This is a genomic window from Streptomyces sp. FXJ1.172, assembly GCF_001636945.3.
Taxonomy (GTDB): domain Bacteria; phylum Actinomycetota; class Actinomycetes; order Streptomycetales; family Streptomycetaceae; genus Streptomyces.
Window position 1 is genome coordinate 2,862,169 of record NZ_CP119133.2, and the last position, 922,746, is coordinate 3,784,914.

General features: G+C 70.9%; 786 protein-coding genes, 9 tRNA genes, 3 rRNA genes, 21 pseudogenes and 4 riboswitches (2 of these 823 cut by a window edge). Of the genes and pseudogenes, 275 read left to right on the top strand and 544 right to left on the bottom strand.

Features of this window, described 5'->3' with window-relative positions:
• Nucleotides 1-302: the 3' portion of an ROK family protein gene (locus A6P39_RS12610; RefSeq protein WP_199841010.1), read on the top strand. It extends 64 nt beyond the left edge of the window; only the last 302 of its 366 coding nucleotides appear in the window; its start codon lies beyond the left edge, outside the window; the stop codon is at nt 300-302.
• A 210-nt stretch (nt 303-512) separates the two neighbouring features.
• Here A6P39_RS12610 and A6P39_RS12615 read toward each other — a convergent pair whose 3' ends face one another.
• Both A6P39_RS12615 and A6P39_RS12620 read right to left on the bottom strand, forming a co-directional pair.
• Entirely contained in the window at nt 513-1,844 is a 1,332-nt protein-coding gene (locus tag A6P39_RS12615) for a class I SAM-dependent RNA methyltransferase (protein ID WP_067054645.1), read from the bottom strand.
• A gap of 177 nt (nt 1,845-2,021) precedes the next feature.
• Nucleotides 2,022-4,076 (bottom strand): APC family permease, encoded by a 2,055-nt coding sequence (locus tag A6P39_RS12620; RefSeq protein WP_067054648.1) that lies wholly within the window; start codon nt 4,074-4,076, stop codon nt 2,022-2,024.
• A gap of 474 nt (nt 4,077-4,550) precedes the next feature.
• Between A6P39_RS12620 and A6P39_RS12625 the strand changes: the two genes are divergently transcribed.
• Complete coding sequence (locus A6P39_RS12625) at nt 4,551-5,222, top strand: potassium channel family protein (protein WP_067054650.1); 672 nt, start codon at nt 4,551-4,553, stop codon at nt 5,220-5,222.
• On the top strand, nt 5,222-5,893 hold the full coding sequence (locus A6P39_RS12630; RefSeq protein ID WP_067054654.1) for a potassium channel family protein: 672 nt from the start codon (nt 5,222-5,224) through the stop codon (nt 5,891-5,893). Before A6P39_RS12625 ends, A6P39_RS12630 begins: the two co-directional genes overlap by 1 nt.
• 72 nt (nt 5,894-5,965) lie before the next feature.
• On the opposite strand, the gene A6P39_RS12635 is transcribed toward A6P39_RS12630, so the two are convergent.
• The 7 genes from A6P39_RS12635 to A6P39_RS12665 form a co-directional block, all read right to left on the bottom strand.
• The gene (locus tag A6P39_RS12635) at nt 5,966-6,733 is read right to left on the bottom strand and encodes a DUF3159 domain-containing protein (RefSeq protein ID WP_067054657.1); all 768 of its coding nucleotides are present in this window, start codon (nt 6,731-6,733) and stop codon (nt 5,966-5,968) included.
• A gap of 3 nt (nt 6,734-6,736) precedes the next feature.
• Nucleotides 6,737-7,135 (bottom strand): OB-fold nucleic acid binding domain-containing protein, encoded by a 399-nt coding sequence (locus A6P39_RS12640; RefSeq protein ID WP_067054660.1) that lies wholly within the window; start codon nt 7,133-7,135, stop codon nt 6,737-6,739.
• Nucleotides 7,136-7,178: 43 nt separating this feature from the next.
• Complete coding sequence (locus tag A6P39_RS12645) at nt 7,179-7,865, bottom strand: response regulator (RefSeq protein ID WP_067054663.1); 687 nt, start codon at nt 7,863-7,865, stop codon at nt 7,179-7,181.
• Nucleotides 7,862-10,441 (bottom strand): sensor histidine kinase, encoded by a 2,580-nt coding sequence (locus tag A6P39_RS12650; protein ID WP_067054666.1) that lies wholly within the window; start codon nt 10,439-10,441, stop codon nt 7,862-7,864. Before A6P39_RS12650 ends, A6P39_RS12645 begins: the two co-directional genes overlap by 4 nt.
• 193 nt (nt 10,442-10,634) lie before the next feature.
• Entirely contained in the window at nt 10,635-11,399 is a 765-nt protein-coding gene (locus A6P39_RS12655) for a DUF3710 domain-containing protein (RefSeq protein ID WP_067054669.1), read from the bottom strand.
• A gap of 1 nt (nt 11,400) precedes the next feature.
• On the bottom strand, nt 11,401-11,952 hold the full coding sequence (gene dut / locus A6P39_RS12660) for a dUTP diphosphatase (protein ID WP_067054672.1): 552 nt from the start codon (nt 11,950-11,952) through the stop codon (nt 11,401-11,403).
• Nucleotides 11,949-12,533 carry a PaaI family thioesterase gene (locus A6P39_RS12665; protein WP_067054677.1) on the bottom strand — a complete coding sequence of 195 codons (585 nt, stop codon included), beginning with the start codon at nt 12,531-12,533 and terminating at the stop codon, nt 11,949-11,951. Before A6P39_RS12665 ends, dut begins: the two co-directional genes overlap by 4 nt.
• Before the next feature lie 113 nt (nt 12,534-12,646).
• Between A6P39_RS12665 and A6P39_RS12670 the strand changes: the two genes are divergently transcribed.
• A complete protein-coding gene (locus A6P39_RS12670) occupies nt 12,647-13,111 on the top strand; it encodes a DUF3093 domain-containing protein (protein WP_067054680.1) in 465 nt (154 codons plus the stop codon).
• Here the strand turns inward: A6P39_RS12670 and A6P39_RS12675 are convergent.
• From A6P39_RS12675 to A6P39_RS12690, 4 genes are all read right to left on the bottom strand, one after another.
• Nucleotides 13,108-14,022: a hypothetical protein gene (locus A6P39_RS12675; RefSeq protein ID WP_199841011.1), complete on the bottom strand. Its 915-nt coding sequence runs from the start codon at nt 14,020-14,022 to the stop codon at nt 13,108-13,110. The two genes, A6P39_RS12670 and A6P39_RS12675, sit on opposite strands and share 4 nt — an antisense overlap.
• A 13-nt stretch (nt 14,023-14,035) precedes the next feature.
• Nucleotides 14,036-14,332 (bottom strand): DUF4193 domain-containing protein, encoded by a 297-nt coding sequence (locus A6P39_RS12680; protein WP_003997302.1) that lies wholly within the window; start codon nt 14,330-14,332, stop codon nt 14,036-14,038.
• A gap of 390 nt (nt 14,333-14,722) precedes the next feature.
• The gene (locus tag A6P39_RS12685) at nt 14,723-15,970 is read right to left on the bottom strand and encodes a sensor histidine kinase (RefSeq protein WP_067054686.1); all 1,248 of its coding nucleotides are present in this window, start codon (nt 15,968-15,970) and stop codon (nt 14,723-14,725) included.
• Between the two features lie 4 nt (nt 15,971-15,974).
• Nucleotides 15,975-16,628, bottom strand: a complete 654-nt coding sequence (locus A6P39_RS12690) for a response regulator transcription factor (RefSeq protein WP_003993508.1) — start codon at nt 16,626-16,628, stop codon at nt 15,975-15,977.
• A gap of 435 nt (nt 16,629-17,063) precedes the next feature.
• Between A6P39_RS12690 and A6P39_RS12695 the strand changes: the two genes are divergently transcribed.
• Nucleotides 17,064-17,237, top strand: coding sequence for a hypothetical protein (locus A6P39_RS12695; RefSeq protein WP_023546087.1), 174 nt, complete (start codon nt 17,064-17,066; stop codon nt 17,235-17,237).
• Nucleotides 17,238-17,329: 92 nt separating this feature from the next.
• On the opposite strand, the gene A6P39_RS12700 is transcribed toward A6P39_RS12695, so the two are convergent.
• Nucleotides 17,330-18,145, bottom strand: coding sequence for an inositol monophosphatase family protein (locus A6P39_RS12700; RefSeq protein WP_067054690.1), 816 nt, complete (start codon nt 18,143-18,145; stop codon nt 17,330-17,332).
• Between the two features lie 8 nt (nt 18,146-18,153).
• On the bottom strand, nt 18,154-19,281 hold the full coding sequence (locus tag A6P39_RS12705) for a ferrochelatase (protein ID WP_067054692.1): 1,128 nt from the start codon (nt 19,279-19,281) through the stop codon (nt 18,154-18,156).
• Between the two features lie 172 nt (nt 19,282-19,453).
• On the opposite strand from A6P39_RS12705, the gene A6P39_RS12710 reads away from it, so the two are divergent.
• From A6P39_RS12710 to sepH, 5 genes are all read left to right on the top strand, one after another.
• Nucleotides 19,454-20,692, top strand: a complete 1,239-nt coding sequence (locus tag A6P39_RS12710) for an MFS transporter (RefSeq protein ID WP_067054695.1) — start codon at nt 19,454-19,456, stop codon at nt 20,690-20,692.
• Complete coding sequence (locus A6P39_RS12715; RefSeq protein ID WP_067054698.1) at nt 20,652-21,971, top strand: D-arabinono-1,4-lactone oxidase; 1,320 nt, start codon at nt 20,652-20,654, stop codon at nt 21,969-21,971. The genes A6P39_RS12710 and A6P39_RS12715 overlap by 41 nt, the downstream gene beginning before the upstream one ends.
• Before the next feature lie 35 nt (nt 21,972-22,006).
• Nucleotides 22,007-22,342, top strand: coding sequence for a hypothetical protein (locus tag A6P39_RS12720; RefSeq protein WP_159396192.1), 336 nt, complete (start codon nt 22,007-22,009; stop codon nt 22,340-22,342).
• Nucleotides 22,343-22,443: 101 nt separating this feature from the next.
• Nucleotides 22,444-22,749 carry a hypothetical protein gene (locus tag A6P39_RS12725; RefSeq protein ID WP_067054703.1) on the top strand — a complete coding sequence of 102 codons (306 nt, stop codon included), beginning with the start codon at nt 22,444-22,446 and terminating at the stop codon, nt 22,747-22,749.
• Nucleotides 22,750-23,180: 431 nt separating this feature from the next.
• Nucleotides 23,181-24,221, top strand: coding sequence for a septation protein SepH (gene sepH, locus A6P39_RS12730; protein ID WP_067054704.1), 1,041 nt, complete (start codon nt 23,181-23,183; stop codon nt 24,219-24,221).
• Between the two features lie 81 nt (nt 24,222-24,302).
• Here sepH and A6P39_RS12735 read toward each other — a convergent pair whose 3' ends face one another.
• The gene (locus tag A6P39_RS12735; protein ID WP_067054932.1) at nt 24,303-25,154 is read right to left on the bottom strand and encodes a sulfurtransferase; all 852 of its coding nucleotides are present in this window, start codon (nt 25,152-25,154) and stop codon (nt 24,303-24,305) included.
• A 321-nt stretch (nt 25,155-25,475) separates the two neighbouring features.
• Between A6P39_RS12735 and A6P39_RS12740 the strand changes: the two genes are divergently transcribed.
• On the top strand, nt 25,476-26,276 hold the full coding sequence (locus A6P39_RS12740; protein WP_067054706.1) for a VOC family protein: 801 nt from the start codon (nt 25,476-25,478) through the stop codon (nt 26,274-26,276).
• Nucleotides 26,277-26,322: 46 nt separating this feature from the next.
• On the opposite strand, the gene A6P39_RS12745 is transcribed toward A6P39_RS12740, so the two are convergent.
• The 5 genes from A6P39_RS12745 to A6P39_RS12765 are packed head-to-tail and all read right to left on the bottom strand — an operon-like array spanning nt 26,323 to nt 31,914.
• Nucleotides 26,323-26,967 (bottom strand): thymidine kinase, encoded by a 645-nt coding sequence (locus A6P39_RS12745; protein WP_067054709.1) that lies wholly within the window; start codon nt 26,965-26,967, stop codon nt 26,323-26,325.
• Nucleotides 26,968-27,012: 45 nt separating this feature from the next.
• Nucleotides 27,013-28,203: an alkaline phosphatase family protein gene (locus A6P39_RS12750; RefSeq protein WP_067054712.1), complete on the bottom strand. Its 1,191-nt coding sequence runs from the start codon at nt 28,201-28,203 to the stop codon at nt 27,013-27,015.
• On the bottom strand, nt 28,203-28,799 hold the full coding sequence (locus tag A6P39_RS12755) for a DUF5998 family protein (RefSeq protein WP_067054716.1): 597 nt from the start codon (nt 28,797-28,799) through the stop codon (nt 28,203-28,205). Before A6P39_RS12755 ends, A6P39_RS12750 begins: the two co-directional genes overlap by 1 nt.
• 1 nt (nt 28,800) lies before the next feature.
• Complete coding sequence (locus tag A6P39_RS12760) at nt 28,801-29,076, bottom strand: hypothetical protein (protein ID WP_067054719.1); 276 nt, start codon at nt 29,074-29,076, stop codon at nt 28,801-28,803.
• An 18-nt stretch (nt 29,077-29,094) separates the two neighbouring features.
• The gene (locus tag A6P39_RS12765) at nt 29,095-31,914 is read right to left on the bottom strand and encodes a bifunctional acetate--CoA ligase family protein/GNAT family N-acetyltransferase (RefSeq protein ID WP_199841012.1); all 2,820 of its coding nucleotides are present in this window, start codon (nt 31,912-31,914) and stop codon (nt 29,095-29,097) included.
• 176 nt (nt 31,915-32,090) lie between these two features.
• Here A6P39_RS12765 and A6P39_RS12770 point away from each other — a divergent pair, with 176 nt between their 5' ends.
• Complete coding sequence (locus A6P39_RS12770) at nt 32,091-32,372, top strand: HPr family phosphocarrier protein (protein ID WP_067054722.1); 282 nt, start codon at nt 32,091-32,093, stop codon at nt 32,370-32,372.
• Between the two features lie 154 nt (nt 32,373-32,526).
• On the opposite strand, the gene A6P39_RS12775 is transcribed toward A6P39_RS12770, so the two are convergent.
• The 4 genes from A6P39_RS12775 to A6P39_RS12790 form a co-directional block, all read right to left on the bottom strand.
• A complete protein-coding gene (locus tag A6P39_RS12775; RefSeq protein ID WP_067054724.1) occupies nt 32,527-33,213 on the bottom strand; it encodes a GntR family transcriptional regulator in 687 nt (228 codons plus the stop codon).
• Between the two features lie 295 nt (nt 33,214-33,508).
• Nucleotides 33,509-34,252 (bottom strand): M23 family metallopeptidase, encoded by a 744-nt coding sequence (locus A6P39_RS12780; RefSeq protein ID WP_067054727.1) that lies wholly within the window; start codon nt 34,250-34,252, stop codon nt 33,509-33,511.
• A 12-nt stretch (nt 34,253-34,264) separates the two neighbouring features.
• Nucleotides 34,265-34,426: riboswitch (cyclic di-AMP (ydaO/yuaA leader) on the bottom strand.
• Between the two features lie 211 nt (nt 34,427-34,637).
• Nucleotides 34,638-36,008, bottom strand: a complete 1,371-nt coding sequence (locus A6P39_RS12785; RefSeq protein WP_067054937.1) for a M16 family metallopeptidase — start codon at nt 36,006-36,008, stop codon at nt 34,638-34,640.
• A gap of 17 nt (nt 36,009-36,025) precedes the next feature.
• Nucleotides 36,026-37,429, bottom strand: a complete 1,404-nt coding sequence (locus A6P39_RS12790; RefSeq protein ID WP_067054730.1) for a M16 family metallopeptidase — start codon at nt 37,427-37,429, stop codon at nt 36,026-36,028.
• 290 nt (nt 37,430-37,719) lie between these two features.
• On the opposite strand from A6P39_RS12790, the gene A6P39_RS12795 reads away from it, so the two are divergent.
• Entirely contained in the window at nt 37,720-40,179 is a 2,460-nt protein-coding gene (locus A6P39_RS12795) for a DNA gyrase/topoisomerase IV subunit A (protein ID WP_067054733.1), read from the top strand.
• Here the strand turns inward: A6P39_RS12795 and A6P39_RS12800 are convergent.
• Both A6P39_RS12800 and A6P39_RS12805 read right to left on the bottom strand, forming a co-directional pair.
• Complete coding sequence (locus A6P39_RS12800; protein ID WP_079133784.1) at nt 40,176-41,315, bottom strand: CobW family GTP-binding protein; 1,140 nt, start codon at nt 41,313-41,315, stop codon at nt 40,176-40,178. The genes A6P39_RS12795 and A6P39_RS12800 overlap by 4 nt on opposite strands.
• Nucleotides 41,316-41,381: 66 nt before the next feature.
• Entirely contained in the window at nt 41,382-42,548 is a 1,167-nt protein-coding gene (locus A6P39_RS12805; RefSeq protein ID WP_067054736.1) for a citrate synthase/methylcitrate synthase, read from the bottom strand.
• Nucleotides 42,549-42,661: 113 nt separating this feature from the next.
• Here A6P39_RS12805 and A6P39_RS12810 point away from each other — a divergent pair, with 113 nt between their 5' ends.
• The 4 genes from A6P39_RS12810 (at nt 42,662) to A6P39_RS12825 (ending at nt 47,355) form a co-directional block, all read left to right on the top strand.
• Nucleotides 42,662-43,918, top strand: coding sequence for a citrate synthase (locus tag A6P39_RS12810; protein WP_067054739.1), 1,257 nt, complete (start codon nt 42,662-42,664; stop codon nt 43,916-43,918).
• A 54-nt stretch (nt 43,919-43,972) separates the two neighbouring features.
• Nucleotides 43,973-44,914 carry a sucrase ferredoxin gene (locus A6P39_RS12815; protein WP_067054743.1) on the top strand — a complete coding sequence of 314 codons (942 nt, stop codon included), beginning with the start codon at nt 43,973-43,975 and terminating at the stop codon, nt 44,912-44,914.
• 84 nt (nt 44,915-44,998) lie between these two features.
• Nucleotides 44,999-46,678: an ATP-binding protein gene (locus A6P39_RS12820; protein WP_199841013.1), complete on the top strand. Its 1,680-nt coding sequence runs from the start codon at nt 44,999-45,001 to the stop codon at nt 46,676-46,678.
• Nucleotides 46,675-47,355 (top strand): DUF7342 family protein, encoded by a 681-nt coding sequence (locus A6P39_RS12825; protein ID WP_067054746.1) that lies wholly within the window; start codon nt 46,675-46,677, stop codon nt 47,353-47,355. Before A6P39_RS12820 ends, A6P39_RS12825 begins: the two co-directional genes overlap by 4 nt.
• 18 nt (nt 47,356-47,373) lie before the next feature.
• Here A6P39_RS12825 and A6P39_RS12830 read toward each other — a convergent pair whose 3' ends face one another.
• The 3 genes from A6P39_RS12830 to A6P39_RS12840 all read right to left on the bottom strand — a co-directional run bounded on the left by A6P39_RS12830 (nt 47,374) and on the right by A6P39_RS12840 (nt 50,167).
• Nucleotides 47,374-48,429, bottom strand: coding sequence for an ABC transporter substrate-binding protein (locus A6P39_RS12830; RefSeq protein ID WP_067054748.1), 1,056 nt, complete (start codon nt 48,427-48,429; stop codon nt 47,374-47,376).
• Between the two features lie 69 nt (nt 48,430-48,498).
• Complete coding sequence (locus tag A6P39_RS12835) at nt 48,499-49,362, bottom strand: ABC transporter permease (RefSeq protein WP_067054751.1); 864 nt, start codon at nt 49,360-49,362, stop codon at nt 48,499-48,501.
• Nucleotides 49,352-50,167 (bottom strand): ABC transporter ATP-binding protein, encoded by an 816-nt coding sequence (locus A6P39_RS12840; RefSeq protein WP_067054754.1) that lies wholly within the window; start codon nt 50,165-50,167, stop codon nt 49,352-49,354. Before A6P39_RS12840 ends, A6P39_RS12835 begins: the two co-directional genes overlap by 11 nt.
• 157 nt (nt 50,168-50,324) lie before the next feature.
• Between A6P39_RS12840 and A6P39_RS12845 the strand changes: the two genes are divergently transcribed.
• Nucleotides 50,325-51,017 (top strand): response regulator, encoded by a 693-nt coding sequence (locus tag A6P39_RS12845; protein ID WP_067054757.1) that lies wholly within the window; start codon nt 50,325-50,327, stop codon nt 51,015-51,017.
• 43 nt (nt 51,018-51,060) lie between these two features.
• On the opposite strand, the gene A6P39_RS12850 is transcribed toward A6P39_RS12845, so the two are convergent.
• From A6P39_RS12850 to A6P39_RS12875, 6 genes are all read right to left on the bottom strand, one after another.
• A complete protein-coding gene (locus A6P39_RS12850; RefSeq protein ID WP_067054759.1) occupies nt 51,061-52,653 on the bottom strand; it encodes a solute symporter family protein in 1,593 nt (530 codons plus the stop codon).
• Nucleotides 52,643-53,197, bottom strand: coding sequence for a DUF485 domain-containing protein (locus A6P39_RS12855; RefSeq protein WP_079133786.1), 555 nt, complete (start codon nt 53,195-53,197; stop codon nt 52,643-52,645). Before A6P39_RS12855 ends, A6P39_RS12850 begins: the two co-directional genes overlap by 11 nt.
• 69 nt (nt 53,198-53,266) lie before the next feature.
• Nucleotides 53,267-53,956, bottom strand: a complete 690-nt coding sequence (locus tag A6P39_RS12860) for a response regulator transcription factor (RefSeq protein ID WP_067054764.1) — start codon at nt 53,954-53,956, stop codon at nt 53,267-53,269.
• Nucleotides 53,953-55,104, bottom strand: a complete 1,152-nt coding sequence (locus A6P39_RS12865) for a sensor histidine kinase (RefSeq protein WP_067054767.1) — start codon at nt 55,102-55,104, stop codon at nt 53,953-53,955. The genes A6P39_RS12860 and A6P39_RS12865 overlap by 4 nt, the downstream gene beginning before the upstream one ends.
• Nucleotides 55,101-55,622, bottom strand: coding sequence for a CcdC protein domain-containing protein (locus A6P39_RS12870; RefSeq protein ID WP_067054769.1), 522 nt, complete (start codon nt 55,620-55,622; stop codon nt 55,101-55,103). Before A6P39_RS12870 ends, A6P39_RS12865 begins: the two co-directional genes overlap by 4 nt.
• An 855-nt stretch (nt 55,623-56,477) precedes the next feature.
• Nucleotides 56,478-58,601 (bottom strand): DNA gyrase/topoisomerase IV subunit B, encoded by a 2,124-nt coding sequence (locus A6P39_RS12875; protein ID WP_067054771.1) that lies wholly within the window; start codon nt 58,599-58,601, stop codon nt 56,478-56,480.
• 438 nt (nt 58,602-59,039) lie between these two features.
• Here A6P39_RS12875 and A6P39_RS12880 point away from each other — a divergent pair, with 438 nt between their 5' ends.
• The gene (locus A6P39_RS12880) at nt 59,040-59,270 is read left to right on the top strand and encodes a DUF7455 domain-containing protein (protein WP_067054774.1); all 231 of its coding nucleotides are present in this window, start codon (nt 59,040-59,042) and stop codon (nt 59,268-59,270) included.
• A 101-nt stretch (nt 59,271-59,371) separates the two neighbouring features.
• Here A6P39_RS12880 and A6P39_RS12885 read toward each other — a convergent pair whose 3' ends face one another.
• From A6P39_RS12885 to A6P39_RS12915, 7 genes are all read right to left on the bottom strand, one after another.
• Complete coding sequence (locus tag A6P39_RS12885) at nt 59,372-60,229, bottom strand: serine protease (protein WP_067054777.1); 858 nt, start codon at nt 60,227-60,229, stop codon at nt 59,372-59,374.
• A gap of 123 nt (nt 60,230-60,352) precedes the next feature.
• Nucleotides 60,353-61,894, bottom strand: coding sequence for an RNA polymerase sigma factor (locus A6P39_RS12890; protein WP_067054943.1), 1,542 nt, complete (start codon nt 61,892-61,894; stop codon nt 60,353-60,355).
• 446 nt (nt 61,895-62,340) lie between these two features.
• Nucleotides 62,341-63,228, bottom strand: coding sequence for a FadR/GntR family transcriptional regulator (locus A6P39_RS12895; protein WP_067054780.1), 888 nt, complete (start codon nt 63,226-63,228; stop codon nt 62,341-62,343).
• Nucleotides 63,229-63,390: 162 nt separating this feature from the next.
• A complete protein-coding gene (locus A6P39_RS12900) occupies nt 63,391-65,904 on the bottom strand; it encodes an ABC transporter ATP-binding protein (protein ID WP_067054783.1) in 2,514 nt (837 codons plus the stop codon).
• Nucleotides 65,905-66,067: 163 nt separating this feature from the next.
• Nucleotides 66,068-66,826, bottom strand: a complete 759-nt coding sequence (locus A6P39_RS12905) for an NUDIX hydrolase (RefSeq protein ID WP_067054786.1) — start codon at nt 66,824-66,826, stop codon at nt 66,068-66,070.
• A gap of 127 nt (nt 66,827-66,953) precedes the next feature.
• Entirely contained in the window at nt 66,954-69,128 is a 2,175-nt protein-coding gene (locus A6P39_RS12910) for an amylo-alpha-1,6-glucosidase (RefSeq protein ID WP_234379226.1), read from the bottom strand.
• A gap of 463 nt (nt 69,129-69,591) precedes the next feature.
• On the bottom strand, nt 69,592-71,118 hold the full coding sequence (locus tag A6P39_RS12915) for a DUF4192 domain-containing protein (protein ID WP_067054789.1): 1,527 nt from the start codon (nt 71,116-71,118) through the stop codon (nt 69,592-69,594).
• A 142-nt stretch (nt 71,119-71,260) separates the two neighbouring features.
• On the opposite strand from A6P39_RS12915, the gene A6P39_RS12920 reads away from it, so the two are divergent.
• Nucleotides 71,261-73,426, top strand: a complete 2,166-nt coding sequence (locus A6P39_RS12920; RefSeq protein WP_067054793.1) for a RecQ family ATP-dependent DNA helicase — start codon at nt 71,261-71,263, stop codon at nt 73,424-73,426.
• Between the two features lie 264 nt (nt 73,427-73,690).
• Complete coding sequence (locus A6P39_RS12925) at nt 73,691-74,311, top strand: hypothetical protein (protein ID WP_067054796.1); 621 nt, start codon at nt 73,691-73,693, stop codon at nt 74,309-74,311.
• Nucleotides 74,312-74,727: 416 nt separating this feature from the next.
• Here A6P39_RS12925 and A6P39_RS12930 read toward each other — a convergent pair whose 3' ends face one another.
• The 3 genes from A6P39_RS12930 to A6P39_RS12940 form a co-directional block, all read right to left on the bottom strand.
• Nucleotides 74,728-75,360 carry a hypothetical protein gene (locus A6P39_RS12930; RefSeq protein ID WP_079133787.1) on the bottom strand — a complete coding sequence of 211 codons (633 nt, stop codon included), beginning with the start codon at nt 75,358-75,360 and terminating at the stop codon, nt 74,728-74,730.
• Nucleotides 75,361-75,428: 68 nt separating this feature from the next.
• Nucleotides 75,429-76,130 (bottom strand): ribonuclease HII, encoded by a 702-nt coding sequence (locus tag A6P39_RS12935; protein WP_067054802.1) that lies wholly within the window; start codon nt 76,128-76,130, stop codon nt 75,429-75,431.
• Between the two features lie 81 nt (nt 76,131-76,211).
• Nucleotides 76,212-76,835 carry a TetR/AcrR family transcriptional regulator gene (locus tag A6P39_RS12940; protein WP_079133788.1) on the bottom strand — a complete coding sequence of 208 codons (624 nt, stop codon included), beginning with the start codon at nt 76,833-76,835 and terminating at the stop codon, nt 76,212-76,214.
• A 183-nt stretch (nt 76,836-77,018) separates the two neighbouring features.
• Between A6P39_RS12940 and A6P39_RS12945 the strand changes: the two genes are divergently transcribed.
• Nucleotides 77,019-78,566: an MFS transporter gene (locus A6P39_RS12945; RefSeq protein ID WP_107304522.1), complete on the top strand. Its 1,548-nt coding sequence runs from the start codon at nt 77,019-77,021 to the stop codon at nt 78,564-78,566.
• Nucleotides 78,567-78,917: 351 nt separating this feature from the next.
• Here the strand turns inward: A6P39_RS12945 and A6P39_RS12950 are convergent, their stop codons facing one another.
• The 3 genes from A6P39_RS12950 to A6P39_RS12960 all read right to left on the bottom strand — a co-directional run bounded on the left by A6P39_RS12950 (nt 78,918) and on the right by A6P39_RS12960 (nt 81,254).
• On the bottom strand, nt 78,918-79,823 hold the full coding sequence (locus tag A6P39_RS12950) for an ADP-ribosylglycohydrolase family protein (RefSeq protein WP_067054810.1): 906 nt from the start codon (nt 79,821-79,823) through the stop codon (nt 78,918-78,920).
• Between the two features lie 12 nt (nt 79,824-79,835).
• The gene (locus A6P39_RS12955) at nt 79,836-80,495 is read right to left on the bottom strand and encodes a histidine phosphatase family protein (protein WP_067054813.1); all 660 of its coding nucleotides are present in this window, start codon (nt 80,493-80,495) and stop codon (nt 79,836-79,838) included.
• A gap of 153 nt (nt 80,496-80,648) precedes the next feature.
• Nucleotides 80,649-81,254, bottom strand: coding sequence for a YdbC family protein (locus A6P39_RS12960; protein WP_067054816.1), 606 nt, complete (start codon nt 81,252-81,254; stop codon nt 80,649-80,651).
• A gap of 151 nt (nt 81,255-81,405) precedes the next feature.
• Between A6P39_RS12960 and A6P39_RS12965 the strand changes: the two genes are divergently transcribed.
• Nucleotides 81,406-81,942: a TerD family protein gene (locus A6P39_RS12965; protein ID WP_067054817.1), complete on the top strand. Its 537-nt coding sequence runs from the start codon at nt 81,406-81,408 to the stop codon at nt 81,940-81,942.
• A gap of 81 nt (nt 81,943-82,023) precedes the next feature.
• Here A6P39_RS12965 and A6P39_RS12970 read toward each other — a convergent pair whose 3' ends face one another.
• Nucleotides 82,024-84,921 carry a vitamin B12-dependent ribonucleotide reductase gene (locus A6P39_RS12970; protein WP_067054820.1) on the bottom strand — a complete coding sequence of 966 codons (2,898 nt, stop codon included), beginning with the start codon at nt 84,919-84,921 and terminating at the stop codon, nt 82,024-82,026.
• 165 nt (nt 84,922-85,086) lie between these two features.
• Entirely contained in the window at nt 85,087-85,638 is a 552-nt protein-coding gene (nrdR, locus tag A6P39_RS12975; RefSeq protein ID WP_067054949.1) for a transcriptional regulator NrdR, read from the bottom strand.
• A 566-nt stretch (nt 85,639-86,204) separates the two neighbouring features.
• Here nrdR and lexA point away from each other — a divergent pair.
• On the top strand, nt 86,205-86,984 hold the full coding sequence (gene lexA / locus A6P39_RS12980; RefSeq protein WP_067054824.1) for a transcriptional repressor LexA: 780 nt from the start codon (nt 86,205-86,207) through the stop codon (nt 86,982-86,984).
• Nucleotides 86,985-87,135: 151 nt separating this feature from the next.
• Here the strand turns inward: lexA and A6P39_RS12985 are convergent, their stop codons facing one another.
• The 4 genes from A6P39_RS12985 to A6P39_RS13000 form a co-directional block, all read right to left on the bottom strand.
• Entirely contained in the window at nt 87,136-89,157 is a 2,022-nt protein-coding gene (locus A6P39_RS12985) for an ATP-dependent DNA helicase (protein ID WP_067054827.1), read from the bottom strand.
• Between the two features lie 255 nt (nt 89,158-89,412).
• Complete coding sequence (locus A6P39_RS12990) at nt 89,413-90,201, bottom strand: GNAT family N-acetyltransferase (RefSeq protein WP_067054830.1); 789 nt, start codon at nt 90,199-90,201, stop codon at nt 89,413-89,415.
• Between the two features lie 68 nt (nt 90,202-90,269).
• Nucleotides 90,270-92,222: an IucA/IucC family protein gene (locus tag A6P39_RS12995; RefSeq protein ID WP_067054833.1), complete on the bottom strand. Its 1,953-nt coding sequence runs from the start codon at nt 92,220-92,222 to the stop codon at nt 90,270-90,272.
• 158 nt (nt 92,223-92,380) lie between these two features.
• Nucleotides 92,381-93,820, bottom strand: a complete 1,440-nt coding sequence (locus A6P39_RS13000; RefSeq protein ID WP_079133789.1) for a diaminobutyrate--2-oxoglutarate transaminase family protein — start codon at nt 93,818-93,820, stop codon at nt 92,381-92,383.
• A 383-nt stretch (nt 93,821-94,203) separates the two neighbouring features.
• Here A6P39_RS13000 and A6P39_RS13005 point away from each other — a divergent pair, with 383 nt between their 5' ends.
• Nucleotides 94,204-95,421, top strand: coding sequence for a trypsin-like serine peptidase (locus A6P39_RS13005; RefSeq protein ID WP_199841014.1), 1,218 nt, complete (start codon nt 94,204-94,206; stop codon nt 95,419-95,421).
• A gap of 176 nt (nt 95,422-95,597) precedes the next feature.
• Here A6P39_RS13005 and hflX read toward each other — a convergent pair whose 3' ends face one another.
• The 6 genes from hflX to miaA all read right to left on the bottom strand — a co-directional run bounded on the left by hflX (nt 95,598) and on the right by miaA (nt 104,001).
• Nucleotides 95,598-97,091: a GTPase HflX gene (gene hflX, locus A6P39_RS13010; protein WP_067054839.1), complete on the bottom strand. Its 1,494-nt coding sequence runs from the start codon at nt 97,089-97,091 to the stop codon at nt 95,598-95,600.
• A 161-nt stretch (nt 97,092-97,252) separates the two neighbouring features.
• Nucleotides 97,253-98,827, bottom strand: a complete 1,575-nt coding sequence (locus tag A6P39_RS13015; protein ID WP_067054842.1) for a M1 family metallopeptidase — start codon at nt 98,825-98,827, stop codon at nt 97,253-97,255.
• Nucleotides 98,828-98,977: 150 nt separating this feature from the next.
• Nucleotides 98,978-101,191 carry a RelA/SpoT family protein gene (locus tag A6P39_RS13020; protein ID WP_079133790.1) on the bottom strand — a complete coding sequence of 738 codons (2,214 nt, stop codon included), beginning with the start codon at nt 101,189-101,191 and terminating at the stop codon, nt 98,978-98,980.
• 282 nt (nt 101,192-101,473) lie between these two features.
• A complete protein-coding gene (gene dapF / locus A6P39_RS13025; protein WP_067054845.1) occupies nt 101,474-102,349 on the bottom strand; it encodes a diaminopimelate epimerase in 876 nt (291 codons plus the stop codon).
• A 48-nt stretch (nt 102,350-102,397) separates the two neighbouring features.
• Nucleotides 102,398-102,955 (bottom strand): hypothetical protein, encoded by a 558-nt coding sequence (locus A6P39_RS13030; protein WP_067054847.1) that lies wholly within the window; start codon nt 102,953-102,955, stop codon nt 102,398-102,400.
• A 107-nt stretch (nt 102,956-103,062) separates the two neighbouring features.
• Nucleotides 103,063-104,001 carry a tRNA (adenosine(37)-N6)-dimethylallyltransferase MiaA gene (gene miaA / locus A6P39_RS13035; RefSeq protein ID WP_067054850.1) on the bottom strand — a complete coding sequence of 313 codons (939 nt, stop codon included), beginning with the start codon at nt 103,999-104,001 and terminating at the stop codon, nt 103,063-103,065.
• Between the two features lie 181 nt (nt 104,002-104,182).
• Between miaA and A6P39_RS13040 the strand changes: the two genes are divergently transcribed.
• Nucleotides 104,183-104,473 carry a hypothetical protein gene (locus A6P39_RS13040; RefSeq protein WP_067054853.1) on the top strand — a complete coding sequence of 97 codons (291 nt, stop codon included), beginning with the start codon at nt 104,183-104,185 and terminating at the stop codon, nt 104,471-104,473.
• A gap of 24 nt (nt 104,474-104,497) precedes the next feature.
• On the top strand, nt 104,498-104,755 hold the full coding sequence (locus A6P39_RS13045) for an antitoxin (RefSeq protein WP_067054855.1): 258 nt from the start codon (nt 104,498-104,500) through the stop codon (nt 104,753-104,755).
• Nucleotides 104,756-104,892: 137 nt separating this feature from the next.
• Here A6P39_RS13045 and A6P39_RS13050 read toward each other — a convergent pair whose 3' ends face one another.
• The 17 genes from A6P39_RS13050 to A6P39_RS13130 all read right to left on the bottom strand — a co-directional run bounded on the left by A6P39_RS13050 (nt 104,893) and on the right by A6P39_RS13130 (nt 125,191).
• Nucleotides 104,893-105,606 (bottom strand): class III extradiol dioxygenase subunit B-like domain-containing protein, encoded by a 714-nt coding sequence (locus tag A6P39_RS13050; RefSeq protein WP_067054858.1) that lies wholly within the window; start codon nt 105,604-105,606, stop codon nt 104,893-104,895.
• A 190-nt stretch (nt 105,607-105,796) separates the two neighbouring features.
• Nucleotides 105,797-107,326: a tRNA (N6-isopentenyl adenosine(37)-C2)-methylthiotransferase MiaB gene (miaB, locus tag A6P39_RS13055; RefSeq protein WP_107304523.1), complete on the bottom strand. Its 1,530-nt coding sequence runs from the start codon at nt 107,324-107,326 to the stop codon at nt 105,797-105,799.
• 418 nt (nt 107,327-107,744) lie between these two features.
• On the bottom strand, nt 107,745-109,403 hold the full coding sequence (locus tag A6P39_RS13060; RefSeq protein ID WP_067054864.1) for an FAD-binding oxidoreductase: 1,659 nt from the start codon (nt 109,401-109,403) through the stop codon (nt 107,745-107,747).
• A 120-nt stretch (nt 109,404-109,523) separates the two neighbouring features.
• Nucleotides 109,524-111,059: an FAD-dependent monooxygenase gene (locus A6P39_RS13065; protein ID WP_067054867.1), complete on the bottom strand. Its 1,536-nt coding sequence runs from the start codon at nt 111,057-111,059 to the stop codon at nt 109,524-109,526.
• 129 nt (nt 111,060-111,188) lie between these two features.
• The gene (locus A6P39_RS13070; RefSeq protein ID WP_067054870.1) at nt 111,189-112,073 is read right to left on the bottom strand and encodes an NAD(P)-dependent oxidoreductase; all 885 of its coding nucleotides are present in this window, start codon (nt 112,071-112,073) and stop codon (nt 111,189-111,191) included.
• A 124-nt stretch (nt 112,074-112,197) separates the two neighbouring features.
• Complete coding sequence (locus A6P39_RS13075) at nt 112,198-113,403, bottom strand: Cmx/CmrA family chloramphenicol efflux MFS transporter (RefSeq protein ID WP_067054875.1); 1,206 nt, start codon at nt 113,401-113,403, stop codon at nt 112,198-112,200.
• A 94-nt stretch (nt 113,404-113,497) separates the two neighbouring features.
• On the bottom strand, nt 113,498-114,076 hold the full coding sequence (locus A6P39_RS13080) for a TetR/AcrR family transcriptional regulator (RefSeq protein ID WP_067054878.1): 579 nt from the start codon (nt 114,074-114,076) through the stop codon (nt 113,498-113,500).
• A gap of 51 nt (nt 114,077-114,127) precedes the next feature.
• Nucleotides 114,128-115,351: an MFS transporter gene (locus tag A6P39_RS13085; protein ID WP_079133791.1), complete on the bottom strand. Its 1,224-nt coding sequence runs from the start codon at nt 115,349-115,351 to the stop codon at nt 114,128-114,130.
• Nucleotides 115,352-115,396: 45 nt separating this feature from the next.
• Nucleotides 115,397-116,143: a maleate cis-trans isomerase family protein gene (locus tag A6P39_RS13090; protein ID WP_067054882.1), complete on the bottom strand. Its 747-nt coding sequence runs from the start codon at nt 116,141-116,143 to the stop codon at nt 115,397-115,399.
• 78 nt (nt 116,144-116,221) lie between these two features.
• Complete coding sequence (gene pptA, locus A6P39_RS13095; RefSeq protein ID WP_067054886.1) at nt 116,222-116,455, bottom strand: tautomerase PptA; 234 nt, start codon at nt 116,453-116,455, stop codon at nt 116,222-116,224.
• A 36-nt stretch (nt 116,456-116,491) separates the two neighbouring features.
• Nucleotides 116,492-120,325 (bottom strand): non-ribosomal peptide synthetase family protein, encoded by a 3,834-nt coding sequence (locus A6P39_RS13100; protein WP_067054965.1) that lies wholly within the window; start codon nt 120,323-120,325, stop codon nt 116,492-116,494.
• 387 nt (nt 120,326-120,712) lie between these two features.
• On the bottom strand, nt 120,713-121,573 hold the full coding sequence (locus A6P39_RS13105) for an IclR family transcriptional regulator domain-containing protein (RefSeq protein ID WP_079133792.1): 861 nt from the start codon (nt 121,571-121,573) through the stop codon (nt 120,713-120,715).
• A 280-nt stretch (nt 121,574-121,853) separates the two neighbouring features.
• On the bottom strand, nt 121,854-122,603 hold the full coding sequence (locus A6P39_RS13110; RefSeq protein ID WP_067054889.1) for a PP2C family protein-serine/threonine phosphatase: 750 nt from the start codon (nt 122,601-122,603) through the stop codon (nt 121,854-121,856).
• Between the two features lie 95 nt (nt 122,604-122,698).
• Nucleotides 122,699-122,968 (bottom strand): hypothetical protein, encoded by a 270-nt coding sequence (locus A6P39_RS13115; protein ID WP_067054892.1) that lies wholly within the window; start codon nt 122,966-122,968, stop codon nt 122,699-122,701.
• 216 nt (nt 122,969-123,184) lie between these two features.
• Nucleotides 123,185-123,856, bottom strand: coding sequence for an RES family NAD+ phosphorylase (locus tag A6P39_RS13120; RefSeq protein WP_067054895.1), 672 nt, complete (start codon nt 123,854-123,856; stop codon nt 123,185-123,187).
• On the bottom strand, nt 123,856-124,539 hold the full coding sequence (locus tag A6P39_RS13125) for a hypothetical protein (protein WP_067054898.1): 684 nt from the start codon (nt 124,537-124,539) through the stop codon (nt 123,856-123,858). The genes A6P39_RS13120 and A6P39_RS13125 overlap by 1 nt, the downstream gene beginning before the upstream one ends.
• An 85-nt stretch (nt 124,540-124,624) precedes the next feature.
• Entirely contained in the window at nt 124,625-125,191 is a 567-nt protein-coding gene (locus A6P39_RS13130; RefSeq protein ID WP_234379227.1) for a hypothetical protein, read from the bottom strand.
• 325 nt (nt 125,192-125,516) lie between these two features.
• Here A6P39_RS13130 and A6P39_RS13135 point away from each other — a divergent pair, with 325 nt between their 5' ends.
• The 3 genes from A6P39_RS13135 to A6P39_RS13145 all read left to right on the top strand — a co-directional run bounded on the left by A6P39_RS13135 (nt 125,517) and on the right by A6P39_RS13145 (nt 128,075).
• The gene (locus A6P39_RS13135; RefSeq protein ID WP_067054901.1) at nt 125,517-125,876 is read left to right on the top strand and encodes a DUF6204 family protein; all 360 of its coding nucleotides are present in this window, start codon (nt 125,517-125,519) and stop codon (nt 125,874-125,876) included.
• A 24-nt stretch (nt 125,877-125,900) separates the two neighbouring features.
• Nucleotides 125,901-126,344, top strand: coding sequence for a MarR family winged helix-turn-helix transcriptional regulator (locus tag A6P39_RS13140; RefSeq protein WP_067054904.1), 444 nt, complete (start codon nt 125,901-125,903; stop codon nt 126,342-126,344).
• A gap of 294 nt (nt 126,345-126,638) precedes the next feature.
• Nucleotides 126,639-128,075, top strand: a complete 1,437-nt coding sequence (locus A6P39_RS13145) for a hypothetical protein (protein ID WP_067054907.1) — start codon at nt 126,639-126,641, stop codon at nt 128,073-128,075.
• Here the strand turns inward: A6P39_RS13145 and A6P39_RS13150 are convergent.
• The gene (locus A6P39_RS13150) at nt 128,072-128,500 is read right to left on the bottom strand and encodes a MazG nucleotide pyrophosphohydrolase domain-containing protein (protein ID WP_067054910.1); all 429 of its coding nucleotides are present in this window, start codon (nt 128,498-128,500) and stop codon (nt 128,072-128,074) included. The genes A6P39_RS13145 and A6P39_RS13150 overlap by 4 nt on opposite strands.
• A 107-nt stretch (nt 128,501-128,607) precedes the next feature.
• Between A6P39_RS13150 and A6P39_RS13155 the strand changes: the two genes are divergently transcribed.
• Nucleotides 128,608-129,606 carry a TAXI family TRAP transporter solute-binding subunit gene (locus tag A6P39_RS13155; RefSeq protein WP_067054913.1) on the top strand — a complete coding sequence of 333 codons (999 nt, stop codon included), beginning with the start codon at nt 128,608-128,610 and terminating at the stop codon, nt 129,604-129,606.
• Nucleotides 129,607-129,665: 59 nt separating this feature from the next.
• On the opposite strand, the gene A6P39_RS13160 is transcribed toward A6P39_RS13155, so the two are convergent.
• On the bottom strand, nt 129,666-131,069 hold the full coding sequence (locus A6P39_RS13160; RefSeq protein ID WP_275883853.1) for a HAMP domain-containing sensor histidine kinase: 1,404 nt from the start codon (nt 131,067-131,069) through the stop codon (nt 129,666-129,668).
• A gap of 9 nt (nt 131,070-131,078) precedes the next feature.
• Nucleotides 131,079-131,765 (bottom strand): response regulator transcription factor, encoded by a 687-nt coding sequence (locus A6P39_RS13165; protein ID WP_067053286.1) that lies wholly within the window; start codon nt 131,763-131,765, stop codon nt 131,079-131,081.
• Nucleotides 131,766-132,055: 290 nt separating this feature from the next.
• Here A6P39_RS13165 and A6P39_RS13170 point away from each other — a divergent pair, with 290 nt between their 5' ends.
• From A6P39_RS13170 to A6P39_RS13205, 8 genes are all read left to right on the top strand, one after another.
• Entirely contained in the window at nt 132,056-132,832 is a 777-nt protein-coding gene (locus A6P39_RS13170; RefSeq protein ID WP_067053283.1) for an amino acid ABC transporter ATP-binding protein, read from the top strand.
• 77 nt (nt 132,833-132,909) lie between these two features.
• Entirely contained in the window at nt 132,910-133,743 is an 834-nt protein-coding gene (locus A6P39_RS13175; RefSeq protein ID WP_067053279.1) for a glutamate ABC transporter substrate-binding protein, read from the top strand.
• Nucleotides 133,744-133,822: 79 nt separating this feature from the next.
• Complete coding sequence (locus A6P39_RS13180; RefSeq protein WP_067053276.1) at nt 133,823-134,488, top strand: amino acid ABC transporter permease; 666 nt, start codon at nt 133,823-133,825, stop codon at nt 134,486-134,488.
• Entirely contained in the window at nt 134,485-135,378 is an 894-nt protein-coding gene (locus A6P39_RS13185) for an amino acid ABC transporter permease (protein ID WP_067053273.1), read from the top strand. The genes A6P39_RS13180 and A6P39_RS13185 overlap by 4 nt, the downstream gene beginning before the upstream one ends.
• A gap of 177 nt (nt 135,379-135,555) precedes the next feature.
• Nucleotides 135,556-137,160: an FAD-dependent monooxygenase gene (locus A6P39_RS13190; protein ID WP_067053270.1), complete on the top strand. Its 1,605-nt coding sequence runs from the start codon at nt 135,556-135,558 to the stop codon at nt 137,158-137,160.
• A gap of 116 nt (nt 137,161-137,276) precedes the next feature.
• Nucleotides 137,277-137,324, top strand: coding sequence for a hypothetical protein (locus tag A6P39_RS13195; protein ID WP_331454204.1), 48 nt, complete (start codon nt 137,277-137,279; stop codon nt 137,322-137,324).
• A gap of 71 nt (nt 137,325-137,395) precedes the next feature.
• Nucleotides 137,396-137,929, top strand: coding sequence for a cysteine dioxygenase (locus tag A6P39_RS13200; RefSeq protein WP_067053267.1), 534 nt, complete (start codon nt 137,396-137,398; stop codon nt 137,927-137,929).
• Nucleotides 137,926-138,360 carry a rhodanese-like domain-containing protein gene (locus A6P39_RS13205; protein ID WP_079133708.1) on the top strand — a complete coding sequence of 145 codons (435 nt, stop codon included), beginning with the start codon at nt 137,926-137,928 and terminating at the stop codon, nt 138,358-138,360. Before A6P39_RS13200 ends, A6P39_RS13205 begins: the two co-directional genes overlap by 4 nt.
• 106 nt (nt 138,361-138,466) lie before the next feature.
• Here A6P39_RS13205 and recX read toward each other — a convergent pair whose 3' ends face one another.
• Together recX and recA are read right to left on the bottom strand one after the other, a co-directional pair.
• Nucleotides 138,467-139,327, bottom strand: a complete 861-nt coding sequence (gene recX / locus A6P39_RS13210; RefSeq protein WP_067053262.1) for a recombination regulator RecX — start codon at nt 139,325-139,327, stop codon at nt 138,467-138,469.
• Nucleotides 139,328-139,330: 3 nt separating this feature from the next.
• Nucleotides 139,331-140,458: a recombinase RecA gene (gene recA, locus A6P39_RS13215; protein ID WP_067053259.1), complete on the bottom strand. Its 1,128-nt coding sequence runs from the start codon at nt 140,456-140,458 to the stop codon at nt 139,331-139,333.
• 397 nt (nt 140,459-140,855) lie between these two features.
• Here recA and A6P39_RS13220 point away from each other — a divergent pair, with 397 nt between their 5' ends.
• Complete coding sequence (locus tag A6P39_RS13220; protein ID WP_067053256.1) at nt 140,856-141,599, top strand: hypothetical protein; 744 nt, start codon at nt 140,856-140,858, stop codon at nt 141,597-141,599.
• Here A6P39_RS13220 and A6P39_RS13225 read toward each other — a convergent pair.
• Nucleotides 141,548-141,916: pseudogene (locus tag A6P39_RS13225) on the bottom strand (hypothetical protein); the annotation flags it as partial. The gene A6P39_RS13220 and the pseudogene A6P39_RS13225 sit on opposite strands and share 52 nt — an antisense overlap.
• Before the next feature lie 74 nt (nt 141,917-141,990).
• Nucleotides 141,991-142,185 carry a DUF3046 domain-containing protein gene (locus A6P39_RS13230; protein ID WP_067053249.1) on the bottom strand — a complete coding sequence of 65 codons (195 nt, stop codon included), beginning with the start codon at nt 142,183-142,185 and terminating at the stop codon, nt 141,991-141,993.
• An 80-nt stretch (nt 142,186-142,265) separates the two neighbouring features.
• On the opposite strand from A6P39_RS13230, the gene A6P39_RS13235 reads away from it, so the two are divergent.
• From A6P39_RS13235 to A6P39_RS13250, 4 genes are all read left to right on the top strand, one after another.
• Nucleotides 142,266-143,210: a hypothetical protein gene (locus tag A6P39_RS13235; protein ID WP_199840967.1), complete on the top strand. Its 945-nt coding sequence runs from the start codon at nt 142,266-142,268 to the stop codon at nt 143,208-143,210.
• Between the two features lie 330 nt (nt 143,211-143,540).
• Entirely contained in the window at nt 143,541-148,520 is a 4,980-nt protein-coding gene (locus A6P39_RS13240) for an ATP-dependent helicase (RefSeq protein ID WP_067053246.1), read from the top strand.
• Nucleotides 148,521-148,565: 45 nt separating this feature from the next.
• On the top strand, nt 148,566-149,411 hold the full coding sequence (locus tag A6P39_RS13245) for an Fpg/Nei family DNA glycosylase (protein ID WP_067053243.1): 846 nt from the start codon (nt 148,566-148,568) through the stop codon (nt 149,409-149,411).
• Nucleotides 149,412-149,584: 173 nt separating this feature from the next.
• Nucleotides 149,585-150,349 carry an SDR family NAD(P)-dependent oxidoreductase gene (locus A6P39_RS13250; RefSeq protein WP_067053240.1) on the top strand — a complete coding sequence of 255 codons (765 nt, stop codon included), beginning with the start codon at nt 149,585-149,587 and terminating at the stop codon, nt 150,347-150,349.
• On the opposite strand, the gene A6P39_RS13255 is transcribed toward A6P39_RS13250, so the two are convergent.
• The 10 genes from A6P39_RS13255 to A6P39_RS13300 form a co-directional block, all read right to left on the bottom strand.
• Complete coding sequence (locus tag A6P39_RS13255; RefSeq protein WP_443053064.1) at nt 150,297-150,575, bottom strand: hypothetical protein; 279 nt, start codon at nt 150,573-150,575, stop codon at nt 150,297-150,299. The genes A6P39_RS13250 and A6P39_RS13255 overlap by 53 nt on opposite strands.
• Before the next feature lie 146 nt (nt 150,576-150,721).
• Nucleotides 150,722-151,192 (bottom strand): Dps family protein, encoded by a 471-nt coding sequence (locus A6P39_RS13260; protein WP_067053237.1) that lies wholly within the window; start codon nt 151,190-151,192, stop codon nt 150,722-150,724.
• A gap of 219 nt (nt 151,193-151,411) precedes the next feature.
• Nucleotides 151,412-151,786 carry a helix-turn-helix domain-containing protein gene (locus A6P39_RS13265; RefSeq protein WP_067053233.1) on the bottom strand — a complete coding sequence of 125 codons (375 nt, stop codon included), beginning with the start codon at nt 151,784-151,786 and terminating at the stop codon, nt 151,412-151,414.
• Nucleotides 151,787-151,895: 109 nt separating this feature from the next.
• Complete coding sequence (locus A6P39_RS13270) at nt 151,896-152,441, bottom strand: CinA family protein (protein ID WP_067053230.1); 546 nt, start codon at nt 152,439-152,441, stop codon at nt 151,896-151,898.
• Nucleotides 152,438-153,202, bottom strand: coding sequence for a CDP-diacylglycerol--glycerol-3-phosphate 3-phosphatidyltransferase (gene pgsA, locus A6P39_RS13275; RefSeq protein ID WP_067053227.1), 765 nt, complete (start codon nt 153,200-153,202; stop codon nt 152,438-152,440). Before pgsA ends, A6P39_RS13270 begins: the two co-directional genes overlap by 4 nt.
• Nucleotides 153,199-154,671, bottom strand: coding sequence for a 30S ribosomal protein S12 methylthiotransferase RimO (rimO, locus tag A6P39_RS13280; protein ID WP_067053224.1), 1,473 nt, complete (start codon nt 154,669-154,671; stop codon nt 153,199-153,201). The genes pgsA and rimO overlap by 4 nt, the downstream gene beginning before the upstream one ends.
• Before the next feature lie 97 nt (nt 154,672-154,768).
• Nucleotides 154,769-155,608 (bottom strand): helix-turn-helix domain-containing protein, encoded by an 840-nt coding sequence (locus A6P39_RS13285; protein ID WP_067053221.1) that lies wholly within the window; start codon nt 155,606-155,608, stop codon nt 154,769-154,771.
• Nucleotides 155,609-155,888: 280 nt separating this feature from the next.
• Nucleotides 155,889-158,651 (bottom strand): DNA translocase FtsK, encoded by a 2,763-nt coding sequence (locus A6P39_RS13290; RefSeq protein WP_199840966.1) that lies wholly within the window; start codon nt 158,649-158,651, stop codon nt 155,889-155,891.
• A 124-nt stretch (nt 158,652-158,775) separates the two neighbouring features.
• Nucleotides 158,776-159,456, bottom strand: a complete 681-nt coding sequence (locus A6P39_RS13295; RefSeq protein ID WP_067053218.1) for a response regulator — start codon at nt 159,454-159,456, stop codon at nt 158,776-158,778.
• Nucleotides 159,457-159,754: 298 nt separating this feature from the next.
• On the bottom strand, nt 159,755-165,160 hold the full coding sequence (locus A6P39_RS13300; RefSeq protein WP_275883854.1) for a HAMP domain-containing protein: 5,406 nt from the start codon (nt 165,158-165,160) through the stop codon (nt 159,755-159,757).
• Nucleotides 165,161-165,571: 411 nt separating this feature from the next.
• Between A6P39_RS13300 and A6P39_RS13305 the strand changes: the two genes are divergently transcribed.
• Nucleotides 165,572-168,331 carry a SpoIIE family protein phosphatase gene (locus tag A6P39_RS13305; RefSeq protein ID WP_079133707.1) on the top strand — a complete coding sequence of 920 codons (2,760 nt, stop codon included), beginning with the start codon at nt 165,572-165,574 and terminating at the stop codon, nt 168,329-168,331.
• Between the two features lie 65 nt (nt 168,332-168,396).
• Here A6P39_RS13305 and A6P39_RS13310 read toward each other — a convergent pair.
• The 8 genes from A6P39_RS13310 to thyX all read right to left on the bottom strand — a co-directional run bounded on the left by A6P39_RS13310 (nt 168,397) and on the right by thyX (nt 178,707).
• Nucleotides 168,397-168,469: transfer RNA gene (locus A6P39_RS13310), tRNA-Thr, on the bottom strand.
• 85 nt (nt 168,470-168,554) lie between these two features.
• The gene (locus A6P39_RS13315; protein WP_067053208.1) at nt 168,555-169,217 is read right to left on the bottom strand and encodes a DegT/DnrJ/EryC1/StrS family aminotransferase; all 663 of its coding nucleotides are present in this window, start codon (nt 169,215-169,217) and stop codon (nt 168,555-168,557) included.
• A 116-nt stretch (nt 169,218-169,333) separates the two neighbouring features.
• Nucleotides 169,334-169,450 (bottom strand): 5S ribosomal RNA (rrf, locus tag A6P39_RS13320).
• Nucleotides 169,451-169,535: 85 nt separating this feature from the next.
• Nucleotides 169,536-172,654, bottom strand: a 23S ribosomal RNA gene (locus tag A6P39_RS13325).
• A gap of 306 nt (nt 172,655-172,960) precedes the next feature.
• A 16S ribosomal RNA gene (locus tag A6P39_RS13330) occupies nt 172,961-174,484 on the bottom strand.
• The 16S, 23S and 5S rRNA genes sit together here, the layout of an rRNA operon.
• A gap of 490 nt (nt 174,485-174,974) precedes the next feature.
• Nucleotides 174,975-176,660 (bottom strand): ribonuclease J, encoded by a 1,686-nt coding sequence (locus A6P39_RS13335; RefSeq protein WP_067041596.1) that lies wholly within the window; start codon nt 176,658-176,660, stop codon nt 174,975-174,977.
• 183 nt (nt 176,661-176,843) lie between these two features.
• The gene (gene dapA / locus A6P39_RS13340) at nt 176,844-177,743 is read right to left on the bottom strand and encodes a 4-hydroxy-tetrahydrodipicolinate synthase (protein ID WP_067041593.1); all 900 of its coding nucleotides are present in this window, start codon (nt 177,741-177,743) and stop codon (nt 176,844-176,846) included.
• A 220-nt stretch (nt 177,744-177,963) separates the two neighbouring features.
• A complete protein-coding gene (thyX, locus tag A6P39_RS13345; protein WP_067041590.1) occupies nt 177,964-178,707 on the bottom strand; it encodes an FAD-dependent thymidylate synthase in 744 nt (247 codons plus the stop codon).
• Between the two features lie 158 nt (nt 178,708-178,865).
• Here thyX and A6P39_RS13350 point away from each other — a divergent pair, with 158 nt between their 5' ends.
• Nucleotides 178,866-179,102, top strand: a complete 237-nt coding sequence (locus A6P39_RS13350) for a hypothetical protein (protein WP_067041586.1) — start codon at nt 178,866-178,868, stop codon at nt 179,100-179,102.
• 90 nt (nt 179,103-179,192) lie between these two features.
• Nucleotides 179,193-179,753, top strand: coding sequence for a phage holin family protein (locus A6P39_RS13355; RefSeq protein WP_067041583.1), 561 nt, complete (start codon nt 179,193-179,195; stop codon nt 179,751-179,753).
• A gap of 126 nt (nt 179,754-179,879) precedes the next feature.
• On the opposite strand, the gene A6P39_RS13360 is transcribed toward A6P39_RS13355, so the two are convergent.
• From A6P39_RS13360 to rpsO, 5 genes are all read right to left on the bottom strand, one after another.
• Nucleotides 179,880-180,332, bottom strand: coding sequence for a tetratricopeptide repeat protein (locus A6P39_RS13360; RefSeq protein ID WP_067041581.1), 453 nt, complete (start codon nt 180,330-180,332; stop codon nt 179,880-179,882).
• Between the two features lie 13 nt (nt 180,333-180,345).
• Nucleotides 180,346-181,098, bottom strand: a complete 753-nt coding sequence (gene dapB / locus A6P39_RS13365) for a 4-hydroxy-tetrahydrodipicolinate reductase (RefSeq protein WP_067041578.1) — start codon at nt 181,096-181,098, stop codon at nt 180,346-180,348.
• Nucleotides 181,099-181,124: 26 nt separating this feature from the next.
• Nucleotides 181,125-182,504 (bottom strand): M16 family metallopeptidase, encoded by a 1,380-nt coding sequence (locus tag A6P39_RS13370; protein WP_067041575.1) that lies wholly within the window; start codon nt 182,502-182,504, stop codon nt 181,125-181,127.
• On the bottom strand, nt 182,501-184,723 hold the full coding sequence (locus A6P39_RS13375) for a polyribonucleotide nucleotidyltransferase (RefSeq protein ID WP_067041573.1): 2,223 nt from the start codon (nt 184,721-184,723) through the stop codon (nt 182,501-182,503). The genes A6P39_RS13370 and A6P39_RS13375 overlap by 4 nt, the downstream gene beginning before the upstream one ends.
• A 321-nt stretch (nt 184,724-185,044) precedes the next feature.
• Nucleotides 185,045-185,332, bottom strand: a complete 288-nt coding sequence (gene rpsO, locus A6P39_RS13380; RefSeq protein WP_053664877.1) for a 30S ribosomal protein S15 — start codon at nt 185,330-185,332, stop codon at nt 185,045-185,047.
• Nucleotides 185,333-185,623: 291 nt separating this feature from the next.
• On the opposite strand from rpsO, the gene A6P39_RS13385 reads away from it, so the two are divergent.
• Complete coding sequence (locus A6P39_RS13385; protein WP_067041570.1) at nt 185,624-185,917, top strand: DUF397 domain-containing protein; 294 nt, start codon at nt 185,624-185,626, stop codon at nt 185,915-185,917.
• Nucleotides 185,918-186,032: 115 nt separating this feature from the next.
• Here A6P39_RS13385 and eccD read toward each other — a convergent pair whose 3' ends face one another.
• The gene (eccD, locus tag A6P39_RS13390) at nt 186,033-187,535 is read right to left on the bottom strand and encodes a type VII secretion integral membrane protein EccD (RefSeq protein ID WP_067041638.1); all 1,503 of its coding nucleotides are present in this window, start codon (nt 187,533-187,535) and stop codon (nt 186,033-186,035) included.
• Between the two features lie 300 nt (nt 187,536-187,835).
• Here eccD and eccCa point away from each other — a divergent pair, with 300 nt between their 5' ends.
• Entirely contained in the window at nt 187,836-191,801 is a 3,966-nt protein-coding gene (eccCa, locus tag A6P39_RS13395) for a type VII secretion protein EccCa (protein ID WP_079133205.1), read from the top strand.
• Nucleotides 191,802-191,867: 66 nt separating this feature from the next.
• Here the strand turns inward: eccCa and A6P39_RS13400 are convergent, their stop codons facing one another.
• The 8 genes from A6P39_RS13400 to A6P39_RS13435 all read right to left on the bottom strand — a co-directional run bounded on the left by A6P39_RS13400 (nt 191,868) and on the right by A6P39_RS13435 (nt 201,658).
• The gene (locus A6P39_RS13400) at nt 191,868-193,949 is read right to left on the bottom strand and encodes a protein kinase domain-containing protein (protein ID WP_067041564.1); all 2,082 of its coding nucleotides are present in this window, start codon (nt 193,947-193,949) and stop codon (nt 191,868-191,870) included.
• 52 nt (nt 193,950-194,001) lie between these two features.
• Nucleotides 194,002-196,242 (bottom strand): protein kinase domain-containing protein, encoded by a 2,241-nt coding sequence (locus A6P39_RS13405; RefSeq protein ID WP_079133204.1) that lies wholly within the window; start codon nt 196,240-196,242, stop codon nt 194,002-194,004.
• A gap of 8 nt (nt 196,243-196,250) precedes the next feature.
• Nucleotides 196,251-197,219: a serine/threonine protein kinase gene (locus A6P39_RS13410; RefSeq protein WP_067041561.1), complete on the bottom strand. Its 969-nt coding sequence runs from the start codon at nt 197,217-197,219 to the stop codon at nt 196,251-196,253.
• A gap of 111 nt (nt 197,220-197,330) precedes the next feature.
• Complete coding sequence (locus A6P39_RS13415; RefSeq protein ID WP_067041558.1) at nt 197,331-197,633, bottom strand: WXG100 family type VII secretion target; 303 nt, start codon at nt 197,631-197,633, stop codon at nt 197,331-197,333.
• 38 nt (nt 197,634-197,671) lie between these two features.
• Nucleotides 197,672-198,013, bottom strand: coding sequence for a WXG100 family type VII secretion target (locus tag A6P39_RS13420; protein ID WP_067041632.1), 342 nt, complete (start codon nt 198,011-198,013; stop codon nt 197,672-197,674).
• A gap of 114 nt (nt 198,014-198,127) precedes the next feature.
• Entirely contained in the window at nt 198,128-199,306 is a 1,179-nt protein-coding gene (locus tag A6P39_RS13425; protein ID WP_234378778.1) for a S8 family serine peptidase, read from the bottom strand.
• A 118-nt stretch (nt 199,307-199,424) separates the two neighbouring features.
• Nucleotides 199,425-201,215 carry a hypothetical protein gene (locus A6P39_RS13430; protein WP_067041554.1) on the bottom strand — a complete coding sequence of 597 codons (1,791 nt, stop codon included), beginning with the start codon at nt 201,213-201,215 and terminating at the stop codon, nt 199,425-199,427.
• Nucleotides 201,215-201,658 carry a hypothetical protein gene (locus A6P39_RS13435; RefSeq protein ID WP_067041551.1) on the bottom strand — a complete coding sequence of 148 codons (444 nt, stop codon included), beginning with the start codon at nt 201,656-201,658 and terminating at the stop codon, nt 201,215-201,217. Before A6P39_RS13435 ends, A6P39_RS13430 begins: the two co-directional genes overlap by 1 nt.
• A 555-nt stretch (nt 201,659-202,213) precedes the next feature.
• Between A6P39_RS13435 and A6P39_RS13440 the strand changes: the two genes are divergently transcribed.
• Genes A6P39_RS13440 through A6P39_RS13450 form a run of 3 tightly spaced genes read left to right on the top strand, consistent with a single transcriptional unit; the run spans nt 202,214 to nt 205,596 of the window.
• Nucleotides 202,214-202,687, top strand: coding sequence for a hypothetical protein (locus A6P39_RS13440; protein WP_067041548.1), 474 nt, complete (start codon nt 202,214-202,216; stop codon nt 202,685-202,687).
• Nucleotides 202,688-202,698: 11 nt separating this feature from the next.
• Nucleotides 202,699-204,960, top strand: a complete 2,262-nt coding sequence (locus tag A6P39_RS13445; protein WP_067041545.1) for a DUF6571 family protein — start codon at nt 202,699-202,701, stop codon at nt 204,958-204,960.
• A gap of 42 nt (nt 204,961-205,002) precedes the next feature.
• Nucleotides 205,003-205,596, top strand: coding sequence for a hypothetical protein (locus A6P39_RS13450; RefSeq protein ID WP_159395979.1), 594 nt, complete (start codon nt 205,003-205,005; stop codon nt 205,594-205,596).
• A 277-nt stretch (nt 205,597-205,873) separates the two neighbouring features.
• Here A6P39_RS13450 and mycP read toward each other — a convergent pair whose 3' ends face one another.
• On the bottom strand, nt 205,874-207,133 hold the full coding sequence (gene mycP, locus A6P39_RS13455; protein ID WP_067041538.1) for a type VII secretion-associated serine protease mycosin: 1,260 nt from the start codon (nt 207,131-207,133) through the stop codon (nt 205,874-205,876).
• An 11-nt stretch (nt 207,134-207,144) separates the two neighbouring features.
• Entirely contained in the window at nt 207,145-208,671 is a 1,527-nt protein-coding gene (eccB, locus tag A6P39_RS13460) for a type VII secretion protein EccB (RefSeq protein WP_067041535.1), read from the bottom strand.
• Nucleotides 208,672-208,868: 197 nt separating this feature from the next.
• Between eccB and eccE the strand changes: the two genes are divergently transcribed.
• From eccE to A6P39_RS13475, 3 genes are all read left to right on the top strand, one after another.
• Complete coding sequence (gene eccE / locus A6P39_RS13465) at nt 208,869-210,206, top strand: type VII secretion protein EccE (protein WP_199840715.1); 1,338 nt, start codon at nt 208,869-208,871, stop codon at nt 210,204-210,206.
• Nucleotides 210,203-211,006, top strand: a complete 804-nt coding sequence (locus A6P39_RS13470) for a hypothetical protein (RefSeq protein ID WP_067041532.1) — start codon at nt 210,203-210,205, stop codon at nt 211,004-211,006. Before eccE ends, A6P39_RS13470 begins: the two co-directional genes overlap by 4 nt.
• Before the next feature lie 348 nt (nt 211,007-211,354).
• Nucleotides 211,355-214,582: an SCO5717 family growth-regulating ATPase gene (locus A6P39_RS13475; RefSeq protein WP_067041530.1), complete on the top strand. Its 3,228-nt coding sequence runs from the start codon at nt 211,355-211,357 to the stop codon at nt 214,580-214,582.
• A gap of 76 nt (nt 214,583-214,658) precedes the next feature.
• Here the strand turns inward: A6P39_RS13475 and A6P39_RS13480 are convergent, their stop codons facing one another.
• The 9 genes and pseudogenes from A6P39_RS13480 to rimP form a co-directional block, all read right to left on the bottom strand.
• Nucleotides 214,659-215,606 carry a bifunctional riboflavin kinase/FAD synthetase gene (locus tag A6P39_RS13480; RefSeq protein ID WP_067041527.1) on the bottom strand — a complete coding sequence of 316 codons (948 nt, stop codon included), beginning with the start codon at nt 215,604-215,606 and terminating at the stop codon, nt 214,659-214,661.
• 141 nt (nt 215,607-215,747) lie between these two features.
• A complete protein-coding gene (locus tag A6P39_RS13485; protein ID WP_079133202.1) occupies nt 215,748-219,584 on the bottom strand; it encodes a trypsin-like peptidase domain-containing protein in 3,837 nt (1,278 codons plus the stop codon).
• A 270-nt stretch (nt 219,585-219,854) separates the two neighbouring features.
• Nucleotides 219,855-220,760 carry a tRNA pseudouridine(55) synthase TruB gene (truB, locus tag A6P39_RS13490; RefSeq protein WP_067041524.1) on the bottom strand — a complete coding sequence of 302 codons (906 nt, stop codon included), beginning with the start codon at nt 220,758-220,760 and terminating at the stop codon, nt 219,855-219,857.
• Nucleotides 220,757-221,209, bottom strand: coding sequence for a 30S ribosome-binding factor RbfA (gene rbfA / locus A6P39_RS13495; RefSeq protein ID WP_067041522.1), 453 nt, complete (start codon nt 221,207-221,209; stop codon nt 220,757-220,759). Before rbfA ends, truB begins: the two co-directional genes overlap by 4 nt.
• Before the next feature lie 53 nt (nt 221,210-221,262).
• Nucleotides 221,263-221,556, bottom strand: coding sequence for a DUF503 domain-containing protein (locus A6P39_RS13500; RefSeq protein ID WP_067041519.1), 294 nt, complete (start codon nt 221,554-221,556; stop codon nt 221,263-221,265).
• Between the two features lie 190 nt (nt 221,557-221,746).
• Nucleotides 221,747-224,803: pseudogene (gene infB / locus A6P39_RS13505) on the bottom strand (translation initiation factor IF-2).
• Nucleotides 224,804-224,950: 147 nt separating this feature from the next.
• Nucleotides 224,951-225,247 (bottom strand): YlxR family protein, encoded by a 297-nt coding sequence (locus A6P39_RS13510; protein WP_079133201.1) that lies wholly within the window; start codon nt 225,245-225,247, stop codon nt 224,951-224,953.
• Nucleotides 225,248-225,428: 181 nt separating this feature from the next.
• Nucleotides 225,429-226,415, bottom strand: a complete 987-nt coding sequence (nusA, locus tag A6P39_RS13515; protein ID WP_067041513.1) for a transcription termination factor NusA — start codon at nt 226,413-226,415, stop codon at nt 225,429-225,431.
• A 2-nt stretch (nt 226,416-226,417) separates the two neighbouring features.
• The gene (rimP, locus tag A6P39_RS13520) at nt 226,418-226,927 is read right to left on the bottom strand and encodes a ribosome maturation factor RimP (RefSeq protein WP_067041510.1); all 510 of its coding nucleotides are present in this window, start codon (nt 226,925-226,927) and stop codon (nt 226,418-226,420) included.
• Nucleotides 226,928-227,163: 236 nt separating this feature from the next.
• Between rimP and A6P39_RS13525 the strand changes: the two genes are divergently transcribed.
• The 3 genes from A6P39_RS13525 to A6P39_RS13535 are packed head-to-tail and all read left to right on the top strand — an operon-like array spanning nt 227,164 to nt 229,224.
• The gene (locus A6P39_RS13525) at nt 227,164-227,763 is read left to right on the top strand and encodes a hypothetical protein (protein ID WP_067041507.1); all 600 of its coding nucleotides are present in this window, start codon (nt 227,164-227,166) and stop codon (nt 227,761-227,763) included.
• Nucleotides 227,760-228,266 carry a ferritin-like domain-containing protein gene (locus tag A6P39_RS13530; protein ID WP_067041504.1) on the top strand — a complete coding sequence of 169 codons (507 nt, stop codon included), beginning with the start codon at nt 227,760-227,762 and terminating at the stop codon, nt 228,264-228,266. Before A6P39_RS13525 ends, A6P39_RS13530 begins: the two co-directional genes overlap by 4 nt.
• A gap of 58 nt (nt 228,267-228,324) precedes the next feature.
• Entirely contained in the window at nt 228,325-229,224 is a 900-nt protein-coding gene (locus A6P39_RS13535; RefSeq protein WP_067041501.1) for an aminoglycoside phosphotransferase family protein, read from the top strand.
• 63 nt (nt 229,225-229,287) lie between these two features.
• Here A6P39_RS13535 and A6P39_RS13540 read toward each other — a convergent pair whose 3' ends face one another.
• The 9 genes from A6P39_RS13540 to A6P39_RS13580 all read right to left on the bottom strand — a co-directional run bounded on the left by A6P39_RS13540 (nt 229,288) and on the right by A6P39_RS13580 (nt 239,400).
• On the bottom strand, nt 229,288-230,994 hold the full coding sequence (locus tag A6P39_RS13540) for a proline--tRNA ligase (RefSeq protein ID WP_067041498.1): 1,707 nt from the start codon (nt 230,992-230,994) through the stop codon (nt 229,288-229,290).
• A gap of 100 nt (nt 230,995-231,094) precedes the next feature.
• Nucleotides 231,095-231,625: a GNAT family N-acetyltransferase gene (locus tag A6P39_RS13545; protein WP_067041495.1), complete on the bottom strand. Its 531-nt coding sequence runs from the start codon at nt 231,623-231,625 to the stop codon at nt 231,095-231,097.
• Between the two features lie 20 nt (nt 231,626-231,645).
• Nucleotides 231,646-232,494, bottom strand: coding sequence for a GNAT family N-acetyltransferase (locus A6P39_RS13550; protein WP_067041492.1), 849 nt, complete (start codon nt 232,492-232,494; stop codon nt 231,646-231,648).
• Nucleotides 232,495-232,560: 66 nt separating this feature from the next.
• The gene (locus A6P39_RS13555; RefSeq protein ID WP_234378777.1) at nt 232,561-232,932 is read right to left on the bottom strand and encodes a barstar family protein; all 372 of its coding nucleotides are present in this window, start codon (nt 232,930-232,932) and stop codon (nt 232,561-232,563) included.
• A 180-nt stretch (nt 232,933-233,112) separates the two neighbouring features.
• The gene (locus tag A6P39_RS13560; protein WP_067041487.1) at nt 233,113-233,475 is read right to left on the bottom strand and encodes a hypothetical protein; all 363 of its coding nucleotides are present in this window, start codon (nt 233,473-233,475) and stop codon (nt 233,113-233,115) included.
• A gap of 106 nt (nt 233,476-233,581) precedes the next feature.
• A complete protein-coding gene (locus A6P39_RS13565) occupies nt 233,582-237,892 on the bottom strand; it encodes an RHS repeat-associated core domain-containing protein (RefSeq protein ID WP_234378776.1) in 4,311 nt (1,436 codons plus the stop codon).
• Nucleotides 237,889-238,266 carry a WXG100 family type VII secretion target gene (locus A6P39_RS13570; protein WP_067041484.1) on the bottom strand — a complete coding sequence of 126 codons (378 nt, stop codon included), beginning with the start codon at nt 238,264-238,266 and terminating at the stop codon, nt 237,889-237,891. The genes A6P39_RS13565 and A6P39_RS13570 overlap by 4 nt, the downstream gene beginning before the upstream one ends.
• 103 nt (nt 238,267-238,369) lie before the next feature.
• On the bottom strand, nt 238,370-238,567 hold the full coding sequence (locus A6P39_RS13575; RefSeq protein WP_067041481.1) for a DUF397 domain-containing protein: 198 nt from the start codon (nt 238,565-238,567) through the stop codon (nt 238,370-238,372).
• Complete coding sequence (locus tag A6P39_RS13580; protein ID WP_067041478.1) at nt 238,564-239,400, bottom strand: helix-turn-helix domain-containing protein; 837 nt, start codon at nt 239,398-239,400, stop codon at nt 238,564-238,566. Before A6P39_RS13580 ends, A6P39_RS13575 begins: the two co-directional genes overlap by 4 nt.
• A 135-nt stretch (nt 239,401-239,535) precedes the next feature.
• Here A6P39_RS13580 and A6P39_RS13585 point away from each other — a divergent pair, with 135 nt between their 5' ends.
• Complete coding sequence (locus A6P39_RS13585; RefSeq protein WP_234378775.1) at nt 239,536-239,967, top strand: ATP-binding protein; 432 nt, start codon at nt 239,536-239,538, stop codon at nt 239,965-239,967.
• A 23-nt stretch (nt 239,968-239,990) separates the two neighbouring features.
• Here the strand turns inward: A6P39_RS13585 and ispG are convergent, their stop codons facing one another.
• The 3 genes from ispG to dxr all read right to left on the bottom strand — a co-directional run bounded on the left by ispG (nt 239,991) and on the right by dxr (nt 243,890).
• Nucleotides 239,991-241,148, bottom strand: coding sequence for a flavodoxin-dependent (E)-4-hydroxy-3-methylbut-2-enyl-diphosphate synthase (ispG, locus tag A6P39_RS13590; RefSeq protein ID WP_067041472.1), 1,158 nt, complete (start codon nt 241,146-241,148; stop codon nt 239,991-239,993).
• A gap of 169 nt (nt 241,149-241,317) precedes the next feature.
• A complete protein-coding gene (locus A6P39_RS13595; protein ID WP_067041469.1) occupies nt 241,318-242,622 on the bottom strand; it encodes a M50 family metallopeptidase in 1,305 nt (434 codons plus the stop codon).
• Nucleotides 242,619-243,890 carry a 1-deoxy-D-xylulose-5-phosphate reductoisomerase gene (dxr, locus tag A6P39_RS13600; protein ID WP_067041466.1) on the bottom strand — a complete coding sequence of 424 codons (1,272 nt, stop codon included), beginning with the start codon at nt 243,888-243,890 and terminating at the stop codon, nt 242,619-242,621. Before dxr ends, A6P39_RS13595 begins: the two co-directional genes overlap by 4 nt.
• A gap of 264 nt (nt 243,891-244,154) precedes the next feature.
• On the opposite strand from dxr, the gene A6P39_RS13605 reads away from it, so the two are divergent.
• A complete protein-coding gene (locus A6P39_RS13605) occupies nt 244,155-244,628 on the top strand; it encodes a hypothetical protein (RefSeq protein ID WP_067041463.1) in 474 nt (157 codons plus the stop codon).
• A gap of 30 nt (nt 244,629-244,658) precedes the next feature.
• On the opposite strand, the gene A6P39_RS13610 is transcribed toward A6P39_RS13605, so the two are convergent.
• Entirely contained in the window at nt 244,659-246,596 is a 1,938-nt protein-coding gene (locus tag A6P39_RS13610) for an acyl-CoA dehydrogenase family protein (RefSeq protein WP_067041460.1), read from the bottom strand.
• 123 nt (nt 246,597-246,719) lie between these two features.
• Nucleotides 246,720-247,253 carry a GH12 family glycosyl hydrolase domain-containing protein gene (locus tag A6P39_RS13615; protein WP_331454124.1) on the bottom strand — a complete coding sequence of 178 codons (534 nt, stop codon included), beginning with the start codon at nt 247,251-247,253 and terminating at the stop codon, nt 246,720-246,722.
• Nucleotides 247,254-247,307: 54 nt separating this feature from the next.
• Here A6P39_RS13615 and A6P39_RS13620 point away from each other — a divergent pair, with 54 nt between their 5' ends.
• Together A6P39_RS13620 and A6P39_RS13625 are read left to right on the top strand one after the other, a co-directional pair.
• On the top strand, nt 247,308-248,321 hold the full coding sequence (locus tag A6P39_RS13620; protein ID WP_067041454.1) for a LacI family DNA-binding transcriptional regulator: 1,014 nt from the start codon (nt 247,308-247,310) through the stop codon (nt 248,319-248,321).
• Between the two features lie 77 nt (nt 248,322-248,398).
• Entirely contained in the window at nt 248,399-250,456 is a 2,058-nt protein-coding gene (locus tag A6P39_RS13625; protein WP_067041451.1) for a glycoside hydrolase family 31 protein, read from the top strand.
• Nucleotides 250,457-250,522: 66 nt separating this feature from the next.
• Here the strand turns inward: A6P39_RS13625 and A6P39_RS13630 are convergent, their stop codons facing one another.
• The 7 genes from A6P39_RS13630 to A6P39_RS13660 all read right to left on the bottom strand — a co-directional run bounded on the left by A6P39_RS13630 (nt 250,523) and on the right by A6P39_RS13660 (nt 261,628).
• The gene (locus tag A6P39_RS13630; protein WP_067041448.1) at nt 250,523-251,236 is read right to left on the bottom strand and encodes a glycoside hydrolase family 12 protein; all 714 of its coding nucleotides are present in this window, start codon (nt 251,234-251,236) and stop codon (nt 250,523-250,525) included.
• Nucleotides 251,237-251,272: 36 nt separating this feature from the next.
• Nucleotides 251,273-253,465, bottom strand: coding sequence for a glycosyl hydrolase family 95 catalytic domain-containing protein (locus A6P39_RS13635; RefSeq protein ID WP_067041445.1), 2,193 nt, complete (start codon nt 253,463-253,465; stop codon nt 251,273-251,275).
• Entirely contained in the window at nt 253,462-255,432 is a 1,971-nt protein-coding gene (locus tag A6P39_RS13640; protein WP_067041442.1) for a beta-galactosidase, read from the bottom strand. Before A6P39_RS13640 ends, A6P39_RS13635 begins: the two co-directional genes overlap by 4 nt.
• Entirely contained in the window at nt 255,429-257,606 is a 2,178-nt protein-coding gene (locus tag A6P39_RS13645) for a WD40/YVTN/BNR-like repeat-containing protein (RefSeq protein ID WP_067041439.1), read from the bottom strand. The genes A6P39_RS13640 and A6P39_RS13645 overlap by 4 nt, the downstream gene beginning before the upstream one ends.
• Nucleotides 257,607-257,921: 315 nt before the next feature.
• A complete protein-coding gene (locus tag A6P39_RS13650) occupies nt 257,922-258,866 on the bottom strand; it encodes a carbohydrate ABC transporter permease (protein ID WP_067041437.1) in 945 nt (314 codons plus the stop codon).
• Entirely contained in the window at nt 258,863-259,909 is a 1,047-nt protein-coding gene (locus A6P39_RS13655) for an ABC transporter permease (RefSeq protein ID WP_067041435.1), read from the bottom strand. The genes A6P39_RS13650 and A6P39_RS13655 overlap by 4 nt, the downstream gene beginning before the upstream one ends.
• A gap of 27 nt (nt 259,910-259,936) precedes the next feature.
• Complete coding sequence (locus A6P39_RS13660; RefSeq protein ID WP_067041433.1) at nt 259,937-261,628, bottom strand: extracellular solute-binding protein; 1,692 nt, start codon at nt 261,626-261,628, stop codon at nt 259,937-259,939.
• A gap of 342 nt (nt 261,629-261,970) precedes the next feature.
• Between A6P39_RS13660 and A6P39_RS13665 the strand changes: the two genes are divergently transcribed.
• A complete protein-coding gene (locus A6P39_RS13665) occupies nt 261,971-264,805 on the top strand; it encodes a glycoside hydrolase family 3 C-terminal domain-containing protein (RefSeq protein WP_067041429.1) in 2,835 nt (944 codons plus the stop codon).
• A gap of 151 nt (nt 264,806-264,956) precedes the next feature.
• Here the strand turns inward: A6P39_RS13665 and A6P39_RS13670 are convergent, their stop codons facing one another.
• From A6P39_RS13670 to A6P39_RS13685, 4 genes are all read right to left on the bottom strand, one after another.
• A complete protein-coding gene (locus A6P39_RS13670; protein WP_067041426.1) occupies nt 264,957-266,327 on the bottom strand; it encodes a S53 family peptidase in 1,371 nt (456 codons plus the stop codon).
• A gap of 219 nt (nt 266,328-266,546) precedes the next feature.
• Nucleotides 266,547-267,995, bottom strand: coding sequence for an aldehyde dehydrogenase family protein (locus A6P39_RS13675; protein ID WP_067041423.1), 1,449 nt, complete (start codon nt 267,993-267,995; stop codon nt 266,547-266,549).
• A gap of 123 nt (nt 267,996-268,118) precedes the next feature.
• The gene (locus A6P39_RS13680) at nt 268,119-269,777 is read right to left on the bottom strand and encodes a PucR family transcriptional regulator (protein WP_067041420.1); all 1,659 of its coding nucleotides are present in this window, start codon (nt 269,775-269,777) and stop codon (nt 268,119-268,121) included.
• A 122-nt stretch (nt 269,778-269,899) separates the two neighbouring features.
• Nucleotides 269,900-272,167, bottom strand: coding sequence for an ATP/GTP-binding protein (locus A6P39_RS13685; protein ID WP_234378774.1), 2,268 nt, complete (start codon nt 272,165-272,167; stop codon nt 269,900-269,902).
• A gap of 406 nt (nt 272,168-272,573) precedes the next feature.
• Between A6P39_RS13685 and gabT the strand changes: the two genes are divergently transcribed.
• Nucleotides 272,574-273,908, top strand: coding sequence for a 4-aminobutyrate--2-oxoglutarate transaminase (gene gabT / locus A6P39_RS13690; RefSeq protein WP_067041414.1), 1,335 nt, complete (start codon nt 272,574-272,576; stop codon nt 273,906-273,908).
• 688 nt (nt 273,909-274,596) lie between these two features.
• A pseudogene (locus A6P39_RS13695) lies at nt 274,597-274,851 on the top strand (phosphatase PAP2 family protein); the annotation flags it as partial.
• An 85-nt stretch (nt 274,852-274,936) separates the two neighbouring features.
• On the opposite strand, the gene A6P39_RS13700 reads toward A6P39_RS13695, so the two are convergent.
• From A6P39_RS13700 to A6P39_RS13735, 8 genes are all read right to left on the bottom strand, one after another.
• On the bottom strand, nt 274,937-276,751 hold the full coding sequence (locus A6P39_RS13700; protein ID WP_067041408.1) for a chitinase: 1,815 nt from the start codon (nt 276,749-276,751) through the stop codon (nt 274,937-274,939).
• A gap of 105 nt (nt 276,752-276,856) precedes the next feature.
• Complete coding sequence (locus A6P39_RS13705; RefSeq protein WP_067041405.1) at nt 276,857-277,333, bottom strand: hypothetical protein; 477 nt, start codon at nt 277,331-277,333, stop codon at nt 276,857-276,859.
• Between the two features lie 169 nt (nt 277,334-277,502).
• Nucleotides 277,503-278,933 (bottom strand): NAD(P)/FAD-dependent oxidoreductase, encoded by a 1,431-nt coding sequence (locus tag A6P39_RS13710; RefSeq protein ID WP_067041402.1) that lies wholly within the window; start codon nt 278,931-278,933, stop codon nt 277,503-277,505.
• A 36-nt stretch (nt 278,934-278,969) separates the two neighbouring features.
• Nucleotides 278,970-279,773 carry an ABC transporter permease gene (locus A6P39_RS13715; protein ID WP_067041399.1) on the bottom strand — a complete coding sequence of 268 codons (804 nt, stop codon included), beginning with the start codon at nt 279,771-279,773 and terminating at the stop codon, nt 278,970-278,972.
• Nucleotides 279,774-280,703, bottom strand: coding sequence for an ABC transporter permease (locus A6P39_RS13720; protein ID WP_067041396.1), 930 nt, complete (start codon nt 280,701-280,703; stop codon nt 279,774-279,776).
• Nucleotides 280,703-281,854, bottom strand: coding sequence for an ABC transporter ATP-binding protein (locus A6P39_RS13725; protein ID WP_067041393.1), 1,152 nt, complete (start codon nt 281,852-281,854; stop codon nt 280,703-280,705). Before A6P39_RS13725 ends, A6P39_RS13720 begins: the two co-directional genes overlap by 1 nt.
• 8 nt (nt 281,855-281,862) lie before the next feature.
• A complete protein-coding gene (locus A6P39_RS13730) occupies nt 281,863-283,110 on the bottom strand; it encodes an ABC transporter substrate-binding protein (protein WP_067041390.1) in 1,248 nt (415 codons plus the stop codon).
• 49 nt (nt 283,111-283,159) lie between these two features.
• Nucleotides 283,160-284,695 carry a gamma-aminobutyraldehyde dehydrogenase gene (locus A6P39_RS13735; protein ID WP_067041387.1) on the bottom strand — a complete coding sequence of 512 codons (1,536 nt, stop codon included), beginning with the start codon at nt 284,693-284,695 and terminating at the stop codon, nt 283,160-283,162.
• Nucleotides 284,696-284,904: 209 nt separating this feature from the next.
• Here A6P39_RS13735 and A6P39_RS13740 point away from each other — a divergent pair, with 209 nt between their 5' ends.
• Nucleotides 284,905-285,456, top strand: coding sequence for an NADAR family protein (locus A6P39_RS13740; RefSeq protein WP_067041384.1), 552 nt, complete (start codon nt 284,905-284,907; stop codon nt 285,454-285,456).
• A 188-nt stretch (nt 285,457-285,644) separates the two neighbouring features.
• Here the strand turns inward: A6P39_RS13740 and A6P39_RS13745 are convergent, their stop codons facing one another.
• Nucleotides 285,645-286,427 (bottom strand): DUF4190 domain-containing protein, encoded by a 783-nt coding sequence (locus A6P39_RS13745; RefSeq protein WP_107304268.1) that lies wholly within the window; start codon nt 286,425-286,427, stop codon nt 285,645-285,647.
• Nucleotides 286,428-286,453: 26 nt separating this feature from the next.
• Between A6P39_RS13745 and A6P39_RS13750 the strand changes: the two are divergent.
• Both A6P39_RS13750 and A6P39_RS13755 read left to right on the top strand, forming a co-directional pair.
• A pseudogene (locus A6P39_RS13750) lies at nt 286,454-287,652 on the top strand (adenosine deaminase).
• A gap of 27 nt (nt 287,653-287,679) precedes the next feature.
• Nucleotides 287,680-288,384 carry a glycerophosphodiester phosphodiesterase gene (locus tag A6P39_RS13755; RefSeq protein WP_067041617.1) on the top strand — a complete coding sequence of 235 codons (705 nt, stop codon included), beginning with the start codon at nt 287,680-287,682 and terminating at the stop codon, nt 288,382-288,384.
• Here the strand turns inward: A6P39_RS13755 and A6P39_RS13760 are convergent.
• The 3 genes and pseudogenes from A6P39_RS13760 to A6P39_RS13770 all read right to left on the bottom strand — a co-directional run.
• A pseudogene (locus A6P39_RS13760) lies at nt 288,373-288,747 on the bottom strand (sigma-70 family RNA polymerase sigma factor); the annotation flags it as partial. The gene A6P39_RS13755 and the pseudogene A6P39_RS13760 overlap by 12 nt on opposite strands.
• Nucleotides 288,748-288,764: 17 nt before the next feature.
• Nucleotides 288,765-289,928 (bottom strand): ABC transporter substrate-binding protein, encoded by a 1,164-nt coding sequence (locus A6P39_RS13765; RefSeq protein WP_199840716.1) that lies wholly within the window; start codon nt 289,926-289,928, stop codon nt 288,765-288,767.
• A 294-nt stretch (nt 289,929-290,222) separates the two neighbouring features.
• Nucleotides 290,223-291,662 (bottom strand): gamma-aminobutyraldehyde dehydrogenase, encoded by a 1,440-nt coding sequence (locus A6P39_RS13770; protein ID WP_067041372.1) that lies wholly within the window; start codon nt 291,660-291,662, stop codon nt 290,223-290,225.
• A 207-nt stretch (nt 291,663-291,869) separates the two neighbouring features.
• Here A6P39_RS13770 and A6P39_RS13775 point away from each other — a divergent pair, with 207 nt between their 5' ends.
• The 6 genes from A6P39_RS13775 (at nt 291,870) to A6P39_RS13800 (ending at nt 297,551) form a co-directional block, all read left to right on the top strand.
• The gene (locus A6P39_RS13775; RefSeq protein WP_067041370.1) at nt 291,870-292,391 is read left to right on the top strand and encodes an Lrp/AsnC family transcriptional regulator; all 522 of its coding nucleotides are present in this window, start codon (nt 291,870-291,872) and stop codon (nt 292,389-292,391) included.
• Entirely contained in the window at nt 292,376-293,758 is a 1,383-nt protein-coding gene (locus A6P39_RS13780) for an aspartate aminotransferase family protein (RefSeq protein WP_079133199.1), read from the top strand. The genes A6P39_RS13775 and A6P39_RS13780 overlap by 16 nt, the downstream gene beginning before the upstream one ends.
• A 210-nt stretch (nt 293,759-293,968) precedes the next feature.
• Nucleotides 293,969-294,709, top strand: coding sequence for an ABC transporter ATP-binding protein (locus A6P39_RS13785; protein ID WP_067041364.1), 741 nt, complete (start codon nt 293,969-293,971; stop codon nt 294,707-294,709).
• Complete coding sequence (locus A6P39_RS13790) at nt 294,691-296,103, top strand: hypothetical protein (protein WP_067041361.1); 1,413 nt, start codon at nt 294,691-294,693, stop codon at nt 296,101-296,103. Before A6P39_RS13785 ends, A6P39_RS13790 begins: the two co-directional genes overlap by 19 nt.
• A gap of 149 nt (nt 296,104-296,252) precedes the next feature.
• Nucleotides 296,253-296,660 (top strand): VOC family protein, encoded by a 408-nt coding sequence (locus tag A6P39_RS13795; RefSeq protein ID WP_067041359.1) that lies wholly within the window; start codon nt 296,253-296,255, stop codon nt 296,658-296,660.
• Between the two features lie 195 nt (nt 296,661-296,855).
• Nucleotides 296,856-297,551 carry an LAETG motif-containing sortase-dependent surface protein gene (locus tag A6P39_RS13800; protein WP_067041356.1) on the top strand — a complete coding sequence of 232 codons (696 nt, stop codon included), beginning with the start codon at nt 296,856-296,858 and terminating at the stop codon, nt 297,549-297,551.
• A gap of 76 nt (nt 297,552-297,627) precedes the next feature.
• Here A6P39_RS13800 and A6P39_RS13805 read toward each other — a convergent pair whose 3' ends face one another.
• From A6P39_RS13805 to rlmN, 5 genes are all read right to left on the bottom strand, one after another.
• The gene (locus A6P39_RS13805) at nt 297,628-298,425 is read right to left on the bottom strand and encodes a maleylpyruvate isomerase family mycothiol-dependent enzyme (RefSeq protein WP_067041353.1); all 798 of its coding nucleotides are present in this window, start codon (nt 298,423-298,425) and stop codon (nt 297,628-297,630) included.
• Nucleotides 298,426-298,448: 23 nt separating this feature from the next.
• Complete coding sequence (locus tag A6P39_RS13810; protein ID WP_067041350.1) at nt 298,449-299,468, bottom strand: ABC transporter ATP-binding protein; 1,020 nt, start codon at nt 299,466-299,468, stop codon at nt 298,449-298,451.
• Entirely contained in the window at nt 299,469-301,070 is a 1,602-nt protein-coding gene (locus tag A6P39_RS13815) for an ABC transporter permease (RefSeq protein ID WP_067041347.1), read from the bottom strand. It lies immediately after the preceding gene.
• 38 nt (nt 301,071-301,108) lie between these two features.
• On the bottom strand, nt 301,109-302,182 hold the full coding sequence (locus A6P39_RS13820) for a thiamine ABC transporter substrate-binding protein (protein WP_067041344.1): 1,074 nt from the start codon (nt 302,180-302,182) through the stop codon (nt 301,109-301,111).
• A gap of 243 nt (nt 302,183-302,425) precedes the next feature.
• On the bottom strand, nt 302,426-303,532 hold the full coding sequence (gene rlmN / locus A6P39_RS13825) for a 23S rRNA (adenine(2503)-C(2))-methyltransferase RlmN (RefSeq protein ID WP_067041342.1): 1,107 nt from the start codon (nt 303,530-303,532) through the stop codon (nt 302,426-302,428).
• A gap of 283 nt (nt 303,533-303,815) precedes the next feature.
• Between rlmN and A6P39_RS13830 the strand changes: the two genes are divergently transcribed.
• From A6P39_RS13830 to A6P39_RS13855, 6 genes and pseudogenes are all read left to right on the top strand, one after another.
• Complete coding sequence (locus tag A6P39_RS13830; RefSeq protein ID WP_199840714.1) at nt 303,816-303,989, top strand: hypothetical protein; 174 nt, start codon at nt 303,816-303,818, stop codon at nt 303,987-303,989.
• Nucleotides 303,990-304,227: 238 nt separating this feature from the next.
• Entirely contained in the window at nt 304,228-304,584 is a 357-nt protein-coding gene (locus A6P39_RS13835; protein ID WP_067041339.1) for a PRC-barrel domain-containing protein, read from the top strand.
• Between the two features lie 27 nt (nt 304,585-304,611).
• Entirely contained in the window at nt 304,612-304,785 is a 174-nt protein-coding gene (locus tag A6P39_RS13840) for a hypothetical protein (RefSeq protein ID WP_199840713.1), read from the top strand.
• A gap of 518 nt (nt 304,786-305,303) precedes the next feature.
• Nucleotides 305,304-305,468 (top strand): annotated as a pseudogene (locus A6P39_RS13845) (helix-turn-helix domain-containing protein); the annotation flags it as partial.
• A gap of 715 nt (nt 305,469-306,183) precedes the next feature.
• Nucleotides 306,184-306,375, top strand: coding sequence for a hypothetical protein (locus A6P39_RS13850; RefSeq protein WP_331454125.1), 192 nt, complete (start codon nt 306,184-306,186; stop codon nt 306,373-306,375).
• A gap of 360 nt (nt 306,376-306,735) precedes the next feature.
• Nucleotides 306,736-307,401, top strand: a complete 666-nt coding sequence (locus A6P39_RS13855) for a YceI family protein (RefSeq protein WP_067041333.1) — start codon at nt 306,736-306,738, stop codon at nt 307,399-307,401.
• A gap of 98 nt (nt 307,402-307,499) precedes the next feature.
• On the opposite strand, the gene A6P39_RS13860 is transcribed toward A6P39_RS13855, so the two are convergent.
• The 5 genes from A6P39_RS13860 to rpsB form a co-directional block, all read right to left on the bottom strand.
• Nucleotides 307,500-308,645: a phosphatidate cytidylyltransferase gene (locus tag A6P39_RS13860; protein WP_067041330.1), complete on the bottom strand. Its 1,146-nt coding sequence runs from the start codon at nt 308,643-308,645 to the stop codon at nt 307,500-307,502.
• Nucleotides 308,645-309,202 (bottom strand): ribosome recycling factor, encoded by a 558-nt coding sequence (frr, locus tag A6P39_RS13865; protein ID WP_067041614.1) that lies wholly within the window; start codon nt 309,200-309,202, stop codon nt 308,645-308,647. Before frr ends, A6P39_RS13860 begins: the two co-directional genes overlap by 1 nt.
• A gap of 175 nt (nt 309,203-309,377) precedes the next feature.
• Nucleotides 309,378-310,136 (bottom strand): UMP kinase, encoded by a 759-nt coding sequence (gene pyrH, locus A6P39_RS13870; protein ID WP_067041327.1) that lies wholly within the window; start codon nt 310,134-310,136, stop codon nt 309,378-309,380.
• A 228-nt stretch (nt 310,137-310,364) separates the two neighbouring features.
• Nucleotides 310,365-311,201 carry a translation elongation factor Ts gene (tsf, locus tag A6P39_RS13875; RefSeq protein ID WP_067041323.1) on the bottom strand — a complete coding sequence of 279 codons (837 nt, stop codon included), beginning with the start codon at nt 311,199-311,201 and terminating at the stop codon, nt 310,365-310,367.
• Between the two features lie 176 nt (nt 311,202-311,377).
• Nucleotides 311,378-312,277 (bottom strand): 30S ribosomal protein S2, encoded by a 900-nt coding sequence (gene rpsB, locus A6P39_RS13880; protein ID WP_067041321.1) that lies wholly within the window; start codon nt 312,275-312,277, stop codon nt 311,378-311,380.
• Nucleotides 312,278-312,549: 272 nt separating this feature from the next.
• Between rpsB and A6P39_RS13885 the strand changes: the two genes are divergently transcribed.
• The gene (locus A6P39_RS13885; RefSeq protein ID WP_079133198.1) at nt 312,550-313,152 is read left to right on the top strand and encodes a murein hydrolase activator EnvC family protein; all 603 of its coding nucleotides are present in this window, start codon (nt 312,550-312,552) and stop codon (nt 313,150-313,152) included.
• Nucleotides 313,153-313,327: 175 nt separating this feature from the next.
• Here A6P39_RS13885 and A6P39_RS13890 read toward each other — a convergent pair whose 3' ends face one another.
• The 17 genes from A6P39_RS13890 to A6P39_RS13970 all read right to left on the bottom strand — a co-directional run bounded on the left by A6P39_RS13890 (nt 313,328) and on the right by A6P39_RS13970 (nt 326,649).
• A complete protein-coding gene (locus tag A6P39_RS13890) occupies nt 313,328-313,885 on the bottom strand; it encodes a TetR/AcrR family transcriptional regulator (protein WP_067041315.1) in 558 nt (185 codons plus the stop codon).
• A gap of 112 nt (nt 313,886-313,997) precedes the next feature.
• Nucleotides 313,998-314,840, bottom strand: coding sequence for an RNA polymerase sigma factor WhiG (gene whiG, locus A6P39_RS13895; protein ID WP_067041312.1), 843 nt, complete (start codon nt 314,838-314,840; stop codon nt 313,998-314,000).
• 377 nt (nt 314,841-315,217) lie between these two features.
• The gene (dprA, locus tag A6P39_RS13900; RefSeq protein ID WP_067041309.1) at nt 315,218-316,378 is read right to left on the bottom strand and encodes a DNA-processing protein DprA; all 1,161 of its coding nucleotides are present in this window, start codon (nt 316,376-316,378) and stop codon (nt 315,218-315,220) included.
• Entirely contained in the window at nt 316,375-318,000 is a 1,626-nt protein-coding gene (locus tag A6P39_RS13905; RefSeq protein WP_067041306.1) for a YifB family Mg chelatase-like AAA ATPase, read from the bottom strand. Before A6P39_RS13905 ends, dprA begins: the two co-directional genes overlap by 4 nt.
• Nucleotides 318,001-318,363, bottom strand: coding sequence for a YraN family protein (locus A6P39_RS13910; RefSeq protein ID WP_067041303.1), 363 nt, complete (start codon nt 318,361-318,363; stop codon nt 318,001-318,003).
• Nucleotides 318,364-318,478: 115 nt separating this feature from the next.
• A complete protein-coding gene (locus A6P39_RS13915; protein ID WP_003965949.1) occupies nt 318,479-318,787 on the bottom strand; it encodes a DUF2469 domain-containing protein in 309 nt (102 codons plus the stop codon).
• A gap of 56 nt (nt 318,788-318,843) precedes the next feature.
• Nucleotides 318,844-319,368 (bottom strand): NUDIX hydrolase, encoded by a 525-nt coding sequence (locus A6P39_RS13920; RefSeq protein ID WP_067041301.1) that lies wholly within the window; start codon nt 319,366-319,368, stop codon nt 318,844-318,846.
• Nucleotides 319,358-320,143 carry a signal peptidase I gene (gene lepB / locus A6P39_RS13925; RefSeq protein WP_067041298.1) on the bottom strand — a complete coding sequence of 262 codons (786 nt, stop codon included), beginning with the start codon at nt 320,141-320,143 and terminating at the stop codon, nt 319,358-319,360. The genes A6P39_RS13920 and lepB (A6P39_RS13925) overlap by 11 nt, the downstream gene beginning before the upstream one ends.
• Nucleotides 320,144-320,403: 260 nt before the next feature.
• Nucleotides 320,404-321,417 (bottom strand): signal peptidase I, encoded by a 1,014-nt coding sequence (gene lepB, locus A6P39_RS13930; protein ID WP_199840712.1) that lies wholly within the window; start codon nt 321,415-321,417, stop codon nt 320,404-320,406.
• The gene (gene lepB / locus A6P39_RS13935; RefSeq protein WP_067041295.1) at nt 321,305-322,396 is read right to left on the bottom strand and encodes a signal peptidase I; all 1,092 of its coding nucleotides are present in this window, start codon (nt 322,394-322,396) and stop codon (nt 321,305-321,307) included. Before lepB (A6P39_RS13935) ends, lepB (A6P39_RS13930) begins: the two co-directional genes overlap by 113 nt.
• The gene (gene lepB / locus A6P39_RS13940) at nt 322,389-323,084 is read right to left on the bottom strand and encodes a signal peptidase I (protein WP_067041292.1); all 696 of its coding nucleotides are present in this window, start codon (nt 323,082-323,084) and stop codon (nt 322,389-322,391) included. The genes lepB (A6P39_RS13935) and lepB (A6P39_RS13940) overlap by 8 nt, the downstream gene beginning before the upstream one ends.
• Before the next feature lie 46 nt (nt 323,085-323,130).
• On the bottom strand, nt 323,131-323,481 hold the full coding sequence (gene rplS / locus A6P39_RS13945) for a 50S ribosomal protein L19 (protein WP_030168262.1): 351 nt from the start codon (nt 323,479-323,481) through the stop codon (nt 323,131-323,133).
• A gap of 135 nt (nt 323,482-323,616) precedes the next feature.
• Entirely contained in the window at nt 323,617-324,450 is an 834-nt protein-coding gene (trmD, locus tag A6P39_RS13950; protein ID WP_067041289.1) for a tRNA (guanosine(37)-N1)-methyltransferase TrmD, read from the bottom strand.
• Nucleotides 324,450-324,992 (bottom strand): ribosome maturation factor RimM, encoded by a 543-nt coding sequence (gene rimM / locus A6P39_RS13955; protein WP_067041286.1) that lies wholly within the window; start codon nt 324,990-324,992, stop codon nt 324,450-324,452. The genes trmD and rimM overlap by 1 nt, the downstream gene beginning before the upstream one ends.
• A gap of 81 nt (nt 324,993-325,073) precedes the next feature.
• Entirely contained in the window at nt 325,074-325,313 is a 240-nt protein-coding gene (locus A6P39_RS13960; protein WP_003973401.1) for an RNA-binding protein, read from the bottom strand.
• A gap of 5 nt (nt 325,314-325,318) precedes the next feature.
• A complete protein-coding gene (gene rpsP / locus A6P39_RS13965; RefSeq protein WP_061925778.1) occupies nt 325,319-325,738 on the bottom strand; it encodes a 30S ribosomal protein S16 in 420 nt (139 codons plus the stop codon).
• Nucleotides 325,739-326,052: 314 nt separating this feature from the next.
• Nucleotides 326,053-326,649, bottom strand: coding sequence for a hypothetical protein (locus A6P39_RS13970; protein ID WP_067041283.1), 597 nt, complete (start codon nt 326,647-326,649; stop codon nt 326,053-326,055).
• A 521-nt stretch (nt 326,650-327,170) separates the two neighbouring features.
• On the opposite strand from A6P39_RS13970, the gene A6P39_RS13975 reads away from it, so the two are divergent.
• Nucleotides 327,171-328,100 carry an SAM-dependent methyltransferase gene (locus tag A6P39_RS13975; RefSeq protein ID WP_199840711.1) on the top strand — a complete coding sequence of 310 codons (930 nt, stop codon included), beginning with the start codon at nt 327,171-327,173 and terminating at the stop codon, nt 328,098-328,100.
• A gap of 34 nt (nt 328,101-328,134) precedes the next feature.
• On the opposite strand, the gene ftsH is transcribed toward A6P39_RS13975, so the two are convergent.
• The 6 genes from ftsH to nsdA form a co-directional block, all read right to left on the bottom strand.
• On the bottom strand, nt 328,135-330,078 hold the full coding sequence (gene ftsH, locus A6P39_RS13980; RefSeq protein WP_067041277.1) for an ATP-dependent zinc metalloprotease FtsH: 1,944 nt from the start codon (nt 330,076-330,078) through the stop codon (nt 328,135-328,137).
• 105 nt (nt 330,079-330,183) lie between these two features.
• Nucleotides 330,184-331,734: a signal recognition particle protein gene (gene ffh / locus A6P39_RS13985; protein WP_067041608.1), complete on the bottom strand. Its 1,551-nt coding sequence runs from the start codon at nt 331,732-331,734 to the stop codon at nt 330,184-330,186.
• A 211-nt stretch (nt 331,735-331,945) separates the two neighbouring features.
• Nucleotides 331,946-334,396 carry a [protein-PII] uridylyltransferase gene (locus A6P39_RS13990; protein WP_067041274.1) on the bottom strand — a complete coding sequence of 817 codons (2,451 nt, stop codon included), beginning with the start codon at nt 334,394-334,396 and terminating at the stop codon, nt 331,946-331,948.
• Between the two features lie 31 nt (nt 334,397-334,427).
• A complete protein-coding gene (locus A6P39_RS13995; RefSeq protein WP_067041271.1) occupies nt 334,428-334,766 on the bottom strand; it encodes a P-II family nitrogen regulator in 339 nt (112 codons plus the stop codon).
• Nucleotides 334,763-336,106, bottom strand: coding sequence for an ammonium transporter (locus tag A6P39_RS14000; protein ID WP_067041268.1), 1,344 nt, complete (start codon nt 336,104-336,106; stop codon nt 334,763-334,765). Before A6P39_RS14000 ends, A6P39_RS13995 begins: the two co-directional genes overlap by 4 nt.
• A 299-nt stretch (nt 336,107-336,405) precedes the next feature.
• Nucleotides 336,406-337,884, bottom strand: coding sequence for a transcriptional repressor NsdA (gene nsdA / locus A6P39_RS14005; RefSeq protein WP_067041265.1), 1,479 nt, complete (start codon nt 337,882-337,884; stop codon nt 336,406-336,408).
• 501 nt (nt 337,885-338,385) lie between these two features.
• Here nsdA and A6P39_RS14010 point away from each other — a divergent pair.
• Nucleotides 338,386-339,042, top strand: coding sequence for a bifunctional DNA primase/polymerase (locus A6P39_RS14010; RefSeq protein ID WP_067041261.1), 657 nt, complete (start codon nt 338,386-338,388; stop codon nt 339,040-339,042).
• Nucleotides 339,043-339,211: 169 nt separating this feature from the next.
• Here the strand turns inward: A6P39_RS14010 and ftsY are convergent, their stop codons facing one another.
• Nucleotides 339,212-340,417, bottom strand: a complete 1,206-nt coding sequence (gene ftsY / locus A6P39_RS14015) for a signal recognition particle-docking protein FtsY (RefSeq protein ID WP_067041258.1) — start codon at nt 340,415-340,417, stop codon at nt 339,212-339,214.
• 169 nt (nt 340,418-340,586) lie between these two features.
• Between ftsY and A6P39_RS14020 the strand changes: the two genes are divergently transcribed.
• Together A6P39_RS14020 and A6P39_RS14025 are read left to right on the top strand one after the other, a co-directional pair.
• Nucleotides 340,587-342,038, top strand: a complete 1,452-nt coding sequence (locus tag A6P39_RS14020; protein ID WP_067041255.1) for a cytosine permease — start codon at nt 340,587-340,589, stop codon at nt 342,036-342,038.
• Between the two features lie 187 nt (nt 342,039-342,225).
• Nucleotides 342,226-343,197, top strand: coding sequence for an LLM class flavin-dependent oxidoreductase (locus A6P39_RS14025; RefSeq protein ID WP_067041252.1), 972 nt, complete (start codon nt 342,226-342,228; stop codon nt 343,195-343,197).
• A gap of 379 nt (nt 343,198-343,576) precedes the next feature.
• Here A6P39_RS14025 and A6P39_RS14030 read toward each other — a convergent pair whose 3' ends face one another.
• The 4 genes from A6P39_RS14030 to A6P39_RS14045 all read right to left on the bottom strand — a co-directional run bounded on the left by A6P39_RS14030 (nt 343,577) and on the right by A6P39_RS14045 (nt 349,915).
• A complete protein-coding gene (locus A6P39_RS14030) occupies nt 343,577-344,995 on the bottom strand; it encodes a sugar porter family MFS transporter (protein WP_067041249.1) in 1,419 nt (472 codons plus the stop codon).
• Between the two features lie 202 nt (nt 344,996-345,197).
• Nucleotides 345,198-348,803, bottom strand: a complete 3,606-nt coding sequence (gene smc, locus A6P39_RS14035) for a chromosome segregation protein SMC (protein WP_067041246.1) — start codon at nt 348,801-348,803, stop codon at nt 345,198-345,200.
• A gap of 244 nt (nt 348,804-349,047) precedes the next feature.
• Nucleotides 349,048-349,251 carry a hypothetical protein gene (locus A6P39_RS14040; protein WP_023546484.1) on the bottom strand — a complete coding sequence of 68 codons (204 nt, stop codon included), beginning with the start codon at nt 349,249-349,251 and terminating at the stop codon, nt 349,048-349,050.
• Between the two features lie 382 nt (nt 349,252-349,633).
• A complete protein-coding gene (locus tag A6P39_RS14045) occupies nt 349,634-349,915 on the bottom strand; it encodes an acylphosphatase (protein ID WP_067041243.1) in 282 nt (93 codons plus the stop codon).
• A 183-nt stretch (nt 349,916-350,098) separates the two neighbouring features.
• On the opposite strand from A6P39_RS14045, the gene A6P39_RS14050 reads away from it, so the two are divergent.
• On the top strand, nt 350,099-351,421 hold the full coding sequence (locus A6P39_RS14050; protein ID WP_079133197.1) for a CAP domain-containing protein: 1,323 nt from the start codon (nt 350,099-350,101) through the stop codon (nt 351,419-351,421).
• A gap of 3 nt (nt 351,422-351,424) precedes the next feature.
• Here A6P39_RS14050 and A6P39_RS14055 read toward each other — a convergent pair whose 3' ends face one another.
• Both A6P39_RS14055 and A6P39_RS14060 read right to left on the bottom strand, forming a co-directional pair.
• A complete protein-coding gene (locus A6P39_RS14055; RefSeq protein ID WP_067041240.1) occupies nt 351,425-351,904 on the bottom strand; it encodes a GNAT family N-acetyltransferase in 480 nt (159 codons plus the stop codon).
• A gap of 52 nt (nt 351,905-351,956) precedes the next feature.
• The gene (locus A6P39_RS14060; RefSeq protein ID WP_067041237.1) at nt 351,957-352,541 is read right to left on the bottom strand and encodes a flavodoxin family protein; all 585 of its coding nucleotides are present in this window, start codon (nt 352,539-352,541) and stop codon (nt 351,957-351,959) included.
• A gap of 127 nt (nt 352,542-352,668) precedes the next feature.
• On the opposite strand from A6P39_RS14060, the gene A6P39_RS14065 reads away from it, so the two are divergent.
• On the top strand, nt 352,669-353,064 hold the full coding sequence (locus A6P39_RS14065; protein ID WP_067041234.1) for a winged helix-turn-helix transcriptional regulator: 396 nt from the start codon (nt 352,669-352,671) through the stop codon (nt 353,062-353,064).
• On the opposite strand, the gene mutM is transcribed toward A6P39_RS14065, so the two are convergent.
• From mutM to A6P39_RS14105, 8 genes are all read right to left on the bottom strand, one after another.
• Nucleotides 353,037-353,897, bottom strand: coding sequence for a bifunctional DNA-formamidopyrimidine glycosylase/DNA-(apurinic or apyrimidinic site) lyase (gene mutM, locus A6P39_RS14070; protein WP_067041602.1), 861 nt, complete (start codon nt 353,895-353,897; stop codon nt 353,037-353,039). The genes A6P39_RS14065 and mutM overlap by 28 nt on opposite strands.
• Before the next feature lie 97 nt (nt 353,898-353,994).
• A complete protein-coding gene (rnc, locus tag A6P39_RS14075) occupies nt 353,995-354,786 on the bottom strand; it encodes a ribonuclease III (protein WP_067041231.1) in 792 nt (263 codons plus the stop codon).
• A 19-nt stretch (nt 354,787-354,805) separates the two neighbouring features.
• Nucleotides 354,806-354,979, bottom strand: a complete 174-nt coding sequence (rpmF, locus tag A6P39_RS14080; RefSeq protein WP_003951102.1) for a 50S ribosomal protein L32 — start codon at nt 354,977-354,979, stop codon at nt 354,806-354,808.
• Between the two features lie 2 nt (nt 354,980-354,981).
• A complete protein-coding gene (locus A6P39_RS14085; RefSeq protein WP_067041228.1) occupies nt 354,982-355,632 on the bottom strand; it encodes a YceD family protein in 651 nt (216 codons plus the stop codon).
• Between the two features lie 171 nt (nt 355,633-355,803).
• Entirely contained in the window at nt 355,804-356,874 is a 1,071-nt protein-coding gene (locus A6P39_RS14090; protein ID WP_067041225.1) for an ATP synthase F0 subunit B, read from the bottom strand.
• A gap of 57 nt (nt 356,875-356,931) precedes the next feature.
• Complete coding sequence (gene coaD, locus A6P39_RS14095; protein WP_067041222.1) at nt 356,932-357,411, bottom strand: pantetheine-phosphate adenylyltransferase; 480 nt, start codon at nt 357,409-357,411, stop codon at nt 356,932-356,934.
• Nucleotides 357,412-357,437: 26 nt separating this feature from the next.
• Nucleotides 357,438-358,025 carry a 16S rRNA (guanine(966)-N(2))-methyltransferase RsmD gene (gene rsmD / locus A6P39_RS14100; RefSeq protein ID WP_067041219.1) on the bottom strand — a complete coding sequence of 196 codons (588 nt, stop codon included), beginning with the start codon at nt 358,023-358,025 and terminating at the stop codon, nt 357,438-357,440.
• A 97-nt stretch (nt 358,026-358,122) separates the two neighbouring features.
• On the bottom strand, nt 358,123-361,221 hold the full coding sequence (locus tag A6P39_RS14105; protein ID WP_067041206.1) for a helicase-related protein: 3,099 nt from the start codon (nt 361,219-361,221) through the stop codon (nt 358,123-358,125).
• A 226-nt stretch (nt 361,222-361,447) separates the two neighbouring features.
• On the opposite strand from A6P39_RS14105, the gene A6P39_RS14110 reads away from it, so the two are divergent.
• Nucleotides 361,448-363,298: an HSP90 family protein gene (locus A6P39_RS14110; RefSeq protein WP_079133195.1), complete on the top strand. Its 1,851-nt coding sequence runs from the start codon at nt 361,448-361,450 to the stop codon at nt 363,296-363,298.
• Entirely contained in the window at nt 363,298-366,282 is a 2,985-nt protein-coding gene (locus A6P39_RS14115; protein WP_067041203.1) for a hypothetical protein, read from the top strand. Before A6P39_RS14110 ends, A6P39_RS14115 begins: the two co-directional genes overlap by 1 nt.
• Before the next feature lie 51 nt (nt 366,283-366,333).
• On the opposite strand, the gene A6P39_RS14120 is transcribed toward A6P39_RS14115, so the two are convergent.
• Nucleotides 366,334-368,058, bottom strand: a complete 1,725-nt coding sequence (locus A6P39_RS14120) for a DAK2 domain-containing protein (RefSeq protein WP_067041200.1) — start codon at nt 368,056-368,058, stop codon at nt 366,334-366,336.
• A 258-nt stretch (nt 368,059-368,316) separates the two neighbouring features.
• Between A6P39_RS14120 and rpmB the strand changes: the two genes are divergently transcribed.
• Nucleotides 368,317-368,502 carry a 50S ribosomal protein L28 gene (rpmB, locus tag A6P39_RS14125; protein ID WP_003993230.1) on the top strand — a complete coding sequence of 62 codons (186 nt, stop codon included), beginning with the start codon at nt 368,317-368,319 and terminating at the stop codon, nt 368,500-368,502.
• Between the two features lie 89 nt (nt 368,503-368,591).
• Here the strand turns inward: rpmB and thiD are convergent, their stop codons facing one another.
• Nucleotides 368,592-369,404 carry a bifunctional hydroxymethylpyrimidine kinase/phosphomethylpyrimidine kinase gene (gene thiD / locus A6P39_RS14130; RefSeq protein WP_067041198.1) on the bottom strand — a complete coding sequence of 271 codons (813 nt, stop codon included), beginning with the start codon at nt 369,402-369,404 and terminating at the stop codon, nt 368,592-368,594.
• Nucleotides 369,401-370,366 carry a thiamine-phosphate kinase gene (locus A6P39_RS14135; protein WP_067041195.1) on the bottom strand — a complete coding sequence of 322 codons (966 nt, stop codon included), beginning with the start codon at nt 370,364-370,366 and terminating at the stop codon, nt 369,401-369,403. The genes thiD and A6P39_RS14135 overlap by 4 nt, the downstream gene beginning before the upstream one ends.
• A 249-nt stretch (nt 370,367-370,615) precedes the next feature.
• On the opposite strand from A6P39_RS14135, the gene A6P39_RS14140 reads away from it, so the two are divergent.
• A complete protein-coding gene (locus A6P39_RS14140; protein WP_003997603.1) occupies nt 370,616-370,849 on the top strand; it encodes an Lrp/AsnC family transcriptional regulator in 234 nt (77 codons plus the stop codon).
• 20 nt (nt 370,850-370,869) lie between these two features.
• Nucleotides 370,870-371,391 carry a DUF3515 domain-containing protein gene (locus A6P39_RS14145; protein ID WP_067041192.1) on the top strand — a complete coding sequence of 174 codons (522 nt, stop codon included), beginning with the start codon at nt 370,870-370,872 and terminating at the stop codon, nt 371,389-371,391.
• Between the two features lie 12 nt (nt 371,392-371,403).
• Here A6P39_RS14145 and A6P39_RS14150 read toward each other — a convergent pair whose 3' ends face one another.
• The 3 genes from A6P39_RS14150 to A6P39_RS14160 all read right to left on the bottom strand — a co-directional run bounded on the left by A6P39_RS14150 (nt 371,404) and on the right by A6P39_RS14160 (nt 374,450).
• Nucleotides 371,404-372,561 (bottom strand): D-alanine--D-alanine ligase family protein, encoded by a 1,158-nt coding sequence (locus A6P39_RS14150; RefSeq protein WP_067041189.1) that lies wholly within the window; start codon nt 372,559-372,561, stop codon nt 371,404-371,406.
• Nucleotides 372,562-372,642: 81 nt separating this feature from the next.
• Entirely contained in the window at nt 372,643-373,653 is a 1,011-nt protein-coding gene (locus tag A6P39_RS14155) for an NAD(P)H-dependent glycerol-3-phosphate dehydrogenase (RefSeq protein WP_067041186.1), read from the bottom strand.
• Nucleotides 373,650-374,450 (bottom strand): lysophospholipid acyltransferase family protein, encoded by an 801-nt coding sequence (locus tag A6P39_RS14160; protein ID WP_067041183.1) that lies wholly within the window; start codon nt 374,448-374,450, stop codon nt 373,650-373,652. Before A6P39_RS14160 ends, A6P39_RS14155 begins: the two co-directional genes overlap by 4 nt.
• A gap of 198 nt (nt 374,451-374,648) precedes the next feature.
• Here A6P39_RS14160 and cofC point away from each other — a divergent pair, with 198 nt between their 5' ends.
• The gene (cofC, locus tag A6P39_RS14165; protein ID WP_067041180.1) at nt 374,649-375,287 is read left to right on the top strand and encodes a 2-phospho-L-lactate guanylyltransferase; all 639 of its coding nucleotides are present in this window, start codon (nt 374,649-374,651) and stop codon (nt 375,285-375,287) included.
• Nucleotides 375,288-375,318: 31 nt separating this feature from the next.
• Nucleotides 375,319-375,522: a hypothetical protein gene (locus A6P39_RS14170; protein ID WP_067041178.1), complete on the top strand. Its 204-nt coding sequence runs from the start codon at nt 375,319-375,321 to the stop codon at nt 375,520-375,522.
• An 80-nt stretch (nt 375,523-375,602) separates the two neighbouring features.
• On the opposite strand, the gene A6P39_RS14175 is transcribed toward A6P39_RS14170, so the two are convergent.
• The 4 genes from A6P39_RS14175 to leuC all read right to left on the bottom strand — a co-directional run bounded on the left by A6P39_RS14175 (nt 375,603) and on the right by leuC (nt 378,889).
• Nucleotides 375,603-376,250: an HU family DNA-binding protein gene (locus A6P39_RS14175; protein ID WP_067041175.1), complete on the bottom strand. Its 648-nt coding sequence runs from the start codon at nt 376,248-376,250 to the stop codon at nt 375,603-375,605.
• 136 nt (nt 376,251-376,386) lie between these two features.
• The gene (locus A6P39_RS14180) at nt 376,387-376,617 is read right to left on the bottom strand and encodes a hypothetical protein (protein ID WP_067041172.1); all 231 of its coding nucleotides are present in this window, start codon (nt 376,615-376,617) and stop codon (nt 376,387-376,389) included.
• 241 nt (nt 376,618-376,858) lie between these two features.
• Entirely contained in the window at nt 376,859-377,452 is a 594-nt protein-coding gene (leuD, locus tag A6P39_RS14185) for a 3-isopropylmalate dehydratase small subunit (protein WP_067041169.1), read from the bottom strand.
• A 6-nt stretch (nt 377,453-377,458) separates the two neighbouring features.
• Nucleotides 377,459-378,889, bottom strand: coding sequence for a 3-isopropylmalate dehydratase large subunit (gene leuC / locus A6P39_RS14190; protein WP_067041166.1), 1,431 nt, complete (start codon nt 378,887-378,889; stop codon nt 377,459-377,461).
• A gap of 195 nt (nt 378,890-379,084) precedes the next feature.
• On the opposite strand from leuC, the gene ndgR reads away from it, so the two are divergent.
• A complete protein-coding gene (gene ndgR / locus A6P39_RS14195; RefSeq protein WP_030649197.1) occupies nt 379,085-379,801 on the top strand; it encodes an IclR family transcriptional regulator NdgR in 717 nt (238 codons plus the stop codon).
• Between the two features lie 77 nt (nt 379,802-379,878).
• Here ndgR and A6P39_RS14200 read toward each other — a convergent pair whose 3' ends face one another.
• A complete protein-coding gene (locus tag A6P39_RS14200; RefSeq protein ID WP_067041163.1) occupies nt 379,879-380,388 on the bottom strand; it encodes a DUF4188 domain-containing protein in 510 nt (169 codons plus the stop codon).
• Nucleotides 380,389-380,470: 82 nt separating this feature from the next.
• On the opposite strand from A6P39_RS14200, the gene A6P39_RS14205 reads away from it, so the two are divergent.
• Nucleotides 380,471-381,115: a MerR family transcriptional regulator gene (locus A6P39_RS14205; RefSeq protein WP_067041160.1), complete on the top strand. Its 645-nt coding sequence runs from the start codon at nt 380,471-380,473 to the stop codon at nt 381,113-381,115.
• 53 nt (nt 381,116-381,168) lie between these two features.
• On the opposite strand, the gene A6P39_RS14210 is transcribed toward A6P39_RS14205, so the two are convergent.
• The 9 genes from A6P39_RS14210 to A6P39_RS14250 form a co-directional block, all read right to left on the bottom strand.
• Nucleotides 381,169-381,241 (bottom strand) — tRNA-Glu (locus A6P39_RS14210).
• 28 nt (nt 381,242-381,269) lie between these two features.
• Nucleotides 381,270-381,341 (bottom strand) — tRNA-Gln (locus tag A6P39_RS14215).
• A 21-nt stretch (nt 381,342-381,362) separates the two neighbouring features.
• Nucleotides 381,363-381,435 (bottom strand) — tRNA-Glu (locus A6P39_RS14220).
• Nucleotides 381,436-381,464: 29 nt separating this feature from the next.
• Nucleotides 381,465-381,537: transfer RNA gene (locus A6P39_RS14225), tRNA-Glu, on the bottom strand.
• A 21-nt stretch (nt 381,538-381,558) separates the two neighbouring features.
• A tRNA-Gln gene (locus A6P39_RS14230) sits at nt 381,559-381,630 on the bottom strand.
• A gap of 90 nt (nt 381,631-381,720) precedes the next feature.
• Nucleotides 381,721-382,452: an HAD family hydrolase gene (locus tag A6P39_RS14235; protein WP_199840803.1), complete on the bottom strand. Its 732-nt coding sequence runs from the start codon at nt 382,450-382,452 to the stop codon at nt 381,721-381,723.
• A gap of 81 nt (nt 382,453-382,533) precedes the next feature.
• Nucleotides 382,534-384,018: a glutamate--tRNA ligase gene (gene gltX / locus A6P39_RS14240; protein ID WP_079133405.1), complete on the bottom strand. Its 1,485-nt coding sequence runs from the start codon at nt 384,016-384,018 to the stop codon at nt 382,534-382,536.
• Entirely contained in the window at nt 384,011-384,796 is a 786-nt protein-coding gene (locus A6P39_RS14245) for a fumarylacetoacetate hydrolase family protein (protein ID WP_067046113.1), read from the bottom strand. The genes gltX and A6P39_RS14245 overlap by 8 nt, the downstream gene beginning before the upstream one ends.
• Nucleotides 384,797-385,095: 299 nt before the next feature.
• Nucleotides 385,096-385,284 (bottom strand): hypothetical protein, encoded by a 189-nt coding sequence (locus A6P39_RS14250; RefSeq protein ID WP_067046111.1) that lies wholly within the window; start codon nt 385,282-385,284, stop codon nt 385,096-385,098.
• 570 nt (nt 385,285-385,854) lie between these two features.
• Here A6P39_RS14250 and A6P39_RS14255 point away from each other — a divergent pair.
• The 8 genes from A6P39_RS14255 to A6P39_RS14290 all read left to right on the top strand — a co-directional run bounded on the left by A6P39_RS14255 (nt 385,855) and on the right by A6P39_RS14290 (nt 396,508).
• Complete coding sequence (locus tag A6P39_RS14255; protein ID WP_107304356.1) at nt 385,855-389,757, top strand: sensor histidine kinase; 3,903 nt, start codon at nt 385,855-385,857, stop codon at nt 389,755-389,757.
• Between the two features lie 9 nt (nt 389,758-389,766).
• Nucleotides 389,767-390,180, top strand: coding sequence for a roadblock/LC7 domain-containing protein (locus A6P39_RS14260; protein WP_037654657.1), 414 nt, complete (start codon nt 389,767-389,769; stop codon nt 390,178-390,180).
• Nucleotides 390,181-390,292: 112 nt separating this feature from the next.
• Entirely contained in the window at nt 390,293-390,691 is a 399-nt protein-coding gene (locus A6P39_RS14265) for a DUF742 domain-containing protein (RefSeq protein WP_009190816.1), read from the top strand.
• The gene (locus A6P39_RS14270) at nt 390,672-391,247 is read left to right on the top strand and encodes a GTP-binding protein (RefSeq protein WP_067046109.1); all 576 of its coding nucleotides are present in this window, start codon (nt 390,672-390,674) and stop codon (nt 391,245-391,247) included. The genes A6P39_RS14265 and A6P39_RS14270 overlap by 20 nt, the downstream gene beginning before the upstream one ends.
• A gap of 389 nt (nt 391,248-391,636) precedes the next feature.
• Nucleotides 391,637-394,858: a nitrate- and nitrite sensing domain-containing protein gene (locus A6P39_RS14275; protein WP_199840802.1), complete on the top strand. Its 3,222-nt coding sequence runs from the start codon at nt 391,637-391,639 to the stop codon at nt 394,856-394,858.
• 10 nt (nt 394,859-394,868) lie between these two features.
• On the top strand, nt 394,869-395,282 hold the full coding sequence (locus A6P39_RS14280; RefSeq protein ID WP_004983065.1) for a roadblock/LC7 domain-containing protein: 414 nt from the start codon (nt 394,869-394,871) through the stop codon (nt 395,280-395,282).
• Nucleotides 395,283-395,376: 94 nt separating this feature from the next.
• Entirely contained in the window at nt 395,377-395,946 is a 570-nt protein-coding gene (locus A6P39_RS14285; RefSeq protein WP_067046106.1) for a DUF742 domain-containing protein, read from the top strand.
• Nucleotides 395,927-396,508, top strand: coding sequence for a GTP-binding protein (locus tag A6P39_RS14290; protein ID WP_026248371.1), 582 nt, complete (start codon nt 395,927-395,929; stop codon nt 396,506-396,508). Before A6P39_RS14285 ends, A6P39_RS14290 begins: the two co-directional genes overlap by 20 nt.
• Before the next feature lie 102 nt (nt 396,509-396,610).
• On the opposite strand, the gene A6P39_RS14295 is transcribed toward A6P39_RS14290, so the two are convergent.
• From A6P39_RS14295 to A6P39_RS14305, 3 genes and pseudogenes are all read right to left on the bottom strand, one after another.
• Complete coding sequence (locus tag A6P39_RS14295; RefSeq protein ID WP_067046104.1) at nt 396,611-396,805, bottom strand: acyl-CoA carboxylase subunit epsilon; 195 nt, start codon at nt 396,803-396,805, stop codon at nt 396,611-396,613.
• A gap of 57 nt (nt 396,806-396,862) precedes the next feature.
• Nucleotides 396,863-398,458, bottom strand: a complete 1,596-nt coding sequence (locus A6P39_RS14300) for an acyl-CoA carboxylase subunit beta (RefSeq protein WP_067046102.1) — start codon at nt 398,456-398,458, stop codon at nt 396,863-396,865.
• Nucleotides 398,459-398,612: 154 nt separating this feature from the next.
• Nucleotides 398,613-400,908: pseudogene (locus A6P39_RS14305) on the bottom strand (polysaccharide lyase 8 family protein).
• A 277-nt stretch (nt 400,909-401,185) separates the two neighbouring features.
• On the opposite strand from A6P39_RS14305, the gene A6P39_RS14310 reads away from it, so the two are divergent.
• Nucleotides 401,186-401,782 (top strand): YceI family protein, encoded by a 597-nt coding sequence (locus A6P39_RS14310; RefSeq protein WP_067046100.1) that lies wholly within the window; start codon nt 401,186-401,188, stop codon nt 401,780-401,782.
• Nucleotides 401,783-401,800: 18 nt separating this feature from the next.
• On the opposite strand, the gene A6P39_RS14315 is transcribed toward A6P39_RS14310, so the two are convergent.
• Both A6P39_RS14315 and A6P39_RS14320 read right to left on the bottom strand, forming a co-directional pair.
• Nucleotides 401,801-403,183, bottom strand: coding sequence for a hypothetical protein (locus tag A6P39_RS14315; protein ID WP_275883855.1), 1,383 nt, complete (start codon nt 403,181-403,183; stop codon nt 401,801-401,803).
• A 48-nt stretch (nt 403,184-403,231) separates the two neighbouring features.
• A complete protein-coding gene (locus tag A6P39_RS14320; RefSeq protein WP_067040521.1) occupies nt 403,232-406,243 on the bottom strand; it encodes a glycoside hydrolase family 3 protein in 3,012 nt (1,003 codons plus the stop codon).
• 239 nt (nt 406,244-406,482) lie between these two features.
• On the opposite strand from A6P39_RS14320, the gene A6P39_RS14325 reads away from it, so the two are divergent.
• Entirely contained in the window at nt 406,483-408,351 is a 1,869-nt protein-coding gene (locus A6P39_RS14325) for a ricin-type beta-trefoil lectin domain protein (RefSeq protein ID WP_067040522.1), read from the top strand.
• Nucleotides 408,352-408,371: 20 nt separating this feature from the next.
• A complete protein-coding gene (locus tag A6P39_RS14330) occupies nt 408,372-408,968 on the top strand; it encodes a GOLPH3/VPS74 family protein (RefSeq protein ID WP_067040523.1) in 597 nt (198 codons plus the stop codon).
• A gap of 63 nt (nt 408,969-409,031) precedes the next feature.
• On the opposite strand, the gene cimA is transcribed toward A6P39_RS14330, so the two are convergent.
• From cimA to ureA, 8 genes are all read right to left on the bottom strand, one after another.
• A complete protein-coding gene (gene cimA, locus A6P39_RS14335; protein WP_067040525.1) occupies nt 409,032-410,642 on the bottom strand; it encodes a citramalate synthase in 1,611 nt (536 codons plus the stop codon).
• A 286-nt stretch (nt 410,643-410,928) separates the two neighbouring features.
• Nucleotides 410,929-412,239 (bottom strand): MFS transporter, encoded by a 1,311-nt coding sequence (locus A6P39_RS14340; protein ID WP_067040527.1) that lies wholly within the window; start codon nt 412,237-412,239, stop codon nt 410,929-410,931.
• A gap of 51 nt (nt 412,240-412,290) precedes the next feature.
• Nucleotides 412,291-413,400: a hypothetical protein gene (locus A6P39_RS14345; protein WP_067040531.1), complete on the bottom strand. Its 1,110-nt coding sequence runs from the start codon at nt 413,398-413,400 to the stop codon at nt 412,291-412,293.
• Between the two features lie 101 nt (nt 413,401-413,501).
• Nucleotides 413,502-414,119, bottom strand: coding sequence for a TetR/AcrR family transcriptional regulator (locus A6P39_RS14350; protein WP_067040534.1), 618 nt, complete (start codon nt 414,117-414,119; stop codon nt 413,502-413,504).
• On the bottom strand, nt 414,116-414,277 hold the full coding sequence (locus A6P39_RS14355) for a hypothetical protein (protein ID WP_159395963.1): 162 nt from the start codon (nt 414,275-414,277) through the stop codon (nt 414,116-414,118). Before A6P39_RS14355 ends, A6P39_RS14350 begins: the two co-directional genes overlap by 4 nt.
• A gap of 26 nt (nt 414,278-414,303) precedes the next feature.
• Entirely contained in the window at nt 414,304-415,347 is a 1,044-nt protein-coding gene (locus tag A6P39_RS14360) for an agmatine deiminase family protein (protein WP_067040540.1), read from the bottom strand.
• Between the two features lie 16 nt (nt 415,348-415,363).
• Nucleotides 415,364-417,106, bottom strand: coding sequence for an urease subunit alpha (locus A6P39_RS14365; RefSeq protein WP_067040553.1), 1,743 nt, complete (start codon nt 417,104-417,106; stop codon nt 415,364-415,366).
• Nucleotides 417,103-417,816 (bottom strand): urease subunit gamma, encoded by a 714-nt coding sequence (gene ureA / locus A6P39_RS14370; RefSeq protein ID WP_067040555.1) that lies wholly within the window; start codon nt 417,814-417,816, stop codon nt 417,103-417,105. The genes A6P39_RS14365 and ureA overlap by 4 nt, the downstream gene beginning before the upstream one ends.
• 145 nt (nt 417,817-417,961) lie before the next feature.
• Here ureA and A6P39_RS14375 point away from each other — a divergent pair, with 145 nt between their 5' ends.
• Nucleotides 417,962-419,407 (top strand): cytosine permease, encoded by a 1,446-nt coding sequence (locus A6P39_RS14375; RefSeq protein WP_067040556.1) that lies wholly within the window; start codon nt 417,962-417,964, stop codon nt 419,405-419,407.
• Here the strand turns inward: A6P39_RS14375 and A6P39_RS14380 are convergent.
• The 4 genes from A6P39_RS14380 to A6P39_RS14395 form a co-directional block, all read right to left on the bottom strand.
• Nucleotides 419,404-420,492, bottom strand: coding sequence for a branched-chain amino acid aminotransferase (locus A6P39_RS14380; RefSeq protein ID WP_067040560.1), 1,089 nt, complete (start codon nt 420,490-420,492; stop codon nt 419,404-419,406). The genes A6P39_RS14375 and A6P39_RS14380 overlap by 4 nt on opposite strands.
• 247 nt (nt 420,493-420,739) lie before the next feature.
• Nucleotides 420,740-421,783, bottom strand: coding sequence for a 3-isopropylmalate dehydrogenase (locus A6P39_RS14385; protein WP_067040561.1), 1,044 nt, complete (start codon nt 421,781-421,783; stop codon nt 420,740-420,742).
• A gap of 70 nt (nt 421,784-421,853) precedes the next feature.
• Nucleotides 421,854-421,985, bottom strand: a complete 132-nt coding sequence (locus tag A6P39_RS14390) for a hypothetical protein (RefSeq protein ID WP_107304243.1) — start codon at nt 421,983-421,985, stop codon at nt 421,854-421,856.
• A 220-nt stretch (nt 421,986-422,205) separates the two neighbouring features.
• Complete coding sequence (locus tag A6P39_RS14395) at nt 422,206-423,114, bottom strand: LysR family transcriptional regulator (protein ID WP_067040566.1); 909 nt, start codon at nt 423,112-423,114, stop codon at nt 422,206-422,208.
• A gap of 103 nt (nt 423,115-423,217) precedes the next feature.
• Between A6P39_RS14395 and A6P39_RS14400 the strand changes: the two genes are divergently transcribed.
• Nucleotides 423,218-424,210, top strand: coding sequence for an MDR family NADP-dependent oxidoreductase (locus A6P39_RS14400; protein ID WP_067040568.1), 993 nt, complete (start codon nt 423,218-423,220; stop codon nt 424,208-424,210).
• Between the two features lie 12 nt (nt 424,211-424,222).
• Here the strand turns inward: A6P39_RS14400 and A6P39_RS14405 are convergent, their stop codons facing one another.
• The 3 genes from A6P39_RS14405 to A6P39_RS14415 form a co-directional block, all read right to left on the bottom strand.
• Nucleotides 424,223-425,080, bottom strand: coding sequence for an alpha/beta fold hydrolase (locus A6P39_RS14405; protein ID WP_067040569.1), 858 nt, complete (start codon nt 425,078-425,080; stop codon nt 424,223-424,225).
• Between the two features lie 116 nt (nt 425,081-425,196).
• A complete protein-coding gene (pruA, locus tag A6P39_RS14410) occupies nt 425,197-426,828 on the bottom strand; it encodes an L-glutamate gamma-semialdehyde dehydrogenase (RefSeq protein WP_067040572.1) in 1,632 nt (543 codons plus the stop codon).
• Nucleotides 426,829-426,867: 39 nt separating this feature from the next.
• Complete coding sequence (locus tag A6P39_RS14415; RefSeq protein ID WP_067040574.1) at nt 426,868-427,794, bottom strand: proline dehydrogenase family protein; 927 nt, start codon at nt 427,792-427,794, stop codon at nt 426,868-426,870.
• Between the two features lie 164 nt (nt 427,795-427,958).
• Here A6P39_RS14415 and A6P39_RS14420 point away from each other — a divergent pair, with 164 nt between their 5' ends.
• The gene (locus A6P39_RS14420) at nt 427,959-429,173 is read left to right on the top strand and encodes a PucR family transcriptional regulator (protein WP_107304244.1); all 1,215 of its coding nucleotides are present in this window, start codon (nt 427,959-427,961) and stop codon (nt 429,171-429,173) included.
• A 51-nt stretch (nt 429,174-429,224) separates the two neighbouring features.
• Here the strand turns inward: A6P39_RS14420 and A6P39_RS14425 are convergent, their stop codons facing one another.
• Complete coding sequence (locus A6P39_RS14425) at nt 429,225-429,809, bottom strand: TetR/AcrR family transcriptional regulator (RefSeq protein WP_067040578.1); 585 nt, start codon at nt 429,807-429,809, stop codon at nt 429,225-429,227.
• Between the two features lie 98 nt (nt 429,810-429,907).
• Between A6P39_RS14425 and A6P39_RS14430 the strand changes: the two genes are divergently transcribed.
• Nucleotides 429,908-431,446: an MFS transporter gene (locus A6P39_RS14430; RefSeq protein WP_067040585.1), complete on the top strand. Its 1,539-nt coding sequence runs from the start codon at nt 429,908-429,910 to the stop codon at nt 431,444-431,446.
• A 65-nt stretch (nt 431,447-431,511) separates the two neighbouring features.
• On the opposite strand, the gene serA is transcribed toward A6P39_RS14430, so the two are convergent.
• From serA to A6P39_RS14460, 6 genes are all read right to left on the bottom strand, one after another.
• Nucleotides 431,512-433,101, bottom strand: coding sequence for a phosphoglycerate dehydrogenase (gene serA / locus A6P39_RS14435; protein ID WP_067040587.1), 1,590 nt, complete (start codon nt 433,099-433,101; stop codon nt 431,512-431,514).
• Between the two features lie 244 nt (nt 433,102-433,345).
• On the bottom strand, nt 433,346-434,344 hold the full coding sequence (gene ilvC, locus A6P39_RS14440; RefSeq protein WP_067040589.1) for a ketol-acid reductoisomerase: 999 nt from the start codon (nt 434,342-434,344) through the stop codon (nt 433,346-433,348).
• A 120-nt stretch (nt 434,345-434,464) separates the two neighbouring features.
• On the bottom strand, nt 434,465-434,989 hold the full coding sequence (ilvN, locus tag A6P39_RS14445; RefSeq protein ID WP_055708145.1) for an acetolactate synthase small subunit: 525 nt from the start codon (nt 434,987-434,989) through the stop codon (nt 434,465-434,467).
• 22 nt (nt 434,990-435,011) lie between these two features.
• A complete protein-coding gene (locus A6P39_RS14450; protein ID WP_199840699.1) occupies nt 435,012-436,859 on the bottom strand; it encodes an acetolactate synthase large subunit in 1,848 nt (615 codons plus the stop codon).
• A gap of 358 nt (nt 436,860-437,217) precedes the next feature.
• On the bottom strand, nt 437,218-440,277 hold the full coding sequence (locus A6P39_RS14455; RefSeq protein ID WP_067040593.1) for a putative bifunctional diguanylate cyclase/phosphodiesterase: 3,060 nt from the start codon (nt 440,275-440,277) through the stop codon (nt 437,218-437,220).
• A gap of 420 nt (nt 440,278-440,697) precedes the next feature.
• Nucleotides 440,698-441,675, bottom strand: a complete 978-nt coding sequence (locus tag A6P39_RS14460; RefSeq protein WP_199840700.1) for a 2-hydroxyacid dehydrogenase — start codon at nt 441,673-441,675, stop codon at nt 440,698-440,700.
• A 75-nt stretch (nt 441,676-441,750) separates the two neighbouring features.
• On the opposite strand from A6P39_RS14460, the gene A6P39_RS14465 reads away from it, so the two are divergent.
• Both A6P39_RS14465 and A6P39_RS14470 read left to right on the top strand, forming a co-directional pair.
• Complete coding sequence (locus A6P39_RS14465) at nt 441,751-442,749, top strand: aldo/keto reductase (protein WP_067040597.1); 999 nt, start codon at nt 441,751-441,753, stop codon at nt 442,747-442,749.
• 143 nt (nt 442,750-442,892) lie between these two features.
• Entirely contained in the window at nt 442,893-444,041 is a 1,149-nt protein-coding gene (locus tag A6P39_RS14470; RefSeq protein ID WP_067040599.1) for a PQQ-dependent sugar dehydrogenase, read from the top strand.
• Between the two features lie 9 nt (nt 444,042-444,050).
• Here the strand turns inward: A6P39_RS14470 and A6P39_RS14475 are convergent, their stop codons facing one another.
• From A6P39_RS14475 to A6P39_RS14555, 18 genes and pseudogenes are all read right to left on the bottom strand, one after another.
• Nucleotides 444,051-444,278, bottom strand: coding sequence for a DUF6191 domain-containing protein (locus tag A6P39_RS14475; RefSeq protein WP_067040601.1), 228 nt, complete (start codon nt 444,276-444,278; stop codon nt 444,051-444,053).
• Nucleotides 444,279-444,330: 52 nt separating this feature from the next.
• The gene (locus A6P39_RS14480) at nt 444,331-447,408 is read right to left on the bottom strand and encodes a helix-turn-helix transcriptional regulator (RefSeq protein ID WP_107304246.1); all 3,078 of its coding nucleotides are present in this window, start codon (nt 447,406-447,408) and stop codon (nt 444,331-444,333) included.
• Nucleotides 447,409-447,557: 149 nt separating this feature from the next.
• Complete coding sequence (locus tag A6P39_RS14485; protein WP_067040603.1) at nt 447,558-447,746, bottom strand: hypothetical protein; 189 nt, start codon at nt 447,744-447,746, stop codon at nt 447,558-447,560.
• A 195-nt stretch (nt 447,747-447,941) separates the two neighbouring features.
• Nucleotides 447,942-448,568, bottom strand: coding sequence for a hypothetical protein (locus tag A6P39_RS14490; RefSeq protein WP_067040605.1), 627 nt, complete (start codon nt 448,566-448,568; stop codon nt 447,942-447,944).
• 49 nt (nt 448,569-448,617) lie between these two features.
• Nucleotides 448,618-449,193: a GNAT family N-acetyltransferase gene (locus A6P39_RS14495; protein WP_067040608.1), complete on the bottom strand. Its 576-nt coding sequence runs from the start codon at nt 449,191-449,193 to the stop codon at nt 448,618-448,620.
• Nucleotides 449,171-451,402, bottom strand: a complete 2,232-nt coding sequence (locus A6P39_RS14500; protein WP_067040610.1) for an MMPL family transporter — start codon at nt 451,400-451,402, stop codon at nt 449,171-449,173. Before A6P39_RS14500 ends, A6P39_RS14495 begins: the two co-directional genes overlap by 23 nt.
• Before the next feature lie 204 nt (nt 451,403-451,606).
• Nucleotides 451,607-451,921 (bottom strand): hypothetical protein, encoded by a 315-nt coding sequence (locus A6P39_RS14505; RefSeq protein ID WP_067040612.1) that lies wholly within the window; start codon nt 451,919-451,921, stop codon nt 451,607-451,609.
• A gap of 83 nt (nt 451,922-452,004) precedes the next feature.
• Nucleotides 452,005-453,519, bottom strand: coding sequence for an Asp-tRNA(Asn)/Glu-tRNA(Gln) amidotransferase subunit GatB (gene gatB, locus A6P39_RS14510; protein WP_067040614.1), 1,515 nt, complete (start codon nt 453,517-453,519; stop codon nt 452,005-452,007).
• Nucleotides 453,520-453,535: 16 nt separating this feature from the next.
• Nucleotides 453,536-453,775: a hypothetical protein gene (locus tag A6P39_RS14515; RefSeq protein ID WP_067040616.1), complete on the bottom strand. Its 240-nt coding sequence runs from the start codon at nt 453,773-453,775 to the stop codon at nt 453,536-453,538.
• On the bottom strand, nt 453,772-455,271 hold the full coding sequence (gene gatA, locus A6P39_RS14520; RefSeq protein WP_067040618.1) for an Asp-tRNA(Asn)/Glu-tRNA(Gln) amidotransferase subunit GatA: 1,500 nt from the start codon (nt 455,269-455,271) through the stop codon (nt 453,772-453,774). Before gatA ends, A6P39_RS14515 begins: the two co-directional genes overlap by 4 nt.
• Before the next feature lie 5 nt (nt 455,272-455,276).
• Complete coding sequence (gene gatC, locus A6P39_RS14525; protein WP_006130840.1) at nt 455,277-455,573, bottom strand: Asp-tRNA(Asn)/Glu-tRNA(Gln) amidotransferase subunit GatC; 297 nt, start codon at nt 455,571-455,573, stop codon at nt 455,277-455,279.
• A gap of 95 nt (nt 455,574-455,668) precedes the next feature.
• Nucleotides 455,669-456,163, bottom strand: a complete 495-nt coding sequence (locus A6P39_RS14530) for a cupin domain-containing protein (RefSeq protein ID WP_067040621.1) — start codon at nt 456,161-456,163, stop codon at nt 455,669-455,671.
• 26 nt (nt 456,164-456,189) lie between these two features.
• Nucleotides 456,190-456,357: pseudogene (locus A6P39_RS45500) on the bottom strand (DUF4267 domain-containing protein); the annotation flags it as partial.
• Between the two features lie 108 nt (nt 456,358-456,465).
• Nucleotides 456,466-458,721, bottom strand: a complete 2,256-nt coding sequence (locus tag A6P39_RS14535; protein ID WP_067040624.1) for a putative bifunctional diguanylate cyclase/phosphodiesterase — start codon at nt 458,719-458,721, stop codon at nt 456,466-456,468.
• A gap of 259 nt (nt 458,722-458,980) precedes the next feature.
• Entirely contained in the window at nt 458,981-461,179 is a 2,199-nt protein-coding gene (gene ligA, locus A6P39_RS14540; protein ID WP_067040627.1) for an NAD-dependent DNA ligase LigA, read from the bottom strand.
• Nucleotides 461,180-461,194: 15 nt separating this feature from the next.
• Nucleotides 461,195-462,202: a methionine synthase gene (locus tag A6P39_RS14545; protein WP_067040630.1), complete on the bottom strand. Its 1,008-nt coding sequence runs from the start codon at nt 462,200-462,202 to the stop codon at nt 461,195-461,197.
• Between the two features lie 51 nt (nt 462,203-462,253).
• Nucleotides 462,254-462,952, bottom strand: a complete 699-nt coding sequence (locus tag A6P39_RS14550; protein ID WP_067040632.1) for an SDR family oxidoreductase — start codon at nt 462,950-462,952, stop codon at nt 462,254-462,256.
• A gap of 40 nt (nt 462,953-462,992) precedes the next feature.
• Nucleotides 462,993-463,523 (bottom strand): TIGR00730 family Rossman fold protein, encoded by a 531-nt coding sequence (locus tag A6P39_RS14555; RefSeq protein WP_067040634.1) that lies wholly within the window; start codon nt 463,521-463,523, stop codon nt 462,993-462,995.
• Between the two features lie 51 nt (nt 463,524-463,574).
• Here A6P39_RS14555 and A6P39_RS14560 point away from each other — a divergent pair, with 51 nt between their 5' ends.
• Both A6P39_RS14560 and A6P39_RS14565 read left to right on the top strand, forming a co-directional pair.
• A complete protein-coding gene (locus A6P39_RS14560) occupies nt 463,575-463,898 on the top strand; it encodes a DUF427 domain-containing protein (RefSeq protein WP_067046219.1) in 324 nt (107 codons plus the stop codon).
• Nucleotides 463,899-463,961: 63 nt separating this feature from the next.
• Complete coding sequence (locus A6P39_RS14565; RefSeq protein WP_275883856.1) at nt 463,962-464,750, top strand: alpha/beta fold hydrolase; 789 nt, start codon at nt 463,962-463,964, stop codon at nt 464,748-464,750.
• Nucleotides 464,751-464,760: 10 nt separating this feature from the next.
• Here A6P39_RS14565 and mnmA read toward each other — a convergent pair whose 3' ends face one another.
• From mnmA to A6P39_RS14585, 4 genes are all read right to left on the bottom strand, one after another.
• Nucleotides 464,761-465,885 carry a tRNA 2-thiouridine(34) synthase MnmA gene (mnmA, locus tag A6P39_RS14570; RefSeq protein ID WP_067055872.1) on the bottom strand — a complete coding sequence of 375 codons (1,125 nt, stop codon included), beginning with the start codon at nt 465,883-465,885 and terminating at the stop codon, nt 464,761-464,763.
• A gap of 372 nt (nt 465,886-466,257) precedes the next feature.
• Nucleotides 466,258-467,427 (bottom strand): cysteine desulfurase family protein, encoded by a 1,170-nt coding sequence (locus A6P39_RS14575; protein WP_067055875.1) that lies wholly within the window; start codon nt 467,425-467,427, stop codon nt 466,258-466,260.
• 76 nt (nt 467,428-467,503) lie between these two features.
• Nucleotides 467,504-467,782 (bottom strand): DUF4190 domain-containing protein, encoded by a 279-nt coding sequence (locus tag A6P39_RS14580; RefSeq protein ID WP_067055878.1) that lies wholly within the window; start codon nt 467,780-467,782, stop codon nt 467,504-467,506.
• A gap of 33 nt (nt 467,783-467,815) precedes the next feature.
• Nucleotides 467,816-467,983, bottom strand: a complete 168-nt coding sequence (locus A6P39_RS14585) for a hypothetical protein (RefSeq protein WP_199841035.1) — start codon at nt 467,981-467,983, stop codon at nt 467,816-467,818.
• A gap of 145 nt (nt 467,984-468,128) precedes the next feature.
• Here A6P39_RS14585 and A6P39_RS14590 point away from each other — a divergent pair, with 145 nt between their 5' ends.
• A complete protein-coding gene (locus tag A6P39_RS14590) occupies nt 468,129-468,755 on the top strand; it encodes a TetR family transcriptional regulator (protein WP_067055881.1) in 627 nt (208 codons plus the stop codon).
• Nucleotides 468,756-468,827: 72 nt separating this feature from the next.
• Here the strand turns inward: A6P39_RS14590 and A6P39_RS14595 are convergent, their stop codons facing one another.
• A complete protein-coding gene (locus A6P39_RS14595) occupies nt 468,828-469,190 on the bottom strand; it encodes a hypothetical protein (protein WP_067055884.1) in 363 nt (120 codons plus the stop codon).
• A 44-nt stretch (nt 469,191-469,234) separates the two neighbouring features.
• Nucleotides 469,235-470,260: a helix-turn-helix transcriptional regulator gene (locus A6P39_RS14600; RefSeq protein ID WP_067055887.1), complete on the bottom strand. Its 1,026-nt coding sequence runs from the start codon at nt 470,258-470,260 to the stop codon at nt 469,235-469,237.
• A 137-nt stretch (nt 470,261-470,397) separates the two neighbouring features.
• Between A6P39_RS14600 and A6P39_RS14605 the strand changes: the two genes are divergently transcribed.
• Entirely contained in the window at nt 470,398-470,997 is a 600-nt protein-coding gene (locus A6P39_RS14605; RefSeq protein WP_067055889.1) for a TIGR03086 family metal-binding protein, read from the top strand.
• A gap of 52 nt (nt 470,998-471,049) precedes the next feature.
• Here A6P39_RS14605 and A6P39_RS14610 read toward each other — a convergent pair whose 3' ends face one another.
• Nucleotides 471,050-471,937: a thioesterase family protein gene (locus A6P39_RS14610; RefSeq protein ID WP_067055892.1), complete on the bottom strand. Its 888-nt coding sequence runs from the start codon at nt 471,935-471,937 to the stop codon at nt 471,050-471,052.
• Nucleotides 471,938-472,132: 195 nt separating this feature from the next.
• Here A6P39_RS14610 and A6P39_RS14615 point away from each other — a divergent pair, with 195 nt between their 5' ends.
• Nucleotides 472,133-473,383, top strand: a complete 1,251-nt coding sequence (locus tag A6P39_RS14615; RefSeq protein WP_067055895.1) for an alpha/beta hydrolase — start codon at nt 472,133-472,135, stop codon at nt 473,381-473,383.
• Here the strand turns inward: A6P39_RS14615 and A6P39_RS14620 are convergent.
• Nucleotides 473,292-473,948, bottom strand: a complete 657-nt coding sequence (locus tag A6P39_RS14620) for a trimeric intracellular cation channel family protein (RefSeq protein ID WP_079133818.1) — start codon at nt 473,946-473,948, stop codon at nt 473,292-473,294. The genes A6P39_RS14615 and A6P39_RS14620 overlap by 92 nt on opposite strands.
• 463 nt (nt 473,949-474,411) lie before the next feature.
• On the opposite strand from A6P39_RS14620, the gene A6P39_RS14625 reads away from it, so the two are divergent.
• Nucleotides 474,412-475,083, top strand: a complete 672-nt coding sequence (locus A6P39_RS14625) for a helix-turn-helix transcriptional regulator (RefSeq protein WP_159396207.1) — start codon at nt 474,412-474,414, stop codon at nt 475,081-475,083.
• 14 nt (nt 475,084-475,097) lie between these two features.
• Nucleotides 475,098-475,895, top strand: coding sequence for a hypothetical protein (locus A6P39_RS14630; protein ID WP_067055906.1), 798 nt, complete (start codon nt 475,098-475,100; stop codon nt 475,893-475,895).
• Here A6P39_RS14630 and ddaH read toward each other — a convergent pair.
• From ddaH to A6P39_RS14700, 14 genes are all read right to left on the bottom strand, one after another.
• Nucleotides 475,864-476,700 carry a dimethylargininase gene (ddaH, locus tag A6P39_RS14635; RefSeq protein ID WP_067055909.1) on the bottom strand — a complete coding sequence of 279 codons (837 nt, stop codon included), beginning with the start codon at nt 476,698-476,700 and terminating at the stop codon, nt 475,864-475,866. The genes A6P39_RS14630 and ddaH overlap by 32 nt on opposite strands.
• 94 nt (nt 476,701-476,794) lie before the next feature.
• Entirely contained in the window at nt 476,795-477,379 is a 585-nt protein-coding gene (locus tag A6P39_RS14640) for a hypothetical protein (RefSeq protein WP_067055912.1), read from the bottom strand.
• 44 nt (nt 477,380-477,423) lie between these two features.
• Complete coding sequence (locus A6P39_RS14645) at nt 477,424-478,146, bottom strand: SDR family oxidoreductase (protein WP_067055915.1); 723 nt, start codon at nt 478,144-478,146, stop codon at nt 477,424-477,426.
• An 80-nt stretch (nt 478,147-478,226) separates the two neighbouring features.
• Nucleotides 478,227-479,228 carry a hypothetical protein gene (locus A6P39_RS14650; RefSeq protein ID WP_067055916.1) on the bottom strand — a complete coding sequence of 334 codons (1,002 nt, stop codon included), beginning with the start codon at nt 479,226-479,228 and terminating at the stop codon, nt 478,227-478,229.
• Nucleotides 479,215-480,489 (bottom strand): ATP-grasp domain-containing protein, encoded by a 1,275-nt coding sequence (locus A6P39_RS14655; RefSeq protein ID WP_067055918.1) that lies wholly within the window; start codon nt 480,487-480,489, stop codon nt 479,215-479,217. The genes A6P39_RS14650 and A6P39_RS14655 overlap by 14 nt, the downstream gene beginning before the upstream one ends.
• Before the next feature lie 48 nt (nt 480,490-480,537).
• On the bottom strand, nt 480,538-481,461 hold the full coding sequence (locus A6P39_RS14660; RefSeq protein WP_067055923.1) for a hypothetical protein: 924 nt from the start codon (nt 481,459-481,461) through the stop codon (nt 480,538-480,540).
• A 58-nt stretch (nt 481,462-481,519) separates the two neighbouring features.
• On the bottom strand, nt 481,520-482,230 hold the full coding sequence (locus tag A6P39_RS14665; protein ID WP_067055925.1) for an SDR family oxidoreductase: 711 nt from the start codon (nt 482,228-482,230) through the stop codon (nt 481,520-481,522).
• A gap of 9 nt (nt 482,231-482,239) precedes the next feature.
• A complete protein-coding gene (locus tag A6P39_RS14670; protein ID WP_067055927.1) occupies nt 482,240-483,001 on the bottom strand; it encodes an SDR family oxidoreductase in 762 nt (253 codons plus the stop codon).
• Between the two features lie 72 nt (nt 483,002-483,073).
• Nucleotides 483,074-483,826, bottom strand: coding sequence for an HAD family hydrolase (locus A6P39_RS14675; RefSeq protein ID WP_067055930.1), 753 nt, complete (start codon nt 483,824-483,826; stop codon nt 483,074-483,076).
• On the bottom strand, nt 483,813-484,847 hold the full coding sequence (locus tag A6P39_RS14680; protein ID WP_067055932.1) for a hypothetical protein: 1,035 nt from the start codon (nt 484,845-484,847) through the stop codon (nt 483,813-483,815). The genes A6P39_RS14675 and A6P39_RS14680 overlap by 14 nt, the downstream gene beginning before the upstream one ends.
• Complete coding sequence (locus tag A6P39_RS14685; protein WP_067055934.1) at nt 484,844-485,233, bottom strand: L-rhamnose mutarotase; 390 nt, start codon at nt 485,231-485,233, stop codon at nt 484,844-484,846. The genes A6P39_RS14680 and A6P39_RS14685 overlap by 4 nt, the downstream gene beginning before the upstream one ends.
• The gene (locus A6P39_RS14690; RefSeq protein WP_067055937.1) at nt 485,230-486,168 is read right to left on the bottom strand and encodes a dihydrodipicolinate synthase family protein; all 939 of its coding nucleotides are present in this window, start codon (nt 486,166-486,168) and stop codon (nt 485,230-485,232) included. The genes A6P39_RS14685 and A6P39_RS14690 overlap by 4 nt, the downstream gene beginning before the upstream one ends.
• 49 nt (nt 486,169-486,217) lie before the next feature.
• Nucleotides 486,218-487,300 (bottom strand): NAD(P)/FAD-dependent oxidoreductase, encoded by a 1,083-nt coding sequence (locus tag A6P39_RS14695; RefSeq protein WP_067055942.1) that lies wholly within the window; start codon nt 487,298-487,300, stop codon nt 486,218-486,220.
• Nucleotides 487,293-488,624 carry a lysine N(6)-hydroxylase/L-ornithine N(5)-oxygenase family protein gene (locus A6P39_RS14700; RefSeq protein WP_067055944.1) on the bottom strand — a complete coding sequence of 444 codons (1,332 nt, stop codon included), beginning with the start codon at nt 488,622-488,624 and terminating at the stop codon, nt 487,293-487,295. The genes A6P39_RS14695 and A6P39_RS14700 overlap by 8 nt, the downstream gene beginning before the upstream one ends.
• A 323-nt stretch (nt 488,625-488,947) precedes the next feature.
• Between A6P39_RS14700 and A6P39_RS14705 the strand changes: the two genes are divergently transcribed.
• The 5 genes from A6P39_RS14705 to asnB all read left to right on the top strand — a co-directional run bounded on the left by A6P39_RS14705 (nt 488,948) and on the right by asnB (nt 495,598).
• Nucleotides 488,948-489,361 carry a cupin domain-containing protein gene (locus A6P39_RS14705; RefSeq protein ID WP_067055946.1) on the top strand — a complete coding sequence of 138 codons (414 nt, stop codon included), beginning with the start codon at nt 488,948-488,950 and terminating at the stop codon, nt 489,359-489,361.
• Complete coding sequence (locus A6P39_RS14710; protein WP_067055948.1) at nt 489,358-490,947, top strand: class I tRNA ligase family protein; 1,590 nt, start codon at nt 489,358-489,360, stop codon at nt 490,945-490,947. Before A6P39_RS14705 ends, A6P39_RS14710 begins: the two co-directional genes overlap by 4 nt.
• A 1-nt stretch (nt 490,948) precedes the next feature.
• A complete protein-coding gene (locus tag A6P39_RS14715) occupies nt 490,949-492,991 on the top strand; it encodes an FAD-dependent oxidoreductase (protein WP_067055950.1) in 2,043 nt (680 codons plus the stop codon).
• Nucleotides 492,992-493,095: 104 nt separating this feature from the next.
• Nucleotides 493,096-493,692, top strand: coding sequence for a pyridoxamine 5'-phosphate oxidase family protein (locus A6P39_RS14720; protein WP_079133828.1), 597 nt, complete (start codon nt 493,096-493,098; stop codon nt 493,690-493,692).
• Nucleotides 493,693-493,747: 55 nt separating this feature from the next.
• Nucleotides 493,748-495,598 carry an asparagine synthase (glutamine-hydrolyzing) gene (gene asnB, locus A6P39_RS14725; RefSeq protein ID WP_067055952.1) on the top strand — a complete coding sequence of 617 codons (1,851 nt, stop codon included), beginning with the start codon at nt 493,748-493,750 and terminating at the stop codon, nt 495,596-495,598.
• Between the two features lie 79 nt (nt 495,599-495,677).
• Here the strand turns inward: asnB and A6P39_RS14730 are convergent, their stop codons facing one another.
• From A6P39_RS14730 to A6P39_RS14765, 8 genes are all read right to left on the bottom strand, one after another.
• On the bottom strand, nt 495,678-497,024 hold the full coding sequence (locus tag A6P39_RS14730) for an ABC transporter ATP-binding protein (RefSeq protein ID WP_067056042.1): 1,347 nt from the start codon (nt 497,022-497,024) through the stop codon (nt 495,678-495,680).
• Between the two features lie 29 nt (nt 497,025-497,053).
• Complete coding sequence (locus A6P39_RS14735; protein ID WP_067055953.1) at nt 497,054-498,151, bottom strand: ABC transporter ATP-binding protein; 1,098 nt, start codon at nt 498,149-498,151, stop codon at nt 497,054-497,056.
• Nucleotides 498,148-499,146, bottom strand: coding sequence for an ABC transporter permease (locus tag A6P39_RS14740; RefSeq protein ID WP_067055957.1), 999 nt, complete (start codon nt 499,144-499,146; stop codon nt 498,148-498,150). Before A6P39_RS14740 ends, A6P39_RS14735 begins: the two co-directional genes overlap by 4 nt.
• 109 nt (nt 499,147-499,255) lie before the next feature.
• Nucleotides 499,256-501,043, bottom strand: a complete 1,788-nt coding sequence (locus tag A6P39_RS14745) for an ABC transporter substrate-binding protein (RefSeq protein ID WP_067055959.1) — start codon at nt 501,041-501,043, stop codon at nt 499,256-499,258.
• 70 nt (nt 501,044-501,113) lie between these two features.
• Nucleotides 501,114-502,121 (bottom strand): ABC transporter permease, encoded by a 1,008-nt coding sequence (locus A6P39_RS14750; protein ID WP_067055961.1) that lies wholly within the window; start codon nt 502,119-502,121, stop codon nt 501,114-501,116.
• Nucleotides 502,122-502,394: 273 nt separating this feature from the next.
• Nucleotides 502,395-503,225, bottom strand: a complete 831-nt coding sequence (locus tag A6P39_RS14755) for an enhanced serine sensitivity protein SseB C-terminal domain-containing protein (RefSeq protein ID WP_067055963.1) — start codon at nt 503,223-503,225, stop codon at nt 502,395-502,397.
• Nucleotides 503,226-503,404: 179 nt separating this feature from the next.
• Entirely contained in the window at nt 503,405-504,196 is a 792-nt protein-coding gene (locus A6P39_RS14760; protein ID WP_067055965.1) for an enhanced serine sensitivity protein SseB, read from the bottom strand.
• Between the two features lie 66 nt (nt 504,197-504,262).
• Nucleotides 504,263-504,931 (bottom strand): AAA family ATPase, encoded by a 669-nt coding sequence (locus tag A6P39_RS14765; protein WP_067055967.1) that lies wholly within the window; start codon nt 504,929-504,931, stop codon nt 504,263-504,265.
• 189 nt (nt 504,932-505,120) lie between these two features.
• Nucleotides 505,121-505,218, top strand: a riboswitch (glycine riboswitch).
• Nucleotides 505,219-505,331, top strand: a riboswitch (glycine riboswitch).
• Between the two features lie 43 nt (nt 505,332-505,374).
• Between A6P39_RS14765 and gcvT the strand changes: the two genes are divergently transcribed.
• From gcvT to A6P39_RS14785, 4 genes are all read left to right on the top strand, one after another.
• Nucleotides 505,375-506,493: a glycine cleavage system aminomethyltransferase GcvT gene (gcvT, locus tag A6P39_RS14770; RefSeq protein ID WP_067055969.1), complete on the top strand. Its 1,119-nt coding sequence runs from the start codon at nt 505,375-505,377 to the stop codon at nt 506,491-506,493.
• A gap of 137 nt (nt 506,494-506,630) precedes the next feature.
• Nucleotides 506,631-507,017, top strand: coding sequence for a glycine cleavage system protein GcvH (gene gcvH, locus A6P39_RS14775; protein ID WP_067055972.1), 387 nt, complete (start codon nt 506,631-506,633; stop codon nt 507,015-507,017).
• Between the two features lie 4 nt (nt 507,018-507,021).
• Nucleotides 507,022-508,287, top strand: coding sequence for a serine hydroxymethyltransferase (gene glyA, locus A6P39_RS14780; RefSeq protein ID WP_067055975.1), 1,266 nt, complete (start codon nt 507,022-507,024; stop codon nt 508,285-508,287).
• A gap of 121 nt (nt 508,288-508,408) precedes the next feature.
• Nucleotides 508,409-509,776, top strand: a complete 1,368-nt coding sequence (locus tag A6P39_RS14785; protein WP_067055978.1) for an L-serine ammonia-lyase — start codon at nt 508,409-508,411, stop codon at nt 509,774-509,776.
• A gap of 29 nt (nt 509,777-509,805) precedes the next feature.
• Here A6P39_RS14785 and A6P39_RS14790 read toward each other — a convergent pair whose 3' ends face one another.
• Together A6P39_RS14790 and A6P39_RS14795 are read right to left on the bottom strand one after the other, a co-directional pair.
• Nucleotides 509,806-511,371, bottom strand: a complete 1,566-nt coding sequence (locus A6P39_RS14790) for an MFS transporter (protein ID WP_159396208.1) — start codon at nt 511,369-511,371, stop codon at nt 509,806-509,808.
• A gap of 175 nt (nt 511,372-511,546) precedes the next feature.
• Nucleotides 511,547-511,960, bottom strand: a complete 414-nt coding sequence (locus A6P39_RS14795) for a MerR family transcriptional regulator (protein ID WP_067056047.1) — start codon at nt 511,958-511,960, stop codon at nt 511,547-511,549.
• A 111-nt stretch (nt 511,961-512,071) separates the two neighbouring features.
• Here A6P39_RS14795 and A6P39_RS14800 point away from each other — a divergent pair, with 111 nt between their 5' ends.
• On the top strand, nt 512,072-513,865 hold the full coding sequence (locus A6P39_RS14800; protein WP_107304541.1) for a hypothetical protein: 1,794 nt from the start codon (nt 512,072-512,074) through the stop codon (nt 513,863-513,865).
• A 9-nt stretch (nt 513,866-513,874) separates the two neighbouring features.
• On the opposite strand, the gene A6P39_RS14805 is transcribed toward A6P39_RS14800, so the two are convergent.
• Nucleotides 513,875-516,292 carry an NB-ARC domain-containing protein gene (locus A6P39_RS14805; protein ID WP_234379277.1) on the bottom strand — a complete coding sequence of 806 codons (2,418 nt, stop codon included), beginning with the start codon at nt 516,290-516,292 and terminating at the stop codon, nt 513,875-513,877.
• A 215-nt stretch (nt 516,293-516,507) separates the two neighbouring features.
• On the opposite strand from A6P39_RS14805, the gene A6P39_RS14810 reads away from it, so the two are divergent.
• The 4 genes from A6P39_RS14810 to A6P39_RS14825 all read left to right on the top strand — a co-directional run bounded on the left by A6P39_RS14810 (nt 516,508) and on the right by A6P39_RS14825 (nt 519,914).
• On the top strand, nt 516,508-516,912 hold the full coding sequence (locus A6P39_RS14810) for a hypothetical protein (RefSeq protein WP_159396209.1): 405 nt from the start codon (nt 516,508-516,510) through the stop codon (nt 516,910-516,912).
• On the top strand, nt 516,899-518,020 hold the full coding sequence (locus A6P39_RS14815) for a WD40 repeat domain-containing protein (RefSeq protein WP_067055987.1): 1,122 nt from the start codon (nt 516,899-516,901) through the stop codon (nt 518,018-518,020). The genes A6P39_RS14810 and A6P39_RS14815 overlap by 14 nt, the downstream gene beginning before the upstream one ends.
• A gap of 201 nt (nt 518,021-518,221) precedes the next feature.
• The gene (locus A6P39_RS14820; RefSeq protein ID WP_067055990.1) at nt 518,222-519,259 is read left to right on the top strand and encodes a phosphatidylinositol-specific phospholipase C domain-containing protein; all 1,038 of its coding nucleotides are present in this window, start codon (nt 518,222-518,224) and stop codon (nt 519,257-519,259) included.
• Between the two features lie 100 nt (nt 519,260-519,359).
• The gene (locus tag A6P39_RS14825) at nt 519,360-519,914 is read left to right on the top strand and encodes a glycoside hydrolase family 25 protein (protein ID WP_067055993.1); all 555 of its coding nucleotides are present in this window, start codon (nt 519,360-519,362) and stop codon (nt 519,912-519,914) included.
• Between the two features lie 34 nt (nt 519,915-519,948).
• On the opposite strand, the gene A6P39_RS14830 is transcribed toward A6P39_RS14825, so the two are convergent.
• The 3 genes from A6P39_RS14830 to A6P39_RS14840 all read right to left on the bottom strand — a co-directional run bounded on the left by A6P39_RS14830 (nt 519,949) and on the right by A6P39_RS14840 (nt 521,976).
• Complete coding sequence (locus A6P39_RS14830) at nt 519,949-520,611, bottom strand: NADPH-dependent F420 reductase (RefSeq protein WP_067055996.1); 663 nt, start codon at nt 520,609-520,611, stop codon at nt 519,949-519,951.
• Nucleotides 520,612-520,792: 181 nt separating this feature from the next.
• Nucleotides 520,793-521,005, bottom strand: a complete 213-nt coding sequence (locus A6P39_RS14835; protein WP_067055999.1) for an EF-hand domain-containing protein — start codon at nt 521,003-521,005, stop codon at nt 520,793-520,795.
• 59 nt (nt 521,006-521,064) lie between these two features.
• On the bottom strand, nt 521,065-521,976 hold the full coding sequence (locus tag A6P39_RS14840; protein WP_067056002.1) for a helix-turn-helix domain-containing protein: 912 nt from the start codon (nt 521,974-521,976) through the stop codon (nt 521,065-521,067).
• A 35-nt stretch (nt 521,977-522,011) separates the two neighbouring features.
• Here A6P39_RS14840 and A6P39_RS45505 point away from each other — a divergent pair.
• Nucleotides 522,012-522,086: pseudogene (locus tag A6P39_RS45505) on the top strand (GNAT family N-acetyltransferase); the annotation flags it as partial.
• Nucleotides 522,087-522,111: 25 nt separating this feature from the next.
• Here the strand turns inward: A6P39_RS45505 and A6P39_RS14845 are convergent.
• The 6 genes from A6P39_RS14845 to A6P39_RS14870 all read right to left on the bottom strand — a co-directional run bounded on the left by A6P39_RS14845 (nt 522,112) and on the right by A6P39_RS14870 (nt 528,483).
• Nucleotides 522,112-523,299 (bottom strand): YncE family protein, encoded by a 1,188-nt coding sequence (locus tag A6P39_RS14845; RefSeq protein WP_067056005.1) that lies wholly within the window; start codon nt 523,297-523,299, stop codon nt 522,112-522,114.
• On the bottom strand, nt 523,299-524,105 hold the full coding sequence (locus A6P39_RS14850; protein ID WP_067056008.1) for a polysaccharide deacetylase family protein: 807 nt from the start codon (nt 524,103-524,105) through the stop codon (nt 523,299-523,301). The genes A6P39_RS14845 and A6P39_RS14850 overlap by 1 nt, the downstream gene beginning before the upstream one ends.
• Before the next feature lie 96 nt (nt 524,106-524,201).
• Nucleotides 524,202-524,810, bottom strand: coding sequence for an ATP-binding protein (locus A6P39_RS14855; protein WP_079133830.1), 609 nt, complete (start codon nt 524,808-524,810; stop codon nt 524,202-524,204).
• Nucleotides 524,811-525,004: 194 nt separating this feature from the next.
• A complete protein-coding gene (locus A6P39_RS14860) occupies nt 525,005-525,772 on the bottom strand; it encodes an enoyl-CoA hydratase/isomerase family protein (protein WP_067056014.1) in 768 nt (255 codons plus the stop codon).
• Between the two features lie 79 nt (nt 525,773-525,851).
• Nucleotides 525,852-527,096 (bottom strand): L,D-transpeptidase, encoded by a 1,245-nt coding sequence (locus A6P39_RS14865; RefSeq protein ID WP_079133825.1) that lies wholly within the window; start codon nt 527,094-527,096, stop codon nt 525,852-525,854.
• 157 nt (nt 527,097-527,253) lie between these two features.
• Nucleotides 527,254-528,483 carry a L,D-transpeptidase gene (locus A6P39_RS14870; RefSeq protein ID WP_199841036.1) on the bottom strand — a complete coding sequence of 410 codons (1,230 nt, stop codon included), beginning with the start codon at nt 528,481-528,483 and terminating at the stop codon, nt 527,254-527,256.
• 204 nt (nt 528,484-528,687) lie between these two features.
• Between A6P39_RS14870 and glgX the strand changes: the two genes are divergently transcribed.
• Together glgX and A6P39_RS14880 are read left to right on the top strand one after the other, a co-directional pair.
• Nucleotides 528,688-530,949 carry a glycogen debranching protein GlgX gene (gene glgX / locus A6P39_RS14875; RefSeq protein WP_199841037.1) on the top strand — a complete coding sequence of 754 codons (2,262 nt, stop codon included), beginning with the start codon at nt 528,688-528,690 and terminating at the stop codon, nt 530,947-530,949.
• 208 nt (nt 530,950-531,157) lie between these two features.
• On the top strand, nt 531,158-531,718 hold the full coding sequence (locus tag A6P39_RS14880) for a GNAT family N-acetyltransferase (protein WP_443052869.1): 561 nt from the start codon (nt 531,158-531,160) through the stop codon (nt 531,716-531,718).
• A 19-nt stretch (nt 531,719-531,737) separates the two neighbouring features.
• Here the strand turns inward: A6P39_RS14880 and A6P39_RS14885 are convergent.
• Nucleotides 531,738-533,594 (bottom strand): annotated as a pseudogene (locus tag A6P39_RS14885) (ABC transporter ATP-binding protein); the annotation flags it as partial.
• Nucleotides 533,591-535,435, bottom strand: coding sequence for an ABC transporter ATP-binding protein (locus A6P39_RS14890; RefSeq protein WP_067056059.1), 1,845 nt, complete (start codon nt 535,433-535,435; stop codon nt 533,591-533,593). The gene A6P39_RS14890 and the pseudogene A6P39_RS14885, both read right to left, overlap by 4 nt.
• A 205-nt stretch (nt 535,436-535,640) precedes the next feature.
• Here A6P39_RS14890 and A6P39_RS14895 point away from each other — a divergent pair, with 205 nt between their 5' ends.
• The 5 genes from A6P39_RS14895 (at nt 535,641) to A6P39_RS14915 (ending at nt 544,016) form a co-directional block, all read left to right on the top strand.
• Entirely contained in the window at nt 535,641-537,389 is a 1,749-nt protein-coding gene (locus A6P39_RS14895; protein ID WP_067056021.1) for an ABC transporter transmembrane domain-containing protein, read from the top strand.
• Entirely contained in the window at nt 537,386-539,167 is a 1,782-nt protein-coding gene (locus A6P39_RS14900; protein ID WP_067056024.1) for an ABC transporter ATP-binding protein, read from the top strand. The genes A6P39_RS14895 and A6P39_RS14900 overlap by 4 nt, the downstream gene beginning before the upstream one ends.
• A 279-nt stretch (nt 539,168-539,446) precedes the next feature.
• Nucleotides 539,447-541,522 (top strand): M4 family metallopeptidase, encoded by a 2,076-nt coding sequence (locus A6P39_RS14905; RefSeq protein WP_067056029.1) that lies wholly within the window; start codon nt 539,447-539,449, stop codon nt 541,520-541,522.
• Nucleotides 541,523-541,773: 251 nt separating this feature from the next.
• Nucleotides 541,774-543,423: a M4 family metallopeptidase gene (locus A6P39_RS14910; RefSeq protein WP_067056061.1), complete on the top strand. Its 1,650-nt coding sequence runs from the start codon at nt 541,774-541,776 to the stop codon at nt 543,421-543,423.
• A gap of 71 nt (nt 543,424-543,494) precedes the next feature.
• Nucleotides 543,495-544,016, top strand: a complete 522-nt coding sequence (locus A6P39_RS14915) for a DUF1990 domain-containing protein (RefSeq protein ID WP_067056032.1) — start codon at nt 543,495-543,497, stop codon at nt 544,014-544,016.
• 51 nt (nt 544,017-544,067) lie between these two features.
• Here the strand turns inward: A6P39_RS14915 and A6P39_RS14920 are convergent, their stop codons facing one another.
• The gene (locus tag A6P39_RS14920; RefSeq protein WP_067056037.1) at nt 544,068-546,686 is read right to left on the bottom strand and encodes a glycosyltransferase family 1 protein; all 2,619 of its coding nucleotides are present in this window, start codon (nt 546,684-546,686) and stop codon (nt 544,068-544,070) included.
• A gap of 332 nt (nt 546,687-547,018) precedes the next feature.
• Between A6P39_RS14920 and A6P39_RS14925 the strand changes: the two genes are divergently transcribed.
• The 4 genes from A6P39_RS14925 (at nt 547,019) to glgB (ending at nt 554,528) form a co-directional block, all read left to right on the top strand.
• Nucleotides 547,019-549,124 carry an alpha-1,4-glucan--maltose-1-phosphate maltosyltransferase gene (locus A6P39_RS14925; RefSeq protein WP_275883857.1) on the top strand — a complete coding sequence of 702 codons (2,106 nt, stop codon included), beginning with the start codon at nt 547,019-547,021 and terminating at the stop codon, nt 549,122-549,124.
• Nucleotides 549,121-550,839 (top strand): maltose alpha-D-glucosyltransferase, encoded by a 1,719-nt coding sequence (treS, locus tag A6P39_RS14930; protein WP_067054086.1) that lies wholly within the window; start codon nt 549,121-549,123, stop codon nt 550,837-550,839. Before A6P39_RS14925 ends, treS begins: the two co-directional genes overlap by 4 nt.
• A 103-nt stretch (nt 550,840-550,942) precedes the next feature.
• Nucleotides 550,943-552,304, top strand: coding sequence for a maltokinase N-terminal cap-like domain-containing protein (locus A6P39_RS14935; protein ID WP_067054089.1), 1,362 nt, complete (start codon nt 550,943-550,945; stop codon nt 552,302-552,304).
• Nucleotides 552,305-552,323: 19 nt separating this feature from the next.
• Nucleotides 552,324-554,528, top strand: coding sequence for a 1,4-alpha-glucan branching enzyme (gene glgB, locus A6P39_RS14940; protein ID WP_067054091.1), 2,205 nt, complete (start codon nt 552,324-552,326; stop codon nt 554,526-554,528).
• On the opposite strand, the gene A6P39_RS14945 is transcribed toward glgB, so the two are convergent.
• The 5 genes from A6P39_RS14945 to A6P39_RS14965 form a co-directional block, all read right to left on the bottom strand.
• Nucleotides 554,503-556,740 (bottom strand): HelD family protein, encoded by a 2,238-nt coding sequence (locus A6P39_RS14945; RefSeq protein ID WP_199840991.1) that lies wholly within the window; start codon nt 556,738-556,740, stop codon nt 554,503-554,505. The genes glgB and A6P39_RS14945 overlap by 26 nt on opposite strands.
• 181 nt (nt 556,741-556,921) lie before the next feature.
• A complete protein-coding gene (gene trxA, locus A6P39_RS14950; RefSeq protein WP_275883858.1) occupies nt 556,922-557,254 on the bottom strand; it encodes a thioredoxin in 333 nt (110 codons plus the stop codon).
• The gene (locus A6P39_RS14955; RefSeq protein ID WP_067054093.1) at nt 557,251-557,679 is read right to left on the bottom strand and encodes a MerR family transcriptional regulator; all 429 of its coding nucleotides are present in this window, start codon (nt 557,677-557,679) and stop codon (nt 557,251-557,253) included. The genes trxA and A6P39_RS14955 overlap by 4 nt, the downstream gene beginning before the upstream one ends.
• A 134-nt stretch (nt 557,680-557,813) precedes the next feature.
• Nucleotides 557,814-558,605: a DUF2127 domain-containing protein gene (locus A6P39_RS14960; protein WP_067054095.1), complete on the bottom strand. Its 792-nt coding sequence runs from the start codon at nt 558,603-558,605 to the stop codon at nt 557,814-557,816.
• A gap of 114 nt (nt 558,606-558,719) precedes the next feature.
• Entirely contained in the window at nt 558,720-560,393 is a 1,674-nt protein-coding gene (locus tag A6P39_RS14965) for an MFS transporter (RefSeq protein ID WP_067054097.1), read from the bottom strand.
• Between the two features lie 134 nt (nt 560,394-560,527).
• Here A6P39_RS14965 and A6P39_RS14970 point away from each other — a divergent pair, with 134 nt between their 5' ends.
• On the top strand, nt 560,528-561,160 hold the full coding sequence (locus A6P39_RS14970) for a TetR/AcrR family transcriptional regulator (protein ID WP_067054099.1): 633 nt from the start codon (nt 560,528-560,530) through the stop codon (nt 561,158-561,160).
• An 85-nt stretch (nt 561,161-561,245) separates the two neighbouring features.
• Here A6P39_RS14970 and A6P39_RS14975 read toward each other — a convergent pair whose 3' ends face one another.
• Entirely contained in the window at nt 561,246-562,655 is a 1,410-nt protein-coding gene (locus tag A6P39_RS14975) for a cation:dicarboxylate symporter family transporter (RefSeq protein ID WP_067054363.1), read from the bottom strand.
• A 121-nt stretch (nt 562,656-562,776) separates the two neighbouring features.
• Between A6P39_RS14975 and A6P39_RS14980 the strand changes: the two genes are divergently transcribed.
• The 7 genes from A6P39_RS14980 (at nt 562,777) to A6P39_RS15010 (ending at nt 570,106) form a co-directional block, all read left to right on the top strand.
• Nucleotides 562,777-564,405, top strand: a complete 1,629-nt coding sequence (locus tag A6P39_RS14980) for a sensor histidine kinase (protein WP_067054101.1) — start codon at nt 562,777-562,779, stop codon at nt 564,403-564,405.
• Nucleotides 564,402-565,091, top strand: coding sequence for a response regulator (locus A6P39_RS14985; RefSeq protein ID WP_067054103.1), 690 nt, complete (start codon nt 564,402-564,404; stop codon nt 565,089-565,091). Before A6P39_RS14980 ends, A6P39_RS14985 begins: the two co-directional genes overlap by 4 nt.
• A gap of 45 nt (nt 565,092-565,136) precedes the next feature.
• On the top strand, nt 565,137-565,967 hold the full coding sequence (locus A6P39_RS14990; RefSeq protein WP_234379191.1) for a tetratricopeptide repeat protein: 831 nt from the start codon (nt 565,137-565,139) through the stop codon (nt 565,965-565,967).
• A gap of 169 nt (nt 565,968-566,136) precedes the next feature.
• Nucleotides 566,137-567,510 (top strand): extracellular solute-binding protein, encoded by a 1,374-nt coding sequence (locus A6P39_RS14995; RefSeq protein WP_107304504.1) that lies wholly within the window; start codon nt 566,137-566,139, stop codon nt 567,508-567,510.
• Nucleotides 567,507-568,382 carry a carbohydrate ABC transporter permease gene (locus tag A6P39_RS15000; protein WP_067054107.1) on the top strand — a complete coding sequence of 292 codons (876 nt, stop codon included), beginning with the start codon at nt 567,507-567,509 and terminating at the stop codon, nt 568,380-568,382. Before A6P39_RS14995 ends, A6P39_RS15000 begins: the two co-directional genes overlap by 4 nt.
• Nucleotides 568,383-568,389: 7 nt before the next feature.
• On the top strand, nt 568,390-569,217 hold the full coding sequence (locus tag A6P39_RS15005) for a carbohydrate ABC transporter permease (protein WP_067054109.1): 828 nt from the start codon (nt 568,390-568,392) through the stop codon (nt 569,215-569,217).
• A gap of 190 nt (nt 569,218-569,407) precedes the next feature.
• Complete coding sequence (locus A6P39_RS15010) at nt 569,408-570,106, top strand: helix-turn-helix domain-containing protein (RefSeq protein WP_107304505.1); 699 nt, start codon at nt 569,408-569,410, stop codon at nt 570,104-570,106.
• 191 nt (nt 570,107-570,297) lie between these two features.
• On the opposite strand, the gene A6P39_RS15015 is transcribed toward A6P39_RS15010, so the two are convergent.
• On the bottom strand, nt 570,298-571,323 hold the full coding sequence (locus A6P39_RS15015) for an ATP-dependent 6-phosphofructokinase (RefSeq protein WP_067054113.1): 1,026 nt from the start codon (nt 571,321-571,323) through the stop codon (nt 570,298-570,300).
• A 221-nt stretch (nt 571,324-571,544) separates the two neighbouring features.
• Here A6P39_RS15015 and pta point away from each other — a divergent pair, with 221 nt between their 5' ends.
• The 3 genes from pta (at nt 571,545) to pyk (ending at nt 576,379) form a co-directional block, all read left to right on the top strand.
• Nucleotides 571,545-573,620, top strand: a complete 2,076-nt coding sequence (gene pta, locus A6P39_RS15020; protein WP_067054115.1) for a phosphate acetyltransferase — start codon at nt 571,545-571,547, stop codon at nt 573,618-573,620.
• A 26-nt stretch (nt 573,621-573,646) separates the two neighbouring features.
• Nucleotides 573,647-574,867 (top strand): acetate kinase, encoded by a 1,221-nt coding sequence (locus tag A6P39_RS15025; protein ID WP_067054365.1) that lies wholly within the window; start codon nt 573,647-573,649, stop codon nt 574,865-574,867.
• Nucleotides 574,868-574,951: 84 nt separating this feature from the next.
• Nucleotides 574,952-576,379: a pyruvate kinase gene (gene pyk, locus A6P39_RS15030; protein ID WP_067054117.1), complete on the top strand. Its 1,428-nt coding sequence runs from the start codon at nt 574,952-574,954 to the stop codon at nt 576,377-576,379.
• Nucleotides 576,380-576,490: 111 nt separating this feature from the next.
• Here the strand turns inward: pyk and A6P39_RS15035 are convergent, their stop codons facing one another.
• The 4 genes from A6P39_RS15035 to A6P39_RS15050 all read right to left on the bottom strand — a co-directional run bounded on the left by A6P39_RS15035 (nt 576,491) and on the right by A6P39_RS15050 (nt 580,758).
• A complete protein-coding gene (locus A6P39_RS15035) occupies nt 576,491-577,846 on the bottom strand; it encodes a hypothetical protein (protein WP_199840987.1) in 1,356 nt (451 codons plus the stop codon).
• Nucleotides 577,836-578,414 carry a DUF6114 domain-containing protein gene (locus A6P39_RS15040; RefSeq protein ID WP_067054119.1) on the bottom strand — a complete coding sequence of 193 codons (579 nt, stop codon included), beginning with the start codon at nt 578,412-578,414 and terminating at the stop codon, nt 577,836-577,838. The genes A6P39_RS15035 and A6P39_RS15040 overlap by 11 nt, the downstream gene beginning before the upstream one ends.
• A gap of 116 nt (nt 578,415-578,530) precedes the next feature.
• A complete protein-coding gene (locus tag A6P39_RS15045) occupies nt 578,531-579,166 on the bottom strand; it encodes a DUF6230 family protein (protein ID WP_067054121.1) in 636 nt (211 codons plus the stop codon).
• A gap of 620 nt (nt 579,167-579,786) precedes the next feature.
• Nucleotides 579,787-580,758, bottom strand: coding sequence for a tetratricopeptide repeat protein (locus tag A6P39_RS15050; protein WP_067054123.1), 972 nt, complete (start codon nt 580,756-580,758; stop codon nt 579,787-579,789).
• Nucleotides 580,759-580,969: 211 nt separating this feature from the next.
• Here A6P39_RS15050 and A6P39_RS15055 point away from each other — a divergent pair, with 211 nt between their 5' ends.
• Nucleotides 580,970-581,587 (top strand): TetR/AcrR family transcriptional regulator, encoded by a 618-nt coding sequence (locus A6P39_RS15055; RefSeq protein ID WP_067054125.1) that lies wholly within the window; start codon nt 580,970-580,972, stop codon nt 581,585-581,587.
• 6 nt (nt 581,588-581,593) lie between these two features.
• On the opposite strand, the gene A6P39_RS15060 is transcribed toward A6P39_RS15055, so the two are convergent.
• From A6P39_RS15060 to A6P39_RS15075, 4 genes are all read right to left on the bottom strand, one after another.
• The gene (locus A6P39_RS15060) at nt 581,594-583,294 is read right to left on the bottom strand and encodes an acyl-CoA mutase large subunit family protein (protein ID WP_067054127.1); all 1,701 of its coding nucleotides are present in this window, start codon (nt 583,292-583,294) and stop codon (nt 581,594-581,596) included.
• A gap of 95 nt (nt 583,295-583,389) precedes the next feature.
• On the bottom strand, nt 583,390-583,728 hold the full coding sequence (locus tag A6P39_RS15065; protein WP_067054130.1) for a DUF3817 domain-containing protein: 339 nt from the start codon (nt 583,726-583,728) through the stop codon (nt 583,390-583,392).
• A gap of 55 nt (nt 583,729-583,783) precedes the next feature.
• Nucleotides 583,784-584,293 (bottom strand): MarR family winged helix-turn-helix transcriptional regulator, encoded by a 510-nt coding sequence (locus tag A6P39_RS15070; protein ID WP_067054132.1) that lies wholly within the window; start codon nt 584,291-584,293, stop codon nt 583,784-583,786.
• Nucleotides 584,294-584,304: 11 nt separating this feature from the next.
• The gene (locus tag A6P39_RS15075; RefSeq protein WP_067054138.1) at nt 584,305-585,543 is read right to left on the bottom strand and encodes an MFS transporter; all 1,239 of its coding nucleotides are present in this window, start codon (nt 585,541-585,543) and stop codon (nt 584,305-584,307) included.
• An 85-nt stretch (nt 585,544-585,628) separates the two neighbouring features.
• On the opposite strand from A6P39_RS15075, the gene A6P39_RS15080 reads away from it, so the two are divergent.
• Nucleotides 585,629-586,609 carry an ArsR/SmtB family transcription factor gene (locus A6P39_RS15080; RefSeq protein ID WP_067054142.1) on the top strand — a complete coding sequence of 327 codons (981 nt, stop codon included), beginning with the start codon at nt 585,629-585,631 and terminating at the stop codon, nt 586,607-586,609.
• A gap of 10 nt (nt 586,610-586,619) precedes the next feature.
• On the opposite strand, the gene A6P39_RS15085 is transcribed toward A6P39_RS15080, so the two are convergent.
• From A6P39_RS15085 to A6P39_RS15095, 3 genes are all read right to left on the bottom strand, one after another.
• Nucleotides 586,620-587,372 carry an SRPBCC family protein gene (locus tag A6P39_RS15085; protein WP_067054144.1) on the bottom strand — a complete coding sequence of 251 codons (753 nt, stop codon included), beginning with the start codon at nt 587,370-587,372 and terminating at the stop codon, nt 586,620-586,622.
• A gap of 99 nt (nt 587,373-587,471) precedes the next feature.
• A complete protein-coding gene (locus tag A6P39_RS15090) occupies nt 587,472-587,765 on the bottom strand; it encodes an MTH1187 family thiamine-binding protein (protein WP_067054146.1) in 294 nt (97 codons plus the stop codon).
• Entirely contained in the window at nt 587,762-588,106 is a 345-nt protein-coding gene (locus A6P39_RS15095) for a DUF3817 domain-containing protein (protein WP_067054148.1), read from the bottom strand. The genes A6P39_RS15090 and A6P39_RS15095 overlap by 4 nt, the downstream gene beginning before the upstream one ends.
• Nucleotides 588,107-588,266: 160 nt before the next feature.
• On the opposite strand from A6P39_RS15095, the gene A6P39_RS15100 reads away from it, so the two are divergent.
• The 4 genes from A6P39_RS15100 to A6P39_RS15115 all read left to right on the top strand — a co-directional run bounded on the left by A6P39_RS15100 (nt 588,267) and on the right by A6P39_RS15115 (nt 590,945).
• Complete coding sequence (locus tag A6P39_RS15100; RefSeq protein WP_067054150.1) at nt 588,267-588,899, top strand: AIM24 family protein; 633 nt, start codon at nt 588,267-588,269, stop codon at nt 588,897-588,899.
• A 2-nt stretch (nt 588,900-588,901) separates the two neighbouring features.
• On the top strand, nt 588,902-589,552 hold the full coding sequence (locus tag A6P39_RS15105; RefSeq protein ID WP_067054152.1) for an AIM24 family protein: 651 nt from the start codon (nt 588,902-588,904) through the stop codon (nt 589,550-589,552).
• On the top strand, nt 589,549-590,376 hold the full coding sequence (locus A6P39_RS15110; protein WP_067054154.1) for an AIM24 family protein: 828 nt from the start codon (nt 589,549-589,551) through the stop codon (nt 590,374-590,376). Before A6P39_RS15105 ends, A6P39_RS15110 begins: the two co-directional genes overlap by 4 nt.
• 92 nt (nt 590,377-590,468) lie before the next feature.
• Nucleotides 590,469-590,945, top strand: coding sequence for a MarR family winged helix-turn-helix transcriptional regulator (locus A6P39_RS15115; protein ID WP_067054156.1), 477 nt, complete (start codon nt 590,469-590,471; stop codon nt 590,943-590,945).
• 290 nt (nt 590,946-591,235) lie between these two features.
• Here the strand turns inward: A6P39_RS15115 and meaB are convergent, their stop codons facing one another.
• Together meaB and A6P39_RS15125 are read right to left on the bottom strand one after the other, a co-directional pair.
• Nucleotides 591,236-592,192, bottom strand: a complete 957-nt coding sequence (meaB, locus tag A6P39_RS15120) for a methylmalonyl Co-A mutase-associated GTPase MeaB (RefSeq protein WP_067054157.1) — start codon at nt 592,190-592,192, stop codon at nt 591,236-591,238.
• A gap of 34 nt (nt 592,193-592,226) precedes the next feature.
• Nucleotides 592,227-593,426, bottom strand: a complete 1,200-nt coding sequence (locus A6P39_RS15125) for an acetyl-CoA C-acetyltransferase (RefSeq protein ID WP_067054159.1) — start codon at nt 593,424-593,426, stop codon at nt 592,227-592,229.
• 148 nt (nt 593,427-593,574) lie between these two features.
• Between A6P39_RS15125 and mce the strand changes: the two genes are divergently transcribed.
• The 7 genes from mce (at nt 593,575) to A6P39_RS15160 (ending at nt 603,551) form a co-directional block, all read left to right on the top strand.
• Nucleotides 593,575-594,015, top strand: coding sequence for a methylmalonyl-CoA epimerase (mce, locus tag A6P39_RS15130; protein WP_067054161.1), 441 nt, complete (start codon nt 593,575-593,577; stop codon nt 594,013-594,015).
• 209 nt (nt 594,016-594,224) lie between these two features.
• On the top strand, nt 594,225-598,139 hold the full coding sequence (gene scy, locus A6P39_RS15135) for a polarized growth protein Scy (protein ID WP_067054163.1): 3,915 nt from the start codon (nt 594,225-594,227) through the stop codon (nt 598,137-598,139).
• Nucleotides 598,140-598,321: 182 nt separating this feature from the next.
• Entirely contained in the window at nt 598,322-599,257 is a 936-nt protein-coding gene (locus A6P39_RS15140; RefSeq protein WP_067054165.1) for a cellulose-binding protein, read from the top strand.
• A 130-nt stretch (nt 599,258-599,387) separates the two neighbouring features.
• Nucleotides 599,388-600,341 carry an ATP-binding cassette domain-containing protein gene (locus A6P39_RS15145; RefSeq protein WP_067054167.1) on the top strand — a complete coding sequence of 318 codons (954 nt, stop codon included), beginning with the start codon at nt 599,388-599,390 and terminating at the stop codon, nt 600,339-600,341.
• 5 nt (nt 600,342-600,346) lie between these two features.
• Nucleotides 600,347-601,120 carry an ABC transporter permease gene (locus A6P39_RS15150; RefSeq protein WP_067054369.1) on the top strand — a complete coding sequence of 258 codons (774 nt, stop codon included), beginning with the start codon at nt 600,347-600,349 and terminating at the stop codon, nt 601,118-601,120.
• Between the two features lie 131 nt (nt 601,121-601,251).
• Nucleotides 601,252-602,676 (top strand): ABC transporter ATP-binding protein, encoded by a 1,425-nt coding sequence (locus A6P39_RS15155; RefSeq protein ID WP_067054169.1) that lies wholly within the window; start codon nt 601,252-601,254, stop codon nt 602,674-602,676.
• On the top strand, nt 602,673-603,551 hold the full coding sequence (locus A6P39_RS15160; RefSeq protein ID WP_067054171.1) for an ABC transporter permease: 879 nt from the start codon (nt 602,673-602,675) through the stop codon (nt 603,549-603,551). The genes A6P39_RS15155 and A6P39_RS15160 overlap by 4 nt, the downstream gene beginning before the upstream one ends.
• Before the next feature lie 12 nt (nt 603,552-603,563).
• On the opposite strand, the gene A6P39_RS15165 is transcribed toward A6P39_RS15160, so the two are convergent.
• Nucleotides 603,564-603,896: an ATP/GTP-binding protein gene (locus A6P39_RS15165; RefSeq protein WP_067054173.1), complete on the bottom strand. Its 333-nt coding sequence runs from the start codon at nt 603,894-603,896 to the stop codon at nt 603,564-603,566.
• 223 nt (nt 603,897-604,119) lie between these two features.
• Between A6P39_RS15165 and A6P39_RS15170 the strand changes: the two genes are divergently transcribed.
• Nucleotides 604,120-605,148, top strand: a complete 1,029-nt coding sequence (locus A6P39_RS15170) for an LLM class flavin-dependent oxidoreductase (protein ID WP_067054175.1) — start codon at nt 604,120-604,122, stop codon at nt 605,146-605,148.
• Between the two features lie 111 nt (nt 605,149-605,259).
• Here the strand turns inward: A6P39_RS15170 and A6P39_RS15175 are convergent, their stop codons facing one another.
• Nucleotides 605,260-605,652, bottom strand: a complete 393-nt coding sequence (locus A6P39_RS15175) for an SCO5389 family protein (RefSeq protein WP_067054177.1) — start codon at nt 605,650-605,652, stop codon at nt 605,260-605,262.
• Between the two features lie 276 nt (nt 605,653-605,928).
• Between A6P39_RS15175 and nucS the strand changes: the two genes are divergently transcribed.
• Entirely contained in the window at nt 605,929-606,600 is a 672-nt protein-coding gene (gene nucS / locus A6P39_RS15180; protein ID WP_067054179.1) for an endonuclease NucS, read from the top strand.
• A 57-nt stretch (nt 606,601-606,657) separates the two neighbouring features.
• Here the strand turns inward: nucS and A6P39_RS15185 are convergent, their stop codons facing one another.
• From A6P39_RS15185 to A6P39_RS15200, 4 genes are all read right to left on the bottom strand, one after another.
• Entirely contained in the window at nt 606,658-609,270 is a 2,613-nt protein-coding gene (locus A6P39_RS15185) for an AAA family ATPase (protein ID WP_067054181.1), read from the bottom strand.
• Between the two features lie 240 nt (nt 609,271-609,510).
• A complete protein-coding gene (locus A6P39_RS15190; RefSeq protein ID WP_067054182.1) occupies nt 609,511-609,834 on the bottom strand; it encodes an STAS domain-containing protein in 324 nt (107 codons plus the stop codon).
• 213 nt (nt 609,835-610,047) lie between these two features.
• Nucleotides 610,048-610,896, bottom strand: a complete 849-nt coding sequence (locus tag A6P39_RS15195; RefSeq protein WP_067054189.1) for a 3-hydroxyacyl-CoA dehydrogenase family protein — start codon at nt 610,894-610,896, stop codon at nt 610,048-610,050.
• A gap of 295 nt (nt 610,897-611,191) precedes the next feature.
• Nucleotides 611,192-611,830 carry a TetR/AcrR family transcriptional regulator gene (locus A6P39_RS15200; protein ID WP_067054371.1) on the bottom strand — a complete coding sequence of 213 codons (639 nt, stop codon included), beginning with the start codon at nt 611,828-611,830 and terminating at the stop codon, nt 611,192-611,194.
• A 98-nt stretch (nt 611,831-611,928) separates the two neighbouring features.
• Here A6P39_RS15200 and A6P39_RS15205 point away from each other — a divergent pair, with 98 nt between their 5' ends.
• Genes A6P39_RS15205 through A6P39_RS15215 form a run of 3 tightly spaced genes read left to right on the top strand, consistent with a single transcriptional unit; the run spans nt 611,929 to nt 614,063 of the window.
• Complete coding sequence (locus tag A6P39_RS15205) at nt 611,929-612,714, top strand: ABC transporter ATP-binding protein (protein ID WP_067054191.1); 786 nt, start codon at nt 611,929-611,931, stop codon at nt 612,712-612,714.
• A 13-nt stretch (nt 612,715-612,727) separates the two neighbouring features.
• Nucleotides 612,728-613,477 carry an ABC transporter permease gene (locus A6P39_RS15210; protein WP_067054193.1) on the top strand — a complete coding sequence of 250 codons (750 nt, stop codon included), beginning with the start codon at nt 612,728-612,730 and terminating at the stop codon, nt 613,475-613,477.
• A gap of 13 nt (nt 613,478-613,490) precedes the next feature.
• Nucleotides 613,491-614,063 (top strand): cob(I)yrinic acid a,c-diamide adenosyltransferase, encoded by a 573-nt coding sequence (locus A6P39_RS15215; RefSeq protein WP_067054195.1) that lies wholly within the window; start codon nt 613,491-613,493, stop codon nt 614,061-614,063.
• A gap of 56 nt (nt 614,064-614,119) precedes the next feature.
• Here the strand turns inward: A6P39_RS15215 and A6P39_RS15220 are convergent, their stop codons facing one another.
• The 5 genes from A6P39_RS15220 to A6P39_RS15240 are packed head-to-tail and all read right to left on the bottom strand — an operon-like array spanning nt 614,120 to nt 617,616.
• Nucleotides 614,120-614,329: a hypothetical protein gene (locus A6P39_RS15220; protein ID WP_067054197.1), complete on the bottom strand. Its 210-nt coding sequence runs from the start codon at nt 614,327-614,329 to the stop codon at nt 614,120-614,122.
• Complete coding sequence (locus A6P39_RS15225) at nt 614,329-614,754, bottom strand: hypothetical protein (protein ID WP_067054199.1); 426 nt, start codon at nt 614,752-614,754, stop codon at nt 614,329-614,331. Before A6P39_RS15225 ends, A6P39_RS15220 begins: the two co-directional genes overlap by 1 nt.
• Before the next feature lie 55 nt (nt 614,755-614,809).
• The gene (locus tag A6P39_RS15230; protein WP_067054201.1) at nt 614,810-616,279 is read right to left on the bottom strand and encodes a sensor histidine kinase; all 1,470 of its coding nucleotides are present in this window, start codon (nt 616,277-616,279) and stop codon (nt 614,810-614,812) included.
• Nucleotides 616,276-617,025: a response regulator transcription factor gene (locus A6P39_RS15235; RefSeq protein WP_067054203.1), complete on the bottom strand. Its 750-nt coding sequence runs from the start codon at nt 617,023-617,025 to the stop codon at nt 616,276-616,278. The genes A6P39_RS15230 and A6P39_RS15235 overlap by 4 nt, the downstream gene beginning before the upstream one ends.
• A 9-nt stretch (nt 617,026-617,034) precedes the next feature.
• The gene (locus A6P39_RS15240) at nt 617,035-617,616 is read right to left on the bottom strand and encodes a hypothetical protein (RefSeq protein ID WP_067054205.1); all 582 of its coding nucleotides are present in this window, start codon (nt 617,614-617,616) and stop codon (nt 617,035-617,037) included.
• A 152-nt stretch (nt 617,617-617,768) separates the two neighbouring features.
• On the opposite strand from A6P39_RS15240, the gene A6P39_RS15245 reads away from it, so the two are divergent.
• The 3 genes from A6P39_RS15245 to A6P39_RS15255 all read left to right on the top strand — a co-directional run bounded on the left by A6P39_RS15245 (nt 617,769) and on the right by A6P39_RS15255 (nt 621,549).
• Nucleotides 617,769-618,953, top strand: coding sequence for a sensor histidine kinase (locus tag A6P39_RS15245; RefSeq protein ID WP_067054207.1), 1,185 nt, complete (start codon nt 617,769-617,771; stop codon nt 618,951-618,953).
• A complete protein-coding gene (locus tag A6P39_RS15250) occupies nt 618,950-619,600 on the top strand; it encodes a response regulator (protein WP_067054209.1) in 651 nt (216 codons plus the stop codon). Before A6P39_RS15245 ends, A6P39_RS15250 begins: the two co-directional genes overlap by 4 nt.
• A 128-nt stretch (nt 619,601-619,728) precedes the next feature.
• A complete protein-coding gene (locus tag A6P39_RS15255) occupies nt 619,729-621,549 on the top strand; it encodes a glycoside hydrolase family 18 chitinase (protein ID WP_067054211.1) in 1,821 nt (606 codons plus the stop codon).
• Between the two features lie 78 nt (nt 621,550-621,627).
• On the opposite strand, the gene A6P39_RS15260 is transcribed toward A6P39_RS15255, so the two are convergent.
• From A6P39_RS15260 to A6P39_RS15380, 25 genes are all read right to left on the bottom strand, one after another.
• Nucleotides 621,628-622,074 carry a DUF2550 domain-containing protein gene (locus tag A6P39_RS15260; RefSeq protein WP_067054213.1) on the bottom strand — a complete coding sequence of 149 codons (447 nt, stop codon included), beginning with the start codon at nt 622,072-622,074 and terminating at the stop codon, nt 621,628-621,630.
• A gap of 159 nt (nt 622,075-622,233) precedes the next feature.
• Nucleotides 622,234-622,608, bottom strand: coding sequence for a F0F1 ATP synthase subunit epsilon (locus A6P39_RS15265; protein ID WP_067054215.1), 375 nt, complete (start codon nt 622,606-622,608; stop codon nt 622,234-622,236).
• A gap of 110 nt (nt 622,609-622,718) precedes the next feature.
• Entirely contained in the window at nt 622,719-624,155 is a 1,437-nt protein-coding gene (gene atpD / locus A6P39_RS15270) for a F0F1 ATP synthase subunit beta (protein WP_067054216.1), read from the bottom strand.
• Nucleotides 624,156-625,073, bottom strand: a complete 918-nt coding sequence (locus A6P39_RS15275) for a F0F1 ATP synthase subunit gamma (protein WP_067054218.1) — start codon at nt 625,071-625,073, stop codon at nt 624,156-624,158.
• 21 nt (nt 625,074-625,094) lie between these two features.
• Nucleotides 625,095-626,687: a F0F1 ATP synthase subunit alpha gene (gene atpA, locus A6P39_RS15280; protein WP_067054219.1), complete on the bottom strand. Its 1,593-nt coding sequence runs from the start codon at nt 626,685-626,687 to the stop codon at nt 625,095-625,097.
• A 133-nt stretch (nt 626,688-626,820) separates the two neighbouring features.
• Entirely contained in the window at nt 626,821-627,636 is an 816-nt protein-coding gene (locus A6P39_RS15285) for a F0F1 ATP synthase subunit delta (protein WP_067054221.1), read from the bottom strand.
• A 5-nt stretch (nt 627,637-627,641) separates the two neighbouring features.
• Entirely contained in the window at nt 627,642-628,193 is a 552-nt protein-coding gene (locus A6P39_RS15290; RefSeq protein ID WP_067054224.1) for a F0F1 ATP synthase subunit B, read from the bottom strand.
• 39 nt (nt 628,194-628,232) lie between these two features.
• Nucleotides 628,233-628,478, bottom strand: coding sequence for an ATP synthase F0 subunit C (gene atpE, locus A6P39_RS15295; RefSeq protein WP_067054230.1), 246 nt, complete (start codon nt 628,476-628,478; stop codon nt 628,233-628,235).
• Nucleotides 628,479-628,554: 76 nt separating this feature from the next.
• Nucleotides 628,555-629,325 (bottom strand): F0F1 ATP synthase subunit A, encoded by a 771-nt coding sequence (gene atpB, locus A6P39_RS15300; RefSeq protein WP_067054374.1) that lies wholly within the window; start codon nt 629,323-629,325, stop codon nt 628,555-628,557.
• Between the two features lie 273 nt (nt 629,326-629,598).
• A complete protein-coding gene (locus A6P39_RS15305) occupies nt 629,599-630,036 on the bottom strand; it encodes a hypothetical protein (RefSeq protein WP_067054232.1) in 438 nt (145 codons plus the stop codon).
• A gap of 304 nt (nt 630,037-630,340) precedes the next feature.
• Nucleotides 630,341-631,660 (bottom strand): MraY family glycosyltransferase, encoded by a 1,320-nt coding sequence (locus A6P39_RS15310; RefSeq protein ID WP_067054234.1) that lies wholly within the window; start codon nt 631,658-631,660, stop codon nt 630,341-630,343.
• 151 nt (nt 631,661-631,811) lie between these two features.
• Nucleotides 631,812-633,053, bottom strand: coding sequence for a serine hydroxymethyltransferase (gene glyA, locus A6P39_RS15315; protein WP_067054236.1), 1,242 nt, complete (start codon nt 633,051-633,053; stop codon nt 631,812-631,814).
• Nucleotides 633,054-633,120: 67 nt separating this feature from the next.
• Nucleotides 633,121-633,816, bottom strand: coding sequence for an arsenate reductase/protein-tyrosine-phosphatase family protein (locus tag A6P39_RS15320; protein WP_067054237.1), 696 nt, complete (start codon nt 633,814-633,816; stop codon nt 633,121-633,123).
• Complete coding sequence (locus tag A6P39_RS15325) at nt 633,813-634,460, bottom strand: L-threonylcarbamoyladenylate synthase (RefSeq protein ID WP_067054240.1); 648 nt, start codon at nt 634,458-634,460, stop codon at nt 633,813-633,815. The genes A6P39_RS15320 and A6P39_RS15325 overlap by 4 nt, the downstream gene beginning before the upstream one ends.
• Before the next feature lie 52 nt (nt 634,461-634,512).
• The gene (gene prmC, locus A6P39_RS15330) at nt 634,513-635,358 is read right to left on the bottom strand and encodes a peptide chain release factor N(5)-glutamine methyltransferase (RefSeq protein ID WP_067054244.1); all 846 of its coding nucleotides are present in this window, start codon (nt 635,356-635,358) and stop codon (nt 634,513-634,515) included.
• Between the two features lie 51 nt (nt 635,359-635,409).
• Complete coding sequence (gene prfA, locus A6P39_RS15335) at nt 635,410-636,477, bottom strand: peptide chain release factor 1 (RefSeq protein WP_067054245.1); 1,068 nt, start codon at nt 636,475-636,477, stop codon at nt 635,410-635,412.
• A 106-nt stretch (nt 636,478-636,583) separates the two neighbouring features.
• Nucleotides 636,584-636,808 carry a 50S ribosomal protein L31 gene (rpmE, locus tag A6P39_RS15340; RefSeq protein WP_019326867.1) on the bottom strand — a complete coding sequence of 75 codons (225 nt, stop codon included), beginning with the start codon at nt 636,806-636,808 and terminating at the stop codon, nt 636,584-636,586.
• A 160-nt stretch (nt 636,809-636,968) separates the two neighbouring features.
• A complete protein-coding gene (locus tag A6P39_RS15345; protein WP_067054246.1) occupies nt 636,969-638,099 on the bottom strand; it encodes an LCP family protein in 1,131 nt (376 codons plus the stop codon).
• A gap of 231 nt (nt 638,100-638,330) precedes the next feature.
• A complete protein-coding gene (rho, locus tag A6P39_RS15350) occupies nt 638,331-640,334 on the bottom strand; it encodes a transcription termination factor Rho (protein WP_067054247.1) in 2,004 nt (667 codons plus the stop codon).
• 403 nt (nt 640,335-640,737) lie between these two features.
• Nucleotides 640,738-641,655 (bottom strand): homoserine kinase, encoded by a 918-nt coding sequence (gene thrB, locus A6P39_RS15355; protein ID WP_067054249.1) that lies wholly within the window; start codon nt 641,653-641,655, stop codon nt 640,738-640,740.
• A gap of 287 nt (nt 641,656-641,942) precedes the next feature.
• Complete coding sequence (thrC, locus tag A6P39_RS15360; RefSeq protein WP_067054251.1) at nt 641,943-643,001, bottom strand: threonine synthase; 1,059 nt, start codon at nt 642,999-643,001, stop codon at nt 641,943-641,945.
• A 6-nt stretch (nt 643,002-643,007) separates the two neighbouring features.
• Entirely contained in the window at nt 643,008-644,306 is a 1,299-nt protein-coding gene (locus A6P39_RS15365) for a homoserine dehydrogenase (protein WP_067054376.1), read from the bottom strand.
• 160 nt (nt 644,307-644,466) lie between these two features.
• Nucleotides 644,467-645,858: a diaminopimelate decarboxylase gene (gene lysA / locus A6P39_RS15370; protein WP_067054253.1), complete on the bottom strand. Its 1,392-nt coding sequence runs from the start codon at nt 645,856-645,858 to the stop codon at nt 644,467-644,469.
• Nucleotides 645,859-645,912: 54 nt separating this feature from the next.
• Nucleotides 645,913-646,956, bottom strand: coding sequence for an ArgS-related anticodon-binding protein NrtL (nrtL, locus tag A6P39_RS15375; RefSeq protein ID WP_067054260.1), 1,044 nt, complete (start codon nt 646,954-646,956; stop codon nt 645,913-645,915).
• A 264-nt stretch (nt 646,957-647,220) separates the two neighbouring features.
• Nucleotides 647,221-647,823, bottom strand: coding sequence for a response regulator (locus A6P39_RS15380; RefSeq protein WP_067054263.1), 603 nt, complete (start codon nt 647,821-647,823; stop codon nt 647,221-647,223).
• 151 nt (nt 647,824-647,974) lie between these two features.
• Between A6P39_RS15380 and A6P39_RS15385 the strand changes: the two genes are divergently transcribed.
• A tRNA-Arg gene (locus tag A6P39_RS15385) sits at nt 647,975-648,046 on the top strand.
• A 130-nt stretch (nt 648,047-648,176) separates the two neighbouring features.
• Here the strand turns inward: A6P39_RS15385 and A6P39_RS15390 are convergent.
• From A6P39_RS15390 to A6P39_RS15480, 19 genes are all read right to left on the bottom strand, one after another.
• Complete coding sequence (locus A6P39_RS15390; RefSeq protein ID WP_159396179.1) at nt 648,177-648,824, bottom strand: hypothetical protein; 648 nt, start codon at nt 648,822-648,824, stop codon at nt 648,177-648,179.
• Nucleotides 648,825-648,859: 35 nt separating this feature from the next.
• Nucleotides 648,860-650,329 (bottom strand): tyrosine-type recombinase/integrase, encoded by a 1,470-nt coding sequence (locus A6P39_RS15395; RefSeq protein ID WP_067054267.1) that lies wholly within the window; start codon nt 650,327-650,329, stop codon nt 648,860-648,862.
• Complete coding sequence (locus A6P39_RS15400) at nt 650,326-650,517, bottom strand: helix-turn-helix transcriptional regulator (protein ID WP_100109146.1); 192 nt, start codon at nt 650,515-650,517, stop codon at nt 650,326-650,328. Before A6P39_RS15400 ends, A6P39_RS15395 begins: the two co-directional genes overlap by 4 nt.
• On the bottom strand, nt 650,501-651,676 hold the full coding sequence (locus tag A6P39_RS15405) for an AAA family ATPase (RefSeq protein WP_079133737.1): 1,176 nt from the start codon (nt 651,674-651,676) through the stop codon (nt 650,501-650,503). The genes A6P39_RS15400 and A6P39_RS15405 overlap by 17 nt, the downstream gene beginning before the upstream one ends.
• Nucleotides 651,673-652,575: a bifunctional DNA primase/polymerase gene (locus tag A6P39_RS15410; RefSeq protein WP_067054271.1), complete on the bottom strand. Its 903-nt coding sequence runs from the start codon at nt 652,573-652,575 to the stop codon at nt 651,673-651,675. The genes A6P39_RS15405 and A6P39_RS15410 overlap by 4 nt, the downstream gene beginning before the upstream one ends.
• Before the next feature lie 87 nt (nt 652,576-652,662).
• Nucleotides 652,663-653,142 (bottom strand): single-stranded DNA-binding protein, encoded by a 480-nt coding sequence (gene ssb, locus A6P39_RS15415; RefSeq protein WP_067054379.1) that lies wholly within the window; start codon nt 653,140-653,142, stop codon nt 652,663-652,665.
• 5 nt (nt 653,143-653,147) lie between these two features.
• The gene (locus A6P39_RS15420; RefSeq protein ID WP_067054272.1) at nt 653,148-653,336 is read right to left on the bottom strand and encodes a hypothetical protein; all 189 of its coding nucleotides are present in this window, start codon (nt 653,334-653,336) and stop codon (nt 653,148-653,150) included.
• Nucleotides 653,333-653,929 carry a hypothetical protein gene (locus A6P39_RS15425; RefSeq protein ID WP_067054274.1) on the bottom strand — a complete coding sequence of 199 codons (597 nt, stop codon included), beginning with the start codon at nt 653,927-653,929 and terminating at the stop codon, nt 653,333-653,335. Before A6P39_RS15425 ends, A6P39_RS15420 begins: the two co-directional genes overlap by 4 nt.
• 13 nt (nt 653,930-653,942) lie before the next feature.
• Nucleotides 653,943-654,137, bottom strand: a complete 195-nt coding sequence (locus tag A6P39_RS15430) for a hypothetical protein (RefSeq protein WP_067054276.1) — start codon at nt 654,135-654,137, stop codon at nt 653,943-653,945.
• Complete coding sequence (locus A6P39_RS15435) at nt 654,134-654,331, bottom strand: hypothetical protein (RefSeq protein ID WP_067054277.1); 198 nt, start codon at nt 654,329-654,331, stop codon at nt 654,134-654,136. Before A6P39_RS15435 ends, A6P39_RS15430 begins: the two co-directional genes overlap by 4 nt.
• Nucleotides 654,332-654,348: 17 nt before the next feature.
• A complete protein-coding gene (locus tag A6P39_RS15440; protein WP_067054279.1) occupies nt 654,349-654,603 on the bottom strand; it encodes a hypothetical protein in 255 nt (84 codons plus the stop codon).
• 140 nt (nt 654,604-654,743) lie between these two features.
• Complete coding sequence (locus A6P39_RS15445; RefSeq protein ID WP_199840988.1) at nt 654,744-656,975, bottom strand: cell division protein FtsK; 2,232 nt, start codon at nt 656,973-656,975, stop codon at nt 654,744-654,746.
• 140 nt (nt 656,976-657,115) lie between these two features.
• Nucleotides 657,116-658,603, bottom strand: coding sequence for a DNA cytosine methyltransferase (locus A6P39_RS15450; protein ID WP_067054280.1), 1,488 nt, complete (start codon nt 658,601-658,603; stop codon nt 657,116-657,118).
• Between the two features lie 18 nt (nt 658,604-658,621).
• Complete coding sequence (locus A6P39_RS15455; RefSeq protein ID WP_067054282.1) at nt 658,622-658,948, bottom strand: hypothetical protein; 327 nt, start codon at nt 658,946-658,948, stop codon at nt 658,622-658,624.
• Nucleotides 658,945-659,595, bottom strand: coding sequence for a GGDEF domain-containing protein (locus tag A6P39_RS15460; RefSeq protein ID WP_067054284.1), 651 nt, complete (start codon nt 659,593-659,595; stop codon nt 658,945-658,947). Before A6P39_RS15460 ends, A6P39_RS15455 begins: the two co-directional genes overlap by 4 nt.
• Nucleotides 659,592-660,539, bottom strand: a complete 948-nt coding sequence (locus A6P39_RS15465) for a DUF2637 domain-containing protein (protein WP_067054383.1) — start codon at nt 660,537-660,539, stop codon at nt 659,592-659,594. Before A6P39_RS15465 ends, A6P39_RS15460 begins: the two co-directional genes overlap by 4 nt.
• A gap of 89 nt (nt 660,540-660,628) precedes the next feature.
• The gene (locus tag A6P39_RS15470) at nt 660,629-660,946 is read right to left on the bottom strand and encodes a hypothetical protein (protein ID WP_067054286.1); all 318 of its coding nucleotides are present in this window, start codon (nt 660,944-660,946) and stop codon (nt 660,629-660,631) included.
• 94 nt (nt 660,947-661,040) lie between these two features.
• Nucleotides 661,041-661,331 carry a hypothetical protein gene (locus tag A6P39_RS15475; RefSeq protein WP_067054289.1) on the bottom strand — a complete coding sequence of 97 codons (291 nt, stop codon included), beginning with the start codon at nt 661,329-661,331 and terminating at the stop codon, nt 661,041-661,043.
• 193 nt (nt 661,332-661,524) lie between these two features.
• Nucleotides 661,525-661,707 (bottom strand): hypothetical protein, encoded by a 183-nt coding sequence (locus tag A6P39_RS15480; RefSeq protein WP_067054291.1) that lies wholly within the window; start codon nt 661,705-661,707, stop codon nt 661,525-661,527.
• A gap of 456 nt (nt 661,708-662,163) precedes the next feature.
• Between A6P39_RS15480 and A6P39_RS15485 the strand changes: the two genes are divergently transcribed.
• Complete coding sequence (locus A6P39_RS15485) at nt 662,164-662,559, top strand: GntR family transcriptional regulator (protein WP_079133738.1); 396 nt, start codon at nt 662,164-662,166, stop codon at nt 662,557-662,559.
• 216 nt (nt 662,560-662,775) lie between these two features.
• Here A6P39_RS15485 and A6P39_RS15490 read toward each other — a convergent pair whose 3' ends face one another.
• Nucleotides 662,776-663,354, bottom strand: coding sequence for a flavoprotein (locus A6P39_RS15490; RefSeq protein ID WP_107304506.1), 579 nt, complete (start codon nt 663,352-663,354; stop codon nt 662,776-662,778).
• Nucleotides 663,336-664,571 carry a helix-turn-helix domain-containing protein gene (locus A6P39_RS15495; protein WP_067054298.1) on the bottom strand — a complete coding sequence of 412 codons (1,236 nt, stop codon included), beginning with the start codon at nt 664,569-664,571 and terminating at the stop codon, nt 663,336-663,338. The genes A6P39_RS15490 and A6P39_RS15495 overlap by 19 nt, the downstream gene beginning before the upstream one ends.
• Nucleotides 664,572-664,959: 388 nt before the next feature.
• Between A6P39_RS15495 and A6P39_RS15500 the strand changes: the two genes are divergently transcribed.
• Together A6P39_RS15500 and A6P39_RS15505 are read left to right on the top strand one after the other, a co-directional pair.
• Entirely contained in the window at nt 664,960-665,751 is a 792-nt protein-coding gene (locus A6P39_RS15500; protein WP_159396180.1) for a TRADD-N-associated membrane domain-containing protein, read from the top strand.
• A gap of 238 nt (nt 665,752-665,989) precedes the next feature.
• On the top strand, nt 665,990-666,304 hold the full coding sequence (locus tag A6P39_RS15505) for a hypothetical protein (protein ID WP_067054306.1): 315 nt from the start codon (nt 665,990-665,992) through the stop codon (nt 666,302-666,304).
• A gap of 112 nt (nt 666,305-666,416) precedes the next feature.
• On the opposite strand, the gene A6P39_RS15510 is transcribed toward A6P39_RS15505, so the two are convergent.
• Nucleotides 666,417-667,061: a hypothetical protein gene (locus A6P39_RS15510; RefSeq protein ID WP_159396181.1), complete on the bottom strand. Its 645-nt coding sequence runs from the start codon at nt 667,059-667,061 to the stop codon at nt 666,417-666,419.
• A 308-nt stretch (nt 667,062-667,369) separates the two neighbouring features.
• Between A6P39_RS15510 and A6P39_RS15515 the strand changes: the two genes are divergently transcribed.
• Nucleotides 667,370-667,834 carry a hypothetical protein gene (locus A6P39_RS15515; RefSeq protein WP_079133740.1) on the top strand — a complete coding sequence of 155 codons (465 nt, stop codon included), beginning with the start codon at nt 667,370-667,372 and terminating at the stop codon, nt 667,832-667,834.
• A gap of 235 nt (nt 667,835-668,069) precedes the next feature.
• On the opposite strand, the gene A6P39_RS15520 is transcribed toward A6P39_RS15515, so the two are convergent.
• Nucleotides 668,070-668,741 (bottom strand): hypothetical protein, encoded by a 672-nt coding sequence (locus tag A6P39_RS15520; RefSeq protein WP_067054310.1) that lies wholly within the window; start codon nt 668,739-668,741, stop codon nt 668,070-668,072.
• Between the two features lie 914 nt (nt 668,742-669,655).
• Between A6P39_RS15520 and A6P39_RS15525 the strand changes: the two genes are divergently transcribed.
• Nucleotides 669,656-670,102, top strand: a complete 447-nt coding sequence (locus A6P39_RS15525; protein ID WP_234379195.1) for a hypothetical protein — start codon at nt 669,656-669,658, stop codon at nt 670,100-670,102.
• Between the two features lie 77 nt (nt 670,103-670,179).
• Here A6P39_RS15525 and A6P39_RS15530 read toward each other — a convergent pair whose 3' ends face one another.
• From A6P39_RS15530 to A6P39_RS15565, 8 genes are all read right to left on the bottom strand, one after another.
• Nucleotides 670,180-671,559 (bottom strand): tyrosine-type recombinase/integrase, encoded by a 1,380-nt coding sequence (locus A6P39_RS15530; RefSeq protein WP_067054314.1) that lies wholly within the window; start codon nt 671,557-671,559, stop codon nt 670,180-670,182.
• Nucleotides 671,556-671,768 carry a helix-turn-helix transcriptional regulator gene (locus A6P39_RS15535; protein ID WP_067054316.1) on the bottom strand — a complete coding sequence of 71 codons (213 nt, stop codon included), beginning with the start codon at nt 671,766-671,768 and terminating at the stop codon, nt 671,556-671,558. The genes A6P39_RS15530 and A6P39_RS15535 overlap by 4 nt, the downstream gene beginning before the upstream one ends.
• Complete coding sequence (locus A6P39_RS15540) at nt 671,758-673,128, bottom strand: replication initiator (RefSeq protein ID WP_067054318.1); 1,371 nt, start codon at nt 673,126-673,128, stop codon at nt 671,758-671,760. Before A6P39_RS15540 ends, A6P39_RS15535 begins: the two co-directional genes overlap by 11 nt.
• Nucleotides 673,125-673,385, bottom strand: coding sequence for a hypothetical protein (locus A6P39_RS15545; protein WP_067054320.1), 261 nt, complete (start codon nt 673,383-673,385; stop codon nt 673,125-673,127). Before A6P39_RS15545 ends, A6P39_RS15540 begins: the two co-directional genes overlap by 4 nt.
• 104 nt (nt 673,386-673,489) lie before the next feature.
• A complete protein-coding gene (locus A6P39_RS15550) occupies nt 673,490-673,834 on the bottom strand; it encodes a hypothetical protein (RefSeq protein WP_234379197.1) in 345 nt (114 codons plus the stop codon).
• A gap of 32 nt (nt 673,835-673,866) precedes the next feature.
• Entirely contained in the window at nt 673,867-674,061 is a 195-nt protein-coding gene (locus tag A6P39_RS15555; protein WP_067054322.1) for a hypothetical protein, read from the bottom strand.
• A gap of 12 nt (nt 674,062-674,073) precedes the next feature.
• The gene (locus tag A6P39_RS15560; RefSeq protein WP_067054324.1) at nt 674,074-675,396 is read right to left on the bottom strand and encodes an FtsK/SpoIIIE domain-containing protein; all 1,323 of its coding nucleotides are present in this window, start codon (nt 675,394-675,396) and stop codon (nt 674,074-674,076) included.
• Entirely contained in the window at nt 675,396-675,743 is a 348-nt protein-coding gene (locus A6P39_RS15565; RefSeq protein WP_067054326.1) for an SCO3933 family regulatory protein, read from the bottom strand. Before A6P39_RS15565 ends, A6P39_RS15560 begins: the two co-directional genes overlap by 1 nt.
• A 201-nt stretch (nt 675,744-675,944) precedes the next feature.
• Between A6P39_RS15565 and A6P39_RS15570 the strand changes: the two genes are divergently transcribed.
• A complete protein-coding gene (locus A6P39_RS15570; RefSeq protein WP_067054328.1) occupies nt 675,945-676,685 on the top strand; it encodes a GntR family transcriptional regulator in 741 nt (246 codons plus the stop codon).
• Nucleotides 676,686-676,750: 65 nt separating this feature from the next.
• Here the strand turns inward: A6P39_RS15570 and A6P39_RS15575 are convergent, their stop codons facing one another.
• A complete protein-coding gene (locus tag A6P39_RS15575) occupies nt 676,751-678,556 on the bottom strand; it encodes an IS481 family transposase (protein WP_067054330.1) in 1,806 nt (601 codons plus the stop codon).
• A gap of 1,307 nt (nt 678,557-679,863) precedes the next feature.
• Between A6P39_RS15575 and A6P39_RS15580 the strand changes: the two genes are divergently transcribed.
• Entirely contained in the window at nt 679,864-683,340 is a 3,477-nt protein-coding gene (locus A6P39_RS15580) for a hypothetical protein (protein ID WP_159396182.1), read from the top strand.
• Between the two features lie 368 nt (nt 683,341-683,708).
• On the opposite strand, the gene A6P39_RS15585 is transcribed toward A6P39_RS15580, so the two are convergent.
• From A6P39_RS15585 to A6P39_RS15615, 7 genes are all read right to left on the bottom strand, one after another.
• Nucleotides 683,709-684,023, bottom strand: coding sequence for a hypothetical protein (locus tag A6P39_RS15585; RefSeq protein WP_067054334.1), 315 nt, complete (start codon nt 684,021-684,023; stop codon nt 683,709-683,711).
• Nucleotides 684,024-684,324: 301 nt separating this feature from the next.
• The gene (locus tag A6P39_RS15590) at nt 684,325-684,903 is read right to left on the bottom strand and encodes a hypothetical protein (RefSeq protein WP_067054336.1); all 579 of its coding nucleotides are present in this window, start codon (nt 684,901-684,903) and stop codon (nt 684,325-684,327) included.
• 198 nt (nt 684,904-685,101) lie between these two features.
• Nucleotides 685,102-685,470: a hypothetical protein gene (locus A6P39_RS15595; protein WP_067054337.1), complete on the bottom strand. Its 369-nt coding sequence runs from the start codon at nt 685,468-685,470 to the stop codon at nt 685,102-685,104.
• 473 nt (nt 685,471-685,943) lie between these two features.
• Nucleotides 685,944-686,219 carry a hypothetical protein gene (locus tag A6P39_RS15600; protein WP_159396183.1) on the bottom strand — a complete coding sequence of 92 codons (276 nt, stop codon included), beginning with the start codon at nt 686,217-686,219 and terminating at the stop codon, nt 685,944-685,946.
• 681 nt (nt 686,220-686,900) lie between these two features.
• Nucleotides 686,901-687,221 carry a hypothetical protein gene (locus A6P39_RS15605; RefSeq protein ID WP_199840989.1) on the bottom strand — a complete coding sequence of 107 codons (321 nt, stop codon included), beginning with the start codon at nt 687,219-687,221 and terminating at the stop codon, nt 686,901-686,903.
• 4 nt (nt 687,222-687,225) lie between these two features.
• Nucleotides 687,226-687,552, bottom strand: a complete 327-nt coding sequence (locus tag A6P39_RS15610) for a hypothetical protein (RefSeq protein WP_067054338.1) — start codon at nt 687,550-687,552, stop codon at nt 687,226-687,228.
• Nucleotides 687,552-688,079, bottom strand: a complete 528-nt coding sequence (locus A6P39_RS15615) for a bifunctional DNA primase/polymerase (RefSeq protein ID WP_079133744.1) — start codon at nt 688,077-688,079, stop codon at nt 687,552-687,554. Before A6P39_RS15615 ends, A6P39_RS15610 begins: the two co-directional genes overlap by 1 nt.
• Before the next feature lie 415 nt (nt 688,080-688,494).
• Here A6P39_RS15615 and A6P39_RS15620 point away from each other — a divergent pair, with 415 nt between their 5' ends.
• Nucleotides 688,495-689,742 carry a hypothetical protein gene (locus tag A6P39_RS15620; protein ID WP_199840995.1) on the top strand — a complete coding sequence of 416 codons (1,248 nt, stop codon included), beginning with the start codon at nt 688,495-688,497 and terminating at the stop codon, nt 689,740-689,742.
• 18 nt (nt 689,743-689,760) lie between these two features.
• On the opposite strand, the gene A6P39_RS15625 is transcribed toward A6P39_RS15620, so the two are convergent.
• Nucleotides 689,761-690,690 carry a phosphotransferase family protein gene (locus tag A6P39_RS15625; protein WP_067054340.1) on the bottom strand — a complete coding sequence of 310 codons (930 nt, stop codon included), beginning with the start codon at nt 690,688-690,690 and terminating at the stop codon, nt 689,761-689,763.
• An 812-nt stretch (nt 690,691-691,502) separates the two neighbouring features.
• Here A6P39_RS15625 and A6P39_RS15630 point away from each other — a divergent pair.
• Nucleotides 691,503-692,876 carry a S53 family peptidase gene (locus A6P39_RS15630; protein WP_067054342.1) on the top strand — a complete coding sequence of 458 codons (1,374 nt, stop codon included), beginning with the start codon at nt 691,503-691,505 and terminating at the stop codon, nt 692,874-692,876.
• A gap of 300 nt (nt 692,877-693,176) precedes the next feature.
• On the opposite strand, the gene A6P39_RS15635 is transcribed toward A6P39_RS15630, so the two are convergent.
• Both A6P39_RS15635 and A6P39_RS15640 read right to left on the bottom strand, forming a co-directional pair.
• Entirely contained in the window at nt 693,177-693,878 is a 702-nt protein-coding gene (locus tag A6P39_RS15635; protein WP_067054344.1) for a type 1 glutamine amidotransferase domain-containing protein, read from the bottom strand.
• A 255-nt stretch (nt 693,879-694,133) separates the two neighbouring features.
• Nucleotides 694,134-694,328 (bottom strand): annotated as a pseudogene (locus tag A6P39_RS15640) (tyrosine-type recombinase/integrase); the annotation flags it as partial.
• A 66-nt stretch (nt 694,329-694,394) separates the two neighbouring features.
• Here A6P39_RS15640 and A6P39_RS45510 point away from each other — a divergent pair.
• Nucleotides 694,395-694,673, top strand: a pseudogene (locus tag A6P39_RS45510) (helix-turn-helix domain-containing protein); the annotation flags it as partial.
• A gap of 29 nt (nt 694,674-694,702) precedes the next feature.
• Here A6P39_RS45510 and A6P39_RS15650 read toward each other — a convergent pair.
• From A6P39_RS15650 to ku, 3 genes are all read right to left on the bottom strand, one after another.
• Complete coding sequence (locus A6P39_RS15650; RefSeq protein WP_067054345.1) at nt 694,703-695,782, bottom strand: restriction endonuclease, SacI family; 1,080 nt, start codon at nt 695,780-695,782, stop codon at nt 694,703-694,705.
• Between the two features lie 17 nt (nt 695,783-695,799).
• Nucleotides 695,800-696,972, bottom strand: a complete 1,173-nt coding sequence (locus A6P39_RS15655; protein WP_067054346.1) for a DNA cytosine methyltransferase — start codon at nt 696,970-696,972, stop codon at nt 695,800-695,802.
• 146 nt (nt 696,973-697,118) lie between these two features.
• A complete protein-coding gene (gene ku / locus A6P39_RS15660; protein ID WP_067054392.1) occupies nt 697,119-698,231 on the bottom strand; it encodes a non-homologous end joining protein Ku in 1,113 nt (370 codons plus the stop codon).
• Nucleotides 698,232-698,380: 149 nt separating this feature from the next.
• Between ku and ligD the strand changes: the two genes are divergently transcribed.
• Nucleotides 698,381-699,262 (top strand): non-homologous end-joining DNA ligase, encoded by an 882-nt coding sequence (gene ligD / locus A6P39_RS15665; RefSeq protein WP_067054347.1) that lies wholly within the window; start codon nt 698,381-698,383, stop codon nt 699,260-699,262.
• 18 nt (nt 699,263-699,280) lie between these two features.
• On the opposite strand, the gene A6P39_RS15670 is transcribed toward ligD, so the two are convergent.
• Complete coding sequence (locus A6P39_RS15670; protein ID WP_067054349.1) at nt 699,281-700,084, bottom strand: nuclease-related domain-containing protein; 804 nt, start codon at nt 700,082-700,084, stop codon at nt 699,281-699,283.
• A 100-nt stretch (nt 700,085-700,184) separates the two neighbouring features.
• On the opposite strand from A6P39_RS15670, the gene A6P39_RS15675 reads away from it, so the two are divergent.
• The 5 genes from A6P39_RS15675 to A6P39_RS15695 all read left to right on the top strand — a co-directional run bounded on the left by A6P39_RS15675 (nt 700,185) and on the right by A6P39_RS15695 (nt 705,810).
• A complete protein-coding gene (locus A6P39_RS15675) occupies nt 700,185-700,691 on the top strand; it encodes a protein-tyrosine phosphatase family protein (protein WP_234379202.1) in 507 nt (168 codons plus the stop codon).
• Nucleotides 700,692-700,793: 102 nt separating this feature from the next.
• A complete protein-coding gene (locus A6P39_RS15680; protein ID WP_067054352.1) occupies nt 700,794-701,594 on the top strand; it encodes a hypothetical protein in 801 nt (266 codons plus the stop codon).
• A complete protein-coding gene (locus tag A6P39_RS15685; RefSeq protein ID WP_275883859.1) occupies nt 701,591-702,841 on the top strand; it encodes a sensor histidine kinase in 1,251 nt (416 codons plus the stop codon). Before A6P39_RS15680 ends, A6P39_RS15685 begins: the two co-directional genes overlap by 4 nt.
• Before the next feature lie 117 nt (nt 702,842-702,958).
• The gene (locus A6P39_RS15690) at nt 702,959-704,320 is read left to right on the top strand and encodes an FtsW/RodA/SpoVE family cell cycle protein (protein ID WP_067052268.1); all 1,362 of its coding nucleotides are present in this window, start codon (nt 702,959-702,961) and stop codon (nt 704,318-704,320) included.
• 32 nt (nt 704,321-704,352) lie between these two features.
• On the top strand, nt 704,353-705,810 hold the full coding sequence (locus tag A6P39_RS15695) for a penicillin-binding transpeptidase domain-containing protein (RefSeq protein WP_275883984.1): 1,458 nt from the start codon (nt 704,353-704,355) through the stop codon (nt 705,808-705,810).
• Nucleotides 705,811-705,816: 6 nt separating this feature from the next.
• Here A6P39_RS15695 and A6P39_RS15700 read toward each other — a convergent pair whose 3' ends face one another.
• Together A6P39_RS15700 and A6P39_RS15705 are read right to left on the bottom strand one after the other, a co-directional pair.
• Nucleotides 705,817-706,665: a hypothetical protein gene (locus A6P39_RS15700; RefSeq protein ID WP_331454205.1), complete on the bottom strand. Its 849-nt coding sequence runs from the start codon at nt 706,663-706,665 to the stop codon at nt 705,817-705,819.
• 109 nt (nt 706,666-706,774) lie between these two features.
• On the bottom strand, nt 706,775-707,884 hold the full coding sequence (locus tag A6P39_RS15705) for a ferritin-like domain-containing protein (protein WP_067055709.1): 1,110 nt from the start codon (nt 707,882-707,884) through the stop codon (nt 706,775-706,777).
• A gap of 124 nt (nt 707,885-708,008) precedes the next feature.
• Between A6P39_RS15705 and A6P39_RS15710 the strand changes: the two genes are divergently transcribed.
• The 4 genes from A6P39_RS15710 (at nt 708,009) to A6P39_RS15725 (ending at nt 711,186) form a co-directional block, all read left to right on the top strand.
• Nucleotides 708,009-708,947, top strand: coding sequence for an AurF N-oxygenase family protein (locus A6P39_RS15710; protein WP_067055707.1), 939 nt, complete (start codon nt 708,009-708,011; stop codon nt 708,945-708,947).
• A 104-nt stretch (nt 708,948-709,051) separates the two neighbouring features.
• The gene (locus A6P39_RS15715; RefSeq protein WP_067055705.1) at nt 709,052-709,708 is read left to right on the top strand and encodes a TetR/AcrR family transcriptional regulator; all 657 of its coding nucleotides are present in this window, start codon (nt 709,052-709,054) and stop codon (nt 709,706-709,708) included.
• Entirely contained in the window at nt 709,695-710,024 is a 330-nt protein-coding gene (locus A6P39_RS15720) for a hypothetical protein (protein ID WP_199841029.1), read from the top strand. Before A6P39_RS15715 ends, A6P39_RS15720 begins: the two co-directional genes overlap by 14 nt.
• Nucleotides 710,025-710,136: 112 nt before the next feature.
• Nucleotides 710,137-711,186: a C40 family peptidase gene (locus A6P39_RS15725; protein WP_067055701.1), complete on the top strand. Its 1,050-nt coding sequence runs from the start codon at nt 710,137-710,139 to the stop codon at nt 711,184-711,186.
• Here A6P39_RS15725 and A6P39_RS15730 read toward each other — a convergent pair.
• From A6P39_RS15730 to A6P39_RS15750, 5 genes are read right to left on the bottom strand one after another with little or no spacing between them, the layout of a single operon-like run.
• Nucleotides 711,159-712,412, bottom strand: a complete 1,254-nt coding sequence (locus A6P39_RS15730) for a styrene monooxygenase/indole monooxygenase family protein (RefSeq protein ID WP_067055698.1) — start codon at nt 712,410-712,412, stop codon at nt 711,159-711,161. The two genes, A6P39_RS15725 and A6P39_RS15730, sit on opposite strands and share 28 nt — an antisense overlap.
• Before the next feature lie 24 nt (nt 712,413-712,436).
• Complete coding sequence (locus tag A6P39_RS15735; protein WP_067055695.1) at nt 712,437-713,096, bottom strand: GTP-binding protein; 660 nt, start codon at nt 713,094-713,096, stop codon at nt 712,437-712,439.
• Nucleotides 713,077-713,496, bottom strand: coding sequence for a DUF742 domain-containing protein (locus A6P39_RS15740; RefSeq protein WP_067055692.1), 420 nt, complete (start codon nt 713,494-713,496; stop codon nt 713,077-713,079). Before A6P39_RS15740 ends, A6P39_RS15735 begins: the two co-directional genes overlap by 20 nt.
• Nucleotides 713,493-713,990 (bottom strand): roadblock/LC7 domain-containing protein, encoded by a 498-nt coding sequence (locus A6P39_RS15745; protein ID WP_067055690.1) that lies wholly within the window; start codon nt 713,988-713,990, stop codon nt 713,493-713,495. Before A6P39_RS15745 ends, A6P39_RS15740 begins: the two co-directional genes overlap by 4 nt.
• Nucleotides 713,987-716,848 (bottom strand): sensor histidine kinase, encoded by a 2,862-nt coding sequence (locus A6P39_RS15750; protein WP_331454132.1) that lies wholly within the window; start codon nt 716,846-716,848, stop codon nt 713,987-713,989. The genes A6P39_RS15745 and A6P39_RS15750 overlap by 4 nt, the downstream gene beginning before the upstream one ends.
• 385 nt (nt 716,849-717,233) lie before the next feature.
• Between A6P39_RS15750 and A6P39_RS15755 the strand changes: the two genes are divergently transcribed.
• A complete protein-coding gene (locus A6P39_RS15755; protein ID WP_067055684.1) occupies nt 717,234-718,022 on the top strand; it encodes a protein phosphatase 2C domain-containing protein in 789 nt (262 codons plus the stop codon).
• A gap of 27 nt (nt 718,023-718,049) precedes the next feature.
• Here A6P39_RS15755 and A6P39_RS15760 read toward each other — a convergent pair whose 3' ends face one another.
• Nucleotides 718,050-718,541 carry a MarR family transcriptional regulator gene (locus tag A6P39_RS15760; protein WP_067055681.1) on the bottom strand — a complete coding sequence of 164 codons (492 nt, stop codon included), beginning with the start codon at nt 718,539-718,541 and terminating at the stop codon, nt 718,050-718,052.
• 231 nt (nt 718,542-718,772) lie between these two features.
• Here A6P39_RS15760 and A6P39_RS15765 point away from each other — a divergent pair, with 231 nt between their 5' ends.
• Entirely contained in the window at nt 718,773-719,633 is an 861-nt protein-coding gene (locus tag A6P39_RS15765; protein WP_067055679.1) for a lysozyme, read from the top strand.
• A gap of 122 nt (nt 719,634-719,755) precedes the next feature.
• Complete coding sequence (locus tag A6P39_RS15770) at nt 719,756-722,179, top strand: ATP-binding SpoIIE family protein phosphatase (RefSeq protein ID WP_067055677.1); 2,424 nt, start codon at nt 719,756-719,758, stop codon at nt 722,177-722,179.
• A gap of 525 nt (nt 722,180-722,704) precedes the next feature.
• Here A6P39_RS15770 and A6P39_RS15775 read toward each other — a convergent pair.
• The 3 genes from A6P39_RS15775 to A6P39_RS15785 all read right to left on the bottom strand — a co-directional run bounded on the left by A6P39_RS15775 (nt 722,705) and on the right by A6P39_RS15785 (nt 727,114).
• The gene (locus A6P39_RS15775; RefSeq protein ID WP_067055674.1) at nt 722,705-723,655 is read right to left on the bottom strand and encodes a serine/threonine-protein kinase; all 951 of its coding nucleotides are present in this window, start codon (nt 723,653-723,655) and stop codon (nt 722,705-722,707) included.
• A 126-nt stretch (nt 723,656-723,781) separates the two neighbouring features.
• Complete coding sequence (lon, locus tag A6P39_RS15780) at nt 723,782-726,202, bottom strand: endopeptidase La (RefSeq protein WP_067055671.1); 2,421 nt, start codon at nt 726,200-726,202, stop codon at nt 723,782-723,784.
• Between the two features lie 126 nt (nt 726,203-726,328).
• A complete protein-coding gene (locus A6P39_RS15785; protein WP_067055668.1) occupies nt 726,329-727,114 on the bottom strand; it encodes a rhomboid-like protein in 786 nt (261 codons plus the stop codon).
• Between the two features lie 232 nt (nt 727,115-727,346).
• Here A6P39_RS15785 and A6P39_RS15790 point away from each other — a divergent pair, with 232 nt between their 5' ends.
• From A6P39_RS15790 to A6P39_RS15805, 4 genes and pseudogenes are all read left to right on the top strand, one after another.
• On the top strand, nt 727,347-728,024 hold the full coding sequence (locus tag A6P39_RS15790; protein WP_067055664.1) for a spermidine synthase: 678 nt from the start codon (nt 727,347-727,349) through the stop codon (nt 728,022-728,024).
• Nucleotides 728,025-728,137: 113 nt separating this feature from the next.
• Complete coding sequence (locus tag A6P39_RS15795; protein WP_067055662.1) at nt 728,138-728,875, top strand: response regulator transcription factor; 738 nt, start codon at nt 728,138-728,140, stop codon at nt 728,873-728,875.
• Entirely contained in the window at nt 728,872-729,987 is a 1,116-nt protein-coding gene (locus A6P39_RS15800) for a sensor histidine kinase (protein WP_067055659.1), read from the top strand. The genes A6P39_RS15795 and A6P39_RS15800 overlap by 4 nt, the downstream gene beginning before the upstream one ends.
• Before the next feature lie 302 nt (nt 729,988-730,289).
• Nucleotides 730,290-734,103, top strand: a pseudogene (locus A6P39_RS15805) (multifunctional oxoglutarate decarboxylase/oxoglutarate dehydrogenase thiamine pyrophosphate-binding subunit/dihydrolipoyllysine-residue succinyltransferase subunit).
• A 95-nt stretch (nt 734,104-734,198) separates the two neighbouring features.
• On the opposite strand, the gene fxsT reads toward A6P39_RS15805, so the two are convergent.
• The 8 genes from fxsT to A6P39_RS15845 all read right to left on the bottom strand — a co-directional run bounded on the left by fxsT (nt 734,199) and on the right by A6P39_RS15845 (nt 746,624).
• Nucleotides 734,199-737,192, bottom strand: coding sequence for an FxSxx-COOH system tetratricopeptide repeat protein (gene fxsT, locus A6P39_RS15810; RefSeq protein WP_067055654.1), 2,994 nt, complete (start codon nt 737,190-737,192; stop codon nt 734,199-734,201).
• Nucleotides 737,193-737,272: 80 nt separating this feature from the next.
• Nucleotides 737,273-738,547 carry an aKG-HExxH-type peptide beta-hydroxylase gene (locus A6P39_RS15815; protein WP_067055652.1) on the bottom strand — a complete coding sequence of 425 codons (1,275 nt, stop codon included), beginning with the start codon at nt 738,545-738,547 and terminating at the stop codon, nt 737,273-737,275.
• On the bottom strand, nt 738,544-738,831 hold the full coding sequence (locus tag A6P39_RS15820; protein WP_107304534.1) for a hypothetical protein: 288 nt from the start codon (nt 738,829-738,831) through the stop codon (nt 738,544-738,546). Before A6P39_RS15820 ends, A6P39_RS15815 begins: the two co-directional genes overlap by 4 nt.
• A 91-nt stretch (nt 738,832-738,922) precedes the next feature.
• A complete protein-coding gene (locus A6P39_RS15825) occupies nt 738,923-742,414 on the bottom strand; it encodes an SAV_2336 N-terminal domain-related protein (RefSeq protein WP_067055649.1) in 3,492 nt (1,163 codons plus the stop codon).
• A 7-nt stretch (nt 742,415-742,421) separates the two neighbouring features.
• Nucleotides 742,422-743,438: an AAA family ATPase gene (locus A6P39_RS15830; protein WP_067055646.1), complete on the bottom strand. Its 1,017-nt coding sequence runs from the start codon at nt 743,436-743,438 to the stop codon at nt 742,422-742,424.
• 184 nt (nt 743,439-743,622) lie between these two features.
• Nucleotides 743,623-745,956 (bottom strand): VMAP-C domain-containing protein, encoded by a 2,334-nt coding sequence (locus tag A6P39_RS15835; RefSeq protein WP_079133810.1) that lies wholly within the window; start codon nt 745,954-745,956, stop codon nt 743,623-743,625.
• The gene (locus tag A6P39_RS15840; protein ID WP_234379263.1) at nt 745,953-746,357 is read right to left on the bottom strand and encodes a CU044_2847 family protein; all 405 of its coding nucleotides are present in this window, start codon (nt 746,355-746,357) and stop codon (nt 745,953-745,955) included. The genes A6P39_RS15835 and A6P39_RS15840 overlap by 4 nt, the downstream gene beginning before the upstream one ends.
• 87 nt (nt 746,358-746,444) lie before the next feature.
• Nucleotides 746,445-746,624, bottom strand: coding sequence for a DUF6104 family protein (locus A6P39_RS15845; protein ID WP_003992906.1), 180 nt, complete (start codon nt 746,622-746,624; stop codon nt 746,445-746,447).
• A 176-nt stretch (nt 746,625-746,800) separates the two neighbouring features.
• Between A6P39_RS15845 and A6P39_RS15850 the strand changes: the two genes are divergently transcribed.
• Nucleotides 746,801-747,778, top strand: a complete 978-nt coding sequence (locus tag A6P39_RS15850) for a DUF4097 family beta strand repeat-containing protein (protein WP_067055640.1) — start codon at nt 746,801-746,803, stop codon at nt 747,776-747,778.
• A gap of 1 nt (nt 747,779) precedes the next feature.
• The gene (locus A6P39_RS15855) at nt 747,780-748,835 is read left to right on the top strand and encodes a PadR family transcriptional regulator (protein ID WP_067055637.1); all 1,056 of its coding nucleotides are present in this window, start codon (nt 747,780-747,782) and stop codon (nt 748,833-748,835) included.
• Between the two features lie 89 nt (nt 748,836-748,924).
• On the opposite strand, the gene A6P39_RS15860 is transcribed toward A6P39_RS15855, so the two are convergent.
• Together A6P39_RS15860 and A6P39_RS15865 are read right to left on the bottom strand one after the other, a co-directional pair.
• Nucleotides 748,925-749,890, bottom strand: coding sequence for a zinc-binding dehydrogenase (locus A6P39_RS15860; RefSeq protein ID WP_067055634.1), 966 nt, complete (start codon nt 749,888-749,890; stop codon nt 748,925-748,927).
• Nucleotides 749,891-750,142: 252 nt separating this feature from the next.
• The gene (locus A6P39_RS15865) at nt 750,143-751,366 is read right to left on the bottom strand and encodes an NAD(P)-dependent malic enzyme (RefSeq protein ID WP_067055631.1); all 1,224 of its coding nucleotides are present in this window, start codon (nt 751,364-751,366) and stop codon (nt 750,143-750,145) included.
• A gap of 558 nt (nt 751,367-751,924) precedes the next feature.
• On the opposite strand from A6P39_RS15865, the gene A6P39_RS15870 reads away from it, so the two are divergent.
• Genes A6P39_RS15870 through A6P39_RS15880 form a run of 3 tightly spaced genes read left to right on the top strand, consistent with a single transcriptional unit; the run spans nt 751,925 to nt 754,674 of the window.
• A complete protein-coding gene (locus A6P39_RS15870; RefSeq protein WP_067055628.1) occupies nt 751,925-752,884 on the top strand; it encodes an ABC transporter substrate-binding protein in 960 nt (319 codons plus the stop codon).
• Between the two features lie 36 nt (nt 752,885-752,920).
• Entirely contained in the window at nt 752,921-753,862 is a 942-nt protein-coding gene (locus A6P39_RS15875; protein WP_067055625.1) for an amino acid ABC transporter permease, read from the top strand.
• A 59-nt stretch (nt 753,863-753,921) separates the two neighbouring features.
• Nucleotides 753,922-754,674 (top strand): amino acid ABC transporter ATP-binding protein, encoded by a 753-nt coding sequence (locus A6P39_RS15880; protein ID WP_067055725.1) that lies wholly within the window; start codon nt 753,922-753,924, stop codon nt 754,672-754,674.
• Nucleotides 754,675-754,819: 145 nt separating this feature from the next.
• Here A6P39_RS15880 and A6P39_RS15885 read toward each other — a convergent pair whose 3' ends face one another.
• Nucleotides 754,820-755,578 carry a class I SAM-dependent methyltransferase gene (locus tag A6P39_RS15885; RefSeq protein WP_067055622.1) on the bottom strand — a complete coding sequence of 253 codons (759 nt, stop codon included), beginning with the start codon at nt 755,576-755,578 and terminating at the stop codon, nt 754,820-754,822.
• 100 nt (nt 755,579-755,678) lie between these two features.
• Between A6P39_RS15885 and A6P39_RS15890 the strand changes: the two genes are divergently transcribed.
• On the top strand, nt 755,679-756,308 hold the full coding sequence (locus A6P39_RS15890) for a CGNR zinc finger domain-containing protein (protein WP_067055619.1): 630 nt from the start codon (nt 755,679-755,681) through the stop codon (nt 756,306-756,308).
• Here A6P39_RS15890 and sodX read toward each other — a convergent pair.
• Nucleotides 756,212-756,646 carry a nickel-type superoxide dismutase maturation protease gene (sodX, locus tag A6P39_RS15895; RefSeq protein ID WP_067055722.1) on the bottom strand — a complete coding sequence of 145 codons (435 nt, stop codon included), beginning with the start codon at nt 756,644-756,646 and terminating at the stop codon, nt 756,212-756,214. The genes A6P39_RS15890 and sodX overlap by 97 nt on opposite strands.
• A gap of 145 nt (nt 756,647-756,791) precedes the next feature.
• Between sodX and sodN the strand changes: the two genes are divergently transcribed.
• Complete coding sequence (gene sodN, locus A6P39_RS15900) at nt 756,792-757,187, top strand: superoxide dismutase, Ni (protein WP_020136639.1); 396 nt, start codon at nt 756,792-756,794, stop codon at nt 757,185-757,187.
• A gap of 7 nt (nt 757,188-757,194) precedes the next feature.
• Here the strand turns inward: sodN and A6P39_RS15905 are convergent.
• Nucleotides 757,195-757,547 (bottom strand): annotated as a pseudogene (locus A6P39_RS15905) (tyrosine-type recombinase/integrase); the annotation flags it as partial.
• 49 nt (nt 757,548-757,596) lie between these two features.
• Here A6P39_RS15905 and A6P39_RS15910 point away from each other — a divergent pair.
• Both A6P39_RS15910 and A6P39_RS15915 read left to right on the top strand, forming a co-directional pair.
• Nucleotides 757,597-757,695 (top strand): annotated as a pseudogene (locus A6P39_RS15910) (tat (twin-arginine translocation) pathway signal sequence domain-containing protein); the annotation flags it as partial.
• Between the two features lie 164 nt (nt 757,696-757,859).
• On the top strand, nt 757,860-758,216 hold the full coding sequence (locus A6P39_RS15915; protein WP_067055614.1) for an ASCH domain-containing protein: 357 nt from the start codon (nt 757,860-757,862) through the stop codon (nt 758,214-758,216).
• 126 nt (nt 758,217-758,342) lie between these two features.
• On the opposite strand, the gene A6P39_RS15920 is transcribed toward A6P39_RS15915, so the two are convergent.
• On the bottom strand, nt 758,343-759,515 hold the full coding sequence (locus A6P39_RS15920; protein ID WP_067055612.1) for an epoxide hydrolase family protein: 1,173 nt from the start codon (nt 759,513-759,515) through the stop codon (nt 758,343-758,345).
• Between the two features lie 82 nt (nt 759,516-759,597).
• Here A6P39_RS15920 and A6P39_RS15925 point away from each other — a divergent pair, with 82 nt between their 5' ends.
• Nucleotides 759,598-760,173, top strand: coding sequence for a CGNR zinc finger domain-containing protein (locus A6P39_RS15925; RefSeq protein WP_067055609.1), 576 nt, complete (start codon nt 759,598-759,600; stop codon nt 760,171-760,173).
• Nucleotides 760,174-760,281: 108 nt separating this feature from the next.
• Here A6P39_RS15925 and A6P39_RS15930 read toward each other — a convergent pair whose 3' ends face one another.
• Nucleotides 760,282-760,482: a hypothetical protein gene (locus tag A6P39_RS15930; RefSeq protein ID WP_067055606.1), complete on the bottom strand. Its 201-nt coding sequence runs from the start codon at nt 760,480-760,482 to the stop codon at nt 760,282-760,284.
• A 255-nt stretch (nt 760,483-760,737) separates the two neighbouring features.
• Between A6P39_RS15930 and A6P39_RS15935 the strand changes: the two genes are divergently transcribed.
• Nucleotides 760,738-761,064 (top strand): hypothetical protein, encoded by a 327-nt coding sequence (locus A6P39_RS15935; RefSeq protein ID WP_067055603.1) that lies wholly within the window; start codon nt 760,738-760,740, stop codon nt 761,062-761,064.
• A gap of 75 nt (nt 761,065-761,139) precedes the next feature.
• Here A6P39_RS15935 and A6P39_RS15940 read toward each other — a convergent pair whose 3' ends face one another.
• From A6P39_RS15940 to A6P39_RS15955, 4 genes are all read right to left on the bottom strand, one after another.
• Complete coding sequence (locus A6P39_RS15940; RefSeq protein WP_067055600.1) at nt 761,140-762,072, bottom strand: hypothetical protein; 933 nt, start codon at nt 762,070-762,072, stop codon at nt 761,140-761,142.
• Nucleotides 762,069-762,425: a PadR family transcriptional regulator gene (locus A6P39_RS15945; protein WP_067055597.1), complete on the bottom strand. Its 357-nt coding sequence runs from the start codon at nt 762,423-762,425 to the stop codon at nt 762,069-762,071. Before A6P39_RS15945 ends, A6P39_RS15940 begins: the two co-directional genes overlap by 4 nt.
• 110 nt (nt 762,426-762,535) lie before the next feature.
• Nucleotides 762,536-762,769 (bottom strand): hypothetical protein, encoded by a 234-nt coding sequence (locus tag A6P39_RS15950; protein ID WP_067055594.1) that lies wholly within the window; start codon nt 762,767-762,769, stop codon nt 762,536-762,538.
• 17 nt (nt 762,770-762,786) lie between these two features.
• Nucleotides 762,787-763,941, bottom strand: a complete 1,155-nt coding sequence (locus tag A6P39_RS15955) for an inorganic phosphate transporter (RefSeq protein ID WP_067055591.1) — start codon at nt 763,939-763,941, stop codon at nt 762,787-762,789.
• A 139-nt stretch (nt 763,942-764,080) separates the two neighbouring features.
• On the opposite strand from A6P39_RS15955, the gene A6P39_RS15960 reads away from it, so the two are divergent.
• Genes A6P39_RS15960 through A6P39_RS15970 form a run of 3 tightly spaced genes read left to right on the top strand, consistent with a single transcriptional unit; the run spans nt 764,081 to nt 765,714 of the window.
• Nucleotides 764,081-764,473 (top strand): helix-turn-helix transcriptional regulator, encoded by a 393-nt coding sequence (locus A6P39_RS15960; RefSeq protein ID WP_199841028.1) that lies wholly within the window; start codon nt 764,081-764,083, stop codon nt 764,471-764,473.
• Between the two features lie 27 nt (nt 764,474-764,500).
• Nucleotides 764,501-764,917, top strand: coding sequence for a VOC family protein (locus tag A6P39_RS15965; RefSeq protein WP_067055588.1), 417 nt, complete (start codon nt 764,501-764,503; stop codon nt 764,915-764,917).
• 53 nt (nt 764,918-764,970) lie between these two features.
• A complete protein-coding gene (locus tag A6P39_RS15970) occupies nt 764,971-765,714 on the top strand; it encodes a VOC family protein (RefSeq protein WP_067055585.1) in 744 nt (247 codons plus the stop codon).
• Nucleotides 765,715-765,801: 87 nt separating this feature from the next.
• Here the strand turns inward: A6P39_RS15970 and A6P39_RS15975 are convergent, their stop codons facing one another.
• The 3 genes from A6P39_RS15975 to A6P39_RS15985 form a co-directional block, all read right to left on the bottom strand.
• The gene (locus tag A6P39_RS15975; RefSeq protein WP_067055582.1) at nt 765,802-766,134 is read right to left on the bottom strand and encodes a DUF952 domain-containing protein; all 333 of its coding nucleotides are present in this window, start codon (nt 766,132-766,134) and stop codon (nt 765,802-765,804) included.
• A 235-nt stretch (nt 766,135-766,369) separates the two neighbouring features.
• On the bottom strand, nt 766,370-767,539 hold the full coding sequence (locus tag A6P39_RS15980) for a family 2 encapsulin nanocompartment cargo protein polyprenyl transferase (protein WP_067055580.1): 1,170 nt from the start codon (nt 767,537-767,539) through the stop codon (nt 766,370-766,372).
• Nucleotides 767,540-767,651: 112 nt separating this feature from the next.
• Nucleotides 767,652-769,058, bottom strand: coding sequence for a family 2B encapsulin nanocompartment shell protein (locus A6P39_RS15985; protein WP_067055577.1), 1,407 nt, complete (start codon nt 769,056-769,058; stop codon nt 767,652-767,654).
• 186 nt (nt 769,059-769,244) lie between these two features.
• On the opposite strand from A6P39_RS15985, the gene A6P39_RS15990 reads away from it, so the two are divergent.
• Together A6P39_RS15990 and A6P39_RS15995 are read left to right on the top strand one after the other, a co-directional pair.
• Entirely contained in the window at nt 769,245-769,838 is a 594-nt protein-coding gene (locus A6P39_RS15990; RefSeq protein ID WP_067055574.1) for an N-acetylmuramoyl-L-alanine amidase, read from the top strand.
• A 41-nt stretch (nt 769,839-769,879) separates the two neighbouring features.
• Entirely contained in the window at nt 769,880-770,794 is a 915-nt protein-coding gene (locus A6P39_RS15995) for a 1-aminocyclopropane-1-carboxylate deaminase/D-cysteine desulfhydrase (protein WP_067055571.1), read from the top strand.
• Here A6P39_RS15995 and A6P39_RS16000 read toward each other — a convergent pair.
• Nucleotides 770,776-772,371, bottom strand: a complete 1,596-nt coding sequence (locus A6P39_RS16000) for a Na+/H+ antiporter (RefSeq protein WP_067055568.1) — start codon at nt 772,369-772,371, stop codon at nt 770,776-770,778. The genes A6P39_RS15995 and A6P39_RS16000 overlap by 19 nt on opposite strands.
• Nucleotides 772,372-772,432: 61 nt before the next feature.
• Between A6P39_RS16000 and A6P39_RS16005 the strand changes: the two genes are divergently transcribed.
• The 3 genes from A6P39_RS16005 (at nt 772,433) to A6P39_RS16015 (ending at nt 774,502) form a co-directional block, all read left to right on the top strand.
• Nucleotides 772,433-772,693 carry a UBP-type zinc finger domain-containing protein gene (locus tag A6P39_RS16005; RefSeq protein ID WP_067055566.1) on the top strand — a complete coding sequence of 87 codons (261 nt, stop codon included), beginning with the start codon at nt 772,433-772,435 and terminating at the stop codon, nt 772,691-772,693.
• Between the two features lie 262 nt (nt 772,694-772,955).
• Nucleotides 772,956-773,372: an anti-sigma regulatory factor gene (locus A6P39_RS16010; RefSeq protein WP_067055564.1), complete on the top strand. Its 417-nt coding sequence runs from the start codon at nt 772,956-772,958 to the stop codon at nt 773,370-773,372.
• Nucleotides 773,373-773,389: 17 nt separating this feature from the next.
• A complete protein-coding gene (locus A6P39_RS16015; protein WP_199841027.1) occupies nt 773,390-774,502 on the top strand; it encodes an RNA polymerase sigma factor SigF in 1,113 nt (370 codons plus the stop codon).
• A gap of 16 nt (nt 774,503-774,518) precedes the next feature.
• On the opposite strand, the gene A6P39_RS16020 is transcribed toward A6P39_RS16015, so the two are convergent.
• The gene (locus A6P39_RS16020; protein WP_067055557.1) at nt 774,519-774,977 is read right to left on the bottom strand and encodes a hypothetical protein; all 459 of its coding nucleotides are present in this window, start codon (nt 774,975-774,977) and stop codon (nt 774,519-774,521) included.
• A 139-nt stretch (nt 774,978-775,116) separates the two neighbouring features.
• On the opposite strand from A6P39_RS16020, the gene A6P39_RS16025 reads away from it, so the two are divergent.
• Nucleotides 775,117-776,085, top strand: a complete 969-nt coding sequence (locus A6P39_RS16025) for a diacylglycerol/lipid kinase family protein (RefSeq protein WP_067055554.1) — start codon at nt 775,117-775,119, stop codon at nt 776,083-776,085.
• Between the two features lie 331 nt (nt 776,086-776,416).
• Nucleotides 776,417-776,674, top strand: a complete 258-nt coding sequence (locus tag A6P39_RS16030) for a WhiB family transcriptional regulator (protein WP_003992873.1) — start codon at nt 776,417-776,419, stop codon at nt 776,672-776,674.
• A 234-nt stretch (nt 776,675-776,908) separates the two neighbouring features.
• On the opposite strand, the gene A6P39_RS16035 is transcribed toward A6P39_RS16030, so the two are convergent.
• Both A6P39_RS16035 and A6P39_RS16040 read right to left on the bottom strand, forming a co-directional pair.
• Nucleotides 776,909-778,384 (bottom strand): sensor histidine kinase, encoded by a 1,476-nt coding sequence (locus A6P39_RS16035; protein ID WP_067055717.1) that lies wholly within the window; start codon nt 778,382-778,384, stop codon nt 776,909-776,911.
• Nucleotides 778,385-778,710: 326 nt separating this feature from the next.
• The gene (locus A6P39_RS16040) at nt 778,711-779,340 is read right to left on the bottom strand and encodes a TetR/AcrR family transcriptional regulator (RefSeq protein WP_067055551.1); all 630 of its coding nucleotides are present in this window, start codon (nt 779,338-779,340) and stop codon (nt 778,711-778,713) included.
• Nucleotides 779,341-779,475: 135 nt separating this feature from the next.
• On the opposite strand from A6P39_RS16040, the gene nagB reads away from it, so the two are divergent.
• From nagB to A6P39_RS16080, 8 genes are all read left to right on the top strand, one after another.
• On the top strand, nt 779,476-780,261 hold the full coding sequence (nagB, locus tag A6P39_RS16045; protein WP_067055548.1) for a glucosamine-6-phosphate deaminase: 786 nt from the start codon (nt 779,476-779,478) through the stop codon (nt 780,259-780,261).
• A 212-nt stretch (nt 780,262-780,473) separates the two neighbouring features.
• Nucleotides 780,474-781,238 (top strand): GntR family transcriptional regulator, encoded by a 765-nt coding sequence (locus tag A6P39_RS16050; RefSeq protein ID WP_067055545.1) that lies wholly within the window; start codon nt 780,474-780,476, stop codon nt 781,236-781,238.
• Nucleotides 781,239-781,516: 278 nt separating this feature from the next.
• A complete protein-coding gene (locus tag A6P39_RS16055) occupies nt 781,517-782,521 on the top strand; it encodes a cupin-like domain-containing protein (RefSeq protein WP_234379262.1) in 1,005 nt (334 codons plus the stop codon).
• Between the two features lie 89 nt (nt 782,522-782,610).
• On the top strand, nt 782,611-784,422 hold the full coding sequence (locus A6P39_RS16060; RefSeq protein WP_067055542.1) for a non-ribosomal peptide synthetase: 1,812 nt from the start codon (nt 782,611-782,613) through the stop codon (nt 784,420-784,422).
• Nucleotides 784,423-784,425: 3 nt separating this feature from the next.
• Nucleotides 784,426-784,623 (top strand): MbtH family protein, encoded by a 198-nt coding sequence (locus tag A6P39_RS16065; RefSeq protein WP_067055539.1) that lies wholly within the window; start codon nt 784,426-784,428, stop codon nt 784,621-784,623.
• Nucleotides 784,624-784,651: 28 nt separating this feature from the next.
• Nucleotides 784,652-785,482 (top strand): DUF6071 family protein, encoded by an 831-nt coding sequence (locus A6P39_RS16070; protein WP_159396201.1) that lies wholly within the window; start codon nt 784,652-784,654, stop codon nt 785,480-785,482.
• Nucleotides 785,483-785,495: 13 nt separating this feature from the next.
• Nucleotides 785,496-786,488 carry a TauD/TfdA family dioxygenase gene (locus tag A6P39_RS16075; RefSeq protein ID WP_067055533.1) on the top strand — a complete coding sequence of 331 codons (993 nt, stop codon included), beginning with the start codon at nt 785,496-785,498 and terminating at the stop codon, nt 786,486-786,488.
• 41 nt (nt 786,489-786,529) lie between these two features.
• Nucleotides 786,530-787,552 carry an SAM-dependent methyltransferase gene (locus A6P39_RS16080; protein ID WP_067055530.1) on the top strand — a complete coding sequence of 341 codons (1,023 nt, stop codon included), beginning with the start codon at nt 786,530-786,532 and terminating at the stop codon, nt 787,550-787,552.
• Nucleotides 787,553-787,623: 71 nt separating this feature from the next.
• On the opposite strand, the gene A6P39_RS16085 is transcribed toward A6P39_RS16080, so the two are convergent.
• The 7 genes from A6P39_RS16085 to A6P39_RS16115 form a co-directional block, all read right to left on the bottom strand.
• Nucleotides 787,624-788,358 carry a hypothetical protein gene (locus A6P39_RS16085; protein WP_079133812.1) on the bottom strand — a complete coding sequence of 245 codons (735 nt, stop codon included), beginning with the start codon at nt 788,356-788,358 and terminating at the stop codon, nt 787,624-787,626.
• Nucleotides 788,359-788,413: 55 nt separating this feature from the next.
• A complete protein-coding gene (locus tag A6P39_RS16090; RefSeq protein WP_275883860.1) occupies nt 788,414-793,357 on the bottom strand; it encodes a non-ribosomal peptide synthetase in 4,944 nt (1,647 codons plus the stop codon).
• Nucleotides 793,358-793,398: 41 nt separating this feature from the next.
• Nucleotides 793,399-794,154: a thioesterase II family protein gene (locus A6P39_RS16095; RefSeq protein WP_067056171.1), complete on the bottom strand. Its 756-nt coding sequence runs from the start codon at nt 794,152-794,154 to the stop codon at nt 793,399-793,401.
• The gene (locus tag A6P39_RS16100; protein ID WP_067056169.1) at nt 794,144-795,232 is read right to left on the bottom strand and encodes an amidinotransferase; all 1,089 of its coding nucleotides are present in this window, start codon (nt 795,230-795,232) and stop codon (nt 794,144-794,146) included. Before A6P39_RS16100 ends, A6P39_RS16095 begins: the two co-directional genes overlap by 11 nt.
• A 61-nt stretch (nt 795,233-795,293) precedes the next feature.
• Nucleotides 795,294-795,416, bottom strand: a complete 123-nt coding sequence (locus tag A6P39_RS16105) for a hypothetical protein (RefSeq protein ID WP_267893397.1) — start codon at nt 795,414-795,416, stop codon at nt 795,294-795,296.
• Nucleotides 795,406-796,725 (bottom strand): carbamoyltransferase C-terminal domain-containing protein, encoded by a 1,320-nt coding sequence (locus A6P39_RS16110; protein ID WP_067056166.1) that lies wholly within the window; start codon nt 796,723-796,725, stop codon nt 795,406-795,408. The genes A6P39_RS16105 and A6P39_RS16110 overlap by 11 nt, the downstream gene beginning before the upstream one ends.
• Before the next feature lie 29 nt (nt 796,726-796,754).
• A complete protein-coding gene (locus tag A6P39_RS16115) occupies nt 796,755-801,188 on the bottom strand; it encodes an amino acid adenylation domain-containing protein (RefSeq protein WP_275883861.1) in 4,434 nt (1,477 codons plus the stop codon).
• A gap of 276 nt (nt 801,189-801,464) precedes the next feature.
• On the opposite strand from A6P39_RS16115, the gene A6P39_RS16120 reads away from it, so the two are divergent.
• The 6 genes from A6P39_RS16120 to A6P39_RS16145 all read left to right on the top strand — a co-directional run bounded on the left by A6P39_RS16120 (nt 801,465) and on the right by A6P39_RS16145 (nt 809,636).
• On the top strand, nt 801,465-802,754 hold the full coding sequence (locus tag A6P39_RS16120) for an MFS transporter (protein WP_067051685.1): 1,290 nt from the start codon (nt 801,465-801,467) through the stop codon (nt 802,752-802,754).
• A gap of 47 nt (nt 802,755-802,801) precedes the next feature.
• On the top strand, nt 802,802-803,800 hold the full coding sequence (locus A6P39_RS16125; RefSeq protein WP_199840918.1) for a polyprenyl synthetase family protein: 999 nt from the start codon (nt 802,802-802,804) through the stop codon (nt 803,798-803,800).
• Between the two features lie 142 nt (nt 803,801-803,942).
• Entirely contained in the window at nt 803,943-804,206 is a 264-nt protein-coding gene (locus tag A6P39_RS16130; protein ID WP_079133617.1) for a DUF3311 domain-containing protein, read from the top strand.
• Complete coding sequence (gene mctP, locus A6P39_RS16135; protein ID WP_067051678.1) at nt 804,203-805,819, top strand: monocarboxylate uptake permease MctP; 1,617 nt, start codon at nt 804,203-804,205, stop codon at nt 805,817-805,819. The genes A6P39_RS16130 and mctP overlap by 4 nt, the downstream gene beginning before the upstream one ends.
• Nucleotides 805,820-806,002: 183 nt before the next feature.
• A riboswitch (cobalamin riboswitch) is annotated at nt 806,003-806,127 on the top strand.
• Nucleotides 806,128-806,253: 126 nt separating this feature from the next.
• Nucleotides 806,254-808,623, top strand: coding sequence for a ribonucleoside-diphosphate reductase subunit alpha (locus A6P39_RS16140; RefSeq protein ID WP_275883862.1), 2,370 nt, complete (start codon nt 806,254-806,256; stop codon nt 808,621-808,623).
• A complete protein-coding gene (locus tag A6P39_RS16145; RefSeq protein WP_067038555.1) occupies nt 808,623-809,636 on the top strand; it encodes a ribonucleotide-diphosphate reductase subunit beta in 1,014 nt (337 codons plus the stop codon). The genes A6P39_RS16140 and A6P39_RS16145 overlap by 1 nt, the downstream gene beginning before the upstream one ends.
• Before the next feature lie 80 nt (nt 809,637-809,716).
• Here the strand turns inward: A6P39_RS16145 and A6P39_RS16150 are convergent, their stop codons facing one another.
• The 10 genes from A6P39_RS16150 to A6P39_RS16195 all read right to left on the bottom strand — a co-directional run bounded on the left by A6P39_RS16150 (nt 809,717) and on the right by A6P39_RS16195 (nt 819,726).
• Nucleotides 809,717-811,087: a bifunctional albaflavenone monooxygenase/terpene synthase gene (locus A6P39_RS16150; protein ID WP_067038558.1), complete on the bottom strand. Its 1,371-nt coding sequence runs from the start codon at nt 811,085-811,087 to the stop codon at nt 809,717-809,719.
• Entirely contained in the window at nt 811,084-812,169 is a 1,086-nt protein-coding gene (gene cyc1, locus A6P39_RS16155; protein ID WP_107304177.1) for an epi-isozizaene synthase, read from the bottom strand. Before cyc1 ends, A6P39_RS16150 begins: the two co-directional genes overlap by 4 nt.
• A gap of 291 nt (nt 812,170-812,460) precedes the next feature.
• Nucleotides 812,461-813,111, bottom strand: coding sequence for a peptide deformylase (def, locus tag A6P39_RS16160; protein WP_067038562.1), 651 nt, complete (start codon nt 813,109-813,111; stop codon nt 812,461-812,463).
• An 87-nt stretch (nt 813,112-813,198) separates the two neighbouring features.
• A complete protein-coding gene (locus tag A6P39_RS16165; protein ID WP_067038764.1) occupies nt 813,199-814,179 on the bottom strand; it encodes a hypothetical protein in 981 nt (326 codons plus the stop codon).
• Between the two features lie 100 nt (nt 814,180-814,279).
• Nucleotides 814,280-815,572 (bottom strand): HD-GYP domain-containing protein, encoded by a 1,293-nt coding sequence (locus A6P39_RS16170; RefSeq protein ID WP_067038564.1) that lies wholly within the window; start codon nt 815,570-815,572, stop codon nt 814,280-814,282.
• Nucleotides 815,569-816,906, bottom strand: coding sequence for an HD-GYP domain-containing protein (locus A6P39_RS16175; RefSeq protein WP_067038566.1), 1,338 nt, complete (start codon nt 816,904-816,906; stop codon nt 815,569-815,571). The genes A6P39_RS16170 and A6P39_RS16175 overlap by 4 nt, the downstream gene beginning before the upstream one ends.
• 124 nt (nt 816,907-817,030) lie before the next feature.
• On the bottom strand, nt 817,031-817,333 hold the full coding sequence (rsrA, locus tag A6P39_RS16180) for a mycothiol system anti-sigma-R factor (RefSeq protein ID WP_067038568.1): 303 nt from the start codon (nt 817,331-817,333) through the stop codon (nt 817,031-817,033).
• Complete coding sequence (gene sigR, locus A6P39_RS16185) at nt 817,330-818,025, bottom strand: RNA polymerase sigma factor SigR (RefSeq protein WP_067038570.1); 696 nt, start codon at nt 818,023-818,025, stop codon at nt 817,330-817,332. Before sigR ends, rsrA begins: the two co-directional genes overlap by 4 nt.
• A 257-nt stretch (nt 818,026-818,282) precedes the next feature.
• The gene (locus tag A6P39_RS16190) at nt 818,283-818,909 is read right to left on the bottom strand and encodes an alpha/beta hydrolase family protein (protein ID WP_067038571.1); all 627 of its coding nucleotides are present in this window, start codon (nt 818,907-818,909) and stop codon (nt 818,283-818,285) included.
• A 1-nt stretch (nt 818,910) separates the two neighbouring features.
• On the bottom strand, nt 818,911-819,726 hold the full coding sequence (locus tag A6P39_RS16195) for an SOS response-associated peptidase (protein WP_067038573.1): 816 nt from the start codon (nt 819,724-819,726) through the stop codon (nt 818,911-818,913).
• Nucleotides 819,727-819,829: 103 nt separating this feature from the next.
• On the opposite strand from A6P39_RS16195, the gene A6P39_RS16200 reads away from it, so the two are divergent.
• The 4 genes from A6P39_RS16200 (at nt 819,830) to A6P39_RS16215 (ending at nt 823,327) form a co-directional block, all read left to right on the top strand.
• Nucleotides 819,830-820,552 carry a M50 family metallopeptidase gene (locus A6P39_RS16200; protein WP_067038575.1) on the top strand — a complete coding sequence of 241 codons (723 nt, stop codon included), beginning with the start codon at nt 819,830-819,832 and terminating at the stop codon, nt 820,550-820,552.
• Between the two features lie 28 nt (nt 820,553-820,580).
• Entirely contained in the window at nt 820,581-821,897 is a 1,317-nt protein-coding gene (gene aroA / locus A6P39_RS16205) for a 3-phosphoshikimate 1-carboxyvinyltransferase (protein ID WP_067038577.1), read from the top strand.
• An 11-nt stretch (nt 821,898-821,908) separates the two neighbouring features.
• On the top strand, nt 821,909-822,919 hold the full coding sequence (gene rsgA / locus A6P39_RS16210; RefSeq protein WP_067038579.1) for a ribosome small subunit-dependent GTPase A: 1,011 nt from the start codon (nt 821,909-821,911) through the stop codon (nt 822,917-822,919).
• An 84-nt stretch (nt 822,920-823,003) separates the two neighbouring features.
• Nucleotides 823,004-823,327 (top strand): DMT family transporter, encoded by a 324-nt coding sequence (locus A6P39_RS16215; protein WP_067038581.1) that lies wholly within the window; start codon nt 823,004-823,006, stop codon nt 823,325-823,327.
• A gap of 245 nt (nt 823,328-823,572) precedes the next feature.
• On the opposite strand, the gene A6P39_RS16220 is transcribed toward A6P39_RS16215, so the two are convergent.
• Nucleotides 823,573-824,178 carry a TetR/AcrR family transcriptional regulator gene (locus A6P39_RS16220; RefSeq protein ID WP_067038766.1) on the bottom strand — a complete coding sequence of 202 codons (606 nt, stop codon included), beginning with the start codon at nt 824,176-824,178 and terminating at the stop codon, nt 823,573-823,575.
• A gap of 193 nt (nt 824,179-824,371) precedes the next feature.
• On the opposite strand from A6P39_RS16220, the gene hisN reads away from it, so the two are divergent.
• Together hisN and A6P39_RS16230 are read left to right on the top strand one after the other, a co-directional pair.
• Entirely contained in the window at nt 824,372-825,172 is an 801-nt protein-coding gene (hisN, locus tag A6P39_RS16225; RefSeq protein WP_067038583.1) for a histidinol-phosphatase, read from the top strand.
• 147 nt (nt 825,173-825,319) lie between these two features.
• Nucleotides 825,320-825,703: a CBS domain-containing protein gene (locus A6P39_RS16230; RefSeq protein WP_067038585.1), complete on the top strand. Its 384-nt coding sequence runs from the start codon at nt 825,320-825,322 to the stop codon at nt 825,701-825,703.
• 80 nt (nt 825,704-825,783) lie between these two features.
• On the opposite strand, the gene A6P39_RS16235 is transcribed toward A6P39_RS16230, so the two are convergent.
• Nucleotides 825,784-827,235, bottom strand: a complete 1,452-nt coding sequence (locus A6P39_RS16235; protein WP_067038587.1) for a catalase — start codon at nt 827,233-827,235, stop codon at nt 825,784-825,786.
• Nucleotides 827,236-827,391: 156 nt separating this feature from the next.
• Between A6P39_RS16235 and A6P39_RS16240 the strand changes: the two genes are divergently transcribed.
• Nucleotides 827,392-827,808: a Fur family transcriptional regulator gene (locus tag A6P39_RS16240; RefSeq protein ID WP_067038589.1), complete on the top strand. Its 417-nt coding sequence runs from the start codon at nt 827,392-827,394 to the stop codon at nt 827,806-827,808.
• A gap of 184 nt (nt 827,809-827,992) precedes the next feature.
• Here the strand turns inward: A6P39_RS16240 and A6P39_RS16245 are convergent.
• The 4 genes from A6P39_RS16245 to A6P39_RS16260 all read right to left on the bottom strand — a co-directional run bounded on the left by A6P39_RS16245 (nt 827,993) and on the right by A6P39_RS16260 (nt 833,156).
• Nucleotides 827,993-828,066, bottom strand: a tRNA-Met gene (locus A6P39_RS16245).
• 68 nt (nt 828,067-828,134) lie between these two features.
• Nucleotides 828,135-829,946 carry a tetratricopeptide repeat protein gene (locus tag A6P39_RS16250; RefSeq protein WP_275883863.1) on the bottom strand — a complete coding sequence of 604 codons (1,812 nt, stop codon included), beginning with the start codon at nt 829,944-829,946 and terminating at the stop codon, nt 828,135-828,137.
• 203 nt (nt 829,947-830,149) lie between these two features.
• Nucleotides 830,150-830,223 (bottom strand) — tRNA-Met (locus A6P39_RS16255).
• Between the two features lie 41 nt (nt 830,224-830,264).
• Complete coding sequence (locus A6P39_RS16260) at nt 830,265-833,156, bottom strand: UPF0182 family membrane protein (protein WP_107304178.1); 2,892 nt, start codon at nt 833,154-833,156, stop codon at nt 830,265-830,267.
• Between the two features lie 163 nt (nt 833,157-833,319).
• Here A6P39_RS16260 and A6P39_RS16265 point away from each other — a divergent pair, with 163 nt between their 5' ends.
• Nucleotides 833,320-833,865 carry a PPA1309 family protein gene (locus tag A6P39_RS16265; protein ID WP_067038595.1) on the top strand — a complete coding sequence of 182 codons (546 nt, stop codon included), beginning with the start codon at nt 833,320-833,322 and terminating at the stop codon, nt 833,863-833,865.
• Between the two features lie 95 nt (nt 833,866-833,960).
• On the opposite strand, the gene A6P39_RS16270 is transcribed toward A6P39_RS16265, so the two are convergent.
• The 4 genes from A6P39_RS16270 to A6P39_RS16285 all read right to left on the bottom strand — a co-directional run bounded on the left by A6P39_RS16270 (nt 833,961) and on the right by A6P39_RS16285 (nt 837,177).
• Nucleotides 833,961-835,058: a YlbL family protein gene (locus A6P39_RS16270; protein WP_067038597.1), complete on the bottom strand. Its 1,098-nt coding sequence runs from the start codon at nt 835,056-835,058 to the stop codon at nt 833,961-833,963.
• A 50-nt stretch (nt 835,059-835,108) separates the two neighbouring features.
• Nucleotides 835,109-835,282, bottom strand: coding sequence for a hypothetical protein (locus A6P39_RS16275; RefSeq protein ID WP_177235520.1), 174 nt, complete (start codon nt 835,280-835,282; stop codon nt 835,109-835,111).
• 145 nt (nt 835,283-835,427) lie between these two features.
• Nucleotides 835,428-835,886, bottom strand: a complete 459-nt coding sequence (locus A6P39_RS16280; RefSeq protein WP_067038599.1) for a molybdenum cofactor biosynthesis protein MoaE — start codon at nt 835,884-835,886, stop codon at nt 835,428-835,430.
• A gap of 169 nt (nt 835,887-836,055) precedes the next feature.
• Nucleotides 836,056-837,177, bottom strand: a complete 1,122-nt coding sequence (locus A6P39_RS16285; RefSeq protein ID WP_067038601.1) for an SDR family oxidoreductase — start codon at nt 837,175-837,177, stop codon at nt 836,056-836,058.
• Between the two features lie 193 nt (nt 837,178-837,370).
• Between A6P39_RS16285 and A6P39_RS16290 the strand changes: the two genes are divergently transcribed.
• Together A6P39_RS16290 and A6P39_RS16295 are read left to right on the top strand one after the other, a co-directional pair.
• On the top strand, nt 837,371-838,780 hold the full coding sequence (locus A6P39_RS16290) for a zinc-dependent metalloprotease (protein ID WP_067038603.1): 1,410 nt from the start codon (nt 837,371-837,373) through the stop codon (nt 838,778-838,780).
• Nucleotides 838,777-839,292 (top strand): NUDIX hydrolase, encoded by a 516-nt coding sequence (locus A6P39_RS16295; RefSeq protein ID WP_067038605.1) that lies wholly within the window; start codon nt 838,777-838,779, stop codon nt 839,290-839,292. Before A6P39_RS16290 ends, A6P39_RS16295 begins: the two co-directional genes overlap by 4 nt.
• A gap of 60 nt (nt 839,293-839,352) precedes the next feature.
• On the opposite strand, the gene A6P39_RS16300 is transcribed toward A6P39_RS16295, so the two are convergent.
• The 4 genes and pseudogenes from A6P39_RS16300 to A6P39_RS16315 all read right to left on the bottom strand — a co-directional run bounded on the left by A6P39_RS16300 (nt 839,353) and on the right by A6P39_RS16315 (nt 843,332).
• Nucleotides 839,353-840,108 (bottom strand): AIM24 family protein, encoded by a 756-nt coding sequence (locus A6P39_RS16300; protein WP_067038608.1) that lies wholly within the window; start codon nt 840,106-840,108, stop codon nt 839,353-839,355.
• 17 nt (nt 840,109-840,125) lie between these two features.
• Nucleotides 840,126-840,806 (bottom strand): AIM24 family protein, encoded by a 681-nt coding sequence (locus tag A6P39_RS16305; protein WP_067038610.1) that lies wholly within the window; start codon nt 840,804-840,806, stop codon nt 840,126-840,128.
• 11 nt (nt 840,807-840,817) lie between these two features.
• Nucleotides 840,818-842,606 (bottom strand): annotated as a pseudogene (locus tag A6P39_RS16310) (TerD family protein).
• A gap of 129 nt (nt 842,607-842,735) precedes the next feature.
• Nucleotides 842,736-843,332, bottom strand: coding sequence for a M48 metallopeptidase family protein (locus tag A6P39_RS16315; RefSeq protein ID WP_067038614.1), 597 nt, complete (start codon nt 843,330-843,332; stop codon nt 842,736-842,738).
• 365 nt (nt 843,333-843,697) lie between these two features.
• Between A6P39_RS16315 and A6P39_RS16320 the strand changes: the two genes are divergently transcribed.
• The gene (locus A6P39_RS16320) at nt 843,698-844,924 is read left to right on the top strand and encodes a TOMM precursor leader peptide-binding protein (protein WP_067038616.1); all 1,227 of its coding nucleotides are present in this window, start codon (nt 843,698-843,700) and stop codon (nt 844,922-844,924) included.
• Nucleotides 844,917-846,293 carry an ABC1 kinase family protein gene (locus A6P39_RS16325; protein WP_067038618.1) on the top strand — a complete coding sequence of 459 codons (1,377 nt, stop codon included), beginning with the start codon at nt 844,917-844,919 and terminating at the stop codon, nt 846,291-846,293. Before A6P39_RS16320 ends, A6P39_RS16325 begins: the two co-directional genes overlap by 8 nt.
• A gap of 19 nt (nt 846,294-846,312) precedes the next feature.
• Here A6P39_RS16325 and A6P39_RS16330 read toward each other — a convergent pair whose 3' ends face one another.
• The 5 genes from A6P39_RS16330 to A6P39_RS16350 all read right to left on the bottom strand — a co-directional run bounded on the left by A6P39_RS16330 (nt 846,313) and on the right by A6P39_RS16350 (nt 850,211).
• Complete coding sequence (locus A6P39_RS16330) at nt 846,313-846,528, bottom strand: hypothetical protein (RefSeq protein ID WP_159395902.1); 216 nt, start codon at nt 846,526-846,528, stop codon at nt 846,313-846,315.
• Between the two features lie 138 nt (nt 846,529-846,666).
• Entirely contained in the window at nt 846,667-846,990 is a 324-nt protein-coding gene (locus tag A6P39_RS16335) for a hypothetical protein (RefSeq protein WP_067038620.1), read from the bottom strand.
• Nucleotides 846,987-847,355, bottom strand: a complete 369-nt coding sequence (locus A6P39_RS16340; protein ID WP_067038622.1) for a WhiB family transcriptional regulator — start codon at nt 847,353-847,355, stop codon at nt 846,987-846,989. Before A6P39_RS16340 ends, A6P39_RS16335 begins: the two co-directional genes overlap by 4 nt.
• A 175-nt stretch (nt 847,356-847,530) precedes the next feature.
• Entirely contained in the window at nt 847,531-847,851 is a 321-nt protein-coding gene (locus A6P39_RS16345) for a hypothetical protein (RefSeq protein WP_067038624.1), read from the bottom strand.
• Between the two features lie 164 nt (nt 847,852-848,015).
• Nucleotides 848,016-850,211 (bottom strand): ATP-dependent DNA helicase UvrD2, encoded by a 2,196-nt coding sequence (locus A6P39_RS16350; protein WP_199840629.1) that lies wholly within the window; start codon nt 850,209-850,211, stop codon nt 848,016-848,018.
• Nucleotides 850,212-850,415: 204 nt separating this feature from the next.
• Here A6P39_RS16350 and A6P39_RS16355 point away from each other — a divergent pair, with 204 nt between their 5' ends.
• The gene (locus A6P39_RS16355; protein WP_067038628.1) at nt 850,416-850,658 is read left to right on the top strand and encodes a mycoredoxin; all 243 of its coding nucleotides are present in this window, start codon (nt 850,416-850,418) and stop codon (nt 850,656-850,658) included.
• A 97-nt stretch (nt 850,659-850,755) separates the two neighbouring features.
• Here the strand turns inward: A6P39_RS16355 and nudC are convergent, their stop codons facing one another.
• The 5 genes from nudC to A6P39_RS16380 all read right to left on the bottom strand — a co-directional run bounded on the left by nudC (nt 850,756) and on the right by A6P39_RS16380 (nt 861,120).
• Nucleotides 850,756-851,700: an NAD(+) diphosphatase gene (gene nudC / locus A6P39_RS16360; RefSeq protein ID WP_067038630.1), complete on the bottom strand. Its 945-nt coding sequence runs from the start codon at nt 851,698-851,700 to the stop codon at nt 850,756-850,758.
• Between the two features lie 154 nt (nt 851,701-851,854).
• The gene (locus A6P39_RS16365; protein ID WP_067038632.1) at nt 851,855-853,258 is read right to left on the bottom strand and encodes a dipeptidase; all 1,404 of its coding nucleotides are present in this window, start codon (nt 853,256-853,258) and stop codon (nt 851,855-851,857) included.
• 53 nt (nt 853,259-853,311) lie between these two features.
• Complete coding sequence (locus A6P39_RS16370; protein ID WP_067038634.1) at nt 853,312-856,803, bottom strand: ATP-dependent DNA helicase; 3,492 nt, start codon at nt 856,801-856,803, stop codon at nt 853,312-853,314.
• Nucleotides 856,804-856,918: 115 nt separating this feature from the next.
• Entirely contained in the window at nt 856,919-860,476 is a 3,558-nt protein-coding gene (locus tag A6P39_RS16375) for an ATP-dependent DNA helicase (RefSeq protein ID WP_107304173.1), read from the bottom strand.
• A gap of 257 nt (nt 860,477-860,733) precedes the next feature.
• Nucleotides 860,734-861,120 carry an MGMT family protein gene (locus A6P39_RS16380; protein WP_067038636.1) on the bottom strand — a complete coding sequence of 129 codons (387 nt, stop codon included), beginning with the start codon at nt 861,118-861,120 and terminating at the stop codon, nt 860,734-860,736.
• Nucleotides 861,121-861,305: 185 nt separating this feature from the next.
• On the opposite strand from A6P39_RS16380, the gene A6P39_RS16385 reads away from it, so the two are divergent.
• Both A6P39_RS16385 and A6P39_RS16390 read left to right on the top strand, forming a co-directional pair.
• Nucleotides 861,306-864,188 (top strand): lysylphosphatidylglycerol synthase domain-containing protein, encoded by a 2,883-nt coding sequence (locus A6P39_RS16385; protein WP_067038638.1) that lies wholly within the window; start codon nt 861,306-861,308, stop codon nt 864,186-864,188.
• 69 nt (nt 864,189-864,257) lie between these two features.
• Complete coding sequence (locus A6P39_RS16390) at nt 864,258-865,802, top strand: alpha/beta hydrolase (protein WP_067038639.1); 1,545 nt, start codon at nt 864,258-864,260, stop codon at nt 865,800-865,802.
• A gap of 33 nt (nt 865,803-865,835) precedes the next feature.
• Here the strand turns inward: A6P39_RS16390 and A6P39_RS16395 are convergent.
• From A6P39_RS16395 to A6P39_RS16425, 7 genes and pseudogenes are all read right to left on the bottom strand, one after another.
• Nucleotides 865,836-866,993 (bottom strand): annotated as a pseudogene (locus A6P39_RS16395) (tyrosine-type recombinase/integrase); the annotation flags it as partial.
• Nucleotides 866,993-867,232: a helix-turn-helix transcriptional regulator gene (locus tag A6P39_RS16400; protein ID WP_067038643.1), complete on the bottom strand. Its 240-nt coding sequence runs from the start codon at nt 867,230-867,232 to the stop codon at nt 866,993-866,995. The gene A6P39_RS16400 and the pseudogene A6P39_RS16395, both read right to left, overlap by 1 nt.
• A pseudogene (locus A6P39_RS16405) lies at nt 867,225-868,525 on the bottom strand (replication initiator). The gene A6P39_RS16400 and the pseudogene A6P39_RS16405 overlap by 8 nt, the downstream one beginning before the upstream one ends.
• A gap of 131 nt (nt 868,526-868,656) precedes the next feature.
• On the bottom strand, nt 868,657-868,902 hold the full coding sequence (locus A6P39_RS16410) for a SpdD protein (RefSeq protein WP_067038645.1): 246 nt from the start codon (nt 868,900-868,902) through the stop codon (nt 868,657-868,659).
• Nucleotides 868,903-868,916: 14 nt separating this feature from the next.
• A complete protein-coding gene (locus A6P39_RS16415; RefSeq protein WP_067038647.1) occupies nt 868,917-869,111 on the bottom strand; it encodes a hypothetical protein in 195 nt (64 codons plus the stop codon).
• A gap of 9 nt (nt 869,112-869,120) precedes the next feature.
• The gene (locus tag A6P39_RS16420; protein ID WP_067038649.1) at nt 869,121-869,312 is read right to left on the bottom strand and encodes a mobile element transfer protein; all 192 of its coding nucleotides are present in this window, start codon (nt 869,310-869,312) and stop codon (nt 869,121-869,123) included.
• On the bottom strand, nt 869,312-869,476 hold the full coding sequence (locus tag A6P39_RS16425) for a hypothetical protein (protein WP_159395903.1): 165 nt from the start codon (nt 869,474-869,476) through the stop codon (nt 869,312-869,314). The genes A6P39_RS16420 and A6P39_RS16425 overlap by 1 nt, the downstream gene beginning before the upstream one ends.
• Before the next feature lie 102 nt (nt 869,477-869,578).
• On the opposite strand from A6P39_RS16425, the pseudogene A6P39_RS16435 reads away from it, so the two are divergent.
• A pseudogene (locus A6P39_RS16435) lies at nt 869,579-870,785 on the top strand (IS256 family transposase).
• Between the two features lie 313 nt (nt 870,786-871,098).
• Here the strand turns inward: A6P39_RS16435 and A6P39_RS16440 are convergent.
• The 3 genes from A6P39_RS16440 to A6P39_RS16450 form a co-directional block, all read right to left on the bottom strand.
• Nucleotides 871,099-873,006: a hypothetical protein gene (locus A6P39_RS16440; RefSeq protein ID WP_067038653.1), complete on the bottom strand. Its 1,908-nt coding sequence runs from the start codon at nt 873,004-873,006 to the stop codon at nt 871,099-871,101.
• A gap of 270 nt (nt 873,007-873,276) precedes the next feature.
• On the bottom strand, nt 873,277-873,723 hold the full coding sequence (locus A6P39_RS16445) for a hypothetical protein (protein ID WP_067038655.1): 447 nt from the start codon (nt 873,721-873,723) through the stop codon (nt 873,277-873,279).
• 639 nt (nt 873,724-874,362) lie between these two features.
• Nucleotides 874,363-874,572 (bottom strand): hypothetical protein, encoded by a 210-nt coding sequence (locus tag A6P39_RS16450; RefSeq protein ID WP_159395904.1) that lies wholly within the window; start codon nt 874,570-874,572, stop codon nt 874,363-874,365.
• A gap of 348 nt (nt 874,573-874,920) precedes the next feature.
• Between A6P39_RS16450 and A6P39_RS16455 the strand changes: the two genes are divergently transcribed.
• Nucleotides 874,921-875,247, top strand: coding sequence for a hypothetical protein (locus A6P39_RS16455; RefSeq protein ID WP_234378656.1), 327 nt, complete (start codon nt 874,921-874,923; stop codon nt 875,245-875,247).
• Nucleotides 875,248-875,412: 165 nt separating this feature from the next.
• Here the strand turns inward: A6P39_RS16455 and moeZ are convergent, their stop codons facing one another.
• From moeZ to A6P39_RS16515, 12 genes and pseudogenes are all read right to left on the bottom strand, one after another.
• The gene (moeZ, locus tag A6P39_RS16460) at nt 875,413-876,591 is read right to left on the bottom strand and encodes an adenylyltransferase/sulfurtransferase MoeZ (RefSeq protein WP_067038662.1); all 1,179 of its coding nucleotides are present in this window, start codon (nt 876,589-876,591) and stop codon (nt 875,413-875,415) included.
• Between the two features lie 62 nt (nt 876,592-876,653).
• The gene (locus A6P39_RS16465) at nt 876,654-877,403 is read right to left on the bottom strand and encodes a spherulation-specific family 4 protein (RefSeq protein WP_067038664.1); all 750 of its coding nucleotides are present in this window, start codon (nt 877,401-877,403) and stop codon (nt 876,654-876,656) included.
• Nucleotides 877,391-878,350: an NAD-dependent epimerase/dehydratase family protein gene (locus tag A6P39_RS16470; RefSeq protein WP_067038666.1), complete on the bottom strand. Its 960-nt coding sequence runs from the start codon at nt 878,348-878,350 to the stop codon at nt 877,391-877,393. Before A6P39_RS16470 ends, A6P39_RS16465 begins: the two co-directional genes overlap by 13 nt.
• Before the next feature lie 247 nt (nt 878,351-878,597).
• A pseudogene (locus tag A6P39_RS16475) lies at nt 878,598-879,678 on the bottom strand (hypothetical protein).
• A gap of 194 nt (nt 879,679-879,872) precedes the next feature.
• On the bottom strand, nt 879,873-881,570 hold the full coding sequence (locus A6P39_RS16480) for a glycosyltransferase (RefSeq protein WP_067038772.1): 1,698 nt from the start codon (nt 881,568-881,570) through the stop codon (nt 879,873-879,875).
• 240 nt (nt 881,571-881,810) lie between these two features.
• Nucleotides 881,811-883,403 carry a dipeptide ABC transporter ATP-binding protein gene (locus A6P39_RS16485; RefSeq protein WP_067038668.1) on the bottom strand — a complete coding sequence of 531 codons (1,593 nt, stop codon included), beginning with the start codon at nt 883,401-883,403 and terminating at the stop codon, nt 881,811-881,813.
• On the bottom strand, nt 883,400-884,398 hold the full coding sequence (locus A6P39_RS16490; RefSeq protein ID WP_067038670.1) for an ABC transporter permease: 999 nt from the start codon (nt 884,396-884,398) through the stop codon (nt 883,400-883,402). The genes A6P39_RS16485 and A6P39_RS16490 overlap by 4 nt, the downstream gene beginning before the upstream one ends.
• On the bottom strand, nt 884,395-885,453 hold the full coding sequence (locus tag A6P39_RS16495; RefSeq protein WP_067038672.1) for an ABC transporter permease: 1,059 nt from the start codon (nt 885,451-885,453) through the stop codon (nt 884,395-884,397). The genes A6P39_RS16490 and A6P39_RS16495 overlap by 4 nt, the downstream gene beginning before the upstream one ends.
• A gap of 4 nt (nt 885,454-885,457) precedes the next feature.
• The gene (locus A6P39_RS16500) at nt 885,458-887,167 is read right to left on the bottom strand and encodes an ABC transporter substrate-binding protein (RefSeq protein WP_067038674.1); all 1,710 of its coding nucleotides are present in this window, start codon (nt 887,165-887,167) and stop codon (nt 885,458-885,460) included.
• A gap of 180 nt (nt 887,168-887,347) precedes the next feature.
• Nucleotides 887,348-887,443 (bottom strand): Ms4533A family Cys-rich leader peptide, encoded by a 96-nt coding sequence (locus tag A6P39_RS16505; protein ID WP_331454133.1) that lies wholly within the window; start codon nt 887,441-887,443, stop codon nt 887,348-887,350.
• 67 nt (nt 887,444-887,510) lie between these two features.
• Nucleotides 887,511-889,013 (bottom strand): DUF3152 domain-containing protein, encoded by a 1,503-nt coding sequence (locus A6P39_RS16510; protein ID WP_079133030.1) that lies wholly within the window; start codon nt 889,011-889,013, stop codon nt 887,511-887,513.
• Between the two features lie 7 nt (nt 889,014-889,020).
• A complete protein-coding gene (locus tag A6P39_RS16515; RefSeq protein ID WP_067038678.1) occupies nt 889,021-890,040 on the bottom strand; it encodes an alpha/beta fold hydrolase in 1,020 nt (339 codons plus the stop codon).
• 229 nt (nt 890,041-890,269) lie between these two features.
• Here A6P39_RS16515 and A6P39_RS16520 point away from each other — a divergent pair, with 229 nt between their 5' ends.
• The 4 genes from A6P39_RS16520 to A6P39_RS16535 all read left to right on the top strand — a co-directional run bounded on the left by A6P39_RS16520 (nt 890,270) and on the right by A6P39_RS16535 (nt 892,138).
• A complete protein-coding gene (locus A6P39_RS16520) occupies nt 890,270-890,509 on the top strand; it encodes a hypothetical protein (protein WP_067038680.1) in 240 nt (79 codons plus the stop codon).
• Between the two features lie 188 nt (nt 890,510-890,697).
• Complete coding sequence (locus A6P39_RS16525; RefSeq protein WP_067038682.1) at nt 890,698-891,339, top strand: TetR/AcrR family transcriptional regulator; 642 nt, start codon at nt 890,698-890,700, stop codon at nt 891,337-891,339.
• Nucleotides 891,340-891,473: 134 nt separating this feature from the next.
• Nucleotides 891,474-891,701 (top strand): DUF3107 domain-containing protein, encoded by a 228-nt coding sequence (locus A6P39_RS16530; RefSeq protein WP_067038684.1) that lies wholly within the window; start codon nt 891,474-891,476, stop codon nt 891,699-891,701.
• A 170-nt stretch (nt 891,702-891,871) separates the two neighbouring features.
• Complete coding sequence (locus A6P39_RS16535; RefSeq protein ID WP_067038686.1) at nt 891,872-892,138, top strand: hypothetical protein; 267 nt, start codon at nt 891,872-891,874, stop codon at nt 892,136-892,138.
• Between the two features lie 54 nt (nt 892,139-892,192).
• On the opposite strand, the gene A6P39_RS16540 is transcribed toward A6P39_RS16535, so the two are convergent.
• A complete protein-coding gene (locus A6P39_RS16540) occupies nt 892,193-892,930 on the bottom strand; it encodes a ferritin-like fold-containing protein (protein ID WP_199840630.1) in 738 nt (245 codons plus the stop codon).
• Nucleotides 892,931-893,435: 505 nt separating this feature from the next.
• Between A6P39_RS16540 and A6P39_RS16545 the strand changes: the two genes are divergently transcribed.
• Nucleotides 893,436-895,955 (top strand): DEAD/DEAH box helicase, encoded by a 2,520-nt coding sequence (locus A6P39_RS16545; protein ID WP_275883864.1) that lies wholly within the window; start codon nt 893,436-893,438, stop codon nt 895,953-895,955.
• A 185-nt stretch (nt 895,956-896,140) separates the two neighbouring features.
• Complete coding sequence (locus A6P39_RS16550; protein ID WP_079133031.1) at nt 896,141-897,022, top strand: alpha/beta fold hydrolase; 882 nt, start codon at nt 896,141-896,143, stop codon at nt 897,020-897,022.
• Between the two features lie 78 nt (nt 897,023-897,100).
• Here A6P39_RS16550 and A6P39_RS16555 read toward each other — a convergent pair whose 3' ends face one another.
• The 3 genes from A6P39_RS16555 to A6P39_RS16565 form a co-directional block, all read right to left on the bottom strand.
• A complete protein-coding gene (locus A6P39_RS16555; RefSeq protein ID WP_067038692.1) occupies nt 897,101-898,150 on the bottom strand; it encodes a PhlD in 1,050 nt (349 codons plus the stop codon).
• 132 nt (nt 898,151-898,282) lie between these two features.
• Entirely contained in the window at nt 898,283-899,098 is an 816-nt protein-coding gene (locus A6P39_RS16560) for an MmyB family transcriptional regulator (protein WP_067038694.1), read from the bottom strand.
• Between the two features lie 463 nt (nt 899,099-899,561).
• A complete protein-coding gene (locus A6P39_RS16565) occupies nt 899,562-900,467 on the bottom strand; it encodes an NYN domain-containing protein (RefSeq protein ID WP_107304175.1) in 906 nt (301 codons plus the stop codon).
• Between the two features lie 207 nt (nt 900,468-900,674).
• On the opposite strand from A6P39_RS16565, the gene A6P39_RS16570 reads away from it, so the two are divergent.
• Nucleotides 900,675-900,827 (top strand): hypothetical protein, encoded by a 153-nt coding sequence (locus A6P39_RS16570; RefSeq protein WP_199840631.1) that lies wholly within the window; start codon nt 900,675-900,677, stop codon nt 900,825-900,827.
• Nucleotides 900,828-900,872: 45 nt separating this feature from the next.
• Here A6P39_RS16570 and A6P39_RS16575 read toward each other — a convergent pair whose 3' ends face one another.
• From A6P39_RS16575 to A6P39_RS16585, 3 genes are all read right to left on the bottom strand, one after another.
• Nucleotides 900,873-901,478 (bottom strand): MarC family protein, encoded by a 606-nt coding sequence (locus A6P39_RS16575; RefSeq protein ID WP_067038696.1) that lies wholly within the window; start codon nt 901,476-901,478, stop codon nt 900,873-900,875.
• Nucleotides 901,479-901,542: 64 nt separating this feature from the next.
• Complete coding sequence (locus tag A6P39_RS16580) at nt 901,543-902,400, bottom strand: PHP domain-containing protein (RefSeq protein ID WP_067038698.1); 858 nt, start codon at nt 902,398-902,400, stop codon at nt 901,543-901,545.
• 153 nt (nt 902,401-902,553) lie between these two features.
• On the bottom strand, nt 902,554-903,195 hold the full coding sequence (locus A6P39_RS16585; RefSeq protein ID WP_067038700.1) for a DUF6758 family protein: 642 nt from the start codon (nt 903,193-903,195) through the stop codon (nt 902,554-902,556).
• Nucleotides 903,196-903,210: 15 nt separating this feature from the next.
• Between A6P39_RS16585 and A6P39_RS45515 the strand changes: the two are divergent.
• Nucleotides 903,211-903,457: pseudogene (locus tag A6P39_RS45515) on the top strand (hypothetical protein); the annotation flags it as partial.
• A gap of 46 nt (nt 903,458-903,503) precedes the next feature.
• On the opposite strand, the gene A6P39_RS16595 reads toward A6P39_RS45515, so the two are convergent.
• The gene (locus A6P39_RS16595; RefSeq protein WP_067038702.1) at nt 903,504-904,088 is read right to left on the bottom strand and encodes a suppressor of fused domain protein; all 585 of its coding nucleotides are present in this window, start codon (nt 904,086-904,088) and stop codon (nt 903,504-903,506) included.
• A 480-nt stretch (nt 904,089-904,568) separates the two neighbouring features.
• On the opposite strand from A6P39_RS16595, the gene A6P39_RS16600 reads away from it, so the two are divergent.
• The gene (locus tag A6P39_RS16600) at nt 904,569-905,690 is read left to right on the top strand and encodes a magnesium and cobalt transport protein CorA (RefSeq protein ID WP_067038704.1); all 1,122 of its coding nucleotides are present in this window, start codon (nt 904,569-904,571) and stop codon (nt 905,688-905,690) included.
• A 23-nt stretch (nt 905,691-905,713) separates the two neighbouring features.
• Complete coding sequence (locus A6P39_RS16605) at nt 905,714-906,241, top strand: hypothetical protein (protein WP_067038706.1); 528 nt, start codon at nt 905,714-905,716, stop codon at nt 906,239-906,241.
• A gap of 39 nt (nt 906,242-906,280) precedes the next feature.
• Here A6P39_RS16605 and A6P39_RS16610 read toward each other — a convergent pair whose 3' ends face one another.
• Nucleotides 906,281-906,988 (bottom strand): hypothetical protein, encoded by a 708-nt coding sequence (locus A6P39_RS16610; RefSeq protein WP_234378658.1) that lies wholly within the window; start codon nt 906,986-906,988, stop codon nt 906,281-906,283.
• A gap of 267 nt (nt 906,989-907,255) precedes the next feature.
• Here A6P39_RS16610 and A6P39_RS16615 point away from each other — a divergent pair, with 267 nt between their 5' ends.
• The 3 genes from A6P39_RS16615 to A6P39_RS16625 are packed head-to-tail and all read left to right on the top strand — an operon-like array spanning nt 907,256 to nt 910,326.
• Nucleotides 907,256-908,545 (top strand): magnesium transporter MgtE N-terminal domain-containing protein, encoded by a 1,290-nt coding sequence (locus A6P39_RS16615; RefSeq protein ID WP_067038708.1) that lies wholly within the window; start codon nt 907,256-907,258, stop codon nt 908,543-908,545.
• Nucleotides 908,535-909,149 (top strand): DUF1003 domain-containing protein, encoded by a 615-nt coding sequence (locus tag A6P39_RS16620; RefSeq protein WP_067038710.1) that lies wholly within the window; start codon nt 908,535-908,537, stop codon nt 909,147-909,149. The genes A6P39_RS16615 and A6P39_RS16620 overlap by 11 nt, the downstream gene beginning before the upstream one ends.
• A 43-nt stretch (nt 909,150-909,192) precedes the next feature.
• Nucleotides 909,193-910,326, top strand: a complete 1,134-nt coding sequence (locus tag A6P39_RS16625) for an Mrp/NBP35 family ATP-binding protein (RefSeq protein WP_067038712.1) — start codon at nt 909,193-909,195, stop codon at nt 910,324-910,326.
• Between the two features lie 85 nt (nt 910,327-910,411).
• Here the strand turns inward: A6P39_RS16625 and A6P39_RS16630 are convergent, their stop codons facing one another.
• On the bottom strand, nt 910,412-910,810 hold the full coding sequence (locus A6P39_RS16630; protein WP_067038714.1) for a hypothetical protein: 399 nt from the start codon (nt 910,808-910,810) through the stop codon (nt 910,412-910,414).
• A gap of 189 nt (nt 910,811-910,999) precedes the next feature.
• Between A6P39_RS16630 and A6P39_RS16635 the strand changes: the two genes are divergently transcribed.
• Complete coding sequence (locus tag A6P39_RS16635; protein ID WP_067038716.1) at nt 911,000-913,582, top strand: DUF6185 family protein; 2,583 nt, start codon at nt 911,000-911,002, stop codon at nt 913,580-913,582.
• Nucleotides 913,583-913,633: 51 nt separating this feature from the next.
• On the opposite strand, the gene A6P39_RS16640 is transcribed toward A6P39_RS16635, so the two are convergent.
• From A6P39_RS16640 to sigE, 5 genes are all read right to left on the bottom strand, one after another.
• Nucleotides 913,634-914,302, bottom strand: coding sequence for a hypothetical protein (locus tag A6P39_RS16640; protein ID WP_067038718.1), 669 nt, complete (start codon nt 914,300-914,302; stop codon nt 913,634-913,636).
• 268 nt (nt 914,303-914,570) lie between these two features.
• The gene (locus A6P39_RS16645; protein ID WP_067038720.1) at nt 914,571-915,047 is read right to left on the bottom strand and encodes a sec-independent translocase; all 477 of its coding nucleotides are present in this window, start codon (nt 915,045-915,047) and stop codon (nt 914,571-914,573) included.
• A gap of 92 nt (nt 915,048-915,139) precedes the next feature.
• The gene (locus A6P39_RS16650) at nt 915,140-916,906 is read right to left on the bottom strand and encodes a S1C family serine protease (protein WP_079133033.1); all 1,767 of its coding nucleotides are present in this window, start codon (nt 916,904-916,906) and stop codon (nt 915,140-915,142) included.
• Between the two features lie 134 nt (nt 916,907-917,040).
• Nucleotides 917,041-918,126, bottom strand: coding sequence for a zf-HC2 domain-containing protein (locus A6P39_RS16655; protein ID WP_079133034.1), 1,086 nt, complete (start codon nt 918,124-918,126; stop codon nt 917,041-917,043).
• Entirely contained in the window at nt 918,123-918,833 is a 711-nt protein-coding gene (gene sigE, locus A6P39_RS16660; protein WP_079133035.1) for an RNA polymerase sigma factor SigE, read from the bottom strand. The genes A6P39_RS16655 and sigE overlap by 4 nt, the downstream gene beginning before the upstream one ends.
• 234 nt (nt 918,834-919,067) lie before the next feature.
• Here sigE and A6P39_RS16665 point away from each other — a divergent pair, with 234 nt between their 5' ends.
• Nucleotides 919,068-919,766, top strand: a complete 699-nt coding sequence (locus tag A6P39_RS16665) for an O-methyltransferase (protein ID WP_079133036.1) — start codon at nt 919,068-919,070, stop codon at nt 919,764-919,766.
• 121 nt (nt 919,767-919,887) lie between these two features.
• Here the strand turns inward: A6P39_RS16665 and A6P39_RS16670 are convergent, their stop codons facing one another.
• Both A6P39_RS16670 and A6P39_RS16675 read right to left on the bottom strand, forming a co-directional pair.
• Entirely contained in the window at nt 919,888-920,055 is a 168-nt protein-coding gene (locus A6P39_RS16670) for a DUF3117 domain-containing protein (protein ID WP_004950282.1), read from the bottom strand.
• A 144-nt stretch (nt 920,056-920,199) separates the two neighbouring features.
• On the bottom strand, nt 920,200-920,364 hold the full coding sequence (locus tag A6P39_RS16675) for a hypothetical protein (RefSeq protein ID WP_159395905.1): 165 nt from the start codon (nt 920,362-920,364) through the stop codon (nt 920,200-920,202).
• 62 nt (nt 920,365-920,426) lie between these two features.
• Between A6P39_RS16675 and A6P39_RS16680 the strand changes: the two genes are divergently transcribed.
• The gene (locus tag A6P39_RS16680) at nt 920,427-921,230 is read left to right on the top strand and encodes an enoyl-CoA hydratase/isomerase family protein (protein WP_067038724.1); all 804 of its coding nucleotides are present in this window, start codon (nt 920,427-920,429) and stop codon (nt 921,228-921,230) included.
• A gap of 4 nt (nt 921,231-921,234) precedes the next feature.
• On the opposite strand, the gene A6P39_RS16685 is transcribed toward A6P39_RS16680, so the two are convergent.
• The gene (locus A6P39_RS16685; protein WP_067038726.1) at nt 921,235-921,831 is read right to left on the bottom strand and encodes a DNA-3-methyladenine glycosylase I; all 597 of its coding nucleotides are present in this window, start codon (nt 921,829-921,831) and stop codon (nt 921,235-921,237) included.
• Nucleotides 921,828-922,181, bottom strand: a complete 354-nt coding sequence (locus A6P39_RS16690) for a DivIVA domain-containing protein (protein WP_067038728.1) — start codon at nt 922,179-922,181, stop codon at nt 921,828-921,830. The genes A6P39_RS16685 and A6P39_RS16690 overlap by 4 nt, the downstream gene beginning before the upstream one ends.
• Nucleotides 922,182-922,319: 138 nt before the next feature.
• On the opposite strand from A6P39_RS16690, the gene folP reads away from it, so the two are divergent.
• A protein-coding gene (gene folP, locus A6P39_RS16695) for a dihydropteroate synthase (RefSeq protein WP_067038730.1) crosses the window boundary here: on the top strand, nt 922,320-922,746 show its start. It continues 434 nt past the right edge of the window; 427 of the gene's 861 nt are visible here — the first part of the coding sequence; it begins with the start codon at nt 922,320-922,322; the stop codon falls past the right edge of the window.

Below are 922,746 nucleotides of genomic sequence, written 5' to 3' on the forward strand. Positions count from 1 at the left end.
CCCTCGACGGACCCGCCTGCTGGTGCGGCGCGACCGGCTGCCTGACCACCTACACCCACGCCGTCCTGGACGCGGCCGGGCTCGGTGTTCTCGTCTCCCCGCACGACACCAGCGCCGCCCTCACCGAATCGGCCACCGCCTGCACAGCAAGGGTCCCCTCTCCCTGGCCGCCCTGGACCGCGCTGGACACGCCCTGGCGCCGCATTCCCCAACTGGCTGCCCTGGCTGAGGCCGGGCATCGACGCCCACCTCAGCCTGCGCCGAACGGCCCACCGGACCGAGCGCGGTCGACACTGCCTTGACAGACCATCAGAGCGAGCGTCATCCGAGCGTCAAGACAACCTGCCGCCGTGCTGGCCTGCACCAAACGAGGCACAGCCGCCGTCCCCGTGGTGCTCGCAAAACAGCAGGTCAGTGACGCTCAGGCGCATCGGACGTGGTTCACGTCATGCATTTCAAGAAACAGGTCGAGCACACCCGGCCGCGCCTGAACGACCCTGGAAAACCCCAGGTCAGCGACCCTTTTCCGTAGGCTCAAGGATCGCCACGCACTCCACGTGATGCGTCATCGGAAACAGATCGAACGCGCGAAGCGTCCGCGCCCGGTAGCCGCCCTCGCGGAAGTAGGCCAGGTCGCGGGCGAGCGCCGCGGGGTCGCAGGCGACGTAGGCGATGCGGCGGGCGCCGAGGGAGGAGAGGTGGGCGACCGTCCCGCGGCCCGCGCCCGCGCGGGGCGGGTCGAGGACGATGAGGTCGACCTCCGTGATACCCGTGCGCGGGAGGACCGATTCCACCTTGCCCTGTTCGATGCGGACCCGGGGGAAGTCGGCGAGGTTGTGCCGCGCGTCCTCGACCGCCCGCTTGCCGGACTCGATGCCGAGGACCGCGCCCTTCTCGCCGAGGCGGTCGGCGAGGGCGCCCGCGAAGAGGCCGACGCCGCAGTAGAGGTCCAGCGCCATCTCGCCCTTGCGGGGCAGCAGGCCCTGCATGACCGCCGTCACCAGGGTGTCGGCCGCCTTCGGGTGGACCTGCCAGAAGCCGCCGCTCCCGACGCGGTAGGTGCGGCCGTCCGCGCGTTCACGGACGAAGGGGCGGCCGTGGACGCGGTGCACGCCGCCCGACTTCTCGTCCACCCGCATCACCGACACCGGCTTGTCCAGCTCCACCAGCGGGAGACGGCCGCCCGGACGCGGGGTCAAGATCACCTGGCGGTCCTGGGACCCCGTCGCCGCGATCGCCTCCACCGACTCCATGCCGGTCCAGTCCCGCCGCTCGATGCCCAGTTCGGACACCCCGGCCGCCGCGATCATGCAGTGGTCGATGGGCTCGACCTCGTGCGAGCGGTGGCGGCGCAGGCCCGCCTTGCCCGTCGAGGCGTCCACGGCGTACTGGACCCGGGTGCGCCACTGCGGGACCTGGCCCGCGGGCAGTTTGTCGCCCTCCGCCGGCATCACCGTGCCGTCCCAGCCGGCCTCTTCGGGCGTGAGTCCCGCGAGCCGCTTGAGCTGCTCGGCGATCACCTCGCCCTTGAGCCGGCGCTGGGCGCCCGGCTTGGCGTGCTGCCAGTCGCAGCCGCCGCAGCGGCCGGGACCGGAGAAGGGGCAGGGGGCCTCGACGCGGTCCTTGGAGGGCTCCAGGATCTCGACCGCGTCGGCGCGCAGGAAGCGCGCTCCCTCCTCGCCCTCGGTCACCCGGGCCACGACCCGCTCGCCGGGCAGCGCGTGCCGGACGAACAGCACCTGGCCCTCGGCCGTACGCGCGATGCAGTGGCCGCCGTGGGCGACGGGGCCGATCTCGACCTCGTACTCCTCGCCCACCAGAGACTTCGTCGGTTCTGCCTGCATGGTGGGGTGACTCCAGATCGAGGAAGAGAGGAAAGGGAGAAAAGAGGAAAAAGAGGGAAATCGAGAAAGCGAGCGGAGAGGGAAATCGGCGGACAGTGACGAGGACGGCAGCGGTCGAGGCATGCCGGCCGGTGGGCTCGACATCAGCCCACCAGTCTACGGCCTCGCCGACCCGCCTCAGTCCTTGGGCGCCGACGGCGTCTTGGGGCGTTCCGCCGCCGGGCCGCGCCGGACCGCGCCCGGTGCGCTCCACTCCTGCCGCTTGCGGGCCCGCAGCTTGGCGGCCTCGGAGGACGCCAGCTGGTAGGGGACGGAGGTGACCATCACGCCGGGCGTGAAGAGCAGGCGGCCCTTCAGGCGCAGGGCGCTCTGGTTGTGCAGCAGGTGCTCGTACCAGTGGCCGACCACGTACTCGGGGATGATCACGGAGACCGCGTCGCGCGGGGACTCCTTGCGCAGGCTCTTGACGTACTCGATCACCGGCCGGGTGACCTCGCGGTACGGCGAGTCCAGGACCTTCAGCGGTACGTCGATGCCGCGCCGCTCCCACTCCTCGCGCAGCGCCTTGGTCTCGGCCGCGTCGACGTTGACGGTCAGCGCCTCCTGGGTGTCCGAGCGCATCAGCTTGGCGTAGGCCAGGGCACGCAGGGTGGGGCGGTGGATCTTCGAGATCAGCACCACCGAGTGCACCCGCGAGGGGCGGACCAGGTCGTCGTCGTCCGGCTCCTCGGGCGCGGCGATCTCCTCGGCGACCCGGTCGTAGTGCTTCCGGATCGCGGTCATCGTCGCGTAGAAGATGCACATGCCCAGGAGGGCCACCCAGGCGCCGTGCGTGAACTTGGTGACCAGGACGACGACGAGCACGAGGCCGGTGAAGAAGGCGCCGAACGCGTTGATCGCGCGGGAGCGCATCATGTGCCGGCGCTTGGCCTGGTCCTGCTCGGTCGCCAGGTGGCGGTTCCAGTGCCGGACCATGCCGGTCTGGCTGAGCGTGAAGGACACGAACACGCCGACGATGTACAGCTGGATCAGCCGCGTGGAGTCCGCGCCGTAGATGATCGTCAGCAGGGTCGCCGCGCCCGCGAGCAGCACGATGCCGTTGGAGAAGGCGAGACGGTCGCCGCGGGTGTGCAGCTGGCGCGGGAGGTAGCGGTCCTGGGCGAGGATCGAGCCGAGCAGCGGGAAGCCGTTGTACGCCGTGTTGGCGGCCAGGAAGAGGACGAGGGCCGTGGCCGCCGCGAGGACCACGAACAGGAAGCTGCCCTTGCCGAAGACCGCCTCGGCGACCTGGGAGATCACCGGGTTCTGGACGTATCCGGAGCCGATCGGAATGCCGTTGTGGATCAGATCGGTCGCCGGGTTCTCGGCCATGCGGACCTTGGTCGTCATGGCGAGGGCGATGATGCCGCAGAACATCGTGACGGCCAGCAGGCCCATCATGGCGAGGGTCGTCGCCGCGTTCTTCGACTTGGGCTTGCGGAAGGCCGGGACGCCGTTGGAGATGGCCTCCACACCGGTGAGCGCGGCACAGCCGGAGGAGAAGGCGCGCAGCAGCAGGAAGACGAGCGCGAAGCCCGCGAGGCCCTGGTGCTCGGCCCGGATGTGGTAGTCGGCCGTGGGGGCGCGCATCGAGTCGCCGAGGACCAGGCCGCGGAAGGCGCCCCAGGCGATCATGATGAAGACGCCGCCGACGAAGACGTACGTCGGGATCGCGAAGAGCTTGCCGGACTCCTTCACGCCGCGCAGGTTCATCAGCGTCAGCAGGACGATCACGGCGACCGCGCACAGCACCTTGTGCTGGACGACGAAGGGGACCGCGGAGCCGAGGTTCTCGATGCCGGAGGCGATGGAGACGGCGACGGTCAGGACGTAGTCCACGAGCAGGGCGCTCGCGACGGTGAGGCCGGCCCTGGAGCCGAGGTTGGTGGTGGCGACCTCGTAGTCGCCGCCGCCGCTCGGATAGGCGTGGACGTTCTGCCGGTAGGAGGCGACCACGGTGAACATCAGCACGATGACCGCGAGGGCGATCCAGGGGCTGAAGTGGTACGCCGACACGCCCGCGATGGACAGGACCAGCAGGACCTCTCCGGGCGCGTACGCGACGGAGGACAGCGGGTCGGAGGCGAAGACGGGGAGTGCGATGCGCTTCGGCAGGAGCGTTTCACCCAGCCGGTCACTGCGCAGTGCGCGCCCGATCAGGATCCGTTTGGGCACGTCGGTCAGTTTGGACACGACAGAGGATCGTAGGCCTTCGAACAGGCAACCGCCCACCCGGTGTCCATGATCTGCCTCACGAGTGAAATCACAGGCGCACCCGACTGCGGATTCCGTGGTCCGCGCGCTCCCCGTGTCTAGATGGCAGACCCCGCCTGTCATCGCACTCCGGAGGTTCCATGCCCGCGACCGCGGAGCTGATCGGGGCGACGGTCGCCCTCTTCGGCGTCGGAATCCTGACCCTGTGCAGCGTGCGCAGCATCACTCGCCGGCCCCGCCGCACAGGTGACACGTGATCACCGGCGTGTGCACGCGTCCCACCGGCCCGGCCACGCGCGGGATCGCTGACCCTGCCCACCGGCGTGATCGCGGACGGTGATCACGGCGAACCGTACACAGGGGTGCCCACCCCAGGGCGCCCCTGTGTAGCTTTGGGCGTCGGTCTGAGACCCTGATGCTGAGCAGTAACTTTTGGACACCGGAAGGACGGTCGTGCACATCGTCATCATGGGCTGCGGAAGAGTGGGTTCCGCTCTCGCCCAGACCCTGGAACAACAGGGCCACACAGTCGCCGTGATCGACCAGGATCCCACCGCCTTCCGCCGGCTCGGCCCGGGCTTCGGGGGCCGCCGGGTCACCGGTGTCGGCTTCGACCAGGACACCCTGCGCGAGGCGGGCATCGAGGAGGCCGGCGCCTTCGCCGCCGTCTCCAGCGGCGACAACTCCAACATCATCTCCGCGCGCGTGGCCCGCGAGATGTTCGGCGTGGAGAACGTGGCCGCCCGTATCTACGACCCCCGCCGCGCCGAGGTCTACCAGCGCCTGGGCATCCCCACCGTGGCCACGGTCCGCTGGACCGCCGACCAGATGCTGCGCCGTCTGCTGCCCTCCGGCGCCGAGCCACTGTGGCGCGACCCCACCGGCGGGGTGCAGCTCGCCGAGGTGCACGCCTCCGCGAAGTGGGTCGGCCACAAGATCAGCAGGCTCCAGGAGGAGACGGGCGTCCGGGTGGCGTTCCTGACCCGCCTGGGCGAGGCGATCCTGCCGACCTCGCAGACGGTGCTGCAGGAGGGCGACCTCGTGCACGTGATGATGCGGGCGGACGACGTGGACAAGGTCGAGGCGGCGTTCGCCGAGGGCCCGGAAGAGGAGAGCGGTCACTGATGAGGGTCGCCATTGCCGGAGCCGGCGCCGTCGGCCGCTCGATCGCGGGCGAGCTGCTGGAGAACGGCCACGAGGTCCTGCTCGTCGACAAGGCCCCGACCGCCATCTCGGTGGAGCGGGTGCCGCAGGCGGAGTGGCTGCTGGCCGACGCCTGTGAGATCACGTCCCTGGACGAGGCGGCGCTGCAGCGCTGCAACGTCGTCATCGCCGCGACCGGCGACGACAAGGTCAACCTGGTGGTCTCGCTGCTCGCCAAGACGGAGTACGGCGTTCCGCGGGTCGTCGCCCGCGTCAACAACCCCAAGAACGAGTGGCTGTTCAACGAGGCCTGGGGCGTGGACGTGGCCGTCTCCACCCCGCGCCTGATGTCCGCCCTCGTCGAGGAGGCGGTGAGCGTCGGCGACCTGGTCCGGCTGCTCCGCTTCAGCCACGGCGACGCCAACCTCGTCGAGCTGACCCTGCCCGAGGAGTCGGCCCTGGCCGGCACCCAGGTCGGCGATGTCCAGTGGCCGGAGGACACCTCGCTGGTCACGATCATCCGCGGCACCCGTGTGCTGACCCCGTCCAAGGAGGACTCCCTGGAGCCGGGCGACGAACTCCTCTTCGTGGCCGCCCAGGCCCGCGAGGAGCAGCTGGAGGAGCTGCTGTCGGTACGGCGGGAAGAAAACTGACGCAGACGGAACGCAGACGGAAAGGGGCGCCCCTGGCAGCAGGGGCGCCCCTTTCCGTCGTACGACCGCTGTCTACGCGTCCCTGCGGTGCCGTCCGCCGGACACGTCTCCGCCCTCGGCGGCCAGCGCGGCCTTGCGCTCCTCCTCGGCCTTCTCCTGCGCCTCCATCTCCGCGAACACGTCGATCGGCGCGGGCGCCTTCGCGAGGAAGACCCAGGTGAGCCAGACCGCCAGCAGGAACGGCGGGATCTTCAGGGCGACCAGGACCCAGCCGAGCTTGGTGGTGTCGGACCACCAGTACAGCGGGAAGAGGATCGCGCACTTGGCGAGCAGGATCAGGCCCCAGGCCCAACTGGCCTTCGCGTAGGCCGTCTTGCGGCCCGGGTTGCGGGTGCGCCAGGAGAGGTTCTCCTTGAAGACCGGGCCGAGGATGAGGCCGATCAGGGGCACGCCGGCGAGGGTGGTGATGAGGTAGGCCAGCGCCAGGCCCAGCGTGTAGAGCATGCCGGGCAGGTAGAAGTCCTTGGCGTTGCCGGTGAACATCGCGAAGACGACACCGAAGGCCACGCCGAAGACACCGCTGAAGGCGTGCTTGACGGTGTCCTTCATGGCCAGCCGGACGACGACCAGGACCAGGGAGACGATCAGCGCGGCGATCGCCGACACGTGCAGGTTCTTGTCGACCGTGAAGATCGCCACGAAGAGCAGGCCCGGCACGACCGTCTCGACCATGCCGCGGACACCGCCGAACGCCTCGAACAGCGCGGCCTCGGTCACCGCCCTCGCATCGTCGGCCTGCTGCTGACCGGCGTCTTCGGTCGGCTTGTCGAGGGACGTCACCGGCTACTCCCGTCCGAGGGGTCGCAGTTCGTATTTCGGGTTGAACAGCACGCGGCGGCCCCGGCTCAGCGAGATCCGGCCCGATGCGATCAGCCTGCGCCCAGGTTCTATGCCCACGATGGAACGCCTGCCGAGCCACACCACGTCCAGCGCCGCGGAGCCGTCGAACAGCTCGGCCTCCAGGGCAGGCACTCCGGCGCGCGGACGCAGGGTGACCGTGCGCAAGGTACCAGTTACGGTGACGATCTGCCGGTCCTGGCAGTCGCCGATCCGGATGCAGCCGGCGGTGTCGGTGTCTTCCCGCAGCTCCTCGGACTCCAAGTCCTCCTGCGACGAGGAAAGCCGGTCTAGCATGCGCCGGAACCGACCGGCCGGCTTTTCGGAACGAGGAACAGCACTCATACCTGAAGCGTACCGGGGCACACCCACAGCGCCGTAGCCCTGCTCACTTCTCGAAGCGGTATCCCATCCCCGGCTCGGTGATGAAGTGCTTCGGGTGCGAGGGGTCCGTCTCCAGCTTGCGGCGCAGCTGGGCCATGTACACACGCAGGTAGTTGGTCTCGGTGCCGTACGACGGTCCCCACACCTCCTGGAGCAGCTGCTTCTGGCTGACCAGGCGGCCGGTGTTGCGGACCAGCACCTCCAGCAGGTGCCACTCGGTCGGGGTGAGGCGGACGTCCCGGTCCGCGCGGTTGACCTTCTTGGCGGCCAGGTCGACGGTGAATCCCTCGGTCTCCACGGTCGTCAGGTCGTCCTCGCCCGGGCCGACCGGCTCGGCGCGGCGTACGGCGGCGCGCAGCCGGGCCAGCAGCTCGTCCATGCCGAAGGGCTTGGTGACGTAGTCGTCGGCGCCGGCGTCCAGTGCCTCGACCTTCTCGTCGGAGGAGTGGCGGGCGGACAGCACCAGGATGGGCACACGGGTCCAGCCGCGCAGGCCCTTGATCACCTCGACGCCGTCCATGTCGGGCAGGCCCAGGTCGAGCACCACGGCGTCGGGGTGGCGGGAGGCGGCGAGTTCGAGGGCGGTGCGTCCGTCGGAGGCCGCGTCCACCTCGTACTTCCGTGCCTTGAGGTTGATCACGAGGGCGCGCACGATCTGCGGCTCGTCGTCGACCACGAGCACCCGGGTCATAGGGTCTGCCTTTCTGGTTCTGCGATGTCCTTCCCGGTCTCCTCCGCCGTGGGAACGGACCCGGGAAGGGACTCGGGACGTGATCCTGCCGCGGGGAGGCTCAGGACCATGGTGAGTCCGCCCCCCGGCGTGTCCTCGGCGGTGAGAGTGCCGCCCATGGCCTCCGTGAACCCGCGGGCGACGGCGAGACCGAGTCCGACCCCGGCGCCGCGCGGGGCGTCACCGTACCGCTGGAAGGGTTCGAATATCCGGTCCTTCGCATCGTCCGGCACGCCCGGCCCGCGGTCCACCACGCGGACCTCGACGCGGCCGGCCATGGCACTCGCGGAGACCACCACGCGGCTGCCGCGCGGGCTGTACTTGACGGCGTTCTCCACCAGGTTGGCCACGGACCGCTCCAGGAGCCCCGGGTCGACCGCGACCATCGGCAGCGTCTCGGGGACGTCCAGCTCGACGCTGTCCTCGGGCACGCCGACCAGGGCCATCGGGACCACCTCGTCCACGTCGATCTCGCGGATGATCGGCGTGACCGTGCCGGTCTGCAGGCGGGACATGTCGAGCAGGTTGCCGACGAGGTGGTCGAGGCGGTCGGCGCCCTCCTCGATGCCCTCCAGCAGCTCCGCCTGGTCCTCCTCGGACCAGGCCACGTCGTCGGAGCGCAGCGAGGAGACGGCGGCCTTGATGCCGGCCAGCGGGGTGCGCAGGTCGTGGCTGACGGCGGCGAGCAGGGCGGTGCGGATGCGGTTTCCCTCGGCGAGCGCTCGCGCCTGGTCGGCCTCCTCCTGAAGGCGCCGGCGGTCCAGGGCGACGGCGGCCTGCGCGGCGAAGGCGGCGAGCACCCGGCGGTCCTCGGCAGGCAGCACCCGGCCGGTGAGCGCGAGCGCCATGTGGTCGCCGACGGGCATGTCGACGTCGGCGTCCTCGGGCCGCTGCAGCGGGCGCCCGAACCCGGCGCGGCCGGCGCAGGTCCACGGCTCGACGTCGCTCGCGCGTTCCAGCAGCGCGGCCGACTCCATCGCGAAGGTCTCCCGGACCCGCTCCAGCAGCTCCTCCAGGCTGGTCTCGCCGCGCAGCACGTTCCCGGCGAGGAAGGAGAGGATCTCCGACTCGGCGCGCAGCCGGGCCGCCTGGTGGGTGCGCCGGGCCGCGAGGTCCACGACCGACGCCACGGACACGGCGACGCACAGGAAGATCACTATGGCCACGATGTTCTTCGGGTCGGCGATCGTCCACTTGTGCAGCGGCGGCGTGTAGTAGTAGTTCAGCAGCAGCGAGCCGAAGGCCACCGACGCCAGCGCGGGCAGCAGGCCGCCGAGCAGGGCGGCTGCGACCGTGACGGCCAGGAACAGCAGCATGTCGTTGGCGAGGCCGACGTCGACGGTGTTCAGCAGCACCGCGAGCGCGGTCGGGCCGCCGAGTCCGACCAGCCAGCCCGAGATGATCCGGGCCCGTCCGAGCCGGGCACCCCGGGCGACGGGCAGTCCGCGGCCCTTGGCGACCTCCTCGTGGGTGACGATGTGCACGTCGAGGTCGGGACCGGACTCGCGGGCGACCGTGGCACCGACGCCGGGCCCGAAGACGTACTGCCAGGCCTTGCGGCGCGAGGAGCCGAGCACGATCTGGGTGGCGTTGACGCCGCGGGCGAAGTCCAGCAGGGCGGCCGGTATGTCGTCGCCGACCACGTGGTGGAAGGTGCCGCCCAGGTCCTCCACGAGGGTGCGCTGGACGGCGAGTTCCTTCGGCGAGGCGGCGGTCAGGCCGTCGCTGCGGGCTATGTACACGGCGAGCACCTCGCCGCCGGCGCCCTTCTCGGCGAGCCGGGCGGCACGCCGTATCAGGGTGCGTCCCTCGGGGCCGCCGGTCAGCCCGACCACGATCCGCTCGCGGGAGCCCCAGATCCTGGAGACGCGGTGTTCGCTGCGGTAGGCCGTCAGGTACTCGTCCACCCGGTCGGCCACCCACAGCAGGGCCAGCTCGCGCAGTGCGGTGAGGTTTCCGGGCCGGAAGTAGTTGGACAGGGCCGCGTCGACCTTGTCCGGCTGGTAGATGTTGCCGTGCGCCATGCGGCGCCGCAGGGCCTGCGGCGACATGTCGACCAGCTCGATCTGGTCGGCCCGCCGTACGACCTCGTCCGGGACGGTCTCGCGCTGGCGCACCCCCGTGATCGACTCCACGACGTCGCCGAGTGATTCCAGGTGCTGGATGTTGACGGTCGAGATCACGTCGATCCCGGCGGCGAGCAGTTCCTCCACGTCCTGCCAGCGCTTGGCGTTGCGCGAGCCCGGGACGTTGGTGTGGGCGAGTTCGTCCACCAGGGCGACGGCGGGCGCCCGGCGCAGCACGGCGTCGACGTCCATCTCGCCGAAGACGGTGTCCCGGTACTCCAGCTTCTTGCGCGGGATCTGCTCCAGCCCGTGCAGCATCACCTCGGTGCGCGGCCGCTCGTGGTGCTCCACGAAGGCCACGACGCAGTCGGTGCCACGCTCCACACGGCGGTGTGCCTCGGAGAGCATGGCGTAGGTCTTGCCCACACCCGGTGCCGCGCCGAGGTAGATCCGAAGCTTGCCGCGTGCCATGGCTCCATTGTCTTCCGGTGACTGCTGCCTACGCAGCGTCGACCTTACGGCCAACAATCACGACAAACAGGACAGGGGGGTGGGCAGCGGGCAACTTTGACGCAACCCTGATGAGTGGTCCCGCCTTCCGCGCAGGGGCGAGCACACGGAAAGGGCCGCACCACGGGGTACGGCCCTTCGTCTGCTACGACGGTTACCGGACCTCGGTGATCTCCGGGCCCCGCTGCAGCTGGTCCACCCCGCCGGAGAAGCGGGACTCGTCCTGCTGGATGCCCTCGGGGACCATCTGGGCGTCGTTGGGCAGCTTGAGGACGATCGGGTCGCGGGGCGCCATCGGGCCGTCGCCGCGGACCACGACCGTGTCGCGGAAGATCTGCTCCAGCAGCCCGGCGGCCTGCGGCTGCACCGCGCCCTGGCCGGAGATCACACCGCGCAGGAACCAGCGCGGGCCGTCCACGCCGACGAACCGCACGACCTGGAAGCCGCCTGTGCCGTCCGGCAGCTGCACCGGCACCTGGGCCCGCAGCTCCCAGCCGAGCGGGCCCTCGACCTCGTCGACGATGCCACCCTGCTGGGTGATGCCGGCCCCGATCTCCTCGCGGACCTCGCCCCAGATGCCCTCGCGCTTGGGCGCGGCGAAGGCCTGCAACTGGACGGCGCTGTCGCGCAGTACGACGGTCGCGGCGACGATCGCGTCACCGGCGACCTCGACCCGCAGCTCCATGCCGTCGACGCCCGGGATGAACAGGCCGCCGAGGTCCACGCGGCCCTCACCCGGGTCGCTCACCTCGGCGCTGTCCCAGGGCCCGTCGGGCCGGGGCCCGGGCTCCAGCCGGACGCGCTCGCGCCCGGTCTCTTCCTCCACCTCGTCCGCCTCGGTGTCGACGCTGTCGACGACCTGCTCGGCCTCGCCGGCCGCGTCCTCGGCGGCACCCTTCTTCTTGCGACGTCCGAACACGTCACTGTCCTTCCCGGTCGGATACGACCGAAGCGTATCGATTCCCACCCGTCGGACCGCCTGCGGCGGCCCGACCGCTTGTGCCGCTCTCGCCGCCCGCCGCGGCATGACCCCCGGTGGACCCGAAGCCCCCTTCGGCCCGCGCCGAGCCGGGAAGCTCCGCCACCTCGTGGAAGCGGACCCTCTCGACCTGCTGGACGACCAGTTGGGCAATCCGGTCGAAGCGCTCGAACCGCACGGACTCGCGCGGGTCGAGATTCACCACGATCACCTTGATCTCCCCACGGTACCCGGCATCAACCGTCCCCGGGGCATTCACGAGGGCGACACCGCAGCGGGCGGCGAGCCCGGAACGTGGGTGCACAAAGGCCGCGTACCCCTCCGGCAGGGCGATCGACACTCCGGTGGGCAGCACGGCCCGTTCGCCGGGCGCCAGTGCGCACGCCTCGGTGGTGCGCAGGTCGGCTCCCGCGTCCCCGGGGTGCTCGTACGCCGGAAGGGGTACGTCGGGGTCGACGCGGCGCAGCAGTACGTCGAGGGGGCTGGGGCTCACGGGTTCACCTCGAAGGCGCGGGTGCGCCGGATCTGGTCCGGCTCGCTCATGGCGGCCTGGATCTCCTCCTTGCGGCCGTGGTCGATGAAGTGGTCGACCTTGACCTCGATGAAGAGGGCGTCCGCGCGGACGGCGACGGGGCCGTCGAAGCCGCCGATGCGTCCCGTGGCCCGGGAGAAGATCTTCCGCCCGGCGACGGCGGTGACCTCGGCCTCCAGATACAGCGTGGCGCCCACCGGGACGGGGCGCGCGAAGTCGGTCTCCAGCCGGCCAGTGACGGCGATGGTCCGCAGCAGCCAGTTCAGCGAGCCGAGGGTCTCGTCCAGGGCCGTGGCCAGTACTCCGCCGTGCGCGAGACCGGGGGCGCCCTGGTGGGCGGGCTGGACGGTGAACTCGGCGGTCAGCGAGACACCCTCGCCGGCGCGCGCCTCCAGGTGCAGCCCGTGCGGCTGCCCGGGGCCACATCCGAAACAGTGTTCGTAGTGGGCGCCGAGGAGTTCCCCGGGCGCGGGCGCGTCGGGGTGCCGTACCGGTTTCACCGCGTCGGCGGGAGGCTGAAGGCTTGCGGAACTACCACTCACAGGCGCAGACCTTACCCGCCCGCCCGTCACCCACCACCGCCCTGCCGGACAGCGCTTCGCGCCGGCTCCCCCTGACAACGGCCGCGTACGGATCCCGTGCCAAGCTTGGCCCCATGCAGCTCTCCGCCACCCCGTACGAAGAACGCCTCACCACCCCCCGCTCGTGGTGGCTGTTCAGCTTCCTCGTGGGCGTCTCGTTCGCCCTGATCCTGCTCCCCTTCGGCACGCTGCCGCTGCTCGGCGGCCTGGTCGGCGGTACGGCCGCGGCGGCGGTGGTGGCCAGCGCGTACGGCTCGCTGCGCATCCGTGTGGTGGGTGACTCGCTGATCGCGGGCGAGGCGAAGATCCCGGTGTCGGCGCTCGGCGCATCGCAGGTGCTGGACGCCGAGGAGGCGCGCGCCTGGCGTACGTACAAGGCGGACACGCGCGCGTTCCTGCTGCTGCGCGCCTACATCCCGACGGCTCTGCGGGTGGAGGTCACCGACCCCGAGGACCCGACGCCGTACCTGTACCTGTCCACGCGGGAGCCGGAGCAGCTGGCGGCGGCGATCGAGGCGGCGCGGAAGGCGAACGCCTAGAACCCTCCGGGAAGCTCGCGGATCTCCAGCGGCTGCGCCGGCTTCTCCAGGGGCGGCAGCTCGGGCAGCTCGTCCCAGGGCACCTGGATCTTGCGCAGGTCACTGCGGATACGGGCGGCGAGCTTCCTGGTGTCCCGGCGGTTCATGACCGCGCCGACCGCCGCGCCCACCATGAACGGCATGAGGTTGGGCAGGTCGCGCACCACGCGTTTCATGATCCGCTGGCGCAGTTCGCGTTTCATGTGGCCGCCGAGGGCGGCGTCGTACGTCGACGGCTTCAGCACGTCGATCCCGCGCTCCCCCGACCAGGAGGACAGATACGCGGTGCTGCGGGTCTTCAGGCCGCCCGGTGGCCTGACGCCGTAGACCTCGTGGAGTTCGGCGACGAGTTTCAGCTCGATCGCGGCGACCCCGGTGATCTCCGCGGCGAGTTCGGTCGGCATGGCGGGCGGCACCGGCAGCATCGCCGCCGCTCCGATCCCGGCTCCGACCGTCGAGGTCGCGGCCGCCGCCCCCGCCACGAGCTTGTCGGCGAGTTCTTCGGGCCCGAGGCCCGGGAACTGCCCGCGCAGGCTCGCGAGGTCACGTACGGGGACACGAGGGGCGATCTCGATGATCCGGTCCGCGAGGTACGCCAGACCCGCGCGAGCGCGGCTGCCGCCCTTGCGGACCCCTTCCCGGGCCATGTCCCGGGCTTTGTCACGCATCACCGCGACCCGTCGCCTCGCGACGGGCGCGGGACGCCGCACCGGTGCCGGGTGGTCGGCCCGGCCGTCCACCGGTGCGAGCGAGGCTCCCCTGCCGGACGAGCCCCGCTCCTCTTCACGCGCGCCGTGCGGGCCGTCGAACGGCCCGGAGTCCGCTTGCCGTACAGGGAAGCGGTGCTTCCGGGGAGGGGTCGTGCCAGACATGGCCGACCCGTCCTCAGTCGCAGTCGCGGCAGATCGGCTGACCGTTCTTCTCCCGGGCCAGCTGGCTGCGGTGGTGCACCAGGAAGCAGCTCATGCAGGTGAACTCGTCCTGCTGCTTCGGCAGCACCCGGACGGCCAGCTCCTCGTTCGAGAGGTCGGCGCCGGGCAGCTCGAGGCCCTCGGCGGCCTCGAACTCGTCGACGTCCACCGACGAGGTGGACTTGTCGTTCCGCCGGGCCTTCAGCTCTTCAAGGCTGTCGGAGTCGACGTCATCATCAGTCTTGCGTGGAGTGTCGTAATCGGTTGCCATATCGCTCTCCCCCTCTGGGTGTCTGCGGTGTCTCCAGCGCACGTAACGCGCGAGAGGCCGGACTTGTGCCCGACCCGAAGCGGAGATTTTGCCTCACATCAAGGTCTGTTACTCAATCGACACCCAATCCGACCCCTCAAGAGTGATCGGCTTGGATGGCGGTGAGGACCGTACACGGTTCGAATGCAGCACCTCAAAGGCGCCTCACCGTGTACTTCCCGTGATCAAGACCCCCGAAAACCAGGACTTTCCCGGCTTTCCACCTTGTGTCATGATCACAGAGAGTACATGGCCGAAAATCCGCCCATGTGATTGATCACACAGCAAGAACCGCATCAGGGGTCCCAAAAATTCCGCGCAAAGCGAACATCGCCCGCGTGTGTCGGTGGATCACAGTGGCAAAGTGACACGCATCGCCAGGCCACCCCCCTCGCGGGGCCGTGCCGCGATGTGACCGCCGTGCGCGCGGGCCACGGACCGGACGATGGACAGGCCGAGGCCGACCCCCTTGTCGCTGCCCGTGCGCTCCGTGCGCAGCCGCCGGAAGGGCTCGAAGAGGTTGTCGATCTCGTACGCCGGCACCACCGGCCCGGTGTTCGAGACCGTGAGGACCGCCTGCCCGGGCTCGACCTCGGTGGTCACCTCCACCCAGCCGTCCTCGGCCACGTTGTAGCGCACCGCGTTCTGCACCAGGTTCAGCGCGATCCGTTCGAGCAGGACGCCGTTGCCCTGCACCACGGCGGGCTTGCGCTCGCCGCGGATCTTCACGCCTTTCGCCTCGGCCTCGGCGTGCACCTGGTCGATGGCCTGGGTGGCGACCTCGGCCAGGTCGACCGGCTTGCGCTCGACGATCTGATTGTCACTGCGGGCGAGCAGCAGCAGGCCCTCGACCAGCTGCTCGCTGCGTTCGTTGGTGGCCAGCAGCGTCTTGCCGAGCTGCTGCAGCTCCACCGGCGCGTTCGGGTCCGACAGGTGGACCTCGAGGAGCGTGCGGTTGATCGCGAGCGGGGTGCGCAGCTCGTGGGAGGCGTTGCCGACGAAGCGCTGCTGGGCGGTGAAGGCCCGCTGCAGCCGCTCCAGCATGTCGTCGAAGGTGTCGGCCAGTTCCTTCAGCTCGTCGTCCGGGCCGTCCAGCTCGATCCGGCGGGACAGGTCGGAACCGGCCACCTGGCGCGCGGTGCGGGTGATCCGGCCGAGCGGGGACAGCACCCGGCCGGCCATCGCGTAGCCGAACGCGAAGGCGATCACGGCGAGCCCGAGCAGGGCCAGCAGCGAGCGGCTGAGCAGGTCGTCCAGGGCCGCCTGGCGCTGGTGGTCCACGCACTGGCTGATCGCGTTGTTGAAGTCCGACAGCGACAGGCTGGCGGTGTTGATCGCCGGGCAGTTGTCGCTGGAGACCTTCAGCTCCTGGAAGCTGACGATCTTGAACAGCGGCTGGTTGCCCGTGCTGATCGCCTGCGCGGCCAGCAGGTAGATGATCGACAGCAGCAGGATGCCGGCGATCAGGAACATGCCGCCGTACAGCAGCGTGAGCCGTATGCGGATGGTGGGGCGCAGCCACGGGAAGGGGGGCTGCGGCCTTCTGGGGTCCCAGGTGGGCTTCGGCGGCGCCTGAGGGGGCGCGGGTGTCGCGGCCACGGGATCAGATCCGGTAGCCGGAGCCGGGCACGGTGACGATGACCGGCGGCTCGCCCAGCTTGCGGCGAAGCGTCATCACCGTCACGCGCACCACGTTGGTGAACGGGTCGGTGTTCTCGTCCCAGGCCTTCTCCAGCAGCTGCTCGGCCGAGACGACCGCGCCCTCGCTGCGCATCAGGACCTCGAGGACCGCGAACTCCTTGGGCGCGAGCTGGACCTCCTTGCCGTCGCGGAAGACCTCGCGGCGGTTGGGGTCGAGCTTGATGCCGGCGCGCTCCAGGACGGGCGGCAGGGGCACGCTCGTACGACGGCCGAGGGCGCGCACGCGCGCGATCAGCTCGCTGAAGGCGAAGGGCTTGGGCAGGTAGTCGTCGGCGCCGATCTCCAGGCCCTCGACACGGTCGCTGACATCGCCGGACGCGGTGAGCATGAGCACGCGCGTGGGCATGCCCAGCTCGACGATCTTGCGGCAGACGTCGTCGCCGTGCACGAGCGGGAGGTCGCGGTCGAGGACGACCACGTCGTAGTCGTTGACGCCGATGCGCTCGAGGGCGGCCGCACCGTCGTACACGACGTCGACGGCCATGGCCTCCCGGCGCAGTCCGGTGGCCACCGCATCGGCGAGCAGTTGCTCGTCCTCGACGACGAGTACGCGCACGTCGCAAGTCCTTCCTGTGTCCGCCCGACGTCGCGCACCGTGGGCGCGTGCGAGCAGGGGTGTTCGTGGGGTGTGACCTCCATCCTGCCCTTTTCGGCCGTAAGTCGGCTGTAAGGCGGGTTGCGGACCGCACGGAGCGGGGTTGCCGGCCGCAAGGACCGGGGCTTGGGGCGGGAATACGAGATTTTCTCCTCCGGTTGAGGTTTCCGGATGAGGGAGCGGGGGGAGGACGGCTTTACACCCCGCGATCACACTCTGCACGTGCCGCAGCACCATGCGGCACTGCCGCCGCTTCTGCAGAGCGGGCGTGGATGTCCGGCACCGTCGCCGCCCGGCAGGGCAGCGCTGGGCACCCGCGAGGGCCGTGATCGTCCCTTTCCCACCCGGCACACCCCCGTGCCACCGACCCACGACCCAAGGACGAGGGGGCGCAGCATGGACGCTTTCACCGCAGGACTTCTGCAGCGCATAAGGGCGACCGAGTCCGACCTGTCGCGGGCTCGTGACGAGGGCGACGACTTCCTCGTCGAGGTGGAGCAGGCAGAACTCGACGACCTGCGACGCCTCGCCGCCGAACACGGTGTGGAGGTCGGCGCGTCACGCGTCTGATCGGCCCGGCAGCACAAGAAGGGACCCCGGCGAATCCAGCGCCGGGGTCCCTTCGCGTTCTCCGGTCGGGGCCGACCGGGCGCCTGCCGTGCTCAGTCGTGCCAGGCCCCGAAGTCCTCCAGGAGGCCCTGGAGCGGCTCGAACACCCCCGGCGACCCGGCGACGGTGAGGTCCCGCGACGGCGGCTGTCCGGGCCGCCCGCCGACCAGTGCGCCGGCCTCCCGCGCGATCAGGTCACCGGCGGCGTGGTCCCATGCGTTGAGCCCGCGCTCGTAGTACCCGTCCAGCCGACCGCAGGCCACGTCGCACAGGTCGATCGCCGCCGAGCCGCCACGCCGGATGTCGCGCAGCAGCGGGATCAGCCGGGCGGCCACCTCGGCCTGGTGGACGCGGACCTCGGTGACGTAGTTGAAGCCGGTGGAGACCAGCGCCTGCTCCAGCGGGGGCGCGGGGCGGCAGGCCAGCGCCCGCTCGCCCTCCCACGCGCCGGTCGCCCACGCGCCGCCGCCGCGCACGGCGTGGTACGTCTCGCCGCGCATCGGCGCCGCGACGACCCCGGCGACGGTCTCGCCGTCCTGCTGTGCCGCGATGGACACGGACCAGGTCGGCAGGCCGTACAGGTAGTTCACGGTGCCGTCCAGGGGGTCGATGACCCAGCGGACGCCGCTCGTGCCCTCGGCCGAGGCGCCCTCCTCGCCGAGGAAGCCGTCGTCGGGCCGCCGGCCGGAGATCAGGTCGGTGATCAGCTTCTCGGCCGCGATGTCCATCTCGGTGACGACGTCGATCGGGCTGGATTTCGTCTTCGCCACGGCCAGATCCGCCGGGCGGCCGTCACGCAGCAGCTCTCCGGCGCGGCGGGCGGCCTCCTGGGCCAGTTCGAGCAGGTCCCGGTGGAGTGCGTCGGTCACGGGGCTCCTCACGCGTAGGGGCTGTCGGCGCCCGCTGCGGCCGGGCGCGGGGCGCGGGCCGGGCAGCAGCCGACGGGGCAGACGTTGTGGCTCGCACCGAGGGTGCCCAGGGCGCAGGGGGTGATCTCCCGGCCGCGCTCCGCCTCGGCGCGCTCCGTGATCAGCTCGCGGACGGCGGCGGCGAAGCGGGGGTCGGCGCCCACGGTGGCCGAGCGGCGCACCGGCAGGCCCAGTTCCCCGGCCTTGGCCGTGGCCTCGGTGTCGAGGTCGTAGAGGACCTCCATGTGGTCCGAGACGAAGCCGATGGGGGCCATGACCACGGCCGGGACGCCCGCGGCGTGCTGCTCCTCGAGGTGGTCGCAGATGTCCGGCTCGAGCCACGGGATGTGCGGGGCGCCGGAACGCGACTGGTAGACGAGCCGCCAGGGGTGGTCCACGCCGGTGCGCTCGCGGACGGCGTCGGCGATCAGCTGGGCCACGTCCAGGTGCTGCTCGACGTAGGCGCCGCCCTCGCCGTGCGCCTCGACGGGGCCGGAGGTGTCGGCGGCGGAGGTCGGGATGGAATGCGTGGTGAAGGCGATGTGGGCGCCCGCGCGGACGTCCTCGGGGAGGTCGGCGAGGGAGCGCAGCACGCCGTCGGTCATGGGCTCGACGAAGCCGGGGTGGTTGAAGTAGTGCCGCAGCTTGTCGATCTTCGGCAGTTCGAGGCCCTCGGCCTGAAGGGCGGCGAGCGCGTCGGCGAGGTTCTCGCGGTACTGGCGGCAGCCCGAGTAGGAGGCGTAGGCGCTGGTGGCGAGCACGAGGATGCGGCGGCGGCCGTCGGCGACCATCTCGCGCAGGGTGTCCGTCAGGTACGGCGCCCAGTTGCGGTTGCCCCAGTAGACCGGCAGGTCCAGGCCGTGCTCGGCGAAGTCCTTGCGCAGGGCGTCCAGCAGGGCGCGGTTCTGGTCGTTGATGGGGCTGACCCCGCCGAACAGGAAGTAGTGCTGCCCGACTTCCTTCAGGCGTTCCTTCGGGATGCCTCTCCCGCGCGTGACGTTCTCCAGGAACGGGACCACGTCGTCCGGGCCTTCGGGGCCGCCGAAGGAGAGCAGGAGCAGGGCGTCGTACGGGCTGGCATCGAGCGCGTCTGGCATGACCCGATCCTCCCACCCGGCGCTGACAGCCGGGAAACAGCAGGGTGACGAGTCGGGTTCCAGTGGGTTCAGGGCGGTTTATTCCATGGCTGATCAAGATGTTCTTAGGGTCGCCTAACTCGTAAGCTGTATCAGTCGCATTCGCGCCTTACCGAGCCGCTCCGGAGACCACGTGCCCAGCCCCTACAGAGCCCTGTTCGACGAGCCCGGCACGAAGGCGTTCTCCGCCGCGGGGCTCCTCGGCCGGATGCCGCTGTCGATGATGGGCATCGGCGTGGTCACGATGATCTCCCAGCTGACCGGGCGGTACCGCCTCGCCGGCGCGCTGTCGGCCACCATCGCGCTGTCCGCCGCGGCGATCGGGCCGCAGATATCCCGGCTGGTCGACCGGTACGGACAGCGCCGGGTGCTGCGCCCCGCGACCCTGGTGGCGCTCACGGCGGCGGCCGGGCTGCTGCTCGCGGCGCACGCCGGGTGGCCGGACTGGGTGCTGTTCGCGTGCGCCGCCGGGATCGGCTCCGTGCCGAGCCTCGGCGCGATGATCCGGGCCCGCTGGGCGGCCCTGTACCGGGGCACGCCGAAGCTGCACACCGCCTACTCGTTCGAGTCGGTCGTCGACGAGATCTGCTTCATCTTCGGCCCGATCATCTCCATCGGGCTGTCCACCGTCTGGTTCCCGGAGGCCGGGCCGCTGCTGGCCGCCTGCTTCCTGGCCGCCGGTGTCGTCTGGCTGACCGCCCAGCGGGCCACCGAGCCGCGGCCCCACCCGCGCGAGCACCACGGCGGCGGCAGCGCCCTGCGCTCGGCGGGGCTCCAGGTACTGGTGGCCACTTTCGTGGCGACCGGCGCGATCTTCGGCGCGGTGGACGTGGTGACCGTGGCGTTCGCGGACGAGCGTGGTCACAAGGGCGCCGCGAGCGTGGTGCTGGCGCTGTACGCGGCGGGTTCCTGCGCGGCCGGGGTGGTCTTCGGGCTGCTGCGGTTCGCCGGGGCGCCGGAACGTCGCTGGCTGCTGGGCGTGGCGGCGATGGCCGTGAGTATGATCCCCCTCCTACTGGTCGGAAACTTGCCGCTTCTGGCCGTGGCGCTGTTCGTTGCGGGGCTGTCCATCGCACCGACGATGATCACGACGATGTCCCTCATCGAAGAGCACGTACCTCGCGCGAAGCTCACCGAGGGCATGACCTGGGTGAGCACCGGCCTCGCGGTCGGCGTCGCGCTCGGCTCCTCCGTGGCCGGCTGGGTGATCGACGCAGCCGGGGCGCGGGCCGGGTACGGGGTTCCGGCGGTGTCCGGGGCCGTCGCGGTCGCGGTCGGTTTCCTCGGGTACCGCCGGCTGCGCAGGCCGGCCGCGGGTCGGGGAGGCACCGTTGAGCAGCACAGCGAGCGGGAAGAACGGCACCTGGCGTAACTGGGGCGGGAACGTCTCCGCCCGGCCCGCCCGGCAGGTCACACCGGCCTCGGCCGAGGAGCTGGCCGAAGCGGTGCGCCGGGCCCGGGAGGACGGCCTGAAGGTCAAGGCGGTCGGCACCGGGCACTCGTTCACGTCGATCGCGGCCACCGACGGTGTCTTGATCCGCCCTCAACTGTTGACCGGAATACGCACCATTGACCGGGAGTCCATGACGGTCACGGTGGAGGCCGGCACCCCGCTCAAGAGGCTCAATGCCGCACTCGCCCGTGAGGGCCTGTCGCTCACCAACATGGGCGACATCATGGAGCAGACCGTCTCCGGGGCCACCAGCACGGGCACGCACGGCACGGGCCGCGAGTCCGGTTCGATCGCCGCCCAGATCAAGGGGCTTGAACTCGTCACGGCCGACGGCTCGGTGCTCACCTGCTCCGAGAAGGACAATCCCGAGGTCTTCGCCGCCGCCCGGACAGGGCTGGGCGCCCTCGGCATCATCACCGCCATCACGTTCGCCGTGGAGCCCCTCTTCCTGCTCACCGCGCGCGAGGAGCCGATGCCGTTCGAGCGGGTCCTCGCCGAGTTCGATCAACTCTGGGCCGAGAACGAGCACTTCGAGTTCTACTGGTTCCCGCACACCGGCAGCACCAACACCAAGCGGAACAACCGCAGCGCGGGCCCGGAGCGGCCGGTGGGGCAGCTGGCCGGCTGGTTCGAGGACGAGTTCCTCTCCAACGGTGTCTTCCAGGTGGCCCAGTGGGTCGGCCGCGCCGTACCCGCCACCGTTCCCACCATCGCCCAGGTCTCGAGCAAGGCCCTGTCCGCACGCACGTACACCGACATTCCCTACAGGGTCTTCACCTCGCCGCGCCGGGTGCGCTTCGTGGAGATGGAGTACGCCGTGCCGCGCGCGGCCCTGGTGGAGACGCTGCGCGAGCTGAAGGCCATGGTCGACAGCTCGGGCCTGCGGATCAGCTTCCCGGTCGAGGTGCGCACGGCTCCGGCCGACGACATCGTCCTGTCCACCGCCTCCGGCCGGGACAGCGCCTACATCGCCGTCCACATGTTCCGGGGCACGCCCTACCAGGCCTACTTCACCGCCGCCGAGCGGATCTTCACGGCGCACGAGGGCCGGCCGCACTGGGGCAAGGTGCACACGCGGGACGCCGAGTACCTCGCGCGCGCGTACCCGCGGTTCGCCGAGTTCACTGCGCTGAGGGACCGCCTTGACCCGGACCGGCTGTTCCAGAACGACTACTTGCGGAGGGTTCTGGGGGCGTAGGCGCCGCGGCGGACCCGCTGGGCGTGGGGGTCCCGGTGGCCGGAGCACGGCTCGGCTCCCCGCTCGGGGAGCCGCCGGGCGCCGGGGTCGCGCTGTGCGTCGTACCGTCGCCGGTACCGGGCGCGTGCTCGCGGGACGGCACATCCGAAGCGGGCCGTGTCTCGGCGGACCCGGCGGGGGCATCGGTCTTCCCGGAGGTGGCGGGGGACGAGCCCCGGCCGACGACCGCGTCGCTCACCGTCGTACCGGTGCCGCCGCTGAAGCTGCTGCCGGAGGCCAGTTCGTACGTCGTGATCCCCGCCATGGTCACGCCGAACACAACGATCCCCGCGACGACCGGCCGCCGCCAGCTCCTCACGCGCGCGCGATAGACGGTCCCCTCGGTGAACTGCCCCGGCGCTGGTGGCACTTCCTCCCTGGGGCGGGCCGTGACCGTCGCCTCCCGCAACTGCTCCCCGGTCCGCCTGAAGAAGTGCTGGAACAGCGTGCCGCCGCAGGTGGCGAGGACGCTGACGACGCCCGCGCCGAGGATCGTGCCGTACACCCCGAAGCTGGACGCGAGTTTGGCCGCCACGACCGCCGCCAGGGCGCCGCCCGCCACCTGGGGGACGTTCAGGTCGATCCGCCTGCGACCCGCATCGGGTGTTTCGCCCATACCCGGAACTTGCCTGCCTTTCTCACGCTCGACGACACACTTGACGCCATTGAGTCATTGACGACATTGACAGCATTGATCGGATTGATCGCATTGATGGCATTGACCTCATCGACCGACTGACTGCACGAACAGGGACGCACAACAGAAACCATTAGTTCCGTTTCTGGGTATTGCGTGAAGTTCGCCACGTTCATGATCGGCAAAACCGGTTGCCGGGGGCCAAGTCGCGGCCCTTGCCAGAAGTTGGGCGGCGCGCCCATCCACGCACATGGTCCAAATGGAGTACTGTTGCGAGCCCTGGGCCCGGTCTTCCCACCAGGATGTCCGGGGCCTTGCAGGACCGCCCGGGAGGGGGCTAGTTGCACAGGGTGACAGTTTTGGTCACTTAGCGTTGCGAACAGGTCACCGTGCCATAACGGCGGCCCAGGGCCCGTGCCCGACACGCCGGGCAACTCGGCAAGGTTGTGGCAGGCTGCACCCGGGCAGGCCACACTCGACTAGCGGAAGCAGCGACGCACGTGACGTCGGCAGGCACCACCCGGGAGGTCCCCATGCCCGAACTGCGTGTCGTGGCCGTCTCGAATGACGGCACACGGCTGGTGCTGAAGGCTGCCGACGCAACGGAGTACACCCTTCCGATCGACGAACGGCTCCGCGCCGCCGTGCGCGGCGACCGGCCCCGTCTCGGCCAGATCGAGATCGAGGTCGAGAGCCATCTGAGGCCCCGTGACATCCAGGCGCGGATACGCGCGGGTGCCACCGCGGAAGAGGTCGCACAGCTCGCCGGCATCCCCGTCGACCGGGTGCGGCGTTTCGAGGGGCCCGTGCTGGCCGAGCGTGCCTTCATGGCCGAGCGCGCCCGCAAGACCCCCGTCCGCCGCCCCGGTGAGAACTCCGGTCCGCTGCTCGGCGAGGCCGTCCAGGAGCGGCTGCTGCTGCGCGGCGCCGAGAAGGACACCGTCCAGTGGGACTCCTGGCGCCGCGACGACGGCACCTGGGAGGTGCTCCTCGTCTACCGGGTCGCGGGCGAACCGCACTCGGCCAGTTGGACGTACGACCCGCCCCGGCGGCTCGTGCAGGCCGTGGACGAGGAGGCGCGCTCGCTGATCGGCGAGTCCGACGACCTCGCCGTGCCGGAGCCGAGCTTCCCGTTCGTGCCGCGCATCGCGCGCCTGCCGCGCGAGCGTTCGATGGACCGTGCCCTCGACCGCGGCGAGCGCGAGCGGCCGAGCCTGCCCGCGCAGCCGCCCGAGCCCGCCGAGGAGCCCGCGGGCGAACGCGACTCGCTGACCAGCCTCCTTGAGGCCGTACCGAGCTTCCGGGGCGACCTGGTGGTCCCGGAGCGCCGGGAGGAAGCTCCGGAAGAGCCGGTCGAAGAGCCCGCGGCGGAAGAGCCGCCGGCGCCCGCCGCCTCGGCCGGTTCGGCCTACGCGGACGTCCTCATGCCCCGCTCCGTCGGCAGCCACCGCGACCGGCTCATCGGCGCCACCGACCGTCAGGCCGAGGCCGACGGCGTCCGGCCCGGCCGCCGCGCCGCCGTACCGAGCTGGGACGAGATCGTGTTCGGAACACGCCGCAAGAAGCAGGAGTAACCGGCGTAACAGCCGTACGGAAAGTGGGGGCACGCGTGCGTGCCCCCACTTTCCGGCGTCCCACGGGACTGCCGGCGCCCGCTACTGCGGGTCCGCCCCCACGGCGACCGGGCGGGACGGGTCGCAGGACCATTCGGACCAGGAACCCACGTACAGAGCCGCCGGGATCCCGGCCACCGCCAGTGCGAGGACCTCGTGGGCGCCGGAGACGCCCGAACCGCAGTACACGCCCACCTCGGCCTTGGCCGCGACCCCCAGGGCCTTGAAACGGTCGCGCAGTTCGGCCGCGGGCAGGAAGCGGCCGTCGGGGCCCACGTTCTCCGTCGTCGGCGCCGACACCGCGCCCGGGATGTGTCCGCCCACCCGGTCGATCGGCTCCACCTCGCCGCGGTACCGCTCCCCCGCGCGCGCGTCCAGCAGCACGCCCGTACGGGCCAGGGCGGCGGCCGCATCGGCGTCCAGCCGGCCCGTGGCGGCCGGCACCGGCCAGAAGTCGCCCTCGGCCGGATCCGGTGCCTCGGTGGACAGTTCGCCCTCCCAGGACGGCAATCCGCCGTCGAGGACCCGCACGTCCGGGTGACCCGTCCAGCGCAGCATCCACCACGCGCGCGCGGCGGCCCAGCCCTGGCCGCCGTCGTACACGACGACCGGACGGCCGGCCGAGACACCCGCGCGGCGCATGGCGGCGCCGAACTCCTCGATGTCCGGCAGGGGATGCCGGCCGCCTGCCCCGGGCGGTCCGGCCAGCTCCCGGTCCAGGTCGACGAAGACCGCACCGGGGAGGTGTCCGGCCGCGTACTCGGCCCGCCCGTCGAAGGCCGGCGCGCCCGCCGCCTTCGCCACGCTCAGCTGCCAGCGCACGTCCAACAGCACCGGCGGGCGGTCGCCGGTCAGCTCGTGTGCGAGATCGGTTGCGGTGATGATGGCGTTCATGGCGTCCATGCATACGCCAGGGGTGGCCGCGGCGTCCAGGTCCGGCTACTCTGCTCGGCCGGACAGGGTCGGTCACGAGGCGTATGGGATCGAGCACGTGCTGTACAGCCGGCGGACACCCGTCGGCCATCGTCAGGAAGTGCCGAAAGACGGCAGTTCGGGCATCCTCCCGGAGGTGTCGCCGAGCGGCGGCGCGGCAGGGCCCGCTGCGGCGTGGAGGATGCGGGCACCGGCACGGGCGTACCCGCCGCCGGCGTGGACACCCCTTCCGGAGAGCGGAAGCGACACGGCCACCGCGAGGGGCCGGGGAGAGAGTGATCGATGACCGAGGCACGGGAGTCGGCCGGTCCGCACGCGCGGCGCGCGCCCGGCACGCCCTGCTGGGTGAGCCTGATGGCGCACGGGCTGGCCGCCACCGAGGAGTTCTACGGCGAGCTGTTCGGCTGGGAGTTCCGGCCGGGCCCGCAGCAGCTCGGCCCGTACGTGCGGGCGCTGCTCGACGGACACGAGGTGGCCGGCATGGGCCAGCTGCCGCCGGACCGCCGGCTGCCGATCGCCTGGACGCCGTACTTCGCCTCGGACGACGTGGACCGCACGGCCGACACCGTACGGCTGTGCGGCGGCACGGTGGCGGTCGGCCCGCTGGACGCCGCCGAGGCCGGGCGGATGGCCATCGCCGCCGACCCCTCCGGGGCGGTGTTCGGCATCTGGCAGGGTTCCGCGCACTTCGGCACGACGGTCCCCGGTGCGCCCGGGACGCCCGGGACGCCCGCCTGGAACGAACTGGTGACGTTCGAGACCGAGAGCGTCGCCAAGTTCTACACCACCGTGTTCGGTTACGAGGCGGAGCCGGTGCTGTCCGCCGGCTTCGACTACGTGACCCTGCACCTGGCCGGCCGTCCGGTCGCCGGACTGCACGGCGTGGGTCACGCCCTGCCCCGGGACCGGGGGCCGCACTGGCAGACGTACTTCGAGGTCGCCGACACCGATCTGACGCTGCGGCAGGTCACCGAGCTGGGCGGCCGGGTCGTCCGGCAGGCGCACGACAGCCCGCACGGGCGCGTGGCGACCGTGGCGGATCCGGAGGGCGCGGAGTTCTCCGTGATCCGGGAGCCGCACTGAGCCCTGGGGGCCTTGCAAGCCCCGGGAGCCCTGGGAGCCCCGGGGGTCAGTTGACCGGCAGGACGTCCGGGGACAGGGCCGCCGCGCGGGCCGACGCGGCGGTCATCCGGCGCCGGTGGTGGCGGCGGCACAGCACCTCGTAGCCGACCTCGCCCGTGGACTGGTCCACGTCGCCGACGACCACCTGGGCGCCCTCGACGACCATCTCGCCGCCTATCGTGCGGGCGTTGTGCGTGGCGCGGGCGCCGCACCAGCACAGCGCCTCCACCTGGAGCACCTCGATGCGGTCGGCCAGCTCGACCAGCCGCTGCGAGCCGGGGAAGAGCTTGGAGCGGAAGTCCGTGGTGATCCCGAAGGCGTACACCTCCAGGCCGAGATCGTCCACCACGCGCGCGAGCTGGTCGATCTGCCCGGGCGCGAGGAACTGCGCCTCGTCGGCGATCACATAATCCACCCGGCCGCCCTGGGAGAGGTGGTCGACGATGTACGCGTACAGATCCTGGTCGTACGCGACCTCCACCGCGTCGGTGACCAGGCCGAGCCGGGAGGAGAGTTTGCCCTCGCCCGCGCGGTCGTTCCGGGTGAAGATCATCCCGACCAGGCCCCGCGCCGAGCGGTTGTGCTCAATCTGCAGAGCCAGGGTCGACTTCCCGCAGTCCATCGTTCCGGAGAAGAACACCAGCTCGGGCATGAGGAGTTGAGCACCTTTCGGTGAGTGGTCACAGCGGGGCGGGCGTCAGGAGCGTACTTCGAGCAGCGGGACGAACTGCTCGGCGGGAGTCATCGAACCGTGGTTGCCGACCAAAGCCGACTCCTTGGGCTCCCGCTCGGTGGCGATGATCAGGACGTCGTCGTGCGCTGCCGCGACCACGTCCCCGAGCCGCGGGTACACCCGCTCGTCGATGTGCGGCCCGAACCAGCCCGCCGCGATCGCCTCGTCCCGCGAAGCCACCCAGAACTGCTCGCCGAGCACCTCGCGCCAGCAGGTCAGTACGTCGTTCTCTGCTCCCGGCACCGCGTACACGTGCCGTGCCCGGCCCTCGCCGCCCAGCAGGGCGACCCCGGCGCGCAGCTCCCAGTCCGTGTCGAAGTCGAAGCGGTGCTCGTCGTCGAACGGGACGTCGACCATGCCGTGGTCGGCGGTGACGTAGAGCGCGCTGCGCGGGGGCAGCTGCTCGGCGAGGCGCTGGGCGAGCCGGTCGACGTACATCAGCTGGCCGCGCCAGGTGTCGGAGGCGACGCCGTAGCGGTGCCCGGAGCCGTCCAGCTCGGAGTAGTAGGTGTAGACCAGCGAGCGGTCCCCGGCGGCCAGTTGCTCGGCCGCGAGGTCCATGCGCTCCTCGCCGGTCAGCCGGCCGTGGAAGGTGCCGCCGCTGAGCGCGATCCTGGTGAGCGGGGTGTGCTCGAAGGCGGGCGAGGACACCTGGGCCGCGTGCACCCCGGCCGCCTGGGCGAGCTGGAAGACGGTGGGGTACGGCTGCCAGGGGCGCGGGTCGGTGTACGGCTGGAAGCGGAGCTGGTTCATCAGCTCGCCGGTGGCCGGGTTGCGCACGGTGTAGCCGGGCAGGCCATGGGCGCCGGGCGGCAGGCCGGTGCCCACGGAGGCGAGGGAGGTCGCGGTGGTCGCCGGGTAGCCGGCCGTCAGCGGACGGCCAGTGCCGCCGCGCGAACTGCCGAGCAGCGAGGTCAGGAAGGGCGCCTCGTCGGGGTGGGCCTTCAGCTGCTCCCAGCCGAGCCCGTCGACCAGGAACACGCAGACCCGGTCGGCCGCGGTCAGTTCCGGGATCGTTGCGGTCAGACCGGGGACGCCCATCCCGGCGGCCAGGGTGGGCAGCAGGTCGGCGAGGGAGCCGGTGCCGTACTCGGGCAGCGGCGCGGTGTCGAGGGCGAGCGGATCCGGGTGGTCCCAGGCGGAGAGCTGGGACATCAGCGGGTGAGGTCCGCGGTCGCCTCCGAGATGGACTGCGCGAAGGCGAGCGCCTGGCGCACCGTCTCCGGGCCGTCCCCGGCCTCGCTGACGCGCAGGCTGAGGTCGTCCGCCGTGGAGTTGCCCGTGTAACCGTGATCCGCGTCGCAGTTGGGGTCGCCGCAGGCGGCGGGCTCCAGGTCGATGCGGTTCACCGCGCCCCAGCCGATGGTCAGCACGACCTCGCGGGGCAGCGTGCCCGGTGTGTACTGCTCGGGGTTCGCGACCACCCGGCTGACCACGACCGAGGAGATCCGGCCGATCTTCACGGACTCGGTGGAGGTGGTGGCGTACGGCGTCGGGGAGGTGGTGTCGGCGGCCTGCTCGTCGGTGTGGCTGACGATGAACCGGTTGCCGGTGAGGACCAGCACCGTGACGTGCCGACGCACCTCGTTCTGGTCGAAGGTGGTCTCCTGGTGGACCAGGTACGACCGGATGGGCTCGCCGCCCACAGCGGCCTCCACCGCATCGGCCACGAGGGCCGGGTAGTAGCCGCTGCGCTCGATCGCCGAGCGCAGCCCCTGGGTCGTCGTACTGGTCTTGGCCATGGCGTCCATCCTAATCCGTGGGCAGGGGCGGTCCGGGCCAGTCGGACGGACCCGGGGCGGCCTGCGCACGCGCGCGTGGGTGCCGCTGGACAAGCCCCGGCAGGATGCCCATCCCCTCCGCCGCGATCGGACAGGAGACCGGTCCGGGCCCGCCGGCGTCCGCCTCGAACGCGACCACGAGGGGAGGTGCCGCGCCGGGCGCGCGCCGCAGCCGGGCCGTCTCCCCGGTGGTGGGCTCACCAGTCCCACCAGTTGCCCCGGGCAGCGGCCGGCCGGCGATCTCCATCCGGTCCCGCCTCCCCGGTCAGTAGGCCGGCATCGTGCGCGGGCCCAGGTCGTCGCGGGCGGGCGGCGGCGCCAGCCGTACGGTGGCGCCGAGGGCGCTCACGCCGTGCGGGGCGACGACGACCGGTTCGAGGGTGACCGCGACCACCTCCGGGTGATCGTCGACCAGCCGGGACACTCGCAGCAGCAGCTCCTCCAGCGCGGGGGTGTCGACGGGCGTGGAACCGCGCCAGCCGAACAGCAGCGGGGCCGTACGGATCGACCGCACCAGGGAGGTCGCCTCGCGGTCGGTGACCGGGATCAGCCGGTGCGCCATGTCCCCGAGCAGCTGGGAGGCGGCTCCGGCGAGGCCGAAGGACAGCACGGCACCGGCGGCGGGATCGATCACCGCGCGGACGACCGTGTCGACACCCCTGGGCGCCATGCCCTGCACCACCGGCCGCAGCTCCTGCGGGATCCCGAACAGCTCGGTCAACTCGCCGTACGCGCGCCGCAGTTGCTCCTCGTCCGCGAGGTCGAGGCGTACGCCGCCAAGGTCCGCGCGGTGCCGCAGGTGCGGGGCGGTGGCCTTGAGGGCCACCGGGTAGCCGAGGGTGCGGGCCGCTTCGACGGCGGCGTCGGGGGTCGGGGCGGGCAGGGCCCGGCGGACGTGTATGCCGTACTTCCCGAGCAGTTCGCAGGTCTCGGCGGCGGAGATCGTGAGCCCCTCCCCGCGCGCGAGCAGCTCCCCGATCAGCCGTGCGGCCCCCTTCTCGTCGATGTCGTCGTACTCCGGCACCTTCCCGGGGTCGGCCGCATCCCGCTGCCACTGCCCGTACTCGACGGCTTCGGCGAGGGCCCGCACCGCGCGTTCGGCGGCGGGGTAGGCGGGGATGAGGCGGGTGCCGTCGGCAGGTGCCGCTCCCGCGGTGGGCAGTGGTGCCGCTCCGGCGGCGCCCGTCCTGGGTGACTTCTCGACGGCCTGCGGTGCCGTACTCGCCGCGGCCGACAATGCCTCGGCAAGCCCGCCCAGCTCCACATGTACGACGAGGACCGGCTTGCCCGGCACGGCCGCCGCGGCCGACCGCAACGCCTCCGCCAGCTCCGCGTCCCCGGGCGACCCCTCCCCGATGGCGGGGATCGCCGTGACGACAACGGCGTCGTTCGTGCTGTCGGCCAGCGCCGCGGCCAGTGCCCGGTGGAAGTCCTCCGCCGTCGCCCCGGTCGTCAGGTCCAGCGGAGGCGACGGCCGCAGCCCCTCGGCCACGCAGCGGTCGTACGCCAGGACGCCCAGAGACTCGGAGTTGCCGAGGATCGCCACCCGGGGGCCGCCCGGCAGCGGCTGCCGGGCGAGCAGCAGGCCCGTGTCGACCAGTTCGGTGATCGTGTCGACCCGGAGCACCCCGGCCTGCCGCAGCAGTTCGGAGACGGTGGCGTGCGGCAGGCGGGTCGCCCGTACCGCGTGCCCCTGCGGCACGGAACCCACGCCCTGCACCACGACCAGCGGCTTCGCCGCCGCCGTCCGCCGCGCGAGCCGGGTGAACTTGCGCGGGTTGCCGATGGATTCCAGATACATGAGGGCGACGTCGGTCTCGGGGTCGTCGTACCAGTACTGCAGGACGTCGTTGCCGGAGACGTCTGCCCGGTTGCCGGCGGAGACGAAGGTGGAGACACCCGTGACCCCGGTGACCCCTCCGCCGCGCCGGTGCAGCCGGGACAGCAGGGCGATGCCGATGGCTCCCGACTGGGCGAACAGGCCGATGCGGCCGGCACGGGGCATCTCGGGGGCGAGGGAGGCGTTCAGCCGGACGTCCGGCGCGGTGTTGATGAGCCCGAAGGCGTTCGGGCCGATGATCCGCATGCCGTACGCGCGCGCGTGCCGCACGAGTGCCCGCTGCCGCTCCCTGCCTTCGGGGCCGCTCTCCGCGTATCCGGCGGACAGTACGACGAGTCCCTGCACGCCGTGCTCTCCGCACTCGGCGACCACCGCGGGCACGTGATCGGCCGGCACGGCGACGACGGCGAGGTCCACGGGGCCCTCGACGTCGCGCACGGACCGGTACGCCGGCACCCCGTCGACCTCCTTGAGGTCCTCGGGGAAGGCCCGGTTCACCGCGTGCAGCCGGCCGCCGTAGCCGCCGTCCCGGATGTTGCCGAGAACGCTGCGGCCGACGCCGCCGGGGGCGCGGCCGACGCCGATGACCGCCACCGAGCCGGGCGCGAGCAGCCGCCGTACCGAGCGGGCTTCGGCGCGCTGCTCCCGCGCGCGCTGGACGGCGAGCGAGCGGTCGGTCGGCTCGAGGTCGAACTCCAGGCGGACGACGCCGTCCTCGAAGCTTCGCTTCTGGGTGTACCCGGCGTCCGTGAACACCTTGATCATTTTGGTGTTGGCGGGCAGCACCTCGGCGGCGAAGCGGCGGATGCCCCGCTCGCGCGCGACGGCCGCGATGTGCTCCATCAGGGCGGAGGCGACTCCGCGGCCCTGCTGGGCGTCCTGCACCAGAAAGGCGACCTCGGCCTCGTCGGCGGGCGCGGAGGCGGGCATGCCGTCGGTGCCGATGCGGTCATAGCGTACGGTGGCGATGAACTCGCCGCCGATGGTGGCCGCGAGTCCCACCCGGTCCACAAAGTCGTGGTGCGTGAAGCGGTGGACGTCCTTGGCGGACAGTCGTGGGTACGGCGCGAAGAAGCGGTAGTACTTCGACTCGTCCGAGACCTGCTCGTAGAAGCTGACCAGGCGGTCGGCGTCATCAATGGTGATGGGCCGGATGCGCGCGGTGCCACCGTCGCGCAGCACCACGTCCGCCTCCCAGTGGGCGGGGTACTCGTACCGGTCCTGCCGGTCCGCCGAGCTCTGCATGGGGCCCAGAGTACGGCTCGCGTCCGACAATGGCGCGAGGCAGTCTGTGGGGGACGGAAGCCGGACCGAGGCCGCGGTCCGACGTCACACCGGAGGGGACGAGGGTCCGCTCCGGGCACGCTTCGCGGTATGGGAAACTGGTCTAGACAACCCTGAACACCGAAGGGCAGCAACACATGGCTGAGCGCCGCGTCAACGTCGGCTGGGCCGAGGGCCTCCACGCCCGCCCCGCCTCCATCTTCGTCCGAGCCGCCACGGCCGCAGGCGTCCCGGTGACGATCGCCAAGGCTGACGGCACGCCCGTCAACGCGGCCTCCATGCTGGCCGTCCTGGGCCTGGGCGCCCAGGGCGGCGAGGAGATCGTCCTCGCCTCCGAAGCCGAGGGCGCGGACGTCGCCCTGGACCGTCTGGCCAAGCTGGTCTCCGAGGGTCTGGAAGAGCTGCCCGAGACGGTCTGAGCACTGCGCACGAAACAGTGAAGCCGCGTCGCCCTTTCCGGGCGGCGCGGCTTCGCCGTTTCCGCCTTCTTTTGCGGATGCGCGGGCACACCGGAATTCCGGCAGCAGAAATAAACCGCCACCGAATTACTCCTCTTTGTATACGGCGTCCGTGTTAATGCCGCAGGCCCGACATGTTTACGGCGTGTTGCGAAGTCCTCACACGCTCGCCGGCACCGGAAAAGCGAAGCCGGTGCGCGGCCGTCGCGCGCTCGCCGTGCAGTGCCGTGAGCGCCCGCGCGCGCTCGCCGTCGCCCCGCGCCACCGCGTCCACGATCGCACCGTGCTCCGCCCAGGACTCGGCCGGGCTCGACGGCGGCTCGACCGTGTACATCCAGGCGATCTTGTGGCGCACCTGGGTCAGCATCGAGGTCAGCGAGGGGCTGCCGCAGGCCTGGGCGAGCGTCTCGTGGAACCAGCCGCCCAGCGAGCGCAGATCCTCGCTGCTGCCCCGCCTGGCCCGCTCCTGACCCAGTCTGACCAGGCCGCGCAGCACCTTCAGATGCGCTTCCGTGCGCCGCTGTGCGGCCCGGGCGGCGCCGAGCGGCTCGAGCAGCATGCGCATCTCCAGCAGGTCGGCCGCCTCCTGCTCGGTCGGCTCGGCCACGCACGCGCCTGCGTGCCGGCGCGTCACCACGAAACCCTCCGCCTCCAGGGTGCGCAGGGCCTCGCGCACGGGGACGCGCGAGACGCCGTAGCGGCGGGCCAGGACTTCCTCGGTGAGGCGGCCGCCGCGCTCGTGGACACCGGCGACGATGTCGTCCCGGATCGCCGTGCATACCGAGTGCGCCGGAATACGCATGACCGACCTCCGCCTTAATCCCCGTGAAACGTCGACGATGGACGTGTGTTCCGTGACTCTATTGCAATGAGCCGGAATTTCCGACGGCGGGCCGGAATCCATGGATATTTTTTGGACAGCGACCGTTGGACAGCAGCCGTTGAACAGCGACCGGCGCGGACCTCCGGCGGACATCGTGAAAAACAGCGAAAGCCCCGGCTCGGTGAGCCGGGGCCCGGGCTGCCGTGCGCGGTGCGCCGTGCACGTTGCGCCGTGCGCCGTGCGCGTCAGACGTTCACGCCGTGCGCCGTGTGCGTCAGACGTTCACGCCGTGCTTGCGGAGATAGGCGACGGGGTCGACGTCCGAGCCGTAGTCGGGGGTCGTCCGGGCCTCGAAGTGGAGGTGCGGTCCGGTGACGTTGCCGGTCGCGCCGGACAGGGCGATCTGCTGGCCCGGGGTGACCTGCTGGCCCACCGTGACACCGATGGACGACAGATGGCCGTACTGGGTGTACATGCCGTCGGCCATCCGGATCACGATCTGGTTGCCGTAGGCGCCGCCCCAGCCGGTGGAGACGACGGTGCCGGAGCCGACCGCGTGGACGGCGGTGCCGCTGGCCGCGTGGAAGTCGATGCCGGTGTGGGAGCCGGAGGACCACAGGGAGCTGCTGGCCTTGTAGCCCGTGGAGACGTACGAGTCCGTGATCGGGGCGACGAAGCGGTTCAGGCGCTCGCGCTCGGCCTCACGGGCGGCGCGCTCCTTGGCCGCGCGGACCTCCTTGGCCCGCTCGGCCGCGGCCTGCTCGGCCGCCTTCTGCTCGGCTGCCCGCTGCTGGGCGGCGGCCTGGTCATCGATGTGCTCGGCGATGTCGTCGCCCATGGTGATCACCGGGGTGAGGCCGGTCTGCTCGGCGGAGTTCTCGGCGGCGAACGCCGGAGCGGCCGCGAGGGTGCCGATGACGCCGGTGGTGGTCAGGGCCGCGATGCCGGCCGCCTGAGCGGTGGTGCGCTTGACCCGGCCGGGCTTGCGGTGCTTCCCGGTGGCGCACATGAACGCCATGAAGTGGCTGGTCCTTTCCTTCCCTCTCGCCTACCGGGTTAGCTGACGGGTTCGGAGCAGGAAGGTCTCCTACGAGCCCCCCTCGCTGCCGCGCGGGCGCCCGATTCACCCCAGGGACGGTGGGTCCCCGGCTCCCCTGGCTCGCGCCGTACGGGGACTCGGCGATGGCTGTCCGGTGCCGCGGGTGCGGCGCACTGCCTGACGAACAGCCCGGACGACGCTAGGCGGGCCCGCCGTCAATCCCCAAACCGATCCCGGATTTTGTAGCGCATGCCACAGGGCAGACGGGCAACCTCCGCCCCAAAACGGGCATCTGGGGAAGGGAGTGGAACAGCAAGGGGCCCTGACGACCCGTAGGTCGTCAGGGCCCCTCGCACGCGTGCCGTTACTCGGCCGCCACCACGGTCACTTCGCCGATGCCCAGCGCCTCCACCGGCGCCTTGATCTGGGCGGCGTCACCGACGAGGACGGTCACCAGGCGCTCCACCGGGAAGGCGTTCACAACGGCCGCCGTGGCCTCCACCGTGCCCGTCGCGGCCAGCTGCTGGTACAGCGTCGCCTGGAAGTCGTCGGGCAGGTGCTGCTCGACCTGGTCGGCCAGCGTGCTCGCGACGGCCGCCGCCGTCTCGTACTTCAGCGGCGCCACCCCGACGAGGTTCTGCACGGCGACGTCCCGCTCGGCGTCGGTCAGGCCCTCGGCCGCGAGGGTGCGCAGCACCTTGCACAGGTCCTCCAGCGCGGGACCCGTGTTCGGCGTGTCCACCGAGCCGCTGATGGCGAGCAGCGAGGCGCCCGTGCCGTCCGGCGCGGAGCGGAGGACCTGCCCGAACGAGCGGACACCGTAGGTGTAGCCCTTCTCCTCGCGCAGGACGCGGTCCAGGCGGGAGGTGAGGGTACCGCCGAGGCAGTAGGTGCCGAGCACCTGGGCGGGCCACACGCGGTCGTGCCGGTCGGGGCCGACGCGGCCGATCAGCAGCTGCGTCTGGACGGCGCCGGGGCGGTCCACGATGACCACGCGGCCGGTGTCGTCGGCGCTCACCGGCGGCACGGGCCGGGACTCGCCCGGGGTGCCGGTCCAGGCGCCCAGGGTGTCGCCGAGCAGGGCGTCCAGGTCGATGCCCGTGAGGTCGCCGACCACGACCGCGGTGGCCGTGGCGGGGCGGACGTAGCGGTCGTAGAAGGCGCGCACGGCGATCGCGTCGATCTTCTCGACCGTCTCCTCGGTGCCCTGGCGCGGGCGCGACATGCGCGAGGCCGCCGGGAACAGCTCCTTGGACAGCTCCTTGGCGGCCCGGCGGGAGGGGTTGGCCAGCTCGTGCGGGATCTCGTCCAGACGGTTGCGGACCAGCCGCTCGACCTCGCTCTCGGCGAACGCGGGCGCGCGCAGGGCGTCGGCGAGCAGGCCGAGGCCCTTGGCCAGGCGGGAGGCGGGGACCTCCAGGCTCAGGCGGACGCCGGGGTGGTCGGCGTGCGCGTCGAGCGTGGCGCCCGCGCGCTCCAGCTCGGCGGCGAACTCCTCGGCGGAATGCTGGTCGGTGCCCTCGGAGAAGGCCCGCGCCATGATCGTGGCGACGCCGTCCAGGCCGGCCGGCTCGGCGTCCAGGGGCGCGTCCAGGAGCACCTCGACGGCGACGACCTGCTGGCCGGGGCGGTGGCAGCGCAGCACCGTCAGGCCGTTGTCGAGACTGTCGCGCTCGGGGGCCGGGAACGCCCACGGCTTGGCGTCGCCGGGCTGCGGCCGGGGGTGGAAGTCCATGGTGGCGAGCTGCTCGGTCACTTGGCCGTCTCCTCGTTCTCGTTACCGGCCTCTACGGTCGCTTCCTGCTCCGGGTCCTCGCCGCGCCCCGCTTCCTCGGTGTGCTCGGCGGAGTCGGCGGACAGCGGCTCGTAGACCAGCACCGCCCGGTTGTCGGGGCGCAGGCGCGCCTTGGCGACGTCCTGGACCTCCTTCGGGGTCACCTCCAGGACGCGCTTGACGGCGGTGAGGGCGAGCTGCGGGTCACCGAACAGGACGGCGAACCGGCACAGTTCGTCGGCGCGGCCGGCGACCGTGCCGAGCCGGTCCAGCCACTCGCGCTCCAACTGGGCCTGGGCGCGCTCCATTTCCTCCGGCGTGGGGCCCTCCTCGGCGAACCGGGCCAGCTCCTCGTCGATGGCGGCCTCGATGACCGGCACCTCGACGTCACCGGAGGTCTTCACGTCCAGCCAGCCCATCGAGGGCGCGCCGGCCAGGCGCAGCAGGCCGAAGCCGGCCGCGACGGCCGTACGGTCGCGGCGCACCAGGCGGTTGTACAGGCGGGAGGACTCGCCCCCGCCGAGGACGGTCAGGGCGAGGTCGGCCGCGTCGCACGCGCGCGTGCCGTCCTCCGGCAGCCGGTAGGCGGCCATCAGGGCGCGCGCCGGGACCTCCTCGACGACGACCTCGCGCTTCTGCTCGCCGATGACCTCCGGCAGCGAGCCGTCGCGCGGCGCGGGCTTGCCGTCGTGGGAGGCGATCGAGCCGAAGTACTTCTCGATCCAGGCGAGGGTCTGCACGGGGTCGATGTCGCCGACCACGGAGAGCACCGCGTTGTTCGGCGCGTAGTACGTGCGGAAGAACTGGCGGGCGTCCTCCAGGGTGGCCGCGTCCAGGTCCGCCATCGAGCCGATCGGCGTGTGGTGGTAGGGGTGGCCCTCCGGGTACGACAGCGCGGTCAGCTTCTCGAAGGCGGTGCCGTAGGGCACGTTGTCGTAGCGCTGGCGGCGCTCGTTCTTGACGACGTCCCGCTGGTTCTCCATGGACTCGTCGTCCAGGGCGGCCAGCAGCGAGCCCATGCGGTCGGCCTCCAGCCAGAGCGCCAGCTCCAGCTGGTGGGCGGGCATGGTCTCGAAGTAGTTGGTGCGCTCGAAGCTGGTGGTGCCGTTGAGCGAGCCGCCGGCGCCCTGCACCAGCTCGAAGTGACCGTTGCCCTTGACCTGTGCCGAGCCCTGGAACATCAAGTGCTCGAAAAGGTGAGCCAGGCCGGTACGCCCCTTGACTTCGTGGCGGGAGCCGACGTCGTACCAGAGGCAGACCGCCGCCACCGGGGTCAGGTGGTCCTCGGAGAGCACCACGCGCAGACCGTTGGCCAGCCGGTGCTCGGTCGCTGTCAGGCCCCCGGAGCCTGCCTCGGCTGTGGTCGTGTGACCCATGGGCATGTACATCCCTTCGCGAGCGGAGGCGGTTGTGCAAACCGCGGTTTTCCTGCCGTTCCTGCCACTGTATGCAAAGCGCGCGGGACCTCGGCGAAGTTCCCGCGAGGCGTACGCCGACAGCGGATCCCGCAAGCCGCGGCGGAGTGCCTCCGTAGCGGCTCCCGGGCAGGGGAAGGCCGCTTCCGGTGGCGCGGGAGGCCGTGGAATCCGGGTCGTGGCACGGGTTGTCAGTGCCTCGGTCCACAATGGTCGACGTCAGATCAGTCAATCGCTTCAGCAAGGAGCCGGCAGCGATGGCCCGCCGCAGCACGAAGACCCCGCCGCCCGACGATCCGTACGAGGAGAAGATCCTCGACATCGACGTCGTGGACGAGATGCGTGGCTCCTACCTCGAGTACGCGTACTCGGTCATCTATTCGCGCGCCCTGCCGGACGCACGTGACGGCCTCAAGCCGGTGCACCGGCGGATCGTGTACCAGATGAACGAGATGGGCCTGCGCCCCGACCGCGCCTATGTGAAGTGCGCGCGCGTCGTCGGCGAGGTCATGGGCAAGCTGCACCCGCACGGCGACGCGTCGATCTACGACGCGCTGGTGCGCATGGCCCAGCCGTTCTCGATGCGCATGCCGCTGGTCGACGGCCACGGCAACTTCGGCTCGCTGGGCAACGACGACCCGCCGGCCGCCATGCGGTACACCGAGTGCCGGCAGGCCGAGGCGACGAGCCTGATGACCGAGTCGATCGACGAGGACACGGTCGACTTCGCGCCCAACTACGACGGCCAGGAGCAGGAGCCGGTGGCCCTGCCGGCCGCTTTCCCGAACCTGCTGGTCAACGGCTCCTCGGGCATCGCGGTGGGGATGGCGACGAACATGCCGCCGCACAACCTCGGCGAGGTGATCGCGGCCGCCCGCCACCTGATCCGGCATCCGAACGCGGACCTGGACGCGCTGATGAAGCACGTCCCGGGCCCGGACCTGCCCACCGGCGGCCGGATCGTCGGCCTGGACGGCGTCCGGGACGCGTACGCGACGGGCCGCGGCACCTTCAAGATCCGTGCCACGGTGTCGGTGGAGACGGTGACGGCCCGCCGCAAGGGCCTGGTCATCACCGAACTGCCCTTCACGGTCGGCCCCGAGAAGGTCATCGCGAAGATCAAGGACCTGGTCAACGCGAAGAAGATCCAGGGCATCGCGGACGTCAAGGACCTCACCGACCGCGAGCACGGACTGCGCCTGGTGATCGAGATCAAGAACGGCTTCGTGCCGGAGGCGGTCCTGGAGCAGCTGTACAAGCTGACCCCGATGGAGGAGTCCTTCGGCATCAACAACGTGGCGCTGGTGGACGGCCAGCCGCTCACGCTGGGCCTGAAGGAGCTGCTGGAGGTCTACCTCGACCACCGCTTCGACGTCGTCCGCCGCCGCAGCGAGTTCCGCCGTACCAAGCGCCGCGACCGGCTGCACCTGGTCGAGGGCCTGCTGACCGCGCTGGTCGACATCGACGAGGTCATCCGGCTGATCCGCTCCAGCGAGAACTCCGCGCAGGCCAAGGAGCGCCTGATGGAGCGCTTCTCGCTGAGCGAGGTCCAGACGCAGTACATCCTCGACACGCCGCTGCGCCGGCTCACCAAGTACGACCGCATCGAGCTGGAGGCGGAGAAGGACAGGCTCACCGCGGAGATCGAGGAGCTGACCCGGATCCTGGAGTCCGACGCGGAGCTGCGCAAGCTGGTCTCGGCCGAACTGGCCGCCGTGGCGAAGAAGTTCGGCACCGAGCGGCGTACGGTCCTGCTGGAGTCCGCGGGCGCCTCGGTGGCCACGGTGCCGCTGCAGGTGGCCGACGACCCGTGCCGGGTGCTGATGTCCTCGACCGGCCTGCTGGCGCGTACGTCGGCCGACGAGGCGTTCCCCGAGGAGGCCGGTGCGAAGCGGGTCAAGCACGATGTGATCGTCTCGGCGGTCCAGGCGACCGCGCGCGGCGAGGTCGGCGCGGTGACCTCGGCGGGCCGGCTGCTGCGGATCAACGTGGTCGACCTGCCCCAGCTGCCGGACACGGCGAGCGCGCCGAACCTCTCCGGGGGCGCTCCGCTCGCGGAGTTCGTCTCCTTGGAGGACGACGAGACGGTGGTCTGCCTGACCACGCTGGACGAGTCGTCGCCGGGTCTGGCGCTCGGCACCGAGCAGGGTGTGGTCAAGCGTGTGGTGCCCGACTACCCCTCCAACAAGGAGGAGCTGGAGGTCATCACGCTCAAGGAGGGCGACCGGATCGTCGGCGCGGTGGAGCTGCGCACCGGCGAGGAGGACCTCGTCTTCATCACCGACGACGCGCAGCTGCTGCGCTTCCAGGCGTCCATCGTGCGCCCGCAGGGCCGCCCGGCGGGCGGCATGGCGGGCATCAAGCTCGCCGACGGCGCGAAGGTGATCTCCTTCACCGCGATCGACCCGGCTGCCGACGCGGTGGTCTTGACGGTGGCGGGCTCGCGCGGCACGCTGGACGACTCGGTGCAGACGACGGCCAAGCTGACCCCGTTCGACCAGTACCCGCGCAAGGGCCGTGCCACGGGCGGGGTGCGCTGCCAGCGGTTCCTGAAGGGCGAGGACTGCCTGTCGCTGGCCTGGGCCGGGCCCGCCCCCGCGCGTGCGGCCCAGAAGACCGGCACCCCGGCGGAGCTGCCGGAGCTGGACCCGCGCCGCGACGGCTCGGGCACGTCGCTGGCGAAGACGGTGGCGGTGGTCGCGGGGCCGGTGTTCTAGGCCTCGCAGGCCGGCTGGTACGACGCCTCGTAATCCGCCTGGGACGACGTCTCGTACGACGTCCCGTACGACGTCTCGTACGACTCCGGGCCGGGTTCCTCCTCGGAGCCCTGGACGTATCGCAGGACGCCCCACATGCCGTGCTCGTCGGCGTGTGGGGCGTTGTTCTCGCACGCCTGGAGTTCCTTGCCGAGGGCTTCGGTGTCGATACCGGAGCCGATCAGCACGAGCTGGGTGAGCCGGGCGCCGGCCGCGGCCCAGGGCTCGGGGTAGAAGCGCAGGAACCGGCCGACGGCGTGCACGGCGTACCGGTTGCGGGTGTCGTGCGGCCCGAAGTCGACGTAGCCCTTGATCCGGTACAGCCCCTCGGGCCGGCTGTCCAGGAACCGCATGAGCGCGCGGGGGTCGATGGGCACGTCGGAGCTGAAGGGCAGGCTGTCGTAGCCGGTGTGCAGATGACCGGCGTGGGCGTCGCCTTCGGTGTGCTCGTGGAGGTCGTCGAAGGACAGCTGCCCGATGCGTTCCTCACCGGGCCTGCAGTCGAAGAGGAACTCCGGGTCGATGCGTCCGTAGGTGGCGGGCACGACGGCGGCGCGGTCCGTGAGGGACCGCACGAGGCCGAGCACCCGGTCGCCGTCCTCGGTCCGGTCGAGCTTGTTGACCACCACGAGGTCGGCGAGGGCCAGGTGCCGGTCAAGCTCGGGGTGCCGGGCCCGGGTGTCGTCGAACTCGGCGGCGTCGACGACCTCGACCAGACCGCCGTAGACGACCCTCGGGTGCTCGCTGGCCAGCACCATCCGGACGAGTTCCTGCGGCTCGGCGAGCCCGCTGGCCTCGATGACGATCACGTCGATACCGGTGCCGGGGTCGGCGAGCCGGTCCAGGTAGACGTCGAGTTCGCTCGCGTCGACGGCGCAGCACAGGCAGCCGTTGCCGAGCGAGACGGTCGAGTCGCCGAGGGCGCCCGCCACGGCCATCGCGTCGATCTCGATGGCCCCGAAGTCGTTGACGATCGCCCCGATCCGGCTGCCGCCGCTGCGGTGCAGGAGGTGGTTGAGGAGCGTGGTCTTTCCGGAGCCCAGGAAACCGGCGAGCACGACGACCGGGATCTGCTGCACGGTGTTGCTGTTGCCCAACGGGCGCCCTCTCTCGCGTGGACCGACCTTCCGGACCAGGATAGGAGCGGGGCGCCCGGGGCGGGCTCAGGGCTGAGCCGGTACCGCCGCCGGCGGCTCCGGGCCGACGTACCGCGCGACCGGGCGGATGATCTTCGAATCGGCCGCCTGTTCCAGGATGTTGGCACTCCATCCCACCACCCGGGCCGCGGCGAAGGTGGGCGTGAACATCTCGCGGGGCAGACCGCACAGTTCCATGACCACACCGGCGTAGAACTCGACGTTGATGTGGAGTTCGCGGCCGGGCTTCAGCTCGGCGAGGATCGCCTCGACCCGGCGCTCGACCTGCACCGCGAAGTCGACGCGCGGACCGCCGAAGCTCTGGGCGATCTCCCGGAGCATCCGTGAACGGGGGTCCTCCGTGCGGTAGATGGCGTGCCCGAATCCCATGATCCGGTCGCCGCCGAGCACCCGCTCGCGGATCCAGGGGTCGATCCGGTCGGGGGTCCCGATGGCGTCGAGGGTGTCCAGGGCCCGGCTGGGCGCACCGCCGTGCAGCGGCCCGGACAGGGCGCCCACCGCTCCGGTCAGGCAGGCCACCACGTCGGCGCCGGTGGAGGCGATGACCCGGGCGGTGAAGGTTGACGGGTTGAATCCATGATCAATGGTTGAGATCAGGTATTGCTCGACCGCACGGGCCCGCCGTTGCTCGGGCTCCTCACCCGTGAGCATGTACAGGTAGTTGGCCGCGTACGTGAGGTCCTCGCGCGGCTCGACCGGGTCGAGGCCCTGCCCGAGCCGGTACAGCGCGGTGAGCAGCGTGGGTACGGCCGCGCAGGCGGCCAGGGTGTCGGCACGCCGCCGGTCCGCGTCGATGTCGTACACCGGCCGCATCCCCCGTGCCGCACCCAGCAGCGACAGCGCCGTACGCAGTCCGGACAGCGGCCCGGAGACGCGGCTCGCGGCGGCGATCGCGGGCAGCGCGGCGCGGACCTCCTCGGGCAGCCGGCGCAGCGCGGCGGTCTCGGCCGTGAAGGCGGCGCGGCACCGCGCGTCCGGGAGCGCGCCGTGGACCAGGAGGTGCCAGACGTCCTCGAAGCCGCGGGTCCGCGCGAGTTCGACGGCCGAGTACTGGCGGTAGTGGTAGAAGCCCTCCCGGCCCCGGACGTCACCGATCTCGGTCTCGGTGACGACGACGCCGGCGAGGCCGCGCGGTGCGTCGATGAGCGGGGTGGCGGTCCTGTTGATGGACATGGTTCTCCTCCCTGGACTTGATCCGACTGTCTATGATTGACTAATTAATTGTCAATATTGATTGAATCAACATTCAGCGATCAAGATGTGCAGAGGCGGCTACGGTGACCCCCATGCGCGATCACGAACCCGCTCCCCACCGTCCCGGGCGAAGGCTGACCACCAAGGAGACCGCCGAACTGCTCGGCGTGAAGCCCGAGACGGTCTACGCGTACGTGAGCCGCGGGCTGCTCAGCAGCAGACGCGAACCCGGCGGCCGGGCCAGCACCTTCGAGGCGAAGGAGGTCGAGGCCCTCGCCCGGCGCAACCGGCGCGAAGCCGCCGCAAGCCCCGCCTCCGGGGCAGACCTCTCGGTGCGGACCCGCATCACGCTGATCGAGCAGGACCGGTACTTCTTCCGGGGCGTGGACGCGGTCGAGCTGGCCACCCGCCACCCCTACGAGGAGGTCGCGGAGTGGCTGTGGACGGCCCGGCTGATCCCCGGGACCGCCTTCACCGCGCCCGCCCCCACCGTCGCGGTCGCCCGCCGCGCGGTGAACGCCCTGTCCGAGCACGCCTCCCCCACGGACCGGCTCCGGGTGGCGGCGATCGCCGCGGCGGCCGAGGACCCGCTGCGCTTCGACCTGTCCGAGGACGCGGTGCTGAACACCGCGCGGATCCTCATCCCCACGCTCGTCGCCGCGCTGCCGCCGGTCCGGCCCGATCACAAGGACGACGGCCCGCTGGCCCACCGCCTGTGGGGCCGGCTGACCGGCCGCCCCGCCGACGCGGCCTCGCTGCGCGTCCTGGACACCGCCCTCGGCCTGCTCGCCGACCACGACCTGGCCGCCTCCACGCTCGCCGTCCGGGTCGCCGCCTCGGCCCGGGCGCACGCCTACGCGGCCGTCTCGGCCGGGCTCGGCGTCCTGGAGGGCCCGCTGCACGGCGCGTCGAGCGGCATGGCCCACCGCATGCTGCTCGACGTCCTCGACCAGGGCACCGCGGTCCCGGTGATCGCCGACGAACTGCGCGCGGGCCGTCGTGTCCCCGGGCTCGGGCACCGGTTGTACTCCGGCGAGGATCCCCGCGCACGCGTGCTGTTCGGCCTCCTGGAGCAGATGCCCAGCGCGGAGTCCGCCCTGCTCGCGGCCCGGGACATCGTCGCCACGACCGCCCGGCACACCCCGTTGCACGCCAACGTCGACCTGGCCCTGGCGGTGTTCACGGCGTCCAGCGGCATGCCCGCCACAGCCGGAGAGACGATCTTCGCGGTCGCCCGGACGGCCGGCTGGATCGCCCACGCGCTGGAGGAGTACGGCGAGCGCCCGCTGCGCATGCGCCCCGTCGGCCACTACGTCGGACCGCGGCCGCCCCAGCCTCTGCCGGAGTAGGACACGGCCAGGGCCGGAAGTCGCTCCGCGCGGAGTCAGGTTAGGCTCACCTCTGTGAGTAGGTGCGCGACCGTCTCCCGGAGCCTCGACGAGCCCGTTTCCGGTACGGCGGCCACGGCGACGACGTGGCTGCTGCTGGAACAGCCCGGCCCGTGGGGTGCCAAGGCGCTCACCTCGAGCCATCTGGACCCCGCGCTCGGCCGGGCGCTGGAGCGGGCCGCCGAGGGAACCGGCGTCCGCGTCGCCCTCATCCGGCGCCCCGGACGCCACGCCGACCCCGGCACGCCGCCACTGCGGCATGTGTACGTGGCCCACACCGTTCCCGGAAATGTGTGGCTGCACAGCGCCACCGTCCGCGATCCGAACCGACTCCTCGACCTCGACTTCGCCGCTCTCGGCGCGGGCGACCACCGCTCCTTCGCTGCCGCGCTCGACGGCCGGCCGCACACGGGCGACCCGCTCGCGCTCGTGTGCACCAACGGCAAGCGGGACCGCTGCTGCGCCCTCCTGGGCCGTCCTCTCGCCGGCGAGCTGGCCGCCTCGGGGGTGCCCGGGGTCTGGGAGGTCACCCATCTGGGTGGACATCGCTTCTCGCCGACGGTGCTCGTCCTGCCGTACGGCTACGCCTACGGCCGCACCGAGGCGCACACCGTCAAGGAGGCCCTGCACGGCATCCAGGAGGGCCGTGTGGTGGTCGAGGGGTGCCGGGGGTGCTCCGCCTGGGAACGGCCCGGCCAGGCGGCCGAACTGGCCGTCCGGTCGGCGACGGGCGAAGTGCGGGCGGGTGTGCTGAGCGTCGTACGGACCGACGGCACGGCCCCGCGCTGGGCGATCACCGTCGCGCACGCCGACGGCCGCCTGTGGCGGGTGACCGTGGCGCAGGGCGCGGGGCTGCCGCCGCGCCCGGAGAGCTGTGGCGCGGCGGTGCTCGGCACGCCCGCGCGGATGGACGTGACGGCCGTGCGCGAGCTGCGGCCGACGGCGCTGGCGAGCTGAGCCGCCCCCTCGTTCAAGAATTGGTCAAGCGATCCCCACCACATCCCCTGGGGCGTGCCAGGATTTCCCACGTACCGTCGTGCCATGAGTCCCACTCCCCCCGCACGCCGTCTTCGCCTCGGCCTGCCCCGGCGGGTGTTCTCACAGGTGCTGCTGATGCAGGTGACGATCGCCGCGGGGGTGGCGGTGCTCGCGACGGGGCTCTTCCTGGCCCCGCTGAGCAAGCAGCTGGACCAGGAGGCGATGCGCCGCGCGCTGGCCATCGCCCAGACCACCGCGCAGGACCCGCAGATCGCCGAGGGCGTCCTGACCACCTCGCCGTCCAGCGACGGCGCGGTGCAGAAGGAGGCCGAGCGGATCCGGCGGGCCACCCACGCCGAGTACATCGTGGTGCTGGACACCCACTGGGTGCGCTGGTCGCATCCGACGGACTCCGAGATCGGCCACCGCGTCTCGACGGACCCCAGCGACGCCCTGGCCGGCAGGGAGGTCATGGAGATCGACGAGGGCACCCTGGGGCGTTCGGCCCGCGGCAAGGTGCCGCTGTACGACGCACGGCACCGCATCGTCGGGGCGGTCTCGGTCGGCATCGCCTACGACAGCGTGCGGGCACGGCTGATCAGCGCGATCCCGGGGCTGTTCGCGTACGCGGGCGGGGCTCTCGCGGTGGGTGCGCTGGCGGCCTGGCTGATCTCCCGCCGGGTCCAGCGGCAGACCCGGGACCTGGCCTTCTCCGACATCTCGGCGCTTCTCGCCGAGCGCGAGGCGATGCTGCACGGCATCCGGGAGGGCGTGGTCGCCCTCGACCGCGGCGGCCGTGTCCGGCTGCTGAACGACGAGGCGCGGCGGCTGCTGGGCGTCGGGGACGAAGCCGTCGGCCGAACCCCCGACGAGGCGCTGGGCGAGGGCCGTACGACCGACGTCCTGGCCGGCCGGGTCACCGGCACCGATCTGCTCACCGTGCGCGGCCAGCGCGTGCTGGTCGCCAACCGCATGCCCACGGGCGACGGTGGCGCCGTGGCCACCCTGCGCGACCGCACCGAACTGGAGCAGCTGGGGCGGGAACTCGACTCCACGCGCGGGCTGATCGACGCCCTGCGCGCGCAGGACCACGAGCACGCCAACCGCATGCACACGCTGCTCGGGCTGCTGGAGCTGGAGATGTACGACGACGCCGTGGAGTTCGTCGGCGAGGTGGTCGGCGACCACCGGGTCACCGCCGAGCAGATCACCGAGAAGATCCAGGACCCGTTGCTGGCCGCGCTGCTGGTCGGCAAGGCCACGGTGGCGGCCGAGCGCGGAGTCGCCCTGTGGGTGTCGGAACGCACCTGGCTGCCGGACCGGCTGATCGATCCGCGGGCTCTGGTCACGGTCGTGGGCAATCTGGTGGACAACGCCCTCGACGCGGTGGCGGGCACGCTCCACGCGCGCGTGGAGGCCGAGTTGCGCAGCGAGGGCCGCACGGTCGTCCTGAGAGTGCGCGACACCGGCCCGGGGATCCCGGCGGACCAACGGGAGCTGGTCTTCACGGAAGGCTGGTCCACCAAGGAGCCACCGGCCCACGGCAAGCGCGGCATAGGGCTCTCGCTGGTGCGCCGGCTGGCCGAACGGCAGGGCGGCAGCGCGACGGCGGGCGCCGCTGGTGGCGGTGGCGCGGAGTTCACCGTGGTGCTGCCCGAGGCACTGACCGAACCGGAGCTGGACCCCGCGGGGCGCGACGTGTCCCGCGGGCCCGCTGCCGTCGCCGAACAGGAGGCACGATGATCGAGGTCCTGGTCGTGGACGACGACACCCGCGTCGCCCGGGTCAACGCCGCCTACGTGGAGAAGGTCCCGGGGTTCCGTGTGGCCGCCGAGGCGCACAGCGCGACCGAGGCGCTGCGCCAGGTGGCGACGCTGCCACGGCTGGACCTGGTCCTCATGGACCACTATCTGCCGGACGACACCGGCCTCGCGGTCGTCCGGGAGATGCGCCGGCGCGGCCACCAGGCCGACGTGATCATGGTGACGGCGGCGCGGGACGTGTCGACCGTGCGGGCGGCGATGCGGCACGGGGCGCTGCAGTACCTGGTGAAACCGTTCGCCTTCGCCGGCCTGCGAGCCAAGCTGGAAGCGTACGCCGAGCTGCGGCGCACCCTGGACCGCGGCGGCGAGGCCGAACAGGCGGAGGTGGACCGCATCTTCGGCGCCCTGTCCGCACCGTCGGAGCCCGGCCTGCCCAAGGGGCACTCCCCCACGACGGCCGAGCTGGTGCGCCAGGCACTGATGAATGCCCAGGGACCGCTGTCCGCACAGGAGATCGCCGAGCGGACGGGGGTGAGCCGGCAGACCGCCCAGCGTTATCTGAAGCTCCTGGAGCGCACGGGACGGGCCCGGCTGACTCTCAAGTACGGCGACGCGGGCCGCCCGGAACACCGTTACGTGTGGGCGGCCCGCGTCTGAACGGGCAGGGCCTGTACGTTACTTGACGGCCTTGACGAACTCGGTCGTGTACGTCTTGCTCAGGTCGACCTTGGCGTTCTTGATGCCGGGGTTGAACGACTTGAGCACCTTCTCCACGGTCTCGGGGCCGCCTTGGGGCATCACGCCGTCGTCAGTGAACATCGGCAGGGTGCTCTTGATGGCCTGCGCGTAGAGCGCCTTGTTGCCCTGGGAGTAGTCGGCAGGCATCTTGGCGGCGATCTCGTCGGCACTGTGGGTGGACATCCACTTGAGCGTCTTGACGCATGCGTTGACCAGCTTCTGGACGGTGTCCTTGTGTCCATTCACCCAGTCCGTCGTCATGTACATACTTGACGACGGGTACGGGCCGCCCAGCGCCTCCTGTGAGCCCTGGGGGGTGCGCATGTCGAGGAGGATCTTGCCCGCCTTCTTGTCCAGGATCGTCGCGACGGTCGGGTCGGTGGTCATACCGCCGTCGATCGCGCCCTTCTGCAGGGCCGCGATGAAGGTCGGGCCGGCGCCGACGGAGACCGGCGTGAACTCGCTGACGCTGACGCCGTTCTTGACCGCCAGGTACTTGGTGAGGAAGTCGGTGGAGGAGCCGAGGCTGGTCACCCCCAGCTTGCGGCCCTTGAAGTCCTTCGGCGAGGTGAGGCTGCCCGCCGCCTTGTCCGAGACGACCTCCACCTCGCCGGGCGCGTGGGAGAACTGCACGACCGACTCCACCGACTTGCCCTTCACCTGGAGGTCGAGGGTGTGGTCGTAGAAGCCGACCGCTCCCTGCACCTGGCCCGAGACGAGCGCGGTCTCGGCCTGGACACCGGCGGGCTCACTGAGCAGCTGGACGTTCAGTCCCTCGGCCTGGAAGTAGCCGAGGCGCTGGGTGAGCATCGCGGGCAGGTAGATGACCTTGTCCAGGCCACCGACCATGATCTTGACGGACTCGCCCTTGCCGCCCCCGCCGCTGCCGGCGTCGGCGGTGGAGCCGGCCGCGTCGTTGGCGCAGGCGGTGAGCGAGGAGAGGGCAAGCAGGCCGGCAGCGGTCAGGGAGGTGTATCTGGCGGTCTTGCGCATGGCGGTTCACGTCCTTGTGAGAGGGCGGTGCGGGGAAGGGGCGCGGAGGGCTGGCCGGAGCGGGGCCGGTCAGTTGTCGGAACCGGCGGGCTTCCAGCGGAAGATGCGGCGTTCGGCGAAGGTCAGCAGTCCCTCGGCGACGAGAGCGACGACGGCGAGGATGACCATCGCGGCGTAGACACCGGCCGCGTTGAAGGTGTTCTGCGACTGCGAGACGAGCAGTCCGATGCCCTTGGTCGCGCCGATGTACTCGCCGACGATGGCACCGATGAGCGCGAAGCCGAAGCTGACGTGGAGGCTGGTGAAGATCCAGGAGGTGGCCGACGGGATGACCACCTGGAGGGTCACCCTGCGGTCGCTGGCGCCCAGGATGCGGGCGTTGGCCACCAGGTTGCGGTCCACCTCACGGGCACCCTGGAAGGCGTTGAAGAACACCGGGAAGAAGACGAGCACCACAGCGGAGGCGATCTTGGAGGAGGGCCCGAGCCCGAACCAGATCAGGAAGATGGGCGCAAGGACGATCCTGGGGATCGAGTTGAGCACCTTGATGTATGGACCAAGGACCTCGGCGAGCAATCTGATCCGCCCGAGCGCAATACCGAGCAGCACACCGGCGATCACACCGATGACCCAGCCGAGCAGTGCCTCGTAGAGCGTGTACCAGATCTGCTCGCCCAGGGAGCCGAGCGCGGTGCCGTGCGTCACCCAGGTCCAGATCTGGTCCCAGATCTTCGAGGGCATCGAGAAGTTGAACGGGTCGATGACCTCCGCCCGGGACAGCGCCTCCCACAGTCCGAGTACGGCCACCAGCAGTACCACGCGCACGGTGTTGACGAGGAGCTTGCGGCGGCGGGCGGCCTGGGCACGGCTCTGCGCGCGATCGGGGAGCTTGGCCGTCTCGACGGCCGGTGTGCTCAGAACCTCAGGCGACATGGGCGGCACCCCTCTCGCGGGTGATGCGGACCTCTTCGCCGAGCGACTCCCAGATCTCGCGGTAGATCTCGATGAACTGCGGCTCCAGGCGAACCGATTCGACCTTGCGCGGCCGCGGCAGGCCGATGTCGAAGACCTGCTTCACGGTCGCGGGACCGGCGGTCATCACGACGACCTTGTCGGCGAGCGCGATGGACTCCTCCAGGTCGTGGGTGACGAAGACGACCGAGGCGCCCGTGCCCTCCCACAGCTCCAGCAGCTCGTCGGACATCAGCGCCCTGGTCTGCACGTCGAGTGCGGAGAACGGCTCGTCCATCAGCAGGATCGCAGGGTCGTTGACGAAGGTGGCGGCGAGGGCGACGCGCTTGCGCTGTCCGCCGGAGAGCTGGTGCGGATAACGGTCCTCGAAACCGGCGAGCCCGACCCGGGACAGCCAGTCCCGTGCCTTCTCCTTGGCCTCCGCCTTCGGCACGCCCCGAAAGCGCGGGCCGGACATGACGTTGGACAGCACCGTGCGCCAGGGGAACGTGGCGTCCTGCTGGAAGACGAAGCCGACCTTGTCGCCGACGCCGTCGACCGGCTTCCCGGCCACCAGCACTTCGCCCTCGGTGGGCTCCTCCAGGCCGCTGACCAGCGTCAGCGTCGTGGACTTGCCACAGCCGGTCGGTCCGACGACGGCCACGAACTCGCCGCGCTCGACGGTGAGGTCCAGGCCGCGCACGGCCGTGTGCAGCCCCCCGGACGGGGTTCTGAAGGTCTTGCTCGCGCCCCGCAGCTCGATGGCGGGGCTGGTGTGTGCGCTCATGGCCGGGACGGTAGGTGCGGCCCCGTCCACAGCAGGAGTCTTGTGAGCGCAAGCCGATCTTTTGCTCGCAGGAGCCTGTTGTGCTCATTTTGCCCGCGCTACAACTGCGGAGCCGAAACACGGGCTTAACGCCCGTCGGCCTTGAAGGAGAGGCCTGATGATTGACGTCCTCGTGGTGGACGACGACTTCCGCGTCGCAGAGATAAACGCCAAGTACGTGGGAAAGGTTCCCGGATTCCGGGTGACCGCCCGCGCGCACAACGCCGCCCAGGCTCTGGCCACCGTCGAACGCGGCACGGTCGACCTGGTCCTGCTCGACCACTATCTGCCGGACCGGACCGGCCTCGACCTCGTCCACCGCATGCGGGAGCAGGGCCACGGCACGGACGTCATCATGATCACGGCGGCCAGTGAGGTGACGACCGTCCAGCAGGCGATGCGCCTGGGGGCCCTGCACTACCTGGTCAAACCGTTCACCTTCGCCGCCCTGCGCGCCCGCCTCGAGTCCTACGCCGCCCTGCGGCGCACGGTCGACCGCGTGGGCGGCCGGGGCCTGACGGGCCAGGAGCAGGTCGACCGTATCTTCGGGGCGCTGCGGACGGCTCCCGCACCGTCGGCGCCCGGCCTGCCCAGCGGCCACTCCGAGCCCACGACGGACCTGATCTGCGGCATCCTGCACCGCGCGGGCCAGCCGCTGTCGGCTCACGAGGTGGCCGCCAGGACTGGCCTGAGCCGCTCCACGGCCCAGCGCTACCTCCGCCATCTGGAACAGGCCGGCCGGCTGCGGCTCTCTCTGAAGTACGGCGACACCGGCCGGCCCGAGCACCGGTACGCCTGGGTCGCGCCCTAGAAGGGTCATGAGGCTTCTAGGGCAGCCCTGGGCCGGCGGCCCGCTATACGGCCCCCGCTCCGGTCAGCGACCGCACCTCGGTCTCGGCGTACTTGGCCTCGTCGGGGACCTCGTCCGAGGTCACCGTGCCCAGCCAGCCGGCCAGGAAGCCGAGCGGGATGGAGACGATGCCCGGGTTCTGCAACGGGAAGTACTGGAAGTCGGCGCCCGGGAACAGCGAGCCCGGGCTGCCGGAGACCACCGGGGACAGCACCACGAGGCCGAGCGCCGGGATCAGCCCGCCGTATACGGCCCACGCCGCGCCGCGGGTGGTGAAGCCGCGCCAGAACAGCGAGTACAGCAGCACGGGCAGGTTCGCCGACGCGGCGACCGCGAAGGCCAGGCCGACGAGGTAGGCGACGTTCAGGTCTCGGGCCACCAGGCCGATCGCGATCGCCACGACACCGATACCGAGCGCCGCGAACCGCGCCACCGTGACCTCGCTGCGTGCTTTGCCGTGCGGCCGCCGCAGCGACGCGTACAGGTCGTGCGCCACCGAGGCCGACGAGGCGAGCGTGATACCGGCGACCACGGCGAGGATCGTGGCGAAGGCGATGGCGGCGACGACCGCAAAGAGAACCGTTCCACCAGTGGAGCCCGCGCCGCCGCCCAGGTCGAGGGCGAGCAGCGGCACCGCCGTGTTCCCGGCCGCGTTCGAGGCGCGCACCGCGTCCGTCCCGACTACCGCCGCCGCCCCCAGGCCGAGGACGATCGTCATCAGGTAGAAGCCACCGATCAGCCCGATGGACCACACGGCGGAGCGGCGTGCGGCCCGCGCGGTGGGCACGGTGTAGAAGCGCGACAGGATGTGCGGCAGCCCGGCCGTACCCAGTACCAGGGCGAGGCCCAGGCTGATGAAGTCCACGCGGGCGGTCCAGTTCCCCCCGTACTTCAGACCCGGCGCCAGGAACGCCCTGCCGTGTCCACTGCGCTCCGCCGCCGTGAGCAGCAGACGGTCGAAGTCGCCGTGGAAGCGCAGCAGGACGAGCACGGTCAGCACGACCGTCCCGCTCAGCAGCAGCACCGCCTTGACGATCTGGATCCAGGTGGTGGCCCGCATCCCTCCCAACGACACATAGATCACCATGAGCGCGCCGACCCCGATGACCGTCCAGGCCTGGGCCTCGCCGCTCGTCCGCCCCAGCAGCAGCGCCACCAGACTGCCCGCGCCGACCATTTGCGCCACCAGATACAGAACGGACACCGTGACCGAGGACGTTCCCACGGCGATCCGCACCGGCCGCTCGCTCATCCGCGCGGCCACCACGTCGGCCAGGGTGAACCGCCCGCAGTTACGGACCAGTTCAGCCACCAGGAACAGCACCACCAGCCACGCCACCAGGAAGCCCACGACATACAGCAGCCCGTCGTACCCGTAGAGCGCGATGAGCCCGGTGACCCCGAGGAAGGAAGCCGCCGACATGTAGTCACCCGCGATGGCGAAACCATTTTCCATCGGGGAGAACAGCCTGCCGCCCGCGTAGAACTCCTCCGCCGAACCGTGCCGCCGCCGGCTCACCCACGTCGTGATCCCAAGAGTGACGGCCACGAAGCCGCTGAACAGCAGCAGCGCCAGCGTCTGATGCTCACCGGTCACGAGGCGCCTCCCGCATCCCGCGCGCCAGCTCCTGGGTGTCCCAGCGCAGCTCCAGCGCCGCCCGGTCCCTGCGCAGCCGCGCATGCCGGGCGTAGGCCCAGGTGAACAGGAATGTGGTGAGGAACTGACCGAGCCCGGCCAGCATGCCCACGTTCACCGCGCCCGTCACGGGCCGGGCCATGAGCCCCGGCGCCGTCGTGGCGGCGGCCACATACCCCACGTACCAGACGAGGAAGACGGCGACTGCCGGCACGACGAACCGCCGGTACCTGCTGCGCACCTCCCGGAAGGCCGCGCTGCGCTGCACCTCGACGTACACGTCACGCGCGCGAACCGGCGGTCTTCCCCGCTCTCCGCGCGAGGACGGCACCACCGGCGCCGGCATCCCGGCGCCGTCCAGCTCACCCCAGCCGGAGGCCAGCGCGTCGTACCAAGGATCCTCGTACGTCACATCGCGCGGCGGCGCACCGCGCTCTTCCTGGTTCCCGGCCGAACTCTCGGGATCGTCCCCGGCTCCACGGGCACGACCGTTGCTTGACTGCATGCCCAAGGATGGACAGATCGGGAAGATCCCTGACTCTTCTTCCCTCGGCTCTTCACCCCATCAGGTGATTCACTGCGTGGGCGGTCTCACCAGTCCCTTGCCGTAGGCATAACGCACCGCCTGTGCCCGGTCCTTGAGACCCGTCTTGGCGAAGAGATTGTTGATGTGCGTCTTCACCGTCGCGGTCGACACGTGCAGCCTGCGGGCGATCTCCTGATTGCTGAGTCCCTCGGCGATCAGCCGCAGAACCTCGGTCTCACGCGCGGTCAGCCCGTCGGGCGCCGGCTCGGCGGCTGGCACCGGGCCGGGCTCGGGCTGCGACAGCCGTTCCAGCAGCCGGCGCTGGACGCTCGGCGACAGCCCCGCGTCCCCCGACAGCACGCTCTCCACCGCACGCACGATCTCGTCACCGCCCGCGTCCTTGGTCAGATAGCCCCGGGCACCGGCCCGCAGGGCGGGGAACAGCGACTCGTCGTCCGCGTACGTGGTCAGCACCACGACCTGGGTGCCGGGATACTGCGCCCGGATCCTCCGGGTGGCCTCGACGCCGTCGCAGCGGGGCATCCTGAGATCCATCAGGACGACGTCCGGGGCCAGTTCCTCGACCAGTTGCACCGCCTCCTCGCCGTCTCCCGCCGCGCCCACGACCTCCACCCCGGGCAGCAGCCCGAGCAGCATCACGATGCCTTCCCGCACCACGGTCTGGTCGTCGGCGACCACCACCCGCGCGGGCTTCTTCTCCTCCTCCGCCTTGGTCATACCGGCACCTTCAGCGTCACCACGAACCCCTCCTCGTCCGGCCCCGCGTCCAGCGAGCCACCCAGCAACTCGGCCCGCTCGCGCATACCCAGCAGACCGTACCCGCCTCCGGATCTCGTGAGTTCGCCCGGCGGTCCGCCCGAGTCCCGTACATTCAGCGTCACTTCGTGCTCGCTGTATTCGAGCCGCAGTTGCACTTTGGCGCCCTGGGCGTGCTTGCGGACGTTGGTGAGCGCCTCCTGCGCGACCCGGCGCACGGCCTGGGAGGCCTCGGCCGACAGGGGTCTGCGCTCACCCGTGACAGTGACCTCGGCACCGTGGGCTCCGCTGACGAGTTCGCTCAGGAAATCCTCCAGCGGGGTCAGGTCCCCCCGCAGCGCGGACAGGGCCTGCCGGGTCTCCGCGAGCCCGTCACGAGCCATGCCCCGCGCGGCCACCACCCGCTCCAGGATCCGTTCGCGCTCGGCGCCGTTCTCGATCAGCAGCCGGGCCGCCTCCAGGTGCACCAGCTGCGCCGAGAGGCTGTGGGCCAGCACGTCGTGGATCTCGCGGGCGATCCGGGTTCGCTCGGCCAGCGCGGCGGACTCCGCCTCGGCCGCTCTGGCGGCGCGCTCCTGGGCGAGGAGCCGCTGCGCGTTTCCACGGGCTTCCGCGTCCAGCCGCAGGACATATCCGGCGAGGGCCATGCCCGCCACCGTGGCGGCGGTGGTCAGCCAGACGTCGTTGTTGAAGGCGGAGTACGAGGCCAGGGCCACGGAGGTCACGGGTACGGCCGCGGCGAGCGGCAGCCGCTCCAGGGCACTGATTCCGCAGCCGCACCAGAGCACCAGGGCCGGTCCTCTGAACCCTGTGGCCTCGGCGGCGACCGCGAGGGCCAGAAGCACGCTGATGAGCACGAGCGAGGACACCAGCCGGTGCTGGTAGGTGGTTCGGAAGAAGGCCCAGGAGACAACACCGGCGAGGAGCACCCCCGCTGCCGCGACAAACGCTCCTTCGATGCCCACGCGCTTCTGGTTGAACGCCCCCCACAGGAGCAGCGCGAGCACGAGCAGCCTCACGGCCCAGGCGAGCATGCGCCGGGGCCGGCTGACTCCCGCGCGGCCGAGCGCCTCTCTCGACGGCCAGTGCGTCCAGAGGTTTTCCGTCACACGCGCTCCTTCCGGGCCGACCGCATGCCGTCACCGTACGCCGGGGCAGGACGGTTCGCGGCGCCGAGAGACTGGGCCCGCCAGACCAGGATGCCGCCGCGGACCAGCAAGGTGGCGGCGAAGCCGAGCATCAGTGCGGCGCTGTCCTGGTGCAGGCCGAGCGCGCGGCCGAGAGCGAAGAGCCCGATCCGCAGGGCGATGCCCACGACCCATACGGCGCCGCTCGCCTTGGTGCTCTTGGTCCACACGACGCCGTCCTGGGCCCTCCAGACGCGGGTCGTCCAGGCCCAGCCGGCGCCCATGGCAAGACCGATGACCAGCTCCACCACGAGCAGTACGGCGGACTCGGCGCGGTGGTGGGCGTCGAGTATGCCGGGCTCGCGCACTGCGACGACGGCAAGGATCACGGGGAGCAGCCACCAACGCCGGTCTGTGTTGATCGCGCGGGCGCGGAACTGCCGCGCGATCACTATGGCGGCTACGACCACGATCACCAGCGCGTTGACGAGCCCGGACATCAGAGCCTCCGTGAGTGAGAAGGTCGAGATGGTGGTGCCGGAAGCAGGCGCTGCCGACACTTCGAAGCTACGGAAATTCGCAGGTCGGGGGATCGGAGCGGAGGTGGATCACGGGTGGAATCCTCACGCGGATCGTCTCCACCCACGGGTGTAGACCGTCGAGCGAGGGAGCGAGAGAGAGGTGTCGGGTCACGGACCGGGCGTTGGCCGAGGGGGCTGTGCGGCCGAGGAAGGGCATGCGCGGGAGCGGCGGAACACGGCGGGATGCCCGGCGGCGGTCCTGGACCTGGGGGGGTCTGGATCTGCATCTGGGTCTGGCTCTGAGTCCGAGCCCAGGACACACGGACCAACCGGAGCCGGAAGCCCGTAACCGGACGGGGCGTACGGCGCGGCAATGGCCGGCTCCGGACGCGGCCGCGCCGACAGGTGACGGGCTCGACGGCGGACGGCGGCCGCGCAGGCGTCCGCCGTCCTCGTCACGGTCGGCCCGCATGTGCGGATGTGCCGATATGGGGATATGCGGATATGCGGCATACCGACCTCGCCGGCCTGGACACGTGCCCCATGACCGCGGTCAGCCAAGATCCGCAACCGACGGACGCCAGCGGCCTGGGCCGGCACGCGATCAGCACTGCAGGTACAGGTCCGCACCGACGTCCACGGCCCGCTCGAACGCGCACCCAGCCGCCACCGCCGCTCAAACCGGCCCCGGAGCGGGCGCGGCACGCGAGGCCGATGGTCGACCCACCGGCCCAGCACGTACTCCCGGGCCAGTCTCCACGCCCTCCCCGGTCGGCCTCAGTGGCCCCAGCCGCCCGGGGCGAACCACCGGTCGGCGGAAGCCTGGCGCAGCGACTACGCGTCGATGCGCGACCGGTCGAGCGTCGCCGCCGAGCTGGAGATGAACTCCTTGCGCGGCGCCACGTCATTGCCCATCAGCAGGTCGAAGACCTGTTCCGCGGCCTCCAGGTCGGAGAGGTTGATCCGGCGCAGGGTGCGGTGGCGCGGGTCCATCGTGGTCTCGGCCAGCTGGTCGGCGTCCATCTCGCCCAGACCCTTGTAGCGCTGGATGGAGTCCTTGTACCGGATGCCCTTGCTCTGGAACTCCATGAGCTTGTCGCGCAGCTCGCGGTCGGAGTACGTGTAGACGTACTTGTCCTGGCCCTTCTTGGGCTGGACGATCTCGATCCGGTGCAGCGGCGGCACCGCGGCGAAGACCCGGCCTGCCTCGACCATGGGGCGCATGTAGCGCTGGAACAGCGTGAGCAGCAGGCAGCGGATGTGGGAGCCGTCCACATCGGCATCGGTCATCATGATGATCTTGCCGTAGCGAGCCTGGTCGATGTCGAAGGTGCGGCCCGAGCCCGCTCCTATGACCTGGATGATCGCGCCGCACTCGGCGTTCTTGAGCATGTCGGTCACCGACGACCGCTGCACGTTGAGGATCTTGCCCCGGATCGGCAGCAGGGCCTGGAACTCGGAGTTCCGCGCCAGCTTGGCCGTACCGAGTGCGGAGTCACCCTCGACGATGAACAGCTCGCTGCGGTCGACGTCGTCGCTGCGGCAGTCGGCGAGCTTCGCCGGCAGGGACGAGGACTCCAGGGCGGTCTTCCGACGCTGGGCGTCCTTGTGCTGGCGGGCCGCGACGCGCGTACGGGCGGCGGCCACGACCTTCTCCATGACGACGCGGGCCTGCGCCGCGGCGTCGCGCTTGGTGGCGGTCAGGAACGCCTTCAGTTCCTTGGTGACCACGTTGTTCACGATCCGGCGAGCCGCCGAGGTGCCGAGGACCTCCTTGGTCTGGCCCTCGAACTGCGGCTCGGCCAAACGCACGGTGACGACGGCGGTGAGGCCCTCCAGGGCGTCGTCCTTGACGATGTTGTCCTCGGCCACGCGCAGCAGCTTCTTGGCACGCAGCACATCGTTGAACACTCCCGTCACGGACTGCTCGAAGCCGGAGACGTGGGTGCCGCCCTTGGGGGTGGCGATGATGTTGACGAAGGACCGGACGGTCGTGTCGTAGCCCGTGCCCCAGCGCAGCGCGATGTCCACGCCCAGTTCACGGGTGACCTCGGTGGGGGTCATCTGACCGTGCTCGTCCAGGACCGGGACGGTCTCCTTGAAGGTGCCCTTGCCCGAGAAGCGGAGGACGTCGCAGACTGGCTTGTCGCTCGCCAGGTACTCGCAGAACTCGCTGATGCCGCCGTCGAAGCGGAAGGACTCCTCGCCCTTGCTGCCCCCCTCGCCCAGGCCGAATTCGTCACGGACGACGATCGTCAGGCCCGGCACCAGGAAGGCGGTCTGCCGGGCACGCTGGTGCAGGTTCTCGAGGGAGAGCTTGGCGTCCTTGAGGAAGATCTGCCGGTCGGCCCAGTACCGCACGCGCGTGCCGCTGCGAGTCTTGGGAACCTTCTTGGTCTTGCGCAGACCGCTCTTGGCCTCGAACTTCGCGTCGGCACCGTCGGCGGCGAAGGCGCCCGGCACGCCCCGCCGGAAGCTGATGGCGTGGGTGTGGCCGCCTCGGTCCACCTCGACGTCGAGACGGGCGGAGAGGGCGTTGACCACGGAGGCACCGACGCCGTGCAGACCGCCGGAGGCAGCGTACGAGCCACCGCCGAACTTACCGCCGGCGTGCAGCTTGGTCATGACGACCTCGACACCGGACAGGCCGGTCCTGGGCTCGACGTCCACGGGGATGCCCCGGCCGTTGTCGCGCACCTCCACGGAGCCGTCGTCGTGGAGGATCACCTCGATGTGGTCGCAGACGCCCGCGAGGGCCTCGTCCACGGAGTTGTCGATGATCTCCCACAGGCAGTGCATAAGACCGCGACTGTCGGTCGAGCCGATGTACATGCCCGGGCGCTTGCGCACGGCTTCGAGGCCCTCGAGGACGAGCAGGTGCCGCGCGGTGTAGTTGGAGCCGTCCCGGTCTGCTCCTGCCAGCAGCGCTGTGGACGGCACGGACGTATCGGCGGTCACGCGGTTCGCTCCTCGCTGAATTTCAGTTGACCCCTCTTGGGTAAGGGGGTGGCTTCAGTCGCCGCTCAGAGGGTACCGAGGCCTGGTAGAGCCGGTGTAACGCCACCCTCGTCTCAAACTCAGACTAGTCCAGGCTCGCATGCATGTTCGATCCCTCGATGGAGTGAAGCACACATCACGTTCCCTTGGAGGCATGAACCATTTAGGCTCCGGGCACGTCCTCATGAACAACCGGCAACCCGGCCGGGAGGACCTAAACACAACACCGCGCGAAACCGTAAGCACACAAGACACGCACTACGGCACATTCGCCGCCAACCGGCAGCAGACAGCCGCCCCGGAAGATTTTTTCGAGGAAAAGCCACGAGCGGGAACGTTTTCGGGCTGGTTGGATGTTGACCCTGGTACGACAGCTCGTCGAGCTAGAGAAGAGGCGACGTGACTACTGTTCTGACCCCCGCGAGCCCGCTGACGGCCGCCGATCGCTGCGACCGCTGCGGCGCCCAGGCATACCTGCGCGTCGTCCTGCTGAGCGGCGGAGAACTGCTCTTCTGCGCCCACCACGGTCGCAAGTTCGAGCCGGAACTCAAGAAGATCGCCGCTGAGATACAGGACGAGACGGAGCGGCTCACGTCCGTTCCCAGCACCGTTCCCGACGAAGAGCGCTGAATCTCGCACACACGACGAGCCAGCCCCGGCACAGGCCGGTGTACGGGCGGCCGCTCCCCGTTCGGGAGCGGCCGCCCGTACGCGTACCCACCGTCAGGCTCTCAGTGGCCCGTTGGCGCCCTGTGGCCCTCTGGGGTCGCATCCAGCTCCCGGGCGACCTCGGAGACGCGCGTATAGACCCCCGGGTTTCCGGGCCTGCCGCAGCCGCTCCCCCACGACACAAGGCCGATCAGCCGCCCCTTGGCCACCAAAGGGCCGCCGCTGTCACCCTGGCATGCGTCCGGGCCTCCGGCGGCCTCCCCGGCGCAGAGCATGCTGTCCGCCCGGTAGGTGCCCTCGGGACCGCCGGAATAGGCGCGTGCGCAGAGGTCGTCGGACAGCACGCGCACGTGTGCCGCGCGGAGCCGGTGCGTATAGGCGCCGCCGCCGGTCGTGTCACCCCAGCCTGAGATCAGGGCCCGGGTGCCCGGTGCGTAGGCCGGGTCGCCCGCGCGGGCCATGGTGACGACCGCGCTCTGCGGCAGCGGCTCAGCCAGCGTGAGAACGGCGAAGTCGCCGGCGTTGGTCGCGCTGTCGTACCCCGGATTGACCCGGGCGTCCCGTACGGCGATCTCCTCGCCCTGGTCCGCCAGGAGGTCCGTACGGCCCGCGATGACCCGGAAATCGCGCACCTGGTTGGGCGGAGATCCCAGGACGTCCTCCCCCAGGCAGTGGGCCGCGGTCAGGACGGTGGTCCGCGCGATCGCCACGCCGCCGCAGAACTGGCCCGCCCGCGTACCCCCGAATCGGTCACGGCTGGACAGCGCGACGGTCCATGGGGCTTGTGAGACGTCTATCGGAAACCCTCCGACCACCACGCTGTCGGCGGCCGCGGGAGTCGCGCTCACCAGGGGTATGACGGTCGTGGCGGCCGCCAGGACCAGCGGCCGGATCAGGGCCCGGACAACGGAACGGCGCATGGAGGATCCTCACTCTCGGGTAGTTCCGGAGAACCCAGAGTGATCCACCGCGCGGCTGCGCGCAGCACGAAGGCCCGGCTCCCACGCGGGGAACCGGGCCTTCGGTGCCGTTGAGGCCGCGGCCTAGTCGAGGTAGTCGCGCAGCACCTGCGAACGCGACGGGTGGCGCAGCTTCGACATGGTCTTCGACTCGATCTGACGGATGCGCTCACGCGTCACGCCGTACACCTTGCCGATCTCGTCGAGGGTCTTCGGCTGGCCGTCGGTGAGACCGAACCGCATGGAGACGACGCCGGCCTCACGCTCGGACAGGGTGTCCAGAACGGAGTGCAGCTGCTCCTGCAGGAGCGTGAAGCTGACGGCGTCGGCCGGGACGACGGCCTCGGAGTCCTCGATGAGGTCACCGAATTCACTGTCGCCGTCCTCACCCAGCGGGGTGTGCAGCGAGATGGGCTCGCGGCCGTACTTCTGGACCTCGATGACCTTCTCCGGGGTCATGTCGAGTTCCTTGGCCAGCTCCTCCGGAGTGGGCTCGCGGCCCAGGTCCTGGAGCATCTGGCGCTGCACGCGCGCGAGCTTGTTGATGACCTCGACCATGTGCACCGGGATACGGATGGTGCGGGCCTGGTCGGCCATGGCTCGGGTGATGGCCTGACGGATCCACCAGGTGGCGTACGTGGAGAACTTGTAGCCCTTGGTGTAGTCGAACTTCTCGACGGCGCGGATCAGACCGAGGTTGCCCTCCTGGATGAGGTCCAGGAAGAGCATGCCGCGGCCGGTGTAGCGCTTGGCCAGGGAGACCACCAGGCGGAGGTTGGCCTCCAGGAGGTGGTTCTTGGCGCGGCGGCCGTCCTCGGCGATGATCTCCAGCTCGCGCTTGAGCTTCGGCGCCAGCTTGTCGGCGTTGGCCAGCTTGTCCTCGGCGAACAGACCCGCCTCGATGCGCTTGGCCAGCTCGACCTCCTGCTCGGCGTTGAGCAGGGGGACCTTGCCGATCTGCTTCAGGTAGTCCTTGACCGGGTCGGCGGTGGCGCCAGCGGCGGCGACCTGCTGCGCGGGCGCGTCGTCCTCGTCCTCGTCGGAGAGGACGAAGCCGGCGCTCTCGGCACCCTCGGGCTCGTCGGCGACCTTGGTGTCCTCGAGAACCTCGTCCTCGAGAAGCTCGGCGTCGTCCTTCTTGGCCGTGGTCTTCTTGGCGGCCGTCTTCTTCGCGACGGTCTTCTTGGCGACCGTCTTCTTGGCGGTCGTCTTCTTGGCGGCTGCCTTCTTGGCGGGTGCGGCTTCCTCGGCGGAATCGGCTGCGACCGGTGCGGCGGGCGCCGCGGGGGCGGCCGTGGTGGCGGTGGCCTTCCTGGTCGTCACCGTCTTCGCCGCAACCGTCTTGGTGGCGGTGCGCTTGGCCGGGCTCTTCGCTGCGACGCTCTTGCGGGTGCGCTTGGGCTCTGCGGCACTGACCATCAGCGTCACACCCTCTTCCTCAAGAATCTGGTTGAGGCTGCGCAGTACGTTCTTCCACTGAGTGGCCGGAATCTGGTCAGCTTCGAAGGCCCGACGCACATCGTCGCCGGCGATCTGCCCCTCAGCCTTTCCCCGCTCAATGAGCGCCATGACAGAGACGGACTCGGCGATCTCCGGCGGGAGCGTACGGGATGTGCTGGCCGACACGAACAACCTCTCGGAACGTTGGAAAACGGCTTCCGGCACCGTCCACTGCGGACAGGAGCCGACCACCGGCCTGGGGATGGGCCGACGGCGCGGGCGGGGGCCGGGAAGATGCACAGCGCCTTTCATGGCGTCTGTATTCCCTCCGCGACTGTCACCTCTTAGGTCATCGCACTGTTCCCACGAGCGTTACGCCCAATCTGCGTGGCCCGAGTCACACCCCGTAAGCGGTCAAAAGCGGTCAGACACGGACAGAGGAGATCGCCTCCACCCTCGCTCACGGTCACACGTGGGACCAAGGCGGCCCGTCGCACCGCCGGACCCCGCCGATCCGCACAGGATCGGCGGGGTCCGGCGGCGGCCGGTACCCGAGCCCGGCGTCGACACGAGACCCACGAGAACCACGCTGTCGCCGCACACCGGCGACCGCACCGCCTTCGTCGCCGAGGTCAGTGCTCGCGCGGGGCGGGCACCACGCGTTCGACCTCGGGGTGGACGGTGAGCAGTTGACGCATGGCCGCCTCCGCGGCCGCGCCGTCGCCAGTGCCGAGGGCATCGACGATGCGCGCGTGCTGCGCGAGGGACGCCTCGTTCGGCCGATCGCATCCCGTGGCCGGGCCACCCGACACCTGGAGGGCAGCCGAGACGATCCCGGACAGGTGCTCCAGCATGCGGTTGCCGGCGATCTGGATGAGCAGTGCGTGGAACTCGTTGTCGGCGCGCGAATAGGTCAGCGCGTCACCCTGGGCCATGGCGTGGCTCATGATCTCTACCATGTCACAGAGGCGCTGCTGCACCTCCTCGCGCCCGTGCCCGGCGGCGAGACGGGCGGCGAGCGGCTCGATGGTCCAGCGCAGCTCGCTCAGCTCACGGCGCTGGTCGTCACGCTGCGGCCCGAAGGCCCGCCACTCGATGATGTCCGGGTCGAGCAGGTTCCAGTCGCTGACGGGACGCACGCGTGTGCCGACGTTCGGGCGGGCACTTACCAGGCCCTTGGCCTCCAGGACGCGGAGGGACTCACGGACGACGGTGCGGGAGACCTCGAAGCGCTGGCCGATCTCCTCGGGCACCAGCGGGCGGTCCGCGCCCAGGTCGCCCGAGACGATCATCTGCCCCAGCTGCTGGACGAGTTGGCCGTGCAGTCCGCGTCCGCGACTGCCCGCGGCACGCCTGCCGACGCGGCCCAGTTCCGGGTCCGCGCTCTCCCAGGAGGGTGTTCCTACGCGATCGGCCATGGGGGCCTCGGCGTAGGGGTAGCGGTCGAGTTCGCCCGAGCCGGCCAGACCGGAGTCGGAGGAGCGGGCGGCGGTCATCATGGTGTGCGCAAGGGTACTCACGGAACCTTTGTCGGCGCCCTCTCCAACTCCCTTGAGGTCTTTGGTGAAAAGCACACGAAAGGGTGATCGCTCACGCCGTCGCAATTGACGCCTTATCGGAAAGAAATGGCCGTTCTGCGGGGAGTTGTGCACACGGCGGGATCGGAAGCGGACGCACGCCCGTCACCGGAACCTGGTACGCAGCGTCGTGAACAGATACGCGCACAGCAGCGCCGCCAGTGACAACGCCAGTGCGCCGCCGACCGGTTGGGCGAGCACCCGCGCCAGTGCGAGCAGATAGCGGTCGCCTCCGAAGGGCCACTGCAGCAGGAACACCTCCCGCACACGCTCCGGAAGTCCGGCCGCCATGCGCTGGGCGGGCCCGTGCGTCGCCCCGTGCACGAGCGGGACCACGACAACGGGTACGGCGAGTACGGCGGCCAGGCCCCCCGTGGTGGACCGGAAGACGCCGGCCGCGAGAACACCCGCCCAGGCGCAGCCCAGGACGAGTCCGAACCAACTCGCGCCCAGCGAAAGCCAGTCCGCGGGAACTCGTGTCAGTTCCTGTCCGTAGACGATGTAGAGCGCTTCGGCGTCGCAGCCCACCGTGAGGAAGGCGAGCAGCACAGCGGCGGCCCCGGAGACGAGCAGTTTCGCGGTCAGCAGCCCCAGTCGGCGGGGCACGGTGCCGCGGTCCGCCGCGAGGGCGGGGTGGCGGAACTCGTCCCCGAAGGCCAGCGCACCGAGCAACCCCGCGGCGAGCGCAGCGGGCGGCAGCGGCAGCTCCCGCGGCCACGCGGCGAACAGCCGCGCCTGCGGGGTGTGGCCGAGCCGGGCCAGGAGTACGGCGATGAGTGCGGACACCGCAAGCACGGCACCACAGGTGACGAAGCCGACGCCGATTCCGGTGGCACGCCGGATCTCATACCGCACGGGGCGGAGGGGGCTGGGGCCGGGGCGTACGGAGATGGGAGGCGGGAGGGGGGAGAGGGCGTCGAGGGTGCCGTGGCCGGCAGGCTGGTCGGCGTGGGCGGTCCGTGGCCGGCGGATGCCGGGACTCCTGGCTCCGGGAAGGCGGGCGCGGAGCGCGGCGAAACCCGCTGCGGGAGCGCTCGTGCTGCGGGCCTGCGGTTCCACCTGAGACTCCTGGACCGCCACGACCGTGCCGTTCGATGGACTGAGGGCCGTGGCATCGGCGGTCCGCTCCGCCTCGGCTCCTGCGAGCAGCTTCACGGGGACGGCTCCCGCATTTGTCCCCTCGGCTCCAAGGAGCGCACCGCCCGGCGAACTGCCCTCGGCCGAGGTGTCCCGAGCTGTTCCGGTGTGCCGTGCCTCCGACCGGAGGCAGGGCGCCTCCCCGAGCGTTGACCGCTCGCCGCCCGTTGCCGGTGCCCGCTCCCCGGGCACGAGAGCGGCGGACACGGTCCGCACATCCTCTTGCGAGGGGCGACCGGGGATCACCGGCTCCGGCGCCGACGCATCCACTGCCGTGCTCTCCTGCCCGTCCACCGGGAAGCCCGCCGGCGTGGTGCCCCGATCACCTGCCGTGACGCCTGACGTCGTGGCCTTCGCCTCAACCGACGAGAAACCGAAGGCCACGGCGGCCTTCTTCGGCGCCGGCGGCTCGGACACCACGGTGCCCGATGCCGACGAGTCGAGCGTCGAGGTGCCCGGCTCCTGCACTTGCAGGCCGGGCGCCGCGGTCTCCGGCTCCGCCGTCGCCGACGCGGCGGCGGCATCGTGTGCGCGCCGCGCCCGGGGCTCGTCCGCCACGACGTCGTCCGCCTCCGCCGACGGGATGCCGGGCCCGATGCCGGCACCCGACCCCATTTCGCCGATTTCGTCGGCGAGTTGGTGGACGAGGATGCCGTGACGGAAGGCCGTCTCGCCGATGTCGGCGGTCGTGGAGCCGTACACCAAGAGGAGGTTGCCGTCTTCCCGCACGACCTCGACGGAGCGGCGCGCGGTACGGGCCTCCTTGGTGAGCAGGGTCGCGAGGCGCGCTGCGTGGGGGCTGCGGACGGCGACGCGCGGGCGCAGCCGGGTGCGGGCGAAATCCCGGGCGTCCTGGTCGGCCCTGAGCCGGCCGCTGTCGAGGGTGACGACACGGTCCGCCGTGCGCGCCGCCTCCTTGGGATCGGCCGTCGTGAAGACCACGGTGCCGCCCTGCTGGGCGTGGGCGCGCAGCATGTCGTGCAGCCATTGCGCCTCATGGGCGGACAGGCCGTCGGCGGGGTCGTCCAGGACGAGCGCGTGCGGGTCGGGCAGCAGGGCACAGGCCAGACCGAGCCGCCGGTCCATGCCGCGCGAGAGCGTGCCGAGTCGCTCCTCGCGCAGGCTGACGAGGCCGACCACTTCGAGCACCTCGTCGGCGCGTCGCACCGGTACGCCCGCGGCCGCGCACAGCATGCGCAGATGGCCGCGGACGGAGCGGGCCGGGTGCCCCGGTACGTCACCGAGGAGCACGCCGACTTCCCGCGACGGATGGGGGATCCGATGCAGGGGGCGCCCTCGGAAGTAGGTGATGCCGCGTCCCGGTTGGAGTTCGAGCATCAGTCTGAGCGCGGTCGTCTTGCCCGCGCCGGCGCCTCCGAGGAGCGCGGTGACATGTCCGGCACGCGCCTCGAAGGAGACGTCGTCGACGGCGGGCGGGTGCGCCTTGCGGGGTTGGCTGGTCAGTCCGAAGGCCTGGATCACTTGCAGCAAGATAGCGTGCAATGTCCGATTTTTCGTGTATTAGCGGATCTGCTCCAGCGCGTGCTGCGGCCGGACAGGATTCGGATCCGCCGTTCGACGTAGCCGGGGTCCGGCGCAGGCGGTCGGCTTGTCCGCCGCCTGCGCGGGCTGACCGCCGTACCTCTCAGATCTCGGGGCGCAGCATCGGCGGGTTGAGCAGTGTGGCACCGCCGGCCCGGAAGAGCTGTGCGGGCCGGCCCCCCTGGCGCGTGGTCGTACCTCCTGTGGGAACGAGGAATCCAGGGGTTCCGGTGACCTTGCGGTGGAAGTTGCGGGGATCAAGGGCCACGCCCCACACCGCCTCGTACACCCGCCGCAGTTCGCCGACGGTGAACTCGGGCGGGCAGAACGCGGTGGCCAGCGACGAGTACTCGATCTTGGACCGGGCGCGTTCCACCCCGTCGGCGAGGATCTGGGCGTGGTCGAAGGCGAGCGGCGCCACCGGCTCGCCGTCGCGGCCGTAACCGCCCTGCTGGAGCAGTTCCTCGACCGGCGCCCAGCGCGCGTTGCTCGCATCGCCCCCCGCGCGAGGGGCGGGCAGGTCGGGCGCGAGTGCGAGGTGCGCGACGCTGACCACCCGCATGCGCGGGTCCCGCTTGGGGTCGCCGTAAGTGGCGAGCTGCTCGAGATGGGCTCCGTTGTCCTGGACCGGGGCCGCGGGATCATGCGCCGTCAGTCCGGTCTCCTCCTCGAGTTCGCGCGCGGCCGCCTGGGAGAGGTCCTCGTCGGCCCGTACGAAGCCGCCTGGCAGCGCCCAGCGCCCCTGGAACGGAGGCTCACCCCTGCGGACCGCCAGCGCACACAGGGCATGGCGGCGCACGGTCAGCACGACCAGGTCCACGGTGACGGCGAAGGGCGGAAAGGCTGACGGGTCGTAGGGCATGCCGCGATCATAGTCGTCTGCCTGACGATAAACACTCCCTTCGTCGGTCGCATCGGTGGTGGTTACGCTTCGTTCCGGTATGGGGCGCGGGGCCGGCTCCGTCTTCGGTCGGTCACGTCGTACGAGGTCACACTCCCAGTTGCAGGCCGTCCGCCGCCTCCTCGACCATGGCGAGGCCCAGTCGGCTGATCCGTACGGCGAAGGGGGCGCCGGCGAGGCGCAGCCCGGTGAGGACGAGTTCGCCGAGCGGCGCGCTGCGCACCGGGCGCAAGGTGACCGTACGGGCGGGAGTGTCGGGGCGGATACCCGCGAGAGCCGTGAGCACCATGATCGCGGAAGCTGCGGCGGTGGCCGCCGGGCGGCAGGCCGCGGGGTGCGGGAGGGGAGCGCTCCCGGCGGAGCGCTGTTCCCCGGCGAACATCTCCGGCAGGCGGTGGCCGAAGTGTTCCGCTGCTTCTATCAGGCCTCTCAGCAGACCGCCTGCTTCCTTCTCGTATCCGGCGGCGGCCAGTCCGGTGACGGCGAGTGCGGTCTCGTGAACCCGGACGGCTCCGCTGCGGTGGCCGAACGGGTTGTGTCCGGGCTCCTTGGCGCTGAGACCGCGCAGTCCCCAGCCCGCGTCCAGGGCGGGGGTGCCGAACAACCGGGCGAGGCTTTCGGTCTGCACCCGGTCGAGGAGGCCCGGGGCGAGACGGCCGGAGCCGAGCAGGCCGGTGTCGAGCAGATGGACGGCGGCGGAGCCCAGACGGGACACGGGACGGCCGTCCGGTGTCAGGGCCGCGGCCGGGCGGCCGCCACCGTGCTCCTCGAGCCAGAAGGCCGCCCGCAGGGCCCGGGCCCACTCGCGTAACTCGTCGGCGCCGGGCCGGCCGTAGGCGTCGAGGAGATCGGCGCCGAGCAGGGCCGCCCGATGCGCATGGGCCTGCGTCTCGCAGCGGACAGGCCCTGCGGGCTGGGGATCGGGGAGGTAGGTGCCGTTCCCGACGGCGGACCGCAGCCAGGCGAGGCAGCGCTCGGCTGCGGGCAGCAGTTCCCTCGTCTCCTGCTCGGGCAGCCCCCATCGGCGGGCCTCGGCGAGCAGGACGGGGAAGAGCAGCGTGGCCTCCGTTCCCGTACAGCCCGGCGGGAGGTGCGGGCCGGCGTCGCGTCGTGGTCCGGGGATCATGCCGGTCCGTGGATCGGGGTCCCGGAGCTGAATGCGGGCCAGGGTGCGCAGTGTGCCCGTGGCGAGCCGGGTGCCGAGTGGCAGGGCCATGCGGGCTGCGGCGAGTGCCTCGGCGGGCGCCAGACCACAGCGCCAGGGCGCGCCTGCCGCGAGGTAGGTGTCGGAAGGGTGAGCGGGGTCGCGAAGGAGCAGAGCCTGGATGTCTGCAATGGCCTCGTTCAGCAGCGGGGTCACCCGGAGGTCGTCGCCCGTCGCCCGAGCGGGGGCGAGAGGGCTGGTCGTGGTCTGGCCCACGGCCCGCAGCGGGCCCGCGCGATCGAGCCGTACCCGCAGTTCCACGGTTGCCGTTCCGCCCGGCGGCAGTTCCAGTTCCCAGCGCAGCAGTCCGGCGGACGCCAGGGCGTCCGAGGGCGGCGGGTCGGCGGTGACGCAGGAGGCCACGCCGGCCTTGGCCCAGCGCAGGCCCGAGTCGTGGACCGTTGCCGGGAGTTCGGGGCCCGCTCTGCCGGAGGCAATGGTGGCGAGTTCCGCGAGATCCGTGCCGAGGGCGACCTCGACGGGCAGCCTCAGCGGTCGTGCGGCGGCGTTGCGGAGGGTGATCCGTTCGCTTCCCTCGGCGCGCCGCGTTCGCTCGACGACGACATCGGGATCGGGGCCCGCCGCCGGGGACGCCCACAGGGTGCCGACGAAGCGGGCGCTGTCGGCCCCGGTCATCCTGGCCTGCACGGCGAGCGGTTCGCGTCCCGCCACGCGGACCTGACACCGTGAGAGCAGACGCCTGCCTCCTCGGTAGAACCCGTCCAGTCCCCGGCCGGCCAGTTGTCCCAGCTCGCCGGAGATGGCGAGGCCAGGCAGGGCGACACAGATCAACGCGGCGTGGGTGGGCGGCAGTTCGGGCGCCGCTCGGCTGGCTGTCGCTGTGCGGGGCGACGGGGTCGGGGTGGGCCTGCGGGCGCGGTGGGGAGCCGGGGGCGCAGCCGCGCTGGGGCCGGCCGGGAGCGCTGACCGGCGGTCGAAGGGCAGTGGAGCGCCGATGGTCTCCTGTGCCCACGTGGCGACACCGTCGGGCGGGAAATGCTCGGGCCTGTCCCAGAGCGGCCGCTCGGCGGCGGAGGGCGCAGTCGACTGCTGGTGCATGGCGTGGCTTCTTCCGCTCTCGGTGTGCCTCGGACGTGCTGGGCGTCCGGTGGGGCGCCCCGGGAGACGACGGTCGTACGGCGGCAGGGCCTGTCCGGGCGTTCCGCCACTCAGGTGAACGGAGGGGGCCACGTCCGGGTCACGGGCCGTCTCGGGGAGTCCGGCTGAATGGTGGCGTGACGGACCGCCGAGGGCGCCGTTCAGCACGGTGGCGGCCTTGCGCCACCACCCGGTGCGCGGTGTGCCCGGGCACGCTCCGGGAGCACGCCGGCCTGTCCGGTGCACCAAGCCGGTCAGGCGGCCCAGAACCGCGCTGGCGCCACGGCGGCGGCACGCCCCGGATGCCATCGGACGGACAAGGGACGGGTTCATACGACGGCTCCGCAAGCGCCCGCCCACGCCGCTTCCGCCGGTGCGCCGCGGGTTTGCGCTGTGCGCGTCTGCTCGGCCGGGAGCCGAGTGCTCATCCGTCCCCCTCGGACTCGCGAAGGCCGTTCCCCGACGGCGCAGTACTGGTGGTGTCTCGGTCCGACGCACGCGTGCGCGTGCCGCCGGGCCGGGAGGGTTCTGCAGCCGACGGCTGGGGGCGGGCGCCGGCCGGGCGCCGTCGGCCGCCCGCCGCCCTGGCGCCTCGGCGGCCGTCGTTGCTGTCCGCTGGCCGCGTGCGGCGGCGTCGGCGCGGGCCCGTGGCCGAGCCCGGGCCGACGGCCTGGTCGTCCGCCCGCACAGCCGCTCCGGGCGCGATGCCGTCGGCAGCCGGGAGCGCGGGCTGGGCCGGATCCGGCTGCTGCCTGGTCTCCGCCCGCGCGCGGTCTGGGCGGTCCGCGCGCAGGCAGCGGCGGATCGCCTCGGGGTCGAGCCCTTCGTTGCAGGCCTGGTGCAGCAAGCGCGCGAAGAGGTAGTCGGGATCCGCTCCCAGGGCCATGGCCAGCGCCTCGCGGGCCTCCAGTTCGTCGCCTGTCGACCAGGCGACCCAGCCGACCAGGGTCAGCGGGGCCGCGGCGTGCTCACCGTACGGCCCGACGCAGCGGCGGGCGACGGCGCGCCAGAGTCGCAGGGCCGGGCCGGCCTCTTCGCCCTCCATCCACGCGGCCGCACGGTCGCGGGTCGTGCGGTCCTGAAGCCCGAGGATGAGTTTCGCCGCCTCGTCGTGTTCGAGCAGGTCGTCGTCGCGCAGATCCGCCGGGTGTGCGCCGGAGACGGGTGCCGCCGCGGCGAAGCGGTGCATGATCCGCGCGGCGAGGCCGAGGGTCTCCTCGGCCACCTCCGCACGGGACACCTCGTCGAGGATGCGGGGCACAAGAGTCATGCCCGCCGCGTCCAGCGCGACCTCCTGCTCCAGGGCCGCGGTGGTCTCCCAGGGCTGCAGCCTGGCACGCAACTCCTTGAGTGTGCCGCGCACCTGGATACCGGCGTAGGTGGCCGCGGCGGCCAGCACGGAGGTGCCGGGAAGGCCCATCGGCGAGCCGTCCTGGGGGCAGCAGCCCTCGAGCGGGCAGCAGTACGACCAGTAGCGGCCGTCCGAGATGCACAGCGCCTCGATGACCGGCACGTCGAGGTCGCCGCACTCGGTGCGCAGCAGCTGGGCCAGCCGCTCGAGCCGTCGTTTGACGTCCCGGCCGGACTCTCCAGGCGCCGGTTCCTGGCAGACGTAGGCCACCATCTGCTCCGGGCGGGAGCCCCGCCGCTCGCTGCCCTTGACCAGTCCCTGGGCCAGCTGGCGTGCGGCCGCCTCCCAGTCCTCCTCGTTCGCGGGGATGCCGAGGCGGGCCCGGCCGCCGAACCGGCCGCTGCCTTCGCGGTCGTGGAGGGCCACCAGCACCATGCTGTCCTCCGGGCGGTAGCCGAGCAGGTAGGGCAGGGCGTCGGCCAGCTCGGCCGGGGTGCGCAGAGTGACCTGCGTGTCGTGCGCGGACAGCCCGGTGAAGGGGTCCTGTCCGAAGATGTCGCCGTTTTCGAGGGGTCCGGTGGTTTCGCCGTGATTCGTCATGCGGAGACAATCTCGCGGATCTTGAGATTCCGCTTGCTCCTGTGGATAAGTCGAATCAGGGACACGACAAGGCCATCGCGGTTGTCCACAGCCCCGGCCCGGGCCGGCCCGGTTGTCGGTCCCGTCCTGTTGTATGGAACGCATGGAGCACACGAGCAACGCGGATCTCCGGGCGCAGGCGGACGCCGTCCTCGCCCGGCTCGTCTCAGATGCCACGGGCGGGGCCCGGCTGCGCGAAGACCAGTGGCGGGCGATCGAGGCACTGGTCGCCGACCGGCGCCGGGCCCTGGTCGTACAGCGCACGGGATGGGGGAAGTCCGCGGTGTATTTCGTGGCGACCTCACTGCTGCGGGCCAGAGGAAGCGGCCCCACCGTGATCGTCTCGCCGCTGCTCGCGCTCATGCGCAATCAGGTGGAGGCCGCGGCCCGGGCCGGTATCCATGCCCGGACCATCAATTCCGCGAACACCGAGGAGTGGGACGTCATCCAGGCCGAGATCGCGGCCGGTGAGGTCGATGTCCTGCTCGTCAGCCCGGAGCGGCTGAACAATCCCGACTTCCGCGACCAGGTCCTGCCCAAGCTGTCCGCGGCGACCGGCCTGCTGGTGGTGGACGAGGCCCACTGCATCTCCGACTGGGGCCACGACTTCCGCCCCGACTACCGGCGGCTGCGCACCATGCTGGGCGAGCTGCCACCCGGTGTGCCCGTGCTGGCCACCACTGCCACGGCCAACGCCCGGGTGACCGCGGATGTCGCCGATCAGCTCGGCACGGGCGGCGCGTCCGACGCCCTGGTGCTGCGCGGGCCGCTGGACCGGGAGAGCCTCAGTCTCGGGGTTCTGCCGCTGCCGGATGCCGCACACCGGATGGCCTGGCTCGCCGACCATCTCGACGATCTGCCGGGCTCCGGGATCATCTACACGCTCACCGTCGCCGCCGCGGAGGAGGTCACCGCCTTCCTGCGGCAGCGCGGGCACGCCGTGGCCTCGTACACGGGCAAGACGGAGAACGCCGAACGGCAGCAGGCCGAGGACGACCTGCTCGCCAACCGGGTCAAGGCGCTGGTCGCCACTTCGGCGCTCGGTATGGGCTTCGACAAGCCGGACCTCGGCTTCGTGGTCCACCTCGGCTCGCCCTCCTCCCCCATCGCCTACTACCAGCAGGTCGGCCGGGCCGGCCGTGGTGTCGAGCACGCCGAGGTGCTTCTCCTGCCGGGCAGGGAGGACGAGGCGATCTGGGAGTACTTCGCCTCGCTCGCCTTCCCCTCCGAGGAGTTGGTGCGGCGCACCCTGGACGTCCTCGCCCGGGCCGAGGGGCCACTGTCGCTGCCCGCCCTGGAACCCCTTGTCGAACTGCGCCGCTCCCGGCTGGAGACCATGCTGAAGGTCCTCGACGTGGACGGAGCGGTCCGCCGGGTCAAGGGCGGCTGGGTCGCGACCGGGCAGTCGTGGTCGTACGACACCGAGCGGTACGAGTGGGTGGCCCGGCAGCGCAAGGCCGAGCAGCAGGCGATGCGGGCCTACGCGTCCACCACCGAGTGCCGGATGGAGTTCCTGCAGCGTCAGTTGGACGACGAGGGCGCCAAGCCCTGCGGCCGATGCGACAACTGCGCGGGACCGCGCTTCACCGCCGACACATCGACTTCGGCGGTGGACGCCGCGCGGAGCGATCTCGACCGTGCAGGGGTCGAGGTGGAGCCCCGCCGCATGTGGCCGACCGGCCTGCCGGCCATCGGCATCGCGCTCAAGGGGCGCATTCCGGCCAGTGAACAGGCTTCGCCGGGGCGTGCGCTGGGCCGGTTGTCGGACATCGGCTGGGGCAACCGGCTGCGGCCGCTCCTCGCGGCCCAGGCGCCGGACACCACCGTGCCGGACGATGTGGCGCGGGCCGTGGTGGGCGTCCTGGCCGACTGGGCGAAGGGGCCCGGCGGTTGGGCTCCGGGTGTGTCCGACGCCCAGCCCCGGCCGGTGGGTGTCGTCACACTCCCCTCGCGGACCCGGCCCCGGCTGATCAACTCCCTGGGCGCCCGGATCGCCGAGATCGGCCGACTGCCCGTGCTCGGCTCCGTGGAATACGCCGACGATGTGCCTCGGGTGCCGCGCAGCAACAGCGCGCAGCGGCTGAAGGCCCTCGACGGCGCGCTGACGGTGCCGCCCGCCCTCGCGTCAGTTCTCGCCGAAGCCGATGGTCCGGTTCTGCTGGTCGACGACTTCACCGAGACGGGCTGGACCCTCGCGGTCGCGGCACGCCTGCTGCGAAGGTCCGGCGCGCGGGGGGTGTTGCCGCTGGTCCTGGCCGTCCAGGGCTGACCGCGGTCCGGTTGCCGCTGCCCCGCGCGCGGCGGGCGGACACCTCAGGCGTCAGCAGCCGAAGCTTTGGGTAGGGATATAAGCCACACACCTCCAGATAACAGTCGGTGGCCCCAATTGCTCGTTGCCGCATCCCAGTTCGACAGGAAGAATTGAGGTCCGCTCCCCGCACGGTTCGTCCGTGATCCGGTTGGGCTTTGCTGCGGTGCGCGCTCCCGAATCCGACCTCGCCCGCAGTATGGGCGCGTAGCCGAAGGGAGGAACGTGACCTTCGGATTCGCCTCGTCCTCGGCGGCCTCGTTGTCGACGCCCGCGTCCGCCGTTTCCGCCAGTCGCCTGCTCGAGCCGGCCGAATGGGCTTCCGCCGGAATCCCGCTGCTGCGCAACCCCCGTGAGGTCGTCAGCGGGCTGCATGCCCGCCACCGCCCGAAGCCGTCCACGGCGGTCGTGGCCGTGCTGGACCCTGACGAGCGGCTGTGCGCGAGCGCGTCGTTCACCCGCCGTCCGGCCCCGGCCGACGGGTGGATGTTCCGCAACGCACTGCTCGCCCAGCTGCGCCGGGTCATTCCGCACGACCTGAGACGCCGCACGCCGGTGCGCACGGCCGTTCTGCTCTACTGCCGCGAGGGCGATGCACGCTGGACGGAGGAGGACGGCGCCTGGATGTGGGGACTGCGCGATGCCTGCACACTGCACGGGCTGCGTTGCGGGGCATACATCACGCTGACCCACGACGGCTGGCAGGTACTCGGCGAGGGGCGTGGCGGACGCCGCCCCAACGCCGACTCCCCACCTGAGCCGTTCGCGCTGTCGGAGACCCCGACGCTCGTGCCACGCACCGGCGGGCCGGTCTCGGAGGTCCTGCGCCGCGCGGCGGCCCGCTGAAGGTCACGGCGCCGGACCGGGCCGTACGCCTCGGACGTACGCCTTCTGCCCGGTGCCGACACCGGCGCACTGATGGCGAACCGGCCACCGGCACCGTCCGCCCGTCCAGGCGGACAAGGGAGCAAAGGTGCAAGCAAGCAGCCGTCTGCGCCGTACCCGGCGGCCGTACGAGATCCGCTCCAAGAGCGCCCTCGGCAGGCTGCTCACCGCGGCTCCCGGGCCGGACCGCGTACGCATTGCGGTGACGGTCCCCGGCCGGCACGGGCCGGCGCTCGCTCTCCGCCCCGGGCACCGGCCGGGAAGCCGTCCCGAGCGGAAGGGCCACCCGTCATCCGGGCATGGCAAAAGCCACTCCGTGCGGATTCCGCCGGATCGACTCTTGTGTCACCCCGGTGCCCCGCGACGCCGGGCGCGGCTCAGACGCCGGCGCCCAGCAGCGTGTTGATCTGCTGCGGGTCGCCGCAGACGATCAGCAGGGCACCGGCCCGGGCGTGGGCCAGCGGAAGGGCAGAGGCAGCGGCGGAGTCCGATCCTCCGTTGACAGCCACGACCACCACGGGGCGGGACGCGGCACGGGAGGCGATGGCGGCGTCCGTGTAGAAGACGTCGTCACCGGCGTCGTGCTGCGCCCAGTAGGAGGCTTCACCGAAGGACAGCTCGTGCTCGGCCCACGGGTGCTGGGCACCAGTGGTGATCACGAGCACGTCGCCGGGGGCACGACCCGAGTCCAGGAGCAGGTCCACCGCCTCCTCGGCGGCGTCGAGCGCACCCTCGGGCGAAGCCGGGATCAGCTGGATCTGCGGGGTGACCACCGAAGCGGCGGGAGCGGCCGGGCCGGAGGGGCCAGGCTTGGCCGGAGCCACGTCACGCGGCGTGCGCTGCACCGGCGACGCGGGCCGCGGAGGGCCGGGACGACCGGGGCGGGACGGAGCCGCGGGGCGGGGGCCGGGTACGGGGCGAGGGGTCGGCGCGGTACGGCCGCTGGCCGGCGTAGCGCGGGGACCCTGGGCACTCTCGTGAATCTGAGGCTCCTCGGGAAGGAGAGGCATGAGCTGATATTTATCAAACATTGGTGCGGTGCGGGTGACCGGGTGGCACATCAGTGCGATCGGAACCGTCAAAAATCGAAGCCGAGCTGACCCTCGATTTCCGGAACGCCTCCGTCCGCCCAGCTGCGGACCTTCTTGAGGTGCCGCCACTGAGGCAACGCATCAAGATACGCCCACGACAAGCGGTGGTGCGGGGTGGGCCCCCGCTCCTCCAGTGCGGTCTTGTGCACGGGCGACGGATACCCGGCGTTGTCCGCAAATCCGAAGTCTGCATGGTCGATACCCAGTTCGGCCATCATTTTGTCGCGCTGAACCTTCGCGATCACCGACGCCGCGGCGACGGCCACGCACGACCGATCTCCCTTGATCACCGTGCGGACCTTCCAGGGGGCGCCGAGATAGTCGTGCTTCCCATCGAGGATGACGGCGTCGGGGCGGACCGGCAGGGCGTCCAGGGCGCGGACCGCGGCGAGCCGCAGCGCGGCCGTCATCCCCAGTTCGTCGATCTCCTCGGGGGAAGCATGCCCCAGGGCGTAGGCCGTCACCCACGCCTGGAGGACCTCGGCCAGTTCCGTACGACGTTTGACGGTCAGCAGCTTGGAGTCAGTCAGACCCTCGGGCGCGCGACGCAGTCCGGTGATCGCGGCACAGACGGTGACCGGTCCGGCCCAGGCGCCGCGCCCCACCTCGTCGACACCGGCGATGACCTTCGCTCCGGTCGTGGCGCGCAGGGAGCGCTCGACAGTGTGAGTAGGCGGTTCATACGGCATGGCGCCCTTAGCGTACGCCGCCGGGATCGTCCGGCGACACCCTGGTCGCCCGAGCGCCGCGCAGATCACCGGAGCGTGGGATCAGACCTCATGGGGCCGCAGCAGCGGGAGCATCAGCTGGTCGACCATCTCCTCGAGATCCTGGTCGCTCCATTCGCTCCCGCACATCTTCGAGCGGTACATCATCATGGCGGGGATGACGTCGAAGACATAGCCGTTGGCTGCGTCCGAGCGAACCTCTCCCCGGTCTATTCCGCGAGTGATGACCTCACGGAGCAGCATGACGGTCGGCTCGACGACGCCTCCGACGATCACTTCCTGGAAGCGCTCCGCCTGCGCTTCGTCGCACTCGTGAATCACCGCACGCAGAGCGATACCAGGAGGCGAGTACATGATCTCCCGCACCTGCCGGCACAGGGTGAGAAGGTCCTCGCGCACACTTCCGAGGTCCGGGGCCGTCTCGACGCGGGGCATTCCCGCCACCAGTGCGTCCGCGACGAGGTCCTCCTTGCAGGGCCAGCGGCGGTACACCGCGGCCTTGCCGGTCTGGGCTCCGGCCGCGACACCTTCCATGGTCAGGCCTTTCCAGCCGACCGCGCCGAGCTGCTCCAGAGCGGCGTCCAGGATCGCGCGCTCCAGCACCACTCCGCGCCGACGAGGAGGAGCCGCCTGGGGAGGACCGGCCGTCCAGCGCGAGGTAACCATCTGTGTTCTCCAACGTGCAAGGAAAGCGGGGGATTCCGGGGCGGGGGCGCCACGCCGCAGCTTCGGGGGACACGAGGCGGCGCACCCGATTAAGTGAACGCTTGCGTTCACTCTTGGGGACTCACTACCGTGGGGGCGAAAGTGAACGCGAGCGTTCACTAACGCCTTTATGGGGGACCCATAGTGACGACCTCTCAGCTGCTCCAGGATCCAAAACCGGGCGTGGCCCGCCGGGCGGGGCATCCCGGCATCGCACTCACCGTCATCGCGGCGTGCCAACTCATGGTGGTACTCGACGCGACGATTGTGAACATCGCGCTCCCGCACATTCAAGATGCGCTCAAATTCAGCACGACCGACCTGACTTGGGTGGTGAGCGCCTACACGCTCACGTTCGGCGGCCTGCTGCTGCTCGGTGCGCGGGCCGGCGACATCCTCGGCCGTCGCCGGGTGTTCATCACGGGCATCCTGCTGTTCACCTTCGCCTCGCTGCTTGGCGGCCTTGCCCAGGAACCCTGGCAGCTGCTGGCCGCACGGGCCCTGCAGGGTGTGGGCGGCGCAATAGCCTCGCCCACATCGCTGGCGCTGATCACCACGACCTTCCCCGAAGGCCCGGAACGCAACCGGGCCTTCGGTGTGTTCGCCGCCGTCTCGGCAGGCGGCGGTGCGATCGGTCTGCTCGCGGGCGGCATGCTCACCGACTGGCTGGACTGGCGGTGGGTGCTCTTCGTCAACGTGCCCATCGGTGTGCTGATCGCCACGCTCGCGCCGCTGTACATCAGTGAGTCCGAGCGGCATCCGGGGCGCTTCGACATCACGGGCGCGCTGACGTCGACAGTGGGCATGGCCGCGCTGGTGTACGGATTCATCCGCGCCGCGGAGGACGGCTGGCGCGACAAGCTCACGCTCGGCTCGTTCGGCGTGGCCGTGGTACTGCTGCTCGCCTTCGTCCTCACCGAGACACGGGCGAAGGAACCGATCACCCCGCTCAAGATGTTCGCGGACCGCAACCGCTGGGGCACATACGTGATCATGCTGAGCCTGTCCGCGGCCATGTTCGGCATGTTCTTCTACATCGTGCTGTTCGTGCAGGACGTGCTGGGCTACAGCGCCATCAAGGCCGGTGTGGCCTTCCTCCCGGTGACGGTCGCGATCGCGGTCGGTGCGGGCCTGTCGCAGGCCTTGCTCCCGAAGCTCGGCCCCAAGCCGTTCATGGCGGTCGGCACGGCGCTCGTGGTGGTCGGGCTGGCCTGGCAGGCGTTCATCCGGCCGGACAGCTCCTATCTCGGCGGGGTGCTCGGGCCGATGCTGGTGTTCGGATTCGGCATGGGATTGAACTTCGTGACGGCCACAGTGACGGCGGTGTCGGGCGTCGCCCAGCACGAGGCCGGTGCGGCGTCCGGTCTGCTGAACGCCATGCAGCAGGTGGGCGGTTCGCTGGGGCTGTCCATCCTGACGACCGTTTTCGGCTCGGCCAGCAAGGACGAGGCGAAGAAGCAGCTGCCCAAGTTCCTCGCCAACGGCTCGCCGGAGCAGAAGGCGCAGTTCGCCAAGACGCACCAGCTGCCCGCGCCCTGGGGACACGACGTGCTCGCCCACGGCATCTCCACCGCCTTCGTGCCGGCCGCCGCGATGGCCGCGCTGGCGTTCGTCACCGCCTGGCTGGTGCTCAGGGTCCGCAAGAGCGATCTCGAATCCCTCTCCGGCATGGCGGGCCCGGGCGTGGGCTGACCGCCACCGGGCCCTGCGAAGCCGCGGCCGGCCGGACCGCCGCCTGGGGACGGACAGCGCACGCGTCGGTCCGGCCGGCCGCACCACAGCCACGAGCGCCCGCACGAGACCCAGGAGGCACACCACCACGAGAAGCGGCTCCCGCGACACCGACGCCATCACGCACCCCCTCCGAACCGCACTCCGGTCCGCGTCCTCCGGTACACCGCCGGACACCGAACGGCGCGGCGGACACGGATACAGGAAGAACGGCCGACCATCACAGAGGGTTCCCGGCGAACACGGAGAGTTTCCACAATCGTCCGTACCGCGAGCAAGCCTTCACCGTCGGCCAGGCACTTCTCGCACCCGTCAGGGCCCGGTCGGCACCCAGTCCGGCAGCGCCTCGACCCGTTCCACCCACCGGGCCGGCGGTGTCCCCGCCTTGCCTGAAGCGAGGACGCCGCCCACGATCGCGCAGGTCGTGTCCACATCGCCGCCCACCTGGGCGGTCGTCCAGAAGGCCGCGTCGTAGTCCCCGAGGCTGCGCGCGGCGGACCAGAGGGCGAAGGGGACCGTGTCATGGGCGGTCGTACGGCGACCGCATCCCAGGACGGCCGCGACGGTGCCCGCGTCGCCGTAGTCGAGCATGTCCCGGGCGCGCCTCAGCCCCTGACCGACCGCGCTCTTCGGCACCAGGGCGATGACGCCCTCGAGGAGCGCCTCGGGGCTCGGCGGCCCGTCGGGAGAGCCGGCCAGTGCCGCCGCGGCGGCCACGGCCATGGCACCGACCACGGCCTCACGGTGCTGGTGGGTGGGATAGGCGGAGATCTCCGCCTGGTGGGTCGCCTGCTCCGGATCATCCGCGTACCAGGCACCCAGAGGGGCGATCCGCATCGCCGCGCCGTTGCCCCAGGACCCCTGTCCGTTGAAGAGGGCGGCGGCCAGCTCGCGCCAGTCCCCGCCCTCCCGAACGAGTCGCAGCAGCCGGTTGACCGCGGGTCCGTACCCCCGGTCGAAGTCGTGGCGCTCGGCGAAGGAGCGGGCCAGCGCATCCTGGTCGATGCGCCCGTGGGCGGCGAGGACAGCGACCACGGAGCAGGCCATCTCGGTGTCGTCCGTCCACTGCCAGGGGCCTTCGGGCAGCTCGCGCCGCTGCAGCAGGGGGTAGTGCGCCGGAACGAAGAACTGGGAGCCCAGGGCGTCTCCCACGGCCAGTCCACGCAGGCTCGCCAGGGCGCGCTCCAGGCGCCCGGAGGAAGAGGAGTCAGCGGTCATCGCTCTGCCACTCTATCCGTTCACCCAGTACGGCATCGGCTTGCGCCAGCGCTCGAAAGGCCGGTCGAGGGTGTACTTGCCGTCGTCTCCGAGAACGAGCATCCGCTTCTCCGCGTTCCCCGGGTTCGACAGCGACTCGAATTCCGCGACGGTCCAGTGGAACCAGCGCATGCAGAACAGCCGCATCGCGAGCCCGTGCGTCACCAGGAGCACGTTCGGCGGGTGATCGGGGTCCTCGAAGCTGCGGAACAGGCTCTCCAGGAAGCCGCCGACCCGGTCGTACACGTCGGCGCCGGACTCCCCCTGCGGGAACCGGAAGAAGAAGTGGCCGTACGCGTCCCGGTAGGTCTTCTGCAAACGTACGTCGTCGCAGTCCTGCCAGTTGCCCCAGTCCTGTTCGCGCAGCCTCGGCTCCTCCCGGATGCGTATCAGGTCAGGGTCGAGGTGGAAGGCGCGGAGCGTCTCGTGCGTACGGCGATACGGGGAGACGTACACGCTCACGCGTTCCCGGCCGAAGAGTTCCCGTAGCTCCTTGCCGGTCTCCTCGGCCTGTCTCCAGCCGCGCTCGGTCAGCGCGAGCGCGTGGTCGGGTTCGCGCTCGTACACGGAGTCGTCGACGTTGCCCGTGGACTCGCCGTGCCGGACAAGGACGATGCGCCGTGGTCGTGCCATGCCCAAACCCTAGATCGAGTGAGGGGGAGTCGAGCACTCGTACGGGCTCCATACGGCGTAGGTCACACGAATTCGGTGTGCCGGGCCGTTCCCGGACTCGTTTCGCAGCCTCTTCAGGATGTGAGTCTGCCTTTCAAACCGACGGTCCGGGTCTCAGACCGTCCAGGACGGTTCCATGTCCACGATGTCACCGGAGAGCGACGCGACGTCGGCCTCGGTCTGCGCCCGCAGGGCGAGGCGTTCCACGCGCTCGGTACGGTACTTGCCGTGCTCGGCCGCCGACCGCCACATCGACAGGACCAGGAACTCCTGCGGGGGCGCCTCGGCGAACATGCCACGGATCATGCCGGGCGAACCGGCCATCGCGGGGTTCCAGACCTTCTCCTGCATGAGGGTGAAGTGGTCGACACGCTCCTCGTGGACCCGGCACAGGGCGACCCGGATCAGATCGGCGTCGGTGAACCGCGGCTCGAAGCCCGTCTTCACGTCGAAGCGGTACTCGAAGAGCTTGGCCTGGGCGTCCTTGAACGTGCCGGACTGGGCGGACGCCAGGCGGTCGTGCGAGCGGGCCATGAAGGAGTCGTAGAAGGCGCGGCTCTCCCAGAACGCGAAGGTGTGCGCCACCCCCGGTCGCTGCCGGCTCCAGCCTCCGCCCTGTCCCCGAAATCCCGGCTCCCCCAGAAGCCCCGCCCATTTCCGCTGCCCCCGCTCGAAGCCGCGGCGGTCCACCACGGTGCAGCGAATCCACTTGACCAGCACCGCGCCATGGTAAGGCCACCGGACGTGGCGCCGGTCACGCTCCGGCGCAGATCACCCGCGCAAGCGCTCCGCGCGCGTGGCACGATGGGCAAAGAGCCCTGGCTCCGGGGGAGTTGGGGACGAGGCAGTCACAGGGGGAAGGGGACGCCCGTTGTCCGGCTTCAGCAAAGGAATCAGCAAGGTCGAGGTCGCGCTCAAGTGGGACCCGAGTCCGGCGGGTCAGCCGCCGACCGACCTCGACATCATTGCGGCGACGTTCACCTCGGAGGACGCATACGGGACTCCGGCCTATCTGGTGCACTTCGACAGCCGCTCACCGGACGGCACGATCTTCCTCAACCGGGACAGCACCGACGGCAGGGGCTTCGGCTGGGACGAGGTCATGACGCTCGAACTGGACCGGCTCGCCGAGCGGTACGCGCGCGTGGTGGTCGGCGTGGTCATCCAGCAGCGGACCGGGCACAAGACCTTCGCCACGGTGCTGAATCCGGCCATGCGGGTCCGGGAGGAGCGCTACACCGTGCTCGCCGAGGACGACTTCGGCGCCGTCCTCGGGGCGACGGCGGCCACGATCGCCGAGTTCGCGCGGGACGACTCCGGGGAGTGGACCTTCCGTCCTGGCGTGCACGGATTCGAGGAGGATCCGGCGGCCTTCACCCGGGTCATGGGCAGGGCGCACCGGCTCTGAGGGCATCAATGGGTAAAGGGCACACACGGGTAAGGGGCGTCGGCCGTGGCCGACGCCCCTTACTTCAGAAGCCGCGTGTCATCAGCTGCAGCCGCTGGTCGAACCGCAGCCCTCGCAGATGTAGCAGGAACCGGCGCGCTGCATCTTCGTACCGCAGGAGAAGCACAGCGGGGCGTCGGCCTGGATGCCCAGCTGCATCTCCACCAGTTCGGCGCTGGTGTGCGCCTGCTTCGGAGCGGGCTTGGCCGCCTCGGACTCGGCCTTCGGCGCGGCAACCGCCTTCAGCTCCTGGGCGCGCGGCGCCGACTGGGCCAGGCCCTCGACGTCGACCTCGTCGTCGGCCGGCTCGTAGGAACCGGTCTCCAGGTGCCGCTGGCGCTCCTCGGCGGAGTGGATGCCGAGCGCCGAGCGGGTCTCGAAGGGCAGGAAGTCCAGCGCCAGGCGGCGGAAGATGTAGTCGACGATCGACTGCGCCATCCGCACGTCCGGGTCGTCCGTCATGCCGGCCGGCTCGAAGCGCATGTTGGTGAACTTGGAGACGTACGTCTCCAGCGGCACGCCGTACTGCAGACCGACGGAGACCGCGATGGAGAAGGCGTCCATCATGCCCGCGAGCGTGGAGCCCTGCTTGGACATCTTCAGGAAGACCTCGCCGAGACCGTCGTCCGGGTAGGAGTTGGCGGTCATGTAGCCCTCGGCGCCGCCGACCGTGAAGGACGTGGTGATGCCGGGACGGCCCTTGGGGAGGCGCTTGCGGACCGGGCGGTACTCGACCACCTTCTCGACCGCGGTACGGATCGTCTCCTCGGCCTTCTCGGCGATCTCGGCCTTCTCGTCCTCCTTCTTCTTGGCGGAGAGCGGCTGGCCGACCTTGCAGTTGTCGCGGTAGATCGCGAGCGCCTTGACGCCCAGCTTCCAGGCCTCGAAGTAGATCTCCTCGACCTCCTCGACGGTCGCCGTCTCCGGCATGTTGACCGTCTTGGAGATGGCGCCGGAGATCCACGGCTGGATCGCGGCCATCATGCGGACGTGGCCCATCGGGGAGATGGCGCGCTCGCCCATGGCGCAGTCGAACACCTCGTAGTGCTCCTGCTTCAGGCCGGGGGCGTCGATCACATTGCCGTGCTCGGCGATGTGGGCGACGATCGCCTCGATCTGCTCCTCCTGGTAGCCCAGGCGGCGCAGGGCCTGCGGGACGGTGCCGTTGACGATCTGCATCGAGCCGCCGCCGACCAGCTTCTTGAACTTCACAAGAGCCAGGTCGGGCTCGACACCGGTGGTGTCGCAGGACATAGCGAGACCGATGGTGCCGGTCGGGGCGAGGACGGACGCCTGGGAGTTACGGAAACCGTTCTTCTCACCAAGACGCACCACGTCCTGCCAGGCCTCCGTGGCGGCGGCCCACACCGGGGTGTCCAGGTCGTCCATGCGCACGGCCGTGCCGTTGGCGTCCGCGTGCTGCTGCATGACGCGCTTGTGGGCGTCGGCGTTGCGGGCGTAGCCGTCGTACGGACCGACGACCGCGGCCAGTTCGGCGGAGCGGCGGTAGGCCGTACCCGTCATCAGGGAGGTGATCGCGCCGGCCAGGGCACGGCCGCCGTCGGAGTCGTAGGCGTGGCCGGTGGCCATCAGCAGGGCGCCGAGGTTGGCGTAGCCGATGCCGAGCTGGCGGAACGCGCGCGTGTTCTCGCCGATCTTCTGGGTCGGGAAGTCCGCGAAGCAGATCGAGATGTCCATCGCGGTGATGACCAGCTCGACGACCTTCTGGAAACGCTCGGTCTCGAAGGACTGGCTGCCCTTGCCGTCGTCCTTCAGGAACTTCATCAGGTTCAGCGAGGCGAGGTTGCAGGACGTGTTGTCCAGGTGCATGTACTCGCTGCACGGGTTCGACGCGGTGATCCGGCCGGACTCGGGGCAGGTGTGCCAGGTGTTGATGGTGTCGTCGTACTGGATGCCGGGGTCGGCACAGGCCCAGGCGGCCTCGGCGATCTTGCGGAAGAGCGCCTTGGCGTCGACCTCCTCGATGACCTCGCCGGTCATCCGCGCGCGCAGGCCGAAGTTTCCGCCGTCCTCGACCGCCTTCATGAACTCGTCGTTCACACGGACCGAGTTGTTGGCGTTCTGGTACTGGACGGAGGTGATGTCGTCACCGCCCAGGTCCATGTCGAAGCCCGCGTCGCGCAGGACGCGGATCTTCTCCTCTTCCTTGACCTTGGTCTCGATGAAGTCCTCGATGTCGGGGTGGTCGACGTCGAGCACGACCATCTTGGCGGCGCGGCGGGTGGCACCACCGGACTTGATGGTGCCGGCGGAGGCGTCGGCGCCGCGCATGAAGGAGACCGGGCCGGAGGCGTTGCCGCCGGAGGAGAGCAGCTCCTTGGAGGAGCGGATGCGGGAGAGGTTCAGGCCGGCACCGGAGCCGCCCTTGAAGATCATGCCCTCTTCCTTGTACCAGTCGAGGATCGACTCCATGGAGTCGTCGACGGACAGGATGAAGCAGGCGGAGACCTGCTGGGGCTGCGGGGTGCCCACGTTGAACCAGACGGGGCTGTTGAAGCTGAAGATCTGGTGCAGGAGGGCGTACGCCAGCTCGTGCTCGAAGATCTCGGCGTCGGCGGGCGAGGCGAAGTACTTGTAGTCCTCACCGGCCTTCCGGTACGTCTTCACGATGCGGTCGATCAGCTGCTTGAGGCTGGTCTCGCGCTGCGGGGTGCCGACGGCACCGCGGAAGTACTTGCTGGTGACGATGTTGACCGCGTTCACCGACCAGAAGTCGGGGAACTCGACGCCGCGCTGCTCGAAGTTGACCGAGCCGTCGCGCCAGTTGGTCATGACGACGTCACGGCTCACCCATTCGACCTCGTCGTACGGGTGTACGCCAGGGGTGGTGTGGATGCGCTCGATGTGCAGTCCCTTGTTTCCCGCCTTGCCAGCCTTGGCTCGGGAACCTCGTGCCGGACCGCTCGCCGTCTCTGTCATGCCGCCTCCCTCTACGGGCAAAAACGCCCTGAAGTGCCCCGTTTGTTCCCGTGGCACGGTGTTCTGTCTTGTGTTGCGGGCACCATCAGCTGCCGCCCGCAACAGGTCTTGGTTCGCCGCCTCCGGCCGGCATCCGGGTCTCCCCCCGGTCTCCGGCCCGCCCGGTCAGTCGGCGGCGCGGGCGGGCTCGGGGACCCGAGTGGTCCCGCCGGGCCCGCGATCGTCTTCCTGGCTCCCCGCTCCCGCGTCGTCGTCGCCCGCGACGGGGCCTCGCGTCGCCTCCCTCAGCTCCGCGATGGCGGCCTCGAAGTCCTCGAGCGAGTCGAACGCCCGGTAGACGGAGGCGAATCGCAGATAGGCGACGAGGTCGAGTTCCTGCAACGGGCCGAGTATGGCCAGGCCCACGTCGTGGGTGGTCAGCTCGGCGCTTCCGGTGGCCCGCACCGCCTCCTCGACCCGTTGGCCGAGCTGTGCGAGTGCGTCCTCGGTGACAGGTCGCCCCTGGCATGCCTTGCGCACGCCGTTGATGACCTTGGTACGGCTGAAAGGCTCGGTGACTCCGGACCGCTTGACCACCATGAGCGAGCACGTCTCCACGGTCGTGAAACGACGGGAGCAGTCGGGGCACTGGCGGCGCCTGCGGATCGACGTGCCGTCATCGGTCGTACGACTGTCGACCACACGGCTGTCGGGGTGCCTGCAGAAGGGGCAGTGCATGATCTCCAACCCTCCTCACAGCAGACTCAACAACCTCGCCGAGCCCCAAGAGCCCCGCGAAGCAGCCCTAAGCATAGGCGATCGCGGAGCCGTCTCAGACCCGGGGGACCACAACTTGTGGGCTGCTGTAGCCATCCAACCACTACATGTGGGGATCGACTCATTCACCGAGGCAGACACGCGTGTCGCGGTGGAAAGGCACGCGACACCGCCACCAGGGGTGACCATCCGGGGACACGCGGTCAGAGAGCGACGCCGTCGTGGCACTTACGGAGATACCGTGGGCGCCACACGGAGGACACGTGGGACTCCGGCACAGAAGGGGCCCGAGTCCCGGCCGTCCGGGTTCCGGATGGCAGACTGGGGACACGACCCACGAGGTCCACGTCCCGGCGGCGAAGGGTACAACAATGGACGCTTTTGTCCGCCAGGTGGCGCGTTAGCTATACACCCACACACATGATCACGGCAGGCGAACCACACTTTTTCACTCGAACGTGTGTTTGGCGCAACCTTTCGAAAGCAACTACCGTTGTCCAGCAGGGAGACCATCGAGAGGGGCCGACGTGACCACCACCGCAGACAGTGCCACCATCACCGCCCAGGACCGCTCCCAGGGCCGAGTCGAGCCGGTACACGCGATGAACGAAGCCACGAATCCCGAGGCGCACAAGCGCTCCTTGCCGGGCCGACCTCCAGGAATCAGGGCGGACAGCTCCGGACTCACCGACCGGCAGCGCCGCGTGATCGAAGTCATCCGGGATTCCGTGCAGCGCCGCGGCTACCCGCCGTCCATGCGGGAGATCGGCCAGGCCGTCGGCCTCTCCAGCACCTCCTCCGTCGCCCATCAGCTGATGGCGCTGGAGCGCAAGGGTTTCCTGCGCCGCGACCCGCACCGCCCGCGCGCGTACGAGGTCCGCGGCTCCGACCAGTCCGTGACCGTGCAGCCCACGGACACCGCCGGCAAGCCCGCCGCGTCCTACGTCCCCCTGGTCGGCCGAATCGCTGCCGGTGGGCCCATTCTCGCGGAGGAGTCCGTCGAGGACGTCTTCCCGCTGCCCCGGCAGCTCGTCGGTGACGGTGAGCTGTTCGTCCTCAAGGTCGTCGGCGACTCCATGATCGAGGCCGCGATCTGCGACGGCGACTGGGTCACCGTGCGCCGTCAGCCGGTCGCCGAGAACGGCGACATCGTGGCGGCCATGCTCGACGGCGAGGCCACCGTCAAGCGTTTCAAGCGCGAGGACGGCCACGTCTGGCTGCTCCCGCACAACGCGGCCTACGAGCCCATCCCCGGTGACGACGCGACCATTCTGGGCAAGGTCGTCGCGGTCCTGCGGCGCGTGTGACGCCTGTGGCGGGCAGGCCGCTCGGCCGGTTCGCTCCCTGACCGGGCCCCGGAACCCCTGCGCCGGTTCCGGGGCCCTGCTGTGTCCGGGTCGGCCTGTGCTTTCGCATCGCGGGGTAGCCCGGCCGATGGCCGGTCGGGCTACCCCGCGATCACACCGCCTCCGCCTGCGCCGCCCCTGCCTGCGCCGCCCCTGCCTGCGCGGTCTCCGCCTGCCGTGCCGCCGCGTCGATCGCCGCGAGCGACTTGCGCACCTGGTTACGGTCCGTGGTGTACCAGAAGTCCGGCAGTGACGCCTTGAGATAGCCGCCGTAGCGCGCGGTGGCCAGTCGCTGATCCAGTATGGCGACCACGCCCCGGTCGCCCGACGCGCGGACGAGCCGGCCGGCGCCCTGCGCCATGAGCAGGGCCGCATGGGTGGCGGCCACCGCCATGAAACCGTTGCCGCCCGCGTCCTCGACCGCCTTCTGCCGGGCGCTCATCAGCGGGTCGTCCGGGCGCGGGAACGGGATCTTGTCCATGACGACCAACTGGCAGCTGGGGCCCGGGACGTCGACGCCCTGCCACAGGGACAGCGTGCCGAAGAGACACGTCTTCGGATCGGCCGCGAAGTTCTTGATCAGTTCGCCGAGGGTCTCCTCGCCCTGGAGCAGGATCGGGAACTCGGGGATCCGGGAGCGCAGCTCCTCGGCGGCGAGCTGGGCGGCCCGCATGGACGAGAACAGCCCGAGGGTGCGGCCGCCGGCCGCCTGGATGAGTTCGGTCAGCTCGTCGAGCATGTCGGAGCGCTCGCCGTCACGTGCCGGGCGGGACAGGTGCTTGGCGACATAGAGGATGCCCTGCTTGCGGTAGTCGAAGGGGGAACCGACGTCCACGCCCTTCCACTTCGGCAGATCCTCGCCCTCGGCGCCCTCGGGGCCGAGTCCCAGGGAGGCGCCGACACCGTTGAAGTCCCCGCCCAGCTTGAGGGTCGCGGACGTGAGGACGACGGCGCGGTCCGCGAAGAGCTTCTCCCTGAGCAGGCCCGAGACCGACATGGGGGCGATCCGCAGGGACGCGCCGAAACGGTCGTGCCGTTCGTACCAGACGACGTCCCACTCCGAGCCGTTCAGGACGCGCTCCGCCACGTCGTGCACCGTCTCCACCGAGGCCAGTGCCTGTTTGCGGACCGCGTCCTCGTCCTGCACCGACTTGTCGCGCGTCGCGCCGATCGCGGAGATGACCGTGCGGGCGGCGTCCCGCAGTGCCATGAGGGCGTAGCCGAGATCCTCCGGGATCTCCTCCAGCCGGCCGGGCAGGGCCAGCTCCATCAGCCGCTCGAAGCCCTCGGCGGCGGTCTGGAGCTGGTCGGCGGCCTTCTCGTTGACGAGCTTGGCGGCGCGGCGCACGGCGCGGTTCACCTGGCCCGAGGTGAGTTCGCCGGTGGCGACGCCGGTGACCCGTGAGACGAGTTCATGGGCCTCGTCCACGATCAGCACCTCGTGCTGAGGCAGCACCGGAGCACCCTCGATGGCGTCGATGGCGAGCAGGGCGTGGTTCGTGACCACGACCTCGGCGAGCTTGGCGCGCTCACGGGCCATCTCCGCGAAGCACTCGGCTCCGTAGGCACACTTCGTCGCGCCCAGGCATTCCCGCGACGAGACCGACACCTGCGCCCAGGCGCGGTCCGAGACACCCGGTGTGAGATCGTCCCGGTCGCCGGTCTCGGTCTCGTCCGCCCAGTCGCGCAGCCGGAGCAGGTCCTGGCCCAGCTTGCTGGTGGGCGCGGCCGCCTCGAACTGGTCGAAGAGGCCGTCCTCCTCGTCCTGCGGCATGCCCTCGTGCAGACGGTGCAGGCACAGATAGTTCGACCGGCCCTTCAGCATCGCGAACTCCGGGCGGCGACGCAGCAGCGGATGCAGGGCGTCGACCGTACGCGGCAGATCGCGTTCGACGAGCTGGCGCTGCAGCGCCAGCGTGGCCGTCGCGACGACCACTCTCTCCCCATGTGCGAGCGCGGGCACGAGATAGCCGAGCGACTTTCCGGTGCCGGTGCCGGCCTGGACCAGCAGGTGGGATTCGTCGTCGATCGCCCCGGCGACCGCTTCGGCCATGGTCACCTGGCCGGGGCGCTCCGTGCCGCCGACGGCGGCGACAGCGGCATGCAGGAGTTCGGGGAGTGAGGGCTTCGTCATAGCCCGACCACCCTACGGCCCGGCACTGACAAACGGGCGGTCAAGGCAGGACTGCGGGGCGGGGTCACGCGGGCTCCTCCTGTTTCTCGGCCTTCTCGGATGTCTTCTCCACCTTCCCTGACTTCCCGGACTTCTCGGGCCTCTCGGGCTTCTCGGGCTTCTCGGGCTTCTCAGGTTTTCCGGGTTTCTTTGATCGAGCGGGAACCCTGCCGGCCCGGGCCACGTTCAAATCTGTGAGCGCTTCGTCACCCAGCGCTACAACACATCACGCAGGACTCGGTTCCGGATCATGAGGGCGGCCCGCTTGCCGGGCAGGTCGACCTCGGCCGCGAACCGGAAGCCTGCACTCAGGAACGCTGCGACGGAGGGGGTGTTGTGAAGATCGGGTTCCGCTACGACACGTGCGCACGCCGGGCGCCGGTCGAGGACGAGGTCGGCCACGGCTCGGAGCAGGGCGGAGCCGATCCCCCGCCCCCGATCCGCGGCCCCACCGACGAGGAGGTGGATCCCGGTGTCGTGCGGGCGGGCCGGATAGTGGCGGGCCAGCGGGTCCAGATCTGCCCGGTAGATCTCCCAGTAGCTCATCGGCGCGCCGTCCAGCACGCCGAGACACGGCACGCTCCGCCCGTCGCCGTCGAGCTGAGCCCGCAGATGGTCCTCCGTCCGGCTCCGGGGCCCGGCCAGCTCCCAGAACCGGGCGACGGCGGGGTCGTTCATCCAGCGATGGACGAGGGTGAGGTCATGCTCGGCGTGTACGGGCACGAGGTGGAAGGAGCCGACGGGAGTGGCGACCGGCCCCCATGTGGGGAGTCGGTCCAGGAGACAGCCCGGCCCTGCGACGAAGCGGGCGAGGAAGTCTGCGGGCAGGTGCAGGTCGAGTGTGTCCTCGCCGTCCTCGCCGTCGTCCTCGACGGTGAAGCCGGTGAACGGCGCGTCCCGGCTGCCCGTGCCATCCGCTCGGCGGCCGGTCGGGCCCGGGTGGACGGGGGTGCCCGCGTGAGCCGGGACAGGGTTGCTGCCGGCGTTCGCGTCGGTGGGAGGCACGGTGCGCTCCTCTCAGGAGACGAGGTGGGTTATGGTCCTCGGATGTTCGGTCGGGTGGTGCGGTGTGCTCAGGAATGAAGGGGGTTGGTGATGGTGACGTAGACGGACTGGGTGTCGACCGGGCCGACGAGTTCGTCGAGGCCGCGCAGCCGGGTCAGCAGGTTGGCCTTGCAGCGCAGGACGGGTGAGTCGAGCAGGCGGCGGGGCAGGGAGGTGCGTGGTGCGGCGGGGCCCGAGGCGAGGTCCGCGAGGAAGCGTCGGAAGGCGGCGAGGAGCAGGCGCTCGTCGGCGAGTCGCTGGGCGCCGAACGCGCCGACCAGTCCGAGCACATTGTTGATGGCGAGGTAGTAGGCGAAGCGTTCGTCGGCGACCTCGTCGGAGACGAACGTGTCGCTGCGCTCCCCGATGCCGGGCAGCCGGGCGTCCAGTTCGGCCCGCCGGGACTCGCGGAAGTAGTACCCCTGGTTGTCGCGGTAGCGGCCGCCGACCGGCCAGCCGTCGCGGTCCAGCAGGAGCAGGGTGTTCTGCTGGTGGGCTTCGAGGGCGATGCCTGCCTTGCCGTCCAGCCAGAGCACGGGCCGGACGACCTGCTCCAGGTACCGGAGGAACCACTCCGTGGCGACGGCTCCGGCGGGGCGGCCGGTGCGTGCGGCGAGTCGCGCCACCAGCTGGGCGAGCCGGGACCGCATGGGCCGTGCGGTGTCCGGCGTCGAGGGGGCACCGCCGGGCTCGGCGACGGGCCGGGGCGAGACGAGTCCGGCGACACAGCCGACGTCGTCGGACGGGGCGAACGGGTTGTGCCGGATCATCACGTCGAGTCCGGGCACGGGTCGTCCGCCCGGGTCGTCGACGGCCAGCCAGGCCGGGTCGCGGACGACGTCGAAGCCGGGGTGGACCGCCTGCCACCGCTGGGACAGGCCGGTGCGCAGCAGCCGGTGCACCTCGACTCCACGGTGCAGTTCCTTGCGCAGGTTCTCGCGGCGGGAGTTGGTGATGCGCAGGCCCAGCGACAGCTTGAGCATCGCGGGGGCGCCGGATCGGTGGACCGTTCGTACGGAGGAGGTGGGATGCCAGACGGAGCCGAAGGGGCCGAGGTCGCGCAGGAGCCCGGAGTCGAGCAGGGCGGCGACGGGCGCGCGAAGGCGCAGCTCGCGGGCCTGCCACGGGTGCAACGGCAGCGCGGCGTACCCGTCGGGCAGATCGAGCGCGCCGTCGGCAAGGCGTCGGGTGAGGTGGTCGGCGGGGACGGGACGGCCGCGCTCGGTCCACGCCGAGTCGGTCGTGAGGAGAGAGGGGGAGACGGCCATCCAGTGCAGCGGGAAGGAGCCGTGCAGCTCAGGTGAGTACAGACGGGTTTCCGCCTCCGTCAGGCCCTCCCGGCTCTTGGGGGTCGGGTGCAGGGGATGGCCGAGGAGGAGTGCCTGTTCGGCGCCGAGGAAGAGGTCGGCGGCCTCCGCGGGGTGCTCGCGGCGGTCACGGATGAAGGTCGCGGTGCGGCGCAGCGAGTCGGCCACCCTGGCCACCAGGTCGCCGTCGTCGCCCCGGCCGGCGGTGGGGGCCGGGGCGCCGGCCGTGGCGGCGGGGGCGCGGTCCGTCTCGCGGGCGAGCAGCGCTGCCAGGGTGACGGCGTCGACGGGCGGGGCGGTCTCGGGTGCGCCGGTGAAGCGGGGCGGACCGAAGCGGTGCCAGCCCGTCGGGGACCAGTAGCGGACCGGTACGAGGAGGGAGGTGCCGCTGGCGGGCAACGGGAGGCGAAGGGTGCCGCACGTGGGGGCAATGAGGTCGGTCTCGCGCACCCAGCAGCGCAGCAGGTTCTCCGTGGCGGCGGACTGGGCCGCGGTGCACGGGTCGGGGTCCTCGAGCAGGTCGGCACCGGGCTCCGTGACTCGGGTGAGATCCGCGGTGCGCCTCTTCTGCTGGGGGACCGACTCGACGAGCGGGACGGGCGAGGGCGGGGTGCCGGGGTCTCCCTGTTCGTCGGGGGATCCGGAGCTGCCGTCGGGGCTGGGGGTGGCGTTCATGACGGCTCCTCGGGACTGGCTGGGGGTGTGCGGGGCTGCTTCGGGCGCTCGGCCGCCGTTCCCCGGTGGCCGGTGGTCACCTCGGCGGCGCGGGGGCTCACGCCGGCGAAGGCGCGACTCTGCGGGGTCAGGAGAGGCCGGGCGGGCGGGTGCGGTGCTCAGCCGGCGCGCTGGGCAGGGCCTTTGGGCCGGGCGCGCTGTGGGCCGTGCTCCTCGGGGTGACGGGCCACCGCGGCGACCGCGTCCGCCAGGCGGTCCAGCACGGCCGCCGCCTGCTCGTCGCTGATCGTCAGCGGAGGCAGCAGCCGGACCACGGCAGCGTGCCGGCCGCCGAGTTCGACGATCAACCCGCGCTCCAGGCACTCGCGCTGGACGGCCGCGGCGAGTTCGGGTGCCGCCGGACACGGAGGGCGGGCGGGATCCTGACCGGGAGCGGGAGCGGGCGGCCCGCCGTCGGACGCGGTGCCGTCGCCGTCCGGGTGCACCAGCTCGACCCCGATCATCAGGCCGCGCCCCCGGACCTCCCCGACGCAGGCGAACTGACGTGAGAGTTCGGCGAGTTGGGTCAGCATGCGGGAGCCGAGGCCGGCGGCTCGTTCGGCGAGGCCGTTCTCGCGGACGTGGGCGAGGGTGGCGGCGCCCGCGGCCATGGCGAGCTGGTTGCCGCGGAATGTGCCCGCATGGGCCCCGGGCTGCCAGACGTCGAGGTCGTCGCGGTAGACGATGACGGCCAGCGGGAGGCTGCCGCCGATCGCCTTGGACAGGACCATCACATCGGGGGTGATGCCACTGTGACCGACGGCCCAGAAGGCGCCCGTCCGGCCGACTCCGGTCTGGATCTCGTCGGCGATCAGCGGGATGGCGCGGTCCGCCGTCAGCTGCCGCATGCGGCGCAGCCACTCGTCCGGCCCGGGGATCACCCCGCCCTCGCCCTGGACGGGTTCGAGGATCATGCCGGCGGGCAGCGGTACGCCGGACTTGGGGTCGTCGAGGAGGGACTCGGTCCAGCGGGCGGCGAGTTCGGCGCCGCGTGGGCCGCCGGTGCCGAAGGGGCAGCGGTAGTCCTGCGGATAGGGCAGACGGGCGACCTGGATGTCGCGGGCGCCGCCGGAGGCGGCCAGGGCGCCGGCGGTCATGCCGTGGTAGGCGCCGGTGAAGGCGAGGATGCCGGTGCGGCCCGTCGCGGCCCGGACGAGTTTGAGGGCGGCCTCGACCGCGTCGGTGCCGGCCGGTCCGCAGAACTGGACGCGGGCCCGGCCGGCGAGCCCGGGCGGAAGGGTGCGGAACAGTTCGGTGATGAAGGCGTCCTTGACGGGGGTCGCCAGGTCGAGGACGGAGAGGGGGGCGCCGGAGTCGAGGACCTTACGGATGGCCTCCAGTACCACCGGGTGGTTGTGGCCGAGGGCGAGGGTGCCCGCGCCGGAGAGGCAGTCCAGGTAGCGGCGGCCGTCGGCGCCCTCGATGGTGAGGCCGCGCGCCCGGACGGGCACGATGGGCAGGGCCCGGGCGTAGGTGCGTGCCGAGGACTCCCGCGCCGACTGGCGTCTCAGGATTCCCTCGTGCACACCGCGCGCGTCCCCGTGCGCACCTGAAGCCATCGTCTCCGTAACGGCCACGGCTCGCTGTCCTCCCGCTGTTCAGAGGCGAGTTGATCCGCGGGGACCGGAAGACAGGCAGCCGACCCCCCACCGCTACAACCTCGGACCGCCCGGTGGGTTACGGGTTCCGCGAAGATCATTGCCCCCTCCTGGTGCGCAGGCGGGGTGAAGGAACGTCAAACCGGCACATCCACGGATGATTGACCAGGTCAGACGGCTTGTAGCCGAACCGTTGCCGTTCCGTCGGAAGTCCCCCACGGCGACCGCATAGTGTGGGACGCCGTTCCAAGAACGCCGTGAGACCGGCATGAACTCCTCATGAGTTCGCCGCCGGTGGCGCGGCACAAGCGCCGAGTTCCTTCACCACAGGGGGAGTCAAGAGCATGCGATCCATACGGCCGTCGTTCACCGTTCGGCGAGGGAGGGGCACCCGTCGTACGTCCACCTCGCTCGCGGCGGTCGCCCTCGTCTCGGCGCTGGCGATGACCGCCACTGCCTGCAACGGCGACGACAGCGCCGACAGCAAGCCCACCGCCTCCGCGGCCGCGGCCGGCGACGGAAAGATCAAGATCCCGGACGACCTCAAGCAGAGGCTCAAGGAGCACGGGATCGACCTCGACAAGTGGAAGAACGGCGCCTGGAAGAACTGGGACAGGAAGGACTGGCTGCGCGAGGCCGACGACTTCATCAACCCGATCATCAAGGGTCTGTGGGACCCGAACCGGATGCGTCATGCCAATGACCCGGGCAAGGGCGTCAACGACAACGACATCTCCGGTGACCAGGGCGTGACCGACCCGACCCCGCAGCCGGTGAAGGCGCAGGCCGTGGCGGCGCCGTACCACGTCAATGCGGCCGCTTCGGGCAAGGTGTTCTTCGACTCCCCCGAGGGCCACATGGTGTGCTCGGGCACGGTCGTGGAGGACCCCGCGCACCCGGGCAAGTCCAACCTGGTCTGGACGGCGGGTCACTGTGTGCACGCCGGCAAGAGCGGCGGCTGGTACCGCAACATGGCCTTCGTGCCGTCGTACAACAACTCCGCCAAGTCGCTCGGCCAGCTGCAGAACGCCGGCAAGTCCGAGATCGCGCCGTACGGCGTCTGGTGGGCCGACGGGGCGCAGACCTCGCAGCAGTGGATCGACCAGGGTGGTGAGACCGGCGGCAAGGGTGCCTCGTACGACTACGCGGTGATCCATGTGACGCCGGAGCAGGGCAACGGCGGCAAGTCGCTGGAGGAGACGGTCGGCGGGGCGCTGCCGGTGAACTTCGACGCCCCGGCGGTGCCGAAGGTCAGCAGCATCACCGCGTCCGGTTACCCGGAGGCGGCGCCGTTCGACGGGCAGCTGCTGTACCAGTGCAAGGACAAGCCGGGCCGGCTGTCCGTCAGCCAGTCGGACCCGACGATGTACCGGATCGGCTGCACGATGACCGCGGGTTCCTCCGGGGGCGGCTGGGTGGAGGCCGGTTCCGACGGCAAGCCGGCGCTGGTGTCCAACACGTCGATCGGCCCGGTGAGTTCGGGATGGCTGGCCGGTCCGCGGTTCGGTGACGTGGCCAAGGGTGTGTACCAGTCGGTGAGCAAGAAGTTCGCCGGGCAGTGAGGGCGGTTGAACTCGCCCCTTCGTCACAGCGGTCGGCTGTGCGTCGGCGGCTGAGGGTCGTCTCCGGCTGATCGCGCCCACGCGGCGCAGCCGCGTGTCGACCGAGCCCCGTGCCTCTTACGGGCGCACGAAGGCCCGCTCCCTGAAAAGGGGGCGGGCCTTCGTCATGCCGTCGGTCAGGCGGCCGGCGCCGGCACGTACGGTGCCAGGTCCGCTGCCAGTTCCTCGTGCACCCGGACCTTGAGCAGGGTGCCCTCCGCGGTGTGCTCCTCGGAGATCACCTCGCCCTCGGAGTGGGCGCGGGCGACCAGCTTGCCGTGGGTGTACGGCACGAGCGCCTCGATCTCGACCGAGGGGCGGGGCAGGTCGTTGTCGATCAGGGCGAGCAGTTCCTGCATGCCCTGGCCGGTGCGGGCCGAGACCGCGAGCGAGCGCTTCTCGGTGCGCAGCAGCCGCTGGAGGACCAGCGGGTCGGCCGCGTCCGCCTTGTTGATCACGACGATCTCCGGTACGTCGGTGGCGCCGACGTCACGGATCACCTCGCGCACGGCGGCCAGCTGCTCCTCCGGCACCGGGTGCGAGCCGTCCACCACGTGCAGGATCAGGTCGGCGTCGCCGACCTCCTCCATGGTGGAGCGGAACGCCTCGACGAGGTGGTGCGGCAGATGGCGGACGAAGCCGACGGTGTCCGCCAGCGTGTACAGCCGGCCGCTCGGGGTCTCCGCGCGGCGGACGGTCGGGTCCAGGGTCGCGAACAGGGCGTTCTCGACCAGGACGCCGGCGCCCGTGAGCCGGTTGAGCAGGGAGGACTTGCCGGCGTTGGTGTAGCCCGCGATGGCGACGGACGGCACCTTGTTTCGCCGGCGCTCCTGGCGCTTGATCTCGCGGCCGGTCTTCATGTCCGCGATCTCCCGGCGCATCTTCGCCATCTTCTCGCGGATCCGGCGCCGGTCCGTCTCGATCTTGGTCTCACCGGGACCACGGGTGGCGAGACCGCCGCCCTTGCCGCCGCCCATCTGCCGGGACAGCGACTGACCCCAGCCGCGCAGCCGCGGCAGCATGTACTGCATCTGCGCGAGCGCGACCTGCGCCTTGCCCTCTCGGGACTTTGCGTGCTGGGCGAAGATGTCCAGGATCAGGGCCGTACGGTCGATGACCTTGACCTTGACGACGTCCTCCAGCTGGATCAGCTGGCCGGGGCTCAGCTCACCGTCGCAGATGACGGTGTCCGCGCCCGTTTCGATGACGATGTCGCGCAGTTCCTGGGCCTTGCCGGAGCCGATGTAGGTGGCCGCGTCCGGCTTGTCACGGCGCTGGATGACGCCGTCGAGCACCAGCGCGCCCGCGGTCTCGGCGAGGGCGGCCAGCTCCGCGAGGGAGTTGTCGGCGTCCTGTGCGGTGCCGGTGGTCCACACGCCGACGAGCACGACCCGCTCCAGGCGGAGCTGGCGGTACTCGACCTCGGTGACGTCCTCCAGCTCGGTGGACAGGCCCGCCACACGGCGCAGGGCCGCGCGCTCGGAGCGGTCGAACTGGTCGCCGTCCCGCTCGCCGTCGATCTCGTGGCTCCAGGCGACGTCCTCTTCCATCAGGGCATCGGCCCGAAGACCCTCGGGATAGTCGTGCGCGAGGCGCTTGGTGTCCTGGGAAGGGGAAGAAGAGGAGGTCATTGGATCCTTACGTCGATGGGATCGCCGTTACGGCGTCGGTGGGGCGGCCTGGCGAGACCGCTCATCTCGTCAACGCGCGAGTACCCCGGGAGATTCCCGTGTCCCGTCCCGCGCCGACCTGAAGATGGTCGCACGAGGCGGCCCGTCTCGTCACCGTGTTATCACGCGCTGCGTGGCCCCGCGGACCGGGCGTTCCCGTGTGCTCGGCGGCCTGCGGGTCCGGCCTTGTCATGCGCTCCGCGGCTCTTGGGCCCGGTCGCCTCGGCCGTGGCCAGGGGCTTCCAGTCCGGGTGGCCGGGCATCGGCGGGGTCTTCGCGCCGTACAGCCAGGCCTTGAGGAAGCCGCTGAGGTCGCGGCCGGAGATCGTGGAGGCCAGCTGGACGAAGTCGGCGGTGGTGGCGGTGGAGTCCTGGTGGGCTCGGACCCAGACCCGCTCCAGGCGTTCGAAGGCCGGACGGCCGATCTCCTGGCGCAGGGCGTAGAGCGCGAGGGCGGCGCCGTCGTAGATGTTCGGGCGGAAGATGCCGATCTTCTGGCCGGGCGAGGGCGGCTTGGGCAGCGCGGGCGGGCCGCCGGCCGCGCGCCAGCGGTCGGAGGCGCCGTAGGCGGCCTTCATCCGGTCCTCCATCGGCCGGTGCCCCTTCTCCTCGGCGTACAGCTCCTCGTACCAGGTGGCGTGGCCCTCGTTCAGCCAGACGTCGGACCAGGTGCGCGGGCTCACGCTGTCGCCGAACCACTGGTGGGACAGCTCGTGCACCATGACCGACTCGACGTACCACTTGGGGTAGGCGGGCTCGGTGAACAGGTTCCTCTCGAAGAGCGAGAGGGTCTGTGTCTCCAGTTCGAACCCGGTGGAAGCCCGTGCCATGAGCACGCCGTAGGTCTCGAACGGGAACTTCCCGACCTTGCTCTCCATCCAGGCGATCTGGCCGGGCGTCTTGGCCAGCCACGGTTCGAGGGCCTTGCGGTCGGCGGCGGGCACGACGTCGCGCACCGGCAGCCCGTCCGGCCCCTCGTCGTGGACGACGGCCGAGCGGCCGATGGACACCTGGGCCAGCTCGGTCGCCATGGGGTGCTGGGTGCGGTAGGTCCAGGTGGTCGTCCGGCCGGCCCGGTCCGCTCCGGCGGGCAGGCCGTTGGCGACGACCGTGTAGCCGTTCGGGGCGGTGATGTGGAAGGTGAACATCGCCTTGTCGGACGGGTGGTCGTTGCACGGGAAGACCAGGTGGGCGGCGTCGGCCTGGTTGGCCATGGCGAGTCCGTCGGAGGTGCGCACCCAGCCGCCGTCCTGGTCCTTGGCGGGCACGGGGTCACTGGTGTGCCGCACGGTGATCCGGGTCCGGCTGCCCTCGGAGAGGGGGTGGTCCGGGGTGACGACCAGATCCTCGCCGGCCGTGGTGAAGTCCGCGGGGTGCCCGTCGACCTCGACGGAGCGGACGGTGCCGTGCGCGAAGTCGAGGTTGATGCGCTCCAGGTCGGCCGTGGTCCAGGCGTCGATGGTGGTGACGGCCTCGAGCGGCTTGTCGTTTCTGCCGGGGTAGGTGAAGTCGAGGTCGTACGACGCCACGTCGTAGCCGGGGTTGCCCAGGTACGGGTAGAGGCGGTCGCCGATGCCCAGGGGCTTGGCCGGGGCCGCGGCAGCGAGGAGGCAGACGGAGACGGCGGAGGCGAGCAGGGCCGCCTTGCGGTGCCGGGAGATCCGGGGCGTGCGCCGGGAGCGGGGGGTGAGCAGCATGCACCACCGCTACCAGTGCCCCGCCGTGCTGCGGCGGCGACGCGCGCCCCGCCCACCCGAACGGGTTCGGTCCGGTCGCCCTTCTGATCACCGTCTGGTAATCACGTGATCACGTTTGGCAACCCCCTGATCACGTACGTCCGGTGTCGCTCAGGAACCCGGCGCCTGGTGCTGGGCGCGGGCCACGTCGTACACGCCCGGCACGTCCCGCATGGCGCGCATCAGGGTCGGGAGGCGGGCGGCGTCGGGGAGCTGGAGCGTGTACGTGTGCCGTACGCGCTGCTGGCTGGGCGGTTCCACGGTCGCCGAGACGATGTCGACGCCGGTCGAGGAGATCGCCTCGGTGAGGTCGGCGAGCAGATGGGGGCGACCGAACGATTCAGCGACCAGCGTGACCCGGATCTCGGTGGTGTCCCCCCAGCGCACGCCGACCTCCGCGCGCCCTCTGCTCTTCATGTGCGCCACCGTGGCGCACTCGACGCGGTGCACGGTCACCACTCCCCCGCGCACGGCGAAGCCGGTGATCTCGTCCGGCGGTACGGGCGTGCAGCAGCCGGCGAGCCGGACGGCGGCCCCGGGCCGGTCCGCGAGGACGTCCGCGCTCCGGGGGCGGGCCGTGCTCTCCCGGGCCGGACTCTCCGCGGGGGCGCTGTCCGCGGGGCGGGCGGGGGCGGTGCCGTCGGCCGGTGCCGGGCGGGAGGCGGTCCCCTCCTCGGTCCCGGTGCCGCCGCCGGGATGGGTGGCCAGCCAGCGCTGGATGGCGATGCGGGCGGCCGGGGTGTGGGCGTGCTCCAGCCATTCCCGGGAGGGCTCGGAGGCCGGGTCCTGGCCCATGAGGAGCTGGACGGTGTCGCCGTCCTTCAGGACGGTGCTGAGGGTGGCCAGGCGGCCGTTGACCCGGGCGCCGATGCAGGCGTGGGCGTCCTCGCCGTACTGGGCGTAGGCGGCGTCCACGCAGGTGGCGCCCTCGGGCAGGCCGAGGGTGCCGCCGTCGGGACGGAAGACGGTGATCTCCCGGTCCTGGGCGAGGTCTTCGCGCAGGGTGGACCAGAAGGTGTCGGGGTCGGGTGCGGCCTGCTGCCAGTCCAGCAGGCGGGAGAGCCAGCCGGGCCGGGTGGGATCGGCGCGCTCGCCGTCGGCGGGGGCGTCGGGGACCGCGGCGTCGGAGGCGGGGGCGTACGGGTTGCCCAGCGCGACGACGCCGGCCTCGGCGACCTTGTGCATCTGGTGGGTGCGGATGAGGACTTCGACGACCTGGCCGTCCGGCCGGGCGACGGCGGTGTGCAGCGACTGGTACAGGTTGAACTTCGGTACGGCGATGAAGTCCTTGAACTCCGAGACCACCGGCGTCATACAGGTGTGCAGTTCACCGAGGACGCCGTAACAGTCGGCGTCCTCGTGCACGAGCACGAGCAGCCGGCCGAAGTCGCTGCCGCGCAGCTGTCCGCGTTTGCGGGCCACGCGGTGGACGGAGACGAAGTGCCGGGGACGGATGAGGACTTCGGCCTGGATGCCGGCCTCGCGCAGCACCCCGCGCATCTCGTCGGCGACCTCGGCGAGCGGGTCGCCCTGCCGGGCGGCGTTCTCGGCGATGAGTTCGCGGGTGTGCTCGTACTCCTCGGGGTGGAGGATGGCGAAGACCAGGTCCTCCAGCTCGGTCTTCAGGGCCTGGACGCCGAGCCGCTCGGCGAGCGGGATGAGGACGTCGCGGGTGACCTTGGCGATCCGCGCCTGCTTCTCCGGGCGCATCACGCCGAGCGTGCGCATGTTGTGCAGCCGGTCGGCGAGTTTGATCGACATCACGCGGACGTCGCTGCCGGTGGCGACGAGCATCTTGCGGAAGGTCTCGGGTTCGGCGGCGGCCCCGTAGTCGACCTTCTCGAGTTTTGTCACCCCGTCGACCAGGTAGCGCACCTCCTCGCCGAACTGCTCACGCACCTGATCCAGCGTCACATCGGTGTCCTCGACGGTGTCGTGGAGAAGGGAGGCGGTCAACGTCGTGGTCTCCGCGCCGAGTTCGGCGAGGATGAGGGTCACGGCGAGCGGGTGGGTGATGTACGGCTCGCCGCTCTTGCGCATCTGGCCGCGGTGCGAGGACTCCGCGAGGACGTAGGCGCGGCGCAGCGGGTCGAGGTCCGCGTCGGGGTGGTGGGCGCGGTGTGCCTCCACGACATGGCCGATGGCGTCGGGCAGTTTGCCGCGGACGGCCGGGCCGAGCAGCGCGGCCCGGCCGAGCCTGCGCAGGTCGATCCGGGGCCGGGACTTCCTGCGGTCCGCCCGGGGCACCGCGGGGGCGGTGACCGCCGCGGCCGCTGTGGGCGCCACCGGGCCAGGGGTCGCAGGGTTCGTGGCCTCCGCACTCATGGGCACCTCCGGCTCGTGGACCGGCGGACGGGGCTCCAGGGCACACGCGGCTCAGGGATGGCGACGTTCCCCCGTCCGTGCCGGTGCTTGATGCTACCGAGCCCACCACGTGCGACCGACCGCCTCTCGCCGAGCGTGAAACGGATCACCCATTCGAGCGACCGGCACAAGGTTTAGGTTTGCGCCACGTGGCCGGGGCTCGCCCGCCGCGCCGAACACCCCGGGCCGACGGAAATACCTGATCCCGAGGCCGCGGAGCATCCACCGCCTGGTTACATCATGTCAGCGGACGGCGTTTTCCAGCCATTCACCGTCGAACTCGCCCTCGGCGACGATCACGGCGGGTCCGGTCATCTCGATCTCGCCGTCGGGCCGTTCGGTGATGACGAGACGTCCGCCGGGCACGTCCACGGTGTACGTGGCCGGGGTGCCGGTGACGGCGGGGTCGACGCCGTCGCGCCGGGCGGCGGCCACGGCGACGGCACACGTGCCCGTGCCGCACGAGCGGGTCTCGCCGGAGCCGCGCTCGTGCACGCGCATGGCGACGTGGCGGGGGCCGCGGTCGACGACGAACTCGACGTTCACCCCGTCCGGGTAGGCCGCCGCCGGGCTGACCGGGGGCGGGTCGAACAGCCGGCCCGCGTGCCCGAGGTCCTCGACGAAGGCGACCGCGTGCGGATTGCCCATGTTCACGTTGCGCGCGGGCCAGCTGCGCTCGCCGACGGTCACCGTGACCTCCCCCTCGGGCAGGCGGGCCCGGCCCATGCCGACGGTGACGTCGCCGTCCTTCGCGAGGTGGACCTGCCGCACGCCCGCGCGCGTGGCGATCGCGAAGTCACCTTCGGCCACATGTCCGGCGTGCTGGAGATAGCGCGCGAACACACGGACGCCGTTGCCGCACATCTCGGCCACCGAGCCGTCGGCGTTGCGGTAGTCCATGAACCACTCGGCCTCGGCGGCCATCGCCTTCGCCTCCGGGTGCGCGGCGGAGCGCACCACGTGCAGCACCCCGTCCCCGCCGAGGCCGGCCCGGCGGTCGCACATGGCGGTGACGGCGGCCGGGGTCAGGTCGAGGGCGTTTCCGGGGTCCGGGAGGATCACGAAGTCGTTCTCGGTGCCGTGACCCTTGAGGAAGGCGATGCGCGTGCGCGTGCTCATTCCTCGATCGTAAAGGACGGCGGTGCTCACACCGCGGGCCGGAGCGCTTCAGCGCAGCCTTGCCACCCGCCACACCGCGAGGATCACCACCAGGGCCACCAGCACGACATAGCCGATCACCACCCGCCAGTCCGGCCGCCGGCCCGAACCGCGGGCCGGCAGGCCCGGCCAGGTGTAGCCCACACGGCGGGCGGCCATCATGCCCCAGCCCGCGGCGCAGGAGCAGATCAGCAGGCCGAGCATGGCGATGACGGCACCGCTGTCGCCGAAGTCGAAGGCGAGCGGGAAGGCGAACATCAGGGAGCCGACCGCGGACAGTGCCACGATGGGCGCGAGCTGCCAGATGCGCAGCCGGCGCTGCGGGCGCAGCTCGACCTCGACCTCCGGGCCGCCCCCGTACATCTCCTCGGGCGACGGTCCGTCGGCGGTCACACCGTCCGGCGACTCGTCGGGGCCGTCCTCGGCCAGCCGGTCCTCGGCCAGACCGGTCAGCCCGTCGTCGGCCGGCCCGCCCTCGGCCGGACGGTGCCCGGCCGGGTCCCGGTCGTCGCCGTGGGTGGTGACGTGCTCAGCACCTTGTGCGGTGTCGCGAGGGCCGGCCTCCATCGCCACGCGCCCTCCCAACTAGGCTCCACTTGGTCGATCGAAGCTCGATGATGGCACGGCGCCGAAGGCCTCGATGACCGGCGGCGCATCCCGATGCCATCACGTGATCAGGCTGTGACCGGTCGTTCGACCAACGCCAGGGCCTGGTGCGGAAGTTCCCCGCGGTCCGCCGCGGCCCCACTCAACCAGTGCACCCGGGGATCGCGCCTGAACCACGAATCCTGACGGCGCGCGAAGCGCTTGGTCGCGCGTACGGTCTCGGCCCTGGCCTCCGCATCGGTGCACTCCCCGGCGAGCGCCGCGAGCACCTGCTGGTAGCCCAGCGCGCGCGACGCCGTGCGCCCCTCGCGCAGGCCCTGCGCCTCCAGTGCGCGCACCTCGTCCACGAGACCGGTCTCCCACATCCGGTCGACGCGCCGCGCGATGCGCTCGTCCAGCTCCGGACGGGCCACGTCGACGCCGATCTGGACGGTGTCGTAGACCGAGTCGTGACCGGGCAGGTTGGCGGTGAAGGGCCGGCCGGTGATCTCGATCACCTCCAGCGCCCGGACGATACGGCGGCCGTTGCTGGGCAGGATCGCGCGGGCGGCCTCGGGGTCGGCGGCGGCCAGCCTGGCGTGCAGGGCGCCCGAGCCGCGCAGGGTCAGCTCCTCCTCGAGGCGGGCGCGGACCTCCGGGTCGGTGCCGGGGAACTCCAGGTTGTCGACGGCCCCGCGGACGTAGAGACCGGAGCCGCCGACCAGGATCGGCCAGCGGCCCTCGGCAAGCAGGGCGTCGATGCGGGCGCGGGCGAGCCGCTGGTACTCGGCGACGGAGGCGGTGACCCGCACGTCCCAGATGTCCAGCAGGTGGTGCGGGATACCGCCGCGCTCCTCGGGCGTCAGCTTGGCGGTGCCTATGTCCATCCCCCGGTACAGCTGCATGGAGTCGGCGTTGACGACCTCGCCGCCGAGTTGCTGGGCCAGGAAGACGCCGAGATCGGACTTTCCGGCCGCGGTGGGGCCGACGACGGCGATGACGCGGGGGGCGGGGGGTGCACTGCTCACCGCACCAGTTTCGCAAACCTCCCGGTGGGCTCTCGAACGAGTTACGTGACGGGCGGGATCCCACGTCGTTGCCCGTGGCGAGGTGCGCCGTCCGGCCGCCGGAGGCGGTGACCCGGGCGGCGCAACCGTACGCACCGGGTGACGCGGGAATTCGCCCGCACGAGTACCGTATGGAGTGGATATGGGCGTGTTTGCTCGAATCTTCGGCAGGTCGAAGGCGACTGCCGAGGCGTCGGCCGCCGAGACGCACGATGGCGTGGAGCCGGAGGGCGCCGAGGCGGAGGGAACGGAGCCGGCGGCGCAGGAGGCCGCTTCGGCGGAGGCGAAGGGTACGGCCGGGGACGGGCCCGAGGAGGTGGCGGCCCGGTCGGACGCCGGTACGGACGAGACGTCCGAGGGTTCCGGCATCCCCAAGCAGCAGTCCGCCGAGGAGGCCGCCGACAGCGCGGCCGGCGAGGGCGCACGCAGGTAACTGTCCCGCGAGGGAAGGTGGACCATGGGTCTGTTGGACAACATGAAGGACAAGGTGTCGGACCTCGCGCGGCAGCACGGGGAAAAGGTCCAGCACGGCATCGACAAGGCCGCGAAGGCCGTCGACGAGCGGACCAAGGGCAAGTACAGCGAGAAGATCCACGCCGGTACGGGCAAGGCCAAGGAGGCGATGGACCGCCTCGCGCACAAGGAGGGAACCGGCCCCGAGACGGCTGCCACCGACCAGGCGCCCCGCCCGAAGGAGCCGCCCTCGGCTTCCTGAGCGGCCCAGGGTCCGCTTCCTGAGCGGTTCAGGGCGCGTCTCCTGAGCCGTTGCGGGTTCTCCGCACGGCCATGGTGGTCGTCGGACGGCCGTGCAGCGCGCCGGCGCCACGGCCGTCCGCCGTCTGCGTGCCTAGGCTAGGACCAGGTGGCGACCACGTATCCGACGCCGTAGGGCGCGTCCTCGTACAACAGCGTGCCGCTGAGGTCCGCGCCCTCGGCGGCGCCGGCCAGGACCTGCCAGGGGGCGCGGCCGGAGGCCTTCAGTTCGTACGCCGGCTCGGGGTCCAGTGCCTTGACGGCCGCCACGTCCGCCGTGCCGAGTGCCCGCGCGACCTGTGTGTCGAAGGGTGCCGCGCGCTCGTCCAGATAGCCCGGTGCCTTGAGCGTGCGGCAGGCGCTGGCGTCCCCCATCACGAGCAGCGCGACCCGTCCGGCCCGGGCGCCGAGCTGCCGGCCGGTGTCGATGCACCGCGCGGGCTCGAGCCGTTCCCCGACGCCGAGCCCCTCGATCGGGGCGTCCGCCCACCCGGTCCGCTCCAGCAACCAGGCGCCGACGGCCAGCGACGACGGCAGCTCGCGCTCGGGGACGGTGTCCCCGGCGGGGCCGAGGCGTACGTCGACGTCGACCCCGAACCCGCGGAAGGACCCCCGGGCGCCCTCGGGAAACGGTCCGCGCCCGCTCCGCTCGGCGGGCCCGACGACCACCAGGAGGTCCGGGCGGGCGGCGGCGAGCACGCCGAGCGCGTCGGTGCAGGCCGAGCGCGCGGCGTCCATCTCAGGCGCGGCACCCGCGGCCACCTCGGGGACGAGCAGCGGAGGACAGGGACAGACTGCGGCGGCGACAAGCATGACCGGCAGGGTAACGCCGTACCGCCGTGAACCGGCAGACCAGGGCGGAGGGCGGGAAAACTGCGCCGGAGGTCGGGAAGCCAGCGCCGGAGGGCGGGACACCGGCGCCGGAGGGCGGGACACCGGCGCCGGCGGGAGGGAGGCCGGCGTCCCGCGCGGTCAGGGGGTAGGCGGTCCCTGCCGTGGCGGTTCAGTCGCAGCCGCACCCGCTGCCCGTGGCGACCGGCAGCGGCTCCGGTACGCCGATCTTCGGCAGGCCCAGCATCACGCCCGCCGGCTTGGCGGTCTCGGCGGCGTTGCGCTTCTCCCAGGCGTCGCCCGCGCGGGTGCGGCGCACGTCGAGGACGGCGCCCTCGGCGAGCAGGTGGTGCGGGGCGGCGTAGGTGATCTCGACGGTGACGACGTCGCCGGGGCGCACGTCCTGGTCCGGCTTGGTGAAGTGGACCAGGCGGTTGTCGGGGGCGCGGCCGGACAGGCGGTGGGTGGCGCCGTCCTTGCGGCCCTCGCCCTCGGCGACCATCAGCTCCAGGGTGCGGCCGACCTGCCTCTTGTTCTCCTCCCAGGAGATCTCCTCCTGAAGGGCGACGAGACGCTCGTAGCGCGCCTGGACGACCTCCTTGGGGATCTGGTGCTCCATGGTCGCGGCCGGGGTGCCCGGACGCTTGGAGTACTGGAAGGTGAAGGCCTGCGCGAACCGGGCCTCACGGACGACGTGCAGCGTCTGCTCGAAGTCGTCCTCGGTCTCGCCGGGGAAGCCCACGATGATGTCGGTCGTGATCGCCGCGTGCGGGATCGCGGCCCGTACCTTCTCGATGATCCCGAGGTAGCGCTCCTGCCGGTAGGAGCGGCGCATCGCCTTCAGGACGGTGTCCGAGCCGGACTGCAGCGGCATGTGCAGCTGCGGCATCACGTTCGGGGTCTCGGCCATCGCCGCGATCACGTCGTCGGTGAAGTCGCGGGGGTGGGGGGAGGTGAAGCGGACGCGCTCCAGGCCCTCGATCGTCCCGCAGGCACGCAGCAGCTTGCTGAAGGCCTCCCGGTCGCCGATGTCGGAGCCGTAGGCGTTGACGTTCTGGCCGAGCAGCGTGATCTCGGAAACGCCCTCGGCGACCAGCGCCTCGATCTCGGCGAGGATGTCGCCGGTGCGGCGGTCCTTCTCCTTGCCGCGCAGGGCCGGGACGATGCAGAACGTACAGGTGTTGTTGCAGCCGACGGAGATCGACACCCAGGCCGCGTACGCGCTCTCGCGCCGGGTCGGCAGCGTGGAGGGGAAGGCCTCGAGGGACTCGGCGATCTCGACCTGCGCCTCCTCCTGCACCCGCGCCCGCTCCAGCAGGACCGGCAGCTTGCCGATGTTGTGCGTGCCGAAGACGACGTCCACCCAGGGCGCCTTCTTCACGATGGTGTCCTGGTCCTTCTGCGCGAGGCAGCCGCCGACCGCGATCTGCATGCCCGGCCGCGAGGCCTTCTTCGGCGCGAGGCGGCCGAGGTTGCCGTACAGGCGGTTGTCGGCGTTCTCCCGCACGGCACAGGTGTTGAAGACCACGACGTCGGCGTCGCCGTCGGAGCCCTCGGGGGCGCGCACGTAGCCGGCCTCCTCGAGCAGCCCGGACAACCGCTCGGAATCGTGGACGTTCATCTGGCACCCGTAAGTGCGTACTTCGTAGGTCTTGGGTCCCTGAACGTCCACTTCGAGGCTCCGGTCGCTGCTGCTGGTCATGGGTCAAGGGTAGGCGGTCCCCGAGGGTCCCCATTCCGTGATCCGGCCAGGCCCTGGACGGCGGCCGGAGTGGCGGGGTGAGGATCTCCGCGGTCGCGGTGAGGACACGGCCGCAGGGGAGCGGCACGGCCCGGTGGTGTGCCCGTCCGGCAGGCATGGCGGTGTCCGGCGTGCGTCCCGCGGAGCCGGACATCAGGCAGGCCCCGGCCCGGGGCTCCGCCGGCGGGCGCCCGGCACACCGGTGCGGCTCAGTACCCCTTGCGCAGGATGTGTTCGTCGACGGCGGCGACCGGGAGGCGGGCGAGTTTGCCTGGCCCTCCACCGCATCGGTCTCCTTCTGGTGGACGAGCCCGCGCCGGCTCCTGGTTCTCCGGCCGGAGCGGCGCGCGCTCGGTCCGATGACCGGCCGGTGGGGGCGTCAGCCCGCCGGGGTGACCGACAGGGAGTGGTGGAAGCAGCCGGTCGGGTCGTAGGCGTGCTTGACGCGGCGCAGGCGGGCCAGGTTGTCCTGGTAGTACAGGGTCTGCCAGGGGACGCCGGAGCGGTTGCGGGCGGGGTCCTTCAGGTCGGTGTCCGGGTAGTTGATGTAGCAGCCCTCGTACTGGTCGCCCGGTACCGGGACGCCCCCGGTGTCGTGCAGGAACTCCTCGTAGACACCGCGCGCCCAGCCGAGGCCGGCCGCGTCGCCGGAGGCGTCGGGCCAGAACGTCTGGAAGAGCATCTTGAACACCGAGCGGCGCTGGGAGTTCGCGGTGGCGTCCTGGGCGACGGCGTTCACGCGGCCGCCGAAGGAGAAGAGGACGACCATCGTGTCCGGGTTGGCGTACTGCGGCGAGGTCAGGTGGCGGTAGAGGACGTCCGTGTGGTGGTCGGTGAAGTTGCGGCGCAGGTAGGCGGACTTGTGCGCGCCGCGCAGGCCCGGGTGGGTGATCGTCGGGTTGTTGGTGCCGACGAGCTTGGTGGCGTTGAGCCAGGGCATACGGCGCGGGGCGGCCAGGTGGGGCATCGCGGCCAGGTCGCCGGAGCCCTTCGTCAGCGCCGTGGCCGTCAGGCCGGTGCCCGCGGTGAGTGCCGCGAGGTAGTCGCCGAGCAGCCGCTCGGCGTTCGGTGCGCCCGCGTCGACCTGCGTGAACATGTCCAGCGTGCCGTGCGCCTGGTGACAGATGTTGAAGACGGTGCTGATCGCCGTCCCCGGCGAGTCCGGCGCGCTGTTGTGCTCGTGCCATGCGCCGAAGTTCTTCAGCAGCCGTGCGAAGCGGCGCTCGTCGAGGTCCTGCCACGGGAAGGACAGCGCGCTGACCAGGACGGTGGACGGCGGCCGCACCAGCTGGCGGGAGGGTTCGGTGCCGGTGGCGTCCGGGGAGCGGAACCAGTAGCGGGTCACCAGCCCGAACGTGCCGCCGCCACCGCCGGTGTGCGCCCACCACAGGTCGCGGTTCGGGTCGTCGTCCTCGCGGGTCGCGACGACGGCGCGCACCGTGCGGTCCGCGTCCACCACGACGGCCTCGACGGCGTACAGGTGGTCGACGACCAGGCCGTGGGCCCGGGACAGCAGACCGTATCCGCCGCCGGCGACATGGCCGCCCGCGCCGACGCTGTAGCACATGCCGCCGGGGATGGTGACGCCCCAGCCCTTGTACAGGGCCTCGTACAGGTTCAGCAGCCGGATGCCCGGCTGCACGGCGAAGGCCCGGAACTTCTCGTCGTAGCCGACCTCGGTCATCTCGGACAGGTCGAGGACGACCTCGACCTCCGGGTTGCAGACCAGGTCCGCGAAGCAGTGGCCGCCGGAGCGGACCGAGACGCGTTTGCCGGCGGTCACGGCCTCACGCACCGCACGCTCCGCGTCCGCGGTCGAGCGGATCATGCGCACGTACTCGGGAGAGGCCACGAACCGCTGGTTGTTGCCCGTGGTCAGGAGCGGGAAGCGGGGGTCGTCGGGACGTATCGTGTCGCCGGCCGGGTGGCCGGTCGGGGCAGCGGCGGCGGTGCTCCGCGTGAGCGCCGTGGTGGCCAGGGCGCCCCCGGCGACGGCGCCGGTACGGGCGAGCAGGGACCGGCGGTCGATCTCGCTCATGGGTCGGACTTCCCCCTTCGTGGACGTGCTGCGGTTGCGGTGATGTGCGGTGGGCTGCGGTGCGTGAGCGGTGATGTGCGGTGGGTTGCGGTGCGCGAGGCGGGGGTTTGACGACAGGGTCTACGGCGCGGCCCGTACGCTCAGGGGCGCGAAGGCGGGCGTGGCCGCCCGGGCCGGGCCGAACCACCGGGTCAGTGCGGTGGTGAGGGCCTGCGGTGCGGCGTCGGACGCGGACGCGGCCCAGGCGGTGTAGCCGTCCGGCCGGCAGACCAGCGCGTCCCAGCCGAGCGGTTCCTCGCCGTCGGCCCGCACCACCAGCAGGCGGTCGGACCAGCCCGCGGCGGCCTCGGCCAGGGCCGCGTCGGCGCGCGGGGTGAGCAGCAGGAGCGGGAGGCCGTCGGTGAGGAGTTCGGCGGTGGTGCGCGGCCCCGCGTCGGTGCGGAAGCGGTGGTTGGGCAGGAAGCGGCCCTCGAGCGCCGACTGGGCGTCCCGGGTGTACGCGACGGACTGGCCGCTGATCTCGTCGGCGACCTCGCGGCCCGCGTCCGGCTGCCGCAGCAGTTCGCGGGCGCGGGAGCGCAGCGGGTCGTACTCCGGTCCGGGCCGCATCAGCGAGGCCTGGGTACGGGTGTTGGCGATGACCTTGGCGGCGACGGGCCGTCGCTCGCGGGTGTAGGTGTCCAGCAGCGCGGGCGGGGCATCTCCCCTGGCCACCAGGGCGAGCTTCCAGCCGAGGTTGAAGGCGTCCTGGAGGCCGGTGTTGAGGCCCTGACCGCCGAGCGGGGCGTGGACGTGCGCCGCGTCGCCGGCGAGCAGGATCCGGCCGCAGCGGTAGGTGTCGGCGAGCCGGGTGAAGTCGCTGAACCGGGACAGATACGTGGGCCGGTCCATCGGGACGGGCCGGCCGAGGATGTGCTCCGTGGTGCGGCGCAGTTCGTCCAGGTGCGCGGGGGCGCGCCGGGACGGCAGCGGCCGGCGGAAGTCGTGGGTGATCACGCGGCTGTGGCCGTGCGGGTTGACGTTGAGGAGCGTCCAGCCGTCGCGGCCGTGGGTCCAGCCGGGCGGGACGCCGTGCGGCTCGAGCAGCCGTACCCGGCCGATCAGGGCGCCGAACGTCGGGGGCGTCGTGGTGCTCCCGATGCCCGCCTCCGCACGGACGGTGCTGCGCGCGCCGTCGCATCCGACGACGTACGCGGCCTCGACCACGCACCGCCCGTCCGCGCCCGAGACCTCAACGTGCACCGCGTCGCCCCGCGGCCGCAGCCGCTCGACGCGCCGGCCGCGCCGGACGTCCGCGCCGAGGGCGCGGGCGCGGGTCTCGAAGGTCCGCTCCAGTTCCTGCTGGGGGCGGTTGAGGACCGGGACGCCCTCGGCGGTCGGCGCGGAGATCTCCAGGACCGGCTGGCCGCCGAAGTGGAATCCGGTGGTGTGGTGGGTCGTCAGGCTGCCCGGGGACGCGGTGCGCAGGTAGCCGCGGCGCAGCAGGGACTGCACGCTGCGGGCGTGCAGGGTGCCGGCGCGCGGCACGTCGGGCGGCTCGGGGTGCTGCTCGATCACGATCGTGTCGATGCGCTGATGGGCGAGTTCGGCGGCGAGCAGCATGCCGACGGGGCCGCCGCCGGCTATGAGGACGGTGGTCCGCTCGTGGGGACTCATGGACTCGGCTCCTGGGCACAGGCCTGGCACGGCTCCTGACGGCAGAGCGGTGCACGGCACGGGAGAGCGGTACGGCGGTCTGCGGCGCGGCCGGGCCGGGCGCGGCATGTACGCCCGGCCCGTGGACCGCTACTTGTCGAAGCTCGCGAAGTAGCCGGCCGCCATGTCCTTGTCGCCGTGGCCGAGTTCGGAGGCGCGCGCGAAGCGGGCCCGGCCCGCTTCCACGGTGTCCATGCGGACGCCGGCGCGCCGGGCGGCCTCGAGCACCAGGCGGGCGTCCTTCTCGGCGTTGTCGACCGAGAAGGCGGTGGTGTAGTCGCCGCTCAGCACGGCGGCGGACTTCCCCTGGAAGTAGCCGTTGTCCATCGGGCCGCCGGTGACCACGTCGACGAAGTGCCGGGGGTCCACGCCGAGTCCCTCGGCGAGCGCGAGGGCCTCGCCCACGCCGTGGGTGAGCGCGACCACCCAGGTGTTGAGGACCAGCTTGAGCCGGCTGGCTGCGCCGGCTCCGCCCTCGTCGGCCACCCACAGCGTGCGCTTGCCGATGGTGTCGAAGACCGGCTGGACGGTGTCCCGCACCGCCGGGACGCCGGCCGCCATGACGATCAACTGGCCCTGTTCGGCGGGCTGTCGGGTGCCCTGGACCGGGGCGTCCACGAAGACGAGGCCGTGACCGGCGGCGAAGGCGGCCAGTTCGTCGACGGCGTCGCCCACGGTGCTCAGCTGCGCCCAGACGGTCCCCTCGGCGAGGGCGGGGGCCGCCGCCTTGACGGCGTCGAGGACGGCGGGGCCGTCCTTGAGGACCGTCAGCACGATCGTGGCACCGGCCACCGCTTCCGCGGGCGTGCCGGCGACCTGGACGCCGTCGGCGGCCAGCGCCTCGGCCTTGGCGCGAGTGCGGTTCCAGGCGCGTACCGGGAAGCCTGCGCGGGCCAGGTTGCGGGCGACGGGGGCGCCGATGATGCCGGTACCGAGGACGGCGACGGTCGGCTGCGGCGCTGCGGATTCCACCATGACGGGTTCTCTCCTCGTTGAACGAAGCGGATGAAATGAATGAGAGGGGATTAGAGGGGATTAGAGGGGTTGAGAGGGGTTGAGAGGGGATAGGCGGGATGAAAGGCGACTGGATGACCGGGAACTAGGGGAACGACGGCTCGGCTGCGCTCTCCTGCCGCTGCCGTGCGGCGCCCTCGGCGGTGTCCGCCCGGCGGCGCAGCAGACCGGAGGCCAGGGCCGTGACCAGTCCGGCCGCCGCGAGCAGGGCGGCGGCGCGGGAGGGCGCGGTGAAGCCGAAGCCGGCGCCGATGACGTTGCCGCCGACCCAGGGGCCGATCGTGTTGCCGAGGTTGAACGCCGAGGTGTTGGTCGTGGTGGCCAGCGTCGGCGCGTCCCCGGCCTCGCGCATCACCTGGGCCTGGAGGGCCGGGTTGATGGAGAAGGCGGCCACGCCGAAGGCCGCGATCGCGGCCACCGTGGCTGCCTTGTGGTGGGCGGCGAGCGGAATCAGTACGAGTACGACGCCCATGGCGGTGATGCCCGTGCAGAGGTTGGGCAGCAGGTGCCGGTCGGCGAAGCGGCCGCCGATGACGCTGCCCAGGAAGCAGCCGGCGCCGAACAGCGCCAGCAGCAGCGGCACCGCGTCCTCGGAGAAGCCGGTGACGTCGGTGAACAGCGGCGACAGATAGCTGAAGCAGCAGAAGACGGCGGCCTGGGTGAGCATGGAGGTGCTCAGGGCCACCCAGACACGGGGGTTGCGGAACGCGCGGAACTCGGCGCCGATGCCGGCGTACGGCGCGGTGGGGCGGCGCGGGACGAGCGCCGCCACGCCGAGCAGGCCCACCGCGGCGAGCGCGTCGACGGCCCAGAAGCTGACGCGCCAGCCGGCGTGCTGGCTGAGGAAGGTGCCCGCCGGCACACCGACCACGTTGGCCACGGTCAGCCCGGCGAACATGATGGCCAGGGCCCTGCCCCGGCGTTCGGGACCGGCGAGGTCCACGGCCACCACGGATCCGATGCCGAAGAAGGCCCCCTGGGCGAGGGCGGCGACGACCCGTCCGGCCATGAGGACGCCATAGCCGGGGGCCAGGGCGCAGACCGTCTGGCCGGCGACGAACAGGGCGAGCAGGCCGAGCAGCGAGGTCTTGCGGTTGACCCGGAGGGTGGCCAGCGTCACGGCGGGTCCGCCGACGACCACACCGAGCGCGTAGCCGGAGATCAGCCAGCCCACGGCGGGGATCGACACCGACAGGTCGCCCGCCAGGTCCGGCAGCAGTCCGGAAATCATGAACTCGGTCGTCCCGATGCAGAACACGGTCAGACCGAGGACATAGACCGCGATGGGCATCGCGACTCCTCGATCGCTTGAACGGAAACGCTTGAATTGGAACGTTCGTTAAAAAATCAGGGCGTGCGAAGGCATGTACCGCGGGCGGCCGGACTCACAGCACCGACAGCGTGGTCTCGACGATGCCGGTGAGCGCGGTCCGGTCGGCCGTCTTGCCCAGCACCCGCAGGCCGTACAGGGCGTTGAGGACGAACAGGGCCAGGGCCCTCGGATCCTTGTCGGGGCCGATCTCGCCGTCCCGCCGCGCCCGGGCCAGGGCGGTGTGCAGCGCCTGCTCCACCCGCTCGAAGATGTGGCGGACCTGGGCGGTGACCTCGGGGTCGAGGCCGGCGAGTTCGACGGCGGCATTGACCGCCAGGCAGCCGCGGGGACCCGGAGCCCGCAGGGACTCCTCCTCGACCACCGTCATCAGCACCTGGCGGATCCGCTCCCGGATGTCGCCCGGCCCGTCCAGCACCGCCTCCTGGCGGGTCGTCCACTTGTCCTCGTACCGCCTGAGCGCCTCCTGGAACAGGCGGTGCTTGCTGGAGAAGGCGTTGTACAGGCTCCCCCGGCCCAGCCCCGTGGTGTCCACGAGGTCCTGGGCCGAGGTCGCCGCGTAGCCCTTGCTCCAGAAGGCGTCCATCGCGGCGTCGAGGACGCGATCGGGATCGAATTCCTTCGGCCGTGCCATGGGATGAGCATGGCAGTTCATGGAACGATCAGTCAAATACTCGGCGGGAGGCTACGAGGTCACACGGCCGCCCGGCGTGAAGCCGTGCCGGCGGGCCGTCTGGACCACCGCCAGGGCGATCAGCGCCAGGGCCAGCAGGACCCACGGGAACGAGGTCGCCCCGGCCGCGCCCAGCAGCACACCGCCGACCAGACCGCCGCCCGCGACCGCCAGGTTGAAGATGGTGACCAGCATCGACTGGGCCACGTCCGCCCCCTCGCCGGCGGCGTCGGCGATCGCCGTCTGCAGGAGCGTGGGCGCGCCGCCGAAGGTCAGGCCCCACGCGACGATCCCCAGGAAGACGGCGACCGGTGAGGAGTGCCCGATGCCGAGCACCAGGGCCGCCGCCGCGAAGACCGCGAGGCTCACCAGCGTCACCGCGCGCAGCCGCCGGTCGACCAGCAGTCCGGTGGCCCAGATGCCCACGATCGCCGACGCGCCGAAGACGAGCAGCGCCAGGTCCACCCGGTCCTTGAGCCCCGCCTTGTCGAGGAACGGCGCGATGTAGGTGTAGAGGATGTTGTGCGCCAGGATCCAGAAGAAGACCACGGCCAACACCGGCCGCACGCCCGGCGTGGTGAAGATCGCCCGGATCGGCAGCCGCTGCTCCGCCTGCTGGCCGGGCTGGTCGGGGACCAGCGCGCGTACCCAGACCATCAGGGCGAGCGCCACCGCCGACATGATCCAGAAGACCCCGCGCCAGTCGAACAGCGAGCCCAGCCAGGTGCCGAGCGGCACGCCGAAGGTCAGGGCGATCGGCTGTCCCACACCGACCACGGCGAGCGCCCGCCCCTGGAGCGCGGCCGGGACCAGGCGCCGGGCGTATCCCGCGAGCAGGCCCCAGATCACACCGGACGCCATGCCGGCGACGAACCGGGCGACCAGCGTCAGCGGATAGCTGGCCGACAGCGCCGTCACGGTGTTGAAGACGAACAGGCCGCCCACGGCGTACAGCAGCAGCGGCCTCCTGCGCATGCTGCGCGTCGCGGCGATCACCGGGATCGCGGCCACGGTCGAGCCGATGGCGTAGAGCGTGACGAGCTGGCCCGCGAGGGCCTCCGACACGTTCAGGCCGTCACCGATCTGCGGCAGCAGACCCGCGGGCATCGTCTCGGTCATGATGGCGAGGAAACCGGCCGTGGTGAAGGCCAGCAGGCGCCACACGGGCAGCCGTTCCTCGGCCCGAACCCGCTCCGGGTTCAGGACAGTTGTCTCAGTGCTGCCAGCACTGCTCACGGAGAATCTCCCCCTCGGTCGTCGCGTGCGGTTGCTAGTGGGGCACTAGTGCCGGGCCAGCAGGGAGCCGAAGCCGTGCACCCGGTCCTCGATGCCGTTGCTGCGCAGGGCGTGCCAGTAGAGGACCGCGTTGTTGGAGATGACCGGCTTTCCGGTCCAGGCCTCGGCGGCGGTCGCGAAGCGCACCATGGGCACGTTGGTGCCGACCTGGACGATCGCCTCCACGTCCGGACCGTCCACCTCCCGTACGGCGTCGCGCAGTTGCTCCTCGGTGACGTGGGAGATCTGCGCGGGGCTCGGCATGCCGAGGCCCTGGATGCGGACGACGTCGTATCCGCTGTCCTTGAAGAAGCGGCTCACGGAGTCGTCGCCGAGGGGCAGGTACGGGGTGATGACGCCGATCCGGCGGGCCCCGTAGGCGGTCAGCGCGGCCTTGATGGCGTCCGGGCTCATGGTGACCGGCCGGCCGCCGGCCGCCGAGCGCATCGACTCCAGCACCCGGGCGTGGGAGTCCGGGCCGTCCCAGTAGCTCTCCGGCGAGACGCCGACGATCACGACGCCGGGGTCACAGCTGACGACGCTCTCGATGGCGGGGTGGGTGGAGTTCCTGATGCTGTGCATCACGTGGTCGAAGCCGGGCTCGTCGGTCATCGAGTCGTCGTTGATCACCATCCGGCCGGTGTGGTTGGTCACGCCCACGGGCCTGAGCGCGTCCATCTCGGGCTGGGCGGAGGTGTTGGTCGACGGGACGACGACGCCGACTTTGAGGCGCGGGCCGAGCAGATCGGTCATCTGGTGCTCCTTGTGAGGGTGGTGGGACCCCCGCCCGCGGTGCGCGGGCGGGGTGCGAGGCGAGGTTCGGGTCGGCGGTCACGCCGTCCGGTAGTGCGGTTCCTTGATCAGCAGGTCCGCCCGGCCCTGGACGTCCGGGACGGTCACGCGGGTCTCCCAGGTCTCGGGGGCGACCGGCTCCAGGGCGATCGAGACGGCGCCCTCGTAGGTGCCGAAGTGCTCCACGACGACGGCGGTGACGGCCTCGGCCAGGCGCTGCCTCTGCTCGTCGGTGAGGTCCTTGGGGAAGTGCTTGATGTGGACGTGCGGCACGGGTGCTCCTCGAAGTGGTGGGATGCGCGGGGGTGTTCAGCGGCCGAGGCGGGCCCGGATGGCCGAGACCAGTTCGGCCACGCCGTGTTCCTTCAGCACCCCGTAGTGGTCGCCGTCGAGGCCGACCACGGTCGCGGGGGCGGCGGACCAACCGGAGCTGCCCTCGATGAACGAGTAGTCGTCACCGGTGGCCTTGAAGATCGTCACCGGCGTGTCCAGCCGGCGCTCGGCCAGCTCGCGGAAGCTGTACTCGAACTCGTAGGTCTCCGCCACGATGCGGGTGATCCGCCGGACCAGCTCCTCGTCCAGGGCCGGCAGCAGCCGGCACACGAAGGACACGAAGGCGGACTCGTCGCGCACCGTCGCCAGGCACTCGTCCAGCTCGGGACCGCTGATGGAGCCGGTGAACACCGAGAAGAGGATGGTCACATAGGCCGGGTTGGCGTAGCCGGCCTCGCGGCCGAAGCGGTCGGCTTCGGCGGAGCGCACCTCGGGGTTGCCGGGGCAGATCAGCAGCAGGTTCTCCACCCGCTCGCCGAGCTGCTCCAGCTGCCAGGCCGTCTCGAAGGCCACGCGTGCGCCGAAGGAGTAGCCCCACAGGGTGTACGGGCCCTCCGGCTGGCGGCGCCGGATCTCGGCCACGTCGGCGGCGGCCATCTCCCGGACGGTGGGGTAGGGCACCTCGCCGGGGTTGATGCCGTGGGCCTGCACTCCGTAGAACGGCCGCCCGAGGCCCGTCTCGTGCGCCAGCAGGCGCAGGTTCATCGGATAGCCGCCGAGGCCGGGCCAGCAGAACACGGGGCGGCCCTCGCCCCCCTCGACCAGCGGCACCAGCCGGGACGCGGGCTCGTCGGAATCCTTCGCGATCCGCGCCGCCAGGTCGGCCAGCCTCGGCGTCTCGAAGAGCACCTGGAGCGGCAGGCTGGTGCCGAACTCGCGGTTGATGCGGTTGACCAGGGCCACCGCGGTCAGCGAGTTGCCGCCGACGGCGAAGAAGCTGTCCTGCACCGACACGTTCTCGTACTTCAGCGCCTTGCCCCAGGCCTCGGCGAGCCAGCGTTCGTGCCGGGTCGCGGGGGCGACGTACGGGGTGTCGCTCTCGGCGGACAGCACGGCCTCGGAGGTCGCCAGGGTCTTGACGTCGACCTTGCCGTTCGCGGTCAGCGGCAGTTCGTTCAGCACCAGCACCCGGCCCGGGATCATGTAGTCGGGCAGGATCTGGGCCAGCTCGTCCTTGATGATCTCGGCCGGGCCCTTCATGTGCACGCTGTCCTCGTACATGCCCTCGCTGCGTATCTGGTCGTCGCCGACCTTGCCGCCGAGGAAGAAGTACGAGGCGGACGTGGCGATCCCGCGGGAGGCGAGGATGTCGTCCACACGCCGTGCGGCCGGCAGCGGATGGCCGGTCCTGGAGCTGTAGCCGGAGGACATGAAGCCCAGCGAGAGACCGTTGCGCTGCAGGTGGTGCAGCTTGGCGCCGAGGCTGATGTACTCCAGCCACTCCTCGCCGGCGCGGCTGACCGCGGTGATGCCGAAGGAGGCCCGCTCGTAGACCTGCTGGTTGATGGCGATCACGTGCTTGGCCAGGACCAGTTCGCCGGAGATCCGCTCGAAGTCGCCGTCCCGCCAGCGGTACTGGCCCTCCGGCAGGCCCTCGACCCGGTCGGCGTGGGCCTGGACGAAGATCTCGGTGGGGTCCGGGTCGGGGGTGCCGTCGTGGCCGCGGATCTCGAACGTGCCCAGGTAGTAGTCCTCGTCGGCGACGGCCAGCCGGTCCCGGACGGCCGGGGTGTGGGCCAGCGGGCGGATCGCGAGGCCGTACTCGGGCAGCATCTCCTCGAAGACGCCCAGCATGTGGCCGGTCTCGAACTCCAGCACTTCCTGGATGTTGTTCTTGTAGACGGGCTCGATGGCCCGCTTGTGGCCGGTGAAGTGCACCAGCAGCGCACCGGCGGCGGCGTCCACGGCATCCGTGATCCGCACCAGGGTGTGGTCGACCGGGTGGTAGTAGTACACGCCGGCGCCCAGGCCCTCCAGGCCGCCGGTCTCCAGGTACAGCTGTGTCGCGTAGAGCGCGCCCGGCGAGGCGTAGGCGTACTTCGGCAGCAGCCGTTCCTCGCTGTGGTACTGGCCGAACCAGCGCAGCAGGACGCCGAGTTCGCCGGAGGTCAGCTCGGACGGCCGGCGGGACAGGGTGCCGGCCGGACGCGGCGCGAGCAGCGCGCGCAGGTCGTCGCGGGTGACCGGGCCGCCCTCGTAGAAGCGGTAGGTCTTGCGGGCGAAGACCTCCCGGCGCTGCCGCTCGGACTCCTGCCGGCCCGGCAGGTCCAGCACCGGCAGGCCGCGCAGCTCGTCGGCGGGCCGGACGCCGGGGTTGGACAGCTGCGCGCGCACCTGGAGCCGGCTGGCCTTGGACTGGTGGTGGGCGCCGTGGTTGCCCTGGTCCATCAGGGCCGCTTCCTTCGGGTTCAGCTCGACGCAGGCGACCAGGTTCTGGAAGCCGGTGCGCGCGTCGTCGGTGACGACCGCGGCGGCCCGCCGCACCCAGGTGTGCTCCTCGATGGCCAGGGCGATCTCGTCCAGCTCGACCCGGTAGCCGCGCAGCTTGACCTGGTTGTCGGCGCGGCCGGTGAACTGGATGGTGCCGTCGGGGTTCCAGTACGCCAGGTCGCCGGTCCGGTACAGCCGCTCGGTCGGCACGAACGGCGAGGGCACGAAACGCTCGCGGGTCTGCTCCGGCCGGTGCAGATAGCCGCGCGCGAGCTGGACGCCGCCGATGTACAGCTCGCCGGGCTCGCCGATGTCCACCGGGGCGAGCTGCTCGTCGAGGATGTAGCACTGCGTGTTGTCGACGGGCACGCCGATCGGTACGGCGCCCGAGCCCTCCTCGAGGGCGTCCGGGTCGACCAGGTACGCGGTGGCGTTGATGGTGCACTCGGTGGGGCCGTAGAGGTTGACCAGGCCGGCCCACGGCAGGGCCGCGCCGAGGGCACGGGCGAGCGGCCGGGAGAGCGCCTCGCCGCCCGAGAAGACCTTCCTGAGCGAGGTGCAGGCGCTCAGCCGTTCGGTGTCCAGCAGCGCCTGGAGCAGGGTGGGCACGCACTGGAGCGTGGTCACCTCGTGGGCGATGACGGTCTCGATCAGGGCCTCGGGATCGCGGTAGACACCGGGCGCGCCCACCACGACCCGGGCGCCCGCGGCCGGGGCCAGGATCTCCCACTGGGCGGCGTCGAAGCTCATCGGCGTCTTCTGCAGCACCGTGACACCGGCGTCCAGGTGCCCGCACAGCTGCATCCAGCGCATCTGGGACATGACGCTGCGGTGCTCGATCATCACGCCCTTGGGCCGGCCCGTGCTGCCGGAGGTGTAGATGACGTAGGCGAGGGAGTCGGGGCGGGGACCCGGCGGGACGGCGCCGGTGTGGCCCCGGGCGTCGTCCAGGGTGACGACGCGGACGTCCCGCGGCGCGAGATCGGTCAGCCGGGCCTTCAGATGGGGCTGGGTCAGGATGATCCGGGTGCGGCTGTCCTCGATCATGTACCGCAGCCGGTCCTCGGGGTACTCCGGGGACAGCGGCAGATAGCCGGCCCCGGCCGCGAGGACGCCCCAGACGCCCGTCATCAGGTCCAGGGACGGTTCGACGTACAGGCCGACGCAGTCGTCGGTGGCGACGCCCAGCTCGTGGAGGAAGGCCGCCAGTTCGCGGGAGGTCTGCCGCAGCTCCCGGTAGGTGAGCCGCTCCTCGTCGTGGACGACCGCGATGGCGTCGGGGCGGGCGTCCGCCTGCTGGTCCAGCAGGCCCGGAAGGCAGGCGATCGGACGGGAGTCGTGTATGTGCGGGACGGACGGTGCGATCGGTGCGGTGGTCATGTCATCCCCCATGAACATGCGTGTGCGCTCCCGGGTCTCGGGCGCACGAAGGCCACTCGGCGAATCGGAATCAGGTGGGCAGCGGTTGGAATCTGGAATGAGAAGAGAGATGTACGGGCGGCTGGACTTTCGGTGCGCCAGCCGGTCCGAGTCGATCTAACAATTTGGCAAGCACGTCTGTCAAACACTCAAATAACATGCTTGACCTGCAGTTTCTCGCCCAGCGGGAAAACTCGTGACCATTCGGCATGTGACAAAGGCCTCCTTTCTCTTCAGCTGAGAAAGGAGGCCTTCGGGCGGTGCGGAAATAGAGATGACAGGGAGTGCTCAATTAGCGTAGGGCAAACGAACCGGAGTCAGCGGGAAAACATGAAGAGAAGGCTGCCGTCACGCGCTCTTCGCCGTGACACCCTCCGGTTCGGGCGCGAGGACGAGCCGCTGCACCTCGGCCGCCGCCGTGCACACCGCGGTGATGTACGGCCGGCACTGCTCGAGCTTCAGCGTCCCCGGGGTCAGGAGGGTGACCGCGCCCACGACGAGGTCGCCCCAGAAGACCGGCGCGGCGAAGGAGTCCCAGCCCGCCGCGCACTCCTGGAGTCCGACGGCGTAGCCCCGCGCCCGGATGCCCGGCAGCGAGGCGAGCATCCGGGCACCGTCGCGGTAGGCGCCCGGGCCCATCCCGTCCGGGATCCGCTCGGCGGCCACCTTGCGCTGGACAGCCTCGGTCTGGTGCGCGAGGATCGTCCGCCCCGACGCGCCGATCCGCAGCGAGCGGTGGGAGAACATCAGCTCACGTGGCGTCAGCCCGATCTCCGAGAGGTCGGAGCAGCCCACGGCCATCTCGACGGCCTGGCGCTGTACGCCGCCGAAGTAGCTCAGTCCGTACAGGAACACGAGGGCGCCGTCCGCGACCCCGCGCAGCCGGTCCAGGCAGGCGCGCAACGCCTCGTCGTCCAGGGCGTGTTCGAGGGCCTCGATGCCGAGCTGAGCCGCCTGCGGGCCCAGCCGGTAGCGCCCCCTGCCCACTTGGAGGAAGGTGCCGTGGACGACACCCGAGCGCAGTATTCGGTGCACGGCGGAGTCGTCGATCCCCGAAGCACGCGCCAGCTCCGCCAGTCCTTGCGCACCGCCGCCGAGTTGCGCGAAGGCCTGTTGCACCCGGAACACGCGCTCCGCGTGGCTGGTTCCGCCCGTGCGCCCCGTCATGCCGATCCGTCGCGTCGTGGTGTGCTGTGCAGTGATGGCCATGCGATGAACTCTTCCCCCGTCCTACGGCCGAACCGGCCGCGGTCCCGGTCGAGTTAACGGACACTTAACAATGGAAGCGCTCTCCATGTGTGTCCGCGAAACTAACCGTGTGTAAGCGAGCCGGTACTGCCTTCCTACCTGAGAAACGCTCGAACCGCCGTGAGTGACATCACAGTTCGCCCTGTCGATCAGGAAGTTTCCGCAGGTAGCAGGGTTCTTGGCGGGCGCTCACCGCCTCCGGGGGGCAGGAGGGACGGCTGTTTCTCGCGGTGCCGGGGGCCTAGGTGTCGGCGACGCGTACGACCGCCAGCGTGATGTTGTCGGGGCCGCCCGCCGCGATGGCGGCCTTCCACAACTCGAAGGCGGCCCGGCCGTCGTCGTACTCCCGCAGCACGTCCTCGAGCACCTCCGGTGGCACCGGATCGGTCAGACCGTCGGTGCAGACGAGGTACCGGTCGCCGTCGGACAGGGACTCGGCCGTCACATGGGGGTGGACGGAGCGGTACGCGCGGCTGCCGCCCAGGCACTGGGTGACGATGGAGGTGGTGCGCTGCCCGGGTTCGAGCGGGGGGCTGTCGTCGACGCTCACCTGGCGCAGCCCGTCGCGGGAGGCCGCGAAGACCCGGCTGTCGCCCACGTTGAACGCCAGCAGCGAGCCAGGCCGTACGACGGTGCCGGCGATCGTCGTACCCATGGTGGCCAGCTCGTCGCCCGCGTCGCCGGCGACGGCGTCGTACACGGCGCGATTGCAGGCGTGCACGGCGTCGCGGATGGCGTTCTCGCTGCTCAGGACGGGGCCGACGGACGCGATCCGGCGCACCACGAGGGCGCTGGCCACGTCGCCGCCGGGATGCCCGCCGAGCCCGTCGGCGACCGCGACGACCAGAGGTGTGCCGAGCGGGAAGACCAGGGTCTGCGGACTCTCCGTCACCGTGGCGCACAGGGTCCACGGCCCGGCCACCAGGCTGTCCTCGTTCCGTTCGCGGAGCAGCCCGGGATGGCTCAGCGCACTCACAGTCGCGTACCGCATGGAACGCCACCGCCTTCCCGCACGGGCCGCAGCGGTCGGCCGGCTCCTGCCTCAAGGGTAGGCGAGCCGACCTGCGCCCGGGGCGTCCGCCCAGGTCAGACCGCCATGACGGCGTCGCAGTCGGAGCAGACCACGGACGCGTGTTCCGTGGGGTACCACGACTCTTGGGGATGCTCCGACGGCTTCCAGCGCGCCCTTTCCATGGCGAAGGTGTCCTTGCCGCACAGGGTCCGCGGTCCGGTGTCGGCAGGCCTGCCGGGAGCGGTGGACGCCGCGTGCACCGCGCGGACGGCCCGCTGCGCACCGCCCGTGGCGCCCGTGGCCCCGGGCCTGTCGAGTTCGTACACGACGACGATCTCGGTCATGTCCCTACCGTAGGGGATCACGTGGCGGCGGTGCCAAGGACGCGGGGGCGGGGCCGTCGGGGCGGACGGTGATGGCGTACTCCGCCCCGGCTGGTCAACCGTCGTACTCGGCCGTGCCGACGCCCTGGCGGCACGGACTGTACGGGAGTGGGCACATCGGGTGACAGCCCGCCTCCGCGCGAGGGCCGGCCGGTGAGCGGCGTCCGGGAACCCGCCTCACGGCCACACCGGCTCCGAGATCTCCGCACGCAGCGGCTCGAGGATCTCGTTGGCCCGCTTGCGGCCCTCCTGTGAGCCGAGGTCCGCGATGCCCCGGTCCCCGAGCACCTCCAGCGGCGGGCCGTCGCCGTGCCCGAAGCGGTCGTGGAAGAGCACCATCGCGAGCTGGGACCGGTTGCGCCGGGACTCCCAGACCAGCCCCATGGCGTCCGGCGCCTGCGCCCGGATCTCGCTCGACCAGCGCCGCGCCTTCGCGTAGTTGCTCTCGTCCTCCAGCAGCGTGGAGTCCTGGCAGACGGCGGCCAGGTCCTTGCCGTCGACCAGGGAGACCAGGTTCAGCTCGTACCGGGTGCGCAGCGCGCTCAGCGACCGCCGCCAGATCGTGCGGAACGGGATCGTCCGCCTGCCGCGCGGCAGTTCGAAGGGCCGGGAGCGCAGCACGCTCTCCGCGAGGGCGGTGAGCGCGCTGTCCGCCAGATACAGGCTGTGGTAGGGATCCAGCACGGTGCCCTCGAAACGGCCCCCGTCGAAGTGGATGTCCGCGAGTTTCGGGTTGAACTGGTCCGGGGCGTACGTGGACTGGTGCACGCGCCACAGCTCCGTGCCGGCCGGGATCACTTGGCGGTTGGGGCGCAGTTCCAGGTCGATCATGGGGAAGAAGCCGCTCATCACTCTCCCTCCGCCAGTGCGCCGGCCGCGCCGACCAGCCGGTGGTCGGGCAGCCTGCCGAGCAGCGACGCCGGGGTACCGCCCAGCCAGGTGTTGACGCCGAGCCACCAGGCCGCGGCGCCCCAGGGGTCGATCTCGGCGAGCAGCAGCCGGTTGACCTCCAGTACGACCTCGTACGGGCTCCCGCCGCCCTCGGTGAACTGGAACTCCGGGTAGCGCTCACCCGCGTCGGGATCCCGGAGCCTGATCAGCTCGGGCGGCGGCGGACCGCCGCAGCGGGCCCGCGCCTCGTCCGCCGAGAGACCTGACGCCTGCCGCAGCTGCTCCAACTCCTCGTCCACGTACGCCGTTTCGTGTGCCGGCGGACCGATCCGGAGCCGCCGCAGCAGTTCCTGGGCCACAGGCACGGTCCCCGGTCCGGGTGGCGTCGCCGCGACCAGCCGAGGGGAGTCCAGCGCCGCGTACACCGGATGGTCGCGCGGCAGCGCCAGCAGCGCCAGGCGGACGCCCTGAAGGGCCCGGCGCACCGCCCGCTCCTCGTCCGGCGCCGTCCCGGCGAGCGCCTCGAGGCGGGTGAGCAGCAGCGCGTACTGCCCCTCGTCCAGGGCCTCGCGGATACCGTCCCCGTGTGCGCCGATCAGAGCGAGCAGCCACTCCGCCGCTCCCGCGCCGTCGCCGTTCACGCCGTGCTCCCTTCTGCCCTGACCTTTCCCTTCCTGGGATCATCGTCACTATGCCCGGACGCGTGGCCGAGGGCGCCACGATTGCTCAACTGCCCTGTTCGCGCCCGGAATCCACCCCGGACGCGCCCAGGTCGGCCCGCATCTCGCGCCGCATCCGCCGCAGCCGGTTCCACTGCGCGTCAATGCCCGCCCGTACGGCGTCCGGTGCGTCCCCCGTGCGCGCAGCGCCCTCGTCCAGCCGGCGAACCATGCCGTACACCACGCCCAGTTCACGGCTGAGGTCGCCCGCGAGCGCGAGCACCCGGTCCGGTACCCGCATCTGCGCCTCCGCGTACACGTCCCGGTACTGGTCGCGCGCCTCGGCCAGCCGCTGGCGCACCACCAGCGCCTCCGCGTCGCGGCCCAGGGCGTGCAACTGGTCGGTGAGCGCGGCCAGATACTGCCGGGCGGCGGTGTTGAGCGCGACGTAGCACGAGCGCAGCTCCTGGGTGTGCCTGCGCCGCTCCTTCGCCCGCCCGGCATGCTCCAGCTCACGCCGACGGCTGCGGTCGGCCGCACGCTGGGTCAGCAGCGCGGACAGCAACGTCCCTACGACCCCGACGACCGCGACCAGCACCGACCCGGTCGCACCCGCGATGTCCCCACCGTCCATGCCCCGCCCCTCCACCGCCTTGTCGCCCACCGTCCGGCCTGCCGCCACCCGGCTGCCGCCACCCGAACTACCGGCACCCGGCACCCGGCACCCGGCACCCGGCACCCGGCACCCGGCACCCGGCACCAAGCACCAAGCACCAAGCACCAAGCACCAAGCACCAAGCACCAAGCACCAGCGAAGCAGCGGTCGACGGGCCAGGGGAACACGGGCCCGGGCGACGCCCTGTCTTCGCCCGGGCGACGCCCAAGGGCGCGGGACGGCGGGCGTGTGGGCTCCGGAAACCCGGTGGAGTCCACGCACCCCCTGCGCCTATGGTCGCGGAATGAGTACCCGTACCTTCCGGATCACCGTCCGCGGCGTCTTCGACGGCCTCACCGGCACCCAGCGGGCCGCGCTGCTGGCCGACGCCGCCGAACACGACGTGCTGCTGGCCGCGTTCACCCCCGAGGGCACCCTCACCTACGACATCGCCGCCCGCCCCGCCTTCGTCTTCCGTTTCTCCGACACCGGCGAGGAAGAGGAGGACATCCTGGAGGCGACCGAGCGGGCCGAGGAGGCGGCGAAGGCCTGGCTGGCCGAGCGCGGCTACGGCTTCAAGAACCTCCGTTCCAGCGCCGAGGACCTCTCCCAGGCGCCGCTGGGCAAGCGCCAGCGACGCGCCGCCCGCTCCCACGGCGCATAAACTTGAGTACTCAAGGATGTGGCAATGAGTGACGCTCTCGACGCGGCCCTGCGGCTGGTGCGGGCGCAGACCGCGCTCGTACGGCGCTTCGACTCCCGGCTGAGCGGACTGCACGGGGTCAGCCTCGCCGACTTCACCCTGCTGCTGCGGCTGGGGCAGGCACCCGGCGGACGCATGCGCCGGGTCGACCTGGCCGAGACGCTGGGACTGACCGCCTCCGGAGTCACACGCGGGCTGGCTCCCCTGGAGCGGATCGGACTGGTGACCCGCGAGACCGACGCCAGGGACGCGCGCGTGGCGTATGCGTCGCTGACCGCGACCGGCCGGCGACGCCTGGCGGAGATGCTCGGCACGGCCGAGGAGACCGCCGCCGAGGTCTTCGCCTCCCCGGCGTGGAACGCCGGGGACATCGCCCTGCTGTCGGCCCTGCTGACCCGGCTCGGCGGCACCGGCCTCAACAGGCACTGATTCGCGCCGACCTGACGGATCATCCGGGCAGGATCCGGGCCGCCGTCCGCGTCCGGGCGGCGGCCGGCCCGCACGACGCCCCCACAGTGGCCCACTTCAGCCGGCCCTGGCCCGAACTCGCCGTGTCACACCTCACGTTCGCTTGTGGCCGGATGGTGAGGGAACGATGAGTGCGGCGTGACATGCTCGGTGCTCGTCACCGAGTTACCGGCCGGTTCTACCTATGAGTAGATAACTCGCCGGCACCTCTCTGCCACCCCCCACTCCACACAGGACCCGACCTTGCGCAGACGCATGAGGCACAGGCGTGCCCTGCTGCCCGCCTTCGCCGTGACCACCCTCTTCCTGGCCGCGGCCTGCTCCTCGCCCGCCCCGCACGCCGAGCCACCGGCGAGCGCCGGGCAGGAACAGCGGTTCACGGCCACCGAGTCACCCGCCGACGCCGCGGACCATTCACTCACCGTGGCCGCCGCTCCCGCCGCCGCCACGACCGCCGCGGCAGGCCCGCCCGGTTCCGGACAGCGGGCGCACCGCACCACGCTCGCCGTCCACTCCTACGACGGCCGCACCCGGCGTGCCGTCCTCACCGACCAGCCCACGCACCAGGGAAGTTCGCCCGCGTCCCCTTCTGTATCCCCACCTGTATCCCCTTCCGTATCCCCCGCCGCGCACCGGGCCGCCCCCGGCGAGGTGATCGCCAGCGCGCCCGCGCCGGGAGCGCCGCACGGGCTGCTCGCCAAGGTCACCAAGGTGCTCGGCGAGACGGACCGCGGCACGGAGGTCCAGACCGAACCGGCCACGCTCAACGCGCTGCTCGGCGCCGACACGGCGAAGGGTGCCGTGCCGGTCGACCCCTCCTCCTTCACCGTCGACAAACTGCTGCCCGATGTGAAGGTGTCCTGGTCGAAGGCCGGTGACGTGCACGCCGGCCCCAAGGGTGCGACCGTGCCGCTCGGCAGCCTCCGGCTCGACGTGGGCGCCGAGGTGCCGACGGCCAAGGGCGCCCCGGCCTCCGCCACGGCCTCGGTGCGCGGCTTCGTCCAGGTCGCCCCGCAGGTCGACTTCGCCTACGGCGGCAGCGGCCCCGACGCGCCACCCGGCTCGGCGTACCTCGGTGTGTCCGGCACCTGGACCTCGGGCTGGGCGGTCCGGGGCCGGGCCGCCCAGGCGACGGGCGCCCCGCTGCGCATCCCGTTCGCCAGACTGCACGCGGACCCCGTGCTCCAGGTCGGCCCCGTCCCCGTCGTCGTCAACCTCGATCTGACCGCCTACGTCCAGGTCAGCGGCGACGGTCACGTCTCCGTCGACGTGGAGCAGAACCTCAAGGGCGCCTTCAAGGCGGGCGGCGCCTTCGGCCCGGGCCGCAGCTGGACGCCGGTCAGCTCCTCGGACATGCACAGCACCCCCGTACACGCCTCCGTCACCGCCGACGGCAGCCTGCGCACGGCGCTGGGCGCCGAGGCCTCGGTCGGGCTGTACGGCACCGTCGGTGTCACCGCCGACCTGGCCCCGTACCTGCGCGGCGAGGCCTCCGGCACGCTCACCGGTTCCTTGGGCCGGGGCGGGACGAGGACCGGGGGCACCTGGGGCGTGTACGGCGGGGTCGACCTGTCCGGGACCCTGCGGCTCCAGCTGTCCGTCTTCGGCACACCGGTCGTGCAGCGGGACATCCCGCTGGGCGCGCTGCACCGCGAGTGGCGGCTGGCCGGCGGCCGGATCCCGTCGCTCTAGTCGCGCGGGCCCGAGGCACCCTCCTGCGCCGCCGGTATCCAGCCCTGGCGGCGCAGGACCGCCGAGACGTCCGGGGCCCGGTAGTACTCCCCCTTGAGGACCTTGCCGTCGGCGCGGCGGGCGACCTGGCCGTCCGGGCCCAGCTTGCTCATGTTGGCGCGGTGGATCTCGGCGATCACCTGATCGAGGTCGACGCCGTGCACCAGAGCCGTGCCGTACGCGACGTACACCACGTCCGCCAGTTCGTGCGCGAGCTTGTCCAGCGGGCCGTGGACCGCGACCTCGGCGACCTCCGCGGCCTCCTCGGCGAGCAGTTGCCCGCGGTGCTCGGCCAGTTCGGGGTCCACCTCCGTCGGCGTACTGCGGGCGTCCAGGCCGAAGGCACGGTGGAACTCTCGGACGAGGTCTGCGGGCGAAGTGCTCATGCGACGACTCTAACGACCACCACTGACAGTGCCCGTGGTCCGCGTCGTGCCGCCCCGAGTGACCCCGGCCCTGGTCAGCGCCGTGCCCGGGCTGGCAGGATCGCCGCATGTCGAAGGTGTTCCCCCGGATCAGCGGGCGCCGCGCGCTGCCTGCCGCGGCCGCCGCAGCAGTGACGCTCGGACTGCTGCTGTGGTGGCTGCTGCCGCTCGGCGAGAAGCCGCCGAGCGGGACGATCGTCTTCAGCACGGGCACGTCCTCGGGGGTCTACCAGGAGTACGGCGAGCGGCTGCGCACCGAGCTGCGCAAGGACATGCCCGGGCTGAAGGTGCAACTGCTGGGCAGCGCCGGTTCGCAGGAGAACGTCCAGCGGGTGGCGACCGGCAAGGCCGACTTCACCATCGCGGCGGCCGACGCGGTGGAGACGTACGAGCTGGGCCACGGCAGCGGTGCCGGGCGGCTGCGCGGGGTGGCCCGGCTCTACGACGACTACGTGCATCTCATCGTGCGCAGCGGCTCGGACATCCGGAGCCTCGCGGACCTGCGGCACAAGCGGGTGGCGACCGGTCTGCCCGACTCCGGGGTGCGGCTGATCGCCGACCGGGTGCTCAAGGCCGCCGGCATCGACCCGCGCAAGGACATCACCCCCGTCGGCGACGGCATCGACACCGGGCCCGAGCGGCTGCAACAGAACAAGATCGACGCCTTCTTCTGGTCGGGCGGGCTGCCCACCAAGGGGCTGCTCCCGCTGGCGAGGAAGTCCGCCTTCAAGTTCGTGCCGATCGACGGCGACCTCGTCACCAAGCTGCACGACCAGGGCCAGCAGGCCCGTTATTACCGGGCCACGAACATCCCCGAATCGGCGTACCCGGCCGTGCAGCAGGGCAACGAGGTCCCCACCATCGCCGTCTCCAACATCCTGGTGACCCGCACGGACGTGGACCCGCGCCTGACCGAGTGGGTGACCCGCACCGTCATCAAGAGCCGCGACGGCATCGGTGCCCATGTCCACTCCGCCCAGCTGGTGGACCTGCGCACCGCGATCTACACCGACCCCCTGCCGCTGCAGGAGGGCGCGCGCCGCTACTACCGCTCGATGAAGCCCTGAAGGGGCGGGCGGGAGTCCCGTACGCGGTGCCGTACGGGACTCCCCCCTCCCCGGCTCCTTCAGCGGTCGCCGTGCCGTGGCACCGTCACCGTCACCCGCAGTCCGCCCGGCTCGTGGTGGCCGTAGGCGATCGAGCCGCCGCCCGCCGCGAGCAGCACGCGCGTGATGGACAGGCCGAGGCCCGAGCCCTTGATGTTCTGGTGGCGGCCGCTGCGCCAGAAACGGTCGCCCACGCGCGCGAGTTCCTCGTCGGTGAGGCCGGGCCCGGTGTCGGTGACGACTACCGTGGAGGTGTCACCGTCGGCGGTGACGGTGACCTCCACCGTGCCGCCCTCGGGGGTGAACTTCACGGCGTTGTCGATCACCGCGTCCAGGGCGCTGGACAGGGTGATCGGGTCCGCCCAGCCGGTCGTGGGCGGGCAGTCACCGGTCAGCCGGACGCCCTTGGCGTCGGCCGCCGGTGACCAGGCGGCCAGCCGCTCCCCGGCCAGCGCGCCGATGTCGGTCAGGCACAGGTCCGCCTCGGCGTGCTCGGCCAGCGCCAGGTCGAGCAGGTCGTCCAGGACCTGCGCGAGGCGCTTGCCCTCGGTGCGGACCGAGGCGATCTCCTCATTGCCCTCCGGCAGTTCGAGGGCGAGCAGTTCGATGCGCAGCAGCAGCGCCGAGAGCGGGTTGCGCAACTGGTGCGAGGCGTCGGCGACGAAGGCACGCTGCTGCTCCAGCACGTCCTCGACGTTGTCCGCCATCTCGTTGAACGAGCGGGCCAGCCGTCTGAGTTCCGGCGGCCCGCCGGCCGCCGCGACCCGGGACTTCAGCCGTCCGGTGGCGATGTCGTGGGTGGTGGCGTCCAGCACGCGCACCGGCTTGAGGACCCAGCCGGTCAGCCGCAGCGCCGCGCCGACGGCCAGCAGCATCGCCGCGCTCTCGCCGGCCCCGATGAGCAGCCAGCCGCGCAGGGTGCGTGAGCGCATCTGCCCGGTGGGCGAGACGGTGACCACGACCGCCACGACGTCCCCGTCCCGGATCACCGGCGAGGCGACGACCAGTCGGCTGTGCTGCCAGGGCCACACCTGCCGGGGGTCGTGGCTGCGCCGGCTGAGCAGCGCCTCCTCGAAGGCGTCCCGGACTTCCCCCTTCGGCGGTACGAACCAGTCGCCGGGCGCGTTGGCCATCGCCGAGCCGTTGCGGTAGAAGACGCCGGCGCTGATGCCGTAGACGCCGTAGTAGCTGTCGAGTTCGCTGCGCAGGGCTTCCAGGCGCTCGTCCGTGCTGGTGCGGCGGGAGCCGCTGGGGCCGTCGGTGACGAACTGGGCGAGCGCGGCGAAGCGTGCCGTGTCGTCGATCCGGTCGACGACGACCTTCTGCTGCTGGGCGGCGGCCACGCTGATCGCGAGCGGCAGGCCGAGCGCAAGGAGGACGGCCGCCATCAGGACGATGAGCAGCGGCAGCAGGCGTGCGCGCACCCGGCCCCGCTAGGCGGCCGGGGCGACGAGCCGGTAGCCGACGCCGCGTACGGTCTCGATCAGCGCGGGCATGCGCAGCTTGGCCCGCAGGGAGGCGACGTGCACCTCCAGGGTGCGGCCGGTGCCCTCCCAACTGGTGCGCCAGACCTCGCTGATGATCTGCTCCCGGCGGAAGACGACACCGGGGCGCTGTGCGAGCAGGGCGAGCAGGTCGAACTCCTTGCGGGTCAGTTGGATGACCGAACCCTGCACCGTGACCTGCCGGGTGGGCAGTTCGATGCGGACCGGGCCGAGCAGCAGGGAGTCGTCGCCGCCGGGCCCCACGTCCTCGTGCGCGGTGCGCCGGCTGACGGCGTGGATACGGGCGAGGAGTTCCCCGGTGTCGTAGGGCTTCACCACGTAGTCGTCGGCGCCCAGGTTGAGCCCGTGGATGCGGGAGCGGACGTCGGAGCGCGCGGTGACCATGATCACCGGGGTGCTGGTGCGTTTGCGGATCTTGCCGCAGACCTCGTAGCCGTCCTGGTCGGGCAGGCCCAGGTCGAGCAGGACGACACCGAAACCGTCGCTCTCGGGGACGAGCGCCTGCAGGGCCTCCTCGCCGCTGCGCGCGTGCGTGACCTCGAAGCCGTGCCGGGCGAGGACGGCGGACAGGGCCGCGGCGACGTGGTTGTCGTCCTCGACGAGCAGCAGTCTCATCCCGGCCCCCTCCGGTTCAGCGGTCGTACGGTGTCAGTTCTCATGCGTCTTGTAGCTGCACGCGCGCGTGCACCATGGAAGTGACGCCGATGGACAAGGACGGCGTCAAGAGGGTTCTGGTTGCCCGCCGCTTCCGTTATCCGGCCGATACGCGCGCGGGCGCGAAGTGCTACGACACGTGTCCGATTGCTATCGGATCGTGATGCTCAGATCTCCCTCAGATGTGATGACGCAGGTCACAGCCGCTCATTACTGTCCTCCGAAACCGAGGAGGACGGAGCCCGAGAGCGATGACCAATGTATCGGTGACCAAGGAAGACGCGGTCACGTCCGACGAACTGGTCGTCCTGAAGAGCGTCAACAAGCACTTCGGCGCGTTGCACGTGCTCCAGGACATCGACCTGACGATCGCCCGCGGCGAGGTCGTCGTGGTCATCGGGCCCTCCGGGTCCGGAAAGTCGACCCTGTGCCGCACCATCAACCGTCTCGAGACGATCGACGCGGGCGACATCACGATCGACGGCAGGCCCCTGCCCCACGAGGGCAAGGAGCTGGCCCGGCTGCGGGCCGACGTCGGAATGGTCTTCCAGTCCTTCAACCTCTTCGCGCACAAGACCGTGCTCGAGAACGTGATGCTGGGCCAGCTCAAGGTCCGCAAGGCGGAGAAGAAGCAGGCCGAGGAGAAGGCCCGGGCCCTGCTCGACCGGGTCGGGGTGGGCACCCAGGCCGACAAGTACCCCGCCCAGTTGTCCGGCGGCCAGCAGCAGCGCGTCGCGATCGCGCGGGCGCTGGCGATGGACCCGAAGGTCATGCTCTTCGACGAGCCGACCTCCGCCCTCGACCCCGAGATGATCAACGAGGTCCTCGAGGTCATGCAGCAGCTCGCCCGTGAGGGCATGACGATGATCGTCGTCACGCACGAGATGGGGTTCGCACGTTCGGCGGCGAACCGGGTGGTCTTCATGGCCGACGGCCGGATCGTCGAAGAGGCCGCGCCCGAGCAGTTCTTCAGCAACCCGCGCAGCGACCGGGCCAAGGACTTCCTGTCCAAGATCCTGCACCACTGACGGCAGCGCCCCCACCGCACCACGGGTCGCCTTTTCCAACGGACCTCGTTCCGCACCATTTCCGAAGGATGTTCAGCATGAAGCTCCGCAAGGTCACCGCCGTCTCGGCCGTCGTCCTGGCCCTCACCGTGTCCGCCACCGCGTGCAGCAGCAAGAAGAACGACAGCGGTTCCTCCGGCGGTGGCAAGACGATCGCCATCGGCATCAAGTACGACCAGCCGGGCCTCGGCCAGAAGACCCCGCAGGGCTACGCGGGCTTCGACGTGGACGTCGCCACCTATGTCGCCAAGAAGCTCGGTTACAGCTCCGACCAGATCGAGTGGAAGGAGTCGAAGAGCGCCGACCGCGAGACCATGCTGCAGCGCGGTGACGTCGACTTCATCGCCGCCACCTACTCGATCACCCCGAAGCGTCAGGCGAAGGTCGACTTCGCCGGCCCGTACCTGCTGGCCCACCAGGACGTGCTGGTGCGCGCGGACGACAGCTCCATCAAGTCGCCCGCCGACCTCAACAACAAGAAGCTGTGTTCGGTGACCGGCTCGACGTCGGCGCAGAACGTGCACGACAAGCTGGCCCCCAAGGCGCAGCTCCAGCAGTACCCGACCTACTCCGCGTGCCTGACCGGTCTGCAGAGCAAGGCGATCGACGCTCTGACCACGGACGACTCGATCCTCGCCGGTTACGCCGCCCAGGCCCAGTTCAAGGGCAAGTTCAAGCTCGGCGGCTTCAAGATGACGAACGAGAACTACGGCATCGGCGTCAAGAAGGGCAGCCCCCTCAAGGACAAGATCAACAAGGCTCTCGAGGAGATGGTCGCCGACGGTTCCTGGGAGGCGGCCGTGAAGAAGAACTTCGGCCCGGCCGACTACAAGAACGAGCCCGCCCCGAAGATCGGCGACATCAAGAGCTGAGGCAGGGCCCGGCCGGTGCGCCGCCCGCGACGGCGGCGGCGCACCGGGGGCATCCCTACACGCGGAAGCGCGGGAGATCGTGTTCGACTTTCTTGACAAGTACGACGTGCTGGGCGCCTTCTGGACGACAGTGCAGCTCACGCTGCTGTCGGCCGTGGGCTCCCTGGTCTGGGGCACTCTGCTGGCCGCCATGCGGGTGGGCCCGGTGCCGCTGATGCGCGGCTTCGGCACCGCCTACGTGAACATCGTGCGGAACATCCCGCTCACGGTGATCATCCTCTTCGCCTCGCTCGGCCTGAGCAACACGCTGGGCGTCACCCTGGGCTCGGACAAGGTCGACACGACCAACTTCCGGCTGGCCGTGCTGGGTCTGATCGTCTACACGTCGGCCTTCGTGTGCGAGGCGATCCGCGCCGGCATCAACACGGTGCCGGTCGGCCAGGCGGAGGCGGCCCGGGCCATCGGCCTGAGCTTCACCCAGGTGCTGGGTCTGGTCGTCCTTCCGCAGGCCTTCCGCGCGGCCGTCGGCCCGCTGGCCAACGTGCTGATCGCGTTGACGAAGAACACGACGGTGGCGGCCGCGATCGGCGTGGCGGAAGCGGCTCTCCTGATGAAGCAGATGGTGGAGAACGAGGCACAGCTGCTGGCGATCTCCGCGGTCATCGCCTTCGGGTTCTGCTGCCTGACGCTGCCGACCGGTCTGATCCTCGGCTGGGTGGGCAAGAAGGTGGCGGTGAAGCGATGAGTTCGGTCCTGTACGACGCCCAGGGGCCGCGCGCCAAGCGGCGCAACATCCTCTACACGGCGGTCTTCCTGGTCGCCCTCGCGGCCCTCGCATGGTGGGTGTACACCTCCCTCGACGACAAGGGCCAGCTGCAGTGGGCGCTGTGGAAGCCGTTCTTCAGCGGCACCGAGGCCTACTCCACGTACATCTGGCCCGGTCTGCAGAACACGTTGAAGGCCGCCGCGCTGGCCATGGTCATCGCGCTGCCGCTGGGCGCCTTCTTCGGCATCGCCAGGCTCTCGGACCATGCATGGGTGCGGATACCCGCGGCCGTCGTGGTCGAGTTCTTCCGCGCGATCCCGGTGCTGGTCCTGATGATCTTCGGAATGGCGCTGTACAGCCAGTACACCAACGTGAGTTCCGATGACCGTCCGCTGTACGCGGTCGTCACCGGTCTGGTGCTGTACAACGCGTCGGTGCTCGCGGAGATCGTCCGCGCGGGCATCCTGGCCCTGCCGAAGGGGCAGTCCGAGGCGGCCATGGCGATCGGCCTGCGCAAGGGGCAGCTGATGCGGCTCATCCTGCTGCCGCAGGCGGTCACCACGATGCTCCCCGCGATCGTCAGCCAGCTCGTCGTGATCGTGAAGGACACCGCGCTCGGCGGCGCGGTCCTCACCTTCCCCGAACTCCTGTCGTCGGCCAACACGATGAGCGGCTACTACGGCGCCAACGTCATCGCGTCCTTCACGGTGGTGGCCGTGATCTTCGTGGTCATCAACTTCTCGCTGACCTCGTTCGCGAGCTGGCTGGAGCGACGGCTGCGGCGCGGCAAGAAGTCGACCGGCGCGGTGCTCGGGGCGCAGGACGTGGCGGACGTCGCGGGAACGGCGGCGACCGGCGCCGAGCGCTGACACTCGCTCAAACCCGAATGCATCACCCGGAGGCAGTGGCGTGATCGCCACTGCCTCCGGTCGCTTGACGCAAACACTGCCAATGGGTTGCATACGTTCTGTGATCGTGCACCCGGCTCCACCTTCTTGTTCACCGTCGTCCGCCGAGGCACCGCTGCGGACAGGGGGCGGCACGCCGTGGACCCGGTGATCGTCGTCGGCGCGGGGCCCGTCGGACTCACGCTCGCCCTGGCCCTGGCCCGCCAGGAGGTGCCGTCCGTCGTCCTGGACGAGGGCCCCGGCAAGGACGAACCCCGCCCGGCGCGCACCGTCGTGCTGCGCGAGGACACGGCCGCCCTGCTGGAGCGGCTGACCGGGATGGCACTCGGTGAGCACGGGGTGCGCTGGGCCGGATGGCGGTCCCTGCGGCGCAAGCAGGTGATGAACGAGATCACCTTCGACGAGGCCGACCCCGCCGCCCCGCTGCACATCGCCCAGCACGTCCTCACCGCCGCCCTGCGCGCGGCCGTCGCCGGCGAGCCACTGGTGCGACTGGCCGCGGACAGCCGCCTGGACGCGCTCGAGCAGGAGCGTTCCGGCATCACCGCGCACACCCGAGGCCCCAAGGGCACCTGGTGGCGCGGCAGCTACCTGGTCGGCTGCGACGGCCCCCGCTCGACCGTGCGCAAACTCCAGGACATCCGCTTCCCGGGGCGTACGGCCGTGGAGCGGCACGCGGTCGCCGCACTGCGGGCGGAACTTCCGTGGGAGGGCCGGGCGTTGCTCCATCGGATGCCGCCGTGGCGGCAGTCCGGGCCCTCGGCCGGGGAGGTGACCGCCCGCCCCCTCCCGGACGGCGCGTGGCGCCTGGACTGGCTGCTGCCCCCGGGCAAGGACCTGGTCACGCCCGAGATCCTGGTGGCCCGGATCCGAGAGACCCTCGCGGGCTGGACGGACGGCTCCACACCGGCGTACGACCTGCTCGACACCGGTGTCCACACGGTGCACCACCGGCTCGCCCGCCGCTGGCGCGCCGGCCGGGTCTTCCTCGCCGGGGACGCGGCCCATCTGCTCGGCGCGCTCGGCACCCAGGGGCTCGACGAGGGCCTGCGGGACGCCGACAACCTGGCCTGGAAGCTGGCCCCGGCCTGGCACCACGGTCACCACGAGGCACTGCTGGACAGCTACCAGACCGAGCGCCGGGCGGTGCTCGCCGCCCGGCTGCGCGCCGCCGACCAGTTGCTGCCGGTGCTGCGCGGCGCCGGCGGGCTGCGCCAGATGCTGCCGGGCACGGCGCGCGGCCACGACGCGCTGCTCACGGACGGTCATCTGGGGCGCGGCCCGCTCGGCGCGCCGGGAGCGTACGCCGACTCGCCGCTCGCGCCCCGGCAGCTCGAGGGCGAGATCCCGGTCGGCACCGCGCCGGGTTCACCGGTCACCGACGTGCGGGTCACCGCGGAGGACGGCTCCTTCGTCCGGCTGCGCGACCGGTTCGGCCGCGGTGCCCTGCTGGTCGTCCTGATCGCGCCGGGCACGGGCGTGTGGGACCGCAAGCACTGGATGTCCGCCGGGGTGATGCCCCGGCTCGCGGCGGCCGTGACCGCGCTGCCGCACCCCGCCGAGCTGCTGGTCGCGGAGGACTACCCGGGTGCGCCGGCGCACAGCGTGCTGCTCGTGCGCCCCGATGGCCACCTGGTCACGGCGTTGAGCGGGGTCCGCCCGGCCGACCTGTACACGGCGGCGGAAGCGGCGGTGGGGGGCGCGGCGAAGGAGGAGGCCGAGGCCGCCTCCAGCGCGCGCTGACCCGCGCTCCGATCACCCTCTGTCCACATGGTGACGGTGAGTTGACCGCAGTGCACGCACATGCTGTACTCCCGACCATGACCGACACCTGCGTCCGCTTGTGGCGGAGGGTCCACATGGACCTCGTCCGCTACGCGGGCTGCGTGTGTCGCTCGTCCTGCTGAATTCGCCATCTCCTTGCCTTTTCCGGGCGCCGTCGCGCGCCCGTTTCCGCGAACTTCCCAGGACGGTGCACGTGTCTGTCTCCCCTGCTTCCGTGTCCCCTGCCATCGGCTCGGCGCCCACCGAGGCGGATCTTCTCGGCTTCGCCCGGCGTACGGCCGCCGACGCCGAGCTGATCGCCTCCCTTCCGCTCGACCCGGAGGGCCGCACCTGGGTGCGGCTGGACGGCCCGGGCGGCAGTGAGGCCTGGCTCATCGGCTGGCCGCCCGGCTCCGGCACCGGCTGGCACGACCACGCCGAGTCGGTCGGCGCCTTCGTCGCAGCCGCGGGCGTACTCAAGGAGAAGTCGCTCGCCGCCCGGCTCCCGACCGACGGCTGGCAGACCCTGGAACTCACCGAGGGTGTCGACCGTGAACGCCGCCTCGCGGCCGGCGAGGGCCGGGCCTTCGGCCGCCACCACGTCCACGAGGTCCTCAACGAGTCCCGCACCGAGCACGCGATCTCCGTGCACGCCTACTACCCTCCGCTGCCGCGCATCCGGCGCTACAGCCGCACGGGTCAGGTGCTCCGCCTCGAGCAGGTCGAGCGCCCGGAGGACTGGCAGTGAGCGCCGGCCCGAAGGACGGGCCCGCGCAGGTCTCGACGGAGGCGATCGGCATCGACGCGTTGCTGGAGCGGGTGCGCGCGGGCTACCGGCGCATCGAGGCACAGGAGGCGCACGATGCGGCGCAGTCGGGCGAGGCGCTGCTGGTCGACATCCGGTACGCGGCACTGCGCGAGCGGGACGGAGTGATCCCGGGCGCCCTCGTCATCGAGCGCAACGAACTGGAATGGCGCCTCGATCCCCAGGGCAGCCACCGCGTCCCCGAAGCCACCGGCCATGACCTGCGCGTCGTGGTGCTCTGTAACGAGGGCTACGCCTCCAGCCTCGCCGCCGCCTCCCTCCACCAACTGGGCCTGCACCGGGCGACGGACCTGGTGGGCGGCTTCCAGGCATGGCGAGCGGCGGGCCTACCGGTGGAGCCGGCGGGGTCCTGAGCGGGACGGGGCGTGTGGCCCGGCGTCTTCAGCGGCGGCTGACCTCCCTACAGGCTCGGCGAGTTGAGAGAGATCCGGCGCCCGCCCCGACTCCGGGACCGAAGACTCAGAAGTCCCCTTCCGCGAGGAACTCCGTGTCCTCGCCCTCGTCCTCCAGCGCCTGACGCACCACGCGGAGGGCCAGGCCCTCGGGGTAGCCCTTACGGGCGAGCATGCCGGCGAGGCGGCGCAGCCGCTTGTCGCGGTCGAGGCCGCGGGTGGCGCGCAGTTTTCGGGCGACCAGCTCGCGGGCCGTGGCCTCCTCCTGCTCGGAGTCGAGCTGGGAGACCGCCTCGTCGATCAGCCTCGAGTCGACCCCCTTGGTGCGCAGCTCCTGGGCGAGGGCCCGGCGGGCGAGTCCCCGGCCATGGTGCCGGGACTCCACCCAGGCGTCCGCGAACGCGCCGTCGTCGATCAGCCCGACCTCCTCGAATCGCGACAGCACCTCCTCGGTCACGTCCTCGGGAATCTCGCGCTTGCGCAGGGCGTCGGCGAGCTGCTTGCGGGTGCGCGGGGTCCCGGTGATCAGGCGCAGGCAGATCGCCCGTGCCCGCTCAGCCGGGTCCCCTGAAGACTCCCCCCGCTCGGCCCTCGACGAGGAAGGGGTGCCTTCGTCCTGCCCGGGCGCGTCTCCGAAGCCGCGCCGCCGCCGGCCCCGGCCCCGGCCGCCCCGCGGGTCGCCGCCGCTGCCGGAACCACGGCGCGGTGAGCCGCCCCCGTACGGCTCGTCGCCCGGGCCGCCCGGGTGGGCGCCGCCCTCGTACGCGGTTCCGCGGTGGTCGTCGCGCCCGTCGTGACCCTCGTAACCGTCGGCCGTGAATCCGTCGTCACCGTCCGGGGCGGAGTGCGGGTGGGCCCCGGCGCCCCTCCCCCGTGGGGCGCCGGGGGTGGCGTGCTCGTACTCGGCCCAGTCGGTTCGTCGCGTCACGGGTCAGCTCTTGGCTGCGGCGGCCTTGGGCTTGGCGGCCTTGGCGGCTGCCGGGGCGGGCGCCGTCTTGGCGTCGTCGCCGGCCGCGGTGGTGACCGCCGCGTCCGCGCCGGGCTCGGCGGCGGGCTCCTCCGGCCGGACACCCACGCCCAGCTTCTCCTTGATCTTCTTCTCGATCTCGTTGGCCAGGTCGGGGTTGTCCTTGAGGAAGTTGCGCGCGTTCTCCTTGCCCTGGCCGAGCTGGTCGCCCTCGTACGTGTACCAGGCGCCGGCCTTGCGGACGAAGCCGTGCTCCACGCCCATGTCGATCAGACCGCCCTCGCGGCTGATGCCCTGGCCGTAGAGGATGTCGAACTCGGCCTGCTTGAAGGGCGGCGCGACCTTGTTCTTGACGACCTTGCAGCGGGTGCGGTTGCCGACCGCCTCGGTGCCGTCCTTCAGGGTCTCGATGCGGCGGATGTCGATACGCACCGAGGCGTAGAACTTCAGCGCCCGGCCACCGGTCGTGGTCTCCGGGGAGCCGAACATCACGCCGATCTTCTCGCGGAGCTGGTTGATGAAGATCGCGGTGGTCTTGGACTGGTTGAGCGCGCTGGTGATCTTCCGCAGCGCCTGGCTCATCAGCCGGGCCTGGAGACCCACGTGGCTGTCGCCCATCTCGCCCTCGATCTCCGCGCGCGGGACGAGCGCGGCGACGGAGTCGATGACGATGAGGTCGAGGGCGCCGGAGCGGACCAGCATGTCCACGATCTCCAGGGCCTGCTCGCCGTTGTCGGGCTGGGAGAGGATCAGGTTGTCGATGTCGACGCCGAGCTTCTTCGCGTACTCGGGGTCGAGGGCGTGCTCCGCGTCCACGAACGCGACCTGGCCGCCGGCCTTCTGGGCGTTGGCCACGGCGTGCAGGGTCAGGGTCGTCTTACCGGAGGACTCCGGTCCGTAGATCTCCACGACACGGCCGCGCGGCAGGCCACCGACGCCGAGGGCGACGTCGAGCGCGGTCGAGCCGGTCGAGATGACCTCGATGGGCTCCTTCGACCGCTCGCCCATGCGCATGACCGCGCCCTTGCCGAATTGCCGTTCAATCTGTGCGAGCGCGGCGTCGAGCGCCTTCTCGCGGTCGGTTCCTGCCATGGGTTCCACCCGGTTTGCTTGAGTCGATCGCTTCACGTCAAAGACGCTAACGCCTGCCACTGACAATGCGCCCCGACGCAGGCCTGGCCTGTGGATAACTCGGGGACATCTTCCAGCAAAACGGGACGAAATCCACCACCTGAGCCTCGCCTGAGCTTCCATAAGAATGGATGTTCGATTTTCGTGTCAAGCGCCACCCGTGGTGCCACCCGGACCGCACCACGGCGCCCGGCCGGCCGGGAGGTGCGGCACCGGACAGGCCCCTCCCGGGAGGGCGCGGAGCTGACCCGGCTGACCTCTGCCGCCCGGCCGCCGGACGCGGCTACTCCCGGTGGCGTACGACGGGTGCCTTCGGCCGGACGACGACCGTGCGGGCCGCTCCCGCGAGCCTTGGCCCATGAACACTGCGCGCCCCGTCGAACGCCTCTGTCATGCGACGGGGCTGCTTCTCGTCCTGTCCGGTCTCGTGCATCTCGGGGTGTTCGCGGTGGACGGCGGCCCCTGGTACGGCCCGGTCTCCTGGCGCAAGCCGTTCACGTTCGGGCTCTCCTTCGGGCTGACGCTGATCGCGATCACCTGGGTCACGTCGTACGTGCGCGTCGGGGACCGGCTGCGTTCGGTCCTGCTGCTCGTCTTCGCCGCCGACTGCGTGGTGGAGGTCGGCGGGATCACTCTCCAGGCCTGGCGCCGGGTGCCCTCGCACCTGAACATGGAGACGCCCTTCGACACGGCGGTGTCCATGACGCTGGCGGTGGGCGGCGGTGTCCTGGTGGTCGTGCTCACGGTCTTCGCCGTCGCGTCCTTCCGGCACCGGCCGACGGGCCCGGCCGGCATGCCGCTCGCGGTCCGCTCCGGGTTCGCCGTCCTGCTGGTGGGACTGGCCTCGGGCGCGGCGATGATCGCGCGCGGGGTCGTGCTGACCCGGACCGGCCACCAGGAGGCCGCCTACCACTCGACGGCGCCGCTCAAGCCCCTGCACGGCGTGAGCCTGCACGCCGTGCTCGTCCTGCCGCTGCTGGCCCGGCTGCTGTCCCGCTCGCCCTGGAGCGACCGGACGCGCCGGCGGATCGTGGCCACTGCGGTCGGCTGCTACGCGGCGGCCGTCGCCGGGGCGGGCGTGTGGGCGGTGCTGGCGTACTGACAGGGCCCTGAGGCGCCCGGTACGGACAAGGCCCTGAGGCGCCGGGCCCGCAGGGGACCGACGTACCGGGACGCCCGTAACGACGCCTCCTCGGCCTCGGGCTCGCCGACCCGCGGCCGGCGTATGCGCGCGAGCACCCCGGGGCCGCCCTGACCCCGTTCGCGGTGCCCGTGCACCCGGGGATCGTCTGTGACGGCGCACCGCTTCACGTACGCACCCAGGAAGGCCTGGAGGGTGGCCACCGCCGGGATGGCGATCAGCGCGCCTACGGCACCGAGCAGCGCGGTGCCCGCGATCACCGAGCCGAAGATCAGTGCCGTACCGCAGCCACCTTCACGGACAATTGGCGCATATCGGACAACAAGCCGCGGAGTATTCGGCGGCCCACGCGTCAGCGGCGCTCACCCGGCACGTCCATGACCGTGCAGACCACGCGCCACACGTCCTTCGCCGCCCAGCCGGCGTCCAACGCCTCGTTCACCGTGCGTCCGCCCAGCTCCGCCATGACGTGATCGCGCGCGAAGGTGTCGGCGTACCCCGGACCGAAGTGTTCCGCCATCCGCTGCCAGAAGACCGTCAACCGCATGACTCCAGTATCCCGCCCCTGGGGGTGGGCCCCGGCCGGGACGGCTTGCCGAGACCGCTTTCCGTCCTACGGTCTGACGCATGGCCGACACCGGAGCTTCCCCGCTCCCCTCCACGTCCCAGGCGCGCTCCCCGCTCTTCCGCGCCGAACAGTTCGTGTGGCTCACCGCGCGCGTACTGGAGCAGCGCCTGTTCGCCTACCACTTCCTGCACGGCACTCCGGACGCGGTGGAAGCGGCGCTGGACGCCTACCGCAACGAGGACGGCGGGTACGGGCACGCCCTGGAGCCCGATCTGCGCGGACCCGTGAGCCAGCCCCTGCACACCGCGCACGCGCTGCGGGTCCTCGACGCCATCGGGCGCTGCGGCGGACAGCGGGTGGAGCGCGTGTGCCGCTACCTCACCTCGGTCTCCACGGCCGACGGCGCCCTGCCGGCGGTCCATCCCGGCCAGCGCGGCTATCCGGTGGCCCCGTTCGTGCCGGTGCTCGACGATCCGCCCAGCGAACTGCTCGCCACCGGACCGGTGGTCGGGCTGCTGCACCGCAATGAGGTGTGGCACGCCTGGCTGTTCCGGGCCACGGACTTCTGCTGGCAGGCCGTGGAGTCCCTGGACAAGTCCCACCCCTACGAGGTGGAGGCCGCCGTGGCCTTCCTGGACTCCGTTCCCGACCGCCCCCGCGCGCAGGCCGCCGCCGACCGGCTGGGCCGCATGGTGCGCGAGCAGCGGCTCGCGGCGCTGGACCCGGACCGGCTCGCCGCCTACCCGGTCACGCCCGGCTACGGCCCGGCCGAACACCACTTCCCGCACGACTTCGCCAAACACCCGGATTCGCTCGCGCGCGCGTGGTTCACGGACGACGAGATGGCCCGCTCCCTGGACCACCTGGCGGCCGGGCAACAGGACGACGGCGGCTGGCCGATCCGCTGGCGCCCATGGTCCCCCGCCCCCGCCCTGGAAGCCCGCGCCATGGTGACGATCGCGGCCCTGCGCACCCTGAGATCGTACGGCCGCTTCGTGGGCTGAGCCGAGGACGCAGAGCGAGCCGGGGCCGCGGGCTGAACCGGGGGCCGCGGCCCGAGCCCCTGGCGCGGTGAGGCGCTGGGTGCCGGACCGCGGGGAGATACCGGCTGATCGTCCCGCTGCACGACCCGGGCAGGCCGCGTCCGTCGGCAACTCCGGCGACTGCTCTGCTGAGCCCACCGCGTCCGCCGGCCGCACCGGCCGCCCGCTTCCCACCGCTCGCACCCGATCGCGGGCCCGCGGCCCCGGCCCCAGCCCCAGCCCCAGCCAGTCCAGCACACGGCGTTTGCGCAGCTCAGCGCGATTGTCAGTGGTCGGGTGCAGGATGGACGCATGGTCAGCTCCGCACACCGAGCCCTCGACGGCTTCTCGCCCGCGACCCGCGGCTGGTTCACGGGGGCGTTCTCCTCGCCCACCGCGGCCCAGGCGGGCGCCTGGCAGGCCATCGGGGCGGGCTCGGACGTGCTGGTGGTGGCGCCGACCGGATCGGGCAAGACACTGGCCGCGTTCCTCGCCGCCCTGGACCAGCTGGCCTCGACCCCGCACCCGGCCGATCCGAAGAAACGCTGCCGGGTGCTGTACGTGTCACCGCTGAAGGCCCTCGCGGTCGACGTCGAGCGCAATCTGCGCAGCCCGCTGACCGGCATCCGCCAGGAGTCCGTGCGCCTGGGCCTGCCCGAGCCCGAGGTCAGGGTGGGCATCCGCTCCGGCGACACCCCGGCCGCCGAGCGCCGAGCGCTGTCCACGCGCCCGCCGGACATTCTCATCACCACCCCCGAGTCGCTGTTCCTGATGCTGACCTCGGCCACGCGCGACGCGCTGACGGGCGTGGAGACGGTGATCCTGGACGAGGTGCACGCGGTCGCGGGCACCAAGCGCGGCGCTCACCTCGCACTCTCCCTCGAGCGTCTGGACGAGCTGCTGCCGCGGCCGGCCCGCCGGATCGGCCTGTCGGCGACCGTGCGCCCGGTGGACGAGGTCGCCCGGTACCTGTCACCGCGCCGCAAAGTGGAGATCGTCCAGCCCGAGTCCGGCAAGGAGTTCGACCTGTCCGTGGTCGTCCCGGTCCAGGACATGGGCGAGCTGGGCGGCTCCCCGGCGGCCGACGCAGCCGACGGCGGGGAGCGGCCGTCGATCTGGCCGCATGTGGAGGAGCGGATCGCCGATCTGGTCCAGGCCCACCGGTCGACGATCGTGTTCGCCAACTCCCGGCGCCTGGCCGAGCGCCTGTGCAACCGGCTCAACGAGATCGCGTACGAGCGCGCGACCGGCGAGACCCTGGCGGAGCACCACGCCCCCGCCCAGCTGATGGGCGGCTCGGGCGCGGCCCAGGGCGCGCCCCCGGTGATCGCCCGCGCGCATCACGGCTCGGTCTCCAAGGAGCAGCGGGCCCTGGTAGAGGAGGACCTGAAGGCCGGCCGGCTGCCCGCGGTGGTCGCCACCTCCAGCCTCGAACTCGGCATCGACATGGGCGCCGTGGATCTCGTCGTCCAGGTCGAGTCCCCGCCCTCGGTCGCCTCCGGCCTCCAGCGTGTCGGCCGCGCGGGCCACCAGGTGGGCGCCGTGTCCACCGGCGTCGTCTTCCCCAAGTACCGCGGCGACCTCGTCCAGGCGGCCGTGGTCACCGAGCGGATGCGTTCGGGGTCGATCGAGTCCCTGAAGGTGCCGGCGAACCCGCTGGACGTGCTCGCCCAGCAGCTGGTCGCGATGACGGCGCTGGACACCTGGCAGTTCGACGACCTGCTCGCCATGGTCCGCCGCGCCGCCCCCTTCGCGTCGCTGCCCGAGTCGGCGTTCACGGCGGTCCTCGACATGCTCGCGGGCCGCTATCCGTCGGACGCGTTCGCGGAGCTGCGCCCGCGCGTGGTGTGGGACCGCGTGACCGGCGAGATCACCGGCCGCCCGGGCGCCCAGCGCCTCGCCGTCACCTCCGGCGGCACGATCCCCGACCGGGGCCTGTTCGGGGTCTTCCTCGCCGGTTCCGACCCCAAGAAGGGCGGCGGCCGGGTCGGCGAACTGGACGAGGAGATGGTGTACGAGTCCCGGGTGGGCGACGTCTTCACCCTGGGCACCAGTTCCTGGCGCATCGAGGACATCACGCGCGACCGCGTCCTGGTCTCCCCCGCGCCCGGCGTGCCCGGCCGCCTCCCCTTCTGGAAGGGCGACCAGCTGGGCCGCCCGCTCGAACTGGGCCGCGCGGTGGGTGCGTTCCTGCGCGAGGTCGGCTCGCTGCCCAAGGAGGACGTCCGGCCCCGCCTGCTGGCGGCGGGCCTGGACACATGGGCGGCGGACAACGTGCTGTCGTACCTGGACGAGCAGCGCGAGGCCTGCGGCCATGTCCCGGACGACCGCACGATCGTCGTGGAGCGCTTCCGCGACGAGCTGGGCGACTGGCGGGTAGTCGTCCACTCCCCCTTCGGCGCCCAGGTCCACGCCCCCTGGGCCCTGGCGCTCGGCGCCCGGCTGTCCGAGCGGTACGGCATGGACGCGCAGGTCATGCACGCCGACGACGGCATCGTGCTGCGCCTGCCCGACGCCGACCTGATGGGCCTGGACCTGCTCGACCAGGCACCGGTGAAGGCCGGCACGGAGTACGACAGCGAACAGGCTCCCGTGGGCGCGGCGGACGTCGCCTTCGACAAGGGCGAGGTCGACCAGATCGTCACCGACCAGGTGGGCGGCTCGGCACTGTTCGCCTCCCGGTTCCGCGAGTGTGCCGCCCGCGCGCTGCTGCTGCCGCGCCGCAATCCCGGAAAGCGCACCCCTTTGTGGCAGCAGCGCCAGCGTGCGGCCCAACTGCTCCAGGTGGCCAGCGAGTTCGGCTCGTTCCCGATCGTCCTGGAGGCGGTCCGCGAGTGCCTCCAGGACGTCTTCGACGTCCCTGGGCTCGTCGAGCTGATGGGCGACATCGAGTCCCGCAAGGTACGCCTGGTCGAGGTCACCACGACCGAGCCGTCCCCCTTCGCCCGCTCCCTCCTCTTCGGGTACGTCGCCCAGTTCCTGTACGAGGGCGACTCCCCGCTCGCCGAGCGCCGTGCCGCCGCACTGTCCCTGGACTCCCGGCTGCTGGCCGAGTTGCTGGGCCAGGCGGAACTGCGCGAACTGCTCGACGCCGAGGTGCTGACCGAGCTGGAGCGCGAGCTGCAGTGGCTCGCCGAGGACCGCCGGGTCAAGGACGTGGAGGGGGTGGCCGACGTGCTGCGGCTGCTCGGCCCGCTGACCGACGCCGAGCTGGTCGCACGCGGTGCGGATCCGCACTGGGTGCGGGAGCTGGCCGGGGCGCGCCGGGCCATCAGGGTCCGCGTCGCCGGCGCCGATCACTGGGCGGCCGTCGAGGACGCGGGGCGGCTGCGCGACGCGCTCGGCACGGCGCTGCCGGTCGGGGTGCCCGAGGCCTTCACCGAGCCGGTCAAGGACCCGCTCGGCGACCTCCTCGCCCGCTACGCCCGTACCCACGGCCCGTTCACGTCGGCCACGGCGGCGGCACGCTTCGGCCTGGGCGTGGCGGTCACCGAGGGCGCCCTGCACCGGCTCGCGGCGGGCGGCCGGGTCGTCCAGGGCGAGTTCCACCCGGCGGGCATCGGCCAGGAGTGGTGCGACGCGGCCGTACTGCGCCGCCTGCGCCGCCGCTCGCTGGCCGCGCTGCGGCACGAGCTGGAGCCCGTCCCACCCGCCGCGCTCGCCCAGTTCCTGCCGCAGTGGCAGCACATCGGCAAGGGCCACGGGCTGCGCGGCATCGACGGACTGGTGCGCGCCGTCGAGCAGTTGCAGGGCGCATCCGTGCCCGCCTCCGCGCTGGAGAAGCTGGTCCTGCCCTCCCGCGTGGCGAACTACACGCCCGCGATGCTCGACGAACTGACCGCCGCCGGTGAGGTGGTGTGGGCCGGAGCAGGCGCCCTGCCCGGCAAGGACGGCTGGGTCTCCCTCTATCTGGCGGACGCGGCCCCGCTGCTCCTCCCGCCGCCGCACCCCCTGGAGCTGACCGCGCTCCACCAGTGCGTCCTGGACGCGCTCTGTGGCGGCTACGGCCTGTTCTTCCGCCAGATCGCCGACCAGGTGCGGGCCACCACCCATCCCGACGTCACCGATCCTCAACTGGCCGACGCGCTCTGGGACCTGGCCTGGTCGGGGCGGCTCACCAACGACACCCTCGCCCCGATGCGCTCGCTCCTCGGGTCCGGCCGCACAGCCGGATCCACGGCCCACCGCGCCAAGCGGGCCGTCCCGCGCGGGCGTTACGGCTCCCTGACGGCCGCCGCCCGCCCCGCCTCCCGCTCGGGCCCGCCGACCGTCGCCGGCCGCTGGTCGCTGCTGCCCGTGGCCGAGCCGGACGCCACCGTGCGGGCCCACGCGCGGGCCCGAACCCTCCTGGACCGGCACGGCGTGGTCACGCGCGGGGCGGTCGCGGCGGAGGGCGTCGAGGGCGGATTCTCCGCCGTGTACCGCGTGTTGTCCGCCTTCGAGGAGAGCGGCCAGGCCCGGCGCGGATACGTGGTCGAGGGCCTGGGCGCGGCCCAGTTCGCCATGGACGGCGCGGTGGACCGCCTCCGCGCGGTGTCCAACGCACGCGACCGGAGCGAGGGCCTGCCCCCCTCCCCCGCCCACCGGAACGGCTCCCTCCAGAACGGCTTCCCCGGGTTCCCGAACGGCTTCGGCGGCGACAGCGGGCCGCACGGTCACACCCTTTCCGGCTCCTTCGACGGCTCGGACGGCGGATTCGCCCACCCCGGCCTCGACGGCGACTTCACCTGGCCCCCGGCGGACCTGCCGCCCGCCCCCGGTGACTACGTCTCCCCGCGCGACCTCGCCGACCCCTTCGCCTCCGCCGGCTACGGCGGCCCCCGAGGAGCAGGCGGCCCGGCGTACGGCTCCCAGGCGAACCGGCGCCACGGCAGCGGTCGTACCGGCGCACCGGACCCCGACCCGCGTGCCGTCGTCCTCGCCGCGGCCGACCCCGCCAACGCCTACGGCGCGGCCCTCTCCTGGCCGGAGTCACCCACCGGAGCCGGACACAAACCGGGCCGCAAGGCGGGCTCGCTGGTCGTCCTCGTGGAGGGCGAGCTGACGCTGTACATGGAACGCGGCGGCAAGACGCTGCTGGGCTGGCCCGCCACGCCGGACACCCCCGCGCCGGAGGACCCCCGCCTCCGGACGGCCGCCGAGGCCCTGGCCGCGGCGGCCCGCGCGGGCTCGCTCGGCACGGTCACGGTCGAGCGGATCAACGGCGCCCAGGCGCTGACCTCCCCGATGGGCGCCGTGCTGGAAGGAGCGGGCTTCGTGGCGACACCGCGCGGCCTGCGCCTGAGACCCTGACGGCGGCCGCGCTCCCGCCCCGCCCTGCCGTGGCACCCTGGACGCATGCCCGAAGGTGACACGGTCTGGCAGGCCGCGCGGCGGCTGCACGAGGCCCTCGCGGGCAAGGCGCTGACCGTCAGCGACTTCCGGGTGCCGAAGTACGCGACGGTCGACCTCACCGGTCGTACGGTGCTCGGCACGATCCCGCGCGGCAAGCATCTGCTCACCCGGTTCGAGGGCGGCCTGACCCTCCACACCCATCTGCGGATGGAGGGGGCGTGGAAGGTGTACGGCACGGGTGAGCGCTGGCGGGGCGGGCCGGCGCACCAGATCCGGGCGGTCCTGGGCACCGCCGACCGCACGGCCGTGGGCTACCGCCTTCAGGTCCTGGAGCTGCTGCGCACGATCGAGGAGGAACGGGCGGTCGGCCACCTCGGCCCCGATCTGCTCGGCCCGGACTGGGACGCCGAGCGCGCTCTGGCCAACCTCCTCGCCGACCCCGCACGCCCACTCGGCGAGGCCCTGCTCGACCAGCGCAATCTGGCCGGTATCGGCAACATCTACAAGAGCGAGCTGTGCTTCCTGCTCGGTGCGACTCCCTGGCTGCCCGTCGGCGCCCTGCCCGCCGACCGCGCCGAGAAGCTGCCGCCGCTCGCCCAGAAGCTGCTGGAGGCGAACCGCGACCGCCCGGTCCGCCAGACCACGGGCCTGCACCGGCACGACCTGTTCGTCTACGGCCGCGCATCCCGCCCCTGCCTGCGCTGTCACACCCCGGTCCGCATGGCCGACCAGGGCGACGGCTCCCGGGACCGCCCCACCTACTGGTGCCCCGCCTGCCAGACGGGCCCCGCGCCGGCCCCCGGCACAGCTCAACGCCGGCGTGAGCCCCGTCCCCGCCGCCCCGGCTGACGCCACACCCGCACCCCGCCCCCACCCAGCCGAGCGACCGGGCCGCCCCATGCCGGAGCCCGGGCCGGCCGCCACCGCGGCCGACCGGGTCCCGTCCCGCCCCGGTACCCCGCCCAAGTCCGATCCCCACGACCTGATTGACGATCCGTCAGATACGCTCGTACGGTCGTTTCATGCCCCTCACGGCGTACGACCTCACCGGACGCACCGCGTTCGTCACCGGAGCCGCCGGCGGTATCGGCCGGGCCTGCGCCGTCCTGCTCGCGGAGGCGGGCGCGACGGTGCACTGTGCCGACCGGGACGCTGACGGCCTGCACGGCACGGCCGCGTTGGCAAAGGACCGCGGCGGTACGGTCCTTGTGCACGTCCTGGACGTCACGGACCGGGCCCGGCTCGCCGAGGCCGTCCGCTCCTGCGAGCGCCTGGACGTGATGGCGGCGATCGCCGGGATCATGCACAGCAGCCCCGTTCTGGAGACCCGCGACGAGGATCTCGACCGGGTGCTGAACGTGAACTTCAAGGGCGTGCTGTACGCCTGTCAGGAGGCGGCGCGCCTGATGCTCGCCCGGGACACCCGGGGCAGCATCGTGACGATGGCGTCCGGCGCGGTCGACACGGGCGGGCCGGGGCTGCTCTGCTACGGCGCGGCGAAGGCGGCCGTGGTCCAGCTGACCAGGACCCTGGCCACGGAGGTCGGCCGGCACGGCATCCGGGTCAACGCGGTCGCACCGGGCTGGATCCGCACCCCCATGACCGAGCGCCACGACCGCGAGGCGCAGGCGCACACCGAGGGCATGATGGCCCGGATGGCGCCCCTCGGCCGGGTCGGCGAGCCGGACGATGTCGCCCACGCGGTGCTGTATCTGGCGTCGGACGCCTCGGCGTTCACGACGGGTCAGATACTTCGCCCGAACGGGGGTGTCGCGATGCCCTGGTGACGCCCCCGGTCCGCCAGGCGGCCGCCCAGCGTCCCGTCGGCAGCGCCCCGGTCGCCCGCCGCTCGGGCACACAGTGCACCGGCAGCACGCTCAGCCCCCACCCACCGGCCGCGACGGCCCCTTCCAGCACACCCGAGCCCTGCCCCAGGGCGAGTCGCAGCACGGCCCACCACCACACGGCTGTGAGCCCCAGCCCGAGCGTCCAGCGCACCATCCGCGCCACCATGGCCGCCACCACCTCCTGCGGGACGCTAGACCGCCGCCCGCCCGGCGCGGGAGGCGCACTGAGGGCTCACCGATGCAGCGTCCCGGACGGCACGCTCAGCGCCGGGCGACCACCCAGCGCAGGGCGACCAGCCCCGGCCGGTTGGTTTACGCGTTCTCCGCCTGGAACATCCAGTGGTGCTTCTCCAGATCCGCGGTGATCCCGATGAAGATGTCCTGGGAGACCGGATCCGGCTTCCCGGTCGCGTCCACCCGCTCCCTCATCCGGGTGATCACCGCGCCGAGCGCGTCCACCATGGTCCCGACCGCGTCCCCGTCCTTGATCCAGCCCGCGGGAGTGGTACCGATACCGCTGCCGGAGGCCACCGTGGCGGCGCGCCCGTCGGGCGGGACCCCCAGCGCGGAAGCCCGCTCGGCCACCGTGTCGGAATGGGCGCGCGCGGAGGCGACGACCTCGTCGAGCTGGAGGTGGATGGACCGGAAACGGGGCCCGACGACGTTCCAGTGGATCTGCTTGGCGACCAGCGACAGGTCCACCAGGTCCAGGAGGGCGCCCTGCAGCGCCTCGGACACGGTCTTCAGATCCGCGTCGGCCAACGGGCTCTTCACGACGTACATCCGTTTTCCTCCGGTGTTTCGGCGCCGTCACGTCCCTCCACCATGACCGCAGCGCACAGACCCGGCAAACGGACGCATAACCGGACGGACACCCGGGTGCAGACCCGGCAGGGCCTCGCGCCGGGAACGGAAAAGCCCCGGCAGGCTCCCCCAGGGTTTCCCTGGAGCAGCCGGCCGGGGCTTCACTCGTACCGGATCGTCAGGCCGCGCGCGTGAACCTCACGCGGCGACCACGTCCACAGCCTCCGCGGGCGCCTTGATGGTCACCCGTTCCGGTGGCACACCGGTCACCGAAACCGAACCCAGCATCGGCCGGACCGGCGTGGGGACAGGCTCGGAGGCCGCGGCGGACTGGGCCAGCTCGGCGAGCGCCAGCTCGTCGCTCACTTCTCGCATGAGTTCCGACATCCGTACGTCCAGCGCGACGCAGATGGCGGCGAGCAGTTCGGAGGAAGCCTCCTTCTGCCCCCGCTCCACCTCGGAGAGATAGCCGAGTGAGACTCGGGCGGACGAGGAGACTTCGCGCAGAGTACGGCCCTGGCGTTGGCGCTGCCGACGCAGCACGTCACCCAGCAGGCGACGGAGCAGAATCATCGGTGGCTCCCTCCTCGGACCGCGTAGCCGCATCCTTCTCGCCCCACCGTACCGCCTCGCGCCGCGGCCGTGCGGGGAGCGATGTCGTGTTCACTCAGGGCTGCAAACATCAAAACCCCCCGTTCCGTTCCGTATCCTGTGCCCGCTCATTCCCAGTCTGTTCGCCCGCAAGCTGCTCCAGGAGACTTGCGAGTACGCTCCGTACACTCTCCATACGGATTTCCGCACGGCTGCCGTTCAACCGCAGAGCCTCCACTTTTCCGCCACCGGCAGAACCAGAGCCGTCGGTGAAGGGCCCGTCGACGGCCACGAAAACCGTCCCGACGGGCCGGCCGTCCTGTGGGTCGGGGCCGGCGACTCCGGTGGTCGCAATGCCCCAGTCGGCACCCAGAGCCTTCCGTACTCCGACCGCCATCTGAGCCGCGACCTGCGGATCCACCGCTCCCTGCCGCGCCAGCAGCGCGGCGTCGACGCCCAGCAGCTCGTGCTTCAGTTCCGTGGCGTAGGCGGTCACCGAGCCCCGGAACACCTTGGACGCTCCGGGCACTGCCGTGATCTCCGCCGCCACCAGGCCACCGGTGAGCGACTCGGCGACGGCGAGGGTCTCGCCCCTCACAGTCAGTAGTCGCACCAGTTCGGTGGCCGTGGAACTCACGCTTCCTCATCCTCCAACGCCGCCGCGCGCTCGGCGATTCCCCGGCGGCGCAGCACAATGGCTTGTCTTACGTAGTCGAGGCCGGTGACGACGGTGAGGACGACCGCCACAGCCATCACCCAGAACCTCAAAGTGGCCAGCCACCCCGTCAGTGCCAGGACATACATCCCGACGGCGACGCCCTGAGTGAGCGTCTTGAGCTTGCCGCCCCGGCTCGCGGGGATCACGCCGTAGCGAATGACCAGAAAACGCAGCAGCGTGATGCCGAGTTCCCGGCCGAGGATCACCGCCGTCACCCACCACGGCAGATCACCCAGGGCCGACAGACAGATGAGCGCCGCCCCCATGATCGCCTTGTCGGCGATGGGGTCGGCGATCTTCCCGAAGTCGGTGACCAGGTTGTAGGTGCGCGCCAGGTGTCCGTCGAACAGGTCGGTGATCATGGCGACGGCGAAGGCCGCCCAGGCCAGCGAGCGCCAGGCCGGGTCGTAGCCGCCGTTCGCCAGCATCAGCGCCACGAAGCCGGGCACCAGGACCAGCCGGAGCATGGTCAGCAGATTGGCGACGTTCCAGACGCTGGCCTGGTTGACGGCCGCGGCCGTGATCTTCCCGCCGCGCGGGGGCTTGCCCCCGCTGCCGTTGTCGGGACCTGGAGCAGAACCGGAGACCTCGGACCGGGCGCCGTCGGCAGCGGCGGCGGAACCCCGTGCGCCGTGCGCGCCGGAGGAGCCGCCCGCGGCGGATGCCGGGACTCCGGTCATCTGTCCGCCTCCTCACTACACGCGAGCGAGCCGGTCAGCGGCTCGGCCACCAGGTCGACACCTTCCGTACCGACCACCTTCGCCTCGACCATACGTCCGACGCTCAGGCCTTCGCCGCTCGTGAGCAGCACCTGGCCGTCGGTCTCGGGCGCCTGGTGCGCGGCACGGCCGTACACGCCCTCTTCCTCGTCGACGGACTCGACCAGGACACGCACGGTCTGGCCGACACGCTCCTCGGCGCGCTGCGAGACGAGTTCCTCGGCCAGCCGGGACACCCGGGCCAGCCGCGCGGCCACGACGTCCTCGTCCAGCTTGTTCCCGTACGTCGCCGCCTCCGTGCCCTCCTCGTCGGAGTAGCCGAAGACACCGATGGCGTCCAGGCGGGCGCCGGTCAGGAAGCGCTCCAGCTCGGCCAGATCGGCCTCGCTCTCGCCGGGGAAGCCCACGATGAAGTTGGAGCGCACGCCGGCTTCGGGGGCCTTGGAGCGGATCGTGTCGAGCAGCTCCAGGAAGCGGTCGGTGTCGCCGAAGCGGCGCATGGCACGCAGCACGTCGGGCGCGGAGTGCTGGAAGGACAGGTCGAAGTACGGCACGACCTTGGGCGTCGAGGTCAGGACGTCGATGAGTCCCGGGCGCATCTCGGCCGGCTGCAGATAGCTCACCCGCACCCGCTCGATGCCGTCGACCTCGGCCAGCTCCGGCAGCAGGGACTCCAGCAGACGGATGTCGCCCAGGTCCTTGCCGTAGGAGGTGTTGTTCTCGGAGACCAGCATGATCTCCTTCACGCCCTGTTCGGCCAGCCAGCGCGTCTCGTTCAGCACGTCGCTCGGGCGGCGTGAGATGAAGGAGCCGCGGAAGGAGGGGATGGCGCAGAAGGAGCAGCGCCGGTCGCAGCCGGAGGCGAGCTTGACCGAGGCGACCGGGGAGCCGTCCAGCCGGCGGCGCAGCGGCGCACGGGGGCCGGAGGAGGGCGCAACGCCCTCGGGGAGGTCGGCGGGGCCGTGGCCGGGCAGCGCGACGGCGGAGGCCGATTCCTGTCGCTCGGCCGGGCTGATCGGCAGCAGCTTGCGGCGGTCGCGCGGGGTGTGGGCGGCGTGGATGCCGCCGGACAGGATGGTCTGCAGGCGGTCGGAGATGTCCGCGTAGTCGTCGAAGCCGAGCACGCCGTCGGCCTCGGGCAGCGCCTCGGCCAGCTCCTTGCCGTACCGCTCGGCCATGCAGCCCACCGCCACCACGGCCTGGGTTCTTCCGTGGTCCTTGAGATCGTTGGCCTCGAGGAGGGCGTCGACGGAGTCCTTCTTCGCGGCCTCGACGAAGCCACAGGTGTTGACCACGGCGACGTCGGCGTCCGCGGCGTCCTCGACGAGCTGCCAGCCGTCCGCCTCCAAACGGCCTGCGAGCTCCTCGGAGTCCACCTCGTTACGGGCACAGCCGAGAGTGACGAGTGCGACGGTACGGCGTTCAGGCATGGGCTCAAGACTACTTTGTCTCACTGACAGCCCACGTCGACGGGGTTGGCCGATCTTGGCCGACCCCGTCACACACGCGGTCTTCCCGAAGGGCTCCTCAGCCCGCGACCGGGTCGCCCTTCGTGTAGGTGAGGCGCTCCACCTGGCCCGGCTGGAAGTTGTCGTCGATCTTCTTGCCGTTGACGTACAGCTCGATCGCGCCGGCGTCGCCGAGGATCAGGTTGATCTTGGAGCTGTCCTGGAAGGTCTTGGAGTCGCCCTTCTTCAGCAGCCCGTCGAAGAGCATCCGGCCGTTGTGGTCCTTGGCCGAGATCCAGCTGCGTCCGTTCGGCGCGCTGATCTGCACGGTCACCTTGTCCTGGGGCGCCGCGGCGATGGCGCTGTCGGAGGGCGCGGTGCTGGGCGCGGCGGGCTTGCCCTTGGTCGGCGTGGGCGAGGCGGACTTGGTGGTGGCCGTCGCGCCCTCGGCGACCTGTGCCTTGGAGTCGTTTCCGCCGCTGCCGCCCTTGATCGCGGTGAAGCCGACGAAACCGATCACGACGACGATCGCGGCGACCATGGCCGCGGTCCAGTTCGGCCCGCGCCGCTCGGGGCGGATCCGCTCCGCCTCGAAGAGCGGCGCCGCCGGGGTGGGCGCGGGACGGCCGCCGTGCTCGGCGTCGTACTGGGCGATCAGGGGCGCGGGATCGAGCCGGACGGCCTTGGCCAGCGTGCGGATGTGCCCGCGCGCGTACACGTCACCGCCGCAGGGACCGAAATCGTCCGCCTCGATGGCGTGCACGATGGCGATACGGACACGAGTGGCACTGCTGACATCGTCCACGGTGAGCCCGGCCGCGATCCGCGCCTGCTGGAGCGCGCGGCCCACGGGGACACGGGCTTCCTGGGACTCGTCTGAGAACGGACGCTCGTCTTCAGGGGAGTTGCCGATGGACACGGGGGCGCCTTTCGAGCGTGTAGCCACCTGTGCTGGAAGCTCAGTCTAGGGGGGGTACGAAAGGGTGGGGCAACCGGGCGGTGGGACTTTGTACATCATAGGAATGGCCGGACATTCTTATGGTTCGACAGGCAGGTACCCCATGGTGGGACGCCTATCTGTCCTTTCGCTCAACTGGACGTACGACAGAGGGAAACGGTTGCTCCCCGATCTCTAACGGGTGGATCACGGACGATGACGCCACCCGGCTTAACCGGCGTCCGCCGGACGGCCCTTCGCCCTACCCGTCAGACTCCCCGCGGATCAGCGCGAGCACGCCGTCCAGCTCATCAGGCTTCACAAGAACGTCACGTGCCTTGGAGCCCTCGCTCGGCCCCACGATGTTGCGGGACTCCATGAGGTCCATGAGCCGCCCGGCCTTGGCGAAACCGACACGCAGCTTGCGCTGGAGCATGGACGTCGACCCGAACTGCGTGGAGACGACCAGTTCGGCCGCCTGGCACAACAGGTCGAGATCGTCGCCGATGTCCTCGTCGATCTCCTTCTTCTGCTTGGTGCCCACCGTGACGTCGTCCCGGAAGACCGGCGCCATCTGGTCCTTGCAGTGCTGTACGACGACCGCGACCTCGGCCTCGGTGACGAACGCGCCCTGCATACGGGTCGGCTTGTTGGCACCCATGGGCAGGAACAGCCCGTCGCCCTTGCCGATCAGCTTCTCGGCGCCCGGCTGGTCGAGGATGACCCGGGAGTCGGCGAGCGAGGAGGTGGCGAAGGCCAGCCGGGAGGGCACATTGGCCTTGATCAGACCGGTGACCACGTCGACCGAGGGACGCTGGGTGGCGAGCACCAGATGGATGCCGGCCGCGCGCGCGAGCTGCGTGATGCGCACGATCGCGTCCTCGACGTCGCGCGGCGCGACCATCATCAGGTCAGCCAGCTCGTCCACGATCACCAGCAGGTACGGATACGGCTGCAGCTCGCGTTCGCTGCCCTCGGGCGGCTTGACCTTGCCCTCGCGGATGGCCTGGTTGAAGTCGTCGATGTGCCGGTAGCCGTAGGCCGCGAGGTCGTCGTAGCGCAGGTCCATCTCGCGCACGACCCACTGCAGCGCCTCGGCGGCCCGTTTGGGGTTGGTGATGATCGGCGTGATCAGGTGCGGGATGCCCTCGTACGCGGTCAGCTCGACGCGCTTGGGGTCGACCAGGATCATCCGGACGTCCTCGGGGGTCGCCCGCATCATGACCGAGGTGATCAGGCAGTTGATGCAGGACGACTTGCCGGAGCCGGTCGCGCCGGCGACCAGCATGTGCGGCATCTTCGCCAGCGAGTGCATGACGTACCCGCCCTCGACGTCCTTGCCGAAGGCGACCAGCATCGGGTCGTCGTCCTCGGCGGACTCCGCGAGCCGCAGCACGTCGCCGAGGTTGACCATCTCCCGGTCGGTGTTCGGGATCTCGATGCCCACCGCGGACTTGCCGGGGATGGGGCTGATGATCCGCACGTCCGGGCTGGCGACCGCGTACGCGATGTTCTTGGTCAGGGCGGTGATGCGCTCGACCTTCACGGCGGGGCCCAGCTCCACCTCGTAGCGGGTGACCGTGGGGCCGCGGGTGAAGCCGGTGACGGCCGCGTCGACCTTGAACTCGGTGAAGACCTGGGTGAGCGAGGCGACGACCGCGTCGTTGGCCTCGCTGCGCGCCTTGCCGGGGCCGCCGCGCGTGAGGAGGTCCAGGGACGGCAGTGCGTAGGTGATGTCCCCGGAGAGCTGGAGCTGCTCCGCGCGCGGGGGCAGGTCGCGTGCCTCCTCGGGGGCCTTTTTGGTCAGGTCGGGGACCATCCCGGCCTGGAGCTTCTCCTGCTTGGGGCGCGCGGCCGGCACGGCCGAGGGCGCGGGAGCCGGCGCGGGCTCGGGCTCGGGCGTGGGGGTGGGCACCGGAGTGGTCTCTTCGCGCCCCCCGATGCCGACTCCCTGGGTGAGGTCGGCGACCAGGGGGGACGGCGGCATGCCGTGCAGCACCGCGCCGTCCAGTGCCGCGGCTGCGGCCGCGGCGACGTCCACGGCGTCCATCTGGCGCTGCGGATCCGGCTGGGGCACCGCGGAGCGCCTGGGGCGGCCGCGGCGCTGCGAGAGGGCCTCCTGCTCGGCGCTGTCGGGGTCGTACGCCTTGGAGGCGCTCGAGCGCCTGCGGGGGCGCGCGGGCAGCGCCTCACGCCACTGCTCGTCGTAGCGCTCGTCGTCGTCGGTGTACTCCCCGTACTCCTCGCCCTCGTGGTCGTGGAGTACGCCCAGGCGCACGCCGAGCGCCCGCAGCCGCTGCGGAATGGCGTTGACCGGGGTCGCGGTCACCACGAGCAGTCCGAAGATCGTCAGCAGCACCAGCAGGGGCACGGCGAGCACGTCGGTCATGGTGTACGTCAGCGGGGTCGCCGCCGCCCAGCCGATGAGGCCGCCGGCGTCCCTTATCGCCTGCATGCCGTCGCTGCGCGCGGGCGAGCCGCAGGCGATGTGAACCTGCCCGAGCACGCCGATGACGAGCGCGGACAGACCGATCACGATCCGACCGTTGGCCTCCGGCTGCTCCGGGTGCCGGATGAACCGTACGGCGATCACCGCGAGCAGTATCGGCACGAGCAGGTCGAGCCGGCCGAAGGCGCCGGTGACGAGGATCGCCACGAGGTCGCCGACCGGGCCCTTGAGGTCGGCCCAGGTGCCGGCGGCGACGATCAGCGCGATGCCGAACAGCAGCAGCGCGACGCCGTCCTTGCGGTGGGCCGGGTCGAGGTTCTTCGCACCCTGCCCTATGCCTCGGAAGACGGCACCGATCGCGTGCGCGAGACCGAGCCAGAGGGCGCGCACCAGTCGGTACACACCGCCGGTCGGGCTGGGTGCCGGCTTCGGCGCGGCCTTCTTGGCCGGGGCCTTCCTGGCGGGCGCCTTCTTGGCCGCCGCCTTCTTTGCTGCGGCCTTCTTCGCCGGAGCCTTCGCGGGAGCGGCCGCCTTCTTCGCGGGCTGCTTCTTGGCTGCGGAGGGACGTGAGGCCATGGGTGTGAGGTTACCGGGGGAGACGACAGCGGACACGTGTGCCCACAGCTTCACCCGATCGTGTCGCCCTTGCGGTGGCCCGGAACTGACGCACGCTCATGGGCAACCGCCGCACGGGCCTACGTCAGTTCTGCGCCGGCACCGATGAACCACCGGCTCCGGCACCCGGTTCCAGGGCGTCCAGCGCGCGGCGCAACCCGGTGAGTTTGCGCTCCAGATGGGCCGCCGTGGCCACCGCGGCCGCATCCGCCGAATCGTCGTCCAGCTGCTTGGACAGCGCCTCGGCCTGCTCCTCGACGGCCGCGAGCCGCGCGGACAGCTCGGCGAGCAGCCCGGCCGGCTCCTTGCCGCCGACCGCTCCCTTGCCGCCGCCCTCCAACTGCAGCCGCAGCAGCGCCGCCTGCTCGCGCAGCTGGCAGTTCTTCATGTACAGCTCGACGAAGACCGAGACCTTCGCACGCAGCACCCACGGGTCGAACGGCTTGGAGATGTAGTCCACAGCGCCTGCCGCGTAGCCCCGGAAGGTGTGGTGGGGGCCGTGGTTGATCGCCGTGAGGAAGATGATCGGGATGTCCCGGGTCCGCTCGCGCCGCTTGATGTGCGCGGCGGTCTCGAATCCGTCCATGCCCGGCATCTGGACATCCAGCAGAATGACCGCGAAATCGTCCGTGAGCAGTGCCTTGAGCGCTTCCTCCCCGGACGATGCCCGCACCAGCGTCTGATCGAGCGCCGAGAGGATCGCCTCCAGCGCCAGCAGATTCTCCGGCCGGTCATCGACCAGGAGGATCTTGGCCTTCTGCACCATGGCCCGCCCTCCTCGCCCCGGCGGTACACCGGGCGCCGCCCCAGGGGACGACTCCCTTTCGCCGCCCGTCCTTGTGCCGGTCATCGTAGCCGCACCCCGCCCGTCGCCACACCCTGTCACCGCGATGTCACTGTGCACGTAACAGAAACGCGGCGGGAGACCGGATGGTTCCCGGAATCCCACATTCCCATACGTGCGCGGCGCCCCTTGATCCGTACGTTCGCAGCCGTCTCACATGGGCAACTCCCGAGGCCCGCCGGAGGTTCCCGGGTGTTCACGTCCCGGCTCGCCGTGGCCGTCACCGGCCGGCCATCCACTGCTGCATCACGGCCAGCAGGTGATCCGGGTCGACCGGCTTGGTCACATAGTCCGAGGCGCCCGACTCGATCGCCTTCTCCCGGTCGCCCTTCATCGCCTTCGCCGTCAGCGCGATGATCGGCAGCCCGGCGAACTGCGGCATCCTGCGGATCGCCGTGGTCGTCGCGTAGCCGTCCATCTCCGGCATCATGATGTCCATCAGCACGACCGCCACGTCGTCGTGCTGCTCGAGCACCTCGATGCCCTCGCGGCCGTTCTCGGCGTACAGCACCGACAGCCCGTGCTGCTCCAGCACGCTGGTCAGTGCGAAGACGTTGCGGATGTCGTCGTCGACGATCAGCACCTTCTCCCCGCCGAACCGCACTCCGCGCGCGAAGTGCGGTTCGCCCTCCTGCTCGGGGGCCGCCGTCCACTGCTCGGGCCGCGGCTCGCCCTGCGGCAGGCTCCGGCGCCGGCGCCGGAAGAGCGCCGCGGGCCCGTTCTGCGTCTCCCGGTACGACTTCACCTCGGCCGGGGTCTCGATCTCCACGGCGGACAGCTCGGAGGACGTCCCGGCCTCGGAGGCGAGCAGCTCACCGGCCTCCAGCGGGGGCACGGACTGCTGGTAGCCCTGCGGCGGCAGTTCGCTCGGGTGCAGCGGCAGGTAGAGCGTGAATGTCGAGCCCCGGCCCGGCTCGCTCTGCGCGTGGATCTCACCGCCGAGCAGCTGCGCGATCTCCCGGGAGATCGACAGGCCGAGGCCGGTGCCGCCGTACTTGCGGCTGGTCGTGCCGTCCGCCTGCTTGAACGCCTCGAAGATCACCCGCATCTTGCTGGCCGCGATGCCGATGCCCGTGTCGGTCACCGAGAAGGCGATCAGCGGGCCGTCCGGGTCGGTCAGCGAACCGGCCTCCAGCAACTGCTCCCGGACGCCCACCGGTACGTCCGCGCCGGCCGGCCGGATCACCAGCTCCACCGAGCCGGAGTCGGTGAACTTCACCGCGTTCGACAGCAGGTTACGCAGCACCTGCAGCAGCCGCTGCTCGTCGGTGTGCAGGGTCGCGGGCAGCTCCGGGGAGACCCGCACGGACAGGTCCAGGCCCTTCTCCGCGGTCAGCGGCCGGAAGGTGGCCTCCACGTAGTCCACGAGCTGGACGAGCGCGATACGCGTCGGGGAGACGTCCATCTTGCCCGCCTCGACCTTCGACAGGTCGAGGATGTCGTTGATCAGCTGCAGCAGGTCGGAGCCGGCACCGTGGATGGTCTCGGCGAACTCGACCTGCTTCGGCGACAGGTTGCCCTCGGCGTTGTCGGCGAGCAGCTTGGCCAGGATCAGCAGCGAGTTGAGCGGGGTGCGCAGCTCGTGCGACATGTTGGCGAGGAACTCGCTCTTGTAGCGCATCGACACCGCGAGCTGCTCGGCGCGCTCCTCCAGGACCTGCCGGGCCTCCTCGATCTCGGTGTTCTTCACCTCGATGTCTCGGTTCTGCCGGGCCAGCAGCTCGGCCTTCTCCTCCAGTTCGGCGTTGGAGGCCTGCAGCGCCTTCTGGCGGTTCTCCAACTCGGCCGACCGCTCGCGCAGTTGCTCGGTCAGCTCCTGCGACTGCTTCAGCAGCTTCTCGGTCTTGGTGTTGACCGAGATCGTGTTGACGCTGGTCGCGATCATCTCGGCGATCTGGTTGAGGAAGTCCTTCTGGATCTGGGTGAACGGCGTGAAGGAGGCCAGCTCGATCACGCCGAGCACCTTGCCCTCGAACAGCACCGGGAGCACGATCACCTGGGCGGGCGGGGCCTCGCCGAGCCCGGAGGAGATCTTCAGATAGCCGCTGGGCGCGTTCTCCACCAGGATCGTGCGCTTCTCCTGGGCGGCCGTGCCGACCAGCGCCTCTCCGGGCCTGAACGACGTCGGCATGGAGCCCATCGAGTAGCCGTACGAACCCAGCATCCGCAGCTCGTAGTTGTCCTCGCCGTTGCCCACGCCCTTGCCCTCGACCATCGGCAGCGCCAGGAAGAACGCACCGTGCTGCGCGGACACCACCGGAGTCAGCTCGCTCATGATCAGCGAGGCGACGTCCTCCAGGTCGCGGCGGCCCTGCATCAGGGCGGAGATCCGGGCCAGGTTGCCCTTGAGCCAGTCCTGCTCCTTGTTGGCGATCGTGGTGTCGCGCAGGTTGGCGATCATCTTGTTGATGTAGTCCTGCAGTTCCTGGATCTCGCCGGACGCGTCCACATCGATCTTCAGGTTCAGGTCGCCCCGGGTCACCGCGGTCGCCACGCGCGCGATGGCACGCACCTGCCGGGTCAGGTTCCCGGCCATCTCGTTCACGGATTCCGTCAGGTCCCGCCAGGTGCCGTCGACGTCACGCACGCGTGCCTGGCCGCCGAGCTGTCCCTCGGTGCCCACCTCACGGGCCACCCGGGTGACCTCCTCGGCGAAGCTCGAGAGCTGATCAACCATGGTGTTGATCGTCGTCTTCAGCTCAAGGATCTCACCGCGGGCGTCAATGTCGATCTTCTTCGTCAGGTCGCCCTTGGCGATGGCCGTGGTGACCATGGCGATGTTGCGCACCTGGCCGGTCAGGTTGGACGCCATCTGGTTCACGGACTCGGTGAGGTCCTTCCAGGTACCGGCCACACCGGGGACGTGCGCCTGGCCGCCCAGGATGCCGTCCGTGCCCACCTCGCGGGCGACCTTGGTGACCTGGTCGGCGAACGAACTCAGCGTCTTCACCATCGTGTTGATGGTGTCGGCGAGCTGCGCGACCTCACCACGCGCCTCGATGGTCACCTGCCGCGTCAGGTCACCGTTGGCGACGGCCGCGGACACCTGGGAGATGTTGCGCACCTGCATGGTCAGGTTGTTGGCCATCAGGTTGACGTTGTTGCTCAGGTCCTTCCAGATGCCGGTGACGCCCGGCACGTGGGCCTGGCCGCCCAGGATGCCCTCGGTGCCCACCTCACGGGCCACCCGGGTCACCTGCTCGGCGAAGCTGGACAGTTGATCAACCATGGTGTTGACCGTCGTGACCAGCTCAAGGATCTCGCCCTTGGCGTCAACAGTGATCTTCTTCGACAGGTCGCCCTTGGCCACCCCTGTCGTGACCTCCGCGATGTTGCGCACCTGGATGGTCAGGTTGTTCGCCATGAAGTTCACGGACTGCGTGAGGTCCTTCCAGGTGCCGGAGACACCCTGCACCTCGGCCTGACCGCCGAGGATGCCCTCCGTGCCCACCTCACGGGCCACCCGGGTGACCTCCTCCGCGAACGACGACAGCTGGTCCACCATCGTGTTCAGGGTGTTCTTCAGCTCCAGGATCTCCCCGCGCGCGTCCACGGTGATCTTCTGGGAGAGGTCACCACGGGCCACGGCGGTGGCCACCTGGGCGATGTTGCGCACCTGGGCGGTGAGGTTGCCGGCCATGCCGTTCACGGAGTCGGTCAGGTCCCGCCACACACCCGCGACACCCGGCACCTGCGCCTGACCGCCGAGGCGGCCCTCGGTACCCACGTCCCGGGCCACCCGGGTCACCTGGTCGGCGAAGGCGGACAGCTGATCAACCATCGTGTTGATCGTGTTCTTCAGCTCAAGAATCTCGCCGCGCGCGTCAACGTCGATCTTCTGGGACAGGTCACCGCGCGCCACCGCAGTCGTCACCTGGGCGATCTGCCGTACCTGGGAGGTCAGGTTGCCGGCCATGAAGTTGACGGAGTCCGTCAGCTCCTTCCACGTGCCCGACACGCCGTCCACCCGGGCCTGACCGCCGAGGCGGCCCTCCGTGCCCACGTCCCGGGCCATCCGCGTGACCTGGTCGGCGAAGCTCGACAGCTGGTCCACCATCGTGTTCACGGTGTTCTTCAGCTGGAGCATCTCGCCGGAGACGTCCACGGTGACCTTCTGCGAGAGGTCGCCGTTGGCCACCGCCGTGGTCACCTGGGCGATGTTGCGCACCTGGCCGGTGAGGTTGCGGAATGCAGTGTTGACGGAGTCGGTCAAGTCCTTCCAGGCACCGGCCGCGCCCGGCACCTGGGCGACAGCTGGTCCACCATCGTGGTCCACCATCCCGTTGACGGTGTTCTTCAGCTCCAGCATCTCGCCCGCCACGTCGACCGTGACCTTCTGCGACAGATCACCGCTGGCCACGGCGGTCGTCACGGTGGCGATGTCACGCACCTGCGTGGTCAGGTTCCGGAACACCGTGTTGACGGAGTCCGTCAGGTCCTTCCACGTACCGGCCGCGCCCGGCACGTTCGCCTGCCCGCCGAGCCGTCCCTCCCCGCCGACCTCGTTCGCCACGCGCGTGACCTCGTCCGCGAAGATCCGCAGCGTCTCGGTCATCTGGTTGATCGTCTCGGCCAGCTGCGCGACCTCGCCGCGCGCCGGAACCGTCACCTTCTGGGACAGGTCACCGTTGGCGACAGCGGTCGTGACCTGCGAGATCCCCCGCACCTGCGCGGTCAGGTTGCCCGCCATCGTGTTGACGGAGTCGGTCAGCTCCTTCCACACGCCGGCCACCCCGGGCACCTGCGCCTGACCGCCCAGGATGCCCTCGGTGCCCACCTCACGGGCGACCCGGGTCACCTCCACGGAGAAGGACGACAGCTGCTCCACCATCGTGTTGACGGTGTTCTTCAGCTCCAGCATCTCGCCGGCCACATGCACGGTGACCTTGCGTGACAGGTCACCGCGCGCGACCGCCGTCGTGACCAGCGCGATGTCGCGCACCTGCGCGGTCAGCCGGTTCGCCATGGTGTTGACGGACTCGGTCAGGTCCTTCCACGAACCCGACATACCGCGCACCCGGGCCTGTCCGCCGAGCTTGCCCTCGGTGCCGACCTCGCTGGCCACGCGCGTGACCTCGTCCGTGAACGTCGACAGCTGGTCCACTAGATTGTTGACGGTACGGCCGACCTTCAGGAACTCGCCCCGCAGCGGGTGCCCGGTGCCGTCGTCCGGCGCCTGCGTGCGCAGCTCCATCCGGGGCGACAGATCACCCTCGGCCACCGCCGTCAGCACCCGGCTGACCTCCGACACCGGCCAGACGAGATCGTCGACCAGCGCGTTGGAGGCGTCGATGGCGGTCGCCCAGGAGCCCTCGCAGGCCCCCGTCTCCAGCCGCTCCGTGAGTTTTCCCTCACGCCCCACCATGCGCCGGACACGGGACAGCTCACCGGTCAGATGCATGTTCCGGTCGGCGACCTCGTTGAAAACGGCCGCGATCTCGGACATCACGCCGTCCCCCGACACGGTGAGCCGCTTACGGAAGTTCCCGTCGCGCATCGAGACGAGAGCCGCCAGCAGCCGGTTCAGGGCAGCCGTGTCCACGGCGGTGGTGCCGCCGTTCCTGCCCAGGGACGGTCCGCCTTTCGCGCGCGTCTTCGTGCCACGCGTCGCCGCGCCAGACTCCACTGTGTCCCTCCCGGAGGGGTAGACCGCTACTGTCGTGCTCTGCCGCTTCCGCCCGGTGTGCCGGTGCCCGGCATACCTGATGCTTCCGCGTACCCGTTACTGCTGCGTATTTCTGCCAGACGAGATCCGGCCACACCAGAGGCTGCTGCCCGCCGTACACGGAACACACGCAGCCTGACCCGACCTTCATCAGAAGCTTGCCCAGTGTTTCACCCAGGCCGAACCAGGCCATAACAGTTCGGCAGCTTCGCACATCGCCCGCACACCGTGGGGGGTAAACACCGGCGACCGGCATCCGCTCGGACGGCGAAGGTAAGTAACCTTGCATGCGGCTGTCCAGCCGCACCGGTCCGACCGGCCTGGGCGGTGGCACGAGAACGAGCGGGCATCGGAGGGGCGGCCGCAGAGACCATGACCACCGGAGTCATCCCCGGGGGACAGCCCCCGGAGCCACAGCCGACCGGCAAGCTCATGCCGCAACAGCGCGGCGAGCCGGTCGGCCACGCAGCCCTGCACGTAGACAACCGGCCGAGGAGTTCTGTGATCACCGCGCGCGCGGCCGCCACCTTCGAGCCCGTCGGGCGATCGGTCGCGACCGCCCGGTCCTTCGTCCGCGACACCCTCCAGGGCTGGGGCTTCGCCGACATCGTCGACGACGCCGTCGTCCTCACGAGCGAACTGGTGACCAACGCGGTCGTACACGCGGGCACGCATGCGGACGTGCTGTGCCTGCGCACCGAGGACGGCGTGCGCATCGAGGTCTCCGACCGCTACCCCGAGCGCGAGGTGCCCCTCCAGAGCGCCGCCGCCACGATGGGCAGCCCCGACCGCGAGGGCGGCCGCGGCCTCCAGCTGTGCGCGGCCCTCGCCGCCCGCTGGGGCGTGGACTACACCCCCACCCACAAGAACGTCTGGTTCCAGCTCAACCTCCCCCAGCGCCCGGTCGGCACCCGCGCGGCCGGCCCGTCCCTGCCCGCCGAGCTGCTCCCGCTGGCCGACGGCCGGGTCCGGGTCGCCGTCCTCCAGGTCGACCGCAAGGGCGCCATCAGCGCCTGGAACGAGGACGCCGAGGAGCTGTTCGGCCACTCGGCGGCGGAGGTCATCGGCAGGCCCCTCACCGAGCTGGCAGCCTGGCCGCACACCCCCGGCACCAGCACCGGTGTCGCCGAGGCCCTCCAGCTCTCCCGCTGGGAGGGCAGCTACGGCATCCGCGGCGCCGACGGCCGGGTGGCCCCGGTCTACGCCTCCCACCTCAGGGTCCGCGACACCGGTGGCGAACCGTCCACGGTCTGCCTCCTGGTACGGGACCACGAGCGGGCCGTGCTCCAGACGCCGCCGCGCGTCCCGGCCGGCGACCAGGGACAGTCCTCCGACGGCCAGAGTGCCGACCCCTTCGAGGTGTTCATCGGCTCCCCCGCCCCGGACGACCTCGACGGCCTGCTGCAGCGCACGGTGGAACGCGCCCGCGACATGCTCGACGGCGACTCCGCCTTCCTGCTGCTCGCCACGGACGACGAGACCGAACTGGAGGTCCGCGCCTCCACCGGCCTGCCCTCCGCCCGCCAGCGCTTCGCGCGCGTGCCCGTCGAAGCGGGCCCGGGCCGTTACGGCTCCGCGCGCATGCCCGCCGTCCACGACGACCTGACGGCCGTGCCCGGCGCCGTGCCCCTCCTGGCCGGCACGGGCATGCGCTCGGTCGTCACGGTCCCGCTGAAGGTCGAGGGCCGCCTCACCGGCTCCCTCGGCGTCGCGGCCGAGGCATCCGGCAGATACTCCAACGAGGAGGCGCTGCGCCTGCAGTTCGCCGCCGACCGCATCGCCCTCGCCGTGGAGTCGGCCCGCCTCGGCGAACTGGAACGCCTGCGCCGCGGCTCCCTCAGCTTCCTGGTGGAGGCCTCCGACCTGCTGGCCGGCACGCTGGACCGCGACCAGACCCTGGCCCTGATGGCCCAGATGACGGTCCCGACCCTGGCCACCTGGTGCGCGGTCTACACGATCGCCGACCAGGCCTCGGACCCCTATCTGTCGTACGTCCTGCACGAGGACGAGGAACTCATCGACGGCATCAAGTCCCTGCTGTCGAAGATCTCACCGCCCGACCCGGTGCCGACCCCCGGCGCGCGCGTGTGGTCCGTCCCCGCCGAGGTGGCGCACCAGGCGGCGCTGCGCACCTCCATGCGCACCCTCGGCCTGTCCGGCGGCCCCACGCACCGGGTCACCCAGGTCATCGGCCCGACCCTCGCCACGGCCTCCGCGGTCGGCGGCGAGACCGTCGTCCTGCCGCTCGTCGCCCGCAACCGCGTCATCGGCATGCTCGTCCTCGGCAAGCCCACCGACGAGCACTTCCGCCAGGAAATCCTGGAACTGGCCGAGGACCTGTCCCGCCGGGCCGCGCTCGCCCTGGACAACGCCCGCCTGTACTCCGAGCGCACGGCGATCAGCCAGGCCCTCCAGCGCAGCCTCCTGCCGCCCGGCACCCCGCACATCGACGGCGTCGAGGTGGAGGTCATCTACCGTGCGGCCGGCGAGGGCAACGAGGTCGGCGGTGACTTCTACGACCTCTTCCCCATCGGCAACGGCGCCTACGGCTTCGCCATCGGCGACGTGTGCGGTACGGGCCCCAACGCGGCGGCCGTCACCGGCCTCGCCCGGCACGCCCTGCGCCTGCTGGCCCGCGAGGGCCTCTCCGGCCCCGCGGTCCTGGAGCGTCTCAACTCGGCCATCCTGGACGAGGGCGACCGCAGCCGCTTCCTGACCCTGCTCTACGGCGAGATGCGCCCCCAGGACGACGGCAGCGCCGAACTGAAGGTGGTCTGCGCCGGACACCCGCTGCCGCTGCGCCTGCGCCAGGACGGCACGGTGGTCGCGGCGGCCGAGCCCCAGCCGCTGCTGGGCGTCATCGAGGATCTGGAGCTGTACGAGGAGACGGTCACCCTCGATCCGGGTGATGTGCTGCTCTGCGTCACGGACGGCGTCACCGAACGCCGTGAAGGCACGCGCATGCTGGGCGACGACGGCCTCGCCGACGTCCTCACGACCTGCACGGGCCTGACGGCGGGCGCGGTCGCGGCGCGCATCATGCGCGCGGTGGAACGCTTCGCGTCCGACGCGCCTTCGGACGACATGGCGATTCTGGCGATGCGGGTCCCGGGAATCCAGCAGGAGGCCTGAAGCAGAGGGTGAAAACGTGGACATCAGAAAGGCCCCACCCAAAAGGGTGAGGCCTTATCTGTCGGAGCCCCCAAACGGAATCGAACCGTTGACCTTCTCCTTACCATGGAGACGCTCTGCCGACTGAGCTATAGGGGCCTGTCGTTTTTTGAGGTTTCCCTCGCGGCGACGAAGAAACTGTACCCCGAACTGGCCTGAGTTCCCAAACTCGTTCGGGTGCCGGTCAGAAAGCGGGCTGGAGCAGTCCCCCGAGCGCGTTGCACGCGGAGACGATGCGTTGCATCTCCCGCTTGGTCAGCGCGGCGTCCACGGGCAGGGCCAGCGTCTCGTCGGAGGCCAGCTCCGTCTCGGGCAGCGACACGCACCGACGGAATTCCGGCAGCCGGTGCACCGGTGTCTTCACCGGCACGCGGCAGTCAACTCCCCTGGCTCTCAGGGCCCGGGCGAAGGCGTCCCGGTCGGGCCGGCCGTTCCCCGGCACCCGCACGACGTACTGCTGATACGTGTGCCCGTCCCCGCCGTCCGGCGTGCGTACGCCCTTGAGCTTGGCGTCGAGGTACGCGGCCCGCTCCCTGCGCTGCGCTATCTCGTCGTGCGGCGCCTCGGACTCGCCCTGCTCCAGCACGAGCAGTCCCTGCCGCTGGCCCAGCGCGTGCAACCGCCCGATGTCCGCGCGCCGTCCGAAGCGGTGCACGGCAACGACCGCGGCCGTGCGGGGAGTTACGGCTGCCTCGACAGCGCCGGCGTCGAGGCAGTAGGTCACCGGGTCTATGTCGGCGAACACCGGGAGCGCACCGGCCAGGGTCACAGCCTCGGCGACTTCCACGTTCCCGAAGGCCGGTACGACGACCTCGTCACCCGCTCCGACGCCGGCGGCCCTGAGCATTGCAGCAGTTCCCATGTGCTGGATGCTGAGCGCGCTACATGAACGACACGTTAAGGAAAAAGCAAAAAGGCCGGGCCCCGAACCGAAGTTCAGGATCCGACCTTTTTGGAAAATTTGTTCGGCGGCGTCCTACTCTCCCACAGGGTCCCCCCTGCAGTACCATCGGCGCTGTGAGGCTTAGCTTCCGGGTTCGGAATGTAACCGGGCGTTTCCCTCACGCTATGACCACCGAAACACTATGAAACTGTCCAGCCGCACCATGTGTGGCACATGGGGCCGTTCGTGGTTTCAGAACCAACACAGTGGACGCGAGCAACTGAGGACAAGCCCTCGGCCTATTAGTACCGGTCACCTCCACCAGTTACCTGGCTTCCAGATCCGGCCTATCAACCCAGTCGTCTACTGGGAGCCTTACCCCATCAAGTGGGTGGGAGTCCTCATCTCGAAGCAGGCTTCCCGCTTAGATGCTTTCAGCGGTTATCCCTCCCGAACGTAGCCAACCAGCCATGCCCTTGGCAGAACAACTGGCACACCAGAGGTTCGTCCGTCCCGGTCCTCTCGTACTAGGGACAGCCCTTCTCAAGACTCCTACGCGCACAGCGGATAGGGACCGAACTGTCTCACGACGTTCTAAACCCAGCTCGCGTACCGCTTTAATGGGCGAACAGCCCAACCCTTGGGACCGACTCCAGCCCCAGGATGCGACGAGCCGACATCGAGGTGCCAAACCATCCCGTCGATATGGACTCTTGGGGAAGATCAGCCTGTTATCCCCGGGGTACCTTTTATCCGTTGAGCGACGGCGCTTCCACAAGCCACCGCCGGATCACTAGTCCCGACTTTCGTCCCTGCTCGACCCGTCGGTCTCACAGTCAAGCTCCCTTGTGCACTTACACTCAACACCTGATTGCCAACCAGGCTGAGGGAACCTTTGGGCGCCTCCGTTACCCTTTAGGAGGCAACCGCCCCAGTTAAACTACCCATCAGACACTGTCCCTGATCCGGATCACGGACCCAGGTTAGACATCCAGCACGACCAGACTGGTATTTCAACGACGACTCCACAAACACTGGCGTGCCTGCTTCAAAGTCTCCCAGCTATCCTACACAAGCCGAACCGAACACCAATATCAAACTGTAGTAAAGGTCCCGGGGTCTTTCCGTCCTGCTGCGCGAAACGAGCATCTTTACTCGTAGTGCAATTTCACCGGGCCTATGGTTGAGACAGTCGAGAAGTCGTTACGCCATTCGTGCAGGTCGGAACTTACCCGACAAGGAATTTCGCTACCTTAGGATGGTTATAGTTACCACCGCCGTTTACTGGCGCTTAAGTTCTCAGCTTCGCCCCACCGAAATGGAGCTAACCGGTCCCCTTAACGTTCCAGCACCGGGCAGGCGTCAGTCCGTATACATCGCCTTACGGCTTCGCACGGACCTGTGTTTTTAGTAAACAGTCGCTTCTCGCTGGTCTCTGCGGCCACCCCCAGCTCGAGGAGCAAGTCCCCTCACCAGGAATGGCCCCCCTTCTCCCGAAGTTACGGGGGCATTTTGCCGAGTTCCTTAACCATAGTTCACCCGAACGCCTCGGTATTCTCTACCTGACCACCTGAGTCGGTTTAGGGTACGGGCCGCCATGAAACTCGCTAGAGGCTTTTCTCGACAGCATAGGATCATCCACTTCACCACAATCGGCTCGGCATCAGGTCTCACCCTGCATGAGTGGCGGATTTGCCTACCACTCGGGCTACACCCTTACCCCGGGACAACCACCGCCCGGGATGGACTACCTTCCTGCGTCACCCCATCACTCACCTACTAACCGCTTGGTCCGGCGGCTCCACCACTTTCCTTTCCCCGAAGGGTCCGGAACGGCTTCACGGCCTTAGCATCACGATGCTCGATGTTTGACGCTTCACAGCGGGTACCGGAATATCAACCGGTTATCCATCGACTACGCCTGTCGGCCTCGCCTTAGGTCCCGACTTACCCTGGGCAGATCAGCTTGACCCAGGAACCCTTAGTCAATCGGCGCACACGTTTCTCACGTGTGAATCGCTACTCATGCCTGCATTCTCACTCGTCAACCGTCCACGACTACCTTCCAGTGCCGCTTCACCCGGCAGACGACGCTCCCCTACCCATCCATACACCCGTTGGGGCTATATATATGAATGACACGACTTCGGCGGTACGCTTGAGCCCCGCTACATTGTCGGCGCGGAATCACTAGACCAGTGAGCTATTACGCACTCTTTCAAGGGTGGCTGCTTCTAAGCCAACCTCCTGGTTGTCTGTGCGACTCCACATCCTTTCCCACTTAGCGTACGCTTAGGGGCCTTAGTCGATGCTCTGGGCTGTTTCCCTCTCGACCATGGAGCTTATCCCCCACAGTCTCACTGCCGCGCTCTCACTTACCGGCATTCGGAGTTTGGCTAAGGTCAGTAACCCGGTAGGGCCCATCGCCTATCCAGTGCTCTACCTCCGGCAAGAAACACACGACGCTGCACCTAAATGCATTTCGGGGAGAACCAGCTATCACGGAGTTTGATTGGCCTTTCACCCCTAACCACAGGTCATCCCCCAGGTTTTCAACCCTGGTGGGTTCGGTCCTCCACGAAGTCTTACCTCCGCTTCAACCTGCCCATGGCTAGATCACTCCGCTTCGGGTCTTGAGCGTGCTACTAAAACGCCCTGTTCGGACTCGCTTTCGCTACGGCTTCCCCACCCGGGTTAACCTCGCAACACACCGCAAACTCGCAGGCTCATTCTTCAAAAGGCACGCAGTCACGAGATACAGCAAGCTGCATCCGACGCTCCCACGGCTTGTAGGCACACGGTTTCAGGTACTATTTCACTCCCCTCCCGGGGTACTTTTCACCATTCCCTCACGGTACTATCCGCTATCGGTCACCAGGGAATATTTAGGCTTAGCGGGTGGTCCCGCCAGATTCACACGGGATTTCTCGGGCCCCGTGCTACTTGGGTATCTCTCAAACGAGCCGCTGACGTTTCGACTACGGGGGTCTTACCCTCTACGCCGGACCTTTCGCATGTCCTTCGCCTACATCAACGGTTTCTGACTCGTCCTGCCGTAAACGACGACAGAAGAAAGAACCCACAACCCCGCATGCGCAACCCCTGCCGGGTCTCACACGCATACGGTTTGGCCTCATCCAGTTTCGCTCGCCACTACTCCCGGAATCACGGTTGTTTTCTCTTCCTGAGGGTACTGAGATGTTTCACTTCCCCTCGTTCCCTCCACACTGCCTATGTGTTCAGCAGCGGGTGACAGCCCATGACGACTGCCGGGTTTCCCCATTCGGAAACCCCCGGATCAAAGCCTGGTTGACGACTCCCCGGGGACTATCGCGGCCTCCCACGTCCTTCATCGGTTCCTGGTGCCAAGGCATCCACCGTGCGCCCTTAAAAACTTGGCCACAGATGCTCGCGTCCACTGTGCAGTTCTCAAACAACGACCAGCCACCCATCACCCCGAGCCAACAGACTCGAGTGCACTGGGGCCGGCAACTGAAGGAAGATCATTCCCTCAGACACCCAACAGCGTGCCCGACACGATCAGCCGACCAGATCAGCGTTCCACGCCCCAAGGGGCAGTACTAGCGCCTGATCCATCCTGAACCATGCCGAGTAGTCAACGTTCCACCCATGAGCAACCAGCATCAGACGTTCGCTGATGTACTGGCCTCTGAACCAGCCGAAGCCGGTTGAGAAGTGCTCCTTAGAAAGGAGGTGATCCAGCCGCACCTTCCGGTACGGCTACCTTGTTACGACTTCGTCCCAATCGCCAGTCCCACCTTCGACAGCTCCCTCCCACAAGGGGTTGGGCCACCGGCTTCGGGTGTTACCGACTTTCGTGACGTGACGGGCGGTGTGTACAAGGCCCGGGAACGTATTCACCGCAGCAATGCTGATCTGCGATTACTAGCGACTCCGACTTCATGGGGTCGAGTTGCAGACCCCAATCCGAACTGAGACCGGCTTTTTGAGATTCGCTCCACCTCACGGTATCGCAGCTCTTTGTACCGGCCATTGTAGCACGTGTGCAGCCCAAGACATAAGGGGCATGATGACTTGACGTCGTCCCCACCTTCCTCCGAGTTGACCCCGGCGGTCTCCCGTGAGTCCCCAGCACCACAAGGGCCTGCTGGCAACACGGGACAAGGGTTGCGCTCGTTGCGGGACTTAACCCAACATCTCACGACACGAGCTGACGACAGCCATGCACCACCTGTACACCGACCACAAGGGGGACCCTGTCTCCAGGGTTTTCCGGTGTATGTCAAGCCTTGGTAAGGTTCTTCGCGTTGCGTCGAATTAAGCCACATGCTCCGCCGCTTGTGCGGGCCCCCGTCAATTCCTTTGAGTTTTAGCCTTGCGGCCGTACTCCCCAGGCGGGGCACTTAATGCGTTAGCTGCGGCACGGACAACGTGGAATGTTGCCCACACCTAGTGCCCACCGTTTACGGCGTGGACTACCAGGGTATCTAATCCTGTTCGCTCCCCACGCTTTCGCTCCTCAGCGTCAGTATCGGCCCAGAGATCCGCCTTCGCCACCGGTGTTCCTCCTGATATCTGCGCATTTCACCGCTACACCAGGAATTCCGATCTCCCCTACCGAACTCTAGCCTGCCCGTATCGACTGCAGACCCGGGTTAAGCCCCGGGCTTTCTACAACCGACGCGACAAGCCGCCTACGAGCTCTTTACGCCCAATAATTCCGGACAACGCTTGCGCCCTACGTATTACCGCGGCTGCTGGCACGTAGTTAGCCGGCGCTTCTTCTGCAGGTACCGTCACTCTCGCTTCTTCCCTGCTGAAAGAGGTTTACAACCCGAAGGCCGTCATCCCTCACGCGGCGTCGCTGCATCAGGCTTTCGCCCATTGTGCAATATTCCCCACTGCTGCCTCCCGTAGGAGTCTGGGCCGTGTCTCAGTCCCAGTGTGGCCGGTCGCCCTCTCAGGTAGCTACCCGTCGTCGCCTTGGTGAGCCGTTACCTCACCAACAAGCTGATAGGCCGCGGGCTCATCCTGCACCGCCGGAGCTTTACAACCAGAACCATGCGGTCCCGGCTCATATCCGGTATTAGACCCCGTTTCCAGGGCTTGTCCCAGAGTGCAGGGCAGATTGCCCACGTGTTACTCACCCGTTCGCCACTAATCCACCCCGAAGGGCTTCATCGTTCGACTTGCATGTGTTAAGCACGCCGCCAGCGTTCGTCCTGAGCCAGGATCAAACTCTCCGTGAATGTTTTCCCGTGATCGGGATGAACACCACGAGAGCGGAACCAAGAGGAGGAATAGTCCCCTCGGTTCACAGCGTCCTCGCTGTGTTTTTTCAAAGGAACCTCGACCATCGGACAGTGTCCGACGGACGGGGTATCAACATATCTGGCGTTGACTTTTGGCACGCTGTTGAGTTCTCAAGGAACGGTCGCTTCCTTTGTACTCACCCTCTCGGGCTTTCCTCCGGGCTTCCCTTCGGTGTTTCCGACTCTATCAGATCTTTTCTCGATCCGATTTCCTCGGGGCTTTCCAGGTTCCCGCTCTCGCGTTTCCCTTTCCGGCGGTTCCGACTTTATCAGAAGTTCTGAGTCGGTTTTCCCACCCGCTTCGGGGCACCTGTGTCCAGCGCATGAAGTGCTGGGGTTCCCGGTTGGGCGGAGCCGTAAACGTACTGGAGCGGGGCGCCTCGATGCAAATCGAGGCGCCCCGCCCGGGTGATGCTCCGACGAACCGTCAGACCTCCACGACCACAGGGAGGATCATCGGCCTGCGACGATACGTGTCCGAGACCCACTTGCCGAGCGTGCGCCGGATGAGTTGCTGCAGCTGGTGCGGCTCCACGACGCCGTCCTGGGCGGACCGCTCCAGCGCTTCCGTGATCTTCGGGATGACGCCGGTGAACGCCGAGTCCTCGATGCCGGAGCCGCGCGCCTGGACGTGCGGGCCGCCGGTGATCTTGCCGGTGGACGAGTCCACGACCACGAAGACCGAGATGATGCCCTCGTCACCGAGGATCTTGCGGTCCTTGAGCGCCGGCTCGCCGACATCGCCGACGGAGAGGCCGTCGACGTAGACGTAACCCGCCTGGACCTTGCCGGAGATCTTGGCCTTGCCCTCGATCAGGTCGACCACCACGCCGTCCTCGGCGATGACGATGCGGTCGTGCGGGACGCCCGTCAATGCGCCCAGCTCCGCGTTCGCCCGCAGGTGGCGCCACTCCCCGTGCACCGGCATCAGGTTCTTCGGGCGGCAGATGTTGTAGAAGTACAGCAGCTCGCCCGCCGAGGCGTGGCCGGAGACGTGCACCTTGGCGTTGCCCTTGTGGACGACGTTGGCGCCCCAGCGGGTCAAGCCGTTGATCACCCGGTAGACCGCGTTCTCGTTGCCGGGGATGAGGGAGGACGCGAGGATCACCGTGTCGCCGTCGACGATCCGGATCTGGTGGTCCCGGTTGGCCATCCTCGACAGGGCCGCCATCGGCTCGCCCTGGGAGCCCGTGCAGACCAGGACCACCTCGTCGTCGGGCAGGTCGTCCAGCGTCTTGACGTCGACGACCAGGCCCGGCGGGACCTTCAGGTAGCCGAGGTCGCGGGCGATGCCCATGTTGCGGACCATCGAGCGGCCGACGAAGGCGACCCGCCGGCCGTACTCGTGGGCCGCGTCCAGGATCTGCTGGATGCGGTGGACGTGGCTGGCGAAGCTCGCCACGATGATCCGCTTTCGGGCGCTCGCGAAGACCTGGCGCAGGACGTTGGAGATGTCGCGCTCGTGCGGGGTGAAGCCCGGGACCTCGGCGTTCGTGGAGTCGGTGAGCAGGAGGTCGATGCCCTCCTCGCTCAGTCGCGCGAAGGCGTGCAGGTCGGTGAGGCGGTTGTCCAGCGGGAGCTGGTCCATCTTGAAGTCGCCGGTGTGCACCACCATGCCGGCCGGGGTGCGGATGGCGACCGCCAGGGCGTCCGGGATGGAGTGGTTGACGGCGATGAACTCGCAGTCGAAGGGACCGACGCGCTCGCGGTTGCCCTCCGCCACCTCGAGGGTGTACGGGCGGATCCGGTGCTCCTGGAGCTTGGCCTCGATCAGGGCGAGGGTCAGCTTGGAGCCGATCAGCGGGATGTCCGGCTTCTCGCGGAGCAGGAACGGGACAGCGCCGATGTGGTCCTCGTGCCCGTGGGTGAGGACGATGCCCTCGATGTCGTCGAGGCGGTCCCTGATGGACGAGAAGTCCGGCAGGATCAGGTCGATTCCGGGCTGCTCCTCCTCGGGGAAGAGCACTCCGCAGTCGACGATCAGCAGGCGGCCGCCGTACTCGAAGACCGTCATGTTCCGGCCGATCTCGCCGAGACCGCCGAGCGGGGTGACCCGCAGGCCGCCCTCGGTGAGCGGCGGGGGCGGGCCGAGTTCAGGATGCGGATGACTCAAAAGACTCTCCTCACCACACGCGCCACGTACCCGGTGAGGCACGTGGCGCGCATGACGTTCGTGCATAAGCAGTTGTCGTTGTGGGGTGCGGGCACCGGTGGCCCGCTATGCGGTTGTCTCTTCAGTTGTGAAGCCTGTGGAGCCCCTGGAGCCCGTGGAACTGGGTGGTGCCAAGTCTTGTTGTCAGAGCTGTACCCCGCCGGCAGCAAGATCGATCTTGAGCTGGGCGATCTCCTCGGGCGAGCACTCGACCATGGGCGAGCGCAGGGGTCCTGCGGGCAGGCCCTGGAGGGCGAGCGCGGCCTTGGTGGTCATGACGCCCTGGGTGCGGAACATGCCCGTGTAGACGGGGAGCAGCTTCTGGTGGATCTCGGTGGCCTTGACGACGTCGCCGGAGACGTAGGCGTCGACCAGGGCGCGCAGGTCGGGGGTGACGAGGTGGCCGACGACCGAGACGAAGCCGACCGCGCCCACGGAGAGGAGCGGGAGGTTCAGCATGTCGTCGCCGGAGTACCAGGCGAGGCCGGACTGGGCGATGGCCCAGCTGGCGCGGCCGAGGTCGCCCTTGGCGTCCTTGTTGGCGACGATCCGGGGGTGCTCGGCGAGCCGGACGAGCGTCTCGGTGTTGATCGGGACGCCGCTGCGGCCGGGGATGTCGTAGAGCATGACCGGCAGGCCGGTGGCGTCCGCGACGGCCGTGAAGTGGCGGTACAGGCCCTCCTGCGGGGGCTTGTTGTAGTACGGCGTGACGACCAGGAGGCCGTGGGCGCCGACTCGCTCGGCCTCGCGGGCCAGCTCGAGGCTGTGGTGGGTGTCGTTGGTTCCGACGCCGGCGACGACGTGGGCACGGTCGCCCACCGCCTCCAGTACGGCTCGAACCAGGTCCGCTTTCTCCGCGTCGGTGGTGGTGGGGGACTCGCCGGTGGTGCCGTTGATGATCAGGCCGTCGTTGCCTGCGTCCACCAGGTGGGCGGCGAGCCGCTGCGCGCCGTCGAGGTCGAGTGCGCCGTCCGCCGTGAAGGGCGTGACCATGGCGGTGAGGACCCGCCCGAAGGGGGTCTGCGGAGTCGAGGTCGGAGCCATGGGTAACACGCTACTCGGTGCTCCACGCGTGGTCTGCCCTCGGGGGGGCCGGGAAAGTCAGGACAAATAAGGAGCCCGGCACTGCCTGCTCGGGGGTTCAGGCAGTGCCGGGTCCGTTTGATCAGGCTAGATGAACTTCTCTAAATGCCGCAATACGGACACTTCGCCAGGCTGATCCGTACATCCGTTCCGAGCCGGGGACCAGGGCTTCGCAGCCTTGCTACGGAGCCACCCGTCCGTTGGCGTTGAAGGCGGCGTAGGTCAGCGGCATGAGCCTCGCCCACTCCGCCTCCATCTTCTCGCCGACCATCTCGATCTCCCGCTGCGGGAAGGACGGCACCTTGGCCAGCTCGTGCTGGGTGCGCAGGCCGAGGAAGTGCATCAGGGAGCGGGCGTTGCAGGTGGCGTACATCGAGGAGAAGAGGCCGACCGGGAGGACCGAGCGGGCGACCTCGCGGGCGACGCCCTCGGCGAGGAGCTTCTGGTACGCCCCGTACGCCTGCTCGTAGGACTCGGCGAGGGTGCTGCTCACCGTCTCGTACTGGGCCGGGGTGCCCTCGACGAAGACGTACTTGCCGGGGCGGCCCTCCTGCACGAGCTTGCGGGAGGTGCCGGGGACGTAGAAGACGGGCTCCAGCTCCCGGTAGCGGCCGGACTCCTCGTTGTACGACCAGCCGACACGGTGCCGCATGAACTCGCGGAACACGAAGATCGGGGCGCTGATGAAGAAGGTCATCGAGTTGTGCTCGAACGGGCTGCCGTGCCGGTCGCGCATCAGGTAGTTGATCAGGCCCTTGGAGCGCTCGGGGTCCTTCTTCAGCTCGTCCAGGGACTGCTCGCCGAGCGTGGAGACGCGGGCGGCGAAGAGGACGTCGGCATCCGACGCGCTGGACTTCACCAGCTCGACGGTGACGTCACTGCGCAGGGTGAGCGACTCGGGGGTGGTCACGGGGGTCCTTCCCATCACTTCTTCAGGGTCGCGCCCACTGTACGGGGCGCCTGTGACAGTCGCGCACAGTGACCTTGCCAGGGATTTTTTCGGACATGGGCACCTTTTGTGTTACTCAAGCGTCTGTATCGGTGAGACCCGAAAATTCGTTCTCGTGAGGAGAGGTACCTGCCATGTCCCGTCGGCGCGACCCCGTGCCCTTCGCCTTCCTGGCCGAAGCGGACAGGTTCCGCAGCAACGTCGCGCCCCCGCCGCGCCAGCGGTCGTCGGTGGGGCAGATAGCCGGGCGCTGGCTGCTGGGGCTCACGATCGTCGCCGGGCTGGCGGGCTCGCTGATCCTCGGCATGCCGGCGCTGTCCACTCCGCCCAGTACGCCGGTGCAGCAGTCGCAGGCCTCCCAGGGGCGCTGACCCTTCCGGGCCTCCCAGGGTGGTGAGCGCGGACACAGGCGGATAGCCTCACCGGGCACAGCCCGCGCAAGGTTTGAGTGAGGACCAGCCGTGCCCCTGCCCTTCCTGACGGCCGACCGCACCTTCGAGGCAGCCTCCGAGAGTGCGCTGCCGTACGACGACCGGGAGCGCTGGCGGCGGCCCTACCGTCCCGGGCCCTGGCGGGTGGGCGTGGCCGCCATGGTGCTGCTGCTCGCCTCCTTCGTGCTGTTCGCCGCGGTCGCGACAGCTCTGACCGGCTCGGCGTCCTCCGCCGTGGCCGTGCTCGTCACGGCGCTCGTGCTCATCGCGGGCGCGCTGCGGCTGCTGCGCATGGGCGTGTGGGTGAGCGGGCGCGGGCTGCGTCACGCCGGCTTCTTCCTGACGCGTACGACGCCCTGGGCGCGGGTGGTCTCGGTGCGGACGGTGCAGCAGCCGGTGCGCTGGCTGGGCTTTCCCCGGACGGTGCAGGGGCAGGCGCTGGTCCTCGTACGCGAGGACCGGTCGGCCGAGGACACGCCGCCGCTGCTGACCACGCACACGCTGGACTTCCTGCACCGCCCGGTGGCCTTCGACCGGGCCGCGGACATGCTGGAGGCGTGGGCCGCGGAGTGCGGGCGCGAACGCGGCTGACGGCCACGGGCGCGGTGCCCTGTGCGGGGGCCGGCCGGGGCGGGTCGCCCACCGGCGCCGGCGGGGTGCCGCACTCGGCGCGGGCAGGCGGACGGGCCCCGCCGGGTTTCAGGCCTCCGCCCGGTTTCAGGCCTGGACGGGGCGGCCCTCGTGCAGGGCGATGGCCCGTTGCATCGCCTTGCGGGCGCGTGGGGTGTCGCGGGCGTCGTGGTAGGCGACGGCGAGGCGGAACCAGCAGCGCCAGTCGTCGGGGGACGCCTCGGTCTCGGCCTTGCGCTTCGCGAAGACCTCATCGGCCGAGTCGCGGTCGATCCGGCCGCTCGGGGTGCGCCGCAGCTCGTCCACGGGCAGGCCGCCCTCGGCGTCGAGTTGGGCGGCGAGGGCGTTGGCCCTGCGGACGAACTGGGTGTTCTTCCACAGGAACCACAGGCCGATGACCGGCAGGATCAGCACCGCCACCCCGAAGGTGACGGTGAGGACCGTGCCGGACTGGATGAGCATGACGCCGCGGCTGCCGACCAGGACGAAGTAGAAGACCAGGACGGCGGCCGTGACGAGGTAGGTGATCTTCGCGCGCATCGCAGGACCGGTCTCAGCTCAGGTCGAGGAAGTGTTCCAGGCCGAAGGTCAGGCCCGGAGTGGTCACCACGCGGCGGGCGCCGAGCAGGATGCCCGGCATGAAGCTGCTGTGGTGCAGGGAGTCGTGGCGGATGGTGAGGGTCTCGCCCTCGCCGCCGAGCAGCACCTCCTGGTGGGCCAGCAGGCCGCGCAGGCGTACGGCGTGGACCGGGATCCCGTCGACACTCGCGCCCCGCGCGCCGTCCAGGGCCGTCTGCGTGGCGTCCGGCGCCGGGGCCGTACCGGCGGCCCTGCGGGCCTCGGCGATGAGCTGGGCGGTCCGGGTGGCCGTACCGCTCGGGGCGTCCACCTTCTTCGGGTGGTGCAGTTCGACCACCTCGACCGACTCGAAGTACGGCGCGGCGATCTGGGCGAACTTCATGGTGAGCACGGCGCCGATGGAGAAGTTCGGCGCGATGAGCACACCGGTCTGCGGGGACTGCTCCAGCCAGCCCGTCAGCTGCGCGAGGCGCTCCTCGGTCCAGCCCGTCGTACCGACGACCGCGTGGATGCCGTGGCGCACGCAGAAGTCGAGGTTCTCCATGACGGAGTCCGGGGTGGTCAGCTCCACGGCGACCTGGGCACCGGTCTCCGCCAGGGCCTCGAGCTTGTCGCCCCGGCCGAGGGCGGCGACCAGCTCCATGTCCTCGGCGGCCTCGACCGCCCTGGCCGCCTCGGACCCGATCCGGCCCTTGGCACCGAGGACCGCCACGCGCAGCTTGCTCATCTCTTGTGCTTCCTTGTCAGGAGTGGTTAGGCGACGGCGTCGTGCAGCCGCGCGGCCTGCTTGTCCTTGAGCGGGCCGATGACCGACAGCGACGGGCGCTGTCCCAGGATGTCGCGGGCGACCGAGCGGACCTCGTCCGGGGTGACCGCCGCTATCCGGTCCAGCATGTCGTCGACGGACATCTGCTCGCCCCAGCACAGCTCGCTCTTGCCGATACGGTTCATCAGCGCGCCGGTGTCCTCGAGGCCGAGGACGGTGGAGCCGCGGAGCTGGCCGACGGCGCGGGCGATCTCGTCGTCGGTGAGGCCGTTGGCGGCGACGTGGTCGAGTTCGTCGCGGCAGATCTTCAGCACGTCGTGCACCTGGCTCGGCCTGCAGCCGGCGTACACACCGAACAGGCCGCAGTCGGCGAAGCCCGAGGTGTACGAGTACACGCTGTAGGCGAGGCCGCGCTTCTCCCGGACCTCCTGGAAGAGGCGGGAGGACATGCCGCCGCCGAGGGCGGTGTTGAGCACGCCCATGGCCCAGCGGCGGTCGTCGGTGCGGGCGAGGCCCGGCATGCCGAGGACGACATGTGCCTGCTCGGTCTTGCGGCCGAGCAGTTCGACCTTGCCCGAGGTGCGGATCGTACGGCGGCCGTCGCGCGGGGAGACGGGCTGCGCGTCGGGGTTCTTGAAGGCGCCCGCCTTCTCGAAGGCGGCACGGACCTGGCGGACGACCTTGTTGTGGTCGATGTTGCCCGCGCAGGCGACCACGAGGTGGGTCGGGTCGTAGTGCTTCTTGTAGAAGCGGCGGATGCGGTCGGTGGTGAGGGCGTTGACCGTGTCGACCGTGCCGAGGACCGGGCGGCCGAGGGCGTTGTCGCCGAACATGGTGTGCGCGAACAGGTCGTGCACACAGTCGCCCGGGTCGTCCTCGGTCATGGCGATCTCCTCGAGGATCGCGCCGCGCTCGACGTCGACATCCTCCTCCAGGATCAGCGAGCCGGTCAGCATGTCGCAGACGACGTCGATGGCGAGCGGCAGGTCGGTGTCGAGCACGCGCGCGTAGTAGCACGTGTACTCCTTGGCCGTGAACGCGTTCATCTCGCCGCCGACGGCGTCGAGGGCCGCGGAGATGTCCAGCGCGCTGCGCGTCTGCGTGCCCTTGAAGAGCAGGTGCTCCAGGTAGTGCGTGGCGCCGTTCAGGGCCGGGGTCTCGTCGCGGGAGCCGACGTGCGCCCAGATGCCGAAGGTCGCGGAGCGGACCGAGGGCAGGGTCTCGGTGACGATGCGCAGGCCGCCCGGGAGGGTGGTCTTGCGGACCGTGCCGATGCCGTTCTGGCCCTTGATGAGGGTTTGGGTACGGGCGACGGCCCGCGCCTCCGAAGAGGGGCGGGCCGTCACCTTGGAGCTACGGGACGTCACTGCTCGGCGTCGTCCTTGTTCTCGTCGGAGGAACCTTCCTCGCCCTCGATCACGGGGACGAGGGAGAGCTTGCCGCGGGAGTCGATCTCGGCGATCTCGACCTGGACCTTCTGGCCCACACCGAGGACGTCCTCGACGTTCTCCACGCGCTTGCCGCCGGCCAGCTTGCGGATCTGCGAGATGTGCAGCAGACCGTCCTTGCCGGGCAGCAGGGAGACGAACGCACCGAAGGTGGTCGTCTTGACGACCGTACCCAGGTAGCGCTCGCCGACCTCGGGCATCGTCGGGTTGGCGATGCCGTTGATCGTGGCGCGGGCGGCCTCCGCCGAGGGACCGTCGGCGGCACCGATGTAGATCGTGCCGTCGTCCTCGATGGTGATCTCGGCGCCCGTGTCCTCCTGGATCTGGTTGATCATCTTGCCCTTGGGGCCGATGACCTCACCGATCTTGTCGACCGGGATCTTGACGGTGATGATCCGCGGGGCGTGCGGGCTCATCTCGTCGGGCCGGTCGATGGCCTCCATCATCACGTCGAGGATGTGCAGGCGGGCGTCGCGGGCCTGCTTGAGGGCCGCGGCCAGGACGGAGGCCGGGATGCCGTCCAGCTTGGTGTCGAGCTGGAGGGCGGTCACGAACTCCTTGGTGCCGGCGACCTTGAAGTCCATGTCGCCGAAGGCGTCCTCCGCACCGAGGATGTCGGTGAGGGTGACGTAGTGCGTCTCGCCGTCGATCTCCTGGGAGATCAGACCCATGGCGATACCGGCGACCGGGGCCTTCAGCGGCACACCGGCGTTCAGCAGCGACATGGTGGAGGCGCAGACCGAGCCCATGGACGTCGAGCCGTTGGAGCCGAGGGCCTCGGACACCTGGCGGATCGCGTACGGGAACTCCTCGCGCGTCGGCAGCACCGGCACGAGCGCGCGCTCGGCGAGGGCGCCGTGGCCGATCTCGCGGCGCTTCGGGGAGCCGACGCGGCCGGTCTCACCGGTGGAGTACGGCGGGAAGTTGTAGTTGTGCATGTAGCGCTTGCGGGTCACCGGGGAGAGGGTGTCCAGCTGCTGCTCCATGCGGAGCATGTTGAGGGTGGTGACGCCCAGGATCTGGGTCTCGCCACGCTCGAACAGCGCGGAGCCGTGCACCCGCGGGATGGCCTCGACCTCGGCGGCCAGCGTGCGGATGTCGGTGACACCGCGGCCGTCGATGCGCTTCTTCTCCTTGATCACGCGCTCGCGGACCAGGGCCTTGGTCAGCGAGCGGTACGCGGCGGAGATCTCCTTCTCGCGGCCCTCGAACTCCGGCAGGAGCTTCTCGGCGGCGAGCCCCTTGACGCGGTCCAGCTCGGCCTCGCGCTCCTGCTTGCCGGCGATGGTGAGCGCCTGGGCCAGCTCGGGGCGGACGGCGGCCGTCAGGGCCTCGAAGACGTCGTCCTGGTAGTCCAGGAAGATCGGGAACTCGGCGGTCGGCTTCGCGGCCTTGGCGGCGAGGTCGGCCTGAGCGCGGCAGAGCACCTTGATGAAGGGCTTCGCGGCCTCCAGACCGGCGGCGACGACCTCCTCGGTCGGCGCCTCGGCGCCGCCCTCGACGAGCTTGATGGTGCCGTCGGTGGCCTCGGCCTCGACCATCATGATCGCGACGTCGCCGTCCTCCAGGACGCGACCGGCGACGACCATGTCGAAGACGGCGTCCTCGAGTTCGGTGTGCGTCGGGAAGGCGACCCACTGACCGCGGATCAGCGCGACGCGGACGCCGCCGATCGGGCCGGAGAAGGGCAGACCGGCCAGCTGCGTGGACGCGGACGCGGCGTTGATCGCCACGACGTCGTACAGGTGGTCGGGGTTGAGCGCCATGATCGTGGCGACGACCTGGATCTCGTTGCGCAGGCCCTTCTTGAAGGACGGGCGCAGCGGGCGGTCGATGAGGCGGCAGGTGAGGATGGCGTCCTCGGAGGGACGGCCCTCACGGCGGAAGAAGCTGCCGGGGATCTTGCCGGCGGCGTACATCCGCTCCTCGACGTCCACCGTCAGGGGGAAGAAGTCGAGCTGGTCCTTGGGGTTCTTGGAGGCGGTGGTGGCCGACAGCACCATGGTGTCGTCGTCCAGGTACGCCACGGCGGAGCCGGCGGCCTGCTTGGCCAGGCGGCCCGTCTCGAAGCGGATGGTGCGGGTGCCGAAGGCGCCGTTGTCGATGACGGCCTCGGCGTAGTGGGTCTCGTTCTCCACTAGCGTTTTCTCCGTTACGTATCGTCTTTCGTCCCTTGGCTGCCCGTGTGGCAGGGGGACGGTGGCGGAGAAGCGCGCCGTCTGGTGCGGGCCGGTCTTCGATCGAAGCACCCGGGGCTCACTTCCCCCCGGGGGCCACTACCGAGGACCGGCGGCGGCGAGGTGCGCTTCTCCTCGTTCTTTTCGTCGTGCGTTTTCGTGTCTTGCGTAGTGCGTTGTGCTACCACACTACAAAGCGTGTGTGACACTCCGCACGTTTCCCCGCGTACGGCAAAGGGAGCGGTCCCCGAGTCCTCCGGGAACCGCTCCCTTCACGGCGTCTTACTTGGCGCCCGCCGCACCACGGCGGATGCCGAGGCGGTCGACCAGCGTACGGAAGCGCTGGATGTCCTTCTTCGCCAGGTACTGGAGAAGGCGGCGGCGCTGACCGACGAGGATCAGCAGGCCACGACGGGAGTGGTGGTCGTGCTTGTGGGTCTTGAGGTGCTCCGTCAGGTCGGAGATCCGACGGGAGAGCAGAGCGACCTGGACCTCGGGGGAGCCGGTGTCACCCTCCTTGGTACCGAACTCGCCGATGATCTGCTTCTTCGTAGCGGCGTCGAGCGACACGCGTACTCCTCATAGTCTGTTGAATGCCACCGAGTGCCCCCGGTCTACGTCTCGGGGAAGCTTCCGTTACTCGGGAGGCGGGGATCCGCTGGGCGCGGCCACCAGAATCCGCAGGGTCACCTGCGAAGGTCCGGGGGTGCGTACACAAACGGCCGTCAGCCAGGGTACCAGGAGGTGGCGGGCATCCTTCCCCCGGTTTTCCCCGGTCGGCAAACCGCCCAGGCGGGACGCCGGGGGCCACTAGGGTGAGCGCCGGGAGACGAACGTACGCCGGGAAGGGGTCGCTGCACGATGGCGGAGACGGAAGCGGAGATCAAGGCGCGCAAGGAGCGGGAGCGGGACGAGCTGTACGCGCTCGACATCTCGGGCGTCGAGTGGCACTGCGCTCCGGGCACCGAGGAGCACGAGGAGCGGGTCGAGATCGCGTACCTGCCCGAGGGGGCGGTGGCGATGCGTTCCTCGCTCGATCCCGGCACCGTGCTGCGCTACACCGAGGCCGAGTGGCGGGCGTTCGTGCTGGGGGCCCGGGACGGGGAGTTCGATCTGGAGCCCACGGAGCGCAACGGGGGACTCGGGGCGCAGTGAGCGCCTGACACGGTGGAGGGGCGGCACGTGCGTGCCGCCCCTCCACCGTGTCAGTGCTCCAGCCCCGCGCTGCCCACGGGTCGCGCAGGGCCGCGTGGGCGGCGACCCGGGCCGCTCACTTGCTGGTCATCGACCGCGCGGTCGCGTACACGTTGAAGACCGCGAGGGTCAGCGGGATCAGCGTCAGCAGGACGAAGCCCTCGCAGATCTCCAGGAAGCGGCCCCAGAACGGGGTCAGCCCGCCACGCGGCAGGATCAGGCCGAGCGCCGTCACCAAGGCCGTGGCCAGGCCGATGACCGCGATCAGCCAGATGGTGCGGATGTCCAGGTCGGTGCGGTTCCCGGTGAGCGCCTCGATCATGATGTGCCGCGGCGGGTTCAGGGCGAGGCCGAGGCCGAGCAGGACCAGGCAGGCGAGGCCGGCGGCGAGCACGGGGGCGACCTGGGCGGTGTACCGGAAGAGGCCGGCGCGCATCAGCATCGCGACGCCGGTGGCGAGCGCGAGCAGCTGGGCCCAGATGCCGTCGGAGAAGCCGAGCACCGAGGCTGCGCCGACGGCGAGGAGGGCGCAGCCGCCGACCAGGCCGACGAGCAGCTCGTGGCCGCGCCGGGCCTGGGCCTCGACGCGTTCGGTGTCGACGGGCTCCGGACCGGCCGACTCGGTGCCGTAGGCGGAGCGGGCGGGGCCGCTGCTGGGGTTCTCGAAGCCGATCGGCAGCCGCGCGAAGCGCATGGACATGCCGGGCAGGAAGGCGAGGCCGCCGACGGCGACGGGTGCGCACAGGGCGGCCATCTCGGTGGCGGACCAGTGGGTGAGGGTCGCGACGAAGACGACGACCAGGGCGACCGCCGAGGCGAGGACGAAGGCCACGAACGGGGCGTCGCCGTGCGGGGAGCACAGGGCGAGGATCAGGGCCGCGACGAGGACGGCCGCGCACGCCAGCAGGAACTGGAGTCTGCCGATGCCCTCGCCGCCGGTGAGGGGCAGCAGTCCGCTGCCCGCGACGCCGATGTTGGGCAGCGCGCCGAGGCCGAGGGCCACGGCCGAGCCGCGGTCGTCGTAGACGCGGGCGCGGATCGCGGCAAGGACGACCAGGAGGATGCCGGCGACGGCGGCGAGGATGCCGGCGAGGCCGTGCATGTCGTGGCGCGGGTCGGCGGTCCAGGCGACGAACGCGAGCAGGGCCGGCAGCACTGCGCCGCCGACGATGCCCGCGGCCCGGGTGAGGTCACCGCTCCACAGCTTGTGCTGTTTGGTGACGGCGGAGGCGACGGCCTCGGCGACGTCGTCGAAGACGGCCGGCGGCAGCGACTCGGCGAACGGGCGCAGGGTGAGCAGTTCGCCGTCGAGGATGCGCTGGGCGGCGAAGGAGCGGGCGCTGTCCAGCACGGTGCCGTCGGTGCGGACCAGGTGGTAGCCGACCGGGGCGCCCGCCTCGGGGCTCTGCTGGGACAGCCGGAGGATCTCCGGATAGAGGTCGGCGACCGGGACGTCGTCGGGCAGTGCCACGTCGATACGGCTGTCCGGCGCGACGATGGTGACCCGGCAGAAGCCGAGTCCGGTGCCGGACCCGGCGGGGGCTCCCGTCCCGGTTCCGCCGGTGGCGGCGGCCGTCATGCTCACCTGCTGCTCCCCCTCAGTGGTGGTGGTGCGTCTGCTTCGTGAAGGTCTCGTGCCGGTACGCTCCGAGGGCGGCGGCACGGATGCCCTACGGCAGGACCACGGGGCCGTCCCGCCTCGACATCGAGGGGGTTGTCCCGGTATATCCAGCCCGTTCGGCGTGTGCGCACGCGAACATCCGGCACCCTACCGCCCACCCGGCCACCGTGAACTCAGTAGGATCACGCGGCGGCCTGCGCCCGCCGGACACGGGGCGGCGGGCGGAAAGCCTGGGTCGGGCAAGGGAATTGGTGAGCAGTGAGCCAGATTGTCGTCAAGCGCCCCACTAGGGCGCTGCCGTCCGAAGTGCCCACGGAAGAGGTCGTTGTCCAGCCACCGCCCGAATTGCCGCGGGGGCATCAGGAAAGCGTACTGATGCAGCTGCTGCCCACGCTGGGCATGGGTGGCTCGGTGGTGTTCTTCTTCACGAACGGCCAGCCGTTCATGAAGATCATGGGCGTGGTCATGATCGCCTCGACGGTGGCCATGTCCATCGCCATGGTGGTCCGCTTCCGCCGCGGCTCCCAGGGCCAGCTGGCCGACATGCGCCGGGACTACCTCAGTTACCTGTCGCAGACGCGCAAGTCCGCCGTCGACACGGCGAGGACGCAGCGCGACGCGCAGTACTACCTGCATCCCTCCCCCGAACAACTGTGGGCGCTCGTCGCCGAGGGCAGCCGGGTGTGGGAACGGCGGTCCGGCGACGAGGACTTCGCGCACGTCCGCGTCGGCCTCGGCCCGCAGCCGCTGGCGACGCCGCTCGTCGCCCCCGAGACGGGTCCGGTCGAGCAGTTGGAGCCGCTGACCGCGGGCGCCATGCAGCGCTTCCTCGCCAGCCACGGCACCGTCGGCGACCTGCCGATGGCGGTGTCGCTGCGCGCCTTCTACCACGTCACGCTCAGCGGCGAGCCGCAGTCCGTACGCTCCTGCGCCCGCGCGCTGGTCGGCTCGCTGGCCTCGCTGCACTCCCCCGAGGACCTGGTCATCGCGGTGGCCGCGGGACGTGAGGCGCTGCCGCACTGGGACTGGGCGAAGTGGCTGCCGCACGTGCAGGCATCCGGTGCCGTGGACGGCGCGGGCAGCCGCCGGCTGATCGGCGCCGACCCGCGCGAGCTGGAGGACCTGCTGTCCGTCCGGCTGACCGGCCGCCCCCGCTTCCACCCGGCCGCCGCACCGCTGCTGGACGAGCCGCACATCGTGCTCGTCCTCGACGACATCTCCCTGCTGCCGGACTCGGTGCTCGCCAACCCCGAGGGTCTGCAGGGCGTCACGATCGTCGAGGTCGTGGCCGGCGAACTCACCACGGCGGGCGGCGAGCTGTCCATCGTGGTCCAGCCGGGCGTGCTGCGCCTGGAGTCCGGGCACGGCGAGGTCTACGACGGCACCCCGGACGCGCTGTCCTACGAGTCCGCCGAGGCGCTGGCCCGGCAGCTGGCGCCGCTGCGCATGGGAACGGGCGGTGACGACGACGAACCGCTGCTCGCCAACCTGGAGTTCACCGACCTCCTCGGCCTCGGCGACGCGGCCTCCGTCGACACCAAGCGGACCTGGCGCCCGCGCGCCCTGGCGGAGCGGCTGCGCGTGCCGATCGGCCTCGGCGAGGACGGCCGCCCGGTCATGCTGGACCTCAAGGAGGCCGCCCAGGAGGGCATGGGCCCGCACGGCCTGTGCGTCGGCGCCACCGGTTCCGGCAAGTCGGAGCTGCTGCGCACCCTGGTGCTGGGCCTCGCGGTCACGCACTCCTCCGAGACCCTGAACTTCGTCCTCGCGGACTTCAAGGGCGGTGCGACCTTCGCCGGCATGGCCCAGATGCCGCACGTGGCGGCGGTCATCACCAACCTGGCCGACGACCTGACCCTGGTCGACCGCATGGGCGACTCGATCCGCGGTGAACTCAACCGCCGCCAGGAGCTGCTGCGCGACGCCGGCAACTACGCCAACATCCACGACTACGAGAAGGCCCGCGCGGCCGGCGCCCCGCTCCAGCCGATCCCCTCCCTCGTCCTGGTGATCGACGAGTTCAGCGAACTGCTGACCGCCAAACCGGACTTCATCGAGATGTTCGTGCAGATCGGCCGCATCGGCCGTTCGCTGGGCGTGCACCTGCTGCTGGCCTCGCAGCGCCTGGAGGAGGGCCGCCTGCGCGGCTTGGAGACGTACCTGTCGTACCGCATCGGCCTGCGCACCTTCTCCGCGGCCGAGTCCCGCGCCGCCCTCGGCGTCCCCGACGCCTACGAACTGCCCAACGTCCCCGGCTCCGGCTTCCTGAAGTACGGCACGGACGAGATGGTCCGCTTCAAGGCGGCGTACGTCTCGGGCGTGTACCGCTCGGGCCCGCAGCGCGCGGCGCTCGGCGGCGGACCGCTGCCGGTGGACCGGCGCCCGGTGCTGTTCACGGCCACCGAGGTCCCGGTGCAGTTCCGGGCGGTCCCCCAGCAGCGCGTGGAGGCGGCTGTCGAGGTGGACGAAGCGCTGGCCGACACCGTCCTCGACGTGATCGTGCGCCGGCTGGAGGCCCAGGGTCCGGCGGCGCACCAGGTGTGGCTGCCGCCGCTGGAGAGCCCGCCGGCGCTGGACTCGCTGCTGCCCGGCCTCGCGGCGGTACAGGGCCGCGGCCTGACCCAGCCGAACTACGAGGGCGCCGGCCGCCTGGTCGTCCCGGTCGGCCTCGTCGACAAGCCGTACGAGCAGCGCCGCGACCGGCTGATGCTCGACTTCTCGGGCGCCGCGGGCCACATGCAGATCATCGGCGGCCCGCAGTCCGGCAAGTCGACGCTGCTGCGCTCCATGATCTGCTCCTTCGCGCTCACGCACACGCCCTACGAGGTGCAGTTCTACGGGCTGGACTTCGGTGGCGGCGGTATGGTCTCGGTGGCCGGCCTGCCGCACGTGGGTGGCATCGCCTCCCGCCTCGACCCCGAGCGCGTCCGCCGTACGGTCTCCGAGGTGTACGGCGTCCTCACCCAGCGCGAGGAGTACTTCCGCTCCGCGGGCATCGCCTCGATCGCCGACTACCGCACCCGCCGGGCCCGTGGCGAGATCTCGGTGACGGACCAGCCCTTCGGTGACGTGTTCCTGGTCATCGACGGCTGGGGCAACTTCCGTACCGACTACGAAGTCCTGGAGTCGGTGGTCCTGGACATCGCGGCCCGCGGCCTCGGCTACGGCATCCACGTGATCATCACGGCGTCGCGTTCGATGGAGGTCCGGGCGAACCTCAAGGACCACCTGATGAACCGCCTGGAGCTGCGCCTGGGCGACGTCATGGACTCCGAGATCGACCGCAAGGTGGCGGTGAACGTCCCCGCGGGCGTGCCCGGCCGTGGCCTGTCCCCCCAGAAGCTGCACTTCATGGCGGCCGTGCCGCGCATCGACGGCCTGACCTCCGACACCGACCTGGCCGAGGCCACGGCGGCGCTGACGACCGAGGTCGGCCGCCACTGGCAGGCGCCGGGCGCACCGCAGGTACGGCTGCTGCCGCGCCAGCTGGAGGCGGTGGAACTGCCTCCGGGCGACCGCTTCCCCCAGCGGGGCGTCTCCTTCGCGCTGGACGAGGAGAACCTGGAGCCGGTGTTCCTGGACTTCGAACAGGACCCGTTCTTCCTCGTCTTCGGCGAGAGCGAGTCCGGCAAGTCCAACCTGCTGCGGCTGCTGATCCGGCAGCTGTGCCTGCGGTACAGCGGCGACGAGGCGAAGTTCTTCGTGGTGGACAACCGCCGCTCGCTGCTGGACATCACGCCCGCCTCGCACCTGGCGGAGTACATCCCGATGTCCAGCCAGATGGACCACCACATGGTGGCCCTGGCCGACCTCATGCAGCGCCGCACGCCGACGGCCGACGTCACACCGCAGCAGCTGCGGGACCGCAGCTGGTGGCGGGGCCCGCAGGTCTTCGTCGTCATCGACGACTACGACCTCGTCTCCACCTCCACCGGCAACCCGCTCAGCGGCCTGACGGAGATGCTGCCCTTCGCCCGCGACGTCGGCGTCCGCTTCGTCATCGCCCGCTCCAGCGCGGGCGCGGGCCGCGCCGCCTACGAGCCGTTCATGCAGCGTATGAAGGAACTCGGCGCCCAGGGCATCGTCCTGGCCGGCGACCCGGCGGAGGGCGACATCCTCAACGGGGTCCGGCCGCGGCCGATGCCGGCGGGACGGGGTGTGTTCGTGTCCCGGAAGCGGGGGCGGCCGTTGGTGCAGACGGGCCTGGTGGACGTGGAGTACTGACGTACGGGTGTTGCCGGGTCCGGCGGTCGCAGTGGCCGCCGGACCCGGTGTGTACGCCGGGAGCGGTCAGAAGACCGGCAACGCGATCAGGGCGTCGCCGGCCGTGACGAAGACCCGGTTGCCGTCGGCCGCGAACTTGATGTCGTCGATCCAGCGAGGGTCGTAGTACCAGGTCTCCGTGCCGTCCTTGAGGCTCAGGGTGTGCACCGACAGACCGTCGTTCAGGTCTTCGAGCAGCCATATGCCGTTGCCCTGGAACAGGACCGGACTCCCCTCGGTACCGCCCGGGCCGAACCAGTCCTTGCCGCCCTTGCGAAGGCTGAACCGCTCGTTGGAACCGCCGACGTTCGCGTACACGCAGTCGTCGTGGACGCCGGCGGGACCCCACTCCGACGAGGTCCCGGATTCATTGGTCCCCCGCCAGACCTCCTTGCCGTCCGAGGCCCTCCGGCCGGTCAGCGTCTTGCCGTTGAGATAGAACACGCCATTCGCGGCCACCGGAACGAGCTGTGTCTTCTTCGCCTGGTCGTACACCGTCCACAGGGTGCGGCCGGTCTGCGTACTGACCGCCAGCGCATCTCCGCCGGTGGTCGCGACGACCAGTGTTCCGCTGTCGACCGCGCCCTGGAGGCAGAGGCGGGTCCGGAACCGCTCCGGCACCGGCACGGTCCAGCGGAACCCCGCATCGGAGCGGCCCACCGCACGCAGCCGGTGGTCCTTCGTCACGACGTACACCGCGTCCTGGTCGACGGCCAGGAGCGCCTCGGCGTCGGCCTGTGCCGTCCACTTGGGCTCGCCCGTGGACGGGACGAAGGTGTGCAGCGTGCCGTGGCTGTCGGCGGTCACGAGCAGCCGGTCGGAGAGCGACAGATAGCCACTTGCCATCTCCATGCCGGGGGCCCGCCAGCGCTGTTTGCCGTCGACGACGTTGAACGCCGCTATGCCGCCCGACTTGGCACCGGCGATCACCACGTCGCGGACCGGCAGCGGCGCCGGTGAATGCGATCCCACCGCCCCACCGTGGTTCCAGAGCGGCTTGACGGCGTCACCGACGATGAAGTCACCGTCGTCGGCGGACAGGACGCGCGCCGTCGGTGTCTTCACCGCGGGCGGCAGCGTGAACAGGTCCTTGTCGCGCGAGCCACCGTCGCGCAGCAGCCACCAGCCGGTGCCGCCACTCGCCGCGAGCAGCGCACCGCCGGCCGCGACCCCGGTGAGCAGTCGTCGCCGGCTCGGTCCCACCCCGGTCCGGGTCGTCAGCAGCGGTGCGGTCAGTTCCCGCACCGCACGCTCCCGCTCCCTGATCGCATCGGCCACGGGTCCGCGCTTCCACACGGTGCCGGACTTCCCGGGCGCGGCGAAGGCCCCGGCGATCTGCTCGGGGGTGGGCCGCCCCGCCGCCTCCTTCGCCAGGCACGGGGCGATCAGGGCGTGCTGCTCGGGCGGGAGGCCGTGCCAGCGCGGTTCGCCGTGGACGACCTCGTACTGGACGGCGGCGACGTGCGTACCGTCGAACGCCCGGTGCCCGGTGGCCGCGTACACGAGGACGGCGCCGAGGGAGAAGACGTCGGCCGCCGCGGTGACTCGATGGCCGAGCACCTGCTCGGGGGCGCCGTACCCCGGGGTGACCGGGATCTGCCCGGTGGTGGTGAGCGTCAGTCCGTGCTCCGGACGTGCGATGCCGAAGTCGATGACCCGCGGGCCGTTCGCGGTGAGCACGATGTTGGGCGGCTTGAGGTCGCGATGGACGAAGCCGGCCGCGTGGATGTCGCGCAGGGTACGGGCCACGGAGACGGCCAGGGCGCGCAGGCCCGCGTCGTCCAGCGGCCCGAGCCGGTCCACGATCTGGTCCAGCGTCGGCCCGGCCAGGAACTCCGTGGCGATCCACGGCCGTCCGCCCTCGGTCTGCGCCCCCAGCACCGCCGCCACGCCCGGACTCCGCACGGCCGCGGCCGCCAGCGCCTCACGCACGAACCGCTGGGCGAGGCCCGCGTCGTGGGCGAGTTCGGGCCGCAGCACCTTCACGGCGGCGACCGTGCCCGCGTGGTCCTGGCCGACGTACACCTTGCCCATGCCGCCCTCGCCCAGCACACCGAGCAGACGGTACGGGCCGAGCCGGATCGGGTCTCCGGTCCCCAGGGGTCTCATCGCTTGTCGCTTTCTGTTCTGTGCACCCGTTCCGCTCTTCGCACCGGGCGGTTCACCGCAAGGGGAAGGCCGCGAGGAAGTGGCCGCCCAGCGCGATGACCTCGCCCGCCGTCTCATGGACCATGAATCGGTCACCGGTGGTCCGGTAGGAGTGGGCCGGCCGGTGGGAGGACAGGTCGATCGCCCACAACCGCGAACCCCGCTTGGTGTACGCGTAGTCGGAGCCGACCACGGGCGCGGCACTCAGGTCCGCATCGCTCCCCTGCGCGCCCTTGTCCTGGATTTCCTGCCACTTGACGCGCCCGCTCGCCGGGTCGAAGGCGACGAGCCCGAGCCCCTTCTCGACGGCGTACAGGGTGCCGTCCTTGATCACCGGACGGCCATAGGTGCGCCCCGGCCGTACGGACGCCGAGTCCCAGGCCACGCTCCCGTCGCCGAGCCGCAGCGCCCTCAGCCGGCCCGCGCCCACGTACAGGTGCTGCGCGTCGGCGACCAGCGACTCGCGCACCCCGTCCGGGACGACGCCGTCCAGCTTGCGGTCCCACTGGATGGTTCCGGTGTGCGTGTCGCGTACGACGGCGTGCACGCTGCCGTCGTCCGGCTCCTGAAGCGCCACGAGACGGTTCCCCACGACCGAGGCTGCCAGGAAGTACAGGTGCGGGACGTCCTGGTGCCGACGGGGCAGCGGTGCCGTCCACAGCCGCTTGCCGCTGCTGATGTCGACCGCGATCACGTACCAGGACTGGGAGGCGAGGAAGCTGAAGGAGAACTTGCCGCGCCCGGCCACCGCGTAGGCCACCCCGTCCGCGGTGCACAGCGCCTGGGACAGTCCGATCTCCTTGAGGTCGGTGAACTGCGCGAAGGGCTTGGCGAGCGTGCCGGTGCGGACGTCGACCGAGGCCAGGGCCAGCGGGCGGGCATGGGTGGAATCGGGTCCGTCGTAGTGGTCGTTCACGTCCGTCACCATGATCATGCGATCGGCGTCGGAGGCGATCTGCCACGGCACGGGTGAGTTGATCGTCTTCCAGACGACCTTCCCGGTCTGAGCGGCGACACCTTCCAGGTAGTTTCCGGCCATCACCACCACCATGTCGCCCACGGCCTGCAACGGCACAGGGAAGGAGGTCAGCGGTCCCTCGGCGAAGCCCCCGTTGTACGTGTCCTCGACCTGGACCTGCCAGCGGGAGTCCAGCTGCTTCTTCGGCAGCTGGCTGTTGCTGGGCCCGGGCGCGGGCTGTGGCGTCGGGCCACCGGACCGCCCGCTCCAGGCCCACGCCCCCGCGGCCCCGGCGGCCGCGACGCCCAGCGCCGTGCCGCCGCCGGTGAGAAGCAGACGCCGGCGCGACCACCGTACGGGAGCGGCCGTCGCCGCCGTGGCCGGCTCGTCGGCCGGGGCCGGCAGGCGCCGCGGCGTGACCTGCCAGACCTCCGTGGCCCGCCGCCCGATGTCGGCCAGGAGTACGTCCGGCAGGTGGTCGGCGAACTCGCCGTCCCCGTCGTGCAGTCGGGAGGCCAGCTCGCCGGTCGTCGGACGCCGGAACGGATTCTTGTCCAGGCACTGCGTGAGCACCGGCACCAGGCTTTCGGGTACGCCGCTCAGGTCGGGCTCGGCGTACTGCACCCGGTAGAGCAGATCCGCCGCCTGGCCGTGCCCGAAGGGCGGATGCCCGGTGGCGGCGAAGACGAGCAGCCCGGCGAGCGCGAAGACATCGCCCGCGGCCGTGTGTTCCTGCCCTCCCGCCTGCTCCGGTGACATGAAGGCGGGGGTGCCGACCGCGACTCCGACACGGGTGAGGTGATCATCGCCGGCCGCGCGGGCGATACCGAAGTCGATGACCTTGGGGCCGTAGGCGGTGATGAGGATGTTGGACGGCTTGAGGTCGCGATGGACGACATCGGACGCGTGCAACTGCCCGAGCGCCCCGCACAGCGCCGCCCCCAGCGCCCGTACGGACGCCTCGGGCAGCGGACCGCACAGCCCGACGGCCTCGTCGAGGGGCGGCCCGAGCACGTACTCGGTGGCCAGCCAGGGCGTCTCGGCCCGCGGATCCGCGTCCACCACCCCGGCCCCGAACCGCTCCCCCACGACCCGCGCCGCGTCGGTCTCCAGCCGGAACCGGGTGCGGAAGTCCGGGTCGGAGGCGATACGGGCGTGCATCGTCTTCAGCGCGACGGTACGACCGCCCGCCGTGCGGGCGAGATAGACGGTGCCCATGCCTCCGCTGCCGAGGCGGGCGATCGGACGGTACGGCCCGAACGCCTGGGGGTCGTCGTGGGTGAGGGGGGAAGGCATGGCCGTCGTCAGCTCGAGTGAGGGTGAGGTTGCGGGTGGGGAAGGGGGCCGGTGGGTGGCGCGGGCGGTGCCTCGACGGGGATGTCGGCGGTGAGGACCGCGGCCGACTGATGGGCGAGGGCGGCGATCACCCGCCCCGGAAGCCGGCCGGGCGCCCCGGCCGGGACTGTGCCCTCACCCAACTCGGCGATGATCTCGGCGAGTTGAGGGCGGACACCGGGATCGCGCGACAGACACCGGCCGACGACCGCACGCAGCGCAGCCGGGATCTCCTCCCTCTCCGGTGTCGTGTGGCCGGTGGCGGCGTAGGCGAGCGTCGCCCCGAGGGCGTACACGTCCCCGAGGGGCCGCGGGCGCCCGCCGGACGCCTGTTCCGGCGGCAGACTCCCCGCTTCCAGCCCCGGCACACCGGAACGCTCCGTACCGTCCGGCGCGGCCGCGCGCACGGCGCCGAAGCAGGAGAGCCGGGGCCCGTCGGCGGCGAGGAGAACGGCCGCGGGTGACACACCGGCGAAGGTCAGGCCCTGCCCGTGGAGGACGGCCAGCGTCTCGGCGAGTGCTGCGCCGAGCGCGCGTACGGTCCGCTCGGGCAGGGGGCCACCGTGTACGGCGAGGGCGGTGGGCAGGGGCAGGACGGGCAGGTACGGCCGGGAGTACCAGGCTGGCTCGCCGGGACCGGCGAGAGCGGTGGCCGGGGCGGCGCACGGGCCGAGGAGATAGCGGGACCCGTCCGCTTCGGCCAGGAAGCGCTGACGGTCGGCACCGGGCAGGGGGAGCGAGAGCAGGACGGTGTGCTGCCCGTCGGTGCTGCGGGCGATGTAGCGCCGCTCGGGGACCGGCACCCTGGTGTGGGGATCGTCCAGCGCGGTGATGAGCGTGTACGGTCCCACGCGCCGCCGCGCCTTCGCGATCCTGCCCGGCTCTTCCCCGGCGGCCACACCAGTGGCATCGCTGGTGGCATCACTGGTGGCGTGCATTTGCTGTCCTGGTTCTTCCGCTCTGCCGGGCCGGTCCCGGACACGACTGGGGGTGGGCACCCTCCGTGCGCGCCCACCCCGCTGTCGCGGCATGCCGATGGTTCCGGCCACTTACAGGAAGTAGCTGGCTGCCTTCTTGTCGCCGCCCATGTAGTCGCCGCCGGCGGCGTGAATGGCGTGGCCGATGGCCCGGAGGGCCTGGTGGATGCCCTGGGCCTCTCGGTCCCAGTCGGCCTGCTGCTGGGTGTACGTGTGGTGGGCCTCGCCCTCCCACATGCTGGAGACCTGCGCGACCTTGCTCTTGATGGCCTCGAGGCCGGCCTCGAGCTGTTCGGCCGTCTTGCCGATCTGCGTCGCCATCTCGTCGAGACGGCCGTAATGAACTTCTGTCACGCCGTCGTGGTGGACGCCCATGATTCCTCCGTTGCTGAGAAGTGGTGGTGTGGCCTGGATCAGAGGCTCGAGAGCGCCGAGTGCGAGCCGCCGTAGTCCACGTCGATCTTCTGGACGCTGGCGCGGACCTGGTCCTCGGTGCTGTTGTTGATCTTCATGGTGGTGTTCATGGCATCGATGAACTTCACCAGGATGTTGCCCATCCGCACCATGCGCTCATTGATCTCGGTCTGCTTGGCGTTGAACGCGCCGGCGCCGATGCCCTTCCAGTGGCCCTCGAGCGTGTCGAGCATGTGCTGGAGCATCTTGAGCTGGTCCTGGATGTGGTTGAAGCGCTCGAGCAGCTCTCCCTCGAGTCCAGCAACGCTCTCTTTGGTGATCTTCTGGGTGCCTGCGGCCATTTCGATGCCCTTCTGTGTGAACTGGCCTTGCCGGGTGCCGGTTTCTGTCACCGGCTCGGCCGACAAGCTGACCTCTGCCCGTTCGGGCGAACGAGCAGCTTTGCGGGTGATCTCTCAGGTGTTGCGACGTGCCCGCAGCACACCGAAACCAGCGCCTCCGATGACGAGTACGGCGGCGACGGCGCCGATGATCACCCAAGTGGTCGAATCGTTGCCGGAGTTGGAGTCCTTCGCGGCGGCGGAGGTGGAGCCGCTGGTGGAACCGCCGCCCTTCGAGGGCTGCCCGGTAGAAGCCGAAGGAGCCGGGCCGGCCGAGGCGCCGTCGTCGCCTGTGGAGTTCTCGGCGGCGAGGGGATCCACGTTGGCCGGGCCGGGGTTGATGTTCGGGTCGTCGAGGACCATGCGGGGACGCATGACGCCGAAGCCGAGATAGAGGCTCCGTTCGCCCTTCGGCCACGTGCGCCCAGCCGTGTCGATCAGGGCCCTGATCACCTGGTTGGAGGTCCAGCTGGGGTGTGCGGACCAGACGAGGGCGGCGGAGGCGGAGGCTATGGCGGAGGCGGCGCTGGTGCCCCTGGCGTTGCAGTACTCGGTGAACTTGTTGTCGCACCAGCTGGGTACGTCCACCCCAGGTGCCGAAAAGTCGACGTACTCGCCATGTTCCGAGAACTTGGCAACGGTGCCGGACTGATCCGTCGCAGAGACTCCGTTGACGTACGGATAGAAGGCAGGATAGTCGACCTGGTTGTTCTTCAGTCCCGCGTTACCGACGGCGGCGAACAGGAGCTTGCCTTTGGATGCGGCGTATTTGACGGCCGATTCCTCGTCCGGATCATCATACGGACTACCGTAGGACATATTGATGATCTTGGCGTCGCTGTCCGCGGCAGCCCTGATCGCTTCGGCCGACGTAGCGGTCTTTTCTTTCTCCTGCTTGTCCTTCAGTTCGTCGAGCCCAACGCGATAGGGAATGATCTTAGCCCCGTAGGCCAGGCCTTTTATGCCGTTACCCGCACCGGTGCCAGCGATCAATTCAGCCATGGATGTGCCATGGCCGTCGTAGTCCTGTGTGACGTGATACGAGACGGACTTCTGCACCTCGTTGACGAGTACCTGCCCCTTCAACGCGGGGGTGTTCGGATTGACTCCGGAATCGATGACGGCGACCTTCACCCCCTTACCAGTGCTCGTCTTCCACATCTGGTCGGCCTGCATCGCGTTCAGATACCACTGCTTCGACCGAACGTCCACGGCCGCGGCACCAGGAGCCAGGGACGTGGACACGATGGTCAACGCGCCCAGAGCGGAGCACACGACGGACAGGCGTGTTCCGCCACGCCCTATCAGGCGCAATGCTTTTGTGCCACGTCGGCTAGTCCCTGGCTTCATGCCCGCGTACGTCCTCGCTTGTTCAGTCGCTCTTCTGGGGCACGTCACGCCGCTTCTTCTGCGACGAGCGGTGCTGTTCCTTCTCGGCCGGCTTTCCAGTGCGTCCCGTGCCACCGCCCGGGCCCTGTCGATCGCCCACCGCACCCCGGCCGAGACCCGTCCTGCCGACGCCGCCCTCGGATTCCTTGAGTGCTGAGCCGCCGTTGTTCCGGGGTGCGCCGATGACACCCTCGGGGTTGCTTGCCGAACGCAGCACCGACTGGCCCGTGGCCGGATCCGCCTTCGCCGTAGGCGCGCCGACAACTCCTCGCTGCCCGAGAGCGCCCTTCGGCTGCGTCGAGGCGACCGGCTCCTCGGCGCCGACGACCATACCGCGAGGGACACGGGAATTAGACCCCGCTCCCGACGGACGGCCCGCGACAGGCTTGCCACCCACGACACCGTTGCGTGCCGCACTGGTGGGACCAGTCGCTCCGGCACGCTCACCAGGCACATTGGTCATCCTCGGCGTTCCACCGGTGATGCCACGCCCCAGAGCAGAGCGTCCGGTCTGCTGAGCGGACCCGCGCACAGCTGACTCGCCGGCCGGGGTCGTCGTACGTCCCATGGCGCGAGCAGCCTGCCCCATCGGCCCCTGCGACACACGGCCGCCGGTAGCGGTACGCCCCGTCTGCTCCTCGGCCTCCTGCGGCACTCGCCCACTGGCGGTGCCCGAAGGCCCCGTGCGCCCCCGCGCCGAGACCGGGAGCCGGCTGGTCGGGCCGTATCCGGTGGTACGCCCGACGGTCGGCGCGAGCGGAGGCGTCATCGGTCCGGTGGTCAGCGGAGGCGTGTGGCCTCCACCGCCAGTGGTCGGAAGAGTGGGCGCGGAAGGTCCAGGCTGTGCGGTGTGGGCCGGGGGAGGCAGTGTGCCCACGGTGTTGATTTCCGTACCGACCTGATGGTTCGGATCGGTGACCGGCTGGTGCACCTCTTTCACAGGTGCGGCATGGCTCGGGGTGTGCGGGTCAGTCGACACGGCCACCTGATGATGTGCGGACACTGTGGGCTGACCGGTTGCCGGTTGAGTCGAACCGTCGTGGCTCTTTCCGGCGTTGTACAGGAGCCCCCCACTGGTGGGCCTCGGCACCCCCACAGCCGGCATCGCCTTGTACGGCTGCGGTCCGTCCTCCTTCTGCAGGTAGTCGGACGACACCGCATAGTAAGAGGCCAGCCTGTTCATCTGGTTGATCGCCTCTTGCCGGTTCGCCTCGGCCTTCTTGGCGACCACGTAGTCCGGGTTGTTGTCGTGCTGGTCCGCCTTCGGCAACTCGGTGGGCAGCTTCCGATCGACCCTGGGCCGGGGGTCACGCTCCCGCGGCATCGACTTGCTCACCGAGGCCAGGCCTGTGCCCGCTGCGGATACCTGCTTGGCCGCCTTGTTGGCGAAGTCCGCGAGGTCATCGCTCCAGTCGGCCAGACCCGTGCCCCAGACATGGAAGTTGGTGGCGGCCTCTCCCTTCCAGTCGACCGCTTTGAGGTGAGCCCTCAGCTCTGTCGCCGCGTCGGAAATGGAGTGGTGGGCGTCCCACAACGCCTTACTGGCCAGCTCCAGGTGCGCGGGCTGAGCCTGCTCGACGAGGTCGATCATGTCGTTGAGATCGTGGTGCTCGAAGTTGGTCGAACCGAAGGCGTTGACGCGCACATCGAGACCGAACGGGAAGCCGAAGCCGCCCAGCAGGTCCTCCACGGCGTCGACTTGGCCGACCTGCTGGTCCGCCTGATCCACGTCGGGCTTGTACTGAGGATCTTGCTGCCAGTTGTCGTCGCTCATCAGAACCTCCCCTTGGTCGACTGGTTGGTCTTCGGCGCCGGATGCGACTGGTGAGTCTTCTCCTGCGCCACAGCCTTCTGGTGGTCCTGGTCGAGTTGCGCGTGAATCGCCCAGAAGCGCTGACGCACCTCTTCCTCGACGTTGTCGAAGCCGACATCGGCCGCTTGTACCGCAAGTCCCAGTGCCTCGATGTGCAGGCCCAGCGACCTCGACAGGGCCTGCAGGCGATCGTGCACGCGCTTGTACTGCCCATGCAGTTGGTCCGCCTCAGCGAACTTGATCGCCCCACCACTGAACGACGCCCGGTCAATGGCGTGCTGAGCAATTCTGGACGAGGCACCCGGCGACTCATCGAATTTCCTCAACGCGTCGTTCACGCGCTTCTGGAAGATCTTCAGAGCCTCAAGTCCGCGTCTCAGATCCGAGCCGCCACTGTCACTCACTGCGACCCCTTCCCCGTTTCCCCGTTGGTACAGCTGCCGACGACCTGGGCAGCACACCGCACCCCCGATCCATCGCTGACCACTGTAGTCACTGTGCAAATCGCGGCCAACTGAACTCTGCGACGGTTCAGTTGCAATGGTGTCCCGAAGTGACCGAGTCCGGACCCACCCAAGAGCGACAAGGCGACCAATCGCGACAGAAGCGCTCAGGCATCCATACAGAAGCTTCACATCCAGCCAGCGACCCGACCTTCACGCGTCACCGATAGGTGACCTTTGCGATCACTAGGGCAACCCATGGGGTGAGTGACCGTCAGATTGCCGAACAGTTCGACCTGCGACAGGCGGCTGCGACAGGGGGCGGCGGGAGAGCTGGCACGTATACGCAGGTCAGGAAGGTACGGGGGACGCTGCGCCCGCAGCAGCACCCGCACTTGGCGCGAATCTTCACACCCCGCCATCGAGGGATTGATGAGATGGGCGAGTTTTTTCCTTGTCCAGGTTGCTAGTTTGACTCAGCACCGGAATGTCTGCGCAGGGAGAAGGGGCCCTTCCATGGCCTGGGACGAGTGGGAGCAGCTCAAGGCTCGGGCGGCCGAGGGTGAATCACCGCATATGCGCCTCGATCAACTGGCGGCGGCCGGTGGTGGCGGAGGGACGGGTGACCTGGTGGTGCACCAGGACGACCTGGGTGCTGTCGGTCACGAGGCCAACCTCCTTTACGACGACGTGAAGAGTCAGGCGGACATCGCCGCCCCCGGATCAGGCAAGGGATCGACCGGCTCGACCATGCAGGCCGCGGCCGCTCTGAAGTCGCACGGGTTCCAGACGGGCGGCGCCCTGGAGACCACCGTCGAGATGTGGACCTCGCAGGTGAAGTCCGTGCTGCAGGCCTGTGCGCACATCTCCGACCATCTGGACTACACCCGGAAACGGCACTCCGAGGACGACGCCGAGATCGGTGCCGTGCTCCGCGGTCGTGACGGCTCAGCCGTGTCGGTGTCGCAGCTCAATGAGTACTTCAAGTAGGAGCGTCACCGATGACTCTCAGCTTCAACGACCTCGTCGAGGTCGACCTCGGCAAGTTCGCCACTGCCGTGTCGGACTGGAAGAAGGCTGTCGACGGTCTGAAGAAGTCGGCGCACAGCGCCCTTACGGGGATGCAGGCGAAGTCGGACTCGGCGAAGTGGGCCGGCGTGAACGCGGCGGTCACGCGTGAGTTCATCGCCAAGACCGCCAAGGAGATCTCGGATCTCCACACCGAGGCCAACAGCATCTATCAGGTCCTCGAGGACGGGCACACCGAACTCGAGGCATTGCAGAGGCAGATCAGGACCACCGTCCAGGTGGACGCGCCGAATCTCGGCGTCCGGGTGGAGGACATCGGCGACGGAAAGGTCCGCTGCTTCTTCCCTCACGTCCGTGGTGACAGTGACGAGCGCACCCAGGAGCAGCTCGACCAGAGGCAGGCCCTGGAAAGCAGGATCAACGGGATCCTCGCCCACGCGGCCGAGATCGACGGCTCGGTAGCCCGGGCGCTGACGAAGAGCCACGGCAACGACCCGTACAACGCGGGCCACAGCACGTACGAGTCGCTGAACGACGCCGAGGTCGAGCGCGCCCTGGAGCTGGCACGCAAGGGCGACAAGATGTCCGACGCGGAACTGCGCGAACTGAACCAACTCCTGCGCTTCAACTCTCGTGAGAGGGATGGTGAGTTCGCCACCGAGTTCTACGAGGGCCTTGGCGGGCCGGACAAAGCGCTGCAGTTCTACGCCAAGATGTCGATCGACGGCACCGACGCGGACGCGACCAAGACACGGCTCGACGAGGTACGGGACCTGCAGAAGGTCATGGGGTACACCCTCGCCGATGCGACGGACCCGGACCACAAGCACCATCTGTCCGACAACTGGGGCACAGAGTTCCGACGCCTCGGCACCCAGCAGATCGGTTGGGAGAAGGGACAGTGGAACAAACCGTACGGCTACCAGGTGCTGGGCGGTCTGCTGCGTTACGGCGACTACGACTCACGGTTCCTCAACCCCATCGCGGAGCACATCACGCAGCTCCACAAGAAGGACCCGTACTTCTTCCTGTCGAACAAGCCGGCCGGAAGCCCGGACACCTACGGCTTCAACCCCTCGGGAAAGCTCGGCACCGGGAACGAGCCGTTGAACAGCGTCCTTGAGGCGCTGGGACACAGCCCCGAGGCCGCGGAGAAGTTCTTCACCGATGCGCCGACGGCGTACAACGAGGACGGCACAGTCCAGAAGGATGGCAAACCGGGCTTCGACTCGTACGTCGACCTTCTCACCGACAAGGACTTCGAGTGGACGATGGATACGAACAGCGCGAATGTCCTCGCTGACGAGGACAAAGCCAAGGCAGTCATGGGCTACGGTCCTGATGCTCTCGGCCACGCCCTGGAGGCAGCGACAACCGGTCTGCCCTATGGGAGCGATGCCGTGTCGCCACCTCATTCCCAGGATGCGGCCAACATTTTCCATAAACTCGTCGGGCGCTACGGCGCCAGCCCGGAGGACCTGGACGATTCACCCCTGCGTGACAGTCTTGGAAGCATCACCGCCGACTACATGCGGGATGTACAGGGGGCGTTCATGGGGGGCGGGGATGCACTGGTGGGAACCCATGGGGCCAGTGCCCATCTCGGAAACTTCAACGTGACTACAAACCCCGAAGGCCTTTCCCCTGGGATGCTAAAGAACTTCCTAGGAGCGGTCGGCAAGGACCCCGATGCCTATGGGGCCATCATCACTTCTCAAGAATCGGTGACCACCGATCTCGTCAACGACGCGTTCCACAATCCTGATAAATATAAGGAGCTGGCTCCGGAGATTGCCAACCGGGTCCACCCCGGAGGCGAGATCGCCGGCATCATGGCGGAGTCCCGCACCCAAGCAGTGGTTGACGAGAAAATCGCCGAGGATGCGGCGTTCAACCAAGGGGTCGCTACCGCCGACAAATGGGCTGGACGCATCATCGGAATGGGCATCGGAAAGATTCCAGTGGGCGGTGAGGTGGCCGGCTGGGTGGTGGAGGACATCCAGGAGTCGGTCGTAGAAAACTTCACCAGGGATTCCACTCCCGAAGCTTTGAAAGATCGGGACGCGTTCCTGGAGCAGCAGCAGGCCAGCTCGGCGCAAGCAATCTACGATTCCACGTACACAGCCGCCAAGGAAGCCGGGTACGACGACGCGAATGCACAGAGTCAGGCCACAGCCGCCAAGCGAGAGATCGAGGATTCCTACGGTCTGGGCCGCCAGCGAGCAGGAAAGTAGCCACTCGTGAATGGAACTGAAGAAGGGCGCAGGCGATTCACGATGTGGATCACTCTGGCCGTTGTGGGCGTTCTGGCCATGGCCGGAGGGGTCGCCTGGCAGATGTGGCCACCCAAAGAGACCACTGTCGCGGTACCGGCACGTGTGTGCGACGACGCTCTTCCGGGAACGGATGTGAAATCCCTGCTGCCAGAGAAGGGCGAGCCGTTCTCGCAGTGGCACACTGGCGTCTTCAACCCAGAGCAGCCGTACACCAAAAAGGAACCAGGAACGTGCAAGGTGTACGGCGGAGGTAAATCGGTGACGATCAAGCACAGCCTCTACGCCGGTTCGGACTATACGATGAAGAACGTGGCTCGCGACGCGATTTCCACCGGTGCCATTCGGATCGTTCTCGGCGAAGCGCAGGGATTCCACAAGGGAGACACCGTTTACCTCTTCACAGCCTGCTCATCGAAGCATGCCGAAACGAAGTCGCTTGTGGAAGTCGACGTCACTTACCGAAAGACGTCGGACCGGACAGTGATCCAGAAGATGGCTCTGCTCGCCGCCGACACGCTTCGGCTCGAATCTCGCAATCTGTGGACTTGCGAAGGTGCGGATGATCTACCGAACAGCCCTCCCCGAATCGGCTGAACCAGCCGAGAACGGGAAGGATCAATAGGGGCACACCGCCCCTGGGATCTACACAGACAAAAACGTCGGTGGGCTGCCGAACCATCAGCCCACCGACGGACGTACTCGACGTCGCTCAGAACACGGCCGCCGCCCCTCGTGCAGCGGCCAGAAGGGCCAGTCCTGGGCAAGAGCCCGAAACAGGAGGGGACAGCATCTCCGCCTTGTTCGCACATGAGAAGGCGCGTTCCGACGCTCCGACCAAAGAGGCCTCCCCTGAGCAGGAACTCCGTCGGGCTCAGGCCCCGCCCTCCAGTGCTCGTCGTCTCCGTCGGGCGTCGCGCAGGGCTACCGCTCCTCCGCCCAGGCCCGCCACGAGGACGGCCGCGCCGACGGACACGTAGGTGGCGTAACGGGCGGTGCGTTCCTGGGGGGTTTCGCCGAGGGTGAGTTTGGCGGGGGTCGGGGCCTGTACGTGGGCGAGGCCGGCGTCGGGGGCGGGGGACTCGATCGGGTGGTCGTCCTCCGTGAGTGCGCGGACCGGGTCCACCACGCCCCAGCCGACCAGGCGGTCGTGGCCGGCGATGGAGCGTTCCGCCGTCTGTTCGATCTGGGCCACGATCTGGTTGGGCTTCCAGTCCCAGTGCTTGGCCTTGATCAGGGCGGCCACACCGGCCACGTACGGCGCGGAGAAGCTCGTGCCGTTGTCGGAGCAGTGGCCGCCCTTGGGGACGGTCGAGATCATGTCGACGCCGGGAGCGGCGACCCCGACGAAGTCTCCGGACTGGGAGAAGGCCGCGCGCTCGTTGTTGCGGTCGGAGGCGGCGACGGCGAGGACTCCGTCGTAGGAGGCGGGGTAGGTGAGTTTGACGTTGCCGCCCAGACCGTCGTTGCCCGCCGAGGCGACGACGACGATCCCGGCGTTCAGGGCCTCGTCGACGGCTCTGTGCAGGTCGTTGTCCTGCGAGATGGCCTTCGTCGTGTCCTGGGAGATGTTGATGACGTTGGCCTTGGCCTGGATCGCGTGCCGGATGGCCTCGGCGAGGGTGGCGGCCGTGCCGTGGCCCTCGGCGTCGTTCTGCTTGATGGGAATGATGGTGGCCTCGGGGGCGAGGCCCACGAAGCCCGTGCCCTTCATCGGGCGGGCGGCGATGATGCCGGCCACGCGGGTGCCGTGGCCGACCGTGTCGGTGGTGCCGTCGGGCTTGCCGACGTCGAGCTTCTGGCCCTTGCCGTCCGTCTTGGGCAGGTAGTTCGCGCCCAGGGACGCGTTCACCGCGTCGGTCAGCTGCGGGTTGCTCGTGTCGACGCCCGTGTCGATCACGGCCACCTTCACGTTCTTGCCCTTCGACTGGCTCCACAGCTCGTCGAGGTTGACACGCTGCAGGGCCCAGGGCGTGCCGGCGTACTTGTGGTTGTTCTTGGAGAAGGTGCACTGGTCCGAGGCGTCGTCCGCGGCGGCGACCGGGGCCGCCAGCAGGGTGGCCGTGAGGGTCAGGGTCGCCGTCAGGGCCGTGCGCGTGCGCAGTGCCGTCAGCGGGGTGAGGGGGGAGCGCATCGTCGGTCCCCTCACGAGCCCTGCGGCTGGCGGGCCGCCGCCGTCGACAGGCGCGGGCCCGTCGGCAGGAACTCCGACCAGGCCGCGGGGATGGGGGCCGGGTTCACATCGGCGTAGCCGAGGCGGGTCTGCGCCAGCTTGGCCTCCTGCTGGAGCTCCTGGCGCTGCTTGTCCGTGAGGCCGACGCCCTTGTCGTCGGTGGCGCTGTCGTCGTTGGACTGCAGGGCGTAGCGCAGGCCCGTGTCGGTGACCAGGAAGACCGAGCCCACCTTGGTCGCGGTGCCCTGGAACTGGCGGTAGAGCTGCCCGGAGCCGGCGGTGACGTACGCGCTGGAGGAGCCGGTGGCCAGGGTCGCCGGGAAGTCGGTGCCGGCCCAGGTGCTCAGGGTGGTCTTCCCGTTGTCGGGGTCGACGTGGTTCAGGACGTTGCAGACCGTGTTGCGGCTGCCGTCGGCGGTGGAGGCGTCGTTGACCGCGGAGGGCTTCTCGGTCGGCCACGTGAAATTGGCCGCGAACGGCTTGTCCCGGGTGATGGCGCCCGCGCTGACCTCCTGGGCGTGCCCGGCCTGGCCGAGCTTGACGAGGTCCTTGTCGACCAGCAGGAGTTGGGCGACGAAGTCGGAGACGGGCGCGACCCGGCCGGGCAGCACCACGAAGTACTGCTCCTGCCCGTTGACCGGCGCCCTGAGGATCATGCCGACCTTGTCGGCGGCCCCCAGCTGGCCGGGGGCACCCGCCGGGGCACCGGCGACACCGGGGATCGTCGGGAAGTCGATCGCGTCGCCCTGGTGCAGGGTCGCGATCCACTCCTTGGTCACCTCCTGCGGCTGGCGGTCCGCGCCCACGAGGGTCTGCAGCAGGAGGGGGTCGGAGGCCGGGACCTCGTAGGCCGTGCCGGTCGCGTCGACCACGTACTGCTTCTTGTCCGTCGGGGTGGTGACGTAGAGCAGTTCGCCGTCGTGCAGCTTCTGCGGGCCCGCGGTCTTCTTCAGGTCCCGCTCGGCCAGGACGAACGCGGCCTTCTGGATCGAGTTGCCGCTGCCGCTGGGGCGTTCGCAGACGGCCCACTGCTTGGTGGCGCCGGCCTCCTGGCCGGAGGGCAGCCGGTCGGGGGCGTAGGGGATGCCGATGGTGACGCCGTGCGGGATCTTGCCGCTGTCGAGGATCGACTCGTCGACGGTGACGACGTCTACGCCGTCCTGGGTGTCGAGGACGAGTTTGGCGGACGCCATGTTGAGGACGGGGTGCAGCTGCGGCTTGTTGTCCGTGTCCAGCACCACGTAACGGGTGGTGGACTTGCTGGCGATGATCACCTTCTGCCCCGGTGCGTCCCAGCCCTGGGGAGCCGTCGGCTTGAACATGCCCCAGGCCCCGAAGGCCGCCAGGACGACCACGCCCGCGATGGCGCCCGGCAGGATCGCGCGCAGCGGCCGCGGCGCCCCCTCGTCGGAGGCATCCGGTGACGACTGCACGAACGACGCGAGCATACGGCGCTTCGCGAAGGTGTAGGCGTTGAGTTGGTCCCGCCGAGATGCCATCTGTGCCTGTTTCTCCCCGTGTCTCACGCGGAGCGCGCCCGGGTACCACGCTCCCCCGCCCTCCGTTGTCGGACCCGGCCCCTACTATGCCTGGTACGGAGCGAGTCTGGTGGAGCGGGTAGGGTACCTGGGCCCTCAAGGCCCTTGTTGAGCGGCCTGGTTCCAGTGAGTTGTGAGCAAATCGGGGGGATGGAGTGATGGCTTCCGGAACGCGGTCGCGAGCGCGCGGCCGGTCGGCGGCACGAGGTCGCGCGGCCGGGTCCGCCGCGCCCGCGCGCGGAGCGTCCACGCAGCGCGGAGCGGTGCAGCAGGCGGTCACGCTCAGCCTCAGGCCCCGGCCGGGCCAGGCCGGTTCGTTCCGTCTGCAACGGCTCGTGCTGGTGGAGTTGGCGGCCGCCGCCCTCGTGGTCGGCCTGGCCGTCGGCATGGTGGCGCTGGTGCCGGCCGCGGTCGTTGCCCTGGTGCTGCTCCTGCTGGCCTTCGTACGGCGGCGGGGCCGCTCCCTGCCCGAGTGGCTGGCCACCGCGCGGGAGCTGCGCGCGCGCCAGAAGCGGGCGGCGAGCATGCCGATACCGCCGGGCACGGAGCCCGGTCTGGTGCCCGCCGTGGAGTGCGAGCCGGCCCTGCGCACGTACTCCTACGGCGCGCGTGACCGGCGTCCGGTCGGCATCGTCGGGGACGGGACGTTCGTCACGGCGGTGCTCCAGGTGGAGGCGGACGCCACCGCGCTGCGGGCCGAGCGCAGCCGCCAGCCGCTGCCGGTCGCGCTGGTGCGGGACGCCCTGGAGGTGGACGGGATCCGGCTGGAGTCGGCCCAGATCGTGCTGCACACCCAGCCGGCGCCCGCGCTGCATCTGCCCCAGCAGTCCGTCGCCGTCGCCAACTACCTTCCGCTGCAGGAGCAGACGGGCGCGCCGGCCGTGCGCATCACCTGGATCGCGCTGAAGCTCGATCCGGAGAGCTGCGCGGAGGCCGTGGCCGCGCGCGGTGGCGGGCTGCTCGGGGCGCAGAAGTGCGTCGTGCGGACCGCGGACCACCTGGCGAGCCGGCTGACCGGCGGGGGCTTTCGCGCGCGGGTGCTCGACGAGGAGGAGCTGGTCGCCGCCCTCGCCACGTCGGCCTGCGCCAACCCGCTGGTCACCGCCGAGGCGGGGCGCAGCGAGACCCGGGAGCGGCGCACGGAGGAGTCCGGGCGCAGCTGGCGCTGTGACAACCGCCGGCACACGACGTACTGGGTCAGGCGCTGGCCCCAACTGGGCGGCAGCCGCGGCGAGTCGCTGCCGCACTTCCTCGCCCGGGTCACGGCGGTCCCGGCCCTGGCGACCACCTTCAGCCTCACTCTCACGCGCGGGGAGCAGCAGGAGGTGTCCCTCTCCGGCCATCTGCGGGTGACCGGACGCAGCGACGACGAACTCGTGGCGGCGCGGCGCGCGCTGGAGGCCGCGGCCCGGCAGGGCGGCGCCGGACTGGCCCGCCTCGACCGCGAGCAACTGCCCGGCATGCTGGCCACGCTGCCCCTCGGAGGTGCGCGGTGACGACGATTCCGACGACTTCCGTGCGGCCGGGCACGGGTGCGAGCGCGGGTGCGCCCGCGCCGACGCCGGCGCCTTCCGGACCGCGCCGCGCGGGCGATCTGCTGCGGCACGGGCTGGGCCTGATCGGCCCCCGGCACGGGCGGCACGGGGTGTCCGTGCCGCAGCTGGACGCGCTCGCCCTGCCCATCGGGGACGACGGCGTGGTGGCCGGTGTGGACGCCGAGGGCCAGCCGGCCGTACTGGGCATCAACCGGCCCACGCCGTACGACGTGGTGCTCATCGGCGGCCTGTGGACGGCGCAGGTGCTGGCGCTGCGCTCGGCGGCCACCGGCGCCCGGGTGGCGGTGGAGACCGGCCGCCCGCAGGCCTGGATGCAGATGGTGCACGCCATGGGCGGCGGGCAGAACGGCCTGTCCGTGTACGACGTGGGGCGGGTGCCCCCGCAGGGCGCCTCCGCGGGCACGCCTGTCCTGGTGGTGCGCGACTGCGGTATGCGGCCGCCGCGCGGACGAGTGGTGTCCGGGCCCTGGCAGTCGGTGCTGACCCTGCTGCCGTATCTCAGCCCGGTCGCGCCCCGGCTGCTGCGCCAGGCACGGCTCGCCGGCATCCAGCGGGTCTCGCCGGACGAGGCCGCCGAACTGGGCCGCACCATGGGTCTGTCGCGGACCGAGGTCGAGTCGCTGCCGGCGTTGCCCGACGGCGTCACCCTGTGGTGTAGCGACCGTGACCGGCAGTACGTCCTGACGCAACCCACCGATGCCGAGACCGGATTGTTGGGCACACCACGCCGCATGGACTGAACTGCCCCTTCCTGTCCTTTTTGTTCGCGGCACTCATGTTTCCTGTTCGTCGCATGTCTGCCGTTTGCTCCCTGTTTCCCTTGGCAAGACGCAAGGCCGCAGGGGCACTTCGAGGCGGGCTGTGACGTGCTGCGCGCATGCCGAGAGGCGGGCGGGCCTGCCGAGGTACGGCTCGTGGTGATTAGGCTGGGAGCGGGCGCGATGACAGGACCCGTGCGCCGGGCGTCGGTGTCCAGGGGGAAGACCGGCGGATCGGACTGCCCCGAAAACGACTACCGACGACTCGGAACGACACGACATGGTCGCCCCGGCACGGCACGAGGGTGTTCGACCACACCAGGAGGAACTGTGAACAGCGATCGGGACGGGATCCGCGGGGGCTGGGACACACCCGACGACGACCAGACCGACGCGGAGTCCGCCATCGAGATGACGGGCGAGTTCACCATCGACTACGCACCGCCCGCCTGGTACACGCAGAACGCGTCCGGCGCCACCGGTGCGGCAGGCGGTCCGGGCGGCGCGAGCGGATTCGGCGGGCCGGCCGGCCCCGGCGACGCGGGTGCTCCGGTCCCTCCCGGGGTCCCCCCGTTCCCGCCGAACGCACCGGCTCCCGGGCCGACTCCGCCGCCGCCCACCGCCCAGCCCGCCGGCACCCCGCCGCAGGGCACGCCGTACGCACCGCCGCAGGGCACGCCGCCCCAGGGCACCCCGTACGCGCCGCCCCAGGGGACCCCGTACGCAGCGCCGCAAGGCGCTCCCTACGCTCCGCCGCCGCCTCCGCCCGGGCCGGTGCAGAGCGCCCCCTTCCCGCCGCCCGTGCAGCCCGCGCAGCCGGTCGGTCACCCCGCGCCGATGCCGCAGTTGCCGCATGGCTTCGAGCCGCAGCAGCAGCCGGCCGCCCCGCAGCCGCAGCCCGGGGCGACCCCCGCCCAGCCCGGGGCACCGGCACCGGCCGTCGTGCCCGAGCCGGAGACGAGCAACGGGGACCTGGAGAGCGGGGCCACCATGCGGTTCTCCGCAGTGGCCCTGAAGCGTGAGATGGCCGAGATCGCCGAGGCCGCGGCGGCTGTCAGGAAGGAAGCCGATTCCGTCGGCTCGGGCTCCGCACAGGACGCGGGCACCGGCGATGGCGAGGGCGCGCCGGAGGCCGTGGCCGGGTCGGAGGAGCCCGCCGAGGGCGCCGAAGGCAAGGCCGCCGCCGAGGAAGACGCCGCGGCCGCGAGCACCGCCTCCGATGCCCCCGACGCCGATGCCCCTGACGCCGATGCCTCCGCCGCCGCTGATGACGCGGACGAGAGCGAGAGCGAGGACCCGTACGACGAGGACGGCAGCACGGCCCACGCCGAGGGCGACGCGGCCGGCAAGGCCGACGTCACGACGGGGACGGGGACGGAGGCAAAGACCGAGGCCGGGACGAAGACCGAGGCCGGGGAACCGGCCGACGCGGAGCAGGCCGCAGCCGAGGTCCCGGACTCCGCCGGCCCGGACTCCGCCTCCCCGCAGCCCACGGACGCCCCGGTGGCTGAGGCTGCCGCACAGGAGGGCACGGTCCCGCAGGACAGCGCAGTCCCGCAGGACGGCGCGCCTCAGCCGGGCACGCCGGACAACGGCACCCAGCCGAACGCGGCCGCAGCACAGGCAGGCGCCCCCCAGGACGCCGTACCCCCCGCTCCCCCGGCCCCCCAGGACGCCGTACCGCCCGCTCCCCCGGCCCCGCAGGACGCCCAGCCCGGCTGGACGCCTGCGCCCGCGCCGCAGAGCGGAGTGCCGCCGCTGCCGCCCTCCTACCAGCCCGCTGCCCCCGCGCCGGCCGCCCAGTGGCCTGTGCAGCCCGGTCAGCCCGGTCAGCCGCAGCCCGGCCCCCTGCCCGGTCAGCAGCCGCCGTTCCAGCCGCAGGCCCCGCAGCCCGCGCCCGCCGCCTGGAACCAGCCGGCCCAGCCCGGCGCGCCCGCCATGCCACAGCCCGGTCAGCCGTACCCGGCCGCACCACCGGCCGCACAGCCGTCGGCGGGACCGGGACCCCAGCCGCAGCCGCAGCCGCAGCCCCAGCCGACGGGTCCCGCCACGTCCGGCGGTTACGGATTCCCGCCGCCCGGGCCGCAGCCGGGCACCAACCCCCAGGCGCAGCCCGGCGGTTACGGCTTCCCGCCGCCGAACCCCAACGGCCCGACCCCGCCCGGTGGTTACGGCTTCCCGCCGCCGGCGCAGGCAGCTCAGGCTCCGCAGGCGCCGGTCGATCCGCGTACCGGTGCGGCCTGGCCGCAGCCCATCCAGCACGACCAGCGGCAGCCCACCAACCCCGGTGCGGCGCCGCTCGGTTACACCGCCGCCGTGGAGCTTTCCGCCGACCGGCTGCTCAACAACAAGAAGCAGAAGGCGAAGAGCGGGCGGCCCACCGCGGCGTCGAGTCGCTTCAAGCTCGGCGGCAAGAAGGAAGAAGCCGAGCGGCTGCGCAAGCTGGAGCTGATCCGCACGCCGGTGCTGTCCTGCTACCGGATCGCGGTCATCAGCCTCAAGGGCGGCGTGGGCAAGACGACCACGACCACCGCGCTCGGCTCCACCCTGGCCACCGAGCGGCAGGACAAGATCCTCGCCATCGACGCCAACCCGGACGCCGGTACGCTCGGCCGCAGGGTCCGACGCGAGACGGGGGCCACTATTCGTGACCTCGTCCAGGCGATCCCGTACCTGAACTCGTACATGGACATCCGCCGGTTCACGTCCCAGGCGCCCTCCGGCCTGGAGATCATCGCCAACGACGTCGACCCGGCCGTGTCGACCACGTTCAACGACGAGGACTACCGCCGCGCGATAGACGTGCTCGGCCGGCAGTACCCGGTGATCCTCACCGACTCCGGCACCGGCCTGCTCTACAGCGCCATGCGCGGTGTGCTCGACCTCGCCGACCAGCTGATCATCATCTCGACTCCGTCCGTGGACGGTGCGAGCAGCGCCAGTACGACGCTGGACTGGCTGTCCGCGCACGGGTACGCCGACCTGGTCTCCCGGTCGCTCACGGTGATCTCCGGAGTCCGCGAGACCGGCAAGATGATCAAGGTCGAGGACATCGTGTCGCACTTCGAGACCCGCACCCGCGGGGTCGTGGTCGTGCCGTTCGACGAGCATCTGGCCGCCGGCGCCGAGGTCGACCTCGACATGATGCGGCCGCGGACGCGGGAGGCGTACTTCAACCTCGCCGCGCTGGTCGCCGAGGACTTCGTACGCCACCAGCAGTCGCACGGGCTGTGGACCAGCGACGGCAATCCGCCGCCGGTGGCCGCCCCGCCGATGCCGGGCCAGCCGACGCCGGGTCAGCCCATGCCGGGCCAGCCCTATCCGCAGGCCCCCGGCCAGGAGCTGTACACCGGGCCGCCGCAGCCCTATCCGCCCCAGCAGGGACAGCCGCCGTATCCGCAGGCACCGGGCCAGCAGCCCTACCCGCAGGCGGCGCCCGGCCAGCAGCCGTACCCGCCGCAGCAGGGCCAGCCGCCGCAGCAGCCTGGTCAGCCGTACGGCTACCCCCAGCCGCCGCAGGGGCAGCAGCAGCCGCAGCCCGGCCATCCGCAGCAGTAGGCAGGCGAAGGGCGGCCGGTGCGCAGCGCACCGGCCGCCCTGTCAATTCGTGCAATTCGTGGCACCGCCGAAAGGCCTACCCCTGCGCCGCCACGATCTCCCGGCACCGCTTCACATCCGCGGCCATCTGCTCCAGCAGGGCGTCCAGGGTGTCGAACTTCGCCTGGCCGCGCACGTACGCGAGGAAGTCGACGGCGACGTGCAGGCCGTACAGGTCGAGGCCGACGCGGTCGATCGCGTACGCCTCCACCGTGCGCTCGGTGCCGTCGAACTGCGGGTTCGTGCCGACCGAGATCGCGGCCGGCATGGCCTCGCCCTGGACGTGCAGATAGCCGGCGTACACGCCGTCGGCGGGGATGGCGGTGTGCGGGAGCGTCTCGACGTTGGCCGTCGGGAAGCCCAGGTCACGGCCGCGCTGGGCGCCGCGCACGACCACGCCCTCCACGCGGTGCGGACGGCCCAGGATCTCGCGGGCACCCTCGACGTCACCCTCGGCGACCAGGCACCGGGTCAGCGTCGAGGAGAACGGCTTGCCGCCGCCCGCCTCACCGGTGACGTACAGGTCGACGACCTCGACCTCGAAGTCGTAGGTCTTGCCCTGCTCGGCGAGGAACTCGACGTTGCCGGCCGCCTTGTGGCCGAAGCGGAAGTTCGGGCCCTCGACGACCGCCTTGGCGTGCAGCTTGTCCACCAGGACCTTCACCACGAAGTCGGCGGGCGAGAGCTTCGAGAACTCGGTGGTGAAGGGGAGGATGAGCAGCGCGTCCACGCCCAGTTGCGCCATCAGCTCGGCACGGCGGTGGTGCGGGGCGAGCAGCGGCGGGTGACTGCCGGGGCGGACGACCTCGCTCGGGTGCGGGTCGAAGGTCACCACGACGGCCGGGACGCCCAGTTCGTGGGCGCGGTCCACGGCATGCTTGATGATCAGCTGGTGGCCGCGGTGGACGCCGTCGTAGGAACCGATGGTGACGACGCTGCGCCCCCAGTCCTGGGGGATGTCCTCCAAGCCACGCCAGCGCTGCACTGTGACCGCTCCTCGAACCCGTGTCCGTGTCTACCTTGACCTCTTGTGCAGGTCTAAGGGTGCCATGCCGGGTGCCCCTCGCCCGCATCGGTATCGGGGCTGTGATCGGGCGCACGTTCACGGTCACGCCTTCGGTGGCGCTCAGGCGGGTACGCGGACGCCCGCCAGGTTCTCCAGCGTGCGGCGGGTGCTGGGGCCCACCACCGCGGCCCAGTCGTCCGGGGTGTCGGCCAGCCAGCGGGCCATCAGCACGGCGAAGCCGGGTACGTGCCGGCCCAGGTCGACCAGGCCGCGGTCGAAGCGGGTGGCGCCCTCGGGCGTGCGGACCAGGAGCAGGCCGGTGCGGTGCACGAGCCCGCGGACCTCCTCCGGCCCGCGGTCGCCGTGCTCGGCCGCCGCGTGCAGGACGGCGTCCAGGACGGAGGGGTCCTGTTCGCCGGTGAGCAGGATCTCGAGCAGTTCGCGGCGCAACGGGCGGGAGACGGCGCTGCCCTCGGCGGCGAGGACGGTGGCGAGGGCAGCGCGGAGCGGTTCGGGGCCGTCGTGGAGCAGGCCGGTGACGAGGGGCAGCAGGACGGGGCGGGCGGTCGGCCCCTGCTCGAGCCGTCGGTCGAGGTGGGCGGCGAGCTGTCCGGCGAGGTGTGCCGCGCTCTCCGGGCGCAGTCGTACGGCTTCCCCGGCCAGGGCGGCGACGCGGCGGGCGAGGGACGGGGTGGTGACGTCGGTGAGGGCGCTCAGGGTCTGCGCCGCGTCGGGGCCGTGCAGCCGGGTGCGGAAGGCCGCCAGGACCGGTTCGGGGTGGGTGACGAGGGCGGGGGCCAGGGCACCGGGCGGAAGGTGCGGGTCGCCGTCGGCGAAGGCCCGCAGGGCCGCGGTCAGGTGCCGGTCCCGGGTGAGCGGGTCGTGGACCAGCAGGGCGAGGGCACCGCCGTGCAGGGTGTGGTCGGCGGGGCGGGCGAGCAGGGTGAGGGCGGCCCGGCGCAGCAGCTCACGGTCGGCCTGCGCGCACACGTGCGGGGCCGCGCGCAGCCCGAACGTCATGGCGGCCGCCCGGCGGGCGGGGCGTTCGTCGTGCGCCCAGCGCTCGACGGCGCGGCACAGGGCCGACGGCTCGTCCTCGGCGAGCGTGGCGAGCAGTTCGTCGGCGCGCCGGTGGGCGCTCGCCACCAGGAGGTCGGCGAGGCCGTCCAGTGCGCCGTGCCGGTGGGTGTGCAGCAGGGCCTGTGCGGCGGTCGCGACGGTGGCGTGCGGGGTCGCGGGCAGCGGCCGTTCGTCGTCGAACCAGCGGATCAGCTGCGGCTGTACGGCGGCGGGCGCGGCGGCGAGCAGCCGGGCGACGGCGTCGAGGTAACGCTCGCCGGGCGCCGGGGGCGCCTGGTCTGCCAGCACGAGCCCGCGCAGCAGGGCGAGCCGCTCGGCGTCGGGGAGGGGCAGCTCGGTCCAGAAGGCGGGCCCGAACTCGGCCGGGCCGGTCCGCCGCGCCCGGCGCCAGGCCACGATCCGGTCGGCGAGCAGCCGCAGCACCTCGGCGTACGGCGTCGCGTCCGGGACCTGGAGCAGGGTCCGGGCGAGCAGCCGGGCGGCCCACCAGGAGCCGGGGTCCTGGTCCAGGGCGTTGGTCAAGTCCCTGAGCCTGGTGGCGAGTTGGCGGTGCCCGTGCTGCCGGGCGAGGACCAGCAAGGCCTGTACGACGGGGCCGATGCGGTGGTGCGGCACCGGCGCGGGCGCGGACTCCCGCGCGGCACGGGGGCGGTGGACGAGGGCGTGCAGGGCCTCGTCCAGGTCGAGGTGCATGCCCTGGATCCAGTCGGCCAACTCCTCGTGCGCGAAGCGGTAGCCGTCGCCGGCCGGGACGAGGAGGCCCTCGGCGAGCACGGCGGACGCCCAGCCGGTGCCGCCGCCGAGCCGGGCCGGGGCGGGGCCCCAGGGGAACACCGTCTCGAAGGACTCCCGGTCCAGCTCGCCCTGTCCGGGCCCGAGGCTGCGCCGGGCGGCTTCGTGCACCTGCCCGGCCACCCGCGCGGCGAGCCGGCGTACGGCCGTCCCGCGCAGGCCGTTCTGGGCGGCGAGGCGGACCGCGATGCGCAGACACATCAGGTCGAGGTGCGCGGCGAACACCTCGTGCCGGTCGACGGGCCCCTGCACCGGGGCGTCCGGCGCGGCGGCCAGGACCTCGGACAGCAGTCGGAGGGTGAGCGGATGCCGGGCGTCACGCTCGGCGAGGGCACCGTCCGGGACGCCGAACCGGGCCCTGGCCAGCCGCGCCTCGTCCGGGGTCAGCGCGGCCAGCCGGACACAGGGCGCGAGGGGAGGTGCGAGGGTACCGGGGGCGACGGGGACGGCGCGCGTGGCGAGGGCGGCAGGAGCAGGCGGGGCGGCAGGGGCAGGCGGGACGGCCGGAGCCGCCTGTGCGGCCGAACCGACCGAACCAGCCGTACCAGCCGAACCAGCAGAACCAGCTGAGCCGGCCGAACCGACCGAACCAGCCGTACCAGCCGAACCGACCGAGCCAGCCGAGGTCGCGTACAGCAGGTCCGCGGGGAACTCCGCCCCCGCACGCTCCCAGTACTCCTCCCGGCAGGCCACCACCAGCCGTGCGCCGGTCTCGCGCAGCCAGTCGGCCGTGCCGCGGGTCCACTCGGGCAGCCGGTGGGCGAGCAGGGGCGGCATCTCCTCGGGGCCGTCGAGGAGCAGCAGCAGCGGGCGGCCGGCCCGGGCGGCGACGCGGGCCAGCCGCTCAGGGGTGAGATCGCCCAGGTCGCCGGGGTGGGCGCAGCGGGCGGCGGCGACGATCCGGGCGGCCCGGTCCAGGGTGCGGTGGGCGGCGTCGGCCACGGAGCCGTCGCTGTCCTGCAGGTCGGCGCCGCGCAGCCAGAGGGTGGGTCCGGGCCGCTCGGCGCGGGCCCGGCGTGCGGCGAGGGCCGCGAGTTCCGTCGTACGGCCGCTGCCCGGAGCGCCGACGAGGGCGAGCACGGTCCGGTCGCCGCTCTCGAAGGCCGTCAACTCCCGTGCGGGGAAGGCGCGTTCGACCGGTTCCGGGGCGCCGGTGTGCCTGCTGTGCGGGCCGTCCTGGCCGGCGGAGGTGCCGGTCAGCTCCAGGATGCCGGCCAGGTTGAGGTCGGCGCCGTGGGCGGGCACGGTGGCCGCGTTGCGGGCGAGCAGTTCGCCGAGGGGGCCGTCGGCGGGCCGCAGCGGGACCGCGAAGGCCGCGTCGCGCCGCGCGGAGTGCAGGGCGGTGCCGAGGACGCCGAGGACCGCGCCGGTCTCGGCGTCCCGCACCGGTCCGCCCGCCGCTCCGCCGCCGAGCCGCAGCGCGTCCCGGCCGGCGGTGCCGATGGCCAGCTCCAGCGTGTCCTCGAGGCGGTGGAAGCGGTCGGTGGCGGTGTACGTCGCCCCGGTGGCGCCCAGCACCCGCGCCTCACGCCAGCAGCCCGCGGGGACCCGTACATACGTTCCGACGTCGATCCGCTCCCGCACGGTCAGCGGCAGCGGGGCCAGGCCCAGCCCCTCGGTGCGGACCAGGGCCAGGCCGCGGGCGGGCAGCGGGACGACGGCGGTGGCGTCGACCACGCAGACGCGCTCGCCCTCGCGGTCGTCCGCCGCGTGCAGCACGAGCCGGGGCAGACCGTCGACGGTCTCGTGGCTGGTGAGCAGCGTACCGAGGTGATCGGCGAGGAATCCGATGCCGCGGGGACGGCCGGCCAGGTCACGGATCTCGACCAGGTCGGGGTCCACGGACCGGCGAGCGGCGCGGTACGGGTGGGCCGCGCCGGCTGTGCGGGAGGTGTCGCCGGCCGGGGGGACCTCATCGGTGCACCGCGGGCCTTGCCCGGGGGCGGCGCACTGCCCCGGCGCCACACCCTCCCCGTACGCTGGGCGCTGCCCGTGCGCTGCGGCCGTGTGGTCTTCCTGGCCCCGGCGGAGACCGTCCGTCGTTGCGCGGCGACCGTTTCCGGTGCGCGGGCCCCGTCCCGCCATGGCCGTACCTCCCCGCCCGTACCCCGTGTCCATACCCCCGTGCCCTGTCTTCGACGGTAGGCGCGCGATGATCGGCGGGACAGATCGCGTGGCGAACGCGCCCCCGTCCGCTCCCCCGGTTCACTCCGAGCGCCTGCCCGGACGGGTGAATAGGCGGGTGCCGCTGGATAACCCTAGGGATGGGGGAACCGAGGGGGGACCGTGGAGCGGCGGCGGGGGCTCACCCCGTGGCCGGCCGCCGCTCCACGGGCGACGTCCTTGGCGGATGTCTCAGCCGAAGACGGCCAGGCTCTTGGCCTTGCCCTTCTGTTCCTCGACGAGGGCCAGGAACCGGCCCCCGTCGTCGAACACGGCGACGGGTCCGGCGCCCGCGTAAGCGTCGGGCATCTCCAGCCGGACACCGTTGAGCAGCAGCCGGGCCCGCTTGCCGTCCACCTGCCAGCGCGGGAACGCGGCCCCGGCGGCCTCGGCGACCGGCATCACGGTCAGCTCCTGCTGCAGCTGGTCCAGCGTCTTGGCCGCGTCCAGCTTGTACGGCCCCACGCGCGTGCGGCGCAGCGCGGTGAGGTGGCCGCCGACGCCGAGGCCGGCGCCCAGGTCCCGGGCGAGGGCGCGGATGTAGGTGCCGGAGGAGCAGACGACGGAGACGACCAGGTCGAGGACCTGGGTGCCGTCCTCGGCGACCGCGTCGCGGACGTCGTACACCGTGAAGGAGGAGACCGTCACCGGGCGGGCGGGGATGTCGAAGTCCTCGCCCTCGCGGGCCCGCTTGTAGGACCGTACGCCGTCGATCTTGATGGCGCTGACCTTGGACGGCACCTGCATGATGTCGCCGGTCAGCTTGGCGATCCCGGCGTCGATGGCGTCCCGGGTCACCTTGGCGGCGTCGGCCGAGGAGGTGATCTCGCCCTCGGCGTCGTCGGTGAGCGTGTTCTGCCCCAGGCGGATGGTGCCCAGGTACTCCTTCTCGGTCAGCGCGAGGTGCCCGAGGAGCTTGGTGGCGCGCTCGACCCCGAGGACCAGGACACCGGTCGCCATCGGGTCGAGGGTGCCGGCGTGGCCGACGCGGCGGGTCCTGGCGATCCCGCGCATCTTGGCGACCACGTCGTGCGAAGTGAAGCCCGACGGCTTGTCGACGATGACGAGGCCGTCGGGCGGGGTGGGCTTGCTGGTCATTCGGCGCTGTCGTCCGTCTCCTCGTCGGAATCCGGCTTCTTGTACGGGTCCGCCTCACCGGCGTACGAGGCACCCGCGGACGCCTCGCGCACCGCGGCGTCGGACTGCCGGGCCCGGTCGAGGAGGTCCTCGATGGTCCGGGCGGTGTCCGGCAGGGCGTCCGCGACGAAGGTCAGGGTCGGCGTGAACTTCACGCCGGCCGCGCGCCCGACCTCGGAGCGCAGGATGCCCTTGGCGCTCTCCAGGCCCGCGGCAGCGGCCTGACGCTCCTCGTCGTCCCCGTAGACCGTGTAGAAGACGGTCGCCTCCCGCAGGTCACCCGTGACCCGGGTGTCCGTGATGGTGACGTGCGAGCCGAGCCGCGGGTCCTTGATCCCGCGCTGCAGCTTCTGGGCCACCACCTCTCGGATGAGGTCCGCCAGCCTTTTCGCCCGCGCGTTGTCGGCCACTGGTCCGTCTCCCGTTCTTTTTCTTCTTCTCGTGTTGCTGTGGTCTGGTCGTGTCAGTCGTCTTCGCCGTGGAACCGGCGGCGGACCGACAGCAGCTCCACCTCGGGGCGGCCGGCGACCAGCCGTTCGCACCGGTCGAGTACGTCGCTCAGGTGCCCCGCGTCCGAAGAGACCATGGCGAGGCCGACGACCGCTCGCCGGTGGAGGTTCATGTGGTCCACCTCGGCCGCGCTCACCGCGTACTTCCGCTGGAGTTCGGCGACGATCGGGCGGACGACGGAGCGCTTCTCCTTCAGCGAGTGGACGTCGCCGAGGAGGAGGTCGAAGGACAGAGTCCCCACGTACATGTGTCTGGCCGGTTCACCCGCCGGTACGGGATCGATGGCCCCTTGGCCGAGCGGCCGGGGACATCAAGAACGGTACCGCGTACCTGCCGGTGGCTCGACAGGGTTTCCCCGGCGCCCTTGAGCGCCCGGGAACGGCGAGCTGGCCGGCGGGACCGAGATCCCGCCGGCCAGCTTCGGATGCCGTGGGCCGTTACGCCCGCGGCTTCTCCCGCATCTCGTACGTCGCGATGACGTCGTCGACCTTGATGTCGTTGAAGTTGCCGAGGTTGATACCGCCCTCGAACCCTTCGCGGATCTCGGTGACGTCGTCCTTGAAGCGACGCAGGCCCTCGATGTTGAGGTTCTCCGCGACCACCTTGCCGTCGCGGATGAGGCGGGCCTTGGTGTTGCGGCGCACCTCGCCGGACCGGATGAGGACACCGGCGATGTTGCCCAGCTTGGACGACTTGAAGACCTCGCGGATCTCCGCCGTACCCAGCTCGACCTCTTCGTACTCCGGCTTGAGCATGCCCTTGAGGGCCGCCTCGATCTCCTCGATCGCCTGGTAGATGACCGAGTAGTACCGGACGTCCACACCCTCGCGCTCGGCCATCTGCGCCGCGCGGCCGGCCGCGCGGACGTTGAAGCCGATCACGATGGCGTCGGAGCCCATGGCCAGGTCGATGTCCGACTCCGTGACCGCACCGACGCCGCGGTGCAGGACGCGGATGTCGACCTCTTCGCCGACGTCCAGCTGGAGCAGGGAGGACTCGAGCGCCTCGACGGAACCAGAAGCGTCACCCTTGATGATCAGGTTCAGCTGCTGGACCTCGCCGGCCTTGAGCACCTTGTCCAGGTCCTCGAGGGAGACACGGCGCGTGCGCTTGGCGAAGGCCGCGTTCCGCTCGCGGGCGGCGCGCTTCTCGGCGATCTGACGGGCCGTACGGTCCTCGTCGACCACCAGGAAGTTGTCACCCGCACCCGGGACGTTGGTCAGGCCCAGGACCTGGACCGGCGTCGACGGGCCGGCCTCGGCGACGTTGTTGCCGTTGTCGTCGAGCATGGCGCGCACGCGGCCGTAGGCGTCGCCCACGACCATCGTGTCGCCGACCCGCAGGGTGCCTCGCTGGACGAGGACCGTCGCCACGGCACCGCGGCCGCGGTCGAGCCGGGACTCGATCGAGATGCCCTGCGCGTCCTGGGCCGGGTTGGCCCGCAGGTCGAGCGAGGCGTCGGCGGTGAGGACCACGGCCTCCAGCAGCGAGTCGATGTGCAGACCCTGCTTGGCGGAGATGTCGACGAACATGGTGTCGCCGCCGTACTCCTCGGCCACCAGGCCGTACTCGGTCAGCTGACCGCGCACCTTGGTCGGGTCGGCGCCCTCGACGTCGATCTTGTTGACCGCGACGACGATCGGGACGTCGGCCGCCTTGGCGTGGTTGAGCGCCTCGACCGTCTGCGGCATGACGCCGTCGTTGGCCGCGACGACCAGGATCGCGATGTCGGTCGACTTCGCACCACGGGCACGCATGGCGGTGAACGCCTCGTGACCCGGGGTGTCGATGAAGGTGATCCTGCGCTCTTCGTCGTTGACCTCGGTCGAGACCTGGTAGGCACCGATGTGCTGGGTGATGCCGCCGGCCTCGCCCGCGATGACGTTCGTCTTGCGGATGGCGTCGAGCAGTCGGGTCTTACCGTGGTCGACGTGGCCCATGACGGTGACGACCGGCGGGCGGACCACCAGGTCCTCCTCGTCGCCCTCGTCCTCGCCGAACTCGATGTCGAAGGACTCGAGCAGCTCGCGGTCCTCCTCCTCGGGGCTGACGATCTGAACCGCGTAGTTCATCTCGCCGGCGAGGAGCTGCAGGGTCTCGTCGGAGACGGACTGCGTGGCCGTGACCATCTCGCCGAGGTTCATCATGACCGCGACGAGCGACGCCGGGTTGGCGTTGATCTTCTCCGCGAAGTCGGTGAGCGACGCGCCGCGGGAGAGACGGATGGTCTCGCCGTTGCCGCGCGGCAGCATCACGCCGCCGACGCTCGGGGCCTGCATGGCCTCGTACTCCTGGCGCCTCTGCCGCTTCGACTTGCGGCCACGGCGCGCGGGACCACCGGGACGGCCGAAGGCGCCCTGCGTGCCACCACGGCCACCGGGACCGCCGGGACGGCCGCCGAAGCCGGGACGGCCACCGCCGCCACCGCCGAAGCCGCCACCGCCGCCGCCGGGGCCGCCGCCACCGGGACGGCGGCGAAGCCGCCGCCACCCGGACGGGCGCCGCCGCCACCACCGGGACGGTGGCGAAGCCGCCGCCACCGGGACGACCGGCGCCACCGGGCCTACCGGCACCGGCCGGGCCACGACCGCCGCCACCGGGGCCGGGACGCGGGCCGGCAGCGGGACGCTGCGGCATCATGCCGGGGTTCGGACGCGGACCGGCCGGGCCGGGACGCGGGCCGCCCTGCGGGCGGGGCATACCGGACGGAGACGGACGCGAACCGCCGGGAGCCTGGGGCGCGGGCCGCCCTGGCCGCCTACCGCCTGCGGACGGGGACCGCCGCCGGGGCACCGGGGCCGCCTGGCGCGGGCCGCCCTGCGGGCGCGGGGCCTGCGGGCGGGCCATGCCGGTGGAGCCACCGGAGGTGAAGGGGTTGTTGCCCGGACGCGGGCCGGAGGGACGGCCACCCGGACGCGGGGCCTGACCGGGGCGCGCACCGCCCTGGCCCGGACGGGGCGCCTGGCCCTGGCCGGGAGCACCCGGACGGGCGCCGCCGGGCTTCGGGCCACCGGGACGCGCGCCGGGACGCGGACCCTGCGCGGCCGGAGCCTGCGGGGCCTGCGCGGCCGGAGCGGTTACGGAGCGGTGAACTCCGGGGCGGCCGGAGCCGGACGCGGCGCGGGCTTCGGGCCCGGCACCGGACGCGGGCCGGGGGCCGACGCGGGCGCCGCGGGGGCCGACGAGGCCGCGGGCTGCGGGGCAGCGGGCGCCGTCGGAGGCTTGGGGGCCGCCGGCTTCGGGGCAGCCGGACGTGCCGCCTGCGCCGGAGAGGGCGCGGCGGGCTTGGGGGAAGCCTTGCGCGGGGCGGGCTTGCCGGCGGACTTGCCGTTGCCACCGCCCTGGAAGGCATCGGTCAGCTTGCGTACAACCGGCGCTTCGATGGTCGAAGACGCCGAACGGACGAATTCACCGAGTTCCTGGAGCTTGGCCATGACGACCTTGCTCTCCACACCGAACTCCTTGGCGAGTTCGTAGACCCGGACCTTAGCCACTTCGCTCCTTTGAGGTCCGGGTTGAAGCCGGACCGTCGCTACTTCATGGGCGTACTCATCGCGTGCTCATCGAGTGCTCATCGCAATCTCGACCTACTTCCAACTCGCGGGGTACCTGGTCACGCGGACGGTCCGCGTGCCACTTCCTTACGGTGTTGCCTGCTCGACAACTGTTGTCCGCTCGACGTACTGGCGCAACGCCTTTGTGTCGAGCGCTCCCGGGGCGCGCAGTGCCCTCGGGAACGCCCGGCGGCGTACCGCCTGGTCGAGACAGACCAGGGCGGGGTGTACGTAGGCACCCCGGCCGGGCAGCGTACCGCGAGGATCGGGGGCGCACGCGTCCTCGATCCTCACGATCCGCAGGAGATCGTTCTTGGCCGCCCGCTCCCGGCACCCCACACAGGTGCGTTCAGGGCATACTCGGGCTTGCGTCCGGCCAGACACGGTTAAGTGTACCTCCCCGTACCGACCTCACCCCTTTGGGGCAAAGATCGAACAGTTGGCGCGCAGATATCTGTCGTAAACGAAGCGACCCGCGGCTTGGATCTATTCCCGGCGTGACCCCGGTCGCCCGGTGCCACCCGGGTCGTCCGGCGTGACCCGGGTCGTCCGGCGTCACCCGGCGTTACTCGGCCTGCTGCTCCGTGTCGGGGCGGATGTCGATGCGCCAGCCGGTGAGGCGGGCGGCGAGGCGGGCGTTCTGCCCCTCCTTGCCGATCGCCAGCGACAGCTGGTAATCCGGGACGGTCACCCGGGCCGAGCGGGAGGCGAGGTCCACGACCTCCACCTTGCTCACCCGAGCGGGTGACAGCGCGTTCGCGACCATCTCCGCCGGGTCGTCCGACCAGTCGACGATGTCGATCTTCTCGCCGTTCAGCTCGCCCATCACATTGCGCACCCGGCCGCCCATCGGGCCGATGCAGGCGCCCTTGGCGTTCAGGCCCGAACGGGTGGACCGTACGGCGATCTTGGTGCGGTGGCCGGCCTCGCGGGCGATCGCGGCGATCTCCACGGAACCGTCGGCGATCTCCGGCACCTCCAGGGCGAAGAGCTTCTTCACCAGGTTGGGGTGCGTACGGGAGAGGGTGACCGACGGTCCGCGGACGCCCTTGGCCACCCGGACGACGTACGAACGCAGGCGCATGCCGTGCGGGTAGGTCTCGCCGGGCACCTGCTCCTGCACCGGCAGGATGGCCTCGAGCTTGCCGATGTCCACGAGCACGTTCTTCGGGTCGCGGCCTTGCTGGACCACGCCGGTGACGATGTCACCCTCGCGGCCCGCGTACTCACCGAGGGTCGCGTCGTCCTCGGCGTCGCGCAGCCGCTGCAGGATCACCTGCTTGGCGGTGGTGGCGGCGATGCGGCCGAAGCCGGACGGGGTGTCGTCGAACTCGCGGGCCTCCTGGCCCTCCTCGAGGTCCTCGGGGTCCTCCTTCGCCCACACGGTCACATGCCCGGTCTCCCGGTTGAGCTCCACGCGCGCGTGTCGGCGGCTTCCCTCGGTGCGGTGGTAGGCGATGAGGAGGGCCGACTCGATCGCCTCGACCAGCAGGTCGAAGGAGATCTCCTTCTCCCGAACCAAGCCCCGCAGGGCGCTCATGTCGATGTCCACGGCTACGCCTCCTCCTCTTCCTTCATGTCCTTCATGTCCTTGCGGTTGAACTCGACCTGCACGCGCGCCTTGTCGATCTGCGGGAAGGTGAGCCGACGGGTGGTCGCCTTACGTCCCTTGACGCCGGGAACCTCCACGTCCAGACCCTCGTCGTCCACGGTCAGGATCCTCGCGACCAGTTCGCCGTCCTCGGCCAGCTGGAACTTCACGAGCCGGCCGGTGGCGCGCACGAAGTGCCGGTGCTCGGTGAGGAGGCGCTCCGCCCCGGGGGTGCCGACCTCCAGGTCGTACGCCGCGTCGCCCATCGCGTTGGTCTCGTCGAGCTTCGCCGAGAGCGCACGGCTCACATCGGCGATGGCATCCAGATCCGCTCCGGTGTCGGAGTCGACGACCACGCGCAGCACCCGCTTGCGTCCGACGGAGTCCACGGCGATCTCTTCGAGATCCAGCCCATGGGAGGTGACGAGCGGTTCCAGCAGCTCTCGCAGCCTCTCGCTCTGGGTGGTGCTCATCCGGGTGACTCCTCGGCCGCGTGTGCTGTTGTGGGATGGGTCGCGTGTCTGGTCAAAGGGTATCCGGTCGCGAGGAGTGTTGCCGTCCACCTGTGGACAAGCCGGGACGAGCCCCGCGCGTGAAGGGGCTGATCGGTGCCGGTGAGTGGCGTGGGACGGGTGCGCGGGTACCGTGATCACGGGCGTGCCCCCGCCGCCGCGCTTCTTGTCGTACGAGTTCCCCGAGGACGTCTGCAGTGCCGTACCCCCCGCCGCGCACCCCCTCGGGGCCGCGCAGAAGATCCCTGCTCGCCTCGGCCGCCGGTGCCGCCCTGCTCGCGGGCTGCACGTCCGGGCCCGACTCCGCCGACGCCGGCACCTCGTCGGTGACCTCGCGGGCACGCGCGCGTGCGGCCCGGGACAGCCAGGCGCTGCTGGCGCGCTACGACGCCGTCATCGCCTCGCATCCGGGCCTCGCGGGCCGGCTGCACCCGCTGCGCGCGCAGGTGGCGGAGCACGTGAGGGCCTTCACGGACGGTACGGCGCCCACGGCCGCGCAGTCCTCGGCGTCCCCGCCGTCCCCCGCGTCCTCGACGTCCCCGACACCCCCGCCATCCTCCGCGTCCTCGGCATCCCCGGCGTCCACAACGCCCCCGGCCTCCCCGTCCGCCACTGCGAGCGCCGCGGCCACCGAGAGGGACGCCCTGGCCGCGCTGGCCGCCGCCGAGCGCGCCCTCGCCGACCGGCGCACCAGGGCCCTGCCGGCCGTACCGGGCGAACTCGCCCGCCTGCTGGCGTCGGTGGCGGCGGCCGGGGCGGCGCACGCGTACCTGCTGACGGCCAAGGGGGCCAAGTGAGCGACGACCGGTCCAAGAACGCCGAGCTGGCCGCACTGCAGGCGGCGCTGGCGGCGGAACACGCGACGGTGTACGGCTACGGCGTCGTCGGCGGCCGGATCGCCGAGGCGCGCCGTGCCGAGGCGCGGGCGGCCTGGAACGCCCATCGGGCCGGCCGGGACGCGCTCGCCCGTGAGGTGCGTGACCTGGGCGGCGAGCCGGTGGCCGCGGACGCCGCGTACGCGCTGCCGTTCCCGGTCCCGGACTCGGCGGCGGCGCTGCGCCTCGCCGCGCAGTTGGAGGAGCGTCTGGCCGGGGTGTACGCGGACCTGGTGCGCGCGGCGACGGGCGCGCGGCGCGGCACGGCCGCCGGGGCGCTCAGGGACGCCGCGGTCCGCGCGGTGCGCTGGAGCGGGCAGAGCGTAGCCTTCCCTGGGCTCGCCGAGCGGGCCGCCGAGGGGACGGGCGCGGCCGGTACGACGACGAGCACGACGCCGCCGGCCTCCGTCTCGGCGACACCGTGACCCGCTGACCTGGGCACGCGCCCTACGACACGACCCGGACTGGAAGGAACGCTCGCGCATGGCTTTCGAACCGCCGCCGCGGCTGGTACGGGCGCTCCATGAGACAGCACCGGACGGCGACGGCTGGCTGGCGGAGCTGCCCCGGACCGCCGAACGGGCCGTAGCCGAGCACGGGTTGACCGTGGAGCGGGTGCAGGTGCCGGGCGGGCGCAGCAGTCTGGTGGTGCTGGTGCGGCGGGCGGACGGCACCCCGGCCGTGCTGAAGCTGGCCCCGCCCCGGGCCCGCCCGGCCGCCGAGCGGGCGGCGCTGGCGCACTGGGGCGGACGGGGCGCCGTACAGCTGCTGGAGGCCGGCGGCGAGGAGGGGGTGCTGCTGCTGGAGCGGCTGCACCCGGATGTGTCGGTGCGGTCGCTGCCGGAGCCGAAGGCACTGCTGGAGGCGGCGGGGACGCTGCGCCGGCTGTGGGTCGAGCCGCCGGCCGGCCCCGTCTTCGAGACGGTCGCCGAGCGCACCGGGCGGCAGGCGACGGCCATGCGGGCGGGCGCGGACGCCGAACCGGAGGTGGCGCCGCTGGTCGACGCGGCGCTCGCGGCCCGCGGGGAACTGTCGGCCGCGCCGCCCGAACACCGGTTGCTGCACGGCACGTTCCGGCAGAGCAAGGTGCTGGCCGGGGAGCGGATGCCGTGGCTGGCGGTGGGACCGGACCCGGTGGTCGGCGAGTGCGCCTTCGATCTGGCGCGGCTGGTGCGGGACCGGGTGGAGGACCTGATCGCCGCACCGTCCGGCGCGGCGATCGTACGGCGGCGGATCAAGCGGCTCGCGGAGTCCCTGGAGGTGGACCAGGAACGCCTGCGCGGCTGGACGCTGTTCCGGGCGGTGGAGTCCGGAGTGCGGGCCCTGCGGGTGGGGCGGCCGAAGGACGCGGAGCTGCTGCTGGAGTTCGCCGGCTGGCTGTAGGAGGCGACGGTGAAGCCCCCTGGGACCGGCGGGTCTCAGGGGGCTTCCTGCTGCCGAGGGCTCCTACTGGGCGGTGAGGCGGGTGATCGCGTCCTCGACGGACAGCTCCTCGCGCTCGCCGGTCTTGCGGTCCTTCAGCTCCAGGACCCCCTCGCCGGAGCGGCGGCCGGCGACCAGGATCTGCGGGACGCCGATCAGTTCGGCGTCGGTGAACTTCACGCCCGGGGAGACACCGGCCCGGTCGTCCACCAGGACGCGGACACCCGCGGCGGCCAGCTTCCCGGCGACGTCGAGGGCCAGCTCGGTCTGCAGGGCCTTGCCGGCGGCGACCACGTGCACGTCGGCCGGGGCGACCTCCTTGGCCCACACCAGGCCCTTGTCGTCGGCGTTCTGCTCGGCGAGCGCGGCGACGGCGCGGGAGACGCCGATGCCGTAGGAGCCCATGGTGACGCGGACGGGCTTGCCGTTCTGGCCGAGGACGTCGAGCTTGAGGGCGTCGGCGTACTTGCGCCCCAGCTGGAAGATGTGGCCGATCTCGATGGCGCGGTCCAGCTTCAGGCCGGTGCCGCACTTCGGGCAGGGGTCGCCGTCCTGGACGACGACGACGTCCACGTACGCGTCGACCTCGAAGTCACGGCCGGCGACGACGTTCTTGGCGTGGGTGTGCTCCTTGTTGGCACCGGTGATCCACGCGGTGCCGGGGGCCACGCGCGGGTCGGCGATGTACTTGACCTTCTCGCCCAGGCCCTGCGGGCCGACGTAGCCGCGGACCAGGTCGGGGCGGCCGGCGAAGTCGGCCTCGGTGACCATCTCGACGCTCGCCGGGGCGAAGTGCGCCTCCACCTTGTCCAGGTCGACCTCGCGGTCGCCGGGCACGCCGACGGCGACGATCTCGCCGTCCACCTTGACCAGCAGGTTCTTCAGCGTGGCGGAGGCCGGGACGCCGAGGGAGGCGGCCAGGGTCTCGATGGTCGGGGTGTCCGGGGTCGGGATCTCCTCGAGCGCGGGCACGGCCGAGCCGTCGACCGGCGTGAGCGCGTAGGTGATCGCCTCGGTGTTGGCGGCGAAGTCGCAGTTCGGGCAGTCCGCGAAGGTGTCCTCGCCGGCCTCGGCCGGGGCGAGGAACTCCTCGGACTTGGAGCCGCCCATGGCGCCGGCGGTGGCGGCGCAGATGCGGTAGTCGAGGCCGAGGCGCTCGAAGACGCGCTGGTAGGCCTCGCGGTGCAGGGCGTAGGACTTCGCGAGGCCCTCGTCCTCGGTGTCGAAGGAGTACGAGTCCTTCATGAGGAACTCGCGGCCGCGCAGGATGCCGGCGCGGGGGCGGGCCTCGTCCCGGAACTTGGTCTGGATCTGGTAGAGGATCACCGGCAGGTCCTTGTAGGACGTGCACTGGTCCTTGACCAGGAGGGTGAAGATCTCCTCGTGGGTGGGGCCGAGGAGGTAGTCGCCGCCCTTGCGGTCCTTGAGCCGGAACAGCTCCTGGCCGTACTCGTCCCAGCGGCCCGTCGCCTCGTACGGCTCCCGGGGCAGCAGGGCGGGCAGGGAGACCTCCTGGGCGCCGATGGCGTCCATCTCCTCACGGACGATCCGCTCCACGTTGGCGAGGACCTTCTTGCCCAGGGGCAGCCAGCTCCAGATGCCGGCGGCGGTGCGGCGGACGTAGCCGGCGCGGACGAGGAGCTTGTGGCTGAGGACCTCGGCGTCCGCCGGGTCGTCGCGCAGCGTCTTCGCCATCAACTGGGACATGCGCTGGACCGGTGCGTTGGCCATGGTTCTCGTACTCCTGCCGGGTAAGGGTGATGGCATAGGAGGTTAGCCGGGCTGGCTGTGCACGTGGAAATCGGATATGGCGCCGTCTTTGCTCGCCGCTCTATTTGCGGCGCAGCGGCAGGGGGGCGCCCATCACGGCGTACGGCCGCGGTGCGCTCGGGAAGTGGACCTGGCGGGCGAGGTCGACGTAGCCGAGGGAGTGGTAGAGGCCGCGGGCGGGGCTGTCGGTGTCGATCGCGGAGAGGATCGAGCGGGGCTCGGCGGCACTGTCGGTGATCGTGGTGATCAGCCCTCGGCCGATCCCCCGGTTCTGGTACCCGGGGTGGACGTGCAGCTCGGTGATGACGAAGGAGTCGTCCAGCCAGAAGTCGTTGCCGTTCGCGCGGAGGTAGGGCTCGACGACCGTGGACCACCAGTGGGTGCGGGAGTTGGGCATGCCGTAGACGAACCCGGCGAGGTGTCCGCCGACGGTCGCGCCGAGGGCCCGCGCACCCTGGTACTGCATGTGGCGCTGGACGATCTGCCGGCGTACGGCGACCTCGTCCGGGCCGAGCCCGAACGCCACCGCTTGGACGGCGAGGGCCTCGTCGACGTGGGCTGCGAGGTCCAGGGGGCCAATGACGAGGTCCATGCGGGGAGGGTACAGGGGGTTCAGAACAGCACACTCATGAAGGCGCCCGTCTCCTGGAAGCCCACCCGGTGGTACGTCCGCCGCGCCGCCGTGTTGAAGTCGTTCACGTAGAGGCTGACGACCGGGGCCACGTCGGCGAGCGCATAGCGCAGAACCGCCGCCATGCCCGGTGCCGCAAGGCCTCTGCCCCGGTACTCGGGGGCCACCCAGACTCCCTGGATCTGGCAGGCCTGGTGGGTCGCGGCGCCGATCTCGGCCTTGAAGACGACCTTGCCGTGCTCGTCGACGCGAGCGAAGGAGCGGCCGGCGCCGACGAGTTCGGCCACCCGGGCCTGGTACAGCAGCCCGCCGTCCCCCGCCATCGGCGATACGCCGACCTCCTCGGTGAACATCGCCACGCACGCCGGCATGATCGTCTCCATCTCGTCCTTGCGGACGCGGCGGACGTAGGGGTCCGGGGCGATCTCGGCGGGCATCCGGTCGGTGACCATGAGCGGCTGGTGCGCACGGACCTCACGGGCGGGGCCCCAGTGCGGCTCCAGCAGCCGCCACAGCCCGGCGGTGGCCTCGGCCGGCCCGACGATGGAGGAGCAGCGGCGGCCGGCCCTGCGGGCCCGGTCGGCGAACGCGCGTACGGCCCTCGGAGTCGCACAGATGGGGACCAGGTTCGCCCCCGCGTAGCACAGGGACGTGAGCATGCCGTCCTCGTACCAGCCCCACATCTCGCCGCCCAGGCGCCACGGGTCGAGCCCGGCGACCTGGACGCGCGAGGTCACGAAGGCGTTCGTGACCGGCTCGCGGTCGAGGACGGCGAGCGCGGCGTCAAGGTCGCTCGGTTCGAGCACCCGTGAGCTGGTCTGGGTCAACACGTGCGGGGCCTCGGGGCTGGGGTTCTGCTGATCCTCCGCACTGTACCCCGAGGGCTGGTGAAGCGCTTAGTGCCGAGATCCGGCTGCGGGCGGGCACAGCAGCACGACCTCGAAGGTGATCCTCTCCTGCCCTGGCAATACGGGTTTCCCCGCCCAGAAGGTCACCGCGTCATCCAGGGCTCGCCAGAGGATCTCGCGCTCGTCAGGCGCTTCCGACAGGACCGCGACGGCGTCGTCGATGACGACGAGGAAGCGCGTGGCAGTGATCCAGTGGAGATCGCGCAGGCAGTCCCGCAGAGCGTTCCAGTTCCAGCCGAAGTAGTCGGGGAGGCGGAGCGCCTCGTAGAACTGGGTGAACACCCCGTCGGCGTCGCGCATCTCCTGCCCCCGCATCCGGGCCGAGTACAGCAGACCGGTGGGAGGAAGGGCCTCCTTCAAAGGGACCAGCAAGTCGGGTGAGGCGACACGGATTCCGCTATCCACAGCAGCTCAGCCCCCCCTGCGGCCAGGCTCGGAACGAGCGTGCTCGCTGCACCGACATGCCGACTCGTCTTCCGGTTCGGGATACTCGTGCCCCTTCCGGGTCGTAATGCCGGTCCAGGAGACGGAGAGGGGTGCTTAGTCTTGAGGATCGGTTGTGCGCGAACACACGCGAAGGAACTCCCTGATCTCATCGATGGTCGTCTGCCACTCGGAGATCTCGTGCCCGTCTTCGTCGACCGTCGATCGTGGTTCCACGAAACGCCAAGGCTCTTCCGCGGTGAATTCATTCGCGATCTCTTCGAGGAAGATAATCGAGTTCTGAACGTGGACGACGCTTCCCGACCGATACAGCGGCCAGCAGAAAATGAAGTTGCTGTTCGCCGGGTCCGTGATGGACGAAATGAGACACGATACCGCATCATCAGCGCCTTCGAGTACCTTCAGCGCCCGAACCCAGCTGGCCTGATACTGGGCTACGTCCCAGTAGCTCAGATCCATCGGAAAATTCTCTTCGAAGTCCCGCACCGTGATGCGGCCTACCGCTCCGATGCCTGCTGCGGCTTCGGCGGACGACGGGGCGGAGACAACCCGAATGGAGAAGCCGTCATTTCTTGAGGTAGTTGAGATCCGGGTCGTAGGTGCCAACCCTTTGCCCCTTCTTGTTGAACATCTTCCACCCGTCGGAGACATTGTGCCCGTCGACGTCCGGCGTGATGTAGTTCTTTCCGTTGAAGAATACGTCTTGCCCATGGGAATCAAAGGGCGCCTTCTGTGGTGAAATCCTCCTGTTGTACCCGAGTTCGGCAGCCCTGTCTGCCGGAGTCGCGGCGTAGAGTTCCTTGTTGCCCTCGCTCCGCTTCCCCACCATATCCGGATGGTATGGATCCTTCTCCAGCGCCGGCGACGGTGTATAGCCCTCGGGGAGAATCTCCTCGCAAGGCGTCAGACCGAGTGGGTCGGCCCATGTATGAGGGTTGTGTACGTACGCGACGGGGTTCGGGGCGGGAGTGAGCCCCAACGGATCGGGGGTGAGGTAACGGGCCGTTTCTGGGTCATAGGTGCGGAAGTAGTTGTAGTGGAGGCCGGTTTCCGGGTCGTAGTACTGGCCCGGGAAGCGCAGGGGTGTGTAGGCCGTGCTGTCGGCTGCCCACGCCGTTGTGCCCCACAGCGTGCTGCGGGTGCGCCAGGCGATGTCGCCCTGCTCGTCCACGAGTTCGTTCGGGGTTCCGGCCAGGTCGGTGACGATGGCGAAGAAACGAGAGTCGATTTCCTTCTGCGGGGCCTCAGCCGCTGTGATGCGTTCCGTCTGGGACAACGGGGATAGGCCCTGGTGGTCCCAGGTGAGGGTGACCAGGCCGGGCAGGTCGGGAGATGTGGTCGTCTGCTCGCAGAGAGTTGTACCGTCCCAGGTGAATTCCACCCTTTCCAGCACTGTTTCACCGTCCTCCGCGAGGCGGAGTTTTGCTGTACGGCGGCCCAGGGCGTCATAGGTGTAGCGCCAGCGGGTGCCGTCCGGAGTGATCACCGACGCCAGGCGGTCCTCACTGTCCCACGTGTAGCGCCAGGTGTCCGGCCTCCGGGACAGGCGGGTTTTCTGACGGAGGGTGGTCCGGCCCAGAGCGTCATGTTCGTAGCGCACGTTGCCGGCTCGGGTGATACGGGTGCCCGTGTAGCTTCGGGGGCCGATTGCATGCTGGCCAGGATGGTTCGTCGGCCATGTCGCATCGGTTTGGTTGCCTGCGTCGTCGTATGCGTACCGTTCCGTCCAGCCTGCCGCGTGGACCGCTGTCACCCGGCCGGTTGCGTCCAGGTCGAAGCGACGGGAGCCGGAGAGGTGGTCGTCCATTTCGGTCAGGTTGCCGTCTGCGCGGTAGGTGTACGCCCTGCTTTGCAACGCGCGGCCGTCCAGGCCTGTCACAGACTGGCTGGTCAGGCGGCCCAGCGGGTCGAAGGTGTGCTTCAGGGCGATCGTTTCGCCGATGTGGCGAGACAGTTCGCGGCCTGTTCCGTCGTAGGCGAAGTCGATCGTACGGCCGTTGGCGGTCAACTGGGTGCGGTTGCCCGCAGCGTCGTACGTCCAGGTGCTGTGGGCGCCGGTGGGAGTGGTACGGCCGGTTCGGCGCCCCAGGATGTCGTGTTCGTACGTCATCGTGCGGCCGTTCACCGTCTCCGACCTGAGGCGGCCGTAGCGGTCGCGGAGCAGTTCGAGAGTGCTGCCGTCCGGGCCGGAGGCCTGGGCGAGCTGGTCGGTGAAGTCGTAGGCGTACGTGGTGACGGCGCCGGCGGCGTTCTTGGTGATGATCCGTCCCAGCGCATCACGGTCGAAGGAGATGGCCTCATCGAGGGCGTTCCGGCGGGAGACCAGGCGGCCCGCCGCGTCGTACTCGTACGTCAACGTGCGGTCGTCGAAGTCCGTCTCCGCCACCAGGCGGCCGACCGGATCGTAGGCGTACTCCCACGTGAGGCCCTGTGGGTTCGTGACCTTCGTCAGGCGCAGTTCCGTGTCGTGGGCGAACTCGTAGCGGACGCCGTCCGGGCCCGTGCGGGCGGACAGAAGGTCGAAGTGGGTGTATTCGAAGCGGGAGATTCCGCCCAGGGGGTCCGTGTGGCTGGTGCAGTTGCCCTCGCCGTCGTACGTCCACGATTCCGTCGTCCCGTCAGGACCTGTACGACGCGCCAGTTGACCTTCCACCGTCCATTCCAGGTGAGTGGTCGACCCGATGGGATCGGTGATGGCGACCGGGCGGCCGAAGGCGTCCCTGGTGTAGCGGGTGGTCGCACCGAGTGGGTCGGTCACTTCGACGGGGAGGCCCGCGCGGTCGCAGACCACGGTCGTCGTGTGCCCCAGGGCGTCCGTCACCGACGTCAGGTGGCCGTTCTGCGTGTAGGTGAAGCGGGTCGTCCCCGTCATCGGGTCCGTCACTGATGTGCGGTTACCGTGCGCGTCGTAAGTGCGACGTCGGGTGTTGCCGTCGGTTCCGATGATCCGTGTCGGCAGGCCGTACTTGTCGTACTCGGCGCGGGTCTCGCGGCCGTCGGGCCGGGTAATGCCGGTCAGGTTGCCTTGGTCGTCGTAGCGGAACGACGTGGTGTGGCCCAGCGGGTCCGTCGTGGACAGCAGACGGTTGTAGCGGTCGCGGGTGAAGTGGGTTGCCACGCCCAACGGGTTTACTTCCGTGACCACTTGGCCGGAATCGTTGATGACGTAGCGGCGGGTGTGGCCCTCGCCCGTCACCGTGGTCGTGACGCGGTGGCCGGTCGCCGGGTCCGTGTCGTCGTACGACAGACGCAGGGCCATGTGGCCGTGTGAGCCGCTCTCGGCGATACAGCGGTCCCGGTCGTCGTACTCGTAGGTGTAGCTGCGGTTGTTCGTGTCCGTCCAGGACGTCACGCGGGCGCGGTCGTCGTAGCCGAAGCGGAGGGGGAGGCCGGAGGAGTTGATGACCTCGGTCAGGTGGCCTTCCGGGGAGTAGGCATAGCGCTTCAGTTCCGCGTCGGTGCCGTCCGGTCCCGCGCCGGCGAGGTGCAGGGCGGTGACCCGGTCACCGGACGTGGTGATCTTCAGGCGGTAGCCGGCCGACGACACGATGGCGAGTGGGGTGCCCTGCGCGTCGTACTCGAAGGTCAGCCAGTTGCCGTTGCGGTCGTCCATCTGTTCCAGGACGGCTCGGTCGGCGGACTGGTCGGCGAAGTGCCAGACCCGGCCCGAGCGCGGGTCCGTGATCGTGTAACCGCCGTCGACGCGCCGCAGGGGCCAGCGGTTGCTGCCGTGGGCGGGGAGCGTCGGGGTGTCCGAGGCCGGGTGGGGGTAGGTGAGGAGGAGGCCGTCCTCCGTCACGAAGATGACGCCTTCGGCGTCGACAGCCAGGTGCTGGTCCAGCGTGGAGGACCAGGACGGGCCGAACCAGTGACCCAGCTTGTAGCCGGACTCCACACGGCGGGTGAAGACCAGAGGCAGCGTGCCGGGTAGGACGATGTCGGTCTGCGGCAGGTACATCTTGCCGGTCACCAGGTCGACCGGGTCAGTGTTGTCGACGCAGACCTTGTTCCTCGGGTTCTCCGCCGTGCCCTGCGGGTCGTCACCGGCCGCCTGCCGGGCGTCCCCTGCCGCGGCGTTCTCCCCCGTGCGCAAGTCCGAGCCCAGGCCGTCCAGTTCGGTCGGCAGCGTGCGTATGCCGGGGATCGAGACCCCGTCGAACAGGGCGCTGAAGCCGCCCGCTTCGCCCGCCGCCCGGGCGACCGCACCGCCGCCGCCGAACATGCCGCCGAACACCATCCCGGACGTCGCCGAGTCGCTGACCTCGTCCAGGTTGAAGCCCTTGCTCTCACCGGTGGCCATCGAGACCGGCTGGGTGACCGCCAGGTCGACCGCCACCGACTCGATGCCGCCCATCGCGGCTGTGGACAGGGTCGTGCCCGCGATCGTGGCGATCTCGGTGGAGACCTCGACCCCCAGGGTCCCGGCGAGTTCCACGACGCCCGCGGTGGCCGCGGCCGCCGCGCCCTCGGAGATGCCGGCCGTGAAGATGGCCAGCGCCGTGCCCGCGATGATCGTCGCGCCGACGATCTCCAGCTCGTGCTCCAGCTTGACGACCGCGTGATGGACGGCGTCGGCGTACTTGTCCAGCGCCTTGGCCATGTCCCGGGAGCCGTCGGCCATGTCCTTCAGCCAGCCGTGGCCGTTGTTGTAGTAGCGGCGCCAGTACGGGTCGTCGAAGGCGGAGATCGCCTCGCCCTTGTTGTCCTCGATGATGCCGCGGGCCGTCCTGTTCGCCGCGGTCATGACCTTCTCGATGTCGTCGGCGAAGTCCCGCCAGGCCTTGGCCGCGTCACGCAGCCCGCCCTCGTCCGCCGCCGGCCACCACATGCCGGTCATGTCCTGGACGATCTGCTTCGCCTTGTCCGCCGCGCTCACTTCGGCTGGCCCCCGCCCTGACCGCCCGGCTTCGCGTGGATCCGGCTGAACATCGAGCGCACGAGTTGTTCGTTGTCGATGTGGCCGTCCGCCATGTCGGTCATCGCTTCTTCGATGCTGGCCAGGCCCTGGGAGAGGATCTCCGCGGCGTGCTCGATCTTCGTCACCAGCGGGCCGTACGCCTTGTGGAACTCGTTGCCCTGCTTGTCGTCACCCCACGGCGAACCGGCTGCCGCGAGCGCGGTCTTGAGCTTGGTCAGCGCCTTGGTCAGATCCTGGCTGTGCGTGTGGAAATGCGGAGCCGTCTTCTTCAGATCCTCGATCTTGATGTCGAGAATCTTACCGTCGCCGCCGCTGCCGCCCTGGTCACCCATGGTGCCGCGTCCCTCCCCGTCAGCCGACTCATCGGTCCGAAGACCCTAGTTGGCAAGACGCGTTCGCAATCGAGAGCGGCACCAAGGGGCGGTAAAGGTCAGTTCAGGATCGCGCAAGACCGAGGAACGCCTGCCAGGCGGCGGGGGGCAGGGTGAGGGTCGGGGCGGTGGTGGGGTGCTGCTTGGAGTCCCGTACGTGGATGGTGGTGGGGGTGGTGGCGATCTCGACGCATTGGCCGCCCTCACCGCTGCTGTAGCTGCTCTTGAACCACTTCAGCTCGGACGAAGCTTCGACGTTCACGACTCCCCCAGCAACTTCTCTACAAGGGCCAGCGACTCACGCGGGCTCATCGCCTGCGCGCGGAGGAGCCCGTACTGATCCTCCAGCTCCCTGACCGTCTGACGATCAGTGAAGAGGCGGCTGTACCTGTGCACCTCCGTGTAGGCGATCCTGCGCCCTTTCTCTGTCTCGATCAAGGTGAACGGACCAGACAGCGCCGCGTGTTCCTCACGGTCGTCCGGCATCACCTGGATCTCCACGTTGGGCCGCTGGCCACTCAGCAGGAGCTGCTCCAATTGGCCACGCCAGACCGCCGGTCCCCCCAGACGCTTACGCAGAACGCACTCCTCCATCACGAAGCTGATGGTAGGCATCGGCTTCCGGCCGAAGATCTCCTGCCGGGCCAGCCTCGCCGTAACGCGCTGCTCGATCGTCGTCTCGTCCAGCGGCGGACGCCGCATGGTGAACACCGCCCGTGCATAGTCTTCCGTCTGCAACAGGCCGTTGACCACGAGCGCGTCGTACACATGCCACCCGACCGCCTCCCTCTCCAGCTTCGCCGCTCCCCGGAAGAAGGCCGGATATTGCGCCTTCTCCAAGTCCTCGATGAAATCGGCCAGCGCCCCACACGCATTCAGCACCTCGTCCGCCCGCACGATGAACTTCGCGGACGGAATCCGCCTGCCCTGCTCGAACGACGCGATGGTCGCCGCCGAGTAGCCGGTGAGGGAGCCCAGTTGGGCGCGTTCCATCCCGGCCTGCGTCCTGAACCTCTTCAGCAACCGCCCGAAGGCGACCGGCATGCCCGAGCCCGGCTCGGACTCACCCTCCGATTCCTGCACTTCCTCGCTCACGTAACCCCCAATGCCCTCACGCCACCGTCCGTCACGGCGCGCACGCCGACAGCGGCACCCCGCCCTCGTACAACCCCTGTTGGTCAAGGTGCAGCCGCTGTTCAACGTTACTGAGCGTGCGGGAGCGTAAGCGGCATGAAGTCAGGAATCTCCACCCGCGAATTCGCCCGAGAATTCGCGATGCGCTTCACCTCCACTCCTCGCGGCGCGCGCCTCGCCCGGCGGCTCGTCTCGCACCGGCTGGACGAGTGGGGGCACCCTTACGCCGGGCCCGCGAACGAAACCCTCACGCTGATCGCCGCCGAACTCGCAGCGAACGCGGTCCGGCACGGGCACGTATCCGGGCGGGACTTCCATCTCCGGCTCACCGAGTCGGCCGGCACCCTGCGCCTGGAGGTTTCCGACACCCGCACCGAGCGGCTGCCCGAGTTGCACGTCCCGCAGGGCGAGTCCGGCCGTGGGCTGCTGCTGGTCGAGGCGCTCGCCGACAAGTGGGGTGTCACGCCCCGGCAGCCCGGCAAGTCCGTCTGGGCGGAGGTATGGCTGAGTCCCGCCACCGAGCGGTGACGGGACTCACGGAGATCGAAACGTCAGCCCGCGACCGACACCGACGGCTCGCCCGACTCCACGCCCTCGTCCTGCATCTGCTCGGCCAGCTTCATGGCCTCCTCGATGAGGGTCTCAACGATCTTGGACTCGGGGACCGTCTTGATGACCTCGCCCTTGACGAAGATCTGGCCCTTGCCGTTGCCGGAGGCGACGCCGAGGTCGGCCTCGCGGGCCTCGCCCGGGCCGTTCACGACGCAGCCCATGACCGCGACCCGCAGCGGCACGTCCATGCCCGTCAGGCCGGCCGTGACCTCTTCGGCCAGCTTGTAGACGTCGACCTGGGCGCGGCCGCAGGACGGGCAGGAGACGATCTCCAGGCCGCGCTGGCGCAGGCCGAGCGACTGGAGGATCTGGAGGCCGACCTTGACCTCCTCCGCCGGAGGCGCGGACAGGGAGACCCGGATCGTGTCGCCGATGCCCTGGGACAGGAGCGCGCCGAAGGCCACCGCCGACTTGATGGTGCCCTGGAAGGCCGGGCCGGCTTCGGTGACGCCGAGGTGGAGGGGGTAGTCGCACTGGGCGGCGAGCTGCCGGTACGCCTCGATCATGATGACCGGGTCGTTGTGCTTCACCGAGATCTTGATGTCCCGGAAGCCGTGCTCCTCGAAGAGGGACGCCTCCCACAGGGCCGACTCGGCCAGGGCCTCCGGGGTCGCCTTGCCGTACTTCTGGAGCAGGCGCCGGTCCAGGGAGCCGGCGTTGACGCCGATGCGGATCGGGGTGCCGTGGTCCTTGGCCGCCTGGGCGATCTCCTTGACCTTGTCGTCGAACTGCTTGATGTTGCCGGGGTTCACGCGGACTGCCGCGCAACCCGCCTCGATCGCCGCGAAGACGTACTTCGGCTGGAAGTGGATGTCCGCGATCACCGGGATCTGGGACTTCTTGGCGATCGTGGCCAGGGCGTCGGCATCGTCCTGCGTGGGGCAGGCCACACGGACGATCTGGCAGCCGGACGCCGTCAGCTCGGCGATCTGCTGGAGGGTGGCGCCGATGTCCGACGTACGGGTCGTGGTCATCGACTGGACCGAGACGGGCGCGTCTCCGCCGACGGCCACGCTTCCGACCTGGATCTGCCGGCTCTTCCGGCGCTCGGCGAGCTTGGTCGGAACGGACGGCATGCCGAGAGAAATCGCAGTCATCTGCTGTGCAACCCCAAGTCGTGGATCAAGATCCGGTCCCGTGAACGGCGGGCTCCAGGCTTCGAGATTACGCCACGGGCTACGGCCCGGACACATCCCGCCCGGCAAACCCACTCAATGGAAGGTGGCCCGGAAGGTGTCCTTCCGGGCCACCGCGAACGCCTTGTGACTAAGAGATTTTGACCGGGTTAACCACGTCCGCCACCAGGACCAAGATCGTGAAGCAGACGAAGATGCCGGCCACCACGTACGCCACCGGCATCAGCTTCGCCACGTCGAACGGGCCCGGGTCCGGGCGGCGCAGGACTCGGGCCAGGTTCCGCCGCAGCGACTCCCACATCGCGCCCGCGATGTGCCCGCCGTCGAGCGGGAGCAGCGGGAGCATGTTGAACAGGAACAGCGAGAGGTTGAAGCCGGCGAGCAGCATCACGAACATCGCCACCTGCTGGGAGGCGGGGATGTTCAGGGTGGCGATGTCGCCGGTGATGCGGGCCGCGCCGACGATGCCGACCGGGGAGTCCGGCTGGCGAGGGCCGTTGCCGAAGGCGGCGTTCCACAGTGCCGGGATCTTGCCGGGCAGCGCGGCGAGGGAGTCGACGGCGTCGCCGACCCGGTCGGTCATCCAGGTCACGGAGTCGCCGAAGCCCAGCTGCACGACCCCGGTGGCGGAGCTGAAGCCGAGGAAGCCGGCCTTGACGTACTTGCCCTGGACGTACTGGCCGCTGGAGTCCTTCTTGGCGACCAGGTTCGTCGCGATCGTGGCGTGCAGGGTGACCTGCCGGCCGTCGCGCTGGACCACGATCGGGACCGTCTTGCCCGCGCTGTCGCGGATCAGGTCCGAGAGGGTGTTCCAGTCCTTCGTCCGCTTGCCGTCGAAGGAGACGATCTTGTCGCGCTTCTGGATGCCGGCGGCCTGGGCCGGGGACGCGGGGTCGGACTTCTTACAGGTGTCGCGGTTCTCGCTCTGGGCGATGACGCAGGGCGAGACGGAGGCGACGGTGGTGGTCTGCTGCTGGATGCCGAAGCCCATGAGCACGGTGAAGAACAGGGCGACCGCCAGCACCAGGTTCATGAAGGGGCCCGCGAACATGACGATGACGCGCTTCCACGGCTTGCGTGTGTAGAACATGCGCGTCTCGTCGCCCGGCTGCAGTTCCTCGAAGGCGGCCGAGCGGGCGTCCTCGATCATGCCGCGCCAGGGCGAGGTGGAGCGGGCGGAGACCCGGCCCTCCTCGTCGGGCGGGAACATGCCGATCATGCGGATGTAGCCGCCGAGCGGGATCGCCTTGACGCCGTACTCCGTGTCGCCCTTCCTCCGCGACCAGACGGTCGGGCCGAAGCCGACCATGTACTGCGGCACACGGATGCCGAAGAGCTTGGCCGTGGACAGGTGCCCCAGCTCGTGCCACGCGATCGAGACGAGCAGGCCCACCGCGAAGACCACTATGCCGAGGATGAACATCAAGGTCGTCATGCACGCGCCTCCGCGCTCGCCGTCGTGGCTGTGAGTTCACGGGCCCGGGCGCGGGCCCAGGTCTCCGCTTCGAGGACGTCCGACACGGTGAGTGAAGTTCCCGCGGCCGGGGTGCCGTGCTCCTCGACCACCCGGGTGACGGTCTCCATGATCCCGTTGAAGGGCAGCGCGCCGTTCAGGAAGGCCTCGACGCACTCCTCGTTGGCCGCATTGAACACCGCCGGGGCCGTGCCCGCGAGCTGCCCCACATGCCGGGCGAGGTTCACCGAGGGGAAGGCCTCGTTGTCCAGCGGGAAGAACTCCCAGGTGGAGGCCTTGCTCCAGTCGAAGGCGGGCGCCGCGTCCGGGACGCGTTCGGGCCAGCCCAGACCGATGGCGATGGGCCCGCCCATGTCGGGGGGCGTCGCCTGGGCGATCGTGGATCCGTCGGTGAACTCGACCATCGAGTGGACATACGACTGGGGATGCACGACCACCTCAATCCGGTCGAAGGGAATGTCGTAGAGGAGGTGTGCCTCGATGACTTCCAGGCCCTTGTTGACGAGGGTCGCGGAGTTGATCGTGATCACCGGGCCCATCGCCCAGGTGGGGTGGGCGAGGGCGTCCTCGACGGTCACCTGGGCCAGGTCGGCCTTCGTGCGGCCCCGGAAGGGCCCCCCGGACGCCGTGACGACGAGTTTGCGGACGTCGGCCCTGGTCCCCGACGCCAGCGCCTGGAAGAGCGCCGCGTGCTCGGAGTCGACCGGGATGATCTGGCCGGGCTTGGCGAGCGCCGTGACCAGCGGGCCGCCGACGATCAGCGACTCCTTGTTGGCGAGGGCGAGGGTGCGGCCGGCCTTCAGGGCAGCGAGGGTGGGGGCGAGGCCGATGGAGCCGGTGATGCCGTTCAGCACCGTGTGGCAGTCGGAGGCGGCGACCTGGCTGGCCGCGTCCGGTCCGGCGAGGATCTCGGGCAGCGGCTCCCCGGCGCCGTACTCGGCGGCGAGCGCCTCGCGCAGGGCGGGTACGGCGTCCTCGCGGGCGACTGCCACGGTCCGTACCCGCAGCCGGTGAGCCTGCTCGGCGAGGAGGGCCACACGGCCGCCGTTCGCGGACAGCGCGGTGACCTTGAAGCGGTCGAGGTTGCGCAGCACGAGGTCGATGGCCTGGGTGCCGACGGATCCGGTGGAGCCGAGGATCACCACGTCCTTGGGGCCGTCGCCCCTGAGGGGGTCGTGGACGAGGTGCGGATCTGCCAGGGGGGCCGGCGGGGCGGGACTGTCGGTCATCCCCCCATTGTTGCCGCAACCGGTGAGCGTCAGGACAGGGCATCCCCCGGGCGGGTGTGTGAACAGGTGTCGTAGCCGGATCGAGTGATCGCCTCCTGCCCGCCGCTTGCCCGCCTTTTCCGGTGGCATGGTGAAGATCACATGACGGTGGTGTGGGGGCGGAGTGGCAGGGCGTGCGGAAATCGCGCACTTTCGGCCACCGGTGATGGCATGCTTCCCCCTGGTGCCCGTCACGAAGGGCCACACAGGGGGAGGAGAACCATCATGAATCGCATGCGCGCGACCGCGGCCGTCCTGGCCACCGCATCGGTCCTGACCGCCGCTCAGCTCGGACTCGCGGGGGCGGCGTCGGCCGCCACCCGGACCCCGGCCGGTTCCGGCTGTCCGATCGACATCGTCTACCCGAGCCGCTTCTACATCGACTCGCACGGCTGGGTCACGGGCGGCGGCCTGTACTTCGGCATCAAGAGCAAGACGGCCGCGAGCTTCAAGAAGGTCACGTTCAGCGTGAGCGACATGAAGAACATCCGCTTCGGCAAGGCCAGGCCCTCCGGCGGCCGGATCACCCACAACTCCTCGACGTCGGTGTCGGTCTCCACGGGAACGTTCAAGGGCAGGGCGAGCCTGGGCATGCGGATTCCCGCGCACCTGCTCAACACCCGCTCCTACGAGGTGAAGTTCACCCTGCACGGCTCGGGCTGGAACTGCGCCGTGAACCAGGGCGCCTGGGGCAACTGACCCCAAACGCCCGTCGGCCGGCAGGCCGGCTCAGTCGCCGAAGGGGCGGCGTGCGCTGTCCCGTGCGGACGGTCCGGGGGTCGCGTCGGCGATCCACGGGCCGTCCCCGGACGGGTCGACGACGCCTTCCTCCAGCCAGGTGTAGGACCCTGCGAGGACGGCCTTGACCACCTTGCGGTCGAGGTCGTCGGTGTTGGTCCACAGCCGGTCGAAGAGTTCCTCGACGCGGATGCGGGCCTGGCGGCAGAAGGCGTCGGCGAGCTGGTAGGCCTCGCGGCCGTGTTCGCCCCGGGCGCGCAGCAGTTCGGCCCGTACGCAGGCCGCGCTCATCGCGAACAGTTCGGCGCCGATGTCCACGATCCGCCCGAGGAAGCCCTGCTTGGTCTCCATCCGGCCCTGCCAGCGGGACATGGCGTAGAAGGTGGAGCGGGCCAGTTTGCGGGCGGTGCGTTCGACGTAGCGCAGGTGCCCGGACAGGTCGACTCCGTGTTTGAACCCGCCGTACGAGGTGGGCAGTTGGCCGGGTCCGGCGACGAGCTTGGGCAGCCACTTGGCGTAGAAGACGCCCGCGCTCGCGCCCGCCTTCGCCTTGTCGGACAGGGACTTGTCGGGGTCGATGAGGTCACCGGCGACCGAGAGGTGGGCGTCGACGGCCTCGCGGGCGATCAGCAGGTGCATGATCTCCGTCGAGCCCTCGAAGATGCGGTTGATGCGCAGGTCGCGCAGGATCTGCTCGGCCGGGACCCCGCGTTCGCCGCGCGCCTTGAGGGACTCGGCCGTCTCGTAGCCGCGGCCGCCGCGGATCTGGACGAGTTCGTCGGCCATCTTCCAGGCCATCTCGGAGCCGTAGAGCTTGGCGAGGGCGGCCTCGATGCGGATGTCGTTGCGGTCCTCGTCGGCCATCTGGGAGGAGAGGTCGAGTACGGCTTCGAGGGCGAAGGTCGTGGCCGCGATGAAGGAGATCTTCGCGCCCACCGCCTCGTGCAGCGCGACCGGCTTGCCCCACTGCTCGCGCTCCGCCGACCATTCACGGGCGATCTTCAGGCACCACTTGCCGGAGCCCGCGCACATGGCGGGCAGCGACAGCCGGCCGGTGTTGAGGGTGGTGAGCGCGATCTTGAGGCCCGCGCCCTCGGGGCCGATGCGGTTGGCGGCGGGCACCCGGACCTGGTGGAAACGGGTGACGCCGTTCTCGATGCCGCGCAGGCCCATGAAGGCGTTGCGGTTCTCGACGGTGATGCCCTCCGAGGCCGCCTCGACCACGAACGCGGTGATGCCGCCCTTGTGCCCGTCCGACTTGGGCACCCGGGCCATGACGACGAGCAGATCGGCGACCACCCCGTTGGTGGTCCACAGTTTCACCCCGTCGAGTACATAGGTGTCCCCGTCGGGTACGGCCGTGGTGGCGAGGCGGGCCGGGTCGGAGCCGACGTCCGGCTCGGTGAGCAGGAAGGCGGAGATGTCGGTGCGGGCGCAGCGGGGCAGGAAGGCGTCCTTCTGCTCCTGGGTGCCGAACATCTTCAGCGGCTGCGGTACGCCGATGGACTGGTGGGCGGAGAGCAGCGCGCCGACGGCGGGGCTCGCGGAGCCGACCAGGGCGAGGGCCTTGTTGTAGTAGAGCTGGGTGAGGCCGAGACCGCCGTACTTGGGGTCGATCTTCATGCCGAGGGCGCCGAGTTCCTTCAGGCCCGCGACGACCTCGTCGGGGATGCGGGCCTCGCGCTCGATGCGGGCGGAGTCGATCGTGGACTCGCAGAAGGCGCGCAGCTCGGCGAGGAACTCCTCGCCGCGCCGGACCGACTCGTCGTCCGGGAGCGGGTGGGGATGGATGAGGTCGAGCCGGAAGCGCCCGAGGAACAGTTCCTTGGCGAAGCTGGGCTTGCGCCAGTCCTGTTCCCGGGCGGCCTCCGCCACCTGACGCGCCTCGCGTTCGGTGACGGTGGTACGGGGGGTGGTGGGGGCGGACATGAGGCTCACCTCGCCGCGAAGAGGGATGATTGCTGACCGTTCGCTACCGACCAGTGCTACTGGATCGTTGGTACCCGAAACGGGCCGACCTCACCACCCCCCGCGCGTCCGTTCAGCGGATACTCAGCCGATGTCGACGGAGTAGGACTTGGTGCCGAGGCCGCCGGTGCCGTGGAAGACCTCGGTGCCGGACTCGATGCCGGAGACGTACTTGTCGTTGCTCAGCAGCCTGCGCCGGACGAGTGCCTGGGTGAAGTCGTCCAGGTTCCGGGTCGCACCGGTGGTGTTGGCGCGGCGGACGAAGGAGTACACCTGCCAGCCGATGTCGCCCTGGTAGACGTCCCACATGGTGCCGTCGAGGCTGACGCCGGCGATCTTGGTGCCGGGGTTCGGGCCGAGCCGGCCACCAGCGTCTTCGCCTTCTTCGGCAGGCGCGGTCTGCGGTGTTGCATCGGGGGTCCTTCCAAGGGACTGTTCGTGTACCGCACCGCAGTGGCCGCCGCCCGGTGAAAGGGTTGCCGGAGGGGTCCCGCCGGGGTCGTCCCCCGGGTCGTGCAGAACATCGCACAGGACGTCGCACAGAAAAAGGTGTCGAAGCGCTTCGACAGCCCCTGGACACCCCACCTCGGCTGAAGCTAGTGTCAATCCCACCCTCACCCCGCTAGTCAACTACGCGCTCTGTCGAAGCGCTTCACAAGCTTGGAGAGCCGGATGGTCACCCTCGCCGAGGTCGCCCAGCACGCCGGAGTGTCGGCGAGCACGGTGAGCTATGTCCTCAGCGGCAAGCGGTCCATCTCCGCGACCACCCGGCAGCGGGTCGAGCAGAGCATCCGGGAACTGGGCTACCACCCGAACGCCGGCGCCCGGGCCCTGGCGAGCAACAGGTCGAACATCATCGCGCTGATGATCCCGCTGCGCACCGACATGTACGTACCGGTGATGATGGAGATCGCCATAGCGGTGGCCACCACGGCCCGTACGCACGGCTACGACGTCCTCCTGCTCACCGGCGAGGAGGGGCCGGACGCGGTGCGCCGGGTCACCGGCAGCGGTCTGGCCGACGCGATGATCCTGATGGACGTCGAGCTGGAGGACGAGCGGCTGCCGCTGCTGCGGCACACGGACCAGCCCTCGGTCCTGATCGGGCTGCCCGCCGACACCGGCGGTCTGACCTGTGTGGACCTGGACTGGAGTGCGACCGGGGCGCTGTGCGTGGGGCATCTGGCGGACCTCGGTCACCGTGACCTCGCTGTCATCGGCGAGGCTCCGGCCGTCTACGAGCGGCACACCGGCTTCGCCGAACGCACCCTCGACGGGCTGCGCTCGCGGGCCCGCGAGCGGGGCGTACGGGTGCTGCACCGGCCGTGCGAGGGCGGGTACGACGCGATGGCGCTCACCCTGGCGCGGGTCCTCGACGAGCGCCCGGGGACCACCGGGTTCGTGGTGCAGAACGAGTCGGCGGTGGAGCCGCTGCTCGCGCTGCTGCGCCAGCAGGGCCGGGCGGTGCCCGAGGACGTGTCGGTGGTCGCGATCTGCCCGGACCAGGTCGCCGTGCAGGCCTCGGTGCGGCTGACCTCGGCCGCCATCCCGGCGCAGGAGATGGGCCGGCGCGCCGTGGAGCACCTGGTGGCCAAGCTGGACGGGCGCGGCGGCGACGAGGTCGTGCTGCTCGCGCCCGAGCTGACCGTACGGGCGAGTTCGGGACCGGCGCCGGCCGCGTCCTGACACCCGCCGCTCATGCCCTGTCCGGGGCACACCTCTGCCTGCTTCCCCCGTCTGCACTCCTTACTTCGGGAGCCGCCGTGAATCAGCCCGCCGGTATTCAGCCTGCCCTCGAGCAGCCCAAGGTCAGTCTCGCCCAGTCCTCCCCCACTGTCGGCCGGCTGCGCGAGCGGGAGGGGGCGCTGGAGTGGAGCGGCCGTCAGGAGACGGTGCGGATCGAGCCGTGGGGCGCGGACGCGGTCCGGGTGCGGGCCCGGCTCGGCGGCCCGGTGCTCGAGGGGCTGCCGGGCGCGTTGCCGGCCGAGCGGCCGGCGGCCGACGCGACGGTCACCGTCGGTGAGGGGACGGGGCGGGTGACGGTCGGCGCGCTGACCGTCGAGGTGAGCGCCGAGGGCATGCTGCGCTTCGTGCGCACCGCCGACGGTACGGAGCTGCTCGCCGAGGAGCGGGCCCACTTCTGGTGGCCGGGCCCGCGCCTGTACACGGCGGTCGGCAACGGCTCTCACCGCCTGGAGCAGCGCTTCGCCGCCTACGAGGGCGAGCGGCTGTACGGCCTCGGCCAGCACCAGCACGGGCGGCTGGACCAGAAGGGCCTGGTGCTGGACCTGGTGCAGCGCAACGCCGAGGTGAGCATTCCGGTCCTGGTGTCCAGCCGCGGCTACACCCTGCTGTGGAACAACCCGGCGATCGGCCGGGTGGAGCTGGCGGGCAACGGCACGCGCTGGGTCGCGGACTCGGCCCGGCAGATCGACTACTGGATCACGGCGGGCACCCCGACCGACGGCCAGCGCAACTACAGCGCGGTGACCGGGCGTTCGCCGATGCTCCCGCAGTGGGCGGCCGGCTTCTGGCAGTGCAAGCTGCGCTACCGCACCCAGGACGAACTCCTCGAGGTGGCCCGGGAGTACAGGCGCCGGGGTCTGCCGATCTCGGCGATCGTCTGCGACTTCTTCCACTGGACGCACCTGGGCGAGTGGAGGTTCGACCCGAAGGAGTGGCCGGACCCGGCGGCGATGGTCCGAGAGCTGGAGGAGCTGGGCATCAAACTGGTCGTCTCCGTGTGGCCGTCGGTGTCCCCGCTGTCGGAGAACCACCGGCTCATGGAGCAGCGCGGCTACTTCGTCGGCACGCAGTACGGCCCTATGGCGCACGCCGACTGGCCGGACAAGGAGGTCGCCTCCCCCGTCCAGGTGGCGTTCTACGACGCCACGAACCCCGAGGCCCGGGACTTCGTGTGGTCGAGGATCCGGGACAACTACCTCACCCCGTACGGCATCACGGCCTTCTGGCTGGACGCGTGCGAGCCCGAGCTGAAGCCCGGCTTCGCCGAGAACCTGCGCTACTGGGCGGGCCCCGGCCTGGAGGTCGGCAACCTGTATCCGCGCGAGAACGCCCGCACCTTCCACGAGGGGCTGCTGGCGGCCGGGGAGCGGGAGGTGATCTCGCTCAACCGGTCGGCGTGGGCGGGCAGTCAGCGCCACGGCGCGGCCCTGTGGTCCGGTGACATCGGCACCGATTTCGCGACCCTGCGCCGCCAGATCGCGGCCGGCCTGAACACCGCGCTGTCCGGGATCCCGTGGTGGAACACCGACATCGGCGGCTTCCACGGCGGCGACCCGGACGATCCGGCGTACCGGGAGGTGATGGTCCGCTGGTTCCAGTTCGGTGCGCTGTCCCCGCTGATGCGGCTGCACGGCTTCCGCGATCCGGGCCTGCCGCTGGGCCCGGAGATGACGGGCGGCCCGAACGAGGTGTGGTCGTACGGCGAGGAGGCCGGCGCGGTCCTGGAGCGGTATCTGCGGCTGCGCGAGCGGCTGCGGCCGTACATCCTCGAGGTGATGCGCGAGGCGCACGAGGAGGGGCTGCCGGTGATGCGCCCGCTGTTCCTGGAGTTCCCGGACGACCAGGCCGCCTGGTCGGTGGACGATGCCTATCTCTTCGGCCGGGACCTGCTGGTCGCCCCGGTGCTGACCGCGGGCGCCACGGCGCGCACCGCGTATCTGCCGGCGGGGGCGCGCTGGACGGACGCCTGGACGGGCGAGACGTACGAGGGCGGTACGGCGGTGACGGTGGACGCCCCGCTGGAGCGCATCCCGCTGTTCCTGCGGGACGGGGCGGAGCTGCCGATCGTGGAGTGAGATCGCGTCGAGGGGGCCGGTCCCGTGCGGGACCGGCCCCATTTCGCCGTTCGGTCACCGGGTCGCTCAGCCGCTGCTGACGCTCTCGCTGTTGACCGTGAAGTTCAGCCCGCCGGAGGAGGAGGTGATCTCGAAGCCGAACTGGAGGTCACCGATGGTCACATCGCCGAACCAGCCCTTGGTGTCCTTGATCCACTTCAGGATCGGCAGGATGGTCACCGTGCCGGAGCTTGAGTTGGAGCCACGGACGAAGGAGAACACGTCGTTGGAACCGTTGTTCCCCTTGTAGACGGTCCAGGTGGAGCCGCCGAGGGTGAGGCTGCCCTGCGAGGTGCCGAGCGGGCCGACGGCACCGGTCTTGTTGACCCAGAGCATGATCTCGTACTTGTGGTTGGTGTCCCAGATGTCGTACGCGGTCTCGTAGGCGCCGGACGACGGGACGGTGACGTTGTAGCTGCTGGTGAGCGAGGCCAGGGAGCTGACCGACTTGTTGATCACCTTATCGGCGTTGGGGTAGGACTTGATTCCGCCGGTGTTCGGGTGGTTCGCCCAGACACCCCAGTTGGTGCCGGAGTTGGCCCAGATGCACTGGGTGCCGGCGCCGGAGCCCCAGATGTCGTTGTAGAGGGTGTAGCCGTTCAGTGTGGTGCTGCCCCACTGGTCGCAGGAGGACCAGACGGCGGCGGAGGCGGGCGCCGAGGCCAGGGCGACGGTGGCGCCGAGAGCCAGGGCGGGGGGGATCAGGGCGGTGGCGACCCTGCTCAGCGTGCGTGTTGCCATGGTGTCCCTTCCATGGGTGGGGGGAGTTGCGTCGGGTTACCACGCCCCCAGGGTGAGGACGCGGTCTTCTCCGGCGACGAGGTCGAGCGGCGCACTGCCGGAGGAAGTCCGAAGGTCGATGCGGTGGGTACGGCTCGGTCTGAGGACGGCCCGGGCGCCGTCCGGGCGCCAGCTCAGGTCGATCTCGGCGCCGAACCGGGTCCGCACGCCGGTGAGGTGGCCGGACGGGCAGAAGCCGGGCACGGCGGGCAGCAGGACCAGGCGGTCCGGGGTCGACTGGACGAGCGTCTCGATCAGGACGCCGGGCAGGGTGTGCGCGGCGTCCGCGTTGTAGACGTCCCGGTGCGGGTAGTGGGCGCTCATCAGCGAGTCGTGGAAGAAGTCGCCGTCCAGCACCTGGCGCAGGGCGTGGGCGACCCGGTCGGGTTCCTTCAGGCGGGCCGCGATCAGGGCGTGGTGCAGATGGCCGTGGGCGGAGTGGTTCTCGGCGCCGCGCAGTTCGAGGGCGCGGCGGGCGGCGGCGGCCAGGTCCGGAGTGTCGTGGGGGTTGATCTCCTCCAGGGGCCAGACGGCGTAGAGGTGGCTGAGGTGGCGGTGGTCGTAGGTGTCCTCGAGGCCGGGCCAGGCCCATTCGGCCAGGGCCCCGTCGGCGTTGATCCGGTGCGGTGGCAGCCGGTCGGCCAACGCCCGCCACTTCTCGGCCTGTCCGGGGTGGTAGCGGGCGGCGGTGAGCAGGGCGTGCCGGGCCGCGGACAGGTCCATCGCCGCGTTGACCGCACCCCAGCTTGCGTTCGCGGGCCGGTTCTCGGGTGAGTAGGAGGGGACGACGACGAGGTGTCCCGCCGAGTCGGTGCGGGTGAGGAAGTCCTCGTAGAAGGCGGCGACCTCGGCGAGGGCGGCGGCGGTGCGCGGGTCCCGCTCGCCACGGGTCTCGTCGTGCTCGACGAGGGGGCGGAGCAGCCAGTCGGCGCCGGCCGTCCAGAGGTGCTGGGGGTACTCACGGGCGAAGTGGTAGCAGTGGCCGGACTCGCCGTCGGTGTGGGTGGGCGCGACGACGCCCCGGGCGCCGAAGATCGCACGGGCGTTCTCGCGCCAGTCGGGCAGCTGCCGCTGGACGAGCCGGGCAAGCGCCTCGGTGACCTCGGGCAGCGCGGCGGCCGGGGCGGAGGCGGTCTGGAGGTTGAGGTTGGCGTTGGTGGTGAACGCCCCGGACCAGGCGGTGTCCCAGTCGCCCGTCCACAGTCCGGTGAGCCGGGGCGGGTTGAGGCCGCTGCCGCTCAGCAGGTGGTAGCGGCCGGCGGCGAAGAGCCGTTCCAGCAGGGCCTGGCTGTGCGGACGCGCCAGCAGCCCGGAGCCGGGCAGGGCGCGTTCGGCGGGGTCGGCGCCGAGGTCGAGCGTGACCCGCCGGTAGGCGGTGGAGTGCAGGTGCAGATGGCGGGCGAGGAGGTCGTCGTACGCCTGCGTGCCGCCGTCGAGGAAGTCCTGGAGCCGGCGGGCCTCGGCGACCACGTCCGCCTCGCCGGTGTGCCGGTGGACGCGGGTGAGCAACAGGATCCGCTCGGCGCCGGTGACGCGGACGCCCGGCGCGACGAGTTCGGTGCTGCCCCCGTACGCGGCGACGAGGGTGACGCCGGTGTAGGCGCGGTCGCAGCCCGGGTAGCGGGCGCGCAGGCTGAGCAGGGCGCCCTCGGGGGTGAGCAGCGCGCCGTGGCCGACCCGCAGTGCGGCCGGTACGCCCGGCAGCCGGTGGTCCAGGCTGATGCCGAGGTCGTCGGCCGTGATCTCGTGCACGATCACGTCGTCCGCGCGGGAGACGAAGACGCGGCTGCCGAAGCCGGCGCAGCCTGCCGTGACCTCTCCGCCGGCGAAGTCGACGGCCCGGCGGTATCCGGCGCCGCCGGCGCCGGATACGCGCAGCCGTATGTGGAAGGCGGGGTGGAAGGGCTGCACCCATTGCAGCGGGCGGCCGTCGGTGAAGCCCTCGGCGGCGGTGCGGTCACCGGCGAGCAACCGGTCCTGGAGCGCGGGGAGTTCGGCGGCGAGCCGGGGCGGCCCGGCGTGTTCGCCGCCGTTGGGCCGGACCAGGGTGTGCTGTGTGACGACGACCCGTTCCTCGTTCGGATCACCGAACACAAGGGCGCCATGGTGGCCGTTCCCGGTCAGGAAGGCGTCCTCCCAGCGCGTCGCGGGGGCGGGTTCCCAGGTCCCGTGGACCGGTCCGTGGCTCATGGCCGCAGCACCGCCACGCCGTAGCGGCCGAGCGTGAGCGAGCCGGTCACCTTCTCGCCGCCGAGCAGATCGTGATGGCTGCCGGGGACCTCGACGGTGACCGGCTCCCGGCCGTGGTTCAGCAGGAACAGCAGCTCGCCCCGGCGCACCGCCTCGACACCGGCCGGCAGCCCCTCCAGCACCGGGCGCACTCCCGCCTCGGCGGCGGCGGAGGCGAGCAGGGAGCGCAGCGCGTCCGGCTCGGGCAGCGTGGAGACGTACCAGGCGCGGCCCCTGCGCAGCACGGCGGGCAGCCCGTCCAGTTCCCCGCCCCGGTACGGCACGGTCTCGGCGGCGCCGGGCTCGGGTTCGATCTCCTCCGACCACAGCGTGCCGCGAAAGCCCTCGCACTCGACGCTCTCCTCCGCCTCCAGCGGCCACCATTCGTGCAGGGTGCGGATGCCGAACAGCTCGCGCAGCCGGGCGTCCATGCCGCCGGGCCTGATCCGGTCGTCCTCGTCGGCGATGCCGGTGAAGAAGCCGCAGACCAGGGTGCCGCCGCCGTGGACGTAGCGGAGGAGGTTGTCCACGGCCGCGTCGGTGAGGAGGTAGAGCTGGGGGACGACGACGAGCCGGTAGCCGGACAGGTCGTGTTCCGGGTGGGCGAAGTCGGTGGTGAGGTGGGCCTCCCACAGGGCCCGGTGCCAGGCGGTCAGCACCTCCGGCAGCTCCACCCGGACCGACAGCCGCCCCTCGTGCGCGCCGGCCCACCAGGAGTGCCAGTCGTGCAGGATCGCGACGTGCGAGCCGACCTGATGACCAGTCACCTCATCGCCGATGGCGGCCAGTTCGGCGCCGAGCCGCCGGACCTCCTGGTACGTGCGGCCCTGCTCCCCCGCGTGCCCGACCATCCCGGAGTGGAACTTCTCGGCGCCCTGGAGGGACTGGCGCCACTGGAAGTAGCAGACGGCGTCGGCGCCCCGGGCGACGGCCTGGAGGGACCACAGCCGGCCCAGGCCGCGCGGCTTGGGGTGGTTGACCCCGCGGAAGTTGACCGGCCCGGCCGCCTGCTCCATGAGCATCCACGGCCCGCGGGCCTGCGAGCGGGTCAGGTCCTGCACGAGCGCCCCGCGCTGCCCGCCCAGCGGATCACGCGGATCGGGATAGAGGTCGACGGAGACGACATCCTCCTCCGCAGCCCAGCGCCAGGCATCCTGGCCGATCCACAGCGGCATGAAGTTGCTGGTCACGGGGATGTGCGGGGTGTACCGGCGGATGATGTCACGTTCGGCGGTGAAGCACTCCAGGAGCATGTCGGAGGTGAACCGCCTGAAGTCCAGCACCTGGGCCGGGTTCTTCAGGTAGTGGGCGCGCCGGGCCGGCAGTATGCCGTCCCAGGTGTCGTAGCGCTGGCTCCAGAAGGCCGTGCCCCAGGCCGTGTTGAGCGCGTCGAGGGTGCCGTACTTCTCCCTGAGCCAGCGGCGGAAGGCGGCGGCCGCCTCGTCGCCGTGGTCGAAGGTGCAGTACTCGTTGTTGATGTGCCACATCGTGAGGGCCGGGTGGCTGCCGTAGCGGGCGGCCAGGTCCTCGGTGATGGCGGCGGCGTAGCGCCGGTAGGTGGCGCTGGAGTGCGAGAAGTGCTGCCGGCCGCCCCACCACTCCCTGCGCCCGTCGGCGTCCCGGGGCAGCGTGTCCGGATGCAGCCGGCCCATCCAGGGCGGCGGGGCGGCGGTCGGGGTGGCGAGGACGACACCGATCCCGCCCTCGTGCAGCAGATCCATCAGCCGGTCGAGCCAGCCGAACTCCCGTGCCCCCGGCTCGGGTTCGAGCCGGGACCAGGAGAAGACGCCGAGCGTGACGGAGTTGACCCGGGCCTGCTGCATCAGCCGGACGTCCTCGGGCCAGGTCTCCTCGGGCCACTGCTCGGGGTTGTAGTCGCCGCCGAAGAGGATCCGGCCCCGGGTGGCGTCGGCGAGCGCCGGTCTCATGCGGGCTCCCCGTACTGGATGCCGCGCCCGTTGGTGGCGAGGTACACACGGCCGTGGATGCGCGGATCGCCGGTGACGGCCTGGCCGGTCCAGCCCCACTGGTGGGCGTTGTCGTTGATCCGGAGCCAGGTCGCCGCCCGGTCGTCGGAGCGGTACACGGCGGTGAGGGAGCTGTCCGTGCTGCCGACGAGGTAGACCGAGGGGTAGCCGGTGCCGGGGGCGGCCTTGCCGAAGCCGAGGGTGTACGCGGCCCGGGCACTGCCGAGCCTGGCGAAGCTCCTGCCCCCGTCGGTGGACCGGTACAGGCCGTTCCCCTTGGTGCTGAGCCACAGGTCACCGCTGCGTCCCGGCGCTGCGGCGAGCTGGAACTGGCTGTCCCCCAAGGGCAGTCCGGTGGCGCGGGCTGCGAAGGTACGGCCGCCGTCGGTGCTGGCGTACAGGGTGCCCGTGTCGGTGTCATAGGCGTAGAAGACGGCGGGGTCGGCGGGGTCGGCGAGCGGGGTGGCGCCCTTCGGGTACGTGGCCACCTCGGCCCAGGTCGCGCCCCCGTCGGCCGAACGCTGGGCGGGGTACTTGGTGCCGTCCCCGTGCACGAGGGTCCACAGCAGCACGCCGGCGTCGGCGCTGACGGCGACCGGCCCCGGGGCGTCCTTGGCGAGGGACGGCTGGCTCGGGAAGGGCGCCCAGGTCTGCCCGCCGTCGGTGGAGACGGCGCCGTTGCCGTGGTCTCCCCAGCCGGTGCGGACGACGTACGACGGTTCCGCGGCGGCCTGCGCGAGTCCGGTGGCCGTACCGAAGACGGGGTCGGTGGCCATGCCACGGGCCGGGGAGGCGGTGAGGCGCTCGTGGTAGAGGACGCCGATGTCGCCGTTGCCGCTGATCAGGTGGGCGGTGCCGGTGGGCGGCGAGATGAGCTGGCGGACCGAGGTCTCCTCCAGCCCCCGGATCCGGGGGGCGAAGCGGCGCAGGTCCCGGGTGCCGTAGATGGTGGCGCCGGTGCCGTAGAGGATGTTCCGGCAGTCGTACGGGTCGACGGCGACGGCCTGGATCCACCAGCCGAACTTGGGCCGGGCCTCGCCCCACGTCAGGTAGGGCGTCTCGGAGACGTCGAGGACGGCGGTGTCCTTCAGCGAAACCCAGGTGCGGCCGCCGTCGGTGCTGCGGTACAGGGTGTCGCCGGCGGACCAGCGGTTGTTGGTGGAGACGACGACGGTGCCGGGCCGGTGGGCGCTGACGGCGACTCCGCCGTACCCGAAGGTGTCGGCTGCGCCCGGGGCGACGGGGGTGACGTCGGTCCAGGCGCCGGCCGTGGTGTCCAGCCGGTGCACGCTGCCGTCGCTCTGGCCGTTCGGGCCGGGTGCGTCGGCGTACGTCACGTACAGCGCGCGGGTGTGCGGGTCGTGGGCGGCGCGGATCGGGACCTTGGCGGAGGTGCCGGCGGGCCGGCCGGGAACCGCTTCCCAGGTGGTGCCACCGGCGGTGGTGCGGAAGAGGTTCGGGGTGGTGCCGTCGGAGTCGCCCCAGCCTGCGTAGACGGCACGGCCGGCGGCGAGGAGGAGGGTGACGCCTTGGCCGGTGCTGGTGGGGGCGGCGGGGAAGGTGCTGTCTCTCTGCCAAGTGGCGCCTCTGTCGGTCGACTTGAGGAGTCCGTCGTGGCGGGTGCCGAGCCAGAGGGCGTCGCTGTCGCGGGGGTCGACGAGGAGGCGCTCGCCCGTGCCCCGGCCGTCCTCGTTGGCGCCGAGTTTCACGGTGAGGTCGGTGCGCTGCCAGGTCCTGCCGCGGTCCTCCGACCGCAGGACGGCTCCGTTGCCCGCCCAGGACTGGGCGTATGTGCCGAGGGCGAGGTAGAGGCGGTCCGGGTGGACGGGGTCGACGGCCAGGGCCTCCACCCCGAGGAGGTTCCAGTCGTCCCAGCCGAGCTGGTCGGTGAGGGGGGTCCAGCGGGCGGTGTCCTCGTCCCAGCGGTAGGCGCCGCCGATGTCGGTGCGGGCGTAGGCGAGGCCGGGGGTGGAGGGGTGGAAGAGGATCCCGGTGACGAAGCCGGTGCCGCCGATTGCTGCGTTGCGCCAGCGGTATTTCTGCGGGGCTTGGGCTGCGATCGCGTTGGCGGGGAGGGCGAGGAGGGCTGCGGCGGCTGCGGTGCCGGCGAGGACGGTTCTGCGGGTGGGGGTCATGGGGTACCTCGGTGAACGTGGGTGGGTTGGTGGACCGGGTGGCTGCTGGGCGGGGGTGGGGTCGCTTACCGGCGCGTGCAGGGTGCCTCCCCCACGCTCGGCTTCGCTCGCGCGGGGGACCCCCACCGCCCACCCGTGCCGCCCCAGCGGCACGACTGCCCGCAGCTACGGCGAGCTGTCGAGGTGCGGTGACTGAAACTCCCTAGGGGCGCGGGGCTGTGTCTGATATGCGGCTACCGCCGCGCGGGCGCGACAAGCCACGGCGCACCCGCAGTCGCCCACGAGACCGCACAACCCGTCCGAGTAGGTGCCCGGTCACCCCTTCACCGCCCCCGTCAGCATCCCCCTCTTGAAGTGCTTCTGGACGAACGGGGACAGGACCGCCACCGGCAGCAGGGCCATCACCATGACCGCCATCTGCACGGCCAGGCCGGACAGTTCGCCGGTCTTGATGGCCTGGCCCAGGCCCACCGGGGCCTGTTGCTTCTGGACCAGTTGGATCATGACGTTCTGGAGCGGCATCTTGTCCTGGTCGTTGAGGTACAGGGACGCGTTGAACCACGCGCTCCAGTAGCCCACCGCGTAGAACAGCGTGATGACCGCCAGCACGGCCCGTGACAGCGGCATGACGATCTGCCAGAGGATCCGGAAGTCCCCGGCACCGTCGATCCGCGCGCTGTCGATGAGTTCCTGCGAGATGCCCATGAAGAAGCCCCGCAGGACGAGGATGTTGAACACGCTCACCGCGCTCGGCAGGATCAGGGCCAGGTAGCTGTCCATCAGGCCGAGGGACTGGACCAGCAGGTACGTGGGGATCAGGCCGGCGCTGAAGAACATCGTCGCCAGCAGCAGCATCAGGAGCCAGCGGTGGCCGAGCGAGCCGATGCGCGAGAGGCCGTACGCGCACAGGACCGACACCGTCATCGAGAACAGCGTGCCGGCCAGCGTGACCAGGACGCTGATGACCGCGGCCCGGGTGACCTGGCCGCCGCTGAGCAGCTCCTTGTACGCGATGAACGTGATGCCCTTGGGGACCATCACCAGGCCGCCCGCCTGGTCGATCGTCTTGCGGGAGGACAGACTGGTGACGACCACGATCCAGAGCGGGAAGAGGATGCCGAAACAGGCCAGGGTGAGGACCAGGCCCTTGCCCGCGAGGCCCGCCCTGCTCGGCTGCTCCTCCCACACCGGGCGGGGCGGCGCGGCCCAGCGGAACGGCGGTCGCTCCTGTACCGGCGGCTTGTCGATGACGGCGGTCACTTCTTGTACACCCCCTGCTCGCCCATGAGATGGGCCACCTTGTTCGCGGCGAGGACCAGCCCGAGGCTGACCACGCCCTTGATCAGACCGGCGGCGGCCGCGTAGCCGAAGTCCTGGTTGCGCACGCCGTTCCACCAGGTGAAGGTGTCGAGGACCTCCGCCGCGCCCGGTCCGACCGCGTCACGCTGGAGCAGGATCTGCTCGAAGCCGACGGTCAGGGCGTCACCCACCCGCAGGACCAGCAACAACGCGATCACCGGGCGCAGCGCGGGCAGCGTGACGTGCCACATGCGGCGCCAGCGGCCGGCGCCGTCCATCGCGGCGGCCTCGTACAGGTCGGGACTCACCGAGGCCAGCGCGGCGAGGAAGATGATGATCCCCCAGCCGGCGTCCTTCCAGATGCCCTCCGCCGTGACGAGGAACTTGAAGGTCGACGGGTTGGTCATGATGTCCAGGCCGCTGTGACCGTGCCGGCGCAGCAGTTGGGACAAGACGCCCGCGCCGCCGAAGAGTTGCTGGAAGACGGCGATGACCAGCACCCACGAGAAGAAGTGCGGCAGATACAGGACCGCCTGCGCGACCGCACGCACCCTCGGTCTGATCACGCTGTTGATGAGCAGCGCGAGCAGGATCGGCACCGGGAAGAACAGCACGAGCTGCAGGAAGAACAGCACCAGTGTGTTCTGGACCGCGTGCCAGAAGGCCGAGTCCGCGAAGAGCTGCTGGAAGTTCGCCAGGCCGACCCAGGGGCTGTGCAGCATCGAGACGATGCCGTTGTCGCTGACGTAGGGGTCGTAGTCCTCGAAGGCGACGATGTTGCCGAGGATCGGCAGGTAGTTGAAGAGCAGGATCAGCAGGATCGCCGGGAGCGTCATCAGCAGCAGGACGCGGTCGCGTCTGAAGCGCAGGCGCAGGCTGAGCTTCCCGGTCCTCGCCTTCTTCCGGTTCCTGCGGGTCGCGGTGGTGTCGTCCGACGCCATCGCGCTCTTGCCCGCTCCGTCGTCCGCCCCGGCCCTGCTCCGCGGCACCGTGCTGTGCGACACGGCCTTCTCCTTGCCTCGTGCCCCGCCTCAGCCGGCCGCCGTGCCGTTCTCGTCGAGGAGCTTCTTGTACCAGTCGCGCAGCTTGTCGCCGCCCCTGCTCTTCCAGTCGGAGACGGCCTGCTGCATGTCGCTGATCTTCTTGCGGCCGCGGGTGATGTCGTCCTCGAGCGTTTCGAAGTTGTCGCCGAGGTTGGTGTAGCGGGACGGCTCGGTGATCATCTGGCCGTAGAAGCTGGACTTCTTGGTGAAGGCGCCCATCCGCTGCTGCCACAGGACCTGGGCCTTGGCTACCTCGGGGAAGTCGGGGTGGGCGATGGTGGCGGCGGGGCTCGCGACCATGACGTAGGCGTTGAGGACCTCGTTGTTGCCCTGGGTGGTCTTGACGGGCACGCCGTTCTTGACGGTGTAGTCCGCGCCCTGGACGCCGTAGTTGGTGGCCATGTACTCCTTGGTGCCGTACGGCGCGGCGGTGACGTTGGCGACGGCCAGCGCGTCACGGACCACGGACTGCGAGGCCTTCTTGTTGATGAAGGCGAAGATGCCGGCGGGCTGTTCTGCCCAGAGCGTCGGGTCGCCGCCGTCGTGGCCGTATACGTCCATGCCCCAGATCTTGAACGACGGGTTCTGGGTGGCCTGTTCGGCGGTGCGGCTCCACCACTGGCTGATGTTGTTGGAGTAGATCAGGAACTCGCCGGCCGCGAACTTGGGGCCCGGGTCGGGGGCGCTCTTTCCCATCATGGCGTCGGGGTGGACGTATCCGGCGGCGAAGAGCTTGCGGGTCCACTCCAGCGCTTCGAGGTACTCCTCGGTCTCGATGCGGTTGACCAGCTTGCCGTCGACGAGGTTCCAGCCGAGCGGCTTCTCGCTGCCGGAGAGCACCCCGAACATCTGCCAGGCGGTCCACTTCATGTCCAGGCAGGCCCAGCGCTTGGCCTTGGCGTTGGTGATCTCCTTGGCGAGGGCCATGAACTCGTCCGCCGAGCGCGGGACCTGGTAGCCCTCCTTGTCGAAGATGTCCTTGCGGTAGAGGGGCACGATGCCGGTGACGTACGACTGGGGCATCGGCAGGCCGCGCAGCTTGCCGCCGATGATGCAGCGCTGCCAGGCGTCGGTGGGGATGGCCGCGAGGTTCGGGTAGTCCTTGACGGCGTCGCCGGAGAGGTAGGGGCCGAGGTCGGCGAACTTGCTGATGATGGCGCTGGGTATCTTGCCGCCCATGTTCCAGCTGGGGACGACCACCACGTCCGGTACGTCGCTGGAGGCGAGGACGGCGCCGAGCTTCTGGTCGTAGGTGTTGCCGTCCTGGTTCTGCCAGACGACGTCGACGCCGATCATGTCGTTCATCGTCTTGTAGTACGCGTTGTCGCTCTTGGGCGGGGAGCCCCAGAACGGCGACATGATGGTGACCTTGCCGCCCTTGCCGAGCTTCTTGGGGACCGAGGTCTTCAGGGTCGCCAGGTCCAGCTTGCCGGTGAAGCCCATCGGCGAGCCGTTCTTGGACGGGATGTCCGGTGCCACCACATGGCTCGCCACGTAGGACGGCAGCAGCTTCTTCTCGCCCTTGCCCCCGGAGGATCCGCCGCCCGTGCCGCTGTCCGAGCTGCCGCAGGCGGTGAGCAGCGGCATGCCTCCGGCGACCGCCGCGGCGGCGACCGCGGTGGAGGCGAGGAAGCTTCTCCGGCTGGGCGCGGAGGATGCGGAGGCGGCGTTCGGCGTCATTGCGTCAACCCTTCATGGCGCACCAGGACACCCGGCGGGGGCCGTCGGCTGCGGTGTCTCGAGTGGATCTGGCTGAGCTGGAACGTACTTCGACGAGAAGCAGACTCAGTCGAAGCGCTTCGATGTTGCTGCGAGGTTAAGTGAACACCTGGGGGTGCACAAGGGTCGTTCCCAAGATTTCCGCGAGCCGCGATGCCCCCGTCCGACCGCCATGCGCCCTTGCGAAGTCGGCCAGTTGTGCGTCGTCTTCACGCACAGCACCTTGACACCCCGGCCCCGCTCGACCCAGCATCGAAGCGCTTCGAAAGCGCCTCGTCGCTCCATCCGCAAGGGGAACCGCTCGTGACCGTTGACCCGCCGTCCGCCCTGCCGTTCCGCGATCCGCACCTGCCGTTCACTAAGCGCATCGACGACCTGCTGGCGCGGCTCACCCTGGACGAGAAGATCTCCTTCCTGCACCAGTTCGCGCCGGCCGTCGAGCGCCTGGGCATCGCCGCCTTCCGCACCGGCCAGGAGGCCCTGCACGGCGTGGCCTGGATGGGCCCGGCGACGGTGTTCCCGCAGGCCGTCGGTCTCGGCGCGACCTGGAACCCGGAGCTGGTGCGGCGGGTCGGCGAGGCGGTGTCCAAGGAGGTCCGCGCGATGCGGGCCCGGGACGAGCGGGTCGGCCTCAACGTCTGGTCCCCGACGGTCAACCTGCTGCGCCACCCGCTGTGGGGCCGCAACGAGGAGGGCTACTCGGAGGACCCGAAGCTGACCTCGGCGATCGCCACGGCGTACACGCACGGCCTGCGCGGCGACCATCCGCTGTACTGGCGCACCGCACCCGTCCTGAAGCACTGGCTGGCCCACAACAACGAGACGGACCGCGCCACGTCGTCCGCCTCCGTCCGCCCGCGCGTCCTCAACGAGTACGACCTGCGCGCCTTCAGGGAGACGGTCGAGGCGGGCGCGGTGGCCGGGGTGATGCCGGCGTACAACCTGGTCAACGGCCGCCCCAACCACCTCTCCCCGTATCTGCGCGACCCGTTGCGGACCTGGACCGAGGAGGAGCTGCTGGTCTGCTCGGACGCGGGCGCGCCCTCCAACCTGGTCGACGCCGAGCACTACTTCGGCACCCACGAGGAGGCCACCGCGGCCGCCCTGCTGGCGGGCGTGGACAGCTTCACCGACCACGGCACGGACGGCTCGCAGATCGTGGAACGGGTGCGGAAGGCGTACGGGCAGGGGTTGTTGAGCGAAGCGGACATCGACACCGCCGTACGACGCCAGCTCTCCGTCCGGTTCCGGCTCGGCGAGTTCGACCCGCACTACGACCCGCACGCCGGCACCGGCGAGTTCGACACCCCGGCGCACCGGGCGCTCGCCCGGGAGGCCGCCGAGCAGGCGATCGTGCTGCTGAAGAACGACGACGACCTGCTGCCGCTCGCGCCCGACACCCGGATCGCGGTGGTCGGCCTGCTCGCCGACGAGTGCAAGCTCGACTGGTACAGCGGCAGCCTCATCCACCGCTCCACCCCCCTGGAAGGCCTGTACGAGCGGTTCGGCGCCGAGCGTGTGGAGTTCGCCGAGGGCGTGGACCGCATCCGGCTGCGCACCGCCGCAGGCGCCTTCCTGCACGTGCCGCCGGCGCAGGCCCCGCACGAGGCGCGGGGCGCCGCGGGCGCACTGGACCCGGCCCTGCTCACCGGCCGTACCGACCTGCCGCCCCTCACCACGGACACCACCGGCACCGAGTTCGCGCTGGTGGACTGGGGCGAGGGCGTGCTGACCCTGCGCGCACCGGACGGCCGGTACCTCTCGGTCGCCGACGACGGCTTCGTACGCGCCTCCGCCGACCAGCCGGGCGGCTGGGTCGTCCAGGAGACCTTCCGCCTCGAACCGCACCAAAACGGTCACCTCCTGAAGCATCTGGGCACGGGTCGCCATGTCCGTGTCGCCGCCGGGGGCGTGCAGGTTGCCGAGTCCGGGGACGTCTTCGAGGTGGTCACGGTCGAGCGGGGCGAGGAGGCCGTGGCCCGGATCGCCGAGCGGGCGGACGTCGTCGTGGTGGTCGCGGGCAACGACCCGCACATAGGCGGCCGCGAGACCGAGGACCGTACGACCCTCGAACTGCCGGAACACCAGCGGCGGCTGCTGCGCGCGGCCCGTGCCGTCAACCCGCGTACGGTGCTGGTGCTGACCTCGGCCTATCCGTACGCCGTGGACGTGACACGGCTGCCGGCGGTGCTGTGGACGGCACACGGCGGCCAGGCGGCGGGCACGGCCCTGGCCCGGACCCTCGCCGGCGACGTCTCCCCCGCGGGCCGCCTCCCGCAGACCTGGTACGCCCGCGACGCCGACCTGCCCGACCTGCTCGACTACGACGTGATCGGCAGCCGCCAGACGTACCTCTACTTCGAGGGCACCCCGCTGTTCCCGTTCGGGCACGGCCTGTCGTACGCGTCGTTCGACTACTGCGATCTCGCGGCCGGTGTCGCGGACGGCTCGCTCCGTGTCGTGTGCACGGTGACGAACACCGGGGACCGGGCGGCGGACGAGGTGGTCCAGCTCTACGCGCGGGCCGCGGACCCGTCGGTGGCCCGTCCGCGCCGTGAGCTGCTGGCGCTGCGCCGGCTCGGTCTCGCGCCCGGCGAGACGGCCGAGGTGCCCTTCGAGGTCCCCCTGTCCGCGCTGGAGTTCTGGGACGTGGCCCTGGGCGGGGCGCGGCTGGAGACGGGCCCCTACGAGCTGCTGGTCGGCGCCTCCAGCGAGGACGTCCGGCTGCGGACGACCGTCCGTCTCGACGGCACCGCGCCGGCCCCGCGCCAGGTCGTCCGGCACGGCCTGGAGGGCGCGGACTTCGACGAGCAGTCCGGCATCGCCATCGTGGACCGGACGAGGACGGCGGGCGACGCGGTGACCGCGGCGCGCGGCGGGAAGGCCGAACTGGTCTACCGCTCCTGCGACTTCGGCCCGGGCGTGACCGCGCTGACGGCGCGGGTCTCGGGCGAGGGCACGCTGGAGGTCTCGCTGGACGGCGGCCCGGTGCTCGCGACCCTGCGCCTGGAGAGCCCCACCGCCGGCCCCTACGCCTACACCGCCCTGGGCGCCGGCTTCGCCGCCGAGGGCGTGCACGACGTCCACCTCAGGCTGCGCGGCCCACTGCGGCTCGCGCACGTCGGCTTCTCCGGTTGAGGGTCCGGAGGAGACGGCGACGGGAAGGGGTCCGGCACCGGAAGGCAGCGGTGCCGGACCCCTTCACCAAAGGCGCGGGAGCGGCCGGACAGGCGAACGGCCCCGGGTCCGGGACCCGGGGCCGTCGCAGGAATTGCCCGCTGGGCAGGTGTCAGCCGTGGCTCGCCTTCGCGAGGGCCGGCACGAAGGTCAGGGCGTTCAGCGTGCCCACGCCCGTGGCCATGTCGTAGCCCTTGACGGCCTTGTAGCCCTGCACACCCTGGTAGGTGTTGTCGGTGCCGTCGTTGACGTCGACGACGCCGGAGCCCTTGCGGCCCTCGAGGGTGTAGAGCGCGTGGTTGATGTCGCCCACGCGGTGGCCGCCCGCCTGGTCGGCGAGGGCGACGATGCCCGAGAAGAGGGGGCTCGCCTCGCTGGTGCCGCCGCTGACGTCCCAGCCGGTGGCGGTCGGGTCGTAGCTGGAGTAGATCCAGGCACCGCCGTTGACCGCGGCGGCCATCGAGATGTCCGGGGTGCCGCGGCGGGTGCCGACGACGTTCTTCACCCCGTCCTGGAAGGCCGGCCGGGTGAAGACGTGGGACTGGCCGCCGCCGCCCGCGCCGTTGTCGTTGTAGACGCTGTCCGGCTTGACGCGCTCACCCTTGTCGTTCAGGTGGAGCTGGGTGCCGCCGATGGAGGTGACCAGCGGGTCCGCGGAGGGCCAGGAGTTGACGCGGTACTTGTAGTAGCTCTTGCCGTCCGCGGTCTGGTCGGTGGCGCCGCCGTCGCCGGAGGAGGCGAGGACGGTCACGTGCTTGCGGGCCGCGTCCTCGAAGGCGTACCGCAGCTTCTTGATGCTGGAGAAGTCGCCCTTGTCGAAGCCGGGGAAGGTGTTCTCCGTGGCACCGAAGCTCTGGCTGATGACGTCGCCGACACCGTGGTCGATCATGTACTTCTCGGCGTCCATCATCTCCGGCAGACCGGTGGTGCCCTCGGTCTCGGCGACGGCCGTCTCCACCAGGACGATCTTCGCGTCCGGCGCGACGGCGTGGGCCATCTCGACGTCGAGGGTGCTCTCGCCGGCCCAGCCGGTCATGTCGGAGTTCTTGGGGTCGAACGGGGGCACCTTGCCCCACTTGACGACGTCGACCTTGGTGCTCTTCAGCCCGAACTGCTTGCTGTAGACGTCGAGATCGTGCTGGATCGTCGGCGAGCCGAACGAGTCCACGATGACGATCGTGCGCCCCTTGCCCGTGATGCCCTTCTTGTACAGCGCGTTGAGGTTGTACGCGGTTCTGTACTGGAGCGGGTTGTAGCAGTTGATGTGCCACTTGGCCTGGCACTGGGCGATGGGGAGGGGGCTGGCCACGCCGTGGACGAGGCCGTGCCCCGCGACGGCCGGAGCCGCGAAGGTGTGCGGTACGGCGGCCGGCGCGGCGCTCGTGGCGCCGGCCGAGGAGGTTGTCGCCAGCGCGGCGGCGACGAGTGCGGCGGAGGCGGCGGCCGAAACCGCGACGCCGCGCCCGGTACGGGCTATGTGCATACGTTCCCCTGAGTGATCCTGACACGTCCGTTGTCGGACGAAGTGGTCAGGCGCATCCCATCGGGAGAGTCATGGACAGATCAAGACACTGCGCAGGACTCTTGAACCGCCGATGCCAAATCCTTTACTTGAGAACAGAAATGACGACCGGCACACGGAAACGGCCGCAGCCCCCGCACAGTGGGCTGCGGCCGTTCCGGCTGACCTGTCCGTGGCAGGTCAGAGCGCGAGACCGGTGAGGACCAGTACGCGCTCGTAGGTGTAGTCCTCCATCGCGAACCGCACACCCTCGCGGCCCACGCCGGACTGCTTGGCGCCGCCGTACGGCATCTGGTCGGCGCGGTAGGACGGGACGTCGCCGATCACCACGCCACCGACCTCGAGGGCCCGGTGGGCGCGGAAGGCGACCTGCAGGTCGTGCGTGAACACACCTGCCTGGAGGCCGTACTTGGAGTCGTTGACCGCGGCGAACGCCTCGGCCTCGCCGTCCACCTTCTGCACGCTGAGGACCGGTCCGAAGACCTCCTCGCAGGCGAGGGTGGTGCCGGCCGGGAGGTCGGTGAGGACGGTCGGCGCGTAGGAGGCGCCGTCGCGCTTGCCGCCGGTGACGAGGGTGGCGCCGGCCTCGACCGCCTCCGTCACCCACGACTCGACGCGCTTGGCCGCGTCCTCGCTGACCAGCGGGCCCACGTCGGTCGTGGCGTCGCTCGGGTCACCGGTGTTCTGGGCCTCGACGGCGGCGACGATGCGCGGCAGCAGCCGGTCGTACACCGACGCGTCGGCGATCACGCGCTGCACGGAGATGCAGGACTGGCCGCCCTGGTAGTTGGAGAAGGTCGCGATGCGGGTCGCGGCCCAGTCCAGGTCGGCGTCGGAGGCGTAGTCGCCGAGGACGACGGCCGCGCCGTTGCCGCCCAGCTCCAGCGTGCAGTGCTTGCGCGGCACCGAGTCCATGATCGCGTAGCCGACCTTCTCGGAACCGGTGAAGGAGATGACCGGCAGACGCTCGTCCTGGACGAGGGCGGGCATCTTGTCGTTGGCGACCGGGAGGATCGACCACGAACCGGCGGGCAGGCCCTCGGTCTCGGCGAGGAGGTCGCCGATGATCAGGCCGGAGAGCGGGGTCGCCGGGGCCGGCTTGAGGATGATCGGGGCGCCGGCCGCGATCGCCGGGGCGATCTTGTGGGCGCACAGGTTCAGCGGGAAGTTGAACGGCGCGATGCCGAGCACGACGCCCTTCGGGAAGCGGCGGGTCAGCGCGAGGCGACCCTGGCCACCGGCGTCGGTGTCGAGCCGCTGGGCCTCGCCGCCGTTGAACCGGCGGGCCTCCTCGGCGGCGAACCGGAACACGGAGACGGCACGGCCGACTTCCCCTCGGGCCCACTTGATCGGCTTGCCGTTCTCTGCCGAGATCAGCTGGGCGATCTCCTCGGTGCGCTCGGCCAGCCGCCTGCTGACGTGGTCGAGGGCGGCGGCGCGCACGTGCGCCGGGGTGGCGGCGAACTCGTCCCGCACCGCGTGGGCCGCGGCCACGGCCTCCTCGACCTGGGCGTCGGTCGGCACGCCGACCTTGCCCACGAGCCGGCCGTCCCACGGCGAGGTGACGTCGAAGGTGTCCTCGCCGGTGACCTGGCGGCCGGCGAGCCAGAAGGCGTGGGTGGAAGTCATCTGCGAGTCCCGGCCTTTCCGTGTTGGGGGTGCTTGGCTTTCGGGCTCCACGGTAGGGCGGCGACGGCCGAGGGTCGTTTGTCCGAGCCGTAGCAGTAGGCGTGGCGGACGCTACTGTTTGGACTACTCTGCGGAGGTCGCCTTCAGGGCGAGCCACAGCTCCATCCGGACGTCGGGATCGTCCAGCGACCGGCCCAGGATCTCCTCGACCCGCCGCATCCGGTACCGCAGCGTGTGCCGGTGCACCCCCAGGTCCGCGGCCGCCGCGTCCCACTGGCCGTGCCGGGACAGCCAGGCCCGCAGCGAGGCGACCAGGTCCCCCCGCCCGGTGGCGTCGTGCTCGTGCAGCGCGCGCAGCAAGCCGTCGGCGAACGCCTTCACCGCGTCGTCGGCGAGCAACGGCAGCACGGACCCCGCGGCCAGCTGCTCGTGCTCCACCAGCACCCGCCCGCGCCGCCGGGCCACGGACAGCGCCTGCTCGGCCTGCTTGTAGGCGGCCGCGGCGGCGATCGGCCCGGCGGGCGCGGACAGCCCGACGACCAGTTCCTCCTCATCCCCCCCGGCCGCCTGCTCAGGCACCGCCCGCGCCGCCTCCAGCGCCGCCGCGAACTGTGTGCAGGCCGCCACGGCCGCGCCCCCGTCGACGGCCAGCACCACCAGCCGCTCCCCCTCGGGCACGACCAGCACGGCTTCCCCGGCACGCGCGGCGGCGGCCTCCACGCTCTCCGCGAGCCCGCCCAGCGGATCACCACCGGCGCCGGCGACGAGGGCGGCGCCCTGGGTCACCGACGTGGCGACGCGGCCGTGGGTATCCGCGTGCGCCTGGGCGGCGGCTCCGGACACGGACTCGGCGACGATCATCCGGAACGGCGCGTCCAGCAGCCCGCCGTACAGGTCCCCGGCGACGGCGCGGGCGTGGTCGGGCTCACCGGCGAGCAGCATGCGCAGCACCGCCGCGCCGACGCGCTGCTCGGCGGCGTGCAGCGAGCGGGAGCGTTCGGTGGTGAGGGTGAGCAGGGCGATGGCGGAGTGCACGGCGTAGCGCTCGGCGGTGCCGAGGGCGGCGGCCGTCCCCACGGCGAGCGCGGCGCGCGGCCGCCGCCCGGTACCGAGGGAGTGCATCTCCACCCGGTCCTCGTGATCGGGCCCGCCGACGACGGCGGACGCGGGAGCGGGCCGCTCCCGCAGCCGCTCCACCTCCGCGGTGAGCCGCGCGGCCCGCCGCCCGGCCCACTCCGGCGCGGCGGCGACGACGGCACCCGAGGCGTCGTAGAGCGCGGCCCACCCGTCGACCTGCGCGGCGAGCGCGCCGAGCAGCCCCTCGGGTCCGGCGCTGAGGGCCTGCCTGGTCAGTTCGCGCTGTGCGGCGAAGCCTGCCGTGACGGCCCGGTACTGGTCGGCGGCGATGGCGGCCGAGACGGCCTTGCTGATGGCGAGGAAGGGGGTGCGGCGGGGCACCTCGAGCAGCGGCAGCCCCTCCTGCCGCGCGGCGTCGACGAGCGCCTCGGGAATCTCCTCGTAGTTGACCCCGACGGCGAACCCGAGCCCCACGACACCGGCCCCGGCCAGCCGCTTCACATACCGCCGCATGACCTGCGGATCCTCCGCGTCCAGCTTGAGCGCGGTGATCAGCAGCAGCTCGCCGCCCTCCATGTACGGCACGGGGTCGGCCAGCTCGCTGACGTGCGCCCAGCGGACGGGCACGTCGAGACGGTCCTCGCCCGCGCGCACGGTCAGCTTGAGCGCGGAGTGGTGGACGAGCGAGGCGAGGGTGGGGGGCATGGAACCTTCAGGGTGAGGGAGATCCGCAACACGCGGACCGCATGATCCCGGCGATCTCTTGGCCGCCGCGTATGAACGACCTACCCCGATTCTGCCTCACCGTACGGTCCCCCGCGGCCCCGTCACCCCCGCAGATCCACCAACAACGGCGGCGCGTGCTCCCCCCGCACACTCGTCAACGACAACACGGCATGCCCCGCCGGCACCCCATGAGCCAACTCAGAAGCAGACCAACGCTCACGCTCCACCTGGCGGACGGTGACGGCGTCCGTGGTGACCGGCTTGCCCGTCCCGAGCTTCCGCACCGCATGAATCAGACGGGTCAGTGGCTGGTTCGCGTACACCGTGTGCTTGGCGACCTCCTTCGTCTCCACCCACTCCGTGCCCCATGCCTGAGCGAACAGGGCGCCTTCCCAGGTGGTGATCCCCGGGAAGGCCGCGTGGCACCCGACGGCCGCGATCAGCGGCTGCCTCAGATGCTCCGGCACATCACCGAGGGCCCGCAGGCTCAGGACCACACCGGCGTGGCTCTCCCGCAGCCTGCGCAGGGCACGCACGGATCCGGCGGTGATCGCGTGCGTCGCGTCGTCCAGCACGAGGCAGGCGAACAGGGACCGGTCGGGGCGCGTGGCCATGCTCGCGGCGAACTGGGCGAGCAGCAGCCGGGCCAGGAGTTGAGCGGCTTCCGGATGGGCCCGTTCCGGCAGATCGATCCTGACCCTCAGCGGGTGGTCGAGGGAGCGCAGGGTGAAGGGCCGGGCGTCGGTGGAGGTGTCGAAGAAGCCGGTGAAGACCGGACGGTCCAGACAGCCGAGCCGGTCGGCGAGCATTATCCCGGGGTCTCCGGGGACGCCGGCCTGGCGTACCCGCGCGTCCAGCTCCCGGTGCAGCGGGGAGTGCGTGTGCGGGTCGAGCATGTCCTTCAGCCGGTCCAGTGCCGAAGGCTCTCCGTCCAGCAGTTCCCGCAGTTCGGGCACGGACGGGAACCGGCCGTGGGCGGCCCGGAAGGGTCCCAGCAGCTGTGCCAGCACGGTCGCCGCACGCCGCAGGTCGACCTCGGCCCAGTCCCCGGCGAGAACGTCCGCGAGAAGTGCGGCCGCTTCGTCGGGGTCGTCCGTCCCCCCATAGAGATCGAGGTCGTGCTCCGATGTCCGGTCCCCCGGCTTGATCACGATGTCGTAGGCCTGATCGGGCCCCATGGGCGTACCGGCGGCGCACACCATGACGAGCGCCGCCTGCCCGGCGAGGGCCTGGAGTGCGAGGGACTCGGCGACGGGTCGCACCAAGCGGTCGGTCTTGCCCGAGCCGGACGGGCCGACCGCCAGGAGCGACGTGCCCAGCGTGGCCGGATCGACGGCCGCGCCCGCGGCGCGGTGGGCGGGCGGTGTGCGCTCGACGTCCGCGTACCGGCCGATGCGCACCTGTGAGGTCAGCAGGTCGTGACGGGCCGTACGGACGGGCAGGTCACGCTGTCCGGAGGGGTGCAGACAGGCTCGGGCGCCCTCGCGGAGGACAGCCGAGGAGAACGCGTCCAGCCGCGCCGGGTCGGCGACCACGGACTTCCAGGCGCGACGGATCCGTGCACAGTCGACGTCGTTCATACGTCCGCTGCGCCCCTCGTCGGCCAGCCGCTCGACCAGCGCGTTCTGACCATGGGCATGGAGTTCGGGCCAGTCCGTGCCGGTGGCCGCCGCCATCGCCTCCCGGTTGCCGTCCGACGTCCGGGCACGCTGCACGCCACGCAGCAGCCCCAGCCAGTCCCCCCACATGGCGAACGGCCACAGGACCAGCAGCGTGAGCACGACCTTCAAGATCTTGAGCCGGCTGAGAGTGCCCTCGGGGTCTCCCGGCACGAAGAGCCAGTCGGCCGGTGTCACGCTGACGGCGAGCTTGTAGTACGACAGCAGTCCGTGCCAGACGACCAGCCAGGCGCTGAGCCCCCCGAGGACGGCGGCACGCAGCGCGCGGGACGGCTGAGGGCGGTCGGTCACGTACCGCTGGATCACCTCTTTCCAGTTGCCCACGCGCGCGAAGTAGTAGAGGACGAGGGTCGCGAAGAGGCTGTCGTAGACGGCGCTCGCGGTGAGCGCCGCCCGGGGCGGGTCGAGGCTGCTCCACCAGTCGGACGGCGTGACCAGCTCCAGCAGGATCCTCTTGTGGGGCACCAGGTTGTTGGTCCACAGCGACCACACGAGCAGGGCCGCGAGCAGGGCGCCCACGGCTCCTGCCAGCAGCGCCCGGTCCGAGACCCGGCCGGCGGATTCCTGCTGCCGGGGCCGGTAGCCGAAGCGCCAGACGCCGGGGGTGGCTTCCGGGCGAGGGGTGCGCAGCCAGGTCAGGAAGGCGGAGCCGTCCGGTTTCGGCGGGACACCGGGCGGCATCGCCGGCATGGGCGGCACCCCCGCCCCCTCGAGCGGCTCAGTGGGCCGGGGTACGGGATTCGTGTGCGTGACGCGTGGGTCGCGTGTGCTGTCGCTGTCCATCACCCTTGCCCCCTGACCTGCCGTTCCGTCCGCCGTCCGCGAGCCAATCTAACGCCCCGGAAAGGGGAGTTCACCGCTTACGCGGCCGAGAGCGCCCGCCGACCGGGCGTACCGCGGCCGCGCGGCTATGTCCACGGCGGACAACCGGCGTGGCCGACAACGCCCACATGGAGCATGCCCACCCCCTGTCCCCGGCCCTAGCCTGCGAAGAAAGATAGGTAAGCGGCCGAAAACGCACCGCCCGGAATCGCCCGGCACGCCAGATCAGACCGCAGATCAGACCGCCCGGTACGCAAGATCATCAGGAGCCCTCATGACCGCACTTCCGCAGGAGCGCCGCGTCGTCACCGCCATCCCCGGACCGAAGTCCCAGGAGCTGCAGGCCCGCCGTACCGCCGCGGTCGCGCAGGGCGTGGGCTCCGTGCTGCCGGTCTTCGTCACCCGCGCCGACGGCGGCGTCATCGAGGACGTCGACGGCAACAGCCTCATCGACTTCGGTTCCGGTATCGCCGTGACCAGCGTCGGCGCCTCCGCCGAGGCCGTCGTGCGGCGCGCCTCCGCCCAGCTCGCCGACTTCACCCACACCTGTTTCATGGTCACCCCGTACGAGGGGTACGTCGCCGTCGCGGAGGCGCTCGCCGAGCTGACCCCCGGTGACCACGCCAAGAAGTCCGCGCTGTTCAACTCCGGCGCCGAGGCCGTCGAGAACGCCGTCAAGATCGCGCGTGCCTACACCAAGCGGCAGGCCGTCGTCGTGTTCGACCACGGGTACCACGGGCGTACCAACCTGACGATGGCGCTCACCGCCAAGAACATGCCGTACAAGCACGGGTTCGGGCCCTTCGCGCCCGAGGTGTACCGCGTGCCGGTCGCCTACGGCTACCGCTGGCCGACCGGGGCCGAGAACGCCGGGCCCGAGGCCGCCGCGCAGGCCATCGACCAGATGTCCAAGCAGGTCGGCGCGGACAACATCGCCGCGATCATCATCGAGCCGGTGCTCGGCGAGGGCGGCTTCATCGAGCCGGCCAAGGGGTTCCTCCCGGCGATCCGGCAGTTCGCCGCCGACAACGGGATCGTCTTCGTCGCCGATGAGATCCAGTCCGGGTTCTGCCGGACGGGCCAGTGGTTCGCCTGTGAGGACGAGGGGATCGTTCCCGACCTCATCACCACCGCCAAGGGCATCGCCGGCGGCCTTCCGCTCGCCGCCGTGACCGGCCGTGCCGAGATCATGGACGCCGCGCACGCCGGTGGCCTCGGTGGTACGTACGGCGGCAACCCCGTCGCCTGCGCGGGTGCCCTCGGCTCCATCGAGACCATGAAGGAGCTGGACCTCAACGGCAAGGCCAAGCGCATCGAGGAGATCATGAAGGGTCGCCTCACCGCCATGGCCGAGAAGTTCGACGTCATCGGTGACGTCCGTGGCCGCGGGGCCATGATCGCCATCGAGCTGGTCAAGGACCGTACGACGAAGGAGCCGAACGCGGAGGCCACCGCCGCGCTCGCCAAGGCCTGCCACGCCGAGGGCCTGCTGGTCCTGACCTGTGGCACCTACGGCAACGTGCTGCGCTTCCTGCCCCCGCTGGTCATCGGCGAGGACCTGCTGAACGAGGGCCTCGACATCATCGAGCAGGCCTTCGCGCGCATCTGAGCCACCGGTGCACGCACTGCTGACGTGACGTACGACAGGCCGTGTGAAGAACGTGTGCGAGGTGGATGTCGGGTCGCCGTTCCGCCTGCCCAAGCGCGCCTGCCTGCCGTAGGTTCTACGCAGATGAGAGATACACCCCGCCCACAGGGGACTGTGGGCGATCTCAGGCCGGGGCCTCCCCAGCTTCGACCTGGTCGTGCCCTCGCGCACACAACCGGCGCCTGACGGCTCCGGGATCTCCTCACCGATCGGACGGTCGCCGCCCCAAACCCCCCGGGGCGCGCGGCGTTCCGATCCGGTCGGCCGCCTCGGAACTACCCCCCCTGTTCCGGGGCGGCCGACCTCCTCCTTCCTCGCACAACCCCGCAGGTCTGCCAAGCTGGGCACCGTGTCGACCGTCGTCCGCCGTGCCCCGCTCCCGGCCCTCGTGGCCCTTCTGGTCCTTCCGGCCGTTGTCTTCGCGCTGCTCACCTGGCAGGTCATGGCCCACGGCCCGCTGCTGCGCCTGGACGCCCGGCTCAGCCGGGCTCTCGTCCATCCGGACGGGTTCTCCCAGGTCCTGTCCGACCTGGGCGACATCCAGGTGGCCGTCCCGGTCCTGGTGCTGGTCCTCGGCCACGTCCTGTGGCGCGGCCGGGCAGCGGGCGCGCCCCGCTGGTGGCTGCCGCCCGCCGCCGCGGCCGTCCTCATGGCGCTGGTCCCGGCGGTCGTCGTCCCGCTCAAGGACTGGACGGCACGGCCGGGGACCCCCGTGGTGCCCCCGGCCGTCGGCTACTTCCCCTCCGGACACACGGCGACCGCGGCCGTCGCCTACGGCTCCGCGGCCCTGCTCCTGCTGCCCTGGCTCCGCTCGGCCGTCGCCCGCCGGAGCGTGGCGGCCGGCTTCGCGCTGCTGGTCCTCGGGGTGTCGTACGGCCTGGTCCGCCACGGCTATCACTGGCCGCTGGACGTGGTGGCCAGCTGGTGTCTGTGCACCGTGCTGCTGACCGCCCTGTCCCTCGTGCCCGGTGCCGGCCGCCGCGTCGGCCTCACCCGAAGTACGCGTCGAAGTTCTTCTCGAACTCCCAGTTCGAGTACCGGTCCCAGTTCACCGACCACGTCATCAGACCCCGCAGGTCCGGCCAGGTCCCATGGGTCTGGTACGAGCCGCAGTCCGTCTTCTTCGTCAGGCAGTCCAGGGTCTTCGTGACCTCGGACGGCGGGACATAGCCGTTGCCCGCGTTGGTCGACGCGGGCATGCCGATCGCGACCTGGTCCGGGCGCAGCGGCGGGAAGACGTTGTTCGCGTCGCCCGCGACCGGGAAGCCGGTGAGCAGCATGTCGGTCATGGCGATGTGGAAGTCGGCGCCGCCCATGGAGTGGTACTGGTTGTCCAGGCCCATGATCGGCCCGGAGTTGTAGTCCTGGACGTGCAGCAGGGTGAGGTCGTCGCGCAGGGCGTAGATGACCGGGAGGTACGCCCCGCAGCGTGGGTCCTGGCCGCCCCACTTGCCGGTGCCGTAGTACTGGTAGCCGTTCTGCACGAAGAAGGTCTCGGGCGCCATCGTCAGCACGAACCCGGGGCCGTACTTGGCCTTCAAGGTCTTCAGCGCCGAGATGAGGTTGACGATCACTGGTGTCGTCGGGTTCTTGAAGTCCGTGTCGTTCGTGTCCAGGGACAGCGAGTGGCCCTCGAAGTCGATGTCCAGGCCGTCGAGGCCCCAGGTGTCGATGATGTCCGAGACCGAGGAGACGAAGGTGTCGCGGGCCGCGGTGGTCGTCAGCTGGACCTGGCCGTTCTGCCCGCCGATCGAGATCAGCACCTTCTTGCCGGCCGCCTGCTTGGCCTTGATCGCGGCCTTGAAGTCGGCGTCGGACTCGGCGTTCGGGCAGTCGGTGACCGGGCAGCGGTTGAAGTGGATGTCCCCGGAGGTGGGCGAGGTGGGCTCGCCGAAGGCCAGGTCGATGACGTCCCAGCTGCCGGGGACGTCGGCGAGGCGGGTGTAGCCGGAGCCGTTGGCGAAGCTCGAGTGGAGATAGCCGATCAGGGCGTGGCCCGGCAGACCGGTGGGGCCCCCGCCGCTGCCCGCGCCGGTCGTCGCGGTCACCGCCGCCGACTTCGCGGACTCCCCCGCGTCATTGCTCGCGGTGACCTGGAAGCTGTACGCCGTCGAGGCAGTAAGGCCGGTGACAGTGGCCGAAGTGCCGCTCACCGTCTGGGACTTCACCCCGTCGCGATAGACCGTGTAGCTGGTGGCTCCGGTGACGGCCGACCAGGACAGGGCCACGGAGGAGGAGGTGACGGATCCGGCCGCGAGGCCCGTGGGCGCAGCGGGCGGCTGTCCGGTGCCGGTGCCCGTGCCGCCCGGGCCCACGAGGGAGAGGTCGTCGGCGTCGTAGGCGCCGGTGCCGTACCAGCCGTGGGTGTAGACGGTCACCTTCGTGGTGGTGGCGCCGGTGGTGAAGGTGGTGCTCAGCTTCTGCCAGTCGGAGGCGGACGGGGTCCAGGTGGAGACGTCGGTGGTGCCGGTGCCGCTCGCGCCGAGGTAGACGTAGGAGCCGCGGACGTATCCGGACAGCGTGTACGTCGAGCCGGGCTGGACGCCGACCGTCTGCGTGCACTGGCCGTCGTCACTGCCGGCCGGGGTCGCCTGCAGTGCCGAACTCCCGCTGTGCACGGGCGAGTTCACTGCCGTGCCGGCCGTACAGGTCCAGCCGTCGAGGCCGGACTCGAACCCGCCGTTCGTCAGGACGTCAGCGTCGGCCGCACGGGCGGCCGACGAGAGCGCGGTGACGCCGGGCACGGCCAGCAGTGCGGCCGTGAGCAGCGCGAGGAGGGATCCGGGAGGTCTGGCGCGGTCCACAAGGGCCTCCGGTGCCGGGGGAGTTGGCGGGACGGAGCGGCCGCTCCGGGGTGGCACTCAACTTGGTCCAGACCAATCCCGTTGTCAAGGTGTCCGGCCCCGGGGCTAACCGTCGCCACCCCGGCCCGGACCCCCGCTCCTGCCCCGGGCCGGCCCCGCCGCCGCCTCGTGCATCGCCAGTTCCAGCAGCGCGGCATCGGTCAGCGTGCCCGAACCGTCCGGCGGCACCAGCCAGCGCACCCCCCGGGCCGCCCGGCCCGGGTACGGCACGACGATCCAGGTACCGGTCCCGGCGGTGCGGATGCCGGTGCCGACCCAGCGGGCCGCGGTGCCCGGCGGCACGAAGAACCCGACCCGCTCGTCGCCGAAGCCGGCGAGCACCGGGCCGGGCCGGTCGAGGATGCGGAGGAGTACGTCCAGGGTCGGACAGCCGAGGTCACCGGGCAGGATCAGTACGTCCCAGGCCTTGCCGGCGGGCAGCAGCGCGACCCCGAGGGGGTTGCGCCCCCATTCCCGGCGGCAGGCCTCGGGGTCCGGTGCGACGGATGCCAGCCATTCGACGGCCGTCTTCGCCCCAGTCATCACAAGGCCTCCCTCTCTCCTGTCGACGCGGTCGCGTCAGCAGGAGAGAGGGAGGCGTTCCGGGGGCATTACGCGGGTTCCGCACACCCTTCGAAGTGAGCTGGGTCACATTTCGATGATGCTGCGGAATCTCGCGCCGCGACGCCGCCGTGAAGCGGGCGCAGCGGCCTCAGCTGTCGAAGCCCAGCCCCAGCCGGTCCATCGTGCGCAGCCACAGATTGCGGCGGCCGCCGTGCGCGTCCGCGCGGGCCAGGGACCACTTGGTGAGGGCGATTCCGGTCCAGGCGAACGGCTCCGGCGGGAACGGCAGCGGCTTCTTGCGGACCATCTCCAGCTCCGTCCGCTCGGTGCGCTCCCCGCCCAGCAGGTCCAGCATCACGTCCGCGCCGAACCGGGTCGCGCCCACGCCGAGGCCGGTGTATCCCGCCGCGTACGCCACCTTGCCCTGGTGCGCGGTGCCGAAGAACGCCGAGAAGCGCGAGCAGGTGTCGATCGCGCCGCCCCAGGCGTGCGAGAAGCGGACACCCTCCAGCTGCGGGAAGCAGGTGAAGAAGTGACCCGCGAGCTTGGCGTACGTCTCCGGGCGGTCGTCGTACTCGGCGCGCACCCGCCCGCCGTAGTGGTGGATCGCGTCGTAGCCGCCCCACAGGATGCGGTTGTCGGCGGACAGCCGAAAGTAGTGGAACTGGTTGGCGCTGTCCCCCAGTCCCTGTCTGTTCTTCCAGCCGATCGAGGCCAGTTGGCCGGCGTCGAGCGGCTCGGTCATCAGCGCGTAGTCGTAGACGGGGACGGTGTAGGAGCGCACGCGGCGCAGCAGGCTCGGGAAGATGTTCGTGGCGAGCGCGACCTGGCGGGCGCGGACCGCGCCGTACGGGGTGCGTACGGCCATCCCGGCGCCGTACTGCTTCAGGGTCAGGGCGGGCGTGTGCTCGTGGATCCGCACGCCGAGCCTGATGCAGGCCTTCTTCAGGCCCCAGGCCAGCTTCGCCGGGTGCAGCATGGCCACGCCCCGGCGGTCCCACAGGCCCGCCTCGAAGGTCGGCGAGTTCACCTGCTCGCGCACGGCGTCCGCGTCCAGGAACTCGACGCCGTCCGCGAGGCCCTTCTCCTGCAGTTCCCGGTGCCAGTCCTTCAACTCCCAGGCCTGGTAGGTCTCGGTGGCGACGTCGATCTCGCCGGTGCGCTCGAAGTCGCAGTCGATGCCGTGCCGGGCGAGCGAGGCCTCGATCTCGTCGAGGTTGCGCCGGCCCAGTTCCTCCAGTTTCCCGATCTCGCCGGGCCAGCGGGTCAGGCCGTTGGGCAGTCCGTGGGTGAGGGAGGCGGCGCAGAAGCCGCCGTTGCGGCCGGAGGCGGCCCAGCCCACCTCGCGGCCTTCCAGGAGCACCACATCGCGCTGCGGATCGCGCTCCTTGGCGTTGAGCGCGGTCCACAGCCCGCTGTAGCCACCGCCGACGACCAGCAGATCGCAGGTGTCGGTGCCGGTCAGGGCCGGCTCGGCATGCGGCTTTCCAGGGTCTTCCAGCCAGTACGGGACCGGCTGGGCTTCGGAGAGAGAGGCGATCCAGTTGTCTTTGCCACGGCTCATGGCGCTCGGGGCCATGATTTCAACTCCCTACGAGGGCATTCCCGAAAAGGCTTATGCCTTCTGCTTGTTGTTACGGCGATTGCTGATGAGCATCGAGGCCAGTGTGATGAGGACCGCGACGAGGAACATGGCCGTACCGATCACATTGATCTGGACGGGAGTTCCGCGCTGCGCCGAACCCCAGACGAACATGGGGAAGGTGACCGTCGAGCCGGCGTTGAAGTTGGTGATGATGAAATCGTCGAAGGACAGCGCGAACGACAACAGCGCGCCCGCGGCGATCCCGGGTGCCGCGATCGGCAGGGTGACCCGCGCGAAGGTCTGCACCGGGCCGGCGTACAGGTCCCGGGCGGCCTCCTCCAGACGCGGGTCCATCGACATCACACGGGCCTTGACCGCGGTGACGACGAAGCTCAGGCAGAACATGATGTGCGCGATGAGGATCGTGTAGAAGCCCAGCTGGGCGCCCATGTTGAGGAACAGGGTGAGCAGCGAGGCGGCCATGACGACCTCGGGCATCGCCATCGGCAGGAAGATCAGCGAGTTGACGGCGCCGCGGGCGCGGAAGCGGTAGCGGACCAGCGCGAAGGCGATCATCGTGCCGAGGATCGTGGCGCCGGTCGTCGCCCACACCGCGATCTGGAGGCTGATGGAGAGCGAACCGCACATGTCGGCGACACCGCACGGCTGCTTCCAGGCGTCCAGCGAGAACTGCTGCCACTCGTAGTTGAAGCGCCCCTTCGGCTTGTTGAAGGAGAACACCGTCACGATGACGTTCGGCAGCAGGAGATAGGCGAGCGTCAGGAGCCCGAAGAGAACGACGAGATGGCGCTTGAGCCAGTTGACGAGGGGCATTTAGACCAGATCCTCCGTCCCGGCCCGGCGGATGTAGATCGTGACCATGGCCAGGATGGCGGCCATGAGGATGAAGGACAGGGCCGCGGCCGTCGGATAGTCCAGAATCCGCAGGAACTGCGTCTGGATGACGTTGCCGATCATGCGGGTGTCGGTGGAACCGAGCAGTTCGGAGTTGACGTAGTCACCGGCCGCCGGGATGAAGGTCAGCAGCGTGCCGGAGACGACGCCCGGCATCGACAGCGGGAAGGTCACCTTGCGGAAGGTGGTCCACGGCTTGGCGTACAGGTCACCGGCCGCCTCGTGCAGCCGCCCGTCGATCCGCTCCAGCGAGGTGTACAGCGGCAGGATCATGAACGGCAGGAAGTTGTACGTCAGTCCGCACACCACCGCCAGTGGTGTGGCGAGGACGCGGTCGCCGGCCGTCCAGCCGAGCCAGTTGGTGAGGTCCAGGACGTGCAGCGAGTTCAGGGTGTGCACGACGGGGCCGTTGTCGGCGAGGATGGTCTTCCAGGCCAGGGTGCGGATCAGGAAGCTGGTGAAGAACGGCGCGATCACCAGGATCATGATCAGGTTCCGCCAGCGGCCCGCGCGAAAGGCGATCAGGTAGGCCAGCGGGTAGCCGAGCAGCAGGCACAGCACGGTGGCGGCGGCCGCGTAGAAGACGGAGCGCAGGAACTGGGGCCAGTACTCGCTCAGCGCGTCCCAGTAGGTCGCGAAGTGCCAGGTGACCTTGTAGCCCTCCTCCAGGGAGCCCTGCTGCACGGAGGTGGAGGCCTGGTAGATCATCGGCAGTGCGAAGAAGACGATCAGCCACAGGATGCCGGGCAGCAGCAGCGAGTACGGCGTGAACCGGCCCCGCTTGCGCGGGGGCTTCTTCTCCGGCGCGGTGGGCGCGAGGGGCGGGGGCGCCTCGGTGAGCGTCGACATCAGGCGGCCGCCTCTTCCTCGGTGCCCGCGTCGATGTCCTGGGCCGCGTCCAGGCCGAAGGTGTGGGCCGGACTCCAGTGCAGGACCACGTCGGCGCCGGGCACCAGCCGGCCGTCGCGCTCGACGTTCTGGACGTACACCGCGAGTTCGGGGCAGACCGGGCTGTCGATCACGTACTGCGTGGAGACCCCGATGAAGCTCGCGTCGGCGATCTTGCCCGTGAGGCGGTTGCGGCCCTCGGGTATCTCGCCCGCGTCGTCGGCGTGGGTGAGGGAGATCTTCTCCGGGCGGATGCCGACCAGCACCTTGCCGCCGGCGCTCGTGGGCGCCGAACATCGCGCCTTGGGCAGCACCAGCTTGCCGCCGCCGGCCTTGAGGACGATGTCGTCACCGCTGTCCGTGTCGACCTCGGCCTCGATGAGGTTGGAGGTGCCGAGGAAGTTCGCGACGAAGGTGGTGTTCGGGTTCTCGTACAGGTCGGTGGGCGAGCCGAGCTGCTCGACACGGCCCGCGTTCATCACGGCGACCGTGTCGGCCATGGTCATGGCCTCCTCCTGGTCGTGCGTGACGTGCACGAAGGTGATGCCGACCTCGGTCTGGATGCGCTTGAGCTCCAGCTGCATCTGGCGGCGCAGCTTGAGGTCGAGGGCGCCGAGCGGCTCGTCGAGGAGGAGCACCTTGGGGTGGTTGATGAGGGCGCGGGCGACGGCGACGCGCTGCTGCTGGCCGCCGGAGAGCTGGTGCGGCTTCTTGCGCGCCTGCTCGCCGAGCTGGACGAGGTCGAGCATGTCCTCGACCTGCTTCTTCACGCTCTTGATGCCGCGCCGGCGCAGGCCGAAGGCGACGTTCTCGAAGATGTCGAGGTGCGGGAAGAGGGCGTAGGACTGGAAGACCGTGTTCACCGGCCGCTTGTACGGCGGCAGGTGGGTCACCTCCTGGTCGCCGAGGTGGACCGCGCCCGTCGTGGGCTCCTCCAGGCCCGCGATCATGCGCAGGGTGGTGGTCTTGCCGCAGCCGGAGGCGCCGAGCAGGGCGAAGAAGGAGCCCTGGGGCACGGTCAGGTCCAGCGGCTGTACCGCGGTGAAGCCGTTGTCGTACGTCTTGCTGATACCGGAGAGGCGGACGTCGCCGCTGTTGTCTGGTGTCGTCATCGTCGTCGTCACGCCCCTGTGAGCTTCGAGAACTTCTGCTGGTAGGCCGTCTCTTCCTTCTGCGTCAGCGCGCGGAAGGCATGGGACTTCGCCTGCATGGCCTTGTCGGGAATGATCAGCGGATTCTTCGCCGCCGAAGCGTCGATTTTCGCAAGGTAGGGCTGCACTCCGGCGACGGGGCTCACGTAGTTGATGTAGGCGGCCAGCTCGGCGGCGGGCTCGGGCTGGTAGTAGTAGTCGATGAGCCGCTCGGCGTTCGTCTTGTGGCGCGCCCTGTTGGGGATGAGCAGGTTGTCCGTCGACGTCATGTAGCCGCTGTCGGGGATGACGTAGCCGACGTCCGGGCTGTCCGCCTGGAGCTGGACGATGTCGCCGCCCCAGGCCACACAGGCCGCGAAGTCGCCCTTGCTGAGGTCCGAGGTGTAGTCGTTGCCGGTGAAGCGGCGGATCTGGCCCTTGTCGACGGCCTTCTGGAGGCGGGCGATGACGGCGTCGAAGTCGTCGTCGGTGAACTTCGCCGGGTCCTTGCCCATGTCGAGCATGGTCATGCCGATGCTGTCGCGCATCTCGGTCAGGAAGCCGACGCGGCCCTTGAGCCTGGGGTTGTCGAGGAGGTCCGAGACCGACTTCACCTCGATGCCGTCCAGAGCCTTCTTGTTGAACGCGATGATGGTCGACACGCCCTGCCAGGGGTACGAGTACGCGCGGCCCGGGTCCCAGTCGGGGGCGCGGAACTGGTCCGAAAGGTTGGCGAAGGCGTGCGGCAGGTTGGACGGGTCCAGCTTCTGGACGTAGCCGAGCCGGATCATGCGGGCAGCCAGCCAGTCGGTGAGCACGACGAGGTCGCGGCCGGTGTCCTGGCCGGCGGCGAGCTGCGGCTGGATCTTGCCGAAGAACTCGTCGTTGTCGTTGATGTCCTCGGTGTACTTGACCTGGATGCCGGTCCGCTTGGTGAACGCGTCGAGCGTGGGGTGACTCTTGCCCTTTGCGTCCACGTCGATGTACTCGGGCCAGTTGGAGAAATTGACGATCTTCTCCGTGGCCGAGTGGTCGTCGGCGGAGACCCCGCCCTCGTTCTTGGTCGCCGCGGGGATCCCGCAGGCGCTCAGCGCCCCGAGTCCGCCGACCGCGAGCGCGCCGCCCGCCGAGGCGCGCAGCAGCGACCGGCGGGTCATCGCGGCCCGGCCGTGACGGAGACTGCGCCGTACGGCGGCGAATTCGACCGGCGTCAGACGGCCGGGCTCGTACTGCTCCATGCGCGTGGTGCCCTTTCGGGAGGGGTGGGCCTGGTCCGGGCCCGGTCGGCTAGCGGTCCCCGAAGACGGTGCGGTGCCAGTCCTTCGCGGCCACCGCGGTGTTGTCGAACATTACGTGCTTGACCTGCGTGTATTCCTCGAAGGAGTACGCCGACATGTCCTTGCCGAAGCCGGAGGCCTTGTATCCGCCGTGCGGCATCTCGCTGATGATCGGGATGTGGTCGTTGATCCACACACAGCCCGCCTTGATCTCGCGGGTGGCTCGGTTCGCGCGGTAGACATTGCCGGTCCACGCGGAGGCGGCGAGGCCGTACGGGGTGTCGTTGGCCAGCCGGATCCCCTCGTCGTCCCGGTCGAACGGCAGGACGACGAGGACCGGCCCGAAGATCTCGGACTGGACGATCTCGCTGTCCTGGGCCGCGTCGGCGATCAGCGTCGGCCGGTAGTAGGCGCCGTTCTCCAGCTCCCCCTCCGGGGCCTCGCCGCCGGTCACCACGCGCGCGTAGGCACGCGCACGGTCCACGAAGGCGGCGACCCGGTCGCGCTGGACGTGCGAGATGAGCGGCCCGAGGTCGGTGCCGGGGGCGAAGGGGTCCCCCAGCCGCACGGTCTCCATCAGGGCGGCTGTCCGCTCCACGAACGCCTCGTACAGCGGTCGCTGCACGTACGCGCGCGTGGCGGCCGTGCAGTCCTGGCCGGTGTTGATGAGCGATCCGGCGACGGCGCCGTGGACGGCGGCCTCCAGATCGGCGTCATCGAAGACGACGAAGGGGGCCTTGCCGCCCAGCTCCAGGTGCAGCCGCTTGACGGTGGCGGTGGCGATCTCGGCGACGCGCCTGCCGACGGCCGTGGACCCGGTGAACGAGGTCATGGCGACGTCGGGGTGGCCGACCAGGTGCTCGCCCGCCTCCTTCCCGGTCCCGGTGACGATGTTGATCACGCCGTCGGGGATACCGGCGTCCGTCGCCGCCTGCGCGAAGAGCAGCGAGGTCAGCGGAGTCAGCTCGGCGGGCTTCAGCACGATCGTGTTGCCCGCGGCGATCGCCGGGAGGATCTTCCACGCGGCCATCTGCAGGGGGTAGTTCCAGGGCGCGATGGACCCGACGACACCGATGGGTTCCCGGCGGACGTAGGAGGTGTGGTCGCCGGAGTACTCACCGGCGGACTGCCCCTGCAGGTGCCGGGCGGCGCCCGCGAAGAACGCGGTGTTGTCGATGGTGCCCGGCACGTCGAACTCACGGGTGAGCTTCAGCGGCTTTCCGCACTGCAGGGACTCCGCACGGGCGAACTCCTCGGCACGGTCGGCGAGTACGGCGGCGAACCGGTGCAGGGCGTCCGAGCGCTCGCCGGGGGTGGCCGAGGACCAGCCCGGGAACGCCGCGCGCGCGGCGGCCACGGCCGCGTCCACGTCGTCGGTGCCGGCCAGCTCGTAGGTGCACACCTCCTCACCGGTGGCGGGGTCGACCACGGCGTGGGTACGGCCCGAGGTGCCCTTCGCCGGCCGGCCCGCGATGAACTGCGCGCCCTCGGCGAATCGGTCCTCGGCGGGGAATCGTTCCGGGGTGGCGGTGCCCGGGTTGTGCATGTCGCTCTCCTCCGCCGTGTGCCCCGTCCCGGGGGGTGGGTGGCGTAGCTCCAGCTCGATTTGAGTGCCGATCCTGACAGAGCAAGTGGACTCCAACAAGTGATTCCGTTGTTGCCTTTTGGTTACGCGACGGAATCTGTCGACCAGGTGTCGAGTCGGGGCGGAAAAGGACGGACGGAGTGTCAGTGGTGCGTGCCAGACTCGCGTGCATGGGGAAGATCGACGGGGTGGAAGCCCTGATCAGCGAGGTCCGGGCCGGGGCGCACATCGAGTACCTCCACTTCTGGGGGCACCGCCCGAGGAAGGACGGGAGCATCGGCTCAAGCTGCCTGAGCCAGTGGTGGCCCTCGGCGTTCGTGGTCGACGGTGTCGAGTACGCGACGGCCGAGCACTGGATGATGGCGGGCAAGGCGCGGCTCTTCGAGGACGCCGAGGCCGAGCGCAGGATCCTGGCCGCCGGGCATCCCGCTCAGGCGAAGAAGGCGGGGCGGCTGGTCCGGGGCTTCGACGAGGCGATATGGGAGCGCGAGCGGTTCCGGATCGTGGTCGAGGGCAGCGTGCACAAGTTCGCGGCCGACGACGCGCTCCGCGCATTCCTGCTGGGCACCGGTGAGCGTGTGCTGGTGGAGGCGAGCCCGGTGGACCGGGTGTGGGGAATCGGGCTCGCTGCGACGGACGAGGCCGCGCTGGATCCGGAGCGGTGGAGGGGGCCGAACCTGCTGGGCTTCGCGTTCATGGAGGCGCGGGAGCAGCTGGCCTGACTAGTGCCCCGGCAGGCAACGTTTGCCCGTCAAGGAGCGGCGTCCGGTGCGTGCTCTCGGTGTGCCGGCCGGAAGCCCTCGTGCTGGACGTACTTGGGCTTCCGGGCGGTGCGGCGAGAGGGCGTGCCGGGCGTCGCGACGGGGCGAACGTTGCCTGTTGGGGCACTAGGTCCTGGCGTTCGGGACGGTCACGTGTCGGCCGCGATGAAGTAGGCGACCAGGCCCAGCGCCAGCACCACGCCCGCCGCGCCGCAGATGAGCCCCGCCAGGGCCGTCCCGGGGTTGGTCGCCTCTCCCCGCTTCGCCTTCCCCCGGCCGATCGCGCCGAAGACGATCGCGAGGATGCCCAGCACCAGGGCCACCGGCCACAGCACGAAGCCGACCGTCGCCAGGATGCCGCACACCAGGGCGGCCGTCCCCATGCCGTTGCTCGGCAGCACCTGCATGCCCGGCCAGCCGTAGCCGTCCGCGGCCGGGTAGGGAGCGGGGTACGGCTGCTGGGGCCCGCCGCCCGGCCAGCCGTAGACCGCCGTCGTGCCCGGGTAGCCGTACGGCACCTGACCGGGACCGTCGGGGGCGATCGGCGGCGGGGGGACGGGCTCCGGCCCCGGGTGCTGCCCGACGGGCGGGGCGTACGGGTGCGCGGGCGCGGCCGGCGGGGCGTACGGGTTCGGGGGCGGGGTGGGCGCCGGGGCGGCGAAGGGGGCCGCCGGGGGTGCGAACGGGGTGGCGGGAGACGGGCCGCCGGTCGTCGGCGGGGCCCAGGCCGAGGGGACGGCGCCGGCGGGCAGCGAGGCCGGCCCCTGCTGACCGTGGACGGCGCCGGGGCCGGGACCCTGCCCGGGAACCGAGTCCTGCGGGGACGCCGGCGGGACGTCCGCGGTCTTGCCGAGCGACACCCGGGGTGCGGCGGGCCGGTCACCGCCAGGGCGCTGCTCCGGTGGCGTGGACTGCGGCACCTCGTCGGACATCGTCAAGGACCCCTCTGCTGGACGTGCTGTCATGCTACGGGCAGCGCCGGAGCGGACCGGCCGGGGCCTACGATGATCCTGCGCAACCGATCAGCCGATCACCCCGCCCGCAGCACGGACCCGGTCCCGCGGGCGCCGTCCCGGGGAGGACCCCTTGACCGACCACAGCTCCGCACTCGCCTCCGCGGCGGCCGACCGCGATCTGCGGACCTTCATCGCCGGCCTCCCCAAGGCCGAACTGCACGTCCACCACGTCGGCTCGGCCTCCCCCCGCATCGTCTCCGAACTGGCCGCCCGCCACCGCGACTCCAGGGTCCCGGCCGACCCCGAGGCGCTCGCCGAGTACTTCACCTTCACCGACTTCGCGCACTTCATCGAGGTGTACCTGTCGGTGGTCGACCTGATCCGCACCCCCGAGGACGTCCGGCTGCTGACCTACGAGGTGGCACGGGACCTGGCCCGGCAGCAGGTGCGGTACGCCGAGCTGACCCTCACCCCGTTCTCCTCCACCCGGCGCGGCATCGACGCGCGGGCCTTCATGGCGGCCATCGAGGACGCCCGCAAGGCGGCCGAGGCCGAGTTCGGGACCGTGCTGCGCTGGTGCTTCGACATTCCGGGCGAGGCCGGTCTCGAGTCCGCCGAGGAGACCGCGCAGCTCGCCACCGACGACCGGTTCCGGCCGGAGGGCCTGGTGTCGTTCGGGCTCGGCGGGCCCGAGATCGGCGTGCCCCGGCCGCAGTTCAAGCCGTACTTCGACCGCGCCATCGCCGCCGGTCTGCACTCCGTGCCGCACGCCGGGGAGACCACCGGCCCCGAGACGGTGTGGGACTCGCTGGTCGAGCTGCGCGCCGAGCGGATCGGGCACGGCACCAGCTCCGCGCTCGACCCGAAGCTGCTCGCCCACCTCGCCGAGCACCGCATCCCGCTGGAGGTCTGCCCGACCTCCAACATCGCCACCCGCGCGGTGCGCTCCCTGGACGAGCACCCGGTCAGGGCGTTCGCCGAGGCCGGGGTGCTGGTCACGATCAACTCCGACGACCCGCCGATGTTCGGCACCGACCTCAACAACGAGTACGCGGTCGCGGCCCGGCTCCTGGAGCTGGACGAGCGCGGCATCGCCGACCTCGCCAAGAACGCCGTCGAGGCGTCCTTCCTGGACCCGGCGGGCAAGGCGCGGATCGCGGCGGAGATCGACACGTACACCACCACCTGGCTCGCCCGCTGACCGTGCGGCCCCGCCACAATGGGGGCCATGCAGACCGTGACCGCCGTGGCTCACCGCGGCGCCCCCTACCACGTCCGTGAGAACACCGTCGACTCACTGCGTTGCGCGCTCGACCAGGGCGCGGACGCGGTCGAGGTCGACGTACGGCTCACCCGTGACGGCGTCCCCGTGCTGTTGCACGACGAGACCCTGGAGCGGCTGTGGGACATCGACAGGCCGCTGGCCGCGCTGTCCGCCGAGGAGCTGCGCGGGCTCACGGCCGGCGCGGTGCCGACGCTCGCGGAGGCGCTGGCCGCGACCGGTGACAGCCGGGTGATGGTGGACCTGTGCGGGCGGGTCGAGCGGCGGACGGTGGACCGGGTCATGGACGTGGTCCGGTCCAGCGGGGCCGAGGACCGCGCCTACTACTGCGCGGGCGCCGAGGCCATGCTGGCCGTGCGCGCCGCCGACCCGGCCGCCGAGATCGCCCTGACCTGGACGACGCTGGCCCCGCCCCGGCCCGCGCTGCTCGAGGCGGTCCGGCCGCGCTGGCTCAACTACCGCTTCTCCCTGGTGTCCCACGACCTCGCGGCCCGCGTCCACCACGACGGGTACCTGCTGTCCGTGTGGACTCCGGACACCCGCCGCTCGATGCGCCGCCTGCTGGACCTGGGTGTCGACTCGATCACGACGAACCGGGTCGACGCCCTGCACGCCCTGCGCTCCCGGCAGGGGCCGGCGTCACACCCGTGACCGCTGGGCCACCGTCGAGGCGTCGGCAGGGATGGCGCGGGTGAGGTACTGCGGCACCGGGGTGTCGTCCTTGCCGGTGTCGCGGACCAGGCCGTAGCGCCCTGCTCCCTGGGCGGGGCCGGTCGTGATGTCCTTCTCGACGGCGTCCCAGGTGGTCGGGAAGACGCTCAGGCCGTAGTCGGCGCCGCGTTCGTTGACGGTGAGGGTGACGCCGCCGTCGAGGTAGAAGTACTCGTTCTGCCACATCTGCTGCGTCCCGGGCGGCAGGACGTCGTATCCGGTGGCCTTGCTGCCCATGCCGGTGGCGGTGGGGTCGGTGGCGCTCACGGGGTCGTCCATGCGCCGGCCCCCGCCCGAGGCCACAGCGACCGGCGCCGGGGTCACAGCCCCACGATCTTGTTCCACCGCTTCGCGAACTCCACGCGTTCCGTGGAGGTGATGTCGCGGGCGATGGCGAGGCGGCTGCGCATCGTGGTGTCCGGGAAGATCAGGGGGTTGTCGGCGAGGGCCGCGGTGTCCTTGTCCTTCGACGCTGCCAGGACCTCCTTGGCGGCCGGGACCGGGCAGACGTAGTTGACCCAGGCGGCGAGCCGCGCGGCGACCTGGGGGTCGTAGTAGTAGTCGATCAGGCGCTCGGCGTTGGCCTTGTGGCGGGCCCGGTTGGGGATCATCAGGGAGTCCGACCACAGCTCGGCGCCCTCCTCGGGGACGACGAAGCGGATGTCGGGGTTGTCCGCCTGGAGCTGGATGACGTCCCCCGAGTAGGCCTGGCAGGCGAGGACATCGCCGCTGACCAGGTCCTTGGTGTAGTCGTTGCCGGTGAAGCGGCGGATCTGGCCCCGGTGGACCTGCCGCTCCACCTCGTCGCAGACGTGGTGGAAGTCGGCGGCCGTCCACTTGGTGATGTCCACGCCGTTGCCCTGCATGAGCAGCGCGAAGGCCTCGTCCAGACCGGACAGGAGGGTCACGCGGCCCTTCAGGTCGCTCGCCCAGAGGTCCTTCACACGGCGGATCTCGCGGCCCAGCTTCTTGCGGTTGTAGGCGATGCCGGTGATGCCCGACTGCCAGGGCACGGTGTAGCGGCGGCCCTCGTCGAAGGCCGGCGAGCGGAGCAGGGGGTCCAGGTACTTCGCGATGTGCGGCTGGTGGGCGCGGTCCATCTCCTGCACCCAGCCCAGGCGCACGAACCGGGCGCACATCCAGTCGCTGATGACGATCAGGTCCCGGCCGGTGGCCTGGTGGTTCATCAGCGCGGGGCTGATCTTGCCGAAGAACTCGTCGTTGTCGTTGATCTCCTCGACGTAGTCGACGGAGATGCCGGTGCGCTTCTCGAAGGCGTCCAGTGTGGGCCGCTCGTTCGGGTTCTTGTCATCGGTGTCGATGTACAGCGGCCAGTTCGCCCAGATCAGCTTCTTGTCGGCCGCGGACTCGTCGGCGACGGCCCGGTCGCCGGGCGCGACATAGGCGGCGGGTACCCCGCAGCCGGCCAGGGCGCCGAGCGCGGCGGTGCCGCCGAGGGCGCGCAGCAGGGAGCGGCGGGACATCACGGACGTGCGGGAGGAAGTCTGGGGCACCCCGGAAGGATGCCTTCCCGCGCGCCGAACGGACAATCGACGCTGCGTCGAGCATGCCGTCGCCTGTCCGACACCTTGTCGACCGGGGCCACCGACCTCCGTGCGGTGGACCGGCTCCGTACGGTCGCTGCGGCGCACGGAGCGGGCGGCACGGCTCGAACTGGCCGAACAGGAGCTGGAGTTCGTCGCCGGGACATGAGACGGCGCGGCCCCCGGGCGGGAAGGTGAACCCGTCCGGGGGCCGCTCGCTGCCGTTCCCGGTGCTTACTCGCCGAGGGACGTCATCACGTGCTTGATCCGCGTGTAGTCCTCGAAGCCGTACGCCGACAGGTCCTTGCCGTAGCCGGACTTCTTGAAGCCGCCGTGGGGCATCTCGGCGACCAGCGGGATGTGGGTGTTGATCCACACGCAGCCGAAGTCGAGCTTCTTGGACATGCGCATCGCGCGGGCGTGGTCCTTGGTCCACACCGAGGAGGCCAGGGCGTACTCGACGCCGTTGGCGAACTCCACCGCCTGGTCCTCGTCCGTGAAGGTCTGGACGGTGATGACCGGCCCGAAGACCTCCTTCTGGATGATCTCGTCGTCCTGCTTGACGCCGGAGACCACGGTCGGCGCGAAGAAGTAGCCCTTGTCGCCGACGCGCTTGCCGCCGGCCTCCACGCGCGCGTGGGCGGGCAGCCGCTCGATGAAGCCCTCGACCTGCTTGAGCTGGTTGGGGTTGTTCAGCGGGCCGAAGAGGACGTCCTCGTCGTCGGGCTGTCCGGTCTTGGTGTCCTCGGCGGCCTTCGCCAGCGCGGCCACGAACTCGTCGTGGATCGCCTCGTGGACGAGGACGCGGCAGGCGGCCGTACAGTCCTGGCCGGCGTTGAAGAAGCCCGCCACGGAGATGTCCTCGACGGCCTTGGCGATGTCGGTGTCCTCGAAGACGACGACCGGGGCCTTGCCGCCCAGCTCCAGGTGGACCCGCTTGAGGTCCTTCGACGCCGACTCGGCGACCGACATGCCGGCGCGGACCGAGCCGGTGATGGAGGCCATCGCCGGGGTGTCGTGCTCGATCATCAGGCGGCCGGTGTCGCGGTCGCCGCAGACGACGTTGAAGACGCCCTTGGGCAGGATGGAGCCGATGATATCGGCGATCAGGACGGTGGAGGCCGGGGTGGTGTCCGACGGCTTCAGGACGACCGTGTTGCCCGCGGCGATCGCCGGGGCGAACTTCCACACGGCCATCATCATCGGGTAGTTCCAGGGGGCGACCTGGGCGCAGACGCCGACCGGCTCACGGCGGATGATCGAGGTCATCCCCTCCATGTACTCACCGGCCGAGCGGCCCTCGAGCAGCCGCGCCGCACCCGCGAAGAAGCGGATCTGGTCGACCATCGGCGGGATCTCCTCGGAGCGGGTGAGCCCGGTGGGCTTGCCCGTGTTCTCCACCTCGGCCGCGATCAGTTCCTCGGCGCGCTCCTCGAAGGCGTCCGCGATCTTGAGGAGGGCCTTCTGGCGCTCGGCCGGGGTCGTGTCGCGCCAGGCCGGGAAGGCGCGCGCGGCGGCCTCCATGGCGGCGTCCACGTCCGCCTCACCGGACAGCGGCGCGGTCGCGTACGCCTCGCCCGTCGCGGGGTTGACCACCTCGGTGGTCCGTCCGTCGGCGGCGTCCCGGAACTCACCGTCGATGTAGTTGCGCAGACGACGCAGCTCGGTGCTCACTGCCGGCCTCCTGAATCTGGTTCGAGGGTTCGAGCTGTCCAGCCTGGCCAGCCGGTCCCGGCTGTCCAATCACTGAGACACCCCACCCTAGTCGCCGGAGCCACGTTTTCAACACCCCTGCCGCCACCACTTCTGCGAAATCCGCAAGTCTCGAAGTCTCAAACAACGAATTTCATCGCTGGTGGGTTGCGAAACTGTCGAGACGTCGTGCACAGTGAGGTCGTGGCCAGTCGAAGCGCAGACCAGAGGGACTCCACCCGCGAGTCCAGGAACGGCGGCACCCCCCAGCTGGACGCCGTCTCCCTCGCCATCATTCAGCAGCTCCAGGAGGACGGCCGCCGGCCGTACGCCGCGATCGGCAAGGCCGTGGGCCTGTCCGAGGCGGCCGTGCGCCAGCGCGTCCAGAAGCTGCTGGACCAGGGCGTGATGCAGATCGTCGCCGTCACGGACCCGCTCACCGTGGGCTTCCGCCGGCAGGCGATGGTCGGGATCAACGTCGAAGGCGATGTCGAGTCGATCGCGGACGCGCTGACTGACATGTCGGAAGTCGAGTACGTGGTGATGACCGCGGGCTCGTTCGACATCCTCGCCGAGATCGTCTGCGAGGACGACGACCACCTGCTGGACGTCATCAACAAACGCATCCGGGCCCTGCCCGGGGTGCGCTCCACCGAAAGCTTCGTCTACCTGAAGCTGAAGAAGCAGACCTACATGTGGGGAACCCGATAACCGTGACCCAGAAGGACCTCAGCCGCACCGCGTACGACCACCTGTGGATGCACTTCACCCGCATGTCCTCGTACGAGAAGTCCCCCGTCCCGACCATCGTCCGGGGTGAGGGCACCTACATCTACGACGACAAGGGCAAGCGCTACCTCGACGGTCTCGCGGGCCTGTTCGTGGTCCAGGCCGGTCACGGCCGCACGGAACTCGCCGAGACCGCCTTCAAGCAGGCCCAGGAGCTGGCCTTCTTCCCGGTGTGGTCCTACGCCCACCCCAAGGCCGTGGAGCTGGCCGAGCGCCTCGCCGACTACGCGCCGGGCGACCTGAACAAGGTCTTCTTCACCACGGGCGGCGGCGAGGCCGTCGAGACCGCCTGGAAGCTCGCCAAGCAGTACTTCAAGCTCAAGGGCAAGCCGACCAAGTACAAGGTCATCTCGCGTGCGGTCGCCTACCACGGCACCCAGCAGGGCGCCCTGTCCATCACGGGTCTGCCGGGCCTGAAGGCCCCCTTCGAGCCGCTCGTCCCGGGCGCGCACAAGGTGCCGAACACCAACATCTACCGCGCCCCGATCTTCGGCGACGACCCGGAGGCCTTCGGCCGCTGGGCCGCCGACCAGATCGAGCAGCAGATCCTCTTCGAGGGCCCGGACACCGTCGCCGCGGTGTTCCTGGAGCCCGTGCAGAACGCCGGCGGCTGCTTCCCGCCCCCGCCCGGCTACTTCCAGCGGGTGCGCGAGATCTGCGACAAGTACGACGTCCTGCTGGTGTCGGACGAGGTCATCTGCGCCTTCGGCCGCCTCGGCACGATGTTCGCCTGCGACAAGTTCGGCTACGTCCCGGACATGATCACCTGCGCCAAGGGCATGACGTCGGGCTACTCCCCGATCGGCGCCTGCATCGTCTCCGACAAGCTCGCCGAGCCGTTCTACAAGGGCGACAACACCTTCCTGCACGGCTACACCTTCGGCGGCCACCCGGTCTCCGCGGCCGTGGGTCTCGCCAACCTCGACCTGTTCGAGCGCGAGAACCTCAACCAGCACGTGCTCGACAACGAATCGGCGTTCCTCCAGACGCTGCAGAAGCTGCACGACCTGCCGATCGTCGGCGACGTCCGCGGCAACGGCTTCTTCTACGGCATCGAGCTGGTGAAGGACAAGAACACCAAGGAGTCCTTCAACGAGGAGGAGACCGAGCGCGTCCTGTACGGCTTCCTCTCCAAGGCGCTGTTCGACAACGGCCTGTACTGCCGTGCCGACGACCGCGGCGACCCGGTGATCCAGCTCGCCCCGCCGCTGATCTCCAACCAGGAGACCTTCGACGAGATCGAGCAGATCCTGCGCGCGACGCTGACGGAGGCGTGGACCAAGCTCTGAGCCTCCCCACAACGGTCTGATCATCCGACTGGATGACCGATCCCGGCCCCGGCGCGGTCCGTTCGAGTGAGAACGGCGGCCCGGGGCCGTGTGCTGTCCGGCCTCCCGGTACCGGCTGCCTAGCGTTCCAGTGACCGATCGCCCCAGCTGTCGTTCGCCCGTACGAGGGAACGGTTGCGGGAAAACGGATCAGAACCGAGGTGTACGCCCATGGAGGCCCCACCGGACAACGACGTGCTCTGGGCACGCTCGCTGCACTTCATGCACCCCGACGGCTCCCCCGGGCTCGCCGGGGTCTCGCTCGAGGTACGGGAGGGCGAGATCATCGCCGTCACCGGCCCGCGCGGCAGCGGCAAGACGACCCTGCTGCGCTGCCTGTCCGCACTGGTGCCGGTGCGGGACGGCGAGGTCTGGTTCAACAGCGCACCCGTGCACACCCTGGGCCCGATGGCCCGGGAGCGGCTGCGCCGGGACCGCTTCGGCTGGATCGACCCCGCACCGGTCCTGGTCCCCGAGCTGAACGTCTGGGAAAACGCCGCGCTCCCCCTGATGCTGCGCGGCACCGGCCGCCGCCGGGCCAAGGCCGCCGCACTGGAGTGGCTGGAGCGCCTCGACGTCGGCGACAAGGCCCGGGTGCGCCCGCACCGGCTCCAGCAGGCCGAGCGCCAGCGCGTCTGCATCGCCCGGGCACTGGCCCCGGCCCCCACGGTCCTGTTCGCCGACGAGCCGACGGCCCCGCTGCACCGCGCCGACCGCACCCATGTGCTGCGCACGCTGACCTCGGCCGCCCGCTCGCACGGCATCACCGTCGTGCTCGGCACGGCCGACCCCGGCATCGCGGCCCTCGCCGACCGCACCGTGGCCCTGCTGGACGGCCGGCGCGTGCGCACCGTGCACCTGCCGGACACTCCCGACACGGAAGGCCGGGCCGCGTGGTCGCTCTCCGTCTGACCCGTGCCGCCCGGCCCGCCGTCCAGCTGCGCCGCCTGCTGGTGGCCGCGGCGGCCGGCGGCACCGGTTTCCTGCTGCTGGCCTGTGTGGGCTACGCCCTCGGTCACCCGGAACGGGCGGACGCCGCAGCGCTGCGCCTGGCCTGGTGCGCGGTGCCGCTCGCCGCGACGGTGTACCTCGCGCTCGCGGTCGCCCGCACCGACCCCGGCACCCGGCCGCGCCCCGGGCTCTGCGCGGTGGGCCTCGGCCCGGCCCGCCTCATGGCGCTGTCCGCGCTGACCACGGCCCTGTCCTGCGCCCTGGGTTCGGCCCTGGCCCTGCTGGTCTTCCTCCGGATGCGCGGCCACCCGACGGGCCTGCCCTTCAACGGCGTGGCCGCGGACTTCCTGGCGGCCGGCCGGCCCCTCCCGATCCCAGCGACCCTGACCCTGCTGTGCCTGGTCCCGGCCGTCGCCACGGCGACGGTGGCCCTGTCGCTGCGCCCGAGGGACCCGCGCCGCAGCACCCCGGGTCCCCGCGGATTCGGCCGCTTCGGGGCGTACGGCCGCTCGGCGCAGCGGGAGACGTTCGGGACGTACGGGAGGTTCGGCGCGCGCCTGGACCGCAAGCCGGCCGGCACCCGGCGGGCGGCCGACGACCGGCAGCCCGCGGGCAGTCCTGCCACCGAGGCGGCTCCCGGCCCCGAGCAGGGCGGCAGCGGCTCGACGCCGGGCACCGGGACCGGGACGGAGACCGGGACCGAGCCCCCGGCCCGGGAAGCCACGGACACCACAGAACCCACGGAAACCACGGAATCCACCTGGGCCGGTGGGGGCGTCCCCCAGCCCCCCGAGGGCGCCCCCGCCGGCCTCCCCTGGGGCATCACCCTCGTCACCGCCGGGCTGGCGGTCCACGCCTACGCCGATCGCCGGGCCGGCGCCGTCCTGCTCGGCTGGCTCCTCATCGCGACCGGTCTCGTCCTCGCCTCGCCCGGCCTCACCCACCTGTGCGGCCTCCTCCTGCAGTGCACCCGTCCCGGCGCCCTCCGCCTGCTCGCCGGCCGGGTGCTGATGGCCGAAGCCGTCCGCATCGGCCGCCCCCTGGGCGTCGTCTGCGCGGTCGCGTCCGCCGGCTACGCCATGACCACGCTGTACGCCGGTTCGGCCCCGGCGTTCGGGCCCCTGAGCACCCTCGGCGCGCTGCTCGTCACCGGCTGCACGGTCGCCACCCTGCTCACCGCGGCCGTGGAGACCCGCCAGTGCCGGGCCGGCACCACCGCCGCGCTGCTGCGGCTCGGCGCCCCGGCCGCGCTGCTGCGCGCCGCCGCGGCCCTGCGCGCGGCGGCCCTGCTGGCCCTGTTCGGGCCGCTCACCTTCGCCGTCGCGGCCCTGGCGGCGCTCCCCGTGGACCGCTGAGAAGACCTGCTGCGAAAAATCCGCTGAAAACGGTCTGCTGAAAAGGTCTCCCGAAAAAGTTCTCCGATCGCCGATGAGTTCGAGCAGGGCCCCCGGTCTACCCACCGAAGACACCGACACCGGCACGTACCCCGACGGGAGAGACCCTCATGTACCAGCAGATGATCTTCGTGAACCTGCCCGTGGACGACCTCGACGCCTCGAAGAAGTTCTTCACCGAGCTGGGCTACACGATCAACCCCCAGTTCAGCGACGAGAAGGCGGCCTCCGTGGTGATCAGCGACACCATCGTCGCGATGCTGCTGACCAAGCCGTTCTACGCGACCTTCACCAAGAAGGAGATCGCCGACGCCACGAAGACCAGCGAGGTGCTGGTCTGTCTGAGTGCGGAGAGCCGCTCGAAGGTCGACGAGCTGGTCGACAGGGCGATCGCGGCGGGCGGCACGGAGACCGGCCCGACCCAGGACCACGGCTTCATGTACGGCCGCGCCTTCGACGACCTCGACGGCCACACCTGGGAGGTCATGTGGATGGACCCGGCGGCGGTCCAGGGCTGACACCCGACACCTGGTCAAACGTCCCGGCTGTTAATAAGCGAGTAAAGCCAACTACCGCTGGCGGCATATGCATTGACACTGCTTACGGAGCGCTTATAGACCTGTGAGCCTCCTGGGGAGGCTGGGGCGACAACTCGTGGGTCGCCCCAACATTCCCCAAACCCCCCGCAGTTGTGCACTCCGTAAAGGACAAACGTGTCCATATCCCGCCGCAGCGCACGTCGTTCCGCGCGCATCCTGGGTGTTGCCTCCGCCTCTGCCGCCGTGGTGCTGGGCCTGTCCAGCACCGCGTTCGCGTGCAACATCAATGAGTTCAAGGCCGAAGCCAAGTGCAACGGCGACAAGGGTGTCATCGTCGTCACCGACACCGACGCCTCCGGCACCCCTGCCACCATCACCGTGTTCCGGACGAACAACGGTGGCGTCGAGAAGCAGGTCGCCGAGCAGGCGGTCAAGGGCTCCGCCCAGGGCACTCCGGTCACCTTCCAGGAGAACTGGAAGCCGAACGCGACGTACCGCGTCCACGTCACGGCCAGCCCCTACGTCGACCAGGACATCACGACCCCGCTGACCACCCCGTCCACCGCCTGCAAGACCGGCAGCTCCACCCCGACCCCGCCGGCCTCCTCGACGCCGAAGCCGTCGCCGTCCTCGTCCGCCCCGGCCGGGTCCCCGACCCCGGCCCCGTCGGATTCCGCCTCCAGCTCCGCCCCGGCGAGCGCCGCCCCGAGCAACGCCCCGTCCCCGGCGGCCGGCAGCTCGAACCTCGCCGAGACCGGTGCCAGCTCCAACACCCCGCTGATCGCGGGCATCGCGGGCGCGCTGGTCGTCGTCGGCGGTGGCGCCGTCTTCTTCGGCATGCGCCGTCGCGGGGCGCGCGGCGACAGCTGACGCCGCGCAGGCACCACACCCCGTACACCTCCGCGGCCCGTCCCCCTATCCCCAGGGGACGGGCCGCGGTCGTACGTCAGCCGAAGGTGGTCTGCTCCAGCCAGCGCTCCAGCAGCTCCCGCTCGCCGAGGACCTCCAGACCCGGAGCGTCCAGCGGCAGCCGGCGGTAGAACGCGAGCAGCACGGAGGTGAGGGGGCCGCGCAGGGCGACCGTGGCCTTCTCGTGCCCGCGCCGCCAGCTCGCCCCCTCAGCCCCCAGCTCGATCAGCCACTCGGCGTTCAGCGCCGGGCCGGCGTCGGTGGCGTGCAGATGGATGCTGCGGCCGGGCCGGCGCAGTTCCTCGCCCCACTCACGCACCCCGCTGCGCTGCACCCAGTCCACGAGCTGCAGCCATTCGTCCAGCGCGTCGGCGGCGACGTCGGGCGCGACCTCGTAGGGGGCCCGGGTGGTGAGCGCCGCGTCGGCCCGGTGGACGGTGATCTCGTGGGTCATCCGGCGGGCCCAGAACCCGCTCGTGGACATGCCGGTCCAGGACCAGACCTTGGCCTCCGGTCCGGCCTCGCGCAGCGCCGGGACGACCATGTCGGCCGTCTGTGCCAGCCACGCGTCCAAGGCCGCCGCGTCCCCCTCGGCCTCCGGTCCCTCGCCGAGCGGCACCTGCTCACGCGGGACGCGCTCCTGGGCCCGGGTGCGGACCGTCACGGCCACCCAGCGCAGGGCGCCGCCCACATGGCGTACCAACCGTTCCAGCGACCAGTCCGGGCAGGTCGGCACGGTGGCCGAGAGATCGGGGGCAGAGGTCACCAGCTCCCTCAACTGGCTGATCTGATGGTCGATTTCATCGCAGTAGCGGTCATGCGCAAGCACGGTCATGACCACCACCCTAGGGGCGGTGATCAGTCGAGCACGACGATTTCGGCCGCGTCGAACTCCACGCCCACCGCGTCCCCCACCTCCGGCGCGTCCCGCAGCGCACAGGCAGCCTCCAGGCGCGGCCCGTCCCCCGGCCGGAGACGGACGGCCACATGGGTGTCCTTGAAGGTACGGGCGGTCACCGTGCAGGGCAGGCCCGCGTCGGCCGCCACGAGCCGTACTCCGGCGGGCCGGACCAGCACCGTGCGCGCTCCCTGCGCGCAGCCGTCGGGCACCGGCAGTTTGCCCCAGGGGCTGTCGGCGGCCGTCCCGGCGACGGTCGCCTCGGCCACGTTGTCGAAGCCGAGGAAACGGGCCACGAAGGCGTCGGCCGGCCGCTGCCAGACCTCGAGCGGCGTGCCGGACTGGGCGATCCGCCCGTCCCGCATCACCACCACCCGGTCGGCCAGCGCGAACGCCTCGCCCTGGTCGTGGGTCACGGCGAGCACGGTGGTGCCCAACCGGCCGAAGAGTTCCCGCAGTTCGACCACCAGGCGCTCCCTGAGCGAGCGGTCGAGCTGGCCGAGCGGCTCGTCCAGCATCAGCAGCCGGGGCCTCGGCGCCAGCGCACGGGCGAGGGCCACGCGCTGCTGTTCGCCGCCGGAGAGCCCGGCCACGGCCCGTCGCGCCGCCCCGGGCAGCCCGACCAGCTCCAGCAACTGCCCGACCTCGGCGTCCCGTTCCCCCTTGCCGACGCCGTGCATGCGCAGCCCGAAGGCGACGTTCGCACCGACGTCCCGCTGCGGGAAGAGCTGGTGGTCCTGGAACATCAGGCCGACGCCCCGCTTGTGCGCGGGCACCCCCCTCTGGTCGCGGCCGTCGAGCAGGACCCGCCCGCCGGACAGGGGCTGGAGCCCGGCCACCGCCCTGAGCAGCGTCGACTTCCCGCTGCCACTGGGCCCGAGCACGCACACCACCTCGTGCTCGGCGACCTGAAGACCGACGGCGTCGAGCACGGCCCGCCCGCCGAAGCGCACGGTCGCGGCATCGAGGCTGAGCAGCATCTAGAACTCCCCCGTCCGGTCGGTGCGCAGCCGCTCCAGGATCAGCAGCGCGGCGGCGCACACCACCATCAGAATGGTCGAAAGGGCCATCGCCTGGCCGTAGTTGAGGTCACCGGGGCGGCTGAGCAGCCGCGCCACGGCGACCGGGAGGGTGGGGTTGTCGGGCCGGGCGATGAACACGGTCGCGCCGAACTCGCCGAGCGAGACGGCGAACGCGAACCCGGCGGCGACCAGCAGCGCCCGCCGCACCAGCGGCAGGTCCACCTCCCGCCACACCCGCCAGGGCGAGGCCCCGAGCACGGCGGCGGCCTCCCGCAGCCGGCCGTCCACCGCGCGCAGCACGGGCAGCATGGTCCGTACGACGAAGGGGGCGCCCACCAGCGCCTGCGCGAGCGGGACGAGGATCCAGGACTGCCTGAGGTCCAGCGGCGGCTTGTCGAGCGCGATCAGGAAGCCGAAGCCGACGGTCACGGCGGACACGCCGAGCGGCAGCATCAGCAGCGCGTCGAAGCCGCGGACCAGCCGTCCGGCGTCCCGGCGGGCGAGCGCGGCGGCGGCGAGCGCGCCGATCACGACGGCGATGGCGGTGGCGGCGACGGCGTACTGCAGCGAGGTCCATACCGCGTGCACGGGCGCCACCAGGAACGTACCGCCGTCGGCGCTCGTGAGCGCCCGGTAGTAGCCGAAGCCGGGTGCGTCCAGCGAGCGCCGGACGAGGACGGCGAGCGGCAGCACGAGGAGCAGCGCGATGGTCACGAGCACCCCGGCGAGCAGCGCCCACTGCCCGACGCCGCGCGGGCGGCGGACGGTGACCTTGGGGTCGACGAGCCGCAGGGCGCTCTCCCGGCGCCGTACGGTCCACGCGTGCACGGCCAGGATCGCGCCGACGGCGGCGAACTGCAGGAGGGTGAGGACGGCGGCCGTGGACAGGTCGAAGATCTCGGAGGTCTGCCGGTAGATCTCGACCTCGAGGGTGGAGAACGTGGGCCCGCCGAGGATCTGGACGACGCCGAAGGAGGTGAAGGTGAACAGGAAGACCATCAGCGCGGCGGCGGCCACGGCGGGGGCGAGCGCCGGCAGGGTGACCTTCCGCCAGGCGCCGAGCGGAGAGGCGCCCAGCATCCGGGCGGCCTCCTCCTGCCGGGGGTCGAGCTGCGCCCACAGTCCGCCGACGGTCCGTACGACGACCGCGTAGTTGAAGAAGACGTGCGCGAGCAGGATCGCCCACACCGTGGTGTCCAGCCGTACGCCCCACAGCTCGTCCAGCAGACCGCCCCGCCCGGCCAGGGCCAGGAAGGCGGTGCCGGCGACGACGGTCGGGAGCACGAACGGGACGGTGACGACGGCCCGCAGCAACTGCTTGCCGGGGAAGTCCAGGCGGGCGAAGACGTAGGCGGCGGGCAGCGCGAGGAGCAGGGTGAGCGCGGTGGAGGCGAGCGCCTGCCAGGTGGTGAACCACAGCACGTGCCGGATGTCCGGCTGCGTGACGACGTCCGCGATCCGCCCCAACTGCCAGGCGCCGTCCACCTTCAGCCCGCGCGCGACGATCGCGGCCACGGGCCAGGCGAAGAACAGCGCGAAGAAGGCGACGGGCAGGGCCATCAGCCCGAGCCGCGCCGCACTCCCCCGCCGGGACCTCACTACTTCAGTACGAGCGAGGTCCACGACTTGACCCACTGGTCACGGTTGGCGGCGATCTTGCCGGGGGCCATGGTCTCGGGATGCTGGGCGGCCGGGCCGTACTCGGTGAACTCGGCGGGCACCTTGGCGCCCTTCAGCACCGGGTAGACGTACATGTTCAGCGGCATGTCCTGCTGGAACTCCTTGGAGACCAGGAAGTCGATGAACGCCTTGGCGCCCTTGGGGTTCCCGGCGTTGCTCAGCAGCCCGGCGAACTCGATCTGCCGGAAGCAGGTTCCGCTCGCCACACCGGTCGGGGCGGTGCTGGGCCGCTTCTTGGCGTAGATCACCTCGGCGGGCGGCGAGGAGGCGTACGACACCACGAGCGGCCGGTCACCGCCCGCCTTCTTGCCCTCCGACGAGCCCGAGAACTCCTGGTAGTAGGCCTGCTCCCAGCCGTCGACCACCTTGACGCCGTTGGCCTTGAGCTTCTTCCAGTAGCCCTGCCAGCCCCCGTCCCCGAACTGCGCGGCACTGCCCAGCAGGAAGCCGAGGCCGGGCGAGGAGGTGGCGGCGTTCTCCGTGACCAGGAGGTTCTTGTACTCGGGCTTGGCCAGGTCGGCGAAGGACTGCGGCGGGGTCAGCTTGTGCTTGCCGAAGTACGCCTTGTCGTAGTTGACGCAGATGTCGCCGTAGTCGACCGGCGTGACCCGGTGCTTGTCCTGGTCGAGCTGGTAGGCGGCGCCGACCTGGCCGAGGCCCTGCGCCTGGTACGGCTGGAAGAGGCCGCCCGAGAGAGCGCGGGAGAGCAGGGTGTTGTCGACGCCGAAGAAGACGTCGCCCTGCGGGTTGTCCTTGGTGAGGATGGCCTTGTTGACGGCCTGCCCGGCGTCGCCGTCCTTCAGGACGCGGACCTTGTACCCGGTCTTCTTCTCGAAGTCCTGGAGCACGTTCTTGGACACGGCCCACGAGTCGTGGCTGACGAGGGTGACGGTCTTGGCGTCGGCGGCGCTCTTGGTGCCCGTCGATCCGCACGCGGACAGGGCGAAGAGGCCGAGGCCGACCGCGGCGGCCACGAGGGTCTTGTTGTGCACTGGATGTCCTCCTGGGGGTTGGCCAGAAGGAACGCGGCCCCGCCCGGCCTTGTCCGAGGACGGCCGGACGGGGCGCAACAGCTCGAGTGATGACCGAACTTCCTACCCAGAATGACCTGGGCGAGGTTCAGAGGGTCTGCGGCCCGATTGCCGCACTCTCAGCGCTGTGGCGCTCCCCTGTCGGAATATGAAGGTGTTCGTTATGAAGATGTCGATATGAAGAGGTGAGTGTCGTCGGCCAGACTACCGCTCGGTGGCCGCGAGCTGACCACAGGCTCCGTCGATCTCCTGCCCCCGGGTGTCCCGGATGGTCACCGGCACCCCATGGGCCTCAATGGCCTCCACGAACGCCTTCTCGTCCTCGGGCCGGGAAGCGGTCCACTTCGAGCCCGGCGTCGGGTTGAGCGGGATCAGGTTGACGTGCACGGGCTTGCCCTTGAGCAGCCGCCCGAGCCGGTCACCGCGCCAGGCCTGGTCGTTGATGTCGCGGATCAGCGCGTACTCGATCGACAGCCGGCGGCCGCTCTTCTCGACGTACTCGAACCCGGCGTCCAGCACCTCGCGCACCTTCCACCGCGTGTTCACGGGGACGAGGGTGTCGCGCAGCTCGTCGTCGGGGGCGTGCAGCGAGATCGCGAGCCGGCACTTGAAGCCCTCGTCGGCGAACCGGTGGATGGCCGGCACCAGTCCGACGGTGGAGACGGTGATCCCGCGCTGGGACAGCCCGAGCCCGTCCGGGGCGGGATCGGTGAGCGCCCGGATCGCACTCACGACCCGGTTGTAGTTGGCCAGCGGCTCGCCCATCCCCATGAAGACGATGTTGGACAGCCGCGCGGGCCCGCCCGGCACTTCCCCGTCGCGCAGCGCGCGCATCCCGTCGACGATCTGGTGCACGATCTCGGCCGTGGACAGGTTCCGGTCCAGGCCGGCCTGCCCGGTGGCACAGAACGGGCAGTTCATGCCGCAGCCCGCCTGCGAGCTGATGCACATGGTGACCCGGTCCGGATAGCGCATCAGCACGGACTCGACCAGGGTCCCGTCGAACAGCCGCCACAGGGTCTTGCGGGTGGTGCCCTGGTCGGTCGACAGATGCCGGACGACCGTCATCAGCTCCGGGAACAGCGCCTCTCGTAGCTTCTCGCGCGATCCGGCGGGGATGTCGGTCCACTGCTCCGGGTCGTGCGCGTACCGCGCGAAGTAGTGCTGCGAGAGCTGCTTGGCACGGAACGGCTTCTCGCCGATCCCGGCCACCGCGTCCTTGCGCTCGGCGGGCGTGAGGTCGGCGAGATGCCGCGGCGGCTTCTTGGCTCCGCGCGGCGCGACGAAAGTGAGTTCTCCGGGCTTAGGCATGGCTGTACCAGTGTCGCAGATCTAACTGGGTGACCTGCGGCTGTCGCTCCCTACGACTGTCATTAGTAGTCGCTACCAGTCATGCCTGAGCGGCTTCGGACGGCCCAGAGACGGCCCAACCGAGGCGCTGCCCACCCCGACTGAGCTGCCAGTGTCATCGACGGGCGCCCCCGTCGGGCGCGTGGGACCTCGGCCGCTCCTTACCGACACGTTCCGCAAAGGTGGCTTTTACTCCTTGTCTCAAGGGGCACACCGGTCAGTGAGACCCCACGGAGGTACCGAGATGAGCGCCGGAGAACGGGCCAAGGCAAAGGCCGAACAGATCGTAGGAAAGACCGTGCGGAAGGCGGCCCACGCTGTGCACAAGGAAACCCTTGCAGCGAAAGGCGCCGCACTCGAAGCACGGGGCAAGACGCGGGGCGCGAAGGAACACACCAAGGGCTCCTTCAAGCGCTGAGTGCGCTACCGCAGGCTTGAACCGTCCCAGGGACGGGTGAAGGGCCAGGGGGACGGAAGCAACCTCTTGCCTGGGCCTTCGGCATTCAGATTGGCGGCGGGAATCGAACCCGCGTAGCCAGCGGCTTTCCCGGTGATCGACATGGTCCGAGAAGCAACAGTCGGGAAAAGACCAGGTCAAAACCATCGGAGTTACAGTGGGACACGCGGAGTTCACCGCGGGCTGCAAGGAGCGAGGCATGATCCATTCAGCCGATATCCGCGAGTGGCGCAACCACGACGTGATCGATCCCAAGGGCCGCAAGATCGGGGCCCTGGAAGCGGTCTACGTGGACACCACCACCGACGCGCCGTCCATGGCCACCGTCCGCACGGGGCTGCCGACTCGGCACCGGCTCGTCTTCGTCCCCCTCGACGAGGCGACCCTGGGGCCCGGATACGTGCGGGTGGCGCACTCGAGAGGGATCGTGAGGAAGGCACCGGCGATCGGCACAGACGACGTCCTGCCGGTGCAAAGGGAAGAAGAGATCTTCAAACATTACGACAGGCCGTACGAACCTGGCGCCGACCGCGGACGCCGTCTCGCGCGCGGCTGACGGCCCGGCGGGAGGAAGTGGTCAGTTATGTTGGCGCTCTTTTTGTTTCTGGTCCTCGTCGCGATCGTCCTGGGACTCGTCGGCGTGGCGGTGAAGGGGTTGTTCTATCTCCTGATCATCGGCGTGGTGGTCTTCGTGGCCGACCTCGTGCTGCTGGGCGCGCGGTGGTCCCGGCGATCCCACCGGCACCTCGTCCGGTGATGAAGAGATTCCTTCGGTAGCTGGTATGAGTGTCAGCGATCACACGGTCCCGAACCCACCACTCACCCCAGCTCCCATCCCGTACGCCGTCGACCCACACACCGTGGAGCGGGCGTGGTTCATGGCGTCCAGGTGGAGCGCGCCACTGTACGAACGACCTGGACGCCAGGGGCCGCGTCTGCTCGGCTCTGACTGGGTCGACGGTGTACGGGATGGGAGCACCCCGCGCACGCCACTACGGACCCGCAGTCGGCGACGGCGCCCCCTCCACCCCCGTGCCGGCCGATCCCCCGCCGGAGGCACTGTTCTGACCGCGACCGCGATGTGCGGTGATCGACTCATGGCCACCGGCCCTGTCCACCAGTGGGCGCGTGTCGGCGCAGCGCGGGCGGAGCGGGCCGGAGGCAGGAGCCTCGCCCGCAGCGGAGCCGGGAGCGCGCCCGGCGGAGCGGAGCGCAGCCGGGGCTTGAATGAGGTAGAGAACCCTGTAACAGCTCGCGCGGGCCTACGCGTGTGCCACAGTCGCTGATCTCCTTCAGGCGGAGCCGCTCGAAGACTTGCAGGCGGCACCGGAGGCCGACCAGCGGGCGGTCGGCGCTGAGACGCAGTTGTCGTCGGGCTCGCTGCGGCCGGTGCCGCGTACTCGGCGCGGCAGCGGGCCTCGCTCGCTGCCGCCGAGCTGACAGCCGGTGGTGGCGGACCGGGGTGTGGCCCGGAGTTGTGAGTCGTGCCTGGGCTGGGTCCTGTTACACCACAGCTGGGTGTGCGCCGGGTGCAAAGGTTGGCAGCAGAAGCATCGAGAGCGAGGCACGTGCCCGCGTTGCCGCCATGACGGCTACCTGAACACCGACGGGCTGTGCCGTCCCTGCCTGCAGGCCGTCCGGGCCGAGGACGACGCAGAGTGGGCCTTGGGCACCGAAGAGGCGCGACCGCGTGCCCTTCAGCTGACGATCGGGACGCACCGGGACGGGGCGACTTCGGCACGGCCGTTACGCCGGGGACCGGGCGGTGGGCGCGATGTGATGGCGGATTGGAAGCGCAAGCTCAACCAAGCACGCGTATACCTCGACGATCCTCCTGCGCAGGTTTTGAAGCCGATGATCCGGGGGCAGATTCCGCTGTTCACGCTGTCAAGGACGCTGACTGCGATGACGGTCCGGGCGATCGCTGACCGACCGGTATCCGGCTGGGAGAGCGGCGGCTATGCGCGGAACATCTACGGCGACGTGCGGGCCGTGCTCAGTGCCGCGGTTGACGACGGGCTGTTGCCCCGAAACCCGTGCTCCGCGAAGTCCGTCCGACCGCCGACCGCCGGCCGCCGAGCAACGCCGTGTCGTGCCGTGGCTGCCTGCCCAGGTACAGGCCGTCCGTGCCGCACTCCCCCAGCGCCACCGGCCCATGGCGGACGTAGATGCCGGGTGCGGGCTCCGCCAGAGCGAGATCGTGGGACTGGCTGAGGATGCCCTCTACTTCGACGGCGGCATCATCCGGGTGGTCCGGCAGGTGAAGCTCATTCGGGGAAAGGCCGTGTTCGCTCCTCCGAAGTGCAACAAGGAGCGGGACGTACCCGTTGCCGCCGTCGGTGGCTGAGGCCCTGCGGGCCCACATGGACGCCTTCAAGCCGGTCGAGATCACGTTGCCTTGGCGAAAGCCGGACGGCCCGAAGGTGTCGGCCCGCCTCCTGTTCACGAACACCGCGAGCGGACTCGTCTGGCGCAGCAGCCCTATCCGGGCCGAACGCGCTGCTAGGGGGCTTGTTGCTGCCCGCTCACTGCCAGTTCTCCGGGCTTGGGCATGGTGCTACCAGTGTCGCAGATCCACTGGGGTGGCCCGCCGGGGCCGGGTGACGGTCCGGGTGCGGCGGGCGACGTGTGAAATTCTGCGGACGAACGGTCGGGTTTCCTGGTCGGCCCTTGTCCCGGCCTTTGCCGTGCCGTAACAAATGGCGCCATGAACCTTTTCGGCCGCAGTTCCTTTCAGCGGCGCGCGCAGCCTTCCGCCGCGCCAGTGGCGAGCGCCGCACCGGTGGCCGGTGCCACCGCCACCGCCGTACGGCCCGATCCCGCGCTGGCGGACCTCACCGGCGAGTGGCTGATCGATCCCGCGCACAGCAGGATCGGGTTCTCGGTGCGGCACGCGATGGTGACAACGGTGCGCGGTGCCTTCCCGCAGTACGAGAGCCGCCTGTACTTCGACGGCCGCGACCCGTCCCGCTCCCGGGCCGACATCGTGCTGTACACCTCCAGCATCGACACCGGTGTCGAGCAGCGTGACGCACACCTGGTCGGGCGCCAGTTCCTGGACGCCGCCGCCCACCCGCGGATGACCTTCACGAGTACCACCGTGCGGCTCCTGGACAAGGACGTCTACCGCATGACCGGCGACCTCACGATCAAGGACACCACCCGCCCGGTCGACCTGGACCTCACCTACATCGGCCATGTCACCGACGCGTTCGGTGACGAGCGGGTCGGCTTCGACGGCACGACCACGATCAACCGCTCCGACTGGGGCCTGACCTACGACGCCAAACTGGCCCAGGGCGGGGCCATGGTGAGCGAAACGGTCCGCCTCCAGTTCGACATCGCGGCGATCCGCACCACGACCGGGGCCTGAGCCGAGCCCGGCGCACCCACACGACTGTGCCCCCGCCCTGAACACAGGGCGGGGGCACGGTCGTTACGATCCTCGGCGCACGGTCGTACGGCCTCGGCTCAGCCGGAGCCGACGAAGACCACCAGGAGGAGCCAGACCACCGGCGCCGTCGGCAGCAGCGAGTCCAGGCGGTCCATGATGCCGCCGTGGCCCGGGAGCAAGGTGCCCATGTCCTTGATGCCCAGGTCGCGTTTGATCATAGACTCGCCGAGGTCGCCCAGCGTGGCGCTGGCCGCGACGGCGAGGCCGAGCAGCAGGCCCTGCCACCAGGTGCCGTCGTCGATCAGGAACTGCATGCACAGCGCGCCCGCGGCCATGGCGAACAGCACCGCGCCCAGCAGGCCCTCGCGGGTCTTGCCGGGGCTGATGCGCGGGGCCAGCTTGTGCTTGCCGAAGCGCCAGCCGACCGCGTAGGCGCCGGTGTCGCTGACGACCGTCAGGAGCAGGAAGGTCAGGACGCGCCAGGAACCGTCGTCGGCGGTGAGCATCATCGCGACGAACGTGGCGAGGAACGGCACGTAGAACGCCGCGAAGACGCCCGCGGTGACGTCCTTGAGGTAGCCCTCCGGTGGTTCCGTCATGCGCCAGACCAGGGCCGCGAGGGCCGTCAGGGCCATGGCCACCCAGGCCCCCTCCGCGCCGCGCGCGTACCCGGCGACCACCATCGCGGCGCCGCCCACGGCGAGCGGCACGAGCGGCGCCTTGATGCCCTTGCGCTCCTGCAGCCTGCTGGTCAGCTCCCACAGGCCCACGACCACGGCGACCGCGATCACGCCGACGAACACGGCCTTGCGGATGAACAGGGACGCGACGATCACCACACCGAGCCCGACACCGACCCCTATGGCCGCGCTCAGGTCACGGCCCGCGCTCTTCTTCTGCGGCGCTGGCGCCGGCTGGGGGGCGTCGGGCATGGGCTCCGGATTCTGGTTCTCGGCCGGGAAGGACCGGGCCGTCGGGGGCTCGGGGCGGACCTTGTTGTGGAACAGGGGGCCGCTCGGCGAAGCGGCCCCCTGGTCGTCGTCCTGGTGTCCGCCGTACGCGGGTTCGTCGGGCACGATGGGCATGGGGCGAGTGTGCTGCGCTTCGGGCGCATCGTACGCGGGACCCGCCGGGGCGGCTCCCTGGACAGGTCCACCCACGGTGGGCCCCCAGTAGCCGGCCTGACCCGCCGCTCGCGGCGCCCCCCAGGAAGAGTCGCTCATCAGACTTCGAGCAGCTCCGCTTCCTTGTGCTTGAGAAGCTCGTCCACCTGGGCGACGTACTTCGCCGTGGTGTCGTCCAGCTCCTTCTCCGCGCGGCGGCCCTCGTCCTCGCCGACCTCGCCGTCCTTGATCAGCTTGTCGATGGCGTCCTTGGCCTTGCGGCGCACGGAACGGATGGACACGCGCGCGTCCTCGGCCTTGCCCTTGGCGACCTTGATGTAGTCGCGGCGGCGCTCCTCGGTCAGCTCGGGGAAGACCACACGGATGATGTTGCCGTCGTTGCTGGGGTTGACGCCCAGGTCGGAGTCGCGGATCGCCTGCTCGATGTTGCGCAGCGCGCTCTTGTCGAACGGGGTCACCACCGCCATGCGCGGCTCCGGCACGGAGAACGAGGCCAGCTGGTTGATCGGCGTCGGGGCACCGTAGTAGTCGGCCACGATCTTGTTGAACATCGCCGGGTGCGCACGCCCGGTGCGGATCGCGGCGAAGTCCTCCTTGGCGACCACGACGGCCTTCTCCATCTTCTCCTCGGCCTCGAGGAGGGTCTCTTCGATCACCACTTGCTCCTGCGTGTCTTGAGTAAGGCCCGGCTGCGGTTCCTCGACGGGGCGGCGGCCGGCTGCGTCGCGTCTTCTTCCTGCACGGTTCCCGACCGGCAGGACATTGTCCATCCCCCGGCCAGGGTCCCGCCCCCTTACAGGGCCGTGCACCACCGGCCGGATCGATGCCGGGTCAGTTCCGGCTGCTCTGGTCGCCGACCAGCGTGCCGATCTTCTCACCCTTGACGGCCCGAGCGATATTGCCCTCCGCGAGCAGCTCGAACACGAGGATCGGAAGCTTGTTGTCGCGGCACAGCGTGATGGCGGTGGCGTCGGCGACCTTCAGGTCGCGGGTGATGACCTCGCCGTAGCCGAGGGCGTCGAACTTGACCGCGTCCGGGTTGGTCTTCGGGTCGGAGTCGTAGACCCCGTCCACGCCGTTCTTGCCCATGAGCAGCGCCTCGGCGTCGATCTCCAGGGCGCGCTGGGCGGCGGTGGTGTCGGTGGAGAAGTACGGCATGCCCATACCGGCGCCGAAGATGACCACGCGGCCCTTCTCCAGGTGGCGCACGGCGCGCAGCGGGATGTACGGCTCGGCGACCTGGCCCATGGTGATGGCGGTCTGCACCCGCGAGTCGATCCCCTCCTTCTCCAGGAAGTCCTGGAGGGCGAGGCAGTTCATCACGGTGCCGAGCATGCCCATGTAGTCGGAGCGGGCGCGGTCCATGCCGCGCTGCTGGAGTTCGGCGCCGCGGAAGAAGTTGCCGCCGCCGATGACGACCGCGATCTCGGCGCCGTCCCGGACGACGGCGGCGATCTCACGGGCGATCTTGTGCACCACGTCCGGGTCCACGCCCAGGCCCCCGCCGCCGGAGAACGCCTCTCCGGACAGCTTCAGCAGAAACCGGCCGCGTACTTTGCCGTCGTCGCTCTTCTGGGCCTTGGTGGTCATGGGAGATCCCGCCTCTTTCACGTGTTGCACATACGAAGAAGGCCATTGCCGGTGGGGTCGCTTTTCGCTCCCATGCGCGGCAATGGCCTCCTCGTCAGATCTGCTGCCGTCCGCCTCACGCCGGGGTGTGGCGGTGTACACGGACGACTGCTTACGACCCTATCGGGATTCCTCCCGGGATTGTTCCCGGAATCTCGCCCGGGGTCGCGCGTCGATCGCGGTCCGGACTCAGATGCCGACCTTGATGCGCGAGAAGCGCTTCAGGGTGACACCGGCCTCGTCCAGAACCTTCTGGACCGACTTCTTGTTGTCCAGCGCGTAGGGCTGGCCGAGCAGCGTGGCGTCCTTGAAGAAGCCGCCCAGGCGACCCTCGACGATCTTGGCGATCGCGGCCTCGGGCTTGCCCTCGGCGCGGGTGGTCTCCTCGGCGACGCGGCGCTCGGACTCGACGACCTCGGCCGGCACGTCCTCCTTGGCGAGGTACTTCGGCGCGAAGGCGGCGATGTGCTGGGCGATGCCCTTGGCGACCTCGGCGTTCGGCTTGTCGAACTCGACCAGGACACCGATCTGCGGGGGCAGGTCGGGCATCGTCTTGTGCATGTAGGCGGTGACGTAACCGTCGGCGAACTGCGCGAAGCGGTCCAGGACGATCTTCTCGCCGAGGTTGGCGTTGGCCTCGTCCACGAACGCCTGGACGGTCTTGCCGGCCTCGATCTCGGAGGCGAGCAGGGCCTCGAGGTCGGCCGGGCTGGTCGCCGCAACGTGCTCGGCGATCTTCTGGGCGACGGCCTGGAACTTCTCGCCCTTGGCGACGAAGTCCGTCTCGCACTTCAGCTCGACGATGACACCGGAGGAGTTGTCGCCGGCGATGACGGAGACCACGGCGCCGTTCTCGGCGGAGCGGCCCTCGCGCTTGGCGACGCCCTTCTGGCCCTTGATGCGCAGCGCCTCGACGGCCTTCTCGACGTTGCCCTCGGCCTCGTCCAGCGCCTTCTTGCAGTCCATCATGCCGGCGCCGGTCAGCTCACGGAGCTTCTTGACGTCGGCGGCGGAGTAGTTCGCCATGAGTCTGTGAGTCTTTCTCGAAGTCTGGAAGATCTTCAGGTCCGCACGGTTTTGCGTTCCACATGTAGCCGCGGAACGCATACGTCGTGACGGCCTACGGGTGAACAGCGGGGGCGGACTTCACCGCGCCGGAGGCGCTGTGAGATGCAGTACCGCCCCCGCCGTCGACGCCTGCGTCAGGCCTGCTCGCCCTCGGCGGCCTTCTCCTCGGCCGGAGCGCCCTCGGCAGCCTTCTCCTCGGCCGGAGCGGCCTCGGCGGCAGCCTCGGCCGGCTTCTCGGCAGCCTCTTCGGAGTCCGCCTTCTTCTCACCCTCGAGCAGGTCGCGCTCCCACTCGGCGAGCGGCTCGCCCGCGGCCTTCTCGCCCTTCTCACCGGCGGCCACGCCGGAACGGGCGATGAGGCCCTCGGCGACGGCGTCGGCGATCACACGGGTGAGCAGGGTGACGGAGCGGATCGCGTCGTCGTTGCCCGGGATCTTGTAGTCGACCTCGTCGGGGTCGCAGTTGGTGTCGAGGATCGCGACGACCGGGATGTTCAGCTTCCGGGCCTCACCGACCGCGATGTGCTCCTTCTTGGTGTCCACGATCCAGACGGCGCTCGGCACCTTCTGCATCTCGCGGATACCACCGAGGGTCTTCTCCAGCTTGGCCTTCTCGCGCGAGAGCACGAGAAGCTCCTTCTTGGTCAGACCGGACGCGGCGACGTCCTCGAAGTCGATCTGCTCGAGCTCCTTGAGGCGCTGCAGACGCTTGTAGACGGTCGAGAAGTTGGTGAGCATGCCGCCCAGCCAGCGCTGGTTGACGTAGGGCATGCCGACGCGGGTGGCCTGCTCGGCGATGGCCTCCTGCGCCTGCTTCTTCGTGCCGACGAACATGACCGTACCGCCGTGGGCGACGGTCTCCTTGACGAACTCGTAGGCGCGGTCGATGTACGACAGCGACTGGAGCAGGTCGATGATGTAGATGCCGTTGCGCTCGGTGAAGATGAAGCGCTTCATCTTCGGGTTCCAGCGACGGGTCTGGTGACCGAAGTGGACGCCGCTCTCCAGCAGCTCCCGCATCGTGACGACGGCCATGGCCGTATCTCCTTGAGTTTCTCGGTTGTGCCGCGGATGCCGGCCGGCTTCCGCGCCTGACGCCCGCGTGCGCCGTGCCGCAAAGGACCGAGGAGCGCTGACACCGGCCGGTGAACGGCCCGGTGTCGGGGCGTGCGAAGTCGACCCGGTGACCCGGATCGCCAGAAGAAGTGTACGGGACCGCCGAGGCACCGGGTGACGCCACTGTCCACAACCGGTGAGTTGTCCACAGGCTCCGGCCATGATCGGCGGAGGTGGGGGACGGTTGTCGCATGCGACGAGCGATGCGTTGTGCCCCGGTATGTCTGGCGACGGTGCTGCTGATCCTGACGGTGCCCCTGTTGCTCCTGTTGACCCCCTGGGCCTGGGCGGACCCGCCTCCCCCGGCCCCGCCACCACCCCCTCAGGCCCCGGTCCCGGCCCTCGCGCGCACCTGGCCCGTGGGCGTACGCCCCTTGGTGGTACGCGGCTGGGAGCCACCGGCGACGGTCTACGGCCCGGGGCACCGGGGCGTGGACCTGGCGGCACCGGCCGGCTCGCCGGTACGGGCGGTCGCCCCGGGCCGGGTGTCCTTCGCGGGGCGGGTGGCGGGGCGGGGGGTGGTGTCGGTGGAGCTGACGGGGGCGGATCTGCGGACCACCTACGAGCCGGTCACCCCGTCGGTGGAGAAGGGCGAGGAGGTGAGGGCGGGGGACGTGGTGGGCACGGTCGAGGCGACGGGCTCCCACTGCCCCACCACGTGCATCCACTGGGGCCTGCTGCGGGGCGAGACCTATCTGAACCCCTTGGCCCTGCTGCCGCCGTGGCTGCTGGCGAGGGGGCCGTCGAGACTGCTGCCGGTGCTGGGGGTGCCGCTTCCCGGACAGCCGCTGTAGCCGCTGTAGCCGCTGTAGCCGCTGTAGCCGCTGTAGCCGCTGGCAGTCGTACCTCCGGGGCGCACGGGTGGGCACGCTGACACCCTGCACGCCGGCAAGCAGGACCCGGCCCTGCCCGGCCGCAGCGCGGGGCACCCGGCGGACGCAGCGGGACGCGGCCCGCCGCGGGCGGGGCTCAGCCCTTCACACCCCGAAGCGCCATGGTCACCGCGGCGTCGGTCACCACACCGGGGTCCTCCGCCGCCCCCAGCTCGATCCTCCGCACCGCCGCGTCCACGACCCCCTGCAGCAGCATCGCCGCCAGCCGGGGCTGCTCGTGCCCCATCTCCCCGAGCGCCTCGACGATCATCGCGACCAGCCCGCCGTGCGCCGCCCGGATCTTCTCCCGCGCCCCGGCGTCCAGCTCGCTCGCGGAGATCGCGACGACCGCCCGGTGCCGCCGGTCCCCGACCAGGGCCAGCTGCCGGCGCACATACGCCTCGACCTTGCCCTCGGGCGACTCCTCCCGCTCCATCGCGGCAGCCACCTCCGCCGCCCACAGGGGAAAGTCGACCTCGCACAGCTCCTCGACCACGGCGGCCCGTGACCGGAAGTACTCGTACACGGACGACCGCGCGAGTCCCGTCCGCTCGGCGAGGGCCGGGAAGGTCAGCGCCTCCGTCCCGCCCTCGGACAGCAACGACCGGGCCGCGTCCAGCAGGGCGGCTCGCTGCATCGACCGGTGCTCGGCCACGGAGGCCGCTCGAATCCTTGGCACGCCGACCACTTTACGGACGCGCCGACGCGAACGGGAGAGCCACTCGGCCGAGCGGCGTCACCCGCACGAGACCTGCCCCGCCGTCCGGTCACCGTCCGAAGCTCGCCAGCTTGGCCCGCAGCTGGAGCACGGACTTGGTGTGGATCTGGCTGACCCGGCTCTCGGTGACCCCGAGCACATTGCCGATCTCGGCGAGGGTGAGCCCTTCGTAGTAGTACAGCGTGACCACGGTCTTCTCCCGTTCGGGCAGCGTGTTGATGGCCCGCGCGAGGAACCGTCGCAGCTCCCGGTCCTCGGCCACCTCCACCGGATTGTCGGCGGCGGTGTCCTCCAGCGTGTCCATGAGACTGAGCCGGTCCCCGCCCTCGCCGCCGACGTGCAGCAGCTCCTCCAGGGCGACGACGTTGGCCAGCGACAGCTGACTGAACACCGCGTGCAGTTCGTCGACCTCCATGCCCAGCTCGGTGGCGACCTCTGCCTCGCTGGGGGTGCGCCGCAGCCGCGCCTCCAGCGTGGCGTAGGCCCGCTCCACGTTCCGCGCCTTCTGCCGCACCGACCGCGGGATCCAGTCCAGCGCCCGCAGCTCGTCGATCATCGCGCCTCTGATCCGGGTGATCGCGTACGTCTCGAACTTGATCTCCCGGTCGATGTCGAACTTCTCGATGGCGTCGATGAGCCCGAAGACGCCCGAGGAGACGAAGTCGGCCTGCTCCACATTGGGCGGCAGCCCGACACTGACCCGGCCCGCGACGTATTTCACGAGCGGCGAGTAGTGCAGGATCAGCTGCTCCCGCAGCCGGTCGTCCCCCGTCGCCTTGTACGACCGCCACAGTTCGTCGAGCGTCGAGGGAGCGGGCGGCCGCACGCTGCCACCGTCGCGGGCGGCTGGGGGGATCGCCGCCCGGTCGGACCCGGAGGTGTGCTGGGGCATTCGTCGCCTTGTGCCGTTCTGCCGTGAAGTGCTGTGAAGTGCCGTGAAGTGAGAAGGAGCGAAGAGAGGCGGGAGGGGCGGGGAGGGCGGGGAGGGGCGGGAGACGTGGAAGGGGCGGGGGTCGGTGGGCGAATGGGCTGCCTGGGTGGGCGGTCGGTCCGATGTCGAGTCGACGCGATCCGGATCGACGTCTTCGTGAGCGTAGCGTGACTGAGGTGTCGCGGTGTGCGAACAGCGAGGCTCCACCCGTGCGCGGGGCCCTTAGGCCGGTCTCGCGAGCGGGCTGCGCGACTCACTCCGCGTGACCGGCCGGTGGCGCCAACTCCGGGAAACGTCAAGGGCGTCGGGGATTCCCCCGGACGGCCGAACACCCTGGGTCAGGAGGGGTCGCGACCGGTGCGGACCGACATCACCGCCTGGCGTGTCAACTTCCAGCCGTCGCCATGTCGTTCGACGTAACCAAGTGCTCGGAGTTCGTACAGTCTCGCGATCGCCTCGTCCCGCGTGGTCCGCGCGCCGAGTGCGATCTCGTCGGCGGGGGCCGCGCGGGCGCCGGGCAGGGCGGCGAGCACGGCCCGGACAGGCGGGTCCAGCAGATCCCGCGGGAGCACGGGTCCGCGCCGTACCGGTGCCAGCTCGCCCATGTCGCCGACGAGTTCGATCACCTCCGCGGCATCGGTGACCAAGGTGGCCTCACCACGGAGCAGCTCGTGCACGCCGGCGGAAAGAGCGCTGGTGACGGGGCCGGGCACGCCCATGGTGAACCGACCGAGGCGCTGTGCGGCCCGGGCGGTGGCCAGGGAGCCGCTGCGGCTGGCGGCCTCCACGACGACCGTGCCGCGGGTCAGCGCGGCGATGACCCGGTTGCGCAGGATGAACCGGCTGGGCGTCGGGTGGTCGCCCGGTGGCAGCTCGCCCACCACCAGTCCCTGCTCCGCGATCCTGGCGATCAGCGCGGTGTGACCGCGGGGGTAGGGCCGGTCGACACCGCAGGCCAGTACGGCGACGGTGGCTCCGCGGGCGGCCAGGGCGCCACGGTGGGCAGCTCCGTCGATGCCGTACGCCCCGCCCGACACCACCACCCAGCCCCGCTCGGCGAGCCCGCCGGCGAGGGTGGCGGCCACATGGGTCCCGTACCCGGTGCAGGCCCTCGCCCCGACGACCGCGACGGATCGCAGCGCCCACGTCCGCAGACTGGGATGCCCGCGCACCCACAGCCCGAGCGGCCGGGCGTCCCCGAGATCATCGAGCTGCCGGGGCCACTCCGCGTCATGGGGCCCCACGAACCGTGCCCCCACGCCCCGGGCCAGCTCGAGATCCCGCTCGGGCTCGGCCCGTCCGGCCCGCGCGACCAGCCCCGCCCACCGCACCGGACTCACGCCCGGCAAGGCCTCCTCACCACCGCGCAACCGCCGCACCACCTCCCCCACCCCGAACTCCCGCACCCACCGCCCGCCGACCTCGTCGCCCGGCTCGACGACCCGCGCGAGAAAGACCCGCCCGAGCAGTTCACCGCCGAGATCCCCGTCCGTGCTCATGCCCGCGCCCCGATGGCCATCGGCATCCCGCGCGGGACTCCGGTGCGCAGTTGCAGGGCCAGGGCGACGTCGGCCGCGTCCGGCCGGTCGTGCCCGACGAGGTCGGCGACCGTCCAGGCGACACGCAGGACCCGGTCGATCCCGCGGGCGGTGAGCACGCCCCGCTCGAGGTTGTGCTCGGCTTCGTCCATCGCGCCGGGCGCCGCGTGGTAGCGGCTGCGCAGCTCCCGGCCGGGCACCTCGCTGTTGGTGCGCCACGGGGTCCCGGCGAGGCGGGCCGCCGCGCGCTCCCGGGCCTGCCGTACCCGCTCGGCCACGGTCGCCGTGGACTCGCCCCGGGCGCCGGGTTCGGTGAGCTGGGCCCGGGTGACGGGATCGACTTCGACGCGCAGGTCCACCCGGTCCAGCAGCGGGCCGGAGAGCCTCGCCTGGTAGCGGCGGATCACCGACGGCGGGCACTCGCACAGGGAGTCGCGCTGGGAGAAGCGTCCGCAGGGGCAGGGGTTGGCCGCCAGCACCATCAGGAAGCGTGCCGGGAACCGGACGACGCCCGCGCTGCGTGCGATCACGACGTGTCCCGACTCCAGGGGCTGCCGCAGGGCGTCGAGGGTCTGGCTGTGGAACTCGGGCGCCTCGTCCAGGAACAGGACCCCGCGATGGGCGAGGGACACCGCTCCGGGGCGGGCCATACCGGGGCCGCCGCCGACGAGCGACTGCATCGTGGCCGAGTGGTGCGGGGCGCAGTAAGGGGCGACGTCGATGAGCGGCTTGCCGGGCGGCAGCAGCCCGGCCACCGAGTGCACCGCCGTGACCTCCAGTGACTCCTCCCGGGTGAGCCGGGGCACCACGGCGGGCAGCCGTTCGGCGAGCATGGTCTTGCCCGCGCCGGGTGGCCCTTCGAGGAACAGGTGGTGTCCGCCGGCGGCGGCCACCTCCACGGCCGTACGCGCCGAGGTCTGGCCGACGACGTCCGCCAGGTCGTGGTCATGGTCGTGCTGTGCGGCACCGACGCTGTGCATGCCGGTGGCCGCACCGGTGCCGGGCACGCGCAGCCCGGCCAGGAGCGGGTCCGGGCGGCCCTGCTCGTCCGGTTCCTCGTCGGGGACGGGCTCCTCGGTGAGGACCGCGACGAGTTGTCGCAGGCTGCGCACGCCGAGCACGGACACCCCGGGGACCAGCGAGGCCTCCGCGGCGGCGCATTCGGGAACGACCACCTGCTCGTAGCCGGCGTCGGCCGCCGCCAGCACCGCGGGCAGGATGCCCCGCACCGGCCGCACCCGGCCGTCCAGGCCCAGCTCTCCGATCATCACGATGTCGGCGAGGACGCGCGGATCGATGCGCGCGGCGGCGCCGAGCACCGCGCAGGCGACAGCCAGGTCGAAGCCGGAGCCGGCTTTGGGCACCGATGCCGGGCTGAGGCCGACGGTGAGCTTCTTCTGCGGCCACTCGCCGCCCGAGTTCACCACCGCCGCCCGGACCCGGTCCCTGCTCTCCGTCAGGCTCTTGTCCGGGAGGCCTACGAGGGTGAAGGCCGCGACGCCGGGTTCCAGGTCGGCCTGGACCTCGACGACCACTCCCTCGACGCCGACCAGAGCCACCGAGCAGGTGCGGGCGAATCCCATTCAGGCCACCCCCCGCGCGTGCTCGACGAACGGGGCGCCGCGGTGGGGCAGCAGGACGCCGATCAGGTCGATGCGGACGCCGCCCGGTGGGGCGCCTCCGTGGGCCTGGATCCAGTGCTCGGCCAGCTCGCGGAGCCTCGCCGCCTTCTCGGGGCTCACCGCGGCCATCGGGTGTTCGTAGCCGCCGCCCCTGCGCGTCTTGACCTCGCAGACGACGAGCGCCTCCCCGTCCCGCGCCACGATGTCGATCTCGCCGGACCGGCCGCAGCGCCAGTTCCGCTCCAGGATCGTCATTCCGGCCGCGGCGAGCCGCCGGGCGGCCAGGTCCTCGCCGTACTTGCCGAGTGCTTCTCGTGCGTTCATGTCGGCACCACCTCCGGCGCCAACGGTCACGCATCCGACCGCACGATGTTGATCTTGGTGAGCTACTCAGCGGTTGTGGAAAACTTCGTCACCCTTTCGGGTGAACCTGACGTCGTCAGCCGCCGGGAAGCTCCAGGTCGCTCTTGTTCAGCTCCTCGATGTTCACGTCCTTGAACGTCAGCACGCGAACCTGCTTGACGAAGCGCGCCGGCCGGTACATGTCCCAGACCCAGGCATCGGCCATGGACACTTCGAAGAACACCTCGCCCTGGACCGAGTGCACCTGCATCTCGTAGTCGTTGGTGAGGTAGAAGCGCCGCTCGGTCTCGATCACATATTTGAACAGACCGACGACATCTCGGTACTCCCGGTAGAGCTTCAGCTCCATCTCGGTCTCGTACTTCTCGAGGTCCTCGGCGCTCATGGCATGTTCCCCTTCAGCCGTGCGATCCCACCATTGTGCGCCAGTTCCGGGAGTCCTCAGACGATTTCCGTGTCGAGGGTCACGGGTCCGGCCGGGGGACCTTCGTCGAGCAGCCGCTGGAGCAGCTCGGCGAGTCTGGTCGGATACACCGTCTCATGTGCCCGGGTCAGTTCCTGACACGTCCACCAGCGTGCTCCGGCGACGCTGCGCCGCTCCAGCTCCGTCAGCGCGGCCGGCGCGGTGACCGTCTGCGCCGTACGGGCCAGGTAGTACCACTCGTCCTGGTCCCAGCGGCGGCCCGCGAAGGGGAAGGAGCACCTGCGCCGCCACAGCACCGGGCCGAGGTCGACCTCGGTGATGCCGGTCTCCTCGGCCAGCTCCCTGAGCGCGGCCTCCTCGCGCGTCTCGGCGCCCTCCAGCCCGCCGCCGGGGGTGAACCACCAGTCGTCGGACGGATCCCCCGGCTCGTGGCCGTGCAGCAGGAGGATGCGGTCGTCCGGGTCGAGGAGGACCACCCGGGCCACCTTGCGCAGCCCGCCCTCGTTCGCCTCCTCGCCGGTCCGGGTGGCCTCAGCGGGCACCGGCCGCCTCCGGAGTGACCGTACGCGCGCGGGAGCGGCCCATGCGCTTGGCGATCGGGCCGTAGGCGCCGCCGGCCAGCACCAGGACGGCACCGGCGACGATCAGCAGCTCGATGGTGCGCAGCGGGCCGGGCTGGGAGAGGGTGCCGAGGGCCTCGAAGCCGGTGGGACGCGTGAGCGCGCCCTTCCAGGGCCAGACGACGGCGTCCACGCGCGCGGAGACGGCATCGCGCGAGACCGTGCCCTTGGCCGCGTCGGTGAGGTGGGCGGTGGAGTCCAGCGAGCCCTGGCGTTCGTCGCCGAGGAGGAAGAGCCGCCCCTCGGGCACGGTGACGGTCGGGAAGTTCGTGATCTCGGCCAGGCTGCCCTTGGGCAGATACGGTTCGTCGATCTGCTTGCCGTTGACGGTCAGCTTGCCGTTCGTGCAGCAGGAGACGGTGTCACCGCCGACCGCGACGACCCGCTTGACCACCTTGGAGTTGGTGACCCACGTCTTGTCCTCGAAGACGACGACGTCACCGCGGCGTATGTCGCCGCCGTGCACGCGCTGCGCCAGCACCCGGTCGCCGGCGTCGATGGTGGGGGTCATGGAGCTGGTGGGCACGGTGTACGGCCGGTAGCTCACCGCTCCCCAGGCGAATCCGCCGAGGAACAGCACCAGACCGAGGGCGACGGCCACCCCGGACAGCCGCTGTCCGAGCCGGCTGCCGCCGGCCTGTGCCGTGCCTGTCCCGCCGCTGTGCGGGGCCGTACGCGTGGTGCTCTCGCCGCTCATGGACCCGCACCCTACCGGGCGGTACCAGGCAGGGGGAGCCCCTGTTTCACGACCGGGATCAAAGATCCGGCCGACGTCGGACTCACAGGTTCCGGATCACCTCGGCCAGGTCGGACCCGTAGCAGGCGCTCCAGGGCGCCGCCACCGACGCCCTTGAGGTACACCCGCCGGTCCGGGGAGAGCGGGACCGCGCGCGTCGCCGGAGTGAGCGCGCAGGCGGTCGGCGCTCCACCCGTCGGGGAGCGCCGGGCCCCGTCCGGTCACCGGGTGCCCGCGGGCGACTTCCGCTCGATCTTGGACTCCAGCTGGTCCGTGCGCCTGCGCCGCCACACCGCCACCGGCAGCACCGCCGCGACGGCGACGCCCTGCGGGGCCACCGTCAGGGCGGCGGACGCCGAGGACGGCTGGGAGATGCCGGGCTGGTCGAACGTGTCCGGGATCGGCAGGGTGCCCCAGCGGTTGATGGGCCAGGCCTTGACGATCGCGCGGCCCACGACGTCACCGACCGGGACCATGCCGTGGTGCTTGTCGGTCTGGTTGTAGCGCGAGTCGCGGGAGTTCTGGCGGTGGTCGCCCATGACCCAGATGTAGCCGTCGGGGACCGTCACCTTGAACTGGCCGCCCTGGTCGTCCACGCTGCACGGGGTGTTGCCGGGGTACACGTACGGCTCGTTCAGCGCGTGGCCGTTGACCAGCAGCGGGCCCGAGCCCTTGCACTGGATGGTGTCACCGCCGACCCCGATCACGCGCTTGATGAGGTCCTTCTCCTCCGCCGACGGCATCAGGCCGATCCAGCTGAGGACCTTCTGCACCGGGTTGGGCGTCGGCGTCGGCTCGCCCGCGAGCCAGTTGTCCGGGTCGTGGAAGACGACCACCTCGCCGCGCTCCGGCTCGGAGCCGAACCACGGGGTGAGCTTGTCGACCAGGACGCGGTCGCCCTGCTGGAGGGTGTTCTGCATCGAGTCCGACGGAATCGAGAACGCCTGCACCAGGAACGTCTTGATCAGCAGTGCCAGGACCAGCGCGATGCCGATGAGGATCGGCAGTTCTTTCCAGAAGGAGCGTGTCTTCCTCGGCGGGCTGGCGGACTCGCCCGCACCCGCGTCGCCGGCCGGGGGCCGCTGCTCGTCGTCCGGCGTGTCGTCGTCGCCCGCCAATGCGTCATTCCCTGAGGTCATGGCGCCGTCCGGGCCGGTGGCGTTCGCTTCCACGGGGTGCCCGCGGTGCTCTTCGCCGTCGTGTCCCGACCGTGCGCCAACCGCCACATCCCCCACGCCAACTCCTTACTCTGTGCCGCCGCCTGACCGTGATACGGCGCAGGCCCACCACTCCCATAACGAGCGGGAGTTCCGCAGGGGTCGGGAGCTGGGTGATTCCGTTCGGATTCTCGGGGGTAACCCTATGCGACAGCCGGGGAGCGGCGGTCGCACCCGACACGGAGTGGGAGACGCTTGCAAAGGTTTTAGGTTCTTGCAGGCGAGTCCAGTGGCCGATGGGCCAGCCGATCACCATGGCCCGGCCGACGACGGAATTCTCGGAGACCGTGCCGCCGTACGGGGTGTTCTGGTGGGCGCGGGAGTCAGCCGAGTTGTCCCGGTGGTCGCCCATCACCCAGAGCCGGCCCTTGGGGACGGTGATGTCGAAGGGGGTGGAGGACGGCGAGTTCCCCGGATAGAGGTAGCCGCCCTCGGTGAGCGGTACGCCGTTGACGGTGACCCGACCCTGCGCGTCGCAGCATTTGACGTGGTCGCCGCCGACTCCGATGACCCGCTTGATCAGGTCCTTCTCGTTGTCGGAGGGCAGCAGGCCGATGAAGGTGAGGCCTTCCTTGAACTGCTTGACGACGACGGGGTCGTTCTTCTTCGTGGTCTGCTCGTCCGCCAGCCAGCCGCCCGGGTCGTGGAAGACGACGACGTCTCCGCGGTGCGGCTTGGCGCCGAACCACGGGGTGAACTTGTCGACCAGGACGCGGTCGCCGATCCGGATCGTCTGCTCCATGGAGCCGGACGGGATCACGAAGGCCTGGAGGAGAAAGGTCTTCAGGACCAGGGCGATGAGGACGGCGACACCCACCAGAAGGGGGATCTCCCGAACGGCCGAACGCCTGCGCTTGCGCTTGACCTTGCGCTGGAGTTTGCGGCGCTCCGCGCGCGTGCGGCCACCGCCGGGCGCGGAGGTGCGGCGCGCCCCGGTGGGCAGCAGATTGTCGGCGGGGCCGCCGGGCACCCCGCGCGGTTTGCCTCGGTTACCCATGCGCACCGCCCGCGGCGGGCACGCGCGCGTAGGCGTCAGGACGCGTCAGGTGCGTCCAGTGGGTGTACGGCCAGATGATCCAGTCGGCCCGGCCGATCACGTCGCCGACCGGGATCATCCCGCCGCCGGGCGAGCCGAGGTGGTCGCGGGAGTCGCTGGAGTCGCTGCGGTGGTCACCGAGGACGAAGAGGGTGCCGTCGGGCACGACGACGACGAAGGGCACGCTGGAGGCGCTGTCCCCGGGATAGAGGAACGACGACTCGTCGACCGCGCGGCCGTTCACCTCGATCCTCCCCTTCTTGTCGCAGCAGACCACATGGTCGCCCCCTACCCCGACCACACGCTTGACGTAGTCGGCGTTCCCGAAGTACCCGGTGCCGTCGAACACGATCACATCGCCGCGGCGTGGCTGGGCACCGAAACGGTACGCCAACTTATTTACGAGAACGCGGTCCCCGATCCTCAAGCCCTGCTCCATGGATCCGCTCGGAATCTGGAACGGTTGCACCACGAAAGCGTTGAGGAGCAGCAAAAACGCCAGGCCGGCGAAGAGGGTGAGGGTGATCCAGCCGCCGGGCAGCCACTCGGTGATCCGCGACACCAACGCGAAACGCGACCGTCCCTCCGGCCCCGGGGATTCCGGGTGGGAGGAGCGGTCGCGTTCCGTCGGCTGTGCTTCGGTGTCCATCGGGGCGAGATGCTATCCCGCCTCGCTATGGACGCCTCGAGAGCACTCAGCTCTCGCGCTTCTCCTTGATCTTCGCGGCCTTGCCGCGCAGCTCACGGAGGTAGTACAGCTTGGCGCGGCGGACGTCACCACGGGTGACCAGCTCGATCTTCTCGACGATCGGGGTGTGCACCGGGAAGGTGCGCTCGACGCCGACGGAGAACGAGACCTTGCGGACCGTGAAGGTCTCGCGGACACCGGAGCCCTGGCGACGGATCACAACGCCCTTGAACTGCTGCACACGGGAGCGGTTGCCCTCGATGACGCGGACGTGGACGTTGACGGTGTCACCCGGGCGGAAGGCGGGGACGTCGCTGCGCAGCGACGCGGCGTCGACGGAGTCGAGCAGGTGAGACATTTCGTCTGCTTTCTTCGCTGATGCCACAGGTCATCAACGGAAACTAGGTGTACAAGAGGTCTGCCGTGCGGGTCGGGACGGGCGTCGTGTCCCCCTGTGGCAGGGGCGCACGCCGGACGGGCGCACAACAGCGGTCTATTGTTCCATGCCCCCGGCCCGCCGCCAAAATCGGCCGTACGGTTCTCCTTCGGGGTCCGGTTCCCAGCCCAGGATCGAGAGCATCTCGCGGTCCTTCTTGTCGAAGGCCTTGGGGTCGCAGCGCTCGATCAGGTCGGGCCGGTTGGCGGTCGTACGCTTCAGGGCCTCGTCGCGGCGCCAGCGGGCGATCTTGCCGTGGTGGCCGCTGAGCAGCACGTCGGGGATGTCCCGGCCGCGCCAGACGGGCGGCTTGGTGTAGACGGGGCCTTCCAGGAGGCTCGCCATGGCGCCGGGCGCGAAGGAGTCGTCGCGGTGGGACTCGGCGTTGCCGAGAACACCGGGCAGCAGCCGCGCCACGGCCTCCGTGATGACGAGTACGGCCGCCTCGCCGCCGGCCAGGACGTAGTCACCGATGGAGACCTCGTAGACGGGCACACGGGTCGCGTACTCGTCCATCACACGCCGGTCGATGCCCTCGTAGCGGGCCGGCGTGAAGATCAGCCAGGGACGCTCGGAGAGTTCGACGGCCAGCTCCTGGGTGAAGGGGCGGCCGCTGGGGGTGGGGACGATGATCGCGGGGGCCTGGGCGCCCGTCTCGTAGCCGTCGGCGAGGACCGTGTCCAGGGCGTCGCCCCAGGGGTCGGTCTTCATGACCATGCCGGGGCCACCGCCGTACGGCGTGTCGTCGACCGTGTTGTGCCGGTCGTACGTCCACGCGCGCAGGTCGTGCACGTGGACGCCGAGCTGTCCACGCGCGCGTGCCTTGCCGACGAGGGAGACGTTCAGGGGCTCCAGGTACTCGGGGAAGATCGTGACGACGTCGAGGCGCATCAGGACTCTTCCCGGGTCGAGTCGATCACCGCGCGGTCGTCGATCAGGCCCGGCGGGGGCGCGATGACGGCCTTCTGCTCCTCCAGGTCGATCTCGGTGACGATCTCCTCGACGAACGGGACCATGACTTCGGTCCCGTCCGGACGCTCCACGATGAACAGGTCCTGGGAGGGCAGGTGCGAGATCTCGGTGATCCGGCCGACCTCCACCCCGTCCTCGGTGACCACGTCGAGGTCGATCAACTGGTGGTCGTAGTACTCGTCCTCGCCCTCGGGCAGCTCGTCCGGGTCGATCTCGGCGATCAGGAGGGTGTTGCGGAGGGCCTCGGCGGCGTTGCGGTCGGTGACGCCCTCGAAGCGCAGGAGAAGGCGGCCACTGTGGACGCGCCCCGTCTCGATGGTCAGTGGTCCCGTGGAGGCGGGATCCGTGGCGAGTACGGCGCCGGGCGCGAGCCTGAGTTCCGGCTCGTCGGTACGTACCTCGACGGTGACCTCGCCCTTGATGCCATGGGCACGGCCGATCCGTGCGACTACCAGCTGCACCTGTCCAAATCTCCTGTCATACGGCTCGGGCCGGGGACGGCCCAGTGGCCCTCCCCGGCCCGAGCCGGTTGCGATGAAGCGTCAGCGGACGTGGTCCACGTCGACGAGGTCGACGCGGACACCGCGACCGCCGATGGCGCCCACGACGGTGCGCAGAGCGCGCGCGGTACGGCCGTTGCGGCCGATCACCTTGCCGAGGTCGTCGGGGTGGACCCGGACCTCCAGCACGCGCCCGCGGCGCAGGTTGCGCGAGGCGACCTGCACATCGTCAGGGTTGTCGACGATGCCCTTCACGAGGTGCTCAAGCGCCTCTTCGAGCATGCTGCTCAGGCCTCGGTCGACTCGGACTCAGCCGCAGCCTCGTCCTTCTTCTCAGCCTTCTTCTTCTGGGTGATCGCCTCACCCTTGCCCTCGTCGTCACCGCCGAGAGCCTCGAACGACGGACGCGTGGCCTTCGGCTCGGCGACGAGCAGCGGCGCGGGGGCCGGCTCGCCCTTGAACTTCTGCCAGTCGCCGGTCTTCTTCAGGATGGCGAGGACGGGCTCGGTCGGCTGCGCGCCGACACCCAGCCAGTACGCCACGCGCTCGGCGTCCACCTCGATGACCGACGGGTTGTAGGTCGGGTGGTACTTGCCGATCTCCTCGATGGCCCGGCCGTCACGGCGGGTACGGGAGTCGGCGACGACGATGCGGTAGTGAGGCGAACGGATCTTGCCCAGACGCTTCAGCTTGATCTTGACTGCCACGGGAGTGGGTTCTCCTGGATTTGACGTGGTTGGGCACGGCGAGACTGCCGCGTGGGGTTGCGGTACCCGAGTGCCCGATGGACGCGTCAGCCGGAGGAGAGAGGGGTCCTGTGCGGCTGTCGAGTACAGCTAGCCATTGTGCCATACCCCGCGGGCCGCTTCCGGCCGAGGGGTCGTGCGCCGCACCTGGGCATGACGGGGAGGCACCCGGCGTGGAGGTGAGGTCACGTCGGGTGCGCTGCCCGGTGCTGTCCGGCTTCCGAACGACGAGTCCGCTTCCGGCACCCACGAGATGCCGGCTTCTGCGGCCCGCGTCACGCCGCTCCCGCGACCTCCGGGATCCGGAACGGCTTGCCGCAGCCGCCGCAGACGATCGGGGCCTGGGCCAGGACCGAGGGGACCACCCGGACGTTGCGCCCGCAGTCGCAGACCGCCTTGACCCGGACGCCTCCGCCGGAGGAGCCGTGCCGGGCGGCCGGGCCGCGGAAGCTGCGGGTGGTGTCGGACGTCGTGGCCGCCGTGTGGGCCTTCAGCGCGCGCTGAAGCCGCTCGATGGTCGGGCGGTAACGGCGCCTCGCCTCGGGGTTGAGCGTGACCAGGGAGAAGCCGCTGCTCGGGTGCGGCTCCTCGGGGTGGTCCAGGCCCAGCTCCTCGGCGATCGCGAGGAAGCGGCGGTTGTGGTAGCGGCCGGCGCGGGAGGTGTCGCGGATCCCACGGGCGGCGGCGATGCCGTGGACTGCTTCATGGAGCAGTCGCTCGAAGGAGAGTTCGTGACCGCACGCGGACGACGACTCTCCGATCAGTGATTCTGGCGCGGCGAGGTCCGGCAGCTCGGGGTGGTACCGCTGAATGTCGGCCCACGCCTGCGCCAGCTCCGCGGCGAGAACAGGTGGTGTCTGTGTCGTGCTCACGTAATGACAACGAGCGGGGGTGCCGCTGTGTTCCTATTCCGGGGCATCCCAAATATTTTGCACGTACCCGTCAGTTGCCGCTGATGCGTCCTGACGAGGGCGGGTGCGCTGATCTGCGGAGAAGCCTCGCAGCTCGTATCAAGCCGGTGCGTAGTCCGCCGTACGCCCCCGCGCGTAGTGTCCGGCAGGACGTGGGTCCGCGAATGCGCAAGAGACGTTTCGGCCGCACTGCGCGCCGAGCCTCACTTTGCTCTGCGTCCGTGACGGCCGTGACGTTACCGCCCGCCTGCCGACCCCCCGGCACCGGCCCGTCTTCGGAAACGCACACCCTACGGACATCCAGATTGCCGGGATGTGAAATCTCGCCACAGACGCGACGGGACCTCAAGCGGGGCTCCACGACCCCTGGACGCCACCGCGAGCCGGGAGTTACCTGGCATACGTGGGAAGTGCGCGCGCACGGCACGGGGGCCGCGCTACCGGACACAGGGCGAACTGTCGGCGGATTGGGGCGCTTACCTATGACACCTACGCTCGTGCGGCAGCACGCGTCTCACGCGGATTCCGCACCCCGCGTGGACCTGTGCGCACGCGCGCGTGACTGGTCCGAGATCCAGGAGCGGATGCTGGTGCCGCTCTACGAAGCCGTCTACGAGCGCCTCGAAGTGGGCCCCGGCACCCGGCTGCTGGGCCTGCGCTGCGGCTCGGGGCTCGCCCTGCTGATGGCCGCCGCCAGAGGTGCCACGGTCACGGGCTGCGACGCCGCCTCGCCCGAACGCCTCGCCCTGGCCCGCGAACGCCTCCTCCCGCACCCTTCGCGCGGGGCCGCGGCACCTGCCAGGAGCAGCGGCGTGCCCGCGGTGCGCGACGGCGGGCGTGGCAAGAACCGCCGTACACGCGCGCGTGCCGGTGCGGAACTCGTCGGCGGGTCGCCCGCCGATGCCGTCGGCGCACCGGCGAACGGGTACGGCCTCGTGACCGTCTTCGAGCCGGTCGGGTGTCTCGCCGGTGACTCCGAGGGACTCGGGGAGTTGCTGGCCCAGGCGCTGCCGGCTGCCGGGCGGGGGGCCGCCGTGGTGCTGGCCGGATGGGGACCGCCGGAGCGCTGTGCCACCTCCTCGGTGCTGCGGGTGGCGACGAAACTGGCCGATCCGCTGCGCAGCGCGCGCAGTTGGCGGCCCGCCCGGCGGGACGACCTGGAGGAGGTCGCCCAGCGGGCCGGGCTGAAGCCGGACGGCTCGGGGCGGGTCGCCTGCCCGTTCGGGTACGCCGGCCTCGACAGCGCCGTACGCGGCCTGCTGTCGACGGGGCTGTTCGACGCGGCGGTCGCTGCGACGGACGCCAAGCAGGTCGACAAGGAGCTGGCCGAGGCCCTGCATCCGTACCGGCGCCCGGACGGGACCGTGTGGATGCCGAACGTGTTCCGGTACCTCGTCGCCCGCGTGCCCTAGGACCCGGCCGGACCGTCGGGGCCCGACAGGCCCGTCAGGGTTCCTCGATGTCCTTGGTCAGGCGGGTGATCCCGGCGATCCGGTACGCGTCCGCCTCCTCCAGCGTCTCGCTGGCCAGCAGCGCCTGGGCGAGGGCGTCCAACTGGCCGCGGTGGTCGCGGAGTTTGCGGCACGCCTCCTCGTAGCACTCGTCCACGATCCGGCGCATCTCGGCGTCGATGACGTCCAGGGTCTGCGGGGCGGCGGCGAGACCGTAGGCCTGCTGGGCGTCGCTCGGGAGCGCGGACAGACGGCCGACCTCCCGGCTCATGCCCCAGCGGGACACCATCCCGCGCGCGATGTTGGTGACCTGCTCCAGGTCGCTCTCGGAACCGGTGGTCACCACGCCGTAGACGACCTGCTCGGCCGCCATGCCGCCGAGCGCGCCGATGATCCGGCCGCGCAGGTACTCCTCGGTGTAGGCGTACTTGTCCGCGTCCGGCGTGGACAGCGTGACACCGAGCGCCCGGCCGCGCGGCACGATGGTGATCTTGCGGACCGGGTCGGCGCCCGGCTGGAGCATGCCCAGCAGGGCGTGCCCGCTCTCGTGGTAGGCGGTGCGCCGGCGCTCCTCCTCGGGCATCACCAGCGGGCGCTCCGCGCCGAGCTGGACCTTCTCCAGCGCCTCGGAGAGGTCGGACTGGGTCACCGCCCGCTGCTTGCGCTTGACCGCGAGCAGGGCGGCCTCGTTGGCGAGGTTCGCCAGCTCGGCGCCGGTCATGCCCGGGGTCGTACGGGCGACCTGGGCGAGGTCGACGCCCGCGGCGAGCGGGATGTCGCGGGTGTGGATCTCCAGGATGGCCTTGCGGCCGCCGCGGTCCGGAGGCGAGACCTGGACCACCCGGTCGAAGCGGCCGGGCCGGGTCAGGGCCGGGTCGAGGATGTCGGCGCGGTTGGTGGCCGCGATGACGATGACGCCCTCCGAACCGGAGAAGCCGTCCATCTCCGTGAGGATCTGGTTGAGGGTCTGCTCGCGCTCGTCGTGTCCGCCCACGGACGCGCCGCCGCCGCGGGCCCGCCCGATGGTGTCGATCTCGTCGATGAAGATGATCGACGGGGCGACCTTGCGGGCCTCCGCGAACAGCTCCCGCACGCGCGAGGCGCCCACGCCCACGATCATCTCGATGAACTCGGACGCGGAGGCCGAGAAGAAGGGCACACCCGCCTCGCCGGCGACCGCGCGCGCGAGCAGTGTCTTCCCGGTGCCGGGCGGTCCCGTGAGCAGCACGCCGCGGGGCATCTTGGCGCCCATGCGGCGGTAGGCGTCGGGGTTCTTCAGGAAGTCGACGACATCGTTCAGCTCGCCCTCGACCTCGTCGATACCGGCCACGTCGTCGAAGGTGGTGCGCTTCTCCCCCGGCACCAGCTCGACCGGCTTCGGCGGTGCCTTGCGGCCCAGCATGCCCCCCGCGCCGCCGAGTCCCGCCCTCATCCGCCGCGCGATGAGGACCCACACGGCGATGAGGATCAGCATGGGCGCCAGTGAGATCAGCAGGTTGGCGAGAAAGCTGCGGTGCTGGACGACGGGCGCGGCCGTGACGGTGACGTTGTGCTTGGTCAGGTTCGCCCAGAGGTCGTCGTGCGCGAAGGACGGCCGCTCGGTGTTGAACTTGGTGTACTTCGCGCCGCCCTCGGGGTTCTTCTGCTCCTTCCTGAGCTGCCCCTGGATCGAGTCGCCCTTGGCGTAGATCTTGGCGACATTGCCGTCGTTCACCTGCCTGCTGAACTCGGTGTACGCGATCGTCGGCTCGTTTTCCTGGTCGAAGTAGGACAGCACCAGGTTGGCGATCAGGTACACGACCAGCGCCGTGAGGATCAGCCGCCACCAGCCGCCGCGCATCCGGGGCCCGCCGGGCGGCGGCTTCGGCGGCTCCTCCGGAGCGCCTTCGGTGCGCCAGGGCTGGTCCGGCGACTTGCGCGGCGGCGCGGGGTTGGTCATATCCGGACCGTACGACACGGGTCGGGCACCGGCACGCGCAGAGGGGCGCCCTGGCGGAAACGGGCGCCCCTCGGTGACGTACGACAGGCCCGGCGGGCCCTGGGCTCAGCCCATGAACTTCTTGAACTCGTCCGGCAGCTCGAACTCCTGGCCGCCCTGCTGCGGCACCCCGAAGGCGCCTCCGCCCTGGGCCGCCGCCTCGCGGCGCTGGGCCTCCTCCAGCTCCTGCTGCTTGCGCTTCATCGGGTTGCCGGAGCGCTGCTTGCCCTTGGCCTTCTTCTGCTGCTTCTTCTGCCGGCCGGGACCGCCGCCCATGCCCGGGATACCCGGCATGCCCGGCATACCGCCGCCCTGGGCCATGCGGGACATCATCTTGCGGGCGTCGAAGAACCGCTCGACCAGGTTCTTCACGGCGCTGACCTCGACACCGGAGCCCTTGGCGATACGGGCGCGGCGCGAGCCGTTGATGATCGTCGGGTCCTGGCGCTCGCCCGGGGTCATCGACTTGATGATCGCGGCGGTGCGGTCGACGTCCCGCTCGTCGATGTTCTGGATCTGGTCCTTGATCTGGCCCATGCCCGGGAGCATGCCGAGCAGCTTGCTGATGCTGCCCATCTTCCTGACCTGCTCCATCTGGGCCAGGAAGTCGTCCAGGGTGAAGTCCTGGCCCTTCTTGGACGCCAGCTTCGAGGCCATCTTGGCGGCCTCTTCCTGGCTGAAGGTCTTCTCGGCCTGCTCGATCAGGGTGAGCAGGTCACCCATGTCGAGGATGCGGGAGGCCATCCGGTCCGGGTGGAACGCGTCGAAGTCGTCCAGCTTCTCGCCGTTCGACGCGAACATGATCGGCTTGCCGGTGATCTGCCGGATCGACAGGGCGGCACCACCGCGGGCGTCGCCGTCGAGCTTGGAGAGGACCACGCCGTCGAAGCCGACGCCGTCGCGGAAGGCCTCCGCGGTGTTGACCGCGTCCTGGCCGATCATCGCGTCGACGACGAACAGGATCTCGTCGGGGCTGACCGCGTCGCGGATGTCCGCGGCCTGCTGCATCATCTCCTGGTCGATGCCGAGGCGGCCGGCGGTGTCCACGATCACGATGTCGTGGACCTTGGACCGCGCGTGGTCGATGGAGTCCTTGGCGACCTGGACGGGGTCACCGACGCCGTTGCCCGGCTGCGGCGCGAAGACGGCCACGCCCGCGCGCTCGGCGACGACGCTGAGCTGGTTGACGGCGTTCGGGCGCTGGAGGTCGGCGGCGACCAGCAGCGGGGAGTGGCCCTGCTCCTTCAGCCAGCGGCCGAGCTTGCCCGCGAGCGTGGTCTTACCGGCACCCTGGAGACCGGCCAGCATGATCACGGTGGGCGGCTGCTTGGCGAAGCGCAGGCGGCGGGTCTCGCCGCCGAGGATCGTGACCAGCTCGTCGTTGACGATCTTCAGGACCTGCTGGGCGGGGTTCAGCGCCTTGGAGACCTCGGCGCCGAGGGCCCGCTCCTTGATGTTCTTGATGAACGTGCGGACGACCGGCAGGGCGACGTCGGCCTCGAGGAGCGCGATGCGGATCTCGCGCGCGGTGGCGTCGATGTCCGCCTCGCTCAAGCGCCCCTTGCCGCGCAGATTCTTGAAAGTCGCTGACAGGCGATCGGAGAGAGTGTCGAACACGGCGGCGTCGGTCCTCGGGGTCGGGGGCAGTGTCTTCCAGAGTATCTGGCCCGACAGGACAACGGTCCCCGCCCGTCGCATCCGGCGAGCGGGGCGCTCCCCCGCAGCCGCGGGGATCACATGGCGTCCGTGTCGGCCTCGGAGAGCCGTCCCGGGTCACCTCCGCGTACGCAGAGACCACGCCGTGTCAACGGCCGCGACGGCCACACGGTCACGCCCGAAGCGTCTCCTCCAGCACCCGCGCCAGCGATGCCGCGTCCTGCGCCGGGAGCTGTGCCCCCGTGCCCGTCGTGACGTAGAAGGCGTCGACGGCGTTGGAGCCCAGCGTGCTCACGTGCATGCTGCGCACCCGCACCCCCGCCTTCTCCAGGGCCATGCCGATCCGGTGCAGCAGGCCCGGGGCGTCCTCGGCACGGACCTCGATCACCGTGGCGTGGCGGGAGGCGGCCGGGGCCACCGTGACCCGGGGCGGCGGGGCGAGCCGGCCGCGGCGCCTCGGATACGCCGCGTCCCGCTCGGCGAGGCGGCCGGCGATGTCCAGGGAGCCGTCGAGGGCGCGGACGAGGTCGGCGCGCAGCCGGGCGGCCTGGGGCAGGGAGCCGTACTCGGCGGCGACCCGCCAGTCGAGCAGGAGGACCGAGCCGTTGTCGACGTCGTCCGGCAGGCGCAGGGCGCGCAGCTCGGCCGTGCGGACGGTCAGGCGGTGCACGGCGAGGACACCTGCGACCGCGGGGAGCACGGCGGGCTGGTCGGGTACGGCGATGAGCAGTTCCACGCCGAGCGGTTCCGGTCCCCCGGCGGGCTCCTCGTCCGTGACCGGTTCCGTCTGCGCGCGCAGGGCGAGGACCGGGCTGCCGGTGCGGAACGCCTCGATGGCGAGGCGCTCCTGCTCGGCCGTGGGCGCGGTCGGCTCGGGCTCGTCCGGGGCGTCCCCGGCGAGCACCGCGGACACCCGCCGGACCAGGTCGGCGACGAGGGAGCCGCGCCAGGAGGACCAGGCGGCCGGGCCGGTGGCGAGGGCGTCGGCCTCCGTCAGCGCGTGCAGCAGCTCCAGGGTGCTCTGGCTGCCGGCCGCCTCGGCGACCGAGCGGACGGTGGCCGGGTCGTCCAGGTCGCGGCGCGTGGCGGTCTCGACGAGCAGGAGATGGTGGCGGACCAGAGTCGCGAGGACGGCCACGTCCGCGCGGTCGAAGCCGATCCGCGCGGCCACGTCCTTGGCGATGATCTCGCCGGCCACCGAGTGGTCACCGGGCCAGCCCTTGCCGATGTCGTGCAGCAGGGCGGCGACCAGGAGCAGGTCGGGGCGGCCGACCCGGCGGGTCAGTTCGGAGGCGCGAACCGCCGTTTCGATCAGGTGCCGGTCGACCGTCCACACGTGGACGGCATTGCGCTGCGGGCGGCAGCGGACCCGCTCCCAGTCCGGCAGCAGGCGGCTGATCACGCCTTCGGCCTCCAGCGCCTCCCAGACCTCGACGGTCGGGCGGCCGGAGCCGAGCAGCGTGACCAGCTGTTCACGGGCCTCGGCGGGCCAGGGCGTGGGCAGGGGGCGCGTGGTGGCGGCCATGCGGCGTACGGCGTGCAGGGAGAGCGGGAGGCCGGCCTGCGCGGCGGCGGCCGCGGCGCGCAACGGGAGAACGGGGTCGCGTTCGGGGCGCGCGGCACGGGCGAGCACCACCTCGCCGTCCTGCTCCACCACTCCCTCGGCGAGCGGTGAGCGCTCGGCGACGGGTTTGCCGCCCCCCAGCATGGCGCGCAGGCGCGGCCGCACGGCGCGTGAACGCAGCACGCGCCCCACTTCACGCCAGGTGACGTCGCTGGCGTACGAGATGACGCGCGCCGCCTCGTACACCTGCCGCAGCAGCGTGTCGGCGTCCAGCAGGCCCAGCTCGGCCGCCACCTGGTCCTGTTCCTGGAGCGCGAGCCGGTCGGTGGCGCGGCCCGTCGTCAGGTGCAGGGCGTCGCGCACGTCGAGCAGGCGCCGGCGGGCGTCCGCGAGGCCCTCGCGCGGGGCGTCGGCGAGCCAGGAGGCGGCGACGGCGCGCAGGGCGGTCGCGTCTCGCAGGCCGCCGCGCGCCTCCTTCAGGTCGGGTTCCAGCAGGTACTGCAACTCGCCCTGCCGGTCGGCGCGTTCGGCGCACAGTTCCTGGAGTTCGGGGAGGCGTCTGGGGGCCTGGTTGCGCCAGTCGGCGAGGACGGCCGTGCGCAGGCCGGCGGTGAGGCCGAGGTCGCCGGCGAGATGCCGGGCGTCCAGAAGACCGAGTTGGACTTTCAAATCCTCCCCGGCGGTCTTCCTGGCCTCTCCAGGGGTGCGCACGGAGTGGTCGAGGGCGAGGCCGAGGTCCCAGACGGGGTACCAGATGCGGTCGGCGAGGGCGGCGACCGCGCCGGGGTCGGAGCCGTCGTGCAGCAGCAGGAGGTCGAGGTCGCTGCGCGGGGACAGTTCGCCGCGGCCGTAGCCGCCGACCGCGACCAGAGAGGCGCCCCTGAGGTCCCGGGCCGCCGCGGTGAACAGGCCGCCGAGCCAGTCGTCGGTCAGTTCCGCGAGGGCGGCACGGCGCGGCGGCCCGGACCGCGCCTCCTCGGTGAGGAGGCGCAGCCGGGCCGCCGCGTAGCCGCTGGGTCCCGAGTCCTCTGCTTCCGTGCGCACGTCCGTACCCGTCACCCAGTGGCTCCCGTCTTGTTCTGCTGTCGTGTCAGAGCGCGTCGGGGCCGCGCTCGCCGGTACGGACCCGTACGGCCGTGTCGACCGGCAGGGACCAGACCTTGCCGTCACCGATCTTGCCGGTGCGGGCCGCCTTCACGATGACCTCGACCAGCTGCTCGGCGTCGTCGTCCTCGGCCAGCACCTCGATACGGATCTTCGGGACCAGGTCGACGGTGTACTCGGCACCGCGGTAGACCTCGGTGTGGCCCCGCTGCCGACCGTAACCGCTGGCCTCGGTGACCGTCAGCCCGTGGACGCCGAACGCCTGAAGCGCCTCCTTGATCTCGTCCAGCCGGTGGGGCTTGACGACGGCGGTGATGAGCTTCATGCGTCCACCTTCTTGGTCTGTGCGGCGGCCAGGGCCGGGGCGTGGGCGGCGGAGCCGATGACACCGCCGCCGGTGCCGCTGAAGTCGTAGGCGCTCTCGGCGTGCTCGGCCTGGTCGATGCCGGCGATCTCCTCGTCCTCGGTGACCCGCATGCCGATCGTCTTGTCGAGCAGGAAGGCGAGGACCGCGGAGACGACCAGGGAGTAGGCGAGGACCGCGCCGACACCGGCGCACTGCTTCCACAGCTGGGTGAAGGAGTGGTCGCCGTAGAAGACACCGGTGGCGGTGGACTGGCCCTTGCCGGTGGCGAAGAAGCCGATCAGCAGGGAGCCGATGATGCCGCCGACCATGTGGACGCCGACGACGTCGAGGGAGTCGTCGTAGCCGAACTTGAACTTCAGGCCGACGGCCGCGGCGCAGGCGACACCGGCGATGGCACCGACGGCGATCGCGCCGAGCGGGGAGACCGCGCCGCCGGACGGGGTGATCGCGACCAGACCGGCGACCGCGCCGGAGGCGGCACCGAGCGTGGTGAACGCGCCGTGCCGGATCTTCTCGTAGGCGAGCCAGGCCAGCATGGCGGCACCCGTCGCGACCTGCGTGTTGACGAACATCAGCGCGCCGACGCCGTCGTCGTTGCCGAGCCAGGAGCCCGCGTTGAAGCCGAACCAGCCGAACCACAGCAGACCCGCGCCGAGCATGACCAGCGGAAGGCTGTGCGGGCGCATCGGGTCCTTCTTGAAGCCGACGCGCTTGCCGATGACGAGGATGACGCCGAGGGCCGCCGCACCGGCGTTGATGTGGACCGCCGTACCGCCCGCGAAGTCGATCACGCCGAGCTTGAACGCCCAGCCGTCGGCGCCCCAGACCCAGTGGGCGACCGGGACGTAGACGATCGTGGCCCACAGGGCGATGAACAGGCACCAGGCCGAGAACTTCACGCGGTCGGCGAGGGCGCCGCTTATCAGGGCCGGGGTGATGATGGCGAACATCATCTGGAACACCATGAAGACGAAGATCGGGATGGTGTATCCGGGCCAGAGCTCGGTCAGGCCGATGTGGCTGAGCCCGAACCAGTTCGAGTTCCAGCCGATCAGGCCGTTGTGCGTGCCGAAGGCGAGGGAGAAGCCGTAGAGCGTCCAGAGGATGGTGATGATGCCCATGGCGATGAAGCTCATCATCAGCATGTTGAGGGTGCTCTTGACCCGGACCATGCCTCCGTAGAAGAAGGCGAGGCCCGGGGTCATGATCAGCACCAGGGCGGAAGCAATGAGCATGAAGCCTGTGTTCGCGGACGACAGCTTGGGTGCCTCCGCGGCAAGCGTGATGGCTGGAGCCATCGGCGTCTCCTCGTCGGTTTCTACGGCCCCGTGCGGGCGGTGCCTGGGCGGTCCGGTGGTAGCGGGGGGTGGGCCGGTTATGCGCCAGAGACTGACGCAGCGCGGTTTCGGTGAAAGCCCCTCGTTGTTTCGCCGGGGTGACGAAGGCGCCCTGCGTGTTACGTGCCGATGAATTGCGAGATCTCGCGAAGGGGTGCAAACCGGCCGCGGCGGGCCTCTCCGATGACCTGGCATGGGGGAGCCGAGTCGGGCAGTTCGGGAGGACCGGCCGCGGCCGGGGCTCGGTGTGCCGGGGATCGTCAGACGGCCTCGGCGGTCTCCGGGAGGTCCACGGCGAGCTGGTCGGTGAGGTCGACGACGCTGGCGAGGTCGCCGTAGTCCCGTGCGGCCGTGTCGACCGTCTTTCGGATACGCGTGTTCACCCGCTCGGAGCGGACCTTCTTGGCGATCTCCATGGCCTGGGAGGCGTAGGCCGTGCCCAGCTCGGGCTCGCGCTGGAGCAGGTGCACGGTGGCCTTGCCGATCAGGTTGAGCGCATACGACCGCTGGTGCTCGGCGTCCATGGCGAACAGCTCCACGGCCCGCTGCATGAGCGGCTCGGCGAGGGAGGCGTAGGTGGGGCTGCGGCCGGCGACATAGGCGAGATCGCGGAAGGAGTGGGAGTTCTCGCCGTACAGCTCGGCCTCGGAGAAGAAGCGGATCCAGTCGGGGTCCGGCTCGTCCCACTCGTCGGCCTCGGCGAAGGCGTCCTCGGCCATGCGGACCGCGCGCTTGGTCTTGCCGGGCTGGCCCATGTTGGCGTACGCGCGGGCCTCCATCGCATACAGCATGGACTGGGTGCGCGGGCTCGCGCAGTCGCGGCTGCCGTACTGGGCGAGGTGGATCAGCTCCAGGGCGTCGTCGGGCCGGCCGAGGTGGATCATCTGGCGGCTCATGCTGGACAGGACGTAGGAGCCGAGCGGCTTGTCACCGGCCTCCTTGGCCGCGTGCAGGGCGAGGACGAAGTACTTCTGCGCGGTGGGCTGCAGGCCGACGTCGTACGACATCCAGCCCGCCAGCTCCGCCAGCTCGGCGGCGACCTTGAACAGGATGCGGGTGGTGGCCTCGGGCTGGGGTTCCTGGAGCAGGTCGGTGACCTCGTGCAGCTGGCCGACGACCGCCTTGCGGCGCAGGCCGCCGCCGCACTGGGCGTCCCACTGGCGGAACATCCGGGTGGTGGATTCCAGCAGGTCCAGCTCGGGCTTGGACAGGCGGCCGGGGCGGCGCGGGTCGAGGAAGGGCTCGGGCTCGGGCGGGACAGGGGAGGCCGGGCTCGGCACGAGCCAGCGCTGCATGGGCTCGATGAGGGACGGGCCGGCGGACAGCGCGAGGGAGGTGCCGAGGAAGCCGCGCCGGGCGAGCATCAGGTCGCTGCGCGAGAACTCGCCGAGCAGGGCGACCGTCTGCGGGCCGGTCCAGGGCAGGTCGACGCCGGTCGCGGAGGGTGACTGGCGGGCGGCGCGCAGGCCCAGGTCCTCGATGGAGACCACACAGCCGAAGCGTTCGGAGAACAGCTCCGAGAGGATGCGCGGGATCGGCTCGCGGGGATTCTCGCCGTCCAGCCAGCGCCGTACGCGCGAGGTGTCGGTGGAGATGTGGTTGGCACCCAACTGGCGTGCCCGGCGGTTCACCTGGCGGGCCAGCTCGCCCTTGGACCAGCCACTGCGCACGAACCACGAACCGAGCAGCTCGTTGGGGCGCTTGTCAGCGTTCGTCCCGCTACCGCCGTTGCCGCTCACTGGAACGCCCCCATCCCTGAGATCACTTGTCGCCATTGCGATCCTCGGCCGCCCCGGAGGGAGACCGTCACGCGCCAGCCCTATCAGAATGCCGGTAAATACAGGCTCCCGTCCGCCGGTTGCCACCCTTCGAACGGGTTGGCGACTCGCCTCCGGCATACCCATGGATGCATATGCCCCCAGGACTCGCACACTCACAGTAATCCTACGATCACCGGTCCAGCCATGGCGATCCAGGAAACGCCACCATTCGCCACCCCTTCGAATGAACTCACGGTCGCCCTTACGCGATTCACTTGACATAGGACAGCCGGAAGTGGGCGGAGTGACGCACTCGGGGGCGCGCAGGCCCCGATGCACGACCCGAAGCGCTTCATGGCGCTGCCTTGACCTCGCGCTTGATCCCGGGCCGGCGCGGGAAGGCGAAGCCATGGCACTACGGTCCGCTTTCGTCTCATTCCGTGGCGTAACCACCGGCGCGCTGGACCCGTTGGAGGGGGCATGGGCTTCACGATCGGCGGCATTCGCGAGATCCGCTCCGGCACGCGTCGGCGCGGCCGTTCCTCGGAGTGCACCGCCGTCGCCGAGTTCACCGGGCTGTGGGGCTGGGACGTGGTGCCGGGCGCGCGGGCCGCGGCGGGCGCCTGCTCGTGCGGGCGCGCCGAGTGCCCGGCGCCGGGCGCCCACCCGCTGGAGTTCGCGCCCCAGGTGCCGGCCGGGGCCACGCTGGACGAGGTGAGCAAGGCCTGGTCCGAGTTCCCGGGGGCCGCCGTGATGCTGCCGGTGGGCCGGGCGTTCGACGTCATCGACGTCTCCGAGGCGGCCGGCCGGCGCGCCCTGGCCCGCCTCGAGCGCATGGGCCTGCCCCTCGGTCCGGTCACCGCGACCCCGGAGGGCCGCGCCCACTTCTTCGTAGCGCCCGGCGCCGCGGCCGAACTGCCCCGGCTGCTCTACCGCACGGGCTGGGACGACCCCACCGCGCTGGACCTGCAGGGCCTCGGCCCCGGTACGTACATCACGGCCCCGCCCTCCGACCGGGGCGGCCTGGGCCCGGTGCGCTGGCTGCGCCCGCCGGCGCTGGACTCGGCGACGGCACCTCCGGCGGCCCGGCTGCTGCTGGGCACACTGGCGTACGTGGCCCACCGCTCGCGGGCCTAGAGAACCGTCCCGCACAAGGCGAAGCGCCCGCCCCCAACTGCACCTTGGGGCCGGGCGCTTCTCTTTCTTCGCGCCTATTCCGACGCCGCTCTCGCGGATCTGGTCGGTCGCCGTCGTGGTTCCTCACTCATCGGTCGCGGTCCGTGGGTGAAGGCTGATCCATGGGGAGTCACTCACCGATCAGCGCGTCCACGAACGCCTCCGGCTCGAACGGCGCCAGGTCGTCCGCGCCCTCGCCGAGGCCGACCAGCTTGACCGGCACGCCCAGCTCGCGCTGGACCGCGACGACGATGCCGCCCTTGGCCGTGCCGTCGAGCTTGGTCAGCACGATGCCGGTGATGTCCACGACCTCGGCGAAGACCCGAGCCTGCACCAGACCGTTCTGGCCGGTGGTGGCGTCGAGCACCAGCAGCACCTCGTCGAGCGGCGCGTGCTTCTCCACGACCCGCTTGACCTTGCCCAGCTCGTCCATCAGGCCGGTCTTGGTGTGCAGGCGGCCGGCGGTGTCGATGAGGACCACGTCGACCCCCATCTCCTTGCCCTCCTTGACCGCGTCGAAGGCCACGGAGGCCGGGTCACCGGCCTCGGGGCCGCGCACGGTGTGGGCGCCGACGCGCTCGCCCCAGGTCTGGAGCTGGTCGGCGGCGGCGGCACGGAAGGTGTCGGCGGCGCCGAGCACGACGGTGCGGCCGTCGGCGACGAGCACGCGCGCGAGCTTGCCGGTGGTGGTGGTCTTGCCGGTGCCGTTGACGCCGACGACCATCACGATGCCGGGCTTGCGGTCCTCGGGCTCGGTCCTGACCGTGCGGTCGACGTCGGTGCCGACCAGCTTGAGCAGCTCCTCGCGCAGCAGGCCGCGCAGCTCCTCGGGGGTGCGGGTGCCGAGCACCTTCACGCGCTCGCGAAGGCCCTCGACCAGTTCCTGGGTGGGCTGGACGCCGACGTCGGCGGTGAGCAGCGTGTCCTCGATCTCCTCCCAGGTCTCCTCGTCCAGGTGCTCGCGCGACAGCAGCGTGAGCAGACCCTTGCCGAGGGCGTTCTGGGAGCGGGACAGGCGGGTGCGCAGGCGGACCAGACGTCCGGCGGTGGGCTCCGGGATCTCGATCCCGGGAGCCTCTTCGACAGCAGGAGGCTCCTCTACGGCGACCGGCGCGGGGCCGCCCGGGAGATCCACCTCCTCGATCGTCCGGCGCGGTTCGTCGCGCGGCGTCTCGGCCTCGTCGCCGACGTGCGGCTCGGCCGGGGGCGCGGTGATGTCGGGCGTCTTCGGGGGCGGCGGAGGCAGCGGCTTCCGGCGCCGGCTGCCCACGATCAGCCCGCCGAGCGCGCCGAGCACGACCACGGCGATGACTACAGCAAGGATGACGGTTTCCATAACCTGTCCAGTATCAGCCATGGGTTACGACGGAACCCCGTTTGTGGCTTCCTCCGAGAGACAAACGCCACCAAAAGCAAGGAGTCGGAGCAAAGTACGATGGTGGCGACTCAGTTGACGCGCGTAGAGTCCGATCGTCCCTGTCCCCCCACGTCTGGCCCTTTTTTCCATGAGCAAAACCGTCGAGACCGAAGGCGCTCTCGAGACCCGTGGCATCGAGCAGGTCCCGGATCACGAACGCACCGCGAAGACCCGTGAGCTGTTCCCCACCTGGGTCGGCGCCAACATCAGCGTGCTGCTGCTGACGATGGGCGCGAGCCTCGTCGTGGCGTACCACCTGAACATCTGGCAGGCGCTGGTGGTCGCGGTGGCCGCGCCGGTCGTGTCGTACGGCCTGGTCGGGCTGATCGGCATCGCCGGCAAGCGGGGCGGCGCGCCCGGCATGGCGCTGTCGCGCGCGGTCTTCGGCCAGCGCGGCAACCTGCTGCCCGGCTCGCTGATCTGGGTCGCGCGCTGGGGCTGGGAGACGATCAACGCGGTCACCGGCGCCTACGCGATGCTCACCATCCTGGACATCCTGTTCGGCCTGAAGGCGAACAGCGTGCTGGACATGGTGATGCTGCTGATCTTCGTCGTCGCGACCTTCGCGATCTCGGGTCTTGGCATCAACGCCGTGCAGAAGTGCAACAAGTACGCGACGTACCTCTTCGGCGTCTTCTCCGTGCTCGTCCTGGTCTATCTGGCGGTGAACACGAACTGGTCGAAGGTGATGCACCACAGCGCGGGCTCCACGGCCGCCGTGATCACCGGCATCGGCATGATCGCGGCCGGCGGCGTCAGCTGGATCCCGACCGCGCCGGACTTCACCCGCTACCTGCCGCGCACGGCCTCGTCGAAGGCGATCGTGGGCACGGCGGTCGGCGGCGCCGGTGTCGTCGTCCTGCCCATGGTCCTGATGGGCGCGGTGATGGCGGTCTCCACGCCGGACCTGGCCTCGGCCACCGACCCGGTGTCCTTCCTCGGCGAGATCCTTCCGACGTGGATCGCGGTGCCGTACCTGTTCATCGCGCTGATCGGCATGCTGCTCATCAACTCGATGTCGATGTACTCGGCGGGCTTCACCGCGCAGACCCTCGGCATCAAGGTGCCGCGGCACTGGGCGGTCTCGGTGAACGCCGTGATCTCGCTGGTCTTCGGCGGGGTGCTGATGCTGGTGGCGACGAGCTTCATGGGCTCCTTCATCGCCTTCCTGTCGCTGCTGGCGGTCGCCTTCTCCGCCTGGGTCGGTGTCTTCGGCGCGGACATGCTGCGCCGCACCGAGTACGACGGCCGGGCCATGACCGACACCACACGCACCAGCGCCTACTGGTACAAGGGCGGCTTCTCCCCCGCGGCCGTCGCCGCCTGGGCGATCGGCCTGGTCTCGGGCCTGATGTTCACGACCTCGGACTGGTTCACCGGCCCGCTCGCGAAGAACAACGTCATCGGCGAGTACGGCCTCGGCTGGGTCGCCACGATCGTGATCTCGGGCCTGCTGTACCTGGCCCTGCCGAAGCCGGCGGTGGCAAAGCCCGCGCAGGTCACCGAGCCGGCCGAGGAGCGCGCGACCGCCTCCGTGTGACGGGCCTCAGCCGGTCGGGCCGGTGGGCGGTCCGGCTGCGGCCGGCCTCAGCCCTTGGCCCGGCGGGTACGGGTTCGGTGTACGGCTTCGGTCATCCCGCGAGCCCGCCTCCCGCCCCTCCATGGCCATCTGACGCTACGTCAGCTAACGTCCCCCTCCACCGAGTCGTACCGGAGGGGGACTTCCCATGCCCGTCACGGTCGTCCGTTTCAACCTCGTCGCTCCCGGCGCCACCCCCGCCGCCCTCTCGGCCCGCTACCGGGCCGCCCTGGAGATGGCCGCGTACGCCGACGAGCACGGGATCAGCACCGTGCAGACCGAGGAGCACCACGGCGCCGGGAACAACTGGCTGCCGTCGCCGTTCGCGTTCGCGGGCGCGGTGTTCGGGGCGACCCGCCGGATCGCGGTGACGGTGTCGGCGATGATCGGCCCGCTGCACGATCCGCTGCGGCTGGCCGAGGAGATCGCGGTGCTGGACCTGCTGAGCGGCGGGCGGCTGGTGACGGTGGCCGGGATCGGCTACCGGCCCGAGGAGTACGCCCTGTTCGGCGTGGACTTCAGGCGCCGGGGCCGGCTCCAGGACGAGCTGCTGCAGACCCTCCTGAAGGCGTGGTCCGGCGAGGAGTTCACGTACCGCGGCCGTATCGTACGGCTCACCCCGCGTCCGTTCACCGATCCGCATCCGCTGCTGCTGGTCGGCGGCTCCTCGAAGGCCGCCGCCCGCCGGGCCGCCCGGCTGGGCCTGCCGTTCTTCCCGAGCGCGCATCTGCCGGAGCTGGAGGCGTACTACAAGGAGAAGCTCACGGAGTACGGCACCGAGGGCTGGGTCATGATGCCCGCGGCCAAGACCCCGCTCCTGCACGTGGCCGAGGACCCGGACCGGGCGTGGGCACACTACGGCGAGCACCTCCTGCACGAGGCGCGGACGTACGCCTCCTGGCAGTCGGGGCAGGTCCGCTCGGCGGTGAAGTCGGCGGCCGCGACGGTTCAGGACCTGCGCGCGGAGGGGGTGTACCGGATCGTCACCCCGCAGCAGTGCGTCGACCAGGGGCTGGACAGTCTCGTCCTGCATCCGCTGGTGGGCGGGATGCCGGTCGAGGAGGGATGGCGGAGCCTGCGGCTGTTCGCGGAACGGGTCCTGCCCGAGCTGGGCGGCTGAGCCGCGGCGGTGTCCGGTCGGCCGGGGCGGAGGGCCGCCGCCGGCCCGGGTGTTCGGCGAACGGACGGCGGTGGCGGGCCGGGGAACGGCCCGAACTCCTCGAAGAGATCGCCTTGTTGCGCTCCTGCGGGACCGGGCCGCGGCCGCGGCCGGGACCGGGGCGCGCGCCACGGCACTCGTGGAGCGGCCGGCCGCCATCGGTCCGCTGCCCGTCGCGCGCGGGAGCCGGGCGCCCGGGTCGCCGTCCGGTGACCGCCGCACATGACACCACCGCCCCCGGGCCGGGCAGTGGCCGGGCCGGGGGCGGCGGATGGTGCGAGGAGAGGGGCAGCGGGGACTTGGCCCTTCTCCTCGGTCTCGGGGGCCTCCTTCGGGAGGATCAGCCCATCTCCTCCAGCGACTTGCCCTTCGTCTCCTTGACGAACTTCAGGACGAACGGGATGGAGAGCGCCGCGAAGACGGCGTAGATGACGTACGTGCCGGACAGGTTCCAGTCGGCCAGCGACGGGAAGCTCGCGGTGATGGCCCAGTTGGCGATCCACTGCGCGGCCGCGGCCACGCCCAGGGCGGCGGCGCGGATCTTGTTCGGGAACATCTCGCCGAGCATGACCCAGACGACCACACCCCAGGACAGGGCGAAGAAGAGGACGAACAGGTGGGCGGCGATCAGGGCGACCCAGCCCTGGGTGGCGGGGAGCTTGCCGTCGACCAGGTGGGAGGAGAACGCCCAGGCCTCCAGGGCGAGACCGACGGCCATGCCGACCGAGCCGATGAGCGCGAGCGGCCGGCGGCCGACGCGGTCCACGAAGATCATCGCGATCACGGTGCCGACGATGTTGATGATCGACGTCGTGAAGGAGTAGAAGAACGAGTCCGTCGGGTCGACGCCGACCGACTGCCACAGCGTCGAGGAGTAGTAGAACGCGACGTTGATGCCGACGAACTGCTGGAAGACCGACAGGCCGATGCCGATCCAGACGATCGGCTTGAAGAAGAAGCCGCCGCCGAGCAGGTCCTTGAACGTGGACTTGTGCTCGCTCTTCATCGCGTGCTCGATCTCGGCGACGCGGGCGTCCAGGTCGGCGCCCTCGCCCTCGACCTCGGCGAGGATCTCCTTGGCGCGCTCACGCCGGCCGACGGAGAGCAGGAAGCGCGGGGACTCGGGGATCGCGAAGGAGAGCAGGCCGTACAGGACGGCCGGGACGACCATGACGCCGAGCATGACCTGCCAGGCCTCCAGGCCCATCAGGTGGCCGCGCTGGTTGCCGCCGGCGGCGTTCAGCAGGCCCCAGTTGACCAGCTGCGAGATGGCGATGCCGATGACGATCGCCGCCTGCTGGAAGGAGCCGAGCCGGCCGCGGTAGGCGGGCGGGGCGACCTCGGCGATGTAGGCGGGGCCGATGACGGAGGCCATGCCGATGGCGAAGCCGCCGACGACGCGCCAGAGGGCGAAGTCCCACAGCGCGAAGGGCAGCGCCGAGCCGACGGCGCTCACCGTGAACAGCACGGCGGCGATCTGCATGACCCGGATACGGCCGATCCGGTCGGCTATGCGGCCGGCGTACGCGGCACCGATGGCACAGCCGATCAGGGCGATCGCGATGACCTGGGCGAGGGCGGCGGAGCCGATGTCGTACTTGGTGCGGATGGCCTCGACCGCGCCGTTGATCACGGAGCTGTCGTAACCGAAGAGGAAACCGCCCATGGCGGCAGCCGCCGCGATGAAGATGACGTGCCCGAGATGCTCGGGCTGAGCCGTCCTGGCTCCTGACTGAGGTGCCTGCGTTGTGCTGGTCACGGGTATCTCCTCGGGCCACGGCAACGCTGCCGCGGGTGGGGGCGAGCCCTTACAGGTGAGACCTGAAGGTAAAAGCAACGTTGCAGAGACTATGCCTTCAAGTTTCGAAGTCAATACTTCAACGTCTGTGAGTTTTTCGATATACCCAAGGGCTCCATGTTCACTTCTTGAACACAGAGTGAGTTGATCTTGATGGGATGCGCTAGCGAAGGCGCTGGGAGATGACCTTCGAGACGCCGTCGCCCTGCATCGACACGCCGTAGAGCGCGTCGGCGACCTCCATCGTGCGCTTCTGGTGCGTGATCACGATCAGCTGCGAGGCCTCCTGCAGCTCCTGCATGATCCGGATCAGCCGCTGCAGGTTGGTGTCGTCCAGAGCCGCTTCGACCTCGTCCATGACATAGAACGGGCTCGGCCGGGCCTTGAAGATCGACACCAGCAGCGCGACGGCCGTCAGCGAGCGCTCGCCGCCGGACAGCAGCGACAGCCGCTTGACCTTCTTGCCCGGCGGCCGGGCCTCGACGTCCACGCCGGTGGTGAGCATGTTGTCGGGATCGGTCAGGATCAGCCGTCCCTCGCCGCCCGGGAACAGCCTGCTGAAGACGCCCTCGAACTCGCGGGCCGTGTCCCGGTAGGCCTCGGTGAAGACCTGCTCGACGCGCTCGTCGACCTCCTTCACCACCTGGAGCAGATCGGCGCGGGTCTTCTTCAGGTCCTCCAGCTGTTCGCTGAGGAACTTGTGCCGCTCCTCCAGCGCCGCGAACTCCTCCAGCGCCAGCGGGTTGACCTTGCCCAGCTGCTGGTAGGCCCGCTCGGCTGCCTTGAGCCGCTTCTCCTGCTCGGCCCGGTGGAAGGGCCGGGGCTGGTTGCGCGGGTGCTCCGGGTCGTCCGGCAGCTGCTCGCCGTCGGCGGGGGGCGAGGGCGGCACGGGCTGGTGCGGGCCGTACTCCGCCACCAGTCCCTCCGGTTCGACACCCAGCTCCTCCAGCGCCTTGGTCTCCAGCTGCTCTATGCGCAGCCGCTTCTCGGCGCCGAGTACCTCGCCGCGGTGCACCGAATCCGTCAACTTGTCGAGTTCCGACTTCAGTTCGCGGCCGGCGGTGCGCGCGGCGGTCAGTTCCTGCTCGCGCCGTGCCTTCGCGGCCTCGGCGGCGGAGCGCTCCTGCTCGGCGCGGGCGAGGGACACCTCGATGTGGGCGAGCAGCTGCCGGGTGCCGGAGGCGACGGCCTCGGCCACGGCCGCCTCGTGCCGCAGCCGGGCACGGCGCTGCTCGGCACGCGCGCGTGCCTCGCGTTCGGCGTGGGCGGCCCGGTCGAGGGAGTCGGCGCGCCCGGCGAGCCCCTTGACCCGCTCCTCGTGGGTACGGACCTGGAGGCGGGCCTCCATCTCGGTCTGCCGGGCATTGGCGCCGTCGGCGGCGAGCCGGTCGCGCACGGAGGTGTCCGGCTCCTCCTCGACCGGCATCTCCTCGGCAACGGCCAGCCGCTCGGCCAGCTCCTCGGCCTCCTGTACGGCCTTCTCCAGTGCCTCCTCGGCCCGGGCGACGGCAGCGGCGGACCGCTCGGCCTCCCCGGCGGCACCGCGTGCCTGTCCGGCGAGCCGCCCGAGCTGCTGGGCCACGGCCGACTTCTCCCGGTCGGCGGCCCGGCGCCGCTCTGCGAGTTCTTCCACGAGGGCGGCGGCCTCCGTACGCCGCCCGGCCGCCGTGTGCTGGGCCCCGGTGAGTTCCTCGCACCGCAGCGCCAGTTCCTCCAGCTCGGCACCTGCCTCGTCCACGGAGGCCTGCACCTCCAGCAGGCTCGGCGCCCCGGCGGAGCCGCCGTGTGCGAAGTGGGCGCCCAGAAGATCGCCGTCGGAGGTGACGGCGGTGAGGTCCGGGTGCGCGTAGACCAGCTCTTCGGCGTCCTCCAGGGTGCCGACGACCACGATTCCCTGCAGGAGGCGGTGGACGGCGGGCATGAGGTCGGCGGGGCCGCGAACCAGTTCAGCGGCGGTGTGCCCACCGGGGGGTACCGTCGCGGACACTGCGGCGGCCGCGGGCACGTCGCGGCTTGTCGCGCCGTTCCCCGCGCTCCTGCGGGACGCGTCGTCGCCGGCCAGGATCAATGCCGCTCGGCCGCCGTCCTGCTTGCGGAGCAGGCGGATCGCCTCCGCCGCCGCTGCCGGCGTGGATACGGCGATCGCGTCCGCTGCCGCGCCGAAGGCGGCCGCCAAGGGGACCTCGTAGCCGGGGGTGACCGTCAGCAGCTCGGCCGCCGGGCCGAGCACGCCCGTCAGCCGGTCCCGGGCGCCCAGCAGTATTCCGGTGCCGTCCTTGCGCCGGAGGCCCAGGGCCAGGGCTTCCCGGCGGGCGTGGGTCGCGGCACGGCTGCGTTCGGCAGCGGTGAGCGCCTCGCGTGCCGTGCCCAGGGCGGATTCCGCCTCGGCGAGCCTGCGTCTGGCCGCCTCGTGCTGCTCGGCCAGATCGGCGTCGTCGGCGTCGAGGCCGTCGACCTCCGCCTTGAGGGCCTCGTACTCCTCCTGTGCCGAAACGGCCCGTTCCTGTGCCTCGTCGCGGGCCGTGGCCAGGCGGTCGATCTCGGCCTGGGCGGAGGCGGCGCGCGAGCGGGCCGCGTTGACCTGGCCGGTCAGCCGGGCCAGCCCCTCACGGCGGTCGGCGATGGCGCGGGCCACGTCCTTCAGCCGGCGTTCCTCGACGGCCAGCTCCCGCTCCAGCTCGGCCCGGTGGGCGACCGTGTCGTCCAGGGCGTGCTGGGCCGCGTCCAGGGCGGCCTCCAGCTCGGCCTCCTGCTCGCGGATGCGGGCCGCTTCACGCTCCAGGTCCTCGGGGTCGCGTCCGCGCCGCTCCTCCGGGGGCGCGGACGTCGCGCTCTTCACCCGTGCGTCGGCCAGCGAGATCGTGCCCCGGACGCGTTCGGCCAGCTGCGACAGCTCGTACCAGGTCTGCTGTGCGCGCTGGAGGCGGGGCGTGAGCTGCCGTACCTCGTCCTCCAGCAGGCCCTCGCGGAGCAGGGCCTTCTTCAGCTCCTGCTCGGCCGCTTCCTTGCGCTCCTTCAGCGCGGCTTCGTCGGCGATCTCGGTCCTGAGCGCCGCGCGCAGTCGTACGAGGTCGTCGGCGAGCAGGCGCAGCCGGGCGTCGCGGAGGTCCGCCTGGATGACGGCGGCCCTGCGTGCCACCGCCGCCTGGCGGCCGAGCGGCTTGAGCTGGCGGCGCAGTTCGTCGGTGAGGTCCTGCACGCGCGCGAGGTTGGCCTGCATCGCGTCCAGCTTGCGCAGGGCCTTTTCCTTGCGCTTGCGGTGCTTCAGCACGCCCGCGGCCTCTTCGATGAAGGCGCGGCGGCCCATGGGATCGGCGTGCAGGACGGAGTCGAGCTGGCCCTGGCCGACGATGACGTGCATCTCGCGGCCGATGCCGGAGTCGGAGAGGAGTTCCTGGATGTCGAGGAGCCGGCAGGTGTCGCCGTTGATCTGGTACTCGCTGCCGCCGTTGCGGAACATGATCCGCGTGATGGTGACCTCGGCGTACTCGATGGGCAGCGCCCCGTCGGAGTTGTCGATGGTCAGCGACACCTCGGCGCGGCCCAGCGGCGGGCGGCCGGTGGTGCCGGCGAAGATGACGTCCTCCATCTTGCCGCCGCGCAGCGACTTGGCGCCCTGCTCGCCCATGACCCAGCTGAGCGCGTCCACGACATTGGACTTGCCCGAGCCGTTCGGGCCGACGACACACGTGATGCCCGGCTCGAACCGGAGTGTGGTCGCCGAGGCGAACGACTTGAACCCGCGGAGGGTCAGGGCCTTGAGGTGCACGCCGCCGGACTCTACCGGGCGCCGCTGTCTCACTCCATGAACCCTCGCAACCGCGCGGTTTCACCGGTGAACAGGCAGGGCACACCGTACGTTAAAGAGGGTGAAAGGATGCACGGGGGAAGAACGAAGGGACGCCGAAGCGTCCCTTACCAACTCTGACGGCTGGGTTTCAGCCGCCCTATCAACTGAGCGGTTGGTTACGGCAGCCCGATCGCTGCGATGCTGTCGTGGAGCGATGCAATGATCAGGTGAGCGCAGGCTCCGCCTGGTGTGCGTCGATGCTCTCCATGATCCTGTCCTGAGAGGCGGCAGCCGTCAGCGCGTCGTTCTCCGCCTGGATCCGTACCAGCTCGGACTCCAGGTCCTGGACACGCTGCTGCAGCCGTCGCATCTCGGCGAGGAGTCGAGGGTCGGAGCCGCCGACGTAACCGAGAAGCGCCTTTGCCATGATGGATGGTCCTCCACACTGAGTGACCGACCGATGCGGTGTGGGTCGTGAGGGATTCGCACCCGCGGTGCTTGGCACATCCGGGTGTTGCTCTGCTGTTGCTTCATGCCAAACAGCTAAGGTGCGCGGGGCTTTCAGCGTCTCACCAAAAAGTTTGACGGTCAACACGATCACACCCCGTATTGGCGGGCGGACCGGGGGCGCACGGCCGGGAAATCGGCGGCGCTGCGACTCTTCCGGTGCCTCGGGGCGTGACGATCAGATGTACCAGCGGAGCCTGCCATGCCGGGCCGTTCTTGGCAACCACCAGGCCATTTCTGCTGTCCGCCCCTGCCCCGGCGGCCCGCCGCGCGCCGGTCCGTACGGCTCGGCGGGGCCCGGCTCAGCGGATGGCGAAGCCGTCGTAGCCGCCGCGGGGTGTGTCCCAGATCTCGGTGACGCCCTCCACGCGCCCGGGCGTGTCGCTGCCCTGGAGCCAGCCCAGCAGCCCTTCGCAGCCCTCGCGCGGCCCTTCCGCGACCACCTGGACGCGACCGTCGGCCAAATTGAGAGCAAAACCACTCAGGCCGCCGATCTCCAGTGCCTTGGCCCGCGTGTACCAGCGAAAGCCCACGCCTTGCACGTGTCCACGCACCCAGGCGACCAGTCGTACATCCTCGCTCATGGGTGCAACCTAGCGGCCGATGTCACTCAGGACACATCCGTCCCCCAGTGGCATGGGGTACCGTCCCGACGCAATGAATCTCATATGAAACTCACTCGATCGAGTGAGTCGGGTTGGCCGGGGGGAGTCACTCGCCGCGCAGGCTCCGGGTTCGACCGCGAGCATGAGGAAGAGGGCAAGGACATGGGACGGCACCGACGCTCCGCCGCCGGCCGCGCCGCCAAGGGCCGCGCCACCGAGGTCACGCACCCGACCGGTTCCGCCCCCGGGAGCGAGGGCCCGCAGAACCCGTACCCGCAGGACCCGTATGCGCAGCGTGCATATGCGCAGGACCAGCATGCGCAGGGCTCATATGCGCAGGACTCGTATACGCGGGGTTCATACGCACAGGTCCCGTACTCGCGGGACCCGTACGCCCAGGACTCATACGTACGGGACCCGTACGCTCTGGAGTTGTACAGAGGGGCCCCGAACGTGCCGGAGTTGTACGCGCGGGACTCGTACGCGATGGAGCCGTACAACTCGTACGCGATGGAGCCGTACAGGGGGGACCGGGCGCCCCGGGGCATCGCCCCGTATCTGAACCCGGAGGCCTACGCCGACACGAACGCCAGGGCCCACGCCTATCTGTTCGCCGCCGACGACGGCCCGGGCCCCGGTGGGGACGGGTTCGCCGCGGGCGGTGACTCGCCCAGGCGCCGGCGGCGGAAGAAGGCCGCGCGGCCGGTGCGCGCGGGCCTGCTCGGGGTGACCGCCGCGGTCGCCCTCGGCACGACCGCGGTGGCCACGGGCATGGTGCCGGGCCTGGCGCACTACCGGCTCGGCGGCAGCACGGACACCACCGGCAGCGAGCAGGTGCAGGCGGTGGACCCGCCGGGCGACACGGCGACCGAGCAGGGCGGTGCGTCGGGCAGCGCCGACAGCCCCGGCGGCATCCCCGTGGCCGGCGCCGAGTCCTCGAGCCCCTCCGCGTCCGCCTCCGCCTCGGCCTCGGCCTCTCCGACGCCCACCGCGTCGAAGACGGCGTCCCAGCAGCCGACGCCGACGGCCACCGCGTCCAAGCCGACGAGCACCCCGTCGCGTACGGCGGCCAGGAAGCCGTCCACCGCTCCGGTGGCGGTGCCGGCGCAGGCCGCGGCCGAGGCGGAGGTGCTGAAGCTCGTCAACGAGGAGCGGGCGAAGGTCGGGTGCAGCGCGCTGTCCGCGAACTCCTCGCTGACCAAGCTGGCCGAGGCCTTCAGTGCCGACATGGCCGCGCGGGGCTTCTTCGACCACACGGACCCCGACGGCAAGTCGCCGTGGGACCGGGCGGACGCGGCCGGGATCGCCGACCTCGGCGGCGAGAACATAGCCCGGGGCCAGGCGGACGCGGCGGCCGTGATGCAGGCCTGGATGAACAGCCCCGGCCACAAGGCCAACATCCTGAACTGCAACTTCAAGACCCTCGGCGTCGGCGTCCACTTCGGCTCGGGCGGCCCTTGGTGGACTCAGGACTTCGGGTACTGACACTCAGAGACTGCGGCGGTACGACAGTCCGGGGCGGCCGCTGAGCCGCGTCTCGCCGACGACGGTGAAGCCGGTGCGGGCCAGCACGGCCCGCGAGGCCGCGTTGTCGAGGGTGGTGTCAGCCGTCAGGACGGTGAGCCCGTACCGCTCGGCGGCCCGGACGCACACCTCCCGCACGGACCGCGTGGCCAGCCCCCGGCCGGCGGCGCGCTCGGCGATCCGGTAGCCGAGATAGGCACCGCCGTCCGCCACTTCGTAGAGGTTGACGCGGCCGAGCACCTCACCGTCGGTGCCGGTCACCAGATGGAAGAAGCCTTCGCCCCTGTCCTGCTCGGCGAGCAGGGCGTGCAGCAGCTCGTCGAACCGGGCGAAGTAGTCCTCGCCCCGGTCCGGGACGGTCGCGGCGAAGTACGCCCGGTTCTCCCGCTCGAAGGCGAGCAGTGCGGGGGCGTGGTCCGCACTGAGCAGATGCAGCTCCGGCATGCCGCGACGATACGGATCCCGGCCGGCCCGTGTCCCCCGCTTTTCGCCTGCCTCAGGCCGCGGCACGCCCCCGCGCGAACACCAGCGCCGCCTGCGTCACCCGGCGGCCCAGGTGCTCGGCGGTGGCCAGGTCCGCCTTGTGGACGGCGTCGGGACCCTGGTCGTTGTTGCTCTGGGCGGCGGCGCCGGAGAAGAAGCCGAGGCGGTTGAGGTCGTTCTCGGAGGCGGTGCTGCTGTTCCAGCCGGGCAGCAGGCCGAGGTTGACCCAGTGCATGCCGTGCTGGGCGGCGAGGGTCTGGAAGAACTGCAGGGTGTGCAGCTTGTCGCCGCTCTTGGAGGCCGAGTTGGTGAAGCCGGCGGCCAGCTTGTCCTGCCAGGCGCGGGTGTACCAGCGGCCCGAGGTGCCCTCGGCGAAGACGTGGAAGGCGCCGGAGGCGGTGCCCATGTAGGTGGGCGAGCCGAAGACGATCGCGTCGGAGCGGTCCAGCGTCTCCCACTGCTCGTCGGTGATCTCGTCGACCTTGATCAGGTGCACCTCGGCACCGGCGTCGGCGGCACCGGCGCGGACGGCCTCGGCGAGGACGGCGGTGTGGCCGAAGCCGGAGTGGAAGGCGATGGAAACGACAGGGGTGGTCACTACAGACTCCTCGATCGGACAGCCCGGAATGCGAGCGGGCAGCTCAAAAGCACTGACTTCAGGAAAGCACTAACTTTCAGTTAGTGCAACCTGGTGGTTAGCGCTGCCTCGGCGTACGCTTTCCGTCATGACCGCCACCACCCACGACCTCGACGACCTCGCCTACGACGTCTTCGCCAAGGCCTGCCCCTCACGCGGAACGCTGGAGCATGTCACGGGCCGCTGGGGCGGGCTGACGCTCGGCGCGCTGTACGAGGGATCGCTGCGCTTCAACGAACTGCGCCGCCGGGTCGACGGGGTGAGCGAGAAGATGCTGTCCCAGACGCTGCACGCGCTGGAGCGCGACGGCCTGGTGCACCGCGAGGCACAGCCGACGAACCCGCCGCGCGTGGACTACGAACTGACGCCCCTGGGCCGCCGGGTCGCCGAGCGCCTGCTCGCCCTCATCCACTGCGTGGAGGGCTCGATGGACGACGTGCTGGCGGCCCGTGCGCGTTACGACGAGACGCGCGGCGCCCTCTGACACTTCGGGCAGAAGTAGCTGGACCGGTTCATCCAGGGGCGGCGGCGGATCGGCGTACCGCACCGCTTGCAGGGCTCGCCCTCGCGGCCGTACGCGTCCAGGGACCGGTCGAAGTAGCCCGACTCGCCGTTGACGTTGACGTACAGGCTGTCGAAGCTGGTGCCGCCGACAGCGAGGGCCGCGTTCATCACGTCCCGGATGTGGCGAAGCAGTTCGGTGGTGGCCGGGCGGGTGAAGTTCGCGGTCGGGCGCTCGTAGTGGATGCGGGCGCGCCACAGCGCCTCGTCCGCGTAGATGTTGCCGACCCCGCTGATCAGCGACTGGTCCAGCAGGGCCCGCTTGATGGTGGTGCGCTTGCGGCGCAGCGCCTGGTGGAAGGCCTCGTCGTCGAACAGCGGATCGAGGGGGTCACGGGCGATGTGCGCGATGACGTCGGGCAGGCCGCCCGGGGTGTTGTCGTGCAACGACAGCCCGCCGAAGGTGCGTTGGTCGACGAAACGGAGTTCGGTGCCGAGGGAGTCGGCGAACCGGACGCGGATGCGCAGGTGCTTCTCGTCCGGCGCCTCGTGCGGCTGCACCAGCAGCTGGCCGCTCATGCCGAGATGGGCGAGGACGGACTGGTCGGTCTCCTCCAGCGGCAGCCACAGGTACTTGCCGCGGCGGCTGGGGGTGCCGATGTGACGGCCCTTGAGGCGGTGCGCGAAGTCGTCGGCGCCCGCGATGTGCCGGCGTACGGCGCGCGGATGCAGCACCTCGACCTCGGCGACGGTGCGATGGGCGACCCAGCGCGCAAGGCCGCGCCGGACGACCTCGACCTCGGGCAACTCGGGCATCGGGACCCCCGTACAGAACCGGTCGTACACAGCGGTGGACGAGCCGAGCGCCCGCCCCGCCGTCAGTGGCGGGGCGGGCGCTCGGTACTGCTGTGGATCAGGCGGGCGCGGACGACGCCTCGCCGTCCGCGGCGGCTTCCTCTGCGGCCTTGGCCGCCTTGGCGCGCTCGTCCGCCGCGGCCCGGATGGACCGCCAGGCGGACTCGGCGGCCTGCTGCTCCGCCTCCTTCTTGCTGCGGCCGGTGCCGGTGCCGTACGAGACGCCTCCGACGCGGGCGGCAGCAGTGAAGGTCTTCTCGTGGTCGGGGCCGGTCTCCGTGACCAGGTACTCGGGCACGCCGAGCCCCTCGATCGCGGTCAGCTCCTGGAGACTGGTCTTCCAGTCCAGGCCGGCACCGAGGTTGGAGGACTTCTCGATCAGCGGGTCGAAGAGCCGGTGCACCAGCTCGGACGCCGCGTCGAGGCCCTGGTCGAGATAGACCGCACCGATCACCGCTTCCAGGGTGTCGGCGAGAATGGACGCCTTGTCCCGGCCTCCTGTGCCCTCTTCACCACGGCCGAGCCGGATGAAGGCGCCCAGGTCAAGGCCTCGGCCGACCTCCGCCAGCGCACGCGAGTTGACCACCGCGGCCCGCAGTTTGGCCAGCTGGCCTTCGGGCAGGTCGGGGTGGGTTCGGTACAGCGTGTCCGTGACGACGAGGCCGAGCACGGAGTCCCCGAGGAACTCCAGCCGCTCGTTCGTCGGCAGACCGCCGTTCTCGTACGCGTAGGAACGGTGGGTCAGCGCGCGTACCAGAAGGGCGGACTCGACCTGGTAGCCGAGCCGCCCTTCCAGAAGCGTGTGGGACGAGGCCTGGTTGTCCGCTGAGTTCTTCTTCGGCGTGGACACAGTGCCTCTCACCAGCCGCTCAGACCTCGAGGACCTGGCGCTTGTTGTAGGTGCCGCAAGACGGGCACGCGATGTGCTGCTGCTTGGGCTCGTGGCAGCGCTCGCACGCAACCAGGGTGGGGACCGCAGCCTTCCACTGCGACCGGCGGTGGCGCGTGTTGCTGCGCGACATCTTCCGCTTCGGAACAGCCACGGCTACTTCTCCTGCTTCTCGTCGACGCCCGCTTCCGCGTCAGCGCCGCTCATCTCGTCCTTCTCGCCGTCTTCGAGTGAACCGGCGAGTCCCTGCAAAGCCGCCCAACGGATGTCGACGGCGTCGTGATGGTGGTCCGGGTCGTCCGCCAGCCGCGCTCCGCACTCGGAGCACAGGCCCGGGCAGTCTTCCTGGCACACCGGCTGCATCGGCAGTGCGAGCACCACCGCATCGCGCAGCAGAGGTTCGAGGTCGAAAAGTCCGTCCTCGAGGAAGAACCTGTCCTCGTCGTCCTCGGCGTCGTCGCCCGGTTCCGCGATCACGCGGCCCCGGTCGTCGGCGTCAGGGTACGAGAACAGTTCCTGGAAGTCCGCTTCGAGCTCCAGCCCGACCGGCTCCAGACACCTTACGCACTCCCCCTCGGCCTGTGCACGGGCGGTGCCTGTGACGAGCACCCCTTCCATGACCGACTCGAGCCGGAGTTCCAGTTCCACCGGCGCGCCTTCCGGCACTGCGATGACCCCCTGGATGCCGAGATCCGCGGGAGCGTCGATCGTGCGGGTCAGGCGCTGCAGCGCGCCAGGACGCCGCCCCAGCTCGTGTGTGTCGAACACGAGAGGGTTGCGGTGGTCGAGGCGGGCGTTGGGAGCCATTCCTGCTTTCGATCTTCGAACTCGAAGGGACGCCGCCCGTCGGTGTTCCGGGCAGCGGTGATCGCGGGCATACGCGCGACCGAAGAGCCAGGATACTGGACCTTTCGCTCTCGGCCCAATCCGGTGGTCGGGCGCGGTGTCCCCCGCCCGCCGCGGCCCCGGCCCCGCCCGCTACAGGCCCCGGCCCTGTTCGTACGCCCTCAGCTGCTCCGCGCTGATCATGCTGGTGTCGAAGAGGCTGGTCTCGTCGAGGGCGTAGCCCTGCTGCGCCGGGATCTGCGCAGACTGCTGCTGGGGGTCGTAGGCGGCCTGCTGGGCGTCGTAGGAGCCCGGGTAGGCGTAGGGGTCGGCCTGCTGGTAGCCGTAGGCGTCCTGCTGGCCGCCGTAGCCGGGCTGCTGCGGGAAGCCCGCGTACGGGTCCGGCTGCTGCTGGTAGCCGTAGGCCGGCTGCGGTTCGTACACCGGCTGCTGCGGCTGCGGCTGCTGCGCCGGCCGGTCCGGGCGCTCCGCCGGGGCGTCCTGCTCGGCGAGGGCCGCGAGGTCGGCGAGGTAGTCGGCGTCGCTGGAGTGCTGGAAGGTCGTGGTGTCGTCGGCGAGGGCGCCGAGGTCGTCCGTGGCGATCCGGCCGTGCAGCTTCTGCCGGCCGCGGCCGACGGCCTCCAGGGTCTTGGCGAGGACCGCCTCGAAGGCGCCCAGCTTGGCGTCTACGTAGGCGTCGGCGTTGTGCCGCAGGGTCTGCGGGTCCTGGCTGCGCTCGGGGGCGTCCTCGTCCTCGTAGCCGTTCTCGTCCAGGCCGGGGCCGGTGCCGAGCAGCTTCTCGCGGCCGCGGCCGACCGAGCCGAGGGTCTTGGTGAGGACGACCTCGAAGTTGGCGAGCTTGGAGTCGACGTAGTCGTCCGCCTCGGCGCGGACCTCCTCGGCCTCCTGGCGGGCCTCGGCGAGGATCCGGTCGGCCTCGTTCTGGGAGCGGCGGGCGATCTCGGTGTCGGAGATCAGCGAGCCGCGCTCGGCGTGCGCGCTCTCGATGATCCGCTCGGCCTCCTGCCGGGCCTGCTCGACCATCTGCTCACGGCCGCCGATCAGCTCCTGCGCCTGCGCGAGTGAGCCGGGCAGGGCCTGGCGCACCTCTTCCAGCATCGCGAGCAGCTCGGCGCGGTTGATCACGCACGAGGCCGACATGGGCATGGCCCGGGCGCCGGCGACCGCGGAGACGATCTCGTCGAGCTTCTTCTGCACGTCCACCTGTGCTCGCCACTCTCTACAGCCGGGTTGGAGACGGACGGGACGACTGTAGCCCCATCAGTCCTTGCGCAGGCGCTTGTTCAGGGCCTCGAGCACCGGCGCGGGCACCAGGTGGGAGACGTCGCCGCCCCAGGCCGCGACCTCCTTCACCAGCGAGGAGGAGAGGAAGCTGTAGGTGGGGTTGGTGGGCACGAAGAGCGTCTCGACGCCGGTGAGGCCGATGTTCATCTGGGCCATCTGCAGCTCGTAGTCGAAGTCGCTGACGGCCCGCAGGCCCTTGACGATGGCGGGGATGTCGCGCTGCTTGCAGAAGTCGACGAGGAGGCCGTGGAAGGCCTCGACCCGGACGTTGGCGTACTCGGCGGTGACCTCGCGGATCAGCTCGATCCGCTCCTCGATCTCGAACAGGCCCTTCTTGGACTTGTTGATCATCACCGCGACGTAGACCTCGTCGTAGAGACGGGAGGCCCGGGCGATGATGTCGAGGTGTCCGTTGGTGATGGGGTCGAACGACCCGGGACAGACGGCGCGGCGCACTTGTGATCCCTCGCTCTCCGGTCCGGTCATCGTGCGTCTTCGCACGTAGAGGCGGCGCGACCGTACCAAAACGTTCCCTCGCCGTAGCGACGGGACCTCAGTGGTGCGAAGCCGTCGGGCCAGTGGAATTCACCGCCTCTGGTGCTGCGCTCCACGGTGACGAGGGCTTCCTCGGCGAGCCAGCCTTCCGAGCGGAGTGTGAGCAGAATCTCGCGAAGATCGTCGTCCGTGACGGCGTACGGAGGGTCGAGGAAGACGAGGTCGTACGGCTCGGCGGGCGGTGCGGTTCTGATGACTTGTTCCGCTTTGCCCGCTCGCACCTCGGCGCCGGGGAGAGCGAGGTTCTTCACGTTGTCGCGGACCGTCCTCGCCGCGCGGGCGTCGGCCTCGACCAGGAGCGTGTGGCTCGCGCCCCGGGACAGGGCCTCCAGACCCACGGCGCCCGAGCCGGCGTAGAGGTCGAGGACCCGTTCGCCGTCCAGGGGGCCGCCGAGGAGTGACTGCCAGGTGGAGAAGAGGCCCTCGCGTGCGCGGTCCGATGTCGGCCGGGTTCCGGTGCCGGGAGGTACCGACAGGCGCCGTCCGCCGGCCCTGCCGGCGATCACGCGGGTCATGTGGGGTCCTTCTTCGTGGGCGGCTTTACGGTTCATTGTGGCCGGTCGCGCCCGCGCGGCGACAGCCGCATCCCCGCGCCCCCGGGTACGACACCCCCTAACCCTTTTCCAGGTACTGCTCCCGCTCCTCGTCCAGCAGGGCGTCCAGAGCCGTACGAAGGCCCGGCAGACGCTCCAGCTCCGGATCCGCCGTCACCACCGCCGTCGCCTCCTGCCTCGCCTCCGCGATGACCTCCTCGTCCTCGATGACCGCCAGGACGCGCAGGCTGGTGCGGGCGCCGGACTGGGCCTGGCCGAGGACGTCGCCCTCGCGGCGCTGTTCCAGGTCGATGCGGGAGAGTTCGAAGCCGTCCAGGGTGGAGGCGACCGCGTTCAGGCGCTGGCGGGCGGCGGCGGCCTCGGGCATCTCGGTGACCAGGAGGCACAGGCCGGGGGCCGAGCCACGGCCGACGCGGCCGCGGAGCTGGTGGAGCTGGGAGACGCCGAAGCGGTCGGCGTCCATGATCACCATGGCCGTGGCGTTGGGGACGTTCACACCGACCTCGATCACGGTCGTGGCGACCAGGACGTCCGTCTCGCCGGCCGCGAAGCGGCGCATCACCGCGTCCTTGTCGTCGGGGTGCATACGGCCGTGCAGCACCTCGACCTTCAGGCCCTGCAGGGGGCCCTTGGCCAGCTGCTCGGCCACCTCCAGGACCGCGAGCGGCGGGCGTTTCTCGGCCTCGTCCTCGGGGGACTTGCGGCCGGCCTTCTTCGCGTCGGGCGCCTCGTCGACGTCGTCCCCGATGCGGGGGCAGACGACGTACGCCTGGTGGCCGCCCGCCACCTCCTCGCGGATCCGCTCCCAGGCGCGGGCGAGGAAGTGGGGCTTGTCGGCGGCCGGGACGACGTGGCTGGCGATGGGTGAGCGGCCGGCCGGGAGCTGGTCGAGGACCGAGGTCTCCAGGTCGCCGAAGACCGTCATCGCGACCGTGCGCGGGATGGGCGTCGCGGTCATGACGAGGAGGTGGGGCGGCTGCTTTCCCTTGCCGCGCAGGGCGTCGCGCTGCTCGACGCCGAAGCGGTGCTGCTCGTCCACGACGACCAGGCCGAGGTCGTGGAACTGGACCTTGTCCTCGATGAGCGCGTGGGTGCCGATGACGATGCCGGCCTCGCCGGTGACCAGGTCCAGCAGGGCCTGGCGGCGGGTGGCGGCGCCCATGGAGCCGGTGAGCAGGACGACCTTGGTGGCCTGCTCGGCACCGCCCAGCATGCCTCCCTCGGCCAGCTCGCCCATCATCTCCGTGATCGAGCGGTGGTGCTGCTGGGCGAGGACCTCGGTGGGTGCGAGCATGGCCGCCTGGCCGCCCGCGTCGACCACGGCGAGCATGGCGCGCAGGGCCACCATCGTGTTGTGGGTGACCGTGAAGTGGTCGGTGACGTAGGCATGGCTCGGGTGAGCGACGCTGATGCACTGGACGGGCTTTCGCCCCACGTACTCCACCGCACGCACGGCTCGCCGGAAGGTGTCGCCCCCGGGGCGCGGACGCATCCGCCCGGCTTTGCGGGCGAGCCTGAACGGTGCGTATGCGTCGGGCAGGGCCAGCGCGACGTCGAACGCGCCGTGCCGCGCGAGCACGTGCGCCCGGCCGCCGAGGGAGCGGACGAGCCAGGCGACGTCGTCGGCGAGCCGGCGCGAGGCCGAGCGGAGCGAGATGTCCAGGCCGTCCTCGCCGACGGTGCCCTCGGCGTCCAGAAGGCCTTGCAGCAGCGCGAGACGGTTCTTGACCGAGGTGTTCTTGAACGCGTCGGGGACGCCTGTGCTCTGCGCCGGGATCTCGTCGCCCGCGGTCGCCGGAGGCGCGTCGTGCCGCGATGATCCGTCTTCGGCGAGGCGGCCGAGACGACGACCGAGACGATACGGGTCGGCAGGCAGCCCCGCGTCGTCTCCGAGATCGACCGGCACGGCCGCCGGGAGGTACCACTTCGGGGAACCGTCGGCTTCAAGGGTGTCCGTCCGGATGTCCCGGGTCGTCATGACCTTGGGGTCCTGGCCGCGGCGCCACCCCTCGCTCGTGGCGACGATCCAGAGATGCTCTTCGTCGGACTCGACGGCGCTTCCGTCGCACAGGACCATCCGCCAGACCTCACGCTCCCCTTGCGGGAAGACGCCGTCGATCACCGCGATCCCGCCGTCCGGCACGACCACCTCGTCCCCCACCCGCACGTCCCCCATGCGACGGAAGCCGGCCGGGGTGAGGACGAGCGAGTCGAGCGGCTGGGCCTTGCCCGAACCCACCTCTCCCTGCAGGAGCCGGTGCATCGGGTGCTCCGTGGCGAGGTCGTCGAAGATCTCCCGGGAGACCTTGCGCTGGCCCTCGGTGAGGGTGAAGGGGAGGCGGTCGTCGAAGGCCGTGAGGAGGCCGTCGGCCTTCGGCCGGCGCGCCACGGCCGGGAGCACGGCGTCCGCGTGCCGGCGGCGGGCCAGGGCCACCTGGAGGACGAAGGCCTCGTCCCACTTCAGGCGGGCGCGGGCGTCGGCGATGTCCGCCTTGGTGTGCGGGCGGTGGATCTTGAGCAGGGCCTCGGGGAGCGGGACCAGGCCGCGGCCCTCGCGCAGGGCGGGCGGCAGCGGGTCGAGGGCTTCCTGGGCGGTGGGCAGCACCGTCTGGACCGCCTTGCCGATCTTCCAGGACTCCAGCTTGGCGGTGGCCGGGTAGATGGGGATCAGCGCGCCGGCCCAGGCCTCGACGGTCTCGTCGCCGTCCCCCTTCAGCAACTCGTAGGCGGGATGGGCGAGTTGGAGGCGGCGGTTGAAGACGGAGACCTTGCCGGCGAACATCGCGCGCGTGCCCGGCAGCAGCTCCTTGTGGGGCTTGTGGACGCCGTTGCCGAAGAAGACCAGCTGGAGCCGGCCGCTGCCGTCGGTGATCGTGACCTCGAGGCGCTGGCCCTTGCCGCGCGGGGCCTTGGCGGAGGCGAAGGTGTGCAGGCGGGCGTCGGCGACCTGGGCGACCACCGTGACGTGCTCGTCCATGGGGAGGTCGGCGAGGTGGGTGAGCTGGCCGCGCTCCTCGTATCTGCGCGGGTAGTGGTGCAGGAGGTCGCCGACGGTGTGCAGGCCGAGGTGCTCGGCCATCACCTTCGCGGTGGCGGGGCCGAGCACTGACTTCAGGGGCTGCTTCAGTGGTTCTTCCAGTGCGGGCACGAGATCCATTGCACACCACGGCACTGACAATGCCGTAGCGCCGCTCTGCGGATGCGCCGCACCCGCTGCCCTGCGGATTCGTCCCGAGGTGGCGTCAAGATCCGGGAAACTCCTGGTCAGGTGGGCTGATCCGGCTCTAGGATGGCGCGCTCCAGCCATCCTTTCCGCGGTCACCGCCCCCTCCGGGACCGCCCGACCCCGCGCCGCACGCGCTCCCCCCTGCGGCGCAGTGACGATGGACTCCCAGACCTCACAGTCATCCCAGGCATCCCAGTCACCCCATCCACCACACACGTTCCAGGTGGACCTGCGTGGCCTGGTGGACCTGCTCTCCCACCACCTCTACTCCAGCCCCAGGGTGTACCTGCGCGAGCTGCTGCAGAACGCCGTCGACGCCGTCACCGCCCGGCGGGCCGAGGAGCCGGACGCCCCGGCACTGGTCCGGCTGCACACGGCGGACGGCGGGCTGCGCATCGAGGACAGCGGCATCGGGCTCACCGAGTCGGACGTGCACGAACTGCTGGCCACCATCGGGCGCAGCTCCAAGCGGGCCGAGGGTCTGCGCGAGACGCGGTCCGGCTTCCTCGGCCAGTTCGGCATCGGCCTGCTCGCCTGCTTCGTCGTGGCCGAGCGGATCCGCGTGGTCAGCCGCAGCGCCCGTACGCCCGCCGCGCCGCCGGTCGAGTGGACGGCGCGCGACGACGGGTCGTACACCGTGCGCACGCTGGACGGCCCGGCACGGCCCGAGCCGGGCACCACCGTGTACCTGACCGCGCGCGCGGGCGCCGCCGAGTGGCTCGCGCCCGGGCGGGTCCTGACCCTGGCCCGGGACTTCGGCTCGCTGCTGCCCTACGACGTCCGGGTGGACGGGGAGCCGGTCACCGATCTGCCCGCGCCGTGGGACCGGCCCCATCCGAGTCCCGCGAGCAGAAGGGTGGCGCTGGCCCGGCACTGTCAGGAGCAGTTCGGGTTCGTGCCGCTGGACTCGGTCGACCTGGACGTGCCGCTGGCCGGGATCCGCGGGGTGGCGTACGTGCTGCCCTCCGCCGTGAGCCCGGCCCAGCGGGCGGGGCACCGGGTGCACCTGAAGGGCATGCTGCTGACCGAGCGGGCCGAACAGCTGCTGCCCGACTGGGCGTTCTTCGTGCGCTGTGTGCTGGACACCGACAGTCTGCGCCCCACGGCCTCGCGCGAGTCGCTGTACGAGGACGAGACGCTGGCCGCCGTACGGGACGCGCTGGGGATGCGGATCCGGTCCTGGCTGACCGGGCTCGCCGCCGGCGATCCGGAGCGGCTGCGGGCCTTCCTCGCCGTGCACCACCTCGGTGTGAAGTCCCTCGCCCGGCACGACGGCGAGATGCTGCGCACGATGCTGCCGTGGCTGCCGTTCGAGACGACCGACGGGCAGCTGTCCCTGGAGGAGTTCGCGCAGCGCCACCCGGTGGTGCACTTCACGCGGACCGTCGAGGAGTACCGGCAGGTCGCGCCGATCGCCTCCGCGCAGGGCATCGGTGTGGTCAACGGCGGTTACACGTACGACAGCGAGCTGGTCGAGGCGCTGCCGTCGGTGCGGCCGGGGACGGCGGTCGCCGAGCTGGACGCGGACACGGTGACCGCGCACCTGGACGCGGTGGACCCGGCCGAGGAACTGGCCCTGTCGGGCTTCCTCGCGGCCGCGCGGGCGAAGCTGGACCCGCTGGGCTGTGACGTCGTCCTGCGGGCCTTCCACCCGCTGTCGGTGCCCGCGCTGCACCTGGACGACCGGGCCGCCCGGCACGAGCAGGCGCGCGCGGCGGCCGAGGAGCGGGCCGACGACCTGTGGGCGGGCATCCTGGGCTCGCTGCGCGGCAGCGCCCCGCGCGCGCGTCTGGTGCTCAACCACCTCAACCCGCTGGTGCGCAGGATCGGTTCGCTGGCGGACCCGGAGCTGATCGGCACCGCCACCGAGTCGCTGTACGGGCAGGCCCTGCTGATGGCGCAGCGCCCGCTGCGGCCGGCCGACTCGGCGCTGCTCAACCGGGCGTTCATCGGCCTGCTGGAGTGGGCCACACACGGCGGGTCCACGCAAGGGGAGAACGGTCGCTGATGGGTGACGTCACGGACTTCGACGCGCTGCGCCGGGCGATGGCGGAGAACGCCGAACAGCCGGAGGGGCCCGCCCGCAACGCGCGCGCGGAGCAACTCCTCGCCGACGCCGAGCGGCTGGACGTACCGCTCGCCGTGATCGAGGCGCTCGGGCACCAGCTGAAGGTCTACAACTACAGTTCCGAGAAGGACAAGATGTTCGTCCCGTTCGCGCGGCTGCTGCGCATGTGGGACGAACGGCCCGAGGACTTCGACGCCTACGAGACGCACTCGCTGCACTGGGTCTTCAAGTGGATGTCGGCGGGCATGCTGGACCAGCCGCACGTCCCGCTCGCCTCGATCGAGAAGTGGCTCGCCGAGATGGCGCACCGCTACCGGCTCGCCGGGCACTCGGAACGGGCCGTGCGCAGTGCCGAGTTCAGCGTGGCCGCGCACATCGGCGACCACGCGCGCGCGAAGCGGGCGTACGCCGCGTGGCTGGCCGCCGACCGGGACGAGATGGCCGACTGCCACGCGTGCGAGCTGCACGGGCAGGGCGACTGGCAGGTCACGCTCGGCCGGGACGCGGAGGCGCTCGAGCTGTGGCGGCCGGTGCTGGAGGGCGAGTTCGCCTGCGCGCACGAGCCGCACACCGTGCTGGCGTCCTCGCTGGCCCCGCTGCTGCGCCTGGGCCGGGCGGACGAGGCCCGCGCGAACCATCTGCGCGGCTTCCGGCTGGTGCGGCCGATGGAGAGCATGCGCGGCGCGTACGCCGACCATGTGGAGTTCTGCGCACTGACCGGCAACGAGGCGCGCGGCCTGGAGCTGCTCGCCGAGCGGCCGGCGTACTTCACGGACGCCGGGCATCCGCGCAGCCGGCTCGACTTCATGGCCGTGGTGACCCTGCTGATGGACCGGCTGACCGAACTGGGCCTCGGCTCCCGGCGGGTGCCGGGGCCGGCCGGGCGGACCTGGACGGCACGCGAACTCGCCGTCCACGCGCGCGCCGAGACCCTCGAACTGGCCGAGCGGTTCGACCGGCGCAACGGCACGTCGTACGCCGGCGACCGGGCACGCGCGCGTATGGACCAGCGGCCGCTTCTCGACCGCCTGCCGCTGGGCGTGCGTACGGCGCGCACCGCACCGGCGCCGGCGGCCCCGCCCCCGGCGCCCGAGATCCGCGCCGCATCCGGCCTGGCCACCCTGCTCGCCGAGGCACGGCGGCTGTCGGAGACCCTGCAGCCGCACGCGCTCCAGGCGTGGGCGGCCGTGGCACAGGCCGCGCAGGACGCGGAGCTGGAGCCGCGCGACCGCGCGGAGATCACCGACCACGAGGCCATGGCCCGCGGCCCCGAGGGCATCGAGCTGTTCGAACGGGCCGCGGCGCTGTACGCGGAGGCGGGCGACGTCGGCGAGGCGCTGGCTGCACGCGCGCGCGGGGCGTACGTCCGCGCGCTGACGGGCGAGGTGGACACGGCCCTGGCCATGGTCACGGGCCTCTACGACGAGATCCTCGCCCTGTACGCCGACGAGGGCACCGGGGTGCGGCAGACCGCCTCGGTGGTGATGAGCCGGGCCCGCATCCTGATGCGCCGGGTGCACGAGGGGGCGGTGCTCGAGGGTGCTGCGGCGGCCCAGGAGGCGAGCCCTGCGGAACCGGTGCCGGGCGGGGTGGGCCCGGGAGATCGGACGGAGGCTGCCGGGCGGGCCGAGCGCGCCGTGCGTGAGGTGCTCGCTCTCGTCGACGGCCGGTGCTCGGACGATGTGCGGCTGGCGGCCCGGGCCGCGGAGGCACGGGCGATGCTCGCCGAGCTGGCGGCGCTGCGCGGGGACGCCGGACGGGCCGCGGAGCTGTTCCGGCGGGCGGCCAGCGACTACGTCGACGCGGGGCTCGGGTGGTTCGCCGTGGAGTACGAGGTGCAGGTCGCGGCGCTGGCCCATCAGGCCGGTGACCTGGCCGGGGCCGAGCAGGCACTGCGCTGCGCCCTGGAGTACGGCGGCCCGTACGTGGAACCGGTCGGGCGGGCCCAGCTGCATCTGCAGCTCGCCGAGGTGATCGGCGGCCGGGGCGAGCCCGCCGAGGCCGCCGAGCACGCCCTGCAGGCCGCCCACTGGGCCGACGAGGCGGGTGAGAGCGGCACGCTGGGCGCCTGGGCCCGGCAGCAGCTGGGCGGCCTCCTGCTGCGCCAGGGCCGCTGCGCGGAGGCCGCGGAGGTGCTGGAGTCGGCCCTGGCCGACCTGTCCGTCCAAGCGCACGGCGACGGGGCCGTGGTCCAGGCGCTGTGGTGGCTCGGCGACTGCCTGGGCGAGCTGGACGATCACCGGGCGGCCGCGGAGCGCCGGCTGCAGGCGGCCGAGATCGCCCGGCACTGGCCCGAGCAGCAGGACCACGCCACGCTCGCCCACCTCGCCGCCGAGTCCCTGGGCCACGCCGGTATGCCGGCGGAGGCGGAGCAGGCCTACGCGCGCGCGGGCGAGCTGTGGCGGGCGCTGGGCAATCCGCACTTCCTCGTCCGCTCGCTGCGCGCCCGCGCGTGGCTGGCGCTGCGCGGCGAGGCCGGCACGGAGGGCGCCCGGGACCTGATGGCACAGGCGGTGCGCACCTGCGAGGACGCCCTGCGTGCCGCGGCGGACCCGTCGGCCCGGGAGCAGCTCACGGCCGAACTGGGCGCCACCCACCGCCAGTTCGGCGATCTGCTGGCCCGCTCGGCGACCGAGGACGCCGAGGAGGCCGAGGACGGTGTGATCCGGGCCGCGTTCGAGGCGGCGCTGGTCCAGATGGACCGGGCGGTCGCGCTGTTCGGCTCACTGGGCGCGGACGGGCTGCACGGCCGTACCGGCGCCGAACTCGCCGCGGGCTGGCTGGAGGCCGACCTCGGCCGGCCCGCCGGGGCGGCCGCACGCGCGCGTGCCGTGCTCGCGGCCTACGAGGACGCCGGCGACGAGGACGCGACCGTACGGGAGCGGCGGGCGGAGGCCGCCCAGATGCTCGAGCCGGACCAGTGAGCCCCGCCCGCGCCCCCGGCTCTCACTGTCCCGGCTCCCGCTCCCCGGCCCTCACTCGACGCCGATGAGCAGCAGCGCGCCCTGCCGGCCGCCCCGGTACACCACCGTGTCCACGGCCAGGTAGGACTCCCGGACCCGGGCCTCCAGATGCTCGGCGACGGCTCCGGGGGCCTCGTCGCCGACGACGAGGGTGACCAGTTCGCCGCCGGCCTGGAGCATGCGGTCCAGGACGGCGGTGGCGGTGACGGTGACGTCGGGGCCGATCACCGCCACGTCGCCGTCGATCAGGCCGAGGACGTCCCCGGCCTGGCAGATACCCGCCGTCGTCCAGGACTGGGCCTCGGCGACGACGACCTCGGCGTACCGGGTGGCACCCGCCGCCGAGGTCATCTGGACGACGTCCTCGTCGAACCGCCGCCCGGACTCGTGCACGGCGAGCACGGCGATGCCCTGGACCGCCGAGCGGGTCGGGATCAGGGCCACCCGGATGCCCTCGGAACGGGCCTGCTCGGCGGCCGCGGCAGCCGTGTGGCGCAGTTCGGCGTCGTTCGGCAGCAGGACGACCTCGCGCGCGTGGGCCCGTCGCAGCGCCTGCACCAGTTCCCCGCTGGCGGGCGGCTCCCCGGGGCGCGCGAGGACGGTGGTGGCGCCGGCCTCGGCGTACAGCCCGGCCAGGCCCTCGCCGGGTACGACGGCGACGACGGCCCGCTGGACGCGCTCGCGCGGCGCCCGCGCACGCCCGGCGTGCACGTCCCCGAGCCCGAAGTGCGTGATCCGGATCCGGTACGGCCGCCCGGCCTCCACGCCCGCCTCCACGGCGGCGCCCGCGTCGTCGACGTGCACATGGACGTTCCACAGCCCGTCCCCGCCGACGACGACCAGGGAGTCACCGAGGACGTCGAGCCGTTCCCGGAGCCGGTGCACGGCCGTGTCGTCGGCCTCCAGGAGATAGATCACCTCGTAGGCCGGCCCGTCGGTGCCCGCCGCGTCGGCACAGGGCCCGGCGTCGGAAACGGCTCCCACGCGCGCGTGCGCCCAGGGATCGGAGACGGCCGCTGCACGCGCGTGCCCCTCGGACACGGTGCCCGGGGCCCTCGGGTTCTCCCGCACAGCCTCCCGTACCGCCTCCCCCGTGAACGCCTCCACCAAGGCCCCCAGCACCGCCACGAGGCCGCGTCCGCCCGCGTCGACCACCCCGGCCCTGCCCAGCACCTCCAGCTGGCCCGGAGTGGCCGCCAGGGCCGCCCGCGCGCCCTCGTAGGCCGCCCGCGCCACCGCCGCGCAGTCGCCCTCGGCCCCCTCGGCGGCCTCCGCCGCGGCCGAGGCGACCGTCAGCACCGTGCCCTCGACGGGGTGGGCCACGGCCTCGCGGGCGGAGTCGGCGGCCCGGCGCAGCGCCAGCCGCAGCCCGGACCCGTCGATGTGAGACGCCCCACCGCCCTGCGAGAGCACCTGGGCCATGCCGCGCAGCAGCTGCGCGAGGATCGTCCCGGAGTTGCCCCGGGCCCCGATGAGCGCCCCGTGGGCCATCGCGTGCACGGCGTCCGCGAGGGACGGCTCGGCGGAGCCCGTCTCGTACCCGGCGAACACGGCCTCCACGGCCGTCGCCGCCGATTCCAGGGTGAGGTACAGGTTCGTGCCGGTGTCCCCGTCGGCCACCGGATAGACGTTGATCGCGTCGATCTCCTCGCGGGCGCGCCCCAGCGCGCCGAGCGCCAGACCGCACCAGGTGCGCACCGCGAGAGCATCGAAGAATGTCTGCGGCACCTGCGCCACCTGCGCCTCCCTGAGCCGGCCGTACGTGGGACGCAGCGTAGACCCCGAGCGGGTGTCCACCGGAAGAGGGCCGGGAGCGGGGCCCTGAGCTGCCATGGTAGTTTCGTTGTACGGACGCAGTCGTTGTATGCTGCTCCGGTTGCCCGATCCCGATCGGGCCGTTCCCCTGGCACCGCCACTCAGATCTCAGGTACTAAGATCTCGATCCCGGCATGCCGGGATTATCCGTAAGTGCATCTGAAGTCTTTGGAGTGACCCGTGGCTGCCAACTGCGACGTCTGCGGCAAGGGGCCGGGCTTCGGCAACAACATCTCGCACTCGCACCGCCGTACGTCCCGCCGCTGGAACCCGAACATCCAGCGTGTGCGTACCGTGGTCGGCGGGACGCCGAAGCGCGTGAACGCCTGCACCTCGTGCATCAAGGCCGGCAAGGTCTCGCGCTGACGCCAACAGCTGAGCGCGCGGCCACTGCTGGTTCGCTGCACTGAGCCGGTCCACCTCCGGGTGGGCCGGCTTTTTGCCGTACCGCAAGATCACCGAGGTGACCTGAACCGCCAGCCGTGATCCACCGGCCCGATCCCCGCCCCCAGCGCGAACCCGGCCGCGATGGCCCCTGTGACGTACTCCTTGGCCGCCGCGACGGCCTCCGGCACGCTCTGCCCCTTCGCCAGCCCCGACGCGATCGCGGAGGCCAGCGTGCAGCCCGTGCCGTGCGTGTGCCGGTTGTCGTGGCGCGGGGCCCGCAGCCAGTGCTCCGCCGAGCCGTCCGTCAGCAGGTCCACTGCCTCGTTCCCGCCCGCCAGATGCCCGCCCTTGATCAGCACCCAGCGCGGCCCGTGCTCCAGCACGGCCTCCGCGGCCCGTCGCAGATCGTCCTCCGACTCGACGTGGACCCCCGTGAGTTGGGCCACCTCGTCGAGGTTCGGGGTCGCCACGGTCGCCGCCGGCAGCAGTTTCCGCCGTACGGAATCCAGCGCGGAGGCGGCCAGCAGCGGATCGCCGTGCTTGGAGACGCCGACCGGGTCCACCACGGCCGGGGCGTCCGTGCCGGAGATCAACTCGGCGACCGCCTCGACCAGTTCCGCCGAGGCCAGCATGCCGGTCTTCACGGCCTGGACGCCGATGTCGTCCACGACGCTGCGGTACTGGGCCCGTACGGCCTCCACGGGCAGTTCCCAGGCCCCCTGGACGCCCAGGGAGTTCTGTGCGGTCACGGCCGTGATCACACTCATCCCGTGCACGCCGAGCGCCAGCATCGTCTTCAGGTCGGCCTGGATGCCCGCCCCGCCGCCGGAGTCGGAGCCGGCCACCGTCAGTACGCGCGCGGGCACACCCGGCGCACTCATGACTCGATGTCCCCGAAGTGGTCCCAGCCGCCCTTGCTGGTCCAGGGCGCCCCGTCGACGGTCACCTGGGGCAGCGCGGAGGGGTTGAGGACCTCACCGATGACCTTCCAGCGGGCCGGGAGCTTGGCGTCCGACGGGAAGGTCGCCACGATCGCGTGGTCCTCTCCCCCGGTCAGCACCCACTGCAGCGGGTCCACGCCGACGGCCTGGCCGATGTCGTTCATCTGGGTCGGGATGTCGATCGCGCCGGAACGGATGTCGATGCGGACCTTGCTGGCCTCGGCGATGTGCCCGAGGTCGGCGATCAGGCCGTCGCTCACGTCGCACATCGCGGTCGCGCCGAGCGCGGCGGCGGCCGGACCCGCGTGGTACGGCGGTTCGGGACGGCGGTGGGCCTCGACGAAGGCGCGCGGCGAGCGGAAGCCCCGGGAGAGGACCGCGTAGCCGGCCGCGGACCAGCCCAGCCAGCCCGTGACGGCGACCAGGTCGCCGGGCTGGGCACCCGCGCGCGTGACGGGTTCCTGGTTGCGCAGATCGCCGAGCGCGGTGATCGACACCATGATCGTGTCGCCGCGCACGACGTCCCCGCCGACCACGGAGGCGCCCGCCACCTGGCACTCGTCGCGCAGCCCGTCCATCATCTCGCTCGGCCAGGTGACCGGGAGTTCGGCCGGGACGACCAGGCCGAGCAGCAGCGCGGTCGGTACGGCGCCCATCGCGGCGATGTCGGCGAGGTTCTGTGCGGCGGCCTTGCGGCCGACGTCGTAGGCCGTGGACCAGTCGCGGCGGAAATGCCGGCCCTCCAGCAGGATGTCGGTGCTCGCCACCACGCGCCGGTCGGGTGCGGCGACCACCGCGGCGTCGTCGCCGGGGCCGATCCGGACCGCCGGGGTGGTGGTGAGGCGGGAGGTGAGCTCCCTGATGAGCCCGAACTCCCCCAGCTCACCAACAGTGCCCTTCATTTCCCTGGCTCCCCTTCTCTGCCGTGCCGTGCCCACTCGCGCGACATCAGTGTCCCCGATACGGTCGAGTTGACCGTCGTTGCGGTCAGGATGACCGTCCGTTGCGGTCGAGGACGACCGTCAACCTCCGTCGTGCCTGCACCCTGGCGCGCAAGCCCGGTTCCCGCAGGTCTCCCCGCGGGGAGCGGCGACGCGATACCGTGGCGTTCCTTTTCCCCACATGATCCTCGTGGCCGCCCTGGAGGTTCCGTGGTACAGGCGTACATCCTGATCCAGACGGAGGTCGGCAAGGCGTCGACCGTCGCCGAGACGATCAGCAAGATCCCTGGAGTGATCCAGGCCGAGGACGTGACGGGTCCGTACGATGTCATCGTGCGCGCCCAGGCCGACACGGTCGACGACCTCGGTCGCATGGTGGTCGCGAAAGTCCAGCAGGTGGACGGCATCACGCGCACCCTGACCTGTCCGGTCGTGCATCTGTAGCCCCCGTCTACGCTTGGCCGGTGAACATCTTCCGTCACCGGCCCTTCGCCCTGCTCGTGCCCGCGCTGCTGCTCGCGGTCGCGGGCTGTTCCTCGGCAGACGACAGTGCCGCGGTGGCGGTTCCCAGCCCCGACGCGAAGACGGCGCCGGTGTGCCGGGATCTGCACCGGGTGCTGCCGCAGAAGCTCGACGGACGGAGCCGCAACGATCCCGAACCCCGGTCCGCCTACACGGCGGGCTGGGGAAGCCCGGCGATCATACTGCGCTGCGGTGTCGCACGGCCGCCGAAGATGATCGACCCGAAGGTGGCCGAGGGCGGTGACCCCGACGCGATCGCGGGCGGGGTGAACGGCGTCGACTGGCTGATGGAGAAGCAGAGCGACGGCACCTGGCGGTTCACCACGGCGGGCCGCGTGGCCTATGTGCAGATCAGCCTGCCCAAGGGGATGTCCGCGCAGGACGAGGGCACGGGAGTCCTCACGGATCTCGCGCCCGCCGTGAAGAAGGCGATCCCCACGGGGATCGCCTCCATGCGCGGGTGACCGGCCGGCTCGTCAGCGAAGGCCGGTCGAGCGGCGCAGCGCCGCCTGCACCAGGCGGTCGATCAGCTCGGGGTAGCCGATGCCGCTGGCCTGCCACATCTGCGGGTACATCGAGATCGGCGTGAATCCCGGCAGGGTGTTGACCTCGTTGATCACGAACTCGCCGTCCTCGGTGAGGAAGAAGTCCGCGCGGACCAGGCCCTCGCAGGAGACCGCCTCGAAGGCCTGCACCGCCAGCTCCTGCACCCGCGCGGTCTCCTGCGCCGTCAGCGGCGCGGGGACGATGCCGGGAGTGGAGTCGATGTACTTGGCCTCGAAGTCGTAGTACGCGTGCGCGTCCGGCGGCGGGATCTCGGCCGGCACGGAGGCGCGCGGGCCGTCCTCGAACTCCAGGACGCCGCACTCGATCTCACGGCCCCGCACGGCGGCCTCGACCAGGATCTTCGGGTCGTGGGCCTGCGCGGTGGCGATCGCCTCGTCCAGGCCGGACAGGTCGTCGACCTTGGTGATGCCGATCGACGAACCCGCGCGCGCGGGCTTCACGAACAGCGGCCAGCCGTGCTCGCCGGCGAAGTCGACGATCTTCTTGCGGGCGGCGGACTCATCCTGCGCCCACTCGCGCGGCCGGATCACCATGTACGGGCCGACCTCGAGCCCGTAGGAGGTGAAGATCCGCTTCATGTACTCCTTGTCCTGGCCGACGGCCGAGGCGAGCACACCGGCGCCCACGTACGGCACCCCGGACAGCTCCAGCAGGCCCTGCAGGGTGCCGTCCTCGCCGTACGGGCCGTGCAGCACCGGGAAGACCACGTCGACCTCGCCGAGCGCCTTGGGCACGGAGCCGGGCTCGCTGTAGACGACCTCGCGGTTGGCGGGGTCGACGGGGAGCACCACGCCGCCCTCGGCCGACTCGGCCATGTCCTCGACGGCGGGCACGCGCCGGTCGGTGATGGCCATCCGCTCCGGTTCGTCGGCCGTCAGCACCCAACGGCCCTCCCGCGTGATGCCGATCGGCAGTACGTCGTACTTCGTCCGGTCGATGGCGCTCAGGACGGCGCCGGCGGTGACCATGGAGATCCCGTGTTCGGAGCTGCGCCCGCCGAACACGACGGCCACGCGCGGCTTCCGCGACGGCTGCTCAGGGCTCTGGGGAAGGTTCTCGGTGCTCATATCGCGTTGAGAGTACCCGTTGGTAGAGCCCGGATACAGCGTCGGCTCCGGCCCGCGGCGAACAAGGACGGGCGCGTTCGCTCAGCGTCGTTCGCGCTTCGCGCTGCGCGACATCAGCTCCTTGACGGCGGCCACGGGCGACTTGCCCTCGTGCACGATCGCGACGACCGTCTCGGTGATCGGCATGTCGACGCCGTGCCGGCGGGCCAGATCCAGCACGGATTCGCAGGACTTGACGCCTTCGGCGGTCTGCTTGGTGACCGCGATGGTCTCCTGCAGGGTCATGCCCTTGCCGAGGTTGGTGCCGAAGGTGTGGTTGCGCGACAGGGGCGAGGAGCAGGTGGCGACCAGGTCGCCGAGGCCGGCGAGTCCGGAGAAGGTCAGCGGGTCGGCGCCGAGCGCGACACCGAGCCGCGCGGTCTCGGCGAGTCCGCGGGTGATCAGCGAACCCTTGGCGTTGTCGCCGAGCCCCATGCCGTCCGCGATGCCGACGGCGAGCCCGATGACGTTCTTCACGGCACCGCCCAGCTCGCAGCCCACCACGTCGGTTTCCGTGTACGGCCGGAAGTACGGCGTGTGGCAGGCGGCCTGCAGGCGCCGGGCGACGGCCTCGTCGGTGCAGGCGACGACCGCTGCGGCGGGCATGCGGGCGGCGATCTCGCGGGCCAGGTTGGGCCCGGTGACCACGGCGATGCGATCGGCCCCGACCTTGGCGACGTCCTCGATGACCTCGCTCATCCGCATGGCGGAGCCGAGTTCGACGCCCTTCATCAGGGAGACGAGCACGGTGTCCGGGGCGAGCAGCGGGGTCCACTCGGCGAGGTTCTCGCGCAGGGTCTGGGAGGGGACCGACAGGACCGTGAAGTCGGCGCCGGCCGCGGCCTCGGCGGGGTCGGTGGTCGCCCGGACGTTCTCGGGGAGTTCGACGCCCGGCAGGTAGTCGGGGTTGGTGCGGGTGGTGTTGATCGCCTCCGCGACCTCGGCACGCCGGGCCCACAGGGTGACCTCGCACCCGGCGTCGGCGAGCACGATGGCGAAGGCCGTGCCCCACGAACCGGCGCTGAGGACCGCCGCCTTGACCGCCTTGCTCACTTGCCCTGCCCTTCCGGTGCCTTGCCCTGCGTCTGCGACTGCGCCTGGGTCTGCGGCTGCGTCTGCGCCTGGGTGCGGCGGCGCTGTTCGATCCGCTCGCGGCGTGGGTCGTAGGGCGTCTTCGGCGCCTTCTCGCCGCGGATCTCCTCGAGCCGGCTCGTGATGGCCGCCATGATGACCTCGGTGGCCTCCTTGAGCAGGTCCGGGGTCATCTCCTTGTCGTAGAAGCGCGAGAGGTCCACGGGCGGGCCCGCGAGCACGTGATGGGTCTTGCGCGGGAAGAGGTTCGGCTTCTTGGCGTACGGCGGCAGCAGTTCGTTGGCGCCCCACTGGGCGACCGGGACGACCGGGCACTTGGTCTGCAGGGCCACACGCGCGGCGCCCGTCTTGCCCGTCATGGGCCAGCCGTTCGGGTCCCGGGTGAGGGTGCCCTCGGGGTAGAAGGCCACGCACTCGCCGCGCTCGACGGCGTCGATGGCGGCCCGGAAGGCGCTGAGCGCGTCGGTGGACTCGCGGTAGACCGGGATCTGTCCGGTACCGCGCATGGCGGCGCCGACGAATCCCTTCTTGAAAAGTCCGCTCTTCGCCAGGAATCGCGGAACCCGTCCGGTGTTGTACTGATAGTGCGCGTACGCGAAGGGGTCCACGTGGGAATTGTGGTTCACCACGGTGATAAATCCGCCCTCGGCCGGAATGTTTTCCATTCCGCGCCAGTCCCGCTTGATCAGAACCACCAGCGGCGGTTTGCAGAGCACCGCGGCGAAGCGATACCAGAAGCCGATTCTGCGGCGGGGCACAAGGACACCTTCCTCTAGGGACGCCACCCCGGCGGGGGCCGCACAAGTGTCGCTCCGGGCCGCCGGTCTGTCGAGAACACCGTACGCCCGCCCGTCACCCGCCCCCACCCTTGCAAGGCGCTTCGCACGCCTCCCGATACCCGTGCCCCCGGATGTGCCGGGTGACAATGAGCGCGACAAGAGAGGGACGGTACGCCGGTGCAGTGGACCTTGGTCATCCCGCTGAAGCCGCTGAAGCGGGCCAAGAGCAGGCTGTCGGACACGGCCGCGGACGGGGTGCGCCCGGGGCTGGCCCTGGCGTTCGCGCAGGACACGGTGGCCGCGGCGCTGGCGTGCACGGCAGTGGCGGGTGTGGCAGTCGTCACGGACGACCAACTGGCCGGGCGCGAGCTGGCGGCACTCGGCGCGCGGATCGTCCCGGACACCCCCGCAGGGGGCCTGAACGCCGCTCTGGCGCATGGCGCGGCCGTCGTACGCACCATGTGCCCCGGTGCGGCCGTGGCGGCCCTGAACGCCGATCTGCCGGCGCTGCGCCCGCGGGAACTGGCGCGGGTACTGGACGCTGCCGCTGAATTCCCCCGTTCTTTCCTCCCGGACGCCGCGGCGATCGGCACGACGCTGCTGGCCGCGGGACCCGAACAGGAATTGCGCCCGGCGTTCGGCCTCGATTCCCGCAACCGCCACCGGGCCACGGGCGCGAGGGAACTCACGCCGGCCGGGGTGGATTCGGTACGACAGGACGTGGACACCGGGGACGATCTGCGCGCGGCGCTGGCCCTCGGGGTCGGACCGCATACGGCCGCGGTGTCGGCGGGATTGCTGATCCCTGGCACCTGAAGCACCCCGAAAGGACACTAGGCTGAACATCATGCAGGCCACCGCGTACACCTACGACCCGGCAACCCGCAGCGGCCAGGTGCTGCTCGACGACGGCACCCCCGTGCCGTACGACACCGCGGCGTTCGACGCCGGAGGCCTGCTGCTGTTGCGCCCGGGGCAGCGGGTGCGGATCGAGACCGAGGGCGAGGGCGACGCCCTCAGGATCACGCTCGTGACCCTTCAGACCCTGTAACCGGTCCCACCTGCCCCTGCACACGCCGCGGGCCGGGCTCCCCAGGGGAGCCCGGCCCGGCGCGTGGGTGCCCGGCGGCCTTACGACGCCTTGCGGGCAGTGGCCTTCTTCGCCGTGGTCTTGCGGGCGGTCGACTTCTTGGCCGGCGCCTTCTTCGCGGTGACCTTCTTGGCCGGGGCCTTCTTGGCCGTCGCCTTCTTGGCGGTGGCCTTCTTGGCCGCGGTGGTCTTGGCGGCGGCCGTGGTCTTCTTCGCGGTGGTCTTCTTCACCGCGGCCTTCTTCGCGGCGGCCGTCGTCTTCTTCGCCGGAGCCGCCTTCTTGGCCGTGACCTTCTTCGCGGCCGCCTTGGTGGTCTTCTTCGCCGCGGCCTTCTTGACCGTCGCGGCGGCGCCGCCGGTGAGGCTGCCCTTGGGTGCCTTCTTCACGGCTACCTCGCCGCCGCGCGGGAGCTTCTTCGAGCCGCTCACCAGGTCCTTGAAACCCTGGCCGGCGCGGAAGCGCGGCACAGAGGTCTTCTTGACCCGAACCCGCTCGCCCGTCTGGGGGTTGCGGGCGTAGCGGGCGGGGCGGTCCACCTTCTCGAAGGACCCGAAGCCGGTGACCGAGACCCGCTCGCCCGCGACGACCGCGCGGACGATGGCGTCCAGGACATGATCGACAGCATCGGCAGCCTGCTGGCGGCCACCCATCTTGTCGGCAATCGCTTCTACGAGCTGCGCCTTGTTCACGTCTTCCCCTTCGGAGACATCGCCAGAACGAAAGTGTTCAAGCTTTTTCGCACGTTAGGCAGATATATACCGCAAATCAAACACGAAACGGGCTTATCACCCTTGTGCCGCAACAGACTCGACGGTTCCGGGCTGTTCAGCGATCCTCTTCGGGCATCCGCCCCGCGTCGAGGTCCGCGTTGAACCGCTCGAGCCGCCTTGCCGCCGCGGCGAGATCGTGCTTGGCCGCGGCCGTAATGACCAGCAGCTTCCGGGTCAGCGCCATCCGTACGCCCTCCGGGACTTGCAGTGCGCGCACCCTTGCGTGCGCTTCCTTCAGCTGGTTCGCGACCGCCGTATAGAGCTGGAGTTGGCCGTCGTGTTCCATGCACAGATTGTGCCATCTGGGGCGAGTTGTCGCCTGCGCAGGGTGCAACTGCCGCCTCAAATGGCCTTCCAGGCACTTGCGGAGGTCGCGATCACTGCACTCACCTACCCCGTCAACGGCCGCCCTAACGTGGGAAGTTGAGGGCAGCGCACGAGGTGCGCAGGTCCGTACGGGTCCAGACATGGCTGTACCCCCAATCGTGGCGATCGGGGGTACAGACGGGGTGTTGCGGTGGCTGAAATCAGACCTGGAGCGTGCGCGGCTTGTAGGACGGCCGCTTGGCCTCGTAGGCGGCGATGTCGGCGTCGTTCTGGAGTGTGATGGAGATGTCGTCCAGGCCGTTCAGCAGCCGCCAGCGGGAGTTCTCGTCCAGCTCGAAGGAGGCGGTGACGCCTTCGGCGCGCACCTCGCGCTTCTCCAGGTCGACGGTGATCTCGGCCTTCGGGTCCGACTCGGTCAGCTCCCACAGCGCGTCCACGATCTTCTGCTCCAGGACCACCGTGAGCAGGCCGTTCTTCAGCGAGTTGCCCCGGAAGATGTCCGCGAAGCGGGAGGAGATCACGGCCTTGAAGCCGTAGTTCTGCAGCGCCCACACCGCGTGCTCGCGGGAGGAGCCGGTGCCGAAGTCGGGGCCGGCGACCAGGACGGTCGCGCCCTGCCGCTCGGGACGGTTGAGGACGAACTCGCCGTCCTTGCGCCAGGCCTCGAACAGCCCGTCCTCGAAACCGTCCCGGGTCACCTTCTTGAGCCAGTGAGCAGGGATGATCTGGTCGGTGTCGACGTTGCTGCGGCGCAGCGGGACGGCCCGGCCGGTGTGCGTGGTGAATGCTTCCATGGCTGATCAGACTCCAGCGGGCGCGGCGGCGGTTACGTCGGTCAGGTCGGCGGGCGAGGCCAGGTGGCCGAGGACGGCGGTGGCCGCCGCGACCTGCGGCGACACCAGGTGCGTACGACCGCCCTTGCCCTGCCGGCCCTCGAAGTTGCGGTTGGAGGTGGACGCGGAGCGCTCACCGGGGGCCAGCTGGTCGGGGTTCATGCCGAGACACATCGAGCAGCCCGCGTGCCGCCATTCGGCACCGGCCTCCTTGAAGACCACGTCCAGGCCCTCGGAGACGGCCTGCAGACCGACCCGCGCGGAGCCCGGGACGACCAGCATCCGTACGCCGTCGGCGACTTTGCGGTCCTTGAGGATGCTCGCGGCGGCGCGCAGGTCCTCGATGCGGCCGTTGGTGCAGGAGCCTACGAACACGGTGTCCACCTTGATGGAGCGCAGCGGCTGGCCGGCCTCCAACCCCATGTACTCCAGGGCCTTTTCGGCGGCGAAGCGCTCCGAAGCGTCTTCGTACGAAGCCGGGTCGGGGACGGATGCCGAAAGCGGCGCGCCCTGGCCGGGGTTGGTGCCCCAGGTGACGAACGGCGACAGCTCAGCGGCGTTGATGACGACCTCGGCGTCGAAGACGGCGTCGTCGTCGGTGCGCAGGGTCTTCCAGTACGCGACGGCCGCGTCCCAGTCGGCGCCCTCGGGGGCGTGCGGGCGGTCCTTGAGGTACGCGAAGGTCGTTTCGTCGGGGGCGATCATGCCCGCGCGGGCACCGGCCTCGATCGACATGTTGCAGATGGTCATCCGGGCCTCCATCGAGAGCTTCTCGATGGCGGGGCCGCGGTACTCCAGGACGTAGCCCTGGCCGCCGCCGGTGCCGATCTTCGCGATGATCGCCAGGATCAGGTCCTTGGCGGTGACGCCCTCGGGCAGCTCGCCCTCGACGGTGATGGCCATGGTCTTCGGGCGGGCCATGGGCAGCGTCTGGGTGGCCAGCACGTGCTCGACCTGCGAGGTGCCGATGCCGAACGCCAGCGCGCCGAAGGCACCGTGCGTGGAGGTGTGCGAGTCGCCGCAGACGACCGTGGTACCGGGCTGCGTCAGGCCCAGCTGCGGGCCGACCACGTGCACGACGCCCTGCTCGACGTCGCCCAGCGGGTGCAGCCGCACCCCGAACTCGGCGCAGTTCTTGCGCAGCGTCTCCAGCTGGGCGCGGGAGACGGGGTCCGCGATGGGCTTGTCGATGTCGAGGGTCGGGGTGTTGTGGTCCTCGGTCGCGATGGTGAGGTCGAGACGTCGCACCTGCCGGCCGCTCTTGCGCAGCCCGTCGAAGGCCTGCGGGCTGGTCACCTCGTGCAGCAGGTGCAGATCGATGTAGAGGAGGTCGGGCTCGCCCTCGGCGCGCCGGACGACATGGTCGTCCCAGACCTTCTCCGCGAGTGTCCTACCCATCGCTTTCCCTCCGGCCGGCAAAGCTGCGCCGGCACAACTAGAGATCTTGAGGAGGAGACGCCCGCGCCCCAGGTGTGTTTCCGGGCGTCCACCACCGGGCCCGTTGGTCCGCGGGCCGCCTGTGTGATTCCAGGGTGGCGCGTTCCACGGAAAATTGAACTTGCGTTTCACAGAGTGAGACGTGAGTATCGTTGCATGGACAACAGTAGCGGCGTCGGCGTTCTGGACAAGGCGGCCCTCGTCCTGAGCGCTCTGGAGTCCGGTCCGGCCACCCTCGCGGGTCTGGTCGGGGCCACCGGACTGGCTCGACCCACGGCTCACCGCCTGGCCGTGGCCTTGGAACACCACCGCATGGTGGCACGCGACATGCAGGGCCGTTTCATTCTCGGCCCGCGCCTCGCGGAGCTGGCGGCCGCGGCCGGCGAGGACCGCCTGCTCGCGACGGCCGGCCCCGTGCTCACGCACCTGCGTGACGTCACGGGCGAGAGCGCGCAGCTCTACCGGCGCCAGGGTGACATGCGCATCTGCGTGGCCGCGGCGGAGCGCCTGTCGGGCCTGCGGGACACGGTCCCGGTGGGTTCCACGCTCACCATGAAGGCCGGCTCCTCGGCGCAGATCCTGCTGGCCTGGGAGGAGCCCGAGCGCCTGCACCGCGGCCTGCAGGGCGCCCGCTTCACGGCGACGGCCCTGTCGGGCGTCCGGCGGCGCGGCTGGGCCCAGTCCATCGGTGAGCGCGAGCCGGGCGTGGCCTCCGTCTCCGCGCCCGTACGCGGCCCCTCCAACCGCGTGGTGGCCGCCGTGTCCGTCTCGGGGCCGATCGAGCGCCTGACGCGCCACCCGGGCCGCATGCACGCCCAGGCGGTCATCGACGCCGCCACCCGCCTCTCCGAGGCCCTGCGCCGCTCGGGCTGAGCGGCCCTTCGCGGGAACGCCGGGGAGGGCCTGCCTCAACGCCGCGGCAGGCCCTCCTCGCTCCCCCGTCCCCCCGGTCAGCCGGTCTTCCCGTCCACCGTCGCCCGCTGCGACCGGTGGGCGAACCGGTCCTTCGCGTACCGGCCCCGCTTCTCCAGCGGTATCTGCCCGTGCGCCGCGGCCAGCCCGAACGCGGGCATGTCGCCGTAGATCGCCTCGTACGAACCCTCGGGCACGACGTACGACTCGTGCCAGATGCCGACCTGCCCGCGCAGCTTCCCGTCCCGCTCCTTGCGGTTGAGGCGCGCCCAGGCCTTGTGGTGGAAGGCGTCCGGCGCGGTCGCGTAGGCGTACAGCTTCTCCTTGGACTCCCAGTACTGCACGACGTAGTACGTCCGCGGCGAAGCCGTCAGCAGGACGCGGCCGAGCAGACCCCGCTCGGGCTCCCCGCGCAGGTCCCTCAGCATGCGGAGCATCGCGAGCATCACCGGCGCCCACAGGTGCACCGCCCAGAAGCGGTTGATGCGCATGCCGATCAACAGGACGACGACGTCGCCCTTCGCGTCAGCAGTCGTACGGGTCACCATGACCGTTCCCCCTCGTTGGTGAGCGAAGCTATCCAAGGAGTGATGCTTGGATAGTGGCACTTCCCAAGGAGAGGCGCAAGAGATGCGGCTGGCGGAGCTGAGCGAGCGCAGCGGTGTGTCCACCGCGACGATCAAGTACTACCTGCGCGAAGGGCTGTTGCCGCCGGGCCGCCAGATCAACGCCACGACGGCCGAGTACGACGAGGAGCACCTGCGCCGGCTGCGGCTGGTGCGGGCGATGATCCAGGTGGGCCGGGTGCCGGTGGCGAAGGTGCGCGAGGTGCTCGGGCACGTGGACGACGACTCCCTGCCCCGTTCGATCCGCCTGGGCGCGGCGCTGTGGGCGCTGCCGCAGGTGCCGGAGCCGGACGCGGACGACGAGTACGTCCGGGCCGCGCACCAGGAGGTCGACGCCCTCCTGGACCGGCTCGGCTGGGAGAACGCCAAGCAGCTCACGACCATCTCCCCCGCGTACCGCTCGCTGGTGGTGGCGGTGGCCGCCTTCCGCCGGCTCGGCTACGGCTTCGGGGCCGAACTCCTCGCCCCGTACGCCGAGTTGATGCACCGGACGGCCGTCCTCGACCTGGACAACCTGGAGACGTACCGGACGGAGGCGGAACGGATCGAGTTCGCGGTCCTGGGGGCGATCCTCAACGAGCCGGTGCTGCAGGCACTGCACCGGCTGGCCCAGGAGGAGGAGACGACGCGGCGGTACGGCTTCGAGTAGCCGGTGCCGGGCACGACGAAGGCCCCCCGCCGAAGCGGAGGGCCTTCCTCTTGTACCCCCGACCGGATTCGAACCGGCGCTACCGCCTTGAGAGGGCGGCGTGCTAGGCCGCTACACAACGGGGGCATGGACACTGCGTTTCCGCAGGTCCGAGCTGGTCTACCTGGACTCGAACCAAGACTAACTGAACCAGAATCAGTCGTGCTGCCAATTACACCATAGACCAATGATGGTTTAGACCAGTCAGTACCCCCGACCGGATTCGAACCGGCGCTACCGCCTTGAGAGGGCGGCGTGCTAGGCCGCTACACAACGGGGGCCCTAGCGATCCCGACAAGATCAGGATCAGTACCCCCGACCGGATTCGAACCGGCGCTACTGCCTTGAGAGGGCAGCGTGCTAGGCCGCTACACAACGGGGGCTTTGCAGATAAGCTCTGCGAGCTGGCCTACCTGGACTCGAACCAAGACTAACTGAACCAGAATCAGTCGTGCTGCCAATTACACCATAGGCCACTGGAACTCAAGCCCCTGTGGGGTTCTCGTTCTAGCTTGCTCCTCGGGGCTCCGGCCTTTCGGCCCGCTCCCCTCGGCGCAGGAAGAACATTACCCGAAGGTGGACGGGGCTCCAAAACGGGTATCCGCGCGGACGAGCGCGGGGAGTTCGGCGAGGGTCGTGATCCGGTGCGCCACGGCCGCCCCGTCGGCGTCCGGGTGGGCCACGCGGCGGTCGATCCACACGGACAGCAGCCCGGCCTCGGCGGCGCCCCGCCCGTCGATCTCCGGGTGGTCGCCGACGTACGCCACCTCGTGCGCGGGCAGCCCGAGGGCCTCGCAGACCGCCAGGAAGGCACCGGGGTCCGGCTTGGCGACACCCAGCTCGGCGGCGCACAGGACGGCCTCGAAGCGGTCGCGGATGCCGAGCGTGCGCAGCTTGTGCTCCTGGACCACGATGCTGGAGTTGGACAGCACAGCGTGCCGGTGGCTGGCGGCGAGGGCGTCCAGGGCGGGCAGGGCGTCCGGGAACAGTCGCCAGGCTGCCTGGTAATGGTTCAGATAGCGCTCGAACCAGGCGTCCGCCTCGGCGTCGCCGAGCGGCTCGCCCAGGAAGTACCGGACGCGGTCGCGCCGCTGCCCCTCGAAGGTGCTCTCGCCCGCCGCGTACCGCGCCCACTGCCGGTCGGTGCACTCCCGCCACCACTGAAGCGCCTCGTCGGGCCCGCCGTACCAGGCGAGCAGCCCCTCGGACTCGAGATAGGCACGCATGCCCTCCCGGTCCGCTGCGGTGTAGTCGAACAGGGTGTCGTCCACGTCCCAGACCACGGCTCTGATCGTCATGGTTCGAACCTATCCCGTGACGAATACAACAGGGGCGGCATCCGGACACTTCCGGATGCCGCCCCTGGCGCTGCCCGGCGGTTACGCGGCGAGCTTGGCGAGGGCCGCGTCGATGCGGGCCAGCGTCTTCTCCTTGCCCAGGACTTCCAGGGACTCGAAGAGGGGCAGGCCGACCGTGCGGCCGGTGACGGCGACGCGGACCGGGGCCTGGGCCTTGCCGAGCTTGAGGCCGTGCGCCTCGCCGGCGGCGAGGACGGCCTCCTTCAGGGACTCGGCGGAGGTCCAGTCGGCCCGCTCCAGCTTCTCGCGGGCGGTGCGCAGCAGGGCGTCGGAGCCCTCCTTCATCGCCTTCGTCCACGAGGCCTCGTCCTCGGCCGGCTCGGCGAGGAACAGGAAGTCGACGTTGTCGGTGATCTCCGAGAGCACCTTCAGACGGGTCTGCGCGTGCGGGGCGATCGCCTCCCACTTCGCCTCGTCGAAGTCCTCCGGCGCCCAGGGCGCGAACGGGGCCTTCAGCCACGGGCGGCAGCGCTCGGTGAAGTCCTTCACGTCCAGCATGCGGATGTGGTCGCCGTTGATCGCCTCGCACTTCTTCAGGTCGAAGCGCGCCGGGTTGGGGTTCACGTCGGAGATGTCGAAGGCCGCGACCATCTCCTCGACCGAGAAGATGTCCTGGTCGGCGGAGAGCGACCAGCCCAGCAGGGAGAGGTAGTTGAGCAGGCCCTCGGGCAGGAAGCCCTGCTCGCGGTAGAGGTTCAGCGACGACTGCGGGTCGCGCTTGGAGAGCTTCTTGTTGCCCTCGCCCATCACGTACGGCAGGTGGCCGAAGGCGGGCGTCTGCTTGGCGATGCCCAGCTCGGTCAGCGCCTTGTACAGGGCGATCTGGCGCGGGGTGGAGGAGAGCAGGTCCTCGCCGCGCAGGACGTGGGTGATCTCCATCAGGGCGTCGTCGACCGGGTTGACCAGCGTGTACAGCGGGGCGCCGTTCGCGCGGACGATGCCGTAGTCCGGCACGTTCTCGGGCGTGAAGGTCAGCTCGCCGCGGACCAGGTCGGTGAAGGTGATCGTCTCGTCCGGCATCCGGAAGCGGACGATCGGCGTGCGGCCCTGGGCCCGGTACTCCTCGACCTGCTCGGCGGACAGGTCACGGCAGTGGCCGTCGTAGCCGGAGGGCTTGCCGGCGGCGCGGGCGGCCTCGCGGCGGGTGTCCAGCTCCTCCTGGGAGCAGTAGCAGTGGTAGGCGTGGCCGGCGTCCAGCAGCTTCTGCGCGACCTCCTTGTAGAGGTCCATGCGCTGCGACTGCCGGTACGGCGCGTGCGGGCCGCCGACCTCGGGGCCCTCGTCCCAGTCGAAGCCGAGCCAGCGCATCGCGTCCAGCAGCTGGTTGTACGACTCCTCCGAGTCGCGGGCCGCGTCGGTGTCCTCGATGCGGAAGACCAGCGTGCCCTGGTGGTGCCGGGCGAACGCCCAGTTGAACAGGGCGGTGCGGACCAGGCCCACATGGGGGTTACCGGTGGGCGAGGGGCAGAAACGGACGCGTACGGGGGAGCCGGGTGCGCTAGCCACGCTTGACAACCTTGTTGGTGAGAGTGCCGATGCCTTCGATGGTGACGGCGACCTCGTCGCCGACGTTCAGGGGGCCGACCCCCGCGGGGGTGCCGGTGAGGATGACGTCGCCGGGGAGCAGGGTCATGGCCTCGGAGATGTTGACGACCAGGTCCTCGATGGAGTGGATCATCTCGCTCGTGCGGCCCAGCTGACGCTGTTCGCCGTTGACGGTGAGCTGGACGGTCAGGTCGTTCGCGCGCCCGAGGTCCAGGCCGGTCTCCACCCAGGGGCCGAGCGGGCAGGAGGTGTCGAAGCCCTTGGCCCGGGCCCACTGCTTCTCGCGCTTTTGCACATCGCGGGCGGTGACGTCGTTGGCGCAGGTGTAGCCGAAGATCACGTCCTTGACGCGCTCGCGCGGGACCTCGCGGCACATGCGGCCGATGACGACGGCCAGCTCGGCCTCGTGGTGCAGTTCCTCGGAGAACGGCGGGTACTGGATGTCGTCGCCGGGCCCGATCACCGAGGTGGACGGCTTGAAGAAGGCGAACGGGGCGTCGGGCACCTCGTTGCCCAGTTCACGGGCGTGCTCGGCGTAGTTGCGGCCGAACGCGACGACCTTGTTGGGGAGGACCGGCGGGAGCAGCCTGACCTTGCTCAGCGGCACCTTCGTACCGGACAGCTCGTGGTCCGCGAACGGGATGCCCTTGATGATGTCGAGGACGAGTTCGTCCTGCTTCTCGCCCTCGACCGCGCCGAAGGCGACGTTCCCGTCGATGGAGAACCTGGCGATGCGCACGGGATCCTTGCGCCCCTCAACTAGAACCGGCGTACTGACGCCTCAGGTTAACCGTCGGACCGCTCGCGGGCCGAATAGGTATTCCCGCCGGGAGGGGTGCGTGGCCGCAGGAAAAGGGGTCCTCGAGGCGCCCGGAGGGTGCCCTCGCGGGCCGTACGACACGCGCCGGCGGCCGCGGGAGCGCGGCCGCCGGGGGTTGTTCCGGATGATCACGGGCTGCTGCGATTAAGGAGGTCCGGGGAATTACGGCCCCGGATCGTCGCACCGGAAATTCAGCGGAACAGGTGAGCCCCCGTGGGCTACTCTGCGGCCATCGCCTGAGCCGGGACGTCGACCAGGACGGTGCGCCTGGGGTTGGCCGTCTGCAGCGGGAGGTCGACGGAGTGCTCCGGCAGCTCGGGCGTCTGCAGTTCGTCGGCGTCCTTCAGGTGCGCCAGGGTCGTGCGCCGCGGGTTGGCGATCTTGTGGAACATCATCGTCGTCTTCACCGTTGTCGTCCTGTGCCCTCTGGTCGAGTGGGTTTGCAGAGTCGTCCCTGTTGTAAAGCGTCAGGCTAAACATCCGATTCCCCGCCGATGGCGCCAACTGCCCCCGCAGCGCATGTGAGTTTGCTCACGACGTCGCGGACAAACCGGTCAAATCTCGCCAGCAATGCGCCCTAACGAAACGGACATTGACGACCCGAAGCCATCATTCCGCTCCTGATCATGGCGACTGGGACACCTGGTGCCCACAGGTGAATCGCAGGGAAATGCCCGTTATGCACGGGATAAGCTTCCACGGCTGGTGACATGGCACTCACAGCCCGTCACCGAGGTCACGGCTCGGTCCCGGCCCTTGTTGGAGATCCGGCACTGTGCTGGAATTCCACGGACCGCCGCAGGATCGAGCCGGCGCACAGGGGGCGCGACGCAGCGCCGAGTGGGCGGCGAGATAGGGGGGAACCAGCGCCGGTCACTCAAGACCATCGGGGGGCGTTTTCAGGGCGCTCTCCACACGCCGACACCGTGTCCCTCCGTTCACGCGGAGGGGCGCCTGGTCCAGAGGTTGCGACGCTAGTGCAGGGACGTTTCAAGAGGGATGGCAGCGCTTCGGCGGAGCCGGAGCCGCGCGACGGGACTGGCCCCATGAAGGGCAGCTCCTCGCCCCAGCACGCCCAGAACCCGGGCCCGGCCCCGTCCGGTGACGGCGGCGGGCGCCCCGGCGCGTCGGGACCGGCGGCCTCGGCGACGGCATCGGTGTCCGGCGGGACCACGGCCGCCGCGGCCGCCACGCCCGCCGCGAAGCCCGCCAAGGGCGCCACCGGCCCGGGCTCCCGCATGGCCCTGCGCAACTGGCGCATCTCCACGCGTCTGGTCTCGCTGCTCGCCCTCCCCGTGGTCGCGGCGACCTCGCTGGGCGCGCTGCGCATCGACCAGAACATCAACGACATCCAGCAGCTCGACAACATGAAGCTGCTGACCGACATGACCAAGCAGGCCACGGAACTGGCCGCCGCGCTCCAGGAGGAGCGCGACCAGTCCGCCGGTCCGCTGGCCCACGGCCTGAAGGCGACCGACTACACGGTCAAGGGCTACCAGGAGAAGACCGACCGGGCCCGCGAGAACTTCCTCGACGCCTCCGAGCAGATCGACGCGGCGAGCAAGAGCGGCAACCTGCAGGGCGTGCGCGACGCGCTCGTCGGCCTCGCCAACCAGCTGGACGACCTGGCCAAGATCCGCCGGTCCGCCTACCAGGCGGGCGGCAACTCGACGCAGACCATCGAGTCGTACCACCGCCTGATCACCCAGCTGATCAGCCTCTCCCAGGACATGGCCGAGGCGTCCAGCAACCCGGAGATGATCTCCCGCACCCGCGCCCTGGCGGCCTTCTCCACCGCCAAGGAGTACGCCTCCGTGCAGCGCGCCACGATCGCCGCCGCGCTGCCCGCGACCACCTCCTCCAAGGGCGACCTCTCCGAGAACGACCGCCTCTACGGCGAGTCGGCGTACCAGAGCGAGAACTCCGAGCTGGCGATCTTCCGCAAGATCTACGCCAGCCAGAACGCCGAGGAACTCCTCAAGCCGATCGACGAGGGCAACCCGACGATCGAGTCGGCCGACACCTACGCCAAGCGCGCCTTCGAGTCCTCCACCGGTATGCAGCAGCTGCCGGCGCGTTCGTACCGCGACTGGGTGGACGACAGCTCGACCAAGATCGAGCAGATGAAGAAGATCGAGCACACGCTGCTCGAGGAGATGGAGCAGAAGGCCCGCGAGCTGAAGAGCGCCACCCAGCAGGACGCGATCATCTCCGGTGCGCTGATCCTGCTCGTGCTCGGTGTGTCGCTGGTCGGCGCGTTCGTCGTGGCCCGCTCCATGATCCGCTCGCTGCGCCGCCTGCAGGAGACCGCCACCAAGGTCGCCCAGGACCGCCTGCCCGAGCTGGTCAAGCAGCTGTCGGAGTCCGACCCGCAGGACGTCGACACGTCCGTGGAGTCGGTCGGTGTGCACTCCCGGGACGAGATCGGCCAGGTGGCCGCGGCCTTCGACGACGTGCACCGCGAGGCGGTCCGCCTCGCCGCCGAGCAGGCCCTGCTGCGGGGCAACGTCAACGCGATGTTCACCAACCTCTCGCGCCGTTCCCAGGGCCTCATCCAGCGCCAGCTGTCGCTCATCTCCGAACTGGAGTCCCGCGAGGCCGACCCGGACCAGCTGTCCTCGCTGTTCAAGCTGGACCACCTCGCCACGCGTATGCGTCGTAACGGTGAGAACCTCCTCGTCCTCGCCGGTGAGGAGCCCGGCCGGCGCTGGACCCGCCCGGTCCCGCTGGTCGACGTGCTCCGTGCCGCCGCGTCCGAGGTGGAGCAGTACGAGCGCATCGAGCTGGCCTCGGTGCCCACCACCGAGGTCGCCGGCCGCGTCGTCAACGACCTCGTGCACCTGCTCGCCGAGCTGCTCGAGAACGCCACCTCCTTCTCCTCGCCGCAGACCAAGGTCAAGGTCACCGGTCACGCGCTGCCCGACGGCCGCGTGCTGATCGAGATCCACGACACGGGCATCGGCCTGTCGCCCGAGGACCTCGCGGCGATCAACGAGCGGCTCGCCTCGCCGCCCACCGTGGACGTCTCCGTCTCCCGCCGCATGGGCCTGTTCGTGGTCGGCCGGCTGTCCCAGCGCCACGGCATCCGCATCCAGCTGCGCCCGTCCGACTCCGGTGGTACGACCGCGCTGGTCATGCTGCCGGTGGACGTGGCACAGGGCGGCAAGAAGCCGGCTCCCGGCAAGCCCGGCGCGCCCGGCGCGAGCGGTGGTCCCGCCGCCGCGCAGGCCGCCGCCGGTGCGGCCGCGGCCCGTCGGCAGAGCGGCAACGGCAACGGCGGTGCCCTCGGCGGCGCTCCGGCCGGCGGCGGTCTGCTCGGTGCCGGTCCCGCCCCGCGCGGTCAGGTCGGTGCCGGCCAGGGTCCCCGTGCCGCGCTGCCCGGCGCGGGCCAGGGCGGCCGTCCGGGTGCACCGGGCGGCGCGCGCGGTCCCCAGGGCGGTCCCGGTGGTCTCGGCGGTCCGCAGCAGGGCCGGCCGATGCCCGCGGGTTCCGGTGCGGGCGGCTTCGGCGGTCAGGCACCGGGCGCCCCGCAGGGCCTGCAGGCCGCGAACCCGGCCGGGCCGCAGCAGGACGCCTTCGGCGGCCGTGGCCCGCAGCGCCCCGGCGCCCCCTCCGACCAGGGCCGTCAGCCCCAGCTGCCGCCGCGTGGCGGTCCGCGGGCCGAACTGCCCGGCGGTGACCCGCAGCCGCGCACCCCGAGCTGGAGCGACTCCGGGGCCCCGCTGTCGCGTGCCTCGCTGGACGCCCCGCGCGGCCACGACGAGCAGGACCCGGCGCACACCGCGCGCATGCCGCGGATCGACGACCGGCAGGGTCCGGGCTCGACCGCGGAGATACCGGCGATCCCCGGCACCGACGGCCACGGCCCGTCCGCCACGGGCGAGTTCCCGCGCGCGGATCTGAACGGCATGGGCGGCTCCTCGAGCACGGGCCAGTTCCCCCGGCCCGACGGCCCGCAGCACACCGGCCAGTTCGCCCGCCCGGACAGCCCCCAGCAGACCGGCCAGTTCCAGCAGCCCGGCCAGTTCCAGCAGCCCGGGGGCCCGCAGCACACCGGCCAGTTCGCCCGTCCCGAGGCTCCCGACGGCCGCGGCGACCAGCAGGGCTCGTTCGTCCGCTCCGACGTCTTCGGCACCCCGGCACCCGCGCGGCAGGACGACGGCGCGCAGAACGCCGGCCGGTTCACGGCTCCGCAGGCCTACGACGGCGGCTCCACCGGGCAGCACGCGCTGCCCGGGCGGCAGAACCCGGCGCACACCGGTCAGTTCGAGCGCCCGCAGCCGCCCGCCCGGGACGAGTTCGGCGCCCCGCGCCCGCCGGCCCCGCAGCCGCAGCGCCCGGCACACCGTGAGCCGGAGGCGCTGCCGCCGGCCAGCGGCCCGGTCGACGGCCGTACCCCGCTGTACGACACGCTGGAGACCAACTGGTTCCACGGCGGTCCGCAGGAGGGCGCGCCCGCGCAGCAGCAGCCGCAGCAGCCGCAGGCTCCCGCCCCGGCTCCGCGGCGTGGCCCGGGCGGCAACCAGAACGGCAGCGGTGGCAACAACTCTGGCAACGCCGGCAACAACGGCGTCGGCTCGAACACCGGGACCTGGCGTACCTCGCCGAACGACGAACTCGTCCGGCAGGCCGAGCGCGTCAGGCAGCCCGCCGCGGGTGGTGTCACCACGTCCGGTCTGCCGCGCCGGGTGCCCCGGGCCAACCTCGTCCCGGGCACGGCTCAGCAGCAACAGCACCAAGCCGGTCCGCAGGTCTCGCGTGCGCCTGACGACGTACGCGGGCGGCTGACCAATCTCCGTCGGGGTATCGCACAGGGTCGTCAGGTCGGCAACGGCCAGACCGGCAGCTACCCGAACCCCACTCACCAGCAGGAGCGTTAGTTGAGTCCGATGAGCCAGGCGGCACAGAACCTGAACTGGTTGATCACCAACTTCGTGGACAACACCCCCGGGGTGTCGCACACGGTGGTGGTCTCCGCCGACGGCCTTCTGCTGGCGATGTCCGAAGGCTTCCCCAGGGACCGCGCGGACCAGCTCGCGGCCGTCGCCTCCGGTCTGACCTCGTTGACCGCCGGGGCGTCCCGGATCTTCGAGGGCGGCACCGTGGCACAGACGGTCGTGGAGATGGAGCGCGGATTCCTCTTCCTGATGTCCATCTCGGACGGGTCGTCCCTCGCGGTCCTGGCCCACCCCGAGTGCGACATCGGTCTCGTCGGCTACGAGATGGCACTGCTCGTCGACCGCGCGGGTGCGGTACTCACCCCGGACCTGCGCGCCGAACTCCAAGGCAGTCTGCTGCACTGACCGCCCCCGGCACCACCCACCTCACCAAACCACCGTCCGGCCGCCACAATCCCCCCACCGGCCCCCGACAGACGGCTTGACCGACCGACTTGCTGTCCCGCCCGGAGGATTCATGACCCCGCCCACCGCCCATCACGATCCGTACGCGGAACCGTACGGGGACGAGGGCGACCAGCCGCTGGTCCGTCCGTACGCGATGACCGGCGGCCGGACGCGGCCGCGCTACCAGCTCGCCATCGAGGCGCTGATCAGCACCACGGCCGACCCGGCTGCGCTCATGGGGCTGCTCCCGGAGCACCAGCGCATCTGCCACCTGTGCCGTGAGGTCAAGTCGGTCGCGGAGGTCTCCGCGCTGCTGGCCATGCCGCTCGGTGTGGCCCGGATCCTGGTCGCCGACCTCGCCGAGGCCGGCCTGGTCGCCATTCACCAGCCAGGTGGCGACGAGAACAACGGCGGCGCTCCGGACGTGACGCTGCTCGAAAGGGTGCTCAGTGGACTTCGCAAGCTCTGACGCGGGCCGGGCCACCACCTCGGCGAAGATCGTGGTGGCGGGCGGCTTCGGCGTGGGCAAGACCACGTTCGTCGGCGCCGTCTCGGAGATCAACCCGCTGCGCACCGAGGCCGTCATGACGTCCGCGAGCGCGGGCATCGACGACCTCACCCACACCGGGGACAAGACCACGACCACGGTGGCCATGGACTTCGGCCGCATCACCCTGGACCAGGACCTGATCCTGTACCTCTTCGGTACGCCCGGTCAGGACCGCTTCTGGTTCATGTGGGACGACCTGGTACGCGGTGCGATCGGCGCGGTGGTGCTCGTGGACACCCGGCGCCTCGCCGACTGCTTCCCGGCCGTCGACTACTTCGAGAACAGCGGCCTGCCGTTCGTCATCGCCCTCAACGGCTTCGACGGCCATCAGCCCTACACCCCCGACGAGGTGCGCGAGGCGCTCCAGATCGGGCCGGACGCCCCGATCATCACGACGGACGCCCGCCACCGGGCCGACGCCAAGAGTGCGCTGATCACGCTGGTCGAGCACGCCCTGATGGCGCGCTTGCGATAGCGCACGCATACGTACTCAAGTACGACGTGCCGTACGGCAGTTGTCGTAAACGGACGGGAGCCGGCTGTGGCCTTTGACACGGTCGGCTCCGGTGTTCATAACAGTTCGGCAGAGGAATCCCCTGGTATCACCACGCGACGCGGTCGAGCGGTACCGCTGCGCTCACAAACGCCCCGCCTTTTGGCGGGGCTCGCTCTTTATGACCGTTTTATCTAGGGCCTGCAACGGCCCTCTCCAGAGGTTTCCGCTGTTTGGAAGAGCACTGGTCCACGTGCTGGAATGCCTGAACTGCCCAATAGTCAACGACGTACTACGTGGTCGATGACGAACCGGGCTCTGAGAGACTGCGGCACGACGTAGGTGCCGACCGCCGAGAGGTTGTTGGTCGAGTGAGGCGAAGCAAGAACGGTCCCGAGCCGTCGGCGCGGGGCAACTTCACCCCGCCGCCGCGCGCTGCGGCGCCCACCCCCGTCACCGGTGGGGAGCCGGCGGCCCCTCAGGCGCCGAGCGGCGGCCGTTTCTCCCCGCGCAACTGGCGCGTGCCGACCAGACTGAACGCGATCCTGCTCATACCCGTGGCGGTCGGCCTCGTCATGGGCGGCTTCCAGGTGAAGAGTTCGATCGACACCTGGCAGCAGGCCCGTGACGCCGAGAACACCGCCCGTCTGGTGCGTGCCTCGCTGTCGTACGCCGACGCCCTCTACAACGAGCGGGACACCACCGCCGCGCCCCTGCTGAAGGGCAGGCTCGAGACGGCCCAGGACAAGGCGACCGTCTCGGCCTCCCGTGACGCCACCGACAAGGCCGCCGACGCCTTCGACCAGGCGGCCCAGAACATGCCGCACAAGTCGGGCCTGGAGCGCCGGCTGAAGCTGTTCCGCGAGGCGGAACCCTTCCTGCAGACGCTGCGCGCCGGCGCCTACACCTCCAAGTTCACGGGTGTGCAGACCGAGGAGGGCTACGTCAAGGTCGCCCACCCGCTGATGGAGTTCGCCAACGAGCTGGGTCTCGGCACCGGCAACATCACCTCCTACGGCCGTACCGTCTACGCCATCTCGCTCACCAAGGCGGCACTGTCGCTGGAGCGCTCGATCGGCATGCACATCCTGGTCAAGCCGGGTCCCGACGCCCCCAACCTGGCCAGCCAGCGCGTCGCCCTGTCCTCCTACGCCTACCTGGAGGGCATCGCCGTCGAGGAGTACCTCGGCGGTGGCACCCAGGCCGACGCGGACAAGCTGGACGCGGAGAAGAAGAGCATCCAGACCCAGGCCGTGACGATGGCCCAGCAGGCCAAGGCCAAGGACCCGGCCTACATCCCGCCGCCGTCCGACCCGCAGAAGATGGTCACGGCGCTCGCCACGCTGGACTCCACCGACCCCGCCGCCCGTGCGCTGCTCGCCCAGAAGGGCATCACCGCGGAGAACTGGTGGGCGGTCAACACGCTCAAGTTCAACGCCTACCGCGACATCGAGTCGGGCATGGCCGACAAGGCCGTGAGCGAGGCCTCGTCGATCGCCGACGACGCCAAGAACTCCGCGTTCATCACCGGCGCCGTGGTCGTGGTCGCCCTGCTGCTGGCCTTCATCCTGGCCGGCGCGGTGGCCCGCCAGATGAGCCGCTCGATGCGCCAGCTGCGCAACGCCGCGTTCGGCATCGCCGAGCAGCGACTGCCGATGCTGGTCGACCAGCTCTCGCGCACCGACCCCGGCCGGGTCGACACCCGGGTCGCGCCGATCCCGATCACCACCAAGGACGAGATCGGCGAGGTCGCCCGCGCCTTCGACCAGGTCCACCGCGAGGCGGTCCGGCTCGCCTCCGAGCAGGCCCTGCTGCGGGGCAACATCAACGCGATCTTCACCAACCTGTCGCGCCGCAACCAGTCGCTGATCGAGGGCCAGCTGACCCTGATCACCGACCTGGAGAACAACGAGGCCGACCCGGACCAGCTGGAGAACCTCTTCCGGCTGGACCACCTGGCCACCCGTATGCGCCGCAACGGCGAGAACCTCCTGGTCCTCGCGGGCGAGGAGCCCGGCCGCCGCTGGGACCAGCCGGTCCCGCTGGTCGACGTGCTGCGCGCCGCCTCCTCCGAGGTGGAGCAGTACGAGCGCATCGAGCTGTCCGGCGTCCCGGAGGCCGAGATCCACGGCCGCGCGGTCACCGACCTCGTGCACCTGCTCGCCGAGCTGCTGGAGAACGCCACGACGTTCTCCTCCCCGCAGACCAAGGTCCGGGTCACCGCCACCCGTCTCCCCGACGGCCGGATCATGATCGAGATCCACGACAAGGGCATCGGTCTGACGGCCGAGGACTTCGCGGACATCAACCACAAGCTGGCCAACCCGCCGACCGTGGATGCGGCGATCTCCCAGCGCATGGGCCTGTTCGTGGTCGGCCGGCTGTCCGACCGGCACGGCATTCGCGTCCAGCTGCGCCCCTCGGGCGAGCAGGCAGGCACGACCTCCCTGGTCATGCTGCCGGACGCGATCACGCACGGCGGTGGCGGCGAGGCGCCGCTGGACCGCGAGGAGTTCACCGTCTCGCAGATCATCCCGGAGCAGCAGTTCCAGGGTGAGAGCTTCGGTCAGGTGCAGCCGATGCGCACCGCCGCCGAACTCGGCTTCGACGACAGCCGGTACACGGAGGTCCCCGACGACATCCGTGAGCTGGACCCGGTCGGCCGCTCGCTGATGCGCGAGGAGCGCCGCGCCGCGCTCGAGGCCCAGACGCACGGGCCGCAGCAGCCCGAGCCGGGTGCGGAGCCCGAGGCGCCCGCCGCCTACGCCGACCCGCTGTTCGACGGCCGGCAGTCCTTCCAGGAGCAGCCGCAGCAGCCGTACCAGGAGCCGTCGTACGAGGAGCAGCAGGTCTCGTACGAGGAACCGCGGCAGGCTCCCTACGAGGAGCAGCAGCACGGCTCGTACGAGGAGCAGTACTTCGCGCCGAACGGCACCCTGCCGCAGGGCGACCGCTTCTCCGCCGGTGGCGGTTACCCCGATCCGGCGTACCCGGAGCCGGCCCAGGCGCACTCCTACCAGGATGACTGGCCCCAGCAGGACGGCTACCAGAACGGCTATCCGGCCCAGTACGCTCCGGAAACGGAATCTTCGCAGGCCGCTGACGCGAGTGAGCAGAACCGCGTAGGCTTCGACCGTCCGGGACCGGCCTCTCCCGCCGCCCACGAGCTGACCGACGCCGGGCTGCCCCGCCGCGGTTCCACCGCGAGCGGCCCCACCGGCTCGAGTGCCACGAACGGCACGGCGCGCGTGCAGCAGGAAGCGCCGGCTCCCGCACCGAGCAACGCCGCGGGGCCGGGCGGCGACTGGCGTTCGGCGAACGACCAGCGGTGGCAGCAGGCCGCGCAGCTCCGCAAGCCGAAGGCGGGCGGGGTCACCGCCTCGGGTCTGCCGCGGCGCGTGCCCAAGGCCAACCTGGTCGAGGGTGCCGCCGAAACCACCCCCCAGGGAGGCCCCCAGGTCTCCCGCGCCCCGGAGGACGTCCGGGGCAGGCTGAGCAACCTGCGTCGGGGCGTCCAGCGCGGACGCAGCGCAGGCAGTGAAACGAACGGCCAGGGCTTCGGTCCTGACAGCACCTACAACCAGGAGCGTTAGTGTGAGCCCGATGAGCCAGGCGGCACAGAACCTGAACTGGTTGATCACCAACTTCGTGGACAACACCCCGGGGGTGTCCCACACGGTGGTGGTCTCCGCCGACGGACTCCTTCTGGCGATGTCCGAAGGCTTCCCCCGCGACCGTGCCGACCAGCTCGCGGCCGTCGCCTCCGGTCTGACGTCTCTGACGGCAGGCGCCTCCCGGATCTTCGAGGGAGGCAGCGTGAACCAGACGGTTGTGGAGATGGAGCGGGGATTCCTCTTCATCATGTCCATCTCCGACGGTTCCTCGCTCGCGGTTCTGGCCCACCCGGAAGCGGACATCGGCCTCATCGGGTACGAGATGGCCCTTCTGGTGGACCGCGCGGGCACGGTCCTCACCCCGGATCTCCGCGCGGAGCTCCAGGGGAGCCTTCTCAACTAGTAATCGGACGGTGCGTATTCGCGTCCCGGGGCCGTAAGGTTTCGGGACGCGGCTCCACAGCGATGGGTGCCCGGCACAGTCGGAGGAGGAGAAAGTGGCAACACCCCCAGGCGGTTCGCATTCGGGAAACTGGTCGTACGGCCCTGCCCAGGGCCAGGGCGACGGTTCTGCGAACCGGTACAACTTCCCCTCCGCCCCGAGCCACCGGCAGCCGTACACGCCGCAGGGCCCCGGCCCCTCGCCGTACGACCAGCCGCCGGCACCGCGCATCCAGCCGGTGCAGCCGCAACGACGCCCCGAGCCGGCGCCCGCGTCCGCATCGAACAACCCCTTGGTGCGTCCGTACGCCATGACCGGCGGCCGGACTCGCCCGCGCTACCAGCTCGCCATCGAGGCACTGGTGCACACCACCGCCGCTCCGCACCAGATGCAGGGCCAGCTGCCCGAACATCAGCGGATCTGCAACCTGTGCCGGGAGATCAAGTCGGTCGCCGAGGTCTCGGCGCTGCTGACGATCCCCCTCGGCGTGGCCAGGATTCTCGTCGCCGACCTGGCGGAGGCGGGCCTGGTCGCCATCCATCAGCCCGGCGGCGACGAGAACGCCGGTGGCCAGCCAGACGTGACACTGCTCGAAAGGGTGCTCAGTGGACTTCGCAAGCTCTAGCGGCGGTCCTTCCCGCTCCACCACCTCTGCCAAGATCGTGGTGGCGGGCGGCTTCGGCGTGGGCAAGACCACGTTCGTCGGCGCCGTCTCGGAGATCAACCCGCTGCGCACCGAGGCCGTCATGACGTCCGCGAGCGCGGGCATCGACGACCTCACCCACACCGGGGACAAGACCACCACCACGGTGGCCATGGACTTCGGCCGCATCACCCTGGACCAGGACCTGATCCTGTACCTCTTCGGTACGCCCGGTCAGGACCGCTTCTGGTTCATGTGGGACGACCTGGTACGCGGTGCGATCGGCGCGATCGTCCTGGTGGACACCCGGCGCCTCGCCGACTGCTTCCCGGCCGTCGACTACTTCGAGAACAGCGGCCTGCCGTTCGTCATCGCCCTCAACGGCTTCGACGGGAACCAGCCGTACAACCCGGACGAGGTCCGCGAGGCGCTCCAGATCGGCCCCGACACCCCGATCATCACGACCGACGCCCGCCACCGCGCGGACGCCAAGTCGGCGCTGATCACTCTCGTGGAGCACGCTCTGATGGCCCGGCTCCGCTGAGCCCGGCTGTCCCGCGCCCCTGACGGGGCGCACCGGCACAGAAGAAGGGCCCCCTCCGCGGAGGGGGCCCTTCTTCTGTGCCGATTCGGCTGAGCGGCGCGGCTAGTGCCAGCTGTGCGGGGCGCGGAAGCCGCCCTCGCGCTCCAGGCGGCGCCAGCCGGCCCTGGCGCGGCCTCGGTGGGTCTGGGCGTCGGGCGCCGTGCGGGCGGCGGCGCGGGCCAGGAGGACGGCCGTGATCGCGGCGACTTCCTCGGGCTCGGCGTGGCCCTTCTCGACGCGGATGTCAGGAGTGCTCATGGATGTCAGTCTCCGTGGAAGAGAGGTCCGCGGGGTTGCCGCGACGGGTCCGCTCGGTTACTGCGGGGGGTTGCCGTGCTTGCGGGAGGGCAGGTCGGCGTGCTTGGACTGGAGCATCGCCAGCGACTTGACCAGGACCTCGCGGGTCTCGGCGGGGTCGATGACGTCGTCCACGAGGCCGCGCTCGGCCGCGTAGTACGGGTGCATCAGCTCGGCCTTGTACTCCTTGACCATCTTCTGCCGCATGGCCTCGGGGTCCGCGGCCCCGGCGATCTGCCGGCGGAAGATGACGTTGGCGGCGCCCTCGGCGCCCATCACCGCGATCTCGTTGGTCGGCCACGCGTACGTCAGGTCGGCGCCGATCGACTGGGAGTCCATGACGATGTAGGCACCTCCGTACGCCTTGCGCAGGATCAGCGAAATCCTCGGCACGGTCGCGTTGCAGTAGGCGTAGAGCAGCTTCGCGCCGTGGCGGATGATTCCGCCGTGCTCCTGGTCGACACCGGGGAGGAACCCCGGAACGTCCAGGAAGGTGACGATCGGGATATTGAAAGCGTCACACATCTGGACGAAACGCGCAGCTTTTTCGCTCGCCTCGATGTCCAGGACACCGGCGAGGACCTGCGGCTGGTTGGCGATGATGCCGACGACCTGGCCGTCCAGGCGGGCCAGGGCGCAGATGATGTTGCGCGCCCAGCGCTCGTGGACCTCGAGGTACTCGCCGTCGTCGACGATCTCCTCGATCACCTTGGCCATGTCGTAGGGCCGGTTGCCGTCCGCCGGCACCAGGTCGAGCAGGACGTCGCTGCGGCGGTCGACCGCGTCGGAGGACTCCACGCGCGGCGGGTTCTCGCGGTTGTTCTGCGGCAGGAGCGAGAGGAGGTAGCGGACCTCGGCGAGGCAGGTCTCCTCGTCGTCGTAGGCGAAGTGGCACACGCCGGACGTCTCGGCGTGCACGTCCGCGCCGCCCAGGCCGTTCTGGGTGATCTCCTCGCCCGTCACCGCCTTGACCACGTCCGGACCGGTGATGAACATCTGGGACGTCTCACGGACCATGAACACGAAGTCGGTCAGGGCGGGACTGTAGGCCGCACCGCCCGCGCACGGGCCGAGCATCACCGAGATCTGCGGGATGACACCCGACGCCCTGGTGTTGCGCTGGAAGATGCCGCCGTACCCGGCCAGCGCGCTGACACCCTCCTGGATACGGGCACCGGCACCGTCGTTCAGCGACACCAGCGGCGCACCCGCCGCGATCGCCATGTCCATGATCTTGTGGATCTTCGTCGCGTGGGCCTCGCCCAGCGCACCGCCGAAGATCCGGAAGTCATGCGCGTACACGAAGACCGTACGGCCCTCCACCGTGCCCCAACCGGTGATCACACCGTCGGTGTACGGCTTCTTCGCCTCCAGCCCGAACCCCTGCGCACGATGCCGGCGCAGCTGCTCGACCTCCTGGAAGGACCCTGGGTCCAGGAGCAGCTCGATCCGCTCCCGGGCCGTCAGCTTCCCCTTGGCGTGCTGCGCCGCGGTCGCCTTCTCGCTGGGACCGGCCACGGCCCTGGCACGGATCTCGTGCAGCTCGGCGACCCGTCCGCGCGCGTCTCCCGGTTCGCCGGTCGGCTCACCCGTCGTCTCTTCCAAAACGGTCATGTAGCGACCATACGAAGGACACCAAGGAAAGAGGGCCGTTGACTCCGTACAGTCTCCGGCCCGTTTTCCTGGTGCGAGTGAACAGAAGGATGGCCCCATGCAGCCGTTCCGACTGCTCGGAGGGCGCCGTGGTTGTGGAGAGGCAACAAAGGTGTCACCTGAGAGCCACCTCACATTCGCGGCCGGAACATGCCATCCCTGGAGTGACACGGAGTCTGAGACGGCGGCCCGTCTCCAGTACCTCGACACCTTCTCCCGCTCGGAGCACGGCACGCACCGGGCGGTCCCAGACGGCCTCCAGCGGTGTGCCGGTACGCGGCGGCTCGCTGATGCGAAGGGTGGCGGTCCGGCTCCGGCGGACGATCAGCACGCTCGCCCCCGCCGAGACGGCCAGGTCCCCCACCGTACCGGCCCGCCAGAAGTTCGCACCAGTCAGCCCCAGCCGCGGGGCGGCGACGGCCTGCCGGGCGCCGTCGTTGGCGAGGACGGACAGCCAGTGGCGGTCGGCGGCCCGGGCCTCGGTCTCGGCGCGGGAGGCGCCGGGCAGCAGGACGTAGAGGTAGCCGGCGTCGGCCGGGTCGGTGCCGTGGTCGAGCCACAGGGTCTGCCAGCGCCGGGTGCGCCGTTCATCGGTGCTGCCGGTGTTGATGTCGGACCAGGCGCCGGTGCGGTCCTCGCGCAGGGCGCGCAGTTCGCCCCCGCAGGGCAGGATCCAGCCGCCGTGCCCCGCCAGGTGCGCCCAGTGCCGGCCGCGCACGAAGGCCTGGGTGCCGCCCTCCCCCAGGTTGCGGTTGTCCACGACCGTCTCGACCGGGACGCCGTCGGCGCAGCTGATCCCGGCGCCGAGGCAGACCACGGCGTCGTCGAGGAAGAACCAGGACTTGCGGGCCTGCAGGGTGGAGCCGAGGCCTTTGAGGTGCTGGCCCACGGCTGCGTACGTGCCGTCCGTCACGCCGCCCACCCAGCGCACGTCCGGCTTGGGCGCGCCCCATTCGCCGCCGGCGCGGTCGGCGAGGCGCCTGGTGGAGACGGTGGTGCCGGGCAGCCGGTACCAGTCGACGGTCGGCCAGAACCAGTCGGTGTACTGGTCCGTGCGTCCTTCCGGCCACCAGTACAGCATTCCCGAGCCGGTGTGCCAGCCGCGCGGGTTCTCCCCGTTGCCGCACTCGTAGTGGGCGATGCGGTCGCTGGCCATGGACAGGGCGGAAGAGCCGGTGGCCGAGGGGTTCTGGGGCGGGCGGGAGCGGTGATGCGGCGATGGCGTGCAGCCGCGCGAGATCGGCGACGTCGAACTGGGCGGCCGTCAGCATCGGCGTCACGGTGTCGCGTCGGATCCATCCCTTCACCAGCCCGTACCACCTCTCCCGCCGCTCCTGCCCCGCCCCGCCCGCGAGCAGCGCGACGGAGGCGACGAGCGCCTGCCCGTGGAAGTGGTCGCTGCGCATGAGGTGCAGGTCGTCCCCGGCGAGGTAACCCCGGCTGATGGCACGGCCGTTGACGCCGTCCATGACCAGTCCGTCGTGGACGAGGGGTGCGAAGGAGTGCTCGACGGCGTCCAGGACGTTGTGCCGCGCAGGGTCGGTGATCTCCCAGGGCGATCCCGCGAGCAGGGTGAACAGCCGCCCGAGGCCGTCGAGCAGGACCTGTCCGTAGGTCCCCGAGTAGGCGACCCAGGTGTGCTGCACGAAGGAGCCGTCGGCGTGCAGTCCGTCCCCCTCGGTGACGTACGGGAAGACCGGCGACAGGGCGTCCCGGGCGAGCGCGATCCGGCCGGCGTCGCGCCCGAGGATGCCGCGCAGGACGACGGAGCGGCACAGGTCGACGCGGTTGGCGCCGGTGGAGGTGCCGGAGTAGCCGGTGAACACCGCGTCCGGGACGAAGTGGTCGACGGCCGCGCAGGCGGCGGCGATCCGGTCGGCGCCGAGCCGCTCGTACAGGGCGGCGGTGATGTCCATGAGCAGCCGGGGGCTGCCGATCTGCCACTCCCACCAGTTGCCGTAGCGGCTGGTGGAGGGGTTGTAGACGCGGGCGGAGAGGTGGTCGAGCCCGTGCCGGACGGCGTCGAGGAGCGCAGGGTCGCCGGTGGCTCCGGTGCCGGGCTGGGCCCAGGCCTGGGCCATGGTCCACAGCCGGCCGTAACTGAAGGTGATGCCGGACGGCGGGTCGAAGGGGTGGCCGGGCCACAGGGAGTCGGGGGCGGGATCCATGGCCCCGCTGAACTCGCGTGCGAGGGAGCCGAGTTGGGCGAGCCGGGAGGCGTACGGCTCGGTGCCCGGGTCGTAGCCCGCGCCGAGTGCGATGTCGAGCCAGCGGCGGCGCAGGGTGCCGTAGGGGTCCGGACCGGGATCGGCATCGCCGTCCGCCCGGGCGCCGGAGGCGAGGGCCGGGGCCGGGGCGAGGGCGGCGGCCAGCAGCAGCGCGCGCCGGGACAGGCGCCGGGCTCCGGACACGACTCTCCCCCCTCCGCCCGGTTCACCTCATGGTCGGACCGGGCTTCCTGTGGCGCGGCTGCGCAGGCGGTGCAGGCAGTACGGGCGGTGCGGGCGGTGCAGCCGGTACAGGGAGATGGTGCCCGAGCACGATGCGTGTCTGCCAGAGGGCGTACGGCGTCACTGTGCGCGACACCGAAAACACGCTGCGGATGATGTTGAAAACCGAACCGAATGGGTCTACCTTCGGAGTCAAGGATTCGTTTAACGTTCAACTGATCAGTTTCTGGAGCACCACATGGGCATCTTCGGCCGCAAGAGCAGCACCCCCGAGACCACCGGCACGGGTGCGGACCTCACCGCGCTGACCGGCGACTACACGGTCGACCCGGCGCACACCACGATCGGCTTCGTCGCCCGGCACGCCATGGTCACCAACGTCAAGGGCTCCTTCACGGACTTCACCGGCACGCTGCACCTGGACGGCGCGGACCCGGCCCGGTCCACCGCCTCGCTCGACATCCAGGTGGCGAGCGTCGAGACCGGCAACGCCGACCGCGACGGCCACCTGAAGTCGTCCGACTTCTTCAAGATCGACGAGTTCCCGGCCATCACCTTCCGCTCCACCAAGGCGGAGGCCCTGGGCGGCGACGACTACCGCATCACCGGCGACCTCTCCCTGCTCGGCGTGACCAAGCCGATCACCGTCGACCTGGAGTTCAACGGCGCCGCGACCGACCCCTTCGGCAACGAGCGCGTCGGCTTCGAGGGCAAGGCCGAGCTGCTGCGCTCGGAGTGGGGCCTTACCTGGAACGCCGCGCTGGAGACCGGTGGCGTCCTCGTCTCCGACAAGATCAAGCTGGTCTTCGACATCTCGGCGATCAAGAACGCGTGACCCCACGGGGGTTCAACCCTAGAACCCCCCGCCGAAGTCACCACCGCCGTCTCCCCCGCCCCCGTCGATCCCCCCGCCGTCCCCGAATCCGCCCCCGAAGTCCCCGGCGTCGAAGTCCGTGCCGGTGACATCGCCGCCGTCGAGGCCGTTCCCGTGGTCGCTGTCGTCGCCGGGGCCGAAGTCGCCGTATCCGGCGCCGTAGTCGGCCGCGTACGACGGGGTGGCCATCATGCTGCCGAGGAGCGTGCCGACGAGCAGGCCGGGCAGGATGCCGCCGCCGAAGTAGCCGCCCGCCCAGGGGCCGTAGGCGGGACCCGCGTCCCAGTAGGGGCGGCGGCCGTACTCCGTGTCGACCTCGCGGATCACCGGGTCACGGCCGTCGGCCAGCCGGGTGGCGTCGGCCGCGCACACCGGCACCCGGCGCGGGGCGCCGCCGGGCGGGGTCCAGTCGGCGTCGCCGGCCGAGGGGCCGTGGCGCGGGTCGAAGAAGCAGGGCGGCCGGCGTTCGGGCAGCGGGCGGCCCTCGCGGCGGGCGGCGAGCTGGGCGAGCGAGAAGCGGCCGTCCTCCAGGGCCTCGGTCACCGTGCGGACGTCCTGCGGGCGCCGCGCGTCGGCCATGCGCTGCTTGGCGGTCTCGTAGGCGTCCAGGGCGCGTTCGTAGTCGGCGCGCATCGCGTTGTCGGCGCGCGGTTCGGCCGGATGGAAGTCGAGGCGGTCCAGTTCCTCGCCGAAGGCCGTGATGTCCTCGTCCACGACCACCCGCAGCCGGTCGAGAGCGGCCCGCTGCTCCTCCTCGCGCCGCCGCCGGCCGCGCCGGACCAGCGTGTACGCGCCCACGCCCCCGGCCACCAGCACCGCGCCCGTGACGAGCACCGCCGTACCGGACACCCCGTCGCCGGATCCGGACGACACGCCCCAGCTCCTCGGGGCGCGGCCGCCGATGGTGGCCAGGGCCCGGTCGGTGAAGTCGGTGAGCTGGGTCCTGGCGGGCTCGCCCTGGACGCTCCTCACCAGGTTCTGCCGCGCCGTCGCCGAGATGACGGAGGAGTCGCCGCGGGCGTCGAAGCGGTCGCCCAGGCGGACGCCGTACAGACCGGTGACGCCGGTTGCCGCGCGGAGGTTCGCGAACAGCCCGCTCGTCGGATAGCCGGCCGGGAGCACCGCGATGAACAGCGGTCTGTTCGCGTCCTTGATCCGTTTCGCGAGGGCGTCGGCGGCCGCCTTCGGCAGCTGGGAGGCCGCCGCCGGGTCGACGTAGACCGGACCCGCCCGCAGCGCGCGGGCGATCGTGGAGACGCTCGTGTCCGCGCTCGCCCGGGGGGCGAGCGCGGTCGCCAGGACCAGGGCGAGAGCGGCCAGCAGGAGTGCGGGCAGGCTGCGGGCCCGCGGGACGGCCTTCATGGTTCGAAGTTACCCGAAGCCCCCCATAATCTGACATACAGGCAGGGCCTATGCGGCGCGGTATGCCTCCGTCAGCTTCTTCACCGCCGCCGCGTAGCGGCCGGTCAGCAGCAGGTGGCCGGCGTCGGCGAAGGGCTTCGCCACCGCCTCGGTCATCCGCTCACCGGTCTTGTCCTGCACGAGCAGCCGCGCCTTGGTCACGATCTCGCGGCCGGCCCGGTCGTCACCCCTGCGCTCGGCCGCGGCGGCCGCCACGGCGAGGGCGCGCAGGGTGGCCGCACCGCCCGGCGGAACGTCGGTGAGCGTGGTCAGGCCCCACCCGTACGGGAACTGCGGGTCGTACGAGGCGTCGCCGACGTTGATCGGCAGCTGGGACTCGGACTTCGGCCAGGTGACGGGAAGCTGTCCGGTGAAGGGGCGCTTGCCGTAGAGGACGTCGGCGACGCCCTCCCCCTCGGTGCCGGGCAGCCAGGAGGCGACCAGTGCGCCGATCTTCCCGAGCCGGTCGCCGATCAGCTGGGGACGCCCGGAGACGATCAGCACCGCACACTTCATGGCCGAGCACACCTTGTCCACGGCCGCCTGGTCGGCCGCCTGCAGCTGCAGGCTGTGCCCGTTGCCGACGTCGCCGACGCCCTCGGCGTACGGGGTCTCGCCGACGACGACCACGCCCACGTCGTAGCCGTCCGTCGGGGCGGAGGCGTCCTTGGAATAGGTGACGTTCCCGCCCGCCTCGCGCATGCCCTGGAGGATGGTCGTGCCCCGGGTGTGGGTGCCGGACGCGCCCTGCCAGGTGAGGGTCCAGCCCCCGGTCTGGTTGCCGAGGTCATCGGCGTTGGACCCGGCGACGTACACCTTCTGGCTCTTCTTCAGCGGCAGCAGGCCGCCGGAGTTCTTCAGCAGCACCTGCGACTCGGCGGCCGCCTGCCGGGCCACGGCCCGGTGTGCGGCGGAGCCGATCCGTGCGGCGCCGGTGGTGTCGGCGTAGGGGTGCTCGAACAGGCCCAGCCTGAACTTCTGGGTGAGGATGCGGGAGACGGCGTCGTCGATCCGCCGTTCGCTGACGCGCCCCGCCTTCACCTCGTCGATCAGCGTCGCGGTGAAGTCCTTGTAGCTGTAGGGCACCATCATCATGTCGACCCCCGCGTTCACCGCGGTGCGGACGTGGGACGGGTAGTCGCCGGGCAGCTGGTCGATCGCGTTCCAGTCGCTGATGACGAAGCCGCCGAAGCCCATCCGGCCCTTGAGCACACCGTTGATCATGTCGCCGCGGGCGTGCATCTTCACCGCGCCCTTGCCGTCGCCGACGATGTCGAGGGAGGAGTACGACGGCATGACCGCACCGATGCCCCGGTCTACGGCGGTCCTGTACGGCGCCAGGTGGATGTCCTCCAGTTGCTGCCGGGTGACCGTGGTGACGCCCTGGTCGATCGTGTAGGTGCCGGTGGTCGAGGAGCCGTACGCGGTGCCGCCGTCGCCGGCGAAGTGCTTGGCCGTGGCGAGGACCTTGTCGTCACGGCTCAGGTCCCTGCCGTCCGCGCGGCCCTGGAGCCCCTGGACGACCGTCTCCATGGACTCCACCAGCGCCGGGTCCTCGCCGAAGGACTCGTAGCTGCGGCCCCAGCGTTCGTCGCGGCCGACGCACAGGCAGGGTGCGAAGTCCCAGGGGATGCCGGTGGCCCGGACCTCGGCGGCCGTCACCGCCGCTGTCCGTTCGGCGAGGCGGGGGTCGCGGGTGGCGCCCATGCCGACGTTGTGCGGCATGATCGTGGCGCCCGCCAGGTTGTTGTGGCCGTGGACGGCGTCGACGCCGTAGATCAGCGGGATCTGGAAGCGGGTCGCCCGCGTGCGCAGCTGGAAGCCGTCGATCATCTTCGCCCAGGCCTCGGGGGTGTTGGGCGTCGGCGTCGAACCGCCGCCGGAGAGCAGCGAGCCGAGGGCGTACGTGGCGATGTCGCCCCCGCCGCCGACGGCTCCGCGCTCGGCCTGGGTCATCTGCCCGGCCTTCTCCTCCAGGGACATGCGGGAGAGCAGGTCCGCGACGCGCCTGCGCACGGGCAACTCGGCGTTCAGGTACGGCAGTCCGTGGGCGTCGATGACGACCTGCGGGGTCTCGGCCGGGGCCTTGGCCCCGGTGACCGTGAGTTTCAGGGGGATCGTCCGGGCGGGCGCGCCGGCCGGGTCCTTCGCGGTGCGGACCTCGATGGTCCGGGACGCGCCGGAGGCGGTGCCGGCCGGGAAGGTGAGCGTGCCTTCGGCCGGGGTGTAGTCCTTGCCGGGGGTGGCGGTGCCGCCCTGCGTCGCGTAGGCGACCGTCACGGGCTGGTCGACGGGCCGGTCGCCGGTCGTGGCCAGGGTGACCCTGACCTTCGCGGTGCCGCCTGCCTCGACGGGGTGGACGGCCGCGTCCGTGGTGACGGAGGCACGCAGCGACTGGTCGGCCCTGCCGTACAGCTCGACGTCGTCCATGGCGAACCGGCCCTTGGCGCCTGCCGGGAGGGTGACGGCGTACCCCCACATCTGCGTCAGCCCGAGCACGTGGTCGATGCCGCCGACGGGCTGGTAGTCGGTTCGGTAGGTGAAGTCGGTGAAGGGCAGTTCGATCTGCTTCCAGCCGGTGAAGTCGTCCGTGAACGAGGTCGTCCACAGCTCCGAGGCCTCGCCGTTCGTGCCGCCGTCCTTGATCTCGAAGGCGATCTTCCTGCCGTTGTCCTGGCCGTCCCACCAGAAGCGGATGCCCTGATGGGCGGACCAGTCGTGGGCCGGCCGGTCCGCGGCGAAGTCGTGGGTGAAGCCGCCGTAGCCACTGATGTCGTACGTGCCGGACAGGACCTTCGTCCCCTCGGGGGCGTCGGCGCGTTCCGCGAGGCTCAGGGCGGGCGGGTCGTCGGCGTCGCTTCCCCAGGTGAAGATGCCGTCTGCGGGCTGGGACGCGAAGGGGACCTCGCCCTCGAAACGGTCGACGGGGACGGGCGGTGGATCGCCGGCGGCTCGCGCGGTCGCCCACGGGAGCAGGCCGGCGAGGAGTGCGGTGGAGGCGAGCAGGGCGGCTCTTCGCATGGACCTTCCCTCGGCTCTCGATTCACTCATGACTTAGATCACGCCGTGAGTTAACTAGGGGCGCGCGGCGCCGTCAATACGTCACGTCAGAAGTGGTGCGGGGCCAACGGGCGGCTGGATCAAGCACGTTGTGTGTTCGCTTCCTGAATGCGCAACCCCTTGACGCCTCTTCGAAGCCGTCATTTACTCACGGCTCGCACGCCTCCCGTCCCCCACCTCCCGAAGGGCGGCGCACCACCATGGGAAGACATCTGCGCGCGGCCCGGCTGCTTCTCGCCGGGCTGCTGACCACCGCCGGACTGACGACGTTCGCCGTGCCCACCGCGCACGCGGCCGGCGAGCAGGTCACGGCCTGGCTCACCACCACCGACGACTCCGCCGGCCGGCACGTCGTGCGCGGGCTCGAGGCGCAGGCGCCGTTCGCGTTCCAGTCCGGGACGGGGGGCGGCGGCACGAACATCACCGTGGACGAGAACACCCGCTACCAGACCTTCACCGGCGGCGGCGCGTCCTTCACCGACACCGCGGCCTGGCTGATGAACAGCAGCGGGGCGCTGTCCCAGGCGACCCGGGACGCGACCATGCGCAAGCTGTTCTCGCCGGCGGACGGCATCGGGCTGTCGTTCCTGCGCAACCCGATGGGCGCCTCGGACCTCGCACGCTACGGCTACACGTACGACGACGTGCCGGCCGGGCAGACGGACCCGGACCTCAGCGGCTTCTCGATCGCGCACGACCTCGCGGACGTCGTGCCGCTCACCAGGCAGGCGCTCCAGCTCGATCCGTCCCTGACGGTGATGGCCTCGCCGTGGACGGCCCCGGCCTGGATGAAGGACAGCGGCTCGCTGAACGGCGGCTGGCTGAAGGCCGAGGACTACGGGGCGTACGCCGCCTACTTCGTGAAGTACCTCCAGGCGTACAAGGACCAGGGGGTCTCTGTCGCGTACGTGACCCCGCAGAACGAGCCGACCTGCTGTTCCGGCTATCCGTCGATGAGCTGGAACGCCTCCGGCCTGCAGTACTTCCTCAAGAACGACCTGCTGCCGCAGCTGCAGTCGGCGGGCCTGAGCACCAAGGTGCTGGCCCACGACTGGAACTGGGACACCTACGACTCCTACGCCGCCCAGTCCGTGGACGACCCGGCGATCCGCAACCACCCCAACTTCGGCGGGATCGCCTGGCACGGCTACGGCGGTGACGTCACCAAGCAGAGCGCCGTGCACGACCAGTACCCCTCGCTGGACGCCTTCGGCACCGAGCACTCCGGCGGCACCTGGATCGCCGACCAGCAGCGCGAGGACATGTCGAACATCATCGACTACACCCGCAACTGGGCGAAGTCGGTGACCAAGTGGTCGCTGGCCGTGGACCAGAACGGCGGTCCGCACGACGGGGGTTGCGGCACCTGCACCGGGCTGATCACCGTGCACGACGGGGACGGGCGCAGCGGGACGGTGGACTACACGGTCGAGTACTACGACATGGGCCAGCTCACCAAGTTCGTCCGGCCGGGCGCCCAGCGGATCGCCTCCACGGCGTCCACCGCAGTACCGAACGTGGCCTGGCGCAACCCGGACGGCAGCAAGGCGCTGATCGCCTACAACGACTCCTCCTCGGCGCAGACCCTCACCATCGACTGGGGCTCGGAGCACGCCACCTACGCGCTGCCCGGCAGGACCTCGGCGACCTTCACCTGGTCCGGCACCCAGTCCGGCAGTGCCGGCCGGTCGGGTTCCTTCGTCGGGCTGGCCGGCAAGTGTCTCGATGCGGCAGGCGGTTCGAACGCCAACGGCACGGCCGTGCAGCTCTACGACTGCAACGGCACCGGCGCCCAGCAGTGGACCGTCATGGCCGACGGGTCCGTGCAGGCGCTCGGCAAGTGCCTCGACGTGACGTCCGCGTCGACGGCGGACGGGGCGAAGGTGCAGTTGTACGACTGCAACGGCACCGGCGCCCAGCAGTGGTCGTACGACGCGGCCACGGGCGATGTGGTGAACACGGCCGCGAACAAGTGCCTCGACGTCACGGACAACTCCTCGGCGAACGGGGCACGGGCCCAGATCTGGTCGTGCACGGGGGCCGCGAACCAGAAGTGGCACTTGCAGTAGGGGACCCACATGGTAGAGGTATGACCACACCGCAGGATCTGTTCCTCGTCAGCCTGGACGTGCCCGGGGAGCCCCCCGTCGAGCAGGGCGACCTGTCGCTGGCGCTCGCGGGCGCCGAACTGGCCGACCTGCTCGGCGCGCGGGCGCTCACCCTGGACGGTGAGCGCATCGTGCCCGGTCCGGCCCTGGCCACGGGCGACCGGATGCTGGACGCGGCCCAGGCGGCGCTGAAGCGGCAGGAGCCGTACGAGACGGCCGAGGACTGGCTGTGGCGCCGGGGCGAGGGGCTGGCCGCGGCCTACCGTGACGCGCTGGACGCCGAGGGGCAGCTCTCCGGGAAACGGCAGGGGCTGTTCCGGCGGGCCGGGCGGGACGCGGCCGCCGACACCCCGGCCCGGCGCCATGCCGCCGACCGCTGGTGGTCCCGCGAGCCGGTCCTCGCCGCCCTCGCCGCCACGCTGGGCATCGAGGCCGACCGGCCCGCGCAGGCCCCCGCCGACGAAGCCGTCCTCACGGTCGTGGCGACGGTCGGGGACGCGGTGACCGAGCTGGGGGCGGTGCGGGAGCGGCGCCGCATCGAGAACGCGGCCTTCGACAACATCTGGCGAGCACCGTAGCCCCGCTCGGGGGCCGGCTGCGCCCGCCGGCCGGACACGGCCCCGCGCCCCTTCGGGCGCCGGCTACTGCGCCGGCTCGACGCCCGCCCGCAGCAGGCCGTACGTGTACGCGTCCTCCAGGGCCTGCCAGGAGGCGGCGATGACGTTCTCCGCCACGCCGACCGTGGACCACTCGCCGGTGCCGTCGGAGGTGGAGATCAGCACCCGGGTCGTGGACTGGGTGCCGTGCTTGCCCTCCAGGATGCGGACCTTGTAGTCGACCAGGTCCAGCGCGGCGAGCTGCGGGTAGATCTTCTCCAGGGCCACGCGCAGGGCGCGGTCGAGGGCGTTGACCGGGCCGTTGCCCTCGGCGGTGGCGACGATCCGCTCCTTCTTGGCCCACAGCTTCACCGTGGCCTCGTTGGCGTGGGTGCCGTCGGGCCGGTCCTCGACGATGGCCCGCCAGGACTCGACGTCGAAGTACTTCAGCGGGCGGCCCTCGACCTCGCCGCGCAGCAGGAGTTCGAAGGAGGCGTCGGCGGCCTCGTACGTGTAGCCCTTGAGCTCGCGCTCCTTGACGCGCTCGACCACGCGGCCGACCAGCTCGCGGTCGCCGCCGAGGTCGATGCCGAGCTCCTTGCCCTTCAGCTCGATGGAGGCGCGGCCCGCCATGTCGGAGACCAGCATGCGCATGGTGTTGCCGACCTGCTCGGGGTCGATGTGCTGGTACAGGTCCGGGTCGACCTTGATCGCCGAGGCGTGCAGGCCGGCCTTGTGCGCGAAGGCCGACACTCCCACGTACGGCTGGTGCGTCGAAGGCGTCAGGTTGACGACCTCGGCGATGGCGTGCGAGATCCGGGTGGTCTCGCGGAGCTTGCCGTCGGGCAGCACCTTCTTGCCGTACTTCAGCTCCAGGGCGGCGACGACCGGGAAGAGGTTGGCGTTGCCGACCCGCTCGCCGTAGCCGTTGGCGGTGCACTGGACGTGGGTGGCTCCCGCGTCGACGGCGGCGAGGGTGTTGGCGACCGCGCAGCCGGTGTCGTCCTGGGCGTGGATGCCGAGCCGGGCGCCGGTGTCGGCGAGAACCGTGGCGACGACCGCGTGGACCTGGGCGGGCAGCATGCCGCCGTTGGTGTCGCAGAGGATGACGACGTCGGCACCGGCCTCGGCGGCGGTGCGGACCACGGCCTTGGCGTACTCCGGGTTGGCGCGGTAGCCGTCGAAGAAGTGCTCGCAGTCGACGAAGACCCGGCGGCCCTGCTCGCGCAGGTACGAGACGGTGTCGCGGACCATCTCCAGGTTCTCGTCCAGCGTGGTGCGCAGCGCCAGTTCCACATGCCGGTCGTGCGACTTGGCGACCAGGGTGATCACCGGGGCGCCGGAGTCGAGCAGCGCCCTGACCTGGGGGTCCTCGGCGGCCTTGGCGCCGGCGCGGCGGGTGGCGCCGAAGGCGACCAGCTGGGCGTGACGGAAGTCGATCTCCGCCTGCGCCCGGGCGAAGAACTCGGTGTCCCGGGGGTTCGCGCCGGGCCAGCCGCCCTCGACGAAGCCGACGCCGAAGTCGTCCAGGTGCCGGGCGATGGCGAGCTTGTCCGCGACGGTGAGGTTGATGCCCTCACGCTGCGCGCCGTCGCGCAGCGTGGTGTCGAAGACGTGGAACGAGTCGTCGAACTCGCTGGTTGCCGTCTCGGTCATGGTCTCAAGGCTCCTGATTGTGGATCTTCGGTCTTACCGGAATGACCGGCTCCACCGTCCCCCCAATGGTCCCTCGCGCCGTCGCTCCCGGCTGATGGTGGGCCGGAAAACGAAAAAACCCCTCGCGGGTGCGAGAGGTCTGCGCGCGGGTCGAGGACGACGATGGCCACCCGTACCTGGTCGTACGTGTGGTCACTGCGGACCGGCGCGCCTGCTGCCGATAATCATGGCGAACGAGAGCACGGAGGCAGTCTGGCACAGCCCGGCCTCCGGCTCACGGACCGTCTCAGGATGCGGTCGTCACACTGGACTCCGCGGCCCCGCGGGCGGCCGTCACCCGGGCCAGGTCCAGGTCCTTCGTCTCGCGCATGCCGAGGTACACCACCAGCGACACGGCGCCGCATCCGGCCACGTACCAGGAGAAGCCGGACTCGATCCCGGCGTTCTTGAACCACAGCGCGACGTACTCCGCCGTACCGCCGAACAGGGCGTTGGCGAGGGCGTACGGCAGGGCCACGCCGAGGGCGCGGATGCCGGTCGGGAACAGCTCGGCCTTCACACAGGCGTTGATCGAGGTGTAGCCCGTGACGACGATCAGCGCGAGCAGACTGAGACCGAGGGCGGGCCAGTAGCCGTCGGCGTGCTTGAGGAGCGTCATGACCGGCACGGTGAGGAAGGTGGAGCCGAGCGCGAACGTGATCAGCAGCGGACGCCGGCCGATCCGGTCCGACAGGCGCCCCGCGAGCGGCTGGAGGCAGGCGAAGACGGTCAGCGCGGTGAAGGAGACGAGCGTCGCCGTCTGCTTGGATAGGCCCGCCGAGTTGGAGAGGTACTTCGTCAGATAGGTGGTGTACGTGTAGTAGGCGACCGTGCCGCCCATGGTGAGGGCGATGACCAGGATCGCCTCCCGCCGGTGCCGCCACAGCAGGCGCAGGGTGCCGCGCTCCGCCGCGCGGGCGGCGTCCTCCTCGTACACCTCGGTCTCCAGCATGCTGCGGCGCAGGTAGAAGATGACCGCCGCGCCGAGCGCGCCCACGACGAACGGGATGCGCCAGCCGTAGCTGTGCAGCGCGGAGTCGGACATGGTGCGCTGCAGGATGATCTGCAGACCGAGGCCGGCGATCTGTCCCGCGGTCATGGAGACGTACTGGAAGCTGGAGGCGAAGCCGCGGCTGCCCGGGTCCGAGGCCTCCGTCAGATAGGTGGCGCTGGCCGCGTACTCGCCGCCGACCGACAGTCCTTGCAGCAGGCGGGCGACGAGCAGCACGAGCGCGCCGCCGTAGCCGGCGACCGCGTAGGTCGGGGCCACGGCGATCAGGACCGCCGACGCCGACATGAGCGTGACGGTCAGCGTGAGCGCCGCTTTGCGCCCCTTGCGGTCGCCGACCCGGCCGAGCAGCCAGCCGCCCACGGGCCGCATGAAGAAGCCGACCGCGAAGATGCCGGCGGTGTTCATGAGCTGGGCGGTGGGATTGCCGCTCGGGAAGAACGCGCCGGCGAAGTAGGTGGCGAAGCTCGCGTAGACGAACCAGTCGAACCACTCGACCATGTTGCCCGCCGAGCCGACCCAGATCTTCTTCCAGTGGTGACGTCCCATGGGCCGTTACCTGCCCGGCGACGGAGGAGACGATTCCTTTGCCGGAGCCGGCTACCCGAGCCGGCGCGCGAAGACGTCCGTCACGCCGTTGGTGTCGTCCGGCACCAGGGCGGCGGCGGAGGTGAAGACGACGCTGCGGCCGTCCCGGGTGACGGAGCCGGGTACGGCGGTGGCGGCCGCGCTCGCGCCGGCCACCGGGTGACGGTGCCCGGTGCGCGCGTCCAGCAGGTACAGGGCGCCGCCGGCGTCCGCCAGGAGGACGTACCGGTCGGTGGCGTCGGCGGAGAGGGCCGTGGAGCCGGCCGGGCCGACGGGTACGGCGCGGCCGGTGCGGGTGTCGGCGAGGTAGGCCCGCGCGGCCGAACCGGGCCGGCTCGTCCGGAAGTTGAACAGGACGTGGTGTCCGTCGGCCGAGATGTCGACGAGGGACGACGCACCGCCGGCAGGGGTGTCCAGCCGCCGGGTCCGGCCGGTGGTGCGGTCCGTGACGTAGAGGGCGGTGTCCTCGGCCTTGCGCGTGCCGGAAGCGACGTAGCGGCCGTCGGCGCTGAGCCGGCCGCCGGTGATGTCGCCGGGGTCGCCGACCGGGTCCGCCAGGGTGTCGGTGCCGGTGGTCAGGTCCCGGACCAGGAGGTGCAGGGCGCCGCCGTCGCCGTCGCGGTTGCCGATGGTGTAGGCGGCGTAGCGGCCGTCGGCGCTCAGCCCGGTGAGGTCGGACCGCTCGTACCAGCCGTCCTTCGGCGGGTTCGCCGGCCACAGGGTCCAAGACGCGCCGGTGCGGCGGTCGTGGACGGTGGCACGGAAGTAGTGGTAGTGGCCGGTGGTGTAGCCGACCTCGGTGCCGTCGCCGCTGATCATCAGGGTGTGGGTCTCGACGCCGGTGCCCGGGACCTGGACGGCCTTGCCGGTGCGCAGGTCCTTGACGAAGACACACCACGACCAGTCGGCCGGGCAGCCGTCGCCGGGGCCGCCGGTGCCGTAGACGGCGTAGTGCCCGTCGGCGCTGATGCCGCCGCCGTCCGAGGCGGTGGCGGACTGGGCGCCGGCCACCGTGGTGCTGACGCGCTGGATACCGTGGCGTGGTGCCGCGTACGCCTGCGGCGCCGACAGGGCCAGCAGCACCGCCGCTCCCGCCGCGGCCGCTCCGGTTCTCCGCCTCATGCCGTTACCCCCCTGGTTGTGTGTCCCAGGGGAGGGAACCTCGGCCGGGCGAGCCGGGTCAATCCGACAAAATGCGTACAACCTGGACGGCGGTCCAGACGTCAGGCGGCTTCGGCGAGCAGCGACTCGGCGATGAACTCCCTGACGTGAGCCAGCACTTGGCCCCGATCGATACCACGCAACCCGATGGCCACATGGATGGAGAACCCGTCGAGCAGGGCTCGCAGCCTCGCCGCGAAGCGGTCCGCGTCCACCCGGCGGAACTCGCCGCGTGAGACCCCCTCGGCGATCAGCGCGACCAGGTCGCGATGCCAGGCCCCCTCGATCGCGGCCTGCCGGGCGCGGGCGTCCTCGTCGGCGTTCTGCGAGCGGTTCCAGACCTCCAGCCACAGCGTCCAGTGCGGGTCGCGGTGGCCGTCGGGGACGTACAGGTCGACGTATGCGGCCAGCCGCTCACGGGCGGTGCCCGGGAGGGTGAGCAGCCGGCCGCGCTCGGCGCCGAGCCGCCCCTCGCTCCACTCCAGGGCCTGGAGCAGCAGCTCGTCCTTGGAGCGGAAGTAGTAGAGCAGGTGGCCGCTGCTCATCCCGACCTTGCGGCCGAGCGACGCCATGGTGAGCTTCTCCAGACCGCGCTCGGCGATCATGTCCATGGCGGCGGCGAGCACCTCCTCGCGCGGCGGCGCGGGGGTACGGCGGCGGGGGGAGGCGGCCGCGGTCATGCCGCCACCGCCCGTACGGCGTCGGGCACGGACCGGGCCGGCCGCAGGCCGTCGGGTCCGGGCAGCCCGTGCCGGCCGAGGGGCTCGGACATCTCGTCGAGCCGGCGGACCGGTTCGGCCGGACGGCGGCCGCACGCGGCGCAGAGCAGTACATCCACGCGTCTGTTCTACCTGACCGCGGACGTCACCGGACCTTCGGCTGCTGCTGGGTGATGCAGTGGATGCCGCCGCCGCCCGCGAAGATCGTGCGCGCGTCCACCAGGGTCACCGTCCGCTCGGGAAAGAGCCGGCGGAAGATCCCGGCGGCGATCTCGTCGCGCGGGTCGTCGAAGCCGCAGAGCACGACACCGCCGTTGCACAGGTAGTGGTTGATGTAGGAGTAGTCGGCCCAGTGGCCGTCGGCCTCCAGGGCGGTCGGCGCGGACACCTCCACGACCTCCAGCCTGCGGCCCCGGGCGTCGGTCGCCGACCTCAGCAGGCCGATGACCTCCTTGGTGACCTCGAAGTCGGGGTGGGCCGGGTCGGGCTGGTGGTGGGCGACGACGACACCGGGGCGGGCGAAGGCGGCGACGATGTCGACGTGGCCGAGGGTGCCGAAGCCGTGCGGAGGGTAGTCGCCGGTGAGGCCGCGCGGCAGCCAGATGGCCTTGCTGGTGCCGAGGTGGGCGTGGATCTCGGCCTCCACCTGCGCGCGCGACCAGTGCGGGTTGCGTTCCGGGCCCAGCTGGACCGTCTCCGTGAGCAGCACGGTGCCCTCGCCGTCGACGTGGATCGCGCCGCCCTCGTTGACCAGCTTCGAGGCGTACGTCTTCGCGTCCGCGAGGTCGCTGACGTACGCGGCGATCTTCGCGTCGTGCTCCCAGCGGGCCCACTCCTGGGCGCCCCAGCCGTTGAACGTCCAGTCCACGGCGGCCAGTTCACCCTTGCCGTTGGTGAGGAAGGTGGGGCCGATGTCCCGCATCCAGGCGTCGTCCAGCTCGCGCTCGACGGTGCTGACGGCGGGGCCGAGGAGGGCCCGGGCCTCAACCGACTGGCCGGGGCCGCACACCACCGTCACCGGTTCGAAGCGCGTGATCGCACGGGCGACCGACGCCCAGGCGGCACGGGATGCGGCGAGGTCCTCGGGGTCGTCGAAGGTGGGGTTGGGCCCCGGCCACGCCATCCAGGTGCGCTCGTGCGGGGTCCACTCGGCGGGCATGCGGAAGCCGTCGGCGGCGGGGGTGGTCATAGGAATTCCCGGGTCCTTAGAGGAAGTAGAGGCGGTTGAGGGAGACGGAGTCGGCGGGTGCCGAGCGCAGCGGGTCGCCGTCGAGGGTGACCAGGCCGGTGCGCCGGTCGACGTCGACCGCTCCGATGCGGGTGTTCAGCCGCAGGTCGGCCGGACCGATCCCGCGGGTGCCGCGCACGGCGACCCGGCGGCGGCGCGTGGGCATCCGGTCGTCGCCCTGGTCGACGGCGGCCCGGGCGACGAAGGCGACCGAGATGTCGGCGGCCGTCGCGCCGTACGACCCGAACTGCGGCCCGAGCACGAGGGGTTCGCAGGTGTCGGTGGCCGCGTTGGGGTCGCCGACGACGCCGTACGCCGGGAAGCCGGACTTCAGGACGAGCTGGGGCTTGGCGCCGAAGTACTCCGGGCGCCACAGCACGATGTCCGCCAGCTTGCCGGTCTCGATCGAGCCGACCTCGTGGGCCAGGCCGTGCGCGATGGCCGGGTTGATGGTCAGCTTGGCCATGTAGCGCAGGACGCGGGCGTTGTCGTCGCCCTCGCTGTCGCCGCCCTCCCCGTCATGGGGAAGCAGCGGCCCCAGCTCGGCCTTCATCTTGCCCGCCATCGCGAACGTACGGCGCACCGTCTCACCGGCCCGGCCCATGCCCTGGGCGTCGGAGGAGGTGATGCCGATCGCGCCCAGGTCGTGCAGCACGTCCTCGGCGCCCATGGTGCCGGCCCGGATCCGGTCGCGGGCCATGGCGGCGTCGCCGGGCAGGTCGGGCTTGAGGTCGTGGACGGAGACGATCATGCCGTAGTGCTCGGCGACCGCGTCCCGGCCGAAGGGCAGGGTGGGGTTGGTGGAGGAGCCGATGACGTTGGGGACACCGGCCATCTTCAGCACGTTGGGCACGTGTCCGCCGCCGCAGCCCTCGATGTGGAAGGCGTGGATCGTGCGGCCCTCCAGCACCTTCAGGGTGTCCTCGACCGACAGGCACTCGTTCAACCCGTCGCTGTGCAGGGCCACTTGGACGTCGTGCTCCTCGGCGACCCGCAGTGCCGTGTCCAGCGCACGGGTGTGGGCGCCCATGTCCTCGTGCACCTTGAAGCCGCTCGCCCCGCCCTCGGCCAGCGCCTCGACGAGCGGTGCGTCGGACGAGGACGAACCCCGGCCCAGGAAGCCGATGTTGACCGGCCAGGCGTCGAAGGCGTTGAAGGCGTGGCGCAGTGCCCAGGGGGAGTTGACGCCGACGCCCCACACCGGGCCGAACTCCTGGCCGATGATCGTGGTCACGCCGGAGGCCAGGGAGGCCTCCATGATGCGCGGCGACAGCAGGTGGACGTGGGTGTCGACGGCGCCGGCGGTGGCGATGAGCCCCTCGCCGGAGACGATCGACGTACCCGTGCCGACGACGACGTCCACACCGTCGAGGGTGTCCGGGTTCCCGGCCCGTCCGATGGCGCAGATCCGCCCCTCCCGGATGCCGATCGACACCTTTCGGATGCCCTGCACGGCGTCGATCACGACGACGTTGCTGATGACGACGTCACAGGTCTCGCGGACGGCGGCGGCCTTCAGGTGCAGTCCGTCGCGGGCGGTCTTGCCGAATCCGGCCAGGAACTCGTCGCCGTAGCGCTGGGAGTCGGACTCGACGCGGATCGTGAGGCCGGAGTCGCCCAGGCGGATGCGGTCGCCGGCCCGGGGGCCGTGGGTGGCGGCGTAGGCGTGCGGGTCGACGTGGACCGCCCGGCTCACCTCGCGCCCCTTCGAGCGGCTCATCGCTCCTCGCCTCCTTCCGGCGTGACGTCGTGTATGGCTCCGAGGTATCCGCATGCGGCGGCCCTGCGCAGGGCCTCTTCCTTCGCGCCGGGCGCGTCCAGCGGCCCGTCGACCAGTCCGGCGAAGCCGATCGCGATCCGGTCGCCGCCGATCGGCACGAGCCCGACCCGCTCGCTCTCGCCCGGCCCGAACCTGACGGACGACCCGGCGGGTACGGCGAGACGCATGCCGTAGGCCCGCTCGCGTGCGAAGTCCAGGCGCGGGTTGGCCTCGAAGAAGTGGAAGTGGGAGGTGACGGAGACCGGCACGGTCGCGGTGTTGGTGACCGTGAGCCGGACAGCCGGTTCCGGGTCGGCGTGCCCGGGTCCCGGGAGGAGCGCGCCCGGACCCCGCTCGCCCAGACCGCCGCCGCCGATCGGGTCGCCGACCACCGCGAGGCGTGAGCCGTCGTCGAAGACGGCCTCGACCATCACCTCGGTGACGACGTCCGCGACGCCCGGCAGGACGTCCTCGGGGCCGAGCACCGAGCGGGCCGCCTCGATGGCCTCGGCGAGCCGCCTGCCGTCGCGGGCCGCCTCGCAGACGGTGTCCGCGATCAGCGCGGTCGCCTCCGGCACGTTCAGCCTCAGGCCGCGCGACCGGCGGGCCCGGGCCAGCTCGGCGGCGCCGAAGAGCAGCAGCCGGTCACGTTCCGCAGGGGTCAGTCTCACGTCCCGACACCTCCTTGCCTTCCATGATTTAGAGCAACACTCTAAACGTCGGATTCATGAAACGGAACCATTGACATCCGGAATCCGGTCGCTCACATTGAACGTCGCTCTAAATTCCACGGCGGCCGTCGAAGGAGACCCAGCCATGCCGATAGAACAGCGCGGAGTCGACACCATCCCGGACGAGGAGCGGACCAGCGGTCCGCGCGACCTCGTCTCGATCCTGCTCGGCTCCAACCTCTGCCTCGGAGTGATCGTCTTCGGCTGGCTGCCGCCGTCCTTCGGGCTCGGCTGGTGGGCGTCGGTGAGCGCGATCGTGGCGGGCACGGTGATCGGCACGCTGTTCACGGCGCCGCTCGCGCTGGTCTCCCTGCGCACCGCGACCAACCTGTCCACCTCCTCCGGCGCCCAGTTCGGCGTCCGGGGCCGGCTGGTCGGCTCGGTCGTCGGCCTGCTGCTGGCCCTCGGGTACACCGCGCTGACCGTGTGGATCGGCGGGGACGTGATGATCGGCGTGCTCGGCCGGATGGCCGGCCTGCCCGCGGACGGGGTGTCCTACGCCGTGGTCTACGCGGTGCTCGCGGCGGCGACCGTCGCGGGCGCGGTCTACGGCTACCGGGTGCTGCTCGCCATGTCCCGCGTCCTCGCGATCGGCATGACGGCCCTGCTGGCCCTCGGGATCCTCGCCTACGCCCCGCACTTCACGACCGCGGCGCTGCCCGGCGCGGGCGGATATCTGCTGGGCTCGTTCTGGCCCACTTGGTTCCTCGCGACCGTGGCGGCGGGCCTGTCCGGTCCCATCGCCTTCATCACGCTCCTCGGCGACTACACCCGCTACATCTCGCCGTCCCGGCACTCCGGCCGCCGCGTCCTGCACGCCACCTGGCTGGGCCTGGTCCTCGGCCTGCTGGTCCCGCAGCTGTTCGGCACCTTCACGGCGTACGCGGCCCGCGCGGCCACCGAATACGCGGGTCCGCTGGTCAGCGCCTCGCCCGCCTGGTACCTGGTCCCGCTGCTGCTGTCCGCCTCCGCGGGCTCGGTCGGCAACGCCGGTCTGATGCTGTACTCCATGGGCCTCGACCTGGACGCCATCCTGCCGAGGGCCTCCCGCGCCCGCGCCACCTACACCGTCGCCGTCGTCGCCACGGCCTGCGTCTTCGCCGGGCACTACGCCTGGAACGCCCAGTCCGCGATGACGTCCTTCGTGCTGCTGCTCACCGCGATCGGCACCCCGTGGGCCGTCATCACCCTGATCGGCTTCGCCCGCTGCCGCGGGGTGTACGACGCCGACGCGCTGCAGGTCTTCAACCGCCGCTCCCGGGGCGGGATCTACTGGTACCGGGCGGGCTGGAACGCGCGGGCGGCCGTCTCCTGGGCGCTGGGCGCCGGGGTCGGTCTGCTGGCCGTGTCCCTGCCGTCGTACCAGGGCCCGCTGCTGCGGCTGACCGGCGGCGTGGACTGCAGCTTCCTGCTGTCGGGGGCGGTCGGGGGGCTGGTGTACCTGCTGCTGACCTCCGGTACCGAACGGCCGAGGGCCGCCACGGACGTCGACGAGTCCGAGGCGGCCCTGAGCATGTCCGGCGAGGCTTAACCGATCTTGTGCATCCACCCGTGCTTGTCCTCCAGCGTGCCCCGCTGGAGGTCGAGCAGGGCCTGGCGCAGACGGAGGGTCACCTCGCCCGGCTCCCCGCCGCTCTGCTTCCACTCGGCACCGGCCCGCTTCACCGTGCCGACCGGGGTGATCACGGCCGCGGTGCCGCAGGCGAAGACCTCGGTGAGGGTGCCGTTCTCGGAGTCGCGCTGCCACTGCCCGACCGAGACACGGCCCTCCTCGGACGTGTAGCCGAGGTCGCGGGCGACGGCCAGCAGGGAGTCACGGGTGACGCCCTCCAGGATGGAGCCGGTCAGCGCGGGCGTGATGATCTTGTCGCCGTACACGAAGTACAGGTTCATGCCGCCGAGTTCCTCGACCCACTGGTGCTCGACCGCGTCGAGATAGCAGACCTGGTCGCAGCCCTTGGCGGCGGCCTCGGCCTGGGCGAGCAGGGAGGCGGCGTAGTTGCCGCCGGTCTTGGCGTCGCCCATGCCGCCGGGGACAGCACGGACGCGGTCCTCGGAGACCCAGATCGACACCGGCTTGACGCCGCCCGGGAAGTACGCGCCGGCCGGGGAGGCGATCACGATGAACAGGTACTCGTTGGCCGGCTTGACGCCGAGGCCGACCTCCGTGGCGATCATGAACGGGCGCAGGTAGAGGGACTCCTCGCCGCCGTGCGCGGGCACCCAGTCCTTGTCCTGCTGGACCAGGACGTCACAGGCCTCGATGAACGTCTCGACCGGCAGCTCGGGCATGGCGAGGCGCTTGGCGGAGCGCTGGAAGCGCTTGGCGTTCTGGTCGGGGCGGAACAGGGCGACCGAGCCGTCGGGCTGGCGGTAGGCCTTCAGGCCCTCGAAGATCTCCTGGGCGTAGTGCAGGACGTTGGTCGCCGGGTCGAGGGGAATCGGCGCGTACGGAACGAGCTGGCCGTCGTGCCAGCCGCGGCCTTCCGTCCACTTGATCGTCACCATGTGGTCGGTGAAGCGGCGGCCGAACCCGGGGTTGGCCAGGATGGCCTCGCGCTCGGCGGCGGCGAGGGGACTGGCGGAGGGCTTGAGCTCGATCGTAGGCGTCGTCATGAGTGGTTGTCCTTCACCGGTTGTAGTGACCGGGCCGCGCTCACGCCCGTACCGGCTTCTCAGCCGGTGCTAGGACGTCCGAGCTTTCCCTCATACCGCGGCTCCGCGTTCGATTATCGCGCGGGGACTGCGGCGGACGGAATGGGGGTGAAAGCGGCCCGAGGGTTGATGGTGGCACCCGGCGGGGACATGCGAAAGCCGCCGGGTGGTCGTCCGACCCGGCGGCTTCTCTTGGTGGAGCGCCGGGTCAGCCGGCTACTCGCCCGGCGAGCGCGTCGCCGATCTGCGCCGTGCTGCGGGCGCCCAGCGTGGCGCGCTCGCTCAGGTCCGCGGTGACGGCCGCGTCGATGCGGTCGGCCTCGGCGTCGTAGCCGAGGTGGCGCAGCAGCAGGGCGACGGACAGGACCGTGGCGGTGGGGTCGGCCTTGCCCTGTCCGGCGATGTCCGGGGCCGAGCCGTGGACCGGCTCGAACATGGACGGGAACTCGCCACCGGGGTTGATGTTGCCGGAGGCGGCCACGCCGATGCCGCCGGAGACGGCCGCGGCGAGGTCGGTGATGATGTCGCCGAAGAGGTTGTCGGTGACGATGACGTCGAACCGGGCCGGGTCGGTGACCAGGTAGATGGTCGCCGCGTCGACGTGGATGTAGTCCGTGGTGACCTCGGGGAACTCCTCGGCCACCTTGTTGAAGATGTTCGTCCACAGGTGACCGGCGAAGGTCAGCACGTTGTTCTTGTGGACGAGCGTGAGCTTCTTGCGCGGGCGGGCCTGGGCCCGGGCGAAGGCGTCGCGGACCACGCGCTCGACACCGTAGGCCGTGTTGACGGAGACCTCGGTGGCGACCTCGTGCTCGGTGCCCTTGCGGATGGTGCCGCCGTTGCCGGTGTAGGGGCCCTCGGTGCCCTCGCGCACGACGACGAAGTCGATCTCCGGCTGACCGGCGAGCGGGGTCGGCACACCCGGGAGCAGCTTGCTCGGCCGCAGGTTGACGTGGTGGTCGAAGGCGAAGCGGAGCTTGAGCAGGAAGCCGCGCTCCAGGACGCCGGACGGCACCGACGGGTCGCCGATGGCGCCGAGCAGGATCGCGTCGTGCTGCTTGAGGGCGTCGAGGTCGGCGTCGGTGAGGGTCTCGCCGGTGGCGTGGTAGCGCCGGGCGCCGAAGTCGTACTCCTTGGTCTCCAGCTTCACATCCTGCGGGAGCACGGCGGAGAGGACCTTCAGACCCTCGGACACGACCTCCTGGCCGATGCCGTCACCGGGGATCACTGCGAGATTGAGGCTGCGAGACATGCGGGCACCCTACTCCTCGTCCCAGGTGATGACATGCGGTGTCCGCGATGCGGACACCGTGTCGGCGTTCTCAGTGGCCGGTCTCGCCGCCGTTGTCGCGGCGGTCGAGGGCGCGCTGGAGGGCGGCGGCGGCGTTCTTGCGGTCGGACTCGCTCGCGGGCGACACGTGGCGGACGCGGCGGCGGACGGTCGTCTCAGCCATGGGAATCGGCTCCTTCGGCAAACGCAAAGCACACAAAGGGATGTCGAGACGCCAAAGGGGCGGGGAGCGCGCGGCCGCAGGGGTTGCCTGCACGGGCCTGGCTCACGGCCGCCGTTCGCTGGATCGAGCGATGCGTTCGGCTCCTACAAAACTAAGCGAGCACCGCGCGGTTGTCTGCACAATTACTCGGACTTCCTACTATCTGAGACGCCGACTCGTGTCACACCGCCCTGAGCTGGGCTTTCGTGCATTCGGGGAGGGGCTGTCCGAGGGAGCGCAGGGTACGGATCAGGGCCCGTACGGCGGCGGTGGCGGCCAGTTCCGGGGTGGTGACGTAGCCGACGCGGCGGTACGGCCGTCCCGGCCCGAGGTCGGTGATCTCCACGGCGGACGGCGCCCCGGTGAGGGAGAGCGCGGGCATGATCGCCATGCCGAGTCCGCTGCCCACCATCGACAGCACGGCCCCGTCGTCCTCGGCGCTCACGGTCGCGGCCGGGATCCAGTCCTGGGCGGCCCACCACGAGCGGGTGTAGGACCCGCAGTTCTCCGCCCAGTCGACGAGCGGGAGGGCCCGCGGATCCCGGTGGCCCGCCGGATGCACCAGGGAGTACGGCTCCTGGAGCAGCTCCGCGCCGACCAGTCCGGCCGGCGGCGGCCCGTTCAGGGTGGCGATCCCGAGGTCGGCCCGCCCGGCGGCGACCTCGCCCGCGGTGCCGGCGCCCAGTTCCCGTACGACGGTGACGGTCACCTCGATGCCGGGGTGCCGCGCGGTGAGCCGCTCCAGGGCGGGCGGCAGCAGGTGCAGGGCGGCGCTGCGGAAGGCGGCGATCCGCAGCGGCCCGTGGACCTCGCCGCTGTCCGCGCCGCGCACGTCGGCCGCCAGCGCCTGGAGCATGCGCAGCACCCGCCGGGCGTGCGCCGCCGCCCGCTCCCCGGCGGGGGTCGGCCGGGCACCGAACCGGCCGCGTTCGAAGAGGACGACGCCCAGCTTGCGCTCGATGCCGCGCACGGCGTGCGAGACGGCGGACTGGGTGGTCCCGAGCCGGCCGGCCGCGGCCGAGAAACCGCCCTCGTCGGCCACGGCGACCAGGATCCTCAGCTCCTGCGGGGCAAGGTCGGCTGCTGTCACTCGGGGCTCCCGCCTGCGTGTATGAGACCGGTTCATGGACCGGCGCGTTCCATGAGCCCAACCCGCTGCCCGTACCCGGCATTCCTGCCTAGCGTCCCCTGCCATGACCGAGACCGCGCTCACCGTGCAGCAGACCGCCCGCCCCGCCGGCTTTCCCACCGCGGACCACTTCCGCTTCGCCGAGTCCCCCGTGCCCGAACCGGCGCCCGGTACGGCCCTGGTGGAGAACCTGCTGTGGTCCGTGGACCCGTACCACCGCGAAATGATGGACGCCGGCTTCGCGTTGAACGCCCCGCTGGAGGGCCGTGCCCTCGGGAAGGTCGTCGCCTCGCGCACGCCGGAGCTGCCCGAGGGCGAGATCGTCTTCCACCGGCAGGGCTGGCGCACGCACGCCGTGGTCCGCCCCGAGGAGGTACGGCGTCTTCCCCACCACCCGGGCGTGCCCCTGTCGGCCTACCTCAGCGTGCTGGGCGGCACGGGCCTGACGGCGTACATCGCCCTGACCCGGATCGCCCGGCTGCGCGCGGGCGAGGACGTCTTCGTGTCGGGTGCGGCGGGCGGGGTCGGCACGGCGGCCGGCCGCTTCGCCCGGCTGCTCGGCGCGGGCCGGGTGATCGGCAGCGCGGGCACCCCGGAGAAGGTCAAGTACCTTACGGAGCAGGTGCGTTACGACGCGGCGTTCGACTACCGCACGGCCCCGGTGGCCGATCTGCTCGCCGAAGCGGCCCCCACCGGCATCGACGTCTTCGTGGACAACGTCGGCGGCGACCACCTCGGCGCGGCGATCGGCGCGCTGCGCGAGCGGGGCCGGGTGGTGCGGGTGGGCACGATCAGCCAGTACAACACCCCGGACGCCCCGCCGGTCGTCTTCGACCACGCCGACGTCGTGGAGAAGAGCCTGCGCATCGAGGGCTTCCTGGTCAAGGACCACCGCGACGCGCAGGACGAGCTGTACGACTTCGCCGTACCGCATCTGCGCAGCGGGGAACTGGCGGCGGACGAGACGGTGATCGACGGCTTCGAGCGGATCGTGGAGGCGTTCTTGCTGATGCTGCGCGGCGGCAACACGGGCAAGATCCTGGTGCGGGCCGCCTGACGTGCCGTCAGTTCACCGCTGTGCCGTGGCCCACTGCCTGAGCGCCTTCCTGAAGCCCTCCGGGTCCTCCACCCACGGCAGGTGGCCGGCGTCCGGCAGGATCACCCGCCGGACGCGGGGCAGGGCCTCGGCGAGGGAGTCGACGGCGGTGCGGGGGCGGATGTCGCGGGCACCGTCGATGATCAGGACAGGGAGGTCGAGGGCGGTGCAGGCCGTGCGCAGTTCCGGCGTTCCCCAGGACCGCTTGCGCTCCTCGTTGAGCGTCTTGTTGCACGCGTAGTCGATCCCGAACCACGGCTCGGCCATGCGCCGCGCGGACTCCAGTGCCCCGTCCCGGTCCTCGAACTCGACCGACCACCGCAGCACCGCCAGTTCCCGCTCCTCGTCCCGCGACCGCCCCTGACGGTCAGTCAGTTCCTGCCACCGGGCGCGGCGTTCGGGGTGCTCGGCGAGCCGGTGGACCAGGTTCTCCTGGTAGGCGTCGTGCCAGTCGGCGTCCGGGCCGATGCCGGTGCCGGAGACGTAGACCAGGGCGCTCACCCGGTCCGGATGGGCGAGCGCGTAGCTCAACGCGAGCTGGGCGCCCCAGGAGTGGCCGAGCAGCGCCATGCGGCCGAGTCCGAAGTGCCGCCGTACGGCGTCGAGGTCGGCGACGAGGCGCTCGGTCGTAAAGGGCCCCCGGCACCGCTCGGAGCGGCCGCAGCCGCGCTGGTCCCAGCGGATCACCGGGCTGAGGTCCGCGAGCAGAGCGGCCACGTCGCCGAACATGTCCCACAGGCCCGGACCGCCGTGACACAGCACCAGCGGGTCGCCGTCCCCGCCCGACCGAGTGGCCCACAGGCGTATGCCGTCGTCCGCCGTCACCGTCATGGGATCAGTGTGACCGACGGGAACGACAGGGTCGACGGGCCCGGTGGCGGACATGGTGACGGGCCGGGAAGCCGGTTCGGACGGCAGGCTTCCCGGCCCGTGCTCGCGGGGGCTGGTCAGCCCATGTGCGGGTAGGTGTAGTCGGTCGGCGGGACCAGGGTCTCCTTGATGGCGCGGGTCAGGGTCCAGCGCAGGAGGTTCTGGGGGGCACCGGCCTTGTCGTTGGTGCCGGAGGAGCGGCCGCCGCCGAAGGGCTGCTGGCCGACGACGGCGCCGGTCGACTTGTCGTTGATGTAGAAGTTGCCGGCCGCGTAGCGGAGCTTGTCCATCGTGTACGCCGCCGCCGCGCGGTCGCCCGCGATGACCGAGCCCGTGAGGGCGTAGTCCGACACCGACTCCATCTGGGTCAGCATCTCGTCGTACTGGTCGTCCTCGTAGACGTAGACGCCGAGGAAGGGGCCGAAGTACTCCGTGCGGAAGACCTCGTTCTCCGGGTCGGTGGAGACGACGACCGTCGGGCGGACGAAGTAGCCGACCGAGTCGTCGTAGCTGCCGCCCGCGATGATCTCGCAGGTCGGGTCCGACTTCGCGCGGTCGATCGCGGCCTTGTTCTTGGCGAAGGCACGGTCGTCGATCACGGCGCCGATGAAGTTCGACAGGTCGGTGACGTCACCCATGGTGAGGCGGTCGACCTCGGCGGCGAACTCCTCCTTGAAGCCCGAGTTCCAGATGGAGGCCGGGATGTAGGCGCGGGAGGTGGCGGAGCACTTCTGGCCCTGGTACTCGAAGGCACCGCGGGTCAGGGCGGTCTTCAGGATGGCGCGGTCGGCGCTCGGGTGGGCGACCAGGAAGTCCTTGCCGCCGGTCTCGCCGACCAGACGCGGGTACGAACGGTACTTCTCGATGTTGTTGCCGACCGTCTTCCACAGGTACTGGAAGGTCTTGGTCGAACCCGTGAAGTGGATGCCGGCCAGGTCGCGGTGCTCGAGGGCGACCTGGGAGACCTCGATGCCGTCGCCGGTGACGAGGTTGATGACGCCCTTGGGCAGGCCCGCCTCCTCCAGCAGCTGCATGAGGAGCACGGCGGCGTGGGTCTGCGTCGGGGACGGCTTCCAGACGACGACGTTGCCCATGAGCGCGGGGGCCGTCGGCAGGTTGCCCGCGATGGCGCTGAAGTTGAACGGCGTGATCGCGTAGACGAAGCCCTCGAGCGGGCGGTGGTCGAGGCGGTTCCACACGCCCGGGGAGTTCGCCGGGGGCTGCTCGGCGAGGATCTGGCGGGCGTAGTGGACGTTGAAGCGCCAGAAGTCGACCAGCTCACAAGGGGTGTCGATCTCGGCCTGCTGGGCGGTCTTGGACTGGCCCAGCATGGTGGAGGCGGCGATCGTCTCGCGCCAGGGGCCGGCCAGCAGCTCGGCGGCGCGCAGGATGATCGCGGCGCGGTCGTCGAAGGACATCGCGCGCCAAGCCGGGGCGGCGGCCAGGGCGGCGTCGATGGCGTCCTTCGCGTCCTGCTGAGTGGCGTTGCGCAGGGTGCCGATGACGGCCTTGTGGTTGTGCGGCTGGACCACCTGGAACGGCTCGCCGCCGCCCATCCGCTTCTCGCCGCCGATGGTCATCGGCAGGTCGATCGGGTTCTCGGCCAGCTCCTTGAGCTTCGCCTCCAGCCGGGCGCGCTCGGGCGAGCCGGGGGCGTAGCCGTGCACCGGCTCGTTGACGGGGGCGGGGACCTGGGTCACAGCGTCCATGAGATCCTTGACTCCTTGATCGTGAGCGGGTGTTCGGGTTCAGCCCTTGGTGATCATGCTGCGCACGAAGAACTGCAGGTTCGCCGGCTTCTCCGCGAGACGGCGCATGAAGTAGCCGTACCAGTCGGTGCCGTAGGCGGTGTAGACGCGCATGCGGTGGCCCTCGGCGGCCAGCCGCAGGTGCTCGTCGCCGCGGATGCCGTACAGCATCTGGAACTCGTACTCGTCGAGCTTGCGGCCGGCCTTGTGGGCCAGCTCCTGGGCGATGGCGATCAAGCGCGGGTCGTGGGACCCGATCATCGGGTACCCGTCGCCCTCCATCAGGATGCGCAGGATGCGGACGTACGCCTTGTCTATCTCGTGCTTCTGCTGGTAGGCGACCTCGGCGGGCTCCTTGTAGGCGCCCTTGACCAGGCGGACGCGGCTGCCGGCGGCGGCGAGGCGGCGGGCGTCGGCCTCGGTGCGGAAGAGGTAGGCCTGGATGACGCAGCCGGTCTGCGGGAAGTCCCTGCGCAGCTCCTCGTGGATGGCGAACATCGAGTCGAGGGTGGTGTGGTCCTCGGCGTCCAGCGTCACGGTCGTACCGATCGCGGCGGCGGCCTCGACGACGGGCCGGACGTTGGCGAGCGCCAGCTCGTGGCCGCCGTCCAGCGCCTGGCCGAACATCGACAGCTTGACGGACATCTCGACGCGCTCGCCGAGTTCCAGGCCCTTGAGGTGCCCGATCAGCGCGAGGTAGGCGTCCCGGGCGGCGGCGGCCTGCTCCGGGGTGGTGATGTCCTCGCCGACGACGTCCATCGTCAGCTCCAGGCCCTTGCCCGTCAGGTCCTCGATGATCGGGACGATGTCGTCCACGGTCTCGCCCGGGATGAAGCGGTCGACGACCTGCTTGGTCACCGGGGCCGCCGAGATCAGGCGTCGCATCCGGTCGCTGCGCGACGCGGCGAGAATCACGGGACCCAGCACGGGGCACCTCCACAGACAAGCACCGAATAGGCCATCACCCGACGTTTCGGGTACGGCACGGAGAACCACCGTGAAACCTAAGGATCTCTCCGATCGTGGGCCATCGACAGCTGTCACGCATCCGTGCCCTGGATCTCAGACAGATGTATGAAGGCGGCCCGCAAATGAGGGAGAATGCCCGAGTGGCGGCGGATTTCAAAGGCTTCAAAGCCTTCAAGGGCGACTACCAGGAGCTCGTGGACGAGATCTCGGAGCTGCTGGGCGTCCCGGCGACGCTGGAGAGCCGCGACTTCGAGCTGATCGCCTTCGGCGCGTACGACAGCGACGACGAGCTGGATCCCTCCGCGCTGGACCCGGTGCGCACCCGCTCGATCCTGACCCGGCGCTCCACGGCTGCGGTCCGGTCCTGGTTCGAGGGCTTCGGCATCACCCGGGCGACCGGGCCGGTGCGGATCCCGCGGACCCCGGAGGCCGGGGTGAACCGGGGCCGTATCTGCCTGCCGGTACGCCACCGGGGTGTCGTCCTCGGCTATGTCTGGCTCCTGGACTACGACCCCGGCCCCACGGACGTGCAGCTGGCCGCGGCGATGGAGGTGGCCGGCCGGATCGGCGCGCTGCTCGCCGACGAGGCGGAGGCCGGGGCCGGGCTGAGCCGGGAGCTGCGGGCGGTGCTGACTGCCGAGCGCGGCTGGCAGCAGGACATGGCGGTGGCCGAACTCCGCACGGCCCTGGGCGCGCGCGCGGACGGCCCGCACACGGTGGTCTGCGTCGCCCCGTGGCCGTCCGCCGACCCGGACGAGGCCCCTTCGGTCCGTACGGTCCCGCACGCCACGGCCCTGTGCACGGTGCCGTGGGGAGCGACGGGCCAGAGTCTGGCGGCCCTGGTACGGCTCCGGACGACGGACGTGGCGACACCGGCGCTCACGGCGGCTTCCCGGCTGCTGAAGGAGGCGGAAGGGGGCCGGGGAGTTCACGCCGCCGGTGTCGGCGAGCCCCGGCTCGGGCTCGTGGAGCTGGGGACGGTGTGGCAGGAGGCTGTCGCCGCCGCGCGCGCCGCGCTGGCCGAGCCGCGGTTCGGGCCGGTCGCCGAATGGTCGCGCATCGGGCCGTACCGGCTGCTGACCGCGCTGCCCCCGGAGGCCGCCCACGACCCGGTGCTGGGCCCGCTCCTCTCCCCCGCCCACCAGGAGCTGGCCCGCACGGCCGAGGTCTATCTCGACTGCGCGGGCCAGGCCGGCCGTGCGGCGGCTGCGCTGGGCATCCACCGGCAGACCCTGTATTACCGCCTGTCCCGCGTGGAACAGCTGACGGGCCTCGACCTGGACGACGGCGAGGACCGCCTGCTGCTGCACATGGCACTGAAGAGGGCGCGACTGTGAGGGCGGAGGCCGGCAAGACCGTACGGGCCCGGCCGGGCGCCCCCGAACCCGTCAGGCAGTCGCCGGTCCCGCCCCCTCGATGATCTGCCGGAGCCCCTCGGTGAGCGCGTCCCCGTCGGGCGCGGTCCTGGCGTCGAACGTCCACTGCGCGATGAGCCCGGTCATCAGCGTCATGTAGAAGCGGCCGAGGGTGTCGGCCGTCTCGTCGGAGACCTCCTCCTCCGGCACCCCCTGGAGGGCGGCCACGAGTCCGCGCCCGCCCTCGCGCTGCGCAAGGGACAGATGCTCGCGCACCTCGGGCATGTCGATGGTCATGACCTCCATGCTGAGCCGCCACATCGAGTCCGGCTCCCGCATAGTGGCGACGATGTTCGACCACACCCACCGGAACCGCTCCAGCGAGCCGGGCGCGCCCTCGACGGCGACGCCGTCGCCCCCGTCGAAGGCGCCGGACATGTTCTCCACCAACGCGATGTAGGCCTGCGCGAGGAGCGCGTCCTTCGAGCCGTAGTGGTAGCCGATCGAGGCCAGGTTGGTCCCCGAGGCCTTGACGATGTCGCGCGCGGTGGTGCGCGCGAAGCCCTTCTCCAGCAGGCAGCGCTTGGCGCCCTCGAGCAGATCCTCACGGTGTCCCATGCCCGTCACCCTATCCCGCGATCCATACAGACGTCCTAGACGCATGACTTATACAAGCGTTCTAGACAAGCGTTTAAGACGCGCGTACATTTCTCGGCATGCCGAACCTGACGAGCACGACCACGGGTACGACCACGAGCACGAGTACGACCACCACCCGCGCCGGACGCCGCGAGTGGACCGCTCTCGGCGTGCTGATGCTGCCGCTGCTGCTGGTCTCGATGGACGTCTCCGTCCTGTACTTCGCGACCCCCGCGATCAGCGCGGACCTGCACCCGAGTGGCACCCAGCAGCTGTGGATCTTCGACATCTACGGCTTCGTCCTGGCCGGCCTGCTGATGACGATGGGCTCGCTCGGCGACCGCATCGGCCGCCGCAGGCTGCTCCTCATGGGCGCCGCCGCCTTCGGCGGCGCCTCGCTCCTCGCGGCCTACGCGAACAGCGCCGGGACCCTGATCGCGGCCCGCGCCGTCCTCGGCATCGGCGGCGCGACCCTGATGCCGTCCACGATGGCGCTGCTGCGCACGATGTTCACCGACCCCGGCCAGCGGGCGAAGGCGATCGGGCTGTGGTCCGGCGTGATGACCGGCGGGATCGCGCTCGGCTCGGTGATGAGCGGCATCCTCGTCGAGCACTTCTGGTGGGGCTCGGTCTTCCTGGTCAACCTGCCCGCGATGGCGCTGCTGCTGGTCCTCGGCCCGGTGCTGCTGCCGGAGTCGAAGGACCCGAACCCGGGCCGCTTCGACTGGCCGAGCGTCCCGCTGTCGATGGCCGCCGTGCTCCCCGTGATCTACGGCCTGAAGGAGATCCCGTCCGAGGGCTGGCACCCGCTGTACGTCGTCTCGATCACCGTCGGCCTGGTCTTCGCCGCCCTGTTCGTCCACCGGCAGCGCACCAGCCCCTCCCCGCTGATCCCGCCGGCCCTGCTGAGGGGCCACGGCTTCACCCCGGCGCTGGTGCTGAACCTCGTCGCCGCGCTCGCCATGATGGGCTCGGCCATCTTCACCACGCAGTACCTGCAGTCGGTCCTCGGCAAGAGCCCGCTGTCGGCCGCCCTGTGGAGCCTGCTGCCCTCGGTGTTCATCGGGTTCGCCGGTCCGGTCACCGCACAGCTGGTCCAGCGGGGCGTCCACCGGGGTCACGTCGTCGCCGGCGGCTTCGTGGCCATGGCGGCCGGTTTCTCGATGCTCGCCCTCCTCGGCACCGACTCGCTGTGGCTGGCGCTGGCCGGGGCCGGTGTCCTCGCCTGCGGGATGGTCGCGATCTCGTCCCAGCTGGTGGACCTGGCCATGAGCAGCGCCCCGGTGGAGCGGGCGGGCACGGCCTCCTCGCTGCTGGAGACCGGCACCGAGTTCGGCGGCGCGCTCGGCATGGCGGTGCTCGGCTCCATCGGTACGGCGGTCTACCGCCACGAGATGCCGTCCACCGCCCCGGCCGGGGCGCGCCAGACCCTGGGCGACGCCCTCGCCACGGCCGCCCATCTGCCCGGGCCGGCCGGTGAGTCCCTCCTCGCCACCGCCCGCGAGGCGTTCACCAGCGGGTTCCGGGGCGCGGCGATCGCCGGGGCGGTGATCCTGGTGCTGGCTGCGGTGGGGGCGGTGCTGGGGCTGCGGAGGATCGAGGCCGGCGAGAAGTAGGGAAACAGGAAACGCCGGACGGGCTGACGAAAGTCAGCCCGTCCGGCGTTTCCGGAGGACGAGTCTCAGACCAGGTTCACCGAGCGGGCGGACGCGGCGCCGATCTCGGAGGCGACCTCGGCCAGCACGGCAGCGGCCACCGTGTCGTCGACGGTCAGCACGGCCAGCGCCTCGCCGCCCACCCCTGCGCGAGCGACCTGCATACCGGCGATGTTGATGCCCGCCTCGCCGAGGATGCGGCCGACGGTGCCGACGACACCGGGACGGTCCTCGTAGCGCAGCACGACCATGTGGTCGGCGAGCGCGAGGTCGACGTCGTAGTCGCCGACCGCGACGATCTTCTGGAGGTGCTTCGGGCCGGCCAGCGTGCCGGAGACCGAGACCTCCTCGCCGCCCGCGAGGGTGCCGCGCACGGTGACGACGTTGCGGTGCTCGCTCGACTCGGAGCTGGTGGTCAGCCGGACCTCGACACCGCGCTCCTGCGCGAACAGCGGGGCGTTGACGTACGACACGGTCTCGGCGACGACGTCCTCGAAGACGCCCTTGAGCGCGGACAGCTCCAGCACCTTCACGTCGTGCTGGGTGATCTCGCCGTACACCTCGACGTCGAGGCGGTGCGCGACCTCGCCGGCGAGCGCGGTGAAGATGCGGCCGAGGCGCTCGGCGAGCGGCAGACCGGGCTTGACGTCCTCGGCGATGACACCGCCCTGGACGTTGACCGCGTCCGGGACCAGCTCACCGGCGAGGGCGAGACGCACGGACTTCGCGACGGCGATGCCGGCCTTCTCCTGGGCCTCGTCGGTGGAGGCGCCCAGGTGCGGGGTGCACACGACCTGGTCCAGCTCGAACAGCGGGGAGTCCGTGCAGGGCTCCTGCGCGTAGACGTCGAGGCCCGCGCCGGCGACCCGGCCCTCCTTCAGCGCCGCGTACAGCGCCTCCTCGTCCACGATGCCGCCACGCGCGGCGTTGACGATGCGCACGTTCGGCTTGACCTTGCGCAGCGCCTCCTCGCCGATCAGGCCGAGGGTCTCGGGGGTCTTGGGCAGGTGGACGGTGATGAAGTCGGAGACCTCCAGCAGCTCGTCCAGGGAGAGGACCTTGACGCCCATCTGCGCGGCCCGGGCAGGCTGGACGTAGGGGTCGTAGGCGACGACCTTCATCCCGAAGGCGGACATGCGCTGGGCGACCAGCGCGCCGATACGGCCGAGGCCCACGACGCCGAGGGTCTTCTCGGCCAGCTCGACGCCCGTGTACTTGCTGCGCTTCCACTCGCCGTTCTTGAGCGCGGCGTTGGCCTGCGGGATGTTGCGGGCGGTGGCGAGGAGCAGACCGCAGGCCAGCTCGGCGGCGGTCACGATGTTGGAGGTCGGGGCGTTGACGACCATCACGCCGGCCTTGGTGGCGGCGGAGACGTCGACGTTGTCCAGGCCGACGCCGGCGCGCGCGACGACCTTGAGCTTCTTCGCCGCGGCGATGGCCTCGGCGTCGACCTTGGTGGCGGAACGGATCAGGATCGCGTCGACGTCGGCGATGGCCGGCAGCAGCTGGGCGCGGTCGGCTCCATTGGCGTGCCGGATCTCGAAGTCCGGGCCGAGCGCGTCCACGGTCGCGGGCGACAGCTCTTCAGCGATGAGTACGACAGGTTTCGGGCTCACGTGAGGTCCTCACTAGTCCAATGCATGCGGACGGCCGTCCCGACGGCCGCAGGCTCAGGAGGGGGGCTAGCCGCGGAAGACGCACGACGCTGTGGGCCTGACGCGTGTTGTGCAGCAGTGTAGTGGCGCCGCTGAGGTCGTCCTGCGCCTCTGCGGAAGGATCACCCGTCCGGTGCTGGACGGGCTGGACAACAGATGGACGACGGGGGCCGGAGCATCCTGCCCCGGCCCCCTGACGTGGGGCTTACGCCTCCTCGTTCACCCAGCTCATCAGCTTGCGCAGCTGCTTGCCGGTGGTCTCCAGCAGGTGCTCGGAGTCCTGCTGCTTGTACTCGTTGTACTTCTTCAGACCGCCGTGGTACTCGTCCATCCAGTTCTGGGCGAAGGAGCCGTCCTGGATCTCGGCGAGGACCTTCTTCATCTCGGCCTTGGTGGCGTCGGTGATGATGCGCGGGCCGGTGACGTAGTCGCCCCACTCGGCGGTCTCGGAGATGGACCAGCGCATCTTCTCCAGGCCGCCCTCGTACATGAGGTCCACGATCAGCTTCAGCTCGTGCAGGCACTCGAAGTAGGCGATCTCCGGCTGGTAGCCGGCCTCGGTCAGGGTCTCGAAGCCCGCCTTGACCAGCGCGGCCGTACCACCGCACAGGACGGCCTGCTCGCCGAAGAGGTCGGTCTCGGTCTCCTCGGTGAAGGTCGTCTTGATGACGCCGGCCCGGGTGCCGCCGATGCCCTTGGCGTACGACAGGGCCAGCGCGAAGGCGCTTCCGGAGGCGTCCTGCTCGACGGCGGCGATGCACGGAACGCCGCGGCCCTCCTCGTACTGACGGCGGACCAGGTGGCCCGGGCCCTTCGGGGCGACCATGCAGACGTCCACGCCGGCCGGGGGCTTGATGAAGCCGAAGCGGATGTTGAAGCCGTGGCCGAAGAACAGGGCGTCGCCGTCCTTGAGGTTGTCCTTGATGGACTCCTCGTAGACCTGGGCCTGGAGCGGGTCCGGGACCAGGATCATGATGACGTCGGCCTCGGCGGCGGCCTCCGAGGGGGTCACCACGCGCAGGCCCTGCTCCTCGGCCTTCGCCTTGGACTTGGAGCCCTCGTGCAGACCGACGCGGACGTCGACACCGGAGTCGCGCAGCGACAGCGCGTGGGCGTGGCCCTGGCTGCCGTAGCCGATGACCGCGACCTTGCGGCCCTGGATGATGGACAGGTCGGCGTCAGCGTCGTAGAACAGCTCGGCCACTTTGGGTTCTCTCCTTGGTGTGCAGGTTGTGCGTCCCACCGTATGCCGGTGAGGGGAAGGGAAGTCTGCGGGTCTCGGGATACGGGCGGACGGCCAGGCGCCGACCGCCCGTTTCCAGCCTTACGCGGATCGGTCCAGGGCGCGCAGCGAGCGGTCCGTGATCGAACGGGCGCCGCGGCCGATCGCGATCGTGCCGGACTGGACCAGCTCCTTGATGCCGAACGGCTCCAGCATCTTGAGCATGGCGGACAGCTTCTCGCTGGATCCGGTGGCCTCGATGGTCACGGCCTCCGGGGAGACGTCCACGGTCTTGGCGCGGAACAGCTGGACGATCTCCACGATCTGGGAGCGGGTCTCGTTGTCGGCGCGCACCTTCACCAGAACGAGTTCGCGCTGAACGGCCTGACCGGGTTCCAGTTCGACGATCTTCAGCACGTTGACGAGCTTGTTGAGCTGCTTGGTGACCTGCTCCAGCGGCAGGTCCTCGACGCCCACCACGATGGTGATGCGGGAGATGTCGGGGTGCTCGGTGACGCCGACCGCGAGCGAGTCGATGTTGAAGCCGCGGCGCGAGAACAGGGCGGCGATCCGGGCCAGGATGCCCGGCGTGTTCTCCACCAGGACGGAGAGCGTGTGCTTGGACATGATCTTTTTACGTCTCTCTCGCTCAGTCGTCTTCGTTGTCGCCGAAGTCGGGGCGGACGTCCCGGGCGGCCATGATCTCGTCGTTGGAGGTGCCGGCGGCGACCATCGGCCAGACCATCGCGTCCTCGTGGACGATGAAGTCGATGACGACCGGGCGGTCGTTGATGGAGTTCGCCTCCTCGATGACCTTGTCCAGGTCCTCCGGGCGCTCGCAGCGCAGGCCCACGCAGCCCATCGCCTCGGAGAGCTTCACGAAGTCCGGCACGCGGGTGCCCTTCGCCTCCGGGTTGATGTCCTCCGGACCGCTGTGCAGCACGGTGTTGGAGTAGCGCTGGTTGTAGAAGAGGGTCTGCCACTGGCGGACCATGCCGAGGGCGCCGTTGTTGATGATGGCGACCTTGATCGGGATGTTGTTCAGCGCGCAGGTGGTCAGTTCCTGGTTGGTCATCTGGAAGCAGCCGTCGCCGTCGATCGCCCAGACGGTCCGCTCCGGCTGTCCGGCCTTGGCGCCCATCGCGGCCGGGACCGCGTAGCCCATGGTTCCGGCGCCGCCGGAGTTGAGCCAGGTGGCGGGCTTCTCGTACTGGATGAAGTGCGCGGACCACATCTGGTGCTGGCCGACGCCCGCGGCGAAGATCGTGCCCTCGGGCGCGAGCTGCCCGACGCGCTCGATGACCTGCTGCGGGGACAGGGAGCCGTCCTCGGGCTGGTCGTAGCCGAGCGGGTAGGTCTCGCGCCAGCGGTTCAGGTCGCTCCACCAGGCGGTGTAGTCGCCCTGGTGACCCTCGCTGTGCTCCTTCTGCACGGCCTGGACCAGGTCGGCGATGACCTCGCGGGCGTCACCGACGATCGGCACGTCGGCGGCGCGGTTCTTGCCGATCTCGGCGGGGTCGATGTCGGCGTGGACGATCTTGGCGTACGGGGCGAAGCTGTCCAGCTTGCCGGTGACGCGGTCGTCGAAGCGGGCTCCGAGGGCGACGATCAGGTCGGCCTTCTGCAGCGCGGTGACGGCGGTGACCGCACCGTGCATGCCCGGCATTCCCACGTGCAGCGGGTGGCTGTCGGGGAACGCGCCGAGCGCCATCAGGGTGGTGGTGACGGGCGCTCCGGTGAGTTCGGCGAGGACTCTCAGCTCGGCGGTGGCCTGCGCCTTGATGACGCCGCCGCCGACGTAGAGGACGGGCCGCCGGGCGGCGGTGATCAGCTTGGCGGCCTCGCGGATCTGCTTGGCGTGCGGCTTGGTCACCGGGCGGTAGCCGGGCAGGTCCATGGTGGGCGGCCAGGAGAAGGTGGTCTTCGCCTGGAGGGCGTCCTTGGCGATGTCGACCAGGACCGGGCCCGGGCGGCCGGTGGAGGCGATGTGGAACGCCTGCGCGATGACCCGCGGGATGTCCTCGGCCTTGGTGACGAGGAAGTTGTGCTTGGTGATCGGCATGGTGATGCCGACGATGTCCGCCTCCTGGAAGGCGTCCGTGCCGATCGACTTGGAGGCGACCTGGCCGGTGATCGCGACCAGCGGGACGGAGTCCATGTGGGCGTCGGCGATGGGCGTGACCAGGTTGGTGGCGCCGGGACCGGAGGTGGCCATGCAGACGCCGACCTTGCCGGTGGCCTGCGCGTAACCGGTGGCCGCGTGGCCGGCGCCCTGCTCGTGGCGGACCAGGACGTGGCGCACCCGAGTCGAGTCCATCAGCGGGTCGTACGCCGGCAGGATCGCGCCGCCGGGAATGCCGAATACCGTGTCCGCGCCGACCTCCTCGAGGGAGCGGATGAGGGACTGCGCACCCGTCACGTGCTCGACGGGGGCGGACTGCTGTCCTCCGGATCGGGGCCGCGGCTGCGGATGGGCCCCGGTGGCCTGCTCGGTCATCGGCATTCTCTTCTCGATGCTGAGGGTTTTTGCGAGGTTTGTACGGAGTTCACGAGCTGCACGATCGGTGCTCGTGCAACAAAAAACCCCTCGTGCCAAAAGGCAAGCGAGGGGAGCGCGCCGGTGAGGTCGCTGGGGATTCCGGATCGTCCTCCGGTGGGTCCCAGCTCAGCCGACGCGCTGTCCAAGTACGAGAATTCGGGTGCGCATGGAACTGACCCTCTCCCTGGCGCACACCACGTGTCAAGTGAGTGGGACGCGAGTCTCAGAATGTGAGCGAAGGGCACGGCCGCCTCCGAAGACAGCGGGAACACCCTCTGTGTACACCCCCGCGCCCCTCACCACTACTCACACACCACTACTCGCTCACCTCCGTGGCGCACCTGCTCGCGTACCTCCGTGGCGCACCGGTCGGTGCCGGGGCCACGACCGCGCTCAGCCCTTCGGGCCGCAGCGCGGCCGCGCTCTCGACGCCGACCCGCCCCTGCGGCTCGCGCGCGGTGCCCGCGAAGACCGGCGCCGCCGCGGCGTGCGGCACCGGATAGTGGCCGGATCCGAGCGCCCGGCGCAGCCGGTACTCGTCCACGGGCCCGGCGAACGCCATGCCCTGCCCATGGGTGCAGCCCATCGCGCGCAGCGCGGCGACCTGCTCCGGGAGGTCCACGCCCTCGGCCACGGACTGCAGACCGAGATCGCCGGCGATGCGCAGCAGACCGCTGGTGATCTTGTGCAGCCGCGCGGACTCCACGACGCCCTCGACCAGGCTGCGGTCGAGCTTCAGGATGTCGACCGGGAGCCTCCTGAGGGCCGTGATGGCCGCGTAGCCGCTGCCGAAGCCGTCCAGCGCGATCCGCACCCCGAGCCGGCTGAGCGCGGTCAGGCGCCGCTCCAGCTCGTCCAGGGAGATCCGCGGATCGGTGTCGGACAGCTCGACGACCAGCGCGCCGGGCGGCAGCCCGTGCCGGGTCAGCAGCGCCTCCACCGAGCCGAGCGGCATCGAGCGGTCCAGCAGCCGCCGGGCGCCCATCCGGACGGCCACCGGCATGACGAGACCGGTCGCGGCCCGCTCGGCCGCCTGCTCGACGGCCTCCTGGAGGATCCAGCGGTCCAGCTCGGCGGTCTTGTCGCTGTCCTCGGTCACCCGCAGGAACTCGGCCGGGGTGAACAGCACCCCCTGTGAGGAGCGCCAGCGCGCCTGTGCGGAGACCGCCGTGATCCGGCCGCTGTCCAGGCACACCACCGGCTGGTGCAGCAGCGCGAACTCGCCGTCGTGCAGCGCGGCACGCAGCCGTGTGGCCAGCTCCGCCTTGCGTACGACGTCCTGCTGCATCTGCGGCTTGTACAGCTCGACCCGGCCCTTGCCGGCCGACTTCGCCCGGTACATCGCGAGGTCGGCGTTGCGCAGCAACTCGCCCGCGCCGAGGCCCGGTTCGGCGAAGGCGACGCCGATGGAGGCGTTGACCCGGACATCGTTGCCGTCGATGGCGTAGGGCTGGGAGAGGGTCACCCTGAGGCGGTCGGCGAGCTCCAGGATGTTCCGCTCCCGGGCGGCACGGTCGCGGGTGCCGTCCCCGACGATCAGGGCCGCGAACTCGTCGCCGCCCAGCCGGGAGGCGGTGTCCCCGTGCCGGACCGCGTCCTGGAGTCTGCGGGCGGCCTGGACGAGCAGTTCGTCCCCGGCCTGGTGCCCGATCGTGTCGTTGACGGCCTTGAAGCCGTCCAGGTCGATGAAGAGCACCGCCGTGTTGCGCAGGGCGGCGCCCCGGTCCGTGGCGCGGCGGCCGGACAGGGCCTGCTGGACGCGCCGGGTGAACAGCGCGCGGTTGGGCAGGTCGGTCAGCGGGTCGTGCTCGGCGTTGTGCTGCAGCTGTGCCTGCAGGCGCACCCGTTCGGTCACGTCCCGGCTGTTGAAGATCAGTCCGCCGTGGTGGCGGTTGACGGTCGACTCGACGTTGAGCCAGCCGTCGTCGCCGGAGCGGAAGCGACACTCGATACGGGTGGTGGGCTCCTCCAGCGGACTGGCGACGAGGAAGCGCCGTACCTCGTGCACCACGCAGCCCAGGTCCTCCGGGTGGATGAGGGCGGACAGCTCGGTGCCCACCAGTTCCTCGGCGGGCCGGCCGTAGACCCCGGCGGCGGCCGGGGAGACGTACCGGAGCATGCCGTTGGGCGCGGCGATCATGATGACGTCGCTGGAGCCCTGGACCAGGGAGCGGAAGTGGTTCTCCTTCTGCGCCAGCTCCTGGGTGAGGGTGATGTTGTCCAGCAGCATGATGCCCTGCCGGATCACGAGCGCGAGCACGACCGCGCCCGCCGTGATCAGCACGACGTGGTCGGGCCTGCGGCCGTTGAGGACGTTGTACAGGATGCCCAGGGTGCACACGGCGGCGGCGAGGTAGGGAGTGAGCGCGGCGAGGGATCCGGTGAGCGGGCGGCCCGCCGGGTAGCGGCCGTGGTCGCCGCCCGGGGCGGGCGCGGGCGCCGGGTGGTGGCCCGTGCCGCGCTGTCCGGGCAGGTGCTCGTGGACCACGCGGGTGTGTCCGTCCGGTGCGTGCCCCTCCGGCGCGCCCTTGCCGCGCGGCGCGGCCCAGGGGGCGTAGGCGAGCAGCAGCGAACCGGCGAACCAGCCCGCGTCCAGCAGCTGCCCGGAGCGGTAACTGCTGTGCAGCAGCGGCGAGGTGAACAGCGCGTCGCACATCACGGTCAGCGCGAGCGCGCCGATCGCCGTGTTCACCGCGGTGCGGTTGCCCGGGGCGCGGCGGAAGTGCAGCGCCAGCACCATGCTGACGAGCGCGATGTCGAGCAGCGGGTACGCCAGTGACAGCGCGGTGTGCGCCACGCTCGGCCCGTCGAAACGGGCCGCCTGGGCGAGCGCCAGGCTCCACGACAGCGTCAGCAGCGAGCCGCCGATCAGCCAGGCGTCCAGCCCCAGACAGATCCAGCCGGCCTTGTTCACCGGCCGCTTGGCCAGCACCAGCAGGCCCACGATGGCGGGCGGCGCGAAGCACAGGAAGAACAGGTCGGCGTAGCTGGGCGTGGGCACGGGACGGCCGAGGACGACCTCGTACCACCCCCAGACCGCGTTGCCGAGGGACGCCATCATCGACGACAGGGCGAACAGCAGCCAGGCCGAGCGGAAGCGGACGCGCGGACTGCGGGCGTACAGGAAGCAGGAGACGGCGGCGGTGCCCGCCGCCGCGGCCAGCCCGAAGTCGCCCATGATCAACGCCACTTCGTTCGCACCCCAGTCGAACGCGGCCCCGACGGCGTAGGCCGCGCAGACCAGGGCGAGGACGAGTCGCTCCGTCCCGCGCGAGCACTCGCCGACGGCCGGCCGGCGGGGCGGCGGTGCCTGCTGCGGATGCGGTGCGCGCACCGCTTCTTCCAGCACGGTCGTCGCGGAGAGCGGCGCAGTCACCGGGGCCTCCCGGTCCGCGCCGCTCCCCGGTCCTGCCGGTCCCGGTGCGCTGGGTGCGCGTGCCTCCTGCGGCCGCTGTGCTTGCGCTGGTGATGGCTGTGGTGGCCGGTGTGGTGACCGCGTCTGCGCGCGGCCGTGCACCAGGGTCGCCGTCGGCGGCTCCGCCGCGTCGGATCGTTCGTCCATAGGCCGTGCATCGCCCGTCGCCCCCCTCACAAAATCTGAAATGTCCATCCCCGGCGCCGAATCAGTCAGCGGCGCAGCCCCTGTCGGGACGATACACCAGGATCGTCACTCAGGGACATAGCTTCTCTACGCTCCGTGACGACCAGCGGGGATGCGAGTACGGGCCGCGTCCGAGGGGTTGCGGAGGGTGCCGGACAGGGTCCTTCCGCCCGGGTGGAGCCGGGAGGGGGAGGGTCAGTGCCCGCCCGCTCCCTGTGTGTCCGCGCCCGTCGTAAGGATCACGTTCCGCAGCGGCTCCCGGTTCACGAACCGGGTCAACTGGTCGACGAGGAGCCGCTTGGCGCGGGGCAGGAAAGCCGAGGAAGGGCCGCCCACATGCGGGCTGATCAGCACTCCGGGCGCCTGCCACAGGGGATGGTCCGACGGCAGCGGCTCGGGGTCGGTGACGTCCAGGGCGGCGGTGATCCGGCCGCTGTTGAGCTCGGCGAGGAGCGCCTTGGTGTCCACGACGGACCCGCGGGCGACGTTCACGAGCAGCGCGCCGTCCTTCATCCGCGCGAGGAACCCGGCGTCGACGAGATGGTGTGTGGCCTCAGTGAGAGGAGTGCAGACGATGACGACGTCCGCTTCCGGAAGCAGTGAGAGCACATCGGCGATCGGTTGCACAAGACCGCGCGCCGTGGTGCGCCTGGAGCGCGCAATGCGCGCCACCCGCGCGACCTCGAAGGGCACAAGCCGGTCCTCGATGGCGGCGCCGATCGAGCCGTAACCGACGATGAGGACGTTCCTGTCGGCGAGCGAGGGGTGGAACCCGCTCTCCCAGCGCCCCTGTTGCTGGGCGCGGACGAAGCCGGGGACGCCGCGCAGGCAGGCGAGGGTCAGGGTGAGGGCGAGTTCGGCGGTGCTCGCCTCGTGCACACCGCGCGCGTTGCACAGCGCGACGCCCGGCACGATGGAATCGAGCCGGGCGGTGATGTCGTCGACACCCGCCGTGAGCGTCTGGACGACCCGCACGTGGGTCAGCTGCTCCAGCGGGCGCACCTTGACCGCCCACCGCTTCATGTACGGCACCACGTACACGGCGCAGTTCGCGGGATCGCCGGGAAACTCCTGCTCACCGTCGGCCCCGCCGTCCCAGAACAGGTAGCGGGGTCCCGCGGGAAGGCCCTCGATCTCCTTCGGCGGGATGGGAAGCCACACGTCCGTAGTCATGGCATGGAGGCTATGTCAGGGGCGTTCGGGCACAGAGGTTAGGTTGGGGAGCCGGAGAGGGAGGTTCACGAGCAGGTGGAGCGCAGGACGATCGGCGCGGGGGCACTCGCGGTGGGGGCCGTCGGACTCGGATGCATGCCGATGAGCTGGGCGTACAGCGCCTCGCGGCGGCGGGGCGAGGAGTCACTGAGAACCGTGCACCGGGCACTGGACCTGGGCACGAGCCTCCTGGACACGGCGGACATGTACGGCCCGTTCACCAACGAGCTGCTGCTCGGCCGGGTGCTCAGGGAGCGGCGCCGGGACGCCTTCGTGTCGACGAAGGTGGGGCTGCTGGTGGGCGAGCAGCACATCGTGGCCAACGGCCGCCCGGGTTATGTGAAGCGGGCCTGTGACGCCTCGCTGCGCCGCCTGCAGACCGATGTCATCGACCTCTACCAGCTGCACCGCGCCGACCCCGAGGTCCCGGTCGAGGAGACGTGGGGCGCCATGGCGGAACTGGTGCGGGCGGGCAAGGTACGGGCGCTGGGGCTGTGCGCGGTCGGCGCGCGCGGCGGCCGGCGCACGAACGCCGGGCTGCACGACGGCACCCTGCGCCAGTTGCAGCGGGTGCAGCAGGTGTTCCCGGTGGCCGCGGTGGAGGCGGAGCTGTCGGTGTGGTCACCGGAGGCGCTTCAGGGGCTGCTGCCGTGGTGCGAGGCGCGGGGCGTGGGGTTCCTCGCGGCGATGCCGCTGGGCAACGGCTTCCTGACCGGCACGCTGACGCCCGGTGAGGGTTTCGAGCCGGACGACCTGCGCGCCCGCCACCCCCGTTTCACGGCCGAGATGATGGCGGCCAACCAGCCGATCGTCGCGGGCCTGCGCCGTATCGCACGCCGCCACGGCGAGGACGTCACCCCGGCCCAGGTGGCCCTCGCCTGGGTGCTCGCCCAGGGCCGCCATGTGATCGCCGTACCGGGCACGAAGCGGGAACACTGGGCCGCCCAGAACGCGGCGGCGGCCGGTCTGCGCCTGACGGAGCAGGACGTGGCGGAGATGTCCCGCCTGCCCCGCGCCCAGGGCTCGTGGGACTGAGGGCCTGTACACGCTGCCGGGGGGCTCAGGGTCCCGGGGCGGGGGCCGACGGCCGGGAGGCCCGGGCGGGACGTGGGTGTGAGAGGTTGAGGGGGCCGGTCACGCTGCCGTCCGAAGGGATCTTCATCGTGCAACGTCGCGCTGTGACAGCCGTGTTGGCCGCCGCGCTGCTGCTGGCGGCCGGCTGTTCCTCGGGCGGGGACGGCTCCCCGGGCGGGCGGCTCCCGCTCGGCGGCGGGCTCACCCGCTCGAGCGGCGCCACCCCCTCCGGACGGGCCGCCGACCCGGTGCCGCCCGCCAGGGGCTCGGTGAAGGTGCTGCGCACGGTGGCCGAGGGGCTGAAGACACCCTGGGGGCTGGCCCCGCTGCCGGACGGCGCCCTGCTGGTCTCCTCCCGCGACGACGGGACGATCACCCGGATCGACGAGGAGACCGGCCGGAAGACCGAGCTGGGCACGGTCTCCGGGGTCTCGCCGGCCCGCGAGGGCGGCCTGCTGGGCATCGCCCTCTCCCCCGGCTACGCCTCGGACCACATGATCTACGCCTACTTCACCTCCGCGTCGGACAACCGCATCGTCCGCGTGCTCTACGACGAGCGCAAGCCGCCCGGTGAGCAACTGGGCGCTCCGGACACGGTGTTCAGGGGCATTCCCAAGGGCGCCGTCCACAATGGCGGCCGTATCGCCTTCGGCCCGGACGGGATGCTGTACGCGGGCACCGGCGAGAGCGGAGAGCGGGGTCTCGCCCAGGACAGTAAGTCTCTCGGCGGCAAGATCCTGCGGCTGACCCCCGACGGCGATCCGGCGCCGGGCAATCCCTTCCCCGGCTCACCGGTGTACTCGTACGGCCACCGGAATGTGCAGGGCCTGGCCTGGGACGGCCGACAGCGGCTGTTCGCCTCGGAGTTCGGGCAGGACACCTGGGACGAGCTGAACGCGATCAAGCCCGGCGGCGACTACGGCTGGCCGGCCGCCGAGGGCAGGTCCTCCGACGCCGCCTTCCAGAACCCGCTCGCCCAGTGGCACACCGACGACGCCTCCCCCAGCGGCATCGCGTACGTCGACGGCGTGATCTGGACGGCGGGCCTGAAGGGCCGGCGTCTGTGGCGCGTCCCGCTCAGGGGCACGGAGGCCGCCGCGGCCCCGCAGGCCTTCCTCACCGGCCGGTACGGCCGCCTGCGCACGGTCGTCGCGGCAGGCGGCGACAGGCTCTGGCTGGTGACGAGCAACACCGACGGCCGGGGCCGGCCCGCGAAGGGGGACGACCGGGTGCTGGAACTCCAGGTGCGGTGACGGCTGCTGCTAGGCACCGTCCGCGCTGTCCGCTTGCGGGGTCTCCGCTTGCGGGGTCTCCGCTTCCGCGGGCGGCGCCTTGGGCAGGCGTACGACGACCCTTCCCGAAGTCAGGTCTATCGGCCCCCGGCCGGGGTCGGTGTCTCCGACGTCCTCCCGGGTCAGTTCCAGACGGTTCTCCTCGTCGTGGGTGTGCTTGCGGCTGGGCGCGAACAGTTCCTCGAAGGCGTTGAACACGGCTTCTCCCCCGCTTCCTCCCCCTGGCCCGTTTCCTCCACCAGCGTACGAGTCAGCCCGCCGTGGGCGCAGTGGCCGTCTCGGCCGGAAACAGGCCGAGCCGGTGCGCCAGCGCCGCCGCCTCCCCTCTGCCCGAGACGCCGAGCTTGCTCAGGATGTTGGAGACGTGGACGCTCGCCGTCTTCGGGGAGATGAACAGCTCCTCGGCTATCTGGCGGTTGGTGCGGCCGGCCGAGACCAGGCGCAGGACGTCCCGCTCCCGGCTGGTCAGGCCCAGGGACGCGGCCGGGTCGGCGGCGAGGGCCTGGCGCGGGGCGTGGGTCAGGCTGAGGCGGGCGCGCTGGGCGAGAGTGGTGACCGCGTCGGCGAGGGGGCGGGCGCCGAGGTGGGCGGCGACCGCCCCGGACAGCCGCAGCAGGTCCACCGCGCGGTCGCGTTCATCGTCGCCGCCGTCGGCGAGGAGGGCCGCGGCGAGGCGGTGACGGACCCGGGCGAGGTCGTAGGGGCGGTCCAGGCACTCGAAGGCGGTGACCACCGGCGACCAGGCGTCGGTGGTGTCCATGCCCTGCGCGCGCAGCAGTTCGGCTCGGGTCCACTGCTCGTAGGCCTGCCACAGCGGGACGCCGGTGGTGAGGTTGCGGACGGCCACGACGAGGCGGTCGAGGGTCTCTTGCCGGCCGGGCCGGGCGGCGGGCAGGGTGCGGGTGTCGGCCTCGGCGGTGGCGGCCGCCAGCAGCAGCGGCCAGCCGTAGCGGTGGGTGCCGGGCGGGAACCCGGCGTCCAGGGCCTGGAGCAGCTCGGCGCGGACGTCGTCGATGCGGCCCTCGGCGGCGGCGAGGCCGAGGGTGATACGCGCCACCGGCAGGGAGTGCTGGGGCATGGGGTCGTGGGTGCCGTAATGGGCGCGGGCCGCCGTGAGGTGCCGGTCGGCCTCGGCGAGGTCGCCGCGGGCCAGGGCGAGGTAGGCCAGGCGCAGGGCGCCCTGGCCGCGGGCCTTGGCGCTGTGGCCGCCCCGGGCCGTGTGGGCGGCGGCCTCGGCGGCCTGGGGCCACTGGCCGAGTGCGTAGAGCACCTCGGAGAGGTTGCCCCGGATCCAGTCCTCGGAGTCCAGCAGCCCGTGCGCGCGGGCGAAGGCGATGCCCTCGTGCAGCAGCGGGACGGCCTCCCGGTCGCGGCCGACGCTCTGCAGCTCGGACGGCAGGTTCACATAGGCGCGGCCCGCGACCTGGAACACGCCCTCGGCGAGGGTGTCCCGCAGCACCTGCCGCATCTCCGCGAGGCCGGTCCGGGTGTCGCCGGAGTCGACCTTGAGACCGCCGAGGGTGAGCCGCGCGTGCAGTTCGGTGTCGCGGGCGCCCACCATGCGCGCGTACTCCACGGCCCGCTCGGCCGCGGCGAAGGCCTCGGGTCCCGGCCGGTGCAGCATGGACCAGTTGGCGACGAGGGCGAGGACCTCGGCGTGCACCTCCGAGGGCGGCAGGCCGCGCACCAGGTCCTGGGCGGTGGCCAGTTCCTGCCAGCCGTCGCCGCGGGCCAGGGCCTGGACCAGGCGGGAGCGCTGGATCCAGAACCAGGCGGCGCGCTGGGGGTCGCCCTTGCCCGAACCGTGCGGAGCGCCGGGCGGAGGGTTCGGGTCGTCCTCCAGGAGGCGCAGCGCGCGCTTGGTGATCTTCAGCGCGCGTTCCCGCTCGCCGCCGAAGCGGCCCGCGACGGCGGCCTCGGCCATCAGGTCGAGATAGCGCAGCGGTGTGGTGGCCGGGTCGCAGCCGCACGGCGGGTAGTCCTCGGTGTAGTCCACCGGGCGCAGGGCGGAGCGCACCTCCTCGGGGGCGCTGTCCCACAGCTCCATCGCCCGCTCCAGGAGCCCCAGTTGCTCGGTGTAGGCATGCCGGCGGCGGGCCGCGACGGAGGCGTCCAGGACGGCGGGCAGGGCCTTGGCGGCGTCACGCGCGTGGTACCAGTAGCTGGCCAGGCGCGTCACGCGCGCGTCGGCCGGGACCAGCGCGGGGTCCGCCTCCAGGGCCTCGGCGTAGCGGCGGTTGAGCCGGGAGCGTTCGCCGGGCAGCAGGTCGTCGGCGACGGCCTCGCGGACCAGGGAGTGCCGGAAGCGGTAGCCGTCGCCGGCCGGGGTGACCGTGAGGATGTTGGCGCCGACGGCGGCCCGCAGCGCCTCGATGAGGTCGTCCTCGGTGAGCTGGGCGACGGCGGCGATCAGCCGGTACTCCACGGTGGAGCCGCCCTCGGCGACGATCCGGGCGACCCGCTGGGCGCTCTCGGGCAGCCGCTCCACCCGGACCAGGAGCAGATCGCGCAGGGAGTCGGTGAGGCCGGTGCAGCGGCCCTCGCAGCCGGCGACGGCGAGTTCCTCGACGAAGAAGGCGTTGCCGTCGGAGCGTTCGAAGATCACGTCCACCCGGGCGGGGTCGGGCTCGGCGGCGAGGATGCCGGCGATCTGGCGGCCGACCTCCTCGCGGGTGAAGCGGGCGAGTTCGATGCGGCGGACGGTGCGCAGCCGGTCGAGTTCGGCGAGCAGGGGGCGCAGCGGGTGGCGGCGGTGGATGTCGTCCGAGCGGTAGCTGGCGAGCACGAGGAGCCGGCCGGCGCGCAGGGTGCGCAACAGGTAGGCGAGGAGATGGCGGGTGGAGGCGTCGGCCCAGTGCAGGTCCTCCAGGACGAACACGACCGGCTGCTCGGCGGCGACGCGCTCCAGCAGCCGGGCGGTCAGCTCGAACAGGCGGGCCATGCCCTGCTCGTCGTGGCGGCCGGCGCCGGCCTCGCCCAGGTCGGGCAGGAGCCGGGCCAGCTCCTCCTCCTGTCCGTGCGCGGCCGTGGCGAACTGCTCGGGCAGGGCGTCGCGCAGGGCGCGCAGCGCGGTGGAGAAGGGGGCGAACGGCAGCCCGTCCGCGCCGACCTCGACGCAGCCGCCGACGGCCACCACGGCACGCCGGCCGGCGCCCGCGGCGAACTCCTCGACGAGGCGGGTCTTGCCGACGCCGGCCTCACCGCCGAGCAGCAGCGCCTGTGGCTCGCCGGCGGCGGCGCGGGCGAGCGCTTCGTTCAGCGTGTCCAACTCGTCGGTGCGGCCGACGAACACGGGACTGACGGACCTGGTCTCCACGGGCCCGAGCATCGCACGAGGTCCGGGGAGCGGGTCACTGGTTTTCCACAGGTCCGGTGCGATCGTCGTACTGACAGCCGGGATGGTCGTAGCGAGGGACGGAAGGCGGCCGACCCCCGTACGGCCTCCTTCCGTCCCGCCCCGGCCCGCCGGCCCGGGGTTCACGCGGTGCGTGGGAGCCGGAGCCGGCGGGGCCGTTCGGTATGGGACTCGGCACCCGTGCCGTCGTGACCGGCCGGCTGCGGGTCGCGGGCGTCGCGGCGGGCCCGGGTGACGGAGCGCACCAGCCGCGCGTGCTCGGCCTCGCGCATCAGCTGGGCGGCGCGGGCCTTGAGATCCATCTCGAGCATGGCGTTTCCTTCGGGAGAGGCGGTGTCGTGCTTCGCGTTCTGCGATGCCTCCACCCTCGTCTCCCAGGGGGGTGTGCCACATCGGGAGAGTTCCGTATCTTCGCGCCGCTCACGGGCCGCACGCGCGCGTAAGGGGCCTCAGGGAATCCGTAAGGTGCTCATGATCGCCTAAGGCCCCCCGGGACCTGTGGTTCCTCAGCTCGCCGAGGGCAGGCCGAGCAGCGCGTCGGAGTACTTGAGGACGGCCAGGAGCAGGCCGATGACACCGAGCGAGATGCCCGCCCAGGCGACCGACTTGATCCAGGGCGCCTGCGGGCGGCCCGGAACGCCGAACGCGGGCCGGGCGAGCACGACCACGCCGGTCAGCAGTGCGGCCAGCGCGAACAGACCGGCCCACAGTGCGGTGCTGTGCCAGGCGTCGCCGTAGACCGCCTTGATCTGCTTGGCGACGGCCGCGGTGGAGGAGGTGTGCAGCTGGCCGATGAGCTGCTGGCGGGCGCCCGCGACGGTGCCGATCCAGCCGCCGCTGAGCGAGACCAGGCCCAGCGCGGCGGAGACGACGGCGCCGGCGCCCTGTCCGACTCCGGAGGGCACCTTCTCCTGCGCCGGTTCCTGCTCCTCGTCGGCGTCCTCGAGCGCCTCCTCCTCGAGAGCTTCCTGCTCAAGAGCTTCCTGCCCGGCGGCGTCCTCGTGTCCGGCGTCCGCCGGCGCGGCGCCCTCCTCAGGATCCTTCGCGGCCACCGCCGCCGTCTCGTCGCCCTGCGCCTGTGCCTCGGTGCCGGGAGCGCCCGTCCCGGCGTCTTCGTCTGTCTTCGTAGCCATGCCTGGCACCGTACGGACGCTGTCTGAGAGGTCTCTTAATGATCGAATGTCAGGGTGCGTCGTGTGCGGCACGCGCGCGTGCCGCACGCCATTCGGGGGCGAGGACCGACCAGATCTCGGTGCTGGTGCGCACGCCCCGGTGCGGGTAGTTCTCGCGGAGCACGCCCTCGCGGACCATGCCGAGCCGCCGGGCCACGTTGATGCTGGGCTCGTTGGCCGGGGAGACGTGCCACTCCGCACGGTGCATGCCGCGTTCCTCGAAGGCCCAGTCCAGCAGCACCCGCATGCCCCGCGTGACCAGTCCGCGACCGGCCGCCGCCGGCTCCAGCCAGCAGCCCGCCTCGCACACACCGCCCGGGGTGTCCCAGACGCGGAACAGCAGCCCGCCCACCAGCGTGCCGTCCAGCCAGATGCCGTGCAGACTCCCGCCGTCGGCGGCCCGCTTGTGGGCGTACGACGTCACCCACGCACGCGCTCCGTCCAGGTCGGACACCACCTCCGCCAGCCCGATGTGCCGGCCGATGAACTCCCGTCCCCGGTCGATGCAGGCGAGGACCTCCTCTGCGTGCCACACCTCCAGGGGCCGCAGCTCGGCGCCGTCATCACCCAGGGATATCGCGTACATCGTGCTCCTGTTCCTCGCCCAGCCGTGCCATCGAAACGGTCCCGAGCCTCTCATGCGCGGTGCGGCACTCGGGCGGCTCGATGCTGATGCGCGGCAGGCGGCGCTCCAGCCAGGCGGGCAGCCACCAGTTGGCGGCGCCGAGCAGATGCATCAGCGCGGGCACGAGCAGCGTGCGCAGCACGAACGCGTCGAGGGCGACGGCGGAGGCCAGCGCGATGCCGAACATGGCGATGACCCGGTCACCGCTGAGCACGAAGGCGAGGAAGACCGAGATCATGATGACCGCGGCGGAGTTGATGACCCGGCTGGTCTCGGCGAGGCCCACGCGGACGGCGCGCCGGTTGTCGCCGGTCTCCAGCCATTCCTCGTACATCCGGCTGACCAGGAAGACCTGGTAGTCCATGGAGAGGCCGAAGAGGACCGAGACCATGATCACCGGGAGGAAGGGCTCGATGGGCCCGGCCCGGCCGAGGCCGAGCAGTTCGCTGCCCCAGCCCCACTGGAAGACGGCGACGACGACGCCGAACGCGGCGGCCACGGCGGCGATGTTCATCACGGCTGCCTTCAGCGGGATGCCGAGCGAGCGGAACGCGACGAGCAGCAGGAGACAGCCGAGCCCGATGACCGCGCCGACGAACAGCGGCAGTTTGCCGACAATCACATCCGCGAAGTCGTCGTAGCCGGCCGTGACCCCGCCGACCTGGATGTCGAGGGAGGTACCGGTCTGCGCGCGGGGCAGCACCTGGTTGCGCAGCCGGTCCACGAGGTCGCTGGTGTCCTGCGACTGGGGCGCCGAGGCGGGGACGACCGTGAGGTAGGCGGTCCCGCCGCCGGTGTCGTAGGTGACCGGGGTGACGGAGGCCACACCCCGGGTGGCGCGCAGCGTGGTGTCGAGGCCGTCCAGGACGAGCTTGTCGGCGGCTCCGTCCACCCGGGTCACCAGGGTGAGCGGCCCGTTCACGCCGGGCCCGAAGCCCTCGGCGAGCAGGTCGTAGGCCTTGCGGGTGGTGGAGGTGCGGGGGTCGTTGCCCTGGTCGGAGGTGCCGAGGTGCAGGGAGAGGGTGGGCAGCGCGAGTACGGCGATGACGGCGACGGCGAACGCGCCGAGCAGCTTGGGGCGGCGTTCGACCAGCGCCGACCACCGGGCGGCGAGGCCCGTGGGCAGCTCCGGGTGCGGCCCGTGCGCGGCGAGCCGGCGCCGCTCGCGGCGGCTGAGGGCGCGCGGTCCGATGTACGACAGCAGGGCGGGCAGCAGCGTGACCGAGGCGGCGACGGTGAGCACCACCGTCAACGAGGCCGCCACGGCGACCCCGTTGAGGAAGCCCAGCCGCAGTATCAGCATCCCCAGCAGGGCGATGCACACCGTCGCACCCGCGAACACCACGGCTCGTCCGGTGGTGGCCACGGCGTTCACGGCGGCCTCGGTGGCGCTCAGGCCGCGTTTGAGACCGCGCCGGTGTCTGGTCACTATGAACAGCGCGTAGTCGATGCCGACGCCGAGGCCGATGAGCATGCCGAGCATGGGCGCGAAGTCGGCGACGGTCATGGCATGTCCGAGCAGCCCGATGCCGGCGTACGCGGTGCCGACACCGACCAGCGCCGTGGCGATGGGCAGCAGGGAGGCGGCGAGCGAACCGAAGGCGAGGAACAGCACGACGGCGGCGACGAGCACACCGACCAGCTCGGCGGTGTGCTCGCGCGGGGAGGCGGTGAGTGCTATCGCGTCGCCGCCCAGTTCCACCTGGAGCCCGTCGCGTTCGGCCGCCTTGGCGGTGCGCACCACGGCCTGCGCCTCGGACTTGCCGATCTCCTCGGACGGCCGGCCGAAGGTGACGGTGGCGTAGGCCGTACGACCGTCGTCGCTGATCCGGTGCGCGCCCGCACGGCCGTACGGGCCGGACACCGAGGCCACACCGGGCAGGGCGGAGATCCGGTCGAGGGTGCGGGTCATGGCCTGCTCGACGCCGGTGTCCCGGACGGTGCCGCCCGCGGTGTGCCAGACAACGGTGTCGCTGTCCCCGCCCAGGCCCGGGAAGCCCTGCTTGAGCAGCTGCTCCGCCCTGCCGGACTCGGTGCCCGGGACCTGGTAGTCGTTCGAGTACGACGTACCGGCGACGGCGGCGGCCGCGCTCGTCCCACCGAAGGCGAGGAGCCACAGCAGCACGGCGATCAGCCGATGCCGGACACACCAACGGGCGAGGTCTGCCACGGACGTGCTCCCAGGATGACGATTTGTGGATCTTTGGCCGGGAACGATCGTCCATAAACTGAACAGCCCGCAAAGAACGGATGAGCAATCGCAGGACACTCTTGCAGGCGAAAGTGATCGTTTGCCGCGTTCGTGGGCTTCTTCACACGAGTGGGAGGCAGGTCACAGGACAGTTGGGCGAACTCTGTCGCCTCCCCGCTCACTTCAGTCGAACTGGTCCCCCAGCGCCATGACCATCGTCCCGGCGATCATCAGCCACAGGGCCCTGCGGGTACGGCCTCTGGCTCCGAGCAGCGCGGCGAGGGCGCACACGAGGGCACCGAGGGCGTAGGCGGCGGGAACGCGCGCGGGAGCGGAACCGGTGAGCTTGAACAGGGAGGCGGCGAGACCGGCGAGGGTCAGCAGCACTCCGGTACCGGCGGCCAGCCAGCGGGCCTGCCGGGCCTGTCCGACGTGGTCCGCCAGGTCCTCCGCTTCGGTTATGGCGGGTTCGGTGCCGGAATCGGTACGTGCGCTCATGGCGGGCGAGCGTAGCGCCTTTGGCCGGGAAGCAGAGAAGAGGCCCCGGAGGACATGCCTCCGGGGCCTCACCGAACGCGGGTTCAGCCTTCGCCGACACCCAGCTTCTGAAGGATCAGCTCCTTGACGCGGGCCGCGTCGGCCTGCCCCCGGGTGGCCTTCATGACGGCGCCGACCAGGGCGCCGGCCGCGGCCACCTTGCCGCCGCGGATCTTGTCCGCGATGGCCGGGTTGCCGGCGATGGCCTCCTCGACGGCGGTGGTCAGCGCGCCCTCGTCGGAGACGACCTTCAGGCCGCGCTTGTCGACGACCTCGTCCGGGGTGCCCTCGCCCGCGAGGACGCCCTCGATGACCTGACGGGCCAGCTTGTCGTTCAGGTCGCCCTTCGCGACCAGCTCGGTGACCCGGGCCACCTGCTGCGGCGTGATGGCCAGCTCGTCCAGCGCCTTGCCGGACTCGTTGGCGCTGCGCGCCAGTTCGCCCATCCACCACTTGCGGGCCGAGGCCGCGTCGGCACCGGCGTCGATCGTGGCGACGATCGGGTCCAGCGCACCGGCGTTGAGGATCGCCTGCATGTCGGTGGCCGAGATGCCCCACTCGGCGAGCAGCCGGGTGCGGCGGGCCAGCGGCATCTCGGGCAGGGCCGCGCGGATCTCCTCGACCCACTCGCGGGAGGGGGCCACCGGCACCAGGTCCGGCTCGGGGAAGTACCGGTAGTCCTCGGCCTCTTCCTTCACGCGGCCCGAGGTCGTGGACCCGGTGTCCTCGTGGAAGTGGCGGGTCTCCTGGACGATCGTGCCGCCGCCGGAGAGCACGGCCGCGTGGCGCATGATCTCGAAGCGGGCCGCACGCTCCACCGAGCGCAGGGAGTTGACGTTCTTCGTCTCGGAGCGCGTGCCGAACTTCTCGCTGCCCTTGGGCATCAGCGACAGGTTCACGTCGCAGCGCATCTGGCCCATCTCCATACGGGCCTCGGACACGCCGAGGGCCCGGATGACCTCGCGCAGCTCACGGACGTACGCCTTCGCCACCTCGGGGGCGCGCTCGCCGGCGCCGACGATGGGCTTGGTGACGATCTCGATGAGCGGGATGCCCGCGCGGTTGTAGTCGAGCAGGGAGTGGGACGCGCCGTGGATACGGCCCGTGGCGCCGCCGACGTGCGTCGACTTGCCGGTGTCCTCCTCCATGTGGGCGCGCTCGATCTCCACGCGGAAGGTCTCGCCGTCCTCCAGCTGTACGTCGAGGTAGCCGTTGAAGGCGATCGGCTCGTCGTACTGGGAGGTCTGGAAGTTCTTCGGCATGTCCGGATAGAAGTAGTTCTTCCGGGCGAAGCGGCACCATTCGGCGATCTCGCAGTTCAGCGCGAGGCCGATCTTGATCGCGGACTCGACGCCGGTCGCGTTGACGACCGGGAGCGCGCCGGGCAGGCCGAGGCAGGTCGGGCAGGTCTGCGAGTTAGGGTCGGCACCCAGCTCGGTCGAACACCCGCAGAACATCTTGGTCTTGGTGCCGAGTTCGACATGGACCTCGAGGCCCATGACGGGGTCGTACGACGCCAGCGCGTCCTCGTACGACACCAGGTCGGTCGTGGTGGTCACGGTGAAAACTTCCCTCTCAGCCCAGCAGGACGTCGTCGTCGCCCAGCCGCTTCAGCTCGCGGTAGAGGATCGCGAGGCCGGTCACGATCGCCGCGGCGGAGACCGTGGCGTCGATCAGCCGCAGCGTGTCGTGCTCGGCGCGGGCCTTCTTGATCTGCTTGGCGACACCGACCGCGCCGAACGCGGTGGTGGCCATGGACAGGTACGTACCGGACTTGGACTTCTTGAAGCCCTTGGCCTTGGACAGTGCGCTCACAGTGACGGAGCCTCCTCCAGCAGCGGGTGTCCCCACTTTTCCACGAAGGCGGCCTCGACGGCGGCGCCCACCTTGTACAGGCGGTCGTCCTGCAGCGCCGGGGCGATGATCTGCAGGCCGACCGGGAGGTTGTCCTCCGGGGCGAGGCCGCACGGCAGGGACATGGCCGCGTTGCCCGCCAGGTTGGTCGGGATGGTGCACAGGTCCGCGAGGTACATCGCCATCGGGTCGTCGGCGCGCTCGCCGATCGCGAAGGCGGTGGTAGGCGTCGTCGGCGAGACGATGACGTCGACCTGCTCGAAGGCCTTCTCGAAGTCCCGCGTGATGAGCGTGCGGACCTTCTGCGCGGAGCCGTAGTACGCGTCGTAGTACCCGCTCGACAGGGCGTACGTGCCGAGCATGATGCGGCGCTTGACCTCGGGACCGAAGCCGGCCTCGCGGGTCAGGGAGGTGACCTCCTCGGCCGAGTGACCGCCGTCGTCGCCAGTCCGCAGGCCGTAGCGCAGGCCGTCGAAGCGGGCGAGGTTGGAGGAGCACTCGGACGGCGCGATCAAGTAGTACGCCGACAGGGCGAGGTCGAAGGACGGGCAGTCCAGCTCGACGATCTCGGCGCCCAGCTCCTTCAGCAGGGCGACGGACTCGTCGAAGCGCTGGATGACACCGGCCTGGTAGCCCTCGCCGCGGAACTGCTTGACGACGCCGACGCGCATGCCCGCGACACTGCCGTTGCGGGCGGCCTCGACGACCGGAGGGACCGGGGCGTCGATGGAGGTGGAGTCCAGCGGGTCGTGCCCGGCGATGACCTCGTGCAGCAGGGCCGCGTCGAGGACCGTACGGGCACAGGGGCCGCCCTGGTCCAGGGAGGACGAGAAGGCGACCATGCCGAAACGGGAGACCGCGCCGTACGTCGGCTTCACGCCGACCGTGCCGGTGACGGCCGCCGGCTGGCGGATGGAGCCGCCGGTGTCGGTGCCGATGGCGAGCGGGGCCTCGAAGGAGGCGAGCGCGGCGGAGGAACCGCCGCCGGAGCCGCCGGGGATCTTGGTGAGGTCCCACGGGTTGCCGGTCGGGCCGTAGGCGCTGTTCTCCGTCGACGACCCCATGGCGAACTCGTCCATGTTGGTCTTGCCGAGGATGACGACGTCGGCGGCCTTCAGGCGCTTGGTGAGCGTCGCGTCGTACGGCGGGATCCAGCCCTCGAGGATCTTCGAACCGACGGTCGTGGGCACGCCCTCGGTGGTGAAGATGTCCTTGAGCGCGAGCGGGACGCCGGCCAGCGGGCCGAGCTTCTCGCCGCGGGCCCGCTTCTCGTCCACGGCGCGGGCCTGGGCGAGGGCGCCCTCGCGGTCGACGTGCAGGAAGGCGTGCACCTTCTCGTCGACGGCCTCGATGCGGGCGAGGTGGGCCTCGGTGACCTCGACGGCCGTCAGTTCGCCGGAGGCGATCTTCTCGGCGATCTGCGCGGCCGTGAGCTTGATGATGTTGCTGTCCGTCATGGCGGTCACTCCTCCCCCAGGATCTGCGGCACCTTGAAACGCTGCTGCTCCTGGGCCGGGGCGCCACTGAGCGCCTGCTCGGGGGTGAGCGAGGGACGGACCTCGTCCGCGCGCATGACGTTCGTCAGCGGGAGCGGGTGCGAGGTCGGCGGTACGTCTTGGTCGGCGACCTCGCTGACGCGGGCGACCGCGCCGATGATGTCGTCCAGCTGTCCCGCGAAGTGGTCGAGTTCTTCGGGCTTCAGCTCCAGACGCGCCAGCCGGGCGAGGTGGGCGACCTCCTCGCGCGTGATGCCAGGCATGCAGCGATCCTCTGGGGTGAGTGTGTGTGGTTTGGGGCCAATCCTATGGGGCGGGGCCGGGTGGCCGTGAAACGGTTTCCCCGGTCACCCGCCCGTCAGCCCCGGCGGCCCTCCCAGACCTCGCTCTTGAGGAAGTGGTTGTCGTACCGGTCCTGCACCTCGAGGATGCTCTCCGGGGTGGCCTCACCGAGGCGGATGCGCTGGAGGTGGCGGAAGTACTCGAAGCGCTCGATGCCCGGTGCGAAGACGATGAGGATGTCCGCCGTGGAGTCCGGGAGGGCGGCGAAGGCGTGCGGTTTCTCCGGCGGGACGATGACGAGATCGCCGCGCTCGGCGGTGACGATGTCGTCGCCGGAGAGGATCTCGGCGGCCCCGTCGAGCAGGTAGAACATCTCTGCCCCGGTGTGGTGGAGGTGGGGCCGCGCGCCGTCGGCGCCCTCCGCCAGGGTGACGCGCACGGTGGACATTGCCCCTCCGGTCGCACTGTTGTCGGCCAGCAGCCGGACGCCGACGGGGGCGCCTCCGACCACCTCGGCATCGGCACCGCGGACGATCACGGAATCGTCGAACTCCGGCACGAACAGTGACATGACGTTTCCCCTTTGCAGTGTCCTCGGACCACGAGGAGCAGTCCGGCAATGATCAGTACAACGACCACGGTGGCGAAGTGGATCCCCAAGACGACGGCTTTCGTGCCGCCGCCTCGCAGGACGATCAGGCCCTTGACCGGCAGACGGGCGCGGGCGTCGCCGCGCGGGCCGGCCGGGACACCGTGACCGGCCGCCGGGATCGAGTACAGCCGGCCGGTCCTCCACAGCCACTTCAAGGGCGAGGACGCGATCATGGGCAAGAAGAACTGAGCGCCCCGCACGAGGCGCGCGGAACCGCGGAGCTACTCGGCTGCGGGCAGCGCGGCACGGGGCCGCTGCCACCCGCGTGAGCCCCGTGCCCGCAGCCAGGCGGTGGTCTCCTCCGCGGGCATCGCGGCCGCGACGAGCCAGCCCTGCACCGCGTCACAGCCCATGTCCCGCAGCCGCTCCCACGTCTCGTCGTCCTCCACGCCCTCGGCGACGACGAGCAGCCCCAGCGAGTGAGCCAGGTCGACGGTGCAGCGCACGATCTCCGCGTCCTCGGTGTCGACGGCCAGCCGGGCCACGAAGGAGCGGTCGATCTTCAGCTCGCTCACCGGCAGGCGCCGCAGATGGACCAGGGAGGAGTACCCGGTGCCGAAGTCGTCCAGGGACATCTTCACCCCGTGCCCGGTGAGGCCGGCGAGGGTGTCGGCGGCGCGCTGCGGGTCCTCGAGGAGGACGTGCTCGGTTATCTCCAGCTGCAGGGCGCCCGCCGGGACCCCGTGCCGGGCCAGCCGGGCCGCGACCGATCCGGCGAAGCCGGGGGTGTGGACGTCGCGCGGGGAGACGTTGACGGCGACCGGCACCCGCAGGCCCTGGGCCCGCCAGCGGGCGACCTGGCCGAGCGCGGTCTCGAGGACGTACTCGGTGAGATGGGGCATCAGCCCGGAGGACTCGGCGATCGCTATGAACTCGTCCGGCGGCACCTTCCCGCGCTCGGGATGCACCCAGCGCACCAGTGCCTCCAGGCCGGCGACCTGGCCGTCGAAGCGGACCTTGGGCTGGTAGTGCAGCTGCACCTCGTGCGCGTCCAGCGCCCGGCGCAGATCGCCCAGCAGGCCGAGCCGGTCCGGGGTGTTGGAGTCGCGCTTGGACTCGTACACCTCGACGCCCGTACGGTCCCGCTTCGCCTGGTACATCGCCACATCGGCCCGGCGCAGCAGCCCTTCGGCGTCCAGGGCGTGGTCGGGGAAGACGGCGACGCCGGCGCTGGCCTCCAGGACGAGCGTGAGGCCGTCCAGGTCGAGGGGGGAGCTGAGGGCGGCGACGAGGCCGCGGGCGACGCGGGTGGCCGACGTGGTGGAGTCGGCTACGGGCAGTAAGACCGCGAATTCGTCCCCGCCGAGCCGCGCGGCCTCCGCTCCCCGCGGCAGCGCGAGCCGCAGCCGGTCCGCTATCTGGAGCAGCAGCCGGTCACCGGCCAGATGACCGAGGGTGTCGTTCACCGACCGGAAACGATCGAGGTCGATCAGCATGAGGGCGGAGCGGGCGCCGATCCGTTCGGCGTCGTCGAGGGCGGTCCAGATCCGCTCCAGCAGCCACTGCCGGTTGGGCAGCCCGGTCAGCGGGTCGCGCAACTGCTCCTCGGCACGCGCGCGGGCCATCCACAGGGTGGAGTCGAGGGCGATGAGCGGGATGGCGAACAGCGGCAGCAGGATCGGCTGGGCGTCGGCGACGACACACAGCAGGGGCGCGATACCGAGCAGCGCGACGGCGACCAGCCCCTGCCTGACCAGGGCGGCGCGGTCGACGGCGGGCAGCCTGCCGTCGCGCGGGGCGTGCAGGTACCACAACAGGCCGCGGCTGACCGCGAGGTAGGCGGCGGCGACCAGGACGACTTCGGGGGCGGCGGCGACGCTCCAGCTCCCGGGCCGCCAGGTCGCCTCGACGCTCGGGACACGGCCGCACGCGCCGAGCAGCAGGGCACCGGCGGCGATGCCGAGGATGTCCACCGCACCGTGCAGGACGCCCTGCCGCCAGCGGTGGCGCCGGGCGATGCCGACCAGGACGACGACGGTGAGGCTGACCATGCCGGCCGGCACCCAGCCGTACAGCAGCAGGACCGCGAGGGTGAGGGCGGCGCCGGAGCCGGTGCCGCCCCACCAGCGGGCGCGGCCCAGCATGACGAGGTGGCCGACGATGACGCCGGTGAGCAGGGCCAGCGACCAGCCGGCCGTGCCGCCCGGGAAGAGGGCGTGGTGGCCGGTGAAGGCTCGGTAGAAGCCGGCGCCCAGGACGAATCCGGCGGCGGCCACGACGGCCGCGGGCAGCGCGGGCCAGGACAGATGCCGCTCGGAGCCGGCGTCGGTGCCCGCGCCACCCGGGCCGCGGGCGGGCTCGATGGCGGCCAGGGGTATCGGCGGGTGGGCCTCGGCGACGACGCCCGGTCCGGCCCGGCGGGCCCGGCCGGATGCGCGCCCGAAGTCCCGTCCCGTCCACCGGGTCCCCCGCCAGGCACCCGCGCGACGGCGCAGGCGCAGCCGTGAGTCCGGGGCGACGCTCTCGGTCGGTTCCATTCCCGTCCCTCTCACACCCGGCGGTGCCCACGCCACGCGGCCCGATGTCCCACACCCATCAGCGGCTCCGCGTTGAAGAAACGTTCCCCGCGCCTTGGGAGCGCACGGGGATGCCCCGACCGCAGCTGGGCACGGCAGGCGCACACCTCAACAGTAGGCCGCGGAAGGCTTCCACGGGCACCGGTCGTCGACGGTTGCCCGAATGCGCCCGGGCCACCCGTATGCATCTGATATGCGCCGATCGGGTGGCCTTCAACCGCTACTCCTCGGTCGGAAGCGCGACTTCGGCCGCCGCGTCCGGGCCCTGCTCCAAGAGGACTCCGAAACCCTCCTCGTTCAGGACCGGAACCTTCAATTGCACGGCCTTGGCGTACTTCGATCCAGGGTCTTCACCCACAACGACGAACGAAGTCTTCTTCGAAACCGATCCGGTCACCTTCGCGCCCCGGCTCTGCAGCGCGTCCTTGGCGCCGTCCCGGGTGAAGTTCTCCAGCGTTCCGGTGACCACGACGGTGAGCCCCTCCAGCGGGCGCGGGCCCTCGTCCTCGCCGGTCGACCGGTCCTCGAGCGGGACCCCCGCGGCCTTCCACTTGCGGACGATCTCGCGGTGCCACTCCTCGGCGAACCATTCCTTGAGCGCGGCGGCGATGATGGGGCCTACGCCGTCGGTGGCCGCCAGCTCCTCCTCGGTGGCCTGTTCGATGCGGTCGAGGGAGCGGAACTCGCGGGCGAGGGCCTGCGCGGCCACCGGTCCGACGTGCCGGATGGACAGGCCGTTGAGGAATCTCGCCAGCGGGCGCTGCTTGGCCGCCTCGACGTTCTCCAGCAGGGCGAGGGTGTTCTTCTTCGGCTCGCCCTTCTGGTTGGCGAAGACCGTGACGACCTTCTCCTCGCCCGTCTTGGGGTCCCGCTTGGGCAGACCGCTGTCGGGGTCGAGGACATAGGCCTTGATGGGCAGCAGCTTCTCCACCGTCAGGTCGAACAGGTCGCCCTCGTCCACCAGCGGCGGGTCGGCCGGCTCCAGCGGGCGGGTGAGCGCGGCGGCGGCCACCGCGCCGAAGCCCTCGATGTCCAGGCATTCGCGGCCCGCGAGGTAGGACACACGCTCGCGCAACTGGGCCGGGCACGTACGGGCGTTGGGGCAGCGGAGGTCGATGTCGCCCTCCTTCATGGGCCGCAGGGGTGTGCCGCACTCGGGGCACTCGGCCGGCATCACGAACTCCCGCTCGCCGCCGTCCCTCAGGTCGACCACCGGGCCGAGGATCTCCGGGATGACATCACCGGCCTTGCGGATGACGACCGTGTCCCCGATGAGCACGCCCTTGGCCTTGACGACCTCCTGGTTGTGCAGGGTGGCGAACTCGACCTCGCTGCCCGCGACCGTGACCGGCTCCACCTGGGCGTACGGCGTGACGCGGCCGGTGCGGCCGACGCCCACCTTGATGTCGACGAGCTTGGTGTTGACCTCTTCCGGCGCGTACTTGTAGGCGATCGCCCAGCGGGGTGCCCGCGCGGTGGAGCCGAGGCGCCCCTGGAGGCGGATCTCGTCCAGCTTGACGACGGCGCCGTCGATCTCGTGCTCCACCGAGTGGCGCATCTCGCCGTCGTAGTGGGCGATGAACTCCCTTACGCCGTCGAGGTCGTCGACCACCCGGTTGTGCGGGGAGGTGGGCAGGCCCCAGGTCTTCAGCAGGTCGTACGCCTGGGACAGGCGGGTCATGCCCGTGAAGCCCTCCAGGGCGCCGATGCCGTGGACGACCATGTGCAGCGGGCGGGTGGCGGTGACGCGCGGGTCCTTCTGGCGCAGCGAACCGGCGGCGGCGTTGCGGGGGTTGGCGAACGGCTTGTCACCGGCCGCGACCAGGCGTTCGTTCAGCTCGAGGAACTTCTCCATCGGGAAGTAGACCTCGCCGCGGATCTCCACCAGGCCGGGGACGTCGTCGCCGTGGAGCCGGTCCGGGATCTCCGCGATCGTACGGACGTTGGGCGTGATGTCCTCGCCGGTGCGGCCGTCGCCGCGGGTGGCCGCGCGCGTGAGGCGGCCGTTCTCGTACGTGAGGTTGACCGCGAGGCCGTCGACCTTCAGCTCGCACAGGAAGTGGTACTTCTGGTCGCCGAGTTCGCGCGCGATGCGGTCGGCCCAGGCGGCCAGCTCCTCGTCGTTGAAGGTGTTGTCGAGGGACAGCATCCGCTGACGGTGCTCGACCGCGGTGAACTCCGTCGCGTACGACCCCGCGACCTTCTGGGTCGGCGAGTCCGGGGTGCGCAGCTCCGGATACTGCTCCTCCAGGGCCTCCAGGGTCTTCAGGAGTTTGTCGAACTCGGCGTCGCTGATGACGGGAGCGTCCTTCACGTAGTACCGGAAGCGGTGCTCCTCGATCTGCTCAGCGAGCTGCGCGTGCTTGTCACGTGCCTCGGCGGGCACTGCCGTCTCCGCCTGCTGCTTGTCGCCGGCCACCGTGTTGTCCTCCCGTTACTCTGGGTTGTCCGCGAGGGATCTCGCCGCCCGGACGCAGTGGGCGAGCACCTGGCGTGCGTAGGCGGGGGAAGCGCCCGCCAGACCGCACGCCGGGGTCACCGTGACAGCCTCCGCGAGCAGCCCAGGATGCAGCCCCAGCCTGCGCCACAACGTCCTGACACCCATGACGCTACCGGCAGGGTCTGACAATGGGCCGTCCGTGCCCGGCACGACACCGGCGAACAGCCGCGTGCCGGCCTCGACGGCCTCGCCGATCGCTTCGTCGTCACGCTCGGTGAGGAGCGAGAAGTCGAAGGAGACGGCCGCGGCGCCGGCCCGCCGCAGCAGGGCGAACGGCACGTCGGGGGCGCAGGAGTGGACGGCCACGGGCCCGCCGTCGTGCACCGCGACGACGTCCCGGAGGGTGGCCTCCACGATCTGCCGGTCGACGGCGCGGTGGGTGCGGTAGCCGCTGGCGGTGCGGACCTGGCCGCGCAGGACGGCGGTGAGCGAGGGCTCGTCGAGCTGGAGGACGAGCCGGGCGCCGGGGATGCGGCGCCGCACCTCGGCGAGGTGCAGCCGGAGCCCCTCGGCGAGGGAGGCGGCGAGGTCGCGGCAGGCACCGGGGTCGGAGAGGGCGGCCTCGCCGTTCCTCAGCTCCAGGGCGGCGGCGAGCGTCCAGGGTCCGACGGCCTGCACCTTGAGGTCGCCCTCGTAGCCCTGGGTGAACTCCTCCAGGGCGTCCAGGTCCTCGCCCAGCCAGGACCGGGCGCGCCTGGTGTCCCGGCCCGGCCGGTCGCCGATCCGCCAGCCGCTGGGCTCCACGCGCGCGTACAGCTCGACCAGCAGGCCGGCGCTGCGGCCGATCATGTCGGCGCCGGGGCCGCGGGCGGGCAGTTCGGCGAGGTACGGGAAGTCCTCGAAGCTGCCGGTGACGGTCTTGGCGGCCTCTCTTGCGTCGCCGCCTGGCATGGACCCCACCCCGGTGGCCGGGGGGAAGCTGAACGCGCTCTTCTCACTCACCTCGGCAGGGTATGCCGAACGTCCAGGGGGCTTCGCCCCCCGGACCGCCGGTCACCGCCCCGGCCGTACCGTCAGGTCGTTGACCTCCGCGTCCCTCGGCAGGTCCAGGGCCATCAGGATCGTGGTCGCGACCGACTCGGGGTCGATCCACCGCCCGGCGTCGTAGTCCTTGCCCTCCTGCTGGTGGACCTTGGCCTGCATGGGGCTCGCCGTGCGGCCGGGGTAGACCGTGGTGACGCGGACCCCGGCCGCGTGCTCCTCGTGGCGCAGGGAGTCCGCCAGGGCCTTCAGTCCGTGCTTCGAGGCCGCGTACGCGGACCAGTTGGCGCTCGCGTTGAGGCCGGCGCCGGAGTTGACGAAGATCACATGGCCGCGGGCCGCGCGCAGCTGGGGCAGGAAGTGCCGGGTCAGCTCGGCGGGGGCGATCAGGTTGACGTTGAGCTGGTGGTGCCAGGACTTGGGGGTCAGCTCGCCGACCCCGCCCAGGTCGACGACTCCGGCGATGTGGAGGAGGGAGTCCACGCGGTCCGGGAGGGTCTGGTGCGAGAACGCCCAGGAGAGCCGGTCCGGGTCCGCCAGGTCGCCCACGAGGGTGCGGGCGCCGGGGAACTCGGCCGCCAGTTCCTTCGCGCGGCCCGCGTCGCGCGCGTGGAGGACGAGTTCGTCCCCGCGCGCGTGCAGCCGGCGGGCGACGGCGGCGCCGATGCCGGAACCGGCGCCGGTGATCACATGAGTAGCCATACCCGCCATGCTCGCACCAGCGGCCGCCCGGCCCCGCGGCGGCAGCCGCTCATGCCGCGGACTCCAGGTGGGCCAGCGCGGCGGCCGGCTCCTTGGCGAAGAACATCAGCTCGGACAGCGGGCGCGGCAGGAAGCCCTCGTCCTCCATGCGGCGGAACTGCTGCTCGAGGCCGTCGTAGAAGCCCGCGGTGTTCAGCAGGACGACCGGCTTGTCGGTGCGGCCGTGCTTCTTCAGCTCCAGGATCTCGGTGGCCTCGTCCAGCGTGCCGGTGCCGCCCACCATGATCACCACGGCGTCGGCCTTCTCCAGCAGCAGCTTCTTGCGCTCGGCGAGGTCGGCGGCGATCACCATCTCGTCGGCGCCGGGCCGCGCCTTGCCGGAGAGGAACTCCACGGACACGCCCAGCAGCCTGCCGCCCGCCTCCTGCACCCCGTCGGCGACGACCTTCATCAGCCCGACGTTGGAGCCGCCCCACACCAGGGTGTGACCGCCCTTGCCGATCAGTTCCGCGAACTCGCGCGCGGGGCGCGTGTACCGCTCGTCGAGGTCGGCGGCGGACAGGAAGACGCAGATGTTCATGGCCCCCACCGTACGCGGGAAGAACCGGGCGCCCCGCGGTGCTCTCCCTGTATGGCTGAAGGACACACGATCACCATCGACAAGGGCGAGCAGCACGTGCGCGTGGTGCACGGCGACCAGGTGCTCGCGGAGACCGACCGTCCCCTGCTGCTGCGCGAGACGGGCTGTCCGGTGCGGTACTACATCCCCGCCGAGGACGTCCGTCTCGACCTGCTGACCCCCTCCGGGACCCACACCGTCTGCCCGTTCAAGGGCACGGCTTCGTACTGGTCGCTGCCGGACGCGCCGGACCTGGTCTGGGGGTATCCGGATCCGAAGCCGGGGGTCGCCGAGATCAAGGACCACTTCTGCTTCTACGAGGTGGAAGTGTCATGATCTCGCGCGGCACCGACGTGTCGTGAGCGATGAGTTCATGCCGGTGCGGCAGTCTGCACCGGCATGGACAAGAAGACGACTTCCCGCGACGGCACCGCCCTCGCGTACGCGGTGACCGGCCAGGGACCCACGGTGATCCTGGTGTGCGGCGCGATGTCCACCGGTGGCACCGTGGCGCCCCTGGCCGAGCGGCTCTCGGACCGCTGCACGGCCGTCGTCTACGACCGCCGGGGTCGCGGCGAGAGCGGTGACACGAAGCCGTACGCGGTCGAGCGCGAGGTCGAGGACCTGGCCGCGCTGATCGACGCCGTGGGGGGCGAGGCGGCGCTGTTCGGGGTCTCCTCGGGCGGCGCGCTGGTGCTCGAGGCGGCGGCCGGCGGGCTGCCGGTGCGCCGGGCAGCCGTGTACGAGGTGCCGTACGCCGACCGGCTCGAGGGCGGGGCCGAGCGGGAGGCCGCCTACAAGGAGCGGCTGCATGAGGCGCTGTCCGAGGGCCGGCGCGGGGACGCGGTGGAGCTGTTCCTGCGGCTGACCGGACTCGGCGAGGAAATGATCAGGGGCGCGCGCCAGTCGCCGATGTGGGCCGGCATGGAGGCCGTCGCGCCGAGTCTCGCGTACGACGACACCGTGATGGGCGACGGGCTGCTCCCGCGCGAGCGGCTCGCGGCCGTCTCCGTACCGGTGCTGTCGGTCGCGGGCGGGGCGAGCCCGCAGTGGATGCGCGAGGCGGCCCGCGCGGTCGCGGACACCGTGCCCCAGGGCACCTACCGGGTCCTGGAGGGGCAGACCCACATGGTGGACCCGCAGGTGCTGGGGCCGGTGCTGGCGGACTACTTCACGGCCCGCGCGTAGTCCTGGAGAGCTACAGCGCGGCCGTCGTCGCGCGCGTGGTCGTCGCGATCGTCGCCGAACCCACCACGCGCGTGCCGTCGTACAGGACGATGGCCTGGCCGGGGGCGACCCCGCGGACCGGCTCGGTGAAGGTCACGCGCAGTGCGCCGTCGGCCGGCTCCGCGGTGACCTCGGTCTCGCCGCCGTGGGCGCGCAGCTGGGCGGTGTAGGTGCCGGGGCCGGTCGGGGCGGTGCCGCACCAGCGGGGCTTGATCGCGGTCAGGGCGGTGACGTCCAGCGCGGCGGCCGGGCCGACGGTGACCGTGTTGGTGACCGGGGAGATGTCGAGGACGTAGCGCGGCTTGCCGTCGGGGGCGGGCGTGCCGATCCTGAGCCCCTTGCGCTGGCCGATGGTGAAGCCGTACGCGCCCTCGTGCGTGCCCAGCCTGGCGCCGGACTCGTCGACGATGTCGCCCTCCGCCTTGCCGAGCCGCTGGGCGAGGAAGCCCTGGGTGTCGCCGTCCGCGATGAAGCAGATGTCGTGCGAGTCGGGCTTCTTGGCGACGGCCAGGCCCCGGCGCTCGGCCTCCGCGCGGATCTCCTCCTTGGTGGTGACCGTGTCGCCGAGCGGGAACAGGGCGTGGGCGAGCTGCCTCTCGTCCAGCACACCGAGGACGTACGACTGGTCCTTGGCCATGTCGGAGGCGCGGTGCAGTTCGCGGGAGCCGTCCTCGCGCACCAGCACCTTGGCGTAGTGACCGGTGCACACCGCGTCGAAGCCCAGCGCCAGCGCCTTGTCGAGCAGCGCGGCGAACTTGATCTTCTCGTTGCAGCGCAGGCAGGGGTTGGGGGTGCGGCCGGCCTCGTACTCGGCGATGAAGTCCTCGACCACGTCCTCGCGGAAGCGGTCGGCGAGGTCCCAGACGTAGAAGGGGATGCCGATGACGTCGGCCGCGCGGCGGGCGTCGCGCGAGTCCTCGATGGTGCAACAGCCCCGCGCGCCGGTGCGGAAGGACTGCGGGTTCGCGGAGAGGGCGAGGTGGACGCCGGTGACGTCGTGGCCGGCTTGCGCGGCGCGCGCGGCGGCTACGGCGGAGTCGACTCCGCCGGACATGGCGGCGAGGACGCGGAGGGGGCGCTGCGGGGTCTCAGTCATAGCCCTTCCAGGGTACGGGGCCCCCGCGGGCGGCTCCGAAAAAAAATCAAGGCCCAGACCCCTTGCGCACGGTAGGTACCGATTTACCCTAGAACTAGGCCTACGAGACGAGTGAGGGAGTTCAAGCGGAGTAGCCGACTTCAGCGAGAGAGACAGGATCTCCCTTCACCGAGAGGTACGAGATCTCCGCTGGTGCCGACGTCGACGCTCGGGCTGAGAGGCCGGAAGGTCGCACGTACTGGACCGGAAGGCGACCCCCAGCTACCTGATCCGGACAATACCGGCGAAGGGAACCCGCCTCGTAGGTCGTTTCATGCCCCGGTTCCGGGGCATGTCCCGATTCCGGGGCATGTCCTTGTTCCGGGGCATGTCTCAGCTCAGGCCCGCAGCGCGCGCCCGCTCCACCGCCGGGCCGATCGCCTTCGCGACCGCCTCCACGTCCGCCTCGGTCGAGGTGTGCCCGAGGGAGAAGCGCAGAGTGCCCCGGGCCAGCTCCGGATCGGTGCCGGTGGCGAGCAGAACGTGACTGGGCTGGGCGACCCCCGCGGTGCAGGCGGAGCCGGTGGAGCACTCGATCCCCTGGGCGTCCAGCAGGAGCAGCAGGGAGTCGCCCTCGCAGCCGGGGAAGGTGAAGTGGGCGTTGGCCGGCAGGCGCCCCTGCGGCGCCGGGTCGCCGCCGAGGATGGCGTCGGGCACGGCGCTGCGCACGGCGTCGATCAGCCGGTCCCGCAGCGCGCCGATCTCGCGGGCGAACTCCTCTCGCCGCTCGGCGGCGAGCCGGCCGGCGACGGCGAAGGAGGTGATGACGGGGACGTCGAGGGTGCCGGAGCGGACGTGGCGTTCCTGGCCTCCGCCGTGCAGCACGGGGACGGGGGTGTATTCGCGGCCGAGCAGCAGCGCGCCGATGCCGTACGGGCCGCCGATCTTGTGGCCGGAAACGGTCATCGCGGCGAGGCCGGAGCCGGCGAAGGCGAGGGGGACCTGGCCGAAGGCCTGGACCGCGTCGGAGTGCATCGGGATGCCGAACTCGGCGGCCACGTCGGCCAGTTCGCGGATCGGCAGGATGGTGCCGATCTCGTTGTTGGCCCACATCACGGTGACCAGGGCGACGTCGTCGGGGTTGCGGGCGATGGCCTCGCGCAGGGCGTCGGGGTGGACCCGGCCGCAGGAGTCGACGGGGAGGTACTCGACCGTGGCGCCCTCGTGTTCGCCGAGCCAGTGGACGGCGTCGAGGACGGCGTGGTGCTCGACGGGGCTGGCCAGCACACGGGTGCGGGACGGGTCGCCGGCGCGGCGGGACCAGTACAGGCCCTTGACGGCGAGGTTGTCGGCCTCGGTGCCGCCCGAGGTGAAGACGACCTCGCTGGGGCGGGCGTCCAGCGCTTCCGCGAGGGCTTCGCGGGACTCCTCGACCGTACGGCGGGCACGGCGGCCGGACGCGTGGAGGGAGGAGGCGTTGCCCGTGATGTTCAGCTGGGCGGTCAGTGCCTCTGCCGCCTCCGGGAGCATCGGGGTGGTCGCGGCGTGGTCGAGATAAGCCATGGTGTGCCCGATTCTACGGGCCCCTTGCACATGGCCATGGCCTCGGATGCGCCTTCTGCGTGGAGCCGGCCGCCGGTCACAGGCTCCAGGAGACCGTGTGGCTCAGCTGCATCGACAGCACCAGGACCGCCAGGTCCGCGACGCCGAGGGTGAGACCCAGCCAGGCGCGGCCGCGGCGGGTGGTGCCCCGCCAGAGGGAGACCGCGGCCAGGACGATGGCGATCGGGCCGAGGAAGATGTTGAGGACGAGCAGGCCGAGAAGGCCGAGGATGAAGGACGCGACGGCCATGCCGTCGGCGTCGCGCGGGCCCTGGCGGGTGTCGGTGCCGCTGGTGACCGGTGCGGTGAGTTGCATGGTGTTCAGCTCCTGGGAAGTCGTGGCGGACGGTCAGTTGGCCTGCGTACGGCGCCGGCGGCCGAGGCGCTCGCGGATCGCGAAGACGCCGAGCCAGACGGCGATGGCGGCGGCGATGAGTGCGGTGACGGTCAGCGGTGCGTGGGCGACGGTGCCCAGCACGACTCCGAGCAGCATGAGCGCTGCGACTAGGAACAGCATGGGATTCAGATCCCCCCTCCGGGATGCCCGTGGTGGGCCGGTGTGAAGTTTGGGTGAACAGTTGTAGTAACAGTTGTTCACTGACTTCGAGTCTAGCGCGTCCCACGGCTTTTCAATTCCAGAGAACAGTTGTTAACTGGATGACATGAGTCACACCCTCGGCATCCGGCAGGCGCAGAAGCAGAAGACCCGGCAGGCGTTCCTCGACGCCGCGCTCGCGCTGCTGGAGGAGCAGAGCCTGAGCAGCCTGGGCCTGCGCGAGGTCACCCGGGCCGTGGGCGTCGCCCCGACCGCCTTCTACCGGCACTTCCGCTCGACCGCCGACCTCGGCGTGGCACTGGTCGACGAGGCGCTGGGCAGCCTGCACCCGATGGTGCGCACGACGGTGTCCACGGCCGGAGGCAGCGAGGAACGCATCACCCGCGCCATCGAGTTGATCTCCCACCACGTGGACACCCATCCCGCCCACGTCCGTTTCGTCGCGCGCGAGCGGCACGGCGGGGTGCAGCCGGTGCGGGAGGCCATCCGGGCCCAGCTGATGCGGTTCGCCGAGGAGGTGAAGGCCGAGCTGGCCAAGGACCCGGAGGCGGCGGGCTGGGACGACGACGACCTGCTGATGCTCGCCCACCTCTACGTCGACCAGATGCTGATCACCGCCTCCCTGTTCCTGGAGGCGCTGGAGGCTCCCGCCGAGGAGCGCGAGCGCGTCACCCAGCTCGCCCGGCGGCAGCTGCGGCTCATCACCGTCGGCCGCAGCCACTGGCTCGACTGACACGTCGCACGCATACGGCGGGGCGGCACGCTCGGCGCGTGCCGCCCCGCCGTCGTACGACCGCCGGCCCGGTCAGCCCTGCCGGGCCTGTCCCCCGGCCGGGCCGCCGCCCTGCCCGCCGACCGGGCCGCCGCAGCCGCCGCCGGACCCGCCCCGGCCACCGGGCGCCCCGCTCGGCATGCCGGACGGCATCCCGCTGGGCGCAGCGGTCGGCTTCGCCGTGGACGCCCCCGAGGGCATGCCGGACGGAGCCCCGCCCGGGCGGCGGGACGCGCCGGCGCCGGGCAGGCCGGAGGGCGCCGTACAGGACTGCTGCCGGCCGGAGTTGCCCCCGCCGGAGGACGACGGCGAGTCGCCCGAGCCGCCGCAGGCGGCCAGCAGCAGCGGGGACAGCGCCAGCAGGGCGACGGCGGGGGCGAGACGGGCACGCGTCATGACGATCAGCTCCGGTGAGGATGAGGAAGTCCTGAGAGCCGCACTCAACCAACGTCCTCTTGGCGGTACTTGGGCCCGTCCTGTCCGCCCGCTGTCAATTCCGGATCAGCGTCCCTCTGGTACACGGCCGTGACGGAACGGGCCGCCGCGAGCAGCTCCGCGCGGGCCTCGGGCGGGCCGAGGATCTCCACCTGGTCGGAGAAGGCGAGGAGTTGGCGTACCGCGCGCAGCACCGGGTACGTCAGCCGGGCGGTGGCCCACTCGCCCGTGCCGTCCTCGTCGGGCAGGGCCGTCAGCTCGCCGGCCGCCATCCGCCGGAACTGGTCCAGGCGGGCGCGCCGGACCCGGACGGTCACCTCGATCCCGCCCGGCCGGTCCTCCACCTGGCGGCGCAACACCTCCCAGGCGTCGGCGAGTTCGATTCCGGGGCGGCGCCGCACGGGGTCGTCGAGGATGCGGGCCGAGCGCACCCGGTCGGCCCGGAACAGCTGCGGGCGGCCGCGCCGGTCGGCGGCCAGGTACCAGACCCCGGCCTTGGCGACCAGCCCGTACGGGTCCACGGTGTACGTCCGTGGCTCCGGCCGGCCGCTGTGCCGGTAGCGCAGCCGCAGGCGGCGGTCGGCGAAGACCGCGTCCTGGAGCACGCCCAGGTCGACGGCCTGCTGGGGGCCGCTGCGCCAGCGGGTGGCGTCGACCAGGATGCGGCGGCTGGTCACCTCGGCGGCGGGGCGGTGCGGCGCCGGGAGCGCGGCCATCACCTTGCGCAGGGCCGAGCCGAGGGCCGCGTCGAGGCCGAGCGCGGCATGGGCTCCCTGGGCGGCCAGGATGAACAGGGCGCGGGACTCGTCGGCGGTCAGGCCTGTGACGTCGGTGCGGAAACCGGCGAGGAGTTCGATGCCGCCGTGCCGGCCGCGCTCGGCGTACACCGGGACGCCGGAGGCCGACAGGGCCTCGATGTCGCGGTAGATGGTGCGGACCGACACCTCGAGCCGGTCGGCCAGTTCGCGTGCGGGGACGCGGCCCCGGGTCTGCAGGAGCAGCAGGATCGACAGCAGCCGGTCGGATTTCACGCCGCCAGAGTCCCGCCCCCCGGGGCCGTGCGCAAATGTTGACGGAGTCTGTCAGGTTATCCGGGGATGCTGACGTCACCGACCGACACCGGCGCACCGCACAGCAGGGCTGCGCCGCAGCAGGAAGAGGCACTTGCATGACCACCACCGGCTTCACCGACCCGCGGCCCCTCTACACCCGCGCCACCGAGCAGGCGGCCGCGCTGATCGGCTCCGTACGCCCCGAAGACCTGACCCGTCCGACGCCCTGCAGCGAGTTCGACGTACGGGGTCTGCTGAGCCACGTCGTGGGCGGCACCCGGCGGATCGCGGTGGTCGGCGAGGGCGGTGACGGGCTCGCCGTCGACCCGTCCGCCGAGGGCGTCGGGGACGACGGCTGGGCGGCGGCGTACGACGAGGTCCGGGCCCGGGTGCTCAAGGCCTGGGAGAGCGACGAGCGGATGACGGGCCTCGTGCGCGTGCCGTGGGGCGAGGTCCCCGGCCACGCGGCCCTCGCGGGCTACGTCATGGAGATCGTGACCCACACCTGGGACCTCGCCGAAGCCCTCGGCCACCCCCGCGAACTCGACCCGGAACTGGCCGAGTTCTCCCTCGCCAACGCCCGCAGGGTGCTGCCGGACTCCCGGCCGCGCGACGAGCGGACCCCCTTCGACACCCGCCGCGAGGCCGCCGCGGACGCCGGAGCCTACGACCGGCTGGCGGCCTGGCTGGGCCGCACCCCGCTGAACCGCCCCTGACGCCCGGTTCGACGCCCGGTTCCCCGGGCGAGCCGCCGGCCGCCCGCCCCGCTCAGCCGAGTCTGACGCGGGCCAGTTGGCGGGACTGGGCGACCAGGCGGTCTTCGGTGTCCCAGACCTCGGCGTCCTCCTCGAGGAAGCCGCCGGCCAGGTTGCGGGTGGTGATGGCGACCCGCAGCGGGCCGGGGGCCGGGCGGTGGCGGACGTGGACGGTGAGTTCGACCGTGGGGACCCAGCCTTTGAGGCCGATCTCGAAGGCGGTGGGCGGCAGGGCGTCCACCGCCAGAAGGAGCGAGAGGGGGTCCGGGTCCCGGCCGTCCGCGAGGCCGAACCAGGCCCGCATCTCACCCTTGCCGGAGGGCGCGCCGAGCGCCCAGCCGAGGGTCGACGGGTCCAGCTTGAGCATCAGCCGGCCGGCGATCGCCGAGCTGCCGTCGACCGGGACGCCGCCCGCGGGCAGCCGGGCGTCCGGGGCGCCGTCCTGCGGGCCGAAGCACTGGTCCAGCGGCGGGATGGGCGGCGGGGTCGCCGTCGTACGGACGTCGTCGGGCAGGCCGGCCAGGTCGCCGTACGAGGCGAGGACGCGGATGCGCTCCACCTCGTTGCCCTCGTCGTCGTACTGGTAGAGGGAGGCCTGGCCGGTGGAGAGGGTGCGGCCGGTGCGCACCGGCTGGGTGCGGATGACCGCGGGGCCCGGCTGGGACGCGGTCAGGTAGTGCGCGGAGATGGTGAAGGGGTCCGGGTGCGGCAGGGTGTCCGCGAGGGCCCGGCCGAGCACGGCCAGCAGGTACCCGCCGTTGACGGCGCTGATGATGGTCCAGCCGGCCGAGAGGTCGATGTCGTAGACGCCCGCCTCGCGCCGGGTGACCGCGGTGTCGCGGTCGAACTCGCTGTCGCCGATCACCGCGCGCACGGCCGGTGCGGAAGCTGCTTCTGGCATGGATGAACCGTACAACAGGAAACTACTAAGCGGTAGCTTTCTCCCGTGGGACCCCTGGGGACCCCCTCCCGGCACCCCTGCGGGCGCCCTCCGGTTAGGCTAGGGATCCGCCTCCCGGGTGAGGTTCCGGCAATTTCTAGGTAAGTGTCCGGACACGTCCACAACCTCAGGCGCCTGATTCCCCTCTATGGGGGCATGAGCCTCACCGGGACTCCGTTCCTCTACACGACCATCGTGCTGGCCGTGGTCGCACTGATACTGCCGCTCGCCCTGTGGTCTCGGGTACGCGGACCCCGGGCCGTGCGTGTCGTGGCCCGGGTACTGATGCTGCTCTTCGCCCAGAGCACCGCCATCACTCTGGTCTTCGTACTGGTCAACAACTCCAACAACCTCTACGACAACTGGGCGGACCTGCTCGGCACGGGCAACCATGTGCAGCAGGCCGCGAACCTCGGCGCCGACGGCACCGGCGGTATCGCGTACAAGCGGCTGCCCAAGGTGCAGCAGACGTTCACCCAGGCCGACGGTCCCGGCATGCACGCGGCGGGCGGGGTCAAGGTCACCCAGCTCAAGGGCCGGGTGTCGGGCGTGAACGCCGAGGTCTACGTCTGGCTGCCGCCGCAGTACAACGACCCGGCGTACAAGAACAAGAAGTTCCCGGTGGTCGAGCTGCTGTCGGGCTACCCGGGCTCGGCGAAGGCCTGGTTCGGGTCCCTGAAGGTGCACGAGCAGCTGCTGCCGCTCATGAAGAGCGGCCAGGTCGCCCCGTTCATCCTGGTGTCCCCGCGCACGAACCTGATCGCCAAGATCGACACGGGGTGCGCCAACATCCCCGGCACCGTGAACGCGGACACCTGGCTGAGCATCGACGTACCGAAGATGATCACGGACAACTTCCGCGCCGAGTCGGCGCCCGACGGCTGGGCCGCGGCCGGCTACTCGGCCGGCGCCCACTGCGCGGCCAAGCTCGCCGTCGCGCACCCGGACCGCTACCGGGCCGCCATCAGCCTCTCCGGCTACAACGACCCGATCGGCGAGCGCAACTCGCTGGCCGCCGGGAGCATCGAGCTGCGGCGGGCCAACAACCCCTACACCATCCTCAAGAACTACCGCACCCCGCCGAGGGTCTCGCTGTACATCTCCGGCGAGAACGGCGACGGCTACCAGGCCGGTGTGGCGCTGGAGCAGATCGCGAAGCCGCCGACGTACGTGAAGGTGGTGTTCCTGCCGCGCAGCGCGGGCGGGCACTCGATGGCGCTGTGGCGGCCCCAGGTGCCGACGGTGTTCGAGTGGCTGACGACACAGATGACGGGGCACGGCGGCGCCGCCGGGCGCGGCCACACGCCCACCCCGCTCAGTCCTCTGTCACCGTCGACCGGCGGTTCCAGGCGCGCGGAGCTCGCCAGTGGAAGCGCATCGCGAGCAGGCGCAGCACGAAAGCCGTGACGACCGCGAGCGCGCTCGTGAACGGACTCAGGGCATGAGCGCGGATGCACAGCACCACCATCGTGGCGCCGACGATCGCTGGGACCGCGTACAGATCGCGGTCCCAGCGCAGCAGTGACGGCACCTCGTTGGCGAGCACGTCCCGCAGCACTCCGCCGCCGACGGCGGTCGCGAGGCCCAGCGTCGCCGACGCGGTCAGGCCGAGGCCGTAGCTGTACGCCTTCGTCGTACCGCTGACACAGAACAGGCCGAGGCCGGCCGCGTCGAAGACGAGCACCGCCGCCTGGATCCGCTCCACGTGCGGATGCAGGAAGAAGACGACGAGGGCTGCGACCAGCGGGGTGACGAAGTACCCGAGGTCGGTGAAGGCGGCCGGGGGCACGGCCCCGATGACCAGATCACGGAACAGCCCTCCACCCAGCGCGGTCACCTCGGCGAGGACGGCGATGCCGAACACGTCGAAGTTCTTCCGGACGGCCAGCAGCGCGCCGGAGATCGCGAACACGAAGATGCCGATGACGTCGAGCGTGTGCTGGACGGAGGGGGTGAAGAGAGGCTGAAGCACCCCACATTCTTACTCGGCGCCGGTGGCCCGCCTCGCCCGGCGAGGCGGGCCACCGGCGTTCCCGCGTCCGGCGCCCGCCGGGCGGGCACCGGCGTCTTCGCTCGCATAAATTTGCCGGCTGGTCACTCGGCCGCCAATTCGGCGGCCCTCCGCATACATAGGGCTCGGAATTCAGACAGTTCACCGACCATGCATGTTGCGCCACCGACCGACCAGAACAAGACACTCGATCACCGATTGACGACAAAGGGTGATGGACATCACCCTTTAAATGGGACCAAACAGCGCGCTTCGTACTTAGGGATCCCTTGCCATGGCCATCTCGATTGAGTAACTTTCAACCAGGGAGAACCTGGAGGCGGCCATCAATCGGAATCAGCCCGCAACAAAAAGTTCACATTCACCGCCCGATCCCGTGGTCCACGCGCTGCTGCAAGCGCGTAATCTCATCGATTCGGCAGTTTTGGAATTCCGTTCCCTGCCCGCACCCCGTTTCGTGGAGCTGTCGGCCGACCAGCCCCAGGAAAACCGCGGCGACGCCATGACGGAATTGGTGGCCCGGGCCCGGCGCACCGTGCTGATCTCGCTGTCCGGCCGGCACGAGCAGCTCGCCGCCGTACGCTCCGTGCTCGGTGATCTCAGAGCCCGGGCCAAGGCCGGCCCCGGCCGGCTCACCGTGCGCGTGCTCGGGCCCGCCGCCGCGCTGCGCGAGCTGCCGGCCTGGGCGGACGACCTGGCGGATCTGCGGGTGACCGGCCAGCCCCTCGCCGAGTCGCTGATGGCGGACGGCGCGGAGGCGCTGACCCGTGCGCCGGGTGACGCCTCGGGTGACCTGCTGGTACGCGACCGGTCCGCGGTCCGCGTGCTGACCTCGCTGTTCATGGGCGCCTGGGAGGCCTCACTGCCCTGGCCGGAGTGTCTGCGGCTGAACGCCTACCTCACCAGCGACACCGCGCGGGGGGTCCTGGACCGCTTACGCGCCGGTGCGACGGACGCGGTGGCGGCCCGGCAACTGGGCCTTTCCTTGCGCACATACCGCCGGCACGTCGCCAGAATCCTGGAGTGTCTGGGAGTGAGTTCCCGCTTTTCCGGCGGTACCCGAGCAGCCGAATTACAGCTGTTTGACATGCCTTGAAAGGAATCGACGTGATGCCGACCACGGAAGTTCTGGAGCAGGATCTGCTCAAGGTCCGGGGCCTGGTGGAATCAATGGCCGCACAACGGCGCAGCCAGACGGCGAACGACTCCCTCGTCACCCAGCTCTCACTTCACCCCGAGGCCCTGGAAGAAGCGGCTGAAAACCTTATGTCGCAGGCTTCGGAATCCCTCTGTCTGATAATCGGCGAACGCTCCGGGACGACCTCCGCCGTCATCGCCGCTTTTCGTCGTATCGTCCCGGCACTGGCCGCGGAGGTCACCGTGCGGGCGCTCGTCCCGCCGGTCACCCGGACCCGGGAAGCACTCACCGCACTGCTTCCGGAAAAGGCGGAGGTGCGCCTTGCCACGCTCTCGGGACTCACCGCGGTCGTCTCCGACGCGAAAGAGACCCTGGTGTCGAACACCCCGGGCGATCCGTCGCTGATACGCAACACCTCCGTGGCGACGAACCTGCGCGCGCTCTTCGACACCATCTGGCCCACCGCGACGGTGCTGGACCAGCACCTGCGTTTCAGGGAACAGGCCCACGCCGAGGACCTGCGCCGTGTCCTCGGCTGCCTGCAGGAAGGGCTCATCGACGACGTCGCGGCCAGGAAGGTGTCCATGTCCGTGCGCACCTACCGCCGGCACGTCGCCGACATCATGACCCTGCTGGGCACCAGCTCCCGGTTCCAGGCCGGTGCCAGAGCCGTCGAGACGGGCCTGCTGCCACGGCGGTCGACGCGCGTAGCGGCACGGCCCGTCCCGGCGGACATCGTCAGCCGCGTATCTCCAGAGTGCAGCACTTGACGCTGCCGCCGCCCTTGAGCAGCTCGGACAGGTCGAGGCCGAGCGGCTCGAAGCCCCGCTGCCGCAGCCGGCCGCTCAGCTTCTGGGCGGCCTCGGGAAGCACCACGTGCCGGCCGTCGCTGACGGCGTTGAGCCCGAAGACCTCGGCGTCCTCGGGCCCGGCCAGCAGGGCGTCCGGGAACAGCCGGCTCAGCACCTCCCGGCTGCCCGGCGTGAACGCCTCCGGGTTGTACATGACCTCGTCGCCGTCCAGCACGGCCAGCGCGGTGTCGAGGTGGTAGTAGCGCGGGTCGGTCAGCTCCAGGCCGATGACCGGGCGCCCGAAGAACTCCTGCGCCTCCCGGTGGCCCTCGGCGGTGCTGCGAAAGCCCCGGCCGGCCAGTATCCAGCTGTCGGTGACGAGGAAGTCGCCCTCGCCCTCGTTGATGTGCTCGGGGTCATGGGTCTCGGTGAAGCCGTGGGACCGGAACCACTCCAGGTAGGCCGGTCCCTCGGCGGCACGCTCTGCGTTGCGGAACCGGGCGCCCAGCACCTTGCCGTCCACCACGGTGGCGCCGTTGGCCGCGTAGACCATGTCGGGCAGGCCCGGCAGCGGGTCGATGAGGTCGACGGTGTGGCCGAGGTCGCGGTACAGGGCGTACAGCGCCTCCCACTGGGCGACGGCCAGCTCGGGGTCGACCGGCTTGGTGGGGTCCATCCAGGGGTTGATGGAGTACGTCACCTCGAAGTGGACGGGTCGGCACATGAGGTAGCGGCGGGGACGGAAGGTGCGCTCAGGGGTGGCGGGCGCGGTCGTGGACGTCATGTCGCTCCTGTTTCGGGGTGTGCGGAACTGACCGGGGGTGCGCGGCACGGTGGTGCCGGCCACCCCCGGGAGCGGGCGGAAGAGGGCCTGCGGGTCAGCGGGCCGCGGTCAGCAGCTCTTCCATGTGCGGGAACCGGGACGCGATCGGGTCACCGGTGAAGGCCTCGTCCCAGTCGGTCTCGGCGACGTAGATGTGCAGGGCGGCGAAGTCGGGGGTCTCGCCCATGTCGAACCAGTGCCGGACGCCGGTGGGCGTGCAGACCAGGTCGCCCGGCTCGGCGATCAGCACATGGACGGTGTCGTCGCCGGCCAGCCGCAGGTAGAAGCCGCAGCGGCCCTGGGCGAAGAACCAGACCTCGTCGGAGCGGTGGGTGTGCTCGTTGAAGTAGCGGTCCCGGGACCTGCGGGCCTCGGTGGCCCACTGCGGGTCGGAGTCGTCCGGTGCCATCCGGACCACCTCGACGTGGCCCAGGCCGGTCTCGGCCGAGAAGCGGCCGGCCTCGGCCCGGTACGTGGCCAGCACGTCCTCGTCGCCGAAGCCGGCCGGCAGGTCCTTGAGCGTCCACCGCTCGAACCGGGCGCCGTACGTGCCGAGTTCGGCCGCGATGCGGTCGGGGTCCTCGGTGGTCAGCAGCGGCTTCGCCTCGCCCGTGGCCGGCAGAACCTGGAGCAGTGTCATGGCAGTTGCCTTTCAAAGGTGCGGACGTGGGGCACGGGGCCGGGTCAGTGGCCGGGCTCGAAGTGCAGCTGGCTGAGGAAGCAGTCCCGGGGCTGGTTCACCGCGAAGGTGACGCACTCCGCGACGGACTGGGCGGTCAGGGTGTCCTTCGCGGTGCGCGAGGCGCCCTCCCACTCGGGCGAGAGCGGGTCGATGTTGTCGAAGTCCGGCGGGAACAGGGAGATCACGCGGATGCCCTCCGCGCGCAGCCGCTTGGACAGGATGCCGGTGAGCGCGGCCTGCCCGCCCTTGGCCGCGTAGAACGCCTCGTGGCCCGCGCAGCCGGTGTAGTTCGGCGTCGCCGCCGCCGAGACCAGGGTGACGATGTCGGGCCGCTGGGAGGCGCGCAGCAGCGGCAGGAAGTGCTTGACCATCAGGACGGTACCGCCGGCGGACGCGGTGGTGGCGAGGATGTCGGCGTCGTCCGCCGTCGTCAGGTCCTCGCTCTCCAGCCAGTTGGCCCCGTTGTTCAGCAGCACGTCGACGGCGCCGGCCCGCTCCTTGACGCCCTCGGCGAAGGCTTGCACGGAAACCGGGTCGGTGATGTCGCAGGCGAACGCGTGCACCCGGTCGTGGCCGAGGTCACGGATCTCCTGCTCGGTGCGGCGTGCGCCCTCCAGGCTGCGCGCGGAGAGGAACACCTCGGCGCCCTGCCGGGCGAGGACGATGGCCAGGGTGCGCCCGAAGTCCCGGGCGGCACCGGTGATGACGACGCGGAGGTTCTCCATTGCAGGGGGTGCCTTTCGGATCGCGAGCGGACGTCCGCTCGTGCGGAGGGTGGCCTTCGCGGGACGGTCCTCGCCCCGGGTCAGCCGCGGTGCGGTGAGCTGTCGGTGGCGGGCGCCGGTGCCCGGGGTGGTTCGCGGTCCGCTCCGGCCGCCTGGCGGACCCCGGCGTAAGAGCCCCAGAGGATGAAGCCGGTCAGCAGCAGCACCCCGATCAGGGTGTGCACGGACTGGTCGATGCGCGGGTCGAAGAACTGGATGCCGAACGTCAGGATCAGATTGCTGCCGAACAGCAGGGACACCGTCATCGGCTCGGTGCGGGTGATGCCCACCTGGAGCAGCAGCAGGGTGCCGGCCACGCCCAGGCCGAGCACCAGGAACAGCGTGACGTTGCCGGCGGAGTAGGGGGCGGCGCTGCCCCGCACGAGGAAGAGCCCGAGGGTGGAGACGAGGAGCAGCGGGAACCGGCAAGCCATCATCTGGCCCGGTTTCATGCCCGCCTCGCCCAGGCGCTTGGTGTAGAAGGTGTTGCCGGCCACCGCCGCCGCGGTCAGCACGCTGGCCACCACGCCGAGCACGAATCCGCCGGAGGAGACGGATCCGGTGCCCGAGGAGCCGGTCAGGGTCATCGCGGCGAGGTAGCCCATGGCGGCCAGTACGCCCAGCGAGGAGAGGAGTTCGGTGCGGGAGGGGCGGGCCTGCGGGCGCAGCCGGCCGCCGATCAGGATGGTCAGGACCGGCACCATGCCCACGATCAGCGAGTTGGTCACGGCCGGCTCGAACACGCGCAGCGCGTAGAGCACCGCCACCCAGCTCAGGGTCGTCGTCACGTTGTACGCGAGGACGTCCGGCAGGCAGCGGCGCACGGCCGCGAGCAGCGCCCGGTGGTCCCGGCACAGCGCCAGGTAGAGCACCTGGGTGACGAAGAAGGCGTTGAACGCGTAGAACTCGGGGCTGATGTCCTGCACCAGCCGGCCCTCGACCACCGACTTGACCGCGTTGGCCACGCAGTAGCTGAGGACCAGCAGCGGTCCGGCGAGCGCGCCGGCCCGCCGGGCCCGCCCGGCCGGGTCAGACGATGTCATAGAACCCTTCCCCGTCCAGGTAGCGCACCGTCGCGTAGTCGCGCAGGACCACGTCCTGCACGGGGTGCGCGAGGTCGACCAGCATCGGCACGCTGAAGTCGTCGACGCTGCGCCGGATCGTCTCGCCCGCGTTCACGGAGATCTTCGCCTGGTGGAAGCTCTCCAGCGCCTTGACCTCCTCCAGGCGGGGGTAGCCGAGCAGGGTGCCGGAGCGGGGTGCGATCAGCGACATCGAGGAGACGTACTCGCGCACGGTGTACGGCTCCGAGGCCCGGGCCCGGAAGCGCTTCGGGTCGGTGTAGGCGTCGGCCGTCCAGTCGAGCTGGCTCTCCCCCACGGCCCTGCGCACCAGCCAGGGCAGGTCGCCACCGCACAGCCGGGCACCGGTCTCGACGAGGCAGGGCCCGTCGGGGGTCAGTTTCAGCTCGGTGTGGGCCGGGCCGTGCCGGATGCCGAGGGCGTCGAGCACGTCGAACGCGTACCGGGTCAGCTTCTCCTGCAGCGGGCCGTGCCGGTCCAGCAGCCAGGCGCCGTCGAGCAGGTCGCGTACGCCGTTGGCGTTGATGTGGCTGGTCTTCCAGATGTCGCAGACCTGGTGCACACCGTCGAGGCTGACCGTGTTGACGTAGTACTCGCCGCCGAACAGGTACTCCTGGGCCAGCACTTCGTCGTTGTGGGTGGCGAGCGCGCTGTCGGTGCCGAGCACCGAGCGGAAGGCGGAACGTATCTCGTCCGGGCCGTCGCAGAAGAACACCCCGTCGTTGCCGGCGCTCTTGACCGGCTTGAGCACCACCCGGGCGGGGCGGCCGTCGTCCGCGCCTGCCCGGATCACCGTGTCGTACCAGGCGAGCAGTTCGTCCTCGTCGGCGGTGAGGATCTGCCGGGCGGCCCGCAGCCCGGCCTCGCGCACGGTCTCCCCCATGCGGTGCTTGTCCCGGCGGGCGGAGCTGAGCCGGGTGCCGTTGGTCAGCAGGCCGAGGGCCTCGCTCAGCGCGTCGGCCAGCTCCACACCGCTCTCGATGCCGGCGATCAGCGCGACCGGCTCGTGCTCGGCGACGCGGGCCACGGTCTGAGCCAGGTCGCCGCCGTGGACGATCTCGGCCTCGAAGTCGCCGGGTATGAAGGAGGGCGCGTACACCGCGGGCACGACGGGCGTGCTGCGGATGTGGACGCAGGAGAAGCCGCGTTCCCGGAACAGGTGGGCGAGCCGGCGCCCGGAGGAGTAGGCGTCGACGATGGCGACCCTGCGGCGTGCTGACATCTGGGGACTCCCGTCGATTGCGTGAGGGGGAAGAGGGACGGGCGGTCGTCAGGGGATGACGGAGAAGACGCCCGACCGATTGCGCCGCTGGCAGAACTCGACGTCGGCGAGCAGCACTTCCTCGTCCTGGTGCCTCAACAGGATGGCTCCCGCGCCGCCTTCACCGGTGGTCGGTGTGATCGTCTCGCCCGGAGTTGGCAGGAAGATGTCACCGGCGTAGGAGCGCAACGCCCGTATGTCGTCCAGCCCTTCGAAACGGACCAGCCGGCCGCCCTCGCGGGCGACGAAGGCGTAGTCGGCGACGAAGCCGGGGTCGGCCGGCCTGCCGGCCAGTGCCCGCGGTCCGCCGGCGAGTGCGGCGGCCTGGTCGGGCAGGCCGAGCAGGGAGCACAGGTGCGGCAGCGGGTGGCCGGCCGCCCGGGCGGCGAACTTGACCACCTTCACGGTCCCGTCCGCGCCCGTGACCACCTCGAAGGTGACGGGTCCCGTCGCGAGCCCGGCCCGGTGCGCCACGGGCGCGAGCCGGTGCGCCAGTTCGCGCTCTCCGGGCGAGCCGGGCGCCAGGTTCACCACGCTGGTGAGCAGCGAGCGGGGGCCCTCCTCCAGCGAGAAGCACCGCCATACGTCGGTGAGGTGCAGCGTGCCGTCGAGGACGACACCGTTGACGAAGCACGGGGTGCCGGGGACGTGGTCGTGGGCGACGATCCGGCCGCCGCGGTCCCACAGCCGCCGGATCTCGGGCTCCGGCGGCGCGGCACCGGGGCGGACCAGTACGGCGGATCCGGTGTCGTCGGAGATCTCCGGGCGCAGGACGACCGTACGGTCCCGGCGGGCCGCCAGATGGGCTGCCAGGTCCCGCGGACCGGACAGTACGTGGAGGTCGAAGGCGAGGTCCGGGTCGGCGGCCGCGACGGCTTCGTGCTGGCGGATCTTGCTGGCCCACGGATTGGCCAGGGTGCCGGCTTGGGACACGATCGTCTCCTTCGATCTCGTCTGGGGTCCGTTCGGCGTGAGGTCCTGGGGCGCCGCCCTAGGACGACGGAACGGTCAGGGACGCCCCGTTGGGTTCCTTCGGCGCCTGGTGCAGCAGGTAGTCGGCCGCCGCCCGCGCCCATGCCCGCGGCCCCGGGTACCCGCTGTGTTCGTCCGGGAGGCAGGTGGCGAGCATGTCGGTGTCCACGCCGCCGCCCGGGTCCACGGCGACGGCGGTGACGCCCGGCAGCAGCTCCTCGGCCTCCTGGGCGATGGCCTTGGTGAAGCCCTCGACCGCGAACTTGCTCGCCGTGTAGGCGGCCAGCCTGCCGCGCGGGTTGCGGCCCCAGCCCGAGGAGACGGCGACGAAGGTGCCGCCGGCCGCGATGCGGGGCAGGAAGGCGCGGGCCAGGGTGTAGACGCCGACGATGTTGACGTCGACGGTGGTGCGGAAGTCCGCCGGGCTGGTCTCCCACACCGGGGTCTGCGGGCTGATGTACCCGGCGTTGGCGACGACCAGGGCGGGCGCGCCGAGCCCCGCCACGGTCTGCTCGGCCCAGGTCTCGACGGCGTCGGCGTCGGTGACGTCGGCCACGGTGATCAGGTGGCCCTCGCCCAGGTCGGCGCGGAGCCGGTCCAGGGCCGTGCGGTCGCGGCCGCAGCCGGCGACCGGGTGGCCCAGTTCGGCGAAGCGGCGGGCCAGGGCTTCGCCGAGGCCCCGGCTCACACCGGAGATGACGACGGGTGCGGTGGTGTCGGTGGTACCCATGGTGTTCTTTCAGACGGTCTGTTCGAAGTGGAACGCCTTGATGAAGCAGTCCCGTGGCTGGTCGATCGCGAACATGACGCACTCCACGAGGGAGTGGGCGGTGAGCTTGTCGCCGGCCCCGCGGGGCGTCGTGTCCCAGTCCGGGCCCAGCGGGTCGGGGTTGCTGAAGTCGGGCGGGTACAGCGAGATGACCCGTACGCCGTGCGGGCGCAGCTGGGGCGAGAGCAGGTCGGCGAGGCCGGCCTGCCCGTGCTTGGCGGCGTAGAACGCGGCGTGGGCCTGGGTGCGGTGGTTGCCGGTGAGACCGGCCGAGGAGATCAGGTTGACCACGTCGGGCCGGCCGGACTTCGCCAGCAGGGGCAGCAGGTGCTTGGTGACGAGGAGGGTGCCGGTCACCGTCGAGGCGACCGTGGCGGCGATGTCCTCGTCGGCGGCGGAGGCGAGGTCCTCGCCGGGCAGCCAGCGGGCGCCGTTGTTGACCAGCACGTCGACGTGGCCGGTGACCGCGGCGACCTCGTCGGCGAAGGAGCGTACCGACGCCGGGTCCGCCAGGTCGCAGCGCAGCGCGTGGACCCGGCCGTGCCCGAGGCCGCGGATCTCGTCGGCGACACGCTCGGCCGCCGCCAGGTCCCGGGCGGAGAGCAGGACTTCGTCTCCCCGGCGGGCGAAGAAGACGGCCAGCGTTCTGCCGAAGTCCCGGGCGGCTCCGGTGATGACCACGCGCCGGGCGCCGTGCTCCCGGCCGGCCTGGTTGCCGTTCTGAAGTGTCACTGTGGGTTTCCGTGTTCGCAGTCGGATCAGGGCGTGCGGGGCGGGTTCCGCCGCCATGCGGGGGCGTTGAGGTCAGCGCCCCGCACGACCCTCGTACGCCGCCGCGCCGGTCAGCAAGCCGCCGGGGTCCAATCCGGCCGCCACCAGCGCACTTTGCCCGTCCGCGCCCTCGAGCACCTGGGCCGGCGGGAAGAATCCGTGCCCGGTGACAAGCACGAAGCCCATGCCTACCGCCTGGGCGGCGAGCAGGTCCTGGCGCGAGTCGCCGAGCAGGACCGCCTCTGCGGGAGCCGCGCCCTCGGCGGCGAGCGCCGTGGCCAGGCGCCGCGCCTTGGGCTCCTCGCCGCCGAGCACGGCCCGGAACTCGCCCGCCAGCCCGTGGCCGTCCAGGACCCGTTCCGCCTCGGCGGTCAGGGTACCGGTGGCGACGTACAGCGGCAGTCCGCGCTCGGACAGGGCGCGCACCAGCCGGTCGGCGTCGGGGCACAGCGGTGCCTTGGGGTAGCGCTCGGCGAGCAGTTCGGCGTAGCCGCCCGCACAGCGCTCGTAGAACGTCTCGAATCCCTCCCCCGTGGCCTGTTCTCCGCCCAGGTGGTTCTGGTGGAAGGCGAGGAAGTGCTCGCGGCGGGAGCGGCCGAAGGTCCGGCGGAACTCGTGGACGTAAGGGTCCACGAGTTCCGGACCGAACTCCGCCAGCGCCTCGCGCACGCACTCCACCTTCAGCTCGTTGGAGTCCACGAGGACACCGTCGAGGTCGAACACGACGAGCCGGTGGGCGGCCAGCGCCTGCTCGAGGCGCGTGCCGGCGTGGTCAGACAGCGGCATGGCGGAGCGCGTCCTCCAGCGACGCCGGGGCGAACGACGTCTTGCGGCCCTGGGCGAGGAAGTCCAGGGCGCGCAGCTTGATCTCGACGTCCTGCTCCAGGCTCTCCTCCAAGCGCTGGACGTAGGTCGGGTGGATCCGGCGCATGCCCGCGATGGCGTAGAGGGCGCTGGCGCCCCAGCGGTACTTCGTCATGAGGGGTTCGAAGCGCCGGGCCACCAGGTCCAGCATCGGCTGCAGCGTCTGCTGGCCGGTGCCGAGCGCGGCCAGGAGCTGTTCGGTCCTGGTGTTGCCGGCGCCCCGGCCCATGCCGAGGACGGTGGCGTCCAGCCAGGTGGCGCCCGCCTGGGCGGCGGCGAGGGTGTTGTGCAGGGCGAAGCCCTGGTTGTCGTGGCCGTGCAGGCCCACGGGGGCCGACTGGCCGGCCCTGAACTGCTCGACGAGTTCGGCGATCCGGGGGGCGTGCAGGGAGCCCAGGGAGTCGGCGACGTACACCGATTCCAGCGGGCCGAGGCCGGCCACCAGGCGGACCAGGCCGGCCACTTCGGCGTCGGTCGCGAGGTCGACCTGCATCAGGTTGAGGCAGACGCCGAAGCCGGCCCGGCGCAGCGAGTCGACGGCGTCGGTGACGCCGGCGGTCTTGCTGTGGTGGACGGCGACCCGCACCAGGTCGACGGGCAGCGGTCCGTCGGCCAGCTGCTGCCGCAGGCGCGGGCCGGCCTCGGCCGCGGGGACCTCGGCCAGGGCGGTGGCGTCCACCATGACGGCGAAGCGCAGGCCGTGCCCGTCGGGCAGGGCGTCGCGCAGCGCCGGGGTGACGCCCGAGGGGTAGCGGCCGTAGGCGCCCCGGTCGCCCGGGGTGAACTGGGTGTAGCCCAGCTCGACCACGTCCACGCCGGTGGCCGCGCAGGCCCTGAGGTACTCCTCGACGAGGGTGTCCTCGAACTCCCAGTTGGTGTAGTAACCGCCGTCCCGCAGCGTGCAGTCCAGGACGGTGACGTCCGTGCGGGCCACGGCGCTCACTTGTCCTCCAGGTCCGGGAGCGTGTTGGTGAAGTCGACGTGGTGGATGCGGCGCATCGCCGCCCAGTTGAGGCGGCCGTCGTTGCCCGGGTGGCGGACCAGGAGGCTGCCCTCGCCGTCGTGCATCATGTCGTCCCACTCCTGGACCTTGGGGTGCAGGTCGTTGGCGCGCAGGAAGTCGCGCACGGGCTCGAAGTGGTCCTCGGCCTCGACGTACATGAAGAGCGTGAGCGGGTCGATGTGGAAGATCTGCAGCTTGCGGACGCCGATGGTGTCAAGGGCGCCGCCCGGTCCGACGATCTCGGGCCAGACCTCCTTGTGCAGCGCGATGTACTTCTCCGCGGCTGCCTCGTCCCGGAGGCGGATGGTGAAGGCGTGGTTCTTCACGGTGCGAGCTCCTCGGCAAGGGTGAGCAGGTGCTGGTACGTGCGGTTGACCTCGGTCCAGGACTCGTCGTCGAGGACGTGGCGGCTCGGACCACGGACATAGGTGGTCTTGATCAGGCCGCGTTCTTTCAGGAAGCGCTTGGCGATCGACAGGTAGTAGTCGGTGCTGTTCATCATGTGGCACATGAGGTACGACAGCGGGTGGGCGAGGCGTTCGGCCTTCTCCCGCTCGCCGGCCTCCAGCAGCCGCCACAGGGTGACCACGATCCCGGCGATCTCGGTGGCGGGGATCGTGCCGGCCAGGCCCCGGCTGTGACAGTCGAGGAGCATCATGCCGCCGTCGCCCTCGAAGATGCGGGCCCGGCCGCCGGTGGCGTCGCGCAGCTCGCTGACCTTGGGCGGGGACGGCTGGGCCTCGGGCTTGAACAGCACCCGGTCGGGGCCGTACTTCTCCAGCATCCGGGCCTGGGCGGCGATGGTCAGCGGCTGCTTGGCCAGGCTCTTGGCGTGGTGGATGATCACGGGGATCCGGACCGACTCCACGACCCGCGTGAAGTACTCCACCATCCCGTTCTCGTCCAGCGGGATCGTGGCCGGGTGCATGACGAGCAGGGCGTCCACGCCGACGGACTCGGCGTGCCGGGAGTACTCGACGGCCGCCTCGGGCGTCTCGGCGCCGGTGCTCATCACGGACACCCCGCGCCCGGCGGCGCCCTTCGCGCACAGCTCGGCGACGCGCAGCCGCTCGGTGTGCGTCAGCCGCAGCACCTCGGAGACCTGGCCGACCACGAACCCGTCGCAGCCGACGTCGAAAATGTGCTCCGTCTGCGCGAGGAAGTCCTCCTCCTCGAGGGCGCCGTCGTCGGTGAACGGCATGATGACGACCGGCAGCACCCCCTTGATCTCCCTGGTTCCGTCGGGCCGTTGCTGACTCATCGGTTCTCTCCGTTCCTGTCGCGCCGCCCCTGCGGCGTCGTCCGGGTGGTCATGCCAGACCGGTCAGGCGGGCGATCTCGACGGCGGCCCAGGGCGCCATCTTGAATCCGCCCCCGTTGAAGCCGGTGGCCAGCAGCAGCGCGGGCTCGTCCGGGTGCGCCGCGACACGGGCGCGGCCGTCCGGGGCCCAGCACTCGGCGGCGCGCAGCCCGCCGAGGTGCCGGCTGTCGGGGAGCCACCCCCAGCGCCGGGCGCCGGCCGCGGCGGCCAGCTGGGACTGGGCCGCGTCCACCGGCTCCCGGCCGGGCGGCGAGGCCAGCCGGGCCCCCGTCGGGTGTCCGACGTACACCCCGCCGGAGTCCGGGTCGGGCCGGCCGTTGACGTCGAACTCGTCGTCGGTGAAGGCGGGTTGGCCGAGCGCGGGCGCATCCGGCCGGTACAGCTCGACCTGTACGGCCTGTGCCCACAGGTCGTGCGCCAGTCCCCAGCCGGCCAGCAGACGGGGCGTGTCGGCGCCCGCGGCCAGGACCACCCGGTCGGCCCGGACCGCTCCCGAGGTGGTGCGCACCCCGGCGATCCGGCCGTCGGCCGAGCGCAGCGGGCTGTGCACGGCGACGCCTTCGAGGACCGTGCCGCCCCGGCGCCGCCCGGCGCGCAGGAAGCCGCGGGTCACCTCGGCCGGGTCCAGCCAGCCCGACTCCGGCTCCCACACCGCCCCGGTGGTCGCAGGAGCGGCCAGCAGATGACCGAAGCGCTTGGTCACCTCCTCGGCCTCCAGCCAGGTCACGGGCAGTTCGCCGCCGAGCCGGGCGGCCTCGGCGCGGGCGGCCGCCGCGCGCTCGGGGGCCGGCACGTACAGGAACCCGCTGGTGTGGAAGGCGGCCGGTTCACCGGTGTGCTCGCTGAAGTCCCGGAAGCAGCGCCAGCCGGCCGCCGCCCGGTCGGACAGGACCGGGTCGTCGTGGTAGCAGCGGACGATGCCGCCGCTGAAGGCCGTCGTACCGAGCCCGGCGCGGTCCCGTTCGACCAGGGTGACGCGGGCGCCCCGGGCGGCCAGTTCGTGGAAGACGGCCGTACCGATCACCCCCGCGCCGACCACGACCACGTCGGCCCGGTGGACGGGGTCAGTCATGTGCCGCGCCTTCCAGGGCGAGCGCGGTGTCGTCGCGGTCCTTCGCCGCGTCCCGGTGCTCCAGCACCGAGCGGAGGATCTCGCCGGAGCGGACCGCGACCATCGACAGCAGCGAGGACGTGATGCCGTGCGTGTGCTCGGTGCCGCCCTGGACGTAGATCCCTGCGTCGCCCGGGCCGTCGAGGCTCAGCCGGTAGTCGCGGCCGATCCGCAGCCGTCCGGCGGTGTCCCGGGAGACGTAGGGGGCCAGGGGGCCGAGCAGCGGCACCGGGTCCTGCTCGTCGTAGCCGGTGGCGAAGACGGCCGCGTCGGCGGTGACCGTCTCCTCGGTGCCGGTGGCCTGCGAGCGGATCCGCAGGGTGACGCCGGTGCCCTCGTCGCGCACGTCGGTGACCTCGCTGACGCCGCGGATGTGCAGGCGGGCCTGGCCGCGCACCTTCTCCTGGTACGCGCGCCGGTACAGCTCCTCGATCAGGTCGAGGTCCACCACCGCGTAGTTGGTGTTGCGGTGGTAGGCCATCAGCCGGTCCTTGGCGTCCTGGTCGGCGTCGTAGTAGACGTCGACGGCCTCGGGGTCGAAGACCCGGTTGGCGTACGGGCTGTCGTCGGCCGGGCTGTAGCCGTAGCGGGCGAAGACCGCCTGGACCTCGGCCTGCGGGTAGGTGCGGTGCAGGTACTCGGCCGCCTCCGCGGCGCTCTGCCCGGCGCCGACCACCACGAACCGCCGGGCGTCCGCGGTCCGTCCGGCGAGCCGGGTCAGCAGCTCACTGCTGTGCCAGACGTTGGCGCCGGGCTTCACCCCGTCGGGCATCCGGGGCCGCAGGCCGCAGGCGACGACCACGTTGCGCGCCCGGTGCACGGTGCTGCCGCCGGGGCCCTGGACGACCACTTCCAGCAGGTCGCCGGCCGCACGGACCTCGGTCACCTCGCTGGAGTAGGAGACCAGGTGGTCGACCCCGGCCGCGGCCCACTCGAGGTAGTCGTGGAACTCCTCACGCGTGGGGTAGAGGATCTTGTGGTTGATGAAGTCCACCAGCCTGCCGCGTGCGTGCAGGTAGGGGACGAAGCCGAAGCGGCTGGTCGGGTTGCGCAGGGTGGCCAGGTCCTTCAGGAACGACACCTGCATGGTGGCGCCGTCGATGAGCATCCCCCGGTGCCAGCCGAAGCTCGGCTGGCGCTCCAGGAAGAGTGCGGTGACCGCCTGGTCGCGTGGCGCGCTGTCGTTGTGTTCCTCAAGGGCGATGGCCAGGGCCAGGTTGGCCGGCCCGAAACCGATTCCCACAACGTCGTAAACCGGCGAGAAATTGTCGCGCGGATTCCCCATCAAGACATTTCCCTTCCCGTCGGGCCGTTGTTTCGATATGCCATTGCCCGAGGCGAGTCCGAAGCTATCCCGGATTCCGGCCGGGCAGCCGTCGGGTGGCGGAGCGTGGCAGCGGGCTGCCACTCGGTCCACGGCACACCCTGCCAACTTGCCCGATATCACCGGCTATTTCGCACTATGCCCATGGCACCTTCCTGCACGGTCCGCCGGATCGCTCTGGATCGGAGCCGAAGCCGCCACGCACAGTTGAACGGGACAGGAAATGGCACGGGAATTACCCTGGCCCACCGGCCGAGCGACCCTTTTCGGGATATGGATAGCGCATGATCACCAAGTTTCGGATACATGAAGGCGCCGCTGAGAGCGAGTTCGGCATGGCGTGCCAGCGGATCATTCCCTGGCAGGTCCCGGAGGGCCGGGAGGACCGGGAAGGCCGGGAGGAGCAGGCGGGCCGGGAGGAACCGCCGTTCGGCGGCATGGCCTGCTTCCTGCCGGCCGGCGCCTCCTCGGACCCCGACTGCCACGACCAGGACGAGGTCATGGTGATCCTCTCCGGCTCCGGCAGCGTCGACCTCGCCGGCGAGAAGGCCGACTTCACCACCGGTGACGTGGTCGTCCTGCCCCGCAACAAGGAGCACGTCGTGCACAATCCGACCGCGCAGACCCTGACCTGGCTCTCGGTCTACTGGCCGCTGCACGAGCCGAAGCGGGCCGAGGGCGCGGAGGTGACCGCGTGACCGCTCCGGTCTGGATCACCGCCACCCCGCCCACACCCAACGGCGACCTGCACGTCGGCCACATCGCCGGGCCCTATGTCGCCGGCGACGTGCTGCGCCGCTTCCTCGCCGCCGACGGTGTCCCGGTCCGCTACACCACCGGCCTCGACGACCACCAGAGCTACGTCCCCGTGCGCGGCCTGAAGGACGGCGGGCGCGGCGGCGACGAGGTCGCCGACGGCTACGGCGAGTCCATCGTCCGGGTCTGGCGGCAGGCCGAGGTCGGCTTCGACCGCGTGGCGCACCCGCGCAAGGAGGACGGCTACCTCGCCCACGTCCAGGACTTCCTGAAGCGGCTGTACGACGCCGGGCACGTCGTCGCCCGCACCCGCCCGCTGCCGTACTGCACCCCGTGCGAGCGCTGGCTGTACGAGGCGTACCTGACGGGCAAGTGCCCGCACTGCGGCTCCTCCTCCAACGGCAACGCCTGCGAGCCGTGCGGCCGGCCCAACGACTGCGCCGACCTGGCCGACCCGCACTGCACCGTGTGCGGCACCCCGGCCGGGATCCGTGACGCCGCCCGGCTCTACTTCCCGCTGGCACCGCTCGCCGACCGGCTGGAGGCGTTCTGGGCCGAGGTGGACATGCCGCCGCATCTGCGGGTCCTGTGCGAGCGGATGCTGGCCGACGGGCTGCCGGAGATCGCCGTGAGCCACCCCGGCGACTGGGGGGTGCCGGTGACGGTGCCCGGCTTCGAGGACCAGCGGGCCTACGTGTGGTTCGAGATGGCCCCGGGCTACCTGTGGGAACTGCCGCAGGAGGAGCGGGAGCAGGAGACCTGGCCCGCGCCCGTGCAGTTCTTCGGCTTCGACAACGGCTACTTCCACGCGGTGCTCTTCCCCGCCCTGTACGCCGCCCTGCACCCCGGGGGCGCCCTCGCGCGGGCCTTCGTGGTCAACGAGTTCTACCAGCTGGAGGGGCTGAAGTTCTCCACCAGCCGGCGGCACGCGATCTGGGCGCACGAGGCGCTCGCCGAGGCCGGCTCCGACGTGCTGCGCCACCATGTGCTCGCCGACCGGCCCAACGGCCGCCAGACCAGCTTCACCCGGGCCGACCTGGAGCGCACCCGGGCGCTGCTGGCCACCCGGTGGAACGGCTGGCTGGAGCGGCTGTTCGCGGCTGTCGCCCGGGACAGCGACGGCCGGGTCCCCGAGGAGCGGCCCGAGGGCCCGGCCTGGCAGCGGCTGCGCGCCCGGCTGGAGCGCTCCGTGGCGGAACTGCGCGAGGCGTACGGCGTCGAGGGCTTCGACACGCGCCGTGCCGTCGCCCTGCTGGACGAGATCGTCGCGAGCGCCGACGACTTCGGTTTCGTCCACGAGCACGAGCGGGACCGCTCGCCCAGCGCCCACCGGGCCGCCCTGAGCGCCCAACTGGCCGTCGCCGGCGCGCTGTCGGCGTGGGCGGCGCCGGTCATGCCGGCCGGCGCGGCACGGCTCGCCGCGCTGCTGGGCGAGGACGCGGACCGCGCCGTCGACACCGCCGCGCTGACCCCGCCCCCGGCGGGCCGGCCGCTGAGCGTGCCCGGCCGCCCGGTCTTCGGTGACTGAGGTGCGCGTCGCCGTCGTCGGACCCTTCAGCGGGCCACGGGCGGCCTGGGGCGAACTGCTGACCCGGGCCGCCGCCGGCCACGCCCGTCCGGGCGTCGTCTGGGAGTTCCACGACGACAGGGGGGACGCCGAGGAGGCCGAGCGGATCGCCCGCGCCCTGACGGCAACGGGCCGGGTGCAGGCGGTCGTCGGCCACTTCAACAGCCTGGGCGCGGCCCGGGCGTTGCCCTGGTACCGGCGGGCCGGTCTGCCGCTGCTGCTGCCGCTCGCCACCGACCCGGACCTGCTGGCCTCGGGTGGCGGCGGGGCGCTGCGCTGGTGCCCGCACGACGAGGGACAGCCGGGGGCGGTACGGCGGGCCGCGGAGGAACTGGGCCTCGGGGAGCCGGGCGTGGCGGACGACGGCAGCGAGTACGGCCGCCGGCTGGCCGGGCGGTTCCGAGCGCCGGGCGGAGACACCGGACTGCCTCCGGAACACGGCGGCCCCGGCGTGCGCGCGGCCGGCCACCACGGACCCGCGGCCGCGTACGGCCGCGACCGGCCCGGTGGGCAGGCACCGTCCGGACGGCCCCTCGTCATCTGCGGCACCCACCACGGCGCCGCGGAGGCCGCGCAGCGCCTTCGCGCCGAAGGCCACCACGGTCCCCTGTTCTTCACCGACGACTGCGCCGTGCCCGAATTCGCCGGTCTGCTCGGCGAATTGGCGGCAGGCGCGCGGGTCGTACGGCTGCGCGGCGGGCCGCAGCGCCAGGTCGACGCGGCCTTCACCGCGCTCGTACGCGCCCTGCGCGCGGACCCGGCCGCCACCGGTGACCGGCTCCTCGCCGCCGTCCGGGACGCCGCCGGCCTCTCCTTCGACGCCGACGGCGATCCCGTCGACGCGGACGACGCCGCCGGCTGGGAGGTCGTACCGGTCACCCGGCTCACGGCCCCGGCCGGCACGCCGGCCACCGGGTACGACGTCGTGGTCGTCGGCGCCGGCGTGGTGGGCGCCGCCACCGCGGCCGAACTGGCCGCGGCGGGCCTGTCCGTGGCCATCGCCGACCCCGGCCCGCGGGCCGACTCGGCCACCCGGTTCTCCGGGGGCCTGGTCCGGGCCTACGAGCCGGAGCCCGTCACCCGCGCCCTGGCCGTCCGCAGCCACCAGCTGCTGTGGGGCACCGCGTCCCCGCCCCGCTCGGCCGGCCTGCGCCGCACCGGCTCGGTGGTGCTGCTCGGCCCGGACGACGTCGCCGAGGCCGAGCGCGGAATCGGCGAGCTGACCGCGGCCGGGATCAAGGCCGACCTGCTCACGCCCGGCGAACTGGCCGATCGCTGGCCGGACTTGACGGTGGACGGCGTCGCGGCGGCCGTCTGGGAGCCGGGCGGCGGCTACGCCGACCCGGCCGGCACCGCCGCGCTGTACCTCGCCCGGGCCGTGCGGCACGGGGCCACGCTGCTGCCGCCGGGGCCGGTGCACTCCCTGGAGCCGCACCGGCGCGGGGTGCGGGTGAGCACCCCGGCGGGCCCGGTGACCGCCCGCTGCGCCGTGGTGGCCGCGGGCAGCGGCACCCCCGCCCTGCTCGACGGCCGGCTGCCGCCCCGCCCCGGCGGCCCGGCCCCGCGCACCAAGCGCATCCGGTACGCCTTCTTCCGCGGCCCCGGCCGGCCGCTGCCCACGGTCAGCGATCTGACCTGCGGCATCTGGGGCCGCCCCCAGCTCGACGGGCCGTACGCCGGTGGTCATCTGACCGGCAGGCCGGTCGACGAGTGGGACGTGCCGGCCGACGGCGGCGACACGCTCACCGACGAACAGGTGGCCCACATCCGGGCCGGGGTCGTGCACCGCTGGCCGTGGATCGCCCAAGTCCCCTGCCAGGGCGGCAGGTTCGGCACCGACCTGTACCATCCGGACGGGCCGTTCCTGGGACTTCTTCCCGGCGAGCCCCCGGTCGTGGTGGCCGCGTGCTGGTCCGGAGCCGGCTTCAAGACGGCGCCGGGCGCCGCCGAGGAGGCGGCAGCCGCCGTGCGGTGCCTGCTGCAGTGGCAGGGCACCCCGCCGTGACCGCTCCGCCCCCGGCACACACCGAAGGTGACACCTTGAGCACTGCCCCCCGCCAGGTCCTCGCGGACGAACTCCCGGTCACGGACCGGACGCGGCTGCGCCGTATGAAGGAGAAGGGCCGGACCGCCCGCGCGGACCTGGACGCCGTCCTCGCCGCCGGGTTCGTCTGCCACCTCGGCGTCGTCGTCGACGGCACTCCCGTGGTCGTACCCACCGTGTACGGCGCCACCGCGGACACCCTGTACGTCCACGGCTCGGTCGCCGCGCGCAGCCTCACCTCGGCGCCGGAGCAGACCGTCTGCTTGACCGTCACCCATGTGGACGGGATCGTGCTGGCCCGGTCGCTGTTCGAGCACAGCATCAACTACCGCAGCGCCCTGGTCTACGGCGTCCCGCGCCGGGTCACCGACCCGGAGGAGACCCTGGCCGGACTGCGCCTGATCGCCGAGCAGGCCCAGCCCGGGCAGTGGGACTACGCCCGCCGCCCCAGCCGCAGGGAACTGGCCGCGACGACGCTGCTGGCCCTGAGCCTCGAGGAGGCGTCGGTCAAGGTCCGCACCGGACCGCCGGACGACGGCGACAGCCCCGACGCCGCCCTTGGCCTGTGGGCGGGCGTGGTCCCCGTGAGCCTGGTGCGCGGCACCCCGGTGCCCGACCCCGCGCTCGCGCCGGACATCCCGCTGCCGCCCCACCTCGGCTGAGACCCCGCCCGGGGTCCAGGACGCAGTACGACGACACACAGAAAGGCGAAACGCCATGTGCGGTCTGACCGGTTGGGTCTCCTACGGACGGGACCTGACGAGGGAGCGGGAGCAGGAAGCGGTCGCCGCCATGACCGCGACCATGGCCTGCCGCGGCCCCGACGACTCCGGCGTGTGGACCCGGCCGCACGTGGCGCTCGGCCACCGCCGGCTCGCCGTCATCGACATCGAGGGCGGCCGCCAGCCGATGTCCTACGACACCGGCGGCGGCGAGGTCGCCCTCGCCTACACCGGCGAGATCTACAACTTCGTCGAGCTGCGCGACGAACTGCGCCGCCGCGGCCACACCTTCCGCACCCGCAGCGACACCGAGGTCGTGCTGCACGCCTACCTGGAGTGGGGCGAGGCGCTGGCCGAGCGGCTGAACGGCATGTACGCCTTCGTCGTCTGGGACGGCCGCGACGAGCGGCTGCTGCTCGTCCGCGACCGCCTCGGCGTCAAGCCGCTCTACTACTACCCGACCGAGGACGGGGTCCTCTTCGGCTCCGAGCCCAAGGCCATCCTCGCCAACCCCGGGGCGGAGAAGGCCGTCGACCTCGACGGGCTGCGGGAGGTGTTCTCCTGGATCCGCACCCCCGGACACGCCGTGTGGCGCGGCATGCGGGAGATCCGGCCGGGCACCGTGGTCACGGTCGACCGCGGCGGCGAACGCACCCGCACCTACTGGAAGCTGGAGGCCACCGAGCACACCGACGGCACGGCCGCCTCCGTCGCCCGGGTGCGCGAGCTGCTCACCGACATCGTGCGCCGTCAGCTGGTCACCGACGTGCCGCGCTGCACCCTGCTCTCCGGCGGCCTGGACTCCAGCGCCATCACCGCGTTCGCCCAGCGGGAACTGGGCGACCGCGAGCAGATCCGCAGCTTCTCCGTCGACTTCGCCCGGCACGAGGAGAACTTCACCGCCGACCCCTTCCGCGCCGACGCCGACGCCCCGTTCGCCATCGAGACCGCCGCGCACTGCGGCACCGCGCACGAGAACCTGGTGTTCGAGGCCCAGAGCATGGCCGATCCGGCGGTGCGGCGCGCGGTGGTGGCCGCGAAGGACCTGCCGGCCGGGTTCGGTGACGCCGACAACTCCCTGTATCTGCTGTTCAAGGCCATCCGGGAGCGCTCCACCGTCGCCCTGTCCGGCGAGTCCGCCGACGAGGTGTTCGGAGGCTACAAGTGGCTGCACCAGCCCGAGGCGCAGCGGTCCGGCACCTTCCCCTGGGTCGACCACACGCATGTGACCAGCCCGCACACCGGCACCGGGATCTACGACAAGGGCCTGCTGGCCGACCTCGACCTGCCCGGCTACATCCGCGGGCGGTACGCGGAGGCGGTCGCCGAGGCCCCCCGGCTGGCCGGCGAGGACGAGTTCGAGGCACGGATGCGGCTGGTGTGCTACCTGCACCTGACCCGGTACCTGCGCATCCTGCTCGACCGCAAGGACCGGCTCAGCATGGCCGTCGGCCTGGAGGTCCGGGTGCCGTTCTGCGACCACCGGCTGGTCGAGTACGTCTTCAACACGCCGTGGTCGATGAAGACGTACGACGGCCGTGAGAAGAGCCTGCTGCGGGCGGCCTCCGCCGATCTGCTGCCGCGTTCGGTCGCGGAGCGCCGCAAGGCGCCCTACCCGTCCACCCGCGACCCGTTCTACACGGCCGCGCTCCAGCAGCAGGCCAAGGAGGTGCTCGCCGACCGCGGCCACGCCGTGCACGCGCTCACCGACCAGGAGTGGGTGCAGCAGACGGTGTCCCTCGCCGCGGCCGACGTCGACGGCGGGGCCCGCACCGGTCTGGAGCGCTGGCTCGACCTGGCGACCTGGCTGGAGATCCACAACCCCCGGCTGGTCCTGTCCCGCTGAGCCCGCGCGGCCGGCCGGTACGCCGATGCCCCGCCCTCCGCAGACACGGAGGGCGGGGCATCGCCCGTTCAGGGACCCGTCAGTCCTCGGAGGCCGAGGGCTTCTCGGAGACCGCCGGCTTCCCGGCGGGGGCCGGCTCCTCAGCCGCTTCGGAAGCAGCGGACTCCTCGGAAGCGGCAGGCTCCTCGGCAGCCGCAGACTCCTCGGCAGCCGCGGGCTCTTCAGAGGTCTCGGCAGCCGCGGCGTCCTCGGCCGCCTCGGTGCGCACCTCTCCCTCGGCCACCGCCGCGGCCAGCGCCTCCGAGGTCTGGGCCGACTCGGCCAGCACCTCGTCGGCGACCAGCTCGGCGGCCTCCTTGGCGGCCGAGAGCAGGACGGTGTCCTGCGGCGCCTGGTCCTCGAAGTTCTCCGGGTGGTGGCAGGCGACCCGCTGGCCCGGCCGCAGCTCCACGAGCGCGGGCTCGGTCGTCCTGCAGATCTCCGTGGCCTTCCAGCACCGGGTGTGGAACCGGCAGCCGGTCGGCGGGGAGATCGGCGAGGGCACGTCGCCCTTGAGCAGGATGCGCTCGCTCTTGGCGTTCTTCCGCTTCGGGTCCGGAATCGGCACCGCGGACATGAGCGCCTTGGTGTACGGGTGCATCGGCGTCTTGTACAGCAGGTCCCGGTCGGCCAGTTCGACGATCTTGCCGAGGTACATGACCGCGATCCGGTCCGAGACGTGCCGGACCACCGAGAGGTCGTGCGCGATGATCACGTACGTCAGGCCCAGTTCCTCCTGGAGGTCGTCCATGAGGTTGACGACCTGGGCCTGGATCGACACGTCCAGCGCGGAGACCGGCTCGTCGGCGACGACCAGCTTCGGCTTCAGGGCGAGCGCGCGGGCGATGCCGATGCGCTGGCGCTGACCGCCGGAGAACTCGTGCGGGTAGCGGTTGTAGTGCTCGGGGTTGAGGCCGACCACCGACAGCAGCCGCTGCACCTCTTTCTTGATCCCGCCCTCGGGCTCGACACCCTGGAGCCGGAAGGGGGCTCCGACGATGGTGCCGATCGTGTGGCGCGGGTTCAGCGAGGAGTACGGGTCCTGGAAGATCATCTGCACGTCGCGGCGCATCGGGCGCATGCCCGTCACCCCGAGGTGCGTGATGTCCTTGCCCTCGAACTCGATCGTGCCGCCGGTCGGTTCGAGCAGCCGGGTGATCAGCCGGCCCATCGTGGACTTGCCGCAGCCCGACTCGCCCACCACGCCGAGGGTCTCGCCGGAGCGGACCTCGAAGTCGATGCCGTCGACGGCGTGCACCGCCCCGACCTGCCGCTGGAGCAGGCCCTTCTTGATCGGGAAGTGCTTCTGCAGGCCGGTGACCTTCAGCAGCACCTCGCCGTCGGCGACGCGGCCGTTGCCGCCGTCTGCGTCGCTCTGCCGGGGAATCGTCCCTGCCTTCTCGGCCTTCTCGTCACTCACAGTTTCGGCGCAATCTCTTCGGTCCAGATCCGCTCCCGCTGCTCCTTGGTCAGGTGGCAGGCGGCCCAGTGCCGGCCGCCGACCTCGGCCAGTTCGGGGCGGACCGTGCGGGTGACGTTGTCCTTCGGCAGGTCGGCGTACGGGCAGCGCGGGTTGAAGGCGCAGCCGGACGGGACGTTGATCAGGGACGGCGGGGAGCCCTTGACCGGGATCAGCCGGTCCTGCTGCTCGCGGTCCAGGCGTGGCATCGAGCCGAGCAGACCCCAGGTGTAGGGGTGGCGGGGCTCGTAGAACACCTTCTCGGCCGGGCCCCGCTCGACGCACCGGCCGCCGTACATCACCAGGATGTCGTCGGCGAGTTCGGCGACGACGCCCAGGTCGTGGGTGATGATGATGACCGCGGAGCCGAACTCCTTCTGCAGGTCGCGGATCAGGTCCAGGATCTGCGCCTGGACGGTGACGTCGAGCGCGGTGGTCGGCTCGTCCGCGATCAGCAGCTCGGGGTTGTTCACCAGCGACATGGCGATCATGGCGCGCTGGCGCATACCGCCGGAGAACTCGTGCGGGTAGCTGTCCACCCGCTTGTCGGGCTGCGGGATGCCCACCCGGTCGAGCATCTCGACCGCGCGCTTCTTCGCGGTCTTCTTGTCGACGTCGTGGTGGATCCGGTACGCCTCCACGATCTGCTGGCCGATCGTGTAGTACGGGTGCAGCGCGGACAGCGGGTCCTGGAAGATCATCGACATCTGCCGGCCGCGCAGCCGGCGCACGTCGTCGGGGTCGGCGGACAGCAGCTCGGTGCCGTCCAGCCAGATCTCGCCGGAGATCTGCGCCTTGCGCTTGCCGTACTGGCCGGCGGTGTGCAGGCCCATGATGCCGAGCGAGGTCACCGACTTGCCGGAGCCCGACTCGCCCACGATGCCGAGGGTCTTGCCCTTCTCCAGCTGGAAGCTGAGCCCGTCGACGGACTTCACCAGGCCGTCGTCGGTCGGGAAGTGCACCTTCAGGTCGCGCACCTCGAGGAAGGCGGACGGCGCGGGCGAGGACTCGGTGGGCTCGCCGACGGCCGCCCCGGTCTTGCTGAGTTCGGTCATGACAGCCTCACCCGGGGGTCGATCACGGCGTACAGGAGGTCCACGAGCAGGTTGGCGACGAGCACGGCCAGCGACGTGATCAGGACGACGCCGAGGATGATCGGCAGGTCCTGGTTGCGGATCGCGGTGAGCACGGCCTGGCCGAGGCCGGGGAGGCTGAACGTGGTCTCGGTGAGGATCGCGCCGCCGATCAGGGCGCCGAGGTCCATGCCGAGCATGGTCAGGATCGGCGTCATCGTGGAGCGCATGGCGTGCTTGCCGATGACGACCGGCTCCGTGAGGCCCTTGGCGCGCGCGGTGCGGATGTAGTCCTCGCCGAGGATCTCCAGCATGGTGGCGCGGGTGATCCGGGCGTACATCGCGGCGTACAGGAAGGCCAGCGTGATCCAGGGCAGGATCATGCCGCCCAGCCAGCTGCCGAAGTTGTCCGAGATGGACACGTACTGGCCGTTGAACCAATGCAGCCCGAAGACGAAGATCGCCGAGGTGAGCAGACCGGTGAAGTAGATGGGCAGGGAGACGCCGGAGAGGGCGACGACCATGGCACTGCGGTCCCACAGGCTGCCCCGCTTGAGCGCGGAGAGGACACCCGCCGCGACACCGAAGACGAGCCACAGCACGGCGGCACCGAGCGCGAGTTCCAGGGTCACCGGGAAACGGCTGGTCAGTACGGGCCAGACGGCCTGCTCACTGCGGAACGAGTAGCCGAAGCACGGCGCCGCGCAGTGGGTGACATCGCCGCCGGCCGCGTAGGTACGGCCCACGAAGATGCCCTTGAAGAAGTGCCAGACCTGCGCGTAGATCGGGTCGCTCAGACCCAGCTTCGTACGCACCGCCTCGACGGAGGCCGGGTCGGCCTGCTTGCCCACGAAGCTCAGGGCCGGGTCGACGCCTGCCCACTTCGGGACGAGGAAGAAGATGCAGAAGACCACCACGACGGTGACCACCAGCATCACTGCGGCAGCGAACAGCCGCCTGATGAGGTAAGCGAGCACAGCGTACGGCCCGCCGCGGACCGTGGGCCGCCGGATTGTGTCCAGCGGCCCACGGTCACACCGCGCCGGCCTTCACCTGCCTTTCGTGCTGTTCAGCGGGTGTGCCGGGTTACTTCGCCGACTTCAGACCGAGGTTGACGAAGTCGTACATACCGTTGTACGCGTCGGTCGTGTAGACGTTCGCCAGGTTCGAACCGCGCCAGTTCAGGAACTTCTCGAAGGTGAAGGGCAGGTAGTACGCGCCGTCCATCACCTTGTGGTTGATCTGCGTGGCGAGGTCGGCCTTCTTCGCGTCGTCCAGCGTGGTGCTGTACGTGTCGAACAGGCCGTCGATCGTCTTGTCCTTGATGAGCGCGTAGTTGTTGTTACCGCTCTGCTGGATGAAGTGGCTGTCCCACAGCGGGGCGCCGTAGCCCTGGACCGTCGGGTAGTCCGGGCCCCAGCCCATGATGATGATGCCGTAGCCCTTCTTCTGGACGTTCGAGGGGCTGCCGATGATGCCGGTGGTCTGCGAGCCGTCGTACTGGTCGATCTGGGCGTTGATGCCGACCTTCTTCAGCGACGCCTGGAGCGACTCGGCGGTGGCCACCTCGGCGGGCTTGTTGTTGCGGACCGCGATGGTGGTGCTGAAGCCGTTCGGCTGGCCGCAGGCCTTCAGCTCGGCCTTGGCCTGGTCGACGTTGCCGTTCTTGTTGGCACCGGCGATCTGGTACGGGTCGTACTTCTGGCCCTCGGCGCCGGCGACGGCGGGCGGGAGCATGTTGGTGCCGATGTCACCACCGGCGATCGGGCCGCCGCGGGCGGTCTGGATCGACACGTGGTCGGCGCCGAGGATCACGGCCTTGCGGCAGTGGATGTTGTCGAACGGCTTGACACTCTGCGGGAAGACCGCGTAACGGACGTAGCCGGAGATCGGGTTGTCCAGGTTGCCCTTGTCCTGCTTCAGCGCCGTCTGGCGGCCCTGCGGGGACAGACCGGTCTGGGTCATGTCCAGCTGGTAGTCGCCGTTGATCAGACGCTGGTCGAGGTCGTTGGCGTTGGTGAAGAACTTGATGCTGATCTTGTCCGGGTACGCCTTGCGGACCGGGTCCGAAGAAGCGTTCCACTTGTCGTTGCGCACCAGGACCAGCGACTTGCCCGGGTCGTACGACTGGAACTTGTACGGGCCCGAGGAGAACGGGTGCAGGGCGTACTTGGACTTGGTGTCCATGTCCTGGCGGACCGGGGACGCCGCGGGCAGCGCCAGGATGTCCTGGAAGTCGGCGTTGGGCTTGGGCAGGTGGAAGACGATCGTCTTCGCGTTCGGCGTCTCGACCGCCGACAGGCCCAGGTGGTCCTTGCTGCTGTCCTTGTAGGGGCCCTGGTACTTGCCGTCCGGGTCCAGGGTGTCCTTCAGGTACGTCGGGCCGCCGGAGAGCACGTCCTGCGCCCAGTCGCGCTCGATGCCGTACTTGATGTCCTGGGAGGTGATCGGCTTGCCGTCCTCCCAGGTGATCCCGTCACGCAGGGTGAACGTGTAGGTCTTTCCGTCGGCCGAGACCTTGCCCGTGTCGGTGGCCAGGTCGGGGACGACCTTGCCGCCGTCCTTGCCCGGCTTGGTGTCGAAGGTGACCAGCTGGCGGGCGTAGTAGCGGGAGAAGTTCCACATGAAGCCGTAGTAGCCACGCGTGGTGTCCCACGAGTCGGCGTCCTGAGCGGACGCGAACTTCAGCTCGCCGCCCTTCTTGGCCAGCGAGGCCTGGGCAACCTTGTTGTTGGCCGCGTCGAAGCCGGCAGCGCCGTCCTTCGAACCGCTGCCATTGCCACCGCCGCACGCCGCCGTGGTCAGCAGCCCGGCGACCACTGCGGCAGCGGCAAGGGCCTGCTTGCGCCGCCCTGAGGTGCGTTGGGTAGTCACGATCTCGGATCCTCCGGAATTGATGAGAGACCCCGTGGCTGTGCTCACGGGACGCTTGGGGTACGGCAGTTCAGCGGGAGCCCTTCGGGTCGAGCGCGTCCCGCACGCCGTCGCCGAAGAGGTTGAACGCCAGTACGGTGATGAAGATCGCCACGCCCGGGATCACCATGTACATGGGGTCCGAGTCGTAGTAGTCGATCGCGTTCGAGAGCATCTGGCCCCAGGAGGGGGTCGGCGGCTTGACGCCCACGCCCAGGAAGCTGAGCGCCGCCTCGGTGAGGATGTTGGTGGGGATCATCATCGTCGTGTACACGATGATCGGCGCCACCAGGTTGGGCAACAACTCCTTGAAGAGGATGTAGAAGCGCCCGGCGCCCAGCGAGCGGGCGGCCTCGACGTACTCGCGTTCGCGCAGCGAGAGCGTCTGTCCGCGCACCACGCGGCCGATGTAGGGCCAGCCGAAGAAGCCGATGACCAGGATCATCACGAACAGCCGCACGCCGGTGCCGGACAGCCCCAGCATGTTGTTCGGCATGACGGAGACCAGGGCGATGATGAACAGCAGCTGCGGGAAGGCGAGAAGACCGTCCATGACCCGGCTGATGACCGAGTCGACCCAGCCACCGAAGAAACCGGCCAGGACGCCGAGAATCGTGCCCAGCACGACGGCGACGAGGGCGGACAGGAAGCCGACCAGCAGGGAGACCTGCGAACCGTAGATGATGCGCGCGAAGATGTCGCGGCCGTTGACCGGTTCGACACCGAGCAGGTGGTCGCCGCTGATGCCGCCCAACGACGCCTTGGGGGTGCCGAACAGCGGGTCGATGAGGTCCTCGTGGTAGACGTCCGGGTCCTGGCCGGCCAGGTTCGTGATGACGGGCGCGAGGATCGCGATCGCGATGAGGACGAGCACCACGACGCCGCCCGTCAGGGCGAGTTTGTCCCGCTTCAGGCGCTCCCAGGCGATCCGTCCCAGGGAGCGGCCCTGTACGGCCTTCGCGTCGGCGGCGGCGACCGCCGCTTCCTCGGCCGCACCGGGGGCCGCTTCCGCGGCCGGCTCGTGCAATGGTGCCGTCATTAGGCTGGGACCCCTCTCAACCGGCGGTAACCGGCCCGCACTTGCCGCTGGTAGCGGCATCAATCAGTCCGTCGTACACAGGGGCGAGCCCCTTGAAGGGGGAGTCTTCAACGCGCCGGCGATGAGCCGCCAGCCTTGGCGGAGAATGGATGCGCAACCGTGATGCAAGCTGGCGTTTCCTGTTATGCGGACAGGAAGTTGCGCCGACCGGACGGAAGCCGGTGGGCGGGCGGGCCGGATCGCGCGGCGAAAGCGGAGGTCAGCGGCCTTGGGTCAGTAGCCGCCGGGCACCGGCGGATAGCCGTAGCCGGCGGCCGGGGCCTGCGGCTGGGGCGATGCCTGGAGTTGCGGCTGGGGCCGCGGCGGAGCCAGGGCCGCGTGGGCCTCACGGTCGTAGAACGGGTGGGCGTTGGCCCGCATCCACATCACGACCGGGTCGTAGTCGTCGGTCATCGCGACCGTCGACACCGGCAGGCCCTCGGGGACCGCGCCGACGGACTGCTGCATCATCGCGCGCACCGAGTCGACCGCGGCCGGGGAGGTGTCGTACACGTCCAGGCCGATCGCGAGGTACGGCGCCCCGAGCGCGGGCTGCACCCAGGCGCGGCGCAGGGAACGCAGGGCCGGGGTGCGGTGGGCGTTCTGCGCGAGCACCGCGTAGAACTGCGGGATCTCGATGCCGGGTTCGGTGAGCCGGAGGGGGCCGGCGGGCTGGCGGTCCAGACCGGTGGCGATGCGCCGCAGGTCCAGCCAGGGGATGCCGACGCCGCCGCCCGAGGCGTGCGGGTTGAGCCAGAGGCCGTAGTGGTCGGGGTAGAGGGTGCGGGCCACGTCGAGGCCGTCGACGACCTCGTACGAGCGGTTCCAGCCGCTGGCCGACAGCTCCTGGGCGGAGGTGACGCAGGGGGCGTACTGGAAGCCGTCGACCTCCATGTTTCCGTACTGGGCGTCCGGGGAACCGGCCTGGCCGTGCCACAGCAGCATCCAGATCTGGCCGGAGGAGGGGGTGGCGAGGGCGCGCAGCAGGGCCTCGTAGGCGTCGTAACGTCCGGGCGTGACCTGGCGCAGCGTGTGCTCCACGCTGCCGCTGTGGCTCGCGCTCACCTGTCGTGCCCTTCCTTTTGGTGGCCCGCGTCAAAGACAGCTTAAGCGCCCACCAGCTCGGGGCCTTCTGTTCGTGCGCGGGTGCGGGTGAGTGGCGCCTTTCCCGCGCCCGCGCGGCGAGGCTGCTCGGCGGACACGGCCCCGCGCCCCTGTCCCCTGGGCTGCCCCCGGGTCACGGTCTAGTGACCGTGTTGGTAGAACGGCCGGACGTTCGCCCTCAGCCACTCGGCGACCGGGTCGTCCGTCACGTCCAGCAGGACCAGGCTGACCGGCCACCCGACCGGGACCCGGCCCAGGGCCCTGCCCAGCGCGTCCATGGGCAGGGTGCGCAAGTCGCCCTCCCACTGGGAGAGTTCCACGCCCACGAACATCACCGGCTCGGCCGTCTCGATGGCGGCCAGGCAGCGGCGGGCGGTGCGGACCACGCCGGTCCCGGCGAACTCGGCGGCCGCGGCGGAGAGGAAGTCGACCGGGTCGTCCTGCCAGTCGGGCTCGAAGAGGCGGACCCGGCCGCCGGTGTTGGGGCCGTCGAGGGGGGTGCGGCCCGCGCGGCACAGCTCGGCCACCGCGGCCGGCGGGAGCGGGATGCCGACCAGCCCGTCCGGGTTCACCGCGATGCCGGCCTGCGGGGGCAGGCCGCGGGCGAACTCGACGGCGGGAGCGATGGTGAACGCCATGTGGGAGCCGGCCCCCTGGCGCAGCTGCTCCTCCGAGCTGAACACCGGGACGTAGACCTGGCCGTCGATCTCCAGCGTGGGAAGGTCGAGCGGGCCGCTGCCGGGGCCGCCGCCGTTCGGCAGCGGGATCCACAGGAAGCTGCGGCCGAGGACCTCGATGATCCGGCCGGCCGCGGCGGGTATGCCGAGGGAGGCCGCGAGGACCTCCTCCAGCTCGTTGCCGGGCCAACCGCCGTGCGGGTGGGGGTGCGCCTGTGCCGGGAAGTCCGCGGGAATGTCCGCCGGGAAGTCCATCTGCCTACCGCCTGCTGGGAACCACTGCTGTGACCATGAAGGCTAGCGGGTTGCCGTGCCAGTCCCTCACCCTGTGAACCCGATCCGGTGCAGGGCGTCCGCCGCGGCGCGGTCCAGCAGCACCGCCGAGCCGCAGCCCGCGGGCACCCCGCCCCGCTCGACCGCGGCGAGCAGCCGGGCGGTCGTACGGCGGTGGCGGGCGAAGGTGTGGCGGGAGACGCCGCGGCCGCGTTCGCGCTGGCCCTCGCGGGCCGTCTCGGGTGCCACGTCGAGCAGCAGCAGGTGCAGGGTGGCGCCGCGGCGGCGGGCCTCACGGGCGAGCCAGCCGCGCACCCAGCTGCGGGTGCCGCAGTCGTGCACGACGACGCCCTCGCCGGTGCGCAGGGCGCGGCGCAGGGCGGCGTAGTGGGCGAGGCGGACCAGGGGGCGGTAGAGCGCGTAGGGGATGCGGCCGGGCATGCGGGCGTCCCAGCGGTCGCGGGTGTCCTGGGAGTCGATGCGGTGACCTTGGACCGCGCGGTGCATCAGGGTGGACTTTCCGCTGCCGGGCAGGCCGGTGACCACCACCACGTCCCGGGGGCCGAGGAGCAGGGCCCGCGGGCTGCGGCCCGCCCGGTCGCGCAGGTCGCGCACGAGTGGGGCCGGGCGGTCGGCGCGGCGCTCGCGCGCGGGGGCGGAGGGCTGCTTCGGCACCGCGATGCCGGCGGTGGTGGCGTACGCCGAGGTCCTGTTCACCGTGATCGTCCTCCCCTGTGGCTCCCCTGCGGGCTCGGCAATCCCCATGCCCGATTCATGCAAAGAGAAGGTAATGCGCGGTGTCCTGCGGGGAGGTGCGCGTACTGCCACAGGTCGGTTACAGATGCGGCCCTGACGGGCGGGGGTGCGGCGTGCAATGATGTGGCCGCCAACTGCATACCGGCCGCTTGAATCCGCGCGGGAGAGTCCCCAGCAGCCTTCGCTGGGGCGCCGAAGGAGCAAGTTCCTCCCTTGAATCTCTCAGGCCCCGTTACCGCGCGGGCGAGGCACATCTGAAAAGCGGGCCGCTGCGACAGTGGCTCCACCCAAGGTGCAAGCCGTGATCGTCCCCGTGGCGGTCATGGCGAACCTCTCAGGTTCCGATGACAGATGGGGAGGGACGTTCCTCGCCCGTCCTGTTTGTCCTGGGAGACGACCGACCGATGAGCAGCACTGAACTCCGTCACACCGCGCTCGATGCCGTGCATCGCTCGCTCGGTGCGACGATGACCGACTTCGCCGGCTGGGACATGCCCCTGCGCTACGGCTCCGAGCGCGACGAGCATGTCGCGGTGCGGACCAAGGCGGGTCTGTTCGACCTCTCCCACATGGGCGAGATCACGGTGACCGGCGCCGGGGCCGCCGCCTTCCTGAACCACGCCCTGGTCGGCAACATCGCCTCCGTCGGTGTCGGCCGCGCCCGCTACACCATGATCTGCCGGGCCGACGGCGGCATCCTGGACGACCTGATCGTCTACCGGCTCGCCGAGACCGAGTACATGGTGGTCGCCAACGCCTCCAACGCCCAGGTGGTGCTGGACGCCCTCACCGAGCGCGCCGCCGGCTTCGACGCCGAGGTGCGCGACGACCGGGACGCCTACGCGCTGATCGCCGTGCAGGGCCCCGAGTCCCCCGGCATCCTGAAGTCCCTGACCGACGCCGACCTGGACGGGCTGAAGTACTACGCCGGCCTGCCCGGCACCGTCGCCGGCGTCCCCGCGCTGATCGCCCGCACCGGCTACACCGGCGAGGACGGCTTCGAACTGTTCGTGAAGCCGGAGCACGCCGTCGAGCTGTGGCAGGCGCTGACCAAGGCCGGCGAGGGCGTCGGCCTGGTGCCCTGCGGCCTGTCCTGCCGGGACACCCTGCGCCTGGAGGCGGGCATGCCGCTGTACGGGCACGAGCTGACCACCTCGCTCACCCCCTTCGACGCCGGGCTCGGCCGGGTGGTGAAGTTCGAGAAGGAGGGCGACTTCGTCGGGCGCGAGGCGCTCGCCAAGGCCGCCGAGCGCGCCGCTTCCGAGCCTCCGCGCGTGCTCGTCGGCCTGATCGCCGAGGGCCGTCGCGTCCCGCGCGCCGGGTACACCGTCGTCGCCGGCGGCCAGGTGATCGGCGAGATCACCTCGGGCGCCCCCTCCCCCACGCTGGGCAAGCCGATCGCCATGGCCTACGTCGACGCGGCGCACGCCGCGCCCGGCACCGAGGGCGTCGGCGTGGACATCCGAGGCAGTCACGAGCCGTACCAGGTCGTGGCGCTGCCGTTCTACAAGCGCCAGAAGTAGAGACTGGGCGCGATCGCGTCCGCCGTGGGCCCGGTCCCGTGGCCGGCGCGTGACCCTGCGCACATTCGCCCGCTCACCAGCGGCTTCAGCAGTCCCCCCTTCATCAGCACTCCCGCGCGTACAGGAGAATTCAGGCCATGAGCAACCCCCAGCAGCATCGCTACAGCAAGGAGCACGAGTGGCTGTCGGCCGCCGAGGACGGCGTCTCGACGGTCGGCATCACGGAGCACGCGGCCAACGCGCTCGGTGACGTCGTCTTCGTCCAGCTCCCGGCGGTCGGTGACACCGTGACCGCCGGCGAGTCCTGCGGTGAACTCGAGTCGACCAAGTCGGTCTCCGAGCTGTACTCGCCGGTCACCGGTGAGGTCACCGCGACCAACGAGGACGTCGTCGACGACCCGTCGCTGGTGAACTCCGCCCCCTTCCACGGCGGCTGGCTGTTCAAGGTCCGCGTCGCGGAGGAGCCGGCCGATCTGCTCTCCGCCGACGAGTACACGGCCTTTTCCACCGGCGAGGAGTCGTAACCGAATGACCGCCTTGAACACGCCCCTGCACGAGCTGGACCCGGAGATCGCCGCCGCGGTCGACGCCGAGCTGAACCGCCAGCAGTCGACGCTGGAGATGATCGCCTCCGAGAACTTCGCACCGCTCGCGGTGATGGAGGCGCAGGGCTCGGTGCTCACCAACAAGTACGCCGAGGGCTACCCGGGCCGCCGCTACTACGGCGGCTGCGAGCACGTCGACGTCGCCGAGCAGATCGCCATCGACCGGATCAAGGAGCTGTTCGGCGCCGAGTACGCCAACGTCCAGCCCCACTCCGGCGCCTCCGCCAACCAGGCGGCCCTGTTCGCGCTGGCCCAGCCCGGGGACACCATCCTCGGCCTGGACCTCGCCCACGGCGGCCACCTCACCCACGGCATGCGGCTGAACTTCTCCGGCAAGCAGTTCAACGTGGTCGCGTACCACGTGGACGCCGAGACCGGCCTGGTCGACATGGCCGAGGTCGAGCGGCTCGCCAGGGAGCACCGCCCGAAGGTGATCATCGCCGGCTGGTCGGCGTACCCGCGGCAGCTGGACTTCGCCGGGTTCCGCCGGATCGCCGACGAGGTCGAGGCGTACCTGTGGGTCGACATGGCGCACTTCGCGGGCCTGGTCGCCGCCGGTCTCCACCCGAACCCGGTGGAGCACGCGGACGTGGTGACCTCCACGACCCACAAGACGCTGGGCGGCCCGCGCGGCGGCATCATCCTCGCGAAGAAGGACTTCGCGAAGAAGCTGAACTCGTCCGTCTTCCCGGGCTTCCAGGGCGGCCCCCTGGAGCACGTGATCGCGGCCAAGGCGGTCTCCTTCAAGGTCGCCGCGAGCGAGGACTTCAAGGAGCGCCAGCGCCGTACGGTGGAGGGCGCCCGCATCCTGGCGGAGCGGCTGACGGCCGCCGACGCCCGCGAGGCCGGCGTGAACGTGCTCTCCGGCGGTACGGACGTGCACCTGATCCTGGTCGACCTGCGCGAGTCGGAGCTGGACGGCCAGCAGGCCGAGGACCGGCTCCACGAGGTCGGCATCACGGTGAACCGCAACGCCGTCCCGAACGACCCCCGGCCCCCGATGGTCACCTCGGGCCTGAGGATCGGCACGCCCGCCCTCGCCACCCGCGGCTTCACGGCCGAGGACTTCGCCGAGGTCGCGGACGTGATCGCCGAGGCGCTCAAGCCGTCCTACGACGCGGAGGCCCTCAAGGCCCGGGTGAAGGCCCTGGCCGAGAAGCACCCGTTGTACCCGGGTCTGAACAAGTAGGACACCTTTCGCGGGGCACCGCGCACACTGGGAGTACCGGCGTGCGCGGCCCGCACCGCCGTACCGCTCTTTTCCGCTTCACCCCGTCTTTTCGCTTCACCCCCGTCTTGAGGAGTCGTCCGTGGCCATCTCGGTCTTCGACCTGTTCTCGATCGGCATCGGACCGTCCAGCTCCCACACGGTCGGCCCGATGCGCGCGGCGCGCATGTTCGCCCGCCGCCTGCGCAATGAGGATCTGCTCGGCTCGGTCGCGGCCCTGCGCTGCGAGCTGTACGGCTCGCTCGGCGCGACCGGCCACGGCCACGGCACCCCGAAGGCGGTGCTGCTCGGCCTCGAGGGCGCCTCGCCGCGCACGGTGGACGTGGAGACGGCCGACGAGCGGGTGGAGGCGATCAAGGCCGCCGGCCGTCTGAAGGTGCTGGGCGAGCGCGAGATCCCGTTCTCCTTCGACGACGACCTGGTCCTGCACCGCCGCAAGGCCCTGCCGTACCACGCGAACGGCATGACGGTCCGGGCGTACGACGCCGCGGGCGCGGAGATCCTGTCGAAGACGTACTACTCGGTCGGCGGCGGCTTCGTCGTGGACGAGGACGCGGTCGGCGCGGACCGCATCGTGCTGGACGACACGGTCCTGAAGTACCCCTTCCGCACGGGCGACGAGCTGCTGCGCCTGACGAAGGAGACCGGCCTGTCGATCTCCTCGCTCATGCTGGAGAACGAGCGGGCCTGGCGCACCGAGGAGGAGATCCGCGCGGGCCTGCTGGAGATCTGGCGGGTGATGCGCGAGTGCGTCGGGCGCGGCATGTCCCGCGAGGGCATCCTGCCCGGCGGCCTCAAGGTCCGCCGCCGCGCGGCCGTCTCGGCCCGCCAGCTGCGCGCCGAGGGCGACCCGCTGGCGCACGCGATGGAGTGGATCACCCTCTACGCCATGGCGGTGAACGAGGAGAACGCGGCAGGCGGCCGGGTCGTCACCGCCCCCACGAACGGCGCGGCCGGCATCATCCCGGCGGTCCTGCACTACTACATCAACTTCGTGCCGGGTGCCGACGAGGACGGCGTGGTCCGCTTCCTGCTGGCGGCCGGCGCGATCGGCATGCTCTTCAAGGAGAACGCCTCCATCTCCGGCGCCGAGGTCGGCTGCCAGGGCGAGGTCGGCTCCGCCTGCTCCATGGCCGCGGGCGCACTCGCGGAGGTCCTCGGCGGCTCCCCCGAGCAGGTCGAGAACGCCGCCGAGATCGGCATGGAGCACAATCTGGGCCTGACCTGCGACCCGGTCGGCGGCCTGGTCCAGATCCCCTGCATCGAGCGCAACGGCATGGCCGCAGTGAAGGCGGTCACGGCGGCGAAGATGGCGATGCGCGGCGACGGCTCCCACAAGGTGTCCCTGGACAAGGTCATCAAGACCATGAAGGACACCGGCGCGGACATGTCCGTGAAGTACAAGGAGACGGCGCGGGGCGGGCTCGCGGTGAACATCATCGAGTGCTGACCTGGGCCGCACATGACGCCCGGCGCGGATCAGGCTGTGCGTCGCCCTTCCGCCGGCACCTGCTCGGTGGGGCGCCGCGGCCCCGCCGTGGGCTCGGGCGTCCGCAGGCGGAGCAGGACCGCGGCGGTGGCGAGCGCGGTGGCGACCCCTGCCACCAGCAGGCTGGTGTGCAGTCCGTCGACGAAGCCGGAGGCGAAGTACCGCTGTGCGGTAGGGAGGTTCAGGCCCGGGTGGGAGGGGGCGACTCCGTGCTGGGTGACGATGAGGTGGGCCGCGGTGCCGCGCTCGCCCGGGTCGAGTTCGCTGCCCGAGTGGGCGAGGCTCTGGGAGACGGAGAGTTCGGCGCGGGCGTTGAGCAGGGAGCCGAGGACGGCGATGCCCAGGGCCGTTCCCACCTGGCGGGTGGCGTTGACGGTGGAGGCGGCGGCCCCTGACCGCTCCCGGGGGACTGCGGCCATGGCGGCGGCGTTGGTGGGGGCGATGCCGAGTCCCATACCCAGGCCGAGAACCGCGAAAAGCACGCCCGCCTGCCCGTAGCCGGTGGTGGGAGTGAGCGTGAGCAGGCCCAGCAGGCCGACGCTGACCAGGCCGTAGCCCGCGGCCATCACTCCTCGGGGGCCGAAGCGGGCGGTCAGCTTGCCGGCCTGGGTCGAGCCGAGGGCGATGGCCGCCGAGTAGGGGAGGAACTTCACGCCGGTCATCGCCGCGCTGGTGTCCTGGACCTGCTGCAGGTAGAGCGACAGCAGGTAGAAGGTGCCGTAGGCGCCGAAGCCGAGCATGAACGACGCGATGTTGGTGATGACGAAGCGCGGGTTGCCGAAGAGCGGGACCGGCAGCATGGCACGGGGGGCGCGACGCTCGACGGCGACGAAGGCGAGGAAGGCGACGGCCGCCACGGCGAAAAGCGCCAGGTTCCGCGTCGCTGTCCAGCCGTCACGGCCGGCCTCGTTCACCGCGTAGGTGAGCGCCGCGAGCCAGACGATGCCGAGGATCTGGCCTGCGGGGTCGGCGGCCGCGTGCTCCGGGTCGGCGGACTCGGCGATGCCCTTGACGCCGGCGGTGAGGGCGATGAGACCGAGGGGCACGTTGATCAGGAAGATGGCGGGCCAGCCGACGGAGTCCGTGAGCGCTCCGCCGAGGAGGGGTCCGAGCACCACGGCCAGTGCGCTGCACGCGCCCCACAGGCCGATCATCCGCGCCCGCTTGGCCTGGTCCGGGAATCCCTGTGCCAGCAGCGACAGTGCTCCGGGGGTGACGGTGGAGGCTCCGGTGCCCTGCAGCAGCCGCCCCATCACCAGGGTGGTGGTGTCGGGCGCCGCCGCGCACAGCACCGAACTGAGAGTGAACAGGGTGAGCCCGGCCAGGAAGACCTTCTTGCGCCCGAAACGGTCGCCCAGCGCGCCGCCGGTGAGCATGAAGGCGGACAGGCACAAGGTGTAGCCGTCCACCACCCATTGGATGTCCGTGATCCGGGCGTGCAGGTGGCTCTGCACGGCCGGGAGCGCCACATTGACGACGCTCATGTCGAGCAGGGCCATGAAGGTTCCGAGGAAGACGGCCGTGATCAACCCGGCGGGACGGCGCTGTGCGGACACGCGTACTCCTGCTGCGACGATGATGAGCGAGGTGGCTGTGCGAACGCCGAGCGGGCACCACGGGGGGAATTGAGCCCGAGCGGCCGTGCCACCGTTCCATCTCAAGTCGCCTTGAAGTCAACGCCAACGAAACGGCATGGGGCAGGAACTCGCGGCAGGACGGCCTCCGGCCGGGTCAGACAGCGCGGATGTGGGCATCGATCTCCTCGCTCACCATCGGACAGTCGTCCGCGGGATGGTCGCGGGGGCAGCTGAGGTAGTGGGCGAGGTAGGCCCTCGCCCGGGTGAGGCGGTCGATCTGCTCGTCCATGGCAGCCATGCGGCCCCGTACGGTGTCCCGCCAGTGACCGGTTTCGGTCCGGCCGGCCAGCAGCGCCGCGATCTCGTCCAGGCTCATCATCCCGCTCTCCTGCCAGATCTGGATGAGCGCGATCCGCCGGAACTCCACGGGACCGTAGAGCCGCCGCCCCGACTGTCGTGCCGTCGGCTGAAGGACCCCGCGCTCCTCCCAGTAGCGCAGGGTGGAGGTGGCCAGCCCCAGCCGCGCCGCGACCTCGCCGATGGGCAGAAGATTCTCGTGCGTGTCCATGGCCGGCATCATCCATCCGGCTTGCTCACACGCGGTATCGGATAAGCGGCCACCCTGAGCCGGCCCGGGGCGGGCTTGCGGTGAACATCGTCGAGTGCTGAGGTGAACCCCGTGACGGGTGGGGCGGCGCGGGTGCGCGTACCGGTGGGCGAGGACGCGGAGCGATGGATCACGCGCGCGGGCTGCCGCCGCGTCCTGTTCGTCGTGCACAACGTGACGTCGGCGACGCGTCTGCTGGACGTCCTCCCGCTGTTCCACGGCGACCTGCGCCTCCAGATGGTCGCCACCTGCACCGGCTCGTCCCCGTTCCTGGCCGGTGTGCCCGAGCTGCTGGCGCGGGCGGGGCTGCCGGTCCTGCCCTGGGATCAGGCCAAGGACACCCCGTTCGACCTGGTGGTGTCCGCCAGCTACGGCGGTGAACTCGCCGCGCTCCAAGGCAAGTTGGCCGTCCTGTCACACGGGGCCGGATACAATAAGAGGCTGGCCACACCGGACACCGGACACCGGACACCGGACACCGGACACCCGTCGCCCGCGCCCGTCTTCGGCCTGTCGCCGGACTGGCTCCTGGACGACGGGCGGCCCCTGGCCACCGCCACCGTTCTCTCCCACCCGGAACAGCTGGACCGGCTGCGCTCGGGCTGTCCCGAGGCGGCGCCCACCGCGGTGCTCGCCGGGGACCCCTGCTACGACCGCGTTCTCGCCGCGCTCCCCCACCGCGACCTGTTCCGCCGCGCGCTCGGCGTGGGACCCGGCCAGCGGCTGATCGTCGTCAGCTCCACCTGGGCATCGCGTTCGCTCTTCGGCGGGGCCTGGGAGCCGGAGTCGGACGACCTGCTGCCCTGGCTGCTGTCCCGCCTGACCGCCGAGCTGCCGGCCGACGAGTACCGCACCGTCGCGGTCCTGCATCCGAACATCTGGTACGGCCACGGTCCCGGGCAGGTCCGTGCCTGGCTGGACAACGCGCGGCGGGCCGGACTCGACGCGATACCCCCGCTCGATGGGTGGCGGCAGGCCCTGATCGCCGCCGACTGCGTCCTCGGAGACCATTCGAGCGTCACGTACTACGCGGCGTCGATCGGCGTCCCCGTCCTCCTCGGGGCGTTCCCCCAGCAGGACCTCGACCCGCTCTCACCGGTCGCCGCCCTCGGCCGCGACGCCCCCCGGCTCGTGCGCCGGGGCAGCCTGCGCGCCCAGATCGACCGGGTCGTGGCGGCGCACGACCCCGGACGCTACAAGGAGCTTGCGGAGCAGGCCAGTTCGGCGCCGGGTGAGTCGGCCGCTCTGCTGCGCCGGCTGTTCTACGGCCTCATGGACCTCCCCGAGCCGGGCGGACGTCCCGCGCTGCTCGACCCGCTGCCGCTGCCGCCGTATCTGCCCGCCCGCCGGACCGCCCCGGTCCGTGTCCTCACCGGCGGCACCGGCTCGCATCCGCGGGAGGTCTCCGTCGTGCGGTACGCCGTCGCGGGCGCCGAGCCCGAACCGGACGTGCCCGGCGACTGCGCGCACACGGTGGTCGACGAGGAGACGCGGGAGACCGGCCGGCTGCGCGTCGCCGACGTCGTCGTACGGTACGCGGCCGGCGACGATCCGCGGCTCGGGCCGCCTGCCGCCTGGACGGCCGAGGCACTGGACCGCTACCCGTACTGCGCGCTGGCCGCCTACGTCGACGGTCCGGACCGGTGTGTCGTACGCACCCGGGACGGAGACCTCGTGCGGCTGTCCGCCGCCGCGGGCCCCGACGGGCGGGCCGACCTGTGCGATCCCGCCGCCTACGCCTCCGCGCTGCACGCCTGGCTCGCGAGCGGCCGGCCGCTGGACACGGCCGTTCCCGGGATCACCGTACGCACGGGTGCGACGACGCACCTCGTCGCCGTCGAACCGCTCTCCCCCACCGCGCCGTGAGCCGCGGACTCAGCCCTCCAGCTCGGCCAGCCGCGCCCGTACGCGGGCCAGGCCGATGTGGTTGTCGTGCTCCTCGTAGGCCGCGGCCGCCCGGCGCAGATCGTCCGCCTCCTGCGCCGGGCGGCCCGACAGGCGGTGACAGCGGGCCCGGGTCTCGACGGCGTCGGCCAGCTGCAGCCCCGCGCCCGCCTCGGTCATCGCCTCGACGGCCCCGTCCAGGCACACGCGCGCCTGCTCCGCGTCCCCCGCGTCCAGGTGGGCGTCGCCCAGGCTCATGTAGACCCGGCCCGCGTTGTAGGCGTCGCCGCCGCCCGGCAGGCGCCGGAACTGTGCGAGGGCGTCGTTCAGCCGGGCGACGGCGGCGGGGAAGTGCCGCTGCTTGGTCTGGGCGCGGCCGATGTGGTGTGCCAGCAGCGCCATGGCCCGCGGCACGTCGTCCCGTCCGTCCTCACCCGGGCCGATACGGCGCAGGATCTCCTGCGCGTCCTCGAAGCACCCCTGGGCCGCGGCGAACTCCCACTGCTTGAGACGCAGCAGCCCCAGCGCCTCGACGGCGGTCGCCTCACCGCGGTGGTGACCGCAGGCCCGGTCGGCCGCCCTGGCCTGTTCGAGGGCGTCCGCGGCCTGTGCCACCTGGCCGGATCCCAGGTGGCCGAAGGCGAGTTGGGTCCACATGCGGCCGACGGCGCGCGGGTCGCCGAACTCCGCCGCGCTGCGCCGGGCTGCCTCGACGCCGAGCAGATGCGTGTCGATCCACTGGGCGTGGAAGCCGAGCAGCAGGTGCAGGCCCCACATCGCCTCGCACAGCTGCCATACGAGGTCGTCGAAGCCGTGGTGTGCGGCGGCCCGGACGACGGCCGCCAGGTTCTCCCGCTCGGCCCGCAGTTCGGCCAGCGCGCGCTTGCCGTCCGCGGGGTCGCGGTGTTCCGGGAGGGCCAGTCCCCGGTAGGCGGGGCCCAGCCGCCAGCGCAGCGGCATGACCCGGAAGTCCGCGCCGGCCGCGAAGCGCAGCTGGGCGACCGCCACCCGGCGGACCGCGGCGGCCATCCGGCCGTGCCCGTCCTCCGCTTCCGCGAGCCCGTGGGCGTGCGCCCGGGTCAGGTCGTGGAACCGGTAGCGCTCCTCGCCGACCTCTTCCAGCAGGTGCGCCCGGGCCAGCTCCTCCAGCAGCACCCGCGCCTCGTCCTCGCCGACACCGGCGGCGTGCGCGGCGGTGAGGACGGTCACGGTCGGCCAGGGCCACACGGCGAGCGCACGGTAGAACGCGGCGCAGTCGGGGGTCAGTTCGCCGTAGGCGACGTCCTGGGCGAGACGGACGGGATCGGGTCCGGGTCCGGGATCCGCCGTACCGTCCGGGGTGCCTTCGCGCACGGCGGTGCCTTCCTCGTCGTGGCCCTGCATCCGGCCGGACAGCTGCTGGGCGACGCGTTCCCAGGTCAGCTGGTGCCGGACGGCGAGGCCGGCGCCCGTGGTGCACACCGCGAGGGGGATCCCGCCGGTGCCTTCCACCACGGCCCTGACCACGGCGTCCGGCGCGGACGGGCGGTCGCGGCCGGCGACCCGCCTGATCAGCGTGACGCAGTCCTCGGCCGACAGCGGCCCCAGCGTGTACGGCCGGGCACCGTGCTCGCCCACGAGACGCGGCAGGCGGTACCGGCCCGCCACCAGGACGAGGCACGTCGGCGAGGCCGGGAGCAGCGGGATGACCTGGGCGTCGTCAAGGGCGTTGTCCAGTACGACGATCAGGCGCCGGTCGGCGGTGCAGTCCCGGTACAGGTCCCGCTGCCGTGCCTCGTCCCCCGGCACCATGGCGCTCGGCACCCCGAGCCGCTCCAGGAAGCGCGCGAGCACGTCGGAGGGCGCGAGCGCCGTGCCCACCGACGCGCCGGCCAGGTCCGCGAACAGCACGCCGTCCGGAAACCGCTCCCGCAGCTCGTTCGCCACGTGGACGCAGGCGGCGGTCTTGCCGATGCCGGCCGGCCCGGTGAGGACCGCGACGACGGGCGCGCCGGGCGGGCGGCCCTCCTCGTCCAGCAGTGCCGTGAGCCACGCGAGGACCTCCGCGCGGTCGGTGAACGCGGCCGTCGTCGGCGGCAGCATCTGCGGACGGGAGGCACCGTGCGCCACGGCGGGTACGGTGCGGGGCGACAGCCATGAGGCGTCACGGACCCACTCGGTCACCTCGCGGGCGAACTCCGGTGATCTGCGGGCGAGTTCGAGCAGGTGCCGGGCCGCCTCGGTCTGCTCGGGCCCGGTGACGGGCAGCCTGGGCCGCTGCGAACCGTCCTGCGCGGACCGGGAGTCGTGCCCGGCGCGGCGGCCCCGGCTCAGCAGGTCGTAGAGGCGCTCGGAGGTCCGCCGGCCCGCATCGCCGCCCGCTCCGGACAGGGCACCCGACACGACCGTACCGACCGCGGTGACAGCCATGCCCATGAACGGTTCCACCTGGACTCCCCCAACTCGCCGTTGCGGTCATCGTATCGACGCGGTGCGGGCGCCAGGCCGGAACGACGGGCGGCGGGGTGATTGCCGGTCGAACGCGCGGTCGAGATCTTGGATCGGCGCGCACTGCCCGCGAGCCACGAAAATAAGATTGATCACGGAAAGGGGTCAAGTCGGTACATATCGCTACCATCGGTGTGGTGACCGACCTGCACACCGCGCTGTGGGGACTGCTGGGCAGCAGTGTCGCCGAAGCGCTCAACCTCTCCGCGCTCATGCGTCCGAGCGGTCCGCGCAGCCGCTGGCGCTGGCCGTGGCGCAACCGCGCCGACCGCCCGGTGATGCTGGTGGCCATCGGCCTGCGGCTGTTCGCCGGCTTCGGCCTCACCGCGGCACTGGGGAACTCGGGCCAACTGCCCAATGCCACCGCCGCCTTCGCCGTCGGCGTGACGACCCCGCTCGTCGTGGCCAGGTTCTTCCAGTCCATCCCCGTCTCCGGGCCGGGTGCGCCGCAGCATGCCGAGCCTCCGCTGCCCGCCGCACGGCAGGCGGGCGAGGACGACGAGGCACTGTCACGGCCCAGGGGATCCAATGCTGCAAACTGACACCTTCCTCGGCCGCCTGGTACTGGAGCTGGGGGCCCATCCCCCCGATGCGCCGCCGCCGGGAGGGGACCGGCTCGGCGCCCGGCTGGTGACGGCGCTGGCCGCACGGCCGCTTCCGGCGGTGGGCGCCACGGCCCTTGCACCGCCTCCGCGTCCTTGCCGGACGCCCTCGCGGACGAGATGGCTCCCCGGGCTGCTGACCAGCTGGCTCGTCGTACTGGCCTGCCTCACCTCCGCCGCCGTACAGGGCACGCTGCCGTCGCCGTGGCAGAGCGCGGCGCCGGAGCGTGCGGGCGCGGTACAGCCGGAGCGTTGGCGGCCGGACGCAGGGCAGCTCGGACGGGCCGGCGCGGCGGCGTTCACGCCGGACGGCCGGCGGCTCGTGACGGTCACCGGCTCCGGGGTTGACACCTGGGACCTGACGGAACCCGGGCATCCGGAACGCGTTCGCCTCGGGCGTGGCCCGGCCGGGGTGACGGCCCTCGGGATCAGCCCCGACGGCCGGACGCTCGTGACCGCGGGAGCGCGGGAGGTGCGCGCCCTGGCGATGGACTCGGGACGGCCGCGGTGGTCCCTCGAAGGCGTCACCGGGCAGGTCAAGGCCCTGCTGGTCACCGGGCACGACGTACTGCTGGCCGCCTCCGGCCGGGGCGGCGCCACGGAGCTGACCGAGCTGCGCCCGGGCCACGCGGGACCGCGTTCACCCGTCGCCCTGGCCGATCTGGCCGCAAGGGCGCGGGCGGCGCGGTTCTCGCCGGACGGGCGGACCCTCGCGCTCGCCGACACCTCCGGAGCCGTACGCCTGTGGAACCTGGTGGACCCGAGGCGTCCACGAGCGGCAGGCCCCCCCTTCGCCCCCGGCGGCAGGGACGTCGACTCCCTCGCCTTCAGCCCGGACGGCCGGGTGCTGGCCACGGTGAACGGCGGCAGAGCCGTGCGCCTTTGGGACGTGTCCGACGCCGCGCACCCCCGCTGCCTCGGGCGCCCCCTCACCGGTGCCGAGCAGGTCACCGGCGTCGCCTTCAGCCCGGACGCCCGGCTCGTGGCCACGGTGAGCGCAGCGGGAACGGCGAGCCTGTGGAGACGCGGGCCCGCCGCCGGCCGCTGACACTCCGCCACGGACCGCCGGACGACGTACGCCGGGCTCGCGAGGGCGGCCCGGCGGTCCGGCGGTCCGGCGCGCTTCGGGGGCGCGCGGCGCGTCCGCGGACGCGCCAGGAGCAGCTGATGTTCCTCCGGGGGCTACCGGATAGTAACCGCTTTCTCCTACGCTGCCGCCAACTCGACGGCAGCACAGGGGAGTTCAGGCATGCGGGTGATGAGACGGCTTGCGGCGCTCGTGGGAGCGGCGGCACTGCTGGCGGTGGTACCGGGCAACGCCCACGCGGCGTCGGCGAAGTTCTCCGAGACGACGGCGATCGGCACGCACAACGCGTACGACAAGTCCAAGTACACGTACTTCGCCCAGGCGCTGGACTCCGGTGCCTCGCTGCTCGAGATCGACATCTACGCGGACAGCCTGAACAAGCGGTGGCGGGTGAGCCACAGCAACCCGATAGGCAACGACAACAACTGCGAGGACGCGAAGACCCCGGGCGAGCTGTACAGCAAGGACCGCAACCAGGACTTCGGCAGCTGCCTGGACAACATCGCGGCCTGGAACCAGCTCCACCCCGACCACCCGCCCATCGTCTTCAAGACAGAGATGAAGGCCGGGTTCAACAACGACGCCGGACTCGGCCCGGACGAGTTCGACACGCTGATCAGCCAGAAGCTCGGCAGCAGCGTCTACAAGCCGTCCGACCTGCTGGGTTCGTCGTACTCGACGCTGGACGCGGCGGCGAAGGCGAACGCCTGGCCGGGCCGGGACTCCCTCAGGGGCAAGTTCGTCTTCGAGGTGATCCCGGGCACCGTGGAGATGAACAACCCGTTCGACCACTACTGGACGGACCAGGAGTACGGCGACCACCTGCGCGACCTGTACGCCGCAGGGAACATCGCGCGGGCCGAGGCCTTCCCCGCGGTGCTGGGCGCGGCGGGCGGTGACCCGCGGGCGAGCCGCTGGACCTCCGACACCTCGATCCGCCCCTGGTTCGTGTTCTTCGACGGCGACGCGGCGACGTACGTCAACAACGGCTACGACACGTCGTTCTACTCCGCGAACCACTACATCCTGATCATGACGGACGCCTACGCCGTGTCCCCGGCGATCTCCTCCACCGCCCCGACGGACGCCGAAGTCGCCGCCAGGCTGGCGCTGCTGGCCGGGGACCACGCGAGCATCATCACCTCGGACTGGTCGTCGAAGCCGGCCTCGGTACTCAGTTCGGTGGTCACCCGGAGCTGACGTTCCCCCGCGCGGGGCGGATCGGGCGTGCCATCGTGGGGCATCACTCAACCAGCAGCTCCAGCTCCTTACCCCCACCGGCACTTCGAGGAGTCCCCACATGCTCCGCGGCATCGATGTCAGCGCGTACCAGTCGTCCTCGTACGACACGAGCGGCCTCTCCTTCGCCTTCGTCAAGGCGACGGAGGGCCGTTCGTACACCAGCCCCCACGCCGCCACCCAGGCGAAGACCGCCCGTGACGCCGGCCTGGTCGTGGGCTTCTACCACTTCCTGTGGCCCGGCGACCTGACCGCCCAGGCCGAGTACTTCGTGACCAAGGCCCCGTCGAGGGCGGGCGACATCCTCGCCGTCGACTGGGAGACCACCGGCGACGGCACCCACGCGAGCAACGCGGAGAAGGACGCCTTCATCAGGAAGGTGAAGTCCCTGCGCCCGGCCCACCGGGTCATCCTGTACACGAACCGCGACTTCTGGCTCAACATCGACACCACGTCCTACGCCGGCGACGGCCTCTGGATCGCCGACTACGTCACAGCGGGCCACCCCCGCATCAAGGCGAAGTGGCGCTTCCACCAGTACACCAGCGATCCGCACGACAAGGACGTGGCCGACTTCCCGTCCAAGGCGGCGCTGCAGCAGTGGGCCGACGGCTGAGGACGGCCGCACCGGCCCGCGGTGGCGGCGGCCGTCAGCCCCGGAAGCCCGCCGGGCGCTCCGGAGAGGCCTCGGCGAGTGCCTTCTCGACGGCCTCCGTGCCGGCCTGGAGGCCGTAGACCGGGCTGTCCGGCTGCTGGCGCCAGGAGTCGTCGATGCCGCCCGCGTCGACGGTGTCGAAGCCGAGTTCGTCGATCAGGGCGCGGACCTTGGCCTTGGCCGCCGCGTCGTCACCGGCCACCGGGAGGGCCATCCGGTCGGCGGCGCCCCGGGGACGGGGCCGGTCCAGGATGTCCGCCGCGTAGGTGCCGTTGAAGGCCTTGACGACCGGGTGGCCGAGGTGCTGCTCGGTCCAGCGGCTCTCGGTCAGGCCCTCGTCCTCGATCGCGGCGATACGGCCGTCGCGCTGCTGCGGGTAGTAGTTGCCGGTGTCGATCACCACGGCCCCCTCGGCCATCCCGTCCAGCAGGCCGGAGGGAAGGCTCGGGACCGCCTTCAGCGGGACGGTGACGACCACCACCTCGGCGCCCTTGGCCGCGTCCTGCGCGCGGACCGCGGTCGCGCCCGTCTCCTCGGCCAGTTCCCTGAGGGTCTCGGGGCCTCGGGAGTTGGCCACGGAGACGTCGTGGCCGAGGGCGGTGAGCCTGCGGGTGAGGTTGCCGCCGATGTTGCCCGCACCGATGATGCCGATCTTCATGACAGGCCTTCCGGAGTGATTTTCCATGCATGTGCATGCTTCGGTCACCCCCGACAACCCCTTCGCCGCGGGCCCTATTCCGGGACTCCGGCATTCGTGTGCATCCGGTTCACAGACGTACGACGAGGGGGTGCCCCGGCCGGTGCGGCCGGGGCACCCCCTCGGGCGCGTCACCCGCGCATCACTTGTTCAGGTAGGCCCAGAACTCGTCGAACGACAGGACCTTGTCGCCGTTGAGGTCGCGCTGCTTGATGATGGCCGCAGCCACCTCCTCGGTGACGTTCCAGTCGCCTCCCTCGGCCAGCGCGTGCTTGAACTCGGCGGCGGTGATGAATCCGTCCCCGTTCGCGTCGATCCGCTCGAACTGCTTGCGTGCTTCCTCGATGTCCGCCACCGATCCGCCCCTTTTGTTCGTGTTTCTTGTGCCGTGCAGGCGTACTGACGCTGGTCAGATTAACGGCCCGGCCAGGCCTTCAGCGCCGCGACCACCCAGCCGAACTCCTCCTGGAACCTCGGCGGCTCCGGGCTGCCCTTGATCACGGCCGCCAACTCCCGGTAGCGGACGACCTCGTCGCCGAGGTCGATACGGCGGAGCACGGCGGCGCGGTCGGTACCCTCGCCGAACAGTTCGACCAGGACCGCGTCCGCCTCGGGCGACTCGGGTGCCACCCCTGCCTCCCGGGCGGCACCGGCCAGCTCCACCAGCCGCTGGAAGAACCGCGCCGAAGAGCCGGGCGGGGTGCCGGGAGCGCGGTCGGCCGCGTTGAACTCGATCATCTTGCGCATCGCGGCACGGAAACCCGGGTTCTGGAGCAGTTCCGCCAGCTCCACCCAGGCGTCGACCTGCTCCGGCGTGGGGTCATCCGGCAACTGCACGCCGATGCTGCGGGTCCGCTCGCGGATCCACGGGTCGGCCGTGTCGAGCCCGTGGAAGATCTCCTCCACGAAGTCGTCCACGATGCGCTGCCGCTGCGCTGCGGACAGCCGGGCCAGTTTGTTCATCAGGGTCATCTCCTCGGCGCTCGAACCTCTCCGGGCGACCGTCGACAGCACGGCCCGGGTCACCTTCAGCGCCCTGATCTGCGCGTCCAGCGCCACCACATGGGTGGCCGCCACCTCGGCCACCGAACGCTCCCCGGCCAGCACCCGGCGTACGTCCGTCAGGCCGAGCCCCAGCTCGCGCAGGGTGCGGATCAGCTCCAGGCGGGCGACGCCGGCGCTGTCGTAGAGCCGGTAGCCGCCCGGGGAGCGGGTCACCGGGGTGAGCACGCCCTCGTCAGACCAGTAGCGGATGGTGCGCACGGTCAGCCCGGTCGCCCGGGCCAGTTCGCCGATGGTGAGGAGTCCGGTGCCGTCGTCGGTCATGTCCGGGAGTCTGCGCCTTCCAGCGGGTGGAGACTCAAGGAGCGGGGAACGCCCGCGGCATGCGGGCGTTCCAGGCGGCCGGTTACCGCGCGGTGGGCTCGGAGGCGCTGCCGCCGCAGCGGCGCCCGGGCCCGGTCAGCGGAAGACGCCGGTGTGGCCGAGCGAGTAGCGGCCCGGCTGCGGGTAGACGGCGAGGCCGTGCGGGCCGCTGCCGACCTTGATGCGGGCCAGCTGCCTGCCGGTCCGGGTGTCGATGGCGTACACCTCGGAGTTGTAGCGGCCGGACAGCCACAGCACCTTGCCGTCGGCCGAGACACCGCCCATGTCGGGGCTGCCGCCGCCGGGCAGCCGCCACTTCATGGTGAGCTTGTCCTGGGCGAAGTCGAAGACGGAGATGGTGCCCTCGCCCCGGTTGGAGATGTACATCTCGCGGGAGTCGCGGCTGACGTAGAGGCCGTGGCAGCCCTTGCCGGTGTAGAGGAAGCGGGGCTTGGTGAAGTTGTCGCCGTCGAGGATCCACAGGCCGTTCGCGACCATGTCGGCGACGTAGAACAGCTTGCCGTCCGGGGAGATCTTGACGTCCTGCGGCATGGCTCCGCGGTACGGCAGCTTCTGGTGGTCGACGACCTCCATCCGCGCGGTGTCGACCTTGAGCAGATCGCCGCTGAACTCGCAGGAGACGATGAAGTAGCGGCCGTCCGGGGAGAAGTCGGCGTGGTTGACGCCGTAGCAGTGCACCGGGAGGGTCTTGACGACCTTCATGGTGTGCGCGTCACGGAAGACCAGCTCGCGGTCCATGGAGGCCATGACGACGGCGTACCTGCCGTCGGGCGTGAAGTACAGGTTGTACGGGTCGTGCACGGGGACCGGTTTGCCGGGCTCGCCGGTCCTGGGGTCGATCGGGGTGAGGCTGTTGCCGAGGTCGTTGTTGACCCACAGGGTCTTCAGGTCCCAGGACGGCACGACGTGCTGCGGCTGGCGGCCGACCGGGAAGGTGTCGATGACCTTGTACGTCTTCGGGTCGATGACGGTGACGGTGTTGGAGTTGGTGTTGGGGACGTACACCCGGGAGGGGAAGTCCTTGACGACCGGGGAGAGCTGGCCCGGCCGGTCGGCGGCGTAGAGATCCTCCGGGTTCTCGACCGGGGGCATCCCGGGCAGCACGTCCACCCGTTTCTGGTTCACCTGCGGCTGGGCCGGCGGCTTGCTGCCGAGGGCCTCGTCGTGGCCTTTCGAGGATCCGGAACTGCACGCGGACAGCAGCGTCAGGGCGGTGAGGGCGGCGCCTGCGGCCAGCAGCCGGGCGGCTTTCGTGGTTCGCATCAGCTCAGCAGCTCCGTGGTGGTGACCGCGCGCAGCTTGCGGCGGTCGAGTTCGTGGAGGACGTCGGGCAGGGCGGCGACGGTGCCCGGGTACCCGAAGTGCATGCTCACTACCGACCCGTTCCTGACTTCGGCGAGAACCTTGCGGGTGATGGCGGCGGCGCCGGGGCTGGTGTAGTCGAGCGAGTCGACGTCGTACGACAGCACGTGCGGGTAGCCGGCCTCGCGGGCGAGCCGGGCGACCAGCGGCGAGGCGGTCGGGGACCGGGAGGGCCGGAACCAGGTCCCGATGGATCCGGTGAGCCGCTTGAGGCGGTCCGCGCAGTCGGTGATCTCCTTGCGGGCCGCGGCCTCGGCCATGGTGTTGACGGAGATGTGCCGCTGGGTGTGGTTGCCGAGGTCGTGGCCGCCGTCGAGGATCCGGCGGGCGACATCGGGGTGTTCGTCCAGCCAGGTGCCGACGGCGAGCACGGTGAGGCGGGCGCCGTGCTGCTCGGCCGTGCTCAGCAGGGAGTGGGCGATGCCGGGGTCGCCCTGGCCGTGGAAGGTGAGGGCGACCTGGGGGCGGGTGCGCGGGCCGTGGGTGATCTGGGCGGGCAGGCCGGGATAGGCGCGGGGGGCGGGGGCGGCCTGGGCGCCGGCCGACGGGTGGCCGGAGGCGCGGGCGGCGGACGGGGACGCGGAACCCGGGGTGGTGGGCGCGGCGGTCTGGCCCGCACCGCAACCGGCGGCGAGCGCGCCGCCGGCGACGAGTCCGGCGCCCGCACGCAGCACCTCGCGTCGGTTGGAAGTGGTCACCCGAACCATTTAAGGCGCGTTTGGTAAGAAAACCGCCGATTACCCCGAAAGGGCGACGGTTTCGGGTCGCCGTATGGACGTGGCAAGGGCGGCGTCACGCCCTTGTCACCGGTCGGCCACCCGCATCTCGAACCATGTCGTCTTGCCCCGCGGCAGCAGGTCGACGCCCCAGCGGTCGGAGAGCTTGTCCACGAGGAACAGTCCGCGGCCGCTGACGTCCAGCTCCTGAACCGGCATCAGACACGGCAGCCCGCGCGAGGGGTCGCGGACCTCGACCCGGATCCGGCCGGGGCGGCAGCGCATCCTGAGACCGAAGACCCGGGCGCCGGTGTGCCGTACGGCGTTGCCGACGAGTTCGGACACGAGTAAGACCGTGTCCTCGGCCAGCTTGGGGGTCAGCCGCCAGGTGCGCAGTACGACGACCTGGGTGAGCCGGCGGGCGGTGGCCGCGGACTCCGGGCGGGACGGCAGGGGTACCTCCACCTCCGCCGGGTTGCCGAACAGTTCGAGCGCCTTGAGCGCCTGTTCGTCCTCGACCCCGGGCGACCAGCGTGCCGCGGCCGCACGACTGTGTCCCCGTGGCTGTTCAATGCCCTCCAGCCCCGCCATGCCCCCATGATGGCCGTCCGGAGGCGTCTTGGGGGCCGTTCCGGAGGAATACGCCCCCCACGCGCCCCCGTGCCCCACTCTGCGCCCGGCATATGCCGACGGCACGTCGACCTCTGGTGTGACCCGGTTGACCTGCGCGGACGGCTCGCTTCCGGGCAATCGCCGGGCTCCCTCGACAGAGCGGGCTTAAGGCTGCCTTAAGGCTCCCATAAACCGCTCCATCGGGGGACCCGGACGAGACGACGCGTCAATTGCAAGGAGGACTGCGTGAGTTGCGGGGAAGCTCACACCTGTGACGCTCAGCGGAACTTGGCCTTGCCCGGCCCCTCCTCCACGAAGCTGCGCATGCCCCTCTCGCGGTCCTCGGTGGCGAACAGGCCCGCGAACCAGTTCCGTTCGACGGTGAGGCCGGTGTCGATGTCGGCCTCCAGTCCGGTGTCGACCGACTCCTTCGCGGCACGCAGGGCGATCGCCGGGCCCTGGGCGAGCTTCGCGGCCCAGGCGTGCGCCTGCTCGTACACCTCGGCGGCCGGGACGACCCGGTCCACCAGGCCGATCTCCAGCGCCTCGGCGGCCTTGACCTGACGGCCCGTGAAGATGAGGTCCTTGGCCTTGGAGGGGCCGATCAGCCGGGGCAGCCGCTGGGTGCCGCCCGCGCCCGGGATCAGGCCGAGCAGGATCTCGGGCTGGCCGAGCTTGGCGTTGTCGGCGGCGATGCGGAAGTCGGCGCACAGGGCCAGTTCGCAGCCGCCGCCGAGGGCGTAGCCGGTGACGGCCGCGACGACGGGCTTGGGGATGCGGGCGACGGCCGTGAAGGAGTCCTGCAGGGCGCGGGCGCGCAGGATCATCGCGGTGTGATCCATGTCCTGCATCTCCTTGATGTCCGCGCCGGCCGCGAACACCCGCTCGCCGCCGTAGATCACCACGGCGCGTACGTCGTCGCGGCGCGTGACCTCCTCGGCGAGTTCCTTCAGCCGGTCCTGGGTGGCGACGTCCAGCGCGTTCATCGGCGGCCGGTCGAGACGGAGGGTACCGACGCCTTCGGCGACTTCGAGATTGACGGTCATGGAGGCAGGTTAACGGGGACTAACGCGGGCGGGCCCGGTGCCGTCCGTCACAGCACCGGGCCCGTCCGTCGGGCAGGGGTCACTTCTTCCAGTCGGCCCAGGACATGTTCCAGCCGTTGAGCCCGTTGTCCGGGTCCACCGTCCGGTCGTGGGCGTGCTGGACGACGACCACGTCGCCGATGAGCGAGTGGTCGAAGAACCAGGCCGCCGGGGTGGAGCCGTCGTAGCCGCCCTGCACGTCCCGCAGGCCGATGCAGCCGTGGCTGGCGTTGTAGTTGCCGAAGGCGTCGCCGCCCCAGTAGTTGCCGTGGGCGAAGGTGCCGGAGCCGGTCAGGCGCATGGCATGCGGGACGTCCTTGATGTCGTACTGCTTGCCGTAGCCCACCGTCTCGCTGTCCATGCGGGTCTCGGTGAGCTTCTCGCTGATGACCATCTGGCCGTTCCAGGTGTCGTAGCCGGGCTTGCCGGTGGTGACCGGGAGGGTCTTGATGACCTTGCCGTCCTGGGTGATCTTCATCGTGTGCGTCCTGGCGTCCACGACGGAGACCTGGTTGCGGCCGATGGTGAACGTGATGGTCTTGTGCTGGTTGCCGTAGACCCCCGAGCGGCCCTCGACGCCGTCGAGGTCGAGGTCGACGGTGACCTTCGTGCCTTCCTTCCAGTACTTCTCGGGGCGGAAGTCGAGGCGGTCGTTGCCGAACCAGTGGCCCTCGACGTCGACCGCGGGCTGCGTCGTGATCTTGATGGACTTCTCGACGGCCTGCGGGTCGGTGATGCCCCGGGTGAAGTTGACGGAGAACGGCATGCCCACGCCGACCGTGGAGCCGTCCTCGGGGGTGAAGTAGCCGAGGAAGGTGTTCTTCGGGGTGAGAGTGGTGAAGCTGGAGTCCTCCGCGGCCTCGCGGCCCTCGGAGTCCTTCGCGACCGCGTGCACCGTGTACCTGGTGGCGGCGGCCAGATGCGTCGACGGCGTCCAGGAGGCGCCCCCGCCGGTGATGCTGCCGTCGATCCTCGTGCCCTTGGCGTCCTTGACGGTCACCTCGGTCAGCTTGCCCCTGGCCACGCCGACCTTGAGCGCGCCGCTCGTGTCGACGCCCCTGGCGCCGGACTTCGGCGAGATGGTGACGGCTGCCGTCGACTGCTGCCTGCCCTGCTGGGTGCCGGCCCCCTTGCCGTCGTCCGGGCCCTTGCCGCCGCCCCCGCCGCAGGCCGCGAGCGACAGCGCCAGGGCGCCGGATATCAGTGCCGGACCCGTGATGCCCCGCCATCCCCCACGGCCTCGCCGCCCCGCCGCCGACGCCCCCGGTATTGGCCGCACGTTCAAGTCGTCTCCCCTCGCCGGGCCTGGCCGGGCCCGCTCCCCACCACTTTGGTGCGCGCATATTAACCGCCTGGTTTTGAGCGGGGTGTCAGGCGAATGTCACCGTTGCGTCGCAACTTCCGCCCGTCACCACGGCCCGCACCGAAGGCCGTTCACCTGGTTACTTCTCCGCGCCGCCCGCTTTCCACTCCTTCCAGGTCATGTTCCACCCGCCGAGACCGTTGTCCGCGGCCACCGTCCTGTCGTTGCTGCCCACCACTTCGACGACGTCACCGATGAGACTGCGGTCGAAGAACCAGCCCGCGGGCGTGTCCGAACGGCCGCCCCTGACGTCCATGAGACCCACGCACCCGTGACTGACGTTGACGTGCCCGGGGGCGCCCGGCGACCAGTAGTTGCCGTGCACGAAGGTCCCGGAGTCGGTGAGCTTCATGGCGTGCGGGACGTCGGGGATGTCGTACTCGCCGCCGAAGCCGACCGTGCGGCTGTTCATGCGGGTGACGTCCTGCATGTCCATCACCACCATCTTGCCGTTGTACGTCGGGTGCTGCGGGGCGCCCGCGGTGATCGGCACGGTGGCGAGCAGCTGGCCGTCGCGCCGTACCTGCATGGTGTGCTGCGCGGCGTTCACCAGGGAGACCTGACTGCGGCCGATGGTGAAGGCGAAGGACTTGTCCTGCAGTCCATAGATGCCGGGCGCCCCTTGGACGTCCCTCAGGTGCAGGTCGACGGTGACCGCGGTGCCGGGTTTCCAGTACTGCTCGGGGCGGAAGTCCAGGCGGCTCCCGCCGAACCAGTGCGGCCGGATCTCGACGGGCGGCTGCGCGCTCACGCGGACGGCGCGTTCGACGGCGGCGCGGTCGGCGATCTCCCGGCTGAAGGACAGCGAGACGATCATGCCGGTGCCGACGGTGGCGCGGTTCTCGGGGGTGACGTAGGCGATGAACCGCTGGTCGGGGACGAGGGTGGTGAAGGTGGTGTGCCGGGCCGAGCGGCGGCCCCGGGCGTCGTACGCCACCACGTCGACGGTGTACTTCGCGGCGAGCGCGAGCCGGTCGTCGTCCGGCTGCCAGGTCCGTCCGTCGGGGCTGATGCGGCCGGCGACCGGGGAGTCCTGTGCGTCCTGCGACTTGACGACGCCCACCCGCACCAGGTGCCCGTCCGGCACCGTGACCCGCAGGCGCCGGTCCGGGCGGACGTCCTTGCCGCCGTCGTCGGGGCTGACGCGGATGACGCCCCCCGCTGCCGGGGGATCGCCGAACATCCCGCCCGGCCCGAACGGGCCGATGCCCCCGGAGCAGCCCGCCAGCAGTGCCGCCCCCGCCAGTACCGCCAGTACCGCCGCCAGCGCGGCCCCCGCGCGCCGTGCGCGTCCTTGTACGTGCCTCACGCGGGACTCAACGAGCGGGCCCGCTCGGGGGAAACGTGAGTGCGACGCACGCGCTGGGCAGAAGAGAGGGAAGGACGACACGTTGGGGAGCCGCCGCGCCCGCACCGGAGCCGTAAGGGGCGCAGCCGCATTCGGAGAGCCGAGCGGGCTGCTCTGCGCATGCGGCGGACTGCGCCGCCCCCGGGCTGAAAGAGGGGCCGACAGGTGACGAGCGCAGCTAAGCGGCGGGCACCGGCCGGGGAGCCGGCCGCCGGGACCGGGCAGCAGCCGGCCGTGGTGAACGGCGCCCGGCACGCCGCGGTGCCGGCCCCCGTGGTCTGGCCGGGCGCGCCGACACCGCTGGGGGCCCGGTTCCGGGTCGGCCCGGACGGGGTCGCGGGCACCAACTTCGCGCTGTGGGCGGCCGGCGCGGAGGCGGTGCGGGTGTGCCTCTTCGACGAGCACGGCCGGGAGACCCGGGTCCGGCTGACCGAACTGACGCACGAGATCTGGCACGGCTTCGTGCCCGGGGTGATGCCGGGCCAGCGCTACGGCTACCGGGTGGACGGCCGCTGGGACCCGTGGACCGGCGCGCGCTGGAACCCGGCCAAGCTGCTGCTGGACCCGTACGCGCGGGCGGTGGACGGCGAGTACTCCGCCTTCGGGCTGTCACCGGAGTTGTACGGGCACGTCCGGGACTGGCCCCAGCAGCATGTCGCCGACACCGTGCGCGACGACCGGGACTCGGCGCCGTACGTGCCGAAGGGGGTCGTCGTCGACGATGACGACGACTGGGAGGACGACCGGCGGCCGAAGACCCCGTGGGCCGACTCCGTCATCTACGAACTGCACGTGCGCGGCTTCACCAAGCTGCATCCGGGGATTCCCGAGGAGCTGCGCGGCACCTACGCCGGCCTCGCGCACCCGGCGGCCGTCGAGCACCTGGTGAAGCTGGGCGTGACGGCCGTCGAACTGCTGCCGGTCCACCAGTTCGCCCATGAGGACCACCTGCTGCGCCGGGGCCTGAGGAACTACTGGGGCTACAACTCCATCGGCTACTTCGCCCCGCACGCCGGCTACGCGGCCACCGGGACGACGGGCCAGCAGGTCGGCGAGTTCAAGCGGATGGTGCGCGCGCTGCACGCGGCCGGCATCGAGGTCATCCTCGACGTGGTCTACAACCACACTGCGGAAGCGGGCGAGTTGGGGCCGACCCTGTCCCTGAAGGGCATCGACAACCGCGGCTACTACCGCCTCCAGGACGACGCCCGCCGCTACGCCGACTACACCGGCTGCGGCAACACCCTGCACGTGGTCCAGCCCCAGGTGCTGCGGCTGATCACCGACTCGCTGCGCTACTGGGTGACCGAGATGGGCGTCGACGGCTTCCGCTTCGACCTCGCGGCGGCGCTGGCCCGCTCGATGCACGACGTCGACATGCTCTCCCCCTTCCTGGCGGTCATCGCCCAGGACCCGGTCCTCAGGCGCGTCAAGCTGATCGCCGAACCGTGGGACGTCGGCTCGGGCGGCTACCAGGTGGGCGCGTTCCCCCCGCTGTGGACCGAGTGGAACGACCGCTACCGCAACGCCGTCCGTGACTTCTGGCGGCACGCGCTGCCCGACGTACGGGAGATGGGCTACCGCCTGTCCGGCTCCAGCGACCTGTACGCCTGGGGCGGCCGGCGCCCCTATGCGTCGGTCAACTTCGTCACCGCGCACGACGGGTTCACCCTGCGCGACCTGGTGTCGTACGAGCACAAGCACAACGAGGCCAACGGCGAGGACAACCGGGACGGCACCGACGACAACCGCTCATGGAACTGCGGGGCGGAGGGCGAGACCGACGACGAGGAGGTACGTGCGCTGCGCCGCCGTCAGCTGCGCAATCTCCTGACGACCCTGCTCCTGTCCACCGGAGTGCCCATGCTGGTGGCCGGCGACGAACTCGGGCGCACCCAGCGCGGCAACAACAACGCCTACTGCCAGGACAACGAGATCGGCTGGCTGGACTGGTCGCTGCTGGACGACCCCGCCTGGCGGGCGCTGTGCGACCTGACCGCCCGGCTGATCGCCCTGCGCCACCGGCATCCGGTGCTGCGCCGCCGGGCCTTCTTCTCGGGCCGGGCGCACTCGGCGGACGGGCTGAGGGACCTGGCCTGGTTCACCGCGCGGGGCGCCGAGATGACCGAGGGCGACTGGTACGCGCCCGCGGCCACGCTCGGCATGTACCTCTCCGGGCGGGACATCCCGGGCCGGGACGAGCGGGGAGCGCCGGTCGTGGACGACAGCTTCCTCGCGGTGCTGCACGCGGGCGAGTCGCCGACGGGCTTCGTGCTGCCGGGGCCGCCGTGGGCGAAGCGGTACGAGGTGGTCGTGGACACCTCCCGGGAGGACCAGGCCGAGCCGCCGGGCACGGTGCATCCGGCGGGGGCGCGGATCACGGTGCCCCAGCGGTGCGTCCTGCTGCTGAAGGTGACCGAAGAGTGATCCGGCCGCAGGCGGGCCCGGCCCGGGAACTAGTGCCCCGGCAGGCAACGTTCGCCCCGTCGCGACGCCCGGCACGCCCTCTCGCCGCACCGCCCGGAAGCCCAAGTACGTCCAGTACGAGGGCATCCGGCCGGCACACCGAGAGCACGCACCGGACGCCGCTCCTTGACGGGCAAACGTTGCCTGCCGGGGCACTAGACTTGCCGGGGTGATCATTCCCCCCGAAATGCTGCCGGACGGCGTCGTGTTGCGGCTGCTCTCCCCCGATGACGCCGAGGCACTGCACGCCGCGTACGTGGCGAACTGGAAGTTCCTCGCTCCTTGGGAACCCCACCGTCCGGACAGCTTCTTCACCGTCGAGGGGCAGGCCGAGCGCATCGCCGAACGGCTGGCGGAGTTCGCGGAACGACGCGTCGTGCCCTGGGTGTTCGAGAGCGACGGCTCGATCGTCGGTACGATCACGCTCACCGGGCTGGTCCTCGGGCCGTTCCGCAGCGCGTCCATGGGGTACTGGGTGGCCGCCGACCGGCAGCGGCGGGGGCTGGCCGGCGCGGCGGTGGCGAGCGCCTGCCGCACGGCTCGCGACATCGTCGGCCTGCACCGCGTCGAGGCCAGCACGCTCCTCGACAACACCGCGTCGCAACGCGTGCTGGCGAGGAACGGTTTCGAGCCGATCGGCATGGCTCCGCGCTATCTGCACATCAACGGGGAATGGCGGGACCACCGTCTGTTCCAGCGGATTCTGCACGACGCTCCGCCGCCGGCCTGACCGCCGCCGGGGCGCGCCGGGCCAGACTGTCCCGCCACGCCTTGTGCAGGGCGGCGAACCGGCCCGTGCCGGCGATCAGTTCGGCGGGCCGGCCGTCCTCGACGATCCGGCCGTGTTCCATCACCAGGACCCGGTCGGCGATCTCGACCGTGGACAGGCGGTGGGCGATCACCACCGCCGTGCGGCCGCGCAGCACCGTCGTCATCGCGCGCTGCACCGCCTGCTCGCCCGGGACGTCCAGGGAGCTGGTCGCCTCGTCCAGGATCAGGACCGCCGGGTCGGCGAGCAACGCCCGGGCGAAGGAGACCAGTTGCCGCTGTCCGGCCGAGATGCGGCCGCCGCGCTTGCGGACGTCGGTGTCGTAGCCGTCGGGCAGTTCGCTGATGAACTCGTGGGCGCCGATGGCCTTGGCCGCCCGCTCGATCTCCTCGCGCGAGGCGTCGGGCCGGCCGATGGCGATGTTGTCCGCGACCGTCCCGGAGAACAGGAACGCCTCCTGGGTCACCATGACCACCCCGCGCCGCAGTTCCGGCACCGGCAGCTCGCGCAGGTCGACCCCGTCCAGCAGGACCCGGCCGCCGGAGGGGTCGTAGAAGCGGGCGAGGAGCTTGGCGAGGGTGGACTTGCCCGCGCCCGTGGAGCCGACCACCGCGACCGTCTGCCCGGCCGGGAGGGTCAGGTCGAAGCGGGGCAGCACCTCGCCGCCGGTGCGGTAGCCGAACCGGACCGCGTCGAAGACGACCTCCCGGCCCGGCGACTCGCCTTTGCGCGGCGGGAGTTCGCGGGGCGCCGCCGGCTCCGGCACGGACGGGGTCCGGGCCAGCAGCCCGGCGATCTTCTCCAGGGATGCGGCGGCCGACTGGTAGGAGTTCAGGAACATCCCGAGCCGGTCGATCGGATCGTACAGCCGCCGGAGGTAGAGCACCGCGGCCGCCAGCACACCCAGCTCCAGCGAACCGCTCGCCACCCGGTAGGCGCCCCACAGCACGATCCCCGCGACGGCCGTGTTGGCCACCAGCCGGGAGCCGACCACGTAGCGGGCCATCTCCAGCATGGCGTCGCCGTTGGTGCGTTCGTGCCGCCGGTTGAGGACGGCGAACTCGGCGTCGTTGACCGCCTCGCGGCGAAAGGCCCGCACCGGGCGGATGCCGTTCATCGTCTCCACGAACTTCACGATCAGCGCGGCGATCGCGGTGGACCGGGCGCGGAACACCCGGCCCGCGCGCCGCTGGTAGCTGCGCACGAGCAGGTGCAGCGGCACGAAGGAGGCCACCGCGACCGCGCCCAGGCCGAGGTCCAGCCACAGCAGCAGCGCGGAGATGTAGACGAAGGACAGCACGACGGTCACCAGCTCCTGGAGGCCGTCGTTGAGCAGTTCGCGCAGCGATTCGACGTCCGTCGTGGCGCGCGAGATCAGCCGGCCCGAGGTGTAGCGCTCGTGGAAGTCGACACTCAGCGCCTGCGCGTGCCGGAAGATGCGGCCGCGCAGCTCCAGCAGCACGTCCTGGCTGACCCGGGCGGAGGTCTCGATGAACGCGCTCTGCAGCCCGCCGGCCAGCAGCGCGCACAGCAGATAGCCGACGCCCACCGCGATCAGCGGGCCGTGCCGGTGGTCACGGAAGGCGGGTACGGCGGTGTCGATGGCGTACGCCACCAGCAGCGGGCCCGCCTGCACCGCCGCCAGCTGGAGCAGCAGCAGGACCGTCGTCCCTGCGGCCCGGCCCTTCATGGGCGCGAGCAGCGAGCGCAGCAGGGCGCCCGTGGCGCCGGGCTCGGTGGGCAGTACGTCCCGGTCGAAGGCGTCGCCGTCCTCGCCCCCGGGGCCGGGGAGTTCGTCGTCCGCGGCGGCGGGGACGGAGGCGGTCGTGGTGGTCAACGGGAGTCCTCCGTATCCCCAAAGCGGCCGGATTCTCCGGACATCAGGCGCGCGTACTCGGCGTTGGTGCGCAGCAGTTCGTGGTGGGTGCCGACGGCGGCGATCCGGCCGCCCGAGAGCAGGGCGACCCGGTCGGCGAGCAGCACCGTGGACGGGCGGTGGGCCACGATCAGCGCGGTGGTGTCGGCGAGGACCTCGCGCAGCGCGGCCTCCACGGCCGCCTCCGTGTGCACGTCCAGGGCGGACAGCGGGTCGTCCAGCACCAGGAACCCCGGCCGGCCGGCCACCGCGCGGGCCAGTGCGAGGCGCTGGCGCTGGCCGCCGGAGAGGCTGAGGCCCTGCTCGCCGACGCGGGTGCCGGCGCCGTGCGGGAGGGCGTGGACGAAGCCGGCTGCCTGCGCCACGCCGAGCGCCCGGTCCAGTTCCGCCTCGCCCGCGTCCGGCCCGGCGCCCATGAGGACGTTCTCACCGACGCTCGCCGAGAAGAGGGTGGGCTCCTCGAAGGCCACGGCGACCTTGGCACGCAGCTCCTGCCGGGGCATCGCGGCGATGTCCGCGCCGTCGAGGGTGATACGGCCCGAGGTGACCTCGTGCAGCCGTGGCACGAGCGCGGTGAGCGTGGTCTTTCCGCTGCCGGTGGCTCCGACGAGGGCCATGGACTCGCCGGGGCGGATGTGGAGGTCGATGCGGGAGAGCAGGGGCGGTGAGCCGGGGGGCGCGTCGGGGTAGCGGAACTGGACGTTCTCGAAGCGGAGTCCGCAGCCGCCCCCGGGAGCCGTCCCTCGATTCCGCCCGCCCCCGACCGTGCCGGCTTCCGGTTCTTCCGACTCTTCCGGTTCTTCCGGTTCTTCCGGTTCCTCGTCCATGACCTCGAAGTACCGCTCGGTCGCCGTGGCCGCCTCCTGGCTCATCGCCAGCATGAAGCCGATGGAGTCCACGGGCCAGCGCAACGCGAGGGCCGTGCTCAGGAAGGCCACCAGGGTCCCCGCCGACAGCCCGCCGTCGGCCACCCGCACCGCGCCCAGCACCAGCGCCGCCCCGATCGCCAGCTCGGGCAGTGTCACCATGACACCCCAGACCGCGGCCAGCAGCCGTGCCTTGCGCAGCTCGGTGCCGCGCAGGGACCCGGTCAGTTCGCCGAACGCCCGCGCCTGGCTGCGGTGGCGGCCGAAGCCCTTGATGACGCGGATGCCGAGCACGCTCTCCTCGACCAGCGTCGTCAGGTCGCCGACCTGGTCCTGCGCCCGCCGGGACACCATGGCGTACCGCCGCTCGAAGACCGCGCAGGTCCACATCACGGGGATCGTCGGGGCGAGGATGATCAGCCCCAGCACCCAGTCCTGCACCAGCATGATCACCACACCGGCCAGGATGGTCACGCCGTTGACCAGCAGGAACGTCAGCGGGAAGGCGAGGAACTGACGCAGCAGCATCAGGTCGGTGGTGCCCCGGGAGAGCAACTGGCCCGACGCCCAGCGGTCGTGGAAGGCCACCGGCAGCCGCTGCAGGTGCCGGTACAGCCCCGCCCGCATCTCCGCCTCCACGTGCGACAGCGGCCGGGCCACCAGCCACCGGCGCAGGCCGAACAGCAGCGCCTCGGCGATGCCCAGCAGGAGCAGGCCAAGGGCGCCGAGCCACACTCCGGCCGGGTCGCGGCCGGCGACCGGTCCGTCGACCATCCACTTCAGCACGAGCGGGATCACCAGCCCCGTGAGGGAGGCGACGACCGCGACGAACGCGGCCGTGAACAGCCGTGCCCGCACGGGGCGTACGCAGGGCCACAGCCGCAGCAGCGTGCGGACGGCGGAGCGGTCCTCGGTGGTTGCACGTGTCGTGGGCATCACCGCGAGCGTACGGACCGGCACCGGCGTCGCCCACCGAGTTTCGGCCGGACCCGGCTCCGTCGCTGGTCCTACGACCGGGAGCGGCCGAGCGGCTGAACACCGGTCCTGGACCGCCGGCCCGGCCGTTATTCGCTGGAGCCGCCCTCCCGGCCCCCGATAGGTTCGGCGTTTCCCAGCGGGGGCCGAGCCGAGCGGGGGATGGATGATCGACGCGTACGAGGATCCGGGGGTGCCCGACACCCGGGGCGGCTGGCGGTATCTGTGGTGGCTGGTGTGGCGGCAGCCGTTGCGGTCGGTGGGCGGGGCCGCGCTGGGCAGTGTGTGGATGGTGCTGCTGGCCGCGCAGCCGTACATGATGGCGCGGGCCGTGGACGACGGGCTGGTGCCGGGGCGGCTGGGGGTGCTGGCCGCCTGGGCCGGGGTGATGTTCCTGGTGGGGGCGGCCAACGCCTGGCTGAGCATCATGCGGCACCGCACCATGACCCGGGTGCGCATGGACGCCAACTTCCGCACGGTGAAGGCGGTCGTGGGCCATGTGGTGCGGCTCGGGGCCGCTCTGCCGCGCCGGTCGGGGGCCGGGGAGGTGGTGACCATCGGGGTCGGTGACGTGCAGACGCTCGCGCAGGCGCTGACCGTGGTCGGGCCGGGCGTCGGCTCGGTCGTGGTGTACGCGGTGGTGGCCGGGCTGCTGCTCGCCGTCTCGGCGCCGCTGGCCGCCGTCGTCCTGCTCGGGCTGCCGCTGCTGGCGCTGCTCACCGGGCCGCTGACGCTGCGGTTGCAGGGCGCGGAGAGCGAGTACCGGGAGCGGCAGGGGGTACTGACCGCGCGCATCGGGGATCTCGCCGGAGGGCTGCGCGTCCTCAACGGGCTGGGCGGGAAGTCGTTGTTCGCCGATGCCTTCCGCACGGACTCGCAGGCGCTGCGGGCGCAGGGGTACCGGGTCGGCGCGGTGGCCAGCTGGGTGCAGGCGCTCGGCGTCGGGCTGCCCACCCTGTTCCTGGCCGTCGTCACCTGGCTGGCCGCCCGGCTCGCGGCCCAGGGATCCATCACTGTAGGCCAGTTGGTGTCCGTGTACGGCTATGTCGCGGTGCTGATCGGGCCGGTGGCGTTCCTCGTGCAGATGGCGTACGACCTGAACCGCGGCGTGGTGGCCGCGCGCCGGGTCGTACGGCTGCTGCGGCTGGAGCCGGACCCGGACGAGGGCACACTGCCCGCGCCCGACGGCCCGGCCGAGCTGTACGACCCCGCGTCCGGGGTGCGGATCGCGCCGGGCCGGCTGACCGCGCTGGCCGCCGCCCGGCCCGCCGAGGCCGCCGCCGTGGTCGACCGGCTCGGCCGCTTCGGGCCGACCGACGCGGTCTGGGGCGGGGTCCGGCTGGACGCGATCCCGCTGGCACAGGTCCGCGCGCGCGTACTGGTCGCGGACAACGAGGCCGACCTGTTCGCCGGGCCGCTCAGGGAGGTCGTGGCCGTCGAGGGCGCGGTCGACGAGGCTGCGCTGCGCCGGGCGCTGTACGCCGCCGCGGCCGAGGACGTCGTACGCGGGCTGCCGGACGGGGCGGACTCGGCCGTCACCGGGCAGGGGCGCAGCCTGTCGGGCGGTCAGCGGCAACGGGTGCGGCTGGTACGGGCGTTGCTGGCCGACCCGGAGGTGCTGCTCGCCGTGGAGCCGACCTCGGCGCTGGACGCGCACACGGAGGCGACGGTCGCCGAGCGGCTGCGGGCGGCACGGGAGGGCCGTACGACGGTGGTGACGTCGACGTCGCCGCTGGTGCTGGACCGCGCGGACACGGTCGTGTTCCTGGCCGGCGGCAAGGTGGCGGCGGCCGGCCCGCACCGGCGGCTGCTGGCCGAGGAGCCGGGCTACCGGGCCCTGGTCGCCCGGGATGTGGAGGAGCGGCCCGCCGGACGGGACGCGCAGGCCGAGGACGCCGAGGGGGTCGTACGGTGACGGCGGGCGAAGGGCTGCTGCCGGTCGCGGACCGGGGGCAGGTGCGGCGGGCCGTGGTGCGGCTGGTGCGCGCCGACGGGCGGGCGTTCGGCGCCGCGCTGCTGCTGAACGCGCTGGCGGCGGGCGCCGGGCTGGCCGGGCCGTGGCTGGTCGGGCGGATCGTCGACACGGTGCGGGCCGGGGTGCGCTCCGGGCACGGGGCCGGTGCGGTGGACCGGCTGGCGCTGTGGATCCTGCTGTGTTCGCTGGCGCAGCTGCTGCTGGCCCGCTGGGCGCGGTACGTGGGCTACCGGTTCGGGGAGCGGACGCTGGCCCGGGTGCGCGAGGAGTACGTCGAGCGGGTGCTGGCGCTGCCCGCGTCCGTGGTGGAGCGCGCCGGCACCGGCGATCTGACCGCGCGCGGCACGGCGGACGTGGCGACCGTCGGCACGACGCTGCGGGACGTCGGCCCGGAGCTGCTGGTCAACACCGTGCAGGCGCTGTTCGTGCTGGGCGCGGTGTTCGCGCTGGACCCGCTGCTCGGGGCGTTCGGGCTGCTCGGACTGGCCCCGGTCTGGCTGGCGCTGCGCTGGTATCTGCGCCGGGCCCGCGACGGCTATCTCGCCGAGGGTGCGGCGACGTCCCAGACCGCGGAGATCGTCGCCTCCACGGCGGCCGGGGCCCGGACGGTGGAGGCGTTCCGGCTGCGGCAGCGGCGGGTGACGGCGAGCCGGGACGCACTGGAGGCCTCGCGCCGTACCCGTTTCCACACGCTGTTCCTGCGGACGGTGTTCTTCCCGGCGGTCGAGGTGACGTACACCGTGCCGGTGGCGGGCGTGCTGCTGGTCGGCGGGTGGCTGCACGGGCGGGGTGCGGTCGGGGTGGGCGCGGTGGTGGCCGCCGCGCTGTATCTGCGGCAGTTCACCGAGCCGCTGGACCAGATCCTGATGCGCGTGGAGCAACTGCAGTCCAGCGGGGCCTCGTTCGCCCGCGTGGAGGGCCTGGCGCGGGCGTCCCGCCCGGGCGGCGGGGCGGGCGGCTGCCCGGTCCCGGCGGACGACCGGATCGACGTGCGCGATGTGCGGTACGCCTACGAACGCGGCGGCGAGGTGCTGCGCGGGGTGGATCTGACGGTACGGCCCGGGGAGCGGCTCGCGGTGGTGGGTCCCTCCGGCGCCGGCAAGACGACGCTCAGCCGGCTGCTCGCGGGCATCGACCGGCCCGGGGCGGGCACGGTGACGGTGGGCGGGGTGCCGGTCGCCGAGCTGGCGCCGGAGCTGCTGCGCCGCCAGGTGGTGCTGGTCACGCAGGAGCACCATGTGTTCCTCGGCACGGTCCGCGACAACCTGCTGATCGCCGAGCCGGAGGCGACGGACGGCGATGTGTGGGCGGCGCTCACGGCGGTGGGCGCCGACGACTGGGTCCGCGGCCTGCCGGACGGCCTCGACACCCGCCTGGGCCCGGGGGGCACGGCCACCGACGGCTCGCAGGCGCAGCAACTCGCCCTGGCCCGGGTGGTGCTGGCCGACCCGCACACCCTGATCCTCGACGAGGCGACGGCTCTGCTGGACCCCACCACGGCCCGCCACACCGAACGCGCCCTCGCCGCCGTCCTCGAGGGCCGCACGGTCATCGCCATCGCCCACCGCCTCCACACGGCCCACGACGCCGACCGCGTGGCGGTCATGGAGAACGGCCGCCTCACTGAACTGGGCACGCACGAGGACCTGGTGACGGCGGGGGGCGCGTACGCGGCGCTATGGCGGACCTGGCACGGGGATACGGCCCAGGAGGCGTGAGGGGGATCCTCGCCTGCCTGCCCAACGATCCGCATACCGAACATGAACATCCGGTCAACGACCGTTTTCCGGCCAAGTTTGTGACGCGGTCCTGACAGCCAGGATGATCCCCTGCCACTCTTCCCAAGCCGCCTCACAGCAACCCCACGACTGCACGTGCTCGTGCCCGGGCGGCCCGCACCTCCAGCTCCGCGCACGTCCTGTTCTGCCCGGACGCCCCAACCCACCGTCCGGTCTCCCCTGGCCGCGTGACCCACGGCCATGCAGAAGGAGTCAGTGTTGAGACGCAATTCCTCTCGCGGACGCACCTCCCACACCCCGCAGTTCCGCACCGCGCACCGTCGTAGCGCCACCCTCGCCCTCGCCGGTGTCGCCGCGCTGATCGCCGCCGCCGTCCAGTCGGGCGCGGCCAGTGCCGCACCGGCGCCCGCGCCGCACGCCGGCAAGGCGAACCCAGCGCACATGGCGCTGAAGCTCACCCCCTCGCAGCGCGCCGAGCTGCTGCGCGACGCCGACGCCGCCAAGGCCGCGACGGCGCGGTCGATCGGCCTCGGCGGCAAGGAGAAGCTGACCGTCAAGGACGTCGTGAAGGACGCCGACGGCACGCTCCACACCCGCTACGAGCGCACCTACGCCGGCCTGCCCGTCCTCGGCGGCGACCTGGTCGTGGACAGCAACAGGTCCGGCAAGACCATGGACGTCGTCCGGGCCACGAACGCCAGGGTCCAGGTCGCCGGTCTCACCCCCAAGGTGTCCGAGGCGGCCGCCGAGAAGCAGGCCGTGCAGCGGGCGAAGGCGCGCGGCGGCACCAGGCCGGCCGCGGACAGCGTCCGCAAGGTGATCTGGGCGGCGACCGGCAGGCCCGTCCTCGCCTACGAGACGGTCGTCGGCGGCCTCCAGGACGACGGCACCCCGAACCAGCTGCACGTCATCACCGATGCCGCCACCGGCAAGAAGCTCTACGAGTACCAGGGCATCGAGACCGGCATCGGCAACACGCAGTACAGCGGGCAGGTCACGCTGACCACGACCCACTCGGGCTCGTCGTACACGCTGACCGACGGCTCGCGCGGCGGGCACAAGACGTACAACCTGAACCACGGCAGCGACGGCACCGGCACGCTGTTCTCGCAGAGCAACGACACCTGGGGCGACGGCACCACGTCCAACGCGGCCACCGCGGGCGCCGACGCCGCCTACGGCGCGCAGGAGACCTGGGACTTCTACAAGAACACCTTCGGCCGCAGCGGCATCAAGAACGACGGCGTGGGCGCCTACTCCCGCGTGCACTACGGCGATTCGTACGTCAACGCCTTCTGGGACGACAGCTGCTTCTGCATGACCTACGGCGACGGCTCGAACAACGCCGACCCGCTGACCGCGCTGGACGTGGCCGGGCACGAGATGAGCCACGGCGTCACCGCCAACACCGCGGGCCTGGACTACAGCGACGAGTCCGGCGGCCTGAACGAGGCCACCAGCGACATCATGGGCACCGGCGTGGAGTTCTACGCCAACAACGCCTCCGACCCCGGTGACTACCTCATCGGCGAGAAGATCAACATCAACGGCGACGGCACCCCGCTGCGCTACATGGACAAGCCCAGCAAGGACGGCAGCTCCGCGGACTCCTGGTACTCGGGCGTCGGCAACCTCGACGTGCACTACTCCTCCGGGATCGCCAACCACTTCTTCTACCTGCTGAGCGAGGGCAGCGGAGCCAAGACGATCAACGGCGTCAGCTACGACTCGCCGACCTCGGACGGGCTTCCCGTGACCGGAATCGGCCGGGACAAGGCGCTGCAGATCTGGTACCGGGCGCTGACCACCAAGTTCACCTCCACCACGAACTACGCCGACGCCCGCACCGGCACCCTCGCGGCGGCCGGCGAGCTGTACGGCACCTCCAGCGCCGAGTACGCCGCGGTCGAGGACGCCTGGGCGGGTGTCAACGTCGGCTCACGCTCCGGCGGTGGCGGCGGTGGCGGTGGCGGTGGCGGCACCGGTTCGACGTACGACAACAACACGCAGATGGCGATCCCCGACAACGGGCCCGCCATCACCTCGGCCGTCACCGTCTCCGACCGGAGCGGGAACGCGCCCGGCAATCTCCAGGTGAGCGTCGACATCACGCACACCTGGCGGGGCGACCTGGTGATCGACCTCGTCGGCCCGTCCGGCACCGCCTACCGGCTGAAGAACTTCAGCGCCTCCGACTCGGCCGACAACGTGAAGGCGACGTACACGGTCAACGCCGCCGCCGAACCTGCCAACGGAACGTGGAAGTTGAGGGTGCAGGATCAAGCCAGTCAGGACACGGGCACGCTCAACGACTGGAAGCTGATCTTCCCGTAAGCCGCAGGCCGCAGGCCCGTCACCACGGGACCGTCCGGGGGTTCGGCACCTCCGGACGGTCCCGGTTCACACGCCTGAAATGTTTCCCCGGCGGTCGTCTTTCAGCCAACATCACTTAAGGGTCCTGACATGTACGCGCCCTTGATGTCACTCTCTCTCCACCCGCCGCAGCAGCACAGCAACTTCACGACCCCACACAGCCGGGCCGGTAACCCCACACTGCCCGGACTCCCCACATGAAGGAGCTTCAGGTGACCCCCCGCTACGCGCGTCACAAGCGCACCACTCTGGCCATCGCCACCGCTGTCGCAGCCGGAGCCCTGCTCTCCACCGGGCTGACCACCAGCGCTTCCGCCCAGCCCACGGCCAAGGCGCAGGCCGCCGCGCCGGCCGCGCTGTCCGCCTCCACCCACGCCTCCCTGATCCAGCAGGCGCAGGGCAACGCCGTCGCCACCGCACAGCAGATAGGCCTCGGCGCCAAGGAGAAGCTGATCGTCAAGGACGTCGTCAAGGACGCCGACGGCACGCTCCACACCCGCTACGAGCGCACCTACGCGGGCCTGCCGGTGCTCGGCGGCGACCTCGTCGTGCACACCGCCAAGTCCGGCAAGACCAAGGGCATCACCAGAGCGACCAAGGCGGCCATCAAGGTGGCCTCGCTCAAGCCGCAGATCACCGCCGCCAAGGCCGAGAAGCTCGCGGTGTCCGCCGCCCGGACCCTCGGCTCCGCCAAGTCCGCCGCGGACGGCGCGCGCAAGGTGATCTGGGCCGCCTCCGGCAAGCCCGTCCTCGCCTACGAGACGATCGTCGGCGGATTCCAGGACGACGGCACCCCGAACCAGCTGCACGTCATCACCGACGCCGCCACGGGCAAGAAGCTCTTCGAGTACCAGGGCATCGAGAACGCGACCGGCACCGGCAAGACCCTGTACTCGGGCACCGTCGGCCTCACCGTCAACCTGTCGGGCTCGACGTACCAGCTGAACGACACCTCGCGCGGCGGCCACAAGACCTACAACCTGGCCCGCAAGACGTCCGGCACCGGCACCCTGGTCACCAACTCGACCAGCACCTTCGGCACCGGCACCGCCTCCAGCTCCTCCAGCAACCAGACGGCCGCCGCCGACGCCGCCTACGGCGCGCAGGAGACCTGGGACTACTACAAGAACACCTTCGGCCGCAGCGGTATCAAGAACGACGGCAAGGCCGCCTACTCCCGCGTCCACTACGGCAGCTCGTACGTGAACGCCTTCTGGGACGACAGCTGCTTCTGCATGACCTACGGCGACGGCTCGAACAACACCGACCCGCTGACCTCGCTCGACGTGGCCGGCCACGAGATGACCCACGGCGTCACCGCCAACACCGCGGGCCTGGACTACAGCGGCGAGTCCGGCGGCCTGAACGAAGCGACCAGCGACATCCTCGGCGGCGTCGGCGTGGAGTTCTACGCCAACAACGCCAATGACCCCGGTGACTACCTCATCGGCGAGAAGATCAACATCAACGGCGACGGCACCCCGCTGCGCTACATGGACAAGCCCAGCAAGGACGGCGGCTCGGCGGACTCCTGGTCATCCTCCGTCGGCGACCTGGACGTCCACTACTCGTCCGGTGTCGCGAACCACTTCTTCTACCTCCTCTCGGAGGGCAGCGGCGCCAAGACGATCAACGGCGTGTCCTACAACTCGCCGACGTCCAACGGCTCCACGGTCACCGGCATCGGCCGGGACAAGGCGCTCCAGATCTGGTACAAGGCGCTGACCACGTACTTCACCTCGACCACCGACTACGCCGGTGCCCGCTCGGGCACCCTGTCGGCGGCGGCGGACCTGTACGGCTCCAGCAGCACCGAGTACAAGACGGTGGCGGCTGCCTGGTCGGCGGTCAACGTCAACTGACACACATCCAGTCGAGCGCGAGGCGGCACCCGGTGGGAGGAACCTCCGGGTGCCGCCTACGCTTGTGACCCATGTCCTCGGCGCCCTTCACCTACGAGCCGGCCGGTGCGACCCGCGACGACCTGACGTACTGCCCGCCCGGCTTCCACCCCTTGTTCGTGCGCACCCGCATCGGCGAGGGTCACACACTCTTCCAACGGGCGGCCGAGGCGGTCCTCACCTGGGAGATGCACCGCGCGATGGGCGTGGGCATCGACGCCACCGCCCATCGCGCGGCCCCCGGTGTCGGCGTCACCGTCACCTTGGCGGGCCTGCTCAAGGCGCCCTGCCGCATCATCTGGACCGCGGAGGAACCCCGCCGGGCCGGCTGGGCCTACGGCACCCTGGAGGGCCACCCCGAGTGCGGCGAGGAGGCCTTCCTGGTCGACCGCACCGGCGACGGCACGGTCTGGCTGACGGTGGCCGCGTTCAGCAGACCGGCCAAGTGGTACGCCAGGGCCGCCGGCCCGGCGACACGGGGCCTGCAGCACGCGTACGCCCGCCGCTGCGGGGCGGTGCTGAAGAAGCTGTGCGCGGGGCTGTCCGAGGAGTGACCCGCAGGGTGACCGCCCCGCCGAGGGCGTGACCCCCTCGCCCCGCGCCGCTCACCGCAACAACACCCCCGCCCCCTCCGCCACGTCCTGCGACGGCACCGCCACCAGCCCCGGCTCCGCGGCCGAGGCGAGGAGGCGGTGGGTGGGCAGGATGCGGACCGTGTAGCCGTAGGGGCCCGTGCGGTCGAGGGAGAGGGGGCCCTCGTAGAGCAGCCGGCCCTCCAGATCCGGCGTGCCCGCCGGCTTCAGCGGGACCACCTCCGCGTCCGTGATGCGGTCCTCCGCGTCCACCCGGCCGGAGACCGCCTGGACCTCCACGTCGTCCGGGGTGAGGTCGCCGAGGGCCACCCGCACGCGCAGGCCCACGGTGGTGCCCAGTTCCGCCGTGGACGCCGTCGCGGTCGTCTCCACGTGGTCGACGCTGACGCCGGGCCAGGCCGCCCGCACCCGGGCCTTCCAGGCGGCCAGTTCCCCGGCCGTGTCCGGGGTCAGTGCGCGGTGGGACTGGGCCGCGGGGGTGTAGAGGCGGTCCACGTACTCCCGGACCATGCGCCCGGCCAGCACCTTCGGGCCCAGCAGGGTGAGGGTCTGGCGGACCATCTGGATCCAGCGGTCGGGCAGGCCCGCGCGCCCGCGCTCGTAGAAGCGGGGGGTGACCCGCTGCTCCAGCAGGTCGTACAGGGCCGCCGCCTCGATGTCGTCGCGCCGCTCCGGGTCGGTGCCCGCGCCGTCCGCCGTCGGGATGGCCCAGCCGAAGTCCGGCTGGAACCACTCGTCCCACCAGCCGTCCAGGACGGAGAGATTGAGACAGCCGTTGAGCGCCGCCTTCATCCCGCTCGTACCGCAGGCCTCCAGCGGGCGCAGCGGGTTGTTCAGCCAGATGTCACAGCCGGGGTAGAGCTTCTGCGCCATCGCCATGCCGTAGTCCGGCAGGAAGACGATGCGGTGGCGCACGCGCGGGTCGTCGGCGAAGCGGACCAGCTCCTGGACGAGGCGCTTGCCGCTGTCGTCCGCGGGGTGCGCCTTGCCGGCGACCACGATCTGCACCGGGCGGTCCGGGTGGAGCAGGAGTTCCATCAGGCGGTCGCGGTCGCGGAGCATCAGCGTCAGGCGCTTGTACGACGGGACCCGGCGGGCGAAGCCGATCGTCAGCACGTCCGGGTCGAGGACGTGCTCGATCCACCCCAACTCGGCGTCCCCGGCGCCGCGTTGACGCCACGACGCGCGCAGCCGCTCGCGCACCTCCTGCACCAGCTGTTCGCGCAGGGTGCGGCGCAGCTCCCAGATCTCCTGGTCCGGGATGTGCGCGACCGAGTCCCAGCGCTCGGAGCCGCCGACGGTCAGCGCGTCCTCGGCCCGCTGGGCGCCGACCTCCCGGGCGCCCAGCCGCAGCACCTCCGGGGCCACCCAGGTCGGCGCGTGCACCCCGTTGGTCACGGAGGTGATCGGCACCTCCTCGGCGTCGAATCCCGGCCACAGTCCCGCGAACATCTCCCGGCTGACCTGCCCGTGCAGCAGCGACACCCCGTTGGCCCGCTGGGCCAGCCGGAGCCCCATCACCGCCATGTTGAACAGGTTCGGCTCGCCGCCCGGGTACGTCTCCATGCCGAGCGCCAGGATCCGGTGCACCTCGATGCCCGGGAGTTCGGCGTCGGGCCCGAAGTGCCGGGCGACCAGCTCCCGGTCGAAGCGGTCGATGCCGGCCGGGACCGGGGTGTGCGTGGTGAACACCGTGCCGCCGCGCACGGCCTCCAGGGCCGCGTCGAAGTCGAGCCCGGCCGCGCACAGTTCGGCGATCCGCTCCAGGCCGAGGAAGCCCGCGTGTCCCTCGTTGGTGTGGAACACCTCCGGCTGCGGGTGCCCGGTGAGGCGGCAGTACGCCCGCACCGCCCGCACACCCCCTATCCCGAGCAGCATCTCCTGCAGCAGCCGGTGTTCACCGCCGCCGCCGTAGAGCCGGTCGGTCACCCCGCGTTCGCCGAGGTCGTTCTCCTCCACGTCCGAGTCGAGCAGCAGCAGCGGCACCCGGCCGACCTGCGCCAGCCAGATCCGCGCGCGCAGCGCCCTGCCGCCGGGCAGCGCGAGCGAGAGCTGCGCCGGGGTGCCGTCGGGCTCCTTCAGCCGGGTCAGGGGCAGCTCGTTGGGGTCGAGCACCGGGTAGTGCTCCTGCTGCCAGCCGTCGCGGGACAGCGTCTGCCGGAAGTACCCGTGCCGGTACAGCAGCCCGACCCCGATCAGCGGTACGCCGAGGTCGCTGGCCGCCTTCAGATGGTCGCCGGCGAGGATGCCGAGGCCGCCGGAGTACTGGGGCAGCGCGGCCGTGATGCCGAACTCCGGGGAGAAATAGGCGACCGCGGCGGGCAGCCCGTCCGCCTGGGTCTGGTACCAGCGTTCGCCGGTCAGATAGTCGTCGAGGTCGTCGGCGACCGCGGTCAGCCGGCGCAGGAACCGCCGGTCCCCGGCCAGCTCGGCCAGCCGCGCCGGCCGCACCCGGCCCAGCAGCCGTACCGGATCGCCCTGGGCCGCGGCCCAGGCCTCGGGGTCGACGGACCGGAACAGGTCGCGCGTTTCCGCATGCCAGGACCAGCGCAGATTGCGCGCCAGGTCGCTCAGCGGCCGGAGGGGTTCGGGGAGAACGGGACGGACGGTGAACCGACGGATCGCCTTCACACTTCCACCTCGGACGCGTCGCGGGGTGAGACGTACGGCGCGCCGCACGTCTCGTCGTCACTGCCGACGGTAGTGGTTACCGGGGGGTCGGTGGGGATGTGCCGGGCGGGGTGTCGGGGCGTGCGGAAGCGGTCGCGGGGTAACCGGGAAAAGGGGGCCGGTCCGACGGGTGGACATACGCGCGAGTAGTTAACAAAGTGCCGGATTGCCCACCCGAACAGGGTGGGAAGGCTCCTCCGGTACACACCCCACAGGCGCACCACAGCACCTCGCAGGACCCACCTCCCCACACCCATCCGCCCACACCCACGTTGACGCGGACAGGAGCGGTCATGCCCGCCACGCACCACTCGTCAGGACCCCCGACAAGCAGCAGGACCCCGGCGGCCGCGAAGAAGGCGACGGCCAAAAAACCGGTAAAACCCGGTGCCGGGAAGAAGGTGTCACCGCCGCCGGCCGGCTCTCTCGGCCGGATCCCCGTCCTCGACGTACGCCCCGTGGTCCAGCAGGGGCGCAGGCCGGCCAAAGCGGTGACCGGTGAGGCGTTCGAGGTGTCGGCCACCGTCTTCCGGGAGGGGCACGACGCCGTCGCGGCGAACGTGGTGCTGCGCGACCCGGCCGGGCGGCCCGGACCCTGGACGCCGATGCGCGAACTCGCCCCGGGCACGGACCGCTGGGGCGCGACCGTCACCGCCGGCGAGCCCGGCCGCTGGACGTACACCGTGGAGGCCTGGTCCGACCCGCTGGCCACCTGGTGGCACCACGCGCAGATCAAGATCCCGGCCGGCCTCGACACCGAGCTGGTCCTGGAGGAGGGCGCCCGGCTGTACGAGCGCGCGGCGGCCGGCGTCCCGAAGGCGCACCGGCCGCTCGTACGAAGGACGGTGGCGGCCCTGCGCGACGAGAAACGGCCGGCCGCCTGGCGCCTCGCGGCGGCCCTGGCCCCGGAGGTGCGGGCGCTGCTGGTCCGTCATCCGCTGCGGGAGCTGGTGACCGCTTCCGATGCGATGCCGTTGCTGGTGGAGCGGGAGCGGGCGCTGTTCGGTTCCTGGTACGAGTTCTTCCCGCGTTCGGAGGGCACTCTCGCGCGGCCGCACGGCACGTTCCGTACGGCCGCGCGCCGGCTGAAGCCGATCGCGGACATGGGCTTCGACGTCGTCTACCTCCCCCCGGTGCATCCCATCGGCACGACCTTCCGCAAGGGCCCGAACAACACTCTCACCGCCGGTGTGGACGACGTGGGTGTGCCGTGGGCGATCGGTTCGCCGGAGGGCGGGCACGACGCGGTCCATCCCGCCCTGGGCACGCTGGAGGACTTCGACCGTTTCGTGGGCCGGGCGCGGGAGTTGGGCCTGGAGGTGGCCCTGGACTTCGCGTTGCAGTGCTCCCCGGACCATCCGTGGGTGGAGAAGCATCCGGAGTGGTTCCACCACCGGCCCGACGGCACGATCGCGTACGCCGAGAACCCGCCGAAGAAGTACCAGGACATCTACCCCATCGCGTTCGACGCGGACATGGACGGGCTGGTCGCGGAGACGGTGCGGATCCTGCGGCACTGGATGGGCCACGGGGTGCGGATCTTCCGGGTCGACAACCCGCACACCAAACCGGTGGTGTTCTGGGAGCGGGTCATCGCCGAGATCAACGGCAGGGACCCGGACGTGATCTTCCTGGCGGAGGCGTTCACCCGTCCGGCGATGCTGCACACCCTCGCCCAGATCGGCTTCCAGCAGTCGTACACGTACTTCACCTGGCGCAACAGCAAGCAGGAACTGACCGAGTACCTGGGCGAGTTGACGGGTGAGGCGGCGGCCTACATGCGGCCGAACCTGTTCGTGAACACCCCGGACATCCTGCACGCCTACCTCCAGCACGGCGGGCGGCCCGCGTTCGAGGTGCGGGCCGTGCTCGCCGCGACCCTCTCCCCCACCTGGGGCATCTACAGCGGCTACGAGCTGTGCGAGAACACCCCGCTGCGCGAGGGCGGCGAGGAGTACCTCGACTCCGAGAAGTACCAGCTCAAGGCCCGCGACTGGGCGGCCGCCGAACGCGAGGGCCGCAGCATCGCCCCCCTGATCACCCGGCTCAACACCATCCGCCGCCGGCACCCCGCCCTGCGTCAGCTGCGCGATCTGCACTTCCACCACGCCGACAAGGACGCGGTGATCGCCTACTCGAAGCGGAGCGGGTCGAACACGGTTCTGGTGGTCGCCAACCTCGACCCCCACCATACCCAGGAGGCCATGATCTCGTTGGACATGCCGCGACTCGGCCTGGACTGGCACGAGTCGGTGCCGGTGCGCGACGAGCTGACCGGCGAGACCTATCACTGGGGCAGGGCCAACTACGTGCGCCTCGAGCCGGGCCTGAGGCCCGCGCACGTCTTCAGCGTCCTGCGACCGTCCAACCCGCAGACCGGAGGGTCACCCACCACATGACCGTCAACGAGCCCGTTCCGGACACCTTCGAGGACACACCTGCCAAGGACCGGGACCCGGAGTGGTTCAAACGCGCCGTCTTCTACGAGGTCCTGGTCCGCTCCTTCCAGGACAGCAACGGCGACGGAATCGGCGACCTGAAGGGTCTGACCGCCAAGCTGGACTATCTGCAGTGGCTCGGCGTGGACTGCCTGTGGCTGCCGCCGTTCTTCAAGTCACCGCTCAGGGACGGCGGTTACGACGTCTCGGACTACACCGCCGTGCTCCCGGACTTCGGGGACCTCGCCGACTTCGTGGAGTTCGTGGACGCCGCCCACCAGCGCGGCATGCGCGTGATCATCGACTTCGTCATGAACCACACGAGCGACCAGCACCCGTGGTTCCAGGAGTCCAGGCGCGACCCGGACGGTCCGTACGGGGACTACTACGTCTGGGCCGACGACGACAAGCAGTTCCCCGGCGCCCGGATCATCTTCGTCGACACCGAGGCCTCCAACTGGACGTACGACCCCGTACGCAAGCAGTACTACTGGCACCGCTTCTTCTCGCACCAGCCGGACCTGAACTACGAGAACCCGGCGGTACAGGAGGAGATGATCTCCGCGCTGAAGTTCTGGCTGGATCTCGGTATCGACGGGTTCCGGCTGGACGCCGTGCCGTACCTGTACCAGCAGGAGGGCACCAACTGCGAGAACCTGCCGGCGACCCACCAGTTCCTCAAGCGGGTGCGCAAGGAGATCGACAGCCAGTACCCGGACACCGTGCTGCTGGCCGAGGCCAACCAGTGGCCGGAGGACGTGGTCGACTACTTCGGGGACTACGCCTCCGGCGGCGACGAGTGCCACATGGCCTTCCACTTCCCCGTCATGCCGCGCATCTTCATGGCGGTGCGCCGCGAGTCCCGCTACCCCGTCTCCGAGATCCTCGCCAAGACCCCGGCGATCCCCTCGAACTGCCAGTGGGGCATCTTTCTGCGCAACCACGACGAGCTGACCCTCGAGATGGTCACCGACGAGGAGCGCGACTACATGTGGGCCGAGTACGCCAAGGACCCGCGGATGCGCGCCAACATCGGCATCAGGCGCCGCCTCGCCCCCCTCCTCGACAACGACCGCAACCAGATCGAGCTGTTCACCGCCCTGCTGCTGTCCCTGCCCGGCTCGCCGATCCTGTACTACGGCGACGAGATCGGCATGGGGGACAACATCTGGCTCGGCGACCGCGACGCCGTACGCACCCCCATGCAGTGGACCCCCGACCGCAACGCCGGCTTCTCCTCCAGCGACCCCGGGCGGCTGTTCCTGCCGACGATCATGGACCCGGTCTACGGCTACCAGGTCACCAACGTGGAAGCCGCGATGTCCTCGCCCTCCTCGCTGCTGCACTGGACCCGCCGCATGATCGAGATCCGCAAGCAGAACCCTGCTTTCGGACTGGGGACCTACAACGAGTTGCAGTCCTCCAACCCGGCGGTGCTCGCCTTCCTGCGGGAGGCCCCGTTGTCGGCGGAGGGAGGGGACGACCTCGTGCTGTGCGTCCACAACTTCTCGCGCTTCGCCCAGCCCACCGAGCTGGACCTGAGCCGGTTCAGCGGGCGGCACCCGGTCGAGCTGTTCGGCGGGGTCCGCTTTCCGGCCATCGGCTCGCTGCCGTACCTGCTCACCCTCGCGGGCCACGGCTTCTACTGGTTCCGGCTGCGCCGGGACGCCGTCTAGAGCGGAGCGTTTCGGCCGGGCGGGGCGGTGGCGCGTTTCCACCGTCCCGCCCGGGGCACGCATCAGGAACACCCCGACGACCCGGGGAAAGGACGTGACGCCCATGGCGGAAACGGTCACCCCCTTCGGCACCGCCCCCTCGCTCCTGGACTCCCTCGACCCCTTGTTGCGCGCGTGGCTGCCGAGGCAGCGCTGGTTCGCGGGCAAGGGGCGTCCGGTCACCGGGTTCACTCCCGTGGCCGTCACCGAACTGCTCCCGCCGGACGGGCGGTTCGGCCTGTACCACCTGCTGCTGCGCGTGCACCAGCCGATCACGCCGGGCCCCGGCGACTGCTACCAGCTCCTCATAGGCGTGCGCGAGGCGCTGCCGCCCCGGCTGGCGCCCGCGCTGATCGGACACCTTGAGGAGGGGCCGCTCGCCGGACGCACGGTGTACGACGCCCTGTACGACCCCCGGCCCGCCGAAGTGCTCCTGGAGGCCCTGCGCACCCGGGCCCGCATCGGCGGGCTGCGCTTCGAACGGGACCGGCGCCAGGAGATCCGCGAGGGTCTCGTGGCCCGGCTGATGACCGCCGAGCAGTCCAACTCGTCGGTCGTGTACGGAGATACGTTCATCCTGAAGCTGTTGCGCCGGGTGATGCCCGGCGTCAACCCCGACCTGGAGATACCGCTCGCGCTGGCCCGTGAGGGCTGCCCCCGGGTGCCCGCGCCGACGGCCTGGGCGCACGCCGAGACCGGCCGGGAGCCGTATGTCCTCGCCGTGCTCCAGCCCTTCGTGCGCGGCGCGGCCGACGGCTGGGAGCTGGCGCTGCGCGAGCTGGCCAAGGGCGAGGACTTCGCCGCCGAGGCGCGGGAGCTGGGCCGGGCCACCGCCGAGGTGCACACCGCGCTCGCCCGGGCCCTGCCGACGGTCACCCTCGGCCATGCCCAGCTCGAGGCGCTGGCCGGCGGCATGACCGAGCGGCTGGCGGCGGCCGTCCAGGCCGTGCCGGCACTGCGGCCGTACGAGAGCGGGCTGCGGCAGGCGTACCGGGATCTGGACCGGCTCGCCGCCCAGGGCCACACCTGGACCGCGCAGCGCATCCACGGCGATCTGCACCTCGGGCAGTGCCTGCGCTCGGCGTCCGGTGACTGGTCGCTGATCGACTTCGAGGGCGAGCCGGCCCGGCCGCTCGCCGAACGGCGGCTGCCGCAGCCGCCGGTGCGGGACATCGCGGGGATGCTCCGCTCCTTCGACTACGCGGCCCACTCGGTGAGCCCGGCCGCGCCGGACTGGGCGCGCGGCTGCCGGGCCGCCTACTGCGCCGGGTACGCGCAGGTGGCCGGCCGCGACCCGCGCGCCGATCCGGTGCTGCTACGGGCCTGTGAGACCGACAAGGCCGTCTACGAGGTGGTCTACGAGGCCCGGCACCGCCCCGACTGGCTGCCCGTACCGCTCTCGGCGATCCGCCGTCTCGCCGCGTGAAGAAACAGGAGGCTCGTCCGTGCCCAACAAGTCGATCAAGCCTGCCGCCCCGGACGCCGCCGACCGCGAACGGCTCCTGCACGGCACCCATCACGACCCGCACGCGGTCCTGGGCGCCCATCCCGTGCCCGCAGGTGTCGTCTTCCGGGCACTGCGGCCCTACGCGCTCGGCGTCACGGTCGTCGCCGGTGAGCTGCGGGCCGAGCTGCACGACGACGGCGACGGCTTCTTCTCCGGTCTGCTCCCGCTCACCGAGGTCCCCGTCCACCGGCTGCTCGTGGCGTACGAGGGGACGGTCCTGGACACCGAGGACGCCTACCGCTTCCTGCCCACGCTGGGCGAGCTGGACCTGCATCTGATCGGCGAGGGCCGGCACGAGCAGCTGTGGCAGGCGCTCGGCGCGCACGTCACCGTCCACCAGGGCGTGCCCGGCACCCGGTTCGCGGTGTGGGCGCCCAACGCGCGCGGGGTGCGGCTCGCGGGCGGCTTCAACCACTGGGACGGGACCGGGTTCCCGCTGCGTTCGCTGGGCTCGTCCGGGGTGTGGGAGCTGTTCGTGCCGGGCATCGGCGAGGGCGAGCCGTACAAGTTCGAGATCACCCGCCCGGACGGCTCGCACACTCTGCGCGCCGACCCGCTGGCCCGGCGCACCGAGGTGCCGCCCGCCACGGCGTCGATCGTGACCGCCTCGCACCACGAGTGGGACGACGCCCGGTGGCTGGCGCACCGCGGCGACACCGCCGTGCACGAGGCGCCGTTCTCGGTCTACGAGGTCCATCTCCCCTCCTGGCGGCCAGGTCTGACGTATCGTCAGCTGGCCGAGCAGCTCCCCGCGTACGTGACGGAGACGGGCTTCACGCACGTGGAGCTGATGCCGGTCGCCGAGCATCCCTTCGGCGGCTCCTGGGGCTACCAGGTGACCGGCTTCTACGCCCCCACGGCCCGGCTCGGCACACCGGACGACTTCAAGTACCTGGTGGACCGGCTGCACCAGGCCGGCATCGGCGTGCTGATGGACTGGGTCCCGGCGCACTTCCCGCGTGACGACTGGGCGCTGGCCGAGTTCGACGGGCGCCCGTTGTACGAGCACCACGATCCGCTGCGGGCCGCGCACCCGGACTGGGGGACGCTGGAGTTCGACTTCGGCCGCCGCGAAGTGCGCAACTTCCTGGTGGCAAACGCCGTGTACTGGTGCGAGGAGTTCCACATCGACGGGCTGCGCGTGGACGCGGTGGCCTCGATGCTCTATCTGGACTACTCACGCGAGCCGGGCGGGTGGACGCCGAACGAGCACGGCGGCCGGGAGAACCTGGACGCGGTGGCCTTCCTGCAGGAGATGAACGCCACCGTCTACCGGCGCTGCCCGGGTGTCGTCACCATCGCCGAGGAGTCCACCGCCTGGGACGGCGTCACCCGCCCCACCCACCACCGGGGCCCGAGCGGCTTCGGCGGGCTCGGCTTCGGCCTGAAGTGGAACATGGGCTGGATGCACGACTCGCTGCAGTACATGAGCCACGAGCCGGTGCACCGCAGGTACCACCACCACGAGATGACGTTCTCGATGGTGTACGCCTACAGCGAGAACTACGTCCTGCCGATCTCGCACGACGAGGTCGTGCACGGCAAACGGTCCCTGGTGTCGAAGATGCCCGGCGACTGGTGGCAGCAGCGCGCCGGTCATCGCGCCTACCTGGGCTTCATGTGGTCCCACCCCGGCAAGCAACTCCTCTTCATGGGCCAGGAGTTCGCACAGGGCGCCGAGTGGTCCGAGGCGCACGGCCCGGACTGGTGGCTGCTCGACGCGGCGTACGGCGCCGGGGCCGACCACCGGGGCGTGCGGGACCTGGTCCGGGACCTGAACGCGCTCTACCGCGCGACCCCGGCGCTGTGGCAGCGCGACACCGACCCGGCGGGCTTCCAGTGGATCACCGGGGACGCGGCCGACGACAACGTCTTCGCGTTCCTGCGCCTGGACGCGGACGGCAGCCCGCTGCTCGCCGTCTGCCACTTCTCCCCGGTGGTCCGCCACGACTACCGCCTCGGTGTCCCCGAGGACATACCGGCCTGGCTGGAGGTGCTCAACACCGACGCCGTGCGCTACGGCGGCAGCGGCGTGACCCACCCGGACGCGGTCAAGCCGGAGCCGCAGGGCGCGCACGGCCGCCCCGCGAGCATCAGGCTGACGCTGCCGCCGCTGGCTACGGTGTGGCTGCGGCCTGCCTGAGCGCCTCGGGCAGGTCGCCGGTGTGCAGCACCCCGAGCCGCTGGGTGGCCCGGGTCAGGGCCACGTACAGGTCGCTGGTGCCGTACCGGGCCGGCTCCACCACCAGCACCGAGTCGAATTCGAGGCCCTTGGCCTGGCGCGGGTCGAGCAGGACGACCGTACGGGTCAGATCGGGCTCGGCGCCGGCCGTGACGCCGTCCAGCCGCGCGGCGAGGCGGCGGTGCAGCTCGCGCGGGGCGATCACCGCCAACCGGCCCTCGTCCGGAGTCAGTTCGGCGACCGCCTTGGCCACGGCCTCGGGCAGGTCGTCGGCCCGCCGCACCCAGGGCCGCACGCCGGTGGAACGGACCGAACTCGGCGGCTCGAAGTCCGGGTTCTCGGCGCGGACGACGGCTGCGGCCAGCTCCATGATCTCGGCCGGGGTGCGGTAGTTGACCCCGAGCCGGGTGTGCTCCCAGCGGTCCTCGACGTACGGCTCGAGGATGTCCGCCCAGGAGCCGGAACCGGCCGCCTCCGCCGTCTGGGCCGGATCGCCCACCAGGGTCATCGAGCGGGTCGGGCTGCGCCGCATCAGCAGGCGCCAGGCCATCGGCGACAGCTCCTGCGCCTCGTCCACGATGATGTGCCCGAACGCCCAGGTGCGGTCGGCCGCGGCGCGCTCCGCGGCGCTGCGGTGGTCCGCCTCCTCCTGCCGCTCGGCGAACCGCTCGGCGTCGATGATGTCGTGCGCCGACAGCACCTCGGAGGCGTCCGGGTCACTGTCCTCCTTGTCCTCGAACTCGTACGTCCGGGAGGCGTACGACACGTCCAGCACGCCCTGGGCGTAAGCGATCTGCGTCTCTCGTTCGCGCTCGGCACGGGCCCGTGCCGAGCGCTCGTCCTCGCCGAGGAGTTCGGCCGCCTCGTCCAGCAGGGGCACGTCGGCGACGGTCCAGGCCCGGGTCACCGGGCGCCGGATGGCGGCCGCGTCCGCGTCGCCGACGTACCGCTCCGGCTCGGCGAGGAAGTCGGCGACGAGGCGCTGCGGGGTGACCCTCGGCCACAACTGGTCGATGGCGGACCAGACTTCGGGGTTCTCGGCGAGTTCGTCGCGGATCTGGGTGATGTCGGAGGCGTCGAGCAGGCTGCTGCCGTCGTAGGGGTCGGTGCCCACGCGCTCGGCGTACAGCTCGGTGAGGGTGTTGAGGATGTGGCCCTCGAAGTACTCGCGGGCCGCGTTGTGCGGCAGCTTGGCGGCGCGGGTGCGCTCGCGGGCCACGCCGACGAGACCGTCGTCGAGCATCAGCACCTCGCGGTCGTGCTCGATCGCGATCACCGGGTCGGGCAGGGCCTGCCGGTCGCGGACGGCGGCGGCGAGCGCCTCGGCCATGTCGGCGCGGCCCTTCACGGCGGCCGCCCCGGGGGTGTCGGCGGCGGTCGCCTTCACGCCGGGGAACAGCTCGCCGACTGTGGCCAGCAGCACCCCGGTCTCGCCGAGGGAGGGCAGCACCTCGCCGATGTAGCCGAGGAAGGCCGGGTTGGGGCCGACGATCAGCACGGCCCGGCGGGCCAGCAGCTCGCGGTACTCGTAGAGGAGATAAGCCGCGCGGTGCAGGGCGACCGCCGTCTTTCCGGTGCCCGGCCCGCCCTCGACCACCAGCACGCCTCGGTGTGGCGCCCGGATGATCTCGTCCTGCTCGGCCTGGATGGTCTGCACGATGTCGCTCATGCGGCCGGTGCGGGCCGAGTTCAGCGCGGCCAGCAGCACGTCGTCGCCGCTGTGGTCCTCGTAGCCGGTGCGGGTGGTGTCACCGAGGTCGAGGATCTCGTCGTGCAGGGAGGTCACGGTCCGGCCCTCGGTGCTGATGTGCCGGCGGCGGCGCAGGCCCATCGGGGTGTGACCGGTGGCCAGGTAGAAGGGGCGGGCGACGTCGGCCCGCCAGTCGATGAGGACGGGGGTGCGCTCGGCGTCGTCCTCGCGCAGCCCGATCCGGCCGATGTGGTGGGCGGTGCCGTCGGCGAGGTCGATCCGGCCGAAGCAGAGCGAGCCGTAGACGGCGTTCAGCGCGGCGAGCAGCCCCGAACGCTCGGCGACCAGGATGTCCCGTTCCAGCCGGGCCTGCATGGGCTTGTCGCCCTGGGCGAGCGCGTCCGTGACCGAGGTCTCGGCCTCGCCGCGCAGCACGTCCACGCGCGCGTACAGTCCGTCGATGAATTCCTGCTCGTGCCGCAATTCATCGTCCGGAAATTCGGTGTTTGACAATTCCGCTCCCGCCCGGATATACTGTGCTCAGTGAACTTCTCCGCGGCTCGAATGAATTCGAGTCGCGAACCACTGAATATACGCACAGAAATCCCCCGAGCGCAATTGCTCAGGGGATTTTTTCGTGACCGGACCGTTCGGCGCAGCCGCTTTACAGCACGTCGGCCAGCTCCTGCAGCAGCCGCCGCTTGGGCCTGGCCCCCACCATCGACCGCACCGGCTCGCCGCCCCGGAAGACCATCAGGGTGGGTGTCGACAGCACGCCGTAGGCGACCGTGGTCCGCGGATTGCGGTCCACGTCGAGCTGGACGATCTTCAGCCGGTCGCCCTCCTCGAAGGCGATGTCCTTCAGCACCGGTGCGAGCTGCCGGCACGGCCCGCACCAGTCGGCCGTGAACTGCACCAGCACCGGCAGCTCCGAGCCCTTCACCTCCGCCTCGAAATCGGCGTCCGTCACCTCGGTCAGCCCGCTCACCAAGCTCATCGCGCAATGCCTCCCAGTTCGCACCCGGGCTCCGGACCCCCCGGAACCAGCGCCTCGGCGGCCAGCGTCTCCCGCGCCCGTTCGGCCCGCGCAAGCTGCCCCGCGACCGTCTCCCGCACCGCCGACAGCTGCCCGATGAGCGCGTCCAGCTCGTCCAGCTTGCGCCGGTAGACCACGAGCGAGGCCGGGCAGGAGTCGCCCTGCGGATGCCCGGCGCGCAGGCACTCCACGAAGGGCCGCGTCTCCTCCAGGCCGAACCCGAAGTCCTGCAGCGTCCGGATCTGCTCCAGCAGCCTGAGGTCGGCCTCGTCGTACGTGCGGTGTCCGTTGCCGTCGCGCCGGGCCGGCAGCAGCCCGCGGGTCTCGTAGTAGCGCAGGGTGCGGGTCGTGGTCCCGGCCCGTGCGGCCAGCTCGCCGATTCGCATGCCTACGACCGTAGGCGTTGACGTCGGCGTCAAGGCAAGCGCGGCGGGCCGGGAGCACGGTGACGATGTCCGCGGGCATCGTCCGGGTCTCTCAGGTCACCACCCCTGGATCTCGCCCATGTCGCCACCCCCCTTCAGCGCGCACTCTCCCATGGGTGAGGCTGGACGGGCACCCCCGCCGACTCCTCCACCTCCATCAAGGAGGCGCTGTGCCGTTCCTCCTCGAAGGCCCTGCGGCCGCCGCGGAGGCCGAACAGGCGCTTGGCCACGGCGATGTAGAGGACCGCGAGTATGTTGAGGACGAGGGTGGCGATCTTCAGATAGCTGACCTTCTCGGTGAGTTCGTAGATCTCCAGCGGGAGAAATGCCGCCGTCGCCACCACCGTCAGGTATTCCGCCCAGCGCTTGGCGTACCAGAGCCCGGCCGCCTCGACCAGTTCGATCAAGGCGTAGGCCAGCAGCAGGGCCGCCACGAGCAGCAGCGTGGAGTGCTTGTAGCCGAACGCCTTCTGGATGGAGCCGACGACGGGCGAGTGGTCGAGGTCGTAGTGGAAGTGCTTGAAGACCGGGCGGAAGACGTCCATGTTCTCGTTGAACAGCCGGCGCACCGCGTCCTGGCTGTTGCTGAACTTCCACACCGCTATGGCGACGAGGACGATGAACACGCCGCGCACCAACCGCTCGATCGCGAGGAAGCGCAGGATGAACAGGTCGCGCAGGACCTTGCCGCGCGGCACCAGCGGGGCGTCGGCGGCCGGCCCCGAGCCGTGCGGCTGCCCGAGCACGAAGTCACCGCAGCGCAGACAGCGCCACGCCGCACCGACCACGGTCTCGGCGTGCAGCCGCAGACGCAGCCGGGGGTCGTCGGGCGCGTAGGTCACATGCCCCTTCCGCGCGCAGGTCCGCCGGTCCCAGTCGATCTTCATCCCCCGTGCCTCCACTTACCCGTATCTGACGTGTCGCATGTACGGACGCCATGCGCGAACGTGCCGTTCCGATTGATCCGGAGCGGCACGTTAGCGGACGGGCGCAAGGAGTGGTCAGCCGACGGCGCTGTCCGCCAGCTCCTTCTCCCGCTCCTTCACCTCCGGCGCGGGCTTTTCACGGCGCGGGAGCAGCACGGCCACCACCACGGTGCCGATGCCGAGGATCACCGCGCCGACCAGGCTGGTGTGGGCGACGGCGTCGGAGAAGGACGAGCCGACCGCCTGGGCCATCCGGTGGGCACCGGCGGCGAGTTCGGCCGCCTGCTGCCTCAGCTGCGCCGCCTGCTGGGGGTTGGTCGCGTGGGCGGCCTGCGCGGCTGCGGCCTGTGCCTTCTCGCCGATGCCCTGCGCGACCGCGTAGCCGGCCCCGACCGAGTCCCTGGCCGTGTCCAGGGCGCTCGCCGGGAGCCTGCTGCCGGCGGTGGCGTCGCGCAGGTGGTTGCCGTACGACGTCGCGAGCAGTGAGCCGAGGATCGCGATGCCGAGCGAGCCGCCCAGCTCCAGCGAGGTGTCGTTGACGGCGCCGCCGACGCCCAGCTCGGACTCGGGGAAGGCGCCCATGATGGCGTCGGTGCAGGGCGAGAGGGCGAGGCCGATGGCGAGGCCGAGGATGACCAGGGGGGCGAGGAAGTCGCTGTACGTCGAGCCCGCGTCGACCCGGGTCAGCAGGGCGAGGGCGGTGGTGCCGCCGACCATGCCCGCGCCGACCGTCCACTTCATGCCGACGCGCGGGGTGAGGAAGCCGGTGAGGGCCGAGCCGGCGAAGACCGCGCCGGCCAGCGGCAGCATCCGTACGCCGGTCTGGAGTGCGTCGTAGCCGAGGACGAACTGCAGGTGCTGGGTGAGGTAGTAGAAGGCGCCGAAGACGGCGAGGAAGAACAGGGCGACGGCCAGGTTGGAGCCCGCGAAGCGGCGGCCGGCGAAGCGGCGGACGTCCAGGATGGGGCGGGGGTGGCGCAGCTCCCAGAGGACGAACGCCACCAGGCCGGCGCCGGCCACGACCGCCGCCGTGATCGCCTTCGCGTGCCAGCCGAAGTGCGGGCCCTCGATGATCATGTAGATCAGCGAGCCGGTCCAGATCACCGACAGCAGTCCGCCCACGTAGTCGATGCGGTCGTGGTGGCCGGCCTTGGACGGCGGGATGAGCACGAGGGCGGCGACGATCGCGACGGCCGCGATGGGCACGTTGATCAGGAAGGTCGAGGACCAGCCGTGGTCGCGCAGCAGCGCGCCCGCGACGACCGGTCCGGCGGCGATGGCGAGGCCGGCGGTGGCGGTCCACAGCACGATCGCCTTGGCGCGTTCGGCGCGCGGGAAGGTCGCGGCGAGCAGGGAGAGCGTGGCGGGCATGATCAGTGCCGCGCCGACGCCCATCACGGCGCGGGCCGCGATGACGGTGGTGGAGCTGTCGGCGAGGTAGCCGAAGACGGCGCCGCCGCCGAAGACGACGAGGCCGAGGACGAGCGCCCCGCGCCGGCTGTACTTGTCGCCGATCGCGCCGAGCAGCAGCATCAGCGCGGCGTAGGGGACGGTGTAGCCGTCGATCACCCACTGCAGGTCGGCGCTGGAGAGCCCGAGGTCCTTGGTCATGTCGGGCGCGGCGACCGTGAGGGCCGTGTTCGCCATCACGATGATCAGCAGGCTCAGGCAGAGCACCAGCAGCGCCCACCAGCGCCGGGCGTAGGGGCGCTCCATCTTCTCGACCGGTTCGGTCATGACGAGTCGCATGGCAGGGGTCGCCTTCCTCGGATCGCGACGGTTGGTGCGGAGCGGTGCTGACTTGCACAGTGACGTGCAATTGCACAACCGTGTGTAATGTACGCCGCTGCACAGTGATGTGCAAATCATGGAGGGCGTGCAGAATGACTGCCATGACCACGGGTAACAGCCGCGCCGACGCCAACCGGCGCCGCATCCTCGACGTCGCCCTCGCGGAACTGCTGCGCGACCCCGACGCCTCCATGGACCAGATCGCGCGGGCCGCGGGGGTCGTACGACGAACGGTGTACGGCCACTTCCCGAGCCGTGAGGCGCTGATCAGCACGCTGGTCGACGAGGCGGTCCAGGCTCTGGGGGACGCGGACGCGGGAGCCCGCGAAGGGGTCGCGGATCCGGCGGAGGCGGTGGCCCGCTCGGTGCTCGCGATCTGGCGGATCGCCGACCGCTACCGGCTGCTGGTCGCACTCGCCCAGCGCACGGTCACCGTCCAGGGCATCCGGGAACGCCTCGCGCCGTTGCGCGCGAACAAGGTCCAGCTGCTCGAGCAGGGCCTTGAGGACGGCGTCTTCGGCTCACCGCTCCCGGCCCCGGCACTCGCGTACGCCCACGAGCAGTTGCTGTTCGCGGTGATGGAGGCGGTGAACGACGGCCTCCTGACAGCACAGGAGGCGGGCCGCTCCGCCGCGGTCACGGTACTGACCGCGGCGGGCATGCCCGCCTCCGCGGCCACCGCGCTGGTGGCCGAGGTGAGTGAAGAGCCGCAGGCAACGTCGTAGGAAACGTCGCAGGAAGCGGCGTGGAAAATGCCGGATGCCCGGCCCGGGTTCAGGCGGGGCCGGACATCCGGGGACTTCGGGCCGGTCAGGCCTTGGCCAGCTCCCCCTGCCGGGGCTCGGGCACCCCGGCATCCGTGCTCTGCCCCTCGTCCATCAGCGTGGTCTCGTCGAACGGCAGCTCCCCGGCGAGCACCCGCCGCACCCGGTCCTTGTCGATCTCCTTCGTCCACGTGCCCACCAGCACCGTCGCCACCGCGTTGCCCGCGAAGTTGGTCAGCGCACGGGCCTCGCTCATGAAGCGGTCGATGCCGACGATCAGGCCGACGCCGTCGACCAGCGCGGGCTTGTGCGACTGGAGGCCGCCCGCCAGGGTGGCGAGTCCGGCGCCGCTGACGCCCGCCGCGCCCTTGGACGCCAGCAGCAGGAACAGCAGCAGCGGGATCTGCTCGCCGATCGACATCGGCGTGCCCAGCGCGTCCGCGATGTACAGCGACGCCATGGTCATGTAGATCATCGTGCCGTCGAGGTTGAAGGAGTACCCGGTCGGCACGGTGATGCCGACGACCGGCTTGCTGACGCCGAGGTGCTCCATCTTCGCGATGAGCCGCGGCAGCGCGGACTCGGAGGAGGAGGTGGACAGGATCAGCAGGAACTCGCGGGCCAGGTACTTGCACAGCGAGAAGACGTTCAGCCCCGCGACGATCCGCAGGACGGCGCCGAGCACCACGAAGACGAACAGGACGCAGGTGACGTAGAAGCCGAGCATCAGCACGGCGAGGCTCTTGAGCGCGTCGACGCCGGCCGAGCCGGTCACGGCCGCGATCGCGCCGAAGGCACCGACCGGCGCGGCCCACATGACCATCGACAGGATGCGGAAGACGAGCCGCTGGATGTGCTCGACGCCGCGCAGCACCGGCTGCCCGACCGGGCCCATGGCCTGCAGCGCGAACCCGGCGAGCAGGGCCACCAGCAGCGTCTGGAGGACCGACTCCCCGGTGAAGGCGGAGACGAACGTGGTCGGGATGATCGACAGCACGAACTCGACGGGCGGCAGCGCCTCGGTGGACACCTGGGCGTGACCGGACTGCTTGATCGCGTTCGTCAGGTGCAGCCCGTCACCCGGGTGCAGCACATTGCCGACGACGAGCCCGATGGCGAGCGCGACGAGCGACATCACGAGGAAGTAGCCAAGGGCGATACCGCCGACGGCGCCGACCTTGGCAGCCTTGCGCACCGACCCGATGCCGATCACGATCGTGCAGAAGATGATCGGCGAGATCATCATCTTGATCAGGTTGACGAAGCCGGTACCGAGCGGCTTCAGCTGGACGGCCGCGTCGGGCCAGATGAGCCCCACCGCGATGCCCAGCGCGACCGCCGCGATGACGGCGATGTACAGGTAGTGGGTCCGGTCCCGCTTCACGCGGGGTACGGCTGGTGCCGTATCGGGGGTGCTGGCGGCCACGGCTGCCCTCCTTGACGTCTTCGTCGGCATCACCGGCGTGCGGCTCACGTCCGGGGGTTGTGGGGGATGCCGTGACTATCTCCCGGCCTGTGAGGGCGGTCACCCTTCCGTTCATTTAGTTCACACTTAACCGAGGAGGCACACTGCTGGCATGCGCGTTCCCTCCCTCCCCCGGCCTCGCAGCCTGGCGGGCCAGCTGTTCGCCATGCAGGCCGTGCTGATCGCGCTGGTCGTGGCCGGGTACGCGCTGTTCACCTACGTCAGCGACCGGGGGCAGGCCGAGGACGCGGCGGTCCGCCAGGTCACGGCCGTGGCCCGGTCGATCGCGGACGCCCCCTCGGTGCGCGCGGCGATCCACACCTCCGACCCGTCGGCGGCCCTGGAGCCGTACGCGCTGCAGGTCACCCGGGACGCGGACGTCGACTTCGTGACGATCATGAACACGGACGGGATCCGCTGGACCCACCCGGACCCGGGACAGATCGGCAAACGCTTCCTCGGCCGTATCGGCCCGGCCGTGCGCGGTCACACCTTCACCGAGACCTACACCGGCACGCTCGGCCCCTCCGTGCGCGCGGTCACCCCGGTCGAGGACAACGGCCGCGTCATCGGCCTGGTCAGCGCCGGGATCAAGGTGGAGGAGATCAGCGCCCGGGTCCGCGGCCAGGTCACGGCCCTGCTCGGCGTCGCCGGCGGCACGCTGCTGCTGGGCGCGGTCGGCACGTACGTCATCAACGCCCGGCTGCGCCGCCACACCCACGGCATGAACGCCGCCGAGCTGAGCCGGATGCACGACTACCACCAGGCGGCGCTGCACGCGGTCCGCGAGGGCCTGCTGATGCTGGACGGGCAGTACAGGGTGGCGCTGATCAACGACGGCGGGCGGGAGCTGCTGGGAGTGGGCAGCGAGGGGGCGGTGATCGGCCGCTCGGTGGCGGACCTGGGCCTGCCGGGCCCGCTGACCGGCGCGCTGCTGTCGTCCGAGCCCCGGGTGGACGAGGTGCACCTGACCGCGTCGCGCGTGCTGGTGGTGAACACCTCCCCGGTGTCGGGAGGTGAGCGCCGGGGAACGGTGGTGACGTTGCGCGACGTGACCGAACTGCAGGCCCTGACGGGCGAGTTGGACTCCGAGCGCGGCTTCACCCAGGCGCTGCGCTCACAGGCGCACGAGGCGGCCAACCGCCTGCACACCGTGGTGTCGCTGATCGAGCTGGACCGCGCCGAGGAGGCGGTGGCGTTCGCCACGGCGGAGCTGGAGCTGGCGCAGGCCCTGACGGACCGGGTGGTGGCGGCCGTCGGCGAACCGGTGCTCGCGGCCCTGCTGCTCGGCAAGACGGCCCAGGCCAACGAGCGGGGCGTGGAGCTGGTGGTCTCCCCCGACAGCCGCCTGGACGACGGCCTGCTCCCGGCGGAACTGTCCTCACGCGACCTGGTCACGATCCTCGGCAACCTGATCGACAACGCGGTGGACGCGGCGCAGGGCAGCGCCGGGGCGCGGGTGACGGTGACGGCGTACGCGTCGGCCGGCGAGGTGGTCCTGCGGGTGAGCGACACCGGCCCCGGTGTCGACCCCGCCCATGCCGACCTGGTATTCCAGCGGGGGTTCTCCACCAAGCCGGCCGGGCCCGGCGGGCGGGGGCTCGGACTGGCCCTGGTCCGGCAGGCGGTGGCCCGCCACGAGGGCACGCTGACGGTGGCGGAATCCGACGACGACGGCGAGGGCGGAGCGGTGTTCGAGGTGCGGTTGCCGCTGCACACACCCACGGGTGGCAGCAGATGACGGACGAGCGGCGGCCCATCCGCGTCCTGGTCGTCGAGGACGACCCGGTGGCCGCCGACGCGCATGTGATGTACGTCGGGCGGGTGCCGGGGTTCGTCGCGGTCGGCAAGGCCCACACGGGCGCGGAGGCGCGGCGGTTCCTGGACCGTACGGCGGTGGACCTGCTGCTGCTGGACCTGCATCTGCCGGATGTGCACGGGCTGCAGCTGGCCCGCTCCCTGCGCGCGGCCGGCCACCACGCGGACGTGATAGCGGTGACGTCGGCCCGCGATCTGGCGGTGGTCCGCGAGGGCGTCTCGCTCGGCGTCGTCCAGTACGTCCTGAAGCCCTTCACCTTTGCCACCCTGCGCGACCGCCTGGTCCGCTACGCCGAGTTCCACGCGGCGGCCGGCGAGGCGAGCGGCCAGGACGAGGTCGACCGCGCCCTGGCCACCCTGCGCGCACCGACCCCCGCGGCCCTGCCGAAGGGGCTGAGCGGGCCGACGCTGGAGCGGGTGACGTCCGCTCTGCGAGGAGCGCAGGAGGGGCTCACGGCGGCGGGGCTGGCGGAGACGGTCGGGATCTCACGGATCACCGCCCGGCGGTATCTGGAGCACCTGGTGGAGGCGGGACGAGCCGACCGGAGCCCGCTGTACGGGCAGGTGGGGAGGCCGGAGCTGGTGTACCGGTGGGTGCGGGGCCGTTAGCCGGACTGCTCGGGTTTCGCAGATGTGGCCGAGGGTGGTGAGCACGTGATCGCTCATCCGGCCGCGCCTGCCGCCCCGAACGGCAGGGCGTACCGCACGATGAGCGCCCCCAGCCCGACGACCGAGGCTGCCACGTATCTCGCCTGGCGGCGGTACTTCGATGACTCGATCACCGTCTGCCGTGCCGCGCAGGAGGCCGCCCACCGCGTCGGGGACCGCCACGCCGAGGCCATGCAGTGGGGCAACCTCGGCGTCACCCTGCGGGAGGCGGACCGAGCGGAGGAGGCGATCGACGCCCTCATCCACGCCCGCGACCTGTACCAGGCCGTCCGGGCCCGCAGTCACGAGGCCGCCGCATGGGGTGACCTCGGCGCCGCCCTGTGGGAGGCGGGCCGGCCGCAGGAGGCGATCGTCGCCCTCATCCGCGCCCGCGACCTCGCCCAAGCCACCGGCGACCGCCATGGCGAGGCCGGGGCGTGGAACAACCTCGGCACCGCCCTGCAGGGGGCGGGCCGGTCAGGGGAGGCGATCGAGGCCCTCATCCACTCCCGCGACCTCGCCCAGGCCATCGGCGACCGCCACGGCGAGGGCATCGCGTGGAACAACCTCGGCACCGCCCTGTGGGAGGCGGGCCGGACGCAGGAGGCGGTAACGGCGTACCGCAAGGACTTGGAGATCTGCCGGGAATTCGAGGACTGGTACGGCGAAGGGCAAACCCTCGAAAACCTGGCCCGCAGCCACATGTCCGCCCACCACCCCGCCGAAGCCCGCACCGCCTACCTCCAGTCCGCCGACGCCTACACCCGCGCCAACGCCCCCGCAGACGCCGCCCGAGTCCGAGCCCGAGCGGCCGGGCTGTCCGGGCAACCGGACTGACTCCCGCCCCTCACCCCGTCTCCCGCGCCCTCCCGGGTCCGGCGACGCCGGCCGCCTCCTGCAGCCCGGCTGCGTCCAATCCCGCGCACATCCATTGACCTGACTAGACCACTCCTCTTACCTTCGCACGGCAACCACCTGGCCACGCACAGTGCGCCCTCAGGAGGTCATGCCCGTGCGCCCCACCGCCGCCCTCTCCGCCCTCCTCACCGCCGCTCTCACCGCCAGCGCGCTCACCGCCTGCGGCAGTGGCTCCGGCAGCAGTCCGAACACGCTGAAGGTGTCGTACAAGCAGTCGACCGACAACTCCATCAAGGTGATGGACACCTATCTCGCCGGGGTCAAGAAGGAGTTCGAGAAGAAATACCCGGGCAAGAAGGTCGAGTTCGTGCCGGTCAAGGCACCCGACTCCGATTACTACACCAAGGTCCAGCAGTTGATGCGCTCACCGAGGACCGCGCCGGACCTGGTCTACGAGGACACCTTCCTCATCAACTCCGATGCCACCAGCGGCTACTTGAAGCCGCTCGACCCCTATCTCGCCAACTGGCCGGACTGGCAGCAGTTCCTCGGCAACGCCAAGGCGTCGGCGCGGGGTGAGGACGGGAAGACGTATGGCGTGCCGGACGGGACCGACACCCGGGGGCTGTGGTTCGACAAGCGGGTGTTCCACAAGGCCGGGCTGCCGCTCGACTGGCAGCCCAGGACCTGGGACGACATCCTCGCCGCCGCCCGCACCATCAAGCAGAAGGTCCCCGGCGTCGTCCCGCTCAACGTCTACACCGGCAAACCGGCCGGTGAGCGGGCCACCATGCAGGGCATGGAGATGCTGCTCTACGGCACCGGCGACGGAACGTCCGATCCGCTGTACGACAGCCGGAGCAAGAAGTGGATCGCGGGGAGCCAGGGATTCACGGACTCGCTGAAGTTCGTCGAGACGGTCTACAAGGAGAAGCTCGGACCCGACGTCTCCGACGCCCTCGACCCCAACTACTACACCACCGTCGTCGGGGAGTTGATGCCCCAGGGCAAGGTCGGCATCGACCTGGACGGGTCCTGGCTGCCGCAGAACTGGCTGCCGGGCAGCGGCCGCGACTGGCCCGGCTGGTCCAAGCAGCTCGGCCTCGCGTACATGCCGACCGAGCACGGGCAGGCACCCGGCAAGGTGAGCATGTCCGGCGGCTGGACCTGGGCCATCCCGGCCAAGGCCGGCAAGCCCGGCCTCGCCTTCGACTTCATCAGGACGATGCAGACCGAGGCGAACGCCAAGAAGTGGTACATCGCCAACTCGGGTATCGCGCTGCGCAAGGACGTCGCCGCCGACCCGTCGTACGCCACCGCCCAGCCCGGCATCAAGTTCTTCACCGATCTCGTGTCCAGCACGCACTACCGGCCCGCCTATCCGGCCTACCCGAAGGTGTCGACCGCGATCCAGGAGGCGATGGAGAGCGTGACCACCGGGGACTCGTCCGCGCAGAAGGCGGCGAGTGCCTACGACTCGACGCTCAAGGACGTCACCGGCGGCCAAGTGGTCCAGAAGTGAGGCACTCCCCCGGCCGGGCCCGCCGGTTCACCCGGGCACTGCCCCTCACCCCCGCCGTCGTCCTCATCCTGCTCTTCCTCGCCGGGCCGATCGCGTACTGCGTGTACATCGCCTTCACCGACCTGCAGCTGACGGGGCAGGCGCACTCCTCGTTCGTCGGGTTCGCCAACTTCCGCCGGGCCTTCAGGGACAGCGAGTTCATCAACGCCGTATGGCTGACATTGGTGTTCACCGTGCTGTCCTCGCTCGTCGGGCAGAACACCCTGGGGCTAGCCCTGGCCGCGCTGATGAAACGGGCGTCGAAACCGGTTCGTACGATCACCGGCGCGGTCGTCGTCACCGCCTGGGTGCTGCCGGAGGTCGTGGCCGGCTTTCTGCTGTACGCGTTCTTCCGGCGGGAGGGGACGCTGAACGCCGTCCTGGACTGGCTCCATCTGCCCCGGCAGAACTGGCTGTTCACGCTGCCCGTCCTCGCCGTGTCCTTCGCCAACGTCTGGCGCGGTACGGCGTTCTCCATGCTCGTCTACTCCGCCGCGCTGGACGAGATACCCGCCGAGATCACGGAGGCCGCCGAGGTCGACGGCGCCGGCGGCTGGCGGCGGATGTGGCACGTCACGCTGCCGATGATCCGCCGGTCCATCGCCACCAACCTCATGCTCAACACCCTGCAGACGCTGTCCGTCTTCGGGCTGATCTGGGTGATGACCCGCGGCGGCCCGGGGAACAAGAGCCAGACCCTGCCGCTGTTCATGTACGAACAGGCCTTCCAGAACAGCATGATCGGGTACGGCACCGCGGTCGCCCTGCTCCTGCTGCTCGTCGGATCCCTGTTCTCCGTCGTCTATCTGCGCCTGCTGCGGACGGAGGTGTGACACCGCGATGCCCCGCAAGCACACCTCCCGCCGGCTCGCCGCCGACCTGGCCCTGCTGGCCGTGACCGCCGCCTTCGCGCTGCCCCTGGCCTGGGTGGTGCTGTCCGCCGTGGACCCGCACGCCGGCCTGCGCGTCCGCATCCCCGACGGGCTCACCTGGGCCAACTTCCACGCCGTCCTGACCCCGGACATCACCTACACCCCGCTGCTCAACAGCCTGATCCTGTGCGGCGGCGCGACGGCGCTGACCGTCGTCTGCGCCGCCCTGGCCGCGTATCCGCTCTCCCGGTTCCGCTCCCGCCTCAACCGGCCGTTCCTGCTGGCGATCCTGTTCGCGACGAGCCTGCCGATCACCGCGGTCATGGTGCCGGTGTACGCGCTGTTCGTCCGGGTCGATCTGATCGACACCATGCAGGGCACGATCCTGTTCTTCGCCGCCTCCCAACTCCCTTTCGCCATCTGGCTGATGAAGAACTTCATGGACGGAGTGCCGAAGGAGCTGGAGGAGGCGGCCTGGACCGACGGGGCGTCCTCGCCGCAGTCGCTGGTGCGGATCGTGCTGCCGCTGATGGGGCCGGGGCTCGCCGTCGTCACCGTGTTCTCGTTCGTGATGATGTGGGGGAACTTCTTCGTCCCGTTCATGCTGCTGCTCACCCCGGACGAGATGCCGGCCTCGGTCAGCATCAACGACTTCTTCGGCAACCGGGGCATGGTGGCGTACGGGCAGCTCGCCGCGTTCTCCGTGATCTACTCGACACCCGTGATCCTGCTCTACGTACTGGTGGCCCGCAGACTGGGCGGCGGCTTCGCACTGGGCGGGGCGGTCAAGGGGTGAGCGGGCCGGTCGAGGAGTGAGCGGGCCGGTCGAAGAGTGAGCGGGGCGGTCAAGGGAGGCGCAGGGCGGTCAAGAGACGGGCCGCAGAGGTGTTCCGTCCGTTACATACCGAACGGCCGGAACTGTACGTTCCGACAATCCGTGATCCTGGCCGAACAGACCGTAGCCACCGCGCCGTGGCGCCCTTAGCTTGTGCGAGGTGCGCCAACCCTCAGCTCCCCTGTTCAACGCCCAGGCCGCCCGCAGGCTGCGCGCGGCACTCGGTATGGGCCCCGAGCATGTCGCCTACGGCATGCGGGCCTCGTACGGGCTGCCCTACGTCACCCCCGACCTCGTGATCACCTGGGAGCGGGGTGCCGCCGCGCCGTCCGGCCCCGAACTCACGGCTCTCGCAGGCGTGTTGTGGTGCTCGCCCGGCGAGCTGATCGGAAGGCCCCGCACCCTGCGCGAGCACCGCATCGCCCGCGCGGTCGCCGCCGAGGACGTCGCCCACGCCGTCGGCATGGACCTGCCCGGGTACCTGAGGACGGAGGAGAGCGGGCAGTGGCGGGGCAACGAGCGCCAGTCGCTTGCGCTGGCCGAGGTGCTCGGCCTCACCCTGCCGGACTTCGTGGCCGTCACGGGGCGCGAGGACAAGCTCGCCGACCTGCTGCACAGCGCGGTGACCACCCGCTGGCAGGCCTATGTGCGGCCGGTGCTCAAGCTGGCCCCGCTGGACCGGGATGTCCTGGAGAAGGTCCTGCAGTCACTGCACCAGGACTACCAGGGGCACATGGCCGCGACCCTCAGCTGGGGCGGCGGCGGCCGCGGCGCGAGCGAGTCGGGCGAGGAGTTCCTCGACCGGATCGTCGAGAACTTCTGGGCATCCGTGACGGACCGGACCGGCTAGTGCTGTGGCCGGAAAGGTTTGCCGGAAAGCTCGCGGCGTCCGGTGCGGTGCATCGCAAGGCGGAGCATCGCCCGTGTACTGGATGTACTCGGGTGATGCGACAACGCGGCGAGGTGCCGTGCCGGGCGTCGCGAGCCGGTGAACCTTTCCGGTCGCAGCACTAGCGACCCGGCCCGCCCGGAGGGCTCCGTCTAGAAGACCGACTCCGCCTCGTCCATCCGGTCCTTCGGGACCGTCTTCAGCTCGGTGACCGCCTCCGCGAGCGGCACCATGACGATGTCGGTGCCGCGCAGCGCGGTCATCCTGCCGAACTCGCCACGGTGCGCGGCCTCGACGGCGTGCCAGCCGAAGCGGGTGGCGAGGACGCGGTCGTAGGCGGTGGGCACGCCGCCGCGCTGGACGTGGCCGAGGATGACCGGCTTGGCCTCCTTGCCGAGGCGCCGCTCCAGCTCGTACGCCAGTGCCGTACCGATGCCCTGGAAGCGCTCGTGGCCGAACTGGTCGATCTCGCCCTTGCCGTAGTCCATGGTGCCCTCGGCGGGGTGGGCGCCCTCGGCGACGCAGACGACGGCGAACTTCTTGCCGCGGGCGAAGCGTTCCTCGACCATCTTGACCAGGTCGGCGGGGTCGAAGGGGCGCTCGGGCAGGCAGATGCCGTGGGCGCCGGCGGCCATGCCGGACTCCAGGGCGATCCAGCCGGCGTGCCGGCCCATGACCTCCACGACCATCACGCGCTGGTGGGACTCGGCCGTCGTCTTCAGGCGGTCCATGGCCTCGGTCGCGACGCCCACGGCCGTGTCGAAGCCGAAGGTGCGGTCGGTGGAGGAGATGTCGTTGTCGATGGTCTTCGGGACGCCCACGACGGGCAGGCCGGCGTCGGAGAGCATGCGGGCCGCGGTCAGCGTGCCCTCGCCGCCGATCGGGATCAGCGCGTCGATGCCGAACTCCTCGACCATGTCGGTCGCCTTGTCGCAGGCCTCGCGCAGCCGGTCGCGCTCCAGCCGGGAGGAGCCGAGGATGGTGCCGCCGCGGGCCAGGATGCCGCTGACGGCGTCCAGGTCGAGCGAGCGGTAGTGGCGGTCGAGCAGACCGCGGTAGCCGTCCTCGAAACCGATGACCTCGTCGCCGTACTGCGCCACCGCCCGGTGCACGACCGACCGGATCACGGCGTTCAGGCCGGGGCAGTCGCCGCCTGCGGTGAGAACTCCGATGCGCATCGTGCTGTGTCTCCTGCTCGCTGTCGTTGCCGGTGAGCCAGTCCCGATTGTTCCACGTCCGCCGGGGCGCCGAGCTACTTGACGGGCGCCTTATCCGGCAGCAGAGGTATTGTCAAGAGGGTTCTGCTCACCTCGGTGGGCGATTTTTATGCCGCCGATGCGACCTTCCGGGCGGTGTGCAGGCACATCGGACATATGACATGAGGGAACGGAGTGGACGCGTGACGCGCAGCGTGTACGTGACCGGGATCGACCGCGGTGACGGCCGCCAGGTCGTGGAGCTGGGAGTCATGGAGCTGCTGACCCGGCAGGTCGACCGGGTGGGGGTCTTCCGCCCGCTCGTCCACGACGGACCCGACCGTCTGTTCGAACTGCTCCGGTCGCGCTACCGCCTCTCGCAGGACCCGGCCACCGTCTACGGCATGGACTACCACGAGGCGTCCGCGCTCCAGGCCGAGCAGGGCACCGACGAACTGGTCTCCGCGCTGGTCGACCGCTTCCACGTGGTGGCGCGCGACTACGACGTCGTCCTCGTCCTCGGCACGGACTTCGCCGACACCCAGCTGCCGGACGAGCTGTCCCTGAACGCCCGCCTCGCCAACGAGTTCGGCGCCTCCGTCATCCCGGTGGTCGGCGGCCGCAGGCAGACGGCCGAGTCCGTGCTCGCCGAGACCCGCAACGCCTACCGCGCCTACGACGGCCTCGGCTGCGACGTGCTCGCCATGGTCGCCAACCGGGTGGCCCGCGAGGACCGCGACGAGATCGCCGAGCGGCTCGCGAACCGGCTGCCGGTGCCCTGCTACGTCGTCCCGGACGAGCCCGCGCTGTCCGCGCCGACCGTCTCCCAGATCGCCCACGCCCTCGGTGCGAAGGTGCTGCTCGGCGACGACTCGGGCCTCGCCCGGGACGCGCTCGGCTTCGTCTTCGGCGGTGCGATGCTGCCCAACTTCCTGGGCGCCCTGACCCCGGGCTGCCTGGTCGTGACCCCGGGCGACCGCGCCGACCTGGTCGTCGGCTCGCTGGCCGCGCACAGCGCCGGCACCCCGCCGATAGCCGGCGTGCTGCTCACCCTGAACGAGGTGCCGAGCGAGGAGATCCTCACGCTCGCCGCCCGCCTCGCCCCGGGCACCCCGGTCCTCGCCGTGTCCGGCAACAGCTTCCCCACCGCCGAACACCTGTTCTCGATGGAGGGGAAGATGACCGCGGCCACCCCGCGCAAGGCGGAGACCGCGCTCGGCCTGTTCGAGCGGTACGCCGACACCGCCGAGCTGGCCCGCCGGGTCTCGGCGCCGAGCAGCGACCGGGTCACCCCGATGATGTTCGAGCACAAGCTGCTCGAGCAGGCCCGCGCCGACAAGCGGCGGGTCGTGCTGCCGGAGGGCACCGAGGAGCGGGTGCTGCACGCGGCCGAGGTGCTGCTGCGCCGGGGCGTGTGCGACCTGACCCTGCTCGGGCCCGAGGACCAGATCCGCAAGAAGGCCGCCGACCTCGGCATCGACCTGGGCGGCAGCCGGCTGATCGACCCGGCCACCTCCGAACTGCGCGACGCCTTCGCCGAGCAGTACGCGGCGCTGCGCGCCCACAAGGGCGTCACGGCCGAGCTGGCCTACGACGTCGTCTCCGACGTCAACTACTTCGGCACCCTGATGGTCCAGGAGGGCCTGGCCGACGGCATGGTCTCCGGGTCCGTGCACTCCACGGCCGCGACCATCCGCCCCGCCTTCGAGATCATCAAGACGAAGCCGGAGTCGTCCATCGTCTCGTCGGTGTTCTTCATGTGCCTGGCCGACAAGGTGCTGGTCTACGGCGACTGCGCGGTCAACCCGGACCCGGACGCGCAGGCGCTCGCGGACATCGCCATCCAGTCGGCCGCCACGGCCGCGCAGTTCGGCGTGGAGCCGCGGATCGCGATGCTGTCGTACTCGACCGGTACGTCCGGCTCGGGCGCCGACGTCGACAAGGTGCGCGAGGCGACCGAGCTGGCCCGCTCGCGCCGGCCGGACCTGAAGATCGAGGGGCCGATCCAGTACGACGCGGCCGTGGAGCCGTCGGTCGCGGCCACCAAGCTGCCCCAGTCCGATGTCGCCGGGCAGGCGACGGTGCTGATCTTCCCGGACCTCAACACGGGCAACAACACGTACAAGGCCGTGCAGCGTTCGGCCGGCGCGATCGCCGTCGGCCCGGTCCTGCAGGGTCTGCGCAAGCCGGTCAACGACCTGTCCCGGGGCGCCCTCGTCCAGGACATCGTCAACACCGTCGCCATCACGGCGATCCAGGCCCAGACGCCCGCCAACTGAAGTCGAACAGAGAGCTTTTGAACACCGTGACCGAGACTCGCGCGGCGCATCGCGTCCTCGTCCTCAACTCCGGCTCCTCGTCGGTGAAGTACCAGCTGCTCGACATGAGCGACGCCGGCCGGCTGGCCGTCGGCCTGGTGGAGCGCATCGGCGAGCGGACCTCCCGGCTCAAGCACACCTGCCTCTCCACCGGCGAGACCCGTGAGCACACCGGGCCCATCGCCGACCACGACGCCGCGCTGAAGGCGGTCGCCGCGGAGCTGGGCCGGGACGGCCTCGGCCTGGACTCGCCCGAACTGGCCGCCATCGGGCACCGGGTGGTGCACGGCGGGCTGTTCTTCACCGAGCCGACCGTCATCGACGACGAGGTGATCGCCGAGATCGAGCGGCTGATCCCGGTCGCCCCGCTGCACAACCCGGCCAACCTCACCGGTATCCGCACCGCCCGGGCGCTGCGCCCCGACCTGCCGCAGGTCGCCGTCTTCGACACCGCGTTCCACACGACGATGCCCCAGTCCGCGGCGCGCTACGCCATCGACCCGAAGATCGCCGACCGCCACCGCATCCGCCGCTACGGCTTCCACGGCACCTCGCACGCGTACGTCTCGCGCCGCACCGCGCGGCTGCTGGGCAAGGACCCGTCCGAGGTCAACGTGATCGTGCTGCACCTGGGCAACGGCGCCTCGGCCTCGGCGGTCGAGAAGGGCCGGTGCGTGGACACCTCGATGGGGCTGACGCCGCTGGAAGGGCTCGTGATGGGCACCCGCTCCGGCGATCTGGATCCGGCCGTCATCTTCCATTTGGCACGCGTTGGCGGAATGTCCATGGACGAGATCGACACTCTCCTCAACAAGAGGAGCGGCCTGTTCGGGCTGTGCGGGGACAACGACATGCGGGAGATCCGCCGCCGCGTCGACGAGGGTGACGAAGAGGCCGCGCTCGCCTTCGACATTTACATTCACCGGCTCAAGAAGTACATCGGCGCTTATTACGCCGTCCTCGGCACGGTGGACGCGGTCGCGTTCACGGCCGGGGTCGGCGAGAACGCGGCGCCCGTGCGGGAGGCGGCGATCGCGGGCCTGGAGGGGCTGGGCCTGGCGGTCGACCCGGAGCTGAACGCGGTGCGAGCGGACGGGGCCAGACTGATCTCGCCGAAGGATGCGCGTGTCGCGGTCGCGGTGGTGCCGACGGATGAAGAACTGGAGATCGCGACCCAGACCTATGCACTGGTCGGAAAGAACAACTGAATAGCACCTGAGCGGTTGGGCACTCATTTGTATCTTCCGCCAGACGGAATATTCCGTAGCGAAACAAACCGATAGGATCGCCCCATGCGCCGTTCGAAAATCGTCTGTACTCTCGGCCCCGCGGTCGACACCCACGAGATGCTCGTCGCCATGATCGAGGCGGGCATGAATGTGGCCCGGTTCAACTTCAGCCACGGCACCCACGCCGAGCACCAGGCGCGGTACGACCGCGTCCGGGCCGCGTCCAAGGAGACCGGCCGGGCCATCGGCGTCCTCGCCGACCTGCAGGGCCCGAAGATCCGCCTGGAGACCTTCGCCGAGGGTCCGGTCGAACTCGAGCGCGGTGACGAGTTCGTCATCACGACCGAGGACGTCCCGGGCGACAAGAGCATCTGCGGTACGACGTACAAGGGGCTGCCGGGCGACGTCTCGCGCGGCGACCAGGTCCTGATCAACGACGGCAACGTCGAGCTGAAGGTCCTGGACGTCGAGGGCCCCCGGGTCAAGACGATCGTCATCGAGGGCGGTGTCATCTCCGACCACAAGGGCATCAACCTGCCCGGCGCCGCCGTCAACGTGCCCGCGCTGAGCGAGAAGGACGTCGAGGACCTGCGCTTCGCCCTCCGCATGGGCTGCGACATGGTCGCGCTGTCCTTCGTCCGGGACGCCAAGGACGTCCAGGACGTGCACCGCGTCATGGACGAGGAGGGCCGCCGGGTCCCGGTCATCGCCAAGGTCGAGAAGCCGCAGGCGGTGCAGAACATGGAGGACGTCGTCGCGGCGTTCGACGCCGTGATGGTGGCCCGTGGCGACCTGGCCGTCGAGTATCCGCTCGAGAAGGTCCCCATGGTGCAGAAGCGCCTGATCGAGCTGTGCCGGCGCAACGCCAAGCCGGTGATCGTGGCGACCCAGATGATGGAGTCGATGATCACCAACTCCCGCCCGACCCGCGCCGAGGCCTCCGACGTGGCCAACGCGATCCTGGACGGCGCGGACGCGGTCATGCTGTCGGCCGAGTCCAGCGTGGGCGCGTACCCGGTCGAGACGGTCAAGACGATGTCGAAGATCGTCAAGGCGGCCGAGGAAGAGCTGCTCTCCAAGGGGCTGCAGCCGCTCGTGCCGGGCAAGAAGCCGCGTACGCAAGGCGGTTCGGTGGCCCGCGCCGCCTGCGAGATCGCCGACTTCCTCGGCGGCCGGGGCCTGATCGCCTTCACCCAGTCCGGTGACACCGCGCGCCGGCTCTCCCGCTACCGCGCGACCCAGCCGATCATCGCGTTCACCACGGACGAGGGCACCCGCAACCAGCTCACCCTGAGCTGGGGAGTGGAGTCGCACGTGGTGCCGTTCGTGAGCACCACCGACGAGATGGTCGACCTGGTGGACCAGGAGGTCGCAAGGCTCGGCCGCTTCGACGCGGGCGACACGGTGATCATCACCGCCGGCTCGCCCCCCGGCGTCCCCGGCACCACCAACATGCTCCGCGTCCACCACCTGAGCGCACAGGGCAGCTGAGCGGACCGGCCGGCGGGCCCCGCAAGGGGCCTGTACGGCGCTGAGGGCGCCCCCTGGGACCAGGGGGCGCCCTCAGCTGTGTGCGGCTCCCGAACGGGCTTGTGGGACCGGTCAGTTGTCGGTCGTGTAGACGTGCATCCCGGGCACGTGCAGGTTGCCGCCGAACTGGGCGGCCTGGACCACCTTCACGTTGGTGAAGTAGATCAGCGGAAGGTTCAGCGGGGGCGGGCTGTCGGGCGTGAACTTCATCGGGATCAGGCCGAAGAGGTTGCCCGAGATGCTCTCGGTGTACATCGTGGTGGCGCCGCCCCGGATGGTGGACGTCGAGCCGCCCGCCGCCTGCACGTGGTAGGTCTTGCCGGAGAGCTTGTCCTTCACCGTCTGGTGCAGGTCCCCGATGTCCGTGCCGTCGGAGATGACGTACTTCAGCACCTTCTTGGTGGTGCCGGAGGCCGTCTTCACCTCCACGATGCCCTGGTAGTCGGCGCCCTTGAGCAGCAGCGAGCTGGCGTCGAGGTACCAGGGGTCGTCCGCCACCGGCACCTTGTTGTCCACGCCGCTCTGGTCGGTCGTGGCCGCCGGGCAGTTCGCCGTCGAGGCGCTGGAACTCGCCGACGGGCTGGGCGCCGCCGACGCGGCCGCCTTGACCGTGTCCTGCGCCGTCTTGGAGACCGAGTCGGTGGTCTTCTTGACGGTGTCGGTGGTCTTCTTGACCGTGTCGCCGATCGCCTTGCCGGCGTTGGAGACGGTGTCGGAGACCTTGGAACCGGACGACGACGAGGCCGACGGGGATGCCGGGGCCGAGGACGCGCTCGCGGACGGCGTCGGGCTCGCGGACGGGGATGCGGAGTCGCTGCTCCCGCCGGTGAGGATGCCGCCGAGCGTGTTGCCGATGGTGTCCAGCAGACCACCGCTGCTCTTGGACGCCGACGGTGTGGGCGTGGGCGTGGCCGTGCCGCCGGACGAACCCGACGATCCCGAGCCGGAGCCCGAGCCCGAGGGGGCGGACGTCGCCGTCGGCGTCGGCGCGGCCTTGCCGCCGGAACCTGAATCCGGCGAAGAGGTCTTGCCCGAGCCGCCGGACGTGGTGTCCTTGGCGCTGTCGCTCGCCGAGGGAGTCGGCGTGGCCGAGTCCGCGGACTTGCTCGCCGAGGCGGAGGGCGACGGCGACGCCGAGGCGCCCTTGGAGCCGTCCAGCGCCTTGACGCAGTTCTTGTACTCGTCGGCCGTCAGGCTCTTGGACGTGGTCGACGGGGACGGGCTGCCGCCGCTGTCGGCGAGCGCCAGGGTTGACGTGAAGCCCATGCCCATCAGGACCGCGGTCGGCATCGCCACGGAGGCGATCGCCTTGCCGGCCGGCATGTGGAACCTGGTGAACAGCGGCTTCCGGGGTGCCGCGTGGCGGGGCCCGGTTCTCGCGCGGGACCCGTCCACCTCGGTCTCGCGGGTCACCTCGTCAGCCGGCACTGTGCCTCCCGTTCGCCCCGTTCGCCGGGCTCGTTCCTGACAGGTCGTTCTCCCCGAACCCCTGGTACGCCTCGGCGGGGCTCTGGTCCACGCCCTGCTCGGGCAGCGGCGCGGTCTGCGGGGCACCGCCCTCACCCGGGGCCGCCTCGGCCGGCGGCTGCGGCTGCGGCGGCGCGCCCGGCGCCCAGGCCACGGCCATCGCTCCGCCGATGAGGGCGAAGAGGAAGCCCAGGACGAAGCCGCCGAAGTTGGACACGGGGATGGACACCAGCGCCAGCAGGATCGCGGCGACTCCCGCGAAGACCCGTACGTGCTTCTGGAACCAGAGGCTGATGCCCAGGACGATCAGCAGCACGCCGATGATCAGGGATCCGGCTCCCGCGGTCGTCGCCATCGCCAGCGTCAGATGCCCGAGCTGGAGGTGGGCGTACGGGAAGTACATGATCGGAAAGCCGCCGAGCAAGACGAACAGCCCGGCCCAGAACGGACGGGTGCCCCGCCAGGCGCGGAACTGCAGCCGTCGGCGGGTGAACTGGCCGGGTGCGGCGGCAGAAGTCTCGGCGCTCATGGAAAACAGCTCCCTGGTGCGGCGTTGCTGTGGTGGTGATGTGTGCCGCGTGTGAAGTGCGGCCGGAGAGTGGACGGGCGGGGGCGCCACCGGCTCCCCCGCCCGCTACCGAGTGCTTAGTAGCACTCCTTGACACCCGTGGACAGCGACATGTGAAGGCCGCTGAGCTTGAAGGTGCCGGCGGTGGTCGCCCACGCCGTCTGCTTCACGTTGTCCAGCGTGGCCGAGTCGGCCTGCTGGGCGAAGCCGTACGGGTTCGTCTGCTCACCGCTCTTGATGCCCGGACCCTTGCCGGCGTCCTTGGCGGCCACACCGATGTCGATGTTGTTGAAGGTCGCGTCGGCGTTCAGGTCGGCGACATCGATGTAGATGTTGTCGGCCTGGACCTTGTCGTGACCCGCGCCGCCGGCCCGCAGGATGAGGCTGACGTTGCCGAAGAACGGCACGTTCGGCGTGACCACGGACTGGCACAGGTTGGTGATCTCGGCGTGCTTGAACGCCGAGACGGCCACCGGGTGGGCCGTCTTCTGGCCGTCCAGCGTGTAGCCGTTGTCGATGGCGCCGTACTGCTCGAAGCCGGTGCCCACGAGCTGGTCGGCGGACACCTTGAACGACTGGCCGGACACGCTGAACGAGGCGGCGAGAGCGCCCTGCGCGAGCGCGACACCTATGCACGCCGTGGCGGCCACGCTGGGCACCATGACCACAGCGAACCGCTTCCATCTGGTCCCGCCACGCACCTGGGACTCCATATTTCCTCCTTCTCGGACGTACATCTCCTGGCCCGGGAGCGCCGCGGTGAACGGCCCGGCCGGACAGGGATGGGAGAAGTGCTACGTCCTCGGAAGGGGAGCGCCTGCGTCGGAGGCACGAATCGCGCCCGAATCACCGGCGATCACCCCCGAGCGACAACCACTGGTCGCGCCTGACACGCATCACGCACAACCTTGCTGGACAGGCTTCGCCGGCCGGCGAAGACCCCCCTGCCCAAGAACCGGCGCCACTGCCGCCGGTTCTGCTCGGTGGGGACCCAGAGTCTCCCGTGACCCGACCGGGTGCCGGGGTGCGGAATTGGACCGAGCGTCGCCGATCGTGGTGCATTCTCGGCCCTGACACAAGGGGCTTCGTTACTGGGTAGTAACGGCCGGATAACCGAAGGACGACCCGCCGGTCTCGGAGCGCAACGCTCGGTCGCATCCCTAGGCAGAGCAAAGCCGTTGATCCCTGGACGAAACCAGACAGATCAACGGCCTTGATTTACTCGGAGTAACAGCAGCGGCGATTACCAAGATTTGGTAAAGCGCGGCCGCCCTGACGTCTCGTCGGCAAATCTTTCACCCCGGCATCACAAGCCGTGGCGTTTAGTGACTGGTCAGAACAGCGCCCGCGCCAGCGCCCTGCGCGCCCCGACCACACGCGGGTCCTCGGGACCCACGACCTCGAACAGCTCCAGCAGCCGCAGCCGCACCTTGTCCCGCTCGTCACCCGCCGTGCGCCGCACGGTGTCGATCAGGCGCCCGAAGGCGTCCTCGACATGACCGCCCACCAGATCCAGGTCGGCGGCGGCGATCTGCGCCTCGGCGTCGGCCGGCTTGTCGGCCGCGTCCTTACGCACCTTCTGCGGGTCGAAGCCCTGCACCCGCTGGAGCAGCTCGGCCTGTGCCAGGCCGAGCTTGGCCTCCGGGTGGCCCGGGTCGTCGGCCAGCACGTTCTTGTAGGCCTGGACGGCACCGGCCAGGTCACCGGCGTCCAGGGCCTCGGCGGCGGCGTTCAGCGTCGCGTCGTACGGCCCTGCCTGCGGCGCGGCCAGGGCGGCACCGCCCGGCTCGGCGTCCGGGTCGACGGTCAGGCCGGTCAGCCCGAACCGCTGCTCCCCGACCTGGACGAGCTGGTCGAGGGTCTGGCGGATCTGCTCCTCGCCGGCCGCTCCCTGGAACAGCGGCAGCGCCTGGCCCGCGACGACGGCGAACACCGCCGGGATGCCCTGCACCCCGAACTGCTGCATCAGCATCTGGTTGGCGTCGACGTCGATCTTGGCGAGCAGGAAGCGCCCGTTGTACTCGAGGGCCAGCCGCTCCAGGACAGGGCTCAGCTGCTTGCAGGGCTGACACCACTCGGCCCAGAAGTCGATGACGACCGGGACCTCGGCGGAGCGCTGGAGGACGTCCCTCTCGAAGCCCGCCTCATCGACGTCGATGACGAGATCGGACGGGGCGACGGCCCCCGTGCCGCCCTGCCGGGCGGCCTCGGCGCGCGTCTGCTCGGCCTTGGCCTTGGCCTCCTGGGCCGCCTTCACCGCGGCGAGGTCGACGACGCCGCTCATGGACATGTTCCGTGGCTGCATGCGTCTATCCTCCCCCGTTCCCGCGCCTGAATGAAAAAGTCGTGCACCGGGGCGCCGGGGTCCCCACCCCACGCCTCTTGGTCGCGCCCGTGTACGTCCTTCACGAGCTTTCGCTACGAGTCGTAGCGTAATGCCATGGGAGCCCTGCGCGACACCACGCCCCGGTGATCTCCCTCACGACGCCACAGGACCCGCCGGTTATGGTCAAGGGATGCAGAGCCGCACCCCCGCCAGCCGTACCGGGCGCCCGCGCAGCGCCGCCGCGGACACCGCGATCCTGGCCGCGACCCGGGAGGCGCTCGTGGAGCTGGGCTGGTCCAAGCTCACCCTGGGAGACGTGGCGACGCGGGCCGGGGTTGCGAAGACGACCCTCTACCGCCGCTGGGCCGGCAAGAACGAACTCGTGGTCGACGCGGTGGCGGAACTCTTCGACGAGCTGGAACTCCCCGACCGCGGCAGCCTGGCCGCCGACATCGAGGGTGTCGTCCTGCAGTTCGCGGCGATCCTCGCCCGCCCGGAGGCCAAGAGCGGCCTGATGGCGGTGGTCGCCGAGGCCACCCGCGACGACGCGCTGCGCGAGCGCATCCGCTCCTCCATCGTGGAGCGTCAGATGCGCCTGGTCCTGCAGGGCCGGGCGCGGGCGCAGAAGCGCGGCGAACTCCCGCCGGAACCCGATCCGCAGGAGGCCGCCCGCACGGTGGACCTCATCTTCGACGTGGTGGCGGGCGCGGTGGTGCACCGCACCCTGGTGAGCGGCAAGGCGGCGGACGAGGAGTGGGTGCGCAGTTTCACGCGCGTCCTGATCGGTGGGCTGGCCTCGTCCGCCTGAGCCCGCTCAGAAGCCCGCCGGCTCCGTGTACACCCCCCACTCGTCGCGCAGCACCCCGCAGATCTCGCCCAGCGTCGCCTCGGCGCGTACGGCGTCCAGCATCGGCTCGATCATGTTCGAGCCGTCCCGCGCGGCGGCCAGCATGGCGTCCAGCGCGCGGCGCACCGCGTCTTCGTCCCGGGCGTCCTTGCGCGCGCCGAGCACCCGCACCTGCTCGCGCTCCACCTCGTGGCTGACCCGCAGGATCTCCAGGTCCCCGGTGACCGAGCCGGTGTGGACGTTGACGCCCACGACCTTCTTGTCGCCCTTCTCCAGGGACTGCTGGTAGCGGAAGGCGGACTCGGCGATCTCACCGGTGAACCAGCCGTCCTCGATCCCGCGCAGGATGCCGGAGGTGACGGGCCCGATGGGGTGCCGCCCGTCCGGATGGGCCCTGAGGCCGCGCTCCTTTATCTGCTCGAAGATCTTCTCGGCGTCGGCCTCGATCCGGTCGGTCAGCTGCTCGACGTACCACGCACCGCCCAGCGGGTCGGCCACATTGGCCACGCCGGTCTCCTCCATCAGCACCTGCTGGGTGCGCAGCGCGATCTCGGCCGCCTGCTCGCTGGGCAGCGCGAGGGTCTCGTCGAGCGCGTTGGTGTGCAGCGAGTTGGTCCCGCCGAGCACGGCGGCCAGCGCCTCCACGGCCGTGCGCACCACGTTGTTGTACGGCTGCTGCGCGGTCAGCGAGACACCGGCGGTCTGCGTGTGGAACCGCAGCCACTGCGCCTTGTCGCTCCGCGCGCCGTACACGTCCCGCATCCAGCGGGCCCAAATGCGGCGCGCGGCACGGAACTTGGCGATCTCCTCGAAGAAGTCGACGTGCGCGTCGAAGAAGAAGGAGAGGCCGGGCGCGAACACGTCGACGTCCAGGCCGCGGCTGAGCCCCAGCTCCACGTACCCGAAGCCGTCCGCGAGCGTGTACGCCAGCTCCTGCGCGGCCGTCGCGCCCGCCTCGCGGATGTGGTAGCCGGAGACGGACAGCGGCTTGTAGGCGGGGATGCCGGCCGCGCAGTACTCCATCAGGTCGCCGATGAGGCGCAGATGGGGCTCGGGCTGGAAGAGCCACTCCTTCTGCGCGATGTACTCCTTGAAGATGTCGGTCTGGAGCGTGCCGTTGAGGACCGACGGGTCCACGCCCTGGCGCTCGGCGGCGACCAGGTACATGCAGAAGACGGGCACGGCGGGCCCGCTGATGGTCATGGAGGTGGTGACGTCGCCGAGCGGGATGTCCTTGAACAGGACCTCCATGTCGGCGGCGGAGTCGATGGCGACCCCGCAGTGCCCGACCTCGCCGAGCGAGCGCGGGTCGTCGGAGTCGCGGCCCATCAGCGTCGGCATGTCGAAGGCCACGGACAGCCCGCCGCCGCCGGCGGCCAGGATCATCTTGTACCGCTCGTTGGTCTGCTCGGCGTTGCCGAACCCGGCGAACTGCCGGATCGTCCAGGTACGCCCGCGGTATCCGGTCGGATGGAGGCCGCGGGTGAAGGGGTACTCCCCGGGCCAGCCGATCCGCTCGAATCCCTCGTACGTGTCGCCCGGTCGGGGCCCGTACACCGGCTCCACGGGGTCGCCGGAGAGCGTGGTGAAGTCAGCGTCGCGCTTGCGCGCGGCGTCGTAGCGGGCCTGCCAGCGCCGGCGGCCCTCCTCGATGGCGTGAGCGTCCATACCCACGAATTTACTTGGACGTCCTAGTAAATGTCGATGGGCGACCGCCGCACGACGCTCGTACGGCGGTGGAGGCGAGGGGGCGAGGGCCGGGCCTAGGCCTTGGCGACGGCCGGCGCCGGGTCGGTGACCTTGGCCTCCAGCTCGCGGCTGATCCTGCGCTCGACGAAGAAGGCGGCCGTGGGAATCGTGCCCGCGAGCAGCACCCACAGCTGCCGGCCGACCGGCATCTTCGCCTTGGAGCCCAGGTCGAAGGCGACGACGAGGTAGACGACGTACAGCCAGCCGTGGGCGATGGCCACGACGCGCGTGACGTCGGCGGCACCGCTGATGTCCAGCCCGTACTTCGCGATCATGCTCAGGCACAGCAGCACCAGCAGGACACCGGTGGTGTAGGCCATGACGCGGTAGCGGGTCAGCACGCTCTTCTTCATGGAGTCGAGCGTAACCACCCGTTCCGGGAGATCTTGGCCGGGGTCGGCCCCGGCCTCAGTCGTCGTCGAAATCGTGGGCCGCGATCCGCAGCGGACGGAACATCGCGAAGATCTCCGCGCACTCCTCCGCGTCGTACACCCCGAGCCCGAAGTCCATGGCCATCAGGTCGCGGGTGGCCGCGTCGACCACCTCGCGGCCCTTGTCGGTGATCACGGCGAGGGTGCCGCGGCCGTCGTTGGGATTGGGCCGCTTGGCCACCAGACCGGACTTCACCAGCCGGTCCACGGTGTTCGTCACGGACGTGGGATGCACCATGAGCCGCTCACCGATCTTGGACATCGGCAGTTCCCCGGCCTTGGAGAAGGTGAGCAGCACCAGGGCCTCATAGCGCGCGAACGTCAGTCCGTACGGCTTGACCACCGCGTCCACCTCGGCGAGCAGGATCTGCTGGGCTCGCATGATCGAGGTGATCGCGGCCATGGACGGCACGTTTCCCCAGCGCTGCTTCCAGAGTTCGTCGGCTCGGGCGATGGGGTCGAAGGGGAGGCTCAGTGGCTTCGGCACGTCATCAGACCCTACCGGCCGGTCATATTGCGGGCAGCCCCGTCTCGGCCATCGGTCGCCCGGACCGCCAGCGCGAGCCCGCAGCAGCACAGCGCACCGAGCGCGCCGGCCCCCGTCACCGCGGCCCGTACCCCGACCGCCTGCGCCGCCACCCCGGCCAGCGCCATGCCCACGCCCTGGACGGTCATCAGCCCCGCGCTGAGCACGGTCATGGCCCGCCCGCGCAGCTCCTGCGGCACGGCCCGCACGAACCACTGGTCGAGGCCCAGGGTGTACGCCGACCCCGCCCCGGACACCAGCAGGAGCAGCAGGGACGCGACGAGCCCGGGACGCAGGGCGAAGCCGAGGTAGGGCAGCAGGGTCAGGCACAGCAGTGGGAGCGCGACGCGTTCCCGGGCCGCGGGCCGCAGCCGCGCCCCGGCGAACAGCTCACCGGCGACCGTGCCGACGGGCAGGGCGCACATCAGCAGCCCGAGGCCGCCGGAACCGGCGCCGAGGACGTCGGCGTACGGCGCGGCGAGCGCCTCGGGGACGACGGAGAAGGCCGCCGGCAGCCAGAAGACGAGCAGCAGGACACGGATCCGGCGGTCCCCGGCCGGCCGGCGCGCACCGGGCGGGGCGTCCCCGCGGTCACGGGTGCGGGCGGGGCGGGGCCGGGTGCCGCAGCGCAACAGGGCAGCCGAGGCGAGAAAGGTGGTGACGGTGACGAGCAGGGCCTGGCGGGGCGGGACGACCGTGAGGAGCAGCCCGCCGAGGCCGTAGCCGACGAGCAGGGCGCTCTGGGCGACGATCCGCAGCAGGGAGCGGCCGAGCACGAACAGGTCGCCGTCGCCGAGGACGTCGGCGAGGGTGGCCATGCGGGTGCCGGCGAACACCGGGGACACGACGGCGAGGGCGCAGCGCAGCGCGAGCAGCAGGCCGGTGCCGGCACCCGGGACGGTCATCGCGGCCACGCAGCCCGCGCACACCAGATCGCAGGCGACGAGCACCCGCCGCGGCGGGAAGCGGTCGGCGACGGGGGCGAGCAGGGCGCCGCCGACGGCGTACGGCAGGAAGCCCAGGGCGAAGGTGAGCGCGCTGAGCAGGGGTGAGCGGGTGAGGTCGTAGACGAGGACGGACAGCGCGATCTCGCTGACGATCACGCCGAGCATCGACAGCACATGAGCGGCGAAGACGGCCCGGAACTCGGGCACGGCGAAGACACGGCCGTATCCGGCGGGCGCCGAGGCCGTCTGCGGTGGTGCGGACATGCCCGCAGCGTGCCCGGGAGGCGGTCGGGGGCCGTAGAGTTTCGGCTCCGTCCGAAACTTACCCGGTCTTGCGGAGGAGGTGCCCGTGCCGTCACGTCTGCACTTCGGCGACGAGGACTTCCTGCGCTGCCGGTTCGCGATCTCGCCGATGTGGGAGACCCAGGAGGCGGTACGCACCCTGAAGCGGCCCGACCGGCACGGCTATCACGCGCCCTGGCTGCGCCGGATCCGCGCGGCGGCGGCCGGGCTGGACCTGGCGCCCCTGTGGCTGCTGATGCCCCGCCGGGGCCACTCCCCGGACTGGCTCGGGCCGCCGCCGATCGGACCGGCCGCCACGTTCGAGGAGGAGATCGCGGCCGTACGGGCCTCGGACCCGCAGGCGGCCCGCGAGGACACCGCGCTCTCGCTGGCCTGCACGCCGGGTGCACTGCAGTCGCCGCGGGGCCGGGCCTGGCTGGCGGATCCGGCGCGGATGATCGCGGAGCTGGCGGACGCCGTGGAGGAGGCCTGGCGGGCGCTGATCGAGCCGGACTGGCCCCGGCTGCGGGCCCTGCTGGAGGCGGACGTGGCGCACCACTCGCGCCGGCTCGCCGAGGTGGGCCTCGGCACGCTGCTGCCGGAACTGGACCCGAGGCTGTCCTGGGACGGCCGCACGCTCACGCTGGCCCTGCGGGTGGAGTACGCCCGCGACCTCGCCGGGCAGGGCCTGGTCCTGATGCCGAGCGTGTTCTCCTGGCCCGACGTGATCACCGGTTTCGAGCCGCCGTGGCAGCCGACGCTGGTCTATCCGGCGCGGAGGCTGGGCGGCTTGTGGACCGACCCGGTCGAGCGGGCGCCCGAGGCTCTGGTGCGGGTCCTGGGACGCAACCGGGCGGCCGTCCTGACGGCTCTGGCCGAGCCCGCGACGACCACCGCCCTGGCCCACCGGCTGCGGCTCGCCCCGTCCTCGGTGTCGTCCCACCTGACGGTGCTGCGGGACGCGGGGCTGCTCACGGCGCGCAGGTACGGCCATCAGGTGCTGTACGAGCGGACGCCGTTGGGCGTCGCGCTGGCCTGCGGAGGCTGAACCCGGATCGTCACCCGTGCTGCTCGAGCATGCGCAGCACCCGGGGTGCCCGGGCCTCACCGGCACACTCCCGCGGGCACCTGCGCGCCGCGGGCGTACAGCCGAGCGGCGCCTTGAAGAGGGCGAGCGAGATCGCGACGACCAGCAGCAGCGGACACAGATACGCCACGGCGTCCGCGAACGGGCCGGACAGCCGCAGCAGCGGCTCCAGCCCAAGGCCGGTCAGGCACACCGTGAGGAGCAGCGCACGGACCACCAGTTCCGCGGCCCAGTTGGCCAGGGCCCGCTCGGGGGTGATGCCCCGCTCCAGCCACAGCCGCAGCCGGTCGAGGGACCAGGCGGTCGCCCAGCCGGTCAGCGGCCGGAACAGCACCCGGTCGGCGACCGCGCCGAAGGCGCCCCAGCGGGGGCGGTAGTCGAAGCCGGTGAGCAGGCGGACGCCGTCGGCGTCGGGCACGTAACGCCAGTAGCCGCTCGCCTCGGCGATCAGGGACAGCGGGTGCGGGGAGGAGAAGCGCACGGCGGAGGTGCGGGTGCCGTCGGGGCGGTCCGTGTCGTCCGCCGCGTACCCGGTGCCGGACACGGTGAGGAACGGCAGCACGCGCGCGGTGCAGGTGAACCGCCGGGGCTCGCCCTCCGCGCCCGGCAGCTCCTCGATCGCGGTGAAGCGGAGGTCCCAGCGCCGGTGGGCCTCGGGGTCCTGGGTGCGCGCCCACAGCGTGTCGAGGTCGGCGCGGATGTGTGTCTCTATACCGAGACCCATGTTGTTCCCCCAGGTCAGAACGTGCTCTGAATGATCGATCAAAGCATCGACAGGGGAAAGTACAACGCTGTGGGCGAGCGCTCCAAACGAGGGTGCCAGCTAGCCGGCCAGGTGCCGTTCGACGGTCTCGACCTTGGAGGTCAGTCCGTCGGTCACACCGGGGCGGATGTCGGCCTTGAGGACGAGCGACACGCGCGGGGCGCGCTCCTCCACGGCGGCGACGGCGCGCTTGACGACGTCCATGACCTCGTCCCACTCGCCCTCGACCGAGGTGAACATCGCGTCGGTACGGTTGGGCAGCCCCGACTCGCGCACCACGCGGACGGCGTCGGCGACGTACTCCCCCACGTCCTCGCCGACACCGAGGGGCGTCACGGAGAAGGCGACGATCATGCGTTCACGACGCCTTCCTTGCGGGCGCGGGCGGCGATGACCTCGTCCTCGGCGGCGCGCTTGAGCTTGCGCTCGGCGAAGAAGCCGCCGGTGGGCAGCACGGACAGGACGAAGTAGAACGCGGCGGTCTTCAGCGGCCACTTGGTGCGGTTCCAGGCGTCCGCCCAGAAGATCACGTACAGGACGAAGAGGACGCCGTGGATCGCGCCCATGACGGGGACCGCGTTGAAGTCCGTGGTCCGCTTGAGCACCGAGCAGACGAGGAGGATCAGGAAGGACACGGCTTCCGGGGCCGAGACCAGGCGGAGACGGCGGAGGGCGGTGGCGGTCTTGATGTCCACAGGTCACCTTCGGTGGGAGAGTCGTCGACGGTTTGTGAACGCAAGCACAAACGTTCAGCCATTGTGGCAAACGGCTGCCCTAGGGGTCCGCTCAGGGTCGGTGTCCACCCAGGGGCCCTGTTCCGTCCACCCGCGCCGCCGCTACTTTCGCTGCGTGGCGATGTTCCGACTTCAAGGCAGCAAGGTGCTCGCCGTCGACATGACCGGGGACGCCGTGAAGGCGAAGAACGGCTCGATGGTCGCGTACGACGGGCAGATGGCCTTCAAGAAGCTGACCGGCGGCGGCGAGGGCCTGCGCGGGATGGTGACGCGCAGGCTCACCGGCGAGCAGATGACGGTGATGGAGGTGAAGGGGCACGGGACGTGCTGGTTCGCGGACCGCGCCTCGGAGATCAACCTGGTGAGCCTGACGGGCGACAAGCTGTACGTGGAGTCGAGCAATCTGCTCGCGACGGACGCCGGGCTGCGCACCGGGACGACCTTCACGGGGCTGCGGGGCGCCTCGCAGGGCAACGGGCTGTTCACGACGACGGTCGAGGGCCACGGACAGGCTGCGCTGCTGTCCGACGGGCCGGCGGTGGTGCTCCGGGTCAGCCCGCAGTACCCGCTGATCGTGGACCCGGGTGCCTATGTCGCCCACCAGGGCGACGTCCGGCAGTCCTTCCAGTCCGGTGTGACGTTCCGCACGTTCCTCGGGGAGGGCGGCGGCGAGGCCTTCCAGATCCGGTTCGAGGGCGACGGACTGGTCTATGTGCAGCCGAGCGAGCGGAACACGATCGCGGGGGATCTGTAGAGATGGCGTTCCGGGAGATCAACTCCAAGATGGTCGAGGCGACCGTGGTGCCGGGGCAGCGGCTGTACAGCCAGCGCGGGGCGATGCTCGCCTACAAGGGGGACGTGTCCTTCACGCCCAGCATCCAGGGCGGCCAGGGCGGGCTGATGTCCATGATCGGGCGCCGGGTGGCGGGCGAGGCGACCCCGCTGATGACGGTCGAGGGCAGCGGCACGGTCTTCTTCGGGCACGGCGGCCACCACGTGCACGTCATCCACCTCACCGGCGACACCCTGTACGTGGAGGCGGACCGGCTGCTCGCCTTCGAGGGCACGCTGCGCCAGGGCACGATGTTCATGGGCTCGCAGGGCGGGGTGATGGGCCTGGTCCGGGGCCAGGTCACCGGCCAGGGCCTGTTCACCACCACCCTCCAGGGGCAGGGCTCGGTCGCCGTGATGGCGCACGGCGGCGTCTTCGAGGTCCCCATCACCCCGCAGCGCCCGGTCCATGTCGACCCGCAGGCGTACGTCGCCCACCACGGGGACGTCCGCAACAAGCTGTCCGCCGCGCTCGGCTGGCGCGAGATGGTGGGCCGCGGCTCCGGCGAAGCCTTCCAGCTGGAGCTGAGCGGCAGCGGCACGGTGTTCGTCCAGGCGTCGGAGGAGAAGCTGTGAGCACCTACGGAACTCCGGGCGCGGGGCCCGGCGGACCGGCCGGACCGGCCGTGTACGACCCGCTGACGCTGCCCGCGGACGACAACGTGAACCCGTACACGTTCTGCGTCGAGCTGAAGAGCGGGCAGTGGTTCCTGCAGAAGGGGAAGATGATCGCCTACTACGGGGCGATCGAGTTCAACGGGATCGGGCACGGCCGACTCGACCGAATTGTCCGTACCGCATTCCATTCGCCACTGCACGCGAGCGACTGGGTCGTGGCACAGGGCTCGGGCAAGATGCTGCTCGCCGACCGGGCCTTCGACGTCAATTCCTATGACCTGGACGACGGGAACTTGACCATTCGCGCGGGCAACCTGCTCGCTTTTCAGCCAAGTCTCGCGCTCAAGCAGTCGATCGTGCCGGGTTTTCTGACCCTTATCGGAACCGGAAAGTTTGTCGCCGCATCTAACGGCCCGGTGGTGTTCATGGAACCTCCGATCCGGGTCGACCCGCAGGCGCTCGTCGGGTGGGCCGACTGCCCGTCGCCGTGCCATCACTACGACCACGGGTATCTGGCGGGTGTACTGGGCGGTCTACGTGCGATGACGGGCTTCGGCGGGGTGTCCGGCGAGGAGCACCAGCTCGAGTTCGTGGGCGCCGGGACGGTCCTGCTGCAGTCGTCGGAGGCCCTCATGGACGAGGCTGCGACAGGGGTCGTTCCGTCCGAACCGGGCGTGCCGGGCGGTGGCACTGCGGGGCCGGACGGACACGGTCCGCAATCGTCGGGTGCACCGCGCCTTCCCGGACAGCTGGGGGACCTCCAGCGTCGCTTCGGGCTGTGAGCGGTAGTCTGCGGAGTGTGACGTCGAACGCGTGCGCACAGTCACACCACCCGAAGTAGTACGCCATTCAACTTCTTAGGTAGACTTCATTCATGGAGACCGAAACGGCCACGCGCTGGCTGACCGATGCGGAGCAGTGCGCCTGGCGCACCCACCTGGAGGTCAACAGGCTGTTGACGTACCAGCTGGAGAAGGATCTGCAGCCGTTCGGCCTGACGATGAACGACTACGAGATTCTCGTGAATCTGTCCGAGTCCGACGACGTACGCATGCGGATGAGCGACCTCGCCTCCGCGACACTGCAGTCCAAGAGCCGGCTCTCGCACCAGATCACGCGCATGGAGAACGCGAATCTGGTGCGCCGCGAGAACTGCGAGTCCGACCGGCGGGGGCTGTACGCGGTGCTGACCGACCACGGCATGGAGACGATGAAGAAGGTGGCACCCCACCATGTCGCCTCCGTGCGACGCCACTTCATCGATCTGCTGTCGCCGGACGCACTGACGGAGCTGGACAAGGCGCTGAAGCCGATCGCCGAGCATCTGCGGGGGCAGCGCGGGCGTCCTTGACGCGCCCGGTGGCACTCGGCCGCTCAGCAGGCCCGTCGGCCGCCCAGCCGGCCCGTCACCGGCGCTCTTCCCGAACCACCCGCGTTCACCCCTGTGTTCAGCCAGGCGCCCGCCCGTGTGCGGGCGCCATGGCCCCATTGCGGGTCCACAGGCCGGGCCGGGGGCCGGGCCCGCCGCGGCCGCCACGCCGACCAGTGCCGGGCCGGACGGGGAGCAGTTCCCCGGCGGGGCGAGGAACAGGTGGATCAAGGCGGATCAAGCCGTCGGTGCCGAGCGGGAGTTGACCGGGCTCAGCCCTGTGTCAGGCCGGCCACCAGCTCGTCCGCCGCACGGTACGGGTCCAGTTCGCCCGCGACGATGCGCTCCGCGAGCGCACTGAGCCGGCGGTCGCCGTGGAGGTCGCCGATGCGCTCGCGCAGGGCCGTCACCGCGATGGTCTCCACCTCGCGGGCCGCGCGGGCCCGGCGGCGCTCGGCGAGCACACCGCGCTCCTCCATCCACGCACGGTGCTTCTCCAGGGCCTCCACGACCTCGTCGACGCCTTCGGCGCGGGCCGCGACCGTCTTCACGATCGGCGGGCGCCAGTCGCCGGGTCCGCGGGCCTCGCCGAGGCCCAGCATGTGGTTCAGCTCGCGGGCCGTGGCGTCCGCCCCGTCCCGGTCGGCCTTGTTGACCACGTAGACGTCGCCGATCTCCAGGATGCCCGCCTTGGCCGCCTGGATGCCGTCGCCCATGCCGGGCGCCAGCAGGACGACGGACGTGTCCGCCTGGGAGGCGATCTCCACCTCCGACTGGCCGACGCCCACCGTCTCGACCAGGATCACGTCGCAGCCGGCCGCGTCGAGGACCCGGATGGCCTGGGGCGCCGCCCAGGCGAGGCCGCCCAGGTGGCCACGGGTGGCCATCGAGCGGATGTAGACCCCGGGATCCGAGGCGTGGTCCGACATCCGCACCCGGTCGCCGAGCAGGGCGCCGCCGGAGAACGGCGACGACGGGTCGACGGCCAGGACGCCGACCCGCTTGCCCTGCCTGCGGTACGCCGTCACGAGTGCGGAGGTCGAGGTGGACTTGCCGACGCCGGGCGAGCCGGTCAGGCCCACCACGTAGGCGTTGCCGGTCAGCGGCGCCAGCGCCGCCATGACCTCCCTGAGCTGCGGGGACGCCCCCTCCACCAGGGAGATCAGCCGGGCCACGGCACGCGGCCGGCCTTCCCTGGCCTGGGCCACCAGAGAGGAGACGTCCTGCATCAAACAGCTCCGTTCACTCGGGAGAAAGTACTGCTCAGGCCTTCGGTACCCGCACGATCAGCGCGTCACCCTGGCCGCCGCCACCGCACAGCGCGGCCGCGCCGACCCCGCCGCCGCGCCGCTTGAGCTCGAGCGCCAGGTGGAGCACGAGACGGGCGCCGGACATACCGATCGGGTGGCCCAGCGCGATGGCGCCGCCGTTGACGTTCACCTTTTCCGTGGACACGCCGAGGTCCTTCATTGACTGCACGGCGACGGCGGCGAAGGCCTCGTTGATCTCGACGAGGTCGAGGTCGGCGACGTCCAGGCCCTCCTTCTTCAGGGCGTGCTGGATGGCGTTGGACGGCTGGGACTGCAGCGAGTTGTCCGGGCCGGCCACATTGCCGTGGGCGCCGATCTCGGCGAGCCACTCCAGGCCCAGCTCCTCGGCCTTGGCCCTGCTCATCACGACCACGGCCGCCGCACCGTCCGAGATCTGCGAGGAGGTGCCGGCCGTGATCGTGCCGTCCTTGGCGAAGGCCGGGCGCAGTTTGCCCAGGGACTCCACGGTGGTGTCGGCGCGGATGCCCTCGTCCTTGCTGAAGACGACCGGCTCGCCCTTGCGCTGCGGGATCTCGACCGGGGTGATCTCGGCCTCGAAGACGCCGTTCTTCTGCGCGGCGGCGGCCCGCTGGTGCGACAGGGCGGCGATCTCGTCCTGCTCGGGGCGGCCGATGCCGAGGCGGGTGTTGTGCCTCTCGGTGGACTCACCCATCGGGACGTTGTCCCACGGGTCGGTCAGGCCGTCGTGGGCCATCGCGTCGAGCATCTCGATCGCGCCGTACTTGAAGCCCTCACGGGACTTCGGCAGCAGGTGCGGGGCGTTGGTCATGGATTCCTGGCCGCCGGCCACGACGATGTCGAACTCGCCGGCGCGGATCAGCTGGTCGGCGAGCGCGATGGCGTCGAGGCCGGACAGGCACACCTTGTTGACGGTGAGCGCCGGGACGTTCATCGGGATACCGGCCTTGACCGCGGCCTGGCGCGCCGGGATCTGCCCTGCCCCGGCCTGGAGCACCTGGCCCATGATCACGTACTGCACCTGGTCGCCACCGATCCCCGCACGGTCGAGGGCGGCCTTGATCGCGAGGCCGCCGAGGTCGGCCGCGGAGAAGGACTTGAGGGAGCCCAGGAGTCGTCCCATGGGCGTGCGCGCGCCCGCGACGATCACAGAGCTGGTCGTTCCAGAAGGCATGAGCTGCGATCCCCTTACCGGCCTGCGCGGCCGAGGAGTGAACGAGGGTTTACTTCGAATGTACTGATGGCACTCCGTGCCGTCACCGGCCCGTCGGTGTGATCGCGCGCACGTTGCGTAACCATGCGAGGAGCGCTGCACTGAATCCATGCTGACGCGAATCGACCACATCGGGATCGCCTGCCACGACCTCGACGCCACCGTCGAGTTCTACCGGGCGACGTACGGCTTCGAGGTGTTCCACACCGAGGTCAACGAGGAGCAGGGCGTGCGCGAGGCCATGCTCAAGATCAACGAGACCTCGGACGGCGGCGCCTCCTACCTGCAGCTGCTGGAGCCGACCCGTGAGGACTCCGCGGTCGGCAAGTGGCTCGCGAAGAACGGGGAGGGCGTCCATCACATCGCCTTCGGCACGGCGGACGTGGACGGCGACGCCGCGGCCATCCGCGACAAGGGCGTCCGGGTGCTCTACGAGCAGCCACGGACCGGCTCCATGGGGTCGCGGATCACCTTCCTGCACCCCAAGGATTGCCACGGTGTCCTGACAGAACTGGTCACTTCGGCCCCCGTTGAGTCCCCTGAGCACTGACTGCCGTACATAAGGGCCGGTAGGGTTGGGGGTGGTCGTCCCTGCACGCGGGGGACAACCGCATGCCGGGGTCCGGGTTTCGGGGGACGAGCGTCGGGGCAGCAGCCCGTGCTCCGCCGTTGATCTGACACCATTTCCCCGGGGGCCCCGTTCGGCGGATGGACGAGGCTCGTTGCAGAAGCTGACCAGGGGACGGATGGGACCGCGCAGTGCGGGGCTACGAGAGCCAGGAGCGAGAGCCGGCGGCTGACGTCGACCACCTCTCTCGGTTCGAGGCCGAGATGAAGCGGCTGAGGACCGAGCGGGAAAAGGCGATCCAGCACGCCGAGGACCTCGGCTACCAGGTCGAGGTGCTGCGCGCCAAGCTGCACGAGGCGCGCCGCACCCTCATGACCCGGCCCGCCTACGACGGCGGTGACATCGGCTACCAGGCCGAGCAGTTGCTCCGTAATGCCCAGATCCAGGCCGACCAGCTGCGCCAGGATGCCGAGCGGATGGCCGCGGAGGCCCGCGCGCAGACCCAGCGCATCCTCCAGGAGCACGCCGAGCAGGCGGCCCGGCTGCAGGCCGAGCTGCACCAGGAGGCGGTCACCCGGCGCCAGCAGCTCGACCAGGAGCTGGCCGAGCGCCGCGCCACGGTCGAGTCGCACGTCAACGAGAACGTGGCCTGGGCCGAGCAGCTGCGCTCCCGCACCGAGCAGCAGGCCCGCCGCCTGCTGGAGGAGTCCCGCACCGAGGCCGACCAGGCGTTGGCCGCCGCCCGCGCGGAGGCCGAGCGGCTGACGAACGAGGCCCGCCAGCGGCTGCAGAGCGACGCCGAGGCGGCGCGCACGGAGGCCGAGCAGATCCTGCGCCGCGCCCGCACGGACGCCGAGCGCCTGCTGAACGCGGCGTCCACCCAGGCCCAGGAGGCCACCGACCACGCCGAGCAGCTGCGCACCAGCACGGCCAGCGAGTCGGACGCGGCCCGCCGGCAGGCCGCCGAGCTGAGCCGGGCCGCCGAGGAGCGGATGGCGGCGGCCGAGGAGGCGCTGCGCAAGGCGCAGGCCGAGGCCGAGAAGCTGGTCACCGAGGCCGAGCAGGCCGCCGCGAAGACCCTCTCGAGCGCCGAGGCCGCGGGCGAGTCGCGCACGCGTACGGCGAAGGAGCAGGTCGCCCGGCTGGTCGAGGAGGCCACCAAGGAGGCCGAGACCACCAGGTCCGAGGCCGAGCAGCTGGTCGCGGACGCCCGTGCCGAGGCCGAGAAGATCGTCGCCGAGGCCGCCGAGAAGGCCCGCACGATCACCGCCGAGGAGAGCGCCACCCAGCTGTCCAAGGCGGCCAAGACCGCCGAGGACGTGCTCAACAAGGCGTCCGAGGAGGCCAAGCAGACCACCAAGGCCGCCGCCGAGGAGGCCGAGCGGATCCGCACCGAGGCCGAGGCCGAGGCGGACCGGCTGCGCGCCGAGGCGCACGACATCGCCACCCAGCTCAAGGGTGCGGCGAAGGACGACACCAAGGAGTACCGCGCCAAGACGGTCGAGCTGCAGGAGGAGGCCCGCCGGCTGCGCGGCGAGGCCGAGCAGCTGCGCGCCGACGCGGTCGCCGAGGGCGAGTCGATCCGGGCGGAGGCCCGCCGGGAGGCGGTCACGCAGATCGAGGAGGGCGCCAAGTCCGCCGAGGAGCTGCTGGCCAAGGCCAAGGTGGACGCCGACGAGCTGCGCAAGAGCGCGACCGCCGACAGCGAGAAGGTCCGCACCGAGGCCATCGAGCGGGCCACCAGCCTGCGCCGGCAGGCCGACGAGACCCTCGAGCGCAGCCGCAAGGAGGCCGAGCGGCTGCGCGCCGAGGCCGAGGAGCAGGCCGAGGCGGTCCGCACCGACGCCGAGACCGCCGCGCGCGAGCTGCGCGAGGAGACCGAGCGTGCGATCGAGGCCCGGCGCACCGAGGCGGCCCAGGACCTGACCCGGCTCCAGACCGAGACGCAGGAGCGGCTGGAGTCGGCCGAGCAGGCGCTCGTCGAGGCTCGTGAGGAGGCCTCGCGGATCCGCCGCGAGTCCGCCGAGGAGGCCGAGCGGCTGCGCGCGGAGTCCGCCGAGCGGATCCGCACGCTCCAGCAGCAGGCCGAGGCCGAGGCCGAACGGCTGCGCGACGAGGCCGCGGCCGACGCGTCCGCCTCCCGCGCCGAGGGCGAGTCCGTCGCCGTACGGCTGCGCTCCGAGGCCGCCGCCGAGGCGGAGCGGCTGAGGACCGAGGCGCAGGAGACCGCGGACCGGGTGCGTGCGGAGGCGCAGGCCGCCGCCGAGCGGCTCGGCACCGAGGCGTCCGAGACGCTGGCCGCCGCGCAGGAGGAGGCCGCCCGGCGCCGCCGCGAGGCCGAGGAGACCCTCGGTTCCGCGCGGGCCGAGGCCGACCAGGAGCGGGAGCGGGCCCGCGAGCAGAGCGAGGAGCTGCTGGCCTCCGCCCGCAAGCGGGTTGAGGAGGCCCAGGCCGAGGCGACCCGGCTGGTGGAGGAGGCCGACCGGCGCGCCACCGAGATGGTCTCGGCCGCCGAGCAGCACGCCCAGCAGGTGCGGGACTCCGTCACGGGGCTGCACGAGCAGGCGCAGGAGGAGATCACCGGGCTGCGCTCGGCCGCCGAGCACGCGGCGGACCGTACGAGGCGGGAGGCCGAGGAGGAGGCGGACCGGGTCCGCGCCGACGCCTACGCCGAGCGGGAGCGGGCGAGCGAGGACGCCTCGCGGATCCGGCGCGAGGCCGCCGAGGAGACCGAGGCCGCCAAGGCGCTGGCCGAGCGTACGGTCGCGGAGGCGATCGCGGAGGCCGAGCGGCTGCGCGCGGACGCGGGCGAGTACGCCCAGCGGGTGCGCACGGAGGCCTCGGACGCGCTGGCCGAGGCCGACCAGGCGGCGTCCCGTACCCGGGCGGACGCCCGCGAGGACGCCAACCGCATCCGCTCGGACGCCGCGACCCAGGCCGACACCCTCATCACCGAGGCCCGCAACGAGGCCGAGCGGCTGCAGACCGAGACGGTCGCCGAAGCCGACCGGGTGCGCACGGAGGCGCTGGCCGAGGCCGAGCGGCTGCAGTCGGAGACCGTGGCCGAGGCGGACCGGGTCCGCGCGGAGGCCTTGGCGAACGCCGAGCAGCTCATCGGGGAGGCCACCGGCGAAGCCGAGCGGCTGCGCGCCGAGGCGGCGCAGACGGTCGCCTCGGCCCAGCAGCACGCCGAGCGGGTGCGGGCGGACGCCGAGCGGCTGCGGGCGGACTCGGAGGCGGCGGCCGAACGGCTCGTCAACTCCGCGCGCGAGGAGGCCGAGCGGACCCTGGACGAGGCCCGCAAGGACGCCAACAAGCGCCGTTCGGAGGCGGCCGAGCAGGTCGACACGCTCATCACGGAGACCACGGCCGAGGCCGACAAGCTGCTCACCGAGGCGCAGCAGCAGGCGCTGAAGACGACCGCGGACGCCGAGTCGCAGGCCGACACGATGGTGGGCGCGGCCCGCAGCGAGGCCGAGCGGATCGTGGCCGAGTCGACGGTGGAGGGCAACTCCCTGGTGGAGAAGGCCCGTACGGACGCGGACGAGCTGCTGGTGGGTGCCCGCCGGGACGCGACCGCGATCAGGGAGCGTGCCGAGGAGCTGCGCGACCGCATCACGGCCGAGATCGAGGAGCTGCACGAGCGGGCCCGGCGCGAGGCCGCCGAGACGATGAAGTCCACCGGCGACCGCTGCGACGCGCTCATCAAGGCCGCCGAGGAGCAGCTGGCCAAGGCGGAGGCGAAGGCCAAGGAGCTGGTCTCGGACGCCGATTCCGAGGCGGGCCGGGTGCGGATCGCCGCCGTGAAGAAGGCGGAGGGGCTGCTCAAGGAGGCCGAGCAGAAGAAGGCCAGCCTCGTCAAGGAGGCCGAGGAGCTGAAGGCCGAGGCGATCCGGGAGGCCCGGCGCACGGTCGAGGAGGGCAAGCGCGAGCTGGAGATCCTGGTGCGCCGCCGCGAGGACATCAACGCCGAGATCTCCCGCGTCCAGGACGTGCTGGAGGCGCTCGAGTCCTTCGAGACCCCGTCGGCCGGCAAGGACGGCGCAGTCAAGGCCGGTGCGACGGTCGGCGCCCCCCGAACGGGTGGCAAGTCGTCAGACGGCTAGCGCGCCGGGGACGTTCCGGTGTCTTCTGGGGGCTTTGCCCGGGTCTTTGGCAAGCCTTCCGGCCGTCAGCCACTCAAAAGGGGTCTCATTCTCCAGATCAAACACGTATCCGCTCGATGACACACCGCTTCGGCCCCTAGGATTCCCCTTATCACCTCACCGGTCTCATTGACAGGAACCCCATGAGCGACACTTCCCCCTACGGCTTCGAGCTTGTGCGGCGTGGGTACGACCGCGCTCAGGTGGACGAACGTATCTCCAAGCTCGTCTCCGACCGTGACAGCGCTCTCACCCGGATCACCGCCCTGGAGAAGCGCATCGAGGAGCTGCACCTCGAAACGCAGAACGCCCAGGCCCAGGTCACCGACGCCGAGCCGTCGTACGCGGGTCTCGGCGCGCGGGTCGAGAAGATCCTGCGCCTGGCCGAGGAAGAGGCCAAGGAGCTGCGTGAGGAGGCCCGGCGGGCTGCCGAGCAGCACCGCGACCTCGCCGAGTCCGCGGCCCAGCAGGTCCGCAACGACGCCGAGTCCTACGCCGCGGAGCGCAAGGCCAAGGCCGAGGACGAGGGTGTCCGGATCGTCGAGAAGGCGAAGGGCGACGCCTCCCAGCTGCGCGCCGAGGCGCAGAAGGACGCGCAGTCCAAGCGCGAGGAGGCGGACGCCCTCTTCGAGGAGACCCGCGCCAAGGCCGCGCAGGCCGCCGCCGACTTCGAGACGAACCTCGCCAAGCGCCGCGAGCAGTCCGAGCGCGACCTGGCCTCGCGTCAGCAGAAGGCCGAGAAGCGGCTGGCGGAGATCGAGCACCGCGCCGAGCAGCTGCGCCTGGAGGCGGAGAAGCTGCGCACGGACGCCGAGCGCCGCGCCCGCCAGACGGTGGAGACGGCCCAGCGCCAGGCCGAGGACATCGTGGCCGACGCCAATGCCAAGGCGGACCGCATCCGTTCGGAGTCCGAGCGGGAGCTGGCGGCCCTCACCAACCGCCGCGACAGCATCAACGCCCAGCTGACGAACGTCCGCGAGATGCTGGCGACGCTGACCGGCGCCGCTGTCGCCGCCGCGGGTACGCCGGGTGAGGACGAGCCCATTTCCCGCGGGGTGCCGGCGCAGCAGACCCGGTAACCGAGGGGTGGTGGGGAGCTGCCGGTCCGTCGTGGTCGGCCGCGCAGTTCCCCGCGTCCCTTCCGGGGCGCGTCGCGGAGCCCTCTGCCCTCAAGTGGCAGGGGGCTTTTTCCCGTCTTAGCGTGGGCGCATGATCGAGTTGACGGGCCTGACCAAGCGGTACGGGGAGAAGGTGGCGGTCGACCGTCTCACCTTCGCGGTCAGGCCTGGCATCGTCACCGGGTTCCTCGGGCCCAACGGGGCCGGGAAGTCCACCACCATGCGGATGATCCTCGGGCTCGACCACCCGACGGCCGGCGACGTCCGGATCGACGGCAAGCACTACGACCAGCTCGAGGACCCGCTGACGTACGTCGGGGCGCTGCTGGACGCCAAGGCCGTGCACGGCGGGCGCAGCGCCTACAACCATCTGCTGTGCCTCGCGCAGAGCAACGGGATCCCGAGGCGCCGGGTGGCGGAGGTGCTGGAGACGGTCGGGCTCGGCGCCGTGGCGAGGAAGAAGGCCAAGGGGTTCTCGTACGGCATGGGGCAGCGGCTCGGGATCGCCGCCGCGCTGCTCGGCGATCCGCGGATCCTGATGTTCGACGAGCCGGTCAACGGGCTCGACCCGGAGGGCATCCACTGGATCCGGCACCTGATGAAGTCGCTGGCCGCGCAGGGGCGGACGGTGTTCGTCTCGAGCCATCTGATGAGCGAGATGGCGCTGACCGCCGATCATCTGGTGGTCATCGGGCAGGGCCGGCTGCTCGCGAACACCTCCATGGCCGACTTCATCCAGCAGAACGCGCGCTCGTACGTGCGGCTTCGCTCACCGCAGCGCGAGCGGCTGCTCGACGTGCTGCACGAGGCGGGGATCACCGTCGTCGAGGCGGGCGCGGGCCCGCTGGAGGTGGACGGGGGCAAGGCCGAGCAGATCGGCGAGCTGGCGGCGCGGCACGGGATCGTGCTGCACGAACTGAGCACCCAGCAGGCTTCGCTCGAGGAGGCGTTCATGCAGCTCACGGCCGAGGCGGTGGAGTACCACGCGCAGGCCGGCCCGGGAGTCGCCCGGCAGGACCGGGGCACCGGCTGGAAGGGGGCGTGAAGACCATGGCAGCCGAACAGGTCATCCGCTCCGAGTGGACCAAGATCCGCTCGGTGGCGTCCACGGTGTGGACACTGTCGGTGGCCGTGGTCGTCACCATCGCGCTCGGGATGCTCATCTCCGCGCTGTCGCGGAGCCAGTACGACTCGATGCCGATCAGCGACCGGCTGTCGTTCGATCCCACCTTCGTGTCCTTCGCGGGCATGACGCTCGGCCAGCTCGCCATGATCGTGTTCGGGGTGCTGGTGGTGTCGAACGAGTACAGCACCGGCATGATCCGGGTCTCGCTGGCCGCCGTGCCGCGCCGGGGCACCTTCCTGTTCAGCAAGGTGGCGGTGGCCACCGCGCTCGCGCTGGTGGTCGCCATGGCGACCAGCTTCGCCGCGTTCCTCCTCGGGCAGGCGATGCTCGGCCCTTACCGGGCGCGGATCGGCGACCCGGGCGTGCTGCGCGCGGTGATCGGCGGCGGGCTGTACATGACGCTGATCGCGGTGTTCTCCATGGGGGTCGCCGCGATGCTGCGCTCGCCGATGCTGTCGCTCGGCATCCTGATGCCGTTCTTCTTCCTGATCTCCAACATCCTCGGCAACGTCGACGCGACGAAGAAGATCGGCCGGTTCCTGCCGGACCAGGCGGGCAGCAGGATCATGCAGGTGGTGCCGAGAATCGGTGACGACCGGCCGTACGGGCCCTGGGGCGGGCTCGGGATCATGGTGCTGTGGGTGATCGCCGCGCTCCTGGGCGGCTACGTCGTCCTCAAGCGCCGGGACGCCCAGTAGCCCTAGAACGCACGCACCGTAGTACTTCGGCTTTACTTTCCCTTGGGCGGAACCGTCAGCGCCTCGATATCCTCCTAACCCTTACGGGGGCGTGCGCCCCGCTGTCCTGAACCTTTCGATGGGTGCGGAGCATGATCGAGGCTGTCGGCCTGACCAAGCGCTACGGCGACAAGACCGCCGTGTACAACCTTTCCTTCCAGGTGCGGCCCGGAGCCGTGACCGGCTTCCTCGGGCCGAACGGCTCGGGCAAGTCGACGACGATGCGGATGATCCTCGGGCTGGACAATCCCACGTCCGGCTCAGTGACCATCGGCGGCTACCCCTACCGCAAGCTGCCCAACGCGCCCCGCCAGGTCGGTGCGCTGCTGGACGCCAAGGCCGTGCACGGCGGGCGCACGGCCCGCAACCACCTGCTGAGCCTCGCCCAGCTGTCGGGCATCCCGGCCCGGCGCGTGGACGAGGTGCTCGGGGTCGTCGGCCTGCAGGCCGTGGCCAAAAAGCGCTCCAAGGGTTTCTCGCTCGGCATGGGCCAGCGCCTCGGCATCGCCGCCGCGCTCCTCGGCGATCCCCGGGTGCTGCTGTTCGACGAGCCGGTCAACGGCCTCGACCCCGAGGGCATCCTCTGGGTCCGCAACCTGATGAAGGCCCTCGCGGCCGAGGGACGCACGGTCTTCGTCTCCTCGCACCTGATGAGCGAGATGGCGCTGACCGCCGACCACCTGATCGTCATCGGGCGCGGCCAGCTGCTCGCCGACATGAGCGTGAGGGACTTCATCTCGGCCAACTCCGCCGACTTCGCGCGCGTGCGCACCCCGGACACCGAGCCGCAGCTGCGCGAGAAGCTGACCTCCGCGCTCACCGAGGCCGGCGGCCACGTCCTGCCGGAGCAGGACGGCGCACTGCGGGTGACCGGCCTGGCGCTGCCCCGGATCAGCGACCTCGCGCACGAGGCGGACGTACGGCTGTGGGAGCTGTCGCCGCACCAGGCCTCGCTGGAGGAGGCGTACATGCGGATGACGCAGGGCGCCGTGGACTACCGCTCGACCATCGACCAGAAGGCGGGCCTCCAGCAGCCGCTGCCGCCCGGCGCGCAGCCGCCGATGCCGGTGCCCGGCCAGGGCCAGCCCGGCTGGTACGCCCCACCGCCGCCCCAGCAGGGCGGCGGGCCCTTCCAGGGTCAGACCGCGGCCCCGTCCGGCCCGGCTGCCCCCGCGGGCCCGTACGGCGCCGCCCAGCCGGGCCCCTACGGCGCCCCGGCACCCAACCCGTACGCCCAGCAGCCCCAGCCCCCGGTCGCGGCCCCCCAGGCACCGCACCAGGCCCAGGCACCGGGCGCGGCCCAGGCCCCGGCAGCCCCCGCCCCGACCGCACCGCCGACCCCGCAGCAGGCCCACGCGCCCGCCCCGGCCCCGGTTTCCGCCCCGCAGGGCCAGGCCCCGGTTTCCGCCCCGCAGGGTCAGGTGCCGGCCGCGCCGCCGGCCCCGCAGCAGGCGCCCGCCGCCGCTCCCGCTCCCGCCGACCCGACCCGGACCCAGCCCAAGGACGACGCCCGATGAGCACCCACCAGCCCCCGATGCCGCAGGCCCCCGCAGCCTCGCCCGACTGGCAGGCGGCGCCCGGCGGGTCGTACCCCGGTTACACCTCGCCGATCCCGGTCGTGCGCACCCACCTCGGGCATGCGCTGGCCTCCGAGTGGACGAAGATCAAGTCGGTGCGGTCGACGATGTGGACGCTCGGCGTGTTCGTGGTCCTCGTCATCGGCATCGGTCTGCTGGCCGGCGCCGTGGTCAGCCACTCCTCCTCGCAGCTGAACGACCAGAACCCGCTGCAGCTCGGCTTCTTCGGGCTGCTGCTCGGCAGCATCTGCATCATGACGCTCGGCGTGCTGACCACGGCGTCCGAGTACGGCACCGGCATGATCCGGACGACGATGACGGCGTGCCCGAGCCGCGGCCGGGTGCTGGCCGCGAAGGCGATCGTGTTCTTCGTCCTCGCCTTCGTGATCACGCTGGCCGCCGCGTCCTTCGTGGCCATGGTCCAGAACTCCATGGTGCAGGGCAACGGCGCGCGGACCCCCACCGGCGGCGAGTGGTTCAAGGCCACCGTCGGGGTGAGCCTCTACCTGGCCCTGCTCGGGCTGCTGTCGCTGCTCATCGGCTCGGTCCTGCGGCACTCGGCGGGCGCCATCACCCTCATGCTGGGCGTGCTGCTCGCCCCGCTGGTGATCGCGCTGTTCATGTTCTCCGAGTCGCTGCACAAGGTCCGCGACTGGCTGCTGGAGTACTCGATCCCGAACCAGATGGGCGTGTTCTACTCCAACTCCCTCACCAACTCCGGCCCGTCGGGCTGGGAGCCGCTGTGGATCATGCTCGGCGTGACCGCGGCGGCGGGCGCCGGAGCCTACGCGCTGCTGCGCAGCCGGGACGTCTAGGCCCGGGGTTCTTCAGAACTTCGGCGCGTTACGGGGCCGCTGCACCCGCGTGGTGCGGCGGTCCTTCGCGTTCCAGCACGCCTTGTGCCAGTGCCGGCGGTCGTCCACGCCCGCGTGCTCCGGCCAGGCCACCACGTGCGGGACGCCGAAGGCGATCAACTGGTCGCAGCCCGGGCAGCGGTAGGTCTTGCCCTCCGCGCTCGCCCCGGCGACATGGCGCACGCTCCAGTCCTCACCCCGCCAGCTCTCGGTGGACTGCCAGCCGCCGTACCGGCCGGCCGGGTCGTCCTCGGCGCTGCGGCCCGGTGATCCGGCTGCCTTCGGTCGGTTGCGGCGCGGGGACACGGGACACCTCTCGGGGCTGTACGGGAAGCACGGGCTGCATCCAGCGTACGCGCCGCGGAGCGGGGTACGCGAAGGACCACCAACCCCTACAAGTCCCCCTCCAGGACGCACGATTCTGCAGATCATCCGCAAATCTCTCCGCCAGGCCGTGTCCTGGGCACGTGTCAGACGGTTATGCCGGATGGGGGAGCTCCGGGTCGGAGCCAAGGAAGCAGGAAATGCGATGTACGTAGGAAGCTTTGTGCTGGGCGCCCAGTTCCCGGGCCAGGGTCCGGGTGAGGCCCTGCACCGGGCGGTCCGCTCGGCGGAGATCGCCGAGGAGGCCGGGCTGGACGCGGTCTGGCTGGCCGAGCACCACTTCGTGCCGTACGGCACGTGCCCGTCCGCGGTCACACTGGCCGCGTATCTGCTCGGCCGCACCCGTCGCATCCGGGTCGGTACGGCGGTCAGCGTACTGCCCACCGCGCACCCGGTGGCCCTCGCCGAGCAGACCGCGCTGCTGCATCTGACGAGCGGCGGCCGGTTCACACTGGGCGTGGGCCGCGGCGGCCCCTGGGTCGACCTGGAGGTTTTCGGCACGGGCCTCGGGGCGTACGAACACGGATTCCCGGAGTCACTCGATCTGCTGCTGCGCTGGCTGCGCGAGCCGCGCGTGGCGGCCGACGGCGAGCGGTTCCGCTTCCGTGAGGTCCCCGTCGTGCCCCGCCCGTCGGACGCCCTGACGGAGACGCCGGGTCCCGAGGTCGTCATCGCCTGCACCTCCCCGGCGAGCGTACGGCTGGCCGCCGAGCGCGGGCTGCCGATGCTGCTCGGCATGCACGTCGGGGACGAGGAGAAGGCCGAGATGGTCGCCCTGTGGCGGCGCTGCGCCCGGGCGGCGGGCCGGCCGGACGACGAGATCGCGGACGCGGCCCATGTCTCGGCCGGGGTGTGCCAGCTCGCCGACCGGCGCACCGACGCGGCGGAGACCTTGCTGAAGGCGATGCCCGGCTGGCTGAAGCAGGGCCTGGAGGCCCATGTGACGGTCGACGGACGGACGCGCGCGATGCGCGATCCGCACGCCTACACCGAACTGCTCTGCGGACTGCACCCGGTGGGCACCCCGCGGCTCGCCGCCGACCGGCTCGCGGCCACCTCCGAGCGCACCGGCATCTCCCGCTTCGCCCTCCTGGTGGAGGGCTCGGGCGATCTCGCCGCCACCGAGGAGAACCTCCGGCGACTGGGCACCGAGGTGCTGCCCCAGCTGCGCTGACCCGGCGGGCCCGCACGGGGCCCTTGGGGGCTTGCCGCCCCAGTAGTGAATGCACCTCCCGCGGGTGGAGCGGCAAGCTGGCGGCTGTGTCTGCCGTACCGGGACTGCCCCTCAGCAGTCCCGAAGCTCCGGCGACTGGTTCAGCAACTGGCTGCGCACCGACGTGAAGCGGGTCAACGTCTCGTCCACTGCGGGGTCGAGCGGGAACACCGCCACGCGGTGGCAGTTCTGGAAGGCCAGCCGCACACCGAAGTGCCGCTGCAGGGCGCCGCGGATGGCGTCACTCGCGAGCGCACGCAGCAGCTGACCGCGTGCCTGCTCGTCCGGCGGGGGCGTCTGGTTGTCGGCGAACGGACCGCCGTCGACCTTCAGCTGGGCCACCAGGGAGCTGATCATCTCCCATGCGTAGGGCAGGGAGGTCCGGACGCAGTCGACGAATTCTGCTTCGTCGACCTCGCCTCGCTCGGCCTTTTCGAGTAGGGCCGGTGAGACGTCGAGCGACATGGGTTCTCCTCTCGCACCCCCACGGAGCAGGGGTTGCCGGACAGGTAAGGGAGTTCGCGATGTCGAACACGCTCAGTACATACGCCGCGACCTCACGTTCCCTACGGTAGGCAACGGTCGGTGACCACACCAGCAGAATGCGTATATGGAACGGTCTGCTCTGGCACACAATCGGCCAGGGATGAACAAGAGTTTCCAGGGACAATTGGGGCGATACACAGGGAGCGGGTTGGGCGAATCGCGCACACCGGCGCGCGTCGAGTAGCGTTGCCGACCATGCGTCTCGTCATTGCCCGCTGCTCGGTCGACTACGCCGGCCGGCTCACCGCCCACCTGCCCTCGGCGCCCCGACTGATCCTGGTCAAGGCGGACGGCAGCGTCTCCATCCACGCGGACGACCGGGCCTACAAGCCCCTCAACTGGATGTCGCCGCCCTGCACGCTGAAGGAAGGCGGCGGCGAGGAGGAAGGCGTCTGGACGGTCATCAACAAGGCGGGCGAGAAACTGATCATCACGATGGAGGAGATCCTCCACGACTCCTCGCACGAACTGGGCGTGGACCCCGGTCTGATCAAGGACGGCGTGGAAGCGCACCTCCAGGAACTGCTCGCGGACCGCATCGACACGCTCGGCGAGGGCTACACGCTCATCCGCCGCGAGTACATGACGGCCATCGGCCCGGTGGACATCCTGTGCCGGGACGCGGACGGCGGGACGGTGGCGGTGGAGATCAAGCGCCGGGGCGAGATCGACGGCGTGGAGCAACTCACCCGCTATCTGGACCTGTTGAACCGCGACCCCCATCTGGCCCCGGTCCGCGGCGTCTTCGCCGCCCAGGAGATCAAGCCCCAGGCCCGCGTCCTCGCCACCGACCGCGGCATCGACTGCCAGATCCTGGACTACGACGCCCTGCGCGGCATCGAGGACGACAAGCTCCGCCTGTTCTGACCCTCTTCGTGCCGCCCCCCGTTTCCCTGCGCGGAACCGGCGGGCGGCACAAGCGTGTCAGGCCACCGTGCCGGACGGCTGCGGTGCGCTCTGGGACGCCGAGGCGCTGCTGGTCGTCCCGCCCGTACCGCTCGTCGTGCTGCCGGTGGAGCCGCCCGTCGAGGTGCTCCCGGTGCCGCCCGTCGTACCGCCGCCGGTCGTGGTCCCTCCGGTGGTGCCCGTGGAGCCGCCGTTCGTGCCGGTGCCCCCGGTCGTGCCGGTGGACCCGCCCGTGCCGGTGCCGCCGGTCGTCGTGCCCGTGGAGCCGCCGTTCGTGCCGGTGCCGCCGGTCGTCGTGCCGGTGGAGCCGCCCGTGCCGGTGCCCCCGGTGCCGCCACCGGTACCGGTGGTCGAGCCGCCGCTCGAACTGGAGGACCCCGACGGCTTGGGCGACTTGGACGGCGGGGCCGAGGTCGAGCCGGAGCCGGAGGGACTGATGCTCTCCGACGGCCGGGCCGGGTCCGTGGTCGACGGCGCCGGGCCGCCCGCGGTGCCGGAGGTGCCGCGGGCGCCGCCGGTCACCGGCCGGCCGGTGGCCGCACCCGTCGTGCCGCCGGTGCCCTGGTTCGGGTCCGCGCCCAGGGTGCCGTCGCCCGTGCCCTGGCTGATGGAGGGGTTGACGCCGACCTTGTTCGAGGGGTTCTTGTCGGCGTTCTCGTTGGACGTCATGCCGAGCGTGACGACGGTGCCGAGCACGGCGGCGAGCAGCGCGCCGGAGCCCGCCGCCACCAGGTTGCGGCGGGCCATCCGGCGGATGCCCCCGGCACGGCTGTCGGCGCCGGCCGGAGCCACCGGGAGCTGACGGGTCACCAGGGGGTCGCCGAGGGGGGTGTACGGCGGCGGGGCCGACTCCTCGTGCCGTGTCTCCGGCAGCTCCTCCCCCGCCATGGCCGCCGGCCCGGGCAGCTCGCCGGAACGGTCGGCGACCAGGGCGAGGGCCCGGCGCCCGGCGACGGTGCCCCGCTTGTCGGCGAGCGCACCGCGCAGCCCGAGGGACGCCTCCAGTTCGGCGCGCGCCCGGTCGAGCTGTCCGCCGCAGAGCGCGAGCACACCCAACTCGTGGTGGAAATAGGCCTGTTCATGTACCTCGCCGGCCAGCCGGGAGGCTTCCGCACCGGTGCGCAGCGCGCGTTCCCAGGCACCCCAGTGCAGTCCGGCGGCGAAGGCGGGCGCGGCCGTACGGGCGAGCCGCACCGCACAGTTCTCCTCGCCCTCGGCCGTCGGCACGGTGTGCGGGACGACCGCGGTGAGCGCGGCCAGCAGCGCGTCGGCCTCCGCGCCCACCCGCTCGGGGGTGACCGAGGGATGGCCGGACCACCAGGCGTAGTGCTCGGCGGCGGCGAGCGCCCGGTCCCCGGCGTCGTCGGCGTATCCGGCGGCCTCCAGCTGGGCCGGTACCCCGGCCGCGAGGCGGTAGCGGGAGCCGACCGGGGAGACCAGTCCGCAGGTGGCCAGCTCGCCGAGGGCGGCGTCGGCGTGGGTGTCGCCGACCAGCGCGGGCAGATGCGCCTGGTGCGGCACCTCGCCGCCGAGGGCGACCGCGAAGCGCAGGGTGGCGCGGGCGGAGGCGCTGAGCCGGGAGGCGAGCAGCGGGGCGGGCGCGGCGGCCTCACCGAGCGAGGGCAGCGGCACGGCCTCCGCCTCCTGCGCCTCCGGTGCCGCCTGCTGGCGCACGTCCTCGAAGACGCCGTACTCGTCCACCGCCCCGGCGCCGGAGCGCAGTTCGTCGCGCTGCCTGAGCAGGGCGCCGGCCTGGACGAACCTGAGCGGCAGCCCCTCCGACTCGAACCACAGGTCACCGGCCCAGTTGGCCTCCTCCTCGGTGAGGACGCGGCCGACGGTCCGCTCCAGGATCTCCACGCCGCCGGCGCGGTCGAGGCCGCTGAGGAAGACCTCCTCGACCTGGGACTCGGCGGAGGGGGCGGGCACGTCGGGGGTGGCGCCGATCAGGAAGGCGCACTCACGGGCGGTGTCGAGGAGTTCGTCCAGGGCGGTGCCGCCGAACTCGATGTCGTCCAGGACGACGACGGCTCCGATCTCCGCGACGAGGGCGTGCAGTTCGTCGCGTTCCGGGCGGTGGCCGGGGGCGTCGTAGACGGCGCGGAAGAGGTCGTGGAGCAGTTCGCCGGCGGTGCGGTGGAAGCCGGAGAGCCGGACCACGCCGTCGGGGGCGAGGTCCAGGCAGTCCTCGGCGACCAGGTCGAGCAGGGCGGTGCGGCCGGAGCCGCCGGGGCCGGTGAGCCGGACGGAGCGGCCACGGGCCAGCAGCCGGACCAGGCGCTCGCGTTCGTCCTGCCGCTCGAGCAGGGACAGGGCCGGCTGGGCGGGGCCGGCCGGCACGGGCGGCCGGGCGGCCCGCTCGGTCTCGGCGCGCTCGGCGGCGGTGCGCTTACGGGGCCCGCCGGGGCGCTGGGCCGGCGGGCAGGGCTCTATCTCGCTGCCGTCGACGGGGTTGACGGTCAGCAGCAGATCACCGCAGACGACCTGCGCCGTGCGGGCGAGCGCGGGCGTGCTCTGGCCGAAGTCGGCGGTGAGGGATTCCCGGGGCGGGCGGCGGCTGTGCGCCTGGCCGTACTCCTCGGGTCCCGGGTGTCCCGGGTCGATCGGGTCCAAGGGTTCCCTGGATTCCATGGGATTCAAGCCCCCCAAAAGCGTCGTGTGCCCGGATTCCGGCCCCTCCCGGCCTTGTCGCACACTGCGCTGTCGCTTCTGGTCCGGACCCGCTCGGTCGAGGGTTGCGAGGCAGCGGGCGACCGAACCCTAAACCTTCGCTCAGTATCTCCGACAGGGCGGGGTGCCGTACGGTCCGAGAGGTCACAGTCTCGTGAGGATTGCCCTCGACGTGCGCATGCGCCCCGGCCGTCCGGCGGATCACACCCGGGGCAGCGACTCCACCCCGATGCCGCCCTCGATGGCGAGGATGCGGTGCAGCCGGGTGGCCACCAGCAGGCGCTGCATCTGGGGCGGGACACCGCGCAGCACCAGACGGCGACCGCAGCGGCCGGCCCGCCGATGGGCACCCATGATCACCCCGAGTCCGGTGGCGTCCCAGGAGTCCAGTTCGGACAGGTCGAGCACCAGGTCGCCGACCCCGTGATCGACGGCCAGGTGCAGGGCCGTACGGGCGTCCGCCGCGCTGCGGACGTCGAGGCGGCCCCCGACGACCAGCTCGGCATGGTCGCCCCTGATGTGCATATGCGCTCCCCGTTGAGTGAGGTTGGCGTATTCGATGTCGATGGTGTCGGTGCTGTCGCAGTTGTCGACGCTGTAGCTGCTGTCGGTGCTGTGCCCGGTCTGACTGTGCGAGTGGGGGTGCGGTTGCTGCTTGTAAGCGAACCGATACCGAATTCACCCCGGGGGGTGATATTCCCGGGGTGGATGTCCGGCTTGGGCGCCTACGGCCGCGTTTCAGTACGTGTAGAAGCCCTGCCCGCTCTTGCGGCCGATGTCACCGGCGTCCACCATCCGGCGCATCAGCTCCGGCGGGGCGAACTTCTCGTCCTGGGACTCGGTGTAGATGTTGCTGGTGGCGTGCAGCAGGATGTCGACACCGGTGAGGTCGGCGGTGGCGAGCGGGCCCATGGCGTGGCCGAAGCCCAGCTTGCAGGCGAGGTCGATGTCCTCGGCGGTGGCGACGCCCGACTCGTAGAGCTTGGTGGCCTCGACGACGAGGGCGGAGATGAGCCGGGTGGTGACGAAGCCCGCCACGTCCCGGTTGACGACGATGCAGGTCTTGCCGACGGACTCGGCGAACTCCCGCGCGGTGGCGAGGGTTTCGTCGCTCGTCTTGTAGCCGCGGACCAGCTCGACCAGCTGCATCATCGGCACCGGCGAGAAGAAGTGGACGCCGACGACGCGCTCGGGGTGCTCGGTGGCCGCCGCGATCTTGGTGATCGGGATGGCGGAGGTGTTGGAGGCGAGCACGGCCTCCGGGCGCACGATCTTGTCGAGCGCGCGGAAGATCTCGTGCTTGACCTCGAGCTTCTCGAAGACGGCCTCGACCACGACGTCCGCGTCGGCGGCGGCGTCCAGGTCGGTGGTCGCGGTGATGCGGGCCAGGGAGGCGTCGGCGTCGTGCGCCTCCATCTTCCCCTTGCTCACGAACTTGTCGTACGAGGCCTTGATGCCGTCGGTGCCGCGCTTGAGTGCCTCGTCGGTGACGTCACGCAGGACGACGTCCCAGCCCGCCTGTGCCGCGACCTGAGCGATGCCGGACCCCATGAGACCGGCCCCGATGACGGCAAGCTTCCGTGCCACTGACGACTCCCTCGAATGCGCTCCAAGTCTGCTTCTCCGGCGGACCATAGCGCTCTGACGGCGGTGTGTGAGCGGTTAGTAACGCGTGTCACGGTCTCAGGGAGTGAGACGCCCGTCACGGAGCCCCAATTCCGCGCGGGTTCGCGGAGTTTGGCGGCACCTTTTCTCACGGAACCGGCACATTGCACCCGATCTGACCACTACGCTCCGCGGACGGATGCCTACGGAGAACGCGCACTGTGGTGAACTGGTCGAGGAAATCGCAGCAGTTGAGCCCTCCGCCGTCCCCGTTCCGCTAGCGGCGCGCTACCGCATAGCCGAGGACCCGTTCGCTCAGCAGGTCCTCGATCTCGTCCAGCAGCACCAGCACCTCTCGTGACACCTCGCGCGGGTCGCGGCCCTTCACCATCTCGCGGCCGATGACCGCGATGACCGTGCCGTGGATCCAGCTGATCTGACCGGCCATCAGGTGCGGCAGTTCGTCGTCGGCGGGTGCGCCGGTCTCCTCGCGGAGGACCTCTTCCAGGTTGCCCTGGACCTCCTGGGCGAGGGCCCAGAGACGGGAGCGCAGGGCGGGGGCCTCCTCGATGACCCTCATGAAGACGGCGTAGCCGGAGAGCAGGCCGACCCGGGGGGAGACGGCCTCGACCTCCTCGCGCAGTTCGCGCAGGACGGCGGCGGCGGCCGACTCGCCCTCGGGGCGGCCGCGGACCCAGCGGGCGAGGCGGTCGACCATGCCGGCGGAGCGGTCGAAGAAGAGGTCCTCCTTGGCCGGGAAGTAGTTGTAGACGGTGTTGACGGAGACGTTCGCCGCCTCGGCGATCTCCGCGACCGTGACCGCGTCGAAGCCGCGCTCGACGAACAGACCCGTGGCGACGTCCGAGATGTACTGCCGGGTCTGCCGTTTCTTCCGTTCCCTGAGCCCCTCTGCCATGCCCCGCATCCTAGCTTCGCTGGGGCTCATGAAAACTTGGGCCTGATGCAAACTTGGTGTCGTTGCAAATTTTCAGGGACTCTGTTTTTCTGGTCCGCATGCCAGCAGTCATCAGCGCGGCGGGCCTCGCCCGCACCTTCCAGACCAAGGCCGGCCCCGTCGAGGCCGTCCGGGGCGTCGACCTCACCGTCCGCGAGGGCGAGATCCTCGGCTTCCTCGGGCCCAACGGCGCCGGCAAGACGACCACCCTGCGGATGCTCACCACCCTGCTGAAGCCGACCGGCGGCGCGGCGGCCGTCGCCGGACACGACCTGGCGACCGACCCGGCGGGGGTGCGCGCGGTGAGCGGGTACGTCGCCCAGTCCGGCGGGGTCGATCCGCAGATCACCGTGCGGGAGGAACTGGTCACCCAGGGGCGGATGTACCGCCTGTCGAAGGCCGAGGCGGTCGCGCGGGCCGAGGAACTGGCGCGCGAACTCGACCTCGTCGGCCTCCTCGACCGGAAGACCGGCGCGCTCTCCGGCGGCCAGCGGCGCCGGCTGGACATCGCGATGGCGCTCACCCACCGCCCGAAGGTCCTCTTCCTGGACGAGCCGACGACCGGCCTCGACCCCGGCAGCCGCGCCGACCTGTGGGACCTGGTGCGCCGGCTGCGCGACGAGCACGGCACGACCGTGTTCCTGACCACGCACTACCTGGACGAGGCCGACGCCCTCGCCGACCGCCTGGTGATCGTCGACCGGGGCGCGGTCGCCGCCGAGGGCACGCCGGGCGCGCTCAAGCTGCGGCACGGCGGCTCGCTCGACGCCACCCTCCAGGACACCTTCCTCGCCATCACCGGCCGCGGCCCCGCCGCGGCCGACGCCACCCCCGTAGCCGTCTAGGGATCCCGAGAAGATGCTGCTGAACGACACGGCCCTCATCTACGGCCGCTATCTGCGCCAGTCCCTGCGCTCCCGCTTCGCGCTGCTCTTCGGCGTGCTCACCCCGCTGCTCTACCTCCTCTTCTACGGCCCGCTGCTCACACGTCTGCCGCTGGGCGCGGGCGGCAGCTCCTGGCAGGTGCTCGTGCCCGGTCTGCTGCTCCAACTCGGCCTGTTCGGCGCCCTGTTCGCGGGCTTCACGATCATCGTCGAGAAGGGTCAGGGGGTGCTGGAGCGGATGCGGGTGACCCCGGTCAGCCGGCTCGCCCTGCTGCTCGGCCGGGTGCTGCGCGACGCCACGGTCTTCGTCTTCCAGGCGGTGCTGCTGGTGCTGGCCGCACTGGTGATGGGGCTGCGCGCACCGCTCGCGGGCATCCTGACCGGCTTCGCGTTCGTCGCCCTGCTCACGCTGTCGCTGGCCTCGCTGTCGTACGCGCTGGGGATGAAGGTCCGCACCCCGCAGGAGTTCGGCCCGCTCATCAACGCGGTGTCGATGCCGTCGATGCTGCTGTCCGGCCTGATGCTCCCGATGACCCTCGCGCCCGCCTGGCTGGACGTGCTCTCGCACTGCGTCCCGTTCCGCTATCTGGTGGACGCGGTTCGCGACGCGTACGTCGGCCACTACGCGAGCGCGCACATGCTCTACGGCGTCCTCGTCGCCGTCGGCTTCGCGGCCCTGGCCGTGACGGTGGGCACACGAGTGTTCCGGACGGCCGGGGCGTAACTACGCTGGCCGTATGGTCAATCTGACGCGTATCTACACCAGGACCGGCGACAAGGGCACCACCGCGCTCGGTGACATGAGCCGGGTCGCCAAGACCGACCTCCGGATCTCGGCCTACGCCGACGCCAACGAGGCCAACGCGGTGATCGGCACCGCGATCGCGCTGGGCGGCCTGGACGAGGCGGTCGTGAAGGTCCTCACCCGCGTCCAGAACGACCTGTTCGACGTGGGTGCGGACCTGTCGACGCCGGTGGTGGAGAATCCCGGGTTCCCGCCGCTCAGGGTCGAGCAGTTCTACATCGACAAGCTGGAGGCGGACTGCGACCGCTTCAACGAGCAGCTGGAGAAGCTGCGGTCCTTCATCCTGCCCGGGGGCACCCCCGGCGCAGCCCTCCTCCACCAGGCCTGCACGGTCGTACGCCGGGCCGAGCGCTCCACCTGGACGGCCCTGGAGGCCCACGGCGAGACGATGAACCCCCTGACCGCGACCTACCTCAACCGCCTGTCCGACCTGCTGTTCATCCTGGCGCGAATCGCCAACAAGGAGGTCGGGGACGTGCTGTGGGTCCCCGGTGGGGAGCGCTGAGCACACCCCCGCGCCGAGCGCGCGTCCCGCTGGGCGCGCCCCCGCTCCCCACCCGGTCACCGGTCCGCGTCGCTCGTCGCGTCCCGGTCGGCCGCCGCGGCCTCCGACTCGGCCGCGTTCACCTTCTGCTGCATCTGCGCGTATCCCGAGGGCGTGCCGGAGGGGGCCGGTGTTGTCCTCGGGGCCGCGCCGGTGTGGTGCGCGCAGCCGGCGGTGAGCGCCACGAGCAGGGCCACCGCCGGCAGCGCGGCGTGCCGGGCCCGCATCAGCCCGCCGCCTCGGCCCCGCCGCCCGTCGCGGCCTTGCCCATGTCGTTGTCCTTGCACCAGGTGGCGACGCCGGTGAGGTCCTTCTGCCGCTGCTTCAGGTTCGTCACCAGCGACTTGCGGAAGTCCAGCCGGTCCTGGAGATACGTGGCGATCGCCGTGTGACCCGCCTTCTTCGCGTTGTCCACGCGCTGCTCGAGCCGGGCGACCGAGCCGCGCCGGCCGGGCCCGGCGTCCAGCCGCTTCAGGGCCCGCTCGATGCGGCGGTCGATCTTCGGCACCCGCTTGCACAGCGCCGCCGCGCCGTCACCGGTGGGGGCCGGCCTCGGGCTGCTGTCGGCCGCCGCCGCGCCGGTCGTGCCGGCGAGTACGGCCACCACCGCGCATCCCGCGAGGAGCGTGCGCGTCCCTCGTCCTATGTACATCTGCCTCTCCGTTCAGTCCCCGGACGGCCATCGCGTCCGTCCGTCACGACGGACGCTAGGCAGGGTCTTTGGGGAAACTCTGTGACCGGTTTGCCCCGGCTGTGCCGATCAGCCAGTCCCGTCGGCCGGGCAGGCCGCCGCCGTCGGAGGGCAGCCGTACGACGAAGCGGGCGCCGGTGCCGCCGGGCCCGTCCGTGACGGTGACGCTCCCCCGGTGCAGCGCCGCCTGCTGGGCGACGAGGGTGAGGCCGAGGCCGGAGCCCGCGCTGTCCGGGCCCCGCTGGAAGCGCTCGAAGACGCGGGCGCGGGCGTCGGCCGGGACGCCGGGACCGTGATCGTCCACGGTGAGAAGGACCTCTCCGGTGCCGCCCGGCACGCCCACGCCCACCCGCACCCGCACCCGGCCCTCCCCGTCCCGGCCGTGGGCGAGGGCGTTGGCCAGCAGGTTGTCCAGCAGCAGCCGCAGTCCCGGCTCCCAGCCGTGCACGGTGAGCCCCGGTGCCGCGTCCAGGACGATGTCCGCGTCCGGGGCGCGGCGCCGGGCCTCGGCCACGGCCGCGTCGGCGACCTCGGCGAGATCGACGGCACCGAACGCCTCCGCCTCCACCAGGTCACCGCGCCCCAGGTCCCGCAGCATCACCAGCAGCCCGAGCAGCCGGGCGTGTTCGCGGCTCAGGTCGGCGACCACCTCGGCGCGGTCCGGCTCCGGCAGACGGGGGTGGGCGGCGAGGATGTCGAGGTTGGTGCCCATGCTCATCAGCGGGGTGCGCAGTTCGTGCGCGGCCGCCGCGGAGAAGGAACGGGCGGTGTCCAGGGCCTGGCCGGTGCGGGCGGCCTGCTCGTCGTAGCGGGCGAGGACGACGCGCAGCGTGGCGGCCAGTTCGTCGACCTCCCGCACCCCGGTGCGCTCCTCGGGCAGCCGGGTCGCGCTGGTGCGCGGATCGAGGCCCGCGGTACGGCGGGTGAGGCGGCGCAGCGGCGCGCTCACCCCGGCGGCCAGGCCCCAGGCGAGCAGCCCGGACAGGGGTGCGGCGAGTATCGCGGTGACGACGACCCGGCGCCGCACGAGCGGGATCTGCACGCGGCCCGCGATGTCGGGCGAGAAGAGCCACAGCGTGCCGGAGGCCGGGCCGGCCTGCACCGGCCGGGCCAGGGCACGCCAGCTGCGCCCGCCGCCGTGCACGGTGACGAACCCGGAGGTCCGCTCGGGCAGCGTCACCGCGGGGCCGGGCTGCGGGCCGCCGCTGAAGGCCGTGTCCTGGCCGATCACGCGTACGCCGACGTCGAGGGCCGCGTCGAACAGCTGCCGTTCCCGGGTATCGGCGGCCTTGGGGTGACCGTTCGCCGCGGCCCGCAGCAGCGCGCGGGCGTCGGGGGCGAGGGCCGTCGCACGCCGGCGCAGGTGCTGGTCCTCGGCCCGGTGCAGATCGAGGGCGACCAGGTGCAGCAGCAGCCAGCCGCCGGCCAGCACCAGCAGCGGGACGGTGCAGCCGACGGCGAGGCCGATGCGGGCGGAGAGTCTCACGGTGCGTCCCCCGGTTCGTCGCGTTCCCGTAGTTTCCGGGGCTCCCGGGGTTCCCGCAGTACGAAGCCGACGCCCCGGACCGTGTGGATCAGCCGGGCGCGGCCCTGCGCCTCCAGTTTGCGCCGCAGGTAGCTGACGAAGGTGTCGACGGCGTCGGTGCGCACCTCGAAGTCGTATCCCCACACCCGGTCCAGCAACTGGTCGCGGGTGAGGACGAGGCCAGCGTTGCGGACGAGGACCTCGAGCAGCTCGAACTCGCGCCGGGTCAGCTCCAGCGGGGTGCCGTCGCGCTCGGCGGTGCGGGCGGCCGGGTCGATCACCAGGCCCGCCGCCCGCAGCAGCTCCGTCCGGCCACCGTCGGCCGGCGGTCGGCGGCGCAGCAGGGCGCGCAGCCGCAGCTCCAGTTCCTGCAGGGCGAACGGCTTGACCAGGTAGTCGTCACCGCCCGCTTGGAGCCCGGCGATCCGGTCGGCGGTCTCGTCCAGCGCCGAGAGCATCAGCACGGGCAGGTCGCGGCCCGCGGCGCGGAGCCGGGTGCACACCTCGATGCCGCTCATGCCGGGCATGGACACGTCGAGCACCAGGACATCGGGCGCGGTGGCCTCGATCGCGGCCAGCGCCTCGGAGCCGTCGGCGGCGGTCGTCACCGAGAAGCCGCCGAGCCTCAGGCCGCGCTCCAGCGAGCGCCGGATCGCCGCGTCGTCGTCGACGACCAGCACCGCACCGGAACCCGCCCTGTCACTCATGCGCCCTCCTCATCGCCCGGTCAGCGTACGGCCCTCCCTCTCGCGGGCGGCAGGGCCGGCCGGCGGCTTCCTGGGCCACAGGAGGTAGGTCAGGGCGATGACACCGTGAATGGCGACGATCCGCAGTGCTGCCCATTGCCAGGACCGCAGCGGGCCGGTGGCGGTTCCCTCGCCGACGTACTCGATCGCCGTCTGGAGCAGGGCGAGGGCCACGGCCGCGGCCAGGAGCGTGCGCAGCCACAGGCGTCCCTCGTGCCTGGCCCGGGCGAGGCCGTACCTGGGCGGTTTCGCCGGCCGGGGCGCACCCGCGAGGCGGTGGGCCGCGCGGCCGTCCAGCAAGCGGATCGTGTGGCGGCCGTAGCCGACGGTGAAGCCGAGGTAGAGCGCGGCCAGGCCGTGTTCCCAGCTCGGCCGGGCGCCGCGCTCGAGGTCCACCGCCGTCGCGACGAACAGCACGACCTCCAGCAGTGGCTCGCACAGCAGCAGCGCCACGCTCGTACGGCGCCGCTTCAGCAGGTAGCGGACCGCCAGCCCGGCGGCCAGCAGCAGCCAGAACGCCACCTCACAGGTGATGACCAAACCGACGATCACGGCTCGCTCCTTCCCGTCGCCCCGACGAGCCTCGCAGCCGCGCCGTCCGGTTTCGTCGTCGTCACGGTCGACGTCGCCGTAAGCGAAAGTTGCAGTCCGGAACCCTTCCCGGGGAGCACGCGCGCGGATCTTCGGCCGTGTTGGATGGGGGCATGCCACCCGCACTCCCCCGCCCCCACCGTGACGACCTGCGCATCGCCCTGGGCGGGCTGTTCGGCGGGGTGCTGCTGTGGGCCCTCGGGATCCATTCGCGGGTGCCCTCCGACCCGCTGGTGCAGTGGCCGGCGTCCTGGGCCCCGCTGCTGCCGCTGATGGCGACCGCCGCGTGCGAGCCGCTGCGCCGCACCCGGCCCCGTGCCGGGCTGCTGGCCGGCACGCTCGCGCTGACCCTGGACACGGTGACCCTGGGCAACGTCGTCACCATCGTCATGTACACCGACCTGATGTACGCCGCCGTCCTGTACGGCAGCCCGTCCTCCGCCCGCCGCATCCCCTGGATCACCGGGATGCTGACCGTGCTCGGCGGGCTCGTGCCCGCCGCGCTCTGGCGCAACTCGCAGGGCCTGCTGATCGGTGTGGGCGTCGGAGTGGTCGCGTTCGCTCCGGCCGCGACCGGCTGGGTGGTGCGCAATCACCGGGACGCCGCCGAGACGGCGCGGCTGCGCGCCGAACAGACCGCGCTGCTGGCCGAGCTGGACCGGGCGCAGGCGGTCACCGCCGAACGGGCGCGGATGGCACGGGAGTTGCACGACATGGTCGCCAACCACCTGTCGGCGATCGCCATTCACTCCACGGCCGCGCTCTCGCTCGACGATCCGCAGACCTCCCGGGACGCCCTCGCCGTGATCCGCGAGAACAGCGTGGAGGGGCTGGCCGAGATGCGCCGGCTGATCGGCATCCTGCGGGACGGCAGCGGCGACGAGGAGCCGGCCGCGACGCCGACGCTGGACGGCCTGGCCGCCCTGGTGAAGGGCGCCCGCGCCAACGGGCTGGAGGTCCTGCTCGAGGATGGCCACGGCCGGGTGCCCGCGCCGGTCGAACTGGCCGCCTACCGGATCGTGCAGGAGTCGCTGACCAACGCGCTCAAGCACGCGGCCGACGGGGAGGTCCGGGTCACCCTGCGGCAGGACGACGGCAGCCTGCACATCGGGGTGAGCAGCCCCTACCGGCCCGGTGACAGCCCGCGCGCGCCCGGCTCGGGCTCCGGGCTCGCCGGGATGCGGGAGCGGGCCGCGCTGCTCGGCGGCAGTTTCGAGGCCGGCCCCGAACCCGGGCCGGGCGGCGGCCGGTGGGCCGTGCGCGCCGCTCTTCCGCTCGACCAAGGAGACCCCGCATGACCCCCGCCATCCGGGTCCTCGTCGCCGAGGACCAGTCCGCCGTCCGCGCCGGGCTCGTGCTGATCCTGCGCAGCGCCCCCGACATCGAGGTGGCCGGGGAGGCGGCGGACGGCGAGCAGGCGGTCGAGCTGGCCCGGGAACTGCGGCCGGATCTCGTCCTGATGGACGTGCAGATGCCGCGCCTGGACGGGGTGTCGGCGACCCGGCGGATCGTCGCGGAGGGGCTCGCGGACGTGCTCGTGCTGACCACCTTCGACCTGGACGCGTATGTGTTCGGGGCGCTCCGGGCGGGAGCGGCCGGGTTCCTGCTGAAGCACACCGAGGCACGCGATCTGCTGGCGGCGGTGCGGACGGTGGCGCGCGGGGAGGGGATCGTCGCCCCGGCGGTGACCCGGCGGCTGATCGCCGAGTTCGCCGCGGTGCCGGCGCGCGGGACGAGGGCCGATCCAGCGGTGCTGGAGGGGCTGACCCGGCGGGAGCGCGAGGTGCTGTCCTGCATCGGCGAGGGCCTGTCGAACGCCGGGATCGCAAAGCGGCTGCACATGGCCGAGGGCACGGTGAAGACGCACGTCAGCCGGCTGCTGGCCAAGCTGGAGCTGCGCAGCCGGGTCCAAGCGGCCGTGCTGGCCCAGGAGTTGGGGATCTAGCGGACGTGCTGAGTGAGTGGTCCAGACCTATTGACCTGTGGTCCAGACCTTTCTACTCTCGCAGCACCGTGGGCGTGAAGGCTCAGTCATGCCCCGGACACCCCACCCCTACATGAGGGAGGCGCAGCATGCGCTTCAGACACAGAGCCGCGGCAGGTCTCGCGACCCTGTTGCTCCCCGTGGCCGGCCTCGTCGGTCTCGCGGGCCCCGCCCAGGCCGCGACGAACGCGACGGCGAGCTACACCAAGACCACCGACTGGGGAACCGGCTTCGGCGGTCAGTGGACCATCAAGAACACGGGTTCCAGCAGCATCAGCTCCTGGACGGTCGAGTGGGACTTCCCCTCCGGTACGTCCGTCACCTCGGCCTGGGACGCGGACGTCACCAGCTCCGGCACCCACTGGACGGCGAAGAACAAGTCCTACAACGGCACCCTCGCCCCCGGCGCCTCGGTCTCCTTCGGCTTCAACGGCGCGGGCTCCGGATCCCCGTCCAACTGCAAGCTGAACGGCGGCAGTTGCGACGGCACGACGGTCCCCGGCGACAACCCGCCGAGCGCGCCCGGCACTCCCACCGCGTCCGGCGTCACCGACACCTCGGTGAAGCTCAGCTGGGGCGCCGCCACCGACGACAAGGGCATAAAGAACTACGACGTCCTGCGCGACGGCAAGGTCGTCTCCACGGTGACGGCGACCTCGTACACGGACACCGGCCTGACCGCCGGCACCGACTACTCCTACACCGTGCAGGCCCGCGACACCGCCGACCAGACCGGCCCGGTCAGCGGCGCGGTCGCGGTGCACACCACCGGCGGCACCACCACTCCCCCGCCCGCCGGCGACAAGGTCAAGCTCGGCTACTTCACCGAGTGGGGCATCTACGGCCGCAACTACAACGTCAAGAACCTGGTGACGTCCGGCTCGGCCGCCAAGATCACGCACATCAACTACGCCTTCGGCAACGTGACGAACGGCCAGTGCGCGATCGGTGACGCCTACGCCGACTACCAGAAGACGTTCACCGCCGACCAGTCGGTCAGCGGCGCCGCGGACACCTGGGACCAGCCGCTGGCCGGCAACTTCAACCAGCTGCGCGAGCTGAAGGCCAAGTACCCGAACCTGAAGGTGCTGTGGTCCTTCGGCGGCTGGACCTGGTCCGGCGGCTTCGCCCAGGCGGCGGCCAACCCCGCCGCGTTCGCGGACTCCTGCTACAACCTGGTCAACGACCCCCGCTGGGCCGATGTGTTCGACGGCATCGACATCGACTGGGAGTACCCGAACGCCTGCGGGCTGTCCTGCGACACCAGCGGGGCGGCTGCCTTCAAGAACGTGCTGGCCGCGCTGCGCGCCAAGTTCGGCAGCAGCAAGCTGGTCACGGCCGCGGTCACCGCCGACGGCTCCTCCGGCGGCAAGATCGAGGCCGCGGACTACGCGGGCGCGTCACAGTACGCCGACTGGTTCAACGTGATGTCGTACGACTTCTTCGGCGCCTGGGACGCCCAGGGCCCGACCGCCCCGCACTCGCCGCTCACCTCGTACTCGGGCATGCCGAAGGCCGGTTTCGACACGGCCGACGCGATCGCCAAGTACAAGTCCGCCGGCGTCCCCGCGTCCAAGCTGCTCATCGGCATCGGCCTCTACGGCCGCGGCTGGACCGGCGTCACCCAGGACGCCCCGGGCGGCACGGCCACGGGGCCCGCGGCCGGCACCTACGAGCAGGGCATTGAGGACTACAAGGTGCTCAAGACGTCCTGCCCGGTCACCGGCACCATTGCCGGGACGGCCTACGCGCACTGCGGCAGCAACTGGTGGTCGTACGACACCCCGTCGACCATCGCCGGGAAGATGAGCTGGGCCAAGTCCCAGGGGCTCGGCGGCGCGTTCTTCTGGGAGTTCAGCGGCGACACCAGCAACGGTGAGCTGGTGAACGCCATCAGCAGCAACCTGTAGTACCCGTAAGAGCCTTAAGCGACGTTGACGCTCCCCCAGACTTCGTCCGGGGGACCCCCACCCAGCGAGTGAATGTGGCTACGCCACATTCACTCGCTGTCCAGGCGGGGCTGCCTCCAGCCACGCGAGGAATCCGGTCAGCGCGTCTTCGCTCATGGCGAGTTCGAGGCGCGTGCCCCGGTGCGTACAGGCGAGGACCACCGCGTCGGACAGCAGCGCCAGCTCCTCCTCGCCGTCGGGCAGCCGGCGCCCGGCCACCTCGATGGCGGCGCGCTCCAGGGTGCGGCGCGGGCGGAAGCCGTAGGAGAAGACGCGGTACCACTCGATGCGGTCGCCGTTGTAGCGGGCGACGCCGTAGGACCAGCCCTTGCCGCTGCTGTCCGGCTTCTCGGCCACGTCCCAGCGCAGGGAACAGTCGAACGTGCCGCCGGAGCGCTGGATCAGTCGGCGGCGCAGCCCGAACAGGAACAGTCCCACCACCACGAGCGCGACCACGACCCCGCACACAGTCAGAGCGAGGACCATCGGCACCGACCTCCTCGTCTCCTAGGTAGGGGAACTGCTTCTGTTACTGAGTAATGAAACCTAAAAAACACCCACATCTGCCTCAGCCGCGACCGGCACCGGATTGCTCCGGGCCGACCGCGGCTGAGTGACGTCATCCGGCAGGCGAACTGAACGGGCTCAGCTCGCCGCCGCCGCACGCAGGCGGACATCCGCGCGGCGCTCGGCGGCGGCGTCGCCCTCCGCCTTCGCGCGCTCCAGCTCCCGCTCCGTGCGCTGGACATCGATCTCGTCCGACAGCTCGGCGATCTCGGCCAGCAGCGACAGCTTGTCGTCCGCGAACGAGATGAAACCGCCGTGCACCGCGGCGACGACCGTTCCACCATCACTCGTACGGATGGTCACCGGGCCCGACTCCAGCACACCGAGCAGCGGCTGGTGACCGGGCATGACGCCGATGTCGCCGGACGTGGTGCGCGCGACGACCAGGGTGGCCTCGCCGGACCAGACCTGGCGGTCGGCGGCGACCAGCTCGACGTGCAGCTCAGCAGCCAAGGGTGGCTCCTCGGGTCACCACCCGGCAGGGGTGCCGGGTGTTGGGGTCAATTCTAGAGGGCGTGGCAGAGGGGGCGGGACGCGCCCGCCCCCTCACACGAGCACGAGGCTCAGGAGACGCCCAGCTCCTTGGCGTTGGCCTTGAGGTCCTCGAGGCCACCGCACATGAAGAACGCCTGCTCCGGGAAGTGGTCGTACTCGCCGTCGCAGATCGCGTTGAACGCCGCGATCGTCTCCTCCAGCGGGACGTCCGAACCGTCCACGCCCGTGAACTGCTTGGCGACGTGGGTGTTCTGGGACAGGAAGCGCTCCACGCGACGGGCACGGTGGACGACGAGCTTGTCCTCCTCGCCCAGCTCGTCGATACCGAGGATCGCGATGATGTCCTGGAGGTCCTTGTACTTCTGCAGGATGTTCTTGACGCGCATGGCCGCGTTGTAGTGGTCCTGCGCGATGTACCGCGGGTCCAGGATGCGGGACGTGGAGTCCAGCGGGTCCACGGCCGGGTAGATGCCCTTCTCGGAGATCGGACGGGACAGCACCGTCGTCGCGTCGAGGTGGGCGAAGGTGGTCGCCGGGGCCGGGTCGGTCAGGTCGTCGGCGGGGACGTAGATCGCCTGCATCGAGGTGATCGAGTGACCGCGGGTCGAGGTGATGCGCTCCTGGAGGAGACCCATCTCGTCGGCCAGGTTCGGCTGGTAACCCACCGCGGACGGCATACGGCCGAGCAGCGTGGAGACCTCGGAGCCGGCCTGCGTGAAGCGGAAGATGTTGTCGATGAAGAACAGCACGTCCTGCTTCTGGACGTCACGGAAGTACTCGGCCATGGTGAGGCCGGCCAGCGCGACGCGCAGACGGGTGCCCGGGGGCTCGTCCATCTGACCGAAGACCAGGGCGGTCTTGTCGATGACGCCCGAGTCGGTCATCTCCTCGATGAGGTCGTTGCCCTCACGGGTGCGCTCACCGACACCGGCGAACACGGAGACACCGTCGTGGTTGTTGGCGACACGGTAGATCATCTCCTGGATGAGCACCGTCTTGCCGACGCCGGCACCGCCGAACAGGCCGATCTTGCCGCCCTTGACGTACGGGGTGAGCAGGTCGATGACCTTGACGCCCGTCTCGAACATCTCGGTCTTGGACTCGAGCTCGTCGAAGTTCGGGGCCTTGCGGTGGATCGGCCAGCGCTCGCCGTCGTAGGACTCGTCGACGTTCAGCACCTCACCGAGGGTGTTGAACACCTTGCCCTTGGTGAAATCGCCGACCGGGACGGAGATGGCGGAGCCGGTGTCCGTCACCGCGGCCTGGCGGACCAGACCGTCGGTGGGCTGCATGGAGATGGTGCGGACCAGGCCGTCACCCAGGTGCTGGGCGACCTCCAGGGTCAGCGTCTTCTTCTGGCCCTCGTTCGCCGGGTCGGCGACCTCGACGTGCAGGGCGTTGTAGATGTCCGGCATCGCGTCGACGGGGAACTCCACGTCGACGACCGGGCCGATGACCCGGGCGACGCGGCCCGTAGCCGTCGCGGTCTCAACAGTGGTGGTCATTTATCGGTCACTCCCCGCGGTCGCGTCGGCGAGGGCGCTCGCGCCACCGACGATCTCGCTGATTTCCTGGGTGATTTCGGCCTGGCGGGCCGCGTTGGCAAGACGGGAGAGCGTGTTGATCAGCTCACCCGCGTTGTCGGTGGCCGACTTCATCGCGCGCCGCGTGGCGGCGTGCTTCGAAGCGGCCGACTGGAGCAGCGCGTTGTAGATACGGCTCTCCACGTAGCGCGGCAGCAGGGCGTCGAGGACGTCCTCCGCCGAGGGCTCGAAGTCGTACAGCGGCAGGATCTCGCCCTTCGGCGCCGTCTCCTGCGCGACCTCTTCGAGGCGCAGCGGAAGGAGCCGGGCATCCAGCGCCGTCTGCGTCATCATCGAGACGAACTCGGTGAAGACGATGTGGAGTTCGTCCACACCTCCCTCGGCCGTGTCCTTCTCGATAGCCTCGATCAGGGGCGCCGCGACCTTCTTGGCGTCCGCGTACGACGGCTCGTCCGTGAAGCCCGTGAACGACTCCGCGATCTTGCGCTCGCGGAAGTTGTAGTGGGCGACACCGCGCCGGCCGACGATGTACGTGTCGACCTGCTTGCCCTCGCGCTCCAGGCGCTCGGTCAGCTGCTCCGCCGTCTTGATGGCGTTGGAGTTGAAGGCGCCGGCGAGGCCACGGTCGCTCGTGAGGAGCAGGACCGCGGCACGGGCCGGGTTCTCCGCCTCCGTGGTGAGCGGGTGCTTGGTGTTCGAGCCGGTGCCGACCGCCGTGACCGCGCGCGTCAGCTCGGTCGCGTACGGCGTGGAGGCCGCCACCTTGCGCTGCGCCTTGACGACGCGCGAGGCGGCGATCATCTCCATCGCCTTCGTGATCTTCTTGGTCGCGCTGACGGATCGGATGCGACGCTTGTAGACCCGGAGCTGGGCTCCCATGAGTCAGGTCCCTTCCTTACGTCACTTGGCGGCAGCGGCAGGAACGTCCTCGCCGAGCAGCTTGCCGTCCGAGGTCTCGAACTGCTTCTTGAACTCGGCCACGGCGTCGTCGACCGCCTGGATCGTGTCGTTCGACATCTTGGCGCCCTCCTTGATGGAGGTCATCAGGCCCTGGTGCTTCCGGTGCAGGAAGTCGATCAGTTCCTTCTCGAAGCGACGGATGTCGCCGACCGGCACGTCGTCCATACGGCCGTTGGTACCGGCCCACACGGAGACGACCTGGTCCTCGGTGGCCATCGGCTGGTACTGGTCCTGCTTCAGCAGCTCGACCATGCGCGAACCGCGCTCCAGCTGGGCCTTGGAGGCCGCGTCCAGGTCGGAACCGAAGGCGGCGAACGCCTCCAGCTCACGGAACTGGGCGAGGTCCACGCGGAGGCGGCCGGAGACCTGGCGCATCGCCTTGTGCTGGGCGGAACCACCGACTCGGGAGACGGAGATACCGACGTTCAGCGCGGGGCGCTGACCGGCGTTGAACAGGTCCGACTCCAGGAAGCACTGGCCGTCGGTGATGGAGATGACGTTGGTCGGGATGAACGCCGAGACGTCGTTGGCCTTGGTCTCGACGATCGGCAGACCGGTCATCGAGCCGGCGCCCATGTCGTCGGAGAGCTTGGCGCAGCGCTCCAGCAGGCGGGAGTGCAGGTAGAAGACGTCACCCGGGTAGGCCTCACGGCCCGGCGGGCGGCGCAGCAGCAGGGACACGGCGCGGTAGGCGTCGGCCTGCTTCGAGAGGTCGTCGAAGATGATGAGGACGTGCTTGCCCTCGTACATCCACTGCTGGCCGATGGCCGAACCGGTGTACGGCGCGAGGTACTTGAAGCCGGCCGGGTCGGACGCCGGGGCGGCGACGATGGTCGTGTACTCCAGGGCGCCGTTCTCCTCCAGCGCGCGGCGCACGCCGGCGATGGTGGAGCCCTTCTGGCCGATGGCGACGTAGATGCAGCGGACCTGCTTCTTCGGGTCGCCGGTGCGCCAGTTGTCGCGCTGGTTGATGATCGTGTCGACGGCCAGGGCGGTCTTGCCGGTCTGGCGGTCACCGATGATCAGCTGGCGCTGACCACGGCCGATCGGGGTCATCGCGTCGACGGCCTTGTAGCCGGTCTCCATCGGCTCGTGCACCGACTTGCGCTGCATGACCGTGGGGGCCTGCAGCTCCAGCGCACGGCGGCCGGACGTCTCGATCTCACCGAGACCGTCGATCGGGTTGCCGAGCGGGTCGACAACACGGCCGAGGTAGCCCTCGCCGACCGCGACGGAGAGGACCTCACCGGTGCGCGTGACCGGCTGACCCTCCTCGATGCCGCTGAACTCACCGAGGACGATAGCACCGATCTCGCGCTCCTCGAGGTTGAGGGCGAGGCCGAGGGTGCCGTCCTCGAACTTCAGCAGTTCGTTGGCCATGGCCGAGGGAAGACCCTCGATCTTCGCGATGCCGTCGCCGGCAAGGGTGACCGTACCGACCTCCTCGCGCGAGGCCGCGTCCGGCTTGTACGACTGGACAAAGTTCTCCAGCGCGTCCCGGATCTCCTCCGGCCGGATCGTGAGCTCCGCCATCTGGGTTCCCTGCTCTCCTTGTTGGGCCCGAAGTTTCACTTTGGGGGTCTGGGGGCGACCCCCAGGATTCTTCTGCACGGCCCAACCAGGGCCGTCATGAGTACTACTGCTGTTCTCGAATACCGAGGGTCGCTCAGCTCGCCATGCGGCGGGCGGCGTCCTCCAGCCGGTCCGCGAGGGAGCCGTTGATGACCTCGTCACCGACCTGTACGCGGATGCCGCCGACGACCTCGGGGTCCACGTCCAGGTTGAGGTGCATCCGCCGGCCGTAGAGCTTGGCGAGGGCGGCGCCGAGGCGCTGCTTCTGGCCGTCGCTCAGCGGCACCGCCGAGGTGACGACGGCGACCATGCGGTCCCGGCGCTCGGCGGCCAGCTTGGACAGGGACTCCAGTCCCGCTTCCAGGCTACGTCCACGCGGCACGGTCACGAGGCGCGCGACCAGACGCTCGGTGGCGGGCTTGGCCCGGCCGCCCAGCAGGCGGTGCAGCAGCTCCGTCTTGGCCTGGCCGCCGGCGGTGCGGTCGGTCAGCGCGGCGCGCAGCTCGGTGCTCGAGGAGACGATCCGGCCGAACCGGAACAGCTCGTCCTCGACCTCGTCGAGGGTGCTCCGCTTCTCGGCCGCGGTGAGGTCGGCGATGTCGGCCAGCTGCTCCAGCGCGTCCACCAGGTCACGGGGCTGCGACCAGCGGGCGCGCGCCATCCCGGACACCAGGTCGGCGGTGGGACCGCTGACCTGGCCGCCGATCAGGCGCTGGACCAGCTCGGCCTTGGCCTCCGCCTGCTGCGCCGGGTCGGTGAGGACCCGGCGCAGGCCGGCCTCGCGGTCGAGCAGCGCGGTGACCGCCGCCAGCTCGTCGGCGAGCGATGCGGCGTCCACGGACGTGGAGTCCGTCAGCGCGTCGAGACGCTCGCGGGCGGCAGCCAGGGCCTCGCGGCTCGCTCCGTGCATACCCGTCATCGGGTCGCCTCGGCCTTCTCCTCGAGTTCGTCGAGGAAGCGGTCGATCACACGGCTCTGGCGGGCGTGGTCCTCGAGGGACTCGCCGACGAGCTTGCCGGCCAGTTCGGTGGCGAGCTTGCCCACGTCCTGACGCAGCGTCTGCGCGGCGGCCTTGCGGTCGGCCTCGATCTGGGTGTGACCGGCGGCGACGATCTCCTCGCGCTGCCGCTGGCCCTCGGCCCGCATCTCGGCGATGAGCGCGGCACCCTGCTCCTGCGCCTCCTGGCGCAGGCGCGCGGCCTCGTGCCGGGCCTCGGCGAGCTGGGCCTTGTACTGCTCAAGGACGCCCTGGGCCTCGACCTTCATGGCGTCGGCCTCTTCGATACCGCCTTCGATCGCCGCGCGGCGCTCCTCCAGAACCCTGTTGATGTTCGGAAGCAGCTTCTTCCAGAAGAAGAAGAACACGATGGCGAAGGCGATGGTGCCGACGAGCAGCTCGGGGGACTCGGGAAGAAGCGGGTTCCCGCCCTTCTCCGGGGCCGCCAGCTGTACCAGGTTGGCGATCACATCAGTGCCTTTCGTCGTTTCGTGTCGGGTAAGGGGTGATTACTTACCGAACACGAACGGCATAACGATGCCGATGAGGGCGAGCGCCTCACAGAAGGCGAAGCCCAGGATCTGGTTGGCACGGATCAGACCGGCGGCCTCGGGCTGGCGGGCGAGGGCCTGGGTGCCGTTGCCGAAGATGATGCCGACGCCGATGCCGGGGCCGATCGCAGCGAGGCCGTAGCCGATCGAGCCGACCGAGCCGTGGACGGTCGCGGCAGCAGCGATGGTCTGGAGAGCGGACATGCCGGTTCTTCCTTCTCTTTCATGGACCGGTGGGGGTTGGCCACCGGACGTCTGGGGGTTGGCGGGGTGGTACGGCTCAGTGGTGCTCGGCGAGAGCGCCCTGAATGTAGGAGCAGGCCAGCAGCACGAAGACGTACGCCTGGACGGCCTGGACGAAGAGCTCGAAGCAGATCATGGCCATCGTCATCACGAAGGAGACGCCGGCGCCCACGACCAGCCAGCTGTTCAGCAGGTACCAGGAGGCCACGGTGAACATGACCAGCATCAGGTGACCGGCGAACATGTTGGCGAACAGTCGCACCGCGTGCGTGAACGGGCGGACCAGCAGGTTCGAGAAGAACTCGATGACCATGACGAGGGGCAGCACGCCGCCGAGCGACTTGTCGTAGCCGGTGACGTTCTTGAAGAAGCCGACGAAGCCGTGCTTCTTGAAGGTGAGCGAGACCCAGGTGACGTAGACGATCACGGCGAGCACCACCGGGTAGGCGATGATCGACGACACCGGGAACTGCGCCAGCGGGATCACGGACCAGACGTTCATGATCCAGACGAAGAAGAAGAGCGAGACCATGAACGGCACGTACTTCTCGCCCTCGCGCTTGCCGAGGGTCTCGTACACGATGCCGCGGCGCACGAAGTCGTAGCCGGCCTCGCCGACCATCTGCAGCTTGCCCGGGACGACCTTGGCCTTGCCGAAGGCGGCCCAGAAGAAGGCGACGATGAGCAGGGTGGTGAGCAGCGCGAGCAGCATCACCTTGTTGAAGTCGAAGCCCCCGACCGTGAAGAGCGGCTTGAACAGGAAGGACTCAAGGCCCGGGGCCGGGAAGCCGCACCCGTTGTCGGACAGGACCCGACAACTCCAGTCAAAGGCGAGCTGGGTCTGGTCAGCACTCACCGCGGGCTCCTTCGGCGTGACGCATGGGTACGGCAACCTCGTTGTGTCGGCGCGGCACGCGGCCGCGGATCGGCACCGGACTGGTGTTACGGATGTGGGGGCGACTGGGGGGCTTCGAGCCTCGCCATTGAGCAGGCGTCAGCTCAGATGCCCGCGCCCGCGATGCCGCAGTTGGCACCGGACGATAGCAGGAGATCTCACAAGCCTTTATCCCGCCCCTACCCCTCACGACGACGGCCCTGTCTTCTGGGGCTTCTCGCTCTTCTCGGAGTCCGGGTCGACGTAGAAGATCTTCGCCTTGATGTGCGCACGAGCCTGCGCGGCCATCCAGACGACGGTCGAGACGACGAGCGACACGGCGAACGTCTTCGGGTTGAAGAGGGAGGTGTCCTTGAAGACAGCGACGAAGATGAGGAGGAGCAGCAGCTGGGCGACGTAGAGCAACAGGCCCATCATCTGGAACAGCTGGGGGAGCGTTTTTGCCGTCCACTGCAGCACGTAGAGGCCGATTCCCATGAACAGGATGGCCAGCACCGTGCCGACGGCCGCGCCGAGCGCACCCTTGCCCCCCGCGACCGCGGCGCTCACGGCGACGGCGATCACACCCGCAGCCGCTGTGGGCACAGCGATCTGCAGAAGGTTCCGGGCGTCTTTGGACGGCATGGCGGCAACTCCGCTTTCACAAGGGGGCAGGGTGTCGTCATGGACGAGCGTAGTCCCGGGCTGAGTGATCGAGACCTCACGCCATTGGACCGTCGCACTACGGTCCTTCGGCTCTCTCCGGGGTTCTCGTGAACCGTATCACAAACTATTTGATGAGGTCTTTACCTGCTAGGTGTGCTTGCTGTCACACATGAGAGTGACAGTGCGCGTCTGTGCAAAAACCGCGCCCACTTGTCTGGTATTAGGGGACTTTGCTCCCCCACGAGATGGCAATGCTCTAGTCAGATTCTTACCTTGGCCTGGCTCAGCGACGATCAACAAAACGCGATCGGGGGCCAATTGCGGTCGCCCCGTTGACGCCCGAGACACCCGCCGCGACCGGCGCCCGCCCCACGGTCTCCTCCGCCCCTGCGGCCTCGCGGGCCACAGCGGCCTCCGCCGCCTCGGCCGCGCGGCGCCGGCGGCGGTAGCGCGGCGGCACGAACCGCTGCGCCCACACCGGCACGCGCGGGGTGAAGCGCGGGAGCAGCAGCAGGACCAGCCCGACCGCGCTGAGGAAGACGATGCCGAGCACGATCCACATGGACGCCGAGTTGACCGAGTACGCCAGCGCCCCGAAGGCGATCAGCGCCGACCAGAAGTACATGATCAGCACCGCCCGGCTGTGCGAGTGGCCGATCTCCAGCAGCCGGTGGTGCAGATGGCCGCGGTCGGCGGCGAAGGGCGACTGGCCGCGCCAGGTCCGGCGGACGATGGCCAGCACCAGGTCCGCGGCCGGCACCGCGATGATGGTCAGCGGGAGCAGCAGCGGGATGTAGACCGGCACCGTCTGGTGCACCGCGGCCTTCTCCGAACCCGTGAACAGCGCGAGGGCGTCCGGGTCCAGCTGACCGGTGATCGAGATCGCACCGGCGGCCAGCACCAGACCGATCAGCATCGAACCCGAGTCGCCCATGAAGATCCGCGCGGGATGCATGTTGTGCGGCAGGAAGCCCAGGCACATGCCCATCAGGATCGCCGCGAACAGCGTGCCCGGAGCGGCGGCCTCGATGCCGTACGAGTACCAGATCCGGTAGGCGTACAGGAAGAACGCGCCGGCCGCGATGCAGACCATGCCGGCCGCGAGGCCGTCCAGGCCGTCCACGAAGTTCACGGCGTTGATCGTGATCACGACCAGGGCGACGGTCAGCAGGGTGCCCTGCCACTGGGTCAGCGCCACATTGCCGACGCCCGGGATGGGCAGCCACAGGATCGTCAGACCCTGCATGACCATCACGCCCGCGGCGATCATCTGGCCGCCCAGCTTGATCAGCGCGTCGATCTCGAACTTGTCGTCCAGGACGCCGATCAGCCAGATCAGGGCCGCACCGGAGAGCAGGGCGCGCGGTTCGTTCGACTTCGCGAAGACCTCGTTGAGGTTGGTCAGGTGGTCGGCGACCAGCAGACCCGCGCACAGGCCGAAGAACATGGCGATACCGCCGAGGCGCGGAGTGGGCTCCCGGTGCACGTCACGGGCCCGGATCTCCGGCATCGCCCCGGCCACGATCGCGAACTTCCGTACCGGCCCTGTCAGCAGGTACGTCACCGCGGCCGTGATGCAGAGCGTCAGCAGGTATTCACGCACAGGCTTCCCCACAGGTCTCGCTGGCCATCACAGCCCCACACCCTAGCGACGGACGTATATGGATGGGGACTTCCGGGTAGTCACGATGGTTGCACGGGTGGCTGTGGAGAACGGCCCACACCAGGGTGTACGGGACACGTCCTGCCCCTGATCAGCCCGGATACGGCGGAAAATCACCTGTCAGTTCACGCACCTCCTCGCGGGCCCGTGCCGGTTCCGTCACACCGCGCAGCACCGCCGCCGTCATCGCGCCGATCCGCACCATCTCCCGCTCCCCCATGCCCTGCGTGGTCACCGCGGCCGTCCCCAGGCGCAGGCCCCGGCCGTCGCCGTGCGGCAGCACACAGCAGTCCAGGACGATCCCGGCGGCTGCGAGCCTGCCGCGCGCGGTGCGGCCGTCCACGCCGAGCGGGGCGGGGTCGGCGGTGATCAGATGGGTGTCCGTGCCGCCGGTGGTGACGGCGAACCCCTCGGCGGCCAGGTGGCCGGCCAGGGCCCGGGCGTTGGCGACCACCTGATGGGCGTACGCGGCGAACGCCGGTGTTGCCGCCTCGCCGAACGCGACGGCCTTGGCGGCGATGGTGTGCATCTGGGCGCCGCCCTGGGTGAAGGGGAACACCGCCCGGTCGATCCGCTCGGCCAGCTCGGGGGAACCGCACAGGATCATCCCGCCGCGCGGCCCGCGCAGCACCTTGTGGGTCGTCGCGCACACGACGTCGGCGTACGGCACCGGGTTCGGCGCCGCTCCCCCGGCGACCAGCCCGATCGGATGCGCGGCGTCGGCGATCAGATAGGCCCCGACCTCGTCGGCGACCTCGCGGAAGAAGGCGTAGTCGACGTGCCGGGGGTAGGCGATGGAGCCGCACACGATCGCCTTGGGCCGGTGGTTGCGCGCCAGGTGCCGCACCTGGTCGTGGTCGATGAGCCCGGTCTCGGCGTCCACCCCGTACCCCACGAAGTCGAACCAGCGGCCCGAGAAGTTCGCGGGCGAGCCGTGGGTGAGGTGGCCGCCGTAGTGCAGGCCGAGGGCGAGGACGGTGTCGCCGGGGCGCAGCAGGGCGGCGTAGGCGGCCAGGACGGCCGAGGAGCCCGAGTGCGACTGGACGTTGGCGTGCGCGGCGCCGAAGAGCGCCTTGGCCCGCTCCACGGCGAGCCGCTCGGCGACGTCGACCAGTTCGCAGCCGCCGTGGTGGCGGGCGCCGGGATAGCCCTCGGCGTACTTGTTGGCGAGCGGCGAGCCGAGCGCGGCCAGCACGGCGGGCGAGGTGAAGTTCTCGGCGGCGATCAGCTGCAGCGTGGTCGACTGCCGTTGCAGCTCGCCCAGCAGGATCTCGGCCAGCTCGGGGTCCTGCCGCCGCAGGACATCGGTCGAGAGGGTAGGGGTGACCGACATGGCGGGCTCCCGGGCGGTCGACGGTGACGTACCCCCAATGTAGGCCGGGCCCGACCGCCGCGCCCGCTTATGGGCCGTATGTCCGGGCGGCTACACCCGTCAGCGCCGTCACCACCGGGTCCAGTGCCTGGTGTATCTCGCCGCCGACCGAGCGGAAGAAGGTCAGGGGGGCGCCGTACGGGTCGTACACCTCGTCCGCCTCCGCCGTGGGCGCGAGCAGCCAGCCGCGCAGCGCCGCCGCCGCCCGGACCAGGGCGCGGGCGCGCATCACCACGCCGTCCTCCAGGGGCGGCAGCGTGGCGGGGTCTATGGCGCGCACCAGGCGGGTGAACTCCTTCAGGGTGAACGTGCGCAGGCCCGCCGAGTGGCCCATGGAGATGACCTGCGCGCGGTGATCCCGGGTGGCCGTCAGCACGAGGTCGGCCCTGATGACGTGCTCGTCCAGCAGCTCCCTGCCGGTGAAGCCGGTGGCGTCCGCGCCGAACTCGGCCAGCACGGTCTCCGCGTTGGCCTCCATGGGCGCGCCCTCGTGGCCCCAGGTGCCCGCGCTCTCCACGATCAGCCCGCCGCCGAGCACGCCGAGCCGCTCCGCGACGAAATGGCGGGTCAGCCGCTCGGTGATGGGCGAGCGGCACACATTGCCGGTGCTGACGTGGAGGATGCGGAAGGTGTCGCGCGGAAAGCCGAAGGTCGTCGTCACTTCGGCGACACGCTCGCCACGCTCCCCGATGCCTATGCCACGCCCCGCTTCAGGGGCCGTCAATTCGCCACCTCGAGGTCGGGTACCACCTTGCGCAGCTCGTCGGCGGACAGGGCACCCTGGCGCAGCAGCACGGGCACGTCACGGCTGACGTCCACGATGGACGACGGCACGATGCCGGGGGTCCGGCCGCCGTCGAGGTAGACGGAGACGGAGTCGCCGAGCATCTCCTGGGCGGCGTCGCAGTCCTCCGGCGCCGGGTGCCCGGTGAGGTTCGCCGACGACACCGCCATCGGGCCGACCTCGGTGAGCAGTTCGATCGCGACGGGGTGCAGCGGCATGCGGACGGCCACCGTGCCCCGGGTGTCGCCGAGGTCCCACTGCAGCGACGGCTGGTGCCTGGCGACGAGCGTGAGGGCGCCCGGCCAGAACGCGTCGACGAGTTCCCAGGCCATCTCGGAGAAGTCCGTGACAAGGCCGTGCAGGGTGTTCGGGGAGCCGATGAGGACAGGGGTGGGCATGTTGCGGCCCCGGCCCTTGGCGGCGAGCAGGTCGGCGACGGCCTCCGAGGAGAACGCGTCGGCACCGATGCCGTACACCGTGTCGGTCGGCAGCACCACCAGCTCGCCCCGGCGGACGGCGGACGCGGCTTCACGCAGACCCGTCGCGCGGTCGGTCGCGTCGTTGGTGTCGTATCGCCGTGCCATGTCTAGCGGGCCTCCTCGTACACGTACTGCGGGATGGGAGTCAGGGGGACGGTCACGGCAGCGCCTTGCGGGCGGTCGCGAACCGGGGGCGGTTGTTGAGGTCGGGGTGGTCGGCCGCGTCGGCCCAGCCCCGCTCCTCGGTGAAGATCCACGGCACCTGGCCGCCCTGGGTGTCGGCGTGCTCGATCACGACGACCCCGCCGGGGCGCAGCAGCCGGTGCGCGGTGCGTTCGATGCCGCGGATGAGGTCGAGCCCGTCCTCGCCGGAGAACAGCGCCAGCTCGGGGTCGTAGTCACGGGCCTCGATGGCGACGTACTCCCACTCGGTGAGCGGGATGTACGGCGGGTTGGAGATGACCAGGTCGACCTGCCCGTCGAGGTCGGGGAAGGCGTCGAGGGCGTTGCCCTGCCGCAGGTCCACCCTGGAGCCCGCCACGTTCTTGCGCGTCCACACCAGGGCGTCCTCGGACAGCTCCACGGCGTGCACCCGGGAGCGCGGGACCTCCTGGGCGAGGGCGAGCGCGATGGCGCCGGAGCCGGTGCACAGGTCGACGATGCACGGCTCGACGACGTCCATGGCGCGCACGGCGTCTATGGCCCAGCCGACCACGGACTCGGTCTCGGGCCGGGGCACGAACACGCCCGGCCCGACCTGGAGTTCCAGGTACCGGAAGTAGGCCCGCCCGGTGATGTGCTGCAGCGGCTCGCGCTGCTCGCGCCGGGCGATGACCTCCCAGTACCGGGCGTCGAAGTCGGCGTCCTTCACGGAGTGCAGTTCGCCGCGCTTCACACCGTGCACGAACGCGGCCAGCTCCTCCGCGTCGTTGCGCGGCGAGGGCACGCCGGCGTCGGCCAGCCGCTGGGTGGCCTGGGCCACCTCCGCGAGCAGCAGGTTCACGCGAGTCCTCCGTGTCGTGCTCGTACGTGCGCGCGTACGTGCGTACGTGTCTTACGCGGCGGCGAGCTTCGCCGCCGAGTCGGCGTCGACGCAGGCCTGGATCACCGCGTCGAGGTCGCCGTCCAGGACCTGGTCCAGGTTGTACGCCTTGAAGCCGACGCGGTGGTCCGAGATGCGGTTCTCCGGGAAGTTGTAGGTGCGGATCTTCTCGGAGCGGTCGACGGTGCGGACCTGGCTGCGGCGGGCGTCCGCGGCCTCCCGCTCCGCCTCCTCCTGCGCGATGGCGAGGAGCCTGGAGCGCAGGATACGCAGGGCCTGCTCCTTGTTCTGCAGCTGGCTCTTCTCGTTCTGGCAGGAGGCGACGACGCCGGTCGGCAGGTGCGTGATGCGCACGGCGGAGTCGGTGGTGTTGACGGACTGGCCGCCCGGCCCGGAGGAGCGGTAGACGTCGATGCGGAGGTCGTTCGGGTTGATCTCCACGTCCACCTCCTCGGCCTCGGGGGTCACGAGGACACCGGCGGCGGAGGTGTGGATGCGGCCCTGGGACTCGGTGGCCGGCACGCGCTGCACGCGGTGCACACCGCCCTCGTACTTCAGCCGGGCCCACACGCCCTGGCCGGGCTCGGTGGCGCCGCGGGTCTTCACCGCGACCTGGACGTCCTTGTAGCCGCCCAGCTCGGACTCGGTGGCGTCGATGATCTCGGTCTTCCAGCCGACGCGCTCGGCGTAGCGCAGGTACATGCGCAGCAGGTCGCCCGCGAACAGTGCCGACTCGTCGCCGCCCGCGCCCGCCTTGATCTCCAGAATGACGTCCTTGTCGTCACTCGGGTCGCGCGGGATCAGCAGGAAGCGCAGGCGCTCGGTCTGCTCCTCGCGCTGCTTCTCCAGGTCCTTGACCTCGGCGGCGAAGTCGGGATCGTCGGCGGCCAGCTCACGGGCCGTCTCGATGTCGTCGCCGGACTGCTTCCAGGAGCGGTACGTGGCGACGATCGGGGTCAGCTCGGCGTAGCGCTTGTTCAGCTTGCGCGCGTTCGCCTGATCGGCGTGGACCGACGGGTCGGCGAGCTTCTTCTCCAGATCGGAGTGCTCGGCGACGAGTTCCTCGACGGCCTCGAACATCTTTCGGCTCCTGTACTGCGGTGAAGGGAAGGGCGGGCGACCAAAAACGCCGGTCCCGGGCACACCCCGGCGAGGGTGTGGCCGTGGACCGGCGAATTGGAGCTCGCTACTTCTTGGAGCCGGCGGCAGCCTTGCCGAAGCGGGCCTCGAAGCGGGCCACACGGCCACCGGTGTCGAGGATCTTCTGCTTGCCCGTGTAGAACGGGTGGCACTCGGAGCAGACCTCGGCCCGGATGGTGCCGGACTCGATGGTGCTGCGGGTGGTGAACGACGCACCGCAGGTGCAGCTGACCTGCGTCTCGACGTACTCGGGGTGGATGTCGCGCTTCAAGGTGTCTCCTAGGTTTCGGGAGGGCGCCGGGTCGCCGCCGCGGGATGCGGGAGCGTGAACCGGAGCCGACGTACCAGTCTGCCAGGACTGGCGCCATCCCCCAAAACCGGGGGTGACTGTCATCTATTCCCCGAGGTGGCCGCCGCCCGGCAGGACGCCGCTAGGAGGTCACCACGCCCTTGGCCTCGCCCGTGGCCGTGCCCTGGGTCGCCGCCCTCGGGATGGGCCGGTCGTTCTTCAGGGCGTCCCAGACCAGCTTGGCCTTGGCGGTCTGCATGACCACCCGGTTGGGGTTCGCCGGGTCGTACTGGACCGGCATGGTGACCATGGTCATGTTCTTGGCGCCGATGCCCTTGAGGCCGTCCGCGAAGTCCATGAGGGAGTTGACCGAGCCGAGGTCGGAGTCGGCGGTGACGGTCTTGGTGGCGGTGTCGGCGAGGTCGTACAGCTTCTTCGGGCTGGTGAACACGCCGACGTGCTTGACCTGGCCGATCAGCGCCTTGACGAAGGCCTGCTGGAGCTGGATGCGGCCGAGATCGGAACCGTCGCCGACGCCGTGCCGGGTGCGGACCAGGCCGAGGGCCTCCTGGCCGTTCAGGGTGTGGGTGCCGGCCCTGAGGCTCAGGTGGCTCTGCGGGTCGTCGATGTTCTTCGTGGTCGTGACCGGCACTCCGCCGAGGTCGTCGATGAGCTTCTGGAAGCCCTCGAAGTCGACCTCGAGATAGTGGTCCATACGGATGCCGGTGATCGACTCGACGGTCTTCACGGCACAGGCCGCGCCGCCGGTGGAGTAGGCCTCGTTGAACATCACGCCGGCCGCGGCCGGGTGTGCGGTGCCGCTCGTGTCGGTGCAGGCGGGGCGGTTCACCAGGGTGTCCCGGGGGACGGAGACCACGCTGGCCCTCTTGTGGCCCTCGTAGACGTGGACGATCATCGCGGTGTCGGAGCGGGCGCTGCCGTCGTCGGTGCCGCCGCCGAGCTTCTTGTTGGAGCCGGAGCGGCTGTCCGAGCCGAGGACCAGGATGTTCTGGGAGCCGTTGTCGATCTTCGTGGGCCGGTCGGCGCCGAGGGCCTGGTTGATGTCGAGGCTGCGGATGTTGCCGTTGAGCTTGAAGTACACGTAGCCGGCGCCGGTACCGCCCAGGACGACCACGCCCGCGGCGGTCCAGGCCATGACGCGCAGAGCCCTGCGGCTCTTGCCGGGCGCCTTGCGGCGGCGTCCCCCGCCACCGCGGGGACCTGCCCCGTCCGGCTCGGGTATGACGGGCTCCGGCGTGCTCTGGGCGGACACATCGCTCCTAGGTCTCGCGGTCGGCTTACCCCCTGCTTTCAGGGTCGGGCGCGGTCGTCACCGCTCCATCGTCGCTCCGTACGGTCAGACGGAGAAACTCGGGACAGAGTTGCACAACGCAAAGTGCCCACCGCGTACAGCGGTGGGCACTCTGTGTAGTCATTCCTGGTGGGTCACGACCGGGAGCCTTGTGGCAGAGATCTCGGTTGTGACCTTTCCGACGCTCTTGTCCTAGTCGCCGTTGCCCGGCGTCGGCGTCGTCTTCTGAATCTGCATCAGGAACTCGACGTTCGACTTGGTCTGCTTCATCTTGTCGAGCAGCAGCTCGATCGCCTGCTGCTGGTCGAGCGCGTGCAGCACCCGGCGCAGCTTCCAGACGATGCCCAGCTCCTCGTTGCCGAGCAGGATCTCTTCCTTACGGGTACCGGACGCGTCCACGTCCACGGCCGGGAAGATGCGCTTGTCGGCGAGCTTCCGGTCGAGCTTCAGCTCCATGTTGCCGGTGCCCTTGAACTCCTCGAAGATCACCTCGTCCATGCGGGACCCGGTGTCCACCAGGGCGGTGGCGAGGATGGTGAGCGAACCGCCGTCCTCGATGTTGCGCGCCGCACCGAAGAACCGCTTCGGCGGGTACAGCGCGGTCGAGTCGACACCACCGGACAGGATGCGGCCGGAGGCCGGCGCCGCCAGGTTGTAGGCACGGCCCAGACGGGTGATGGAGTCGAGCAGGACGACCACGTCGTGACCCAGCTCCACCAGTCGCTTGGCGCGCTCGATGGCGAGTTCGGCGACCGTGGTGTGGTCCTCGGCCGGGCGGTCGAAGGTCGAGGAGATGACCTCGCCCTTGACCGACCGCTGCATGTCGGTGACCTCTTCCGGACGCTCGTCGACGAGGACGACCATCAGGTGGCACTCGGGGTTGTTGTGCGTGATCGCGTTGGCGATCGCCTGCATGATCATGGTCTTGCCGGTCTTCGGCGGGGCCACGATCAGACCACGCTGGCCCTTGCCGATCGGCGAGACGAGGTCGATGATGCGGGTGGTGAGCACGCCCGGGTCGGTCTCCAGGCGGAGCCGGTCCTGCGGGTAGAGCGGGGTCAGCTTGTTGAACTCCGGGCGGCCGCGGCCGTGTTCGGGCGCCATGCCGTTGACGGAGTCGAGGCGGACCAGCGCGTTGAACTTCTCGCGGCGCTCGCCCTCCTTCGGCTGACGGACCGCGCCGGTGACGTGGTCACCCTTGCGCAGGCCGTTCTTGCGGACCTGGGCGAGGGAGACGTACACGTCGTTCGGACCCGGGAGGTAGCCGGACGTCCGGATGAAGGCGTAGTTGTCGAGGATGTCCAGGATGCCCGCGACGGGGATCAGGACGTCGTCCTCGGCGAGCTGCGGCTCGTTCGCGAACTCGTCGCGGCCACGGCGGCCACGGCGGTCGCGGTAGCGGCCGCGGCGGCCACGGCGGCCGCCCTCGAAGTCGTCCCCGTCCTCGTCGACCCGCTGCTGGCGGTCCTGACGGCCACCGCCCTGCTGCTGGCCGCCCTGCTGCTGGCGGTCCTGACGGTCCTGACGGCCGCCGCCCTGCTGGTCGTCGCCCTTGCCACGGCGGTCACGGTCGCGGCCGCGCTCGCGGCGGTCGCGGCGGCCACGGCCCTCGCCGTCACCGGCGTCGCCCTGCGCCTGCGGCTGCTGGGCGGGCGCCTCGGCCTTGGCCTCGGCCTTCGCCTCGGCGGCGACCGTCTCGGCGCTGCTCACGGCGGCGGGGCTGCCGGCCTCGGCGGTGGCGCGGCGGCGACGGCGCTCGGTGGGGGCGTCGTCGGAGGCCGGCTGGCCGGGGATCTCGATCTGCTGCTGGGCCACGGCCTTCTCGGCGGGAGCCTCGGCCTGCTTCCCGGCGTCGGCGGCGGCCTCACCCGTACGGGCCTTGGAGGTGGCGCGGCGCTTGGGCTTGGTCTCGGTGGCGGCCTCGGCCTTGGGGGCGGCTCCCCCGGCGGGGGCACCCCCACTGGCGGCCTGGGCCTCCTTGATGACCTCGATCAGCTGGCTCTTGCGCATGCGCGCGGTGCCCCTGATGCCGAGGCCCGAGGCAACCTGCTGCAGCTCGGCCAGCACCATGCCCTCGAGGCCGGTACCGCGGCGCCGCCGGGAGCCGGCACCGGTGGCAGGCGCGGAGGCGTCCGTGGCGGGCGCGGCAGCGGTCTCCTCGACACGTGCGCCCATCAGATCGGTGGTGTCGCTCACGAAGGGTCCTTCCCTGGAGCGGACGTCGGCCTGTCTGGCTCGGCGACCGGTTGTGCTGTCCGGCTACGGTCCTGTCTTCTGTGAACCGCGCCGGGGCGGTGGTCCGCCAAAGCGGCGGAAGAAATGTGCGGTGATGGCGCTTCCGCGAGCCGTGGCACCCAGTGTCACGTGGCGTGGTAGCACCTGTTCCGAAGCGTGCCCGGCGGCCCGCTCAGTGCTCGCATACGACGTACTGCCCAGGTACGAGGCAAGGAACACGGAGTGGCGTGGGAGGCTCCCGGAAGAATGTCTGTCCCGGACGGGGACACGAGGCACCTCGCCATGGTGGGGTCGGGTGCAGACTTGAGGTTAACACTACCGGATCCAACAAACATTCCCCCTCTCCAAATCCGGCAACCGGGTGTCAGGTCGCAAGCGGCAGCACGCTCGCTCCCTGCACGTCCAGGTCCAGCCGGTTGGCGGCCCAGCCCGCACCCGCGAGGTGGGAGACCTTGTCGGCGCTGTCGGCGTCGGCGAGGGCCATGACGGTGGGCCCGGCGCCCGAGATGACGGCCGGGATGCCGTCGCCGCGCAGCCGCTCCACCAGCGCCGCGCTCTCCGGCATGGCCGGGGCGCGGTACTCCTGGTGCAGGCGGTCCTCCGTGGCGGGCAGCAGCAGCTCGGGGCGCCTGGTGAGGGCCTCGACGAGCAGGGCGGCACGGCCCGCGTTGGCGGCGGCGTCCACATGCGGCACGGTGCGCGGGAGCAGGCCGCGGGCGGTCTCGGTCAGGACCGGCTTTCCGGGCACGAAAACCACCGGAACGATGGAATCGACGGGCTCCATCCTGATCGCCCGGGCGGCACCGGCCTCCATCCAGGACAGCGTGAAACCGCCGAGCAGACAGGCGGCGACGTTGTCCGGGTGACCCTCGATCTCGGTGGCCAGTTCCAGGAGGGCGGCGTCGTCGAGCCTGGCCTCCCCGCCTATGGTCACGGCGCGGGCGGCGACGATGCCGGCGCAGATGGCGGCGGAGGAGGAACCCAGGCCGCGGCCGTGCGGAATGCGGTTGGCGCAGACGATTTCCAGCCCGCGGGGTTGTCCGCCCAGCAGATCGAAGGCGGTACGCATCGAGCGCACGAGGAGGTGGCTCTCGTCACGCGGGAGGGTCTCGCTGCCCTCGCCCGCGATGTCGATGTGCAGCCCGGAGTCGGCCACCCGGACGACCACGTCGTCGTAGAGCCCCAGCGCGAGGCCGAGGGCGTCGAAGCCCGGGCCGATATTGGCGCTGGTGGCGGGAACGCGCACCCGGACGGCGGCGGCGCGGAACGCTGGACCGGCCATCGCTCGTTGACTCTCCTTGAGCTGCGTGAGGTCGAATGACGTTCGATGCACTCGATGGACATTCGACCGATGTTCGGTGGACATCCGATGACGTACGAAGACCCGTCGGGCCACAAGGACGGCGCGGCGCCGTGCCACACGCCAGGGCATATGCGGTGGGCGGGTTGAGTACAGCCTATCGAAGGAAGGTTCTGTGGCGACATAGGGCGCACAGGAGGCGCACGATGCGTGTCGCAAGCCCCCTGTGCACCCTGTCAGGGGTTTCCCCCCGGGGTTGCCGCGGTCGCTCAGGAGAGGCCGAGGCGCTCGGCGGCGGTGGCCGCGTCGACCGGGACGGTGACCGGCTGCGGGGCGCCGGCGACGGCCCAGTCCGGGTCCTTCAGGCCGTTGCCGGTGACGGTGCACACGATCGTCTGGCCCGGGTCGACCTTGCCCTGCTCGGCGGCCTTGAGCAGACCGGCCACGGAGGCGGCGGAGGCGGGCTCCACGAAGACGCCCTCCTGCGCGGCCAACAGCCGGTAGGCGCGCAGGATTTCACGGTCCGTCACCTCGTCGATGACGCCGCCGGACTCGTCGCGGGCCTGCAGCGCGTACTGCCAGGAGGCCGGGTTGCCGATGCGGATGGCGGTGGCGATGGTCGAGGGATCCTTGACCACCTCTCCACGCACGATCGGGGCACTGCCCGAGGCCTGGTAGCCCCACATCCGAGGCGTCCTCGAGGAGATGCCGTCGGCGGCGTACTCCTTGTAGCCCTTCCAGTAGGCCGTGATGTTGCCCGCGTTGCCGACCGGCAGGACGTGGATGTCGGGGGCGTCGCCGAGCATGTCCACGATCTCGAAGGAGGCTGTCTTCTGGCCCTCGATACGCACCGGGTTGACCGAATTGACCAGCGCCACCGGGTAGTTGTCGCTCAGGTCGCGCGCGAGCGCGAGGCAGTCGTCGAAGTTGCCGTCGACCTGGAGGATCTTGGCGCCGTGCACGAGGGCCTGGCCCATCTTGCCGAGGGCGATCTTGCCCTGCGGCACAAGCACGGCCGACACCATGCCCGCGCGCACCGCGTAGGCGGCCGCCGAGGCGGAGGTGTTGCCGGTGGAGGCGCAGATGACCGCCTTGGCCCCCGCCTCCTTCGCCTTGGAGATGGCCATGGTCATGCCGCGGTCCTTGAAGGACCCGGTGGGGTTGGCACCCTCGACCTTGAGGTGAACCTCACAGCCCGTGCGCTCGGAGAGCACCTGCGCGGGCACGAGGGGGGTACCGCCCTCGCGGAGCGTCACGACCGGCGTGGTGTCGGATACCGGCAGCCTGTCCCGGTACTCCTCGATGATTCCGCGCCACTGGTGGGTCATTGCTGGTTACTCTCCTTCAACCCGCATGATGCTGGCGACACCCCGCACGGTGTCGAGCTTGCGCAGCGCCTCGACGGTCCCGGTGAGGGAGGCGTCGGACGCCCGGTGGGTGACGACGACGAGGGAGGCCTCGCCGCCGCCGTCCTGTCGTCCTTGCTGCCGCACCGTGTCGATCGAGACGCCGTGCCCAGCGAAGACGGTGGCGACCTGGGCGAGCACGCCCGGCTTGTCCGCGACGTCGAGGCTGATGTGGTAGCGCGTGACGACCTCGCCCATGGGCGAGACAGGCAGGGCGGCATACGCCGACTCACCGGGCCCCGTTGCGCCGTTGAGCCGGTTGCGGCAGACGGCGACGAGGTCGCCGAGCACGGCGGAGGCGGTGGGAGAACCGCCGGCGCCGGGGCCGTAGAACATGAGCTGGCCGGCCGCGTCGGACTCCACGAAGACGGCGTTGTACGCGCCGCGCACGGAGGCGAGCGGGTGGCTCAGCGGAATCATGGCGGGATGCACGCGCGCGGTGACGGACCCCCCGTGCGCGGCCCGCTCACAGATGGCGAGCAGCTTGATGGTGCAGCCCATCTCCTTGGCGGAGGCGAAGTCGGCCGCCGTCACCTCGGTCATGCCCTCGCGGTAGACGTCGTCGAGGCGCACGCGCGTGTGGAAGGCGATGCCGGCGAGGATGGCGGCCTTGGCGGCGGCGTCGAACGCCTCGACGTCGGCGGTCGGGTCGGCCTCCGCGTACCCGAGCGCGGTGGCCTCGTCGAGGGCCTCCTGGTACCCGGCGCCCGTGGAGTCCATCTTGTCGAGGATGAAGTTGGTCGTCCCGTTGACGATCCCCAGCACCCGGTTGACCTTGTCCCCGGCGAGGGACTCGCGCAGCGGGCGGATCAGCGGGATGGCACCGGCGACGGCGGCCTCGTAGTACAGGTCCCGGCCGTGCTCCTCGGCCGCGGCGTGCAGGGCCGCCCCGTCCTGGGCGAGCAGGGCCTTGTTGGCGGACACGACCGAGGCGCCGTGCTCGAAGGCGGTGGTGATGAGGGACCGGGCGGGCTCGATCCCGCCGATCACCTCGACCACCACGTCGATGTCCCCGCGTTTGACGAGGGCGGTGGCGTCGGTGGTGACGAGGTCCGGGGCGATGCCCTCACGCACCTTGCCCGGGCGCCGTACGGCCACCCCGGCCAGTTCCACCGGGGCGCCGATCCTCTGGGCGAGGTCGTCGGCGTGCGTCGTCATGATGCGCGCCACCTCTGAGCCGACAACCCCACAGCCCAGCAGCGCCACTTTCAGCGGACGCGTACGCATCATCCGACCTCGTTTCCTCATACCGTCTACGGTTGGACCAGTCTCACTCACCGGACGGGAGTTTCTACCCTTGGTCCGGATCGTGAGACATGAATTTCATTTGTACGGGGCTGGAAGACAGGAGATCTTCCAGCCCTTTTCTGCCGTGGCTTGCTCTCGCCTAGCCGACGTCGAGCCGCAGGAGGTCCTCCTCCGTCTCACGCCGGACGATCACCCGGGCCTCGCCGTCCTTCACGGCGACGACGGGCGGCCGCAGAACGTGGTTGTAGTTGCTGGCCATGGACCGGCAGTACGCACCGGTGGCCGGTACGGCGATGAGATCGCCCGGCGCCAGGTCGGCGGGCAGGAACGCGTCCTTGACCACGATGTCCCCGCTCTCGCAGTGCTTGCCGACCACGCGGACCAGCATGGGCTCGGCGTCGGAGGCGCGGGAGACGAGGGCGACGCTGTACTCGGCGTCGTACAGCGCGGTCCTGATGTTGTCGGACATGCCGCCGTCGACGGACACGTACGTCCGCAGTCCGTCGAGCGGCTTGACGGTGCCGACCTCGTAGAGCGTGAAGGCGGTCGGCCCGACGACCGCCCGCCCGGGCTCGACGGAGATCCGGGGCGTCCGCAGCCGGGCGGCCTCGCACTCCCGGGTGACGATCTCCGTCAGGGCCTTGGCGATCTCGTGCGGCTCGCGCGGATCGTCGTCACTGGTGTACGCGATGCCGAGCCCGCCCCCCAGGTCGATCTCGGGCAGCTCGACGCCGTGCTCATCACGGATGTCCTTGAGCAGGCCGACCACGCGGTGGGCGGCGACCTCGAATCCGGACATGTCGAAGATCTGCGACCCGATGTGGGAGTGGATCCCGATCAGCTCGAGGCCGTCGAGCTGCAGAGCCCGCCGTACGGCCTCGGCCGCCTGCCCGCCGGCGAGCGGGATCCCGAACTTCTGGTCCTCGTGGGCGGTGGCGATGAACTCGTGCGTGTGCGCCTCGACGCCGACGGTGATCCGGATCTGGACCTTCTGCCGCTTGCCGAGGGACTGCGCGATGTGGGCGACCCGCACGATCTCCTGGAAGGAGTCGAGCACGATCCGCCCGACCCCGGCGCGGACGGCCCTTTCGATCTCTTCCACGGACTTGTTGTTGCCGTGGAAGGCGATGCGCTCGGCGGGCATGCCGGCGGACAGGGCGGTGGCCAGCTCGCCCCCCGAGCACACGTCGAGATTGAGTCCTTCCTCGTCGAGCCACCGCACGACGGCACGCGAGAGGAAGGCCTTCCCGGCGTAGAACACATCGGCGTCGGGCCCGAAAGCGGTGCGCCAGGCACGCGCCCTGGCCCGGAAGTCGGCCTCGTCGAGGATGTAGGCGGGCGTGCCGAACTCCTCGGCGAGCTGGTTGACGTCGACACCGCCGACGGTGACGACCCCGTCGGCGGTGCGCCCGACGGTCTGGGCCCACACCTTGTGGTCGAGGACGTTGAGGTCGGCGGGCGGCGCGGAGTAGTGGCCCTCGGGCAGGACGTCGGCGTGACGGGGCCCGGCGGGGTGGGCGGAACGGCTCATGACGGTGACTCTCAGACTCTCTGTCTCTCTCCGGGGCGTCCTGGGCGAGGGGCCTCAGAGGTGTTCGGGTGCGTCGATGCCGAGCAGGGACAGGCCGCCGGCCAGCACCGTCCCGGCGGCTTCGGCGAGCGCGAGCCGGGCACGGTGGGCGGCCGAGGGTTTCTCCTCGCCGCTGGGCAGCACGGAGGGCAGAAAAGGCAGCACGGCATCGGCGACGGTGACGAGATGCCGGGCAAGCCGGTCCGGGGCACGGTGGGTGGCGGCCGCGGCGAGGATACGGGGGTGGTCGGCCAGGGGCGTGAGGAGATCACGGGAGACGACGACGGCGTCATTGCCTCCGTCGGTACTGGTACTGGAACGGGTACCGGTGTCGATGGCGGGCTCGATGGGACCGGGCTCGGCGCTGAAGCCCAGGCGGGCGGCGTTGCGGCTCACCGAGCGGACGCGGGCGTGGGCGTAGCGCACCCGGAACAGCGGATTGCTCTCCCGCTGGACGAGGTGGTCGGCGGTGATCCGGGGCCGGTCGTGCGGGGCGGGGTGGAGCAGGGCCCACTGGGCGGCGTCGGGCCCGAGCGGGGCGGGGTCCTCCGGCGCGGGCACGGGCCGGAGAGTGACGGGTTCGGCATGCTCGACGGTGGCCCGCCCGCCCTGCGCGGCGACCAGCCGTACGACGGCGTCGGCGACGACCTCGGCCCGGACCTCGTACGGCACCCGCAGCGCGACGACCTGCCCGGCGAGCGCGTCACCGTGACCGTACGCGGCTCCGCGGGCCCGGATCTCCCGGACGACGGCGGTGACGAGGTCGGCCTGTGCCTGCTCGGCGAGGCTGATGTTGAGGAACCCCGGACCGGTGACGACGACCTCACGGATGCCGGCGGCGTCGGCGAGCCGGGGCAACAGGATCTCGGCGACCCGCCGCGCCGGCTGCCCGGCCGGCCGGGCGAGCTGCAGCGCGATGGTCGTGGCGTAGTCCCCGCATCCCCCGGGCCCCGGCTCGCTCACCACGGCCCGCTCGGGCACGGCCACGCTCAGCTCCCCGTCATCGACAGCACGACGCACCGCGTGCAGCACGGTGCGGGACAACTCGACGGGGGTCACGGGACAAGCGTAGGGGAGGAGGGGGACGGGTAGGCGAAGTGGTTCTCACTGTGGGACGGAGAGCGACACGGCCCGTCTCCGCCGCGCCCGGCAGGACATAGGAGTCCAGCCCCCGCGGTACCGCATTGCCCGCCGCAGGAGACCAGTCCCCGCGGCACTGCGCTGCCCGCCGCAGGAGACCAGACTCCGCGGTACCGCGCTGCCCTGACCGCCGTAGGAGACCAGACCCGTGGTGCCGTACTGTCCGCGACCCGTGGTGCCGCTCTATCCGCCGTAGGAGATGCGGCCGGGAATGCCGTCGGCGAAGCCGTCACCGGCCCCGCCGTCGCCCCCTTCCCCTTCCCCTTCCCCATCCCCTTCTCCGTCCCGGTCCCCGTCGCCGGCTCCGCCGCCCCGGCGCCCGCGGCCTCCCCCGAGCCCTTCTCCCCGTCCCGCATGACCGTCCCCGCGCTCGATCAACTGCTTGACCAGCCGCACGAGTTCGGCGGGCTCGAAGGGCTTGGCGAGGAAGGCGTCGACGCCGGCATCGAGTCCGCTCTCGACCTCGTGCTGCGTGCACGCGCTGATGATGGCGAGGGGGAGGTGGTGCGTACGGGGATCGGCGCGGAGCCGGGCGGCGGTGCGCAGGCCGTCCAGCCGGGGCATGACGACATCGAGCGTCACGACATCGGGCCGCACCTGGTGCACCACGTCCAGACACTCGGCACCATCGGCCGCGGTCACGACCTCGAGCCCTTCCAGCTCGAGATTGACCCTGATCAGCTGCCGGATGACCTTGTTGTCGTCCACGACAAGGACCCGACCCGAGGCGCCTGGCACACGTCGAGAGTAGGTCCGGACCGGCCACCGCGTCCGGGTTTTCCCCACTTCCGCCCCGTACAGGGGCCCGTTCCTCCCCGCACCGGACACCCGTTCCGCCCTGCCGGTCCCCGGCCCCGGGAAACGGGTTCCTGATCACCCCGCCGGACCTGCTAGTGTTCTACCCGTCGCCGCGAGCGAGCAGCTCCGCAGCCGACACGCCCCCGTAGCTCAGGGGATAGAGCAACGGCCTCCGGAGCCGTGTGCGCAGGTTCGAATCCTGCCGGGGGCACTCGCCCAACCACCTACGGAAATCCGTACGTGACCAGGGCGGATGCCGACAGAAGAGGGCGGGAGTCAGTCTCACTGACTCCCGCCCTTTCTCACTCTCGATCACGGTTCGCGTGTGAGGAGCGTGTGGATCAAGCCCTGGCGAACTGGATGACAGTCCTTGCTTGGTCGTAGAACTCCTCCCGACTCTCCTGCAACCCAGCAATGCTGGGCCGTGGAGTGCCGTTCTCAATGGCTCGTACCGTCGTCGCGGCCCAGCGCCCGTGGACCTCGAAGACGTTGTTGGCGCGCTCACGGAGGTCGGAGTCCCGCATGACCTCGATCACGGGGAGCGCTTCGTCGTGGTGCTGACGCACGAGCGTCACGCACTCGGCGTACAACTCTGCTGCTATAACGTCCGGCTCCTCCTGCGCCGCCATAGTCTTCTCCCGGAATCCACGGAGCATGTTCGAGATGGCCGTAGCTGCGGCGACCACCTGCTCTCTCACACGCTGTTCTTCGGCAAGTACTGATTCATGAATACGTTTGGATCGCTCTTGCCTGTCAGCATGTTCTTGTCTCGCCCTCTCCGTACGGGCCGTGAAGTAATGAGCGGTCAACGCAGTCAGGGCAGCACTGATCAAGGCGGCTCCGGCAGATATCAGCGCCGTTACCCACTGACTGTCCTGGACAACGGTAGTCGTGACGCCGCCGACTTTCGTCGTCGTACTCTTCGTAGCGCAACCGGCCACCATGACCATGAGAATGAAGGGCGCTACCCGCCTTCCAACCTTTCGCATGGCTGGTGACTGTAGCGCCCAGGGCGGACAGAGGATCACTGAACGTCGGTTTCCCACCCCATGGTCTTCTCGATCTTCTTGTTGTTCTCCTCTTCGCTGTCGTCGATGACGCCCGCGTAGCGCCGGTGGATCACCTCCGGCGAGTTGCCGGCGCGCCGGGCCACCTCTGCCACCGGGAGGCCCGCACGGAGCCAGTTCGTGATGCACGTGGCCCGGAGGTGGTACGGCTTCCGAGCCAAGGGCGAGGCCACCTTGTCCGGCGGGAGCGCGTAGGGTCTGGCTTCCTGCCACACTCGCCAGTAGCTGGAGGTGCCAAGCAGGTCCCCCCGCTCATTAGGGAAGAGCCGCCCGTCCTTGGCGGTACCGAACTCCTTCAGGTGCGTTCGGAGCATCGCCACCAGAACAGGCGGAATAGGTACCGGCCGGTCCGTGCCAGGCTCCCGCGACTTCAGCCCCCGCTTGTCGTGCCGCTCACCCGAATCGGTCCACTTCTTGCCCGAGATCGGACGCGTCTCCCAGAGGGTGAGGGTCCCCCATCCCTTTTCTGGGAGATGGCAGTCAGAAAACCGGAGCCCGACCACTTCTGCCGGGCGCATCGCTGCGTACAGGATGCAGGCGAAGAACGCGACAAGTCGCCGCCCCCGGTTACGGTGCACCGAGCCGACATACGAGACGGCCGTAAGGAGCTGCCTTCCCTGCGACTCATTAACGAGGACCCGTGGATCCACAGCATCGCTCCCATTGGAGGTAGCCCGCTTCACTCCGGCCAGGGGATTCCCTTCTAAATATCCCTCCTGAATTGCATAGTCCATGGCCGTGTTGAATCCGCGACGGCGACGCTTGTACGTATCCGCTGCCGCCGGTTTGCCGTCCAGTTTGAACGACAGCCGATAGTGGACGTCCCGCACGACCTTGGAGTCCCTAAGAGCCGACAAGGGAAGAGAATGACTCGCCAGCCACGCACAGACTTTCTCCAGGTCTGGCGGGGGCTCTTCGTCCTTGTGAGCCGGTACGACGGCCCACCGCACGGCACGCCGCACGTCTTCCAGATCCGGTGCCCCGGGGCTCTCCCCCAACATGCCGAGAGCTGCGGTGGCGAGACTGTCCGCCAGCCCCTCGCGCGTCTTCGCCGCGGCAGTGCGCCAGCGCATTGCCATGTACTCGCGAGTGAAGTCCCACCATGACGGGTCCGGTGCGGCGCTCGCCTTCTCGGCCGCTGCCCGAAGCTCCGATTCGGGTAGCCCAGACTCCACGTCGAAGGCTTCACCCTTGCGCATGGCCCGCCAGAGTTCCGAACGGCGGCTCTCGGCGAGCGCCGACGTCGTGAAGGTCGCGTGGCGGACTTTTCCAGCGACCACCCAACGGAGTTGGTAAGGCGCCGTCTTGCTGGAAATCTTGCTGACTTTCCAGACACGGACGTCGGTGGAAAGCGTGGGCTCCTCATGCCCGGCCGGGCGCTCGACTTCACGAGCACCCGGGGTTGCACGAGTCTTGCGATTAGTCACGCGGCTTCCTCCAGAGCGGCAATCCAGCGCTCCAGTTCCGAACGGCGGATCCGTACTGCACCGTTCGGGAGCTTGATTGCTTTCGGTCCTTTCCTCTGCTGTCGCCAGCGGTAGAAGGTCGACAGCGGTACGCCGATTTCCTCAATGACCTGAGGGATCGTGAGCATCTCGTCACGCGCCACGGTCAGTTCCCTCCGAGTTCTCGCCAGCGGAACGGGAGCCGGACAGCTGGGACAGTCCCGATTCCGGCTGTCCCATCTGTTCGTGCAGGTCAGATGGGATACTGGGACAGTCGGACAGCTCGGACACCCCCGGCGTGCCCTGTGTCCGGGTCTCGGTGTCCGGGTAGTACCGGCCGCCGGCGTCTTTGGTCAGCTGTCCGTCCGCGGCCATGCGCGAGCAGGTGCGGCGGACGTTCTCGGCGTCGAGCTGCGGCAGCGCGGCGACGATGTCCCGCGGGCGGGCGCCGGGGCGCTCGCGGACGTGGCGGAGGATGGCCGCGCGGGTGTCGCCGATGGTGTGGTCCGTGACCGGGCCGTCGAGCATCTGCCAGGCGCCGGAGGCGGCTTGGAAGCTGAGCGCGTACTCGGCTTCGTCCACGTCGCGTCCGGTGACGTGCAGGATCCCATCCGCCTGCCCGCGCGCCCGCTTCAGCACCAGCGTGGCGTCAGCGGCTCCGGCGATGCCGTTCGTGCCGGACACCTCCGTGAGGAAGTCTTCCGAGCCGGCCTTGCGGACGTGGTGGACGAGCACCACGGCGATGCCGTAGTGGTCGGCGATCCGCTTGGCGTAGCCGACGGCGACATAGTCCGCGTCGTAGGCGGACACGCCCTGGGGGGCGGGACCGCGCATCTTGGCGAACACGTCGATGACGACCATGCGGGCGTCTGGGTTGCGCTCCAGCCATCCGGCGATGGCGTCGCTGCCGCCCTGGGGGAAGGGCGGGCATTCGGTGACCAGAGTCAGCCCGGCCGGGGCCGCCTGCCCGCCCAGGATCTTGCCCATGCGGGTCTGGAGACGGCGTGGGGTGTCCTCCAGGGCGAGGTAGAGCACCGGGCCGCCCTGGACGGGGACGGAGTCGAAGGCATGGCCGCCGGCCGCGACCGCGAGGGCCAGGCCGAGGGACAGCCACGACTTGCCCACCTTGGGCGGTCCGGCGAGCAGAGTGACGCCCTCGGCGAGGATGCCGGGCACGGCCCACTTCGGCTCCGGGAAGTCCGCAGCCATGAGCTGATCCGCGGTCCACGCCGTGCGGGGCCGCTCCCGCTTCGGCGGTGCCTCGCGGACCGTCTGCGGGTCGGTGGGCACGGAGTACAGGTGCAGCGGAGGGATGGCGTTGCCGGTCATGCCGCGACCTGCCGGGGGCGGTTGGCTCCGGCACGCAAGCCGGAAGCGATGGTGCGGCGTGCCTCGCGCTCCCCCTGGCCGACGCTGAGAGCAGCCTCGGTGAGCTTCTCGGTCACCGCCTGCGCGTCCAGCTCTCCCCCGGCGACCAGCTGCCCGAGGGCCACGGAAGCGTGGTAGAGCGCGTTGTTGTGCTCGTGCGCCCCGGAGCCAGTGACGCGGGCCAACTCGCCGTTGAGCGCGGCGGTCAGGAACTTGCCGCGTCGGTCGCGGGTGGTCAGCGGGACCGTGACCGGTCGCTGCGGCGGCAGGGGTGCCGGGCGCAGCAGTGTGGCGAGCCAGTCGGGCAGGGGCGCCACGGGGGCGTGGTGAACGGTGGCGTAGGGGCGTCCCATCGCAGTGCTGCCCGCGGCGACGACGTAGCCGCCTGCCGTGCGGGTGTCGATCTTCCAGCCGAGCCCGTTGCCCTTGTCGCCCGCGGTGTTGCGCAGAGACTCGCCGCAGGTGGGGGCGGTGAAGTACAGGTGCAGTCCGCCGCGGCAGGTGCGCACGGTGTGGGTGTCGCAGGGGAAGGGCTGGCCGTGGCGCTCGCACAGCACTGCGAGCACGTCCGCGCCGTCACTCACACCCGGCTGGGTCCACGCGGCTGGCGGGGTGTCGTCCGGTGTCTTGGGGGTGTCGAGGTCGATGACGACCAGCCGTGAGGGACCGGCGGCGATACCGACGTTGTAGGGGGCGTGGGTCCAGCATCGGGTGATGCGCTCGCGGTCGGTGGTGGCGCGGTTCTCCCAGTCGCGGACTGCGGGGCGCTTGTCGCCGGGGATGAGGGGGAAGACGTGCCAGCCCCGCGACGCGGCGTCGAGCGCAGAGACGAGCTGGTCGTGGGGGCGCGGTTGCGTCATGCTGGTGGTTCTCCTTGTTCCTTGGAGGGGCGAGGGAAACCGGGGTGGGTGCAGGCTTTGGCGAGACGGCACCCACCCCGGGCGCATCTAGAACGGCGGCTCGTCACCGGTCGACGGCGCGCCCCAGCCGGACGTCGCCGGAGCCCCGGGGCTGGTGGACCAGCCACCGTTGGACGGGGCCGGGACGGCGCCGTTGGTGCGCTGGAGGCGGGTGACGGTGGTGGTGGCGAAGCGCAGGGACGGGCCGATGTCGTCCACCTCCAGCGCGAGCATGGAGCGGTTCTCGCCCTGGTCCGTCTGCCAGTTGTGCTGGCGCAGGCGGCCGGTCACGACCACGCGCATGCCCTTGGTGAGGCTGTCGGCGATGTGCTGGGCAAGGTCGCGCCATGCGGTGCAGCGCAGGAACATCGCGGTGCCGTCCTGCCACTGTCCGGAGGTCTTGTCGTAGCTGCGCGGGGTGGAGGCGACGGAGAACTTGGCCATGCCCACGCCGCTGGGGGTGAAGCGGAGTTCGGGGTCGTCGGTGAGGTTGCCGACGATGGTGAGCGGGGTCTCTCCCACGGACATGTGGATCACTCGCTTTCGGTGTGGATGGGGTTGGTGCTGGAGTCGCGGTGGCCGGCGGTGACGTACAAGCGGGTGCGTCGGCCGTCTCGGGTGGGGTACCGGCGCACGGCGCCGGTCTGGAAAGCAGCGGCCAGAGCGCCGCTGACGCGGTCGGCGTCGCCCGATGCGCAGATCACGCGGATCTCGAACGTCACCGGTCCTCCCGTGCGGTGGGGAGTCCGGGCAGCCCCGCGGCTTCCAGGGCGGTGGGGTCGAAGCCGGGCAGCGTGGCTCGGGTGACGAGCGCCTGGGCAAGCTGTTCCGCGTAGGCGGTCCCTGTGCGGGCCACTTCGATCTGCGTGGTGGCGCGGATGGTCTCGACACGTTCGATGTGGGCGTGTTCCTCGCGCCGCTCGCTCAGGTGCCGTTCGTGGTCGAGGGCGTCGCGGCGGTCCTGGCGCCAGTGGCGGGCGGCGAAGCAGTAGGCGAGCACGGTGGCCAGCGCCCACAGCAGCAGCGGCAGGGACAGGCCGTCGGAGTATCCGGCGACGCCCGCGAGGGCGAGGCTGCCGGAGACGGCGTAGCCGGTGGCGGCGAGCACGGGCTCTCCAACTCGGGCCAGGGACGCGCCGCCGGCCGCCGCTCCGGCCGCAAGGACCGTCATGAGGGCGGCGTTGCCGACGGAGTGTTCCGCACCGTTGGCGTTCCAGATCCGGGCGAGGGCGAGCACGGTCGTGGTGGCGACGGCGGGCGCGGCCTTGGGCGCGGCGGTGATAGCCCAGTGCCGTACGACGAAGGGTTCGTTCACGGGATGCCTCCGGTCAGTGGCCGAGCTGGGACAGGAACCGGGCGAGGGTCGCCACCAGGTCGTGAATCGGGCCGTAGGCGCCGGTCCCGGCGGTGAAGAACCCGAACAGGAACAGCAGCACCGCGGCGCCCGCGCCGGTCGACCTGGTCTTGATGGCGACGGCGGAGGCGAGACCGAAGAGCAGCACGGCCGAGAAGGTGAGGATCATCGGCCCGTCTCCGGGCGCGAGCCGAGGTGGGCGGCGCGGGCGCGCATCTCGGCTATGAGGCTGCGGAGTTCATCGAGGGTGACCGGCGGCTCGCCGGACAGAGAGCGTTCGACGCGGGCCAGATTGAGGAGGTCCGCGGCTTCGTCGTGGACGATGACGATCGGGGGCGTGGTGGGCTCGGGGTTGTGGGTCATGGGTGGTCCCTTCGTGGTCAGTCGGCGGTGCCGGCGCGGTAGATGCGGGCCCAGCGGTTGTAGAGCCAGCGGCCGGCGCGGATGCGCTTGCCGGTGGCGTGGCAGCGGCGGCAGTCCTTGCCGCGCTTGAGCCGTCCCTTGCGGTCGGTCTTGAGCTGGTGGCCCATGCCGCGGCACTTGCGGCAGTTGCCGAACGGCGAGGCCGCACACAGCCCGCCGTAACTCAGAGTGACTATGAGCAGGCAGGCGATAGCAAGGAGGATGGGGGTCACGGATGCCCTTCCTGGCGGTTTTCAGGGGTTTCCGCAGGTGGGTCGCTAGCTACTAGCGACCTGATCAGAGCGCGGATGGGGCGATAGGTGCGGTGCTAGGTCTAGCGGCGTGTGCCGCTAGACCTAGCACCGCGTGACGGTCAGCCCGCGTCCCGCTTTCCGTCACGCTCCGCAATCGCGGCCGTGATGCGGGCCCGCTCGATGCCGCGCCGGTTGGCGCCCTTGCCGGAGTCCGTCTTGCCCCACACCTGCAAGGTGGGCACGCCGTGCGGCTTGAGCATGTAGGCGAGCTGTTCGGGCTCCCACCCGGCGTAGACGTCGGGCCGCAGCTCGGCGAGCCGGGCGACGACCGTTTCGGACCACACCTTGGGCTCCTCGGACGGGACGACGGCGAGGATGTCGGCGAGCAGGTCGTACCGGGCCGACTCGCTCACCTCGGGCTCGTGTCCGAGGGCGTATCCAGCGAGCGTGCCCGCCGTCTCCCGTGCTGCGCGGGCGCGCAGGGCGATGTTCTCCGCGGCCACCGCGTCCACGAACACGGAGCGCACGATGCGGGCGTCCGCGCCCTCGCCGACGAAGTAGCAGATGCCCTTGTCGGCCCAGCTGAACATGGTGGCCCGCACGCCGCGCTTGTAGCTGGACGTGCCGAGCACCATGTCGTTCTCCAGCTGGCCCATGACCTTCAGGCACCAGCGGGCCGACGCGTTCGCACTGATCCCGGTGGGCAGCGACTTGGCGTCCGGTCGCTGCGTGGCCAGCAGCAGCACGATCCCGGTCGCAGGTCCCCGCTTGACCAGGTCGGTGCAGATCTCCTCGAACTCCGCCCCGTACTTGGGGTGTTCGAACCACTTCTGGCACTCATCCACTCCGACCACGATCGGGTGCAGCCCGAGCGAGGGCATGTTCGCCAGCTCGGTGGTGACCTTCGACTCCGGGCAGATGTCCCGGGGTAGCGAGCGGATCACCTTCGCGCGGCGGCGCAGCTCGCCGCGGACCTCGCGCATGTCGGCGAGCGCGTACTCGAAGTCCTCCTCGTCCTCGCCGGCCCGGTGCCGGTAGGAGACGGCGTCGCCGACCGGGTCCAGGTCGCCGGTGCCCTTCATGTCGTAGGTGTGCAGCTCGGCACGCGGATCCAGGGCAGCGATCAGCATGAGCAGACGCAGAAGGAACGTCTTGCCCATGCGCGGGATCGCGCCGATCACGCCCGCGATGTACATGAGCGTGACCTCGACCCAGCGTCCGCGCTGGTCTGTGGCGAACGCGGCCGGCTTGAACAGGTCCACCGCCCCCGACTTGGCCAGCGGCCACACCGGCGCCGGGGTCTTGGACATGTCCTGATCGCCCACCCACAGCACCAGGCGGCCGGTGTGCTCGTCCGGGACCGACTCCGGCCACACGCACCCCAGCGGGCGGCGCAGCCCCGAGGCGAGCCGCTCGCGGCGGTCCATGACGTCGGTGACGGTCACGCCGTAGGGGAGGTCGCCCTCCGCGCGCCAGCCGGGGCCGTCCCGGGTGATCGGGGCGGTGAAGGCGAAGCCGTCCCGTCCCTTGCCCTGCGCCTGGTTGATCGCCGGGATACCCAGCGCTCCCAGCGCCCGCAGCACGATGTCACTGGTGAGCTTGGGCGCGTCCGGCAGTTCCACAGCCTTGTGGATGACCGGGGCGTCCGCCTTGCGGCCGGCGTAGCCGAGCGCCATCACGATCGCGCTCACCGACACCGCTTGAAGCCAGTCGGGGGCGAGGACGTAGATGGCCAGGGCCGCGCCGACTCCGACGAACAGGGACAGCACCGCCACCAGGGTCCGGAGCCGGACCCGTCCGTCGCGCTGCCGCGACAGCTTCAGGTACTCGGCCGCGTCCTCGCGGCGGACCGCGGCGAGTCGGACCGGCTCGCCCTCGCGGTCGGCCACCCACCGCATGGTGCCGCCGATGAACCGGGCGGTGCCGGTCGGGGCTTGCAGGGAGAGGCGGGCGGCGTAGACCGGGGCGCGGAGCGCGTGGTACCCGGCGGTGTGCGCGTAGTGGCGGGCCACCCACGTCGCGGCGGTCCGCAGTTCGGCCACCGAGCGCAGCCATACCGGGACGACCGCCCGGCGCCGGGCGCCCGCGAGCCGACCGAGGTAGCCCGGACCGGTGGTGGTCGGGGTCGGCTGGTCGACCATCACACGGACGGTCGGGTCGGCCGACTCGGCATCCGACCGAGCCGTGCCGGAGTCGGGCGCGCGGTCGGCGTCGGGTCGGGCGGTCGGGTCGGCCGACTCGGAGCGGGCCGACCGTGCCTTGTCGAGGTCGACCACCTCACCGCCGGAGTCGGAGGCCATCTCGGCTTCCAGCCGGTTGAAGAGTTCGTTGTCGTCGTCGGGGTGCTTCACTGAGGGTTCCTTCTCTCTGGGAGGGATACCGGGCCCGGCCGCGTGCTGTGGAAGGTGGGCGGCCGGGCCCGTACTGCGATGGTCGGCGCCGCATCGGGACCCAGGTGACCGGAATCCGGTCGCTGGGTCACTCGTTCGATTCAGGCGGCGTGTGCGGCGGTGCGGGCGAGAGCGCTGGTGACGCGTTCGCCGATCCATTGGGCGACGTTGCAGGAGACGGCGTTTCCGGCCTGCATGGTCTGCTCGCCCTTGTTGCCGTGGACGATGTAGTCGGCCGGGAAGCGCTGGGCGAGCAGCTGTTCGCGCGGCTGGATCATCCGGTAGTGGCAGTCGTCCAACGCCGGTGCCGGGCCGAGCAGCGCGGCGGAGTCCTTCGTGCCGAGCGTGTGCAGCGGGACTCCGGCCGACTTGGCCATGGCGTTGCGGTACGGGATGACCAGCCAGTGATGGCGGCCCTGCCCGGTGACGGTGTCGACGGGCAGGGAGACGGGTCGGGCGGTGGCGTTGCGGCGCAGGGTGACGATGAAGGAGTCGTCGGCTGGCGGCGGGGTCAGCAGTGCCTCGAACCCCTTGGGGTTGGCCAGTCGGGTGCGCATGGGCTCACCCGCGTGGGTCGGCTGGGTGTTCCAGGTGCCGCCGGTCGGTACCAGCACCGCATCGCCGATCTTCACTGTGCGCGCGGCGAGCGGGGCGCCGTCGGCGGGGACGGCGCGGCCGTCGTGTCCGCCGTGGTTGACGGTGAGGACCATCCGTTGACGGCCGAGCAGGTCCAGGCCGGCGCGGATGCGCTTGACGGTGTTCGCGGCCAGCGGGCGCAGCCCGTGGGCGGGCCGGTCGCCGATGCGTACCCCGAGATCGGACCAGTCGATGATGCTCGCCGCCGGGCGCACGTACGGCTCCACTACGGCGTGACGGCACCGGGTGTTGGGGCAGCGGTAGTCGTACTGCTGCTTGTACTTGCCCACCCGTCGGCCGTTGCGCCATGTCTGGACCGCGCTCACGTCCTCGCCGCAGTCTGGGCACCAGGCAAGCGGTGTGGGTTTCAGGTCCGGCACGGGGACGTCCCGGCGGGTGAAGACCACGTAGATCCGGTCCCGCCACTGCGGGGCGGGTGGGTTGAACGGGTCGCCGACGTGGGCGGAGGAGACGGAGACGATCTGGGAGTGGTAGCCGAGGGTTTCCATGCCCTTGCGCCACCAGTCGAACAGCTCCCAGTCGACGGCGAACTCCAGCACGTTCTCACACAGCACGGCGGCGTAGCGGTGCACCTCGGTCGCCCGGATGACGTCGTAGGCGGTGGCCCTGGTGCGCTCCCACCCGGCGTCTTCGACAGGGCCGTGCTCGCCCAGTTCGAGGGAGAGTTGTCCGTGGGTGCGGCGGCGGCCGCCGGCCGGGGAGATCTCCGTGCAGATCGGCGAGGCCCACAGGATGTCGGTCTTGGGCAGGCGCCGCATGTCGTAGTTGTTGATGTCCGCGCACAGGTGGTCGGCGTCGCGGTGGTTCGCGGCGTGGGTTTCCACGGCCCGCTTCCAGTGGTTCGCGGCCAGTCGCAGTTCCAGCCCGGCCGCGACCAGGCCGGTGGAGGAACCGCCCGCGCCGCAGAACAGATCGGTGAACGTCAGGCTCACGCTTGAACTCCCTTCGGATCAGAGGTCGAACAGGCCCGGCTCGTCCACCGGCGCGCAGACGCGGGCTCGGCGGGTGGCGGCGGTGTGGCACTCCGGGCACCAGGCCCGCAGCTCACCGGGCGGCAGCGTGACTGCCTTCACCGGCGGGACGCACGGGTCAGCGGGCGCGGCCATCAGGCGGATGCGGTGACCGTGCTTGCTGGTGTAGCCGTCGTGCTCGCGCGGGCAGCGGCCCTCGGTCTTGGCGTGCGGGTTGCCGCACTCGCCGGTGCACTGGCAGCGGTAGCCGGCCGCCGCCATCACGGGCAGCCAGACGTCAACAGCGGCGAGCGGCGCGGACTTCATGCCGCCACCCCCACCCTGGGCACGTCCGTGCGAGCGCCGGTGCGTCCGGCGCGGCGTCCTGCGAGGGTGGCGACCAGCCGTCCCAGGCCCGCGCGGCGCGTTCCCGCGCGGGCTTGTTTGGCGGCGTACATCGCTTCGTCCGCCCGCCGCAGCAGGGCGGACAGGTCCTCTCCCGGGAAGTCCGCCGCGCGCACCCAGCCCAGGGAGACGGTGGTGCGCACGTTCGGGTCCTGCCCGTCGACGGGACGGGCGAGGACACCGTGGAGGACGGCGAGCTGGTCACCGCCGCTGCCGTGGTCATCGAGCAGGACGGCGGCGAACTCATCGCCCCCGAGCCGCCCGGCGACACCGCTGCGCCCGGCATGGTGGGCGAGCCGGTCCGCAGTCGCCTTCAGCAGCGCGTCGCCGGCGGCGTGCCCGTAGGCGTCGTTGATCCGCTTGAACTTGTCGACGTCGGCGAGAACGACGATGGCGCGTGGGTCCTTGAGCAGGGCCGTGGCGCGGCGGGTGAAACCGTCCCGGGTGTGCAGGCCGGTCAGCGGGTCACGGCGGGCCGTGTCCAGGGTGGAACGAAGCCGCCACGCGTGGACGGCCCACCCGCAGGTGAGCGGCAGCGTGGACGATAAGACCGTGGTCAGGGTGTTCACGCGGCTACCTCCTCGCGAGCAGCGCCGGACACAGCGGTGTCCTCGGTGTCGACGGGGTGCAGGGCGCGGCCGTCGGCCCGCTCGGCGAGCAGGGCGTCACGCACCTGCCGGGCCGGGGCGGAGCCGCAGTGCAGCGCCTTGCGCAGCGCTTCGGCGTTGATCTCGGCGTCCTTCCAGTCGGCCGTGACCGTGCGCGCCTCGGCGAGCAGTTCGGCTGTCGTGCGCTGCGGCGTCTTGGCCTTGCCCTTGACGGGCCGCTTGCGGGGCGGCTTAGGCGCCTCACGCTCCGGCTCCTCCGGGGCCTGCTCCGGCTCCGGGGCCTCCGGCACGTCGATACCTGTGGGGGCGAGTTCGCCGATGCGGAGCAGCACACGCTCACGGCGCGGGGTCTTGCGGCGCCAGCCGCGGCCGTAGCGCTCGCGCAGGTCCGCGCGGGCCAACAGCCGCTCCCGCTCACGAGCGAGCGCATCCGCGTAGGCGGTGACCTCCCACAACGTCATGCGCCGCCACAGCAGGAACGTGGACAACGGGGCCAGCAGCCAGCGGGAGACGCGGATCTTCTCCATGCGCCGTCCGGTGACGGCTCCGATGCGGACGGCGTAGACGTGCGCGCCGATCTCGGAGAACACCACCCACAGCAGCGGCATCGTCCCGTGCGCGACCTTCGCCCACAGCGAGTGGCCGGCCGCTATGTTCAGCCCGCACGTGACCAGAGTCAGCGCCCAGGGCACGAACCGTACCCACGCCAAGCCCATGTCCAGCCGAATCAGCAGCAGGTTGGCCAGGGTGAACACCGGGATCGCGATATCGATCGCGATCGGCAGGGTGTGCGGGTTGCTGAACCCCCACCGCGCGGCAGCCAAGGACACCGCGTCGAACGAGGAGTACAACCCGAGCGCGCCGACCGCGGCGGCGGCCAGCGCCCCCACCCCCGCCAGCCCCATCTCAGGACGGGTCAGCGGCGGCACCGAAGCCGGGGACGGGGTGATCGTGCCGGCGTCCTGCGGCAGGGGCGTGGTGGTGTGGTCCACGCTCACCACCACCCCGAGGACTTCTTCGCCGCCTTGTCCTTGGCGGCGGCAGCGATGATCCGGTCCCGCTCCTTCTCCAGCGCGGAGACCTCCGCGCCCAGCCGCCGCTCAGCCCCGCTCCACGCCCTTTCGAGGTTCCGCTCGGCGCGCGCCGGGGTCCTGCCACGGACGATCTTGATCGCACCACCGGCAGCGGCGGACAGGATCGCCCGCTTCTCAGCGCCGGTCAGGGGCCACAGCTCACGCTCGCGGACCGCTTCGAGCTTGCGATTCGCCTGCCCGATCTCACAATCCAGGCGGCGGGTGTTCGGCTTGCTCATCGCTGACCACCGCCCCGGCCCTGCTCGGAGCGCTTGTTGGCGTCCTTGACCTTCTGCGACAAGGTCTTGCGCTCGTCCTCGGTCAACTGCGTGATCACGCCGCCGCTCCCTTCCGGGACGGCCGGCGGCGCCCGGTAGGGCGGGCCAGCGGGATGACGTCGAACAGCTCCGGGTGCTCCTGGACGATCCCGGCCGCCAGGCGGATCAGGTCGTCGGTCATCTCAGGGTTGTCGGCGAGGATGTCGCGCGCGGCGTCCTCACGGGCCGCGCGCTCTTCGTCCGTCTCGCCCTCCACCCCGAGCCACAGCTCGGGCGGGGTACCGAGGGCGAGTTCGGCGAAGTCGAGATCGGTCACCGCCAAATGGCGGCCGACGTAGGAACGCATGATGGCTCCTGACTTGGAGGGACAGAAAGCCGGAGCAGCCGCAGGCCTTTGGCGAGACGACGACTGCTCCGGGATACCCCGGGCCGCGGGTGCGGCGGGGTGAGTGCCCCGGGCCGGATTCGATCCGGCAGCGCCATGCCGGGACCAGGGCTGGATGTTCCGGGGTGAAGTTGGAGGTGCTGGCGCGGTTCGATCAGTCGGTGATGCGGATGTTGCGAGCGGACTTGCGCTGGCTCGCGAACTCGCGGCCGATGGCGACCTCGGCCTCATGCCGGGTGACGATGGACTGGTTGAAGGTCGCAGTGTCGGAGACTTCCTCCGTCTTGCCGGTGTCCAGGTCGGTGACTGTCGCGGTGAAGCGATAGGTACGGTTCACGTCAGGCTTCTTCCTGCTCGGTGGATGAGTGGCGGAGCGTGCCCCGGGCCGCATTCGATGCGGCACCATCACGGCCGGTCCGGTACTGGCTGGGTGGTGCGAAGCGGTCGTGCTCCGGCTCCCCTCGGCGCTGCTCGTACGAGACGAGCAGCGGAGGCAACCGGCCGCGGCCTGCATGAGGCACGCCGCGGAGAGGTCGAAGAGCGCGCGGGCCGTTCCCCGCGCAGACCGCCTTCTTTGCGCTGAGCGCAGGCGGTAGATCCTCAGTCCACTGTTCAGTTCTCAAGGCACTGGCACTCCCCGACGAGCGCGGTAACCCCTGGTTGAAGGGGATCCCGCCCCTTGCGGGGTGGGACCCGCCGGGCGCGAGTTCAGATTGACCTAAGTCAATCTTACTGTCAAGAGGGTCCGACGGAGGGGCAGAGATTGACTTAGGTCCCAGCTACTCTCGAGCCCATGGAGCAGAGTTCAGAAGCGCCCAAGCAGGCGCCCACGGCCAAGAACATCGCTGCGGACTTCCGCGCGAAGATCACAGGCCCGAACCGCGAATACGAACCGGGACACCGACTCCCCGCGGCGCGCAAGCTCGCCAAAGAACTTGGCGTGCAGCTCCTGACGGTGCAAAGCGCGTACAACCAGCTCCGCGATGAGGGACTGGTCCTCACCCAGCAGGGCCGCGGGACGTTCGTCCGTGACCCTTCCGTGCCGCTCGGCACAGAGCCGGGCAGCAGCCCCGCGTTCACAGCCCTGGCCACGGAACTCAGCTCGATTCACGAAGCTCTCCGCCTGCTCGATGAGCGACTCGGCCGTCTTGAGCAAGTCGTTGGCAACGAGACTCCACCCGCGCAGTGAGTTCGTCCGCGCGCCTCAGCAGTCGCTCGACCGTGGCGCGCGCCTCGCTCAAACTCGCTTCGATCACAGCGAGTTCTGCGGAGGTGAGGCCTCCCAACTCGCCGCTTCGCTCCTGGATCCCTGACATGCCAATGAGGATGCGTCCGGAATCAGAAGAGGACCCGGACAGACTGTCCGGGTCCTCATTCTTTGCAGCTCAGGCGGGTTGACGACTCGTCACCGGGTGGCTTCGTCCACAGCGTCCAGCACTGCTACCCAGGGAAGTTCACGCCCAGCCGGCGCTTCTCTCGGCTCGTAGAGCGGCCACACGTCCGGGCCGTAGACGAGGTGCACACCCCCGGCCCGCAGGGCGTCGATGTGACCTTGCCACGCAGGATGACGCGCATGCGCCGCGTTCACCCGTGGGAAGACGACGACGGGGAGACCGAGAGTGCCGATAGCTTCGCCCACCTGCGTCAGTGCCTGGTTGTCCATTACGCCAGTGGCAAGCTTGGCGACCATGTTGGCCGACGCGGGAGCAACCACGTAGCAGTCAACCGGCGGATGCGGGCGAGCGTCGCCGGGGAGACGGGGTTCGTCACGCACAGGCAGGCCAGTGAGCTTCTCCAACTGCTCAACCTCACCGCTCATCCGCAACCACTGACCTGCGGTCGGCGTAAGCGTGACGGCCACCCGCCATCCGCGATCCATAGCGGGCTCAACGAAGCCGGTACGCAGCACCTCTACGCCCCCGGCCGCCGACCCGACGACCCCGAGCACCCCACGTTTGCCTGAACTCACTGCACCGCCCTGCACCGCTGAGCCATCGCGAACACCTCGGACGAACGCGAGCCGCCAGTGACCGGGGACTGTTTGATCAGGTCTCGCAGCGTTTCGCGCACCCTCGGATTGTTGCGCACGAGCTGCGGCGACGTGCGCTCGGCTGTACGCAGTTCCGCAAACGCATCGTCCCCCTGCCCAGCAAGCGACAAGGCACGCGCGAAGTCAATGCGGTGCGAAACGCTGCGCTCCTGCGGCATGTGATCGACGTTGATTCGGCCGTGCTCCACCACGTACGAGACGTTGTCGAGGTCCAGCTCAACCGACAAGCGGTGAAGCAGTGCATTCGTCGGCCCGAAACCGGTCTGCCAGTAGTTCTCATCCGAGCCGAGGTCATCCGCAAGCTCTTCAGCACGGTTCAACAGCGTCGTCGCGGTGAGCCGGTCTTGATGGCGCGCCGCTGCGACGGCAGCCCGCAGATGGATCATCCCCAGCAAGCTGAGCGCCGCCGGGTCCCGCTCCGTCACCTGAGACGACAGCCACGCTGCGGCAGTGTTGCCCAACTCCAAGGCATCGTCATATCGCCCATTAGCGAGCAAGGCATGCGTGCCCGACCGTGCGGCAGACGCCAGTACGAGCGGGTCGTCCGACTCGTCAGCGGCTCGCATCGCGCGCTCGGCAGCGAGCCATGAGATGTCTGACTCGCCGATCTTCGCGAGGGTCGTAGCTGCAAGATGGTGCGTACGGGCCGACACGGCCCAGCAATCACCTCGGTCTTCGCCACGGCGTGCCGCTCGCTCCTCCAACTCCTGTGCCGTCTGAAGCAGCGCAGGCAGGGCCGCGATGACGCTGCCGAGTCGTCCGCCCTGGTAGTCGTTCCACGCGTGCTCTACACGTACGGCCACGGGAGCCGGCGTCGGGAGTTGCGCCTCAGCATCCGGGCCGAAGAGCAGACGGGACAGTCGACGCGGGCTCATGAGCGCGTCACGAACAGCGGGGACATCATCTTGTTCCCGCTCGTCTTCCACGAGCACGGTCTGTCCGAGCAGGTCCCCGAGAGGCACGCGCAGGATGCGCGACAGCTCGGCGAGCATGTCGATGCGGGGCGGCTTCCTGCGCCCCGTCTCGATCTTGGCGAGCCAATCAGTGCTACGACCGACCAGGCCGGCCAGCACCTCTTGCGTGTAGCCACGACGCTTCCGATAGAACGCGATGCGCTCGCCGATGCTGAGGTGATCTCCAAGACCACGCATTGCGTGTTGCCTCCTGGTTGTAGGGGCCCGCTTCACGGTACCGAGCCGGTCGTCAGGCTGGACAGACGGTCTTCCCTGTCCGCCCGGCCGAGCGTGAAGCACCCATCAACAGAGGGCCCGGACGAAGTGTCCGGGTCCAGGTTCCTGTGATCGGGATCCGTGGAGGTGAGACAAGAGATGTCCCACCTGTCCGACTGTCCCAGTGGCCGGAGTGACCTGCGCAAATAGGTGGGACAGCAAGATTCGAGGCTGTCCCGCCTGTCCGGGCAGGGCTGCCGCTGTAACACCGGGGGGGTACAGCCCTCGGCGAAGCATCGTCACCGGGGCGGCGCCGTTGAATATCAGCCGAGTCCCCTTACCGCCAACGGAGAGCTGGCACTATCAGCTCATGTCCTCGCTCTCTGACCAAGTCCCGTCAATCGTGGCCACTCTTGTTGGGCTAGCGGCGGCAGGCGGCGGGTTGTACCCGACAGTCAAAGCGGCACTTGGGTCGTACAAACGAGACGTTGCAGAGAACCGGCGACGACTCCAGCACGAGTTGCAGATCTCAACTGCCGGAGTCACCATTCCCGGGCCCCAAGCCGACGACGTCTCCGAGGACTCCACTGGCGCCGAGGGCTCCGCCACCACCCAGCACAACACGTACTACAACATCCGAGTCGATCAGGCAGCCACGGCGGAGGAACTGCGTGCCGAGCGGGAAGAGAAGACGTTCTCGCTGCTCTTGGCCGACTACTACGCTCATGGCCTGACTCAGGCGCAGCGCAGCTCGATCATGAGTCTCATCTTTTCGGGTCTCGGTTGTGCCATCCTCTTCGTCGGGGTTGCCTTAGCCATCTGGCACTCCGACACGACTGGCGACCTCTACGCAGCGGTAAGCACGAACGTCACGGGCATCGTGACTGGCACTGTGGGCATGCTGTTCCACAAGCAGGCGCGAGGAGCGATGGAACACCTGGCCAGTCAGACGAAGCTCTTGCGTCAGGACATGCGATCGGAGCGCGGCACTCGTAACGCCATCCGTCTGGTCAACGAAGTTGACGATCTGGCTTTGAGGGGCCGACTGCAAGCAGCCCTGATCTTGAAGTTCGCAGATGCCACATTGCCTGACGCAGTAGGCGAATACACGGACCCCACAGTCCCGGCCCAGCATCCGAACGGAGGACGGACCGCCCCTTGACCCGCATAGAGGGGCGTCCTCCAGGGCCACCAGCCCCAAGGAGGGTCGTCCCGGTTGAGTGTTCAAAGTGCGTGACAACGAGGGCGAACTTTGGCGTACACCCACGGACACACAGGGACTGCCAATGCTGGTCAGCAGTGCGCCCCTGCCAGGTCGGACGGCGCCCGGGATTGCTTCGGGACGAAGAGGTCGAGGCTTGACGGCGGTCAAGGGCCTGCCTCGCAGTCATGATCTGCCCATGGATGAGTACGCATGGCCGAGCGTCGCCAAAGTGCCGGCGGAGATGCGCCATGAGAGATGGGCGGCGACTGTCGCGGCTCTGCCCTTGGGGGCCTCGATCGCTGGCGAGGTCATCGGACGTCAGCCCTTCGGGGTCTTCATCCGTGTCGACGGCGTTCCGGAGGCCATGGCGCTGGCCGAGATCACGGCGATGCCGCAGGGGATAGACCTGCCCGCGTTAGGGGCCCGCGTCATCGGGGAGATCATCGGGAACACCGAGCACAACCACCAGGTGAGGGTGCGGCTGCAAGAGCGGGAGACGCCTGCCGAGTGACAGTTCTCGGGCCGTCGCCGGGCCGTGTGAGGTCAGCCGACGCCGACCAACAACGACGGAAGCCCACGGCATCTGAGCTGTTCAGAGCCGTGGGCCTCGTCAGTGCCGCTGGTCAGCGAGACCGGTGATCAGTAGACCGGCCATTGAGACGCCGCTGGCCACGCACTTCTGTGACCAACTCGTGGTCCAGCGCCGCACCCGCCTGGAGGAGAAACTCCCGAACCTCTCGCTCGAGCTGCTTGAGCTTGTCTGGAAGCTCAGAAGTGTTGTAGGCAACGATCAACCTGCCCTCTTCGTCAGCTATGCGGTTCAGGCTCTCCCTGATGCGGAAGATGGCCACCAGGGAACCGGACAGCTCCACGACCTTGGTCACGGACGGCTCAAGCTCAGCAGGCCCATCCAGGATCACGTTCCTTCCGTAGCGGCTAACTTCATCTGCTAGCTCAACAGCCCGAGGAACATAGCCCTCTCGGAAGCCGCCGGGGCTCAAATCGACGGCTTGATCTGACCCCCCAGTGGTAGACGCACTCGGCCGGCCAAAGTGGCGACCGAACATGACCCATGGCTCAAGGTGATCGTGAAGTGCGATGGCAGCGGAGGAGAATGCCTCATACGAGGATCTTCGCGGTTCCCTGCGCTCGCGCAGGAAGTCAAAGCGCATCTGGATCTTGGCCAATGACCTTGAACTCCAGCTCGTGGCGATGGTCCCGACAGTTCCTACCGCCGCTCCCAGCACGGCAGCGAGTCCAGCATCCATGACAATGATGGTGCCGCCTTGGAGCGCCCCGCACTGAAGGTTGCGCATAATCGCTGGCACGAGGTCATGTTCGCCGCGCACACGGCGAGGCCGTGCCAGAACCTGCGGGGAACCAGGGGGAATACCGGGGAACAGGCCAGCAACCCAGCCGAGGTCAGCACACACTGTTCGCAGGTCAGCAAGGGGGAACGCCCTTTGATCACCTGAGCTTCCCAGGCTGAGGGCGCAAGTTCGACATCCTTCGATCTTTCAACTTCTTGGCATACGCCTCAACAAGCCCAACTCCTAGCGATCGGTACCCTCCTCACGTGGACTGGATACCGCTGCTCAGTACGGCCTTCGGTGCCGTGATCGGTGTTGTTGCGACACTGCTTGCGGATCGAGTGCGAGCAAGGAGTAACCGGCAGGAGGAAGACCGGGCACTCAAGCGCCGGCTGTACGGTGACTACCTGGCTGCCCTCTCCCTGACTCGGCAAAATTTGCGGACCGCGGCACGGAGCTTGTCTGTCTCCCATGCGGAACGGACACGTATGGCTCTGGATTCGTTCAAGGAAGCAAGCGTGTATCAGGCGCGGTATCAGGTCTCGCTCGTGGCGCACGAGCGCGTCGTTGAAGCGTCCACAGCTGCCTTCAATGCGCTGAGAAGCCTGCGGGATCTGGTAGAAGCTGGCGGAGGCAGTCATGGAGATCCCGCCTACCGTGCAGCCCAGAACGAGTGGACGGGATGCTTCGCCACGTTGCGTCGATGCATGCGACGCGATCTTGACAGCTAAAGGTTTGCCCAGACCTTCAAGACACAGCCACTTTGGTACGAGCCTTAAAGATCACGGCCCGAGACACCTCGGCATGCTTGTGAGTGTCCTGCGTGACAACGACCAGGCACAGCGACGGACGGCCGCGTACGCCCGCAGACCATCGCAGCAGGTGAGAGGCCCATCAGCCCAAGGCCGGACGCACTGCCAAGTTGCTTCGGAGGAGTCGAAAGATGACCAAGAGGCTTGGAGTAGATCAGTTCGGCTGCGTTGGAGCCTGATAGCGGGACAGAGCGTTGTTCACCGCCCTTTGGAACGGCATCAGCCGACGGCCTGCCCACCGCTCCACGAGTGCACGGAACTCTGCGTCTGGCAAGGCAGATGTGTCGTCAGTCGATGCGTCGACCAGCTGTCGGTAATCACGGACAACCGACTCCACCAGACGCTGCTGGTGATATCGCTGAGATCCCAACCACACAGCGCTACTGACCGCGCCATGCAACTGCTCAAGTAGGCTGATGCTGAGTTCCCCTCTGTCATCATTCGCCTGGCGGAAGGCGGCACGAGGGTTCGCGCTGCCGGAGTCCTCGCCAAGCAGCTGCCTCAGGTTCTGCTGCATCTCCAGCAAAGCGCGGATTTGAAGACGCAGCCCCGCCAGGTTCTCGGCCAGGGCTGCGCGAGCCTTCGTCTCCTTCTGCTCTTCCTGATGACGCTCAGCCCGCGGCTGGACTATGAGCAGAGCGGTGGGCAGACCAAAGCTGAACGCGGTTGCGCTGGCAACGAGGTTGCCGAGGAACCCCCACCTCTCCCACCAGCCCTGCCAGTCCCCTACAGCTCCCAGGGCGAAGAACGCCATCCCGACAGGAATCAGTACCAGCGTGGCCTTCTTGGCGTACAGGGGTGCCTCGCGCCAGTTCAGCAATCGCACTTCGAGTTCCTCAGGCCGTGTCCGCCTCCCAATACTGCCGTCACTGCGTGAGCGGCACTGGCCAATCGCCGCACATCACGACTTTGCACACCGTGTGCCACAGCCGTGCCAGATGCAGGGGTCAGCAGCGGTCAACAAGGGTGGCTGACGGGTGCATCTGCGCCCGCCAGCTCGGCCGCCGAAGCGGCAGGTCACCGGCCCGATGGCCCACCCTCTCTCCTAAGGCGGTAGTGGGCCGACCGCGCCTAGTCTCCCTTTCGGCGATCTCGCTTAGCAGCGGCTCACTGCCTCCAGCTTCCGAGGATGGCCCTTGGCCGACGTCGGGCGCCATGGGGAGCGTTCCATGTGTCCGACTGTCCGGTTGGAGTGCTGACCTGCATAAATGGGTGGGACAGCGAGATTCGCCGGTGTCCCACCGGTCCGACATGAGTATCGGCTGCAACACCCCGGGGTGTTGCAGCCCCTCACGTCGTCGCCTTCCCGCCAGCCCTCAACAATCGGAGGTGGCCTCCCGCCTCCCTCTCCCGCACGCGTGTGAGGGGCGTGTGTGCGAGTCGAGATCACGCACTCCGCGCGGCTCCCTTGCAGGTCAGAGCCATAATCGAGCTGGTCACGAGCATGCTCTCCGGAGCCGTGTGCGCAGGTTCGAATCCTGCCGGGGGCACTTCGCGTGAAGTGCCTAAAGACCCCGCCATCAGCGTGTTCGCTGAGTGCGGGGTCTTGGTGTATGTGCAGGCGGATGCGGTCAGACGCAGGCCCATGACAGTGATCACGTAATGACCGCGTAATGATCTTGGGGCCCTTCTCTGCAGGTCACACCAGCTATCGACAGCTTCCGGGCGAGACTCATTAAACACCTGGGCACACAGACGATCTTGTGATGTTCTGCTCCTGTGGATGGTGTCCTCTCGGCCTTGATCGCGATCGTCGGAACGCTGCTGGGCTCCGCTGTGACGCACGCATTCCAGCGCAAAGCGTCTGCACACGACCGAGTGTTCGCGGCTCAACAGCAACTCCGCGCGGATCGGATGACCGTGTACAGCGACTTCGCCGGAGCGCTGACAGAGTTCCGACGCAGCCAACAAGATCGCTGGCACCGCAAGAACGAGGACCCAGACGGCTCCGCGTTCATCGAAGCTCGCACAGAGGCCTACCGGCTCCGCGGGACCGCCCTCCACTCGCTGTTCCGCGTCCAGCTCATAGCGAGCGCGCAGACGCTGATCGACACCGCGCAAAATGCCTACGACCTCACATCCAGCTTGCACAAGGCAGACGACAAGACAGAGCTGAGTGCCCTCGGAGCACAGGCACGAGCGGCCCTGGAGCAGTTCATCACCATCGCTTCTTCGGACGTGCAGTAACGCCGAGGGAGCCCCAGATCTCTCCGGGGCTCCCTCAGTAACTCGACCAGACCATGCAGTGGTCACATGTCTCGCATTTACACGTCCTCCTCCCCCAGCCCCTTCAAGATCCGGTCGTTCATTTCCTGCTCCTGGCCGTCGATGCACTTGGCGTAGATCTTCAGCAGGACGTCCACCGAGTGGCCGGCGCGAGCCGCCACCTCCGGAGCGGGTACGCCGGAGTTGAGCCACTGGGAGACACCCGCGTGCCGGAGGTCGTACGGACGGGCCGCCAAGACGGAGGAGACCTGTTGGGGCGGGAACGCCAGCGCGCGGGTTTGCTTCCACGCACGGGAGTACGAGGACGCCGCTACGACGTTCCCCCGCTCACTGGCGAACAGCCGACCATCCTCCGCGGTGCCGAACTCCTTGATGTGCTCGCGGAGCATCCGTACCAGCGGAGGCGGAATTGGCACAATGCGAACCTCACCACTCGCCCGCTGCTTCAGGCCCCGCCGGTCGTGTGCTTCACCAGAGTCCGTCCACGCCTTCCCAGCAGTGGGCCGGGTCTCCGCCAGCTCGATACGGCCCCAACCCGACGGCGGAAGCGTGCAGTCGGAGCGTCGAAGGCCAAGGGCCTCCCCCGGCCGCATGGCCGCGTAGTACAGGCACCCGAAGAACGCCCGCAGCCGCCGGCCACTCGCCCGCTCATAGCCACCCACATACGTGAGTGCGGTCAGCAGCTCCCGAGCCTGCCGAGGGTTGACCACCACCCGACGGTCGACCTTCTGCAGCGCCCGTTTGCCCCGCTTGCGCCGGACCCGGCTCAGCGGGTTGGAGGGCAGGTGCTCCAGCTCCACGGCATATTCGAGAACGTTGAAGACCACAGCGCGCCGCCGCCGGTACGTCTGGGTCGCCGCAGGCTTGCCGTCCAGCCTCCGGCCCAGCGCATCTATCAAGTCGTGCGCCCTGGTGATCTCTTGCAGTTCGGCTACCGGCAGCGACGCCTTCTCGATCCACTTCACCGCCGTAGCGATCTCCTCCGGCCGCTCCCGCTCTCGGCGAGGAACCGGCAGGACGTACGAGCGCAGCGCCCGCCGCAGTACCTCCGGACCAGGCCGCCCCCGTCCCGGTTTGACCAGGACGGGAACGACCGTCGCCAGTGCGTCCGTCATGCTGTCCCGTTGCTTGGCCGACGCCTCCACCCACCGGGCATCCACGTACTTCACCGCCAGGTCCAGGAATGACAGGGCAGCTTTGCCACCGCGCAGCGAATCGGGCAGGCCGGTCACGGTGTCGAACGGCTCGCCCTTGTCCGCCGCCCTGAGAAGCTGAGATCGGAAACGGTCGGCCAGCGCCTTGGTCTTGTAGGACTCGTGGAACGGCTGGCCGTCTACGGACCAGCGGACGAGATGGGTTGGCTTCTTCGCCGAGCGGTTGACGCTGAGCTTCCAGACGACGACCTTGTACGACTTCACGATGCCGCCCCCTCCGCCCGCTCCTCCAACCACTCGTTGAGCACGTCCCGGCGGACCCTCAGCTCCCCGTTCGGCAGTCGGATGCAGGCCGGAGCGAGCCGCAGTTCCCGCCAGCGGTGGAAGGTCCGCCGGGAAACGCCGCCCAGTTCGTCAAGCACCTGCCGGACCGTGAGCAGTTCCGCCGGATTCGCACGGCCGTCACACGCCATGGAGACCACCGCCCTCCCGCACCGAGGCAGCCAGGAGAGCCGCTTCCGGCGAGTAGCCGCGCCCCGCATAGCGCCACTCGCCGACCGTGACCGTGGGATGGTCAGCCAGACCGAGGGAGGCTCGTTGCTGCTCCGCGCGGTGGTCCGCACGGGCCTGCCGGAGGGCGCTCAGCGTGGTCGAGTAGCGGCGTGACTTGGTGGAAAAATGGCCGCCGTACCCGAGCATGTGGGCCCAGCGGCGCAGCCCGAGCGGCTCGAACTCAGGCAGGCCGCCGAGCCACCAGCACGTACCGATCATCCGCAGCACATGCGCACGCACCGGCAGCATCACCATGTCTCGCGCGTGATGAATGCGACCGTCCACCGCGCCGGCGGACTCCGCTCCCTTGGTGGCGTACTTGGCGATGTAGCCCGCCACGGCCCCCGCAGAGGCAGGCCGCTCCCCCGCATCCCGGCCGTACGAGGTGACCGGTCGTACGTCGACCTGCGTGCCGAAGCACAGCACCCGCGGACCGATCACATCCGCGCCCGGAGCGGTCAACCGCACCCGAACGACCACGGCCCGTACCGCGTCCACCAGGAGCCGGACGGTCGCCCAGTGGGGCGGAGCCGAGCCGGGCCCGTCCGGACCGTCGAGCCGGATCACGGCATGGAAGTGGACCAGGCCCCGCCGCTGGTACTCAGCGACCTTCGCGTACGAGAGCCGGGCAACCTCCCCGAACTCCGTACGGGACAGCCCGGCCCGCCGGGCCACTTCCCGTCGGAGCTCCGGCCCGAATCGGTGCCAGAGCCGACCGGCGAACGCGTGCCAGAGCACGGCCCCCGCGTAGTCGTAGCAGCGCGGACAGATCGGTTCGCCGAGACGCGGATCATCCGCCGGGTGCCGCTCTCGGCATCCGGCCGGAGTCCCATGCGGGCAGCACTCCCCCGCCCGACGAGGCCGGCAGGCCTGCACGCGCCCATCTCGCTCACGGCGCGTGTGGACCGGGCCGAAGCCGGGAGCGGTGAGCGTGGCGAACACCCGCGGGTGCCCACTCACCGACTCTGGAACTCTCTTGCCGCCGACGAGACCGGTGCGGACGAGGTGATACGTGTCCGCCCGGTACAGGACCGAGCAGGCCGGGCAGACAGTCGCCCGCCGGTTGCCGCACGCGGTGAGCAGACGACCGCCGTAGAGGTCCGAACCGTAGGAGAGCAGAGCCGCACCGGTCGTCGTGTCGTAGACGGTTGCCGCACCGACCAGATGGATGGGGTTGGTGCAGCCACCAAGGCGGACGATGTTCCGGCGCCAGGCGGCGAAGTCCGGCTCCGCCGCTCTGGCGACCAGCGCGGCAGCGTCCGCCGCAATCGCGATGGTCATCGGCGACCACCCCCGCGCCCGAACGCCTGCCCCATCACGGCGGAGATCCCTTCCGGACGGGTCTTGGCGCTGAAGCGGAGCGTCGGGTCCGTGAGCCAGAGGGCGGCCGCGTGCGCGGGGCACAGGCGCTGCTCGGCTCCGTCGAGGCCGACGAGGACGATCTGTTCCCGTCCGTCGCAGGTCGAGACCTGCGCGTCACGCTGCCTGAGTTCACAGTCGGGCAGCCGGAATTTGCGCGAATGATGCGCGGTGGACAAAGTGTGAGTGCTCCTTTCACTGCTCACGTGGCGGATGGAGTGGGTTCCTGACGGGGTCGGGTTTGGCGACTTCGCGCCCCGTCGGGAGCCCGTCGTACGGGCGATCACTGCAGTTCCGGGCTGGCCGCGTGGTCCCAGGCAGCCTCCGAGGAGAACGCGACGGCGTCCAACTCGCCCGGCACCCCGGCGACGCCCAACGAGATCGGCCCGAAGTCACGGCGTGCGGTGAAGTAGCCGAGGCCGATGTCCTCCGTCGGCACGCGGAGCGGAGCAGCGACGGACTCCACGCCAGTTCGGCGAGCGGCAGGGTCAGCGGCGTCGACCAGGACGATGACGGACGCGTGACGCGGGACGACGACTGCCGTGTTGGCGGTCAGGAAGTCGACCAGCTCCCGCAGACCGGCCAGGAAGGCGGCGCGGTCACCGGAGCGGATGACGTAGTCGGACACAGGAAGTTCCCTTCTCTGGTGAGTGGGCGTGTTCAGAAACGGAGATGGCCGAGGAAGCCGTTCACGCCGTCGAGGAGCGTCTGAACGAGCGGCGCGGCCAAGGTCCGGGAGAGCAGGAAGCCGAAGGCTCCGCAGACCAGCGCGTCGACCCACCGCAGGTAACGGATGCGCAGGAGGAACCAGATCAGCAGTCCGAGCAGCAGAACGGCGGACATGGACACCAGCACGGCAGGCCCCTTTCACGGCGCTTCGACGTGCAGTTCGGAGAGGAGCGGAGTCAGGTGCGCGTACTCGGCGGCGACGGCTTCTGCCTCCGACTCCGTGATCAGGTGGGACCGGGCGCGTTCCCAGCCGTCACCGGAGGCGAGAACGGCCGTACCGGCCTGTTCCGGTGTGATGGCCTGCGCCGCCTTCAGCGCATCGGGATTGAGATCTCCGAGCGCCATCTCCGCCGTACCGGGATCGGCCACCCGATGGCACACCCGGCCGCCGAGCTGCGCCCGCAGGGCGGTGACGCCGGGCCCCAGGTCGGAGCCGACGCGTTGGCCGGCGACGACGAGGAAGACCCCGAGAGCCGCACCCAGTTGGGCCAGCCGGATCAGCGCCGTACCGGCAGCCTGCGCTTCGTCCTTCTCGTTCCGACTCGCGACGAGGAACAGTTCCGCGATCTCGTCGACGATCACGACGATCGGGACCGGGCGTTCCTTGTCCGGCAGACCCCAGATGTTCCGGACGCGAGCCGCCCGGCAGACGGTCATGCGGTCTAGAGTCAGCTCCACGAGGGCAACCAGCAGCCGGACGGCTTGCTCCCGGTTGGTCGCGAGGGCGGACAACCGCGGTTCGTAGAGGGACAGTTCCATGCCGCCCTTGCAGTCGATGCCGACCAGGGCGACGGGTTGCGGAGCGAGGCCCGCAACGAGTGCATTGATGAGTGTGGACTTGCCGGAGCGGGTGGCCCCAACGATGAGCCAGTGCGGCACGCGCCGCAGGTCGAGCACCCACGCGGCTCCGGTCTCCAGCGCGCCCACGGTCACTCGGAGTAGATGGCCGGGCCCTCGCTGCTTCGGCACGCGAGGAGCGGCCAACGGATCAGCCGCCGACGCGACGACCCGTACGACTCCCGGCCTCCAGGAGGTCACCCGCACCGCGTGCACCTGCCAGCTCTCCGCCATGGCGGGCGCGGCCTTGACGAAGTCCTCCGGCACCTGCCCCGGCAACAGCCTCACAAGCAGGACGAACCCTCCAGAGGTCGGGCGTATGAGGCCGCGACGCGGTACGCGCGGCTGTGGCGGAGGTGCTCCATTGCCGACGAGCCCGGACACGACCGTCAGCGCCGGCCGACGACTCACGGCGAGCCCGCATCCAGCCATCAGGGGCCGCCAGGTGCGCACGACCCGGAGGGCCGCAGCCGGGTAGCCGAGTAACAGCCACCAGGTCACGGGGTAGCGGCGGCGCAGGGCCGGGCCCGCAAGAAGCAGGCCCAACACCAGCACTGCGGCCACCACCAGCACCCAGTTCGGCCCGGTCACACCGGCCGAAGTGGCGGGGGAGGCCAGGTTCATCACTGCCCGGCCCCCTTGCCCGCCGAGGCGGGAGCGCTGAGGGGCCGGATCTCCGCCGCCCGGAACGCGATGCCATGCCGCCCCTCGTTCTCCCACGGGGTGGCGACCAGGTCCCGCACGGTCACCGGCATGCCGAGCTGCACACCGGCCGGTTCACCGGCCATGCTCACGGTCACGACGTCAGCCGACGCGCCGGCCATCAGGCACAGACCGACCTGGTACATGGTCTTGCCGGTCTCACGGTCCACGCGAAGCTGACCGGTCTCACGGTTGGCGACCCGCGGAGCCGGGGGCACGGCACAGATGATCCCCGTGAACTTCGCGGTGTCGATCGGAAGGCTTGCCACTGTTCGGATCTCCTCATCTCTGTCACCGAAGGCCTCTCCTTCGGGTTGCTAGACGACCCGTAGTACGGGTGCAGAACAAGAGTGACCACCCGTAGTACGGGTTGTCAACTGACTCGCGATACGAGAAGCTGTCCACGAACGCGGACAGGGACTTCTACGAGGACGGAACTGCCGCAGAGACCACGGCCATGGAGGGCCCGCATGCCGCCGAAGGGCACGCAGCCGAAGTACCGGCAGATCGCCGACTACCTGCGCGATGGCATCTTGGACGGCACGTTCCCGGCCGGCCAACCGCTCCCGTCAGAGGAGGCGTTGGCCAAGCAGTTCGGCGTGACGCGTCCCACAGTCCGCCAAGGCCTGAGCGAACTCCGGGCGTCCGGTCTCGTCGAGGCCATCATGGGCCGTGGCACCTTCGCCCGGTCCCCCCACGGCCGTCCCAGCCACACGCGCCCTCGCGGTGTACGTCGGACCACGGACGGCCGCTACGTCGAGGCAGACGGCATCACCTGGACGGATGCCGAGCCGCCGGTAGCCACCCGCACCGACGCCCCGCTTCCCCTAGCGGACCTACTCCGCATCCCGCCAGGCGAGCCGATGTTCACGTACGACGCTCTGCAGACCGCGGACCATGGCCGCTTGCGCCAACTCCACCGGACTTACGTCCCGTTCTCGGTGCTTATCGACACCAAGTACGAGGAAGAAGCCCCACCGCCGGCGCCGGAGCTCTACGCTGCACTCGCCGACCTGGGCCACGAACTCCACTTCACGGAGTACGTCCGCACTCGCATGCCCCTCCCCGACCAGGCCCAAGCGCTACGGCTCGCCGATGGGGTACCGCTGCTCCACATCCTCCGCGTGACGCTCACCGAGTCAGACAAGCCCCTCGCTCTGGAAGAGCTCCACCTCCCGGGCGACGAGTTGGAGCTCTCGTTCAGGCTGTAACACAGGCCTGTCGGATCCCAGTTGATGCCTGACGTTCTGGTTCCAGGTGATGTTTGACGGTGGGCCTAGACAACGTAGGGAGCCCCGTGGGGCTTGTTCGCTTTCACGTTACGGACCGGGACGTCGGTCGTGCGCCGGATCACCCGGACCTGGCCGTCCAGCTCGACACTGATCGTCGTGTCCGACACGTGCACGGTCACGGTCTGCCCTGCGTACGGGCGGCCGAGGGAGACGACCTGCCGGCAGACCATGACCGTGCCCACCGCGCTGACCCGCCGCTGCACCCGCACCGGCTCGATACCCGGCCGCGGCGGCGGTCCGGCCGGACGCAAGCCCCGCAGCCTGCGCACTTCCTCGCCGGTCAGCGGGTTGGGCCGCACCCTCAGCAGTTCCCGCGAGGACGGATCGAAGAACGACAGCGTCTCGTCATCGATCCGGATGCCCACCTGGCGGCCGCCGAGGATCTCCGCTGCCAGCACCTGGTGCCCGCCCAGGCCGACCAGGCCGCTGTTGTTCACGACCCGGTCCACCTCGAACGCCGCCCCCTCACCGGCCGGAAGCGGGGCCGGCCCGGCCGCACGTCCGCCCCGGGCGGCCAGCCGTCCCAGATCCGCCACAGACAAGTGCGACCGCACGGTCTTGATCCGCGCCCCGGCGATCAGCAGATGGATCACCGAGGTGTCGGCCCAGAAGGTCACCGTCAGCCCTGAGCGGGCCGGACCGAGCCAGAACTGCTTGCCCGCGACCTGCAGATTCCCACTCGCAGGCACCACCCGCTCGAACTCCACCGGCCCGCCCTCGTCCACCTGCACCGCCAGAGGGGCAGGGGCAGGCGGCGCTTGGGCCGGCTCCGACGTCACCGCAGGGGCCGTCCGCTGGTGCGGCACCAGCACGAGCACTCCGGGCACCCTCAAGCCCAGGACGTCCCGCTCCTGCTCAGCAACCGGGGTAAACCGGTCCGCCGGGAACTGCATGTCCAGCGCCTGGTGCGGACGCATGGAGTTGTATTCCTCCACCCACGCATCCAGCGCCGCCTGAGCCGCCTCGATGCTCTCGAACGCACCGCAGTCGTCGAGGAGTTCACGCCGCAGCGTCTGATGGAACCGCTCGACCTTGCCCGTCGTGGTCGGCGACGCCGGCTGGGTGAGCCGGTGCGCGATCCCGTTCTCCCGGCAGATCCGGTCGAACAGCACCTCACCGCCCTGCCCGAACCGATCGGTGAACTGCTTACCGTTGTCCGTCAGCACCTCCTCCGGCACCCCGAACCTCTGCAAGGCCCGGACGAAGGCCGCACAGACCGCCCTCCCGGTCGCCCGCTCGACCACCGACGCGATCACGCAGTACCGGGAATGATCGTCCACCCCGGTCACGACCTTGGCCTCGGTCAGCTCCCCGGTCACCGGGTCGACCAGCATCACCCCGCCAACGATGTCCATCTGCCACAGCTGCATCGGCCGGTCCCGCTGCCAGCGCTTGTAATCCGACCGCTTCCGGCGCCGCACCCCCGGCTCCACCAGGCCGTGACGGACCAGGATCCGATACACAGTCATCCGCGACGGCACCGGACTCACCGCCCCGGACCGCTCCAGCACATGCGCGATCCGCCGCGGACCCCACTTCGGGTGCTTGCGCCGCAGCTCACACACGGCCGTCTCCACCTCGGCAGAGACCTGATGCGGACACGACGCCGGCTTGCGCGAACGATCCGCCAACCCGGCCAGACCGGAGGTCTCATACCGGGACTTCCAGCCGCTGACCGTCTGCCGGGACACCCCAAGCGACGCGGCGACCTCGGTCACCGTCGCTCCCGCCAGCACCGCCAGGACAGCCCGGTATCTCTGCTCGACAACCGACAACTCCACCAGCGCCAATCCCGGCCTCCCCACACGCGCCGCAACGACACGCACAGAAAAGCCGATCACGGCCACTGTCAACCATCAGCTGGGACCGAACTGTCAAGCATCTACCGGGATCGGACAGCTGTAACACAGGCCGGTTGGCTCAGACTTTCTCTACGTCATCAAGGCGGCTCGCTCCGCTCACAGCGGTCAGCCGCCTAAAGCTAGAGGGTGCGTATCTCATGACTGAGTTGGCGCATGGCTGCCCCTGATGATGCTCGACGCCACAGAGCAGGCCACCGGCCAAACCGGCTTCGGCGCCCTATCACTCTGGTATGGCCCGTTCAGCGCGGACTGGATCGTGCACGACCATACAACTGTCACGCCTTGAGCCGTAACATGGGTCTGTGCGGAACGGTTCACAGGCCAGCAAACAACCGAAACCGGCAAGCCCATATTCCACGGGCGGAGGCGGCACAGTCCTTGAGCATCGTTATGGCGCGGTCCTCCTGAGCCAGCTCCTCACGGGTGATCCCTTAACTGAGCTAGGCGACGACATCACACCACTGCAAATCGCTTTTCAAGCGAGTTCTTTTAGTCCAGTCGACGACATTGTCGTGACGGGGAGCTCAAGCGATGGGAAAGAGCGCAGGGTGTCAATAGGCGTGCGACGAGACCCATCGTTTACAACGAGCGATACTTCAACGGTACACCTTATGGGCTCTTATCTCCGCCTGTTGCGCCAGAACGCTACAGACGTCGAATCAGGAGCATGGAGACTCGCCCTTAGTACTGCAAGCCCCAATCCCCATGTGCGACAAATAAGAGAGCTTGCTTCAATCGCGAGGGATGTACTCACTGAGAGGCAATTCCGCGCCGAGGTTTCACGCCCAGGACGCACGAACCGGGACGTCCGAGAGCGGTTGCGGCATTTTGACAAGGTCATCACTGCCGCCATAAAGGTCGCCGATCTGGATGATCATATCGGGTCTGCAGGCGCCCTTACCTGGCAGCTACTGAAATCTCTACATCTTCGAGAGTTACGACTAGAAGGAAATGACGAGACTGATAGCACCCAAGCAATCGCTCGACTGAGACAGGTAACAGCAGACAGAACAAACGCGACTGCCGATCGACTTTTTAGTCGGCTCTGCGAGCTAGTAGGGCGTTATGCTCCTGCCGCAGCAACCAAAGATGAGTCAACACTCCGGCGCGACCTTGCAGGGTTCCCTCTAACGCCACCCACCACAAGCAGCACATCCCGATTCTCCGCACCTCCGAAGAGATCATCGGACGGAATCGACAACTCAGTCCAGGTGGCGGAGCTATCCGAACCACCGGTGCGCTCCAACTACATTTCGCAGGTGCGTCGAATTGCCCCCGACGAATTGGTAGGTCGAGAAAAGGAGCTCAATCATCTAGCAGAGTTCTGCACTTCCCTTGAATCCGAACCTTACTTGTGGTGGAGAGCAAAAGCGTGGGCTGGCAAGTCAGCTTTGTTGTCGTCTTTCGTCCTAAATCCACCAGCCAATGTTCGTATAGTATCTTTCTTTATTACCGCCCGACTGGCTGGGCAAGCTGACCGCATCGCGTTTTCCGACGTGGTGCTAGAACAGTTTCTTGAAATAGTCGGTGAACCGATGCCTCCGTTGCTCAGTGATGCCACTCGAGAGGCACACCTGCTTGGGTCGCTGGAGCGGGCAGCAGAGATTTGCCGACAAAGAGGCGAGCGGTTGGTCCTGGTCGTTGACGGACTTGACGAAGACCAGGGAGTCACGGTCGGCCCCGACGCGCATAGCATTGCTGCGCTCCTACCCTCACACTTGCCCGCCGACATGCGCGTCATCGTGGCTAGCCGGCCTCATCCGCCGATCCCTGCGGACGTACCCGACGATCATCCACTACGGCAACGTGTGGCAATCCGTTCTCTCACGGTTTCTGCACATGCTGAAGTAGTCCGCCAGGATGCAGAACGCGAGCTCAAAAGACTTTTGCGAGGTAATCAAACAGAATTGGATCTACTAGGGCTCCTGACAGCTGCTGGGGGTGGACTCACTGCGACAGACCTGGCCGAGCTGACTGGGCTGTCCACCTGGGAAATCGAAGATTACCTGAGCGCCGTATCCGGCCGAACTTTCATGTCACGGGCCGGCCGCTTGCGATCTGACGCGGTCTACATGCTTGGTCATGAGGAGCTTCAGCAACAAGCAGCTTCCTTCCTCGGAGCGCGGCGCTTGGAAGCATATCGACAGACTCTATATTCTTGGGCGGATGATTACAGCCGTCGGCAATGGCCTCCAGAGACCCCAGAATATCTGCTTCGAGGGTATTTCAAACTTCTGCGCGCTGTAGGCGACCAACAACGCATGCTGGCTTGCGCGACAGATCCCCATCGCCACGATCGAATGCTTGATCTAATCGGCGGAGACACTAGTGCACTTGCAGAGATCACAACAACTCAGGAGGTAATCGCGAGTCAGGATGAGCCGGATCTGTCCGCCATGAGCAGGCTTTCGATTCATCGAGTGCGCCTGTCTTCACGGAACGACAACATGCCGGCGAATCTACCAGGCGTTTGGGCAAAAATCGGATACTCAGACCGCGCCGAGGCATTGGCCCGATCGATCACCGTGCCGTTTCGCCGGGTACAAGCGCTAGCTGCAGTAGCGCGAGAAGTGGCTGACTCAGGGGATCTATCAAAGGCCACAAAGATCACCATTCAGGCTGAACAAGCCGTAGATGACGTAGCCGATGACTACGATCGGGCACAGGCAGTCGCGGTGGTAGCACGTGCAGCCGCCAAAGCCGGGGAGTCGCGTCGAGCTCGCATTCTGATCAATGACGCTGAAACCATGGCTAGCGCGTTGACCGACATACCTCGTCAAGGTCAGGTGCTAGCGTCAATTGCGCGCGCCGTAGCCTGCGTAGGGAATGTAAGCCGCGCTAGCAGAATTGCACAGGATATTCCCGCTTGGTCTGAGCGCGCCCTAGCATTGATGGCCGTGGCGACAGAGTCGGCCAGCGCAGGTGACATCACAGTCAGCCGCCGAATTGCCCACTCCATCAGAAGCCGTTCTGAGCGGGCCCAAGCCCTCTCCGCTGTGGCTCGAGCAGAACATGCAAATGGTGCACGTCGTAAGGCGATCAAGACCATCACCATTGCTGAGTCTACGGCTCGTGCAATTCGCAACCCGAGTCGCCAGGTGTGGACACTCGTTTCTGTAGCTCTGGGAGCTAGTGATATCAGGCGAACTGACACGGCTATCGAGATACTCCGATCCGCCGAGCGCCTAGTTAACAAGATCACCAAACCATCCGACCGAGATGATGCACTAACAGTTATTGCCCGTGTGACAGCAACGGTCGGAGACGCAGCACGCGCAAGACGACTCGTCCGAGAGGTAAACAGCCCAAGTCGGGGGGTTAAGACGCTTGCTGGCCTTGCATCTGGCCTGGCGTCGGCTGGCTGCGTGCGCGAAGCCATCGATATTGCCAGCGAGACTGAACAATCTGCCCGGAAGATCAGCAGTCCGTCTCAATCGGTGAAAGGCCTGGCTGCACTCTCTCAGGCTGTTGCTGCGGCAGGAGACGTCGATCGCGCGGAAAGAATCGCTGCAGCAATATCTGCACTACCCCAACGGGAGAGGACGTTGACCGTTGTCGCAGAGGCTATAGCACGAAGTGGTGATCTGGAGCGAGCAATCACGCTGGCCACCTCGATGACTGACGAATCTCAACGAGACAAGGCGCTTTCGATTATTGCATCGGTAGCCGCCACTGCTGGCGATCTCGCAGGTGCGAGAAGGGTCGTCAGCTTGATTCAAGACCCAGCTAGACAGACGAAGGAGCTGACTGCCTTCTCGAAGCTCACCAGGGTTCGGGAAACGCAACGTCAGAGCGACGGCAGCCCTGCACCAGGCACACCGAAGCAACTCGATTGTCCAGAAGAAGTATGGGGACCAGTAAGTACTGGAGATTTTTCCACCGCCAAGGAAAAGGCACTCACAATTGATGAGCCCTACCGTCAGTTTAAGGCGATGTTGGCAATTTCATGTGCGGTCGCAGCGAGCGGTGACATCAATGAGGCGCAGGAATACATCTCCTTGATTGAAAATATTCCACTGCGCGCCAAGGCCTACATCTCCCTTGGAGAGACCCTTGTCCAGAGCGGCGAAGAAGAGGATATGGCGAAAGGACTCCTTGACCGAGCAGTTGTCCTGGCTGGAACGATCCCTAGCTTAACTTACCGACAGCAGGTGACAGCTCAAATCGTGCAGCGACTCGCCGATTACGGAGACCTGGATAGGGCTGAAACGGTCGCTTGCTCCATGGCCGCCTCTCCCGAACAGCAAAAGGCCTTAGCAGCTATTGCCGTGTCGTCCGCCAGAGCTGGACGCTGGGAGCAGGCCAAGAAGCTCGCTAACTCAATCACTGAATCACGAAAAAGGGATCGGGCTCTGTATCTAATCACGGAGACGGGAGTCCGGGAGGGGAGTCTGGAAGCGGCCGAAGAGATTGCGCGTTCAATTGCCTATCCTGTTCCGCAAGCCCAGGCATTGGGTGTGGTTGCGCGTGCGTTCGCTATTGCCGGGCAGATCGAACGCGCCAAGGAAGTAGCCTTTTCGATTGCCCACCTTCCTGAGCAGGCTCGAGCCCTTACGGTTATGGCATCTAACGCCGCCCCTGCGGATTCTCGCGACCTGCTCGCTCAAGCGCTGGCAGTCGGGCATTGGCAAATCTGCCTGCCTGTTTTGGTACGGACCGAACCAGACGTAATTTCGGTCATGTCCGAAGAATTTCTTCGGACAACAGGTTAAGTCGCGGAGTGACGGACGGGCTTGCTCGCCCCGGCTGAGCGAGATTTCCAGAGGCCCGGCTCATCCGCCACTTTCATCGTCGGCCGTCCGTCCCATTCGGTCCTGGTCAAGGACACCAACCCGATAGCGTGGTTGAGCCTGGTGGGGGTGCCGCGAGGCATACGCGCGCGTGGTAGGTCGGCGCAACCGCTGTCGTGGCTGACTGTCGTCGGCTGATGTTCGTGCCACTGTGGTGCCAGATGCACGGGTCAGCCACGGTCAACACTGGTGCCCCACAGTGGAATGGACGCCCGCTTCCCTGGTCGGCGAAGTAGCAGCTCAGCTGCCAGATCACCCAGCCTCTCTCCTAAGACGGTTGTCCAGCGCCCTCAGCGATTCCATATCCGCTGGAACTCCCCGGCTAGGATGGGCTCCAGTGGATCCACCTCAGGGTCGATCGCTTGGTCTGTCAGGCCGCCGTGCTCGTCCTCCAGGTGCTCCCAGCTGTACCGGTGGAGTTGGCCGGCCGAAGTCAGCTCGGCTTGCTTGATGACGACCAACTCGCCGCGGTCGGGTACGGCCTCGATGTACCACAAGCCGCCCTCCTCATCAGCGTGACGGAAGTGGTGCCGCTGGGTGGCGGCTTCATCGAGTGCTCGGAAGTACGCCACGGTGTCTGCTTTGATGCGCTCCAGGTCAACCACGAGACCATCGTGTCAGCGAGCGCACGCGGTAGCCCCGTTCTGACATCCACAAGTGACATCAACGGCGCCGGACGCCAGCACTCCCAGGCGGCCTGGCACGGCCAGCGTGGCCAGGCGACTCCGCGGCAGTGCCACGCAGTGCTCGAACTCCTAATGCGGTGCTCACAACGGAGTCCCAGACGTTGACAGATGGCTGCGCCTCAAATTACGTGACAGCGCCAACGTACAGCAGCGGATGCTGGCAGATACCTGCTGCATAGTGGCATCTGAGAGGCAGCGCACCTCAAGGCCGAGCGCGCGACTAGACGCCGTAGAACGCCGCCTCCGCAGGCGCAAGGATCAAGGAAGCACCCAAGGCCGTCAGACGAGCCTGCTTGCTGGGCTTCCTGAAGTTCTTGTCGGAAGTCACGAATACGTCGCCCCGGGCCAGAATGTGAGTTTGGAGTACAAGCACGTCCAACTGCCGATTGCGCCACTTGCGTTCCGCTTGCGCCCGCGACAGATCGTCTAGCTCTTCAGGAACAGCGTCCTTGTAGTCGAATGCAGCCGTCGGGAACAACACCGCATGCAACTCTCGCCCTTCGGCCTCAGCTTCGTCATGAGCAAGTACGCACCAGTCGAGGTAGCTGAGATCAACTACGCACACCGGGCGAAGTATCTCTAGATCGGCGAGACCCATCCTGGCCAGACGCTCCTGGAAGCCAGCGAAGTTATCCAGCACGGTGCCGTCCTGCTGGTTCTCCGCTGCCGCGGTTGCAACTACCCGTACCACCGCAGTGCCAGCCCGGTGCCGAGCCACCAGCCCTTCTACGGCGGGAGCGTCAGGCCGCTGCTCCTCCAGCGCGATCAAGCAGTTGGTGTCGAGAGTGAAGGTCAGCAAGAGTGCCTCCGCAAGCGGACGATCCTCGGCACACGAGGGAAGGACCGACCCTGCGTGACAAGGCTTCCGACGACCGAGGGAGACCCTCAGAATACCGGCGCAAGGTCGTGAGTGGCCTTCGCAACCGGCCGATGGCCTCTCGCCCAGGGGCAGCAGAAATCCCAAAGCGTGACTGGGGTCGGTGGAGTACGAAGAAAATCACAACCAGAGAGCCAAAGCTACGATTACGAAAAGCAGTAGAAAGGGGGCGGCGATCGCTTTGCGAAGCTCACGTTCGCCTTTGCCGGGGAACATAGGGTCGTCACCCTCGTCGGTGAATGGAGTCGACGAGGCAGCACTACCAGTCAGGATCTCACTCGCATCGCGGACCAGAGCTGCAGCCGCCTTCACATCGCCCGATTCCTTCAGCATGGTATCGAGCTTAGACAACATGTCTGGTGAGGCGACCGCAAGACGTCTCACCTGTTGCTTGGTCTCCTCGTCAATTCCTTCATTTCTGATGATCGTCTGAAATACGCTACCGTTATTGGTCTGTATATACTGGTCAATGGCTTGAAGCCCGGCCATTTCCCTCCTCCCCGCACTTCGTGTTACTCACCAGAGAGAGCGCATGGTTCAGGCTCAGGTGAAAGGAGGATACGCATCCGCCTTTTGCTCTTGACTGACCCAGCGGGCCAGCCAGAATTAGCGCGACCAAGACTGCAGCAACGGCCGAAACGGTTGCCACACCGAGGCGAGCAAACGGGTTAAGTGCCTGCCCGATCGTTTTGACTAGGGTGGGCCACTTGTGCGTGACCCACAAAACGAACGCGACGCCAATGACTGCAAAGACGACGACCGATCGCGCATAAACGCCGCAAGGTATCTGTCCGAGGACAGCTGCACTAGGCGGCTGAGGAACCGCCCGACAGCGGGCAACGCACCGGGGGACACTTCACCGATCAAGTCGACACCGAACAGGATTCCCAGGACAGCAAGAATAACGCCCAACACGGTTTGCGCGAGCCCGAGTAACCCCGCAAATCCGTCAGTTGAGAGCTTCACCGCTTGCCGTCGTGGTAGTTGGTCTGCGACACACTGCCGTTGTTCGTCCCGATGAACTGCCCAATGCTGGCACCACCCATGGCGGCGGCGTCTGGCTGATTGCTAGTCGAGGGACGTGGAGCGTTCGAGATTTCGTCACATGACTGCGGATTAGCAGGCAATGGGGTGGGCGTAGGGTCGTCGGCAGTCCGGGAGCGTGACCACCGTGCGGTGATGACGGCGGCGCCCAGCGCGAACACACCGCCGATGAAGGCCACGATGATCTCGGTCATAGCGCTTTCCCCCTGTGAGTCCGTGCCTGTTCAGAAGAACCGGTATATACGGAAGGAGCAGAAGACCTGCGCCGCAAGCCCCCACAGCCGACACAGCGACCGCGTACGGCAGACCGACCAAGTCTAGCCGCTGTAGTCACAGTTGAACGTCGGTTCCCTCTCAGCCTATGAGTTTGACACATAGGCCGGGACTCGTGCAGCTACATGGAGCAGTCATCAGCAGCAGGCGCTTGGCGGGCTGGATGTGGGGTGGATCGGCGCCGAAGCAGCCCATCCAAGGCGTAGTCGAGCGACTACGGCGTATGCGTACCCAGGTGAGATCAACTCCTAGCAAGCGGTTCGGCCGGACCACAAGCGCACCAGATCGAGCGGAGAACACCGGGGAACCACGGTGAAGGCAACACAGTCCAGAAGCACCGGGAAACAACCGTTCACCCATTTCAGCGCCCAAGCCAGCACCAAACGCTCGCAGCTTCCCAAGCTGACGTCACACGTTGGCCTGCCGTTCGTCCGGGCTGCGGCGCTGGGGCGCCGGTCCCGGCCGAACAGCAGGCCAACCGAGGACGCAGGGACAGCAATTGGCCCCGTACGGCAGCGCTGGGGAACGCTGTCGCGCGGGGCTAGGCCGACTGGCTATGGAAGCGCGATCAGTTCGCGGCTAACCAAGGGTCCGAGAGCGGTTCAGGCCGCAGGCGTCTCGTGCCGGCTACTCGGATACGCTTCATCCGCCTTGCTGTCCATCTCCGCGTCCAGTCCAGCAGTGATCAGCCTCGCCAGCAGTTCGGCTGCTTCGGGGCGAACGGTGCCGAGCTGCACCAGTCCGTCGCCGAAGACGTTCACGTCAGCTACCAGGCCGGGAAAGTCGGAGTCCAGTCCGAGGAGAATGAGTTGATCGGCCAAGGTGCCGGCACTTCGTCGTGCGCGCGCCCAGCCACGGACGTAGGCCACGCCGGGAACCAGGTCCTCCGCTCGTTTGGCCACCACTCCTCGCCGGTCGGTCATGGTCCTAGATCCTTCCCTTGCCCTCTTCGCTGGTGGCCGGTGCATGCTCGTGCTCGTCGCCGTCACGCTCGCGGCGGAATCCGCTGGCCATTGCCAGGCGCAAGAGTTCCGCGAGGCGCTCAGCCGTGTCTGGGGAAACCCGGCCCAACTCGACGAGACCGTGCCCGAAAGCGTTCAAGTCCGCACGCAAATAGGGGAAGTCCTTCCCCAGACCGGCCCGCACCAGGGCGTCCCGCAGGGCGGTCGTCGCGTTCCGTGCCGCGTACCACCCCTCGCTGTCCAGAGGCGACCACGTGGCAGCGTCGTGTCCGTCGGTCGGTTCATGCGGCATCAGTGGTCGGTCTCCTCGGGAAGGGCGACCACCGCGGCGTATGGCGTCGGGTACCGCTCGTCGAAGCGGTCGATCCGTGCCAGCAACTCCGCGGAAGCGACCAGCGCCGTCGCGAGGGCGACCGGGCGTAGCGGATTGGCTTCCGGCCGGCGCGTGGGCGGGCGAAGCCATTGGTACCGGTCATCGAACAGCGGAGTAGGACCAGGGACGACCACGGCCGAGCCCTCATCGAGGTACCGGTACGTCGGAGGAGTCGAGGTTTCGCGTTCGAGGTAGTGCGTGAAGGACTCGCGACTCTGGGAGTTGAGGAAGAATCCGACTCGCTGTGCCTTGCGGTCGATGGCCGTAGGCCCGAACGGCATTCCACTGCGCAGGAGCCGGTCGTACATCTCCATGCCGAGGCGCTGGTCCACGCTCAAGACGTCGAAGAAGCGGCCAGTCGGCAGCAATGCGGGCATCCGCGGATCGTCCGCCCACACCTGCCGGCACTCGACCGGGTTGTCCGCCGCCGCAGACAGCCATTCCATGCCCCGCCTGGTCATCCTGTGCACGTCGTCTCACCCTCAGTCGGACCACCGTGCGGCCCCGATGCCGCAGTAGGACCAGACTCCGTGCTCAGTACCTGACCAGGGCAGATGACGAGAGGTGACGGGGGATGACGCGTCCACGCATGTCATGTCATCCCCCGTCACCGACCTTCCGACAGACGATCTCCGGTTACTGTCTGCAAGGCGCCGTCACCAGCGCGTACATTCGATCAGGCAAGCTGAGTTGCCACACCGGCGCATGCGCGCGGGAGTGAAGGGGCACGACTCGATGAAGCCGACCAGCGTCCGCTTACGTGAAGCCCGCATCAGCCGGGGCTGGAGCCAGCCAAGGCTGGTGAGAGAGCTGCGCCAGGCAGCAGCTCAGCGCGGTCATCAGCTCCCTTCGGACGCCAGTGTGAAGCGACGTATCGCGAGTTGGGAGAACGGCCACAGCACGCCGGACGACTTCTACGACCCGTTGCTGTGTGATGCCTTCGCCGCAAGCGCTGCAGAACTCGGCCTGAAACACGGAGAGCTGAAGGACGCTCCCGTATTGGACGCCGCGTACCCCGCCAGCCCGGACGACGCCATTCAGACGGTCAGCCAGTTGTGGCGGGCAGACCTCAACCAGTACGACCCACTGCTCACTGCGGAACCGTCCGAGCCCGCGTGGAACGAGGCGTCACTTCGGTGGTTGGTCGCGCCCGAGCCGGGCATCCCTCGCCCTCGATCCGACGGAATGCGAGTCGGTCTTGGCGACGTGACAGCCGTGAAGACCACAGCCGACGTGTTCGCCCGGCTCGACGACCAGTTCGGTGGAGAACATGCGCGGCACTCGGTCATCCAGTACCTCAACAACGACGTGGTCCCGCTTCTGCGAGGCCGCTACACCGAGCAGGTAGGCCGAGCCCTGTTCTCCAGCGTGGCGGAAGCCACGCTCCTTGCCGGTTGGATGTCTTACGACGCCTGCCGCCACGGGCTCGCCCAGAGGTACTTCCTCCAGGCGCTCCGCCTTGCCCAGGACGCCAACGACCGCAGGTTCGCAGGCAGCGTCCTGTCTGCAATGAGCCACCAGGCGACCTTCTTGGGTCGGTACACCGAGGCCGCCACTCTCGCCCGTGCAGCGCTCATGGGTATTTCGCCGGTGGCCACGCCGACATTGCGGGCTCAGTTCCACGCGATGGAGGCCCGCGCCCTTGCCCGTACCGGAGACGTCGCCGGGTGCGAGGCCGCCCTGAGTGCCGCCACGAAGGCCCTGGAGAGCCGGAATCGCGACGACGAGCCTGAGTGGATCACCTACTTCGACGAAGCTGAACTTGCCGCCGAGGCCGCCCACTGCTTCCGCGACGTCAACAGTGCCCGACAGGCCGTCGCTTACGCCGAGAACGCCATGAGCGGTACCCACGTGCGGAGCGACTTCTTCGCCACCATGGTTCTGTCCGACGCACACCTACGCGCCGGAGACGTCGAGGAGGCGTGTCGGGTGGCGCTCGATGCTCTTGACCTGGGCGAGCAACTCAAGTCGGCACGGTGCGTCAGTTACCTTGCCGAGTTCCGACAGAACCTCACAGCGGCCGGCGACAGTGCGGACGTGCAGGCGTTCACCGAGCAGGTCATAGAGCACAGGCTGTGGGTGGCCTCTGGCGTCCTCGTCGGTGTATGAGCGCAGGTCTCCACGCGCTCAGAACGGGCCCCACTCGTCTCGGCCCTCCCCCGTGCGAAGGGACCGCACTCGCCGAGCGAATTCGGCGGCAGAGCGCTCGCTCGTCGGGACCTGGTGGCCGAGCCAGGCGACCATCATCAGCTCACGTAGGTCGGCGAGCGTTTCGTAGCCCGGCCAGTTCATCAGGTCGAAACCGTACCGGTGCACGAATTCGGCGTACTCCGCCTTTGTGTGCCAGCCGTACCGGTCGTAGAAGATGGCCGTCTGGATCAGGTCCCACTCGCGCGGGGCGAGGGCGAAGCCGTCCAGGTCGATGAGCACAGCGTGCCCGTCCCTGTGGCGGAGGATGTTCCCGATGCTGGCGTCACCGTGGATCAGGCCGAAGGGGAGGACGAAGTCCAGGCGGTCGTAATCCTTGGCGAGGGCCGCCGCTCGCTCGTCCAGGAACGTCCGGTCCTCCCCCGAGATGCCGTCCAGGCCGTCGAGAGACGCCGCCAGCTTGGCCAGCGGGTCGAAGTACGGCAGGCCCAGGGATTCGGGTTCCTCAAGCCAGTGCAAGCGGCGTAGGAGGTCGGCCAGCTCGCCGACCGTCGCGTACTCCTCGCGATCCTGGACGCTCTCCCAGAAGGTGACCACCAGTCCGCCGACGACGAGCGGCTGCGCGACCGACGCCGGCACGCGCATGGACGGGAAGTCCTCGGTCTCAAGCCACCGAGCCACGCCCACGGCCCGTTCCATCTCGGCGAGCACCGACGGATCACGCGCGATGCGCACGATGATGGGTAAGGACGTCAGTCGGTAGACCGCGTTCGACCCCAGCCGCAGCAGTTCGGCGCCGCCGGAGTCGATTCCAGCCCTCGCGCACGCATCCCGGAGGACGGGCTCCAGACCCTCCACCGTGAACTCCGCGCCGCCGCCGTCCAGTGTCCCGCTGCTGCCCGAGATCATGCTTCGACCATATGGGCCGGACCGACCGCCCGACAGGCCGCCTGCGTAATAGGGGCGTAATGATCTTGATCGGTACCCGCACGGTCGCGGCTTCCGGCGCAGGTCAGGAGCCCCTATGGCCTCCCGCTCTCACCTGGGCTCCGGAGCCGTGTGCGCAGGTTCGAATCCTGCCGGGGGCACCTTGTATGAGGTGTCCAAGACCCCGTCACCAGCGGAAACGCTGAGGCCGGGGTCTTCGCGTATGTGCAGGCGTGTGCAGCGCTGAGCGGCCCTAGGACGGGGTCCGTGGACTATACGTGGACAGGATCTTGCGGCATTCACCCTGGTCAGCAGCCACCTTCGACGGTCTGTCACCTGTGTCTGGCCGGCCCTCCGAAGGCTCCGACGCCACCAACCGCTCGGCTCGGCACCAAGTGGGCGCGTGGCGCCATGTCCGGCTCCAGCGGCACCCGATCCCGCTCAAGCGTCGCCCCCCTTCGGAGGCCAGACCGTGATGTATCTCATGAAGCGGTCAGAGCCGAGCTAAACCGACACAGCGGGCATCGAACCAGTCGCGACTGCGCAGGAGACAACCCGACACGCGAGGGTCCCGCCGCCACCTGGACTGAAGCCGTCCGACAACCAGGCCGGCATACACGCCCTCGACGGGTTGCCCAGGCCGTGCGGGACGCGGTCGGCATGGACATAGGGGATCGAATCGGATGAAGCAGTGACAAGCCACACAGGGGCAAACCCTTGCCTCACGGACGGCCTCGGAGTGAGATCGACGGTCAACGGGCCGAGCGTGGTCTAGTCCACTACGAGGAGCATCCATGCGCAGGATTCATGCGCAGCGGCGCACTGCGGTCGCCGCAGCCTGGGTCACCAGCCTCACCAGTTTCGCTGCGATAACAGCGCTTTTGTCTGGTTCCGTCGCCGCCGCTGCACCCGTGCGGCCGGCGAAGGAAGTCAAGCCCGTGCCAGCGGCCGGGCAGCAATCGAACAGCGGGGCCGGCAGCCTGATGACCACTGCGCAGTGCCGGGCGAAGTGGCGGTCCGACTGCTACAACGCGATCCAGTATCGCCAGGCGTACAACCTGAACCCGCTGTACAAGGCAGGAGTGACCGGCAAGGGGCGCACGATCGTGATCGTGGATCCGTTCGGCTCGCCGACCATCCAGAAGGACCTGGATGTCTACAGCGCCCGGTTCGGCATCAAGAGCACCCATGTCGACGTGGTCAAGTGGGGCAACGTCCCGCGCTTCGACCCCAGCGACGCGGACCAGCTCGGCTGGGCCGGGGAGACCACCCTCGACGTGGAGATGGCACATGCCGTCGCCCCGGACGCGCACATCGTCCTGGCGGAGACCGCGGTCGGCCGGATCGGGGACGGCACCACCGGCCTGCGGGAGGTCATGGACGCCGAGAAGTCGCTCATCGACCGCGGCGTGGGCGATGTGATCAGTCAGAGCTGGGGCGTGGCGGAGAACAACTTCCCCGGCTTCAGCAAGGGTGACTTCTCCAGCATCCAGAACCTGCGGTACGCCTTCAAGGACGCGGCCAAGCACGGTGTGACCGTCACCGACGCTTCCGGCGACAGCGGACCCACCGACACCACCTCGAACGGCCGGACAACCTATCCGTACAGGGTCAACGCCTGGCCGACCGACGACCCCCTGGTGGTCTCGGTCGGCGGCACCCAGCTCCACCTGGACGCCAAGGGCGACCGCACCGTGCCGGACAGCGTCTACAACGACCACGGCGCCAGCGGCGGCGGCCAGTCCCACGTCTTCGCCCGTCCCTCGTATCAGAACGGGGTGGCCGGCAATCACCGCAGCACGCCGGACGTCTCCATGTCCGCCTCCCTGAAGGGCGGCGCATGGGTGTACTCCAGCTACGACCCGAAGCGGGTCGGCTGGGACGTCTACGTCGGCACCAGCGAGGCCAGCCCGCTCTTCGCAGGAATCGTGGCTCTGGCCGACCAGGTCGCCGGGCACCGGCTGGGGGACATCCACAAGGCGCTGTACTCGCTGTACGCGAAGTCCTCGTCGAACCCGTCCACCGGGATCGTGGACGTGAAGGACGGCACGAACAACAGCTACGCGGGAGTCACCGGCTACACCGCGGTCAAGGGCTACGACATGGCGACCGGTGTCGGAACGATCGACGCGGCCCGCTTCGTCCCGGCCCTCGCCAAGGCGGGCTGACCGCAACCTGTCCCCGAGGCGCGGGCGCCCGGCGTACCACTGCCGGGTCCCGCGCCGGGACGGCGGCTCGTATAGCAGACGTCCGCCGCCGGACGTGGCCGTGTGACAGGGCCTGCGGACTATCCGTGGACAGGATCATGGGGCGTTCACCCTGGTCAGCCCAGGCAAACGGGAGGACTGCCTGACGTGTCAAAGCGTTCGGTGCCTCGCCGTGAAGGGCAGCCGGCCCTTCGGGATCAACCGCTTACGAGAGAGGCCACCTGCCGTCCGACACGGCCCGAGGGGCCGCCCGAGTCGATCTCAGGCCTTGGTCAATTGCCTCAGAACCGCCTGCGCCACTCCCCTGGCACTACCAGGGTTCTGTCCAGTGATCAGCCGGCCGTCCTCGACCACATACGACTCGAAGGGCTTGTCTGCCGTGCTGTAGTCGGCCCCGAGTTCCTTCAGCCTCTGCTGCAGGTTGTAGGGGACGGCGTCTGCCCGGTTCGCCAGTTCCTCTTCGGGCCAGGAGAAGCCCGTGACCTTCTTCCCCTTCACGAGGGGGTCGCCGTTGCTGAGGACGACATTCAGCAGACCAGTCCCTCCATGGCAGACCGTCGACACGACGCGCCCCGATTCATAGAACCGCGCCATCAGTTCTTCCAGTTCAGGGGTCTGCGGAAAATCGAACATCACTCCGTGTCCACCCGTGAGGTAGATCGCGTCGTAGTCGTCGAGACGCACGTTGGAAATCTTCCGCGTGTCTTCCAGGAGATCCATGAACGCTCGGTCCCGGTACCGCTTTTCGGTGCCGAGTTCGGCCAGGACCTCATGGGAAAGGCTCTCAGGGTCCAGCGGGATCTTGCCACCCTGAGGACTGGCGATGTCCATGGTGTAACCACCCTCAGTAGCCACGTCCCAGAAGTGAGTCAGCTCCCCCAGCCACAGCCCCGTACGCATGCCGACTTTCTCGTACTCCCCGACGTTGGTGACGATCACCAGGATCTTCTTCGTCGCTGCCATGATCTCTTCTCTCGCTCCAGTCGTTTGCGCCTACCGAACGACGCCTTGGCTTGGAAAGCCGTGGCATTTGACCTTCGTTCCGCGGTCAGAGCGAGGCCGCTCACTGAGTCCGACCTCCTCATGGACTGAGGGTGCGGACGTCAGGGATATCCCGAAAACAACCGTAGACCGATCGATTTGGCACGGCAAAGTCAAGTCACAGCAATGGCGAAGGCCCCTGGACTGTCCAGGGGCCTAGTGCTGATGGCAACTCGCTCACTCGTACTCGCGCAACAACTCCTCGATCTTGCGGTTGGCGATTTCTTGTCGGCCGTCGATGCACTTCGCGTAGCGGCTCAGCAGGACTTCGACGCTGTTGCCCGCACGCTCCGCGACCTCGGTCGGGTCGACGCCGGAGTTGAGCCAGCTCGACAGCACCGAGTGCCGTAGGTCGTACAGACGCGCAGCTAGAGATCTTTAACGGTCCGGGTTACGGCGCGTCGTGACGGCTGTCGTGGGCCGCGCTATGCCGGGAGGATGAGGTATCCCGATGGCGGCGGCTTGACGGCTGAGGAACGGGCTCGGCGTGAGCAAGTCCGGCTCGCGGCCGCCGATTTGATCGAGGCCGGGGCCAGTGACCGGGAGGTGGCTCGGCGGTTCAGGGTGACCCGGATGTCGGCGAACCGCTGGCGGCGGGCCTTGGCCTCGGGCGGTCGGCAGGCCCTGGCCTCCAAGGGCCCCGGCGGGGCTCGCTGCAAGCTCGACTCAGGCCAACTGCAACTACTGCAGACGGTGTTGGATGCCGGCCCACTAGCTGCCGCGCCTGCCGCGGCAGCCCCCGGTCGTCACGCGTCTTCGGGAAAGAGCTGGGTCCAGCGCTCCATCTCGGAGTCCCGTACCTCGATCTCGATCATCCGCCGGTACATCGCCTCAGGAAAGGCCGACAAGATGGAGTCGGTGTCGAGAGGCGACCACACGAATACGTCACGCAGGAAGCTCGACACGCTCTCGTTCACCTTGACGATGCACTCGTACTTCCACTCAAGCTCGCTTGTCGGCTCGCCGAATGACGTGAGCGATACGTGCGACGCCGCATCGACCATGAGCGCCACCCGACGGAAGCCGGCGTCCGTTGCGCTGCGAACGAACTGCTCAAGTCCCTCCTGCGACACACTCTTGCCCCGCACTTCCACGGTCAGCAAGGGATAGCCGTCCACGATCACCTGGACGTCGCCGGGCAGATCGCGGGAAGGGTCGTTGATTCTGCGGGAGATGACGTCGTCGTAGGCCATGTCGAGGCCGGCCGCGACGCAAGCCTGGAGCTTGCGCGGAACGTCATGCCCGCTGACGACGAATCTCTGTGTCTCGGCAATCAGGCTCGCCTCGACGATGGCGCTGCCGACTGCAACGCGACGCTTCTTGTTCGCCACATCGATGCACACTGCCAGGACGGCGACGAGGGCATGGAATGAATCTTCGGTGGAGAAGTTCTGTTCATCGACCCTGGCGAGCGCGCTGCTTACTCGGTCCAGGTACGGACGCGCCTTGGTCGTAACCCTGACTATCTCGCTGTAGTGGTCGTAGCGGAAGAACGGCTGGTTGTTTATCGGTTCCCGTCCTGTCGCACCCAGGTCAAATCCGAGATCGACGGACATCGGGACCACTACACCATGGCAGAGAGTACGAAGAGAGAAGGCCCGCTCGCCGTATTTCTCTTTGATCGAGAGAGGGTCCACGCTCTCGTCACATGCACGCGCGAGCAACGCCGTCACAAGTGCGGCCGTGTAAGTCCTCGGAGCATCCGCCTCGCGCAGTGAGGTGGCAAGGAACTTCCAGTCGTCGAGAAAGCAGTCGCCCTCGCTGGCCGCCTCGTATGCCGCCCGCAGAACCTTCTCGGCTTCGCTCTTTTTAATTGTTATGCCCACTGTCCCCCCACGTAGCTCTAGATCAATTCAAGCTGTTCATGGCCGACCTGGTTAGGAATATTGGCGCCGTCACGATTGAGGTGGCCGAGCTGTTCCATCAGGGCCCGGACAACGACCTTCCCCAGCTCCACTGGAACCGCGTTGCCGATCTGGCGCTGCACTTCCCGTTTTCCGCCGGTGAAGACGAACTCGTCGGGGAACGTCATGATTCGCTTCATCTCGGCGACGCGGAACCGGCGGGCCCGCTCTTCCCCGCTCGCGTTCTTCACGTTCTCCCAGTGGAATGGCCCGACCCATGGCCCCGGCTGGGCCTGCAGCGTCGTGGAAGGGCGATCCGGATCCGCCTTCAGCAGGAAGGTCCAGTAGCGGCTGCGCCATTTGAACTCGTTGCGGCCGCCGTACCGGTCGGTGTGCCACAGGTAGTTCTGCCCGGGAGGAACTTCCGCGGCAAGTTCGGCGTAGGTTCCCTCGACGATCTCTCCCGCCTCAGGAACGTCGGGGAGTCCGGCAAGCGCCTCACGCAGGCTCGTAAAGGGAATCTTGGTGTGATCGACGACCCGGTCCCGCTCCGACTCACCAGAGTGTGTGGTCTCCGGGAAACGGAAGGGCTTACCGTCACGTCGGCCCACGACGAACACTCGCCTGCGGAGCTGCGGAACTCCGTACTCGGCCGCGAGGAGCACACGGAAGGCCGGGTTGTAACCTGCGTCCCTGAGACCCGCGATGAGCCGGTCGAACTGGGCTTGATGGGTCTTGTACGTCAGGCCCTGCACGTTCTCCAGGATGAAGGCTTCGGGCCTGCTCTCACGGACCACACGGACGTACTCGTCGAGGAGCGAGGCATTGGGATCGGCGCTGTTGCGCTTCTCCTCGATCCAGAAGCCGGACTTGCTGAACGGCGTACAGGGAGGGCCACCGATGACCAGGGCCGGATCGCCGGGCTGCAGGCCGCCGGCTTCCAGCAGCTCTGCGGTCGGAATCGTCTGGATGTCCCCGCACAACGTCTTGGTGTGCGGGAAGTTGGCCGACAGCGTGGCCAAGGCCGTCTGGTCGTGGTCCGTGGCGACAGCGACGCGCAGCGGAGACCCGGAACCGTCCTGGACCAGCGGTGGTTCAGCACAGCTCTCGATGGCGCAGTCGAGGCCACCGGCCCCGGAGAACAGACTGATCACAGGAAGCTCACGGTTCACCGCGTCACCCTAACGTATCGCCCCCTCAGGGGACCGTGATCGCTACGTTGACGCTCGCCGCCTCGCCGCCCCGCCACCGGTCGCTCCACCCATGTGTCAGCCGCCCCGGCCGCTCCCGGCCCGGAAGACCTCGCACCCTCACACCCTCACGCCGACCGCTTGCGGGGCGCGGCCTTCTTCTGCGTCGTCTTCTGTGCCGCCTTCTGCGTCACCTTTTGTGCCGTCTTCTGTGCCGTCTTCTGTGCCGTCTTCTGTGCCGTCTTCTGTGCCGTCTTCTGTGCCGTCTTCTGTGCCGTCTTCTGTGCCGTCTTCTGTGCCGCTTTCCGGGGCGTCCCCTGCGTTGCCTTCTTCGTCGCCGACTTGGCCGTCGCCGGCTTCTTGGCCGCCGTCGTCTTCTTCGCGCCGGCCGTCTTCTTCGCGGCGGCGGCCGTCTTCCGGGGCAGCCGTCGGACCTCGGCCTCCGTCCCGGAGGGCGGTGCCTCCCCGCGCGACTCCCGGGCCGCCCGCACGCTGCTCTCCAGGGCCGCCATGAGGTCGAGGACCTTGCCGCCGGCGGCCGGGGCCGGGGCTTCGGGCGGGATCTCGCCGGAGGCCTTCGCGGCGATGACCTCCTCGAGCGCGTGCCGGTACTCGTCGTGCAGATCCGCGAGGTCGACCTCGCCGAGGGTGTCCATCAGGGCGTCGGCGAGGTCGAGTTCCTTGGCGCGGACGCTGACCTCGGTGTCCGGGGCGACGCCCTCGGGGGCGCGCACCTCGTCCGGCCAGAGCAGGCCGTGCATGGCGATGGCGTCGCCGACGACCCGCAGCATGCCGAGGCGTTCGCGGCCGCGCAGCGCGTACTTCGCGATGGCCACCTTGTTGCTGCGCTTCAGGGCCTCGCGCAGGAGGACGTACGGCTTGGCCGCGGGCGCCCCGCCGGCCGCGAGGTAGTACGCCGCGTCCAGCTGGAGCGGGTCGATCCGGTCGCCCGGTACGAAGGCCACGATCTCGATGGTGCGGGCGGTCGGGATCGGCAGGTGGGAGAGGTCCTCGTCGGTGATCGGGATGATCGTGCCGTCCGCGTCCTCGTACCCCTTGCCGATCTCATCCTGGCTGACCTCGCGGTCCTCCAGCTCGCACACCTTGCGGTAGCGGATGCGGCCGTTGTCCTCGGTGTGGATCTGGCGGAAGGAGATCGCGTGGCTCTCCGTGGCGTTGACCAGCTTGATCGGGATGCTGACGAGCCCGAACGAGATGGCGCCGTTCCATATCGACCGCACGTGCCGCACCCTTCCTCTGCCGAGACGCCGCCCATGACGTCGCCGGACGGCGCTGCCCACGACGGCGCCGGGCAACCCTGCCCATGACGCTGCCGGACGGCATTGCCTTATTCCGCCGGTTTTGGCGCATTTTCTGGGATTGTCATCTTATGACGCCTATCACAGAGGTGGCGGGGCGGCGGGTCGCGCTCAGCAACCTGGAGAAGGTGCTGTATCCGGAGACCGGCTTCACCAAGGCGGAGCTGGTGCACTACTACGCGACCAGCGCCGACGCACTGCTGCCGCACCTGCGCGACCGGGCCGTGTCCTTCCTGCGCTATCCGGACGGCCCGAAGGGGCAGCAGTTCTTCACCAAGAACGTGCCGCCGGGTACGCCCGACTGGGTCACCACCGCCGAGGTGCCCCGCTCGGAGGGGCCGGCCCGGATGGTCGTCGTACAGGATCTGCCCAGCCTCGTCTGGGCGGCGAACCTCGTCACCGAGTTCCATACGCACCAGTGGCTGGTGCAGGCACCGGATCAGGCGGACCGGCTGGTGTTCGATCTCGATCCGGGGGCGCCCGCGCATCTCGTCCACTGCTGCGAGGTGGCCCTGTGGCTGCGCGGACGGCTCGCGGCGGACGGGATCGAGGCGTACCCGAAGACGGCCGGGTCGAAGGGGCTGCATCTGCTGGCCTCCGTACGGGGCTCGTCCTGCGAGCGGACCAGCGAGTACGCCAAAGGGCTCGCCGTCGAGGCCGAGCGGGCGCTGCCCCGGCTGGTGGTGCACCGGATGACGAAGAGCCTGAGGCCGGGGAAGGTGTTCGTCGACTGGAGCCAGAACGCCGCGCGCAAGACCACGGCCGCGCCCTACACGCTGCGCGCCCGTACGGCGCCGCTGGTGTCCGCCCCGGTCACCTGGGAGGAGGTCGAGGCCTGCCGCAGTCCGGCGCAGCTGGAGTTCCAGGCGCGGGACATCGCTCCACGGCTGCGGGACCTCGGGGATCTGATGGCACCTTTGCTGGACCCGGCAACGGCGGCGCGCCTCCCCTGAGCTACACCCTCCCCTGAGCTACACCCTCCCCCAGGTGTTCCGGTCCCGGGCCATCCCGTGCAGGGCCTCCACGTCCGCCGGCTTGAGCACCCCGCCCGAGCGGGCCAGGCCCGCCAGCTCGGTGTCCTGCAGGATGCGGACCGCGCGCGGCGGGGCGGTCACGGTGACCGCGGCCGGGCCCGCCAGGGCCAGTACCGGGCGCACCTCGGCGGTCAGGGCGTAGGAGGCCCGGTCGGCGTCCGCGCGCAGCCGGCGCAGCAGCGGCTCGGCCTCTCGGCGGCCGACGGTGACCATGGGGTCGGCGACCAGGATCCGGGCCTTGCGGGCGTACAGGGCGTGTACGGCGAACACGCCGCCGGGGCCGAGCAGCAGGTGGTGGATGCGGTCGCCGCCGGGCAGCGGGACGGAGTGCAGGGTGTGCCAGCCGGCTCCCTCCAGGCCGTCCAGGGCCTCGCCGACGGTCTGCTCGGCGGCCAGGGCGCGGCGGCGTGGATCGGGGCGCAGCCGGTGGGCGGGGCCCGGGTCGCGGTCGAGGGCGACGAGCAGGGCCTCGCCGGGGCGGTTGGGCGCGAGGTCGTCGTCCGGGTGCAGGGTCAGCCGGGCCAGTTCCGCAGGGGTCGGGACCGGGGGCGGGCCGACGGTCACCGGGCCGGTGAGAAAGGGCTTCAGGGCTTGGAGTACCACGTCCCTGCTGTCCTCGCCGAGCAGGTTGACCCGGCCCGCCTCCCGGTCGTACCAGGCGACGTTGCTGCCGTCCGGGCGGCAGACGTACAGCCGTTCCCGGCCGTGCCGATAGGCCGGCACCACGCGCAGTGCGTTCATGCGCCATCACCCCTCGACCATGGGAACAGGCGGGGTGCTCCCGGGGCAAGACCGGTTACCTTGGAGGACGGCCCTGCGAGGGGGAGTTGGGGAGGCGCTGTTGGGGACCCACGGAAAGCAGCCCGTACCGGCTCCGGAGCGTCCGTGGAGCGAGATCGTGCCGGGCCTGTGGATGGGCGGGTACGAGGTCCGGGGCCGTTCGGGGCGGGTGGAGCCCGTGGTCGTACGGGACCAGTTCGACGTGGTGCAGTCGCTGTTGCGGATGCCGGGGTACGGCCCCGATCCGGGCATCGAGCACCACGTGTGGCCGATTCCCGACGGCCCGCTGGACGGGACGCAGCTCGCCGGGGTGATGCGGCTCGCCTCGGCGGCGAACGAGGCGCTGGACGCCGGGCTGCAGGTGCTCGTGCGCTGTTACCACGGGTACAACCGCTCGGGCCTGGTCGTCGCGCATGCGCTGGCCCAGCGCGGCCACTCCTCGCCCGACGAGGTGATCCAGCTGATCCGGGCCCGGCGCTCGGCCTGGGCGCTGCACAACGAGCTGTTCGTGGAGTACCTGCGCGCGGGACTGCCGACCGTGCGACTGCTGGAGGAACTGGCCGAGTAGCCTCTCTCCCAGCGCCGCCACCGGAGCGCAAAAAGGACTTAGCTACAAAACTACGAATAAGGTGTACGGGGTCCCGTCCGGCACCGACACCCCAGGAGTACCGTGCCAGCCCGCCGTCCCGCGCGCACCGCCCTCACCGCGGTCCTCGTCGCCCTGCTGTCGGTGACGGCCGCGGCCTGCGGGGACCGGGGCGCGCTGCTGGCCGCCGGGCCGACGCCGACCGCGGTCAGCCCCGCCAAGCTCTGGCCCGACCTGCGTCCGGCGTCCAGCCCCGCCTACCCCTACGACGTGTCCACCAGGTCGGTGGTCAAGGGCGTCACGGTCCCCGGTGACGACATCCACAAGGTGGATCCGGTGGACGTGGTCGAGGCGGAGATCAAGGCGGAGCCGGACGACTACGGCTCGAAGGGGGCGTACCACGCGACAGTGGACCGGCTGAAGGACTGCCGGGCCGGCGGCGACAAGGCGCGCTGCCCGCTGCTCCCGCCGTACTACCGGGACCTCACGGGCGACGGCCAGGACGACCTGACGCTCGGCTTCCGGCTCCTGCCGACCAACCAGACGGCGGTGCGGGTCTACACCGTCGAGAAGCACAAGCTGGTGCAGGTGCTGGCCGACAACGACGCGATCCTCGGCGTGGAGCTGGCCGGCCGGTCGCTGATCGAGCGCTCGCCGGCCGACATCTCGGGCTACGAGTACCGCACGACCTGGGTGTGGGACCCGGGCCAGCGCGCGATGGTGTTCTCCCGGGACGAGTACCTGCACACCGGTGAGGGCCGCAAGCCCACCAAGCCGACCCGGTCCGCCACCCCGGCCCCGTCCGCCTCCTCGTCCGCGTCCGCGTCTGCGTCCGGGTCCGCGTACTCCTCCCCTTCGGACACTGCCTCGGTGAGCACCCCGTGAAGCCCGCTCTGCCCCGGTGGGCCGGACCGCTCGCCGTGAAGGCGGCCGTGTTCATCACGGTGATGTGCTGTGCGCTGGCGGCGCTGCTGGGTGTGCTGGTGCATGTCTCGGTGACCAACCAGACCGTCGGCCAGGCCCGCGGCCAGGCCCTGTCCCGCCTCACGGACGCCACCCAGGCGTACGAGGCCGGGGACACGCTGCTGCCGGGCGCCGGGGTGGACCCCGAGGGACTGCCCGGGTCGCTGCGGTCGCTGGCGGCGTCCGGGCTGCGCGGCACGATGGTCTCCCAGCACCAGGGGCGCCCGACCATGTGGGCGGCGGGCCCGGTGGCCGGGCACCGGGCGCTGGCCGTGGAGGTCGACTACTCACAGCAGGCCCGCACCATCGCCGGGCTCGACAACTCGATCCTGTGGTCCTCGGGACTCGCGATCGGGGTGACGGTGCTGGTCGGGGTGTTCGCGGTGACCCGGGTGACCCGGCGACTGCACGCCACCGCGCGCGTGGCCCGGCGGATCAGCACGGGCGACCTGGACGCGCGCGTGGACGACCCGCTGACCAAGGACCCGTCCCGGCCGCAGGACGAGGTGGCCGCGGTCGCGGCGGCCCTGGACACCATGGCCTCCACGCTGCAGAGCAAGCTGCTGAGCGAGCAGCGGTTCACCGCGGACGTGGCGCACGAGCTGCGCACCCCGCTGACCGGGCTGCACGCGGCGGCGGAGCTGCTGCCGCCGGGCCGGCCCACGGAGCTGGTGCGGGACCGGGTGGCGGCGCTGCGCACGCTCACCGAGGACCTGCTGGAGATCTCCCGGCTGGACACCGGCCGGGAGAAACTGGACGTGGGCACCGAGGAGCTGGGGGCGCTGGCCCGGCGGGTGGTGCGGGCCTCGGGCACCGACACGGAGGTCCGGATCGTCCGGGGCGCGCGCGTGGAGACCGACCGGCGGCGGCTGGAGCGGGTGCTGGGGAACCTGGTGGCCAACGCGCACAAGCACGGGCGGGAGCCGGTCGTGCTCACCGTGGACGGGGCCGTGGTGACCGTGCGGGACCACGGGGAGGGGTATCCGCGCTATCTCGTGGCGCACGGTCCGCAGCGGTTCCGCACGGAGGGCGGGGCCACCGGGCACGGGCTGGGGCTGACCATCGCGCTGGGGCAGGCGGAGGTGCTCGGCGCCCGGCTGACGTTCGCCAACGCGGTGGACGGGGGCGCGGTCGCCACGCTGATCCTGCCCATGACCGAGGAACAGTAGCGCTCGGCCGACCGAGGGGCAGTAGCGCTCGGCGCAGCCGCACCTGCGGCACAGCCTCGACCCCGTCCGGGGCGCGCCCACAGCCCACAGGACGACCCATTTGGGTAGGTTCCGGGCATGACCAAGGCCGGAACCACCGTGGCGGCGGCGCAGGCTCCCGCAGCCGTAGTACGCCTCCCCCGGCGCCGTGGCATCGAACTCACCCTGATCGTGCTGGCCGTCCTGCTGTCCGTGTACGGGTACTGCGCGGTGGGGATCGCGCGGACCGGTACCGTCCCGCCCGGCGCCGCCGGTTACGGCGCGGGGCTCGGGGTGCTCGCCCTGTGGGCCCATCTCGCCGTACGCCTGCGGGCGCCGTACGCCGACCCGCTGCTCCTGCCGATCGGGGTGCTGCTCAACGGGCTCGGCCTGGTCCTGATCTACCGGCTGGACCTGGAGACACCGAACAACCGGGCGGCCCCCGCCCAGCTGGTGTGGTCCACGCTCGGGGTCGCGCTGTTCATCGTCGTCGTCCTGCTGCTGCGCGACCACCGGGTGCTCCAGCGGTACGCGTACGTGTGCGTGGCCGCCGCGCTCGTCCTGCTCGCGGTGCCGATCCTCTTCCCGGCCGTCAACGGCGCCCGCATCTGGATCCGGGTCGCCGGGTTCTCCATCCAGCCCGGCGAGTTCGCCAAGGTGCTGCTCGCGGTGTTCTTCGCCGCGTACCTGGCCGCCAACCGCAACGCGCTCGCGTACACGGGCCGCAGGCTGTGGCGGCTGCAGTTCCCGACCTGGCGGGTGCTCGGGCCCATCGTGACGATCTGGCTGCTGAGCGTCGGCGTGCTGGTCCTGGAGCGGGATCTGGGCACCTCGCTGCTGTTCTTCGGGCTGTTCGTGGTGCTGCTGTACGTCGCCACCGGCCGGACGGGGTGGATCCTGGTCGGCCTGTCGCTCGCCGTCCTCGGGGCGGTCGCCGTCGGACGGCTGGAGCCGCATGTGAACCAGCGGATCGAGGACTGGCTGCATCCGTTCGCGACCATCGATGCCGGCCGGGGGCCCAACCAGCTCGCCCAGTCGCTGTTCTCGTTCGCGGCGGGCGGGGTGCTCGGCACCGGGCTCGGGCGCGGGCACTCCGTGCTGATCGGCTTCGCCGTGAAGTCGGACTTCATCCTGGCCACGGCGGGCGAGGAGCTGGGCCTCGCCGGCCTCGCGGCGATCGTCCTGCTGTACGCACTGCTGGTGGAGCGCGGCTACCGGGCGGGCCTCGCCCTGCGCGAGCCGTTCGGCCGGCTCCTCGCCGTCGGGCTCGCCTCGCTCCTGGCGCTGCAGGTGTTCGTGATCGCGGGCGGGGTCACCGGGCTGATCCCGCTGACCGGCATGGCCATGCCGTTCCTCGCCCAGGGCGGCTCCTCCGTGGTCACCAACTGGGCGATCGTGGCGCTGCTGATCCAGGTGAGCGACTCGGCACGCAGCCAGTACGACGGGCGGGAGGCCCCATGAGCGACCACGGCTTTCCCGAGGGCGGGCGGCCCATGGCCCGGTACATCCGGCACGCCTGCGCGTTCTGCGCCCTGCTGCTGGCCGCCCTGCTGGTCAACGCCGCCCGGGTGCAGGTGGTGCAGTCCCGGCTCTACGACGCCAATCCCGCCAACCGCCGCGCCACGATCGCCCGTTACGGCCAGCCGCGCGGCGACATCCTGGTCGGCGACGAGCCGGTCACCGGGTCCACCGACACCGGCGAGCCGCTGCGCTTCGAACGCAGCTACCGCGACGGCCCGTTGTATGCCCCGGTCACCGGCTTCGCCTCGCAGACGTACGGCACCACGTTCCTGGAGCACGCCGGGGACGGGGTGCTCTCCGGCAGCGATCCGATGCTGTCGCCGCTGCCGCTGTGGAACGACGTGACGGGCCGGCTCGCTCCGGGCGGGAACGTCGTGACGACCCTGAACCGCAGCGCGCAGGAGGCGGCGTTCCGGGGGCTGGCCGGACGCAAGGGCGCGGTCGCCGCGATCGAGCCCGCCACCGGCCGCATCCTGGCGCTGGTGTCGAGCCCCTCGTACGACCCCGGGCAGCTGTCCGGCAACGGGGAGGCGGTGTCCTCGGCGTGGGAGCGGCTCAACCACGACCCGGAGAAGCCGATGCTCAACCGGGCGGTGCGGCAGACCTATCCGCCCGGTTCGACGTTCAAGGTGGTCACGGCGGCGGCGGCGCTGGACGCGGGCGTGGTCACGGACCTGGACGAGCCCACCGACTCCCCCGATCCGTACCGGCTGCCGGGCACCACGACCCGGCTGACCAACGAGTCCGACGGCTGCTACGACGCCTCGCTGCGCATGGCCTTCGAGTGGTCCTGCAACACGGTGTTCGCCAAGCTCGGCGTGGACGTCGGGGTGCCGGGCATGGTGGGCATGGCGCAGGCGTTCGGGTTCAACGACACCGGGGTGCGCATCCCCTTCGGCGTCGCGCCCAGCACCTTCGACCCGCGCGTGGACCGGGCGCAGCTGGCGCTGTCGTCGATCGGGCAGTACAACACGCGGGCCACGCCGTTGCAGATGGCGATGGTCGCGGCGGCCGTCGCCAACGGGGGGCTGCTGCGCTCCCCCTACCTGGTGGAGCGGACCACCCGGCACACCGGTGAGACGGTCGCCGGGAGCGGGCTGCATCCGGTGCGGCAGGTGATGAACCCGTCGACCGCCGTGCGGCTGAAGGAGCTGATGGCGGACGTGGTCCGGGAGGGCACCGGCACCCGGGCGGCCATCCCCGGTGCCCTCGTGGGCGGCAAGACCGGCACGGCGCAGCACGGGGTCGGCAACTCCGGTGTGCCGTACGCCTGGTTCGTCTCCTGGGCGCAGGCCGAGAACGCCCTGGAGCCGCAGGTCGCGGTCGCGGTGGTGGTGGAGGACGCCTCGGCGGACCGGGGCGAGATCAGCGGCGGCGGGGACGCGGCCCCGATCGCGCGGGACGTGATGCGGGCGGTGCTGGCCCGGTGAGGCGGGTCAGCCGATCGGCTGGACCGCCTCGGTGCGGATCTGCAGGGTCTGCTTGGCCAGTGCCGCCAGATCGACGTCCGCCGGGTTCTGCGAGGCGAGCGGCGTGTCCAGGAAGCCCACCGCGGCGCCCGTGTTGCCATCGACCCAGGCGCACGTGGGCATGGTGATCTTCGTGCCCATCTGCTCCTGCGTCACCACCTCGCAGGTGACCGTCACCGCCAGGTCGAAGTCCTTGGGGGGTACCGCCAGTCTGGGGCTGGTGCCGCCCTCGGCGGCGCCCTTCATCATGTTCCGGCGGGCCCCGTCGGTGTCCTTGAACCGGCCGTACATGCCCGACACCACCAGGCTGCCCTTGGCCGCGTCGCCGCCCAGGGCGTAGGTGCCGACGACGCCGTGGGTGTCCTTGGCGTTCCAGGCGCCGTCGGCCTCGTTCTCGATCTTCTTGCCCTCGGAGTCGGAGAGGTCCCGGGCGAGCTTGTACTTACCGTCGAGCAGCGTCCCGGGCAGGGTGAGCTTGTTCTTCGCCTCGGGGAAGCCGCTGCCGGCCGCCGCCCCGAGCAGCACGAGCCCCACGACGACCAGCGTGACGACACCGCCCACGATCCCGAGCACCAGCCCGACCCGGCGCTTCTTCGGCGGCATGGCCATGGGCGGCGCGCCCCAGGCCGGGTAGGGCTGCGCCTGCGGGTAGGGATGCGGCGGGTACGGCTGGCCCTGCGGGTACGGCGAGCCGTACGGGCCGGGGGCTCCGTACGGGCCGGGGGCAGCCTGCGCCGGCGGGCCGTAGGGCGACTGCTGGCCATAGGGAGGCTGCTGGCCGTACGGCGGCTGCGGCTGCTGCGGTGGCGGAGGCATGGACACGCCAGCACGCTACTGCACCCGGGGGAACGCCCGGTCACCGCACCGGCCGTACACCGGCCCGGCCACCTCCTCAGTCCTCGGCCCCACCCCTCAGCTCCAGCCCTCAGTCCTCGGCCGCCCCCGCCTCGATGGCCTCCTCCACCTCCGCCACCCGCTCCCGCTCCTCCACCGCGAAGCGTTCCGCGTCCAGCCGCTCGGCCAGTTCCTCGTCCTGGGCCATGAGCAGGTCCAGGCTGGCGTCGCCCAGTTCGAAGACCCCCATGTCCACATAGGCCCGCTGGAGCCGCTCGCCCCACAGGCCGATGTCCTTGACGCAGGGCACGATGCGGCTGAACAGCAGCTTGCGGAACAGCTGGAGGAACGGGGAGCGCTCGCTCAGCTCCTCCGCCTCGGCCCTCGGGATGCCGAAGTTCTCCAGCACCTCCACACCCCGGAGCCGGTCGCGCATCAGATAGCAGCCCTCGATGACGAACTCCTCGCGCTCGCGCAGTTCGGCGTCGGTGAGCTGCTTGTAGTAGTCCCTCAGGGCCAGCCGGCCGAAGGCGACGTGCCGGGCCTCGTCCTGCATGACGTAGGTCAGGATCTGCTTGGGCAGCGGCTTGTCGGTGGTGTCCCGGATCATCCCGAAGGCGGCCAGGGCCAGGCCCTCGATGAGCACCTGCATGCCCAGGTAGGGCATGTCCCAGCGGCTGTCGCGCAGGGTGTCCCCGAGCAGTGACTGCAGATTGTCGTTGATGGGGTAGACGAGGCCGATCTTCTCGTGCAGGAAGCGGCCGTAGATCTCGGCGTGCCGGGCCTCGTCCATGGTCTGGGTCGCGGAGTAGAACTTGGCGTCCAGGTCGGGCACCGACTCCACGATCCGCGCCGCGCAGATCATGGCGCCCTGCTCGCCGTGCAGGAACTGGCTGAACTGCCAGGAGGCGAAGTGCCGGCGCAGCTCGCCCTTGTCCCGCGCGGACATCTTGTCCCAGTACGGCGTCCCGTACAGGGTCATGGACTCCTCGGGCGTGCCGAGCGCGTCGTACGGGTCGACCTCCAGGTCCCAGTCGATGCGCTGCTGCCCGTCCCACTGCTTGTCCTTGCCCTTCTGGTACAGGGCGAGCAGCCGGTCGCGGCCCTCGTCGTACTCCCAGCTGAACCGGGCCGCGCCGCTCGCGGGCACCTGCCAGGGGGAGTCTCCCGGATCGTTCGCGTACAGGTCATGGGTCGGCATACCCCGCAGGCTCACACGTAGACGCGGAGTCAACAAGTCGCGTGCAGGGGATTGACGGGCTTGCTGACAGGCAGTCTCATAAGAGGCACGACGACGTACCCCCCGGTAACGAGGTGAGGGAGCCATGACGACCCTGACGGAAGCGGACGCGCTGGAGGGACTGCGCGACGCGCTCGGCCTGCTCAAGGACCGCGAACAGGTGGCCGAACGGCTCCTCGTCTCCTCCGCCAAGCACTCCTTCGACCCGGACACGGAGCTGGACTGGGACGCGCCCTTCGAGGAGGGCAAGTGGTTCTGGCCGCCGGAGCTGGTGTCGCTGTACGGCACGCCGATGTGGAAGCGGATGAGCGAGGAACAGCGGATCCTGCTCTCCCAGCACGAGGCGGCGGCGCTGGCCTCGCTCGGCATCTGGTTCGAGATCATCCTGATGCAGCTGCTGGTCCGGCACATCTACGACAAGGCGGCGACGAGCGCGCACGTGCGCTACGCGCTCACCGAGATCGAGGACGAGTGCCGGCACTCGAAGATGTTCGCCCGCCTGATCTCGCACGGCGGCACGCCCTGGTACCCGGTCAGCAGGGCCCACCGGAACCTCGGCCGTGTCTTCAAGACCATCTCGACGACCCCCGGTTCCTTCACGGCGACCCTGCTCGGCGAGGAGGTGCTGGACTGGATGCAGCGGCTGACGTTCCCGGACGAGCGGATCCAGCCGCTGATCCGCGGGGTCACGCGCATCCACGTGGTCGAGGAGGCGCGCCACGTCCGGTACGCCCGTGAGGAGCTGCGGCGCCAGATGATGACGGCGCCGAAGTGGTCCCAGGAGTTCACCCGGGTCACGTCGGGCGAGTTCGCCCGCGTCTTCTCGGTCGCCTTCGTCAACCCCGAGGTCTACACGAACGTCGGCCTCGACAAGAGGGAGGCGATGGCCCAGGTGAAGGCGAGCGGCCACCGGCGGGAGGTCATGCAGACGGGAGCGAAGCGGCTGACGGACTTCCTGGACGACATCGGGGTGCTCCGGGGTGCCGGCCGACGCCTGTGGAGGTCCTCGGGCCTTCTGGCCTGAGGGCTGCGCCCCCGCGCGCGGAGGGGCGCGGGGAACCGCGCGAGCGACCCACGGCCACCCGCGGCCGCCGACGCCGCGCACCCCCGGCGATTAGGCTGACGGCCATGACCCCGTCCGCCACCCCCGCCTACCGTCGGCTCAGCGTCGAGGAGCGAAGAAGCCAGCTCCTCGGCGCCGCCCTGAACCTCTTCGCCCACCGCGCGCCCGAGGACGTGTCGCTGGACGACGTGGCAGAGGAGGCCGGAGTCTCGCGCCCCCTGGTGTACCGGTACTTCCCGGGCGGCAAGCAGCAGCTGTACGAGGCCGCGCTGCGGTCGGCCGCCGAAGAGCTGCAGCAGTGCTTCGACGAGCCCCTCGAGGGCCCGCTGCTGCGCCGGCTCTCCCGCGCCCTGGACCGCTATCTGGCCTTCGTCGACGAGCACGACACGGGCTTCAGCGCGCTGCTCCAGGGCGGCAGCGTGGTGGAGACCTCCCGCACCACCGCCACCGTGGACGGGGTGCGCCGGGCCGCCGCCGAGCACATCTACCGCCATCTCGGTGTCACGGGCCCCGGCCCCCGGCTGCGGATGACGGTCCGGACGTGGATCACGGCCGTCGAGGCGGCCTCCCTGATCTGGCTGGACGAGGACAAGCAGCCCCCGGTCGAGGAGCTGCGCGACTGGCTGGTGGAGCAGTTCGTGGCCGTCCTCACGGTCACCGCCGCCCGCGATCCGCAGACGGCCGCCCTCGTCGGCACGCTCGCCGGGGATGGCCGAGACTGAACCCGTGAAGAGCCAGGACACCCCCTTCGAGGGCGGCCCCATGGACGGGCGCGTACTGCCCGTGCTGGTCGGCCCCACCGGGCACCCCCCGAAGACGTACCGCATCCCCGTCCCGGACCCGGACGGCGGCCCGCCCACCGTGCTCGTCTACCGCCGGGTCCCGCACGAACACAGCAAGCGCCTCGGCCTGATCCAGGGCTGGAAGTACACCTACGACCCGGACGACACCTCCGGCGCGCAGTTCAGGTGGCCCTGGTCGAAGCGGGCCGTCCCACGCCGCGGCGAGCCCGGCAAGCCCGGCGACACGGACGGGTGACAGGCTTGGGCCGAACCGCGCACGCCCGGCGCGCGCCCCGCACGGATACATCCGATTATCGCGGTGCGATAGGAGGCGAACCGCCCGCCCTCCCCGCACCCGAGGTGATGTCGTGTCAGGAACGCTTCTGCGCCTGGCCTGTACGGCAGCGGTGGCGGCCCAGGCCGTCCTCGCGCCCGTGCCCGCCGCGGCCGAGCCGGCCCCCCGGCACACCGTCTCCCAGCTGCTGACCGGCCTTCAGCAGCTGTACCGGCAGGCCGAAGCGGCCACCGAGACCTACAACGCCACCGCGGAGAAGCTGGAGCGGCAGCGCGCCGAGGTCACCCGGCTGGAGGCCGAACTGGCCCGCTCCCGCGTCGCCCTCCAGGGCAGCCGGGCCGACGCCGGCCGGCTGGCCCGCGAGCAGTACCGGACCAGCTCCGGCCTCGGCACCTACGTCCGTGTCCTGCTCGCCCCGGACCCGCAGCACGCGCTGGACGAGGGCCACGTCATCGGCGAGCTGGCGCGCGAGCGGGCCCGGACGGTGCACCGGCTGACCGCCGCGGAGCAGCGCAGGGACGCCCTGGCCCGGGCCGCCCGCGCGGCCCTGGACACCCAGCTCACCCTCGCCGGCCGGCAGCAGAAGCAGCGCGACGAGGTCCTGACGAGGCTCGCCGACGTGGACCGGCTGCTGGCCGGCCTCACCCCGGACCAGCTGGCCACGATCGCCGCGCTGGAGCGGCAGGCCGTCACGGCGGCCCAGCAGCGGCTCACCACCGCGGGCGCCCTGCCCACGGCCCGCCCCGCCTCCCCCGCCGGCGACCGCGCGGTCCGCTACGCCATGGAGCAGCTGGGCAAGCCGTACGCGTGGGGCGCGCAGGGCCCCGGCTCCTACGACTGCTCGGGCCTGACCTCCGAGGCCTGGGAGCACGCGGGCACACCCATTCCGCGCACCAGCCAGGAGCAGTGGCGGCGGCTGAGGAAGGTCCCGCTGAACGAACTGCGGCCCGGCGACCTGGTGGTCTACTTCCCCGACGCGACCCACGTGGCGATGTACGTCGGGGACGGCAGGGTCGTCCAGGCACCGAGACCGGGAGAGGACGTCAAGGTCTCGCCCCTGGCGTCCTATCCGGTGCTCGGTGCCGTACGGCCGGATCAGGCCCCGGCGACCGAGGCCAGGTAGGCGCCCGTCTTCTCGGGGTCGTAGAAGAAGTTCTCGAAGTCGGCCGGGTCGTTGAACGCGTTGGCGAAGCGGTCCGCCACCGGCTGCAGCTGGCCGGCCGCGCCGATGAGGTTCAGGATGTGCTCCGGCGGCGGGGCGAGCATCGCGTTCGTCCACTTGGTGACGTGCTGCGCGGTGTTCCAGTAGCGGTCGAACGTCGCCTGCATCCAGGCCTCGTCGAACTCCTTGTCCCCGTGTTCGAGGATCGAGGCGAGGTAGGCGGCGGCGCACTTGGACGCCGAGTTGGAGCCCTGGCCGGTGATCGGGTCGTTGGCGACGACGACGTCCGCGACGCCGAGGACCAGGCCGCCGCCGGGGAGACGGCCGATCGGGTTGCGGACCGTGGGCGCGTAACGGCCCGCCAACGTGCCGCCGGCGTCGGTCAGTTCGACCTTGGTCGCCCGCGCGTACTCCCAGGGCGTGAACTTCTCCATGAGTTCCAGGGTCAGGGAGAGGTGCTCCGCCGGGTCCTTGACGCCGTTGAAGACGTCGAGCGGGCCGCCGGGTATGCCCTCCCAGAACAGGATGTCGGCGCGGCCGGAGGTGGTGAGCGTCGGCATGACGAACAGCTCGCCGACGCCCGGCACCAGGTTGCAGCGCACCGCGTCGAACTCCGGGTGCTCCGGGCGCGGACCGAGCCCGTGGACGTACGCCACCGCGAGGGCGCGCTGCGGCTCGCTGTACGGAGAGCGCGAGGCGTCGCGGCCGAACATCTGGACCAGTTCGCCCTTGCCGGCCGAGACCATGACGAGGTCGTAGGCGCGGGAGAAGTAGTCGAGGTCGCCGACCGCCGCGCCGTGGATGACCAGCTGGCCGCCGCGCTGCGCGAAGGTCTCCATCCAGCCGGCCATCTTCACCCGCTGGTCGACCGACTGCGCGTACCCGTCGAGCCTGCCCACCCAGTCGATCGCCCGCTGGGTGGGGCCCGGGTCGTGCGAGCCGGGGGCCGCGACCGAGACGCCGAGCCCCTCGATCTTCGGGGCCTGGGACTCCCAGAAGTTCAGCTGGAGATCGCGCTCGTGCTGCAGTGCCGTGTCGAACATGCACTGTGTCGACATGACCCGGCCGGTGCGGATCTCGTCCGCGGTCCGGTTCGACATCAAGGTGACCTCGTAGCCGTGCGACTGGAGGCCGAGGGCGAGCTGGAGGCCGGACTGGCCGGCTCCGACGACGAGTATCTTCCGCATGCGGGTGGTGGCTCCTAACAGGGACTACTCGGGGGTTTCGTCCAGCGCGTGGCCGACCAGGGCCAGGAGTGTCTCGATGGCCGAAATTCGACGCCGCGCATCCATGATCATGACAGGGATGCGTGCGGGGATCGTCAGCGCCTCCCGTACGTCCTCCGGCTCGAACACCTCGCTGCCGTCGAAGTGGTTGACGGCGACGACGTAGGGCAGCCCGCAGCTCTCGAAGTAGTCCAGCGCCGGGAAGCAGTCCTTCAGCCGGCGGGTGTCCGCCATGACGACCGCGCCGATCGCGCCACGCACCAGGTCGTCCCACATGAACCAGAACCGCTGCTGGCCCGGCGTGCCGAACAGGTAGAGCACCAGGTCGTCGTCGAGCGTGATGCGGCCGAAGTCCATGGCGACGGTGGTGGTGAGCTTGCCCGGCGTGGCGGTCAGGTCGTCGGTCCCCTCGCTCGCCTCGGTCATCAGCGCCTCCGTCTGCAGGGGCGTGATCTCCGAGACGGAGGTGACCAGCGTGGTCTTGCCGACGCCGAAGCCCCCGGCCACCACGATCTTCGTGGCTATGGGGGCCCGGGCACGGTCCGTCTGCCAGGACTTCAGGTCCTCGTCGGGCTCGGAGAACCCGGCCATGAGGGGAACGCCTGCGACCGCGGAGGCGGCGGCGTCAGAGACGACGGAGTCCACCGAGCACCCTTTCCAGCAGAGCGCGGTCCGGGCGGCCGGTGCCATGACCGGTTCCGGTGCCGTACACACGGATCTTTCCCTGGTCCGCCAGGTCGCTGAGGAGCACGCGGACCACGCCGAGCGGCATCTTCAGCAGCGCGGCGATCTCGGCCACCGTGCGCATACGGCGGCACAGTTCGACTATGGCCCGCATCTCCGGCATGACACGGCCCTGTGCACCGGTGAGGGAGCCGGCCGTCAGTTCCTTGCGCTCCTCGGGGGCTTCGAGCGCCGCCACGAACGTCTCCACGAGGAGGACGTGGCCGAAGCGGGTACGGCCGCCGGTGAGCGAGTAGGGGCGGACGCGGGCGGGCTTGCGGTCGCCGCCGCGCACGGGGAGTTTCCTGGGCGTGCCGCTCATCGGGTGCTCCCCGTCGACTCGGCTTCCAGGGACTTCCGCAGCTCGGTGCGGAGTTCGGGGGTCAGCACATGGCCGGCGCGGCCGACGAACAGGGCCATGTGGTACGCCACCACGCTCATGTCGCACTCGGCGCTGCCGTGCACCCCGAGCAGCGAGCCGTCACTGATGGACATCACGAACAGGCTGCCCTCCTCCATCGCGACCATCGTGTGCTTGACCCCGCCGAAGGCCATCAGCCGGGCGGCGCCGACGGTGAGGCTGCCGATGCCGGAGACGATGGTGGCGAGGTCGGCGGAGGAGCCGCGGGGCCCTTTCGCCGGCCGGTGCTGCCGGGAGCGCCGGGTGTGGCCCGGGTCGGACGAGAGCAGCAGCAGGCCGTCCGAGGAGACCACGGCGACCGACTGGATGCCGGGTACTTCTTCCACCAGGTTGGTCAGCAGCCAGTGCAGATTGCGGGCTTCACTGCTCAGGCCGTAGGTACTGGGCGCGGTCAACTGCTTGCCTCCTCGGCTGTGCCCCCCGTGGATTCTTCGGCGTGTGCGTAGCGGGCCGGCCGCTGGTGGCCGGCGGTCTGTTCCTGGATCTCCGCCTCTACGTCGCGGTAGCCGGCCTGGGCGCCGCTGCGGAACCCGCCGAGCCTCCTGCGGAGGGCCTCGGCGTCGACGGTGCCGGTCCGCCGGCGCGGGGCCTGGGCGGGGGCGGTGATCTTGGGTGTGCGCTTGGGCAGGCCCTTGCTGGTGACCCGCTCCTCCGCCTCGGCCTCGGCGAGGGCCTCGGCGTGGGCCTCCGTGCCGGCCTCCGTGCCGGCTCCGGCGGATTCGTTCCCCTCGGCGGCGTGCCCTGCGTCCGCGGCGCGTCCGGCACCGGCGGCCGCCGGGTCCGTGGGCGCCGCCTGGTCCGCGGGCGCTGCCTGGTCCATGGGCGCTGCCCGGTCCGCCGGTGTGGCCGGTCCGGCAGCGGCCGGGTCCTGGGCCAGGTCCGGGAGCAGCAGCTCCATCGTCGTCTCGGCGTAGGTCTCCGCCGGGGCCTTCGGGCGGGTCTCCGTGTGCTGGGTGGCGGCCGGGGCGGTCTGCTCGTGGACGGCGGGCTCCTCGCTCCCGCCGCCGCCCTCCTTGGCCCGTACCGCCTCCTCCGCCAGGGCGACCAGCGGGTCGGCGGCCTTCGTACGGCCGTGCAGGACGTTGGAGTTGACCTCGGCGTCGGCGCCGGGGAGGGAGAAGGTGCCAGTGCCGCTCATGGACGTGGTCTGCGGGGGCAGGGCGGCCGGCGGGGCCTCGGTGAGGAGGCTGGCGGGCAGGACCACGACCGCCGCGATGCCGCCCTGCTTCTGCTCACGCAGCTGCACGCGCACGCCGTGGCGGTGGGCGAGGCGCGCGACGACGTAGAGGCCGAGGCCGAGGCCGGCGTCGCCCTCGTGGTCGTAGTGCGACTCGGGGTCGAAGTCGGCCAGGCGGGCGTTGAGGTGCCCGAGGCGGTCGGCCGCCATGCCCATGCCCTCGTCCTGGACCGAGAGCATCACTTCGCCGCTCTCCAGCAGCCAGCCGGAGACCTCGACCGGGAGGTCCGGCGGGGAGAACGACGTGGCGTTCTCCATGAGTTCGGCGAGCAGGTGGGAGAGGTCGTCGGCCGCGAAGCCCGCGAGGTGGGCGTGCGGGGGCAGCGCCGCGATACGGACGCGTTCGTAGCGCTCGATCTCGCTGACCGCCGCCCGGACGACGTCGACCAGCGGGACCGGGCCGTGGTGCTGCTGGACGTGCTCGGTGCCGGCGAGGACCAGGAGGTTCTCGCTGTGCCGGCGCATGACCGTGGCGAAGTGGTCCAGCTTGAAGAGCGTGGCGAGACGCTCGGGGTCCTGTTCGCGGTCCTCCAGGCCCTCGATGACGGCGAGCTGGCGCTCGACCAGGCCGAGGGTGCGCAGCGCGAGGTTGACGAACGTGCCGCCGATGCTGGTGCGCAGCCGTGCCAACTGGTCGGCGGACTCGGCGAGTTCGGCGCGCAGCTGCTCGCGGGCGTCGGCCATCTTCTGGCGCTGGCCGACCAGGTGCTTGCGGTCGGTCTCCAGCGTGGCCACGCGCTCGTACAGGGCCGCCGCGTGCGCGTGCAGGGCGTTGACCGAGCGGACGACCTGGGCGAACTCGTCGTTGCGGCCGGTGAAGGCGATCGGTTCCCGGGTGGCCGGTTCCCCGGGCTCCGCGAGGCGCGCCGAGCCGCGGCGCAGCACGGACAGGGGGCGGGTCAGCGTCCGGGCCATGGCCGTCGCGATGCCCACGGCGACCAGCATCAGGGCGCCGAGCACGGCGACACGGATCTCCAGGGCGGTGACGTCGTCGTCCCGGAGTGCGGCGAGCTTCTTGGCCCGGTGGTCGTAGAGGGCCGATTCCGCGCCGCGCATCAGGTCGACCCGGGCGGACAGGGCCGCGTCCAGCTTCTTGGTGCTGGTGGCCGTCTCGCGGCCGGTGAGGCCGGGCTGGGCGGTGAGCGTGGCCAGGTACTGCTCCGCCGAGTTGACGTCCGGGCCCGTGACCGTCGTGTCGTAGGACTCGACGACGTCCTGGGGGGCGGTCTCGCGGAACTCGGCGAGGGCCGCGTCGGCGCGCAGCCGGGCCTGCTGGGCGGCGGCGGACAGGGCGTCACGCTGCTTGATGTCGGCCGCCGAGGCGGTGGAGGTCGTGAGGGGCAGGCCGGTGACCGGATTGATCACCGTACGGGTGACGGAGGGCACGTTCAGCGCGGCCAGCAGCAGACCGCGGGCGGCGGCGGACTGCTGCACGGCGGTGTCCAGTTCGGCGAGCGCGTGGGCACCGGAGCCGGCCCGTGCGGGCGACTGCTCGGCCAGCTGCTCGGTGAGCCGGTGCAGTGCGGTGATCGTCGCCGAGTAGGCCTGGTGGGCCTGGAGGGCCGTGGTCTTGCCGGTGAGCGCGTCATGGCGGACGGCGTCGATGCCGTCGAGGGCACCGCGCAGGCTCGCCGGGGTGCCGGACTCGGCGCGCAGGTCCTCGACCTCACGGTCGACGCGGGCGCTGCGGTCCTCGGAGGGGGCCTTCGACTTGGGGCGCCCGGCCGCGATGTAGGAGGTGACCTCGTCGCGCTCGTCGGCGAGGGAGTTCGCGAGGGCGAGCGCGTCCTCGGTGCGGGTGGCCAGCGTCACCAGGTCCTGTGAGTCGCTGACCTGCTGGGAGGCGCTGAGCAGGGAAGGCGTCCCGGCGCCCGCGATCGCGGCGGCCACCACGGCGACGGCGACGATGAGCCGACTGCGCACATGAGTGGGGCGGCCTGTGCCGACGGGGGTCTGCTGGGCGGTCCCCGTGGGGTCCGTCTGCCTGCCTGTGCGCCGAGGCCGCTTTTTCTGCACCGGTGCTCGCATTCCTGAACTCGTCTACCCAGGGGCCCGGGTGGCGCCCCATCAGCTCGGTGCCACGTGGTGCGTACACCCGGTTCGTACGGTTCCCGACCCTCCCAGTGCCGGTGGGCGGTGGTCGCGCATCACCTGACCCGCCACCCGAAGGAGTGAACATCGGAGGGGAGTTGGCGGGCAAGTTCCCATGGCGCGTGCACTGCCCCCGCGGGGCGTGCCGGTTGGACGCACGGGACAGGCTTTGGCAGTATTCGCCACCCACGCCTTCCCGGAATGGCTCATTCTGCCGCAAAGCAGGCGCCTGACCTGCGGGGTCGTATCAATTCGAGGATAGTTGCCAGCCTTTGGCGAATCCTGTGAAGGCCTCGTGCAGACTGGCCGGATGCGAACTGATCTCGTTTCGGAACCCGGCGAGGCGAACCGCCCCAACGAGGACTTCGCCGGTGTCGGACTACCCGCTTCCGGACAGGGCGGTTGCGTGATCGTCCTGGACGGGGTGACACCTCCGAAGGGCGGGACGGGGTGTCTGCATTCCGTTCCCTGGTTCACTGCGCGGCTCGGCGGCGCACTGACCGAACTGACCGTTTCCGGGCGAGATCTGACGCTTCCCGAGATCCTCTCGCGGGCGATCGCCCGGACCGCCGAGGCCCATGTACAAACCTGTGAGCTTTCTCACCCGCGAACCCCCCAGGCGACCGTCGCCCTGGCCCGCTGGTCCGCCGACGCGGTCGAGTACCTGGTGCTGTCCGACGCCGCGCTGCTGCTGACGGCTCCGGACGGCACGGTCACCCCGGTCCTGGACGACCGTCTGGCCCGGCTGCCGCGCTCCGCGCTCGCCACCGACGCCCTGGTGGACGCGGACCTGCGCAACAAGGAGGGCGGCTTCTTCACGGCCGCCGCCGACCCCTCGGTGGCGGCCCGCGCGGTGAGCGGCACCGCGCCGCGCGGTGCGGTGCGGGCCCTGGCCGCGCTGACGGACGGGGCGACCCGCTGGACGGAGAAGTTCCACGAGGGCGACTGGACGGCCCTGTTCGGCATGGTCGAGAAGGAGGGCGCCCGGGCGCTGGTGGACCGGGTGCGGGAGCTGGAGACCGCGGACCGGGAGGAACGGGCGTTCCTGCGCCGCAGCAAGACGCACGACGACGCGACGGTGGTGTACGTGGAGCTGTGACCGGCTCCCCGTGCGCCACCGTCGGGTCTACTTCTCCATGACGTCGTTCAACTGGTGCAGCAGCCTGGCCAGTTCCGCGACCTCCCGGCGGTCCCAGTGGGCCAGCTGGCTGACGTAGCGGGCGCGGCGGGCCTCGCGGACCTTGCCGACCCGGCTGCGCCCCTCGTCGGTGAGCGTGACGAGCCAGGCGCGGCCGTCGGCGGGGTCGGGTTCGCGGGCGATCAGGCCCAGCTCCTCCAGGGCGCGCAGCTGGCGGGACATGGTGGCCTTGCCGACACCGATGTAGGCGGCGAGTTCCGTGGCCCGCCGACCGCCGCACTCGTCGAGCCGGATGAGCAGCCCGTACGCGGAGGACTCCAGGTCGGGATGGACCTCGCGGGCCATCTCGCCCTGGTTCGCCCGGGCGCGCCGGAGCAGCACGGTCAACTCCCGTTCCAGAGCCAGGAATTCCTGGTCTGCACCACTGGGCGTCATCTGCCCGGCGGCGCGATGTGCGCCGTCGTTTCCGTCGTCGTGCACGTCAGCACCCCTGCCCGGTTTCGCGTTCCTGAAAGTTTCTGCCAAAAGTCGTCATTGCCGCAGCTCCGTCAGTATTTCGCAGGCGTAGACCAACGGCGGCGTCCGGACCCCCTTCCCACCCCGTCATCTACGTGCGTAGCTTCCTTAGCAGGCAATGAATGGCATGCCCACGCCAGTGGGACGGACCCCCCACATTCTCGCTCCCCCCACCTCATTTCCCGGAGGCACGTCATGCCCGTGCACAGACCCGGCTCCGACCGCACCTCCCGCACCTCCCGCATCCCGCGCCCGCCGCGCCCGCGCCCCGTCGCCGTCCTCGTCACGGCCGTGCTCGCGGCGCTCTCCCTCAGCCTTCCCCTCACCTCCGCCCAGGCCGCGGCAACTCCCCGCCGCGGCTCCGCCCACATGGGCATGGGCGTCCTCGCCCACGACGGACGGCACGGCACCCCCGCCCCCGGTGCCGTCACCCAGACCGAGGGCGTGGACGTCGCCGGCTACCAGGGCAACGTCGACTGGCCGACCCTGTGGAACAGCGGGGTCAGGTGGGCGTACACCAAGGCCACGGAAGGCACGTACTACACGAACCCGTACTTCGCCCAGCAGTACAACGGCTCGTACAACGTGGGCATGATCCGCGGCGCCTACCACTTCGCGACCCCGGACACCACCAGCGGCGCCGCCCAGGCCAACTACTTCGTCGACCACGGCGGCGGCTGGTCCAAGGACGGCAAGACCCTGCCCGGCGCCCTCGACATCGAGTGGAACCCGTACGGCGCCGAGTGCTACGGCAAGTCGGCGAGCGCGATGGTCAGCTGGATCGCCGACTTCCTGGGCACCTACAAGTCACGCACCGGCCGGGACGCCGTGATCTACACGGCGACCAGCTGGTGGAGCGACTGCACCGGCAACTACGGCGGCTTCGCGGCGAACAACCCGCTGTGGATCGCCCGGTACGCCTCGGACCCGGGGACGCTGCCGGCCGGCTGGTCGTACTACACGATGTGGCAGTACACCTCCTCCGGCCCGACCGTCGGCGACCACGACAAGTTCAACGGCGCCCTGGACCGGGTGCAGGCGCTGGCCAACGGCTGACGCTCCTGTCAGGGCCTCGGTGACCCCCGCCGGCCGGCGGGGGTCACTGCGTTGGTGCTCCAGGCCGCCCCGGACGATGCTGGTCAGGGAGAGCCTGCCGAGCAGGGGCGAGATGAGCGGCGATGGAGCGACAGGAGCGGCAGTCGACGTACACGGCCACGGCCACCATCGACGAGCACGGCATCCTCACGGGCTGGAGCGACGGCGCACGGCAGCTGCTCGGCTACGACTCCCCCGCGGTCGTCGGCCGCCCCGCCACCGCCCTGCTCGCCGCCGACGGCGGATCGGCCCGCCGGGTGCTGGCCGGGCGGCGGCGCTGGAACGGCACCGTCCCGCTGCGCCACCGCGACGGCCGGCTCCTGGAACTGGGCGTGCTCGCGCACCGCCGGACCTCGGACACCGGGGTCACCGACTGGCTCGTGGTGAGCGCCGTACCGGCCCGGACGCGGCCGCCGCGGGGCGAGCCACTGGAGGAGTGGACGTTCCTGCAGTCCCCGTTCCCGCTCGCCATCTTCGACGCCGAGCTGCGCCTGGTGCGGGCCAACCACCGGATGGAGTGCGCCCTCACCCTGCCCGAGGCCGCGATGCGCGGGCTCGGCCTGCCGCACATCGTGCCCGGCGCCGGGAGCGAGGAGGCCGACCGGTCGATGCGGCGCGCGCTGGAGTCGGGCCGGGCGCAGGAGACCCGGGTCCGGCTCGGCCCGGAGCTGGACCGCGGCATCGTGCTCACCCCGCTGAAGGACGCGGGCGGCACGGTGCGGGCCGTCTGCATGTCCACCCGGCCCCCACTCGCCCCGGACTCCCCAGTCGCCCCGGACTCCGCGGTCACCGGGGACTCGGCGGGCGCCCGGGGCTCCGCGGCCGCGCCGGCCGGGAGCGGCGTGGGCACCGGTACGGCGGCGGACCGGGCGCGGGCCGCGCAGGAACTGGGCGAGGTCACCGTCCCCCGGCTCGCCGACGTCATGGCGGTCGACCTGCTCGACACCCCGCCCGAGGGGGCCGAGGACTCCGGCCCGCCGCCGGGCCCGGTCGTGCTGCGCCGCGCCGCCCTGCGCGGCGTACCGGACGAGGAGCGGCGCGGGCCAGGCGCCGACGTGGGCGAGACCGTCGTGTGCCCGCCGGACTCCCCGCCCGCGCAGTGCCTGGCGGCCGGCCGGCCGCTGCTGTACGACACCACGGACCCGGGCGTCGCCGAGTGGGCGGCGGTGGACCCGGGCGCGGTCTGGCTGCGGGCGACCGGGACGCGCTCGCTGCTGGCGGTGCCGCTGCTCGCCGAGGGGGGCGTGCTCGGCGTGGCCCTGTTCGGCCGGCGCCGCGACCGGGAGCCGTTCGGCCCCGACGGGCTGCGGCAGGCCGAGGAGTTCTCGGCCAGGGCCGCGGCCGGCATCCGGCAGGCCCGCGACCACTCCCGGGCCCGCACCTCCACGATGGCCCTGCAGCGCAGCCTGCTCCCGCACACCCTGCCCGACCAGGCGGCACTGGAGGTCGCCAGCCGCTATCTGCCCGCCGCCACCCGGGCCGGGGTGGGCGGCGACTGGTTCGACGTGATCCCGCTGTCCGGGGCCCGGGTGGCGCTCGTCGTGGGCGACGTCGTCGGGCACGGCATCCGCGCCTCGGCCGCCATGGGCCGGCTGCGCACCGCGGTGCGCACCCTGGCCGACGTCGATCTGCCGGCCGACGAGCTGCTGACCCACCTCGACGACCTGGTCCTGCGGCTCGCCGCCGACGAGGGCAGCGCGGACCCGGCCGGCGAGACCGCGGGCGGCATCGGCACCACCTGTCTGTACGCGGTCTACGACCCCGTCTCGCGCCGGTGCACCCTCGCACGGGCCGGGCATCCGCCGCCTGCCGTGGTCACCCCGGACGGCGCCGTCCGCTTTCTCGACGTGCCCGCCGGGCCGCCGCTCGGGCTCGGCGGGCTGCCGTTCGAGGCCGTCGAGAGCGAACTTCCCGAGGGCAGCCTGCTCGCCCTCTACACCGACGGGCTGCTCGAGGCCCGCGAGCACGACATCGACGAGGCCCTGGACAAGATGTTCGCCGCGCTCGGCCGGCCCGCGAGGTCGCTGGAGGCGGTCTGCGACCACGTCCTGACCGCGCTGCTGAGCCACCGGCCCGACGACGACATCGCCCTGCTCCTCGCCCGCACCCGCGTCCTGCACGAGGACCGGGTCGCCGCCTGGGAGCTGGCGGACGACCCCGCGACGGTCGCCCACGCCCGCCGTCTCACCGAGGAGCAGCTGTCCACCTGGGGCCTGGACAAGGTCGCCTTCACCACGGAGCTGATGGTCAGCGAGCTGGTCACCAACGCCATCCGCTACGGCCGCCCGCCCATCCAGCTCCGGCTGATCCACCAGGACGCGACCCTGATCTGCGAGGTGTACGACGCGAGCGGCACCACTCCGCACATGCGCCGCGCCCGCATCTTCGACGAGGGCGGCCGGGGTCTGCTGCTGATCGCCCAGCTCGCCGAGCGCTGGGGCACCCGGCACGACCGGGTCGGCAAGACGGTGTGGGCGGAGCAGTCGCTCCCCGCGGCCGCCGGGTGAGATCGCTTCCCGCGGCCGCCGGGTGAGTCAGCCGCGGCCGCCGTTGCCGCCGCGGCCGCCTTGACCGCTGGTCTCGCACCCGGTGCCGAGGCAGGTCCCGCCGTTGCCGCCGCGCCCGCCGTTGCCGCCGCCGCCCGTGCCCGTCGCGGCGCCGCCGTTGCCGCCGGCGCCGCCGCCCACGCTGCCCGAGCAGACGCCGACGCAGATCCCGCCGTTGCCGCCCTTGGTGCCGTCCCGGCCCGCCGCCCCGTCGGTGCCGTTGCCGCCGTTGGCGCTGCCGTCGCAGAGCCCGGCACAGATGCCGCATCGTGCGCGTGGCCCGCGGAAGACACAGCTCGCGCCCTAATGGATCCAGTGCTCACGCCCAACCTGCCCGGCGCGCACGCCATCCCATCAGCAGTCCGGCCTCCCGGCCGACCAAGCAGGGGCACGGTCTGACACCAGAGCTCGAACGGCTCAGGTGTGGGTAGTGCTCACCTGCTGGCGGCCACTCATCGAGTCTCACTCACGACTCGATGAGTCCCATTAGGTGAGGAACGCCCTGGCCCAGGACGGCGGATCCGGTGGCGCAGCGCGGTCCACCAGGGTCGGCGTACGGCGCCGGGGGCCGGCGTCGGCGACGGCCGCGCGCAGGGCCGCGACGAACTCCAGGCAGCTGCCGTACCGGTCGTCCGGCGCCTTGGCCAGGGCCCTGCGCACGACGCCGTCGGCGGCCGGGGGCAGGCCCGGCCGCCGCGCACCGAGGGCGGGGGGAGGCTCGTACTGGTGGGCCCGGAGCAGGTCCAGGGGGTCCTCCCGGCGGAAGGGCGGGGTGCCCGCGAGCATCTCGTGGACGACGCAGGCCAGGCTGTACAGGTCGGCCCTGCCGTCCACCGGGCGCCCGGCGATCCGCTCGGGGGCCACGTAGTCGAGGGTGCCGACGAACTCGCCCGCGCCGGTGAAGCCGGTGAGCGACAGCGACTTCTTCGCCAGCCCGAAGTCGGTGAGGTAGACGTGCTCGGGGTGCTCGCTGTCGACGCCCCTGGCGACCAGGACATTGGCCGGTTTGACGTCCCGGTGCACCAGGTCGTGCGCGTGGGCCGCGTCGAGCGCGGATGCCAGCTGGGCCGCGATGCGCAGCGCGGCCGGCACCGGCAGCGGGCCCGCCCGGTCGATCAGGGCCCGCAGATCCTGGCCGTCGACGAGGCACATGGCGATGTAGAGGACCCCGTCGGCCTCGCCCGCCTCGAAGACGGGGACGATGTGGGGGTGCTCGATGGCCGCGGCCACCCGCGACTCCTGGGTGAAGCGGCGCCGGAAGGCCTCGTTGCGGGTGTACTCGGGAGCCAGCAGCTTGAGCGCGACCGTACGCCCCAGACGCAGGTCCTTGGCGCGGTAGACGACGGCCATGCCGCCACGGCCGAGTTCGCGCTCCACCCGGTATCCCGCGATCTCGGCCCCGATCAGCCCGGAGGGGCTCCTGGGCGGCCAGCCCACGCCCGAATTCTACCGACCCACACCCGACCCATAACGACCCATAACAATCCATATCGATACGAGCGTATGGCGAAGGCCCGGGCCTCCCTCACGGGACCCGGGCCTTCGCCCGTCCGGCCGCGTCCGTCACGCCGCGACCGGAACCTCCGGCACCGCGCCGTTCACGGCGGGCGCGAGCGCCAGCTGGAGGACCTGGCGGACGTCGGTCACGGTGTGGACGTCCAGCCTGTCCAGCACCTCGGCCGGGACGTCGTCCAGGTCGGGTTCGTTGCGCTTGGGGATGATCACGGTGGTCACCCCGGCGCGGTGGGCGGCGAGCAGCTTCTGCTTCACGCCGCCGATGGGCAGCACCCGGCCGGTCAGCGAGACCTCGCCGGTCATCGCCACGTCCGTGCGGACCAGCCGGCCCGAGAGGAGGGACGCGAGGGCGGTGGTCATCGTGATGCCCGCGCTCGGGCCGTCCTTCGGGACTGCGCCCGCCGGGAAGTGGATGTGCACGCCCCGGTCCTTCAAGTCGGCCACCGGCAGCTCCAGTTCGGCACCGTGGCTGCGCAGGAAGCTCAGCGCGATCTGCGCCGACTCCTTCATCACGTCGCCGAGCTGACCGGTCAGGGTCAGCCCCGCCGCGCCCGTCTCCGGGTCGGCCAGGGACGCCTCCACGAAGAGGACGTCGCCGCCCGCTCCCGTGACCGCGAGGCCGGTCGCCACGCCCGGGACGGACGTACGGCGCTCGGCCGGGTCCTGGGCGGACTCGGGCACGTGGTGCGGGCGCCCGATCAGCGCGCGCAGGTCCTCGTCCCGGACGGTGAACGGCAGCTCCCGCTCGCCGAGTTCGTGCTGGGCCGCGACCTTGCGCAGCAGCCGCGCGATGGACCGCTCCAGGGTGCGCACGCCCGCCTCACGGGTGTACTCGCCGGCGAGCCTGCGCAGGGCGCCCTCGTCGATCGTGACCTCGTCCTTGTTCAGACCGGCCCGCTCCAGCTGGCGCGGGAGCAGGTGGTCACGGGCGATGACGACCTTCTCGTCCTCGGTGTATCCGTCCAGTCGCACAATCTCCATACGGTCGGCGAGGGCCTCCGGGATTGCTTCCAGGACGTTGGCGGTGGCGAGGAAGACGACGTCGGACAGGTCCAGCTCGACTTCCAGGTAGTGGTCCCGGAAGGTGTGGTTCTGCGCCGGGTCGAGGACTTCGAGCAGGGCCGCGGCCGGGTCGCCGCGGAAGTCGGAGCCCACCTTGTCGATCTCGTCCAGCAGGACGACCGGGTTCATGGAACCGGCCTCCTTGATCGCACGCACGATCCGGCCGGGCAGCGCACCGACGTACGTACGCCGGTGGCCGCGGACCTCGGCCTCGTCACGGACGCCGCCGAGGGCGACGCGGACGAACTTGCGGCCCATCGCGTGCGCGACGGACTCGCCGAGCGAGGTCTTGCCGACGCCGGGCGGGCCGACGAGGGCCAGTACGGCACCGCCGCGCCGCCCGCCGATGACGCCGAGGCCCCGCTCACCGCGCCGCTTGCGCACGGCCAGGTACTCGGTGATGCGCTCCTTCACGTCCTGAAGGCCCGCGTGCTCGGCGTCCAGGACCGCCTTGGCGCCCTGGATGTCGTACGCATCCTCGGTGCGCTCGTTCCACGGCATCTCCAGGACGGTGTCCAGCCAGGTGCGGATCCAGGAGCCCTCCGGCGACTGGTCGCTGGACCGCTCCAGCTTGTCGACCTCCTTGAGCGCGGCCTCGCGGACCTTCTCGGGCAGGTCGGCGGCCTCGACGCGGGCGCGGTAGTCGTCGGGCTCCTCGCCGTCCTGCTCGCCGTTCAGCTCGCGCAGTTCCTTGCGGACGGCCTCGAGCTGGCGGCGCAGCAGGAACTCGCGCTGCTGCTTGTCGACGCCCTCCTGGACGTCCTTGGCGATGGTCTCGGCCACGTCCTGCTCGGCGAGGTGGTCACGCAGCTGCTGCGTGGCGAGCCTGAGCCGGACCACCGGGTCGGCGGTCTCCAGCAGCTCGACCTTCTGTTCGATGGTGAGGAACGGTGAGTAGCCGGAGTTGTCGGCGAGCGCGGAGACGTCCTCGATGGCCTGGACGCGGTCCACGACCTGCCAGGCGCCGCGCTTCTTCAGCCAGGTGCTGGCCAGCGCCTTGTACTCCTTGACGAGGTCCGCGACCTGACCCGGCAGCGGCTCGGGCACGCTCTCCTCGATCCGGGCGCCCTCGACCCACAGGGCGGCGCCCGGGCCGGTGGTGCCGGCGCCGATCCGCACCCGGCTGCGGCCGCGGATCAGAGCCCCCGGGTCACCGTCGGCCAGCCGGCCGACCTGCTCGACCGTGCCGAGCACACCGGTCTTGGCGTACGTGCCGTCGACGCGCGGCACCAGCAGCACCGTGGGCTTTCCGGGCGCGGACCGGGCGGCGGCCTGTGCGGCCTCCACCGCGGCTCGCACCTCGGTGTCGCTCAGGTCCAGCGGAACCACCATGCCGGGCAGCACGACCTCGTCGTCGAGCGGCAGCACGGGCAGGACAAGCGTGAACGCCGTGGACTCAGCAGCCATGATCTCCCCTTCGGCAGTCAACTTGAGCTATGCCGACTCAACCTCTGGGCATGGGGCTGGTGTTCCCCGGGTCTGTTCGCTGTGAGCGATCAGGGGGTGACGCAGAGACCTCCGCAGGTGGAGGGGTCAGGCGGCGCGCGCCCAGCGGCGCACGAAGCGCCAGCTCGCCACTCCTATGGTGAGCGCGATCAGGTGGCCCCAGTCCGTCATCGGGTCCACGAACTCGGCCAGGTCGCTCAGCAGCAGGCCGCCCACCACGGTCAGCAGGGGCCAGCGCAGCCAGGGGCCGAGCAGGCCCGCCAGGGCGCCGATGCTCGCGGCCACGCCGAAGCTGATGCCGTAGTCGAGGCGGTGCAGCGAGCTGGCGGGAAGGTGGCCGAACAGGACGGCGAGGCCCACCGGGATCTCGGTCGCGAGCGTGGCCAGGACGTGTCCGGCCAGGAACACACAGGCCGCCCGCGCCCCGCCTATGCGCCGCTCCAGCGCGGTGAGCACCAGCACGAAGGCGGCCGTGTACGGCGAGAAGATCCCGCCCGCGATCCACAGCGCGCTCGCCAGCAGCACCTGCGCGGGCATGCGCACCAGGTGGGACACGTCCGTGCTGGAGTTCTGGTAGAGCACGTTCATCAGCTGGGGGGCGGCCACGGCCGCGAGGGCGGAGGTGAGGGCCAGGACCGCCGCGTAGGCGAAGGTGAAGGGTGTGCCGGCCGGGGTGGGCAGCAGCCGCCACAACCGGGCGCCGAGCGGGAGCGGGCGGACCTCGAGGGGGACGGGAGCGGGAGCCGTGGCGCCGCGCTGGCGGGGCATGCCGTCCAGCAGGGCCGGGAACACGGCGGCGGTGCCGTCGGACAGGGGCGTGCCCGCGGGGGGCGGGGACGCGGCCGCCACAGGGCCCGTCGCGGTCCGTTCCACGATGAGGCGCTCCTTCCGTCGCGCCCCACCCTTGGGGCTCGAAGGTCCGCGTGTCTATGACCGACGCCACGCGAGAGCCGATTCACAGCAACCTCTCACGCTGGGGCGGCGTCCGCACCTCGCCGCACACCCACCGCCCGGCATCGCACGAACGGGTACATCGCACCATGCCGGCCCCCTCGCCATCCGTAATTCCCGTGAACGACAAGGCGTGTTCAAGCAGGATGGGAGCATGACTGCCGCCCACGACGCTCCCGTGGTCCTCGACCGGCGCGACGGCCCGTACGGCGAGGTGGTGCTGCGCAGGCACGGCGCACTGCTCCAGATCATCGCCAACGGGTGTTTCCTGATGGACACTTCCGACGGCCGCTCGGAACGGCTGCTGATCGACGCGGCGTACGACGCGCTGGACGGCCGGCCGGGCCCCGCGGTGCTGATCGGCGGCCTGGGGGTGGGATTCTCGCTCGCACACGCCGCGGCGGATCCACGCTGGGGAAGGATCACCGTCGTGGAACGGGAACCCGCCGTCATCGACTGGCACCGGGACGGACCGCTGGCGGAGCTGTCCGCCGGGGCGCTCGGTGATCCGCGCACACAGGTCGTGCGGGATGATCTCGTGAGCTACGTCCATGAGACTTCGGACACGTTCGACGCGTTGTGCCTGGACATCGACAACGGACCCGGCTGGACCGTCACGGACGGCAACACCGGACTGTACGCTCCGGCCGGACTCGCCGCCTGCGCAAGGGTGTTGAGACCCGGCGGGGTGCTCGCGGTGTGGTCGGCCGAACCCTCTCCGGATTTTGAAGGAACCATGCGGAATGCCGGGTTCCGGCAGGTGCGTACCGAAGAGGTGCCGGTTGCCCGGGGCGTTCCGGACGCTGTGCACCTCGGGGTCCGCCCTGGATAGCGACAGCGCGGTGGATCCCCGTAATGTGCTGCCCTGACGCGGATCATTCAAGCGTCAATCGCAGACATGGGATCACCCCACGGATTCCGGAAAGCAACAAGCAGGGGCGGGCGATGGAGCAGACACATACCTCCCAGAGCGGCGCGACGAGCACCCAGGGCGCCCAGCGCCGGGTGCTGGTCGTCGAGGACGACCCCACGATCGTCGACGCCATCGCGGCCCGGCTGCGCGCTGAGGGATTTCTCGTACAGACCGCGATGGACGGTCCGGCAGCGGTCGACACGGCGGAGGCCTGGCAGCCCGACCTGCTGATCCTCGACATCATGCTGCCGGGCTTCGACGGGCTCGAGGTCTGCCGGCGGGTGCAGGCACAGCGGCCGGTGCCGGTGCTGATGCTGACCGCGCGGGACGACGAGACGGACATGCTCGTCGGTCTCGGGGTCGGCGCGGACGACTACATGACCAAGCCGTTCTCGATGCGGGAGCTGGCCGCGCGCGTGCACGTGCTGCTGCGCCGGGTGGAGCGGGCGGCCCTCGCCGCCACCACGCCCCGCTCCGGCATCCTGCGCCTCGGCGAGCTGGAGATCGACCACGCGCAGCGCCGGGTGCGGGTGAAGTCCGAGGACGTCCACCTGACGCCCACCGAGTTCGACCTGCTGGTGTGCCTGGCGAACACCCCGCGCGCGGTGCTCTCCCGCGAGCAGCTGCTGGCCGAGGTCTGGGACTGGGCGGACGCCTCCGGGACCCGTACCGTCGACAGCCACATCAAGGCGCTGCGCCGGAAGATCGGCGCCGAGCGGATCCGTACGGTGCACGGCGTGGGCTACGCCCTGGAGACACCGACGCCATGAACGACGACGGGCGCCAGGCCGCACGGAGGAGCCCCGGGGAGGATCCCTGGGGCGGTGTGCGCCCGTTCTCGGTCAAGACCAAGCTGGGCGCGCTGGTCGTCATCGCGGTGCTGATCACCACCGGCCTGTCGATGATCGCGGTGCACACCAAGACCGAGCTGCGCTTCATCACGGTCTTCTCGATGATCGCCACCCTGCTGATCACGCAGTTCGTGGCGCACTCGCTGACCATGCCGCTGGACGAGATGAACACCGTGGCGCGGTCGATCTCGCAGGGCGACTACACCCGCCGGGTGCGGGAGAACCGCCGGGACGAGCTGGGCGACCTCGCCGAGACGATCAACGTCATGGCGGACGAGCTGGAGGCCCAGGACCGGCAGCGAAAAGAGCTGGTCGCGAACGTCTCCCATGAGCTGCGCACGCCCATCGCCGGGCTGCGCGCCGTGCTGGAGAACATCGTCGACGGGGTCACCGAGGCCGACCAGGAGACCATGCGGACGGCCCTGAAACAGACCGAGCGGCTGGGCCGGCTGGTGGAGACCCTGCTGGACCTGTCCCGGCTCGACAACGGCGTCGTCCCGCTGAAGATGCGCCGTTTCGAGGTGTGGCCGTACCTGTCCGGCGTGCTGAAGGAGGCCAACATGGTGGCCTCGGCACGGGCGGGCATCGCCTCCGGCTCCGGCAGCCACACGCGCACCGACGTCCACCTCCACCTGGACGTCTCCCCGCCGGAGCTGACCGCGCACGCGGACCCCGAGCGCATCCACCAGGTTGTCGCGAACCTGATCGACAACGCGGTCAAGCACAGCCCGCCGCACGGCCGGGTCACGGTGAAGGCGCGGCGCGGGCCGCAGCCGGAGTCGCTGGAGCTGGAGGTCCTGGACGAGGGCCCCGGCATCCCGCGCTCGGAGTGGCACCGGGTCTTCGAGCGCTTCAACCGGGGCGCGGTCACCCGGCCGCACGGCCCCGGCAGCGACGGCGGCACGGGCCTCGGCCTCGCGATCGCCCGCTGGGCGGTGGATCTGCACCGTGGCCGGATCGGCGTGGCCGAATCCGAGCGGGGCTGCCGGATCATCGTCACCCTTCCGGGACTGACTTCCGTCTCAAGTTGACGTAAAGTCCGAACCGGAAGCACAAGATCCACGACGGTCGCCGCCCTTCTGCGCAGCTGGACACGTGTGATCAGGGACAGGCCCGCGCCACCCTTCGGAGGAAGGCGCGCCGGGTCCGTTCCGGTGCACCTTCCCACATGCGGAACCACGCTTGTTTCCCGCCATATCAAGCCCTGAAACAAGATTTCCGATGTGACTTACGCGACGATGACCTTGCTCGACCTGACCTTCCCGCCTGTGGGGGCGTAGCCTTAATTCCCGCTGTCCACCACCTTGTGAAGCGGAAGAGGGCGGTTGCCGCCGTGTCGCCACAGTCCCCCAGTAACCCGAGCGTCTCGACCGACGACCAAGCCGGGAAGAACCCCGCTGCTGCGTTCGGTCCCAACGAGTGGCTCGTCGACGAGATCTATCAGCAGTACCTCCAGGACCCGAATTCGGTAGACCGCGCCTGGTGGGACTTCTTCGCCGATTACAAGCCGGGAGCACCTGCCACCCCGGCTGCGGCGGGTACTGCGGCCGCGGGGGCCGCAGGGACCACCTCCACGGCCCCGCAGGCCCAGCCCGCGGCTCCGGCCCCCCAGGCCGCCGCGCCGGCTCCGGCCGCCCCGAAGCCCGCCGCGGCCCCTGCCCCGGCACCGGCCCCGCGGCTCAGGCCGCCCCGGCCCCGGCCAAGCGGCGCAGCCCGCACAGGCGCCCGCCCAGCCGTAAGCCGCCGCCAAGGCCGCCCCGGCCGCCGCGGCCCCCGAGGGCCCGGAGCTGGTCACGCTGCGCGGCCCGGCCGCCGCGGTCGCGAAGAACATGAACGCCTCGCTGGAGCTGCCGACCGCCACCTCGGTCCGCGCGGTCCCGGTGAAGCTGCTGTTCGACAACCGCATCGTCATCAACAACCACCTCAAGCGCGCCCGCGGCGGGAAGATCTCCTTCACGCACCTGATCGGGTACGCGATGGTGCAGGCCATCAAGGCCATGCCGTCGATGAACTGGTCGTTCGGCGAGAAGGACGGCAAGCCGACCCTCGTCAAGCCGCCGCACGTCAACCTGGGCCTCGCCATCGACCTGGTGAAGCCCAACGGCGACCGCCAGCTCGTCGTCGCCGCCATCAAGAAGGCCGAGACCCTGAACTTCTTCGAGTTCTGGCAGGCCTACGAGGACATCGTCCGTCGCGCCCGCGACAACAAGCTGACGATGGACGACTTCACCGGCGTCACGGTCTCCCTGACCAACCCCGGCGGCCTCGGCACCGTCCACTCCGTGCCGCGCCTGATGCCCGGCCAGTCCGTGATCATGGGCGTCGGCTCCATGGACTACCCCGCGGAGTTCCAGGGCACCAGCCAGGACACCCTGAACAAGCTCGGCGTCTCGAAGGTCATGACGCTCACGTCGACCTACGACCACCGGGTGATCCAGGGCGCCGCCTCCGGCGAGTTCCTGCGCGCCGTCGCCAACCTTCTCCTCGGTGAGAACGGCTTCTACGACGACATCTTCGAGGCCCTGCGGATTCCGTACGAGCCGGTGCGCTGGCTCAAGGACATCGACGCCTCGCACGACGACGACGTCACCAAGGCCGCCCGTGTCTTCGAGCTGATCCACTCCTACCGGGTCCGCGGCCACGTGATGGCCGACACCGACCCGCTGGAGTACCGCCAGCGCAAGCACCCCGACCTGGACATCGTCGAGCACGGCCTCACCCTGTGGGACCTGGAGCGCGAGTTCGCCGTCGGCGGCTTCGCCGGCAAGTCGATGATGAAGCTGCGCGACATCCTCGGCGTGCTGCGCGACTCGTACTGCCGCACCACCGGCATCGAGTTCATGCACATCCAGGACCCCAAGCAGCGCAAGTGGATCCAGGACCGGGTCGAGCGCGGGCACTCCAAGCCGGAGCGCGAGGAGCAGCTGCGCATCCTGCGCCGGCTGAACGCCGCGGAGGCCTTCGAGACCTTCCTGCAGACGAAGTACGTCGGCCAGAAGCGCTTCTCGCTGGAGGGCGGCGAGTCCGTCATCCCGCTGCTGGACGCGGTGATCGACTCCGCGGCCGAGTCCCGCCTGGACGAGGTCGTCATCGGCATGGCCCACCGCGGCCGCCTGAACGTCCTCGCCAACATCGTCGGCAAGTCGTACGCGCAGATTTTCCGCGAGTTCGAGGGCAACCTCGACCCGAAGTCGATGCACGGCTCCGGCGACGTGAAGTACCACCTGGGCGCCCAGGGCACCTTCACCGGCCTGGACGGCGAGCAGATCACGGTCTCGCTGGCCGCGAACCCGTCCCACCTGGAGACGGTCGACCCGGTCATCGAGGGCATCGCCCGCGCCAAGCAGGACATCATCAACAAGGGCGGCACGGACTTCACGGTCCTGCCGGTGGCGATCCACGGCGACGCGGCCTTCGCGGGCCAGGGCGTGGTGGCCGAGACCCTGAACATGTCGCAGCTGCGCGGCTACCGCACCGGCGGCACGGTCCACATCGTCATCAACAACCAGGTCGGCTTCACCGCGGCCCCCGAGTCCTCGCGTTCCTCCATGTACGCGACGGACGTGGCCCGCATGATCGAGGCCCCGATCTTCCACGTCAACGGCGACGACCCCGAGGCCGTCGTGCGCGTGGCGCGGCTCGCCTTCGAGTTCCGCCAGGCGTTCAACAAGGACGTGGTGATCGACCTCATCTGCTACCGCCGCCGCGGTCACAACGAGTCGGACAACCCGGCCTTCACCCAGCCGCTGATGTACGACCTGATCGACAAGAAGCGCTCGGTGCGCAAGCTCTACACCGAGTCCCTGATCGGTCGCGGCGACATCACCCTGGAAGAGGCCGAGCAGGCCCTGCAGGACTACCAGGGCCAGCTGGAGAAGGTCTTCACCGAGGTCCGCGAGGCCGTCACGGCCCAGGAGGGCACCGGCCCGGTGCCGGACCCGCAGGCGGACTTCCCGGTCGCCGTGAACACCGCGATCTCCTCGGAGGTCGTCAAGCGCATCGCCGAGTCCCAGGTCAACATTCCGGACTCCTTCCACGTGCACCCGCGTCTGCTGCCGCAGCTGCAGCGCCGGGCGACGATGGTCGAGGACGGCACGATCGACTGGGGCATGGGCGAAACGCTGGCCGTGGGCTCCCTGCTCCTCGAGGGCACCCCGGTCCGGCTGTCCGGCCAGGACTCCCAGCGCGGCACCTTCGGCCAGCGCCACGCGGTCCTCATCGACCGCGAGACGGGCGAGGAGTACACCCCGCTGCAGTACCTCGCCGAGGAGCAGGCGCGCTACAACGTCTACAACTCCCTGCTGTCCGAGTACGCGGTCATGGGCTTCGAGTACGGCTACTCGCTGGCCCGCCCCGACGCGCTCGTGATGTGGGAGGCGCAGTTCGGTGACTTCGTCAACGGCGCCCAGACGGTGGTCGACGAGTACATCTCGGCGGCCGAGCAGAAGTGGGGCCAGACGTCCGGCGTCACCCTGCTCCTGCCGCACGGCTACGAGGGCCAGGGCCCGGACCACTCCTCGGCCCGTGTCGAGCGGTTCCTCCAGCTCTGCGCGCAGAACAACATGACGGTCGCCATGCCGACCCTGCCGTCGAACTACTTCCACCTCCTGCGGTGGCAGGTGCACAACCCGCACCACAAGCCGCTGGTGGTCTTCACCCCGAAGTCGATGCTGCGCCTGAAGGCCGCCGCCTCGAAGACGGAGGAGTTCACGTCGGGTCAGTTCCGTCCCGTCATCGGCGACGCGACGGTGGACCCGGCCGCGGTCCGCAAGGTCGTCTTCGTGGCCGGCAAGCTGTACTACGACCTGGAGGCCGAGCGGGTCAAGCGCGGCGTCACCGACACGGCGATCATCCGCATCGAGCGGCTGTACCCGCTGCCGGGTGCCGAGCTGCAGGCGGAGGTCAACAAGTACCCGAACGCCGAGAAGTACCTGTGGGCGCAGGAGGAGCCGGCGAACCAGGGTGCCTGGCCGTTCATCGCGCTCAACCTGATCGACCACCTGGACCTGGCGGTCGGTGCGGACGTCCCGCACGGCGAGCGGCTGCGGCGCATCTCGCGCCCGCACTCCTCGTCCCCGGCGGTGGGTTCGGCCAAGCGTCACCAGGCCGAGCAGGAGCAGCTGGTGCGTGAGGTGTTCGAGGCGTAGGCCTCCGGCGGTCCAGCCGAACGCGAGGGCCCGGTACCGAGTGTCCGCTCGGTACCGGGCCCTTGCGCGTGCCCCGCGCCCCTTTCCGGGGCGCTTCAGCCCAAGTACGCCTCGAAGTCCCAGTACGGCCGCACCCGTTGGCGGGCCGAGATGGTGTGGGGGTGCTGGGCTCCCAGGGTGCGGGTGAGGGCGAGCAGGGCGTCCTCCTCCAGCTTTCCGGCTTCCTCGCGTTCGTTCACGCCCCGCAGGTCCGCGGCGAGTGCCACCTGGCTGGAGAGGGTGAGCGGGTGCTCGTGGCCGAGGACCCGCCGGGTCCGGCGCAGGGTGTCCCGGCTCAGCTCGGCGGCCTCGGTGAGGCGGCCGGTGAAGTTGCGGGCGGCGGCCGTGTTCAGGGCGCAGCCGAGGACCCAGGGGTGGTCGGCGGTGAGGGTGGAGGTGAGTCCGGCCAGCGCGGCCTCCGACATGGCGAGCGCGTCGGAGCGCTCGCCCGCCACCTGCATGACGAGCGCCGTGTTGGAGAGCATGCCCGTGGCCACCGGGTGGGCCGGGCCGAGCAGGGCACGGTAGCCGGCCTCGGCCTCGCCGATCAGGTCCCGGGCGTGGCTCAGATCGCCGTGTTCGCGCAGGTAGTTGCCGTAGTCGGTGAGGAACGCCAGGGTGCGGTAGTGCTCCCGGCCGTGCAGCTGGACGAGTTGGTCGAGGAGGTCGGCCATCATGACGCCCACGTCCTGGCCGTGCCCGCCCTCACGGCGCCGGCACAGGGCCATCTGGACCCGCGCCGCCACCGTCTGCGGATGCTGGGGGCCGAGCACCTGCACATGGAGGCGGACCACCGGCTCCTGGCGGGCCAGCGCGTCCCGGAAGCGGCCGAGGAGGCGCAGGTCGTGGGTGACGGCGCTGGCCGAGTGGAGCGTGCTGATGTGCCGGGCGCGCAGGACGTTCTCGCGCCGGGTCAGGGTCTCCAGGTCGAGTTCGTACGCCTCCGCGTAGCGGCCGAGCAGCCGCAGGCTCACGCCGAGGTTGTGCCGGGCGATGAGCGTACCGACCTCGTCGGGTCCGAGCAGCCGTTCGTTGCCCTCCCACACCTGGAACTGGAGGGCGTGCGCCTCCTCGTAGCGGCCCAGGTAGCGCAGGTCGCTGGCGACGGAGCCCTGGGTGATCAGCTCGGTGAGTCCGTCGCTGCGGGGCGCGGCCTGCTGGCGCTCCAGCAGCCGCCGGTCCAGCTCGTGCGCCTCGCGGAACCTGCCGCTGGAGCGCAGGATGTAGCTCTCCTGGTAGGTCAGGTCGAGCATGCTCTTGTCCAGCGGGTCCATGGCGTTCGACCAGCGGTCGCGGATCTTCTGGGCCAGTTCCAGGCCGCTGTTGTACTCGCCGCTGCGCAGGCAGTACTGGAGGCAGTTGAGGACCGTGACCCGCACCCGGGGCTGGCCGCTGCTGAGCGCGCCAGAGGGCTCCAGGTGCGGCAGGAGTTCGGCGTAGCGCGGCCAGTTCCTGCTGTCCACGGGGTTGCCGGGGTCGGCCTCGGCGAGCAGGGTGCGCACCGCCCGGCGGTGGATGGCCCGGTTCTCCTCGCTGGTCAGCTTGGCCACGATGTCGTACACGAGCCGGTGCATGTGCACGGACTCCTGGTGCGGGCCCATCTCGGCGCCGAGCGGGCCGCGGGTCTCGCGGGTGAGCACCGAGTAGTTGACGAGGGTGTCCAGGGCGCGGGTCCAGGCCGGCAGGTCGGTGGCCATCCAGCGCAGCTCTTCGGGCAGGTCGGCCTGCGGGTAGGCGCGGATGAGGCCGAGGGGGATGCGCCCGGGCGCGAAGGACGTGCACAGCCCAAGGATGTCGATGGCCTGGGGCTGGGAACGGCGCAGCCGGTTGAGCAGTATCGACCAGGAGGTCATGGAGGACTGCGGGAAGCCCTCGCCGGTGGCGGGCTCGTCGACGGTGGAGAGCTTGCGTTCACGCACCATCCGCAGGTACTCGGGCACCTCCATGCCGGACTCGCCGAGCCAGGAGGCGGCCTGCACCAGCGGCAGCGGTACGTCACCGAACTCGGCGGCGACCTCGTCGGCCTCGGCCGCCGTGATGTGGGGGGCGCGGCGCAGCAGATAACCGGTGGACTCGGCGCGCAGGAAGGCCGGGATCTCCAGGACGTCGGTGTACTCGGTCCAGGCCCGGCTGCGGGAGGTGACGAGGACATGGCCGGCGCCCTGCGGCAGGAGCGCGTTCATGCCCTCGGATTCGTCCCAGCCGTCGAAGACGACCAGCCAGTTGGCGTACGGCTCGCCCCGGCGCAGCGCCTCCCGGACGGCGCGGATGCGCTCACCGGGCTCGCCGCCGATGGGCAGGCCGAGTTCCACGGCGAGTTCACCGAAGCGGTCGCGCTGGACGTTGCGGTCGTCGGAGTTGACCCACCACACCAGGTCGTAGTCGGTGCTGAAGCGGTGCGCGTACTCGGCGGCGAGCTGAGTCTTGCCGATGCCGGACATGCCGAGCAGGGTGCAGGCGGCGGCGCCTCGCTCGGCGTCGGACAGGCGCTCGTGGATCTCGTTGAGGAGGTCGTCGCGGCCGGTGAAGCGCGGGTTGCGGCGCGGCACCTCGCCCCAGATCTCGCAGCGCAGTTCCGGGTAGCGGGCCTCGCCGGGCAGGACGCGCGGACTGCGCCGGCGCTCCAGGCCGAGCCGGCTGAGCAGGCGCTCCTCGGCGGCCTCCGCGCCGAGCCCCCAGAGGCTGGCCGGTTCGAGGACGGCGGTGGCGGGCAGCAGCGGGCGGTTGGTGAGGTTGACGGCGGCGAACCGGTCGGCGTGGTGGGCGACGAAGCCGCGCAGCACGTCGTTCCATTCGCCGGCCGGGCGCGGGCCGAGTTCGAAGAACCAGTCGTTGAGCACGAGCAGCACCCGGCCGCTGGAGAGCAGCAGATCGCCGAGCGAGTCCTCCAGCGGGACCTCGCGCGGCGGGTCCCAGCGCTGCAGGGTGGCCCGGTGGCCGTGGCGTTCCAGGGTCTGGGCGATCCAGGCCGCCCAGGAACGGTGATAGCCGGGGAAGACCACCAGGAAGTGCTGTGCCCCGTTGGTGTCCGACCGCCGCTGCTCCGCCATCGCCGCTCCCTGCCTTCCACGCCCGACTCACCACGGGCGAGCGCCCGCACAACGTAGCGCAATACACCATGTACGACGTGTCACCCAGGACTTCGGGCCGCCACGCCGAGATCCGCGTGCCGCCGTTCCATCTCCTGGACGAACTCCCGCCCGGTAAAGGTCAGTTCATCGGATTCCCGGAGGATGGACAAGGCTTCGCCGACCTGATCCCAGGAGACCTCGAACTGGTGCCCGGCCCGGGTGCGCCAGCCGTCCGGCCCGGCGGGCCCGGCGCGGACCCGCCGCCACAGGTCGGTCAGGGCCAGATGGGCGTACGCGCCCTGGAGCACCCCGGGCACGGGACGCGGGTCGGTGCGCCAGCCCACCCGGTACCGGGCGCCGCCCGGCCGGTACAGCGGGACGAGTTCGTGCAGCGTGGCCAGCTTGGTGTGCTGGGTCTCGTGCACCAGCATCTCGGCCAGGCGGTCGGCGTCGTCGGGCAGCTGGCTGAGCATGGCGCCGGGCGCGGCCCGCAGGGTGGCGCTCATCGGCGGGCCGTGCGTCCGCCCCGAGGGAGCCAGGGGCACCACGGCCCGCAGCACCGCCCCGTTCTCCGCCACCCGGTCGGGGTCCACGGCCGCGAGCAGCGCCCGTGCGGCGAGCCAGCGCTCGGCCCACCGGCCGGGGGTGGAGTGCGGCCGCCCTACGGCGGGCAGCGCCTCGCGGCCTATCCCCTGGGCCGGCACCCGGTAGGGGTCGAGGTCGTCGAGGAGTACGGCGCTGCCGGGCAGCGCGCGAAGCCCCGACCAGCCGGTGCCGCCGCCGACCGGCCGGCCGCCGGGTCCGCCGCGGGCGAGCAGCACCTCGGTCCGGCCGGCGAAGTCGCCGATGCGCACCAGGCCCGGGTCTCCGCCGAACAGGACCCGGCCGGACGGGCAGTGCAGCACGCCGAGGCCGGGCAGCACGAGCACGCCCGAGGGCACCGCCCGCTCCCCCGACACGGCGCAGCCCGCGCGCACGGCGGCGGCAAGGGCGACCCCGCTCAGCTGGGCCAGCTGCCCTTCCAGCGCGGGGCCTTCGTCGGCGGCGAGCGCGGCGGTGAGCCAGGCTCCGGTCATCGGGTAGTCGAGGAGGGCGCGCACCGCCGCCGGGTCGGCGTGCTCGGCCCTCTCCAGCAGTGCCCAGTCGGCCTCGAAGCGGCCGCGGGCGGCCGGCGTGAGCGAGGCGCCCGCCCGCTCGACCCGGACCAGGAGGGCCTTCAGGAGCAGCATGCGACGCGCGTGGAGTGCGGCACGCAGTGCCGCGGAACCCGCGGGCGCGGGCCGGGTGGTGGCGAGTTGCCTGATGGTCTCGGCGGGGACGGTCGCCGGGATCATCCCCAGTCGTCCTCATCGGTGGCCGGCGCGCCGAGTCCGGCCGGAAACGTACGGTCCCCGGGCCAGGCCCGCCTGGCCGGCGGCCGGTCGGGCGGGTCCTCGGTCGTGTACCAGACCTCGCCCTGCTCCCGCGTCCGGCACAGGACGCCCGCCACCGCCGCCATCAGGTCCGGATCGTCCATGGCGCGCAAAGTCCGCAGGTCGACGTCGGTGAGATCGGGCGGGAACGCGGTCGGCCCGCCGCTCTCCCCGGGACCGGCCGCTCCTTTCCTCTGCTCCGCCACCTCGGCTCCTCCCTGCCCAACGCCCGCCCCGCACGGCCATATCGGCTGCCCAGTTCTTCCCGAGGTGCAGGAAGGAGAAACCCCGAATCGATCAACTCCGGTCAGTCACCGACCAGTTCGCCAGCTCCTCGGTCCACGGCCACCAGGGCGGAGCCGTCTGTCGCCACTGCTCCTCCGGCATCCGGCGGCCGGTGGCGGCCGCGAGGTCCGCGGACTCCTCCTCGGCCCGCCGGGTCAGCTCGACATCCGCCCAGTCGACCTCGTGCAGCGTGGCGAGCAGCCGCTGCCACTGCTCGCGGGCCGCCCGGAAGGCGCCGCGGGCCGCGCCGGGCCGGCCCATCAGCGCCAGCACCGTGCCGGTGGCGTGCCGGGCCCGTGCGGCGGTGACCGAGCCGGGGTCGCCGCCGTGCGCGGCCCGCGCCTCCCGCTCCGCGCTCTCGTAGGCCTGCAGCGCCTCCATCAGCGCCGGTGCGCCCGCGTGGTACCAGCCCTCCAGCCGCGCCCGCCCCAACTGCAGCCACGCCTCGGCCCGTACCGCCGCGTCGGCCGCCACGCGCACCGCCTGGCCGAGCAGGTGCCGGCTCTCGAACAGGTCGGGCAGGAAGCCGAGATGGCGGAACCGCTGGGCGAGCGCGCTGCCGACCAGCGCCTGGAGCCGGCCGCGCTGCGCCGAGCGGGCCGGCAGCACCTTCAGTGCCTCGCGCAGCACGTACTCGGCCCGGTCCACGACCTGCGCGCCGCTTTGTGCCGAGGCCCGGTGCAGCAGCGACTCGCCCCAGCCGGTCAGCAGCCGGCAGCGCAGTGCGCTGTCCGCGGGAGAGAGCAGCACGGCGCGTTCGTAGACCGCGTCGGCCTCGCCGCTGTGCCCGGTCTCGTCGTGGAAGGCGGCCAGCGCGGCCAGGCAGGGCAGGAGCAGGCGGGGCTCGTCCCCGGCGGCCCGCTCGGCCCGCTCGAGCGCCCGGCGGGTCTCGGCGTCCTCGGCCCCGGCGGCCCGCAGCGCCCGCGCCAGATCGAGCAACGCGGGGGCCCGCACCACATCGGATGCCTGACCGAACTCCAACAGAGCACAGCCTTCCCTGAGTTCGGGCACGGCGGCACCGGCCCGGCGCAACTCCAGCAGGATCCGGCCGCGCAGCAGGAGACGGGTCCGGTGCACGACCACGGCCCAGGGCACGGCCTCGGCATCCACGACGGCCGGCTGCCCTGCGGCGAGGGCCGGCTGCCCTGCGGCGCGGGTGCCCTCGTCCTCCCGGCCGGCCCGAACGCCCCGCTCCGCCGGACCGGCCGGGCCGGCCGTGGCGCTCTGGTCCACCGGACCGGCCGGCCCGGCCGCAGCGTCTTGGTCCACCAGTCCTCTCGGGCCGGCCGTAGCACCCCGGTCCGGCACATCCCTCGGCTCGGCCGCGGCTCCCGCGTCGGCCGGGCCGGAAGCCGCGGCCGGGTCCCCCGCGTCCCCCGCGTCTCCGCCCCCGCGCTGCCGTGCCCATACGCGTGCGCGTTCGGCCGGGGCCGGCCACGGCGGCGTGTCCGGGTCAAGGATCTCCAGCGCGGCCCGCAGGCAGTCGCCGTCCGCGGTGAGCTGCCACAACTCCCAGAGGCAGGAGGCCTGTTCGAGAGCCGCCTCGGCGCGCTCCCGGCTGTCGGCGCGGGCCTGCCCACGGGCGGAGCCGAGTTCGGTCACGGCCTGACGCAGCAGCTCCTCGCGCCGGCCCGCCGCGCGGACCGCCGCCGTACCGGCCTGTGCGCGCAGCACCCGGCCGAGCAGCAGCCGGGCCCGTACGGCGGTGAGCGGCGCGTCGTCCGAGCCGCTCACCGCCGTACGGGCGAGGTCCCGGGCCTGTCGCAGCACCTCCGGGTCGCCCCGGCGCCGCCACTGCTCGAACAGCCGGCCGCCCTCGGTGAGCGGGTCGACCGCCGGGCTCTCGGGCTGGTAGAAGCGCAGCACCCGGGCCGGGATCCGGGCGAACAGCTCGGCCTCGACGCTGCCGCCGTCCCGCGCCCCGGTGTCCTCGGCCAGCCCTCCCGCGCCGCCGGCCGGGTCGTGGTCGGTGAGCCGGGCGGCGGCGAGCGCGGCGAAGTTCCGCGTGCCCCGGCCGAAGTGCCGTTCCACGTACGCCGAGCAGTGCTTGAGGACGAGTCCGGCGGTGTCCTGGTCGAGGGAGGCGAGCAGCAGGTCCTGCACCCGGCCCGGGTAGACGAAGCAGGGCTGGTCCTCGGTGCCGGGCAGTTGCCGCAGCAGTCCGCCGAGCAGCACCTCGGCCAGCTCCATGGGCCCGGTGTCGGGCAGCATGGCCCGCTGCACCAGCTGCATCACGGGCAGCGTGAGCGGGGCCGCCGCGAGGTAGACGGCGAGGCGCACGGCGCCGGGCGAGGCGCCGGCGCGGAAGGTGCGCAGCAGCTCGTCGTCCCGGGGCGGGCCGGCCGCGGCGGCCGACGCGGACGGCGGGGCCGGCGGGGCCGTACCCGCTCCCGTCACCGCGGCCCAGGCGCGCTCGCTGGTCGGCCCGGTGCCCGCGAGCAGCCGGGCGAAGGCCTCGAAGGCGTGCGGGGTGGGCTGCAGGACCGGCACCGGCCGGGCGTCCGGGGCCGGTTCCTCCCACGGCTCGTCGTCGGGGACGAAGACGAGCCGCCCGCCGACCTCGGCGCCCCGCACCAGCACGCCGGGTTCGGCGGGCAGCGCGGTACGGCCCCACAGGCGGGGCGGCAGCGGCTGGACGACGGCGAGCGGGGCGGTGCGCGGCCAGGTGTGCAGCAGCCGCTGGGCGCTGCCGGTCTGCCACAGCGGGCCCACGCAGTCGCTGATGACGAAGGTGACGCAGCGGCCGGTGGGATCGTGCAGCTCGTCCGCCGGGCGCAGCCGGGTGCGCCGGCCGGGCCCGGCGGTCGTCCCCACCAGTGGCAGGCCGGCGTCCCCGTCGTGCCCGGCGTACAGCTGGTGGACGCGGACGGAGGCGAACGCGCCGGACTGCTGGCAGGCCTGGCGCAGCTCCTCGACCATCTGCCCCCACACGGCCATCGCGGGGCCGGTGTCCATCAGGAGCTGCACGTCGCAGCGCCGGCGGCGGCCGGGCCGGGTGACGGGGAGCAGGATGCCGCTGGTGGCGGCGCGGTCGGCGGTGGCCTCCTCGTCGATCCGCTCGTCCAGGCCGCGGGGGGAGCCGGTGCGGTAGCGGCCGAGGGCACGCAGCGCCTTCTCCAGGCCGAGCAGCCCGGGCAGGGCTCCCGCGGCGGGGGCGCGGACGGGAAACGCAGCGGGGGCGCCCTCGGCGGCCGGGCTCGCGGTGCCGGGGCTCGCGGTGCGCGTGTGCAGCGGGACGGGGGCGGTGGAGGGCTCCGGGCGCTGTGGGTGCGGGCCGGTCTCCGGATCCGGGAAGGGGGCGGGAGGTGCCGCCGGCAGCGGCACCGGCGGCACCGCCTCGGGCGGGTGGACGGGGGTGTCCGCGCTGGGCCCGGGTGCGTCGCGGGCCGGGCCCGCACCGAGCCGGCCGGCCAGCCAGAGCGCGTCGGCCACGTCCTCGGGGGTGAGGTCGAGCCCGCCCTGGCGCAGCTTGCCGATCAGCTCGTCCAGACCCATGCCGGGCATCGGGCCATCACCTCGTACGGTCGAGCGGCTGCATGAGCATCTCGGCGATGCGCTCCCGGGTCAGGCTCTGTGCGCGCGGGTCGTGCCGGGTGAGGAAGAGGGCGTTGAGGAGCTGGTCGGCGGCGAGCACCTCGCCCGGCTCGCGCTCCAGGAACCTGCGGATCAGCTCCGTGCCCGCGGCGACGCCCTCCGGCCCCAGGTGCGCCTCGACCATCGCGGTCAGCTGCTCCTCGCCGGGCGCCTCCAGCTCCAGCTGGATGCAGCGGCGCAGCAGCGGGGCGGGGAAGTCGCGTTCGCCGTTGGAGGTCAGGACGATCACCGGGAAGGTGGTGCAGGCGACGCGCCCGCCGTGCACGGCCACCCGGTCGCCGTCGTGCGTGAGCACCTCCACGACGGGCTCGCGGTCGGCCAGCCGCTCCAGCTCGGGGATCGCGAACTCGCCCTCCTCCAGGGTGTTCAGCAGGTCGTTGGGCAGGTCCAGATCGCTCTTGTCCAGCTCGTCGATGAGCAGCACGCGCGGCTCGCCGGCGGGCAGCAGCGCGGTGCCGAGCGGTCCGAGCCGGATGTACGACCCGATCCCGGAGGCGCTCCCCGGGGCCTCGCCGCCGCTTCGGGCGCGCTCCAGCTGGACGTCCTGGAGGCGGCCTATCGCGTCGTAGCGGTACAGGCCGTCCAGGAGGGTGGTGCGGCTGACGATCGGCCAGCGCAGCACCTTGCCGAGGCCCAGTTCATGGGCGATCGCGTAGGCCAGGGTCGACTTGCCGGTGCCCGGGTTGCCGGTCACCAGCAGGGGCCGGCGCAGATACAGGGCCGCGTTGACGGCGTCGACCTCGGCGGGCCGGGGTGCGTAGCTCTCGACCATCCGGCGCCGCACACCGAGCCGGCGGGCGCTGCTGGGGTCCTCCGGGCCGGACTCCTCGCTCTCCCGGCCCGCCGCGAAGTCGCGCCAGGGCGGCGGCGCCGGCAACCGCCGTACGCCGTCGTGCGGCTGGCCCACTCCGCGGTAGATCCGCCAGTCGTTCACCTTGGGCTCCTCCCGGCTCTGGTGATCATGCAGCGGGTCCCGGCCGTCCGGCCTATGAGGCTACCGCCAGCGGGCCGTGCCTGCCGAGTTTCAGGACGTCCGGCGTTCACTTCCGGCCGGGCGAACGCCCTTGCGGACCAAGCGGGTTGACGGGTCGTCCGGCCGGGTCCGGCCCGCGGCGGGGTCAGCCGCCCGGCGCGGCCAGCGGCGGCGGCCGCATCGCCTCCGCGCCGTACGGCGGCCGGTCCGGCGGATCGAACAGTACGGCGATCTTGCCGTGCAGTCCGTGGGCGCGGGCGGTGTCGGGGTCGGCGAGGCGGATGCGCAGGTCACGCACCGGGCCGTGCAGACCGCTCGCCTGCCGGGCGGCCGCCAGCAGTTCGGCGGCCTGGCGGTGGAAGGCCCCGCACTCCGCGTGGTCGTGCCCGTCCCGGCGCCAGAGCACCACCGAGTGCCCGGCCATCAGCGCGTCCCGCATCGCGGCCTGCCCCTCTCCGCCGCCGACGGGCCCGCAGTAGACCGGTACGCACGCGTCGCCCAGCGCGGACAGGGCGCCGTAGTACGGCAGGCGGCCCCCGGGCCGCACACCGGGCTGATGCCCGGCTCCCGGCAGCCGCCCGTGCAGCGTCCCGGCGGCGAGCGGCCCGCCCTGCACGCCCGTCCAGCGCCGGCGCCACTCCGGGGAGGGCGGCAGCGCGTTGCGCCGCTCGTCCCGGACCACGACGGTCCGCCGCATGCCGAGGGGGATGGCCCGCTCGTCCACGAAGTCGTCCTCGTCGTCGTAGTCGCCGTAGTCGTCGCAGTGGTCGCGGTCGTCGTAGTCGTCCCCGCCGCCGGGCCGCTCGGGCAGCAACTGCCATTCGTCCACGGGCAGATCGAACAGCCTGCGCGGCAGGAACACCTCGATCGCGGCCAGGTGCTCCCCGTGGTCGCCCTGGCTCAGCGCCCGGGCCAGCGGCTCCCGCAGCGCCCGCACCAGCTCCTCGACACGCACGCCCCGGTCGTCGGCGGCGACCGGGGTGACGTCCCGGCCGTCGTAGATCAGCTGCACGCTCCAGGGGTAGCGGCCGTCGTACATGGCGGCGCCGACCTTGACGAGGACGTCGGTGCGGGAGGCGACGGGGGCGGGTGTGGCCGCGGGCGCGGCGGCAGGCCCGGGCGTGGGCGCGGGCCGCGGCGGCGATCCGCCCCCGGCCTCCAGGAGCGCCCGGATGGCCTCGCCGACCGCCCAGTTGCGGTGGCCGGCGGCCTGTCCGGCGATCCAGTCGGTGAACGCGCCGAGCCGGCCCGGGTCCACCTCCCCGGCCCGCTGCGACGCGATCTTGCGGGCCACCTTCGCCGCGTAGAGCAGCACGGCGTCCAGATCGACGAGCGTCCCGCCGCCGCCCGCCTCCAGCGTGCGCAGCCCGTACAGCAGTCCGGCACCCTCGCGCCAGGTCCGTACGTTGCGCAGCACCAGCGACGGCAGGCGCTCGCCGCGCACCTGCTCCTTCACGTCCTCCACCAGATGGACGACCTCACCCGCGCCGGCCGGCGGCGGCAGCTGGGCGAGATGACCGTAGAGCCGGGTGCGCAGCTCGGCGGTGATGCCGGTGACCGCGGGTGCGTAGCCCGGCAGTCCGGCCTGGTAGGCGGTCCAGTCGGGGTACGCCGGGACGGCGGAGGACATGACGGAGACGGCGGGGGCTGGGGAGACGGAGGAGCCGGGAGAGGCGGAGGAGGGTACCGAGCCTGGTGAGCTGAAGGGGGCTGCAGAGCCGGGGAGGACCGGGGCGACGGAGAAGGCAGGGGAGGCAGGGGAGGCGAAGGAGGCTTCCAGGCGGCGCAGGTGATGCAGGTCGTGCGCGCGCAGCGCCTCGCGTACCGCCGGGGCGCCGTCGCGCAGGTCCAGCAGCTCGTACAGCGCGGTGACGGGGACGGCGACGCCCTCCTCCGGCCGGCGCCCCTTGATCACGCCGACGACCGAGCCGTGCCGCAGGTCGAGCACCGGGCCGCCGGAGAGCCCGCCGACCGGGAGACTCCCGGCGAGCAGCAGGGCCCGGGCGTCGGAGCCGGCGAGTTCGCCGTCGCCGTGCCGGATGCCCAGCTCGCCGGTCTGCACGGACCAGCCGTAGAGCCCGACCGGGGTCCGCGGGCCCGCTTCCCGGTCGGCGAGCCACAGGCAGGGCACGTCGTCGGCGCCGGTGACTTGGACGAGCGCGAGGTCGGGGAACGGCCAGCGGTCCCGAGCCGCCTGCGCGGCGTCGGGGCGGGGTGCGACGAGTACGGCCGTGCCGGTGCCGGTGCGCTCCGCCCAGCCGTCGGCTGCGGAGCGCTCCAGCCAGGTCACGCTCATGGCGCTCTCCCCTCGGCACACCGCGGCTCCTCCCCTCCCCACGACATGCGCGCACGTCAGCAGCCAGCCGGGAGCGATGAAGAACCCCGACCCCCAGTACGGGTCACGGTCCGTTGCATACCCATCACCCGGTGCGCCGACGCGTGCCAGGCAGGGGCGCACCATCGCAGCGAAGGTGCTCATACGGAGCCGGGGGCCGCCGCCTGCGGCGGTACGGCCGGGCCGGCGTCCGGTCCGGGATCCGCGCCGCCCGCCGTGGTGGCGGGTTCGGTCCAGCTCAGGGACACCGTGAGGGACGACTTGCCGCCGCCCTCCGCGATGGCGCTCACGATCTTGCCGGACTGCGCCGTCAGTTCGATTCCGAAGCTGACGGAGACCTGCACCGGGGCCGGGGTGTCCAGACCGGCGCGCAGGGAGCGCACGACCCCGCCGACCGTGCCGGCCAGTCCCCCCGCCATGCCGATGACCCGATCCCCGAGCGAGGTGTCCGTGTACCCGCCGTACCCGCTCTCGTCCCCCGCACCGATCCTGGCCCAGACGACGGTCCCGTCGTCCAGCCGTATCCGTTCGACTCCCGCGGTCATGACGCCCCCCGTTCCCCGATGGGAGGAGAAGGCTAACTCCAGGGGAAAGGGAGGGGGAGGGGGAACGAACGATACGGCTGATGATCGCTACTCGTCGTCCTCGTCGTCGAGCCGCGCGAGCCAGGTGGCCAGCCGCTCGACGGGCACCTCGAAGTCGGGGTTGAGATCGACGAACGTGCGCAGCTGCTCGGCGAGCCACTCGAAGGTGACCTCCTCCTCGCCACGCCGCTTCTCCAACTCCTCGATCCCGCGGTCGGTGAAGTACATGGGGTGCGTCTCCTGCATCTGCATCAAGGCCGACATTGCCTGCACAGACAGCCTATGCAACGCGGGGAACCGCCCGGCGGGCCACGGGCGCCTTGACTTCCGGCGTCCACGATATATCGTGTTTTACGGAAGACGCGATATGGCGCGTCGTGACCGTGTCCGGCCAAGGAGGCCCCATGCCCGAGTGGTCCGTCGTCGAGCCCCAGAAGCTGACCTTTGACGCCGGCGTGAGCGAACTCCAGGTCCGCATCGTCAGCGGAACGGTCAACGTGATGGGCACGGAAGAAGGTTCCGCACGCCTCGAAGTCTCGGAGATCAAGGGCCCACCCCTCGTGGTCACCCAGAAGGGCGGCACTCTCACGGTGGCCTACGAGGACCTGCCCTGGAAGGGCTTCCTGAAGTGGCTCGACCGCAAGGGCTGGCGGCGCAGCGCCGTCGTCTCCCTGGCCGTCCCCGCCGACACGCGCGTGGAGGTGGGCGTGGTCGACGCCGGCGCGGTCGTCTCCGGCATCCGCGGCCCCGCCGTGGTCAAGGGGGTGACCGGCGACACGACCCTGGTCGGTGTCTCCGGCCCGGTCCGCGCCGACACCGTGTCGGGAAACCTGGAGGCCCAGGCGGTCACCGGTGACCTGCGGTTCAACTCGGTCTCGGGCGACCTGACGGTCGTCGAGGGCTCCGGCCGCTCGGTCCGGGCCGACTCCGTCAGCGGATCCATGATCGTCGACCTGGACCCGGACGGTCCCACGGAGGTGAGCCTCACCAGCGTCTCCGGCGAGATCGCCATCCGCCTGCCGCATCCGGGAGACGCCGAGGTGGAGGCGAACACCGCGAGCGGCACGATCTCCAACGCCTTCGACGGACTGCGAGTGCACGGCCAGTGGGGCGCCCACAAGATCACCGGCCGGCTCGGCGCGGGCACCGGCCGGCTCCGGGCCACCACGGTCTCCGGTTCGATCGCCCTGCTGCGCCGCCCGCCGCGCGAGGACGAGGGGGACACCGCGTGGGGGTCCGAGCCGCCGCGGGACCCGGGCACCGCCCCCGCCACCGGCACCCCGGCCGCCCCAGGAGACAATTCCGTCTCCGACCAGGGCACACAGGCCGCAGAGGCCACCGATGCCCCGGCCGACGGCACGACCGACAAGAAGGTGCTCTGACATGCCCCCCGTCTTCGCCCACGGGCGCCTGCGCCTGTACCTGCTCAAGCTGCTCGACGAGGCCCCTCGCCACGGCTACGAGGTGATCAGGCTCCTCGAGGAACGCTTCCAGGGGCTGTACGCCCCCTCCGCGGGCACGGTCTATCCCCGGCTGGCCAAGCTGGAGGCCGAGGGCCTGGTCCGGCACACCACGGAGGGCGGCCGCAAGGTGTACGCCATCACCGACGCCGGCCGTGCCGAACTGGCCGACCGCAGCGGCGAGTTGGCCGACCTGGAGCTGGAGATCCGCGAGTCGGTCGCGGAACTGGCCGCCGAGATAAGGGCCGACGTGCGCGGCGCGGCCGGCGACCTGCGCCGCGAGATGCGCGCGGCCGCCTCCGAGGCCCGCCGGGACACGAAGACGGGCGCGCCGGCCGGGGAGTACGGCGACCTGGGCGACGACAAGGAGTCCTGGCGGTCCGCCAAGGAGGAGATGCGCCGGGTCAAGCAGGAGTGGAAGGAGCAGGCCCGCCGCGCCAAGGACGAGAGCCGCCGGGCCCGTGAGGAGGCCCAGCGGGCCCGCCGCCAGGCCCAGGAGGCACAGGCGCGGGCGCGGGCCCAGGCCCAGGAGGAGATGCAGCGCATCGCCCGGCACGTCCAGGACCGTGTGCAGGACCACTTCACGCGCGGCGACTGGCCGACCGGCGTCCGCGAGGGCCTGACCGAACTGGCCAAGGAGTTCGGCGATCTCGGCAAGGACTGGAGCAAGGGCTTGGGCAAGGACCGGGGCTTCACCCGCGCCCCTGAGGACACGACCGCGCCGTCCGCCCCGGCGGAGCCTCACTACGTCCCGCCCGCCGAAGCCTTCACCGCCGGGTACGAACCCTCCTGGGCCCACGAGGACTTCACCGGCGACCCGGCCCGTGACCTGGACCGGCTCCTGGACCGCTTCCGTGACGACATCCGCGACGCGGCCCGCGACCACGGAGTCACCCCCGGCCAGCTCCAGGAGACCCGCAGCCACCTGTCGACGGCAGCGGCCCGCATCGCCGCGCTCCTGCACCAGCCGAAGGCCTGACAGGGCCCCGGCAGCCGGGATCCCCGCGCGAAGGAGGCGGGCCGGGAAACACCCCGGACCCGCCCGGCGACCCCACCAGCCGGCAGGGTTCAGGAGTTGGTGAGCACGATCTTGCCGAACTGCTCCCCGGACGCGAGCCGCTCGAAGCCCTCCCGGGCCCGGTCCAGCGGCAGTTCCTCGTCGATGACGGGCCGTACGCCGGTGGCCGCGCAGAAGGAGAGCAGGTCCTCCAGCTCCTCCTTGGTGCCCATGGTGGAGCCGACGACCTTCAGCTCCAGGAAGAAGATCCGGGTCAGCTCGGCGTGCGAGGGCCGGTCGCCGCTCGTCGCCCCGGAGATGACGATCGTGCCGCCGGGCCGCAGCGACTTCACCGAGTGGGACCAGGTGGCCGCGCCCACGGTCTCGATCACGGCGTCCACCCGCTGCGGCAGCCGCGCGCCCGGCTCCACGGCCTCCACGGCCCCCAGCTCCAGGGCCCGCTTCCGCTTGGCCTCGTCCCGGCTGGTGGCGAAGACCCTGAGCCCCGCCGCCTTGCCGAGCATGATCGCGGCCGTCGCGACGCCGCCGCCCGCGCCCTGCACGAGGACGGAGTCACCGGGTCGCACCCCGGCGTTGGTGAAGAGCATCCGGTACGCCGTCAGCCAGGCGGTCGGCAGACAGGCGGCCTCGGCGAAGGACAGTTCCCTGGGCTTGGGCAGCACGTTCCAGGTCGGCACGGCGACCTGCTCGGCGAACGTGCCCTGGTAGCGCTCGGTGAGGATGGAGCGCGGCTCGTCCGGGCCGACGCCGTGGCCGGTCTGGCCGATGACGGAGTGCAGGACGACCTCGTTGCCGTCCGCGTCGACCCCGGCGGCGTCGCAGCCGAGGATCATCGGCAGCCGGTCCTCCGGGAGGCCGACGCCCCGCAGGGACCAGAGGTCGTGGTGGTTGAGGGAGGCGGCGCGCACAGTGATCGTGCTCCAGCCGGGCCGGGCCTCGGGAGCCGGACGCTCCCCCAACTCGAGGCCGGTGAGCGGCTGGTCGCGGTCGATTCGGGCGGCGTAGACAGCGAACATGGGCCCGACGATAGGTGCACCGCACAGCCGACGGAACCAGGCGGCTCTGTGACACATGCCCTCTTGCGCACCAGCACCCGTGCGGCGCAGCCCACGCCCGAGCGGCCCTAGCTAGTGCTGCGACCGGAAAGGTTCACCGGCAAACCTTTCCGGCCACAGCACTAGCCCCTCCCACCACCCGACGCGGGGGCGGCCGGGAAAGGAGACGGCCCCGCCTCAGCAGACGGGGCCGTCTCCATCCCAGAGCCGAGGTCAGCGTCGGGCAACGCCCTCGGCACGAGCGGCAGCCGCCACCGCCGCCGTGACAGCGGGAGCAACGCGCTCATCGAACGGCGACGGAATCACGTAGTCGGCGGCCAGGTCGTCCCCGACCACAGCGGCCAGCGCCTCCGCCGCGGCGATCTTCATGCCCTCGGTGATCCGAGAGGCCCGCACCTGCAGCGCCCCGGCGAAGATGCCCGGGAACGCCAGCACGTTGTTGATCTGGTTCGGGAAGTCGGACCGCCCGGTCGCGACGACCGCCGCGTACTTGTGCGCGACGTCCGGGTGCACCTCCGGGTTCGGGTTGGCCATCGCGAAGACGAAGGCACCCTCGGCCATGGAGGCCACGGCCTCCTCCGGGACCGTACCGCCGGAGACGCCGACGAAGACGTCGGCGCCCGCGAGGGCGTCCGCCAGCGAGCCGGTGATGCCCGCCTTGTTGGTGAAGCCGGCCACCTCCTGCTTGACCGGGGTGAGGTCCTCCCGGTCGGCGGAGATGACGCCCTTGCGGTCCGTCAGTGCCACGTCCCCGATGCCGGCCTCGACCAGCATCTTGGCGATGGCGACACCGGCGGCGCCGGCGCCCGAGATGACGGCCCGAAGCTGCCCGATCTCGCGGCCGCTCAGCCGCGCCGCGTTGCGCAGCGCCGCGAGCGTCACGACGGCCGTACCGTGCTGGTCGTCGTGGAAGACCGGGATGTCGAGGCGCTCCTGCAGCCGGCGCTCGATCTCGAAGCACCGGGGTGCCGAGATGTCCTCCAGGTTCACTCCGCCGAAGGACGGGGCGAGCCGGACGACGGTCTCGACGATGTCGTCCACGTCGGTGCAGTCGAGCGCGATCGGGACCGCGTCGACGCCGCCGAACTGCTTGAACAGGATCGCCTTGCCCTCCATGACGGGGAGGGAGGCCTGGGGACCGATGTCCCCGAGTCCGAGCACGGCCGTGCCGTCGGTCACGACGGCGACCACGCTCGACTTCCACGTGTAGTCGTTGACCAGTTCCGGCTGCTCCGCGATCGCGGTGCACACGCGCGCGACGCCGGGCGTGTACGCGAGGGAAAGGTCGTCCTTGTCACGGACCGGCACGGTGGCCTGCACGGCCATCTTGCCACCGCGGTGCAGCGCGAACACCGGATCGAAGGAATCGAGGGGCTCGGCCCCGCCGTCCTGGTCCGTTGTGCTGTCGCTGCGAGGATTGACGATCTCCGCTGCCACTTTGTCTTACCCCTTAGGTATGCATGGTTTGAGGGTCGACCACTCCTGGTGAGGGGTGGGCGGGCACCGCGCAAGGCCCGATTGCTGATACGTACGAGCACATACGCGACGGGCGCGCCGCACACGCGCCCTGAGCCCCGGATGAGGGGTGTAAAGAACCTTCTTACCGGACGGACGGCGCCCACGACGAGTCCATTAGGTCCAAGGTCACATCTGGCAACTAGAGAGCCACACGCGGCTGACACGAGGCTGACGTCCGCGCCGGGCACACGCGGCCGTGGGTACGCGCGTAGATGCGCTGACCGCATCGTGAGATGAACGGAAGATCTTCCGGCCGGAGTGCTGGATTTCCGCAGATGGTTCGGCGGTCAACACCCTTGCTGCACCGACCTGATGTGGTTCGGGGGGTCACCCGTTATGCGATTTTGACATGGTACTAGCCCTGAATGGCGTAGTCCGAATGGCAAGATGCCGTAAACCCACGAGGTCGCGACACCCGAAGGTGTGTGTCCCCGTCGACCCATCGGAAAATCTTCCCCATCCGCCGGAGGAACCACGATGACCGCAAGCTCCCCCCGTCGCACCCCTGCCGCGCACTCCCGTCTGGCCGCGGTGGGTGCGATCGCGGTCGCGGGCGCTCTGCTGCTCACCGGCTGCGGTGACCAGACCAAGAACAAGAGCAACGGCTCCGGCAGCACCTCCACCGGCAGCGCCCCGCTCGCCGACAAGCTCCCGGCCGACATCCGGAGCAAGGGCGAGATCAAGGTGGGCTCGGACATCGCGTACGCCCCCGTGGAGTTCAAGGACTCCTCCGGCAACGTCACCGGCCTCGACCCGGATCTCGCCGCGGCCATGGGCAAGCAGCTCGGCGTGAAGCTGACGTTCGAGAACGGCACCTTCGACGCCCTGCTCACCGGTCTGCGCTCGGGCCGCTACGACATCGCGATGTCCGCGATGACGGACAACAAGAACCGCCAGAACGGCGTCGACCCCGACACGGGCAAGAAGGTCGGCGAGGGCGTCGACTTCGTCGACTACCTGACCGCCGGCGTCTCGATCTACACCCGCAAGGGCGACACCCAGGGCATCAACGGCTGGTCGGACCTGTGCGGCAAGAAGATCGCCGTGGAGCGCGGCACCGTCTCGGAGGACCTGGCCAAGCAGGAGGCCAAGAAGTGTCCGGGCGGCAAGAAGCTCTCCATCGAGCCGTTCGACGACGACCAGCAGTCCCAGACCCGGCTGCGCTCGGGCGGTGTGGACGCCGCCTCCTCCGACTTCCCGGTGGCCGCGTACGCGGTGAAGACCTCCGGCGGCGGCAAGGACTTCCAGATAGTCGGCCAGCAGGTCGAGGCGGCCCCGTACGGCATCGCCGTCGCCAAGAAGGCCACCCAGCTGCGCGACGCGCTCCAGGCCGCGATGAACGCGATCGTCAAGAGCGGCGAGTACCAGAAGATCCTCGAGAAGTGGGGCGCCCAGGACGGCGCCGTCAAGGAGTCCGTGATCAACGGCGGCAAGTGACCCGCACCCCGAAGCGGCCACTGAGAGGCAACACCCGTGACTGACACAGACAAGACGGCCGGGCAGACGCCGGCCGGGGAGACCCGGGCCACCCGCCCGGAGGCCATCAGGGCCATCCCGGTGCGGCACTACGGACGCTACGTCACCGCCGTCGTCGCCATCGCGATCCTCGTCGCGATCATCTACGCGTTCGGCCAGGGCAAGATCAACTGGCACGCGGTGCCGGAGTACTTCTTCGACCACAGGATCACGACCGGTGTCGGCAAGACCCTGATGCTGACGGTGCTGTCGATGCTGATCGGCATCGTCGGCGGCATCGTCCTCGCGATCATGCGGCTGTCGAAGAACCCGGTGACCTCGTCGATCGCCTGGTTCTACATCTGGTTCTTCCGCGGCACCCCGGTCCTGGTCCAGCTCTTCCTCTGGTTCAACCTGGGCCTGGTCTTCGAGTACATCAACCTGATGCCGTTCTACAAGGACTACTGGTCGAACTTCATGACGCCGCTGCTGACGGCGCTGCTCGGCCTGGGTCTGAACGAGGCGGCGTACATGGCCGAGATCTGCCGGGCGGGCCTGCTCGCGGTGGACGAGGGCCAGACCGAGGCGGCCCACGCGCTGGGCATGAGCCACGGCAAGACCCTGCGCCGGGTGATCATCCCGCAGGCGATGCGCGTGATCGTGCCGCCGACGGGCAACGAGGTCATCAACATGCTGAAGACGACCTCCCTCGTGGCGGCCGTCCAGTACCCCGAGCTGTTCCGCTACGCCCAGGACATCGGCCAGAACTCCGGCGCCCCGGTGGAGATGTACTTCCTGGCCGCGGCCTGGTACCTGATCATGACCTCCGTGCTGAGCGTCGGCCAGTACTACATCGAGCGGTACTACGCCCGCGGTTCCAGCCGCAGCCTCCCGCCCACCCCGTGGCAGAAGGTCCGGTCCCACCTGACGACCTTCTCGAGCAGGAAGGTCACGGCATGACCGACAAGCCGAGCAAGCCCGCCGACGGCCCGGACGCCCCGGCGAAGGACACCGTCCCGATGGTCAGGGCCGAGGGCGTGCACAAGTCCTTCGGCCAGGTCGAGGTGCTCAAGGGCATCGACCTGGAGGTGCGGCCGGGCGAGGTCTTCTGCCTGATCGGCCCCTCCGGCTCGGGCAAGTCGACCTTCCTGCGGTGCATCAACCATCTCGAGAAGATCAACGCCGGCCGGCTCTACGTCGACGGCGAGCTGGTCGGCTACCGCCAGCAGGGCGACAAGCTGTACGAGCTGCGCGACCGCGAGGTCGCCCTGAAGCGCCGGGACATCGGCATGGTCTTCCAGCGCTTCAACCTGTTCCCGCACATGACGGCCGTGGAGAACGTCATGGAGGCGCCGGTGCAGGTCAAGGGCGTGACCAGGGCGCAGGCCCGGGAGCGGGCCATGCAGCTGCTGGAGCGCGTGGGGCTGGCCGACCGGGCCGGGCACTACCCCTCGCAGCTCTCCGGCGGCCAGCAGCAGCGGGTGGCGATCGCCCGGGCCCTCGCGATGGACCCGAAGCTGATGCTGTTCGACGAGCCGACCTCGGCCCTGGACCCGGAGCTGGTCGGCGACGTCCTGGACGTCATGCGCGACCTCGCCGAGTCCGGCATGACGATGGTCGTCGTCACCCACGAGATGGGCTTCGCCCGCGAGGTGGGCGACAGCCTGGTGTTCATGGACGAGGGCGTGGTGGTCGAATCCGGCCATCCGCGCGATGTCCTGACGAACCCGCGGCACGAGCGGACCCAGTCGTTCCTGTCGAAGGTCCTCTGACCGCGTGACGCGCGGGGGCGGTACGGACCTCCCGTACCGCCCCGCGCTCACGACCGTGCGACCGGCTGCGCCGCCTCACTGCACCTCACGGCACATCACTGCACCTCATGGCACATCGGTGCACCTCACGGCACCTCACTGCACCTCACTTCACCGCGAGCAGCAGCGTGTCCGACGGCGAGCACCACACGGGCCGAGCCTCGCCGAAGCCCTTGTCCCGCAGCACGCGCGCGTGCCAGTCCGCCGAGGGCATGTCGCCGTCCGCGTGCTCGCCGTAGATCTCGAAGCGGCGGGCGGTGGGCCCGGCGAGGACCGGGTCCTGCGCGGCGAGCTGCCACCACTCGGCCCAGTCGACGGCCCCGTCCCGCTTGGCCTGATCCATCCGGGCGTGCCGCAGGGCCCGCTCGGCCTCGTTGATCCGGGGCGTGCTGTCGTCGATCATGTGGTCCGCGTTCATGAAGACACCGCCGTCGCGGACCAGCTCCGCGACCTGACCGTAGAGGGCCGCGAGGGGTTCGCTGTGCAGCCAGTGCAGGGCCGTGGCGGTCAGAACGGCGTCGTACGAGCCGTACGGCAGCCGCGCCGGCCAGTCGGGGTCCTTGAGGTCGGCGGTGACGAAGGAGACGCGGCCGTCGCCCTCGAAGGTGCCGCGCGCGATGGCGAGCAGCGCCGGGTCGAGATCGACGCCGGTGCTGGTGGCCGCCGGGAAGCGGGCGAGCAGCCGGGCGGTGATGCTGCCGGTCCCGCACGCGAGGTCGAGGACCCGCGGGGCCGGCCCCAGCAGCGCCTCGACCATGTCGAGCATGATCCGGAACCGCTCCTCGCGGTCCGGCATGTACCACTCCTGCTGCCGGTCCCAGCTCTCCTGCCACGCTGCCCAGTCGGTTCCGGTACTCGTGGTCACGGCACCTCATCTCCCCTCGCGATGCGTAATACCCTGGAAGCACGACCGGCTGTTACCCGACCGCAGACACGACCATAAAGCGCCCCGGTAAGGACTACAAGTGGAACTGGCCTATTACTCGGATTACGCAGTGCGCCTCGTCAACAGCGAGGAGCCGGCCCGGGGGAAGGACGCCCTGACGTCGGTCGAGGCCGTCCGCGATCTGTTCGGCGCCAACGCGTCCGCGGCCCGCCGCGCCACCGACGCCGACGTCACCCGCTTCCGCTCGGTACGGGGGAGGCTGCGCGCCGTCTTCGAGGCGGCGGACAAGGGCGACGAGACACTGGCCGTGGACCTGCTGAACTCGCTCCTCCTGGAGTTCCCGGTCAGCCCCCAGATCTCCGGCCACGACTTCCGCGACGAGGACGGCCGCCCGCTGTGGCACATGCACCTGGCCGACCACCCCTCCAACGCCACCGCCGGCTACGCGGCCATCGCGGCGATGGGCCTGGCCTTCCACCTCACCGAGTACGGCGTCGACCGCCTCGGCCTGTGCGAGGCGGCCCCGTGCCGCAACGCCTACCTCGACACCTCCACCAACCGCTCCCGGCGCTACTGCTCCGACCGCTGCGCGACCCGCGCCAACGTGGCCGCCTACCGGGCCCGCAAGCGCCTGGAGGCCGACCGGTCGGGCAGCAGCGGCCTCGCGGCCGAGAACGCCCAGCGCACCAGCGCCGGCAGCGAGCGCTGACCGGCCGGCCGCGGCCGGTACCTGAAGTACGCCTTGCCCAGCACGAGTTCGTCCGGTACGACCCCGTAGTCCGTACTGTCCCCGCCCGCGTAGGGGTTGTCCCCGAGCACCCACCAGCCGCCCTCGCGCCGCTCCACGGCGCGCTTGACGACCAGCAGGTCCTGCTGGAACGGATGACGCAGGACGACGACGTCCCCCGGCCGGACCGCTCCCCCGTAGCGCAGCAGCAGCCGGTCCCCGTGCCGGAGCGTGGGCACCATGGACGGGCCCGTCACCTCAGCCAGCCCGAACGGCGCCACGGCCCTCCCCCGCTCGGTCTCCTGCGACAGCTCCGGCATCCCCGGCACCTCCCCGGTCCGTTCCTCCACCAGTCTCAGTCTCACCCTGGACTTTTGTCCTAAGCCCTAGGGGGCACCCGAGAAATCGCGTTCCTCAGGGAGTAATGTCGCACCTGAGAAGACGATCACGAGGAAGGAATGCTCCATGCTTTCCCGCCTGTTTGCCCCCAAGGTCAAGGTCAGCGCCCACTGCGACCTGCCCTGCGGCGTCTACGACCCGGCCCAGGCCCGCATCGAGGCGGAGTCGGTGAAGGCCGTGCAGGAAAAGATGGCCGCCAACGACGACCCCCACTTCCAGGCGCGCGCCACCGTCATCAAGGAGCAGCGCGCGGAGCTGGCCAAGCACCACGTCTCCGTGCTCTGGAGCGACTACTTCAAGCCCCCGCACTTCGAGAAGTACCCGGAGCTGCACCAGCTGGTCAACGACACCCTGAAGGCCCTCTCGGCCGCCAAGGCGTCGACCGACCCGGCGACCGGCCAGAAGGCTCTGGACTACATCGCCCAGATCGACAAGATCTTCTGGGAGACCAAGAAGGCCTGATCTCCATTCAGGCCCTCTGACCTGCGATTTCCTTGATCGCCTGGTCTACCTGCCCGCACCCGGACCGCAGGCCGCCGAGCATGGCGCCCATGGCGGCCCGGGTGCGGTCTTCTTCCCCGGCCGCGGACGGTCGTAGATCCACAGCGCGATGACGGCGGACGCGTGGCCGAGAACCAGCTGGACCTGCTTGACGCTCGCCCCGCCGGCGATGAGGGCGGAGGCGAGGAAGTGGCGCAGGTCGTGGGTCACCATGTGCGGCGGCTCGACGGACTTACGCCCCTCGCGGTCGGCCGCTTCGTTCTCCGCTGCTTGGAGCGTCCAGTTCCACTCGGTCTTCCAACGGCGGCAGTTGAGGGGCTCACTGCCGTGACCTCGTCGAGCCAGCGCTGGGCCTCGAGCTTGCGGGGCCGGCTACCAGCTGGCCTGTGAGGCCGACCCACACGGCCACGCAGCCTGGGTGATGCGGGCCCTGGCCCACCAGGCCCTGAGCCTCAAGCAGCCGCACCACGGGTACCTCGCAGGAGGCCCGGAGGTCTCCCTCGACGGCTGGCAATAGCGGCGCCAACCGCGGACCGATTAGTCGTCGCCGAGGGCGAGCCCTTCGCCACTCGTGCACGGCAGCCGCGATCGGTCTCATGAAGACCGCACCAGCCACCAGGAGCGTTCCCGCCCATGACCGACACCACCGCCCGCGTCCGTGAGCTGAACCTCTACCGCCAGTACTTCGACCTCGTCGCCGCGGGCACCAAGACCATCGAGGTGCGGGTGAAATACCCGCACCTAGCCGACCTCGCAGCCGGCGACACCATCCGCTTCCGGATCAAGGGCACCGACGAGACGTGCGACGTGAAGGTCAAGCGGGTCACCGTGTACCCCGACTTCGAAGCCTTGCTCGACGGCGAGGGACCCGCCAACGTCAACCCCACCGCCACCCGCGATCAGCAGCTCACCAACATCCGCGCCATCTACCCTCCCGAGAAGGAATCCCTCGGCGCCCTCGCCATCGAGATTCAGCTCTCGCGCCTCTGATGCCTCGCCCCGGAGAAGGCTGAGCACGCGAAATCCACGTGCCGTTGTCAGGGCTACGAGGGACCATGCTCGGGCGGCCCGGCAGCCGCGACCAGGCGGGATCGAGTGCCGGCGCCGCAGCCGCGTTCACCGATGAGCTGCCAGCACTGCCGCGAGGCCCTCTCGCAGATCTTTGACGAAATACTCGGGGACCTCCAACGACGGGAAATGTCCTCCCCTTTCGGGCTCCCTCCATCGGACGATCTGTCGGTACCGCTCCTGCGCCCAGGGGCGCGGACACTTCTCGACGTCGCGGGGATACATAGTGAGTGCCGATGGGACGTCGACCCGAAGTTCCGGGTCGAGCGAGTTGTGGCTTTCGTAGTAAATGCGGGCCGCCGACGCGCCGGTCCGCGTCAGCCAGTACAGGGTGACGTCGTCAAGAACCCTGTCCATGGAAATCGCCTCGAACGGGCTGTCTTCGGTGTCTGACCACTCGGCGAACTTGTCAAGGATCCAGGCGAGAAGCCCGACCGGTGAGTCGACGAGCGAGTAGCCGATTGTCTGTGGTCGGGTCGCCTGTTGCTTCGCGTACGCCGCCCGGTGGCGCCAGAAATCGCGGGTCTCCTCGGCCCACCTGCGCTCGACCGCCGTCAGCCCGTCCGTCGACAGCCCGGGCGGTCCCTCCGCGAACGTCGTGTGGATACCGAGAACGTGCGCCGGGAACCTGCCGCCGAGAACCGTGGTGATATTGCCTCCCCAGTCGCCGCCGTGGGCCGCGAACCTGCTGTAGCCGAGCCTTCCCATCAGCTCCACCCACGCGGCCGCGATCTTTTCGGTTCCCCACCCGGTGGTGGTCGGCTTGTCGCTGTAACCAAAGCCCGGTAGCGATGGGACCACGACGTGGAACGCCGGCGCGTCCACATCTTTCGGATCTGCCAACTCGTCTACCACATCGATGAACCGGGCAATGCTGTCCGGCCAGCCGTGCGTCAAGATCAGAGGCGTGGCATCTGCGCGGGCGGATCGGCGGTGCAGGAAGTGGATTCCCAGCCCATCAATGGTCGTACGGAATTGGCCGATCCCGTTGAGGCGCGCTTCGAACGACCGCCAGTTGTAACCGGTGCGCCAGTAGTCCACAACCTCGACGAGGTCGGCGAGAGGAACACCCTGTTCCCATCGGCGCGGGCCGGACGCGGCGCGATGGACCGTCTCGGCCTCCGGTAGCCGCGCCACAGCCAGTCGCGCGCGCAGATCGTCGAGGTCGGCGTCAGTTGCGTGGGCATCAAATGCTTGCACGTCGCTGGTTGGACGGGGCATGAGACCTCCTAGCCATCGCGGAACCGGCTAAGACGGTTCTAGCAGTCCTCCAAGCCACACCGCAACCGGCTAAGGTGGTTCCATGCGTGCTGAGTTCCCTGACTTCCGCCTCGGCAAGGTGCTGGCGACCAGCTTCACGGGGACCCTGTCGGAGCGTCATGGCGACGCCGTGGAGCGCATTCCCACGCCGCAGCGACTCATCGACTGGCTGACGGTGAACGGCCTCGCTGTGGACTCCTGCACCGCCGCCCAGCTCGACCTCGCTCGGGAACTGAGGGAGTCGATTCACGCCGCCGCGACAGCGGCCGCACTCCAGGACGCTCTTCCCGCGTCTGCTGTCCAAGTCATCAATGACTTCAGCGTTCAGGGTCGGGCCGCAGCGATCCTGACCCCCGAGGGCACGCGGCGATGGCGGCTCAGCTCGGCTTCCCGCGTGGAAGATGCCCTCAGCGTGATCGCCGCCGACGCGATCAGCATCATCGCGGGCGAACGAGACGGAAAACTGGCCTTGTGCGCATCACCGACCTGCCAAGCCGCCTTCTTCGACACCAGCCAAAGCCGCACCCGCAAATGGTGTGACATGAACACATGCGGGAATCGTCAGAAGAAAGCGCGCTTCAATGCCAAGCAGCACAAAAACCCCAGATCAGCGGAGTGATGGTTACCTCGGTACATTGGAGCCGCTGCGGCTGGACGCTGCGCTCGCGCGGGAGCGCCCCGCGGCGCGTGGCTGCGGGGCGCGTGGCTGCGGGGCGCCTTGTGGGGTTCAGTCGATCTTCTCCCCGTTGTACGTACCGCCCTTGCAGAGGTTGTCCTTCAGGTCGGCCGTTCCGCCGCCCTGCTTGCACTGAGAAGGGGTGACGTAGGACGGGGCACCCTGTGCGGTGGCGCTGGCGGCGCTGGTGAGGCCGAGTCCGGCGAGGGCTGCCGTTGCGATGACGGCGGCGAGGATTCGTCGAATGCGCATGTGGTTCCCCTTTCACGGATTGCCTCGGCTGGGGCACTAGTCAGCTTGATCTTCACCCATGTGGGTGGCACGTGATGTTGGGCCATTCGGGTGATGGCGCTGTCGGGTGCGGGGTCGGCGCCTGAACCGGCCGCCCACCTCCTTGTCCTGCACGCGAGGCTGTTCGGGGGGCGCCGTCACTGTTGTGCGGGCGTAGTGTCCCGGTATGGGCGATGGGCCCTGTGTCCGGTGCGGTGCGGCGCTGCCGGATCCCGCTTGTGCCGGCCGTCGACACTGCGGCGCTGCGCACCGGCAGGCGGCCTGGTCGAAGTCCCCTCGCAGGAGGCCGATGACACCACCGCCGGCCTCACCGACCACCTCGCCCTAACCGACGTATCGGACCTGGACCAGCTGATCGACGACCTGGTGCACCAGAGCTGGCCCAAGGGCCGGCACACCGACGACATCACCCTGCTCCTGCTCCGCACCACCGGCACACCCGGCGGAACACCGGCACGCGCTGTCCCGAAGCCCGCGAGGCGGCCGGAAGTACGCAAGCAGGCCCGCGGGGGCGCGTCGGGCAAACCTCGAGGCCGCTGTTGAAGGAGTGGTTGGTGAGTCCTGCGGGTCCTTCTCACGCGGTCTTGCTCCCTGCGCGGTCTTGCTCTCTGCGCGGTCCTACGCCGCGTTCGGCGGGGCCGCCTGGGTGCCGCGGCGGGCGCGGAGGGCGGCCACCGCGGCGCCGATCAGCAGCGCGAGCAGGGCGATCCCGCCCGCAGGGGAGAGCGGGTACAGCAGCGGCACCGTCATCTCCACCGCGGTGGGGAGCACGGCCACCGCCAGACCCGCGGCGGCCAGCCGGTCGTGTCCGCTGAAGAGCAGGGCGACGGCGAGGACCCCGGCCCAGAGCGTGCGGACGGCACGGGGGCCACCCGGCAGGGCGTGGTAGATGTTGAGGAACTGCGCTCCCCACAGCAGGACGGTCAGGGCTCCGGCACCCGCGATCGCGGCATGCTGCGGCCGGGAGGTGCCGAGCAGATCCCTGGGCGCGGCGAGGACGACGGCTCCGGTGAGCAGCGGCACGATCAGGCTCAACACCGCGGCCGGGTAGGCGGGTTGGCCGCCGGGGTGGGCGAGCAGGAGCAGGGGGACGTCGGCCAGCCGCAGCGCCGTCGCCGGTACGGCCAGCGTCCGGGCCGCCGTCCAGCGCCCGGTCCAGGCGCCCGCGAGCGCCGCCAGCCAGAGCAGCGGCACGAGAACCTGGTCGACGAGGACGACCGCCTCCGGGAACGAGGACCACGACAGGGTCCGGACGCCGGGGGCGAAGACCCACAGCAGGTTCACCACGCTGCCGCCCGCCGCGACGGCGACGGCGGACGGCGCCGCCTGCGCCAGGATCTGCCCGGCGGTCCGGCCGGATCCCAGCCCGGTGCGCCGGCGCAGCCCGTGCCCGGCGACGTCGAGCGCCTCGCGCAGCCGGCCGAGCGGTCCAGCGCCCTGCGTGGCCTCGGCGTAGATCGCGGTCAACTCGGCCTCGTGCCGGGCGCGATAGGCGGCCGGGTGGCAGCGCAGCGCCCAGCGCAGGGCGCGCGGCGGATGCTGGTCCGTCATGCGAGGGCTCCCTTCGGGCGGACGGCGAGCACCCGGCGGGCGGCCATGCGGCGCTCGGCCTCGGCGACGACGGCGCGCAGCCGCTCCGTCTCGGCGGCCAGCGCGGAGCGGCCGGCCTCGGCGAGGGCGTAGACCTTGCGGGCCCGGCCGTCGACGACCTCCTCGCGCTCGACACGGATCAGGCCCTGTTGCAGCAGCCGGTCCAGCGCGCCGTAGAGGGTGCCGGTGCGCATCCGCACGCGGCCCTGGGAGATCGCTTCGATCTCCTGGATCAGTCCGTAACCGTGCCTGGGTTCGTCGGCCAGGGCGGTGAGCAGGAGCAGCGTCGGCTCCTGAAGCGGTCGGTCACTCATGTGATCTATATATATCGGTGACCGTCATATGTTGTCGAGCGACTTATCGGTTTCGACAGCAGGGGCCCGGCCGGTCCGCCCGGCGGGCCCCTGCCGGTGTGCTGCCGCGGTCAGTGGAACAGCGGCACGATCAGGTAGATCCCGTACGCCACCACGGCCGCACAGGCGAGGAAGCACAGGGCGGCCTGGGCGCGGCCGGACGTGCCGGCACCGGCACCGGCGTCCCGGGCGGCCTCGGCGCGGGACAGGCCGAGGACACCGAAGGTGAAGACGACGACCACGGCGACCGTGACGCCGAGGCTGACCGCGGCGACGCGGCCGAGGGCGGACCAGTCGACATGCATGCGGGGCTCCCGGAAGTTCAGGCGGCCGTGCCGACATTCGCCGGGGCCGGGGTGCTGAGGCTGACCTCGTGGTGGTCGTTGACGTTGTCGGCGCGCACCGGGTTGCGGCGGGACGCGGCCACGATGACCCCGGCGAGGGCGAGGGCCACCAGCGCGATCACGGCCGTACCGGCGTTGCCGCCGTGCTTGACCACGCTCGCCGCGAGGCCGCCGACCAGCGCCGCCGAGGGCAGCGTGATCAGCCAGGCCAGCACCATCCGGCCGGCCACGCCCCAGCGGACCTCGGCGAGCCGGCGGCCCAGACCCGCGCCGAGGATGCTGCCGGAGGCGACCTGCGTGGTGGACAGCGCGAAGCCGAGGTGGGCGGAGGTGAGGATCACCGCCGTGGACGCGGTCTCGGCAGCGAAGCCCTGCGGGGACTGGATCTCCGCCAGGCCCTTGCCCATGGTGCGGATGATCCGCCAGCCGCCCAGGTAGGTCCCGAGGCCGATGGCGAGGCCCGCCGCGCCGATCACCCAGACCGGCGGCCCCGCGTCGTGGTGGAGCGCGCCCGCCGAGATCAGGGTCAGCGTGATCACGCCCATGGTCTTCTGCGCGTCGTTGGTGCCGTGCGCGAGGGAGACCAGGGAGGCGGAGGCGATCTGGCCGAGCCGGAAGCCCTTCGTGACCGAGTCCTGGCGGGCGCGGGCGGCCAGCCGGTAGGCGAGGTAGGTGGCGGCCAGGGCCGCCACGCCGGCCACCACGGGAGAGGCCACCGCGGGGATCAGCACCTTCTCGGCGACCTTGGCGAAGTGCACGCCGTGCGAGCCCGCACCGACCCAGACCGCGCCGATCAGACCGCCGAAGAGAGCGTGGGAGGAGCTTGAGGGCAGTCCGGCGAGCCAGGTCACCAGGTTCCACAGGATCGCCCCGATCAGCCCGGCGAAGATCATCGCCGGGCTGACCAGTGTGTCGTCCACGATGCCGCCGGAGATCGTCTTGGCGACCTCGGTGGACAGGAACGCCCCGACGATGTTGAGGACTCCGCTGACCAGGACCGCTGTGCGCGGCTTGAGCGCGCCGGTGGCGATGGAGGTGGCCATCGCGTTCGCGGTGTCGTGGAACCCGTTCGTGAAATCGAACGCCAGTGCCGTGACGATGACGACCGCCACGAGGAACGTCATGTGGTCCATCCCCCAAGGCAAGCAAGGGCAGGCCAATGTACGGGGAACCGAGGGCGAACGGCGTGTCGAAGATGGGGAACCCTGTTGTGCGGTCCTGTGTGGAAACGTTGTATCTCCCGTTGTCAGTCCCCTGTGCCAAGCTGTCGTCGTGACCCTGGAGGACCTCAGACGGCTGCGCCGGGTGCGTGACCGGATGGACCGCGAGTACGCCGAGCAGCTCGACATGACCGAGCTGGCCCGGGGCGCCCACATGTCCCCCGGCCACTTCCAGCGCAGCTTCCGCAAGGCCTTCGGCGAGACGCCGTACAGCTACCTGATGACCCGCAGGATCGAGCGGGCCAAGGCACTGCTGCGCCGGGGCGATCTCACGGTGACGGAGGTGTGCATGACGGTCGGCTGCACCTCCCTCGGCTCGTTCAGCGCCCGCTTCACGGAGCTGGTCGGGGAGACACCGAGTTCCTATCGGGCCCGCTCGCACGAGGAGAGCGCGGCGATCCCGCCCTGCGTGGCGCGCGCGTACATGCGCCCAAGACGGACGTAACGCCGGTATCGACCTTAGGTTGGACCCATGGACCTGAAACTGCAGACCTGTTTCATCGCCGTCGACGACCACGACAAGGCGATCGCTTTCTACTGCGACGTCCTGGGCCTGGAGATCCGCAACGACGTCAAGTACGAAGGGATGCGGTGGGTGACCGTCGGGTCGCCGCTGCAGCCGGACGTGTCGATCGTCCTGGAGCCGCCCGCGGCGAACCCCGACCTCTCCCCCGCCGATCGGGAGGCGATGGAGCAGCTGCTGGCCAAGGGCGTGCTGCGCGGGGTCAACTTCACCACCGAGGACTGCGACGCCCTTTTCGCCCGCGTCCGGGATTCCGGTGCCGAGGTGATCCAGGAACCGACGGACATGCCGTACGGCGTGCGCGACTGCGCCTTCCGGGACCCGGCGGGCAACCAGCTGCGCTTCCTCCAGCGGCCCGCCGAGTGAGAGAGAGTGGATCCCCGGCCATTTCCGGGGAGTTCGTGCCTGGACCGCGGAGCGTGATCATCCGCTGGACGTACGCCTTCGTCGACCGCCCCGCCGCCCGGCTGCCCGAGGCACGCGCCTTCTGGGCGGCGGTCACCGGCACCCGGCCGTCCGAACCCCGCGGCGAACAGGGCGAGTTCATGACCCTGCTGCCCGATGCGGGCGAGGGGGCGGACGCGTGCGTGAAGCTCCAGGGGGTCGCCGAGGGGGACGGCGGCGCCCATCTCGACCTGTGCGCCGAGGACGTGGGGCAGCTGGCCGGGGCCGCCCGTGAACTCGGCGCGGACCTCGTGGCGGACCACGGCGACTGGGCCGTACTGCGCTCTCCCGCGGGGCAGTTGTTCTGCGCGGTGCGCCGGCACGACGAGACGGTACGGCCGCCCGTGGTGGCGGGCAGCCGGCTGGACCAGGTGTGCCTCGACATCCCGCCGTCCGCGTACGCCGCCGAGTCGGACTTCTGGGCCGCTCTCACCGGCTGGGAGCGGCTCAGGGGGTCCCGGCCGGAGTTCGAGGTGCTGAGGCCGCCGACGGGACTGCCCGTCCGGATCCTGCTCCAGCGGCTCGACGACGGGCGCCCCGCCTCCGCCCATCTCGACCTCGCCTGCGCGGACGTCGCCGAGGTCCGCGCCCGGCACGAGGAGCTGGGGGCGGTCGCGGTGCACCACGGCCCGCACTGGTCGGTGATGCGCGACCCGGCAGGCGGCATCTACTGCCTGACCGGCCGCGACCCGCAGACGGGCGCCCTGCCGGGGCACTAGCGCCTGTCCGGGCGGCCAGGCCCGGTCGTCACATTCCCGTCTGCCCCGCGACGCCGGGATGATCCAGACGACACCCCCTGGCTCCGCTCACCCCCAGGGCTCCACGTCCACCACGGCGTCGGCCGGCACCGGCCCGTACACGTGCGGGAACTCCTCCCCGTCCGGCCCCACGGCCTCGTACTTCACCGGCGCGCCGACCAGGGCCGGGTCCACGACGAGCACGACCAGCTCGTCCGGGCCGTCGTAGTCGCCGTAGAGGAAGTCGGCGATGCGCGGGAGCTGCTCGCGGGTGGAGAAGTGGATGAAGCCCTCCTCCTGGAGCGTGCGGCCGCGCGTCGACAGCTCGTAGGCGCCGCGCGCGCGAGCCGCTTCCCACAGGGAGCGTTCGGTGATGTGGAAGATCCGGGGCAGTTTCGGCATGCGCCCACGGTACGGCGCCGGCGGCCGGCTCGGCGCTTCCTCGTGTACGACCGCACGGATCGTGCCGTCGGAAGCCGGGGCACTCCTCCAGGACTTCCGCATCCACGCAAGCGGCGGGCCCCGCACACTGTGGGGATGTGCGGGGGCCGTCTGACCGGAGTCCCGGACCCGTGCGGGGTCAGGAGCCGCACGGGGCCGGGACTCCGGATTCTTCTCGGCTGCGTTCCGGCAGCCGTCAGCTGCTGCGCCGGGTCACGAACTCGGCGAGGGCCAGCAGTCCGCCCGCCGCCTCGGGGTCGGGAACCGCTCGGGCCAGCTCCTGCATGACGCGGGCCATCCGGTCGGCCGCCTCGGCCTGCGCCCAGTCCCGGCCGCCGGCCCGCTCCACGGCCAGTGCCGTGCGCGCGATGCCCTCGGCGTCCCCGGTGACGTACGGCTTTCCGTACAGCTCGGCCAGCTCGGCCGCCGCCTCGGTGCCGGACGTGAGCGCCGCCACCACGGGCAGCGACTTCTTGCGGGCCGCGAGGTCCGCGCCGGCCGGCTTGCCGGTGCGTTCCGGATCACCCCATATGCCGATGACGTCGTCGATCAGCTGGAAGGCGAGCCCCACCTGGCGGCCGAAGCCGTCCAGCGCGGCCACCTCCTCCGGCCCGGCGCCCGCGTACAGCGCGCCGAGGGCGCAGGCGCAGCCCAGCAGCGCGCCGGTCTTGGCCTCGGCCATGGCGAGCACCTCGTCGAGGGTGACCTCGTCCGGGGCGCGGTGCTCCATGTCCGTGTCGGTGTGCTCCCCGGCGCACAGCTCCACGACGCAGTTCGCGAGCCGGGCCGCGGCCGGGCCGCCGGCCGGGTGGGTGTCCTCGGCGAGGAGCCGCAGGGCCAGCGCCAGCAGGGCGTCCCCGGCGAGGATCGCGTCGGTGTCGCCGAACACGGTCCAGGCGGTGGGCTGATGCCGACGGGAGGTGTCGCGGTCCATCAGGTCGTCGTGCAACAGCGTGAAGTTGTGGACCAGTTCGACCGCCACGGCCGCCCCGACGGCCGCCGCGCGGGCCGCGGGCCCGCCGAGGGCCTCGGCCGCGGCCAGGACCAGTGCGGGCCTTATGGCCTTGCCGCCGTTGCCCGCCGCCGGGGTGCCGTCGGTGTTCTGCCAGCCGAAGTGGTAGAGCGCGATCCGGCGCATGGAGTCCGGCAGCGACTCCAGGGCCGCGCGCAGCTCCGGGTCGACCAGGGCCTTGGTGCGCTCCAGCAGCGCCAGCGCCTCCTGGCCCTCGCCCGGACCGGTGTCGTCACCGTCCGCCGCCCGCTCCGCCCTCCCGGTGCCGCCCCACGTGTCCCCCGCCGTGCCCTGGTGCGGCACGGCGGGGGAGCGCTGTTCACTCTGCGTGGTCTCCGTCATGAACTCGGCCATGTCTCCCCCTTGCCAGGTCCGTGGACGCCGGTGTCACCGGCGCGCCCGGACGCGTGTCCAGGGGGTCTACCCGCCCCGGCGGGCGGGAACACGGCCGCGAAGTGCGCAAACGTCACCTCCAGCGGCCGATCTCGACGTTCTCCAGCACGCCGAGCGCGTCCGGCACCAGCACGGCGGCCGAGTAGTAGGCCGTGACGAGGTACTTGATGATGGCCTGTTCGTTGATGCCCATGAAGCGGACCGACAGGCTCGGTTCGATCTCGTCCGGGACGCCCGACTGCCTCAGGCCGATGACGCCCTGCTCGTCCTCGCCGGTCCGCATCGCGATGATCGACGTGGTGCGCTCCGGGGTGACCGGGATCTTGTTGCAGGGGTAGATCGGCACACCGCGCCAGGTCGGGATGCGGTTGCCGCCGATGTCGACGCTCTCCGGGACCAGGCCCCGCTTGTTCAGCTCGCGTCCGAACGCGGCGATCGCGCGCGGGTGGGCCAGGAACAGCTTGGTGCTGCGGCGGCGGCTGAGCAGCTCGTCCATGTCGTCCGGGCTGGGCACGCCGTCGTGCGGCTGGAGCCGCTGGTCGTACTCGCAGTTGTTGAGCAGGCCGAACTCGCGGTTGTTGATCAGCTCGTGCTCCTGGCGCTCCTTGAGCGCCTCGACCGTGAGCCGCAGCTGCTGCTCGGTCTGGTTCATCGGCTGGTTGTACAGGTCGGCCACGCGCGTGTGGACGCGCAGCACGGTCTGGGCGATGCTCAGTTCGTACTCTCGGGGCCGGGCCTCGTAGTCCACGAAGGTGTGCGGGATGTCGGGCTCCCCGGAGTGGCCGGCCGCCAGCTCGACCTCCTTCTCGCCGTACTTGTTGGTCTGCTGCTCGGGGATCGAGCGCAGCTGCTCGAGGTGTTCGCGCAGGGAGTCCGCGCGCTCGGCGACCTGCTGGAAGTCCTGGCGGGTGAGGATCAGCACCGTGGTCGCGGTGTCCGCGCGGGCGGTGAACTCCCAGATGGCGTCCGGGTCGAGCAGGGCCTGCTCGCCGAAGTAGGCGCCGTCGGCGAGGACTTCGAGGACGGCGTCGTCGCCGTACGGGCCCGTGCCGATCTTCTCGACCCTGCCGTGCGCGAGCAGGTACACCTCATTGGTCTGGTTGCCGAAGTCGGCGATGACCTCCCCGGGGGCGAAGTCGCGCTGACGGCAGCGCCGGGCCAGCTCCGTCAGCACTTCCTGGTCCTCGTACGCGCGCAGGGCCGGCAGCTCGCCCAGCTCGGCCGGGATGACCTCGACCTGGTCCGCGGTCTTCACGAAGGTGATGCGGCCGTCGCCGACGGCGTACGTCAGCCGCCTGTTCACGCGATAGGTGCCGCCCTGTACGTCCACCCACGGGAGCGTGCGCAGCAGCCAGCGGGAACTGATCTCCTGCATCTGTGGAACGGACTTGGTGGTGGTGGCCAGGTTCCGCGCTGCGGCGGTGCCGAGGGACTGCTGCGGCTTGCCGTCTTCCGTGCGGACCTCTTCGCCTACCGACATAAGGACATGTCCTCCCATGTATGCCCGGTGCCGAATCGCACACGCACCGGTCTCGGGGCCGAGCCTTCCATCACGGAGCGTGTCGTCGCCATTACCCGAAAGAGCGGGAATGGGTCATGGGGCCCCTGGGCATAAGGAGGGACTCTGTACAGATCTCGAGGGCCCGGCGCGAACGAAGGAGACGGCATGGCCCCACCCATGTCAGCGAGCACGTTTCTGGCCGTTCTGCGCGCGGAGGGCGTCACGGTCGCCGAGGTGGGCGACTGGCGGCACCACAACCGCAACCACAAGGGCCCGTGGGGTCCCGTGCACGGCGTCATGATCCACCACACGGTGACCCTGGGTGACGCGCACACGGTCCAGGTCTGCCGGGACGGCCACGGGGCGCTGCCCGGCCCGCTGTGCCACGGCGTGATCACCAAGGACGGCACGGTCCACCTGGTCGGCCACGGCCGCGCCAACCACGCGGGGCTCGGCGACGACGACGTCCTGCGCGCGGTGATCGCCGAGAAGGGGCTGCCGCCGAGCAACGGGGCGGACACCGACGGCGACCGGCACTTCTACGGCTTCGAGTGCGAGAACCTGGGCGACGGCGAGGATCCCTGGCCCGAGGCCCAGCTGGAGGCGGTCATCCGCGCCGCGGCGGCGGTGTGCCGCCGGCACGGGTGGTCGCAGCGGTCGGTCATCGGCCATCTGGAGTGGCAGCCGGGCAAGGCGGATCCGCGAGGCTTCGGCATGGCCTGGCTGCGCGAGCGGGTCGGGCAGCGGCTTACGGGGTAGCGCCGCCGCGGCCGGGTGCCCGCGCCGGGCGACAATGAAGCGTGACCAGCTCCGACGCCCTCGCTCCCCGGCTTCCCTCGCCCCTGCAGGAGGTGCGGGACGCGCGGTTCGAGCGGCGCGGGCTGCGGCTGCTGCTCAAGCGCGACGACCTCGTCCACCCGGAGCTGATCGGCAACAAGTGGCGCAAGCTGGTGCCGAACATCGCGGCGGCGCGCGGCCGGCCGCTGGTCACGTTCGGCGGGGCCTACTCCAGCCACCTGCGGGCCACCGCCGCCGCGGGCCGCCTCCTGGGGCTGGTGACCACCGGCGTGGTCCGCGGCGAGGAGCTGGCCGGCCGGCCGCTCAACCCGTCCCTCGCCCGGTGCGCGGCCGACGGCATGCGGCTGCACTTCGTCGACAGATCGACGTACCGGCGCAAGACCGAACCGGAGATCCTCGCCGCGATCCTGCGCGCGGCGGGCGCAGAGGGTGCGTACGTCGTCCCCGAGGGCGGCAGCAACAGCGCGGCCGTGCGGGGCTGCCGGGCCCTCGGCGAGGAGCTGCGCGGGCACGCGGGACTGGTGGCCGTCGCCTGCGGCACCGGCGGCACGCTCGCGGGGCTGGCCGCGGGCCTGGCGCCGGGGCAGCGCGCGCTCGGTGTACCGGTCCTCAGGGGCGGTTTCCTGGAGGGCGGCATACAGGCACTGCAGGAACGCGCCTTCGGCCGTCGCAGCGGCTCCTGGTCCCTCGACGAGCGCTTCCACTTCGGCGGTTACGCCCGTACGACCCCCGAACTGCACGCGTTCGCACAGGACTTCGAGGACCGCCACGGGCTGCCCGTCGAGCGTCTCTATGTCGCCAAGTTGCTCTACGGACTCGTCGCCCTTGCGGAAGAAGGCGCCTGCGCGCGCGGGACGGCGATCGCCGCCGTGGTCACCGGGCGGCCGTTCCCGCAGGATCAGTCGGCCTCCCGGTAGGCCGCCGCCTCCTCCAGGTCCAGGCGTCTGAGCAGGGCGCGCAGCATCTCGTCGTCGATGTAGCGGTGGTCGCGGAGCTTGACGAAGACCTCGCGCTCGGCGCCGATCATCTCGCGGGAGAGACGGCGGTAGGTGTCGTCGACGGACTCGCCGGTGACGGGGTTGGTCTGGCCGAGGCGCTCCCAGACGGCGTTGCGGCGGCGCTCCAGGACCGTGCGCAGGCGGTCGGCGAGCGGCGGGGGCAGGGCGTTGCGCTCGTCGGAGAGGAGGTCGTCGAGGCGCCTCTCGGCGGCGCGGGAGGCCTGGGCCTGCGCGTTGGCCTCGGCGAGCGTCTCGGCCTGCCGGTCGCGGCCGGGGAAGCGCAGCAGGCGGATCAGCGGCGCGAGGGTGAGGCCCTGCACGACCAGGGTGCCGATGACCGTGGTGAAGGTCAGGAAGAGGATCAGGTTGCGCTGCGGGAAGGGGGCGCCGCCGTGCACCGTGAGCGGGATCGAGAACGCGATCGCCAGGGACACCACCCCGCGCATGGCGGCCCACCCCGTGACGACCGGCGCCCGCCAGGTGACGTCCTCCTCTCGCTCCCTGATCCGGCTGGAGAGCGCGCGGGGCAGGAAGGTCGCCGGGAACACCCAGGCGAAGCGGGCCGCCACGACGACGACGAAGACCGCGACCGCGTACCAGGCCGCGTCGGCCCCGTGGTAGGCGCCGAGCCCCTTGAGCACGGTCGGCAGCTGCAGGCCGATCAGCGCGAACACCGCCGACTCCAGCAGGAAGGCGACCATCCGCCACACCGCGTCCTCCTGGAGCCGGGTGGCGAAGTCGACCTCCCACGCGTGGTGCCCGAGATAGACGGCGACCACCACGACCGCGAGCACCCCGGAGCCGTGCAGCTGCTCGGCGACGCCGTAGGCGACGAACGGGATCAGCAGGGAGAGGGTGTTCTGGAGCAGGGCCTCCTTCAGGTGCGTGCGCAGCCAGTGGATCGGCACCATGAGCACGAGTCCGACGAGCACACCGCCGACGGCGGCCCGCAGGAACTCCCAGATCCCTCCCGCCCAGGTGGCGCCCTCGCCCACGGCCGCGGCGAGGGCCACCTTGTAGGCGGTGATCGCGGTGGCGTCGTTGAGCAGGGACTCGCCCTGGAGGATGGTGGTGATCCGGGACGGCAGGCCGACCCGGCGCGCGATCGCCGCGGCCGCGACCGCGTCCGTCGGCGCGACCACCGCGCCCAGCACGAGCGCTGCGGGCAGCGGCAGCCCCGGCACGACGAGATAGGCGGCCCAGCCGACGACGAAGGTCGCGAAGAGCACGTACCCGATGGACAGCAGTCCCACGGGCCGCTTCTGGGCCCGCAGGTCGAGGTACGAACTCTCGGTGCCCTCCTTGTACAGCAGCGGGGGCAGCACCAGCGGCAGGACGACCTCGGGGTCCAGCGTGTAGTGCGGGATCCCGGGGACGTACGAGACGGCCAGGCCCACGGCGACCAGCAGCAGGGGCGCCGGCACGGGGGTGCGCCGGGCGGCCCCCGCGATGCCCGCACTGCCCGCCACCAGCAACAGCAGCGGCATCACGTCCATGGTCCTCGCCCACCCTCGGTTTCCGCGCGGCCACCCGCACGCCCGTCGTAATCTGGCAATCATGAAACAGTGCACGCACGCCGACGCGCTGCCGCACCCGGAACCGGAGCCGCTCAACCCGACCTGCCCGGAGTGTCTGCGCGACGGCACACACCCGGTGCAGCTGCGGTTGTGCCTCACCTGCGGTCACGTCGGCTGCTGCGACTCCTCGCCGGGGCAGCACGCGACGGGGCACCACAAGGAGTCCGGTCACCCGGTCATGCGGACCTTCGAACCCGGCGAGGACTGGCGGTGGTGCTTCGTGGACCACATCCTCGTGTGACACTGCATGCGGTGGCCGCCGTACGACGGTTCGAGCATCGGACGCCTGGGTACGTCAACCCGGCGCGCGCTCTTCCTATTTGGAACCGCAGACCCCCTAGACACGGAGCGTATCCACAGCTTTACTGTGAGTGACGCCAGGGGGTTGGGGTCCCTGGGACAGGACCGTCAGGAGCGCGATAGCGTCACCGCGGAACCACGTACGCGTTACCCCGGGGGGCGACCCTCGGCCCCGTAAAGCTTGTACCACCATGGAGGTGAGGGTGTCCCAGATCGCAGGCGAGCCCGCGGCGAATCAGGACTTCGTGGAAGTCCGGCTGCCGGCCGCGGGTGCCTACCTGTCGGTGCTGCGGACGGCCACGGCCGGTCTCGCGGCCCGCTTGGACTTCACCCTGGACGAGATCGAGGACCTGCGCATCGCCGTGGACGAGGCCTGCGCGATCCTGCTCCAACAGGCCGTGCCCGGCTCCGTGCTCAGCTGTGTCTTCCGGCTCGTCGACGACTCGCTGGAGGTCACGGTCGCGGCGCCGACCACGGACGGACACGCCCCCTCGCGGGACACCTTCGCCTGGACCGTGCTCTCGGCCCTCGCGGGCAAGGTCTCGTCCGCCGTCGACGAGGACAAGACCGTGTCGATCAGCCTCTACAAACAGCGCGGCGCGGGCCCCGGCCCGGCGTGAGGAACGGGGACGGTCCGGTGCGGGACGAAGAGCGCGGCACACGGGAGCTGCCGGCCGGGGACGGGGGTGCCCCCTGGCCGAGCGCCGGAGGGATCTCCGAGGAGCCCCCTCGGGACGATTCCCGGCGCATGGCGGACGGCATCGACAGCATCCCCGAGCAGGCCAGACCGCACCCGGTGGACGACTCCGCGCGGGTCGGCGACGACGGCGCCGTGCAGGGCGTACCGCCGGAGCGGCCCGGTGGCGCCGGGTCCGCCGTCCGCGCGGGTGCGAGGGCTCGGGGAAGGGCTACGGGCGGGACGATGAGCGAGCACGAGCGATACGCCGAGGACGACACACTGGGCGCGCAAGCCGTGCAGGCCGTACAGCACGGCCCCCAGGACCGCAGCGGGGCGCGGGCGATGTTCGTCGAGCTGCGCAAGCTGAACTCGGGCAGCCCGGAGTACGCGGAGCTGCGCAATCAGCTGGTCCGCATGCATCTGCCGCTCGTGGAGCACCTGGCGCGCCGTTTCCGCAACCGCGGCGAGCCGCTGGACGACCTCACCCAGGTCGCCACGATCGGCCTGATCAAGTCCGTCGACCGGTTCGACCCGGAGCGCGGCGTGGAGTTCTCCACGTACGCCACCCCGACCGTGGTCGGCGAGATCAAGCGGCACTTCCGCGACAAGGGCTGGGCGGTGCGCGTGCCGCGCCGGCTCCAGGAGCTGCGGCTCGCGCTCACCACGGCGACCGCCGAGCTGTCCCAGTTGCACGGCCGCTCCCCTACGGTTCACGAGCTGGCCGAGAAGCTGGCCATCTCGGAGGAGGAGGTCCTGGAGGGCCTGGAGTCCGCCAATGCGTACTCCACGCTGTCCCTGGACGTCCCCGACACCGACGACGAGTCCCCGGCGGTCGCCGACACCCTCGGCGCCGAGGACGAGGCGCTGGAGGGCGTGGAGTACCGCGAGTCCCTCAAGCCGCTGCTGGAGGACCTGCCGCCGCGCGAGAAGCGCATCCTGCTGCTGCGCTTCTTCGGGAACATGACCCAGTCCCAGATCGCGCAGGAGGTCGGCATCTCCCAGATGCACGTCTCCCGGCTGCTGGCCCGCACGCTGGCCCAGCTGCGGGAGAAGCTCCTCGTGGAGGAGTGAGCCGCCGGCCGGCGGGTTATTCGCCGCGGCCCGGACCCTTGATGCCGAGGGCCCGGGTCGTCGCGGGATTGACGAGGAGCACCAGCGCCAGCACGGCGACGACCGCGAGCACGATGCCCGCCGGGATGGCCATGCTGTCGGCCTGGAGCAGGCTGTAGGCCACCGGAAGCGCCATGAGCTGTGTGATCACGGCCGGGCCCCGGCTCCAGCCGCGCCGCAGCAGCAGACCGCGGGCGGCGAGCAGCGGCAGCAGCGCGAGTACGACGAGCGTGATCCCCAGGGACACACCCTGCTGCCGCTCGGACCCGTCGCCGGTGATCCCGAGGACGAGCATCCACAGGCCGCCGACGACCAGGGCGGCGCCCTCCAGCGCGGCGAGCGCCGCCGCGTACGTCAGCCGGCGCGGGCGCGGCTCGGCGGCGACGGCCTCGGTGGTGTCCGCGGCGTCCTTGACGGGCTTCTGCTCACTGCTCACCCCAGCAGCGTAGCCGTCGCCCCATGGCCGCACTCCCACGCCCCGGGGGCCATGGAGTGTCCAGGCTCACGCCCCCTCCTCTTACCCGATCCCTACCTCGCGCTTCGCCGGGTACCCCCCAGTAGGTACGCTGCCCTCCATGCGTGCACTTCTCGTGGTCAATCCGGCGGCTACCACCACAAGCGCACGCAGGCGTGACGTCCTGATCCACGCGCTCGCCAGCGAGATGAAGCTGGAGGCGGTCACCACCCAGTACCGCGGCCACGCACGCGACCTCGGCCGGCAGGCGGCGGACAGCGACGACATCGACCTCGTGGTGGCCCTCGGCGGCGACGGCACCGTCAACGAGGTCGTCAACGGCCTCCTGCACGCCGGCCCCGACCTGGACCGGCTGCCCGGTCTCGCCGTGGTGCCCGGCGGTTCCACGAACGTCTTCGCCCGCGCGCTGGGCCTGCCCAACGAACCCGTCGAAGCCACCGGCATCGTGCTGGACGCGCTGCGTGAGAGCCGGGAGCGGGTCGTCGGGCTCGGGCTGACCTCGGGCACGCCGGGCACCGAGGACGAGGCGGTCCCGGACCGCTGGTTCACCTTCAACGCCGGGCTCGGCTTCGACGCGGGCGTGGTCGGCCGGGTCGAGCAGCAGCGCGAGCGCGGCAAGACGTCGACGCACGGGCTCTACGTCCGTCAGGTGGTCCGGCAGTACCTCGGCGAGCCGAACCGCCGGCACGGCGCGATCACGCTCGAACGGCCCGGCGAGGACCCGGTCCCGGATCTCGTGCTCGCCATAGTCTCGAACACGGCCCCTTGGACGTATCTCGGCAATCGCCCCATGTACACGTCGCCTAAAGCCTCGTTCGATACCGGCCTCGACGTGCTCGGTCTCAGCCGCCTGTCGCCGGCCGCGGTTGCCCGGTATGGCACCCAGTTGCTCACTTCGTCCCCCGAGCGCGGCCCCCACGGCAGGCATGCCCACTCGCTGCACGATCTGGACCAGTTCACCTTGCATTCGAAGGCGCGCCTGCCCCTGCAGATGGACGGCGACCACCTCGGGCTGCGTACGAGCGTGACGTTCACAGGCGTACGCCGTGCACTGCGTGTGATTGTGTGAGCGGAAGGGGCCAAAGTCCTTTCACTCGAACGTTTAGGCCAGGATCCACCCCATGGAAGTACGGCTGTGACCTAGTCGACACCGAGGAATCAAAAAAAACTTTCCGGAAGGGGTTGTATCCGCCGCTGAGGTTTGCGAGTCTCTACGTGTCGATCGGGACGGCCCGCAACACCGGCCTCCACTGATCAACAGAACCCCTCTTCAAACCCAGGACCACGCCGGGGAGATCTCGGCGGTCGGCCCTTCACTTGTTGAGGGATTCGTGAAAGCGTTCACATTCACAAGCAACCTGTACGTAATACGTTCAGAGAACCTAGGAGAGGTAGCAGCCATGGACTGGCGTCACAACGCCGTTTGCCGCGAGGAAGACCCCGAGCTGTTCTTCCCCATCGGCAACACCGGTCCTGCGCTGCTGCAGATCGAGGAAGCCAAGGCCGTCTGCCGTCGCTGCCCGGTGATCGAGCAGTGTCTGCAGTGGGCGCTCGAGTCCGGTCAGGACTCCGGCGTCTGGGGTGGTCTCAGCGAGGACGAGCGCCGCGCCATGAAGCGCCGCGCCGCCCGCAACCGGGCTCGTCAGGCCTCCGCCTGACATTCCCACCCCTGCTGACAGCCTGAGCTTGGCGGCGCGTGCACCACGCACGCATCTCCCGCCCCCGAGCCGCAGCGCGCAGTATCCCCCGATGCGCTTAGCCCAACAGCAGAGCAGCAACGAGCACGAGCCTCGGACCAATGGCGGTCCGGGGCTTTTTGCTGTCCTGAGGCCTGTGTGTCATCCTCGATCCCGTTTGTCGTCCTCAAGCCCGTTGACGACAGCGGGAGTTGCTCACTTCTGCGTCCGCACCGGAATGTCGAGGATCACCTGGGTCCCCCGCCCCGGTGCCGGGACCATGTCGAAGGAGCCGCCCAACTCGCCCTCCACCAGGGTGCGTACGATCTGCAGGCCGAGGTTGCCCGAGCGGTGCGGGTCGAAGTCCTCGGGCAGGCCGACGCCGTCGTCCTGGACGGTGACCAGCAGGCGGGCCTCCTTCGTCGTGCCGCCGCGGACCGCGGAGACCTCGACCGTGCCGGTGTCGCCCTCACGGAAGCCGTGCTCCAGGGCGTTCTGGAGGACCTCGGTCAGAACCATCGACAGCGGGGTGGCGACCTCTGCGTCGAGGATCCCGAAGCGTCCGCTGCGCCGGCCGGTCACCTTGCCCGGCGAGATCTCGGCGACCATCGCCAGCACGCGGTCGGCGATGTCGTCGAACTCCACCCGCTCGTCCAGGTTCTGGGACAGCGTCTCATGCACGATCGCGATCGAGCCGACCCGGCGGACGGCCTCCTCGAGGGCCTCCCGGCCGCGCTCGGACTCGATGCGCCGGGCCTGCAGGCGCAGCAGGGCGGCGACCGTCTGCAGGTTGTTCTTCACCCGGTGGTGGATCTCCCGGATGGTGGCGTCCTTGGTGATCAACTCGCGTTCGCGGCGGCGCAGTTCGGTGACGTCCCGGCACAGCACCAGGGAGCCGATGCGGGTGCCCTTGGGCTTGAGCGGGATCGTCCGGAACTGGATCACCCCGTCGCTGGCCTCGATCTCGAACTCGCGCGGCGCCCAGCCGCTGGCCACCTTGGCGAGCGCCTCGTCCACCGGGCCCCGGGTCGGAGCGAGTTCCGCGGTGGTCTGCCCGAGGTGCTGGCCGACCAGGTCGGCGGCGAGGCCGAGGCGGTGGTAGGCGGACAGGGCGTTCGGGGAGGCGTACTGGACGACGCCGTCCGCGTCGAGCCTGATCAGTCCGTCGCCGACGCGCGGTGCGGCATCCATGTCGACCTGCTGGCCGGGGAAGGGGAAGGAGCCGGCCGCGATCATCTGCGCGAGGTCCGAGGCGCTCTGGAGGTAGGTCAGCTCCAGCCGGCTCGGCGTGCGCACGGTGAGCAGGTTGGTGTTGCGGGCGATCACGCCGAGGACCCGGCCCTCGCGGCGTACGGGGATGGACTCGACCCGTACGGGAACCTCTTCGCGCCACTCCGGGTCGCCCTCGCGCACGATCCGGCCCTCGTCCAGGGCCGCGTCCAGCATGGGCCTGCGGCCGCGCGGGACGAGGTGGCCGACCATGTCGTCCTGGTAGGAGGTGGGGCCGGTGTTCGGGCGCATCTGGGCGACCGAGACGTACCGGGTGCCGTCCCGGGTGGGGACCCACAGGACCAGGTCCGCGAAGGAGAGGTCGGAGAGCAGCTGCCACTCCGAGACCAGCAGGTGGAGCCACTCGAGGTCGGAGTCGTCGAGGGCGGTGTGCTGGCGGACCAGTTCGTTCATGGAGGGCACGTCTTGGAGCGTACCCGCACGTTTGAACATGGCTGAAAACACCCGCGGGCCGCGGCGCCTGGAAGGGACCCTCAACCCTCCCGGCACCGCAGCCCGGAGCATCATCGGCCGCGGGGTGTGCGGTCCCGGCCGGCCGAAGGTCGAGGAGCCGGGGCAGTCAGGGCAGAGAGCGCCGGTTCCTCGATCCGCCTTCCTGTGCGGGGAAGACGGAGGCATGTGTTCTCTTGGAATTGTGGACTAGACCACAAGGATGTGTCCATGGCCTTGTCGGCATGCACGACTGATGGCACTCGATGCCACGCAGCACGCAGCCTAGCCCGCCGGGCTCAGTCTTGGGGCCAGATGGCCATGGCAATTTCCGCGAGTGCTTCCAGATCCTCCCGGCTCGCCCCGTCGCGCGCCTGCTGGGACATGCCCTGGATCATCGCGCCGGTGTGCCGGGCGAGGGCACCGGCGTCGGCGCCGGCCGGCAGGAGTCCCGCCGCGACGTCCGCCCCGATCCGGGCGGCGAAGGCGGCGATGCCGGCCGTGCGCCGCTCGCGCAGCAGCCGCTCCACCTCGGGGCTGGTGCAGTTGGTCGCGGCGTGCGCGACGAGACAGCCGTACGGGTGAGCGGGGTCGGTGTACTCGGCGGCGGCCTCGCGCAGCATGCGCGCGACGGCCTCGCGGGCGGTGGGCTCCTCGGCGAGGGCGCGGTCCCCGAAGGCGCCGTACGTCTCGGTGTAGACCTGCACGACCTCCTCGAACAGGCTCCGCTTGTCACCGAAGGCCGCGTACAGACTGGGGGCCCCGATGCCCATGATCCGGGTGAGGTCGGAGACCGAGGTGGCCTCGTAGCCGTGTTCCCAGAAGGCCATCAGCGCCTTCTCCAGCGCGGTGGCCCGGTCGAAGGAGCGCGGCCGGCCGCGTGTCCTGCGGGCACCGTCCTGCACGTGCGCCTCCTGCCCGTTCACCATGGAGCCGATTTTATAGCGGACCCTAGAAAATTACAGAGCTTTCCCTCCTTTACGCGTCCGCGAACGCCGATTCTGTTAGATTGGTCTAAACCACATAGAGACGCACAGAGCCCACTTCAGAACGGCAGGCCCAGCGTGGAAGTTGTCATCGTTCCGGACGCCGCGGCGGGCGGCGAGCTGATCGCCGAGGCCATGGCCCAGCTGCTGCGACGCAAGCCCGACGCCCTGCTCGGTGTGGCCACCGGCTCCACCCCGCTGCCCGTCTACCGGGCACTGACCGCGAAGGTGCGCTCCGCGGCCGTGGACACCTCGCGGGCCCGGATCGCCCAGCTCGACGAGTACGTGGGGCTGCCCGCCGACCACCCCGAGTCCTACCGTTCGGTGCTGCGCAGCCAGGTGCTGGAGCCGCTCGGCATCGGGATGGAGGCGTTCCTCGGACCCGACGGCACCGCCGAGGACGTCCCGGCGGCGTGCCAGGCGTACGACCGCGCGCTCGCCGAGGCCGGCGGGGTGGACCTGCAGCTGCTCGGCATCGGCACCGACGGACACATCGGGTTCAACGAGCCGTGCTCCTCGCTCGCCTCGCGCACCCGGATCAAGACCCTGACCGAGCAGACCCGTATCGACAACGCCCGCTTCTTCGACGGCGACATCGAGCAGGTCCCGCACCACGTCATCACCCAGGGCATCGGCACCATCCTGGAGGCCCGGCACCTGGTGCTGCTCGCGACCGGCGAGGGCAAGGCGGACGCCGTCGCGGCGACGGTCGAGGGCCCGGTCGCGGCCGTCTGCCCGGCCTCCGCGCTCCAGCTGCACCCGCATGCCACGGTGGTCGTCGACGAGGCGGCCGCGTCCAAGCTGAAGCTCGCCGACTACTTCCGGCACACCTACGCCAACAAGCCGGACTGGCAGGGGATCTGACCCGGGGCGGCCGTACCGGTGCGCCGCGGCCCGCGCCGGTGCGGGCCGCGGCCACCGGGACCGTTGGACTAGACCAGCACGGAGTGCGACGGTATACAGAGGAGATCACGGAGCGTGCGGGTGGACTCCGGACACACGAAGCCGTGCCACGATGTGAGCCGTGGCCGATGTCAGCCGGTCGCTTTCGGCACCCGGAGCCGGGAAGGCAGAGCATGAGCACCGACGTCAGCAGTGCGGAGAACGAGGCCGGCACGACCGTCCGTACGGCGCGCGTGCCCAAGTACTACCGCTTGAAGAAGCACCTGCTCGACATGACGGAGACGCAGGCCCCGGGCACGCCGGTGCCGCCCGAGCGCACGCTGGCGGCCGAGTTCGACACCTCCCGCACCACCGTCCGCCAGGCCCTGCAGGAGCTGGTCGTCGAGGGCCGGCTCGAGCGCATCCAGGGCAAGGGCACCTTCGTCGCCAAGCCCAAGGTCTCCCAGGCGCTCCAGCTCACCTCCTACACGGAGGACATGCGCGCCCAGGGCCTGGAGCCGACCTCACAGCTGCTGGACATCGGCTACATCACCGCCGACGACCGGCTCGCCGGGCTGCTCGACATCACGGCCGGCGGACGCGTGCTGCGCATCGAGCGACTGCGCATGGCCAACGGCGAGCCGATGGCCATCGAGACCACGCACCTGAGCGCCAAGCGCTTCCCGGCGCTGCGCCGGTCCCTGGTGAAGTACACGTCCCTCTACACCGCCCTCGCCGAGGTCTACGACATCCACCTCGCCGAGGCCGAGGAGACCATCGAGACCTCCCTGGCCACCCCGCGCGAGGCGGGCCTGCTCGGCACCGACGTGGGCCTGCCGATGCTGATGCTCTCCCGTCACTCCCTGGACCGCGAGGGCAAACCGGTGGAGTGGGTGCGGTCGGTGTACCGGGGGGACCGCTACAAGTTCGTGGCGAGACTGAAGCGGCCTGCCGAGTAGATCCGCGCCCAACATCAACTTGTGACAGACGCCACTTGGAGTGGCGGTTGATGCGAACGCGTCACCCCCTGTTGGATGTTGGGGCAACATCACGTCCGTATAACGTGCGCAGCCCAGCCGCTGCTCACCGTTCCTGCGAGTCGCGTTCGAGCCTTCCAGGGCTCGTTCCCACGGGCCGGATCCCCGGCCCCGGCCAGGCAGCGCGCCGATCCGGGATGCATCACCCACGCTTCCCGTGCCGGCGCGGATGCCGCTTCAGCAACGCCAGGAGGACATAGGTGACCACAAGTCCCGGTACTGCGGACGCCCGTACCCTCACCTCGGAGGCGGACCCCAGAGAGGCGCTCCGGCAGGCGGGTGTCGACGTGCGTCCCATCCCCCGGGCCGCCGAGCAGACGCCGGACGGACTGCGCAGGGCCGTACGGCAACGTGACACGCCGGTCGTCTTCAGCGGTCTGACCGAGGACTGGCCCGCCCGTGCGGCCTGGGCACCCGAGCGGCTGCGGGAGACGTTCGGGGACCAGAAGGTCACGGCCCTGATGGACCTGCCCACCGACGGCGTGCTCTATCCGAAGGACCAGAGCCTGTACGAACGCACGCTCACCTTCGGCGAGTTCATCGACGCGATGCTGGACGAGCGGCGCACCAAACCCTGTTATCTGGCCTACCAGCGCACCTCCGAACTCCTCGACCCCGCCGACTGCGGCTTCACGGCCCTGCTCGGCCCGGCGAACCGGCACGGAACCGACACCCGGACCTGGATAGGCTCCGCCGGCACCCGCTCGATGCTGCACTCGGATCTGAAGGACAACCTGTTCTGCCAGATATGGGGCACCAAGACGGTCACGCTGCTGCCCTGGCGGGACAGCCGCGCCGCCTACCCCTTCCCGGACAACCTGGTGAACAGCCAGATCGACGTCGCCCACCCGGACGTGGTCCGCCACCCCCTGCTGCGCGAGGCCACCTTCTACAGCTCCGTCGTCCAGCCCGGCGACATCGTCTTCATCCCGCGGGGCTGCTGGCACGACATCCGGTCGCACACCCCGTCGGTGTCGGTCAACCACTGGTTCGGCCCGTCCCAGAGCTTCACCGAGTACCTGGCGCTGCTGGGCCGGCTCGGGCCCGCCTACTGGCAGCGCACGGCACGGGACTTCATCGAACACGGGCTGCGCGGAAAGAGCGAGGAGACCCGGTTCTTCTTCTCCCCGCCGTCCACGGGCAAGCGTCTGTACGACGCGCTGCGGACGGGCAACTTCTCCGAGGGCAACGATCCCTCCAGCTGAGCCGGGACGACCACCGGCGCGGCTGACCGGCTCGCCGACGACCGGCTTGCCGATGCGACGCTTCGTTCGAACTTTTCACGGGGGTATGTGTGCTGGAGCGCGTCCACCTGGCCATAGCCGCGCACGCGGACGAGCGGCCCGACGCCAAGGCCCTGGGTTCCTCGGGTCGTTGGCTGACCTACCGCGAACTCGACGACCTGGTCGCCTCGGCGGCCGGGCAGCTGTCCGCCGCCGTCGGACCGGGTGCCGAGCGTCCGGTGGCGGTGATCACCGGGCGCAGCGAGTGGGCGGTCGTCGCGATGCTCGCCACATGGCGGGCCGACTGCGTCTATGTGCCCCTGTCGGAGGGCACTCCGCCCGAGCGGCTGGCGCAGATCCTCGGCCGGGTCCGCCCGGCCGCGCTGCTGACGGACCGGGCCGCCGCCGAGCGGCTCCGGCAGACCTGGAGCGAGTGTCCCGTCATCGACGTGGAGGAGAGTTCCGGTGCGGCCGCCCTCCCGGCCGTGGCGCCCGCGGCCGCGTCCCAAGGGGCCGAGCTGGCCTGCATCGTGCACACCAGCGGTTCCAGCGGGCCGGCCAAGGGCGTGATGATCGACCACCGGGCACTGGCGAACCTCGTGGCCAACGTGACGGAGCCGTACGCGCTCGGCGCCGACGACCGGGCCCTGCACTTCGGCGCCTTCGGCTGGGACTCCAGCATCGAGGAGGTCATCCTCCCGCTGTGCAAGGGCGCCTCCCTGCTGATGCGCACCGACGAGGCCGACTACGGCGTACCGCACTTCCTGCGGGAGCTGGCGGAGCAGTCCGTCTCCCACCTGTACCTGCCGACGTCGTACTGGCATGAGATCTGCCTCGAGCTGAGCCGCGGATCGGTGCGGCTTCCGAAGTGCGTCCGCAGTGTGCTGATCGGCGGCGAGGCCTCCTCCCCGGCCGACATGGCCGTCTGGCGTGCGCGCGTCGCCGAGGACGTGGACCTGTGGAACTGCTACGGGCTCACCGAGACCTGTGTGACCTCGACCGTCCATCTGGACGACAGGAAACGGCCGGTGGAGGGGGTCGCCGGCATGCCGCTGGGCCTGCCCTGCCCGAGCGTCGTCGTGGCCGTGCTGGACGAGGACATGACGGCCGTGCCCGTCGGCGAGGCGGGGGAGTTGTGCATCGGCGGGCCCGGTGTGGCGCGCGGATACTGGGATGATCCCCGGGCGACCGCCAGGGCCTTCGTCCCGGATCCGCACGGCACCGGGCGCCTGTACCGCACGGGGGACCTGGTCCGGCAGGATCCGTCGGGCCTGCTGCACTACGTGGGCCGGGTGGACCGGCAGGCCAAGGTCCGGGGGTTCAGGGTCAACCCCGGGGAGGTGGAGTCCGCTCTCGGGCTGCACCCCCGGGTGCGCAGGGCCTGTGTCGTCCCGCGCACCGAACCGTCGGGCCTGACCGGGCTCGTCGCCTTCCTGGAACTCGTCGACGACCAGGACGGTACGGCGGACATCTCGGCGTTCCTGGAGAGCCGGCTCACGGACTTCATGGTGCCGGGCACTCTGGAGGTGCTCGACCGGCTGCCGGTGCTGCCCAATGGGAAGACCGACGTCACCGCGCTGATGGCCAGGCATCCGCGGCCACGCCCTGCCGAGCCGCCCGCCTCCGCCTCCGCGTCCGCCTCCGGCGTCGGCGCCGACCTGCGGGACCTGTGGGTGCAGGTGCTCGGGATCGACAGCTGCGGCCCCGAGGACGACTTCCTCGCCCTCGGCGGGAACTCGCTGTCCGGCATGCGTCTCGCGGCCCGCATCAACGAGGCCTTCGGCGTGGAACTGCGCCTGCGGGACATCCTGGACCACCGCACGGTCCCCGCGCTCGAAGAACTGATCACCAAGCTCCGCAGCACCGAATCCCAAGGAGACTGACCAATGGAGAATTCCGCGGAAGACGCCACAGAGCACGTGGTCGTGGTGAACGCAGAGGAGCAGTACTCGGTCTGGCCCGCCCACCGGGACGTTCCGGAGGGCTGGCGGGCCCTTGATGTCCGCGGCACGAAGACGGAATGCCTGGACCACATCGAACGCACGTGGACCGATATGCGGCCGCTGAGTCTGCGGAGCCGGTGACCACGGCATCCACGAGGGGGAGGTGGACGTGATTCGGACGCTGTATGCCAACGGCTGCAGTTTCACCGAGGGAAAGGAACTGGAAGAGGAGGACGAGCAGCTGCGCCTCGCCGGGCACAGCACGGACATCCACACGCAGCACAAGGTGCGCGCCTACCGCAACAAGAAGGCCTGGCCCGCGCATCTGGGCCGGCTGGTGGGCACCGAGACGGTCGTCAACGCCGGGCGCAGCGGCGGCTCCAACGCCCGCGCGGTGCGGATGACGTACGACTACGTCGCCGGTTATCTCGCCGCGGGAGGTCCGGCCGACGAACTCCTCGTCTGTGTCGGGTTCACCGACCTGGTGCGGACCGAGCGTTTCGAGAGCATGCCCGGGGTGGACGTCAGGTCGGACGCGCCGTTCGACGACGGCTGGCTGCTGATGAAGACCAACCTGTCCACGAAGAAGCACGGTGCCGACCGGAACGCGCTGAAGGCCAACAAGCTGTATTACCGGCACCTTTTCACCGAGGAACAGGCCACGGTCACCCACGTCCATCAGATCCTCAATCTGCATTTCTTCCTGTCCTCACTCGGGGTGCGCCACCATTTCCACGAGGCACTTGCGACGAACGCCGAACCGATCAACAGGTTCTCCCTGCTGACGCAGCATCTGCTGCAGTTCGTCAAACCCGGTGTGCACCGGTCCGTCCATGCCATGGGCAACGGTGAGATGAGTTACCGCGAGGGCCACACATTCGAGGAGTGGCTGGTCCGCTCGGGCTGCCCGCGCGCCACCCAGCAGCACCCTCTCTCCGAGGCCCACCAGCAGTGGGCGACGCTGCTGCACTCGGAGCTGAAGGCGAACGGAACCCTTTAGGAGGCCTGTGAGCATGCCGGAAATGACCGAGCCGGCGGATCTGCCGAACGTAATAGAGGAGTGGGCGGCCCCCGGCCGGCAGCTGCCTCTCGTCCTCAAGCCCCGCACCGCCGACACCGACCTGATCGAACTGGTCGCCGCGCACCGGCCGGACATCCGGCAGCGGCTGCGCCGGTACGGCGGCATCCTGTTCCGCGGCTTCGCGGACGTCACGCCCGCGACGTTCCGCGAGCTGATGACGGCGCTGTCCGCAGAGCCACTGGACTACGTGGAGCGGTCGTCCCCCCGCCACGAGGTCGGTGACAAGGTCTACACCTCGACCGACCATCCCGCGGCGCAGGAGATCTTCCTGCACAACGAGCAGTCGTACAACCTGAACTGGCCGCAGCTGATCTTCTTCCACTGTGTGCAGGAGCCCGGCGCGGGCGGTGCCACGCCGATCGCCGACTGCCGCAAGGTGTACCGGCGCATCTCCGAGGAGACCCGGCGCAGGCTGGAGGAGCGGAAGTACTGCTACGTGCGCCATTTCGGCGGCCGGCTGGGGCTGAGCTGGCGCGAGGCGTTCCAGACCGCTGATCGCGCCGAGGTCGAGGCGTACTGCGACGCGAACGGCATCAGCTTCAGCTGGGGCGAGGGGGACACGCTGACCACCCGGCAGGTCAGGGAGGTGAGCCGGCGGCATCCGGTCACGGGCGAGACCACCTGGTTCAACCACCTGGTGTTCTTCAATGTGCAGCTCTTCGATCCCGGGATCGTGAAGGCCCTGATGTCCATGGGCAAGGACCGGCTCCCCAACAACACGTACTACGGCGACGGGGCGGACATCGAACCCGAGGTCGTGGAAGAACTGCGCGCCGCCTATCTGGCGGAGAAGGTCGCGGTGCCGTGGCAGGCGGGCGACATCCTCGTGCTGGACAACATGCTCGTGGCCCACGGCCGCGAGTCGTTCAAGCCGCCACGGCAGATCATCGTCGGCATGACCGAGCCGCTCTCCGCGCACGCATGAGTTCCGTGCCGTATCCAGACACAACCGAAGGGTCGGACCCCATGTCTTCGCGGATCGGTACCCCGCCCGCTGTCGAGTGGACCCGCGGTCCCGCAGCGGACCTGTTCTCGTCGTACGTCGCCACCGCGGCGATGTCCACCGCGTACCAGCTCGGCCTGCTGGACCAGCTGTCCGAGAAGGGCCGGGTCGCTCTCGAGGACCATGACGGCCGGCTGGACCGGAATGTGCTGCGCCAGGTCTACCGCGCGCTGCACTGGGCGCGGATCGTCGAGATGAAGGACGACGGCTCCGTGACGCCCGGGGCGCTCTTCGACGACGCGTATGCCGCCCGCGGCTACTTCTACTGGCTGGTCAAGGGGTGCGGCGAGCTGTTCAGCATCGCGCCGGACGTGACCCACGAGGAGGACCGGCAAGGCTCCTTCTACCACCGGGACATGCGGGCGGTGGCCATCGGCTCCCGCCTGATCGGCGAGGAGGAGGTCGAGAACCTCTTCGACTCCCTGCTCCGCGACCTGCCGCTGAAGAAGGTCGCCGACCTGGGCTGCGGCTCCGGGCAGCGGCTGATCCGCATCGGCGGCAACCACCCGGGCATGCGCGGTGTCGGGGTGGACATGTCCGAGGCGGCGGTCGAGCTGGCCACCGAATCCGTTGCGGAGGCCGGCCTCGCCGAACGCATCACCGTGCTGCAGGGCGATGTGCTCGCGCTCGAGCCGCTGCCCGAGTTCGCGGACGTGGACACGGTCACCTGCGTCTTCATGGGGCACGACTTCTGGCCCTACGACAGCTGCGTGAACACCCTGCGCCGGCTGCGCTCGGCGTTCCCCTCGGCCGAGCGTCTCTTCATCTGCGACGTCGTCCGCACGACCGAGCTGCCCGGCCCCGGCACCACCATCTTCACGCTCGGGTTCGAATCCGTACACGCCCTCATGGGGGACTATCTGCCCACGTACGACCAGTGGCAGAAGGCCTTCACCGAGGGCGGATGGGAGTGCAGGACGGTCCGCCCGACCACGACACCGCCCAACGGCTACCTCTTCGAGCTGGCGCCCGTGCCGGCGCAGTGACCTCGGCGCGGTGACATGGGGCGGGCCCCCGGCGCGAACCGCGCCGGGGGCCCGCCCCGCACACGGGGTTCTCAGAAGGCCCGGTGCACCCACACATTGGGCTCGACGTACACCGCCGAGTCATGCCGCAGATTGTTCTGCACCGGGGTCAGGGCGCCCGGGACGATCGTCGGGCCCTCCGTGTCGAAGGGAAGTCCGGTCCATTCCCGCCACTCGTCGAGGGAACCCACGACGATCATCGACGCGGGGGCCACGGCGACGATGTCCGCCCCGAGTCTGACGTGCGCGCGCAGGAGCGGGTCCTCGGGAAGTCCGTTCCTGACCCTCCGCGCGTACTCGCTCATCGGCACGTTCGGTGCCTCGGCCTTGCCCGGGGGCCTGACGGGTGCGACGAAGTGCCTGAAGCCCTTCTGTTCCGTCAGGCGGTGCATGGCCCGGAGCATCTCGGTGCCCACTCCGCCGCCGCGCAGTTCCTCGCGGACCATGACCTCCAGACCGCACACCGCGTCGCCCTTGTATCCGGCCAGCCGTGCGAGATGGGCCTGGCGCACCGCGCCGTCCCAGCCGGTGTCGGGCAGGCCGGCCGGCGGCACCTCCTGCAGGCCGATGGGCACGCAGTGCCCCCGTGCGAGCACCTGGCCGTCGGCCGACAGCGCGACCAGGGTGTAGTCCGGGTAGTCCTGCTGAGCGTCGATGTAGAAGCGCTCACCGATCGGCTCGTGCCGCATGAACTCCGGCCAGTTGCCCTTCAGCGCCTCGACCCGTGCCATCAGGTCCGGACGCTCGGCCAGCGTCGTTATCCGCATGCCCTCGATCACGATGTTCCGGTGCTCCCTCGTCGTAGCCTCAAGCGCCCAGGAGTCAGGCGTTCCCGTCGCCGGACGTGCTGTGTACGTGCTTCGCCAGTGCGGTGATGGTCGGGGTGTCGAACAGCACCTGCAGGTTGATGTCGGTGCCGAGGGCCTCGTTGATCCGGGAGATGACCTGGATGGCCAGCATCGAGTGCCCGCCCAGCTCGAAGAAGTCGTCGTTCACCCCCACCGGCGACACACCCAGCAACTCCGACCAGACACCCGCGATCACCTCCTCCGTCCCACTCCCCGGCGCCACGAACCCCTCCCCCGCCTCCACCCGGCCCACCTCCGGCTCCGGCAACGCCGCCCGGTCCAACTTCCCACCCGGACCCACCGGCAACTCCTCCAGCACCACCACCGCCGACGGCACCATGAAATCCGGCAACACCCGCGCCAACCGCTCACGCAACACCGAACCCACCACCCCCACCCCAGACTCCGCCACCACATACCCCACAAGCCGCCGCTCCTGCGACCGCTCACCCCGCGCCACCACCACCGCACGCCCCACACCCGGCAGACCCCCCAGCACCGCCTCGACCTCACCAGGCTCCACCCGATACCCCCGGATCTTCACCTGATCATCCACACGCCCCAAGAACTCCAACTCCCCCGACTCCCGGAACCGCACCACATCCCCCGTCCGGTACAACCGCTCCCCCACCCCACCGAACGGATCCGGCACAAACCGCTCCGCCGTCAGCCCCGGACGATCCCGATACCCCCGCCCCACCCCCGCACCACCAATGAACAACTCCCCCGCAACCCCCACCGGAACAGGCACCCCGTCCCCGTCCAGCACATACACCCGCACCCCACCCAACGCCCGCCCGATCACCGGCCGCACACCCGACACCCGCGCCACCGTCGCATCCACCGTGCACTCCGTCGGCCCGTACAGATTGAAGGCGCTGTGACCGTGCCGGGCACCGAGCTTGGAGAGCAGCAGCCACAGCTCCGGGGAGATGGCCTCACCGCCGATCAGGCTGAAGGCGGGGGTGTGGTCCTCGCCGAACAGGCCCGCGTCGATCAGCGCGCGCAGCATCGTGGGCGTACAGCCGAACTCGTCGATGCGGTGCTGCCGCAGGTAGGCGACCACTGCCGCGGGGTCGCGCCGTGTCGCCTCGTCGAGGCCGTGCAGGGTGACGCCCTCGCACATGAGCAGCAGCTGCTTCACGGAGGAGTCGAACGACAGCGGCGAGAGCAGCAGACCCTGCAGGCCGGGCTCGAGCAGCCCGTCGCGGTCCAGCTCCTCGTGGAGCGCGGCCCGCAGGTTGGCCAGCGCGGCGTGGGTGATCTCGACGCCCTTGGGACGACCCGTGGAACCCGACGTGTAGATCACATACGCCAGATCCTCCGCAGCCGCGGGCCCCACCCCGTCCACACCCGCCACGGCCACCGCCCCCTCCGGCGACAGCCCCACCACCACCCGGTCACCCACCACCTCCGCAGGCACCCCCGCACCCGCCACCACCACACCCGCACCACTGTCACCCAGCATGAACGCCAACCGCTCCACCGGATACGACAGATCCAACGGCACATACGCCGCCCCCGCCCGCAACACCCCCAGCAGACCCGCCACCATCTCCCACAACCGCTCCGAACACACCCCCACCACATCCCCAGGCCCCACCCCGAGCCCCACCAGACGCCCAGCCACCACCCCCGCCAACACATCCAGCTCCCGGTACGACCAACACCGCTCACCCACCACCAACGCCACCGCATCAGGCGTCCGCACCACCTGCTCCGCGAACAGAGCCGGCACCGTCACGCCGCGCGGTGTCTCGTGGGCGCTGGTGTTCCATTCCGTGAGCAGCCGGTGCCGTTCGTCCTCGGCCAGGACGGGCAGGGAGGACAGCCGGGCGGACGCGTCCTGGGCCACGGCCGCAAGGACGCGCAGGAAGGCCTGGGCGAGCCGTTCGATCGTTGCCTGGTCGAAGAGTTCGGCCGCGTAGACGACCTGGCCCGCGAGTCCCTCGCCGGACTCGATCAGGAACATGGACAGGTCGAACCGGGTCACCTCGTCCGTCGGCGCGAAGGAGTCCACCCGGACGCCCGGCATCTCCAGGACCGGTGGGGGGACCTCGTTGAGCTGGAACATCACCTGGACGAGCGGGTTGCGGCTCAGGTCGCGGGCCGGCGCGAGTTCCTCGACCAGCTGGTCGAACGGCAGGTCCTGATGGGCGTAGGCGCCGAGTGCCGTCTCCCGTACGCGGTCCAGGAGTTCGCTGAAGCGGGGGTCGCCCGAGCAGTCGGTGCGCATGACGAGCGTGTTCACGAAGAAGCCGATGAGGGACTCGAGTTCGGGCCGGGTCCGGCCGGCTATGGGCGCTCCGACCACCACGTCGCGGGTGCCGGCGAACCGGGACAGGACGGACTGGAACGCGGCCAGCGCGACCATGAAGAGGGTCGCGCCCCGCGCCTGACCCAGCCGGCGCAGCCCGCTCACCACCTCCCCCGGGACGTCGAACTCCCAGGAGGCTCCGCGGTACGACGGCACGACGGGCCGGGGCCGGTCCAGCGGCAGCTCCAGCACCTCGGGCACCTCCGCGAGCGTCCGGCGCCAGTACTCGGCCTGTGCGGCGAGGCCGCCCGCCTCGCTCAGCTGTCGCTGCCAGACGGCGAAGTCGGCGTACTGCACGGCCAGTTCGGGCAGGTCGGCCTCGGTGTTCTGGGCGTAGGCGCCGTACAGGGCGCTCAGCTCGCGCATCAGGACGAGCCGGGACCAGGCGTCGGCGACGACGTGGTGCATGGTCACCCACAGCACATGGTCCTGTGCGCCCAGCCGCAGCACTCCGGCCCGCAGCAGCGGCCCGCGCGAGAGGTTGAACGGTGCGCGTGCCTCCTCCGCGACCAGGCGGCGGGCCGCGGACTCGGGGTCGGCTTCGGCGGACAGGTCGGTCACCGGCAGTTCCACCCGTGCGGGTACGGCGATCGCCTGCCAGGACAGGCCGCCCTCCTCGTGCAGGGTGCTGCGCAGGACCTCGTGCCGGACGAGCACGGTGTTCAGCGCTCTGGTGAGGGCGTCGAGGTCCAGCGGGCCGCGCATCCGGACGGCGTCGGGCACGTTGTAGAAGGGGTTGTCCGGAATCAGCCGGTCCAGGAACCAGAGCCGCTGCTGTGCGTAGGACAGCGGCATCCGGCCGGTCCGGGGGACGGGCCGCAGGGCCGGGGCGGGGCCGGTGACGTCACGGAGGCCGTCCAGGTGCCGCGCGAACTCGCCCACGGTGGGGTTGTCGAAGACCACGCGCAGGTTGATGTCGGTGCCGAGGGCCTCGTTGATCCGGGAGATGACCTGGATGGCCAGCATCGAGTGCCCGCCCAGCTCGAAGAAGTCGTCGTTCACCCCCACCGGCGACACACCCAGCAACTCCGACCAGACACCCGCGATCACCTCCTCCGTCCCACTCCCCGGCGCCACGAACCCCTCCCCCGCCGCCACCCGGCCCACCTCCGGCTCCGGCAACGCCGCCCGGTCCAACTTCCCACCCGGACCCACCGGCAACTCCTCCAGCACCACCACCGCCGACGGCACCATGAAATCCGGCAACACCCGCGCCAACCGCTCACGCAACACCGAACCCACCACCCCCACCCCAGACTCCGCCACCACATACCCCACAAGCCGCCGCTCCTGCGACCGCTCACCCCGCGCCACCACCACCGCACGCCCCACACCCGGCAGACCCCCCAGCACCGCCTCGACCTCACCAGGCTCCACCCGATACCCCCGGATCTTCACCTGATCATCCACACGCCCCAAGAACTCCAACTCCCCCGACTCCCGGAACCGCACCACATCCCCCGTCCGGTACAACCGCTCCCCCACCCCACCGAACGGATCCGGCACAAACCGCTCCGCCGTCAGCCCCGGACGATCCCGATACCCCCGCCCCACCCCCGCACCACCGACGAACAACTCCCCCGCAACCCCCACCGGAACAGGCACCCCGTCCCCGTCCAGCACATACACCCGCACCCCACCCAACGCCCGCCCGATCACCGGCCGCACACCCGACACCCGTGCCACCGTCGCATCCACCGTGCACTCCGTCGGCCCGTAAAGATTGAAGGCGACGACGTCGGGCAGGGCGGCCACGCGCTGCCACAGGTCGGCCGGGAAGGGCTCGCCGCCGGCCATGAGGCGCATCGGGGTGGGCAGGGGGCCGACGGCAAGGAGTGCCGCCAGCTGCGAGGGGGTGCAGCTCAGGGAGTCGACCGCGTGCTCGCGCAGATGCCGGGAAGCGGCGTGGAGGTCCTTGCGGTCCTCCAGCATGTGCAGGGTCCCGCCGGTGAGCAGGATGCCCACCGCGCGCCAGGAGGCGTCGAACGACAAGGAGGCGAGCAGGAGTACCTGGGCCCCCAGGCAGGGACGCAGTTCGCGCAGCATCGCGGTCAGGTTGGCGTGGGTGATCTCGACGCCCTTGGGACGACCCGTGGAACCCGACGTGTAGATCACATACGCCAGATCCTCCGCAGCCGCGGGCCCCACCCCGTCCACACCCGCCACGGCCACCGCCCCCTCCGGCGACAGCCCCACCACCACCCGGTCACCCACCACCTCCGCAGGCACCCCCGCACCCGCCACCACCACACCCGCACCACTGTCACCCAGCATGAACGCCAACCGCTCCACCGGATACGACAGATCCAACGGCACATACGCCGCCCCCGCCCGCAACACCCCCAGCAGACCCGCCACCATCTCCCACAACCGCTCCGAACACACCCCCACCACATCCCCAGGCCCCACCCCGAGCCCCACCAGACGCCCAGCCACCACCCCCGCCAACACATCCAGCTCCCGGTACGACCAACACCGCTCACCCACCACCAACGCCACCGCATCAGGCGTCCGCACCACCTGCTCCGCGAACAGAGCCGGCACCGTCACCCCCTCGGCGTCAGGAGTGTCAAGGAACGACTTGATCGGAACGGACGTCACGTCGGTACACCTTCCCCGTCAGTGCAAGGCATCGGAATCGTTCACAGCCCGGTCAGGCTGCGTGCCGCCGCGTCGACCACGGCCACGACATCTGCGGCCCGGGTCTCTGCGAAGTAGTGGTCACCGTCGATCTCGACGGTGCGGAAGCCGCCCGTCGTCACGCGTGACCAGGGGCGGACGTAGTGCAGGGGCGTACCGGTGTCGTGTGTGCCGTAGAGGCCGATCACCGGTATCGACATGCTGCGTTCACGGATGCGGGACGCCGCGTCCGCCAGCTGCAGGTCGGCCTTCAGGGCCGGCAGCATGAGCCGTGCGAAGTCGGGGTCGGCGGCCAGCTGTGCCCGCTCCCCGCCTCCGGCCCGGAAGGCCTCGACGAGTTCCTCGTCGGTCAGTCCGCGTGCCGACGGCGTCCGTGGCCCGCTCCAGGGGGAGCGGCGGCCGGACACCACGAGCAGCGCGTCCGCCGCGCTCCGGTCGGCGAAGAGTTCCTGCGCCACTCGTGCGGCCAGTACGGCGCCGAGGCTGTGGCCGAACAGGACGACCTTCTCCTCGCGGAGCGGCTCGATGGCCGAGCACAGGTCGGCGACCACGCGCTCGGCGTCGTGGACCGGAGCCTGCGACCGGCGTTCCTCCCGGCCGGGCAGCTGTACCGCGTACAGGCTGACCAGCGGTGACAGCCGACGCGGCCAGTCCCGGAACACCCGGGCACCGCCGCCGGCATAGGGGAAGCAGACGACGGTGCACAGGGAGACCTGCCGGTCCGGAAGCAGGTTCTTGAGCAGTGGGTCAGTCGACATACGTCTCGAGAGAGCCGTTCCTGCGGACGTCCAGCGTGGCGCAGTGGAAGGAGCCGCCGAAGCTGTTGAAGTTGCGGAAGTTGCAGGGGATGGGGGTGAAGCCCCAGTTCTTGAAGAACTCGATCATCGGCTCGTCCTGGGCCTCCACGACGACGCGCTCCTCGTCGATCATCAGGACGTTCATGTTGATCCACTTGCTCGTCATGTAGAGCGGGTGCGCGTCCGGGATGACGGGCGCGGGAGCGGTCCGCACCTCCCAGTTCCGGAACATCTTCGGGACCTCGCTCACGCGTTCCGGGTTGATGAGCAGCTTGCCCGGTGCCAGGGGGGCGAGGGTGGCGTCGATGTGCATGGGGTGGGAGTCGTCGAACTCCAGGATGTGCAGCCGGTACTCGTCACCGAGCGTCCGGCGCAGCCATTCGATGCCGAACTCGTTGGTGACGTTGCTCTTCTGTCCGATGATGTCGCGGCCGAAGCGCAGGAAGTCGGCGGCGTCGAAGGTCGGTTCGAACTCCGTCACGACCAGGCGGGTCGGCTCGCCCTCGGCCGGCTCCGTCCAGTCGAGGTCGTACAGCTCGTCCGTCAGCTCCGGCTTGGGACCGGCGATCCAGTTGGCCCCGTTGCGGAAGTACTCCTTGATCAGGGGCCGGTAGGCGAGGTTCTCGTAGTAGCGCGAGCGCCAGGCCATGGGGCACTCGATGATCTTGTCGCCCACGACCAGGATGGTGTCGCGGGGCATGGCGGCGTACATGCCGGTGGTGGCCCAGGCGCCGGTCGAGTACACCCGGCTCTGCGGGATCACCTCGGGGCGGCGGACGGTGACGCCTTCCCCTTCCAGGATCCGGACGAGTTCCTCCAGCTCCGCGTGGGCCGCCTTGAGGATCTCCCGGGGGAACTCCTGGCCCGCGTTGCGGCGGAACGTCTCGTGCTGCTGGGCCGGGAGCACCGGCTCCAGCGACTGATGCCATTCCGGGAACCGGGCGTCGTCCACGATGCCGACGACGACCTCTTCCAGCGGGTCCCATTCGGTGTACGAGCGGACCTGGCTGCCCCCGTACTCCTGCCCGGCGTTCCGCATCTGCACGTTCTCCCCTATCGGTCGGTGTAACTGCCCTGCGACGCGTACGGACTCGTCCCGTTCAGTCATAGATGTACGCGTCCTTCTTCGACAGGCGCTTGGCCCGCCGCCGGAAACTCAGGTAGCGCTTCAGGGAGCGAATCGGCCAGCCCAGCTTGGCCAGGAATCCGTTTCTAGTAGACATTGACCCCGTATTTCTGTGTGAACATGCGAGCGTCGTGGGCGGTGTCGACCATCGGCTCGTCCTTGATGTTGAGAGAGGTGTTCAACAGCATCGGGACCCCGGTGGCCTCGTACCATTCCTCCAGAACCGCACGCAGGACCGAGGAGCAGTTCTTCTTGACCACCTGCACGCGGGCCGTGCCGTCGACGTGCGTCACGCTGGAGTAGTCGTGCAGGGCTCTGCTGGTGAACTGCATGTACTCGTTCATGGGACCCTCGAAGTATTTGTGCGCGTATTCCTCGAGGATTGCCGGGGCGAACGGGCGGAAGAGCTGCCGCCGCTTGATCTTGTTCACCGTGTCCTTGACCTCGTACCGGCAGTCGGCGAGCAGGCTGCGATTGCCGAGGGCACGCGGGCCGAATTCCGCCCGCTCGGAAGCGACGCCGCACACCTTGTTCTTGAGCAGTTCGCGGACGATGTCCGAGGGGTTCGCCCGGGGCAGTTCGGTGCCGAGGTACGGGTCCGCCCACTGCAGCTTGGCCTTGCGCACCAGGGCGGCGGCGCCGAGTGCGCTGCCGGCGTCGCCCGGATTGGGCATGATCCAGATGTTCTTGCCCTGGATACGGGAGTTGGCCACGCAGTTCAGGGCACAGCCGCCCATGAGAACCAGGTTCTCCTTCGGACACATGGCCACCAGCTCGAGCAGCTTCTCCTCGAAGAGCTTCTGCACCGAGGCGGCCAGGTCCTCGTTGCGGGCGTCGGGATACAGATCGTCGCAGCCGAGGTGGAGGTTCTCCTCGAGCAGCGGGCTCAGGTCGTGGACCGGCTCTCCGTAGGCGGCCATGCCCATGGTGATGTATTCATCGGAATTGGGCTTGAGACCGACCCGCTTGGTGATGGCCGAATAGAGCAGCCCGAGCGAGTAGGGGTACCTCCAGCTGCGGACCTTCTTCATGTTGTCCCAGATGGAGATCGTGTCCCATTCCCCGATGGCGTCGATCACCAGGATGTTGCAGTCGTCGAAGGGAGCCGTGTAGTAGCCGGCCGCCGCGTGGCTCTCGTGATGCGCAAAGCTGACGTCGTAGGAATTCCGGCGCCTGGCGAGCTTCTGGCCCGAGTAGAGACGCCGCGTGGCCTTGAGCCAGGGCCGCTCGTAGTACGCGACCGTGTCGGCCTTGGCCATCATGTCCAGTTGCGTCCGGTGGAGCCAGCGGTCCCCCTTCACTCTGGAGTAGCGCTCGCTGTGCGAAGCATGGACGATCTTCGTGTCGTCCAGGAGACACAGCGCGGCATCGTGAAATCCTTCGGAATACCCCGCGATCAGTGCCACTAAATTTCCCCCAGTCAGCGGTCAGTTCACTACTTTCGGTCCGGATGGCCGATGCCGATGCCCGCGGTCAGGATCTCTCGCCAGAGGTCCGCCATTTCACGCATCTCCGCACGGGAATACATGCCGTCGCGGCACGAGAGGGTGGCTTCCATGACGTCACCGCGCACGATCACATCGAGGGTGAAGTCGTGCCGCACGCTGTCGCGTTCCCCGGTGAACGGCGCCGTCGACACCGCCACGTCGCCCATCATGCGTTCGCCCGGCTGCTCCTGCTCGAAGCCGAACCAGGCCTCCGTATAGGGGGTGCGGCCGGGGCGGCGGCGGGGCCGGGTGGCCGCGACCAGGAGGTCGAAGGGAAGGTCCTGGTGATCCTGCGCGTCCAGCACGGTCTCCCGCACCCGCCGCACCACCTCACGAAAACCCACACCCCCACCAAGATCCGTCCGCAACACCACATTGTTGACGAAAAACCCGATCAACCCCTCCAACGACGCATGCCCCCGCCCCGCCACCGGAGTCGCCACCACCACATCCGTCTCACCCGTCAACCGCCACAACAACACCTTGTACGCCGCCAACAACACCATGAACGGCGTACACCCCTCAGCACGAGCAAAAGCCCGCACCCCCGCCACCACACCCGCATCCAACCCAAAACCAAAAACATCCCCCTCCCAACCACCCGCCACCGACGGCAACCGGTCATACGGCAACCGCATATACGCCGGCGCACCCGCAAGCCGCTCACACCAGAACGACTCCAACACCCCACGCCGCTCCGCCGTCAGCTCACCCACCTGCCACCCAGCAAAATCCGCATACTGCAACGGCAACTCCGCCAACCCACTCAACGAAACATCATCACCCCGGCACAACACCGGATACAACGCCAACAACTCATCCTGCAAAACCCCCACCGACCAACCGTCCACCACAATGTGATGCATATTCAGCACCAACACCCACTCATCCACCCCCGCCACAATCAACCGAGCCCGCAACAACGGACCCCGCGCCAGATCGAACGGCACCGACAACTCACCCCGCACCGCCGCATCCACCGCCCCCACACCCCCACCACGACAATCCACCACCGGCACATCCACCTCAAAAGGCACACCCACCACCTGAACCGGCACACCACCCTCCACCGCAAACGTCGTCCGCAACACCTCATGCCGACGCACAATCTCACTCAGACACGCCCCCACCACCTCAGGACGCACCCGACCCCGCAACCGAAGAACAAACGGCGTGCTGTACGCCAGACTCCCCGGCTCCACCTGATCCGCCAACCACAACCGCCGCTGCCCGTACGACAACGCGACCCTGGTGCGGCCCGGCTCCCTGCGGGTGGGTCCGCTCGCGGCCGGCACCCCGCGCAGGTCCTCGATGTGCCGCACGAGCTGGCGGACCGTCGGATTGCGCAGGAACGCGGAGAATTCGATCCGGACGCCGAAGGAGCGTTCCAGCCTGGCGATGACGCGGGTGACTCCCATGGAGTCACCGCCGAGTTCGAAGAAGTTGCCGGACGGGGTGACCGGCCCCTGGCCGAGGACCTCTTCCCAGGTGTCGAGGACGATACGGGTCACCTCGGACACCACGTCCCGGCCGGCGCCCTGCGTGTGCGCGGGCACGGTCTTGAGCAGCGCGGCGCGGTCGATCTTGCCGTTCGTGGTCAGCGGGAAGGAGTCCAGGCACACGAAGGAGTGCGGGATCATGCTGTCCGGAAGGACGGTTCTCGCCAGCGAGCGCAGCGTCGTCTCGTCGACGGCCCCGTCGGCCGGGATCACGTAGGCGCGCAGCAGGGTGTCCCCCAGCGCGTTCTTCTCCGCGGCCACCGCGCAGGCGGACACGCCGGCCAGGGCGCCGATGGCCGCCTCGACCTCGGCGGGCTCGACCCGTACGCCGCGGATCTTCAGCATGTCGTCCAGGCGTCCGACGAACTCCAGCTGGCCGTCGGGCGTGATGCGTCCCAGGTCACCGGTGCGGTACAGCCGGGCGCCCGGCCCGCGGCCGAAGGGGTCGGGCAGGAACTTCTCCGCCGTCAGGGCGGGTCGCCCGAGGTACTCCTGGCCGACGCCGACGCCGCCGATGAAGATCTCCCCCACTTCACCGGCGGGCACCGGCTCCAGGGAGTCCGTCAGGAGGTGGATGGACGTGTTGGGCAGGGGCCGGCCCGTGCGGTTCGCCGGTGAGCCGGCGTCCAGGATGCCGACCGTCGTGGACATGGTGCCCTCGCTGGCCCCGTAGACCTGGCCGACGGCCGCCTGCGGCAGCCAGGTCTTGAGCAGGCTGTCGGACAGGGCGTCACCGCCCAGGACCAGTGTGTCGATCAGGGGTACGTCGGCGGGGTCGATCACGGTGAGCGGGCCGGGCGTGCCCATGTAGAGGGTGACACCCTCGCGGCGCAGGGCCTCGACCGTCACGCTCGCACCGCGTCGCTCGTGCCGGGGGACGACGCTGAGGCGCGCCCCGTTCAGCAGTGCCATCCACACTTCCGCGGACATGACGTCGAAGGACGGGGAGGCGAGCTGGGCGATGTTGGTGGTGGCGTCGACGCCCATGGCCTCGCCCATGCCGAGGGACCAGTTGCACACCGCTTCCTGGACGACCACGACGCCCTTGGGCTGCCCCGTGGAACCCGAGGTGTGGACGACGTAGGCGGGCCGCTCGGCCTCGGGGAGTTCCGTGCCGCCGCGCCACGGTCCCTGCGCGGCGGCGAGCCGTGCGCAGCGCAGGTCCGTCCAGGAGTGCGGGGTGCCGGTGCCGGCGTGGGACACGAGGACGCAGCAGCCGGCGTCCTGGAGCAGCCAGGTGTTGCGTTCCGCAGGCGCCGTGGTGTCCAGGCACATGTAGGCCGCGCCGGTCCGGACCACGGCGACCAGGGTCACCACCATGGCGACACCGGGCTCCAAGGCCAGCCCCACGACGTCCCCCGGTCCGACACCGGCGGCGCGCAAAGCGGCGCTCACCTCCTCGGCGGCCGCGTCGAGCGCGGCGTACGACAGGGCGACGCCCTCGCTCTGGACCGCGACCGCCTGTGGGGCACGGCGGACGACGCGGGCCAGCGCCTCGGTGACGGAGAGGTTCAGGAAGGCCGGCTGGTCCGGTCCGGTGAGGGTCGAGGCCGGTCCGCCGTCCCGGCCCGCCCCGGCCTGCACCGCGGTGTCGTCCTCGATGCCGCGTCGCAGGACCTCGACGAACTGCTCGCTGATCGACTTGATCGTGTCGGCGTCGAAGAGATCGCTGCGGTAGTTGACCTGGATGTCGATGCCGCTTCCCTCGAAGACGGAGAGGGTCAGGTCGAGGGGGGCTCCGGTCAGCGGCGCCTGGGTCGGGGTCGCCACCAGGTCGCCGAGCCGGTACTCGGTGACCGGCTCGGGCTGGTGGACGAGGGAGGTCTGCAGATACGGGGTGCGGCCGGGAAGCCGGGGCGGCCGGGTGGCCGCGACCAGGAGGTCGAAGGGAAGGTCCTGGTGATCCTGCGCGTCCAGCACGGTCTCCCGCACCCGCCGCACCACCTCACGAAAACCCACACCCCCACCAAGATCCGTCCGCAACACCACATTGTTGACGAAAAACCCGATCAACCCCTCCAACGACGCATGCCCCCGCCCCGCCACCGGAGTCGCCACCACCACATCCGTCTCACCCGTCAACCGCCACAACAACACCTTGTACGCCGCCAACAACACCATGAACGGCGTACACCCCTCAGCACGAGCAAAAGCCCGCACCCCCGCCACCACACCCGCATCCAACCCAAAACCAAAAACATCCCCCTCCCAACCACCCGCCACCGACGGCAACCGGTCATACGGCAACCGCATATACGCCGGCGCACCCGCAAGCCGCTCACACCAGAACGACTCCAACACCCCACGCCGCTCCGCCGTCAGCTCACCCAGCTGCCACCCAGCAAAATCCGCATACTGCAACGGCAACTCCGCCAACCCACTCAACGAAACATCATCACCCCGGCACAACACCGGATACAACGCCAACAACTCATCCTGCAAAACCCCCACCGACCAACCGTCCACCACAATGTGATGCATATTCAGCACCAACACCCACTCATCCACCCCCGCCACAATCAACCGAGCCCGCAACAACGGACCCCGCGCCAGATCGAACGGCACCGACAACTCACCCCGCACCGCCGCATCCACCGCCCCCACACCCCCACCACGACAATCCACCACCGGCACATCCACCTCAAAAGGCACACCCACCACCTGAACCGGCACACCACCCTCCACCGCAAACGTCGTCCGCAACACCTCATGCCGACGCACAATCTCACTCAGACACGCCCCCACCACCTCAGGACGCACCCGACCCCGCAACCGAAGAACAAACGGCGTGCTGTACGCCAGACTCCCCGGCTCCACCTGATCCGCCAACCACAACCGCCGCTGCCCGTACGACAGCGCAGCCTTGCGGAATTCCGCGTTCAACTTGTGTCCCCCGTGCGCCTGTTGAGGTGCCCGTTCACTGAACTGCTGGTCAAGTCGGGGACCTTAGCAGCGGGAATCGTGTCACGACAGTGCTTGACGTGACGGATGAGGCGTGGCGGCAGAAGGAAAGGGCAGCGCTCGGCGACCGCATGAAGATAAACCGTGATCAAGATCACCCCACGGTCTTCACGCGCCCCTTCGGGCCCGGAAATGTCTTCGCGGAAGAATTGCACGGGTCCCGGCCCGAGGGAGACGAGTAAGTGCAGGTTTCATGACATGTCCATCTTGCGAGGCCCGCTGCGGGGCCGTAACTTCCGGCTGCTCGTCTCCTGCAATTCCATATCCGTCACAGGGTCCTCCATCGCGACCGTGGCGATGCCGTTCGCAATCCTGGACGTCGGCGGTTCCGCAGGCGACATCGGTCTGGTCGCGACTGCCAAACTCCTGCCTCTGGTCGCGTTCTTGCTCATCGGCGGTGTCATCGCCGACCGCTGGCCGCGCCACCGGGTCCTCGTCGCGGCGAACGTGCTCCAGGCGGCCACCGAGGGAACCACGGCCACCCTGGTGATCAGCGGTCACGCCCACATCTGGCAGCTGGCCGCGCTGTCCGCGCTCAGCGGCATCGGTGTGGCCGTCAGTTACCCGGCCGCGCAGGGACTGCTTCCCCACACGGTGCCCTCCGAGCACCGCCAGCAGGCGGTGGCGGTGGACCGGGTGTGCCGCAACACCGCGTCGATCGGCGGTGCCGCGGTCGGCGGCACCCTTGTCGCGTTCTGGGGCGCGGGCACCGGCCTCGCCATCAACGCCGCGAGCTTCGCGATCGCCGGCGCCCTGCGGTTCCGGATGAACTTCACGGGGGTGCCGCGGACCAGGAGGACCGACTTCCTCGCCGAACTGCGCGACGGCTGGCGCACGTTCGTCTCCCGCCGCTGGCTGTGGGTGACGGTGGCCCTGTCCGCGGTCGTGACCACGATCAGCTCGGCCCTGGTCAGCGTGCTCGGTCCGCTGGCCGCCCATCTGTATCTGGGCGGTTCCGCCGGCTGGGGCCTCGTCGTGGCCGCCTACGGCGCCGGTGCGGTCGCGGGCGGACTGGTGATGCTCAGATTCCGGCCGAGCCGGATACTCCTGACGGGCGTTCTGTCCTTTTCCGCGCTCACCCCGCTGTTCCTCGCCCTCGCCTTTCCGGTGCCGGTGCCGGTCGTCGGCGCGCTTTCATTCGTGGCGGGCGGGTGTCTCGAAGTGTTCGAAGTCAGCTGGGCCGTCGCCCTGCAGCAGGAGATCCCGCCGCAGGAGCTGTCCCGGATCTCCGCGTACGACGCCCTCGGGAATTACTCGCTGAGCCCGGTCGGAACCGCCGCCGCCGGCGGGCTGGCGGGCGCGTTCGGCGCCCCTGCGGTCCTGGCTTCCAGCGGCATTCTGGTCGTGCTGCTGGGCGCCGTGGGGGCCCTGATTCCCGAAGTGAGAGGGCTGCGCAGACGTCCCGCGGGCCCGCCGGAGCAAGCCGGGTCCGGTGCACCCACGGAGGAACCGGCCGAAGCTGGACGCCCCCGCACGGCTGATGATTAAGTACGTCCCGACGATGCGTCACTGCTTGCCGACATGTGGAGAATTGCGTGGCCCGTGCATTGCCCGTGGAAGTCGCCGATGCGGGGTTGGCGGAAAAGCTCACCCAGAACATGGAACAGGTCGAGGAGCACCTGCTCGCGGCAGTGGCGACGGAAAACGAACTGCTGGCCACGTCGGCGCGTCATCTGATCAGTGCCGGCGGAAAGCGGCTGCGGCCTTTTCTGGTGCTCCTCGGCGCCCAGTTCGGGAGCGAGCCCGACCTCGGGCCCATACTGTCGGCGGCCGTTTCGATGGAACTCACCCATATCGGCACGCTGTACCACGACGACATCATGGACGAGGCCACCATCCGGCGCGGAGTGCCGAGCGCGCACGCCCTGTGGGGTTCCTCGGTCGCCGTGCTGACGGGGGACTTCCTCTTCGCCCGCGCGTCCCAGCTCATCGCCGAACTGGGCCAGTCCGCGATCGAGCTGCACGCGAGGACCTTCATGCGGCTCTGCGAGGGGCAGTCCGCCGAGACGGCCGGGCCGCAGTCCGACTCCGACCGGCTCAACCACCACATCGGCGTCCTCAGCGACAAGACGGCCTCCCTCTTCTCCGCCTCCGGCGAACTCGGCAGCATGCTCGCCGGCGCGCCCGGCGACGTCACCGTACGCATCGGACGGGCCTGTGAGGCCTGGGGCGTCGCCTACCAGCTCTCGGACGACGTGCTCGACGTCACGAGCGCGGCCGGCGAGAGCGGCAAACCCCCGGGTGCCGACCTGCGCGAGGGCGTCCCCACCCTGCCGATGATCTACGTGCTGCGTTCGTCGCTGCCCTCGGACCAGCGGCTCGTGGAGCTGCTCCGCTCCGGCCAGTTGACCGACCCCGCCCTGCACGCCGAGGCGCTGAGTCTGCTCCAGGAGCACCCGGCGATCGACATGGCGCGCGCGGAGGTGCAGAAGTGGGCGAACATCGCACGGCGGGAGATCCGGGATCTGCCCAGCTCCCCGGCGCGCGACGTGTTCGAGGCGCTCTGCGACTTCGTGGTGACGAAGACCCTCTGAACCCGCCGCCGCCCAGGGGGAGAACCGGCGATCCGGAATCCGGACGAGGTCTTCCACTGAGGTCGTCCGTCACCTAGATTGCCTGCGCATTACACAGGTGATCGCATGACCCAGGTGATCAGCGAGGGGACGGAGCCGTGGCATGTCCGATACGCCAGAAGTGAGACCACCGGTGGTGACACCGGTCCGCGTGATCATCGGCCTGTGTCTCGTCGCGCCCTTCGTGGCGATGCTGTGGGTCGGCTCGTACGCCAAGACGGACCCCGCGTTCATCGGGATCCCGTTCTTCTACTGGTACCAGATGCTGTGGGTGCTGATCTCCACCGCACTCACCATGACGGCGTACCAGCTGTGGCAGCGCGACCAGCGCACCCGCGCCGGCCGGAAGGGCGGTGAGGCGAGGTGAAGAACGGGGTCAACGGCGTCGCGCTCGGCGTCTTCATCTTCTTCTTCCTGGCCGTCACGGTCATGGGCTTCCTCGCCGCCCGCTGGCGCAAGGCCGAGAACGAGCACTCGCTGGACGAATGGGGCCTGGGCGGACGGTCGTTCGGCACCTGGATCACCTGGTTCCTGCTCGGCGGTGACCTGTACACGGCGTACACCTTCGTCGCCGTACCGGCGGCGGTCTACGCGGCGGGCGCGTCCGGCTTCTTCGCGGTGCCGTACACGATCCTCGTGTACCCGCTGATCTTCACCTTCCTGCCCCGCCTGTGGTCGGTGAGCCACCGCCACGGCTATGTCACCACCTCCGACTTCGTGCGCGGCCGGTTCGGCTCGAAGGGCCTGTCGCTGGCGGTGGCGCTGACCGGCATCCTCGCGACGATGCCCTACATCGCGCTCCAACTCGTCGGCATCCAGGCGGTGCTGGATGTGATGGGCGTCGGCGGCGGGGACAACACCAACTGGTTCGTGAAGGACCTGCCCCTGCTGATCGCCTTCGGTGTGCTGGCGGCCTACACCTACTCCTCCGGCCTGCGCGCGCCCGCCCTGATCGCGTTCGTCAAGGACGCCCTGATCTACATCGTCATCGCGGTGGCGATCATCTACATCCCGGTCAAGCTGGGCGGCTTCGACGACATCTTCGCCAAGGCGGGCCACGCGTTCAGCCAGGTCAACCCCGCCACCGGCAAGCCGCGCGGCGCGCTCGCACCGCCGCAGGCGGGCCAGTGGACGTACGCCACCCTGGCCCTCGGCTCCGCCCTGGCCCTGTTCATGTACCCGCACTCGATCACCGCGACCCTGTCGTCCAAGAGCCGTGACGTGATCCGCCGCAACACCACGATCCTGCCGCTGTACTCCCTGATGCTCGGCCTGCTGGCCCTGCTGGGCTTCATGGCGATCGCGGCCGGGGTCAAGGTCAAGAACGGCCAGCTGGCGATCCCCCAGCTGTTCGAGGACATGTTCCCGGACTGGTTCGCGGGCGTGGCCTTCGCGGCGATCGGCATCGGCGCGCTTGTCCCGGCGGCCATCATGTCGATCGCGGCGGCGAACCTGTTCACCCGCAACATCTACAAGGACTTCATCAAGCCGGACGCCACACCGAAGCAGGAGGCCCAGGTCTCCAAGATCGTCTCGCTGCTGGTGAAGGTCGGCGCCCTGGCCTTCGTCCTCACCATGGACAAGACGGTCGCGATCAACTTCCAGCTCCTCGGCGGCATCTGGATCCTGCAGACCTTCCCGGCGCTCGTCGGCGGCCTGTTCACCCGCTGGTTCCACCGCTGGGCGCTGCTCGCCGGCTGGGCGGTCGGCATGCTCTACGGCACGATCGCCGCGTACGGCGTCGCCTCCCCGACCCAGAAGCACTTCGGCGGCTCGGCGAAGGAGATCCCGGGCATCGGTGAGATCGGCTACATCGGCTTCACGGCGTTCGTCCTGAACGTGGCCGTCACGGTGGTCCTCACCCTCGTCCTCAAGGCCCTGAAGGCCCCCGAGGGCGTGGACGAGACCAAGCCGGAGGACTACACGGCGGACGCGGGAGAGCCGGGGGTCGAGACGGAACTGGCAGGCGCCGTGCTCTGAGCCGCGCCCCGGAGGGGCACTGCGCGAGCAACCGCGAACGACCCGCAGCGGGCCGCCGGGGAACGAACCCACGGCGGCCCGTTCCGCATGCCGCTCGTCATACACAAGTTGACGCTCTGAAGCCAGCGCAACACACAACAGACACAACATCTGGGGGTGCCACGACAGCCCGGCACTAGATGTATGCTCATCCTCGCTGTCGTCGCAGGGGAATCCGGTGCGAATCCGGAACTGTCCCGCAACGGTGTACTTGTGCGCATCCGCGCCCAGGAGTCAGTCCGAGGACCTGCCGGCAGCGTGCGCCCGGCCGTCCGGCCCGGGTGCCTTCCGACGTCCGGGCCTCGTGGAATGGGCCGGTGGACGCGACGCGTGCGCGCTCGTGGCTGCCCCCTGCCCTCCGCAAGGCCCCCGTGCCGAGCGAGGGAGAGTCCCACGTGACCATCGCGCCAGCAGATCCGGCTTCAGCCAGCGGCCTGGACACCGACGGTCCCGGTACCGCGTTGCTGCGGACCCTGACCGAGCTGACCGCCGACCTCCCCGACGCCGACCCCGGCCGGGTCGCCGCCGCCGCGCTGCGCGGCCGGTCGGCAGGCGCCGACGAGGCGGAGCTGCGGGAGCTGGCCACGGAGGCCGCCGCCGGGCTGATTTCCGAGGACCCCGCCTACTCCCGGCTGGCCGCCCGGCTGCTGACCCTCTCCATCCGCGCCGAGGCCGCCTCGCAGGGCGTGACGTCCTTCACCGAGTCCGTCGCGGTCGGCCACCGCGAGGGCCTCATCGCCGAGCGCACCGCCCAGTTCGCACGGCTGCACGCGGCCCGCCTCGACGCGCTGGTCGACGTGGCGGCCGACGACCGCTTCGGCTACTTCGGCCTGCGCACCCTGCACAGCCGCTACCTGCTGCGCCACCCGATCACCCGCAAGGTCATCGAGACCCCCCAGCACTTCATGCTGCGGGTCGCGAGCGGCCTCGCCGAGGACGACAGCGTCCGCTCCGTCGAGGAGGTCACCGCGCTCTACAGGCTCATGAGCCGCCTCGACTACCTGCCGTCCTCCCCCACGCTGTTCAACTCCGGCACGCGGCACCCCCAGATGTCGTCCTGCTACCTCCTCGACTCCCCGCTGGACGAGCTGGACTCCATCTACGACCGCTACCACCAGGTGGCCCGGCTGTCGAAGCACGCCGGCGGCATCGGGCTGTCGTACTCCCGGATCCGCAGCCGCGGTTCGCTGATCCGCGGCACCAACGGGCACTCCAACGGCATCGTGCCGTTCCTGAAGACGCTGGACGCCTCGGTGGCCGCCGTGAACCAGGGCGGCCGGCGCAAGGGTGCGGCCGCGGTGTACCTGGAGACCTGGCACTCCGACATCGAGGAGTTCCTGGAGCTGCGGGACAACACCGGTGAGGACGCCCGCCGTACGCACAACCTGAACCTCGCGCACTGGATCCCGGACGAGTTCATGCGCCGGGTCAACGCCGACGCCGAGTGGTCGCTGTTCTCCCCGGCGGACGTGCCCGAGCTGGTGGACCTGTGGGGCGCGGAGTTCGACGCCGCCTACCGCAAGGCCGAGGCGGCGGGCCTGGCGAAGAAGACCATCGCGGCCCGCGAGCTGTACGGCCGGATGATGCGCACCCTCGCGCAGACCGGCAACGGCTGGATGACCTTCAAGGACGCGGCCAACCGCACCGCCAACCAGACGGCCCTGCCGGGCCACGTGGTCCACTCCTCCAACCTCTGCACGGAGATCCTGGAGGTCACGGACGACGGCGAGACGGCGGTCTGCAACCTGGGTTCGGTGAACCTCGGCGCGTTCGTCGACACGGCGAGCGGCGACATCGACTGGCAGCGGCTGGACGAGACGGTCCGCACCGCCGTCACCTTCCTCGACCGGGTCGTGGACATCAACTTCTACCCGACCGAGCAGGCGGGCCGCTCCAACGCCAAGTGGCGTCCGGTCGGTCTCGGCGCGATGGGTCTGCAGGACGTCTTCTTCAAGCTGCGTCTGCCCTTCGACTCCGCCGAGGCCAAGGCCCTCTCGACACGGATCGCCGAGCGGATCATGCTCGCCGCGTACGAGGCCTCCGCCGACCTCGCCGAGCGCAGCGGCCCGGTGCCGGCCTGGGAGAAGACCCGTACGGCCCGGGGTGTGCTGCACCCGGACCACTACGACGTGGAGCTGACCTGGCCCGAGCGCTGGGACGCGCTGCGCCGGCGTGTTGCCGAGACGGGCCTGCGCAACTCGTTGCTCCTCGCGATCGCCCCGACGGCCACCATCGCCTCCATCGCCGGCGTGTACGAGTGCATCGAGCCGCAGGTGTCGAACCTGTTCAAGCGCGAGACGCTGTCGGGTGAGTTCCTCCAGGTCAACTCCTACCTGGTGCAGGACCTGAAGAACCTCGGCGTGTGGGACGCCCGTACCCGTGAGGCGCTGCGCGACTCGAACGGCTCGGTGCAGGACTTCGCGTGGATCCCCGAGGAGGTGCGCGCGCTGTACCGCACGGCGTGGGAGATCCCGCAGCGCGGCCTGATCGACATGGCCGCGGCCCGCACCCCGTTCCTGGACCAGTCGCAGTCCCTGAACCTGTTCCTGGAGACGCCGACGATCGGCAAGCTCTCCTCGATGTACGCGTACGCCTGGAAGTCGGGCCTGAAGACGACGTACTACCTGCGCTCCCGCCCGGCGACCCGGATCGCCCGCGCGGCCCAGGCGCAGTCCCCGAAGACCATCCCCGTCCAGCAGGCCGCCGACCCCGACGCGATCGCCTGCTCCCTGGAAAACCCCGAGTCCTGCGAGGCCTGCCAGTAATGTCCGACCGTCCTCAGAACCTTCTCGACCCGGGCTTCGAGCTGACCCTGCGTCCCATGCGCTACCCGGACTTCTACGAGCGCTACCGGGACGCGATCAAGAACACCTGGCACGTGGAGGAGGTCGACCTCCACTCGGACGTCGCCGACCTCGCGAAGCTGACGCCCGAGGAGCAGCACCTCATCGGCCGGCTGGTCGCCTTCTTCGCGACGGGTGACTCGATCGTCGCGAACAACCTGGTGCTGACGCTGTACAAGCACATCAACTCCCCCGAGGCGCGGCTGTACCTGAGCCGTCAGCTCTTCGAGGAGGCCGTGCACGTCCAGTTCTACCTGACCCTGCTGGACACCTACCTGCCCGACCCGGACGACCGCGCCGCCGCCTTCGCGGCCGTGGAGAACATCCCGTCCATCCGCGAGAAGGCGCAGTTCTGCTTCACGTGGATGGACTCGGTCGACCGGCTCGACCGGCTGGAGACGAAGGCGGACCGCCGTCGCTTCCTGCTGAACCTGATCTGCTTCGCCGCGTGCATCGAGGGCCTGTTCTTCTACGGCGCCTTCGCCTACGTCTACTGGTTCCGCAGCCGGGGTCTGCTGCACGGTCTCGCCACCGGCACCAACTGGGTGTTCCGCGACGAGACGATGCACATGTCGTTCGCCTTCGACGTGGTCGACACCGTCCGCAAGGAGGAGCCGGACCTCTTCGACGACGCGCTGCAGCAGCAGGTCACCGACATGCTGAGGGAGGCCGTCGAGGCCGAGCTGCAGTTCGCCCGCGACCTGTGCGGCGACGGCCTGCCGGGCATGAACACCGAGTCGATGCGCCAGTACCTGGAGTGCGTCGCCGACCAGCGTCTCACGCGCCTCGGCTTCGCCCCGGTGTACGGCTCGGAGAACCCGTTCTCCTTCATGGAGCTGCAGGGCGTCCAGGAGCTGACGAACTTCTTCGAGCGCCGCCCGTCGGCGTACCAGGTCGCGGTCGAGGGCACGGTCGACCTGGACGAGGACTTCTGATCCTGCTCCGCAGCGCCTACCGGCGCACGTTCCGCGGCCTGATCGCCGCGTGAGCGCGCGCCGGTATCAGGCGTTGTGCCTCACCATTCCACCGCCCTGAGCAGCAGGTCGTGCGGGCGCAGCGTGATGCCCACGCGGGTGGTGTCGTTCGACCCCGTGACCTGCTCGAAGCGGTACTTCGTCGAGATCGCCGCGGTGATCAGGGTCAGCTGGGTCATGGAGAAGTGGTCGCTGGGGCACTTGCGGTTGCCCGTGCTGAAGGGGCTCATGGCGTGCTTCGGCACCTGCCGTGCCCGCTCCGGCAGCCAGCGGTCGGGGTCGAAGTCGAGGTGGCGGTCGTAGGAGCGGGCATCGCGCTGGATCGCGTACGGGCTGTAGACGATGTCGGCCCCGGCCGGAATGCGATAGCCGCCGAGTGAGGTTTCGGTCACGGCACGCCGCGTCAATATCCATACGGCCGGCCTGAGCCGCATGGCCTCGACGACGACATTGTTGGTGTGGGTGAGTGCGCGGACGTGCTCGAATGCGACGGGTCGGCCGCCGGTCACGGATTGGACCTCGGTCCGTACCTTCTCGGCGTGTTCCGGGTGCGTGGCGAGGACTTGGAGCAGCCACATGATCGTGGAGGCCACTGTTTCGCTGCCCGGGGTGACTATCGCGACGACCTGGTCGTGGATCTCCTGTTCCCCGATGGGGTCGCCATTGTCGTCCTTCGCTTCCAGCAATGCCGTCAGCAAATCGTCCGGCTTTTGACCAGATGCCCTCCGCTCGGCGACGATCTCGTCGACCAGGAGATGCAAATCGGCCAAGGCCCAGTTGAATTCGCGGTTGGCCGGAAACGGCAGCCGGTACAGCGGTCCGAGCGGGACGACCATCCGGCGGTACATGCCGCGGAAGACGGTGGCGAGGTCGGTGCTCAGCCGCTCGGCGCGCTCGTCCATGTACTCGCCGCGCAGCAGGCAGCGGGCGGCGATGCGCACGGCGACCCGGAAGGACTCCGAGGTGCAGTCGATGGTCTCGCCGGGTTTCCAGCGCTCGGTGAGCCGATGCGCCTCCTCCTCCATGATCGGCCCGTAGCCGGGTATGGCGTCCAGCCGGAACGCGGGCTGTATGGTGCGCCGCTGGCGCCGGTGCCGGGGACCGTTGGCGGTGGCCACGCCCTCCTTGCCGAGCAGCCCCTCGAGGGACTCCCACAGCGGGCCGTCGATCTTGAAGTCGGGACTGAGCGCGAGCGCGCCGGTCAGCTCCGGCGTGGTGACGGCGTACACCGTCTTGGGGCCCAGTTTCAGGCGTACGACGTCACCGTGGTCGCGCAGCCCCGACATGAAGGCCAGCGGGTCGCGGACCAGTTTCAGGCCGTGCCCGAGGACCGGTATCGCGCCCCCGGCCAGCGGGGGTTCGCGCAGTTCGGCCGGCTCGGAGTTGGCCGGCCGCACGGACTCGAGGGTCATTTCTCACCTGCCGTTTCGTTGGTGACGTACGGGGGCGTGGACTGGTCGTCCCAGCTGTCGACCATGTACCGGCCGGACTCGTGGTGGAACCAGTAGACGGAGCTGAACCAGTTCCGCATATTGCCGACGCTGGCCCGCACCGCGATGCTCAGTTCCTTTTCGCGGACATTCCCTTCGGCAATTGCATCGGCGAACAGCAGGGCGTCCTGCTCGGCTTCGAGGAAGTCCTGGATGCACTCCTCGACGCGCCGCCTGACTTCGTCCACGGCCTCTTCGAGACTCAGTCCCTCATGGGTGATGAGGCAGATTCCGAGATTGTGCACCTCATCGCCCGCTATTTCCTTCGGCAGCGAGCACAGATCGTTGTACCAGGCGGCGAATTCCTGGGTGAGCAGCGCGGCCCGGCGGTAGACCGGGTTTTTCCGCACGGCGTCCGGGAGTTCGCATCCGGCGCTCACCTCGAGCAGGTCCGTCCATATCCAGTGGGCGAACGTGTGCCGGCGCAGGGCGAGGTATTCCTCGACGCCGGGTATGTATCCCTGGGTGCGGTTTCTGAATTCCCGGTCATAGGCCTCGATCACGGTGTGGAAGTGCCGGGCGAACCGCTGGTTCCAGGTGCGCGGCAGGAAGCCGTACAGCCGCAGCACACTGTCCGCGAAGCCCGCGACGAGTGGGTCGGGGTGGTGCAGATGGTGCCTGGGGGCGTCGAGGGCCGCGTGCAGGCGGTACCGCAGCCGCCGCCAGTCGCCCGCCCGGCCGTGCACGATGTCGCGGTCGTGGCGGTCGTCCCAGATGAAGAACCATGCGCTGTAGTCGGCGATGGCTTGCAGGACCTCGTCGGCGGCGTTCACGTAGAAGCCCGCCATCAGGTCGGTGTAGCAAAGTCCGTCGGCATATTCCTGCACCTTGCCCGCCGGCATGAGCTGCTTTTCCAGCAGCCAGAGCCGTGTCTTCTCCTGGAGTTGCGGCCAATACGGGTGCAGTTGCCGGGGAAAGGCGGACTCGATCACCGGGAGTGCCAGTGAGGGTGGTACTACGACCGCCGTCGGCGTCGCTGTGGTGCCGTGTGGGAAAGCTTGCACGAACAAACCCCTCTCAGCCGCCGGGAGCGCACACCCCTCCCGTTGTGCCGGGCGTGCGCCGTTGCGTATCCCCGCCGTTCCATTCAGCACCACAACTGACCGCCATGGGAACGGATTTGCTCCACTCACTACCCCAAGGTGCCGAGAATCCCCTCTTGCGTGACTGGTTAAGGATCATTAGGCGGCCTGATGGGATCGGTTGTACGACGCACGGATGAGCGAAGCCTGGTCATACGAAGGGCGCCCGACCGGGAGTGATCCCGGCCGGGCGCCCCAACGGCCTTGTGGTGCCTAGTCGTTGGCGACCACAGGGTACCGTGGCTCGTTCTCGGCCATCTGCCGCAGCGCGTCCTTGCGGTCCCGCTTGGACAGCCGGTCGATGTACAGGTAGCCGTAGAGGTGGTCGGTCTCGTGCTGCAAACAGCGTGCGAAGTAGCCGGTGCCACGGACCTTGATCGGGTTGCCCCGCTCGTCCTGGCCGGTCACCTCGGCATAGTCGGGACGCGCGAGCGGCGCGTAGGCCCCGGGCACGGACAGGCAGCCCTCGTTGCTGTCGTCCAGCCGCCGCCTGTCGGCCGGCAGCTCGGCCAGCTTCGGGTTGCACACCACGCCGGTGTGCCGGACGCCGTCGTCGTCCGGGCAGTCGTAGACGAAGACCTTCAGGTCGACGCCGATCTGGTTGGCGGCCAGGCCCACGCCCTCGGCGGTGCGCTGGCTGGCGAACATGTCGGCGACCAGCTGCTGCAGCTCCTCGCCGAACCCGGTGACGTCCTTGCACTCCTTGTGCAGCACCGGATTGCCGACGACCGTGACCGGCCGCGTGGTCCCGCGCTCCCGCCAGGCCTTCTCGCGCTCCTCGCAGTCCTGCGTGTCGACGACATAGCCCTCGTCGTCGACAGGGAGCACGCCCCCGTGCTGCTGATCGGTGTCCTGCTGCGCCATGACCGACGTACGCCTTCCTGCAACCTTGGAAAAGTCCCGAGCGAAAAAGTCTCGAGTACAGACTAAAGGTGGCTGGTCACCGTCGGCTCAGCAAACCTCTTCGAGATCACGCCAGTCCCTGGAGTCCGGGCTGTCCGCGACCCACCCGTCCAACAGCCCCCGGACGAGGGAGGCCGGCGCCGCGACTCCGCACTCGCGCTCCGGCACCCACAGCTGCCCGTCCGTCCGGTGCCCCAGCGGGCCGGGGTGACCCGGTTCACTGTGGTCGTGCGGGTCCAGGTGCACACCCTCACCCTCGTCGGAGGGCATCCGGGACTCCGAGCACATCCGGCACAGCAGCCGCACCGAGGAGGACCAGTCCTCCGCGGCGAACCCGGCGTCGGCCGCCAGCTGCTCCAACGCGTCCCGGTCCGCCTCCGTGGCCGCCTCCAGCAGGACCACCCAGGTCGGCACGGGCGAGGGCGCCCACAGCTCGATCTCGTCGAAGACCGGGTAGGCGTGGCCGGCGGACGTCGTGCGCTCGCCGTGCGGGACGCCGTCGTGCAGCACGACCTCGCCCCAGCGTCGCCCGGACGAGGGAAGCGGGATGGACAGCACCTCGATCCGCGCCGGGTCCAGCCTGCGGCCCCATACGACCTCGGCCTCGCCCTCCGGGGAGAGCCGTACGGCCGCGCTGCCCAGCTCCATGCCCGCCGGTTCCCCGGCCGCGGTGACACCGCCGGGCACCTTCAGGCCGTACGCCTGCCAGGCGCGGCGGGCCAGCGGCCAGTCCTGCAGGGCGGTGGCGGCGATGCCGACGTTCCACCAGTCGGGCGTGCCGGTCGCCCGGTCCAGGAGGGCCACGGCGCGCAGTCCGGCCGCACGGGCCTGCTCCCAGTCGTGCCGGAACTTGTGCAGCAGGGCGAGGTTGAACCAGGACTCCGACAGCCAGGGCTCCAGGTCGGCGGCCCGTGTCAGCAGCTCGCCCGCGTCCTCGTAGCGGCCGTCGCCGATGAGCGTGAACGCGCGGTCGGTGGCCTGCCGCCAGGAGGCGGAGGGCCGGTGTCGTCCCTTGCCGAAGATCCTCACGATTCCCGCCTGCCAGTTCCAGTTCCGCACAGTGGGCTGGCTTGTGCCCCCGGACACCCTCTCCCTCGCATCCAACCACGTACGGTGGGAAAGGCGCTCATTACCCATGGGTTACCCAGCCGGGGACGGGGTCAGACAGTGCCGTACGTCTCCCCTCCCCCGGCGCCGGTGCGGTCCGGCCCCAGTCGCGCGGCCGGGCGAGCACCCGGGCGAGGGCCTCGACCACCTCGGGCGCGTAGTCCCCGGCGGCGGCGAGCCGCAGCTCCTCCAACGCCCGCAGGGGGCCCTCGGGGCCGGTGTCCCGGGTCTTCTCCTCGTAGGCGTTCACGGCCCTGACGATCCGCGCGGCCAGGGGCTGTTCCCGGCACGGGTCGGCCTGCCGCTCGACCACGACGGCGACGGCGGCGTCCACCCCGGTCTGCCGTACGACGGCGCCGCCGAGCAGCGCGATCCGGCGCTGCTCGGCGGCCGGCAGTCCGGCGGTGGCGCCGGCCGGGACCGGGTCGACGAGGCTGAGCTGGCCGATGTCGTGCATGAGGGCCGCGTACTCCAGAACGGTCAGTTCGCCTCCGGCCAGCCCGAGATCGCGGCCCACGGCGAGGCTGAGCGCGGCGACCCGGCGGGCGTGGCCCGTGGGGGTGCAGCCGGCGATCTCGGTGGCACGGGCGAGGGAGGCGATGGTCTGCCGGTAGGTGGCACGCACGGCCGCGTAGCGTCGTACGGAGAGCTGGGTGAGCAGCAGGGGCAGACAGAACACGGGCAGCGCCCACAGTCCGGCGACGGCCACCGCGAGCGCGATCACGGCGCCGGTCGCCCCGACGGCGGAGCCGATGCCGAGCAGTCCGCGCAGTTCCTCGCGCAGCAGCGGGGCGAACGGCCAGCGGGTGCGGGAGTGGGCGAGGGCGGCAGCCAGGACGGCGTCGCACAGGCCGGTGAGGCCGCTCAGGGCGACGAGGAGCAGGGCGTAGGCGGGGCCGCTCCAGGAGGCGAACAGGCCCTGGCTGTACAAGGGTTGGAAGCAGACCGCGGCGAATCCGACGGTGAGGACGCGGCGGGCGAGATGGTCGAGGGTGGGGGTGCGGCCGGACCAGATGTGCGGGACGGTGCCGAGCACGGTGGCGGTGAGGACGACGGTGACGACCTGGGCGGCGTGCTGCCCGGTGGGCCGTCCCGCGTCGGCGCCGAGCAGGGCGTACGCCAGTGAGCCCGCGGCGCCGATCGGCGCGGCCTGGCGTACCTCGTCGTCGCTCCACCGGGTCAGCTCGCCGACGGCTATGAGCACCCCGAAGGCAAGCGCGATGCCCCGGTCGGCGAGGCCGGTGCCCAGGGTGGCCGCGAGGGATCCGGCCGCGGTGAGGACGGCGGCAGCGTGGATCAGCCGCAGGGCGGTCACCGGGGTGTCCCGGTGCCGGCCACCCGATCCCGGGACGCCGCCTTGTGCGCCGGTTCGTCGGCGGTGACGGTGGGATGCCAGCCCTGGCGGCCCAGGACCCGGATCAGCGCGGCGACCATCCGGGGGTCGAACTGCGTACCGGCGCAGCGCTCCAGCTCGGCGACGGCCGTCTCTACGGGCCGGGCCCTGCGGTAGGAGCGGGTGGAGGTCATGGCGTCGAAGGCGTCCGCGACGGCGACGACCCGGGCGCACTCGGGGATCTGGGTGCCGATGAGGCCGTACGGGTAGCCGCTGCCGTCGAGGCGTTCGTGGTGGTGCAGGATCGCCGCGCGGGCCTCGCCGAGGAAGGAGATCCCGCGGACCATCTCATGGCCGTACTCGGGGTGCAGTTCGATGATCCGGCGCTCCTCGGGGGTGAGCGGTCCCTCCTTGCGCAGCAGCCGGGTGGGGACGCCGAGCTTGCCGACGTCGTGCAGGATGCCGGCGAAGCGCAGCACCTCGACGCGGTCGTCGTCCATGCCCAGTTCGCGGGCGATCAGCACGGAGGCCTGGCCCACGCGCTCGCTGTGGCCGCGGGTGTAGCCGTCCTTGATGTCGACGGCCTGCACCAGGGCGCGGATGGTGGCCTGGTGGGCGGCGCGTTCGCGGTGGTACTGGGCGAAGATCCACCAGGAGACCCACATCGGCAGCAGCACGAGCAGCGCGGCGACCGGGCCGTACGGGCTGCGCCACAGCACGGCCATCATCAGCCCGGCGAGTCCGTGCACGGCGACCGGTGCGAGCGAGCGGGACAGCAGCCCGCGCCAGGCCCGGCGCAGCGGCACCCTGCCCCACTGCCCGAAAGGCGTGGGAGGTGCCCCCACGCCCATGGCCAGGATGCCGCCGTCGAGGACGGTGAGGATCAGGCAGAAGGCGAGGACGGCCGCGCCGGCGGGCAGCAGGGCGTAGGGGAAGTCGGAGGCGACGACGGCATCCCGCCCGCCGAGCGTCCAGTGCACCTCGGCGGCGCCCCACACGGCGAGCGCGGGCCGCGCGGCCCGCCAGACGCGCCGCAGCAGGGCGGGCCGGTGCTCGACCGGGCACAGCAGGGCGGCTGCCAGCGGGACGAGCGCGGCGGCCGGCGGGGGCAGCAGGAACGCCCCGGCGAGCAGGACGGGATGGAACGTGCTGCCGAAGCGACGCCGTACGGCGTACTCGCACGCGGTGTAGAGCGCACAGAGCAAGCCGAGCGCCCACCACGGCGTGCGGATCGCCGGCAGCGGCAGCAGGCAGAGCAGCGCCAGCACGGCGACGGCGGCCACATAGCCGCGCGCTCTCGCCGGAACCGCCTCCATCGCGCCCCTCCCCGACCGTGGACCGTGCCTGTCCGGGCTCGGAGCCTAGGCCTGGAACCGAGGGGTTTGGGGCTTATGACCTGAGGATTAGCACGTTCGGGTGACGGGAGGGGTGACGCGGCGGTCAGCTCTCCTGGGGGGTCGTCGTCACATCGTGCTCGGGCACGACCTGTCCGGAGCGGATCAGGTCGAGCCGCCCCATGACCTTGGCGCGCAGGTCCGCGGGCACGTCGTCATGCCCGCAGCACCGCTTGACCAGCTTCTTCACGGCCTGCTCCAGGCCGTACTTCTCCAGGCACGGGGAGCATTCCTCGAAGTGGTGCCGGAACTTGTCGCGATCGACGTCCGGCATCTCGCTGTCGAGGAACTCGTACAGGTGGTCGAGGACCTCACTGCAGTCCGTCTCGTGCGGCTCTCCGCAGCTCATGAGCCCGAGCCTTTCGCTTCGTTCGACTCTCCCGCGCCCGCCGGGACCAGCCCGCGGTCACGGGCGTAGTCCTCCAGCATGCCGCGCAGTTGACGGCGGCCCCGGTGCAGCCGGGACATCACCGTACCGATGGGTGTCCCCATGATGTCCGCGATCTCCTTGTACGCAAAGCCCTCTACGTCCGCGAGATAGACGGCGATGCGGAACTCCTCGGGGATCGCCTGCAGCGCTTCCTTCACGTCGGAGTCGGGCAGGTGGTCGAGCGCCTGCGACTCGGCGGAGCGCAGACCCGTCGACATGTGCGACTCGGCGCGGGCGAGCTGCCAGTCCTCGATCTCCTCCGCGGCGGAGCGCTGGGGCTCGCGCTGCTTCTTGCGGTAGGAGTTGATGAACGTGTTGGTGAGGATCCGGTACAGCCAGGCCTTGAGGTTGGTGCCCTCGCGGAACTGGTGGAAGGACGCGTACGCCTTGGCGTACGTCTCCTGCACCAGGTCCTCGGCGTCGGCCGGGTTGCGTGTCATGCGCAGCGCGGCCGAGTACATCTGGTCGAGGAATTCGAGCGCGTCCCGCTCGAAGCGCGCGCTGCGCTCCGTGCTGGACTCGGAGGCCGCCTCCGCGCCCATGCCCCGGCCCTCGGGCTGCTCCGCCTGGCCGTTGTCGGTCCCTGCGTCGGTACCGGTGACCGGACCCACCTCCTCAAGATCCCGGGCGGGACCGAGTCCGGTCCCACTCGTTTCGGAGGATAGAACACGACCCGTGCCTGCCGCCGCTCGAATAGGAGCGGCCTTGGCCGCGTGGAGCACCGTCCAGTCCAGGTCGGCGCTGCGCTCGCGGCTCGGGCAGATGGTCGGACCCATGCGGCGGACTTCCTTCCCCTACGACGTCGGTGCCGAGGCCTCAGCACTTCTGTCCGCCACAACAGTGGCCCGGCGCGGGGCATTCCCTGCCGTCACCCGAGTGACGCGAGCCACTTCGCGACGCTCTCCGTGATGATCTCCAGGGCCCGCTCCTGGGTGATCACGGCGCGCTTGGGGACCGCGAAGCCATGATCCCCGTACGCCACCTCGACCAGCTCGTACGAGCCCTTGGGGAACTCCTCCGGCTTGCCGAAGGGGTCGTTGCCGCCCTGTACGACGAGCGTGGGCACCCCGGTCCCGAGCAGTTCCCCAGCGCGGGACTTCTCCGGCTTGCCCGGCGGGTGCAGCGGGAAGCTCAGCGCGAGCACGGCGTGCGCGCCCAGCTCGGTGGCCGTACGGCAGGCGACCCGGGCCCCGGCGCTCCGCCCGCCGGAGACCACGGGCAGCTCCATCCCGGCCAGCGCGGGCCAGATGCCGCGCCAGCCGGCGTCGAGCGTCTTCGGCGCGGGCGCGAGCTTTCTGCCCGCGACCCGCCAGGGCTGCTCGACCAGCGCCACGGTGACACCCTGCGCCGGGAGGGCCTGGGCCAGGGCTTGCAGGTCGCGCGCCTCGACGCCCCCGCCGGCCCCGTGGCTCACGGCGAGGACGAGCCGGGGCCTCTTCGCCTTGCGCCAGGTGATGCGTGCGGTCCCGGCGTCGGTCTCGACAATCTCGATCACGCTAGAAGAGTGTGCCCTCTTCCGGCGCCTCCAGCTCCTTCAGCAGCTCCGCGCCGTTGTTGCGGACGTTGCTGACGGCCGTGGAGACCGGGTAGGCGCGCATCAGGCCGGGCGGGGGCGGGGCGAGCAGGTCTCGCAGGGCCTCGGGGTCGGTGCGGGCCGGGTCGAGCCAGGCGTCCCAGCGGTCCGGGGTGAGCATCAGCGGCATCCGGGGGTGGATCTCGGCGAGCGTGCCCGGGCCCTTTGCGGGGGCCACGGCCAGCGGGGTCCGCTCGGCCTCCGTGGTGATCACCGAGCACGTCGCCCACCAGGCCTGCGGGTGGTCGTCGGGCAGGGTGCGGTCGCGCCAGAACTCGTACAGCCCGGCCATCGCGAACACCGAGCCGTCGGCGGGCAGCACGAAGTACGGCTGCTTGCGCGGCCGCTTCTTCCTGCCCTCGACCTCCAGGTCGCGCTCCTGCTCGCCGGTGACCCACTCGTAGTAGCCGTCGGCGGGGATGATGCAGCGCCGGGCGGCGAAGGCGCGACGGTAGGCGGGCTTCTCGTGCACCGTCTCCGCGCGCGCGTTGATCATCCGGGCGCCGCCCTCGGGCGTCTTGGCCCAGGACGGCACCAGTCCCCACTTCAGTTTGCGCAGCTGGCGAACCGGACGCGGGGAGTCCGCGTCTTTCAGGGGGCGGTCGAGGACCGCGTAGACCTCCTTGGTCGGCGCCACGTTGTAGTCGGGCGCCAAGGTCTCCTCGGGGTCCCACTTCTCGATCTCAAAGACTCCTGCGAGATCCTCGGGCCTACGACTCGATGCATACCGTCCGCACATACGTGCCACACTGCCAGGCCCACCCGTCACCCGACCACCACCCCTCGACGACGGCGCTCCGCGCCGACCCCTACCGACTCGACGACAGGGAGCCATCACCGGAATGGACAGCCTCGCCATCACCTCGCTGCCCGATCTCTGGGACCGGCTCACCGGCACCCAGCCCGATCCCGACCTGTGGGTCGTGATCGCGACGCTCGCCGCCGCGCTGGCCGTCGTCGTCCCGCACCCGGTGTGGCGCATATCGCGCAACGCGGTCACCATCGCGCACGAGGGCGGCCACGGCCTGACCGCCCTGCTCACCGGCCGGCAGCTCACCGGCATCCGGCTGCACTCCGACACCAGCGGCCTCACGGTCAGCCGGGGCAAGCCGTACGGGCTGGGCATGATCCTGACGGCGGCGGCGGGGTACACGGCGCCCTCCCTGCTGGGGCTGGGCGGGGCCGCTCTGCTGGCCGCGGGCCGCATCACCCTCCTGCTCTGGGTCGCCACGGCCCTGCTGGTGGTGATGCTGGTGATGATCCGCAACGCGTACGGCGTCCTGACCGTGGTGCTGGCCGGGGGCGCCTTCGTGCTGGTGTCCTGGCTGACCGGACCCCAGGTGCAGGCCGCGTTCGCCTACGCGGCGGTGTGGTTCCTGCTGCTCGGCGGGGTCCGGCCGCCCTTCGAACTGCAGGCCAAGCGCAGCCGGGGCGGCGCGGGCGACTCGGACGCGGACCAGCTGTCCCGCCTGACCCACGTGCCGGCGGGGCTGTGGCTGTTCCTGTTCCACGCGGTGTCGCTGTGCTCGTTGATCGGCGGCGGGCGCTGGCTGCTGGAAGGTTGACGGCCGAGCCTCCTTATAAAGTGGGCTCATGGCCCCGAACACCGCCCTTCCCGCACTCTGGCCCGCCCCGCACGCGAGCGGAGCCGTCGACGCGACGGTCCACGTGCCGGGGTCCAAGTCGGTCACCAACCGCGCCCTCGTCCTCGCCGCCCTCGCCTCCGAGCCCGGCTGGCTGCGCCGCCCGCTGCGCTCGCGCGACACCCTGCTGATGGCAGGTGCGCTGCGCGCGATGGGTGTCGAGATCGAGGAAGGGGTCGGCCCCGACGGCACCGGCGAGGCCTGGCGGGTGCTGCCCACCGGCCTGCACGGCCCGGCCACGGTCGACGTCGGCAACGCCGGCACGGTGATGCGCTTCCTGCCGCCGGTGGCCGCGCTGGCCGACGGACCGATCCGCTTCGACGGCGACCCGCGGTCGTACGAGCGCCCGCTGAACGGCGTGATCGACGCGCTGCGCGTGCTCGGCGCCCGGATCGACGACGACGGCCGGGGCGCGCTGCCGCTGACCGTGCACGGCGGCGGGGCGCTGGACGGCGGCCCGGTGTCGATCGACGCGTCCTCCTCGTCCCAGTTCGTATCGGCCCTCCTGCTCTCCGGCCCGCGCTTCAACCAGGGCGTCGAGGTCCGCCACACCGGCACGACCCTGCCCTCCATGCCGCACATCCGGATGACCGTGGACATGCTGCGCGCGGTCGGCGCCCAGGTGGACACCCCGGAGTCGGGCGGCGAGCCGAACGTGTGGCGGGTGACGCCGGGCGCGCTGCTGGGCCGGGACCTGACGATCGAGCCGGACCTGTCCAACGCCCAGCCGTTCCTGGCGGCGGCGCTGGTGACCGGCGGCAAGGTGGTCGTCCCCGACTGGCCGGAGCGGACCACGCAGCCCGGCGACCGGCTGCGGGAGATCTTCACCGAGATGGGCGGTTCCTGTGAACTCACCGACTACGGGCTGGTGTTCACCGGTTCGGGTGCCATCCACGGTATCGACGTGGACCTCGGCGACGTCGGCGAGCTGACCCCCGGCATCGCGGCCGTGGCCGCCCTCGCCGACTCCCCCTCCACCCTGCGGGGCGTGGCCCATCTGCGGCTGCACGAGACGGACCGGCTGGCCGCGCTCACCAAGGAGATCAACGAACTCGGCGGTGACGTCACGGAGACGGCCGACGGCCTGCACATCCGCCCGCGACCGCTGCACGGCGGGACCTTCCACACCTACGAGGACCACCGCATGGCGACCGCCGGCGCGATCCTCGGCCTGGCGGCCCGGGACGTGCTCATCGAGAACGTGGCGACGACGGCCAAGACCCTGCCGGACTTCCCCGAGCTGTGGACCGGGATGCTCGGGCAGTAGGGACGTACGCCATGCGCCGCTACGGCAAGCACACCGACGAGGACGACATCCGCAGCCGTCCCAACCGCAAGGGCAACCGGCCGCGGACGAACATCCGGCCCAAGCACGAGGACGCGGCCGAGGGCATGGTCCTCACCGTCGACCGGGGCCGGCTGACCTGCCTGGTCGAGGACCGTACGATCATGGCGATGAAGGCCCGCGAACTGGGCCGCAAGGCCGCCGTGGTGGGCGACCGGGTGGCGCTGGTCGGGGACCTGTCCGGCAAGAAGGACACCCTGGCCCGGATCGTGCGCATCGAGGAGCGCGGCTCGGTGCTGCGCCGCACGGCCGACGACGACGATCCCTTCGAGCGGGTCGTCGTGGCGAACGCGGACCAGCTGGCGATCGTCACCGCGCTCGCCGACCCCGAACCCCGCCCACGGCTGATCGACCGCTGCCTGGTGGCCGCGTTCGACGGCGGCCTGGAGCCGCTGCTGGTGATGACGAAGTCGGACCTGGCCCCGCCGGACAAGCTCCTCGAACTGTACGGCCACCTCGACATCCCGTATGTCGTCACCAGCCGCGAGGAGTTGGAGAGCGGGGGCGCGGCGGACCGGGTGCGCGCGCATCTGGACGGCCGGATCACCGCGTTCGTCGGGCACTCGGGCGTCGGCAAGACGACACTGGTCAACGCCCTCGTCCCGCAGGAGCGGCGGCGTACGACGGGACACGTCAACGCGGTGACCGGCCGGGGCCGGCACACCACGACCTCGGCGCTGGCGCTGCCGCTGAGCGACGACGGGGGCTGGGTCATCGACACCCCGGGCGTGCGTTCCTTCGGCCTCGCGCACATCGACCCGTCCCGGGTGATCCACGCCTTCCCCGACCTCGAGTCCGGTACGGAGGGCTGCCCGCGCGCGTGCAGTCACGACGAGCCGGACTGCGCGCTGGACGCCTGGGTCGAGGAGGGACACGCGGATCCCGCGCGGCTGTATTCGCTGCGCCGGCTGCTGGCCACCAGGGAGCGCCGGGAAGGCGACTGACGCCTGCGTTGTTTGCCGGGGCGTACGGCCGGTAAGTGCATACTCGCACCGAACCGGTGATCCGGATCAACGGGAGGACAGCGCATGGCGTGGCTGCTGGTCATCGTGGCCGGGATGCTGGAGACCGGTTTCGCCGTGTGCCTGAAGCTCTCGCACGGGTTCACCCGGCTGTGGCCGACGATCGCCTTCGCCTCGTTCGCGCTCGGCAGTTTCGGTCTGCTGACGCTGTCGCTGAAGAAGCTCGACGTCGGCCCCGCCTACGCCGTGTGGACCGGCATCGGCGCGGCGGGCACGGCGGTCTACGGCATGGTCTTCCTCGGCGACCTGGTCTCCACGCTGAAGATCGTGTCGATCAGTTTCGTCATCGTCGGGGTCATCGGCCTGCAGCTGTCCGGCTCCGCGCACTAGTGCCCCGGCAGACAACGTTTGCCCGTCAAGGAGCGGCGTCCGGTGCGTGCTCTCGGTGCGCCGGCCGGATGCCCTCGTACTGGACGTACTTGGGCTTCCGGGCGGTGCGGCGAGTGGGGGCACCTCCCGGCCGAAGGCTGGGGGAGGGTGCCGGGCGTCGCGACGGAGCGAACGTTGCCTGTTGGGGCACTAGATCGCGGGGCCACTTCCCGCAACTCCCGTGATCCGTGCGCCGGTCCGGGCCTTCACACCGCCTGGCGAGGAACCACCGCGCGGACCAGTTCCGCCACGCCGCCCTCTCCCGGCGGAGCCGCGACGCAGGACAGCGCGAGGCGTACGGCCAGTTCGCAGGGGTGGGCCAGTTCGGCGGCGTCGACGGGGGTGGCGGCCCCTGCGGCCAGGGCGGTGACCGCGCGGTCCCGCACGATCCGTACGAAGTCGCAGGGGGCCGGCAGCGGCCCGTCCGCCCGGCGCTGCGCGGGCACCGCGGAGGAGGACGGCACGGCGGCGAGCGGCGGGGCGGGCAGCCGCTCGCTCCAGCAGCCGGTGAGCATGGCCCGTATCAGCGCGTTGTCCCGCGCGGCCGAGCTGGTCCACTCGGCGACCGCGGTGAGCCGCTCGCAGGGCTCGGCGGAACCGGCGAGCGCCCGCTCGACGCCGGCCAGGTAGCGGTCGGCCGCCCGCCGCACCAGCGCCCGGGCCAGGCCGTCCTTGCTGCCGAACTCGTTGTACAGGGTCTGCCGGGACACCCCGGCCGTCGCGGCCACATCGACCATCCGCACCGCGGACCACGGCCGGCGCGCGAGCGCCGTGAAGGCGGCGTCCAGTAGGGACTCCCGGGCAGCAGGCATCATCGCCTCCCTGGGCCAGACCAGCTCTGCGCCCAGATTTGACGCGCCGCTACGCACTGTCAAGGGGTGCGACCGGCCGCGCCCGCGCGGCGCGGCCGCATGTCGACGCAGTTCCGCGCATCTCAGGGAATTGCGGTGCGCCTCCCGTGTCCCCGCTGGCTCCGCAGCGACCTCGGCGGATACCGTTCCGTACATGCCGGACTATCTCGACGACCTGCGCCTCGCCCACGTCCTCGCGGACGCCGCGGACGCCGCCACCATGGACCGCTTCAAGGCCCTCGACCTGAAGGTGGAGACGAAGCCGGACATGACGCCCGTGAGCGAAGCGGACAAGGCGGCGGAGGAACTCATCCGCGGCCAGCTCCAGCGCGCCCGCCCCAGGGACTCGGTCCTCGGCGAGGAGTACGGCGCCGAGGGCACCGGCCCGCGCCGCTGGGTGATCGACCCGATCGACGGCACCAAGAACTACGTCCGCGGTGTCCCCGTCTGGGCCACGCTCATCTCGCTGATGGAAGCGGGCGAGGGCGGCTACCACCCCGTCGTCGGTGTCGTCTCCGCCCCGGCCCTCAGCCGCCGCTGGTGGGCCGCGAAGGGCCACGGCGCCTTCACCGGCCGAAACCTCACTGCCGCCACCCGCCTGCGCGTCTCCGGCGTCGGCAAGCTCGCGGACGCCTCCTTCGCCTACTCCTCCCTCACCGGCTGGGAGGAGCAGGGCCGGCTCGACGGCTTCCTGGACCTCACCCGCCAGGTGTGGCGCACGCGCGCGTACGGCGATTTCTGGCCGTACATGATGGTCGCGGAGGGCGCGATCGACATCTGCGCCGAGCCGGAGCTGTCCCTGTGGGACATGGCCGCCAACGCGATCGTCGTCACCGAGGCCGGCGGCACCTTCACGGGCCTGGACGGCCGCCCGGGCCCGCACAGCGGTAACGCCGTGGCGTCCAACGGTCTGCTGCACGACGAGTTGCTGGGGTATCTCAACCAGCGCCACTGAGCCACGAGAGACACTCGCGTACGCCCTCAACTGACCACGCGCGCCCTCTTGTTGACCGCTCCTTTACCTGGCATCCTGAAGCCACCCCCACTTGTGAACTTGTGAATCCCTGAACTTGCTCAGGGATTCGAGGAGGTGGCCCCACCCATGCTCGTCCGTGACGCCATGAGCACGCTGGTCCTCACCCTCGGCCCCGCCCACACACTCCGCCAGGCAGCCACCCTGATGTCCGCCCGCCGCGTCGGCGCCGCCGTGGTCCTCGACCCGGACGCCGGCGGCATCGGCATCATCACCGAACGCGACATCCTCAACTCCGTCGGCCTCGGCCAGAGTCCGGACACGGAACACGTCCACGCCCACACCACCAACGACGTCGTCTTCGCGGCTCCCACCTGGACCCTGGAGGAGGCCGCCCGCGCGATGGCCCACGGCGGGTTCCGGCACCTGATCGTCCTCGACCACGGCCAGCCGGCCGGCATCGTCTCGGTCCGCGACATCATCCGCTGCTGGGCTCCCGCACTCGTACCCTGAGCGGCACAACGGGCCGGACCCCGAGCACCTTGGGGTCCGGCCCGCTCAGCAGCACGGATGTGCCGCCGGCTCGATCCGGCTCAGCCGCGCAGCTCCCGTACCGCCGCCTGAAGCCGCTTGCCGAAGCCGGCGTCGGCGCTCGCGAAGTTGCCGATCGCCCGCTCGATGATGTCCTCGCGCGAGACCGGCGCGATCGCCCCCGCCAGGTTCGCGACCAGCCGCTCCCTCTCCTCCTGCGACATCAGCCGGTACAGGTTGCCCGCCTGGACGAAGTCGTCGTCCTCGGCGTGCACCGGGGTCGGGTGGTTGCCGGTGAAGCCGGCGACGGAGCTGGGCTCCCACAGCGCGCGGCCCGTCTGCTGCGGCCCGCCGAAGCTGTTCGGCTCGTAGTTCTTCGCCCCGCCGTGCCGGCCGTCGTAGAGGAAGCCGTCACGCGAGTTCGTGCGCGCCTCGGTGGCGTGCGGGCGGTTCACCGGCAGGTGGTCGGCGTTGATGCCGACGCGGTAGCGGTGCGCGTCGCCGTAGGCGAAGAGCCGGCCCTGGAGCATCTTGTCGGGCGAGGGGCCGATGCCCGGCACGAAGTGGGCGGGGCTGAAGACCGACTGCTCGACCTCGGCGAAGACGTTCCGCGGGTTGCGGTTCAGCTCCAGCCTGCCGATCTCGATGACCGGGTAGTCCGCGTGCGGCCACACCTTGGTCAGGTCGAACGGGTTGAAGCGGTACGTCGCCGCGTCGGCCGCCGGCATGATCTGCACGCCCACGGTCCAGCTCGGGAACTCGCCGCGCTCGATCGCCTGCCGCAGATCACGCTGGTGCGAGTCGGGGTCCTTGCCCGCGAGGATCCCGGCCTCGTCCGCGGTGAGGTTCTTGATCCCCTGGTCGGTCTTGAAGTGGTACTTGACCCAGAAGACCTCGCCGGACTCGCTGCTCCACTGGAAGGTGTGCGAGCCGAAGCCGTCCATGTGGCGGTACGACGCCGGGATGCCGCGGTCGCCGAACAGCCAGGTCACCTGGTGGGTCGACTCCGGTGACAGCGACCAGAAGTCCCACACGTTGTCGGCTTCGGTGCTGCCGGTGTAGGGGTCGCGCTTCTGGGTGTGGATGAAGTCCGGGAACTTGACCGCGTCCCGGATGAAGAAGACCGGGGTGTTGTTGCCGACGAGGTCGTAGTTGCCCTCCTCGGTGTAGAACTTCAGCGCGAAGCCGCGCGGGTCGCGGACGGCGTCCGCGGCACCGAGGTTTCCGGCCACGGTCGAGAAGCGCAGGAAGACCTCGGTCTCCTTGCCGACCTCGGAGAGGAAGGCGGCCCGCGTGTACGGAGTGACGTCCGCCGTCACCGTGAAGGTGCCGTACGCACCCGCACCGCGCGCGTGCACGACGCGCTCGGGGATGCGCTCCCGGTTGAAGTGGGCGAGCTTCTCCAGCAGCAGCTGATCCTGCACCAGGACCGGCCCGCCGACGCCCGCCGTCTCGCTGTTCTGGTTGTCGGCAACCGGGGCACCGGCCTCCGTGGTGAGCGGTCCCTGCGTCACGTGCGCCTCCTGAGTCACTGCTGACCTGTCCTGTCCCAGTCCTGCCCTGCGACCAAATCCATTTCGGATCCTACATTGGACTAGATCTAAGTCAAACATCGTTCCAATCTCACACCTATTCCCGTCCTGGTACGCCCTGCTGTTAGGCTGGTAGCCATGAGCGACCTTCTGGAACGGCTGCGTGGACGCGGATGGCGGATGACCGCGCAGCGACGCGTGGTGGCCGAGGTCCTGGACGGCGAGCACGTCCACCTGACGGCCGACGAGGTCCATGCGCGCGCTGTCGCGAAGCTGCCGGAGATCTCCCGGGCGACCGTCTACAACACGCTGGGCGAGCTGGTCTCCCTCGGCGAGGTGCTGGAAGTCACGACGGACAAGCGCGCCAAGCGGTACGACCCGAACGCGCACCGCCCGCACCACCACCTGGTCTGCGCCCGCTGCGGCGCGATCCGTGACGTCCACCCGACGGGCAACCCGCTCGCCGACCTCCCCGACGCGGAACGCTTCGGCTTCACGGTGTCGGACGTCGAGGTGACGTACCGCGGGCTGTGCCCGGACTGCGCGGCCGCGTAGGACGCGGGCCGCAAGCCGCGGGCCGCAGGCCATGAGCGGGAGGGGGAGCACGCCCCCTCTTTTTTGTTGCCCGGACACCTTTGTTGCACGGACGCCCGGAAACGTCTGGCGCCCGGAAATGACTGAGGGCCGGAAACGACTGAGGGCCGGAATCCATTTCTGGATTCCGGCCCTCGGCCTTCAGTAGCGGGGACAGGATTTGAACCTGCGACCTCTGGGTTATGAGCCCAGCGAGCTACCGAGCTGCTCCACCCCGCGTCGGTGAACACGACATTACGTGAGGGAGGTGGGCGGAGGCAAATCAGTTGCCCGCGACGTGGCGGGGCTCACGCGGAGAGTTCTTCCCGCAGCGCGTCCCGAAGCCGTCCCGCCCGCTCCGCGACCTCGGGCGGCCCCAGTGCGACCGCCCGGTCGGCCCAGCGCTGCCCCTCCGCCAGCTCTCCCCGACGCGCGTAGACAAGGGCCAGCCGGAGCGCCGCCCGGCCATGCCCGGCATCCGCGGCCCGGGTCCACCACACCGCCGCCTCGGGCTCGCTTCCCTCCCGCGCCAGCAGCAGCCCCAGGTTGAACGCGCCGTTGCGCGAGCCGGCCTCCGCCGCCGCCCGGTACCACCGCGCCGCCTCGACCACGTCACCCCGGGCGGCGGCCAGCATGCCGACCCGCACCTGGGCGCGCCGGTGCCCCTGCGTGGCGGCGCGCTCGTACCACTCCTCGCACTCGGTCTTCTCGTGCACGATCTCGCCCAGCTCATGCCGCGTAAGCTCCGTGGCGCGTCGCGTAGCTGCCGGTACCACCGCCTCCGAGCTGCCGCCGCCCGCCGCGCACCGCAGATGCCGCTCGGCCTCCTGCTCCTCTCCCTCGCGCAGCCGGGCGATCCCGACCTGCAGCGCCGCCTCGGTGTGCCCGGCCGACGCCGCCCGCTCGTACCAGCGCAGCGCCGCCCGTGCCTCCTGCTCGGTGCCGCGTCCCGTGTAGAGGATCCCGAGGTTGAACGCGGCGTCCACGCTCCCGGCCTCGGCGGCCTTGGAGAACCACGGCTCGGCGCCAGTCGTGTCACCGCCCTGGAGCAGCAGGATGGCCAGCGCGTTCGCGGCCTCCCGGTGCCCCGCGTAGGCCGCCCGCCGGTACCACTGCTCGGCCTGCGCGGTGCGCCCCTGCTCGGCGCAGAGCAGCCCGAGGTTGTACGCGCCGTTGTCGTCGCCCGCGTCCAGCGCCGCCCGGTACCAGCGCTCGGCGGTCTGCGTCTCGCCGCGCTCTGCGTGCAGCGCGCCGAGCGCGTTGGCCGCGTTGCCGTCGCCGTCCTGGGCGGCACGCAGCCACCACACGGCCGCGCTCTCGGTGTCCCCGGCGTCGCGCAGCAGGAAGCCCAGCGCGCAGGCGGCCCGGGCCTCGCCGTCCTTGGCCGAGGTCAGGTACCAGCGGCCGGCCTCCTTCAGCTCGCCCCGCTTCTCCAGGATGGCCCCGAGGTGCAGCGCGGCCCGCCGGTGCCCGCGCGCGGCCGCCTGCCGGTACCACTGCTCGACCTCCGCGACAGCGTTGTCGGCCCCGGTCCCCTCCTCCGGGGCCGCCTTGCGGTCGAGGGTGCGCGCCAGCCGGTACGCCGCCTCCCGGTGCCCGCGTTCGGCGGCGGCCCGCATCCAGTGCTCCGCGCCGACGTCCCCACGGTGCTCCAGCAGATCGGCGAGCGCGTAGGCGCCGAGGGCATGGCCCTGCTCGGCGGACTGGCGCAGCCAGTACTCGGCGGCCGGCTCGTCCCCGCGCTCGCGGTGGTAACGGCCGAGCGCGTGCGCGGCGGCGGCGGATCCGGCGACGGCGGCGATACGCCACCAGCCGGCCGCCTCCTCGGGGTAGCCGCGCTGGTGCAGGAGGACGCCGAGATTGTTGGCGGCGGCCCGGTCACCGGCCGCGGTGGCCGCCCGCAGCTGGGGTTCGGCTCCGTCGAGGTCGCCGCGGCGCAGCAGCATGGCTCCGAGGACGCTCGCGGCCTCGGCGTCGCCGCTCTGCGCGGCGAGAGCGAGGCGTACCTCTTCCGTCGCGTCCCCCATCTCGCTCAGCTCGTCGCGGGTCGGCTCCTCACCGGAAGGCAGCACAAATCGCCCTGACTCGAACAGAGTTGCCTTGTCCCCCATAACGTCCATCGTCGCACCACCATCAACCCGGGTACACCCGGTATACCGCAGCCCGTGAGGTCACTTCAGCGTTTTGTCGACATGCCCACAGGGAGACAAGTCAAACACACACCCCTCAACTCCCCACGGCGGCGCGGCCGTACCTCCCTCCCGTAATTGAGTTCGCACACCACGAAGGCCCGGATCCCTTGGATCCGGGCCTTCGACTGCAGTAGCGGGGACAGGATTTGAACCTGCGACCTCTGGGTTATGAGCCCAGCGAGCTACCGAGCTGCTCCACCCCGCGCCGTTGCTCAGCAACCATACCACGGCGCGGGGTGGTCTTGATCAACTCTTGGTGCCGGTCCCGTTCTTGCCGGCCTTGGCCTCCGCCTCCTCCGCCCGCTTCAGCGCGGCCTTCAGGTCCTTCTGCGCCTTGTCGTACGCCGTCCAGTCCGGGCCGTTCGGCCCCTGCAGGGCCTGCTGTCCCGCGTCGAACGCCTTCTGGGCGTCGCCCAGCGCCTGTTGGACGGTCGGATTGCCGGACGCCGGCGGACTGGTGGTACCGGTGTCCGGTGGTGTGGTGGCCGAACCCTGCACCCCGAAGACCTTGTTCAGCGCCTCGTCCAGGGTGTCCTCGAACGCCGTCCTGCCGTTGTAGGTGACCAGCACCTTGCGCAGCAAGGGGTACTTCAGCTCACCACCGCGGACGTAGACGGGCTCCGCGTACAGCAGTCCGCCGTCGAGCGGGACCGCCAGCAGGTTGCCGTACTCGACCTTCGAATGCCCGCGGCTGAGCAGGCTGATGGTCTCCGCGATGTCCTGCTGGGAGTTGAACTGGCTCTGCACCTGCTTGGGACCGTCGACCGTCCTGCTGGTCGGCAGTTTCAGAATTCTGATCTTGCCGTAGTCGCTGGTGCCGGGATCGGAGTCGACCGCCATGAAGGCGCTGAGGTTGTCCCGCCCGTTCGGGGTGAACGTCGTCGTCAGCGAGAACGACTGCGCGCTCTGGTCCGGCATCTTCATGCCCAGGTAGTACGGCGGCACCGCGCTGCCCGAGTCGTTGGTCGGGTCGTCCGGCACCTGCCAGACCTCGCTGCCGGTGAGGAACGTCTGCGCGTCCGTCACGTGGTAGCGGGTGAGCAGCTCACGCTGGACCTTGAACAGGTCTTGCGGATAACGCAGATGGGACAGCAGGTCGTTGGAGATGGCGCTCTTCGGCTTCACCGTGCCCGGGAAGGCCTTCATCCAGGTCTTCAGCACCGGGTCCTGGGTGTCCCACTGGTACAGCTTGACCTCGCCGGTGTACGCGTCGACGGTCGCCTTCACCGAGTTGCGGATGTAGTTGACCTGGTTCTGCTGGGCCACCACCGCGCGGTTGTTGTTGGCGGCGGTCAGCGAGTCGGCCGTCGTGTCGCCGAGGGTCGTACGGGAGGAGTAGGGGTAGCCGTTCGACGTCGTGTAGGCGTCGACGATCCACTGGATGCGGTGGTTGACGACCGCCGGGTAGGCGTCGCCGTCGATGGTCAGCCAGGGGGCGACCGCCTCCACGCGCTCCTTGGGCGTGCGGTTGTAGAGGATCCGCGAGCCCTTGCCGATCGCGCCCGAGTAGAGGATCTGCGGCTCGTTGAACGCCACCGCGTACGCGGCCCGGTTGATCGGGTTGTCGAGGTTGACGCCGCTGTCGCCCGTGTAGCTGGTGGTCTTCTCACCGTTGTCGTCGGAGTAGTCGATCTCCTTCTGGGGACCGCCGACGATGGAGTAGGTGGTGGTCTTCTCTCCGTAGTAGACGCGCTGTTCGTACGTGCCGAGGTCCCCCTTGGACGGCAGGTCGGACTCGGTGAAGACCGGCTGGCCCTGGGAGTCGGCCTCGGTGCCCTTTGCGGCGACCACGCCGTAGCCGTGTGTGTAACGGAAGTGGTCGTTGATCCAGTTGTTCTTCGGGATGCCGTCCAGGTTCAGCTCGCGCAGGCCGATGACCGTGTCCTGCTCCTTGTGGGCCTTGTCCGGATACCGGTCGACGTCCAGGTTGGTCGGGAAGGCGTAGTAGTTCTTCATCTGCTGCAACTGCTGGAACGTCGGCGAGACGACATTGGGATCCAGGATGCGGATGCTCGCCGCGTCGTTCGCGTCGCTGCGCAGCCTGGTCTTGTCCGTGGACGTCGGCTTGCCCTCGTACTCGGTGACCTTGGTGTCGTCGATGCCGTACGCCTCACGGGTCGCCTTGAGGTTCTTCTGGACGTACGGGGCTTCCTTGGCCTGCTCGTTGGGCTGGACCTGGAACTTCTGCACGATCGCCGGGTACAGCCCGCCGATCAGGATCGCGGACAGGACCATCAGGCCGAAGCCGATCACGGGCAGCTGCCAGGTGCGCCGCCACAGGGTCGCGAAGAACAGCAGCGCGCAGATGACGGCGATGCAGAAAAGGATGGTCTTCGCGGGCAGATAGGCGTTGGCGTCGACGTAGCGCAGGCCGGTCCAGTTGCCGGTCGCCTTGAAGTCGCTGGACTTGACGGCCAGGCCGTACCGGTCGAGCCAGTAGGCGACCGCCTTGAGGGCGACGAAGATGCCGAGCAGCACCGACAGGTGGCCGGTCGCGGCGGCGGTGGCCCGGGCACCGGGACTCGTCACGCGCAGCCCGCCGTACAGGTAGTGCGTGAGCGCGGCGGCGATCAGGCACAGGATGGCGGCGGCGAAGCCGAAGCCCAGCAGGAAGCGGTACCAGGGCAGGTCGAAGGCGTAGAAGGAGACGTCGAGGTGGAACTGCGGGTCCTTCTGGTGGAAGGGCACGCCGTTGACCCACATCAGCCAGAGACGCCACTGGCCGGCCGCCGAGGCGCCCGCGATCAGTCCGACGAGAGCGGTGACGGCGAGCAGCAGCCACTTCTTGTACGGCGCGATGCCCATGCGGTAACGGTCGAGGCTCTGCTGCTCCATCGACATGGCGCTGAGCGGGGGCCGCAGGCGGTGCGCGATCCAGATGTTGACCCCGACGGCGACGGCCATCAGCAGGCCGAAGACGAAGAACAGCCCGATCTTGGTCCACAGCGTGATCGTGAACACCGAGGAATAGTGCACCGACCGGTACCACAGCCAGTCCGTCCAGAAGCCCGCGAACATGGTGAACGCCATGCCGAGGACGGCCAGCACGCCCAGTGTCATGAGCAGGGTCCGAACCCCCCGGGACGGGCGGCCCGCTCTGATCCGTGGCCCCGTCGGGCCTCCGCCGCGGTCCGGCATCTGGAAAGCCAAGGTGCGCACCTCGAAGTCGCTGTCGATCCGTCAGGCCCTCGTGTTCGCGGGCCCGCCGTGGCCCCCCGTGATCGCGGACCCACACCTATGCAACTTACTCACGGTTTGCTCGGTTCCCGATTCGGGCCATGAACGAGGCAGGATTGTGACCATGTCCAACACTCCCATGGCAGCGAACCCGCTCACCCGGGCCGTACTCGAGATCGACGAGTACGTCTCCGGGCTCGGCTGGGACCAGCCCGCTCGCCTCTTCGCCCTCGTCGACACCGCACGCCTGCGGACTCAGGAACCCTCGCTCGCGGCCCAGCTGGGCCTGGCGGACGGGTCCGCCGAGACCACCGGCCTCACCCCGATCGAGCAGGACGAGCTTCCGTCCGGCAAGCCGCTCGACGACTTCCTCGGCACCATCGCCTGGCCCGACGCGGTGGCCGGCTGCGCGCTGTCGGTGGAGCGCCTGATGCTGCCGCCGTCCGCCGAGGCGCAGGTCCCGCAGAACCTGAGCGACGCCAAGCTGGCCAAGTGGGTCGCGCAGCATCCCGAGCGCCAGGAGGTGCGCATGACGGTGGCCGTGCTGCGCGACGGCAGCCGCGAGTCGGCTCTGCGGCTGCGCGAGAAGGACTCCCCCTCGGAGGTCCTCACCGGCCCGGACCTGGTGCCCGGCCTGGCGGAGGCCCTGGCAGCGACGTTCGAGGACTGACGGCTTTTCGGCCTCTTGCCGGCACGGCGGTTTCCGTGTGGCGATGGGGGCGCCCCTGCCGCGCGGGGCGCCCCCAGCCGTGCTCCAGAGGCCGCTCAGCCCTTGGTGGTGCACTTGGGCAGCGCGCCGGTGTCGCCGCTGCGGATGTCCTTCAGGGCGCTGAGCGCGTCGCCGATGTTCTTCACCCTGACCAGGGTGAGCCCGCTCGGGGTGTCCTTGGCGGCGGCCGCGCAGTTGTCGGCGGGCGTCAGGAAGTACTGGGCGCCCTTGTCGCGCGCGCCGACGGTCTTCATCTCGACGCCGCCGATCGGGCCGACGGTGCCGTTGTCGTCGATGGTGCCGGTGCCGGCGACGAACTTGCCGCCGGTGAGGTCGCCCGGGGTGAGCTTGTCGTAGATCCCGAGGGCGAACATCAGGCCGGCGCTGGGCCCGCCGACGTCGGCGAGCTTGATGTCGATGTTGAACGGGAAGGTGTGGTCGGTCCCGGCGGAGATGCCGACTATGGCCCGCCTGGGTCCGCTGTCGTCGGACGCCTTGGTGGTGATGGTGACGTCCTGGGTCGCGGTCGCCGTCTTGTGCGCCTTCTCCGCGGCGGCCTGTTCCTTGACGGGGATCACCGTGAAGACGACGTTCTGCCCGGGCTTGTGCCTGGTGACGAGCTTGGCGACATCGGCCGGCTGCTTGATCGTCGTGCCGTCGATGGCCTTGATCACGTCTCCGGCGTGCAGCCTCCCCTCGGCCGGGGAGTCCTTGACGACGGTGGAGACGATCACCCAGGACTTCACCGGGATGTGCAGCTCCTTCAGGGCGGCGACCTTGGCGCTCTCCTGGGACTGGCTGAACTCCTCGGCGTTCTGCTGGGAGGACTGCTCCTCCGTCGTGCCGTTGGGGTAGAGCGTGTCGTGCGGGACGATCTTGGTCTCGGGGTCGAGCCAGCCGTAGACGGCCTCCACCAGGTTCATGCGGAAGTCCGCGCTGGTCACCCGGACGGTCGTCATGTTCAGGTTGCCGCTGGTCTTGTACGTCTGGTGCCCGGTGATCTGCAGCACCGGCTCGCCGTCGTGGTCGCCCAGTGTGTTCACGGTCGGGCCGGGAGACATCTCCGCGTACGGCACGGGGATGAGCACTCCCGCGCACAGGAGCGCGATCAGCATCAGGGTGGAGGCGAGCATCGTCGCGGTGCGGCGTGGCATGCCACGACAGTACGTGACGCCTCTGTCAGCGGCCCGTCAGGGCACCCCTGTCAGGCCCCGCCCGCGCCCGGGTGGGACTTCTCCATCGCCGCGCGGAACCGGGCATACCCGTCCAGCTCGGGTCCGTCCCCGCGCACCTTGCGGGTCCGGTTGGCCCAGCTGCCCCAGAGCCCGCCACCGATCGCGGCCAGAAGCGGAATCAGCAGCCAGACAAGCGCCCCCATGCCGACCTCCCAACGCCAAGTGCGTCCGCAACTGACTGATCAGCAGATTAACCTCCCGCACTGACAACGCTCACGTGAGGGGGCCGGTTACGCAACCGGAAGGTGGGTGTGGATGTGCTCCAGGTGCCGGACGCCGACGACGGTGCTACGCGCCGACCCACTCGTCCGTGCCGTCCGAGAACTTCTGGTGCTTCCAGATCGGCACCTCGTGCTTGAGGTCGTCGATCAGCTTGCGGCAGGCGTCGAAGGCCTCGGCGCGATGCGGACAGGCCACACCGACGACCACGGCGATGTCCCCGACCGCGAGGTCCCCGACCCGGTGCACGGCGGCCAGCGCCCGCACCGGATATTCGGCCACCACCTTCTCGGCGATCCGCCGCATCTCGGTCTCGGCACTGGGATGGCAGGAGTACCCGAGCGCGTCCACGTCGGCGCCCTCGTCGTGGTTGCGCACGGTCCCCACGAACAGCGCGACGCCCCCGGCCGCGTCGTCCCCGACGGCGCGGAACACCTCGTCCACCAGGAGCGCGGTCTCCCGGACGGCGATCAGCTTGATGGGATCCTGCGCCGCCCGCTCGCCGGGATGCTCGTTCACGTGTGCCATGGTCCCATCGTGCCGCACGGCTGTGACACGGGGGAATACGAGTTTCACCAGGCACGCGCGCGGAGCGCTTTGGATGCTCCTACAGTCACCTTCCGGGCGAGGGTTCCAGCCACGGGTTCCAGCCGTGGGTTCCGGCCAGGGTTCCAGCCGTGGGTTCCGGCCGGGTGCTTCACAGGCGCCGACGGGCCTTGCGCGCCCGCCGTACGACAGCCGCCGCGCCCAGCAGGGCGACCGTCGCGCCCGCGGCACCCGCGGCCGTGGCGTCCTTGCGCCCGAGCCGCCGCCCGGCCACCGTGTGCCGCCCGGAGACCTCCTCCAGCAGCTCGGCGAGCACCTCCTCGTTGGTCCACCGCGGCCGCCACCCGGCGTCGTGCAACCGGCTCCCGCTGACCACCCAGGGATACATCGTGTACGCGAGATCACCGGCCGGGGACGGCGTGAGCCCGATCCGGTGCAGCCGGGCCGCGGCGCCGAGGGCGACCGCCGACGGCAGCTCCATCCGCCGGGTCCCGCTCAGCTCCTCGACCTCCTCCTGCTCCAGCCATCCGTCGCAGCCGACGGCAAGCTCCCCGTCGACCTTCTCCAGGACGGCGTACTCCAGCGCGCTGCACAGGTCCTCGACGTGGCAGAACTGCCACGCGGGCCGCGATCCGGCCACGACGAGCAGCCGCGGCGACTCGAAGTACCGGGTCAGCGCCGTGTCCGTACCTCCCACCAGCACGGCGGGGCGTACGACGGTGACGTTGAGCCCCGGATGGGCGCGCGGTGCCCGCCGTGCCAGCCGCTCGATCTCCAGCAGGTCGCCGACGCCGGTGGCCTCGGCGGTCGCGCGCAGTTCGGCGTCCTCCGAAAGGGGCAGCTCGTTGTCCGGCAGGGCGCCGTACACCATCGCCGAGGTGCACAGCACCACCCGGTGCACGCCGGCGGCCGCGGCGGCCGTGAGGACGGTCTGTGTCCCCCGGACGTTGTAAGCCGTCCGTGCCGCCGGATCGGTCTCCAGGTCGAGGTCCAGCGCGAGGTGGACGACCACGTCGGCGCCCCGCAGCTTGTCCGCGATGGAAGGGTCGCGCACGTCGAGGATGTGCCACTCGGCGCCGGCGCACTCCCCGCGCCGCTCGTCGATGGCGACGACCCGCTTGATCTCCCCGGAGGCGGCGAGCCGCTCGGTGAGCAGGGCACCGACCCCGCCGGCGGCGCCGGTGACCGCGACGACGGGCCCGCGCACGGCAGGGGCTGCGGACGGGGTTGACAGGTTTCGCGCTGCGCGAACCTGCGGATCTGGGGAACTCACCGGGCGTCTCCAGCGGTTGTCTTCGCATACGGGCGCGAGTGACGCGTACGTACCAGGTGCATCCATCCTGCCGCAGGCCTTGCGTGGGCGAAGCACCGAGGCCCGATCGGGTCCGGGTGTCTACGCTGGGTGGTGTTGTCGGGCAGCCGCGCCGCCGGAGACAGACCGGCGGCCTTACCAGCCGAGGAATCCCGTGAGTGACACCCCATTCGGTTTCGGCCTTCCGCCGGAGGAGCCGGAGGACGGCGACGAGGGCAAGAAGAAGGACCAGCAGAGCGGTGGTGGGCAGGGACCGGCCAACCCGTTCGGCTTCGGCGGCCTGCCCGGAGCCGGAGGCTTGGGCGGCCCCGGCGCCGACAATCCGCTCGCAGCGATGTTCGGGTCCCTGAACCCCACCGACCTGGGCGCAGCCTTCCAGCAGCTGGGCCAGATGCTCTCCTACGAGGGCGGCCCGGTGAACTGGGACATGGCCAAGCAGATCGCCCGCCAGACGGTCGCCCAGGGCACCCCGGACGGCACGAAGGACGCCAGCGTCGGCCCGGCCGACCGCAAGGCGGTCGAGGAAGCCGTCCGCCTGGCCGACCTGTGGCTGGACGACGCGACGTCCCTGCCGTCGGGCGCCGCCTCGGCGGTGGCCTGGTCCCGCGCGGAGTGGGTCGAGGCGACCCTGCCCGCGTGGCAGGAGCTGGTCGACCCGGTCGCCGAGCGGGTCGGCGCGGCCATGGGCGACGTCCTGCCGGAGGAGATGCAGGCCATGGCGGGCCCGCTGATCGGCATGATGCGCTCGATGGGCGGCGCCATGTTCGGCACGCAGATCGGGCAGGCCGTCGGCGTGCTCGCGGGCGAGGTCGTCGGCTCGACCGACATCGGCCTGCCGCTGGGCCCGATCGGCAAGGCCGCGCTGCTCCCGGCCAACGTGGAGGCCTTCGGCAAGGACCTCGGCGTGCCGCAGGAGGAGGTGCGGCTGTACCTGGCGCTGCGCGAGGCGGCCCACCAGCGCCTGTTCAGGCATGTGCCGTGGCTGCGCTCGCACCTGTTCGGCGCGGTCGACGGCTACGCGCGCGGGATCAAGGTCGACACGGCCAAGCTGGAGGACGTGGTCGGCCAGTTCGACCCGCAGAACCCCGAGCAGCTGCAGGACGCCCTTCAGCAGGGCATGTTCCAGCCCGAGGACACGCCCGAGCAGAAGGCCGCGCTGGCTCGCCTCGAGACCGCTCTGGCGCTCGTCGAGGGCTGGGTGGACGCGGTGGTGCACGCGGCCGCGAAGCCGCGCCTGGCCTCCGCCGACGCCCTGCGCGAGACGCTGCGCCGGCGCCGCGCGACCGGCGGCCCGGCGGAGCAGACGTTCGCCACGCTGATCGGCCTGGAGCTGCGCCCGCGCCGGCTGCGCGACGCCTCCCGCCTGTGGGCCTCGCTCACGGACGCGCGCGGGGTCGACGGCCGCGACGGCCTGTGGGCCCACCCGGACATGCTGCCGACCGCGACCGACCTGGACGACCCGGACGGCTTCGTGCACCGCGAGCAGCTGGACTTCTCCGAGCTGGACAAGATGCTCGGCGAGGCGGCGGACGGCTCCGCCGGAGAGGGCGACGACAAGGAGTGACCCTGCACAGCGATGCCGTCCGGGTGCTGGAGGGGTATGCCGGCCAGCAGGAACTGCGTCAGGTCTACCTGGATCATCTCCACAGGCACCCGGACGGGATGTGGAAGGACTGCACGCACGGCCACATCACGGCGAGCGCGCTGGTGATCGACCCCGAGGGTGGGCGAGTCCTGCTCACCCTCCACCGCAAGCTCCGCATGTGGCTCCAGATGGGCGGCCACTGCGAGCGGACCGACCCCAGCCTCGCGGAAGCGGCCCTGCGGGAGGCCACGGAGGAGTCGGGCATCTCCTGTCTGCGCCTGCTGCGGAGCGACCCGGTCCGCCTGGACCGCCACCTGACGCCCTGTGCCTGGCACCTGGACGTCCAGTACGCCGCCGTGGCGCCGGACGGGGCCGTGGAGACGATCAGCGACGAGTCCCTCGACCTTCGCTGGTTCGCCTACGACGAGGTGGCCGACGTGGCGGACGAGTCGGTCCTGCGCCTGCTGGAGGCCACGCGCGCCAGGCTCTGACCGCGTAAGGGGTGACCGTGTAAGGGGTGACCGCCTCTGCGGGCACCCCTTACCTGCGGCTCAGTTCCAGACGTTGCCCTGGTTCTGCCCGCGCGCCCCGTGCTGTCCCATGCCGAACTGGGCGGCGAGGCCCTGCCCGATCACCGCGTTCTGCGGCGGCAGCAGCTCGCTGGGCTGGACGAGCGCGAACCCGGAGCCCATGAAGCTCAGCTCCCAGCCCTCACCGGTGTTGCCGCGCCGGCGCCACACCCCCGAGGAGTGCGTCTGGGCCTGCATCTGCACGCGCAGGCCGGCCGACCAGGCGACGATCGCGTCCGCGTCGCAGTTGACGTACCGGTCGGGCGTGACCTGCATCAGCAGCGGCGCGCCGGAGGTCATCAGGGCGACCTTGCCGCGTCCGGTGATGTTCAGCTGGTACTTCCCGGAGCCGGAGATGCCGTAGAGGCTGTCGACGGCGACGACCTCGTAATGGAGCGAGGAGTCCATGGCGAGGACGTAGGAGCTGTCGACGGTCAGGCCGTCCTGCTCGACGTCCATGATGTGCACGTGCTGGGCGAGGTTGGCGAGGTAGACCGTGCCCTGCCCGTGACAGCGCATCAGGTCCAGGCCCTCACCGGTGTACGCACGCGCGCGTGCCTGGTTGTTGCTCTGGTACTCGGCGTCGAACTCCATCAGCCCCTGGTAGGCGACCATGGTGCCCTTGCGGGCGAGGATGTCGTCGTGGCCCTCCAGGGTGACGCGGAGCAACTGCGCGTTCTGCAGGCTCCAGCGCTCCTGGGTCTGGACGTCGTTGTGCGCGAAAAGCGGGCTCTGCATGACGTTCTGACTCCCCCTCAGCCCCGGATCCGGAGGCGGTCGGTGCTGTCCTCGCTGGGCTGGACGACGACGATGCCCTGGCCGGAGAAGGCCATCTGATAGGCCTCACCGCTGCCCCGGCCGATCAGCGACTGCGCCTTGAAGCTGCGCTTGCCGCGCACCTTCAGGTTCGGCGACCAGGCGACGAGCGCGTCGGGGTCGACGTACGTCTCGTCCTCGCCGCCACCGCAGTCGACGACGATCGGCGTGCCCCGGGAGGTCAGCGCGACCCAGCCCTGCCCGGAGATCCTGGTGTTCCACAGGCCCTGACCGGCGAACTTCGCGAGCCCCTTGACCCGCTCCACGCCCCAGCTCAGGTGTGCGTCGAAGGCGAGGAGGTTGGTGGCGTTGACGGAGATGCCGTCGCCGCCCAGGTTGATCACGACCACGTTGGCGCCGTAGTCGGCGAGGTAGAGCAGTCCGTCACCGGTGCACTTCATCAGGGGCGCGCCCTCGCCGGTGATCCAGTCCCGGGCGATCTGGCGGACGGCCGGCGGGTTCGGCTCGTACTGGACGAAGCCTTCGTAGGCCACCATCGACCCCACGCGTGCGAGGAGGTCGTTTCCGGTCTGCATGGCGACCTTCAGCATGTGATGGCCGTGGTTCTCCATGCGGGCCGTGACGGGTGCGGGAGCGAAGCCCGCGAGCGGCTGGTTCATGACGGGCTCCCTCAGACCTCGTACGGCTGGACGACGATGAAGTTGCCGGGCGCGCCCCGGAACTGGAGATTGACGCTCTCTCCGGTGTCGCCCGGGTAGGCGTTGCGGCGCATGCGGACCTGGCTGGAGACGATCACCTGGGAGGCGGCCGACCAGGCGACGACGGCGTTGCAGTCGGCGAAGGTGGTCGGCGTGACCGGCAGGACGACGGGCGTGCCGTGCGTCTTGACGACGATCGTCCCGGTGCCCTGGAACTGCATGGTGAACAGCGCGCCGCCGGGGATGCCGTGGCCCTCGATCCGGCGGACCTCGTGGTGCAGGCCCTCGTCGAAGGCGAGCACGTTCTCGGCGGACACGCAGATCGCGTCGCCCTGCAGCTCGATGGGATGCAGCTGGGTGGCGTTCTCGGCGAAGAACACCTGGCCCTGGCCGGTGCAGCGCATCAGCTGCATCTCCTGGCCGGTGGCGTGGCCGACGATGCGCCCGGCGAACCCGGCGCCCTTGTAGGCGAAGTCGACCTTGCCCTGGTAGAGCACCATGCTGCCCTGCCGGGCCAGCACGGGCTGTCCGCCGACGCCGAGGTCGGCCCGGATCAGCTTCTTGTTCTGCAGCGTCCACCGCTGACCGGTGGGCGTCTCCTTGAACATCTGGAGCCCGGCCGTCACACCGGCACCACCCTGCGGGGCGCCCTGCGGCATTCCGTAACCGGCGGGCTGCTGGCCGGGGACCTGCCCGTACGGCGGCTGCTGGCCGTATCCCGGGGGCATGGGCGCGCCCGGCTGACCGCCGTAGGAGGGCGGCTGCTGGCCGTAGCCCGGCGGCATCGGCGCGCCCGGCTGACCGCCGTAGGAGGGCGGCTGCTGGCCGTAGCCCGGCGGCATCGGCGCGCCCGGCTGACCGCCGTAGGACGGCTGGTGCGGCGGCTGTCCGTAGGGCGAGGGAGCCGGGGCGGGGGCCGGCGCGGGCGGCGGGACCATGCCGGCGGCCTGCGCGCCCAGGGGTGCGATGACCGTCGGCGCGCCGTGCACGTCCGGCGCTGGAGCCGGGGGCGGGGTGTGGCCGGGCGGGGTGTGGCCGATCTGCGGGGTGAAGCCCTGCGGGGGCGTGCTTCCGGCCGGAGCGGCGAAGCCCTGCGGTGCGGGGGCCGGGGCGGGTGCTGGGGCCTGCGCGGGGGCGGCCGGGGCCGGTAAGCAGGGCCGCGGCCTGGGCGGGCGGGGCGAAGCCGGGGGCGGCGCCGGACTGCGGCTGCTGCGGGGCGGCGGGCGCCTCCTCCTCGAGCACCTCGCCGCCGAAGTTCCTCAGCAGCGCCTCGAGTCCGCCGTCGAAGCCCTGACCGACGGCGGCGAACCGCCAGACGTCCTTGAGGTAGATGTCACCGAGCATCACGGCCCGCTCGGTGGAGAACTCCGCGCCGTTGAAGGAGTACCGCGCGACCTCCTCGCCGCCCGCCACGATGCGCAGATAGCCGGGGGCGATCTGCGACATCTGCCCGGCCCCGTCGACGGTCGCCGTGAAGGACAGCTTGCGGATGTGCGACGGGATGCGGTCCAGGGTGACCCGGAACGACTCGGTGTCGCCCGCCTGGGCGCCCAGCAGCTGCAGGGACTCCTCGGGGGACTTCGGCTGGTTGAAGAAGACGAAGTACCGGTCGTCCGAGAGGCGCTCGTCGCCGTCCAGACCGAAGCAGCTGATGTCGAAGGTCAGTCCGGGGGCGGAGATCTGCACGCCTACGTACAGATCCGTGCCCGCCGTGAGGTCACTGATCCTGGCCTTGTGGCCGCGTTGGAATTCCCTGGCCATGCGTTACGACCGTCCCCCATCCCGAATGTGAGTGCGTCGCGCCAGGCTAACGGCAAAGTCCGGCAGCGGACGCAGCCGGTACAGACCCGGTACACAACCCGCGCGGGGGACGGACCTGTGGCGCCCGGTTCACTCCCCGCGCGCGCCGGGCACATGCGGCAGCCGCTCGGCCGCCACGACCCCCTCGAGGTAGCCGCGGGCCCGCTCGGTGCGCGGATACGCCTCCAAGAGCCGCCAGAAATCCGCCCCGTGACCGGGCACCAGCAGATGCGCCAGCTCGTGGCAGAGGACGTAGTCGATGACGTACTCGGGCATCCCCTGCAACCGGTGCGAGAGCCGGATGCTGCCCTCGGCCGGGGTGCACGAACCCCAGCGCGTGTTCTGGTTGGTGACCCAGCGCACGGAGGCGGGACACGCCCGGCCGTCGAAGTACTGGGCCGACAGCCGCTCGGCACGCTCGGCCAGCTCGGCGTCGCCGAGAACCCGTTTGCTCTCCTGCGCGGCGAGCTTGTCGAGCATGACGGTGATCCAGCGCTGCTCCTCCGCCTTCGACATCCGGGCGGGGATCAGTACGACGGTGCGATCGCCCTCGCGGTACGCGGAGACCGTCCGGCGGCGCCGGGAACTCCTGCGGACCTCGATCGCGCTCGCCCCCGAGCCGCTGGGCGGCTGGCTCGTCGTGCTGCGCTGTGGCTTTCCGGCGCGGTGCAGTGGGTCGGCGGGCACGCCCCGACGTTACCCGGTGGGCACGGCCAAAGTCCCGGCTCCGGGACGGTTCGATGCCGATCCCCCACCATGCGTTTGATTCCTATGATTCCTCCGACTGATCCGCACATCCGGTTTGCATGACTGTGCCCGGCTCATTCACTCGACGTCACCCGACCACTGTCGGTCGATTTCGACCGGACGGGACGACTTTGCCCGCCCAGCTTGTATGACAAATACCCCTGCCTGTGGATAACTCTCGGCACCGGACGGCCGGGCACGGCATGCTGACAGGCGTCGGCGGAGCGACACCGGCTCCACCGGCGACGAGGATGCTCCCGGGATGCACCGGGGCGTACCGGGGTGCTTACGGACGGGGGTCAGTCATGCATCCGGTGATGAAGCCCGCGCTGCGGCGCGGCTGGCGCGATCGCGACACCGTGCAGTTCGGGATGACCGCGGCGCACGCACAGACGCTGGGGCCGATGGACCCGGCGACGCGCGACTTCCTCGACCTGCTCAACGGCACCCGCGGGCTGCCGCTGCTGCGCGAGGAGGGCCGCCGCATGGACCTGCCGGCCGACCGGGTCGACACACTGCTGGAGCGGCTCACCCACGCGGGCCTCGTCGACGACGCGCGCGGCGGCGGACCGGCCGCGGACGCGCTGCGCGCGCAGGACGACGTCCTGCTGCGGCTGCGCCCCGACCTCACCTCCCTGTCCCTGACCACGGCCGAGCCGGGCGGCGCACTCGCCCGGCTGGCCGCCCGCCGCACGCTCAGAGTGCGGGTGGAGGGAGCGGGACGCGTCGGCGCCGTGCTGGCGTCGGTGCTCTCGGGCGCCGGCGTCGGCGAGGTCGACGTGCGCGACACGGGACGCGTGGAGCCGTGGGACGTGGCTCCGGGCGGCCTGCCCGCCGACGCGCTCGGCGAGCGCCGGGACACGGCGGCGCGGGCCGCGGTCCGCCGCGCGGCACCGGACCACCCCCGACGGCGGGCCCCCTGCCCGGATCACGGCGCACCGGTCCCCGGACTCTCCCTGGTGGTCCTCGCGCCCCGGGACGACGTGGCCGTGCACGCGCCCGACCCGGCCGCGGCCGAGCCGCTCATGGACTCGGGGACGCCCCACCTGTACGCGGGCGTCGTGGAGAGCACGGGGGTCGTCGGCCCGCTCGTCCTGCCCGGCGAGACCGGCTGCGCCCGCTGTCTGCACCTCCACCGCACGGACCGGGACCCGGCCTGGCCCCGGCTGATCGCGCAGTGGCGCTGCGCCGGGTCCCGTCGGATCGGGGCCTGTGATCTGACGCTGGCCACGGCGGTCGCCGGACTCGCCGCCGCGCACGCACTGGCCTTCCTCGACGGAGAGTCGCCGTCCGGCACCGGAGCCCGCTGGGAGGTGTCCGTACCCGGCCTGAACTGGTCCGCCCGACCGATCTTGCCGCATCCGGAATGCGGGTGCGGTGCGGCCGGCAGAGGCACGGAGAAAGCCGAGGGGGAGCACTCCTCAATCGATGGGGAGCGCCGAGCGACAATGGCGGTGCAACGGCCGTCGACGGAGCGACGATGCGAAGCGGGCGCGACGCGGCCGACTGGGACTTGGAGGGCGTATGTCTGATCTTCCCCGGAAGGCGGTCACCCGTACCGCCAAGCTCGCCGCGCTCCCGCTCGGCTTCGCCGGCCGGGCGACCTGGGGGCTGGGCAAGCGGATCGTGGGCGAGTCCGCGGAGATCGTCGGCCGGGAGCTGCAACAGCGCACGGCGGAGCAGTTGTTCAAGGTGCTCGGCGAGCTGAAGGGCGGTGCGATGAAATTCGGGCAGGCCCTGTCCGTCTTCGAGTCCGCGCTGCCCGAGGAGGTCGCCGGCCCCTACCGCGCGGCCCTGACCAAGCTCCAGGAGGCGGCACCGCCGATGCCGACCCGCACGGTGCACTCCGTGCTCGAGCAGCGGCTCGGCCCGGACTGGCGGGAGCTGTTCGAGGAGTTCGAGGACAAGCCTGCCGCCGCGGCCTCGATCGGGCAGGTGCACCGGGCGGTGTGGCACGACGGCCGCGAGGTGGCGGTCAAGGTGCAGTACCCCGGCGCCGGCGAGGCCCTCATCTCGGACCTGAGCCAACTGAGCCGCTTCGCCCGCCTGTTGGGTCCCCTCATCCCCGGCATGGACATCAAGCCGCTGATCGCGGAGCTGAAGGACCGTGTCTCGGAGGAGCTGGACTACGGGCTGGAGGCCCAGGCCCAGGCCGTGCACGCGGAGGAGTTCGCGGGCGATCCGGACGTGGTGGTCCCGGCGGTGGTGCATCAGAGCGAGCAGGTCCTGGTGACCGAGTGGATGGACGGCATCCCGCTGGCCGACGTCATCGCGGACGGCACCCCGGAGCAGCGTGACCGGGCCGGCCAGCTCCTGGCCCGCTTCCTGTTCTCGGGCCCGGCCCGCACCGGCCTGCTGCACGCCGACCCGCATCCGGGCAACTTCCGGCTGCTGCCCGGCGGCCCGTCCGGAGAGGACGACTGGCGGCTCGGCGTCCTGGACTTCGGCACGGTCGACCGGCTGCCCGGCGGACTGCCGACGCCGATCGGCTTCTCTCTTCGTATGACCCTGGACGGCGAGGCCGAGCCGGTCTACGAACTCCTCTGCGAGGAAGGGTTCGTGAAGGAGTCCATAGAGCTGGACCCCGACGCGGTGCTCGACTACCTGCTGCCGATCATCGAACCGGCCCGGGTCGAGGCCTTCACCTTCACCCGTACCTGGATGCGCAGCCAGGCCGCCCGCATCGCCGACCCCCGCTCGCCCGCCTACCAGCTGGGCAAGCGGCTCAACCTGCCGCCGGCCTATCTGCTGATCCACCGGGTGACACTGAGCACGATCGGCGTGCTGTGCCAGCTGGGCGCCACGGTGCGCCTGCGGGAGGAGCTGCAGGAGTGGCTCCCCGGTTTCGTCGAGGAGAGCCCGGCGGACCTGCCCGAGGAGGAGCCGGCGGCAGAGGCCTGACCCGAGAAGCAGAATGGGCTCACCACCAGGCCGAGTCCAGCCGCCCCTCGATCGCTCTGAGGTTCTCCCGGGAGCAGACGTCGCAGAAGTACTGGCGGATGCCGTTCTCCACGGAGCAGGTCCAGGTGGCCGGCTGGGGGCCGTCGGCGGGGGTGCCGCAGCGGGCGCACACGAGGGGAAGCCGGGGCTCCGTGCTGGAGCCGCCCTGATCACTGCCTCCGGGAGGACTCGTCACCTGCTGACGATAACTCCCGGACCGGCCGATCGCCGTGCGCAACGCACCGCGGGGGCCGGTCCGTTCGGCCGGACCGGCCCCCGCGGGGAAGTCTTCGCCTCCCTGGGCCGGGAGGCCACCGCTTCTCGGGTGTGATCGTTACTGCATGACGGCGATGGCGAGCGCGCGGCGGGCGCGGAGCGAGGCCCGCTCGGCCCGGCGCTGCATCCGCTGAGCGACCATCAGGCGCACGGCCCGGCGCTCTCTCTCGGCGTCACGGAGGCGCTCGTGCATATGCGCACGAGCCAGGGCTTCTTGCATGAGTTGCATCTCACGGTTCCTGTTCTGGCGCGCTTCGGTCGCGCCGGTGGTGGTGAAGTCTGTGGTCGCGGAGCCGGCGGGCTCGCTGGTGGACGGCTTCATCGGGGCCTGCTTCTGGGGGTCGTGCGTGAGGGGGCGATCGATCGTTCCTGCGGTGTTCATGCTGTGACCGGGTTCTTGCGCGGGCGACCACGCGGCCGCTTCCGGGCGACGACGACACCCTGGACGAACAGCTCGCCGCCCCAGACACCCCAGGGCTCACGCCGCTCCTTGGCCCCGGCGAGGCAGGCCTCGATCAGCGGGCAGGTGCCGCACAAGGACTTGGCGTACTCGACGTCCGCCGGCGACTCGGCGAAGAAGACCTCCGGGTCGTAGGAGCGGCAGGGGACGGGTACGCCGAGGTTCTCGATGGCGTCGTCAAGCGCGGTGAGCGCGGTGAGGGGGGTCAAGGTGGAGTCCTCCGTGAGGCCGGGCGGGGGGATCGTTTGCGAAGGCGGTACGGACGGGGCGTGCGCTTCGAGTTGCACGGTTGGTCTTCCTCGTCTTGTCGTTCCGGCCGGTTGACCGGGTGTCGGCTTGGTACCGGGTTCTTTTCTTGTCCCGAGGCCCCTTCGGCTCCGTCTTCCCGCGTGAGGGAAAACAGAAGGGCCGCGGATCCCGGATGGGGTTCCGCGGCCCTGAAGGCGCCGGCCTGATCGGCTGTCAGGCTGGATCACTCCAGGGTTTTGGCCCACGGAAGGCCCACATCAGGTGGTGCTGCGTCGTCTGCTTCCGGAATCCGGCACCGGCCGCCGCAGAGGCATAGGCATGTGCCTGTGCCGCTACCGCTTCCAGTGCCTTGGTCGGTCGCTCATTGCGCTCACGGATGGGAAGACCCGCGAGAGCAAGGGAGGACGCCGGACGGACGGCACGGATGCCGGACAGACCGGTGCCCTGATTCGAGGCGCCGAGCATGCACGTGGAGACGGCCGAGCGATCGGTCAGTTTGGCCGTGCTGATGGTGCTGGTGTTGATGCTGATCACTGGACTCGCCTCCTCTCGGCGTCTTGGGGACTGGGGTGAACCAGTCCGTTCGGATATGCAAGTACATCACGGAGCGGCTGCCTTCGAGAAGGCCGCTGCTTCCGTGCCTAGAACCTATGGGGATTGCTGGGGCATGCGCAAACTATTTTTTCGACGAGTTCGCATCAGTCGTCACCGACGGCTTCGCTGACGTCCTGACCTGCACAGATGGCCAGAACCTCGGCTCCGTAGCTGCGCAGCTTGCGGCTGAGGACGCCGGGGATGCGGGACAGTTCGGCGGAACTCTCGGGCCGGGCCTCGGCGATGGCCATCAGGGTCCGGTCGGTGAAGACGCAGAAGTCCGGCTGTCCGCTGCGCCCGGCCTGGACCGCCCGCCACTCGCGCAGCCGTTCGTAGAGCCCTTCGTCCATGTCCGACGGGCAGTCCTCGCAGCGCATCAGCTTCATCTCGCCCGCCTCGGTGAGCGTCCGGCCGCAGACCCGGCAGCGGGCGGGGGTGCGCTGGGCGCGACGGGGTACGGCGACGGTGTCGCGGCCGGTGCCGCGTTCGACGCCCGCGCCGGCGACGGTGCCGGTGTGGCCGGCGGCGGCAGTGGTGCCGGGGCGCAGGCCGTCGAGGAAGCGGCTGGGTCTGCGGCTGGGCCGCCCGCCGGGCGAGCGGGACAGGGCCCAGGAAATGTGGAGCCGTTCCCGCGCGCGGGTGACGCCGACGTAGAGGAGCCGGCGTTCCTCCTCGATCTGCTCGTCGGTCTTGGCGTAGGTGATGGGCAGCATGCCCTCGGCGACGCCGACCAGGAAGACGACGTCCCACTCCAGGCCCTTGGCGGCGTGCAGGGAGGCGAGGGTGACGCCCTGGACGGTGGGGGCGTGCTGGGCGCCCGCCCGCTCGTCCAGCTCCGCCACGAAGTCGGCGAGGGTGGCCTTCGGGCCGGCCGCGGCGAGGTCGTGCGCGAGGTTGACGAGAGCGGCCAGGGACTCCCAGCGCTCCCTGGCGGCGCCGGAGCCCGCCGGGGGCTCGCTGGTCCAGCCCTCCCCGGACAGCACCGCACGGACCTGGGAGGGGAGGTCGACGGCGTCGTCCAGCAGGGAGTCGTTGCCGCCGAAGCGGGCCGCGCCGCGCAGGGCGATGCCGGCCTTGCGGACCTCGGGCCGGTCGAAGAAGCGCTCGGCGCCGCGCAGCTGGTAGGGGACGCCGGCGTCGGCGAGGGCCTGCTCGTAGGTCTCGGACTGGGCGTTCGTACGGAACAGGACGGCGATCTCGGCGGCCGGGACGCCCGCGTCGATCAGCTCGCGGATGCGGCGGGCGGCGCCCTCGGCCTCGGCCGGCTCGTCGGTGTACTCGGCGTGGACCGGCTCGGGGCCCGGGGCGCGCTGGGAGACCAGTTCCAGCCGGTGGTCGGCGGCGCGGCCGCGGGCCTGGGCGAGCAGGCCGTTGGCGAGGTGGACCACCTGGGGGGTGGAGCGGTAGTCGCGGACGAGCTTCACGACGGTGGCTCCCGGGTGTCTGGTCCGGAAGTCGAGCAGATGGTCGGGGGTTGCTCCCGTGAACGAGTAGATGGTCTGGCTGGCGTCGCCGACGACGCACAGGCTGTCGCGGTCGCCGAGCCACAGCTCCAGCAGCCGCTGCTGCAGCGGGCTGACGTCCTGGTACTCGTCGACGACGAAGTGCTGGTACTGCGCGCGGACCTGGTCGGCGATGTCGTTGCGGTCCTGGAGGATCGCGACGGTCAGCAGCAGGACGTCCTCGAAGTCGATCACTCCGCGGTCGCGTTTGAGGTCTTCGTAGGCCGCGTAGAGGTGGGCGATCTCGGCGGGGGCGCGGGGGGCCTCTCGGCCGGCCTTCGCGGCCGCGTACGGGTAGTCGGCGGGGACGGTCTGGGTGACCTTGGACCATTCGATCTCGGCGGTGACGTCCCGCAGCTCGCCGCGGTCCAGCCTGGTGCCGCAGGCGGCGGCCGCGTCCGCGACGAGCTGGATCTTGCGGTCGACGAGCCGGGGCATGCCGCCACCAATCGCTTTCGGCCAGAAGTACTGGAGCTGGCGCAGTGCGGCGGAGTGGAACGTGCGGGCCTGGACCCCTTGAGCGCCGAGCTGGCGCAGCCGGCCGCGCATCTCTCCCGCGGCGCGGTTGGTGAAGGTGACGGCGAGCACGCTGGGGGGCTGCAGGATGCCGGCGCGCACCCCGTAGGCGATGCGGTGGGTGATCGCCCGGGTCTTGCCCGTGCCCGCTCCGGCGAGGACGCACACCGGGCCGTGCAGCGCGGTGGCCACCGCGCGCTGCTCGGGGTCGAGCCCTTCGAGCACCGCGTCGGCAGAGTCCGGTACCTGCGGGAAGAGGGTGGAGTGCGTTGCTGCTGTCACACCGCAATGCTGCCAGGTCGTCCGGGACAGCCGTGGCGGTTGTCCACAGGCGGGTCCCCTTTGTCGTACTAATGCGGCAGGCGTCACAGCCGCCTGTGGACAACCCGGGTGAGAGGCGCATACCCCGGGCGGGAATGGCCGGCCCGTCGCGTACGTTCTCCAGCCGGACAATCTTTTCCGAGCTGCCTGAGGAGCGCGAGAGACATGCAGGGCACTGTGACGATGTACAGCACGACTTGGTGCGGCTACTGCCAGCGGCTGAAGAAGCAGCTGGACCGGGAGGGCATCGGCTACACCGAGATCAACATCGAGCAGGACCCCGAGTCGGCCGCGTTCGTGGAGAAGGCCAACGGCGGGAACCAGACGGTGCCGACCGTGCTCTTCGCGGACGGCAGCACGCTGACGAACCCGTCGCTGGCCCAGGTGAAGCAGAAGATCGGCGTGTGACGCTCCGCGGGTTTCCGCGGTGACCGCAGCGGGGCGGCCCCTGAGAGTCAGGGGCCGCCCCGCTGTGCCGTGTCCCGGGAAGTGACCGGTGCGGTGCTCAGACGAAGCTGCGGGTCGGCAGCGGCTTGCCGTACCACATCTCGATCAGGCGGGCCGCGATGGAGATGCCGTAGGGCGGCATCACCTCGCCGGACTCGAAGGCCTCGCGGAGTTCCTCGCGGGAGAACCAGCGGGCCTCATGGATCTCGTCGCCGTCCACGTCGATCTCGGTGGACGTGGCACGGGCCATGAAGCCCAGCATCAGGCTGGACGGGAAGGGCCAGGGCTGGCTGGCCACGTACTCCACGGAGCCGACGGTGACGCCGACCTCCTCGGACACCTCGCGGCGCACCGCCTGCTCGATGGACTCGCCGGGCTCGACGAAGCCGGCGAGCGTGGAGAAGCGGCCCTCGGGCCAGTGGACCTGGCGGCCGAGCAGGATGCGGTCGTCCGCGTCGGTCACCGCCATGATCACGGCCGGGTCGGTGCGCGGGTAGTGCTCGGCGCCGCAGGCCGGGCAGCGGCGGATGTGTCCGGCGGCGGCGATGACCGTGCGCTCGCCGCAGCGGGAGCAGAAGCGGTGGGTGCGCTGCCAGTTCTCCAGGCCGACCGCGTGCACCATGAGGCCGGTGTCGCGCGGCGACAGCAGCAGGCCCGCCTCGCGCAGGCCCGCGGGGCGCGCGGACTGGTCGATGCGGCCGGGCAGCGCGTCCTTCTGCAGCGCGAAGTAGCTGACGCCGTCCTCGTCGGTGCCGAGGAAGTAGCGGTGGGCCTCGGTGAGCGGGGCCTCGAAGGAGGGCGTCATGACGAGTTCGGTCCGGCCGTCCGGGGTCTCGTCGATGAGCACCTGGCCGCCGGAGACCACGAAGCAGCGGGTCGTGGGGTGGCTCCACGCCGCCGCGAGCCAGGCTTCGTCGAGCCGGTGGTGGGCGGCGCGGTCGATGCCGCTCGGGGCGGTCAGCGAGATGGGTCGGTCGGCTGTGTCGTCGGTCCAGGTGGTCACGGGTGCTTCCAACTCCCCCAGTACAGCGGTTCGTTCGGCGGGCGGTTCGGCGGGACGTAGGGCGTGGGGCACCGGGCCGGGCGGGGGCGGGGCGTGCGGGGCGGTTCCTCCAGTGTGCCCCGCGCGCGACGGCTTCCCGTACGGCGCGGTCCGGTCAGGGCATGGGACGCCAGTTCTCGGCCAGGTCACCCCACAGATAGGCGCTGGTTTCGACGCCCTTGAGGAGGAGGTCCAGTTCGACCTTCTCGTTGGGGGCGTGCCAGCCGTCGGAGGGGACGGAGATGCCCAGGAAGAGCACGGGGGCACCGAGGACTTCCTGGAGGTCGGCGGCGGGTCCGGAGCCGCCCTCCCGGGTGAAGCGGACCGGTCCCTCGAAGGCGCGGCCCATGGCGCGGGCCACGGACTGCAGCGCGGGGTGGTCGAGCGGGGTCAGGCACGGGCGCGTGGCCGAGCCGAAGTCGATCTCGCAGCGGATCCCGGCGGGCACCTGCTCGGTGGCCCAGGCGCGCACGGCCTTCTCGATGTGCTCGGGCTCCTGGCCCGCGACCAGCCGGAACGACAGCTTCACCATGGCCGAGGACGGGATGATCGTCTTGCTGCCCGGGCCCTGGTATCCGCCGCCGATGCCGTTGACCTCGGCGGTCGGGCGGGCCCAGATCCGCTCGAGGGTGGTGTGCCCGGCCTCGCCGTGGGTGGCGCGGGACTTGGCGGTGTGCAGCCAGCGCTCCTCGTCGAAGGGCAGCTCGGCGAACAGCTCGCGCTCGCGGTCGGTCAGTTCGACGACGCCGTCGTAGAAGCCGGGGACGGCCACGCGCGCGTGCTCGTCGTGCAGGGCGGCGACCAGGCGGGCGGCGGCGGTGGCCGGGTTCGGTACGGCGCCGCCGAAGGAGCCGGAGTGGATGTCCTGGTCGGGGCCGTACAGGCGGATCTCGCACTCGGCGAGGCCGCGCATGCCGGTGCACACGGTCGGGGTGTCCTCGGACCACATGCCGGTGTCGGAGACGATCACGGCGTCGGCCGCGAGGCGCCCGGCACGCTCCTCCACGAGGGCCCGGAAGTGCGGGGAGCCGGATTCCTCCTCGCCCTCGATCAGCAGCTTCAGGCTGACCGCGGGGGCGGGGCGGCCGGTGGCGGCGAGGTGGGCACGGACGCCGAGTGTGTGGAAGAACACCTGGCCCTTGTCGTCGGCCGCCCCGCGCGCGTGGAGCCGGTTTCCGCGGACGACCGGCTCGAAGGGGTCGCTGTCCCAGCCGTCCTCGCGGGCGGCGGGCTGTACGTCGTGGTGGCCGTAGACGAGGAGGGTGGGGGCCTCGGGGTCTCCCGAGGGCCACTCGGCGAAGACGGCCGGGGCGCCGGGGGTCTGCCAGACCTCGACGGTCGGGAAGCCGGTCTCCTGGAGCTTGGCGGCGAGCCAGTCGGCGCTGCGCCGTACGTCGGGCGCGTGGTCGGGCTGGGCCGACACGGAGGGGATGCGCAGCCATGCGGCGAGGTCGTCGAGGAAGGCGGCGCGGTGCTGCTCGATGTACGTGCGGACGGCGCTGTCCGGGGTCTGGCTCATGCTCACGAGCCTATCGGCCCGCACCGACATCCTCGGCGGGCGGTTCGTCACACTCAGTCCGCCTCCCGCACCGCCTGCGGCTCGCCCGTGAGCAGCCGCTCCAGCGCGGCCCGGCCGGGCAGGCCTGCGGGGCGTACGACCTCGCCGGTGCGCACGTACAGGAAGGCGGCCGTGACCGACTCCGGCGAAACGCCCTGCTGCTCGGCCCAGGCCAGCCGGTACACCGCGAGCTGGAGCGGGTCGGCGGTCCGCGTGCGGCTGGTCTTCCAGTCGACGATCTCGTACGTCGTCTCGTCGCCGTCGCCGTATCGGTAGACCGCGTCGATGCGGCCTCGTACGACGCGGCCGGCGAGGGTGAGCTGGAAGGGGGCCTCGACCCGGTAGGGGGTGCGCTGGGCGTAGGCGCTGCGTTCGAAGGCCTCCTTCAGGGCCTGAAGATCCTGTTCGTCGGCGATCTCGGCGTCGCTGCCGGGCAGCTCGTCGGGTTCCAGCAGGGGCAGCGTCAGCTCCTCGAAGCGGGCTTCGACCCAGGCGTGGAAGCGGGTGCCCCGGCGTGCGGCCGGTTGCGGGGGGCGCGGCATGGGGCGCGCGAGTTCCTGTGCGAGCCCATCGGGGTCCTCGGCCAGGAGCATCAGCTGGGACGCGGTCAGTGTGACGGGCAGGGGGACGTCCGTGACGGCCTGCCGGGCGCGCAGCAGCTCCCCGGTGAGCGCGTCCAGGTCGCGGTCCCAGGAGGCGATGGTGCGGGCCTCCTCGGGGGTGGGCTGCGGCTCGGCGGGGCGGGGGTGGCGCCGGGGGGCGGGCACCTGGTGGGGGACGGCGGGCCGGGCGGTGTCCCGGCCGGCGGGGGCGTCAGGGGCGGGGGCGTCCGCGTCGTACGGCGGTTCCTCGTCCCCGAAGGGGTCCTCGTCGTACGGGAAGGCCGCTGCGCGCTCGTCGTACGGCTCGTCCCCGTAGGGATCCTCGTCCGGCGGTGTCGGCCAGTCCGGGTCGTCGACGAGGGCGGGGTCGTGGGTGGCCGGCGGGTGACCGGTGTCCCGGGCGGTGAGGCCGTCCAGGTGGGCGAGGACGGTCTCGGCGGCCGCCCGGCGGCGGGCCAGGGCGGTGTCGTCCAGCGGGAGCGGCCACACCTGGTCGGCGGTGGCCGCGTGCAGGGCGGGGTTCTCCTCGTCCTCGGCGGGCTCGTCCGCCCACTCCTCGATCTCCCCGTGTCCGGCGGCGCAGTGCTCGTACAGGGCCTGGAGGAAGCCGGACGGGCCGCGCGGTCTCTTCTGGCTGGGCCCCCACCAGTGGCCGGAGCCGAGCAGGAGGGAGCGGGGGCGGGTGAAGGTGACGTAGCCGAGGCGCAGCTCCTCGGTGTGCTGGTGGTCCTTCATGGCCTCGTGGAAGGCCTTCATGCCGCGTGAGTCCCAGCCGGCGGCGTCGGGCAGGGTGTCGGCGTCGCCGCGCAGGGCGTGGGGCACCACCTTGGCCTGCGCCGTCCACTTCTCGCGGCCCTGGGCGCTGGGGAACGTGCCCTCGACCAGGCCGGGGACGGCCACGACGTCCCATTCCAGGCCCTTGGACTTGTGGGCGGTGAGCACCTTGACGGTGTTCTCGCCGCCGGGCAGGGCGTTGTCGAGGCCCTTCTCGTACTGGGCGGCGGTGCGCAGGAAGCCGAGGAAAGCGAGCAGGGTGGCCTCGCCGTCGCCGGCCGCGAAGGAGGCGGCGATGTCCAGGAAGTTGGACAGGGTCTCGCGGCGGCGGGCGGCCAGGGCGTGCGGCGACGCCGACAGCTCCACCTCCAGGCCGGTGACGGCCAGGACGCGGTGCAGGACGTCCATCAGCGGGTCGGACAGGGAACGGCGCAGGTCGCGCAGTTCGGCGGCCAGGCGCGCGAAGCGCACGCGCGCGTCCGGCGAGAACGGCAGCCCGTCGTCATCCGCCTCGGCGTCCATGGGCGCTTCGAGGAACGTGTCGAGGGCGTCCGCGAGCGATATCACCTCGGACGGGTCGACCCCTTCGACGGCGGCGGCGAGCCGGCGGTCGGGGTCGTCACCGTCGTCCACGCGCGCGTGGGCGACGAGCAGGCGGGCGCGGCGGCCCAGCAGGGCGAGGTCGCGGGGGCCGATGCGCCAGCGCGGCCCGGTCAGCAGGCGCACCAGGGAGGCGTTGGCGCCGGGGTCCTGCAGCACCTCGCAGACGGCGACGAGGTCGGCGACCTCGGGCAGGTGCAGCAGCCCGGACAGGCCCACCACCTCGACCGGGACGTCACGGGATACGAGGGCGCCCTGGATCTGTGCGAAGTCGGTCGCCGTACGGCACAGGACGGCGATCTCGCCGGGGGCCGTGCCGGTGCGCACGAGGTGGGCGATCGAGTCGGCGAGCCAGTCGATCTCCTCGGCGTGCGTGCGCAGCAGGGCGCAGCGGACCGTGCCGTCGTACTCGGCGCCGGGAGCCGGGCGCAGGGCCTCCACGCCCGCGTGCATGGCGCGCAGGGGCTCGGCGAGGCCGTTGGCGAGGTCGAGGAGGCGGCCGCCGCTTCGGCGGTTCTCGCTGAGCGCCTGCCGGGTGGCGGGGCGGCCCCCGGCGTGCGCGAAGTGTGCGGGGAAGTCGTCCAGGTTCGCGACGGAGGCGCCTCGCCAGCCGTAGATGGCCTGGCAGGGGTCGCCGACGGCGGTCACCGGGTGGCCCGTACCGCCGCCGAACAGGCCCGCCAGCAGGACGCGTTGGGCCACGGAGGTGTCCTGGTACTCGTCCAGGAGCACCACGCGGAACTCCTCGCGCAGCAGGCGGCCCACGTCGGGGATGCGGGCGAGGCGGGCGGACAGGGCGATCTGGTCGCCGAAGTCGAGCAGGTCGCGTGCGCGTTTGGCGACCCGGTAGCGCTGGACGAGTTCGGCGAGTTCACGGCGGGCGGCGGCCGTCTCGGGGACCTTGCGCAGGTCGGCGTTGGTGAGCTTGGCGCCCTGGAGGGTGCGCAACAGGTCCGCGTCAAAGGCACGCAGCTCCTCGGGGTCGACGAGGTGCTCGGCGAGTTCGGAGTCGAGGGCGAGCAGGTCGCTGACGAGGTCGGCGAAGGAGCGGGTGAGCGCGGGGTAGGGGCCGGGCGCCTCGCGCAGCACGCGCGCGGCGAGCTGGTAGCGGGTGGCGTCGGCGAGCAGCCGGGAGGTGGGCTCCAGGCCGATGCGCAGGCCGTGGTCGGTCAGCAGCCGGCCCGCGAACGCGTGGTACGTCGAGATCACCGGCTCGCCGGGCGGGTTGTCGGGGTCGATGACGTCGGGGTCGGTGATGCCGGCCTTGACCAGTGCCTTGCGGACGCGTTCGGCCAGCTCTCCGGCGGCCTTGTTGGTGAAGGTCAGGCCGAGGACCTGTTCGGGGGCGACCTGTCCGGTGCCGACCAGCCAGACCACGCGCGCGGCCATCACGGTGGTCTTGCCCGACCCGGCTCCGGCCACGATCACCTGCGGGGCGGGCGGCGCGGTGATGCAGGCCGTCTGCTCCGGGGTGAACGGGATACCCAGCAGCTCCTTGAGCTGGTCGGGATCGGTGATACGGGCGGGCATGTCGGAAAAGGCTAGCGGCGGGTACTGACAGCCGGGGACGGATCGACCGCACGGGGCGGAAGAAACGCAGGTCAGCGCGTGTGGTGCCGTGCGTCACTCCTGCCTCCGCGGTGGTTCACTCCACCACGTGCCGCCCTTCGGGCCGGGCGCTGCAGGAGGCCCGGAACGCGCAGTGGGTGCAGTGCTGGCCGGTGCTCGGCGCGAACCGCTCGTCGAGGACCTTCCCGGCGGCGGTGGCCAGCAGCTCGCCGGCCCACTCCCCCGACAGCGGTTCCTGGGACTGCGTCCTGGGCAGACTGTCGCCTCCGTCGCGCTTGGCGGCGCCCTGCCTGAGGTGGACCAGTTCGGCGCCGCCCGGTTCGGGACGTACGCCGCCGAAGGCCTCGTCGGCGGCGCCCTCGCGGACGGCGAGCTGGTAGACGGCGAGCTGGGGGTGGCGGGCCACCTCGGCGGCGCTGGGCGCCTGTTTGCCGGTCTTGAAGTCCACCACGTAGGCGCGGCCCTCGCCGTCCGTCTCCACGCGGTCCATCTGGCCGCGGATGCGGACCTGGTAGTCGCCCGCCTCGAGGGTGACGTCGAAGTCCTGCTCGCTCGCCACGGGGGTGCGCCCGGTGCGGTCCAGGACGTGCCAGTTCAGGAAGCGTTCGAGCGCCGCGCGCGCGTTGTCCTTCTCCTGCCGCGACTTCCAGGGCGCGTCGAAGGCGAGCGCGTTCCACACCGAGTCCAGGCGTTCCATGAGGACGTCGAGGTCGGCCGGGGTACGCCCGGAGGCGACCTCGTCGGCGAGGACGTGGACGACGTTGCCGAAGCCCTGTGCGGTGGTGGCCGGGGCATCCGCCTTCACTTCGCGCCCCAGGAACCACTGCAGCGCGCAGGTGTTCGCGAGCTGGTCGAGGGCGCTGCCGGAGAGCACGACCGGCTGGTCGTGGTGGCGCAGCGGCACCTTGCTCTCCGTCGGGTCGTACATGCCCCACCAGCGGTAGGGGTGCGCGGAGGGCACCAGGGGGCGGCCGTCCTCGTCGGCGAGGGCCGCGAGCCGGGCCAGCCGCCCGGCGGCGGCCTCCCGCAGGGCGGCGGACACGCGCGGGTCGACGGTGGTGGCGCGCAGCTCGGCCACGAGCGCGGCCACGGACAGCGGGCGGCGCGGGCGGCCGGTGACGTCCTTCGGCTCGACGCCGAGTTCGGTCAGGAACCGGGACGGCTGATCGCCGTCGTCGGCCGGTGCCTTCACCGCGGTCACGACCAGGCGGTCGCACGCGCGCGTGGCGGCGACGTAGAACAGTCGGCGCTCCTCGGCGAGCAGCGCGCCCGGCGTGAGTGGTTCGGCGAGTCCGTCGCGGCCGATGCGGTCGGCCTCCAGGAGGGAGCCGCGGCGGCGCAGGTCGGGCCACAGCCCCTCCTGGACGCCGGCGACGACCACCAGCCGCCACTGAAGGCCCTTCGCGCGGTGGGCGGTCATCACGCGGACGGCGTCGGGGCGCACCGCGCGGCGCGCGAGCGTGTCGGCGGCGATGTCCTCGGCCTCGATCTCCTCCAGGAAGTTCAGGGCGCCACGGCCCCCGGTGCGCTCCTCCGCGCGCGCGGCTTTGGCGAACAGCGCGCACACGGCGTCCAGGTCGCGGTCGGCGTTGCGGCCGGCCGCGCCGCCGCGCCGGGCGGCCCGCTCCAGGCGGGCGGGCCAGGGTGTGCCCTCCCACAGGTCCCACAGCGCCTCCTCGGCCGTACCGCCGCCCGCGAGACGTGCGCGGGCCTTGCGCAGCAGCGCGCCGAGGCGCTGCGCTCCGCGCGCGTACGCCGGGTCGTGCACGGCCAGCCGCTCGGGCTCGGCGAGCGCCCGCGCGAGCAGTTCGTCGGACGGGGGCGGCAGCGGATTGCCGGCCGCGCGCTCCTCCTCGCGCAGCGCCCGTCCGAGCCGGCGCAGATCGGCCGCGTCCATGCCGGCGAGGGGGGAGGTGAGCAGGGTGAGCGCGGCCTCGATGCCGAGCCAGGAGGCGTCCGGAGCCGGCGCTCCGGTGTCTTCGGAGTCCTCGGGCGCGGCGTCATCGGCGGCGGCGTCTTCGGACGCGGCGTCTTCGGACGCGGCGTCCTGAAGAGCGGTGCCCTCGGCGGCGCCCTCAAGAGCCGCGCCCTCGGCGGCCGTGTCCGAATCGGCTGTATCCGAATCAGCGGCCTCTTCGGCGGCACCGGCGGTCCCTTCGGGGAGCGCTTCTTCAGCAGCGGCTTCGGCCGGGACAGGCTCGCTCTCGAGGGTGGGCGCGGCGGCACCCTCCTCGCGGTGCCGGGCCTCCGCGGTGGCCACCGCGCGCAGGGCCGTCAGCAGCGGGGCCACCGCCGGCTCGTGCCGCAGGGGCAGGTCGTCGCCGTCGATGTCCAGCGGTACGCCGGCCGCGGTGAGGGCGCGACGCAGGGTCGGCAGGCGGGATCCGGCGCGGACCAGGACGGCCATGTCGCTCCAGCGGACGCCGTCCTCAAGGTGCGCGCGGCGCAGGACGTCCGCGATGTTGTCCATTTCTGTACCGGGCGTCGGGTACGTGTAGACCTCCACGCGCCCCCCGTCCCGCACCGCGGCCGGCTCGCGGTGGGCGCGCACCTTCTCGGCGGGCAGCCGGGGCAGCGGCATGCGCTGGGTGATCAGGCGCGTGGCGGCCAGCAGGGCGGCGCCGGAGCGGCGCGCGGTGCGCAGCACCTCGACGGGAGCGGGGCGGCCGTCGGCGCGCGGGAAGGCCGCGGGGAAGTCGAGGATGCCGTTCACATCGGCGCCCCGGAAGGCGTAGATCGACTGGTCGGGATCGCCGAAGGCGACCAGGGTCCGTCCGCCGCCGGCCAGTGCGTGCAGGAGCCGTACCTGGGCGGGGTCGGTGTCCTGGTACTCGTCGACGTACACGGCGTCGTACCGGGCCGCGAGCCGTGCGGCGGTGTCGGGGCGGCGGGCGAGCAGGACCGCGCGGTGGACCAGTTCCGCGTAGTCGATCACGCCCTGCAGGTCGAGCACGTCCAGGTACTCGGCGAGGAACGCGGCGGCGGCGCGCCAGTCGGGGCGGCCGATACGGCGGGCGAAGGCGTCCAGGGCCTCGGGGCCGAGACCCAGCTCGCGGCTGCGGGCGAGGACGGCGCGAACCTCGTCGGCGAAGCCGCGCGTGGTCAGGCAGGCGCGCAGTTCGTCGGGCCAGCGCACGTGGGTGAGGCCGAGCCGCTCCAGCTCGGGCTGTCCGGCGAGCAGCTCGCGGACGGCGACGTCCTGCTCGGGTCCGGAGAGCAGGCGCAGCGGCTCGGCGAACCGGTCGCTGTCCTGGTGGGCGCGGACCAGGGCGTAGCAGTACGAGTGGAAGGTGGTCGCCCTGGGTGCGCGGGCGGCGCCCATGCGCAGGGCCATGCGGTCGCGCAGGGCGACGGCGGCCTTGCGGCTGAACGTCAGCACCAGGATGCGCTCCGGGTCCCCGCCGCCGGCGATCCTGGCGGCCACGGACTCGACCAGGGTGGTGGTCTTGCCGGTGCCGGGGCCCGCGAGGACGAGCAGCGGTCCGGACCGGTGGTCAACCACGGCGCGCTGTGCCGCGTCCAGTTGAGGGGGATCCACCATGGCCGGCGGGGTACGGACCAGTCGGTAAGCGCCACGGCTCCCCTGCTGCACCTGGGGGTGTGGCAGGCGTCCGGTGAAGGAGGAGAAGCTCACGTGGTCGGCCGGTCCTGGTGGTCGTGCGGGTGGGCGTGCGGTCACGCGCGCGAGGCGGTGGCCGCGGGGTGAGGGGGACGGGTGCAGCCGACGCTACGCCGCCGCTCCGGCCGGAAGCAGGGCTTCCGCTTCTTCCCTCGCGGCGCTCGCGCCACGCGAGTCCCACATTCATCGAACGTACGTCATGCCACGGATGTCCCCGCTGTCCCCCGTACGGGCCACAGGCTCTCCCTGATGGCATCCGATGGCGGAAGCTGTCAGGTGTGACCCTCCGCGTCCGCCCCGCCGTCCCATCGGGCCCGCCGCATGTCCAGCCGTGGCAGATGCCCCTCGGCGTTCCTGCCCGCCTCTTTCAGCGGTGTGCCCTCCGCGCGGTAGTGGTCGAGGGCGCGCAGTTCGTGCCCGGGCAGCAGCACGCCGTCGGCACGGACGACCCGCCACCACGGGACGGCGCCTCCGTACAGCGACATCACCCGGCCGACCTGACGCGGTCCCCCCTCCTCGAGCCACTCGGCGACATCGCCGTAGGTCATCACACGTCCCGGCGGAACCCGCTCGGCGACCTCGAGGACCCGCTCGGCGTACTCCGGCAGCGCTTCCGCGTACCCCTCGCGGGCGTCCTCGGCAGTGCTCTGCTCGCTCATTCGTCCCATCCTGCCGCACCGCGCCGACATCGTGGTGCGGACCGGGAGCACGGCCCTCTCGCTCCCGGACGGCGCTTCGGGCAGACTGTGCGCCCGCGCATCCGCACCCTGATGCCCCCGTGTGTCGGTGGGGCATGCCACCATCGTGCGGGCGGTGACCGGTGATACGAGACCAAGAAGAGACCATGAATCAGCAGGGCGTGCACCCCGAAGGCGCGGCGGGCACCCCTGACGCCGCCGCGCGCCCGGACGCCGCCGGCGCCGGCAAGGACGGCACCGGCGCACACCAGGAAGACACCGGTCCGCGCAAGGACACGGATCCGCACAACGACGCCACGCGCGCGCGTGGGGACGATGCCGGGGCTCGGGAGAGCCACGGCGCAGGCGCGCGTGCCGACGACAGCCACGACACCCAGGGGGCGCACGTTTCTGAGAACACGCCCCCCGACCACGGTCCGGGCGCCGACGACGAGCCGCACGCCGACGAGGTGGAGGGCGACGAGCCGCTGCTCCCCGCGCGCGTGCACCGCCCGTCCGACCTCATGCGGCTCCTGGTGGGCGTGCTCGCGATCGTGGTGCTGCTGGCGATCGCCGCGTTCGCGCACGGCACCACCTCGGGCCTCGAACAGGACATCAACAAGGGCACCGGCCAGGCCCCCGACCTGCTGATCAGGTTCGCGGGGCTGGCGTCCAGCATCGCGATCCTGCTGGTGCCGGTCGCCTTCGCGATCGAGCGGCTGATCAAACGCGACGGGCTGCGCATCGCCGACGGCGTCCTCGCCGCCGTCCTCGCCCACGGGGTGACCCTCGCGACCGACCTGTGGGTGGCGCGCGCCGCGCCCGGCTCGATCCAGGAGGCACTCACCCAGCCCTCCCCGGGCGACATCCACGCCCTGACCGACCCCGTGCACGGCTACCTGGCACCCGTCATCGCCTACATGACGGCCGTCGGCATGTCCCGCAGACCCAGATGGCGTGCGGTGCTGTGGATCGTGCTGCTGCTCGACGCGTTCTCCATGCTGGTCACCGGCTACACGACACCGTTCTCGATCATCCTGACGGTGCTGATCGGCTGGACGATCGCCTACGGCACGCTGTACGCGGTCGGCTCCCCCAACGTCCGCCCCACCGGGCAGACCCTGATGGCGGGCCTCAGGCACGTCGGCTTCCACCCCGTCGCCACCGCGCGCGAGGAGGCCGTGGAGACGGAGAACGGCGACCGCGGCCGGCGCTACTTCGTCACCCTGGAGGACGGCCCGCCGCTGGACGTCACGGTCGTCGACCGGGAACAGCAGGCCCAGGGCTTCTTCTACCGGGCGTGGCGCAATCTGACCCTGCGCGGCTTCGCCACCCGCTCCAGCCTCCAGTCGCTGCGCCAGGCGCTGGAGCAGGAGGCCCTGCTGGCGTACGCGGCGATCGCGGCGGGCGCCAACGCGCCCAAGCTGATCGCCACCTCCGAACTCGGCCCCGACGCCGTCATGCTCGTCTACGAGCACAGCGGCGGGCGCACCCTGGACTCGCTGGCCGACGAGGACATCACCGACGAACTGTTGCGCAACACCTGGCGCCAGGTGCAGGCGCTGCAGTCGCGGCGCATCGCGCACCGCAGACTCGCGGGTGACGCGATTCTGGTGGATCGTTCCGGCACGGTGATCCTCACCGAATTGCGCGGCGGCGAGATCGCGGCCGGTGAGCTGCTGCTGCGCATGGACGTGGCCCAGCTGGTCACCACGCTCGGTCTGCGGGTGGGCGCCGAGCGGGCGGTGGCCTCGGCGGTCGGGGTGCTCGGCCCGGACGCGGTCGCCGACTGCCTGCCCCTGCTGCAGCCGATCGCGCTGACGCGCTCCACGCGCGCGACGCTGCGCCGGCTGGCCCGGGAGCGCGCCCAGCGGGAACGGGACGCGGTCCTGGAGGCGTCCCGGCACGCGAAGCAGATCCGCCTGGAGGAGGCGGCCGAGACGGGCCGGCCCGCCCTCGAAAAGCCCGACAAGAAGACCGTCCGCGCCGAGCAGCGCGCGGAGCAGCGGGCCGTGGACGACGCTCTCGAAGAGGCCCGCGAGGAGGACCTGCTCACCCAGATCCGGCACCAGGTGCTGCGGATCAGGCCGCAGGCCCCCGTGGAGCCGGCCCGGCTGGAGCGGGTGCGGCCGCGCACGCTCATCAGCTTCATCGCCGGTGCGATCGGCGCCTACTACCTGCTGACGCAGCTCACCCACATCGAGTTCGGCACGCTGTTCGCCCAGGCCCAGTGGGGCTGGGTGGTCGCCGCGGTGGCGTTCTCCGCGCTCAGCTACGTCGCCGCCGCGATGGCGCTGCTGGGATTCGTGCCGGAGCGGGTGCCGTTCCCGCGGACGGTGGCGGCACAGGTCGCCGGGTCCTTCGTGAAGATCGTGGCGCCGGCCGCGGTCGGCGGTGTCGCCCTCAACACGCGCTTCCTGCAGCGCGCCGGCGTACGCGCGGGGCTCGCGGTGGCGAGCGTCGGCGCGTCGCAACTGTTCGGGCTCGGCTGCCACATCCTGATGCTGCTGACCTTCGGCTATCTCACCGGCACCGAGAAGACACCGTCGCTGTCGCCGTCCCGGACGGTCATCGCGGGTCTGCTGACCGTGGCGGTGCTGGTGCTCGTGGTGACCTCGGTACCGTTCCTGCGGAAGTTCCTCGTCACGCGCGTGAGGTCGCTGTTCGCCGGTGTCGTCCCGCGCATGCTCGATGTGCTCCAGCGGCCGCAGAAGCTGATCACCGGTATCGGCGGCATGCTCCTGCTGACCGCCTGCTTCGTGATGTGCCTGGACGCCTCCGTCCGCGCGTTCGGCGACGGCACGCCCTCGCTGAGCATCGCCAGCGTCGCCGTCGTCTTCCTCGCCGGCAACGCGCTCGGCTCCGCGGCGCCCACCCCGGGCGGCGTCGGTGCGGTCGAGGCGAGCCTCACGCTCGGCCTGATCGCCTTCGGCCTGCCCAAGGAGGTCGCCGCCCCGGCCGTTCTGCTGTTCCGGCTGCTGACCCTGTGGCTGCCGGTGCTGCCGGGCTGGCTCGCCTTCAACCAGCTCACCCGCAAGGGAGCCCTGTAGGACCGCGGGCCGTACCTCGTACGGCCCGCGCCCCGCGCGCCGGGGCGTGCACGCCCCGAGGATGGGGGCATGGCGAACCCCTCCTGGCTGCGCGCCGCCGCCCTGACCACCACCGCCGTGCTGCTGTCCACGCTGCTGGCCGGATGCGGCGACGGCGCCAAGGACGGGGACCTCACGGCGCAGCGGCTGGACTGGAAGGACTGCTCGGCCCCGTCCGAGGCCGAGGGCGGCGGCAGCGCCCCGTCCCCGCTGCCGAACGGCGGCACCTGGCAGTGCGCCACCATGAAGGCGCCCCTGGACTGGAACAAGCCGAAGGGCGACACGATCGGCATCGCGCTGATCCGCACCCGGGCCGACGGCCCCGCGAGCAAGCGCATCGGCTCGCTCGTGTTCAACTTCGGCGGCCCCGGGGGCAGTGGCGTCACCACACTGCCCGCGTTCGGCTCCGACTACAGCGCCCTGCGCACCCGCTACGACCTGGTCAGCTTCGACCCGCGCGGGGTCGGCCGCAGCGCGCCGGTGGAGTGCAAGAGCGACGCCCAGCTGGATGTGTACTTCCAGCAGGACTCGACGCCCGACAACAGCACCGAGGTCACCCAGCTGCTGGACCGCACCAAGCAGTTCAACGCGGCCTGCGAGAAGAACTCCAGGAAGATCCTGCCGCACGTGGCGACCACGGACGCGGCCCGCGACATGGATCTGCTGCGCCAGGTCCTCGGCGACGACAAGCTGTACTACTTCGGCATCTCCTACGGCACCGAACTCGGCGGTGTGTACGCCCACTTGTTCCCCAGGAACGTCGGCCGGGCCGTCTTCGACGGAGTCGTCGACCCCACACAGGACCCCGAGCAGAGCGCGCTCGGACAGGCCAGGGGCTTCCAGCTCGCGCTCGACAACTTCGCCCAGGACTGCACGTCGAAGACCACCGAGTGCCCGATCGGCGACACCCCGCAGGACGTGAAGAACCGCATCGCGAAGCTGCTGACCGCCCTGGACCGGAAACCGATCTCCGGCATCCCCCCGCGCCGGCTCACCCGGACCGCCGCGACGAACGGCATCGCGCAGTCCCTGTATTCGAAGGACTTCTGGGAATACCTCACCGAGGGGCTGGAGGCGGCCTACGACGGCGACGGCAGGATCCTCATGCTGCTGTCCGACTCGATGAACGGCCGCGACGAGAACGGCCGGTACAGCAACATCACCGCGGCCAACACCGCGATCAGCTGTGCCGACGAGAAGCCTCGCTACACCGCGGACAACGTCCAGCGGAAACTGCCCGAATTCCGCGCCGCCTCCCCGCTGTTCGGGGACTTCCTGGCCTGGGGCATGATCAGCTGCACCAACTGGGCCGTGCCGGGCGCCGCCTACCATCCCGACGTCAGCGCGCCCGGATCGGCGCCCATCCTCGTCGTCGGCAACACCGGTGACCCGGCCACCCCGTACGAGGGTGCGAGGAAGATGGCCGAGGCGCTCGGCAAGGGCGTCGGCGTCGAGCTGACGTACAAGGGCCAGGGACACGGTGCGTACGACAGCAAGGACACGTGCGTGCAGAGCGCGGTGAACAGCTACCTGCTGGACGGGAAGGTGCCGAAGACCGGCGCGGTCTGTTCTTGAGCCGCAGGGGAGCCCGTACAAGGACGGGGGCTTCCGCTTCTCGCTGCTCGGCATGAGATGCGTGTACGTCCGGAGCGTGAAGCCCGGATCATGGTGGCCCAGGTATTCGGATAGGGCCTTGATGCTCTCTCCGGCGTCCAGGAGGACGGAGGCGTAGAAGTGCCTCAGCGCGTGCATTCCGCTCGCCCGGCCGGGAGGGACGTTCGCCGCATCGAGAGCCGGGCGCCAGGCACCACGGTTGAAGTCGTTGCGGTTGACCGGACGGCCCTGGTCCCGGTGGAAGATCAGCGATGCCGTGACCGGTGCGCCGTCGACAGCCCGCCAAGGCAGCGTCACTTCGGCCGGCGAATGCTCGCTGATGTGCTTCTCGACCGACCGGGCGACGCTTTCGGGCAGGGGAACCGTGCGTGTCTTGGCTCCTTTTGGCGGCGCGAACACCGGCCGGTTACGGATGAGCTTGACCTGCCGTACGACGTGAATCACACCCTCGATGAAGTCCACGTCTTCGACCGCCAGTCCCAGGACCTCACCCTGACGCAGGCCGCATCCCCCAGCCAGGTCCACCATGGCCCGGTACTGCTACGGCAGTGCCGAACGCACCGCCAGAACGCGCTCGCGAGGCCAGGGGACGATGCGGCGGGGGTCGAGCTTCGGCGCCCGCACGGACGACGACCGGCACGGGTTCTCTGGGATGAGACGGTCATCCACGGCCGCCGTCAGCATGGTGGAGAGGTTCGCGAAGATCACCCGCTGATAGGCGGGGGCCACTCCCCCGTCATGCAGCTTCCGCAACCACTCACTCATGTGCGTCGGCCGTAGCGAGCCCAGCGTACGGCTGCCGAGGTACGGCAGGACGTGCAGGCGAATCCGCTGCTCGGTGCCCACGAAGGTGCCGGGGTCCATGGTGAGGGACGCAAGCCACCGTTCGGCGTGCTGGCGCACGGTGAGGCGACCGGCCTGCGGGTCGATGTACTGCCCGCGCGCCATGTCCGCCTCGACCTGCGAGAGCCACTGCTCGGCGAGCCGCTTCTGACGGTCGGGGAAGCTCTTGGACTTCTCGGTGCCGTCCGGGCCCACGTAGCGAGCGCGGTAGCGCATCCCCGTGCCGTACCGGTCGGTCTTGACCTTGCGCGTCTTGCCGTCCGAACCGACCTCGGCCTTGTACCAGCGGTCTTGGATGTGTCCGGCCATCAGGCAGCGGCCCCCTTGAGCTGGGACTCCACCCAAGTGCGTACGTCGTCCGGGTCGAAGCGCAAGTGCCGGCCGACCCGGAAACCACGCGGACCGGTGTGTTTACGGCGCCACTGATAGACCGTCTCGACGCTGGGCAGCTCGAACATCTCCACCAGGTCGTCAGGAGTCAGGAACCGTGTGGGCAGGGCACGCGGTGCGGGGGTCACTTCCGCCGAGGCGCGGCGTCGGTCAGCCATGCGTGGGTTCTCCTTCCGTACCGGGGCGGGTTCGAGTGAAGCGGCGAGCCAGGATTCGGCGTTGCTGAGGCCGGTTCCGGCGAACACCCAGTGGGCGAGGACGAGCGTGGTTTCGCCGTCCTGCGGGACGGCCGGAGCCGCTTGGGCGGGGCGCCAGTCGGCGCGGGCGTCGCGGAGAGCGCCGAGGGTGGTGGAGTAGCGGCGGGACTTGGTGGAGAAGTGACCGCGGAAGCCGAGCATGTGGGCCCACGACCGAAGCCGGAGGTCTGCTAACTCAGGGCGAGCGCCGAGGGACCAGGCAGTTCGGATCATGCGCCGGGCGTGGTCGCTGAGCCGGGCCTGGGCCAGCTCGGCGAGGAAGCGGATCGGGCGGTCCAGAGTGCCGGTCGCCGTCTCGGCGCCTTTGGTGGCGTACTTGGCGATGTACGCCGCTACGGCTCGCTCGGTCAGCTCCTGGCCGTCGTCGAAGTCGGCGGAGCGGATGGTGCGGACATCGAGCTGTCGGCCGAAGACGAAGCCGTGTGCCCGGCCGTCGATCTCCGGTCCGTCCACGCGCGCCGCGGTGGCGGCGGCTCGGATTGCGTCGGTGAGCAGTTCGGCTGACGCCCAGGCTGGGGGTGCGGTCTCTCCGCCTTCCGGGCCGTCGAGGCGGATGACCGCGTGGAAGTGGACCGCGCCCCGCTTTTGGTACTCGGCCACCTTCGCGAACGAGATCCGTGCGTGATCGGGGAACGCGCGTTGGGTGAGGCCCGCGCGCTTGGCGACCTCCCGTCGGAGGTAGATCGAGAAGCGCCGCCAGAGAGCACCGGCGTGGGCGTTCCAGAGAACGGCCGCTTCGTAGTCGTACCTGTCCGGATCGAGCGGAGTGCCCAGGGCGGGATCCTGCTCGTCGTGGCGAATGCCGCATCGGCAGTTCCGACCGCCAGAGGGACGGTTGTGGACCGGCCCGAAGCTCGGGGCGGTGAAGGTGGCGAAGACGCGCGGATGGCTCGCCACGTGTTCCGACGTACCCTTGCCGCCGCGGCCAGCGGTGATCAAGTGGTAGGTGTCGCGGCGGTAGGTCTCGGCGCAGGCCGCGCACCGGGTCGCGCGGCGGTTGTTGCATCGGACGAGCAGCTGTCCGGCGGGGAGAGTGGTGGAGTCGAGGTGGTTGAGGACGTTGCCGATCTCGCCGGTTGCCGTGTCGACTTCGTATTCGGTGCGGTGGCCGTCGAGGCGGACGGGGTGGGTGCAGCCGCCCAGACCGGAGAGTTGGTGGGCCAGCTCCGGCATGGTGCCGAGGGAGGCCAGCATGGAGAGTTCCGCCAGCGGGGGCAGAGTCTGCCGGGTGATGATGGGACTTCCTTTCTGCTGTTCCGACGGTTGGGAGGGGCGGCCCCGGGGCGGCGGGATGCTTGGCGGCTTGTTGCCGCCCCGGTGGCCGGTCAGCGCTTGTTGGCGCCGTTGAGCAGGGAGCGCAGGACTACGGCGGCGATGGCTACCGACACGGCCGATATGGCGACAGCCGCCAGGAGCGCGGTGAGTACGACGCCGACGACGACCACGGCGGCGACCGCGCCCGCGTAGGGAGTCAGCGACCGGCCTGCGGAGGGAACCGGAGCCTGCCTCTGCGGAAGGACGGTCGGTGTCGTCGGCAAGGTCGGAACGTCGGGGAGCCTGGGGCGAAACATGGCGAGCCTCCTTGTCACTTGTGGGTGCCATTGATGACGCCGACCCCTGAGCGGGTGCCGGAGTCGGTGGCCGGGGCGAGGAAGGTGTGCGAGAGCCAGAAGCCGAACAACGCGATCACGACGGCGACCCAGAGGCGGATACCGAGGAACTTGATCGCGGCCCAGGCGATGACGCCCAGGAAGAAGACGAGCGGCAGCGAGACGGTCACGGATTCTCCTCAGCGGACGGCACAGCGGTGGGTACGGGCGGCCAGTTCGGCGGCGGCGCGGCTGTCGTAGTCCGTGGAGAAGCCGCAGCGCGGGGCCGTGCAGGCGGCGGCGTGCTTCTCGCGGCCCCGGCCGTCGTAGTACGTGGCGACCTGAACGGGACCGATCCGGACGACGTTGCGGAAGCGGCGGTTGGCAGGCATCAGCGGGTCTCCTCGTCGTTCTCGCCGGTGAAGTCGGTGACGTGGTCGGCCAGCCAGCGCAAGATCTCGTCGCCCTCGTAACTGTCGGCGGCGAGGATCACCGGTTCGGCGATCAGCACGGCTTCGGTGGGGAGTGTCCAATAGACGGCGGATCCGATGATCAAGGAGACGCCTGAATGAGCGAGACCATCACTCAGCACGGGGCCGCGGAGGAGCCGGTAGTCGAGTCGGCCGCGGAGGCAGTGTCGGACGAGCAGTTGATCGCGATGCTGGTCGACCGCGCCCGATCTGACGGCCTCCAGCTGACAGGTGAGGGTGGGCTGTTGCAGCAGCTGACCAAGCGGGTGCTCGAGTCCGCCCTGGAGGGCGAGATCACCGATCACGTCGGCTATGACAAGCACGACGCGGCGGGCCGAGGCAGCGGCAACAGCCGGAACGGCACTCGGTCGAAGACGGTGCTGACCGACGTTGGCCCGGTCGAGGTGAGGGTGCCCCGTGACAGGCCGGCACCTTCGAGCCGCAGATCGTCCGCAAGCGGCAGCGGCGCCTGACCGGTGTCGACGAGATGGTGCTCTCACTGTCCGCGAAGGGCCTCACCCACGGGGAGATATCGGCTCATCTGGCCGAGGTGTACGGAGCGGAGGTCTCCAAGCAGACCATCACGACGATCACGGACAAGGTGGTGGAGGGCATGGCGGAATGGCAGGCCCGCCCGTTGGACCGTGTCTATCCGGTCGTCTTCGTGGACGCCATCAACGTAAAGATTCGCGACGGCAAGGTCGCTAACCGTCCCATCTACGTGGCTATGGCGGTCACGGTCGAGGGCACTCGCGACATCCTGGGGATCTGGGCTGGCGACGGCGGTGAGGGCGCCAAGCACTGGCTCCAGGTCTTTACAGAGCTGAAGAATCGGGGAGTTGAAGATGTCCTGATGCTGGTCTGCGATGGGCTGAAGGGTCTACCGGACGCGGTCGAGACAGTCTGGCCGCGAACTGTCGTGCAGACGTGCATCGTTCACTTGATTCGCAACAGTATCCGTTACTGCGCCCGCCAGGACTGGGACAAACTCGCCAAGGACCTTCGCCCCGTCTACACCGCGCCGAGCGAGGCCACCGCGACCGAGCGGTTCCTGGAGTTCTCCGAGAAGTGGGCGCCAAGTATCCGGCCGTGATCAAGCTGTGGTCTGACGCCTGGGCCGAGATGGTGCCCTTCCTCTCCTTCGACGTCGAGATCCGCAAGGTGATCTGCAGCACGAACGCAATTGAGAGCGTGAACGCCCGCATCCGCAAGGCCGTGAGGGCCCGCGGCCACTTCCCTTCGGAAGCTGCCGCGTTGAAGTGCGTCTATATGGCGCTGATGAGCCTCGACCCGACTGGCAAGGGACGGCGCCGCTGGACGATGCGCTGGAAGGCACCGCTGAACGCCTTCCAGATCGCCTTCGAAGGACGACTCACCCCCACCACCAGCAACTGACCCTCAACCAACCAAGATCAGCCGTTGATTGGACACACCCCATCACGCAGACGGCTTGACTCAGCCCGAGGCCACAAAGCCTGCAGCGTGGTGGAGACCGGTGGGGGTGCAGCGAGGCACACGCGCGCGTGATCGGTCGGCGTGCCCGCCGTCGTGGCTGACTTTCGTCGGCTGAGGCACAAACGATCTCCGAGACGAGGTGCCGCCCGCACTGGTGGGGGCGGCCCATGACCTTGACTCGTTCATTGAAACTCCCGGCCAAAATCACTCTGCCGGCCTTTGGTACTCGACGACGGCGCTGCGTGGGCCATTCTCATCTGGACTGGACGCCGGTCTGAGCCGAGCAGGCGGATGTGCCGGTGGCTGTCGGGCGGGCCGGTAGGGGGTTCAGTGGTGTGCAGACGGGTGTGGCGGCTCCGATGAGTTCGACCAGGCCATTGCCGCCGGTGGGTGGGATGATCTTGGACCAGTTGTTGGCCAGCCAGACGTTGCCGGACTGGTCGAGCTGGACGGCGGTGAGGTGTTGGATGGACTTGCTGCGGTAGCCGTCGGGCGGTGACAGTACGGAGCCGGTGGAGGAGCCGGGCGGGCAGGCACTGGTGTTCACGCCGCACAGGACGGAGACGGTGGGGGCGCCGAAGCCAGCCACCCAGACGTGGTCGGACCCGTCGATGGCGACGGACCAGGGGGCGATGGCCGTGGGGAGTTTGTGTACACCTGTGACCTTTCCGTCGGGCCCGAGTTCGGTGACCGAGTTGCTGACGAAGCTCGGCACCCACACGTTGTTCTTGGAGTCGACGGCGAGGGCGAGGGGCCAGTCGAATGAGGCGTCCTTGATGGGCGAGAACGAGGTCGGCTTGAAGTCGGGTCCGATGACGGTGACGCTGCCGCCTACGTGGCCCTTGAGTACGCGTGTGTCGAGGTGTTTCGCCCCGTTGAAGCGGGCGTTGGAGACCCAGGCCCGGCCGTAGCCGTCGATCTGAAGGGAGAACGGGTGGTCGAGTCCGCCGCCGGTGATGGTGATCGCTTTGGAGGGGTCACCGTGAGGGTAGACGATCAGGCTTCCCTTGCCAGGGTTGCCCTTGAGGCCGTAGAAGTTCGCGATCCAGATGTTGCCCCTCTGGTCGACCGCGGTGCCCTGGGGGTGGTTCAGGTCACCGTTCTTGAATCCCGTGCTGGGCGACAACGGCTTCCCGGACGGCGAGTATTTCGCCATTGCGTCCCCGGCGTAGCTGGGCACCCAGACGAAGCCCTGGTGGTCGATGGCGAGGCCCCAGGCGCCCGCCTTCATGCCGCCGCCGCTGATGGGGCTGTTGAAAATGGGACTGCCCACGGGGTCCTGCACGGTGACGTAGGGGCTAGGGTTTCGTGTTCCGGGCAGCCAGTTGTTGGCGGCCCAGATGTTGCCCTTGGCGTCGACGGCGATCCGGCCGGGGGCGTAGACCTTCGGAGCGGTGTAGTGCAGCGCCAGGACCCAGGCCGCCGGGGCAGCGGTGAGCGCGGGGCTGTAGGTGTGTGCCTGTCCGGCCAGGGCGTACAGCTTGCGTGTGGCCAGTCTCGGGTTTATGGCGAGGTTGGCCACCGCTTGAGTCGTGTCACCCGGTGTGCTGCCGCCCTGCGGCGTGGCCAGTTGCAGCATGTCGTTGCAATGCCCGGTGTTCGCTCCCGGCGCGCAGAGCGAGATGAGGTTCGCAAGGGTGCCGAGGGTGGCCAGAGTGTCGTTCTTGCTGCCGTTGTTCTGATCGGTGACGACCTTGCCGGGCTTACCCGTTGCCGGGTCGGCGAGACTGTAGGACGTGGCTGCGGCGTTCTCCAAGCCGGGGCTAGGCCCGGTGACGCCACGCTGGTCGGTGAACTGGGCCAATGCGTACGCGGCGGCGACGGTGGTGAATTCATTGACCGTGACAGCGGACTCGGAGCGCTGCGCGACGCCGCCTCCAGGGCCGAACCCCACGACGGAGCGCATACGCAACGACCGGTCCCCGGCGGGCGCGGCTTCAACGTAGAGCACAGGGCCCGTACGCCGGCTGGGCCGAATCTGGAAGGCTCCGTTGGTGTCTGTCGTGGCGCGCCCCAGTGTCCGCGCGCCTTGCCGGTCTCCGGCGAAGAGGGTGACGGTGGCGTGGGACAGCGGCTTTCCCGCGCTGGTGACTGTTCCGTGCAACGGGGCCGGTGTGCTGGAGGGCGTGGCTGCGGGCAGTCCCGCCAGGGCCAGGGCCATGGTGGCCGATGCGGCAAGGGCGGTGCCCGAGCGGCGCCGGCAGAGCTTGGTCTGCCCAACACCACGCGAGTATCGCCCTGTTGCTCCGTGGGAGTGAACAGTGGGGGGAAGCAAGATCGGGGCCTTTCGTCGTGTCGCACGGTGCAGAACGTCCGCCCGCAGGCCGGAAGTCTGACGTGACGACGGTCTTGCCGAGCGTTCGCCGGGAGGACGCGCTGTCGATGGCTGGCACTCCGTGTGATCGCGATCAGGGTTTCGGCGCAATCGGCCCTATGCATCGCCGCTATTCGGGTAACGCAGTGTGAACCATCCGATCTTGCGGCCGGACAGCCAGATCAGCCCCAAATACAGGTGGGGGCCGACCTGGCGGATCTCATCGCGCACGCTCCCGAACACCAGAGACGTGTTGGAGTAGTCGATGACGATGCACTCTTGGTCATCCAGAAGGCTCGGGCCGGGAGCGACCATGGCGACGATGGACAGAATGTCCATCGGTGTGAGCCGGTTGCTGAGGTAGCCGTCCGGGCTGAAAACCTTGCCCCGCCACGCGAACAGATGCATCAGGGTGGCGAGCAGCCACGCTCCCCCAGGCCCTGCATCGGGGAAGATCGCCCGGCCTTCCATCGGGCCTTTGGGGATCTCACCGGCCGGACTCCTGCGAAACAACTCCTCAAGCCGCTGATCATCGGTCCTGAGCAGTTCAGCCTCTGTAGTCATCACGACCTTCCTCGGCCCGGCAACCCCTGTGGCCGTGGACTGGTTTGCGAGCAACCGGTCCGCCAGGCACACTCAGTGATCGACTGCTCGGGACGCGCCCAACGACGAAACCAGCGCAAGCAGCGGGGAAGACGCTAGGAATACGTGACGATGACCAGTCCAGCCGAATGATCACCATTCTGCTTGTTATGCCGCTGTTCCCTCCATCGTGAACCCTTTCGACGCGGCTCACCACCGCTGGCAGCGGCTGTGATGTGCACGCTGGTGCATGGCATACGCCGTACGCTGGGCCCGCCTTTCGCGCAGTAGCGAAGTAACCACCTCGACCGGCCGTGGCCCTATCTGCCCCCGTTGACTGCACGACCAGTGTCTAGCCGTCCGGCCGAGAGTTTGGGACGGACAGGTCGTGCCAGACGCATGCCAGATCGTGCGGGGAATCACGGGGAACACCAGGAAGTCAACGGGTTCGCCCGACAGACGTCGGCACTCTTCCGCCCAGGTCAGTCGATGCGCTACCTGACAGAGGACTTCATCGTCGGGGCCCTGAAGCGAGGTCGGCCGGTGGAGCAATTCCTTGGTCCGGTCGGTGCTCCAGGTCGGCTCGGCGTCAGCTACGTCGAGGTCCGCCCAGCGAAGGCGTCATACGAGGTCTACGTCCATGCCGTCGAGGACGTCGGGCATGAGGGGTTCCTTGACCTGGGCGAGTTTCCACCGCTCGACGCCGACCCGGACGCGGAAGAGTTCGGTCGACTTGTTGCCGTGGCCGAGGACCCGTCGAACGCACTGGCCGCTGCCGAGCAGGCGACGGGCGCAGGGCGGGGACGGTGGGTCAACGAGAACATCGTCCAAGACGAATACGGCGACTTCGTTCGGGCGGGCCGGCCTTTGGACCAGTCCCCTCATGGGCACCCTTGGCCACGTCGTGGAGCACGCGGCTGAGGACCCAGTCACCGAACCGCGGGCATTGGGACCCGAGGCACAGGGAGAGCAGCAGTGAGTGTCTAACTGCGTGACAACGCCCACGAACAACGGCGGACAAGCGCGGACGCTTGAGGACCATCAGCGCAGGTGAGCGACACACCAGCCCAAGGCACAGCCCCCACCCAAGTTGCTTCGGAACGAAGAGGTCGTGCCACCAGCTCCCGGTGACCCCGGCCGAAGCAGCCGATATCAGAGCTCGATGAGAATGTCTCCGCCATGGAGACGCCCAGTGCCCCGGACAGCGGGGACGACGAGCACGCCGTGATCGCCCACTTCCGGCTTGCCGCTGACGGTTTCGGCGACGCCGACCAGCGAGAGCAGGTCTACGCCGCTGAGGAGGTGATGGCCGCAGCGATCGATGAGGCCGGGGTCGGGGAGTTCGACGGCAACGAGTTCGGCGCGGGCGAGGCCGTCCTCTACGCCTACGGACCGGATGGAGACGCTCTCTTCAAAGTCATGGAGCCGACGCTGCGCGGTCTGCCGTTCCGGCCGGCACACGTTGTCGTCAGCCGAGGCGCCAGTGCGTCCCGCATGGAGCTATAAGCCCGCGAGACAGCTACGAAGACGGTCCACGGTCCGGCGAAGCCGGGGCCGTCTCTGGGCCGTCCGAGGTCACCCGACGCCGACCACCAACGACAGAAGCCCACGGCATCCGAGCAGCTCAGAGCCGTGGGCTTCTTCTGTCCCGCTGGTCAGCGGAACCGCTGATTAATAGACCGGCTTGTGGGGTTCGATCTGGTTGACCCAGCCGATGACGCCGCCGCCCACGTGGACGGCGTCGGCGAAGCCGGCGGACTTCAGAACCGCGAGGACTTCCGCACTGCGGACACCCGTCTTGCAATGCAAGACGATCTTCTTGTCCTGCGGGAGGCCCTCCAGAGCGCTGCCCATGAGGAACTCGTTCTTCGGGATCAGCTTGGCGCCCGGGATGGAGACGATCTCGTACTCGTTCTGCTCGCGGACGTCGATGATCTCGATGTTCTCGCCGTCGTCGATCCACTCCTTGAGCTGCTTGGGAGTGATCGTCGAACCAGCGGCCGCCTCCTGGGCCTCCTCGGAGACGACGCCGCAGAAGGCCTCGTAGTCGATGAGTTCGGTGACGGTCGGGTTCTCGCCGCAGACGGCGCAGTCGGGGTCCTTGCGGACCTTGACCGTGCGGTACTGCATCTCCAGGGCGTCGTAGATCATCAGGCGGCCGACCAGCGGCTCGCCGATGCCCGCGAGGAGCTTGATGGCCTCGTTGACCTGGATGGAGCCGATGGACGCGCACAGCACGCCGAGAACGCCGCCCTCGGCGCAGGAGGGGACCATGCCGGGGGGCGGGGGCTCCGGGTAGAGGCAGCGGTAGCAGGGGCCGTGCTCGGACCAGAAGACCGAGGCCTGGCCGTCGAAGCGGTAGATCGAGCCCCACACGTACGGCTTGTTCAGCAGCACGCAGGCGTCGTTGACCAGGTAGCGGGTCGCGAAGTTGTCGGTGCCGTCGACGATCAGGTCGTACTGGCTGAAGATGTCCATCACGTTGTCGGCCTCGAGCCGCTCCTCGTGAAGGATCACGTTCACGTACGGGTTGATGCCCTTGACGGTGTCACGGGCGGACTCGGCCTTGGAGCGGCCGATGTCGGCCTGGCTGTGGATGATCTGGCGCTGCAGGTTCGACTCGTCGACCTCGTCGAACTCCACGATGCCGAGGGTGCCCACGCCCGCGGCGGCCAGGTACATCAGCGCGGGCGAGCCCAGGCCGCCGGCGCCGACGCACAGCACCTTGGCGTTCTTCAGCCGCTTCTGCCCGTCCATGCCCACGTCGGGGATGATCAGGTGGCGGGAGTACCGGCGAACCTCGTCTACGGTGAGCTCATCAGCTGGCTCGACCAGGGGTGGCAGCGACACGGGGACTCCGTTGGTCGGTCAATCACTACGGTTGTTCTCCCGTAACACTGCCACGGCCTTCTTCATTCCGAGACACCTGTTCCGATGCGCGAGACGATGTCGTCCCAGTAGCCGGGCATGGTCTCCCAGGGGTCGGCGCGGCCGCCGCGGTCCGTGCGGTCGGTGAAGTAGATCGTCGCGGCTCCCTGCCAGCGGGCGATGCGCAGCGCCTCGTCCAGGTGGCCGCGGGGTACGCCGTGCACGAAGTGGCAGAAGCGGTCCGGCGGATAGTCGGCGGTCCACTCGGCGGCCTGCGACCAGCGGTAGCCGGACCAGGGGCCGCGGAAGGTCACCAGCTGGTCGGCGTTCTCCGCGTAGCCCGGGTGCGGGTGGCTGCCGTGGCCGAGGACGATGTGGGCGGAGTCACTGATCGCCCGGAGTGTGGTGACCGCACGGCGGACATCGGGGAGCGCGGTGCGCTCTGCGGGGCAGCGGTCCAGCAGGAAGCCGTCGACCCGGTACCAGTCGAGGTGGCGGTGGGCGTCGGAGAGCAGGTCGCCGAAGGCACGGGCGCCGTACGCGAGGTCCAGGTGGCCGAGGACGCGGACGCCGGCACCCCGCAGCCGGCCCGCGGCTTCCAGGCAGTGCGGGTCCGGGCGGGTGCCGGGGCCGGCGGCCACGTTGAGGACCACCCAGTCCAGCGGGGTGCCCGGGCGGGCGAGTGCGGCCCACTGGGCGGGGGCGACGAGCGGGTGGGCGAAACCGGGGACACCGAGCGCGGTGCGCAGGCCGGTGCTCGTGGCGCCCGCCGGGGTGCTGGTCAGATGCGGCATGCCGCCTCCATCCAGATGTCGGCCAGGGATTCTTCGAGGTTGATGCGGGGCCGCCAGCCGAGCCGGTCCCGCGCGGTGCGCACGTCGGCCTGCTGCCAGCTGCCGCAGCCGTCCGGGTACGGGTAGGCGACCGGGGCCGCGTGGTCGGAGTCGGTGCGGGGGTGGCCGATGGCGCTGCGCAGCGGCCCGGGCGGGGCGTCGAGTTCGTGCAGGGCGCCGCCGTATCCGGCGACCCGGGCGAGTACGGCGGCGGCGTCGCGGAGGCGGACGGCGCGGCCGGAGCCGATGTTGATGACGCCCTGCGCGGCGGAGAGCGAGGCGGCGTGCACGGCGCGCGCGACATCGCGTACGTCGATGAAGTCGCGCTGGACGCCGAGCCCGCCGAGTTTGAGTTCGCCGTCGCCGGACTGCATGGCTCGGCGCATGGCCTCGGCGAGGCGGCCCAGCGGCGAGCCGGCCGGGGTGCCGGGGCCGGCCGGGGAGAAGACGCGCAGCACGACGGCGTCCAGGCCCGAGCCGAGGACCAGTTCGGTCGCGGCGAGCTTGCTGACGCCGTACGGGCCGCCGGGGCGGGGCACCGCGTCCTCGGCCGTCGAGGAGCCCGGCTGGCTGGGGCCGTACTCCGAGCCGCAGCCGATCTGCACCAGCCGGGCGCCGCAGCCGCTGCGGCGCAGGGCCTCGCAGACGGTGGCGACGGCGACGGTGTTGTGCCGGGTGAGTTCGCGGGCGCCGCCGCGGGTGGCGCCCGCGCAGTTGACGACGACGCCGGGATGGACCGCGTCGAGGAAGCGGGTGAGAGCGCCCGGGCTGCCGGTGGCGAGGTCGAAGCGGACGTCGGCGTCGTCGCCGCGGCCGAGCGCGGTGAGCTGGACGGCCGGGTCGGCGAGCAGGCGGTCGGCGACGAAGCGGCCGATGTATCCGTTGGCTCCGATCAGCAGGACCCTCATCGTGCGGCTCCCGGGGTGTGCGCGCCGGCGGAGCCTGCCACGGCGAAGGCTCCCGTCGCTGCGGGCGCTCCGGCTGTTCCGGTGGCTCCGGACGCTCCGGGTCGGGAGGTGGTCATCTGGTGTTCTCCTTCAGAGGGGTGGCGCGGACGCCTGCGGTGGCGGGCCGGGCGTGTGCGGCCGCCGCCCGGGGCGGTCACGCGCTCCGGGCGGGGGGTCGGGGCCTGCGGCCGGGCCGATGGCGGAAGGTTCACTCGGGGGCTCCCGTGGGCGCGTGGGCCGAGGCCCGGGTGAGGGTGCGGCCGGCGTGGACCAGCAGGGCCAGGGCCGCGCAGCCGCAGGCCAGGGCCGGTACGGCGGCGGTGCCCCAGGCGTTCACGAGCGTGCGGACGGGGACCGCCAGGACGGCGCAGCCGGGCAGCCGGCCGGCCAGCGGCAGGGCGAGGGCCGCCGCCTCCGTGGCCACCGCGGCGCCCAGCGCGAGGGCCGGGGCGTGCCGGTGGTGGTGTACGGCGAGCAGCCGGGCGAGCAGGAGCAGCGTGCCCAGGGTGAGGGCCTGCGGGTAGGCCGCGGGCTCCTGCAGGAGCCCGCCGCACAGCAACAGCAGTGCGGTGAGCGCGCCCAGGAACAGGGTGAACGTGCCGAACAGCAGCGGTGTGGCGGCGGCCGTGAAGTCCTGCAGGCCTCGGCTGCCGGCCAGCCTGCGGCGGGCGCCCGTGCTGAGCAGGTGGGCGCACCAGGCCGCCGGGGCGCAGGCCAGCGTGAGGGCCAGGGCGGGTGCGATGGCCGTGGGCCATGGGCCGTCCGGCGCGCCGGTCGGCAGGGCATCGGGGCCGCCCGTCAGGACGGCGTCGAGGAGGCCGTCGCCGAAGAGGGCGTACCCAAGCAGCCAGAGGGTCCACGCGCGCGTGCCGGTGCCCGTGCGCCACGCGCGCGCTGCGCCACGGCCCGCCAGCGGGCCGTGGCGCAGCAGCGCGCGTGACGAGGGCGAGGGCGAGGACACCGGCGAGGGCGACGAGGAGGCGGAGGTGTCCCTCGGTGAGGCGCAGTCCGGCGGTGGTGGCCGCGCCGAGCGCACCGGGCAGGAGGGCGAGCAGGACCCGGTCGGCCCGTACGCGGGGTACGGGCGGGGGCCCCGGCTCGGGGCACTCCTCGCCGCTGCCGCGCGGCACGCGCGCGTACAACTCCTCGGCCAGCGAGAAGACATCACGATGCCGGAACCGGGCCGCGGCCCGGTCGGTGATGCCGTGCGCCTCCAGCCCGGCGGCGATCTCCAACGGGTCCACCGCCCGCTCGCACAGCGCACGGTGCCGGTGCAGCAGGGCCTTCACGGGGTCGGCGGCACCGCGCCGGGGCGCGGTGCGCACCGGTGAGCCGGGGGCGCTCACGGGGGCCGAAGCCGCCGCGGGTCCACGCCTGTGGGGCGCGGCCCCGGTCCACGGTTCGGCGCCGCTGGGCATGCGGGGCCGGTCGGATCCGCCGAACCCGTCTTCGCCGCCGTGGTGGTCGTCGTCCTGTGCGTCCATCACGCCCCCTCCGCCGCCGCCAGTGGTGTCGCGCGCACCGGTGCGGTCGTGGCCCAGCCGGGGACGGTCCGGGGCAGGACACGGGCCGTGGGGCCGGTCCAGCGGCCGGGGACGCGGGATTCGGCGGGCGCGGCGAACGGCAGCGGTTCGCCGGCCGCGTCGAGGACCACCCGCCGGACCGGGCAGTGCGAAACGATCTGCAGGTAAATGCTGTGAAATGCCGAGACGTTCTGCTCGACGGTGAACAGCTCGAGCGCGCGGGCGCGCGCGGCGGCACCGAGGCGCTCACGGCGCTCGGGGTCGTGCAGCAGCGCCACGCACGCCTCGGCGAGCGCCCGTGGATTGCGCGGGGGCACGACGAGCCCGGTGCCGCCGATGACCTCCACCACCGCGCCGACGTCCGTGGACACCGTGGCCCGGCCGCAGAGCATGGCCTCGACGAGGCCGATGGGGAAACCCTCCACCACGCTGGACAGCACGACCACCGCGCCGGCGGCGTACGCGTCGGGCAGGGCCGGGGCCTCGGGGCCGCCGATCTCCTCGAAGGAGACCGGATTGTCGCCGACGGCGTGCGCACCGTCCGCCTCGTCCGGGAAGAGCTGTGCGGCAAGGGCCCGGCAGTGGCCGAGGTAGGCCGCGCCCTCGGGGCCGAAGGGCGCGCCGACGATTCTGAGGCGCGCCTTGGGCTCCTCCTTGCGGACCTCGGCGAAGGCGTGCAGCAGCGAGATCAGGTCCTTGGCGGGCTCGACGCGCCCGACCCACACCAGGGTGTCGGGGTCGGCGCGGTCGGGGGACTCGCCGACCTCCGCGAAACGGGCGGCGTCCATGCCCGGGTGGACCGTGCGGATCCTGGCCCGGTCGGCGCCGCACCGTTCCTGCCAGCGGCGGGCGTGCGCGTTGCCGGGTGTGAGGATCTCGGCGCGGCGGTAGACCTCGGCGGCGAGCCGGCCGTGGAAGGCCGCCAGGAGCGCTCGCACGGCGGGTGCGGCGGCGTCGGGGCCGAGGGCCAGGTAGTGCGAGCGCAGTTGCACGCCGTACTCGGTGACGAGCAGGGGTACGCCGCAGAAGTGCCGGGCGAGCAGCCCGGGGAGGGCGGCGGGGCCGCCGGCGGTGGCGTGGCTGAGGTCGGCCGCGCCGAGGCCGTCGTCGCCGTACCAGTCGAGGGAGAGGGGGCGCAGGGTGCGTTCGAGGTGCGCGGTGACGGTGAGCAGGTCGGGGACGCGCGCCTCGTGCGCCGTGCGCAGCGCGCCGGGAGCGCGGCAGGCGCGTTCCAGGGCGCGTACGGCGGCGTCCGAGCGCAGGGCACCGGCCAGTCCGCCCTTTTCGCGGGCGAGTTCCGCGAGTCCGTACAGCGCGCTGCCGAAACGGTCCGCCAGATCGGCGGACCCTGCCCCGGCCCCGTCTCCCGACGCGCCGTCGCGCGCGCTGCCGATGCCCTGGGCGGCTCCGGCGCACACCGCCGCGACCAGCTCCCCGTAGCACTCGGTGAAGCGCCGGCGCGCGCGTCGGCCGTACCCGGTCGCGTCGTCCCCGGCCGTCCACAGCGGCGCCGTACGCACCCGGCTCACCTGCGGCGGGAGCGGGACCCAGCCCTCTTCCTCCTGGCGCCGGCTGCGGCTGAGCGCGTAGATGTCGAACTCGTGCTGCTCGAGCCCGCGCACGAGCCGGTCGCACCACAGTCCGGCGTCACCGCTCACATACGGGTAGCCACCCTCCGTAAGCAGTCCGATGCGCACGTGTGCACCCCCGATCTCCCTTCTGGGGAGCCGCCGTTGTCCCGGCGGCTCGCAGCGGGACGAACGTAAGCGGACAAGGCGGTGGCGCGACGGACGGTTGTCCATCGCGCCACCAAAAGGGGTGAACGGTCGTAACTTTCGCGTGCGGGTCGCGTTCCGTCGCGCTATGAGTTCAGAGCGTCATCCGTCATGCGCGAAACGTTACGCCACGGCCGGTTCGCGCCGGGCCGCGCGGCGCCGGGCCGCCAGCTCCGGGTCGAGCGCGGGGACGGCGGCCAGGAGCTGCCGGGTGTACGGCTCACGCGGACTGTCGTACACCTCGTCGGCGGGCCCGTACTCGACGACCCGGCCGCGGCGCATCACCGCGACCCGGTCGCTGACCTGCCGTACGACGGCGAGGTCGTGGGCGATGAAGACCAGCGCGAGGCCGAGTTCCCGCTGCAACTCGCCGAGCAGGCCGACCACCTGGGCCTGTGTGGTGACGTCGAGTGCGGAGACGGGCTCGTCGCAGACGATGACGCGCGGCTCGGCGGCGAGCGCCCGGGCGATGCCGATGCGCTGGCGCTGGCCGCCGCTGAACTCGTGCGGGTAGCGGTCGTAGTGCGCCCTTTCGAGCCCCACGCGCTCCAGCAGTTCCGCCACGCGCCCCCGGACGCGCTCCTCGTCGCGTTCGCCGCGCGCGCGGAGCGGGCCGGCGATGGACTCGCCCACGCTGCGGCGGGGGTTGAGCGAGGAGACCGGGTCCTGGAAGACCATCTGGACGGCCGGGTTCACCGCCGTGTGCGGACGGCTCTCGTAGCGGATCTCGCCCGCCGTCGGCTCCAGCAGCCCGACCAGCATCCGGCCGAGCGTGGTCTTGCCGCTGCCGCTCTCGCCGACCACGCCCAGGGTCTCGCCGCGCCGGACGGCCAGCGAGACGTCGTCCACGGCCGCGAACGCCCGCTTGCCGCGCCCGAACTCGCGCCGCACCCCGGTGGCCTCCAGCACGACCTCGTCGCTGGCCCGGGAGCCGCTGCGGCGCGCGTCCACGCGCGGGACGGCGTCGAGGAGTTCGCGGGTGTACGTCTCGGCGGGCGCGGCGAGGACGGTGCCGACGGGGCCGTGCTCGACGGCCCTGCCGTGCCGCATGACGAGGATGTCGTCCACGCTCTCGGCGGCGACGCCCACGTCATGGGTGACGAGCAGCAGGCCCATGCCGGTCTCCTCGCGCAGTGTGTGCAGCAGGTCGAGGATCTGGGCCTGGACGGTGACGTCGAGGGCGGTGGTCGGCTCGTCGGCGATCAGCAGGTCCGGCTCGCAGGCGAGGGCCATGGCGATCAGGGCGCGCTGGCGCATGCCGCCGCTGAACTCGTGCGGCCGGGACCGGGAGCGCCGTACCGCGTCCGGAATTCCAACTCGCTCCAGCACCTCCACGGCACGCGCGCGTGCGGTGCGGCGCGACACGCGCGTGTGCACGCGATGGACCTCGGCGATCTGGTCGCCGATCGCGTAGTACGGGTCGAGCGAGGACAGCGGGTCCTGGAAGACCATGGCGGCCTTGGCGCCGCGCAGCCGCCGCAGTTCCTCGTCGGAGGCGTCCTGGACGTCGGTGCCGGCCACGCGGACCGAGCCGGCGACCCGCGCCCCGGTGCCCCGGTGCAGGCCCAGCAGGGCGCCCGCGACCGTGGACTTGCCGGAGCCGGACTCGCCGACGAGGGCGAGGGCGGCGCCCTTCGCCAGGCTGAAGGACAGCCCGTCCACGGCCCGCAGGGAGCCGAACTCGACGGTCAGGTCCGTCACTTCCACCAGGCTCATGCGAGCACCACCCGTCGGTCGGCCACCGCGTACAGCACATCCGCGACGGCATTGGCGAGGACCACGAAGAAGCCGATGACCAGCACCATGCCGACGACCACCGGCAGGTCCACGACCTTCACCGCGTGCACCAGCTCCTGGCCGACGCCGGGCAGGCCGAAAAGGGTCTCGGTGAGGACGGCACCGCCGACGGCCGAGCCGAAGGTGACGGCGTTGAGCGCGATGACGGACGCGGTCGCGCCGCGCAGCGCGTGCCGGACGATCACCGCGCGTTCGCCGACGCCGTACGCGCGGAAGGTGCGGATGTGGTCCTCGGCGAGGGTCTCCAGCATCGACGCCCGGGTCAGCCGGGCGAAGCCCGCCGCCTCGATGAGGGCGAGGGAGAGCCAGGGCAGCAGCAGGTTCCACGCCCACTGCTCGGGGTCGTCGGTGAAGTTCACGTACTGCGGGAAGGGCAGCAGCTGCAGCTCGCCGCAGACGACGACCATCAGGATCAGGCCGATGACGAAGACGGGCGTGGCCGTGCCCGCCAGCGTGACCGCGGTCAGGGCGCGCTCGCTGAGCCGGCCGCGCCGCCAGGCGGACAGCACACCGGTGCCGACGCCGAGCACCAGCCAGATCACCATCGCGCCGAGCACCAGCGAGAAGCTCACCGGGAGCTTGGTCAGGATGATGTCGGTGACCTGCTGGCCGTTCTGGTACGACTCCCCGAGGCAGGGCGCCGGGCAGTGCTCCACGCCGGTGCCGGTCGAGAAGTCCTGCCCGGCGAGGACGCCCTGCAGGAAATGCCAGTAGCGCACGTACAGCGGGTCGTCGAGGTGCAGTTGCTGGGCGACCTGGTGGACCTGCTCCGGGGAGCAGCGCGGGCCGCAGGTGATCTGGGCGACGTTGCCGGGGGTGACGTAGAAGACGACGTAGATGATCACCGAGAGCACGAACAGGGTGACCACGGCGCCGACGACACGGCGCAGGACGAAGCCCGTGAGGCCGCTCATGCCCGGTCCTCCTTCTTCGGTACGGCCGTCTTCGCTAGGGCCGTCTTCGGTACGGCCGTCCCGGCGCGGGCCTCCCGTTTGCGGCCGGTGCCGACGCGCAGGCGTGAGGCCGCGCGCGGGTCGAGGGCGACGCGGACGCCGTCACCGAGGACGGTCAGCGCGAGCACGGTCACGAACAGGGCGGCGGCGGGCAGCAGCAGGTACTGCGGGGCGGCCTGGTACCAGACGTCGGCGGAGGTGAGCATCTGTCCCCACGAGGGCGTCGGCGGCTTCACACCGACGCCGAGGAAGGACAGGGCCGCCTCGGTGCTGATGTTCGTCGGGATCAGCAGCGCCGAGTACGTGATGACGGGCGCGGCCAGGCCCGGGAGGAGTTCGCGTACCGCGGTGCGCCACGTGCTCCAGCCGCTGAGCCGGGAGGCGGCGACGTAGTCGAGGTTCTTGAGGGTCAGGGTCTGGGCGCGCACCATCTTCGCCGTCGTGCTCCAGCCGGAGACCAGCGAGATGATCAGGGCGACGAGGACGGGCCGCGGGAAGCCGTTCGGGACGACGGCGAGCAGCGCGAGCGCCATGATCATCAGCGGCATCGAGAGGAAGACGTCGGTGATCCGGCTCAGGACCAGGTCGGCCCAGCGGTTGCCCAGGCCGGACGCCACACCCATGGCGGCACCGAGGACCACCTGGAGGATCGTGGCCGCGAGCGCGACCCCCAGCGACACCCGCGCCCCGTAGACGAGCCGGGCGAGCATGTCGCGTCCGGTCTGCGGTTCGACGCCCAGCCAGTGGTCGGCGCTCATTCCGCCGAAGGAGCCGATGGGCACGCCCCCGCGCGCGGAGTCGATCAGCAAGGGGTGGTACGTGGTGGGGTCCTGGCCCTCCAGGGCGGTGAGCAGCGGCGCGCCGAGCGCGACCAGGACGAGCAGCGCGACGACGGCCGCGGCGACCAGGGCGGCGCGCTGCGCCCGCAGCCGCCGCCAGAACTGACGGGCCCCCGAGGCCGCCGGGACGGACGCTTCCGCCCCGGCGGTCTCGACGGCGACAAGTGCCTCGCTCACGACGCTACTTCACCGCGACCTGGGAGATGTCGAGGACACCGGTCCAGTCGCTGATGACGATGTTCTTGACGTCCTTGCCGTACAGGCGCTTGTAGACCGGGTGGAACAGCGGCACGACGAGGGCCTGCGCACCGATCTTCTTGTCCAGTGCACCCCACCGCTTGGCAGCGGCGTCAAGGTCGGTCAACTTGTTGATCGCGTCAATCTCGTCATTGACCGACTTGTCATTGAGCAGGCCCGTGTTGAAGTTCGCGCCGTCCTTGACGATCTGCCGGCCGTCGAAGATCGGGGCGAGGAAGGGACCGCCGGAGGGCCAGTCGGCACCCCAGTGCGCGAGGAAGAAGCCGGGCTCGGTCTTCACGCTGTGGATCGTGTCCCGGTAGTCGTTGTCCTCCAGGCCCTGCAGCTTGACCGTGATGCCGGCCTTCTTGAGCGCGTCCTGGACGGCGGTCGCGATCTCCGGGCTGGTCTCGAAGTCCTTGGCGTTGGAGTGGGTCAGCGTGATGGTGAGCCCGTTCTGGTAACCGGCCTGTGCGAGCAGCTCCTTGGCCTTGGCCGGGTTGCCGGACGCGCCCGCCGGGAACGGGTCGTACGGCGTGTAGCCGAAGGACTTCTGGTCGGGCAGGAAGGTGGTGGCGGGCTCGGCGAGCGCGCTGCCGCCGGCCGCGTTGACCACCGAGGAGCGGTCGACGGCGTACGCGATCGCCTGGCGCACCTTGGGGTTGTCGAACGGCTTCACGGTCGGGTTGAACGCGATGTAGTTCGTGTAGCCGAAGTGGCCGGTGCCCACCCGCGCGGCGAGGTCCTTGTCGCCGCTGACCTTGGCGAGTTCGGCCGGGCCGAGGTTGGTGTCCGTGGTGACGGCCGCGGCGTCCGCTCCCTGAGACGCGGACAGCCGCTGGTTGATCACGGAGGAGTCGAGGCCGGAGCGGACGTCGACGGTGTCCGGGTACGCGTTCCGCTGGTCGTCGGCGGACCAGTACGTGTTGCGCTCCAGCAGCAGGTGCTCGCCGTCGTTCTCGTTCTTGACGACCTTGTAGGGGCCGGAGGAGACCGGGTGCTGCTCGTACTTCGTGCCGGTGTCCTTGCTCTTGGGTACCGGCGTGAACTGCGTCTGCGTGGCGAGGAACGGGAACTCCCCCTCGGGCTTGTCGAGATGGAAGACGATGGTCCGGGCGTCCGGCGTCTCGATCGCCGAGAGCCCCTTCTTGTCCTTGTACGGCCCCTGGTAGCCGGCCGCGCCGACCAGCCAGTCCCGCAGGTAGGGGGCGCCGCCGGACAGCTCAGGGGCGAAGGAGCGCTCGATGCCGTACTTGATGTCGGCCGAGGTGATCGGCGTGCCGTCCTCGTACTTGAGGCCCTTCTTCAGGGTGTACGTCCACACGGTCGCGTCCTTGTTGGGGCGCCCGGTGTCGGTGGCGAGGTCGGGGACGACCTTGGCGCCGGCCGCGCCGTTCTCACGGTTGCGCGTGGTGAGGGTGCGGAAGACCAGCGAGGGGACGTTGCCGCCGCCGGAGGTGTAGAGGCGGGCGGGGTCGAAGTCGGTCTGCGGCTCGGAGTTCAGCACCGTGAGGGTGCCGCCCTTGTGGGGCGTGGAGTCGCCACCGGAGCCCGCATCGCTGTCCTTCGGGCCGCAGGCGGCGGCGCCCGCTGCCACGACCAGGCTGACGGATGCCGCTGCCACGCGGCGCGCTATGACGGACGGTTGACGCATCGGAATGACGACCTCTCGGAGGACTGATCGAGGATTTCTCGAAGAGTGAGACATGCGGACGAGGAGTGAGACGGCTGCGAGCAGACGTCGGCCCCGGCGTCGGGTCGTCGAAAAGCCCGCGACAGAGTCACGGACGCAGAAGGAAAGAAGAATCGCGACGCGAACGCCCGGGAGGCGGCGTCAGCGACAGTGGATGTCGGCCACGCAGATTGCGGTCACGCCGATGAGCGCCAGCTCGATGGCGGCGCTCCCACGGACGGCATGACTAGACCACATGCGCAGAAATATGAACGACCTCGCGGCTCATGTCAATGTGACGTAAGCGCTCCGGAGGCGACTCCTGTCAACTCCCGGGATATGGCCATGGATTGGGCAGACAGTGGATTCCGTCATGGTCGAGGAACTTGGTCTGCTGCTGCATGACGGGGGCGAGTTCGCCGTTCTTCTGGCAGGTCACATGACCGTAGCCCAGCCGGTGGCCGACCTCATGATTGATCAACATCTGCCGGTAGGGGTGGATTTTGTCCCCATATGTCTTGCTGCCCTGAGCCCACCTGTATGCATTGATCATCACTCGCTCGGTGGCGGCCGAGTCGCAGGAGACGTTGTCCTCCGTGGTGTCCAGCCCGGACTTGGCGCACCAGCCGGCGGTCGTGCCGGGGCTGGCCAGGGTGATCACGAAGTCGGGCTTGCCGGAGGAGATCCGCTCGAAGGTACGGGCGCCGCCGTGGGCCCAACTGCGGTCGTCGTTCAGGGTCTTCTGCACGGCTTCGGCGAACAGCGCACCGTCCAGCCCCAGCCCCTGCTCGACGTCCACGCGGTAGGTGTACTTCCGCCCGGTGCCCGGCGCCTTGTCGAACCCGGGCACGGCCTCGAACCGCCCCGGGCCCTTCAGCGTGGCGCTGAGCGGGTACGTCCGGCCCATCGCCTGTTCGTACGTCAGTGCCGCCGCGCTCACCGGGGCCGAGGGCGCCGGCTCCCCCGCAGCGCGAGTGCCACGGGCCTGGTCGGTGGCGGACCGCGACGGTGCGGCGCCGTCGTTGCGCCGCCCCTCGGCCACCTGTCCGGCGACGACCACCGCGAGCACGGTGGTGACGGCGGCCGCCGCGACACCGGTGAAGGCCCGCCCCTTGCCGCCCGAGCGCTGCGCGGGCAGCCCGACGGGAGGCTCCTCACCGCCGTCCCCTGTCGGTGCCGCCTGCGCCGACCCGGCTTCGGTGCCGGCGGGCTGTGCGTCGGTGCGGCGCGGCCCACGCGCGCGGGGGGCGAAGACGTCGACGTCCTCCAGGCCCGCGTCGGCGTCGCCGACATCACCGAAGGCGTCGAGGTACTCCTGCCGGGGCCCGCCCCGCTGCCCCGCCCGCCGCTGCCGCGGAAGCACGACACCGGGACCACCACCGGCCCCGGCCCGCCCGGCGAACTCCCCCCAGCCTCCGCCGCGTTCGCGCTGCTCGGGATGCCCACCACGCACGGGGTCACCCTCACGGAAATGGGGCACACCGTGGGCGGGAGTGCCGTCGGGAAGCGTCGGCACCCCACGCGCGGGCGTCCCGTCGGGAAAACGGGGCACACCGCGCGCGGGAGTACCGCCGGCGAAGCCCGGCACGCCGTGGGCGGGAGTGCCATCGGGGAACCGCGGCACCCCACGCGCAGGCGTCCCGTCGGGAAGCCGGGGCATGCCGTGCGCGGGCGTCCCGTCCGGAGGCCTGCGCATGCCCTGCGCCGCTCGTTCTGCTTGCTTTGCCCGCTCTGCCCGCTCTGCCCGGTCCGCTTGTTGCGCGCGCCCGCCGGCTATGTCCGCGGGCTCGTCCTTGGGGGCCGGTCCGCGGCGGCTGTGGCGTCCCACGCGGGCCTCAGCTCCCCGCGCCCGGGACGGTCACGTCGTCCGCGCCGGACGTGTGCACGGCGCCGGTGCCGCACTCCGCGGTGTCGGCCAGCAGTTCCTGGAACGCCGCGGCCACCACCTCCGGGTACTCCATCATCGCCACGTGCCCGGCGTCCGGCAGGGACACCAGGCGGGAGTCGCGGAAGGAGCGGGCGGCCTTGCGGGCCATACGGTAGGCGACGAGCTGGTCGCGGCCGCCGTAGATGAGCAGGGTCGGCGCGAGCACGCGCTCGGCCTGGCGCCACAGTCCGTGCTGCCCGCCGAGCGTGTAGGCGTTGACGATCCCGCGCGCGGAGCGGGCCATCGCGTCCCAGAAGTACGGCAGCTGCAACCGCCGCTCCAGTTCCTCGACGGCGTACTGGAAGGCCTCCGACGACACGCGCGCGGGGTCGCCGTAGCACAGGGCCATGACCCCGCGCACCCGCTGCTCGGCCGTCCACTCCTTGGTCAGGCGGGTGAACAGGGCCGCGATACCCGGCACACCGAGCAGCGCGGTCGGCGCCGCCGTGCGCTGGATGCGCAGCTCAGGCAGGGCGGGCGAGATGAGCGTGAGCGTACGGACGAGATCGGGGCGTACGGCGGCCACGCGCGTGGTGACCGCGCCGCCCAGCGAGTTGCCGAAGAGGTGGACCGGGCCACGGCCGGCCACGTCGAGATAGCGGATCACCGCGCGCGCGTGCCCGGTGACGGAGTAGTCGCCGTCGTCCGGGGGCGGGGAGTCGCCGAAGCCCGGCAGGTCGAGCGCCTCGCTGTCGACGACGCCGTCCAGCCCGGCCATCAGCTCCGACCAGTTCTGCGAGGAACCGCCGAGCCCGTGGACGTACAGCGCGGGCGGCAGGCCCTCGCGCGCGGTACGACGGGAACGGATCGACAAGGTGACGCCGGGCAGGCCCACGGACCGCAGCCGCTCGCCTTCGCCGACCCGTACGGGCGCCACCTTCGGAAGCACGCTGGCGGCCGGCACGGACGGCGACTCGGTCGAAGACATGCGGCAATGTTACGAGGTGATCACGCAGAGGTTCATGTGTTCGCTGTCACAGCGTGAGTTCGGCGTCACGGCATGGGCCGTACGTGTCCGGTGAACCGCGCGGCTGAACCGCGCGGCGAACGGCCGTCACGGCATGGCGTCCGGATCGGCTCTCTCCTAGGCTCGTACACAGGGCACCCGCATGTGGCCCCTGCTGCTTCCGGGGACGTTCGTAGGAAGGGAGCCCACCATGGCCTATGACCCCATGGAGCCCGACGAGACCGACGAGACCGACGACCTGGAGGCCGCCGGCGCGGCCGAGCAGACTGATGTGGAGGCCCCCGAGGTGGACGCCGACGAGCAACGCACGGACACTCCGCCGGACCGCGAGGACCCCTTGACCGAAGTGGACCCGGACCGGGCCGCCAACGAGGCCGATCAGCTGGAACAGGCGCATGTGGTCGCACTCGACGAGGACGACTACCGCTGACCCCGGCGGACCGCTCCGCTCCCCCGGCGGGCTCCTGCGGCCGCACAAGAAGCTGCTCAGGGGCCGATCGCGGCTTTCGTCACCGTCCGGTACGTGAAATTCTGCGCTCGCACCGCGCACACCACGGTTACCGAAAAGTACGATGGCCGCGCGGCCGACACCGCATGTGGACGACTTTGGGAGGCGGCGTGACAGCCATCGAGCAAACTGAGGCGGCACGCCCACGCGGCACCCGTCTGCCGCGCCGAGCCCGGCGGAACCAGTTGCTGGGCGCCGCCCAGGAGGTCTTCGTCGCGCAGGGCTACCACGCGGCGGCGATGGACGACATCGCCGAGCGGGCCGGTGTGAGCAAGCCGGTGCTCTACCAGCACTTCCCGGGCAAGCTCGACCTGTACCTCGCCCTGCTGGACCAGCACTGCGAGTCACTGATCCAGTCCGTGCGCACCGCGCTCGCTTCCACGACGGACAACAAGCAGCGCGTGCGCGCCACCATGGACGCCTATTTCGCGTACGTGGAGGACGACGGCGGCGCCTTCCGGCTGGTCTTCGAGTCTGACCTGACGAACGAGCCCGCGGTGCGCGAGCGCGTCGACAAGGTCACGAACGACTGCGCCGAGGCGATCTGCGAGGTCATCGCGGAGGACACCGGTCTGTCGCGCGCGGAGTCGATGCTGCTCGCCTCGGGCCTCGGCGGTCTCGCCCAGGTGGTGGCCCGCTCCTGGCTGCACAGCGACCGCAGCGTGCCGCGCGACCAGGCGGTGCAGCTGCTGACCTCGCTGGCCTGGCGGGGCATCGCCGGCTTCCCGCTGCACGGCACCGAACACCACTGACGGCCGTTTGTTCCCGGAGGCTGTTCGCTGTTGGCGTTCCGGCCCGCAGCGTGTTCGTCCCCTCACCGGGCTAATGTGTGCTGCGTACGGCGCGGAAGATCGCGCACATCACTGACCGTCGGAGGGACATAGCCGTGGAGGTCAAGATCGGCGTGCAGTACGCGCCCCGCGAGATCGTTCTGGAGAGCGGTCAGAGCGTCGAGGAGGTCGAGCGCCTGGTGAACGACGCGCTGGCCGGGAAGACGCAGCTGCTGAGCCTCCAGGACGAGAAGGGCCGCAAGGTCCTGGTGCCGGCGGACCGCCTGGCGTACGTGGAGATCGGCGAGCCGACCGTGCGCAAGGTGGGATTCGGCACGCTGTAGGCCGACCTCGCGAGAAGGGCCCGGCGGCACTCGGCCGCCGGGCCCTTCTGTGTGGACTGTGCACACGGACGGAGCACAACTCCCGCACAGCGGAGGATTGCAGTCCGCAGGTCACGGGTATGACGGGTTACGACCGTCAAGGGCAGACGTGCCGTGGGAGGGACCTCGAGATGATCCTTGAAGCGCTCGGATCCGCTGTGCTCGGTCTCGTCCTCGCCTGGGCGGCGGCGCACCGCCTGTCCCACCGGCTGCCGGCCCGCCCGCTGGTCTACTCGACGGGCATCGCCGGAGCCCTCTTCGGCGACTTCGTGACCCACACCGCACTCGGCCCCGGCGTCGACTGGCTGAGCCTCCTGGGAGCCGCGGCCATCTCCGCGGCATCCCTGTCCCTGCTCCTGCGCCCGGCGGGCAGAATCCGCCGATCAGCGACGGCGTAGCAACGGCGCCTTTGCGGCGGACGCAAGGGACTGCCCCCTGGAGGCGCGGGGCCCTCAGGCCGCGAGGCCCAGCGCAGCCATCCGCTTCGTGTGAGCCTCGGTGATCCGCGAGAACATCCTGCCGACCTCCGCGAGATCGAACCCGTCGGCGACCCCGCCCACCAGCATCGTCGACAGCGCGTCCCGGTCGGCGACCACCCGCTGGGACTGCGACAGCGCCTCGCCCATCAGCCGCCGCGCCCACAGCGCCAGCCGGCCACCGACCCGCGGGTCGGCATCGATGGCGGCCCGCACCTTCTCCACCGCGAACCCGGCGTGCCCGGTGTCGTCGAGGACCGCGAGGACCAGTTCGCGCGTGTCGGAGTCGAGCCGGACGGCGACCTCCCGGTAGAAGTCGCTCGCGATCGAGTCGCCGACGTACGCCTTGACCAGGCCCTCCAGCCAGTCCGACGGCGCGGTCTGCCGGTGGAAGCCGTCGAGCGCGGCGACGAACGGGTCCATGGCGGCCGTCGGCTCCTCGCCGATCTCGGTCAGCCGGTCCCGCAGGCGCTCGAAGTGGTGGAACTCGGCCGAGGCCATCTTCGCCAGCTCCGCCTTGTCCGAGAGGGTCGGCGCCAGCTTCGCGTCCTCCGCGAGCCGCTCGAACGCCGCCAGCTCCCCGTAGGCGAGCGCGCCGAGCAGGTCCACGACCGCGGCGCGGTACTGCGGGTCGGCGGAGGCCTGCGCCCAGTCCTGGGCAGCGATGCCCGTGGGTGCGACGGAGTCGTTCTCAGGCTTGTCAGAGCTAGTCATGAGGCGCACAATAGCCCGCTCGCGCGACCCCGGAAGTGCCTGGCTGATCAGTGTGACCACCACTACGTGACCAAATCGGCCATCGCGTGTGCGCCAATCCGGGGTATGGTGGTAATGCGCCTGCCAGAGCGCGTCGACGGTGTTCGACGTCTCCCGACAGGGCGCACGCATGAGGATGCCCGGTCGGTGGCCCGATCGGCTCCGACCCGACAGCCCTCCCTGGCCGTACGGCGCAGTACGTACGACGACCGGAGGGACACCCTCAGCGGTACGAGCGCTAGAGCGTCGGCAGAGGTCCCGTGTCATACGGCTTGCCCGAGTGGTTCGCCCGTACGGCAGCCGACGTCCCCGGCACGGTCAGACATGACCCCCGCGCTCGCCTCGCACCGCGCCACACAGAAGAGGCAGCACCCTGACTACGACGTTTCGAGAACTCGGAATCCTCCCCGAGACCGCCGAGGCCCTGGAGGCCGTCGGCATCATCACTCCCTTCCCCATCCAGGAGATGACGCTCCCGGTCGCCCTTTCCGGCACGGACGTCATCGGCCAGGCCAAGACCGGCACCGGCAAGACGCTGGGCTTCGGTCTCCCGCTCCTCGAGCGCGTCACCGTCCCCGCCGACGTCGAGGCCGGCCGCGCCGCCCCCGAGGACCTCACGGACGCCCCCCAGGCGCTCGTCGTCGTCCCCACGCGCGAGCTGTGCACCCAGGTCACCAACGACCTGCTGACGGCCGGCAAGGTCCGTAACGTGCGCGTCCTCGCGATCTACGGCGGCCGGGCCTACGAGCCCCAGGTGGAGGCCCTGAAGAAGGGCATCGACGTGGTCGTCGGCACCCCGGGCCGGCTGCTGGACCTCGCGGGCCAGAAGAAGCTCAGCCTGAAGCACGTCAAGTGCCTGGTCCTCGACGAGGCCGACGAGATGCTCGACCTGGGCTTCCTGCCCGACGTCGAGAAGATCATCGACATGCTGCCGGTCAAGCGCCAGACCATGCTGTTCTCGGCCACCATGCCGGGCGCGGTCATCGGCCTCGCGCGCCGCTACATGTCCCGGCCCACGCACATCCGCGCCACCGCGCCGGACGACGAGGGCGCGACGGTCGCGAACATCAAGCAGTTCGTGTACCGCGGTCACTCCATGGACAAGCCGGAGATGGTCGCCCGCATCCTGCAGGCCGAGGGCCGCGGACTGGCGATGATCTTCTGCCGTACCAAGCGCACGGCCGCCGACATCGCCGAGCAGCTGCAGCGCCGCGGTTTCGCCTCCGGCGCGGTCCACGGCGACCTCGGCCAGGGCGCCCGCGAGCAGGCGCTGCGGGCCTTCCGCAACGGCAAGGTCGACGTCCTGGTCTGCACCGACGTGGCCGCGCGCGGTATCGACGTCGAGGGCGTGACCCACGTCATCAACTACCAGTCCCCCGAGGACGAGAAGACGTACCTGCACCGCGTCGGCCGTACGGGCCGCGCGGGCGCCAAGGGTACGGCGATCACGTTCGTCGACTGGGACGACATCCCGCGCTGGCAGCTGATCAACAAGGCACTGGAGCTGGACTTCAACGACCCGGTGGAGACGTACTCGACGTCCCCGCACCTGTTCTCCGACCTCGACATCCCCGAGGGCACGAAGGGCATCCTGCCGCGCTCGGAGCGGACCCGTGCGGGTCTGGACGCCGAGGAGCTGGAGGACCTGGGCGAGACCGGCGGGCGTGGCGCCCGCAACCGCGGTCGCGGAGACCGTGGTGACCGTGGTGACCGAGGCGGGCGCGGTGGCCGCGCCGAGTCCGGCGCCGCGTCGGACGAGCGCGAGCGTGCGTCCCGTACACCGCGCCGTCGTCGCCGTACGCGCGGTGGCACCCCGCTGGACGCCGCCACCGCCGCGCCGGCCGCTACGACGGCTCCGGCGCCGGCCGCCGAGTCCGGCCCGGCGGAGGAGTCCGCCACGGCGCCCCGCACCCTGCGCCGCCGTCGCCGTACCCGCGGCGGGGTTTCGGCGCAGCCGGCTCCGGCCGTCGAGGCCGCGGCCGAGACCGTCGTCGAGACGGTGGCCCCGACCGAGGTCCTGGCCGCGCCGGACGCCCCGGAGACGCCGCGCCGCCGCCGCACCCGCAAGTCGGCCGAGCCGGCCGTCGTGGCAGCGGAGACGGCGCCCGTCGCCGAGCCGGTGACCGAGACGCCGGTGGCCGTGACGGAGACCGCGTCCGCGTCCGAAACGGTGACGGTCGAAGCGCCGGAGGCGAAGCCGCGCCGCCGTACGCGGAAGACGGCCGCGTCCGCCGCCGAGTCGGCCGTCGCCGCGGCCGAGAGCACCGGGAACACGGCCGAGCCCGCCCCCGAGGCCAAGCCCCGCCGGACGCGGAAGACGGCCGCCACCGCTGCCGTCGAGACCGCCGAAGGCGAAGGCACGGCCGAGGCCGCCCCCGCGACCAAGCCGCGCCGGACCCGCAAGACGGCCGCCACCGCGCCGGAGACCGCCGAGGCCCCCGAAGCCGAGGCCAAGCCCCGCCGCACCCGGAAGACGGCCGCCACCGCTGCCGTCGAGACCGCCGAAGGCGAAGGCACGGCCGAGGCCGCCCCCGCGACCAAGCCCCGCCGCACCCGCAAGACGGCCGCCACCGCGCCGGAGACCGCCGAGGCCCCCGAAGCCGAGGCCAAGCCCCGCCGCACCCGGAAGACGGCCGCCACCGCTGCCGTCGAGACCGCCGAAGGCGAAGGCACGGCCGAGGCCGCCCCCGCGACCAAGCCGCGCCGGACCCGCAAGACGGCCGCCACCGCGCCGGAAGGCACGGACGAGGCCCCCGAGGCCGAGGCCAAGCCCCGCCGCACCCGCAAGACGGCCGCCGCCGTCGTCGAGGTGGACGGCGTTGCCGAGGTGGCCGTGCCCAAGGTGCGGCGGACGCGTAAGGCCGCCGCCGCGGCGGTTGTTCCGGAGATTCCGGCGCAGGCCGCCGAGGAGCCGGAGGTCAAGCCGCGGCGTCGTACCCGCAAGGCCGCCACGGCCGTCGAGGTCGTCGAGGCCGTCGAAGGCTGATCCGGCAGTACCCGTCACCGACGGCCCGGTCCACGCTCGTGGGCCGGGCCGTCGCGCGTGTGGCGCACGGCTGGGTCGGCTGCGCTCGGGGAGAAGCCCGGCCCGTCACGGCCGCCTCCCGGTCCCGGTGCCGCCTGCCTGCTGCCTCCTGCACCTTCCCCTTCCTCGCCCGATAGCCTCTCCCCATGAGCAGGCCCGCCACCTTCGTCCCGCCCCCCGGTGCCCGTGCGTACGCGCTGTCCACCGCGCGTGGGGAGTTCGCCGTCGTCGACGCTCCGGTGGCCGACGGGGTCGAGCCCAGGGGGGTCGCGCTGTTGCTGCCGGGGTTCACCGGGAGCAAGGAGGACTTCAACCCGCTGCATGTGCCGCTCGCGCTGCGCGGGTACCGGACCGTGGCCGTGGACGGGCGCGGCCAGTACGAGTCGGACGGGCCCGAGGCCGACGAATCCGCCTACGCGCAGGAGGAGTTGGCGCGGGACGTGCTCGCGCAGGCGCAGGCGGTCGGGGCGGGGGCGCCGGTGCACCTGCTGGGGCACTCGCTCGGCGGGCAGCTCTCGCGCGCGGCCGTGCTGCTCGACCACACGCCCTTCCGCTCGCTCACCCTGATGGCGTCCGGCCCGGCGCACATCTCGGAATCCCAGCAGCAGCGCGTCAAGCTGCTGCAGGACGCGCTCACGGTGATGGACATGGCGGCGGTCTGGGACGCGATCCAGGCCATGGAGACGCCCGAGGAGACCGAGACGGCCGCGCTGGACGGCGGACTGGACGACCGGGACGACCTGCGGCGCCGCTGGCTGGGCACCAAGCCCGGCCAACTCCTCGCCACCGGACGCCAGTTGTGCACGGAACCGGACCGGGTCGCCGAACTGGCCGCCGTGCCGCTGCCGTTCCACGTCCTGTCGGGCGACAAGGACGACACCTGGCCGCTGCCCCTGCTGGACGACATGGCGGTACGGCTGCGGGCGCGGCGCACGGTCATCGAGCGCGCCGAGCACTCGCCCAACACCGACCGGCCGCTCGCCACGGCCCACGCGCTCGCCGACTTCTGGGACGACGCCACCGCTTAGCCGGCGCAGGCCGGACGGAAGACGACTGCCCTGCTCCGGCGGGGGATGCAGGGCGGGACAGTCGTCCTCAGCGGCCCACTAGTCGGTCCAGGTGGCGTGGATGGCGCAGACGCTGAAGCCGGGGCCGTAGGCGACGATCAGGGCCTTCTCACCGGCCGCCGGGGGCAGGCCGTGGGTGCGCTCGAGGACGCGGAAAACCGATACGCCACCGAGGTTGCCCTCTTCCCTGAGGGTGTCGAGGGAGTGGCGGGCGTCGTCGTCGGTGAGGCCGAGCGCGGCGGCGGTGTCCTCGATGATGGGCCGGGAGCCGGGGTGGATGACGGGGACGGTCACGGCGCGGCCGTCGAGCCACTCGCGGAGGGCGGGCATGACGTGCTTGGCCCCGCCCATGGCCGCCTTGGTGGAGTCGAAATGGAGGCCGTGGGCGTCGATGCGGCCGGCGTAGTAGTGCAGGGAGTCCGGGAGGGCGAACTCGAAGAGGCCGTCGGGCCCGTCGATGGTGAGGCCGGGGCCCAGGGCGTCGCTGCTGACGATCGTGGCGGCCGCGCTGTCACCGAACAGGGCCTTGTAGATCATGTGCTCGATCTTGCTGTCCGCGTGGTTGTAGGCCGTGGACAGCACCTCGGCGGCTACGACGAGGACGCGGGAGCCGGGGTGGAGCAGGGCCTGCTCGACCGCGCGGATGAGTGCCTGGGCGCCGCCCGCGCAGGCCGCGGTGGTCAGGGCGGCACGGCGGACGGTGGGGCGCAGGCCGAGCCGGGCCACGAGGTGGATGTCCAGATTCGGTACGGCCCAGCCGGTGGCGTGGGTGGTGATCAGGCCAGTGATGTCGGCCGGATCGAGACCATGGCGCTGGAGGATCGACCGGGCCGCGGTCTCGGCCATGTCGAGGCCGTCGGCGAAGGCACGGGGGGCGCGCTCCCCGATGGGGGCGGTGCCGTTGATGGTGGGCGAGTTCAGCGGCTGGGTGAAATACCGGGTCTGAACACCGCAGTTGCCGAGGACACGGAGGATCGCGCCGAGGCGGGGATGGTCGGGGTGATGGGTGCGGATGTCGTCGGCTATCTCGCCCGTGGTGATCTTGTGCGCGGCGAGGGTGGTGCTGGGGCGGGCGATATGGACGGGCATGGGTCCCCCCTAGGACGCGTAACCTGATTAGGGGTCAAGGTACGGCAAAGTTGGCTGGTTCGTTTCCCTGCCGTCCAGGCCATGCTCTCGTACGGCCCGCCAAACTCGGGCAAAGACTGATCTTCAGCGTGGTCAGCGAGCCTGCAGCATCGGCGGACGCGGACTCGAGCGGCGCGGACCCGGCCGAAAAATGAGGATCATGAACCTCGAGCCGGGGGCCGCGAGCGGCTGTGCCACGCACATCGTCACCCAGCCCGGCCCCTCGACCGCGTGCCGGATGGGGCGTTCGTCGCCGTCGGGATGGATCGAGGCGCCGCCCACCTCGTACAGCGGGCGGGCGAGCGGGTCGTCGAGCAGTTCCTTCTCGATCTGCCGCAGGACCTTGTCGTCGGGGCGCTGGGCGAGCGCGGCCTGGAGCTGGGGCATGACGAGCGGCGCCCAGGCGTTCGCCCAGTCGGTCAGCTGCTCGCGGCCGTCGATCAGCATCCACCGCATGGTGTTCTCGGGCGCCTGTCCGGACTCGAAGATCCGGTGGAACGGCTCGTTGCAGGTGAGCAGGTTCCAGGAGGCGTCGGTGACATAGGTCGGGTGCGTCACGCCGGTGACGGCGTCCTCCCAGGCGGCGGGGACGGCATCGCCGCTGGTGTCGTACAGGGGGCTCGGCGGATCCTCCCCGCGCGCGTAGCGGCACAGCGAGATCCACTCCTGCTCGTTGAGCGCGAACAGGCGCGCTATGTCGCGCAGCAGGTCGACGGGCGCACTGGGGTAGGTGCCGGATTCCAGGCGGTGATAGGTGCCGTAGGCCCGGTTCAGGAGCTGGTCGACCTGGAGCTGGGACAGCCCGGGGGCACGCCGGCCGGGCCCGGTCGGCCGGGTGAGGCCGTGGGTTTCGGGGGCTATGAGCGCGCGTCGGTCTTTGAGAAGGGCTTTCAGTGCTCGCTTGTTCACTGGTGCGGTTCCCCCGGCATCGTTGACGGTCAGTCAGTGTATTTAATGGTGCTGGCTTTACTCCGAAAGATCTCCCGTAGAAATCGTGTAGGTGTGTCCTGCATGCTCGGTGGTGCGTGGCGTCGGCCTGCCAGTGTGCTCACCGGTGACCACGTGGATACACCCCCCTTGCGGGAACTGATCGGTAAACCTGCGAATTACCGACCGGTATCTGCGAGCGGGGCCTCCGGGACAGAGCCGGGTGACCTACCGGTTCCCGCTCAGCGTTTCCCGTAAGGGAACCACAGCGCGGGATCCGGAACACCGTCGGCGCACCGCTGGCGCAGCCCCGGCAACCAGGCTGCGGCCGGTGCCCTCCCGCCCCACACCAGGGGCCTCGGCACCGGCCGCCGATGCGTGTTCCGCGGCAACTCCCGTGCCGGACCGCCAAGTCGGCTCCCGGCGCCGGCCGGTACCGCGTCGGCTAGTACTGCGCCTGCAAGTGCTCCCAGAAGCCGTCCCTGAGGGCGCGGCGCAGGTCCGCCTGGCCGCGCAGGGAGTACTGGAGCAGGCCCTCGGCCTCGACCAGCAGGTCCTGGTCGACGGAACCGGGCAGGTAGGGGTGGCCCGGGAGCAGCTCGACGAGGGCCTCGCGGCCACGGGAGGCCAGCCACTTCGCCGCGATCTGGGCACCGACGAAGCGGACGTCCTCGCGGCTGGGCCGGGCCCCGGCGCCGGCGTCGTACGCGAGGGCCGTCCGGCGCGAGACGTACGGCTTGAAGAACTCCAGCTCCAAGGTGCGCTGACTGTCGACCTCCCAGAGCAGCGGCTCGGCCTGGTTGCGGCCCTCGGGTGCCTCGATGCCCCACAGGTGGACCCGGGCGCCGTAGCCCTGGGCCGCCTCGACCGCCGAGACCAGGTCCTCGTCGCCGCCGAGCAGGGCCGCGTCGCTGATGGCGCGGTGCCGGGCGAGCGACTCCAGATCCGTGCGGATCAGCGAATCGACGCCCTTCTGCTGGTTGTTGGCGTTGAGGTTGCCGAGGCGGACCTTGACGTCGGGCAGTTCGGCGATGGTCTGCTGCTCGGCGGTGTGGATGCGGCGGCGGGCGCCGTCGTACCAGTAGACGCGCAGCAGCCTGCTGTCCGCGAAGATCGTGCGGGCCTTGTCGATCAGCGCCTCGATCAGGCCCTCGGCGTCGAGGTCGAAGGCCCGGCGATCCTCGGTCCCGGCGACCAGCCGGCCCGCCGCCGCGTACAGATAGCCCGCGTCGACGAAGATCGCGTGGGTGGAGGGCGTCTTCGCCACCTCGGCGAGCATGCGCTGCAGCAGCTCGTTCGTGCGGTCGATGCGGGCACCCAGGGCCGCGAGGTCGTCGTTCATCGGCTCCATTGTCCCGGTGGTCACGCTGTGAACACAACCGGTCCCGATCGGTTCCCCGAGGGGCGCGACGGCGGCACGTACCGGTCAGTAGTTAGCTGTTCGAAAAATTTCTTTAGCGTAGGGAATGTTTGTAACACGAAGCTCGTTGACTACGTACGACAGCACGTCGCACCAGTAGTTCTCCGCAGGAGGATGACCAGACGAAGGGAGAAGCCCGTGCGCTTCGAGATCAGGCGACTCGACGAGGTCGACGGCACCACCGTGGACTGCACCGTCGTGGACGCCGCCTCCGTCAACCGGATCGTTCAGCAGGCCGCAGCCATCGGACAGCGCCTGTGGATCCGCCCGGCCGAGGCCCCGGCCTCGTAACGGGAGCCACCACTCAAGCCTTCCGGGGGAGCCGGGCCGCGTCGCTCAGCTCCCCCGGATCACCTGAGTGATCCCGTTGATGATCTGCTGCACGGCGATCGCGGAGAGCATCATGCCCGCGAGGCGCGTCACGAGGACGACACCGCCGTCCTTGATGACCCGGATGATCAGCAGCGAGTAACGCATCACCAGCCACAGCACGACGTGGATCGCGAGGATCGCGGACCACACCGAGACCTGCGTGGCCACACTGCCGGCCTTCTGCACGGCCAGGATCACGGACACGATCGCACCGGGCCCGGCGAGCAGCGGCATGCCCAGCGGTACGAGCGCGACGTTCACGTCCTTGGTCTGCTTGGGCTCGTCCGTCTTCCCGGTGAGCAGGTCGAGCGCGATCAGCAGGAGCAGCAGACCGCCCGAGATCATCAGCGCCGGGACGGACACGTGCAGGTAGTCGAGGATCTGGTGGCCGAGGACACCGAAGGTGGCGATGACCCCGCCCGCCACGCAGACGGCCTGGAAGGCCATCCGCTTCTGCACCTTGGCCGGCCGGCCCGCGGTCAGGGCGAGGAAGATCGGGGTGATCCCGGGGGGATCCATGATGACAAAAAGGGTCAGGAACAAAGAGCCGAAGACGGCGAAGTCGAACATGCTGAAGAGGCCTTGCGGAAAGAAGTGACGTGATGGGGGCGTGAGTCGATGAGGCCGGCCGGCCTCAGGCTCCCCCGGTCCCCGGCACCGGGAACGCGCCGGTGGCTCGCCGGGTGATCTCCCCGTACACCTCGGGGTCGGTCGTGTACGCGCCGAGCGGCACGGTCTTGCGGCTGCCGTGGTAGTCGGAGGAGCCCGTGACCAGCAGGTCCAGCTCCTTCGCGAGGCCCCGCAGCCGTTCGCGCGCGTCGGCGTCGTGGTCCGTGTGATCGACCTCGATGCCGTCCAGGCCGGCCGCCGCCATCTCGGCGATCCGTGCCTCCGGGACGGTCCGGCCACGCTTGGCGGCGGCCGGGTGCGCAAAGACACAGACCCCGCCCGCGCCCTTGACCAGCCGGATCGCCTCGAAGGGGTCGGTCTCGTGCTTCTCCACGAAGGCCCGCCCGCCGTCGGCCAGCCACTCCTCGGTGAACGCGTCGCTCACCGTCGGTACGACGCCCAGCTCGACCAGCGCGGTCGCGACGTGCGGGCGCCCCACGGAGCCGCCCGCGGCGATCCGCTCGACCTGCTCCCACGTGACCGGCACACCGAGCGCGTTGAGCCTCGCGACCATGCCCTTGGCCCGCGGCACCCGGTCGTCGCGCACCAGCTCGCGCTCGGCGAGCAGCGCGGGCTCCGCGGGGTCGAAGAGGTAGGCCAGCAGGTGCATGGAGACGCCGTCGACACGGCAGGACAGCTCGGCCCCGGTGACCAGCGTCAGTCCCTCGGGCAGCGCGGCGATCGCCTCGCCGTAGCCACGCGTGGTGTCGTGGTCGGTCAGCGCGACGACGTCCAGCCCGGCAGCGGCGGCATTGCGCACCAGCTCGGCCGGGGTGTCCGTACCGTCGGAAGCCGTGGAGTGACAGTGCAGATCAATGCGCACAGGGACTCCAGACACCGACGATTCAAAGGGGGACACTTGATAGTACCGGTACTTTGAACGCCCGAAGGGGCGCGCGGAGCCGCGCCAGAAACCACACCGCACCCGCGCCCGCAACCCGCCGACGGCACGGCACCTGTGGCACCCCGGTGGGCGCTACGGCCGGAGCAGACGCGGCGAAAGCGCTCCGCAGGGCACCAGATCCAGCTCCGCCCCCGCCTCCCGCAGATCCGTCAGCACCAGCTCGTCGTACATCAGCAGCCCGGACTGCTGGGGCCACATCACCGCCCACAGCCACATGCCGAGCGCCTCGCCCGCGAAGACGGCGCGGTCCTCGGGGGTACGGAAGACGTGCCAGAGGGGGGTGGGGCGGCCGGCGGCCAGCACCTTGGCCTCGGGCGGCTTCTCGATGTTCATGTACGGCCCGGGGTCCGGGCCGTCGAGGCCCGCGTACCGCGCGCCGAGGCCGACGCCGAGTTCCTCGGCGACCAGGATCAGCTCCCCCGGGCCGCCGAGCGGGCCCGGCCCGGAGCAGGCCACGATGGTGGCGCGGCCTCCGCTGCGGTCGTCACCCGCGTAGGCCACACCCGTGAAGAGCCAGCCGACGGGCAGCGGCCAGGGCATCCACACCGGGACGTGGGTGCGGTGCAGGACGGCGCCGAGGGCTTCGACGCTGGGCGGGATCACGGGCTGCAGCGGATACACCGTGCCGTGCACGTCGCACTGCCACGCATCGGCGAAGAGACCGGGCGCCCTGACCCGGCCACCACACCTCGGGCAACTGGGTTCGCCCCTCATAGGGCTCCACGGTCCTACCCCTGCCCGCCCACGTCAAGGACGATCACCCGTCCGGTCCTGTGCATCACGGCGTTCCTGAAGGAGCAGCCGGAGCCGGCCCGCAAGACCTCCGTCCCGGACCCGGTCAGGGCGCTCGGCCGGCATGCAGGCACGCCTCGGCTCGCTGAAGGTGCTCGGCGGCCCGCCGGTGCTGCTCGCAGCGGACGTCCTGGTCCTGGGTCACGGCAGCCACGCCGCGCAGGACGGCGTCACCGTCTTCGCCAACTGACCGGATCCGGCCGCGCGTTGGTGAGACCGGTCACGTCGGCTCAGTCGAGCGGGACGGATCTGCGAGCGGGATCCCTCAGGTCCGTCCCGCTCGCCAGCCAGCGTTCCTGGAGGGCCTTGGCACCGTGCACCCGCTTCCAGGCGGCCTCGTTCGGGGTCATCGGCAGCAGCGGCAGGAACCGTACGGGATCCATCGGGCCGTCCAGCTCCAGATCCTCGACCAGGCCGCCGCTCTCGCCCACCAGGACCGAGGAGAAGGGGGCGCCGGGCCACAGCGCCTCGCCGGTGTCCAAGGAGGCGCCCGGAGTCACGACCAGACCCTCCACCTGCGGGGACGCGGCCAGGACGGCCAGCGGGCGCAGCACCTTGTCGGTGTCGGCGAGGCCCGCGCGGACGGAGAGGACCAGCTCGGCGCGGGGCCCCTTGACCGGGTCGGAGAGCATCGCCGTGGGGTCGGTCATGGGGTGCTGGGACATCCCGAGGGTGGCGTAGCGCAGGAGATCCCCCTCCTGGAAACGGAGCACCTCGATGCGGTCCGTGCCGAGGAAGGTGACGGCGGCGCGGGCGTCCGGTTCGCCGAGCGCGGTGCTCAACCGTGCCTCGACAAGAGGAAGAACATCAACCATGCGGTGAGCATAGAACTCGTCAGTGGCGGGCAAAGCGGCGCCTTGACAGTTCGGGCTGCTGCTACTCTGAGCCGGTGGTTCGGGCAGCGCGCGGAGGCGTCGCTCCAAGTCCCGACACCGATTTGGGGACTCCCTCACGAGGGACCGGACGGAGGAGGTGGGGCTGTCATGGATCGAAGTCGACCTGGTAGTACCACCCGCTCTTCCGACCGCTGATCTGGTCACTGGCTCAATCCCTGGCTGTCCGCCACCTCCCGTGGGCGCTGCCGTCCGGTCGATCCGGAAGAGCACTTCAATTCGCTTTGCCTGATCCGCCTGATCACCGTCAGTTCTGCGTCAGCAGCGAAGTCACCACCGCAACGGTGCGGTGCTCCCCGCTTTGTGGACGTGCCAAACATCCGCAATCAGGACCGTCCTCATTCCGGGTAGTTCCACCCGTCGCCGTGTGCTCTCGCTGCCTGCCTGCGAAGGAGCCTGCCCATGTCGATGATCCGCGACCTGCGCGCCGTGGTCCGCCCGTCCCGTCCCTCGCTGCGCAAGGACACCGGCGCGTCGTACGACACCACCCGCGACCCCGCCACCCCCTCGGCCGTCGTGGACTGCGCCGTCTACCGCGACGGCACCCGGCTCGAGAGCGGCAAGCCGCTGAGCCCGCACGAGGCCATGCGGCTGGTGCGGCGCGACGGCGGCTTCGTCTGGATCGGGCTGCACGAGCCGACCGAGGCCGAATTCGCCGGTATCGCGAGCGAGTTCGGGCTGCACCCGCTGGCCGTCGAGGACGCGGTGCAGGCCCACCAGCGGCCCAAGCTGGAGCGCTACGACGACTCGCTCTTCACCGTCTTCAAGACCATCCACTACGTCGAGCACGACCGGCTCACCGCCAACAGCGAGGTCGTGGAGACCGGCGAGGTCATGTGCTTCACCGGCCGGGACTTCTTCATCACCGTCCGGCACGGCGGCCAGGGCTCGCTGCGGGCGCTGCGCCACCGCCTCCAGGACGACCCGGAGCTGCTCGCCAAGGGCCCCTCGGCCGTGCTGCACGCCATCGCCGACCATGTCGTGGACGGCTACATCGCGGTCGCCGACGCCGTGCAGGACGACATCGACGAGGTGGAGACCGAGGTCTTCTCGCCGGGCCCGCGCGGCAAGGTCTCGCGCGGTGTGGACTCGGCGCGGATCTACCAGCTCAAGCGCGAGGTGCTGGAGTTCAAGCGGGCCGTCGCCCCGCTGCTGCGGCCCATGCAGCTGCTGAGCGAGCGGCCGATGCGGCTGATCGACCCGGACATCCAGAAGTACTTCCGGGACGTCGCCGACCACCTGGCCCGGGTCCAGGAGCAGGTCATGAGCTTCGACGAGCTGCTCAACTCCATCCTCCAGGCCAACCTGGCGCAGGCGTCCGTCGCGCAGAACGAGGACATGCGCAAGATCACCGCCTGGGCCGCGATCATCGCCGTACCGACGATGGTGACCGGTGTGTACGGCATGAACTTCGACCACATGCCGGAGCTGCACTGGAAGTACGGCTACCCGCTGGTCCTCACCGTCACGGTCGCCGCCTGTGTGGGCATCCACCGTGTGCTGAAGCGCAACGGCTGGCTGTGAGCGGGGCTGGATAGGCTGGGCGCATGACAAGCGAGCTGCCCGGCCGGGCCCTTCTCGACCAGGCCCTCATCGAGGAGGCCGCGAAGAAGTCCGGCCTCGTCTGGGTCAGGGGCGCCGGCGCCCCGGCCGCGCGTGCGCTGTGGCATGTGTGGCACGAGGGCGCGGTGTGCCTGGTCGGCGACGGGCCCGGGGAGCAGCCGCTGCCCGCGCTGGCCGACGGCGGCCTCGCCGAGGTGACCGTGCGCAGCAAGGACAAGGGCGGCCGGCTGGTGACGTTCCCGGCGACCGTGACCGAACTGGCCGCCGGCTCCGCCGCGTGGGAGGCGGTCGTTGCCGAGCTGAAGGGCAAGCGCCTGAACGCCCCGGACGGCGAGGAGATGCCGGGCCGCTGGGCCCGTGAATGCCGGGTGCTGCGGCTGGTTCCGGCCGGGTCCGTGGCGCCCTTGCCGTCCGGCAGCCTGGCCGAGGCTCCTGTGCCCACCGCGGCGACCACACGGCAGCCGGTTCCGGCGGGGCTGCCGAAGCTCCTCGCCAGGCGGCGCAGGAAGTAGCGCCCCGAAGCGAGGACCGCCGGCGGAGCGGGAGCGGCCCTACGACGTCGGCAGCTGCCTGCCGTAGTCCACCGTGTCGTCCTTCGACGGCTCGGTCACGGTGAAGTCCTTGCCCCAGTCCGAGAAGCTGAGCGTCCCCGCGCCACCGGCGCGGACCAGGCGGAGCGGGTACGGCGTGCCCTTCAGGGAGACGTCGAGGGTGCCGCCGGAGCCCTTGTCGCCGGTGATACGGATGGTCGGGGTGCCCGACTGGTCGTGGTGGCCGTCGGTCGCCAGGGAGCCGTGCAGCGTCAGCAGCCCGTCGAGCAGCACCGACTTGTCGGTGAAGCCGCTGAACTTCTTGTACGCGGGATCCTGCTGGGGCACCTTGACGTACTTGCCGTTCAGCTTGCCGGCCGTACCGTCGCCGCCACCGCCGTCGCCCGCGTGGCTCCAGAAGTCCGAGCCGGCCTTCAGATAGAGCTGCTGCCCGACCCGCAGGAGCTGGAAGGCCGCCCCCTGCGAGGTCACCGATCCGGTCCCGCCGTCGGCCTTCAGCCGCATGTCCAGCTGATACGTACGGCCACTGGTGACCACGGTCCCGGCCAGCCGTACTGCCGGTGCCGTGTCCGCCGCCGCCCGGGTCCTCGCCTGGATCTTGTCGGCGGACAGCTTGCCCACCCCGTTCGTCCCCGCGTCCGGATCGTCAGCGCCGCACCCCGTCAGCACCGCCACCCCCGTCACGGCCAGTGCGCACATCGCGGTCATCCGCGCGGTCCGGCGGATTCGGCCCGGGGGAATCGCAGTCACAGGTGAGGCTGCCTTTCTGACGAGTCCTGAGCGGCGTACGGCAGCGTACCGGTGCCCCGGCCGCCCGGCGGAGCCGGTCCGTCCGGCCTCTCCCCAAGGCGTGTCCGACCGGTACGGGCTAGCCTGAAGCGCACCCGACAGGGCAGATCAGAGTAATTCCCCAGCGCCGGGCAACACCCGCGCACACAGCAATCCACCGGCAAAGGAAGCAAGGAAGACAGAGCCATGGCAGCCGGCGCCCCCCGGATCTTCGTCTCGCACCTCGCCGGGGTCCCCGTCTTCGATCCCAACGGCGACCAGGTGGGCCGCGTCCGCGACCTGGTCGTCATGCTGCGCGTCGGCCGGCGGCCCCCGCGGGTGCTCGGACTGGTCGTCGAGCTGTCCACCCGGCGCCGGATCTTCCTGCCCATGACCCGGGTGACCGGCATCGAGACCGGCCAGGTGATCATCACCGGCGTCATGAACGTCCGGCGCTTCGAGCAGCGGCCCACCGAGCGGCTGGTCTTCGGCGAGCTGCTGGACCGGCGGGTGACGCTCGTGGAGACCGGCGAGGAGGTCACCGTCCTCGACGTGTCCGTGCAGCAGCTGCCCGCCCGCCGGGACTGGGAGGTAGACCGCGTCTTCGTCCGCAAGGGGAAGAAGGCGAGCGCCTTCCGGCGGGCCAAGGGCGAGACGCTGACCGCCGAGTGGTCCGACGTCACCGGCTTCTCCCTCGAAGAGCACGGGCAGGGCGCCGAGAGCCTGCTCGCCACCTTCGAGCAGCTGCGCCCCGCCGACCTCGCCAACGTCCTGCACCACCTCTCCGCCAAACGGCGCGCCGAGGTCGCCGCCGCGCTCGACGACGACCGGCTCGCCGACGTACTCGAAGAGCTGCCGGAGGACGACCAGATCGAGATCCTCGGCAAGCTGAAGGAGGAGCGCGCGGCCGACGTGCTGGAGGCCATGGACCCCGACGACGCGGCCGACCTGCTCTCCGAGCTGCCCGAGGAGGACAAGGAACGGCTGCTGAGCCTGATGCAGCCTGCCGACGCGGCCGACATGCGGCGCCTGATGTCGTACGAGGAGCACGCCGCCGGCGGTCTGATGACCACCGAACCGATCGTGCTGCGCCCGGACGCCACGGTCGCCGACGCGCTCGCCCGGGTCCGCAACCCCGACCTCTCCCCCGCCCTCGCCGCCCAGGTCTACGTCTGCCGCCCGCCCGACGAGACGCCCACCGGCAAGTACCTGGGCACCGTCCACTTCCAGCGGCTGCTGCGCGACCCGCCGTACACGCTCGTCAGCTCGCTCGTGGACGACGATCTGCAGACCCTGGCCCCGGACGCCGCACTGCCCGTCGTCGCCGGGTTCTTCGCCACGTACGACATGGTGGCCGCGCCCGTCGTGGACGAGGCCGGCAGGCTGCTGGGCGCGGTGACCGTGGACGACGTACTGGACCACATGCTGCCCGAGGACTGGCGGGAGACCGAGTTCCACCTGGACGACGGAGAGGGGGCGGCCACGCATGGCTCCTGAGCGCGAGAGCGGCACCCGCGAGCGCATCCCGGTGGGCGCCACGGCGGCCACCCGGCCCCGCACGCCCCGCCTGGACCAGCCGCGCCCGCCCCGTCGCCGGATCCTGCCCGAGTGGGACCCGGAGGCCTTCGGCCGGCTGTCGGAGAAGATCGCCCGGTTCCTGGGCACGGGACGCTTCATCGTCTGGATGACGGTCGTCATCATCATGTGGGTGCTGTGGAACGTCACCGTGCCCGTCGCGCTGCGCTTCGACCAGTACCCGTTCATCTTCCTGACCCTGGCGCTGTCCCTGCAGGCCTCCTACGCGGCTCCGCTCATCCTGCTGGCGCAGAACAGGCAGGACGACCGCGACCGGGTCAACCTGGAGCAGGACCGCAAGCAGAACGAGCGGTCCATCGCCGACACCGAGTACCTGACCCGGGAGATCGCCGCGCTGCGCATGGGCCTCGGCGAGGTCGCGACCCGCGACTGGATGCGCTCGGAGCTGCAGGACCTGATGAAGGAACTGGAGGAGCGGCGGCGTTCCGACGGGCACGGCGGGCATGTCGTATTCCCGGCGGAACGGTCAGATCGGCCCGCGGGACGTGACACAGACGACCGCTGAGAAGCATCCCGAAGGTCCCTCGACGCGCCGTACCATCGTCCTTATGGCTACGGAAGACGCGGTGCGTGAGGCACTGGCGACGGTGAACGACCCCGAGATCAACCGCCCCATCACCGAACTGGGGATGGTCAAATCGGTGGAGATCGGCGCGGACGGAGCGGTCGCGGTCACCGTGTATCTGACGGTTTCCGGCTGCCCCATGCGCGACACCATCACCCAGCGCGTCACCGAGGCGGTCTCCCGGGTCGAGGGCGTCACGCGGGTCGACGTCACGCTCGACGTGATGAGCGACGAGCAGCGCAAGGAGCTGGCGAGCGCCCTGCGCGGCGGCCAGGCCGAGCGCGAGGTCCCCTTCGCCAAACCGGGCAACCTCACCCGGGTCTACGCGGTCGCCTCCGGCAAGGGCGGCGTCGGCAAGTCCTCGGTGACGGTGAACCTCGCGGCCGCGATGGCCGCCGACGGCCTCAAGGTGGGCGTGGTCGACGCCGACATCTACGGCCACAGCGTGCCGCGCATGCTGGGCGCGGACGGCCGCCCGACCCAGGTCGAGAACATGATCATGCCGCCGTCGGCGAACGGCGTGAAGGTCATCTCCATCGGCATGTTCACCCCGGGCAACGCCCCGGTCGTCTGGCGCGGCCCGATGCTGCACCGGGCGCTCCAGCAGTTCCTCGCGGACGTCTACTGGGGCGACCTCGACGTCCTCCTGCTGGACCTGCCGCCCGGCACCGGCGACATCGCGATCTCCGTGGCCCAGCTGATCCCGAACGCCGAGATCCTGGTCGTGACGACCCCGCAGCAGGCGGCGGCCGAGGTCGCCGAGCGCGCCGGTTCCATCGCCGTCCAGACCCACCAGAAGATCGTCGGCGTGGTCGAGAACATGTCCGGCCTGCCCTGCCCGCACTGCGGCGAGATGGTCGACGTCTTCGGCACGGGCGGCGGCCAGCTGGTCGCCGACGGCCTGACCCGCACCACCGGTACGACGGTCCCGGTCCTCGGCAACATCCCCATCGACGTCCGCCTCCGCGAGGGCGGCGACGAGGGCAAGCCGGTCGTCCTGACCGACCCGGACTCCCCGGCGGGCTCGGCCCTGCGGGCGATCGCCGGGAAGCTGGGCGGCAGGCAGCGGGGCCTGTCCGGCCTGTCGCTGGGGATCACGCCGAAGAACAAGTTCTAGGACGGGCACGGCGGCACACACGGCGAAGGGGCACCGTCTTCCAGGACGGCGCCCCTCGTTCCTGTGCCTCTCTGTGTGATCGCGGTCAGTGGTCGCCTTCGCGTTCGTTCCCCGGGCACAGGTCGAGCGTGGTGCACAGCTGGAGCACCTCGTACGCCCCTGCGCCGTGCTCCGCACCCGGCCCGGCCTCGCCATGCGGCAGGAAGCGCCACTGCGAGGCCTTGGTGTGCCGTGTGGTGTCCGTCTTCTCCACATGAGCGTGCAGCGTGCGGGCTCTGGAGTCGTTCGTCTCCACCAGGATCTCGTCCGCGGCGATCGGGAAGTGGTCGTGCAGAAGGCACAGGCCGAACCGGTTCAGGTTCCCGTGCCTGGCCAGCACCGCCACCAGATCCCGGACGAACTCCGCGTCCTGGGGCCCCAGCCCCTCGGCTTCCTCGAAACGGGGAAGGGGGTTCCTCGGAACGGACATCGACGTGTCGGTCATGACCCCTCCGTCAAATAGTTGACGGTCCAAATAGTTGACGGTCATCGGATTCCATTATCACCCACTGACTGATTTCCTGCAATTCGGGGACAGCGGCTGATGGAGTGGGCTGACGGACCTCCTTCCGTGTGTCAGCGAGCGCCACTTGTGGCGCGCCGCTAAATTCCTCGGGGAGGAGGTTTCGGGGCGATGAAGGGAATCCAGTGGCGGCGGTTTTTACTGCTCATGACGGCGGTCATGCTGTGGTGGGGATGCTCCCCCGCGGAGGCGCGGGAGAATAGTAGCGCCAGTTGTTCGGAAAGCGGACTCGACACTACGAACACCAAGGTCGATGCCACGATCCAATTCGACGAGTACGCCAAGGGCGATTACGTCAGAATCCGTTCCGACATGACGGTCACCTTACCCCTGCACCAGTGGCGCCTGGCTCGGAATCTGACACACAGTGAGGACTCCAGGGAATACCGGATCGCAATGCACTGCCTGTTGCGCGGCTCGGACAATTCGGAGCACAACGAAGAGTGGCGCACGCAGGACCCGGTCGTGAGCTTCAAGGGCGACAAAGTGCATGTCGATTACGAATCTCTCGCCGTGATCACCAATTACAATGAAATTCAGCTCGGCCCCTGGGACATCAAAAGACAGGGGGGTAAGACGTGGCAGGTTTTCCTTCACCCGCACGCGCTCCAGAAGGCCGACTGGGAGCACGTCGATGCCGACCTGGGCGGCCTGCATTTCAATGACCGCTCCGGACTCGCATCTTCTTCCACGGAGAAAGAGCTGGTATGGCAGCATAATCCGCCCACCAGTATCCAGCTCGAAGTCGACCTCCCGTGGCAGCGTTCCTGGATCCTGAGCTACAGCCAGTCGTCCTGGAGCACGGCCGGAGTCGCGGCCTGGTGGGTGTGCGCTTCCATCGTGATCGCACTGGCAGCACTGCGCACCCAGCGGGAGTCCCGGGCCGGCGCCACCGGGCGGCCCAGCGACGGCCCGACGCAGGCGGTTCTGCAGTGGGCCGTGCTCAGCGGGGCGGTCGCCCTGATGCTGATTCTGCTCAATTCCCAGAAGCCGGTCAGCCCACATGGGTACGCCCTGGTCTGTATTGCCGCCGGCCTGGCACTCATTCTCGTCGCCCGCCCCTGGTGCGCCAGCGCGCTGGTCACGGACGTGCCGCGCACAGCCAAGGATGCGGGCGCGACCGTCGCGCCCGCATCTTTGGCGGCCCAACGGCGTCGCCAGGCCCACGCCGTCATCGGCTCGGCATCGGCCGTGGCGGCCGTCGGCTTGCTCGTGGCCCTGGCACCTGAGCTGTTCGGCCTGCCGCCGACTCTGGTGTCGAAGGGGGCGCCGACCGTCTCCAGCGAGATCGGCTACGTGCTCGTCGGGCTGGCGACCGTGTGGTTGTGGCTGGCCGCCATGACCGCGTGGGCGTGGCGCTTCGGACGTGAGGGCGCACTCCTCCCGGCCGCCTGGACCGCCCGGTGGGACAAGGCGCCGGTGCGTTGTGCCGCCGTCGTCTCCGCGCTGCTCGCGGTGGTCGCCGCAGGCCTGCTCGCCTACCTCGTCTGGGACAGCGAAAACCAATGGAAACGGGTCACCTGGCTCACCGACCAGAACACCGGAGCCAAGCACGGGCAATACGTCAGCCACTATCTGGGAGGATTCGCCGGCACCGAACTCACGTGGGTCTTCTCCTACAGCTGGGTCCTGACAGGTGTCGCACTCCTGGCCCTCTTGCACATTCGCGCCAGATCGCCACGGCCCCGGTCCGGTCGTAAGCGGGAGATGCCCGCCCTCGGCCCGGAGGGGCCGGACCTGCTGCTCACCGCGGTGGTGTTCGCCTTCACCGCGGGTCTCCAGGGCGCCAGCCTGGCGGGCAACAGCGCCCAGTACAGCCTCTGGCTCATCCTGAACATCGCCTCGCTGTTCGCGGTTCTCACCGCGGGGCGACGGTGGTCGGTACTGAGCGAGCTGGGCCCCACCTTCTACGTGAAGCGGCTGAGCACCAAGAAGCGTCGCCGTGCGCTGATGGCCAAGGCCCACGAGTACCGCAGTGTCAACCACCAGTTGGAACTGCTGGACCAGGGGCGCGTCGAAGGTGTCACACGCGAACAGCTGGAGGGCCAGCTGCACGGATTGCGCCGGTGGCTGGTGGGCGGCTGCGGCCAGAGGAACCCACCCGACCACATTTCCGTTCTGGAGACCGCACTGGCCTGGGGGCCGGATCGCCACTGGTGGGCCAACGCCGTGCACACCGCGCGTCTGGCCTTCTGCTTCGGACTCCCGGCCAGCGCAGTCCTGCTCTATCTGAAGCTGCGTGATCCCTGGGACCTGCTGCAGCTCACCTCCGAACCCACCGGAATTCCCGGGGTCGTCGCAAGTCTCATCGCCTATCAGGTGGCGTGGGCCGCAGCCGGGTTCGTCCTGGGCGCGCTGTGGCGTCTGCTCCCCGGCCGGCGCAGCGTCGTTCGCGCCTGGAGCGTGACCTTCGCCTACGCCGTGCCCGCCTGCCTGGCCGTCCTGCTCAACAGGTTCACCGACGTGGACTTCACCATTCTGCTCTTCTATTCCGTGCTCATGCTGACCATCCTGACGCTCACCAGCATCTGGATGGACACGTCGACGTTCAGGAAGGAACGGCAGTACTGGCCCAGTCGTTTCGCGTTGCTGCTGTCCATCTACCAGCTCCGGGGCTTCTCCGGACAGGTCGCCTGGCTCCTTGCCCAGGTCGGGGCGGCAGCGGCCATCTACCACGAAGTGGCCCGCGGTTAGAAGGTACGGACCGGACCGCCGCGAGGCTGCGGCGGTCCCCGCAATCCTCCGCTAGGCGGCGTACGCGGCGATGTCCTTGACCACGGCGAACCCGAGCCCGTACGCGCTCATGCCCCGCCCGTACGCCCCCAGGTGCACCCCCGCCTCGGTCGTACCGGCGAGCACCCACCCGAACTCCGACTCCCGGTAATGGAACGAGGCGGCAACCCCGTCCACCGGCAGGGAGAGCCTGGACCACTCCGGTCCCTCGAGATCGTCGGCCAGAGCCCACGCGGTCTCCGTCTGCTGCTCCAGCCAGTCGTCCCGCAGGCTGTGGTCCATCTGCCCGGGCCAGGTGAACGACAGCAGCCCCACCCCGGCCAGCCATGCCGCCGAGGAGACGGACGTCGCCTCCAGCAGCCCCGTACCGTCGGCGCTCCTGCGGGACGGCTGCGCGGCGACGGTGACCACCACCGCGAACTTCTCCCGCGGCTCACCGGCGGCACCGGTCTCACCCCGTACGGAGGGCTCGTCACCGTGCCCGATCGAACCGTGCTCGACGGCGCCGTCGGCCGCCGTACCGACCTGCATCAGCCAGCGCGGCCCGGTGAACGCCTCGTCGAGGCCGTACCACGGGAAGGGCGCCTGCAGGTATCCGTCGACCGTGCGCCGGGCGGAGGGGAACTGCTGTCCGCCCTCCGCGGCCGGCGCCTGCGCGCCCACCCGACTCGTCGTCTCCATCTGCCCGGACGCCTCCTCGCTCTCGTCGGACCGGAGCGGCCCGCCCCCCTTCGGGCGTACTCGTCCGGTCCGCACAACAACTCGGCAGCATATCCACACGTACGAGGGCCGCAGGGCAGGCATTGGATGTGTGCGTCGCGCGAACAACCTGTTCAAGCCGTATGCGACGGGGGTGCGCTATGAAACGCGTCACGTGCGCCGCACACGCCCGCGTGCGCGTGTCGGCGTCCGCCGGCCGTGGCCGGCGAAGCCGGGCGGGAACTCGGGATCAGGTGGCGTCCGCGTCGAACGGCGGCCGCTCGTCCGTGCCGGGCGCCTCGGGCTTCTTGGTCATGTCGATGCGCCCGCCCGAACCGGAACTCCCGGAACCGGAATTCGAGGACGAGGAAGAAGCGGAAGAAGCGGAAGAAGCAGCCTCGCGGTCCCAGCTGTTGACGGCGTCCGTGACGTCGGCCATCTCCTTCTTCAGGTCGAAGCCGTTGCGGATCTCCTTCAGGCCCAGCTCGTCATTGTCCAGCTGCTTGCGGATGAACGTCTTGGGATTGAGGTCCTCGAACTCGAAGTCCTTGAACTCGGGGCCCAGCTCGCTGCGGATGTCCTGCTTGGCGCTCTCCGAGAACTCGCGGATCTTCCGGATCGTCCGCATCACGTCCTGGATGACCTTGGGGAGCTTGTCAGGGCCGAAGACGAGCACGGCGATGACGACGATCGTCAGCAGCTCCATTGGCCCTATGTCATTGAACACCTGACGCTCCTTGCGTGTCCTCGGTCGCTCAACGGTACCCGGCGTCGCTGTCCCATCGGTACCGTCCCGGGGTGAGACTTGAGTCAGTTCTGCTACGCCGTGCCGAGCACCAGCGGGACCTCCCGGTCGGTGCCGTCGCGGCGCACCGTCAGCCGTAGCTCGTCACCGGGCCTGTGGGCGCGGATCTTGACGATCAGCTCCTCCGCGGTGTGCACGGGCTCGGCGTCGACCGCGGTGATGACATCGCCCGCCTTCAGACCGGCCCGGTCGCCGGGGCCGCCCCTGGTGACGGCGGGGCCGCCGCTCGCGCTCTTGCTGTCGATACGGGCACCGTCGCCGGTGTACGCCATGTCGAGCGTGACGCCTATGACGGGGTGGGTCGCACGGCCGTCGTTGATCAGTTCCTCGGCGACGCGCCTGGCCTGGTTCACGGGGATGGCGAAGCCGAGGCCTATGGAGCCGGACTGGCTGCCGTCCGAGCCGGTGCCGCCGTCGGCAGAACGGATGGCCGAGTTGATGCCGATCACCTGGGCGCGGGAGTCGAGCAGCGGCCCGCCGGAGTTGCCCGGGTTGATGGGCGCGTCGGTCTGCAGCGCGTCGACGTAGCTGACGTCGCTCCCGTCGCCCTTCTCACCGCCGGCCGTGATGGGGCGTTCCTTGGCACTGATGATGCCGGAGGTGACGGTGTTGGCCAGGTCGAAGGGGGCACCGATGGCGACGACGGGGTCACCGACCCGGACGTCGTCGGAGTTGCCGAGCGGCAGCGGGGTGAGCCCGTGCACGCCGTGGACCTGGACGACGGCGAGGTCGTAGCCGCTGTCGTGGCCGATCACCTCGGCCTTGACGGAGGCGCCGCTGCTGAACGTGACGGATATCGAGCCGCCCGATCCGGCGGGGGCGACGACGTGGTTGTTGGTGAGGATGTGCCCCTGGGTGTCGAGCACGAAGCCGGTGCCGGTGTCGGTCTGGTCGGTTCCGGAGACGTGCAGCGTGACGACGCTGGGCAGCGCGCGGGCGGCGATCCCGGCCACGCTGTTCGGTGCCCGGCCGGCGGGCACCGAGCCGGCCTGCGGCAGGTGCACATCGCCGCCGAACCCCTGCCTCTCGACATAGGCCCCGGCGACTCCGCCGACCCCCGCGCAGACAAGGGCGACCACCAGGGTCCACCCCACCACCAGCCGCCTGCTCCACCGACCGTCCTTGGCCCCGCTGCCCCCGGTCTGCTGCAGAACCCCGTGCAGAAGAGCCTGCTCCCGCGCAGACCCGGCCGCCCAGGGGTCGTAACGCCCCCAGGGGTCGGTCAGCGCGGCGCCGGGGGCGGGGGCGCCAGGGGCCGGGGCCGTCGGTGTGGGGGCTGTATGAGCCGTGGCCGCCGCTGGGTGCTGGACGGGCGGTGCGGGCGCCCAGGGGCCCGGCTCGCCGTACGGCGGAGTGCCGTAGGGGTCCGGGTCGTGCAGGGGCTTCGGACGCCCGGTGGGAGCCGCCCAGACCGTTTCCCCGGGCTCTGCCGACTCGGCCGGCAGGTCGGTCACCGCACCCCCGCTCGCCTCGGCGTCGCCCGCGTCGGCATCCCCGGTAGGGGCAGGCGCCGGCTTGGCCAGTTCGAAATCCCCGTCTTCGAAGTCTCCGTCAGCCTCAGAGGACTCAGCAGTCTCAACCGGCTCGGGCTGCTCGGGCTGCTCGGGCTGCTCGGAAGGGTCGGTCCGCTCGGGAAGCCCGGTCGAAGGCCCCGGCCTTGCCGGATCGACGTCGGTCGATGCGGTGTCCCGGCCGGTCTCGTTCGTGCGTCGCCCGGGCGGCGTCACCTCCGCCGGCCCCTCCGGTTCCTGCTCCGGCGGGACGCGGTTCCCCTCGTTCATGCTCTCCCCACAGCTGGCCGCGGCCGCACGCTTCGGCGGCGGTCGCGGAACGTCGACTGCGCCCCCGGGTCATCGCCGCGGGAACGGTCCTCACAGGATTCAACCAGGTTCGCGGGCCGTGGCGCAGTGGCCGGTCAGGGGGTTTGCGAGGGGGCGGAGGGGGACGGCGAGGGGGCGGCGGGCGCGGTGGGGGACGTGGGGGTGGGGACGGGGGCGGACAGCAGGCCGGAGCCGGTCACTCCGGGGATCGCGGACCATGCGGCGAGCGGGTAGACCACGGTGTCGTCGAGCGGACGTATCAGGGGGGAGACCGCGGCCGCACCGGCCATCACCGGCGCGGTCAGACCGCGTACCGCGTCGCCCTGGGCCTGCTCCGTGCCCAAGGACGGCACGCCGGGCACCAGCGGCGCGGACATCGACGTCGGCGCCACCGAGGTCTGCCCGAGCAGCGCACTGCCCTGGACGAGCAGCGGTCCCGTCGAGCGGCGCCGCTGGCCGGGGCTGTCTTGTGTGACCGCGCCCGCGCCCGAACCCGTACCGGCCGAGCGGGCCGGGGTGACGCTGCCGCTGCCGGCGCCGCCGCGGGCGTCCGCGGTCGTGTCGCCGGGGAAGGCGGTGGTCACGCCGCCGAGGGCGACCGCGGCCAGCGACACCGCACCGGCGGCGGCGAACGCGAACCGCAGGCCGCGCGAGGCGGAGCGCCCGTCGTCCGGGCGGCCGACGGGATGGGTACGGAAGCCGCGCTCATGCGCCGCGGGGGCGGGGACCGGGCCGTGCGGACGGGCAGGTACGTATCCGAACGCGAAGCGCTCACCGCGCGACGCTCCGAAGACGGCGGAGACGTCCTGCAGGCCGGACAGGCCGGGCAGACCGGACGCGCCACCGGAGCCGTCGTCTCTTCCGGCCGGCTCGTCCTGCGGATCGGCTCCGAAGAGACCGCCGCCGGGCGTGGACATGCCGTCGCCACCCGCGGGCAGGCCCTGGAGGCGGGCCAGGAGGCTCGCCGAGGGCGGCGGCGGGGCGGCTTCCGCGAACACGTTCTTCAGTCGGCGCTGGGCGTCCGCCTCCGCCTTGCACCGGGCACAGGTGGCCAGGTGCGCGAGGACCCGCTCGCGCGACTCATGACCCAGCTCTCCGTCCACCAGGGCGGAGAGCCGGTCTCCCAGATGCTGCTCGGCGAGGTGTGCCTTCCCGACAGGTTTCGGCCTGGATGCACTCACGCGGTCGCGCCCCCTCCTCCCAGAGCGGGGACGCGGGCCAGGAAGGAGCGCCGCTCGGCCGCGCGGGCCTCGGGAGAGCGGTGCGCGAGGGCCTTGCGGAGCTGGGAGCGGCCGCGGTGGATACGGGAGCGGACGGTGCCGAGCTTCACGCCGAGGGTCGCGGCGATCTCCTCGTACGACAGCCCCTCGATGTCGCACAGGACGACGGCGGCACGGAACTCGGGCGCCAGGGTGTCGAGGGCCTGCTGGACGTCGGCGTCGAAGTGCGCGTCGTTGAAGAGCTGCTGCGGGGTGGGCTCACGGCTGGCCAGGCGCTCGGCCGCGTCCTCGCCGAGGGCGTCGAAGCGGATGCGCTGCTTGCGCCGGACCATGTCCAGGAAGAGGTTGGTGGTGATGCGGTGCAGCCAGCCCTCGAAGGTGCCCGGCGAGTAGGTCGACAGGGAGCGGAAGACGCGGACGAAGACCTCCTGGGTGAGGTCCTCGGCGTCGTGCTGGTTTCCCGTCAGGCGGTACGCCAGGCGGTAGACCCGGGCGCTGTGCGTGCTGACGATCTCCTCCCACGTGGGCGGAGTCCACGCCTGCCCGTCCGCGTCGGTGGAGAAGGTCGCGGTCTGGGCCTCGCCTGCGGCGAAACCGGCGTGGTGGTCAGCAGCGGTGTCGGTCACGGATTTCGGCCTGCCCGCCGACCCGAGGAAGCGCCTCAGCACTCCGCCCCGGTCCTCGGGCGCAGCCGCACCTCCCCTGTCGGCTCTGGTGGTGTCCAGTGGAGCCCCTACCATAGCCACCTCGCCCGTTAGCTCCGGATAAGCGGTTTTACGAGAATTTGATACACGCTGATACGGCTCATGCGGCTGCGTCAGCAGATGCTCGGTGTCCTGATCCACCGCATTCCCCCCATCGCACAGCCGACCACCGTCTCATCCCCTTAAACGTCCGGTCCCATCTGCGGGTTCCCGACGCCAACGGATACAGTCACGCCCAGGCAACCACGGGGACAGGAGAGGGTCATTACCGGCAACCGGCAGACGAGCTGGGCGTTCGCCGACGCCTACGTCGCCGAGGACGAAGCGCTGCGCTGGGCCCGCGACCGGGCCCGCGAGGCAGGGCTGCGCTCGGTGTCGCCCGGCACGGGCGCCGCGCTGCGACTGCTCGCCGCCTCCGTGGACGCCAAGGCCGTCGCGGAGATCGGCACCGGCTGCGGGGTGTCCGGAATCCATCTGCTGCACGGCATGCGCCCGGACGGGGTGCTCACCACGGTCGACCCGGAACCGGAGCACCAGCAGTTCGCCCGGCAGGCCTTCCGTGCCTGCGGTTTCGCCAGCAACCGGGCCCGGTTCATACCGGGGCGCGCCCTGGACGTCCTGCCCCGGCTCGCGGACGCGGGCTACGACCTCGTCTTCTGCGACGGCGACCGCCAGGAGTACACCGACTATCTCGCTGAATCGTTGCGCCTGCTGCGACCTGGCGGCCTGGTGGTCTTCGAGGGCATCTTCGCGAGCGGCCGTACGGTCGACTCGGGGCCGCAGCCGACGGAGGTGCTGCGGCTGCGCGAACTGCTGCGCTCGGTGCGTGAGAGCCAGGAACTGGTCTCGTCACTGCTGCCGGTGGGCGACGGGCTGCTGTGTGCCGTCAAGCGGTGAGCGCCGTCGGGCGGTGCGGCGCCGGAAAGAGGTGAGCGCCGGTCGCCGGGGTCCGGGAACGCGGCTGCCCCAGCAGCGCGTACGATGCCGGGGCAGCCGTGAGGACTGAGTCGCTGACGTGTCAGACGACGACGTTCTTCAAGGCGTCGGCGAGCGCCGCGGCCTCGTCAGGGGTCAGCTCGACGACGAGTCGACCGCCGCCTTCGAGCGGAACGCGCATGACGATGCCCCGCCCCTCCTTGGTCACCTCGAGCGGGCCATCGCCCGTCCGCGGCTTCATGGCCGCCATGCTCGTTCCCCTTCCTGAAACCAGCTCATCGTCTGCCGAGAGCCCCCAGAGGGCATCCGCGGTTCCCGAACGGACACGCGACACCGGCATCGAACACATTGCTTCCCGGCCATTATCCCGCATCGCAGGACCCGATGACCAACATCAGTCGGCATCGCTTGGGCAACGCGCGCGAGCAAAACCACCCAATTCGGGGATGTGGCTGCGATACTGCGCCACCGCGCGGACATCCGGCGGCCGGATCCGCTCCGTTTTTCTTTGACGCAGGTCACACGTCCGCTCCGGCCCTTGGTCGGCGATCTCCGCCATGCTGTCCTTCATACATGGACGTACTGAGCGGTACGTCACCCGCGACACCGGAGGGATGTCCCATGGCCGACACCGTGCTCTACGAGGTGAGCGACGGACTCGCGACGATCACGCTGAACCGCCCGGAGGCCATGAACGCGCTGAACATCGCGACCAAGGCCGCCCTCCGGGAGGCGGCGGAATCCGCGGCCGGGGACACGGCCGTACGGGCGATCCTGCTGACCGCGGCCGGGGACCGGGCGTTCTGCGTGGGCCAGGACCTCAAGGAGCACATCGGGCTGCTGGCCGCCGACCGTGAGACGGGTGCCGGGCAGACGATGAGCACGGTCAAGGAGCACTACAACCCGATCGTCACGGCGCTCGTCGGGGCGCACAAGCCGGTGGTCGCCGCGGTGAACGGCGTCGCGGCAGGGGCGGGCTTCGGCTTCGCGCTCGCCGCGGACTACCGGATCGTGGCCGACACGGCCGCCTTCAACACGTCGTTCGCGGGCGTCGCCCTGACCGCCGACTCCGGCGTCTCCTGGACCCTGCCCCGGGTGATCGGCCCGAGCCGCGCCGCCGACCTGCTGTTCTTCCCGCGCAGCATCAGCGCCCAGGACGCGCTGGAGCTGGGCATCGCCAACCGGGTCGTGCCCTCCGCCGAGCTGCGCGCCGAGGGCGAGAAGGTGGCACGGGCGCTGGCCGAGGGGCCGACAGTGGCCTACGCGGCGATCAAGGAGGCGGTGGCCTACGGGCTGACGCACTCGCTGGTCCAGACGCTGGCGAAGGAGGACGAACTGCAGACCCGGGCGGGGCGGTCCGAGGACCACGCGATCGCCGTGCAGGCCTTCGTCAACAAGGAGAAGCCCAAGTACCTAGGCCGGTGAGCGGTCAGCGGGCGGGCTGACCGGTACGGCTGGCGCAGGCCTCCAGGTGGTCGTTGACCAGTCCGCACGCCTGCATCAGCGCGTACGCCGTCGTCGGGCCGATGAACCTGAGGCCCCGCTTCTTCAGGGCCTTGGACAGGGCCGTGGACTCCGGGGTGACCGCCTGGACGTCGGCGAGGGTCTTCGGCGCCGGGCGGGCGGCCGGGTCCGGGGCGTGGGACCAGACCAGCTCGTCCAGCTCGCCCTCGGACCAGTCGGCGAGCACGCGCGCGTTGGCGAGCGTGGCGTCGATCTTGGCGCGGTTGCGGATGATGCCGCCGTCGGCCAGCAGCCGCTCGCGGTCGTCGTCGGTGAAGGCGGCGACCTTCTCGATGTGGAAGCCGGCGAAGGCCGCGCGGAAACCCGGACGGCGGCGCAGGATCGTGATCCAGGACAGGCCCGACTGGAAGGCCTCCAGGCTGATCCGCTCGAAGAGGGCGTCGTCGCCGTGGACCGGGCGGCCCCACTCCTCGTCGTGGTACGACACGTAGTCCTCGGTGGACAGGGCCCACGGGCAGCGCAGGGCGCCGTCCGGCCCGGCGACGGCGGCTCCGTCGGTCATCGCTGGTCCTCCTGCTCGGGCTGGTCCGGGCGGGGGTGCGCGGCGGCGGCCCGCACCCCGGCCAGCGCCGACTCCAGGTCGGCGATACGGGCGTCGCGCTCGGCGAGTTCGGCGGCGAGGCGGCCGAGGGCGTCGTCGACGTCCGCCATGCGGTAGCCGCGCGGGGCGAGCGGGAAGCGCAGGCTCTCCACGTCGGCGCGGTCCACCGGGCGGTCCGCGGGCAGCGGGTCCTGGAGGCGCTCCGGCGCCACCTCGGGCAGGGGGGCGCTCTCACCGCCGCCCACCACGGCGAGTGTCACCGCGGCGACCACGACGGCCAGCGCGACGACCAGGAACAAGAACATCACCATCGCCTTAGGGTCCCCACGCTCGATGCCGGACGGTGTGCCGGACGCCGAAACTGTCTGAGTCCGATCGTGCCATGCGACTCTGACAGTTAGGGTCGCAGGCGGCTGTACTGCGGAAGGTACTAGGAGAGGTCACAGCGGATGCTCAGGCTGGGCAGGCGGGAATTCGGGCCCCACGAGCCGGTGATCATGGCGATCGTGAACCGGACCCCCGACTCCTTCTACGACCAGGGGGCGACGTTCCGCGACGAACCGGCTCTCGCGCGCGTGGAGCAGGCAGTGGCCGAGGGTGCCGCGATCATCGACATCGGCGGGGTGAAGGCCGGGCCGGGCGAGGAGGTCACGGCCGAGGAGGAGGCGCTGCGGACGGTCGGCTTCGTGGCGGAGGTACGGCGGCGCTTCCCGGACGTGATCATCAGCGTGGACACCTGGCGGGCCGAGGTCGGCGAGGCGGTGTGCGAGGCGGGGGCGGACCTGCTGAACGACGCGTGGGGCGGGGTCGACCCCGGTCTCGCGGAGGTCGCGGCGCGGTACGGGGCGGGGCTGGTGTGCACGCACGCGGGGGGCG

Coding starts and splice junctions, on each gene's coding strand:
- A6P39_RS12615 (WP_067054645.1), bottom strand. CDS start 1,844: ATGCAGGCAGAACCGACGAAGTCTCTGGTGGGCGAGGAGTACGAGGTC.
- A6P39_RS12630 (WP_067054654.1), top strand. CDS start 5,222: ATGAGGGTCGCCATTGCCGGAGCCGGCGCCGTCGGCCGCTCGATCGCG.
- A6P39_RS12640 (WP_067054660.1), bottom strand. CDS start 7,135: ATGAGTGCTGTTCCTCGTTCCGAAAAGCCGGCCGGTCGGTTCCGGCGC.
- A6P39_RS12645 (WP_067054663.1), bottom strand. CDS start 7,865: ATGACCCGGGTGCTCGTGGTCGACGACGAGCCGCAGATCGTGCGCGCC.
- A6P39_RS12650 (WP_067054666.1), bottom strand. CDS start 10,441: ATGGCACGCGGCAAGCTTCGGATCTACCTCGGCGCGGCACCGGGTGTG.
- A6P39_RS12670 (WP_067054680.1), top strand. CDS start 12,647: ATGCAGCTCTCCGCCACCCCGTACGAAGAACGCCTCACCACCCCCCGC.
- A6P39_RS12675 (WP_199841011.1), bottom strand. CDS start 14,022: ATGTCTGGCACGACCCCTCCCCGGAAGCACCGCTTCCCTGTACGGCAA.
- A6P39_RS12680 (WP_003997302.1), bottom strand. CDS start 14,332: ATGGCAACCGATTACGACACTCCACGCAAGACTGATGATGACGTCGAC.
- A6P39_RS12695 (WP_023546087.1), top strand. CDS start 17,064: ATGGACGCTTTCACCGCAGGACTTCTGCAGCGCATAAGGGCGACCGAG.
- A6P39_RS12705 (WP_067054692.1), bottom strand. CDS start 19,281: ATGCCAGACGCGCTCGATGCCAGCCCGTACGACGCCCTGCTCCTGCTC.
- sepH (WP_067054704.1), top strand. CDS start 23,181: ATGCCCGAACTGCGTGTCGTGGCCGTCTCGAATGACGGCACACGGCTG.
- A6P39_RS12735 (WP_067054932.1), bottom strand. CDS start 25,154: ATGAACGCCATCATCACCGCAACCGATCTCGCACACGAGCTGACCGGC.
- A6P39_RS12740 (WP_067054706.1), top strand. CDS start 25,476: ATGACCGAGGCACGGGAGTCGGCCGGTCCGCACGCGCGGCGCGCGCCC.
- A6P39_RS12745 (WP_067054709.1), bottom strand. CDS start 26,967: ATGCCCGAGCTGGTGTTCTTCTCCGGAACGATGGACTGCGGGAAGTCG.
- A6P39_RS12750 (WP_067054712.1), bottom strand. CDS start 28,203: ATGTCCCAGCTCTCCGCCTGGGACCACCCGGATCCGCTCGCCCTCGAC.
- A6P39_RS12755 (WP_067054716.1), bottom strand. CDS start 28,799: ATGGACGCCATGGCCAAGACCAGTACGACGACCCAGGGGCTGCGCTCG.
- A6P39_RS12760 (WP_067054719.1), bottom strand. CDS start 29,076: ATGGAGATCGCCGGCCGGCCGCTGCCCGGGGCAACTGGTGGGACTGGT.
- A6P39_RS12765 (WP_199841012.1), bottom strand. CDS start 31,914: ATGCAGAGCTCGGCGGACCGGCAGGACCGGTACGAGTACCCCGCCCAC.
- A6P39_RS12770 (WP_067054722.1), top strand. CDS start 32,091: ATGGCTGAGCGCCGCGTCAACGTCGGCTGGGCCGAGGGCCTCCACGCC.
- A6P39_RS12775 (WP_067054724.1), bottom strand. CDS start 33,213: ATGCGTATTCCGGCGCACTCGGTATGCACGGCGATCCGGGACGACATC.
- A6P39_RS12780 (WP_067054727.1), bottom strand. CDS start 34,252: ATGGCGTTCATGTGCGCCACCGGGAAGCACCGCAAGCCCGGCCGGGTC.
- A6P39_RS12785 (WP_067054937.1), bottom strand. CDS start 36,008: ATGGACTTCCACCCCCGGCCGCAGCCCGGCGACGCCAAGCCGTGGGCG.
- A6P39_RS12790 (WP_067054730.1), bottom strand. CDS start 37,429: ATGCCCATGGGTCACACGACCACAGCCGAGGCAGGCTCCGGGGGCCTG.
- A6P39_RS12795 (WP_067054733.1), top strand. CDS start 37,720: ATGGCCCGCCGCAGCACGAAGACCCCGCCGCCCGACGATCCGTACGAG.
- A6P39_RS12805 (WP_067054736.1), bottom strand. CDS start 42,548: ATGTCCATCAACAGGACCGCCACCCCGCTCATCGACGCACCGCGCGGC.
- A6P39_RS12810 (WP_067054739.1), top strand. CDS start 42,662: ATGCGCGATCACGAACCCGCTCCCCACCGTCCCGGGCGAAGGCTGACC.
- A6P39_RS12820 (WP_199841013.1), top strand. CDS start 44,999: ATGAGTCCCACTCCCCCCGCACGCCGTCTTCGCCTCGGCCTGCCCCGG.
- A6P39_RS12825 (WP_067054746.1), top strand. CDS start 46,675: ATGATCGAGGTCCTGGTCGTGGACGACGACACCCGCGTCGCCCGGGTC.
- A6P39_RS12830 (WP_067054748.1), bottom strand. CDS start 48,429: ATGCGCAAGACCGCCAGATACACCTCCCTGACCGCTGCCGGCCTGCTT.
- A6P39_RS12835 (WP_067054751.1), bottom strand. CDS start 49,362: ATGTCGCCTGAGGTTCTGAGCACACCGGCCGTCGAGACGGCCAAGCTC.
- A6P39_RS12840 (WP_067054754.1), bottom strand. CDS start 50,167: ATGAGCGCACACACCAGCCCCGCCATCGAGCTGCGGGGCGCGAGCAAG.
- A6P39_RS12845 (WP_067054757.1), top strand. CDS start 50,325: ATGATTGACGTCCTCGTGGTGGACGACGACTTCCGCGTCGCAGAGATA.
- A6P39_RS12855 (WP_079133786.1), bottom strand. CDS start 53,197: ATGCAGTCAAGCAACGGTCGTGCCCGTGGAGCCGGGGACGATCCCGAG.
- A6P39_RS12860 (WP_067054764.1), bottom strand. CDS start 53,956: ATGACCAAGGCGGAGGAGGAGAAGAAGCCCGCGCGGGTGGTGGTCGCC.
- A6P39_RS12870 (WP_067054769.1), bottom strand. CDS start 55,622: ATGTCCGGGCTCGTCAACGCGCTGGTGATCGTGGTCGTAGCCGCCATA.
- A6P39_RS12885 (WP_067054777.1), bottom strand. CDS start 60,229: ATGCGCCGTTCCGTTGTCCGGGCCCTGATCCGGCCGCTGGTCCTGGCG.
- A6P39_RS12905 (WP_067054786.1), bottom strand. CDS start 66,826: ATGCCCTACGACCCGTCAGCCTTTCCGCCCTTCGCCGTCACCGTGGAC.
- A6P39_RS12910 (WP_234379226.1), bottom strand. CDS start 69,128: ATGCACCAGCAGTCGACTGCGCCCTCCGCCGCCGAGCGGCCGCTCTGG.
- A6P39_RS12915 (WP_067054789.1), bottom strand. CDS start 71,118: ATGACGAATCACGGCGAAACCACCGGACCCCTCGAAAACGGCGACATC.
- A6P39_RS12920 (WP_067054793.1), top strand. CDS start 71,261: ATGGAGCACACGAGCAACGCGGATCTCCGGGCGCAGGCGGACGCCGTC.
- A6P39_RS12930 (WP_079133787.1), bottom strand. CDS start 75,360: ATGCCTCTCCTTCCCGAGGAGCCTCAGATTCACGAGAGTGCCCAGGGT.
- A6P39_RS12935 (WP_067054802.1), bottom strand. CDS start 76,130: ATGCCGTATGAACCGCCTACTCACACTGTCGAGCGCTCCCTGCGCGCC.
- A6P39_RS12940 (WP_079133788.1), bottom strand. CDS start 76,835: ATGGTTACCTCGCGCTGGACGGCCGGTCCTCCCCAGGCGGCTCCTCCT.
- A6P39_RS12950 (WP_067054810.1), bottom strand. CDS start 79,823: ATGACCGCTGACTCCTCTTCCTCCGGGCGCCTGGAGCGCGCCCTGGCG.
- A6P39_RS12955 (WP_067054813.1), bottom strand. CDS start 80,495: ATGGCACGACCACGGCGCATCGTCCTTGTCCGGCACGGCGAGTCCACG.
- A6P39_RS12970 (WP_067054820.1), bottom strand. CDS start 84,921: ATGACAGAGACGGCGAGCGGTCCGGCACGAGGTTCCCGAGCCAAGGCT.
- nrdR (WP_067054949.1), bottom strand. CDS start 85,638: ATGCACTGCCCCTTCTGCAGGCACCCCGACAGCCGTGTGGTCGACAGT.
- A6P39_RS12985 (WP_067054827.1), bottom strand. CDS start 89,157: ATGACGAAGCCCTCACTCCCCGAACTCCTGCATGCCGCTGTCGCCGCC.
- A6P39_RS12995 (WP_067054833.1), bottom strand. CDS start 92,222: ATGAACGCCACCCCCAGCCCCGACGGCAGCTCCGGATCCCCCGACGAA.
- A6P39_RS13000 (WP_079133789.1), bottom strand. CDS start 93,820: ATGGCTTCAGGTGCGCACGGGGACGCGCGCGGTGTGCACGAGGGAATC.
- A6P39_RS13005 (WP_199841014.1), top strand. CDS start 94,204: ATGCGATCCATACGGCCGTCGTTCACCGTTCGGCGAGGGAGGGGCACC.
- hflX (WP_067054839.1), bottom strand. CDS start 97,091: ATGACCTCCTCTTCTTCCCCTTCCCAGGACACCAAGCGCCTCGCGCAC.
- A6P39_RS13015 (WP_067054842.1), bottom strand. CDS start 98,827: ATGCTGCTCACCCCCCGCTCCCGGCGCACGCCCCGGATCTCCCGGCAC.
- A6P39_RS13020 (WP_079133790.1), bottom strand. CDS start 101,191: ATGAGTGCGGAGGCCACGAACCCTGCGACCCCTGGCCCGGTGGCGCCC.
- dapF (WP_067054845.1), bottom strand. CDS start 102,349: ATGAGCACGCGCACGCGCATCGCCTTCCTCAAGGGTCACGGCACCGAG.
- A6P39_RS13030 (WP_067054847.1), bottom strand. CDS start 102,955: ATGGAGGCCGGCCCTCGCGACACCGCACAAGGTGCTGAGCACGTCACC.
- A6P39_RS13040 (WP_067054853.1), top strand. CDS start 104,183: ATGGGCGTGTTTGCTCGAATCTTCGGCAGGTCGAAGGCGACTGCCGAG.
- A6P39_RS13045 (WP_067054855.1), top strand. CDS start 104,498: ATGGGTCTGTTGGACAACATGAAGGACAAGGTGTCGGACCTCGCGCGG.
- A6P39_RS13050 (WP_067054858.1), bottom strand. CDS start 105,606: ATGCTTGTCGCCGCCGCAGTCTGTCCCTGTCCTCCGCTGCTCGTCCCC.
- miaB (WP_107304523.1), bottom strand. CDS start 107,326: ATGACCAGCAGCAGCGACCGGAGCCTCGAAGTGGACGTTCAGGGACCC.
- A6P39_RS13060 (WP_067054864.1), bottom strand. CDS start 109,403: ATGAGCGAGATCGACCGCCGGTCCCTGCTCGCCCGTACCGGCGCCGTC.
- A6P39_RS13065 (WP_067054867.1), bottom strand. CDS start 111,059: ATGAGTCCCCACGAGCGGACCACCGTCCTCATAGCCGGCGGCGGCCCC.
- A6P39_RS13070 (WP_067054870.1), bottom strand. CDS start 112,073: ATGGTGGAATCCGCAGCGCCGCAGCCGACCGTCGCCGTCCTCGGTACC.
- A6P39_RS13075 (WP_067054875.1), bottom strand. CDS start 113,403: ATGCCCATCGCGGTCTATGTCCTCGGTCTGACCGTGTTCTGCATCGGG.
- A6P39_RS13080 (WP_067054878.1), bottom strand. CDS start 114,076: ATGGCACGGCCGAAGGAATTCGATCCCGATCGCGTCCTCGACGCCGCG.
- A6P39_RS13090 (WP_067054882.1), bottom strand. CDS start 116,143: ATGACCGATCTGCTCGGCCCGCGCCTCAAAGTCGGCGTCGTCGTCCCG.
- A6P39_RS13100 (WP_067054965.1), bottom strand. CDS start 120,325: ATGACCACCGCACCGATCGCACCGTCCGTCCCGCACATACACGACTCC.
- A6P39_RS13105 (WP_079133792.1), bottom strand. CDS start 121,573: ATGGCCATCACTGCACAGCACACCACGACGCGACGGATCGGCATGACG.
- A6P39_RS13110 (WP_067054889.1), bottom strand. CDS start 122,603: ATGCGGTACGCGACTGTGAGTGCGCTGAGCCATCCCGGGCTGCTCCGC.
- A6P39_RS13115 (WP_067054892.1), bottom strand. CDS start 122,968: ATGACCGAGATCGTCGTCGTGTACGAACTCGACAGGCCCGGGGCCACG.
- A6P39_RS13120 (WP_067054895.1), bottom strand. CDS start 123,856: ATGAGCGGCTTCTTCCCCATGATCGACCTGGAACTGCGCCCCAACCGC.
- A6P39_RS13130 (WP_234379227.1), bottom strand. CDS start 125,191: ATGGACGGTGGGGACATCGCGGGTGCGACCGGGTCGGTGCTGGTCGCG.
- A6P39_RS13135 (WP_067054901.1), top strand. CDS start 125,517: ATGAGTACCCGTACCTTCCGGATCACCGTCCGCGGCGTCTTCGACGGC.
- A6P39_RS13140 (WP_067054904.1), top strand. CDS start 125,901: ATGAGTGACGCTCTCGACGCGGCCCTGCGGCTGGTGCGGGCGCAGACC.
- A6P39_RS13145 (WP_067054907.1), top strand. CDS start 126,639: ATGAGGCACAGGCGTGCCCTGCTGCCCGCCTTCGCCGTGACCACCCTC.
- A6P39_RS13150 (WP_067054910.1), bottom strand. CDS start 128,500: ATGAGCACTTCGCCCGCAGACCTCGTCCGAGAGTTCCACCGTGCCTTC.
- A6P39_RS13155 (WP_067054913.1), top strand. CDS start 128,608: ATGTCGAAGGTGTTCCCCCGGATCAGCGGGCGCCGCGCGCTGCCTGCC.
- A6P39_RS13165 (WP_067053286.1), bottom strand. CDS start 131,765: ATGAGACTGCTGCTCGTCGAGGACGACAACCACGTCGCCGCGGCCCTG.
- A6P39_RS13170 (WP_067053283.1), top strand. CDS start 132,056: ATGACCAATGTATCGGTGACCAAGGAAGACGCGGTCACGTCCGACGAA.
- A6P39_RS13175 (WP_067053279.1), top strand. CDS start 132,910: ATGAAGCTCCGCAAGGTCACCGCCGTCTCGGCCGTCGTCCTGGCCCTC.
- A6P39_RS13185 (WP_067053273.1), top strand. CDS start 134,485: ATGAGTTCGGTCCTGTACGACGCCCAGGGGCCGCGCGCCAAGCGGCGC.
- recA (WP_067053259.1), bottom strand. CDS start 140,458: ATGGCAGGAACCGACCGCGAGAAGGCGCTCGACGCCGCGCTCGCACAG.
- A6P39_RS13220 (WP_067053256.1), top strand. CDS start 140,856: ATGAACACTGCGCGCCCCGTCGAACGCCTCTGTCATGCGACGGGGCTG.
- A6P39_RS13230 (WP_067053249.1), bottom strand. CDS start 142,185: ATGCGGTTGACGGTCTTCTGGCAGCGGATGGCGGAACACTTCGGTCCG.
- A6P39_RS13235 (WP_199840967.1), top strand. CDS start 142,266: ATGGCCGACACCGGAGCTTCCCCGCTCCCCTCCACGTCCCAGGCGCGC.
- A6P39_RS13240 (WP_067053246.1), top strand. CDS start 143,541: ATGGTCAGCTCCGCACACCGAGCCCTCGACGGCTTCTCGCCCGCGACC.
- A6P39_RS13245 (WP_067053243.1), top strand. CDS start 148,566: ATGCCCGAAGGTGACACGGTCTGGCAGGCCGCGCGGCGGCTGCACGAG.
- A6P39_RS13250 (WP_067053240.1), top strand. CDS start 149,585: ATGCCCCTCACGGCGTACGACCTCACCGGACGCACCGCGTTCGTCACC.
- A6P39_RS13255 (WP_443053064.1), bottom strand. CDS start 150,575: ATGGTGGCGCGGATGGTGCGCTGGACGCTCGGGCTGGGGCTCACAGCC.
- A6P39_RS13260 (WP_067053237.1), bottom strand. CDS start 151,192: ATGTACGTCGTGAAGAGCCCGTTGGCCGACGCGGATCTGAAGACCGTG.
- A6P39_RS13265 (WP_067053233.1), bottom strand. CDS start 151,786: ATGATTCTGCTCCGTCGCCTGCTGGGTGACGTGCTGCGTCGGCAGCGC.
- pgsA (WP_067053227.1), bottom strand. CDS start 153,202: ATGACCGGAGTCCCGGCATCCGCCGCGGGCGGCTCCTCCGGCGCGCAC.
- rimO (WP_067053224.1), bottom strand. CDS start 154,671: ATGCCTGAACGCCGTACCGTCGCACTCGTCACTCTCGGCTGTGCCCGT.
- A6P39_RS13290 (WP_199840966.1), bottom strand. CDS start 158,651: ATGGCCTCACGTCCCTCCGCAGCCAAGAAGCAGCCCGCGAAGAAGGCG.
- A6P39_RS13295 (WP_067053218.1), bottom strand. CDS start 159,456: ATGGTGCAGAAGGCCAAGATCCTCCTGGTCGATGACCGGCCGGAGAAT.
- A6P39_RS13305 (WP_079133707.1), top strand. CDS start 165,572: ATGACCACCGGAGTCATCCCCGGGGGACAGCCCCCGGAGCCACAGCCG.
- A6P39_RS13315 (WP_067053208.1), bottom strand. CDS start 169,217: ATGCTCAGGGCCGCCGGCGTCGGAGCGGGTGACGAGGTCGTCGTACCG.
- dapA (WP_067041593.1), bottom strand. CDS start 177,743: ATGGCTCCGACCTCGACTCCGCAGACCCCCTTCGGGCGGGTCCTCACC.
- thyX (WP_067041590.1), bottom strand. CDS start 178,707: ATGGGAAGGACCCCCGTGACCACCCCCGAGTCGCTCACCCTGCGCAGT.
- A6P39_RS13350 (WP_067041586.1), top strand. CDS start 178,866: ATGTCCCGTCGGCGCGACCCCGTGCCCTTCGCCTTCCTGGCCGAAGCG.
- A6P39_RS13360 (WP_067041581.1), bottom strand. CDS start 180,332: ATGCGCGCGAAGATCACCTACCTCGTCACGGCCGCCGTCCTGGTCTTC.
- dapB (WP_067041578.1), bottom strand. CDS start 181,098: ATGAGCAAGCTGCGCGTGGCGGTCCTCGGTGCCAAGGGCCGGATCGGG.
- A6P39_RS13385 (WP_067041570.1), top strand. CDS start 185,624: ATGGCGGAGACGGAAGCGGAGATCAAGGCGCGCAAGGAGCGGGAGCGG.
- eccD (WP_067041638.1), bottom strand. CDS start 187,535: ATGACGGCCGCCGCCACCGGCGGAACCGGGACGGGAGCCCCCGCCGGG.
- A6P39_RS13400 (WP_067041564.1), bottom strand. CDS start 193,949: ATGAGACCCCTGGGGACCGGAGACCCGATCCGGCTCGGCCCGTACCGT.
- A6P39_RS13405 (WP_079133204.1), bottom strand. CDS start 196,242: ATGCCTTCCCCCCTCACCCACGACGACCCCCAGGCGTTCGGGCCGTAC.
- A6P39_RS13410 (WP_067041561.1), bottom strand. CDS start 197,219: ATGCACGCCACCAGTGATGCCACCAGCGATGCCACTGGTGTGGCCGCC.
- A6P39_RS13415 (WP_067041558.1), bottom strand. CDS start 197,633: ATGGGCGTCCACCACGACGGCGTGACAGAAGTTCATTACGGCCGTCTC.
- A6P39_RS13420 (WP_067041632.1), bottom strand. CDS start 198,013: ATGGCCGCAGGCACCCAGAAGATCACCAAAGAGAGCGTTGCTGGACTC.
- A6P39_RS13430 (WP_067041554.1), bottom strand. CDS start 201,215: ATGAGCGACGACAACTGGCAGCAAGATCCTCAGTACAAGCCCGACGTG.
- A6P39_RS13440 (WP_067041548.1), top strand. CDS start 202,214: ATGGCCTGGGACGAGTGGGAGCAGCTCAAGGCTCGGGCGGCCGAGGGT.
- A6P39_RS13445 (WP_067041545.1), top strand. CDS start 202,699: ATGACTCTCAGCTTCAACGACCTCGTCGAGGTCGACCTCGGCAAGTTC.
- A6P39_RS13450 (WP_159395979.1), top strand. CDS start 205,003: ATGTGGATCACTCTGGCCGTTGTGGGCGTTCTGGCCATGGCCGGAGGG.
- mycP (WP_067041538.1), bottom strand. CDS start 207,133: ATGCGCTCCCCCCTCACCCCGCTGACGGCACTGCGCACGCGCACGGCC.
- eccB (WP_067041535.1), bottom strand. CDS start 208,671: ATGGCATCTCGGCGGGACCAACTCAACGCCTACACCTTCGCGAAGCGC.
- eccE (WP_199840715.1), top strand. CDS start 208,869: ATGGCTTCCGGAACGCGGTCGCGAGCGCGCGGCCGGTCGGCGGCACGA.
- A6P39_RS13485 (WP_079133202.1), bottom strand. CDS start 219,584: ATGGCGGGACGGGGCCCGCGCACCGGAAACGGTCGCCGCGCAACGACG.
- truB (WP_067041524.1), bottom strand. CDS start 220,760: ATGACCAGCAAGCCCACCCCGCCCGACGGCCTCGTCATCGTCGACAAG.
- A6P39_RS13500 (WP_067041519.1), bottom strand. CDS start 221,556: ATGTACGTGGGGACTCTGTCCTTCGACCTCCTCCTCGGCGACGTCCAC.
- rimP (WP_067041510.1), bottom strand. CDS start 226,927: ATGAGCACCACCCAGAGCGAGAGGCTGCGAGAGCTGCTGGAACCGCTC.
- A6P39_RS13535 (WP_067041501.1), top strand. CDS start 228,325: ATGGCTTTCGAACCGCCGCCGCGGCTGGTACGGGCGCTCCATGAGACA.
- A6P39_RS13540 (WP_067041498.1), bottom strand. CDS start 230,994: ATGGCCAACGCACCGGTCCAGCGCATGTCCCAGTTGATGGCGAAGACG.
- A6P39_RS13545 (WP_067041495.1), bottom strand. CDS start 231,625: ATGGACCTCGTCATTGGCCCCCTGGACCTCGCAGCCCACGTCGACGAG.
- A6P39_RS13560 (WP_067041487.1), bottom strand. CDS start 233,475: ATGGATCTGAGCTACTGGGACGTAGCCCAGTATCAGGCCAGCTGGGTT.
- A6P39_RS13570 (WP_067041484.1), bottom strand. CDS start 238,266: ATGGGTGACCAGGGCGGCAGCGGCGGCGACGGTAAGATTCTCGACATC.
- A6P39_RS13585 (WP_234378775.1), top strand. CDS start 239,536: ATGAAGTCAGGAATCTCCACCCGCGAATTCGCCCGAGAATTCGCGATG.
- ispG (WP_067041472.1), bottom strand. CDS start 241,148: ATGACTGCGATTTCTCTCGGCATGCCGTCCGTTCCGACCAAGCTCGCC.
- A6P39_RS13595 (WP_067041469.1), bottom strand. CDS start 242,622: ATGACGACCTTGATGTTCATCCTCGGCATAGTGGTCTTCGCGGTGGGC.
- dxr (WP_067041466.1), bottom strand. CDS start 243,890: ATGACCGACAGTCCCGCCCCGCCGGCCCCCCTGGCAGATCCGCACCTC.
- A6P39_RS13605 (WP_067041463.1), top strand. CDS start 244,155: ATGAATCGCATGCGCGCGACCGCGGCCGTCCTGGCCACCGCATCGGTC.
- A6P39_RS13610 (WP_067041460.1), bottom strand. CDS start 246,596: ATGTCCGCCCCCACCACCCCCCGTACCACCGTCACCGAACGCGAGGCG.
- A6P39_RS13620 (WP_067041454.1), top strand. CDS start 247,308: ATGGTCACCCTCGCCGAGGTCGCCCAGCACGCCGGAGTGTCGGCGAGC.
- A6P39_RS13630 (WP_067041448.1), bottom strand. CDS start 251,236: ATGGCAACACGCACGCTGAGCAGGGTCGCCACCGCCCTGATCCCCCCC.
- A6P39_RS13635 (WP_067041445.1), bottom strand. CDS start 253,465: ATGAGCCACGGACCGGTCCACGGGACCTGGGAACCCGCCCCCGCGACG.
- A6P39_RS13640 (WP_067041442.1), bottom strand. CDS start 255,432: ATGAGACCGGCGCTCGCCGACGCCACCCGGGGCCGGATCCTCTTCGGC.
- A6P39_RS13645 (WP_067041439.1), bottom strand. CDS start 257,606: ATGACCCCCACCCGCAGAACCGTCCTCGCCGGCACCGCAGCCGCCGCA.
- A6P39_RS13660 (WP_067041433.1), bottom strand. CDS start 261,628: ATGACGCCGAACGCCGCCTCCGCATCCTCCGCGCCCAGCCGGAGAAGC.
- A6P39_RS13670 (WP_067041426.1), bottom strand. CDS start 266,327: ATGCACATAGCCCGTACCGGGCGCGGCGTCGCGGTTTCGGCCGCCGCC.
- A6P39_RS13675 (WP_067041423.1), bottom strand. CDS start 267,995: ATGACTTCCACCCACGCCTTCTGGCTCGCCGGCCGCCAGGTCACCGGC.
- A6P39_RS13680 (WP_067041420.1), bottom strand. CDS start 269,777: ATGCCCCCCACCCTCGCCTCGCTCGTCCACCACTCCGCGCTCAAGCTG.
- A6P39_RS13685 (WP_234378774.1), bottom strand. CDS start 272,167: ATGCCGGCGATGCCGCCCGGTGTCCCGCCGAAACCGGACGGCTCCGCC.
- gabT (WP_067041414.1), top strand. CDS start 272,574: ATGACCGCACTTCCGCAGGAGCGCCGCGTCGTCACCGCCATCCCCGGA.
- A6P39_RS13705 (WP_067041405.1), bottom strand. CDS start 277,333: ATGACTGGGGCGAAGACGGCCGTCGAATGGCTGGCATCCGTCGCACCG.
- A6P39_RS13710 (WP_067041402.1), bottom strand. CDS start 278,933: ATGGCCCCGAGCGCCATGAGCCGTGGCAAAGACAACTGGATCGCCTCT.
- A6P39_RS13715 (WP_067041399.1), bottom strand. CDS start 279,773: ATGCCCCTCGTCAACTGGCTCAAGCGCCATCTCGTCGTTCTCTTCGGG.
- A6P39_RS13720 (WP_067041396.1), bottom strand. CDS start 280,703: ATGTCGACGCTCACCGAGGCGCCCCCGCCCCTCGCGCCCACCGCGCCG.
- A6P39_RS13725 (WP_067041393.1), bottom strand. CDS start 281,854: ATGACGACACCAGACAACAGCGGCGACGTCCGCCTCTCCGGTATCAGC.
- A6P39_RS13730 (WP_067041390.1), bottom strand. CDS start 283,110: ATGGAGCAGTACGAGCCCGGCCGTCTGACGCCGGTCGAATTCGCCGCC.
- A6P39_RS13735 (WP_067041387.1), bottom strand. CDS start 284,695: ATGCACAACCCGGGCACCGCCACCCCGGAACGATTCCCCGCCGAGGAC.
- A6P39_RS13740 (WP_067041384.1), top strand. CDS start 284,905: ATGGGGAAGATCGACGGGGTGGAAGCCCTGATCAGCGAGGTCCGGGCC.
- A6P39_RS13745 (WP_107304268.1), bottom strand. CDS start 286,427: ATGTCCGACGAGGTGCCGCAGTCCACGCCACCGGAGCAGCGCCCTGGC.
- A6P39_RS13755 (WP_067041617.1), top strand. CDS start 287,680: ATGCAGACCGTGACCGCCGTGGCTCACCGCGGCGCCCCCTACCACGTC.
- A6P39_RS13765 (WP_199840716.1), bottom strand. CDS start 289,928: ATGTCCCGCCGCTCCCTGCTGCGCGCCCTCGGCGGCACCGCCGCGCTC.
- A6P39_RS13785 (WP_067041364.1), top strand. CDS start 293,969: ATGGAGGCCCCACCGGACAACGACGTGCTCTGGGCACGCTCGCTGCAC.
- A6P39_RS13795 (WP_067041359.1), top strand. CDS start 296,253: ATGTACCAGCAGATGATCTTCGTGAACCTGCCCGTGGACGACCTCGAC.
- A6P39_RS13805 (WP_067041353.1), bottom strand. CDS start 298,425: ATGACCGTGCTTGCGCATGACCGCTACTGCGATGAAATCGACCATCAG.
- A6P39_RS13810 (WP_067041350.1), bottom strand. CDS start 299,468: ATGCTGCTCAGCCTCGATGCCGCGACCGTGCGCTTCGGCGGGCGGGCC.
- A6P39_RS13815 (WP_067041347.1), bottom strand. CDS start 301,070: ATGGCCCTGCCCGTCGCCTTCTTCGCGCTGTTCTTCGCCTGGCCCGTG.
- rlmN (WP_067041342.1), bottom strand. CDS start 303,532: ATGCCTAAGCCCGGAGAACTCACTTTCGTCGCGCCGCGCGGAGCCAAG.
- A6P39_RS13830 (WP_199840714.1), top strand. CDS start 303,816: ATGAGCGCCGGAGAACGGGCCAAGGCAAAGGCCGAACAGATCGTAGGA.
- A6P39_RS13835 (WP_067041339.1), top strand. CDS start 304,228: ATGATCCATTCAGCCGATATCCGCGAGTGGCGCAACCACGACGTGATC.
- A6P39_RS13840 (WP_199840713.1), top strand. CDS start 304,612: ATGTTGGCGCTCTTTTTGTTTCTGGTCCTCGTCGCGATCGTCCTGGGA.
- A6P39_RS13850 (WP_331454125.1), top strand. CDS start 306,184: ATGGCGGACGTAGATGCCGGGTGCGGGCTCCGCCAGAGCGAGATCGTG.
- A6P39_RS13855 (WP_067041333.1), top strand. CDS start 306,736: ATGAACCTTTTCGGCCGCAGTTCCTTTCAGCGGCGCGCGCAGCCTTCC.
- A6P39_RS13860 (WP_067041330.1), bottom strand. CDS start 308,645: ATGAGCGACTCTTCCTGGGGGGCGCCGCGAGCGGCGGGTCAGGCCGGC.
- pyrH (WP_067041327.1), bottom strand. CDS start 310,136: ATGACCACCAAGGCCCAGAAGAGCGACGACGGCAAAGTACGCGGCCGG.
- tsf (WP_067041323.1), bottom strand. CDS start 311,201: ATGGCGAACTACTCCGCCGCCGACGTCAAGAAGCTCCGTGAGCTGACC.
- rpsB (WP_067041321.1), bottom strand. CDS start 312,277: ATGGCCGTCGTCACGATGCGGGAGCTGCTGGAGAGCGGCGTCCACTTC.
- A6P39_RS13885 (WP_079133198.1), top strand. CDS start 312,550: ATGCGACGAGCGATGCGTTGTGCCCCGGTATGTCTGGCGACGGTGCTG.
- whiG (WP_067041312.1), bottom strand. CDS start 314,840: ATGCCCCAGCACACCTCCGGGTCCGACCGGGCGGCGATCCCCCCAGCC.
- dprA (WP_067041309.1), bottom strand. CDS start 316,378: ATGAGCACGGACGGGGATCTCGGCGGTGAACTGCTCGGGCGGGTCTTT.
- A6P39_RS13905 (WP_067041306.1), bottom strand. CDS start 318,000: ATGGGATTCGCCCGCACCTGCTCGGTGGCTCTGGTCGGCGTCGAGGGA.
- A6P39_RS13910 (WP_067041303.1), bottom strand. CDS start 318,363: ATGAACGCACGAGAAGCACTCGGCAAGTACGGCGAGGACCTGGCCGCC.
- A6P39_RS13915 (WP_003965949.1), bottom strand. CDS start 318,787: ATGAGCGCCGAGGACCTCGAGAAGTACGAGACCGAGATGGAGCTGAAG.
- lepB (WP_067041298.1), bottom strand. CDS start 320,143: ATGAGCGGCGAGAGCACCACGCGTACGGCCCCGCACAGCGGCGGGACA.
- lepB (WP_067041295.1), bottom strand. CDS start 322,396: ATGGGTAACCGAGGCAAACCGCGCGGGGTGCCCGGCGGCCCCGCCGAC.
- lepB (WP_067041292.1), bottom strand. CDS start 323,084: ATGGACACCGAAGCACAGCCGACGGAACGCGACCGCTCCTCCCACCCG.
- rplS (WP_030168262.1), bottom strand. CDS start 323,481: ATGTCTCACCTGCTCGACTCCGTCGACGCCGCGTCGCTGCGCAGCGAC.
- trmD (WP_067041289.1), bottom strand. CDS start 324,450: ATGCGCCTCGACGTCGTCACGATCTTCCCCGAGTACCTGGAGCCCCTG.
- A6P39_RS13960 (WP_003973401.1), bottom strand. CDS start 325,313: ATGCTCGAAGAGGCGCTTGAGCACCTCGTGAAGGGCATCGTCGACAAC.
- A6P39_RS13975 (WP_199840711.1), top strand. CDS start 327,171: ATGACACCTACGCTCGTGCGGCAGCACGCGTCTCACGCGGATTCCGCA.
- ftsH (WP_067041277.1), bottom strand. CDS start 330,078: ATGACCAACCCCGCGCCGCCGCGCAAGTCGCCGGACCAGCCCTGGCGC.
- A6P39_RS13995 (WP_067041271.1), bottom strand. CDS start 334,766: ATGAAGCTCATCACCGCCGTCGTCAAGCCCCACCGGCTGGACGAGATC.
- A6P39_RS14000 (WP_067041268.1), bottom strand. CDS start 336,106: ATGGCTCCAGCCATCACGCTTGCCGCGGAGGCACCCAAGCTGTCGTCC.
- A6P39_RS14010 (WP_067041261.1), top strand. CDS start 338,386: ATGGGCTTCACGATCGGCGGCATTCGCGAGATCCGCTCCGGCACGCGT.
- ftsY (WP_067041258.1), bottom strand. CDS start 340,417: ATGGAAACCGTCATCCTTGCTGTAGTCATCGCCGTGGTCGTGCTCGGC.
- A6P39_RS14020 (WP_067041255.1), top strand. CDS start 340,587: ATGAGCAAAACCGTCGAGACCGAAGGCGCTCTCGAGACCCGTGGCATC.
- A6P39_RS14025 (WP_067041252.1), top strand. CDS start 342,226: ATGCCCGTCACGGTCGTCCGTTTCAACCTCGTCGCTCCCGGCGCCACC.
- A6P39_RS14040 (WP_023546484.1), bottom strand. CDS start 349,251: ATGGCAAAGGCGCTTCTCGGTTACGTCGGCGGCTCCGACCCTCGACTC.
- A6P39_RS14045 (WP_067041243.1), bottom strand. CDS start 349,915: ATGAGCGAGGATGTACGACTGGTCGCCTGGGTGCGTGGACACGTGCAA.
- A6P39_RS14050 (WP_079133197.1), top strand. CDS start 350,099: ATGGGACGGCACCGACGCTCCGCCGCCGGCCGCGCCGCCAAGGGCCGC.
- A6P39_RS14055 (WP_067041240.1), bottom strand. CDS start 351,904: ATGCCGGAGCTGCATCTGCTCAGTGCGGACCACGCCCCCGCACTGCTC.
- A6P39_RS14065 (WP_067041234.1), top strand. CDS start 352,669: ATGACCGCCACCACCCACGACCTCGACGACCTCGCCTACGACGTCTTC.
- mutM (WP_067041602.1), bottom strand. CDS start 353,897: ATGCCCGAGTTGCCCGAGGTCGAGGTCGTCCGGCGCGGCCTTGCGCGC.
- A6P39_RS14085 (WP_067041228.1), bottom strand. CDS start 355,632: ATGGCTCCCAACGCCCGCCTCGACCACCGCAACCCTCTCGTGTTCGAC.
- rsmD (WP_067041219.1), bottom strand. CDS start 358,025: ATGACCCGCGTGATCGCCGGCAGGGCCGGCGGACGGCGCCTGTCGGTA.
- A6P39_RS14105 (WP_067041206.1), bottom strand. CDS start 361,221: ATGGATCTCGTGCCCGCACTGGAAGAACCACTGAAGCAGCCCCTGAAG.
- A6P39_RS14110 (WP_079133195.1), top strand. CDS start 361,448: ATGGACTCCCAGACCTCACAGTCATCCCAGGCATCCCAGTCACCCCAT.
- A6P39_RS14115 (WP_067041203.1), top strand. CDS start 363,298: ATGGGTGACGTCACGGACTTCGACGCGCTGCGCCGGGCGATGGCGGAG.
- thiD (WP_067041198.1), bottom strand. CDS start 369,404: ATGAGTGCGCCGGGTGTGCCCGCGCGCGTACTGACGGTGGCCGGCTCC.
- A6P39_RS14135 (WP_067041195.1), bottom strand. CDS start 370,366: ATGAAGGGCACTGTTGGTGAGCTGGGGGAGTTCGGGCTCATCAGGGAG.
- A6P39_RS14150 (WP_067041189.1), bottom strand. CDS start 372,561: ATGAGCACCGAGAACCTTCCCCAGAGCCCTGAGCAGCCGTCGCGGAAG.
- A6P39_RS14170 (WP_067041178.1), top strand. CDS start 375,319: ATGCAGGCCACCGCGTACACCTACGACCCGGCAACCCGCAGCGGCCAG.
- A6P39_RS14180 (WP_067041172.1), bottom strand. CDS start 376,617: ATGGAACACGACGGCCAACTCCAGCTCTATACGGCGGTCGCGAACCAG.
- leuD (WP_067041169.1), bottom strand. CDS start 377,452: ATGGAAGCATTCACCACGCACACCGGCCGGGCCGTCCCGCTGCGCCGC.
- leuC (WP_067041166.1), bottom strand. CDS start 378,889: ATGGGTAGGACACTCGCGGAGAAGGTCTGGGACGACCATGTCGTCCGG.
- ndgR (WP_030649197.1), top strand. CDS start 379,085: ATGGACAACAGTAGCGGCGTCGGCGTTCTGGACAAGGCGGCCCTCGTC.
- A6P39_RS14200 (WP_067041163.1), bottom strand. CDS start 380,388: ATGGTGACCCGTACGACTGCTGACGCGAAGGGCGACGTCGTCGTCCTG.
- A6P39_RS14205 (WP_067041160.1), top strand. CDS start 380,471: ATGCGGCTGGCGGAGCTGAGCGAGCGCAGCGGTGTGTCCACCGCGACG.
- A6P39_RS14235 (WP_199840803.1), bottom strand. CDS start 382,452: ATGACGATCAGAGCCGTGGTCTGGGACGTGGACGACACCCTGTTCGAC.
- A6P39_RS14260 (WP_037654657.1), top strand. CDS start 389,767: ATGAGCCAGGCGGCACAGAACCTGAACTGGTTGATCACCAACTTCGTG.
- A6P39_RS14265 (WP_009190816.1), top strand. CDS start 390,293: ATGACCCCGCCCACCGCCCATCACGATCCGTACGCGGAACCGTACGGG.
- A6P39_RS14280 (WP_004983065.1), top strand. CDS start 394,869: ATGAGCCAGGCGGCACAGAACCTGAACTGGTTGATCACCAACTTCGTG.
- A6P39_RS14295 (WP_067046104.1), bottom strand. CDS start 396,805: ATGAGCACTCCTGACATCCGCGTCGAGAAGGGCCACGCCGAGCCCGAG.
- A6P39_RS14300 (WP_067046102.1), bottom strand. CDS start 398,458: ATGACCGTTTTGGAAGAGACGACGGGTGAGCCGACCGGCGAACCGGGA.
- A6P39_RS14310 (WP_067046100.1), top strand. CDS start 401,186: ATGGGCATCTTCGGCCGCAAGAGCAGCACCCCCGAGACCACCGGCACG.
- A6P39_RS14315 (WP_275883855.1), bottom strand. CDS start 403,183: ATGAAGGCCGTCCCGCGGGCCCGCAGCCTGCCCGCACTCCTGCTGGCC.
- A6P39_RS14320 (WP_067040521.1), bottom strand. CDS start 406,243: ATGCGAAGAGCCGCCCTGCTCGCCTCCACCGCACTCCTCGCCGGCCTG.
- A6P39_RS14325 (WP_067040522.1), top strand. CDS start 406,483: ATGGGAAGACATCTGCGCGCGGCCCGGCTGCTTCTCGCCGGGCTGCTG.
- A6P39_RS14330 (WP_067040523.1), top strand. CDS start 408,372: ATGACCACACCGCAGGATCTGTTCCTCGTCAGCCTGGACGTGCCCGGG.
- cimA (WP_067040525.1), bottom strand. CDS start 410,642: ATGACCGAGACGGCAACCAGCGAGTTCGACGACTCGTTCCACGTCTTC.
- A6P39_RS14340 (WP_067040527.1), bottom strand. CDS start 412,239: ATGGGACGTCACCACTGGAAGAAGATCTGGGTCGGCTCGGCGGGCAAC.
- A6P39_RS14345 (WP_067040531.1), bottom strand. CDS start 413,400: ATGAGGCGGAGAACCGGAGCGGCCGCGGCGGGAGCGGCGGTGCTGCTG.
- A6P39_RS14350 (WP_067040534.1), bottom strand. CDS start 414,119: ATGACCGCGGCCGCCTCCCCCCGCCGCCGTACCCCCGCGCCGCCGCGC.
- A6P39_RS14360 (WP_067040540.1), bottom strand. CDS start 415,347: ATGACCACCCCCGCCGCCGACGGCTTCCGCATGCCCGCCGAGTGGACC.
- A6P39_RS14365 (WP_067040553.1), bottom strand. CDS start 417,106: ATGAGCCGCTCGAAGGGGCGCGAGGTGAGCCGGGCGGTCCACGTCGAC.
- A6P39_RS14375 (WP_067040556.1), top strand. CDS start 417,962: ATGCCGATAGAACAGCGCGGAGTCGACACCATCCCGGACGAGGAGCGG.
- A6P39_RS14380 (WP_067040560.1), bottom strand. CDS start 420,492: ATGACGACGCCTACGATCGAGCTCAAGCCCTCCGCCAGTCCCCTCGCC.
- A6P39_RS14385 (WP_067040561.1), bottom strand. CDS start 421,783: ATGTCTCGCAGCCTCAATCTCGCAGTGATCCCCGGTGACGGCATCGGC.
- A6P39_RS14390 (WP_107304243.1), bottom strand. CDS start 421,985: ATGGCTGAGACGACCGTCCGCCGCCGCGTCCGCCACGTGTCGCCCGCG.
- A6P39_RS14400 (WP_067040568.1), top strand. CDS start 423,218: ATGACCGAGACCGCGCTCACCGTGCAGCAGACCGCCCGCCCCGCCGGC.
- A6P39_RS14405 (WP_067040569.1), bottom strand. CDS start 425,080: ATGACGGTGACGGCGGACGACGGCATACGCCTGTGGGCCACTCGGTCG.
- pruA (WP_067040572.1), bottom strand. CDS start 426,828: ATGGACGCTGTGACCCAGGTCCCCGCCCCCGTCAACGAGCCGGTGCAC.
- A6P39_RS14420 (WP_107304244.1), top strand. CDS start 427,959: ATGAGGGAGAATGCCCGAGTGGCGGCGGATTTCAAAGGCTTCAAAGCC.
- A6P39_RS14425 (WP_067040578.1), bottom strand. CDS start 429,809: ATGGGACACCGTGAGGATCTGCTCGAGGGCGCCAAGCGCTGCCTGCTG.
- A6P39_RS14430 (WP_067040585.1), top strand. CDS start 429,908: ATGCCGAACCTGACGAGCACGACCACGGGTACGACCACGAGCACGAGT.
- ilvN (WP_055708145.1), bottom strand. CDS start 434,989: ATGTCCAAGCACACGCTCTCCGTCCTGGTGGAGAACACGCCGGGCATC.
- A6P39_RS14450 (WP_199840699.1), bottom strand. CDS start 436,859: ATGACCGAGCAGGCCACCGGGGCCCATCCGCAGCCGCGGCCCCGATCC.
- A6P39_RS14460 (WP_199840700.1), bottom strand. CDS start 441,675: ATGACTACGGACGTGTGGCTTCCCATCCCGCCGAAGGAGATCGAGGGC.
- A6P39_RS14480 (WP_107304246.1), bottom strand. CDS start 447,408: ATGCTCGGGCCCGTGGAGACCAGGTCCGTCAGTCCCGTGTTCGTCGGC.
- A6P39_RS14485 (WP_067040603.1), bottom strand. CDS start 447,746: ATGCTCGAGATGGATCTCAAGGCCCGCGCCGCCCAGCTGATGCGCGAG.
- A6P39_RS14490 (WP_067040605.1), bottom strand. CDS start 448,568: ATGGCTACGAAGACAGACGAAGACGCCGGGACGGGCGCTCCCGGCACC.
- A6P39_RS14495 (WP_067040608.1), bottom strand. CDS start 449,193: ATGTACGCGATATCCCTGGGTGATGACGGCGCCGAGCTGCGGCCCCTG.
- A6P39_RS14505 (WP_067040612.1), bottom strand. CDS start 451,921: ATGAGCGCACGTACCGATTCCGGCACCGAACCCGCCATAACCGAAGCG.
- gatA (WP_067040618.1), bottom strand. CDS start 455,271: ATGACGGACAGCAACATCATCAAGCTCACGGCCGCGCAGATCGCCGAG.
- gatC (WP_006130840.1), bottom strand. CDS start 455,573: ATGCCTGGCATCACGCGCGAGGAGGTCGCCCACCTCGCCCGGCTGGCG.
- A6P39_RS14530 (WP_067040621.1), bottom strand. CDS start 456,163: ATGTCACTGTTCGTGCCGGAGTTCGACGATTCCGTGATCGTCCGCGGT.
- A6P39_RS14535 (WP_067040624.1), bottom strand. CDS start 458,721: ATGGAACCGACCGAGAGCGTCGCCCCGGACTCACGGCTGCGCCTGCGC.
- A6P39_RS14550 (WP_067040632.1), bottom strand. CDS start 462,952: ATGGCGGGTATGGCTACTCATGTGATCACCGGCGCCGGTTCCGGCATC.
- A6P39_RS14555 (WP_067040634.1), bottom strand. CDS start 463,523: ATGAACATCTGCGTCTTCCTGTCCGCCGCCGACCTCGACGAGCGGTAC.
- A6P39_RS14560 (WP_067046219.1), top strand. CDS start 463,575: ATGGCTGAAGGACACACGATCACCATCGACAAGGGCGAGCAGCACGTG.
- A6P39_RS14565 (WP_275883856.1), top strand. CDS start 463,962: ATGGACAAGAAGACGACTTCCCGCGACGGCACCGCCCTCGCGTACGCG.
- mnmA (WP_067055872.1), bottom strand. CDS start 465,885: ATGACTGAGACCCCGCAGCGCCCCCTCCGCGTCCTCGCCGCCATGTCC.
- A6P39_RS14575 (WP_067055875.1), bottom strand. CDS start 467,427: ATGGCTTATCTCGACCACGCCGCGACCACCCCGATGCTCCCGGAGGCG.
- A6P39_RS14580 (WP_067055878.1), bottom strand. CDS start 467,782: ATGCAACTCACCGCACCGGTCACCAGCGGCACCGACACCCGCCAGGGC.
- A6P39_RS14585 (WP_199841035.1), bottom strand. CDS start 467,983: ATGCTGTTCCTAGTCGCAGCGCTCATGCTGCTCGGAGTCGTGCTGGGC.
- A6P39_RS14590 (WP_067055881.1), top strand. CDS start 468,129: ATGAGTCACACCCTCGGCATCCGGCAGGCGCAGAAGCAGAAGACCCGG.
- A6P39_RS14595 (WP_067055884.1), bottom strand. CDS start 469,190: ATGACGCGTGCCCGTCTCGCCCCCGCCGTCGCCCTGCTGGCGCTGTCC.
- A6P39_RS14605 (WP_067055889.1), top strand. CDS start 470,398: ATGACCACCACCGGCTTCACCGACCCGCGGCCCCTCTACACCCGCGCC.
- A6P39_RS14610 (WP_067055892.1), bottom strand. CDS start 471,937: ATGCCAGAAGCAGCTTCCGCACCGGCCGTGCGCGCGGTGATCGGCGAC.
- A6P39_RS14615 (WP_067055895.1), top strand. CDS start 472,133: ATGAGCCTCACCGGGACTCCGTTCCTCTACACGACCATCGTGCTGGCC.
- A6P39_RS14630 (WP_067055906.1), top strand. CDS start 475,098: ATGCCGACCACGGAAGTTCTGGAGCAGGATCTGCTCAAGGTCCGGGGC.
- ddaH (WP_067055909.1), bottom strand. CDS start 476,700: ATGACGTCCACGACCGCGCCCGCCACCCCTGAGCGCACCTTCCGTCCC.
- A6P39_RS14640 (WP_067055912.1), bottom strand. CDS start 477,379: ATGACACTGCTCCAGGTTCTGCCGGCCACGGGCGAGGCGAAGCCGCTG.
- A6P39_RS14645 (WP_067055915.1), bottom strand. CDS start 478,146: ATGGAGAACCTCCGCGTCGTCATCACCGGTGCCGCCCGGGACTTCGGG.
- A6P39_RS14650 (WP_067055916.1), bottom strand. CDS start 479,228: ATGACATCGTCTGACCCGGCCGGGCGGGCCCGGCGGGCCGGCGCGCTC.
- A6P39_RS14655 (WP_067055918.1), bottom strand. CDS start 480,489: ATGTCAGCACGCCGCAGGGTCGCCATCGTCGACGCCTACTCCTCCGGG.
- A6P39_RS14665 (WP_067055925.1), bottom strand. CDS start 482,230: ATGGGTACCACCGACACCACCGCACCCGTCGTCATCTCCGGTGTGAGC.
- A6P39_RS14675 (WP_067055930.1), bottom strand. CDS start 483,826: ATGCCGCTGTCTGACCACGCCGGCACGCGCCTCGAGCAGGCGCTGGCC.
- A6P39_RS14690 (WP_067055937.1), bottom strand. CDS start 486,168: ATGAGTCAGCAACGGCCCGACGGAACCAGGGAGATCAAGGGGGTGCTG.
- A6P39_RS14695 (WP_067055942.1), bottom strand. CDS start 487,300: ATGACTGACCCCGTCCACCGGGCCGACGTGGTCGTGGTCGGCGCGGGG.
- A6P39_RS14700 (WP_067055944.1), bottom strand. CDS start 488,624: ATGGGGAATCCGCGCGACAATTTCTCGCCGGTTTACGACGTTGTGGGA.
- A6P39_RS14705 (WP_067055946.1), top strand. CDS start 488,948: ATGATCACCAAGTTTCGGATACATGAAGGCGCCGCTGAGAGCGAGTTC.
- A6P39_RS14720 (WP_079133828.1), top strand. CDS start 493,096: ATGAAGGAGAAGGGCCGGACCGCCCGCGCGGACCTGGACGCCGTCCTC.
- asnB (WP_067055952.1), top strand. CDS start 493,748: ATGTGCGGTCTGACCGGTTGGGTCTCCTACGGACGGGACCTGACGAGG.
- A6P39_RS14735 (WP_067055953.1), bottom strand. CDS start 498,151: ATGACCGAACTCAGCAAGACCGGGGCGGCCGTCGGCGAGCCCACCGAG.
- A6P39_RS14750 (WP_067055961.1), bottom strand. CDS start 502,121: ATGACGGCACCATTGCACGAGCCGGCCGCGGAAGCGGCCCCCGGTGCG.
- A6P39_RS14760 (WP_067055965.1), bottom strand. CDS start 504,196: ATGGACTTCCCGGCGGACATTCCCGCGGACTTCCCGGCACAGGCGCAC.
- gcvT (WP_067055969.1), top strand. CDS start 505,375: ATGAGCAGCACTGAACTCCGTCACACCGCGCTCGATGCCGTGCATCGC.
- gcvH (WP_067055972.1), top strand. CDS start 506,631: ATGAGCAACCCCCAGCAGCATCGCTACAGCAAGGAGCACGAGTGGCTG.
- glyA (WP_067055975.1), top strand. CDS start 507,022: ATGACCGCCTTGAACACGCCCCTGCACGAGCTGGACCCGGAGATCGCC.
- A6P39_RS14795 (WP_067056047.1), bottom strand. CDS start 511,960: ATGGACACGCACGAGAATCTTCTGCCCATCGGCGAGGTCGCGGCGCGG.
- A6P39_RS14805 (WP_234379277.1), bottom strand. CDS start 516,292: ATGGCTGTCACCGCGGTCGGTACGGTCGTGTCGGGTGCCCTGTCCGGA.
- A6P39_RS14815 (WP_067055987.1), top strand. CDS start 516,899: ATGCTGCAAACTGACACCTTCCTCGGCCGCCTGGTACTGGAGCTGGGG.
- A6P39_RS14820 (WP_067055990.1), top strand. CDS start 518,222: ATGCGGGTGATGAGACGGCTTGCGGCGCTCGTGGGAGCGGCGGCACTG.
- A6P39_RS14825 (WP_067055993.1), top strand. CDS start 519,360: ATGCTCCGCGGCATCGATGTCAGCGCGTACCAGTCGTCCTCGTACGAC.
- A6P39_RS14830 (WP_067055996.1), bottom strand. CDS start 520,611: ATGAAGATCGGCATCATCGGTGCGGGCAACATCGGCGGCAACCTCACC.
- A6P39_RS14840 (WP_067056002.1), bottom strand. CDS start 521,976: ATGACCGACGACGGCACCGGACTCCTCACCATCGGCGAACTGGCCCGG.
- A6P39_RS14845 (WP_067056005.1), bottom strand. CDS start 523,299: ATGCGAACCACGAAAGCCGCCCGGCTGCTGGCCGCAGGCGCCGCCCTC.
- A6P39_RS14850 (WP_067056008.1), bottom strand. CDS start 524,105: ATGGTTCGGGTGACCACTTCCAACCGACGCGAGGTGCTGCGTGCGGGC.
- A6P39_RS14860 (WP_067056014.1), bottom strand. CDS start 525,772: ATGACCGTCAATCTCGAAGTCGCCGAAGGCGTCGGTACCCTCCGTCTC.
- A6P39_RS14890 (WP_067056059.1), bottom strand. CDS start 535,435: ATGCCCACGACACGTGCAACCACCGAGGACCGCTCCGCCGTCCGCACG.
- A6P39_RS14895 (WP_067056021.1), top strand. CDS start 535,641: ATGATCGACGCGTACGAGGATCCGGGGGTGCCCGACACCCGGGGCGGC.
- A6P39_RS14915 (WP_067056032.1), top strand. CDS start 543,495: ATGTCCTCGGCGCCCTTCACCTACGAGCCGGCCGGTGCGACCCGCGAC.
- A6P39_RS14925 (WP_275883857.1), top strand. CDS start 547,019: ATGCCCGCCACGCACCACTCGTCAGGACCCCCGACAAGCAGCAGGACC.
- treS (WP_067054086.1), top strand. CDS start 549,121: ATGACCGTCAACGAGCCCGTTCCGGACACCTTCGAGGACACACCTGCC.
- A6P39_RS14935 (WP_067054089.1), top strand. CDS start 550,943: ATGGCGGAAACGGTCACCCCCTTCGGCACCGCCCCCTCGCTCCTGGAC.
- trxA (WP_275883858.1), bottom strand. CDS start 557,254: ATGAGCTTGGTGAGCGGGCTGACCGAGGTGACGGACGCCGATTTCGAG.
- A6P39_RS14955 (WP_067054093.1), bottom strand. CDS start 557,679: ATGCGAATCGGCGAGCTGGCCGCACGGGCCGGGACCACGACCCGCACC.
- A6P39_RS14960 (WP_067054095.1), bottom strand. CDS start 558,605: ATGAAGATCGACTGGGACCGGCGGACCTGCGCGCGGAAGGGGCATGTG.
- A6P39_RS14965 (WP_067054097.1), bottom strand. CDS start 560,393: ATGCGACTCGTCATGACCGAACCGGTCGAGAAGATGGAGCGCCCCTAC.
- A6P39_RS14970 (WP_067054099.1), top strand. CDS start 560,528: ATGACTGCCATGACCACGGGTAACAGCCGCGCCGACGCCAACCGGCGC.
- A6P39_RS14975 (WP_067054363.1), bottom strand. CDS start 562,655: ATGCCGACGAAGACGTCAAGGAGGGCAGCCGTGGCCGCCAGCACCCCC.
- A6P39_RS14980 (WP_067054101.1), top strand. CDS start 562,777: ATGCGCGTTCCCTCCCTCCCCCGGCCTCGCAGCCTGGCGGGCCAGCTG.
- A6P39_RS14985 (WP_067054103.1), top strand. CDS start 564,402: ATGACGGACGAGCGGCGGCCCATCCGCGTCCTGGTCGTCGAGGACGAC.
- A6P39_RS14995 (WP_107304504.1), top strand. CDS start 566,137: ATGCCCGTGCGCCCCACCGCCGCCCTCTCCGCCCTCCTCACCGCCGCT.
- A6P39_RS15005 (WP_067054109.1), top strand. CDS start 568,390: ATGCCCCGCAAGCACACCTCCCGCCGGCTCGCCGCCGACCTGGCCCTG.
- A6P39_RS15015 (WP_067054113.1), bottom strand. CDS start 571,323: ATGCGCATCGGAGTTCTCACCGCAGGCGGCGACTGCCCCGGCCTGAAC.
- pyk (WP_067054117.1), top strand. CDS start 574,952: ATGCGCCGTTCGAAAATCGTCTGTACTCTCGGCCCCGCGGTCGACACC.
- A6P39_RS15040 (WP_067054119.1), bottom strand. CDS start 578,414: ATGAGCGCCGAGACTTCTGCCGCCGCACCCGGCCAGTTCACCCGCCGA.
- A6P39_RS15045 (WP_067054121.1), bottom strand. CDS start 579,166: ATGGAGTCCCAGGTGCGTGGCGGGACCAGATGGAAGCGGTTCGCTGTG.
- A6P39_RS15050 (WP_067054123.1), bottom strand. CDS start 580,758: ATGCAGCCACGGAACATGTCCATGAGCGGCGTCGTCGACCTCGCCGCG.
- A6P39_RS15055 (WP_067054125.1), top strand. CDS start 580,970: ATGCAGAGCCGCACCCCCGCCAGCCGTACCGGGCGCCCGCGCAGCGCC.
- A6P39_RS15060 (WP_067054127.1), bottom strand. CDS start 583,294: ATGGACGCTCACGCCATCGAGGAGGGCCGCCGGCGCTGGCAGGCCCGC.
- A6P39_RS15065 (WP_067054130.1), bottom strand. CDS start 583,728: ATGAAGAAGAGCGTGCTGACCCGCTACCGCGTCATGGCCTACACCACC.
- A6P39_RS15075 (WP_067054138.1), bottom strand. CDS start 585,543: ATGTCCGCACCACCGCAGACGGCCTCGGCGCCCGCCGGATACGGCCGT.
- A6P39_RS15085 (WP_067054144.1), bottom strand. CDS start 587,372: ATGGGTCTCGGTATAGAGACACACATCCGCGCCGACCTCGACACGCTG.
- A6P39_RS15090 (WP_067054146.1), bottom strand. CDS start 587,765: ATGATCGTCGCCTTCTCCGTGACGCCCCTCGGTGTCGGCGAGGACGTG.
- A6P39_RS15100 (WP_067054150.1), top strand. CDS start 588,267: ATGTTCCGACTTCAAGGCAGCAAGGTGCTCGCCGTCGACATGACCGGG.
- A6P39_RS15105 (WP_067054152.1), top strand. CDS start 588,902: ATGGCGTTCCGGGAGATCAACTCCAAGATGGTCGAGGCGACCGTGGTG.
- A6P39_RS15115 (WP_067054156.1), top strand. CDS start 590,469: ATGGAGACCGAAACGGCCACGCGCTGGCTGACCGATGCGGAGCAGTGC.
- meaB (WP_067054157.1), bottom strand. CDS start 592,192: ATGCAGGACGTCTCCTCTCTGGTGGCCCAGGCCAGGGAAGGCCGGCCG.
- A6P39_RS15125 (WP_067054159.1), bottom strand. CDS start 593,426: ATGCCTTCTGGAACGACCAGCTCTGTGATCGTCGCGGGCGCGCGCACG.
- mce (WP_067054161.1), top strand. CDS start 593,575: ATGCTGACGCGAATCGACCACATCGGGATCGCCTGCCACGACCTCGAC.
- A6P39_RS15140 (WP_067054165.1), top strand. CDS start 598,322: ATGAGCGACACTTCCCCCTACGGCTTCGAGCTTGTGCGGCGTGGGTAC.
- A6P39_RS15145 (WP_067054167.1), top strand. CDS start 599,388: ATGATCGAGTTGACGGGCCTGACCAAGCGGTACGGGGAGAAGGTGGCG.
- A6P39_RS15150 (WP_067054369.1), top strand. CDS start 600,347: ATGGCAGCCGAACAGGTCATCCGCTCCGAGTGGACCAAGATCCGCTCG.
- A6P39_RS15155 (WP_067054169.1), top strand. CDS start 601,252: ATGATCGAGGCTGTCGGCCTGACCAAGCGCTACGGCGACAAGACCGCC.
- A6P39_RS15160 (WP_067054171.1), top strand. CDS start 602,673: ATGAGCACCCACCAGCCCCCGATGCCGCAGGCCCCCGCAGCCTCGCCC.
- A6P39_RS15170 (WP_067054175.1), top strand. CDS start 604,120: ATGTACGTAGGAAGCTTTGTGCTGGGCGCCCAGTTCCCGGGCCAGGGT.
- A6P39_RS15175 (WP_067054177.1), bottom strand. CDS start 605,652: ATGTCGCTCGACGTCTCACCGGCCCTACTCGAAAAGGCCGAGCGAGGC.
- nucS (WP_067054179.1), top strand. CDS start 605,929: ATGCGTCTCGTCATTGCCCGCTGCTCGGTCGACTACGCCGGCCGGCTC.
- A6P39_RS15185 (WP_067054181.1), bottom strand. CDS start 609,270: ATGGAATCCAGGGAACCCTTGGACCCGATCGACCCGGGACACCCGGGA.
- A6P39_RS15190 (WP_067054182.1), bottom strand. CDS start 609,834: ATGCACATCAGGGGCGACCATGCCGAGCTGGTCGTCGGGGGCCGCCTC.
- A6P39_RS15200 (WP_067054371.1), bottom strand. CDS start 611,830: ATGGCAGAGGGGCTCAGGGAACGGAAGAAACGGCAGACCCGGCAGTAC.
- A6P39_RS15205 (WP_067054191.1), top strand. CDS start 611,929: ATGCCAGCAGTCATCAGCGCGGCGGGCCTCGCCCGCACCTTCCAGACC.
- A6P39_RS15210 (WP_067054193.1), top strand. CDS start 612,728: ATGCTGCTGAACGACACGGCCCTCATCTACGGCCGCTATCTGCGCCAG.
- A6P39_RS15215 (WP_067054195.1), top strand. CDS start 613,491: ATGGTCAATCTGACGCGTATCTACACCAGGACCGGCGACAAGGGCACC.
- A6P39_RS15220 (WP_067054197.1), bottom strand. CDS start 614,329: ATGCGGGCCCGGCACGCCGCGCTGCCGGCGGTGGCCCTGCTCGTGGCG.
- A6P39_RS15225 (WP_067054199.1), bottom strand. CDS start 614,754: ATGTACATAGGACGAGGGACGCGCACGCTCCTCGCGGGATGCGCGGTG.
- A6P39_RS15235 (WP_067054203.1), bottom strand. CDS start 617,025: ATGAGTGACAGGGCGGGTTCCGGTGCGGTGCTGGTCGTCGACGACGAC.
- A6P39_RS15245 (WP_067054207.1), top strand. CDS start 617,769: ATGCCACCCGCACTCCCCCGCCCCCACCGTGACGACCTGCGCATCGCC.
- A6P39_RS15250 (WP_067054209.1), top strand. CDS start 618,950: ATGACCCCCGCCATCCGGGTCCTCGTCGCCGAGGACCAGTCCGCCGTC.
- A6P39_RS15255 (WP_067054211.1), top strand. CDS start 619,729: ATGCGCTTCAGACACAGAGCCGCGGCAGGTCTCGCGACCCTGTTGCTC.
- A6P39_RS15260 (WP_067054213.1), bottom strand. CDS start 622,074: ATGGTCCTCGCTCTGACTGTGTGCGGGGTCGTGGTCGCGCTCGTGGTG.
- atpD (WP_067054216.1), bottom strand. CDS start 624,155: ATGACCACCACTGTTGAGACCGCGACGGCTACGGGCCGCGTCGCCCGG.
- A6P39_RS15275 (WP_067054218.1), bottom strand. CDS start 625,073: ATGGGAGCCCAGCTCCGGGTCTACAAGCGTCGCATCCGATCCGTCAGC.
- atpA (WP_067054219.1), bottom strand. CDS start 626,687: ATGGCGGAGCTCACGATCCGGCCGGAGGAGATCCGGGACGCGCTGGAG.
- A6P39_RS15285 (WP_067054221.1), bottom strand. CDS start 627,636: ATGCACGGAGCGAGCCGCGAGGCCCTGGCTGCCGCCCGCGAGCGTCTC.
- atpE (WP_067054230.1), bottom strand. CDS start 628,478: ATGTCCGCTCTCCAGACCATCGCTGCTGCCGCGACCGTCCACGGCTCG.
- A6P39_RS15305 (WP_067054232.1), bottom strand. CDS start 630,036: ATGCCGTCCAAAGACGCCCGGAACCTTCTGCAGATCGCTGTGCCCACA.
- glyA (WP_067054236.1), bottom strand. CDS start 633,053: ATGTCGGTCACCCCTACCCTCTCGACCGATGTCCTGCGGCGGCAGGAC.
- A6P39_RS15325 (WP_067054240.1), bottom strand. CDS start 634,460: ATGGCACGGCGATACGACACCAACGACGCGACCGACCGCGCGACGGGT.
- prfA (WP_067054245.1), bottom strand. CDS start 636,477: ATGTTCGAGGCCGTCGAGGAACTCGTCGCCGAGCACTCCGATCTGGAG.
- thrB (WP_067054249.1), bottom strand. CDS start 641,655: ATGGCCGGTCCAGCGTTCCGCGCCGCCGCCGTCCGGGTGCGCGTTCCC.
- thrC (WP_067054251.1), bottom strand. CDS start 643,001: ATGACCCACCAGTGGCGCGGAATCATCGAGGAGTACCGGGACAGGCTG.
- A6P39_RS15365 (WP_067054376.1), bottom strand. CDS start 644,306: ATGCGTACGCGTCCGCTGAAAGTGGCGCTGCTGGGCTGTGGGGTTGTC.
- lysA (WP_067054253.1), bottom strand. CDS start 645,858: ATGAGCCGTTCCGCCCACCCCGCCGGGCCCCGTCACGCCGACGTCCTG.
- A6P39_RS15390 (WP_159396179.1), bottom strand. CDS start 648,824: ATGCGAAAGGTTGGAAGGCGGGTAGCGCCCTTCATTCTCATGGTCATG.
- A6P39_RS15405 (WP_079133737.1), bottom strand. CDS start 651,676: ATGACCGGCAACGCCATCCCTCCGCTGCACCTGTACTCCGTGCCCACC.
- A6P39_RS15410 (WP_067054271.1), bottom strand. CDS start 652,575: ATGACGCAACCGCGCCCCCACGACCAGCTCGTCTCTGCGCTCGACGCC.
- ssb (WP_067054379.1), bottom strand. CDS start 653,142: ATGTCCGTGGGAGAGACCCCGCTCACCATCGTCGGCAACCTCACCGAC.
- A6P39_RS15430 (WP_067054276.1), bottom strand. CDS start 654,137: ATGATCCTCACCTTCTCGGCCGTGCTGCTCTTCGGTCTCGCCTCCGCC.
- A6P39_RS15435 (WP_067054277.1), bottom strand. CDS start 654,331: ATGACCCACAACCCCGAGCCCACCACGCCCCCGATCGTCATCGTCCAC.
- A6P39_RS15455 (WP_067054282.1), bottom strand. CDS start 658,948: ATGAAGTCCGCGCCGCTCGCCGCTGTTGACGTCTGGCTGCCCGTGATG.
- A6P39_RS15465 (WP_067054383.1), bottom strand. CDS start 660,539: ATGGGGCTGGCGGGGGTGGGGGCGCTGGCCGCCGCCGCGGTCGGCGCG.
- A6P39_RS15470 (WP_067054286.1), bottom strand. CDS start 660,946: ATGAGCAAGCCGAACACCCGCCGCCTGGATTGTGAGATCGGGCAGGCG.
- A6P39_RS15475 (WP_067054289.1), bottom strand. CDS start 661,331: ATGCGTTCCTACGTCGGCCGCCATTTGGCGGTGACCGATCTCGACTTC.
- A6P39_RS15485 (WP_079133738.1), top strand. CDS start 662,164: ATGGAGCAGAGTTCAGAAGCGCCCAAGCAGGCGCCCACGGCCAAGAAC.
- A6P39_RS15495 (WP_067054298.1), bottom strand. CDS start 664,571: ATGCGTGGTCTTGGAGATCACCTCAGCATCGGCGAGCGCATCGCGTTC.
- A6P39_RS15500 (WP_159396180.1), top strand. CDS start 664,960: ATGTCCTCGCTCTCTGACCAAGTCCCGTCAATCGTGGCCACTCTTGTT.
- A6P39_RS15505 (WP_067054306.1), top strand. CDS start 665,990: ATGGATGAGTACGCATGGCCGAGCGTCGCCAAAGTGCCGGCGGAGATG.
- A6P39_RS15510 (WP_159396181.1), bottom strand. CDS start 667,061: ATGGATGCTGGACTCGCTGCCGTGCTGGGAGCGGCGGTAGGAACTGTC.
- A6P39_RS15535 (WP_067054316.1), bottom strand. CDS start 671,768: ATGGCGTGTGACGGCCGTGCGAATCCGGCGGAACTGCTCACGGTCCGG.
- A6P39_RS15540 (WP_067054318.1), bottom strand. CDS start 673,128: ATGACCATCGCGATTGCGGCGGACGCTGCCGCGCTGGTCGCCAGAGCG.
- A6P39_RS15560 (WP_067054324.1), bottom strand. CDS start 675,396: ATGAACCTGGCCTCCCCCGCCACTTCGGCCGGTGTGACCGGGCCGAAC.
- A6P39_RS15570 (WP_067054328.1), top strand. CDS start 675,945: ATGCCGCCGAAGGGCACGCAGCCGAAGTACCGGCAGATCGCCGACTAC.
- A6P39_RS15595 (WP_067054337.1), bottom strand. CDS start 685,470: ATGGCCGGGCTTCAAGCCATTGACCAGTATATACAGACCAATAACGGT.
- A6P39_RS15600 (WP_159396183.1), bottom strand. CDS start 686,219: ATGACCGAGATCATCGTGGCCTTCATCGGCGGTGTGTTCGCGCTGGGC.
- A6P39_RS15605 (WP_199840989.1), bottom strand. CDS start 687,221: ATGACCGACCGGCGAGGAGTGGTGGCCAAACGAGCGGAGGACCTGGTT.
- A6P39_RS15610 (WP_067054338.1), bottom strand. CDS start 687,552: ATGCCGCATGAACCGACCGACGGACACGACGCTGCCACGTGGTCGCCT.
- A6P39_RS15615 (WP_079133744.1), bottom strand. CDS start 688,079: ATGGAATGGCTGTCTGCGGCGGCGGACAACCCGGTCGAGTGCCGGCAG.
- A6P39_RS15625 (WP_067054340.1), bottom strand. CDS start 690,690: ATGATCTCGGGCAGCAGCGGGACACTGGACGGCGGCGGCGCGGAGTTC.
- A6P39_RS15630 (WP_067054342.1), top strand. CDS start 691,503: ATGCGCAGGATTCATGCGCAGCGGCGCACTGCGGTCGCCGCAGCCTGG.
- A6P39_RS15635 (WP_067054344.1), bottom strand. CDS start 693,878: ATGGCAGCGACGAAGAAGATCCTGGTGATCGTCACCAACGTCGGGGAG.
- ligD (WP_067054347.1), top strand. CDS start 698,381: ATGACGCCTATCACAGAGGTGGCGGGGCGGCGGGTCGCGCTCAGCAAC.
- A6P39_RS15670 (WP_067054349.1), bottom strand. CDS start 700,084: ATGAACGCACTGCGCGTGGTGCCGGCCTATCGGCACGGCCGGGAACGG.
- A6P39_RS15690 (WP_067052268.1), top strand. CDS start 702,959: ATGACCAAGGCCGGAACCACCGTGGCGGCGGCGCAGGCTCCCGCAGCC.
- A6P39_RS15695 (WP_275883984.1), top strand. CDS start 704,353: ATGGCCCGGTACATCCGGCACGCCTGCGCGTTCTGCGCCCTGCTGCTG.
- A6P39_RS15700 (WP_331454205.1), bottom strand. CDS start 706,665: ATGCCTCCGCCACCGCAGCAGCCGCAGCCGCCGTACGGCCAGCAGCCT.
- A6P39_RS15705 (WP_067055709.1), bottom strand. CDS start 707,884: ATGCCGACCCATGACCTGTACGCGAACGATCCGGGAGACTCCCCCTGG.
- A6P39_RS15710 (WP_067055707.1), top strand. CDS start 708,009: ATGACGACCCTGACGGAAGCGGACGCGCTGGAGGGACTGCGCGACGCG.
- A6P39_RS15715 (WP_067055705.1), top strand. CDS start 709,052: ATGACCCCGTCCGCCACCCCCGCCTACCGTCGGCTCAGCGTCGAGGAG.
- A6P39_RS15720 (WP_199841029.1), top strand. CDS start 709,695: ATGGCCGAGACTGAACCCGTGAAGAGCCAGGACACCCCCTTCGAGGGC.
- A6P39_RS15730 (WP_067055698.1), bottom strand. CDS start 712,412: ATGCGGAAGATACTCGTCGTCGGAGCCGGCCAGTCCGGCCTCCAGCTC.
- A6P39_RS15740 (WP_067055692.1), bottom strand. CDS start 713,496: ATGAGCGGCACGCCCAGGAAACTCCCCGTGCGCGGCGGCGACCGCAAG.
- A6P39_RS15755 (WP_067055684.1), top strand. CDS start 717,234: ATGCGAACTGATCTCGTTTCGGAACCCGGCGAGGCGAACCGCCCCAAC.
- A6P39_RS15765 (WP_067055679.1), top strand. CDS start 718,773: ATGCCCGTGCACAGACCCGGCTCCGACCGCACCTCCCGCACCTCCCGC.
- A6P39_RS15770 (WP_067055677.1), top strand. CDS start 719,756: ATGGAGCGACAGGAGCGGCAGTCGACGTACACGGCCACGGCCACCATC.
- lon (WP_067055671.1), bottom strand. CDS start 726,202: ATGGCTGCTGAGTCCACGGCGTTCACGCTTGTCCTGCCCGTGCTGCCG.
- A6P39_RS15790 (WP_067055664.1), top strand. CDS start 727,347: ATGACTGCCGCCCACGACGCTCCCGTGGTCCTCGACCGGCGCGACGGC.
- A6P39_RS15795 (WP_067055662.1), top strand. CDS start 728,138: ATGGAGCAGACACATACCTCCCAGAGCGGCGCGACGAGCACCCAGGGC.
- A6P39_RS15800 (WP_067055659.1), top strand. CDS start 728,872: ATGAACGACGACGGGCGCCAGGCCGCACGGAGGAGCCCCGGGGAGGAT.
- fxsT (WP_067055654.1), bottom strand. CDS start 737,192: ATGGCGGAGCAGCGGCGGTCGGACACCAACGGGGCACAGCACTTCCTG.
- A6P39_RS15815 (WP_067055652.1), bottom strand. CDS start 738,547: ATGATCCCGGCGACCGTCCCCGCCGAGACCATCAGGCAACTCGCCACC.
- A6P39_RS15825 (WP_067055649.1), bottom strand. CDS start 742,414: ATGCCCGGCATGGGTCTGGACGAGCTGATCGGCAAGCTGCGCCAGGGC.
- A6P39_RS15835 (WP_079133810.1), bottom strand. CDS start 745,956: ATGAGCACCTTCGCTGCGATGGTGCGCCCCTGCCTGGCACGCGTCGGC.
- A6P39_RS15840 (WP_234379263.1), bottom strand. CDS start 746,357: ATGACCGCGGGAGTCGAACGGATACGGCTGGACGACGGGACCGTCGTC.
- A6P39_RS15845 (WP_003992906.1), bottom strand. CDS start 746,624: ATGTACTTCACCGACCGCGGGATCGAGGAGTTGGAGAAGCGGCGTGGC.
- A6P39_RS15850 (WP_067055640.1), top strand. CDS start 746,801: ATGCCCGAGTGGTCCGTCGTCGAGCCCCAGAAGCTGACCTTTGACGCC.
- A6P39_RS15855 (WP_067055637.1), top strand. CDS start 747,780: ATGCCCCCCGTCTTCGCCCACGGGCGCCTGCGCCTGTACCTGCTCAAG.
- A6P39_RS15860 (WP_067055634.1), bottom strand. CDS start 749,890: ATGTTCGCTGTCTACGCCGCCCGAATCGACCGCGACCAGCCGCTCACC.
- A6P39_RS15870 (WP_067055628.1), top strand. CDS start 751,925: ATGACCGCAAGCTCCCCCCGTCGCACCCCTGCCGCGCACTCCCGTCTG.
- A6P39_RS15880 (WP_067055725.1), top strand. CDS start 753,922: ATGGTCAGGGCCGAGGGCGTGCACAAGTCCTTCGGCCAGGTCGAGGTG.
- sodX (WP_067055722.1), bottom strand. CDS start 756,646: ATGCCGGAGCTGTCGCAGGAGACCGAGCGGGGGAGGGCCGTGGCGCCG.
- sodN (WP_020136639.1), top strand. CDS start 756,792: ATGCTTTCCCGCCTGTTTGCCCCCAAGGTCAAGGTCAGCGCCCACTGC.
- A6P39_RS15915 (WP_067055614.1), top strand. CDS start 757,860: ATGACCGACACCACCGCCCGCGTCCGTGAGCTGAACCTCTACCGCCAG.
- A6P39_RS15920 (WP_067055612.1), bottom strand. CDS start 759,515: ATGCCCCGTCCAACCAGCGACGTGCAAGCATTTGATGCCCACGCAACT.
- A6P39_RS15925 (WP_067055609.1), top strand. CDS start 759,598: ATGCGTGCTGAGTTCCCTGACTTCCGCCTCGGCAAGGTGCTGGCGACC.
- A6P39_RS15930 (WP_067055606.1), bottom strand. CDS start 760,482: ATGCGCATTCGACGAATCCTCGCCGCCGTCATCGCAACGGCAGCCCTC.
- A6P39_RS15940 (WP_067055600.1), bottom strand. CDS start 762,072: ATGACGGACCAGCATCCGCCGCGCGCCCTGCGCTGGGCGCTGCGCTGC.
- A6P39_RS15945 (WP_067055597.1), bottom strand. CDS start 762,425: ATGAGTGACCGACCGCTTCAGGAGCCGACGCTGCTCCTGCTCACCGCC.
- A6P39_RS15950 (WP_067055594.1), bottom strand. CDS start 762,769: ATGCATGTCGACTGGTCCGCCCTCGGCCGCGTCGCCGCGGTCAGCCTC.
- A6P39_RS15955 (WP_067055591.1), bottom strand. CDS start 763,941: ATGGACCACATGACGTTCCTCGTGGCGGTCGTCATCGTCACGGCACTG.
- A6P39_RS15965 (WP_067055588.1), top strand. CDS start 764,501: ATGGACCTGAAACTGCAGACCTGTTTCATCGCCGTCGACGACCACGAC.
- A6P39_RS15975 (WP_067055582.1), bottom strand. CDS start 766,134: ATGCCGAAACTGCCCCGGATCTTCCACATCACCGAACGCTCCCTGTGG.
- A6P39_RS15980 (WP_067055580.1), bottom strand. CDS start 767,539: ATGGCCGAGTTCATGACGGAGACCACGCAGAGTGAACAGCGCTCCCCC.
- A6P39_RS15985 (WP_067055577.1), bottom strand. CDS start 769,058: ATGTCGGTAGGCGAAGAGGTCCGCACGGAAGACGGCAAGCCGCAGCAG.
- A6P39_RS15990 (WP_067055574.1), top strand. CDS start 769,245: ATGGCCCCACCCATGTCAGCGAGCACGTTTCTGGCCGTTCTGCGCGCG.
- A6P39_RS16000 (WP_067055568.1), bottom strand. CDS start 772,371: ATGGACGTGATGCCGCTGCTGTTGCTGGTGGCGGGCAGTGCGGGCATC.
- A6P39_RS16005 (WP_067055566.1), top strand. CDS start 772,433: ATGAAACAGTGCACGCACGCCGACGCGCTGCCGCACCCGGAACCGGAG.
- A6P39_RS16025 (WP_067055554.1), top strand. CDS start 775,117: ATGCGTGCACTTCTCGTGGTCAATCCGGCGGCTACCACCACAAGCGCA.
- A6P39_RS16030 (WP_003992873.1), top strand. CDS start 776,417: ATGGACTGGCGTCACAACGCCGTTTGCCGCGAGGAAGACCCCGAGCTG.
- A6P39_RS16040 (WP_067055551.1), bottom strand. CDS start 779,340: ATGGTGAACGGGCAGGAGGCGCACGTGCAGGACGGTGCCCGCAGGACA.
- A6P39_RS16050 (WP_067055545.1), top strand. CDS start 780,474: ATGAGCACCGACGTCAGCAGTGCGGAGAACGAGGCCGGCACGACCGTC.
- A6P39_RS16065 (WP_067055539.1), top strand. CDS start 784,426: ATGGAGAATTCCGCGGAAGACGCCACAGAGCACGTGGTCGTGGTGAAC.
- A6P39_RS16075 (WP_067055533.1), top strand. CDS start 785,496: ATGCCGGAAATGACCGAGCCGGCGGATCTGCCGAACGTAATAGAGGAG.
- A6P39_RS16080 (WP_067055530.1), top strand. CDS start 786,530: ATGTCTTCGCGGATCGGTACCCCGCCCGCTGTCGAGTGGACCCGCGGT.
- A6P39_RS16085 (WP_079133812.1), bottom strand. CDS start 788,358: ATGCGGATAACGACGCTGGCCGAGCGTCCGGACCTGATGGCACGGGTC.
- A6P39_RS16095 (WP_067056171.1), bottom strand. CDS start 794,154: ATGTCGACTGACCCACTGCTCAAGAACCTGCTTCCGGACCGGCAGGTC.
- A6P39_RS16100 (WP_067056169.1), bottom strand. CDS start 795,232: ATGCGGAACGCCGGGCAGGAGTACGGGGGCAGCCAGGTCCGCTCGTAC.
- A6P39_RS16105 (WP_267893397.1), bottom strand. CDS start 795,416: ATGTCTACTAGAAACGGATTCCTGGCCAAGCTGGGCTGGCCGATTCGC.
- A6P39_RS16120 (WP_067051685.1), top strand. CDS start 801,465: ATGTCCATCTTGCGAGGCCCGCTGCGGGGCCGTAACTTCCGGCTGCTC.
- A6P39_RS16130 (WP_079133617.1), top strand. CDS start 803,943: ATGTCCGATACGCCAGAAGTGAGACCACCGGTGGTGACACCGGTCCGC.
- A6P39_RS16145 (WP_067038555.1), top strand. CDS start 808,623: ATGTCCGACCGTCCTCAGAACCTTCTCGACCCGGGCTTCGAGCTGACC.
- A6P39_RS16150 (WP_067038558.1), bottom strand. CDS start 811,087: ATGACCCTCGAGTCCGTGCGGCCGGCCAACTCCGAGCCGGCCGAACTG.
- def (WP_067038562.1), bottom strand. CDS start 813,111: ATGGCGCAGCAGGACACCGATCAGCAGCACGGGGGCGTGCTCCCTGTC.
- A6P39_RS16175 (WP_067038566.1), bottom strand. CDS start 816,906: ATGGAGGCGGTTCCGGCGAGAGCGCGCGGCTATGTGGCCGCCGTCGCC.
- rsrA (WP_067038568.1), bottom strand. CDS start 817,333: ATGAGCTGCGGAGAGCCGCACGAGACGGACTGCAGTGAGGTCCTCGAC.
- A6P39_RS16195 (WP_067038573.1), bottom strand. CDS start 819,726: ATGTGCGGACGGTATGCATCGAGTCGTAGGCCCGAGGATCTCGCAGGA.
- A6P39_RS16200 (WP_067038575.1), top strand. CDS start 819,830: ATGGACAGCCTCGCCATCACCTCGCTGCCCGATCTCTGGGACCGGCTC.
- aroA (WP_067038577.1), top strand. CDS start 820,581: ATGGCCCCGAACACCGCCCTTCCCGCACTCTGGCCCGCCCCGCACGCG.
- rsgA (WP_067038579.1), top strand. CDS start 821,909: ATGCGCCGCTACGGCAAGCACACCGACGAGGACGACATCCGCAGCCGT.
- A6P39_RS16215 (WP_067038581.1), top strand. CDS start 823,004: ATGGCGTGGCTGCTGGTCATCGTGGCCGGGATGCTGGAGACCGGTTTC.
- A6P39_RS16220 (WP_067038766.1), bottom strand. CDS start 824,178: ATGCCTGCTGCCCGGGAGTCCCTACTGGACGCCGCCTTCACGGCGCTC.
- hisN (WP_067038583.1), top strand. CDS start 824,372: ATGCCGGACTATCTCGACGACCTGCGCCTCGCCCACGTCCTCGCGGAC.
- A6P39_RS16230 (WP_067038585.1), top strand. CDS start 825,320: ATGCTCGTCCGTGACGCCATGAGCACGCTGGTCCTCACCCTCGGCCCC.
- A6P39_RS16240 (WP_067038589.1), top strand. CDS start 827,392: ATGAGCGACCTTCTGGAACGGCTGCGTGGACGCGGATGGCGGATGACC.
- A6P39_RS16250 (WP_275883863.1), bottom strand. CDS start 829,946: ATGGACGTTATGGGGGACAAGGCAACTCTGTTCGAGTCAGGGCGATTT.
- A6P39_RS16260 (WP_107304178.1), bottom strand. CDS start 833,156: ATGCCGGACCGCGGCGGAGGCCCGACGGGGCCACGGATCAGAGCGGGC.
- A6P39_RS16265 (WP_067038595.1), top strand. CDS start 833,320: ATGTCCAACACTCCCATGGCAGCGAACCCGCTCACCCGGGCCGTACTC.
- A6P39_RS16270 (WP_067038597.1), bottom strand. CDS start 835,058: ATGCCACGCCGCACCGCGACGATGCTCGCCTCCACCCTGATGCTGATC.
- A6P39_RS16275 (WP_177235520.1), bottom strand. CDS start 835,282: ATGGGGGCGCTTGTCTGGCTGCTGATTCCGCTTCTGGCCGCGATCGGT.
- A6P39_RS16280 (WP_067038599.1), bottom strand. CDS start 835,886: ATGGCACACGTGAACGAGCATCCCGGCGAGCGGGCGGCGCAGGATCCC.
- A6P39_RS16300 (WP_067038608.1), bottom strand. CDS start 840,108: ATGCAGAGCCCGCTTTTCGCGCACAACGACGTCCAGACCCAGGAGCGC.
- A6P39_RS16305 (WP_067038610.1), bottom strand. CDS start 840,806: ATGAACCAGCCGCTCGCGGGCTTCGCTCCCGCACCCGTCACGGCCCGC.
- A6P39_RS16320 (WP_067038616.1), top strand. CDS start 843,698: ATGCATCCGGTGATGAAGCCCGCGCTGCGGCGCGGCTGGCGCGATCGC.
- A6P39_RS16325 (WP_067038618.1), top strand. CDS start 844,917: ATGTCTGATCTTCCCCGGAAGGCGGTCACCCGTACCGCCAAGCTCGCC.
- A6P39_RS16335 (WP_067038620.1), bottom strand. CDS start 846,990: ATGAACACCGCAGGAACGATCGATCGCCCCCTCACGCACGACCCCCAG.
- A6P39_RS16355 (WP_067038628.1), top strand. CDS start 850,416: ATGCAGGGCACTGTGACGATGTACAGCACGACTTGGTGCGGCTACTGC.
- A6P39_RS16365 (WP_067038632.1), bottom strand. CDS start 853,258: ATGAGCCAGACCCCGGACAGCGCCGTCCGCACGTACATCGAGCAGCAC.
- A6P39_RS16370 (WP_067038634.1), bottom strand. CDS start 856,803: ATGCCCGCCCGTATCACCGATCCCGACCAGCTCAAGGAGCTGCTGGGT.
- A6P39_RS16380 (WP_067038636.1), bottom strand. CDS start 861,120: ATGAGCGAGCAGAGCACTGCCGAGGACGCCCGCGAGGGGTACGCGGAA.
- A6P39_RS16385 (WP_067038638.1), top strand. CDS start 861,306: ATGAATCAGCAGGGCGTGCACCCCGAAGGCGCGGCGGGCACCCCTGAC.
- A6P39_RS16390 (WP_067038639.1), top strand. CDS start 864,258: ATGGCGAACCCCTCCTGGCTGCGCGCCGCCGCCCTGACCACCACCGCC.
- A6P39_RS16400 (WP_067038643.1), bottom strand. CDS start 867,232: ATGGCTGACCGACGCCGCGCCTCGGCGGAAGTGACCCCCGCACCGCGT.
- A6P39_RS16410 (WP_067038645.1), bottom strand. CDS start 868,902: ATGTTTCGCCCCAGGCTCCCCGACGTTCCGACCTTGCCGACGACACCG.
- A6P39_RS16420 (WP_067038649.1), bottom strand. CDS start 869,312: ATGCCTGCCAACCGCCGCTTCCGCAACGTCGTCCGGATCGGTCCCGTT.
- A6P39_RS16440 (WP_067038653.1), bottom strand. CDS start 873,006: ATGGCCCTGGCCCTGGCGGGACTGCCCGCAGCCACGCCCTCCAGCACA.
- A6P39_RS16445 (WP_067038655.1), bottom strand. CDS start 873,723: ATGACTACAGAGGCTGAACTGCTCAGGACCGATGATCAGCGGCTTGAG.
- A6P39_RS16455 (WP_234378656.1), top strand. CDS start 874,921: ATGGAGACGCCCAGTGCCCCGGACAGCGGGGACGACGAGCACGCCGTG.
- A6P39_RS16465 (WP_067038664.1), bottom strand. CDS start 877,403: ATGCCGCATCTGACCAGCACCCCGGCGGGCGCCACGAGCACCGGCCTG.
- A6P39_RS16470 (WP_067038666.1), bottom strand. CDS start 878,350: ATGAGGGTCCTGCTGATCGGAGCCAACGGATACATCGGCCGCTTCGTC.
- A6P39_RS16485 (WP_067038668.1), bottom strand. CDS start 883,403: ATGAGCCTGGTGGAAGTGACGGACCTGACCGTCGAGTTCGGCTCCCTG.
- A6P39_RS16490 (WP_067038670.1), bottom strand. CDS start 884,398: ATGAGCGGCCTCACGGGCTTCGTCCTGCGCCGTGTCGTCGGCGCCGTG.
- A6P39_RS16500 (WP_067038674.1), bottom strand. CDS start 887,167: ATGCGTCAACCGTCCGTCATAGCGCGCCGCGTGGCAGCGGCATCCGTC.
- A6P39_RS16505 (WP_331454133.1), bottom strand. CDS start 887,443: ATGTGGTCTAGTCATGCCGTCCGTGGGAGCGCCGCCATCGAGCTGGCG.
- A6P39_RS16515 (WP_067038678.1), bottom strand. CDS start 890,040: ATGTCTTCGACCGAGTCGCCGTCCGTGCCGGCCGCCAGCGTGCTTCCG.
- A6P39_RS16520 (WP_067038680.1), top strand. CDS start 890,270: ATGGCCTATGACCCCATGGAGCCCGACGAGACCGACGAGACCGACGAC.
- A6P39_RS16535 (WP_067038686.1), top strand. CDS start 891,872: ATGATCCTTGAAGCGCTCGGATCCGCTGTGCTCGGTCTCGTCCTCGCC.
- A6P39_RS16540 (WP_199840630.1), bottom strand. CDS start 892,930: ATGACTAGCTCTGACAAGCCTGAGAACGACTCCGTCGCACCCACGGGC.
- A6P39_RS16545 (WP_275883864.1), top strand. CDS start 893,436: ATGACGCTCCCGGTCGCCCTTTCCGGCACGGACGTCATCGGCCAGGCC.
- A6P39_RS16550 (WP_079133031.1), top strand. CDS start 896,141: ATGAGCAGGCCCGCCACCTTCGTCCCGCCCCCCGGTGCCCGTGCGTAC.
- A6P39_RS16555 (WP_067038692.1), bottom strand. CDS start 898,150: ATGCCCGTCCATATCGCCCGCCCCAGCACCACCCTCGCCGCGCACAAG.
- A6P39_RS16565 (WP_107304175.1), bottom strand. CDS start 900,467: ATGGAGCCGATGAACGACGACCTCGCGGCCCTGGGTGCCCGCATCGAC.
- A6P39_RS16575 (WP_067038696.1), bottom strand. CDS start 901,478: ATGTTCGACTTCGCCGTCTTCGGCTCTTTGTTCCTGACCCTTTTTGTC.
- A6P39_RS16585 (WP_067038700.1), bottom strand. CDS start 903,195: ATGAGGGGCGAACCCAGTTGCCCGAGGTGTGGTGGCCGGGTCAGGGCG.
- A6P39_RS16595 (WP_067038702.1), bottom strand. CDS start 904,088: ATGGTTGATGTTCTTCCTCTTGTCGAGGCACGGTTGAGCACCGCGCTC.
- A6P39_RS16600 (WP_067038704.1), top strand. CDS start 904,569: ATGTCGATGATCCGCGACCTGCGCGCCGTGGTCCGCCCGTCCCGTCCC.
- A6P39_RS16605 (WP_067038706.1), top strand. CDS start 905,714: ATGACAAGCGAGCTGCCCGGCCGGGCCCTTCTCGACCAGGCCCTCATC.
- A6P39_RS16610 (WP_234378658.1), bottom strand. CDS start 906,988: ATGACCGCGATGTGCGCACTGGCCGTGACGGGGGTGGCGGTGCTGACG.
- A6P39_RS16615 (WP_067038708.1), top strand. CDS start 907,256: ATGGCAGCCGGCGCCCCCCGGATCTTCGTCTCGCACCTCGCCGGGGTC.
- A6P39_RS16620 (WP_067038710.1), top strand. CDS start 908,535: ATGGCTCCTGAGCGCGAGAGCGGCACCCGCGAGCGCATCCCGGTGGGC.
- A6P39_RS16625 (WP_067038712.1), top strand. CDS start 909,193: ATGGCTACGGAAGACGCGGTGCGTGAGGCACTGGCGACGGTGAACGAC.
- A6P39_RS16630 (WP_067038714.1), bottom strand. CDS start 910,810: ATGACCGACACGTCGATGTCCGTTCCGAGGAACCCCCTTCCCCGTTTC.
- A6P39_RS16635 (WP_067038716.1), top strand. CDS start 911,000: ATGAAGGGAATCCAGTGGCGGCGGTTTTTACTGCTCATGACGGCGGTC.
- A6P39_RS16640 (WP_067038718.1), bottom strand. CDS start 914,302: ATGGAGACGACGAGTCGGGTGGGCGCGCAGGCGCCGGCCGCGGAGGGC.
- A6P39_RS16650 (WP_079133033.1), bottom strand. CDS start 916,906: ATGAACGAGGGGAACCGCGTCCCGCCGGAGCAGGAACCGGAGGGGCCG.
- A6P39_RS16670 (WP_004950282.1), bottom strand. CDS start 920,055: ATGGCGGCCATGAAGCCGCGGACGGGCGATGGCCCGCTCGAGGTGACC.
- A6P39_RS16675 (WP_159395905.1), bottom strand. CDS start 920,364: ATGGCGGAGATCGCCGACCAAGGGCCGGAGCGGACGTGTGACCTGCGT.
- A6P39_RS16680 (WP_067038724.1), top strand. CDS start 920,427: ATGGCCGACACCGTGCTCTACGAGGTGAGCGACGGACTCGCGACGATC.
- A6P39_RS16685 (WP_067038726.1), bottom strand. CDS start 921,831: ATGACCGACGGAGCCGCCGTCGCCGGGCCGGACGGCGCCCTGCGCTGC.
- A6P39_RS16690 (WP_067038728.1), bottom strand. CDS start 922,181: ATGGTGATGTTCTTGTTCCTGGTCGTCGCGCTGGCCGTCGTGGTCGCC.